The sequence below is a fragment of the Paenibacillus hebaui genome, assembly GCF_051934385.1.
GTDB lineage: Bacteria > Bacillota > Bacilli > Paenibacillales > Paenibacillaceae > Paenibacillus.
In genome coordinates this window covers 5,535,200-6,457,945 of sequence record NZ_CP196836.1, presented here as the reverse complement: position 1 = coordinate 6,457,945, position 922,746 = coordinate 5,535,200, and the positions used below count along the sequence as shown (strand labels likewise).

Below are 922,746 nucleotides of genomic sequence, written 5' to 3'. Positions count from 1 at the left end.
TGGCTTGTCCGGCTGTACCGCCGATCCCTTCACCAAGCTCAAGTACGGAGTCAGATTGATTGAATGTATTTTGCAACGATTGAGTAACGACGTCATATTTACCGGTATCCAGATTGCTCATGGCAAACATGATGACAAAAAAGATCAATAGCAGAGTAATGAGATCGGCATAGGTGATCATCCAGCGATCCCGTTGATCGGCAGGTTCACGTTTTCCGCGTCGCTTACTGCGCCGACTCATCCAATCCCTCCTTCATGACGGGGCGTGTGGTCTTGCGGTGGGAGAGTGTGAAGGACTCCAACCGTTTACGTATGAGCTGCGGATTCTCTCCGTTCTGGATGGAAAGAACACCTTCGAGCAGCATCTCCATCATCTGTATGTCTTCTGCACCGCGAGACTTGATTTTGGAGGCGATGGGTAGAAAGATCAGATTGGCACTGGCTACCCCGTAAAGGGTGGCTGTAAAAGCAACAGCAATAGCAGGTCCAAGTCCAGTCGGATCGGTTAGACTCCCGAGCACTTGAATAAGTCCCATAACGGTACCGATGATGCCCATCGTTGGAGCATAACCTCCAGCAGATTCGAAAATTTTGGCGTAGCCTTCATGCTTTTGTTCGATGGAATCAATCTCCATCTCCATAATCTGACGAATAACATCCTGATCGGTACCATCCACAACCATCTGAATACCATCTTTCAGAAAGGGATGAGGGTGATCCATAACTTTGCGTTCCAATGCAAGTACACCTGAGCGACGGGCAATTGAAGACATGTCCACCAGCTCTTCCACCCACTGGCTGGATTCATTGTTGTTGCGTCCAAAAGCCATGCGCAAGGCAGTAGGAATCGTACGCAGTCGATGTGCAGGGAAACTGGCAACTACTGCGGCAATCGTGCCACCAAATACAATTAAAGCAGCCGTTTTTTGCATAAGGCCGGACAATTGACCACCTTCCCACAAAAAACCACTGATGACTGCGGCAATCCCGGCAATAATACCGATAAGTGTCGCAATATCCATAATTTAACCCACTCCAATCTTCACTTCACGTTTGCATCACTAGTACGAACGAGTTATAATTAAACGGGAACAAATATTCCTATTACTATAAGTTTTCCCATATAAAAATTCGGGGAACTTCGACAATATATAGTGACTATTATTTTAGACGATAGGGTGAGATACGGCAATGAGCGATATTATAATGAGCGATAAAAAGTTCGAAATCGAGTCAGAGTTTTCTCCCCAAGGTGATCAGCCAGCAGCCATTAAAGAATTGGTGAAGGGTGTTCAAGAGGGGAAGAGATATCAGACGCTGCTTGGTGCAACGGGTACAGGTAAGACGTTCACGATTGCACAGACCATTGCCCAGTTGCAACGTCCCACGCTGATTATTGCCCACAATAAGACGCTGGCGGCACAGCTTGCAAGTGAGTTCAAAGATTTTTTTCCGAACAACATGGTTGAGTATTTTGTCAGCTATTATGATTATTTTCAACCGGAAGCTTATATTCCGTCCTCAGATACGTATATCGAGAAGGATTCAAGTATTAATGAGGAGATCGATAAGTTGCGTCACGCAGCGACCAGTTCATTGTTTGAACGCAGGGATGTCATCATTGTAGCGAGCGTGTCCTGCATCTATGGCTTGGGGTCACCGCATTCGTATTCCAGCATGTTGTTATCTCTTCGGGTAGGCATGGAGAAGCCGCGTAATCAGATTTTGTCCCGTCTGGTAGAGATCCAATATCAGCGGAATGACATTAACTTTGTGCGCGGTACATTCCGTGTGCGCGGTGATGTAATCGAGATTTTTCCAGCGTCCAAGGGAGAACATGCGATTCGGGTTGAATTGTTCGGTGATGAGATCGAGAAAATTACGGAGATTGACGTGTTAACCGGAGAACTGGTTGGCGAACGTGAACATATTGCCATTTTCCCAGCGTCTCACTTCGTAACGCAAGAAGAGACGATGAAGGTTGCACTGGTAAACATTGAGCGTGAACTGGAAGAGCGTCTTGAAGTATTGCGTGAACAGGGGAAATTGCTGGAGGCTCAGCGGTTAGAACAACGTACACGATACGATATCGAAATGATGAAGGAAGTCGGGTTCTGTTCAGGGATTGAGAACTATTCCGGACCGCTGACATTCCGCGAACGCGGCGATACACCATACACCCTGATGGATTACTTCCCGGATGATATGTTAATCGTGGTCGATGAGTCTCATGTGACCCTGCCACAGATCCGTGCGATGTATAACGGTGACCAAGCTCGGAAGACGGTACTGGTTGATCATGGATTCCGTTTGCCATCTGCGCTGGATAACCGTCCGCTCAAGTTCGATGAGTTCGAAGGAAAGACGGATCAGATTATCTATGTATCGGCAACGCCGGGTCCTTACGAGATTGAGCATACCGATACGATGGTACAACAGATTATTCGTCCAACGGGTCTGCTTGATCCCATTATTGAACTGCGCCCAACGAAGGGACAGATTGATGATTTGATTGGTGAGATTAATGACCGGATTGCCAAAGATGAGCGCGTATTGATCACAACATTAACGAAGAAGATGTCCGAGGATCTGACGGATTACCTGAAGGAAATCGGAATCAAGGTACGTTATCTGCATTCCGAGATTAAGACTTTGGAACGTATGGCGATTTTACGTGATCTAAGGCTGGGTGTGTTCCATGTCCTAATCGGAATTAACTTGCTCCGGGAAGGTCTGGATCTACCCGAAGTTTCCTTGGTAGCCATTTTGGATGCTGATAAGGAAGGCTTCTTGCGTTCTGAACGCTCACTGATCCAAACGATTGGTCGTGCGGCACGGAACAGCGAGGGTCGCGTTATTCTATACGGTGACAAAGTGACGGATTCGATGGATAAGGCGATGCAGGAAACCGAACGCCGCCGGACGATCCAGATTGCATACAATGAGAAACATGGAATTACACCACAGACAATCCGCAAAAAAGTGCGTGATGTGATTGAAGCAACGAAAGTTGCTGAATCCAAGAAAGACTATCTTACAGGCGCTGCCGAGAAGATGTCGAAGAAGGAACGTCAGTCACTTATTCAGCGCCTAGAGGTAGAAATGAAAGACGCTGCCAAAAACCTGCAGTTTGAGCGTGCCGCTGAGCTCCGTGATGCATTGTTGGAATTACGTGCTGAATAGTTTGGCAGGAAAAGTTGTTAGATTGTGCAGCAAGTACAGGTATGTAATATTTGCCTGTAAGGATAGATCTGTAACAAAGAGAACGGCCAACTGGCCGTTCTCTTGTTGAGTAAAGGAATCCGTAACATTTACCGATAATTAGACATGTTGAAAACTTAAAAACAGGTCTATACTGATAGAAAAGTTGAAATTGGTTAAAAGATTTATAGGAAAAAACTTGGAAACCGTGTACCTAAGGAGCCGAGCCGAAGGCAATGGCGACCTGCCGCGAACGAGGCAAAGCCGTGAGAGTCCCCGGTATTGAAGTGGAGCCGAGCTGAAAGCAATGGCGACCTTGCCCACGAACGAGGCAGAGCCGTGAGGGTCCCGGCACTGAAGTGGAGCCGAGCCGAAGGCAATGGCGACCTGCCACGAATGAGGCGAAGCCGTGAGTGTCCAGGCACTGAAATGGAGCCGAGCTGAAAGCAATGGCGACCCACCGCGAACGAGGCGAAGCCGTGAGCGCACTCTCGTAGTAGAGCCGCTGCACAGGATTCTGGCGACAGGCCAGAATCCTGTGCAAAGCAGCGGGTACACGGCAATTCCTTCACATAGCAAGACCCGACCCCTCACCATGCACCGCCTGTTTCGGGTGTCCAGAGGGCTGCGCCCTCTGGGGCCCTCCCTTGGAAGGGAGGGTTTGGGAGGGATCGAAAAGGCTTTGAAAAAGGTTTAGATTAACACATTGAAAGGATGAATACCATTGGCGAGCGAGAACATTGTCATCAAAGGCGCACGAGCGCATAACCTGAAAAACATTGATATTACCATCCCGCGTGACCGTTTTGTCGTATTGACCGGTCTGAGTGGCTCAGGCAAGTCCTCGCTGGCTTTTGACACGATATATGCCGAAGGACAGCGACGATATGTAGAATCCTTGTCTGCCTATGCACGGCAGTTTCTGGGGCAGATGGAGAAACCAGATGTGGATTCCATTGAAGGTTTGTCACCGGCGATTTCAATAGATCAAAAAACAACAAGTCGCAACCCGCGTTCCACCGTCGGAACCGTGACCGAAATTTATGATTATCTGCGTCTGTTATTTGCACGTGTGGGACATCCTCATTGTCCGGATCATGGCGTGGAGATTAGCTCCCAGACCGTAGAACAAATGGTTGACCGCATAATGCAATATCCTGAGCGGACCCGGTTGCAGATTTTGGCACCCATTGTTTCGGGGCGCAAGGGTGAACACAAGAGTATATTTGCCGATGTGTCTAAGCAGGGCTTTGTTCGTGTACGGGTGAACGGGGAATTGCGTGATTTGTCGGAAGATATTCAATTAGAGAAGAACAAAAAGCATACAATTGAAGTTGTGGTTGACCGGATCGTGATTAAGGAAGATGTTCAATCACGTCTGGCCGATTCCATTGAGACTGCACTTAATCTGTCCGGTGGACAGTTGCTGGTCGACATTATGGGCGAAGAAGAGCTGCGCTTTAGTTCCAATTTTGCCTGCCCGGTCTGCGGATTCAGTATTGAAGAGTTGGCACCGCGGATGTTTTCGTTCAATAGCCCTTTCGGAGCCTGCCCGGATTGTGACGGTTTGGGTGTCAAAATGATTGTCGATCCCGATCTGCTGGTGCCGGATCGTAGCAAAACGATTGAAGATGGTGCCTTTGATGCTTGGACAGGTGGTACGTCCACCTATTATCCGCAATTCCTCAAATCGGTATGCGAGCACTTTAACATTCCGCAGAATGTGCCTGTCGAGGATCTTCCAGCTGAACAGATGAATAAGCTGTTGCAGGGTACGGGGACGGAGAAGATTCGTTTCCGGTACGAGAATGATTTTGGTCAACGCAAAGAAGCGCTGGTTACCTTTGAAGGTATTGTGAATAATCTGGAGCGTCGCTACCGTGACACAGCATCCGAGGGTATCCGTGAATTCATTGAAGGTTATATGAGCGCGAAGCCTTGTGGTACCTGCAAAGGGCACCGTCTGAAACGGGAGGCTCTGGCTGTAACCATTAACGATCACAACATGGCGTATGTGACGAGCTTATCCATTGGAGAGGCCGGCCGATTCTTCGATTCACTGCAATTGAGTGAGAAAGAGCAAACGATCGCCAAACTTATTTTAAAAGAAATCAACAGCCGCCTTGGCTTCCTTGTAAACGTAGGTCTGGATTACCTGACCCTGAGCCGTGCTGCCGGAACGTTGTCCGGTGGTGAAGCCCAGCGGATTAGACTGGCGACACAGATTGGTTCCAGCCTGATGGGGGTACTCTATATTCTCGATGAGCCAAGTATCGGTCTGCATCAACGGGATAATGATCGTTTGATCTCAACCCTTGCACATATGCGGGATATTGGGAACACACTGATTGTGGTTGAACATGATGAGGACACCATGATGGCCGCCGATTATATTATCGACATTGGTCCAGGTGCAGGTATCCATGGAGGTACCATTATGTCACAGGGGACGCCGGAAGAGATCATGAATGATGAGAACTCGTTAACCGGTCAATATCTGAGTGGGCGCAAGTTTATTCCGGTACGTACTGAACGCCGTAGTGTGGGAGAGCGCTGGCTGGAAGTGCGCGGAGCGAAGGAAAATAACCTCAAAAACCTGAATGTGAAAATTCCGGTAGGGGTATTTACAGCGGTAACGGGTGTATCCGGCTCGGGTAAATCGACGCTGATCAATGAGATACTTTACAAAACTTTGGCACGTGATCTGAATCGTGCACGGGTGCGTCCCGGTCAGCATAAAGAGATTCGAGGCCTGGAACATATCGATAAAGTAATTGATATCGACCAGTCGCCAATCGGGCGGACGCCACGTTCCAACCCGGCTACCTATACGGGCGTCTTTGATGACATCCGGGATCTGTTTGCACAGACTAATGAAGCCAAAGTGCGCGGATACAAAAAAGGCCGATTCAGCTTTAATATCAAAGGTGGACGCTGTGAAGCCTGCCGCGGGGATGGCATTATCAAAATTGAGATGCACTTCCTGCCAGATGTCTACGTCCCTTGTGAGGTCTGCAAAGGCAAACGGTACAATCGCGAAACACTTGAAGTCAAATACAAAAATAGAAATATTGCAGATGTGCTGGAAATGACGGTAGAGGATGCAACGCAATTCTTTGAAAACATTCCTAAAATTCATCGCAAAATGCAAACCTTGCTTGACGTGGGGCTAGGATACATTAACATAGGGCAGCCTGCAACAACATTGTCCGGTGGTGAAGCACAACGTGTGAAACTTGCTTCCGAGCTGTATCGTCGCAGTACAGGTAAAACCATATATATTCTGGATGAGCCAACCACGGGTCTGCATGTCGATGATATTGATCGTCTGCTGACCGTGCTGCACCGTCTGGTAGATTCCGGAGAATCGGTACTGGTGATCGAGCATAATCTGGATGTTATCAAAACAGCCGATTATGTCATCGATCTGGGTCCAGAGGGCGGAAGCGGTGGTGGAACGATTGTTGCCACAGGTACGCCAGAGGATATCATTAAGGTGGAAGATTCCTATACGGGCAAGTATTTGAAGCCGGTCCTTGAGCGGGATACTGAACGGAGCAAGACGTTACAATTGACGGAGTAACAAATGGAGGCACTATCGTGAGAAGGTGGACATGTTCTACCTTTCCACACTAGTTTCCTTTTATTGTCTCCATGTATACAATAGTCATCTAGCCATGTACTACAATGTAAACGTTAGTTTGTATAGAGTTAACCCTTCTTTTCATGAAGTGTGAGGCATTGGAAGACGATCTAATGCCCTCGCTTCAGAGAAGAAGGTTTTTTATGATGTTGTGTATTATGAGGCGTGCCTTCACTCTGTTCTGACAACAGTGAAAGTGTTTACATATGTGATGGGACAAGCATTTCAAGAATATACAGCCAAACTGGATTTTTTTCATTTTTCTGGATGATAGGGCTTGCATTACAAGCGGTGTACAGATAACATAGAGGAAGATATTAGGGCATGTGTATGCTGTTCAACTATGGTGAGGAGGTCTGTCTATTTATGCTACTTGCAGAAGCTGCCACGGCGAGTACTTCGAATTTTAATGCATTTGATATTTTTGTGCTCTTATTTACGATCCTGATTTTCATCGGAGTGGTTCGCCTGATTCGTGCGCCGAAGAAAAATTTGTTTGCCATTGGATTTGCAGTGGTCAGTCTGCTCGTATTTTTGCTGACGGACTACGCGATGATTACCGGTTGGTTTGGTTCGTAGAGATCGCGCTGACGCGATCCGACAACAACAGGAAGAAGAACAGACAAACACTTTCCAGAGGAATTGCGGAGGGTGTTTTTTTTGTGTTTTGTACGTCATTGGGAAAATACGATATTCTCTATTAAAAATAGGTCCGGAAGCAATTGTACAGGAAGAATTTGTATGCTACATTTGGGGATACCGATATGGCAGATGATAGACAGCATAGATTCAGAGAGGGCTCGTATGGTCTGGTTGCGTAACGGAGGATATATAGAGAGGGTTGAGTGAGAACATGAGAGTGTTAGGAAAAAAGAGTGTAGCCTTGCTGATGGCTGCGGTACTCTCAATCAGTGTTGCAGCACCGGCTGGAGCAGCTAAGTCTGCAACGGGGATGCAGGCCAAAGTGATAGATGGACAAGTGTATGTCAGTTCGACTGATTTGCTCAAAGTGCTCGGAGGCAGTGGGCAATATGATGCCAAATCCGGAACATACAAGTATAAAGGGAATGAAGCAGTACCGAGAGTCATCGAAAAAGTATCTCCTTCTGTTGTGGGTATCATCGGCAAATCCACCGAGGTACAGGATGGGACCACACCAGACCGATATAACCTTGCTCACGGTACTGGCGTAATCATTCGCTCCAACGGCTGGATTGTGACGAATGCCCATGTGGTTGACGGGTTAACTAGTCCTGTCGTCGTTACGACCGATGGCAATACATACAAAATAACTGAAACCTACAGTGATCCGTTAAGTGATCTTGCTTTAATCAAAATTAATGCCAAATCGCTCAAACCGGCGACCTTCGCCAAAGCATCACAAACGTCGGTTGGAGAGACCGTCATCGCTATTGGCACACCGATCTCTTTTTCTTTGCGCAACTCGGCAACCGTGGGAGTGATCAGCGGGCTGAACCGTGGCGTTGAGGAAACCTATCGGTTGATTCAGACCGATACGGCCATTAATCCAGGCAACAGCGGGGGGCCGCTGGTCAACCTGAAAGGCGAAGTTGTTGGAATTAACTCAATGAAATTCTCCGCAGTAGGTATAGAGAGTTTGGGATTTTCGATACCGGTAGATACCGTTGAATATATCGTTAATCAGTTTTTTAAATATGGAAAAATAAAGCGTGCCAGTCTCGGTCTGCAATTGGAAGAGAGCTGGTCTGCTATTGTTGGTCTGCCTACGGATGATCCATTGACGATCACGGGCGTACTTTCAGCGGAAGCGAAGAAAGCCAAAATCAAAGAGGGCGATGTGTTATACAGTGTGGCGGGCTCACGTGTATCTTCTGTGGTAGATATCAATGAGTTGCTCAAGAAGTATTTGCCGGGCCAAAAGGTGAAGCTGCAAATGCAATCGGATGGCGACATCGTCACCCGTACTTTGGTACTTGCTGATCGTGCAGATATTCTGGACGAGGACGATGAGCAATTCCCAGCAGGTGAAGACCAATAAAGCTCGGCGAGTGACCCGGATTCAGAGAGGATGAATGAACGGAATGAAGAAATCATTTTTACGTGTGCTGTGCACAGGTGTTATAACCGGGTTGCTGACTATTGGAGCGGCAATACCTGTATGGGCATCCAACGATACCACAAGTGAACTCCGGATCAAGGCAGGCAGCACAAGCGCCTATATCAACGGGGATAAGCAGGCTATTGCCAAACCCTACAAGGTGAATGGGGTTACGATGGTGCCTGTAGGTGTGTTCAAGAAAGCATTTGGCAGTGAAATCCGGCTGGAAAAGAATGATGTAGTCAAAATTAAGGAAGGTCCGCATACGGTCACGTTAACCATTGGCAGCTCGATCGCCTGGGTGGATGGTGTGAAAAAAGAGATGGGCACTGCACCCAAAATGGTGAATGGCGTACTCATGGTCCCACTTCGTCCAATTGCTGCCGGTATTGGTGCCACTCTTGCCCCAAGCAGTTCCGGGGAAATGGTCATTCGTTTATTGCAAACCGATGATTCGGCGGATGACGATGAGGGTGGCATCAATCTGGATGCAGGCAAAACGCGAATTGGTAACAGCTATTACGGCTGGTCCATTAGCTATCCAGCAGAAATGAGAATTTTGCAGACTGGGGACCAGGAACGCATGATGTCTTTTGGCTCCGAGGACAGCAGTTATTATCTTGAAGTGTATGTCAGCGACCAGGATGTTTCACTCGACTCGGATGACATGCTTCAACAATTGGTTCAGGAAGCGAAACAGACGGGAGAGACGGTGCTGGACCGGGAAGCGGTCACGAAAGGCAAAACACCGTATGCACGGATTGTCGTTAAAGATGCAGACGGCATGTTATGGGAGATGCGCCAGTACATTAACGAGGGTCGTCAATACGATGTATACCTGGCAGATTACGAAGCCCTGAACTATAAAGATCTGGGCAAACGTGCGGCGCTGCTCAATTCATTCCAGCCTACCTATGTACAGTCGGATCGTACAATCAAGGATCTTTCCACGGTAGATGATGGCATGCGCTCTGCATGGAATGAAGATTACGGTATCGATTTGAAGGTGCCTGCCGGCTGGTCCATGGACAACACTCAAATGGTATACAAAGGCAAGGATGGTGCGTATCTGCAACTGCGTGTTACATCTGCCAAGGCAGGTGCAACGGTAAAAGAATGGAGCGGCCAACTGGACAAGTGGATGCGCGAGACATTTACTCCGGAAAGTTACGAGCCGATTGGTTCGTCCACGATGGAGATATCCGGCGAGACTGCTGAAGTGAATGAATTCCGTTATAACTTTGGCAGTGGTTGGCAGACGGAGTTCGATGTTCTTTTGCAGAAGAATGGCTATCGGTATTATGCTGAATATACGTTCCCGGAGGACCAGACGGAAGAACGGGAATGGTTTGAGCGGATAATGAAGAGTGTTGAGATTGATTTCGATACCGTCGCCGATAATTTCGGGCAGCTGGATGAGGACCCGTATTTGACGGACAAGACCAAAACATTGACACGTACGTCCAAGCGTTACCACTACAGTGTGGACATTCCGCGCTACTGGACGCCGTACAGTGATCGGTTTGAATATTCACCTGTCGTGTATACGTTCACCGGTGGGGAATTCTCCATTGCGGCGAGCGAGGACAAGTCGATTGAAATGACCGTTAGCCAGCTGAGAGAGGCCTATGCGGAAGCAACCAAAACCCGTAAAAATTTCAAATTACTCAGTAGCGAAGAAGTGACATTTGCCGGTGTACCCGCATTTTCATTCAGCTACCATGAAGTGGATAATGGTGTTCCATACAGTGGCCGTCAGATTGTGTTTGAACAGGGTGGAACGACGTATACGATTACAAGTGGTTTAAATGATGCGAACAAGACAGCAGTTCAGGCGGCAGCGCTGGAAAAAGCGGTGAACTCATTTACTTTTGTTAAATGATGCAAAATGCTGAAATGAAAGAGATTTATGTTGCCGGAGGGTCCGAAGACCTTCCGGTTTATTTATTTTTTATATAAAATGAATTGAACATTTACACTGCAATCGGAGTGTCTAGTGTAATGCTTAATGGAAATGAAAATGATAAACGGTTTTTTCAGGAAAGCGTAGAAGAGTCAGTACAGACGTGGTACAATATATTAGTTCAGGAGTTATGACTGCTGATCTGATGAATATAGATGGCTGTAGGCTTGGGAATTGGGCAATACAGACATAATGTATAGATATAGCAATACAGTGACAATGCAGGTGTACCAGATCAAGGTACAGGCTTAAGCTTGGCGTGTTCAGGTGTTTAAGGATATAGGGTTAAGGATATAGGGATGAAACCCGGCGATAGCCGGTTATGGGGAGGATTTACATGAAAACAGCAACAATACGAAGAGAAGACGTCGAGCTTCTGGCACCTGCAGGTGATTGGGATTGTATGCGTTCGGCGGTAGCCAATGGCGCAGATGCGATTTTCTTCGGAGTCGAAAAGTTTAATGCACGGGCACGCGCGAACAATTTCCGTATGGACGAGCTGCCAGAGATTATGGCGTTTTTGCACAGTTATGGCGTAAAAGGTTTTTTGACCTTTAATATATTGATTTTTGAAAATGAATTGACGGATGCCAAAGAACTGATTGACGCTTGTGTCGATGCAGGGGTGGACGCCGTAATTGTACAGGATTTGGGCTTGGTCAAAATGATTCGCGAGATCTCACCGGATTTCCCGATTCACGGTTCAACACAAATGACGATTACGTCGCCGGAAGCAGTCGAGTTTACGAAGCCATTTGATATGGAACGTGTCGTACTTGGACGGGAGAATAACCTGAAACAGATTCAAAAGATTGGAGAACAGGCAAAACTTCCAATGGAAGTATTCGTTCACGGGGCGTTGTGTGTGTCGTATTCGGGACAATGCCTGACTTCTGAAATGTGGGGCGGGCGTTCCGCCAACCGTGGGGAGTGTGCACAGGCTTGCCGTCTACCGTACGATCTGATGGTGGATGGAGTGCATAAACCGATGGGTGATGTGGCATATCTGTTGTCTCCGAAGGATCTGGCTGCGATTGACTTGATGCCGGAACTGATCGAAGCAGGGGTAACTTCCTTCAAAATTGAAGGACGCCTCAAAACGCCGGAGTACGTGGCAAACGTGGTTAGCAAATACCGTAAAGCGATCGACCGTTATTTTGATGGAGATAACACACCGCCGAGCAAGGAAGAAGTTCGTGAATTGCAGCAGAGCTTCTCTCGTGGATTCACGCACGGTTTCCTGAGTGGTACAAACAACAAAGAACTGGTTGATGGCACATTCCCGAAAAGCCGCGGTGTCTACCTTGGCCGTGTGGACCAAGTCCTGCGTGATGGTGTGGTCTTAAAGCTGGATGCACCAGTCAAACGTGGGGACGGAATCGTATTTGACGCCGGAGACCCGACTCAGAAGGAAGAGGGCGGACGTGTATACGATGTACGTCGCAAAGGTGTGAAACTTGAAGCGGAAGCCGAAGAAGGCTGGATCGTTGATGTCGTGCCAGGCCGTAGTGACGTAGATCTGCGCCGGGTGAAGGTTGGCGACAAAGTGTGGAAAACGAATGACCCGGCACTGGACAAACGTCTGCGTCAAAGCTTCGAGACCGAGAAGCCATACCGTGTGTTCCCGGTAAAAGTTAAAGTCATCGGTAGCCCGGGGCAGCCGCTTAGCACTTGGTGGACAGACGTGCAGAAAGGCACGACCGTCCGTATCGATTCCGAGATGGAACTGGACATTGCCCAGAAGCGTCCAATGACGCATGAATTGCTCGAAGAGCAGTTCGGACGTCTGGGCGGCACGGTGTTCCAGCTGGAAGGAATGGACGTCAACCTGCACGGTGACGTCATCATCCCGATGCGCGAGCTGAATAACATTCGCCGTCAGGCGGTGGAACAGCTCGCGGGCGAGCGCCCTAAACCGCCCGTCTACGTGAAACGGGCGGTGGAAGTCTACGGCGATGCGGTTAAACCGGCATCGCCAGTGGCTCGCGGTCAAGCAGAGCTGACCGCGCTCTGCCGCAGCCTGCCACAAGTGGAGGCAGCGCTGGAAGCGGGAGTCGGTATGATCTACGCCGACTTCGAGTTCATCAAGCAGTTCCCGGCAGCGGTGGAAGCTGTACATGCAGCAGGTCGCAAAATTGCGCTGGCTACACCGCGCATTCATATGCCTGGCGAGAACGGATATCACAACAACATTCTGCGTCTAAAGCCGGATGCGGTACTGGTACGTAATACAGGCGCATTGTACTTCTATCTGCGCCACCGGATGGAGAACCCGGATGCGAAGCACCCGGAACTGATCGGTGACTTCTCATTGAACATCGCCAATCACAAAGCGGTAGAATTGTTCCTGGAAGCAGGCTGTGACTGGATTACGCCGTCTTATGACTTGAACATTCAGCAAATGGTAGATTTGCTCGGTCACTCCCGTACAAGTCAGACCGAAGTAGTCATTCATCAGCATTTGCCGATGTTCCACACCGAGCACTGTGTGTACTGTACGTTTATGAGTGAAGGAACAGACTTTACAAACTGTGGTCGTCCTTGTGAAGAACAGCGTGCCTCGCTGCAAGACCGGATTGGCATGTCCCACCCGGTACGTGTGGACGAAGGTTGCCGCAATACGGTTTATAATGCAGTGGAACAGTCAGGTGCCGAGTACTTGACCAACTTTATGGATCTGGGTGTATCTCGTTACCGTGTGGAATTCCTGGAGGAAACACCGGAGCAGGTACGTGAAGTCATTGATCTGTACAACCGTGCACTGCGCGGTGAGATCAGTGGTACACAGGTATGGAAAACATTGAAAGCAACCAATCAGCTTGGCGTGACGCGTGGTCAACTGGTGAAATAAGAGAACGGAAATGCTGTACCAGCTACGACAACAAGGATGATAGCAAGGTACAGGTATCCTGCAAGTGATAAGCAACAATAACAAGCAACAAGATACAGGCTGCAAGAATCAAGTAACCCCAAACTCTGCTTTACGGAGCTCTTGGGGTTTTTTCTATAAAAAAGACGTTGGGATTAGATGAGCTACCGCTATCCGTCAGCGCGAACAAGGAGGCGAAAAACTCGTGGCGCCATTCACTATTATGGATATCAAGTTGCTGTGCGGGGTCACGGCATTCAAACGAGGGGAAGCGTACAACCAGTCCGGCAGGGTGACCAATTTGGTTGTCAGTGAGGATGAACGTCATTTTGAAGCGTTGGTTAGAAGTACTGAACGTCATAAAGTGATCATTAATCTGGATGATGCAGGAGAGATTGAGGCGGGATGCAGCTGTCCAGGTGACGGCCGATATTATGATTATTGCAAACATGTGGCTGCCGTCCTGTTGGCGATCCATGAATGGGGAGAAGAACGTAACCGGAATGTTGGTACGGGCTCCAATTTGAGAGTGGGCACATTGGTGGAAGAAAGTGTGTGGGAGCGGCCGAATTTCAGTTTAGATCACAGGCTATCTGCAACTGAACCTGAGCCTTCTGATTCCAAGCCTCAACTATCCAATTCGGATGGGGACCATCCCTTAACTCATTTTGCTCAGGCAGGCCGTCCAAGTTCAGCCCCTGGATGGGGGCGTACGGCAGACAAGCCTTCGTACCGCACAGCGGATCAGATTTTATCTCTGTTTGCCCGAGAACGGAATACATTACATGGTTCTGAACGTAAATATACCGCCCCTGTAACACGCTCCTCTCTGCGAGAAGAATTGCAGGTTCAGTTTATATGCAAGCTTGTACAGGTTCACAAGGGTGGAGCGAAGCTTGCTCTCGAATTGAAGGTTGGAAATAAACGCCTCTATGTCGTACAGAAAGTAAAGCAATTTCTGAACTGCATTGAGAAGGGCGAGCCGATGTCATTTACGAAGTTATTCTTCTATGATCCTTCGATGCATTATTTTAGTCCCCAGGATCAAGCGATCCTGTCCATGCTTATTCGAATGAGGCAGAGTGAGGAAGCATATCGGGAATCCATTTCCGGGTATTTGGGAGCTTCAGATGGCAGGGACATATTAATTGCTCCTCTGGTATGGAAACCGTTGCTAGAGTTGTTGCTTCAGGCGGACAGCCGGATGGAGGGTACAGGGCTCGCCAATGGACCGCTCACGATGGGTGAGGGCGCACTTCCTTTATTTTATCGTATTGCTCAGGGGGCTAATGAGGGGTACCAGCTTGAAATCTCCGGATTGCGTGAGCTGATTCTTCTTCCTGCCTATGATGTTGCCGTGGTGGAAGGGCAGTTGCATATGTTAGAACCCATGCAGATGCGAAGTCTGGAAGATCTGAGCAAGGCACTCACTTCATATGGAATTAAGGAAAGCATCGATATTTCAGCCCAGCAAGTGGATGAATTTGTACAGCATGTCGTACCGGAGCTGCGCACGCTGGGACATTTGTCCATTGATTCGCAGGTACGTGAACAGATTGCAGAGCCTGAACTTTCACCTAAGCTGTACATTGACTTTTACCGTGAACGCATTACAGCACGTCTGGAGTTTGACTATGGAGTGATGGTCATTAATCCGCTGGCCGAATATTTGATCGATGAGGAAGAGAAAAAGGTAATTCTGGTGCGTGACCGACATAAGGAGCGGAATCTGATTGAACGGTTGGACCGATCTTTCCTTGAACGGGATGGCAGTGTCTGGGCGAGCGAACGTGAAGATGCCATATATGATGTGATGTACCATCTGCTGCCTGAGCTTGAGAAACAGGTGGACATCTACATTCCGAATGCCGTAAAAGCCATGGTGCAATCCTATCCAACACCTCCGAAAGTTCGGGCTGATCTTGGCAAAGGGCTGGACTGGCTGGAGATCTCATTTGAGATGGAAGGTGTAGACGAGCTGGAACTTCAGGAGTTAATGCGCAGCATTGTGGAAAAGAAACTGTATTTCCGCCTGCGCAGCGGTGTCTTTGTTTCGCTTGAAAATGAAGGGGCGGACAGTTTTGCACACATGGCGGATTCGCTTGGACTTGCAGCGGGGGATATCAAGGGTAGCCACATTCGGCTTCCGGCGGTTCGCGCTTTGCAGCTTCCGGGTCGGGATGAGGTTTCGGGACATGTGAAGTGGGGAGGTTCCCTGAAACGTTTCCTCGATGACCTCCGTGATCCCGAACGGATGGAATTTGCGATGCCAGATGCACTCGCTCCTGTGCTCCGGGATTATCAGACCAGCGGATACCAATGGCTGCGTACCCTCGCATTTTACCGTTTTGGCGGTATTCTGGCCGATGATATGGGGCTTGGCAAAACGTTGCAAAGTATCGCTTATATCTCGGCAGAACTGAAAGAAAAGCCCAAACTACATGGCGATCATGAAAATGCTGAGATCGATCCTGTAACCGAGCTACCATCGAATGAGGCGTCTTTAGAGGGGGCTGGAGGCCTGTTATCCGCGTCGGGTACATTACGGGATGGATTAGCGGTCCGAAGCCATGCTGCTCATCCTCCGGTACTCGTCGTTGCACCAGCTTCCTTAACGTATAACTGGGCCAATGAATTTGCCCATTTCGCTCCGCATTTACGAGTGCTAATTGCGGCAGGTCACAAAGACGAGCGAGCCAGTGTGCTCGCAGGAATGGATGAGGCGGATGTCATTGTGACGTCCTATCCTTTGTTGCGACGGGATCTGGACACGTATCTGGATAGAACGTTCCATACGCTTATTTTGGATGAAGCCCAGGCGATTAAGAATGCCTCTTCTCAGACGGCTCAGGCCGTCAAACAGATTCAGGCTCCGCGGCGGTTTGCACTCACGGGAACACCTGTGGAGAACTCACTGGATGAGCTGTGGTCTATCTTTGAAGCAGTATTTCCTGGTTTGTTTCCGAGTTATAGAAGATTTCGCGATCTTCCCCCGGAACGGATCTCTCGCATGGTCCGTCCCTTTATTCTCCGCCGTTTGAAGAAGGATGTACTGCAAGAACTGCCTGATCGTATTGAGACAGTCCAGCGGTCCGAGCTTACAGATGAACAGAAGAAACTGTATGCTGCCTATCTTTCTCAGCTTCAGGATGAAGCTTCCAAGGATATGGAAGAGAACGGCTTTCAAAAGAACCGAATCAAAATTTTGGCTGGTATCACGCGTTTGCGACAGTTGTGTTGTCATCCCGCTCTTTTTGTCGAAGGCTATCAGGGCGATTCAGGGAAAATGGAGCAGCTGCTAGAAACCGTCGAGGATTGTCTGGCCGCTGGCAAACGTATTCTCATCTTCTCTCAGTTTGCGAGCATGCTGAACCTGATCCGACAAACGTTGGCTGCCCAGGGAAGGAACCTGTTCTATCTTGATGGTCAGACACCTACAGAGAGTCGTGTGGAAATGTGCCGCAGATTCAACGAGGGCGAAGCCGAGCTGTTCCTCATTTCTCTGAAGGCTGGTGGTACAGGGCTGAACCTGACTGGGGCAGACACCGTTATTTTATATGATTTGTGGTGGAATCCCGCCGTGGAGGAACAAGCTATCGGACGCGCTCATCGCATGGGGCAGAAACAAGTGGTGCAAGTGATTCGTTTGGTTACCGAAGGTACCATCGAGGAGAAGATTCTGGAGCTGCAGCAGCGCAAGAAAGATCTGATTGCCGAAGTGATCGAACCGGGAGATGGAGGATCGACTACCTTATCCGAGCAGGATATTCGGGAGCTATTGATGGTATAAATGGATTTGTTTGTAGGGTGGTGCAACGTAACGGTGTGCATCACTCTATTCTTTTTAATGGGATATAGTATAGGAGAAGAGAAGTAGTGACTTAAATAAGATATTGGGAATATAATACTAGAAAAGGTGATAGTTCATTACATTAGGTGCTTATTGATAATTCCTGTATTTTTACTATATACAGAGGGGATTAAACGCTCATTTTCGTATGCATATCATCTGCGATTCAATATAAAGGGGGTCCTAGATTTGAAAATTCGTAAAGCCATCATTCCCGCAGCCGGGCTCGGGACAAGATTTCTGCCTGCAACTAAAGCGATGCCCAAGGAAATGTTACCCATCGTGGATAAACCAACGATCCAGTACATTATTGAAGAAGCTGTTGCCTCGGGTATTGAAGATATTATCATTGTGACTGGTAAGGGGAAACGTGCAATTGAGGACCATTTTGACTATTCATTCGAGCTGGAGCAGAATCTAGCAGACAAACAGAAGTGGGATCTATTAAGTGAAGTTCGCAAATCCTCAGAGATGGCAGATATCCATTATATCCGTCAAAAGGAACCCAAGGGCCTGGGCCATGCCATCTGGTGTGCTCGCAAATTTATCGGTAATGAACCCTTTGCTGTGCTTCTTGGAGATGATATCGTAGAGGCTGAAACGCCTTGCCTTCAACAGATGATTGAAGTGTTTGACGAATACCAATCTCCTATCGTAGGTGTACAGCCAGTTGAGTGGAAAGAAGTATCCCGTTACGGCATTGTAGACGGTGAGCAAATTTTAAAAAGTAATGACCGAATATTCCGTTCCAAACGGTTGGTGGAGAAGCCGAAGTCTGAAGACGCTCCTTCAAATTTAGCCATCATGGGTCGTTATATTCTTACGCCGGATATCTTTGAGATTCTAGGTCAACAATCCGTCGGCGTCGGCGGAGAAATCCAGCTTACCGATGCCTTGTCCCGTTTGAATGACCAACGCCAGATTCTGGCTTATCATTTTGATGGCCTGCGCCATGATGTTGGGGAGAAGCTCGGTTTTATTGAAACAACGATTCATTATGCGCTTCAGCACCCGGATCTGCGGGAGGACCTGTTGTCGTATTTAAAGAAGATTGTAGCATCGAATTAGCATGCGATGTATAAATAGATAGACAAAAAAAGGTTTGCCTCTGCGCATATGAGGGCAAACCTTTTTGCTGTGAAATTTATACTTGGATAGTAACACTAGTGCATGTTGTTAATTAAAAATTTAGTTCAGCGATTTGTTTGATTTCCTTCGCTTCGTTAGGTGCAACAGCAATCAACTTATCATATATAGCTTGATCTTGTTGTCCTTGCTTCACGAGCGCAGCAAGATACCACCTTGCAATTTCGCGGTTGGTTGCATCGGTTAAATCTTCTGCTATTCCTGCCTTAAGAGCGGTAGCAGCACCGACGGAATCGTTTACCATATATTTCATTTTCCCTGCATTCAGAATCATTGTTGGAGTGAGCTCGAAAGGCTGTCCTTGAAGCTGTCCTTCAGGAAGAGTCTTTAGATGTTCTACTCCATCTACAACGTGCTGATAAGCATTCAGACCTGAAGTGAAATAAGATTCCTTCTTAGCGGTATCGCCTTGCCCAATTGCTTGGTACCCAAGATCGAACGAACGACTGATCAGTGTCTCATACCAAGCCATATCCCAGACGTAATTGGCGGCATATTCTTTTTGAAGTGCATACGCTTGGTCAAACTCACCCTTCAATTCGTCTAGACTTATGAGTTGCTTAACCATACCTTTGTTGAATGGCTCTGCTTCAAGACCACGCTGGAGCAACTGTGCAGAGGCCGTATAGAACTGATCATCTTTTGTTTGCTCATAGCCTTGCTGATACAGGGAAGCCAGCATCAGCAAGGAGTCTGAATGTGTATTGCGAATCGAAAGATCTTTCTCCATTGGAGCTTTTATCATCTGAAAGTCTTGGCTAGTTTGAGCGACCTCTTTTGCCTCATAGGCATATTGATTCGCTTGCAGGAAACGAATAGACATAATGAGCAGAACGATTACAGCTACTCCCGCAATTGAACTGTAGATACCGCGTGCGGTGGAGTCACTCATCTTCAATCGACGAATCGGCTTGGGGTCCATGGCAGCAGCCATACCGCCGAGTCCAAGGAATACCAAGATTCCAATAAACACATAACTCATATTGAAATCAAGGAGACTCAATACCAGAATAGACATCGATAGAATGAAGTACACAAAATGCGATTCGCGTTCTTCCTCACTCCGTTTTAAATAAGCACGCACATATTGATAGAATACAAAGAGAATAAATGCCATAAATACGATAAAGCCTATGATCCCGACTTCAACCAGATATTGCATGAAGAAGTTGTGAGCCTGGGCGCTAATATAAGGATTGTTCTGGTATTTTTCATACAAAGCAGTCCAGGCGCCACCACCTGCACCTATGACTGGATAGTCTGCAAATAGTTTCGTAGCATCTTTATAAAATGTAATCCGTTCCAGCACACTGTGCTGTTGGAAATTGATATTTTCAAGCCTTGTGCTGATGCTATCCGGTAAAATGTTTCGCACACTCGTTCCGAGCAGAAGCACGGCAACAATGATGGTAAGAACAACAGAACCTAGTGGAATCCACAAGCTTGATCCTTTTCGAGCGGACCAGGATTGAAGCTTGCCCTCAAGGCGAGGTGCAACCCAGCGCTGGATAACCCAACATAACAATGCAACAACAATAGATGCTGCAACCAGAACCATCCAGCCTTTGGCTGCAAGGGAGCCTGAGAATTGCTTTTGCAATTCAAGCCCAGTCGTATTTATGGGGTTCAGAACAATCAGTGTACCTATTGCTGCAACTCCGCTATAGATGAACCATAGAATTTGCTTGGCGGGTTTCAATAGTAATAACAGGATAACAAATACAATGGGTAGCATGACAAGCCCTGTCCGGGAGAGCGTCAGCAGCAGCGACAGAATAATCGGCACAAGCATAAATCCATGCAGTAGCTGTGTGTACACTCTTTTGGAACGAATCATGCTGAAAATGGAAATAAACAGAAATGCCATTAGGAATGCGGCGTATGTATTGGGATACTGAAACACCGATGCAAGCCGTGGACCGTTGGAATCATTCCAAATCGCTTGGTTATAGACTCCATTCACGACACCAGCCGAAAACCACCCAACAAGCTTACCCGCAAAACTGAAGGCTCCCAGCCAGTTTAACAAACCAAATCCAACAATAACATATGCAATTCCTATTAAGGAGGATTGTATGATATGATTGATTTTGTTGTTTTGCAGCAGGTACATAGCCATTACAAAGATCATGGCGTAAATGCACTGGATAAGGATCATGTTGACTGACAAATATTCAGATGCTGCACTGATGAGTGACAGGACATAGGTAAGTGGCAGCAATATCACCGCGATCTTAAGCCAATCTTGCTGAGTTTCTAACTTAATCTGTTTGAAGTAGATAGCAACCCACATCACGAACAGGAGGGTTGTAATGGCAACCGCCCAATAAATGGGTTCTTCAAATTGAAGCGTTTGTCCGTTAAATAACGCAACTTGGAAAGCGGACCAGAGTAGAAATAAGATGAGTCCTATGGTTAGGGTCCATAATAGTGGCGAGGTCGAGCTAGTAATGTCTTTGCTCGACGTCTTCTTTTGTTTCCCGTATACTGGATTCGACAAGGTTTGAGTCTCCTTTGTTTGTAGATACGACAATATTTTAGCATGTTTTAATATACTTAGAAAATATATTTCGAATCAAATGGATAATTAGAACATTCGACAGTATATTTCTTCCACGTCCTCATTCTAGACAAATCAAATTAATTTGATTTGTCTAGAATGAGCATTTATTTTTCTGTTCAACAAATTTGGTAGGAATTGTACTAGTACCGTATTCATAAAGGTCATTTTTGTCTTCTGAATTTGATTAATATAATAAAATATTTGCTCATAATGAATAGAATAGAGGCGATGATAATACTCCGATATAACGTGTAGTATCTGTGTAGGCAATATTTGGAACTAACTAATGTGTTCCCAGTATTATATATATCAAATTTTTATTTAAGGTCGTGACACACTCTTATGAATTTAACTCAAAATATTTCAAAGAATTTAAAGTTGCTTTGGGGTCTTTCCAAAAGAGATATAAAATCCAGATACCTTGGCTCATTTATGGGAGTACTTTGGGCTTTTATACATCCTATGGTATCTATACTTGTTTATTGGGTGGTATTTCAGGTTGGTTTTAAAAATGTACCTATTGGAGATACCCCATTTATTTTGTGGTTGTTAACGGGGATGGTGCCCTGGCTATTCTTTTCAGAAAGCTTATCAACTGCAACCAATAGTATTATCGAAAACAATTATCTGGTAAAGAAGATAGTTTTCCGAGTTGGTCTACTACCCATGGTGAAAATTTTGTCTGCTCTTTTTGTACATGTGTTTTTTATCGTTGTTCTTTTTATTATGTTTAAAATATACAACTTTGAATTTACAGTTTACAACATTCAAATCCTTTATTATTTGTTAGCTACGATTTTTCTTTCTTTATCCATTTCTTACATAACTGCCACATTGGTTGTTTTTGTAAAGGATGTCGGTCAAATTGTTGGGGTATTTATTCAACTTTTCTTTTGGCTTACGCCTATCTTCTGGAATTTGAATATTGTTGAGGAGAAGTACCAATTCTTCTTTAAACTAAATCCTGTTTTTTATATCGTTGAAGGTTACCGTGATACTTTTATCAATCACAAATGGTTCTGGGAACACCCCCTAATGACCATCTACTTTTGGGCAATTGTGATTGTCGCAGGTATTATAGGAATCAAAATATTCAAAAAAATGAAATCTCATTTTGCTGATGTATTGTGAGGAGAAGAGTATGACTAAAGATGAAACAATTGCTGTGGAGCTTAATAATGTCAATAAAACATATAAAATATATGATAATCCCAATGAGCGTTTAAAAGAGGCGATGCATCCTTTTAAAAAGAAATATCACTCTGAGTTCAAAGCTATCAGTGATCTTTCATTTACGATCAAAAAGGGACAAGCGATTGGTATTATCGGTAAAAATGGTTCAGGGAAATCCACTCTTTTAAAGATGATTACAGGCGTGATTACGCCCACCAGTGGAAGCATTAAGGTGAATGGGAAAATTGCGGCTTTGCTTGAATTGGGAGCTGGGTTTAATCCGGATTTAACTGGGATGGAGAACATTTTTTTAAATGGTACGCTTATGGGCTATAGTAAAGCCGAAATGGATGAAAAGGTTGATGATATTGCATCCTTTGCGGACATCGGTGACTTTATTAATCAACCTGTAAAAATGTATTCCAGTGGTATGTTTGCCAGATTAGCTTTTGCAGTGGCTATTAATGTTGATCCGGATATACTGATTGTTGATGAAGCCTTGTCTGTTGGGGATATTTATTTTCAGGCAAAATGTATTACTAAAATGAAGGAGCTTTCAAAAAAAAGCACGGTTTTATTTGTTTCTCATTCTATGGATACTATTAAAAGTTTTTGCGATACAGCCTTGCTCATTGATAAAGGGCACATGATCGAAATTGGTCCAGTGAAACGCGTTGCGCAGATTTACGAGAATATTATTAACCAGGAAATTGCAGATATGAAGCGTGTTCAATCCTTGGATATGTTTGTGAACTCTGAAACGAATAAGGAAAAAGCGCTTTTACTGCTAGAGGAGGATCCAGCTTTTGAAAAACGTGCCAATGAGTTCCGCTCTGGAACGGGAGAGGCACGCTTTATCAGAGCAGATTTGTTAGTCAATGGTGAAGTAGTTAATCAGGTTCCCTTTGGCGAAATGGTTACTTTGCGTCTATTGGCACAATATTATAAAGATATTGATTCTGAGGGAACTATTGGCTATATGGTTAGAAACCATACGGGTGTAGATGTATTTGGAATGAATATTTATAATAAAGCAAAATTAGTTCCGAAAATGTCGGCGGGTGGCATTCTTGAAGTTAACTTTAATTTCCGCAATTTATTATCTGAAAGTGGTAAATACACCATATCTATTGGTCTGAAACCGAGACCTTTTGAACCTCTATATTTGGATAGTGTAAGTATAGCAGTAGTATTTGAGGTTCCTAAGCCAGAGAATAATTACGTACCAGGGTTAATATTTGTAGATAACACAATAGATTTGCAAGTTATTAATTAGGGCTGGTGATAAAATGTGTGGGATATTGTTTTCTAATGTAGTCATAAATAAAGAAAAATTCCTTAATTCGTTAAATATAATGAAACACAGGGGGCCTACGTCCCCACTTTGTATATACCAAAATGAAAATTTTATGTTGGGACACAACAGGTTAAGTATTTTAGATTTGGATAAGAGAAGTGATCAGCCTTTTTTCTCTGATGATGGAAGATACGTGATTATATTTAATGGGGAAATCTATAATTATAAAGAATTAGCATCCGCTTATTCAATTCAAATGAAAACAAATTCAGATACTGAACTTTTATTAAAGCTTTACATTCAATATGGTCCCCGAATGTTGAAATGGCTTAATGGAATGTTCAGTTTTATTGTTTTAGACATTCAGAAGAAATCCTTTTTTGTAGCACGAGATCGAATGGGGGTAAAACCGCTTTATTATTACAGATATGGAGAGGAATTTATCTTTAGTTCTGAAATTGCTCCATTGCTTCCATTAATGCATAATGCTTCTGTAGATAAAGATGCTGTAAGACAATATAAAAAGATGAGATGCTTCTTTAATGATCGTACTATTTATAATGAAATAAAAGAGTTTCCACCAGGATATTATTATGAAAACGGGAGACTTACTAAGTATTGGGAAATTGATTATTCAAAGAAAGAACCTCCCTCTGATGAGGAACTTGAGTCTTTAATTCGCTCCGCAGTAGAGTACCGCAAGGTCGCAGATGTTGAAATTGGAAGTTACCTAAGCGGAGGTTTGGACAGCACAATTATTACCGCCCTCGCCAAAGTAAAGCACACATGGACTGTTGGTTTTGAAGATTATAATGAGTTTCAATGGTCTGAAATTGCAGCAACAAGATACAATACTATACATCATCCAATATTGTTTGATTCTGATTGTTTTTTACCATTAGCACGCGAACTTATTACTGCAAAAAAAGAGCCTATTTCTGTACCTAACGAGGTGCTTCTGTATCACATGACTCAACAAGCAGCTACTAAAAATACAGTTATATTGAGTGGAGAAGGTGCGGATGAGCTTTTCCTTGGCTATGACCGTATTTTCAAATGGGCTAGTAACACTAAAAAATTTGATATTCGAGCCTTTAGTGAGCTTTACACCTACGGGTCTGAGGATGACATAGAGATTGTAGAAGATGCCATAGCACCGTTTATGGAGTTAAGATCCCCTCAAAAAATTGTGGCTGCTTTCTTTCAGCAAGCCCACCTGAGAGGATTGCTCAAACGATTGGATAGTGCTTCGATGCTAAACTCGGTAGAAGCCAGATCTCCCTTCTTAGACTATAGACTAATTGAAAGACTAGCAGGTGTTGATTCAAATTACAAAATGAAAGATGGGGTTATTAAAGCTCCACTTAAGAGAATTTATAAAGATCTTATCCCTACAGAGATAGTTAACAGAAAAAAGGTTGGTTTTCCTGTTCAACTTGAAAAAGTAATGTATTCTGAGAAAATTGAAGGGAAGACGACATTCGACAAATGGTTTAACTTCAATTTAACTATGTTAGGAGAAATCTTATGATTATCGGCTATACTTCCGGAGTTTTTGATTTGTTTCATATTGGACATTTGAATTTATTGAGGAACTCAAAATCACTCTGTGACAAGCTCATCGTTGGAGTGACAACAGATGAGTTAGTTTCTTACAAGTACAAAAAAGCAGTAATCCCTTTCGAGGAAAGAATTGAGATTGTCAGGAATATTAGCTTTGTTGATACTGTAATTCCCCAGGACTCAATGCATAAATTTGAGGTTTGGCAAAAATTAAAGTATGACGTAATGTTCGTTGGTGATGATTGGTTTCAAAATGAACGCTGGGTTCAGTATGAGTCACAGTTTGAAGAAGTTGGAGTGAAAATTATATATTTCCCCTATACGAAGAGCACCTCTTCGACTTTACTGAATGAGACATTGCTGAAATTAAGAAAATAAGCACGGAATTTTTGTCTGAAGGGAAGAGGTTTTACAGTGAATATGAACAGATCTATAGCTTTTGTTATTCACAATCTTGTTTTGTATGAAACAATTAAGCCTTTAATTGAGGAGTGTGAAAAAGAGCAGATCGTTTGTGATATATATGTCCCTCAAATTGAAGAAGAAGATTGGGGAGATATGTCTTTAGATACTTACCATTATTTGAAGAACAATGGTATAAAAGTAACTCTAACCAATTCGTTGCCTGACAAGGCTTATAAAATAGCGTTTTATCCTTATCTACCTTATTATTTGGAGGTTAAGTCGGATTATAAGTTTAGATATCAGTATGGAATGGCTAAACCTAACTGGAACTTGGATTCATGGAGTCGGAATTTTGATTTTGTCTTCTGTAATGGGCTGTATGACTCTTCGGTTTTGGCAGCTTACACTCAGACTGACATAGTGGGAATGATTAAATACGCTAACTTCCAAAGGAAAAAGCACAATACCGTAAAGTATAATTTACTTTATTTACCTACGTATGGGAATGAGTCATCTATTGAGCTTGTTATGAATCATATTGAGGAACTCTCAGATACCTTTAATATGAAGGTGAAATTGCATCATGGCACTTCTTTTTTGGAACATGATAGAGTTAGTCTAGTTAAATCTCATGTACCTGATGTGCTTGATCACAAGGCTTCCCTTGTTCATTTAATAGAGGAAGCAGATGTAATATTGTCTGATGGTTCCGGTGCTATATTTGATGCTCTGTTTACGGACACTCCTATTGTAATATTTCAACATCCTCAAACGGAATCATTTGAAGGGATTCTACCTTTAGAGGAACAAATAGTTCAGCAAAACATTGTTCCTTTTGCGAGTGATCACGGCAATATTAAAGAAACTTTACTTAATGCAATTTTAGATGAACAACTAATACAACAAAGAAGGAAATTCACCTTAGAGATGTTTCCGATTAAAGGAAGAGAGACGATAGATAAGTGTATGGACGTAATTAACAGATTTCTAAAAGACGACGTAGACCGTGCTTATAGAGCAGGGCATGCACGCCTGACGAATGAGTTTAATGAATTGCATACTCACAGGCAGGCTCAAAAACAAGAGATAGAGCAAAAGATACAAGAGATAGAACAAAAACAACAACAAATTGTCTTACATGAGGAGCAGGTTAAGACCTTGATTGAAAAGCAAGAACATCAGGAAAAAGTAATAAGTAGTATCTCAGAAGACTTTAAGTTTTTGTCTGAAAAGAAATATGAACTAGACCAGAAATATGAACAACTCATGCAGGACTATAAAGATGAAATGAATCTTATAAAACATCAGTATAAACAACTATTTGGTCAACATAATAATTTGACGATCCAGTTCAACGAACTGGAAAAATATAATGGAAGGTTGTTTACAGAACTTAACAATATTTACAACTCTAAAAGGTGGAAAATGGCGAATAAACTTAAACATATCTTACACAAGTCCAAAATGATTTATGTAGTTAAAGGATATAAAGTATGGAAAAGCTATGGCACCACCATTTTATTGAAAAAGATAAAAGCTAAAGTATCTCTTAAACTAAAAAATTCGAAGGCAGTAGATCAGCCACTAGATTTAAGGAAAGATGCAGAACATGCTAATTCTTTATTAACTTGGTATGAGTATAAATTTTTTAACTATAAATTAGCTAAAGACAATTCATTTTCTTTGGATCTCAATAAGTTCGAGGTTCAATTTGAGAAGGACCTTGTATCTGTTGTTCTCCCTGTTTACAACGGAGAGGATTATGTATCAAAAGCCATTGATAGTATTCTGCAACAATCTTATAAGTATTTTGAGCTTATTATTATTAATGATGGCTCAAAAGACAATACGGCAGACATTCTTGATGAATATGCTAAAGCAGATCATCGTATTAGAGTAATTCACCAGGAGAATCGCAAAATACCAAGAACATTATCCCGAGGTTTTAAACTTGCTAATGGTGAATATCATACTTGGACAAGTGCAGATAATATTCTTCCCGAGAATTTCTTGGAGAAGATGGTTGCAGATCTAAAACGTGATGGAAATATCGGTATGGTATATGCAAATATGAGGTTGATTGATGCAGAAGGTCAAGTAATCTCCAATCATGGCTGGTATGAGGAGCCGAAGTTTAGTGGGAATGTTATGCTGCCGAAGTCCGCTCTGGAGTTAAATGTATATCCTAACAATACGATTGGTGCTGCTTTTATGTATAGAGCTAAAGTAACCAAATTGTTAGGTGAATATTCTAGTTATAAGCATACCCTTGAGGATTATGACTATTGGATGAGAGTGAACTCTCTATTTGAACTCAAGCATGTGACTTTCGATGAGCCTATATACGATTACCGTTGGCATGATAAATCACTGACCGCTTTAGATCAAGAGCTTGGTATCACATCTAACCGGTACAAACTCATGGTGCTTGATGATTTTAGGAGAGATTTTTATCTTACTCCATTAGTATGGATCATCGAAGGGGATACTAATGAAGCTGAGGAATTTAAGAATTATGTTCTAGCTAAAGGCCATACAGTGGTTGGAAGAGCGGAAATAGATACTATTTTTGGTCTTAATCTAGCAACGCCTATTTGCTATTTATATATAAAAACAGGTGAAGTCCATGATTTTGAATGGATTGAGTCTAAAGCTTCATCATCTATATATACACTGCTTATTGATAAATCGGAGCGGCTAATTGACACATTGGTAGTGGATTATCCTTGGGATTTAAAAATAAAGGATAAAATGAATAGTGAGACAGATAACAACTATGAATTTTTTGCGCACGATATGGATGTGCTGTTTTCTCTTATAAATACGAAGGTTAAGAACGATCATCTATACCGAATTGAGGCGGTAATTGAAAGCGAACCTGTTTATAATAAGAAATTATCGGTTATTATTTGCACTTACCAGCGAAGTGAGAAACTATCCAATGCGATTAAATCTGTAATAGAGCAGTCGATGGATCAAGCAGACTATGAGATTGTTGTTGTCAATAACGATTACCTAAATGAGGAGATTCATCATTTGGTTCGTGAATTCAGAACGACCTATAATGTCGACGAATCTTTCTTGCGATACATGGAGGCTCCTTTAAAAGGTCTATCTTTTGCACGAAATGTTGGCTTATTTGGAGTAGAAGGAGAAGTCATACTCTATATTGATGATGATGCTATCGCAAACCCTAGTTTGCTTGAAGAAACCGTTAAAGGATTCTCGGATCGTCCTGATATCGGGGTAATGGGTGGAAGTATCATACTCAATTTACATGATAAACGACCTGAAGTGGTTAAACCAGGAACTGAGGCGTTCTGGAGCCAACTTATTGTGGAAGGCGAAGAAATTATTGACTCTAAATTTCAGTGGGAGTTCCCTTATGGAGCTAACTTTGCTGTTAGGCATACTGCACTAATGCGAATTGGGGGCTTTAGAAATGCTTATGGGCGCAAAGGGAACAATTACGCTGGAGGAGAAGAAATCGTTGTGTCTTTCGCGATGAGGGAAATTGGTTATAAGGTTGGTCTGAATCCTAAGATGAAAGTCATCCATGATGTGGACATCTCTCGATATACTTTAGAGCATGTTAGAAAAACAATGCGGAACAGTATTTTGACCAATTATCAATTGCAAAAAGATCTGTATGCACCGATGGAATCAGATATTGAGGCTGATAAAAATCACCTTGACATTGTAAAAGCTGAACTAAAACATTTAGAGAAGATTCCGACTCGCAATCGTGACATAGAAATTGATATCTTATATAAGCAATACACAATTGAAACGTATGAAGAGCTTATACAAATAAAAGAGAAAGATATGAATTTGCGAAGACAGTTGGTAGGAGCCTATCGATAATGACAAAACAATAAAGGCGCCTCATTTTTAAAAAATAGGGGCGCTTTTATTAGTATGGAGCGATTAAATTGAAAATTTTATATTTCTCTCCGATTTATTGGAGTGATTTAAAACAGCGTCCGCAACACTTGGCTGAAGAGCTTGCTAAGATGCCAGGAGTTCATATCACTTTTGTAGAGCCATCAATCAGCATATTTAATAGTTTGGTAAGGAAAAACTTTAATTTCAAGAGAAAAGAACAAACCATTAACGACTGCCTCCAAATATTTAGGCCTTCTGGGAGTTTGAGATTACCTAGAAGCCTTGAAAGCTTAGACATATTTCATTTGAATCAATGGTTTGAAAAAAGACAGTTGCAAGATTTAGTTTCCAACGCGGATATTATATGGTTGGGGAGCCCTGTCTTTTACCCACTTGTTAAACACCATAATACGAAAAAAATTGTGTATGACCGAATGGACGATTATGTGTTTTTAACCAATAATGCATTGATGAAGAACTTGCTTATGAAGTGGGAACTTCAATTACTTGCCCATGCGGATCTTGTCATTTCTACGAGTAATTATTTGCATAGGAATTCTCAAACATTGAGCAAACAATCTTATCTAGTGAAAAACGCTGTGGACACAGCAATATTAAATATAAATGTAGATAGCTTTGTTGTCAGTGAGTTGATACGGTTAAAGGAAGAGGGTTACTATATTTTTGGGTATGTCGGGGCAATTGATCACTGGTTTGATATGGAAGCAATTAAGGCTATCACAGAATTTGATGAAAAGTTTGTTGTATGTTTAATTGGAAAAAATAACTTGGTTTCTAATTTTGAACAGCATAGTGGGATTAAATATTATGAGCCCGTCCCTAAATCAGAAATTGGTGCGATTATTGATGCTTTTGATGTTTGTTTATACCCCTTTTTAATGAATTCGGACAGAATTGATACTATTAATCCAGTTAAAATTTATGAATATTTGAGTTTGAATAAAGTGATTTTAGCGGTCGAAAGTGAAGAAACGAGACTATTGAAACAGGAAGGGGTCTATTTATATAGTAGTTTGGAACATATCAGGGAACATTTAAGTGTTGTTGATACGTTGCGAGAGCCTTTTAGTGATCAGATAATACTTGAGGATTTTGTAATTAATAATAATTGGGAAGCGCGCACACATGAAATTATGAGGCTATTGATATAAGCAAGGCATAACTTTATGAATTTATACAGAAGGGATCAATACTTTGAAACGTGAATCGAAATTCGAACTACTCAGAATAGTTTGTTTATTTTTAGTTATTTTAACTCACATTATACCGAAATGGTGGTGGAACATTGGCTGGGTACATTATAACTGGCATATATCAATATTATTAGGTAGCTTGGGACGTGTTGCAGTTGGCTCGTTTATTATGTTATCGGGGTACTTTATGTATCGTCAGGAACTACATTTTAAAAACCGTTACAAATCTTTATTGTTACCTTTAGTATTTTATTTAATCGTATTTACAGCCATACTCGTATACAATTCATTTGACAAGTCTGCAAGTGAGATCACAAAGTTAGTAATTCGTTTTATCCAAAGCATACTGAATGATTCTTCTGAATACGGTCACTTATGGTATGTCTACACATTTTTCATATTTATGCTCATTGCTCCTTTCGTGAACATAATAATAAAACAACTCACTGATACACAATTAAAAGTATTTATTGGATGCTTAGCTCTAGTGTTTGTAATATTTCCGACGATTAATTATTTCATGGAGTTTCCGTTAGTTAGAACTGAATATGGTGGTAGTGGAGCCTCGCGTTTAGGAGTATTCACTTTGTTTTATGTGATGGGGGCTAGTGTTCATCGTTTGAAATTAGATGTAACTATTGGAAAGTCGTTAACTACTTATTTAGGAATTTCAGTATTGATTTACTTATTGACTTATTTCTTTTCCCTACAGAGTCCTGGATTAGACGTTATGAAATGGATTGGCATTAACGTTACATATCCTTCTCAAGGATTTACTCATAATATGTTCTATTATGACAATATTCTAGTAGTAGTATCCACCTTTAGCTTTTTTTTGATTTTCACAAAAATAAAAATTCAAAGTAAAGTTATTAACTACCTTGGTTCTTTAACTTATGGTGGATATTTGGTACATTTTATATTCACTATTTGTTTATTCAAGATACATGTTATGAATAATGTTTCATTTTGGTATTCGCCTTTTCTTATACCTGTCTCCTTATTTTTAGCGTTAGTTATCTTATTTCTTTCGATTCTTTCAGAGAGTACTCGGAAAATGTTCTATACAATATTAACTAACCTATTTCATAATAAAAGATCTAAAGAAAGATCAGAGAGAGCATTGAAAAAGAGAGCCTAACACTTTAAGGGTGGGAGCAAAAGTCATACAAATGTTATTTTTTACATCTTATAAAAAATAACTAAAAAACTTATATATTACCAATAGGATGTGAATCAATGTTTAGTAGAAAAAATTCAATCTTTTTGTTTATTTTTTTTGTGGCTTTTATTGTTAGGTGTTATCATTTAGGGGAGCCTTTTATTGGTATTCATGATTGGGGAAGTGCGGATCTTTCAAGAGCAGCCAGCAGTTTATTACGCTATGGATTCATTAATTTGAAGGGTGCTCCTGCATTTGATATTGGAATTGTACCGGATGGTAATTACAGCTATTATTTGCATTGGCCACTACTTTTCTACTACATAGTAGCATTGAGTTTTAAGTATTTTGGAATAGTGGAATGGGCTGCAAGATTAATACCTGTACTATTCTCAACAGCTACAGTATTTTATATATATAAGATTTCCAAGTCTTTATATGGGAAGAGAATCGCCTACTTTGCAATACTCGTTTTTGCACTTATGCCTCTTAATGTTTACTTTGATCGTATTGTACAGTTCGAGTCCGTAAGTGTTTTCTTTATTATGATGGCAATTTATTATTATATGGTTTGGTTTAATAATGGACAGACAGACAAAAAAAAATTTTGGATGTTAATAATTTCTTTTATTCTTGGTACGCAGATTCATTGGCAAAATTATTTGTTAGCAGTCCTCCTTATAGTTCATTACTTCTTTTTGTGTAAGATTCAAAAGAAAAAAATTCAAAGAGAGATTCTATTCATCCCTCTATTAGCAATTTTTTTATTCATCCTGCATTTCATTTATATGGTTTGGATCTTAGGGAAAGATGCAATCTCCGATATGGCAAAGCAGGCATTACACAGACTGAATATATCAGGTGCTAGCAGAGAAGTATTATTCACTCCATCTCAGTTTTTAGAACTGCAAGCTTATAGAATGTATCATTATTTTACAATAGTTGCAGTAGTACTACTAGCTTGTTGGGTCGTATTCCTAATAGTTGATTTATTAAAAAAGAGGAATTTAGCGCAAAGATCATTTGAATGTTTATTCTTATTAATAGGACTGTCATGGATTGTATTATTCACCAATCATTCATACATTCATGAATTTACTTTATTGACTTTTGCTGCTGTAGTAAGCATATTAATGTCATCTGCTTTGAGAGACATCCTTGCTGCTATAAGTAGTGTTATGAAACTGGGGGAAAAGAAGTTTGTATGGAAATCCATATTCGTTCTAATTGTGCTTGTTATGTTCATTCCTCAATCCATACTTGAAACTGCTAGGCTTCACTCTTGGCACGGTGACTTAGAAAAGTGGTATATTCTTGGTACTGATGTTAAGGGGAAAACAAAGCCTGATTCTATAGTAATGACAGATTTTGACCATCCAGGGCCACCAACTTTACAGTATTATGCTGACCAGCAAGTGATTTATGGCTTCAATGATCCTAAGAGTGTTTATGATTATTTCAATAAATCAAGTATAAAGCACTTATACTTGATTACTAACTTAGCCACAGCACTAGATTATTATAAAGATTATAGATTGCTTCCTTTAGCACAAGGCCATGTCTTAGTTGATTTTTCGATTTTTAATGGTGTAAATAAAAAACAAACAATTGAAACATTAAATTTAGATGAAACTTTTGATTGGGAAGCAGTAGACTACAATGAGAAGTATAAATTAATACGGGTTAATTTGAGGCTTGATGAACAACCCTACGTTTTATTAAATGAGAAGGATGAAAACTTCACTGATTATGATGCGGATATGTTTGAAAGCTCTGGGTTGAGTGATATATATGGTAAAAATGGATATTTATATCTAACAATTCCTTCGGACACAATTCAGGATAAACACTTTACAAATGAAGGTCTTAAATTATATTTTAAAAATCATCATTATAAATTGGTTTTGTTACCTTCAGAATAGTTGTTAATATTTTTTGTTTCTAGGATCTGCAACCTGGAAAAAGCCAATTCAACAAGATAAATATGTGATTATACGATAATAATTCTAAGATGGATAATGGCGGTGATTCAAGATATATTTTCATCTGTTTGAGCGAAGACAACAAAAAATACACACTATAAATAATTGGAAACCCGTGTATACCCGCTTTCTTCACTAGTAGAAAGCGGGTATTTAAGATGGGTTCTCTATTTAAATTTTTTGAAACGAAATTTTCTTGTATTGGAGAATAATATGAAAAAGTTGTCCTTGTTTATTATTACTTCCGGTTTTGGATGGCTCCTTGATATGGCAATATTTTTTTCTTGTGTGCACTTCTTCAACATACCAGTTATTATATCCAATTTTTTTTCTGCTGGTATGGCTGTGATATTTGTTTTTTTTCTCTCAACCAAGCATATCTTTCAAAATGTTGGAGCAGGTATTTCGCTTAAACTCGTTATTTATATTTCCTTTCAATTAGTTTCTATTTTTATATTTTCTATTATCATAGAGTGGATAAGTTCTTTTTTTGTATATTCCCAATCCGTAAATGGAATAAGGCAAATTACAGCAAAAATGATAGTTACGCCCTTAAGCCTAATAACCAATTTTATAGTAATGAAGTACTTAATTGAAAGAATTGGCATGAAAAAAATGACATAAAAATTGGAGGTTGAAGTAAATGTGTAATGAGAAGATTTTATTGTTTATTCCAATGTATAATTGTGAAAGGCAGATTACACGTGTTTTGGATCAGCTTGATGATATGGTACAGACTCACATCAACGAGGTGATAATTGTAAATAACCGGAGCACTGACAATGGCGAGCTGGCAGTGGCTAGTTATTTAAATAAGAACAAGAAAAAAATACCTGTTAATCTCTTGAGGAACAAAGACAATTATGGACTTGGTGGCTCCCATAAGGTAGCCATAAATTATGCTTTGAAAAATGAGTTTGATTATTTGGTTGTGCTACATGGAGATGATCAAGGAAGGATCCAAGATTTGATGCCTTATATTATGAACGGAGATTACCGGAAATATGATTCCTTTTTGGGTGCAAGATTCAAAAAAGGTGCAAGTTTAAGAGGATACTCTGCATTTCGGACTTTTGGGAATAGAGTCTATAACTTACTTTTTTCTATGGTAGCCGCAAAAAAAATTGAAGATCTTGGATCTGGCTTAAATTGTTACAAAGTTTCGTCATTAAAAGATGAGTTTTATCATCGTTTCCCTGATAACTTAACATTTAACTATTGCATGATTCTAGGCAGTGTTTATAGACAGCAAAAAATTGAGTTTTTTCCAATTACGTGGAGAGAAGATGATCAAGTTTCCAACGTAAAGATGGTGAGCCAAGCCTTCAAGGTTCTAATTCTTCTCTTTAAATATTTGTTCAATAAAAAGGTTTTCTTAGAGCAGGAACATCGTGAAAAAATCATCGAAAACTATGAAGCTGATCTTATCCTTAAAAAGGAACCGCAAACTTTATGAGACATTTAGGGAGTAAGCTTTTTTCATTACAGTTGTTATTATTCGGTTTAGGAATCTCCTTCTCTCTATATTTAGCGTACAATTTCAGATTTATTGAAACAAGGTTTTCTTATTTTATTGTAATTGCAATCATTTGTTATTTGATTGCTCATTTAATACGTATATGCAGGTTATATATTCTATTTATTGATCGTCGTTTTTCATTCTCCGAGATAGTAAAGGTTTACATTATTACAACATGGATAAATTTTGTTATTCCTTTTAAATTTGGAGAAATTTACCGAATATTAGAATTCTCAAAACTGTGCAGAAGTTTCAAAATGGGTATTGTAGCAATTTGGATTGAGAGGTTTTTTGACTCTTTGTTATTAATGAGTATATTTATTATGTTTGTGAATTATCATGATAAAAATCATTTCATTTTCTTTGCACTTCTTTTTTTGTTTCTAATGTTATCAGTGTTCTGTTTCTTCTCATTCCTGCCAACGTTTCGTTATATTAATAGATTTTTATTGTCAGAGAGCAAGTCTCCAAGAGGCCTTTTAGCATTGGAAATTATGAGTTCAGCACGAGAATACTATGTATATGCTAAAAAATTATTGAATGGAAAACTAGCTATATTATTAGGTACTACTTTCTTAGTATGGGTTTTAGAGTTTTTCACTTATTATCTTGTTTTAGCTTCAATTGGCAGCAAATTTCGTTGGGCTAAAATTAATGACCTTTTGTATGGTTTATGGGGAATCGATAACATAGATAACAGTTATAGACTTGTTGCTTTTTATGTGCTTCTATTTAGTTCCATTGTAGTATTATTGAGAATTATTTACAAAAGGGTAGTTGTAATATTCAAAGATGTAAATAATAAGGAAACATATTATATAGACAAGTACTCAGATAATAAAAATTAGGAGCGGAAAAATGGCGGCAGATAAAGAGATTTTATTTATTTATGATAACAGAGTCAAACCGGAGAAGGCTATTGTAGGTGTGGTTGGTGAAAGTACATTTGGGGAGATTTTAAATAAGCGTGAGCGGTTAGTTGATAAATTTAAAAATATTATTTTGAGTTATAAGGAAATTCTCATTAACGACTTTGTGGTTTTGAATCGCGAGGAGGATTATCTTAAATTAAAAGATAAATTACTTATGATTAAAGATAATGCACTCAGCATAGTTCATGTTATGTCTTTTAGTGTAATTATAAGTCCGGATAAATTATTGCTTGCTCTGCGTAAAAGCGTATTCTCAGATGAACTTCTTGTTAATGATAATATAAAACCTTATATGTTTTTTTTCCCAAGCGTAGATATGTATTCACGGAGTTTAAGCAAATTTTCATTAGAAATGTTACTAAGTGAGGATTCACATTGGTATGATGAGAAAGTATTAAAACCAAATGATGGAGTTAAAAACATCTCGGATTTTTCAAACTTTCTTCAATTTTTTTCAGGTGGGTTTGAAGCAAGGTATTTTAATTCTCTCAGAGGTGATGCATATACTTTAACTAAAACTTCAACAGACAAAAAGAAGATAGAGAAGGAGCATGACTTATATCATTTATTGCCCAATGAAATTAAGAACTGGTTTGTTGCTCCATACAAGCTTACTATAACTGACAACAGTGCAAGTTATACTATGGAGAGATTGAATATTCCTGATATGGCATTACAATGGATTCATTTTGCAGTATCGCCACAAGATCTTAATGAGTTCTTGAGTAAAATATTCTTTTTTGTTAATAGCAGGCCAGCTAAAGAGATTAGCGAAGATGAATTTTTGAGGAGGTTTAATTATTTATATCTTGTGAAAGTGGATGAAAGAATTAATAAATTGAAAGAATTGGCTGAAAGTGAATTAATTAATAATTTGATACAACTGGGTACCAATTTTAATAATATTGATGAAATTTTCGGCTTTTACAAAAAACTTTATGAGAAACTGATTTTCAAACAAAAACAATATTACTCTGTAATTGGACATGGAGATTTATGTTTTTCAAATATATTATATGATAAAAATACTAGTATTATGCGTTTTATTGATCCTAAGGGTGCAAGTGACGAAGCAGAAATGTGGACGGACCCTTATTATGATGTGGCTAAATTATCACATTCAATTTTTGGTAATTACGATTTTATGAACAATGAAATGTTTTCAATTAATATAAATACAGATATGCAAACAGTTTTGAAAATTGATATGAAGGATCTGTCAAAACACAAAGCTATTTTTTATAAACAACTACAACAACACGGTTTTAATGTTTATTTAGTCAGATTATGTGAGGCTTCGTTATTTTTATCCATGCTACCACTTCATATTGATAAACCACAAAAAGTGTTGGCTTTTATTTTAAATGCAATAGTTATTTTAGAGGAGTTGAATACGAATGAGTAATGCTAAAGGTACTTTGATTGTCGATTTAGATGGAACGATCTGTCCTGTAAAGAATTCTGGCGAAAATTATAGTGATCTTACTCCGTATCATGATGTAGTAGGAAGGTTAAAAGATTGGCGCAATGAGGGTTTTAGAATTGTCATACACACTGCACGAAACATGAGGACTTATGAAGGGAATCTTGGCTTGATTAATGTGCATACGTCGAGAATGACGATGGATTGGTTGGATAAATGGGAGATACCCTACGATGAAATATTGTTTGGCAAACCGTGGCCTGGCCATGAGGGGTATTATGTTGATGATCGTGCGATTAGACCGGATGAATTTCTCAAGTATTCGTCAGATGAATTAAAGATTTTGCTTGAGAAATCAAAAGAAATTTTTAAAAAGGTGGAGGAATAATTCATGAATATTGTAATAACAATGGGGGGAATGGGTTCTAGATTTTTTAAGGCTGGTTACACCTTGCCCAAATATATGATTGAAGTGAAAAACAAAACCTTATTTGAATGGTCGATTATTAGCCTAAGGAATTTTAAGATTGACAATAATAAGTTTATTTTCATCGTAAAAAAAGAAGATAACGCAGTAGAATTCATTTTAGAAAAATGTAAATATATAGGTATTGATATGCCCGATATAATTGAGATTGGGGCTTTAACTGATGGGCAGGCTACTACTGCAATGTTAGCAAAAGAGTATTGGAATGCTGATGAAGCGCTTATTGTTTATAATATAGATACTCATATTGATCCGGATGCTCTTAATCCAGAGGACATACAAGGAGACGGTTGGATTCCTACTTTTAATGGAGAAGGGGAATCATGGAGTTTTGTTAAAATTAATGAATTTGGGGATGGAACTGAAGTTAGGGAAAAACAGAGAATTTCTGATTATGCGACAATTGGTTTATATGCATTTTCGAGCGCTCTCCTATACGAAAAACTATATACTCAATATTATAGCAATCAAGATAATATTGAAAAAGGTGAGAAGTACATTGCACCTATATACAACCAATTGATAGAGAATGGAGGTAGAGTAAGGATAAAACAATTGCCTAGAGAAGCTGTTCAGGTTATAGGGACGCCAGAGGAACTCATAGAATTTAAAAATAATTATTATAGTATATAATTTCTAGGTGTCGAGATATTGTTCAGTCGCCACCCACATGATGAGCACATTTATTGGCCTCAACACAGTAGTAGCTTTTTAGCAGAAGTCGGCAATGTGAGTGGCTACGAGCAATGTTAATAAGTCGCATATCATACCCTGATACACACTATCTGGGCAAATAGCCTTGGTGGATAGCGAGGCTGTTTCCTGAAAATCTGAATCACTTACTTTTTAAATTTCCTTGATAACTGGGTGAAGAACAAATTCGATTATAGCGTAACGCAACAAGCTCATCCGCGTTCATTTGAGCTCAAGAATAACTATGACAGCAATAAAGTTGTTAGACCCCAGTAGGGTAGCTCGGATATAAGAGCGCGCTAATAAATAAGGGGAATTGGAATTTTTTGAAGGAGGAAATATGAAAGGAATAATTCTTGCAGGCGGGACGGGTTCTCGTCTATTTCCATTGACGAAGGTCACTAATAAACACTTATTGCCAGTCGGGAAATACCCTATGATTTTTCACTCCATTCACAAACTGAAAAAAGCCAACATCAAAGATATTTTGATCGTTACAGGTAAAGAGCATATGGGTGATGTTGTTAATCTGCTTGGTAGCGGCGGAGATATGGGAGTTACATTTACATATAAAGTCCAAGATGAAGCAGGTGGGATCGCTCAAGCGTTGGCTCTGGCAGAGCAGTTTGTAGGCAATGATCAGATGGTAGTCATATTAGGAGATAATGTGTTTGAGGATGACATTACTCCATTTGTTGATAAGTTTCGTATACAATCCGCTGGGGCCAAGATTTTATTGCAGAAAGTGCATGATTCTCAACGTTTCGGTGTTGCTGAGCTAAAAGGAGATTACATTGTCTCTATTGAAGAGAAGCCTTTAGAACCCAAAAGCGAGTATGCAGTCACAGGCATTTATATGTTTGATCATCATGTCTTTGATATTATTAGAACATTAAGCCCCTCAGATCGAGGCGAATTGGAAATCACAGATGTGAATAATGCATACATTAAACGAGAGGTGCTGACTTACGATATCCTCGGGGGTTGGTGGACGGATGCAGGCACTCATGCTTCGTTGGCTCGTGCCAACGAGCTAAGTCAGGAGATTGTCTTCGGCAAGGAATTTGGCCAGCTCAAGTTATAGAGGAGAAAGGATGACAGATCATATGAATATCACTCCTTCCACGCTGACAGGTGCGTGTTTAATCGAACCGGTGGTTCACGGAGATCACCGGGGTTTTTTTATGGAAAGCTACAACGACCAGCTTATGAAGCAGCATGGACTCAACCATCATTTCATACAAGACAATCAATCTCTATCCGCACAGCCTGGCGTACTTCGCGGCCTGCACTATCAACTTAATCCTAAGGCCCAGACCAAGCTGATTCGTGTCATTTCTGGAGCTATTTATGATGTCATTGTAGACATTCGCCAAGGCTCACCAACGTTCGGTCAATGGGAGGGTTTCATCCTTTCTGAACATAATCACCGTCAGTTGCTGGTACCCCAAGGATTCGCCCATGGTTTCTGTACGTTGGTGCCAAACACCCAAGTCTTGTACAAAGTAGACGAATACTATTCCCCGGAGAACGACCGAGGCATATTATGGAGTGACCCGGCACTTGGAATTGATTGGCCTACATCGAATCCGGTCTTGTCCGAAAAGGACCAGAGGCACCCACTGCTGAAGGACGCGGAGATCAATTTCAATTTCGAAGTGAAGTAATTAGGAGGTTTCCAACATATGAAACTGCTCGTTACCGGCGGTGCCGGATTTATCGGAAGTAACTTTGTCATGTATATGCTTGAGCAGTACCCAGACTATGAGATTATCAATGTTGATGCGCTCACATATGCGGGCAATCTGGAGAACTTAAAACCACTTGAAGGCAACAAGCGACATACCTTTGTTAAAGCAGATATCACTGATGCCAAGGAAATGGATCACCTGATCGGTCAGGGCGTAGATGTGGTAGTTAACTTTGCTGCCGAATCGCATGTGGATCGCAGTATTCTGGAGCCGGACGTGTTCGTAAGAACGAACGTTAATGGTACTCAGGTATTACTGGATGCCTCCAAAAAGCACAATATCACCAAGTTTGTTCAAGTTTCAACCGATGAGGTGTACGGTTCTCTCGGACCTACAGGGTTGTTTACGGAAGAGACACCCCTTCAGCCCAATAGCCCGTACTCTGCCTCTAAGGCTGGAGGAGATTTATTGGTACGCGCTTATCACGAAACCTTTGGTCTTCCTGTGAATATTACACGCTGTTCTAACAACTATGGACCGTTTCAGTTCCCGGAAAAACTCATTCCACTCATGATCTCGCGTGCGTTGAATGATGAAGCTCTGCCTGTATATGGAGATGGGCTGAACATTCGGGATTGGCTATATGTAGAGGATCATTGCAGTGCGATTGATCTGGTCATTCACCAGGGACGCAATGGTGAGGTGTACAATATTGGTGGCAATAACGAGCGAACCAATGTACACATTGTCCAAACGATCCTGGAGCAGCTCGGTAAACCCGAATCTCTGATCCAATACGTACAGGACCGTCTTGGACATGATCGCAGATATGGTATTGACCCGACCAAAACGATGACTGAACTCGGGTGGAAGCCGAAATATAATTTTGAAACGGGAATTAAAGAAACCATCCAGTGGTATCTCGATAACAAGGAATGGTGGACGCGTATTCAGTCTGGTGCCTATCAGGATTACTATGCGAAGCAATACGGTTCTCGTTTGGGAGATGCCAAGGCATGAAGGTGCTTGTGACAGGAGCCAGCGGACAATTGGGACGGGATATGGTGCTTCTTTTGGAAAAAGAGGGGCATGACGTTCTGGCTTGTGAACGCGAACAATTGGACATTACGGATCAGCTTCAATGCAACGATGTTATATCGACTTATCATCCAGAGGTGGTCATTCATTGTGCGGCTTATACTGCGGTGGATGCCGCCGAGACGGATGTAGATGGAGCCTACCTAGTCAACGCCACAGGAACCCGGAATATTGCTGTAGCTGCTGAGCAAATTGGAGCAAAGCTCATTTATATCAGTACGGATTATGTATTCGACGGTACCTCTGATGTACCTTACCAGGAATATGATAACACTAATCCCCAGAGCGTCTACGGTAAGTCCAAGCGTGCGGGAGAGGTGCTGGTACAATCCTTATCTTCCCGATGGTTTATTGTCCGTACTTCGTGGGTATATGGCGTTTACGGAAATAATTTTGTGAAAACCATGTTGAAACTTGGTCAGGAGAAGCCTAAGCTTCAAGTAGTACACGATCAGAAGGGATCACCTACGTATACGGTTGATTTGGCCCATTTTTTGCTTGAATTAATGAGTACTGAAAAATATGGTGTCTACCACGCTTCTAATAGTGGGGTATGTACATGGTATGAGTTTACGCAAGCGATTTTTGAAGAAGCTCAATTATTACCTGGTTTCCATATTCAAGCTGAAGTTGATCCTTGTGCTACAGATCAGTTTCCTCGTCCTGCCCCGCGCCCACGAAACTCGGTGATGGAGCATCTGGCGATCCGTACCAATGGTATTAATGATCTTAGACCTTGGCGTGAAGGACTACGCGATTTTTTGAAAGAAATACACATAGAGCAGAATTGAGTCATTTAAATCTCCCGCCCAGTAACTTATGAGCGGGAGATTTCGTTTATAATAGAGTAATCTCTACAGGAGAAATGTCTAACGTTATCTGACAATGAGGTGCGATGTGAAACAACCTAAGGTATTAATTATGATGTCCACCTACAATGGTGAGAGATTTATCAATGAACAGATGGATAGCCTGATCGCTCAAGTAGATGTCGAGACTCAAATCTATATAAGAGACGATGGGTCTACAGACAGTACAATAGAGAAGTTGAGACCATATATAGAAGCATATCCAGATCGGATTCATTTTCGTTCAGAGCATAATCTGGGGGTAATTCGTAGTTTCTTCGAATTAATGAAATCTTCTCCACCTACGTTTGACTATTATGCTTTTTGTGATCAGGATGATGTGTGGGAACAAGATAAGCTCATTCGAGCAGTTACATTGCTTCAGACCAGGAGCGTAGCAATTCCATTACTCTATTGTTCTTCAACTCAGATGGTAGATCAGCACTTAACCGCTATTGGTGTGTGGCCCAAGGTTCCCCAAAAGCCACTTGAACTACACAATGCATTAGTGGAAAATTCCTGTGTCGGGTGCACGATGGTTATGAATGATATTACATTTAATCACATCAGAAGCAACCTCCCTTCTGAACTAAGTAAAGTGATTATGCACGATTGGTGGATTTTTCTGTACGTCTGTACTTTCGGTAAAGTAATCTTTGATGAGCAACCCGGTATACAGTATCGGCAGCATGAAGGCAATGTACTTGGTGGGGGGCGTGATGGATGGATTCAGAAATGGCGCAAGCGTGTGAATCGATTTGTGAACGGGAACAACCATTATATTTTGAGTAGACAGGCCAAATTATTTCTTGATATGTATGAAGATTCCCTAACCCATACACAAATTAAAGAAATAAGAAACTTGCTTTATTGCTTAGAAAAAAGTGTTATTGATAGAACTTGGTATGCGTTGAAGACACCTTTTTACAGACAGTCTTTTCTAGATAATATTGTTCTGAAAATGGTTATTATTGCAGGCAAACTCTAATAAATGTATACATTGCTTTCCGCTTCCTCTATTCAAAATATGCTATACTCACGTTAAGTGGATGATAGCCATGCTAGTACTGGGTTTATTATCATAATCTATTTTATTCTCAAAATCGATTTATTATATAAAGCACTACAAGTCAGGAGTTTTACAAATGACCCAAGTATCAGAAGCCGCCCATTCGGTCGGTTTTCAATCAAAAGAGGCATCTCAAATGGTGGACACCAGCATCATCATCGTCAACTACAACACCCGTCAGCTGACGCTGGACTGTCTGGGCTCTGTCTATGCCTCCAATACCTCATACAGCTACGAGGTCATCGTCGTGGACAACGCCTCGCGGGATGATTCTGTGCAAGCGATCCGAGAGGCATATCCTCAAGTACATCTTATGGCTAACAAGGACAACACAGGCTTTGCCGTTGCCAACAATCAGGGAATGAAAGTAGCCAAAGGACGCTATATCTTGCTACTCAATTCGGACACGGTCGTTCAGCCGGATACGCTGCAAACTATGGTCGGATTCATGGACCGCCACCCGGAGATGGGGGCTTCAGGCTGCAAAGTCATTCTGCCGGATGGCTCGTTGGACAAAGCATGCAAGCGTGGATTTCCTACGCCATCGGCATCATTCTATTACGCATTCGGTATTTCTCGTCTCTTCCCGGATCGGCCGAAGTTCAATCAATACCAACTGGGACATCTTAGTCCGGATGACGAATACCCGGTAGATTGTCTGGTTGGTGCGTTTATGCTGGTGCGCCGTGAGACGATTGAGCAGGTTGGTGGTTTGGATGAGACGTTTTTTATGTATGGAGAGGATATCGACTGGTGTTATCGCATCAAAGAGGCGGGTTGGGGCATTTTTTATTATCCGCGTACATATATTGTGCACTACAAGGGTGGCAGTGCCCGTCGCAAACCTTTGAAAATTACGTATGAGTTTCATAGAGCGATGTGGGTGTTCCACCGCAAGCACTACGCGAAGAAATACAATTCACTTACGAATGCAACCGTGTGGATGGGTATTTCGCTCAAATTTACGTTGTCCCTGCTGCGCAGCAAATTGTCTATTCCTTCTCGACAAGGGCAGACTGCAACCCGCATGAGAGCGGAGAATGAAACATCTTCCGAGGTGAACCCATGATTAGGCGTAATCAGCGATTTTTAACCCAACTGTATATTGCGGCTGATTTTGCCGTGATCCAGCTGTCGTTTCTGCTGGCCTGGTGGCTGAAATTCGAGAGTGATTTATTAACGAACCAGAATCCGTTGCCAATTGAAAAATACATGTTATGGAGTGTCGTTTACGCAATACTTGCCATTTTGGCAGGAATGATGTCCTCTTTGTATATAGCCAAGCGAAAAAAACGCTTTGTCGATGAACTTTGGAGAATTGTTCAGTCTCATGGCGTGGCCTTTTTCATGTTGCTGAGCCTGATGTTCTTTTTCAAAGAAGTCAACATCTCGCGTGCTTATCTCGCCATGTATATGATAGGCAATGTGTCATTCACATTGGTCTACCGTTATTTCGTAAAGTTACAATTGAAACGATTGCGTAAAAAAGGCTTCAACCGCCAGTTCGTGCTGATTCTTGGAGCAGGTTCACTGGGCAAACGTTTTTATGACAACCTCCGAAACTATCCCGAGCTTGGATATGAGGTGACCGGATTTCTGGATGATTACCGTCACTGGGATGAGGCAGAACAGGGGAAATACAAACCCATTCTGGGTCGAATTGATGAACTGGAAGAGTTCTTATCTACGCATCTGGTTGACGAAGTAATCTTGGCACTGCCACTGGATGCTCATGACAAGTACTCCCATATTATCAATGTGTGTGAACAAGCTGGTGTACGAACACTCATTATCCCGGACTTTTTTGATTATCTGCCAGCACGTCCTCACTTCGACAACTTTGCGGGTATGCCGATGATTAACGTCCGTGATATTCCACTGGATATTGCGGTGAACCGATTGATGAAGAGAACTTTTGATATTCTTTTCTCTCTCACTGCGATCCTCTTAACTTCTCCAGTGATGCTCGTTGTTGCTGTGGGAGTGCGAATAACTTCTTCTGGACCCATCATCTTCAAACAGGAGCGAGTGGGACTCAACCGACGCAACTTCATGATGTTCAAATTCCGCTCGATGAAAGTCATTCCTGAGGGCGCAATGGACACGGGGTGGTCAACCAAGAATGATCCGCGCCGAACGGCATTTGGTACATTTATAAGACGCACCAGCCTGGATGAATTGCCGCAATTTTTCAATGTGCTGCTGGGTCACATGAGCGTAGTTGGCCCAAGGCCAGAGCGTCCGTACTACGTGAATCAATTCCGGGATGAAATTCCGAAATATATGATTAAACATCATGTTCGTCCGGGAATTACGGGATTGGCCCAGAGCAAGGGACTACGAGGAGATACCTCGATTGAGGATCGGATCGAACAGGACATTTTTTACATTGAAAACTGGTCTTTATTATTTGATATCAAAATTATATGGGAGACCATTCGAAACGGCCTCAAGAATGCGTATTAGGATTAAACTACCGTATTGATTTATGATTTATTAGTATTCATACCACCATTTAACAGCCGCCTTCGGGCGGCTTTTTGTTTTACACCTCTCCAATCAGGGTAGTTAGCTATCAAAAAGGAAATATCGCACATGCTTTGTCATATCATGATGATCATACTCTTTTCTTCTCTACCACCCTTACTAAGGATGTGAACGCCATATGAAACGAATCGCAGCAGTCATCACACTACTTATCGTTACCGTGGGCACACTCTTTTTTGCCTATGACAGTCAAAGCGAAGAACAGCGCGACGGTTTTACGGCCTATCGGCTGATTGCCCATGCGATGGGCAGTATCCGTGATCAACCCTATACGAATGCTTATGAAGCGATGATTGCTAATTACGAGAAGGGCACACGTGTATTTGAGATCGACTTTATGCTCACCTCGGATCGCAAAGCGGTAGCCAGACATGAATGGACCGCCAACATGAGCAAAATGCTAGGACAGGATGAGGAGCTTCCTGAGGATAAACAGGCCGAGGTTCTGACACATGATGAGTTTATGAATACGCCCATTCTGGGCATGTACCAACCTATGGATGCAGACGGCATAATGGAAGTACTGGCTAAGCACCCGGACATGTATATCGTGACCGATACGAAGGAACAGAAGGATGAGGATATTCAGCAGGTGATGAAATCACTCGTGAACGCTGCAAAGAAGCATGATCCGGCAGCCCTGGACCGGGTTGTGGTGCAGATTTACAATGAGCCGATGCTCGAAACCGTGAAAGAAGTCTATGCATTCCCTTCCATTATCTATACGCTGTATGCGACGCAGGATACGGAAGCACAGGTGATTGATTTTGTACAAAAGAATGATATTGATGCCGTAACCATGCCGGAATATAAAGTGAACCAGAATTTTGTTGCCAGGCTGAAGCAGGCAGGCGCCGTTACCTACGTGCATACCATTAATGACACGGATCAGGTAGCCAATTATGAAAAATGGGGCGTGTACGGCGTTTATTCGGATGTATTGACCGAGCAGGAGCTGGAAGAGATGAATACCCGTTTTGCCTGGAGACCATGAAATGTGCGTTATAAATGCCGTTTCAGCTACTATGAAACGTTGAGGTTAGACCACCAGTATGAATTGGAACTAGATATAGCTCCCGATTCCACATAGCAATCCAAAGTACATCTTTACGATTAAGAATTACAGACCTCTTTCCAATATTCAGGGAAATGTCTGTGATTTTTTGTTCGCCTTTTTATACGAACATTGACACTCGCTCCCTACTGACTTAGACTGAGTTTATAAGCTTTTTAGGATGCAGAAGAACCTCTGGAGGAATGTTCGTTGATAGACATGATTAAGCAGTGGAGACATGTATTTAAGCTCGACCCGGACAAGGAAATAACAGATAAAGCATTGGATCTGGTGTGCATGTCGGGAACCGATGCGATTATTGTAGGTGGCTCTTCAGGGATCACCTATGATAATACGGTAGACTTGATGTCCCGAGTACGTCGCTACGAGCTGCCTTGTGTGCTGGAAGTATCTGACCTGGAGGCAGTAGTCCCCGGTTTTGACGGATATCTGATCCCGATGGTACTGAATGCGACGGATAGCAAATGGATGATTGGACAGCATCAGCAAGCCATTGAGCGCTACGGTTATCTTATCCCTTGGGATCTGCTTATTGCGGAGGGTTATATTGTCCTCAATGCGAACTCCACGGTAGCCCGATTGACCGGAGCGGATACGGAATTAACAATCGACGCTGCGGTTGCGTATGCCCAAGCTGCTGAACGTCTGCTCAATCTGCCAATCGTATATATGGAGTACAGCGGAACGTTTGGAGACATGGAGCTGGTTGGAGAGACGCACAGACAACTCACGAAGTCGCATCTCATCTATGGCGGCGGAATTGATAGTCCGGAGAAAGCTGCACAAGCTGCTCAGGTCGCAGATACCGTTGTGGTTGGCAACATTGTGTACAGTGATTTGCATAAGGCACTGGAGACCGTTCAAGCTGTGAAACCATCCGTGTAATCGGTTTAGTTTACCATTCCCCCATTTTTCCCTCCTGATCTGTTAAAATAGAACTTTGTCTTATTAATTAAATAAGTTGTATAAGCGTAATGTTGTTTACACGAGAACGTAGAGGACAGAAATAAGCTGGAGAAGCGGAGCGTTCGCTAAAATCTTTCTGTAAGAAAGCTAAGCCGTAAGCATACGCTTATTACCGGATATTCATCTTTTACTAAGCGATTCGTATACAGGAACTATGTTTACACAGAAACGGAGAGTGCAGAAGCAATCTGAAGAAACGAAGTGTTCGTATTTATCACCGGATTTTCCCTTTGATAAAGGGAATCAAAAAATCTGGGGATAACGACGATCGGAAGATGCTGCTGCAATCGAAGTCCAAGTGTAACTGATAGATCAGTTATACCGACCAACCAACGAAAGGAGCATGCATGCATGCAACCTGTAAATATACATGATGCCGTTGCACGGCTTAACACCCCCCAACGGCAAGCCGTCGAGGCGACGGATGGACCACTTTTGATCATGGCCGGAGCGGGTAGTGGCAAGACTCGGGTGCTCACACACCGGATTGCCTACCTCATTGCAACACGGAAAGCACCCCCGTGGGGCATTTTGGCGATTACGTTTACAAACAAAGCCGCTCGTGAGATGCAGGACCGGGTGTCCCAGCTCGTTGGTGGCTCCCAGGGTCGTGACATTTGGGTATCGACATTCCACTCCATGTGCGTGCGTATTTTGCGCCGTGACATTGAACGTATTGGATTCACCTCCAACTTCAGTATTTTGGACTCATCTGACCAATTATCCGTTATTCGTAGCTGTATGAAGGACCAGAACATCGACACCAAGAAATTCGAACCAAAAGCCGTTCAGTCGATGATGAGCACCGCCAAGAATGAATTGATCACCCCGGAGCAATATGAGAAGCAGGCCGGCGATTATTTCGAAGGTATTGTGGCGAAGGTATATAAGATGTACCAGAAACGGCTTAGAGCCAATAACTCGCTAGATTTCGACGATCTTATCATGGCAACCATTCAACTGTTCAAAGAAGTGCCGGAAGTCCTCGACTTTTACCAAAAGAAATTCCAGTACATTCACGTGGATGAATATCAGGATACCAACCGTGCGCAGTACATGCTGTGCCGTATGCTTGCTGACAGTCACCACCGCATCTGCGTTGTAGGGGATAGTGACCAATCGATTTATCGCTGGCGCGGAGCGGATATTAGCAATATCCTGAACTTTGAGAAAGATTACCCTGAAGCGAGTACGATTTTGCTGGAGCAGAACTATCGTTCCACTTCGAATATCCTGAATGCGGCGAATGAGGTTATCGGTCTGAACACTGGACGCAAACCGAAGAAGCTGTGGACGGACAAGCAAGGTGGTTCGAAGATCAAGGTGTACCGCGCAGATTCCGAGCATGATGAGGGGTACTTTGTAACCTCCGAAATTAGTAAAAATGTGAAGAACGGCAAATCCTATCAGAATCACGCCATTTTGTATCGTACCAACGCTCAGTCCCGGGTAATAGAGGAAATTCTGATCAAGTCTGATATTCCGTATCAGATCGTTGGCGGCATCAAGTTCTATGATCGTAAAGAGATCAAGGACATTCTGGCGTATCTGCGCCTGCTTTCCAACCCTGACGATGACATCAGTCTGACTCGGATTATTAATGTACCGAAACGCAGCATTGGGGATACAACGGTAGGGAAGTTGGCTGCTGCGGCAGGAGAACGAGGGATTTCGATATTCCGAGTACTTCAGGTCGTGGACGATCTTGGATTTGCTGGTCGGACGCGGAATGCGCTGGTAGAGTTCTATGACATGATCGCAGCGTTGCATCAGATGGTAGAATATCTGTCTGTAACTGAACTGACTGAGAAGATTCTGGAGATGAGTCAGTATCGACTTGAGATGCAAAATGAAAACACGCTCGAATCCCGTGCGCGGTTGGAGAACATTGATGAGTTCCTTTCCGTAACGATGGAATTTGAGAAAAACAATGAAGATAAAACGCTCGTTTCGTTCCTCACCGATCTCGCACTGATTGCTGATATCGACAGCATGAACGATGATGAAGAGGATCAGAGCGATGCGGTTACCCTGATGACCATGCACAGCGCCAAAGGTCTGGAATTCCCTGTGGTCTTCATCGTGGGTATGGAGGAAGGGGTGTTCCCACACAGCCGTGCTTTTATGGACAACGAAGAGCTGGAGGAAGAACGCAGACTTGCTTATGTAGGGATTACTCGTGCAGAAGAACAACTCTTCCTATCTTGTGCCCAGATGCGGACCTTGTTCGGCCGGACCACAGCAAACCCGCCTTCACGTTTCCTGGATGAAATTCCGGATGAGCTCAAAGAAGATACCTCCATCGCGCGTGACCGCTATCGTCGTGGTAGCAACGCAGGTGGGTCATACGGTGGCCGTGGACTCGGTGCTAATGGAGGAAGCAACTTTGGTGGCGGGAGCGGCAAGTTGTTCGATCGTCAAAGCCAAAGCGGTTCTTCCGCTTCGTCAGTCACTACCTCACGGGTAACCATGAGCACGTCCGCTACGTCTAGCACATCCGCACCATCATCAGCATCTAAACCTGTTTCTGCCGGAGGTGCTTCTGACGCTTTCAAGGCTGGAGACAAAGTACAACATGGCAAATGGGGAACAGGTACCATTGTTGGGGTGAAAGGCACCGGTAATGACACGGAGCTTCAGATCGCATTCCCTGCCCCGGTTGGCTTAAAACGTCTGCTTGCCGGCTTTGCCCCTATTACCAAAGTGGAATAAGAACGAAACTTCCTTTTGCACGATAACGGAGAGGACAGAAATAACTTGAAGAAGCGAAGCTAAAAGCTTTCCTAAGGAAAGCTACTTCGTAAGCATACCCATCGCCTTTATCCCAGGATTTCCACCTAATTAAAATGAATTAAAAGAAATCTGGGGATAACAGCGATCGTAAGTTGTTCTGTTATCGGAGTCCCCGTGCAACAGGAGTGTTCGTTCTACATAGATTCAGATTATATATACGGAGGGATGGCCCTGTATGGACCCGATGCACCGGATGGAGCAACTCGTTACCGAGCTGAACCAACATAATTATCAGTACTACACGATGGATCAGCCGCAGATCAGTGACAAGGAGTATGATCTTTTGTACGACGAACTGGTTAAGCTGGAACAGGAGAGCGGCATGGTTCTGCCCGATTCTCCGACACAGCGAGTTGGTGGTGAACTGCTCAAAGGGTTTACCCCGCATCGCCATTTATCCTCATTATGGAGTCTGGACAAGGCTCAGAATATGGAACAATTGCGGAGTTGGAACACCCGTGTATTGAAGCTGGTGAATGACTATAACACTAAGAACCCGGATAAACCGTTGCCGGAACCTGGTTATGTCATTGAACTAAAGTTTGACGGTCTCACCCTAAACCTGACGTACACGGATGGTGAACTCGTTCAAGCCTCTACACGGGGAAACGGAACCGTGGGGGAAGGCATCTTGGCTCAGGTTAGAACAATCAAGTCTGTCCCGCTCAAAATCCCTTATACGGATGGTACCATTGAAGTGCAGGGTGAAGGTATTATGAACCTGTCTGTACTGAACCGCTACAACGAGACGGCAGCTGAACCGCTTAAGAATGCTCGTAATGCCGCAGCAGGAGCCCTGCGAAACTTGAATCCGAAGGCTACCGCGGAGCGGAAGTTGAATGCCTATTTTTATAATGTAGGTTATTCGGATGACGTTCAGTTCGCCAACCATCAGGATATGATGGACTTTCTGCGTGAGAATCGTTTCAAAGTCAATCCATCCATAACGTATTTCCAAGAGTTTGATGATGTGATGGAACAACTTGCTGCGATACAGGAGAGCCGTGGTCAGCTGGACTACCTGATCGATGGGGCTGTTATCAAAATCACCGACATGCGCACCCGTGAGGTGCTTGGTTATACGGACAAATTCCCCCGCTGGGCGGTAGCGTATAAATTCGAGGCGGAAGAGACCACGACTGTTCTGAACTCTGTTGTCTGGAATGTGGGCCGTACCGGCAAAGTGACTCCGCTTGCGCGGGTAGAACCGGTTGAACTGGCCGGGGTTACGGTACAGAACTGCACTTTGAACAATGTGGGCGATATAGAGCGGAAGAATCTGAAGTTTGCCTTGGGCACACGTGTCTTTATCCGACGTTCCAATGATGTCATTCCTGAAATCCTGGGCAAAGTGACCGAAGAAAGTGACGGCGAGGAGATTGTGTTTCCGGAGCAATGTCCAGCATGTGGATTCCCACTGGAGCAGCGTGGGGCGCATTTGTTCTGTAACAATAAGCTGGCATGCAAACCGCAGACCGTGGCCCGGATCTCCCATTTTGCTTCCCGTGATGCCATGGATATCGAGACGTTCAGTGAGAAAACAGCTATTCAGCTCTATGATGAGTTAAACGTGCGTGAGCCTGCTGATCTGTATACTTTGCAGTTCGATGATCTGGTGAAACTGGAGCGGTTCGGTGAAAGGAAAGCGAGCAACCTTATTGCTGCACTGGAACAGAGCAAGGATCGTGACCTCGCTTCGTTCTTATATTCACTGGGTATTCCGAATACAGGTAAATCGACTACACGCATGCTGGCTGATCACTACCGTGACCTCCATGCCATTATGAATGCAACCGCAGAGGAACTCATTGAACTTCCAGACGTAGGCGGGATTGTGGCCGAGAGCATTGTGACTTTCTTTGCAGATCCGTTTACGCAAGCGGCTATCGAGAAAATGTTGAATCTGGGTGTGAAAGCCCAGGCACCTGAAGCGCCAATAGCTGTTGTGGAAGATTCCTTCTTCAGTGGCAAAACGGTCGTGCTGACCGGAACCCTGCATCAACTGACGCGAGAAGAGGCAACACAAAGACTGGAAGCGCTCGGTGCGAAGGTGACTGGTAGTGTGTCGAAAAAGACAGATCTGGTCATTGCCGGAGAGAAGGCAGGTAGCAAGCTGACCAAAGCCCATGATCTCGGTATTCCTACCATTGAGGATGAAAACGAGCTAGTGCGTCTTTTGAATCAGCAGAGTTAGTTCCTGAGTGTGGAGTATGACCTGGAACAGAAGAACTTTGTGTAATCCGAGCAAATGATAAATAATACAAAAACCCCCGAATGCCACAAATGCGTGGAACGGGGGTTTTGGCGTACATAGACTTTCTTATAGAACACGAACTAGCATTAACTTAAATCAGGTAGTCGCTGAGCTGCACCAGTGAGCCACGCATCTTTGTCGTATCCACGTTCTTCCCAGTAGCCAATATGTTCGTTTTCAATTAATTCAATACGATTCAGCCACTTAACCGATTTATAGGCATACATCTGGGGAATGACCAACCGTACAGGGCCGCCCAGATCTGCTGGGATCGGTTTGCCATCATGCATCACAGCGACCATAATATCATCCATTTGCGCCTGATCCATTGTAATGGCATCCGTATAGACACCATCTCCAGAGTAGAACTTGACACTGTGTGCTTCGGGTTTCACCCCGGCCTGAGCCAAGAGTTGCTTAAGTGAAATTCCCTCCCATGTGTTTTTGTATACAGACCAGCCCGTTACGCAATGAAAATCACTGACCTGCACAGTGCGAGTAAGCTTTACGAATTGTTCCCAGTTCCAGACCTGTGCCCGATTCACAAGCCCATCGATCCGGAATGACCAGTTCTCATTGGAGAAGGAAGGGATAGGCGTTACCGTATATACGCGAAAATGACCTTCAGCCCCACCTCCGATGGGAGGTGAAGAGGCAGACAAAGGTTGTGGCAAAGGAACCAATCGGTTGGGATCGTTCTCCAGCATGCTATCTATACTGTTATCGATGTTGAGATTCCGTCCAACCCAGGATACAAATGTAGGCCCCAGCGTTACAGCCAGTCCCACACCTACCGCTGAACGAATAAAAGCTCGTCGTGTATACACAGGTAGTGGTTTCTCTGGAGGGTCAACAGTGTCACGCTTAGAAGTACTCACGATTTCCGGGAAAGATATCGCTGCTGTTTTGTTTCCGACTGATGTGACACTGGAATCCACTTTATTTCTGACTCCATCTGAAGCGATGGCTGTCTTCACCGCACGACGTGCAGGGTCCTTTAACCATTTCGTTCGAGTAATGGAGTGGTAGATGATATAGGGTAAACCCACCCAAGTCAGCAAATCATGGATCAGGAGCGCGGCGTTTGACCATCTTGGCCCAGCGAGCTTAAACTGCCATAACACAATGCCTGAAATGAGCCACCCAACCAGCAGTAAAAGAACAATGATTGTATTTACTCTCTGCCAAGGTCTATTGCGCAGTTGATTCCAGTGCTTTCCTGCCAAAATCAAGTAATACACAACAGGTGCCAGCGTGGCTAGTCCAACGATGATATGAAGCCATTTCAGCCATACACGTCCGATCCCGAGTAATTCACGCCAAAAGCCGCCTACCAACATAAGGCCAGTGACAGCAAGAATGACAACAATCCAGGCATTCCAGGCGTGGATGGAAACTAGCTTTTTCCCGTATCCTTTACGGATATTCTTCAACCATTGTTTCAAGAGCAATCACCTCATGTAGGTTATTCGTCCTCTATATCTTGGATATGTAAGCAGCCGACAACACAATGAAGAAAGGGTTTTGAAAAATCAGTACCGTCGAGGAGGTTAAGTTGTTTGTTGCTTGACGCGAAGTATCGTTTAACCGGGTTTCCTATATTTTATATACTTCATTATAGAAGTTTTGGATCACTTGCATCAAATGGGCAGATAGGTTACTTCTTCATAATACAAAATAAGGCTTCTAATTTCTCTACTACTTATATGTACAGTATAGAATGATTAACGATTTGTAGGTAAAGAGGCTCCAGCGAAGTTACATTAGTACAAGGTACGTTGCTGTATTTGGTACGGTTGTCCTTGTGACACTATAGATATATCCTGTCGATTGCTAGGTTAAGGAGGTACCCTGAATAGGGGGAAGATTTGTTCATACTCTATATTGCTATAGTTTGCTAAAAAGTGCTTGCTAAATAAATTGGATCATGATATATTATTTCTTGTCGTCACAAACGAATGAATGTCGAAACAGCTTGAATGATGACGAAAGAAAGAGTTGACAGTTAGTTGGTCAGCATGATAAGATAAGATTCCTGTCCGGGTAACAACTAATAACAAAAACGGACAATAAGTTCCTTGAAAACTGAACAAATGGATAGTAACTTTTGATTCATATAATGAATCGTCAGATTCAAAATGAGCTTATCGCTCTTTTCAATACTTTATTGGAGAGTTTGATCCTGGCTCAGGACGAACGCTGGCGGCATGCCTAATACATGCAAGTCGAGCGGACTTGATGAGAAGCTTGCTTCTCTGATGGTTAGCGGCGGACGGGTGAGTAACACGTAGGCAACCTGCCCTCAAGCTTGGGACAACTACCGGAAACGGTAGCTAATACCGAATACTTGTTTTCTTCTCCTGAAGGAAACTGGAAAGACGGAGCAATCTGTCACTTGGGGATGGGCCTGCGGCGCATTAGCTAGTTGGTGAGGTAACGGCTCACCAAGGCGACGATGCGTAGCCGACCTGAGAGGGTGATCGGCCACACTGGGACTGAGACACGGCCCAGACTCCTACGGGAGGCAGCAGTAGGGAATCTTCCGCAATGGGCGAAAGCCTGACGGAGCAATGCCGCGTGAGTGATGAAGGTTTTCGGATCGTAAAGCTCTGTTGCCAGGGAAGAACGTCCTTGAGAGTAACTGCTCAAGGAGTGACGGTACCTGAGAAGAAAGCCCCGGCTAACTACGTGCCAGCAGCCGCGGTAATACGTAGGGGGCAAGCGTTGTCCGGAATTATTGGGCGTAAAGCGCGCGCAGGCGGTCATTTAAGTCTGGTGTTTAATCCCGGGGCTCAACCCCGGATCGCACTGGAAACTGGGTGACTTGAGTGCAGAAGAGGAGAGTGGAATTCCACGTGTAGCGGTGAAATGCGTAGATATGTGGAGGAACACCAGTGGCGAAGGCGACTCTCTGGGCTGTAACTGACGCTGAGGCGCGAAAGCGTGGGGAGCAAACAGGATTAGATACCCTGGTAGTCCACGCCGTAAACGATGAGTGCTAGGTGTTAGGGGTTTCGATACCCTTGGTGCCGAAGTTAACACATTAAGCACTCCGCCTGGGGAGTACGGTCGCAAGACTGAAACTCAAAGGAATTGACGGGGACCCGCACAAGCAGTGGAGTATGTGGTTTAATTCGAAGCAACGCGAAGAACCTTACCAGGTCTTGACATCCCTCTGATCGATGCAGAGATGTATCTTTCCTTCGGGACAGAGGAGACAGGTGGTGCATGGTTGTCGTCAGCTCGTGTCGTGAGATGTTGGGTTAAGTCCCGCAACGAGCGCAACCCTTATATTTAGTTGCCAGCACTTCGGGTGGGCACTCTAGATAGACTGCCGGTGACAAACCGGAGGAAGGTGGGGATGACGTCAAATCATCATGCCCCTTATGACCTGGGCTACACACGTACTACAATGGCCGGTACAACGGGCTGCGAAATCGCGAGATGGAGCGAATCCCAACAAAGCCGGTCTCAGTTCGGATTGCAGGCTGCAACTCGCCTGCATGAAGTCGGAATTGCTAGTAATCGCGGATCAGCATGCCGCGGTGAATACGTTCCCGGGTCTTGTACACACCGCCCGTCACACCACGAGAGTTTATAACACCCGAAGTCGGTGGGGTAACCGCAAGGAGCCAGCCGCCGAAGGTGGGATAGATGATTGGGGTGAAGTCGTAACAAGGTAGCCGTATCGGAAGGTGCGGCTGGATCACCTCCTTTCTATGGAGAATCGTTTCCCGAGTGGAAACATTCAAATACGCAGGTTCTTAGAACCTGCAACAGCACCACAGTTACTTATCCATTTGTTCAGTTTTGATGGAATTTGAGGGGCCATAGCTCAGCTGGGAGAGCGCCTGCCTTGCAAGCAGGAGGTCAGCGGTTCGATCCCGCTTGGCTCCACCAAAGAATTTCGTCTATTTAGCTTGTTCTTTGAAAACTAGATATCGAAACGAAAATTGCGAATTAGAACATTCCTTTTAGGGATGAATGCTTGTTCGGTTCATGTAACCGATCAACAATCATCCTATCTGATCTTGTGTAAACAAGTGAAGTGTTTATAAGGTAGATTGCATGAGCGAGTGATCGAAATGGAGCGACTTTTGGCTTTGGACGCAGTCCAAAACAAGCGGAGCGACAGCTCGAACACGAGCGATATGGTTAAGCTACTAAGAGCACACGGAGGATGCCTAGGCGCTAGGAGCCGATGAAGGACGTGGCGAACAACGAAACTGCCTCGGGGAGCTGTAAGCAAGCTTTGATCCGGGGGTGTCCGAATGGGGAAACCCAGCTGGGGTAATTTCCAGTTACTCACAACTGAATACATAGGTTGTGCAGAGGCATACCAGGGGAACTGAAACATCTAAGTACCCTGAGGAAGAGAAAACAATAGTGATTCCGTCAGTAGCGGCGAGCGAACGCGGAGAAGCCCAAACCAGAGAGCTTGCTCTTTGGGGTTGTGGGACGTCTCACATGGAGTTACAAAGGAACCGATTAAGCGAAGAGGTCTGGAAAGGCCCGCCAAAGAAGGTAAAAGCCCTGTAGTTGAAAGTCTGTTCCCTCCGAGACGGATCCCGAGTAGTGCGGGGCACGTGAAACCCCGTATGAATCCGGCAGGACCATCTGCCAAGGCTAAATACTTCCTAGCGACCGATAGTGAAGCAGTACCGTGAGGGAAAGGTGAAAAGCACCCCGGAAGGGGAGTGAAATAGAACCTGAAACCGTGTGCTTACAAAAAGTCAGAGCCCGTTTTAGGGGTGATGGCGTGCCTTTTGTAGAATGAACCGGCGAGTTACGTTCCCGTGCAAGGTTAAGGTGATGAGCCGGAGCCGCAGCGAAAGCGAGTCTGAATAGGGCGAGTTAGTACGTGGACGTAGACCCGAAACCGGGTGATCTACCCCTGTCCAGGGTGAAGGTGCGGTAACACGCACTGGAGGCCCGAACCCACGCATGTTGAAAAATGCGGGGATGAGGTGGGGGTAGCGGAGAAATTCCAATCGAACTCGGAGATAGCTGGTTCTCCCCGAAATAGCTTTAGGGCTAGCCTCGGAAAACAGAGTCGTGGAGGTAGAGCACTGATTGGGTGCGGGGCCCGCAAGGGTTACCAAGCTCAGTCAAACTCCGAATGCCATAGACTTACTTCCGGGAGTCAGACAGTGAGTGCTAAGATCCATTGTCAAAAGGGAAACAGCCCAGACCATCAGCTAAGGTCCCCAAGTGTGTGTTAAGTGGAAAAGGATGTGGAGTTGCCCAGACAACCAGGATGTTGGCTTAGAAGCAGCCACCATTGAAAGAGTGCGTAATAGCTCACTGGTCGAGTGACTCTGCGCCGAAAATGTAACGGGGCTAAACACACCACCGAAGCTATGGCTTGATGCTTTGCATCAGGGGTAGGGGAGCGTTGTATAAGGGTTGAAGGTGTACCGTAAGGAGCGCTGGACATTATACAAGTGAGAATGCCGGTATGAGTAACGAAAAGATCAGTGAGAATCTGATCCGCCGAAAGCCTAAGGGTTCCTGAGGAAGGCTCGTCCGCTCAGGGTAAGTCGGGACCTAAGGCGAGGCCGAAAGGCGTAGTCGAAGGACAACAGGTCGAAATTCCTGTACCACCGTAAGCCGTTATGAGCAATGGGGGGACGCAGCAGGGTAGTGACGCGGACTGATGGATGTCCGTCTAAGCAGTGAGGCTGATGTGTAGGCAAATCCGCACATCGATAAGGCTGGGCTGTGATGGGGAGCGAAAATTATAGTAGCGAAGGTCATGATCTCACACTGCCAAGAAAAGCCTCTAGCCAGGTGATGGTGCCCGTACCGCAAACCGACACAGGTAGGCGAGAAGAGTATTCTAAGGCGCGCGGAAGAACTCTCGTTAAGGAACTCGGCAAAATGACCCCGTAACTTCGGGAGAAGGGGTGCCCCGGTAGTGTGAATAGCACGAGGGGGCCGCAGTGAAAAGGCCCAAGCGACTGTTTAGCAAAAACACAGGTCTGTGCGAAGCCGTAAGGCGAAGTATACGGGCTGACGCCTGCCCGGTGCTGGAAGGTTAAGGGGAGTGGTTAGGAGCAATCCGAAGCTGTGAACCGAAGCCCCAGTAAACGGCGGCCGTAACTATAACGGTCCTAAGGTAGCGAAATTCCTTGTCAGGTAAATTCTGACCCGCACGAATGGCGTAACGACTTGGGCGCTGTCTCAACGAGAGATCCGGTGAAATTTTAATACCTGTGAAGATGCAGGTTACCCGCGACAAGACGGAAAGACCCCATGGAGCTTTACTGCAGCTTGATATTGAATTTGGGTACGATCTGTACAGGATAGGTGGGAGCCTAAGAAGCATGAGCGCCAGCTTGTGTGGAGGCACCGTTGGGATACCACCCTGATCGTATCTAGGTTCTAACCTGGTACCGTAATCCGGTGCGGGGACAGTGTCAGGTGGGCAGTTTGACTGGGGCGGTCGCCTCCTAAAGAGTAACGGAGGCGCCCAAAGGTTCCCTCAGAATGGTTGGAAATCATTCGAAGAGTGCAAAGGCATAAGGGAGCTTGACTGCGAGACCTACAAGTCGAGCAGGGACGAAAGTCGGGCTTAGTGATCCGGTGGTACCGCATGGAAGGGCCATCGCTCAACGGATAAAAGCTACCCTGGGGATAACAGGCTTATCTCCCCCAAGAGTCCACATCGACGGGGAGGTTTGGCACCTCGATGTCGGCTCATCGCATCCTGGGGCTGAAGTAGGTCCCAAGGGTTGGGCTGTTCGCCCATTAAAGCGGTACGCGAGCTGGGTTCAGAACGTCGTGAGACAGTTCGGTCCCTATCTGTCGTGGGCGTAGGAAATTTGAGAGGAGCTGTCCTTAGTACGAGAGGACCGGGATGGACGTACCGCTGGTGTACCAGTTGTTCCGCCAGGAGCACCGCTGGGTAGCTATGTACGGAAGGGATAAGCGCTGAAAGCATCTAAGCGTGAAGCCCCCCTCAAGATGAGATTTCCCAGTATGTAAGACCCCTTGAAGACGACGAGGTAGATAGGCTGGGGGTGGAAGTGCAGCAATGCATGGAGCTGACCAGTACTAATCGGTCGAGGGCTTATCCAATATGCACGTTGTAAGGCGCAAATTTCGTTTCGAATCTAGTTTTCAGAGAACAAATACTCTGAAATGTAAGCTATAAGCTATGCGTTTGGTGGCGATGGCGGAGGGGTTCCACACGTACCCATCCCGAACACGACCGTTAAGCCCTCTAGCGCCGATGGTACTTGGACCGCAGGGTCCTGGGAGAGTAGGACGCCGCCAAGCAAAGAACCACTGCCGATGTAATTCGGTGGTGGTTTTTATTTGTTTAGTTTAGGGGATGCGAATGCATCTCCTATTTGACATTGCACAACTCCTCTGACACACTCAAAGGGGATACATATATCACGTATCAGGCCATGATTTGGAATGATCTCATAAATCTAGAGAACGGGGTGCAGGACGACATGGAAATTCAGAAATTGACGGTAGATGATTTTGAACCAGCTATGGCACTCTCCGAATATGCTTTTCAAGTGGTAGTGAGTGAAGAACAAAAAGAGAAGCGACGGAGTCAATTTGCGTCACAGGATATTTGGGGTGTGTATGAGGAAGGACAATTGGGTGCCAAACTTCACATTATTCCTTTTCAAACCTATATTCATGGGAGATCGTTCGAGATGGGCGGTATTGCGGGTGTAGCCACATGGCCGGAATTTAGACGCAAAGGCTGGGTAGCTGGGCTGTTAAAGCATGCGTTGGAGGAAATGAACCGTAATAAACAAAGTATATCGTTTCTGCATCCGTTCTCTTTTGCTTTTTATCGGAAGTACGGATGGGAGACTTATGTTGAATTTAAACGCTATAAAGTGCCTACAGCTCATTTGCCTGCGAAAAAGGAAACTCCTGGAACGATTCGGCGCGGCGATCCGGGCCTCAGCATATTAAAGGAAGTATACACTGCCTACGCTGAGCGCTATAACGGAACCTTAATCCGGAATGATGCAAGGTGGGAGAATTCGGTTCTTGCAGATGGAACCAGCCAGAAAGCTGTATATTATGATGAAGCTGGTAAAGCACAAGGCTACCTTTTATATGAGGTTAGGGAAAACAAGTTTACTATTAAAGAGATCATTTATCTCCATGAAGAGGCGAGACAGGCCTTGTGGACTTTTATAGCCAATCATGATTCCATGATTGAGGAAGTGACATTACAGGCACCAGCGAATGATATGCTTGCTTTTCAATTGGATAATCCGCGGATTCAGCAGGAAATTGTACCCTACTTCATGGCACGTATTGTGAGTGTGGAACAATTTATTTCACAGTATCCTTTTGGTAATCAGACGTCACCGGTACAAATTGTTCTCCAGGTTCAGGATACACATGCTCCGTGGAATGAAGGGGTATGGCAGCTGAATGTGGCGATGAACGGTACAGCTTCCATCTGGAAAACGTCTGAGTCGGTAGTGGAGGATCAGACCGTCAAGGTTGATATTCAAGCACTCACCACAATGTTGATGGGGTATCGCAGACCGGTCGAGATGGCACGAATGGGCAGAATACAGGGTCCTGTTGGAGCAATTTCAGCTTTGGAACAAGCCATACCTGAACGGGAAACCTATTTACTTGATTTTTTCTGATCCTAACGAAGGATTTATTCTGTGAAGAGAACTAATCTCGTTGTTTCATCATTGAAGTTAATAAGAAATACGACGCTAATGCAAGACAAATGGACTTCTCCGGATCTTTTGGGGAGGTTTTTTTGTGTCTGAGGAATATTTCGTGTAAAATCGTAAAAAATGAACAGTGACCCCACTTGGCAAAAACGTAAAATATGCTATAATGTATATAAAGTCAAAGAAAGTCAAAGTCAACTAAAGGTTAAAAACTTACGTGGCTTTCTTTCTGCAATCCGGTGGTGGGGATCATTAGAATATGGTATTACACATCAGCGGACAAAGGTAATATTAAAGGACCTTCGAGCGTCCTTCATTCTCCCGTTAACGGTTGTGGAAGCCAGATTCGCTGTTTCCCTGATTGGTTAAATGGGTTGAGAAGGTGTACTCTGTGGGGGCGTGTGGGTCCTTATTGACTTAAACGTTTCAGACAGTGGAGGATGAGTGGATGCGTAATATCTCTGATATTATCGAACGATATCTGAAGAGTATTTTGCATGAAAGTCCCGAAGGAATGGTTGAGATTCAACGTAATGATCTGGCGGATCAATTTTCATGTGTACCTTCCCAGATTAATTATGTCATCAGTACCCGGTTTACTATCGAGAAAGGTTACCTTGTAGAGAGTAAACGTGGCGGCGGTGGTTATGTTCGTATTCAGCGGATTGATTTGCCGGCTCACTCGGCTCTGCATAACCATTTGCATCATAGTATTGGAGATGAGATCGGGCAGACAGCTGCTGAGGGTCTGATTTACCAACTGGAAGAAGCGCGTTTCTTGAGCAAACGGGAAGCCGGGTTGATGCGGGCAGCTGTATCGAGAGAAATTATATTGGTCAAACTTCCTTACCGGGATCAAATTCGTGCCAGAATGTTGAAGGCGATGTTAATATCTTTGCTCGGTAAATGAAAACTATCGGGATCAAGGGGGTACATCATTATGCTGTGCCAAGAATGCAATAAACGTCCAGCGACACTCCACTTCACGAAGATCGTGAACGGAGAGAAGACGGAGTTCCATATTTGTGAGTCATGTGCTCGTGAAAAAGGGGAAATGATTCCTGGAACATCCAATGGATTTTCCATTCACAATTTGTTGTCAGGGTTGCTTGATTTTGAACCCTCAGGCAAGAATGGCAGTGCAGGAGCCACTCCAGCGCAATCCCTTCGTTGTGAGGAATGCGGAATGACCTATTCACAGTTCAGCAAAATCGGCCGTTTCGGCTGCAGTTCATGTTATAAATATTTTGATAGTCGTCTTGATCCGTTATTCAAACGGGTCCATGGAAGTACTTCCCATGTAGGCAAGGTGCCTGCGAGAGCTGGTGGTCGCATTAAAGTGAAACGGCAAATCGCTGATCTGAAACGTGATCTTCAGGAGAGTATAACCCAAGAGGAATTCGAAGAGGCGGCACAAATTCGTGATCAGATCAGGGAACTTGAAAAAGGAATTGCTCAGGAATAAAAGATTGCCATGAGTAGGAGGGATGCGTAATGCCTAATCTGCGTTTTACAGAGAAGGCGCTCAGCGACTGGATGCAAAGTGATGCGGCTGATTCCGAAATCGTCATTAGCAGCCGTGTCCGGATCGCACGCAACCTTCAGCATTATCCGTTTCCGATGCTGGCTTCTAATGAGCAATCGGAAGAAGTGCTGAATAAGCTGAGCGAAGTACTTCAATACGATGAGGTTCATGCCTTTGGAGATTTTCATACATTGGATCTGATGGATATCGCGGACCTCGACAAACGGGTGCTGGTGGAAAAACATCTGATCAGCCCCAGTCTAGCGAACGAATCCAGACATGGTGCCGTTATTCTCAGTGAGGATGAATCTGTCAGTATTATGATTAATGAAGAGGATCATCTTCGTATCCAATGCCTCTATCCGGGGTTCCAGGTGAAAGAAGCCTGGGAGAAAGCTTCTGCAATAGATGATGCTTTTGAAGCGCATGTGGATTATGCTTTTGATGATCGCAGAGGATACTTAACCAGTTGTCCGACCAATGTAGGCACAGGTGTTAGAGCATCTGTCATGATGCATCTGCCTGCTCTGGTCATGACACAGCAGATTGGCCGTATTCTAACTGCAGTCTCCCAAGTAGGGCTGACAGTTCGTGGGATATATGGTGAAGGTAGCGAAGCGATGGGCAACTTGTTCCAGATCTCTAACCAGATCACACTGGGACAGACAGAACAAGAGGTCATCGATAACCTGCATAATGTTGTGTTACAGATGATTGGACATGAACGTACCGCCAGGGAACGGTTAATTACCGATTCCAGACTGCGTATTACCGACCGGGTTATGCGTTCATACGGTATATTGTCTCATGCTGCTATCGTTGATTCGAAGGAAGCTGCACAGCGTCTGTCCGATGTACGCCTTGGCGTAGATCTTGGCTTACTCGATGGATTATCCATTACCGTGATGAACGAGTTGAATGTGATGACACAGCCAGGATTTTTACAGAAGACATTTGGAGAAGACATGCGGGCTGATGAGCGTGACATCTACCGAGCTCAGTTGATTCGTGATACGATCAGTGCAGCTATCCAATCCTAGTTGTTCAAGTTTTGTGAACGAAGGTTTCATGCCGCCTCAGCGGCTTTTATATAATAGAGCAATAAATGCTGAATGGTTTTATTCGCAGCACGGCTGCAAGCAAAAATGATATGAAGAATACGGTGGGATCGTTTCAAAGACCCTCGTTTTATCCAAAACCATGGAGGTGCAGGAGATATGATGTTTGGAAGATTTACGGAACGGGCCCAAAAGGTGCTCGCATTAGCGCAGGAAGAAGCTGTCCGTCTTGGTCATAATAACATCGGTACAGAGCACATTTTGCTCGGTCTCATTCGTGAAGGCGAAGGCATCGCAGCCAAAGCGCTGATTGGCCTGGGGCTCGGGTTGGAAAAAATTCAGGATGAGGTAGAAACGCTGATTGGCCGTGGCCAAGAGCAACCTACGAACATTGCATATACGCCTCGTGCGAAAAAAGTGATTGAACTATCTATGGATGAAGCCCGCAAATTGGGTCACACTTATGTAGGCACAGAGCATATCCTGCTCGGATTGATTCGTGAAGGTGAAGGGGTTGCGGCACGTGTGCTGAACAACCTGGGTATTAGCTTGAATAAGGCACGTCAACAAGTGTTGCAATTGCTTGGCAGCAGTGAAGCCGTATCCAGCCATAATGGGACACCGGCCAATGTTAGCACACCAACATTGGACAGTCTGGCCCGTGATCTCACGGCTTATGCCAAAGAGAACAACCTCGATCCGGTTATCGGACGTAGCAAAGAAATTGAACGTGTCATTCAGGTACTTAGCCGTCGTACCAAGAACAATCCGGTACTGATCGGTGAGCCGGGTGTAGGTAAAACAGCGATTGCTGAAGGACTTGCACAAAAAATCATTGCTAACGAGATACCGGAAACTTTGCGCGATAAACGTGTCATGACGCTGGATATGGGTTCTGTTGTAGCAGGAACCAAATATCGTGGTGAATTTGAAGATCGTTTGAAAAAAATCATGGATGAAATCCGTCAGGCAGGCAACATCGTACTGTTCATCGACGAATTGCACACCCTGATTGGTGCAGGTGGAGCTGAAGGTGCAATTGATGCTTCTAACATTTTGAAACCGGCTCTGGCTCGTGGAGAATTGCAATGCATTGGTGCAACAACACTGGATGAGTATCGCAAATATATCGAGAAGGATGCTGCGCTTGAGCGTCGTTTCCAACCGATTACCGTCGATCAGCCTTCTCCGGAAGAAGCCATTCAGATTTTACACGGTTTGCGTGATCGTTACGAAGCGCATCACCGGGTGAAAATTACGGATGAAGCGATTGTGCAGGCCGTTAAATTGTCTGACCGTTACATTCCAGACCGTTTCTTACCAGACAAAGCGATTGATTTGATTGATGAAGCGGGTTCCAAAGTAAGATTGAATTCTTACACGATCCCACCAAACCTGAAACAACTGGAAAGCCGTCTGGAAGATATCCGCAAGGAAAAAGACTCTGCGGTTCAAAGCCAGGAGTTCGAAAAGGCAGCAGCTCTGCGTGACACGGAACAAAAAATCCGTGAAGAGCTGGATGTAACGAAGAACCAATGGAAAGAAAAACAAGGTCGCACGGATTCCGAGGTAACACCTGAGGATATCGCACAAGTGGTAGCCAGCTGGACGGGAATTCCTGTGAACCAACTGAAAGAAGAAGAGACACAACGCCTGATGAATCTGGAGTCCATTCTGCATGAACGTGTCATCGGTCAGGATGAGGCTGTGAAGTCTGTCAGCCGTGCGGTTCGCCGTGCCCGTGCTGGACTTAAAGATCCAAAACGTCCGATGGGGTCATTTATCTTCCTGGGTCCTACGGGTGTAGGTAAAACTGAGCTGGCTCGTGCTCTGGCTGAAGCGATGTTTGGCGATGAAAATGCAGTGATCCGGATCGATATGTCTGAGTATGGCGAGAAGCATTCGACTTCCCGACTCGTAGGGGCGCCTCCAGGCTATGTTGGATACGAAGAAGGTGGCCAGCTGACTGAGAAAGTACGCCGTAAACCTTATTCCGTTGTACTGCTTGATGAAATCGAGAAAGCACACCCGGAAGTATTCAACATCCTGCTGCAAGTGCTTGAGGATGGTCGTCTGACGGATTCCAAAGGTCGCGTCGTTGACTTCCGCAATACACTGATCATTCTGACATCCAATGTGGGTGCAGAAGCGATCAAACGTAACTCTACACTGGGCTTCACTGCAGTTATAGATGCAGGAGCAGATTACGATAATATGAAGGGGAAAGTAATGGATGAGTTGAAGAAAAGCTTCCGTCCAGAGTTCCTTAACCGGATTGATGAAATTATCGTGTTCCACTCACTCGAAGAAAAACACATTGCTGAGATTGTTACGCTGATGAGCGAAGAGCTTCGCAAACGACTGCTCGAACACGAGGTCGATTTCGAACTCACCGACAAGGCAAAGGGCTTCCTTGCTAAGGCAGGCTTCGATCCAGCATACGGTGCTCGTCCGCTTCGCCGGGCGATCCAGAAGCACATTGAAGACCGTCTGTCAGAGGAATTGCTCACAGGTAATGTGACCAAAGGAGATTCGTTGTTAATCGATGAAGAGAATGGCGCTTTGTCTGTAACGAAAAAGGAAGTTATCATTCCTTCCAATGAAGAAAGCGAAGAAATCGAAACAAAGTAAAGTAAAGAATTAAATACGTTTGGATTAAGCTCCAATACGCTACAGATTCCTAATCCTTTCCGGCCTCGGCCGGGAAGGTTTTTTTGATATTTGGACATAATCCAAATGATTATGTTAAGAACATGTGTAAAGTTTGCGATAATCCTTTACGAAAATTCTCAATCAATGGTAAACTTTTATTAACCCTGCACGTCAGGGAATTCAGGAAAAATTCGTCGAAAAAAGTAAAATTCTGTTATGAAATAAATCTTAGGAGTGCTAAAGTGGCCAAAGTTAAAACTAAGTTTCAGTGTACGGAATGCGGCTATGAGGCCCCCAAGTGGTACGGGAAATGTCCGGGTTGTCAGTCTTGGAATTCAATGGTGGAAGAAACCGAAACGGTGGTCAAAACACAAGGGAGAAATTCTCCCCTCTATGATAGTAAAGATAAAGCGCTTCCCATCATAGATATAGATAGCGGTCAGGAACCACGTGTACAGACTGGAATCGGAGAGCTGAACCGAGTACTGGGTGGCGGAATTGTGCCAGGTTCTCTTGTTCTGGTGGGCGGAGATCCCGGCATCGGAAAATCTACGTTGATGTTACAGACGTCCCATGCTTTGACACATTCGGGTTTGCGTGTACTTTATGTCTCGGGTGAGGAATCGGTAAAGCAAACCAAGCTGCGGGCTGACCGTCTGGGTGCACTCTCTGCTGAACTGTACGTATTGTGTGAAACCAATATGGAGCGTGTTGAGGAAGCGGTGGAACAGATCCAGCCGAATTTTCTTGTCATCGACTCCATTCAGACGGTATACCTGCCAGAAGTCACCAGCGCACCCGGTAGTGTAGCGCAGGTAAGGGAATGTACCTCAAGGTTTATGAGGATTGCCAAAGGACGAGGCATTGCAACTGTACTTGTGGGGCATGTTACGAAAGAAGGCGCCATTGCCGGTCCACGTATGTTAGAACATATGGTGGATTGTGTTCTTTATTTTGAAGGAGAGCGGCATCATACGTATCGTTTATTGCGTGCGGTGAAGAACCGCTTTGGTTCCACCAATGAGATCGGCATTTTTGAAATGGGCGAAGATGGGCTTCGTGAGGTAGGCAATCCGTCAGAACTCTTTCTGTCTGAACGTCCGCTCGGTGTAGCGGGTTCTACAGTTGTTGCTAGCATGGAGGGCACACGTCCTCTGCTCGTGGAATTGCAGGCATTGATCTCAACCACTCATTTCCCTTCTCCCCGCCGTATGGCAACCGGGGTGGATCTCCATCGATTAAACCTGATTATTGCGGTACTGGAGAAACGGATGGGCATGTTCTTGCAAACCCAGGATGCATATCTGAACGTAGCTGGTGGTGTAAGATTAGATGAACCGGCAGTAGATTTGGCGGTTGCTGTAAGTATTGCATCGAGTTTGAGAGATGTACCGACCAAGCCGGATGACGTCATTTTTGGCGAAATCGGCTTGACAGGTGAAGTTCGGGCCGTATCTCGGGCCGAACAACGTGTGAAGGAAGCCGCGAAACTGGGCTTCAAGCGTGTTATTTTACCAGAAAAAAGCTTAAAGGGCTGGAAACATCCTCGCGGGATACAACTGATCGGTGTGAATACCGTGGCAGATGCACTAGCGGTTGCTTTAGATTAGGGGGCATAACAAGATGAAAGATTCGAGCCAACTGGATAAGATGAATGATTTGTTAAGGCTGATCGCACCAGGTACACCTTTCCGCGAAGGTCTGGAAAATGTGCTGCGCGCCAAGACGGGCGCATTGCTTGTTGTAGGATACAGCCCTGAAGTGATGGAAGTCGTGGATGGAGGATTCTCGATTAACTGTGATTTCTCCCCTAACTATCTGTATGAACTCGCCAAAATGGACGGTGCCATTATCCTTAGCGAAGATTTAAAACGTATTTTGTACGCCAATACCCAGCTGATTCCGGACTCCTCCATCTCTTCATCTGAGACGGGAATTCGTCACCGGACAGCAGAGCGTGTTGCGAAGCAAACGGGTAAACTGGTCGTATCCATATCGCAACGCCGTAATATTATTACGTTATACCAAGGGACGCTTCGGTATTCCCTTAAGGAAATTGGGGTTATTTTGACCAAAGCGAATCAAGCGATTCAAACCCTGGAGAAATACAAAGCGGTGTTGACACAGTCCCTTACGAACCTGAGCGCATCCGAGTTCGAGGAACTGGTGACCATTCCTGAAGTAGTCAACGTTATTCAGCGTACGGAAATGGTTATGCGTATCAAAACGGAAATCAAACGATATATTCACGAACTCGGTAATGAGGGAAGACTGATCTCTATGCAGATGGAGGAGCTGGTCGGTACAACGGAGGAAGAAGCCTGGTTACTTTATAAAGACTATGCCCGTGACGACAGTGATGACAAAATCCGCGATATAATTGTGGGTCTGAAAAGATTGTCGGACGATGAGTTACTGGATGCACATCATATTGTTCGTTTGCTCGGTTACCCTTCGTCGGCGGCAACGTCCGAAGATTCGGTTGCACCTCGCGGATACAGGGTATTAAATAAGATCCCCCGCCTGCCGAACGTCATTATTCATAATCTGGTGGATCAATTTGAACAGCTGCCCCATGTCATTATGGCTACAATTGAAGAACTGGACGAAGTGGACGGGATTGGTGAAGTACGCGCCCGAACCATTAAGGAAGGACTCAAACGTTTGCAAGAACAGATGTTTATTGACAGACAGATGTAAGGGTTTGCCCATATCGGCTTGAAAATAATGAGGTGAAACAACCATGCTAACCAGATTCATTCCGAATCTCTTCACCATAGGTAATCTGTTTCTTGGAATGATGGCGATTCTGCTTGCCATTGATGGGAATTACAGTTTGGCTGCGATTATGATCATTATTGCCATGTTATTAGATGGTCTTGATGGGCGGGTGGCACGCGCACTGAATGCTCAGAGTGAATTTGGCAAAGAGCTTGATTCCTTATCGGATATGGTTTCATTTGGTGCAGCTCCGGCTCTGATCATATTCATGGTATCATTTCAGGATGCATCACCGTTTTTCGCCTGGATTGCAACTGCAAGCTTCCCGATATGTGGAGCCATCCGGCTTGCACGGTTTAATGTGCGCCCAGGTATACCGGGTTACTTCACAGGCCTGCCGATTCCGGCGGCTGGAGGGGTATTAGCTACACTGTCTCTGTTTCACAAGGATATTGGTCCCATCAGTATGATGATTGCTACGTTGCTATTATCGTATCTGATGGTGAGTTCGCTCAAATATCCCAATTTAAAAAAGGTTGGTCTGCCGCGTAAAGCGATCTGGATCGCGCCTTGGGTTGTCCTTTTCGCTGTAGCCGTGGCCGTCATTTTCCCGGAGCAGTTGTCCAAATTAATCTTTATTCCACTGGTGTTGTACGCCTTATATGGGATCAAGCACAATATGCGGACAGCAGCCTCGCGTAATCGGGCCAAAAAGCGCAAGGACGAGAAATCATCCCGTCCTCCAGATCGTTAAGAATTATAGCGGACTGGCCGTGTGCCGATCCCACATTACCTATATCAGGCCAATATAAAGAAAAGCACGTATGCTCCCAACCAGGAGAATGCGTGCTTTTTGGTTATTCAGATCTATAAGGTACTCTAACCTTTTGAAACGAATTACGTATCGTTTACGACAAATTAAACATCCCTAACGTCGAACATTTCTGTGATTCGTGATTCACGACTTCTTCCATGTTGATGTCCAGCAGATTGCAGAGAGCTGACATATAAAACAGGTTTCGCCCCAGTTCAGAGCTGATAACCTCTTTGCAATTCTCGCACAACTCACCTTCCACATGCGTTTCCAGCAGGCCTTTGGTTTGAGCAATATCACTCTCTGATCCATATTTCTGCTTGGTGGCGTGCAGCTCAATGCAGCCGCATTCGGTAATGGCCTTAGACACGGCACGGTTAACAGAAGCTCCGGCTTGTCCTGTTTTGGACAGCACATCAATCAGGCTGCGATGACGCAGCAACAGCTCGGAAACTTGATCCTGAAAAGCCTGTAAACTTAGCGTACTCATTTTGCTACTCACCTCGGGATATGAATTGAATTCATTATATGCCAATAATTTATCTACTTTCAACTGACGATTGCAACATTTCCAAAAAGTTCTTCGAAAGCGGGATTAGTAATTTGAGAATTGGATCATACTGGATATGAGATCAAGAAATATTGAAGGAGGTGCAGGGACATATGTGGAAAAAAGGCATTTTAACTTTTACAGGATTGTGCGGTGCATGGTTCGGTTACACGGCATATCATCTGGCAGGAAAATCCGTCCCGTGGATGGCTGAGTGGATTCAGTCAGCAGGATTGTTAGGGGCTGGGGTATCGACATTACTGGGAGCTGTACTGTTTATGGGTGTGTGCAACATTGGTGGAACATTGATGGCAACCAGACTGCATAATGGTATTGATTCCTTGGCAAAAGTACCGATGAATGAACTCGCAGCAGGCGCTGCGGGTACCGTTGCAGGATTGCTTGTTGCTTTGCTGTTGTATCCTTGTGTAGCATGGCTAGGGACGGCCGGAGAGGTGCTTCAGGTGGCGCTGACGGTCGTAAGTAGTTATTCGGGTTATGCCCTTGCCATGGCGAAGAAAGATGATCTGGCGGCCTTCTGGATGTCTGGTCGCTGGGGTCATCCCGAAGTGGATGAGGACAGACGGATCGAAGAACATAAAATTTTGGATACCAGTGTTATTATTGATGGTCGCATCGCTGATATTTGCAAAACCGGATTTATTGAAGGCACGATTGTCATTCCCGAATTTGTCCTAGAGGAACTTCAGCATATTGCCGATTCATCCGATCTGCTTAAGCGGAACAGAGGACGGCGTGGACTCGACATTTTGAACAAAATCCAGAAGGAACTCGACGTCAAAGTGCTCATCTACGAGGGGGATTTTGAAGAAATCTCCGAGGTAGACAGCAAGCTCGTGAAATTGGCGAAAGTACTTCAAGGCAAGGTCGTTACCAACGACTTCAACCTCAATAAAGTCTGTGAACTTCAGGGTGTATCTGTACTGAACATCAATGATCTCGCAAATGCGGTTAAGCCGGTTGTGCTACCGGGTGAAGAGATTATGGTACAGATCATCAAGGACGGCAAGGAGCACGGTCAAGGTGTAGCCTATCTGGACGATGGCACAATGATCGTTGTGGAAGGCGGTCGCGAGTACATTGGCATGATGATGGAAGTGCTGGTGACAAGTGTGTTGCAGACTTCAGCGGGACGAATGATCTTTGCGAAGCCTAAACTGTTGGAAAAAGCCCAATAAAGCGGTATGATGGGTAGTGTATCGTTGAACGAGATTTGATATCGCGGATAGATATTTTACATCTCTGAACGATAAACTGACAGACAAGGCAGGGATTGCGGCATGAATAAAGGGTGGGGTGTTGTCATTGTGGCGGCAGGTCGGGGAACCCGGATGGGAACGCCCGAGAGCAAGCAGTTTCTGCTGCTGCAGGACAAGCCCGTTTTCATACATACGCTTGAAGTGTTTGCAGCGATGGATGAGATCAGTGAGATCGTGCTGGTCACCGGAGTGGCAGATGTTGAACGATGCCTGAATTGGGTAAAAGAATACCAACTGGAGTCACGTGTTCGTGTCATCCCCGGAGGGAAAGAGAGACAGCATTCTGTCCATGAAGGCCTGAAGGCCTTGGATACGGAATGGGTCCTCGTTCACGACGGGGTACGTCCATTTATAAGCCGTGAGCATATCACAGGATGTATGGATGCCGCTATCTCGGGCGGAGCAGCTGTACTGGCCGTTCCGGTGAAGGATACGATCAAACAAGTGAATGCGGAGGGTGTCGTCACGGCGACGCCAGACCGCAGTAGTCTGTGGAGCATTCAAACCCCGCAGGCTTTTCGTCTTTCTTCACTGCTGCTCGCATACGAGTCGGCGGAACGGGACGGATTCCTCGGGACAGATGACGCGATGCTGGCTGAACGTCAGGGAATGTCGGTCAAGGTTGTGGAAGGCAGTTATACCAATATCAAATTAACAACGCCGGAAGATTTGGAATACGCCGCGTTTTTGCTGGAGGGAGAGAAGAAGCGATGATACGTGTAGGACAGGGATTTGATGTACACCAGCTGGTAGAAGGACGCCCGTGCATTATTGGCGGAGTGACGATTCCTTATGAAAAAGGGTTGCTGGGCCACTCGGACGCAGACGTGCTGCTGCACGCGATTAGTGATGCCATTTTGGGTGCTCTGGCACTCGGGGATATCGGCAAACACTTCCCGGATACCGATCCAGAATTCAAGGATGTCGACAGTTTGAAATTACTGGAGCATGTATGGCAGCTTGTGAAGGATCGCGGATACCGTCTGGGGAATATTGATTCAACCATAATTGCACAGAAGCCGAAGATGGCACCTTATGTTCCGCAGATGGCCGAGGTTATTGCCAAGGCACTGGAAGCGGATGTAACTCAGGTGAATGTGAAAGCAACAACAACGGAGCAACTGGGATTCCCTGGACGGGGAGAGGGCATTGCTGCCCAATCCGTTGTTTGTCTTGTACGTGTGTGATATCATCAATCAATTAGTGACGGAGGGGATCATATGAGCACGGAAATTCGTGTACGCTACGCGCCGAGCCCAACGGGACACCTGCATATCGGGAATGCCCGTACGGCGCTGTTTAACTATTTGTATGCCAAACATAATAACGGGAAATTCATTATTCGTATTGAAGATACGGACGTGAAGCGGAACATTGCGGGTGGGGAAGAAAGCCAGCTGAAATACCTGAAATGGCTTGGAATTGAGTGGGACGAAAGTATTGATGTGGGCGGAGAATACGGACCATACCGTCAAACAGAACGTCTGGATCTCTATCGCAAATATACACAGGAACTGCTGGATAAAGGTCGGGCGTACCGTTGTTACTGCACGGAAGAAGAGTTGGAGCAAGAACGTGAAGAGCAATCCGCCCGTGGAGAAACGCCGCGTTATTCGGGTAAACACCGTGATCTGACGCCAGAGCAATGCAGTGCGTTTGAAGCGGAAGGACGTGTGGCGAGTATTCGTTTCCGTGTACCAGAAGAGCGCATATATACGTTCGATGATATGGTTAAAGGTACAATTTCATTCAACAGCAAGGAATCCGGCGACTTCGTCATTGTGAAAAAGGACGGCATTCCCACGTACAACTATGCCGTTGCTGTGGATGATCATTTGATGAAGATCTCCCACGTCCTACGTGGGGAAGATCACATCTCGAACACGCCGCGTCAACTGATGATCTATGAAGCGCTCGGCTGGGAGCCGCCGCAATTCGGTCATATGACGCTGATCGTGAACGAGAACCACAAGAAGTTGAGTAAACGGGACGAATCCGTTATTCAGTTTATTGAACAGTATGATCAGCTCGGCTATTTGCCGGAAGCGATGTTTAACTTCATCTCCTTGCTTGGATGGTCTCCTGAAGGAGAAGAGGAAATTTTCTCGCAAGAGCAGCTGATCTCCATTTTTGATACAAAACGTTTGTCCAAGAGCCCGGCGGTATTTGATACCCACAAGCTGGCTCATTTGAACAACCACTATATCAAACACGCGGACCCGGATCGTATTGCTGAAATGGCGATTCCACATCTGCAAAAGGCGGGGCGTATTGCTTCCGAATTATCTGGAGAACAGAAAGAATGGGCATATAAGCTCGTTCACCTCTACCAGGAGCAGATGAATTCAGCATCGGATATTGTGGAATTGTCGGAAGTATTCTTCCGTTCCCATCTGGAACTGGAAAGTGAAGGTGCTACTGTACTGGCCGAGGAGCAGGTACCTACAGTTCTAAAGGCTTTTGCTGACAAAGTACAAGCTAGCGATGAGTTCACACCAAGCAAGATGGCCGCCCTCATCAAGGAAGTGCAGAAGGAAACCGGATTTAAGGGGAAACAGCTCTTTATGCCGATCCGTGTAGCCCTGACGGGACAGACTCATGGCCGTGATCTGAACCAAACGATCGTACTGCTTGGCCGTGATACGGTTATCGATCGATTGCGTGCTCAGGTAAAAGGCGCTTAGGACATACTCGTTTTCCACTCTGCCATGGACTTGTGTAAGATGGTAGACTCGGGACCGACATGAAGGAAGGTTGTTGTCAGTCCATAACCTTTTCGCTATAATAGCAACACAAAGGTTAAATGACATGATTTTATTTATCATAGAACAGCAAAGACCGGGAGAGTAGATTGAGCCGGGCAGATTCAGAGAGGATGGTCCCGCAGGCAAAGAATGAAGTTCTTTGCTGCGGTGGCTGTGAGCCATCCACTGTCTGTCAATCGAAATGCACCCGTGAGCTGCGCAGCCGAATCCGGCCCCGCCTCTTGTTAGAACAACAGAGGAAAACGTCAGGATAGGTTGTGACGGTTGGTTTCCGTTATAGAACTATGGAGGGTTCGTTCTTAATTGTAAAAGGATATGAAGCGGCTTTAATCGGCTGATCAGTCCTGATATGTTAAGGCACGGACCAAGCAGAGTGGGACCGCGATAAACGCCTCTGCAGCTTAAATAGCTGCAGGGGCGTTTTTTTTGTTTAGGGAGAGTCGGCAATACACTACCATATGAGGGCCGCGCCGTCCGGTAAGCCGGAGGACGAAGACCTGAACAAGAGGGGAACGAGCATGTTCAAGAAGATCAGATCAGATATCCAGGCGGTGTTTGAAAACGATCCGGCGGCCCGGGGATGGTTTGAGGTGGTATTTACTTACTCTGGGCTGCATGCGATATGGGCGCACCGGATGGCACATTTTTTATACAAGCGGAAATGGTTCTCGTTCGCCCGGTTCATTTCGCAGACCAGCCGTTTTATGACAGGGATTGAGATCCATCCCGGGGCTACGATTGGCAATCGGTTATTTATTGATCACGGCATGGGAGTTGTCATTGGGGAAACGTGTGAGATTGGCGATGACGTTGTTATTTATCAGGGGGTTACCCTTGGCGGAACAGGGAAAGAAAAAGGAAAGAGACATCCGACGATTGGCAATAATGTGGTTATCTCATCTGGAGCCAAAGTGCTGGGTTCTTTCAGCGTGGGGGATCAATGCAACATTGGAGCTAACTCCGTCGTGCTTAAGGAAGTGCCTTCGAACAGTACCGTTGTAGGCATACCCGGCAGAATTGTGAAGCAAGACGGTCGCCGGGTGGATCGTCTGAATCAGCAGCTTCCCGATCCAGTGATCGATTCCCTGCGCAGTATGCAACAAGAAATCGAACGATTGCGGGAGGAAGTGCGTACTCTGCAGAGTACCCATGAAAATGAGCCCGTGCGTGGTACAATAGAATAATGATGGATACGGATGAAAGGAAAGTGACTATGACGCTTCAAATTTACAATACGATGAGTCGTACCAAAGAGAATTTTGTTCCCCAAGAGCCGGGAAAAGTAAAAATGTATGTCTGCGGACCAACAGTATATGATTACATTCATATCGGGAATGCACGCCCGGTTATCTTTTTTGACACGGTTCGAGGATATCTGGAACAGACAGGACATGAGGTAAACTATGTTGTGAACTTTACCGATGTCGATGACAAACTCATTCGCAAAGCCGAACAACTGGGGACAGATGTTCCTCATGTCGCAGAGAAATTTATTGCTGCTTATTACGATGATCTGGAAGGATTGGGTATTCCCAGGGCGAGCAGCAATCCGAGAGTGACAGAGAACATGCCGCTCATTATTGATTTTATCCGTGAGCTGGTTGAAAAGGGATTTGCTTATGAAAATGGCGGTGATGTGTATTATCGCACAGGCAAATTCGCGGAATATGGCAAACTTTCCAAACAAAACTTGCAGGAGCTCCAATTCGGCATCCGCATTGGGGTAGATGAGCGTAAGGAACATCCGGAAGACTTCGTACTCTGGAAGGCTGCCAAGCCAGGTGAGATCTACTGGTCGAGTCCATGGGGGGATGGTCGTCCAGGCTGGCATATCGAGTGTTCTGCCATGGCGAGAGAGTACCTTGGGGATACACTGGATATTCATGGGGGCGGACAGGATTTGCAGTTCCCGCACCATGAGTGCGAATGCGCACAATCCGAGGTATTGACGGGTAAACCGCTCGCGAACTATTGGATGCACAACGGTTTTATTCGGATCGATAACGAGAAAATGTCGAAATCACTCGGTAACGGAGTTCTTGTTAAAGATCTTCGGAGTCAATATAAACGCGAAGCACTTCGTTATTTCATGTTGTCTACCCACTATCGTAATCCATTGAACTTTACGGACGATACGATGGAACAGGCACAGAACAGTGTGGATCGTATCGCCAATGCCGTAGGTAACCTGAACCATCGTTTACAGGCTGTAAGCGTGGACCAGGAGGTTTCAGCAGAGTTTGCTGCGAGACTGGAGCAGATTCGTCAGCAGTATCATGAGAAAATGCAGGATGATTTCAATACCCCTGATGCGATTACGGTTCTGTTTGAATGGGCTGGAGAAGCCAATCAGTTGTTACAGCAGGAAGTCGTAAATGCAGCAGCCATTCGTGCGCTTCTGGCATTGTTCAGTGAACTGAATGCTGTGCTGCGTATCTATACGGACGCTGAGCCGGAACTTTTGGATGAAGAAATTGAGCGTTTGATTGAAGAACGTACAGAAGCTCGCAAGTCCAAAAACTGGGCACGCGCGGATGAAATTCGCGATGAGCTTTCAGCGCAAGGCATTATGCTTGAGGATACCGCTCAAGGGATGAGATGGCGGCGTAAATGAGCGAAGAACATCCGATTAAGTTGTCTGAATCTGTCGAGCAGGCTGAGCAGAAAGAACAAAATATAGATAAACAACATGAGCAGATCGCGCAGGGAGGGTGGTTCCCTTATCCTCCTTCCAGGCCTGCCCGGTTGATTCCTCCCATTGCACTAGCCTATATTGGTGATGCGGTGTATGAAGTGGCCGTACGGCAGTATCTCTTGTCCAAAGCTAACATGCGTCCCAACCATCTGCATCGGAGTGCAACGGGGCTGGTATCAGCAAAGGCTCAGAGCCGAATCCTTACAGGTATTGAGACTGAACTAACCGAAGAAGAATGTGACATTGTAAGACAAGGACGAAACGCCAAGTCGGGCAGTATTCCCAAAAATGCAGATGTATTGGAATATAGACATGCCACGGCTTTGGAGTGTCTGATTGGTTACCTGTACAGCAGCGGTCGACATGATCGTATGATTGAACTAATAAGTCGGGGCATTGAATATGCCGAACAGAATTCGAATTCGAAAGTGCCGACTAAATAACAGAAATTCTAACAAAGCCGTTTCTGTGGGGGCAGCCTACTCAGATGTAGATGCCAGCAGGACGTTATAGAGAGGATCGAACAACGATGGAAGAAGAATGGATCGCGGGTAAACACTCCGTGACGGAGGCGCTGCGTTCAGGCCGGACAATTAATAAAATATGGATTGCTGATACAGCACAGAAACATTTGACGCAGGCCATCATCGCTGAAGCGAGAAAACTGGGTATTGTCATTCAGCATGTAGACAAGCGTAAACTGGATCAAACGGTTCCAGGTGTTCAACACCAGGGTGTGGTTGCCCAAGCGGCACCTTACGCCTATGTGGAGGTAGAAGACATTCTTGCCGCGGCGGCAGCAAAAAATGAGCATCCTTTTTTGATTTTGCTGGATGAGATTGAAGATCCTCATAATCTCGGTTCGATTTTGCGGACGGCTGACTGCACGGGGGCCCATGGTGTCATTGTGCCTAAGCGGCGCTCGGCAGCAGTGACGGTAACGGTATCCAAAACATCTGCAGGTGCAGTAGAGTACGTGCCAGTGGCTCGTGTAAGTAACTTGGGACAAACCATCGACCGTCTTAAGGAAGAGGGCGTATGGGTTGTGGGTACGGATGTCGATGCCCAAGAGAAGGTATTCGGCAACGGAGTCTTTACGGGCCCGGTAGCACTTGTGATCGGGAACGAAAATAAGGGGATGGGACGACTCATTCGCGAAAAGTGCGATGTGTTGATTAAATTGCCGATGCAGGGTCAGATTAATTCCCTGAACGCTTCCGTAGCGGCGGGTGTTATCATGTATGAGGTGCTTCGCTCGCGCCAAGCGCAGGAATAGAAGATATGGCTGATTCCCGTGATGTGCTTCTTGTAGACGGGTACAACATGATTGGTGATTGGCCGGAGCTATCCAGACTAGCGGAGAGTGGATTGGAGGAGGCCCGAAATAGGCTTCTCTTTCGTCTAGCCGACTACCAGGCTTTCTCCGGTCTGCGAGTCATTGTTGTTTTTGACGCCTACCTCGTGCCTGGACTCGGAAAATCCTTCACCCAGAGCAAATTGCAGATTTATTTTACTAAGGAAAAAGAGACGGCAGACGAATGCATTGAGAGACTCGTTCGGGAACTAAGCACGCGAAGACGCCGTATCTATGTGGCTACAAGCGATATGGTAGAGCAGCATATCATTTTTGGACAGGGAGCACTGCGTGTATCTGCAAGGGAATTGCTGATCGAAGTAGAGCAGAACGAAAAAGAGTTACAGAAACGTCTGGAAGAAGATCAGGCTAAAGCAACGCGTAATACACTCGGGGGAAAATTGAGTCCGGATGTTTTGAAGCAGTTTGAGCGATGGCGGCGGGAATAACAGTACCATTTTACAAATTTTAGAATATTGAAACTCTTGACATTTATGTTATTGATGTTCTTTTTTAGGCAGAGCGTGGTTGACGGTGTGAGGTACCATCATATATACTGATCCTATATTTCATAGAGTAGAGTAACGGGGTACCTTGCGTTGCAGCCGGAGGGATTGTCTGTGAGTGTCGACCTCAAAGATATCATGTTAGCTAAGTATGATTACCAAAGTGACGAAGACATTGTCGAAGCTTTCCGTGAAGGCGAAAGCGAAGCGTTAGAGTTTTTGATTAACAAATATCGCAACTTTGTACGCGCCAAGGCAAGATCTTATTTTCTGATTGGGGCAGACCGGGAAGATATCATTCAAGAAGGAATGATTGGACTCTATAAATCCATACGAGATTTTAAAGGGGACAAGCTGGCTTCTTTCAAGGCCTTTGCCGAACTGTGCATTACACGACAGATTATTACGGCGATTAAGACAGCAACACGTCAGAAGCATATTCCGCTTAATTCTTATGTATCTCTGGACAAGCCTATTTATGACGAAGAGTCCGATCGTACGTTACTCGATGTGATTTGTGGAACCCAGGTCAGTGATCCGGAAGAGCTTATTATCAATCAGGAAGAGTTTGTGGGCCTGGAAGATAAGATGTCGGAGATACTAAGTGATCTGGAACGTAAAGTATTGATGTTGTATCTGGACGGGAGATCTTATCAAGAGATTGCAGTAGATTTGGACAGACATGTGAAGTCCATTGATAATGCACTTCAGCGCGTTAAGCGCAAACTTGAAAAGTACCTGGAAGTTCGAGATAATTGAACACTGTTGTCGTTGACGGAAAAGGCTCGGGATTTGAGTCTTTTTTTGCTGCTTCAAGTTTATAAAGTGAAAGAATGATTATACTAGTAATCGCTCGGTCCATGCAGGAGAAGAGATAAATCAGAGATGCGAAACCTAATGTGTGTATACGGAACTTTTACCCAATGATGAAAGGCTATTCTTTCATTGACATGGCTATACCCTTGTGATAAAGTGATTTAGGTAGGCCTAAATTTGTGGCTTTTTTTTCAGGATCAATTTAGAGACTCCGCTTCAATGTGGAAGTCTTCGGGAGGTGTACATCATGCGGGTAATTATTACTTTGGCTTGTACTAACTGCAAACAAAGAAATTACACTACGACAAAAAACAAGCGTAATCACCCCGACCGCATGGAGATGAAGAAATTTTGCAAGTTTTGTAACGAGCAGACTTCTCATCGCGAAACCAGATAGTTTTTGGAGGTGTAGTCGGCGTGAAACGAAGTTTCAAATCTCTGATTTCCTTTTTCACAGAAAGCTGGGCTGAACTTAAAAAAGTTCGCTGGCCTAATCGTAAAGAGCTGACCAACTACACATTGATCGTTCTTGGTACTGTTGTGGTTATGACGCTATTTTTTTGGGTCGTTGATATCGGCATCTCCGCTGTGATCGAAGCGATTATTTAAGAAGGGTCCCAGGTGGCTTGATATGGAGAAAAGATGGTACGTCGTTCATACCTATTCAGGGTATGAGAACAAGGTCAAAGCCAATTTGGAAAAACGCGTAGAGTCCATGGGCATGGAAGACAAGATTTTCCGCGTTCTTGTTCCTATGGAAGAAGAAGTGGTAAACAAAGACGGTAAGAAAAAAACCGTTATGCGTAAAGTTTACCCCGGATATGTCTTGGTGGAAATGGTCCAGACGGATGACTCTTGGTATGTTGTTCGCAACACACCAGGTGTTACGGGATTTGTCGGTTCGACAGGTTCCGGGTCCAAACCAACTGCATTGTTGCCTGAAGAAGTGGAACAAATTCTGAAGCACATGGGCATGGTTGAACCTAAGCCTAAAATTGAATTCGAAATTAAGGAATCCGTACGTATTAAAGTTGGTCCTTTTGCGAATTTTGTGGGCTCCGTGGAAGAAATTTTGGTAGACAAAAGCAAGTTGAAAGTGCACGTGAACATGTTTGGACGGGAAACGCCGCTTGAGTTGGAATACACACAAGTGGAGAAGATATAGTCTCTTCGAGTTTCTTGTGGGAGGGCTGAAAGGCCCGTTGACCACTATTTTGCAAGGAGGTGTCAATCATGGCAAAAAAGGTAATCAAAATGGTAAAACTTCAGATTCCAGCAGGTAAAGCGAATCCAGCGCCTCCGGTAGGTCCAGCTTTGGGTCAAGCAGGTGTCAACATCATGGCATTCTGTAAAGAGTTCAATGCTCGTACAGCCGATCAAGCGGGATTGATTATTCCTGTTGAAATCACAGTATTCGAAGATCGTTCCTTTACTTTCATTACTAAAACTCCACCAGCAGCAGTTCTGTTGAAAGTGGCAGCTAAAGTAGAAAAAGGATCCGGCGAACCGAATAAGAAAAAAGTTGCTACTGTTAAACGTGATGCGGTGCGTCAAATCGCAGAACAAAAAATGCCTGACCTGAATGCAGCAGACGTAGAGTCCGCAATGCGTATGGTCGAAGGTACTGCCCGCAGCATGGGTATCACCATCGAAGACTAATTTTTCATCTGGAAACATGGCTTCGTAATGCCGGTCGATTCGCGGCCGGTTGATGTGGGAGGTATATCCGCTAACACCACAAAGGAGGAATAAAACATGGCTAAACACGGTAAAAAGTACCTGGAAGCTGCTAAGCTGATCGACAGCGAAGCAACTTACGAGTCTTCTGAAGCTGTAGAGCTTGTGAAGAAAGCAGCAACTGCAAAATTCGATGAAACTATCGAAGCAGTAGTGCGCTTGGGTGTAGACCCGCGTAAGCAAGACCAGGCTGTACGTGGTGTTGTTGTCTTGCCACACGGCACAGGTAAAACACAACGCGTATTGGTATTTGCAAAAGGTGACAAAGCGAAAGAAGCGGAAGCAGCTGGCGCGGATTATGTTGGTGATGCAGATATGATCAACAAAATCCAACAAGGTTGGTTCGAATTCGACGTCTGCGTAGCGACACCGGATATGATGAGTGAAGTAGGTAAATTGGGCCGTCTGCTCGGCGGTAAAGGTCTGATGCCTAACCCTAAAGCCGGAACGGTAACTTTCGATGTATCCAAGGCTGTTCAAGAAATTAAAGCCGGTAAAATCGAATATCGTCTGGATCGTGCAGGTCAAATTCATGCACCGATCGGTAAAGCTTCTTTCTCTGCAGAGCAATTGAATGAGAACCTTAAAGCTCTCATGGAAGCATTGAATCGCGCTAAACCGGCGGCAGCAAAAGGCGTTTATCTGAAGAATCTTAGTCTTTCTTCCACGATGGGCCCTGGCGCACGCGTGAACGCAGCAGCTTTTAGATAATAGTTCTTGACAGGCTTGTCCTGTTCTGATAATCTATAAAAGTTGTGAGTCCGAGTGACTGACCGTTGACATTTGAATATGCTTACCGTAGACAGTAGGTGCCAGTTGGCTTAATTTCCTACCGAGGTGTGATTATAGAACTTAGAACGATGCAAATCGGTTATGAGTATATATCAAGCCTTCGTGAATCTACGGAGGCTTTTCTTAATGGGATAAATTTGATCAGGAGGTGTACAGTTTGGCAAACGCAAAAGTGATTCAAGCAAAACAAGAGTCCGTTGATGCAGTAACAGCAAAATTGCGCGAGAGCGCTACGACCGTTGTTGTTGACTATCGCGGTTTGAACGTTGCCCAAGTAACTGAGCTGCGTAAGCAGCTTCGTGAAGCCGGAATCGAATTCCAAGTGCTGAAAAACACGTTGCTTCGCCGCGCAGCTACTGCAGCAGAACTGGGAGAACTTAATGAAGTACTCACAGGTCCTACTGCGATTGCATTCAGCGCAGACGACGTTGTGGCTCCAGCCAAAATTCTGAACGACTTCGCGAAAAAGAACGATGCACTGGAATTAAAAGGTGCAGTTGTAGAAGGTCGCGTAATCGGAGCAGAAGAAGTGAAAGCATTGGCAGAACTTCCTTCCCGCGAAGGTCTCCTCTCCATGCTCCTCAGCGTGCTTCAAGCACCAGTGCGCAACTTCGCGCTTGCGGTTAAGGCAGTTGCGGATAAAGAAGAGCAAGGCGCGTAAGCAACTTGATCTGAATGTTGCTTAGGCAGCAACGAATTACAAAAAAAATAAAATTATATATGGAGGTTCAATCATGAGTAAAGAGCAAATCTTGGAAGCAATCAAAGGCATGACTGTACTGGAACTGAACGATCTTGTTAAAGCAATCGAAGAAGAATTCGGCGTAACTGCTGCAGCTCCAGTAGCTGCTGCAGGTGCTGGAGCTGCTGTTGCAGAAGCTGAGCAATCCGAGTTCGACGTAATCTTGACTAGCGCTGGTGCTTCCAAAATCAACGTTATCAAAGCAGTTCGCGAAATCACAGGTCTTGGCCTGAAAGAAGCAAAAGAACTGGTTGACAACGCACCAAAAGCTCTGAAAGAAAAAGTTGCTAAAGAAGAAGCAGAAGCAGTTAAAGCTAAGCTTGAAGAAGCAGGCGCTTCTGTAGAAGTTAAATAATTTAGCTTTCATATAAGCTGGATGAACAAAACAACAAACCCCTTGACTTATATCAAGGGGTTTGTTGCTGTAATTGTAAATGGAAAGTGAGTGAGGACATGTCCAATCATTATTATTCGGACAAACCGCAGGTGGCACATGACAGACGGGCTACAGAAGCGGAATTACGTGGATGGAAATTGCGGCTCGTTACAGATGCAGGTGTATTTTCCAAAAACGGAATCGATTACGGCAGCAGAGTGTTAATTGATGCTATTGATTTGCCTGCTGGAGCTCATGTTCTGGATGTGGGCTGTGGGTATGGACCCATTGGTCTCACGGCAGCCAAGCTTGTGCCGGACGGACATGTCACCATGATCGATATCAATGAGAGAGCGGTTGAGCTTTCCAGGGAAAATGCAAAAGCGAACGGAATAACGAATGTAACGGTTATGCAAAGTAATCTACTGGCAGAGGTTGAAAAGGAAGACTTTGACGTGGTTCTGACCAATCCTCCTATCCGTGCGGGTAAGGAAACCGTGCATACTATTTTTGAACAGGCACATCGTCATTTGAAGGTAGGCGGGGCGTTATGGATTGTCATTCAGAAGAAGCAGGGGGCACCATCGGCGAAATCGAAGTTGGAATCTTTGTTTGGACGAGTGGAAGAAGTGACGAAGGATAAAGGCTACCGGATTTTCAAAGCGGTGAAAATGGGAGAGCTGACTTTAGGCTAATTCTTGATTTGTAAAGTAAGCAGGCTAGCATTTTTTTCGCAATAGGACTATTGACTTGAAATTCAGGGCGTGGTATTATTGTAAAATGTCAGTATTAAGATGCCCTATTTGGCTTTAGCTAACTATAAATGTCAACCTTTTTTTACGCCGAACGGGCTTATTATGCCAACGTTTGGCGTATAATATGTACATTTTGGGCAAACTGGGGATAAGTGTGGTTTGGAAAGACATCTGCCGATCAAAGTTGCTCTTTTTTCGAACGACATTCGAGTAAGGGCTTTTCTTTATTTGTGGATGAATTGCTTTCGTCTGTATGTGTACCATTATAAGGTTACAAACAGAGGTTCGCAACGAAATTTTTAAAGTGAGTAGACATTGAGGGGTGAGTTTAAGTTGGCAGGACATCTTGTTCAATATGGTCGACGCACTCGGCGCAGTTATGCACGAATTAACGAGATACTCGAAGTTCCGAACCTGATTGAAATCCAACAAAAATCTTACGATTGGTTTTTGGAGGTAGGGTTGCGCGAAATGTTCCAGGATATCTCGCCGATCCAGGATTTCACAGGTAACTTGATTTTGGAATTTATCGATTACAGTCTCGGTGAACCGAAGTATACAGTAGACGACGCGAAAGAGCGTGACGTTACTTATGCAGCACCGCTTCGGGTTAAAGTCCGGCTCATTAATAAGGAAACCGGAGAAGTCAAAGAGCAGGAAGTATTCATGGGAGATTTCCCGCTGATGACCAACACCGGCACATTTATTATTAATGGTGCGGAACGGGTTATTGTCAGCCAGTTGGTTCGCTCTCCTAGCGTTTACTTCAGTACCAAAGTAGATAAAAACGCCAAAAAAACGTATACCGCTACAGTTATTCCTAACCGCGGCGCTTGGCTCGAACTGGAGATGGACGCGAAGGATGTTGTTTACGTCCGGATCGACCGTACACGTAAAATACCGGTTACGGTTCTCCTGCGTTCACTTGGTTTTGGCACAGACGCTGAGATTCTGGATCTGCTCGGTAATGACGAATATATTCGCAACACGCTGGACAAAGACAACACAGATTCCACGGAGAAAGCGCTGATTGAGATTTATGAGCGTCTTCGCCCGGGTGAGCCACCAACGCTTGATAACGCGAAAAGCTTGCTCGTAGCACGTTTCTTTGATCCAAAACGTTATGACCTGGCTAATGTAGGTCGTTACAAAATGAATAAAAAGCTTCACATCAAGAACCGTTTATTCAATCAGCGTTTGGCTGAGTCTCTCATTGATACCGAGACGGGTGAAATCATCGCTGAAGCGGGCCAAATGGTTGATCGTCGTTTGTTGGATGAAATCATGCCGTATCTGGAGAAAAGCGTTGGTTTCCGCACGTATCACGTTGGTAACGGTGTTTTGGATGCCAATGATATCCCTATGCAAACAATTGATGTGTTTTCACCGATTGAAGACGGTAAAGTTGTCAAACTGATTGCCAATGGGAACATTGACAAGTCCGTTAAGAACGTAACCCCGGCGGATATCATTTCGTCTATTAGTTATTTCCTTAACCTTCTACAGGGTATTGGTAGCACGGATGATATTGATCACCTGGGTAACCGTCGTTTGCGTTCAGTGGGTGAGCTCTTGCAAAACCAGTTCCGTATCGGTTTGTCCCGTATGGAACGCGTTGTTCGTGAGAGAATGTCCATTCAGGATGCTAACGTCATTACACCACAGGCTTTGATTAACATACGTCCTGTTATTGCATCGATTAAAGAGTTCTTTGGTAGCTCCCAACTGTCGCAGTTTATGGATCAGACGAACCCGCTGGGTGAGTTGACGCATAAACGTCGTCTGTCTGCACTCGGACCTGGTGGTTTGACGCGTGAGCGCGCAGGTATGGAAGTCCGTGACGTCCATCCATCCCACTATGGCCGGATGTGTCCGATTGAGACTCCAGAGGGACCGAACATTGGTTTGATTAACTCCTTGTCTACATTTGCTCGTGTGAACGAATATGGTTTCATTGAAGCCCCGTATCGCTGGGTTGATCCGAAGACAGGTGTTGTAACCAAACAAATCGATTACCTGACAGCAGACGAAGAGGACAACTATGTAATCGCTCAAGCGAATGCGAAGCTGAATGAAGATAGTACATTTGAAGAAGAAGCGATCATTGTACGTTATAACAAGCAATCGGATAACATCCTTACGATGCCGAGTGAGCGCGTTGACTACATGGACGTATCTCCTAAGCAAGTTGTATCCGTCGCTACAGCGCTTATTCCGTTCCTTGAGAACGATGACTCCAACCGTGCGCTCATGGGATCGAACATGCAGCGGCAGGCCGTTCCACTTTTGATTCCTAAAGCACCACTTGTGGGAACAGGTATGGAACACAAAGCCGCGAAAGATTCCGGTGTATGTATTGTCTCCGATTATGACGGAATTATTGAACGATCTACTGCGAACGAGATTTGGTTGCGTCGTATCGAAGAAGTTGATGGTTCAGAAGTCAAAGGCGATATTGTTAAATATAAATTACACAAATTTATGCGTTCGAACCAAGGAACATGCATTAACCAGCGTCCGATTGTTAAAAGAGGAGCTGCTGTCAAAGCTGGGGACATCCTTGCAGATGGTCCTTCGACGGAGATGGGTGAACTTGCTCTGGGACGTAACGTTGTCGTTGCCTTCATGACTTGGGAAGGTTACAACTACGAGGATGCGATCCTACTCAGTGAAAAACTCGTTAAGGAAGATGTATACACATCCATCCACATCGAGGAATATGAGTCGGAAGCGCGTGATACCAAGCTCGGACCTGAAGAGATTACACGTGATATCCCGAACGTTGGGGAAGAAGCGCTGCGTAACTTGGATGAGCGCGGTATTATCCGGATTGGTGCTGAAATCAGTGCTGGTGACATTCTGGTTGGTAAAGTGACGCCAAAAGGCGTAACAGAACTTACTGCAGAAGAGCGTCTCCTGCATGCGATCTTCGGTGAGAAAGCGCGTGAAGTACGTGATACTTCCTTGCGTGTACCTCACGGTACTGACGGAATCGTAGTCGACGTAAAAGTGTTCACACGTGAAAACGGCGATGAACTGCCTCCTGGTGTTAACCAACTCGTTCGTGTCTATATCGCTCAAAAACGGAAAATTTCCGAGGGTGATAAAATGGCCGGACGTCACGGTAACAAAGGGGTCGTGGCCCGTATTTTGCCGGAAGAAGATATGCCTTTCCTGCCGGACGGTACACCAGTTCAAATCGTTCTTAACCCGTTGGGCGTACCTTCCCGGATGAACATTGGTCAAGTGCTTGAAGTTCACTTGGGTATGGCAGCCATGCAGCTCGGTATTCACGTAGCTACCCCTGTATTCGACGGAGCGAAGGAGTATGATGTCTTCGATACGATGGAAGAAGCAGGTATGCAACGTAATGGTAAAACCGTTCTGTACGATGGTCGTACAGGTGAAGAGTTCGAACGTGAAGTTACTGTAGGCGTCATGCATATGATCAAACTGGCGCACATGGTTGATGATAAAATCCATGCTCGTTCCACAGGTCCTTACTCACTCGTTACGCAACAGCCTCTGGGTGGTAAAGCCCAGTTCGGTGGACAACGTTTCGGGGAGATGGAAGTATGGGCGCTTGAGGCTTATGGCGCGGCCTATACACTGCAAGAAATCTTGACGGTTAAGTCCGATGATGTTGTAGGTCGGGTGAAAACGTACGAGTCTATCGTCAAAGGCGAGAATGTTCCAGAACCAGGCGTTCCTGAATCATTCAAGGTATTGATTAAAGAGCTGCAAAGCTTGGGTATGGACGTTAAGATTTTGAGCGAAGATGAGCAAGAGATTGAAATGAAAGAAATGGACGATGAAGATGACGCTGCGAGCGATAAGCTCAGCCTCAACCTTGAGGGTACAGAGGTCGGAGCGGAGTAACCGCTTCGGGCGCATGATGACCGGCGCTTTTCATCAGGCTCGCGTCTTGCTCCGGCTTCGGCCGGAGAGGGCGTAACCTAGAATACAGGACTTGGTTAAGGAGGGTTGCTCCTTGTTGGACGTCAACAATTTCGAATACATGAAGATCGGGCTTGCTTCCCCAGAAAAAATTCGTTCTTGGTCCCGCGGAGAAGTGAAAAAACCGGAAACGATCAACTATCGTACGTTGAAACCGGAAAAAGAAGGGCTGTTCTGCGAAAAGATTTTTGGCCCTACAAAAGACTGGGAATGTCACTGCGGTAAATACAAACGCGTCCGTTATAAAGGCGTTGTCTGTGATCGCTGTGGCGTTGAAGTCACACGTGCGAAAGTACGCCGCGAACGGATGGGCCATATCGAGCTTGCTGCTCCGGTATCGCATATCTGGTACTTCAAAGGTATTCCGAGCCGTATGGGTCTTGCTCTGGATATGTCTCCAAGATCTCTCGAGGAGATTATTTATTTTGCATCATATGTAGTAACTGATCCGGGAGAAACTCCCCTGGAGAAAAAACAGCTGTTGTCCGAGAAAGAATACCGCAGCTATCGTGAAAAATACGGCTATGGTTTCCATGCTGGCATGGGTGCCGAAGCAGTTAAGAAATTGCTTCAAGACCTTGATATAGACAAAGAGCTCGAGTTCCTGAAAGAAGAGCTCCGGACTGCACAAGGACAACGTCGTAACCGTGCGATCAAACGTCTGGAAGTAATTGAAGCATTCCGCAACTCTGGTAACAAACCGGAGTGGATGATCATGGATGTACTTCCTGTTATCCCGCCGGAACTTCGTCCTATGGTACAGCTGGATGGTGGACGTTTTGCAACTTCTGACTTGAATGATCTGTATCGCCGTGTAATTAACCGGAACAACCGTCTGAAACGTTTGCTTGACTTGGGCGCGCCAGATATTATCGTGCAAAATGAAAAACGGATGCTGCAGGAAGCGGTTGACGCCTTGATCGACAACGGTCGTCGTGGACGCCCTGTAACAGGTCCGGGTAACCGCCCATTGAAATCTCTCAGCCACATGCTGAAAGGTAAACAAGGACGTTTCCGTCAGAACTTGCTCGGTAAACGGGTTGACTATTCTGGTCGTTCCGTTATCGTTGTTGGACCTTACCTGAAAATGTATCAGTGTGGTCTGCCAAAAGATATGGCACTTGAATTGTTCAAGCCTTTCGTTATGAAAGAGCTTGTAAATAAAGGGCTTGCCCACAACATCAAGAGCGCTAAACGTAAAGTTGAGCGTGTAAGTCCTGAAGTATGGGATGTTCTTGAAGAAGTCATCAAGGAACACCCGGTTCTTCTGAACCGTGCCCCTACGCTTCACCGTCTCGGTATTCAAGCATTTGAACCGATCCTCGTTGAAGGTAAAGCGATTCGTCTTCACCCGCTCGTATGTACGGCTTACAATGCCGACTTTGACGGTGACCAAATGGCCGTGCACGTTCCATTGTCCGCTGAAGCTCAAGCGGAAGCACGTATCCTGATGCTTGCATCAGGCAACATTTTGAACCCGAAAGACGGTAAACCGGTTGTTACCCCTTCCCAGGATATGGTGCTTGGTTCTTACTACCTGACCATGGACAACAAAGAAGAAAAGGGAACAGGTATGATCTTGCGTACAGTTAACGAAGCAGTTTCTGCGTATCAACGTGGTACTGCAGGATTGCATGCGCGTGTTGCCATCCCGGTTAGAGCACTTGGCAAAACAATCTTTACCGAGAAACAACAAGATGCAATGTTGCTGACTACGATCGGCAAAATCATCTTTAACGAAATCTTCCCGGCAAGCTTCCCTTACATTAACGATGCAACTCGTGCGAACCTGTACCAAGGTACTGCAGAGCATTCATTTGTTTATGAGAAGGGTGCTGACCTTAGAGAAGCAATCATGAACGCTCCTCTGGCTGGTGGCGTCGGCAAAGAATATCTCGGTTCTATCATCGCACGTTGTTTTGAGATTTATCACACAACGGAAACAGCCGTTATTTTGGATAAAATCAAACAACTCGGATTCACATACTCTACTCGTGCCGGTATTACGGTTGCGGTATCAGATGTTATCGTTCCGCCTGAGAAGTTTGAAATTCTTAGACAGTCTGAGGAAAAAGCACAAATCGTTACGAATCAGTACCGTCGTGGTCTGATTACGAATGAAGAGCGCTATGACCGTATCATTGATATCTGGTCGAAATCCAAAGATGACATCACTGAGATTCTGATGAAGTCCATGGATCGTTACAACTCGATCATGATGATGGTAGACTCCAAAGCACGGGGTAACAAATCGCAAATTACCCAATTGGGTGGTATGCGTGGTCTGATGGCCAACCCATCGGGTCGAATCATTGAACTCCCAATCAAATCGAACTTCCGTGAAGGTCTGACGGTACTCGAGTACTTCATCTCGACTCACGGAGCACGTAAAGGTTTGGCGGATACGGCCCTGCGTACAGCCGATTCAGGTTACCTGACTCGTCGTCTCGTAGACGTAGCCCAAGACGTAATCGTGCGTGATGATGATTGTGGTACAGATAAAGGCTTTACGGTAAGTCGTATTCAGGATGGTAAAGAGGTTATTGAGGATCTCTACGACCGTATTGAAGGCAGATACTGCTTCGAGACAGTTCGTCATCCGGAAACGAAAGAAATCATTGCAGGTCGCAATGAATTGATTGACTCCGATAAAGCAGAGGCGATCATCAAAGCGGGAATAACCAAATTGCAAATCCGCTCCGTACTTAGTTGCCGTGCAAGTCATGGTGTCTGCAAGAAGTGTTATGGTCGCAACCTAGCGACAGGTAAACACGTGGAGATTGGTGAAGCAGTTGGTATTATTGCAGCACAATCCATTGGTGAGCCAGGAACACAGCTTACAATGCGTACGTTCCATACCGGTGGTGTAGCCGGAGACGATATTACGCAAGGTTTGCCGCGTATTCAGGAGTTGTTTGAGGCTCGTAATCCTAAGGGTCAAGCAACGATCAGTGAGATTGATGGTGTTGTTAAAGAGATTCGCGAGGCGAAAGATCGTCGTGAAATCGAAATTCAAGGTGAAGCAGAATCTAAAGTTTACTCTGTTACCTACGGTTCCCGTGTACGCGTAAGCGAAGGCATGGAAATTGAAGCGGGCGACGAGTTGACAGACGGTTCTATCGATCCAAAAGAAATGCTGCGCATTAAAGGCGTACGTGGCGTACAAAACTACATTTTGCAGGAAGTACAACGCGTATACCGTAACCAGGGCGTAGAAATCAATGACAAACACGTTGAAGTTATGATCCGTCAAATGTTGCGTAAAATCCGCATCGTCGATGCAGGAGATACAACACTGCTGCCAGGATCGTTCGTGGATACGCATGAGTACGAAAGAGCTAACAAAATAGCGATTCTTAGTGATAAAGAGCCAGCGGTTGCAAAACCAATCCTGCTCGGTATTACCAAAGCATCCCTGGAAACAGACTCCTTCCTCTCGGCGGCTTCGTTCCAAGAAACTACTCGTGTACTGACAGATGCAGCGATCAAAGGTAAAGTCGATCAGTTGCTCGGTCTGAAAGAGAATGTAATTATCGGTAAATTGATTCCTGCTGGTACGGGTATGCATCGTTACCGCAGCATTAAATTTGCTGAGCCAGAAGATGGCCAATCTCCTGTAGAAGAACTTGAGCCAGTTTCTGTAGATTAATGAGTTTCAGCCTCTTCAAAGGGTGAAACTAGGTTTTGTACGTCGGGAGGCGGACGACTGTTTAGTACAGAAGGACGTTTCCCGGTACGGCAAAACTTTAAATAAATGTTTCACGATTAGCATTGACAATGCTTGCGCTAGATGCTAATATATCAAAGGTGCGTGGGCAGCTGATTGTACATGGTCCTATTCGGAGGAATGAACAATGTCTAATGAAAAAGGTCTGCAAGATGCTCATGTCAAAATAGGTACCAAACAGACCATGCGGATGGTCCAGTCAGGAATGGCTGCTGAGGTCTATGTGGCCGAAGATAGCGATCCGCAGCTTACTTCCAAAATCATTGCCATGTGTGAACAACACAATGTGAAGTACACGAAAGTGGACACAATGAAAAATCTCGGCAAAGCTTGCGGGATTGGAGTGGGAGCAGCAATGGCTGCTGTCGTCAAATGATAGGGTAAGGAACGTTTTTGTCCGAGAACTTTTAGGGATTCTCCAAGGCAAAAACTTTTCATTTGTCTTTTTATGAACCGCCTGGGTCTGTGGACTTAGCGTAAAGAGGTTTATAAAGAAACATGAACAATTGAGGAAGGGGGTGGCAATCACATGCCAACTATTAACCAACTGGTACGTAAAGGACGTCAAGCTAAAGTTGACAAGTCCAAATCACCAGCTTTGCAAAAAGGATTCAATGCTTTGAAGCGTGAATCCACTAACATCAGTGCCCCACAAAAACGTGGTGTCTGCACTCGTGTAGGTACAATGACTCCACGTAAACCAAACTCTGCACTTCGTAAGTATGCCCGTGTTCGTTTGACGAACCGTCTCGAGGTAACTGCTTATATCCCGGGTATCGGACATAACCTTCAAGAGCACAGTGTTGTTTTGATCCGCGGAGGTAAAGTTAAAGACCTTGCAGGGGTTCGTTATCACATCGTTCGTGGAGCTCTTGATACTGCAGGTGTTAACAACCGTATGCAAGCTCGTTCGAAATACGGTGCTAAACGTCCAAAAGCTAAAAAAGCCTAAAACATTATAAATAGTAGTCCTGAATATCTTCTGGGTTAATCCCGGAAGCTGTAGGATGGGCTCATGAAGAAAGAAAGGGGGATATCCATGCCACGCAAAGGTCCAGTTACGAAAAGAGACGTGTTGCCTGATCCGTTATACAATAGCAAGTTGGTTACTCGTTTAATCAACCGCATCATGATCGGCGGAAAACGCGGTGTTGCTCAAAGCATTCTGTATAATGCGTTCAAGTTGATTCAAGAACGTACGGGTAATGACCCGATGGAAGTATTTGAGGCAGCAATCAAGAACATCATGCCAGTCCTGGAAGTTAAAGCTCGCCGTGTCGGCGGTGCCAACTACCAAGTACCAATCGAGGTGAAACCAGAGAGACGTACTGCTTTGGGTTTACGTTGGCTCGTGAACTACTCCCGCAACCGCGGTGAGAAAACGATGGAAGAGCGTTTGGCGGCTGAAATCATCGACGCTTCCAACAACACAGGCGCTTCTGTTAAGAAACGTGAAGACACGCACAAAATGGCTGAAGCGAACAAAGCGTTTGCTCACTACCGTTGGTAGGATTCAGTTCACAATAATAACTTCAATTTTGAAGGGAGACCCATTTCATGGCTAGAGAGTTCTCCTTAAAAAATACACGTAATATCGGGATCATGGCTCATATTGATGCGGGTAAAACCACGACAACTGAGCGGATCCTGTTCTACACAGGCCGTACGCACAAAATCGGTGAAGTACACGAAGGTGCTGCAACAATGGACTGGATGGAACAGGAACAGGAGCGCGGAATTACGATTACTTCCGCTGCGACTACCGCTGCTTGGAAAGGCCACCGCGTTAATATTATTGATACCCCGGGACACGTTGACTTCACTGTTGAAGTTGAACGTTCCCTTCGTGTATTGGACGGAGCAGTTGGTGTATTCAGTGCGAAAGAAGGCGTTGAGCCTCAGTCCGAAACCGTATGGAGACAGGCTGACAAGTACAGCGTACCTCGTATCGCTTACGTAAATAAAATGGATATCATCGGCGCTGACTTCCTGAACGTTGTTTCTGACATGCGTGATCGCCTTCAAGCGAACGCAGTTGCGATCCAGCTTCCAATCGGTGCTGAAAATGATTTCAAAGGTATCATTGATATCGTTGCACAAAAGGCTCATATGTACAAAGATGACCTGGGACAAGATATCGAAGTGATTGACATTCCTGCAGAATTCGCAGATCAAGTCGAAGAACTTCGTAACGAATTGATCGAGCGTGTTGCAGAACTTGATGAAGAATTGACAATGAAATACCTGGAAGGCGAAGAGATCACTGTTGATGAGATCAAAACCGTCCTCCGTCAAGGTGTTGTTGATGTTAAAATCTTCCCGGTTATCTGTGGTTCCTCGTATCGTAACAAAGGTGTTCAACTGATGTTGGATGCTGTTATCGATTACTTGCCAGCTCCAACAGATGTTGCTTCTATTACTGGACATCTTGAAGATGGAACAGAAGCCATTCGTTTGTCTTCTGATGAAGAGCCATTCTCCGCATTGGCATTCAAAATCATGACTGACCCTTACGTTGGTAAATTGACATTCTTCCGTGTGTACTCCGGTGTTCTTCAATCCGGTTCTTACGTATTGAATGCAACTAAAAACAAACGTGAGCGTATCGGTCGTATCCTTCAAATGCATGCGAACAGTCGTCAAGAGATCACTGAAGTTTACTCCGGTGACATTGCTGCTGCCGTAGGTTTGAAAGATACGGGCACAGGTGATACACTGTGTGATGAGAAAAATCCGGTAATCTTGGAGTCGATGAACTTCCCTGATCCGGTTATCGAAATCGCCGTTGAACCTAAAACCAAAGCTGACCAAGATAAATTGGGTGTTGCTCTCGGTAAGTTGACAGAAGAGGATCCTACTCTTCGCGCTCATACTGATGAAGAAACAGGTCAAACAATCTTGGCAGGTATGGGAGAGCTTCACCTTGATATCATCATCGACCGTATGCGTCGTGAGTTCAAGGTTGAAACTACTGTGGGTAAACCACAAGTAGCTTACCGCGAAACGTTCCGTGCACCAGCACGTGTTGAAGGTAAATTCGTTCGTCAATCCGGTGGTCGTGGTCAATACGGTCACGTATGGGTTGAGTTCGAACCTCTAGAGCCGGGTACAGGCAGCCAGTTCGAAAGTAAAGTTGTCGGTGGTTCTGTTCCAAGAGAATACATTCAACCAGCACTTGCAGGGATTGAAGAGCAAATGAAAAACGGCGTTATTGCAGGCTTCCCGCTTGTAGACGTTAAGGCTACAATCGTAGACGGATCTTATCATGATGTCGATTCCAACGAAATGGCATTTAAAATTGCCGGATCTATGGCGCTGAAAGCAGCGAAAGACAAATGTAAGCCAGTTCTGCTTGAGCCAATCATGAAAGTAGAAGTAACCGTTCCAGAAGAGTACATGGGTGACGTAATGGGTATGCTGAACTCCCGTCGTGGCCGCATTGAAGGTATGGATTCCCGTAGTGGAGCTCAAATCATTCGTGCTAAGGTACCTTTGTCTGAAATGTTCGGATACTCTACAACTCTTCGTTCCGGTACTCAAGGACGCGGCGTATTCTCCATGGAGCTTTCTCATTATGAAGAAGTTCCTAAGAGCATCGCTGAAGAAATCGTTGCTAAAACAAAAGGCACCGAGTAGTTTTCTTACACTGGATGAATGTGCATAAGAATCTTGTATTCTTCGCACTTCGTCTGGTGCAAACATAAATTTAATATTTTAAGGAGGCCACGTTCAAATGGCAAAGGCTAAATACGAACGTAATAAACCACACGTTAACATTGGTACTATCGGTCACGTCGACCATGGTAAAACAACTCTGACTGCTGCAATCACAACTGTATTGTCCAAAACTTACGGTGGTGCAGCAATCGCATTCGATCAAATCGATAAAGCTCCAGAAGAGCGCGAGCGCGGTATCACAATCTCCACATCACACGTTGAGTACGAAACTGACACTCGTCACTACGCTCACGTTGACTGCCCAGGTCACGCCGACTATGTTAAAAACATGATCACTGGCGCGGCTCAAATGGACGGAGCAATTCTGGTAGTATCCGCAGCTGACGGTCCAATGCCACAAACTCGTGAGCATATCTTGCTTTCTCGTCAAGTAGGCGTACCTTACATTGTTGTATTCTTGAACAAATGTGACATGGTTGAAGACGAAGAGTTGTTGGAATTGGTTGAGATGGAAGTTCGCGACCTTCTTAACGAATATGAGTTCCCAGGTGACGATACTCCAATCACTCGTGGATCCGCTCGTGAAGCTCTGCAAAACCCTGATGGTGAGTGGGCTCAAAAAATCGTTGATATGTTCAAAGAGATCGATACTTACATCCCATTGCCTGAGCGTCAAACTGACAAGCCTTTCTTGATGCCTGTCGAGGACGTATTCTCCATCACTGGTCGTGGTACTGTTGCTACTGGCCGTGTAGAGCGTGGTACTGTTAAAGTGGGCGAAGAGATCGAAATCGTTGGTATCACTGAAGAAACTAAGAAATCTGTTGTAACAGGCGTTGAGATGTTCCGTAAATTGCTGGATTCCGCTCAAGCTGGTGACAACATCGGAGCACTTCTTCGTGGTGTTGACCGTAACAACATCGAGCGTGGTCAAGTTTTGGCTAAACCGGGTTCTGTTAAGCCTCACACAGAATTCACAGCTCAAATCTACGTTCTGACTAAAGAAGAGGGCGGACGTCACAAACCATTCTTCACTGGTTACCGTCCACAGTTCTACTTCCGTACAACTGACGTAACAGGCATCATCAACTTGCCTGAAGGTACTGAAATGGTAATGCCTGGTGATAACATCACTGTTACTGTTTCCTTGATCTCCCCAATCGCGATTGAAGAAGGAACTAAGTTCTCCATTCGTGAAGGTGGACGTACAGTAGGTGCCGGTTCCGTAGCAAGCATTCAAAAATAATTTAGCTTAACGCTGAATAAGCATATGAAACAGTGTACTGGAACGAGTAACATTGTATTGTAACGAAACTTCGGAAGAGTTCTTTATCCGACATCGGATAAAGAACTCTTTTATTATGTATATGATTCGGAACCTGCGTCATAAGGATTGAAGAGCATTCTAGCTTGTACAGAGAGATTGGTTAAGGCAGCTTGCATAGATCAGAAACATTGCATTAAACAAAGTCATTTCAAATGAAAAGATAAGTTTAAATGTTTTTCTTAAATATGCTTGCAATACGCCCATCTTTTCTATATAATAATGAATGTTGTTCTGTGACGTTGCGATGATGTGAGAGGTTACTGGCACACCCGGCCCCTTTGCCATGGGACAGTGGCTAGAAAATTTTCACGGAGTATGTCCGATAAAAATTGGGCGATAGAAGGAGGGACTAAAATGGCAAAGCAAAAAATTCGTATTCGTTTGAAAGCTTACGACCACAGAATTCTTGATCAATCCGCGGAGAAAATTGTTGAAACTGCAAAACGTTCGGGTGCTGGTGTATCCGGTCCGATTCCGCTTCCAACTGAAAAACAAATCATTACTATTCTTCGTGCGGTGCACAAGTACAAGGATTCCCGGGAGCAATTCGAACAACGCACTCATAAGCGTTTGATCGACATCGTTAACCCGACTCCACAAACTGTGGATGCCTTGATGCGCTTGGATCTGCCGTCCGGTGTAGATATCGAAATTAAATTGTAATACAAAGCTACAAACAAAGACCATGTATAAAGGAAAAGAGGTGTCAACATGAAAGCAATCTTAGGAAAAAAACTCGGAATGACTCAAGTATTTACACCTGAAGGTAACGTAGTTCCAGTAACGGTTATCGAAGCAGGACCTTGTGTTGTTTTGCAAAAGAAAGATATTGAGAATGATGGCTACGAAGCGGTTCAAATCGGTTACTCCGATAAGAAAGAGAAAAATGCTAACAAGCCAGAAGCAGGTCACGCTAAAAAAGCGAACACTGCCCCTAAGCGCTACGTTCGTGAAGTTCGCGGTATCAACATCGCTGATTATGAAGTTGGCCAAGAACTGAAAGCTGACATTTTCGCAGAAGGCGAATTCGTTGACGTGACGGGTATTTCTAAAGGTAAAGGTTTTGCCGGCGTTATCAAACGTTGGGGACAAAGCACTGGACCTATGTCACACGGTTCGCGTTACCACCGTGGCCCCGGTTCAATGGGTTCGATCCAAGCTAACCGCGTTCCTAAAGGCAAACGCCTGCCAGGACACATGGGACATGATACTGTTACAATCCAACGTCTTGAAGTAGTTAAAGTAGACGCTGAGCGTAACGTGTTGCTCGTGAAAGGTTCCATTCCTGGACCGAAAAACAGTCTCATTAAAGTTAAAGAAACGGTGAAAAAATAACCACTGAAGAAAGGAGGAACACAAAATGCCAAAAGTATCAGTTTACAATGTAGATGGTAGCCAAGTAGGCGAAGTTGAATTGAACGATGCGGTTTTCGGAATTGAGCCGAACCAACACGTTCTGTACGATGCAGTTCTTATGCAACGAGCTTCCCTTCGTCAAGGTACCCACAAAGTAAAAGGACGTTCTGAAGTACGTGGCGGTGGACGTAAGCCTTGGAAACAAAAAGGTACAGGTCGCGCTCGTCAAGGTTCAATTCGTTCACCACAATGGAAAGGCGGCGGTATCGTATTTGGTCCAACACCACGGAGCTATGCGTACAAACTGCCTAAGAAAGTTCGCCGCTTGGCGATCAAATCTGCCCTTTCATCCAAAGTGCTTGACAATGACATTATCGTTTTGGATGCTCTCTCATTGAGCACGCCTAAAACTAAAGAATTTGCAGCCATCTTGAATAACCTCAAAGTGGGACGCAAAGCTCTGATCGTAGCACCTAGCTATGATGATAATGTAGCTCTTTCTGCACGGAATATTCCGGGCGTGAAATTCGTAGCAGCTGACGGCATTAATGTTCTTGACGTGCTTTCGCACGACAAACTGATCATTACGAAAGAAGCAGTTCAGATGGTAGAGGAGGTGCTCGCGTAATGAAAGATCCTCGTGATATTGTAAAACGTCCGATTATTACGGAACGTACTGCTGACATGATGAACGACTTGAAATATGTATTTGAAGTCGATATCCGTGCAAACAAAACCGAGATCAAAAAAGCCGTAGAAGCTATTTTCAATGTAAAAGTGAAAAACGTGAACACTCTGCGTGTTCCAGCTAAACCTAAACGGTACGGACGTTATTCCGGATATACTAGCGAATGGAAAAAAGCGTTTGTAACGCTGACACAAGACAGCAAAACGCTTGAGTTCTTTGAAACTGTATAATTGAAATTGTTGAAGTAAGGAGGGAAACCCAGTGCCAATCAAAAAGTATAAACCAACATCCCCGGCAAGACGGAATATGTCCGTTTCTACATTTGAGGAAATCACCACAAATCAGCCGGAGAAATCGTTGTTGGCCCCACTGAGCAAGCAAGCAGGCCGCAACAACCAAGGTAAAATTACGGTTCGTCACCACGGTGGTGGACATAAGCGTAAATATCGTATTATCGACTTCAAACGTACTAAAGATGGAATACCGGGCCGCGTTGCTACGATCGAGTATGACCCGAACCGTACATCGAACATCGCCCTGATCCATTATGCTGATGGTGAGAAACGTTACATCATCGCTCCTAAAGGTTTGAAAGTTGGAGATCAAGTGTTCTCTGGACCTGGATCTGACATCAAAATTGGTAACGCAATGCCACTTGAGAACATTCCAGTAGGTACTGTTATCCACAACATTGAGTTGAAACCTGGTAAAGGCGGACAATTGGTTCGTGCTGCTGGTACAGAAGCTCAATTGCTTGGTAAAGAAGATAAATACGTTTCCGTTCGTCTCTCTTCCGGAGAAGTTCGTCGTATTTTGAAAGTTTGCCGCGCAACAATCGGATCTGTTGGTAACGGAGATCACGAGCTTATCAAAATTGGTAAAGCCGGCCGTAGCCGTTGGTTGGGCAAACGTCCTGAGGTTCGTGGTGTAGTAATGAACCCTAACGATCACCCACACGGTGGTGGTGAAGGTCGTGCTCCAATTGGACGTAAATCGCCAATGTCACCATGGGGTAAACCTACTCTTGGTTTCAAAACGCGTAAGAAAAATAAAGCTTCTGATAAATACATCATTCGCCGCCGCACGAAGTAATACACAGTGTGCATAACTTCGTGAGGCATCTGCGGATGCATAATAGCTACGTTTGAAGGGAGGATCTCCACATGGGTCGCAGTTTGAAAAAAGGGCCATTCATTGATGGCTACATGCTCAAAAAGGTAGAAGAGATGGAAGCTTCAGGTAAGAAGAACGTAATCAAAACCTGGTCCCGTCGTTCTACAATTTTCCCACAATTCATCGGACATACATTTGGCGTTTACGATGGTCGTAAACACGTGCCGGTATATGTAACTGAGGACATGGTCGGACACAAACTGGGTGAGTTCGCTCCAACCCGTACGTACAAAGGCCATACTGATGATGATAAGAAAACAAGAAGATAAATGAACATCTTTAATGTTTGAGAGGAGGTTACACAATGGAAGCAAAAGCACATGCTAAGTTTATCCGGATTGCTCCTCGTAAAGTTCAACTCGTTGTTGACTTAATTCGCGGCAAGCAAGTAGGTGAGGCGGTAGCGATTCTCCGTCACACTCCGAAATCCGCTTCTCCGATTGTTGAGAAGTTGCTTAACTCCGCTATTGCGAATGCGGAACATAACTATTCTTTGGATGTTAATAACTTGGTTATCTCGCAAGCTTACGTGAACCAAGGACCGACAATGAAACGTTTCCGCCCTCGTGCAATGGGACGTGCAAGTCGTATTAACAAACGTACTAGCCACATCACTTTGGTGGTATCTGAGAAGTAGAAGGAGGGGAAATGTGTGGGCCAAAAGGTAAATCCAGTCGGACTCCGTATCGGAATTATCCGTGACTGGGAATCTAAGTGGTATGCAGGTAAAGACTTCGGTGAGCTTTTGATGGAAGACGTGAGAATTCGTGAATTCCTGAAAAATAAATTGAAAGACTCCGCTATGTCTCGTGTTGAAATCGAGAGAGCGGCTAACCGCGTAAACGTAACGATTCACACTGCCAAACCAGGTATGGTTATCGGTAAGGGTGGTTCGGAAGTTGAAAATCTGCGTAATCAAATTACGAAAATCGCAGGCGGTAAAAAAGTACACATCAACATTTCTGAAATTAAGAATCAAGACCTGGACGCGATCCTGGTAGCAGAAAGCATTGCACAACAATTGGAACGTCGTGTTTCTTTCCGTCGTGCTCTGAAACAAGCTATTCAAAGAACAATGCGCTCTGGTGCAAAAGGTATTAAAACTCAAGTGGGCGGACGTCTTGGCGGAGCTGAGATTGCACGTTCGGAAGGCTACAGCGAAGGAACTGTTCCACTGCACACGCTTCGTGCCGACATCGACTACGGTACAGCAGAGGCTCATACTACTTACGGCCGTATCGGCGTGAAAGTATGGATCTATCGTGGAGAGGTTCTTCCTACGGCTAAGAAACAAGCTGCTAAGGAAGGAGGCAACTAATCATGTTGGTACCAAAACGTGTAAAACACCGTAAGCAACAACGTGGACATATGAAGGGTCAAGCTAAAGGCGGAACTACGCTGAACTTTGGCGAGTACGGTTTGCAAGCTACTGAACCTTCTTGGATTACGAACCGTCAAATCGAAGCGGCTCGTATTGCGATGACTCGTTACATCAAACGTGGTGGTAAAGTCTGGATCAAGATTTTCCCTGACAAACCAATCACTCAAAAGCCTCTCGAGGTTCGGATGGGTAGCGGTAAAGGTAACGTAGAAAAATGGGTTGCAGTTGTGAAACCAGGTAAGATCATGTTTGAACTTGCTGGTGTACCGGAGGATGTTGCACGCGAAGCAATGCGTCTTGCCGCTCACAAACTGCCAATCAAAACGAAGTTTGTGAAACGTGAAGAATTGGGTGGTGAAGCAAATGAAAGCTAGTGAATTTCGCAACCTAACCTCTGCTGAAATCGAGCAAAAGATTGCCGGATTTAAAGAAGAACTCTTTAACCTCCGCTTTCAACTCGCTACCGGTCAGCTGGATAACCCGACTCGAATCCGTGATGTGCGGAAAGAAATAGCTCGTGCTAAAACCATTATCCGTGAAAGAGAACTGGGAATCAGTTAATTAGGGATCGGATGTACAATCCGTCCGTAATCAGGAAGGAGGCTAACAATGAGCGTAGAACGTAACGCACGTAAAGTGCAAACCGGTAAAGTGGTTAGTGATAAAATGGATAAAACAATCGTTGTTGCTGTAGAGACTTACAAAAAACACAACTTGTACCATAAACGTATTAAGGTTACTAAAAAATTCAAAGCGCATGACGAAGAAAACACTGCGAAAATCGGTGACACGGTGAAAATCATGGAAACTCGTCCGCTTTCGAAAGATAAACGCTGGAGACTTACTGAAATCGTAGAAAAAGCGGTTATCATCTAATGCATCAGCAGCATTGCTGAAAGGAGGAATACTAAATGATTCAACCATTTACACGTTTGACTGTGGCTGACAACTCCGGTGCGAAGGAACTGATGTGTATCCGCGTACTCGGCGGTACGGGACGTCGTACAGCTCAAATCGGTGATCTGATCGTTTGTTCTGTAAAACAAGCAACACCAGGCGGCGTTGTCAAAAAAGGTGATGTAGTTAGAGCGGTTGTTGTTCGTACGAAACGTTCTGTACGTCGTAAAGACGGTTCCTACATCGGTTTTGATGAAAATGCAGCGGTTGTTGTAAAAGACGACAGAAGCCCACGTGGAACACGTATTTTCGGACCTGTTGCTCGTGAACTCCGCGAGAAAGATTTCATGAAAATCGTTTCCTTGGCCCCAGAAGTTATCTAAAGCTTAATCTCGTGATGTTAGAAACAGGAGGTGTACGAAATGCCAAGAGTGAAAAAAGTTCTGGAATCCCATAACAACAAACTTCATGTTAAAAAAGAAGATACGGTTATGGTGATCAGCGGTAAAGACAAAGGTAAAAAAGGCCGTGTCATCGCTGCTTATCCTCGTGAGAACCGCGTCCTTGTGGAAGGTGTTAACATGATTAAAAAACACCAGAAGCCTAACCAGCAAAATCCGCAAGGAGGCATTATCGAGAAGGAAGCTCCGATTCACGTTTCCAACGTTATGCACATCGATCCAAAGAGCGGAAAAGTAACCCGTGTAGGTTACAAAGTGTTGGATAACGGAAAGAAAGTGCGCGTTGCTAAACGTTCCGGAGAAATTATTGACTAATTGAACCGAATGAGAAAGGAGGTCTATGATTCATGGCAGCAAGAATGAAAGAACGTTACCTGAACGAAATTGCTCCTGCATTGATGCAGAAGTTTAACTATACAACGGTAATGCAAGTGCCGAAAATCGAGAAAATCGTTATCAACATGGGTGTAGGCGATGCTGTTCAAAACTCAAAAGTGTTGGATTCTGCAGTAAACGATTTGCAACTGATTGCAGGTCAAAAGCCTGTTATCACTCGTGCTAAAAAATCTATCGCAGGTTTCAAACTGCGTGAGAACATGCCTATCGGTGTGAAAGTAACATTGCGCGGAGAGCGCATGTACTTCTTCCTCGATAAACTGCTCAACGTTACGCTTCCTCGTGTCCGCGACTTCCGCGGTGTATCGAGCAAAGCTTTCGACGGACGTGGTAACTACACACTGGGTCTGAAAGAGCAATTGATCTTCCCAGAGATCGAGTATGATAAAGTAGATAAAGTCCGCGGTATGGATATTGTTATTGTAACAACGGCGAAAACAGACGAAGAGTCCCGTGAATTGCTCACGCAAATGGGAATGCCTTTCGTGAAATAAAGTTGGCATAACGTTTCCGGGCGTCTGGAAGGACTCCCTTTTCTCCGAAATTATTTAGGAGGTGTCAGGCTAAAGTGGCAAAGACTTCGATGAAAGTTAAACAACAACGCACACCAAAGTTTAAAGTACGTGCATACACACGCTGTGAGCGTTGCGGACGTCCACATTCTGTACTGCAAAAGTTCAAAGTTTGCAGAATTTGCTTCCGTGAATTAGCTTATAAAGGCCAGATTCCTGGCGTGAAAAAAGCAAGCTGGTAAAAAGTCCTGAACGGGAAGGAGGTTAACTCACAATGACTATGTCTGATCCAATTGCAGATATGCTTACTCGTATTCGTAACGCGAACACAGTTCGTCACGAAACGGTAGAAATGCCTGCTTCGACAATGAAAAAACAAATCGCCGATATTTTGAAGCGCGAAGGTTTCATCCGTGATGCTGAAGTTATCGATGATAACAAACAAGGGATTATCCGTGTTTTTCTGAAATACGGTCAAAATAACGAGCGTGTTATCACTGGTCTGAAAAGAATCAGTAAACCTGGTCTTCGTGTTTACACGAAAAGCAACGAAGTACCTCGTGTACTTGGTGGCCTGGGAATCGCTATTATCTCGACATCCAAAGGTATCATGACGGACAAAGAAGCTCGTCAATCGAAATCCGGCGGAGAAGTCGTCTGCTACGTTTGGTAATATAACGTCACAAGATAGGAGGTGCAACATATGTCTCGTATTGGTCGCAAACCAATTACAGTACCAAGTGGTGTGGACATCACCCTGGACAACACCGTTATTACGGTAAAAGGACCAAAAGGTTCTTTGAGTCGTGAACTTCATAAAGACATGAAGGTTACAGTTGAAAACAACGAAATCACAGTTGTGCGTCCTTCCGATAACAAAACTCACCGTTCTTTGCACGGCACAACGCGCAGCGTTGTAAACAATATGGTGAGTGGCGTTACTGAAGGATTCAAAAAATCTCTGGAGCTGGTTGGGGTCGGATATCGTGCAAGCAAATCCGGAGATAAAATCGTTCTGAACGTTGGCTACTCTCACCCGGTTGAAATTACACCGGAAGCGGGAATCGAATTTGAAGTTCCTACAAATACGAAAATCATCGTTCACGGAATTGACAAAGAGCGTGTAGGTGCTTACGCTGCTAAAATCCGTTCCGTTCGTGAACCTGAGCCGTACAAAGGTAAAGGTATTAAATATGAAGGCGAGCGTATCATCCGTAAGGAAGGTAAAGCCGGTAAGAAGAAATAAGTTTTTTCTTACCGCCTTTGCGCGGTTTTCGGCTTGCTTGCTTCTTGTGTTTCTAATATACCCCGTGGCTTCCGGTTTGAAGCCAGCGAGGTAAACTGAAAGGAGTGAATCCCAGAGATGATTACGAAAACAGATAAAAACAAGGCTCGTCTGAAAAGACACCTGCGTGTTCGTAAGAAAATCGAAGGAACGGCAGTACGTCCTCGTTTGAATGTATTCCGTTCTGGTAAACATATGTATGCTCAAATCATCGATGATGTTGCTGGTGTAACGATCGCTTCCGCGTCTACTGTAGACAAAGAATTGAGCGGCGATATCAAAAACGGCGCATCTGTTGAATCTGCTCGTAAAGTTGGCGAACTTGTTGCTAAACGTGCGAAAGACAAAGGCGTTTCCAACATCGTATTTGACCGTAGCGGATATCTGTATCATGGTCGTATCGCAGCATTGGCTGAAGCGGCTCGTGAAGCAGGACTTGAGTTTTAAGATATTTTTAAAAAGGAGGTTAACGACTTGCGTGTAGATCCGAATACTTTGGAACTGACTGAAAGAGTTGTAAATATTAATCGCGTAGCTAAAGTAGTAAAAGGCGGACGCCGTTTCAGCTTTAGCGCACTGGTTGTAGTCGGCGACGGCAACGGCTGGGTTGGAGCTGGTATCGGTAAAGCGGGCGAAGTACCTGATGCAATTCGCAAAGGTATTGAAGACGCTAAGAAAAACCTTGTACACGTTCCACTCGTAGGAACTTCGATTCCTCACTTGGTAACAGGTAAGTTCGGCGCAGGACGCGTTCTGTTGAAACCAGCATCTGAAGGTACTGGTGTTATCGCTGGTGGTCCTGTACGTGCGGTTCTCGAACTTGCTGGTGTAGGTGACATTTTGACAAAATCTCTGGGTTCTTCGAATTCCATGAACATGGTCAATGCGACTTTGGAAGGTTTGTCCCGTTTGAAGCGTGCTGAAGACGTGGCAAAACTGCGCGGCAAATCCGTCGAAGAGCTTCTGGGTTAAGGAGGGAATCTCATGGCTAAATTAGAAATTACCCTCGTCCGTAGCTTGATCGGACGTCCGGAGACGCAAAGAACAACTGTGAAAACATTGGGCTTGCGCAAAGTCAACAGTAAAGTGGTTCAAAACGACAATCCTGCCATCCGTGGTATGATTAACAAAGTAAGCCACTTGGTCGCTGTTAAAGAAGTAGAAGCATAAGAACGGGTTAATCCCACAAATCTTTAAGGAGGTGCAACGAACGATGAAGTTACATGAGCTTTCACCATCTCCTGGATCCCGCAAAGAACGTAAACGTCTTGGTCGCGGTCCAAGTAGTGGTACTGGTAAAACATCAGGTCGCGGTCACAAAGGACAAAATTCTCGTTCCGGCGGTGGTGTTCGTCCAGGCTTCGAAGGTGGACAAAATCCATTGTATCGTCGCTTGCCAAAACGCGGTTTCGTAAACCCAACTCGCAAAGAATACGCAGTTGTGAATACTGAAGACTTGAACAGTTTTGCTGAGGGTACTGAAGTAACTCCAGAATTCTTGATGACGAACGGCGTAGTTAAAAACGCTAAATCTGGAATCAAAATTCTGGGTAACGGTGATGTTACTGTGAAGCTGACTGTTAAAGCTAATAAGTTTTCTCAATCTGCGGTTGAGAAAATTGAAGCTGCCGGCGGTACAACCGAGGTGATTTAATGTTCAAGACCCTAAAGAATATCTGGCGGGTTGAAGATCTGCGCAAAAGGGTATTATTTACCCTTTTTGTACTGATCATTTACCGCATCGGATCCTTCGTTCCAGTGCCTGGAGTTAATAAAGAGGTTTTCGAAGCGACAAATTCTGCGGGTAAAGAAGTTTTTGGACTTCTCAATACGTTCTCGGGTGGAGCACTCTTCCAGTTCTCGATTTTTGCGCTCGGGATCGTACCTTACATCACTGCGTCTATCATAGTACAGTTGCTTTCCATGGACGTTATTCCAAAATTAGCGGAGTGGGCAAAGCAGGGTGAACAAGGTAAAAAGAAATCTGCACAACTGACTCGTTATTTAACGGTAGGTCTGGCATTGATTCAAGCGTTTGGTACGTCGATCGGATTCAACCGCTTGTACAATACAGAAATGGTGCCTAATGCAACATTTGCAGATTATATCTTGATTGCGATTGTACTTACGGCCGGTACTTCATTCCTGATGTGGCTTGGTGAGCAGATCACCGAGAAGGGCATAGGAAACGGGATTTCGATTTTGATCTTTGCGGGTATCCTATCCACGGTGCCTAATATCATCAAAACAACGATCGAATCCGACTTCATTCAACCTGATCAACTGTTTATGAACATTCTTAAAGGGGTAATCGTCGCAATTGTTATTGTGTTGATTATCATAGGTGTCATATACATTCAGCAGGCGATTCGGAAAATTCCGGTACAGTACGCTAAACGTGTCGTAGGTAACAAAATGTACGGTGGACAGAATACACATATTCCGCTGAAAATTAATGCAGCAGGTGTTATTCCTGTCATCTTTGCTTCATCGCTGTTGATGTTCCCATCCATCATCGCCAACTTCTGGGCTGATCGTTTATGGGCACAGTGGATCGGACAGAATCTGACTACACACAAACCTCTGGGTATGTTATTGTATGTCGTGATGATCTTCGGTTTCACATTCTTCTATACTTTCGTACAGATGAATCCACAGCAGATGGCTGATAATATGAAAAAGAACGGCGGTTACATCCCAGGCATTCGCCCGGGTAAAGCAACCGAGAAATATCTGACCCGTGTCATGACTCGTTTGACAATGGCCGGAGCCACATTCTTGGCTGTCATTTCCGTTCTGCCTGTATTCTTAGGGGCACTTTCTGGTTTGCCTCAATCCGCGCAAATTGGGGGAACTTCTCTCCTGATCGTTATCGGTGTTGCGCTGGATACGATGAAGCAAATCGAAAGCCAATTGATCAAACGCCACTACAAAGGTTTTATCAATAAATAGGCAATAGGTACCGGTCAAGTTAAGATTTACTTGCCGGCACCTATTGTGCTGTTTGTTGATGTAGGGTAGTCTTGGAGGGAGTGACATAACGTGAACATCCTATTCATGGGCCCTCCGGGGGCAGGAAAAGGAACGCAAGCAGACGTCATCGTGAAAGAGTTCGGTATTCCCCACATTTCAACAGGTGATGCATTTCGCCTGGCGATTAAGCAGGGAACTCCCATTGGCCTGAAAGCCAAGGAATATATGGATCAAGGATTGCTCGTACCAGATGATGTAACCATCGGCATCGTTGAAGAACGTTTGCAGCAGCCTGACTGTAGAGAAGGATTCCTCTTGGACGGTTTTCCAAGAACCCTGTCTCAAGCAGAAGCGCTCGATGGCATTCTGGATCGACTGAACTCAGGTCTCGATCATGTAATCAACCTGAAAGTGGACCGCAACAAACTTCTTGCCCGTCTGACGGGTCGTCGGATTTGTAAGAACTGTGGAGCCACATATCATGTCGTGTTTAATCCGCCTAAGCAGGAAGGTACTTGTGATAAATGCGGCGGTGAGTTGTATCAACGTTCTGATGATAATGAAGAGAGCGTAGGAACACGACTGGACGAATATATCAACAAAACAGCACCACTCCTCACGTTTTATGAGAATAAAGGGCTTCTTCGTCAAATGGACGGAGAGCAGGATATCGATCAAGTTTCTCAACAAATCGTGTCCTTACTGCGAGGTTAATTGATGATCATTGGTAAGTCAGAAACGGAACTGGGCTTGATGAGGGAAGCAGGGAGAATTGTTGCAGAAACGCATCGTCTCTTGGCAGAGCATATCGCTCCCGGTATTACGACTGGAGAACTTGACCATATGGCTGATCAGTATATCCGCAGTCAAGGAGCTGTGCCGTCTTTCAAAGGTTATAACGGTTTTCCTGCCAGTGTGTGCGCTTCAGTGAATGAAGAGTTGGTACATGGATTTCCCGGCAAACGCAAGTTGAACGAGGGCGATATTGTTACGTTTGACATTGGCGCGCAGTACCAGGGGTATCACGGAGATTCTGCTTGGACTTATCCAGTCGGCCTTATTTCCGAAGAAGCCCGTCGTCTTCTGGACGTTACTGAGGCTTCGTTATACGCAGGTCTGGCGCTGGTGAAACCGGACGTTCGCTTGTTTACAATATCTCATGCGATTCAGAAGTATATTGAAGATGCTGGTTTTTCGGTAGTACGTGAATATGTCGGTCACGGTATAGGCGCCGATCTACATGAAGAACCACAGATTCCGAACTATGGTCTTCCCGAACGGGGGCCACGGCTCAAAGCGGGCATGGTGCTGGCCATAGAGCCGATGGTTAACGCAGGCAGACGGTATGTGAAGACGTTGGAGGATAACTGGACTGTCGTTACTGTCGATGGATCGTTATGTGCACACTTTGAACACACCGTAGCAGTTACACCAGATGGCATGGAAATTTTCACAAAACTGAATGCGTAGGTGATAAGGCATGAACAATCAGTCTAATCCGCAGCTCGGTCAACTTGTGAAGATCCGTAAAGGCCGCAATGCGGACCAAGCCGCAGTAATTGTTGCTATAGCGGACAATAAGTTCGTATATATTGCGGATGGAGACAAACGTAAGTTTGATCAACCGAAGAAGAAGAATCTTCTTCATCTGGAACTCCAGCCGGTGATTAGCAGCGAGGTCGTAAACAGTTTAAACGAGAGTGGTCGGGTGACAAACGGAAAGCTCCGCTATGCGGTTCATTCGTTTCTGGAATCCACCAACATTCAAGCTGAAGAGAAAGGAGACTAACTAATGGCCAAGGAAGATGTCATTGAAGTGGAAGGTACGGTTCTTGAACCGCTACCGAATGCAACGTTCAAGGTTGAGCTTGAGAACGGTCATCAAATTCTCGCTCACGTTTCCGGAAAGTTGCGGATGCACTTTATCCGTATCCTGACTGGAGACAAAGTGGTTGTTCAGTTATCACCTTATGATTTGACAAAAGGTCGTATAACTTACCGTAAATAGTAGTAGACAGTTGCAATGAACTGTGAAGCTTATGTAGCGGGTTTTGCCCGGCAAAACTTGCGAAAGCTTCGAAGCCGGTTTTACAATGGTAAAACAAGGTCAATGCTTACGAAGAGGGTTTTGCTCAGCAAAACTTTGAGGAGGTAATTCACATGAAGGTAAGACCTTCGGTCAAGCCGATTTGCGAAAAGTGCAAAGTCATTCGCCGCAAAGGGAATGTTATGGTTATCTGTGAAAATCCGAAACACAAACAAAAACAAGGTTAAAGAAGGGGGTGTAGCGTAAAATGGCACGTATAGCTGGTGTGGATTTGCCACGTGATAAGCGCGTTGAGATCGCCTTGACTTATATTTTCGGAATCGGTAAAACGACTTCCCAGAAAATTCTGAGCACAACAGGCATCAATCGTGACACTCGTGTTCGCGATTTGACGGAAGATGAAGTCAGCAAATTGCGTGAAAGTATCGACAAAGAGGTCAAAGTTGAAGGTGACCTGCGTCGTGAAATCTCTTTGAATATTAAGCGTTTGACGGAGATCGGTTGTTACCGTGGAGTTCGTCATCGTCGTGGTCTGCCTGTTCGTGGACAACGTACGAAAACGAATGCTCGTACTCGTAAAGGTCCTCGTCGTACTGTAGCGAACAAGAAGAAATAATAAGGGGGGATAAGAGAAAATGGCTAAACCGAAAAAAGTCGTACGTACTAAACGTCGTGACCGTAAAAATATTGAATCTGGCGTGGCACATATCCGCTCCACGTTCAATAACACTATCGTTACCATTACGGACCCTCACGGAAATGCAATTTCGTGGGCAAGCTCAGGCGGCCTCGGATTCAGAGGCTCCCGTAAATCGACTCCGTTTGCTGCACAAATGGCTGCTGAGACTGCTGCCAAAGCTGCAATGGAACATGGGATGAAAGCCGTTGAGGTTATGGTTAAAGGACCAGGCGCAGGCCGTGAAGCAGCGATTCGCTCTTTGCAAGCCGCTGGTCTTGAAGTTAACCTGATCAAAGACGTAACTCCAGTCCCGCATAACGGATGTCGTCCTCCAAAACGTCGTCGTGTCTAATGAGATTTGCCCCTGCGTGTGGTATATTTCCGGCACAATCTGCTAATAATGGTTGTTTAGGCATACTACTACATGTTTTCGCAAGAGAAGGTAAATGTTTCATAGAGGACCGACGTTTTGAAGGAGGGGTATTGCAGTGATTGAAATCGAAAAGCCGAAAATTGAGACGGTAGACGTCAACGATGATGGCACCTATGGGAAATTCGTAGTAGAACCGCTAGAGCGCGGATACGGTACGACGCTTGGAAACTCGCTTCGCCGAATCTTGCTCTCTTCACTGCCGGGTGCGGCAGTGTCTTCGGTTCAAATCGATGGCGTTCTGCATGAATTTGCTACAGTTCCTGGAGTAATGGAAGATGTAACGGAGATTATTCTTAACCTGAAAGCTTTGTCGCTTAAAATTCATTCGGATGAGGAGAAAGTTCTCGAGATTGATGCTGAAGGCGAAGGAGCAATCACGGCTGGAGATATCCGTGCTGATTCCGATGTGGAAATCCTTAACCCGGATCTGCACATTGCTACGCTCGGACCAGGTTCGAGACTTCACATGCGTATTTTTGCCAATCGCGGTCGCGGATACGTCCAGGCAGATCGGAATAAACGCGATGACCAGCCGATCGGTGTCATCCCAGTCGATTCGATCTTTACCCCGATTAGTCGCGTCAATTATGCCGTGGAAAATACGCGTGTCGGTCAAGTGACCAACTATGACAAGCTCACGTTGGAAGTTTGGACTGATGGAAGTATTCGGCCGGAAGAAGCCGTAAGTCTTGGCGCTAAAATTTTGACCGAGCATCTGATGCTCTTCGTGGGTCTTACAGACGAAGCGAAAGATGCAGAGATTATGGTCGAAAAAGAAGAAGACAAAAAAGAAAAAGTACTCGAAATGACGATCGAAGAGCTGGATCTCTCTGTTCGTTCCTACAATTGCCTCAAACGTGCCGGTATTAATACTGTGCAAGAGCTGACTACGAAAACGGAAGAAGACATGATGAAAGTCCGTAACCTCGGACGCAAGTCTTTGGAAGAAGTTCAAGAGAAGCTTGAGGAACTTGGATTGGGACTACGAACAGAAGAATAGACAGCCGAGTGCTTGAGTGAAGGAGGGAAAATAATGGCATACCAAAAGTTGGGCCGTAATTCCAGCGCACGTAAAGCTTTGTTCCGTGACCTGGTTACCGACCTGTTCTTATACGAACGTATTCAGACAACTGAAGCGAAAGCAAAAGAGGTTCGTTCTATTGCTGAAAAACTGATCACTAAAGCGAAAAAGGGAGATCTTCATGCCCGTCGTCAAGTGGCAGCTTATGTTCGCCGCGAAACAATCGATGGTGAGCAAGATGCAATCCAAAAACTGTTTAGTGAATTGTCCGGCCGTTACGCTGAGCGTCCAGGTGGATACACTCGTATCCTTAAACTGGGACCTCGTCGTGGTGACGCTGCGCCTATGGTTTACTTGGAACTGGTTGACCGCGCGTAAATCGGATGAGATGAGGAAAGGGGACAGGATCGATGATTCTGGATTAACCCTTTTTTTCTCTTCATTTCGGAATTCGTGCTGTAATAGAAGCTCCGTAAGGGGCTTCTTTTGCTGTTCGGGATAGGTACATGTATAGTATGGAACAAAGGTGTGGTTATGATGCGCAACTTGTGTATGACGTTAACTTATGATGGCACTGCCTATTACGGCTTTCAGGTACAGCCGGGAGGGAACACCATTCAGGATCATCTTGAAGATGCTATTCATGCTTTAACCGGTGAGAAAGTTAAAATTACGGGTTCAGGCAGGACGGATGCGGGCGTTCATGCTCGTAGACAGATCTTTAATTTTCCTACGGAATCCCAAATCCCGATTGAACGTTGGTGTATTGCACTCAACTCTAGATTACCTTCCGATATTATCGTTATTGATGCGGTTGAAGTACCGACCGATTTTCATTCTCGCTATGCTGCGAAAAAGAAAACGTATCGATACACGGTCAATGCGAATCAATTTCCGGATGTATTCAACAGAAGACTGCAATATCATCATCACGCCAAGCTGGACATTGCGGCAATGCAGGAGGGGGTACGTCATTTTATAGGTACGTATGATTTCACCTCCTTTGCTTCACGCAAGTCTCAGAAAGACAATCATGTACGTTCGGTGTACGAAGCATGGTTAGAAGTGGACCGTTCAATGTGCAGAGACCATCCACGTGATCAGGGTATCATTCACATCTATGTGAGTGGTAACGGCTTTTTGCAGCATATGGTCCGTATTATTGTGGGTACGCTGCTGGAAATCGGAGAGGGCAAACGGAAAGCCTCCGATGTACCGAATATGATTGCTGCACGCAATCGTTCTGCTGCTGGACCTACCTCAGTTAGCAGTGGTTTAATGCTCTGGGACCTCGAATACAAAAAAGATTAAATTTGTGAAGTGAAATGCTTAATTAACACTTGCGATTTAAGCTCCTATCATGTAATATAAAAGTTGTGTTTTCTTAATGGCTTTCCCACAAGCCCCAATTAAGAGCTTCACATCGAAACAACTATCCATCAACACCTAAAAAGTTATTATCTAATGAACGAAGATAAATGAAAATTTGATTATGAACATTTCAAGGAGGAACTTTTCATGCGTACAACGTACATGGCGAAGCCTAATGAACTTGAGCGCCAATGGCACATCATTGATGCCGAAGGTAAAACGCTCGGACGTTTGGCTACCGAAGCAGCTGCTTTGATCCGCGGCAAACACAAGCCTCAATTCACTCCACATGTGGACACTGGCGATTTCGTTGTTGTCATCAATGCTGAGAAAATCGTATTGACTGGTAATAAAATGCAAGATAAAAAATACTACCGTCACTCAATGCACCCAGGTGGTTTGAAAGTAACAACTGCTGAGGAAATGATTAAAAACAAACCGGAACGTGTCTTGGAATTGGCTGTTCGCGGTATGCTTCCTAAAACTCGCATGGGCGAGAAAATGAAGCTGAGACTTAAAGCGTACAAAGGCGCTGAGCATCCACATGCAGCACAAAAACCAGAAGTTTACGAACTTCGCGGTTAATTAAAAGGAGGACAGTTTCATGGCACAAGTACAATACTATGGGACAGGTCGTCGTAAACATTCGGTAGCACGTGTTCGCCTTGTACCGGGTGAAGGACGCATTGTCATCAATAAACGTGATATTAATGAATACTTCGGTTTGGAAACACTCAAACTGATCGTAAAACAACCACTGAACCTGACAGAAACGCTCGGCAATTATGACGTTCTTGTTATCGCTCATGGTGGCGGTATCTCCGGTCAAGCCGGTGCGATCCGTCATGGTATCTCCCGCGCTCTGTTGAAAGCAGATCCGGAATACCGTGCTTCCCTGAAAAAAGCTGGATTCCTGACTCGTGACCCACGGATGAAAGAACGTAAAAAATACGGTCTCAAAGCCGCACGTCGCGCTCCTCAGTTCTCCAAACGTTAATATGCATTACAAGCCTTTGGCCTCGGTCAAAGGCTTTTTTGTATGTAAATAAGCTTTTTGAAATTGTCGTTCTATCGTTGTCTAATTTTAATTCGTCAGCACTCGTGCAACACACACCTACTTACGCTTCGTTTGATCCCCCATGTATCTTCTTCGTGAAACAGTTCTACGCCAATTCTTTGCTTACCAATCATCAGTCTTTCTTATGGTTTCGATAAAAGTAACTTACAAGTGAAGGGGGAGATATCAGATGGTATTTCAGCTTCAAAAATGAATATCTATATATAAGCTTCTATCGCTCCAGGTTATTATGAAATGTACTCATCATAGATTCAGAACGATAAACCCAGAAGGGGCAAGGATTTAGGGGCTGATAGCTATCTTAATAGTCAGTAGAATATGATGAGCAACGTGTTCAATTCTTATCCTTCCAATGAAAGTTTGAACAAATTGAACCAATTGACTTAACAAATATGCCTACACCAATGAGCTCCAAATGATTTATTTTTCCATATGGCAGGCATTGACATCCTAGGTGAAAGATTTATACTATACATAATTCATATTAGATTAGTCGGCTTTAATGATTTGTTGAAATGCAGAATGGGGGAAATTTAGAAATGAACTTGTTGGAGAAAGAAGAGCTTGCACGCACCAAAGCTGAAGAGTTGGAAAATGCGAGTCCGGAAGACATTATCCGTTATGCAATTGAGACGTTTCCAAATATCACTTTTGCATGCAGCTTCGGTGCAGAAGATGTTGTACTTGTAGATATGCTCCAGAAGATAAGTCCATCCACAGATGTATTTTATCTAGACACTGATTTTCATTTTAAGGAAACTTACGAGACACGTGACATAATGCAGGAGAAGTATAATCTTGAATTTGTCCGTGTTGCACCCAAGATCACGCCTGAAGAGCAAGCCGCTCAACATGGAGAGCAATTGTGGAAGTCGGATCCCAATGCATGTTGTAATATCCGCAAAGTTGAGCCGCTGACACGTATACTATCCCAGTATGATGCATGGATCACGGGAATTCGGAGAGATCAGGCACCGACGCGTGCAAATTCGAAGAAGGTCGAGTATGATGCAAAGTTTGGACTCATGAAGTTTAACCCCATTGCTCATTGGACGACTGAGGACGTGTGGGATTATATTCGTGCCAATAACGTCGTATACAATCCGCTGCATGATCAAAACTACCCAAGCATTGGCTGTGAGTATTGCACACGTCAGGTTATGCCTGGTGAGGATCCACGTGCCGGACGCTGGTCTGGTAATGACAAAACGGAATGTGGTCTTCATAAATAATTCAATGCTGAGTAATGTTCAAAATAATTTGGCAATATTTTTTCATGATAAAATTGGAGAAACAGGGAGCTGACAAGATGACTTCGATTCTGCCTCATGGAGGTGCGCTGGTACAGCGTGTCGTACAAGGAGAAGAACGGGAACAATTATTACGAGAGAGTGAGAAGCTGTCTTCTTTACGTATTAACACTTGGACAATTTCGGATCTCGATCTGATCGGTGTGGGTGCATTCTCACCATTACAGGGTTTCATGAATGAAGAAGACTATCTTTCCGTGCTATCACGTATGCGTCTTGCAGATGGTACAGTGTGGAGTATACCCATCACACTGGCTGTAGATGAGCAACAGGTTGCATCACTCAAGCTTGGGGAGACTGTGGCACTTGTTGGCGATCATGATGGGGTAACCTATGGACTGCTTGAGGTGAAGAGCATATACAAGGTGGATCAGGGTGAAGAAGCACGTCGTGTATTCAAGACCGATGATCCGGAGCATCCGGGTGTGAAAAAGCTGTTGGAACGACCTGCAACTTATGTAGGAGGACCGATTCAGGTTTTAACTCGCCCTAAACCTGCCAAATTCGAACAGTTCTATTATGACCCTGCAGAGACACGTCAAACTTTTCAGGAGAAGGGTTGGAATACCGTTGTTGGTTTTCAGACACGTAATCCAGTCCATCGTGCTCATGAGTACATTCAGAAGAGTGCAATGGAGATTGTGGATGGCCTGTTTCTTAACCCGCTCGTAGGAGAAACCAAATCGGATGATGTTCCTGCTGATGTGCGGATGAAAAGTTATCTGGTGTTGCTGGAGAACTATTACCCATCTGATCGTGCGTTCCTTGGTGTCTTTCCTGCGGCTATGCGGTATGCAGGTCCACGGGAAGCGATTTTCCATGCGATGGTGCGTAAAAATTACGGTTGTACCCACTTTATAGTGGGTCGGGATCATGCAGGTGTGGGCGACTACTATGGAACCTATGAAGCACAGGAGATCTTCTCCAACTTCACAGCCGAAGAACTCGATATCACACCTTTGTTCTTTGAACATAGTTTCTTCTGTACCAAATGTGGAAATATGGCTTCCAGCAAAACCTGTCCGCATGATAAGGAGCACCATATGGCTCTATCCGGTACGAAAGTACGCGGTTTGCTACGTGACGGTAAATGCCCACCACCTGAGTTTACGCGACCAGAAGTAGCTGAGGTGCTGATTGAAGGAATGGCTGAGCAAGTCCGGTCCTAACGGTATATTTGTCCACCTTGTCCCATATAGATGATTAGAGTCATTTATAGGGACGAGGTGGTTTTTTTTATGCGTAAAAATATGGGGAAGCATTTTGTAGTCTGGATCAGGTTGCGGACAATTAAAAGGGTCATGCTTAGTCTCTGTCTGCTAGCCATGTTTGTGGCGGTGGTAACGTATGAACTTCCTTCATCCAAAATGTCCGGCTACTGGAGTTTGCCGTTAGCAGGTAAAGTCATAGCCATTGATGCAGGACATGGGGGACCCGATGGAGGAGCAGTTAGTAAGCAGGGAGTGATTGAGAAAGATATTAATTTGTCCATTGCCCTGTATGTACGAGATTATCTGCAACAAGCCGGTGCTCTCGTTGTCATGACCCGAGAAATAGACACAGATCTGGCGGAGTCAGATACTAAGGGGTACTCGAAACGGAAGACGGAAGATCTTAAACAAAGAGTAAGACGAATCGAGGATAAACAGGCAGATCTCTTTATTAGTATTCACATGAATAGTGTTCCTTCGAATCGATGGAGTGGGGCACAAGTTTTTTATACACCGAACCATCCGGATAATGAAGGACTGGCCAACCTGCTTCAACAAGAAATGATTCGCAATTTGGAAAATACAGATCGAATCGCCAAAACGGTGAACACCGTTTATTTGTTGCAGGCCCTGAAGATCCCATCGGCACTAGTGGAAGTGGGGTTTCTTTCTCATCCGGAAGAGGCACGTATGCTCGCAGATGAAACCTATCAGCGTAAAGTAGCTGCATCCATCTATAACGGAATTCTCCGTTATTCCTCGGGAGAACATCCTAAAAGTTAGTCACAACGAGAAAGGTAATGATATAATTGGAACAGCATACCTAATTACATGCCAATAGATAAAGCTGAGGTGCTGTCTGATGTTATCCAAAGAACAGATACTTGAACTGTTGCAGCCATTACAGGAACCCCAATTGGGAGTAAGTCTGACCGAACTGCAGTGGATCCGCAATATCATGGTTAAAGAAGATCATATTGCTCTTACTATTGTGACGTTGGAGAACCGCTCTGAGGATACAACGGCTCTGAGTGATGCCACGCGCAATCTGTTATCCCAACACGGATTGAAGGATGTACATATTCGCCTGCGTGCAGCGTCTGAGCATGAGCGTGAGAGCCTGAATATGGGACAACCTGATAATGAGGAAGACCCGGATGAAGTACTCGTCAAAGGTCATGCAGCGGGTCTGGATGGACATGAGTTGCTAAGTCCTGAGTCCGGTGTACGTTTTATTGCTGTGGCCAGTGGTAAAGGTGGGGTCGGCAAATCGACGGTTACCGTTAATCTGGCTGCTGCTCTTGCACGTCAAGGCAAAAAAGTGGGTTTGATTGATGCAGATATATACGGTTTTAGTGTACCCGATATGATGGGGATTGAAGAATACCCCGTTGTAGAAGAGGGGATCATTCAACCCGTTGAGCGTTTTGGTGTAAAAGTCATGTCGATGGGATTCTTTATTCGGGAAAACAATCCGGTGATCTGGCGTGGACCGATGCTGGGGCGGATGCTGCGCCAATTCTTTACCGATGTAAATTGGGGAGAGCTGGATTATATACTGCTTGATCTGCCTCCAGGCACAGGTGACGTTGCATTGGACGTACATCAGATGCTGCCACACAGCAAAGAGATCATTGTTACGACACCACATGCAACAGCAGCTTTTGTAGCCGCGCGTGCAGGAGCAATGGCGATTCAGACAGATCATGAGCTGCTTGGTGTTGTAGAGAATATGGCTTACTATGAATGTGGAAACTGTGGAGAGAAAGATTATGTGTTTGGTCGGGGTGGCGGCGGCCGACTTGCCGAGAGTCTCCACACCGGTCTACTTGCACAAATTCCATTAGGTACACCGGATAATCATATTTCCGAGCCTGATTTCTCGCCATCCGTATACAAGGCGGATAGCCGTATAGGTGCAATTTATGATGAAGTTGCCCGCTCGGTCGATCGCAAATTCTAATAGCATACGAACGAAAATAAAAGCCTGCATCCATCGGATGTAGGCTTTGTTTCAGCAGATAAGACAAATAACAAATATCAAATTACAATTTAACAGTAGCAACGTTCACTTCATGCTTGTTTATGAGCTTCCACCACCTTCGTCGCCGCCGCCACCACTTCCGCCGTCACCGCCGTCATCCTTACTTTGTCCGTCTTGCTGTTCTTCTTGTTTTCCGCCGCTCTCTACTTTGGGTTGCAGCTCTTCCTGCACGACTTTCTTAAGAAGGGTCAGCACTTCCATCCGGAATAAAGGGTTCTGCATAACTTCTTGCATCACAGTCATTGTTTGTTTACGATATTCAGGTGTTTTGGTCATGTCCATAAACATCTTGGATACCTCCGGTGATTTCATGACATCCCCAATGGATTTTTGATACGTGGGGTCCTTGATTAACTGCATATGCAATTGTTTGCTTTGGGAGTTAATCACTTTGGCGAATTCACCGGCAAACTGCGGGTCTGTCATGATTTTTTCAAATTCCTTTTGGTATTCTGGAGCCGTGATGGTATCTTTGACAGCAATACGTATTTGTTCCGAAGATTGCATTGGCATTAACATTTTCATACCGACTGTTCCAGATCCGCCGCCTGAAGCACCACCTTGGCCAGAGCCTCCACTTTCTCCGCCACCGGAACCGGAAGAACTTTGTCCAGTAAGGGCTTCTTCGACCGCTTTCTTGCCTTCATCACTTTTGAGAATATCCACGACCATGGTTTTCATCTCTTTATAACCGCCCTGAGGAGGCGAATAGTTCTGATCTGAACCGCAACCAGCAAGCATGAGCGAAAGCCCAAATACGGCACAATATAACTGCCACAAAGGCCGTTTCATGTTACAACCCCTCCTTGGATTAGATACTGCTTGTAGTATGTGATGGGAAACTGCTAAATATGTTGAACGATGATGGTTTTTTGCTGTGAAGGTTGGTAAAATAAACTCTCGGGGGTGGAAAACATTTGAATTTACGTAAATGGTTTTTCCTATTTTGGACAGCTTTGCTTATCGGGGCTGCAGGATCGTTAATGACTGGTCTGATTATGATGCTGGTTAACGGAGAGAAAATGAAAGGATTGACCGATTTTTTACTGTATCTCCTGATACTATTTGGGTCCGGCATTATGATTAGTGTGTATTCGCAAATGGGTTTCTTCGCATACTTGATATTGAACTACATGGGTAAGGGTGTATTTCCTAAACGAGGTTGGCAAATCGTGCAGATTGTTCTGACCGTGCTCGCGTTGCTTGACGTGATGTTTTTGCGACTGTTTGTCGGTGGAGGCAGAGAGCGCCTATCCGATATTATGCTTGGGCTTATTATTTTAGCAACGGCAATTGTTACCGCTTACGTGAAGGTGAAACAGACACATATTTCGGCGCTGGTACCTACGCTCTTTTTCATGGTGGCTATTACCGTGGTTGAGACGATCGGCGTGTTGCGAATTGATGTGAATGCAGCGACCATCTTTATTGTGGTTCCATTACTGATATGTAATGCATACCAAATGCTGATACTACATAGGTTGGTAGGTGGCTCTATGGAGCAGGAGCTAAGCGAAAAGACGGATCAGGTAAAAGAAAGCCTCGCATAGTGCTAGCACTTACGAAAAAACGTCAAAAAGAGCTAACCTGGTTAGCTCTTTTGATTTTTAGGCGCTCCAGCGCCTTTTTACATTGGGATGTTCTAATGGTTAAATGTAAGTTGGACAGTATGATCTAATATTCACTGTATGCTGGCTTGATCGCGAACCTCAGTACCTTTGACACTTGAATGATTCAGCAGCTCGGAGACCGTAACGAATTCATACCCTTGTTTCTTTAACTTATCGATAATGACAGGTAGTGCTTCATGCGTTTGTTTCGAGGAATCACTGGCGTGCAGCAACACGATGTCACCCGGGTGTGCTTTGCTGACAACACGATCAACAATGGTCTGTACACCTGGATTCTTCCAATCCTGCGAGTCGGTATCCCACTGCACAACTTGGTAGTTTAGACTGTTAGCAACCTGAAGGACACGTTTGTCAAAGTCGCCATTGGGCAAACGCAGCAATTTCGGTTCTTTTCCCGTTAAATCGGTTAAAATGCTATGAGCTGTCGAAATTTCCTTACGGATTTCTTCTTCAGTCAGACGGGTGTAATTGTCGTGTTTGTGCCCATGGCTGCCAATTTCGTACCCTGCGTCTTTGATCGCTGTGACAATCTCGGGGTGAGTCTTGCTCCAGGGGGAGGATAAGAAAAAGGTGGCCTTCTGCACCTTATTATCTTGGAGGACTTTCAAAATGGGCTCAGTCCGTTTATCTCCCCAGCTAACATCAAAGGTTAACGCAATAACCTTCTTCTCCGTTGGAACGCTGTACACGGCGGAAGGTGTCTCCTCCGAGAAAACGGAAATATTGCCGCTCTCCAGATAGATAATCCCGATCGCAAAGATGGCAGCAACTAGCACAATCAGGAAACGTTTGATCTTTTTTCCGCTAAATACATAGAACGAGTTCATTTCAATAAGCGCCCCTCTCCCATAAGAAATGCTTGTTTACTCTCCAATGTATGCTCGTACCTCACAGTTATTCGTATTAGACGTTTGTTTGTCCATTATCTTGGTTCCACAGGAGGTTATTATGTTAAAATTCAGTACATTTCTTAGAGGTCTAGGTTCCATTCGTAGTGCATTAATCTGGTCTGTTGTGTTGTTTGTGGTTGGGATAGGTACAGGGTGGGTTAGTACGGGTCCGTTAGAGGAGCTGTTGTTGAACCAAATTGGAGGATTACGAGAGGTTAGCGAACGGCTGGAGCAGGGGGGCAATGTGCAATGGAACTTTTTCCTCTTTATCTTTTTTAACAATGCTATCAAAAGTGTGCTCGTCATCTATGCCGGTATTTTCTTCGGGATCTTGCCAGTCATTTTCCTGTTGATCAATGGAATGGTTATCGGATTTTTGGTACACACCACAATGAACTATGGAGCGAGTTTCTTTGATATTGTCGTTAAGGGACTCCTTCCCCATGGCATTATTGAGATTCCGGTGATTATTATTGCTTGTGCATTCGGTCTCAGGTTTGGTGGCCTGGTTGTCAAAAGTCTTGTACAACTTGGGGGAGCCAAACGGCATATGATTGGCAACCAGTGGGGGACATACATGCGTACTACCGTAACCGCGTCCTGCTGGATTGTGATTTTGCTTCTTATTGCAGCTATTATCGAAAGTACACTCACTTACAGCCTGGTACGAGGATAAATTTGTATGGGATAACATTCATAAATTTTCAGAAAGTTGACCATAACAATAAAACGGGTTTCAGCAGCAACCACAAAAAGACAAAGAAAAGGATTCTGGGTTGCTGCTAAAACCGGCGTTGTTCGATATAAGCCCTGATTAGATGATCACGGATAACAGATATACACGGGCGCGCCATTATCCATATGCAGAAAAAGGAGAACTCTAATGCTGGGTATGCTGTTTAACGAGAAGGAATGCAAAGAACTGGATTATGTACTACGCAAAGAATTGGATGAAATGTTGTTTGACCTAAGTGACAATCGCCTCGATCAAGAGATTAAATACGCTATTGCGAGTCGATACAAGACTGTATTTCGAATGTATGCACGCTTTGCGCCACCTAAAGAGTTATCCAAATATGCAAGAGGCGGCAAATTGAAAACATCCAAGCCATAAATATATCGGTAGTGGTATATCCTTAGTCCATCAGTGTAAGAGAGGTGCGGCCCGTAAAGCACGCGCTGTACCTCAAACATCATGAATCTGTAATGGATTAACTAAGGCACTGAAAGAATTTGTCGATAAAAGGTTGACCTTTTCTAAATCATATGATAAATTAATTTTCGTTCCTTTTTTAAGGAATTGTTCACTTGGATAAGTGCTGAGACAAACGATTGAAATTAAATCGAAAAAAAGTGCTTGCAAAGTAAACTGACACATGATATATTATAAAAGTTGCCGCTGAAAACAACGACAACTTGAAAAACAGTAACAAATTGAATGTTTGATCTTTGAAAACTGAACAACGAGTGAGTAAACATTTTGCTTGCAGAATGAACGCGAAAGTTTGAGACAAGCCTTGGCTTGAATCGACTGGAGCACAAATGAGATTTTTAATCTCGTCAGATTCAAAATGAGCTTATCGCTCTTTTCAATACTTTATTGGAGAGTTTGATCCTGGCTCAGGACGAACGCTGGCGGCATGCCTAATACATGCAAGTCGAGCGGAGTGGATAGGAAGCTTGCTTCCTTGATACTTAGCGGCGGACGGGTGAGTAACACGTAGGCAACCTGCCCTCAAGCTTGGGACAACTACCGGAAACGGTAGCTAATACCGAATACTTGTTTTCTTCTCCTGAAGGAAACTGGAAAGACGGAGCAATCTGTCACTTGGGGATGGGCCTGCGGCGCATTAGCTAGTTGGTGAGGTAACGGCTCACCAAGGCGACGATGCGTAGCCGACCTGAGAGGGTGATCGGCCACACTGGGACTGAGACACGGCCCAGACTCCTACGGGAGGCAGCAGTAGGGAATCTTCCGCAATGGGCGAAAGCCTGACGGAGCAATGCCGCGTGAGTGATGAAGGTTTTCGGATCGTAAAGCTCTGTTGCCAGGGAAGAACGTCCTTGAGAGTAACTGCTCAAGGAGTGACGGTACCTGAGAAGAAAGCCCCGGCTAACTACGTGCCAGCAGCCGCGGTAATACGTAGGGGGCAAGCGTTGTCCGGAATTATTGGGCGTAAAGCGCGCGCAGGCGGTCATTTAAGTCTGGTGTTTAATCCCGGGGCTCAACCCCGGATCGCACTGGAAACTGGGTGACTTGAGTGCAGAAGAGGAGAGTGGAATTCCACGTGTAGCGGTGAAATGCGTAGATATGTGGAGGAACACCAGTGGCGAAGGCGACTCTCTGGGCTGTAACTGACGCTGAGGCGCGAAAGCGTGGGGAGCAAACAGGATTAGATACCCTGGTAGTCCACGCCGTAAACGATGAGTGCTAGGTGTTAGGGGTTTCGATACCCTTGGTGCCGAAGTTAACACATTAAGCACTCCGCCTGGGGAGTACGGTCGCAAGACTGAAACTCAAAGGAATTGACGGGGACCCGCACAAGCAGTGGAGTATGTGGTTTAATTCGAAGCAACGCGAAGAACCTTACCAGGTCTTGACATCCCTCTGATCGATGCAGAGATGTATCTTTCCTTCGGGACAGAGGAGACAGGTGGTGCATGGTTGTCGTCAGCTCGTGTCGTGAGATGTTGGGTTAAGTCCCGCAACGAGCGCAACCCTTATATTTAGTTGCCAGCACTTCGGGTGGGCACTCTAGATAGACTGCCGGTGACAAACCGGAGGAAGGTGGGGATGACGTCAAATCATCATGCCCCTTATGACCTGGGCTACACACGTACTACAATGGCCGGTACAACGGGCTGCGAAATCGCGAGATGGAGCGAATCCCAACAAAGCCGGTCTCAGTTCGGATTGCAGGCTGCAACTCGCCTGCATGAAGTCGGAATTGCTAGTAATCGCGGATCAGCATGCCGCGGTGAATACGTTCCCGGGTCTTGTACACACCGCCCGTCACACCACGAGAGTTTATAACACCCGAAGTCGGTGGGGTAACCGCAAGGAGCCAGCCGCCGAAGGTGGGATAGATGATTGGGGTGAAGTCGTAACAAGGTAGCCGTATCGGAAGGTGCGGCTGGATCACCTCCTTTCTATGGAGAATCGTTTCCCGAGTGGAAACATTCAAAACCAAGTCTTCAGGAAGCATGCTTCCGAAGCGAGCTTTACTTCGTAAAGCTTTTAACTCACTCGTTGCTCAGTTTTGAGAGCTCAAATTCTCAAGCGTTTGGTGGCGATAGCGAAGGGGTTCCACACGTTCCCATCCCGAACACGACCGTTAAGCCCTTCAGCGTCGATGGTACTTGGACCGCAGGGTCCTGGGAGAGTAGAACGCCGCCAAGCGTGACCCATTTTGGGTTCGAATATAATATATAATGTGGGCCCTTAGCTCAGTTGGTTAGAGCGCACCTCTGATAAGGGTGAGGCCGGTGGTTCGAGTCCACCAGGGCCCACCATTTTTACCTTAAAAAAATATATGGGGCCATAGCTCAGCTGGGAGAGCGCCTGCCTTGCAAGCAGGAGGTCAGCGGTTCGATCCCGCTTGGCTCCACCAACAAGATTTTACAAGCTTGTTCTTTGAAAACTAGATATCGAAACGAAATTTTGCGATTTAGAACATTCCTTTAAGCTGATCTTGTGTAAACAAGTGAAGTGTTTATAAGGTAGATTGCATGAGCGAGTGATCGAAATGGAGCGACTTTTGGCTTTGGACGTAGTCCAAAACAAGCGGAGCGACAGCTCGAACACGAGCGATATGGTTAAGCTACTAAGAGCACACGGAGGATGCCTAGGCGCTAGGAGCCGATGAAGGACGTGGCGAACAACGAAACTGCCTCGGGGAGCTGTAAGCAAGCTTTGATCCGGGGGTGTCCGAATGGGGAAACCCAGCTGGGGTAATTTCCAGTTACTCACAACTGAATACATAGGTTGTGCAGAGGCATACCAGGGGAACTGAAACATCTAAGTACCCTGAGGAAGAGAAAACAATAGTGATTCCGTCAGTAGCGGCGAGCGAACGCGGAGAAGCCCAAACCAGAGAGCTTGCTCTTTGGGGTTGTGGGACGTCTCACATGGAGTTACAAAGGAACCGATTAAGCGAAGAGGTCTGGAAAGGCCCGCCAAAGAAGGTAAAAGCCCTGTAGTTGAAAGTCTGTTCTCTCCGAGACGGATCCCGAGTAGTGCGGGGCACGTGAAACCCCGTATGAATCCGGCAGGACCATCTGCCAAGGCTAAATACTTCCTAGCGACCGATAGTGAAGCAGTACCGTGAGGGAAAGGTGAAAAGCACCCCGGAAGGGGAGTGAAATAGAACCTGAAACCGTGTGCTTACAAAAAGTCAGAGCCCGTTTTAGGGGTGATGGCGTGCCTTTTGTAGAATGAACCGGCGAGTTACGTTCCCGTGCAAGGTTAAGGTGATGAGCCGGAGCCGCAGCGAAAGCGAGTCTGAATAGGGCGAGTTAGTACGTGGACGTAGACCCGAAACCGGGTGATCTACCCCTGTCCAGGGTGAAGGTGCGGTAACACGCACTGGAGGCCCGAACCCACGCATGTTGAAAAATGCGGGGATGAGGTGGGGGTAGCGGAGAAATTCCAATCGAACTCGGAGATAGCTGGTTCTCCCCGAAATAGCTTTAGGGCTAGCCTCGGAAAACAGAGTCGTGGAGGTAGAGCACTGATTGGGTGCGGGGCCCGCAAGGGTTACCAAGCTCAGTCAAACTCCGAATGCCATAGACTTACTTCCGGGAGTCAGACAGTGAGTGCTAAGATCCATTGTCAAAAGGGAAACAGCCCAGACCATCAGCTAAGGTCCCCAAGTGTGTGTTAAGTGGAAAAGGATGTGGAGTTGCCCAGACAACCAGGATGTTGGCTTAGAAGCAGCCACCATTGAAAGAGTGCGTAATAGCTCACTGGTCGAGTGACTCTGCGCCGAAAATGTAACGGGGCTAAACACACCACCGAAGCTATGGCTTGATGCTTTGCATCAGGGGTAGGGGAGCGTTGTATAAGGGTTGAAGGTGTACCGTAAGGAGCGCTGGACATTATACAAGTGAGAATGCCGGTATGAGTAACGAAAAGATCAGTGAGAATCTGATCCGCCGAAAGCCTAAGGGTTCCTGAGGAAGGCTCGTCCGCTCAGGGTAAGTCGGGACCTAAGGCGAGGCCGAAAGGCGTAGTCGAAGGACAACAGGTCGAAATTCCTGTACCACCGTAAGCCGTTATGAGCAATGGGGGGACGCAGCAGGGTAGTGACGCGGACTGATGGATGTCCGTCTAAGCAGTGAGGCTGATGTGTAGGCAAATCCGCACATCGATAAGGCTGGGCTGTGATGGGGAGCGAAAATTATAGTAGCGAAGGTCATGATCTCACACTGCCAAGAAAAGCCTCTAGCCAGGTGATGGTGCCCGTACCGCAAACCGACACAGGTAGGCGAGAAGAGTATTCTAAGGCGCGCGGAAGAACTCTCGTTAAGGAACTCGGCAAAATGACCCCGTAACTTCGGGAGAAGGGGTGCCCCGGTAGTGTGAATAGCACGAGGGGGCCGCAGTGAAAAGGCCCAAGCGACTGTTTAGCAAAAACACAGGTCTGTGCGAAGCCGTAAGGCGAAGTATACGGGCTGACGCCTGCCCGGTGCTGGAAGGTTAAGGGGAGTGGTTAGGAGCAATCCGAAGCTGTGAACCGAAGCCCCAGTAAACGGCGGCCGTAACTATAACGGTCCTAAGGTAGCGAAATTCCTTGTCAGGTAAATTCTGACCCGCACGAATGGCGTAACGACTTGGGCGCTGTCTCAACGAGAGATCCGGTGAAATTTTAATACCTGTGAAGATGCAGGTTACCCGCGACAAGACGGAAAGACCCCATGGAGCTTTACTGCAGCTTGATATTGAATTTGGGTACGATCTGTACAGGATAGGTGGGAGCCTAAGAAACGTGAGCGCCAGCTTGCGTGGAGGCACCGTTGGGATACCACCCTGATCGTATCTAGGTTCTAACCTGGTACCGTAATCCGGTACGGGGACAGTGTCAGGTGGGCAGTTTGACTGGGGCGGTCGCCTCCTAAAGAGTAACGGAGGCGCCCAAAGGTTCCCTCAGAATGGTTGGAAATCATTCGAAGAGTGCAAAGGCATAAGGGAGCTTGACTGCGAGACCTACAAGTCGAGCAGGGACGAAAGTCGGGCTTAGTGATCCGGTGGTACCGCATGGAAGGGCCATCGCTCAACGGATAAAAGCTACCCTGGGGATAACAGGCTTATCTCCCCCAAGAGTCCACATCGACGGGGAGGTTTGGCACCTCGATGTCGGCTCATCGCATCCTGGGGCTGAAGTAGGTCCCAAGGGTTGGGCTGTTCGCCCATTAAAGCGGTACGCGAGCTGGGTTCAGAACGTCGTGAGACAGTTCGGTCCCTATCTGTCGTGGGCGTAGGAAATTTGAGAGGAGCTGTCCTTAGTACGAGAGGACCGGGATGGACGTACCGCTGGTGTACCAGTTGTTCCGCCAGGAGCACCGCTGGGTAGCTATGTACGGAAGGGATAAGCGCTGAAAGCATCTAAGCGTGAAGCCCCCCTCAAGATGAGATTTCCCAGTATGTAAGACCCCTTGAAGACGACGAGGTAGATAGGCTGGGGGTGGAAGTGCAGCAATGCATGGAGCTGACCAGTACTAATCGGTCGAGGGCTTATCCAATATGCACGTTGTAAGGCGCAAATTTCGTTTCGAATCTAGTTTTCAGAGAACAAATACTCTGAAATGTAAGCTATAAGCTATGCGTTTGGTGGCGATGGCGGAGGGGTTCCACACGTACCCATCCCGAACACGACCGTTAAGCCCTCTAGCGCCGATGGTACTTGGACCGCAGGGTCCTGGGAGAGTAGGACGCCGCCAAGCGAACTCTTTCATCATACATAGAAAACAGGCTTTGCGTGTTGACGTTGTACGATGAATTGCATTTGCATTGCAAATGCATATTATTCCCTGATAGCTCAGTTGGTAGAGCACTCGACTGTTAATCGAGTTGTCACAGGTTCGAGCCCTGTTCGGGGAGCCATTTGCTCTCATAGCTCAGTAGGTAGAGTGCATCCATGGTAAGGATGAGGTCACCGGTTCGATCCCGGTTGAGAGCTTTGGAAATGGGGCCCGTTGGTCAAGGGGTTAAGACACCTCCCTTTCACGGAGGTAACAGGGGTTCGAATCCCCTACGGGTCATAGGATGGAGGCTTAGCTCAGCTGGGAGAGCATCTGCCTTACAAGCAGAGGGTCGGGGGTTCGATCCCCTCAGCCTCCACCACTTATCACAATGGGGATTAGCCAAGCGGTAAGGCAACGGACTTTGACTCCGTCATGCATAGGTTCAAATCCTATATCCCCAGCCATTTTATTATGAGTCATTAGCTCAGTTGGTAGAGCACCTGACTTTTAATCAGGGTGTCGAAGGTTCGAGCCCTTCATGACTCACTTTTCACATGCGCGTGTGGCGGAATTGGCAGACGCACTAGACTTAGGATCTAGCGTCTTTGACGTGGGGGTTCAAGTCCCTCCACGCGCATCCTTTATAAGCGGACGTGGCTCAGCGGTAGAGCATCGCCTTGCCAAGGCGAGGGTCGCGGGTTCGATTCCCGTCGTCCGCTCCATATATGCGCCCTTAGCTCAGCTGGATAGAGCGTTTGACTACGAATCAAAAGGCCGGGAGTTCGAATCTCTCAGGGCGCGCCATTATTTTCATAAGTATCGGGATGTAGCTCAGCTTGGTAGAGCACCTGGTTTGGGACCAGGGGGTCGCATGTTCAAATCGTGTCATCCCGATTTTTTATTTGCGGGTGTAGTTCAATGGTAGAACTTTAGCCTTCCAAGCTAATAGCGTGGGTTCGATTCCCATCACCCGCTTCATGATGTATTGAGAAGTCTCTGCTCCTGCAGAGGCTTTTCTTTTTTTAGTAGCATGTATTAAGGCGGCTAGTCTCTCTTTGTTGATCTTACGAAGAAACCTGGCTGTTTATTTACGTTTATAGGGGCATTTGGTTTGTTTTGCTGAAGAACATACATAAGATATCCCAATGATAAGCACACTGTACAGAAATCATCTATTTAGAAAAGATTTGGTCTAACTAGAGTGTGTCTTCAAACCTCGGTCTGAAAGCTAGAGCGGATCTGAACGTGTCCAGAGCGGGCGAATACGCGGCATGAACGTGTGAGCAAGCCGAAATCGTCCCTCCCGCTTGCGTAAAAGGTGGAGCCCTAACGAGCATGAGACGTGTTATTCAAGGCTTTGAAGCACCTGCAGAATGATAAGGGACCTGAGACACGCTACATCGGAATGTAGAGCCGTTTGAGCATTTTTTTTAATGGATTTTAGGAAATAACGTGTCTGGTGTTCCTTACGTTTGAAAAAGAAAGCCTGGGAGCTAAATATGACGTCCTGTCCTCTGTTCCTTAGAAAATCGTCTGGTGATTTGCCAGGTAAGCTACCTTATACTTCAAGAATTTTCGGACGCTGGCATCCATCAGGGTTTAGCTTGCCTGAGTTTGAAGACACGCCCTAGTCAAACGTTAATTATTTTGTCTCGTTATTAATTTTAGTAAGAAGCAAAGAAAATTATAATACACTCTTTAATTTATTGCGTCACTGTGATAAAGTATACAAAAGCTTGCTTTGCCGGTCATGTTTCTTAGTGTATCGTCTGGTTTGTAACAATGGAAATGTTATAGATATAGATCCATTCAGGTGCTAAGAACCATACCTAATTTTACTGTATATTTATAAGAAATAAAGAATAGGTATGAGTTATTCGTGTTATGAATAGTACGTGAAAAAGGTATCATGCGATAGCATTTGACCATTAAACGAAGCAGAACAAGAAAATGAATAATAAAGCGTGTTTTTGTGCTGTAAATCGGGGATAATCCCCAATTTTTCTAGTAGAAAAATAAAGATTTTCGTACCATTTTATTGTATGATGTTATGAAGGTGTCAAATTTACGTGTACGAATGGAACGATCAGATGGGAGGATAAGCATGACTGAAACTATGGTAACCGCCAGCAAAAGCCAATCCAACAACCTGCTTCGGCGAGACGTGCGGTTCCTGGGCAATATACTCGGAGAAGTTCTTGTCCATCAAGGAGGCACGGAGCTTCTAGATATCGTTGAGAAGATTCGGGAAACGAGCAAATCGTTGCGTGCAGAATTTCTGCCAGAACTCTATACAGAGTTCAAATCGATGATCCAGGAATTAGACTCGGAAAATCGTCATCAGGTTATTCGGGCTTTCGCTATTTATTTTCAATTAGTTAATATTGCTGAACAAAACCATCGGATCCGGCGTAAACGGGATTATGAACGTTCTGCAGGGGACGCTGTGCAGCCAGGATCGATTGAAAAAGCAGTACTGGATCTGAAGGAACGCGGACTATCTCATACGGAAGTAGAAGATATTCTGGACGAATTATCGCTTGAGCTGGTTATGACAGCACATCCAACCGAGGCCATGCGCCGGGTTATACTGGACATCCACAAACGGATATCCGAAGATGTCATGCTGCTTGATAATCCTACGCTGACGTTACGTGAACGTGAACAGTTGCGGGAGAAGTTGCTGAACGAAGTCATTACCCTATGGCAGACTGATGAGCTTCGCGACCGTAAACCGACTGTGCTCGATGAAGTACGGAACGGGATGTATTACTTTCATGAGACGTTGTTCCACGTACTTCCGGATGTATATCAGGAGTTGGAACGCTGCTTAAATAAATTTTATCCTGACCATGACTGGCATGTGCCGACGTATTTGCGGTTCGGTTCCTGGATCGGTGGAGACCGGGATGGAAATCCTTCGGTAACTTCAGATGTAACATGGCAGACGCTGTTGATGCAGCGCAAGCTTGCTTTGCGTGAATACCAGCGGATTATGATTGAACTCATGGGCCATCTCAGCTTCAGCACGAACATCATCCACGTATCGGATGAGCTGGTGCAATCCATTGAGCAGGACCGTAGTTGTGTTACTTTGAAAAAAGTGGACATATGGCGGAATGAAAAGGAGCCATATCGTATCAAATTGGCTTATATGATTGCCAAGCTGAATAATGTACTAGATGAGAATAAAGCAGGACAGCCAGACTGCTATGACAGTGCTCAGGCGCTGATGGATGATCTGATGATTATTGATCGGAGCCTGCGTCATCACTTTGCAGACTATGTAGCAGATACGACCATTCGCAAAATGATCCGTCAAGTGGAACTGTTCGGTTTCCATACAGCTGCATTGGATGTACGTCAGCACAGTAAGGAACATGAAAATGCGATGTCAGAAATTTTGGCCAAAATGAACATCGTAGAAGATTATGCGCGTCTGACAGAGGACGGCAAAATCGATTTGCTCGCTCGTTTGCTGGATGACCCTCGTCCGCTGACTTCTCCTTACCACCAATACTCGGAGGGAACCAAAGAGTGTCTGGATGTCTTCCGTACGATTAAGCGTGCCCAGAGCGAATTTGGTGCAGGCTGTATCACAAGTTACCTGATCAGTATGACACAGGGCGCAAGTGATTTGCTGGAGGTCATGGTGTTTGCCAAAGAAGTGGGCTTGTTCCGTAAAGGTCATAACGGTGAAGTCATCTCTACACTTCAGGCAGTTCCGTTGTTTGAAACAATTGACGATCTTCATGCTGCTTCCGATATTATGGAGAAGCTGTTCAACCTTCCTGTTTATCGTGCAAGTGTGAGTGGACGGAATGAATTGCATGAAATCATGCTTGGTTATTCAGACAGCAACAAGGATGGCGGGGTAGTTACAGCCAACTGGGAATTGCGTGTAGCGATGAACGCCATTACAGCTGTTGGTAACAAACACGGCGTCAAGCTGAAGTTCTTCCACGGACGTGGTGGGGCACTCGGTCGTGGAGGCATGCCACTCAACCGCAGTATTCTTGCTCAACCACCACATACCATTGGTGGGGGCATCAAGATTACAGAGCAGGGTGAGGTTATTTCTTCCCGTTATTCCCTTCAGGGGATAGCATACCGCAGTCTTGAGCAGGCTACATCGGCTTTGATTACTGCTGCGCTAAACGGTCTGGAGCCGCAAGAGTCGGCAGCGGAGCGTGAATGGGATAGGATCATCAAAAATATCTCGGAAGTATCGCTGACGAAATACCAGGATCTGATTTTCCGTGATCCAGACTTCTTTACCTTCTTCAAGGAATCGACACCGCTTCCGGAGGTCGGTGAGCTGAATATTGGTTCGCGTCCATCCAAACGGAAAAACAGCGATAAGTTCGAGGATTTGAGAGCGATCCCTTGGGTATTTGCCTGGACGCAAAGTCGTTATCTGCTTCCGGCATGGTATGCAGCAGGAACGGGATTGCAAAGTTACTATCAGGATAAAGAGGAAAATCTGGTTGTCCTGAAAGAAATGTATGGAAACTTCCCATTCTTCCGCACACTGATTGATACAGTACAGATGGCTATCGCCAAAGCAGACCTCGTCATTGCCAAAGAATATTCGGCCATGACTTCCAATAAAGAAGCTAGGGATCGCATATATGGTCAGATTGAAGCTGAATTCAAGCTGACGAAAGAGCTGATTCTGAAAATTACCGGAGAAGCGGAGATTCTGGATGATGTACCGGTTATTCAAGAGTCGATTCGACTGCGTAATCCTTATGTTGATCCATTGTCCTACATGCAGGTACAACTTCTGAGCGAGCTCAGAGATATGCGTGAACGTGGTGAGGATGATACAGAACTGCTGCGAGAAGTACTGCTGACAATCAACGGCATTGCTGCAGGACTTCGTAATACAGGTTGATCGGATATTTCGCTGAATACGTATGATAGCATGAAGCGAAGCTTCCATCATGTTAGACAACAAAATGCTTCATTCTCTCCTCAGTTTGAGAGAGAGAGGAAACGGGACTCCTGCGGGAGTTCCCGTTTTTACTGTTTTTGGAGGATATTTGTCATACAGTCTTGATTTTTGACCAAAGTTGATTTACGATTTGATTGGTGAATTACAAGTGTGGACGGGTATCAGAAGACGGAAGACCCATCAGCATGTCTGGGGGAATAAAGGTGGACAATTTGGAGAACAGGCTTGTTAAACTGGTGCTGAAGGGTGACCAGAGAGCCTTTGCAGAAATCGTTGAGCTATATAAAGACAAGCTTTTTCATTTGGCATACCGGATGCTGAACAACCGTCATGAGGCTGAAGACGTTGTGCAGGAGACGTTTTTGCGTGTGTTTCGCAATATGGAGAAGTACGATCCGAACCAGAAGTTCTCAACCTGGATTTACCGGATTGCGACCAACCTGTGTATTGACCGACTGCGTAGAAAGAAACCTTCATACTCTTTGGATGCTGAACTGAATGATCAGGAAGGATCTGACGGTTACGCGATGCTCCCGAGTGATGATCGTACACCGGAGAGTGAAGCACTCCTGTCAGAAACTCAAACTCTCATTCGTGAGGCGATTGACAGTTTGCCGGCCAAGTATAAGTCCGTTATGATTCTGAGATATTTACAGGACTTGTCGCTACAGGAAATCAGTGATGTGACAGGTATGCCCGTAACAACGATCAAGACACGCGTTCATCGGGGCCGTGATTTTCTACGTAAAAAATTGGAGTACAAGTTATAAATGTGAGACGTCTTTGATTTGGGCGAAATTATTTGAAACATATCCGAAACGGATGCGTATGTAATGTATGCAAGTCTTATGCGTGACATTTGAAGATGCATGGACTAAGTGATTGAAGAAAGGATTGGCTCTCATATGGATTGCAACTCGGCCGTCTCTTTAATGCATGAATGTTTGGATGAGTCGTTGTCCCCGGCCCAGAAGGTTGAACTGAAAAGTCACCTTGTGATCTGTCCGGATTGTCGCATGCGCTTTAAAGAGTTGGAACAGACGGAAATGCTACTCTTTGCCATGAAACACTATTCACCGTCTGCCTCGGATGAGCTGACCAATCGAATTATGAATGCTCTGCCCCAGCCCAAGAGACAGCAAGTATGGCTCAAATGGGTCAAAGGACATCCCGCGCTGACGGCGGCAGCCTTCTTTTTGGTCGTGATGCTCTTTAGCGCCTTTAATTTTTGGAATCAGAATAACGAAATGGTCGTTAAGGGAAATAATCTGGACCAGATCGTGATTCAGGGTAACACGGTTATTGTTCCTGAAGGTAAGTCAATTGCTGGCGATCTTACGATAGAAAATGGAACCGCACAAGTATACGGTGATGTAAACGGCAACCTGACAGTGATCGACGGACAACTGTTTCAGGCTTCGACGGCGCATATTTCAGGTCAGGTGAAAAGTATTGATCAGGCGCTGGACTGGTTCTGGTACAAAATAACCAATATGGTAAATGAAGTGGCTTACCGCTAAAACAGGGTGAATTCTTCAAGGGTATATACCAAGCAGGGTACCTCCAGATTGCATGGGGTGCTCTTTTTTTATACGCAAACTTTGTAATTCATGGAAAATGAGTTGTTTATACGCAGATTGTGACTGCCGTAACTTGCAACCTGAACGTTAACGTTATAACCTAGATACTAAAGAGAACATACTACTACATATAAATAAGCATTTTGCATAAATTCAAAGAGCGTCTTTCAATCAGCAAGATATAGATGAAATGTTCTATTCGTCTAAATCTTGTACCCTTGAGCGACTTGAACCGAATTATGCAAATGCTAAGACAAAGGATTATTTAAAATCCTAATGGGTTAATATGAGATCAGGGTTTACTCATCAATGGGGATAGCGGGGGCTGGCTTATGAACTATTTTGCTGACTTAACGTGGAAAGAGTCCATCAAGGACGTTATCGATATATTAATCGTTACCTATATTATGTACAAACTCATATTGCTTGTACGGGGTACACGTGCTGTTCAGCTCTTAAAGGGCATTCTGTTCCTTGTGTTGATCTGGGCACTGAGTACGTGGCTAAACCTATATACGCTCAAATGGTTGATGAACCAGATGTTTACGTTTGGAGTCGTTGCGGTCTTTATTATCTTCCAGCCGGAGCTGCGCCGTGGACTGGAGCAATTGGGACGTGGCAAGCTGTTTGGACGCTCGGCGGCGGCTAGTGACGAAGAATTAACGGTATTAATTGGTGAAATTATTAAGTCTGTCAATTATTTGTCCCGGCGCAAAATTGGTGCATTGGTCGTGTTCGAACGGGAAACCGGGCTGAACGATTACACAGAGTCTGGGATCAAGATGCAATCATTGGTTAGCTCGGAGCTAATGATCAACATCTTTATTCCAAATACACCGCTCCATGATGGAGCCGTCATTATACAGGGCAAACAGATTACGGCGGCAGCCTGTTATTTGCCATTGTCGGAGAATCCGTTTATCAGCAAAGAGCTGGGAACGCGTCATCGTGCAGCGATCGGGATTACCGAAGTTGCGGATGCAATCTGTCTGGTTGTCTCGGAGGAGACAGGACAAGTGTCGCTGGCGATGAATGGACAGGTCGTTCGTGATATTAAGGAAGAATCACTGATTGCCAAATTGTATGAGGAGCTACGTCCGACATCTAATCTGAGTAAAAAGAATGGTTGGACTACCTTCTGGAAACGGAAGGGGGGACGTAACAATGGATAAATGGTTTAACAATAACAACTTTGCCAAAATACTGGCACTCGCAGTAAGTCTGTTGTTATGGTTTATGATTCATTTGGACGAAGTGCCCACTACGCCAACGATTGTAACGGGTACAACCAATAAGGTTGTTGAGCGTACGGTTCCTGTTCAGCCCTATGGACTCAACAGCAACTCGTATGTACTTACTTCATTAAGTACGGATGAAGTCCGTCTGGAGATTAAAGGCCAGCGTTCGATGTTGACTTCAATTTTTACGAATGATGATTATAAAGTGCTGGTGGATCTTAGTCAGGTGAAAGATGGGTCCAACACGTTACCTTTAGTACCTGATCTGCCCTCCGGGGTTGAAGTGGTCAGTATGGAGCCTTCGATGGTTACGGTCAACGTTGAAAAATTGGGCACCAAATCCTTCAATGTGAATATTGTACCCGAAGGAGATCCTTCCGCCGGATATAGTGCTGGGACGCCCGTTGTGGAACCTTCAGGTCCAGTTAAGGTAACTCTGCCAGAAGGGCAGCTCGACGCCGTAGCGAAGGTTCAGGGCAGTGTGAGCGTGAAGGACGCGAAGGATGATGTAACTCAGAAAAAAGTAAAGCTTGAGGCATATGATGCAGAAGGCAAGATCATTGAAAATGCGATTGTTACGCCACAAACGGTTGAAGTCCGAATTCCGGTTAATCAGCCCTATAAAACTGTACCCTTAAGAATCAAATATTCAGGACAGCTTCCGGAAGGTCTGGTTCTCTCCACGGTTGAGCCAAACGTGAAAGAAGTCTCGGTTTATGGTAATGAGGATACGCTTGCGGGTATACAGTCCTACGACCAAGTAACCCTTGATCTTACTCAGTTTAATGAGGCAGGTACGTCGACAGTTAACGTGGACTTGACGCCGCCTTCCGGTTTTGAGAAAATCGAGCCTAGTTCGATTCAGCTTAAGGTGGTGGTATCGCCTTATGATGAGCTTGAGGAGACGACCAAGGTCTTTCCGAACGTACCCATTACGCTTACAGGCGCTGGGAATGGATTGGAAGGGGCCTTGGTTACCCCCAAAAGCGGTGGCCTAAATATCACGCTCAAAGGTTCTTCAAGCATGCTTGAAGGTCTGAGCAGTGATGATATCAAGCTGAGTGCGGATCTTGCTGGACTTGCGGTAGGTACGCATGAAGTGCAACTCGAAGCGGACTTGCCTCGTTTTGCCAAACTCGATGAATCATCCAACAATCTGAGTGCTACCGTCAAAATTAGCGAAAAGGCTGAGGATACAACGGTTGCTCCCGGCGAGGATCCGAAGGATGAAGGCACGGTAGCGCCTGACCCTTCACCAGCAGAAGTCGAGAATGGGGATAGCGAAACTGTTCCTGATGAAGAAGAAACAGAATCGAATACGGACAATCAGGAGCAGAACCCGCAGGGGAATACAACCAATCAAGGCAGTCCAAATAACAATAACAGCGGTAGTAGCACGAGTGGCGCGAATCCGTAAATGTTCAGGTCAGCATGATAAAAATAACGTTAATGCTCTTATATGATGCGAATAGAAGGAGTTAGATCATGGGGAAATATTTTGGTACAGACGGTGTAAGAGGGGTTGCCAATAAAGAACTAACGGCGGAGCTGGCTTACAGCATCGGACGTTGTGGTGGTTATGTACTTGCAGGTGGTGTGGAAAGACCTAAAGTGGTTATCGGCATGGATACTCGAATTTCGGGACTGATGCTGGAATCCGCACTGGTTGCAGGTTTGTTATCCATTGGCGCTGATGTGATTCGTCTGGGCGTTGTATCCACTCCCGGAGTGGCATATATTACACGTTTGCTGAAAGCTGATGCAGGGGTTATGATCTCGGCTTCGCACAATCCGGTTGAGGATAACGGCATTAAGTTTTTTGGCGGAGATGGCTTCAAATTGACGGATGAGACGGAGAACCGGATCGAAGAGTTAATGGATGCAGAGACAGATCAATTGCCACGTCCAGTTGGCGGTGGTTTAGGTACAGTTGTCGTGGACGAAGAGTCCCGATACCGTTATTTGGATTTCCTGAAAACAACAGTGAGTGAGTCGTTCTCAGGTCTTAAAGTTGTTTTGGACTGTGCAAACGGAGCAGCTTATGAGCTGGCGCCCAAATTGTTCAGCGAACTTGGTGCAGAAGTCATTGCCATTGGCGCTGAGCCTACTGGCCTGAATATTAATGAGCAATGCGGATCAACGCATCCAGAGCACTTGAAACAAGAGGTGCTTAAACATAAAGCGGATCTGGGACTTGCTTTTGACGGGGATGCAGATCGCCTGATTGCTATTGATGAGACAGGACAAGAGGTCGATGGTGACTTCATTCTGTGCATCTGTGGTGATGCGATGAATCGAGCAGGCAAGCTGAAAGATAGTACGGTGGTATCTACAGTTATGAGTAACATCGGATTCTACAAAGCTACAGAGAAACTTGCACTGAAAACGGCAAAAACGGCAGTGGGTGACCGTTATGTGATGGAGGAAATGCGTCGTGGCGGCTACAACCTGGGTGGAGAGCAGTCCGGTCACGTTATTTTCCTGGATTACAATACAACAGGAGACGGCATGCTGACAGCGATTCAGCTCGTGGATACGTTGAAGTCTTCAGGCAAGAAGTTGAGTGAACTGAAAGCACTGATGACCCAGTACCCACAAGTATTGGTGAACGTACGTGTAGAAGACAAGAGTAAATACGAGGGTAATCCTGCGATTGAGCAAGCCATTGCTACGGTAGAACAACAACTGGGCGATAATGGGCGTGTGCTCGTTCGTGCGTCTGGTACAGAATCACTGATTCGTGTTATGGCGGAAGGACCAGATAAAGATGAACTGGAACAATTTGTGTCCCAAATCGCCGATGTTGTGCAAAAAGAACTGGTATAGGACCTGATAGGATCTCACTTAGTTACGGTTCTCTGTAGGGAATTACTGTACAAGATGGTTTAATATCACAGGAGTTATGTCATAAAATTCAATATACCTGCATCCCGGCTTAGTGAGACCATAGGTCCTGCTTGTCCGGTCGGGATTGTGGGTAAATATGCTGAAATTGTCACAGGTACTTTGCTCCATTGCAAAATGAACCTGACGTGCATATAATGAGTGGAGTCGTCATTCAGATACGGAAAGTGAGGATCGTAAGGTAACAGTTACACAAGCGCCAGAGCTTGAAGTTGCGCGGGAAGGATTTTGATTAGTGTATCTTCGCTTGAAGTTACTGCTGAACAAGATCCACGGCAATCAAGCTGACGAGGTGGAGGTGTTCGGATTGTTCGGCGGGGACCTCCCGGTGAAGCACCAGAGCCGTAAACCGGATTGCGGAAAATGGATGGGTGACTGTCCACACAACGCGCCGGTGCAGGTGCAAGAGTTAACTAAAATTCAAATGAATGTGCGCGAAGAGCGTGAACAGTACGCGGACGGGGAAATGATGTACATTCATGATTGCATCCATAACAGCTTATGATGACTGCGGGGCGGCAAGAGGTCGCTCTGATCATTGATAATTGAATAGGTAACATGTATTCATGAAACGGTTAGGCAATCACTCATTTTTCCGATATGCCGCGTCTGTCTGTTTCTCTTCGTGACACAGTATTCATATACAAACGGAGGAAATAAATTATGTGCGGTATTGTTGGATATATTGGTAATAAGAACACTCAATCGGTATTGACTGAAGGACTGAAAAAGCTGGAGTATCGTGGTTATGATTCTGCAGGTATCGCGGTATTTACGCCAGAAGGTCTGCAAATTACGAAAGCTCTGGGACGTCTCGCGAACCTTGAAGCCAAACTTGATGGTGCTCCTCTGGTAGGTAATGCTGGAATTGGGCACACTCGCTGGGCTACTCATGGTAAACCATCGGATGAGAACTCCCATCCACACACGGATGAGAGCCAGAAGTTCTCTGTTGTTCACAACGGAATTATCGAGAACTACCTGGATCTAAAAGACGAACTGATGGCTCAGGGCCACACATTCACATCCGAGACAGATACTGAAATTATCTCCCACCTAATTGCACGTGAGTACGATGGCGATATCGTTAAAGCTGTGCAAAAAGTGATCACGCTGATGCGTGGAGCGTTCGCTCTGGGTGTACTGACAGAGTATGAGCCTGAGAAACTTGTAGCTGTGCGTCAAGCAAGCCCACTGATTATCGGTATTGGTGAAGGCGAGAACTTTATCGCTTCCGACATCCCGGCTATTCTGGAACATACACGTAACGTGTACATTCTGAATGATGGTGAAATGGCTGTATTGACACATGATGCTGTCGAATTGATGACGATTGAGGGCAACTTTATTTCTCGGGAAATGATTTATGTCGATTGGGATGCTGTAACCGCAGAAAAAGGCGGATTCGAGCACTTCATGCTGAAAGAAATTCATGAGCAACCAAAAGCCTATCGTGATACGATGCTTGGTCGCATCGACAATGAAAGCAAAAAAGTTCAACTTCCTGAGTTGAAAATGACAGAAGAAAAAATCAAAAACATTCGTAACATTCAAATCATTGCATGTGGTACAGCGTACCATGCCGGTCTGGTTGGACGTACGGTGATCGAGCAATTGGTGCGTATTCCGGTAGAAACGGATGTTGCTTCCGAGTACCGTTATCGTTCCCCGATCGTGCACAAAGATACACTTGTGATCGTTGTGAGCCAGTCTGGTGAGACAGCTGATACACTTGCTGCACTGCGTGAAGCACAGTCGAATGGTGCACATGTACTGGCAATTACAAATGTAGTGGGAAGCTCTATTGCGCGTGATGCAGACGATGTTATCGCAACATTGGCAGGACCGGAAATTGCGGTAGCTTCCACCAAAGCATATACTTCGCAATTGATCGCGTTCAATCTGCTGGGTCTGTACCTTGCACAAGTTCGTGGTACGCAAACAGCAGATGAGATTGCTCACATGCTGGCAGCAATGCAAGCATTGCCTGAGCAAGTGGAATCCATGCTGAAACAAGCGGATTCGATTAAAGGATATGCAGAACAAATCTCAAAACATGAACATCTCTTCTTCATCGGCCGTGGTCTGGACTATGCAGTAGCTCAAGAAGGTTCGTTGAAGCTGAAAGAGATCTCTTATATTCACTCCGAAGCTTATGCTGCGGGTGAGTTGAAACACGGTACGCTCGCATTGATCGAGGACGGTATCCCTGTAATTGCCCTAGCAACACAGGAGAACGTTCTGGAGAAAACGGTGAGCAATATCAAAGAAGTAAAAGCACGTGGCGCAGATGTACTGGCAATCACGTATGAAGAGCATGTAGCAACCTTGCTCAAATCCGTAGACCAAGCGTTTGCGATTCCTAAGACGCTGCCACTGCTCAGCCCGACTTTGTCTGTAGTTGCACTGCAATTGCTGTCATACTACGCTTCCCTAGCACTGGGCCACGATGTGGATAAACCACGTAACTTGGCGAAAAGCGTAACAGTAGAGTAAGGAATAGTCTTTAACTAGATGTTAATGTCTGGTGATAAAGAAGTGTGGAACCAGTAAAAAATGTCGGGAACCAGTGGCAAAAGTATGGAACTACACGAACTGTTGTCCGATGACATGGATAACTGGTTGATCAATAGAATCAGTAAACTAATAATGTCTAAACAAAATAATGGTCCTGATGACTCTAAGTCATCAGGACTTTCTTGATGTTTAAGGAGGGGGAAAACAATGTCAACTGTTAGAGAGAGAATAAGACGCATTCGGAAACTACATAAACAAAACTAAATTGAATTCTCGAAATTTATAGGAGTATCGCAAGGGACTTTGAGTGAATTAGAGCAAAATAAATACAAGCCTTCCTTAGATATAATCTTGGCAATTCATAATCATTTCAATGTAGACTTGCTTTGGTTACTTCTTGGTGAAGGTACACTTAATAAAGCAGACAAAATTTACAAGAACTTACATAAAAAGAAACGGTTCTCCTTTCAATTTTCAAGAAACTGACTGATACTGACCAAAGTGAAATTATAGATTTTATAAAAATGAAAATAAGACGTTATTCATAAAGTAGGTACAGAAGTTAAAATGGGTGGTTCTGAATATTAGAACCACCTTATTTGTGTTCGTGCATCGTAAATTGCGGTCATTCATTGAACGAAAATCCACCGGATTTTAGAGTACCTTAGGAAGAGTGCCTTTTTGCTCTTCAATCGAATCCAACGCTGGATTATTCGGCGAATATGGAGTCACCGTTTTAAATGCTGGCGCAACATGGGATGGAAAAAGTTGCATGAATCCGTCCTCTACTCCAAGTACAAATTGGTAAACCTCCTGTCGTTAATACCAGACTTGAACCTACGGACTGCACCCAGAGGGTGACATGAAGGAAAGCGGATTGCGGGAAAACTGCATGATCTGTTTGAACGAGTGGACGGAGGAAGGCACAAGCCGACCTCCTTCGACTCTACACCGAGGAACGCAGGACTACACAACCTGCGGGAGGAAAGGAGCCCTGCCTTGTTCATGTTTCTTAAGGGAGGTACGAGTCAGTGAATGCCAAACGGCTAACGACACCAAAGGAAAACGTTCAACAACTCCAAGAGAAACTAGGTCATGCGGCCAAGGAAAGCAAGAAGCGAAGATTTCACGCTCTGTATGACAAGGTCTACCGGTTAGACATCCTGTGGGAAGCATGGCGGAGAGTACGAGCCAATAAGGGCTCTGCTGGAATTGATGGGGAGACGCTGGCTGATATTGAGAAGCAAGGAGAAATGTTCTTCGTGCACGAATGTCATCGACTCTTTAAAGAAGGCGACTACCATCAGCAAACCGTAAAGCGCCAATATATCCCCAAGAAGGATGCGGATCGGGCATACGAGATCATTCGAACGATAATGGAACGTCTGGAGTTAACGTTACACCCGACCAAAACGTATGGACAGGAGAAGAAGGCTTCGACTTCCTAGGCATGCATCACCGAAAGACGAAGGTCGAAACTTCCGAAAGCCAAGTATATTATACGACCCAACAATGGCTGTGCCGTAAGGCAGAGGAGCGAATTAGGGAAGTCGTGAAGGAACGACTAGCCCCTGCGAATATGCGTCACAAATCATTTCAAGAACATTTGGAATACTTAAACCCGAAAATACAGGGTTGGCGTAACTACTACGTTACGACCTACAGCCAAAGGAAGATGGCTAAACGTGACTGGTACATCCTTCAGCGACTCACAAAATGGTATGCCAAGAAGCGTCAACGCGCTCGATGGAGGAGCTCATTACGCGAAGTGAAATCATTGTCCGTTCAACTTGGACTCAGAACGCTATTGTAATCTGCATGCACATGAATGACGAACATCGGAAAGCGTATGAGGGAAAACCTCACGTACGGTTTGATGAGGAGGGGCAGAATTTATCTGCCCTTTACTCTAGCAGAGGCGCAGTGAAGACGGCGGGATACAAAACTATGCCGGCTGCCATCCGAGCGGACGCTGCGGCCAGCTTCCAGCTGGGCAGTCATCAGGTGTTCCAACCGAGTATCCAACGGATTTTCCAGCAGAATATCCAGCCGACATCTGGTCACGTTTCCAGCCAGGCTTCCAGAAATTCGTCAGGTAATCATGTTAAGTTATCGCAAAGCGCAAGGATTTGGAGCACCGGCAGAGAATGTCTACAGGGAAGATCTCCCAAATTGGCCGACACCTCGCCTGAATGTCGATACGCGTCGAATTCCTCGATTAATGGAAAACCATTCCCAGCGTTTCTTCTCCATTCACTCTTTTTAGGCAAAATATTAACACATTGTGTTTGATAGACCAAATTTAACAAAAGTTTTACTATATTTAACAAAAGTTTTACTATACATTCTTCGAAATTTTGATATAATTCTACCTAGGTCTTCTTTCCTATTATGCTAGAACATGGAATTGGAGGGTTTTTATACCTATCCAAGCTGTGCGCGAGAGACCAGTCCACTTGCGGGGACCGACAATTGTGGAAAATGACAGCCGAGAATATGTTGCTCCATGACGTCAGAAGGTTCAGAAAGGAAGGTTCAGAAAGGATGGAGCCAACCTTATCCCAATTCCGATGGAGGATGAAGCGAGTGAGCATTTTTGAAAAGCTGGAATCCAACGTAAGATCTTACTGCAGAAGCTTTCCGGTGGTATTCGACCGGGCCAAGGGCGACCTGTTGTATTCTGAGGACGGAAGAGCATATATTGATTTTTTTGCAGGTGCCGGGGCACTGAATTACGGTCATAACAACGATTATATCAAGGACCGGGTTCTCGATTACTTGACCTCCGACCGGATTATGCACGGTCTGGATATGTATACAATGGCCAAGCGCGAATTCATCCAGAGCTTCTCGGAGCGGATCCTGGAGCCGAAGAAGCTGAATTACAAGCTTCAATTCTGCGGTCCGACGGGGACAAACGCGGTGGAAGCGGCCCTGAAGCTTGCACGCAAGGCGAAGAAGAGAACCGGGATATTCGCATTCATGGGCGGCTTCCACGGCATGTCGCTCGGCAGCCTGTCGGTGACAAGTTCCAAGTCCATGAGGGAAGGGGCGGGGCTCCCTCTGGACGGAGTTACGTTCATGCCGCACCCGAGCGGGGCTTTCGCAGACATGGATACGCTCGGCTATATCGAGAATATCCTGACTGATTCGCACTCCGGAATCGACAAGCCGGCCGCCATCCTGCTTGAAACGGTACAAGCCGAAGGCGGAATTCACGTCGTCGACGCACATTGGCTGCGCGGGCTGCAACAGCTTTGCCGCAGGCACGATATCCTGCTCATTACCGACGAGATTCAAGTCGGCTGCGGCCGGACAGGCGAATTCTTCTCCTTCGAACGTGCGGGGATCGAGCCGGATCTCATTACCCTGTCGAAGTCGATCAGCGGGTACGGCCTGCCAATGTCCCTCCTGTTGCTGAAGCCCGAACTGGATCTCTGGACGCCGGGCGAGCACAACGGCACCTTCCGCGGTAACCAGCTCGCTTTTGTGGCCGCCAAGGCCGCTCTCGAGTTCCGGGACAGAGCCGACCTGGAAGCCCAGGTGAAGCAGAAGGAAGAGTTTGTGCGCTCGTTCCTTGACAAAGAAATCAAGCCTCTGCATCCGTCCATCGCCATTCGCGGACTCGGCCTGATCTGGGGCATTGACGTCTCGGGCTTCATGGATGAAGCCGGGGCGAAGCGGATGACAGAGATCAGCTTCGAGAACGGGCTCATCATTGAAAGAGCCGGCAGAGGAGACCGCGTACTGAAGATCATGCCTCCGCTGACCGTCTCGATGGAGCATCTGGCCGCCGGCTGCGACATTATCAAGTCCAGTATGCAGCAGGTGATCTCTCAGGAGACCCAGGATTTGCTGGTAACGACCTAAGCTCGACCAATCCGTTGACCCGCGCGCGCGCCGGCAAGAGACACGGAAGTGCCTTCCTGGGACCGTGCGGCCCTGATGTTAAGATAGCGCTTTCACCCCAATGCAAGATTTTCTCCCCATGCTGCCTGCGGTACCGTCAGGCAGCATGGAATTCACCGCCAATCCAAGTGCAGTCCCGTTCATGCCATACGGGGCATTCTTTGAGCCTCATGCAGCAACCATCGTCACATCTAATCGTCAGGAAAAGCTCACTACCCCGCAGCGGGATCTTTACTTATCCACACCAGGGCTGCGGGGGAATACACAAATCGTACATAGAGTGTATCAATACCCCTTAAACATAGGCTTCGACAAAGGCAGCTCCGTTGCCGAATCCGGAGGTACGGCCGACTTTCTGCTGGCCGGCCGGAACCCTACAGCAAACCTTACATCGATGGGAGGAACATCCCTTGTCCACCCCCAAATCCAATTCCGAACCCCCTGTTAAACCAAAGCCCGTCTGGCTCGTCCACAGCAAGCATATTGAAGCAGAGGAGCCGGAAGCAGCCGCATCTCTTGTGTAGAACGATGTTTTTTGTTGTCTTTCACGCATGGGAGCCTAGCGAGACAGCTGCTAGGCAGAGGATTGCCGCATGCGATCAACCGGGCAAGCGAAGCGGTGACCTGGCGAAAGCCATTGGCATTGTTGTCACATGTTTGAAAAGGCGGGGAGCGTTGTTGCGGCATGTGCTCCGCCGGATTGCTTTTACCGATGAAGAGAGGGGAACGATCCAGATGGCTTTTGAAAAAGAAACGTTGTTTTGGAACGAAAAATTCGGTAGCGATGATTATACCTTGACGCGGCTGCCTTATAGCAAAGCTCCAAGCTCCCTGGTGCCCATTGTGAAAACCGTCGGCGGTTCGCTGTCGGAGGAAGCGGCGCAGCGCGTCCTTCAAATGAGCAAGGGCGCTCCGCTGGCCGCTTTTATGATTTTGCTCGCCGGTGTTCAGGCACTCTTGCATAAATATACAGGCGCTTCAGACATTCTGGTCGGCATGCCGGTTGTGCGGAAAAAGGCGGAGACGCGCCGATCTGTTAATCATACGGTCATTTTGAAAAACTCGCTTTCGGCGGGTGCGACTTTTAAAACGCTTCTGAGCGAGCTGAGGACTTCCTTGCCGGAAGCGATTCAGCATCAACATATTCCGTTCTTGAAAATGACGGAGAAGCTGGATCTGCAATATGCAGAAGGGATACCCGTTGTGCATACGCTAGTATCCCTTAAGGAGCTGCATCTGGACGAAATTGGGCAAAACGTGGTCACGGACTGTTCCTTTGAATTCAGTTTAACCGGCGGGACGATACAGCTAGCGCTGTCATATAACGAGCACTTATATGACTCCGAGTTCATGACTCGGGTCGTCGGCCATCTGAATCGCCTGCTGGTCGTGGGGCTTCACGAGTTGGAGCTGGACATCGTGCGGGCGGACATGCTGTCGGAGGACGAGAAATTTCAATTACTGCAAAGCTTTAACGATACCGAGAAGGACTATCCTCGTGATCGGACGATTCATCAGCTCGTGGAGGAGCAGGCGAAGCGGGTTCCCGAGGCGACGGCGGTTGTCTTTGAGGGTCGGCGGCTTTCGTACGCAGAGCTGAACGAACGGGCGAACCGGCTGGCGCGTACGCTACGATCGGTCGGCGTACTGCCTAATCAGCTGGTAGGCTTGATGGTCAGGAGATCGCTGGAGACGGTCGTTGGCATTCTGGCGGTTCTGAAAGCTGGTGGTGCCTACGTGCCGATCGACCCGGATTACCCGGAAGAACGCATCCGCTACATTCTGGAGAACTCGAACGCGCAGCTGCTGCTGACTCAAAGAGAGCTGCTACAGCAAGTACAGTTCGAAGGGACCGTGCTGGCGCTAGATGACAAGCAGACTTACAGCGACGATGGCTCGAACCTGGAGTCGGCCAGTGGTCCGAACGATCTGGCTTATGTCATCTATACGTCAGGTACGACGGGCAAACCCAAAGGGGTCATGCTGGAGCATCGTGGTTTGGTGAGCTTGAAGCTGATGTTCGCGGAGAGGCTGGGCATCACGGAGTATGACCGGATCGTTCAATTTGCCAGCTTGTCGTTCGACGCATCCTGCTGGGAAGTGTTCAAAGCGCTCTATTTTGGCGCGGCTTTGTACATCCCGACGGCCGAGACAATTCTCGACACCCACCTGTTCGAGAGTTATATGAACGAGCATGCGATTACGGCGGCGATTTTGCCTCCGACGTACAGCGCTCATTTGAACCCGGACCGCCTGCCCAGCTTAACAAAGCTTGTAACGGGAGGCTCGGCGGTATCGGCCGAATTCGTGCAGCAGTGGAAAGCGAAGGTCCATTATTTCAATGCTTACGGCCCTACCGAAGCTTCGATTGTTACGACGCTTTGGGATGCGGATGAGCAGCAGCCGGAGCACAGAGTCATTCCGATCGGGCGCCCGCTGGCTAATCACCGGATTTTTATTTTGGATGCCCACCTACAACTTGTGCCTCCGGGAGTGGACGGCGAGCTGTGCGTGGCAGGCGTGGGGCTTGCGAGAGGTTACCTGAACCAACCGGAGTTGACGGCAGAGAAGTTCGTGGAACATCCGTTTGCGCCGGGAGAACGCCTTTACCGGACAGGAGATCTCGCCCGCTGGCTGTCGGACGGAAATATGGAGTACTTGGGCCGGATCGACCATCAGGTGAAAATCCGTGGATTCCGGATCGAGGTCGGCGAGATTGAAGAGCAGCTTCTGAAGATCGACTCCGTGCAGGAGACGATCGTAATCGCGCGGGAAGGAAAAAGCGGGCAAGAACTGTGCGCTTACCTGGTCGCGGGCCGCCCGCTTACGCTCGGCGAGCTGAGAAGCGCGCTGGTTCAAAAATTGCCGAATTACATGATTCCGGCGCATTTTGTTCAGCTTCCGCGGATGCCGCTCACGCCGAACGACAAAATCGACCGCAAGGCTTTGCCCGCCCCGGAAGGAAACGCACTGACCGGTGGAGCGTACGTAGCTCCCCGCAATGAAGCCGAGCGGACGCTTGCCGATGTGTGGCAGGCGGTATTGAACGCCGATCGCGTTGGGGTAACGGATCATTTCTTCGAGCTGGGTGGAGACTCGATCAAGTCCATTCAAGTATCTTCGCGGCTTCATCAAGCCGGGTACAAGCTGGAAATCCGGGATTTGTTCAAATATCCGACGATCTCACAGCTCAGCCTGCATGTGAAACCGATCGGACGTACCATCGATCAAGGCGAAATAACGGGTGAAACGGTGCTGACGCCGATTCAGCATTGGTTTTTCGAGAGCTCCTTTGCGGACCCGCATCATTTCAACCAGTCGGTGATGCTGTACCGGAAGGAACGCTTCGACGAAGAGACGGTGCGTCAGGTGCTGCAAAAGCTGGCCGAGCATCATGACGCCTTGCGGATGGTGTTCCGCAAGACGGAACAATGGTTTAGCGCGCGGAACCGCGCGATTCAGGAAGGCGGGCTGTTCACGCTGGACGTGTTCGACTTCAAGGATGCGGAGAATACCGCGCAGGCTGTGGAAGCGAAGGCAACGGACATTCAAGCGGGCATCAATCTGGAGAACGGGCCCCTCGTGAAGGCGGGACTGTTCCGGTGCGCGGACGGCGATCATTTGCTGCTCGCGGTTCATCATGCCGTGGTGGACGGCGTGTCTTGGCGCATTTTGATGGAGGATTTCGCTCTGGGTTACGAGCAGGCCGGCAAAAGCGAGGAAATACGTCTCCCGGCGAAAACGGATGCGTACCGCACTTGGTCCGAGCAGCTGGCCGCTTACGTGCAAAGCCCGGAGATGGCGAAGGAACGGGCCTATTGGCAGGCCGTGGAACAAATGGTGGTTCCGGCCGTGCCGAAGGATCTGGAGGCGGACGTTACGACGCAGCAGGACAGCGAATCGCTGTTCGTCCGTTTGACTCCCGAAGAAACGGAGCTGCTGCTGAAGCGGGTTCACCGGGCCTACAACACCGAAATGAACGATATTTTGGTTACGGCGCTCGGCATAGCCGTTCGCAAGTGGACTGGACACGAACGGGTGCGGATCAATCTCGAAGGACACGGACGCGAATCGATCGGAACGGATATCGACATCACGCGCACAGTTGGCTGGTTTACGACCAAGTTTCCGGTCGTCCTGGAGCCGGAAACCGACCGGGATTTGGCCTATCAGATTAAACAGGTCAAGGAAAGCTTGCGCCGCATTCCGAACAAGGGGCTTGGGTACGGCGTATGCCGCTATCTCTCCAAATCGGAGGATGGCTTTGTTTGGGGCGCAGAGCCGGAAATTAATTTTAACTACCTCGGCCAGTTCGACGATGATGTCAACCAGGACGAGATCGGCATATCTTCTTATTCCAGCGGCAGTCCGGCTAGCGACCTGCAGGCCTGCAGCTTTGTGCTGGATATCAACGGCATGGTGCTGGACGGCGCTTTATCGCTCGATCTCAGCTACAGCCGGAAGCAGTATCGCAAGGAAACCATGGAAGCCTTCGCTCAGCGGCTTGAGCAAAGTCTCCGAGAGCTCATTACCCACTGCGCAGGCAAAGAAAACACCGAATTGACGCCGAGCGACGTGCAATTTAAAGGCTTGACCATCGCGGAATTGGAGCAAATCGCCCAGCGCTCGGGCTATCTCGGGGAAATCGAAAATATTTACTCGCTTACGCCGATGCAGAAGGGCATGTGGTTCCACAGCGCGCTTGATCGGCAAACGGCCGCTTACTTCGAGCAGACACGGTTTACGATGCGGGGAGCGCTCGACGTCCAGCTTTTTGAGAGGAGTTGGATGGAACTTGCGAAACGTCATCTGGTGCTGCGGGCGAATTTTGTGAAAGGACCGGCGGGCGAGCCGCTGCAAATCATATACCGCGACAAGCCGGTTGGTTTTGAATATGAAGAGCTGCTTCATTTGCAGGTGGACGAGAAACAAGCTTACTTGGATAAAAAGGCCGAGGAGGACAAGCTTCGCGGCTTCGACATGGAACATGACGAGCTCGTTCGGTTTACGATCCTGCGCACCGAAGAGCAAAGCTATCATGTACTGTGGAGTTTCCAGCATATTTTGATGGACGGCTGGTGCTTGGCTCAGCTGACGCAGGAGTTGTTTGAGGCATACTCGGCCTTGGCATCCGGCAAGCAGCCAGCGGGAGATAAGGGATCGGATTATGGCGCCTATATCGAATGGTTGGAGAAACAGGACGATCAGGCGGCATCAGGCTATTGGACGGCATTCCTGGCAGGTTATGAAGGGCAAACCGTACTCCCGGGACAAAAGGAACTGGTGCCAAACGGCAGATTTACGGCTGATCACGTCACCGCCGAGCTGGGCAAGGACTTGAGCGAGCGGATGGACCGGGTGGCGAAACAGCGCCTGATTACGGTCAATACGCTGCTGCAAGCCGCTTGGGGCGTGATGCTGCAAAAATATAACGGAACAAACGATGCCGTATTCGGCAGCGTCGTGGCCGGAAGACCGGTGGAAATCCCGGGCATCGAGTCCATGATCGGGCTGTTCATCAATACGGTGCCGGTCCGCGTCACGAGCGAAGCGGACACCGTGTTCGCCGACCTGATGGCGAAGCTCCAAGAGCGGGCGCTGGAGTCCGGGCGTTATGATTACTATCCGCTGTATGAAATTCAAGCGCGCAGCGTGCAAAAGCAGAACCTGATCAACCATATCATCGCTTTCGAGAACTATCCGGTGGACGAGCAGATGGAGCAGGCGGGCGACCAGCAGCACGGCGACCTGACGATCGCTGACGTTCAGATGGAGGAGCAGACGAACTATAACTTCAACGTGACCGTGGTGCCAGGAGTCGAGATCGAAATTCGATTCGACTTTAACGCCGAAGTGTTCGATAAAGACAGCATCGAGCGGCTCAAGGGGCATCTCGTCCATCTGCTGGAGCAGGTGACGGATAATCCGGAAATTACCGTGGGCGAGCTGGAACTTGTGACGGAGGCGGAAAAGGCCGACCTTCTCGGACGTTTTAACGACACCACCACGGAATTTCCGCGCGGGAAGACGCTCATTCAATTGTTCGAAGAGCAGGCGGAGCGCATCCCGGATGCAGCCGCCATCTCCTTGAATGGGCAAGAGCTGACCTACCGCGAGCTGAACGAACGCGTCAACCGCCTTGCCCGTACCTTGCGTAGCCACGGGATATCCAAAGGCCGTCTGGTCGCCATTATGGCTGAGCGTTCCATCGAAATGGTTGTGGGCATGCTGGCGGCACACAAAGCCGGAGCGGCTTACGTACCGATTGACCCGGAATATCCCGAGGAGCGTATCCGTTTCTTGATTGAGGATTCGGGAGCGCAGGTCATGCTGACACAAAGCCGCTTGCGCGAGCGCCTGGCGGGTTCGGACTCCGTGATTTTACTGGATGACGAGTCCTTCTATCACAAGGACGCCACAAATCTGAATCCGGGCACCGAAGCGACAGATCTGGCCTGCGTCATCTATACGTCAGGCACGACGGGCAAGCCGAAAGGCAACCTTGTTTCGCACCGCAACATCGTGCGGATCGTGCGAAATACGAATTATATCGACATCACCGAGCAGGATCATGTCCTCCAGCTTTCAAGCTATTCGTTCGACGGAGCGATTTTTGATATTTTCGGCGCTTTAACCAACGGAGCGCGGCTGGTACTGGTTCCCCGCGAGACTTTGCTGGAAATCGGCCTTCTGGCGGATCTCATCCAGCGCCAGCGCATCTCGGTCATGCTGATTACGACGGCTTTCTTCAACGTCCTTGTAGATGTGAACGTCGACTGCCTGCGGGATGTCCGGGCGATTTTGTTCGGAGGAGAGCGAGTGTCGGTCGGACACGTGCGTAAAGCGCTCGCCCATATCGGACCGGGCAGGCTCAACCACCTGTACGGCCCGTCGGAAAGCACGGTTTATACCACGTACCTTCCGGTCGACTTTGTCGATGAGTCGGCGGTTACCGTACCTATCGGACGGCCGATCAGCAATACGACGGTGTATATCGTCGACAGCCGGAATAAGCTTCTGCCGATCGGCGTGGCCGGGGAGCTTTGCGTCGGCGGAGAAGGCTTGGTACGGGGCTACAATAACCGGCCGGAGCTGACGGCGGAGAAATTTGTGGACCATCCGTTTGTGCCGGGAGAGCGCATATACCGGACGGGGGATTTGGCGAAATGGCTGCCGGACGGCACGATCGAATACGTGGGACGGACGGACGACCAAGTGAAAATCCGCGGCTTCCGTATTGAGCTGGGCGAGATCGAAGCTCAGCTTCAGAAAGTGGAGGGAATTCGGAAAACGACGGTATTCGCGAGGGAAAACGCCTCCGGCGAGAAGCAGCTTTGCGCCTATTATGAAGCGGACCGTGAGCTTCCGGCGGCCGAGCTGAAGAGCGTGCTTTCTCAGGAACTGCCTGCCTATATGATCCCGGCGTACCTGATCCAGTTGGAGCGGCTCCCGCTGACGACGAACGGCAAGGTCGACCGCCGCTCCCTCCCGGCGCCTGAGGAGAGCTTGCAGCCGGGCGAAGGACGTACTCTGCCTCGGACTCCGTTGGAAGCCAGCTTGGCTGAAATATGGAAAAGCGTGCTCGGATTGGAGTACATCGGGATTCATGACAACTTCTTTGACTTGGGCGGCCATTCCCTGCGGGCAACGACACTGGTGAGCAAGGTGCATCAGGAGTTGAACGTCGAGCTGCCTCTGCGTGACGTATTCCGCTACTCGACGATTGAAGAGATGGCTCTCGCCATCTCCCGAATCGGAGAGCAGTCGTTCTCGTCGATTCCGCTGGCAGACGAAAGAGCATATTATCCACTTTCCTCAGCTCAGAAGCGGCTGTTTATCCTGAATCAACTGGAAGGAGCTGATCAGAGCTACAACATGCCGTGTGTGCTGCTGCTGGAAGGAGCGATTGACCGGAGCCTGCTGGAGAAGGCTTTCCGCGGACTGATCGCACGGCACGAAACGCTGCGAACCGGATTTGAGATCGTACAAGGCGAAGCAGTACAGCGTATTTACGAGAGCGTTGATTTTGCCGTCGAGTGCCGTCATGCGAACGAGGAAGAAGCGCCTGCAGTCGTGCAGGCTTTTATCCGGCCTTTCGACTTGGCGAAGCCACCGTTGCTGCGTGCCGAGCTCGTAGAGCTGGCAGCCGAACGTTATTTACTGATGTTTGACATGCACCATATCATCTCCGACGGGGTTTCGATGGACGTGTTAATCGATGAACTCGTTCGTCTGTACGGCGGCGAGTCATTAGAGCCTTTGCGCATTCAATACAAGGACTACGCGGTATGGCAGCAGTCGGACGAGCAAAAAGTACAGTTGAAACGCGAGGAAGCTTACTGGCTGGACCGTTACCGGGGCGAGCTGCCGGTTCTGGAAATGCCGGCGGACTATCCGCGTCCTGCTGTGCAGAGCTATGAGGGACAAACGCTGACGTCCTTCGTGGACGAGGCAACGAACGAAGGCTTGAAGCAGCTGGCCGCTCAAAGAGGAACGACGCTGTATATGGTGCTGCTTGCGGCATATACCGTGCTTTTGCATAAATACACAGGTCAGGACGATTTGATCGTGGGAACGTCGATTGCGGGCAGAACGCACGGCGACATGCAGCCTTTGATCGGAATGTTCGTCAATACGCTGGCGCTCCGCAATTATCCGGCTTCGGAGAAGACCTTCCTGTCGTATTTGGAAGAAGTGAAAGAAACGACCTTAGGCGCTTACGAGCATCAGAATTATCCGTTCGAAGAGCTCGTCGATAAAGTGCAGGTCAGCCGGGATTTGAGCCGCAACCCGCTGTTTGACACGATGTTCTCCCTGCAAAACTTGGAGGATAAAGAGTTTGAGCTGGAAGGGCTGAAATTGTCCTCGTACCCTAGCGAATACGGCACGGCCAAGTTCGACCTGAGTGTGGATGTAACGGAAGAAAACGGCGGCCTGGAGTGCAGCTTTGAATTCGCAACGGCTCTTTATAAAGAAAGCATGATCCGGCGGCTGTCGACTCATTTCGGACATTTGCTTGCGGCGATCGTAAGCCGTCCGGATGCGAAGATCGCCGAGCTGAACTTGCTGACGGCAGAGGAAAAAGAACAAATTCTCGGCGCGTTTAACCCGGCGCAGCTGGAAGCGGCTCCTGCGGCCGCGTTCCACCGGCTGTTCGAGGAACAGGCGGAGCGCACGCCGGAAGCGGAAGCTGTCGTGTACGAGAACGATCGGCTGACGTATGCGGAGCTGAACGAGCGGGCGAACCGCTTGGCGTCCACGCTGCGTGCAAGTGGCATCGGCCGGGAGATGATTGTCGGCATTCTCGCCGAGCGTTCGGTGGACTTGCTGGTGGCTGTTCTGGCCGTCTGGAAAGCGGGTGGGGCGTATGTACCCCTCGACCCGGATTATCCGGCAGACCGCGTGCGGTTCATGCTTGAAGACAGCGGAGCGAAGGTACTGCTGACGCAAACGCCGCTACGAGAGCGTGCCGAAGCCTGGCTCGGCGAAGAGGAGCTGGCGCTGGCGGCGGTGCTGTACCTGGACGACGAAGCGTCGTACAGCGAGGAGCGGGCGAATGCGCCGATTGGCTCCGGCATGGTCTCCGGCAAGCTGACGGATGCTGTGGACGACGGCGATGAGAGCCATCCGAATGTCGGCATGGGCAGCTTCCATGAAGCCCGTCCCGAGGACTTGGCGTACGTGATCTACACGTCGGGAACGACGGGCAAGCCGAAGGGCGTGATGATCGAGCACCGCAGCCTGGTGAACACGGCGGCGGGCTACCGGCGGGAATACCGGTTGGATCAGTTCCCGGTGCGCCTGCTGCAGCTCGCAAGCTTCTCGTTCGACGTGTTCGTGGGAGATATCGCGCGGACGCTGTACAACGGTGGCACCATGGTCATTGTGCCGAAGGACGACCGGATCGATCCGTCTCGTCTTTACTACTGGATAGAGCGGGAGCAAGTGACGATCTTTGAATCAACACCAGCACTGATCGTGCCGTTCATGGAGCACGTGCATGAGCAGGGGCTGGAGTTGAGTGGGATGGAGCTGTTGATCACAAGCTCAGACAGTTGCAGCGTGGCGGATTACCTGACCTTGCAGGAACGCTTCGGCTCGTTGTTCCGGATCATCAACGCTTACGGCGTGACGGAAGCGGCGATCGACTCAAGCTTCTACGACGAGCCGCTGACGAAGCTGCCGCAGACAGGCCATGTGCCGATTGGCAAAGCATGGCTGAATGCGAAATTCTACATCGTGGATGCGCACCTGAATCCGGTGCCGATCGGGGTGCTGGGCGAGCTGGTCATCGGCGGAGTCGGGGTAGCGCGCGGGTACTTGAACCGTCCGGAGCTGACAGAAGAAAAGTTCGTAGACAGCCCGTTCGCCGCGGGCGAGCGGCTGTACCGCACGGGAGACTTGGCGCGGTGGATGGAGGACGGGAACGTGGACTTCATCGGCCGGATCGACAACCAGGCGAAAATCCGGGGATACCGGATCGAGACGGGTGAGATCGAGTCGCAGCTACTGCGGGTGAAAGGCGTGCGCGAAGCGGTGGTGCTGGTTCGAAGTGACGCCAACGGGCATAAGGCACTATGCGCCTATTACACGCCGGATACCGGAGCCGAGCTGGCAGTGAACGATCTGCGCAGCGCGCTGGCACAGGAGTTGCCGGGGTACATGATCCCGTCGTACTTCGTGGAACTGGAGCGTCTACCTCTGACACCGAACGGAAAAATAGACCGGAAGGCGCTACCAGCACCGGAAGGGGAAGCGGGAAGCGGAACGGAGTACGTCGCACCGCGCAATGAGCTGGAAACGAAGCTGGCGACGATTTGGCAGGAGGTGCTGGGGCTTACGAAGAAGATTGGCGTTTACGACAACTTCTTCGACATTGGCGGCCACTCGCTGCGGGCGACGACGCTGGTCAGCAAGATTCATCAAGAGTTGAACGCAGATCTGCCGCTGCGCGACGTGTTCCGCCATTCCACGATCGAGAGCATGGCGGCTGCTATTTCCCGACTAGATGAGCATACATTTGTTTCCATTCCGGTAGCGATTGACCGAGAAGTGTATCCGCAATCTTTTGCTCAAAAACGTCTCTTTATCCTGAATCAACTGGAAGGCGCGGAGCTTAGCTATAACATGCCGGAGGCGATGGTGCTGGAGGGTGCTTTGGACCAGGCAAGGTTCGAAGAAACGTTCCGTAAGCTCGTGACGCGGCATGAAATGCTACGCACCGGGTTTGAAATGGTGGATGGCGAAGCATCACAGCGGGTTTGCCAGGACGTGAATTTTGCGGTGGAGTTCTATCGAGCGGATGAGCAAGAGGCCGAAGAGACGGTTCGCCGTTTCGTCCGTCCGTTTGACTTGGCGAAGCCTCCGCTGCTGAGGGTAGGCCTTGTCGAGCTGACCCCGGAACGCCATATTTTGATGTACGACATGCATCATATTATTTCCGACGGCGTCTCGATGGAAATCTTTGTTGAAGAATTCGCCCGTTTGTATGGTGGAGAGCAATTGGAGCCGCTGCGCATTCAGTACAAAGACTACACCGTTTGGCAGCATTCGCAGGAGCAGAAGGAACGGCTTCAGCAGCAGGAGGCGTATTGGCTGGACATGTTCCAAGGCGAGCTTCCGGTGCTAGAAATGCCGACCGACTATCCGCGTCCGGCCGTGCAGAGCTACGAAGGCCAAACGCTGGAGTTTTTCTTCGACGCTTCGAAAACCGACGGCCTGAAGCAGCTGGCCTCGGAAACGGGCACGACGCTGTTTATGGTGCTGCTTGCGGCGTATAACGTCCTTCTGCATAAATATTCAGGTCAGGAAGACGTGATCGTCGGTACGCCGATTGCTGGAAGGAATCATGGAGATGTGCAGCCGTTGATCGGGATGTTCTTAAACACGCTGGCGATCCGCAGTTATCCGGCTTCGGAGAAGACATTCCTGTCATACCTGAACGAAGTCAAAGAAACGACCCTCCACGCCTTCGAGCATCAAAACTATCCGTTCGAAGAATTGGTGGACAAGGTGCAAGTCACCCGTGATTTAAGCCGCAATCCGCTCTTCGACACGCTGTTTACGATGCAGAATACGGAGAACGAGGAATTTGAGCTGGAAGGGCTTCGCCTGATTCCTTATCCGAGCGCACTGGATACCGCGAAGTTTGATATCAGCTTGGATGTGGGCGAGGAGAACGGCGGCTTGGATTACAGCTTCGAATATGCGACGGCTCTCTACAAAAGGGAGACGATCGAACGGCTGGCGAAACATTACGAGCAGCTGCTCGTAGCGATTGTAAGCTGTCCGGATGCGAAGATCGCCGAGCTGAACTTGCTGGCGGCAGAGGAAAAAGAGCAAATTCTCGGCGCGTTTAACCCGGCGCAGCCGGAAGCGGCTCCTGCGGCCGCGTTCCACCGGCTGTTTGAGGAACAGGCGGAGCGCACGCCGGAAGAGGCGGCCGTCGTGTATGAGAACGACCGGCTGACGTATGCGGAGCTGAACGAGCGGGCGAACCGCTTGGCGGCCACGCTGCGTGCAAGTGGCATCGGCCGGGAGACGATTGTCGGCATTCTCGCCGAGCGTTCCGCGGACTTGCTGGTGGCTGTGCTGGCTGTCTGGAAAGCGGGCGGGGCGTATGTACCCCTCGACCCGGATTATCCGGCAGACCGCGTGCGGTTTATGCTTGAAGACAGCGGAGCGAAGGTACTGCTAACACAAACGCCGCTGCGAGAGCGTGCCGAAGCCTGGCTCGGCGAAGAGGAACTGGTGCTGGCGGCGGTGTTGTACCTGGACGACGAAGCGTCGTACAGCGAGGAGTGGGCGAATGCGCCGATGGGCTCTGGTATGGTTTCCGGCATAGTCTCTAGCAAGCTGACGGGTGCTGTGAACGAAGGCAATGGAAGCCATTCGAATGTTGGTATGGACAGCTTCTATGAAGCCCGTCCCGAGGACTTGGCGTACGTCATCTACACGTCGGGAACGACGGGCAAGCCGAAGGGCGTAATGATTGAGCACCGCAGCCTGGTGAACACGGCGGCGGGCTACCGGCGAGAATACCGGTTGGATCAGTTCCCGGTGCGGCTGTTGCAGCTCGCAAGCTTCTCGTTCGACGTGTTCGTGGGAGATATCGCACGCACGCTGTACAACGGAGGCACAATGGTGATTGTGCCGAAGGATGACCGGATTGATCCGTCTCGTCTGCACTACTGGATCAGCCGGCAGCAAGTGACGATCTTCGAATCAACGCCGGCGCTGATCGTGCCGTTCCTGGAGTACGTGCACGAGCAGCGGCTGGATATGAGCTGGATGGAGCTGTTGATCACGAGCTCGGACAGCTGCAGCGTGGCGGATTACCGGACCTTGCAGGAACGCTTCGGCTCGTTGTTCCGGATCATTAACGCCTACGGCGTGACGGAAGCGGCGATCGACTCAAGCTTCTATGACGAGCCGCTGACGAAGCTGCCGCAGACAGGCCATGTACCGATCGGCAAAGCGTGGCTGAATGCGAAATTCTACATCGTGGATGCGCATTTGAACCCGGTGCCGGTCGGGGTGCTGGGCGAGCTGGTTATCGGCGGAGTCGGCGTGGCGCGTGGGTACTTGAACCGTCCGGAGCTGACAGAAGAAAAGTTCGTAGACAGTCCGTTCGTCGCGGGCGAGCGGCTGTACCGCACGGGAGACCTGGCGCGGTGGATGGAGGACGGGAACGTGGACTTCATCGGCCGAATCGACAACCAGGCGAAAATCCGGGGCTACCGGATCGAGACGGGCGAGATCGAGTCGCAGCTGCTGCGGGTGGAAGGTGTGCGCGAAGCGGTGGTGCTGGTTCGAAGTGACGCGAACGGGCAGAAGATGCTATGTGCGTATTACACGCCGGATACCGGAGCGGAGCTGTTGGTGAACGATCTGCGCAGTGCGCTGGCACAGGAGCTGCCGGGCTACATGATCCCGTCGTACTTCGTGGAGCTGGAGCGCCTGCCTCTGACGGCGAACGGAAAGATGGACCGGAAGGCGCTGCCAGCGCCGGAAGGGGAAGCGGGAAGCGGAACGGAGTACGTCGCACCGCGCAATGAGCTGGAAACGAAGCTGGCGGCGATTTGGCGGGAGGTGCTGGGGCTTGCGAAGGAGATTGGCGTTCACGACAACTTCTTCGACATCGGCGGCCACTCCCTGCGAGCGACGACGCTGGCAGGCAAGGTATTTAAGGAATTAAACGTCAACCTGCCGCTGCGCGACGTATTCCGTCACTCGACGATTGCGGCGATGGCCGAGGCGATCGCCCGGATGGAACGGCAGGAGCATGAGGCCATTCCTCAAGCGGAGCAGAGAGAGTACTACCCTCTGTCCTCCGCGCAGAAACGGCTGTTCATTCAGCACACGCTGGATGGAGCGGATCAGCTTTACAACATGCCGGAACTGGTGCAGGTGGAAGGTGAGTTTGATTTAGACCGGTTGGAAGCCGCCTTGTGGAAATTGATAACACGGCATGAATCGCTGCGCACCGGTTTTGAAATGGTGAAGGGCGAAGCGGTTCAGCGGATCTACCCGCAGGTCGATTTTGCTATTGAGCATCATCAAGCGGATACAGAGGATGCAGCTCAAATCGAGCAGATCATCCGCAACTTCGTTCGTCCGTTTGATCTCGGCAAGCCGCCGCTGCTGCGCGCCGGGGTCATCGAGCTGGAGCCGAACCAGTATATTCTCCTCTTTGACATGCACCATATCGTGTCCGACGGTGTATCGATGGCGATTGTGATGGATGAGTTCTCGAGTTTCTACGCCGGGGAAGAACTGCCGCCACTACGCATTCAATACAAGGATTATGCCGTTTGGCAGCAATCGGAGGTTCACCGAGAGCGGATCGGGCGGCAGGAAGCGTACTGGCTGCAAACCTACGAAGGCGAGCTGCCGACAGCGGACCTGCCGATGGACTACGAACGGTCTGCGGTTCGCAGCTACGAAGGCGCGCATCTGGATTTCGACCTCGAAGCTTCTCTCTCTGCGCGGCTGCGCGAATTGGCGGCCGAGTGTGAAAGCACGCTGTTCATGGTGCTGCTTGCGGCTTATACCGTGCTGCTGTCCAAGTACAGCGGGCAGGAAGACTTAATCGTGGGCACCCCGGTGGCGGGAAGAACAAACGCCGACTTGGAGCCGGTCATCGGCATGTTTGTTAATACGCTGGCGCTCCGCAATCGTCCGTCGGGTGACAAAACGTTCCTATCCTACCTGGAAGAAGTGAAGGAAACCGCTTTGGGGGCTTTTGAGAATCAGGATTATCCATTCGAGGAGCTCGTGGAGCGTTTGAATGTGAAGCGGGAGCCGGGCCGCTTCCCGCTGTTCGATGCCGTTTTCGACTTGCAAAACATTGAAGAAAGAGACGCCGAACTGGAAGGGGTCAGCCTGAAGAATTACGAGCTAAACCATTTGGAAGAAGCGAAGTTCGATCTGACGCTGTTTATGTATGAAAACAGCGGGGCGCTGAGCGGGGGCTTCTTCTACGCCACCAAGCTGTTCAAAGAAGCGATGATCCGCACCTTGACCGAGGATTACCTGCGGGTACTGTCTCAAATTGCGGAAAATCCACAACTTGAGCTAAGCCGGATTGAATGTCATAAACCGGCGGCAGGCGCAAAGAGTGCCGTCGATACGATCGAATTCGCGTTTTAATCCTACAAGCGCGCCTCCGCCGTCAAGCGAAATCGGCGCGCATCCCATGGAAGACGGCGAACAACGTCCAAGCCCGTAAACGCGCAGGCCGAAAGCAAGCTTTTCGGACCTGCGCCGGGGCATGCGGTCACTTCATTTTTAGGGGAGGTACGAATGAAATCTTTATTTGAAAAGGAAGAACGGTACTGGAGCGGCAAGTTTGACGCCGATGGCAGCCTGAGCTTCCTTCCCTACAGTCAATCCTCCAAATTATCCGCGGGCAGGGAAGCTGCGGCTGATATGGATTTGCTTCACCGTACTCTGCCGAGCGAACTCTCGGAGAGAATCATTCGCCTCGCGAGCGGTTCGGATTTGGCTTTGTACATGATTGTTTTGGCAGGAGTAAAAAGCCTGCTGTTCAAATATACCGGGCAGGACCAAGTGCTGGTCGGCATGCCTTCTTATAGCGCAGATCCTGACGGGACTCCGCCGCCGCATGACATCTTGGTGATCAAGACGTCCGTAAGCGGCCAGACTACGCTGAAAATGCTGCTCGGGGGCATCAAAGCCTCCATCGGCGAGGCGCTGGAGCATCAGCACCTGCCTTTTCGGAAAATGGTGGAGCCGCTCCATCTGGACTATACAGTGGACGGCCTACCGATTGTCAATACCGTCGCATCCTTCGCCCCACTTCATTCGGAACCGCTGGGTAACCGGGTGGCAGCCGATACGGTTTTTCGCTTCGACCGCCAAAACCACTCCATCGAGCTGGAAGTAAGCTTTGACGGGCAGCGGTACGAGCGGACATTTGTGGAACAGGCGGCCGACCATCTTGTTCGGTTGCTGTCCGTACTTTTATTTGAGCCGGATCTGGAGCTTGGACAAGCCGATGTGCTGTCCCCAGACGAGAGGGAGACGCTGCTGAAGCGATTTAATGACACAGAAACCGGGTTCGAGCAGGGGAAAACGATTCACGGCTTGTTCGAAGAACAGGCGGAGCTTTACCCGGACAACGTGGCCGCCGTTATGAACGAGCGGCAGCTGACCTACCGCGAGCTGAATGAGCGATCCAACCGGCTTGCGCGGACGCTGCGGGAGAAGGGAGTCGAAGCGGATCAGCTGGTAGCGATTCTGGCTGAACGTTCGCTTGATATGGTCGTCGGCATTCTGGCAATTCTCAAAGCGGGCGGAGCCTACGTGCCTGTCGATCCCGACTACCCAGAGGAGCGTATCCGCTTCATGATCGAGGATTCAGGTGCGCCGTTATTGCTGATTCAAAAGCATTTACATGAGAAGACCGACTTCGCAGGAACGCGCCTCGAATTTGACGATTTCGTTTGGGGCGACAGCGGGGCGAACTCGGCAGGTGCGCTGGATGCATCGAACCTGGAGCCGATTTCGGGGTCGGGCAACCTGGCCTATGTCATCTACACGTCGGGAACGACCGGCAGACCGAAAGGCACGTTGATCGAGCATAAAAACGTCGTGCGCCTTCTATTTAACGACAAGAATCTGTTCGACTTCGGGCCGTCCGACACGTGGACGCTGTTCCATTCGTTCTGCTTTGATTTCTCCGTCTGGGAAATGTATGGAGCACTGTTGTACGGAGGCAAGCTGGTCATTGTACCGCCGCTCACAGCGAAAAATCCGGCCGAGTTTCTGGTGCTGCTGGGCCGCGAACAGGTCACGATTTTGAACCAGACGCCAACGTACTTTTACCAGCTGTTGCGTAATATCTTGGCGGATCATCCGTACGATCTGCGGATTCGCAACGTCATCTTCGGGGGCGAAGCACTCAGTCCGCTGCTGCTCAAGGGCTTCAGGACGAAGTACCCGGAGACGAAGCTGATCAATATGTACGGCATTACCGAGACGACGGTTCACGTGACGTATAAGGAAATAACGTGGGTCGAAATAGAGGCGGCGAAGAGCAATATCGGTAAGCCGATTCCGACGCTGAGCGTGTACGTCGTTGATGAAAACCGCCGCCCTGTGCCGATCGGCGTAGCCGGCGAAATGTACGTGGCCGGGGAAGGCCTGGCGAGAGGATACCTGAACCGTCCGGATCTGACGGCGGAGAAGTTCGTCGATTCCCCGTTTGCGGAGGGGGAGAAGCTGTACCGCTCAGGCGACTTGGCGGCTTGGCTGCCGGACGGCAACATCGAATACCTGGGCCGGATCGACCACCAGGTCAAAATCCGCGGGTACCGGATCGAACTGGACGAAATCGAGACGCAGCTGCTGAAGATCGCCGCCGTGCAAGAAGCCAAGGTGCTCGACCGCGACGACGCGAACGGCCATAAGCAGCTTGTCGCTTATTACGTCGCGGAAACGAAGCTGGCGGCGAATGAACTCAAGGAGGAGCTCGCCAAGCAACTTCCGGGGTATATGATTCCTTCGCACCTCGTGCAGCTTTCGCGAATGCCGTTGACCCCGAACGGGAAAATCGACCGCAAAGCGCTGCCCACGCCGGAGGAAGCCGCGGCCGGAGGAGCGGAATATGTCGCGCCGAGAACGCTGCTCGAAATGAAGATCGCCCGCGTCTGGCAGGATACGCTTGGCGTTCCGCAGGTCGGCGTAAAGGATAACTTTTTTGAGCTCGGTGGCAATTCGTTAAGTCTGATGAGGCTCGTTCAAGCCGTTTACGATGAAACGGGCATTGAGATACCGCTGAACCGCCAATTCCATCATGTAACCGTTGAAGCCATGGCTTTCGGAGAGGGGGATCTGGGCCTGGATAAAGGGGGAGACTCCTTCATTAAGCTGAATAAAGCAGGAGATTTGAACGTGTTTTGCTTCCCTCCGGGCAGCGGCTTTGGCATCGGTTACCGAGAGCTCGCAAGCAGGCTCGACGGCCGGTTCGTGCTCTACGGCATTGATTTTATCGACGATGCCACCGATTACGAGGCGATGCTGAACCGTTATGTGGACGAGATCGTCCGCATCCAGCCGGAAGGACCTTACGTGCTGCTCGGCTACTGCTTCGGAGGAAACCTGACGTTCGAGGTAGCCAAAACGATGGAGAAAAGAGGGTATTCCGTAACGGACGTGCTCATGGTGGACTCGTGGATTAAGGACACGCTGACGCCTTCCGAAACGTCGGAGAAAGAGCTTGAAGAAACGCTTGCTGATTTCGACGAAGAAGAGAAGGAATTAATGAGCAACCCGCTCGTGCGGGAGCGTGTTCATCGGAAGGTCAAAGCGACCTTGGCGTACGAAGCGCAGCTTATTAATTCCGGCACGATCCCGGCCCGGATTTACGAACTGATTGCGAAGGACAGCGAAGCGTTCCGCCTGGAGCACCAATTGCCGTCTTGGCGGGGGGCAACGACGCAAGCTTACGCCGATTACCGGCTGGAGGGCGCGCACGAAGAATTGCTGGAACTCGCGCGCGTGGACGAAACGGCCGTCGTCATCCGGGACATCTTAGAGCAAGTCAAGCGGCAGATCGAAGCGGAGGCCGGGGTACTGCATGGAAGCTGACCGGCAGCCGTCTGTTCAAGAACAAGGCACAGCGGCGCCTTCCAAGCGCCAAACCGCTTACACCACCTGGAAAGCGTTCCGTTGGCTGATGTCCTATGTAAGCCGTCACAAAGGCTGGATGATCGTCGGTATCTTGTCCGCAATTGCCGCCGCCGTTATTGAGATATGGACGGGAAGTTTGATCGAGCAGCTGACCACCCAAGCCGAGAAGGGGGCGGGGCCAAACGTTCTGCAAATCGTGTACACGGTCTTTGTGGTCATCTTGATCGGTGTGCCGGCGAAGTTTTTCATGAGCTTCGGCGTGGAGCGAAGCAGCGCCTCTGCGGTGCAGGATATCCGCAACCATGTCATGCGTCATATCGGCAAACTCCCGGTCTCCTATTTGGAAAAGCAGCACTCCGGCGACGTGTTGTCGCGGATCAACAACGATCTGCAGCTCATCCAGCAATTTATGATTCGGGACCTTGCCCAGTGGTTTTATCATCCGCTATTATTCATCGGCTGTTTCGCTTATTTGATCTACCTCCAATGGGAGCTGATGCTGTACAGCCTGCTGTTATTTCCCGTAGCGCTGCTGGTTTCCCAATGGATCGGCAAGCAGCTGGAACAGTTGACGGAGGAAGCCCAGGCGAACATGGGCCGAATGAATGTCAACCTCCAGGATACGCTTGGGGGGATGCCTATTGTAAAAAGCTACCTGCTATCCGGTATGTTATCTCGCTCCTACCAAGTGCTGCTGCAATTGACGGCTCAAAAAAAGCTGGCCGTGAAAAAGCGGGAAGCCTGGGTCAACCCGCTGCTTTCCACGCTGATGATCAGCCCGATCATTTTCGCCGTCAGTTACGGAAGCTATTTGATCTACAACGGTCAGCTAGGCGCGGGAGAGCTGATCGCCTTCCTGTACTTGCTGAATCTGTGTCTGGAGCCGCTGGAGCATATTCCCGAGCTCATCACGCGGACGTTCGAAATGACCGGTGCCCTGAGAAGGGTCTCCGAAATCGTCGAGCAGCCGACCGAAACGGAAAATGGCCGTTCGCTTCCGAAAGCGAGCGCCGCCCCCATTGAGTTTCAGAACGTAACCTTCGGGTATGAGGAGAGCTCCCCGATCCTGCGGAATCTTAGCTTCTCGGTGCCGGAAGGGAAGACGATCGCGCTTGTCGGAGCGAGCGGCGGAGGGAAGAGCACAGTGTTTAAGCTTGTATGCGGCTTTTATTCGCTTCTGGAGGACCAGGGTGAGATCCGCGTGTTCGGCAGCCTGATCCACGGCGCCGATCCGGAGCAGCTTCGGTCGCATTTTTCCGTGGTAACTCAGGATTCATATTTGTTTAGCGGCACGATCGCCGAAAATATCGGCTACGGGCGGGAAGAAGCGTCGATGGACGAGATTATCGAAGCCGCCAAAGTCGCTCAGGCGCATTCCTTCATTATGTTGCTTCCCGGCGGTTACCAGACGTATGTCGGAGAGCGCGGAGGCTTTTTGTCCGGCGGGCAGCGCCAGCGCATTGCAATGGCCCGGGCTTTTCTGAAGGATGCTCCCGTTCTGCTGCTGGACGAGCCAACGTCGGCTCTTGATCCGGAGTCGGAAAGCGCGGTTCAGAAAGCGCTGGGAGTATTGATGAAGCAGAGAACCACGATGGTTATTGCCCACCGGCTTTCTACGGTACAAAACGCCGACGAAATTTGGGTCATGGAACAAGGAAATATTGTGGAAAAGGGCACTCATGAACAATTGCTGGAGATGAAGGGACTGTACGCCCAGTCGTACTACCAGGAATTTACCGAGTCTGCCGAACGCAGGGAGGTGGCGTACAAATGAAAAAGGGCGGATGGCTCTCGCAAGTGAAAGAACTCGGCTACTTGCTGACGTTTATGAACCGCAAGCGCAAAACCCAGTACGCCATTGGCCTTGCCGTGACGGCGCTCACCCAGACATTGTTCCTGATCGCCTTCAGTTTGGTCGTACATAACTTGGTTGATTTCGCCGTGTCCCGAGATACGTCCCTGATGATGGAAGCCTTTATTATTTTGGGCGCGGCCCTGTTCCTGGAAAATGTGATTTCTCCATGGTTCATTTACTTATACCAGCGCAGTGTCGAGCTGACTGTGCTGAATATTCGCGAACGTCTTTATGACAAGCTGTGCCGGGTGCGGCCGAGATTCCTGGAGCAGACGCACCATGGGGACTTGCTGTCGCGGGTGAACAACGACGTAACGACCGTTGAGTTTACATTCTCGCAGGTTTACTTCGTTTTGCTGCTTCAAGTTGTCTTTTGCATCGGCTCCATTGTCTCTATGGTGTTGATCGATTGGCGGTTTGCCGGCGTATCCTTCGTCATTTTGCTGCTGTCCTCCGTGGTCAGCCTGAAATTTGCGCGGGATATTCGCGTCTTGTCCGAACAAGGCTTGCAAACGCTCGGTAAAATGACCGAAAAATTCAAAGATTTTATGGGCGGCATTCAAATTGTGAAGCTGTTTCGCATCCGCACGATTTACGGCCAGTACGAGGTGTTGAACGAACAAATGACACAGACGCTTCGACAAACGGCACAGAAGAACGGCATGCAGGCTGCGGTGAACCATTTTATCAGCTACGTCACGTTCTGCGGCATCATCGTCATCGGCAGTCTTCTTTATGCCTACGGACTGATGGGAATGGGAAGCGTCGCCGCCCTGGCGGTTCTGCAAGTGAATCTGACGCACGCATTGTTGAATTTGGGTATGGTTCTGTCGATGACCCAAAATTCACTCGCGGGCGCTCACCGGGTTCAAGAGGTACTAAGAGAGGAAGAGGAACCGGAGCGTCTGGGATCTCCTCACAGCCAGCTCGTGTCGGAGGCTGCGGTGGAGTTTCGCGATGTGGAATTTTCCTATCAGGCGGATAAAAAGGTGCTTGTCGACATGTCCATGCAGGTGTTTCCCGGCCAGGTCGCTGCGATCGTGGGGGCCAGCGGCAGCGGCAAAAGTACGCTGATCAAGCTGCTGCTCGGCTTTTATCCTGTGGACAGCGGAGAAATCCTGCTCCAAGGCAAACCGTTTGGCCATTACACGCTGGACGAAATCCGCAGGCAGATTGCATACGTTCCGCAGGAGCCGTTCTTGTTTACCGGCACGATTGAGGAAAACATTCGCTACGGCAACCCGGATGCAACGGATGAAGAAGTGATTGAAACTGCCAAAGCGGCGTACGCTCATCATTTCATTCAGGAGCTTCCTGAACAGTATAAAACGCAGGTGGGAGAGAGAGGAGCGTCATTGTCGGGCGGACAAAGGCAGCGAATTGCGATTGCTCGGGCGATTCTCAAAAACGCCCCGATTCTGCTGCTGGACGAAGCAACTTCCGCGCTGGATAACGAATCCCAGCATTGGGTACAGCAGGCCCTGAACGTATTGATGAAGGGGCGCACCACCATTCTGATCGCCCACCGTCTCAGCACCGTGGAACATGCGGATTTGATTACCGTGATGAACCAAGGGACGGTCGTCGAGCGGGGCAGCCATCAGGACCTGCTGGCGCTCGGGGGTTATTACGCCCGGCTGTACGGATAGACCCGCTTTACGGCGGGCGGCTTCCTGCTTGCGAATGCGACAGAGTTTTTAGTGATCCAAGGTATGACTTTATAACTGGTATTTACCAGGAAACGTAGACACGAAAAAGGGGGGAGAGTCCGCAGAAGCGTTCATGGAATGGCTTGCGCGGTTCTTTCTTAAGAGTGACTAAGTGATATCTAGGTACAAAGCCTATCTATAAAGAATCTCTAAAACGGGAGTGTGTCGATGTGAGAGAGAATACCAACAAGAAATATGGATTAACGCAAGCCCAGCGCCGAATATGGTTCATGGAAATTATGAATCCGGGAACGTCTATCACGATGCTTTCCGCGACCTTCCAAATTACGGGCGAGATCGACACACAGCTTCTGGAGCAAGCGGCGGGAGAAATCGTCAAAACCTATGACGCTTTCCGAATCCGCATTAGCGGGGATTTGCAAAATCCAATGCAGTGGTTCGAAGAGCCGGAGAATGTCCAAGCTGGGATAAGTCGCCTCGAAATAGACACAACCGAACAATTCTACGCTTGGGTGAAAGAAGTAAGCGAAAAACCGGCCAGCGTGTTCGACGAACATCTCTACCAATTTACGATTATCCATTTTGCAAACGGCCAAGTGTGGCTCAATTTGACGGTAAATCATATTATCGCTGACGGCTTGTCCGTCACTGCTTTGCTGCATTCGGTGATGGAAAAATACCTGGAACTGCGCAAAGGTATCTCCAGCAGTTACCAGGCCCCTTCCTATCTGGATTATATTTCCGCTGAGCATGAATATGAGCAATCGCAGCGTTATCAAAAAGGGAAGGAATACTGGCTGACGAAGTACAACACTTTGCCTGAAACGACCGGCATTAAATCGGTTCCGTCATTCTCGATCGGTAGCGAATCCAATAAACTGTCCATTACTTTGGACGGTTCCCGGTATGAGCGCATTCTCGCCTTCAGTGAACAATATCAGGTCAGCTTATATACGTTATTTCTGTCCGTCATGTACGCCTTATTGTACAAGTTGACCGACAGCACCGATGTTCCGGTCGGCACGGTTTTCGCCAATCGTACCAGCAAGAAGGAAAAAGAAACGATCGGTATGTTCGTCAGCACCGTGGCTACGCGGATTGGTTTGAATCCAGATGGGTCCGTGCTTTCCTTGATCCAAACGGTTTCCAAGGAAAACACGGCGGATCTGCGGCATCAGAAATACCCTTATAACCAATTGATCCAGGATTTACGCGAACAACACGGCCGCAACGATCTTTCGGAGCTGTTCCGCACGTCTCTGGAATATCTGCCTTTGAAAATCGTGGAGTACGAAGAAATCAAGGTACGCCTGGAGGCTCACTTTGCTAGACACGAGATGGACGATTTGCTGCTGCGCTTTGACCATATGCTGAATGAAGGCCATGTCATTCTCCATGCATCCTATCGTACCGGCCTGTTCGAGACGGCCGAGATTGATCGGATTATGGAACAGTATGTGACCGTTCTGGACCAGTTTCTTCAGACTCCCGCACTGCCGGTACGCGAGATTTCTCTGCTGAGCGATGAGGAGAGACACCGTATTCTGGGCGTTTTTAACCCGCCGGTGACAGGACTGAGCGAGGGTGAAGCGTTTCATCGGTATGTTGAAAAACTTGCCCGGGAAATTCCGGATCACCCGGCAGTCGTCTGCATGGACAAACAGCTGACTTACGGCGAGTTGAACGAACGCGCCGAGCGGTTGGCTTCTCTCCTTCGCGAACAGGGCGTGGGAAGGGAGACGATTACGGGGATCTGGGCGGAGCGTTCGGTGGAACTGCTGGTCGGGGTGCTCGCCGTTTGGAAAGCCGGCGGAGCCTATGTACCACTGGACCCCGATTATCCCGTGGAGCGGATTGAGTACATGCTCAGCGATAGCAATGCATCGGTGCTGCTTACGCAGCGTCATCTGTTGGAACGAACCGGAGGTTGGATGGCCGATAACCGGCTGAAGCTTCAAGCTGTCTATGCCATGGACGATGAACAGATTTATAACGGGAATGCTTCAACCCTAGAATTTGAATCTGCCAGCAGCGCCCCGCAAGACTTGGCTTATGTGATTTACACCTCGGGTACGACGGGACGCCCGAAAGGCGTTATGATTGAGCACGGTAGTCTCGTGAATACGGCGGATGCTTACCGTCGCGAGTACCGGTTGGATCAGTTCCCGGTGCGGCTGCTGCAGCTGGCCAGCTTCTCGTTTGACGTGTTCGTCGGAGACATCGCGCGGACGCTCTATAACGGAGGCACAATGGTGATTGTGCCGAAGGATGACCGGATTGATTCGAACCGCTTATACGGCTGGATTCGGGACCAAAACATTACGGTATTCGAATCGACGCCTGCGCTCATCCTGCCGTTCATGCAGCATATTTATGAAGAAGGGCTTGACATTAGCTCCATGCAGTTGCTGATTACCAGCTCGGATGCTTGCAGTGTCACCGATTACCGATTGCTGCAGGAAAGATTCGGCGGACAATTCCGCATCATCAACAGCTATGGCGTTACCGAAGCGGCCATTGACAGCAGCTTTTACGATGAGCCGCTGGATAAACTGCCGCCATCGGGTCATGTGCCGATCGGCAAAGCTTGGCTGAACGCCCGGTTTTACATTGTCGATGCCGCGTTAAATCCAGTTCCTGTAGGGGTTCCAGGCGAGCTTGTCATCGGCGGCGCCGGGGTAGCGCGAGGGTACTGGAACCGTCTGGACCTAACCGCTGAAAAGTTTACGGACAGCCCGTTTGTGCCGGGCGAACGTCTGTACCGGACAGGAGATTTGGCCCGCTGGCTGGAAGACGGCAACGTCGACTTCATCGGCCGGATCGACTATCAGGTGAAAATTCGCGGGTTCCGGATCGAACTCGGCGAAATTGAAACGGCCCTGCTGCGTTTCCCGGGCGTCAAGCAGGCTGTGGTGACCGACCGTACGGATCAGCAGGGGCAAAAGTATTTATGCGGTTACGTGGTGGCGGATGCTTCCTTGCAGCTGAGCGATCTGCTGTCCCGATTGAAGCAAGAGCTGCCGGCCCATATGGTCCCGGCCCGGCTGGTGTCTCTTGATAAGCTTCCGCTTACGCCGAACGGCAAAATTGACCGTAAAGCGCTGCCTGAACCGATCGGAGAGGTAGAAGCAGGCCGTGAGTATGTGGCTCCTCGCACAACGCTGGAAACAAGACTTGCTCTCCTGTGGCAGCAGGTGCTGGGTATTGCGCGAGTTGGAGTCCAAGACGATTTCTTTGACTTGGGTGGTCATTCCTTGAGGGCCTCCGCGTTGGTTTCAAAGATTCGGAAAGAGCTGCAAGTCGAGGTTCCGTTACGTGACGTTTTTCGCTACACCACGATCGAACAGCTGGCCCATAGAATCGGCGGTTTAAAGCAGCAGGAGACGTATGAGATTACAAAGGCTGCTGAGGCCGAGTATTATCCGGTTTCATCCGAGCAAAAGCGTCTGTACGTCCTGCGCCAGCTTGACGGGGCCGAGCGCAGCTACAATATGTCGGCGGCGCTTCTTCTCGAAGGCAAGCTGGACCGTACGCGTGTAGAAGAAGCGTTTCGGGCGCTCATTCAGCGCCATGAGACGCTGCGTACCGGGATCGAGCAGGTTCAAGGCGAGCTTGTTCAGCGCATCTATGACGTGGTAGAGTTTTTTGTCGATTTTTTCCAGGCGGGCGAGCGGGAAGTGGACCAAGTGGTGGAAGATTACTATCGCCCGTTTGATCTGACCAAGCCGCCACTTCTCCGTATCGGCCTGATCGAAGTCGCCGAGGATCGCCACATTCTGCTGTTCGATATGCACCATATCGTCTCGGACGGCATTTCGACAGCGCTGCTCTTCGACGAGTTCAGCCGCCTGTATCAGGGTGAGGAGCTTGCCCCGCTGGGCATTCAATACAAAGATTATGCCGTTTGGCAGCATTCCGAAGCCTACGGGCAGCTGCTTCAGCCGCAGAAGGAGTACTGGCTGGAACAGCTGTCGGGCGAGCTGCCGGTCTTGGAGCTGCCGACGGACTTCCCGCGGCCTGCGGTGCAAAGCTTTGACGGCCGGACCGTGAAGTTTTATATCGGGAAAGAGCGGACGGAGAAGCTGAAAGAGCTTGCGACACGGACGGGGACGACCCTGTACATGGTGCTGCTGTCGGCTTACTCCATCCTTATGCATAAATATTCGGGTCAGGAAGATCTGATCGTGGGAACGCCGATTGCCGGAAGAACGCAGGAAGAAGTGCAGCCGATCGTAGGGATGTTTATCAACACGCTGGCCATTCGCAGCCGTCCAGAGCGTTCCAAGCTGTACCTTTCGTACCTGGAAGAAATCAAGGACATCACGCTCGGGGCTTTCGAACACCAAAATTATTTGTTCGAAGACTTGGTGGAAAGTCTTCACCTTCCGCGCGCGACCGGCCGGAATCCGCTCTTTGATACGTTCTTCTCCCTGCAAAATACCGAGAACGAGCAAATTGTCATCGAGAGGCTGGAGCAATCGTTTTATCCGCTGGAAAACCGAACATCCAAGTTCGAGCTGCTCCTAGATATTTCGGAGCTGGACGGTCAGCTCGAATGCCGGTTGGAGTACGCTACAGCTTTGTATAAACAGGAGACTGCGGAACGGTTCGCCAGACATTATGACAAGCTGTTAGAAACCATCGCAGCAGCGCCGGACGGGAATATTGCCTCGCTGGAAATGCTCACGGGGGAGGAAATCCGTGAACTGGTGCACGGTTTCAACGATGCGGAGGCAGACTACCCGCGGCAGCAGACGATTCACGGCTTGTTCGAAGAGCAGGCGAAGCTTTCCCCGGACAACGTGGCCGCCGTCATGAATGAGCGGCAGCTGACCTACCGCGAGCTGAACGAACGATCTAATCGACTTGCACGTAAGCTGCGGGAGACGGGAGTTGAAGCGGACCAGCTGGTAGCAATTCTGGCCGAACGTTCGCTTGATATGGTTGTCGGCATTCTGGCGATTCTCAAAGCGGGTGGAGCCTACGTGCCTGTCGATCCCGACTACCCGGAGGAGCGCATTCGCTTCATGATTGAGGATTCTGGCGCGCCGTTATTGCTGATTCAAAAGCATCTGCATGAGAAGACCGACTTCGCAGGAACGCGCCTCGAATTGGATGATTTCGTTTGGGGTGACAGAGGGCTGGACTCCGAAGATGCGCAGGACGCTTCGAACCTGGAGCCGATTTCCGGGCCGGGCAATCTGGCCTATGTCATCTACACGTCGGGAACGACTGGTAAACCGAAGGGAACGTTGATCGAGCATAAAAACGTCGTGCGCCTCCTGTTCAACGACAAGAATCTGTTCGACTTCGAGCCGTCCGACACGTGGACGCTGTTCCACTCATTCTGCTTCGATTTCTCCGTCTGGGAAATGTACGGAGCGCTGCTGTACGGAGGCAAGTTGGTCATCGTACCACCGCTCACGGCGAAGAATCCGGCCGATTTCCTGGCGTTGCTGGGCCGCGAACAGGTCACGATTTTGAACCAGACTCCAACGTACTTCTACCAGCTGCTGCGTGAGGTCTTGGCGAACCATCCGTACGATCTGCAGATTCGCAACGTCATTTTCGGAGGCGAAGCGCTGAGTCCGGTGCTGCTCAAGGGCTTCAAGACGAAGTACCCGGAGACAAAGCTGATCAATATGTACGGCATTACCGAGACGACGGTTCACGTGACGTATAAGGAAATTACGTGGGTGGAAATGGAGGCGGCGAAGAGCAATATCGGCAAGCCGATCCCGACGCTGAGCGTGTACGTCCTGGATGAAAACCGCCGCCCTGTGCCGATCGGCGTAGCGGGCGAAATGTACGTGGCCGGGGAAGGCCTGGCGAGAGGATACCTGAACCGTCCGGATCTGACGGCGGAGAAGTTCGTCGATTCCCCGTTTGCGGAGGGGGAGAAACTGTACCGCTCGGGCGACTTGGCGGCTTGGCTGCCGGACGGCAACATTGAATACCTCGGCCGGATCGACCACCAGGTCAAAATCCGCGGGTACCGGATCGAGCTGGACGAAATCGAGACGCAGCTTCTGAACGTCCGGGGCGTGGAAGAAGCGGTGGTGCTCGCCCGTCAGGACGGCGGGGGCGAGAAGGCGCTTGTCGCCTACTTTGTGGCGGACCGGACGCTGACAGTCAGCGAAATGAGAATCACGCTGGCTCAGGAAATGCCGGGGTACATGATCCCGTCGTACTTCGTGCAGCTGGAGCGCATGCCGCTGACGACCAACGGCAAAGTGGACCGCAAAGCACTGCCGGAGCCGCAAGGCGGCTTACAAACGGGCGTCGAATATGTAGCGCCGCGTAACCAGACGGAGTCCCAGCTTGTGAAGATCTGGGAGGAAGTGCTGGGGTACTCCGGCATTGGAGTCCTAAACAATTTCTTCGAGCTTGGAGGCCACTCCTTGCGGGCGACGAACCTTGTCAGCAAGATTCGGAAGGAAATGAACGTCGAACTTCCGCTGCGCGATGTGTTCCGCTATATGACAGTAGAGTCGATGGCCGGGGTTATTGCCAGCTTGGAAGAAACGCAGCACAGCTCGATTCCAAAAGCGGAAGAGAAAGCGTACTATCCGGTTTCCTCCGCGCAAAAAAGGCTGTACGTCCTGCACCAGCTGGATAGCTCGGAGCTGAATTACAACCTCCCAAGCGCCTTGCAATTGGGAGGGGCTTTGAACGAGTCCAAACTGGAAAAGGCGCTGACTACTTTGGTGGCCCGGCACGATATGCTGCGCACCGGTTTTGAAATCGTGAATGGGGAGCCGGTTCAGCGTATTCATCCGCTCGTAGCTTTCAAGGTCGAGAAGCTGCAAGCAAGCGAAGATCAGGTTGCGGCCATTCTTGAAGGCTTCATTCAGCCTTTTGACTTGACCCAGCCGCCTTTGCTGCGTGCCCTGCTGATCGAACTGGAGAAAGAGAAATTCCTGCTCGCGCTGGATATTCATCATATTGGTTCCGACGGCCTTTCCATGGACGTGCTGCTGCGCGAATTCGTGCGGCTTTACAATGGGGAAGAATTGCCGGAGCTGCGGATTCAATACAAGGATTACGCCGTTTGGCAGCAATCCGCGGAGCAGCGCCAGCGCATCAAACGGCAGGAGGAATACTGGTGCGGGGTATTCAGCTCCGAGCTTCCGGTTCTTGAGCTGCCTCTCGACTTTTCCCGCCCGGCCGTCCAGCAGTTTGACGGTCAAACGCTCACGTTTACGCTGGATGCGGAGAAAAGCGAAGCTCTCAAACGGCTTGCCGGCGATTCGGGGGCGACGCTGTACATGCTTCTGCTGGCTGCGTACTCCGTATTGCTTCATAAATACGCGGGACAGGAAGATATAGTGGTCGGCACTCCGATTGCCGCCCGTTCTCACGCCGATCTGCAGCCGATTATCGGCATGTTCGTCAATACGCTGGCCCTTCGCTTGGGTCCGGCGGCGGAGCGGACGTTCCTGGATTACTTGCAGGAAGTGAAGGAGACGACGCTTGGAGCCTACGAGCACCAGGACTATCCGTTCGAGGAACTGGTGGAAGCTCTTCAGGTGAGCCGGGATTTAAGCCGGAATCCTCTGTTTGACACCATGTTTTCTTTGCAAAAGCACGATAGCTTGGATTTAACCCTGGAAGGCTTGCAATGGTCGCTGTTCGACATCGAGGAAAAGACGGCAAAGTTTGATCTTAGCTTAGATATCGTGGAAGCCGATAACGAGCTGGTTTGCAAGATCGAGTACGCTACCTCGTTGTTTAGACAGGAAACGATGGTACGGCTGGCGGGTCATTACGAGCAGCTTTTGGCGTCGATCCTGGCTCAGCCGGGTGCGCGGATTTCGGATTTGGATATGTTGACGGACAGCGAAAGGCAAGATTTACTGGTCGGGTTTGACGTGTCGTCTTCAGCTCTTGCGAAGCAAACCGCCGCAGAGGGTACAAGTTTGGAAGCGGATGAGTCGTGGAGAGAGAGAACGTTCCACGAGCTGTTTGAGGAGCAGGTGGAACGCACTCCGGGAGCGCTGGCGGTTGTCTACGAAGACAGCAAGCTGACGTATGCGGAGCTGAACGCCAAATCGAATCGTCTGGCGTATACACTGCGGGCACGCGGGGTGAAGCCGGAGCAGGTGGTCGGCATTCTGGCCGGCCGTTCGGCCGAGCTGTTGATCGGGGTGCTCGCCGTATGGAAAGCGGGCGGCGCTTATGTACCGCTCGACCCGGATTATCCGGCGGAAAGGATCGAATATATGCTCGCGGACAGCGGGGCGTCGGTGCTGCTCACGCAGACCTGCCTGCTGGAGCAGGCGGAAGCTTGGTGCAGCAATGGAGCTCTAACGCTGCAAACGGTGCTTGCGCTTGACGACGCCGCGACGTACAGCCTCGGAGCGGCGGAAGCGGCTGTGGGCGTACAAGCTTTGGGCGCAGAGGCGGAGGCTTTGGCGCAAGCGGAAACGGCTTCTGCCGAAACATCTGCCACGGCAGAAGTCGAGCAGAACGTACAAGCGGCGGATCTCGCATCGAATCCGGCGAATGGGAACAAGCCGGGCGATTTGGCTTACGTCATCTACACCTCCGGTACGACGGGCCGTCCGAAGGGCGTCGCGGTGGAACACCGCAGCCTGGTGAACACGGCGGTGGGCTACCGGCGGGAATACCGGTTGGATCAGTTCCCGATCCGGCTGCTGCAGCTCGCCAGCTTCTCGTTCGACGTGTTCGTCGGCGACATTGCGCGGACGCTATACAACGGCGGCACCATGGTCATCGTGCCGAAGGACGACCGGATTGATCCAACCCGCCTCTACGGCTGGATTCGCGACTACGCCGTGACGGTGTTCGAAACGACTCCGGCGCTGATCGTGCCGTTCATGGAGCATGTGCATGCTGAGGGTCTGGAACTCAGCTCGATGCAGCTGCTGATCACAAGCTCGGATGCGTGCAGCGTAGCGGATTACCGCACCTTGCAGGAGCGCTTCGGCTCACAGTTCCGTATTATTAACAGCTACGGCGTAACGGAAGCAGCGATTGACTCCAGCTTCTATGACGAGCCGCTGGAGAAGCTGCCGAAGACGGGCAGCGTGCCGATCGGGAAAGCGTGGCTGAACGCCAAGTTCTACATCGTGGATGCGAATCTGAAGCCGGTGCCGATCGGGGTGTTGGGCGAGCTGGTTATCGGCGGAGCGGGTGTGGCCCGCGGTTACTTGAACCGCCCGGATTTGACGGAGGAGAAATTCGTAGACAGCCCGTTCGCCGCTGGGGAGCGGCTGTACCGGACGGGCGACCTGGCGCGCTGGATGCCGGACGGCAACGTGGACTTCATCGGCCGGATCGACAACCAGGTGAAAATTCGCGGCTATCGGATCGAGCTTGGTGAAATTGAAGCGGCCATGAAAGATTTTGCCGGCGTGCGTCAAGCGCTTGTCATCGACCGGACGGACGAGCGGGGGCAGAAATATTTGTGCGGGTATGTCGTAGCGGATTACAGCTTCGATCTGGAAGGGCTTGTGGCCCATCTGGACGCCGTGCTGCCTTCCCATATGGCGCCCTCGCGCATCATGCGCCTGGATCAAATGCCGCTTACGCCGAACGGGAAGATCGACCGTAAAGCGCTGCCTGTGCCGGAAGGAAGCATTCGTGCCGAGGCTGCATACACTGCGCCTCGTACTCCTGCCGAGCAAGCACTTGCGTCGGTCTGGCAGTCGGTGCTGGGCGTGGATCAGGTCGGCACGATGGACAATTTCTTTGCGCTCGGTGGCGATTCGATCAAGGCCTTGCAGGTATCGTCCCGTCTTTTGCAAACGGGGTACAAGCTGGTCATGAAAGATTTGTTCCATTACCCGACGATTTCCGCCCTTAGTTTGCAGCTGCAAACGGCGGTGAGAACGGCAAGCCAGGCCGAAGTGACGGGAGAGGTCATCTTGACCCCGATTCAGCGCTGGTTCTTTGAACAAAATCCGGCCGACGTGCATCACAGCAACCAGGCGTTCATGCAGTTCTCCAAGCAAGGCTTTGACGAAGAAGCTTTACGCCAAGCGGTGCGTCAGCTTGTCATGCATCATGATGCTCTCCGTACGGTTTACCGCCAAACCGAGAACGGCTATACCGCCTGGAACCGCGGCGCCGGGGAGAACGAAGCGCTGTTCGATCTGGAAGTTGTCGATTTCAAGGGAGCCCACGACGTGAAAGAAGCGGTAGAGGTTAAGGCGAATGACATTCAAGCGAGCATCGATCTGGAAAACGGTCCCCTGGTGAAGCTCGGCTTGTTCCGCTGCGACGACGGCGACCACCTGCTCATCGCGATCCATCACTTGGTCGTAGACGGCGTATCCTGGCGGATTCTGCTTGAGGATTTTGCTGCCGGATATGAGCAGGCGCTGCAAGGGCAGCCGATCCGTCTGCCGCTCAAAACGGATTCATTCCAAACGTGGGCGAAACAGCTCGCTGATTATGCGAACAGTCCGGCGATGGAAAGCGAGAGAGTGTATTGGCAGCATATCGAGCAATTGACCTATGAGCCGCTTCCGAAAGATTTTGAACAAGGTAGATCCAAGCTGAAGGACAGCGGGCTCGTGACCGTTCGCTGGACGGCGGACGAAACCGAACAGCTGCTGAAGCAGGCTCACCGTGCTTACCACACGGAAATGAACGATTTGCTGCTTGCCGCGCTTGGCCTCTCAGTACAAGCTTGGAGCGGTCAGGAACGCGTGCTGGTGAATCTCGAAGGGCACGGACGGGAAGAACTTTTGCCGGATGTGGACATTACGCGCACGGTAGGCTGGTTTACAAGCCAATTCCCTATCGTTCTGGAGCCGGGTCATGCCCAGGCGCTCGGTCAACAGGTGAAACAGGTTAAAGAAAGCTTGCGCCGCATTCCGAACAAAGGAATCGGCTACGGCATCCTGCGTTATTTGTCCGCGCCGCGTGACGGCGAGTGCTTCACTTTGGAGCCGGAGATCAGCTTTAACTATTTGGGTCAGTTCGACCAGGATTACGAAAGCAGCGGCTTGCGGCCGTCTCTGTTCAGCCCAGGCTCCGATTCAAGCCCAAATGCAGTGATGGATTATGTCCTTGATATCAACGGTATGGTGTCGGAAGGGGTGCTGGAACTCACGATCCGTTATGGGGAAACCCAGTATAAACGGGAAACGGTAGAGCTCCTGGGTACCCTGCTTCAATCGAGCTTGCGTGAAGTCATCAGGCATTGCGTATCGAAAGAGCAGCCGGAGCTTACGCCTAGTGACGTACTGCTTCAAGATGTGACGGTGGAGGAACTGGAGCGGCTGGCCAAACATACGGCGGCGCTCGGCGAACTGGAGAATGTATACACTCTGACTCCGCTGCAAAAAGGGATGTTGTTCCACAGCCTGCTGGACGCCGATTCGGAAGCTTACTTCGAACAGGTGACCTTCGATCTGTACGGAAGCCTGAATGTCGAAGCCTTCACTAAAGGATTGGATACGCTGGTGCAGCGGAATGAGGCGTTGCGAACCAACTTTATTACCGGCTGGAGAGACGAGCCGATTCAAGTGGTATTTCGCGAGCGGAAGTGTGAGGTGTACTTTGAAGATATTCGCTCGGCAAGCGATGAACACCCGGAGAATACGATAGCCGATTTTGTCAGCGCGGATAAAGCGAACAAGTTCGATTTGGCCCAAGACTCTCTGATGCGTGTGACCGTTTTGCGCACAGGCGACGAGTCTTACCATGTGATCTGGAGTCATCATCACATTTTGATGGATGGCTGGTGTATGTCCTTCATGATCAAGGAAGTGTTCGACACTTACTTTGCATTTCAGGAGCAGCGGACGCTGGAGCTTCCTCCGGTTACCTCATACTCCCGGTATATCGAATGGCTGGAAGCTCAAGATGCCGCGAAAGCTTCGCATTACTGGTCAGAGTACTTGGCGGGTTACGACCAACAGACCAAGCTGCCTCAGGAGAGAATGCAGCTGAAGCAGGGGGCTTTTGAATCGGCTGAAATCGATGTGGAACTCACCAAGGAGCTGACCGGGCAAATCGAGCGGGTGGCACGGCAGCAGCAGGTGACGCTCAATACGTTCATGCAGACCGTATGGGGATTGGTTCTGCAAATATACAACAACAGTGAGGATGTCGTGTTCGGCTCCGTTGTATCTGGGCGTCCGGCGGAAATTCCGGGCATCGAAAGCATGATCGGCCTATTTATTAATACGATCCCGGTGCGTATTCAAGGCAAAGCCGAAGAGAAGGTAGCCGATATTCTGAGAAAAACCCAGGATCAAGCACTGGCATCGGGAGCTTACGAAACGTTTCCGCTGTTCGAAATTCAGTCGCTGAGCGAGCAAAAGCGCGACTTGATCAACCATATCATGGTCTTTGAAAATTATCCGATGGAAGAACAGATTGAGCAGGTCGTCGGCGGAGACAAAGAAGCGCTGAAAATCGCTAATATCCAGTCGCCGGAGCAAACGAACTACGACCTGGACATTACCGTCATTCCGGAAGAGCATATTTTGCTTCGGTTTACGTACAATGCACTGACGTTCAGAGAGGAAGACATCAGGCTGATCCACGGTCATTTTGCCCGGGCACTGGAGAAGGTTGCGGCTAACCCGAACATCCGCGTGAATCAGTTGGAGCTTTTGACGGCGGCGGAAAAAGAGCAAATTCTCGGCGTGTTTAACCCGGCGCAGCCGGAAGCGGCTCCTGTGGCCGCCTTCCATCGCCTGTTCGAGGAACAGGCGGAACACACGCCGGAAGCGGAAGCCGTTGTATACGAGAACGATCGGCTGACGTATGAGGAGCTGAACGAGCGGGCGAACCGCTTGGCGGCCACGCTGCGTGCAAGTGGCATCGGTCGGGAGACGATTGTTGGCATTCTCGCCGAGCGTTCGGTCGATTTGCTGGTGGCCGTGATGGCCGTCTGGAAAGCGGGAGGGGCGTATGTACCGCTTGACCCGGATTATCCGGCGGACCGCGTGCGGTTCATGCTGGAAGACAGCGGAGCGAAGGTACTGCTGACACAAACGCCGCTTCGAGAACGTGCCGAAGCCTGGCTCGGCGAAGAGGAACTGGCGCTGGCGGCGGTGCTGTACCTGGACGACGAAGCGTCGTACAGCGAGGAGTGGGCGAATGCGCCGATGGGCTCTGGTATGGTTTCTGGCAAGCTGACGGGTGCTGTGAACGACAGCGATGAGAGCCATCAGAGCCATCCGAATGTTGGTATGGAAAGCTTCCATGAAGCCCGTCCCGAGGACTTGGCGTACGTCATCTACACGTCGGGAACGACGGGCAAGCCGAAGGGCGTCATGATTGAGCACCGCAGCCTGGTGAACACGGCGGCGGGCTACCGACGGGAATACCGGTTGGATCAGTTCCCGGTGCGGCTGCTGCAGCTCGCCAGCTTCTCGTTTGACGTGTTCGTGGGCGACATTGCGCGCACGTTGTACAACGGAGGTACGATGGTGATTGTGCCGAAAGACGACCGGATCGATCCGTCTCGTCTGCACCACTGGATAGAGCGGGAGCAAGTGACGATCTTTGAATCAACACCAGCGCTGATCGTGCCGTTCATGGAGCACGTACATGAGCAGGGGCTGGATGTGAGTGGGATGGAGCTGTTGATCACAAGCTCAGACAGCTGCAGCGTGGCGGATTACCGGACCTTGCAGGAACGCTTCGGCTCGTTGTTCCGCATCATCAACGCCTACGGCGTGACGGAAGCGGCAATCGACTCCAGTTTCTATGATGAGGAACTGGCGAAGCTGCCGCAGACAGGCCATGTGCCGATCGGCAAAGCATGGCTAAATGCGAAGTTTTACATCGTGGATGCACATCTGAATCCCGTACCCGTCGGTGTGCTGGGCGAGTTGGTCATCGGCGGCGTTAGCGTGGCACGCGGGTACTTGAACCGTCCAGAGCTGACGGAAGAGAAGTTTGTAGACAGCCCTTTCACCGCTGGTGAGCGGCTGTATCGCACGGGAGATTTGGCGCGGTGGATGGAGGACGGGAATGTGGACTTCATCGGCCGGATCGACAACCAGGCGAAAATCCGGGGGTACCGGATTGAGACGGGCGAAGTCGAAGCGAAGCTGCTGAGTGTAGGTGGGGTGAAAGAAACGGTCGTCGTTGTCAGGGAAGATCAGGAAGGTCAGAAAGCGTTGTGTGCTTATTATACAGCGGAAGAAGGCTTGACGGTGGCAGACCTGAAACGGGCGATCTCCAGCGAGCTGCCGGGTTACATGATCCCGTCGTACTTCGTGGAGTTAGAGCGACTACCTCTGACGCCGAACGGGAAAATCAACCGGAAGGCGCTGCCAGCACCGGAAGGGGGAGTAGGTGGAGGTCGCGAATACGTGGAGCCGCGCACCGAACTGGAGGCGAAGCTGGCCGCCATTTGGCAGGATGTGCTTGTTCGGGAGAAGGCGGTAGGCGTAACGGACAATTTCTTCGACCTCGGCGGTCACTCCCTGCGGGCAACGACGCTTGTCAGCAAAATGCATAAGGAGTTAGGCATTGAATTCCCTCTTCGCGACGTATTTAGCTATTCGACGGTTGAGGAAATGGCCGCGGCTATGGAGCGTCTGGAAATCGGCTCGTTCACGGCTATTCCGGCTGTGGAACCTAGCGAGTATTATCCGCTCTCTTCTGCCCAGAAACGTCTCTATATTTTGAACCAGCTGGAAGGAGGCGAGCTGAGCTACAACATCCCGGGAGCTATGCTGCTCGAAGGGCAGCTCGACCGGCAGCGGTTTGAAGAAGCGTTCCGGGGGCTCGTAGCTCGTCATGAAACGCTGCGTACCGGCTTTGAGATGGTAAAAGGCGAAGCGGTTCAGCGGATTTACGAAGAAGCCGCCTTCCAGGTAGATTATGTGCAGATCAGCGGGGAGCAGGCGGAAGAAACGGTACGCCAATTCGTTCGTGCGTTTGATCTGGCGAAGCCGCCACTTCTGCGGGTGGGCCTTGCCGAACTGGCGCCGGATCGGCACATTCTGATGTTCGATACGCATCATATCGTATCTGACGGCGTTTCGATGGACGTACTGATCGAAGAGTTCGTGCACTTGTACAGCGGGGAGCAGTTGGAGCCGCTCCGCATTCAGTACAAAGATTATGCAGTATGGCAGCAATCGGACAACCAGAAAGCTCAGCTTGCCAAGCAGGAGGCCTACTGGCTCGACATGTTCCGCGGAGAGCTGCCGGTTTTGGAATTGCCGACGGACTATCCGCGCCCGGCTATGCAGAGCTACGAGGGTCGCACGCTGCAATTGTTTATGAATATTGAGAAAAGCGAAGGTCTGAAACGGCTTGCAGCCGAGAACGGTGCAACGCTTTACATGGTTCTGCTTGCGGCGTATAACGTGCTTCTGCATAAATATTCAGGTCAGGAAGACGTGGTGGTTGGTACGCCGATTGCGGGAAGAAATCACAGCGACGTTCAGCCGCTGATCGGGATGTTTGTCAATACCCTGGCCATCCGCAGTTATCCGGCTGCCGGGAAGACGTTCCTTGACTACTTGAAGGAAATCAAGGAGACAACGCTGGGCGCTTTTGAACATCAGAATTATCCATTCGAGGAACTGGTGGATAAGGTAAACGTGGCTCGCGATTTAAGCCGCAATCCGCTGTTTGATACGATGTTTGCTTTGCAGAATACAGAGAATGTGGAAATCCAGCTTCCCGGACTCCATTTGTCGACGTATGCCAGCGAAGAAATTGTTTCTAAATTTGATCTCAGCCTGGACGTTACGGAGATTGAGGAAGGCTTGGAATATCTGTTTGAATACGCCACTGCTCTTTATAAAACCGAAACGGTGGAGAAATTGGCCGCTCACTACTTGCAGCTGCTTGAATCTATTCTCCGCAACCCGTCGGCGACCATTGCCGAGCTGGATATTTTGACACCGGCGGAAAAAGAGCAAATTCTCGGCGCGTTTAACCCGGCGCAGCCGGAAGCGGCTCCTGTGGCCGCGTTCCACCGGCTGTTCGAGGAACAGGCGGAACGCACGCCGGAAGTGGCAGCTGTCGTGTACGAGAACGATCGGCTGACGTATGCGGAGCTGAACGAGCGGGCGAATCGCTTGGGGGCTACGCTGCGCGCAAGCGGCATTGGCCGGGAGTCGATCGTTGGCATTCTCGCCGAGCGTTCGGTGGACTTGCTGGTGGCTGTGCTGGCTGTCTGGAAAGCGGGCGGGGCGTATGTGCCGCTCGACCCGGATTATCCGGCGGACCGCGTGCGGTTTATGCTTGAAGACAGCGGTGCGAAGGTACTGCTAACACAAACGGCGCTGCGAGAGCGTGCCGAAGCCTGGCTCGGCGAAGAGGAACTGGCGCTGGCGGCGGTACTGTACCTGGACGACGAAGCGTCGTACAGCGAGGAGTGGGCGAATGCGCCGATGGGCTCTGGTATGGTTTCCGGCAAGCTGACGGGTGTTGTGAACGACGGAGATGAGAGCCATTCGAATGTTGGTATGGCCAGCTTCCATGAAGCCCGTCCAGAGGATCTGGCGTACGTGATCTACACCTCGGGAACGACGGGCAAGCCGAAGGGCGTGATGATCGAGCACTGCAGCCTGGTGAACACGGCGGCGGGCTATCGACGGGAATACCGATTGGATCAGTTCCCGGTGCGGCTGCTGCAGCTCGCCAGCTTCTCGTTTGACGTGTTCGTGGGCGACATTGCGCGGACGCTGTACAACGGAGGCACGATGGTGGTTGTACCGAAGGACGACCGGATCGATCCATCTCGTCTGCATCACTGGATAGAGCGGGAGCGGGTTACCATTTTTGAATCGACGCCAGCGCTAATCTTGCCATTTATGGAATACGTGCACGAGCAGGGGCTGGACATGAGCGGGATGGAGCTGTTGATCACGAGCTCGGACAGCTGCAGCGTGGCGGATTACCGGACCTTGCAGGAACGCTTCGGCTCGTTGTTCCGGATCATCAACGCCTACGGCGTGACGGAAGCGGCGATCGACTCCAGCTTCTACGACGAGCCGCTGACGAAGCTGCCGCAGACAGGCCATGTGCCGATCGGCAAAGCATGGCTGAATGCGAAATTCTACATCGTGGATGCGCACCTGAATCCGGTACCGGTCGGGGTGCTGGGCGAGCTGGTCATCGGCGGAGTCGGGGTAGCGCGCGGGTACTTGAACCGTCCGGAGCTGACAGAAGAGAAGTTCGTAGACAGCCCGTTCGCCGCGGGCGAGCGGCTGTACCGCACGGGAGACTTGGCGCGGTGGATGGAGGACGGGAACGTGGACTTCATCGGCCGGATCGACAACCAGGCGAAAATCCGGGGGTACCGGATCGAGACGGGCGAAGTCGAAGCGAAGCTGCTGAGTATAGGTGGCTTGAAGGAAGCGGTCGTCATCGTCAGGGAAGATCAAGAAGGTCAGAAAGCGTTGTGCGCATATTATACAGCGGAAGAAGGCTTGACGGCGGCAGACCTGAAACGGGCGATTGCCAGCGAGCTACCGGGTTATATGATCCCGTCGTACTTCGTCGAGCTGGAGCGCGTGCCTCTGACGCCGAACGGGAAAATCGACCGGAAGGCGCTGCCGGCACCGGAAGGGGGAGCAAGCGCAGGCCGCGAATACGTGGCGCCGCGCACCGAACTGGAGGCGAAACTGGTCGCCATCTGGCAGGACGTACTTGGGCCGGTCACGATTGGCGTGACGGACAACTTCTTCGACCTCGGCGGGCACTCCCTGCGGGCGACGACGCTGGTCAGCAAGGTGCATAAGGAGATGAGCGTGGACCTGCCGCTGCGCGATGTGTTCCGGCACTCGACCATCGAAGCGATGGCCGAAGCGATCAGCCAATTGGAGCGGCAGGAACACCTCTCCATTCCGATTCTGGATAAGAGGGATTACTATCCGCTTTCCTCCGTGCAAAAACGGCTGTACATCCAGCAGCAGATGGAAGGCGCAGAGCTTAGCTACAACATGTCCGGCATGACGGTTCTCGTCGGGCGCTTGGAACGGAATCAATTCGAGGCGGCGCTCAAAGGATTGATAGCTCGTCACGAAATTTTGCGAACCGGCTTCGAAATGGTTGACGGCGAACCGGTACAACGGATTTATCCGGACTTGAAGTTTGCCGTCGAGTATACGAAAATGACGGAAAGTGAAACGAAGAGCATCGTAGACGGCTTTGTGCGCGTCTTTGATTTGGAGCGGCCGCCGCTGCTGCGTGTGGGCTTAGTCGAATGGGAAGCGGAACGGCATCTGCTCATGCTGGACATTCATCATATCGTCACGGATGGCATGTCGATGGGCATCTTCGTCGAAGAACTGCTGCGCCTGTATAACGGCGAGACTCTGGAACCGCTTCGGATTCAATACAAGGAATTCGCCGCTTGGCAGCAGTCCGAACCTGTAAAAGAGCAGCTGAAACGTCAGGAAGCCTACTGGCTGGACGTGCTGGAAGGCGAACTGCCAACGCTTGAACTACCTACGGACTTTGTCAGACCTGCCGTTCGTAGCTTTGAGGGAGATGTGCTGCCTTTCAGCATCGACAAGCAGATGACCGAGAGCTTGCAGCGCATCGCCGATGAGAACGGTGCCACCCTTTATATGGTGTTATTGGCGGCCTATTCAATCCTGCTCAGCAAGTACTCGGGACAAGAAGACTTCATTGTAGGCGCGCCGGTTTCGGGCCGCACACATGCCGACCTGGAGTCGCTCATCGGAATGTTTGTCAACACCTTGGCGATTCGCCATTATCCGTCCGGGGAGAAGACGTTCCTCGCTTACTTGAACGAAGTCAAAGAAACGATGCTGGGGGCCTACGACCACCAGGATTATCCGTTCGAGGAGCTTGTGAAAAAGCTGCAGGCGCCGCGAGATCAAAGCCGTAATCCTGTATTCGATGTCATGTTTGCTCTGGAAACCAAGGAAGATAACGTTCAAAGCTTCGGGGATATCAAGATCGAATCTTATCCGGAAACTCATACGGTTTCCCAATTTGATCTTACCTTGATCATTTCGTTGCTGGATGAGGGAATGAACGGGCAGTTTGAATATGCCACCAAGTTGTATACGCGCAATCTGATCGACAATTTCGCTCAGGACCTGCTCGTGATCATCACCCAAATTTGCGAACAGCCTTCGGTGCTGTTGAAGGGAATTTCCCTGAACGGGCAATCCGAACAGGAGCAAGATGTGCTAGAGGCTATTGATATTATTTTCTAATCTCTTACCCGGCTTGGGTGTATGCCGTATTTCTCTCGGTACGCATCCTGCCGGGTGTTTTTTTTCAAATGAAAGCGAAAAATCCACCACAGGAATCTGACGTCAAGTGCCGCTGAGTAACTATTTCAATTTATTGGAAAATCAACAAAACACAACAGAAATCTTAGTTTACCTTTGGTATACTAAGAATCAAACCATTTAAACAGAGATAATTCCACCATAAAATCCGAATACCCGAAAAACAAAAAGAAGTAATTGCCGGGAGCGAATTTCATAGTTATTCCTGATATTTCACCAGGTGCATGTCTATCAATACATATAACTACCTTTTGTGAAAAAACTGTCATAACCGATTGATGCACAATTCTAGGCTGTCGAGAAATAAATGTATAAAAAAACAAATTATCCATGTTGTGTACTAAGAAGCGACTTACTTCGACATGTGGGTTGTGTTAAAAGTAATTAAGAAGAAAAAAACATAATTCAATCAAATATATGAAAATTTTCCTATTTTATTTTTTGTCTATTTTCTCTAGTCAGGCTGCAGTTAAAATGCTTTTTAAATATGAAGGTAGGAAGAGTGATTTATGGACAAAAGGATAGGCCAAAACACACTAACTGGCCGGCTAAAGGAGCAACCTAACACCTTTATTCATGATGAAATATTGTATCCTCAATTCAAATACGAAGTTCAACACCTGCTTCCCTATTATATTCAAATCGAAAAAGTCATTTCCATGGAATATACCCGCATGGGGTTGCTAGAACATGAAGCGTTGCAGCATATTTTGCTTCAATTGGACAAAATCGACATGGACACATTGGTAGGCAATCCTCAGGAAAATATGACGGATATCTTATTTGCGATTGAACGTTATGTAGAACAGAATACCAGCCACTCCATCACAGCATGGCATCTGGATCGAAGTCGTAATGATGTACAGGCAACAGCCCAGGTCATGCTTGCCAGAGACCAACTGCTCAATATGATGGAAGCTCTCCTCTCACTGGCTGATGCCGTTCATCCACTTGCACTACAACATATCCATACCAAAATGCCCGGTTATACACATTACCAGTCAGCACAAATCATCAGCCCAGGTTTCTATTTCGCAGCAATGCTGGAGCATATTGGACAAGCGCTTGGACGCTTTCAAAACCATTGGACAAGCCTGGATGAATGTCCACTAGGCTCAGGGGCAATGTCAGGTCTGGAATTACAATGGGACCGAATGAACATGGCGCGAATGTTAGGATTTGATCGGGAATGTCGTCATGCATTGATGGGAGTCGCCTCCAAGGATTTCATGCTGCTGATTGGTGCGGAGTTATCAAATGTGAGTGTGACGTTAACGCGATTTATGACAGATTTCATGAATTGGGGTAGTAGCGAATACCGTTTCTTACAGTTGCCCGATCATCTGTGCGGCATTTCTTCAGCGATGCCTCAAAAGAAAAATTTTACTATTTTAGAACGAATTAGAGGGAAATTGGCTCATATTCCTGCATATTATCTCGATCTTGTGATGGGGCAACAACGAACTCCATATACCAATTTGGTTGAGACAGCAAAAGAGGGAGGTAGCCATTTTTTAACCATGCTTGAGACTATGAATAGCGCGATTCAATTGCTAACTCATGTTATTACGCATGTGAGCTTTGATCAAGAGCAGATGGAACGGGTTTGTAACGAGCAGTTTTTTGGCGGATTTTCCTTAGCAAATCAACTAACCTTGCAGTGCGATATCCCCTATCGAAATGCTCAAATCATAGCAGGAAAGTACATTACAGCCATGATTGAACAGGGGCGTGGGCCATTGGATGTAGATTCAGAGTTACTCCGAACGATATGCGGTGAGATGGGTTATGTCAGTAAACTTCAGGATGAGAGTTTAATCCAGTGTTTTTCCGCTGAATCTGGTTTGTCTGCGAAGCAGTCTTCAGGATCTACTCACCCGGATCAGGTGGCGGAGCTTATATCCATCCAAGAACGGGAAAGAGCGTTGACTTGGGAATACGTGCAGAATGCGAAGGAGAGAAGTCGAACTTATCTACTTTACTGACCTAGGGGGTTACCAGATGAGCTCATATTTGGAGGGGAAAAATGTAACAAAGTCGATTGGAGTTGGAAAATCATTCGGGACATTTGGTGAACTTCTTCAAGGGGTGGGAACCGATGCACAGAATTTCCTGATCACGCTGCCGATCAACCGATATTCAAATGTAACATTTCAGTCACAGCCGAGCCTCCCCCACCTGATTGTATCTCCCAGCTACAGATCGAAGTCAAGGCAAATCGCGCTTAGAATTCTTCAATTGTATGACCTTCCGCTGGGAGGATGTATTGAGATTAACAGCAACATTCCGGTTGGAAAGGGTTTGGCCAGTTCCTCAGCTGATATTGTTGCAACTGCCCGAGCGATTGATCATTGTTTTGGTTTGAATCTGACAACAGAACAATTGGAGGCGTTAATTCAGGAGATTGAACCAACGGACGGTGTCATGTATGACGGTATCGTATCTTATTACCATCGGGCTGTGAGGTTACGTGAAAGTCTTGGCCCGGTTCCAAATCTGTCTATTGTAAGTATTGATGAAGGTGGCGAAGTTGATACAACAGAGTTCAATAAAATTTCCAGATCCTTTAGTGCAGTAGAGAAGCTGGAATACGACCAAATGCTTACAAGCATTTCTGCTGCCATAAAAGAAAATGATTTGAAGGCTATGGGGAGAATCTCCACTCAAAGCGCAATTATGAATCAGCGACTGCTGGAGAAAAAACAGATGGAGCAGGTTCTGGATATATGCAATGAGGTGGACGGGTTGGGTATTGTCATCACGCATAGTGGTACCTGCATTGGAATTTTGCTGGACCAGACTGATGTTGAGTATTGCTGGCAACTACATAAGGCCTATCAACTAATGAGTTTACTGCATGGCGAGGTTACAATTTTTCATACCAATATGTAAGTCGTCTGAAAAACAGTTATTCATTCTGATCCACGGAAGGAGAATTTGAATGGAAACAGGTCATCGCAAGTCTTCAATTCCTGCATCCAAGCAAGAAATGCTCCAAAGATTGCTGCAACAAAGAGTGGGAAACACAGCCGTTTATACAACCATTCAGCCTGTATCGCGGACGGAGTTTTCTCCGGTATCCTCTGCTCAAAAGCGTCTTTGGTTTTTGGATCAGTTATATCCACAAAACGCATTTTATAATATCCCATTTCTATTTCGCCTCAAAGGAGAGCTGGATACGAATGCTTTAACCAAAAGCCTTGAGCAGATGGTCAGCAGACATGAGTCGTTGCGAACCACATTTACAGTTGAAGACGGGGAACCCGTTCAAATTATCCATGATCAGTGTGAATATAACTGGAAAATGACTGATGTAACCGATCTGCCTGAAGAACAGCGGGAACTCGCCGCTATGGAGTTGTTCCAGCGGGAAGCACAGACACCGTTTGATTTATCGACAGGCCCATTGCTGCGTTCCGGGTTGATTCGCGTTCAGCCGGATGATCACTTTTTCATGATTAACATCCATCATATTGTTTTTGATGGTTGGTCAACAGGCGTCCTGTGCCAGGAACTGGAACTGCTTTATCGTGCGAACCGGAATGGTGAGGATTTGCCCCTACTGCCCCTTGAGATTCAGTATGCAGATTATGCACACTGGCAGAACGAATATCTGAAAGGAAGCGAAGTTCAGCAGCAATTGTCTTATTGGGAGGAGAAGCTTAGTGGTAGTTTACCGGTATTACAGCTTCCGTATGATTTTCCAAGTCCTTCTCGCCAAACGTTCAAAGGTGCATTTACTACCTTCACGATTCCATCAGAAGTAAATGCTGGATTGAAGCAGATAAGCCGAACGTATGGAGCAACTCCTTTTATGGCATTTCTGACCGTTTATAAAATTCTTTTATATCGATATACAAGACAAGCAGACCTGATCGTAGGAACGCCAATTGCCAATCGTAATATCAATGAATTGGAAGATTTGATCGGTTTTTTTGTGAATACTTTAGTGATTCGTACATCCATATCCAGCGACATGTCCTTTTTGGACCTGCTGAAACGGGTACAGCAAGTAACACTGGATGCTTATGCGAGTCAGGATGTGCCATTCGATACCATTGTTGAGGCCATTCAACCTGAGCGGAATCTGGGTGGAACCCCGCTATTTCAGGTGATGTTTAATCTGATTGACGATGTTCGGCTGAGTCTGGATGGGCTTCATGTTACCTCTCTGGAGATTGATAACAAAACATCGAAGTTTGAGATGGAGCTTACCCTGATTGAGCACGCTGAAGGGATGTCTGGTGGATTTGAATATAGTACTGATCGGTTCAAGGAAGATACCATTGCCGGCTTAATCCAGCACTATCTTTTGCTGCTGGAGTCCGTCGTTCAGCATCCGGATGTACCTATTTCACAGCTTCAAATTCTATCGGAACAGGAATGCCAGCTTCTGGAGCAGTGGAATCAGACGACCGTGCCTTATCCGGATGACATCTGCATGCACCAGTATTTCGAACGTCAGGTCAAGCAGACACCTGATAAGAGTGCTATCGTCTTTAAGGACACTCGCTTGAGTTACAAGGAGTTAGACCGTCTGTCAAACGGACTTGCTTTCAAGCTTAGGGAGCATGGGGTGGGCCCAGATGTTTGCGTCGGAATCTGTATGGAACGGTCATTGGAAATGGTCGTTGCGGTGCTTGGTGTTCTAAAAGCTGGAGGAGCTTACGTCCCGCTTGATCCGCATTATCCTCAGGACCGCTTAATTTATATTTTGGAGGATACGGATGTTCCGGTTGTAATTACTCAATCCTCACTGTTGTCGCTTATTGGGGGGGCTGGCACAAATCTGTTCGTTCTCGATCATATTGAAGAGCTTGAGCCTGTGGAAGAAGTCCCGGAGTCTGGTGTTGGTCCAGATCATATTTTATACATATTGTATACTTCGGGTTCAACGGGCAAGCCAAAGGGCATCGTGATGGATCATCGCCCTATCGTAAATCTGATGGCTTGGCAAATGAAAAACCTGAAGTCACCGCAGCAGGCGACCGTGCTTCAGTTTTCGACCCTGAATTTCGACATGTCATGCCACGAGATGTTCTCAGCTTTTGGCAGCGGAGGCACGGTAATTCTGGTCGATGATCAGACTCGCAAAAATCCGGAGAGTCTACTTGAACTGATCATTGAGCATAAAGTTCAGCGTTTGCACTTGCCCTACATCAGCTTCCAGCAGCTGGCTGAGGTCGCCGAACAGATCGAAGGCATCGAATATGAGATTACAGACATTACTGTTTCAGGAGAGCAGCTTCGCGTTACACCACAGATCAGAAACTGGCATAAAAAGCTTGGAAATTGCACGGTTCAGAATCACTATGGCCCAACGGAGACCCATGTTGTTACCGCATTTATGATTGAAGATATGGATGAAGTTAATCCGCTGCCACCAATAGGCAGAGCCATTGATAACTGTGAAATATACATTCTCGACAACGAACTTCAACCTGTCCCGGTTGGCGTATATGGAGAGCTGTATATTGGTGGGATATGTCTCGCGAGAGGATACTTGAATCGGGAGGAACTGACCGCGGACAGATTTATCCCTAATCCGTTTACAGATGAGCCTGGTCAGCGTATGTATAAATCGGGGGATCTGGCCCGTTTTCTGCCAAGCGGTGATGTTGAATTTTTAGGGAGAATGGATGAGCAGGTCAAAATTCGCGGCTTCCGCGTGGAACCAGGTGAGGTGGAATCAGTCATTAGCACTTATCCTGGTATTCGGGAGACGGTGGTCGTGGCATACCAGGAGCAGCAAGCACCACATGAACTGGTCGCTTACGTTGTAGTGGATAAGGATATTGCAGAGCCTGAATTAAGGGAGCACTTAAAAAAGAAATTGCCGGATTACATGCTTCCTACCATTTTCATGAAGATTGAGGAGATGCCGTTGACACCGAGTGGCAAGGTCAGTCGATCTGCTCTTCCACAGCCCAAACGCAACATGGGAGGAAAAAACAAGACAGCTCCTGTTACTGCAGTGGAAAAGGGTGTTGCCGCCATTTGGGTAGATATTCTCGAATGCGAAGAAGTTGGACTGGAGGACCAGTTTTTTGAACTGGGCGGTCATTCATTGCTGGCGATCAAGGTTATCTCCCGTATCCGAAGTGCGTTTCAGACCGATCTGCCGCTTTATACAATTTTTGAGTTTCCGCAGCTTAGTGACTTTGCGGCACATTTAGTGCACTATCTGGCACAGCATGAACGTCTTTCATCGGAAAGTGAAAGTATTGTTCCAGTACCTCGCGAGCCTTATATGCCACTCTCTTATGCTCAGGAGCGAATTTGGTTTTTTGAGCAATGGCAGCAGGCCTCATCCATGTATAACATCTCCAAGGCCTTACGTGTTATGGGAGAGTTGGACGAAGCAGCTCTGGAACAGAGCTATCAGCAATTAATTGAGCGTCATGAGAGCTTGCGGACCAACTTTGTGGATCAAGCTGGACTGCCGAAGCAAATGATCCATCCCTTCCGGTCCCTTCCGATTGGACGGGTAGACTTGCGTAATGACGCGGGAGAGCGCCAGTATTTCCGTCTCCAAGCTTTGATTGCTGAGGAGGAGCAACGGCCATTTGATTTGGCCAACGATCCGTTAATTCGAACTAGCCTGTATCGTTTGAACGATGAAGAGTGGGTTCTATTGCTGGTGGTACACCATATTATTTTCGACGGTTGGTCCATGTCGTTGCTTGAACAGGAATGGTGGGGAAATTATGATCGCTGTAAGCAAGACCCTGCTTTTCAAAGGGAAGCCCTTCCTCTACAATACGTGGATTATGCGGTTTGGCAACGAACTATGCTTCAAGGCATCCGTTGGGAAGAACAAATGGCCTATTGGAAGAAACAATTGCAAGGTAAGCTTCCCATCCTACAATTGCCTACTGATCGTCCGAGGCCTGCTCAGCAATCGTATGAAGGGGCGCATTTTGACTTTACTATAGATCGACGACTCGCCGAGAAAGCGAGGCAATTCAGTAAGCAGGAAAACGTATCGTTATATATGACCCTGCTTACGACGTTCAAGGCGCTGTTGTATCGATATACCGGCGAGCAAGACCTTCTGGTTGGTTCACCCATGACCAATCGCAATCGGACGGAATGGGAGCAGTTGATCGGTTTTTTCGTGAATACGCTGGTGCTCCGAACTAGTGTGTCTTCTGAGATGACGTGGAAGGATCTGTTAGGCAGGGTGAAAAGGGTCACGATGGAGGCCTTCTCCCATCAGGAGATTCCTTTTGAAAAGCTGGTCCAAGAGCTGCAACCGGAACGTTCCCAGGGATTTTCGCCCGTATTCCAGGTGATGTTTTCCCTACAAAATACGCAACATGTAAATGATAGAGAGGCATTAAAGTTCAGCCCGTATAATCTTGAAAACATCAATTCGTTGTTTGATATCAGCATGTTCATTGAGGAGGACCAGGAGCTTCAAGTCACGATTGAATATGGGGCTGCTCTGTTTGAACGAGGAACCATTGAGCGGTTTGCCCAGCACTATTCGCAGTTACTGGAGAGCATGTTACAGCAGCCGGAAACAACGATCGCACAAGCTCCCCTGTTGACCGAACAGGAGCGGAGGCAACTGCTTGTCGACTGGAATAATACGGCGAGGTCCGGGGTAAATCATAGTGCCCAGGAGCAGGACATCTATCAGCAATTCTCACAAGCTGCCCTTCGTCATCCACACGCTGTCGCCATTGAGGATGGAGAACGAACAATCACGTATGAAGAGCTTCAGACCCAAGCTCAGACTATTGCATACATGTTACGTGATGCACAAACCGAACCGGGTACAGTCATTGGCGTGTACATGGAGCGTTCGATTGAACTGGTGGCGTCCATGCTCGGGACGTTGAAGGTAGGCGCCTGCTTTGTGCCGATAGACCCTGAATACCCAACAGAGCGCATTCGCTGGATGGTGGAGAACAGCAGGATGCCGATTGTCTTGACGCACTCCGATTTAATGGACAGTTTGCCTATTGATCACGACTGTGTGGTAGCCGTGGACAAGCTGCAAGGAATAAAGGTGGAACGTGTCTCGCAAGAGCAAGTTGGGCTACCTTCGAAGTGCATATCCATGGAAAATACAGCTTATGTAATCTATACCTCGGGGTCTACGGGTAAGCCCAAGGGAGTCATGATTTCGCAGCGTTCGCTTGCGGATCATGTTCAGACTGTCATAGAGGGGAACCGGCTGAACGATAACGACCGGATTGTGCAATTTTCAGCGATCAGCTTCGACTTCTCCATCCATGAGATGTTTCCAGCGCTTCTCGCAGGTGCAACGCTTGTGCTGCGTCCGAAATCGGTATTGGATACGCGTGAGTTCGTCCGATGGTTAAATGTGAAAGAAATCAGTGTACTTTATTTGCCTACAGCCTACTGGCATTTGCTCGTCAGCGAGTGGGATGAAACAGATGCTTTTCCAGCGTCTATGAAGCTAGTATCCGTTGGAGGAGAAAAAGCCTCCATAGCCATATACGAAAAATGGAAGCAGATTACGCAGGGACGTATTCGCTGGAGCAATGCTTATGGTCCGACAGAGGCAACGGTAGCGGCGACCACTTTTTATGATGATATGGATAAGCTGCATGAAGAGCATGAGGACCTTCCGATTGGCAGACCCTTGCCGAATACACAGCTTTACATTCTGGATCACTTGCTTCAGCCCGTACCCATTGGCGTTGCGGGGGAATTGTTTATAGGCGGAGTAAGATTGGCCCAAGGCTATCTGTATCAACCGGAGCTAACCGACAAGGCGTTTATTCCTCATCCGTTCCAACAGGGCGAGCGTTTGTATCAAACTGGAGATTACGTTCGTTATCGTGAGGATGGTCAGATCGAATACATCGGAAGGAAAGATTCGCAAGTCAAAATTAGAGGGTATCGCGTGGAACTTGGAGAGATTGAGGCTTGTCTGGAACAGCTACCACAGGTTGAACAGGCTTTGGTGACGGTAAGAAGTGACTTGGATGCCTCTGGACAACAACTCGTCGCCTACGTCAAATGCAAAAATGGAGAAGCTGTTCTGGATACAATTCGCCATGATGCCAAGCAGCTACTGCCATCTTATATGCAGCCATCCTTCTACGTGACATTGAAGAAATTCCCGTTTACGGCGGGTGGAAAGATTAATCGTGCGCTTCTTCCGAAACCGGATGAAGTTTCAGCGGAAAGTGCAGATTCAGTGGAGCCCGCGAATGAAACAGAGGAACGCTTGTCTCGGATCTGGTGTCAACTCCTTCATCGAAAGGGAGTTGGGACGAAGGAAAACTTCTTTGAGATAGGTGGTCATTCTCTGCTTGCAACCCAGATGAACTCTCTGATCCGCAAGGAGTTCTCCAAGAACGTACCCATTAAAGCGATCTTTGATTCGCCAACGATTATGGAATTGGCTCAGATTATCAGCAGTATTGAAGCAGAAAACAAAGTAGAAATTCCGAAAATTTCAAGAATGCCGAGGGGCACGAAAGCGTGAAGCCACCATCTAAGGAAAAAGGGGACTGACCAATTGAGTACACCGATTAGCAGTAACCATTATTTGTTTCCAGCATCTTTCGCCCAAAGACGAATATGGTTTGTTCAGGAGACCATAACTGATCCTTCTGTCTATCATGTGCCACTACTGTACAAGCTTGACGGACCCGTTGATCTCGAAATACTTCAGCGCTCTATTAACAAACTAGTGGAGCGTCACGAATCCTTTCGCACATATTTTACAGTGGAGAACAATGACATCATGCAAGTCATTATTCCCGAACTGGACTATGTCATCAGTCATATTCAATTACCGACCGAAGCTGTCATGCAAATTAATGACCGGATAATGCAGGACATACGCAGTCCGTTTTCATTGGAACATGCCCCCCTTTTCCGGATGGTTCTTTATTCCATTAGTGAACAGGAACATTATCTTTTAATCAATATGCACCATATTATTACAGACGGTTGGTCCTATTCTGTCTTCATGCGGGAGCTGAGTTTGCTGTATTCCGCTGTACTACAAGGAAAAGAGGCTGAGTTAACAGAACTGCCGATCCAGGTAGCTGACTTTTCACAATGGCAAAGAGACAGCCTGCAAGGCGAAGGGCTGGAGAAACAAATGCTATTCTGGGAGAAGCATCTGGAAGGAGAACTACCTGTTCTGGACTTGCCTGTTGATCCAGCAAAACCGCTTGTGATCGATAATACAGGAGCTTCTCTTGAATTTCACATTCCTCTGCAGCTATCTGAGCGCTTCGCGCAGTTATGCAGCAGTAGCGGTACATCGTTGTATATTGGGCTCTTGGCTGTATACCAATTGCTTCTGGCCCGTTATTCGGGTCAAGACAATATTATTATTGGAACGCCTATTGCCAATCGGCATCACATTGAGCTTGAGAACGTCATTGGGATGTTTGTAAATACAATGACCTTGCGTGCTCGTCTGCATGACAATCCTACCTTTCGGGAAATGCTGATGCAGCTACGAAAGACTGCATTAGAAGCTTACGAGCATCAGGATGTACCCTTTGATATGCTCGTTGAAAGGCTGGCCCCGGAGCGTAGCCTCGGACAGACACCCATTTTTCAGGCGATGTTCTCGTTCCAGAATCATCCGAAGCTGGAGCTTGATTTTCCACATATCGACATTAAGCCGGTTGAGTTAGATCTGGGTACAGCCAAGTTCGAATTATATCTAGACATTGCGGAATCGCCAGATGGACTACATGGCATATTCGAATACCAAAAGAATTTATATGATGAGGTTCTGATTGAACAGCTATCTGTCCATTATGTGCAACTCATAGAAAGCATTCTGGAGGATACGGAGCAGCAAATATGGCATATTCCTTTTATGTATGAGCAAGAGAAGCGGTCTATAACCGAACAACTGTATCAGAAAAAGGATGCGAAGATCCAGGTACAGAGTTCAACATGTGGCCATCATTCGTTTGAACAATGGGCTGCCTTGCAAGCGGATACTATTGCCGTTCGTTATCAAGGTGACGCAATGACCTACGCTGAACTTAATCAGAGAGCCAATCAGGTTGCGTGGTATATGCGTGAGAACGGGGTTGTTCCCGGCACGGCCGTAGGACTATGGCTTGATCCATCCATAGACCTCGTTGTGGGTATGTTGGGCGTATGGAAAGCAGGGTGCTGCTGCGTTGCACTGAATTCCGAGCATCCTGTAGCACGGAACATCCTGATGCTGCAACATGCAGGTGTATCATGCATTGTTACAAACGAAAACAATGTCCGCAAAGTTCCGCAAGCAGGACAGGAGATTTTTTGTTTGGAGCGGATTCCTGCCATCCCTGCGTATGCTGCCAATCCTGAGGTACAGGTGGCTGCGAATGATGGAGCGTATCTGTTCTGGAATACTGGAGCATCTGGTGCTTCACAAACTGTCGCTGCGCCTCATTACAGAATTGTGCAGCTATCCAAATCGGCAGCCGAAACGTTTGATTTGGATCGGAATGACGTATGGGCCATGCTGCATGCAGTGGACAGTGAACTGGCGTTATGGGAAATATGCGGAGCGTTGTTCAACGGAGGAACATTGGTTATCGTGCCTGGATGGATTGCCGAGCAACCTAAATATATGAATGAACTGCTGATTCAGGAAAAAATAACGCGCCTTACACTAACTCAGGCTTCATTTCTCACCTGGATCAGACTGGATGAAACCAGTGCAAAAGGGAAGCTGGAACTTCGTACGATTTTTATTAAAGGAAAGAACGTAACCATACCTTCCATGAATGGGTGGTTAGGCCGTCATACCCGTCATCAGCCGAAACTCATTCAAATAAACAGCTTGAGCGAACTGGGGGGCGTAGTCAGTAGTCGTATCATTCCGGCCAGTGGGAACTCATATGAACGTCCAGATCGAGGCATTGGTGCGCCATTAACCGGTCGGGTGCTATATATTCTTGATGCCAGTGGTGAGGTTGTCCCGATGGGTGCGGCGGGTACACTGCATGCGAGCGAGCCGGATTCGGATCATGCAAGAGCGTTCCACGCCAGTCACCCCGATGAGCGATGGAGCTATCGTTCAGTAAACGGCGAGCCCGGTGTATGGTTATATCGTATGGACGATATATGTCGCTATTTACCGAATGGAGAGATCGAATGTTTGCGCCATGTGGGTTACCAAGCGGAGCTAGGTGAATATATCGTTCAGCTTGATGAAATACGAATGGCGTGCCTCCATCACCCGGCTGTTCAGGAAGCAGCAATCCAGGTACGGAGAGACGAATACGGTATTGAGTATGTGATGGCTTACCTGGTTGCTGTGACTGGGCAGACTGTTCCCGTACAACAGATTCAGCATGATCTGCGGGACAAGCTTCCTGAATACATGATTCCGGGAACGCTGCTTTGGGTGGAGCAACTGCCTCGATTGACCAGCGGTGAGATAGACTATGATCTTCTTCAGAGTAACACGGAACATAAGTCGAGGCGGTCCGCTTATGTGCCCCCAGCCAATCCAATTGAGGAGAGTCTGGTAAACATATGGGAGACTGTGCTTGAAGTTACCAGGATCGGCGTCGAGGACAATTATTTCGTCTGCGGAGGAGATTCGATACGGATGCTGTCGATTATTGCTCTTGCCAAAGATGTGAATCTCTATTTCGGTATCAGAGACTTGTTATCTCATCAAACAATCCGGGAGCTTGCCCCTCATGTATTGATGAATCAGGACATCGTCAAGCTTACAGACAACAGGTTTGATCTGGTGCCTGAAGAGGACCTTGCCAAACTGCCTGAAGATATAGAGGATGCGTACCCTCTTACACAATTGCAACGAGGCATGCTGTTTCAAAGTGAGCTGCATTCCGGGTCCAGGCTGTACCATGATCTCATTCAATTTTCCATAAAGGGTTCCTTCGATAAGAAAGTATGGGACGAAGCCTTCCAGATGTTAATCAACCGTCATCCGATCTTGCGTACGACGTTTGATCTCTCGAGTTACAGTCTTCCTCTGCAATTGGTGCATACGAGAGGCAAGCTGCCCATCAAGTATGTAGATGTAAGCGATACGGACCCTGACACACAACAGGAAATGCTTCAGAAATGGGTGGAGCATGAAATGGATACATCCTTTGATTGGAGTCAGTCGCTCCTGCGTGTCGTTCTGTTGCAGCGAGCGAAGGACTGGGTTCAACTGATCGTGTCTATGCATCATTCCGTACTGGATGGCTGGAGCGTGGCCCATTTTACAGCAGAGTTGTTTGGAACGGTGGATCACCTTTTACAAGATCAGGTACTGGAGCCGGCTCCACGATTACAAACGACATTCAAACAATATGTGAGGGAAGAATTGAACGCATTACAATCCCCTGAGCATAAGGAGTACTGGGAGCGAAGATTGGACGGCTTCTCTCGAATTAGGCTTCCTCAGTGGGAACCGACAGATACAGCTCCTCCCGTCATGAAGCTCAAGGAGGTGGACATATCGCGATCTCTTTCACGTGACGTGCAGGAACTCGCACAGAGGACGCTGATTCCGATCAAGAGCTGGCTGCTGGCCGTTCACATACACATTTTAAAAACATTAACCAATCAGCGGGACATCACAACGGGAGTGCTGTTCCACGGTCGTCTTGAGCAGAAGGATGGTGACCGCGCCCTGGGCTTATTTCTTAATACACTGCCATTTCGCATGCAACTGGACGGAGGAACCTGGGCAGCCCTTGCGGAAAAAACGTGGGAAACCGAAAAGGAAATGCTGCAATATCGCAGATATCCTATGGCCCAGATCCAACAGGATACCGGAAGCGGCAAGTTATTTGAGACATTCTTTAATTTCACTCATTTCTATGTATCTGAGCAGAAGCTGGGTTCTTATGGGAAACTGCACATTGTTGAGGAGCCGGGATACGCCGATAACAGTTTTCCATTCGGAGCTGAATTTTCGCTGGATGGCGAAAGTGGTGAATTAAGGCTGGCGCTCCGTTGGGATCAGGTGCTGTTCAGCGAAGAGCAAATGAGCCGAGTTGCCGGATACTATCAGATGGCGCTACGTGCAATTGTTCATCATACCTATGAAGTCGCGGATCACGACACCTTACTGTCTGTTGAGGAACTTCAGGAAATAGATAACTGGAATCAAACGGAAAACCATTTTCCTCAAGTCCATCTGCTGCACAAGTTATTCGAGCAGCAAGTGGAGAGCACACCTGAGCAGCTTGCTCTTGTTTATCAAGGTCAACGCTTAAGCTACCGTGAGTGTAACGAACAAGCGAATCGGCTAGCTCATTACTTGCATAAACATGGAGTTGGGCCAGATGTGAAAGCAGGTATATGTTTGGAACGATCCACTCAACTGGTTACCAGTCTGATGGCTATTCTGAAGGCAGGCGGGGCTTACGTACCGATTCATCCGCATCATCCGGCAGTTTTCGTTCAGGAACTTATTCAGGATGCTGATCTTGGACTTGTCGTGACAAGCGAAAAGTGGGCTCCATTATTTGAAGGATACGCTGGAACGGTTCTGTATATGGAACGGATTCATGAGGAATTAGCCACCGAGTCTGCCTCGAATCCCAATGTCCCGTGCCTGCCTGAGCAGCTTGCATACATGATTTATACCTCCGGCTCTACGGGAAAACCCAAGGGGGTGTTGATCGAGCATAAAGCGATTGCCAACCGACTTCTCTGGATGCAGAAAGAATATCGATTAACCGGGATGGATCGGGTGCTTCAGAAAACGCCGTTTACATTCGACGTCTCAGTATGGGAGTTTTTCTGGCCATTGATCACGGGAGCGGGATTAGTCATTGCAGAGCCTGAAGGGCACAAGGACCCGGAATATCTGATTAAGCTCATTCAGGAAGAAGAGATTACAACGATTCATTTCGTGCCTTCCATGCTGCATGCTTTTTTGGCTCAACGAGGAGTAGAACAATGCACCACCCTGAAAAGGGTCATTTGCAGCGGGGAAGCACTTACGCATATGTTAAAGCAACTATTTTTTGAAAAGCTGTCGTGTGAATTGCACAACCTGTATGGACCTACAGAGGCCGCGGTTGATGTAACCAGTTGGTCATGCAAGCCGGAAGATATAAACGTTCCAATCGGTTATCCAATTGCCAATGTCTATCTGCGGGTACTCAATAAACGGATGTTGCCTGTGCCTGTCGGTGTGCCTGGTGAGCTGTATATCGGCGGTGTCTGCCTGGCACGCGGATACCATCACCGACCGGAATTGGATGCGGAGAGATTTATACTCGACCCGCTCCGAGCCGAGCTGAATGCACGCCTGTATAAAACAGGGGATGAAGCCAGGTATCTTCCGAACGGGGCTATTGAATATATGGGTCGTTTGGACCACCAGGTCAAAATACGTGGTCATCGTATTGAAATGGGGGAGATTGAGGCCAGATTGGGCGAACATCCCGCCATTGCGGAATGCGTGGTGTATACAACCAGTGACAATCGGCAGCATGTGCAGCTGGTGGCTTGCATCGTGCAAAGAAACCCGAATGTTCCGCTGGATCGCAAAGACTTGTACAGCTTCTCAAAAAACCGCATGCCTGAGTATATGATCCCTGGTCACTGGATGTTCATTGATAAAATGCCGTTAACGACTAGCGGAAAAATAGACCGGAAGGCGCTCCCGCAGCCAGATACGAGCCCTGTGGCAGAACTGGATGATGCATTCCAGCCGCCAAGGAATTCCTGTGAGCACCAATTATCAGATATTTGGAAACAGGTTCTTCAAGTCGCTGCTCCAGGCATCAGGGACTCATTTTTCCACCTGGGCGGTAACTCATTGCTTGCGATTCAGCTCATGGCCAGAGTAGAGCAGGCGTTTGACCGCAAGCTGCCATTATCTACGATTCTGGAGCATGACACGATCGAGCGGTTAGCCGCGCTGCTGAGTCAGGCTCCGGCAGAGGAACCCAAACCATCATCTCTTGTTGCCTTAAATGCTTCAGGTTCCCGAACACCCCTTTATTGCATTCATCCTGTAGGTGGAAGCATCGTATGTTATAACGCTTTTCCACAGGCTTTGGGAGCGGAATGGCCTGTTTACGCCATTCAGGACAAGCATTTGAACGGACCCATGAACTACGACATGACAGAGCGTTCCTTTTCTTCGATTAAGGATATGGCTCATCAGTATATTGCACAGATCAGGGCTGTGCAGCCAACAGGACCCTATGCCTTGTTAGGTTGGTCATTCGGCGGTATTGTGGCGCATGAAATGGCCTGCCAGCTTGAACAGGCAGGAGAAGAGGTCGAGATGCTGATGCTGCTTGATGCAAGGTTAAGGTCTCATGACGAAGCAGCGTTTGAGCTTTCGGAGAACGAATGGAAGGAATATTTCCTGCAGGACCTTACAGGCGTACAAATGATAGGGGATCGTTCTGATGAGCGGAAAAAAGACTGGAGTCCCGATGACGAGCATTTGAATCATTTCTATACTCTGTTCAAATCCAATTACAGGGCGATGCACGAGCATGTTCCCCAATGGTTTGGTGGTACGTTAACCTGGTTCAAGGCTCAAGAGGAGGAACGTGCTCTGTCTATGGAGGGTGACTGGAGCAACTATGCCAAGCAGGTAGATAGCATCATGCTGGACGGGGATCACTATTCCATGATGAATCCCTTGAATGTTGCACGGATTGCAGCGTATCTGAAATCCTATACCCATGAAGCGAAGGAGTCGGTCTGATGTCAGCCCAATTGCGATATATTACGCTTAGAAATAGCGACGGACAATATTCTATCTGGCCTGTGGAGAGAGAGCTTGCATATGGCTGGGAATACGCGGGCTTTGAAGGAACGGTCGATGAATGTCTGAAGCAGATCGAAGGCGTCTGGACGGATATGAGGCCAGTAGGCCTGCAGCCCAATCCTTCATTTGTCAGCGATATAGCAAAAGAGGCATGTATTCAGGAAAGTTCGGAAAGGGAGCCAGCCCCGTTTGGGAGCGGGAACGTCATCCCCTTGAATCCGTCTTCCTGCATCCATCACTTGTTCGAACGCCATGCGCAAGAGAAACCTGATGGCGTTGCACTGACCTATGAATCCAGACATATGACATACCGAGAACTGGATGAAGCTGCGGAAGCTCTCGCAAACAGGCTGGCACAGTTTGAAGTTGGCCCTGACAGCATCGTTACGATTCTTGCCAATCGTTCTTTTGACCTCGTGATTTCGCTATTAGCCATCCTGAAGGCAGGGGGATGTTACTTGTCGCTTGAGACAAGTGTTCCGCAGGCAAGGCTGAATTTTATCCTTGAAGATGCGTCGCCCTGTCTGGTTATTACTCAAAGCTGCTTCAGTGAGCGGTTCGAAGAACATTCGATACCTGTACTGCTGCTGGATCATGACAAACAGACTTTTGCTTCGGCCCCTAGGCGGGAGAGGGCAGAAGTGACACCAGAGCACTTGGCTTATATCAGCTATACATCAGGCTCGACAGGCACGCCGAAGGGCGTATGTGTACCGCATCGGGCGGTTTCTCGTTTAGTCGATAATGCCAAGGATTTCTCTTTTACACCCAATGATGTATTTTTGCTTGTTTCACCGGTCGCTTTCGACGCTTCCACGTTTGAACTTTGGTCTCCTCTCGCCAATGGCGGGCGGCTGGTTATCTACGATTGCGGAATAATACGTCCGGACCTGCTGTCTGAAACGATCCGAACGGAGGGAGTAACGACAGTATGGCTAACAGCGGGATTGTTTCAGGTAATGGTGAATTCCTATCTGGATATGTTTAAGGGACTTAAACATGCGTTGGCAGGTGGGGATGTGATCTCGTCTGCACACCTTGAGCTGCTTCTGGCAACCCATCCGCATCTGACGTTCACCAATGGATACGGTCCAACGGAAAATACGACATTCTCGACCTGCTGGACCACCACGACCATGACCACCCACCCTACTGTCCCGATTGGTTCACCGATCAACGGAACGTGGGCAATCGTCTGCGATGAGAATCTGAATCCGATGCCCCCAGGGCAGGAGGGTGAATTATACGTTGCCGGGGCAGGTTTAGCGAGAGGATATCTGAATAATCCGGCAGAGACGGCGAGCAGATTCGTGCCTAATCCATGGAGCAAAACGGCCGGTGCCCGAATGTTTAGAACGGGGGATATTGTTCGGTGGTTTGAAGACGGAAGCTTGGAGTTTATCGGTCGTGCAGATCGACAGGTTAAAATTCAGGGATACCGGGTAGAGCCGGATGAAGTCGAAATGGTCATCACCCAACATGAAGATGTTCAGGCTGCCGTGGTTACAACACAAGAGGATGGATTGGGCAACAAGCGTCTGCTTGCATATGTTGTGACCAACGCTTCTCCAGATGAGGAATCCAGGAAGCTGACCGGGTTGTATAAATACCTGTGTCAGCAGTTGCCTCCCTACATGGTTCCATGGGCCATCATGCCGCTGGCGGAAATGCCGTTAACGCCGAACGGGAAGGTAGACAGGGGACAATTGCCTGCGGCTGTGCGCTCTCCTCGCAGATTGGGCACACCCTATACTGCGCCGAGAAATGCGATGGAATCGGAACTTGTCAGACTATGGGGAGAGAACTTGTTGGTGGAGCCTGTGGGCATTCACGACAACTTCTTCTCACTTGGCGGCGACTCGCTGATCCTGTCTGAACTGATCGTTAATATGGAGAAATTGCTGGAAACGGTCATACCTGCCCGCTTCCTTTATCTGAAGCCGACGGTTGCGGAGCTTGCTGTCATGATTGAGGATAGCAAACCGGTCGCACAAGGCTAACTCAAGGAGGATGGATACATGCCAACAACCAATGCCCCGAATACATCAAAAGTGAATTTAGCCGAAGTCGATTTGCTCGACCCTCAGTTATATAGCCATGGGGAGCCTTACGCTGTATGGGACGTTATGCGCCGTGAGGCGCCTGTTCATTGGCAGCAGGTTAATGAGGAACTGGGATTTTGGTCCATTACGAAGCATAGAGATGCCATTCAAGTTTTGAAAGACTACAACACATTTACTTCGGAACAGGGCAGCTTGGTGAATCTGCTGGGAACAAAGGACCCGGCGGGGAGGAAGCAAATGGCGGTCACAGACCCGCCGCGTCATACCCAGATTCGCCGCCCGCTCCAGCGCGGGTTCAATCACAATTCAATTGACAAACATGAGGAACAGATTCGCAAGACCATCCGCAGATTGTTATCTCCTTGCTTGGAACCGGACGGAGTAGACTTTGCCCGTGCCATGTTCGAGATGTCCATTGCCGTGAGTGCATGCATGCTGGATCTGCCTGAAGAAGATTGGCCGATGCTGACGCAGCTTACCACGATGGCCATTGCTCCTGATGATGAAGAATACATGTTGGCAGAGGGGAGTACCGCCACCCTGCAACGTGCACATCGCGAGTTGTTTGGTTACTTTCTGGACATCGTTAGTGAGCGTCGTCGCTCTCCAGGTGAAGACTTGATCAGCATTCTGATGAATGTGGAGATGGACGGAGCCAAGATAGATACGGGTACCGTGATTTCCAACTGTTATAGTATTTTGCTCGGAGCGACGGTCACTACACCCCATGCTGCCAGTATCTCTTTTTTGGAACTGGTCAAAAAGGATTTGTACAGTGAGTTTGCCTCCCACCCGGAATGCATGGACAGTGGACTCGAAGAAGTATTTCGCTGGTCTTCTCCAGCCAGTCATTTTATGAGATACGCGACGCGTGATGTTGAAATTAGGGGAACGCAGATTAAAGAAGGCGATGCTGTTGTTGTGTGGCTCGGCTCAGCTAACCGCGATGAGGATATCTTCGCCGATCCTTATACCTTCGACATTCGGCGAACGCCTAATCCGCACATTGCCTTTGGCAGCGGCCCCCACCACTGTATCGGTCACAAAACTGCGAAGCAGACGATGACCATGCTGTATGAGGAACTGTTCGCAAATTACGAACGCTTTGACATCATGGGCCCCGTCGAATATTTGGGCTCCAACTTTATTAGCGGTATCAAACATATGCCTGTTCGCGGGTATGCACGAAAATCGTAAGGAGTGGATGAGATTGGAATACGTTATTGAAGAAGCGGAAATTCAAAACAATCCATGGCTCCTCAGAGAGCCGTCCCCATTTGCCAAAGCACGTTTGTTCTGTATACCCTACTCCGGCTGCGGTGCAAGCATGTATCGCCACTGGCCTGAATTTATTGGCAAGATCGAAGTATGTCCGATCCAGCTTCCTGGTCGCGAGAACAGATTTCATGAACCTACCTACTCATCCTATGAGCAACTTGCAGAGAATTTTAATGAAGCACTACGCCCTTATATGGATCGTCCCTTTGCGTTTTTTGGTCACTGTGGTTCGGCGTTACCCAGCTATGAGGCTTCCGTTCAATTGATGAAGAATGGCGGGCCATTGCCGTCACACTTGTTTATATCATCCCAAGTCGCACCCCATGAAGGCCCCTATGGCAGGTTTCTGGAACTGAGTGATCAGGAGCTTGCAGTGGAGATCGAATTGCTCATTCATAAAATGGGGGGAAAGGCTTTGCCTGACATTGTCGAGCTGAATACAGGAATCATGCGTTCTGATCTGGAAGCAAATCGCAGTTATATACAAAGTTGCCCCGAGACTCTTCCTTTTCCGATAACGGCTATCGGCTGGAATAGAGACAAAGAGGTGAACCCGTCCCTGTTAGGCGGCTGGAAGGAATACGGACAAGCGTCCTTCAAAGTGCTGGATGGAGATCATCATGATTTCCTCCAAGCCCCGATGGAGTTGGTAAGTACCATTGCCGAAGCGATGAGGCGTTATATTTAATCGCATGAAATGAACATCATGCTTTTAGTCTGGAGGAGACAGTATGTCTGATTTTTCCAAGATTGAACTTCGCAGCGATACCTTTACTCTGCCTACTCCTGAAATGCTGGAAGCCATGGTTCAGGCTGAGCTTGGGGACGATGTGTACGGTGAAGACCTTACTGTAAAAAAGCTGGAATTGAAGGCAGCGGAAATGCTGGGAAAGGAAGCGGCCATTTTTATGCCCAGCGGCACGATGGCTAACCTTGCTTCCATCATGGCCCATTGTCCACGTGGTTCAAAGGTACTCGTTGGTGATGAGTCGGATATTTATATTTATGAAGCGGCGGGGGCGAGTGTTTGCGGAGGGATTATGTACGAACCAATCAGGACCCAAGCTGACGGGCGTCTTGACCTCGAAGATCTGCAAAAGGCGATCCCACGGGACCCGGAAGACCCACAATTTGCTTTGCCGGGATTGCTCTGCCTGGAAAATCCACATAATCGTATGGGCGGACGAATATTACCACTGTCTTATCTGGAGGACATTCGGGCTTTTGCCAAAAGGCATCAAATCCCTGTGCACATGGACGGTGCCCGACTCTGGAATGCCTCTGTAGCAATGGGGATACCTGCAGCCGTAATTGCTGATTACGCCGAATCCCTTCAGTTTTGTCTTTCCAAGGGCTTATCTGCTCCCATTGGCTCAATGGTTGTTGGCAGTGAGACGTTTATCCAAAAGGTATACCGAATTCGCAAAATGCTTGGCGGAGGCATGCGACAGGCCGGAATAGTTGCAGCAGCGGGATTAGTTTCCTTAAACAAAATGGTATCGCGGCTGGCAGAAGATCATTCGAATGCCAAACGGCTCGCGGAAGGACTATCGTCCATTCCGGGTATTGCATGTGAGCCTCAAACTGTAGAGACCAATATCGTTTTTTTTCGCGTAACCGACCCTCGATTTACGTGGGAGAGCTTTGTACAGAAATTACATCAAAAAGGAGTACACGTCGATGAGCTTGGACATGGCCGTATTCGGGCAGTGACTCATGTGGGAGTCAACTCGCAGCAGATTGAGGAGGCCCTGCATCATATGAGGGATACACTGGCATGAACAATTAAGGGAGGGGAATGGCTTGGAATTTCCGAATGCTTGCCTTCATGAGCTTTTCGAACAGCAGGTCGAGCGGACTCCGCGGCATATTGCGGTCCTCATGAACGATTCATGCCTTACATATGAGGAATTAGACAGACATTCCAATCGGCTTGCACATTATTTAATCCAAAAAGGGGTAGGCCCGGATATACCAGTAGGCGTCTGCATGAATCGCTCGCCAGAGCTGATTGTGGTATTACTCGGGATATTAAAAGCTGGCGGTGCTTATGTTCCGCTCGACCCGGAAGCTCCATATTCCCGCAAGCAACAAGTATTGATCGATGCAGGAGCTCGCTGTTGCATCACCGATCAAGTCGGGCAGCCCGATACTTCATACATTGCAGAGGAGATGCTTGTCTTCGCGGCCTTCTTCGATGAACTTAAGAATCAGCCTGAGAGCTCACCGCGTAGCGGGGTTCGTCCTGATCATCTTGTCTCCGTATATTATACTTCAGGTTCTACCGGCAAGCCGAAAGGTGTTGCCAACATGCATCAAGGCTGGGTGACGGCGTTATTGTCCATGCAGCAGGTCTTGCAGTTACAGCCTGGGGAGACCGTTTTGCAGAAAACGACACTGACCTTTGATGATGCGGCGCTGGAAATCTTTTGGCCGCTGCTTGTCGGGGGCAGAATCGCACTTCTTGAGCCAGGGTTGCATCGGGACCCTGAGGCGATCGTAGAGGCTGTCATACGATATGACGTCGCTTTCCTTGTTCTAGTCTCAAGTATGCTTGGCCGAGTGCTGGATGTGGTTACGTCGCAACAGGTTCAAAGCATGACACACTTGAGGGGGTGCTTCGGAGGCGGAGAGGCACTGCCAGCACAGATGGGGCGCCGGTACATGCAGTTAAATATGCCCGGAGACTTATACAATCTTTGGGGGGCAACGGAACTATCTATTGGTTCCACGTTGCATCGTTGCACGATAAAGGACTTCTCGGCAGAGGGCCAAATTCCCATTGGAACACCTTTGAGTAACAGCAGGGTCTATATCCTGGACCACAGTTTGCAAAAGGTAGCGACTGGCATTACCGGTGACCTTTATGTCGCGGGTCAAGGCTTGTCAAGGGGATATATCAATGATCCCGAACGCACGAACCTGGTGTTCATCAAAGATCCGTTTGTTCCAGGTGAACGAATGTATCGAACAGGGGATCAAGCCTATTTTCACGAGGATGGAAGCATTGGGTTTGTGGGACGGTCCGATCATCAGGTCAAAATTCGCGGCATTCGTGTTGAACTTGGTGAGATTGAATCCGCGTTGATCGCCGAACCCCACGTTAAAGAAGCTGCGGTGCTGCTACGCGAGGACATTCCCCATATCCAGCGCCTGACGGCATATGTCGTATTGTACCCCGACCAGTCAACAACGGCGGGACAAATCAAGGAGGCCTTACAGGAAAAGCTACCTGCTTATATGATCCCGCATTTTATTATGCTGCTGGATGAGCTGCCGCTGAACAGCAATAGCAAGCTCAATCGTCTCGCCTTGCCCATCCCGTCGGTTGCTGTTGGCGACTCTGCGACAGAGAATGAACCGAAAACAAAGATGGAAGCGTTTCTCGCTGAAACGTTCGCGGACGTCCTACGGCTTGAACGGGTCGGACGGATGGATGACTTTTTTGAAGTTGGGGGAGATTCCATTTCTGCTTCAAAGGTTATGAGTCTGCTTCGTTCCTGTACGGATCCGAACCTGCCGCTGACACTGATCTTTGCCCTAAGAAACGTGCAGGATTTAGCCAGGTATCTTGAAGATCGCGGATACCCGGGCGAGAATTTGAATACACAGACATTGTTTACTTCCAATAAATTGGCCGATCAAAAGCTGGAGATGTCTTTTGGCCAGGAACGTCTCTGGTTTGTCCAGCAAATGGAACCGCTCGATCCGGTGTATAACGAGCCTTTGGCTTACCGATTGGAAGGTGAAGTGGATACCCGGGCGCTGCATGAGGCGTTGCTCGAATTAATGCGTCGGCATGAGGCGTTGAGAACAACCTTTACCGTTGTAAATGACCAACCCGTACCGATTATTGCTGAAGCACTGGAGCTACAGTTCCCGATCATCCCATTGGAAACGGGTGCAGAGGATCAGCTGGAAACGCGTATTCAGCAGAGACTGAGCGAGGAAGCACGCAAGCCTTTTGACCTGGAGCAGGGACCTTTAATCCGAACGGTTCTGTTCAAGCTTGGAGAGGGTAGCCATATTTTCTTCATCAATATGCATCATATGATAACAGATGCCTGGTCAAACGTGATTTTTCTAGATGAACTGAACATTCTGTACAAAGCATACCTTGATCACAGGCCAAGCCCGTTACTGAAGCTGCCCCTGCAATACTCCGATTATGCCGTATGGCACAAGGAATGGATTCGGGAGAATGGCCTTCTGAAGCAGCTTGATTTCTGGAAAAACGAACTATCGGGAGAGCTGCCCATTTTGCAGATACCAACCGATGAGCCTAGACCGCCTGTTCAAACCTTTGAAGGGGATAAAATATATTTCACCCTTCCGGAGCAATGGATGTCGCGCATTCAGGCGCTTGGCCGGCAGACGGAAGCATCCGTATATATGATTTTGCAGGCCGCTTTTAGCCTCATGCTTCATCGTTATTCCGGTCAAAAGGATATCATTGTCGGATCACCTATAGCAAACAGGAATCAGCACGGACTGGAGCAAATGATGGGTTTCTTCGTGAACACGGTAGCTATTCGCAGCCAATTTAAGGGAGAAGACAGCTTCCGTGTCTATTTGCAAAAGGTTAAAGAACGTTGCCTCAACGTCTACGAGCATCAGGACATACCGTTCGAATTGCTGGTAAGGGAGCTGCAACCGGAACGGAATCATGCATATTCTCCGATTGTTCAGGTCATGTTCGCTTATCAAAACCAGTTAGAGGAAATGCTGGAGCTGGGTGATCTGACTGTGCATTCAATCGAAGTGAACAGCAAGGTTTCGCGATTTGATCTGACCCTTTTTGTGAAGGAAGCAGCTTCCGGACAGTTGTCATGTACGTTCGAATATAATACTCGACTATTCAGAAGAGCAACAATAGATCGAATGATTAAGAGCTTTACATCCCTGATGGAAGCGATTTTGGGTGATCCAGAGCAGAGCATAGCCAGGCTGCCTCTGTTATCGGTGGATGAGCAGCAACGCATCCTTTATGCGTGGAATGATACCTTTGCAGCGTTTCCTTCTGAGGTATGCCTGCATGAATTATTTGAACGTCAGGCAGGTGAAACTCCCCAGCTTATAGCGGCAATCTATCAAAATAAAATGTTAACTTACGAGGAACTGGAGAAGCGCTCCAATACGCTTGCGAATTACCTGTTGCTTCACCATCTTGGAGAACGAAGTGTTGTAGGGGTTTGTGTAGAGCGATCTTTGGAGCTGGTAGTCAGTCTGATGGCGATTTTAAAAGCAGGTGCTGCTTTCGTTCCCATCGACATGGAACTGCCTTCAAGCCGAATTCGGCACATTTTGCAAGATGCGGATGTGAAGGTATGTCTCGTCCAGGAACATGCAAGAGAGAAGCTTGCCATGGACGGAGTTGCCCTCATATGCCCCGATTCGGAGTGGGATCTCATCAAGCAGCAGCCAACAAGTAGGCCTATACGCAACGTAACAGCGGATTCGCCTGTGTCGGTGTATTATACCTCGGGTTCTACCGGCAAACCGAAGGGACTTATCAATGTTCACCGGGGCTGGGTAAATCGAATGTGTTGGATGCAGAAGCACTTTAAGTTGCAAGCAGGGGAAACCGTTCTTCAGAAAACAACGCTGACCTTTGACGATGCAGCAGTGGAGTTTTTCTGGCCTTTGATCTCTGGCGGACGTGTGGCGCTGCTGGAGCCTGGTTTGCACCGTGATCCACGTTCAATTATTGAAGCGTGTATTCAATATGAAGCCGTTCACGTACAATTTGTGCCAAGTATGCTGAATCTGGTACTGGATGAAATCACGTCTGATGATGAGCGGCGACTCCGTAAGCTTCGCAGTACGATCTCGTCCGGGGAAGCGCTAACAGCAAACACAGTTAAACGCTTCTTCGCCAAGCTGCCGGGTACGCTTAATAACACTTGGGGTGCTACGGAGGTGTCGATTGACTCCACGCTTCATGTAGCAACGAGCGAGGATATGGAAGCCGAAGGGGCTGTGTGTATCGGCAAACCGATTGATAACAACCGATGTTACGTGCTGGATGATTATTTACAGCCAGTCCCACCCGGAGTTAACGGTAAATTGTATCTCGCTGGTGTAGGGCTTGCTCAGGGCTACCTGAATATGCCGGACCGAACGGCTCAGGCATTTGTTCCAGATCCATTTGTTCCTGGAGAACGGATGTATCATACAGGCGACCTCGGCTTTTATCGTCCCGATGGCTCTCTCCAGTTTATAGGGCGTGCTGATAATCAAGTGAAAATACGCGGCATGCGGGTGGAACTGGGGGAGATTGAAGCGGTGCTGCTGCTTCATGAAAACGTAAAAGAAGTCGTCGTGCTTGTGGATGAAGACTCATCTGGCATCAAACGTTTGGTGGCTTATGTTGTGCCTTTGGATACCACGACAGATATAAGCGAGGAACTTCGCCAAATGGCAAAGGACGTGCTGCCTGATTATATGGTTCCTTCCTTTATCCTGCTGCTTGACCGGATGCCCCTGAATGCAAACGGAAAGGTGGACCGAAGCCAGCTTGCCAAGCCTGAACGACTCAGCCATTATGCTGCTGCCAGCTTTGTGGAGCCTCAAACTCAGATGGAGGAGTATCTCGTTGGGATCTGGCGTGAGCTGTTAAATATGGAGCATGTCGGTGTAGAGGATCATTTCTTCGACTTGGGTGGACATTCCTTGCTGGCTACGCAAATTGTCTCCAGAGTTCGCCGCCAATTGAAGCTGGAGGTTCCGTTACGTGAAGTGCTGCTTCATCCAACCATCAGGCAGTTTGCATCCAGAGTGGAGGAGTTTCTCTACGAGCAGATTCAGCAGATGAGTGACGAAGAAGTAGAAGCTATGATGAAATCCTGACCAGTTGTGCAAGAAAAGAATACTAAAGCTTGGGGGGAAGCTGTTTGATTTGCACAAACATGATCGAGACGATAGGCAATACACCCTTGGTGCAATTAAACCATAATCGGATCATCGGCGGTAATGTCTATGCCAAGCTGGAATTGATGAATCCCTTTGGGATGAAAGACCGCGTAGCCAAGCAAATTATTTTGGAAGCAAAGTATAGTGGGCAATTGCAGGATGGGGCTCCCATTATTGAAAGTTCGTCCGGAACAATGGCTTGCGGCGTTGCAATGGTTGGGACCTGCCTGGGGCATGAAGTTCATATTGTTACCGATCCGCGAATGGACCAGATTACTCTCGCCAAGCTAATAGCGTTAGGCTGCAAGATTGATATTGTGGAACAGATGGGCACAAACGGATGGCAGAGCGCACGATTGCAGCGACTCAACGAATTGATGAAGGAGCTTCCGGGGGCCTACTGGCCCAGACAATATGAAAATTCCAACAACCCTGCTGCATATCGTGAGCTTGCTCATGAGGTCATGGAGGATCTTGGACGTGTAGATTACCTGGTTGCTTCTGTTGGAAGCGGAGGGTCTATGACAGGAACAGCTCGTGCGCTCAAAAGGTACAATCCGGATCTCAAGGTGGTGGCGGTCGATTGTATTGGCAGCGTTATTTTTGGACAGCCTGATTGGCCCCAACGTTTGCAAGGCGGGCTGGGCAATTCCCTAATTGCACCAAACGTAGACCATTCGATCGTTGACGAAGTGCACTGGCTGAACGACGAAGAAGCGTTTGCTGCAACGCTCGCTCTGGCAAGAGAACAGCAAATTTTTGCTGGCAATTCCTCTGGTTCGGTCTACGCGGTAGTCAAATGGCTGCAGTCCAATGTCCCTCAAGATACGAATATATTGGCAATTTTTCCGGACCGGGGAGACCGTTACGCCAGTACCATCTATAACACGGACTACAGAAAAGAAAAACAAATTGATGCTTTGCGCTTGCCTGAGGGACCGCAATTGGTTCCTTATCAGACTGTCGTCCATTCGTGGTCCTACGCCAGGCTCTCGGGAGTGATGCACCGTGTCTAGATTGGTGTTTATTGAAGCAAACACGACAGGTACAGGAATGCTCGCCTTGACTCGTGCAGCAAGTTGGGGACTTGACCCCGTATTTTATACCAATAATCCAGAAAGGTACGCCGGATTGAAGGAAACGGGATGTCAGGTTCATGTGTGCGACACGAATGATTTGAATCAGTTGCGTACACACCTTGCAGAGACGATCCATCCTTCGGGAATACAGGGCATAACGACAACTAGCGAGTTTTACTTGGAGCAGGTGGCTGCGCTGAGCGCAGAGTACGACCTTCCAGGGAATCCCCTTGAAGTTATTCGCAGGGTGCGGAACAAAGCAGAGACGCGCAGGATACTTGCACAGGCAGGTATGATTCAGCCCCCCTTCAAGGTGGTTCGCCATGAATCAGAACTGGCTACCGCAATAAGCAGCATTGGTCTTCCCTGTGTAATCAAGCCAACGGAGGATAGCGGCTCAAATGCAGTTCGTCTTTGCATGAGTCTGGAAGTGGCTGAACAGCACGTGTCTAACATCCTTTCACATAAATTTAATGTGCGCGGTCAATTAGCACCGAAGGAAGTTCTGATTGAGGGATATATCGAGGCTCCTGAATATAGTGTCGAGACGATTAGCTGGCAGGGTAAAACGGAGATTATCGGTATAACTCAAAAATCGCTTGCAGGCCTTCCTTTTTTCGTAGAAGCAGGGCATCTATTTCCGGCAAAATTAAGTTCAGTGCAATCCGACACGATCATTCAGACCGTGCTGCATGCCCTTGAGATCATCGGATTTCGAAATGGAGTTGCACATACCGAAATCAAATGGACGGAGAATGGCTGCTCCATTATTGAGATTAACGGTCGTTTGGCAGGAGGAATGATTCCGGAACTGATTCGTCTCACTACAGGGGTGGATATGTTGGAGCAGCAAATATTATGTGCTTTTCGCGGGCCTACCATTCAACAGGTGAAGTACGAGGGTACAGCCGGCATCCGGTTTCTAATGTCAGATACGGAAGGGCAGGTTGATCAAATTATCGGCAAAGATCAGGCAGTGCGGATAAGCCATGTGAAGGAAGTTAAAGTTAACGTTCTTCCCGGGGAGCGTGTAACTCCTCCACAAAATGCTTATCACCGTCTAGGCCATGTTATTGCTGAAGGGAGCACCTTCGAGGAAACGGTTGAGACTCTCGATCATGCCATGAAACTTATTCAGATCATAGTAAAGTAATTAAGCTTGTAGGAGGACTTCATGAGTAGAATTTCGTTCGGTTTATTGAAGCAGAATGATTTTAGGAATTTCTGGTTGGGACACACAGTTTCGTCATTTGGCGTTCAGATTACAACCGTGGCTATTCCCCTGATTGCAGCACTAACCATGCATGCATCACCGCTTGAAATGGGATTTTTGACTGCAGTCGAATTTTTACCGTTTTTGCTAATCAGCTTGTTTGTTGGTGTGTGGGTGGACCGCAAGCCTAAACGTCCGATGATGATCGCAGCTGACATTGTTCGTGCTGTTGCACTCATTGCTATTCCTGTTGGAATATTCATGGACCTATTAACGATGCCCTTGCTTTATATCATCGCAGCAATCGTCGGTATAAATACGGTTATTTTTGAGATTGCTCACGTTTCTTATCTGCCTACGGTTGTCAAGAAAGATGAGTTGGTAGAGGGGAACAGCAAACTGGAGTTTAGCAGCTCTAGTGCCACAGTTGTAGGGCAAAGTATCGGCGGGGCACTGATTCAGCTATTCTCAGCCCCTTTCTCTATCCTATTTAATATCGGCACATATCTGGTATCCGCAGTATATCTTGCTCGTATTAAAAAGCAGGAGGATGCGGTCGAGGTACCAGAGGGTTCCAAACAGAACATGGGAGCCGAGATTCGTGAAGGAGCAAAATTTGTTTTTCATAATAATATCCTGCGCGCTATTTTGATCGGAACAGTCATTTTTAATCTGTTTACCTATGTAATAGAACCTATTTTTATTTTGTATATTTCACGGACCTTGGCACTGGCCCCCGTCTATATTGGCTTGATCTTTTCGATGTCCGGTGTAGGTGCCTTGCTCGGAGCTTTTATTGCCGGTCCCATGGTGAAAAAACTGGGGATTGGCAAAACCATGGTGACTTCGTTGTTTCTGGCAGGTCTTGTCTCACTGGTTATTCCTGTAGCCACATTATTGCCTACCTTACCAGCCGTCATCCTCATCATGGTGATGTACATGATTGATGCTGCAATGGTCATTGTGTATAACATCAACCAGCGTAGCTTGAGACAGGGCATCACCCCGCAAAATTTACAGGGAAGAATGAATGCCTGCATGCGGATGTTTGGCATGGGTGTAGTTCCGATTGGCGCGGTGCTTGGAGGCTGGCTTGGAGGAGTTATTGGTACGACGCCAACCTTGATTGTGGGAGCGATTGGACTGATGGGTTCATCTATTTTTATCGTCTTTTCATCGGTACGAACCATTACACAGCCTGCAGGTTCGGATGTTACTTCACATGGGGGGTGATTGCTGAATCATTTGCAAGCCGGTCAGAGGCAGGAGAGTACAACGATCTTTTCGACTTTAAAAATCAACTAAATACATGCTCTGAGGAGGAATTAGTATGCGTGGAGATTGGGATTGGAATAACTGGAAAGCACAATTCCGCAATCGGATTCAAACGGTTGAGGCGCTAAAAGAAATTATCCAATTAAGTCCTGAAGAAGAAAAAGCGATTAAAAAAAGTGAAGGACTGTACCGTTGGGCCGTCACTCCGTATTATGCTTCGTTGATGGACCCTACAGATTCCAATTGCCCAATTCGCTTACAAGCTCTGCCAACTGTTGACGAGTTGATGCCTAATATGTATTCCGACGTTGATCCCGTGGGAGATATGAAATATCGCAAAACGAATCGTATTGTTCATAAATATACGGATCGAATTGTCATGCTAGTTACAGAGCAATGCTCCGTATATTGCAGACATTGCACGCGCAAGTATCATACGACGGATGTAAACGGGACTTATTTTGAGAAGCAGGAAGCGGAATCCTTTGAAGAGGATTTCAAATACATTGCAGAACATCCGGAAATTCGCGACGTACTGTTAACCGGGGGAGATCCTCTGACCTATTCCGATGACAGGCTTGAGCATATCATTTCACACCTCAGAAGTATTCCACACGTCGAAATTATTAGAATTGGGACAAGGTATCCCGTTCTCCTTCCTCAGCGCATTACGAAAGAGTTTTGCGAAATGCTGGAGAAATATCATCCAGTTTGGCTGAATACCCACTTTAACCATCCGAAAGAAATTACGGAGGAATCAGCGAAAGCCTGCAATTTGTTGTTGAAGCATGGTGTTCCAGTACAGAATCAGTCCGTTCTGCTTAAAGGCATCAATGATGATCTGGAAACGATGAAAGCATTGCTTCATGGCCTGTTGAAGATCCGTGTGAGGCCATATTATCTCTATCATTGCGATAACGTGACGGGTGTTTCTCACTTTATGACCCCGCTGGAAAAAGGTATAGAAATATTACGTGGACTTGTCGGGCATACGACTGGATTTGCAGTCCCAACGTATGTTGTGACAACCATTAACGGTAAAATCCCGATTTCGCTCGATACCATTGTTGAATACTCAGAAAAAGGATTAACTCTGTTAAGTTATGAGGGAAAAGAGACGTTCATTCCATATCTTCGACCGCAAGGGGCAGTTAGTTCCAAAGCATAATAGCTACTTGAAAACCGCTCAAATCCATCCAGGGTTTGGGCGGTAGTTAATCATTGAAAGTAACGGTTAGCGGCGAAAGAAATATTATTGTGGGAGGGTTCGTTATGTTACTAACACCCGAGCAAGTTGAGAGCTATAACCAGCAGGGGTACTTGTTTCTGGAGTCAGCTATCCCGAAGAATATACTAAATAAGTTGAATGCAGAAATTCCAGCTGTATTTGCCGAAGATTCCCCAAGGAGAGTCTTTGAAAAAGATAATCGAACGATTCGCTCTATTTATGCCCCTCACTTCACAAACAACACCTTTGATCAACTCAAATCCTACTCCAGGCTATTAAATCCGGTGATGCAGCTCTTGAATAACGAAGTATATCTACATCAATACAAAATTAATGTAAAAGCGGGCTTGGCAGGTGAAATGTGGAACTGGCATCAGGATTATGTATATTGGGAGAAGGAGGACGGGATTGCTAAGCCAGAATTAATTAATGTAAGCGTTTATCTGGATGAAGTGACGGAGTTCAATGGTCCGCTGGCTATCATTCCGGGCTCCCACAGATTGGAGAACATGGAAACGGTGATCAGTGGTTCTGAAGCTGAGTCAGATGAAGTGTGGCAGAATCATTTGAGCGTTGATTTAAAGTATACATTGGATAAGCCTTTACTACGCAAACTGGTGAATGCTTACGATATCGTTGCACCTAAGGGGCCAGCGGGCTCTGTTCTAATTTTCAACCCATTAGTGGCTCATGCATCAGCGCCTAATATTTCCCCATTTGATCGCAAACTGTTAATTATGACGTATAACGCGGTGAATAATTTGCCTCAAATTGAATTGACACGTCCTGATTTTCTTGCTGGTCGTGATTTTAATGCACTAGAGGTTTTGGAACATGAAGAATGGAAAGAGGAGTTGCTTGAAGAGCAAGGTTCCGTTTTCTAATTATATCAATCCTCATAGAACAGCTTGTACGGAGACGTGGCTCTTTCAATGAGGCAAACCTTTTAACGGTGCCAAGATTGGCACCTTTTCTTGTTGTACTGAACAGTATAACGAAAGCTGAAAAACTAACGCCAGTAGTCATACCGACGTCAGTTTGCAAGATCGTTCTTTTTTCATTGCCAGAAGTCTGCTGTGATGTCCAACAGATTACGACTTTTGTATTTACTGGCCTGCTGGCTTAAACCGAAACGATAGAGTACAGACCATCTTGTACACGTAGACTACCTGGCTGCCCAGTTTCAACCTTTACCTCAGTGGCAAACACAGCAGGCATACGTCCATCTGGGAACCAGGGCTTCTCTTTGTCGATTACAATAAACATGCCTTCGGCGTCACCGATGGGGGAGAATTGCTTTCCATCTCCGGCAAATGGTTCAAGTTTATAGTGACCATTCATCAGATTCATCGTATCTGGAACATCATCGACAGGCAGGCCAATCTCACTAATACATAGCAGATGCTTCGCAGTGAATGATTCATCGACGGCATTATTCAACGAATGGTGAGCAATGAACTCCATCAAATTACCGTTTGGATCATAGAAATAAAAGGCTGTTGCATCCCAGTAGGGGAAATAGAATTCATCCTGTCCATCTTTGGAAAGCAACGGAATATTACGATCCTGGAACCACTTTTTGGCATCAGCAAGTTTATTCGTCGGAATCGTAAATGCTACATGATAAAATGGTTTCTCCTGTTCAGGAGCCTTCTTAAAAGAAAGGATCGAATCTCCTGCTTGGAATGACATGAATGATGCGCTCTCCTTCAGTAGTTCCAACTCCAATAAAGTGCCATAAAATAATTTCATTTCCTCAAATTGTTGTGTCAGTAAGCCAACTTCTCTTATTTTCATGTAAGTCACTCTCCTTAATTCATTCTTGATTAAAATACTCAATGGTTTTTTGAATAAAGGCTTTGGCCGATTGTGTCAGAAAACGGTCGGATCGATATATGATTTCGAAGTTCCGATGTGGGGCATCATCCGTAATTCGGATGCAGCGTAGTGTCGGTTCATTCATCGCTTGGATCAAAGGTAAAGGGAGTACGGTTCCTCCGACGTTGGCTTTGACTAGGCTAATGATGGAGGTCGCCGAACTTGTCTCCATGATCGTATTTAAGGTGAAACCATATTTACGGCAATAGCTGTCAACCAACTCTCTACCGGTGAATCCTTCGGGGAACATTACTGTCTGAATATCACGCAGTTGTTTGATTCCAATCGTAGTACGTTCAGCCCAATCGTGGTTCTCGGAGACGACAAGCACATACTCTTCCCTGCATAGTGGAATGCGGACAAGATGGTCATCAGGAGAAGAAGTTAGTTCGATTCCGATGTCTACTTCGTTATCCAGGACTTGATTTATTACGTAAATCGAAGAGACAACCTTCAATTTCACCTTGGGAAATCGAGTATGAAAATCAACGAGCAATGGGGTGAGACGGTAGTCCAAGTCTGACGGAAGAACACCGATAACCAGCTTGCCTCGCTGATCGTTGCGGAATTCGGCGATTGCATCCTGGGTATTCTGCAAATGGCGAACCATCTGTATAGAGTGCTCCAGAAACAAAGCCCCCGCTTGTGTCATCACAATTTTTTTGCCGACCCGGTCGAACAAGGGGACACCTAATTCATCCTCCAGTGCTCGGATCTGTTGACTCAAGGTGGGCTGTGAGATACCGATTTTTTCAGCAGCGCGGGTGAAATGAAGCTCTTCACAAACCACAATGAAGTGCTCCATTTGACGGATTTCCATAATTGCATCGCCTCCAATCATTGGTTTATACAATCATTTTAATAGAAACAATTGTATTGTTCAATCATTAATTCGCGATTATACTTATATTGCACCACTAAAAGACTTAAAACGTTGGTACTTATTAGGTGCAACCAGACAACCATAACAATACATGAGGTGATCCATAATGAAACTTTTTTATATCGTCCTGGCGCTTATTCTGGCTTCATTGAATTTACGACCGCCGATTACATCCATTTCTCCTCTAATGAGTACGATACAGAGCGATCTGGGTATTAGCGGAATTACCGCCAGTCTGTTAACTACGCTTCCCGTATTATGTATGGGCATATTCGCTCCGTTTTCCGTCAAACTAAGCAGAAGATGGGGGAATGAAGGCGCGATTGCTCTGGCATTAATTCTAATTGGAGCCGGTACAGCACTACGGTTATTTGTGGGTACAGCTCCTTTGATGATGTTCACTTCTTTTCTATCCGGTGTTGGGATTGCGTTGGCCGGGCCACTGCTGTCCAGTTTTATTAAACAGTATTTTCCCACGAGAGTTGCTGCCATGGTGGGTATCTACTCTACAGCGATGGTGATGGGGGCCAGCATTAGCGTAGGGTTATCGGTTCCGCTTCAGAATGCCTTGGGAGGTTCGTGGAGAGGTTCATTAGCCGTATGGGGATTGCTCGCAGCGATTGCTTTACCGATCTGGCTGAGATTAGCTCTGGTAGAGCGCAGGAAGAGACAATCCGCGCAGACTTCCGCTACGAAAGTGAATTCTCTTCCATTGAAGAACAAGCGTGCCTGGGTGCTGACATTATTCTTCGGGTTGATGGCGGCAATCTTCTATTCTTTGACCGCTTGGCTTGCGCCAGCAATCCAAAGCCATGGCTATAGTCAAGAGACTGCCGGCAACATCCAAACCTTATTTACATTGATATCGTTGCCCTCTACGTTATTCATCCCCATGCTTGTGCACCGCTACCAGAGGCGTGTATTCTGGCTTGTCGGGTGTGCGTTACTGGAGTTGACAGGTGTCCTGATGCTGAACTTCTCAGTTAGCCCGTGGCTTGCAGCGATCCCACTCGGTATTGGGGCAGGTGGACTGTTCCCGATCGCATTAATGTTGCCGATTGATGAGACAGGCAATGCTCAGGAAGCCAGCGCCTGGTCCGCAATGACTCAATCCGGTGGCTACATTCTGGGTGCACTTGGGCCACTGGCGATAGGTTGGCTCCGCGATGCAACGGGAAGCTTCGTTCAGGCATTTTATGGCTTGGCTGTGATCATCGTGTTGCAGATTATTGTTCAATTGGCTATAGGCAATAAAAAAAGCTCAAAAGCTGTTTACCATGAGCAGGAGCCAAAAAGCATGTAGGTAAAATGGAGAAAGAAATGAGATCGTGATCGTTCAGCCATTCAAACCGGCCTAATGAAACCGGAAGTCCGATCGGGGACGAATCCTAAATCAGATATAGTATTTAATTAGAGTTAAAAGTCATGAATTATCATTAAACATGATCTAACAAATCCAGATAGTACTGCCTTAACGCTTCCTGTAAGATGACTGGCTCCACAATCTGAATCGATTTACCAAAGCCCGCAAGATATCTAACAATGAAATCAAGCTCATGGGGTTCATACGAACCGACCAGATACGTGTGTCCCATCTTCTCCATGATCTGCATGGAAGGATAATGCTCTTGCTGGAAAAGCTCAACTCCGGCTTCGTCAATTCGACATTGAAACGGGGTAGCGTCTTGTGATGGGCTCCATAACGAATGGATATCCTGTGCTTGCAGTTCAGTGACATGAGCCAAAGGCTCGATGTCTGTCACTTCTACTGAAGTGATTCGGTCGCAGCGGAACACACGGTATGCCTGTTTATGCAGATCATACGCCTGGCAATACCAATAGCCTTTTCTGGCATAAAGCGTGATTGGTTGAATGGTGCGGATGTTGGAGCTGGATGTACGAGATGATGAATGCAATTGCTCAGGATCAGGTAGGTTTGCAGGAAACTGTTTTTTACGAGGAGATCTACGCTGATCAGGGTACGTAATCTGGATTACGATATTCTGTACAGCAGCCATTAATAAGAACTCCAAATGCGAACTATTCCGGATCTGCTCCGTGTGTTGGAAGGAAACCCGATGCTGTATGTTTTCGATATCCTGTCGTTGCTTGTCCGATAACGCGCTCATAAATTTTTCGTGAATGGTACGGAACGTAGCCTGAAAGGGCAGGTTGGAGAAGCTTCGGAGGGCCTGCATCGCAAAATAAAGAGCATGAAGCTCACCCGTGTTAAACGATATGGGAGGCAGCTGCATCTGCTGGAGCAGTCGATACCCGCCATACCGTCCGTATTCCACATAGATGGGCGAACCTAACTCTTCCATTGAAGCGATGTCTCTTAGCGCAGTTCGTTTGGAGATCTGGAACTCCTGCATGAGATCTTGCAGCGTAAATTGTTGTTTTTGATTAATAAAGCGCAGCATCTGGTTCATGCGTTCTGATTTTTTTATCATCGAAACCTCTTAATGGTGCCATGGATTGGCACCTTTCGTTGTTATAGTGATAAGTGTAATCCAATAGAACGAAGGAGGCAAACCAATGAATTTTGAAGTGATACCCTTTTTGTCGATGAACGGGGATGCGGCGGCAGCCATTGCTTTTTATGAGGAGGTTCTGGGCGCCAAGGTGATATTCAAAAAAAGCTATAAAGAGATGAAGGAAATGAATCCGGGCTTCGAGTACCCTGCGGGCCAAGATGAGTATATTACGCATTCGGTGCTGGAGATTGGGGTCAACAAGATCATGATTGCGGAGGAAGCGATGGACACGGAGATACCGTGGCAGCTGGGAAACAGCACGTCACTCTGTATTCAATCCAAGGATAAAGGTTCGATTGATCAATTGTATGCTTCACTTGTGCAGCATGAGGGTGTAAAGGTGCTGATACCTTATGAACAAAATGAATTCAGCCCAGGTTACGGCATCGTTCGGGACCCGTTCGGAATTGCGATTCAGCTCTGTGTGACCGTACATGATTTTTAAAATGGTATCAAGACCGGAATCACTTACCTTGTAAGAAATCCATAACCAATTCAAAAATCATTTCAGTGTAGCAAAGCCCGAAGACATGGTAAACTGTACCCTATGTAAAGGACATTTCTAAAAAAGACCTACATGGCCCGAAGAAGGTGATCTCTGTATTCTACAGGGGTCATCCTTTTTAAGTTCCATTGGTATCTGTAGTGGTTGTAGTAGGTCATATATGATTTAATTTCTCGTTTGACTTCTTCCAGTGTGGTGCAGTCCTTCAGCAATACTTCATCCTTAAAATGACCAAAGAACGACTCCTGCGGAGCGTTATCCCAGCAGTTCCCTCGTCTGGACATGGATTGTCCAAAGCCCATACGTTTCACTTTCTTCTGAAAATCCGGATGGGTATAGTGGGTACCTTGATCCGAATGAATGAACGCGTCTTTGGTCTTCTTCCATCTTCGATTCTTCTGTAAGTGAAGCAACGTATTTGTCGCGAGATCCATGGTAATTCGTTCCGACACATGGTAAGCCAGAATTTCATTGGTGGAGCTGTCCTTGATGGTGGACAGGTAGGCTCGTTTCCCTTTTCCATAAGTTAAGTAGGTAATATCGGTTAGAAGCACTTTGCCCGGCACGCCCTGTTTGAAGTTACGTTGTAACAAGTTAGGCACGGTCCGATGTTCGTGGGTCGCCTTCATCATTCGCTTGTACGGATTGGCCTTTCGAATAGGACATACGATACTATATTTCTTCATGATTCTTCGGATTCGCTTGAGGTTCCAGACGATTTGAAACTTTCCCTCCAGTGTCATCTTGATGGAGCGTGCACCTTTGTAGCGCTTTTTAAAATGGAAGGCCCGGCTGACGTGAACGCGCAACTCTTCATCGGCCTGTTCGCTCCGATGGCGTCTGTGGATGGCTGGAGCGCTAAAGTAGCGGTAGTAGCCGCTTTTAGAGACACCTGCGACCTCGCACAAAACACTCACCATCCGCCTTAGATGGTATTTCTGAATCACGAATCGAATCAATCTGTATCGAAGACCAGGCACTAGTTTTACTCGTGGTTCCACCCCCGTTCGGCCATCCGAATCTTTTTTAAGAGTTCATTCTCTGCTTGGAGCAAACGAATCTGCGCTTCGAGTCTCGCGTTCTTCTCATCCAAGGTTAATTCTCGCTTTAAAGGTCTTCCTGAATGCTTGCCTCTTGCATCGTGTAAACCTAAATCGCCCTGCTCTCTGTATCTGGCTCTCCACCGTTTGGCAGCGGCTTCGATGCGAGTCATTCCAACGATCTCCGCATCCAACCCACAGGACTCAAAAATGTCTCTGGGCGGCTTTCCTTGCTGATTCGATGCAATAAAGAGTTGCTTGAACTCGTCTGTATACGTAATCCCTTTGGTCGATACGGACTTTACATATGGGTTTTTTGAAAGTTGTTTCATTTCTCGATCTGTAAACATTTTTTTACTCATCAGCTTATCTCCATCCTCGTCTCGTTCGTGGCATACAACAAAAATACCCCATAGAGAGACTTTTTTCAAAGTGTCTACTCTATAGGGTACAGTTTATGGATGCTTCGGGCTTTTGTTATTACAGCTAATACTCTCTATTACTAAACCTTCTGCAGACGAGCGCCTTCCAGCTTGGCGAGACGTTTCATCACTTTCTTGAGCATCACGGAGGCTTTGACACGAAGGGGAAGATCAGAGGAGATTTCTATCGTGTAGGCACCGTTGAGAATCTGTTCTTTCAGTTCGGCAACGGATGCACAAGAGTGAGCCATTGCGTTATATACACTGCCGTATTGCAGGCATTGGTGAGTATCACTTCCGGCGGTGACCGGTTTACCAAGGGCCTGTGCGAAGGGTTCAACCTGACTGCGGCATGTCTCTATGCCGTATTGGTACATGTCCTTGGCATTCAGATCAAAGGCGTCCAGACGTTCAAGGAGAGAACGATCCAACGGATACAGCGGAGTGGATTCACGGAAGGGATGAGCCCCGATTTTGAGCAGTGGCCATGCTTCGGCCAGATCCAGCAGATTGGCAAAGGGAATGAATGACCCCTTGGCTGTATAATTTTCCAGGCCGGCACGAACGGCGAGGATATGTTCTTTTTGACCAATGAGCAGTATATGTCCTGTCTCGTAAATATCCACTTCCATCCCGGGGAAAATACGCAGCCCGTCTGCATCGTAGTACTCTCCATTGTAAGGATAGAGCCGGTCCAGTGTTTCATAGACATCGTAGAAATTGCGGGTGTTGAAATGTTCGGTTAGTGCAAGGGCATCCAGTCCACTGGATTTGGCCTCGGTGACCATCTCGGTGAAATAATCGACGGAGAAATCAGAGTTTTTGGATAATTTGCCGTGGGTATGAAGATCAATACGCATAAGGACACTCCTTTTATTCCATGAATGGTTAAGTATATGAATTACAGAATTTCATAATGTGTGCCGAGCCAGAACAGAAGAGCGACATACAGCGCCGATCCAGTCAGAAATCCAATGTCTCGTGGACTGATTTTCAGATGGGCCAGCTTCAGGCGTTTGGATTCGGCATCCTTCATGCCATAAGAGAAACCTCGTGTCTCCAGTGCTTCGACGGTGGTGCGCGAGCGTTTGGCTGTAGCCAGCATGAGTGGGAAGAAGGACACAACGAACAGCTTCATATAATAAACGACGAGCCGCCAATACAACCATCCATGTCGGGAAGGAACCTGACCCCGCAGTCTGTAGGACAGCATGATATTACGGAATTCACCGAACAGCACTGGCAAGATGCGGTAAGCATATGAGAGGCTGAACGAGAATGTTGCAGGCATGCCAAGAGCAAGTAATCCATCTCCAATCCGTTCCGGGTCCATGCCCGAAAAGACGGTGATACTCGCCAGCGAGACAATCGACAGCTTCAGGGTGAGCAGCAGCAGGGGGAACGCAGATTCCAGATTGCCACCGAAGAATAGCGAAATGATAAACATCCAGCCGACCTGACCGATCAGCCCCAGACAGAGAATGATGATGATAAAGGGGGCAGCCCGGGATAGAATAGTCGTGGTGACCATAAGCAAAAACATACCGAGCAGCACCGTGCCGTTATGAATAAACCAGGGTACGATAGCAAAGAAAAGATACCAGATCAGCATTGCGCGTGGGTCAATCCGTGACAGACTGGCATGACCGCTGCCATATACGGTATTCATTAACTCAAGCTGTATGCGTTCAATGGATAGTTTGTCAAACCAGTTGCGGACAAGCTGCATGATGAGCATCCTCCTCGGTGAATGAGTAATTCAGCAGACTCTCAACAAAGGCATCGGTTGTAGGTGTGAGTGTCGGCAATCCCAATCGGTGCGAAAGTTCCATGATTTGTGTAAGCGCAAGTCCGGAGCGGCGCAGGAGTGATTCATCCGCGAACACTTCAGCAGGGGTGCCATCAGCCTCCACTTGTCCATTGTGAAGGACGATGACACGACTGGCCCATTGGGTAACGAGCTGCATGTCATGTGTAGCAATGACGGTTGTTCGCACATGCTGATCCAGCTCATCCAGTACACCGATTAATTCTTCCCGTGTAGCCAGATCCAGATTGGCCGTAGGTTCATCCAGCAGCATGAGTGAAGGCTTCATAGCTGCACCAATGGCCAGAGTAACGCGTCTCTGTTGTCCGCCGCTGAGAAGACGTGCATCCCGTTCCTGGAGTGCCGAAAGTCGAAAACGGCCCAACACATGGTCGATCTGCAGATCAGCCTGCGGAATGCGGCGGGTTCTCAGAAAGTATGCCACCTCTTTGCGGACACTGTCCTCGATAAACATCTCGGAAGAGTTCTGAAAGATATACGCAACTCGGCCTGCAAGCCGTTCCAACGAGGAACGATGGGTGATCTCACCCAGCACGCGGATACTTCCCTCTTGAGGCAAGCTAATTCCAGCCATGAGTCTGAGCAATGAAGACTTGCCGGCTCCATTGTTGCCCACAAGCGCAATTCGTTCTCCTTCATACAGTGAAAAGTTAATGCCGCGAATAACCTCATGTTCCTTTTTGCCAAGCCCCCTGTATCGCAACCGTGTGTCACTGAATTCCACAATGGGAACAGCAGTCGGTGGGGATTGCTGTCGTGTACCGTCTGACCTTCCGGAAGGGGAATGCCCGTGGAATGCCGGTGCTGCTGAAGCATGAATATTCTGCCGAACGTGTTCTTGTGTAAAATATAGTGCTGCTTGTTCAACCGTTACGGGTAACAGTTGTTGTATCACAGAATCCTGACTGTGCTCAGAGCGTTCCCCTGCTTTGAAATGCGCTCCGATCTGAATAGCTGCACGAGTTACTTCAGGTGGTTGGATACCAAGGCGCTCAAGATCGGCAATGCGATTCAATCCTTCTTGTACAGGAAGCTTCCATAAGACACGTCCTGTGTCCATTAAAACGACATCAGCACAGAAGTCAGCGATAAATTCCGTATGATGCTCAATAACAATGATCGTCTTGCCATATTCGGTATTCAAGCGGGACAGGCATTCATAGATCAGTTTGGCATGTTGCGGATCTAGCTGGGAGACAGGTTCATCCACGATCAAAATCTCCGGATCGAGCGACAGTGCTCCAGCCAGAGCAAGCAGATGTTTCTGCCCACCACTTAATTCCCAGATGTACCGATTGCGGATCGTATCGAGACCACACATGGCCAGAGCACGTTCACCCAGCTCCTTATAGTTGGGTAGACCGTAATTCAGAGGGGCAAAACAGGCTTCATCCAACACGGTTGGACGGACCAGCTGATTATCAAAATCCTGGTATACATACCCGATCTGCCTGGAGAGTTCTGCAACACTTCGGTCTTCTGCAGGCACACCCAGCACGTGGACTTCACCAGAGAAGTCTCCTGTGTAGAATTGGGGGATGAGACCGTTGAACAATTTGCACATTGTTGACTTGCCACACCCGTTGCTCCCAATGATCGCAGTGAAACTGCCCCGTGAGAGGTCGAGCGAAGCATTGTTCAGGATAGGCTCATCCGAGCCGGGATAAGTGAAGGTTACATTTTGGATGGAGATGGCGAGATCTGACACGCAAGTGGACTGGGTGGATTGGGCTATTCCATTATGCATAAGGACGATTCTCCGGACCAGGCGTGATGTTGTTTTTGTTACGTTTGACTCGCATGATTAACAAAGTCACTACAGCGATTAATGCAGCAACACCAATGCTGAGCCAGATCGCAGCAGTACCATACTGATCTGCGTAGTCTGTTTCCCAGACCGCAAAGTTAATGTCCATCTCGGACAGGGATTCTGCGCCAAAAGCGAGTAGCAAAAGCAGCAGACCCGTCAGCACAAGCTTAGGACGGAAGAAGCCAGCACCTTCATATTTCATGCCTGGAGTGCGTGGTTTGATGCCCAGCAAGGGTTCGATTTTGCCATAGAGCAGGGGAACGAGGTACAGTGTTGGCAGCAGGGCGAACAGGATGCCCGAGAACAAGACGTCATTCAGAAAACCGACCCCTTCGATCAGAACAACACTTTCCGCAAGTCCCGGGACCGCCTCAAGCTGTTCAACGCCAATCCATACTTTGCCGATGTCAACCAGTGAACTAAGGAACTGATGAATGATGACTCCTGTCATGGCAGCGACCCCAACCTGCCTGCGATTCCGTGGATCACGGACCATCCGTCCGGCAACGTACATGGCGAACGAGAAAGTGATGAATTTCTCCAGCTCGCCCAGTCCGCCGAATTGTCCCAGCATCAACTCACCGAAGATAACTTCGCCAAGAGCAGCACCAAGAGCGGCGATCATAGGGTGGAACAGAATGCAGAGTGTCAGCGGAATAAAAGCAAAGTATTCAACGGACAATTCAATTGGTCCAAGCTGCAGCTTGGGTATAAGCTCTGTGAACATGTTAGACAAGCCGTACAGTGACATGGACAACACAAATATCATCATTTTCTGTGAAGAGGTCAGCGTGTAACGCTCAGTCATCTTCTTCATTCATACATTCCCCCTGAAAGTTGGTGATCTTCATAGCCAAAGTCTAGAGGTTGATTATTAACGGGAAAGATGACATTTGTAAATGAGATGTAATTTTTATTACATAAAAACTATATAAAGATAAAAATATTACATTCATAATCCACTTTGATTAAAGTTCCCTGTTATACTAACGGGAGAGCGAAAAAAGGAGTGCATACAGATGAGTCTTTTTGCCAATAGAGCGCATTTATCGCCCGGACACCTCAAAATCGCTGATTTTGTGGAACGCAATCCCGAAGAAATGTTATTCATGACTGAACAGGAAATCGCTGACCGATTGGGTGTGAGCATTGCCACCGTATCCCGATTCTGGCGTGCCGTTGGTTATGATAATGCGAAGGCATTTAAAATTCGACTTCGTACCTCCAATGACACCACACCGGCCTTGAAATTAAACAGAACGATCTCCCGAATGGATACGGACAGTCTGCCTGTGCAATTGCTGGAGGCCTCGGTTACTCATCTTCAGGAGACCTTGTCTCATATGAAGACAGGTGATTTGGAGCGGGCAGCGGCTATTCTCGCCGGAGCACGGAGAGTGTACATATATGCACCAGGGCCTTCCGCGGGTCTTGCGGAATTGCTGGCATTCCGCCTTGCGCGTTTTGGCATAACCGTCATTCGTCTCACCGCGAGTGGGCATGAGTTGCTGGAATCGCTGATGCACATGCAGCAGCATGACATGGTGTTGCTGCTCTGCTTCACACGTCTGCTGCCTGAAGCAGAGGTGATCCTGGAAGTGGCCAAGGATATGGGGAGCCAAGCAATTCTTGTCACAGATCGGGAGGATCTCCTGTACGGACTCGGGACATCGTTATCTTTTTATGTAAGCCGGGGAGAGCTGGGGGAGTTTCATTCGATGGTTACACCGCTGCTATTAATGGAGCAATTGGTACTGGCCGTCGGGTTAAGGCATAAGGATGAGGCCCTTTTGAAGCTGGAGAGGTTAGGGGAATTGCGCAATCGGTATGCGGCCAAGCTGCCACGCGGATGATTATTAAGGGTATGTGATCATAAAATCAAGAACTTGTACGAAACGATAAGCGCCAAATATGCGGCCTGGATTCATGAGTAGCCGCTTATTTGGTGTTTTTTGAGGAATGGTCGTTCGACATCATTCGCGCTGATGAAAAATAATTATTGGGAAATCAGGCACATGAGTGATCCAAAAGACCCGAATTGGGGTATCTATGATATAGTTATCTCGATTATGCAAGGATACATATTATACGACCCGTTATTTTAACGTTTAATTGTAAGAAATTTTCTATCATGGGATAAAAGTGGGGGGAGTACCAGATGTCTTTAGTAGATATTGTGAAGAAAGATGTTGTGACGGATGAGATGGTCATCAAAGCTATGGAAAAAAGTCTGGCCATGATCAGATTTGATATGGATCGCAGGGTTACGTACGTGAACGATGTATTTGCTTCAACGATGGGATATCAAAAGGAAGACATGTATGGCATGCAGCATCATCAATTTTGCTTCGGAGAATTTGTAAACAGTCCGGAATATGCAGCATTCTGGAATAGCATCTTCAGTGGAGTAAGCTTTCAGGATAAGGTTGAACGCAAGGATGCGAAAGGGAACTCCGTATGGCTTGAGGCAACGTATATGCCGGTGTACGATGAGCTGAATCAGAACATACTGGGTGTATCCAAAATAGCCACCAACATCACCAATCGTCAGAACAATATCTCGGTCGTGGTAAAAGAACTGAAAGCGATGTCCCATGAGCTGAATGAGCAAGCAGATACAGGGATTGGACGAAGCCAGGAGTTAATGTCCAGTATCTCATATATCTCAGAGGTGTCAGCTTCGAACCGTGTGACGCTGACTCATCTGCAGGAACAGGCCGGATCAATCCAGGGAGTGGTACAAACCATACGCGAGATTTCATCACAGACGCAGCTGCTCGCATTAAATGCTGCCATTGAAGCGGCGCATGCGGGAGAATTCGGACGAGGATTCGACATCGTCGCCAAGGAAGTAAAGAAACTATCCACAATGGTGGAGAACTCCATTAATGAGATTCGTGATAGTGTTACCGGAATAACCAAGGAAATTGCCAATATTACAGGCGGTACACAAAAGGTAGAGGCGTATGTCGAGCAGAGCCAGGAGCGAATCGAGATTGCTTTGAATGACTTTAAGGCAATTGCTGAATCGGCTCAGTTGCTTGATGCCAAAGCGGAGCATGTGACCAGAATCGTTTAATATGTGGTGGATGGATCATAGGAAAACCATGCGATATATTCTTGATATCCTTCTGACTCAGTATGTTGACTGATCAATACGAAGCGGTTCCTTATACAGGGACTGTTTTTTTTGCTGTGTTCAAAACATGCAATGGAAGTAAGGAGAATGCGAGCATCTGTTATAAGCAGGTCCAATTGAATGGTCTACAAAAAAACGGGAATTATTGTGTGCAAACGGGGACACAATACTTGGGAATACCTGCAGCTTCGTCATGCAGAGAAATGTTGGGGTGGGAACATGTGGTCAACAATTGTATCCTACGTGCCGGATTTTAACATATGGATGCAGGCATTCCTGGTCGTCATTATTCCGATTGGCATTACTATGACTACGCGCTGGATCAATGCCGCCATTAAACGTGGAAGCTTCTCCCGTTCGGAGCGACCGTCCATATCCTCGAAGGACATCTCGCCAGCCGCCGCAGGGCAGGGCGAGGGAACGGAGACGGGCCACTATGCGAATATTAAGATAACCGGGAAGTACATTACGGATCTGATTAGCGTAAGAGAAAGCTTTGGTCAAAATGCAGACGTGCATATTCGGGAATTTATCATCAGGGGTACGAATACACGCGCTGCGGTCATGTATACCGAAGGTTTGGGAGATCATGACTTAATTATTGATCACTTGATTACACCATTAATGTTAGAAGGCATACCGCAGCTTAAGCAGGAGGGGTTTCTTCATCCGGATAATGCATATTTACTTTCGGCATATCTGCAGAATCAATTACTTCCAGTCAGTCAGATTCAGGAGACCAATTCCCTTCAGGAGCTTTCACTGGGTGTACTTTTTGGTAAAAATGCGCTGTTGGTTGATGGATTGCCGGGTGCTTTATTAATTGGAGCCCATAAAATTAAAGCACGAGGCGTGAATGAACCTTTGTCCGAAGGATTGCTTCGTGGCCCCCGCATTGGTTTTACTGAACAGTTAAGCGATAATACAGCCATTTTGCGTCGCTATGGAAGCGATCAGAGCCTGTTTATTCAGAAGTTTGAAGTGGGAAAACGAATCAAAAAAGATTTGGCGATAGCCTATATTCAGGACATTGCTAATCCTGCGCTTGTGGATGAAGTTCGGAAGCGAATCGAGAAGATTGACATGGACTCCATGCTGGAATCAGGTTATGTCGAACAACTGATCGAGGACAGTACCCTGAGTCCCTTTCAACAGGTATTAAATACAGAGAGACCTGACCGGGTGATGGGTGCCTTGTTGGAAGGACGGGTAGCCATTATGTTGGACGGTACGCCATTTGTTTTGATTGTACCGGTGACCTTCAGCATGCTGCTTCAATCTCCCGAGGACTACTATGAACGCTGGATTCCCGGAACCTTCATGCGAACGTTGCGTATGATGTCTGCCATGCTGGCCTTGCTTGCTCCTGCGCTCTATATCTCGTTTATCTCGTTCCATCCCGGGCTGATCCCCACCAAGCTGGTATTGACGATCATTGAAACGCGAACGGGAGTACCGTTTCCTTCGATCATTGAAGTGCTGATCATGGAGCTCTCGATTGAAATTCTCAGAGAGGCAGGCATACGTCTGCCTAAGCCGATTGCGCCCGCGATGGGTATCGTTGGAGGTCTGATTATCGGCCAAGCAGCGGTTCAGGCAGGAATAATAAGCCAATTCCTGGTTATTGTCGTTGCGGTTACAGCCATTTCTTCCTTTACGATCCCTGTATACAGTGCAGGCTTAACCCTGCGAATTCTGCGTTTTGCCGCCATGTTTAGTGCAGCCGTGCTCGGGTTGTTTGGTGTAGTTATGTTCTTTCTCCTCATCTGTACGCATCTGGCGAGACTATCGAGCTTTGGTGTGCCTTATGTTGAACCAGCCGTGCCTTATCGATTCGGGGAATGGAAGGATTTTGTGATCCGTGCCCCGCTAAATATGATGAGAAAACGTCCCGAGATGACTCATCCGACCGATAAGGACCGAACAAAATCATAAAGTGATTGAGGTGATAAGAAGTGAACAACTCCGAAGGAAAGATTAGCAATAGACAGGCCGTGGTGATTATTGTCAATTACATGCTTGGTGCAGGCATCTTGACACTCCCTAGAACGACCGGTAAAGCTGTTGGAACACCAGATGTCTGGATTTCCATTCTTCTTTCCGGACTAATTATTACAGGTGTCGGCCTTATTATGGTCACCCTGTGTCGCAGATTTCCCGAGAAAACCGTGTTCCAGTTCACCCGCGAGATTACCGGGCGCTGGATTGCTTACATACTGGGCTGTGCCATGATTATGTATTTTATGGTAATTGCAGCATTCGAAATCAGAGTCATGGCAGATGTAACGGGCATGTATCTGCTCGAACGAACTCCAACCTGGGCCATTGTCATGGTTTTTATGTGGATTGGCATATATTTGATCTCCGGCGGGCTTTCCGTCCTTGTACGTGTATTTGAGATCATTTTGCCGATTACGTTGATTATATTTGTAATCGAAATTCTGCTCAGTAACCAGCTATTCGAGATTGGTAATCTGAGGCCGGTACTTGGAGAGGGGATCATGCCGGTTATTAAAGGATTGAAGCCCTCATTACTGTCGTATACAGGTTACGAGGTGATGCTGGTCATGACCGCATATATGCAAGATCCGAAGAAAAGCAATAAGGCTATGACATGGGGCTTAATGATCTCGACAATGATCTACTTGATTACAGTTGTTATGGTTGTGGGCAGCTTGTCCCTTGACGGGATTAAGACAAGAACGTGGCCAACGCTGGATTTGGTAAGAAGCTTTGAGATACAAGGTTTAATATTCGAGCGATTTGAATCATTGCTGCTGGTCATCTGGATTATGCAGATTTTTTCGACGACAGTAATCACACATTACTGCGCTTCGGTGGGAATTCGTGATTTGTTTCGTATGAAGAAGATGCAGGTCATTATGTATTGCTTGCTTCCGTTCATATATCTGACTTCAATGATGCCCAAAACGGTTAATGAGACCTTTGAACTAGGGGATATGCTGGGCAATGCATCCGTGTTTTTATTTGCCATTCTACCGCTGGTATTGCTACTGCTGAGTCTGATTCGCAAAAAAGGAGGCAAACATGCATGATTCACATCCGCTTGCTCTTACGTGTGATCTCTGCCTTGTCCATTCTATTCATCATATCCGGGTGCTGGAGCAGCAGGGAGATAGAGGATCTAAGCGTCTATGTCGGTCTTGGGATTGATATCGGCAAAGAGACGGAATTCGAGAAGAACACTGCAGCTCAGGGAGGAAGGTATTCCAAGCAGAACAATGTGACAGCCACAGTACAGATTGCTCCAGGTAGTTCGAAAAGCCAGAAAAGCGAGCAATCCGGTTCACCTGCTTCAGGCAAAAGCTCCTATTCCAATGAACAGCTCACCGGAGATTCCTTACTGCAAATCTTTCGGCAATTTGCGCTCCGCCGAGATCGTCCACTCATCGGACATCACCTGAAGGTCATCGTTATTTCCAAGGATATTGCCAAAAAATATGGTCTGGACCAACTGCTTGATTTTGTCCTGCAGGATAACGATATTCGTCCGAACTGTCTGGTGCTGATTAGCCATCATCGTGCGGTGGACGTACTGACTTCACAGGACCCTTCCCGAATCCCTGCATTTTATCTCACGGGAATCACGAACAACTCGTATATGTCCAACAAGATCCTGGACCCGGTCTTGTTATCCAAGTTGGACGCCCAGATGCAGTCCGGTTCCAGCTTCCTGCTGCAGAATGTGCTGTATTCCAATGGCGAAGACAAGTTCTCCGGTGGCAGTGTCTTTGATGGAAAGACGAAAAAATTTCTCGGGGAACTGAGCCAGACGGATCTGGAAGGTCTATCGTGGATTAAGCCTAAAGCAAAAGGAGGCGTCTTGAAGACATATAACAAAGATGGGTTCACCGTTGTATTTGAAACGAAGAAGAAAAAAACAAAAGTAATTCCGAAGGTGGTCGGCGATGATATATCGTTCCATGTAAAGAACGAATCTGAAGGCTGGCTGATGGAGGATTGGAGTGTTCCCGAAGAAGAGCATAAGGAAGCTGATCTCAAAGAGCTGGAAACGGCATTTTCTGAGCTGGCCGAGCAACAGGTTCGACAGGTTCTCTACAAACTTCAGCATAGCTATAAAGTAGACGTTGCTGATTTTCGGGATAGTCTGCGCATCAAATATCCGAAAACATGGAAAAAGGTCAAAGACGACTGGGACCAAATCTTTAGCACCGTGCCGATTACATATGAGGTGAAGATTAGCATCACCAATCCGGGTTCTTCCACCGAGTAGAAAGGGAATGTAGCGGTTTATTATTTAATTGTTGACACAACGATGATAGATCGCTATATTTATAAAAAATCATTTTCTTATCCAGAGAGGTGGAGGGACTGGCCCTTAGAAACCTCAGCAACAGATCTGAAGGATACTGTGCTAATTCCAGCGGGTGAACAGCCTGATAGATAGGAGCGTTTGTTTTTATTTGTCAGTAACGGCGCACTCTTCAGGAAGAGTGGGTCTTTTTGTTTTTTCTGGATGAAGGAGTAGGGGAGCAGGCATGGAGAACAACAAAGACAAGGGACATTTTCAGCGTAAAATGCAGGCTCGGCACGTGGTCATGCTCTCACTTGGTGGAGTTATCGGTACAGGATTGTTTCTTAGCTCGGGTTATACGATTCAACAGGCTGGACCGCTGGGTACCATTCTGTCCTACCTGATTGGAGCGATTGTCGTATATCTGGTTATGCTCTGTCTTGGTGAACTGTCTGTGTACATGCCGGAGACGGGGGCGTTTCATAGCTATGCAGCCAAATACATTGGTCCAGCTACAGGGTACACCGTGGCCTGGTTGTATTGGCTGACTTGGACAGTTGCGCTCGGTTCCGAATTCACGGCGGCTGGATTGTTGATGCAGCGATGGTTTCCTTCAGTGAATGTATGGATATGGAGTGCGCTGTTTGCGATTATGATCTTCCTGTTCAATGCGTTGACGGTCAAATTTTTTGCGGAATCAGAGTTCTGGTTCTCATCGGTTAAAGTACTTACGATTGTGGTCTTTATTATTATTGGTGGGGCGGCCATGTTCGGCATTATTCCGATGGCAGATTCGGAACCTGCACCGTTTCTCTCCAACATTACAGCATCCGGCTGGTTCCCGAATGGAGCTACTGCGATATTAATGACGATGCTGGCTGTGAACTTTGCGTTCTCGGGCACCGAGCTGATTGGCATTGCTGCTGGAGAGACGGAGAATCCGGAAAAGACGATACCGAAAGCGATCCATACCACACTGTGGCGTTTGATTATTTTCTTCATCGGAACGATTATCATCTTGTCGGCACTACTGCCAATGTCGGATGCGAGTGTACTGCAAAGTCCATTTGTAGCCGTAATGGAGCGGATCGGTGTTCCGTATGCAGCGGATATTATGAACTTTGTTATTCTGACCGCGATTCTGTCTGCAGCCAATTCAGGCCTGTATGCTTCTTCACGGATGCTCTGGTCACTGGCAGATAAAAAGACGATCTCTCCGTGGTTTGCCAAACTGACCAAACGTGGTGTACCACTGAATGCGCTACTGATCAGTATGGTTGGCGGCGGCTTGGCCTTGCTGTCCAGCATCATTGCGCCGGGAACGGTCTATATCACATTGGTCTCCATTTCGGGTCTTGCGGTGGTTGCGGTATGGATGAGCATTAGTGCATCACAGTACATGTTCCGTAGGCAATATATACGGGAAGGGCATTCGGTAAAAGACCTTGTCTACCGGACACCTCTTTATCCGGCTGTGCCTATTATTTCTTTTGTATTGTGCCTGGCTTCATGCATAGGTATAGCCTTTGATCCAACGCAGCGAATTGCACTGTATTGTGGGGTTCCATTTATCGCACTGTGTTATGCAGCATATTATCTGACAGAACGTGTGAATAAGAAAAGAGGACAAGTACATGACGCAAGCAAAACAGACTAATCCCATAGCACAAATTCTGCGTGAACATCCGGTGATGCTTCTGGATGGGGCGCTGGCAACCGAGCTGGAGCAGCACGGCTGTGATCTGGATGATCCGCTCTGGTCTGCCCGTGTGCTGCTGGAGAATCCGGACGTCATCGTTCAGGTACATGCGGATTATTTCCGTGCGGGAGCGGACTGTGCCATTACATCCAGTTATCAGGCGACCGTGGATGGATTCAGCCAAAGAGGCATCGGAGAGCAAGAATCGCTGGATCTGATTCGCATGACAGTTAAGCTAGCTGCACAGGCGCGCGATAAAGTATGGGAAGAAGTGCAAGATGGAGCCGGAGGAAACGTGACGGGCAGTCATTCAATGGGGGAGCAACAAACAACAGAGGCCATGGCGAAAAGTGTCTTGGCACGGCCGCGGCCGATTGTTGCTGCGTCCGTTGGACCCTACGGTGCTTATCTGGCAGATGGCTCGGAGTATGTGGGTCACTATGGCGTCTCGGATGAGACGCTGACGGCCTTCCATCGTCCTCGAATCGCAGCGTTGCTGGAAGCTGGGGCTGATATTCTGGCTTTTGAGACCATTCCTTCCTTGCAGGAAGCGCAGGTGCTGGTTGATTTATTGAAGGAGTTTCCTAATGCATATGCATGGCTGTCCTTCTCTTTAAAAGATGGAACTGCCATCAGCGAAGGAACACCGATTGAAGAGTGTGCACGATTGCTCGGCTCGGAACCGCAGATTGCTGCGATTGGCCTGAACTGTGCTCCCATGGAAGTTGTAACGGAAGCAGTCGGTATTCTAAGCCGTGCCAGTGATAAACCAGTCATTGTATATCCGAACTCGGGAGAGGTATATGATGCAGTGACGAAGACATGGAGCGGACAGGGAACATGTGGTAGCATGAGCGATGCGTCTGAGCAGTGGGTTGCTGCGGGTGCCAAGATTATCGGCGGATGTTGCCGGACTACGCCCCACCAGATTGGTGAACTGGCGAAAAAGTGGCGCAAGTAGGAGCGGTGTGGGGAACTCCAGAAGATTAATCGGGTTGAACATGTATCTCATTAAATGTTAGGAAAATAAATCAAAGAGCCTTCAGCTCCTGCACATGTGCTTGTAAGATCAAGCCAGTTAGCGGGAGCGAGGGCTCTTTGTTTAGATCTACCGATATATGTAATTCTAAGGTCACGAATCAATGTTGCAACACTTCATCCTGAATCATGATATGCTCTTTTTCGCGATACTCCGCCGGCGATACTCCGAAGTGCGCTCGAAATACCCGGTGAAAATAGGAATAGCTCGCAAAGCCGCAGGATTCGGCGATATGCTCTAGTGTCATTTCACTGTATTTCATGCGCTCGAGCGCCGCGTTCAGACGGATCTCAATCGCGTATTGAATCATGGTCTGATTGTAATGCTCCTTAAATAAACGGACTGCACGCGAAAGGCTTAGTCCCGCATAACGGGCTGCTTCCTCAAGCTTGAACGTTACGGTGGCATGTTCTTCAATGAAGCGTTTCAACTTCAGGGCTGAGGAGACAGCCCGATCCGTCTGGATATTTTCCTTGATTGCCCGGTCGATATACAGACATAATCCGCGTAGCAACGCATCCTTTAGCTCCACATTTTCCTCCAAGGGTCCGCGACGCTTCTCCAGTAGCATATTACGCCATAGACTGATCAGCTTATCATCAAGTCCAATCCGGCTCACGGTGGATCGATGCTGCCGTTTCCACCAGTTCTCAATCCAGCTGCCTTCGCAGAACAGATAATAATCGCCGCTGGACAATCGTCCTTCCTTATGCGGTTCATCGACCACGAGATGATAGTCGTCACCAGGCTTCAACAACAGCAAGTCCCCGCTAGTCATCCTAAATTCTTCATCCTGTACATACACTTTGCACGAGCCTTCCGTTTGAAGACGGAACAGATAGGTTTGCAGCTCGCCCTTCATATTATGGTTGAACGCTTTATAGTGGTATGAGTAGTCACAGATTAGTACGGATGTCTCCAACGTTTCCAAAGATGTAATCCTCCAATACACGCATCCTGTATGCACTCAAATGGCCTGCATTCGAATGATGCAAGATACTGGAAATAAAATTTGATCAGATAGTTCATGTTCTGACGATATTGTATATGTTCATTCTAGCCTCTTTTGCGTTAGGATGATACCAGATAGAGCAATGAAAGCAAATTTGAGAGCAGAGGTGTATCCGACATGAAAAAACTTAATATTGGTTTGCAATTGTTTACACTCCGTGATGAAACTGCAGCAGATTTTCGTGGTACGTTGCGTAAAGTAGCGGCCCTGGGATATGAAGGTGTGGAGTTTGCCGGGTATGGTGACATTCCAGCAGAAGAAATGAAAGCGCTACTAGATGAGCTTGGACTGAAAGGATTCAGCAGTCACGTTTCATTACATGCGATGCGCGAAGACTTGCAAAAACAAATCGACTACTTGAAAACGATTGGTGCACAATATATCATTTGCCCTTACCTGATGCCTGAGGATCGCCCTGAGAATGCAGAAGGCTGGAACAAGCTGTTCGCCGAATTGCAACAATATGGAGCTGAAGCCGCGAAGCAAGGATTGATCTTCGGATATCATAACCATGATTTTGAATTCCATGGCCAGGTTGGCGATGCAAATGCCTTTGATGCCATGTTCGCTCAAACAACGCCGGAAGCGGTGAAAGTGGAGATGGACGTATGTTGGGTACAGTTTGCGGGACAAAATCCGATCGAGTATATTAATAAATATGCGGGTCGCTTGCCGCTGCTTCATCTGAAGGACTTCAGCAAAGACGAACAGGGCCAGATGAAAACACTGGAATTGGGACAAGGTTCGGTTGACCTGCCAGCTGTCATTGAAGGAGCTACGAATGCAGGTGTGGAATGGTTGATCGTGGAACAAGACGTATGTCAGAATCCTCCACTTGAGAGCGTATCCAACAGCTATAACTGGCTAAAACAGAACTATTTGAACCAATTTTAATCTAAGCATTTTGCATAAATCCAAAGAGCGTCTTTCAATCAGCAAGATATAGATCGAATTGGTTCTATTCGTCTATATCTTGTACCCGTGAGCGAATTGAATCGAATTATGAAAAATGCTGAATCTATTTGTCAAAGGAGACTTATGTACATGAGTAAAATTAAAGTTGCTGTATTCGGCTGTGGAGCCATTGCCGAGCGCAGACATATTCCAGAGTACGCTGTCAATGAGAACGTAGAACTTGTCGCTTTTGCCGATCCGATCGTGGAGCGTGCGGAGAAAATGGCCGAAACTTACGGCGGTAAAGCTTACTCCAGTTACGAAGAGTTGCTTGCAAATGAAACGGTTGATGCCGTTAGTGTGTGTACACCGAACTATCTGCATGCCCCAATGGCTATCGCTGCTGCAAATGCAGGTAAGCATGTATTGGTTGAAAAACCAATGGCTGTGTCCACTGAGGAAGGCGAGCAAATGATCGAAGCTGCCAAGAAAAATGGTGTGTATCTGATGGTTGGACACAACCAACGCCTGATGCCTCCACACGTGAAAGCCAAAGAAATTCTCGACTCGGGCAAACTGGGCAAAGTGCTGAATTTCCGTACTTCCTTTGGTCATCCGGGTCCGGAAGGCTGGAGTGTAGACGGAGCAGAGAGCTGGTTCTTCCGTAAGGAAGAAGCGATTATGGGCGCTATGGGTGACCTGGGCGTGCACAAATCGGACTTTATCCGTTATTTGCTGAATGATGAAGTGTCTGAAGTTGCTGGTTTTATCAGCACACTGCATAAGGAAAACACCAAAGTGGATGATAATGCAACTTGCCTGTTGCGTATGAAAAGCGGTGCAATTGGTACGCTGGTAGCCAGCTGGACACAATACAGAGCAGGAGATAACAGTACAGTTCTGTGGTGCGAGAATGGTGTAATGAAGATCGGTACAGTCGAGGGCGATGAAGTCATTGTTGAACTGACGAACGGTACGGTTGAAACGTACAAAGTCGGTGCCATGGCAACCAACGAGAAACAAGTACCGAGCGGCGTTATTGATGCTTTTGTGGAATCGATTGTAACCAAAACACCTCCAGCGATTTCTGGGGAAGAGGGCTTGCGTTCCTTGCAAGTAATCTTGGCAGCATTCGAATCTGAGAAGACAGGTCAGATCGTTAAACTGTAATCCATACGAATGATAGTGTAATTTCTAACCTTTTAGATATTCTCTCCATGATATAAGGGACTTACCTTCAGAGATGGTCTGGGGTAGGTCCCTCTCTATTTTTGTTCTTACATATATTTGGAGAGTATCACAAAAAGAGACTGACGCTTCCGCTACAGTGCGGAAATGTCAGTCTCAGAACGTATAATGATCAGACTATACCTGTAACACCTGTACATCAGTAAAAACTGTTTTAGATCCCAGCGGGTACTTCACTGCCCAGATCCAACCATGCTATTTCAGCAGGAGTCAGCGTGATGCGGGACCCTTCGTCACAGGAGAGCAGTTCTGCCTGATTTTGGGCACCGATCAACGCGCAGGTTGGAAACGACTGATTCAGTACATAAGCAAGCGCAATTTGGATCGGTGTTGTCTTCTTGGTAGCGGCCAACTGTTCTGCCCGGTGCAACCGTTCCCAGTTGCCATCACTGTAAAATACACGAACGAGATCTTCGTTGTCCCGTACTTCAGGGGTGAACCGTCCAGTGAAGAAACCACGCGCCTGGGAGGACCAGGACAGCAATGGCAGCTTGGTTTCTTCATGCCATGCCAGCGTTTCTGCATCTGCCGACACACAGCCTTCCCAGAACGGTTCGTTTGCTTTGGCGAGACTGAGATTCGGACTGCTGAATGTGAAGCCCTTCAGGCCATTCGCTGCAGCGTACGCATTGGCTTCCTCCAGCCGCTGCCAGGTCCAGTTGGAGGCGCCAATTGCGCCGATTTTGCCAGATTCAATATGTTTGTTCAGTGCTTCAAGAATAACACCAACAGGTATGTTTGGATCATCCCGGTGTAAGGCATACATCTCCACATGATCCGTCTGAAGACGCTCCAGACTTTCCATCAGGTCACTGCGGATGGCGTCAGCGTTAACACGTGGTCCGTTCTGGTCATGATGCGCACCTTTAGTAAGAATCACAATCTGATCGCGGTTACCGCGTTCCTTCATATAACGACCAAGGACTTCTTCACTCTGTCCGCCACAATAGATATGCGCTGTATCTACGGTGTTACCGCCAATCGACAGAAAGGCATCCATGTTCGTAGCTGCTTTATCGTAGGCATCATGCACGAAATAATCGGTTCCTTTAATCAATCTGGAGACACGTTTACCTACTCCGGAAATTTCAATATATTCCATAATTCAATTCATCCTCTCGTTTATAGTGTAATTCGTGTACGTTCTTCTGCTGAACGAAGACAGGCTTCCAGCACTTTCATATTGGCTACCGCATCGGAAGGGGCGAAGCGCAGATCCTTGCCCTGGAGTACAGCACGGGCTATATCGTCTCCCTGGAGAGAATAGTGGTTCACTTGTGGAACCTCAATCTCCCTGTGCTCACCGCCAGCAGTGACATAGAAGTTTGAACTGCGATCCAGATTGCTGATAAATGCAGAAGGTACCTCAATGATGCCATCTGATCCCAGTACCTCCAGCGTGTTGCGGAAGGCAGCCCACATGCTGCTATCAAACGTTACACCAACATGGTTGTCGAACTCCAGCAGGCCGGAAGCCATCATATCCACCTGATCATGTTCAGGCGAGAACATGCCGATGACGGTTACCGCAGAAGGCTCTTGACCAAGCAGCAACCGTGCGGCACTGATGGAATAACAACCGATGTCATACAGGGCACCGCCACCCCAATCCCGACGGAAGCGGACATTGCCTGACGAACCGGAATTGTTGAACGAAAATGTACTATGAATGCCGCGGATTTCACCAATTTCTCCGCTGGCGATAATGTCTCTGATCTGCTCGTAACGTGGATGATGCCGGTACATGAACGCTTCAGCCAGCTGCACACCTGCATCTGTACAAGCTTGCACCATTTCTTGAGCTTCCTGCTCTGTTAGAGCCAGAGGCTTTTCGCACAAAATATGTTTGCCTGCCTCAGCAGCCCGAATCGTCCATTCCCGATGCAGATGGTTCGGCAGAGGGATATAAACGGCATCAATGGAGTCATCGGCCAGTAATGCATCATAACTGCCGTAAGCCTTTTCGATCCCGAGTTGCTCAGCCGTCTGTTTAGCTTTTTCTTCGTCCCGACTGGCAATTGCGGTTACTTCATTCAACTCGGATTGCTGCAAACCAGGAATAACGGATTCCACAGCAATGCTAGCGCTACCAAGAATGCCCCAACGCAATTTCTGACCTGAATTCATTTGTAGTTTCCTCCTGAATATGAATGTATATTGTGATTATAAAGAATAGAACCGCGAATGAAAATGATAATATATTGAAGTTAGTTAACACAATATTGTTTACCTAGGAGAGATTTATATGATGAGACAGACGGTATTACTAACCTTGCAGGATATTCCGTATTTTTGTTATCCAGAGTCCGTTGGACATTATATGGATCACTCCCAGCACAGCGTATTACGGGAGGCTGGTGTGCTTAACAACTTTAATATTCACTACGTCGCTGCGGGCAAAGGATATGTGGAAGTGGACGGGGTGGTGCACGAGCTTCGCGCGGGTCAGGCCGTGCTCTATTTTCCGCAGCAGCGACAACATTATTACAGCAGCGAAGATGATCCGTGGGATGTGCGTTGGGTTCATTTTTATGGCGAACGTCTGCATGATTATATGATCGAGCGGGGGCTGCATCGCAATCTGCTGTGGACGCTGCGGCAACGTAACTCCTGGGAGGAAGCACATCTGGCCCTGCTGACGGAAGCGGAGCAGAACACGATGCTTCGTCCGGCTCAGCTATCTACGCTGACCTATGCCATCTTGGCTGAGTTTGTGCAGCATGCGGTGCCATTAAAAAGTACACGTACAAGCAAGGCAGAGAGTCGAGTTCTTGCCCTGCTTCCACAGATGCAGCAGGAGGCCTGTCAACCATTTCTGTTGCAGGATTGGGCTGATCTGGCAGGTGTCAGTTCGTATTACTTTTGCAAAATGTTCAAGAGTGCCGTGGAGATGACCCCGATGGAGTTCATTACACGCTCCCGGCTACAGATGGCGAAGCAATGGCTGCTGGAACGGCCAACGGCCAACATTGGACAGATTGCGGAGGAAGCGGGATATCCCAATGCCAGTTATTTTAACCGGCAGTTTATGGCTCATGAGGGCATGACCCCGACGGATTACCGTGGGTTATACCATAGTTAACAGTGAGGTTGCCGTGTGCTGTGAGCTTCAGATGTCCCTCGTTTGACAGAGTGTTCAATCAAGTCTATTATAGATAAATTAAATCCGTATATATGAGGTGCCCTCATGAAATATTCCAAAGCCACTAATTATGCACTGCATACCATGCTGTTTCTTGTCGCGACCGAGCCTGAACAATTGGTTAGTGTACATCAATTAGCTGATATGCAGAAAGTATCTCCAACCTATTTGTCCAAAATATTGACCAAGCTGGTCAAGGCGGGCATGATCGAGTCTACCTCCGGTGCCAATGGCGGCTACCGGCTTAGCCGGAAGAATCCAGACCCTTCGTTTCTGGAGATTATCCATGCTATTGAAGGGCAGGCTTCCCTGTTCGAATGCTCACAGGATCATAACGAAGGCTGTCTGATTCAGCAGGTGATGGTTCAGGCAGAAGAAGAGATGGAGAGTCATCTGAGCAATAAGAAAATGTCGGTGCTGGCTGCCGAGATGAAAGGAAGCTCTTTCCTTCAAACTTGAATGAAGGAAGCGGCAGTCGATCATATCGCTCTGCCCGTTGAAGGACCAATGTGTAATCGTTCCTCCCCCTCTTAGGGGGCACGTCGTTGTACCTAATATGAAACGAATGGTACAATAAGGAAGGACATTTACCAATACATATTTTATGACATCTTACATCTCTGGAGGGACAACACATGAGCCAATCAACCATCACGGGACTGGAACAACTGCTTGCACTGGAAAATATACGCAACACTAAGGCGCGTTATTGCCGTCTTATTGATACGAAGCAGTGGGACACACTGGGTGAAGTGTTTGCTCCAGATGCGGTAGCCGATTTCAGCACAGAGGGGAATCCCATTCCAGTACTGACGGGGCGTGATACCATCGTACAAGTGTTCCGAGATCTGGTGGACGTTGCTGTAACCGTGCATCACGTACATAGCGCAGAAGTTGAATTTGTATCCGAGAACAAAGCGAAGGTTATCTCTCCAATGGAAGATTGGGTAACATTCCCGGAAGGTAATGAGAACAAATCTTTCCACGGATTTGGACATTACCATGAGATCTATGTAAAGATCGACGGTCAGTGGTACATTGAGCACACCAGTCTGAAGCGTCTGCGTCTGGACTTGTTTGAATAGTAGAATAATGGAAAAAAATTACTTACAGATGTTTGGTGCTGTAAGTGATTTTTTGGTTGCATTGGAAGCGAGTAATGTCTCGAAGTTGTCTATCAGACAAAACATGAGCGTTTTATGTGAATTGCAAGTTTGTTTTACATAAAATTGAATTAATAGCATTGACGTTCCAAAAGTCATGAGTTAAGATACTTACAACAAAACAATTACATTTTATTACACAAATTGAAACTTAGGGTCTATGTTCTTTCTTATGTATATTTCCGCTTGGCTAATTTGTTAATCAGAGGATGATGCCATGAACTGGTACGCATTGTTTGTACACACAGGAAGCGAAGAAGTCATTAGGAAATACCTACATATGTATCTAGGAACCTCCATTCGTGTTTTAATCCCCAAGAGAAAAGTTCCGGAGAAGAAATCAGGTATTTTTGAAGCCTGCACCAAAAAGGTCTTTCCTGGCTATGTATTAATTCAAGTCAACATGACCGCCGAAACTTACCACTTAATCTGTTCCATTCCTCATATCATTAAAATGCTGGGAACTAACGCAAGCTGCACGCCGATCCCGGACCATGAAATGACCACATTGCTGAACCTCATCAATCCGGAAGATATCATCGATTATTCAACCGTTTATATGGAAAATACCAAAGTTGTGGTGCTGGATGGCCCGTTGATGGGACATGAAGGCATCATTAAGAAGATTGACAGACATACACGCAGAGCAAAGATATGGCTTCACCTAACAGGTAATGATAAACCTAGGTTAGTTGATTTGGGCGTTGATATTTTATATGCGAAGCAAGAAGAACGTTAATGTACTCAGATATGCTATGGTCACATACGACAACCAAAACCGGAGGAGCAGAATGAAGCTTAGGCACATTATGCAACCAAAGGAGTCATATGCATAAACACTGAAATACACAACGTGTATCAACAGGGCGAAGCTATGTACGTCGGAGCAGTCCTGGCTACATTTTGTTGAAAAAGGAACTCCTGTGACAGTGCAGCGCAAATAAGCGGCTGAACTGTTTTTTGTTATCTTCAGAGAATTTTAGTGTCTTCAGAGAGGGCTTTTCCCCTGAGATTCAGGAAAGGAAGACGTGATGCATGAGACAAATGACCATACGGGGTATTGGCATGTATATGCCGGAATCCGTGTTAACGAATCAGGGGCTGGAAGCCATGGGCATTAACGCAAATGCGGACTGGATCTATCACAATCTTGGAATCCGTGAACGAAGAATTGCGCATGAGCATGAGTACACCAGCGATTTGGCGGCGCAAGCTGCAAGACAAGCTATAGAACAGGCTGCGATCGATGTCGAGGATATTGATATGATCATTATGGCGACCTTCACACCGGATCGTTTGATACCTCATCCGTCTGCTCTCGTGAAGCAGAAGATCGGAGCAAGCCAAGCCATTTGTCTGGATATCCGCGCGGGCTGTGCCGGGTTCAGCTATGGATTATTGAATGCATATTATACGTTTCAGGCAGAAGAAGACATAAGCAATATTTTAGTTGTTGGTGCGGATACGTACTCGAAAGTTACGAATTGGAAGGATCGAGCAGCGTGTTCCAGTGTGGGAGACGGCGCAGGGGCATTTATTTTACAAGAATTGGATGGCAGTGAGTCGTATCAAAGCTTATTTGTGAACGGAATGATGCATCATGAGATTATGGAAGATATCGATTATGGAACACTGCCTGTTCATTATGGCCACATCTCTGACGGATCTGTTTCCGTCTATACATCCAATGGCAGATATTTATATGAACAATTAGCCAGAGGTATTCCGCGGCTGGTGAACCGTCTGCTGCGCAAAGTAAAATGGAATATGGAGGAAGTGGATCTGTTTATTTTCCCACAAACGAACAGTAACCTGATTAGAGAACTGGCTGTTGCCCTGGGTATTCCACAAGAAAAGGCCTATATGGCGATGGAGAAATACGGGTATACCTCTAATGCCTGCTTGCCTATTGCGGTGAACGAGGCTGTGAATCAAGGTGCACTGAAAACGGGTGACCGTGTTGTGTTGGTTGGAGCTGGGGCTGGAACGTATTATTGCGCTACAGCGATTAGATGGGGAGAAGTCGTGTAAGTGGAGAGGAGATTATATGGCCAAGATGCAATTATACTGTGTCCCTTATGCGGGAGGGTCAGCATCCATATATAACAAATGGAAAAAGGGGTTATCCGAATCCATTGTGCTGAACCCGGTTGAACTGGCAGGACGTGGATTGAAATTCTCTAAGCCGTTGTATGAGAGTATTCAGCAAAGTGTAGATGATGTATTTGATTATATCTCTCGCGATTTGCCAGACGAGGAGCCATATGCCCTATTTGGACATAGTCTCGGAAGTCTGATTATCTATGAACTGTATAACAAAATGCATGAAGAGCAGTTCAGGAAACCCGTACATATGTTTTTCTCGGGGCGAGAGACACCGGATTATAAAAAAGCACATGTCTATTACCATTTGCCCGAAGGACAGTTCATAGACCGCATCAAGGAAATGGGCGGTACCCCGGATGAGTTCTTTGAGAACCAGCAGCTGATGGATATGTTCATCCCCATATTACGTAAGGATCTGGAGATGAATGAAACGTATACTTACGAAGAGAAGCCTTATAAGCTGCAATGTGATATCACGATATTGAACGGAGCAGAGGATGAAGCCTACATTCTGGAGTGTGCAGAACGTTGGAGAGGTTATACGCAACAAGGAAGTGCCGCCCGGATATACAAAGGGGGGCACTTTTATTTATTCGAAGGCAGTATGCATCGGGTTACCAGCATGATCAATCAGACATTAACAAGTTATATGGAGTAGATCCTATACGGAGGTGAGGTGTCCAATGAATCAACGGCAGATTACACCAATTGAACAACTGGAGGCAACCATTCTGGACGTATTTCATGTTGTGCTGGGAGCCGATGCGGGAGTCACAACCACGATTAACTTTTTTGACTTGGGGAGTGATTCTCTGCTTCTTGCCCAGATCTATAATCAACTTGAAAAATTATATCCAGCTCAAATTACGTTAACCAATATGTTTGCCTATCCTACGATCTCCAGACTTGCCAAATTCATCGCAGACCAGGAAGGCATGGAACTGGAAGCATATCCTGTTCCGTTGGATTACATGCAGAATACAGGACAGGTCCTTCAAGACCATCGATATGAATTCAGGATCGAGAAGGATCGTTTTAATGAAATCAGAGACTTGTCCAGAATTGCAGGCTGCACACCTGTGGAATGGTTGTGGTCTTTGTTCGCATATCTGTTGACGGAGATTGGTAATCAGCCACAACTTACGGTCTATACACTAATTTATCGGATGAACCATATCAGTTCCATTTCGCTGGATGTGCAAGAGGTGCAGGATTTCAATGAGTTGTTTGTCGTAGCCAAACAAACTTTGCATTCAGCAGACGAACAGCCTGGTCATCATATTCAGGATCTGGTTAGAGCAGGGATGAAATCACAACATGACGCCATTCGTCCGCTATTCTATGAAGCCGATTATGTCAGTGGAGGCAGGGGGGCGCTGGAGGAGCTGTTTGATGTCATCTGTGAAATTCAAAATGAAAAACGAAATATGCTGGTAACGATGTATTGCAAACCCCGAATGAATACCATTCAATGGAACCTTTTATTCAGAACCTATGATCAAATGCTTGCCAAAGTGATTGAAAGTCTCCGCCCAGCGGCTGAAAGGGGATAAAACAATGAGAAACAAACTGATGGATTTCAGTGAACTGGGTATTCGTGACACAAGTCAGACGGAGTCGTCTAGTAAGCTGCCTCCAGCCGCAACTACAGCTGCCATCCGTCCGGGTGATATCGCGATCGTTGGGCTCAGTGTTCGTATGCCCTTGGCGGATGATGCGGAGCAATTCTGGGATAACTTGTTGCGTGGTCTGGATTGTACGAGGGATCTGCCGGAGCAGCGACGCCAGGATGCCGATAATTACATCTCTCGTAAAATGAACCCTGGTGAAGACACCAAATACTTGGACGGCTCTTATTTGGAACATATCGATACCTTTGATTATCCCTTTTTTCGATTTACACCGAAAGAAGCCAGTTTGATGAATCCGGCCCAACGTATCTTTATGGAGACGGCTTGGGCCGCTTTTGAAGATGGAGGATATACCAGTGAGAAGCTGGCGGGCAGCAACACAGGAGTATATGTGGGATTGGTTTCGGATCTGGAAGGTTATCGCTATAAAGAAATGATTCATGATGTGGAACCACAGTCTTTGCCAATCTCGGTCACAGGCAATTTGTCCTGCATTTTACCCAGCCGATTATCGTACCTTCTTGATTTGAGAGGACCGAGTATGGTGGTGGACACGGCCTGTTCTTCATCTCTGGTAGCAGTCCATCATGCCTGTAATGCCATTCGTTTGGGTGAGTGTGACATGGCACTGGCAGGGGGCGTAAAACTCAACGTGCTTCCTCTGGACAAGGATTACTACCGAATGGGCATTGAATCCTCCAATGGCATGACACGCCCCTTTGATGATAGCTCAGATGGTTCCGGAATAGGTGAAGGCGCGGCGGTCATTATGCTGAAACCACTTCAGGATGCCATTAAGGACAAGGATCAGGTGTATGCGGTCATCAAGGGTAGTGCCATTAACCAGGACGGGAACTCGATGGGGATTACAGCGCCGAATGCCAGAGCCCAGAGTGAGGTCATTGTGAAGGCGTGGAAAGCAGCGGGGGTCGACCCGGAAAGTATCGCTTATATTGAAACCCATGGAACAGGGACTGTCTTGGGAGATCCGATTGAAATCGACGGCATTAAGGGAGCGTTTGAGCAATACACCGATAAGAGGCAATTTTGTGCCATCGGTTCAGTGAAGTCCAATATCGGACATTTGTATGAAAGTGCTGGTATTACAGGGCTTGTTAAATCCGTTTTGTCCTTAAAAAAAGGGATTTTACCTGCGGTTAAGCATTTTGATCGCCCCAATCGCAATATTGATTTTAGTGGAACGCCTGTGTATGTGAATACACGTAACCGGATCTGGCCTGCTGAGGGTGCACCTGTGCGAATGGGTGTCAGTGCATTTGGCTTCAGCGGAACCAATTGTCATCTCATTCTGGAGCAGGCGAGTGCAGTGGAAACCACCAGCGAGACTGAGGTACGGGAGTATCTATTCCCCCTTTCAGCGAAGACGCTCCAATCACTGCAACAATATATATCTAAATATACGAAGTATCTGAAAACAACCGATCACACGTTAGCAGATATATGTTACACGGCAGGCACATCCCGAACCCATTATGAACACCGTCTGGTACGGATTGCTTCAAGCAAAGAGGAGTTGCTCGCCCAACTAGTCGCACTTGAAGAAGGCGGGTTGGATTCCATTCGAGAGCAGCCAGTCCCGGAGTCGAATCAGCTGCATTTAACGGCCCATTGTGAAACCTATCTTGGTGGTGGGGAGGTAAGCTGGCCAAGTCTGTATTCGGGTGAGGATGTTCGCCGAATCAGCATTCCAACCTATCCATTCGAAGCTTATCGGTGCTGGATTGAACTTTCCGCTCCTCAGACCCAAACCAAGCCAGATGCCATCGCAATGGAGAACGTACACCATTATGAGATGGGCTGGGTTCGTGAACCAGAACGCAATTCAGATCGGAAGTTATCGGAAGGACATATCGTTATTTTTATGGAGGATGCAAACCAGGACAGGTCTTTGCCTACGGCGCTGCAGAAGCAGGGTCGCCAGGTTATTGAAGTGATCGGTGGACCTTCGTTCCTTCAAGTATCTTCTGGGGAGTACGTCATTTCACACCATCGTGAGAGCATGGAACAATTATGGGCTCACTTGGGAGAATTGACGATCACCCAGATCATCTATGCTCAACAGCAACAGTCCTTTCACGCATTTTTCTATCTTCTTCAGGAAATGATCCGTACGCAATCGTCGGAGCCTGTTGATGTGGTGTTGTTGACGAATCCAATCCATTCGATCACCGGAACCGAAGAAAATGTATTTCCTCAAGCTGCCCTGATGTTTGGTCTGGGTTTGGCTGGACGGAAAGAAGACTCACGTCTGCAATGCCGCTCCATCCAAGTGGATGCAGAGACTTCGCTCCAGGATATTCTGGCCGAACTGGATCATGAAAGTGATGATTATGGTGTAGCTTATCGTGCAGGCATTCGTTACATTCAGCAGTTTGGAGCGTTGGACCCGAGTCAATATCCTAAACGGGACCACAAGATCCGCAATGACGGATTGTATCTCATTACTGGCGGACTGGGCGGCATTGGGCTAGAGCTTGGATTACAACTCGCGAAGCGATACCCGGGAATCACACTCGCGCTGGTGAACAGAACTTCGCTTCCAGCTCGAAGGGAGTGGGACAGCATTGTAGCTGCAAATTCCCAAGATGCGTCATATCCCAAAATCCAAGCTGTTCAACAAATGGAGGCTCTTGGAGCCACGGTTCTCCCTTACCAAGCAGATATTTCAGATGAAGCATCCATGCGAATGATTCTAAGTGAATTGCGTCAGCAATACGGCCGCATTGCAGGTGTCATTCATGGTGCTGGGGTTGCTGTAGGTGGAGATCATCCGCTTAAGGACAGAACGATAGAAGAAGCTGAACGTGTATTACACCCTAAAGTGCAAGGAACCCAGGTCGTGGATCAACTCACCAGAGAGGACAATCCAGACTTTTTTGTTATGTTTTCATCCATCGCAACGTTATTTAGCGGGCCGGGACAGGCGGATTATGTTGCTGCCAATACGTATCAGGATGCCTACGCAGCCTACCGCAACCGGGATATGGACGGAACGATGACCGTCAACTGGTCAACCTGGAAAGAAACAGGTGCAGCTGCCGCAACGGGGTATGGCGTGGACACCCTGTTCAAAGCCATGACCAATGAAGAGGCTCTGACCTGGCTGGATCAGGTGGAAGGACGTCAGATTGAACGTGTATTGATAGGACAGATGTCGACAGACCGTGGCATGTTGAAGATGATTCGGAACTATCCGTTCAGACTTTCTCCTGAAGTGGAGAGCTGGATTGATTCACGTCTACAGAGAGCATCAACACCGAAGGCTCCAGTTGCTCCGCAAAGTGTGGCCCGGCAGGATGCCGTACTGAATGGTGCGGATGACGGAGAATACAGTCCATGGGAGAAGCAGGTTGCGGGTGTATGCCAAGCCGTTCTGGGCTTTAATGAAATTCATATCCATGATAGCTTCTTCGAACTTGGAGCTGATTCCATTCTGGTGAAGCAAATGTATGCACAACTTGACCGTCAGTATCCGGGAGTACTCGTCGTTGCAGATCTGTTCGAACATCCGTCTGTGCACAGACTGGGTGGATATTTGGCTGATAAAACAGGGAATAAACGGGAGAGCAAGCAGGTAGAGGTGCCTTCAGGTGGTGCAATTGCACTGGACGAGGAAGTCCATTCTCTTTTTGATCAGTTGGAAGATGGCAAGATCAGCATGGAGGATATGCTCAAAGGATTAAAACATATCTGATATGTAAGGGGACGATACATTGGAACAGTTGCTTAAATATATTATTGAGAATACGACTGGTGGCAAAATCGACAAAAAAACGGCGATTGATATGATTACGCTGTTGAAACAGCAGAAAAAGAACACTCGTGAAGATATTGCCATCATCGGCATATCGGCACATATGCCCATGGCTGATCATGTGGAGGAGTTCTGGAGCAATATTGAGAACAAAGTAAATTCAATTGTGGAGTTCCCTGAAGCGAGACAAGAGGATGTTCTGAAATATGTACGTTTCAAACAGCAGGATGAAGACGGGTTGAGCTTTATTAAAGGCTCCTATCTGGATGAAGTGGACAAGTTCGATTATCGCTACTTTAAGCTGACACCCAAAGAAGCAGCCCTCATGAGTCCTGACCAGAGAATTTTTCTCCAGACGGCATGGGAAGCTGTGGAAGATGCAGGTTATGGAGGAGCGAGGTTATCCGGTAGCAATACGGGATTGTATGTAGGATATTACAGCAGTACCCGAGATAATTATGCCAATATTATCTCCGATGTGGAGCCGGAATCCATCTCCATCTCGGTAACGGGCAATGTGACGGCAGTACTGGCGGGGAGAATATCCTATTTGCTGAACTTGAAAGGTCCCAGCATGGTAGTGGATACCGCATGTTCCTCATCACTCGTTGCCGTCCATATGGCCTGTCAGTCGATCCGAAGTGGTGAATGTGATGCAGCCATAGCGGGTGGGGTGAAGGTGAATACGCTCCCTGTTTTTAATAAATATGAGCAATTTGGCATTGAATCCTCGGACGGAGAGACGCGTACATTTGATGATGCCTCGGATGGAGCGGGTGTGGGTGAAGGTGTGGCCGCCATTCTTCTGAAACCAGTAAGTCGGGCCATGGAAGACGGGGATCATATCTACGCTGTCATTAAGGGAACCGCTGCCAATCAGGACGGAACATCCATTGGGCTGACCGCGCCGAATCCACGTGCCCAATCCGAAGCAATCGTGAAGGCCTGGGAAGAAGCGGGGATTGACCCTGAGACGATCCGTTATATTGAAGCCCATGGTACAGCGACCGAATTGGGAGATCCGATTGAGATTAAAGGGATTACGAACGCTTTCGAACAGTTTACATCGAAAAAACAATTTTGCGCGATCGGCTCTGTGAAATCCAATATCGGTCATTTATATGAATGTGCAGGCGTGACAGGGCTGCTCAAAGCGGTGATGGCCTTGAAACATCAGAAGCTCCCGCCGTCCCTTCATTTTGCCAAACCCAACCGCAACATCCGATTTGAACAAACGCCAGTGTACGTGAATACACAACTCAGACCCTGGAAGGCGGAAGAAGGAATCCCGCGCAGATGTGGTGTCAGTGCTTTTGGATTTAGTGGAACCAATTGCCATGTTGTGCTTGAGGAAGCCCCAGCCGTTACTGTACAAGACCCGGGAGATGAGCTGGCTTCAGGCAAGCATCTGTTTGTGTGTTCGGCTCAGACGGAAGAAGCTCTGGTCCGATTACTCCAGCGGTATGAATGTTTCCTGAAGGAGAATCGTGAAGTTTCTGCTGCGAATGTGTGTTATACGGCAGCTACAGGTCGTGGGCATTATGAACATCGTTTGTCCCTGCTTGTGGAGGATACGGCTCAACTGATCCACATGTTGGAACAGCCTTGGACAGAATTGAAGACACAAGAAGGAGTCTATGCCGGTGCTCCTGCTCCTAAGCTTACCGGAGCCGAGCGAATGGCATCGGAAGAACGTGAGCGCACCAGACGTCAATCATCTCAGGCACAAGAGCGGATCAAAGAACTGGCTGCCAGTCCTCTTTCGTGGGATGAACCAGCACTCCGGGATCTGGCTTTACTCTATGCTGAGGGTGCAACGATGGATTGGGGACAGCTATACCAAGGGAGACAGGTTCAGAAGCTGAGTTTACCTACGTATCCGTTTGAGCACAGCAGATGCTGGATTGATATTCAGGACCCGTCAGCTGTTTCGTTAAAAGACTACTTTCATACCGTGCGCTGGGTAGAGGATGATGGGGATGCGACTTCGGATACCTCGGCAACTTCATCTTCAGGCACTGTCATGATTATCGGCAAAGGTACCGAATTGGAACAGGAATTGTTGGCAGGGCTGGAGGGCGAAGGCAACCGGGTAGTCCATGTGAGCCCGGGTAACCAGTTCCGGCAAATATCGGAGAATCAATACGAAGTTGGCGGAGATGCGCCAGCAGCCTATACGGAATTATTAAACATGTTTACAGACGGTGAAATTACGGAAATCATCTATATGTCCATGATGGGAAGTTCATGCTATCCCGAAGATTTGGCTTCTATTGAAGCCAGACAACAGGAAGCTTTCTACTCACCCGTCTATCTGGTTCAGGCGCTGATGAGCAAAGGCTTCGCCGAAGAGATTCATCTGAACCTGATTGCTGAATACGCCGGACAAGTCACAGGCAGAGAAGAGAGGATTACCCCTCATAATGCACTCTTGATGGGACTTGGTAAGGTGATCCAGCAGGAGTATGGACATATTCGGAGCAAATTTATAGATGTGGATCAGTCCATATCTGCGGAGGATATCCTTAGGGAAAGACATATAGACAGCGAAGCTTATGCTGTTTCGTATCGTGAAGGCGAGCGTTATACGGAGACGTTCACAGAGATAGACCTTAATGAAAGTGAGAGCATGCCTTTCGAGGTGCGTCCAGGTGGTTTATATCTCGTGACGGGTGGTACCAGCGGTATTGGTCTGGAAGCAGCACGGTTTCTGGCTTCTTCGAAGCCAGTGAAGCTGGCGCTTATTGGCCGGACACTTCTTCCGGCAAAGGAAGAATGGGAAGGCATACTGCAAACGGGTCAAGATTCCCGCTGTGCCAAGATGCAAGGCATCCTTGAGCTGGAAGCATTGGGTGCAACCGTTCATTATTACAGTGCGGATCTGGCCGATGTTGTGGGCATGACAGAAGTGATTCGGGATATAACCCACCGCAATGGAAACATACATGGTGTTATTCATGGAGCAGGTATTCCCGGAGACGGATTTTTATATCGCAAAAGCGATGATGAGTTCCAGACCATTCTTGGACCCAAGGTGAAGGGAACCTGGATTCTGGAGAAACTGACACGAGATCAAGACATGGACTTTATGGTATTGTTCTCCTCCGGTATATCTGTCATTGGTGAAATTGGGCAAGGGGATTATACGGCTGCCAATTGTTATTTGGACTCCTTCGCCGCATGGAGGACGGGTCAGGGACGCAGAACACTCTCCATTGATTGGGTATCGTGGAAAGAGACCGGAATGTCCGTGGAATTTGGTATCAATGTGGATGGCATGTTCAAGACCATTCCTACAACGGATGGTATCGCAGCGATGGAAGCAGCCATGAGCAGAGGGCTCACCCGAGTATTCATCGGTGCGATGAATTATGGTAGCAAACATCTCGCTGCACTTGGGCAGTTCCCGTTCCGGTTGTCCGATAAGCTGGAAGCCGGAGTGAAGCGCAGCAAGGAAATCGCTGACCAGGGAGCACAACATCGTCCGAACCGGACTGTACCACAGGAGAAGCATACGGGGCCAGTAGATCTTTCCGGGAATGAGGGAGGTCTCTATTCGGAAACCGAGCAGCAGGTTGCGCGCATATACAGTGAGATACTGGGTTATCAGGAGATCAACATCTACGATAATTTCTTCGATCTCGGAGGCAACTCCATCATGCTGATCCGTATGCATGAAAGACTGAACGAGGAGTTTCCTGGTCAAGTGAAGATTGCTCATTTATTTGCCCACACCTCCATTCATAAGCTGGCTCTGCATGTGAATCAGGGTAACGGGACGGCTGTAAAAACAGAAGCTTCCCCTCCTCTGGAGCAAAAGAAACGAATCGTTGAAGAGGATGAGGCCATCGCCATTATTGGGATTGCAGCTGAAATGCCGATGGCAGATACAGCAGAGCAGTATTGGGACAACATCTTGAACGGTGTGGACTGTACAACGGATTTCCCAGAGGGACGCAAAAAAGACATGGATGCCTATCATCAATGGATGAATGCCAAATTGGGTTCGGACAATGAAGTGCAGTACCTTCAGGGTGCATTTCTGGATGATATTGACCAGTTTGATTATAAATATTTCCGTTTATCTCCGAAGGAGGCCGGATTAACGGACCCGATTCAACGGTTATTCATGAAGACGTCATGGCATGCGGTAGAGGATGCAGGTTACGGGGGACGCATCGAAGGAACCAATACGGGTGTCTATATGGGTTTTGCCAGTAGCCTGAACGATTCCTATCTCAAAATGATCTGTGATCTCGACCCCTATCAATATCCGATGTCCATTGTAGGGAATATTACAGCCATGATGCCAACCCGTATTGCCTATCCACTGGATCTCAAGGGGCCTACGATGGTCATCGATACCGCATGTTCCGCATCACTTGTCGCTACCCACCTGGCCTGCCGGGCCATTCGTAATGGTGATTGTGAGATGGCGATTGTCGCTGGTGCACGAATCAGCCTCAGTCCGTTGGATCATGATTATTTGAAAGTGGGCATTGAGTCTTCGGATGGATTGACCAAGCCGTTCGATCAGGAAGCAGATGGTTCGGGGCTTGGTGAAGGCGGAGCCGCCGTGGTATTGAAGTCATTAAGCAAGGCAATTGCGGACAAAGACAATATTTATGCGGTCATCAAAGGAAGTGCTATTAATCAGGATGGAGCCTCGATTGGCATTACGGCTCCGAATCCTGAAGCACAGACGGATGTCATTGTGAAGGCATGGCAGGATGCCGGTATTGATCCCTCTACCATTGGTTACGTGGAAACGCATGGTACAGCGACGAAACTCGGCGATCCGATTGAGATGGATGGGCTAACCACAGCGCTGCGCCGGTATACAGACAAGAATCAGTTTGTTGCTATAGGTTCGGTCAAGTCCAATATAGGCCATTTGTTTGAAGCAGCTGGTGTGGGCAGTCTGGTTAAAGCGGCTATGGCCTTGAAACATCGGATATTGCCACCCACGCTTCATTTTGAAAAGCCCAACTCAGCCATTTCGTTCCAGGATTCCCCGTTGTATGTCAATACGAGATCGAGACCATGGGATGGAAACGGCGAGCCACTTCGCTGCGGAGTCAGTGCCTTTGGGTTTAGCGGAACCAACTGCCATCTGGTGCTGGAAGAGCCGCCTCTTATTCAGGAACGGAAGGTTTCCAGAGAAGTGGAAGTATTCACGCTAAGTGCCAAAAGCCGCAAGTCCTTACTTGCGCTGGTTGATAACTATATCCGTTTTATCTCGGAACGTCAGCTGGAACTTCCGCTCAAAAACATATGTTATACCGCGAATACGGGGCGCTGGCAGCATGTTTATCGGATCGCCTTTGACGTGACGGACACGTCCGATCTGCTCATGAAGCTGCGACTACTCGCTACATCAGGTCTCGAATCTGAAGGTGAATATCAGCTCTATTACGGAATGCATAAGGTCGTGACAGAGAAGAACGAAGGGAAAGCCCACGAATTGACTGGCCAGGAGAAGTCCATTTTGACGCAGGAGGGTAGAGATTGCCTATCTCGATACATGGAATCTTCTGATCCGGAATTATTACATGAACTATGCAGATTGTACACCACAGGTAGTGACGTGGATTGGAGCCTGATGTACAGGGAAGAAGAAATTCGTAAAATCAGTCTACCATTGTATCCATACGATAATACACGCTGCTGGGTGGATCTTCCCGAGCAGTCTTCAGTGTACACACAAGTGAGCACCAGGTCGGTACCAGAAGCCTACGAGCTTGTATGGCAGCAGAAGGGGATGGCGAAAGGGGATTCCGATCAGCAGATTGAAGCGAGCGATGGCGTTACACTGGTACTTCTGGATGGGTCCGATTATGCAGCTGAGATAGCGGCATGTATGGAGCAGTCGGGGATGCAGGTGTACTCCGTGCTTCAGACGGATGTTCTAAGATCTGACCCGGACGGTCGAAATGTTGAACAAGTGGAAGCCTATGAGCGTGTGTTGCAACAGGTGGGTATAAGCAATCTTTCAAGAGTTGTGTATCTGAACGGTGTTGGCTATGACGAACATTCAGCAAGTGTATCCAGTGACATGGAATCATTAGAGTCAGTTCTTAATGAATGTGTGTATGGATTCTTCCGGTTTATTCGAGCGCTGTTGTCGAGTTCTCTGAGTCACCCAATCGAGTTGGTTCTGGTTTCCCGTGAGGTCAATTGCATTACCGGTTCGGAGCGGATGAAGCCTTATCTTGCTTCTGCCTTTGGAATGGGCAGAGTGGTAGGCAAGGAAAACATACAGGTTCATTGCCGTTGTATTGATATCGATGAGGGTTCGTCTCTGGAGCTGTTGCTGCAAGAGATCGGTACTTCATCTTCCTATTATGAGGTGGCCTATCGAAATGGAACTCGGTATGTTCAGCAGTTCAGAGCGTTGAATGAATCTGCATCCCATGAAGACGCGCTTGTTTTTGACAACGATGGTGTGTACATCATTACAGGTGGAACAGGTGGAATTGGACTGGAAACCGCGCGATATTTGGCTTCCGATGCTCCAGTAAATCTTGCATTAATCAGCCGTACACCGATGCCTGCACGTGAGCAATGGGATGCCATTGTTGCAGAACAATCCAGACTCAAAGTGATTCATCAAATCACGGTTATTCGTGAACTGGAGAGCCGGGGACATCAGGTTAGTTGCCATGCTGCAGATGTGTCGGATCTGGATGCCATGCGTGTACTTCTGGACCAGCTTCGTGCTACGTTCGGGAAAATTAGAGGGGTTGTCCATGGCGCAGGGGTTGGAAGCTCAGAAATGATTACAAGCCGTTCTCAGGCAGGATTCACCGAGGTATTTTCTCCCAAAGTGCATGGCACCTGGGTATTGGATCAACTTACCGAGCAAGATCAACTCGATTTCATGGTGCTCTATTCATCGATTGCTTCGGTTTTCAGCGCCCCGGGACAGGCGGATTACATTGCCGCCAATGCCTACCTGGATGCGTATGCCGACTACAGATCGATGATGGGCAAGCGCACGCTGACTGTGCAATGGTCTACCTGGAAGGAGACCGGAATGTCAGCGGAGCACGGATTTGCTGTGGATACGTTGTTCAAAGCGATGCCAACAGAGCAAGCGATGAATCAATTGTCTCTGGTGATGCGGCAATCCTCGGTTCGCCGAGTGCTTATTGGCGAGATTCATTATGAGGGTCAGTTGATATCCGCATTGGCTAAAAGTCCGTTTGATCTCTCATCCTCCATCCGCGTTCAACTGGACCAACGGATGAAGCAGCAGGCAAGCAAGCGTCCTCCAGTATTCTTGTCAGAGGATCGTGACGGAGAAGTGGTTTTGACTGGAAAATCCGATGCATCCTATACACCGACTGAAAAGGCACTCGCCTCCATCTGTAAAACGATGCTTGGTTTTCATGAGATTAATGTAGGGGATAGTTTCTTCGAAATGGGTGCGGATTCCATCGTTCTCATACAGGTTCAGGCCCGGATCGATCAGCAGTTTCCTGGTCTGACCAAAGTCACGGATTTGTTTGCGAACTCCAATATTACCCGGCTGGCTCGTTTCATAGATGAGAAGTCTACTTCGAAGCCACAAGACATGGAGCAGGATTTGAAGCGTGTAATCGACCAGATGGAGAGCGGCGACGTTACGCTGCAGCAGGCGTTGAATAACCTGATTAACCTGTAAAGGAGGAACTGTGGTGGAGAGTGTATATAAGTTTGTCATGGAACATCTGCAAGACGGAAGCTTGGACAAAACCGTGGCCGTGCAGCTGCTCAAAAAGCTCAAAGCGGAGGAGGACGCTTATACGGCGTCCGGGTCCACCAATGCTGCCAAAGATATTGCCATTGTGGGCATGGCTTTGAAATTGCCACAGGCTGATTCTCCGGGAGAATTCTGGGATAACATCGTCAGTGGCACGGATAGCATTCGTTCCTTTCCCGAATCCAGAGTGCCGGACATCCATTCGTATCTGCAATATTTGGGCATGTCGCCAGAAGAAATTCAATTTAATGAAAATGCCTACCTCGATGAGATTGATAAATTTGATTACGCTTATTTTAAAATGTCACCCAAAGAAGCCAGTCTTACGGACCCCAACCACAGACTGTTTCTGGAAACGGCATGGAAAGCGATCGAGGACGCAGGGTATGGAGGCGGAAAACTGGCGGGCAGTCGTACCGGAGTATATCTGGGCCTATCCAATAATATTCGGGATTTGTACTCGCGTTTTATATATGATGCGGAACCGGAATCCTTTGCGTACTCGCTTGTGGGCAATCTGGCTTCTGTAGCGGCTGGTCGGTTATCCTTCTTACTGGATTTGAAAGGGCCGAGTATGGTGGTGGATACCTCTTGTTCATCCTCTCTGGTGGCCATTACACTGGCTTGTCAGGCGATCAAGGAGGGGCAATGTGATCAGGCACTCGTTGGGGGAATCAAGATTAATCTGGTTCCTTTAAAGAGTGAACATATCAAAATCGGGATTGAGTCGACAGACTGGAGAACCAAAGCTTTTGATGACGACTCGGATGGATCGGGCATTGGTGAAGGCGCAGGGGTAGTGATGCTCAAACCGCTGGATAAAGCGTTGGAGGATCGTGACCAGATCTACGCTGTCATTAAAGGTTATGGCGTAAACCAGGACGGTAAATCCATTAGTATCGCTGCCCCGAACCCCGAGGCACAGACCGAAGCGATTCTTCAAGCCTGGGCGGATGCGGGTATCGATCCCGAGACGGTCTCTTATATTGAGACGCATGGCAGTGGCACCATGCTGGGTGATCCGCTGGAGGTACAAGGGATTGAACAGGCATTCCGGCGTCACACCGGTAAAAGTCAATTTTGCGGAATCGGCTCGGTCAAAACCAATATTGGTCATCTGTCGGAGGCAGCTGGTGTCGTGGGATTGATCAAATCGGCTTTGTCACTGCAACACAAACAGATTCCTGCCTCCAAACATTTTCACAGACCGAATCGGGCCATCGACTTTGCGGCATCCCCGGTCTATGTGAATGCCCGGTTGCGGGAATGGGATACCGATGCAACACCACGACGTAGCGGTGTTAGTGCGTTTGGCATCAGTGGGACCAATTGCCACATTGTGCTGGAAGAGGCGCCGACCACTACGGTTAAGGAGCCGAGAGTAGGTGGAGAACATCTTCTAACTGTATCGGCCAAAACGGAGGCAGCTCTCCAGACCCTGGTTACGGAATATGCCAATATTCTCTCTCAAGTTGAATCTCAGAATGTACCTTCTGTATGTTATACCGCCAACACGGGAAGGGGCCACTATTCATACCGTTTACTGGTCACCGGGCAGGATGCGGAGGAGCTTCTGCTTCGGTTAAATGAAGCTGGACGAATGATCGGATCGGCGGATGAGGATTTAAGCAAAAGTGTAGGACCCAATGGACACCGAAGTCCAGGGATTTATTACGGTTATCACAAGGTTAGCAACGATCAAAACCGTCCAGATTCACCAGCTATAGGTGGAGAAGAAGGGCAGACAGGCCATCGGTCTATGAGTCTGAATCCGGAACTGGCGAAGATGGGTAAGGGTCAGCAGGCTGAACAGGACATACTGGACCAGATTGGACTGCATTATATACAGGGTGCAGAACTGAACTGGGAGCTTCTATACACAGGAGACGGACTACGCAAAACAAGTCTGCCGACCTATCCATTTACCCGGACTCGCTGCTGGTTTGAAGTTCCTGAGGCAGCTCGTACCGCTACCGCGGATCGCAGCAATGCGTTCTCAGAAGAACCGACGTCAGCCCGATTCTATCGGATGAACTGGAGGAAAGCTGATCTAACAGAGCCGGAACCGATTCAGGGAACAGGTGCAGTTCTGATTTTGAAGGACGAGGGTAACCGGGGAAGCGAATTGATTGAACGCCTTAAGCAGTCAGGGCGCCAAGTGATTGAGGTCCGTTATGGAGAATCTTTCAATCAGGAACCGGATGGATCGTTTACGGTGAATGGTTCGGAAGGAAACTTTGGGGAGTTATTTGCAGCGCTGGGGGATACGACCATCAGTGACATTGTACATCTCTTTGCGGTGCCGGCTCCCACGGAAATTCGTACACTTCAGGCTTTGGAACAAAGTCAGCAAAAAGGGGTATATAGCCTGTTTTATCTGATTCGTGCCCTGATTGAGCACGGAAGTGACAACGCGCTGAATATGATGCTGGTCTCCGAACAGGTCTACGAAGTCACAACCGGAGAGAGCCGACTCTCTCCCGAAGCGGCCTCATTATATGGTTTGGGCAAAGTACTCGCCCTGGAGTATCCGCATATTACCTGTCGAAGCATTGATCTGGACGAGAGTACAGGGGCAGCTGAACTGCTTCAGGAAATGGGTTCCCAAGATCAGAGTTATACCTCTGCCTACCGCAATGGGGTTCGATATATCGAGGAATTGGGTGAAGTCCGAGCCGATGAGTTGACGGATTCTCCTGTCCATATCCAAAAGGATGGTGTGTACGTCATTACCGGGGGTACAGGTGGTATTGGTCAGGAAATGGCAAAATTCTTCGCTTCCCAAGCAGATGTCAAGCTTGTACTGATTGGGCGCACCCCAGTTCCTGCAAGATCGGAATGGGAAACACTTCTTAACGACCCAGAGCTTGAATCCAAGATGGCAGCTCGTCTCCGCAATTTCCTGGAGATTGAACAACAGGGCTCGGAGATATCTTGTTATGCAGCCGATGTATCGGATTATGCAGCGATGCAGGATGTACTGGCTGATGTCAGGGAGAAGCATGGGTTCATCACGGGAGTGATCCACGGTGCAGGGGTACCAGCGGTTGGATATTTAATCCGCAAAACCCAAGAAACGTTTGACGAAGTCCTTCATCCAAAAGTGCAAGGGGCCTGGATACTGGACCACCTGACTCGGCAGGATGAGCTTGATTTCATGGTCTTCTTCTCTTCCGGTCTGTCCCTGTCAAGTGAGGTTGGGCAAGGAGATTATTCAGCGGCAAATGCATATTTGGATGCGTTGTCCTATTCTCGCAGCAAAAGTGGCCTGAAGACCTTGTCTATTAACTGGTCTTCATGGAAAGAAGCGGGCATGTCCGTTGATTATGGTTTTAATGTGGATGCCATTACGAAAGCCCTTCCGACCGAACAGGCAACGGCCGGTTTTTTTACAGCATTGAACAAAGAGGTGCCGCGTGTGTTGATCGGGGAATTTACATACCATCCTCAGTTTGCCAAAGCGCTGTTGACCAAGTTTCCATTCCGATTCTCGGAAGAGATGACGAACAGGCTGAAGGAAGCCGAGAAGCTGGAAGAGTCGCGGCAGGTGGCTCCTGTTGCAGCTAAACGAAATAAATCGGCTAATGCACATGTTGAACTCAAAGGAAAAGACGGCGAGGATTACAACAGCATCGAACGGCAGATTGCAGGCATGTATAACGAGGTGCTCGGTTTTGAAGAGCTGGATATCCACGATAGCTTTTTTGACCTGGGCGGTGATTCCATCCTGTTAAACCGGTTATTTTCTCTGCTCGAAGATGCTTATCCAGGCAAGATGAAACTGATCCATCTGTTTTCGTACACCAGTGTGCATGCGTTATCCCAATTTGTAATGACCAAGTTGGAAGTGAAACCGCCTGCTGAGCCAGCCCAACCGGTGGATGATTTTGAACAGCTGTTTAAAGATATTGAAGCCGGTAGTCTGAGCATTGACGATGCAGTCAAGAGCTTCGAGGATCGTTGAGGAAGGAGAACCCGATGAACCAAACAAGCCAGATGCTGAGAATGATTATTGAGAATGCAGCCGCGGGCAAAATTGACAAGCAGGTTGCTGCCCAGCTGCTCAAAGGATTGAAATCGGAGGGAAAGCGGAACAACTCTGAGGGAATCGCCATTGTTGGCATATCAGCCATGCTTCCATCTGCGGACAATATTGACGAGTTCTGGGACAACATCCGTGATCGCTGTGATTCCATTGCAAATTTTCCGGACTCTCGTCGTCAAAATATTGACGCGTATCTCCAATATGCAGGATATGGAGAGGATATCCAATACAGTGATGGTTCCTATCTGAAAGACATCGACCAATTTGATTACAAGTTATTTCGGATTCCCCCACGGGATGCGGCACTGATGGACCCTTTTCAGAGACTGTTCCTGCGAACAGCCTGGAGTGCTCTCGAAGATGCGGGATATGGTGGGAAAAGTCTGGCTGGCAGCCGGACAGGCGTATACCTGGGATTCGCCAGCAATATTAAGGACAGCTATTTGCGGATGATCCAGGACATTGATATTCAATTAACTTCCGATGCAGCGGTTGGCAATATTGCCGCCATGATGCCTGCACGAATCTCGTATCTTCTGGATTTGAAGGGGCCTTCGATGGTGGTGGACACGGCCTGTTCATCCTCATTGGTTGCTGTGCATCTCGCCTGCCAATCCATTCGGAATGGCGATTGTGATATGGCACTTGCCGGCGGATTACGTGTGAACCTGATGCCACTGGATACGGAATATTACCGCGGGGGGCTTGAAGCATCGGATGGACGAACAAGAGCCTTTGACCATTCCTCGGATGGGGCTGGAATCAGCGAAGGGGTTGCTACGGTATTACTGAAACCGTTGAGCAAAGCGCTCAAGGACAAGGACCAGATCTATGCGGTCATCAAAGGCAGCGCCATTAATCAGGACGGAGCTTCTATTGGGATCACCGCTCCCAATCCGGAGGCCCAGGCTGATGTGATATCCAGAGCGTGGGATCAGGCGGGAATTCACCCCGAGACCTTGTCCTACATTGAGACCCATGGAACGGGTACGAAGCTGGGAGATCCGCTGGAACTTGAAGGTTTGGAGCTTGCTTTTCAGAAGTACACAGATAAAAAGCAATTTTGTCCGATTGGTACTGTGAAATCGAATATGGGTCATCCCTATGAAGCGGCAGGTCTGGTCAGTCTGATCAAGGCGGCACTGGTTATCAAAAACCGTGAAATCCCGCCGTCTCTTCATTTTGACAGACCCAATGGACAGATCGACTTTAAGACATCGCCCGTGTATGTAAACACAAGGCTTCGCAAATGGGAAGGAAAAGAGTCCCCGATGCGCTGTGCGGTCAGCAGTTTCGGTTTTAGCGGAACGAACTGCCATCTGGTGCTGGAAGAAGCACCGGTTGCCACGGACGTTGACTCTTCTTATGCGAAGGAAGGTCTGGTCGTGTTGTCCGCCAAGTCTGAGCCAGCTCTACGGGAACTGGTCGTAACGTATAGCAGAGTTGTGCAGGAAAAACCGCCCGCATGTCATCTGCAGGATCTATGTTATACCGCGAGTGTTGGCAGAGGACACTATAACTTCCGATTGGCTGTAGTGACAGAGAGTCTCACGGATCTGGGACTGAAGCTGCAAGTCTTATCCTTGGCGGAAACGTGGAATGAACCTGAATCCTGGTTCAGCTTCGGGGAGCACAAAATTGTACCTGCCAGCAAATCACAGCTTGAACCTGGTGACATGACGGAAGCGTCACGGAAAAAGCTCGATCGACAGGTAGAGGAGCTTACGCAAGGGGTTACCCTCTCCGAGTGGGATGATGAAGCAGGCGTGTCCAAGCTTGGTTCGTTATACGTACAAGGGGCTGATGTTGATTGGGTGGGATTGTACAAAGGTACTGGTGTGCGTCGGGTTAGTCTGCCCGTGTACCCTTTTGAATCCCATCGCTGCTGGATTGATCTTCCTGACGAACTGGTATCAAGTCGTATCGACAGAGGCGCAGCAGTGTCTGTACAACACACAGAAGATTTTCACTATACGATGCAATGGAGAGAGGCTGGGCGGAAACGTTCAGGCAGCGGGATCGCCGTTTTACCGGGAACGGTATTGTTGGTTGAAGGCAAGCCTGATGCTGGTGATTCTATAGCTCGTGTACTTGAGCGCACTGGCGTGAATATAATCCGGACAGCACTGGGTTCTGCTTATGCAGACTTGAGCGACAATCGGTATACGCTTGGTGACCAGGAAGCGGATTACGATCGTCTCTTCGCAAGCCTTCGGGGCAAGTCGGTGGATCACATCATTCATGTTGGCTGTTCTCTAGATACACCGCAGTCGGGTATTCACAGTCTGAGTGAATTACAGAATAGCCAGCGCCAAGGTGTGTACAGTGTGTATTATCTAGTGCGTGCTCTGATGAGAAGTGACTTTGCCGAGATTGCTGGCATTACCCTGATTGCATTGAACGCCCACAATATTACGGGAGACGAATCTGCTCAGCGGCCAGAACATGCGCCATTCCTGTGTCTAAGCAAGGTATTGAACCGTGAGCATCCGTCCATTTCTTTTCGCTCCATCGACGTAGATGCAGACACTGCCGTAGCTGACTGGATGGAGGAAGCTCTGGAGACAGAAGGTCAGGGGGATTATCTGGTCGCGTACCGTGGTGGACTACGTTACGTTGAAGAATTTACCCGTGTGCAGGTTGCGGAGGATACCCCACTATCTGTACGCCATCAGGGCGTGTACCTGATTACTGGGGGTGGCGGCGGTATTGGTCTGGAGACAGCGCGTTTCCTGGCTTCCAAAGCACCGGTGCGTCTGGCTCTGATCAATCGTACCCCGATACCGGATCGTGTACAGTGGGACAACCTGATGAACCAGCCCGGTCAAGCTAAACTTCGGCGTTTCATTACAGCCGTTACGGAGCTGGAGGCCGCAGGTTCAGAGGTCTCCTGGTACAGTGCGGATGTAGCTGACCGGGAAGCGATGGATCGGGTGATTCGGGATATGCGTACACGTTATGGTGCTATTCATGGCATCATTCATGGGGCGGGTGTCGGAGGAGATCAACTTCTGGTGGATCGGAGTGAAGAACGATTCAGCGAAGTGCTGGCATCCAAAATATACGGTACTTGGAATCTGGATGAACTGACCCACAGTGACGATCTGGATTTCTTTGTGATGTATTCCTCTGTAGCTACGATGTTCAGTGGTGTAACTCAAGCGGACTACGTGGCAGCTAATGCCTACCTGGATGCCTTTGCCGATGAACGTACCTTAAGAGGAAAACGCACTCTCACCGTGAATTGGACAACATGGAAAGAGACGGGCATGTCGGTGGATGCTGGTTTTACCGCAGACACCATCTTCAAAACCGTCCTTACGGCACAGGCCATACGGGGCCTGGAACAGGCCATGAACTCTTCGATCCGCAGGGTGCTAATTGGGCAGCTGAACTTCAGTGGGGGCGGCGTGCGCTTGCTGGATAAAATGCAGGTTCGGCTATCAACAGAACTTAGTGGCAAAGTGGCCGAATATCTGCAAAGTGCTGCTTCCAAAACAAGGTCGACCAAGAAGGCGGGCAGCACTTCAGGTGGTGAAGTGAGATTATCGGGCAAGAGCGAGGGCGGATATACGGCTACTGAACGGCATGTCGCCAGCGTATGCAAAGAAGTTCTGGGATTTGACGAGATCGATATCTATGAGAATTTCTTTGAGCTTGGTGCTGATTCCATTCTGCTGCTGAAAATTCACGCGGGGCTCTCCAAGAGGTATCCTGGCGTTCTTGCAGTGACGGATCTGTTTGAATTTTCGACGATTCATAAGCTGGCTGAATATATTTTCAAGGAAAATGGTGAAGCGGAAGAAAACACTGACACCGTATGGAGCGACGTGGATGCTTCTGCAACCAGCGAACAACAGAGAACACCGGATACTGCGGAGCAAGCAGAGGCGGGTTCCCAAGATCAGCAGCGTTCAGGACAAACTGTGCCTGGACCCTTGTCAGGAGATCTAGCCATTGTAGGGATGGCTTTGAATGTAGCTTCCACAACAGATATATCCGAATTCTGGGAGCATATTCAAGGCAAGGTGGATCACATCCGCCCTCTTCCGGAACGCAGACAACAGGATCTGGACTGGTATTTGCAAAATACAAGGCTGGATCTCCCGGAACTGGAATCCAAAGCGGGAGCTTTTATTGAAGACATTGACTTATTCGATTATTCATTCTTTAAATTATCACCCAAGGAAGCCAGTCTGACAGACCCGAATCAACGTCTCTTCCTGGAGACTGTGTGGAGGGCTATTGAAGATGCGGGTTACGGCGGCGGGAAATTGGCCGGGTCGGATACCGGTGTCTATTTGGGTTATTCAACCAATACAGTCGATATGTATTCACGCTTCATTTATGAGACGGATTTGGGCGCTCTGCCCGATGCCGTGGTGGGTAACACACCATCGATCATTCCTGCCCGCATATCGTATTTGCTGAACTTGAAAGGGCCAAGCATGTTGGTGGATACGGCCTGTTCTTCGTCTCTCACAGCGGTGCATATTGCTTCGCGTGCCCTGTTAAGCGGAGAGTGCAGCATGGCCGCAGTCGGTGGAATCAAAATCTCTACCATGCCGATCACCAAAAAGAACGAAAACATGCTCCAGGGTCTGGAGTCCGGTGATGGAAAGACCCGAGCATTCGATGATGACTCTGATGGTGCCGGGCTTGGTGAGGGCATCGGGGTAGTCATGCTAAAAAGGCTGGAGGATGCCTTGAGGGATGGGGATCAGGTATACGCCGTTCTCAAAGGCACTGCCATGAATCAGGATGGCAGTTCAGCCGGCATTACGGCTCCCAATCCAGCGGCTCAACAGGAAGTCATCACCAAGGCCTGGAAACAGGCGGGTATTCATCCCGAGACCATCACTTACATGGAAACGCACGGCACGGGAACCGCACTGGGTGACCCGATTGAAATCAAAGGCATCCAAAATGCGTTCCGACAATTCACAGACAGACGTCAATTTTGTGCGGTCGGTTCCATTAAAACCAATCTGGGTCATACCTCTGAGGCAGCAGGTATGATCAGTCTGATCAAGGCTGCACTGGCTGTCAGGCATGGCGTGATTCCACCGAATCTTCATTTTAATCGTCCGAACCGGAATATTGATTTTCATGCTTCGCCTGTATATGTGAATACACGATTACGACCGTGGAAGGTGAAGGATGGACCTCGTCGCTGCGGTGTCAGCGCATTCGGTATCAGTGGAACGAATTGCCATGTCATCCTGGAAGAACCACCAGTGCTTGCACCCGTATCTGCACCAGCACGTCCTCATTTGCTGGTATTGTCTGCCCGATCCGAAGATGCCCTTCAGCGGCTGGTTGCCGAGTATGTTCGTCTGCTTGACCGGAACGAGCGATATGCACTCGCAGATATTTGCAGTACAGCAAGCACGGGACGAGGGCATTACCCGTTCCGGTTGTCGCTCATGGGGCGGGATACGGAAGGGCTTCTGAATACGCTTAGACAGTTGGAGAACAAACCGTTCCAATCCATTGCACGACCAGGCGTGGAGTTTGGTGAACATCGGACTGTTCCCAAGAGTAAGAAGGATAAGGCCGCTGGTGAAATGACCGAATCGGAAAAAATGGGTCTGAGTCATTTAATGCGTTCAGCAATCCAGAGCTTTGTACAGGATGGACGCGAGTCGGAGTATTTGTTAAAGCAGGTTGCCCACCTCTATGTTCAGGGAGCAGATGCGGACTGGGAAGAACTGTACGCAGGAGAACATCCTCGTAAAGTCAGCTTGCCTGCGTATCCGTTGGAACGGAAGCGCTGCTGGATCAACATTCCCGAACGTCCACAGCTGCGTGAGGTCTCCATAGAAGAGGCCGCTGCTCCACTGCACTATGCAGCCATGTGGAAAGAAATGAATCGAATAACGATTGGTCAACAGGGTGGCAATACAGAACCGGTTGTGATGTTGATGGATAGAAGTGGCATAGCTTCATCCGTAGCCGGGAAACTGGAAGCGGAAGGTCGGCTTGTGATCAAGGTTTACCGCGGAGATTCCTATACCAATCAAGCCAATGCCGAATTTACCATACGATCATGTGAAGAAGATTATGAACGGTTAATCCGAGCGATAGAGCCTTATAAAATCTCGCAGCTTCTTCATTTCTTTGCACTGGATCAGCATCCGGATGAAGGTACTGTAGGGGAATTGGAAGAATCGCTCGATCGTGGCGTATACAGTCTGTTTTATTTGTCCAAAGCCATGTCCAGGGTTCATTTCAAACGCCCGGTCGACCTAGTACTGGTGACGTCTTGTACACAAAGCGTTACGGGCAGTGAGCTGTACATCCGTCCAGTACACGCACCGATGGTTGGGCTTGGCAAGACCATCTGTCACGAGATGAATCAATTCCGCTGTCGAAGCATTGATATCGATGCCGAGACACCGATGGAGCAATGGCTGCAGGAAATTCGTGACCCGGACACGTTATATCTTGCCGCATACCGGAAGGGGCGGCGATATGTTCAGGAGCTGGGCGAAATCCCGATGTCCTTGCTGCCCGAACGACCGATACACATGCGCGAAGGCGGTGTGTACCTCATCACTGGAGGGACAGGCGGAATTGGACTGGAGACGGCGAGTGCATTATCTTTAGCGCCAGAGAAAATTAAGCTTGTATTGATCAACCGCTCACCGTTTCCAGAACGGGCAACATGGGAAGATGTGCTGTCCTCAGGTGAGGAAACGAAGTTAACCGCTCAGATTCAACGGATCAAAGAGATGGAAGCTCGCGGCGCAGAAGTACATCTGTACAGCGCAGATATTGCTGACCCCATTCAGCTTGCATCGGTGCTCAGCAAGATCAGAAAGGAGCACGGTACGGTGTCTGGTATTATTCACGGCGCTGGTGTGGCTGGAGAAGGGTTCCTGATGAACAAAGACCGTGAAGCCTTTGAACGTGTCATGCGGCCTAAGGTGCTGGGGACATGGAGTCTGGATCAGCTGACACGTGCGGATCAACCGGACTTCTTTGTCATGTTCTCCACGGCTACCACGTTCTTTAGTGAACCTGGACAAGGGGACTATACCGCTGCCAATGCCTATATGGATTCGTTCGCGGCTCATCGCAGGCAAGCAGGTTTGTCCACCCTTGCCGTGAACTGGACAGCGTGGAAGGAAACCGGCATGGCCCGGGATTTTCATGCCAATTCAGATGGCGGATTCAAGGCAATCACGACAGCCAGAGGTATACAGGGGCTGCAAGAAGCCATGCGCAAAGATGTAACCCAGGTTTTGATCGGGGAACTCAACCGGGATGGGATTTATCAGCATGTCTCTGATGACATGCCGCTCATGCTGTTTTCTTCCGATATCAGCGAGGCTATCGAAACCGGACGTAAGGGGAATGCAAGTCATTCACATGAAGAATCGGGCAACATGAAGTTGCTGGGAAGGACGGACGAAGTTTATTCCGTCATTGAGAGCGCCTTAGGCCGATTATGGAGTAGGTCGCTTGGGGTCAATGAACTCAGTATTTATGATGATTTCTATGAGCTGGGCGGAGACTCCATTCTGGGTCTCAAAATTGCCAATGGTCTCACCAAAGAGTTGTCGATTCTCGTGAACACAGCAGAGATCCTGATGTATCCAACCATTGCGGAATCGGCTGCCTATCTGGAGGAGTCTTACGGTCTTTCCATAGGTGAAGATTCCGTGGGAGCACTGCCTGCTCTGACTCGTGTGGAGAACCAACCGTATTACCCAGTCTCTTCTGCACAGAAGAGATTCGTAGTTCTGGACCGGCTGGAGGGTCAAAATACCAATGCAAACATACCAAGAGCCTCCATCATGGAGGGGGATTTTGAGCATGGGGCATTTGAACAAATCATTCGCAAGCTGATTCAACGTCATGAATCCTTCCGGACTTCGTTTGAGATCCTGGACGGTATTCCTTATCAGAAGGTGTGGGATCAGGTCGACTTCAATGTGGGTTACTCGGAGTCCACTCGGGAACAACTCACCGAGAAGCTCCTTGGTTTCGTGAAACCTTTTGAGCTGGATCAGGCGCCGTTATTCCGCTTTGAAGTGGTTAAGCTTGCAGATCGTGTACACGCCGTATTTTTTGATATGCATCATATCATCACGGATGGCATGTCCATGGACATCATTATGCAGGAAATCATTGATCTGTATGAAGGGCGTGAACTGAAACCACTCACCATTCAGTACAAAGATTATGCCGTGTGGCATAATGCCTTGCTCTCCTCTGGTGCTCTGCTCAAACAGGAAGAGTATTGGTTGAACCTGTACAAGGATTCCATTCCACAGCTCAAATTGCCTACCGATTACCCTCGTCCTTTGGCTAATGAATTTGAGGGAGATCAGGTGGTCTTTATCGGCAATGAAGCATTGACTATGGATCTGGATCGCATGGCTGCCAAGACAGGAACAACCTTGTTTATGCTCCTGCTTGCAGCATATAACGTGTTGCTGGCCAAATATGCAGATCAGGAGGATATCGTTGTGGGTTCTCCCATTGCGGGTAGATCTCACGCCGATCTGGAGGATGTCGTTGGTGTTTTTATTAACATCATTACGATTCGTACCAAGCCACAATCCGAGAAAACGTTCCTGGAGCTGCTGGCTGAAGTTAGGGAAGGTGCACTGAAGTCTTATGAGAATCAACAATTTCAGTTCGAGGACCTGGTGCGGAAGCTTAACCTGAACAGAGACAGACACCGCAATCCTTTATTCGATGCGATGTTTGCACTTCAGAATGTAGGTACAGTGGACGTTACCGTGGGCAAATTCACTACGACTCCATATGAGTTTGGAGCTGCGGAAAGCCGTTATGACGTGTATCTCGAAATCATCGAAAAGCATGACAAGCTGCGATTTAATCTGGAGTACCGTACCAAGCTTTTCAAGCGGGAAACGGCGGAGAAGATGCTTAACGATTATGTAGAGCTGCTGCAACAGTTATTGCTTCATCCGCAGCAAAAGCTGGGCGAGATTGAACTGGAAAGCAGCAAGCATATGCTGGTTTCTTACGATTCAGCCGCAGAAGATCTTGATTTTAATTTCTGATCAGGGAGAGCATAGCCTCTCCCCCACAAACAGGAGGAACAGACAATGAAGAAGATCGGGGTAATTGGAGCAGGCGTGATGGGCCGCGGTGTAGCCCAGAGTTTTGCACAGACAGGTCATGAGGTTGTCTTGGTGGATATCAAGGATGAAGTGCTGGAGATCGCTGGAGAAGAGATTTATAACAATATCCGAATGCTGAAGTTATTCAAGAAAGTAGAGGGACTGGAAGACCCGGAGATTATCATGGAGCGCATTCATATGACGACGGAACTGGAGATGCTTCGTGAAGCTGATATTATCGTTGAAAATGTGAATGAACAATGGGACATCAAAAAGGAAGTGTACAGCCGGATCGACCCGATCTGTCATGAGGCATGCATATTTCTGGTGAACACTTCGTGTATCTCGATCACCAAAATTGCAGCGTTAACCAAGCGGCCTGATCGGGTTATTGGTACTCATTTTATGAATCCGGTTCCCCTGAAATCAGCAGTTGAAGTGATCAAGGGGATGCACACATCGGAACATACCATTGAAGAAGTCACCGGACTTCTGTCATCCATCGGTAAAGAGACGATTCTGGTTAACGACTATCCCGGATTTGTCTCGAACCGGATTTCCCATCTGTTTATGAATGAAGCTGCTTTTGTTCTTCAGGATCAGGTGGCTACAGCACGTGAGGTGGATGATATTTTTGTTAAATGTTATGGACACACGATGGGACCACTGGAGACGGCGGACTTAATCGGCTTGGATACCGTTGTGGATTCTCTTGATGTTCTGTATGAGAGCTACCAGGACCCGAAATTCCGTTGTTGTCCTTTGCTGAGAAAGATGGTGCACGCCGGACAGACTGGAAGAAAGTCTGGGGAAGGTTTCTATAGTTACTAATCAACTGCATGAATAGTTCATGGCATGACAAGCTTTGTTGCTTATTCAAAACCATTTTAATGAGGGAAAGGGAGTTATACACATGGAAGAAGTTAAAGGTAGAGTTCGCAAGTTTCTGGGTCGTTTTTTCAAAAAGCATGAGCTTCAGGACGACGAGGATATCTTTGCCCTTGGTTTTGTGAATTCGTTGTTTGCGATGCAGTTGGTTATGTTTCTGGAGAAGGAATTCTCCATTCGTGTTGACAATAAGGATCTGGATTTGCAGAACTTCAAGTCCATTAACGCCATCGTTGAGCTTATTGAGAGCAAGATGGTCAGTTCCTAGGAAGCAGATCCTGTCCCCAGTACAGTGTGAAAAATGTGCATTCATCCGGTCCCATTATAGGAGGTTAACGTGTTGAAAATGGAATTGAGCGAACAGCAGCTCCAATGCAAGCAGGATGCTGCATCATTTACCAATCAATATATCGTCCCGTACGCAGGCTTGCACGATAGAGAAGAACGGCTTCATCCTGAGGTGATCGATTCGCTGAAATCCTCAGGTTATCTGGGTTCCATGATTCCTCGGGAGTATGGAGGCATGGGGCTTGATCCGATATCGGTTGGGGTGCTGAATGAGGAGATCGGAAGAGGATGTTCATCTGTACGAAGTCTGCTCACCGTTCACGGCATGGTAGCCATAGCGATTCAGAAGTTTGGTTCCGAAGATATGCGTTCCTATTGGTTGCCACGTCTGGCCTCGGGTGAAGTCATTGGAGCCTTTGGACTGAGCGAACCGGGAGTTGGCAGTGATGCCAAAAGCATCGAGACTGTAGCCGAATTGGATGGCGAAGGATATCTGCTGAACGGAAAGAAAAAGTGGATCACGATGGGGCAGCTTGCTGACCTATTTCTCATCTTTGCCCAGGTGAATGATAAACCCACCGCGTTCCTGGTGGAACGGAACAATCCTGGATTGAAGACGCAGCCGATAAACGGGATGCTAGGGGTTAAAGGCTCGATGCTGGCGGAGCTGCATCTGGAGAATGGTTATGTTGGCCCGGATCGTATGGTAGGGAGTCCAGGTATCGGCGTTTCCATGGTAGCCTTGCATTGTTTGGATTATGGCCGCTACACCGTAGCTTGGGGCTGTGTTGGACTGGGACAAGCCTGTCTGGATGCTTCACTGAGTTATGCAGGCAGCCGCCGTCAGTTCGGAACTCTTTTGCAGGAAAATCAGTTAATTCAGAAAATGCTGACAGAGATCATTGTGGATGTGAGAGCAGCGCGGCTCTTATGTTATCAATCCGGTTATCTGAAAGAAGTGATGGACCCGGATTCCATTATGGAAACCTGGACGGCTAAATACTATGCGGCAGATATGGTCAACAAGGTAGCGCACCGTGCGGTACAGATTCATGGAGCCAAGGGCTGTAGTGCGGAGTATCCGGTGGAGCGCTACTACCGGGATGCCCGCGTGAATGAGATTATTGAAGGCACAACACAAATGCATGAGATGGTTATTGCTTCATACGCTGCGAGTACCCATGAATCCGTACAAGAGGAGGCTGTTCTGTCATGAAAAAAATTAAATGTGTGATTTGGGATCTGGACCATACCATTTGGAACGGAATTTTGCTGGAGGATGAAGAGGTCACGCTGAAAGAAAATATTGTGGAAGTCATCCGTACGCTGGATGAACGGGGCATTCTGCAATCGGTTGCCAGCCGTAACGATCATGAACTGGCGATGGCCAAATTGGAAGAGTTCGGCTTGCGTGAATATTTCATCTATCCACAAATCAATTGGAATGCCAAATCCCGATCGGTGAAAACCATTGTGGAGTCCATCAATATCGGAATGGATACGATTGCCTTTATCGATGATCAGCCTTTTGAACGTGAGGAAGTATTATTCACTCACCCCGATGTACTCTGTATCGATGCGCTGGCCTATCTTGAATTAACGGATATGGATGAGATGAACCCACGTTTCATTACCGAGGATTCTGCCTTACGCAGAAAGATGTACATGAATGATATTGCTCGCAATGAGAAGGAGGAGGAATTCGAAGGTACTCAGGATGAATTCCTGGCCTCCCTTGGCATGATCTTCACGATCTCTGAAGTGAAGGAAGGGGATCTACAGCGTGCAGAAGAACTGACGGTTAGAACACATCAACTGAATGCCACAGGTTATACCTACTCTTATGAGGAACTCGATCAATTCCGGTACTCTCCACGCCACAAACTGCTGATTGCGGGACTGGAGGACAAATACGGTACGTATGGAAAAATCGGTCTGGCTCTGCTCGAATTAAATGACGAAGTGTGGACGCTTAAACTACTACTGGTTTCCTGCCGCGTCATGTCGAGAGGAGCAGGTACATTGCTGCTGCATCATGTGATGCGTATGGCTAAGGAAGCAAATGTCCGTTTGCAGGCCGAGTTTGTATCAACAGATCGCAATCGTACGATGATGATCACTTACAAATTTGCCGGATTCCGTGAGATTGAGCAGAACGGAGATTTTTATTTGTTTGAGAGTGATCTAAGCATGATTCAGGATCAGCCTGCGTATGTGTCCATGGAAGTTATCGCGTAAACCCAATCTAAGAGGCGAGGTGTTCAATCAATGGAAAAAATAGCATTTCTGTTTCCAGGGCAAGGATCTCAATATATAGGTATGATGAAAAACTTCTATGATCAGTACGAGATTGCAAGACAAACGTATGAAGAAGCCAATCATATTCTGGGTTTTGATCTGGCCAAAATGAGTTTTGAAGGCAGCCTGTTTGATCTGAATAAACCTTCCAATATGCAGCCGGCATTGCTGACAGCAAGTGTTGTTGCCTATCGCGTCTACATGGAGGAGATCGGGATCAACCCGCAATTCTGTGCAGGCCACAGCCTGGGTGAGTATGCAGCTCTAACGTGCTCCGGTGCCATGACATTTGGTGATGCTGTGCGGATCACCAAGCGACGTGGCGAATTGACCGAACTTATCGCAGATGAAGCAGATGGAGCCATGACCATCATTGATGGTGCAGATGAGGATATGATCCGCAGAGCCTGTGAGCAAGTGTCAACCGATACGGCCTGGTCTGCGATCTCCTGTTACAATGCTTCAGGTCAGTATGCCATATCCGGTCATCAGGATTCGATTGAACAAGTTGAATCCATCTTGCTGGATCAAGATGCCCAAACGACCCCGTTGATGATGAGTGCGCCGTTTCATAGCCGTTTGATGGAGCCTGCCGGTGAACAGCTTGGGGTAGAACTTGCCAATTATCGTTTCCATCCATTCAAGTGGCCCGTCGTATCTAATGTGACTGCGACTCCGTACACCGAAGCTGAGCGAATTACGGGACTGCTCCAAAGGCAATTGTCTCAGCCGGTGAAGTGGACACAGACGATGCAATATCTCAAAAAGCATGGTGTCACGCTGACGATTGAACTTGGACCGAAGAATGTCTTGAGCGGACTGGTAGAGCTGGATAAGCTCGGCATGAAATCTTTTGCCTACGGACAAAAAGAGGATCGCAAGGCACTGAAGGAGTTGCTGGATCAGGCTGTTGTATCCAGACCGAGACCAACGGTAGTGACCAAATGTATGGCCGCGGCGGTAGCTACACCGAACCGGAATTGGGATCAGGATGAATATCAAAAAGGAGTTGTTGAGCCCTATAAACGAATTCAACAGCTTCAAGAGGAACTTGAGGCGGCGGATCAGGCACCAACTACGGAGCAGATGAAACTGTCCCTGGAATGGCTGGGTACCATATTCGAAACCAAACAAGTAGAGCAGGAAGAGCGGGATGACTGGTTCCACCAGATCCTGGACGAGACGGGACAGTATTATTTGTGGAGTGACCATAAAGTTCCTACGGCATAAACAAGCACGTGTACACCAATCAACCGGCATGACAGGTGAGATCAACACTTGTTGTGCCGGTTTACTATGTATTCGGGGTGAGATCATGGATATCCATCTACTTAATGTTATGATGTCGAGTGATAAATTTAAGGAAGAACGAACGTATTGGCAGGAACAACTAGATGGCGATATTCATATAGGAACCTTGTTTGAGGGAATTCTGCAACCTTCGATCCAGACCGGGGAACCAAACGTACAGGTTCTTTCCTTATCCTTTCCAGATGAACTGTCCGCAAGATTGATCCGCATGAGCGGGGGATCGAATCTGGCGTTGTATATATTGCTTTTATCGGGATTTCAACATCTGTTGTATCGTTATTACGGACAGCAGAATGTGTTGCTGGGTATACCTTTGACGCCAGAACAAGTCGAGGATTTTCGAAGTTCCCATTTGCTCGCGATTCGTGGAAAAGTTGACGAAGCAGCATCGTTCAGACAATTGGTATTAGATACCAAAGCTGAAGTCATGTCAGCCCGAACGTACTGGCATTTTCCTTACGATAAAATGGCAGAGAAGCTGGGACGACTTCCCGAGGAGTGCGAGTTGAAGACGGTTTTGTATATGAAAGGAATTCATGCGGAGCCTGTTCTGGATGGAGGAACCCATTGTTCACTGGAGTTTGATCGCGTAGATCAACGACTTCACATGACCCTCCGTTATGGTTCAGTCCCCCTTGAAGCCAGCCAACCCGAGCGTTTATGTTCCCACTACATAGGATTGCTGGAACAGACAACAGCCTTACCAGACCAACCCTTATCCATGAGTCAGCTCCTTTCTTCGGAAGAGGAGAATGAAATCATGGAAAGGTGGAACAGAAGTCCACGTTCTTGTCTACCAGAGGAACGATCTGTTTGTACTTTATTTCAAGAACAAGTGAACAGGACACCCAACCAGACTGCGGTTATAGAGGGGGATCGCCAGATTTCGTATCAGTCTCTAGAGGAGCAATCCAATCAACTTGCCCGTCTCTTGATGGCCTCTGGAGTGACTGCCGAAAGTCCAGTACCCGTTATGATGGCAGGTTCCATGGAATTAATCATTACGATCCTGGCGGTATTCAAGGCAGGAGGAACCTATATTCCTCTTCATCCTGAATATCCTCTTGAGCGTATACGCCATATTTTAATGGAATCCGATGCACGTATTTTCCTTACGGGACAGTTGGAATCGGATGTACAACAGGCTCTGGAGGGGATGACATTGGCTATGCCTTCAGGCTCAGGCATAGAAATGATTAAGCTGGATGATGCCCCATGGAGAGCAGAAGATGGAAGTGGTTTAAGTACCGTACCTGATATGAATGGTCTAGCCTACATTCTATATACGTCCGGATCAACGGGTCAGCCCAAAGGGGTCGGAGTAGAGCAACAAAATCTGAGTGCGTACGTGAACGCTTTTCAAGCCGAGTTTCAACTGAATTCAACAGACAAGGTGCTTCAACAAGCCGCGAGCACTTTTGATACCTATATGGAGGAAGTGTTTCCTGCACTAACTGCGGGGGCAACTCTTGTTGTGGTTCAGCGGGAACAACTGCTTGATATTCACGGGCTGGTGCAGTTACTGGACAAGCACAAGGTCACCCTTGTCAGTACTACACCTCACATTCTGAGGGAGCTTAACCGGATGCCCAGTCTTGCAAGTGTTCGCACCTTTATCAGCGGTGGGGATGTGTTGAAGATGGCGGACATTGGACATCTGCTCACCTATACAAATGTATACAATACGTATGGTCCCACCGAGACGACGGTATGTGCGCTTTATGAGAAGCTATCATCAGAGACTGTTGATCCGATTCCGGTAGGTCGCCCCATTCAGGGTTATTTCGTACATATTGGAGATCGGCATGGACGAATGTTACCCGTGGGCGTACCCGGAGAAATATGTATTTCAGGCAAAGGTGTATCCCGAGGGTATGTAGGGTTGCCGGAATTGACGGATCAGAAGTATGCCGAGTCGCCGTTTGTTGAAGGAGAGCGAATGTTCCGCACAGGGGATACGGGGATGTGGACAGCGGAAGGCCGCGTGCTGTTTCTGGGCAGGATGGACAAGCAGGTTAAGATCAGAGGCCATCGGATTGAATTGGCAGAAGTAGAGCGACATCTGAGTCGTTATGGTCCTATTGGTGAATGTGTTGTACTGACGACCGGAGTCGAAGGTGAAAAGGTGCTAACCGCTTATATCGTGGCAGATACGGAGCTGTATGTCATGGATGTTCGCCAATATCTGATGTCTTTGTTGCCCGAATATATGCTGCCTTCAAGATACATTCAGATTTCACATATGCCTCGGACGATCCACGGAAAGATAGATACAAGAGAGCTGTTGAACCAGCGGCAATCCTTACATTTTGGAATGAACTATGCACCGCCCAAAAGTGAGCTGGAACACCAATTGGTACACGTCTGGTGTACATTACTGGAAATGGAACGGATCGGTATTGACGACGACTTCTTTCAGCTTGGAGGGCACTCTCTGCTTGTGATCCGAATGGAGGTTGAACTGGAGAATCTCGGTATTCGGGTCTTGCCTTCCATTTTGTATGACAATCCCACCATAAGGATGCTTGCAGCGGTTCTGAAAGAGAATCCCGAGCTTGCAGATTCAGATGAAAGTGGAAATAACGGGCAGGCATCTGGCGTTGTACAGGTTAACAAGACGTCATCATCTATAGGCATGGAGCATTCATGGGGAGCCCATTCCGATGGGTATCATCCTTTTAACGATGTCTTTTTCAAATTATGTTTCTATAACTCTTTGTTCCCCATTGTACTGCAGCAGAAAAAAAGCATACATTCGTTCTTCATCCATCATGTGGACGAGTATCTATGGTCTGAGAATGAGCAATTTCTTGTGAATGGTTTCGTCTCCTGCCGCAAGGATACAGACATTCTGGACGATCTGGGCATTGGCTATGAAATGGTGAAGTCCAGCGAGGACATTATACAGGATGTCAGTCGAGCGGTTCTCAATTCCAGACCGGTTATTGTCTGGGTTGACGTCTATTACACATCCATACGCAACGATACGTATCTCAAAAAGCATATTCCACATACCTGGCTTGTATACGGCGCTGATCCGATCAACCAGACGTTTACCGTGATGGAACATAAGCATCATGATAACTTGTCCTATGCAGAACGAACCGTCAGTTACCAGGATATGATGGACAGTTATCGTGGCTATATCGATCATTTTAATATGGAAGTACACACCTTCTATACGTTCTACAACAAGCATAATCCGGCGATACATCGAAGAGATTCCAGTCCGGAACAGTTGGAGGCTTACTGGCAGATTTATGTGAATCACATTGATGAGCAACAGGAGCGGGTGGAGAACAGTCTGGCAAGACTGGAGGAGAGTGTGCCGCAGTTTGAGGCCGTTGTTCATGATCAACATCTGGTGTCCTCAATGGCTGAGGATTGGGTCATTTCGCTTCATAAATTGATTAGTGCCAAAAAGGCAGAGGTATACCGTTGTGCCAATCTAACAGGTGCGGATTCCAGAGTGACACATATTCGCGAGCGTATTGTCACGGAGTGGAGCGATATTCGTGCGGTTCTGGCCAAGTACGTGCTTACTTCTTCATATAAACCAACATCGTTTCATAAACTCCCGGAGATGTACAGGAACATAAGTGTACTTGAACGGGAGTATTACGATGAGTTAGCTAAATCGCACATGATGGGGAGGATCTGAATGAGTGAAATCATGACGTTGGAGACTCGAATAATACAGGTCATCGACAAGGTTATGGAGTGTGGAACGGATATTCAGATGGATCAACCCTGGGTGGAACTGGGTACGAATTCGCTCGATTACATTAAAATTGTGGTTGAGATGGAGAAAGAATTCGACATTGAAATAGACGATGACCGATTGACATTTGTGCAAACCGATACGATTGCCGATTTCAGGGACTACCTGGTCAGCCTCATTGAAGGAGATTCGGAACATGAACCGGACTAGACGAATAGGACAGATCTGGTTCCGGCTTTCTATTCAATTACCCGTGGCTGCACTTGTTATTATTGGATTAACCGTAACAGCACTAGTGACGTTAGCCATGCAATTCCATACAACCTCCTATCTGCGCAGTGAGACTGCAAGTGCAAGTGCAGTGGCTGAATCTCTGCAAGGGGAGGACATCAAAGTACACATTATAGCTGAATTTACAGAACAGCCTGCTTCCGGATTTCAGAAGGGCGACTCCTTGATCTGGTACACAGAAGAACAGGGTAAACGTTATGCTGCTCAGATTCTTGACGTTAACCAAGACCCCACATCAGCTACGACTCGCATTACAGCCGAAGGTGTATGGAATGAAGAACTGGGGGAGCGGATGAAGTCATCCCATACAACCGAGATCTCTATTGTTACGGAGGTACAGTCCCAGAGCCAGACCGTACTTGAGAGCTGGATATCTTAGAGGAGGATGGCATGGAGAATATTTCACTCAGCAAACGAATCCGTACATTCGCCAAACCCTACCGGATCAGCTTGATTACGATGCTGTTTTGCGAGCTGATCATGGTGGTGGTGGATCTGATTGGACCGCTTATTTTTGCCATTTTGATCGACGAAGTGTTCTATCACCGTAATCTTCATTTCTTCGGCTATGTTATTTTGACTTATATTGCTTTGTATGTAGGTGTAAGGGCTCTGAGTTGGATCATTAAATCCATCTGGATTTATTTGAATGTTAAATTTCTGTTTGATATTCGAAAAAGTTTATTTGATCGCATTCTTCATTTTAAAGCGTCTTATTTTCAAAAAGCCCAGACCGGTGATCTGGTCACACGTCTAACAAGAGACACGGATTCCGTCATGCAGTTAATAGAGTTAATCATTTTCCAGATGGCTGCTCCGTTCACGAAATTGCTGGTTTCGTTTGTTTTTTTATTTTACCTAAATCCTTATATCGCCTTAGCCATGATGGTGCTGGTTCCGGTTTCGGTTTGGGTATCACAGTATTTTAATCGCAAGATGACCAAGCAGCAGACGATTTTACGTGGCAAATACGGCCATTTTGTCAGCTGGATGCTGGAGATGCTTCAAGGCATGAGAGACATTCGTTTGTTGGGGAGTGGGAGACGGGTCACTACACTGTTCACGGGACAGAGCGCAGACGTGATTCGACTAGACAATCAGACGGAAGTCATGAAATGGATGTCGACCCGCTCTAATGCATTTATTTTTTTGCTATCGGATCTGTGTATCTACGCCATTGCTGGTGTGCTTATTGTTCAGGGACAGCTTACGGCAGGAGCCTTTGTTGCCATTATGTCGTATCTGACCAAGAATAATCAATCGATGATGATGATATACGAGGCGGTTGTGAATCTGCCTAAGCTGACGGTACAGTCACGCAAAGTTTTTGAACTTTTGGATGAAGAGACGGAAAGAAGCGGTGGTCACTCGGAAGTTGATATGGAGGATGGGGAGACGTCATTCGAACAAGTGCGGTTTCGGTATGAGGAACAGGGTCCATATGTACTGGACGGTCTCACCTTGGAGATCGGTGCCCATGAATCCGTTGCTCTTGTAGGAAAGAGTGGCTCGGGCAAAACAACGATTGTGAACATGTTGCTCGGTTTCTATACCCCGGAAGAAGGGCAGATTCGGATTGGCGGGAGGCATATGGATGACTATTCTCTGTCTCGACTGCGTAAGAGAGTAGGGATCGTGCAGCAGGAAGCCATTCTGTTCAATGAAACCATTCGTTACAACCTGATGCTTGGCAGCGCTCGTGCGGAGGATGATCAATTGCTGGAGGCATGTGATCAGGCCTTTATTGGAGACTTTATCCGTTCTCTTCCTCAGGGTCTGGACACCGTTATTGGCGCAGGGGGAATGGAGTTCTCCGGCGGACAAAAGCAGCGTCTGTCTATTGCGCGAATTTTTCTGAAGCAACCAAAATTGATTATATTCGACGAAGCCACTTCCGCTTTGGACTATGAAGCTGAACAAGCGGTCCAGCATTCCTGGCAGCAATTGAGCAAGGATCGGGCTTCGATTGTCATCGCTCACCGCTTATCCTCCATCCTGAATGCGGATCGGGTTGCTGTTGTGCACCAGGGACGCATTGTGGCTACAGGCACGCATGGATATCTGCTGGAGAATAGTGAGCACTACCGTGAGTTATTTGCAGAAGATTTTATCCGGAAGGAGGGACTGATGTCGTGACCAAGACACCGTCAACCTCCCGGTATGCACTGTTTAAGCAGATTAAGCCGTTTATCAAAAATGCGAACCGTCAAATCTTTATTCTAGGTACACTAAAATTGGCCTTGACTGCTATTGCGCTCATGATCCCTTATCTGTACAAGCTGCTCATTGATCATGTCATGGTTGGACGGGAGCTTGGAATGTTGCCTTATATCCTTGCCGGATATCTGGGCTTATTTGCGTTGGAGACAACCGCTCTGGGGCTACAAACCCTGTTCAGTAACCGGTTATTAGGTCGGACCAAGCTGGATTTACAGCTGAATATGTGGAAAAGATTAGTGCGCATGAAGCCGACTTTATATGAGCGCTATAGTGCGGGAGATCTGAAGAATAGGCTGGACGGAGACGTCACACTGGTCAAAGACTTTATCTTTTTGCATTTGATTGATTATACGTTCAAATGGATCAGCGTAGGGGCGTATGCGGTTATTCTGTTGTCGCTGAATTGGAAGATGGCTTTGCTGGGTTTTATCATGCTTCCTATTTCCTTTGTCATCAGTTCCCGATTGGGCAAAAAAGCCAAAGTGCTGGTCTCTGAATTCCGCCAGACTACCGGAGAATATGAGACATGGATATCGAACAGCTTCAGACACTGGAAGGAAATCAAGGCACTGAATATGCAGCGCAAAGAATCCATCAAGTTTGTGGGATATTGGAAGCGATTCGGCAAAATCAAGTTTCGGCATCTGGCGTACACCTATGCCAATGAGCTGTATTACACCTTCCAGGATGACTTTATTAATAAGATGAATCTTTATTTTATCGGTGGGTTGCTGATATTTCAGGGGGAATTAACGATCGGGGGACTGCTTGTCTTTCTGACATACTATCAACAGATGATTAACAACATTAATGAGATTAATGCCTCCAATGTTCAACTCCATGATGTGACACCCTCCATTGAACGGATTGTTGAATTGCTGGAACTTCCGGTTACACCACAGAGAAAGCTCGGATTACAGCCAGAGTTCCAAGGGCACCTCGAATTCAGGAATGTCTCCTTTCGTTATCAGGAGAATCAAAGTCATGTCTTGCATGAGATTAATCTGAACATTCAGCCTGGTGATTATACGGCTATCGTAGGCAGAAGTGGTTCGGGGAAAAGCACGTTAATCAAACTTATTCTGGGGCAGAACGAAACACAGCACGGGACCATTCTCGTTGACGGACAGCCCATTGGCGACTTGGGATCAGAATACCTTTATCAACATATTGGAGTCGTTATGCAGGAGAATGCCTTGTTCAGTATGTCCATCATGGATAATCTCAGACTCGTACAGCCTCGGGCTACAGAAGAGGAGATACGAGAGGTTTGCCGCATGGCTTTGCTGGATGATTTCATTGAAGGGTTGCCCGACCAGTATAATACGGTTCTGGGTGAGTCAAGTATTAAGCTGTCTGGAGGCCAGAAGCAACGTTTGGCGCTCGCCAGGGTGCTGTTAACAAGACCCCGAATGCTTATTCTGGATGAAGCAACATCTGCACTGGATAATGACTCGGAACGGAAAATAAATGAGGTGATCCGTGGGATTGCACAATATATGACGGTGCTTGTGATCGCGCACCGTTATTCCGCTATTCAGGATGCCGAGCAAGTCATTGTGCTCGATCAGGGAGAGATCGTTGCTACGGGCACTCATCTTGAACTGGCTGGACGACATGAGGTATATGACACCCTGTTCAAGGAGCAGCGACAAGGTATCGGGTCAGCGGTCACCAGAAGTAAGTAGAACGATCCTAGGAGGTTTATGACATGACCATCTATTGTCCACTACCTTTGGAAGAACACTATAACAATAATGGCTTCAGTTATCTTGCTGCAAACCAGATTGGGAATTTCACGACCTTTGGTTCCTCGTACCCTGGTGACGAACTGCCTGATCAGGAGAATGTGCAATGGCAGGATGTTCCGTTTCGTTTCCCTCTACCCAGACAGGCGTTTAATAATATAGAACTGGATAGCCAGTGCATTCCGGTACCTTTGGATCTATATTCGACATTATACATTCTGGGTGCGGCAGATAATGGTTCATACCATGAATTCATTTATTTTGAGCGAAATGGAGAGCGGATGGGGAGAGCATCATTGGATCTGACCAACTGGACCGAGACGTCTCCGCATTATAATGAAGAAATTATGTTTCAATGTAGTGGGGTGTGTACACAAAAGGGTGCCTTACTGACATCCAAACAGCCTATTATTTGGTTTCAGAAGATTACGCTGGAAGAACCCATTTCATTTGACATGATCCTATTGCCAGACAATCCATGCATGCATATCTTTGCACTAACCTTGGGGAAGGAGTGGAGTATATGAATATTCAGCCAAGAGAAGCACATACAGAAGGTGAAGATTGCTTTACCCTATGTGTAAGCAGCATTCTCAACTATAAACAAATCACGAATTTTCTGGCGGTGTGGAAGCAATGCGGGATGATGTACCATGAAGACCCGGAGAGGGGCACCCCGAAGCTTGTCCCCACTTATATGACCGTTGAAAACGAATTTCAACGTATTCATCATATTGATTTGAATATCGTTAGAAAAAATGAACGGACCGAGGTTATCCACGAGATCCTGATGTTACTTCAGCAAAAAGAAGTAGTCATTGTATGGGTTGATGTATTTTACATGCAATATAACTCACTCTATCAATTACTTCATTCGTCGCACTGTATCGTGTTGTCCGACTATGCTGATGGGCAATTTGAGTTTATTGATGATTTTTATCATTTGAAAGGCAATATGGATGAACAAACGTTAATTGAAGCTCTTGATCTAGGTCAGACGTCATTAATTCGTGAGGGCACGCGTTATCGTTATGCTACATTAGATGTCGGGAATGCCGTCCAACAGGTGAAAGAGAGAGAGTTCTACGATATGCTTCATCAAAATCATGAAATAATGGCTGGAAAATCCGGGAAACTGATCAAACAGGGTGAGTGGTATGAATTGGTTAATCCGCATGTAGGCCTGCCTGCAATTGAACGGTATATAGACTCTACACGTCAGCATATTCAAGACTCATCCGCGTTGACCGAAGAATATCTGGACAATATGTATGGCGACTTGGCTGGCATAAGCAATAACAGATATTTGTACGGCCATTTCCTAAGAGAAGGAATACCGTATAATCCAGATATTTACCAACTGGTGGAGACGTACGAATATGCTGCGCAACGATGGAATCTCGCCGCTAATATGACATTGAAAAGTCAGTACCTGGATATGGATCGTCGTCACCAAATGTTGAACCGGGTGCTGGGTAAAATTGGAGAAGTTATAGGTATAGAACAAGAGGCTCATGACATGGTAAAGATTCTTGTTGCGAGTTAGGGTGTCAGGAACCTTACGAAAATTATAAAAAGGCCCGTCAAGCGAACATCGCTTAACGGGCCTTTTTTGTGACTTGCTTCATATTAAGCAGCAGCTTTTTTACGTGCTTGCATCCTCAGATACACCTGAGAGAAAATAACAGATGCAAGTGCCACCACAGTCATACCCCAGAAAATATTACTGTAAGCCGAGGACAGTGGCAACTGCTGCATGGCTGTTAGGGCGACACCAGTAACGGCAACGCTGAAGGCGCCGCTGAAGAACTGACTTAACTGGAACAATCCCATGCCAGCACCCACCTGATCCATCGTCAGGTTATTGGACAACTCATTGGATACACTTGTTGTTAGTGCAGAGAAGCCTACACTGAGCAAGACATACACGGCCATAATGGCGTAGATGCTGTTGTCTGCGAACAGAGCGAACAATCCGGCGGCAGCGAGCAGCAGCCATGGTGCGAACTTGAGCAACTGTGTATTACCCTGTCGGTCAATCATTCGGCCGATCCGGTTGGACAGCAGCATAGACACGACTGCACCTGGAAAGATGACAAGTCCGGACTGGGCAGGTGTCAAGGCGTACAGATGCGCGAGAATTTGCGGCAGCAGGAACAGCGTTGAAAAGTTGTTGATATACGATACAATCCCCAGCGAGCTGAGCATCATATATTTTTTGTTTTTGAACAAGGCAGGCTGCACAAATGGATCAGCCGCACGACGAATTCGGACCCAGAACAGAAGCAGAGCTGCGATACCGACAAGAATGGTAATCCATTCCCGTGAGGTCAGGAATAACAGAACGCCGGTTGTACCGATTGCGAGAAGCAGTGCACCGAGCAAGTCGAACGAACCCTTTTTCGGCTTTTCACTGGGAAGCAATTTGAAAAATACAGGAATCAGAAACAGGGTCAACCCTGTAACGATAAACAGGTCATGCCATCCGAGGAATTGCGTAATACTTCCGCCGATGACAGGGCCAAGTCCAAGACCGAGCGAACTGGCGGACATAATGACGGCCATCGATTTACCCCGGCGATCACTCGGAATGTACCGGGTAATGAGCACAATGGCGAGTCCCGGAACCGAAGCCGCACCCGCTGCCTGGATCAGACGTGCAATGAGCAAAATGATAAAGTGGTCACTAAAGAACCCGAGAACGGATGCTGCACCAAGTAAGGTAAGCCCGGTCGTGAACAGTGTGTGAATCGGCACAAAATCCGATAGACGTGAGAACGTAATCGAGGAAATGGCAAATACAATGGAATACCCTGTAACAATCCAGGAAGAAGCGACGGATGTAAGCATAAATTCGGCTGCAATTTTGGGCAGGGCCAGATTAAACATCATTGTATTCATTACAACGAGTACAACGGTGAAGCCAAGCAAGCTAACAATAAGTCCTTCCTGTATTCCGGTCCGTTCCCCTGATGATGCGGTTGCGGTGTTGTTCATAAAAACCTCCTGGAGTGATGTGTATTTCGCAACATTTCAGAAACGGTGTGTAGCATTTTCAAAATGCGATATGATGTGAAGCCCGTGCCTGACAGCAGGGGTTACATGAACGAAATGTTTGAAGTTCGATTGGTGTCGAACATTAGAAATATATCATGGATCTGTGTTAAAATACAATGCATAGTCTGAAAAAAGGAGACTACAGTATGAAAATTTTACATCATCCGCAAGTAGCAGATATTGAACTTTCCTCCGTACTGTATGCGCTGAGTGACCCGACCCGCCTTGGGATCGTTGCGGAAGCAGCCAGAAGTGGGGAGCAGCCGTGCAGTCATTTTCATGCACCGGTTGTAAAGTCAACGATGTCGCACCACATTCGGACCCTGCGGGAAGCCGGAGTTATTCGGGTAAGAGTGCAGGGCACACAGCATTTTCTCACCCTGCGGTCCGATGATCTGGAAACACGCTTTCCCGGACTCCTGCAACCATTATTGCAGGCCGCAGCTCAGACGAGCACAGATCTTTCCTAAAAGTTGTCCTTTCTTCAGGTCGAAGAGGGGACATTTTTATTTTCTAATACTGCTGCGACATTCTGTGTCGTACCATGCCCTATATAATAACGGTGAACACACAAACCATATCGAAAAGAGGTTCACAACCGTTGGCAAAAACCAAAAGAGGACGCGTCCTGTGGAGTCTTCCTTCCAGGGGCCGGGGAACATGCCCGGTGTGCAGCAGTACCCGAATTAAATTGTTGTATATGCAAACGAAAACAGATGGTACGAGTCTGAAAGTATGCAAGAAATGCTTCAAAGCTGTGCAATCCAGAGTGGATATGGCACATGTCTGACATCACAGGCCTGTTCTTCGGAACGGGCTATGTCTTTGATATAATGGAATGAGTTAGGATTGGATGAGATCGGGGGCGGGAAGATGAGCAATATGCATCGGATTCACTGGTTTGACGAACAGATTCGGGGTGGGCGTTTTCCGAACAGCAGCTGGCTTGCTCGTGAATTTGAGATCTCCCGTCGTCAGGCTCAACGTGATATTGAATATATGGCAAGCTCCCTGCGTGCCCCCTTGGTATATATGGCGAAATATCGGGGCTATTGTTATGAGGATCAGACCTTCCGATTGCCCCATTTATATATGACGGAAGAAGAGCAGCGTGTGTTGAAATATTTGGCGCATCGTTATCGACATTATGATTATGATCAATCGGACGCGGTGAAACGTGTAGCGCATTTGCTGGAGCGTTTCACGTTGGAAGAACAACAGATGGGAAGTAGTGAGCTTCCAGTGTTTGCGGCACAACCGAAGCAGCTGCAATTCTTTGAATTGTTGTCCCATGCTATAACCGACTTGCGTAGAGTACATATTCATTACAGGGATTATGATGGAGAACGGCAGTTTTCCTTTTGTCCGTTGAGGATGATATCCCAGTTCAACGCCGATTATGTGGTTGGCTATGAAGCAGATCCTGTGCAGCAAACGGCGATTCGGCTGGAAGGCATTGTTCATGTATTGGTCTCGGATGAGAGGATCGAGTGCAGGTCTGACGCATTGCTCGGTGGATGGGAAGAACCATTGCCTGTGTGGAAACCGTTCGTAGCTGAGATTCGTTTGAAGGAAGTGCAGCAAATGGAACTGTGGCAAGGGTATCGTATTCGGGCTAGGCATGATCAGACCTATTCGATTGAATTTTATGACACAGATGCTTTTCTCCAGCATTTGTTTATTAGCGAGTGGGAAGAACTTTTATCGCCAGGTTGGCTCAAGAGCAAGCTTCAGCAAAATGCAGAAGGATTAATCGACAGGCTTGGAACAGTAGAATGAGTCTGTAGACAGGCAACAAACGAGCAGATGCAGAGCAAGCTACTGTTTCTCGTAAATACATCAGGAAACCACCATGGAGAGGAGATTTTTCTTGGCCGAAGTTGTGTTAAATAACCTCATCATGAAGCGGGAGTCCAAATCGTATGTGGATAGCCTGCATGCCATACTAACCCATACGGGCCAGTTTCAAGGTTCCAAGGATGTACTTGCCGGATATACAGGCATGGCGTTCAAGCTGGCGGTGCATCAACGATTACTTCCCATGTCGGTTACAGCGTACGGACAGTGGGGAGAAGCGCATCGCCCAGGGATTGATAACCTGGGGGTATTCACAATCTGGGACGGGGGACGTACACGCCATTCCACGTTTAGTTATTACCAGCAGGATGCAGTGAATTGGGTGAGACGGAGCCTTGATGAAGGCATCGGTGTGATCTACTGGATTCCTGAGTTCGGCGTCATTCATGGATATGATGACAGTGATCGCATCTTTTATGTGCAAGACGGGTGGAGCAAGGAACCTCAGATTTTGTTGTATGACAATTTTGGACTGAACTTCACGGGGTTCTGGTATTGTCAGATTTTTGGGGAGCAGGTCCATATCTCTGAAGTGGAGAGGGTATTGGAATCCTTGCGACTGGCGATTGAGGATTGGGATATCCCATATCGCCTGTTGCCTGATCGCAATATTGCTTCTGGCCGACTGGCCTATGATGTGTGGGTGAGTGCTCTCCAAAGTGGGGATTACGATGAAGCGGGTGCGGCTTATATTTTGGAATCCTATTGCCAGTCCCGCACTGAAATTCGGATGTATTTGCAGGATGTGCGAGGAATATGGAACGAACTGGACCAAGCCTACGCATGTTATGAACAGCTTGGGACGTTGATGCTACAGATGAGAGGATGTATGGTCCAAGAGCAGGAAAGATGGATGTTACGGCCAGATGCAACAGAGGAGCTGACACAGACGCTTATAAAGGCAAAGGCACTGGAAGAACAGGCCATCCATTATTTTCGCTTGATATCTCTGAAGTATGCTGATCGTAAACGTTCTACTGTACCACGATGGGGAGCACATTCAGCACGATAGAATGAGGGAGAAAGGGAGTGACGGATGATGGCAGCCAAAGTAGTATTGCAGGACTTGATTCGCTTCCCTCAAGCTCCAAATTCTGCTGATGCACACATATCAAGGAGCGGTGTGGGCTCGTATACAGATGCGATGTACCGCATTTTATTGCACACACAGTGGATGGATTTCCCGCGCCACATGATTGCAGGTATGACGGCAAGTGTCTTTCGATTGGTGGTGGATCGGCGTCTGACCGCAGAATCAATCTCGGCATACAACTGGATGGCAGAGAACTTTGTGGCGGCAGATTTTCTTGGCGTAACAACTGGACAACATGGTGGATTTTCATTTGAACCGACCTTTCCGCTCTACCAGAAGCAGGCCGTGCTGGACATCAAGGCGTCCATTGACCGGGGCGTAGGTGCGATTCTCTGGCACGACCAATTTGTCATTGCTGCCGGATATGATGATGAGGAGCAGGTGCTGTTTATTGGTGAAAGTGAAGGACATGAAGTCATTCGTCTGCCCTATGATTCATTTGGCAGGAACAGTACGCCGTACTGGTACTATCAGGTGCTTGAATCCCATGAATCCGTAGATCTATGGGAAGTCTGCAAGGAATCATTAATTCAGGCCGTATACAAATGGGAAACCCATGACTACATGCTGCCGCCCCAGGATTATGCCTGTGGAGCGGCTGCGTATACGGCCATTGCCGCTGCATTGCAGTCAGGAACGTATGAAACGGATCAAATGGCGACGGTACTGCGCTATTATGCGAAATCAAGATTGGATATTGCCTCTTATGTCGCAGGACTTGAGCATCTGTCCATTCAGATGGATCAAGTCATAGATGAGTATGAACTGCTCGCAAACCTGTATACAATGATCGTTGAGGTAATAGATGACCCCATCTCTTGGGATTCGAGAGAACCGGAATGTGTGCAAAGCATGATCGAGCTTATCCGGAAGGCAGGGACTACGGAACAACGTGCCATTGATGCCATTAAACATGCATTTCCCGAGACGATTGGCAATCGCTTTGATGACGTCGGTTTAAGATGAATGGAGCATGCAGTTTCTCTGATGTGGCACCCCGGCCCGAAGCGTCTCTTATGTTGCAGGACTTGAGCATTTTGTCCATTCAAATAGATCAAGTCCCAGTTCGATTAGCTCACTCTGAACGTGGCGGGGTAACCATTCTGACTACATTCTCAAACTCCACCTGCCAGTCGCCCTTGATGATGCTGCCGATGTAACCATCGGGTCGAATCAGTACTAGCGTGTCACCGCTGATGCCATAGATATCGGTCAGTTTTTTAGTGGTATCGTTGATAACATTCTGTTCGGCTTCATTACCGGTACTGACGATGTAGCGATGCAATTCGGCACCACTGGTTGGCCAGAGCAACTCTGGGAGAATATTAGCAGCATTGGCTCCAAAGGCAAGCAATGTGAATTGCGGTCCACGGAGGATGTCAAATAGTCGTCTTACCCCGCCTGGGCCGATGCATGGAGCATCAGGTGCTCGATCTCCGACCTGAAGTGACTTGGTCGCTGATGCATTCTGAGAACTAAGTGGTCCACCATGATACGATAGTGCGAGCTGTCGTTCTTCGTCACCGCGTTTGAGGCTGGCGAGACGTTTATTATCGAGCTTGGCGTACAACTCGTTGGATTTCCCAAGAACGCGTGCGGCAATAGGTTGACGTTCAGCTTCGTAGCTGTCAAGCAGGCGATCAGGTGCACCAGCAATGACCTGACCTATCTTCCAGCCGAGGTTGTAAGCGTCTTGTACACCAGTATTCAGTCCTTGCGCACCGGCTGGGGTATGGACGTGGGCCGCATCGCCTGCAAGGAAGACACGACCTGACCGATAATGCTCCGCAAGTCGTACGTTGGGCCGGAATACGGAACTCCAGGTAATGTCGTAGAGCCGTAAACCGGTAAGCTTGTAGAACTGAGCGGCCAGTACAGCCTCATTCAGGTCTGGATTCTCGTCTGCTCCCAACCTGATCATGACCTGGAACTGGTCGGAGTGTGGCAACGGGCACGCTCCGACAAATTTACCTTTTGTGCGTGGCCACATATGCCAACGGTTGTGGGATAACCCATCGATGGTGCCGTCAATGATATGCATACGGTCCGATTCGTTGGTCTCTCCGACAAACCGAATACCTGCACCTTTACGAACGGTGCTGGAACCGCCGTCTGCCCCCACCAGATATCTGCTGCGAATCTTCTCCCCTGAAGAGAGCATCACCGTCACCCCATCTGCATCCTGTTCAAAAGAATCCACCGCGTTGTTAAATTCAATATTCTGTCCCTGACGTTCGAGCAGGCGGTGTAGGATGGCATCCGTGCGGTGTTGAGCCAGCAGAAGAATATTCGGATAAGGTACATCCGGTGTATGCTTATTACGCTGCTGCATGCGCCACGGCACAGTGACCGGTCCTAGATGAATACCTGCGAGCGGGTAAGAACTTCCCTCCGCATGAGCTTCACTCAGCACGCCGAGGTCCTCCAAAACCTCCTGGGTTCGTGGCTGTACTCCCTTGGCTCGGGAGCCCTTAAAGGCATGGGGAGCCTTGTCGACCAGTCGGACACGAAGGCCGCGGCGCAAGAGATCTGCTGCCAATGTAGATCCGGTTGGACCAGCGCCTGCAACAAGTACGTCGATATCGTAATCTTCCCTCGATGGATTCACACTCGGTTGTTCCTTCTCTTGAGATGGATTGGATCGTATATCTGTCATTTGTAATGTTCCTCTCTATAATTGGATCTGAAAAAAATTTCTGTTTCTCATCAATAACGGACTACGAAGATTACAACTTATTGTTTCTAAGAAACAATAAGTTTCGTCGCAACAATAATAGTTTAAATTCTAATCTTTTGTCAATATTGTTTCCTAGGAAACTTTAATTGTGAACCTGTCCTTGCTATACTGGGATGAAGTTCATTAGTGTTGGAGGAAAAAGGATGATCAAACCATCAGATAATCACAATAAAGAGCACTTGATCAATGAAGTACTGGAAGCCGTGAAAGATATACAGATTAAATTCCAAACGGAAGACGATGAAGAGAAAGAATGGCTGCTCCAGAACAGCCCTGGTCCGGATGTTCAAGAGTTAATCGAAGAGATGACGGTTACCATGCTGCATGTGCTGGATGCCATTGGAACACTTGAGCCTGTAAATGGCATAACCATTTCGAAGCAATTCGGCTTTTCCAAAGGCACGGTTTCCAAAATCACCAAAAGGCTGGTGCAAAAAAATATCATCCTGCCTGAATACCTGCCGGATAATAAAAAAGAAGTTTTGTTTCGCATGACAGAACTGGGGAAAGACATCTATGGTTTGCATCAGGCCATGCATCAACAAATTGATCTTGGCGCGAATCGTTTTTTGCAGCGATATAGCGAAGATGAATTGCAGTTCTTAGTCCATGCTCTCCGTGACACCGCGCAGGCCTCCTGGTTCCATTCGGAAACAGATGGTTCATCTAGTGAGGGGATGTCGTATCCCGAAGAAGATCCAGACGGCAATAAGGCTACGGGGGCTTTAACCGTTAACGAGGAAATGAATGAAATTATGGGGATGCTTCATAAACTGAATTCTCGTGACCTGAAGAAGGCCAAGGCGGTTCTTGAGGATGTTTTCTTTACGGATTATGAGAATTAGCGTACGTAAGCTGTTGAGTATGCTCATAGCTCATATTTATCTCGGCATGTTACGTTGTTTTTGGAAAAGAAATAAACGCTATAAAACCGGACAGGCCGTGGCCTATCCGGTTAATTTGTATGTGAACGTAGATGCAGATCAGGTCATGTGAACCAAGCCAGTTATAACTTTTATAAGAGACGGATTGTCAAACTAAGTGCGACAGTTCCTCTGTGAAAGATTCGTGAGCGGTTCTCCAACCCAAGCATTTTCGTGGTCTGTGATTCATTAGATCGAGTGAATGGGCGAGATCTTCATCCTCCACTTGAGCGAGATCGGTACCTTTAGGGAAAAACTCTCGAAGCAACCCGTTTGCATTCTCGTTGGAACCGCGTTGCCAAGACGAATACGGATCAGCAAAATAAACGTGCAGGTTGTGGGTCGTTTCCAGATTGGCATAGCATGCAAACTCCTTTCCTCGATCAGCCGTAGCTGTGAGGAAGGTCCCAGTAGGGTACTGTGATATAGCTACACCGAGCGCAATCTCCATCGACAAAGCGGTACGGTCGGGCATGAGAACAGCGGTATATAAGCGTGTTTTGCGTTCAATCAACGTCGCTACGCATCCTTTACTTTTCCCACGACCCGATACGACGGTATCCAGTTCCCAGTGTCCAAACGTTTCACGGGAACGAACCTCTTTGGGGCGATCTGAAATGGATTGACCAATAGCGAATTTACCGCGAGTTTCTGCGGGTTTCTGGCGCTTCCCCTTGTGTCGAAGAACCTGTAATACACCTCGAACCAAGCGCCCAGCGTAGATCCAGCGGTAGATGGTTTTGAAAGAGACTGCACGCCGGCCTTCGGTGCGGAAACGTTCAGTGATTTGTTCCGGAGACCACGTTGCCTCAAGTTTTTCCTCCAGTGAAGCAGCCAAGGCGTCTGACCATTTACCTGGAGAGACAGAAACCTTACGACGCTCCTCATAAGCGTTCTGAGCTTGTTCTGCCTGATAGGGATGCGATGCAACAACACGATCTAGCTCACGGCAAATCGTGGAAGGATGTCTACCCAGTTCCTTTGCAATGGCTCGTGAACTTTGGCCTTGCTTGTGGAGGATTTCTAGCTTGCTACGTTCGATTATGCTAAGATGTGAATAACTCATGGACTGATTCTCCTTGTGTGAATGCTGGTGTGGTAACTTTCATTCTACACGAATCAGGCTATGAGCCATTTTTTTATTTTCAGTAGGTGTCGCACTTCATATTACAATCCGTCAAGAAAAAAAACAAAATTTTAATTTTGGGGTAATCCAAATCCCCTCTTGTTCCGAATATTATATTAGATGGTCTTTTTTGGATGATGATATTCAAGGATAACAGGGGGCGGGAGTATGATACATAATCCGGAAACCATTCAGGAATGTATCGAACATGCACGGAAAAGACTCTACCAGATTGCTGATCAATATCCGGAACTATGGCACCCGGAGGTTATTCGCCAATCCATGGTGCTGGATGAGTTGATTAATGAGTATAACAACGCTACTCGCGGGAGAACGATCTCGAATCAACTGAAATAATGTCCTTCCTGAACAAAGAATCCCTGAAGGGATTCCGTGTGTTTGCCTTACTCTTTTACCGCCCCGAGCACAATCCCCTTCACGAAGAAACGCTGCAAGAACGGATATACGAGCAGGATCGGCAGAGCGCCAATAAAGATCTGAGCCGCGTTCACCGTGCGCTGAGACATGTTCTGAAGCTGCGTTGCATCCACGTTCATATTAGAGAAATCCTGCTGGACGATAATGGTCTGCATTAACGTGGCGAGTGGATATTTGGAAGCATCATTCATATAGATCAACCCATCGAACCAGGAATTCCACTGACCTACCATGGTGAATAAAGAGATCGTGGCAATGGCCGGCATGGATACAGGCAGATAGATTTTGAACAGAGTCGTGATATGGTTGGCTCCATCAATAAATGAGGCTTCTTCCAGCTCTTTCGGAACGTTCCGGAAAAAGTTCATCATCAGAATCAAGTTCCAGACGGCCACGGCTCCCGGCAAAATCAGAGCCCACATCGAATTGATTAGTCCCAGCTTCTGGATTAAAATATAGGACGGAATTAATCCCCCGCTAAACAGCATCGTGAAGATGAAAAACCACGCATATAGCGAGCGCCCCTTGAAGTGCAGACTCTCCTTGGATAGCGGATAAGCCGTAAGAAAGACAAGTGTCATACTGAGTAGGGTACCCAGAACCGTACGTTGGACTGAAATCCAGAGCGCACTGAGGAAATTGCTGTTCCCAAATGTTTTGGTATAGGCGTCCACCGTAAAATCAATCGGCCAGAGTGTCACCAAATTGGCAGATGCTGCCGCTTTACCACTGAAGGATACCGCCAGAATATGGACCAGCGGCAGAATGCACAGGATCGAGACGGCCGCGATGAATATCAGGTTGAAGCCATTGAATATACGGTACCCGGTTGTTTTGTGATACACCTTGATTCCTCCTTAGCATTTTGCATAATTCGATTCGAATCGCTCGCGTGTACAAGAGTTGGACAGGAAGAAGCATCCTGATCCAACCAGCGTATAGACGAACTGAACCATTTCGATCTATATCTTGCTGATTGAAAGTCGCTGTCTGGATATATGCAAAATGCCCCTTAAAAAATACGGTAATTGGCGATTTTGTACGCCATCCGGTACGCAGAGATGACAAGGAACATCGCGACAAATGATTTGAATAGTCCAACGGCGGTCGCAAAGCTCATTTTGCCATTCAGAATCCCCATCCGGTAGACAAAGGTATCGATAATATCGCCTTTCTCATATACCAGCGGATTGTACAGGTTGAAGATCTGGTCAAAGCCTGCATTCAGGATATTGCCCAGCGATAACGTACCTACCACGATAATCATCGGCACGAGTGCAGGCAGGGTAATGTGCAATGTCTGTCTAAGTCGTGTTGCCCCATCGACCTCCGAAGCCTCATACAGTGCCGGGTTAATGCCCGCAAGTGCTGCCAGAAATACAATCGTTCCAAATCCAAACTCCTTCCACACATCACTGACAACCACCGTGACACGGAACCAGTCGCCATCCCCCAGAAAGAAGATCGGTTCAACACCTGCCGCTGCTAACACCTGGTTTACCAGACCGCCTTCCGGTGACAACATGTCGAGCAGAATGCCGCCCAGGACAACCCAAGACAGGAAATGGGGCAGATATACCAAGGTCTGTGAGAAACGTTTGAACGTGGAGTTCCGAACCTCATTCAGCAAAATGGCGAACACCACGGGGGCCACAAGTCCGGCCACAATCTTCATCGAAGCGATCAATACCGTGTTCCAGATGACCTGAACGCTGTCGGGATATTCGAACATGAACCGGAAGTTGTCCCAGCCCACCCATTTGGAGCCAGTAAACCCCAACCACGGTTTGAAGTCCTGAAAAGCAATAATAATGCCGCCCATGGGCACATAGGCGAACAGCAATGTGAGCAGTACAGCAGGCAGCAGCATCAGATGCAGCGGCCATGTGCGTTTGAAATTCCAGCGGGTACGTTTGCGTGGATGAGGCTCCATTTTTCGCACTGGCGTATTGGTCGTTAACGGTTGTTCCATAGCCATCAGGGTCCCTCCTTTATCTCGTCCAGCCCCGGCATAATGAGGCGAGTATGCCTCTGCACAGAGTGGAGCAACTGAATTATAGCAACGGAGAAGGGCGGACTATAGAACAACATTTCAATGCGGATGTTGAAATATTAACTTATTGATGGAAACAGCAAAAAGGAGCATTCGACTGTAAAGTCTAATGCCCCTGTTCGCAGGTTAACTTCGGTCACCTGCCACCTGCCGCCGATGTCCTTTATGCTGAACGTCCCTGTATCATTTCACAATGGAGCCATCATACTGCGAATCAACGGTAAGAACCGCTGACTTCACCTCGTTCACAAGACGTTCCCGTTCTTCATACAGAGGTGCTTCAGCTTCCTCAAAACCAAACTGATCGCCTGAACGCTGCCTTGTGTCAACGTTAATCCCTGAAGCTGCAATTCAAACAAGAATGAAGCATCGAAACCCATGCCATCCTGATCCTGGTAACAATACAAGCTGGAGATATCGTCTTCTTCAATGTGCAAAATGCCTTGTTCTGTCAGTTGCATCACAGGGCCCCCTCACGAAATGTTGATTCACTCCCAGTATAAGGGGACTTCAAGTCACAGGAAAGCCGGCGAACATAAAATCATATAGAAATGTAAGGGTTTTCAACATAAAATAGGACTTCGGTGTAGAAGGACTTCAAATTCAGGGACAGGGTGAAACGATGAAATTCACAGTATTTGCGAAGACGGTCATTCTCTTAATCTGCCTGCTGGTACCCATTCTGCTGCTCTATACATACGCGAACCAGGCAAATGTGGATATGGTCGTTGAAGAGAAACAGCAGTCGAGTCTGAACCAGTTCAATTATTTCAGTTCCCAGGTGGATAAAAATATCGAGCAGCTCTCGCTGTATGGCCTGACATTGCTGCGAGATCCCAGTATCCTGCACTACCGGTACATGACGGACTCAACCAGCCAATATGAGAAAAACAGCATCTATCTGGATATCCTCGACAAGTTATCATTGTACCAGTCCACCAGCCGCTGGAAGAACGATATTACCATTGTGCTGCCGCAGGCGGAACTTGTGTTATCCACCATGTCCAGCCGGACGGTTTACGATGAGAAGATGTTGACCTTTCCGCAACCTGGCCAATGGCAGCTGGAGCAGGGGAGTTTCACCTACTTTTTCACGGATAACTACGAGTGGAATGAAAAACCGGTGAACACAGGCGTGCGAACGGTGATGGAGATTAATTTTGACCCGATGAACATGGTTGCCATGCTGGATGATTTCAAAGAGACGCAGGGAGGAGATCCTTTCTTGCTCGTACCGGGCAATGAGCCGTTGCTGAACCGTACTGCGGACCCCGAACTGGTCGAAGCGATCATGCGGGATATCCCCTTTAACGGACCGGAGAGGGAAGGTAATCATCAGCTGGAGGTGGGCGACAAGCAATATCTGGTCAGTTACGTGCACTCCAAACAACTGCAAGCAGTATACGTGAACCCGGTGGTATTGGATGATCTGCTGAACCCAATGGACAAGAGCCGGAATATGTTTATTACATCCATTCTGTTACTGCTCGTGCTGAGTATCGGGGCTGCACTGCTCTTGTATAGAAAAGTTCAGGTGCCAATCCATCGCTTGATGAGAGGGCTGCAGCAGATTCGCAAAGGGCAGCTGTCCACACGAATTCCAGTCGATCATTCCCGTGATGAATTTGCGTACCTGACCCAGAGCTTCAACCATATGGCGGAGCAGATTCAGGAACTGATCGAGAAGGTATACGAGGAACGTATCCGCTCACGGGAAGCAACACTGAAGCATCTGCAATCACAGATCAATCCGCATTTCTTGTACAACTGCCTGTTTTATATCAAAAATATGACCCAGCTCGGCAACCGTGAAGCGGTTATTGCCATGTCGCTAAGCCTGGGTGACTACTATCGCTATATTACGCGAGGCGAGAATGACATGACGACAGTAGAAGAAGAGATCCGGCTGCTGAATCATTATCTGTCCATTCAACAGATGCGGACCAACCGGCTGACCTACGAGATTGCCGTACCGCAGCAACTGATGCAGCTCCACATTCCGCGGCTGCTCATTCAGCCAATCGTAGAGAATGCAGTGATCCATGGCATTGAGCCGATGGAGGGCAGTGGGCATGTCATCGTAACGGGTATGGCGGTACCCGAACATATTGAGGGTCGGACATATACAAGATATAGCCTGTTTGTTGACAATGACGGTGTCACGCTGACAGCGGAAGAGATTGCGGAATTGGAACGGGAGATCAATGAACCGATGGGTGAGGAGATTGGAACAGGCACATGGAATGTGCACCAGCGTCTCATTACGCGATATGGTCTGTCATCCGGTCTTCATTTTGGGGCGATTCCCTGCGGTGGACTTAGTGTAGAAATTCGATGGTTTGAGGAGGAACAACCGTATGATGAATCTGATGGTGGTAGATGATGAACATTCAGCAGTAGAATCAATTGCTGTCTCCATACCGTGGAGAGAACACGGAATTGGTCAGGTATTCAAAGCCTATTCGGTCAAAGAGGCCCTGGAACGTATGGCAGCATATCCAATTCATATTATTATCACGGATATCCGCATGCCGGGTCTGTCTGGTCTGGATCTGGTCAGTCATATCCGGCAAAAGTGGGAACAGACGAAATGTATTATTTTATCGGGGCATGCTTCCTTCGATTATGCGAAGCAGGCGCTCAAACATGGGACAGTCAGTTATCTGCTCAAACCGGTCCGGGATGAAGAACTGATCGAATCTGTACAGCAGGCCGCAGTACAGATTCGCCTGGAGGGTGAGAAACAATTGCTGCATCAGCGGGCCATGTATTCGGTAAGGGAACATCTGCCGGAGAGGCGGGCGGAGTTGATGAAGGATGTACTGTTAGGGCATAAATTTGCGGATGCCGAACTTGTAGGCAAGTTGGAGCAACTGGAGATTGGGTTCCGTCCACAGGATAAAATGCAGCTGCTCCTCATTCGATATGATGACCATCAACCTACACATAAAGCATTTCGACTGATGAAGTACGCCATCTCGAATGTGGTGGAGGAGATCTACGGCAGTACCTATCATCTCTGTCATACAGATGACGCCTACGATGATCTGGTTTTCATGGCTAGTCCAAAACAAACTCAAGCCGAACCTGAAATGCTAATGGGACGACTCGGAGAACGATTGCTTCACAGTGTGAGGCAGTATCTGAATGCGACCATTTCTCTGTCCGTTAGTCGCATGGGACGTTTTCCAGATCAGGTGCCCCAGCTATATCATCAAGCCGTGAGTGCGCTTCGCAAGCAAGCAGAGGCAGGCAATGGATTGCATCTGAATGCGGCAGCAGGCTCCAATGGGGCCACCTTGAAGTCACTTGCAGCGCTGTATGAACCGCCTGGTCTGACGACGTTACTGGAAGCCGGGCGCATGGAGGATGCACACCGTAAGATTGATCAGATCTTTGCCGAACTATCGAACAGTGTGTTCCCAGAGCATGTGTATGTGGCTTTTCATTATTTGGCGGCGGCATTCTCGTATATGGCTCATCGGGAAGGCAGACAGTTAGCTGAAGTGCTTGGTGAGCAGTATCAGCAGTTGCTCAAGGACGGCTATGGCATCTCACTGCGCAGTCTGGAAACGTGGACTCGATGTGTGATGCAGCAGTGGGCTGAGAGCGTGAGGGATGCGGGACAGGATGCCGGATCAACCCTCATCAGACAGGTGCAGCAATGGATCGACCATCATCTGGGCGAGGATCTATCGTTGCAGGTCATTGCCGGAGAGGTGCATCTGCACCCGGTATATCTGTCGAAAATGTACAAACAATCCACAGGTGAAGGCATTAGTGATTATATTATCCGTTCCAGAATGGAACGTGCAGTTCATTTGCTCAAGCATACGGCGATGAAGATCTATGAAGTCGGTCAGGAAGTGGGGTACAATAACACGCCTTATTTTATTCAGGTGTTCCGCAAACATTATGGACTGACCCCGCAGGATTTTCGGAACGGTTAACAAATCAATATGAACATTGAAATTGTGATATATGTTTGCCTCCCCGGCTGCACTATCCTTTTCATATAAGGTGCGTGATGTAATGCAGAAGGCGCATTTGGCACTGAAGGGTATCCAAGTTACCTGAGGAGGGGTTTGTTCATGTATAGAAAAATGATGACGGCATTGCTCGCAATCACGATGGTTGCTGTAACGGCATGCAGTTCGGGAACCAAGGAAGAACCGGCCAAGGAAGCGGCTGCACCACTTGCACTGCAAGACGGGAAGTATGAACCGGCGGTACAGATGAGCTATTTGCGGGCTTGGAATGATGATACGAAATTCAAGAACGGGGAAACGGCACAGAACAATGTGCATACGAAATGGGCCAAGGAACGACTTGGCATTGATCTGACCACACCGTGGGCTGTATCGGTAACTAATGATGCATTTTACACGAAATTGCGCTTGTCTCTGTCCGCTAACGAGGAACTGCCGGATATCGTCTCCATTCGGGGAGACTACAATCTGGTCCGGGAATTAATTGAGTCCGGCAAATTTGCCAATGCAGGCGAGTTGTTTGACCAATATGCTTCGGACACATGGAAACAGGCATCTGAATCGGCACCGGAGGAATGGTATCCGTACATGTATGAGGGAGAGCGTTACGGCATTCCGATCTTCGATTATGCGTACAATGGTGATTCGGTCATGTTTATCCGTGAAGACTGGCTGAAGAAGCTGGGACTGGAAGAACCTAAAACTATGGATGAGCTGGTTACGGTCATGGATGCTTTTACGAATCAAGACCCGGATGGGAACGGTAAGAAAGATACGTATGGTCTGACCGTGGGCATGAAGAATGCGCTCAATACCTGGATGACAGAATCGGGCTGGATCTTCGGCATGTACAACACAATGCCTGGACAGTGGAATGATACCGGAGACGGAACGCTGCAATATGGCTCCATCCAGCCAGGTGTGAAGGAAGGCCTTGCGACGATGAAAGATTGGTTGTCCAAAGGCTACCTGCCCAAAGAAGCGGGTGTCTATGACGAGATCAAGGCAGCAGAACTGTTCACCGCAGGCAAAGCTGGCATTATCGTGGGGCCACACTGGATGCCAAACTGGCCGATTGATGATGTGAAGAAAAATGTGGACGGTGCCACGTACAAGGCCATTGCTTTACCTACCGGGCCAACAGGCGAGAGCCACCAACATGGTTCTGGGGCAAGCAACGGGGTGGTGCTGATTAACAAGGACATGGCGAACCCGGAGATTTTCTTCACGTATCAGAATTATCTGTTCGACAACTTTGCCAACCCGGAAGTGGGCAGCGAGTTCGAACATGGCTTTGCGCAAGGATATGACTATGACATCGTGGACGGCAAAGTGGTTGGTGAAGCTGAGGTGAAGGATGGTGTATCACCACTCAAATATACGATTACGTATGATGGTGCACGGATTCCGAATCTCATGATGGATACGCTGGCGGAACTTGCGAAGGGCAAAGAGCCGGAGACCCCTTTTGAGAAAAATACGAAAATTGCCAACAAACCCGAAGTATTTGCGGCCGCTGAAGTGGTCGTTGCGAATAAAGATAACGCGATTAAGAACAAGTTCACGGGGGCACCGACCGAGACGATGAAAATGAAGAAGGACGCGATCGACAAGCTGGAGAAGGATACGTTTAGCAAGATCATCTATGGTCAAGTGGGCATTGAGGAATTTGATACGTTTGTGACGAAGTGGAAGTCCATGGGCGGGGATGATATTACAGCCGAAGTGAACGAATGGTATAAGACGGTCAATTAATAAACAAAAGCAGGTTAGAACTGATTTATTATCAGTCTACCCTGCTTTTTTAGTAGACATTTTTATTACAAAAAACAACAAGGATAAGAAAAATAGAGCCTTTGAAGTCGTAACCAATAATCGGATTCCTTCACCCGAATCCTTTATACCGAACAAAATATCTATTAAGGACACTGAACCTGAAATGACGAGTACCATCAGTGCAAGTAAGCACATGATCGACTATGACTCGCAGCGGACAAAAGTAACGTTCTTTCCTAAAATCACATTATCCACCTTCCATCCGGCATTTAACCAGGATAGTGCCTGTGTATGATTCATGGAATTATTCACCCACCATTGTTCGCGATTATACGCTGTAGGGGGTAACTTAAATCCGAGAATCTCCTCAAGCTCTGAGTATGTAAGGGTGATTGAAACCTGATTCAAATAGTTTTCCAAAGGGAAGTATTTACTGTAACTCATTGATTCACACCTCCTGAAAAGGAATAAAATTATTATACAACGTGGGAATGATGATGGCGAGAGAACATCGTAGAGGGAAGAAAACCTTCGTGAAAACACCGGATTTGGGCGGGGAAACGCCTGATTCCGGTGTTTTCTGTTTATATACAGGATACATAGATATGAAAGATAGCCGTAGATCTCTTTTACTGGTGAACAACCGTGCATAAGCCTTATTGTTCCGGGTGTACTTGAGAGAGTAAAATAATAGGTAATATACGAATGTCAATACGTATTTATACCATAGATGCCTCGGATTGATCCGGGAATCATAGAGGTTCAAGTGTGGTTGTTGAACATTAGATGTATGGGAAGGCAGGAAATCAGATGAGTACACTGTATGATCAGGCCATAGAAGAGATGATTACGGCGATCCATGGATGGTTTGATGAACAGGAAAAGCGGGATGACTTGGAAAGTGTTGTGAAGCGAACCAAGCTGCAAATGGGCATCTTCAATGATATTGTGCTGGATTACAGACCTGGACGGACCACGGTAGACAGTGTGGATCTTGGTTTGGATGACGGTTTGAATTCAAAGAAGGCAGGACCCTTTACCGAGGAACAGATACGTAACGAGATCGGGCCTAAGCTTGTAGAGGTTGTTCAGGGGAGAGTGGACAAGCTGGCTGACACACCGTTGATTGACTATCAATTTACTTTCCGCGGGAAATTCCCTACAACCGAAGGGAAGCTGCAACTGACATTGCTTGAATCTATCCATGAAGAGAAGAGGCAGCAGCTCCTTGAGCGTATTCATACCTATATAGACAAGAAGCTGGAACATGGTACATATCCAACGAAGCCACTGGAATCCTTCTTTTTGACGCATCATCTGCTTGATCCAAAGCTGTTCCCTGAGTTGGATGTAGCCTGGACTATAGCTCAATATGATCGGATTCAGGAGTTGAACAAAGGGCGGCAGGAGGCACTTGCGGAACATCGAGGTGATATCATCCATGCCTTGACGGCATGGGCAGAGGAGCAATTTTTGCCACAATATTATGATGTGCAGCCTTCCGCATACAGTGCGAATGAGTACATCCTCAAACCAGGTGCAGCACTGGAGCAAGGCGAGCCTCAGAACGGGAACGGGAACCAGGAGCAGTTGTCCCAGCCTATCGATCTGTTATTGTATGCAGCTGTCATGATCCTCCGCTTCGAGCCCAGTTATGGTAAACCGAGAGGACTTACTTTCATGGAACTGGCCAAACAATTGGGCAGTAGCCGTGCGGTACGCATGATGACGGAAGGTAGCGGAACCTATGCCAAGGAAGATATTCATGTGAAAAATGAGCTGGTGGAGTGCACAGCCAACGATGTGTTCTCCATCATGACAATCATCATCCGTAAGGAAGAAGCATCTGCCTATGAACAGGCTCTTACTTTTATTATTCGATTACTGAAGCAGGGTTTCCCGAAAAGCTACAAGATTAAGCTCAAATCCAGCGTGAAGCAGTATTTGCCTGTAAAAGGGCTTGCCAAGTCGGATACCCACCGATTTTTTGCCAACGCACTGGAGTACCCGGAGCTGCATTCACTTCTTGAAGAGTATGCACGTGAGGCTATCGAAGAGTACGAATTTTACGCAGATACCGAGGGCGAGAAGAACGGTATGCCGGGCAGTTATGCAACCTTTGGGCTAGGGCTCGTGGATGAGCGCTATTTTCCTCTGGTTGAATATTACATGGGCAAAGTGGATGATGAGCATCAGTTGATTCAGGATAAATTTACAGCTGCCTTCGTGGAAAAACAGGGTGTAACGGCGAGTGCTGTACCTGCGTTAGTGGCTTGCTTGCGCCGTTCTACGGATGGTCTAAAGCTGAAGATCCAACCGGAGTTGGAAAGTGATGAGAAGCTTGAACTTCTGACGAAACAAATTCAAGGACTCGAAAGCTATGAGGTGGAGCGTGTGTTGTATCCTATTTTTGGCAAGGTCGAGAAACTTGCAACACTGGCACGCAAGGCTGAGGGAAGACGGAAGGAATGGCTGCTCACGTTGTTGCAGGCCGCAGGGAAATAGGAGCAGGGTAGTGAGGGATTCAACAGAAAGGCATGGGAAAGGTGGAGGGGTGATGAAACAATTGAATCGTGGGATGTGGGAAGGTTTATCGGCTCAGGAAAAAGACGAATGGTTACGTAGCATAATCAGTCATTTACCAGCAGGTATGAATTATGAGGGATTGGAGACGTTTGAACGATTCGATCAGTGGATCGTGACAGGTGTATTTTCCTATGATGAGGAGAGATTTGTGTTTGTTCCTGGTGATCGTGTAACGCTCGGCTGGGATCGCTGGCAGAATGGAATGAACGAGGAAACTTCTGCGGACTTACTAGAGATTGTCAGTGAGTATGGTGTGGAGGATGTGGATTCTTTTTTAAGTAGCCAGATGTCTCCAGTTAGGGAAGTAGACATTGCTCCAATGTTGGTGGAGTGCAGCAACCATTCACTTGGCTGGATTGAAGTGACGGAAGCGGAAGCGATGGCGCAGGAAAATGCCTTTTTTGCAGAAGAGTTGGAGAAATTCAAGCTGTCCGATCTGAACCAATATGAACTGCATCAACAGTTTCGTCTGGTTCGCCAAGGTGAGGTAGTACAGATATTTTGGTTCAATGAAGATTTGACGCTGGAGTACTTAATTGACGAAGAAGCAAAAGTTGGTTTTAGCTTACTTACAGAAGATGAATGGGAGTACCTGTACGGCGGTGGCTGCCGCACGTTATTTCCCTGGGGGGACAGTTTTGACTACACGATGAAATTGAAGCATTTTGGAAGCCTTGAAGGGGTGGAGGGGATTGGGAATGAATCGACAGAGCCGGTCCCTTTTTTATTTGAGGAGGATGACCGTCCATATGATCTGGAGCAGCCTAACTTTTTTGGCATTCAGTTTGTCGGAGATCCATATAAGTATGAACTTACACTCAATCATGAACAAGAAATGATGCCGAAAGGTGGGGATGGTGGGGGAATGATCTGTGGTGGTATGGGGCCATTGGTCGGTTTTCTGCCCGCTGCTGCGGTCTATTATCGCGACGGAAATGCCGACGATATGGATTGGGAGGACATGATTGATTATATGTACTATAGGAGAATAATTCGTTTAACGGATCTGAAGGTGTGATGGAATGAGCGATCGAGGATCATCACGTAATACCGATATCTCTGCCAGATATGAAGGAACATCCTATCATCAGGATGCATTGGAGAAGTATTTAGTCTTCTATGCGGCGGACAGCATTCGCTTCAGTGCAGGTACGCTGGTGCTATTCTTTCTTAACCTATGTCTACTTATACCCATATTCAGTGTTCCATTTCAGCCTTTATATGCTTATATTCTCCTGCCAGTTCTGGCAGTTATGAACGTATGGGCCATAGTCCTCATCGTGGCGCCGCGTAGGCTGCAACTGAATTATGTCTTATTTCGCGGTGTATTTGGGGTCGTCTGTTCTTTGAGCTTTATCTTAATTGTTCAAAAGTTTGCCTATGGCATGTTGGCACTCACGACACCGTGGTATGCCATTGTTTCGGTTACCATGTATGGCTTTGCATTCTTTAAGTACTCGAAGTTTCATTTGCGTAAACTGGAACAGTCTCCCCATAGCAAAAAAAAGGGTGGAAACGCCAAAATGCCTGTCGTGGCATTAACTCTTCTGACCGGAGCAGGCTACATGCTGGCTAACATTTCTCTTTTTTTTGTCACGCAGCAGACGGTTGCTGTTGTATTGATGTGTGTGTATAGTATGCTGGCGTTTGTTGTATTTCATTTTATTATGGATCTGCATCGCTATTACTGGATGCTTCACCATCGTCTTGGATAGGACAAAACATACATCGAATCTGCCTTCATTAGGAAGGACAGAATGATGTGTGTTTCATATGTTTTTTTATGTTATTTCACTTTTTGTACAGATACAGCCATTTGCTCCAACTGTGTGTGAGTCAATGCGTTATTTGGCGAGCTGAGGGTAACATAGCGATCATCCATTTTGAATGTGAGCATGTCGGTTTGATCCGGTGTGTACCATTTGGCAGTTACGCCATTGGACAGTTTTACGTCTTTGCTATTGTAGCCGAACGAATAATCTCTCGGAGACACATCCACTTTCATATGGCTGAACATAAAGCTAACTCCGTCGCCGCCAGCGCCTACGCTTTTGAACGTATCACCTGCAATCATGTGCTGGGGAGCGTAAGCTGTCTCGAAACCATCAAACTGTGCAAATGCTTTTTGCATGGCTTCTTTTTGTGCTGCGCTGTAGGTTATGTTGGTTAGCGTGGAAGGAGTGGTGTTGGCATCGCCGATGATCACTTGTCCTTTTTTGCCGTCATACGATACAGGTACATGCAGCGCATCAGCAATGGCACGAACAGGCAGATAGGTTGAGTTGTTGTAGGTGATTGGCGCCAGTTTTTGGCCATTCCCATCGGTTGGTGAATAGGCGGCGCCATCTACTTTGAAGCTGATACCATGATTGAGGTACGCCGAGATCTTCTCCAGCTGAGTACCAGCGAATACACCCGTTGCTCCTGTTAATGTCATGCCCAGTACCATCATCGTTACTGCGGATTTCTTCAGGTTTTTTTTCATCGTATATCTCTCCTTCAAGTTGTGTATATAAGTTGACCTGGGGTATTTACACTAGCCACTCCGATTGCAGTACCATCTTCCGATCGCTCTTATCCCCAGATTTTCTTGAATCCTTATATAAGGGGGGAAATACGGGGATAGCGTATGCTTCCGATGAAGCTTTCTTGCAGAAAGCTTTTAGGCGAACGCTCCGCTTCTTCAGAGTGGTTCTGCCCTCTCTGTTATGGTGTAAAAGTCAGATTCAACTTATATCGTTTGTTATTTTGTAATGGGTTGCTGTCCTTATGGCTTTATATTACCCGCTGAACATATCCAGAATAATTCTGAATTATATCCAACTTGTAAACATGTGCGTGTCTGCGGCAAGATATTATGTTGTCCATTAAATAGATCATTAACAAGGGCTAGGAAAAGAGGGGAAGTCATGCCAAACATCGATTTTGTGGCAAAAGGTTACGACATTGGCACCATTCTAGGAGGCCATCCGATACAACAAGGCAATACGTCGAAGGCGATGCTGGTCGAGGCTAGATTCGGGAAGTTTGTGCTACGTAAACTGAGGAATGAACAACAGGCATGGGCTGAATATAAAATGTATGAGGCATTGGCACCCGTAAATATTACGCCAACCATGGTACTTGCGAAGGATAGCCTTCCATATATCACATACAAGGAAGAAATGTATAATTTGCAGGTTTACATCGAGAATGTGCTTCCGCGTAGCCCAATTAACGTGGACTTCGTTCGGTTAGGTCAAGTGCTCTCCCTTTTTCATCGTGTGACGAGTCATCTTGAGATTGCCAAACAGCCGGATCGCTTCGCTTTACCTACATTATGGAGTGAAGTGTCCAGAGAAGTTACGTCCTCATCATCTAAATGTATACATTCACTGGAAGAACATACAGAGCAATGCTTGGGATACAAGGCAGAGTCTATAGCAATCATTCATGGGGATCTTGGCATTTGGAATTGGTTATTCACAAAGGAGGACATTTACATTATCGATGTTGGAGAAGCAAGGAGGGGGGATATTCATTTTGATCTGGCAGCCGCACTGACTTCCTCGTTGTCCTCATCTGTTACAGAGAGCGAATTGGGAGAGATTGCAGATCAATTGGAGCAGGGGTATACACAGGAGAGTGTTTCATGGAGCAGGAAGAGCTTATACGAACAGATGCATGTGTGGGTGGTACGTGGCCTGTTAGCCTTAATAAGAGAGAGGGGAATGGTTAGCCAAACCATCCCATATGTACAACGAAACCTTGAATTACTGAAAAAGTTCATACATGTACTTTGCTGAGAGTTAGGCTAGGACTGCTCAGTTCACTAAATAGAGGACTAGGCCGCCCATGCCGAGAACGATGGCACCAACGTATACATATGTAAGTTTGCTCAGGTTTTGTTTTGTTCTGCGGTCGTATTCGGGGTTGCTGGTCTGATTGGCTCTGGAGTTCCCGATAATCATCGTAGCAATCCCACCGAACAGGGCAATACCAATAATTAAAATATAGGGTAGCAAAGTCATGAGTTGACCTCCTTAAATGAAATGAATGGTTCTATTCATTGTACTCCAGGATAACCTTGGATGTAAGCTTTTATTGATAAATATAGGAAAATAAAGCACTTATCTTACAGGATGTATATCGTTCTGAATGAGGAAAAAAATATTATTTTTTAAAATTTTTAATTCGAGATAAACCTTGATGTAACAGGCATTCGCGGCTTTCCTGAACGGAGGCAGCGAATTTTTTTTGCCCAAAGAGTGATCCAGAATGGAGAACCCTGCGTTACACCCTATGAAGACGACGAGGAAAGAAATGATACAAAAAACATAATCGAGGAGTGAACACGTAATGAAAATGAAGAAATTTATCGCACCCATGCTGAGCTTGACACTTCTGATGCCAGGAATCGCAGGAGCGGCTTCTGCACCACAGACACCGATGACGATGATGAAAGCTTCCGTGAACACACCTGCCGCTGACCTTAGAGCGAATCTGGACCACTTGTTGTCCGAACACTTTGCACTCGCAGTAACTGCAATGGCGAAAGCATATGACGGAGCACAGGATGCAGATGCAGCTTATAAAGCACTCGACCAAAATGCACTGGATATGCAGCCGGCGATCGCTTCCCTGTACGGTGATGCTGGTGCCAAAGAATTCGAACGCATCTTCCGCGCCCATAACAAATATACGGACGATCTCGTCAAAGCAACCAAAATGGGCAACCAAGCTGGTATCAAACAAGCACAGGCAAACATTAATGGTTTTGTGGAAGAGTTCGCCACATTCCTGAGCACAGCAACGGAAGGCAAACTGCCCAAAGCAGCAGCCAAACAGGCGCTTAAAATACATGAAGATCTGGTGCAAAAAGTATTCGATGAGTATGTAGCTGGAGATTATGCGGATGCATACAAAGCCTATCGTGAAGGCTTCAAAGAAATGTTCGATGTAAGTAAAGCACTCTCCACGGCAATCACCACACAAATGCCTGAGAAATTCAAGAACAGCAAAGCGGATACGAAAGCAGCTGATCTGAGATCTGCATTGAACCACTTGGCATCCGAACACTTTGCTCTCTCGGCTTTGCAGATGCAAGAGGAATTTGATGGACGTACAGCAGCTTCGAACGCACTGGTTACGGCCGAAGCTGGAAACACAGCTGATTTCAAAGCAGCGATTGCTTCCGTTTATGGTAACGATGGTGCCAATGTGTTCGAGAAAATCTGGGTAACCAACCATGTAAATGCACAAAGCGACTATGTAAAAGCTGTTAAAAACAATGATGCCACTGCTCGTGCAGCAGTAGAGAAACGTATTGATGGATTCACAACAGAGTTTGCTACATTCCTGGATTCGGCAACAGCAGGCAATCTGCCAAAAGCAGCAGGACGACAAGCGCTGACGACACATGAAAATCAAGTCCAAAATGTATTGGATCAATATGCAGCAGGTAACTATGATGCTTCGTACACAACAAACCGTGAAGGCTTCAAAGTGATGTTCGGTGTAGGTCAAGCCCTGGGTAATGCGATCGTGACTCAATTCAACGACAAATTCCAAGAGCCAACAACACCTGCACCAGCGCCAGAAATGACAACCGTATGGATGCAGTTGAACAGCAAAAAGCTGAAAATTAACGATAAAACAACCCGCATGGACACCACACCTGTACTTTGGAAAAACACGACTTACATCCCATTGCATTTCCTGAGTGAAGGCATTGGTGCAACGGTGAAATGGGACAAAAAAGCACAACAGGTAACGGTAATGGCTGGCAAGGATACCCTGAAATTCTGGGTGAACAACAATGTGATGGAAGTTAACGGCGTGAAGAAAAACGTGGGTGCAACTGTATTTGTGAACAAAGATGGACGTACGCAAGTACCCCTGCGTTTCATTGCTGAACTTCTGAACTGGGACGTGAAATGGGCACAGAAGGATGGCTCTATCACACTGACCAAATCCATGAAATAAGAAGTAATTAATAACGTAAATCAAAAAGAAGCTGCCCCATACGGCAGCTTCTTTTTGTTATCATAAGGAGGTAATTGTGTTTCGATACATAATTTTATGCACAGGATGACGTACCGTTTGATGTCCATTTTTTGTACCTTTGCCAACAGCAATCAACATGACATCCAAGTATCTCTCGGAAATATTCAGACTGGCTTTTAATTGAGCGGAATCATAACCTGACATGGTGATGGTTTCGAAACCGGCTTCATTTGCGAGCAGAATGAATGACATCGAAGCGAGGCTCACATCTCGGGTTAATTCCAACTTCAGCTCTTCATCGGATTTATTTGCATAGTATTGTATTGCAGCATTCGCCAGATAATCTCTGAGTGATTCATCAAAAAATCCCGACTGGAAGCCTTCTTCGTGAATGTTGATGATGTTATCTTGCTCAAATGCCTGATAATCTCCCAACATGACCACCAAAGCTGAAGCATCCATCACCTGTTGTTGATTATAGGCTATAGGCAGCAATGCGCTCCGCAATTCGGGATCATCAATAATAAGGTACCGGGTGGCTTGAATATTATTCCCGTTTGGGGATTTGCTTGCAGATTCAATGAGGGATGTCAGAATCACTGGGCTTATCGTATAACTTGAATCAAAATGACGAACGGAACGTCGTTTTTCCAAAATGGTTTGTACACTCACAAAATCATCTCCATCGTTGTTATTTATGGCTCCCTTGAATTATAGTAGGCAATAACAAATACGAAAATAACGCACAAAAAGGTGGTATAGCCACTTTAAAGTATCTATTGGGGAGTGACGGCACATTGGTTAAATATAATACCGGAATAAATATTTTCATGGATATCGCTGGCGGGAAGTGGAAGTGTCTTATCCTTTTTTTTCTGAGTCAACAATCGGTAAGAACCAAAGAATTTTATGAATTGATACCTGGGATCACGCAAAAGGTTTTAACCGATCAATTGAAACAGCTGGAGAGCGATGGACTTGTTCGTAGGGAAATATTCAAGGAGGTCCCGCCAAAAGTAGAATATAGTTTAACTGATCTCGGACGATCATTTGTTCCGGTTTTGAACACGATGTGTGACTGGGGAAATACGTACGCAAGGAAAAAAGGAATGAAAAAGGATGAACATATTCATTGTGACCATGAATGAACCCAAAAGTTCAAATATTTGGTATAATCATCGAGTGATGACTTACATAACAGCTTGAATAGCCGATGTAGTCCAGAATGATGTATGATCATTTGGTATGAGCAAAACGAAGAGGGGGACAGAGGAATGAGTACATCATCAAAAACGGAGCGTCCGGCGAGAAGTGTGGATACCCGGTTATTTGTTGCTTGGGCCGTTTCCGTGATTGCAACAGGTGGAAGTCTTTATTTTAGCGAAATTAAAGAATTCCTTCCATGTGATCTGTGCTGGTTCCAGCGCATATTCATGTATCCGCTAACGATCCTGCTGGGCATTGCCTACTTTAAAGATGACGCGGGCATCACCAAATATGTACTTCCGCTTAGTTTTATCGGTGGCGGTATTTCGTTATATCATGTAACAATCCAGCGCATTTTTTCGGCTACAGGCAATGCCGTGGCATGCGGCAAGGTTCCATGTTATACGGATTATTTGAACTGGTTTGGATTCATCACTATTCCGCTGCTGGCTCTGATTGCCTTTATTATCATCATCGTGATGCTGTGGGGTATTGGCAAAACACCAAAATCTTCTTCATAAGAAAGGACAGATGGTTGATGAGTGGACAAGCCCGTTGGTTCATGCCCTTCATCGTTCTGGTCCTCCTGACCGTGGGGTGCTCCTATGAGGAGCAGTCCCAGTCTGGTGAGATGCCGGAGATGATTAAAGTTGAGCTCCGTGTACCGGACAAGGTGTCTCTCCATAAGCCTGTGTCATTGGGGGTAAAACTTACACAGGGGGGTGCACCATTAAGCGATGCAGATCATGTTCAATTTCAGATCTGGAATAAGCTTGACGAACCCGCCCCGGTGTCACCGGAACAAGGCATGATGACAGCAGAGAAGCTGGAGGAACAGGGCGCCTTAACGGCAAACGAAGCGGATAAGGGGATCTATGAGGTACAGTACACCTTTGAACGGCCAGGTACTTATGTAATTCAGGCTCATGTAACACATGAAGCTATGCACAGTATGCCCAGAGCGACAGTTGAAGCGGAGTAAGGAGCCGCGGGTGGTATGGCGATTGGTTCGGGGGACTAAATAGGTTTATACTATATAATTAATGATATTAATATTTAAGAATGATGTAGGAAAAGAGGCTGTTATGGCAACAATTCATGATGTTGCACTCAGGGCAGGAGTTTCTGTAACTACCGTCTCACGTGTACTAAACAACCGGGGGTACATTAGTCAGAAGACTCGGGATAAAGTGTATCAAACCATGGACGAACTGAACTATCGCCCCAATGAAATCGCCCGTTCTCTTTTGCGCAAGCAGTCAAACGTTATAGGTTTGATTATTCCAGATGTGTCACATCCGTTTTTTGGAGAATTGGCCAACTATGTCGAGTATCATGCCTACCAGAACGGGTTTAAAATTATGCTATGCAACTCTCACATGGACCCTTCTAAAGAGCGTGAATATGTGGAAATGCTCAAGGGTAACCGCGTAGACGGCATTATTATGGGAAGTCACACGCTGGAAGTCGATGAGTATATGAATCTGCATTCCCCGATCGTGACCTTTGATCGCAAGATTGGTGAGGACATCCCGTTTATCTCGTCTGATAATTATCGCGGAGGGGTTATGGCGGCTGAATTGTTGCTGGCGAAGGGCAGACGGCATGTGGCTCATATCTGCGGTAATCTGGAACTGCAAATGCTGTCCAATCGCCGAACGACAGGTTTCGTTGATACATTGCAGACTCATGGAATTAAGCCGGTCATGATTCATGAAACCGATCTGAATGTGTTCGATCAGCATCAGTATACGGAATTGGTGGATAAGCTGCTTGCACAGCACCCGGAGGTGGATGGGCTGTTTGTAACGAGTGATCTGATGGCGGTACATGCGCTGAAGCAGATCGTGTTAGGCGGGCGCAAGGTACCCGAAGATATTGCCATTGTGGGCTATGATGACAGTCGCGCAGCATCGTATACCATGCCTGGCATTACAACGATCAGGCAGCCGGTGGAGGCCATGGCTGAACTCGCGATTGATCTGATTCGGCGTCAGATCACAGGTGAGCAGATCGGAATGGAACATATTTTGCCGGTTACAATAGTGGAGAGAGAGACGACCTGATTCAGGTCGTTTTTTCCTATCATAACTTTTGCAGCATAGGTGTTGAACTTCTCTCTTATGCCAGATGGAGAGGGGGAATGGGCTAAGGATTACCTGCTGCATTATTTTTTTTGATTTTTATGTCAAACGATTGACATGTCAAACCTTTGACATTATAATTCGTATTGTAAGCGTTTCCTTATATACTATCGATCAGGGGGCATGACAAGATGAAAAGAGAACGGAAATGGATGAAATTATCGGTATTGTCATTGATTATAATGCTTGTATTGTCAGCATGTGGAGGTAAAGCAGCGACGGAGTCCGACTCCTCCTCTGAGGGCAGCAGCAGTGAGAGTGTCAAAATTACCATGCTCAATTCCAAATCGGAAATTAACAGTCAGCTGGAGCAAGCTGCTAAGGACTTCAATGCCGAAAATCCAAATATCACACTCGAAATTGTACCTGTAGGAAGTGGACAGTCTCCGTTTGAAAAAGCGTCTGCCTTATATGCCTCCGGCAGCCCTACAACGATGATGATGCTGGATACAGGGGATGTCGAGAAATTCAAGGATCGTGTTCTAGATCTCACATCCGAGTCTTGGATGAAGGATGCTGTGGAGAACAGCACAGCGGCTACAACGTTTGATGGCAAAAACTATGCTTTCCCATTCTCTATTGAAGGATATGGATTCATCTATAACCAGAATGTATTAGATCAGGCGGTAGGGGGTACATTCGATCCGAAGTCTGTACAGACCACTGCACAGCTTGAGGATCTGTTCCAAAAAATTGCCGCTACTGGAAAATCACCTTTGATTGTATCTCCGATGGATTGGTCGCTTGGTGCGCATTATCTGGGGCTTGCATATGGTGGGCAGTCGCCGGACCGTACAAAGGTGGATCAATTCATTACTGATCTGAAGGCAGGTCAAGTGGACCTTGCTTCCAACACCGTGTTTAATGGCTTGTTAGATACATTTGATCTAATGAAAACCTACAATATTGACAAGGCTTCTCCACTGTCCGGAACCTATGAGCGTGGACCTGAGGTGCTTGGCAAGGGTGAGGTTGGCATCTGGTTCCAGGGTAACTGGGCTTGGCCGCAAATTTCCAGCTTTGATACAGCAGATGGAAAATACGGCTTCCTCCCGGTACCTGTGAGCAACAATCCGGATGATTTCGGTAATACGCAAATCTCTGCTGCCGTATCCAAACGAATATTGCTGGATAAGGAAAAGAGCACACCAGCGCAGCAGGAAGCTGCGAAGAAATTTTTGGATTGGATCGTTTATAACGAAAAAGGTCAGGATTTCCTGGTGAATCAAGCCAGTATTATTCCGGCATTCAGCAACATTACATTGGAGCCAACCGATCCGCTTGGCAAATCCATTAGCGAATATATCAAGGCAGGCAAAATCGAGGAATCAATGAGTACACTTCCTGCGGATCACTGGTCCAAACTGGGTGCATCCATGCAGAAGTATTTGGCTGACGTCATCGATCGCGCCGGACTTGCCAGCGAAATTCAGGCATACTGGAGCAACGTGAAATAAAGAATTAATGTTAGCCCTGTGCATCACATAGAGAGAAACTCGCGGTACGCCGGAGATGATGAACGGACAGCTTCCACACGAGGTCTGTCCGACATGTTTCCGGCATAACCGCCACGCTAATCATTTGGACAGAGTGGAGGATGACAATGCTGACCGAAAAAGGATTATGGGCACGTCTGCGCACTCGCCTGATCTTCACTGCCCCGACATTATTTGCGTTTGCTACGGTGATGATTATTCCGTTTTTGTATGGTATTTATTTGACGTTTACGAATTGGGATGGCATTGCAGTCGATCAAAATTTTGTTGGTTGGGATAATTACATCGGTGTGTTCAAGGACACCGTGTTCTGGAAATCGTTCGGGATGACGCTGAAGTATGTATTTATTACGGTTGTGCTGACCAATGCTGTAGCCTTCTTGCTGGCTTACGTAGTGACCCGGGGAATGAAGGCACAGGGCTGGTTCCGGGCTGGATTTTTCCTGCCGAATCTGGTGGGCGGGATCGTACTTGGTTTCATCTGGCAGTTTATTTTTAATCAGGTGCTTGTTTTTGCAGGACAAAAAATGAACCTCTCTCTGTTTTCTACCTCCTGGCTGGCTGATCCAGACAAGGCGTTCTGGGCGCTCATTGTGGTGACAGTCTGGCAGTATGCGGGTTATATGATGGTTATCTACATTGCAGGACTGATGAATGTACCGAAGGATGTTATGGAAGCAGCCAGCATTGATGGGGCAAGTAACCGCAAGATGTTAGCGCGAATCGTATTGCCGCTGATGGTTCCTTCGTTTATTGTGTGTATCTTTTTGTCACTGCAACGGGGATTCATGGTGTACGATCTGAACGTCTCCCTGACCAGCGGCGGACCCTTCAAGAGCACTGAGATGGTATCCATGCATGTATATGAGCAGGCATTCCTTGCTCGTGACTACGGATTGGGTCAGGCAGAAGCATTTGTCCTGTTTATCCTTGTAGCCACCATTACATTGCTCCAGGTCTATTTCAGCAAAAAACTGGAGGTCGAGGCATGATGGCTGGACAATCACGTATTCTGAACTGGGTGAAGTTTATTGTACTAATCGTCGTGATGATTTTGTTTGTATTTCCTTTTGTACTTCTGATCGTCAATTCGTTCAAAGCTAACCAGGCGATCACTTCCGATCCGCTCGGCTTACCGGGTTCATTTCAATTAGACAATTACGTCAATGCGTTTGACAAAATGGGTTATGTATCCGCCTTCAGCAATTCATTGCTGATTACCGTTGCAGGCGTATTACTGATTGCTCTCTTTGCGGCGATGACAGCACATTACTTTGTTCGTCACAACAGCAAGCTGAATCAATATCTCTTTTTCCTGATGGTAGCTGCGATGATTATTCCGTTCCAGGCCATTATGATCCCTCTGGTTAAAATATATGGCTCACTCAGCCTGCTGGATAATAAGTGGTCGCTGATCTACATGTATATTGGCTTTGGCAGTCCGCTCGCTGTATTTATCTACCATGGCTTTATCAAAAGTATTCCGCTAGAGCTTGAAGAAGCGGCTTTAATGGATGGCTGCGGCAGAGTGCAGACTTTTTTCCGCATCGTACTGCCCGTGCTGCTACCAACAACTGTGACGATTAGCGTACTGAATGTATTGTGGATATGGAATGACTTTTTGCTGCCTTCCCTGGTGCTGACTTCATCCGAGCAGCGGACGCTGCCACTATCCACGTTTTATTTTTATGGAACCTACACGGTGGATTACGGTCCATTGATGGCTGGTCTGGTGTTGACCCTGCTGCCTGTACTGATCGTTTACCTGTTTGCGCAGAAGTACATTATTCAGGGTGTAATGCAAGGGGCCATCAAATAAGTTCAGTTTGTGCGATATAGAGAGACAGGAGTGAAGGACATATGAACCAGAGACCATACGCGAAACAGGAAACAGACTCCAGGCAAGAGACAGACCTTGAACTTATGAATCCCTCGACTCAGACGAAGGGGAGTTACACGCTCGCCCGGGCCAATGCTTACATCAAAGAGCATCGACATAAGGTGGATCCAACCTATCGCATGGCCTATCATTTGATGCCAGAGGTAGGCTGGATGAATGATCCCAACGGCTTCATATACTTCAACGGGATGTATCATATGTTCTATCAGCATTATCCCTACGAACCGGTATGGGGGCCGATGCACTGGGGCCATGCGGTGAGCCGTGATCTGATTACGTGGTCTTACTTGCCCGTTGCACTGGCGCCTGATCAGAGCTACGACAGTGGAGGCTGCTTCTCCGGGAGTGCAATCGTTCAGGATGGCAAGCTGGTGCTGATGTACACGGGGCATGTCGTAACTGGACCGGACAAGGATAACGATTACCGGCAGACACAGAATATCGCTGTATCGGACAACGGGATTGATTTTGTCAAAAGCGCGCTGAATCCGGTCATTCGACTGGATCAGATTCCGGAGCATACGAGTACGAAGGACTTCCGTGATCCTAAGGTGTTTGAACGAAACGGGGTGTACTATTGCGTCCTTGGATCGAATGATGCTGCGGGCAAAGGAGTCATTCTGCTTTACCGTTCAACGGACTTGCTGGATTGGAGTTATGTTAACATTTTGGCCCAGAGTGACGGGACTCTGGGAGACAATTGGGAATGTCCCGATCTGTTTGCACTGGATGGCCGAGATGTGCTGATCATGTCCCCGCAGCGCATGCCTGCTCAGGGAGATAACTACCGCAACTTGCATTCCACCGTTTATATGATGGGAACTTTGGATGAAGGTCAGGGTGTGCTGGAGTACGGGCAATATGTTCCGCTGGACTGTGGCTTCGACTTTTATGCACCTCAAACGATGGAGGATGCACAGGGGCGCCGGATTATGGTGGCCTGGATGGATACGTGGGAAACTGAAATCCCAACACAACAGTCCCATGCCTGGGCTGGTGCGATGACTTTGCCAAGACAACTGATCCGGAGGGGAGAGCGATTGATATTCCAGCCTCTTCCCGAACTTAGACAGTACAGGTCGGAAGGCACCGAGTATTATGGTACACGTTTAAACGGTGGTGAACATGATCTTGGAGTCAGCGGAGACCGTTATGAACTGCATGCTTTATTTGAAGCGGAGCAGGCACAGCACTTCGGGTTGAAACTGCGCACGGGTGAGGATGAAGAGACAGTGATTTCCTATGATGTAGAGCAGCGCCGTCTATGCCTGAATCGCGAGCATGCGGGGCAAGGGCCGGGCGGCGAACGAGCTACGGCAGTGGAACTGCGTGACGGGAAGCTGGAGCTTCATATTTTTGTGGATGTCAGCTCGGTTGAAGTTTTCATTCAGCAGGGAGAGCAGGTGATGACAGGGCGGATATACCCTGGGCCGAACTCGACAGGTATTAAGGCTTTCTCGTCGGGAACATGCACATTGACCGAGTTTCGCAAATGGGATTTACGAGTTCCGCATTAAAAAATTAAAAATAAACGACCTTGACCTTGAAGTATACTTCAAGGTTTATTCTTGATTTATCAAGAATATTGGAGGTTAAATGATGAGAATTTTGGAATGGATTTTAGTAATCATGACAGTTATTAGTGCAGTGGTCATGTTGGTGGCTCCCAAACGCCGGGTAGTGGGGGGCGGTACGTTGTCGGCACTGGCGCTGGCTATCCTTTTGCATGGGGTAATTGATCATTTTCGTGTGCAGTTGCTGCCTACCTATATCGTGGCCCTTGTTTTACTGATTGTATTGTCCGTTCAATTATGGAAGTCCGGGCGCAATATTCAGAATACACAGAAACAGAAACGTCGATCGTGGTTCAAAATCATTTTGGCATCCATTCTGGTGCTGGCTCTTAGTGCAGGTACAATTGTGCTGACGTCGTTTTTCCCTGCATTCACGATGCCCGAATCGACGGGTTCATTTGCCATAGGAACCTTTTCGCAGCAGTTAACGGATGATTCCCGGGAAGAGACCAAATCGGATGAAGTGGGAGATAAGCGGGAACTCATGATCAACGTCTGGTATCCTGTAGATCAGGAAACAGCCAAAGGATTGCCGCTAGAGCATTATCCTGCCGAGTTGGGAGAGGCGATCAGTCTGGTATTTGGCATTCCACCAGTGGTATTCAGTTACCTTGACACGATTCCGACACATGTTGTTAAAGGTGCTGAGGTATCTGCCGCTCAGAGCAAGTATCCTGTATTACTGTTTTCACCAGGGATACGTTCTACTCGCTTTCAAAGTATGACCGCGATCGAGGAACTCGTGAGCCACGGCTACATTGTGGTTGGTATCGACCATCCGTATACATCCGCACAAGTTACATTCTCGGATGGCCATGTCGCTTCTTATCAGCCGGACCCTGACTTCCCAACCTCCAAAGAACTATATCAATATAATATAAAAGGTATAGGTATTCGTGCAGAGGATGCAAGCTTTGTACTGGACACTCTCACGCAGTGGAATTCACATGATCCGAATCAATTGCTCGAAGGCAAGCTTGATCTGGATTCTGTCGGTATCTTTGGTCACTCCTACGGCGGTGCAACCACGGCGGAAGCGCTGGCTCAGGATGACCGTTTCAAAGCAGGACTTAGTTTGGAAGGCGGATTCTGGGGTAAAGTATCCACGACAGCCTTGAAACAGCCGTTTATGTATATCATGTCGGGTGGGACAGCCAAAAGTCTGGACCCGGACGCCACTGCCAAGGATAAAGTATTTTATCCCGAGTTTGAGCCGGATTTGTATCGAGTGATGACAAGCAGTCTCAATGACACCTATTATCTGACAGTGGAGAATTTCTTTCATCAAAGCTTTACGGATATTTCGTTAATTTCACCGAAAATGTTTGCCAGAGGCATAACAGCGGAACATAATGTAGATATCACCAGATCATATACGCTGGCATTCTTTGATCGTTACCTCAAAGGAGAAGAGCAGCCATTGTTAGAAGGCTCTTCATCCCAATTTCCTGAGGCCACTTATGACACCAAGTATACCAAGCTACATCACAAAAAAGCGGAATAACCCCGCAGAAGGATGGAGGGTATCTATGGAAACCATGACAAGAGGAGAGCTGGCTAAGCGTACCGGTGTAAGTATGGCAACCCTCCGTTATTATGAGGACAGCGGGATTCTGCCCGCTCCCCGTCGTTCCTCCAATGGATACCGGGTGTATACTGAGGATTATCTGGTCAAAATTAAATTCATTAAGGATGCCCAGTCGCTGGGCTACTCTTTAAAGGAAATACAAGAGACCCTGCAGCTGCTTAGCCAGGAGGACATGGAAAGTGATACGTTAAAAATACGGGTCCGTGACCGAATCGCTGACATTCAAAAGCATATTGATCACCTCGAACAGATGCAGATCCATCTTGCCAGATTGCTCAAAACGCCAGAAGATGATATCCACAACTACATTCAGTCTTTCAGAATCAATAAGGGAGATACGGAGGCTTAGTGCAGTCTGTATCCAATAAACACCTTCGAAGTTAACCCTCAACGCATAAGCGTGAGTGTTTTCTCTTGAAGGTGTTTTTTAGGTTCCAACTCATTTAGTACAAACCTGCTTCTCGCAGAAAATAGTGTATGATTTCCGTCTGATACTTGATGCGCACCGAGCGCTTCAGACTCCAGCAGGTCTCTACCGTAACCGAGCGAGACTGAAGCAGGCGTGCAGCAGTTGTGCGAGCAGATCCCGGCAGTTCGTGCTGCTTCAGGTTGAAGTGCTGGTCACGTATGGGGATTGATCGGTTCATCCGCTCAATAACTCTTCTGCATACGGGCACAGCTTTGCTGCCTGGATTGGTGATTAAGGTTTGTCCTAACACCCGCGAACTGCGTTGAGATAATCCGTTAGCTTCATGCAGATCCAGCCACCAGTCGGGTTCATATTGACGGGCAAGCTGAAAGACGGCTGAGGCAAGGGGGTGTTTGGCTTTGCCAGAGAGACGACGAGGGAACGTACGGTTCAAGTCAGGTTTGCCCCGGCTTTTGCTTCGATAAGCCTTCTGATTAACCAGTGGAATAATGATGAGCAGTCCACGAGTCATGTTCCGCCGTCCTGTGGCACAGTCATCTGCAAGCTTCTTTGCAGCTGCTATGCTCGCCGTTTCGTTACCATGGACGCCGGATGTCACGAATACCACAGGTCCAGGCATCATGCCACGTACCATGTAATAGGGGGTGGCGTGTGCGCTGGATGCAGCGAGGTTGTGCTTTGTGACAAGCATAATACTTCACCTCCGTTACTACAGTACGTCAAGTCCTTACCGCTTGTAACGGCAACCGAACAGGCCCTCATCCAGATCGGAGTAAAATAGGCGAATCAGTACACCCGGTGAATAATATCTTCGAAATCCGGTTCTTTCATCTCCACATCTTCAATCTCGCCCCAGTGTTCCAGCTGTTTCAGAATGTCCATCGTACTCCATTCCTTTCGATTCACCTCGACCGTAACGACCTGGCCTTCGACACTTGTAATGTGAATAGCGGACGACACAACGTTGGGGATATGAAACGTCCCCCGGTATGTAACCCGGATCAGCGTAGGCAGTCCAATCGTTTCGCGAAGCGATGAGATGGTTCCGTCATACGTCAGTTGACCGTGATTAATAACCATCACCCGACTGCATAACTGTTCAATATCATCCATATCATGCGTAGTCAGCAAAATCGTTTTGCCAAACTCTTCATTTAATGTGCGCAAAAACTGACGAATGTTCCGCTTGGCGTTCACATCCAGTCCAATGGTCGGTTCATCGAGAAAAAGCAATTCCGGATCATGCAGCATGGAAGCTGCGAGATCGGCACGCATTCGCTGTCCAAGTGAGAGCTTGCGAACAGGCGTGGCCCAGAAGGATTCAAGATCCAGCAGCTCGGCGAACTGGGCCAACCGTTTCTTTTTGTCCTCGGCACGGACCCCGTACATCTCGGCCAGAATATCATATGAATCCTTCACGGGCAGATCCCACCAGAGTTGACTCCGCTGTCCAAACACGACACCGAGACGTCCCACGGCTCGACGTCTATTCTGGTGTGGATTCATGCCACCAAGCAGTACTTCGCCCGAAGTAGGGTGCAGGATGCCTGTCAGCATTTTAATGGTGGTCGATTTGCCGGCTCCGTTTGGACCGATATATCCCACAAACTCCCCCTCATCAATGTCAAAGCTAATATCTCGCACTGCTTCTTTGGACAGATACTCGCGTGAAAATAACGTACGCAGCCCGGAAAATCGTCCTTTGTGTACAACCGGGGTTTTGAATTCCTTTTGCAGATGTCTTGCTGTAATCATATTCATGACCTACTTGCCTCCTTAACTCCCTGTACTTTGATATTTGGTGATACCGAATTTCCAGAAGCGCAGGCTGGCGGCAAGACAGAGGGCAGCTACAGCAGCAACCGCAACAAGAACCCACGCTCCTCCTTGACCCCGCAGCAGATAGAGTGACGGAATATAGTTGACAAATCCCATCGGGATTACCGTTAACAGAATGCCAGACATCCATTTGGGATATAATGTTAGCGGATATTGGGCAGCCGTTCGTGCTGCATCTTCAGTGATCGTCTGTAATTCCTCTATGCGTGTGGTCCAGAATCCGAGTGTGGCTGTAGCAAGTCCGATGGAAAAGAGAATGACTGCCCCAGTCAGGATAATATACAGGGAGAATGGAATGGCTATCCAGCCAATCTGTCCGCTCTGCATCATGCCTGCCAGAGACCAGCAGAGAATGAAGCCGCCTTGCAGAACTTCCCCAGCCATAATGCGGAAGTTCTGCGGCAACAGAGCGAGCAGTACAGGCATCGGGCGGGTCAACAGTTGATCCAGCTCACCGCCAACCAGATATTTTTCCAGATGATGCACTTCATTGCCGAATGTCCGGTATACGGTTTTGGATAACGTCATGATGGCGAAAAGATAACCAATCTCATGAAGTGACCAGCCTTTAATTGCTCCGAATTTATGCAGCACAAGAGCAACCATAAGAAACTCGGAGATTTGAATCAATGCGGCCAGAACGGACGCCAGTATGAAATTGAACTTGTACTGCATCCGGCTGCGGATGCTTGTTCGAATGAGCATTTTATATATGGTGAACCAGGAAGTTCGTTTCATCCACCCTGCACCTCCACTTTACGTCGCATCACTTGGGTGATAGCGAGACAGATCAAGGTCATGAAAAAGCACCAAAGCAAGGTTCCCCATAATAAGGAGCCATCTTCGTAACCAAGGTAGATGCGAGTGGGAACATAGAGCAGGAAAGGATAGGGTGATAGCCAGGCAAGTTGTTCTAACCAGTCAGGAAGCCATTCCAGTGGAATGAAAAAGCCAGCGAGCAGATTGACCATGGCATGATTGCCCCAGTGAAGCCAGGAGGATTCCGTCGTCCAGATCGCGGTGACACCAATGATGTAATTCATACAGATGGATAAGTAGGATGCGCCGGCAAGACCAATTGCGGCAAATAGCAGGGTCGAAGCTTCCGAGGGCCATTGCAGGGAAAAAACAATGGAGAAGAGCAGGTAGATCGGAATACTTTTGTACACGAACTGGTAGGCGATCTGCCCCCATTCGCGCGCCATTAGGTGGGGGAACAGATGAACCGGCCTCATCAGATCTAACGCGATCTGCCCTGTCCTGACGGTTAAGGGAATACCCAGTCCGTTGGTGAGAAAACCTGAGATCCAGAGAGAGGCTTGCGTAAACGCAATGTAACTGATCATCCCCTGTGTTCCGTATTCCCCAAGAGAGTGGTCGGCCCCGATGCCGATCCATAGACAGGCATACATGTAACCGAATATGGCGCTTGCCAGGTTATGTACCATGTGGGCCCCGCGGTATTGCAGGTTCCGGGAGTAGGCTTTGGAAGCCAGAGTGAAATAAAGCATGTGACACCTCCGATAAGTGGTTTGAACGGCGTTTCCGTTCACTTCAGCCAAGGCGAAAAAAGAGAGAAGGACAACAGCATACCAATTTATTCCTTCACAGGCAAGACATTTTTTTAGCAAATAACGGGATTTATAAGGCTGTTCATCAATGCGCCACAAGACAGTGGTCTGTCCGTTCATTTATAATTGGAGTGTAAGGTTACAAACGTTTACAAAATGAAATATTTAAATTTTAACTATACCGCCGGGCTTGTACCTGACGCTTGAGGAAATAGAACGAACACAATCCGGCAAGAGAGAAGGATGTCATGAAGAAAATTGCATGGGTCACTGATAGTACGAGTACACTTGATCCCGATTTTGCGAAGCAGAATCATGTCTACATCGTGCCGTTGCGCATCGTATTTGGAGAAGAATGTTACCGGGAAACGGAAGACATGTCATCTGAATTTTTCTACGAGAAACTGGGGAAGGCATCGCGTGCGAGCAGCTCGCAGCCGCCCATTGGCGAGTTCATTGAACTGTATGAGTCGTTGAAAGACCAGTACGATGAGGTCATCACGATTCATTGCTCTACTGCACTTAGTGGAACGCTGCATACATCGATGCAGGCTGCAGAGATTGCAGGGGTGGCGGTGACCGCAATTGATTCAAGGGCAGGCGCCTATCCTCTTCGCGAGATGATTTTACAAGGATTGGAATGGCAGAAGCAAGGCTGTACGGTTGCCGAGATCAAAGTGAATATTGAACAGATGATTGATAACATGTCCTTTTACCTCATACCGGCCAGCCTCCAGCATCTTCATCGGAGTGGTCGTGTATCGGGCACGCAGCTTATTATTAGTCAACTGTTGAAGATTCATCTGTTGCTCAGATTCGAAGAGGGCAAAGTGGTCGTGAATGAGAAAATTCGTACCTTCAAGCGCACGAAGCAGCGTATGCTGGATATGCTCAAGCTGGACATGGGGAAAGTAAAACACGTATGCATCATGCATGCCAACAATCAGGAAGAAGCGGTCACCATCAAACAACAGATTGCGGATCTGCTCCCTCGATTGAAGACCGAAATTATGCCCTTCATCCCTGTGGTAAGTATTCATGCTGGTGCAGGAACCATTGGACTGTGCTGGATACGAAGCGAGAACGTATAGAGATAGATATAGGATAGAGATACATCCATCTTATAGACCTGGCAGGAAGACCACTTTATAATGAAGTGGCAATTCCGCCGGGTTTTTCGTATTTCATTGCCAATTCTAGCAAACTGTGAGGTAATAAAGAAAAATGTTCATGTTTGGAGGAGAACCCTGTGTCAAGTCACCGCTTGTTGATTGTTGAAGATGATCGCTCAATTAGTGAAATGGTCGGGCCTTATTTGGAAAAAGAGGGATACGACGTCACTTACGCATATGACGGCATGGAGGCAGAACGTCAGTTCAGCCAATCACAACCTGGCTATGATCTGGTTATTCTGGATTTGATGCTCCCCCGCAAAAGTGGGATGGATGTGCTGCAAACCATTCGGGCAGTCAGCTTGGTGCCTGTGCTCATTCTGTCTGCAAAGGATGGGGAGGTGGACAAAGCACTGGGTCTGGGCTTCGGCGCAGACGATTACTTGAGCAAACCGTTCTCATTAATCGAGCTAACTGCCCGCATCAAGGCTGCGATTCGCCGCGCCAATTATACCGCTCAGCCCGTGGCTGAAGTAGCCAGAGATCAGCGCATTCAGATCGGAGGGCTTGTGGTGGATATGGAGACGTACGAGGTGGAGCGTGAAGGGACACCCGTAAGGCTCACTTCCAAGGAATTTGGCATTTTAAAGCTTTTTGTTACTCATCCTGGCAAAGTATTTACCAAGGCTCAGATCTACGCTTCGGTCTGGAACGATCATTATTATGGTGACGAGAATATCATTAACGTACATATGCGTCGTCTGCGTGAGAAACTGGAGGCTGATCCTTCGGCTCCCCAGTACATCAAGACACTGTGGGGCATCGGATATAAGCTGGAGGCGGAGCAGTCATGACACTGATTTTTGCCGTCTCTACAGGTATTCTGGCCATTGCAGTCATCGTATTGGGAGTAAGGCTACACAAACGCAGCAAACACCTGTCTTACATTCATCAAAAAATAACCACTATTTTGGACAAGGAAACCTTTGAACGGGTGCTCGTATTCAACAGCGATGCCCAAATCAGTCAGCTGCTGAAGGACATGAATCAACTGCTGGATCACGCACATCGTGCTGAAGCGGGATATGCGAATCAGGAGAAAGAGATGCGCAATATGCTCTCGAACATCTCACATGATTTGAAGACCCCCCTCACAGTCGTACTTGGCTATAGTGAGACCTTGCTGCACAGCCCATCATTGACCGGTCAGGAACGGGAGGTTATGACGGAGAAAATACAGGATAAGGCGCAGGAAGTGCTACGTTTGATTCATTCCTTTTTTGACCTGGCGAAGCTGGAATCCGGAGACACGGAATTGATACTGACAAGGGTGAATCTAAGCGAATTGTGCCGATTGAAGATGCTCTCTTTTTATGAAATGTTGACCCATCTGGAATTGCAGGTGGAGCTGGCGATTCCGGCAGACGATGTCTTCGTGCAAGGGAATGAAGAAGCACTGGATCGTGTGCTGGATAATCTGATTACCAATGCAATGAAGTATGGAGCAGAGGGTAAGGTGCTGGGTCTTTCACTTGATCATTCGCTAGGTGGACCCGTGACGTTACAGATCTGGGACCAAGGAAAGGGTATTCCCGAAAGTGAGCACAGTCGTGTGTTCGAACGCATGTATACGCTGGAGGATTCCCGCAATCGTCTCTATCAGGGCAGCGGTCTGGGTCTGACCATTACGAAGCGGCTGGTGGAGCGGATGGGTGGAAGGATTGAGTTACATAGTGTGCCCTATAAACGAACTATATTTTCAGTATCATTAAAAGCTTGTTAGCTGATTATGGAGTGTCTCCTATCAAACTTAAGATTTTTGTAAGATTTGATTAATAAAAAAGAAGACTTTTCTCTTTACAATACAGATATAAGAACCCGTCAGGAAGGGTAAAGGAGAACAGGAACGATGGCTTATATCGCACGAACCATAGGTGTCACCAAAGTATATAAAGGCGCAGAGGTTGTATCTAACGTCAACATGAATATCAAGCAAGGGGAGATTTATGGGTTTCTTGGTCCGAATGGGGCAGGAAAAACAACACTCATGAAAATGCTGACCAACCTGGTCAAACCGACGGCAGGCGAGATTGAATTATTCGGAGAAAAACTGACTCCTGCGTCCTATGAACTGCTGAAGCGAATGGGTAGCATCATTGAATATCCTTTTTTCTACGATAAGCTGTCCGCTAAGGAAAATCTGGATCTTCATTGTGAATACATGGGATTCCATAACAAAAAGGTCATCAACGACATGATGGAAAATGTAGGTCTGAAGGACACAGGTAAGAAGCCTGTACGTGATTTTTCTCTGGGGATGAAACAGCGTCTGGGTATTGCTCGCGCATTAATCACAACACCGGAATTGCTCATTTTGGATGAACCGATTAATGGGCTTGATCCTGTAGGGATCAAAGAGATGCGCGACCTGTTCAAACGTCTCAGTTCCCAGTATCGAATGACCTTGTTAATCTCCAGCCACATCCTTGGCGAAATTGAACAGGTTGCGGACACGATTGGGGTTATTCGAAGCGGACGTCTGGTCGAAGAAGTATCAATGGACAGCATCCGTGGAAGCCAAAGTGAATATATTGAGCTGCAGGCGATAGATATTCGTAAAGCAACCTATGTCATGGAACATCAACTTGGGTTGAAAAATTATAAAATAATCGATGACCGCACTGTACGTGTCTATGATTCGGGAATCGCTGCATCGGAATTAACAACCAAGCTGATCCAGCATGGCGTTGAGATCGAATCGATCTCCAAGCGGGCACATTCATTGGAAGAACACTTCATGAACCTGATGAAAGGGGATGGAGAGGTTGCTTAAACTGATCAAGCTTGAATTGCGGAAGCAACAGTTTGCACGATATCTGACAGGCGCAGGTATTGCCAATCTAGCCCTTCTTCTGTTTCTGCTTCTACTCGGGTTTACAGATAGGGGTGCAGAAGATTATGCCTTTGCCGATTATCAGTCCTCCTTCATGATTATTGATACATTCGCCAGAGCCACCTTTATCATATTTGCAGGAGCACTATTATCCAAGCTAGTCATCAGTGAGTATAAAAATAAAACGATGAACGTCATGTTCACCTATCCCATCAAACGGCATAAAATCATTGCTGCCAAACTGATTATCGTGTTTGTTTTTACATTTGTGATGATTATGTTCAGCGATCTGTTGATGGGGGCACTCCTGCTGACCTTAAACCATGTCTACTCCTTCATCCCTGGTTCATTGACATTTATTGATATATCGGGATTTCTGGTAAAATACACCATGAGTTCACTATCTGCTGCGAGTATGGCTCTGATTCCATTATTCTTCGGTATGCGTAAACATTCAGTCACGACTACATTGGTCTCATCCATTCTGCTTGTTCTGGTTGTATGTTCAAATTTCAATGGACCTGTTGTGTCGATTAACACGATAATCGTGATTCCTCTGACACTCAGTGCAATCGGTCTGTGGATTGCTTCACTGTCGATGGTTCGTCTGGAGACGAAAGATGTGAACTGAATTCGCCGGGAAACCATACTTCGTATGGCTTCAGATGCCATTGACATCCGCTCGTACAAGGGATAGGATAATGTCAACTGAAAGACGAAGGAGAATGCAACTACCATGACGATTCCAAAAACATTAACAATAGCCGGCTCGGACACAAGCGGTGGTGCAGGGATTCAAGCCGATTTGAAGACTTTTCAGGAGCTTGGTGTGTACGGCATGACTGTGCTGACCACTGTTGTGGCGATGGAGCCTGATACGTGGGATCACCAGGTCTTCCCTGTGGAATTGAATGTAGTGGAGGCTCAACTGCGCACGGTTCTGGACGGTATCGGTTTCGATGCCATGAAGACGGGGATGCTGGGTTCTGTAGACATCATTGAGCTGGTGGCGAAGCACATCCGCCGTAGCGGCCTGCCACAGATCGTTATCGATCCGGTTATGGTCTGCAAAGGTACGGACGAAGTACTGCAACCTGAAAATACGGAAGCGATGATTGAATTCCTATTGCCAGGTGCCGATCTGGTTACACCTAATCTGTTCGAAGCATCCCAACTGGCGAAGAGCGGACCGATCCGCTCCAAGGAGCAGATGGAAGCTGCGGCAGCTACAATTCATGGTCACGGGGCGAAGCATGTCCTGATTAAGGACAGAGGCGTGATTAATCCAGGCAAAGCGATGGATCTTCTCTATGACGGAACAAACTATGAATGGTTTGAAGTTGATGTTGTCGGCTCCGGGTATACGCATGGTGCGGGCTGCACAACTTCTGCGGCCATTACCGCAGGTTTGGCGCGCGGTCTTACCGTGAAAGAGGCTGTTCGTGAAGGCAAAGCCTTCGTGACCAAAGCGATTGCCGGCGGATTCCCGCTGAACCGCTTTGTTGGCCCAACGCTGCATCTGGCACACCGTCTGGAACATCAACGTTAAGTGATGTGTGCATGTAGCGCATGATCCCGGAGAAAACTTGGGATTCAGCCTGAAGTAGCTGTCAATAGAGCAGAAGCTTGCTCATGGACAGCTATTTTTTTACGGAAAATTATAGAATTTAGTAACTTTTGGTATATATTGATAGTATATAAGGTGGGGTTCGTTCCAGAAAATAGATGGACACATGAACGACACACAAAATCGTTATGTTAACAACAGAATGCTAAAAGGAGAGTCGGCCATGGTCAGAACAGTGCTCCTGGTGGAAGACGAAAGCCGCATTCGTGAGATTGTGGCCGATTATTTCATAAAAGAACAATGGAACGTGATCGAAGCAGAACATGGGGTAGAGGCGTTAGAATTACTGGATCTGCATGAAGTTGATCTGGTCATTCTGGATGTTTTGATGCCCGAAATGGACGGATGGACGTTATGCGGGCATATTCGTTCCCGGTCCACCGTACCTATTATAATGCTGACTGCCAGATCGGAAGATGATGATAAGATTCATGGCTTCCAACTTGGCGTGGATGACTATGTGACGAAGCCGTTCAGTCCTCGTGTACTGGTGGCACGCGCAGAAACATTAATGAAGCGTGTTGAAGGTGCAGTTGGAAGAGAGCAGGGTGTGATCCGCTTTGGACAGGTAACCCTTGATCCGTGGGCACGGCGGCTGGAGAAAGATGGAGCCGAAGTAGAACTTGCTCCCAAAGAATATGATCTGTTGTTATATATGGCACGGAATGCGGGCATTGTATTGTCCCGGGAAGCGATTTTGAATCGGATCTGGGGATATGATTTTGATGGTGATTCTCGTGTCGTGGATACACATATTAAGAAACTGCGCAGCAAACTGGGCGATGAAGCCAAGTGTATCCGGACAGTTATCGGCACCGGATATCGATTCGAGGCTGAAGCATGAGACGAAATGGCGTAACGATGAAGCTGTTTCTGGTGATGGCGGGATTCCTGATCCTTCTGTATGGGACGACGATGTTTGCTCAGTTGATCTGGTTTCCTGACTTCTATCAGCATCAGAAGATTAGTAGCATCAAGAAAAAATTGTCCAACTTCGAGCAACAGTATTCAACCGAGCAGTGGAATGATGTGCAACTCGCCAAGGAAACCGGGAAATTTATGCGTCAGAATCAGTCACATCTGGTGATCCTGACGAACACAGGTAAGCTGGTTAATGATCCGTTTCACATTACGCTGCTCCAAAAGGACGGTAGTCGGGTGAAGGTGTCCCTTTCCCTGTTTATCAATAGTGAGAATGCGGGTTGGATTACATCCCATATGAAATACGGGCAGGAACTGACAGTGACGGGCCCCGCCAGCGGCTTGAAAGAACCCATGGTCTATCCATTCGAGATCAAAGACGCGAGCTCTTCCGCATGGGGGACAGAAAGCTTTCAGGAATTGACTGAACCGGTACAGGAATGGTCGGGTGTATTAACCGAAGTTGTTCTTCCCAATCTGGCGACGTGGAGTCAGAGGCAAGGCTTGCTGGTGCAGGCATTGGGCAGTCGGTTTCCGCTCTCTACAGAAGACCAGCTCAGTCTGGCGAACGGTAAAATGCTCAATGAAGAATGGACGGACAGCTGGAGTGGGGTACGCAATGTCATTACTATTGCTCCGGTACACAGCAGCGGATCCCAGCAGCAACTGATCTTTACGCTTACGTCCCTGCAGGAAATGAGGGAGGCAAGTGATGCAACGCGGTTATTCTATGCGTATTTTGGTATCGGGGCATTTATTTTGATTGTGTTCCTGTCGCTGCTTCTGTCCCGAATTGTTACGAAGCCCTTGCTGGCGTTGAATCATGTTGCCAAAAAGATGTCTACACTTGACTTTACTGTGAAATCGCCGATTCGGCGCAATGATGAAATTGGCAGTCTGTCCGATAGTCTGAATGCTCTGTCTGGCACATTGGGTCAGACACTGGAAGAGTTAAGGCAGGCGAACAATCAGATGCGTACGGATATGGAAATGAAACAGCAGATCGAGCAGCGACAGCGTAAATTCTTTGCCGATGCTTCGCATGAACTTAAGACGCCTATTAGCATCATTAAGGGATATTCTGAAGGACTGAAGGATGGTGTAAGTGAGAGCAAACGAGAGCGCTATATTGAGATCATTGCCGATGAAACAGTCAAAATGGAAACCATGGTAGAAGAAATGCTGGATTTGGTCCGGCTGGAGTCCCAAGCAGTCAAGCTGAACAAAGGTGCTGTGCCGCTTGGAGACATGATTGAAGATATTGCTGGACGACTGGGTCCGCAGCTGAAGGGAAAAGAGCTGGAAGTTGTGCTTGTCTCCACAACAGAGCAGACCGTTGAGGGAGATCGCAGCAAGCTGGAACAAGTTATATATAACATGATGATGAATGCTATACGTCATGCCGTTCCAAAGACCGATATAATGATTGAGATCACCAGACCGGAAGGTCGGGTTCGGATCTCGATTGAGAACAAGGGTGAGCAGATATCGGAAGCCGAACGCCAGTTTATTTGGGAGAGGTTCTACCGGGTGGAGCGCTCGCGCAATCGCAAAATGGGGGGGACCGGGCTGGGCCTGGCCATTGCGAAACAAATTCTCGATCTGCATGAATGTAGCTATGGGGTGGAGAACACGCCGGACGGAGTCCGTTTTTATATTATTTTTCCTAATGCTTAGTATGAAGGGGAGTCAAGTCTATGAAATCTTTACCGTCTATTCTTACCTTAGGTAATCTAACCTCAGGCATGCTGGCTATCGTTATGGCTATTCATGGTGAGTTTGCTCTAGCCGTAACGTTGATATGGGTAGCGATGTTCTTTGATCTGTTTGATGGATACGCAGCCCGTAAATTGCATTGTGAGGGTGAATTCGGCAAAGCGCTGGATTCGCTGGCTGATGTTATTTCGTTCGGAACAGCACCAGTACTGATCCTGTATCTGAATTCTATGACCGAAGTAAGTACGCTGGGTATGGCGCTGACGGCATTGTTCCCGGTTTGTGGGGCATTGCGTCTCGCTCGTTACAATTGTCAGAAGACAGCAAGTCATGGTTTTGTTGGCATGCCCATTACGTTTGCGGGTGGTCTAATGTCCTTTTTCGCGCTATGGAGTCCTTATTTCACTCATGGTGTAGCCTATCTTGTCATTGTTGTATTATCCGTTCTAATGGTTAGTCAAATCCGATTCCCCTCTCTAAAACAAGTGCTTGCCCCTCATGAGAAGGATATTGTGGAACCGAAATAAGGAGCGAGTCAGTATGGAATTAGCAAAAGAATTTATTGGTCAATATGGATATTTCGCAATCTACGGATTACTGGCTCTTGGCGTTATAGGTATGCCTATTCCGGATGAGGTGATGATGACCTTTGTCGGTTATCTCGCTTCCATCTCGGTGCTGGACTATTCAGTGTCCATTGCCGTCAGTTTTGGAGGAGCATTTACCGGAGGACTACTCAGTTATACGATTGGCAAGAGGGCAGGTAGGCCGCTTGTGGAGAAGTATGGAAAATGGGTCGGGGTCAACGCCAAACGACTGGCCAGGGTCGAGTCCTGGTTCCAGAAATACGGGTACTGGTCCATCATTCTGGGCTATTTCATTCCAGGCATTCGCCATCTGATGTGCTGCTTCTCCGGGATTAGCCGCATGGCTATGGGGAGATATGTGATATTCTCTGGAATCGGTGCATTTATATGGTGTGTTGTCTTTATATCGATCGGTTTTTACGTCGGTGTGTTAACTTAGAATGGGACAGCCTGTGATGAAACAGGCGAAGATAAAGACCTCTTGTTATACGGAGCGGTCTTTTTTGTATGTATCGAACTTTAAAGAATAACCTAGCAGATAAGCCAAACCAAGATAACGATCGAACGTTATGAAAGTCTTGAACCTTCCACTCTGGATGTAAATGGTTGAGATTTCTCACGGATTTATAAAACGCAAAAAGCCGCTCCGACCATTTCCGACCTTCATGAATAGAAGGCGAAAAAGTGTCAAAGCGGCGTGTGCTTCACGACCTAGGTTTCTTTTCTAGAAACAAGTATAACGTTTTCCGTTAGCCATTTAAATGTGATTTCTCAATACCTTGTTCAACGCGGGTTTCCCCTTTTTTGCGTGCAAAGGTGATTTTGAGAAGCGGCGGTGTGACCAGCGTGGTAACGATGACCATAATGACGACGCTGGTAAAATACTCTGGATCAAGCAATCCGGCAGCAAGTCCGGTTGAAGCAATAATGAGCGCGACCTCACCTCTGGATATCATGCCTGCACCAATAGCCAGGGAAGAGGAACGGTCAAATCCGGTAAGTCTTGCACCGAGCCCGCCCCCAATTAACTTGGTTAGAATGGCGATGATACTAATCACCACGATCAGCCAGAGCTGTGAGCCTACCCCGTCAAAAGTCACATTCAAGCCGATACTTACAAAGAATACCGGAACAAAAATTCCGTATGCGATGGGTTCCACTTTGCTCTCCACCTCATGTTTGAAGGACGTTTGCGATACCGCAATTCCTGCGGCAAAGGCACCAATAATACCCGCAACGCCCATCCACTCTGCAAAATAGGAAAATCCGAAACAAATAATCAGGCCCGCCGTGATGACGGTCTCCGTTACCTTCAGTGGTGCCATCCATTTCATAATGCGTGGAACAGCTAACCAGCCCACGGCGATGATAACAACAAAGAATAACAGCTTTTTGCCAATCAGCAGAGAGATCGAAGTGTCTCCTCCACCCGTACCAAGCAAGCTCATCATAACAGCAAGGATGACGACGACCAGGACATCATCGACGACAGCTGCACCGAGTATCGTTGTACCTTCTCGAGAGCTGAGTTGATCCATGTCTTTCAGTGTCTGAACCGAAATGCTGACGGAAGTGGCACAGAACAATAGTCCAAAGAACAGTGCATGTGTCTGGGACATGCCGAAAGCAATGGAAGATCCATATCCTCCAATGAATGGTAAAATAATACCACCTACAGCAACAGCGAAGGCTGCCTTCCAATTTTTCTTCAATTGCTCCAAATCTGTCTCAAGTCCCGCAATGAACATAAGCAAAAGTACTCCAATTTCGGCCATATAATGGACAAAATCACTTTGTTGAACCCAGCCCAGCAGCGCAGGTCCGAGAATGACACCGACAATCAGCTTTCCTAATACTGAAGGTTGGCCCAATCTGACGGACAAATCACCAGCAAGTTTGGTGAAAATCAAAATAAGCGCAAGAACCAAAATAAATTCCATAGATGTACTCCTCTCCAGCAGTTGCGTTTATAGAATTACCTGTCCAAGGGCGTTTCATTCCAAGTCAAAAAACAACAAAAAAGGCATAAAACGACATTGGTTAACAGTGCCATTCTATGCCTAAAAAAAGACAAGGAGGGCCCTTGGTGACAGGCTCCTCCGGTTTCAACGCGTATGTGTTTAATTGTGTTAATTATATCACAAATACAGAAAAGGGTAAATGGGGGCAGCAATGAAATTCATGAAAATGGCCTTCAAGGGGCATTTTATAGTCACTGAGGTGGAGTTTTTGTTCAGAGTGTTGTCACTTAACAGTGGTGAAATGGCGAGATATAATGATATAGAACATAGAAGTTAGGATATGAGGAGGATTTTGCATTGGGCAAAAAGGACAAAGGGGAGCCGAACATTCAATCCCCGACCAGCAATAAAAATTTCGCAGGCATCATTATCACGATTTCCATTCTCGCTAATGTCATTATTTTATTATTGTTTTTCGCACCGTCCATCGGGTACAAAGGTGATGTAGCTTTTGATATCACGGTATTGCCGCGGTTCAATGCCGTGTTTAACAGCTTTACCTTCATCTTCCTGCTCGCAGCACTTATTGCGATTATCAAGCGAAATGTGAAGTTGCACAAACGATTTATTCTTGCTGCATTCTCAACGACACTGTTATTCCTTGTGACGTATCTGACATTTCATTATCTCTCACCAGAGACGTCCAAATTCGGTGGTGAAGGCATTGTTCGTTCCATCTACTTCTTCATTCTGATCACCCATAGCATACTGGCAGCCCTCATTGTTCCGTTGGCGTTGTTCACACTTGTGTGGGGCTGGACGAATCAATTGAAGAAACACCGTAAAATCGCACGTTGGACCATGCCAATCTGGCTGTATGTCAGCTCTACAGGTGTCGTGGTATACCTGATGATGGCACCCTATTATTAATATCGTTAAGCATATCTTGCGGGACTTAGGGGTAATGTTTCCATGGAAGGAGGATTCACGGTTATGTACAGAGTTGTTTTGATTCGCCATGGACAGAGTATGTGGAATGTGGAGAACCGATTTACCGGTTGGACCGATGTGGATCTGACGACCGATGGTTACGCAGAGGCCCGTAAAGCAGGGAAGATTTTGAAAGAACAAGGGTTTGATTTTGATTACGCCTATGCTTCTGTGCTGAAACGATCCATCCGAACACTGGATATTGCACTGGATGAGATGGACCTCATGTGGATTCCGATTACGAAAACATGGAAGCTGAATGAACGCCACTATGGTGCATTACAAGGGCTGAACAAACAGCAGACCGCCCTCAAGTTCGGGGAAGAGCAGGTGCAGGAATGGAGACGGTCCGTTAACGTATCTCCTCCGCCACTTGACGAAACCGATGACCGATATGTGCAGGATCTGGACAAGTACAAGCGGCTGGGTTGCACGATCCCGTCTACGGAGAATCTGATGGATACATCGAAGCGGGTACTGGAGTACTGGAATGCGGAGATTAAACCGATGGTATCGGCTGGCAAAAGAATATTGATCTCTGCGCATGGCAACACGCTCCGTTCACTCGTCATGCATCTGGACCAGCTGTCCGAGGCAGACGTGATGGCGCTCAACATCCCGACAGGCATTCCGCTTGTCTATGAACTGGATGAAGATCTGCATCCCATCGGACACTTTTATCTGACCGCGGATGGCTCGACGTACAAACATGAAGAGATGACCCATGTTGCAACGCCATCCGATTGAGCGGATGTGAACGTGTTGTTAATCGTACGTACGAAGTTTGCTTGATTAATCCTTTCCTGTTGATCCTCAACGAGCAAGTGGAAGATGGCCGCTGAATTTCATTCAGAGGTCATCTTTTTTTGCATGATCAAGCTTCAGCTTTGGTTTCGTTTTCCGCCCAGAGGGTAATTCTCAAACAAGGCACGATGTACATTGATCCTGAAGGAGGAGAAGCACATGTCTAAAAGAAGAGGAATACTCATGACGGCCGTTGGAGCAGGCGTAACCTACCTGATGAGGAACAAACAAGCACGGGATAAGCTGTTCACTACGGTTTCGGGACTGATGAAAAGCTCCAGTTCGTCTAATGGAAGCAAAACAAGACCTCGCGTTGAAGTGAAATAGATTACGACATATCCAATGAATGGATTTTATGTTTCTGAGAAACCTGGGGCTACAGTTCCAGGTTTTTTGGTGTTTCGTAACAACAACCCTTTGCTGTAGTCAGGCATGCGATTTTTGCCAGCAAGAATGATACAATGGATACTTGCAGAACGTAAGGAAGGAGATGCACATATGAAGAAAAATCGTCTGGGCACATCCGAATTGATGGTGTCTGAGATTGGACTGGGCTGTATGTCGCTCGGAACCGAGGTGGAGCCCGCCGTGGATCTGATTCACGAGGCTCTGGATCATGGCGTCAATCTGCTGGATACAGCCGATCTGTATGACGCAGGGCGTAATGAAGAAATTGTAGGACAAGCTATTAAGGGACGTCGGGAGCAAGTCATTGTGGCAACCAAAGTAGGCAATCGTCGTATTCCCGGCAAGGAGGGTTGGTCGTGGGACCCGTCCAAAGCCTATATCAAGCAGGCGGTACATGAAAGTCTGAAGCGACTGCAGACCGATTACATCGATCTGTATCAGCTGCATGGCGGGACCATGGATGACCCCGTCCACGAGACGATTGAAGCATTTGAGGAGCTGAAGAAGGAAGGGCTTATTCGGTATTACGGCATCTCTTCCATTCGCCCCAATGTGATTCGGGAATACGTGGAGAGGGCTTCCATTGTCAGTGTGATGAACCAGTATAGTGTTGCTGACCGCCGAGCGGAAGAGGAAGTGCTACCTTTATTGGAACAACAGGGGATCAGTGTAATCGCTCGTGGACCTGTAGCCAGCGGTGTGCTCGCCGATTCCGGAGCTGCCAAGGCAGACAAAGGCTATCTGGATTATACGCCAGAGCAACTGCATACCATTCGGCAAGGACTAAATCGACTGGTCACAGATGATCGTAGCATGGCTCAGACGGCTATTCGCTACGCGCTATCCCATCCTGCTGTTGCGGCTGTGGTCCCTGGAGCCAGCTCCAGACAACAATTGCTGCACAACATCGCAGCTTCGAAATCAGCACCGCTCACAGCTGCCGAGATCCAGGCCATACGGGAGCATAGCCCCGCTAATCTGTATAAGCAGCACCGCTGAACATAGCAGTCCTATTTTCAATTGTAACTATTCAAGGTACAATAGGGTGAGAAGTGTGATGAACCATACAAAAGTACGTGTTCAAAAAGTCTGGTTTTCAGTACCGAGAAGATGGAATGAAGCTAGAAATGGAGTAGCGGAGCGTAGGGAAAACGACGTGAGCAACGGACATTTCGGCTGAATTTCAACTTCGATGCTGATGATGCTGCTAGGCATGATTCGTAATCAAAAGCGGACTTTTTGAACAACCTATAAAAGGGAGTGATGACATTATGGAAAGAATTCAAAGTGAACAGCAATATCGCGATATGATTAAGTCCGACGGTCTGACCGTCATTAAATTTGATACAACGTGGTGTGTGGATTGCAAAAATATGGACCGCTTTATCGGTGATGTGATCGACCAACACGCGGACAAAACCTTCTATGCGATGGATGCAGAAGAGTTCCAGCCGCTGGCTGAAGAGAATGCTGTGCGCGGCATCCCGAGCCTGCTCGTCTTCCAGAACGGCAAGAAGATCGCACATCTGCATAGCAAATGGGCGAAAACACCTGCTCAAATCTCTGAGTATTTGGAGACGCTTGAATCCAAAGTTTAATTTCTGCTGCCGAACCTGGACGGTATAATCTGCTCTCCATCATCCGTTAAGGCTGCTGCGGATCGCCCGATTATAAACGCGAGCGCAATCCGGTAGTACTTCGGGATTCGTTCCCTGGCGCTCAGGCTGGTTGGAACCGATGAAATCCCGCCACACTACCCGACTTGACTTTTCTGAAATTACCATTGACGGACCTACTGACTATGATTTATGATAAGCACATAAAATTTAAGTATTACAAATGGCGTGTTACCGTAGAAGGGCATGAGCCAAGGGTTGTCTTCATTTAATATGAGGCGGTTCTTGGCTTTTTTTGATGCGGAAATTCCGAAAATTAGGGAAGGAGGGAGAACTTGTCTTGGGAAATCGAACAATTTCAAATTCTGCGTGTGATTGGGAATAATGTTGTTATGGTCCAGGGAAGCAAGAACGGCAAGGAATATGTCATTATCGGCAAAGGGATCGGTTTTGGGGTGAAGGATGCCGGGATCATTGAAGGCAATGATGAGCGGATTGAGAAGCTGTACCGTCTGGAAGACCGGGATGAATGGAGCCAGTTTCAGATTTTACTTGAAGATATTGAGCCTAAAGTTATGAAGATCACTGATGAAATTATCGGAGATATTACTTGTCAGTTTCCCGGCAAGTTAAACGACAAAATTTATTTGGCGCTCCCAAGCCACATCCAGTTTACCATTTACCGCCTGCGCAGCGGTATGGACATCATTAACCCCTTTTTGCAAGAAACGAAAATGACGTTTCCCAAAGAATATGAAATCGCTCTCAAAGCGGCGGAAAAGATCAGTGCCGAATTCAATGTGCAAATACCGGATGATGAAGTCGGCTTCCTGACCTATCACGTCTATTCTGCGGTCAGCAATGTGCCGGTCGGCAAGCTGATCAAGGTATCGAACATGGTCAGCGAGCTACTGGATCTGATCCGTGCCGAGCAGAAGATCAAGTTTGAGCATGGCAGTATGAATCATATAAGGCTGATGATCCATCTGCGCTTTTCACTGGAACGGATTTTGCAGGGATCGATGATCGATAATCCGTTCGTGAAGCACATCAAGAAAGAGTACAAGCCAGAATACAAGCTGGCGCAAAAACTTGGAGAGGTGATGCAGGATAAACTTGAGGTGGAGGTTCCGGAGGAGGAACTATGCTTTATGGCCATGCACTTGCACAGGCTGTTCAAAACTATAGAGAACAATAATAAATAGTAATAAGAGAGGAGTGATGCGGATGTTTTCCAAATGGAGATCCAAAAAAGAAGAGCGGCGGACTGTGAAAATGATAGAAATTACAGCCCCTTTAAGTGGACGGGCCGTGCCTCTAGCTCAAGTTCCGGATGATACTTTTGCTGGAGGATATATGGGTAGCGGGCTTGCCATAGAGCCGATCGAAGGCAGACTTTGTGCACCATTTGACGGCAAAATTGCCCATATCGTGAAATCGAATCATGCACTGATTCTTGAACACGCTTCCGGACTGCAACTTCTGTTACATATCGGTATCGATACAGTTAGTCTGAAAGGCAGCGGATTCCTTAGCCATGTTGCTACAGGCGACAGCGTGAAAGCCGGGCAATTACTGATTGAATTCGACATTGATTCCATCTGTGCTGCCGGATTTGCAACCATCTCGCCGATCATAGTAACCAGTATGGAGGAAAACCCTCCAGAGGTAGAATGTCTGTTCGGACAGGTCAAGGCGGGAGCAGATCTAATATTAAAAATAACATCACAGTAATAGTACACATGGCGTACCTATTATGAATTAAGGGAGATGATTGTATTATGTTGGCTTTTCTACAGAAGTTAGGCAAGTCGCTGATGCTTCCAGTTGCCACTATGCCGGCGGCAGCGATTTTACAGGGGTTAGGGCTCATTGACTATGAGAAGGATCTGCATATGGGCAGCGCGATTGGTGGATTCCTGAACCAGTATGTTGCACCGTTTTTGAACGCTGGTGCAGGCGCTATTTTTGGAAATCTGGCTCTTATCTTTGCCATTGGGGTTGCCATCGGTTTTGCCGGAGACGCCGTTGCCGCACTGTCAGCGCTCATTGCTTATATGGTGCTTACAAAGGTACTGGAGATTGTACCGCAGCAGTTTTCTTACATTAATGATGATGTAGTGCTGAACATGGGCGTTCTGGGCGGTATTTTTGCCGGTGCCTGGGCCGCGTTCCTGTACAAGAGATATCATAATATTAAAATGCCGGATTGGCTCGGCTTCTTCGCTGGCAAACGTTTCGTACCGATCATTACAGCAGCTACGACGATGGTACTGGCGGTATTCGTAGGAATGATCTGGAGCCCGGTACAGGATATTATCAGCGATTTTGGTAACTGGGTCGTTAGCCTTGGCGCATTTGGTGCATTTGTCTTTGGTACGGCCAACCGCCTGCTGATTCCGATCGGTCTGCATCATGTTATGAACACGATCGCCTGGTTCCAGATTGGAGACTTTACGAATGCGGCTGGAGAAGTAGTGCATGGGGATCTCACCCGCTTCTTCGCTGGAGACAAATCTGCGGGAATGTTCATGACAGGTTTCTTCCCAATTATGATGTTCGCATTGCCTGGTGCTGCTCTGGCGTTCATTCATACCGCCAAGCGGGAAAAACGCAAGCTTGTAGGCTCTATATTCATCGGTTCGGCAATTGCTTCCTTCCTGACAGGGATTACAGAGCCGCTTGAATTCTCCTTCATGTTCGTTGCCCCCGTACTCTACGTCGTGCATGCTATATTGACGGGTCTGGCGGGTCTACTGATGTATGTACTCGACGTCAAACTAGGGTTTGGCTTCTCCGCTGGGCTGATTGACTATCTTATAAACATGAAGCTGTCTACGAATGCGTGGATTCTTATTCCGGTCGGTCTGGGGTTCTTCGCACTATATTATGTACTGTTCCGCTTCATTATTGTAAAGTTCAACCTGAAGACACCGGGGCGTGAAGATGATACAGACGATGCAGTACAGGAGGTTGGTACAAAAACTACTGGATCTGCCTCTTCAAGAGCGGCAAAAATTTTGGAGAACATCGGAGGACCGTCGAATATCCGAACCATCGATGCCTGTATTACACGTCTGCGGCTCGACGTCAACGACGACAAGGCGGTAAAGGACGCTGCGCTGAAGCAGCTTGGCGCATCCGGCGTAATGCGGCTTGGTCAGGGTGCGGTGCAGATCGTATTCGGTCCGCAATCCGAGCAGATTAAGGATGATATCAAAAAGCTGATGTAATGGATAATATAAATATATGTGAGCAAGCGGACATCTTTGGATGTCCGCTTATTTAATGATTTAGGTATACCTGTTTTGAACATACGTCAACCGCGAAAGGGACGGAAGAGAAGATGGAAAGGGGTTGTTTAGAATTTGATCAGTGGCTCTCTGTATACTTAGAGAACATACTGAATATTGGAGTGAGAGGGATCATGTCGAACAAAGCCATTTTTGAAGAGATGCACCAACTGAGCCATAATGATGACCTAAGATACCGATTGTTAATGAGAGGAGTGAAGCAACTGCTGCAGGAACAAAAGCAGAATAGATATAATCTGCTTGAGAAATTAAAATATCGGAAGAAACAGCGCAGCATTCAAGCGAAAGAGTGGTACTGAGTCAGAACTTTTCCTGGAAGTGAGCACCAGTCTGGATGCCCATGTACATAGTTCGTTCGTTCAACTAGTCAGTGAAGCAACATTAGAACCATGAAGCCCCTAAACATAGCACAACAACTAAATATGGCGGCCTCATTCCGAAGGGAACGTGAGGCCGCCATTGGTTTTGCCTGTCTAATTACTTCAATTGCAGGGTTACATCAAAATAATAAAGAACACGGCTGCCAGCACGAAGCGATATACGGCGAAGACAGTTAGACTCAATTTTTTCAAAATAGACAGGAACGTCTTAATCGCAAGCATAGCGACGATGAAAGCAGCGATAAATCCGATTGCAAAGATGGGGAAATCACTGCCGTTCAGGTGATCGATACTTTTGTACAGGTCATATCCCGTGGCACCAATCATAATCGGTACAGACACGAGGAACGTAAACTCAGCTGCTGCTACGCGGCTTACCCCTGCGAAGAGACCCCCAGAGATCGTAGATCCCGAACGCGAGAAGCCTGGCCACAACGCCAAAATCTGAAATAGTCCCACAACGAATGCCTGTTTATACGTAATATCGTCGACATCATGGGTAGTAATACGCTCACTACGGTGGCTCCAGCGCTCAGCTACGATCATTAATATACCACCAATAACGAGGCTATATAGCACTGTCTCAGGACCAAATAAATGTGCCTTGATCCAATCCCGGAATACAAGTCCGATGACTACGGCAGGAACCATCGCCAGAAAGATATGTCCCAGATTGAGACGGCGGGAATAACGTTTTGTCCCCCCGGTGAAGCGGAACATATCAATAAACTTGTTCCAGTACAGTACAACGACAGCAAGTACAGCTCCAAGCTGCACAACAACCTCAAATGTTTTGACTGAATCGTTGTCCTCCGATAATCCCAGTAAGTGGGCAGTCAGAATCATGTGTCCGGTTGAGGACACGGGCAAAAACTCAGTTAAACCTTCGATGATGCCCATAATGATGGATGATATAAAGTCCAATTTCTCTTCCTCCTTGAAATACAGATGACAGTATACAGGCTGTCATGCGGTTGACAGTGCCCATTGTTAAAAAAAAGGCCATCATCTATTATGCTCACAAACGTATCCAACTTCAACTTATGCTTGTTAACGAATTGTTAAACACCATATTGACAAAAACCTAGTTATCCCATAGGATATATATTAACTGACTGACTGATCAATCGGGAGGATTATACAAATGTCCAAAATCAACCATATGGAACCCGGAGAAGAACGCCGGGATCAGATTATACGCATAGCCATGGAACGGTTCGCAACTCAAGGCTACCATCAGACGAAAATTTCCGATATCGTTCGAGAAGCCGGGGTAGCACAAGGAACCTTTTACTGGCACTTCAAGAGCAAAGAAGCCATTGCTTCGGAGATTGTATTAACGGGCAAGGAGGAATTGCTTGAAGCAATCGGGCAAGGATACCGCAAGGATGCTGGAACGGTCGAGGATATGGTGAAGGCTTCGGAAAGGCTGTTTACCGACTTGTTTTCTTTTGCTGCGAACAATCGTTACTTTATGGAATTGTTGCTCAGAGGCATTGTCTCGGAAGAGTCGGTACGTCGTATGGTTGAGGAAACAAGAAATGCCGTGGAACTTGCATTCCGTCACAACATGGAACGAGCCATTGAGCTTGGCATGCTGCCGCACTCCATGGATGTTCCACTAAGGGCCGCATTGCTGGTAAGCATGATTGAAGGTATGATTTCGCGCTGGCTATTCGGATCGGAGGAGCTGCACAGCGAGTTCTCATCCATGACGGCTTCTTTGCTCGCAGCCGAGGCGGCAAGCTTTGAATTTTACGGACTGCTCGGCACATAGAGACGTGCTGGCTCCGCAGCTTTATTTTGAACAAAATGGATTGAATCTTCACATGATTAAACAAGCACCAGGGAATAATGGATATGACTACATGCATGAGAGGAAGTTAACGTAATGAACAAAACATATGGATCGAAAACTCGTAAAGGCTGGTCTCTAACAGCAGCTATTCTGCTGATGACCGTACTGGTACTTAGCGCTTGTGGCAGCAAAGCAACGGATAACGGAAGCACGAACGGAGCACAGGCAAGCAATGAACTGGAGCAGATCAAATCTGCCGGTGTCATAAAAGTAGGCATGATGGGTACATACCGCCCATACAACTTCCTGAACGACAAGAAAGAAATGGACGGCTTTGATGCGGATATTGCACGGGAGGTTGCGAAGCGCCTTGGTGTTAAGGTTGAATTTGTATCCCAGGAGTTCTCTGGTCTGACGCCGAGTCTGCAATCCAAAAAGCTCGATGCTATTATCAGCCAAATGACGATTACCGATGATCGGAAAAAGGTTTTGGATTTCAGTGATCCGTATATTACAAACGAAGTGAAGATTATCGTCAAAAAAGACAACAATGATATGACTAAGCTGGAAGACTTCAAAGGAAAAAACATCGGTGTAGGTCTCGGCACGAATGATGAAACGTACCTGCGTAATGAAGTACTGCCCAAAGTAGGCGACTTCACCATTAAAACGTATGACGATGTAATCTCATCACTTAAAGATCTCAATGCTGGACGGATCGATGCTACAATCAACAACCTCTATGCGCTGAAACCGATTGTGGATGCCAACGGATTCAACATCAAAGCGGTTGGTGAACCAATCAAGAGTGACCAAGCAGGTATTGCCGTACGCAAAGACAATCCGGAACTTGTAGCTGCACTGAATGATGCTCTCAAAGGTATGCAAGATGACGGTACGTACAACACCATCTTCAAAAAATGGTTTGGTGAAGAGCCTGCGCAATAATGAACCGGCAAGGCGAAGGGAAGTTTGATGCATGGAACTAATATTTGAAAATATCCCCTTCTTCCTGAAGGGGGCGTATTACACGCTTTATGTTACCGTAATTTCAATGTTTTTTGCCTTTCTGATCGGGGTGCTTGTCGCTATTGCCCGTTTGAAAGGCCCGATGTGGCTCAGGCTGATCGCCCGCTTCTACGTATCCATCATGCGGGGAACCCCGCTGCTGGTGCAATTATTCGTCATTTATTACGGGTTGGTTGATTATGGCGTGACCTTGGGCTCGCTTACAGCCGCCTGTCTTGGACTCAGTTTGAACGCAGGTGCGTTTCTATCTGAGACATTCCGAGGAGCCATTCAGGCAGTACCGAAGGGACAGACTGAGGCTGCATATGCTACGGGCATGACACCAGCTCAAACGATGAGACGAATCGTTTTCCCTCAGGCTGTGCGCATTGCTATCCCACCGATGGGAAACACGTTTATTGGCATGTTGAAGGAAACATCGCTTGTGGCGGCCATTGGAGTGACAGAATTGCTGCGTTCAGCACAGTTACTCGTATCACAATATGCTTTGAATATGCCGTTTTATCTCGCAATCGGTGTGATTTACTGGATTATGAGTATCGGCTTCTCGGCCATTCTGGAACAAGTGGAGCGCCGGCTGGCCCGGGCTTACTGATGGGAGGAGAGAAGCGATGATCACAACAACCGGACTTACGAAACGTTTTCAGAAAAATGAAGTGCTCACGAACATTAATTTGCATGTCGATGCCAAAGATATTGTTGTATTGCTGGGACCGAGTGGTTCAGGGAAAAGCACGTTGCTGCGCTGCTTGAATGGATTGGAAGAGCTGTCCGGAGGACAGATCGAAGTGAATGGCATTGTGGTAAATAGCGCAGATTCGCTGCGTGTCCAGCGTGCCCGGGTATTGGAGATTCGTCGCCAGACCGGCATGGTATTCCAGCAGTTCAATCTTTACCCGCACAAGACGGTGCTAGGCAACGTGGTGGAAGGTCTCGTTACGGTGAAAAAGATCAAACGAGATGAAGCGGCCGCGCGTGCCCAGATTCTGCTGGATCGGGTCGGCCTGTCGGACAAGCAGGATGCATATCCATCCCGATTATCTGGCGGGCAACAACAACGGGTGGCTATTGCCCGTGCACTGGCGATGGAGCCAGAGGTAATGCTGTTTGACGAGCCTACCTCAGCCCTGGACCCTGAGCTGGTTGGAGAAGTACTCTCTGTAATGAAGGAGCTGGCACAGGAGGGCATGACCATGATGGTTGTGACGCATGAATTGAAGTTTGCCCGTAATGTGGCTAATAAAATTATTTTCATGGCGGATGGCTCCATTGTTGAACAAGCGAGTCCGCAGGCTTTTTTTGAACATCCAGAGCAAGAGCGAACACGCCGTTTCTTACAGCAAATTACCGAATTCTAAGAAAGAAGGATAACATCATGAATGTAACAACCGTATGGCAAGGCAAACGCGCGTTTACTTCCGAAGGACCCTCTGGCTATGCTGTTGGCATGGATGCTACTGCGGCTTATGGTGGTGACAGCAAGGGGGCAACCCCGATGGAATTGTTACTGGCGGGTCTCGGAGGCTGTATGGGAATCGATATTACGATGATTCTGGACGCTTTTTTGGACAAAATTACAGGAATCGAGATTGAAGCTCAAGGCACACGTAGTGAAGATATGCCCAAAGGTTTCACCTCCATTGACCTGATCTTCAATGTGGATGGTGATATCCCGGATTATCGCATCTGGAAAGCGATCCAGATGGCAGAAGAGAAGTATTGTGCAGTCTCCGCTTCGTTGAGCGCCGATATTCATCCCAAGCTGATTCTGAATGGGGTAGACACTCCTCGTCCTTAACAGCACACGAGCAAATTTTAAACTGAGAAGGCACTTCCAATCGTGGGAGTGCCTTTTTTGGCTTTTCTAACACATCAACAGTTAGTATGTATAGTCAGGCTGAATGCTGAACAAGGTTCCAGATGCCCATGATTTCCGTGATAGCCTGATCGATCGTTGCAAAAGGAATGCCATCCCGGGCTTGTGTAGATATGCCTTGCATAAAGGTATCAAATACAGTGGTCAGCATGGCCACATTCGTGGAAGCAGGAATATCACCGATATCCACCGCACGCTGGATGCAATCCTGCAGGCGGCTGCGAGTCAGCTTTCTTTTCTCACCGGCAATGTCACGAATATGATTGTTTTTGGAAGAACATGTGCTGGCTGACAGTACAATTAAACAGCCAGATGGATGTGTGCTGTCTGTTTGCATTTTTGCGGTACTTCTTAAAGTGGTTTCAATCGCTTCTTTTGGAGACAATGTGAGATCTGAGAAGCTTTCTGTCACGCGTCCAAACGTACCCATATATCGATCTACCGCTTCTTTATACAGCGCTTCTTTGGATTCAAAGGCTGCATAGAAGCTGGCTGCTGAGATATCCCCCATGGCTGCTCGAAGCTGAAGTAATGAGGTGGCCTCGAATCCTTGCTCCCAAAAGAGCATCATCGCCTGCAACAGCGCTTCATCCCGATCGAAAATGCGTGGACGTCCAGTTCTTGCCATAAGAGATTCCCCCTTGTTTTTCTTAATTATATACTAATCGATCCAAAAGTCATTGACAAGGTGAGGCAGTCTGAATAATATAAGGATTGATCGATCCATAATTCGATTGCTTGTTCTATACTACCTTAAAAGGAGCTGCGCCGATGACTGATATATCTTCTCATCGTTTTCCATGGTTGGGGCTGCTGGCCTTGGCTATGGCGGGTTTCATAGCTATTATGACCGAAACACTTCCTGCGGGGTTACTGCCGCAAATTAGAGAAGGGCTGCAGATTTCTGAGGCAGGGGCAGGGCAGCTTGTCACCTTTTATGCTGTTGGGTCGCTGGTTGCTGCCATACCTGTGGCCGTGCTGACAAGGGGCTGGCGGCGGCGTCCGCTTTTACTTCTGTCGATTATCGGTTTTCTTGTCTTCAACACCATTACTGCCCTCTCGTCAAACTATGTACTGACACTATTCGCTCGTTTTTTGGCCGGTGTTGCAGCCGGTGTCTCCTGGGGTCTGATTGGCGGTTATGCATTACGCATGGTGCCTGATCATCTCAAGGGAAGGGGCATGGCTGTGGCTATGATTGGTACACCGATTGCCTTATCGTTCGGTGTTCCCGCAGGTACGCTGCTGGGTTCCTTTATGGGCTGGCACTCGGTATTCTGGCTGATGTCGTTGCTGGCGTTTGTGCTGATTTTCTGGGTGCTGTGGAAAGTACCCGATTATCCGGGGCAGTCAGCTGATAAGCGCATCTCTGTCATGCAAGTACTGTTCACCCCCGGTGTAATTCCCATTTTGACTGTCGTTTTGGCCTGGATGTTGGCTCATAATATTTTGTACACATATATTGCTCCTTTTCTCGCCGATGTCGGTTTGGAATCCAAAGTTGGACTCATTTTGCTTGTATTTGGCCTGATGGCATTGGTGGGCATCTGGGTTACAGGTATTCTCATTGATCGGTGGTTGCGTATGTTGGTTCTCATGAGCCTCGCCGGCTTTGCTTTGATTTCCCTTGTATTAGGTCTTTGGAGTGAGCACGTTGTTGTTGTCTTCGGTTCTGTTGCGCTGTGGGGTCTGACATTTGGCGGTGCGGCTACCCTGTTGCAGACCGCACTTGCTCAAGTTGCAGGGGAACAGGGTGTGGATATCGTAATGCCGATTAATACAACGGTTTGGAATCTGGCTATTGCCTTTGGCGGAATGGTGGGAGGCGTTCTTTTGAATCAATGGGGAGCTTCGTCCTTTACCTGGGCCATCTTGGCTTTATCACTGGTGGCTCTGATTGTTGCACTGCGTGCCAAAGGATATGGATTCCGCCCATCCCGGAGCCGTTAAGCATCATTCTCCGGTTCAAGCCGGAGGGCAGCGCCAAACCATTGCGATGCGATGGTGAAACAGATCCAGGCACACAGCTCACTGATCTGAGCCTCTGTGAAATGTTCCCGCAGAATGGGGAAGACGGCACGGTCCACATTGCCGCCTGTTTGTATAAATAAATCCGCAAGACCGGTCGCCATACTAATGGCGGCCTCTTCGGGTTTTGGGTCAGGCTGCCCTTTGGCCCGGCAATACATGCATCCGTTTCGCTGAGCGAGTGTTCGTCGTACTTCCTCCTTCAATCGGGCAGATAACAGGCGGTCACCTGCAAGCACATCGCCAAGTGCATTCCAGTGCTGCATAATAGCAGGCTGGTGACCAAGCAGGCGTTGGAATGGGGTTTCTCCGTGGAGTGAGAACGAAATGATGGGCATAATGGATTATCGCTCCTTCAACAAGATATCGATATAAGGATCAAGATACCTTAGATTCTACCGAATTCATGGGCTTCTTCTCCACTGCAAATGAATGCGAATCTATGCTAATCTATAGCATATGCGTCGAAAAAAGGAGCTTGGGAAGACAAATGGATCTGGATCGCACGGATTATCATATTTTGAGACAATTAAGGGAGGATGCGCGTCTGTCCATGCGTGAATTGGCAAGGAAGGTGAATCTTTCCCCATCTTCGGTTAGTGAACGGGTTCGCAGGATGGAGGATGCGGGTATCATTCAGGGCTACCATGTACATATTGATCGGTCCAGATTGGGTTGTGGTGTCCGGTGTATGATCGAGGTGACGCTGCGTAATGGAGAGCATGAGCGTTTTGCCGAGTATATCAGACAGCTGCCTTGGTCCGAATTTGCCTATCGTGTGGCAGGCAAAGCCTGCTTTATAGTGATGCTGTCTGCACCCGGGATGGCAGAAGTTGAAGCGTGTATTACCGAGCTGGCTCCATACGCGGTAACCGTGACTCATGTTGTTTTTTCTCAGGTAGAACTGCCAGATCTCATTCTGCATCCCGAGAATCTGCCGGAAGAATAGCTGTTATTGACAAGCTGTGCAATGGATAAACTGCGGCCTTTTTGGGAGTTCCTTCACAGGGCTTTTGCTGTTATGTGGTATGATAAATTGGAAGGCTTGGATGGCATGATCCTGCCCTTCATATGTAAGCGCTTATACAGACGACGGAAGGTGCAGACATGTTTAAAAGGTTGATACGAACCACCAACAATCTCAAATTAAAGCATAAATTGCTCATTTCCTATGTACTGGTCGTCATGATTCCAATCCTGATTATCGGTCTCGCCGTGACCAGCTATTTCCGCCAGCAAGCTCTGAACAATGCGATCGGGCAGACGATCATCAATGTCGACAAAATCAAAAGCCAGACGGCGACCATGCTGCGTGTGCCAACCGATATATCCAATATTCTAATGTTCAATACCGATCTCAAGGAGATCGTGAATACGCGTTATAAGAGCGTCGTAGAACTAACCTCGGCTTATCTCGCATACAAAGATTTTCAGGAGTACAGGCGTCTGTACCGTGAGATTGCCGGCATTCGGTTTTACTCAACCAACCCGACACTGATCAACAACCTCGAATTTATACCGGTAGACAAGCAGACCCAAGAGAGCTACTGGTACCAGAAGGCACTGAAAACGACCAGCATCGGGTGGTTTTACATTCCGGACAAGGGAGATAATCCTGTACACAAGCTCAGCCTGGTGCGCAAAGTGCCTTTTGCCGAATATCGAACCGAGGGCGTGCTGATGATTGTGATCAATCAGGATGAGCTGAACGGATTGCTGCGTCAAGAGCAGTTCGAGACGTTGATTACGGACGAGCAGGGCTATGTAGTTGCAGCCAAGAATACCGAACTGGTAGGTAAAACGCTGGACGAGCTTGATTTTGGCGTCGATCTGCAGAATCAGGCAAAAGGCACAATAGAAGCTGATTTTCAGGGGGAACCCTCCAACATTGTTATTGATGAGCTGGGCCCTGGATCGAGCATGAACAGTCTGAAGGTCATTTCGGTTTTTGCCACCAAAAATATAGTCAAAGACGCCAACACCGTCAGCATGATCGGCATGATTTTTATTATACTTGTGCTGGTGATCGCGCTATTATTCGTATATATTATCTCGTTCCTCACTTCGAACCGATTGCTCCGGCTGAGTAAACACCTCAATAAGCTTGCATTAGGAGACCTGAACGTGACTTCGCGAATTGACGGGAATGATGAGATCGGGCAACTGTCACGTCAGTTCAATTATATGGTGAAAAGTATTAATGAACTGATGGCTCAGGTGGTAGAAGCGACGGAACAGAACAATCAACTGGAAATCGCCCAAAAAGAGATTAAACTGAAAATGATGGCAAGTCAGATTAATCCTCATTTCCTGTTTAACACTTTGGAATCCATTCGCATGAAGGCCCATATCAAGGGGGAAGCAGAGATTGCCAATATCGTCAGGCTGTTGGGCAAGCTGATGCGCAAGAGTCTGGAGATTGGCAGTGGAAAAACAACCTTCAGGGCAGAGCTTGAAATGGTACGGTCCTATCTGGAGATTCAGAAATTTCGTTACGGTGAACGACTTGCGTTTAACATTTATATCGATCCCAAGGTGGAGAAGATGTACATTCCGCCTTTAATTATTCAACCTTTGGTTGAGAATGCGATTGTCCATGGTCTTGAGAACAAAGAGGGTACGGTCCGTGTTCATATCAGTATTCGTTTAGTAGAGAGCATGGTCCAGATACGAGTACTTGACGATGGTGCAGGCATAACGCCGGAACGACTGGCTGAGGTGATGCAGTTCATCTGTGGACCGGAGGAGCAGGAGAAGAGTCGGATCGGCATGCGCAATGTACATCAACGCTTAACACTGACATATGGGGAGCCATATGGATTGCAGATTACGAGTGTATATGGGGAAGGAACAGAGGTTTCTTTCATCTTGCCAGCAGGAGGGGACCAACATGTATAAAGTGCTTTTGGTAGATGATGAACCGAGCATTCGTGAGGGATTAACAACCATTATTGATTGGGAAAAATACGGATTTCAGGTTATAGGTACAGCTGCCAGCGGGCGTGAGGCTATTACCTGTTTTGAAGAGCTGGAACCTGATCTGACCATTATCGATATTCGGATGCCTGGCATGACCGGACTGGATGTGATCGAAGAAGTGCGACAGCATCATCCAAGTTCACACTTTCTGATATTAAGTGGATATGCCGATTTCGATTATGCCAAGAAGGCGATCAGTTTCGGTGTGGATGGGTATCTGCTTAAACCGGTGGATGAAGAGGAGATTATTGGTGAACTTGAGCGTATTGGTGTGGTGTTGAAGCGCGAGCAGGAGACCCTGGCGCGTTATGCAGGCGAGGATACGGCCTATCGTGAACATCAGCTCGAGGCGTTGCTCTTTGATAGTCTGGAGGGCTCGGTAACCATTGAAGAGGATAGTCTTGGATTGCACTGGCCGCAATATCAGATTGTGTTGCTTGAGATGCACGTATCTCCCGAGCTGCAACGAGGAAGTGTGGTGAAACGCAAATTGGTGGAAGCTTTCGACCAGAAAGATCGGGGCATCGTATTTTCGTTTCATTCCGGTCTGGGTCTATTAAGCAAGGAACCGATTAGATCCATACCATCTGCAAAGAACCTCTATGATGAGTTGCAACGACTTTTGAGTGAATGGAATATTCACATATATGCCGCGGCGGGTGAGCCTGTGGACTCCACAGCAGAAATCGCAAAATCCTATATGCAGGCCAACGGTATATTGGGGGAACGTTTTTTGTTCACAGAACAGCGCATTATGTTATGGAGTGAACACGTGACAGGGACAGCTGTTGCGACTGCGGACGAAAGTGTTGAGCCAGATGAACAGGAACTGGCGGACAGGCTGTATTATGCACTCGACATCCGTAGCAGTGAGTCGGTCATGCGTGTGCTGAGCGAGATGGAAGAGCGTTTGGTCCCCTATCACCGGACAGAACAGGCGATTAAGACAGCGTTCTCTCAGGTGTTTTCCCTGGCTATTAATAAACTTGTGGCCACCAATCAGCATATGCAATCCATTATGCAGGAACAGTCGGTTCTGATTAATGAGGTATACCATCAATTCACAATGCTGGATCTCAAGGTGATGGCTGCTGAACATCTGGACAGGCTCATTCAACGTATGGGTGGTGGCAGCAAGGATACAGTATTGAAACAGATCATTGAATTCATTCGACGTAATCCTGGAGAAAATCTCAAGCTGGAGGTACTTGCTGAAGTATTCAATTACAATAGCAGTTATCTGGGCAAGCTGTTTAAAAATCACACGGGCGAGTACTTCAATGTATTTTTGGATAAGGTTCGTATGGACAAGGCCAAGGCGTTGCTGGATGAAGGATTGAAGGTGCATCAGGTCGCAGCGAGAGTAGGCTACGCCAATGTGGATTACTTCCATGGCAAGTTCAAGAAATATGTAGGTGAATCCCCCTCAGCATACAAACATGCCAGAGAGCATGCGAGAGCACAGTCCAAAGAACAGCCCAGCGAAGCCAACGAATAGTAGAACTGAACTTGGTTTGGCACGTATTCATTGAGGCAGTCTAGTCATCCGTTACTTCACGTAGGTATTTCCATAATTATCAATCACTATAAAACGTTTTCGAGTCTTCCATGGTGCATGTATCCTGATATAGTCCATCGACTTCCCTTTATAAGCAATGGTCTATGTGTGCTTAACATCTTAAACTGGATGTACTCTATATCCAAATAAGGAGGGACAGAACGATGAATTCATCGGATGTGCATACTGTGCGTCATACGTTAAACCTGAATGGAACATGGCAGTTTCGTCTGGATTCAGGCTCGTTGGCGTCCTTACAAGAGCCATCACAACTTCCACAGGCAGATGATTCAGCGTGGGAAGAGATTCAGATTCCCGGTTCATGGGAAGAGCAGGGATACGGTGATGAGCCTGAATATCAAAGGATAGATACATGGACTAAAGAGCGCGAGTATGAGGGCACTGCATGGTATGCACAAAATGTGCAGGTTCCAGTGGATGACCTGGACTGCCAATATGTGTTTAGACTGAAAGGGGCAAGATGGACGACAGACCTCTGGATCAATGGACACTATGCAGGGCAGCAGGATAGCCTGGTGAATCAACAGAAATGGAATGTTACCTCTCTCATTAAGCATGGAGCCCTGAATCGGATTGAGCTGCGTGTGGATAATACGATGAAATTCCCTTTGGCTGGCAGCCATATTCATTCTTTGCATACAGCTACAGCCTGGGGCGGAATCACAGGGGGGGCCTTTTTGGACCGCTTGCCAGCGTACCGAATCCATAGATTACGGATACAGCCTGAGGTTACGAAAGGCACAATATCCGTTCAATGTGCTGTAAGCGCTCCCGTAAATAAGTCAGCTGAAGCACTGCAATTGTATATGGATATTCAGCATCCTGACGGTAGCTGGCTACCCCGTCAAAGTTACAAGATAGAACTGAATATTCAGAAGAGTTTCGAAGAAGTATCTGGAGATGTTTTGGAAGCAAGCTGTGAAATCGATTCATGGCAACTCAAGCTCAGCGAAGGTAACGGTATTGCATTGTGGTCGGATGAATCTCCCGATTTGTACAGGGCAATGATCTCTTTGCATGACGATGTGCAGGAGCTGGATCGAATGGAACAGACATTTGGTATGCGCTCTTTTGCTGCCAAGGGCAAACAGCTCGAATTAAATAGTATCCCTGTGTTTCTGCGTGGTTATGTAGATTGTTGTATCTTTCCGCTTACAGGTTATCCGGTATGGGACAAGGATCACTATGTTCAGCAGTTTCGAATCGCCCGATCCTATGGTTTTAACCATGTTCGTCTGCATGGCTGGAGCGCACCTGAGCCTTTCTGGGAAGCAGCGGATGAAGAGGGCATGCTGGTGCAGGCAGAACTTCCGCATTGGTCGCGATTGTTCGAGAACCGTGATCATTCTGCACCAGCTGAAGTGTTGTCTTATCTGACACAAGAACTGGATGGCTTGCTTCAATCGCTGCATAAACATCCGTCTTTTGTCATGTTTTCCATGGGTAATGAGCTCATTGGAGCGAATGGTCATCCTGAACTGAATGAGCTTGTAAACCGGGCCAGACAGTTGGATCCTACACGCCTATATACGGATAATACGGGTTTTGGACAACTCCCGGCTCAAGGTCGGGAAGGTGACTATCACATCCAATCCTTGAACTGGCATCCTCCGCTTACGTCCGAGCTGTCTGCGGTGCCGGATACAACGCTGGATTATCATGCCGTGACACGTCTTGCGAATTGTCCGGTTGTTGGACATGAGCATGCACAGTTCACCATGTATGTTCGTCCCGAGGAGCGACAGAAGTATACGGGGGTCCTACGTCCAAGCTGGTTGCAACCGATTGAGGATTCTTTAGCACGCAAAGGACTAACAGAAGATCTGGAGAATTTTCAGCAGGCAAGCGGTACCCATCTAGTTCGTTCCTTAAAAGAAGCGATGGAGCGAGTACGCCGAACGCCGGATGCTGCGGGCGTGCAACTGCTGGATATCCGTGATTTTCCGGGGCAGGGACATGCTACGACGGGCATTCTGGACGTATTCTGGGATAGCAAGGGGATTGCGGAGCCCGAAGAATTCAGACAGTTCAACGGCAATGTGGTCTTATTGCTGAGCTGCAGCCAACGTACATTTTATGCAGGAGAACCTATTCGTATTGAAGCACGCATATCTCACTATGGACAGAAACTGATTCAGGATGCAACGATTCATTGGCGGCTTGTCAGTGACGATGTAGTTCAGGACCAAGGGGAGTGGAGCTATGGAAACACGAGTCGTGGTTCGGTACACGAAGTAGGCAGCCTGATAACGAAAGCACCTCTGCAGAAGGCAGCATCCTTTCATATTGAAGCGCAGCTAAGGTCAGGGGATTCTAACATGATCGCCACCAATGTGTGGCATGGCTGGTCATTTCCATTCTATCAGGTCCACTCGCAATCGAATCGGATCTGGAATACGTTGCCGGAACTGCAGCCATTGCTGCCTGAAGCACATCATGATTGCGTAGATCATCTGGACGGATATCAGGTATTGAACCATCGTGAGAGAGATCTGGTCATCATACAAGCACTTACGCCTAACACACTGGATTATCTGGTGAATGGTGGCAGTGTCTGGCTTCAGACAAGTACAGAAGGGCTCTATGATCCGATAGTGACCAAGTACTTGCCTGTATTCTGGAATTATCTCATGTTTGCAACCCAGCCGGGAGCAACGATGGGTATGCATTTACAAGATCAGGTACCCTTACTCGGTTCCTTCCCTCATGATCGTGCCTCCAATTGGCAGTGGTATCATCTAGTGAATGGCACGCCTGCGATATGTCTGGATACATTGCATGGTGTGCGGCCCCTCATTGAGGTGATCGATCATTTTCACAGAGCGAAGCGTCTGGCTTATGCCTTTGAGGTCAAAGTGGGCAAGGGAAAATTGCTGGTTTCCTCACTTCCATTTGCTAACCCATCCATGATGAAACGACCCGAGGCAGCCTACTTGTTTCAGGAGATGATAACGTACTTGCTCGGCAATCATTTTGATCCCGATGCTTCCGTATCTGTAGGAGAGCTGTTAGGAATTGTGAAGTTAAACACCATACGTTTTGCATTATAGTTTGAAGGACCTTCGAGGTCCTTTTTTTGTTCGTATTTATTATGAAGTAAACGATTTCTAAAAAACGTTTTCGTATTATTCCATTTTCAAATTAAATACCCAATTTATCTCATTTGTGAGTAGAGAAAGGAATAATAATCACTGATTTTATAGAGATGATGTCTGATTGTATGGGGGAATATCTAATTTTCATATGATTTTGTCTAAAATGAAGCTGGTATTTTGAAAACGCTCTATCAGGTATGATTATTTTATAAAACAGAGAAGGGGGAACGGAGATGGAAACGCTAACAAAAAAATCCGCTTCCGCGAACAGAAGCAGTGATCCCAAGCCGCCAATCAAAAAACGGCGGAACGGAATTTGGGACAGCATGAAGCAACAAAAGTATCTCTATCTCATGTCATTGCCATTCGTGGTTTGGGTATTTGTATTCAACTATCTGCCACTATGGGGATGGACGATGGCATTCCAAAACTATAAACCAGCCAGGTCGTTCGGCGATCAACAGTGGGTAGGTTTTAAACACTTTGTCGAGTTGTTCAGTGATGATCGCTTCTATCTGGTACTTCGAAATACGCTTGCAATGAGCTTGATGGGACTGGTTGTTGGTTTTATCGTGCCTATTTTCTTCGCGATTCTCCTGAATGAGATGAAAGGCATGTTCTTCAAGCGTGCTGTGCAAACGGTATCCTATCTGCCTCACTTTGTATCATGGGTCGTTGTGGCAGGGATTATCACCAAGATGCTCTCCACCGATGGAGGGATTATCAATGACATTTTGGTAAACCTACACATTATCGATCAACCCATCCAATTCATGGCTAAGGGCAATCTGTTCTGGTACATTGTAACCGCTTCAGACTTGTGGAAGGAAACGGGCTGGAATGCCATCATTTATCTCGCGGCCATTACAGGGATTGATCAGGAGCTTTACGAGGCTTCCCGTGTAGACGGAGCAAACCGCTGGAGACAAATGTGGCATATTACGCTGCCAGGCATACGGACCACGATTTCCGTACTTTTCATCATGTCGATTGGACATCTGATCAGCATCGGTTTCGAGAAGCAGTTCTTGCTTGGCAACAGTCTGGTGACTGACTACTCGGAAGTACTTGATCTATACGCGCTCAATTATGGTCTGAACATGGGACGATTCTCATACGGTACAGCCATAGGCATATTCAACTCCGTTGTAAGTATCATCCTTCTGTTTACAGCGAACGGATTGTTCAAAAAATTCACCAAAGAAAGCATCATGTAGGGAGGGGACCACATTATGGCGAACAAAGCATTCAATGCTAGTCGGGGCGACAAGCTGTTCGATATATTTAACATCCTCGCGATGACCATGGTGCTGATTGTAACACTATATCCATTTCTTAACGTACTCGCCATCTCGCTCAATAACTCGACGGATACGGTACGTGGCGGAATTTATCTATGGCCTCGCGAATTTACATTGCAGAACTACAAAACCATTTTCCAGTATGAGGGATTGCTGCAAGGCTTGCAGATTTCCATTCTACGTACGATTGTAGGTACGGTGCTCGGCTTGATCAGTTCTTCCATGATCGCATTTACATTGAGTCGTCCTGACTTCAAGTTGAGAAAGTTTGTTTCCACTACGCTTGCACTCACGATGTATTTCTCCGGTGGTCTGATTCCGGTGTACATCCTGATGCGTGACCTGAACCTGATCGGTACATTCTGGGTATATGTATTGCCAGGCATGATCAGTGCGTTTAACGTGTTCATTATCCGTTCATTCATTGATGGTCTGCCTTATGCATTGCAGGAATCAGCGAAACTGGACGGTGCGAATGATTTCAAGATCTATTACAGAATCATTTTGCCACTGTGTAAACCGGTACTCGCAACGATTGCATTGTTCCTGGCTGTAGGTCAATGGAATGCATGGTTGGATACGTATCTGTACAATGGTTCAAAAGCACATCTGACCACACTCCAATACGAGCTGATGAAAGTGCTGCAAAGTACACAGCAAGGTTCTGGCGCTGGACGGAATGCCAATGATATGGCACAGCAGATGACACAGATTTCACCGGAATCGATCAAAATGGCGATTACGATCGTTGTAACGATTCCAATCCTGGTTGTATATCCGTTCCTTCAGAAATATTTTGTTGGTGGTATGACACTGGGCGCAGTAAAAGCCTAAGCAAGTCTGTACAGGCTGCCACATAGAGCGGCTGTACACCTCAAGATGAAGCATCAGGATACCCCGAAGTGCAACCATGTGGTCTGCGCTTCACCGTATAGGGCTGCGGCGTGGTTTCCATGAAGCTATAGACAGGGACAAAAAAAGTCTCTAATAAGACAGACATATGAAACGGGAGGATTACCATTATGGCTAGATTCAAAATGAAGATTGCACTGGCTCCAGTGCTTGCAATGTCTTTGCTCGCAGGTTGCGGTGGAGAAAATAGCGGCGATACGTCATTTAAGGACACGAGCGCGGATACAACGCCACTCACTTTTGACTTTTTCAGCGTCGATCCAAGTCCGAACTGGAATGGTATGAAGGATGAAGTGGGTAAAGTCCTTACAGAGAAAACAGGGATAACCCTTAATGGTGAATTCGCCGTTAGTGGTGGTCAGGATAAAGTATCCTTAATGGCGGCGAGCGGAGAATATCCGGATATCGTTTCACCCAAAGGAGAACTCAGCAAACTGGTGGATGCCGGGGCAATGGTTGATCTGACAGATCTGATCGAGCAATATGCTCCCAATCTGAAGAAACTGTATGGTAATTACATGGACCGGCTGAAATACAGTAATGAAGATCAAGCAATATATGTACTGCCGACCTATTATGCGGTAGACCAGAAGTACTTTGATGCAGGCGGTGGATTCGGTATTCAGCAGCGTGTGCTGAAAGAACTGGGTTACCCCGAAGTTCGTACACTCCAGGATTATGAAAATGTATTGAAAGCATACAAAGAGAAGCATCCAACGATTGATGGTCAGCCAACGATCCCGTTAACACTGGATGCGGATGACTGGAGAATCATGATTACGGTGACGAATCCGGCCTTCTTTGCCACAGGCGCTCCGGATGACGGTGAGTACTACATCGATCCAGAGACGTATGAAGCGATGCTTCACTATAAACGTCCAGAAGAGAAAGAGTATTTCCGTTGGTTAAACCATATGTATAGTGTAGGGTTGCTTGATCAGGATAGCTTTGTGCAGAAAACGGACCAGTATAAATCCAAGATTGCGAGTGGACGTGTACTTGGTGTCATTGACCAGGATTGGGGTTATTCCGATGCAGAGAATGCATTGAAGGCAGCGGGCAAGTACGAGGCAACGTATTCACACTTCCCAGTAACCTTGAATAAGGACATCAAAGATCACTCCTTTCAGGACCCTGGTTTTGTATCGGGCTGGGGCGTAGGGATTACCACATCGAATCCGGACCCGGTTCGTACGATCAAATTCTTTGACTACCTGGCTTCTGAAGAAGGGCAAATTCTGATGAACTGGGGAATTGAGGGCAAGCAGTATGAAGTAAAAGACGGCAAACGTGTTATACCTGCCGATATTCAGGATCAAAAAACGAATAATGCAGCCGTATTCCAGAAAGAGACTGGCATTGGGCTCTACACCAATATGTCGGGTCACTATGGAGATGGTGTCAAAGATTCAACAGGTAACTATTACACAACAAACTTCCCTGAACAGATTGTAGCGGCCTATTCCGATGCGGAGAAAGAGACACTCAAAGCATACGGAGCTACAACGTGGAAAGATCTGTTCCCAAGTGAAGATGAGTTCCCGATTAAACCATGGGGAGCAGCCTATAACATGCCGACACCTGGTGACTCGGATTACAATGTCATTTTCCAGAAAACACAGGATATTGTTCGCAAACGGATTCCAGAAGCCATCCTCAGTTCTCCTAAGCAATTCGATGCCATCTATGATGGGATGATTGCCGAGCTGAACAAAGCCGGAGCAGAACAGATGGAACAGCAGTACACGGAACTGGTGCAAAACCGTGTGCAATTGTGGAATGGTGAAGCAGGCAAATAATTTGTGATAGCAAGCTTGATTTTTGAAGAAAAAAGAACCTGATAACTCAGGTTCTTTTAAATATCGAAAACGTTTTCTAAAAATCGTTTTCGATTTAATAAACTCACTATTGACAAGGGATTTTCGAGGCATTAGAATTCAAATATGAAAGCACTTTCATTTGAGATATACCAAGCCTTGTACACCAACCCTTTACTTCAAAAGCGCAAGAATTTGTTCCTCCATGTACTGGAATGGAAAGTGTAATTTCACCTAAAAAAGAAAACGATTTTTATATGGTTTATTGTAAACGTTTTATATTCAGAATCATTTGATTACGGTATGTACAGGCGAGCCTGTTCTACAATAGATAGCTTCATATTATCCATAAGGGGGATTACACATGAAGGGCAAAACACCAAAAACATTTGCAATGCTTCTGTTAGCCAGTGCTCTTGCTATTACAGCAGGTTGCAGCGGCGGAGGAGGAAGTAAGGCTTCAGAGACACCAACGGACACAGGGGATACCACCAGTCCAATCACCTTTACGTTCTTTGGTGCTGACGCAAGTCCAAACTGGAACAACATGAAGGATGCAGTCGGCCAGGAGATTACCAAGCAAACAGGTGTTACAATTGAAGCCGAGTATGATGTGAATAATGGTGGCGACCAGAAGATACCTTTGATGGCTGCCAGCGGTGAATACCCTGATATTATCTATCCCAAAGGTAACTTGTCTAAGCTTGTAGATGCTGGTGCGATGCTTGACCTGACTGATCTGATTGATAAACATGCACCAAATCTAAAAAAAATATATGGGGACCAGATGAACCGTCTGAAATACAGCTTGGAGGATCAGGCCATTTACACAATCCCAACGAATATGGGTGTAGATAATGTGGCGTTTGATGCAACAGGCGGATTCGAGATCCAGCAAAAGGTATTAAAAGAACTCGGTTATCCAGAAGTAAAAACACTTGAGGATTACGAAAAAGTTCTGAAAGAATATTATGCAAAACATCCAACCATTGACGGTCAACCAACGATTCCTCTGACTTTGAATGCGGATGACTGGAAAATAATGATCACGGTAACCAATCCGGCTTTCCAGGCAACGGGTGGCCCGGATGACGGGGAATACTACATTAATCCTGAGACCTATGAAGCGAAGCTGCACTACAAGCGTCCAGAAGAAAAAGAATACTTCCGCTGGTTGAACAAAATGTACAATGAAGGAATTCTCGACAAAGACACCTTTGTACAAAAGGATGACCAATACAAATCCAAAATCGCCAGTGGTCGTGTACTGGGTCTGATTGACCAAGAATGGAACTATGGTGAAGCTGAAAATGCATTGAAATCAGTTAATAATGGCGAGAATACGTACGCTCACTTCTCCGTATCGCTGAACAAGGATATTGTGGATCATACGTTCCAGCCAACCGGATTTGATGGATATGGTATCGGGATCACGACTTCTGCGAAAGATCCAGTGCGGATTATCAAATTTATGGATTGGCTCGCATCGGACGAAGGCCAGGTATTGAGAAACTGGGGCATTGAAGGTAAACAATACAAAGTGGAAAATGGCAAACGTATCATTCCTCAGGATGTTCAGGACCGCAAAACAAATGAAAACTCAGCCTTCACCAAAGAAACAGGCGTTGGAATGTACAACATCTTTAGTGCAAGATACGGGGATGGTGTGAAAGATTCCACGGATAACTACTACACAACGAACTTCCCTGAGCAGATCCAAGCAGGCTACACTGCAGCTGAGAAGGAAACGTTGAAAGCATATGGGATTACAACATGGAAAGAGTTCTATCCTTCCGAAGAGGACCTGAAGCTCAAAGACTGGGGCGCAGCATATAACATGCCAGTTCCTTCGGATACGGATTATAACGTAACATTCCAGAAAACGCAGGATATCGTACGCAAACGGATACCGGAAGCCATCCTTGCTAAACCTGAGAACTTCGACAGAGTCTACGATGATCTTCTGGCTGAACTCGATAAAGCAGGGGCAGTAGAGATGGAGAAACAATATACGGTCTGGATCAAGGAACGTGTCTCGCTGTGGACAGGAAAAGACGTAAAATAACACGGATTGTCTGTAATTCAATGGTTACACAAGAAAGGGCCTTTAAATGGGCCTTTTTTTGTTGATCATGTGATGATTTACATTGACGTAATTTGGGAAATCCAATATAATCTCATTATTGTAAGCACTTCCAGTTTATTGCGTATATAATCTGGTTTTCAAAGCGGCCATAGACCTGGATAATCATCGTTCGCCCCCTGTTTTACGGTTTATCGAAAACGTTTTATATTTTAGTGGGCTCAACAGATATGAGAGGAACAGGAGCTATTTATGTCCCCATTTAATACGCAAATCAGGATTATTCGATTATGCAATGATTTTAATCATGACCGCAGGACAGACGATCCGCGTGTCACCATGAGACGGAGGAATCAACAATGACGATTTTTCAATTTCCGCAAGATTTTCGTTGGGGAACAGCAACGGCTTCCTACCAAATAGAGGGGGCGGCACAGGAAGGTGGACGCGGGATATCTATCTGGGATACGTTTGCCCGTACGCCAGGTAAAGTATTTAATGGAGATAATGGCGATGTGGCTTGTGACAGTTACCACCGATATGAGGAAGATATTGAACTGATGAAACAACTGGGTATTAACACCTATCGTTTCTCAATTGCATGGCCTCGCATCATTCCGGATGGAGATGGCGAGATCAATCGGGAAGGATTAGACTTCTATCACAGGTTCGTCGATAAGTTGCTTGAAGCTGGAATTGAACCTTTCTGCACATTGTATCACTGGGATCTGCCGCAGACCCTTGAGGATGTCGGCGGCTGGGGGAACCGGAGAACCGTGGATGCGTTTGTAAAGTATGCAGAAGTGATCTTCAAAGAATTCTCAGGCAAAATCAATTTCTGGCTGACCTTCAACGAACCATGGTGTATCGCTTTTCTGTCCAATCTACTTGGGATTCATGCACCAGGAAACAGGGATCTGCAAACGTCAATCAATGTTGCTCATGGATTATTGGTTGCGCACGGTAAAGCGGTCCAATCGTTCCGTCGCATGGGCATAACCGGACAGATTGGTATAGCCCCAAACGTATGCTGGGCTGAGCCATACAGCAAAACGCCTGAAGATCAAGCTGCCTGTGATCGGGCTATTGCCCTGAATACGGACTGGTTCCTTGATCCGATCTATAAGGGATCTTACCCGCAATTTCTGGTTGACTGGTTCGCCAAAGCGGGTGCTACAGTGCCGATTCAGGAAGGCGATATGGAGATCATCTCGCAACCGATTGATCTGCTCGGAATTAACTACTACACGATGGGCATTAATCGATTCAATCCAGAAGCGGGGGTATTGCAATCCGAAGAAGTCGACATGGGACTGACAAAAACGGATATCGGCTGGCCAGTAGAATCACGTGGATTGTATGAGTTTATGCACTATTTGCAAAAATACGGAAACGTGGATGTATATATTACTGAGAATGGTGCTTGTATTAATGATGATCTGGAGAACGGCAAAATCAATGATGACCGTCGTATCGCATATTTTCAGCAGCATCTGGCTCAGATCCATCGGATTATTAGTGACGGCATCAACCTGAAAGGGTATATGGCTTGGTCTCTGATGGACAATTTCGAGTGGGCGGAAGGATACCGCATGCGCTTTGGACTCGTGCATGTCGATTACCGTTCACTGGTCAGAACGCCGAAGGAAAGTTTCTATTGGTACAAGAGTGTGATCAAGAACAATTGGCTGGAAACACGGAATTAGCCATACCTGCAACGTTAGGTACAAGTACAGCTTGCACGAAGTAAGCTAAGCAAAAAGGATGGTGGCTTCGGAATATCCGTTGCCCCGTCCTTTTTTGTTTGTTGACAGATAAGACACAAGTTCAAGAAGGTTTAATAAGGTGGAGAATGTTTTTGTTATGAAGAGACGGTTTTTGGGTTATAAGAAGTAAGAAGAACTATTAAGGAACTTGTCAACAGTTAAAAAGTAAATAAAGTGTCCAAATTGCGAAATAAATTTGAACATTTGTTGACTAAAAATCATACTAATGTGGTATATTGGTATAAGGAAAGCACTTACAAAAAGGGAAAAGGAAGTGTTTACTATGGCATCGAAGACAGCAATGGTAAGCCAATTGGAAAGCAAGGACAAAAATATGCGGCGCGCAGTGTTGACGATGACCGTTCTGGCCTGGATCGCACTTATTACGGGAGTGGTTTTGTGCTTGATCAATTTGAATGATTTTAATGATCGTAACCTTGGCTTGATGGTGGGTATTGGATTTTTGGTGGGTAGTGTGTTTATTTACGTAATTGCCAAATCGATTGGACTCGTTCATACACGCCGGGAAGACGAAGGCGCCGATTAATGATAATCTTGCGTTAATTCGTTCATAATAAGACTGGATGAAATCCCGGAATCCCAGTCAATAAAGCCCTTTGCGGATTCGTTGATACTATTCAACGGGACTGCAAAGGGTTTTATTTTGTGTCTTGAAGTGTAAAGATTACAATGTACAAATATCAAGTGTGCAAGCGATTTGTGAGAAAAAATTCACATATTTAAGGTGCAAAATCGACAAATTTGTTAACATGAACAAAAAAGTTGCTCATTTCTGATATCTTTAGAACGAAGAGAGTAGTATACTGATTTTTCAGTATGAGCGAATTTAAGGAGAGGGGATCAAGATGAACAAGAAACCTAGGTCGCTTACCCGGATTATCATTCCGATTGTTCTGACGTTGGTTACAATTGCTTTGATTGTCTGGCCAATGCTGGCAGGTGGGCAGTACGTTGTTCTGGATCCGAAGGGGCCTATTGGCGCTTCGCAGAGAGACTTAATTGTAATCTCGACCATTTTATGTGCTGTCATCATTGTTCCAGTACTCATTTTGTCAGCTGTGATTGTATGGCGTTATCGCGATAAGCCAGACAATAAAGCTGCTTATGAGCCAAACTGGTCTCACAGCACTAAGGCTGAGGCTATCTGGTGGACAGTTCCAATTATTATCATTGGAATACTCGCAATTGTAACGATTCGTTACACTTATGTTCTGGAGCCTTCGAAGCCGCTGGCTTCCGAGAAAGCACCTGTTACCATTCAAGTGTCTTCACTAGACTGGAAATGGTTGTTTATGTATCCTGAGCAAGGGATTGCAACGGTCAATACGTTGAATATTCCGGCAGACCGGCCCGTGAAATTTGAACTTACAGCAGATTCACCAATGAATTCGTTCTGGATTCCGCAGCTTGGTGGACAGATTTACACGATGTCGGGTATGGCGATGACCTTGTACCTGCAGGCAGATCACGAAGGCAAATATTGGGGTTCAGGCGCGAACTTTACAGGTGAACATTTTGGAGAAATGCGTTTTGATGTGAATGCTACATCAGACGAAGATTTTGACAAATGGGTAGCTGAAGTGAAACAGAACTCCCAGCCGTTGACGACAGAAGGTTACAATGCACTGGCTGAACCAGGAACAAGTAATGTTGCTTATTATTCTGCCTTTCCTGAAGGGCTGTTCCAGAATATCGTGACCAAGTATGTTATTGACGGTCAAGGTGCTCACAGCAAACATGGCGGAAGTTCGGATGAAGCTTCAGGAACAAATCAAAATGTAACGGATATGTCCAATCAAGACGCGGACAAGAGTGCTAACTAAAGATTGGAAAGGAGGCCCCCAATGTTAGAGCGACTTAAAGAGTTTGCATCGGAGTTTTTCGTTACCGGTGATCCGCTTATTTATGGTGCGATGGTAGCTATCGGAATTACCATGATTACTATTGTAGCGGTGCTAACTTATTTCAAAAAATGGGGCTGGCTCTGGCGTAACTGGTTAACTACTGTCGATCACAAAAAGATCGGTATCATGTACATCATCGCTTCCATTATCATGTTATTCCGTGGTGGTGTGGATGCGCTAATGATGCGCCTTCAGCTGGCTATGCCTAACAATGAATTTCTAAATCCTGAACACTATAATCAGGTCTTCACAACTCACGGCACAATCATGATCCTGTTCATGGCGATGCCATTTATGTTTGGTCTATTTAACGTTATCGTACCACTACAGATCGGAGCAAGAGACGTTGCGTTCCCGTTCCTGAATTCACTCAGCTTCTGGCTGTTCTTCTTGGGCGCAATGCTGTTTAACCTGTCCTTCGTTATCGGTGGTTCACCGGATGCGGGATGGCTGAGTTATCCGCCTCTATCGGAGCTGTCGCACAGTCCGGGGGTAGGACAGAACTTCTATATATGGGGTATACAGATATCAGGTATCGGTTCCCTTGCTACCGGTATCAACTTCCTGGTTACCATCATTAAAATGCGTGCGCCAGGCATGAGATGGATGAAAATGCCGATGTTCACATGGTCGGTATTCGCTACTTCTATCATTATCTTGTTTGCTTTCCCGATCTTGGCCGTGACACTTGCATTGCTATTCCTCGACAGGTTTGCCGGGGCGCATTTCTTCACACTTGATCTGGGCGGTAACCCAATGATGTATATCAACTTGATCTGGATGTGGGGTCACCCTGAGGTATACATTGTCGTCTTGCCGGCATTCGGTGTCTTCTCCGAGATTGTAAGTACCTTCTCTCGGAAAAAACTGTTTGGTTACAAGTCAATGGTATTTGCAATGTTAATCATCAGCTTCCTGTCCTTCTTCACATGGGCGCATCACTTCTTCACGATGGGTTCAGGAGCAGACGTGAATGCATTCTTCGCCGTAACCACGATGTTAATTGCTATTCCAACAGGGGTTAAGATATTTAACTGGCTGTTTACCATGTATCGAGGAAGGATTCGCATGGCGACTCCGATGATGTGGACACTTGCCTTTATCCCGTGCTTTATTGTCGGTGGTATGACAGGCGTTCTGTTATCCGTTGCTCCTGCTGACTTCCAGTTCCACAACAGTTACTTCCTGATTGCCCACTTCCACCAAGTATTGATCGGTGGCGTTGTCTTCGGATACTTCGCTGGTCTGTATTACTGGTGGCCTAAAATGTTCGGTTTCCAACTCGAAGAGAAACTGGGCAAATGGGCATTCTGGACTTGGAATATTGGTTTCTATGTCTGCTTCATGCCGCAGTACGCTGTCGGTTTGATGGGTATGACACGTCGTCTGAGCACTTACGGCTGGGATACTGGCTGGTGGGAATTGAACCTCGTATCTACAATCGGGGCATTCCTGATGGGTGTCGGGTTCCTGTTCCAAGTTGCGCAAATCGCAGACGGTATTCGCAAATACAAATCACTCAAAGCTCCTGCCGATCCATGGGATGGCCGTACGCTGGAGTGGTCAATACCTTCACCAGCTCCTGAATATAACTTCGCCGTTACACCGCGCGGAGATGATATTGATGAGTGGTGGGAAGAGAAAGAACGTCGTGCCAAAGGTATCTATCCGCCTGAGCAACCGCTTGAGCCGATTCATATGCCGAAGAACTCTGGAATTCCGTTCATCATGTCTGTCTTCTGGTTCATCGCCGGTTTCGGCTTTGTCTTCGGATGGTTGTGGATGGCAATTCTCGGACTTGCTGGCGTAGGGATCTGCATGATCGCTCGTTCATTCTCATACGATACGGATTATTACATTCCGGTCGACGAAATTAAGCGTACCGAAGCGTCGTTAAGGGGGTCGGTATAGATGGCTCAAGCAGCCGCTAAGCACGGTGAGAATCATGCACATGGTCACGACCATGGACATCATGATCCACAGGAAATGAAAATTCTCGGATTCTGGTTTTTCCTGATTTCCGACGTAATCCTGTTCTCCGTATTGTTCGCAACCTTCATTGTGTTGCGTGACAATACGGCGGGCGGACCGATTTTGTCTGAATTGATTAAAATGCCAGGTGTTATCGCTGAGACGTTTATCTTGCTCACAAGTTCATTTACGAGCGGCCTCGCCGTTCTGGCAATGAACCAGGGTAAAGTAAAACAATTAATCAGTTGGCTGGCTGTTACAGCTGTTCTGGGTGCAAGCTTTATCGCATTGGAAGTATATGAGTTCATCGAGTTGATTCACGAAGGGTTTAGCTTCACAACGAGTGCTGCTTCTGGCGCGTTCTTCACCCTTGTGGGTACTCATGGACTTCACGTATCGCTCGGTCTGATCTGGATGATCGGACTTATGTTCCAACTGAAAAAACGTGGTATTACTGATGTTACCCGCGGTAAAATCAACGTTATCAGCTTGTACTGGCACTTCTTGGACGTCGTATGGATTTTCCTCCTGTCGATCGTCTATCTCATGGGGGTGATGTAGATGGCAGAGCACAACTCACATGATTCCCACGGCCACGAGCAACATGGTTCACTGAAGTCCTATGTCATAGGCTTCATTCTGTCCGTCGTTCTGACAATCATTCCACTTGTGGTGGTTCTCAATGATATGATGGGCAGAACAGGAACACTCGTTGTTGTTCTCGGAACAGCGGCACTTCAGTTCGTGGTTCAACTCTTCTTCTTCATGCATATTCGTGAAACGGAGAAACCACGCTGGAATGTCATGGCCCTGATTTTCGGTCTGCTGATTATGATGACCATCGTAATTGGTTCCATCTGGATCATGCTTAACAACGCTGTTGCGCATTGATTCAGAGCAAATAGGGTCTCCCGGTCTGTACTACAGACTGTGGAGCCCCTTTTTTTGTTCTATTTAAAATTAGCATTAAAAAGTCTAATCTTATAACAGTTGGAATATTTCGGGCGTCCATAAAACATGGCTTTTAACAAAGTCAAAGCCTTGTTCTAAAGATCAATCCCATATCTTAGGGCGCTCAATTCCCATTGTTCTCATATAGTCTAACAACTGACCTGTGTGAACGGCTTCGTGGTAAGCAATGCGTAATAACATATCCCCCAGTGTTCTAATATAACCACCTTCATCATAAAGGTCTATTTCTATATTTTCTAAGTCATTTATATGAATTGTTTTTATGTAGTTCAAGAATTCCTCGCGATAAGGCTGTGCAAATTCAAGTTCATCATCTACTGAAGTGAATTCTTTTGCTTCAAAGGGATTAAACAAATTCGATAGTGCTTTGCCACCTCTCCCTATCAGAACTTGGTGAAAAAGAAACTCACCTTGTAATAAATGTCTGATCATTCCAGCACAAGTAAGAGCATCTTCATCAGGTTTCCAATGTAACATTTCTTCAGGTATTGCTTTCCATATTTTTATACTTCTCCGTCTAACTTCTTCAAAATTGAATATTATTACATCCGTTGCATTCATCTAAATCTCCACCTATTCCCTTTTATTTACAGTGAGATTATACCAAGCTCATTTGTTAGAGACAAGAATATACTTTTAATAAATTACGCAAACAACAAAGCTACGAAAACAGTCCATCCAAAAACATTTTGAAAAATAAAGGTACACAAATAGTACTAAATGAACTAAAATGAACTTATATGAACGTAATCTCACTAATGAAAGGAATGGATTAATAATGGAAAACCGTTATGCTGCACACCCGAACGAAGTGAAAACCTATGATACGTCCCGACTGCGCGAGGAATTTCTGATGGAGCAATTGTTCGCAACCGATGAACTGGTGACGGTATATTCCCATGTGGATCGTTATATTGTAGGAACGGCTGTACCTCAGAGCAAGGATATTGCACTTGAAGTAAACCTGAAGGATATCGGAACGAACTTTTTCCTGGAGCGTCGTGAAATCGGTATCATTAACGTTGGCGGTCACGGAACAGTGACAGCTGATGGTCAAGGCTATGAGATTGGGGCGAAGGAATGCCTGTATATTGGTAAAGGCGTAAAGGAAGTCGTCTTCAAGAGCAGTGATAAGGATCAGTCTGCCCAGTTCTATTTTGTATCGACACCTGCACATCACACATATCCAGCGGTAAAAGCAACGCAAGAACAGGCTCAGCCGAATCATCTGGGCAGCATCGAAAGTTCAAATGAGCGTACAATCTATCGTTACATCCACCAGGGTGAGGGTGGAATTCAGAGCTGTCAGCTGGTGATGGGTATTACCGAACTCGACAAGGGCAACATGTGGAATACCATGCCTGCACATACCCATAATCGCCGTTCCGAAGTATACTTGTACTGGAATCTGCCGGAAGACGGCGTTGTGTTCCACATGATGGGCGAACCGAATGAGACACGGCATTTGGTTGTACGTGATCGTCAGGCAATCATCTCGCCAAGCTGGTCCATTCACAGTGGTGTAGGTACAAGCAATTATACCTTCTGTTGGGCGATGGCTGGTGAGAACCAGACGTTCGAGGATATGGACGGTGTAGCGATGAAGGACCTGAAATAATAAATTACAAATATCTTTTTTAAGTTGAACTCAAGAAGACATTAGAACAGAGGGGACAGAAAGGACCTGAAGAAGTGGAGCTAAAAGCTTTCTGGGAAGAAAGCTGCTTCGGAAGCATAAGCTTACCTTTATCACCGGATTTTCCCCTTGAAGAAGGGGATCAAAAAGTCTCTGGGGATAAGAGCGATCGGAAGGTTTTCTGTACCCGAAGTGTTACGTGTTAAACTTATTATTCACCTTAATAAAGATGTATAGGAAGTTGATTGTGATGAATCCATTGAAACGACATGAAAAAATTATGGAGGCTCTGCTGGAGAGGCAGGAAGTCACTGTCAGTGATTTGAGTGAACTGTTGCAAGTGACGGGCAAGACCGTGCGGGAGGATCTCGATAAGCTGGAGAGCATGGGATTGCTCGTACGTGTCCACGGGGGTGCCATGCTGGCTCAGAACAATCAGTATGGTATCCTCACGAGCCGCGGGGCTACGGAGAAGCATCATTCAGAGAAAACGGAGATTGCCGAGCGTGCACTCGCTTATATACGTCCTGGAGATATCGTTGCGCTGGACGGTGGGAGTACCACGCTGGAGATGGCGAAGCGTTTGGACAATCAGCCACTTACGGTGGTCACCAATGATCTGTTCATTATTGCAGAGCTGACCAAAAAGGAGCAGGTGCGCCTGGTTGTTCCGGGTGGGGCCCGAGTACGGAATATGCTGGTTGGAGACGACACGGCGGCTTTTATTTCCGATCTTAACATTCATAAAGCCTTTATATCCACGACAGCCCTTCATCCGGAATTTGGACTTTCCATCTACACAGGAGATCTGGTTCCTTTGAAAAAGGCAATGATTTCTGCCTCTCAGCAGGTATACGGCGTCGTGGATCATTATAAATTTGGGCAATTTGCGCTTCGTACCTTTGCGCACTGTTCAGAATTGGACTGCATTATCAGTGACAGCCGTCTGGATGAGGAGATGGCTGCCTTGTACAAGCAGAGCGGTGTCACAGTGGATTACCAGAGTTAACCTCATTCATATTTCATGGAATTAAAGAAACGGACAAATCTATTGTTTGCATATCAAACCATGCGGAGGAATCATTCATGAACCCATTTGATTTAAGCGGACAAGTAGCACTGGTGACAGGCACTTCGGGAGGACTTGGACAAGGGATGGCGATTGGTCTGGCAGAAGCGGGTGCTGATGTTGTGCTGGTCTCCTATTCCAAGCCTGCGGAAACGGCAAGTGCGATTGAGGCACTTGGGCGCAAAGCTTATGTGATTGAAGCGGATCTCAGTCGTGAAGATGAATTGCCAGCTGTGTTCGAACAGGCACTGGCATTCCAGGGCAGAATTGATATTCTGGTCAACAATGCGGGAATCATCCGCCGCACGCCTGCGGCTGATCATGGACAACAGGACTGGCACGATGTGATCGGACTGAATCTCAATACGGTATTTTTCTTAAGCCAATTGGCTGGCAGACATATGATTGAACGTGGAAGCGGCAAAATTATTAATATTGCATCGATGTTGTCCTATCAAGGTGGAATCAATGTGCCAGGGTATACAGCCAGTAAACATGGCGTTGCCGGTTTAACCAAAGCACTCGCCAATGAATGGGCAGGAAAAGGCATTCAGATTAACGGGATTGCTCCAGGTTACATGGAAACCGATAATACAACCCAGATCCGTGCGGATGAGAATCGTTACCGGGACATCACGGCCCGTATTCCTGCTGGACGTTGGGGTACACCGGAAGATCTGAAAGGTCCGGTTGTTTTTCTGGCATCGGCAGCTTCGGACTATCTGAATGGTCATGTGCTGAATGTCGATGGCGGCTGGATGGCACGTTAATCGCTTGATGACCGGATTTGCATAAGGAGGCAGTGACATGAAACTTGGTATTCTGGCACATACATTTGGCAAGCAGCCTACAGCCCAGCTTGCGCAGACGATTGCGGATAACGGATTCAATTCCGTACAGCTGGCGCTTGCCAAAGCATTATCAGATGTGGACTCATCGAATGGCAAGCTGAGCCCTGGGCTGGCGAATGAGATCGGAGATCAATTTGCACAGCGCGGGGTAAAGATCGCGGTACTCGGCTGTTATATTAATCCGATTGATCCTGATCCTGTGCGCCGACGTGCGGATATGGATCGATTCAAGGAGCATCTGCGTTATGCCCGGGATTTTGGTTGCAGCATGGTGGCCACGGAGACTGGGGATCTGGATACGTATCGCGATACTCATCCGGATGGATATGAAGAACAGGCTTGGACGGTGTTGCGGGAGACGGTTGAGGAACTGGCGGAAGAGGCAGAAAAGTGGGGCGTTCATGCGGCGATTGAGCCGGTGGCTACCCATACTCTTCATACGCATGAACACATGACACGTTTGTTTGAAGAGATTCCTTCATCCAATCTGGGTATGTTGTTCGATCCATGTAACCTGATCAAGCAGCCGCATGTGGCTGATCAGTCCGCATTCCTGCGTGAAGTGATGGAATCCCTATATCAGCGCATGATTGTCATTCATGCCAAAGACGTGGCTTTCAATGCACAGGGTGAGAAGTTCAATCCGGTGCCCGGCGAGGGCATTCTGGATTATCCGTTATTTTTTGAACTATTGAAAACCTACAAACCACACATCGATATTTCCCTGGAAGGGGTAACCGCTGAAGAAGCGGTGCCTGCAGCCAAGCATTTACGCGAAGTATGGAGTAGTGTTCGGGTGTAACTGGTAAAAAGCATTACCGATGCTCTGCGGAAATGATGGCAACAAACCCAAAAAACCTTTGCGGTGGAAGCAAAGGTTTTTTGGGTTATAACGGTCTTATCGTATACATCCTTAATATTTCTCATCGGAAAAATCGGAAATAGTTCTTTTCAAAAGCGACATCTTGTGAGAGAATATGGAAAACATACGCCACCATGACATGACATCCAGGAAAGTGACAACGTATAAGTTAAGGGAGGAAACAGATTTATGTCAAACGAACGTGAGCTTTCATTTGAAACATTGGCAATCCATGCAGGCCAGGAGATTGATCCGACTACCCACGCACGTGCTGTACCGTTGTACCAAACAACATCCTACGGATTCCGTGATACGGAGCATGCAGCCAATCTGTTTGGATTGAAAGAGTTTGGCAATATCTATACCCGTCTGATGAATCCAACATCGGATGTGTTCGAACAGCGTATTGCTGCATTGGAGGGAGGCGCTGGTGCATTGGCTACGGCTTCCGGTCAGGCAGCGATCACATTCTCCTTGCTAAATATAGCAGGTGCGGGTGACGAGATTGTTTCCTCAGCCAGTCTATATGGGGGGACATATAATTTGTTCTCGACTACACTCCCGAAATTGGGACTGGATGTGAAGTTTGTAGATTCCAGTGATCCTGAGAATTTCCGGGCCGCGATTACGGAGAAAACGAAAGCGTTATACGCCGAAACCATTGGTAATCCGCAAGGAAATGTACTGGATATTGAAGCGGTGGCAGCCATCGCTCATGAACATGGTATTCCTTTGATTGTAGACAATACGTTCCCGAGTCCATATTTGCTACGTCCAATAGAGCATGGAGCGGATATTGTTGTTCATTCGGCAACAAAGTTTATCGGTGGTCACGGTACATCCATCGGTGGTGTTATTGTGGATAGCGGCAAATTCGACTGGAAAGCCAGCGGCAAATTCCCGGGATTGACGGAACCGGATTCCAGTTATCATGGTGTGGTATATACAGAAGCCGTTGGGCCAATTGCTTACATTATCAAAGCACGGGTACAACTGATGCGTGACCTCGGTGCGCCGATCTCCCCATTTAATTCATGGTTGCTGATTCAAGGACTGGAGACGCTGCATCTGCGTGTGGAGCGTCACAGCACCAATGCACTGGCTGTCGCGCAATATCTGGAGAAGCATGAGGATGTGCAGTGGGTAAGCTATGCAGGGTTACCAAGCCACCCGTCCTATGAACTGGCACAGAAGTATTTGCCGAGAGGCCAGGGAGCGATTCTGACCTTTGGGATCAAAGGTGGAGTAGAAGCGGGACGCAAACTGATTGAAAATGTCAAACTGTTCTCTCACCTTGCGAATGTAGGTGACTCCAAGTCACTGATTATTCACCCGGCGAGTACAACGCACCAACAGTTGTCAGAGGAAGAGCAGATTGCAGCAGGCGTTAAGCCAGAGCTGATTCGTGTATCTGTAGGTACAGAGAATATTCAGGATATCCTCTATGATCTGGAGCAAGCGATTAAGGCCAGCCAACAGGCAAGCGTTGGGGTATAATCCGAAACGGGATAAGATGCACAACTAAAATAGATCGACAAAAAGCCGTTATCCTTAGGGATAGCGGCTTTTTGTCGATCTATCGAATACTGGGAAATACCCATTTACAAATGCACGACACAGGCATATAATAAAGCAGAAGTTGCATTGAGTAAAAATAATTGCATTAGTACAAAAATGATTATCATTCTCATTCAAAATGATTCAAAAATCATTCAATAACCATGCTGCTGCGGGATTCCCGCAGCAGCATGTGTCATTTTTAGGGCATTAACAATGGCTCTCATTCTCAATACGACTTCAATACAGGGCTATGGATACAGCAAAATGCAGTCCAAAACTAAAGACTCGACATTCAGAAAGGATAGTGATTCATATGCAAGCGATACATCAACCCATTCAAAATCAAGCGCAAGCTGAACAACGTCCAGCCAATACACCTGGTCCGGGCAGGGGACGCAAACCGGATTTTCGGGTCATGCTGCGCAACAAGGAGATGCAAGCTGCTCTGGGCAGTGGACTTTTAATGCTTATTGCCTGGGGTACAGCATCATGGTCCAATCCTTTATCCGTAATCTTGTATATTGTTGCTTATGCGATAGGTGGATGGACCAAGGCCAAAGAAGGCATAGAGACCCTGGTCAAGGACCGTGATCTTGATGTGAATCTGCTCATGATTGCAGCATCGCTGGGAGCGGCAGCCATTGGCTACTGGAATGAAGGAGCGATGCTAATCTTCATTTTTGCGTTAAGCGGGGCGTTGGAAAGCTATGCGACGGAGCGCAGTCATAAAGATATTTCCTCACTGCTGGCGCTTAAACCGGAAACGGCGCTGCGTATTGAAGAGGGTCAGATGAACGTGGTAGTCATTGATGATCTGAAACCCGGAGATTTGTTACTGGTCAAACCGGGCGAGTTGGTACCGGCAGATGGTGTAGTGTACCGTGGAAGTTCTTTTATCAATCAGGCCTCGATTACTGGAGAATCTCTGCCTGTAGACAAAACTGCTGGTGACGAAGTATATGCGGGGACTGTGAACGGCGAAGGGGCTCTGTATGTGGAGGTAACCAAATCAGCAGAAGGATCACTGTTTGGCAAAATCATTAAACTGGTGGAAGAGGCACAGGCGGAAGTACCGGACTCGCAGCGCTTCATAGAACGATTCGAGGGAATATATGCCCGTATCGTTGTGGCTGTGACGTTATTGGTTATCGGGGGTGCGCCGTTACTGCTTGGATGGACATGGGGCGAGGCATTTTACAAAGCCATGGTCTTTCTTGTTGTAGCTTCGCCCTGTGCTTTGGTTTCTTCCATTATGCCGGTGATGTTATCAACCATGTCCAGCAGTGCCCGCAGGGGTATCCTGTTCAAGGGAGGTGCACATGTGGAGAACATGGCTCAGACCCGGGTGGTTGCTTTTGATAAAACGGGAACGTTGACGATGGGCACACCACAGGTGACGGATATTGTAACTGCCGAAGGATATGACCGGACACAGCTGTTGGCTGCCGCAGCCTCCATTGAGAATCTATCGATGCATCCGTTGGCTCGTGCGATTGTGGAGCAGGCAACCCATGAGGACATTATATTTCCCGTGGCAGAGCAGGTACAGGCTGTGACAGGTTGGGGGATTGAGGGTACGATAGACAGTGTTCTCTGGAGAATTGGTAAAACGGATGAATTGGATTCAGCGGATGTCCGTGATAAAGGTAACGCCTACGATGCTGAGGATGGTTTGGACAACGACGAGATACAGGCTCCTTTCGTATGGCATGATAGAAGTGTTCAACTTCAGCGAGAAGGCAAGACTGTATCGGTTATTACAGCGAATGGGGAATATGCAGGTCTAATTGCCATGCGGGATACGGTTCGGCCGCAAGCCGTGGCAGCAGTGAAGAAGCTGGAAGCCATGGGTGTGAAGGTAGCCATGCTGACAGGTGATAGATCCGAATCGGCAGCAGTGATCGCTCGTGAGACAGGTGTAAGCTTGGTGTATGCAGGCCTGTTGCCAGAAGACAAAGTGAAGCAAGTGCATAGGCTGCGTGAACAGTACGGGCAAGTGCTGATGGTCGGAGATGGTGTTAATGATGCGCCTGCACTTGCGGCAGCAACGGTAGGCATGGGAATGGGCATGTCGGGAAGTGGTACGGCACTGGAAGTCGCTGATGTTGTACTGATGAACGATAATATTGAAGAAATAGCCTGGGTGATCATGCAGGCACGCCGAGCACAAAGAACAGTGAAACAAAATATGTTTTTTGCTATCACGGTTATTTTGGCACTCATCGCAGGGAATTTTCTACAAGACATTGCATTACCATTGGGTGTGGTAGGGCATGAAGGCAGCACGATTCTTGTCATTCTGAACGGACTTAGATTGCTTCGCTAATGAGACATAATGCAGTTTACGTTTGGGTGCGTCCTCACTCAATTGAACCAGCTCAAGCACACCCCATTGCAGCGTTTGAACCTCAAGTCAGCGGGTAATGATTCGAAGAGACGATTCCACCAGGCATTCTGAACGAAACAAACTTAGGGATCGTTATTATTAACCTAACCATGATCTTTACAGGCGATCCCTGTAATTTCATGGAATCTTCATTTGTGGCTAAAAAAAGAACCCGTTCGGCAGCTTCTGGCTGTCCGTTCGGGTTCTTTATGTTGTACTTATAAGGGATACCGCATCGTACTTTAAGTATTCATTCTTCATTAGAATAGTTCAGTCAGACTGATCATCGTGATGAGCCCGAGCAAAAAGGAGACCGTCGCGGCACGCGCATTACCATCGCCATGACTTTCGGGAATCAATTCCTTGTACACGATGAACATCATCGCACCCGCTGCAAAAGCCAGGCCATATGGGACTAAACCGGATACCAGACTGCTTAGTGTGTAACCAATCATGGCCGTAACAATTTCTACCGCTCCGGTCAGTGTGGCAATACCAAGGGCCTTGAAGCGGCCAATGTTCTGATTCACAAGGAAGAGAGCGACCAAGAATCCTTCAGGTGCATTCTGCAATCCAATGGAAAATGCAATGAGATTACCGAGGCTTGCATCTGTGCTTGCATAACTTACACCTACCGATAATCCTTCGGGCAGGTTATGCATCGTGATCGCTGCAATGATCATGAAGGCTTTGGCTTCAATTTTGAAAGGCATCTTCTCGGGATTCTCCAGATCCACATGTGGAATCTTCATCTCCAGCACCAGCAGGACCATGCTGCCAAGCATGATACCAACAGCGAGTACAAGCAGATTGGATTGGTCGAGCGCTTCGGGTATGAGATTGTATACCGAGGCTGAAGTCATGATGCCTGCTGCGTATGCCAGCAAAATATCACGCAGACGGTGTGATACTGTGCGCATAAATAGAATAGGTACGGCCCCGAGGCCAGTAGACATGGCTGAGATAAAGCTGCCAATGAGTGCATCGTTCATGCTTCCATTTTCCCTCCTGATGAAGACTTCTTCATAATCGCTGCCGAGCATTGACACTGTACATAAAAGAGATCATAATGAACAACAGATTAGAATAATTATAAATTAGAATTCCGTTTCTGCATAGGGCAATTATCATAACTGGCAGTTCATGTGGACATGATGTAGGCTTTTGTTTTAGTGTATGCAAAAGTATTTACTTTTGATGCCCGAGAGCCCAACCTTTTTGCAGAACCCGGGGGAGGAACTATACATGTATAAATCTATTATTATTGGAACAGGCCCAGCAGGGCTGACAGCAGCAATCTATCTGGCACGTGCCAACTTGAACCCACTCGTTATTGAAGGGCCACAACCTGGTGGTCAACTGACAACAACAACTGAGGTGGAGAACTTCCCAGGTTTCCCTGACGGCATCATGGGTCCTGAACTGATGGACAACATGCGCAAACAAGCAGAGCGTTTCGGTGCTGAATTCCGTACAGGCTGGGTGAACAACATCGATATGAGCGAGCGTCCATTCAAGATTCAGGTTGAAGGCATGGGTGAACTCGTAGCAGAAACCTTGATCCTGTCTACAGGTGCATCTGCCAAATACCTTGGTATTCCTGGCGAAGAAACGAATGTGGGTCGCGGTGTCAGCACATGTGCAACATGTGATGGATTTTTCTTCCGCAACAAAGAAATCATCGTTATCGGCGGTGGCGACTCTGCCCTTGAGGAAGCCAGTTTCCTGTCCCGTTTTGGTTCCAAAGTTACTCTTGTACACCGTCGTGAAGAACTGCGTGGCTCCAAAATCATGCAGGATCGTGCACGCAGCAACGAGAAAGTGGAAATGGCATTGAACCGTACCCCGCTTGAAGTAATCGCTGGTGATAATGGTGTAACTGGACTAAAAGTATTGAACAACGCAACGGGTGAAGAAGAAATCATTCCGGCTAGCGGTGTATTCGTAGCGATTGGTCACACGCCAAACACCGGATTCCTGGGCGGACAGATCACTACGGACGAACACGGTTATATCCTGACTACACCAGGCACATCCGAGACGAACATCCCAGGCGTATTCGCATGTGGTGACGTTCAGGATACACGTTACAAACAAGCGATTACAGCTGCGGGTAGCGGATGTATGGCTGCCATGGACACAGAGAAATACATTGAGAGTCTGGAGCATAGCACAGTCGTTCTGTAAGGGAAAGCTGCTTCTGATCAATAGACTATATAAATTGAAATATACATTTACACGAGAACAGAGAGGACAGAAATAACCTGAAGAAGCGGAGCGTTCGCCTTTATCCCCGGATTTTCCCTTTAAAAAAAGGGAATCAAAAAAATCTGGGGATAACAGCGATCAGAAGGTTGTTCTGTCATCGGAGTGGCAAGTATAAATATTCTTTAGTTCAATTTATATAGTATATAAAAACCATATGAGGTGAATTAAACATGGAAAACGTAATTGTATATACATCAACGAACTGCCCGAACTGTAAATCCGTAAAGAGCTTCCTAGCAGACAAAGGCATCTCTTATGAAGAGCGTAACATTGAGACAAGCGATGAATTCGCACAACAAGTATGGGACATGGGTGTACGTGCCGTGCCTCTGACTGTTATTGGTGAACACCGCATTTTGGGTATGAACAAAACCCAATTCGCCAAAGCACTGGACGCTTAAATCAGGCTGATCATCTGGAATATTTTTGCGATGAATGAGAGATTCGATTCAAATGCAATTCCGGTTTTCGCGAGCCGTTAGCATATAGAAAGAACCGTACCCGACCTAAACTGTACCCTATGTAAAGGACATTTCTAAAAAAGACCTACATGGCCCGAAGAAGGTGATCTCTGTATTCTACAGGGGTCATCCTTTTTAAGTTCCATTGGTATCTGTAGTGGTTGTAGTAGGTCATATATGATTTAATTTCTCGTTTGACTTCTTCCAGTGTGGTGCAGTCCTTCAGCAATACTTCATCCTTAAAATGACCAAAGAACGACTCCTGCGGAGCGTTATCCCAGCAGTTCCCTCGTCTGGACATGGATTGTCCAAAGCCCATACGTTTCACTTTCTTCTGAAAATCCGGATGGGTATAGTGGGTACCTTGATCCGAATGAATGAACGCGTCTTTGGTCTTCTTCCATCTTCGATTCTTCTGTAAGTGAAGCAACGTATTTGTCGCGAGATCCATGGTAATTCGTTCCGACACATGGTAAGCCAGAATTTCATTGGTGGAGCTGTCCTTGATGGTGGACAGGTAGGCTCGTTTCCCTTTTCCATAAGTTAAGTAGGTAATATCGGTTAGAAGCACTTTGCCCGGCACGCCCTGTTTGAAGTTACGTTGTAACAAGTTAGGCACGGTCCGATGTTCGTGGGTCGCCTTCATCATTCGCTTGTACGGATTGGCCTTTCGAATAGGACATACGATACTATATTTCTTCATGATTCTTCGGATTCGCTTGAGGTTCCAGACGATTTGAAACTTTCCCTCCAGTGTCATCTTGATGGAGCGTGCACCTTTGTAGCGCTTTTTAAAATGGAAGGCCCGGCTGACGTGAACGCGCAACTCTTCATCGGCCTGTTCGCTCCGATGGCGTCTGTGGATGGCTGGAGCGCTAAAGTAGCGGTAGTAGCCGCTTTTAGAGACACCTGCGACCTCGCACAAAACACTCACCATCCGCCTTAGATGGTATTTCTGAATCACGAATCGAATCAATCTGTATCGAAGACCAGGCACTAGTTTTACTCGTGGTTCCACCCCCGTTCGGCCATCCGAATCTTTTTTAAGAGTTCATTCTCTGCTTGGAGCAAACGAATCTGCGCTTCGAGTCTCGCGTTCTTCTCATCCAAGGTTAATTCTCGCTTTAAAGGTCTTCCTGAATGCTTGCCTCTTGCATCGTGTAAACCTAAATCGCCCTGCTCTCTGTATCTGGCTCTCCACCGTTTGGCAGCGGCTTCGATGCGAGTCATTCCAACGATCTCCGCATCCAACCCACAGGACTCAAAAATGTCTCTGGGCGGCTTTCCTTGCTGATTCGATGCAATAAAGAGTTGCTTGAACTCGTCTGTATACGTAATCCCTTTGGTCGATACGGACTTTACATATGGGTTTTTTGAAAGTTGTTTCATTTCTCGATCTGTAAACATTTTTTTACTCATCAGCTTATCTCCATCCTCGTCTCGTTCGTGGCATACAACAAAAATACCCCATAGAGAGACTTTTTTCAAAGTGTCTACTCTATAGGGTACAGTTTAACCGGGTACGGTTTTTTGTGCGTTTTCTCCGAGTGAATCGAACGGATCGGTAGCTAATGCGGGTATCCAAAAAAGGAGGCGCCAGTAGCGCCTCCTTTCTCATCTTTTCATCAAAGGTTGTCTAAACATAAGATTCACTGCACGTCTTCCATCTAAAAAAAGATACTCATAAAAGTCTGAAACACAACATACACCAGCAATCCTGACAGCATGTACATGAAACCAGCCTTCTTTTTGCTCTGAAACAATCGAAGTATGCCCAGGCTGAACAGCGGCGCAAGAACAATCAGGAATAGGAGTACGGTGACAAACATTTGCGCCGAGATATCTGAAGTATCCACGTAGGTCACGAATTTTCACTCCGTTTCGTTATCGGAATTAACACAGTGACATTCATGCCACCATGACAAAAATCACATAACCCCATTATACCTCTGGATTTCTTTAACAAAAAGGGAGGAAATGGGGCGAATTGATGTCAATTTTCATCCGTTTTTAGACTGAAACCCTTATTTTTCCTAGAAACTGGGAAATCGCAGAGTAAGCGGCACCAACACGCGTGGATCGACTGCCCAGAGCAGCCCATTCAATCTGCAAACTGCGGCGATGATATGGCAATGTCCGTTCTTCCACCACTTGTTTCAGAGCCGTTTCAATCCAAGGACCTGCTTCCGAGAGAGGCCCCCCAATAATGATCCGCTCAGGGTTGAAGCTGTTAACGATGTTGGTAATGCCAACACCCAGTTTGCGCCCGATTCCTTCGTACAGATCGAGTACGGCTTCATGACCTTGCTGTGCATAATCAATCAGTTCCTTAGTGGTATGAGCTGGCAGAAATAATTGATGATCCGGGTGCTCATAGGCTTTCTCCGAAGCATACAACTCCCAACAGCCACGATTACCACAGGAGCAAGGTCTGCCTTCCGCTTCAATGGACATATGACCTGTTTCTCCAGCATATCCCCAGGCCCCTTTATACAATTCACCATCCACCATAATGCCTGAACCAATTCCGATGCCAGCACTAATATAGATTAAGTGACGAACTCCGATGCCTGCACCAAAATTCAATTCCCCGTGAGCGCCTGCATTGGCTTCATTGTCGATCGTTACGGGCAGTTCAAACGCTTCTTCAAGCATGGAGCGCAGCGGGATCTTTTCCCATCCCAGATTGGGTGCAAACAGGACCGTTCCTGCCTCGTCCACCATGCCGGGTACCCCAATACCAATGCCAATCACACCGTGGGGGGACGGAGGAGCAGCCTGAATCAGATGTTCTGCCGCAAGTTTTAACTGTTTAAAGACAGAAGACACCTCATGATTCTCAAGCTGCACGGCGTATTCTGTGATGATATGACCTTCGAGGTCTGTCAGTACACCCTTCAAGTGGGTTACGCTGAGCTCCAGACCTACGGCATACCCCGATGTTCCTCGAAATAGCAACATTAATGGTTTGCGCCCACCACTGGATTCTCCAGGGCCAATCTCTTGTAGAAGTTCATCATTGATTAGATCGGAGACAAGGTTGGATACCGTCGCTTTGTTAAGTCCTGTTATTTCAGACACTCTCGCGCGGGAAAGAGGGGCATGACGTCGGATCGTATCCAGAACGATCGACTTGTTTATTTTTTTGACCAGCATCTGGTCTCCGGTAATTTTCATATCCATTAAGGCACTCCTATTCTTCTTATAAAAGGGGTTCTGCCCCGCTTAAATTGCTTAAGCTATTCGACTATTATAGCGTAAACAAACGCACAAAAAAAATTTTATTTTTACTTTGTTTAACCGATAGACAAAGTCGAAATGGTGTGTTAGGATAACGTTGTAAACGATTTCTTTAAAACTATTGAGGAGGCATTTTACATGGCCTATTTTGAATCCGTTAATAAAATTGCATTTGAAGGTAAAGATTCCAAGAATCCATTTGCTTTTAAACATTATAATCCCGAAGAGGTTGTCGCCGGCAAATCCATGGAAGAGCATTTCCGTTTCGGCATGGCTTACTGGCACACATTAACTGCAGGCGGCAGTGACCCGTTCGGTGCAGAGACAGCTGTTCGTTCTTGGGATAAATACTCGGGGCTGGACCTCGCGAAGGTGCGTGTGGAAGCGGCATTTGAATTTTTGGAAAAAATGAATCTTCCGTTCTTCTGTTTCCATGATGTAGACATCGCACCAGAAGGCAACAACCTGCGTGAATTCTACAGCAACATCGATACAATCGTTGATCTGATTGAAGATCACATGAAATCCAGCGGCAAAAAACTGCTCTGGAACACGGCGAACATGTTCTCTAACCCACGCTTTATGTTTGGTGCAGCTTCCACTTGCAACGCAGACGTGTATGCTCACGCTGCAGCACAAATCAAGAAAGGTCTGGAAGTCGGTAAACGTCTGGGCGCTGAAAACTATGTATTCTGGGGCGGTCGTGAAGGATACGACACGTTGCTGAACACAGACATGCAACTGGAGCAAGACAACATTGCCCGCATGTTCCACATGGCTGTAGACTACGCGAAGGAAATTGGCTTTGACGCACAATTCCTGATCGAGCCTAAACCGAAAGAGCCAACGAAACACCAATATGACTATGATGCAGCAACTTCCATTGCATTCTTGCAAAAATACGGTTTGGACAAACATTTCAAACTGAACCTGGAAGCCAACCATGCGACACTGGCTGGTCATACATTCGATCACGAAATCCGTGTAGCCCGCACAAACGGCATGCTCGGTTCCCTCGATGCAAACCAAGGCGACATGCTAATCGGTTGGGATACGGATGAGTTCCCGGTTGATATGTACGATGCGACATTGACCATGTACGAAGTACTGAAAAACGGAGGTATCGGCCGTGGTGGTGTGAACTTCGACGCTAAAGTACGCCGTGGTTCCTTCGAAGCTGACGATCTGTTCCTGGCACACATCGCAGGTATGGACACGTATGCTAAAGGTCTGAAAGTCGCTGCCAAATTGATCGAAGATCGCGTGTTCGATGAATTCATCGAAAAACGTTACAGCAGCTTCAGCGAAGGTATTGGTGCAGATGTGGTTGCAGGTAAAGCAACACTTTCTTCCCTTGCTGAGTATGCACTGAACAACGAAAACCCACGCAAAAACCAATCCGGACGTCAGGAATTGCTGAGAGCACAGCTTAATCAGTACATTCTGGCTGACTAATACAGGTTAGGCGGTATTTATGGATGTACACCATCCATAAGTTTCGCATGTAGTTACGCGTGTGTATGCGTATTAGTGAAGCATTCACACCAGCCTAGCCCAAGCTTGTACCACGGAACGCCTGAACAAGCATGACATTCGGACCGTCCCCGACTTTCCCATGGGAAGGCGGGGGCGGTTTTTTGACACCCGAGCCAATGATGCACGAGTGACCTACATGCGTATCAAGGTCATTGGATCAATCTTTCCGCTATAAAAACGAGTACGTTTTAACTGTTTTGATATAAATGTTTGTCTAAGATGTTGCAGGCAGAACGGAGTGAGCAGAAAGGACCCGAGGAAGCGGAGCGTGCGCATTTATCCCCGGATTTCTCCCTTGCTAAAGGGAATAAAGGAAATCCGGGGGTAACGGCGATCCAAGGGTTTTCTGATCACGGAGTGACCACATGAGCATCAAGGTTTCATTTATACAATCCTGTTACAAACGAGAGGAGTTAACACATGAGTTACGTAATTGGTGTCGATCTGGGAACAAGCGCGGTGAAGACAGTACTGGTTAACCGCGAAGGGAAAGTGGCGTTTGAAGCATCCGAGGCATACCCGCTGTACCAGCCCAAGGCAGGATACAGTGAACAGAATCCCGAGGACTGGGTAGAGCAGACCATTGTCTCCCTGCGCAAATTGCTGGAGGTGTCCGGCGTACAGCCTTCGGAAATCGAAGGTCTGAGCTTCTCCGGCCAAATGCATGGACTGGTGCTGGTAGATGCCGAGGGCAAACCGCTGCGTAACGCCATTCTGTGGAACGATACACGGACAACAGCCCAGTGCCGCCGCATTGAGAACGTGTTGGACGACAAATTGTTAAGCATTGCCCGCAACCGTGCGCTTGAAGGCTTTACACTGCCGAAGATTCTGTGGGTACAGGAGAACGAGCCGGAGCTGCTGCAACAAGCAGCCTTGTTCCTGTTGCCGAAGGACTATGTGCGTTATCGCCTGACAGGAGATTATGCCATGGATTACTCGGATGCAGCGGGCACCTTGCTGCTGGACGTTGCTGGCAAGCAGTGGAGCAAAGAGATTGCGGAAGCTTTTGAACTGCCGATCTCCCTTTGTCCACGTCTTGTGGAGTCATTTGAGGAAGTGGGAACGTTGCTGCCAGAGATTTCCGATCAAACAGGACTTGCAGCATCAACCAAAGTATATGCCGGCGGTGCGGACAATGCATGCGGAGCCATTGGCGCAGGTATTCTGAGTGAAGGACAGACGATGTGCAGCATCGGAACATCCGGGGTTGTGCTTTCCTATGAAGAGCGCAAAGATCTCGATTTTGAAGGCAAAGTTCACTTTTTTAACCATAGTGAGAAAGATGCCTTCTATATCATGGGGGTAACCCTTGCGGCAGGATACAGCTTGTCCTGGTTCAAGGATACGTTTGCTGCGGACAAATCATTTGTTGTGCTCTTGCAGGGTATTGATGCCATTCCGCCGGGTAGCAACGGATTGTTATTCACACCATACATCGTTGGCGAGCGTACACCGCACCCAGATGCGAATATCCGCGGCAGCTTTGTCGGTATGGATGCCGGACACAAGCTGGAGCACTTTGGACGTGCAGTGATGGAAGGAATCACATTCTCCCTGCGTGAGTCCATTGATATTCTGCGTGGAGCAGGCAAAACGGTCAATGAGGTCATCTCCATCGGTGGCGGTGCCAAAAATGAAGCCTGGCTGCAAATGCAGGCCGATGTTTTCAATGCAACCATTGTGAAGCTGGAAAGTGAGCAGGGCCCTGCGATGGGCGCGGCGATGCTGGCGGCATATGGATGTGGCTGGTTCCCAACTATGCAGGAGTGTGCAGCAGCGTTCATTCGTCCGGCCAAATCTTATGCGCCTAACCCCGAAGCGGTGGCGGTGTATGATGAATTGTTTGCCTTGTACCAAGAGGTGTATGGGCAAACACGCAGCCTGAATGACCGCTTGGCAGCGTATCGTTAATCTAAATATTTAGTCAGAGCCAAAGCATCCGCGAAAGCGGGTGCTTTTTTTTCATTGGCTAGGAGAAAATCGCAATGACAAGCTTTTCCTAATGAAAATGCGATGAAAGTCGTGAAATGAACGGGTGTCTGACATAACCATAATCCGGGCCTGCATACATTGAATATAGAGAATCGTAATCTATCAGAGCAGATGCTTCTATACAGATCGTTCAACGGATAAATGGTTCAACCCATTAAAGATCAGGCATATAAAGAAACCAGGGTATACATGTGCTGGGAAGGTTGTTTGGACTGCGTAGGAGGCCAATGGTGAACCATTTGTTCCATGAAGATAGACCGTAGTTGGAATGGGGGTGAAACTTTGGATGAACGAGAGGACAAGGAAAGACCGCATATCACTTTATCCATGATCGTTCGTAATGAGGAGCACAGGTATCTAAGACAGGCGCTGGAGACACATCGGCCCTGGATAGACCGTGCAGTAATCATTGATGACGGAAGCACGGATGGGACCGTAGCCCTGTGCCGCGAATTGCTGGGTAGCATTCCACTCGTATTGGTGGAGAACCCGGCTTCACGTTTTTCCGACGAGGTAAGTCTGCGGAAGCAGCAATGGGAAGAGACGGTAGCGACCGGACCGGAATGGATTCTGAATCTGGATGCCGATGAGATTCTGACGAAAGATTTTGGTGAAGAGCGAAATGAACTACTAAGTGGCAATGCGGACGCCATTTATTTCAGGCTGTTCGATATGTGGAGTGAGACGCATTATCGGGAAGACGAGTACTGGCAGGCTCATGCGTATTATCGACCATTTCTGGTCCGATATCGCCCGGAGTGGAGCTATGAGTGGAAGGAAACACCGCAGCATTGCGGCCGTTTTCCACTAACCATTCAACATTTTGGCTATGGATGCCATGCTCCTCGAGTGAAACATTATGGCTGGGCACGCTTGGAGGATCGGGTACGTAAGTTTGAGCGCTATCAGGTGCTTGACCCAGATGCCAGATACGGTTGGAAGGAACAGTATGAATCCATTCTGGATAGCGAGCCAAGATTGTTACCGTGGTCGGAATAAGGAGAGGGGGATGGAATACCGTTGAGAAAAGACCAGCTACGCAAACCAAGCCGGGAACCCAAGGAAACTCAGGAATCCTTAGAATCCCGTGAACATGAGGATCATCAGGAACCAAAGAAAGAACATATTCTGATTGCAAGTCCAGTTCGGCAGACGGCTCCTGTGCTCCGTGAGTTTCTTGACTCTCTAATTGCCCTTGAGCGAACAACGCTAGAGACCGATTATTTGTTTGTGGACGATAATGAAGAGGAAGCGGCATCCCATATGCTCGGAGAGTTTGTACTTCAGCATCAAGGGACCATTCTTGGAGCAGATGGCGATGACGAAGGTGGCAGCCCGGAGAAGGGAATATACAATAAGGATGAAGGAGGACATTATTGGCGGGATGAACAGATCTGGCGCGTTGCGGGGCTGAAAAATCGTATTCTGGCTTATGCCCGTGAACAGAAGTACGATGCCGTATTCCTGATTGATTCCGATCTTGTCCTGCATCCCCGCTCGCTGGAGCAACTTGTTTCCACCGGCAAGGAGATTGTATCCAATATCTTCTGGACACGCTGGCAGCCGGGTACAAGGGAGATGCCGCAAGTCTGGTTGCAGGATGAGTACGCCCTGTATCGTAAGAGAGGCAAAGCCATCACCGGGCAGGAGACAGAGGACGAAAATACACAGACGGATGCTTTCCTGAGGCAACTGCGCAACCCGGGCTGTTATGAGGTAGGCGGTCTGGGGGCATGTACCCTTATTCGCAGAAACGTATTGGATTCCAGAGTGTCCTTTGATCAGATTCCGAATGTATCCTTCTGGGGGGAGGATCGCCATTTTTGCATTCGTGCCCAAGCGCTGGGCTTCCAATTATACGTGGATACACACTTTCCCGCCTATCACATCTATCGACTATCCGAGTTGCCTGGCGTGGCTGCTTTTAATCGCAAGTCGAGACGTGGAGAAGAGACCATCAGTATTTCGTTATGTATGATCGTGAAAAATGAAGAGGCTTCCCTCGCCAGATGTCTGGATTCGGTTAACGGCATTGCAGATGAGATTGTGATTGTCGATACGGGCTCGACGGATCAGACTCGTCAGATCGCCGCTCGCTATACAGAACGCATTATCGACTTTGAGTGGGTGGATGATTTTGCAGCGGCACGGAACTTTGCTTTTGAACAAGCAACATGTGAATATATATTATGGCTGGATGCCGACGATGTGTTTGAACCGGATGACCGGGTGAAGTTCATTGAGCTGAAACGTTCCCTTGACCCAGCTGTGGACAGTGTAACAATGGATTATAATCTGTCCTTTACAGCGGAGGGCCGAGTGGCCTACAGTCTGCGGCGAAATCGGCTGGTCCGCCGGGATCGAAATTTTCGCTGGATTGGTGCAGTGCATGAATATTTGGAAGTGGCAGGACATCTGCTGCATAGTGACGTGGCAGTTACACATAAGAAGGATAAGGAATATACAGATCGCAATCTAAAGATTTACCGCAAACGGGAAAAGGCCGGAGAAGAATTCTCCCCGCGTGATTTATACTATTTTGGAAACGAGCTGAAAGATCACGCAGAGTATGCTGATGCGGTGAACTATTATGAGAAATTCCTGGACACCGGACTGGGATGGGTGGAGGATCAGATTGCAGCCTGCCAGAAAATGGCCGATTGTGAAGCCGCGCTTAAACGTTCGCAGCAGGAAGTCTCGGCGTTACTGCGATCATTCGCTTTTGATTTACCGAGGGCAGAGATCTGCTGCCGTTTGGGAGGGTATTTTGCCGACCGTGAAGATTATCGCAAAGCGATATTCTGGTATGAACTGGCGACCCGGGCTACACGCCCAACAGATCCAATGGTTGTACTGAATGAAGCCGCCTGGACGTGGATGCCACACCTACAGTTATGCGTGTGTTATGACCGGATGGGCAATCGGTTAAAAGCGAAGGAGCATAATGATATTGCTTTGACGTACCATCCCACACATCCGAGTATGCTGTATAATGAACGTTACTTTAAGGACCTGGAGAAGGAAAGTATTCTGGAAAACGCTTAGAGCAGGTATACATGTTTGGAACCGTAGGTATAGGCATTAGTAGTACAGTTAACTGTGACGGTAACCTCCTTTTATGAAGAAGGAGTGGGCGCAAAGTGCCACTTACATAAAAGGAGGTTATTGACGTCTTAGGACTATAAGGGTTATTATAGATACATTAAGTCTATTATAGAGGAGGAAATGACATGAAATATACCAAAGCTACCAACTACGCCCTGCACACGATGCTTTTTCTTGCGGCATCCAAATCAGATAAACCAGGGGGTGTGCAGCAGCTTGCAAAGTGGCAGAACGTTTCACCCACCTATCTGTCCAAAATTTTAACGATATTGACAAAGGAGGGCATGATTCATTCTTCATCTGGTGCCCATGGCGGATACACACTTCAGGAAAAGTGGGAGGAACTTACGTTTTTGGACATCATACAGGCCATTGAGGGTAAAACATCTTTATTTGATTGCTGTCGCCATCATAAACAGGGATGTTTGATTCAGGAAACGATGATTCTTGCGGAAGCGCAGATGGAAGAAGTGCTTCAAAATCAGAAATTATCTTCTATTGCCAGTAAAATATCAATGGTGCAATGAATATTTTTTTGTGTATATAATAGATATAGATTGTCTTTTATGTCTTCGAATAAACTTTGCTTACGATTGTAACCGGAAGATTTTGCACTCTACACTTTATAAATTAAGGAGACTGAAATGAATTCATTCATCATTTATTTATTGGCATTAGGAGCTTTTGTTGTAGGCACAGCCGAATTTGTCGTCTCTGGCGTCCTGGATATCATCGCCCGCGATCTGCAGGTATCCATCTCATTAGCGGGACAATTGGTCACCGCATATGCGTTATCTCATGCCTTAGGAGCATGGGCACTGGTCATGCTGACTTCCAAATTTCAACGTAAAAAAGTGCTTCTCTATTCGATGCTCATTTTTATCGTGGGAAATATCATTGCATTCTTTAGTATGAACTTCGGCATGCTTATGTTCTCTCGCATCGTATTGGCTATGAGTGGTGGTCTGTATTTTGTCATAGCCACGAACTATGCCGCAAGGCTGGCCCCTTCTGGTAAGCAGGGTAGCGCCATTGCAACTGTCATTACAGGATTTACCGTATCGTTGGTATTAGGTGTGCCGATCGGTACCTTCATTGCTGCCTATATGGATTGGCACTATGTTTATATCATGATTGCAATCATCGCATTTGTTAATTTCATGCTGTTGTATCGATTTATTCCGCGAATGGAGGGCAACCCGTCTCTCTCCCTGAAGCAACAATTGTTCATTATCAAAGATAAAAAGGTGATCACTGGATTATTAACGACTGTATTCTGGATTCTGGGCTACACCCTGGTATTTGCCTATATCGCTCCACTTTTAAGCTCGGTAGCCGATTTTTCGATAGAGATGATTAGTACCGCGTTACTTGTATTGGGGGTATTTGCATTCATAGGTTCTCGTCTTGGTGGTTATGCGGTGGATCGATGGGGACCTGTTCGCACGATTCCAATCAGTTTGATTATTCACGCTGGCGCCCTCTTTATTTTGCCAATCACAGCAGGCTCCACTATAGGTGTTCTTCTGACCATCATGATTTGGGGAACCGCTGCCTGGATCACAACTCCTGCAAATCAGTTTTATTTGATTACATTGAGACCGCAGTCTTCTGAAACAGTCCTCAGTTACAATACGGCAGTAATGAACATAGGTATGACTCTCGGTGCCGGATTGGGAGGTGTGATTGTGAAATACAATTCCGTGCAGAATTTGGGATGGATTGGCGGTGCGGTCCTGCTGCTGGCGCTGGCGATTGCCCTTGTTTCCTTCACGTTGACTACAAAGCCAAGTTCAAACTCACAACCTCTATAAAGGGAGAAGTGAATATTGGATCAATGTATTTCATCCAGGGGACGATATGCTTTACAATAGTAATTAACGGAAAAGCGGTGATAACGAATACTTGTCTTCGGCTGCCGAATCTATGAAATAAGGGGAAGTTGGCATGAATCTGACGGAAGTATTATTGGAATCGAGACTGGTGGCTATCGTTCGTGGTATTAGCCGGGAATCTGCTCTGGCGGCAGGGCAGGGAATGACAGATGGAGGAATCCGTCTGATGGAAGTGACACTTAACACACCGGGGGCACACGATATTATTGCAGACTGGCGTGAACGACATGAGGGGAAAGCTTATATCGGAGCAGGTACGGTACTGAATGTGCAGATGGCCAAAGAAGCGGTCACAGCGGGGGCTCAATTTCTGGTGTCTCCGAATGTCGATCTGTCCGTTATTGAATATGCTGTAGAACATGGCGTGGAGATCTGGCCTGGAGCGATGACGCCAACGGAGATTGTGGCTGCTTATGAAGCGGGAGCACGGGTGGTAAAGCTGTTCCCTATGGCGAGTCTGGGCATCCCATATTTACGGGAAATCAAGGCTCCACTGAATCATATTCCGCTTCTTGCAACAGGCGGAGCCACCCTGGATAACATTGCGGAATATTATGCTGCGGGTGCCGCGGCAGTGGGTCTTGGAAGTGCACTTTTGCCGCGTGAAGCACTTACAGCAGGAAATGATGAGCTGATTGCCGCTTGCACACGTGCATTTGTGGAAGTCGCACAAATCAAGAGTTGAATTAATGTTCTGTTAATCATGCTGCCGTATGATGGAGTTATGCCATACACCGGAGAGGAGTGACGCCCAGTGAAAGCTAAAACAATGATTGGCGGCATGATTGCTGTTGCAGCGGTTACGGCGGGCGGGTTATGGAAGGCAGCCGTAAAAAGTCAGACACCCAAAAAGATCCCGATTACGATCACACCACCGATGCCTTTTGAAGACGTAACCTTTGATAGTGGCGGTGGGCGGGTACACGGCTGGTTCATTCCGGCGGAGGCTAATGTCCCGAAACCTTGGCCGCTGATCATTATTGCACATGGCTGGGGTTCCAATCGTTCACGAGTTCTTCGCTATGCTCGCCCCATCTGGGAAGCAGGGTATGCCCTGTTCATGTATGATGTTCGCAGCCATGGTGCCAGTGATCCGGTCAAAGCGGCCTCAGCTTACCTGTTTCGTGACGATCTGTTAGCCGCTCTACAGTATACGTCGTCACGTCCGGAAATTGATCCTGCTGCGATTGGTGTGCTAGGGCACTCCCTGGGCGGGCTAGGGACGATTCTGGCGGTGACTGAAGGTATTCCTGTATCAGCGGTGATCACGGACTCAATGCCATCCCAATTCGAAGTTATTGTCAGTTCGGAACTCAGGCGCCGGCGTTTGCCGTTGTTTCCGCTTGCGCAGCTGATTCCGCGAATCTGGTTCTGGCGGCTTGGTGAATCGCTGAAGACGTATCGCCAGCGCGATCCGGTGATGTTGCTGAATGAACGGCGTAAGGGCATACAACTGCCGATGCTTATGGTTCATTCAACAGGAGACAACTTTATTCCCCCGAGTGAACTCGAATATTTTCTGTCCAAAGCTGATCCTCCTGTGGAACATCTGTGGGTCAATAGTGGAGGGCATAGCTGTTCCGAAGAAGATCCTGCATTTTGGGATACAGTCATTCCATTCTTGAAAAATGTTGTAAAGGTGCAGGCTCAGTCAAATGAACCCGTTGTGCCGAACGTCAAAATAGATTAAATTCAGCCAACTTCATGCGCAGATTGATCGTTGAAACGCCAACCCGGTTGGCGTTTTTTGCTGTTCAAGAGTGATTTGCAAAAATTCTCATTTGTAAAATTGTTGGGAAAACGACGATTAAAAAGGAAGCTTATGGTATCATGGAATAGACTGACCATATTCATGCGAGGTTTATTTGGCATGCATCTTTGTATGAAATTGAAGGGAGAGGTCCAGATTTGAGCTTTAATTGGAATATGAATGTACGATTCAAAATGTTTACAGCCAAAGTGGCTACAGCAGCCATGGCAACATTGCTTCTGGCATCGCAGACGCCAGGATTTGCAGGTAGTGCGTCGGCAGCGACAGCGGAACAGGTAATCAAAGTCGCAGCGGGGGAAACAGAACAACCACTTAACGTAACAGACAACGAGGTGCCTGAAGGAGCCAACATCTCCTCCAAGCAAGCCAGCGAGAATATACTGAACTTATTTCCATTGTTAAAAAAGGCGAAGATCTCATCTTCACGATTCGATTCACCCAACTCTTTTCCTCCACCGGATTATAAGGCGTGGGATATTGAATTTGAATTGCGTGAAGGAAACCGTTCCACTGGATTCAGCGCAACAGTACATGCGGGCACAGGGGAAGTGCTGAGTGTACATCTGCCTTCTGAATTGGTGGAAAAGCAGTCCTCCGATTCGCAGACGAAATTGACGAGAACCGAAGCGAAAAAGCAGGCTGATGAGTTTCTGTACAAGGCCATTCCGAATTTGAAAGAAGATGGTTTTGTTGCTGTTGATGAACTGTATGTAGACCAAGCGCAGCAATCCCTGTTTGGCCGCACAGAGTATACGTACAGCTACCAATTGAAGCATGAAGGCGTGTTATCCGATGCTGAAACAGCCTACATAAGTGTGGATCAGAGTGGCTTGGTGACTGGATATTCGCGCGGAACCATAGCAGCTGAATATCCATCCTCGAAGGCAGCCATCTCAGCAGATCAGGCTCAGCAGAAGTTCGAAGAAGAGTTCGATATTCAGCTTGCCTATATCAGTGAAGAACGCTTCTCTTCCCGCAAGGGCCAGAAGTATTACTTGGGATACATGCCGAAGAATTCCAGTGTTACAGCACTTGATGCAAATACACTGGAGCGGATCAACAATGTAACAGGTGAAGCCATTGCCCAGGATCTGGTCAAGGAGGACAAACCTTTGAAAGGCAGTGTGGCTGCTTTTACACCGAATACAGGACAGAGATTAAATGTACAGCAGGCAGAGAAGCTGGTCCAAAAGAATTTTAATATACCGGAAGGTTATCAATTGGATTATAGCCAGCTAAGCAAAGGCAATGTGGCGAGTCCGAACAATCAGGTCTGGAATCTGAGCTGGAGCAATCGCAATGCGAGTGCGTCCTACATGTTTATGAGAGATATCTCGGCACAGGTGGATGCAGCAACCGGACAGATTTACAGTGTACACATCTATCAGCGAATGATGCCGGGTATGGAGCAGGAGAAACAGGAGAAGCCCAATGCGGAAGCGAAAGGCAAATCCGTAACTAAATCTCAGGCCGAAAAGCTGGCTATCAACACCGTCATTGCACTTATCCCGGATGCGGGCAAACAATTCAGACTGTCAACGGTGCTTGAATTGGAAGGAGCACGTACGTTTGTGTTCCAGCGGTATCTGAATGGGATTGCAGTTAAGGATGATACGGTGCAAGTACAAGTATTACATGATGGGACGATCAATGAATTCTATACCATGATTGCTGCAACACCCGAGCAATTGCCGACGGATGTCGAACCAGCTATCCGTTATGAAAAGGCCAAAGCGACCTACCTTGAGGAACTCAAATTGATTCTCGTCTATTCACATTACGGAGGTTTTGGCATGGGCAACGGGGAATCCGTTCCTGTCGGGGTAAAACTTGCCTACATGCCTACCCTCACGGGTAGTCCGTTGGCTGGCCTGTATAAAGTACTTGATGCAAACACAGGTGAGTGGAAGTCAATGTACGGCAACACAGGTGGAGCCGTCCAGGTTCCAATCAGCGATATTACGGGACATGCCGATGAAACTGCTCTTCAGAACATGGTGGAGCATGGTGTGCTTCTTGCAGATGAACAGGGACGTGTCTTCCCGGACCGGGTCATTACCAAGGGTGACTGGTTCACTTATCTGGCCAGAGCCGTTAATCCCAATATGAATGTGTATTACAGCGGAGATGGGGAAGGCAATCTGTATGCTGACATTACCCCGGAAAGCCCTTATTATCAAGCGGTGCGTACATTAATCGATCAGCGCTGGTTAGCGGACGCCGATCCCGAATCGAAATTGAATCCAGAAGAGGAGATGACTCGTGAAGAGTTGGCCGTATTGCTCGTGCGCATATTACGTTATGAGAAATTAGCCGGGTTTTACACGCTGCCATCCGATCTTCCCAATTTGGCAGATGCAGGTGCCATCAACAATAAGGGAGCCGTCTCCTTAAGTCTGAAATTGGGATTGTTGCCTTCAATTGAAGGACGTTTTATGCCTGCACGAAAAGTGACTGTTGCCGAAGCGGCACAAGTATTGGAACGACTGGCCAAGCTTCAGGGCAAGACGGATACCTTCATGAACGGAAATCGCTTGTATTGATTGAAGTGAGTTGAGTTGAGTTGTCATAAATGCCCGGAACAATCATAAGCTGAGGATAACGGGTAGATTTCGTTTTAATTTGCTAAGACAGGGGACCTTCTGTGGAAGGTCTCTTTTGATTCTTTTCGACAAAACTAGAAGGCTGATGTCAGACCCATTTGTGATACAATGAGGCATGAGATATTTGCGAAGAGAGGTGGTATCCTTTCATGGGCAAGAACGGGAAACGAGTCATTACCATATTGCTGACGGGCTGTCTGATTGCTGTAGCGTTACCACGTACGGTTGATCTGGATCAGCTTTATGCTGCATCGGGAACATCAGATAGATCCACCACTACGTTAACCACGACTACGGAATTGCGTCAGACCTTGCTTACCGCAATGTCACAGCGAACGGCGGAACTTGTTTTTACATACAAAGGCAATGTGAAAGGCCTAAAAAAACAGTTGCAGATTTCCATCGATGAAGCAATGACCAGTGATCCCTATATCCAATATACCGTCAAAAGTTATGCGTTTAATTATAAAGGTTCCAATGTATCGGCCGAAGTACATGTGAATCTCTCCTATCGGGAGACGAAGGAGCAGACCGATGTTGTGAATCGTAAAGTAACAAACGTATTGAAGGAAATTATCACACCTGGCATGACGAATCATGAGAAGGTCAAAGCCATCCACGACTGGATTGTGCTGAACCTTTCCTACGATACCTCTCTGCAAAAATATACGGCGTACGACGGTCTTGTTACAGGCAGTACCGTATGTCAAGGATACTCACTGCTGGCTTACCGGATGCTGGAGCGGGTGGGCATAGACAACCGAATTATCGAAGGCACGGCTGGGGAACAGCTGCACGCGTGGAATATCGTCAAACTGGATGGCAAGTGGTACCACATGGACACGACCTGGGATGATCCTACTCCTGACCGCAAAGGAAAGGTTAGCCATAGTTATTATTTGCTGAGCGACGTTGAAATGGCGCGAGACCATGTTTGGACAGGCAAAGGCAAATATCCTGCCTCGCCAGACCCGTATCGGGATGCACTGCTCAAGCTGGTGAAGACCAGTGGTAGCAAGGCCGCAGCATACCAGAAGCTCTACCACTCCCTGGATTATTCCTTGTACGATGAACAGGATGCGGTCAAGGGTCATGCTGCGCTAAAGACCAAGGTTCAAAGCGTGCTGAAGGAAGGTGGGACCTCGCTAACGTTCAGATACAAGGGTACAGAGGCAGGACTGATTGAAGATTTACAGGATTTGTATGAGCTTGGCATGAAATCGATATCGTATTATGTGTCCAACATGGAAAACACAGCCGATTTGCGTGTGAAAATAAATTGGACATTATGATGTTAGAATGTACTTACATTTTATAAATGTGACACCCCTTATGGTGATCAAGGACGCTCATTGGATGAGCGTTCTTTTTTTTGAAGACTGATAGATATGCCGACAATGCATTGTCTATTTTCTGTATATGTTGGTTTGATATTGTTAATTTGGTGTTTGCCAATGAACAATGAGGAGGACATAGCAAAAAATGAACAAAAAAGTGAGCATCGTGGTCATTATGCTGTTGTTGATCACGCAATTGATGCAAGGATGGGTATTTACAGCGAACATATATGCTGAGGATATGGCTACAGAACATACCCTTACAGAACCCTTGTCAGAAGATGTGGGAGTAGAGCCGGTCACGGATGGTGGGGAGGCAACTTCAACTCTGGATTCTGAGGCGTCAAGCGAATCGGCTGAGTCGATCGAGACGAATGAGCAGGACGAGACCGATACCACTGCGGACAACATGGCTGCGGCTAATGCTGCAGCGATAGAAATAAAAGAAAATTTAATCACGGCTGTACAAATGTACGATCAAATTCCTGAATACGATGGCAATGGCCATATTACTGTAAAAGGCAATAAAATCGAGGACACTCGGCCTAGCGTCAAGGATGAGGTTGCTGTCGTATTTAAATGGGGTCTTGCGAATGAAACACATGCTTATACAGACGGCTCCACCTTTACATTCCGGTTGCCAGACAAGTTTAGCATCGGTTCCCAGCTAAAAGGTGTTTTGGATGGCGGAGTGGGGGATTATATCGTTAACCCGGACGGAGAAATCACGTTTATTTTCAACGATGCCATCAGAGGCGCCAAACTGGAAGGTAATTTCTATGTGTGGATCAAATTTGATGAAAGCAAGCTGGAGGATGGACTGAAACAGCAGATTGACTTTGGTAATGTGGGCCAAGGCAGCATTCCTGTGCATTTTGCCAATACAGCGATTGATAAATTAACAAAATCGGGAAGTGCCAATAAAAACAATTTTAACTCGGATGAAATGGTATGGTGCCGTTGATTTTAACCAAGGCGAGAAAGAAATCAAAAATGCACTGTTGACGGATGTCTTTCCGGCAGATCTGGAACTCAAGGGAGATATCGAGATTCGTGAGTTAGAGGTGCAAATCGACGGATCAGTAAAGGAAGGCAATGTCGTTCGTACTGAATCTCAATTTCCAATCAACCTGGGCGATATGGAGAAACCGTACCGGGTGACGTACAAAACGAGCGTCAAAGCACCGGTAACCGCTCCTTTTATCAACCGTGAGTATGAAAACCAGGTTGCACTTACAGCGGATGATGCTCAACAAAATGAGACAGCCACTGGCAAAGTGACGGTGAGCTTTAATGAGCCTTTGAACAAATCGGGGCAAAGCAGTGCCTATGATCCGGTTACACAGACGATTACATGGAAAGTTCAATACAATTATAACCAACAAGCAATCACGCAGACGAATGCCTGGATTGAAGATCATTTTGATACAACGAGGTATGCACTGGTTGATGATTCGCTAAAAGTATTTCAAGTGGACATCGATGCTAGCGGAAAGCCTACGGGAACTCATTCAGTAAATCCGAATGAATATACACTCACCGGAGTGAGTACAGGCTTCAATGATGGATTGAAATTACAATTTAACAATAACATCAACAAGGCTTATGAGATTGAATATCAAACAAAGTCTATTGATCGTGTGTATACAGACACTACCGTATCCAATACGGTGAAGATGTATGATGGAACACAAAAGGATACAACAAGGGATATCAAGGAAGTTATTTTTGCGAAAAGTGTACAGAAGGAAGACTTCAATAAAAAAGAGATTGAATGGAAGCTGGTCATCAACCGTGATCTGAAGGATATGACGGACATCGTCATTACGGACCATTACGCAGGAAGACATATGAAGCTCATCCCGGACAGTCTCCAGATCACCGGATTGAATAAGGACGATTTCGATCTCATAGCAGATCCGACTGACCCGGAATACGAGAGTGGCTTCTCCATCCGGTTGAAGGGCGGGGTCACGGTTAACACACTGCATGAAATCACCTATACAACAAGCTTTGATCCAACTGCAGGTATGCCAACCAACAATGAATATCGGAACACGGCAACGCTGGATTGGACAGAGGCAGGGGTACCGCAGTCTTCGATTACCAAATCGGCTGTGGTGAAACCGCAAAGTTATACGATTGAAAACGGTAATAAAAAAGGCGAATACAGTGCCAAGGATAAAACAATCACCTGGACTATTGATACTAACTACAATTTGTATGATATCAAGGATGCCATTATCAAGGATACGTATACAGGGAATCAGACGTTTGTAGACGGTTCGTTGAAAGTGAATGAGCTGGTGTTGGAGGGACAGAACAATGTTACGGACGTTGGTAACGAGCTTCTGCTAAATCCTGGACAATTCGAGCTGAATTCGGACGGTAAAGGCTTTGTTCTGAAGCTTGGCCAGATTGGCAAAACGGCTTACCGTATTGAGTATAAAACAAGTCTGGATGGACCCTATGCCGTTGAAGGCACGTACTCCAATGATGCAACGCTAAACGATGGTGAAGGCGGTCCATTGCGATTCGCAAAAAAAGCCAATGTTACACCTGCTCATGGTGGCGTATATGTAAACAAAACAGGTAAGCAGGAAGGCACAAGTGATATTGCTTCCTGGACGGTTCATATCAATCCGAGCCAATCTTATATTGCCGCAAACTCCATATTGACGGATACATTATCAGACAACCAGATTTTACTGGCAGATACATTGAAGCTGTATACAACCAATTTGCCTGCGAACAACTCTGGGAATGTTTCTATCAAAGCCGGTCTGGTTGATCCCGAGGATTATGAATTGCTCGTTAAGGACAATACCTTTACGTTCACCTTTAAGAAGGCGTTGAACACGGCGTTCATTCTAGAGTACAAGTCCTTTATTAATGCGGATAGTGGTGAAAGAATTAAAAATAACGTTGAATTTGCAGGTCAATCTTCCTCGGTAACAGGGGAAGGAAATCAGGCGGGTATTAAAATTCTACGTGCCGACGCAGGTGGAGGAGCATCTTCAGGTGTGGACAAAATCAAGATCATCAAAATGGATGATTCCGGTATGCCACTGGAAGGTGTGGTCTTCCAAATCTATAATGCGTCAGGAACAACATTGCTCGAAACATTACAACCGACAGATGCGAACGGAGAGGTTGTAACTTCCAGAAATTATAGATTTAATGATCAAACCAATGGTCTGCCGTACAAGTTAAAAGAAACGTCTGCACCGGCAGGTTACTTGATAGATTCGGCGTATGGTGCGGCTACGGGTAAAACCATTGAGTTTAAGGACCCCGCTGCGCCGTTTGAAATCATTAATCACAAGATTCGTCAGGGATTCGAACTGACCAAGGTGGATGCTGTGGATTCTAATCATAAATTGAAAGACGCCGTCTTCGAGTTGTATTTGAACAATGGTTCCGTTAAAGAGTTAGTTGCTACATTGACGACAGACGATAATGGCAGAATGGCCAGAGGGGACCTGGTACCAGGAAGCTATGAGCTAGTCGAAGTAACGGCTCCCGAGTATTACAAACTGGATGCAACACCAATTCCGTTTACCATTGTACCAAACCAAACCCAGATCATCACGCTCTCCCATGCCAATGTTCAGGGTTCGGATGGAAAGTTGGTCGTCACCAAAGTGAACGCCAAGGATCAGTCGGTGTTAAGCGGAATCGAATTTGAACTTCGTGACAGTACAAATACCGTAATTGCTACGAAGCTTACGGACATCAACGGTGTGATTGAGTTTGACAGCTTGCCTTATGGCCCATACACCTTGGTTGAGACCAAGGCAGCAGGATTTGTAATCGAAAAGCCTGAAACTCAAGTCAACATTACAAAGCCAGATACACAGTTAACGATTGAGAACAAAGAAAATGATCGTTCTGTAAGATTGATTAAATTCAATGCTGGCAAAACGCAGCATCTGCAAGGCGCTGTATTTGAATTACGTGCTCAAACGGCCTTGATGGATGCTGACGGCAATTGGAAATTCGACGTGGTAACAGGTGTGGATGAAGCTAAATTGACAACCAATCAACAGGGTGAAATCGTTCTGAAGGACTTGGAGCCCAATAAATATCAGTTGGTTGAAATCAAAGCGCCTACCGGATACCAGTTAGACCAGACACCGGTTGAATTTGAAATTACAGATAAACAAACGGAAGCCGTCGTTGTGGAGAAAACGAACAACGCGATTCCGGTACCAGGTGTTCCAAGTGAACCTTATAATCCAGGAACACCTGTGGAAACACCGACACCGGTTACGCCAACACCAGGCCCGGTGAATCCGGTAACACCAACTCCTGGCATTGAGGTTCCAGGCACGGTGGTCACACCTGGAACCTCAGTCCCTGAGCCGAAACCGGAACCAGGAACTGAGCCTCCAACAAGCCCGGAGCCAGGAGAAACACCTTCCACACCAGATGATCCAGCGGTTGATGTGGGTGATGATCCAAGTGTTGCTAACATCGATGATACGACTCCTCCAGGTGGGGAGGTTACAGCATCTCCTGGAGATACAGACGTCGCTGGAGCGGGTGAAGGGAAGAACGATGGTACTCAAGGCATGTTGCCCAAGACTGGAGAAGAGAGCAAGGCAGGGTATACCTTTGCTGGAGCACTTATGATTCTTTTGGGTAGTGCGGGGTACGTATACACCCGTCGTAGAAACAAGCTGAGTATGTAGAGTAGTGCAAGCTACGAATGCAGGTATGATAGAATAAAAAACACCCTCTGGTATGCGCTTCGGAGACATAGTCTCTGGCGATACCAAGGGGTGTTTTTTTTGCTTACTCAGGGCAGATCACGTTCGCTACTAGAGTCCGCAACTTGGATGGCTCTAACAATAAGTCGATGGGTGGGATTAATTAGCGGGTCACAGGTGATTAAGGTAAGTACCTGTCCTAGATTCGGGTCCTTAAGTACAGACAGGTCGTTGGGCTCTACGACAGATATTTGATCAACCTTATAGTGGACCTCTGTTCCACTCGCCAGTGTGACTTGAATGTGGTCGCCGATCTCTAATTCTCCCAGTCGGTTGAACAGGCGTCCTTTTTTGTGGGCACGATGAGCTGCGATCGCCGCATTCCCTTCGCTTCCGAGTGAGGCCGTCTCCACAAGATGTGTGGCCGCCACTTTCATGTTATCCTCGGTCGCATCTTCCAGAATGGGCAACCTGACATCAATCTTTTCGATAACGAGAACGCCCAATGTATTGATGTTATCCCCCTGATTTTCGTCTATTGTCGCGGTATCTATGGAGTTCTGATCCTGTCTCGCTTGTTCAAAAGAATGATTGATTTTGGTTAAGTCGAGTTGCAGCTGTTCCAGCTCACCCATCACTTTGGCCTGTTGCCAGTCATAATATTTTTCCTGTAGAAAGGGCAGGAGTATAAGGAGAATGCCTAGAAAGACAAGCATGGAAAAGAAAAATTTCATTGTACGAATACCCCTTTGTCCAAAGATAGATTAGTTAACTGTCCTATTGTAAACATACGGACATATACAAAACCTGGACAAACGAAACAGGCAACCTTCTCTCCGGTGGAAAGAAGGTTGCCTGTTTGCATGGAGTAACACAATGTTGATCGATGCTTACCGTTGTATGAAATCGTTTATTCTGCTGATGTTGTAAAATCACATTCCTGCAACGGCACAACTTTTGTTTTCTTGATCCATTTGTAGCCCAGCCATAACACCAGGAATAACGGTACGCTCAAGTAAGCAACGAGGGCTCCGCTCCAGTCAATCTGATCCCCAGTGAATGCCTGATAATTCTGTCCGATAATGACAATGACACAGAGGACAAAAGCAAAGATCGGGCCGAATGGGAACCAGCGTGCACGGTATGGCAGATCGTTCAGATCACGTCCCTGGGCCACATAGGCACGGCGGAAGCGATAATGACTTATGGCGATGCCAAGCCAGGTAATAAAACCGCACATACCGGATGCATTTAGCAGCCAGGTATACACGATGCCATCACCAAAAAGGGAGGCAAGAAACGCCAACATGCCGACGGCTGTCGTTAGAAGAAGGGCATTCATTGGAATGCCTTTTTTATTCAGCTTGCCGAGGAAACGGGGGGCTTTACCGTCTCGGGCAAGGGCATAGAGAACCCGGCTCGAAGCATACATGCCTGAGTTACCGGCAGAGAGTACAGAAGTTAGAATAACGGCATTCATGACGGAAGCCGCAATGGCGAGTCCAGCTTTTTCAAATACAAGAGTGAACGGGCTGACGCCGATATTATTCAGGTCACCTTTGAGCAAGTTCGGATGTGTATACGGGATGATCAGACTAATCACGGTAATCGCCAAAATGTAAAAGATCAGAATTCTCCAGAATACCTGCCGAATGGCACGAGGTACATTTTCACGCGGATTTTCGCTCTCACCGGCTGCGACACCGATCAGCTCTGTACCCTGGAAAGAGAACCCCGCCGCCATGAATACGCCAAGCACTGCAAAGAATCCGCCATGGAAGGGCGCATCACCCATGGTGAAATTACTGAACCCAACGGCTTCCCCGCCCATAATACCAAAAATCATGAGTACACCAACGGCTAGGAAGATGATAACGGTAGCTACTTTGATAATGGCGAACCAGTATTCCGACTCTCCGTATCCTTTCACTGACAGTACATTCAGGGAGAAGATCAACACGAGAAACAGCAGACTCCACAGCATGGATGAACTATCAGGGAACCAGTATTTGATGAGTACGGTAGCGGCGGCAAGCTCAGCGGCAATGGTAACCGCCCAGTTGTACCAAAAGTTCCATCCCATGGCGAATCCGAGGGCAGGGTCAACAAAACGCGCCGCATACGTATTGAACGAACCAGAGTCTGGCATAAAAGTAGCCAGTTCTCCGAGACTAGTCATTAGAAAGTAGACCATGATACCAACGGCAGCATAGGCAATCAGTGCGCCGCCGGGACCAGCCGTGGAGATAGCGGTACCGCTTGCGAGGAACAGCCCTGTACCAATGGAGCCACCGAGGGCAATCATGGTCATATGCCGTGCGCGTAGTCCTTTTTTCAGTGTAGGCTCTGTTGGTGTTGTTTGATTGTTGCGGTTTTGCATGGAAACACTCCTTCATTCAGCGTACTGATGTTATCAGATAAATGGCGAAAAACACAAAAGACCACAGGCATCAGCCTGCGGTCTTCATATGAATGGTCCGCACCATGTCCCAGATGTTTAAGATAGCTCAACACAGAAGAATTCATACCTCCATTAGACGGTATAATGTACTTCCATGACAGTTCTGCGCCTTTCGACAGCAGCCCCAGCCACATCGGACAAGGAAAGGAACGTCCAGTGGGCTTCGGCGGGTGCACCTTTCGGCTGAACTCATAAGCGGCTCCTTAGCGCCTCCTTCAGCGTACTGATCGCACCCGCGACCTCTACCTCATCATCAATGGATGAGGTGTATCTATTGTCTATGCAATTATAAATAACAGAACGTAACAGTAGATGTTCTGTTTACTAAACAGACAATTAGTATAACGCTCATGGTTTTCCAGTGCAATAACAATTGTTGGATGTTACTCCACAGGGCTATTCCTGGTTCTTGTTGCGGCCAGCCATTTGCTGCCATACCGTTCCAGCGGCCTGTTCACCGGATTCAATCCGTTCCAGTGCCATTTTGGCTTGCAGGCTGACTTCAAATTCAGGATCATCGGCTGCCTTACGTAAAGCATCCTCTGCTTCTTCCGTACCTACTTCGTAAAGGAAGCGAGCTGCTCGCCAGCGTACAATTTTGCTTTTGTCGAATAACGTTGCTGTCATGGCTGCTGTTGCCGCAGGATCACCGATATCGGAGAGTGTATCTCCAGCCGTTCGGCGTACAGCTGGTGAGCCATCCTGCAAAGCCTCATACAGCAGTTCCATTGCTTCGGGTGTACGGATATCGCCGAGATATACAACAGCCAAACGGCGAATCTGCATTTTATTGTCATGCAGAGCATGGGCAACAAGTGGTAATCTTTCCGGGGTAGGCTCCATACCATCGAATGCCGCGTAGCGAACATTCCAGTCCTCACTGTTCAGCGCCTCTTCCAGCTCAGCTCCGTCTAGTTGGCGGCGAAGCTCCACGAACTCTTCCGATTTGGCACCATGCTCGATCGCTTGTTGTATCACACGTTCCAACCGTTCGGGAGGGTAAGCCGCTTCCAGTTCCTGTTCGACTTCCCGTGCAATATCCGGTAATTCCCCGTAGCGAACGCCGTAATCACTTAATTTTCGTTCTTTAATCATTGTTGCACTAGCGACTTGGGTTACGGCGTTTACGAATCGATCCGAGAGCGAGATTCGCTCTTCCTTGGCGCCGGCCTTGACCCGAATCTGCATGGGTACGCCTCTGAAATACTGCACGAATACCTGGGCTTCACCGAAGTGCTCACCAGATGCGTCTTCTGATTCAATCCAGTCCAGATCCATACCTTGCTGTCCAAGGCGACTCTGGACTTCGCCAAGAATGAGGGACCAGTCCGCATTCCCCTTGCGATCCAGCGCTACGAAGTCGGTGGTATGGAATACACTTTTTACTCCAGGAATATGAAGCATCTGGCGAATAAAGGCGGGAGCTGATCGTTCATTGTCCAGCGTATATGTTCTGCGAATTCCGTCTTCCAGACGTTCATCCAGATGCAACATCATCGTATTTGGACTCGGTGTTGGCTCAATGGTAATAATATTCATTGGTTTATATCCTCCTGTAATACCGGATTCATCAAAAACTTCCCGTGAATGATACGGGTATTTCTCTATTTTACATGATTGTGTTGAAACTACGAAATATTTGGACAACATTGACACCTTATGTGAAGAAGTACGAAGATTATTAACACTTCTTTCATGTTCACGCACAAACATTTTTAAATGAAAGTTGGCACAATAAGAAAAATGAAACAACTGGAGGTTATACCTATGGAACCAATTACAGTGCTTTCGGATGGAAGTCGTCGTATTGCATATGAAAATATGATTCCATTATTCGAGGAATGGATTGCCGATTTGCCATCAGATTCAGAGAGAGAATACCGGGAAGACCAGGAGAGCTGGGGCCATTCCCGGTATTGTATTGTTGATTATCAGGAAGCCCAACAAGCGGTATCAGCAGCGAACGCGATTCGAGCATTTATGCCACAGATTCCTTTACTGATCCTTACGGATTTTCAATCGCTTATTCGTAAACGGCACTTGCAGCAAATTACGGGTACAGGTCTGATAAAGATGATTCTTTGGAACGAACAAGAATCACAAAAACTGGTCATGGACATACAGAAGTATCTGCATCCCTCTGTGTATCAAACAGCAATAGCCATGCCTTCCACCTTATCCATACGATAAAAACAGGAGAGAGCATGACCATCGAATTCAAATTCAATATGTGCTAAATGACGTATTTGTATCCCGTTCCCCAGACGGTCTTGATATAGCGAGGATTTTTGGGGTCGGGTTCAATTTTTTTGCGCAAGCTGGAAATATGCACATCGATTGTACGATCCAGATATGCCCGTTCGGAGCCTTTAATTCGATCCATCAGTTCATTGCGGGTGAATACTTTGCCGGGATTCCGGTACAATTCCTTCATAATTTCAAACTCTATATGAGTAACCTCAATTTCAGTGCCATCCACAAACAGGGTCCTTCTGTACTCATTCACACTAACATGCCCAGCGACCTCAGTCGATTTGTCTTCTTTTACGGGTTTATCCGTATAGGAGATGGTGGATCTCCGCAATAATGCCCTGATTCGGGCATCAAGCTCTTTCAAACTGAAAGGTTTACACAGAAAATCATCAGCACCATTGTGTAATGCTCTAAGTCGATCATTCAGCATCGTACTTGCCGAGATCATCAGAATGGGTACGGTAGAGTGCTGACGAAACGCGTCAACCAGATCATTGCCATCCATTTCGGGTAACATCAAGTCAGTAACAACAATATCCGGCTGGAATCGGGGGAAAAGTTGAAGTGCTTCACGGGCATGATGAACTCGTTCGGTTATGTAACCCTCCTCCTCAAGAAAGAAAGCAATCATATCAGCCAGATTTTTCTCATCTTCTATAAGAAGCACTTTGATAGACATTGAGGTCACACTCCTGATGAAATGAATTTATTAAGAAAATACTAAAAAAATGCCCTGATTTGTTTAGAAATACTGCAAAAATTTTAATGTTTCTATTCCAATATATAGGGTGTATATGTAGGCGGAGCAACAGACTTTTAGTTGGGATTCAGTATTTTACCATAGCTTTAGTTTATTTGCCGATCAATCAAAATTTTCCAAAGCTACATTGAATACTAATTACAGTATAATGGATCAGAACGATTTGAGGGAAAAAAAGTAGTTGTATCAGCTTGAGTTATAGGAGGAACCAACGTTGTTGTTGAATACAGAACAAAGAATCAACTACGAGGATAGCTTGTTATGATCAGTGTAAAGGCAAGCAAAGTGCTGAAGTGGATGGTGCTGAAGCTTCGGATCGCTTGGATTGGAACGATCATTCTGATCACTCTTGGCACGCTGGGAAGCCTTTTTCCACTAACTTTATTCTATGGTGTGCAGCTCATGTTTGGCAGCGCCGCTGCACTTATTGCTCTTCGCTTACATGGGACCACCTATGGATTTGTGACCATTATCGCTATCGGTTTGTTGAATATAGTATTTATCGGTTTTGAGCCAAACCATATCAATATGATGGGTGCTCAATTCATTGAATTTTTATGGATGCTGGGATGGCAGATCCGTTGGAAAAATGGCAGTTTAATTAAGGCAAATGCAGTCTTCTGGGTGGTCATGCTACCTGTTACATACTACGGACATTTTATTTTGGGCCTGGATTCGGAAGATGTGAAGTATGAGTTTATGTATATCGCTGTGATTAGTATGGTTAACGCACTGATAGCGGGAATTGTAGTTGATTTTTGGATTACCAATGGCGAGGATAAATCAAAGCGCACGGAAACCATTCCATTAACAAGAATTGCATTTAAATACGTGGTAGCCTTTGTGGTATTTGTTTCACTTATGCTGTTATCCGTAGACAGTCGCAGACAGTTGAGCCAAATTAATGAAACCATATTATATAATCTGAAGCATGCAGCGAGTGCTGTCGTCCAGGAGTTGGATGAACAATATTTAACCTCGGAGAACATAGAGCAAAGTATGGTGCGTTATCATCATCTTCTGGATGTGAATGTTATCATTTTGAGTCGAAATAACACGGTTATAGCTTCCGGATTGCAGACACTTCAGGTTGGCGATTACTTGGACATGAACCAATATCGCCTTTTGAAATCGGGAGGTATGCCCCTTCTGTTTAGTTCCGAAGATACACATTATAGCGATGTGTTGGACCACTGGAAACAGGCCACATTCATCTATGAAGCGAATATGGCAACTGCAGCACCTTATCGGGTATTTGTTGAGACAAGTTCAGCCAATTATTATTCCCGAATTGAGTCGATTTATCTTACTACGCTTCAATCCCTGTTTGTGATCATAGTTGCTTCCATGATTGTGGCAGCTCCCCTCAGCAGGAAGGTGGTGAGCCCGTTGAAACGGTTAACACGGATGACAGGGTCACTTCCAAGGTTACTGTTCCGCAATGGGAAAATGGAGTGGCCGACCAGTCACGTAACAGAAGTACAGATTTTGATAGGGAATCTGCGCAAAATGGCCGATGTTCTGTTAGAGCAATTCGAACAGATTCGTCAGGACAAGGTTACGCTGGAGGATAGGGTCAGAGAACGGACCAAGGAGCTGAAGAATAGTGAAGAGATCAAACGCGCTATTATTGATTCATCCATTGATGCAATTATCGCTGTGGATTCAAACGGTCTGATCATGGAGTTCAATCCAGAAGCCGAAAGGATGTTTGGACTGCAACGAAAAGAAGTCCTTCATAGCAAGAGTGCTCCATCCCTTTTTCAAGGAGCCAGTTGTCCCGCAATCAAAGAAATGCTAGAGCAGTTCGAATATATCCATGGGAAGCGATCTGCTAATGTAGAAGAAATTTCAGGGATTCGCAGAGACGGTTCCGTATTCCCGATTGAATACAAAATTGTAGAAATTCAGTTGGGAAACAATGAAACGTTATACAATTTGTTTATTAAGGATATTACGGAGCGGACAAGGGCGGAAGAAGATCGGGTGCGTCATGCCCTCGCTCTGGAGAAGTTGAACACCGAATTGTTCAATGAAAAGATAGCTATTCAGGAACAACGTGATATCAGTGAGCAATTCATTGAATCTGTTCGGGAAGGCTTGGTCATGTCTAATCGTGCAGGCACCATAACCATCGTCAACAGAAGAGTGGAGGAGATGTTTGGCCTGGGTGATTTCTTGGGCAGGTCCATTGAAGATTTGGCTCAAGCTATTGATACGATGCTATTGACAGATAACTTCAATCTGATGGAGCAGACGAGAGCATTTTTAAATGGGGAAAGTGCGTTTATTGAGACTGAATTTATATTCAACAATGTGGAGAAAAGTGTGTTCTCCTTGTACATGAAGCAGATGGATGTTCCGGGTAAAAATCATGGATTTCTCCTTGTATTCCGCGATCGCACGGAGGAAGAGCGTTTGAATCGGATGAAAAATGAACTCGTCAGTGTTGTATCCCATGAGCTGCGCACACCTGTAGCAACCATTATGGGTTACGTGGAATTAATGATGATGTACGATCTGCCGACATCGCAGCGCCAGGAGTTTATGGAAACCATCTCTTCAGAAGGCAAGCGACTAAGTAGTCTGTTGGATGATGTGCTGGATATTCAACGTCTGGAAAACGAAGGCATGACCTACCACATGACGTACGTACCGCTACTTGAACTGGTTGAGTGTGTAGCTGAACAATGGAATATGAAAGCCATTCAGCGCATTTATGTGCATGCGTTTAATGGGGACTTTTTTGCTTATGCTGACCAGAACCGGATGGTTCAGGTCCTTCATAACCTGATTGGCAATGCGGTCAAGTATTCACCCGGAGCGGATCGAATCGACATTACGCTGTGGGAAGAACAAGAATGGATATGCATTGATGTGCGTGATTATGGGATAGGGATTGCCGAGGGTGTACAAGACATGCTGTTTACCAAGTTTTATCGAGTGGATAATTCGGATCATCGTCAGATTGGTGGAACGGGGCTGGGGCTTTATATTTCGCGTGAAATTGTAGAGGATCACCAAGGGACGCTCACCCTTATGTCTGCTCCTGACAAGGGAAGTACATTCAAGATTCGATTACCCAAGCAGAACGAAATGATATAAGGCAAGAAAAGTCTTGATCTGAAAGGATGCTTTTATCCTTGAACAGGTCAAGGCTTTTTTTGTTTTTCATTTTTTTTGGATAAAAAAACAACTTGTTTTGCAAACTGTCTATAGAGCCATAATTTGCATTGCATGCAAAAGGAGGATGGCAAGAAGATGTTCCGTAAACAAGAGAAAACGCTCATTATCGTCTGCCTGGTTGCAGCCGTGGTTGTGCTGTATGCCGTTGTGAAAAGTATTATCCGGATCATGAGTTATTGACACACACGTTCAAGCAGAGTGATCTGCTGTCGTACATAACGATTATGTGAAAGAGGAGTGTAACCATGTCATCCCTGGACCCTGTTTTGCTCAGCCGGATACTGACCGGTCTTACCCTGTTTGTGCACATTATCTTTGCCTCCATCGGTGTAGGCGTTCCACTCATGATTGCCTTGGCTGAATGGCGCGGACTGCGCACAAATGATATTCATTACACCTTGCTGGCACGCCGGTGGGCACGAGGTTTTGTCATCACTGTTGCGGTTGGTGTCGTTACGGGCACCTCAATCGGATTGCAGCTTAGTTTGTTGTGGCCCATGTTTATGCGGGTAGCAGGTCAGGCGATTGCCTTGCCCCTATTCATGGAGACATTCGCTTTTTTTGTAGAAGCGATCTTTCTGGGAATCTACCTCTATACGTGGGATCGTTTCAAAAAAAAATATACGCATATGCTGCTGCTGATTCCGGTAGCGCTGGGATCATCCGCCTCTGCGATTTTTATTACAACGGTGAATTCCTTCATGAACCAGCCCCAGGGCTTTACGCTGATTAATGGCATCATGAAGGATATCCATCCCATTGCTGCCATGTTGAACCCCGCGACTCCAACCAAGGTGTCGCATGTACTCGCTTCATCGTACACCTTGAGTGCGGGTGTTTTGGCGGGCATAGCCGCCTTCAGTTTGTTACGGGGACGGGATCATGTGTATTACAAAAAAGCACTGAAACTCACCACCGTATGTGCGCTCGTATTTGCCATCAGCACCGTCATGATTGGTGACTCCTCCGGTAAATTTCTGGCGAAGTATCAGCCGGAGAAGCTGGCTGCCGCAGAATGGCATTTCAAGACGATGAAGAATGCACCGCTTGTCTATGGAGGAATTCTGGATGAGAACAACGAGGTGAAATACGCCATTGAAATTCCGTATGCCCTTAGCATTTTGGCAGGCAATCGGCCGGATACGGAGGTGAAGGGGCTGGAGGAATTTCCGGCGGATCTGAGACCGCCGTTGTCCATTCATTATATGTTTGACCTGAAAGTAACGACTGGCGTGATCATCCTGCTGATCCCCGTTCTCTATGTGTTCCGCCGCTGGTTGCCAGGACGCAAGCCTTATCCCAAATGGCTATTACTCAGCATCGTTCTCCTTGGACCGCTCGCCATGATTGCGATTGAGCTCGGTTGGATGTTCGCCGAGGTCGGCAGGCAGCCCTGGATCTTACGCGGGTACATGAAGGTATCGGAGGCCGCAACAACGTCAACTTCGGTAGGGTGGATGCTGGTGTTGTTCATCTTGCTGTATCTAATCCTGTGTTTCTCGTGCATTCGAGTACTCAGCAAGCTGTTCCGTAACAAGGAAGCAGAGAAGGAGCTGGAGTCGCTGGGGCTTGAAGGAGGGATCGTGCATTGAGTTTCGAAATTGCAGGCATCGCGATATTGTGGACCTTTTTGTTCGGATATCTGATCGTGGCTTCGATTGATTTTGGCGCTGGTTTTTTCAGCTTTTACAGCATATTGACCGGGCATGAGAACAAAATTCATAACATCATTCAGCGCTACCTGTCTCCTGTGTGGGAAGTAACGAATGTGTTCCTGATCTTTTTTGTGGTTGGCCTGGTCGGATTTTACCCGGATAGCGCGTTCTATTACGGGACAGCCTTGTTGGTTCCAGGTTCCCTAGCGATTGTTCTGCTTGCCATCAGAGGGGTGTATTACGCCTACAATACCTATGGGAACCATGGACAGAACAGCCGGATCTATATGGCACTGTACGGAGCCACGGGATTGCTGATTCCAGCGGTGTTCTCCACCATTTTGGCGATATCCGAGGGCGGGATCATTGAACAGGTAGGCGATCAGGTATTTTTCCGCTGGCGTGAATTTTTGACGAATCCCTATACCTGGTCGGTTGTGTTGCTTGCACTGGTCAGTGTGCTGTATATCTCGGCGATGTTTCTTTCCTACTATGCCAAGCGGGCGGGGGATGAGCCGGCCTTTGAAGTGCTTCGAGAGTATGCACTGCTGTGGAGTTTGCCCACCATTTTTGCGAGCTTTCTGGCTTTTCTGCAGATTAACAAACAGAACCCCGCACACTTTGAACAGATGGTGAATATGTCGTGGATGTTCATTGCTTCGTTTATTTGTTTTGTCATTGCGGTATCCCTGGTGTGGAAACGTAAGTATCTGGGCTGGTGCTTTATCGCCGTCATGCTTCAGTTTGCGTTTGCCTGGTATGGTTATGGGCGGTCACACCTTCCATATATCCTGTATCCCTACATTAATATTTACGATAGCTTTACGAATCGCACGATGGGAATTGCTCTCATTACGGCATTCAGTCTGGGGCTGCTTGTGCTCATTCCTTCACTTGTGCTGATTATGAAGCTGTTCCTATTTGATGCCAATTATGTGCGCGGTAATTCGGGTAAAAAGAAAGGATGAGTCCGTTGATGCTTCCGAACATGTTCTTGTTTATGTCTCCCTTATTGCATTCATTATCTGCTGAGGGAGTCACGGGAATACCTGGTATAACAGGGCTGAGCTTCTTTGAAACGTTTACCATTATGTACGCCCCACCCTTAATTATTGTAGCTGCCGTTGCGTTTCTGTTCATTTATTTGGCGAAGTGCCAAAATCCAAAGGATTGATCGGCTGATACGTCCATTCCCATTTGGGGTAATCTCTTGTTAAGAAATGAGGAAGGGAGGAGGGCCCTTTCATGCCGAAAATCCGTTATAACAACATTGATAATGTAAGTACGGACAAAACGCTGAAGGAATTCAAACAATGGAGGGAGCAGCGGCGCAGAAAAGTGAAGGACTATTCCTACACCGTGCCCAAACACCCGCCTGAACTGGATTATCTGCATGCCAACCGGGACGAAACCACCATTACCTGGATTGGTCACTCCACGTTTTTTATTCAATATTATGGTTTGAACATCGTGACTGACCCGGTGTGGGCCGAAAAAATGGGATTTCAACGTAGGCTCGGTGCCCCTGGCATTCCGATTCAGGATATTCCACCGTTGGATGTGATTCTGATATCCCATTCCCACTATGATCATCTGCATCTGGCATCCTTGCGTAAGCTGGTTACAGCCAAGACATTACTCATCGTTCCGGATGGTCTGAAGCGTAAAATGATACGCAAAGGGTTCCATCGATGCCAGGAGATGAAGTGGTGGGATCATATTACACTTGGCGGAGTCAAAATAACCTTTGTACCTGCACAGCACTGGACGCGCCGAACGCTGTTTGATACCAATACGTCCCATTGGGGCGGTTATGTGTTGGAACCGGGCCATCAGATAGCGGCTTCGGCAGGTGAGAGTGCCGCGACAAGGCAGCAGAATGAACCATCCACGGAACCCCGAAATACGGAAGTATCCGAGCCATCAGGCGACCCGCCTGTGTTGTATTTTGTGGGGGATACAGGGTACTTCCAGGGTTTCAAAACGATTGGAGAGCGCTTTGACATCGGTGTTACCCTGATGCCAATTGGTGCCTATGACCCGGAATGGTTCATGACTTCTCAGCATGTGACACCTGAAGAAGCACTGCAGGGATTTGTTGAATCCGGTTCCCAGCTCATGGTGCCCATGCATTACGGCGCGTTCAAGCTGGCGGACGATACGCCCAAGGAAGCACTGGATCGCCTGGAATTCGAACGTGAGCGGCTTGGCATTCGTAAAGAGCGGATTCGGGTGCTTGGACATGGCGAGACGCTCCGCATTCGGCACGAGAAAGGTAAACAGGACTAACAAAGGCGAGCCAAATATGTTAATGTAGGAGTATGCCTGCATGAACAGTATATTTACCAAATCTTTAATAAGTAAAAAGCGGCCAATTTTCGAATTAGCCGTTTTTTTGTGTTATAATATGGTGCCAGAATAGGCATCGGGATATTGAATCCATGATTTTATGCAAGTGAGCATTTTGCCTAAATCCAAAGAGCGTCGAATTATGCAAAATGCTTGCAAGTTGCTATTCATGCAGTATGCAGATTAACCAATAAAGGATGGTATGCTTAATGATCAGTACAAGCGGCATCACGCTTCGCTACGGCAAACGTGCACTTTTTGAAGATGTGAATATCAAATTCACACCAGGCAACTGTTACGGCCTGATTGGCGCCAATGGAGCCGGGAAATCAACATTTTTGAAAATTTTGTCCGGTGAAATTGAATCGAACTCGGGAGAGGTGCACATCACCCCGGGCGAACGTATGGCCGTTTTGAAGCAAAACCACTTCGAATATGATGAATTTCAAGTGCTCGAAACGGTAATTATGGGCCACAGTCGCCTTTATGCGATTATGAAAGAGAAAGATACTTTGTATGCCAAAACAGATTTCACGGAAGCGGACGGCCTGCGTGCCGGCGAGCTTGAAGGTGAATTCGCGGAGTTGAACGGTTGGGATGCAGAGCCGGATGCAGCGGCACTCTTAATCGGTCTGGGTATCGATCGTGACATGCATGAGAAGAAAATGGTGGAACTGAGCGGTAATGAAAAAGTTCGTGTCCTGCTTGCACAAGCACTGTTTGGTCGTCCAAACAACCTGCTGCTCGATGAGCCTACCAACCACTTGGATCTCGAATCCATTCAATGGCTGGAGAACTTCTTGATGGACTATGAAGGTACTGTTATTGTCGTATCCCATGACCGTCACTTCCTGAACAAAGTATGTACACACATTGCGGATATTGATTTTGGTAAAATCCAGCTGTATGTAGGTAACTATGACTTCTGGTATGAGTCCAGCCAATTGGCACTTGCTTTGCAGCGTGATGCCAACAAGAAAAAAGAAGAGAAGATTAAAGAGCTGCAAGCCTTTATTCAACGCTTCTCGGCGAATGCCTCGAAATCGAAGCAAGCAACTTCCCGGAAGAAACAGCTCGACAAAATTACACTGGACGACCTTCGTCCATCGAACCGTAAATATCCGTTCATCAACTTCAAACCAGAGCGTGAAGCGGGTAAACAATTGTTGACCGTAGATCGGATCAGCAAGTCGATTGATGGTGTGAGCATGCTGAATGATATCAGCTTTGTGGTGAACAAAGGGGATAAAATTGCGTTTGTTGGCCCGAATGGTAATGCGAAATCGCTGTTGTTTGATATCCTTATGGGTGAAACGGAAGCGGATAGCGGTGAATACACTTGGGGAATTACGACAACTCAGGCTTATTTCCCGAAAGACAACTCCAAATATTTTGACGGTGTAGACATGAGTCTCGTGGATTGGTTGCGTCAATATTCCAAAGATCAGGATGAGACGTACCTGCGTGGATTCCTGGGTCGCATGCTCTTCTCAGGCGAGGAATCCTTGAAGAAAGCAAGTGTCCTCTCCGGGGGCGAGAAGGTTCGTTGTATGCTGGCGAAAATGATGCAAACCGGTGCTAACGCATTGATCCTGGATGAGCCAACGAATCACTTGGATCTGGAGTCCATTACTGCACTGAACAACGGTATGATTGATTTTGATGGTACGATGCTGTTCACATCCCATGACCATCAGTTCATCCAAACCATTTCTAACCGGATTATCGAAATTACGCCAACAGGCATCATTGATCGCCAAATGAGCTATGATGAATATCTGGAAAGTGATGAAATTAAAGAACTGCGCAAAAAAATGTACCCGGTAGAAGCTTAAGATAAGCCAAATCAGCGCTCGCTGTGGATTATAGAGCTATTCACATAAGCAGTACCAAAAAAGAACCGCAAGCCTCTGTTGGAGAGCTTGCGGTTCTTTTTTTGCGATACAGGGGGGACTTAAATTTTTAAGACCCGCCAGTACGGCGGCGCTGATTGTTAGGCTTTTTGTTGTTTTGGCTCTTCATCGCTTTTGGTCCGCCTTCAAAATAGGCACTAGATTGTGTACTAGAATTAGCCTGTTCTTTCTTCTGCGCCAGTTTCTGACGTATGGCATCCTGCAAACTTACCTTTTTCGGTTCGTTATTATCGCTCATCGTTATTTCCCTCCCGGTCTTACAGTGAGCCGTCCAGATTGGACGGGATATACTCATTTTATACGTTTTACAAATGCGCCACAAGGGCAACCTGATAAAATGCTGGAATCCTTCACTTTTTTGACTAGGCCAACATTCTTTCTCTTCACCTACAGCCCTGCGGTCTGGCAACTTTGTTTCGGCTTCCCTACAGCAATGCAGCTTGGCAACACTGTTTCTGTAGACCCACACGGTGCGCATTTGATAACATGGGAAAACCGTAATACGAAACGTTAAAGGAGTGTCGCCCGGTTTGAACGCTTATGAAGAAATACGCAAAGGGGAGCGCGGGGCCTGGGTCAGTATCATAGCCTATCTCGTCTTGTCCGCTTTTAAATTGATCTGCGGATATTTATTCGCTTCCAGCGCCTTGCTGGCGGATGGTTTTAATAACCTTACGGATATTGTTGCTTCCGTTGCCGTGTTGATCGGGCTTCGGATATCCCAGAAACCACCCGATTCGGATCATGCCTATGGTCATTTTAGAGCGGAGACGGTTGCTGCTCTGATTGCTTCTTTTATTATGGCTATGGTCGGACTGCAGGTGATGGTTGAAGCTGTTCAATCCTGGTATGAAGGCGATTTTGCTGCTCCCAATCTGTGGGCCGCCGCAGTTGCTGTTGTCTGTGCAGTAGTGATGTTAGGTGTGTATCGTTACAATCATCGTCTAGCTAAACAAATTAATAGTCAGGCTCTGATGGCTGCGGCCAAAGATAATCGTTCGGATGCCTGGGTCAGCATCGGCGCTGCTGTCGGAATCATCGGTGCACAATTCGGACTTCCTTGGCTGGACAAAGTAGCTGCGATTGCTGTAGGTCTGTTGATCTGCAAGACAGCTTGGGAGATTTTCCGAGATTCAACACATCTTCTGACGGACGGGTTTGATCAGAAGGAACTGACGGACCTCAGATCATCCGTTGCCCGGGTTCCGGGAGTGGAGATGATCAAGGACGTGAAGGCGCGTGTGCATGGCAGTCATGTACTTGTCGATGTGGTAATTGAAGTGGACGGAGGCCTAAGCCTGATTGAAGGTCATCAGATCTGTGACAGAGTGGAAGAGCGGTTGAAGCGATCCCATAACATTATGCATGTGCACGTGCATGTGGAGCCTAAGATGGATGGCATTACAGAAAGTTCTTAAACCGGAAGAAGGATAGGTTAAACCCCATTCATACTGAAAAAAAGAGGACAGCCGCTGTATCGCGTGCTGTCCTCTTTAATTATGTTAGAAAGAAAGATTATAGGATACTATTGAATAGCAACGTGGATCCAAGCTTTCCCTTTCCATGTGTAAACTTCTACCCATTCGCCACCGTCGAAACCATCGACAACTTCACCTGTTGTATCGATGATTTGGGAACCCAGTGCACCGATTGGTTTACCGTTAGGTGCGTCATAGAACCAAGTGCGCTCCAACAAGTTCAGCAACATCGTTGGTGCCAGTACTTCATCACCTGGTTTTACAAGGGGCACATCAAACATTTTGTCATCTGTGCCGTAGGTTGCTCCTGTTACAGTCTCAGCTTTACCTTCTACCGTTTCTACAGCAGGTTTGTTCACCTCAACAGCTGGAGCAGTTGTTGCTGGAGCGTTTGTCGTTGTAGCCTTAGTTCCCGTTTCTGGAGTGACCGTTCCAGTAACCGCTTCCTCAGCACCTGCAGCGGCAGCCATCGAACCCATCAAAGTTAAAGCAGCGGCAAAACTTACGATTTTTTTCATTTTGTTTTTCCTCCTCGGTAGGTATGTAAATTGTTGTCCTGCTTAAAAGTAACCAAGCAAGCACCCCTATGAATCACAAATTATAACATTATTTTCTTTGATTCTCCAGAGTCAACTGGCACAAATATGGGTATATATAGAAAATCTTTAAATTATGATACTTTAGTGGGATAAAACCGGGTTGGCTATGTCATATGGTCCTGTTTTTTTAGGATATTATGAGAGAGAGGAATGGAATAAAGCGGGAAGGAGGGTAATACATAATAGATAAAAGCAAGAATTTTGCCCTAAACGCACAAAAGCCTAACGGCTTTTGCAAGCTCGATAGGCTTTTGTGTATTCGCTGATAACCACTGTGGCTTTCGCCGGGTTATCGCATTCGGCTACGTCCCGTAATAAGGGAGATGACGAACAGTACAACAAAGATGAAGAAGAGTACTTTGGCAATGGAGGCAGCTGCCTCAACAATTCCGAAGAATCCGAAAATACCTGCGACAAGTGCAATAATCAGAAATAGTACAGACCATTTCAACATGAGTATTCATCCTTTCGTTTTTTAAAGGTTAGGGTGGGGTGTGTTCACCTCACCGCCGTGTGTAGTTTTACTTTAACCGAGGCCTACCCGGTTGAAACATTGTGCTTTTTTACCAGTGAAGGGTATATTAGAAGCGGTTATTCTATTTGTTTCGTCTGGGAAATGCCCGGGTAACTATAGCAATAACAAAACTGATGCATATTCAGAAAGAGAGGTTCTTCTATGATCTATCAAATTAGTGTGGCCCTGATTGCAGTGGCATTTGCAGTACTCGTTTTCTTTTTGATTCGTACGTTAAAGTCCGCACAGGGTTCACTGGACAATGTGTCACAGACCCTACAGGAAGTTCAGAAGACCATTGATGAACTGAGCTATGAAGTGAAGCAGACGGTAAGGCATGCCAATGATATTACTGTTGATGTGCAGCACAAGATGAAACAAATCGATCCTGTAATGGAATCTGTACAAAATCTGGGGGAAGTGCTGAATGAAGTGACGGAAGCAGCAAAGCAGGTGTCATCGACCCTGATGGCTAAATTCCAGACAAAACGAAGCAACTCTGAACAGACTAAACGCACTGAAACAGTCCGTGTACCTACACAGCCTGCTACATCCGCAGATCGGACCCTGCAATCCTATGAAGCTACATATAATGATGGAGCCAAGGATAGGAAGAACTGGATGAAATATGTTGATGTTGCTGCTAATGTTTGGCAACGTATGCGTAAATAACATGACTGCTTTGTAATCCATGAAGCCTTCAGAGCGGTGATGAACCTGATGAAAGGGTGAGAATCATGATGAAACTACTGCTTGTAATGTTTAGCGTAATTTCTCCCTTTTCCGTTCAACCGGCAGCGATACCCGCTGCTCATGATATGCAATGGACGGTAATCGAAGAGGAGAAGCCAGTAATTCTGGCTGTTGATCGATCCGAACCCGTCCAGCATTTTCGGACTCTGAATGGTATTTCACTGGATGACAGCGTGGACGATATTCTCGCCAAGAAGGGCCAGCCGATTCATAAGGAGGAAGATCCTTATCTGGGCTGTCCAGAATATGAATTCAATGATGTGAAAGTTGGATTGTGTGAGGATACGGGCGTCATTAATTATGTGCATATCGATGCAACTCAGGATCATGTCCAGATAAATGGAGAAAGAATGGATATGGATATTGAATCCATCCGTGATGCTCTCGGCAAACCCTATTTTGTGGCTGAGGATGGAGAAGTGTATCTAAGGGGAACACAGGCTTTAAAAGTATATATGAAGCAGGGTTCCCGTCATATTGAAGGAATTGATCTCTTTGATGAATCGGTATCCTAGGATTGTTAATGTAGTTGTGTTTCAACCCTAGATAGTATGGTTAAATATTATAAGTAGCTCGATAATAAAAAGATATAAATCAGAGGAGAGTGGAAACGATGAATTCAACCAATGCGCACGCATATGCAAAAGTGGTAGAAAACGGAGTCCAAGCGGTAGAAGCGGTGAAAGAGTTGCAGATTACCGGATACCTTGCTGATCATATCTTTGTTCTCGCCCATGAAAAGGATCGAACAGATCGAATTGCCGATACGGCAGATGCCAAAGAAATTGGTATGAAGGAAGAAGGCGTATTTGATTCCTTAGCGAATCTGTTCCGCTCACGTGGGGATGAACTCCGAGCCAAAATTGTATCCATGGGCTTTACCGAAGCTGAGGCAGACTTTTACGAGAGTGAACTCGATAAAGGCAAAGTGCTTGTTATTGCCAAGAAAAAAGATTAAAAGATATAAAGAGTCAAATGAAGCCCCTGCATAGGGACAAGCTTTAGAGTCAAAAACATAGATAAGGAATGGGGTTTTCCCCATTCCTTATCTATGTTTTTGCAAGTTTAGAAGCGGGATCAGAGCGCAGCAAAAACAGGGTAACAAGCGGGCTATTTCTCCTGCGTTGGTGCCATTTACTGATAGAAGTTTTTTGATTTTATGATTATAGTTATACTAGGAATTATTATGTCTACCGCTTTCTTGAACGCGAAAATTGTATAATTAAGGTTGTTATCTGACCTGTAAAAATCGACAAACCCGGACGCCACAGATAAGGAGATTGAGATGAGAATACTTATTGTTGACGATAATCCGACGAATGTCATTATCATTCGAGAAATTCTGAAAAAAGAGAACTATCGTGACATTTTAACGGCAAGTTCTGCCATGGAAATGTTTGAGGTCCTTGGGATTGGTGACGAAAATAACGATCTTCGTCCCAGACTGTCGGATATTGACCTAATTTTGCTAGATATGATGATGCCGGAGATGGATGGAATCGAAGCTTGCAGCATTGTGCAGAAATTCGAAAATCTCAAGGATATCCCTATTATTATGGTTACTGCGATCGGGGATTCCAAGAAATTGGCCGAAGCGCTGGATGCGGGTGCATCCGATTATGTAACCAAACCGATTAATAAAGTGGAGCTGATGGCCAGAATCCGGCTCGCACTTCGTCTAAAACAGGAAAAAGATTGGCATAAAGAACGCGACCAGCGGATTCAGGATGAGCTGAAACTCGCAGCAATGGTACAGAATGCGGTACTAAGTCCGGCTATTGAAGATCCGTTGTTTCACGTCAATGCGATATACAAACCTTCATTTGAACTTGCGGGCGACCTGTATTCCTGGTATCCGCTAGGCGAAGGCAGATATGGGGTCCTCCTGCTGGATATGATGGGGCATGGGATATCTTCATCGCTGTTCACGATGTTTATCGCTTCTGTGCTCAAAGATACCGTGACAACTTATGTGGACCCGGAGAAGGTTATTCAGGAGTTGAACCGACGGTTTAATCAGTTGCATCTTGAAAAACAGCTGGTGCAGTACTACTTTACCGCGATTTATCTGGTAGTAGATACCCGGATGAAGCGGATTGATTATGTTAATGCGGGCCATCCGCCAGCTCTATTTTTCCGTAATGACGGCAGTGTAACTACATTCGACAGCGTATGTTGCCCTGTAGGCCTGTTCGACAAAATGGATATCGAACCACAGACGATTTACTACGAAGGTGAAGGTCACATTGCGATTTATACGGATGGATTGCTTGAAGCTGTTCCAGGAGATCAGGAAGAACAGCACGAATTCCTCATTGAGCAGCTGAAAGGCACACATCAATGGAATGAACCAGCAATGCAAGCCTTGTTCTTTGACGATGAGATTCCACAGGAACGCGATGACGATAAATGCTTGGTGTGGATTACCTTAAATAAAGGGGCGGAAGCTGAATGAAGATCAGGAATAAATTGCTGATCGGCTTTACTGCTCTAATGGCGATCATGATCGTGCTCACGTTTGTGAGCTATGACCGGCTGAACAGCAGCAATCAACAGCTGGATCAGATGTACCAGGAGCGTTATCTCAAAGTGAGATATACCTCTGCAGCACGTGGAGAGGTCAATGATATTGCTAAAGCACTGGCTAACTTGTTATTGAACCCTACGAATTCGATTAGTACCGCAGAAGGTGATCTTAAGAATATGCGGGAAAAAGGTGATCGCTACCTGAAAGAAGTGCGTGAACGAGCAGATAGTGCTCCGGAACATCAACTGGTCGATCGTGTGAACACAGCGTGGCAAGCTTACGTTGCTTATGCTACAAAACAAGTCAGCTTTATGTCTCAGAATGACTTAGAAGGTGCAAATAACTTCCGAAATACAACCGGGCTCGCGGTACAAAAAGAAACAGTGGATAGCTTAAATGCTCTCTCCCGTTATCAGGATCAGGAAATCGATACCGAAATCAAGGATGCGAATTCAGCTTATACACGAGCTGTTCAGATTACCGTAGGCATCATGATTGCCGGGTTGCTTTTTGCCCTTGGTGTCATCATGTGGGTGCTGCCAAGTATTACACGTGGTCTGAGTACCGTGTCCATGATGATTACAAGTTTCGGAAAAGGACGTTATCGTACCATTCGTCGAATACAGATTAAGTCGAAAGATGAGATCGGTCAAATTGCCAGTGTGTTCAAAAATGTGTCCAGCGATCTGGAAGAGAAACTTGAAATTGAGAAAGCTTATATGCAGGCGCAACAGGATCAGAACTGGATGAGTTCGAATATCGCCAGAGTCCCGGAATTGCTACGGGGAATTGGTTCGATTCGTCAGATTTCGCAAATGTTTATCAGCGAATTCACTCCGGTTCTCGGAGCTCAGCTGGGTGTAGTATATCTGATTGATGAAGAGAAACATCCGGATGAATTGAGACGTTACGGTGCCTATGCCTTTGAAGAGAACGAAGACGTTGGCAAAGAAGTATATCGCATCGGCGAAGGATTAATTGGTCAGGCAGCGCTGGATATGACTCCGATTATATTAGAGAAAACACCCGAAGACTATATTCATATCGGATCAGCTTCAGGCTCATCACGCGCTTCCGGCATTATGATCTACCCTGTCGTTTTTGAGGATGAACTGATTGGTATTGTCGAGCTGGCTTCATTTGAGGGATTTAATGAATTGCAAAAGCAGTTGTTCTCTCAGCTGATTATGAATCTGGGCGTTATTCTCAACAACGTTCGCCGCCGTTTGCGGGTGGAGGAATTGCTGCGCGAATCCCAAGCGCTTACCGAGGAATTACAGGTTCAATCTGAAGAATTACAGACACAGCAAGAGGAATTGCGTCGCTCCAATGAAAATCTGGAAGAACAGGCGGAGGCTCTTAAACGCTCTGAGGAATTACTGCAACGTCAGCAGGAAGAGCTGGAGCATTTCAATACCGAATTAATTGCCAAGACACGTGCTCTTGAAGAACAGGTTCGAGAAGTGGAAGAGAAGAACGACGAAATTGAAACAACGAAAACGCAGCTGGAGCAGCAAGCGATGCAATTATCAATGACCAGCAAGTACAAGTCCGAATTCTTGGCGAATATGTCGCATGAACTGCGTACACCGCTCAACAGTCTTCTTATTTTGTCCCAATTGTTATCTGAGAACAAGGGTGGGAATTTGAGTGACAAACAGCAGGAATATGCCCAGACCATCTATATGTCCGGTGCAGATCTGCTGAAAATGATTGATGAGATTTTGGATCTATCCAAGGTAGATGCAGGCAAGATGGATATCAACTATGAAACAGTTCGAATGGAAGATCTGACCACCTTTATTCAACAAAATTTTGGACCGATGGCGAACAAAAAAGAACTGAATCTGAATATAGATTTCGACAGTAATCTCCCAGAATGGGTGTATACGGACAGCCATCGTGTCAAACAGATTCTGCGAAATTTGTTATCCAATGCATTTAAATTCACTAACCGGGGATCTGTGAGTATTATTGGGCGGAAAATGAAAGTGGATGAACTTCCCGGTTATTTGAACACAAATCAGGAATATGTCGGCTTTACGGTGAAGGATACGGGAATCGGAATCCCTTCTGACAAGACGGATCTGATCTTTGAAGCATTCCAGCAAGTGGACGGCACAACCAGCCGCAAATATGGCGGCACCGGCCTTGGGCTTTCCATCAGTCGTGAACTTGCACGCTTGCTTAGTGGTGCGATCCATGTAGAGTCATCGGAAGGGGTGGGCAGTGCCTTCACCTTGTATCTGCCCGATAATCACAAAGAGGATATTCCAGTGGAAGAAGCAGCCCAAGAGGCTGCTGCCTCCTCCGAGTATGACCTGTCTGCAAGAGAGATGAGAACGATGCCTTCAAGTCTTCAGACAGTAATTACACCAGATCTTGTTCATAGTTCTATAATGGATTCGACGTTTTTCGATTCTTCTTCCACACCAACAGCAACACAAGTGGAAGATGATCAGCAAAATTTAGCGGAAGGCGACAAGATCCTTCTGATTATTGAAGATGATGTGAAATTTGCTCATATCTTGGTAGATATGGCGAGAGGCAGAGGATTCAAGGCAATAGTTGCACTTCAGGGAGATACAGGACTCGAAATGGCCCGTCAATATTTGCCGGATGCCATTATTCTCGACATTCAACTGCCTGTGATGGATGGTTGGACCATATTGGGCGAATTGAAAAGCAGCTCTGTTACACGTCACATACCCGTGCATGTCATCTCGGTGATTGATGATATGAAACAAGGTTTGATGATGGGAGCCATTGCTTATCTGAAAAAACCCTCCAGTAAAGATTCGCTGGATAAAGCTTTCTCGCATATCGAATCCTATACAGAAAATCAATTGAAACGTTTGTTGATTGTGGAAGATGATGAAATACAGCGGAAGGCGATCATTGAACTGATCGGCCATGATGATGTAGTCATTACGGCAGTATCCACCGGTAGCGAAGCTTTGACCGAATTGCATAGTCAACGATATGACTGCATGGTTCTGGACTTGATGCTGACGGATATGACCGGGTTCGAATTGTTGGACCAGATTCGGGACGATCAATATCTGAATGATCTGCCCATCATTATATATACAGGTAAAGAGCTGGACAGCAAGGAGGAGATGAAGCTGCGCAAATATGCGGAGTCCATCATCATCAAAGACGTGAAGTCTCCTGAACGTTTGCTCGACGAGACTACCTTGTTTCTGCACCGTGTAGAAGCCAACCTGCCGGAAGACAAACGCCGAATCTTGCAGAAGCTGCATAATAAGGAAACCTTATTTGAAGGGAAGAAAATATTGCTTGTGGATGACGATATCCGCAACGTATTTGCCCTTTCAAGCGTACTTGAGGGCTACCGTATGGATGTAACCTTTGCAGAAAATGGCCGTGAGGCTCTGGAAATTCTGGACAAGAACCCGGAGATTGACTTGGTATTAATGGACATGATGATGCCTGAAATGGACGGTTATGAAGCCATGACTCGGATCAGACAAATACCGAAATTCGAAAAATTGCCGATCATAGCGCTTACCGCAAAAGCAATGAAAGACGATCGTGGCAAATGTATAGAGGCTGGAGCATCCGATTATGTGAAAAAACCGATTCAAACGGATCAATTATTATCATTAATGCGAGTATGGCTGTATTCGTAAGGTCATTGTTTGGGTAATGAAGACAATACAACGAATACGTAAGTAACAAATGAAGAAGTGGAGAGAAATTATGACACCGTGGGAACCTACCGAGGCGGAAGCAAAATCGATCCGCATGCCGCAAGATGAAGAGCGTGAACTGATCGAGATCGAGTTGCTGTTGGAAGGTATGCACCGTTTATATGGATATGATTTCAGAAACTATGCGTTACCGTCATTAAGACGCAGAATCTGGCACTACGCACATGCCGAAGGTGTCAAAACCATATCCGGTTTACAAGAGAGAGTGCTGCATGACCGACCTGCATTTGATCGTTTTGTTCAGAACTTGTCCATCCCTGTGACGGAGATGTTTCGTGATCCAACGCTTTTCCGAATGTTTCGCGAACAGATTATCCCGATCCTAAGAACCTATCCGTATATTCGGATATGGCATGCAGGTTGTTCTACAGGTGAAGAAGTGTATTCCATGGCGATTATGTTGCATGAGGAAGGGCTCTACGACAAGGCGAGAATATACGCGACTGATATGAATGATCGCTCATTGCAGCAGGCCAAGGAAGGCGTATACGGCATTGAGAAAATGAAATTATATACTACAAATTATTTGGAGGCAGGGGGTACAAGAGCCTTCTCCGAGTACTATACAGCGAAATATAATTCCGTTATATTTCATCCTTACCTAAGGAAAAACATTATATTTGCCGAGCATAATCTGGCAACGGATCGGTCGTTTAACGAGTTTAATGTGATCTTATGTCGCAATGTAATGATTTATTTTAATGATGAACTGCGGAACCATGTGCATGGGCTATTTCATGAGAGTCTCAGCCACTTCGGTATCCTTGTTCTGGGGTCCAAAGAATCCATACATTTTACGGAATTCAGTGATGCCTACGAGCCGTTAGACCGGACTGAAAAAATATACCGGAAGATTAAATAGGGGGTTAGGCTTAGCCATGGGGCTCAATGAACCAATCCATATATTATTGGTAGATGACCGCCCCGAGAACCTGCTCGCTCTTGAAGCGGTTCTGGAATCGGAACGATATAAACTCGTCAAAGCAACCTCCGGAGAAGAGGCACTCCGTTGTCTGCTTAAAGACGAATTTGCGGTCATTGTGCTTGATGTGCAGATGCCTGGCTTGGACGGAATTGAGACTGCGAAATTAATCAAGGCACGGGACAAGTCCAAGGACGTGCCAATCATATTCATCTCTGCAAACAGCAGAGAGGCAGAGCACTTGTTTGCAGGTTATTCGGCAGGGGCCATTGATTACATGGTCAAGCCGTTTATTCCTCAGATTTTGAAATCTAAAATTGAGGGCTTCGTGGAAATGTTTATTACCAACAAAAGACTGAAGACTCAGACCATGTTGCTGCATCAGAAAACGCTGGAGCTGGAGAAGATGAATCAGCAGCTTGTGCAGGCGAAGGAAGAAGCCGAAATCGCTGCTAATGCAAAGACCGAATTTCTGGCCATGATGAGTCATGAAATTCGCACCCCGATGAATGGAGTCATCGGTATGGTTGATCTGCTAATGGAGACGGAGCTGAAGGAAGATCAGAAGGAATATGTGGACATTGTTCGTCGCAGTGCGGATGCACTTGTTACGGTGATTAACGATATTCTTGATTTTACCAAGATGGAGTCCGGCAAAATGGAGCTAGAAGAGCATCCGTTTGAACTCGTTTCCTGTATTCGGGAAGTGCTGAAATTGTTCACTGTAGAAGCGGGGAAAAAGAATCTTGAATTGGAGTATTTTCTGGAAGATTCAGTACCTGAATTGATCTACGGAGATATGGCCAGATTACGCCAGGTGTTGCTGAATCTGATTGCCAATGCGATTAAGTTTACCGACCATGGCGGGGTGTATCTGATCGTCTCTGTTAATGAGGAGAAAGATGGGCGAATGACACTTGAGTTTGCTGTAAAAGATACAGGCATAGGCATAGCGTCAGACAAAGTGGATCGCCTGTTTCAGCCATTTTCCCAACTGGATACATCCATGACACGCAAGTACGGTGGAACAGGCCTGGGGCTGGCTATATGCAGAACGCTGGTTGAAATGATGGGTGGGCAGATCTATCTAGATACGACGGAGCAGCGAGGGGCCACGTTTGTATTCACCATTCAGGCGCGACGTTATGTGGAAACCGAGTTGGTCATGGGGACAAGGGAAGAGCAGCTGACAGATGTGAAGACGGAAGATCAACATTCTACGGTGCTCATTGTCGATGATCATCCCATAAATCAAAAGCTGTTATCTATCATGTTGAGCAAGCTTGGATTGCTTGCGGATGTCGCTGAGGATGGGAAAAAAGCATTGGATATGGTGTTAACCAGTCCCCATGCATACGATTATGTGTTTATGGACTTACAGATGCCTGTGATGGATGGACTGGAATGCACTCGCAGAATAAGGGAGGGCCTGCCTCAGGAACGCCAGCCGGTAATTATAGCTATGACCGCTAACGTTATGGAAGGCATCCAGCAACGCTGTAGCGCCGTAGGAATGAATGACTATATCAGCAAACCGGTGAAGATGGGCAATGTGAAGCAGAAAATGTCCAGCCTTCAGGAGCAGCGTCAAGCGTTCAAATCAGGATCATCAGCTATAAATCATGCCAATTGAAATATTTGTTAATCCGCTTCATGTTTCATGTGTGCTGAAGATGGGTTATTAGGTAAGGAAACCATTGATCAGGAGAGAGATGTCTAATGAATACAAATAAAAATGAAAAATTCAATGCAAGAACCGAAACACTGGACGGTGTATGTACGGTGTATCTGACTGGCGAACTGGATTTGTCCGTTGCTCCTGAATTCCGATTGGTCATGGAGCCACTCGTGGACAATAAGGAACAAGATCTGATTATCAACATGAAAGACCTGAAGTATATCGATAGTACAGGGATTGGTATCCTGTTATCTGTTCTGAAGGCACGGCATGGAATGGAAGCCCGCTTTGAAGTACAGGAAGTTCCTGCGCAGATTCAGAAACTTTTTGACATGACGGGTATTGCCAAATTCTTTGTCTCACAGAAGAATTCCCAATAGGAAAGGATCGAAAAAGGAATGAATGCAGAAGTTCAAAGAGTCACCCTTAATTTACCGGCGACAGCTGATTACGTTGATATTGTAAGACTCAATCTATACGGTGTTGCGTCCAAAATGGGATTTTCTTATGAGGACATTGAAGATATGAAGGTTGCAGTATCCGAGGCCTGTAATAACTCTGTACTGTATGCTTACTCACACGAAGGTGGAATGGTTGAGGTCGTATTCGAGGTCGACAACGAAACTTTGGCGATTACAGTCAAAGACGAAGGGGCAAGCTTCGAGAACATTAACCCGGCAGTAACGCGTGCAGGCCTTCATGACAAAGAGCTTTCAGATGCCCAAATCGGTGGACTAGGATTTTACCTGATGCAAGCCCTGATGGATGATATCAGTGTGGAAAGTGAGACGGGCAAAGGTACGAAAGTAGTACTCGTAAAACGTCTTGCAAGAAGTGAGGAGAAAGTATGAATGAAAAAGTGACTCCCCCAGAGTCCATGTCTGAAGCTATAGGTTTGATCTGGGAATACCAGCAGACCCAGGATAATGAAATTGCAACAGTTCTTATCCGCAAATATGAACCGATGGTGAAGATGGCAGCAGGTAAAATTGCACGGAATCGCCCCGATCTGTACGAGGATTTGTATCAGACCGGGCAGATGGCTCTGATTCGATTGCTTAAGCAATACGATATCAGCCTGGGTATTCCGTTTGAGCCTTATGCCATGAAAAGTATGATCGGTCATATGAAAAACTATTTGCGGGACAAGTCCTGGTATATTCAGGTGCCCCGGAGAATTAAGGAAAAGGGAGCACTGGTTCAGCACGCCATCGACGAGTTGACAGTCAAGCTGGAACGCTCGCCAGGTGTGAACGAGATCGCTGAATACCTTGATCTGACCCCAGAGGAAACCATCGAAGTCTTAGCTGGTCGGGAATGTTATCACTATGTATCACTGGATTCTCCATTATCACAAGATGAGAGTGCAGCTACATTGGGTGAACTGATCAGTGCAGATGTGAACGACTTTGATTCAGTTGAGAAGCGGATGGACTTGCAGCAGGCATTGGGACAGTTGAAGGAACAGGAACAGAAAGTGCTTATCTTGGCATTTCAGGATGGGCAGTCTCAGCGGGCTATTGCTCAGAAGTTGGGTGTATCCCAAATGAGTGTATCCCGTATTCAGAAACGAGCTACCGAAAAGTTAAAACAGATTATGTCGAATACCTCCTTGTTATGAGATGTAAATCCCAAATGATGTTGAGCACGGCTTAGAGAAGGACACGTGATTCCATTGGAATGCATACGTGTCCTTTTTGGTAACAGTCATTTTAAATAACAGAATTGAATGCAGGAGTGGATATTATGATTGTGGATAAAGTCAAACTGGAAGCTCGTCGAGATAAGTTATCCTTCTCAGGTCAATGGCAATGGTGGGATTGGGTGGCACCTGACCCTGAGAGTATGGGGGACGCCCTGGAGGAATTAACGAACTTATTTCCAGAAATGCAGCACTGGCTTCGCAAAATCCCAGAGGTTCGATCCAATTACCTGTCCGTCCGCTTCATGAATGGCACGGAACCTGTGATATTCGGGTCCTTATTGTATGCCATCAAGAATGAAAGAGATGATAAACGCAAAGATAATCAGATGTTTTTTTACGTGGAACGTGGCACGCTGATTACCTTAAATATAGATGATAATACCAGAGGTATTATGAATACGGGCGAACGTGCTACCATGTTACAACACTGCAGTGATGCACGAGATGGCATGTTTGTGCTGTTTAGGGCCATTTTGCATTACTATCATGTGGGCATGGACCATTTCGAGATGAATCTGCGTGATCTGGAGCGGAAGATGGAATCCCGTAATGCACGTACATTAATGGATCAGATTCTTGCTGCCAGATTTGAGTTGCTGTACTGGAGCAATCTGTTTATTCCTTACTCCGAATTAATGGCGGCTGCCCGGGAAGCCTATCTGGATGAATTAAAAGAGAATCGCTTCTTTCAGCAATTGCAACATCGGATCGAACGGATGGAGCGTTTGTTCAATCATTATGAGAAGGAGATTGATACGCTTATTTCCATCGATAATGCAATCTCGGGAGTGCGTGGCAATGACATCATGAAGACTCTCACCCTCGTTACCTCGGTATTCACGCCCGCAACTGCTGCTGGAGCTATATGGGGAATGAACTTTGAGAACCTGCCTTGGATCGACAAAACATGGGGAGTTGTGCTAGTTATTTCCCTTATTATCATTAGCATGATCAGCATGTATGTATGGATGATGATGAAAGGCTGGACAGGGGATATACTCAAAGTGAAGTCCTCCCAGCCGTCGGTCAAAGAAACGGAGAACGGTTCTATAGTCAAAGGGAAACGATGACTTTGTAAGCTCCAAATCTCCAGCTTTATTTTTTGTAATCTTCAATATATCCCAGTAAATCAGCAATATATTGTCCAACGATCGGCATGTTCACGAATTGACTAAGAATGAAGGCCAGCAGACCGAGAACAACAAAGGTACCTACCGTTAAACCCAAACCACGAGCCATACCTGCTGTGAAATTGGTTATGATGCGTTTTTTGGGGCTACTGTAATTTTCAATGATATCCTTGATTTGCGCTTTCTCAAGGCTGTCTGCAATCTGATCCAGCCGGGTGTTTAGTCGTTTAACCTCATGGCGTAACTCAAAAGGGTGATCGGTTGTATCATACTGTTGGGCCGGTTTTCCTCCTGTAATGGGAGTATTGCCGTTCAATGTCACTTTACTCATGTTATTCCTCCTCTAATCGCAGTGTATAAAAAATAGCCAGCTGTGTTTCAGCTGGCTATTGTCACTCAATCTCACGCCTTACAGGCTGGTCGAGTTCAGTTCTTTACGTGTATCTTCCTTCGCTTCTACGGAAGCAGCAGCCACTTCGTTCGATGCCTTAGATGCTTCGTTAGCCACATCAGCGGAAGCTTTTCTTACCGAGTCCATCACGTCATTACGGCCTTGATTAACCGTTTTTGCAATATCGGAAGTTTTAGTAGAGACTGTTTTAGCCAGTTCGGAAGCTTTATCGCTTACAACGGATGCAACTTCTTTTGTGCGATCTGTAACGATGCCCACTTTCTCAGAAAGGTCACCACGTAATTCGCGTCCTGGTTTAGGAGCAAAGAGTAGTGCCGCAGCAGCTCCCAGCAATCCCCCGATAAAAATTCCTTTTGCGAAAGTCGAACCACTTTGTACAGGATATTGTTCTTCTGTTTTATTCATGTCTAATCACTCCTTCTTCAAATTAAAAAACGGGTACGAAACAACGAACACCTTGTTGACCGAATCAGGCAGCCTGTCTGAACAGTCTGGACACAAGCCCCAGCAAGAACACAAAGAGCGCTGTACCAATGATGGCGGGAATGACCGCAAAGTTACCGATAACGGGTCCCCAGTTACCAAGCAGGAGTGCACCTAGCCAGGCTCCGGCAAATCCGGCTATCATTGCACCGAGTATTCCTCCAGGCATGTTGTTGCCGGCAAGTGCATTGCCGATCACACCGATGACGACTGCCATCACAATACTGATAATGATACCCCACATAACAACCGCCTCCTTTTACTTGATGTAGGATGTTGTCTGTTCGCGTTTGCTTACTTCGTATATAAACCCCGTGAATACTTGTGAAACAACTAAAGTGAGGAAGAATGAACTGGAAATTTCAAAAGCATGCTCTTCAGACTGAACGTTTGATCCCCTTAAACATGCAGGCAATCCACACTAGCCCAGCGGCAAATCCAGTAAAAACATCGGTTGGGTAGTGTACGCCCAGCATGATCCTGCTAAGACCGATCAATAATATAAACAAGATTCCGCAGAGGACAGGAAGGGCAACCCGGGATGCTCGTTGTTGTCGTTCAATCGCCCAGATAACAAATAACATTCCATAAAAGCCCATCGAGATCATTGCATGACCACTGGGGAAACTATATCCATGAACCACCAGCAGATGCTCCAGTTCAGGTCTGCTTCGCTGGAAAAATTCTTTTAATAAGGTGTTGAGTATCCACATTATGGCAAAACTGCTCAATAACGCATATCCATATATGAGGAAACGGGATTGTCGCTGACACAAGAACAGGACAGAAAAACCGATAGCCGCCATGAGTGATATTTTGAAAGAACCAAGCGCAGTAATGAATGAAATAAACGGCAGCAGGTGAAGACGTGACTCCGAATTCAGATAGAACAACTGTTGAATCTGGTCATCCAAACGAATAATAAAATCTGCACCCAGCCAGGCCCCGAGAGCTGCCAGCATGAACACAAGCGCAGCGCAGGCTATCATTCCTACACCACTCCAGATGAGCAATGGACGTAACGAGATTTTGGGATAGGACCCGGATGAGGATGAATAGGTTTTGCGCAGCATAGATGAGTATCTCCTTTAGTGAAGGTAGTAGGTGGACTAAGATTGATAAAGGTTTAACCGAAAAGTCTGTCGAAAAAACTGTAAAAACGAAGCTTTTGTACTATACTATTTAAGATATCCCATGCGGCGTTGTGACGCAAAGCAGAGATGAATTCGGGAGTATAAAGGAGAGAACTCGCATGGAGAGTGCCCTGTTAATTAAAGAATACCGTGCAGGCGTTATGGAATGCGCCCATTACGGACACATAAGTATTACGGATGAGAATGGAAATATCGTATACGCTGCTGGTGATCCTCATTTTAGAGCGTTTACGCGTTCATCGGCCAAACCTTTTCAAGCGATTCCGGGAATTCGGGCAGGGATTGCCAGTCACTATGGTCTGACAACCCAGGAGATTGCCATCATGTCTTCTTCGCATCGATCAGAGCCCGTGCATATTCAGGTCTTGGAGCAACTGGCAGGCAAGATCGGATTGGGAGAAGAATGTCTGATCTGTGCTCCAAGTTATCCACTGAATGAAGAAAGCCGGAATCAATGGCTGCGTGGTCAGGGCGAGAAACGTCGTATTCTGCATAACTGTTCGGGTAAACATCTGGGTATCCTCGGATACAGTCAGATGAAACAGGTCGATCTGGGCAGTTATGCTGAACCTGACCATCCCGTGCAGCGTGAAATTCTCGAAACCATGGCCTATATGGCAGGTATTGAGGAGAAAGAGATTGAACTTGGGACGGATGGCTGCGGCTTTCCGGTATTTTCTCTGCCGTTGTCAGCATTGTCGAACGCGTATCTAAAGCTGGCTTGTCCGGATCTGATCGAAGATACTTCTACACGATCGGCTGTAGAGACGATTACTGCAGCCATGAACGAATACCCTCTAATGGTAGGAGGCACACATCGCGTGGATTCGGTGCTGCTTGAAGACAGCAATATCGTAGCCAAGGGCGGATTCAAGGGTGTGTTCGGTTTCGCCCTGAAAAAAGAGAGGCTTGGGATTGCGTTCAAGGTGCTTGACGGATCGGAAGAAGAATGGGCTTGGATCACCCAATCGATTCTGGAGCAGATCGGCTATGCTAACCGGAAAACCATTGAACGACTGGCAGAAGTCTACCCTCCAAATATTCGGAATGACGCGGGTACAGTCGTAGGGCGAGTAGGCAGTGAATTCGTATTATACTCACCTGAAGAAAGCGTATAACCATAAGCAAGGGGCGTGATTAGAATTCCCGGACCACGGGTAAAGATGACATACCAACTGGTATTTATCTATAGAATTCATATAAGCGCAAGACTGCTGTGATTGCAGCAGCCCTAAACCCTTGGAGGTGGATGAACATGATTAAAGTAGTGACATCGGAAGAAAGGCACACGTCGGATCGAGGTTGGATACACAGTGAATTCAGCTTTTCCTTTGCGGACTATGATGATCCAAGCAATGCCCATTTTGGTTGTCTGCTCGCTCATAATGACAACACACTGATGCCGCAGGAAGGCTTTAAGCGACATCCACATCATGACCTTGAGATTGTTAGTTATGTCATATCAGGTACATTGAAACATACGGACAACATGGGAACAGAGCAATTGCTGGAACCGGGAACAGTTCAGGTCATGAGTGCGGGTACGGGTGTAGAACACTCGGAAACCAATCCTTCAGCCGATGAACCTGTACGATTCCTACAGATGTGGTTTCTGCCGTCTCAGCGGATGCTGAAGCCTTCGTATACGAATCGTCGTGTGGAGGATCAGGAGCATCTGAACCGTCTTTGTCCGATTGTTTCGGGACAAGGGGGAGAAGAAACCGAGGGAGCATTGCCGATCTCGCAAGATGTGACTTGTTATCTATCTCATCTGGAATCCGGGAAAAAATTGATGTACCCTCAACATGAAGATCGGCGTACACATCTTTTTCTGATTAATGGTCATATCGAGATTGTCTGTTCGGATGGCAACTTCAATCTCAAACCAGGAGATGCGGCGCGAATTCGCAAAAGTTGTGATCTGCAAATTACAGCTACAGGTAGCGAGCCTGCGGAATTTGTTCTGATTGATTTGCCTTGATGATATGTGTAACGTAAAAAGGACCTGTTTCCACCTTGTTGTGGAGGACAGGTCCTTTTATGGCTTGCTTTTGAATAGGCCTTCATAGAAGTCACAAATGCCAAAAGCGATACTGGACTAGGATCTACGAAGGTTCCCCAGTTCGGAAGCAACAGCTTCCACTTCAGAGATACTTAAATGTTCCTTGCTCAAGATCATTTCATACAGGTCATGCAGGTCTTCATACTTGTCCAATGGGAAAGCTGAAGCCTGCATGGCGGCACCGCTCGCCATACGCAGCTTGGTTTTGATTGCTTCAATCATATATTCCATATTGGCTGCACTTGCTTGTGTTAAATCCATCGTTATGTCCATCCCTTCCGTATCGGAAACTGTTGTCATTGTATCATGATTGGACAGCCTCAGGCCAATGCTTTTGCGGAGAGGCAGGGCATCGGGTAAAATGATAAATACAACAAAGACTAATCGGTAGTCCTAAATGCTAGGAGGAGAAATAGATTTGGCAAGGTATAAGCGGGAATGGGTTCAGCATCAAAGTAGGGAAGCCCGCAAAAGTGTACCGGGTGAAGACTTGGTATTATTTTTCAAAAACATAGCTCAACTTCATTCACCGGATGAAATCACCTTTGTCTGTATCGGTACGGACCGTTCCACTGGGGATGCACTGGGTCCGCTGACTGGAACTTTGTTGCAGGAGCACGGAGTGAGCCATGTCGTGGGTACGTTGGCTTCCCCTTGTGATGCGGACACGCTGGAGAAGAGACTTGCACTTGTCCCGTCACATCATGCCATCATCGCCATTGATGCCTGTCTGGGTCCAAAGCATGCAACAGGAACATATTATCTCTCGAATCATTCGCTCATTCCGGCAAAATCAGTTGGGGGCAACCTTCCATCGGTGGGGCATTACAGTGTAGCCGCCGTAGTGAATGCCAATGGACCGAGGCCTTATTCCATATTACAGATGACCTCACTTCATTTCGTGATGGGCATGTCCCAAACGATTGCCAAGGCTGTTGCCCAAGCATTGGAATAGCGATAAACGTTTCATTAATGGTGTGCAGGCTTAATAATATACAACTCGATTTATTTAATTCGCGCAGAGAGAGGGATTTATATGGAAAAAGTGATGTGTGACGGAACGACAATTTGTTATGCCGAACAAGGCAAGGGAGAAGCACTCATTTTGCTCCACGGATACTGTGGCAGTTCTTCCTACTGGGATGAAGTTGTACCTGAGCTGTCGCGCAGCTATCGTTGTATTGTACCTGATCTGCGTGGACACGGGAAAACGGATGCACCTGTAGGGAGTTATACCATCGATCAGATGGGCAATGACGTGTTGCAACTGATGGATGAGCTGAAAGTGGAAAAGGCTTTTCTACTCGGGCACTCCATGGGGGGATATATTGCTCTCTCCATCGCACAACGCCACCCGGAACGGCTGAATGCCTTCGGCTTGATTCATTCCACAGCATATCCTGACAGTGAAGAAGCCAAGGAAAAGCGTCTTCGCACAGTGTCTACCATTCAAACCGAAGGCATCGTGAATTTTGTAGATGGACTGGTTCCTGGACTGTTCGCACCAGAACATGTGGAATCGTTATCGGCGCAAGTGACACGTGTCAAAGAAATCGGATATCAGACGGCTCCACAAGGAGCTTCTGGAGCTGCACTGGCTATGCGGGAACGCCCAGACCGTCGGGATGTATTGTCGGCTACACCACTGCCGGTACTGCTAGTTGCCGGAGAGAAGGATGCCGTTATTCCGCCGGAACGTACATTTACAAGTGACAAGCCACATATTACACAAGCCGTTATTCCAGGTGCAGGACATATGAGTATGTATGAAGCGCCTGAAGAGTTAATTCAGGTCATCAAGCAATTCTTGACTGAATTATCGGAGTAAATCTCTCTTTTGTAATAAATAAACAGTTATCCGATGATTTCACTGACTGTGGTGGATCATCGTGATATATCCTACAACCCCCCTGCATCGTCCGCTCAAGGATGCCAGGGGGTTGTTATGTTATGACTAGAGCCAGAACATGGGAGCCTATCTGTGTTTTGGCTTTTTGTCATGGCATGAATTAAACTAAAGACATAGGATGATGTAAATAAGACAGGGACGTTTATGATCGAACGATGAGGGGGCACATAGGATGTTCAGAAAAGATTATCTGCTCCGCATGATGGAGGAAATGACAGAAGCGATTGGCAAAGTATTTACACTCAAACAACAGCGAAAACACGCCGAGGCATTGTCCGAGCTAGACGAGCTGATGCGCAGGCAGTTTGGCATGAATTTATCTCTGCTAAACTCATTGCCGGCTGAGGATGTCATTGAAATGTTCCGTTTTCGTGGAGTCATCGAAGTGGACAACCTGCAGCAAGCCGCCCGACTGATTGAAGAAGAGGCGTACATTTATAAGGAGAAGGCCAAAGTAGAGGGCATAGATGATCAAGAGAAAATGGATTCGGAGGATGAATCACTTATTCGATTAATGAAATCACTTCATTTCTACCTGTATGCACTGAACAATGGAGGTAATCCGAAGTTACTGGATGCACCCGAGCGGGTGGAGGGGATATTGGAACAAACAAAAGAATACGAATTCCCTGCACGGACGGAAAAACAGCTTGCACTGTATCGTGAGCAACAAGGACGTTACGATCAGGCAGAGAACAGCTGGTACCGCCTGCTGAAGGTTGGTGATGAACATCCCGTTCATTATCGTGTCGATGTGCAGGCATTCTACGAAAGATTGAGTCATCTCGGCGATGAACAGCTGAAACAGGGCGGTCTGCCACGCGAGGAAGTCGAAGAGGGACTTTCTGAGTTGAGCCGTCAAGAGATGAACCAATCATTATAGGTTGGAGCTTATTGGATCAAGGCTTGTTACGTGCCTTAACTTGGAGAGGGAACGGAATTGTGGTATGGTAACGGATGACCAAACCAAACCGAAAGTGAGATGTACCCCGTGGATTCATTGCGAAAGCTTATACAAGACATCTTTGAACAGAATTCGCTGATTACAGCGACCTGGAGCCAGCTGCGCAGACGGGACAATGTCTCGTATACCAAAGTGCAAGTCAAGCCGGTAACGCTGAAGAATCAGCTGTATTATCAATTCGCATTTCATTATACCAATAAAGTGCTGCACGAGAATTTGACTCCGGCTGAAGCGGCAGAACGCATGACCCTACTGTGCGAAGAGACGTTTCGTCAAGGACTGTTCTGTACAGCAGAGGCAGACTATCAAATTTTGATCAGCAAAAAATATAAAGTGTCCATCCTGACCAAATCTGCTTCCAAAACTGCGGTGGATCTCTCGCATAATCGCAAAAAGCAATATGTACTGGAAGAGGGCGTTCCCGTCTCTTTCCTGGTTGAGCTCGGAATTATGAATGAAGAAGGTCGTGTACTCGCCCGCAAGTACGATAAGTTCAGACAGATTAATCGTTTCCTCGAAATGGTGCAGGACGTGATCCCGTATCTTCCAGAAGGACGCCCGCTCACCATTGTTGATTTTGGTTGTGGAAAGTCTTATCTGACCTTTGCGCTGTATCACTATTTGTCGATACAACAGCGCAGATCGCTCAAGATTATTGGCCTTGATCTGAAGGCGGATGTTATTGAACATTGCAATGATCTGGCAAACAAGTTGCACTATGGCGATCTGAAGTTTCTTGTCGGAGACATTGCGGACTATGACGAGCTGAACGAAGTGGATATGGTTGTTACGCTCCATGCCTGCGATACGGCGACCGATGCTGCTCTGGAGAAAGCGGTTCGTTGGGGCGCTTCGGTCATCCTTTCCGTACCATGTTGCCAACATGAGCTGTTTGATCAGATCGAATCTTCCGTGATGAACCCGATGTTGTCCCACGGTATTCTAAAGGAACGCTTCTCCGCACTCGCCACGGATGCCATTCGTGCCAAGCTGCTTGATCTGATGGGTTACAAAACACAATTGCTGGAATTTATTGATATGGAGCATACACCCAAAAATATATTGATCCGCGCAGTACGTGGCCAGGCAGGTCAACAGGCTGACATGTGGAAGGAATATACGGAATTCCGTGATTTCATTCACGCGGACCCATACTTGGAGCGGGCTTGTGCTGATCTGCTTCCGGGTGGTGCTCATCGGATAGAAGCAGAGCCGAACACGGAGACAGATTCGACTCAAGAGCAATCCACGGATGAATCCATTAAAGAGTCTAGCCATGATCCAAGCCATTGTGATCACTGCTGAATTTGAAGGGTTCCGAAGTGAACGCTTATGTGATTTCAAGAGTGATGTTTAGATGGATGGTAGATGGTAAAAAAACAGAGGTTTAATACATGGTTTGATCTATTGGATTGATGCAGCTCGTCTGCGACCATCCTTGACGGGACATACTGTTACGAGGGTCCCCGCGAATGACTATAAATCATAAATAGTGAACGTTACTTCATTATTGTTTCAAAGCAACATATCACGCCAAATGTATGAGAGCAGGCAGAAGACCCTATGAACGGGAGCTTCTGCCTTTTTTGTTTTCCTGATGTGTGAATTCGGAAGTGCTTAAAAAGACAAAAGGAGAAAGGAGGTAGGCGCGTGGAAAGCTCGAAATCAAAAAAAACCGCTGGATGGCTGAGGGGTAATGGTTTGGAAAATCCCAACAAATCTCTTACAGCGAAGGGATCGGGATTAGGACCAGGACTGACCGTTGTATTGGGTGCATTCTCGTGTAGCTTATTGCTGTTAGCCTGTCTGGGGAAAGGACTGTATTTTCCTGCGGATGTGTATCCAGCCGTTCTGGTGTCTTCCGGGGGACTATTGATAGTATGGATCATGTGGCTCCTTTTACAGAAGAGCCATGGCAGGGGCAAGGTGGGGTTGGTAGAGTCGAAAGACCGTGAAGGTAGAGTGCATTCGTCGCTTATGCCACACCACCATATTTACTTGTCCATCTGGCCGCTGGCGATGACGATATGGTTTGGTTGGCATGCATGGGCGGGCTCTGTAAGCCTGCAGGGCAGCATGGATGAGATGCTGCGCTGGAGCCTGCTGGCGATCTTTACACAGCTCACCGTAATGCTCGCTTCAAGCGCTCATGGGACGCGCTGGTTTGTCTGTGGCTGGCAGATGGCTGGCGGCTTGCTTGTACTCAGCGGCATTCTTGCCGTATGTGGTGTGCTGCCGCTGGCCTTCGGGGTCATGCGGACCGCTGACCCCGAGATCAGCTCCGCCGGAGCACGGCTCGGCGGATTGCTGCAGTACCCCAATGCGTACGGCGCCGTTGTCGGCATGTACGCATTGGAGCGGCTGGCTGCCGCCGCGCGCGCCATGGCCCGGCCACAGTCGGCCGGGCGGCTCATCGCGGCAGTGCTGCCGCTCTTGCCCGCGCAAGCCGCGCTCCTGCTGAGCGAGTCGCGCGGCGCCTGGCTGGCGACCGGCTGCGCGGCGGCCTGCGCCTTCGCTTGGCAGCGGCGCGGAGACCGCCTGCCGCTACTGCTTGCCACGGCCGCGCCACTGGCGTGCGCGGCCTGGCTGTACCGCCAGCTGGCTGCTGCCCAGCTGGCGCCTGCGCCCGTGCCCGGCCTGCTGGCACTGGCCGGGGCATGGGCAGCTGCGCTGCTCGGCACGCTGCTGCTGTGCCGCCTGTGGCACAGCGGCGCCAAGGCTCGCGCCGCTGCCCTGACGGCTACCGTGCTGGCGGGAGCCGCCGCAGCACTTATGGCCGTGGCCTCCACCGCCGATCGCCTCGCGGCCGGTGTCGGCACAGGGCTGTCCCGCCTCCAGATGTGGCGGGATGCCCTCAACCTTTGGACCGAGGCCGCATGGCTCGGCCACGGGGGAGAGACATGGCGCAACATGTTTCGCGCCATCCAATCCTCGCCTTATGTCGGAGGCGAGGTCCACAACGGCATTCTCGATCTTGCCCTTGATACGGGCGTGATCGGCCTGTTGCTGATTGCAGGCTGGTTCATTTTCACCCTGCGAATCATCTGCAGATTCGCAGCTCATCTGTTGCCTTGTGTTCTAGTCTTTGGGCTGCATGGAGCCATGGACTTTGACTGGAGCTTCACCATCCTTTGGATGATGTTCATCTGGCTGGGGGCTTGGGCACTTTCGTTGAAGACACCACAGGGAACTGTTGGTTACAAGGGATATTCTCACTTGTTTCGCAAGTTCAGCCTATGGCCTCAACGCATAGTGGCAGGTGCATTCATCCTGTTCTGGCTTAGCGGGACAGCTTGGCTGGCTGGGCATAACATGGTAGCTGAACATCAATACCGTCTGGCGATTTCAGCACCAGCCGGAACTGCAGAGCGAGAGGCATTCTTAACCGTGGCCTACAAGTTCAACCCCTATAGGCCGGATATCGTCATCGCGCTGTCCCGCGCTTTGCCAGCGCAAGAGGCAGAAACCATGTTGGGACAGATTTTGACCCTATCTCCATATAACCCGCAGCTCTACTGGGAGTTGGGTCGGTTAGAAGCTCAATTCGGTAGGGGGGAGCAGGCTGGGGAATATTTTGAACAATCCATAGCGCTGAACCGTTATGATGCATCCAGTCAGTCTTTGGCCTTATATTGGATGGAACAGGCAGCACGGCGGGAACTGGCGGCAGGATACACAGATCGGACAAGACAGACTGCCGCCATTGGAGTGAGGATCTATAAACGATATAAGTTACTGGCTGAGGAAGTGGCAGCAGGACACACACGGAATGATCGTCGTTTTACACTTGGAGAGGATGCCTCTGGTTATGGATATCGTTTGCGTATGCTTGCTTTCACTCCGCTTAGTTCGGAGTTTACAAGGCGGGACCCCTGAATATCTGATCTCACGAAACGCCGATGCTGGTTAGCACACTTGAAACATATAATCAGAGTTTAACGGGATTAACTTCTTACATCTATCCAACGAACATCCAACGAACGTATTCAATCCTCAACTCCATTCCAATTCATAATCTGCAAATATGTAGGCACCGTATGTTTTTTGGTCTACATATTCATAGCTTCACTTTACAGGCGATATCCGCCAAATGCATGTTGAAACGCATCCTGGAGTGGTTCGACTTCAACACTCCACAGTGCCGCGATATCTGCGCTGACATCCGCGTTCCACCATTCACATAATTTTTTGCGATTGTCCCGGTTTTCTCCGATCCAGAGCAGATTCGCAATGACTTTACCATAATACAACTCTTCCGCTTGCTTCATTAGGTCAGGGGAAATATACACCTTTAGCCGTTTGGCCGTTCGGTACAACTCCTTGCTGCATGCCCTGCGGATTCCTCGGGCGGAAGGCAGTTTCTGGCCTGGGGTGTTATGCTTCACTGGGGGAGTACCGGGTGTTGGCTTGGATGACATCCTCTCACGCTCCTCTCCCAATACCATATGCGAGCCTTTGCCTGCGGGACACTATCCCAGTCAGGTGAAGTAGCAACGTCTACAGGCCTGTGATAAAATAGGGACGAACATCCATGGTGCGGAAGGGCGCACCGCCAATCAGGATGAAGAAAGAGGGTCGAGATGGACGTTATTCATAACATTGTCGGTCAATTGTTCGACTGGATTCAGAGTCTTGGATACTTTGGGATTATGCTTGGATTAATGCTGGAAGTCATTCCAAGCGAAATTGTGCTGGCATATGGAGGTTTTCTCGTTTCGCAGGGCAATATTAATTTTTTTGGTGCAATGATTTTTGGTACAGTGGGTGGTGTGATAGCCCAGCTATTTATTTATTGGATTGGTCGCTATGGCGGCAGGCCTGTACTTGAACGCTACGGTAAATACATACTGATCCAGAAAAAACACATCGACCATTCGGAAGAGTGGTTCCGCAAGTATGGTACAGGTGTCATATTCACCGCTCGTTTTGTTCCGGTTGTAAGACATGCCATTTCCATTCCTGCTGGCATTACAAAAATGCACACAGGCAAATTCATTTTGCTTACAACACTCGCTGTTATACCTTGGACTGCATTGTTTATATATTTAGGGATGATTCTTGGAGATCAGTGGGAGCATATTGATGAGAAAGCGGCGCCTTATATTATGCCGATTTTGCTCGTTGCTCTGGCTCTTATGATTGTTTATGTGCTTATTAAATGGATGAATGTTCGCAAAAAGAAAGGAAGTGTCTAGTCATGGGTAAACCCAACTTGTCTCACAAATTCGGTAAAGGTCTGCCACCGAAGGATTTTATTGCGAGTATGACCAAGAACCAAAGTGAATTCCAGAAAAACTACGATAGTTTTGCATGGTCGAATGAGGAAGACCGCGAGTTTTTTGAAAGCCTGAACCACCGCGACGATCTGCGTGTGTTAATTCTGGCTGCTGACTGGTGTGGGGATGTTGTACGTAATATTCCGGTTGTGTTCCAGGCACTTGAAATCTCAGGAATACCGACAGAAGTTCTGATTATGGAGAATCATCCAGACGTGATGGATGAGTTCCTGACTATGGGCGGTCGCTCCGTGCCGGTAGTCATTTTTGCAGACACAGGTGGACATGTACTGGGTCAATGGGGACCTCGTCCACAGCACGTGCAGGAAGTTATGATTGAGTTCAAACGCCTCAATCCGGATCGTGAAGCGGCAGATTATCAGGATAATCTCGCTGTAGCACGTCAGGAAATAGGTAAACGTTATGGGGAAGGAACGGAGTCGCATGCAGCCATCATCAGTGAGTTGCGTGAACTGATTTCGGGTTACTAAGCCGATATGCTTAATATTCGTACATTTACACTGGGCCCACTTCAGACCAATGCGTACCTGTTACAGGGGAATGATCCGGGGAAAGCTGTGATCATTGATCCAGGTATGAATCCAGGTTCGCTGCTCAAGGCTATTCAAGACCTGGAGATTGAAGCCATTTTGTTGACTCATGCTCATTTCGATCATATGGGTGGGGTAGATGAGATCCGTAAATTGAAAGGTTGTCCCGTTTATTTGCATGATTTGGAGAGTGACTGGCTGACAACCCCAAAATTAAACGGATCATTGAACTGGCCGCAGGCGACACCACCACTTTCGACAGATCCTGCGGAGTATGCCATGGATGAAGGACAGAAGCTGAACTTGATCGGCCATACATTCCAGGTCTATCATACGCCGGGACATTCACCTGGCAGTGTGAGTCTGTTATGTGGTCAGGATTTGTTCGCTGGTGATGTCCTGTTCCGAATGGGTGTAGGCAGAACAGATCTGACGGGAGGTCGTGAACGAGATCTGATTGACTCCATCCAGAACAAGCTGTATACCTTTGCAGATGAGGTTAAAGTGTATCCAGGTCATGGACCCAAAACAACAATTGGTTATGAGAAGCAGAACAACCCTTACGTATCCGCAAGATAATCCGTCATTGTATATAGCTATTTGCGATCAATTGGGACAGCGACTTTCAACCATAGAGTGGTTATTAGCGAATGATGCAAAATGTTGATAGGAAGAAAGTCTGGACAAGTGACAACTTTTTCATTAGAATAGCAATTAGTTGTTACAAGCGTTAAAGCATCATCTAACTGAAGCAACAAAAAGAAACACCCTAACTTGCGAAGCACGCAGACTGTGGTCTATACCCGGTTTGCGTTCTTTTTTTGTTTTCAGCCCATTTTTCTCGAATAATCACCCCGTTTTACCCTACATAGAGATGCATAATGTGCATTTATAGAAGTCAGTTTGGTTCAATCAGCAAGTAGAAGAAAGTACAGATTTGAGAACAGACAGATCATGAAACATTAGCTAATGAGAGTGGGGAAATAGAAATGGAGAAAAAACGAGTCATTCAGCTGGGGAAACGTGTGGAGCAAGTAGTTACCGAAGAGAATCGTCGAACAATGGAAATGAGTAAAAAAGAATTAACTACTCAGCGTCCTTCAATACATAACCTTGGCAATAAGGATATGAATAGACCATTGGATTCACAGCAAAATATATGGAAAAGCCGTTTATTAAGCAGCGGAGCCCGCAATCAACCCTGGTTCGACAAGCTGCAAGATTACCGAAATGAAGTCTGATTGCCCGGGAAATTGTCGGCTCGGATTTTTTTTGGATTGTATTGAACGTTTCTGCAGAGCCTGTCGTAATAAGACTAGACTGAACGGGAAGCAGGTGATGATACAGATGGAGGCAGCCGAACTGGAAGAGGTGCAGAAGGCGATACAGGGAGATGACAGTGCATTGGCAGAGCTGCTGCAGCGTCATTATGCTTTTGTGTATAAATATCTTGTCAAAGTAACGATGGACCCCAACGTTGCAGAAGAGACGGTACAGGATACGATGATTCGATGTATGGAAAATATCCACCGATATGATGGCTCGTCTGCTTTCTCGTCATGGATGATTACAATTGCGACCCGTATATATATTGATAAAACAAGACGCAGGAGGAGAGAGCAGAGTTGGTTGGAGGTCATGCGCAGCCAGGCCGTAAGGCGATTACGTTGGCAATTTGAGAGTCGGAATGAAGAATGGACAGATGTCATGGACGCGATGACTAGGCTGACACCAGAGCATCGTATTGCTGTGCTGTTGAAGCATTATTATGGCTACGGATATGATGAAATCGGAGAAATGCTGGGTATTCCATCCGGAACGGCGAAGTCGCGAACGGCCTATGGACTTCGCCAATTAAGAAAGGAGCTGGGATGAGCATGAACAGATCTGACGAACAGGATGAACAAGAGATTGTGGCGCGTATACAGCAGCAGATGAACGTGCTGGATGATGCATATGAACCTGTAAGCATTCCTTCATTGGCTTCACTTGAATCCCAAGTCAGGGAACAAAGACGAATGAAACGGCGTGCCAATCGGCTTGAGATGATATTGTTCTGGGCGGTTGGGCTACTCGTTCTCACATGTGGAGTATTATTGTTTCAGTCAGCTCCAGCTCTATATTTGGGTATTCAGGCACTTAGCGTGGGAGCAGCGATCACTGTTGCAATCATCTGGGCTGGTCGACGCCAAAAGGAGACCTGGCATGAATAAAACACACTATGCATTACATGAAATATCTCCAATATGGCTTGTTGTGATTGCAGTCCTGCTTCTGATCCAGGGAACATGGATTTTTCAGGATGCACGAAGGCGTGGACATTTCCCCTGGATATGGGGTTTATGGGGAATCACCGGATTCCCAACCCCTTTGGTTATTTATTGGTTTGTTGTCATTCGGTCAGATCGCAGATTGTCTAAACGAACAACAGACAAAAAGTAGGAATTGCAGGACAGGAAAAAGATTTTGCACAAATGTTTTGTTTAATTCTAGTAATCGTAGACATCGCTATTCTTTTCTAGTAGACTATAGTAACAAAAGGATAGACTATCAGGAGGTTAGACGATGCTGCGATTAGGAGAAAAGGTTGTCATCGTCGCGGATGCATTTGAGCAGAATCTTCCTGTGGGGGAATATGGATTCATCATCGCTTATGACCGCAATCCGGACAATGCGTTCGATTACGTGCTTCGAGTGCCGCAAGTGAATCGGAACTTTTTTGTTCCATCCGGCGACGTCGATCTGGAAGAGGTCCTGCTGAAGCAGGAAGCTGAGCGGGTCGAGCGAGATGCGTTGATAGATTACGCCCTTGCGACACACAATGAGAAACTGTTTCATCATCTGATGAACGGAGATTTTCAAGCTGTGGAAGAGGAAGAGGAAACCGCGAACGATGTTATGTCACAGGCGGATTTTATAAAGCAGGTTAGTCTGCGTGCATGGATTTAGAGAGTCGGCTTATGCCGACTCTTTTTTGATATCTATAAGCTCCGGGAGCTTATGTAGGGTATATGGATTGAATTGTCGAACTAACTCACCTATAATAAAAAAAGTTATCTTGGGACTTTAGCCCGTTAAACGAGCGATTCGTTTCTGGCGGTTTCGGGAATTAGAACGAATGAAGGAGGCATCCGGAAATGAGTATTTCGAATAATGACGTTCAGCATGTGGCCAAGCTGGCCCGGCTCAACTTGACTTCTGAAGAAGAACAGACCCTGACAGGTCAGTTGAACGCGATTTTAAAATATGCAGAGAAGCTGAATGAGTTAGACACTGATGACATTGAACCTACGACTCACGTTCTGCACGTTAGCAATGTGATGCGTAATGATGAGACAAAGAAAAGTTTGTCGATTGAACAGGTGATGCGCAATGCACCGGAAGAAGAAGACGGGCAATTCAAAGTGCCTGCTGTAATGGAATAACGGATAACCGGAAGGAGGACGAATTACGTGAGTTTATTTGAACAATCGTTGCCGGAGATACATAACAAGCTGCACGCCAAAGAGCTGTCGGTCAGCGATCTGGTGGATCAGGCTTATCAGAACATTGGTGCACGCGAAGAGAAGGTTAAGGCATATCTGGCGCTGGATGAAGAACAAGCACGCGCTCGTGCACGTCAGTTGGATGACAGGCTCGTCAACGGTGAGGAGAAGGGGTTGCTCTTCGGTCTGCCCGTCGGCATCAAGGACAACATCGTTACGAATGGACTGCGCACAACATGTGGTAGCCAGTTTCTAAGTAACTTCGACCCGGTATATGATGCAACCGTTGTCGAGAAGCTGAAAGCTGCAGATACGGTGACGATCGGAAAATTGAACATGGATGAATTCGCTATGGGCGGCTCCAATGAAAATTCAAGTTTCTACCCTGTGCGTAACCCTTGGGCACTTGATCGTGTTCCAGGTGGCTCAAGTGGTGGATCGGCTGCGGCTGTTGCTGCAGGAGAAGCTTATTTCACGTTGGGTTCGGATACAGGAGGCTCTATCAGACAGCCGGCATCTTATTGCGGTGTGGTTGGTTTGAAGCCTACCTATGGACTCGTTTCCCGTTTTGGTCTGGTTGCATTTGCATCCTCATTGGACCAGATTGGACCTTTGACGAAAAACGTCGAGGATTCTGCTTATGTGCTGCAAGCCATTGCTGGATACGATGCCAAAGATTCGACATCCGCAAAAGTGGATATCCCGGATTACTTGAGTAGCCTGACAGGGGATGTCAAAGGACTTCGTATTGCTGTTCCTAAGGAATACATTGGTGAAGGCGTTGATCCTCAAGTTAAAGAGACCGTTCTGTCTGCCCTGAAAGTGCTGGAAGGCCTCGGCGCAACATGGGAAGAGGTATCACTTCCGCATACCGAATATGCGGTCGCTACGTATTACCTGCTTGCTTCTTCAGAAGCTTCTTCGAACCTGGCTCGATTTGACGGCGTGCGTTATGGCGTGCGTGCAGATAATCCTGAAAATCTGTTGGATCTGTACCATCAGTCCCGTAGTCAAGGCTTTGGTCCCGAAGTGAAACGACGCATCATGCTTGGTACGTATGCACTCAGCTCCGGTTATTATGATGCTTATTATCTGAAGGCTCAGAAAGTGCGTACACTGATCAAACAGGATTTCGACAACGTATTTGCCAAATATGATGTCATTATCGGACCAACTGCGCCAACAACGGCATTCAAACTGGGTTCCCAGGTGGATGATCCATTGACGATGTACCTCAACGATATTCTGACCATCCCGGTTAACCTGGCTGGTGTACCTGCTGTCAGCATTCCGTGTGGATTCTCAGATGGACTGCCTGTCGGCCTGCAGATTATCGGTAAAGCCTTTGATGAAACGACCGTACTGCGCGTAGCGCATGCGTTTGAACAAAATACGGAATTCCACAAGCAGCGTCCGCAGCTGTAGACTGCCTGGAACGGAGGAATATAGAAATGTCCGCATCTAAATATGAAACAGTCGTTGGACTTGAAGTCCATGTCGAGTTGCATACGAACTCCAAAATTTTTTGCGGCTGCTCCACTGCCTTTGGAGCCCCGCCGAACACCCATACATGTCCTGTCTGTCTTGGACACCCCGGCGTATTGCCTGTATTGAATCGCCAAGCTGTGGATTACGCGATGAAAGCAGCCATGGCCCTCAACTGTACCATTGCTGATGTCAGCAAGTTTGACCGTAAAAACTACTTCTATCCGGATTCTCCGAAAGCTTATCAGATCTCGCAATTCGATCAGCCGATCGGTGAGAACGGCTGGATCGATATTGAGGTAAACGGTGAAACAAAACGAATCGGCATTACTCGCCTTCATCTGGAAGAAGATGCCGGGAAGCTTACTCACGTTGATGGCGGTTATGCTTCCTTGGTCGATTTCAACCGTGTTGGTACACCGCTCGTGGAGATTGTATCCGAACCTGAAATTTCTTCTCCTGAAGAAGCTCGTGCATATCTTGAAAAAATGCGTGCCATCATGCAGTACTGTGATGTGTCCGACGTGAAGATGGAAGAAGGCTCACTTCGTTGTGACGCCAACATCAGTTTGCGCCCGCATGGACAGGAGAAGCTGGGAACCAGAGCTGAACTGAAAAACATGAACTCCTTCCGTGGCGTTCAGCGTGGTCTGGAATATGAGCAGTATCGTCAAGCGGAAATTCTGGACGATGGCGGTGAAGTCGTTCAGGAAACTCGTCGCTGGGACGAGTCTCAAGGGAAAACGTTGTCCATGCGTGGCAAAGAGCAGGCGCATGATTACCGTTATTTCCCCGACCCGGATCTGGTGAATCTGCATATTGATGAAGAATGGAAAGAACGGATCAGAGCTTCCATTCCTGAGCTTCCAGACGAACGTAAAGCGCGTTATACGGCTGATTATGGATTGCCTAATTATGATGCTGAGGTCATTACCTCATCCAAAGCGGTTGCTGATCTTTTTGAAGATAGTCTAAAATACACTCAGGATGCAAAATCCGTATCCAACTGGATTATGGGTGATTTGCTTGGTTACTTGAATGTCAGCAACCTCGAATTGACTCAGGTGCCACTAACGGGCCAAGGTCTGGGTGAGATGATCGGACTGCTTGAAAAAGGAACGATTAACAGTAAAATTGCCAAAACCGTATTTAAGGAAATGCTGGAGAGTGGCAAGCTTCCACAGCAAATCGTTGAGGAGAAGGGACTCGTCCAGATTAGTGACGAAGGAGCTATCCTTGCGATCGTGGAGCAGGTTGTTGCGAACAACCCTCAGTCTGTGGAAGATTATAAGGCTGGCAAACAGAAGGCGATTGGTTTCCTCGTTGGTCAGGTTATGAAAGAAAGTAAAGGCAAGGCCAATCCGGGCCTGGCCAATCAACTGCTTACAGATGTATTGAACCGCTAATCCATCCGGTGAGGCCGGACAGAAAGAGGCTCGTCCCTGTGACGGCCTCTTTTGGTGTTTAGGGGACACGAAGAGAGAATGTTAATCTTGGTGTCCCGAGTTCAGTTACGTACAAAGGAGATGAAGATGGGTATGGAGATTCGACCTTTGTCATTGGCTGATAGCGAGACGGTAGGTCAGCTATGGAGACTTCAACATGTGGCTTATCGGCTGGAAGCCGAAATCATCGGTTTTCAGGAAATTCCCCCTTTAATGGATACTATAGAAACCTTGCAGAATTGCGGAGAGACTTTCTATGGCTGCATGGACACCGATGGCGAACTTCTTGGTGCTGTCGCTGTCGCTGAGGAAGAGCAGAATACACTGACGATCACACGAATGATGGTGCACCCTGACCATTTTCGCAAAGGAATAGCTGCTGCATTGATGACGCATGTGTTTGAACAACATCCAGATTTTCCACGATACCTTGTTTCAACAGGAACGTTGAACCAACCAGCCGTGAAATTGTATACCAGATTTGGTTTCAAACCAGTGGAAGTCATAGAGATTGCGCCAGGAGTGGAATTAACGACATTTCATAAGGATTAGTTTCATAAATAATCTATAGGTATGATGAAATGAATTCGAGAATAAAGATTAAAGATTAAGGGTGTTAACAATTTGGAGGAGGAATACCGGTTTTGGGCGATCCCTGGTTTATAGATGAGTGGCACATTTTATTGCGTTTATTGCTGGCTATGCTGCTTGGAGGGCTTGTAGGACTGGAGCGGGAACGTTCCAATCATGCGGCAGGTTTGCGTACCCATATTCTGGTGTGTCTTGGATCTGCACTAATAATGATGTTATCTGTTTACGGATTTAAAGATTTCGCAAATGAATTAAACGTACGGATTGATCCGGCACGTCTGGCAACAGCTGTCATTACCGGCGTCGGATTTCTGGGAGCAGGTACAATTCTTTTTACTGGAAAATCCATTACCGGACTGACTACTGCAGCTTCGATCTGGGTCGTTGCAGCCATTGGGCTGGCAGCGGGCGCGGGCTTCTTTTTTGCCTCCATCGTGTCTACTGTTCTGGTATTGCTTAATCTCTGGGTGTTCAACAAGCTGGAGTTGAGGTATTTGCGAGGGAACAAATTGCATGTCGTCACACTACATACCTTGTCAGAACCCGGATTTCTGGAACAGGTGTCTTCAAGTATGGAGCAGGAGAAGATCAAAATCCGTAAAATTACAGTGAATGAGCAAGATTTTGCCTACGCAGAGATGATATCGGTTGAACGCAAAATCGAAATTGTGCTGCATGTGCAAGTGCCGCATGATTTTAATACGGTACAACTGGTATCCAAGTTAAGACAATGGGAGCATGTAACAAAAGTATCGATTGAATAAATGAATTGAACCCTCCCCAGGCCCGCAGTGCCGGAGGGTTTTTATTTATATCCATATTTCTTCCAGTTACTCTCATGGCTCTTTAGGGTACTATCTAACCAAATGCCTTAAGAGCGGGAACATCAGCCTAAAAGAAAGGAGTATGTTATGAAACGTAAACGTCAGTCGAACAGTAACATCAGAACAACTCAAGTAAAACCTGTTCGGAATCGCACTCACAAGTTTATTGCCGGCCTGTTAAGTGCGGTTATTCCGGGTCTGGGTCATATTTATCTTCGATTATACATGAGAGGTCTGACCTTCATGCTGCTTATACTTCTGGACCTGTCAGCACTTTTGTACTTTTCGTCCATTGGAATACAGATTAACGTACCGTTGCTCATTCTGCTGGCTTTGTGTATTCCGATCATTTACTTTTACAATGTATTTGATGTGTTACAATCCGCGGACTGGGTGATGATGCGCAGACGAAGAGCGGTTACCCACGGTAGTTCGGACAAGCCAGTGTCCAGTGAACGTTCTGCCGGGGATGCCATGATGGTGTGGGAGAGGGGCATATCGTTTGGGCTGCTTCTCATTGTAGGAGGATCACTAATGGTATTGTTCTTCCGCAAACCTCGTTGGTTTCAGGAAATTCTCGCTGTGTACGGCGGATACACTTTTGCTATTCTGATGATCGTAGGAGGCCTGCTTCTATTCGGACGTGAATTCTGGGTCATGCTGCGTAAAAAGAAAATATAGTGTTGAACAATCAAGGAGGGAAAGCGATGAACCGTAAAATCCGGGTTGGCCGCTATACGGCTGCCGCCTTAATCGTAGCGGTCGGTGTGCTGTTGATTTTGGATAAACGGTGGGGAACGGACTATGTATTTGAGATGGTTGACTGGTGGCCTGTCCTGCTCGTTGTGTTGGGTGTGGAATACATACTGTTGTTTCTATGGACACGCAGAAGAGTCAAAGTTCTGGATCACCCTGATGAGAAAGTGAAAATACGTTTCAGACCAGATGCCAAAGGTATCCTGACCTCACTGATCTTGGCGGCCTCCGTATTTATTGTTACAGAGCAGGATCACTACATGCATCTATGGAATCGGGTTAGCCTTAATTTGGGGGCGGCTTCCATGGATTATAGTCAAGCTGCGGGTTATATGGAGGATACGGGTACAATTGAGGTGCCCGTAGGCATGGATACTTCCGATATTGTGGTTGAGGGAGTGAATGGCGATATCTCGGTACAGCGCGGGGATACGGAAGGTATTGAAGTACGCACTGTAATCTGGGTAGATCAGGCAACGGAAGTGCAGGCCAAGGCAGTGGCGGATGCTTCCTTTGTTGAGACGGATGGAACAAAAGTGATTCATATCAAGGCTACAGGTAAAACGTATGGAGAGAATGAGAAAACCCAACCACGGATGAATATCACGATTACGATCCCGGATGATCGTCGTTTCAATCTGGATATTCGGACTTCCAATGGTGCCATATTGTTAAATCGTCCGGAAGCCATTAGTACTATTTTGGCCGAGACGGGCAATGGGCGAATACGAATTACGAATGCCGTAGGGGATATTTCAGGTAAAACGCTGAATGGTGATGTCATCGTGGCCAATGCAATCGGAAATGTGGATCTGGATAGCAACCGAGGTGACATGAAAGCCCGCGGAATTTCCGGTAATGTGAATCTCACCACACAAGTCGGAAGTATCAGTATTACGGACTCCGTGGGAGAGGTTAGCGCGGAGACCAGGAACGGTAGTATTAATGTGGATGGTGCAAGTTTGGCACTCAAAGCCCAATCGCTTAATGGCAGTATTAGCATAGTATCAGCCAAAGTAGGCGGTGATTGGGATGTATACAGCGCTGTGGGTGCAATCAACATTCTGCTTCCCGAACGGGGAGATTACAGTTTGACGGGTTCCAGCAGTTATGGAGATTTGAGAACGGATATGCCTTTTAAAGTGAAAAACAAAATGATTGAAGGGCAGTTTGGGGAGGGAGAATATACGGTTAAAGTTGAAGGGAACAGTGATCTTGCGATCAATCGTAATCCAGCTGTACCATCGCTCGAAGTGGCTACACCGGATTCGGAAGCGACAGGTGACAATCTGGAACAAATGAACGATGACGGACAGAATTCCCAAGACGATACGTCCGGATCTCCTTAACTGCCGCGTTGACAATAAACTTGCAATCGCCGTACAATAAATATAAACTGGCAAGGTTACATGGCAGGAAAGATAAGTTGCCGATGTTCTGGCCAAAGATTAACTCTGTATGAAGAGACGATATTGATGATACGATCATTCGTTTTGTCTCTGCAGAGAATGAAAGGTAAGGCGGTGGGTTTTATGGCAACACGTGTCCAACATGCGTTGGAGCATCTGAAAACGACCGGTGTCCGTATTACACCCCAGCGTCATGCCATATTGAACTACCTGATGGAATCCATGGGGCATCCGACAGCCGATGAAATTTACCGTGCGCTTGAACCCCAATTTCCCAGTATGAGCGTGGCGACTGTATATAACAATTTAAAGATGTTTCTTGAAGCCGGCATGGTCCGGGAGTTGACATACGGAGATAACTCAAGCCGCTTCGATGCCAATGTGACGGATCATTACCATGTTATTTGTGATAAATGTGGCAAAATTGAAGACTTTAGTTACCCTTCACTAAAAAGTGTGGAGCTTCAGGCGGAGTCAAGTACAGGATTTGAAGTGCATGGTCACCGACTGGAAGTATACGGGGTTTGTAAAAGTTGCAGGAATTAAGAGAATTGAATTACAATATTAACGTGCAGAATTCAGTATGGATTCTTCACGTTTTTTGTTTTATAACCATCTATGCTAACATTCTCATGATTCAGCAGGATTAACGGAGGTAGACTTTGAATAGAAAAAGTAGGTATACACGTCAGAAGCGACGCTCATTCTGGCCTGGTTTTCTCGGGGCTTGTCTAGTAGCGGGAGGGGCTTACTGGCTGATAACGAATGTGTGGTTGAACCAGACTCATGAAGACCCAGACTGGATAGGGAAAAATCAACCTATTTTTGTGGACGGGCAACTGATGGATGGCGAGGCATCGGGTACCGGTGATCAACTCAAGCTGCCTATAACGGTGTTGCAAGAGGCGATTGATCCGGGTATACGTTACGAATCAGATTCTGGAGATATGATTATTGCATCCCCTCAACGAGTGCTTCATATGAAAGAAGGCAGCACCAAGGCGGAGCTCAATCATCAGGATTTTCCGATGAACGTTCAACCTGAGGTGGTGGATGGAGTGGCTTATATTCCGCTTAAACCACTGAAAGAAGTCTATGGCATTGTCGTACAGGAAGATCCTACAACAGGAGCCGTATTGCTAATGCGCGGAGGAGATACGATCCAATATGCGGAGATCGACACCTTATCTTCGAAAGCGGATAAAACCGTCCCGTTATATAAACGCGGAGGAGAACGCTCTCCAATTATTGCGGATATGAAGCAGCAGGCGCGGGTGAGGGTGTGGCAAACGGGTGATGAGCAGAGTTTTGTCCAACTTGATAATGGTTATGCCGGATATGTGGATAATGATTATGTTAATCTCACGGACAAGAAGCAGTTGGATAAGCCTAAATATACGCTGACAGCAGCGGAGAAGAAGTGGCAGAATAAACCGGTGAACCTGGTTTGGGAAGCCGTCTATAATCGTCAGCCCGATATAGGCTCTATTGGCAAAATGCCTGGAGTAAACGTGGTCAGTCCAACGTGGTTCCATATTACGGATGGACAAGGCAACGTGAAAAGCAAAGGTGATAAAGCTTATGTCAATTGGGCCCATCGTTCGGGTATGGAAGTATGGGGACTGATGGATAACAGCTTCGACCCGGATATGACGAAGGAAGCCGTCGCCTCTTACGAGACACGTACTCATATTATTGAACAGATGTTAGAATATGCCCAAACGTATCAATTGGATGGCATTAATATTGACTTTGAGAACGTCTATACAGATGACGGACCGAATATTACTCAGTTTGTGCGCGAGATTAAGGCGATGGCGCGTATACACGGGTTGATGCTCTCAGTTGATGTGACTCCCAAATCCAATAGCGAGATGTGGTCTGCTTTTCTGGATCGTCGTTCACTCGGTGCTTATGCCGATTATATTATAGTCATGGCGTATGATGAGCACTGGGCAGCCAGTCCGAAGGCGGGCTCGGTAGCTTCGCTCCCATGGACGGAGTCATCCATGAGACGAATTCTTGATGAGGATGAAGTACCTTCGAACAAACTTATTATGGCTGTGCCACTCTATACACGAATTTGGACAGAAGAGACCAATGATCAAGGAGAAGTGAAAGTTTCTTCGAAAGCAGTGGGTATGAACACTGTTACAGATTTGATCAAAGAAAAGAAACTCAAACCTGTCTTGGATAAAAAAAGCGGCCAGAACTATGTGGAATATTCCGAGGATGGAGCCACCAAGAAAATCTGGATAGAGGATACTGTATCACTTCAGGCGCGTGTGGATTTGATTGCTTCCTTAAAGCTGGGCGGCGTTGCCGCATGGAATCGAAGCTTTGCCAATGCCTCGGCATGGGAGACCCTAAAACAAGCAGGGTACCCGAAATGAGTTTTTCCTTTCCTAATGAACTTATATTTAAACCTAACAGTTAATAGTCTTTAAATAAAAAAAGGTCCGGGATAGATACCGGGCCTTTTTTGCTGTGTCTGGGCTTCGTTGAAAAAAACATTTAGCTGTTGGAACCTACGCCTGGATCTGTTTCTGAAGGAGGTGTGGCAGTGGAATGCGCTTTCAGCTGAGAACTGGTTGTGTTGGCCTGATTAGGGTCCAGGGTAAGAATCGTGTGACAGAACATACAACGATCCGTCTTGCCGAGCAGTTTGGTTAACTTGCCACATTCCGGACAATCCACTTGTACAGCGCTAGTAGAGAGCATGCCAGCCCAAAAATAAATGCCCAGACTGGCCATCATGGCAATTAGGCCGATGACGAGCCCCACAGCAGCAAATACTTTGCCTGCATGTCCCCAGAACACAATTCCGGCAGTTCCTAGTACCATCAGGCCCATGCCTAACATGGTTAGCAGTAGCCCCCAAGTGCGAAAAGCATTAATTTTTGCTGATTTAAAAATCATGAAAAATGCTCCTATCGTATGAGTAGTATCGGACCTGGAAAAGAAGGAAACTTCAGTCTGGATGTAGAATTACATTATAACTGACTTGGTGCATATCTGCCATGAATTGTATGGAGGGAATCGTGGAACTAAAGAACCTTGCTTTTTTGTCCGAACAGTCGGAAGAGACAGGGGCAGTTGGGGCTATCGCTTATTCCCACCCGGGAGATCGATTCCACGGCTCCCTAATCCAGGATTTTGAATTGCTCGTACTTATTGTTCATAATACGGACCAGTTGATATCAAAAGTTGGGCATTACAGATATGGTGATCTTCGTTATCAAATGATCTATGTTGGCCGTCATGAGCTGCAGAGCAGTGTGATTACGGGGGATAACAATAATCTCATGCAGTGTCTGACTAAAGGTGAAATCATCTGGGAGACTGATAGTACCTTGAGTGATATGCGAGAGGAACTATCCGTTTTCGGAATGGAATTGCGTGAGCAGAAGTTGCTGCATGAATTCGCCAGCTTCTTAAGAAATTATGTAGAAGCCAAACTCTACATCCAGGAAGGGCATGTTGTAGATGCTTATTACAATGTGCTTGAGGCTCTTGGAAACTGGGCAAGAATTGTACTCATTGAACAAGGGATTTACCCGGATCATGCCGTTTGGACGCATGTGCAGAATTTGGACCGTGCTCTATGGAAGCTCTATCAGGAGCTCACAGTAAGCTCGGAGACATTAGAACAGCGAGTGGAGCTTGTGCTGCTTGCCTGTGAATTCTCGGTGATGTCCAAAATGAGTGATTGCTCTGGATTGCTTCTGCGTGTGCTAAGAAGTCGGAGGGAACCGTGGAGTATGGATGAACTTGTTCATCATCCACAGTTAAGATATGTACGTGAAGATCTGCCACTCGTACTTCGTAAATTGGTGTTCCGTTGTATTGTGAAAGAATCTGCAGGATGGCCATCCCTTATTGGAGGAGATGGTCGGGAAATACGTTACTGGATCGAGACGTAACCAACCCCGGAAGCCTGCATTATATGTATCGAAAGAAGGAGGGGAAACCTTCCTTTTTTGTTTGTTTAATAATTTATAAAAAGATATTGACTCCTATTCGCAAAATATGATACATTATATTTCGTTCCTCAAATGAACTAATCGTCAACAAGCGATTAATTCTGCAGAGGGAAAGTGAAGAACTAAAGCATTAAAAAAAGAAATAAAAAAAGTTCTTGACGAAAACGAACCGAATGTGATATATTATTTAAGTCGCCGCCGAAAACACGGTGATAACGAAAAACAGCAAGGAAAATTAAGTTTGATCTTTGAAAACTGAACAACGAGTGAGTAAACATTCTGCTTGCAGAATGAACGCGAAAGTTAGAGACAAGCCTTGGCTTGAATCAACTGGAGCACAAATGAGATTTTTTAATCTCGTCAGATTCAAAATGAGCTTATCGCTCTTTTCAATACTTTATTGGAGAGTTTGATCCTGGCTCAGGACGAACGCTGGCGGCATGCCTAATACATGCAAGTCGAGCGGAGTGGATAGGAAGCTTGCTTCCTTGATACTTAGCGGCGGACGGGTGAGTAACACGTAGGCAACCTGCCCTCAAGCTTGGGACAACTACCGGAAACGGTAGCTAATACCGAATACTTGTTTTCTTCTCCTGAAGGAAACTGGAAAGACGGAGCAATCTGTCACTTGGGGATGGGCCTGCGGCGCATTAGCTAGTTGGTGAGGTAACGGCTCACCAAGGCGACGATGCGTAGCCGACCTGAGAGGGTGATCGGCCACACTGGGACTGAGACACGGCCCAGACTCCTACGGGAGGCAGCAGTAGGGAATCTTCCGCAATGGGCGAAAGCCTGACGGAGCAATGCCGCGTGAGTGATGAAGGTTTTCGGATCGTAAAGCTCTGTTGCCAGGGAAGAACGTCCTTGAGAGTAACTGCTCAAGGAGTGACGGTACCTGAGAAGAAAGCCCCGGCTAACTACGTGCCAGCAGCCGCGGTAATACGTAGGGGGCAAGCGTTGTCCGGAATTATTGGGCGTAAAGCGCGCGCAGGCGGTCATTTAAGTCTGGTGTTTAATCCCGGGGCTCAACCCCGGATCGCACTGGAAACTGGGTGACTTGAGTGCAGAAGAGGAGAGTGGAATTCCACGTGTAGCGGTGAAATGCGTAGATATGTGGAGGAACACCAGTGGCGAAGGCGACTCTCTGGGCTGTAACTGACGCTGAGGCGCGAAAGCGTGGGGAGCAAACAGGATTAGATACCCTGGTAGTCCACGCCGTAAACGATGAGTGCTAGGTGTTAGGGGTTTCGATACCCTTGGTGCCGAAGTTAACACATTAAGCACTCCGCCTGGGGAGTACGGTCGCAAGACTGAAACTCAAAGGAATTGACGGGGACCCGCACAAGCAGTGGAGTATGTGGTTTAATTCGAAGCAACGCGAAGAACCTTACCAGGTCTTGACATCCCTCTGATCGATGCAGAGATGTATCTTTCCTTCGGGACAGAGGAGACAGGTGGTGCATGGTTGTCGTCAGCTCGTGTCGTGAGATGTTGGGTTAAGTCCCGCAACGAGCGCAACCCTTATATTTAGTTGCCAGCACTTCGGGTGGGCACTCTAGATAGACTGCCGGTGACAAACCGGAGGAAGGTGGGGATGACGTCAAATCATCATGCCCCTTATGACCTGGGCTACACACGTACTACAATGGCCGGTACAACGGGCTGCGAAATCGCGAGATGGAGCGAATCCCAACAAAGCCGGTCTCAGTTCGGATTGCAGGCTGCAACTCGCCTGCATGAAGTCGGAATTGCTAGTAATCGCGGATCAGCATGCCGCGGTGAATACGTTCCCGGGTCTTGTACACACCGCCCGTCACACCACGAGAGTTTATAACACCCGAAGTCGGTGGGGTAACCGCAAGGAGCCAGCCGCCGAAGGTGGGATAGATGATTGGGGTGAAGTCGTAACAAGGTAGCCGTATCGGAAGGTGCGGCTGGATCACCTCCTTTCTATGGAGAATCGTTTCCCGAGTGGAAACATTCAAAACCAAGTCTTCAGGAAGCATGCTTCCGAAGCGAGCTTTACTTCGTAAAGCTTTTAACTCACTCGTTGCTCAGTTTTGAGAGCTCAAACTCTCAAACAGCTTGCTTTTGCATGGAGCTTGTTCTTTGAAAACTAGATATCGAAACGAAATTTTGCGATTTAGAACATTCCTTTAAGCTGATCTTGTGTAAACAAGTGAAGTGTTTATAAGGTAGATTGCATGAGCGAGTGATCGAAATGGAGCGACTTTTGGCTTTGGACGTAGTCCAAAACAAGCGGAGCGACAGCTCGAACACGAGCGATATGGTTAAGCTACTAAGAGCACACGGAGGATGCCTAGGCGCTAGGAGCCGATGAAGGACGTGGCGAACAACGAAACTGCCTCGGGGAGCTGTAAGCAAGCTTTGATCCGGGGGTGTCCGAATGGGGAAACCCAGCTGGGGTAATTTCCAGTTACTCACAACTGAATACATAGGTTGTGCAGAGGCATACCAGGGGAACTGAAACATCTAAGTACCCTGAGGAAGAGAAAACAATAGTGATTCCGTCAGTAGCGGCGAGCGAACGCGGAGAAGCCCAAACCAGAGAGCTTGCTCTTTGGGGTTGTGGGACGTCTCACATGGAGTTACAAAGGAGCCGATTAAGCGAAGAGGTCTGGAAAGGCCCGCCAAAGAAGGTAAAAGCCCTGTAGTTGAAAGTCTGCTCTCTCCGAGACCAATCCCGAGTAGTGCGGGGCACGTGAAACCCCGTATGAATCCGGCAGGACCATCTGCCAAGGCTAAATACTTCCTAGCGACCGATAGTGAAGCAGTACCGTGAGGGAAAGGTGAAAAGCACCCCGGAAGGGGAGTGAAATAGAACCTGAAACCGTGTGCTTACAAAAAGTCAGAGCCCGTTTTAGGGGTGATGGCGTGCCTTTTGTAGAATGAACCGGCGAGTTACGTTCCCGTGCAAGGTTAAGGTGATGAGCCGGAGCCGCAGCGAAAGCGAGTCTGAATAGGGCGAGTTAGTACGTGGACGTAGACCCGAAACCGGGTGATCTACCCCTGTCCAGGGTGAAGGTGCGGTAACACGCACTGGAGGCCCGAACCCACGCATGTTGAAAAATGCGGGGATGAGGTGGGGGTAGCGGAGAAATTCCAATCGAACTCGGAGATAGCTGGTTCTCCCCGAAATAGCTTTAGGGCTAGCCTCGGAAAACAGAGTCGTGGAGGTAGAGCACTGATTGGGTGCGGGGCCCGCAAGGGTTACCAAGCTCAGTCAAACTCCGAATGCCATAGACTTACTTCCGGGAGTCAGACAGTGAGTGCTAAGATCCATTGTCAAAAGGGAAACAGCCCAGACCATCAGCTAAGGTCCCCAAGTGTGTGTTAAGTGGAAAAGGATGTGGAGTTGCCCAGACAACCAGGATGTTGGCTTAGAAGCAGCCACCATTGAAAGAGTGCGTAATAGCTCACTGGTCGAGTGACTCTGCGCCGAAAATGTAACGGGGCTAAACACACCACCGAAGCTATGGCTTGATGCTTTGCATCAGGGGTAGGGGAGCGTTGTATAAGGGTTGAAGGTGTACCGTAAGGAGCGCTGGACATTATACAAGTGAGAATGCCGGTATGAGTAACGAAAAGATCAGTGAGAATCTGATCCGCCGAAAGCCTAAGGGTTCCTGAGGAAGGCTCGTCCGCTCAGGGTAAGTCGGGACCTAAGGCGAGGCCGAAAGGCGTAGTCGAAGGACAACAGGTCGAAATTCCTGTACCACCGTAAGCCGTTATGAGCAATGGGGGGACGCAGCAGGGTAGTGACGCGGACTGATGGATGTCCGTCTAAGCAGTGAGGCTGATGTGTAGGCAAATCCGCACATCGATAAGGCTGGGCTGTGATGGGGAGCGAAAATTATAGTAGCGAAGGTCATGATCTCACACTGCCAAGAAAAGCCTCTAGCCAGGTGATGGTGCCCGTACCGCAAACCGACACAGGTAGGCGAGAAGAGTATTCTAAGGCGCGCGGAAGAACTCTCGTTAAGGAACTCGGCAAAATGACCCCGTAACTTCGGGAGAAGGGGTGCCCCGGTAGTGTGAATAGCACGAGGGGGCCGCAGTGAAAAGGCCCAAGCGACTGTTTAGCAAAAACACAGGTCTGTGCGAAGCCGTAAGGCGAAGTATACGGGCTGACGCCTGCCCGGTGCTGGAAGGTTAAGGGGAGTGGTTAGGAGCAATCCGAAGCTGTGAACCGAAGCCCCAGTAAACGGCGGCCGTAACTATAACGGTCCTAAGGTAGCGAAATTCCTTGTCAGGTAAATTCTGACCCGCACGAATGGCGTAACGACTTGGGCGCTGTCTCAACGAGAGATCCGGTGAAATTTTAATACCTGTGAAGATGCAGGTTACCCGCGACAAGACGGAAAGACCCCATGGAGCTTTACTGCAGCTTGATATTGAATTTGGGTACGATCTGTACAGGATAGGTGGGAGCCTTTGAAGCATGAGCGCCAGCTTGTGTGGAGGCACCGTTGGGATACCACCCTGATCGTATCTAGGTTCTAACCTGGTACCGTAATCCGGTGCGGGGACAGTGTCAGGTGGGCAGTTTGACTGGGGCGGTCGCCTCCTAAAGAGTAACGGAGGCGCCCAAAGGTTCCCTCAGAATGGTTGGAAATCATTCGAAGAGTGCAAAGGCATAAGGGAGCTTGACTGCGAGACCTACAAGTCGAGCAGGGACGAAAGTCGGGCTTAGTGATCCGGTGGTACCGCATGGAAGGGCCATCGCTCAACGGATAAAAGCTACCCTGGGGATAACAGGCTTATCTCCCCCAAGAGTCCACATCGACGGGGAGGTTTGGCACCTCGATGTCGGCTCATCGCATCCTGGGGCTGAAGTAGGTCCCAAGGGTTGGGCTGTTCGCCCATTAAAGCGGTACGCGAGCTGGGTTCAGAACGTCGTGAGACAGTTCGGTCCCTATCTGTCGTGGGCGTAGGAAATTTGAGAGGAGCTGTCCTTAGTACGAGAGGACCGGGATGGACGTACCGCTGGTGTACCAGTTGTTCCGCCAGGAGCACCGCTGGGTAGCTATGTACGGAAGGGATAAGCGCTGAAAGCATCTAAGCGTGAAGCCCCCCTCAAGATGAGATTTCCCAGTATGTAAGACCCCTTGAAGACGACGAGGTAGATAGGCTGGGGGTGGAAGTGCAGCAATGCATGGAGCTGACCAGTACTAATCGGTCGAGGGCTTATCCAATATGCAGGTTGTAAATCGCAAATTTCGTTTCGAATCTAGTTTTCAGAGAATGATCTCTGAAGCATATTCCCTGATAGCTCAGTTGGTAGAGCACTCGACTGTTAATCGAGTTGTCACAGGTTCGAGCCCTGTTCGGGGAGCCATATGGAGAGGTGTCCGAGCTGGCCGAAGGAGCACGATTGGAAATCGTGTAGGCGTCACAAGCGTCTCGAGGGTTCGAATCCCTCTCTCTCCGCCATAGTAAGGCCCGTTGGTCAAGGGGTTAAGACACCTCCCTTTCACGGAGGTAACAGGGGTTCGAATCCCCTACGGGTCATATTTTAACTTCAAAAAAAGAAGTTGATTTTCACAAGAGATTTATGTTAAACTCATAAATGTGTTGTTCGGAGGCTTAGCTCAGCTGGGAGAGCATCTGCCTTACAAGCAGAGGGTCGGGGGTTCGATCCCCTCAGCCTCCACCATATCTATTTTTGAATAACGACGCGGGGTGGAGCAGCCCGGTAGCTCGTCGGGCTCATAACCCGAAGGCCGCAGGTTCAAATCCTGCCCCCGCAATTAATCTTTCTTAATTGAAAGTAATCTGGAACCGTGGTGTAGTTGGCCTAACATGCCTGCCTGTCACGCAGGAGATCGCGGGTTCGAATCCCGTCGGTTCCGCCATTTTTATTCTTCATGAGGAAGCTGTTCACTAAATCTGCTATTAGGCATCGACGCCCTAGATAAAGTGTAACGTTTCAGGTTTAAACTTTATTATGGCTCGGTAGCTCAGTCGGTAGAGCAGAGGACTGAAAATCCTCGTGTCGGCGGTTCGATTCCGTCCCGAGCCACCATTTATCACAACTTAATACGCCGGTGTAGCTCAACTGGTAGAGCAACTGACTTGTAATCAGTAGGTTGGGGGTTCAAGTCCTCTCGCCGGCACCATTTAATCCTGGAGGATTAGCGAAGTGGCCAAACGCATCAGACTGTAAATCTGCTCCCGTACGGGTTCGGTGGTTCGAATCCATCATCCTCCACCAGTTTTATAGGGGCATAGTTTAAAGGTAGAACAACGGTCTCCAAAACCGTTGGTGTGGGTTCAATTCCTGCTGCCCCTGCCAATTAAATTTTTAAAGATATATTTTATTGTGGCGGTCGTGGCGAAGTGGTTAACGCACCGGTTTGTGGATCCGGCATTCGGGGGTTCAATTCCCCTCGATCGCCCTTTTGTTTTTTTGGGGATTAGCCAAGCGGTAAGGCAACGGACTTTGACTCCGTCATGCATAGGTTCAAATCCTATATCCCCAGCCATTTTGCGGACGTGGCTCAGCGGTAGAGCATCGCCTTGCCAAGGCGAGGGTCGCGGGTTCGATTCCCGTCGTCCGCTCCAAAATGTGGCGCCATAGCCAAGTGGTAAGGCACAGCTCTGCAAAAGCTTTATCCCCAGTTCGAATCTGGGTGGCGCCTCCAGTATATTTTTACAAACTATGCAACAAATCAAATGTGCCGGCGTGGCGGAATGGCAGACGCGCTCGACTCAAAATCGAGTGGGAAACCGTGGAGGTTCGAGTCCTCTCGCCGGTATACTTAATAGACCTATGAATTGCTTCGGCGATTTATAGGTCTATTTTTATGATATATTGTTTCTGTTTGAATTACAGCGTTGCATTCTTTTATGTATTGAGGTATATTTGATTAAATACATTGTAGATAAGTAAAGTCTTTTATTTTTTGTGTTAATAATAGATATTGAGGATCTATTAAGTTTGGATTTGTATTTATTTAAGTTATTTATTATGTAGTTCTATAGTTTATCAAAGGAAATGGAGTGAAGCAGCATGTCTAAGGAAATACACGTATCAAAGTACTCTGAGATTTTATTCGATCCATCTGTATGGGAAGAGGAGTGGAAGAATCAGTCGACAAGTTCAATATACAAACAGCAGAGTTTCTCACCTGATAAAGAAGAAGTATATGAACGATGGGCCAGGGAATATCATCAACAGTCGTTTACTGAACAAGGAAAACAAAGAACCGAACGCATCATAGGCTGGATTGAGAATCAGGGAGTGGATCTTAACGGTTTATCTATATTGGACATTGGAGCAGCCTCAGGCATCTTTACGATCCCTTTTGCGAACAGAGGAGCGTCCATTACAGCTGTAGAACCCTACAAGCTATTCAATTCATTAATGAAAGAGAAGATTCCTCTGTCCTTGCAATCCAGTATTGATGTCATATCAGAACGATTCGAAGACATATCGATTCAGGAGAAGGGCTGGGAAAAGAAATATGACTTCGCCTTTGCATCGATGTGCCCGGCAATGTCCAACTGGGAAACGATCGAACAGGCGATCAGCACTGCCCAAAAGTATGTTTACATCAGCACGATGGCTGGGCCCAAAGAACATACACTATTCGATGAGCTTAAAGAGGTATTAGGTGTTTATCCATCAGGCATCACTGGGGATATGGGGTTTATACAACAGTTGCTGTACTTGAAAGGTTATTCTTACACCACCTTGATCACTAAAGAAACAAGTTGTATTGAGATGTCTACTGAGGAGGTCGTCGATAAGCTTCAGGAATGGTTTCGCTCGCACGAACTGCCAACGGATGAAGGTTCACTTGCCTTGGCTGAAAAATATATTCGAGACACTTACAAAGATGGTGTGGTTAAGTTCTCGAGAGGTGGGAAGTTCGGCAAAATTCTGATTCAACTGGAACAACCGAACATGAAAGTGCTACGCAGCTAAGCGTAGTAATTGATATCAGTAACCATTCTTCCAGATATGATCGAAAGGGGATGTCCCATATGCCATGAACATGAATGGCATATGGGACATCTTTATTTAGCGTTGTTACTGTCTAATCAATGGAGCACACGCTATTCGCTCCATGTTCCATTGGTCTACGCTTTAACTATAGACATACCCGTCCTACTGTCCTCAAAAGAGCCGCTCAATATTTCGCTTGATCAGACTTCAGTTTACGTTCCCTATACTGTCCAGGCGTGATACCTTCCCATTTACGAAAAGAACGGATAAAGTTCTGCGGGTTATTGTAACAAAGCCGTGTAGCGATGTCCTTGACCGTTAGCTCGCTTTCGTCCAGCCACTTTTTAGCCATACTGAAACGATACTTCGTCAGATACTCACTGAATGCACAGCCTGTCTCTTTACGGAACACACTACTTAAATAGTTGGCATTATAGTGAAGTCTTGATGCGCATTCTTCCAGCGTCAGATCCTTATCGTATCCTTGCTGAATCATGGCAATCATTTTTTCCGAGATTTGCTGATACTGGGCATATTGTCTTTCCTTCAAGATCTGAATGATTGGTATGATTACCTTATTGTTAAACCACTGTTCAACCTCGGCAGCGTATTGTAGAGCATGCAGTTCATTGAAAATGGAACCATGACCTTGTGATATCTGTCCAAGTCGTATACCGGATTCCTGCATCATTTGCAAAATGTGACTTAGTAACCGGGTAAGTGCTACCTGATATTCTTCGGGTGTGCACTCCATGCCAAACAGTACTTCAAGCAATTGATGAAGATGGGAGGAGGCTTGAGCCTCTTCTGCATTTTGGACAGCCTGAATCAGTGCATATTCCAGAGCTTCCGGATAGGACAATGACCAAAGAGAAGCATGCGTATCGATCGTCTCAAATTGAATGATGATGCCTGTTCCCAACTTCATTCGATGCTTAAGTGCTTCAAGGGCCTCCTTATAAGCCTGAGGTATATGAAACAGAGAGGCATGAGGCTGGCTAAAGCCAATACTTACCTGAAGATTCAGAATTTCATCGATCTGATGTTGCAACTGCTCCGTTAGCGTGTATAGATCCTGGGAAAAAATCATTTTATCTTGTTCAGTCGTACCTACGATCAGGACGACAGCCTGTTCGTAAACAACAGGAAGCAGTTTTTGCTGGGAATTAACGGATTCCTCCAGTATATTCTGAATGGCGAATAGCAGAAGATCACGATCTTTCGTATTATATTTTGTATGGTTAACGAGATCTGTCTGCACGGTAACAACGGCTATTTGTTGCCATTCCTGAAGATGAAGAGCGTAGCCATGCTCCCTCAGAGTATCATGAAGAGTAGAGGGAGGATGTTTCCCCAGAAGTAGATTTATCAGAAAATGAGCATGAAGTTGCAGCATATATTGATTTAGTTTGCTTTCAAGTTGAGATTGAGATGCAGAGAGTTGTGAAACACCAGCCCTGATTTGTTCGAATTCATCTTTAGGAAGTGCAGACTTTTCTTCCAGGCTACCGTTGGACAAACGTTTGTCACCAAGTTGCATCAGAAGTCTACGAATGGGTTTATGCATTCTTTTCGAACCTATCCATGAGAGCAACAGTGAAAGAAGTAGCATCGCGATACTGATATACATGGTGTGCAGTCCAATTTGAATATATTCTCGGGTCAGGACATTCGTAGGAGAAATAAGAATATATGTCCACCCTTTTAAAGATGAATGTGTGTAAGACAGGGCGTAATGTGTATCTGCAATATGTACCTCGCGTTGCCCTGAAGCAGCAGCAAACCCAGGGCGGGGTAACAGCTCATTCAAATTAACGCCAGAAGTGCTATCCCTTATTCCCGCTGTAGCCAATGGCTGACCGATATATCGAGGATCGGGATGGACCATGATACGCTGTTCCCGATTCAAAATGATCAGTCCGGAAGCAGAGCTTCCTGGAGATTCTTCTTCAAGTGGTCTCTGTAGCGAACAGGCTGGAATTCCTCCAATCAGTGCAGCATCGGAAGAGGTATTTCCATTAGGAATGGATCTGGCAAGTGCAATATGATAGATGCAGCCTGAATTGACCTTACGTTCCTTATTGTTAAATAGAGATGAAGGTGTGAGTTGCCAACCAGAGGTAAGTGTATTAGATAATAATTCTTTCATCGGCAGCGCTAATGGGAAATCAGTATTAAGATACAGTCCTGCATGATCGATAAGCCAATTCTGAGTTTGATTCACGAGTGTAATATCCAGTAAAGGCTCCCATGACCTCATATTTTGAAACTCGGTCTGTAACTTCTCCGCAATTAAAGGTCTTGTCCCCTGGATGGGAACCGAAGAGGATGAAGATAGAGATAATGAGTTTAGCGCAACAGGTGAGCGAATGGTTTGATCCAGCATATAGCTTACTATGGCAAGTTTATGTTCCACGTTGGATTGCATTTGAGTAAGTAATTGTTTATTGGCTTGTGTTCGATGCAGCTCGGTTTGATTGGATGAATAGATAAATGCGGCAATTCCCGTCAATAGAATAGGAAGGGTACTTAACAGAATCCCGAAGCCTATCATTTTATGTAGATAGCTGAATGATCGCACAGCTCCACTCCTGACCAATAAATTAGTAACACATTCTATTTTAGTAAACGCTTACATATAGAACAATCTAAATTTTATTTATTTGGATAAAAAAGTAATAAAAAGAAGGGTGACAATAAGGTAGAAGGAATATTTGATATTCGTTTTGCTGTGGTTTGGCTGTTAATGAAGGAAATGATGGGGAACGGAAATCAGATGCAAACGTAGATAAGGGATATGGACGTGATTTTAGTACAGAGTGAGACGGGGAGCGAACAAGGGTAATAAGAGGTATCCAGGGCTGTTATGCAGTGATGAGCATCGATGGTCTGATATAGGGACAGTCATAGGTCCAACACGATCCCCGACCTGAGTCTAGGATGAAAAACCGTCCACGGTCTGTTTTGAAAAGCTTCAGTTTGCTCTAGAATAAGGACATAAGGTTAAACAAGAAACAAACGAACAAACAAACAAATCAAAATAAACGAATCGAAAGGGTGGTGAACAACAATATGAGATGGAATAAAGGAAATGGCTGGGCGGTTGTACTGATTGCGCTGGGCGCACTCATCCTCTTTGGAAAGTTAACCCCTCTCCTCGGACACTTAATGGGATATCTGATTCCGATCCTGATGATTGCACTTGGATACTACGGGGTAAAACGAGGAAATGTGCTGCTAGGATGGATTGTTCTCATCATCGGTATCATTTCACTGATGAGCAAAATGGCCTGGCTGATCGGACCGATCATCGCAATCGGGTTAATTATCTACGGAGTCTCCATGTTAAGTAATAATCGCAGTCGTCGTGGCCGTTACTAAGCTTTCACGATCATGAAAAGGAGGACAGAACAAAATGAGTGTATTTCGTCGAATGCGGGATATTACCGTAGCTACTTTAAACGAACATTTGGAGCAAAGTCAGGATCCAGTTAAGCTGATTGACCAGTTTCTGGTCTCGACCCGCCAAGACATTGGTGAAGCTGAGAAGCTTCGTCATCAATATGCAAGCCATACCAGACAAATGAAACAACAAGCCGATCAGGCAGCAGGTATGGTATACAAACGGGAAGAGCAAGCTTCCATGGCCCTAAAAGCAGGTGAGGAGCATCTCGCTAAACTTGCTTTGCAGGAAAAAATCCTCCATGAGGAAAAAATGGAACAATACAATGAATTGTATGCACAAAGCAATGCGGCTTTACAGGAGCTTGATGAACAGATCGACCAACTTAAATCAGAGTATCAAAATGTGTACAGCAAACGCCAATATTACTACGCTCGTATGCAGACGATTCAGTTGCAGCAACGAATGAATCAAAGAGGCAACCATAACGGACAGAATGTACCGCGTATGTTCAACCGATTGGATGATCAAGTCTCTGATCTCGAATATGAGGCCCAGAGTCTCCGGGATTTGCGAAGAATGACCCAGGATGGAAATGGAACTGCTGGTAGTATGTCTAGCTCAACGTTGGACAAAGAACTGGAACGACTGAAACAAAAGCTGAACAATGACAGAAAGGAGTAGTCAGATGAATAAACTTTACCGCTCATCGCGTAATCGTATGCTGACAGGTTTGATCGGCGGCATCTCTGAAAATCTTGAAATGAGCTCCAAGCTGCTGCGTATCATTTTTTTCATCAGCATTTTCGCTACGGGAGGTACATCATTGCTGATCTACTTCATCGCTGCATTGGTAGTGCCAAAAGAATCCAATCACGCTGATCCATACGCTTATGGTGCTGATCACGTAAGAGGATATAAGTAAACGAAAGGAGTAAGCACATGAGCAAATTATACCGCTCAACGCGTGACCGGATGCTGACAGGATTGTGTGGTGGGATATCCGAGTCGATCGGCATGGATTCAACCCTGCTGCGTATCATCTTTGTCATCAGTATTTTCGTAACTGGCGGCACGTCGTTGTTAATCTACTTTATCGCAGCACTGGTGGTGCCGAAAGAGCCATACCCACCTTATGATCCATACGGCTATGGTCCGAACAATGGTCCTGGTCCTGGCAGAGGATACAACAATTTTGATCATGAGCCACCAAGAGGCCCTTTCCAAAACAACCGTAATCAAGGTCCTGGAAACTTCGGTCCTGGCCCTGGATACAACAACAGACCTCAGTCGGGTCCGCGTTCTTATGACAACAACGCCTATGGAGCAGGAACGCCCCAAGAAAGTGAACTTGATTCCATGATGAAAGATATTGAGAAAAAAGCACTGAAAAAAGAAGTTGAAGAGCTTCGCCAAAAATTATCTCGTTACGAGAAGGGAGAAAAGTAAAATGGGAGTATTTAAACGGATTAAGGATATGACGAAAGCATCGGTAAATGATATGTTGGATAAAGTGGAAGACCCGATTGTAATGTTGAACCAGTATTTGCGTGACATGGAGGCTGAGATTCATGAGGCTGAGGTAACGGTTGCCAAACAAATGGCGAACGAGCGCCGCATGAAACAACGTCTGGATGAAGCTGAACGCACATCGGTACAACGTGAATCCCAAGCAGAAGCTGCACTGGCTAATGGTCAGGAAGAAGTGGCACGCAAGTTGCTGGAAGAGAAAATTTACTTTGATCAAAAAATTACCGAGTACAGTGAGCTGCATGCACAGTCCGAAGCACAGGCTAAAGATTTGCTGCAACAGCTGCATGACATGAAAGATGAGTTCTACAAAATGCGTAACAAACGCAATGAACTCGTATCCCGTGCTCAAATGGCCAAAGCCAAAAAACAAATGTCCTCAATTAACAGCTTGCATTCGATCGAGAGTGGTGGCGCATCCCTTGGATTCCACCGGATGGAAGAGAAGATCATGCAACTGGAAGCGGAAGCTGATGTGAGTCGTGCACCATACCGTAACACACAGTCTTCATACACGAATCCTGTGGATGTAGAGAAACAATTCAAAGTGGATCAACAATTGCAGGCGCTTAAGAACAAAATGGGTAATGGTGCGAAGAGTGAAACGGGCGGTACTTCAAAAGAATAACTGTTCGCTCAGCAGACAATATGATATTCTATAAATCGTGAATAAAGAACGGTTTGTAGAACAAAGGTTAAGCCATACAGGTGTTCATTGCCTGGTATGGCTTTTCCGTCGAATAGGGAAGATCAATCTACAGAGGAGGTGCGGCAGATGAATAGAAAAAGTCAATGGCTTGCAGGTATAATTATCGTCATCGGCATGTTGATGCTACTGAATCGAAATATAAATTTGCTGACCCTTGCCGCACTGATTCTGTTAACGATTGGTATGGTTCAAGTTCGTAAGGGTGATACACACAAAGGCTATAGATATCTGGGTATTGGCGCAGCTCTGCTGCTGCTGGATAATCTTATGATTGTATTTCTAATTGTACTGGCTTCATTAGCCTATTTTTACTCCAAAAACAAAAAGATTCATCTGCATGAAGATGTCATGCGCAAACAAAACTTCATGGCTCGTTATTATTGGGATCAAGCACCCTGGACGTTACGCAGTATGAGCCTGTGGCATGCCATAGGTGAGGTTAATGCTGATTTATCTCTTTCCATCCCTGAGGAGAAACAAACGATGGTCCTGCTGCAAGGGGTTATGGGAAATGTTCGTCTGACGCTGCCTGAAGATTATGGTGTGGAGATTGAAGCATCGGTCCTGTTCGGCCGAATTAATCTTCTGGGTGAACAAGATAGCGGCATGATGAACACATTGATATGGAGAACCCCTGGATATGAGTCCAGTGAACATAAAGTAAAATTTGTCATTTCTTATCTTGTTGGCGACCTAAGCATCAGTAATCCGTAATACCTTAATAGGTGAAGAAAGGAGGAGACCCGGATGAAGACAAAACGACATACTGACATGGTAACCCGAAGTATGGGTGAAGGGATCCTCCTGGTTTTCATTGTGCTTGCTGTTATTTTGTATGTATTGTATACATATGGTTATCTGGCCCCGTTTGCCGGATGGAGGCATCTGATTCAATCGGGGCTGGCTTTAGTGCTGCTCTTGGTCGGTATGGGTGCAGCCTTCGGCTTCTACCAGAGTTACCGGGTCAAACGAAGGCTTGAATTACTGCGAGAGACGCTGTTGCTATGGGAAAAAGGTTCACTTTCACGTACTGTACCAGATCTTGGTATAGATGATGTAGGCCGATTAAGTGAGCAACTTGGACGAATCGGCAAAAAGTGGGAAGATCAGATCTCGTCGCTGCAAAGACTGTCTACCAATAATGCACAGCTAGCTGAGCAAGCTAGAATCACGGCAATTGTGGAGGAGCGGCAACGGCTGGCAAGAGAACTGCATGATGCGGTATCACAGCAGTTGTTCGCGATTTCGATGACAGCAACGGCGGTTGGCCGGAAGATGGATACGGATTTTGAGCGTGCCAAGAGGCAGATCGCTCTGATTGAAGAGATGGCATCGGTAGCCCAGTCCGAGATGCGTGCATTGCTGTTGCATCTGCGGCCCGTCTATCTGGAGGGCAAACATCTTGAACAAGGTCTGCGTGATCTTGTGGTGGAACTGAAAACGAAGGTACCTATGGATATTGTGCTTGAAATGGATGAGGACATTCATCTGATCAAGGGCATTGAGAATCATCTGTTCCGTATTATTCAGGAAGCGATGTCCAATACATTACGACATGCTAAAGCAGAGAAAATGGAAATCAGGCTTCAACGCCGTACAGATGCGATTCGGGTACTCATTCGTGACGATGGCCAAGGCTTTGATCTGGATGAAAATAAGCAAGCTTCCTATGGCCTGGCTAATATGCGTGAACGTGTCACTGAAATTGGCGGAGCAATACAGTTTGTAACAGCGCCAGGTAAGGGAACGCGGATTGAGATAACGATACCTTTGATGAGCAATGAAAGCGAGGAAGAACATGTCAATGGAAACGGGAATAGAAACGGAGACGGAAACGGAAACGTCGATCAAAGTGTTGCTCGTGGATGATCATGAGATGGTGCGTATTGGACTCGCCGCGGTATTGGATACCGAAGATGGTATTGAAGTGGTCGGTGAAGCGGGAAGCGGTGAGGAAGGCATCCGTCTGGCTCAGGAATATAAGCCTGATGTTGTCTTAATGGATCTCGTCATGGAAGGCATGGATGGTATTGAAGCTACCAGGCAGTTGCTCAAAATGTATCCGGAGTGTAAGGTCATTGTGTTGACTAGCTATCTGGATGATGAAAAAATGTACCCGGTCATTGAAGCTGGAGCTTTCAGTTACTTATTGAAAACATCGAGAGCGAATGAAGTGGCAGACGCAATTCGCGCAGCAGCACGAGGGCAATCTGTGCTGGAGTCACAGGTGGCATCCAAAATGATGAATCGATTCAGACAGCCACAGGCGGCAGCTCCTTTACATGATGAATTGACGGATCGGGAAATGGATGTACTTCGGTTGGTGGCGAAAGGCAAGTCAAACCAGGACATCGCGGATGACCTAATTATCGGTATCAAAACAGTAAAATTCCATGTCACAAATATACTCGCAAAATTGGGTGTCGATGATCGTACACAGGCCGCCATCTATGCATATAAGAATGGACTTGCAGAATAAGACAGAAGTGTTATCAGATAGAAATGGGCTGTGTTCTTCATTACATGCGGACAGCAACATCATAATGGTTTTACATATTTGGTCCTATCAGCCATGAAGATGGTTGAAGGGGCTTTTTTTGTATGTAACAGAAGTTTAGCAAATGAGGAAAGGGGGCATGCTGTTGATAGATTCATAGATTTAGCGGAAGAGCGAGGGGATATGAATGTTGAATCGTTGGATAACAACAGGTCTATTGGTAATAGCCATTATTATTCTTATAGGTGTAACACAGGTGTATGCAGAGAAGACGGAGTCCGAAGCAGCCAAGCTGGATCAATTGAAGAACACCGCTGACATGGCGATGGATCAGGTGGATCGTCTGGTCATCAAATGGCAGGGAGAAGGCAAGGGAGATGCACAGAAGCAGGCAGAGGTGATGGCTCAACAATTGGGATTACACCAACCGGTATTGGTACGTCAAACGGGTCATGATGTGTATCGCAGTGAGGCGGATATAGATGCTGATGGTCTAAACGCAGGTAGGCGGGTTAATGTTGTCGTTACTGGCGAGAATACGTACTACACCATTGTACACTTATCGGGGAATGGGCGTACAGATTGGCATGGGTTAACGGCACTACATGAACAGGTAGGTCAGATGCTCAAAGACTCAGGTATGGAGGCTACGTGGAATTTCTCAGTGCAAGGCACAGGAGGAACCGAAAGTGAAGCAAGCATTCAAGTAGAACAGATTGAAGAAAACATGTCGGGAAAAATGGATGTGCAATCGGTGGAACGTTATACGGATGCCAACACGGCAAGTGTATCCTATAAGGTGCCTAATCTGCCAATCGCGATTCAGAGTGGTTCGCATATTTTGAATATGCAGCTGGCGGTTCACCAGGATAATGAAAAAGGAATCAATCGAATTACAGTCGGTTTTCCGGTAATTACGATTGAATATTAATACAGCAATAGTGTGTATTTATAAGTTTGATCACTTATACTTATAGATGAAATTTCGATGAATTTCGAAAAGGATATGGAGAAGGATTATCAGGAAAATTAGTGCAACTGCGCAGTCATTATGCTAAAATGGCATCACATCCAAGAAGAAACTTGCTGGTAATTGACGGTTGTATTCGATGCATATATAACACCATTACATAGCTCGGGGAGAGCGTGAAGATGTCTTCCCGGAAGAAAGAGGAGCCCATGGTTGAAAAACAATTGCAAGATGAAGTGCAAACACCAGGCGCAGTATTTTTCATTTTTGGAGCAACGGGCGATTTGGCTCGCCGGAAGCTGTTTCCGGCCATTTACAGTCTCTATCGCGAAGGCAAGTTAGCCGAAGATTTTGCGGTGATTGGTGTAGCACGTCGTCCGAGGTCACCAGAAGAATTCCGGGAAGATGTCCATGAATCCATTAAAGAGTTCTGCCGTTATCCGGCGGGGGAACCTGCTGATTGGAATGCTTTTGTCGAACATTTTGAGTATAAATCACTTGATATCAATAACGTTGACGGATTCAGGGAATTGCGTGAGCAGACGGAGACTCTTGAAGCGAAGTTTAATACACCGGGTAACCGCCTCTTCTATCTGGCACTGGCACCTGAGCTGTTTGGCAGTGTCTCGTACAGCTTGCGGGATGGGGGGATGCTGGAAGGCCAGGGTTGGAATCGACTCGTGATTGAGAAGCCTTTTGGTTATGACCTTCAATCTGCTGAACAACTGAATGAGCAAATTCGTGAAGTGTTCCGTGAAGAGGAGATCTACCGGATTGACCACTATCTGGGCAAGGAAATGGTACAGAATATCGAAGTGATTCGATTTGGCAATGCATTTTTCGAACCACTCTGGAATAACAAACATATCGCGAACGTTCAGATTACACTGGGTGAGACGGTAGGCGTGGAAGAACGTGGCGGTTATTACGATCATTCCGGCGCGCTGCGTGACATGGGGCAAAATCATATGCTGCAGATGTTGACCATGATTGCAATGGAGCCGCCAAGTCGTTTATTCCCGGAGGATATCCGCGATGAGAAGGTGAAGGTATTACGTTCTCTGCGAGCGTTCACTTCAGATGAAGAAGTGAGCAATAACGTTGTAAGGGGCCAGTATACCGAGGGGGAATCCCATGGGAAACAGCTTCCTGGCTATCGCCAAGAGGACAAGGTAGACCCAGAGTCGAATACGGAGACGTATTTTGCTGCCCGTGTATTTGTGGATAATTTCCGTTGGGCAGGTGTGCCATTCTATATTCGGACAGGCAAGCGCCTTCCAGTGAAAACGACCGAGATCGTGGTTGAATTCAAATCGATGCCCAACAACGTATATCTCGGGAAAAAATATAAACTGCAACCGAATCTGCTTGTCATTCGGGTGAATCCAATGGAAGGCATTTATATCAAAATCAATGCCAAGAAACCGGGCTCGGACTCCGAAATCCAGCCACTCGCGATGGATTTCTGCCAGAGCTGCATGATCGGAATTAACTCACCAGAAGCATATGAACGTCTGCTGCATGATGCGGCAGAAGGAGACTCCACGTACTTCACCCGTTGGGATGAAGTGGCGACAGCCTGGTCTTTTGTAGATCGGATTGCGGCGGCTTGGGCAGAGAACCATGGAGAACTTCATACGTATCCGGTAGGTACGTGGGGACCGGAAGCGACAGGCAAGCTCCTGGAACAGGATGGCTTCCACTGGTGGCCGGTGAATGGTCAAGATGAGGACAGTGTCATCTGGCAAGTGAATAATTAATAGAGTGGTACAGCATCTCGTTTAACTTTGCAGCCTGTTGGCAAGATAATTCAAATGAAACAGGAGGCCGAATGAGTGAATCTGTTATAAGCAAGATCGGATGAGATCAAGGCCGTTACATCGGTAAATGGAGCTGCTTTGTTATCAATGAGGCTTGGAAAGGACGCGGAACTGCGGACTTTCCGGGCTTCTTTTTGTGTGAAAAAAAGAGCTGCAGAAAGATACAAGGAAGAGGAAGATGGATATAATTAAATTAAGTTGTTGACAAAAAGTAAGTATATAACTTATACTCAACTCAAGAGATAAAGAGTTACGCAAAAGACAGACTTAACCCGAAGCGTTCGTCGGATAAGTGCATCATTCATGAGATTAAATTTCAACCAGTTGAAGGGGTTACGAAATCAGTTCATGAAAAAAAGTTTGGCATAATATCTTTAATCTAAGAATACTATTTTGTATATATTGAATGGAGGAAAAGAAAATGTTGGATGTAGGTTTGTTGTTGATTCGTTTGGTGATTGGATTGTCGTTCATGGCGCACGGGGCTCAGAAATTGTTTGGATGGTTCGGAGGTCACGGAATTAAGGGAACAGGTGGCTGGTTTGAATCTATGGGCATGAAACCCGGCGCTCTGGTTGCGCTGCTGGCTGGATTGGCTGAATTCGGTGGCGGATTGTTACTGGCTCTGGGTCTGCTGACTTCTGTAGGTGGCATTCTGATTGCTCTTACCATGGTCATAGCGATTGTGAAGGTTCATGGTGCAAACGGGTACTGGTCTACGCAAAACGGATTTGAATATAACCTCGCGATTTTGGTGATTGGTGTAGCGTTGGCTCTGACTGGTGGAGGACAATACGCACTGGATGCATTGATTTTCTAAGTTAGGCAACGATAATTGGATTAGGAGTACCTGGATGCCATGATCATGGCTGAAGGGTGCTTTTTTATGCAATCAGAAAAGAGAAGAAACTGCTGTACGTAATTCGGTTATTTTCGGTAAAAATTATGGTACAATAGGAGAGTTGAATTACAATTCAGGTTCACGGTATGAATGGAAGCACAACAATTAGGGGGATGAACTCCGTTGTAAATGTGTAAAATTAGCATAGGTGGCTGAAAGTCAGGAATATGAAATGCCCACATACTAAGTATACAATCAACCGGCTTAGCCGGATTGCATAAAGATTGAAATGTCGACCGGCTTCGCCGGACTAACGTGAATGAACGGATGAAAGGGATAGAATCTATGAGCAAAGATAGTAACAACATTCTTCAACAGGAAGTGGACAAACGCCGGACGTTTGCCATTATCTCTCACCCCGATGCGGGTAAAACGACTTTGACCGAGAAACTGTTGCTGTTCGGGGGCGCGATTCGCCTTGCGGGTACGGTAAAAGCTCGGAAAGCTAGCAAACATGCAACAAGTGACTGGATGGAAATTGAGAAGCAACGGGGGATCTCGGTTACTTCTTCCGTTATGCAGTTTGATTATCTGGATCATCGTGTGAATATTCTGGATACACCAGGTCACCAGGATTTCAGTGAAGATACGTATCGTACACTGACGGCTGCGGATAGCGCAGTGATGTTGATTGACGTGGCAAAGGGTGTCGAGGCACAGACGATCAAGTTGTTCCAAGTTTGTGCGAAGCGCGGCATTCCAATTTTTACGTTCATCAACAAGCTGGATCGTGAGGGACAAAGTCCGTTTGATCTGATGGAAGAACTCGAAAATGTACTGGGTATCCGCTCCGTGCCGATGAACTGGCCGATTGGTACAGGTCGCGAGCTGTGTGGTGTGTATGACCGGATGAAAAATCAGGTGGAGTTGTTCCAAGGGGACGATCATTCCACTATTAGAGTACAAAAAGTGGACGGCTACAAAGATCCAATTATTCGTGAGATGGCAGGAGAGTATCTGCATGATCAATTGTGTCAGGACCTGGAGCTGCTGGATATTGCGGGAGACCCGTTCGACATGGAGAAAGTGGAACGCGGCGAACTGACCCCTATTTTCTTCGGTAGTGCCATTAATAATTTCGGCGTGCAGACGTTCCTGGAGAACTTCCTGCAACTGGCACCGAAGCCTGAACCACGTCGCAGTACGGCAGGAGAGATCCAGCCGACGAATGATAAATTTAGTGGATATGTATTCAAGATCCAGGCGAATATGAATCCAGCACACCGCGATCGTATTGCGTTCCTGCGTATTGTGTCAGGCAAGTTCCAACGTGGAATGAGTGTGAAGCATAACCGTGTGGGCAAAGAGATCAAGCTGTCACAGCCACAACAATTCCTGGCACAAGATCGGGATATTGTTGAAGAGGCGTATGCAGGCGATATCATCGGTTTGTTCGATCCGGGTATTTTCCGGATTGGAGATTCACTGAGCCAAGGCAGCGAAATTATATTTGAGGAAATGCCAACGTTCTCGCCAGAGATTTTCGCCAAAGTAACGGTGAAAAATGCATTGAAACATAAACAGTATCAAAAAGGGATTGACCAGCTGACAGAGGAAGGCACGATTCAGGTGTTCAATACGGTGAGCTTCGACGAGACATTGCTCGGCGTAATTGGTCAGCTCCAGTTCGAGGTATTTGAATACCGGATGAAAGGCGAGTATGGGGTAGACGTGCAATTGCAGCGTATGCCTTATCAGTTCGCTCGCTGGATCGTGGACGAGAATCTGGACGCAAGTAAATTCCGGATTAACTCAACGTTGGTGAAGGATAAAAAGGGTAATTATGTTGTCTTGTTCGAGAATGAGTATGCGATGAGAACAGCAATGGATAAGAACCCGACAGCGAAATTCCTGGAGACTGCGCCTTAAGGTAAGGCAGACGTATTCCGTGGGAATCATTGAAGGGTTAGTTGAACGTGACAAGCTCATGCGATGAGATAGAGCTTGGTGAAAAAATAAGATCCCTCCGCCGGATGGCGGTGGGATCTATTGCTTTACACCTTACTTTAAGGATCGGTATGATCCGACCGAATAAGGGAAAGGCTTTCTTTGCAAGCAGAACAACGTGATGATGGTCCCTTTCCCTCCAAGGCTTCAGTTAACTGATAGGTTGAACGGGAATGGTGTGCAGATGCTCCTGCGCGATTTGGATCAATTCTTCCTGCTTCGCAGGTTCTGTGTTCTTCCATATCATTTCGAAAATGGCACCAAGTCCGGGTAATGCAGCTTCCGGTCCGTCCACTGAACCTTCAATCATCTCCCGGAGCTGATCATCACTTTTGTCATGAACTTTATGAACAATCGCCTCACGCAGGCTTAATGTAATTGGCATCGCAAGTCCCTCCTCGTATATTCGGCTGCTCTAATACTGTTCCCTGGGAAACGTGTGCGCATTCAAGTTTATCCGGCTTTGTGGTATACTACGAAGGATTATTTAATGGCAGCGGGAGGTTAGACCCTAATGGCAAAGAAGCAATATGCTGTAATTGGCATGGGACGGTTCGGATCAAGTGTAGCCAATGCATTGAGCGGTATGGGATTTGACGTACTGGCAATTGATGCGGACGAGCAGCGGACCCAGGAAATGTCGAATGTGGTAACTCATGCGGTATCGGCAGATTCAACGGATGAAGAAGCACTGCGGGCGCTGGGTATACGAAATTTTGATGTCGTCGTGGTGGCGATTGGTGAAGATATTCAGGCAAGTATCCTAACAACTCTTATTCTGAAGGATATGGGTGTACCTGTTCTGATCGTAAAGGCACAAAATGAGCTACATGGTAAAGTGCTGCAAAAAATCGGAGCGGACAAGGTTATTTATCCAGAGCGGGATATGGGACTGCGCGTTGCCCATCATCTTACATCACCAAACATACTCGATTACATCGAGTTGTCGGAGGATTATAGCATTTTGGAGATGAGAGCTTCCGAGCAAATGGTGGGTAAAAACCTGATGCAACTGAACATCCGGGCACGATTCGGTTGTAACGTGATGGCGATCCGCAGTGGGAATTCGATGAATATTTCCCCTTACGCAGAAGATCGAATTGAAGATGGGGATGTGCTGATCATCGTTGGTCATAGAGACCACTTGACGAAAATGGAGCTTGCATATCCGAAGTGATCTCTGTTGATAAATTGAGCCGCAGATGGGAAGGATAGTAATATGGATATTGTATCACCTCAAAATACACGTGTGAAAGAATGGGCACAGCTGCTGGAGAAAAAGCATCGTACCCGTCAGCATAAATATATAATTGAAGGTATTCATCTCGTTCAGGAGGCGCTGCGCGCCGGAGCGGATCTGGAGTGTATCGTATACGATGGAGAGCAGGGTGTACCTTCGGAACTGGCTGGGTTGGAGGCTCCGCTTCAGCGTGTGGAATGGATCAGTGTAACTCCTGCGGTGATCGCCAAATGTACAGATACGATGACTCCACAGCCTGTATTTGCCATTGTGCGCAAAGGTCGTGAGCCGCTGCAAAGCCTGTTGTCTTCGTCCAAAGGGCTGGTTGTGGTGCTGGACAATGTTCAAGACCCGGGCAATGTGGGGACGATCATTCGCAGTGCCGACGCAGCTGGAGCAGCTGGCGTGGTGCTCGGTGCTGGTTGTGCCGATGTATATAACCCGAAGACGATCCGTTCGACCATGGGGTCACTGTTTCATTTGCCCATCGTGGAAGGACAGTTGGAATCGTTGTTGCCTGAAGCAAAAGCCGCAGGCGTGAAGCTGGTGAGTACCTCTTTGCAGGCAGAGCATTCGTGTTACAGTTATGATTTTACGCAGTCCGTATGGCTTGTGATCGGCAATGAAGGCAAAGGTATCTCGGATTCCACAGCACGGCTGGTGGATGATGCGATTACGATTCCGATGCAGGGACAGGCGGAGTCGCTTAATGCGGCGATGGCTGCCACGATTCTGTTGTTTGAGGCGATGAGACAGCGGATGGTTTAGAAAAACATTTCCTGTTGTCCAATTTCCCAATAATTATCCCTAGACAAAAAAACGGTTCGCAAATATACCAAAGACTGGATGCTGGTTGACGATTTAAATCAACTAACCTTCCAGTCTTTTTTTTGATTTTATTCTCATAAAATCTTTCAGAATTATTATCTCAAAAACGGGGATAAAGCTTTCTAGGTTAAGGGATTGAGGGAATGTGCGCTACAAAGGCTACACTTGGGAGAATTCCCTCAATTCCCTCGTTTTACTGGGTCCTTCATCTTCCTTTTTACGACAGATATACACAAAAACAGGAGGGAAGTTGAAGGATGAAACCAGAACTGATAAGGACATGGAAACGAATACTATGTTTGCGATAAAACCAGTGGAAATCTGTCAAAGTTCATCTCACTCCAATCGAGTCGATTTAACACGGGATGAGAGAGAATAGAGGGTTGTTCCAGCCAATCGGAAACAAAGCTCTCCAACCAGAATGCCACCCGCAATATCTACGACGACATGTTGTTTCACCAGTACGGTAGACACCATAATAAGAATGGAGAGGGTGGGAGTCATCGCCCATACAGCTCGTCCAAATACACGCGTTCCTCTAAGGATCAGATAACTGGTGAGTACATGAATACTAGGAAAACAGTTGTAGGGTTGATCATGACGGTAGATGTAATCAACCATCGTGAAGAGAAAGCCTTTCTCACCCTGGATGTTCGGGCGCTCAATCGCTGTCTGGAACAGAGCGAAGAAGATGTAAGAGATCACTAGCCCGCTGCAAAGTGCAATTAGCGTTTGAAAATAAGTTCTCTTGTCCTTGAATGCAATTGCTATTAATGCACCTGTAATGAACGGGTACCATAATACATAAGGAATGATAAAGGCTGGAACAAAAGGGATCATGGAATCCGGGACTGTTGCAAGACTATAGACATGATCCCCAGCCCGATTTAGTACACCGTAGAAAATATTTAAGATCGGAACTGCTGCAAGCCAAAGCAGGGAAAGCCAGGCTGATTTAGTGGATGACTGACTGGAAAGGTTCAAGTGCTCAACTCCTATACGGATTTATCAATGTATCCATAATAGAGATAAACTCTGAAGAACTTGAGAGGGATTTTCTAAAGAATTTCTGAATATCGAGTTAAGTTTGTTTCGAAAAAGAACGGAATAAGCGAGCTCGGATTGATTACCAATACCTTCGTCTACACGGAACAGATAGCATAAAAGAAGAGCCGAGACGTCATAACGACGACTCAGCTCTTCTTTATGTCCCATGAGAACAGACTTTTTGAAATCAGTTTATTGTAGGAAGTAGAACCATTTGAATTTGGTACCAGTAATAAAAAACAAAACAATCCATCCCCACAGAAACAACAGACGTAGAGTTCGTGGAATCAGTAATTATTTTGAGTACAATTTGGAGAAAAGCTTTATCACAGTAATAATCACCCCTGCTAGGTTACTCCCTTACATCCGCTTTCGAAAGAAAAAGAAGTAAGCCGATAAGATAACCAAAATCCCAATAAGTCTATATACCGTGGCGTAGGCCTCAAGGTTGGTTCTGGCAATTACAAATCCAACGATCGAAATAAATAATATTAAAAGACCAAAGGTGATCTTATAATTCAGATGAAAAACCTCCAATTATATCAAAATTAGGTATATTATATCACGATAAACACTAGAGGACGTTTCTTTGTATCAGATTCAACTATACCAGTACTCATTCAGGACAACGGGATACCAACCGGACAAGATCAAGCGTAAGCATCGGAAGTGCCATCCCTGAAGGGTAAGCTAAGTATCTTGCGTGCCATTCCGGCGAGAATTTTTCTTTGTATCGGCGTAATCCTTCAAATCCATACCAGTACCCACCATATCGGAAGACAAGACGGGCTAGTTTTTCTTCACGATGAGAGTTCTGATTCTCACCGACACTGGAGAGTGGAGACATTCCGAGATTAAAGTAAGAATAACCCTGTTCTTTGGCCCATTTAATTAAGCGTACAAATAGCACATCCATCGTACCGTTCGGTGTATCATTCAGATGGCGCATCAGGTCAATGGAGATGACTTGATGATGACGAGAATAGAGAAGAACGTTGCATGAGTAAGAAAAATGGTAAGTATAATGCAACACCCCATACGCCGAGTCGAAGCCAAGGATGTTGCTCAAATAGGGGTTCTACAGAAAAAATACCGATTAGTGTAAGACAACCGAGCAAGGATAGGCCAACCAATAAAATAGGTGATAAAAAAAGTATGGCAGCCCCCATCGTTTTTATCGGAATACCGCTTTTTTATAAAGAAATGCACGTAATCCTACACCGGTAAGACCTGCGTATCCAACCATATTATTAAATGTATTAGCGATCCAGGCGTAACGATACGTGGTTAACCAATGAATATCGAGCTTAAACTGTTTGCGAATTAGAAAATCATATGTACTCATAACAGATACGGCCAGAAAAGAAGCCATGACCCATTGGATAATGACATGAACGGGCTTCATATGTATTTCATGAATAATGCTAGCTATATTAATACGCTGAATCTCATGTCTTCCGTATACATAGATGATGACCAGAATCGTTACAGGAATCATATTGAAAAAAACTAAGGATTACATGAGTATATTTCTAAAGAAAATCTGAAGAATTGGAGGAGTGGATTCAATAAATAAATCGAACGATATGATGCTGGCATGCCAATATATAGTGTAAGGAGGAAGGGGATGGCTAATGAGTGAGCAGGATGAGTACATAGAACTTGCAGAGCTAACGCGGGCTGGGGCGTATGAAGCCTACGGGGAGTTGTATGAGAAGACAGTTAAGGATGTGTATCGTACTGTGCGCTTTTTGATTAAGGACCCTTCGGACGCAGAAGATCTGGTACAAGAGATTTATATCCAGGCGTATCGGTCATTAGAGCGATATGATTCGAAATGTCCTTTTCGCCCCTGGTTAATGGGCGTGACAATGCGGCAGGTTCAGAATTATCGGCGCAGGAGATTGATGCAGTTTCGGTTTCGCAAGCGGATCGAAAAATCTGACGCTGGCATGGAGTATGATTTTTCGACTGAGCTGATCAACAAACTGGCGAATCGTCCTCTGCTGGAACAGGTGCGCCGCTTACCGTACAAGCTGCAGCAGGTGGTCACACTTCATTATTTGAATGAATACACGCAAGAAGAGATATCCTGCATATTGGAGATTCCGCTTGGGACAGTGAAATCGCGTATACATGCGGCGCTGGCCAAGTTGAGACAGAAAGAGAAAATGAATCCAAGCATTCGGGGAAAGGTGGAGAAATTGCATGAAACTCGATGAACAGTTGCGAACGGCCTACCAGGAAGAGACGCAAGACTGGTCGGTTTCTGTGAGAACAAAACATAAAATCATGAATGGCATTCGAAGTAATTCACCCCTCAGAAGGAATCGGAAAAAATGGCTGGTCACTGCGCTGTTGGCTGCTGTACTCATCATTCCTACGGGAGCCTACGCAGGGTACACCTATCTGGTGGATGGAGTATATGGTTCACAGGAGAATATCGCGGCTATGGGGGGGACAGCTGAGGATTATATGAGGTTGGAAGCGAAGCTGCAGATGGCCAAGGCACACTTTAGCAAAGAAGAATTTGTTCAATATATGGACCTGCTGAAGCAAATGGGACAAATGGCTTTGAGGTATGCAGATCAACAGGGAGAGATGCACCCCGAGCAATGGAATGCCGCAGAACATACCCAGTATAATCGTCTTTCTGCAGAACTGGAACCATTTTTCGAAAAGCTGGAAGCCGTAAGTGCAGCGTCTCCAAAGGAGCTTATGGATGAGCAACAATTTTGGAATAAACAGCTGGCGAGGGCAGAGAGTACTTTTTCCAAGGAGCAGTATTCCGAGTTCAAGTCGGTGTATGAACAGATGAAGACGTATGAAGCCATGGTGGTGGATCAGGATGGAATCATCCATGAGGAACGTTTGTCAGCGGTACAGAAGGAAGATTTACAGCACTTGAGAGAGCGTATTATTCCATTTCTGGAAATGTTGGAGTTAGATGTACGTTGAGTTAGGCAATAAAGGATAATCATGAGTTTATGATTATTCTTTTTGCATTGTGCGGAAATAGAAAAGAAAGTGAGGTTGATGACGAAGACTTAATAAGTACTTTAAATGTTTTTAGTTAAGAAAGACCAATTTATATTGGAGTAAAAAAATAAAGTATACAAATGAATGAAAATATTGTTAGTTTTGAATATCTATGATACCTTTTTAAGAGGTTTATGATACTAAAGTAGTAGGCCTATAGAATCAAAATTAATGGAGGCGAAATTGAGACGTGAAAAAGTGGGGAAGTCTATTTTTATCAGGAGTATTGTTATTTAGCGGTATGGCTACGTCAGTACAGGCTGAAGTAGCAAAAGATGTATGGACTGGGAATGAATCATCATTGAATGCAGCTCAACATTCTTTCAAAGATGTAGAGGGAAACTGGGCTCAGGAAGTAATTGAGAAGTGGGCTGACCGGGGAATCGTCCAAGGAAATGAACGGAATATGTTTGAGCCCAAAGGAGAAGTTACGCGTGCTGAGTGGGTCGCGATGATTAACCGAATTTTCCAGTATGAAGAGGTAGGCAATTCTACTTTTTCAGATGTGACACCATCGCATTGGTATGCTCAAGATGTTGCTAAAGGGTTACAAGCCGGATATGTCCAAGGATATGCAGATCACTCATTTCGGCCGACTGGCTCAGTGACAAGGCAAGAAGCAGCAGCTACGATCTCACGGATACTGCATTTGCAGGGAAGTGGGGAGTCTGATTTTACCGATGATAAGGATATTCAAAGTTGGAGTAGAGAAGCAGTAAGCGGAGTAGCTGACAAGAAGATTATTGTCGGGTATAGCAATGGCAGTTTTGTGCCGAACAAAGCCATTACTAGAGCTGAAGCAGTACAGATTTTGGACCGAGCCTTTAGTACATATGGCAGTTGGTTTAGTCAGGAAGGAACTAATGGTTCCACGGAAAATAGAGAAGAGATATCGGGGAATGTAGTGATTGGGGCCTCGGGTGTAACACTTCAAAACATGGATATTGCTGGCGACTTGATCATTAGTAAAGCTGTTGGCGATGGTGATGTTTTCCTTAAAAACGTAACTGTACACGGAAAAACATATGTGTATGGTGGTGGTGAAAACAGCGTACATCTGGAAGATTCTGTCCTGTTGACGGTTATTGTGAACAAACAGGATGGTACTGTGCGTTTGGTTGCGACCGGAAAAACACAGGTTCAGGAAATCACTGTTCAAACGGCGGCTAACATTGAGTCTGACATGGGGGCAAAGATCGACAAACTGACGTTGTCCGAAGCACTTCCGGAAAAATCGAGAGTATACCTTAAAGGTAATTTCGAAACAGTTAATGTGGTTGCCAAAAGCATTAACATTCAAATTCCATCTGGTACGATTAATCAACTGAACGTTGACGATTCTGCAGCAGGGACTGCGATTGAGATTAATCAGGAAGCCCAAATTATATCGGCTATTCTTAATGCAGCTGTAAGAATGTTAGGAACAGGAACAATAGAACAGGCCACAGTTAATGCTGCAGGCGTGACCATGGAGAAATCACCAAATAAGGTTAACTTGGGAGAGGGAATGCCTGCCGATACAACGTTACAAATTGGTGGGGCAAATAAACCCGTAACTTCAGTTACTCCTCCAGTTATGCCTGCTCCATCAGCTAGTGGAGGATCATCCTCAGGTTCATCAGGAAGCGGTGGCAGTACAACTCCAGTAAATCCGGGTACGGGCAATGGTGGAGGGACTACACCAACTACTCCTTTACCGGGAAATGAATATGGTAGTTACGAGGGTGGTTCATTCTTCTTGCTTGGTGTGGAGTCACCAAAAATTACAGTAACGGAATCAGTCTATCTATACAGTCCTCGAAGTGGTTTTGTATATGTGACTAGTCAAAATATTGATGGAAGTAATCTTATCCTTCTTGAAGAAGCAGTAAATGCTGGGGCAGCTACAAAGCTTCCTATTGTTGCAAACGAGAGAACTGAGATCCAAACCAAAACGCTAGTTACAAAATATGGACAACTGAGAATTTTCGTTCTTGATGCACAAAATAAGAATTCTCAAACTCAATATGTGACAGTGATGGATGGCCCAAATCAACGTTTAGTTCAAAATGGATCAAGTATGAGGGGAAGCTGGAGTGATAGCAAAGAAACGTATTCAATCAGCTTCAATCGTATGATTATGGAGTCAGAACTGGGAAGCCTAAGAGATCACATTCAGGTATCTACAAATTCCCAAACACCTGTATTCGTTTCTCTGGACCCAGAAGATGAGGTTTCAATAAAATACAATGTAATCGAAATAAACCCTAAAAAGCTGAACTTGGGGAAAAGCACTTATTTTAGAGTGTTAGAAGGGGCAGTTTCAACAACAGACAGCGTGTACAAAAATGAAGTATTCACGTCATCTAAATTTGTTTCATTTACTCGACCAGTGTTTGTAGATTATCCAACCAAATCAAGTATTCAAGTCCCAGTAGGAACTGTAATTAAATTCACAGTAAACTATGGTGGGGATACAGCATATTTGGTCTATGAGGATACCTATGGTTCATTAGCAAATTTTGATAAGGAAGTCACTGATGGCCATGGTATGAAATTAGTTATCCCACAGAGTTTTGAAGGAGAAATTTTCGAATTTGATACAAGTGATTTACAACCTGGGCAATTTAAATTAAGCCTTACAAAAGGATATACAATTAATGTGGATTTAAAATAGAATTGTTTTTAGAAGTGAGAGGAGTCCCAATTCCTCTCGCTCTTTTTTTACTTCATCCCCTGCATATTCAGCCGATACTGATGCGGCGTGGTACCTGTTGCTTTTCGAAATACTTTACAAAAGTAAGAGGTACTGGTCATACCGACACGGTGACCGATTTCGGGAACGGAAAGTGAGGAACGAGAGAGCAGCTCACATGCATGACGAATGCGGGTAGCTTGAGTATAAGCAACGATCGTAGTGCCGGTCGCTTTTTTGAATACACGAGACAGATGATAAGGGGATAGATGAAGTGCATTTGCGATATGCTGCAAACGGAAAGGCTCTTGGTAATGCTGTTCAATCCATTGCATGATGGCTTCGGTATGGGGGTGAAGAACACTTGCACTTGACGTGAGTACATCTTGAGGTAGGCGATGCTTTCCATCTTTGCAGAGGTAGCGAAGTTGTGCAAGCAGATCCAGCATAAAGAGACGTGTATCCTCCTCGGCTTCGTGGGGGAGCAAGCCTGCATACGTAACTGCATATTGTTCCATTCGTTGGACGAATGGGGCAGTACCAGCAAGACGGATCGGCTGAATAAGTGAATTTTCCCCGATAAGATTCTGCACAAAACTATGGGTCGCTATAAAATTTCGCCAATGCATTTTTAGCAAATCAAGCTCATACATGAGCACACTTCGAATGAAAGGTTGCTTCCCGGATACTTGCATCTGGATGTGGTGCAATTGAAAAGGTCGAAAAATCAGGAGCATACCAGGCTCAAGGTGGAAAGCCTGACCCTCAGTAATTAACTGTCCATATCCCTCATGGATATATGTTAATTCCATCTGCGAATGAGCATGGAATACCTCACAAAACGCACCGCTGGAAGTACGACGGCAGACCAGATTAAATTGTTCTCCGAGGATGATGGATATCATGAACGCCTCCCTTGTCAAGCGCAAGATAGTTTCATTTTAGCACAAGATGAATGCATAAAAGCGCTATATTATTGTGTATTGTGAAGGGAATAAGGGAGGTATGTAACGATGTTAAAAGTGGCGATTGTGGGAGCAGGGGCAATCAGTGGAGCACATATTACAGCGTATTTGTCATTTCCTGAGAAATTCCAGATTGTAGCTGTGGTCGACATGTATGTGGAAAAAGCTCAGAAGAGAATTAACGAATATGGACTGGAAGGTGCACAAGCTGTTACGGATTACACAGAGTTACTTGGACAAAATATTGATGTGGTCTCCATATGTACGCCACCGTATACGCATGCACCGATAACATGTGATTTTCTGCATGCAGGTACGCATGTGTTGGTCGAAAAACCGATGGCTTCTTCCCTTCAGGAAGCGGATCTGATGCTGAGAGCAGCGCAACAAAGTGGTAAGCTTCTGTCGGTCGTAGCGCAGAATCGGTTTACGACACCGATGATGAAGCTGAAAGGTGTGCTGGATAGTAAACGGACGGGCCCCATTCTACATGTGCAGGTCGATTCGTTCTGGTGGCGGGGTCATAATTATTATGATCTGTGGTGGCGAGGGACATGGGAAAAAGAAGGCGGAGGCTGTACCCTCAATCATGCGGTTCATCATATTGATGCCATGCTCTGGATGATGGGGCCTCCAGTAGAATTGCAAGCGATGATGGCGAATACGGCACATGACAATGCCGAAGTGGAGGATGTATCCATGGCGATGCTTCGCTTCGGGCAAGGGGCACTTGGGTTGATCACCAGTTCCGTGGTACATCACGGAGAGGAGCAGCAGTTGATTTTTCAGGGCAAAGAAGCCAGGGTCTCTGCACCTTGGAGGGTGGTTGCTTCTACAGCACGGAGTAATGGATTTCCGGAATCCAACCAAGAGCTGGAACAACAGATTCAGAAACTTGCTGACGAATTGCCGGATGTTATTCATGTAGGTCACGTTGGGCAAGTTGAGAATGTACTAAACGCCATTGAAACGGGATCACCACTTCTGGTGGACGGGGTGAGTGGTCGGAACACGCTTGAACTGATCGTAGGAATTTATAAGTCGGCGAGCACAGGAGAGAAGGTTACTTTTCCTCTGAAGCCGGAGGATACATTCTATACAAGGGAAGGAATGATGCAAAATGCGGTACACTTCTATGAAAAGAAGACAACGGTGGAGAACTTCGAGGATTTGAGTATTACGCTTGGGAGGAAGTTGGATTCGTAGTGCATAACATTAAAAAGGATGCCGGCCTCACATTATTGTGAGAATTGGCATCTTTTCTCAACTTCAACTACACAATTAATATTAAAATCAATAGACCCGATGCTTCCATCCATTTGACTTCGCGATCGCTTTCCGCATTTTCCATCATGAAACAGGAAGCAGCATTGCGGACTACCTCACAGCCACTTCTCCGCCCAACGTTCCACCGCGCTTAGCGCCCGCCCCAGCTCCGTGCCTTTTCGTGACAACATATATTCTGTGCGAACTGGTCGTTCGGTAACCACATGGCGAACTACAAGCCCTTCTTCCTCCAATTCCTTCATTCGCTCATTTAACACACGTTTGCTCAAGTCGGGGATATAAGCGTGAATCTCACTGAAGCGTTTGGGTTCTTCCATCAAAGTATGAATAATGAGGGCTATCCATTTTCGGCCAATGATCTGATAAGATTGTTCCACTTTTTCGCATACTTGCTTGGCATTCTCATCATCGCTCATGATTGTACTCCTTCGAATTAGTTATGCTTATTATAGACTAGTATACTTATTGTAACCTGCCTGTCTATAAGCTATATGTATAAAATATCACATTCCAATTGTTTTTAGTATTACCACATAAAGCGTTAACATCAACTGGAAACCCTATAAACACTGGGGTTCACAGGTTCGACACGATTGTTGACGAATTGTGACGACAGGTGTAATATGGGTAACGTTAATTCAAATGGTTACAATTTATAACCTTGGTTTAAGGTTGTGGAGAGAAGGAATGTTCCATGGTTGAATTCAGGTGTGTTATATAAACGGAGGCAAGGCGGGCAACACACCCACTTATTCCGTCTTTTGTCATGCTTGGATTTGATCATTTTGCAACATCATATACTATACTGCACAGATCACAGGAGGCACTCCAATGGATGCTATGACATTTGTCCTATTCGGGGCAACAGGCGATTTAGCAAAACGCAAGATTTACCCTGCATTATATAACTTGTACATGGATCAGAAAATGCCGAAATCCTTCTCCGTTATTGGTCTTGGACGACGTGAATTGTCGGATACTGACTTCCAGGCGAATGTTGAAAAGTCACTGCATGAATTCTCACGCCAAACGCCTGAAGAAGCATCTCAGGTTCGTGATTTTATTGGAGCTTTCCGTTATTGTTCTTTAAATAATACGAAGCTTGAAGATTACACTAAATTGCTGGAACTGGTTCAACAGCGTGAACAAGAGCTTAATATTCCCGAAAATCGCATGTTCTACATGTCGGTAGCACCGGAATTCTTTGAGCCAATCGCACTGAATATTCAGGAAAGTGGCCTCGGTAACACCAAGGGCTGGAAAAAGCTGATTATTGAAAAACCATTTGGTCACGACCTGCAATCTGCACGTGAGTTGAATGATAAGCTGAGCAATACCTTTGCGGAAGAAGAAATCTATCGCATTGACCATTTCCTTGGCAAGCCGATGGTTCAAAACATCGAGACGCTAACCTATGCGAATCCGGTTATTCAGGCGTTGTGGTCTAACCGTTATATTGCCAATGTACAGATTACGGCAAGTGAAACGGTGGGTGTTGAAGAACGTGCCGCGTATTACGATCAAAGCGGTGCTCTTCGTGACATGTTCCAAAACCATATGCTTCAGGTGCTGATGATGATTGGTTTGCATTTACCAAAACGCTGCACACCGGAAGAAATTCAATTTAAAAAGCAAAAGATTGCTGAAGCACTTCGTCCACTGACGAAAGAGAATATCGCATCCGAAGTTGTTCGTGCTCAATATGGAGCAGGCGAGCTGCAAGGTGCTTCTGTTGTTGGATATCTGGACGAGCCTGGCATTCCAGCCGGTTCTCAGAATGAGACCTATGTAGCCGCAAGATTGTGGATCGATGATCCGTTCTGGAGCGAGGTTCCATTTTACATCCGTACAGGTAAACGTATGGCTGAGAAATCCACCAGAATCGTGGTTGAATTCAAGGCTCCATTGAAGACGGGGCATGAATCCGAAAATACAACGGAGCCTAACCTGCTGACGATTGAAATTGGTCCGGGAGAAAGCATCTCACTTCAAATAAATGCGAAGAATCCATTGAACCATGGTGAAGTGGAGCCAATGCATATGACCTTCAACTCAAGTGAACGTAACATTCCTGAAGCTTATGAGAATCTGATCTTTGATGCGATGCGTGGAGATTCCACCTTCTTCGCTCACTGGAACGAAGTGGAGCTGGCATGGCAATGGGTGCAACCCATTCAGGAAGCATTCGAAGCGGGTAGCGTGCCACTGGATACGTACAGTGCAGGTACGCAAGGACCAGAGTCAGCAGATCGCCTGACAGCAGAGAATGGCTACCGTTGGTGGTAAGTGAATCGAAAGAGTGAGCATCAGAGAAGACAACAGTACAATTCGTTTTGCTCACAAATGAACATTTTGCATAAATCCAAATCGCGCCTTTCAGTTAGCGAGATAGCGAGATATACAGCGTAACGCTTCTATTGGTTTAGAGCTTGTATCCGGGAGCGAGTTGGATCGAATAATGCAACTTGCTGAGATATACAGTATCCATTGTGAATTATACTGTTCCAATTTTGCGTAAGACCTTCCGGTTATGTTTGCCGGAAGGCCGTGAAAATTTTTGAATATAGATTAGCGGTTCAGTTTTGAAAATGGGTTGGTTTAAACGCTGAGAACGTAGTGTAGGGGACGAAATCGATTCTGAAGAAGCGAAGCTAAAAGCTTTCTGAAAGAAAGCTACTTCGTAAGCATACACTTCGCCTTTATCCCCGGATTTTCTCCTTTATAGGAGATTCAAAAAATCTGGGGATAACAGCGATCAAAAGAACGATTCGTAACCGGAACGGTTACTTCGCCAAACGTTAAGCACTTATTTTTAATTTTGAGCGCACATGAAATTTGAACATTGTTCATAACAGGAGGATTTTGAAATGAAACTTGGACTTATTGGATTGGGTAAAATGGGATTGAACCTGGGTAGAAACCTGATTGATCACAAACACGAAGTGGTTGCTTTTGACCTGAATGCTGAAGCAGTAAAAGAAATGAAAGAATACGGCGCTGAAGGCGTATCTTCTTATGCAGAGATGGTGGCTTCGCTCGAATCCCCGCGTGTACTGTGGATCATGGTCCCTCACAGCGTAGTAGACGCTGTACTGGCTGAAGTGAGTCCATTGCTCTCCAAAGGCGACATCATTATTGAAGCAGGTAATTCCCACTACAAAGAATCCATCCGTCGTTACGAAGAGATGAAACCTAAAGGCATTCACTACATGGATGCAGGTACATCTGGCGGTATGGAAGGCGCACGTAATGGCGCATGTTACATGATCGGTGGAGACCCGGAAGCTTGGGCAATTGTTGAGCCGGCATTCAAAGATACTGCTGTGGAGAACGGCTACCTGTATGCAGGTAAAGCGGGCAGCGGTCACTTCCTCAAAATGGTTCACAATGGTATCGAGTACGGTATGATGGCATCCATCGGTGAAGGTTTTGACGTATTGGAGAAAAGCGGATTTGATTTCGACTTTGAACAAGTGGCGCGCGTATGGAACAACGGTTCCGTTATCCGCTCTTGGTTGATGGAGCTGACAGAACGTGCCTTTTCCAAAGATGCGAACCTCGATGAAATTAAAGGCGTAATGCACTCTTCCGGCGAAGGACGTTGGACGGTGGAAACGGCATTTGACCTTCAAACAGCTACACCGGTTATCGCATTGTCCTTGCTAATGCGTTACCGTTCCCTCGAGACAGACACTTTCACAGGTAAAGTGGTAGCCGCACTGCGTAACGAATTTGGCGGCCACGCTGTAGAGAAAAATTAATTTTATATATAATTGTTAACATATGTGGATTATCGGGTAATGACTAGTATTCGTGTTTAACAATTCATCAAGTGGAGGGAACATATCATGAAATTTTTCTTAGATACAGGTAATGTGGAAGAAATCAAACGGATCGAACGTCTGGGTCTGGTGGATGGAGTCACGACAAATCCGTCTTTGATCGCCAAAGAAGGCCGTGTATTTAAAGAAGTCATTCAGGAGATCTGTAGCGTCGTTAAAGGCCCGGTTAGTGCTGAAGTGATCGGTCTCAAAGCTGAGGATATGTTGAAGGAAGCTTATGAAATTGCAGAATGGGCACCGAATGTAGTCATTAAACTGCCGATGACCGAAGATGGGCTCTACGCCTGTCACGAACTGACCCAAAAAGGCATTAAAACGAATGTAACGCTGATCTTTTCCGCAGCACAAGGATTGATGGCGGCAAAAGCCGGCGCAACCTACATCAGTCCATTCGTGGGCCGTTTGGATGATATTGCGGTGGATGGCATGAAATTGATTCGTGATCTGCGTCTCATTTTGGATATGTATGATCTGCCTTCCGAGATTATCGCAGCAAGCATTCGCAATATCAAACATGTGGAAGATGCAGCTCTTTCGGGTGCGCACATTGCAACCATCCCGGGTTCGCTCTTGCCAACACTGTGGAAACACCCGCTAACGGACAGTGGTATCGAACGTTTCCTGAAAGACTGGGAATCTGTTCCTAAATAAAATAGCAGGCATCGCCCGAACCTCTGGGCAGTCTGAAAATGAAGCCTTTCGCCTTTGCAGATTAATCTGCGGGCGGAAGGTTTTTTCATCTCTGTTTTCGTATTCTCTAATTAGCCAATGGTGACTGCTTGTCTCTTTAAACTTGGTATTACTTTCTGCCCAACGTCTAGGTACTGTCCTTCTTTTTCGGGACAACGGTGCATAAGGATAACATATAGCCTATAGCTCATCCCGTAGGGGAGGGACGCCTGATGATGAAAAGAAGATGGCGAAGCCAAAGACGCCGGAAGCCGCCAAGCGGCAAGCGCAGAATGTGGTTAATCATTGTATTGGTAACTGCATTTTGTTTGATGCAGGGTTTTGCCTATGTGGATAAGAAAATGAAGCCCCCCATTATGCATCTGGCCAAGATCAGAGTGAAGCAGATAGCGACCGAAGCGATCAACAAGGCGATTACAGCTCAGGTCGCGGAAGGCAAAGCCAATGAAGGGCTGATTGACTGGAAGACGGATACCGCCGGGAAAGTGTCCGGCTTCATGTTAAACTACAATGAGCATATGCGAATTACCGCAAGTACGATGAATATCGTGCAATCCACGCTGCAGAATGTGCACATGTTAAAAGAAAAAATACCGCTGGGTCAAGCGCTTGGCAGTCCGGTGCTGGCTTCATTTGGTCCGAGTATACCAGTTCGTATTGAGCCACAGGGCGCTGTCAAAGTGGATCTAAACACCCGTCAGCAGAATGCGGGTATTAACATGATTTTGGTGGAAGTGTATATTCACATCATTGCTGAGGTCGCAGTAGTGGTGCCCTTCGACATGGAGCCCGAGACGGTGGATACGGAAATACCGATTTCCTATCTTCTGGTGGTCGGGGATGTACCGATGTATTATTACGATAATCAGGGCAAACCGGTGGGCAGTAACGGCAGTAACGCCCCTGCTATTGCGCTGCCATCAGGTCAGACGGGGGTATCGAGTGGTAATGGAGTGACTTCCAATCCCCCTAGCCAGAACCAGCAACAGGCTCCGGCAGACAGTTTACATGGAAACGAACTTGAATTGGAGCTGGATCTGCCTGATCTTAATGAGGGGTTGCAGCCTAATAAGGATACACACCCGTGATCTCGCATAACGTCCAGACCCAAAACAAAAACGTCCAAAGAAAAGCGGAAAAGGGACCTCCATAACCAGAGGTCCTTTTTGAATATCGCTCTTACGTAAAGCCGATGACATCCATCCAAACTTACCTAAACCAATCCCATATCGATAAACCCTAGCTGATCACACTCGGTACCGCAAGTTTATCCGAGGTTCCTCGGAACCAAACTTTTTCATCTTCACTTGCTTTTCTTGTTCTTCTGTTTGTGTTCTTCCTGTTCCCAATGCTTTAGAAGCGGGTATGGATCGAACGACCACTCATGCAGACCGCTGTCCCGGTAGATTCCGTAGTGCAGATGCGGAGGGAACTTCCCTTGTGTGCCAGGTTTCCCGTAACCCGAACTGCCAACCCATCCCACGATCTGTCCAGGAGTAACCACTTCACCGATGCCTGCATTTTTGTCAAAGCCCGACAGGTGAGCGTAATAGTGATAATGGTTGTTCAAATCCCGAATCCCGATGCGCCAGCCGCCAAACGGGTTCCAGCCTTTGATTTCCACGACCCCATAACAGGTACTGCGCACAGGCAGACCATGAGGAGCAAAGATGTCGGTTCCTTCATGAATGCGATACCCACCCCAGCTTCGTTTGGTCCCCCAGGTGCTGCGATAGGAGTAGTTGTTTCCAAGAGGGACCGGAAAGGCATGTCCATACAGATCAAGGTTGTCAAAATGCTCATATAACTTCGCGAATTGTTGTATCCGCTGTACAGCACGGGAGTTGTGATAATATTCCCACAATGCAATGTTGAAGTCTTCCTGCCTGCCTCCGTAATTCTGTATAATCGATGCCATGCTGTATAGCACATCCAGATCATTGTTGGCATCTGCTACACCATCCCCTGAACCGTCACGCCCATATCCATTGAAAAAAAGAATGGAGTTCGGGTGTTGATCTGTCTCGTCAGGGTTAAGCCATCCTCTCCATGCCGGAGAGGTCATGAAGATCCCTGTGAGCCGCTCCGGATGCTTCCGATCCTTCGGGTGTGCGCGGGTAATCGTGCGTTCATACTGATCAATTGCGGCGAGTCTGTACCAGGGAATCTGAGTCATCTGACCAATGCTTTCATATAAATGGCGACGTGCTGTGTAAATTTCTGCCGGCTTTAACTCTGCGGCCTGTGGTTTGGAATCAGTCGGGACGGGTTCACCGTAAACATCAGCAGGCAAGAATGGGAGAAGCAGCGTACCTGCAAGTAATGTTTTGATCCAAAAGCGGTACGTAATCCAGAAGGTTGAGCGTTGTATCACAGGGAAACAGCCCCTTTCCATTGAGATGATGCACATGGTGCCCGATAAACCAAGCTACATCCTATCGTTCTTCAAAAGTCCTGATTTTATCCATAACAGGCTTGAATGCACAAGATGTGACAAATGGGGGTTTTTCCAGTGCTTTCATGGTATAATATGTTCCGAGCAACAGCCTAACTTCAGTAGAAAGAAGGTTTATGCATTGGCTAAACGTGTTAAAGAACCGAAGCCGGATTGGATTCGGATCAAATTGACAACCGGCGATAACTATCAGGAAATGAAAACGATGATGCGTTCCAAAACGCTGCATACAGTATGTGAGGAAGCGCGGTGTCCGAATATTTATGAATGCTGGGCCAATCGAACGGCCACTTTTATGATTTTGGGCGACATTTGCACCAGGGCATGCCGTTTTTGCGCGGTGAATACTGGTTTGCCAACGGAGCTTGATTTGCAGGAACCCGAACGTGTGGCAGAAGCAGCAGAGCAGATGAATCTGCAACACTGCGTTATTACAAGTGTAGCTCGTGATGATCTTAAGGACGGGGGCGCTACAATTTTTGCAGAGACGGTAAAGGCCGTACGGCGACGGTTGCCATTGTGCAGCGTTGAAGTACTCATTCCGGACTTTTTGGGCGATCGGGAATCGTTGCAGATTGTAATGGATGCCAAACCGGATATTCTGAATCACAACATTGAGACGGTTGAGCGGTTGTCAGACAAAGTACGTGCCAAGGCGAAATACAAACGTTCGCTGGAATTGCTTGCTCGTGCCAAAGAGATGCAACCAAACATCCCGACGAAATCAAGCATTATGCTTGGTGTAGGTGAGGAATATAATGAAATCTTATTAACCATGGATGATCTTCGTGCGGTGAACTGTGACATTATGACAATTGGTCAATATTTGCAGCCATCGGAGAAACATCTGTATGTTGAAAAGTATTATCCGCCAGAGGAGTTCGCTGCATTGAAGCAGGAAGGGTTGAAACGTGGATTCAGCCACGTCGAATCCGGCCCGATGGTACGCAGCTCCTACCATGCGCATGAACAGGTGAAATCGGCTACCAAACATGCTGAACAGGCGGCAACACACGCGTGATGGAGGATACCGGATTGGAAGAAGAGAAAATTAGAGAACAGATTCAGGAACCGGTTCAGGAGTCAGTTGAGGAAAAGCCCAAAGAACCGGTTATTGTACAAATCGGCGGGAAAAATTATGAAATCGTCCAGAATCATAAAGAGGGCTGGAATCCGGAAGTCTTCCGCGATCGTTACAGTGAGGTACTGGAGCGTTATGATTATATTATCGGGGACTGGGGTTACAGCCAGTTACGGTTAAAAGGTTTTTACCGTGACAACCATCCCAAAGCTACGAAGGATTCCACGATCTCAAGCATGGTGGATTATATCAATGAATATTGTAATTTTGGCTGTGCTTACTTTGTGCTTCAGAAGAGCAAGGATCAACCTCAAGCCAAAGCAAAAAGCGGTTCCTGAGAAGGACCGCTTTTTCGGGTTGTTTATGTTAGTCGAGAAATGCCGTGCGAACCCGGTTCCAAAATGGATAAGGACGGAAACGCGCGAAGCTGACCTTGTGACTGGATACCTGACAACGCACGGATATGAGGTCTTCCACCATAACGTTCACATGATCAATCGTCAGCAATAATCGCTGATCCTTGCGGGAGAAAATATCACAATGGTGGTGCTTGGGCAAAATAACCGGTGAACCGAGTGTCCGATAGACCCGGTTATTAATGGAAGCAATCTCCGCAATCTGAATCGCCTCGATGGTTGGATGTACCATGGCGCCGCCAAGGGCCTTGTTGTATGCCGTGCTGCCTGAAGGCGTAGATACACAGATCCCATCCCCACGGAACATTTCAAATGTCACGTCATTAATATCGACCTGAGCTACAACGGTACCGTCCACGCCTTTTAACGTAAATTCATTCAGTGCAATATACGAAGTGTTGCCCGACTTTTTGCGAATCTCAAGCTCCAGAAGTGGATATTGCACGATACGCGGTTTGAGACGCTCCGGATCTCCCTTGCCGCTCATCAGTCTAACTAATTCCCGTAATTCTTCCTTCTTCCAATCGGCGTAAAAGCCGAGATGGCCTGTATGAACCCCAACAAAAGCAATATCCGGTATGCGGTCGATGAAATTGTGAAATGCCTGTAGCATCGTGCCATCGCCTCCGATGGAGATGACAATTTCCGGCGACTCTGCATCCAGCTTGAACCCTTCTTCCTTTGCCAGCGCATGAAACTGCTGACTGAGATCAATCGATAACTGGTCTCCGCGGTCTTGAACATAGTATCTCAAGATGAAAGCTCCTTTGTGGTCATTATACTACCGATGATAATCAATTCCGCGGAAGAACACAACGCCCGATTCATATTCGGTTCAATATAGATGGAGGTAGGGACTCATTTTTGGGCATGTCTGGGCAAGAGAATAGAACTTAAACTTGCCAATATTAGCAATAATACGATGAGGCTTGCAAAAACAACGATTCCCGTTAAGAAAATCAGTCCCCAGTCCGGTGTATATGTCGATAACGATGGGATGAAACCGGGCTCCGCGAGTACGGGGGAAGAGAAACGGCCCATCATAGGTGTCCACAATAGCAGGACGAGCACAGGTGCAATTAGCGCATGAATCGCTCTGGAAAACAGGAAAGGCGCGTATCGCATTGTTGTATTGCTTAGCACACTCATAATCTGTGCATGGACGGATAATCCGCCCCAGGAGAGAACAAAAGCAGCAGCGGCAACTTTATATACCAGTGGAATGGATATGCCAGCAGCACCCGCTTCCTTGGCTCCCAACGTTACTTCGAATAATCCGCCGACCATGCTGCGAGATAAGGCTGGAGGTAACCCGCAATGCAGAAGCAGTTGCTCTGTCATCACATATAATCCGCGAAGCCATCCGGTCTGCACAAGTAACTCCATTATGACCGAGAAGAATACAACCAGCCCTCCTACGATAATAATAAGGCGAAGGGATGAGGAAACTGCCTGACGCAACAGTTCGCCAAATGCCCGCCCATCCGCCTGTCTGGCTTCATGCATCGCATAAATGGCGCGAACCAGTCTGTTTCTATGTACCTCTTCAGGTGGAGATGGAGATGAGAGGGCTGGCTGTGAGCCTTTCGCTGAACCCCCGTGAAAACGCATGAGTACACCCACCAGGAAGGCAGCGGCGTAATGGGATGCAACCAATACCGGAGCGATCGCGACATTGTGAAAAAAACCGACCGATACCGCCCCAATCATGAAGATGGGATCGGATGATGTGGTGAAGGCAACGAGGCGCTCACCTTCTTCTCGGGTAACCAGCTTCTGTTCCCATAACTGGGCGGTGAGCTTGGCCCCCGTGGGATAACCGGAAGCGCAGCTCACGGCAAATACAAAGCCGCCACTTCCAGGAACACGAAATAGTGGACGCATGAGTGGATTTAACAAGGTACCGAGAAAATGAACAATGCCGAAACCGAGCAGAAGCTCAGACAGCACCAGAAAGGGAAAAAGGGAGGGGAACAGTACATCCCACCAGATGGACAGTCCGCGTACACCTGCATGCCAGGTTTCCGCCGGAAACAGGACCATCAACACACAAAGGGTCAGGAGAGCGAGTGGGATCAGGACATAGATGAATCGTTGTCGAGCTGCCATGAATTCTTCTCCTTTATTTTGGGATGGTCGGTGTGCAGCAGATGGTTCAGTCTTTTGCCATCAATATATGAGGCCAAGCGGACAAACAGTACAAATTTATATAGGAAAGCGCTTGCAAAAGTGGCTGTATTTTTGAAAAATGTATGCTAAAATGAGAAAAACGCCTGAACGTCACCTAATCATCTAGGGTGGAATTAAATTGGATGGAGTGATGATTATGAGTCTTGTCACCGGAATCCTGGTTTGTGCTTTTGTATATGTTATACGTGCCTCGCTTGTTCGCTCTGAAGAAGAGGACTGGCGAAGTTATTAATGAAATATCTGGTGCGCCAAACCTTACGTTTGGCGCTTTTTTTGTGCCTTCAGCACGAGACAGACCTGTATACATTATAGCTGCGGGACCTATAACCGTTACATGTTATATAGGACTTTTGGTTTTTTTTTGATAGAATGAAGATAAAGGCGTTCTCGCCTGATTCTTGAATCACCTTTCATAATTAAGCATGGACGTGTTATATATGTCAAAATTCGACACCAGAAAGGGGGATTAGCTAATGAATCCTAGTTTGAGTATCTATGACAATCTTGGAGGTGAGGAAGGCGTTCGCGCATTGGTCGAAGCTTTCTATCCCATTGTCCAGCAAAATGAACTGCTGGCTCCTCTTTTTCCGGAAGATATTCAGCCGGTAATGGATAAGCAATATATGTTTTTGTCTCAATTTTTTGGTGGACCTGCTTTGTTTTCCGAGGCTTTTGGTCATCCAATGATGCGGGCCCGCCATATGCATTTTGAAGTTACGGTTGATCGTGCAGAAGCATGGCTCGCGTGTATGAGTCAGGCGTTGACACAGATTGGTGTGGAAGAGTCGTTGCATTCTTTTGTCTTGCAACGATTGTCAGGACCAGCACATCACTTTGTGAATACACCATAGTTCCGATTACAGGCTTATGGGAGAGGGATGGAACGAGTGGAATTAGAACCTCTGTATAAGGTAAAGGTGACGTGTCATTATTGCGAGACCGAGTTTGACACCTCACGAGTAAGACCTAGCTTGAAGCGACCCTATCGGACGGATTCCGATTTTTGCGCTTATTACAAGCTGGAGAACCCGGATTTTTATGTAGTACGAATCTGCCCGGGATGCGGGTTTGCCTCTACAGAGAATGCAACGGAGAATTTGAATGACGTTCAGCGCAAAGCTTTCAAGGAACAGATCGGCAATCGTTGGGTGAAACGGGATTATAGCGGAACTCGGACACTGGAACAAGCGCTGGCGACATACAAGCTTGGGTTGCTGTGCGCACAGGTTATTCAGGAGAAAGACCGTGTCGTTGCAGGACTGCTGCATCATATTGCCTGGTTGTATCGTTATAAGGAAGATCATGCACAAGAACACCGTTTCCTCGAATTCAGTCTTGAAGCTTATGTGAAGGTATTCGAACGGGAAGGGACTGGCGGTAATGAAGCCAAACTGTTATATCTGCTGGGGGAACTGAACCGCAGGGTTGGCAAATTCCACGAGGCTGTGAAATGGTTTGGCAAGGTCATTCATGACAAGCGAATCACGGATGCTGCGATGATCCGAGCCTCAAGGGAGCAGTGGGCATTGCTGCGTGAACAGATGATTTCGGGCAAGATAGAATTGCCGGCGGAGATGATGGAAGCAGACAAAGAGGCCACGAAACGCAGCCTCATCTGATAAGTGCAGTAATTCAATTTATTTGCGGACAGGACGACTGGCTAGCAGATAATCGCTATCATTGTCGACCAGAGTTATGCTGGCATTACAGCAAGGAAACACCAGTAATTTTTTTTTGCCTTCGCGGATAAGCACAAGCTCTTTGGGTTTGAGGGGCAGCAGCACATTGCTTGCATGGCAGTACGGACATTGCTGTACATAGATGTCCCCCATCACAATATCGTAAGGCCAGCTGTTCTCAAAAGGAATCATTCCTGTTCGCCTTCTGTAGCCGATGGCTTGGAAGCTTCTTCTTTAGCCAATTCGGCAATTTTCTGCATCAGAATATGCTGGGGCATGTGCATCAGATGTTCGAGGGGAACACCCAGAGATTTTGCTAATTTGACGGCTGTGTCAGCCGATACTTGTAAAGGTTTCATACGATGACCTCCTGAAAGTTGCTATAAGTGCGAGTTCAAAAAGTCTGGTTTTCATTACCGAGAAGATGGAATGAAGCTAGAAATGGAGTAGCGGAGCGTAGGAAAACTACGTGAGCAACTACAATGTTTCCGAAGGAAAAATACTTCGTAAGCATCCGCTTATTTCGGCTGAATTTCATATTCGATGCTGATGATGCCGCTAGGCATGATTCGTAATCAAAAGTGGACTTTTTGAACAACCTCTATAACTATTTCTCTAGTATAGAGATACGGCAGGCATAAAACCAGTTTTTAATTCAATAATGTATTTCCAAATCTATAGAGAGAGGTGCTTTAAGAAATGAAAACACCATTACAACCTGTATGGGATCTGGAATCCATCTTTAGTGGAGGTTCTTCCTCCGAATCGTTCGCCGCATATTTGATTGAGCTGGAGCAGGATGTACGCAAATTGCAAAATTTGTTGAAAGAAACACCTGCACCCAAATCATTGGAAGAGACAGCTGCCTTCATCCCCATTTTGGAATTGCTGCAAAGCTGTTATATCCGTATTTCCGAAGGATCTGCATTTGTATCCTGCCTTTCTGCGCAGAATCAAAATGATAAAAAGGCAGTTCAGCTTCAGGGAACTATGATTTCTCTTGGCGCGATGTTGAACAGTACCAAGTCCCAATTCGATAATACGCTCAGCCAGACGACAGATTCCGTGTGGGAAGCTTGGATTGCGCGGGAGGATATTCAGCCGCTTGTTTTTGCATTGAATGAGAGCCGCACACAAGCCCGTGAGAAACTGTCACCTGAGCTTGAAGGTCTTGCGCTTGATCTGGGCGTGGATGGTTATCATGGCTGGGGCAAATTCTATAACACCATCGTTAGCAAGGTCAACATTCCATTTGAACAAAATGGTGAAACGGTGATGCTGTCCGCAGGACAGGCGGCCAACAAATTAAGCGATAGCGACCGGAATATACGTGAGACGGTATTCGCTAACTGGGAACAGGCCTGGACCGATGTCGAAGACTTCTGTGCAGATACATTGAACCATCTCGCCGGCTTCCGCCTCAAGTTGTATGAGAAGCGTGGCTGGGATGACATTCTGAAAGAGCCATTGGCTATAAACCGGATGTCGCGTCAAACGCTCGATACGATGTGGAACGTCATTAACGGCGCCAAACCAGCATTGGTTCAATACCTGGAACGCAAAGCGAAACTGCTGGGTGTGGAGAAACTCAGCTGGAGTGACGTTGATGCACCTGTAGGCAAGTCGGGTGGGAAAGTGACTTATGATGAGGCAGCAACCAATATTGTTGAGCAGTTTGCCAAGTTCAGTCCCAAACTTTCCAAGTTTGCAGAGATGGCTTTCGAGAAAAGCTGGATTGAAGCAGAAGACCGTCCGGGTAAGCGTCCAGGGGGATTCTGTACTTCATTGCCACTCAGCAAAGCAACACGTATTTTCATGACGTTCTCCGGGACGCCGTCGAATGTGTCGACGCTTGCGCATGAGCTTGGTCATGGGTACCATCAGCACATCATGGAAGAGCTGCCGGCCTTGAATCAACGTTACGCCATGAATGTGGCGGAGACAGCTTCCACCTTTGCTGAACTGATTGTAGCAGATGCACTGGTTCAGGCAGCGACAGATGAACAGGAGAAGCTGGCCTTACTTGAAGATAAAATTCAACGAAGCGTTGCGTTTTTCATGAATATTCACGCTCGCTTCCTGTTCGAGAATCGCTTCTATGAACAACGCAAAAAAGGTTTGGTTAGTGCAGATGAGTTGTCCAAATTAATGGTGGAAGCACAGCAGGAAGCATTCTGTGGTGTCCTTGCTTCTGACCATCCGCATTTCTGGGCCTCCAAACTTCATTTCTATCTCACAGGTGTACCGTTCTACAACTTCCCATACACGTTCGGGTATATGTTCAGTGCAGGCATCTATGCCAGAGCGCAACAGGAAGGTACGGCATTTGCGGACAAATACGATGATTTGCTGCGGGATACAGGCCGAATGACAGTGGAAGAGCTTGCCCGGAAACATCTGGGTACCGACTTGACCCAACCTGATTTCTGGCAAAATGCAGCGAACCTGGTGATTGCCGATATAGAGCAATTTCTGGAGATGACCGAGCTGGCAAAATAGTATTCCTATATATGAAATGAGGCTGCAATCCCTGTGTAAATACACATCGGACTGCAGCCTTTTTTGGTCCATTTTAATTTTCAGGAATATGAATAAATTGTCGCAATTAAGAGAAAAAACTCGGTTGAAGAACGCAAAATGGCAACTAATTGTGCAAATTGTAGTTATAATTACCCAAGTTTGTTTTTCTTTGTTGAATGAGCACATTTGTTGTCATATAATGAGTCGTAAGTCCTTGTTTTGTGGGATGAAGTGCATAAAGGAGGAGCGTTATGGTAAAAATTGACCAGCTTTCATTAGCACGGCAGTTGGATCTGGTGTTCAAAGAGCTTGATCATGAGTTATCGGGATTAGATTCAGGTGTTGTTTTTGTGCAAATACGAAACAATGTAATTGGTAAGTTCGGAATTCGACATAATCCGATAACTGGACGTGATGGACAAATGGAAGTGGAGGATGGTGGATTAAATGAAACTCAGCGATCTTCTTTCCGGGCCATGGCACTGGAGACTTTGAAATTTAAGCGGAATTGGACTCATGGGGAAATTTCGTATGACTTTACAGTAAGGCAAGGTATGATTTTGGTTGATGCTACGATGGAGTCCAACTACAATATGGCGAATCTGATGATTCGTTACCCTAGAACCAATACATACAAGGATTCAGGCATGGAGTCGACTTCATAATAGGGAATTTTAGAGCAAAGGAAAAGCGGCACTTCCGAGGAAGGCCGCTTTTTGTACTTGCGTATACAGAGCATAAATTTACGAGCTTACGAACGACCCGATAATTGCTGCTCAGCGATTTGTACCAGACGTTTAGTGATGTACCCACCCAGAGAACCTGTCTCACGGGAAGTGTAGTTACCGTAGTAACCGTCTTGGGGAATTGTTACACCCAATTCTTGTGCAGCTTCCATTTTCAATTGTTGCAATGCTGCATTAGCTTGGGGAACAACCAGATTGTTGGAGCGGCTTCCGCCACCTTGGTTTTGACCTCCGTACATGTGTGTCACCTCCTTATAACTTGGTGATGTTAGTATGGTTTGAGAATGAGGAAATATGCATGATATGGTGTAAGGGAAAATTTGGACATAAGAGATGAGATATTGCATAGAAAAAGCCGACCCAGTATGGATCGGCTACGTAGAATAGAAGTTGAATATAGGGATTATATCCCATAGAAGTACTCTGAAAGTACAAGATTACTACTCGGTAGGCGGAACAATCTCAATGCGTGTAAAAAGCTCAACTGGCTGTGCGGGTTCCAGACGAATCAGTCCTGTTTGCTCGTCGGATAATTCCAAGTTAGGTGCATCTGGGAGCCAAGTATAAGGTTCGATGCAGAGAAACTGATCGGATTCACCTTTGGTATAGAGGACCCAATGTTTGAAATATGCTTCATCTGCTGAATATTTCAAGGTATATCCATCCTGCCGACGCAGATGAGCTATGGCTGGCAGTCCTTCGGTGGCTTTCAGAAGGGTATCCCAGTTTTGTCCTTCCATGTTCATGCCTTTGTTCAAGGCAGACCATTCACCAAGGGATTCAAGTTTACCTGTGGGCAATTGTTCTTCATTCTGACCGTAAATTCCTGAAACAGGAAGTTGTAGTGTCCATTCGGCGGGTTTGTCGTCAAGCAGAAACCATGTATGATATCCCATTCCAAAAGGGGCAGGAGTAGAGCTCAGATTAGTCACACGCAGACGCTGACTCAATACAGCATTTTGTAGTCTGAACGTCATCTCAAGCTTCAGAGGAATTGGGAATTGAGCCATCCAGTGCTCTTCATTCTCCGTCCATAATTCCGTTGTAATTGCACAGCCATCCTCATCTTCTTCGATGTCACTGACAACCCAGGACTGACTGCGGTGGAGACCGTGAATATGGTTGTCATTTGCCGTATTCTGATCGAACTGGTAGTGGACACCCTCATATTCGAATTGCCCGCGATGAATGCGCCCTGGCGGAACCAGAAGTGGAACGCCGAAATGATACGGCTTCTGCAGATAAAAGGCAAGTTCGTCTTCTTGCGGACTGCGAACAACATCACGGCCCTGTATCAGATCGCGAATCGAAATGATATTGTTTCCAAGACGCGGCAGCAGGGTAATCTCCAATTCACGGCTATGTAGGATATACGTGTCGTAACCATTCCATTGGCCTTTGGTCACTTGTTTCATATCGATGCTCCTTTTCCCACTTGAAATCTGTCTGCAATCGACCCGTTGTGTTCAGCCGTTGCAGGCGTGTCATTGTGTACATACCAGCTATCCTATTCTGTATTCGATTGGATACTTGTGATCTGGATAAGCAATTCCATCATAACAGATTTCGGTGGAGTGGGTAAAAAAAGCTCCCTATTTTGACATTCTGCTCCACGCGCATTAAGATGGAATTCTGAAAGCCATGTTTTTATAGTTTAACCCAATGAACATCAAATGAATTAAAAATCAAAGCGATGACAGGGACAAGTAAGCGAAGAGAACTCTCTCCAGAAAGCCGGTGGGTGATGTGAACCGGTGTGAACTCTTTACCGAATGGGCCTTTGAGTGCTGGTTTGAACAGGTGAAGTCCACTCATGGGCTATCCTTACTAGAGTCAGACGTCTACTCCACGTTACGGAGAAATGAAGGCATTTCTTCTACTTGAACTGATTATAGCTCAAGATGCTGAAGTCATGCGAATAAGGGTGGCACCACGGTCTCACGTCCCTTGCGGATGTGGGGCCTTTTTGCGTCCGCGGAGAATTAGAAATATAAGAAACAGGGAGGCGTTACGCGAAATGAAAACAGTACTTTCCGGCATTCAGCCAAGCGGTAAGCTCACATTGGGGAATTATATTGGTGCAATCAAAAATTTTGTGAAACTGCAGCATGACTATCAATGTCACTTCATGGTCGTGGACCTTCATGCGGTAACGGTGGCTCAGGAGCCCGCAGCATTACGAGAACAGTCAGAGGCGGTAGCTGCACTGTTTATCGCGTCTGGAATCGATCCATCCAAATCCAATGTATTTCTGCAATCCCATGTACCTCAGCACGCGGAATTAGGCTGGTTGATGACCACCCTGACATCGATGGGTGAGCTTGAACGCATGACTCAGTTCAAAGACAAATCATCCGGTAAAGATTCGGTTGGCGCCGGACTGTTTGTATATCCTTCATTAATGGCTGCAGATATACTGCTGTATAATGCTGACCTTGTGCCCGTGGGTGAGGATCAAAAGCAGCATTTGGAACTCACACGTGATCTGGCAGGTCGCTTTAATCACCGTTACGGTGAATACTTCACGATCCCAGACCCTTATATTCCACAGGTGGGTGCGCGTGTAATGTCGCTGGACGATGCTTCTTCGAAAATGAGCAAAAGTAACCCCAATCCAGGCAGCTACATCGCCTTATTGGATACACCAGATGTGATCCGCAAAAAGATCAGCCGTGCCACAACCGATTCTGGTCGTGAAGTTGTATATGATCCGGCAAACAAACCGGAGGTTAGCAACCTGATGAGTATCTATGCTGAATGTGCAGGTTTGACATTGAGTGAAGTTGCGGAGCGTTATGAAGGTAAAATGTATGGTCCGTTCAAAAAAGAATTGGCAGAAGTGGTTGTGTCCGTTATTGAACCTGTACAGCAACGGTATCATGAGATTCGTGAGTCTGGGGAATTGGCGGATATTCTGGATACATCGGCTCGTCGTGCAGAAGCGGTTGCTTCGCAAACGCTTAATGATGTGAAAGAGCGCATGGGTTTTGTTCCAAGACGTACGCTCTAGCAGCATAGTGCGCAGGCATGCCAGTAGCTGAATCGTTAACATGATGAAAGAGGAGCCCTCGGGCTCCTCTTTGGTTTGGTGTTTCATATTTAGAATAACAGATCAAGAAGCTGATTCTGGTGATGATGCGGAGGCAGCTTCCTGGCGTTCTTTCTTGGCACGAATGACAAATCCCCAACCGATGTTGGCTACGGACAGAACAAATAACAGCGCAGCAAACCAGCCAGAGTACGAGATCATAATCGCTGAAACCGTTAACAAAATAATGGAAGAGAATGCAAACCATAAGGATAAACCCTTGCTCATTGGGAAAAACCTCCAACTCAAAATTTAATGAAATTCCGTATAACCTGGAGCGTGCGAGCCATAATAATCTTGCAAGCTTGCAATACATTACAGACACAGATTGAAAGGAGATTTAAAATATGGCTCAAGGATCTCGTTCTAACAACTTGGTGGTACCTCAAGCAAATGCAGCACTGCAACAATTGAAAATGGAAGCTGCACAGGAACTGGGTGTAACTATCCCACAAGACGGTTACTACGGTAACTACACTTCCCGTGAGACAGGTTCTCTGGGTGGCTACATCACCAAACGTCTGGTGCAAATCGCTGAGCAGTCTCTGGCTGGGTCTGGCAAATAATTTATCATAACCAAGAAAGACAGTAACAAAACAGAAAGCCCGGAGCAGAAACGCTCCGGGCTTTTTTGCGCGTTTAGCTCCTATGTTTGATTGTGCGCTTCCATGCATGTTTTCGTCAAGAGCGTGCAGATAAAAGTTTTTTATCCATTTTCTCATCGCTTAACCAGCCAACATACGTATCAATGGTTTCAAAATTGCGGTCCATGATCACCACAGCGACAAATGGGTACTGTTTGCGGTGTCGATAACGAACATCTGCCCAACGTACCTTATAGCCTGCGGGCAATTCCTCAACCTCTGCGACGGCATAGGAAGTGAAGTATAAAAATGCATTCACTTCAGGTGATTTGCGTGAAGCAGAAACTGCAGCGTGAGTTGATGAGGAGGCGTGGAGATTCCATGTCAGGTCGGAACCGTCCATTTTACCAATCTCATAACTGCCATCCTCATACTTTTTCACCACATGCCAGCGATTCCAGGATATCGTCGGGATGACAATATAACGGGAGGAAGCATTGCTGTGGTCGAGTCGTTTTACTTTGCTAACAGCCTGAGCGCGAGCGATCGTCCGCCATACGTAATACAAGCCAATCACACTATAAAGCGTAACAAAGAGTGGAGCAGGGGCGATCAGATCGAAAGCCCATAGCAAAATAGCCAGCACATGTGTGGTAAATAGAAACGGATCGAAAATATGAATGATATTCCAGGCAATCCAGCGTTCTGTAAAGGGCCTTGCTGCTTGAGTTCCATAGGTATTGAACAGATCGGTAAAAACGTGAACGCCTACGGCGACAGCAGTCCATGCCGCTACGTGTCCAATGGCGACACCGGGGAAGATCAGTGCAATAACGCCAGTGATGAGCACAACCCATAACAGGAGAAACGGCAAGGAGTGAGACATACCCCGATGATTTCGGATGTAAAGCGAATTACTTTTGAGACGTAACGCAGTATCAATGTCAGGGGCCTGGGAGCCGACAATCGTGCCAACCATGACCGCAGCTGCCAGCATAGGACTCGTTGCGACAACAGGATCGACATAAGCCAGACCAGCCAGACCAATCCCCATGACAAAATGTGTAGAAGTATCCATAAACGTCTCCTTTGTGTGGTATATCATTTTATTGCGATTGGCTTCTCTATCTAGGTGATACCCATATATAGTGTATATTATCCGCATACCAGGAAGCAAAACATCCTACATTCCAAAGATATTGCAATAACTTGTGCATTTACCGGAAATTGTACGAGCATTGTCAAACTATTTCCGCTGCTCCTATGATAAACTTTATATCGGAGGCAAAAAAGAGAAACCTGCTTCTTCTTTTGTATTCAATACCTACCGGTAGTGGATTCTTCGTATACATATACAAGAGTTAGGACGTAATGAGTAGTATCAAGACAGGCAGGATACAGCAACATGATGCAGAACGCAGATCAATGAGAGTATTATGAAATGATCTTATGTATGCGTATTCACATGAACTGATATGGAAGGGACGAGAATGATGCTGAAAAAGTATAAATGGACATGGATGCTACTGGGACTCGCATTGATTATGGCTGTGTATCTGATGTGGGGTACCGTATTTGCCAGCAAGGCAAAATTACCCGAGATCCGGGAGATTCAATCCTTTTCCATGGAAAATGTAGATGGAAGTACAGTCACGCTTGATGATACCAAAGGAAAAGTTCGGTTGTTCTACTTTTATTTCACCAGTTGTCCAGATGTCTGCCCAATAACGACATTCACGTTATCCCAGGTGCAGGATCTGTTGAAAGAGGACGACACCTTTGGCAAGGATGTCTCGTTTGTGTCCATTTCGTTTGATCCGAAAGTAGATACAAAGGAGAAAATTAAGGAGTTCGCAGATCGATTCCACGCCGATTATTCCGGTTGGTATTTCCTGCGGGGGGATATGGATAAAACGAAGCAGCTCGCCAGGGAGTCATTCCAGATCCTAATCGAAGGGGAGAGCAAAGACGATTTTGCTCATATGAACTTGATCGGTCTGGTAGATCAGAACAACCAGCTGCGCAAAGTATATAGTGCGTCTAATACCGATGCTGCCGATCCTACTGTCATTGCCGAGGACATCCGTAACCTGATTAAAGAATAGATGTTTTTCCATCATCATCACGCAAAATAAAAGGCTACTTTCTGGTTGGTTGCATAACCTGGAAAGTAGCCTTTTTTAGTGTATTCCTAAAACGTAGGGAATTCAGGATACTGAATATACGATTCTAATCCTGCTTTTTCTAGCTGGGCGATGATGTATTCGTCGGGAGTTCCCTCCACACCCGCATAACCGCGCCGTGTATACATCTGCACTGCATCCGGGAAGGCGTCCCGAAGCACACCTCTGATTTTTTTGCCGGAACTGTCATTATCCATAAACAAATAAACTTCATCATAACCAACCTGTTTGCGCAGTGCTTCCAGTTTGAGTGAATTCAGTGTTCCGAACGTGCACAAAATGTTGATTTCGGGGCCTACGAGACGTTTCAGTTTACTGCGGTCATTTTTACCTTCCACAATGACATGAATAGGCATCATATTCACCTCTTGATCGAGAGCTTGTGTCGACATTCCCCGGGAAATGTTGGAGCGAAAATCGACTGGATTATATAAAATGGACTCCTTTTCTTTACACTGTTCACTATGCGGACAGAAGCACCTTTGACTTCTAAATTCTTTTTCACATACATCATGAAATGAATTTCTGATCAGGAGTGGCCGTTACGGTTACGGATCGTTCTTTCGATCGCTACCGCTTCTTCAAAATCGATTCCGTCCCCTTCACTACTTCCAATGATCGTCCATTCCTAATGATGATATTTAAGAAAAAGATTATGATCCAAAGGCTGCTCCGTTCGTGTGTAAAACATCAGTCCATTTTATATAGTGTAGCTGTAAATGGGTGAATGATGCAAAGCCAGTGAAAATACAGGCCTATCTGCTGTCACAAGGGTAAGGAAACAGAGCGTGAACAGTTAACCCAGTATACTTTTGGGATCGGACAGAGAAGCCTCGCGTCTGGATGTATAGTATGGAAGTAGCAGTATACCCACCATCAATAAAACAAATGCAATAAAATAGGGGGAGAGGCCCACGCGCAATTGTCCCGCAGTGATAGGTCCAACGAAAGAACCAATGGATGTAGCAATGGACTGCAATGAAAAGATACGTCCCAGCCTGCTTCCACCGCTTAATCGGATAAAGAGGGTTGCCATAGCAGGGAAGATAATGCCTTTGGACATCCCGAGCACGAATAACACACCTGATAAAGGGAGCTGTGGAAAAGCTGCCATAGCAAAAAAACAGAAGGACATCAGCAGCACTCCCGCAACCAAACGCAGTTTGGGGGAATAGCGATTAAGAAACAGCATGCTTAGGGTGAACAGAGCCCCGATACTGATGATGGAGAACAGGAGTCCGGTAGACATCATGGACGAATGTCCGCCTCCCCGCAGGGGCAGTTCAAAGAAGAGAATCCCTTGAGCACAGGCAATGACCAGTGGCAGGGCAAAATATCGCCAGGATACAGGCAGAAATATGCTTTTATCTCCGGCTGAATAGCTGGGCTTGGCGGGAACTGTCGCTTTTTCGTGTTGTACTTCTGTCAGGCCTTTGGGCATGGATAACCATGCGATAACGCCTGACAGAATGAGCAGATAACCCAGACTTGAGAAGGTAGCGGAGAATCCCAGGGAACCCACAATGATCGCACCAGCTGCTGGAGACACAACAGAGGCCAGGGTATGCACTACACCGTGACCCGACATATACTTCCCCTGCTTCACCGGATCGCTGGATAGCTGGGCCAGTAGGGCGAGACATGCCGGAGACAGGAAGGCTAGTACAAACCCGCTGATCGAGCGGAGGGCCAGCAGTTGCCACGGTGTATTAATATGCGCCTGCAAGAGCAGGATGAATCCTGCCCCAAGCAGGCTGAACACAATGTAGCGGCGACTACCGTGTTTGTCGATTTGCGATCCGGCAATCAGATTGCCGGGGAGATGCGTTAAGGAGTAGATGCCCATCATCCAGCCGATGAAGGTCGGAGCGGCTCCGAGTGAAATGGCAAAAGGAGTCAGAATGGGATACTGGGCGTGCAAATCAAATACGGCAATGAACAAAAACAGGTATAGCCAGATGGCCGTTTTCACATAAGCCCCTCCTTGTTAAGCGATGCATGTTCAATCTACAGGTCTTGAACGTGTTCCCGTTCGCCCGGCAGAACCTCATGGTACTACTTGTACGCCCGGCAGGACGAACTTAGACCGTTTATTTTTACAGGGGAGGGCTTAGCTGACAGCAGCTTCGGAAATCATGTATAATATTCGGGAAGTGTTATTACTAACTCTAATACGGAAGGTGTAGTCATGAACATAGAAGTAATCAAAGAGTTTTTGATGCAGAACTGGCTGGTGATCGTGGTTGCACTGATCATTTTGTTTTTTGTTCTGAATGTGGTCAAAACCGTGTTGAAATGGGCGATTGCCATCATCATTATTGCGGCTCTACTGATATACAGCGGCATCTCCATCGAACAGATCAAACAAACGGTTACTGACGTACAGTCAAGTACGATGGACACATTGAAGAAGGAAGCGACCAGCATGATGCTCAAGGAAGCTTCCAAAGCAACATACGCCAAGGGACAGGATGGGTCATTTACCATTACAAGCCCCAATGTGGAGATCAAGGGCAGAACGAGTTCGGATAAAGTCGACGTGACCTTCCGGGGCATATCGCTAGGTGAATGGAAGATCGACAATGAAACGATACGTTCTTTTGTCAAACAGGCACGAGAGAACGGGACAGCACCGGCTTCGTAGTAAAGGGGGAATGGATACATGCTGCAGAGTTGGCTGGACAGTCTGAAGGAATTCAATGGCATAACCATTATGCTGCTGCTGATTGTGGCCGCTTCATTGCTGCAGGGATGGTCCAGGGGCGCTTCGCGTTCAGCGGGAAGACTCTTTGGTTTCCTGATGGATGGCATTATGGCGGTCATCGGTATTCTGCTGTCCATTGGTTTAACGTTGTGGCTTGCGCCATATGTTCAGCAGTGGTTGTCTGTGCATGCCGCAAACATACCCAATCGCGAACTGAACCGATGGGAACAGATCTATTATACATTGATTACAGCCATTGCTGATTTTCCGCTGATGCGGTTTGCCGTGTTGTTTGTACTTAGTTATGGCTTCATCCGGTTGATTCTTGGATTGCTCTCTTCACTTATGTTTAGGAGAAGGTATGGATCAACGGAAGAAGGTGCTTCGAAAGGAATGTTTAGTCGCTTGACGGGAGCACTGATCGGCACGATTATAGGCTCAGTCCGCGGGATGATTGTCATTGCGGTGTTATTCATGATTGTCAGTCTCTATCCTGGCAGCATGTTTAGTCGATATGTAGAGGCTTCGCCGATCTATATGCAGGGGGCCAAATCCGTCATAGAGCCATTATCCGGCACGTTTATTAAGGACAAGCTTCCTGTATTTACGCAGGCGGTCCAGAAGGAACTGGGCGGAATCCTGCAACGCAAATATGAAGTCATTGACCACAATATCCCTGCGGATATTGAATCTGCAGCAGGTGAGATTGTGAAAGGTCAAACGACGGATGAAGCCAAGGCGCGGGCGCTGTATGACTGGGTAGGTTCACGGATACAGTATGATTACGGCAAAGTGGATGACTATGAGCAAAAGGGCATATGGCATGAACAGACGCCGCAGAACACAATTGATACACGTCAAGGTGTTTGTATTGATTATGCTCGCTTATATGCGGTTATGGCCCGTTCACAAGGTTTGAAAGTCAAGGTGGTCACAGGTCTGGGGTATAACGGGCAGGGAGGATATGGCCCGCATGCCTGGAATGAAATCTATTTAAGTGATTCGAAAAGCTGGATTCCGCTTGACCCCACTTGGGCGATCAGTGGTGATTGGTTTAATCCTGCGAACTTCGCCGACACCCATCTGAAAGATCAGTCAACTTAACATTACGCCGGACAGGGGTCTGGAATATGACGACGTTGCCAGGTTATCATGCCGGGACTGTACAGTCTGAGCGGTATGCATCAAGTCATGAAAGAGGTAGGACGGATGAAAAATCATTCAGATGAGAAGGATGAACTTACGGACAAACGACGTTTTAGTTATCGGATGAACGTATTTTTCTTCGCTTCCTTTATTATTTTTAGCGTTATTATTGTACGTTTGGCGTTTTTGCAATTTGTGGAAGGCCCTGAACTCAGTCAGGAAGAAGCGAGTAACATTACCAAGGATGTACCGCTCCCTCCAGTGAGAGGAACAATCTATGACTCTACAGGTAAGGTGAAGCTGGCTTACTCCAAGCCCATTCAGTCTCTGTACCTGACGCTGTATAAGAACTATGGGGATGTGGACGGGAAACCGAGTCCGAACATAGGGGAAGTGCAGGACATGGCAACCCGGTTGCATGATGTGTTTGAACAGTACAAGCTGAAGGATTCAGAGCCGCTTACGGTGGAGCAAATTATTGAAGAGATGGACTTGAATTCCCGCAAATCGAATGGCTTCATGCCCCGTCTGATCAAGAGTGACCTGTCAGAGGGAGAGGTAGCTTACTTCCTGCAGCATAAGGACGAGTTCAAAGGAATTCAGATTGTAGAGGAAAGTGTTCGATTTTACGATCCAGATACGGTCGCTGTGCAGACCATTGGTTATATGAAAAAATTCAAAAGCTCCAAAGCGGTGAACAAGTACGAAGAGATTGATAAGACCAATAAAAAGCAAACCGATCCGGGCCTTGTGTACACGGAGAATGAATTCGTTGGTTTTGATGGACTGGAATTGCAGTATCAGGATGTTCTGCGTGGCAAAAGTGGATATACGTCCGTTGACGTTGACTTGCGTAACTTGCCTGAGGGTGTAGCAGGTACTACTCCGCCGCAAAAAGGATATGACCTCATTTCCAGTATCAACAAGAACGTTCAGATGAAGACGGAACAGGCCATTGTGGATCAACTGAGCTGGCTTCATCGGAACCCGGTGTCAGGTAAATTGCACCTGAACGCCAAAACAGGCTTTGCGGTTGCTATGGAAGTGGATACAGGAAAAATTGTTTCCGCGGCCAGTATGCCGGATTATGATACCAATGTATGGAGAACTGGCGGTATCAGCACAGAAGATTACGATAAAATAAAATATATCTATCAGAATGGTACGATTCGGGGATTCCTTCCTAGTGAATCCAAACAAAGGGCTGAATCCGTCGTATTGCTCGGCTCAACGATTAAGCCACTCAGTGTATTGATCGGTTTGAAGGAAGGTTTCTTTACCACTGGCTCGGTGTACGTAGATAGAGGTTCCACTACGTTTGGTGGAGATAACCGCAGAGTACAGAACTCATCGGGGCATGTGTATGGTGCAATGTATCCTCGTGATGCTATTCGTCATTCTTCCAACGTATTCATGATTGACGAGATCGGGAAGAAACTATACTCGAAGTATGGCGCAAAGGGCATCGATAAATGGGATGAATACATGAAGCAGTTCGGGTTAGGTGTTTCGACTGGTGTTGACCTGCCTAATGAATATCCTGGTTATTTGGAATACATCAGAAGCGAAGAGAGTTCTCTCACTAAGCTTGTATACGCCTCTTTTGGACAACAGGGGAAATATACAACTATGCAGTTAGCTCAGTACACCACGATGCTGGCTAATAAAGGCAAACGGATGGAGCCGCAGTTGGTTAACGAGTTCCGTGATTCGGAAGGCAATGTGGTCAAGAAAGTAAAACCGAAGGTGCTCAGTACAGTAGAATTCAACGATGCCTACTGGAATGAAGTTCAACGAGGTATGGCAACCGAGGTTTCAGCATTTAGCGGTTTCCCTTACGATTTTGCTAGAAAAACAGGGACATCGACGCAACTCGTTGGAGGTAAATTGGTGGATAACGGGGTATTTATAGCCTATGCACCACGTAATAATCCGAAGCTTGCTGTAGCCGTGGTCATCCCTGAAGGGGGCTTTGGTTCGAGTAGTGCAGCACCAGTTGCACGTGCAATCTTTGATGCCTATGACGAGGAGTTTGGCCTCGACGGGGTACCGAAAAAAGATAAAAATAAAGATTTAGAATCAGGTACACAGTGATGTGAGGTGCTGATTCAGAGAGGGGACCCTTGGTGGGGTCCTCTTTTTTTATGTAACCAAATGATTTGTGTCACGTTAATATAAGGGAGTGGCAATTGTTTGCCAAAGTTTCCGGGATATCTCATATGTCAGTATTTACAATTGTCCAGGATAATTCATGAGATGACAGTTCTGATTACGAAAATGTAACCAAAAATTGAAGGACGTTACAGCTGGCCTTTGGTAAACTTGTATAGGGCAGGAATCATTTCTGGACTTGAGTGATGCAACATCACGGATAGATGAATCTATTTTAAACAGGGAACGGGAGAGGCTTAATGCATGTTTAACCGATCAAGGAAAAAGAAAATGTCTGAAGAAGATACACCCGTTAACAAACCTTCAACTGCAAGGCTGAATCTGTTTTTTTTCGCGGCATTTGTCATATTCAGTATCCTTATTTTCAGATTAGCCTTTGTGCAATTTGTGGAGGGTCCTGAACTGACGTATATGGAAACGAGTCGTAATACCAAAGATATTCCACTCGCACCTGTTCGTGGTCCCATCTATGATGCTACGGGAGAAATTGCGCTTGCTTACTCGGAACCTGTACAGTCCCTCTATGTGCTGTTATATGAGGATTATCGGAATGATGAACGCAGGCAGGAAGCAGAGGAACTGGCTCATGATCTGGCCGCTGTGTTTAAGCAGTTTAATCCAGGGGACAAGGAGCAGCCGGATGCAGAAGAAATCATCAAACGACTGGATCTCAAATCTCAGAAGACACATGGGTATACCCCTCGTCTAGTGAAATCGGATCTAAACACGAAAGAAATTGCTTATTTTATGGAGAAGAAGGCGGAGTATCCAGGCGCCATGGTACTCGAAGAAAACATACGGAAATATGATCCGGACGGGGTTGCCGTTCAGGTGATTGGATATACAAGAGAGTTCAAAGGTCAACAAAACAACCTGGATAAGTATAGACAAATCAGCAAGTCGGAAGCAACGCAACGCGACCCAGGACTTCGTTATACCCAACAAGAAAAAGTTGGAGTTGATGGCCTGGAATTTCAATATCAGGAAGAGCTTCGTGGACGTAGTGGTTACCAGTCCATTGATATTAATTCACGTAATTTGCCAGAGGGCACGATGAAACAGACTCCGCCAGAGAAAGGTTACAGTCTGGTTTCCACAATTAACAAGGAAATTCAGATGGCAGCACAAGAGGCGATAACGGATGAATTGCGCAGACTACCCAAGGCAATTACCGGATACGCAGTAGCCATGGAAGTCGACACGGGAAACGTGGTGGCCATGGCGAGCATGCCGGATTATGATCCGAATGATTGGGATTATGACAAAATTAAATATGTGTTCCGGAACGGAACCACCGAGTCGTTCCCACCGAATGATGATAAGCCTAGACGGGCAGAATCCGTTGTACTTCTTGGATCGGTTATCAAACCGCTAAGTGTGCTTATTGGATTGAAAGAGGGATTATTTACAGCAGGGCAGACCTATCATGATCAAGGATATGCGGTTTTGGGCAAAGACGGGCGACAAGTAAAGAACTCGCATTCTGCTTATAATGGTTCTATTACCGCAAGAAGGGCGATCGAGAAATCCTCCAATGCCTTCATGATCGATATGGTGGGCAAACGTTTGTTAAGCAAATACGGTCCAGAGGAAGGCATCAATGTCTGGGACAGATACATGAAGGAGTTCGGTTTGGGGGTGCCTACTGGTATTGATTTACGCAAAGAATACCTGGGCACGTTAGAATATACTAATGAGGAACAGGAATCAGCTCTAACACGTTTGGCATTTGCCTCCTTTGGACAGCAAGCCAAGTACACCACGATGCAACTCGCACAATACACGACCATGCTTGCCAATAAAGGCAAACGGATGGAACCACATCTGGTGAAGGAAATTCGTGACGCGGATGGCAATGTCGTCAAAAAATTCAAACCGAAAGTGCTGAATGAGATAGATTTTGCCGACGCACACTGGAACGAAGTGCATAAAGGGATGGTTACCAAAGTCAGCTCATTCGATGGTTTCCCCTACGATTATGCCCGGAAGACAGGAACCTCGGAGCAGGGAACAGGGCCGAACAAAAAAGAAAACGGTGTATTTATCGCATATGCGCCACGGGATAATCCGAAACTCGCTGTCGCTGTTGTTGTTCCAGAAGGTGGTTTTGGATCTGTCAGTGCCTCTCCGATTGCACGGAAAATCTTCGATGCATACGATGAAGTATATGGTCTGGATGGAACGCCGAAAGCAACGAAAGACAAAGGAAAAGATAAAGAGTAAAGCGAGAGAAACATGGGGTGAGTTAGCACCTTTAAGACTGTGTCCAATAGGTTAATGACGTGAATAAAATGAGCTTTAGGACAGGCAAGGGAAATTATCCCTTGCCTTTTTTTTGGGCTTCGGATAAAATTTGCACAAGGGAAACATTATTAGTCTTAATTAAAACTTAATACCTTATGCAACAAAATTAGATGTGGACAATTATTTTAAGTGATGAAAAGGGGATGTTTGGATTGTTAATGGTGAAAATGAGGAGTATTCAACGAGGATCTATTACGCTTGCGGCTCTGGTTCTGGTTGTGGTGCTTACGGCGTGTTCAAGCAATGCAGAGACAGGCAGCGAAGGGAAAATACAGGTAACGGCGACAACGGGTATGATTGCGGATGTAGCACGTGAGGTAGGGGGGGCATATGTTGATGTTACCGGGCTGATGGGCCCGGGAGTTGACCCCCACCTGTACAAGGCATCCCAAGGTGATATTCGCAAGCTGGAGCAAGCGGAAGTCATTTTCTATAATGGACTGCATCTGGAAGGAAAAATGACAGACATTTTGGAGAAAATGTCCTCAAGCAAGCTGGTTACAGCCGTTACAGAGACCATTCCAGTTGAGGAATTACACTCAGGTAAAGATACAGGCGGTACGGAATATGACCCACACGTATGGTTTGACGTCAGCCACTGGATGCATGCGGCAGAATCTGTACGCGATACACTGGTGGAGGCAGACCCGGACCATGCTGAAGAATACAAGGCTCAGGCAGAGACGTATTTAGCGAAGCTCGAAGCTCTGGATGCCGAGGTGCGCGAGAAGATTCAGGAAATTCCGGAAGCAAGCCGTGTGCTGGTCACGGCACATGATGCCTTTGGATACTTTGGTCAAGCTTATGGTATGAAAGTAATGGGACTTCAAGGGATCAGTACAGCAGCGGAGTACGGTGCAAAAGATGTTAGTGAACTGCGTGATTATCTCGTGGATAATCAGATCAAAGCTGTGTTTGTTGAATCGAGTGTACCTGCGAAAGCGATGGAAGCGATTATTGCCGGTGCATCTGAAAAAGGACATGCTGTTAGCATTGGCGGAGAATTGTTCTCCGATGCCATGGGGGCTGAGGGAACCGTAGAAGGCACTTACATCGGCATGATTCGTCACAATACAGAGACGATTGTAGAAGCCTTAAAGTGATTAACCACATGAAGAGAGGAGTTGCAGAATCATGAATGAATCCATCTTATCGGAACAAATTCCTAAGAACATGAACAATAGCCATTTGCAAGGAACGCAGCCTACATCGGCTCCTCTTAGTGTGAGGGATCTGGCGGTTGCTTACCACAAAAATCCGGTGCTAAGCAGTGTATCTTTTGATATCCCGGAGGGGCAGCTCATCGGCATACTAGGCCCAAATGGTGCAGGAAAATCAACCCTGATTAAAGCTGTTCTGGGACTTGTGCCAAAAATGCATGGCGAGGTACGGATTTTTGGTCAATCTTATCGTGAACAACGTCGCCGAATTGGATACGTGCCGCAACGGGAATCTGTGGATTGGGATTTTCCTACCCATGCACTCGATGTAGTCATGATGGGGCGTTATGGTCATCTGGGCTGGTTTCGCCGTCCAGGCAAGAAGGAGCGCGATCTGGCAGCGCACTGCCTGGAGCAAGTGGGCATGGGCGATTATATGCATCGTCAGATCAGCCAGTTGTCTGGAGGGCAGCAGCAGCGAGTCTTTCTGGCACGAGCATTGGTGCAGGAAGCGGATCTTTATTTCATGGATGAGCCGTTTGCCGGCGTAGATGCTACAACGGAGAAAGCCATCATTTTACTTCTGGAACAGCTGAAGAAACAAGGGAAGACCGTACTGGTTGTTCATCATGATCTGGCGACGGTGGAGGAATATTTCGACCATGTGTTGCTGCTCAATGGACGGCTGGTCGCAGGCGGACCCACGAGTGAAGTGTTTGTACCGGATACATTGCAAGAGACGTACGGAGGCCGGATTGCGATGATCGGAAGCCGGACGGAGAAAGGACAGGTGTAGTACATGTGGAACTGGATTGTATCTATCCTGTCCGATCCCAATACACGTTGGATATTGCTTGGTTGCCTGTTGCTTGGATTCAGCAGTGGAATTATCGGCTCCTTCACCTTTCTTCGTCGTCAGAGCCTCATGGGGGATACACTCGCTCATGCAGCTCTGCCAGGGATCTGTATCGCGTTTATGTTGACGGAAACCAAGTCGGTAGGTTTATTTCTGTTCGGTGCGCTTGTCGCCGGTATTGTGGCCACCTTCGGAATATCGTGGATAACACGCTACTCTCGTATTAAGCAGGATGCGGCAATGGGGATCGTACTGACCGTATTTTTCGGGGTTGGCGTAGTCATGCTGACGCGTATCCAGCATGGAGCGAGCGGAAGCCAGAGTGGTCTGGATAAATATTTGTTTGGACAGGCGGCATCCATGGTCATGACGGATGTATATGTCATGGGTGGTGTCTGTTTGGTGTTACTCATCGCTTGTCTTGCGTGGTTCAAGGAATTCAAGCTGGTGAGCTTTGATCCGGGATTTGCAAGGGGCATGGGATTACCAGTTGCTATGCTGGAACAGCTGATTCTGCTCTTGACCGTTATCGCGGTTGTTGCAGGGATACAGGCAGTTGGTGTGGTGCTTGTCGCCGCTTTGCTGGTGACTCCGGCAGCAGCAGCCCGTTGCTGGACCGACTCTCTTGCCCTCATGGTATTCTTAGCAGGTATTTTTGGTGCTCTGAGCGGTGCAACAGGTACGATCTTTAGCACATTTGTACCTAATCTGCCAACGGGGCCTGTAACGGTTCTTGCAGCTACAGTATTGTTTGCCGGTTCAGCCTTGCTGGCTCCACGTCGTGGATTACTGGCACGCCGTTTGCGAAGTATTCAGGCGAAGTCCGCCTATTTGCGAGAAGAGCGTGCCACGCTCCAGACACTCTCCGCACAGCGAAGACAACAGGAACGGGGGGAGATGTAATGGCCACGTTTTGGATTATTCTGACGGCAGTGCTGGTATCCTCCGCCTGTGCTATCCTAGGCTGTTTCCTGATTTTGCGGCGGATGGCTCTGGTCGGAGATGCGATCAGTCATGCTGTTCTCCCCGGTATTGCGATTGCTTTCCTGTGGAGCGGTTCCAGGGATTCGTTATGGATGCTGCTCGGCGCCACGGTATTTGGATTACTGACGGTGTTCTTTATTCAGAGCCTGCAGGCAGGGGGACTGTCGTCCGATGCATCGATCGGGATTGTGTTCACGGCGCTCTTCGCGGTAGGGGTCATTCTGATCAGTCTGAACGCCCAGCACATTGATCTGGATCTGGATTGTGTCCTGTTTGGTGAGATTGCCTATGTGCAGTGGGATACACTGACCCTTGGGGGTACAGATGTGGGACCGAGGGCGGTCTGGATGCTCGGCATCACCTTGCTGGTCATCCTCGTTGTCATCGGACTGTTCTACAAGCAGTTCAAGCTGTGTGCCTTCGATCCGGCGCTGGCTGCGGCCTGTGGTATTCCGGTAGTGTTGTTCCATTACCTGCTCATGGGGTTGGTTTCCATGACGTCTGTGGCTTCATTTGAAAGTGTAGGCTCCATTCTCGTTGTAGGCATGCTGATTGTACCTGCGGCGACAGCCTACCTGCTCACGGATCGATTGGGCAAAATGATTCTGTACAGCGTCCTGGTCGGAGCGGCTTCCTCGGTTGGCGGCTACATCATGGCTTATGCACTGGATGCTTCGATTGCAGGTTGCATGGTGGCAGTAGCTGGAATCCTGTTTGTTCTAGCACTGCTGCTGTCTCCAAAGCATGGCATTGTATTCCGCTATGCTCGTCGCAAATTTGCGGCACGTTAATTCATAGAGGTTGTCAGCCGCCTGCCTTGCAGGCGGTTTCTTTGATTGGACTGTAAACGAAGAAACACCCAATAGGAGCTCCTCCTGTTGGAGTGAGCTCCTATTGGGATCCCTAAAGGTGGCAATGAGGTAGATGAATATAACAATCCTTAGGGTTTCAAAAGCACTCGATGAACCCCTTGGCTTCCTCCCGGTGCGGTTCCGAGATATAAATATTTCCCCTGGCTTACGGCCGTGGTGATGCCATACAATGTTCCTTCAGGATCATGCCAGCTATTCACAAGGTCTCCTTCTGGTCCATATTCTGCGACAAGTCCATGTTTCACCGGAGCGCTGGCTCCATTTAACAAGGACTGTGGAACTTTGGACATCGTCGCTGCTAACCAAGGATGACTATGCATGTAATCGGCAAAAGACAGACGGGTTGTGAATATCCCTACCCAGAAGTGTCCCTGCGCGTCAAGGGTGATATTGTCCGGAAACCCAGCCAGATTCTCTGCAAAAATATCAGAGGTACCTTGTTTGGGCCCCTTCAGCCAGTAACGGGTCAACTGATAATGATACGATTCGGCTACAAGCACGAAATCTTCTTCGGCAGACAATACGACCCCATTGGCAAAATATAAATCCTTAAGCAGAACGGTCGTCTGCTTGGTCACCGGATCATATTTCAACAATCGTCCATGCGGTTTATTCTCGGCAATTTCTTTAAACATGACCTTGCCATAGTTAGAGGTATCGGAGAAATAAATCGATCCGTCTTGCGCAATGTCCAGCTCGTTTGCCAGGTAGATCGGCCCCCCATCTACTTCAGTGGTTAGTACTTCGACATTTCCGTTCGGGTCAATTGACAGCAGCCCTTTCTGAATATCCGCCACAATCAAATTCCCTGCAGCATCAAATTTCAGTCCGTTAGGTGTCCCGTGGGTATCGGCGAACATTTCGGCTGGCTGCGCTTTGCCCTCCGCGTCAAAGGCCACTCTGTAAATCTTGCCGTCGGAGTCACCCGTATACAGCCGCCCTTCTTTATCAAAAGTAATAAATTCCGGGAACTTCGCGCTGTCTGTAACCAGTTCTGCGGAGCTAAGTTTGTTGTTCTCTTTCCAGGGACCATCCTTCTCAAAAGAAGGAGCGGCAGGTGCAGACCATGCAGCAGGTTCTACCGGGGCTGGCATCAGCAGAAATACAGCGATTCCCAGCACAATTACCCCGAGCAGGGCCAGGCTCCATCTACGAATTTGTTGCCCAGTGGAACGTTTGCGTTGTTTTTGTTCTGTTGACATTATTAATCCTCCTAATATTGTTTGCGGGGGCGAAGCCTGCCCCCAACCAGGCGCAAACTTTGTCTACGTGGTTGCAGATTTTTTTTCATCAAACACAATGTTTTTAATCGGAAACCGTGTTACCGAACTTCCGAAAAAAACTTCAAATGTGGGCATGAAATCATTTTAGGTAACACTGTTTCCTATTAGAATCATAGTAACTAAAAGGATACACGTGTGTCAAACCTTTTTTTCAGCGTGATGGTTTCATTGACAACCTTTTTGCAAATGGTTAGAATGCCTGTTAGAAGCCGGCAACTCCGTTGCTGGTCAGTAACATGATAACCGAATGAAGGTGATCCTTATTAGTAACGAAGACAAGCCCTCACCATCCACGGAGCGGGCATTAAAAACATATCAGGAAGCCCGTCTGCAAAATACGGAAAATCTCCGTAAGCTTGTGGTTGATGCGGCTGCAGCCATTTTACAGGAAGAAGGGCCAGAGGCCGTCACTGTACGCAGAGTATCGCAAAGGATGGGCTGCTCCACCAAGATCATTTACAGTTTGTTTGTCAATAAAGAAGGTCTGGCCCAGCAGCTGTATCTGGAGGGCTGCAAATTGCTGGCTCGAAGTTTTGAAGAAGTGCCGCCCTCCTCTGACCTCTTGCAGCATTTGCTGGATTTGGGTGAAGCCTTCTGGCAGTTCGCGCAGGATTATAGCAGCTACTACAAGCTGATGTTCGGAGGGGCTTTTGCTGAGTTCAAGCCAGATGCAGAGAGTATGCAGGGAACGATGACCGCCATACACCGTTTGCTGATTCTAATTAGCACCGCCCAGCAGCAAGGACAGATTTCGAACCAGGAAGAGACAGGGACTCTTGTCAGCACCATATGGGCATCGCTGCATGGTGTAATCCACCTGTATATGGGCGGGTTCCTTGGTGATGTTAAGGCAGCTCATACCGTATACAAACAAACAATGGATTTGATGTCCCAATCCTTGTTTGCAGCTTCCAAGGCAGACAGAGGAGAAGACAGGGAATGATTGCATTAATCTTGGCTGCGGACTAGGCTGGGAAATAGGCAGAGTGACAATGGTTAAGCTAAAGCGGTTCATCCTGTAGGGGTGACCGTTTTTTTGTTTAGGAAATTATACATACAAAAAAATGCGGATAATTTTATTCACCCGCTAGGGTGATTTTGTTCTGGGTTCGGGCACCGATTGTGTCGTATGGGGGCGTATATGACTAGGAATAGACAACAACTGTAAATGGTGTGAAAGTTTCAACCGCGAGCGAGTTCTTTGTTGCAGGTTGACGATCTGTGGTAAAATATCGTTAGCTGTGACGTCCGGAGCTTCCGCATATGCGGATGCCGGGCGATCTTGTTGTGAGAGAATGTTGAAGTATATAAAAAGAACATTTAAGTTGAACTGGAGATACAATGGGGAACGGCAGAGAGGACCTAACAACTCGAAAGGTTTTCTGTCCACGTAGAGCCTATATGTATATCCATGAGTTCAGCTTGGAGAGAGACAACTGAGGAGGAAATACAGCATGAGTGAACTTAAATACAAATTGCTTGCACTCGATATGGATGGAACGTTGCTTAATGATAATCATGAGATCACACAAGAGACCGCCAAATGGATTCGGATCGCTATTCGTCGGGGTGTACATGTGTGCCTTTCCACAGGAAGAGCTGTATTCCACGCCATGCCTTATGCGGTACAGCTTGGGTTGGAAACACCAATGGTTACGGTGAATGGCAGTGAAGTCTGGAAAGCCCCGCATGATCTGCACATGCGTCATCTGATGGACCCGGCAATGATTCGCAAATTGCAGGAGCTTGGGGAGAAATATAACAGCTGGTACTGGGCATACTCCGTGGAAGAGCTGTTCAACCGTGACCGCTGGACAGATGATATTGAAGGCCGGGAATGGCTGAAATTTGGCTTTACTACCGAAGTGGATGAAGTCCGTCACCAGATCATGATGGAGCTGCAAAACATGGGCGGTCTGCAAATGACCAATTCCTCACCCGTCAATATCGAGATTAACCCTGGTGGTGTATCCAAGGCAAGCGGGGTAGCTGAAGTATGCAAGCTGTTAGGCATAGAGATGTCCGAAGTGGTTGCTGTCGGAGACAGCCTGAATGATCTGGCCGTGATTGAGGCGGTAGGTCTGGGTGTGGCTATGGGCAATGCCCAGGAGCAGGTGAAGGAAGCGGCTGACCTGATCGTAGGGAGTAACAATGAAGACGGCATCGTCGAAGTGATCCGTGAACATATTTTGAAGGGGGAGTAACCTTTGCTCGCAACCGTTGCCTGGATTTTAATTGTGCTGCTGTTTGCAGTGGGGATGGCTGGAACGGTATATCCGATACTGCCTGGTGCTGTAGCGATTTTCTTCGCGTTTCTGGTCTATGGATGGTTCTTCAGCTTTGATCCGTTCGGTGTGTGGTTCTGGATCATCCAGATTTTGATTGTCGTGGTGCTGTTCGTGGCTGATTATGTCGTCAGCGCATGGGGCGTGAAGAAGTTCGGCGGTTCCAAGTTATCAACAACGCTGAGTACGATTGGTGTCATCATTGGCCCATTTGTCATTCCGGCATTCGGACTGGTACTGGGGCCGTTTATCGGTGCTTTTATCGGGGAACTGATCGGAGGGTCTTCACCTTCCAAGGCGTCCAAAGTTGGATTTGGTTCCGTGGTGGGGCTGTTTACAAGCACCGTAATGAAAATTATTTTGCAAATCGTCATGATTGTTCTGTTTATTATCTGGGTGGTAAGATTCACATAGACGTTTGGGATTCAACTGAATGCACGTCCGTGTGGGGGAAAGAAGGGGAATTGGCTTGTCTAAGAAAGAAACATTCATTAAGGGTACGCTCATTCTGGCGGCAGCTGCGCTGATCGCGAGAGTTCTCGGATTGGTTCAACGGGTGCCGCTGGAGCATATCCTCGGGGATATCGGTAACGCATCGTTTACCATCTCCAATACGGTATATTTAATGCTGTTAACTGTAGCAACGGCGGGCATACCGAGTACACTTAGCAAAATGGTGTCGGAACGCTACGCACTCGGACGCGCGGGTGAAGCACAACAGATCTACCGTGCAGCCCTGATCTTTGCGGCTGTCGCCGGGGTAGTCATGTCTGCTTTATTGTGGTTCGCAGCACCTTATTATGCTACGTATGTCTCCAAAGTACCGGAATCGGTCAGTGCCATTCGCGCCTTGGCCCCAGCCTTGCTGCTCTTCCCGGCCATTGCGATGATGCGTGGATATTTCCAGGGACGCGGTAACATGACCGCAGGCGGTATTTCACAGATTGTGGAACAGTTCGCCCGAGTAGGTACAGCCATTATCGTGGCTTATGTCATGCTGCAATGGAACTACGATGACCAAACGATTGCTGCGGGTGCATCATTTGGTGGCGTGTTAGGAAGTGTTGGTGCCTTTGGCGTCATGCTGTACTTCACCTTGAAGCTTCGTAAAAATGACCGTGCTGCACAATTGAATGCTGAGCGTGTTGAGCAGTTGCCCATGTGGGGCATCTACAGTGATATCTTTAAGCTCTCCATTCCAATCGTATTGTCTTCACTCGCTGTTCCAGCGATTAACTTTATTGATTCTTCCCTTGTGGTTCCACTGCTTAGCGGACGGATCGGACTTGAAGAAGCAACAGGAGTGCTTGCGATCCTCGGTGCTAAGGCCCAAAGTATTGCTGGTATCCCGCCAATTCTGGCCATCGCTTTGAGTCAATCGCTTGTGCCCGTCATTTCGGCAGCATTTGTGCGCAAGGATGAAGTGCATCTGAAGAATCAGGTTACACTCGCTTTGCGCATTTCGATTCTGACAGGCATGCCGATTGTCATTGCACTGTGTGCGGCGGCGTATTCGGTTAATGGATTGTTGTTTACGGATCTGGATGGAACACCAATCATTACATTGCTAACTTTTGGTACCATTTTCCAGATTACGATGATGACCACCAATTCCATTCTGCTCGGAGTGGGTAAACCACGAATTACGATGATCAGTGTGGCAGCAGGTATTGTGGTCAAACTTGTAGCGAGTCTGATTCTGGCTCCGATGTTTGGCATTTATGGCATCATTATCGCGACCGCATTGTGTTTCCTGGTTATTACGTACTTGAATCTGCGAGTGCTGAGAAAAATTGTTGATTTCTCAATCATGGGTGATCGCTGGAAAGGGTTTATCATCACCGTGCTGCTTGCAGCAGGTGTCGGTTTTGCAGCAAACTGGACGGGGAATCAGATCTTTAGTTTATTCCTTCCAGCACGTGTATCCTTCTTGCTCACCTGTTTGTTTGTTGGTGCGCTTGTTGTTGTGGTGTATCTGGTCCTGATGGTTGTGCTGCGTGTGTTACGCAAGGACGAGCTGGGTAACTACCCCCGCATTCTGCAAAAAATACTTCGTCCACTCATGCGTCTTCAGCGTGGAGCTGGGCAAAGAGGATAACCCTGTGAGGTTTTAATCAAACCTCATCATTCTGTAAAAACACGGTACAAGCTCTGTCTGCTGCTGAAGCGGACAGGGCTTTTTGTTATTCAAGTCAACTGTTTTTTTGAATTACACTCATCAAGTCGATTACATGTATAATGCACCTCTTAGAATGGACATTGGCATAAACCGCTGTTTATCTGATGAAATTCTAGTAGATGCATTTTATTATGCCAGCAATTAACGGACAGAAGTCCAAACGAATATTTCTACGAAACGAAGCGGGGCAATATTCCTTCACGCAATCTGGTAACTTTAATGGATGATGGCTTTGGCATCATGGGCCAGTGCTGTTTTCAGCATGCCGTACCGGTGTTCGTGACTCATCTCGAACAGCCAGGGGCGGCGTGGTGCTGTCAGATGGCCGAGGCAATCGCGATTTTGTAGCCAATCCTGCCTTGTAATCGGTTCGTAGGGCGTATCGCCCCACACAGAAAGGAGCTCGGGACTATACAGTCGTTGACCTTCCGGCAGCCATTCCTGATCTAACAGCTCTTGACTATAAAATGCACGTTCTCCGGCTTCATCCTCATTAGCTGTGAACAGTCTTGGCCAATATTCAGCACGTGATCCACGATGGGGGACGGATTGTGCGAACTCCAGCACTTGTGTGTACACCTGCTCCACGCCAAACAACATGGCATATAAACCTTTGCCAAACATGATCCGCTCATCCAGCTTGCCAAAATGTTCAATCACTCGCCCTGCGAGTCCCGATCCACGTCCCAAAGGAAACACGATATGATTCAAGCCCGCCAGATTATGCAGATGGAATGCAGGTTTGGTCAGCACTTCTTTTTGAAAATAAGGATGCTGCACGACCCGGCTCTCAATATAATTCTGCTCATTAATAATTAATGCCACACTTAGCAAAGAACTGCTTCGTTCCAGCCAAAACCGCTCCCAGAAAGGAGTCATAAACACCGATACATGAAAATGGTCCAGCAAATGGAAGCAGCTCCGGCCAAGCCGGCGACTATGCATGTACAGTAAAAGCTGGGGATATGCATCCTGGAAAATGAGTGCATTGCAGCGCTCCAGCAACCGATACATATGCTCGCGATCCGTTTGATTTTGCAAATTGTGCATAAGATCACTCTGAAGATCGGTCATGTGATAACCGCCGTTGCGGGATACCATATGGGCAAGCAAAGCCCAATGCAGCTCGGGATATTGCTCGTAACATTCCAGATAAGCTGCTGTACGGGTAATGTTACTCCGATTGTTTTCCAGCGTTAATGTTTTGATCTCTTCCAGAATAATGCAATCCTCTTCACATACCAGTGCGCTGTGGGCATTTCGGACAGACGGGTTTTCACTCCCTGGCAATAAGCGCTCTATTTCAGATTGCAGGGTTGCCGCTGTATCGGAATCCCAAGCCATGTCACGCAAAGGGTGACGCAGCTGTGTGGAGGCTTGCCAAGCCGCCTGTTTCCCCCGCCACACTTCACGGGCCGCGCCGGGAATGGATCGAACAATCTGAAATATGGACCCATGATGGGGGGAATCGGATGAATCCGTTTTAACGGAAGTCATAACATGACATCCTTTCTTAATGTTCTGTATGTTTTATTTTCATATTTTTTACGCTGTTTATTCTAAGTATGTGCTGAATATTTGACTTCCACTCGGCAATTTGCTTCACTTAGGATAAGACAAGGTATAGAAAGGAAGATGCTGTAATGGAACAGATTACATCCAAACCGGAATTTGATGTAGCGATCCAATCTCCGCGTTTAACTGTAGCCATATTCAAGGCAGATTGGTGTGGGGATTGTAAGTACATCGATCCGTTTATGCCTGAGGTTGAAGAAAAGTATTCTCGTGAGATGACACTGATTGAGGTAGATGTGGATCAAGTGGGTACGGTTAGCGAAGAGCAGAACATTCTGGGCATCCCAAGCTTTGTAGCGTATACGGATGGACGGGAACTCGTTCGATATGTGAACAAGCTGCGCAAGTCGAGAGAAGAGATTGAGCAGTTCCTGGATCGGGCAGTTGAAGTGTATAAAACGATTCATAAATAAATGTTTAGCTGAAATATATAAAAGCATGACATGTTCATGTTGTAAAAGGGTATACTACAAACACGCCATTTCTCTTGAAGCAGGGGAATGGCGTTTGTATGTTCAGTCATTTTGGGAGAAACTAAATAGGGTACATATGTATTAATGACCTGTGGGTCAATATTTCGTCAGACGTTAACATTTTGTCACAAAGGGCGGCGTCAATGACACATTTATCCGTTATAATAAATTTAGTTGTGAAATAAGTGTCAAAGTACTGAATCAAGCGGAGAATATAGTTCTTCGCCATCTTAAACCAACAGCAGGTGAGAAAACATTGAAGCACTTAACCTTGTTTAAATGGTTAACCGTATTAACTTGTCTTGTCATGTTTCTGGCCACATTTGGCGGAGGCATCGTAACCAAAACGGAATCGGGTCTGGGTTGCGGCACGGAATGGCCTTTATGTAACGGGAAACTTGTGCCAGCACATACCGTTGCCTCACTTATTGAATATTCCCATCGCGCCGTAAGCGCACTGGCGGGGCTATTGTCCATCGCCTCTTTTGTTGCATTTCTGCGGTTTGGAAAATCACGCCGGGACCTGCAATTGTTTTCATTTTTAACACTAGTATTTGTTATTGTCCAGGGAATTATGGGGGCTTTTGCCGTCGTCTTCTCCCAATCCTCCGCGGTCATGGCACTGCATTTCGGCTTTGCACTGATCGCCTTTGCCAGTTCGCTTATGATGGCGCTGGGCATACGGCAGGAGGCTCGGGATGGTGGATTGGAACGTCTGAATAAGTACCCTCGGGTCAGTAAAAAATTCAGGAATCTGGTCTGGTTCTCCACGATCTATACGTACCTTGTGGTATACACAGGCGCTTTTGTGAGTCATACGAATTCTGCTGGAGGATGCTCTGGATTTCCGCTCTGTAACGGGCAGATTATCCCCGAGCTCTCGGGAGGGGTAGCTGTTGCTTTTGCTCACCGTGCAGCTGCTGCGTCGTTAGTGATTGTTATAGCCATTTTGGGTCACTTCGCCTATCGCAAACATCCGGATAACAAGGAAATGCAGACCCTTGGCGTGGTATCCGTTGTTCTAATCCTACTGCAAGTGGTTATTGGTATCTGTATGATGTTTACAATGAGTCGTCCGGAAGTATATATGTTTGTAGCACTGGCTCATATGTTGGATATTGCCATTTTGTTCGGTGTGTTAACGTATATGAGTTTCCTCGTGTACAAGCTGCATCGCCCGGTTAATCGTTTCTAACCTATTTGAACTCCAATAGCCCAGCTATAACCCAATGAAAAGTCCACCCCCATTGATGTAGATCATTGGACAGGTGGACTTTGTTTGATGTCAGGCATGTCAGGGCAACCTATTGTAAGCAGCAATTGCACGTTTACTCTAATTCCGAATTTGTTTAATATGATGAATGATTAGATTATGACTTTGTAGGGTGGAAAGAGGAGGTTATATATGCTGCGAACGTTGCTGGGGGAAAAGCCGCGTACAAACGAAGGACTACTGAAGGAAGCAATGAATGCAATGGCGGATACGCTTGAGCTATTTCAGCGGCAGATGCATGTGGATCATGATCCCACTCATGACTACCGGAAACTGTATGTGTGGACCCAGGGACTCATATCCTCGCTGGACGAACTGGAGCAAAGCTGCTTTGCTGCATCCCATTTTCGCAAAAAAGTCGTCGCGGGCTCCACAGACGATATGACGATAACAGAAAAAGCGGAATATGCCCGTTACGTCTATTTCTACAAGGATGGATTCATCCGCTGTTTTGCTATTCTGGATAAGTTGGGAACCGTGTTAAATGAAATATTTGAGTTGAATACATCTCATGCCAAAGCTCATTTTTCTTATTATACCGTGCTAAGACAGTTCGATTATGCCAGGGATCATCGTAATCTTGCCCTGCAATTGATTCAAATCAAGGACTCATACCGTGAACCGATGAGCAAACTGCGCAAACGACGTAATATGGAGATTCACTACATGAACTCCGAAATGCAGGATGATCTATGGCAGCTACACCAGACCATGCAAGGGAAAGTGAAACTGGAGGATCTGGATCAGCATCTACTGGAAATGCGTCAGGGTGTGGATATGGTTTGTGAAACGTTAACAACTTCTTACCGCTATATTAATAATATATGGCATAAGCAGGGTAAGAAAAAATTAACACAGTAAAAGATTGCAATAATTCCCTTTGACAAGTCGGAATACTTGGAATATACTGAGTTTCAATCAAGTTTTACACGAATATAACTGATATTTAAAAGTTCGTTTACATTATAAAGCATAAACTACATGAACTTATAGAATTCTACAACATCATATTTCTTATCGAGAGCGGCGGAGGGACAGGCCCGATGAAGCCCGGCAACCGATTTATAACTAGATGACAGCTGTGTCATTCGTTATAGATGTTAGGTGCTAATTCCTACAAAATGGTGCAAGACACGATTTTGGCAGATGAGAAGGTATTTTCTTTCACGTGAAGAGCCCTTTTTGTTTCTGCAAAAGGGGCTCTTTTTTATATGCCGAAGGGGAGTTTTCCCTTCTTTCGGGTAAAGATACATGTAGGCGTTGGGAAGGAGTAGTCATTTTGATTGAATTAAAAGGTTTAACGAAGACGTACGGCAAGGGTGGAAAATCTACAACGGCGTTATCCGACCTGGATCTGAGCATCCGTAAGGGTGAAATATATGGGGTAATCGGGCATTCCGGGGCAGGTAAGAGTACGTTGATCCGCTGCATTAATCTACTGGAACGTCCCACTGCGGGGGAAGTATGGGTCGATGGTGTCAATCTGACCACACTCAACAAGACCGAATTGCAGCAGCAAAGACGCAAGATCGGTATGATTTTTCAACACTTTAATCTGCTATCCTCTGCAACGGTATATGACAATGTGGCTTTTCCGTTAAAGCTCGTGAATACACCCAAGGAAGCGATGGATCGCAAAGTTAAGGAAATGCTCTCCCTGGTTGGTCTGGAGCACCATAGCAATAAATATCCGGCCCAATTATCAGGTGGACAGAAGCAACGTGTAGGAATTGCAAGAGCACTTGCGAGTGATCCGAATGTACTTCTCTGTGATGAGGCTACCTCAGCACTTGACCCGCAGACGACCAATTCGATCTTGAAATTGTTGCTCGACATTAACGAAAAGTACAACCTCACGATTGTTCTGATCACACATGAGATGCACGTAATCCAGAATATCTGTGACAAGGTGGCTGTCATTCATCAGGGTGGCATTGTGGAACAGGGGCCTGTCACAGACGTATTCCTGAAGCCACAGCATGCGATAACACGTGACTTCATGCTGCGTGACCACGAAGCTGGAATTGCATTGGAAGAAACCGCCCTGGCGAATTCAGATGTTCAATTGCAAGCAGATGGTTCTTCGAAACTTGTGAAAATATCGTTTTTGGGCAATAAAACGTATGAGGCGATTTTGTCTAGAACGGTACGTAAGACGGGTGTAGATTTCGCCATCCTGCAAGGCACCATTTCAACGATCAAGCAAGTTCCCTACGGACAGCTTACGGTTCGGTTTGAGGGTGATACGAATGCGATTAACCTTACGGTTACTGAATTGATATCGCAGGGACTTGATGTGGAGGTGCTTCGTTAACATGGATTTTTCAACCGTACGTTGGGAAGAGATTGGTACAGCTTCAATAGAGACATTGCAAATCCTGGGCGCTTCTGGCTTGTTCACCATTATTATTGGTTTGCCGCTTGGCGTATTACTTTTCATGACAGCAAAATCCGTCTCAACGCAGTCACGCGTGGTGTATTCTGTTCTGTCATTGATTGTAAATATTCTGCGTTCGATTCCGTTTATCATACTGATTGTAGCCCTTATTCCGTTCACTCGTTCACTGGTTGGTACGGCTACAGGGGTGCTGGGCGTTATACCGCCTCTCGTTATTGCAGCAGCTCCTTACTTCGCTCGATTAGTTGAAACGACTCTGCGTGAAGTCGATCGGGGTGTCATTGAAGCAGCACAGGCGATGGGAGCATCTACCGGACAGATTGTAAGACGGGTGTTGCTGCCTGAGGCTTTACCTGGTCTGCTTGCGGGTATTACGATCACCATCGTTACGCTTGTTTCTTATACGGCGATGGCGGGGATGGTTGGCGGTGGAGGGCTGGGGACACTGGCAATCAACTATGGATACTTCCGTTATCAGAATGAAATTATGATCATTTCCGTTGTATTTATGGTCATATTGGTGCAGATTCTGCAGATGGCTGGAGATCGCTTGGTTACATTGTTCACCAGGAAATAACACATAGACAGCAGGTGGCATCCAATTCAATCCTCAATCTTGAAAAAGGATGGAACTTGCAAAAAAAATGATTAGTGAAGGGGTTTTACACATGAAAAAATGGTCTTTTGCTCTACTTAGTCTTATGCTGATTGCAGTACTGGCTGCATGCGGAAACAACAAGGATTCCGACAGCGGGGCGGACAATGCTGGAGGCGCACCTCGCACCGTAGAATTGAAAGTAGGAGCTTCGCCTACGCCACATGCGGAGATTCTGGAGAGTATTAAACCTGAACTTGAAGCCCAGGGCATTCGCTTGCAAGTTGTAACGTTTAATGATTATGTACAGCCGAACCAGCAACTCGCTGACAAAAAACTGGATGCAAACTTCTTCCAACATCAGCCTTACCTGGATACGGAAAATAAAGAACGCGGATTTAACCTCGTTACTGTAACTCCTGTGCATGTTGAACCTTTTGGCGGATACTCCAAAAAGATCAAGTCTTTGGATGAATTGAAAGACGGTGCAAAAGTAGCAATTCCGAATGACCCATCCAACGGTGGACGTGCACTGTTGCTGCTTGCGAAGGAAGGCGTTATCACCCTGAAAGACAACACGAATATCACATCCACCATTCAGGACATTACAGCGAATCCGAAAAATCTGGATATCATTGAGCTGGATGCAGCCATGATGCCTCGTCAATTGGATGAAGCGGATCTGGTATTTATCAACGCCAACTACGCTCTGGAAGCCAACCTTAATCCTGAAAAAGATGCTTTGCTGATTGAAGACCTGCAAGGTAATCCATACGCGAACATCCTCGTTTCCCGTGAGGACAATAAAGATGCAGATGCAATCCAGAAACTTGCGGCTGCCCTGCATTCCGAAGAGGTTAAAACATTCATCAAGGAACGTTATAAAGGTGCAGTTGAACCTGCAACTGAATAATTCCTTAAGATGATATGAATCTTGTACAAAATAAGCCGTATATCTCTGTTACAGAGATATACGGCTTATTTTATGTTTTTTAATATGGACAGGTTAGTCGGAAATTTAACATATGTCATGGTTTGGCATCGTCGGATTGCTGTTCAGATTTGCGATAATAGGATAATTCATTCTGTTCTGCATACTGCTGCTCATCCGCATCTTGTAGATAGGCCTTTTCAGTAGGGGACAGCTTTTCATCATCGGTATTCGACGTTTTCATTTGGTATCTGATCCAGCCTAGCAAACCAGGAACTACAACAAGGATTATGGCCCATCCTTTTTTAAGCAGAAGGAGAAGACTGAATTTTAGACCAGCCGTGTAACCAATCCCGCCCAGAAGAAGGCTTTTGAGACCCACGGTGGATGTTTTGTCAGTTGAGGCATTATACTCCTCGTATGTGTACCCCGTATTGATGCTTAGGTTATTAAGAACCGTTTCTTCAAATGCTAGGCGACTCTGCTGGAAATTGGCCGTCTCTGTGACAAGAATAGCAGTGATGTATCCTTCGCGTGTCAGGATCTTTACATTGTAATTGACCATGGCTTGCTGAGAAGCATCCTTGAAACCAAGAGAATAAATCAAAAGATGCTTATTACTGTCATACGTCGGTTCAATTTCCCACCCCGTAACGTACATTTTATCTACATCTGCTGCATCTCTGTTTTCTTCTTCGATGCCCCGGATGTAGCTGCTTAACAGTTCTTCAGCATCAAGATTTTGGTCTTTATCATCGATATGACCTGTCCTTACGTACTCAAACACGACATACCATGAGCCGAATTGACCGGTGCTGTATAGACTTCCGATCTCATTCCCATTAGGTTTCGCATCACTGTTCAGCATAGAACGCTGGGTGTTAGCCTTATCCAGATAGGTGTGATCCTCGGTGATTTGCAGGGTTGCCTTATCATCCAGGGATACAGTTGCTGGTCCTTCAATCCAGTCATACTCATAGGGGGATTTGTCTGTATCGTTTGCTGCCAATACCTGTACGGCGAATAGGGATGGTAACAAACTGACGAGTATAACGAGTAGAATTATAAATGGAAACCGTAGGTGTCTTTTCTTCATTTCAATATCCTTTCTGAGTAGGTAAGAACGTATCGAACGTAACATATGTATCTAAAAGTAGGCTAGGTATTTTTGGATATATAGTATTATATTCCCTTTAAAGAACACTGTTGTTTCCGTTTATCAAAGGGATAAACGAATAGGATGTAGTTGTCAGTTTACACTTTTTGGCATACGAAACAGTTTGGTGGGATTCGTGAGTTGTGAGGGGCTGATAAATCTTTTATACTGGATGAGTGACTGTCTTTGAAGAGGGGGATGAACGTGAAGGGAAAGATTGCCCTCATAACGGGAAGTGCCAAAGGTCTTGGTAAAATGACGGCCCTCACTCTGGCAGATCAAGGGTGTCATATTGCGCTCAACTACGTACACAGCAGAACAGAAGCTGAGGCGTTAGAGGCTCAGATCATAGCCAAGGGTGTGCGATGTATTGCTATTCAGGCTGATATATCCAAGCCGAAAGAGATCACTAGTCTGGCTGCACAGGTGGAAGACAAGCTGGGGAGCATCGATATCTTGGTGAATAACGCCGGTCCTTTTGTCCGTGAACGCCGTTTATTTGCAGATTACACCGAAGCTGAGGTTCAGATGCTCGTGCAGGGCAACCTGCTCGGACCGATGCTGCTGGATCAGTTGGTGTTGCCGGAGATGCGCCGCAAGCAGTGGGGACGGATTATTCATTTTGGCTTCAGTCATGCGGGAGAAGCGAGGTCATGGCCTCATCGTGCGGTATATGCTGCTGCCAAGGTAGGTCTGGTTTCATTTACAAAGACACTTGCTGTGGAGGAAGCTCCTTACGGTATTACGGTTAACATGGTATGTCCAGGTGATATTCGCGGTGCCAACAAAGAGAAAACGATTGATGAGATGGCAGGCATAACCGACGAGGAAACGCCGAGAGGACGTCCTGGAAGTGGTGAAGATATTGCGCGAGTGATTACTTATCTGTGTCTGGATCATTCCGATTTTATAACAGGCAACATTATGGATGTATCGGGAGGACTTGATCCGATTCGGCCTACTATACAGCGTGAGGATGCATAAGTGTAGATGTTTGGGATGAGATATGACACACTACAGGGTAGAGTGGAGCAAAAATAATTCCTGCATATATGCAAAAAAAAAGAGCCCTCCGCTTCATGCGAAGCGAAAGGCTCTTGAGGTTTATTTCGTGAAGGATTGATTAGAATACTTGTACAACTTCTTGTACACCCTCAACTTCTTCGAGAAGGGCGCGTTCAATCCCGGCTTTCAAGGTAATGGTGGAGCTTGGGCAACTGCCGCAGGCACCGACCAGTTTCAGCTTAATGATGCCGTCCTCCACGTCGACCAGTTCCACGTCACCGCCATCGCGTTGCAGGAACGGACGAAGTTTATCAAGCACATCAAGTACTTCATCATACATGGTGCTTTGTGCGTTTTCGCTCATCTTTTTCAACTCCTTTCCTTACTATATTATATTACACTTGGCCATAAATTCAAATGGTCAAACAAAGCAGGTGAACCTACATGAGACCGATTATTGAATTTTGTGCCAATAATATGCATTTTGGTACAGATGAAGTCATGGAACAACTGGAAGAAAATCCAGACTATGATGTGATTGAATATGGCTGCCTCACCAACTGCGGTCAATGTTATATGACTCCTTTTGCCCTGGTGAATGGCGAAGTGGTCATCACCGACAAAGTGGAAGATTTATATAACGCCATATTGGCCAAAATTGCTGAAGCCGATGCCTGGAGCGAGCTGGATCTCGATTAACCGAGATGACGCTTGGACATCCAGAGCACGCCGCTTTTTAGAATACGTGGCACACGTCCCATCATGGACGTTTTGCCCATCAGCCCAAATCCAGCCTTCTTGCCAAGTGCACCAAGTGTGCCACGAAGCTTGAGAGGGTGCGGATTGGGCTTTTCGCCTTTCCAGAGGGCATGCTGAATATGGGCGATCTGTTCACCCTGTACTTCGGCAGCCTGACCACTTGGTGCATAAGGCACGCTGGCACAGTCTCCCACCACATAAACATCAGTATGTTCCGGAATTTGATAGTATTCATTCAAGACGACACGACCTTGAGGGTCTTTAGTCACATCGAGGTCCTGCACGACTTTTACGGGTTGAATGCCTGCGGTCCAGACGACGGCATCCGTCAGAATTTCTTCATCCCGGTTATAAATGGCGTTCGGTTCAACGCGTGAAATGGCGATATGCCCACGAGTCTCGACCTGATGTTCGTTGAACCATTCATGAACATAAACAGACAATCGTTGCGGGAAAGCAGATAATACACGCTCGCCTCGATCCAGGATGCTGATGTTCAGATCCGGTCTGCTCTCACGAAGCTCAGCAGCAATCTCGACGCCGCTTAATCCACCGCCAACAATATGCACGTTTCCATAGGCTTTGATTTCATTGAGACGCAGGTAGGTTTCCCGTGTTTTGCTGAAGCTTTGAATGGTACAGCTATATTCTTCGGCTCCTGGCGTGTTATGGAATCGGTCTGTGCATCCAAGTCCAATAACCAGCTTGTCATATTCCAGCGGGTCCTGGCCTTCAAACTCAATCTGGCGCTGCTCCAGGTCAATCGAAGTTACTTCTCCATAACGGTAAGTGACTTTGTCGCTGACTGGGAATTGAATACGCAGCTCATAATCCGAGACGGTCCCTGCTGCGAGTGCGTAATATTCGGTCTTTAATCCCTGAAAAGGGCTACGGTCCACCAGTACAATCTGTGTATCGGATGGAATTTTACCTTCCAGAAGTTCCTTAACGATCGTGAGGCCACCGTAGCCGCCTCCCAGAATTACGAAGTTTTTCATGACTCGGCTTCCTTTCTCATCAGTCCCGTGTGAACGGGGCTGTAACCTGTGAAGCAGCTATGTAATTACATAGCTGCTCCTTATGTTTTTATTTTAAATATTGAAAAAATGAAATTCAAAATTACAGATATATTTTAGCAATATGCCTCACTCCATTCCAAACGTCCCCGGGTAAAATGAAAGTCGTTGGTAGAGTGATGCAATGTGCTTATTCGTACACTTGGATCTCATTATAGAATGTATCGCGCTCAACCGGAATGCGGCCTGCACCTTTGACCAGCCAGATCAACTCTTTGCGAGTTAAACCTTCTGGCGTAAGTGCACCAGCAGCATGGCTGATCTTCTCGCGCACAATCGTACCGTGTACATCGGAAGCACCAAAGCTGAGTGCAACCTGAGTTAATTGTGGACCAATGTTAATGAAGTAGGCTTTAACATGTTGGATGTTATCCAGCATCAGACGGCTGATGGCAATGGTTTTGAGATCCTCGTAAGCCGAGTTACGGCGCATAATGCTTGCACTCTTGCTTTTTGGCTGCATGGAGAGTGGGATAAAGACCATGAATCCGTTAGTCTCGTCCTGCAGTTCGCGAATTTGTACCATATGGTTCACACGGTCCTCATAGGACTCGATTGATCCGTACAGCATCGTTGTGTGTGTACGCATGCCGAGCTTGTGAGCGGTGCGGTGAACTTCGAGATAACGATCCACGTTCGCTTTATCTACACGCATTTTTTTGCGGTATTCATCGGATAGAATCTCTGCTCCACCACCAGTGAGTGATTTCAAACCTGCTTTTTGCAGTTCCTGTAGTACTTCTTTGATGCTCAGTCCGCTGATGCGGGTGAAGAAATCGATCTCGGCTGCTGTGTAAGCTTTGAGCGTGACATCTGGATATTTCTCGTTTAAAGCACGCAGTGAATCGACATAATATTGAAATGGAACATGATTGTTATGTCCGCCTACGATATGGAATTCACGTACGCCTGGATGAATATGCTGTTCCACATATTCGATCATTTCCTCACCGGATAAGGTGTAAGAGCCATCTTCGCCCTGATCTTTACGGAAATTACAGAAAGCGCAGTGGGCTTCACATACGTTCGTAAAATAAAGGCTCATGTTTTCGATGAAATACACTTTCTTGCCATTCTTCCGCAGGTTAGCCTCATTGGCCAGTTGACCTAACGTCAGCAGATCATCCGTTTCATACAGATAAACGCCGTCTTCTACGCTCAGCCTTACGCCGTTCTGCACTTTCTCCACGATTTCAGCCATTCTTTTGTCTGTGAACGGTGTTACCAATGTAGACATGTTGTATCCTCCTGTTCTTTACCGGAATGAGTTGGTGTGTAGGACTTGCTTACAGAACTACATAGAAAAGATGCGGACAGCTGCCGCCTCTTATATGAACTAACTCTTCATTACCCGGTGCAGCGTGTGCTGCGTACGTAAAACTAATTTTTTCGTTAAAATGAGTCCTGAGACTCTATATGCATTGGGGACTGCGTGCAGTCTCGAAATGTGAAAAAAATTACAACTCCATATATGACCATCACCTGAATAAGTCATGACAAAATATCGACATTTCAGAACGATCACCTATTCATTATAAACCTCGTGTCCCGGGGGTTCAATACACTGGGAAGAAAAAGGAGTGCAAGCGGAACACGGAAACAGGCAAACATGACTTGAGACCCTTGACGGGGTGGAGTATAATTTAAGGAAGAGTTAACGAAAAGGAGAGTGACCTGGCATGATTAACATCAGCGAAACGGCTGCTGACAGATTGAAAGAAATGCTTGCACAGCAAGAGACACCTGGTATGTTCTTGCGTCTTGGCGTAGCACCGGGCGGTTGCACCGGATTTTCGTACGCCATGGGCTTTGACGATAAAGAGTCCGATGAGGACCTCTATATGGATATTCAGAGTATGAAGGTTGTTGTGGAGAAGGAGAACCTGAAATACCTGGATGGTCTCGAAATTGATTTTGAAGAGTCCGGTATGTCCGGCGGCTTCACTATTCATAATCCGAACGCAGTAGCAACATGCGGCTGTGGTTCATCCTTCCGTACGAAGGAAGATGCAGGCGTACCGGATAAGGATTGTTAAGATAGGTAATAGATCACGGCCTCTATGGTGTATTAGTCTTGTACTAATTATGCTGTGGGGGTCTTTTTGTTATGGGGTGAAGGAGCGTGTAGAGAATAAGTACATTAAGGAAATCCGATTGGGAAGCAAAAAAAGCTTCTTTAAGAAGATGCTCACAAATGATCCCCCTGCATCACGGAATTACTTTAAATCAGTGGCGTATTTCCCCCCAGGCGCGTATTCCCAAGACAAAAACCACCTAAAAAGAGCCGTATATTGAACGGCCCTCTTAGTCTTTCTCAATTATAATAAGCTCTGAAATGTCATCGATTTCAAGCGCGTCCGCAATCTTAATTAACGTCTTGAGGTTGATCTGTTCGCGGATATTCCGAGACATCTCCGAGATCGCGGCTTGTCTAACATTTGATAACTCTGCGAGTTGTGTTTGCGTTAATCCCCTCTCGCTCATGACCTCATTAAGGCGAATTCGTATCCTTCTCATATGTACACCTTCCCTTAAATGACATTATAACGAATATACAGATATGCGTAAATAAAGTGTTGATTATATACTAAAAGGCGTATATACTTAATTACGAATAAACGTATATAAGTATATTTTGATGGATTTAAAATTGCACGTTGTGCTCGAACGAAATACCTCTCTCATAAAACATTTGCAAAGGAGGGAATAAAGCGGGTTACATATCTATCAACAGAAGAGCACATAGGGTAAATATGGTCTAAATGCATATGACATTTCCCGAAATGATTCGTGATCTTGCAGATTGACTAACATGTACAAATCACTACCTAAATAATCTTCGGGTATCCATGGAAGCTGCCGGGCCTGGAATAGCATGTCCAGAATAGAAGGGAGAAATAGTCATGATTGTAGTCAATATTATATTTACTTCGCATAACAAAGGAAAAATGAAGTTTTCATGTTACTTCGAATGGTTAGAAATGAGCCAATTCATCTATGCTTTTATCATCATTACGAAAGCATGTGAATCATGAACAGCCATGACCACTTCAAACATGGCTCGGTTGCTTTCACACCATTTGATGATGAAGAGTATTATCATTACGAAGGATATGTACTGAACGAACGCTATATATTTTTCATCGACGAGAATGTATTATGGCTTCGCCAAGTCCAGCAGGACCCGAATGATCCCAATCAATACATGGATGGAGAGAGTGGAGGGATAGCGATTGGGAATAATGTTAAAGGGAATGTGCTTAATCTGACGACCGAGCTTGTTACTCACTTGCGCAGCATGGACGCTTTGGATTTCCTGACGCAAATTCTGCTATGGACGCCTGAGCGATGTGACTTTAACTTGCAATTGGACCGTCTTATCTTAGATCAGAGCCACCACCCACGTGGACAAACTGTACAGGCTGCACTTTTAAAAAACAAGGTCAAGAGCCCTTTTACTATCACAATAACTCTGGCAAAAGAGTCCGTATCTGAATACGTATCATTTTTGAAAAAGAGAAAGTTGACAATTCATATTGTAACTACTATAGTTACAATATGAAGTTTGGAACTGGAATATACATTAATCCAAAGGAGAGATTATGATGAAAATTGCAATCATTGGCGCAACAGGCAAAGCGGGAAGTTTGATTTTGAAAGAAGCAGTGGACAGAGGCCACGAGGTTACAGCCATCGTTCGCAACGCATCCAAATTGGAGGATAAAAGCTTAAACGTACTTGAAAAAGACGTATTCGACTTGACCTCTGAAGATGTGAAGGCGTTTGATGTCATTGTGAATGCGTTTGGTGCGCCAGCTGGTAAAGAGAACCTACATGTTGAGGTTGGACAAGCTCTAATCAGCATTCTGAAAGATGCACCGAATACTCGCCTAATCGTGGTGGGCGGAGCAGGTAGCCTGTTCACAGACGAGTCGAAGACTCTGCGTGTCGTAGATTCTCCGGGATTCCCTGATGCATACAAAGCAACAGCGACCAATCAAGGGCAAAACCTGCAGGATCTGCAAGCATCCTCCGGCATTCAATGGACGTTCCTGAGCCCGGCTGGATTCTTCAACCCGGAAGGCGTACGTACTGGCAAATACCAAGCAGGTCATGACGTGATGATCGTAAACAGTCAAGGTAACAGCTATATCAGCTATGCGGACTATGTCATTGCTTTGGTGGATGAGATAGAAAATCCACAACACATCAACGAGCGTTTTTCCGTCGTTGGCGAAGTGAAGTAATTTAACTTTATAAACACAATAAAAAACGGACGCCAATCGTTATTAGATTAGCGTCCGTTTTTTATGGCGTATACGGAAAGAATTATTTACGTTAAGACTTCATTAAGTGTTAACAAAAAGAGGGAACCCACCTAAACTGCTACCTAAACCGGAAAAGGCGCTGCTCCCGAATTGGAGCAGCGCCTTCTCCTCTTACCCAACCGTGTGACTAAACACGTTTTAGAAGTGTCTCGTAAGCAGTAGACGTAGTGGAGGGGACGGAGTCGATTCTGGAGAAGCGAAGCGTTCGCCTTTGTATCCTAATTTCAACTTATAAAAAGTTGTTCAAGAAATGAGGATACAACAGCGATCGAAAGAACGATCCGACCCCGGAACGGTCACCCGGCTGATTTATTAGACTCTTCGTTAAGTGAAGAGTCTCACCTTAGTCAATAAATCCTTCCATTACTGCCGTTGGCATCATATTGGACTGCCATGCGCCTTTGCCGTAGCCGCCGTTGTATCCTGGTGTAGCCTGAGGCTCCCAGTAGAATACACCTTTACCTTTGCCATTTGGCAGATTGCGGATTTGGTTTTTCATCGCAGCTACAAAACTTTTTCCAGCCGCAGCCTGATTATTATCCATGCCGATTTCGGAGATAATGATCTCTTTGCCATAGCGGTTGATCATATCCTTGGCGTTATTCACCGTATTTGTAACCGCCGTATTCCAGCCGGAAGCCGAAGGGTAGAGAGACATAGCGATCATGTCAAAGTTGGCTCCGTTATTGATCAGGCCACCGATGTTCCATACATAGAGGGCGTTATCATCTCCACCGGCGAGGTGCACAATCGTTTTGGTGCCAGTGCTGATCGATTTTACGGCATTATGACCTGTGTTCACCAGCCACGCATAGTTTTTCATGTTTGTGGATGCTTTCCCATCTTCCCATAACATGCCGTTGCTTGTTTCATTACCGACCTGTACCCAGTCAGGAGTTACGCCTTTACTTTGCATAGCCGTCATGACTTCACGTGTGTGATTCCATACGGCATCCATTAGCTGCTGGAACGTGTAGTTTTTCCAGGCGGCAGGCTTGGTTTGTTTACCCGGATCAGCCCAGGAATCGCTGTAGTGTAAGGTCAGCATCACACTCATGCCTGCATTTTTGGCACGCTGTGCTAGAGAGGCAGCACGATCCTTATTCATGTAACCGTTACCAAAATCATTCGAAGGGTTAACAAACACCCGAATACGAACAGAGTTAATCTGATAATCCTTTTTCAAAATATCAATAATATCACGCTGTACGCCGTTTTTGTCTTTCCATTTGTAGCCTTGCGCTTCCATGGCCGGAACCCAACTGATGTCGGCTCCTTTGGCGAAGCTGGGTGCTGCGCTGGCATGTTGGCCAGCGGGCAGCATGATGGAGGTGAATAACAAAACAAAAACCAGAGCAATTGATGTTTTGAAACCCCTTACATTTTTGAACATTATAATATTCCTCCTCGAATATGGGTTGAGTTGCCTCCTCATTATAGCGGTTTCGGTTTACTCCACTAAAGGGTCTATTTCCAATATTTTGGTTGTTTTTTCAACCTCTCCTCGAAAAAAGACAAAACAAAAAGCCGTCCGAAGACGGCTTTTCTACCCGTGGCGCTTTTTAAAACCTTGATCCGTATCCCGCGCCTCCACCAGACTCATTTAATTTGAGCTAGTGGATCGGGTAAGGGACACGTTCAACATGTCATTAGAAATGTTGACGCACCTCCTTTCCTTGTGGCAAGAGTATACAACATCCTGTTTCAGAAAGCTAGTCTTTTTTTCTTATTCAAGAGGTTGTTCAAGAAGTCCGCTTTTGATTACGAAGGATGCCTAGTGGCATCATCAGCATCGAAGTTGGAATTCAGCCGAAATGTCCGTTGCTCACGTCGTTTTCCCTACGCTCCGCTACTCCATTTCTAGCTTCATCCCATCTTCTCGGTACTGAAAACCGGTCTTTTTGAACACGCACTTCAAGCACAATTATTTCTCGGTCTGGAACATCGTGATATCGCGGTCATAATGACTCTTTGTACCGTTCTCGTTGAGGATACGCACGCTGTCTTCGCTGATCCGCTCCACGATGCCACGGCCCACTTCACAGTACACACCAGCAGGATCTTCTTGCCATGCCGATACCATACATTGGGATAATGCAGCTGTGAAAAATTCTATATTTTTTTGCAGCGTTCTAGGTTTATTGGATTTCATTATATACTCCTTTAACAGATACAATTTTGGAATGAGAACAACAATCGGACCATTTTACACTGTACATCACTTTACTCGGTCTACTGTTCTTTGTAAAGGGATGGAAAAAGTTATCGTCATGAGGTATCATTTACATAAATTTTACACAGCTTTTACATTGCGCTGACGCTTGAAGCCGATTACGAATAGTACAATTAAATTACAGCACCAATAAAAAATTGAACTAAACATTTACATGAGAACGGAGGGGACAGAAATAACCAGAAGAAGCGGAGCTAAAAGCTTTCTGAAAGAAAGCTGCATCGGAAGCATACGCTTCGCCTTTATCCCCGGATTTTCCCCTTTGAAAAAGGGAATCAATAAAATCTGGGGATAACAGCGATCGGAAGGTTGTTCTGTCATCGGAGTGGCAAGTGTAAATATCCTTTAGTTTAATTTTTCTAACAAGAAATGACACGCAACACATTCGGAGGCCATACATGCATAGAGATGTCAAAACAGGAAACTACGTTAACCGTGATTTAAGTTGGGTGGAGTTCAATCGTCGCGTGCTCCAAGAGGCTCAGGACCCCACAACACCTCTGCTGGAACGCATGAAATTTCTCGGCATTGTTGCCAGTAATCTGGACGAGTTCGTAAGTGTAAGAGTAGCAGAGACCAAAGAGAAGATTAAAGCAGGCTTTACACAAAAAGACTTTACAGGATACACCCCTTCCGGATTGTATCGCAGATTGATTAAACGAACCGGGACCATGGTCGCCGAGCAGTATAAAACCTATCGTGAACTCATTCGTCTTCTCGCCAAGAAAGGCGTGAATTTTCAGGAATATATGGATCTTAATGTGACGCAACAGCGAGCGATGGATCAGTATTTTCATGAGATTATTTTCCCAGTATTAACGCCCATGGCTATTGATTCGAGCCGTCCATTCCCATTGGTGCACAATAAGTCTGTATATCTGTCTGTGATGCTGCAGAAGGAAGAAGAGCAGGAGGACGAGCCGTTCCTGGCTATTGTTCAGGTACCTTCCAATCTGCCCCGGGTGATTCAGGTGCCCCTTCGGGCGAACAGTAAAAAGAAGACGTTCATTCTGATTGAGGATCTGATCAAACATCATATTCATACCCTCTTCAGCGGGTACGTTCCTCTGGCTGTACAGGAATTCCGGGTGACTCGTAATGCGGATCTTTTCATTAATGAAGAAGAAGCTGAGGATTTGCTCGAAGCCATTGAGAAGGAGCTACGGCGCAGACGTCGGGGAGCCCCGGTACGACTGGAAGTGTGCAAGGATTTCCGTCCGGATGCACTGCTTGAATTGCAGGAAGAGTTCGATATTCAGGACCCGGTGTACGAAATCGATGGACCACTGGATCTGAGCTTTCTGGCCGGGTTTGTGGATAGCCTGGAAGGGTTCACTCATCTGAAATATAGTCCGGTGCAGCCTGTATATCCGCTGGAGTTCCTTCCACGGGAGAGCCACTTCGAACTGCTTCGCAAACGGGACGTGCTCGTTCATCATCCATATGAATCGTTCGAACCGGTTACGGATTTTGTTGTCGAGGCTTCGGAAGATCCACGAGTGATGGCGATCAAAATGACGTTATACCGGGTGAACGGGGATTCCCGTCTCATTCCTGCCCTGGCTCATGCGGCGGAGAGTGGCAAGCAGGTAACGGTTGTTGTCGAATTGAAAGCTCGTTTTGATGAAGAACGCAATATTGCATGGGCCCGCAAGCTGGAGAAGGCAGGGTGTCACGTCGTATATGGATTGGTCGGATTGAAAACCCATGCGAAGATTATTCTCGTTGTACGCAGGGAACAGAATGGTCTGAGAAGGTATGTACACGTTGGGACAGGTAATTATAATGAAAGTACAGCCAAAGTGTATACCGATGTGGGACTGTTTACTTCCAACCCCATCATTGGCGAAGATGCATCGGAATTGTTCAATGAGATTACCGGATATTCCGGTCCAAAGGCACTGCAGGCATTCCGTGTGGCTCCAGATGGCATGAAGGAAGAGCTGTTCGCGCTCATTCGCCGGGAAACGGAGCATGCGCTGAAGGGGCAACGCTCCAGAATCATTGCCAAGATCAATTCTTTATCCCACCAGGATATCATTGATGAATTATATCTGGCGTCTCAAGCCGGAGTGCAGATCGATCTGATCGTGCGCGGCGTGTGCTGTCTACGTCCTGGTGTAGAGGGGCTTAGTGAGAATATTCGTGTGATCAGCATTGTAGATCGGTTTCTGGAACACTCCAGACTGTTTTATTTCGAAAATAGCGGGAACCCGGATGTGTATCTGTCCAGCGCAGACTGGATGACCCGTAATTTGAAGCGGAGAATTGAGCTGATGTGTCCTGTATTCGATCCCGAGCTGAAAAAGATGCTGGTCGACATTTTAAATCTGTCCCTCATGGATAATGTGAAGGCGAGAGAACTGATGCCTGGCGGCAATTATGTATTTGTGCAAAATGAAAAGCCCCCGCTGAGAAGCCAGACGGAGGCATTGGGCATTATTCCTTGGAAGCCTGCTGAATGGAGTGCGTTAACGTAACTCCCCAGGCTTCCTGCAAATCTTTGACGGCATCTTCCAGGCCGCTTAGTTCCAGTAACGGCTCTGCTGTACAGATCAATTGTATCTGCAGCGAGTCGTTTTCTTTTGCTGTTTTTATGGCGGTAATACTCTCTGAGCGATTAATGGCCTCGACCACGCGGAGCAGAGAGCCCAGACGATGGGCATGCCGGTCATCCGAAGCCTTCAGAACGTCCTTATGCTTATGAAGCAGCTGGGGCGTTCTTTTTTTTGGATGATACCCGGCTGCAATGGCACTTAGTATCGTTTCCCGGTGAGAGAGTCCGTAGATGCTGGCATTCATAATCCAATAGGCCGAGTGCTGTGGATACCGGAAATAGTTAATCTGTTTCCCAGCCATATGCAGCATGGAAGAAGCGTACAGAATTCGGGCATCCGCAGAATCAGGTTTCTCACCTTGAAGAGCAGTATAAATTGTAATTGCGTCCAGATGAATCCGGTTCAAACGTTTCTCCGGAATCGGTGGACCAAAATGGATGAAGTTGCGAATGCTGTCCTTCAGCGCGTCAGGAACGACCGGCTGACCTGAAGCCAGGAGATCGCGTAACAATCCATCTCGTAACCCTGCTCCACTAACCACATAACGATCCCCCTGGATCATTCGGAAGACGGTCCGCAGAATCAATACACCAGGAACAATAATGTCGGCCCGATCCTTGGCGAGTCCGGGTACTTTCTTGCGCTGTGCCGAGGTAAGGTGCGGCAGAGAACGAGCGATGTTTTCCATCGCTTCTGCACCGATCTCATAATGATGCGTGACCGGCAATGAATATTGGGTTCTCTTCTGTTCAACTTTGGCCAGTGTACGCATGGTGCCACCAAGTCCAATGAGAGGCAGACCAGGATGTTGTCTGATCCAATCCTGTTCACTTAATGCTTGAATGACTTCATTGCAAAGTGCAGTAGCATTAGCCTCAGACCACTGATCTTCACCCCCATAACGGGCATGTGAGTTTACAGCACCGATGGGAAGTGAAATGCTGTGCAGTCTTTTCCGATCCCGGAATACGGTGATCTCGGTACTGCCGCCTCCAATATCCACGACATAGCCATCTGCCAGATCAATCGATTGAGTGACGCCGAGGAAACCATAGTAGGCTTCCTGATCGCCGGATACACACTCGATCTTAAGCCCCGTCTCGGTTTCCAGCCAACCTATAATTTGTATAGCATTACCTGCATTCCGAATAGCTGCGGTAGCTGCCGCGCGGATGAGCTTGGTTTGATAAGCTTCGCAGGTAGCCCTGAATTGTCGCAAAATGGTTATGGACGTGTCCAGTGAATGCCGCAGGATGGTACCATCTGCTTCAACAACATTGCTTAGACGAGCGGCATATTTGTCTTCATGAATGATTCGATAGGCTCCGTCCAGATCAAGTTCATAAATAACCAGACGAATGGAGTTGGAGCCGATATCGATGATTCCGATTGTTTCATTACGTGTCATAAGCATCTCCTTCTACAGGGGTTGATCTACCCAAAGTGCAGCAAGGCAGTCATGGCTTCCGGTGAACCCGGAGGTGTGGAGGAGAAGGGCGTGGTTAGCATAACAACAATGATAAAGACAATGAAACAGGCGAATAGAATACAGCTTGTTGCAAACCCGCGATTACGTTTTTTAATAAACAGTCGGATACCTGTAACAAAGAGAAGTACCGTAACGGCTACCAGAACGATCGACATTGCAACATAGGCTACGCCATATAGTGATTTGAAAAATACTTCCATTTGTTCTGAACGCTCCTTAGATCCTCATATTTAAGCCCTTCCAAGCTATTCCTTAGTTAGCATACGACAGATTGATTGGTTTGAAAAGCAAACCGGGCGCATGTTCCTGTTCCACTCCATCACCTCGGACACATTCCATGGAAAAGGGGCCCCAGCCTTAGACAGACATCCAAGAAAGCACGGCTCCTGTTGAGTATGTATAAGGAAGGACCATTGTTCAGGAGAGGAGATTAACCCATGTCGAGACAGCTTGCAAGCAAATGGCTAAAGACAGCGGCACTGATGAAATATCCGGTAGCAGCTGTTCATATTCCACAGACGATGGCGTTCAACTCGGGGAATCTGCTACACATGCTAAGTCGCTACGGAATGGTGTACATCAAACCGGTTGTCGGAGGTGGCGGTTATGGTGTCATTAGGGTATCCGCAAGTGGAGGGGCGTACCGATACACTCATATGAAAACAACTCGCTCTTTTGCCAGCTACGCTCAAATGTATCGCTCTCTGATTCGTGTAAAAGTCAGAAGAAAATATATGATCCAACAAGGGATTCATCTCGCGACCATTCAAGGAAGACCTGTCGATTACAGAGTCAAAGTCGTCAAGACGGCAAGGGGCTGGGTATTCCGTTCTTTGGTGGGACGACTTGCGCGTCCGGGACTGTGTGTAACGAACCTCAGCAAGGGAGGCACGATGCTGTCCGGCAGGAGAGCACTCGGGATGTCGCTGCCTCATATCTCTGGAAGACACAAACGTCGGGAGATGCGTTCACTTACACTCACCTGTACTCGTATCATGGAAACTCAGTTTCCAGGGGTCGGACAGCTTGGTTTTGATTATGGATTGGATCATTCAGGCAAGATATGGATTCTGGAAGTGAACACCAGACCGCAATGAAAATGGATGGAAAAGCTAAAAAAATGCAATAAAAAGCCGATAATGATTATAGAGAAAACCAAATAGAAAAAGTTTAAATTTTAAATGTTTGGGGTAATTTAGTCGCAACAAGTCTTGAAACTATGAATTTATTCTAAAAAAAATGTTCTGATGATCGTTCTGAATCTGCACGCAACGATCCTGTGTATAAATACTGTCCACATAATCCCCGTTGATCAATCAACATTTTTACCAATTATCAACAAACTATACACAGGATTTCCACATATCGTTGTGGATAACAAGAACGCTTGTTCTCTATATAAATCTCTGATATGATAGTTTTGAGGAAAAAAAAGGAAAGGTTGTGGCGGGAAATGGCTATGTTATCCGATGAGATGTTGTTGGATTCCTACCATAAGGCGATTGAGTTGAATCTCGAACGAGATTTCATCGCACTGCTGTTGGCAGAAATCCATAAGCGCAAACTGGGTACCGACGTATCTGCCATTCTTCACTAGAGATCCTCATTGCAGGCAATGTTACAGGTTTCCGGACATGTCCCATAGATGGACAGGCCATAGCGTGCTTGTCTGGCAATGGTGACAGTACATCATATGATTACAAACGTCCTCAGCTTCGTCTGCCATGTCAGGGGAAGTTTGAAGTACGTATGGGCTGTACGGTCCGGTATAATCGTCCAATTTGCCGCATTCTGACAGTCCCTGAAGGCAGTGGGGACAAGCCTGCTCCGGTACAACCAGACCGTTACACAGCGGGCATATATAAGACAAGGGTATCCCTCCTGATATTGAATTCATTCAGGAGTAAGATACCCTTTTTTGTGTATTTTATGTTCTATAACATTCCAAAAAGGAATTAACGCTTCATGTTACTGCTGTGTCCCGGGGACAACTTCGCATCAGGGTCAAAGTAGACCTTGGCGTTGTTCACGGCGGTTGGTGCCTCACCGAAGCCGACAGCAATCAGTTTCAGCTTGCCTGGATAGGTTGTAATATCTCCTGCTGCATAAATCCCTGGGATGGACGTTTCCATACGGGAATCCACGACAATGGAGTTACTATCAATTTCAATGCCCCATTCGGCGATCGGTCCAAGGGAAGAGACAAATCCGAAGTTGACGATGACGTCATCCACTTCGATTTCCTGAGTTTCCTTGGTTTTGACATGAGAGAGAGTAACCTTGGTAATGGTGTCGTCCCCATGAAGTTCCGTAATCTCGGTCGGTGTAATCACATTGACCTTGGAATTCATCAGGTTCTCGACACTGTGCTCATGCGCACGGAATTTATCCCGGCGATGGATCAAGGTGACTTGCTCAGCGATGGGTTCCAGCATAAGCGCCCAGTCTACGGCGGAGTCACCGCCACCACTGATTAGCACTTTTTTACCAGCGAATGCGTTCAGATCACTGATAAAGTAGTGCAGGTTCGCTTTTTCAAACTTGGCCGCACCATCCAGTTCCAGACGACGTGGTTCAAAAGCACCTACACCAGCCGTAATAATAACCGCTTTGGCATGATATTCATTCACATCAGTTTTGACAACAAAGTGGCGTTCTTCTAACTTCTCTACCGATACAACCTTTTCCTCAAGACGGATATTCGGGTTGAAATGGTTCATTTGCTCCACCAGGTTATTCACCAGTTCCTGAGCGGTAACTTTCGGGAATCCGGCTACATCATAGATGTATTTCTCTGGGTAAAGAGCGGCAAGTTGTCCACCAAGTTGGGGCATACTTTCAACGAGAGTGACGGATGCCTGACGCATTCCTCCGTAAAACGCGGCGAACAGGCCCGCAGGGCCGCCACCAATAATAAGCAAATCGGTCATGTCATGACCGGCAGTTTGTGCAGTCAAGAATCAACAACACCTTTCTTATTTAATAGGTAGTTAACAGAAATAATAGAGCCGGTACTGATCGTAACCAGCATTTGTTGCTGAACTGTCTTTCTCATTATAAACGGTGTATGCAGGGTTGCAAGGTGGGTAGTTTGATGAATCTTGGAACAATAGATGAAGATCAGGTGATAATAGGATGAAATTGGAAATGAAAGGTTATGAAAGATAACAAAAAAAACCTTGATCTTTGCCAGAAATACAGATATCCTTGACCTGTACTATGTGTTTTTTTGTCTAATTTAGAGACCATTTGTAATGTGAAGACAACATCCGCGTTTTGTTAAATCTTGTGTATATTTTCACAATTTTAACCGATAACTTGCATGCAAAAAGTTCAAATAAATTCGCGAAGTTAACATTTGTCGTCATAATGGGCAAGACCTCATCAATATGGGTAAGTAAGAGCCTTTCTACAACAAAACAAACGAACGGTTGATGTGAGCGAAACCGGAAGGGGTATAGACATGAGCAGTATTCCCAAAATCGTCATCCTCGGCGCGGGCTATGGCGGGATTCTGACAGCCCAGCGGCTGCAGAAGGAATTAAACTATAACGAGGCCGACGTCACATTGGTGAACCGGCATGATTATCATTATATTACTACACATCTACATATGCCGGCAGCCGGCACAGATACCATTGAACACGCAAGAGTTCCCATTTCGAAGCTGATTGATGAGTTCAAGATTGATCTGGTCAAATCCTCCGTGAAGGAGATTCGTCTGCAGGATCGGAAGATTATTCTCGAGGACGGCACATTATCCTATGATTATCTGATTATTGGACTTGGCGGGGAACCCGAGACTTTCGGTATTCCGGGTATGCTTGACCACGCGATGACGATTCGCAGCATTAACTCGGTCCGACGGATTCGCGAGCACATCGAATATCAATTTGCGATGTACAAAAACGACAACAAACGAAACCGTATTCGGTTTGTCGTAGGTGGAGCTGGCTTCAGTGGTGTGGAATTCGTAGCTGAACTTGCGGATCGCATTCCCCAGTTGTGCAAGGAGTTCGACGTGAATCCCAAAGATGTGCATATCTACAATGTAGAGGCAGCGCCTTCGGCTTTGCCTGGATTTGACCCGGAACTGGTGGAACATGCGATGAACGTGCTGAAGAAGAAGGGAGTTACCTTCAAAATCGGTGTTCCAATCAAGCAATGTCTCCCGGATGGAGTTATTGTGGGTGAGGGTGAAAAGCTCGATGCAGCCACGGTGGTATGGACCGGCGGTATACGCGGTAACTCGCTGCTTGAACAGGCAGGTCTTGAAGTGATGCGGGGACGCGTGAAAGTGGACGATTATCTGCGTGCCCCGGGACACGAGCATGTCTATGTCATCGGTGACAATTCACTTGTCTTCAGCCCGGAAGGACGGCCATATCCGCCGACCGCCCAGATTGCGATGCAACAGGGTGTAAACTGCGCGAAGAACGTCGTGGCATCCATTCGCAAGAAACAGCCTCAACCTTTTGTATTTACGAGCAAAGGTACGGTTGCTTCTTTGGGGAGAGGTGAAGCCATTGCCGTTGTGGGTGACAAGAAATACAAGGGCTGGAAAGCGGCTCAGTTGAAGAAGCTGGTTGATCTGCGGTATTTGTTCATCATAGGTGGCATTCCGCTGGTACTGAAGAAAGGGCGGTTTTTTGGATGAGACATTGCAGTGTTCAGGTCCGGGGACTACTCACAAGGGATGAACTGGATCGATATAACGCCCTGATGCAGGTTGGCGGTTATCTGGAGGAACAGGATCAGTACGATCTGGCCTACATCGTTCAGAAAGAAGTCGATATTCTCATTTTGCCTGCAATCGAGCGGCTTAAGGAGAAGGGACGCGATCGTGACCGGGCCACAGCCGAGTTTCTGGAGTCTCTGAAAGCGGTTGATGAAGAGGATCAGGATTAAGAGTATCAGGTTCTACGAATGACCACGATTGATCTGTGGAACTCGAATAGTCTGTTCCACAAGTACCGAATAGGATGTATTTATAGAGGTTGTTCAAAAAGTCCGCTTTTGATTACGAATCATGCCTAGCGGCATCATCAGCATCGAAGTTGAAATTCAGCCGAAATGTCCGTTGCTCACGTCGTTTTCCCTACGCTCCGCTACTCCATTTCTAGCTTCATTTCATCTTCTCGGTACTGAAAAACAGACTTTTTGAACACGCACTTTTAGCATGACAAAAAGCACCGCCGACAGCATCCTTCACAGGAGGTGTCGCGGTGCTTTATTTTGCGTTGAGCTATTTTTACAGCTTGAGCATCTCTTCCAGTTTTTCCTCATTCAGCAGACTTCCCACATAGAAGGAGCCGAATTCGCCATAACGGGCGCTGACTTCATCAAAGCGCATCTCGTAAACGAGCTTTTTGAATTGCAGTGCATCATCCGCAAACAGCGTAACGCCCCATTCCCAATCATCGAAACCAACGGAACCGGTAATAATCTGTTTCACTTTGCCCGCATAGCTGCGGCCAATCATGCCATGGCTGCGCATCATCGTGCGGCGCTCGTCCATGGAGAGCATGTACCAGTTGTCGTTCAACTCACGTTTTTTGTTCATTGGATAGAAGCAAATGTATTGTCGCTGTGGCAGAACCGGCTTGAGACGGGCGATGATTTCGGGGTTCTGCATCGGGTCTTCGCCTTCTTTGCCCAGATAGTTACTCAGTTCCACGACACTAACGTAGGAATACGATTTGGTGGTGTACTGGGCAAACATCGTCTTGTTGAACGCATTCTCGACTGCCTTCAGATCTTCCAGCGTTTCACGCAGGTGCATCATGCAAAGGTCAGCCTTTTGTCCAACTACGGTATAAACGACCGTGCTTCCTTGGGATGAATTCTCGACTTCTTTCCATTCCTTCCAGAATTCCTCCAGCTCATCCAGTGCTACGGCACGCTCCTCATCATCGGCTGCTTTCCAGGCGGCCCAGTTAATCGAGCGGAAGTCATGCAGGGCGTACCAGCCCTCCAGTGTTGATGCGGCTTCGTTCATTGGTTGTGTTCCTCCTGCAAGGTATATTTCCAAATCCCTATAAGAGGTTGTTCAAAAAGTCCGCTTTTGATTACGAATCATGCCTGGTGGCATCATCAGCATCGAATATGGCATTCAGCCGAAATGTCCGTTGCTCACGTCGTTTTCCCTACGCTCCGCTACTCCATTTCTAGCTTCATTCCATCTTCTCGGTACTGAAAACCAGTCTTTTTGAACACGCACTATAAGGGACGGTTGAGTACTTTATCGTTTTCATTGTATCCCAATATGAAGCAGAAGGGCAAATGAACAGAGGGTGAATTTAGGGAAATTTGTCCAGAAAGTTCGTTGCTTCGCCACATTTTTTGCGGTACACTAACTACTAGCCGGAGGAGAAACCCGAGAGTGTGTTGAAAGAAGAGGTGAACGTTACCCGATGCAATTTATACCTGTGCTGGTATTGATGGTGTTATTTTTCGTTATGATGTTTGGTATCGGTTTCATTCTAAATATGTTGATGAAGACGACCTGGTTTCCGTCCTACCTGTTTATCATTGTCATCCTGCCTGTCGTTGTGTATTCCCTGTGGGATCATACGACATCTCTGATGTCACATCTGGGTTCTTTCCATATGGTAGACTATATGACCGGCATAGCCGGACTGGCGGGAGCGGTAATCAGTGGCTGGACGATCCAGAAGTTGCGTCTGGGTGGGTACAGAATGTTTTAGTCTGCCCGCCAAACAGAATGGTGCATTTGCTTGGCTGTGATTGTCGTCAAGGTCTTGCCTTTGTCGCAAACGCTTACGCGCACAGAGGGAAGGCTTTTTGCTATGCTTTCATTCAAGTGGGAATGAATATACGTCTGCACTTCATATACATATGGAGAACATTTTCTATATATCTTCACTTGTTTTATATGGCTGTAGCTTTTATAGTATTCTAGCAACTCTGCGAAAACGTGAATGATGTCGACCTAGGACGAAACGGAGCGAGAATGGGTTCGTTTTTTACCTGTTTTTGAACATTTGAGGATCAGACATTTATGATAGAATAGATAAACATACATTTGGGGAGAAGGAGATCAAGCTATGCGCATGAAGAATTTGCACCATTATACTGAACATCATCGCTACTGTGTGTACAGGGAGTTTGGACTCAGCGCCCTGGATGACCGCATGCTTACGGGAGCGTATCAGCCTATGGTAGGTGCCTTTGCGATTGGCTTGTATCGATTGTTATTTCAGCATCTTCCCGGTGAACAGGTCGGTTATTCGCCGCTTGAACAGCAACGGAGGCTGTTCATGACGCTTGGACTTGAGCCGAGCGAGAAGGGCCGCAAGTATTTGGTGGAGCAGGCATCCAAGCTGGAAGCCGTGGGATTGCTTCAGACTTCACGGCTATATATTCCGGAAAATGATGATTACATTTATGAATATGAGCTGCAGCCTCCGCTCTCTCCGTCCGAATTTTTCCGAACACAGCATTTGACACTGCTGCTTCGTGACAAGATCGGCAAGTTTGCCGTACTTTCACTGCGCTCCGGATTTTCGGCTATAGAGAGCGGTGAAGCGCCTTACCCGGCAGCCAATAAAGAGAATATTTCTGTTCCCTTTTACGATATATTTGAATTGAATACCCATGTGATTGATTATGAATTGGAGCAGGCATTGTCGGAAGTATCGACTTCGGCTCAGCGGACTGGCACAAATGATGCAGCGGAGGAAAATAGTCTAAACTATGCCGACATTATACTGCGTTTTCCGCGCGAGTCAGTTAATCGCCGCCATGTAGAGCAGCTTCGGTTCGACCATGAACAACTGGGCATTGTAAATTATGTGGTGAACAAGTTCGATCTCAGCGTACAGGATGTATGTCGCTTGCTGGATGAAGATGATATCTTCAGCCCGCAGGGCCAGCTCATTCTGGATGACCTCCAGCACAAGGCAAGCCTGCAGTTCAGGCAGACCAAGAAGCGCCATGAGCAGCAGACGGTACAGGCGGCGAAGGTAGTGGCATTGAGGCAGCATATGGAAGAACCTGAACGGAAAGAGGATTCTGGTGAACCACCGGTCGAGCATGGGGTACAGATGGAATACTACGTCGAAGTGCCTCCGCAATTTATGACCAAGTGTGATATTCATCAATACAATATGATGCTGCGTAATGAGCCGTATACCCGCCTGCTACAGACGTTTTTCCCTGGCGCAGTGCCGGACAACCTGATCGATATATTTGAGAAAATTGATCTGAGCTACAAGTTGCCAGGTGAAGTCATCAATGTATTGATCCATTATTTGATGGCATTACTAGTGTCCGGCGGTGAGCAGCGAATCAATCGTAACTTCGTTGAGGCGATTGCTTCCAACATGTTGTTGAAGCAGGTAAACTCATATGAGAAGGCCGTTCAATATATTCGTGATCAGGCCAAGGTTAAAGGCAAGCAGGCTGCTGGTGCAGCTGGAACCCGTACCCGTACATACGGCAAAGGAACCAAAGCCAAGCCCGAAATTCCGATTGTACAAGACATAGGCATCGAAGGCGACGCAGTATCTGAGGAAGAGTTCGAAGAGATGATGCGATTCGCTCAGCAGATGCAGGCGAGTAAGCAAAAAGGAACTTCTTAATTTTTTGAATAAAATCAAAAAGGCGAGTCCCCGTTTGAACGGAGACTCGTCCTTTTGCTATATAAGTTGAACTAAAGAAACGTAAGTTACGTTCAATCAAATCTTTTCATCATTTTGCAGGATATTTATCTAATTTAAACCACTGCTGAAAATCTTTCTGAGTAATCTTTTTTACAGGCTTAACTTTTTTGTTTTCTGTATCGTATCTGAAAAGAATCAATTGATCAGAAGGATACTCACTAATGTAATCAATACTTTTTCCGTTCTTATGCCATAAAATTAAACCTGTGCTAATATAGTTGGTTGCCCGAGGGAGATAAACAAAACTATCTTTCTTAGTATTGTATATTGCCAAAGTGCTTTTCTCCGTATTTCCGTAAGAAAATGCAATTTTATCTTCTTTTGGTGACCAATTATATGAGGCTATTGTTTCTACACCTTGCTTACCTGCTTTTTCAAGACGATCGTTTAAAATCGTGTGCTTTCCTGTTTTAAGGTTCACGAGAATGAGGTTGCTGCCGGCACTTTTTTCTGCTTGGATAGCAATCCATTCATTAGATGGAGATTCAACAACACTAGTGATGTCCAATAATTTAACTTCATAATCTCTCGTTTGTAGGGTGTGCTTTTCTTTACCATGAGTAACTACAATTGTGTCAATTATGTTTTGCTCAAAATCTGCAGCAGCATTTTGCTTTAAGGTGTTCGCGGTTATCGTGATGCTGTCACCTTTCCAGACAATTTTAGTTGAGCCTGTCGTTTTTTTAAACTCAGGTATGCTCTGATACGTCGAAGAGTTCACAGAAGTTGAATTAGCAGCAATTGGAGCTACTGACTTATCAAGAGTATGAAACGAAGCTGATGCAGTTGATAATGTGCCCATGCTTCCTAAGACAATGACGCTTGATAATAAAACATTGGTGTATTTCAATATTATTTCTCCTTCGGTTGGGGAGGCGGTTACGTGATGTTATTCCCTCCAGATCGTTGTGATAATCCAGAAAAAACTACCTAACTTAAGAGCATTGCTTCTCTCTGCATGCGGAAAATCAGAAGACACTGATACTCTTTCCAATAGAGAAGAATCTAGCAAGTCAACAAGATAAGCCCCACCAATCAACAATACACCAACAAACACAGAAAGACTTATAGAACCAGCAGAGAAAGAAAAAATTAAGGACATCACAGCCACGATTTTAAAGAAGCATGAGGATGGGGTATAGAAAATATAAATTAAAACCTAACTTTCAATAGCTTGGTTACTCCAAACAGTCCAATAGGACTCCCTCAGAGACAAGAAAAATCATAAATGCTTATGATGCCTCATTCAGCTCCTGATAAATCGTAAATGCAAATAAAATCATATCTTCAAGAGTTCCCTAATAAAGCTTGCTGCAATGCACTTCTTAGTTCCTCAATGATGTGCTCCACCGTTCTTTGCTTATCCGTCAATCCTCTATGCAAATGAAAAAAGGATCAACCAGAAAGAACTGGTTGATCTCATAATACGAACGGGCAGGTTAGTTTAAGGACAAAAGGGAACAACATACCTCATATAGAATACTTTATCTCTAAAAGGGAGGGGAACACATTGCATAATAGGATGAATAAGAGACAATTTATTGAGATGACTGTTTTTAAAGAACAACGTTCTGTAGTATTTAAAGTTAATAATCAAGATGAATTCTTCCGTGGTGTATCTAAAGAATTAAATGAGGGCTACCTATTTGTTGAAACAGAAAAAGGCATAATCTTTAAATTTAAAATGGATGACATCATTGAGATTTATGCTATCAAGTCTTCATCCCCAAACATGACGGCTGTATCCAGGATTTGATCGTAATAACTGAAATCGTTGACTGGAATGAGATCGATACCTTTTTCTTGCTGCTTGCGCAAATTCCCGGCCTGTTCGCTGTGCTGGTTTTCCATTTTCCGACCGGAGGATGGTATCTGTACTACATCGTGACGCACCATCTGGCAAGCATGACGGACTGGATCATTGTATCCGTGTATTTTGTGATTGCCGTATATGTTCTAATTATTAAAGGCAATATGTGGCTGAAGGATATCCATTCGCCGTTTAATTTCTCCGACAAACAGATGGGGCCTTATCTGACCAAATTACTGCACAAACAAAAAGTAGGACCTTCCCGGGTGAACTGTACGCTATATAACGGACATTTCTAAAAAAAGACCTACATGGCTTCAAGAGGGTGATCTCTGTATTCTAAAGGGGTCACCCTTTTTAAATTCCCAAGTGCTTGATTGGTAAACAAGAGTTACAAACCGGCCATATGATTTGTATAGTTTTTGTAGAGATTCGATTGTTAAAATATGATTTATAGTAAATGTGGGATTTGCCGACAACCACATAGCGATACTTAGATTTCTAAGGAGGTTGCTTAAAAAAGGGCAAACATTTGCCCTTATGTAAAAGTGACAAGAACAGAGTTTGTCTAAAAAATTGATTGGGGGAAAAGAACGTGTTTAAACAAAGCAACAAGTTTCTTAAGAAAAAGCATGGAGCGTTATTCCTCGCAGCAGCTCTGACCGTAGGTGGTTTACCGGTGGTTCCGACGGCTGTCAGCGCAGCTGATGCAGATCAGGCATTAATTACCACGTCAGGTGGCACATCCAGTTACGATTTTGTGGATGGACAGCAATCGTCTGGAGCAGTTATTGATCCTGGAATTGTAATTCAAGATTCCGCTTATACAACCAATTTGGACGCTGCCACCGTGCTGCTTGAAAATTTTCAAGCAGGGGATCAACTTTCATTTACCGCAGCGCCAGGAATTACAGGAACATATAATACTGCAAATGGTGTATTAACTTTCAAAGGAACTGCGTCAGCTGAAGCTTATATGCAGACATTGTCAACTGTTGCATTTTCGACAATCTCCAGCAATACGTCAGCCAGAACCGTTAGGTTTACCTTGGGTGATGCCCTTCCTTATGATGCCAACGGTCATTTTTATAAATATATCAATAAGGGAAGCAATATTTCCTGGACTGATGCAAAAAATGAGGCTGCAGCCGACGACTATTTCGGGCGCGAAGGATATCTGGTCACGATCACAGATGCTCAAGAGAATGCATTTGTCAAAGAAAAGACAGAGGGTGTAGGCTGGATTGGTGCACAAGATATCGAGCGCAAAAACGGCGGTGCTAAAGTCAATGGTGACTGGCGCTGGGTAACCGGGCCGGAGGGTCTGGAGGACAACGGGAATGGTCTGAAATTCTACCAAGGCTATCTAGGCGGTACGAAAATTGGGTATGCCAACTGGGCTGCCAGCGAGCCTAATGATTATAGTGGTCTGGAATACGTAGCGCATATTTTTGGGCCTGGCGCCAATGCAGGACAATGGAACGATTACCCTTTGAGCAACAATGTTGTAGGGTATGTCATTGAATACGGCGGCATGGAGGGTGACGAGGATTTTGGAATCATCGCCGAGAAAACCGTTTCTATTGTCAATATTACCGATCTTAAAGAAGCCGTTGAGGAAGGGAATCAACTGAACGAAGAAGATTATAAGGCTTCGGAATGGACAGCATATAAAAAAGCGCTGGAAGACGCCAAAGCAGTGCTTGATAACAAAAACAAAACACAAGAAGAAGTAAATAAAGCACTTGAGCAATTAAAAATAGCGCAAGAGCAGCTTAAACCTATGCTGATCACCGAGCCGAGTGGTGGTCTGGTCAACGTATCCAAGCCTGAACTCAAAGGTGTCGCAGACCAAGATTCGAAAATCACCGTTGAATTGAAGGATGAGAACGGAATTGTGCTTGAAAGAAGAGAAGTAGAAGCAGATAAAGATGGAAATTGGAGCTTTACCCCGTCGGCAGAATTGCCGGATGGAACATATACTGTTGATGTAACGGCAGTTAGAAATGGTAAAGTGGCCAAAGAATCCAAGACGCTCGTAGTAGAGTCTGCTCAAAAATCGCATCTCATCGGTCTAGAGCTGAGCGCTCACGATGGAACTTCGATTCCATTGTCTCCGGCTTTTGCCGAAAGTACGCATAATTACACTGCTACTACTGCAACGTACAGCGTATATTTCAAACCAACACTGGACTCCGTTGCAGGTCTGGATCCGAATGCCAAGATTGAGTTTTCGCTCAATAATGGTGCCTGGACAGACGCGACTAGCGGTACAGCAAGTGATCATTTGCCTTTGAATGAAGGCCCCAACACAATTGTTGTTAAGGTTACGGTTAACGGAAGGGAGACCCTGTATACGCTGAACATTTTCCGTACATTCAATAGTGGAAATAATGGCAGCAGCGGAGGCGGGGGTGGCGGAAGCACAACTCCAACAACAACGCCAAGTACTCCTGAAGCTCCAAAGGGCAATCTTGACATAACTGTCGATGGCAAAGACAATCCGTTTGCAACAGGCACAACCTCAACTTCAGACGGCCGTACGACAACTTCAGTTAAGGTAGATCCGGACAAGCTGGGTGAAGCTGTATCGGAAGGTTCAGGCCAGGATCTGACGGTTCACTCGCCAAATGAAGGAGATCTGACGGTTGACGGATTGACAGCGGACACCTTGAAGAAGTTGGGCGATAAGGGAGCAAGCCTGAAAATCAGCAACCCGCTGGCCATTTATCCGGTACCTGCCGGAAAAATGAACCTGAATTCTGTCGCTGGTCAATTGGGCAATGCAGCGCTTAGCGATATCGGGGTTCGCATCGACATCAAGCCTTCTGCGGAAGGATTGATCGCATCTGCGAAGAACAAAGCAGCTGCGGGTGGTTATGAACTGCTGGTTGATCCGGTTGATCTGAACCTGACGTTTAGCCATGGCGGGAAGACCGTAGAATCCGGTCAATTGAATGGCTATGCAGCCAAATACATCGCTCTGCCGGAAGGCATCGATCCAAACCGGATTACGACAGGCGTTGTAGTGAATCAAGACGGCAGCGTGTATCACCTGCCTACCGTTGTAACGAAGATCAATAATCGTTATTATGCACAAATTAATGACCTGCGTAGCAGTGGTACTTACTCAGTGATCTGGAATCCGGAGGATTTCACCGACGTGAGAACCCATTGGGGTCAAGCGGATGTGAATAACATCGCAGCACGACTGGATCTGAAGGGGAATGGGGATAACACGTTCTCGCCGGAACGCAGTGTAACACGTTCCGAGTTTGCGGAGATTGTGGTCCTCGGTCTGGGTCTGATGCGTCAGGAAGCATCGCTGGTTAACTTCCCGGATGTGTCGGCTTCCGTCTGGAATAAAAATGCTATCGCCATTGCAGATGAATTTGATATCGTTCGTGGTTATGACGATGGCTACTTCTACGGCGACAAACAAATTACGAGAGAGCAAGGCTTCGCTATGGTAGCCCGTGCGTATCGCCTGATTCAACCCGATGCGGCTGCTGGTAATACTTCTGCCTTGGCTCAATATCCAGATGGGGCAAAAGTAGCCAACTGGGCGAAAGCGGATGTAGCGCAACTAATCGAAGCAGGTATCATTCAGGGCGAGGGTACTCATCTCAACCCGAAAGCGCCGATGAAGCGTGCGGAAGTGACGGCATTAATTGCAAGAATGCTGAAGATGACCAATTTAATTGACAAGTAAGTAAGTTTATTTAAACAACCACTGACAGCCTTAAACTGTCAGTGGTTTGTTTTTTTAGAGGAGGATGTTAGGGGACCCGAACATGCACGCATAAGAAGTCGCCATATTAGTCATAACTCCGTCAAATAGACACAAAAAAGACGCCTTAAGCTGTGGCCGTTTCCCGGTATTCTAACGGGGAGCGGTCGTTTAATTTCTTTTGAAAACTTTCGTGGTTATAGAACGAGACGTATTCTTGGTTAGCTTGCTCCAAATCTGCAAGGCTTCGCAGCTTACTTCGATATATTACCTCGGTTTCGATCGTTTTACAGGGATTCTAACGGGAAACGATAGTTCAATAAAACCAAAGAAGCAGCCGACCATAGTGATCGGCTGCTTTTGTTCAAGTAACGTGCAGTTTAGTTTTGTTGAAAAAAGGTTTTATCTAAGTTTTATAGAAAGTAAAATAAAGTAAATTAACTTCTTGTGCAATTGCACTCCTTTTACGTTTAACAACACAATTAACAAGGAGGAATCAAGAAATGGTTAATGGTAAATCTAAGATAATTGGCCTTATTGGTTTAGTGATAATTTAACAGTAGTTTTTGTTTGTTCTTATCAGATTTATCTCAATGTAGGATATGTTTATAATTGACGGATTGTAATATGAAGTGCGACACCTACTGGAAATAAATAAAAAAAGGCCCAACCGGATTCGTGTAGAATGAAGGTTCCTACACCACATTCACACAAGGAGAATCCACCATGAGCTACACACATCTTAGCATAATTGAGCGCAGCAAGCTAGAAATCCTCCATCGACAGGGTCAAAGTTCAAAAGCCATCGCAAAGGAACTAGGAAGACATCCTTCGACGATTAGTCGTGAATTGGAACGTGCTACTTCATCGCAACCCTATCATGCAGAGCAGGCTCAGAGCGCTTATAAGGAGCGTCGTAAAGCTTCTATCTCACCTGGTAAATGGTCCGAAGCCATAGCTATTTCCTTGGAGGAAAAACTGCAGGCAACGTGGTCTCCGGAGCAAATCACGGAACGTTTCCGCTTCCAAGGCATGCCGTCGGTCTACTTTAAAACCATCTATCGCTGGCTCTACGCTGGGCGTCTGGTTCGAGGCACGTTACAGGTCCTTCGGCACAAAGGGAAGCGTCAGAAACCCACAGAAACTCGCGGTCGAATTCGCTATCGGCAAATCGATTTCGGATCGCCCCAAAGAGGTTCGTTCTCGTGAAACGTTTGGGCACTGGGAACTGGATACCGTCGTATCAGGTCGTGGGAAAAGTAAAGGTGCGTAGCGACGTTGATTGAACGCAAAACACGTCTGTATACTGCTGTTCTCATGCCCGACCGTACCGCTTTGTCGATGGAGATTGCGCTCGGTGTAGCAATTTCACAGTACCCTACAGGGAGCTTCCTCACAGCCACGGCTGATCGAGGAAAGGAGTTTGCATGCTATGCCAATCTGGAAACGGCCCATAGCCTGCACGTTTATTTTGCTGATCCGTATTCGTCTTGGCAACGCGGTTCCAACGAGAATGCAAACGGGTTGCTTCGAGAGTTTTCCCCTAAAGGTACCGATTTCGCTCAAGTGGAGGATGAAGATCTCGCCCGTTCACTCGATCTAATGAATCACAGACCACGAAAGCGCTTGGGTTGGAGAACCGCTCACGAATCTTTCACAGAGGAACTGTCGCACTTGGTTGACAATTCGTCACGTATAAAAATCAAGGCTTACATCGAATCATCTCAGGGCTCCTCTCTATGATTGGAATACTGTCGGCAGGGCATCAAAGTGATCAGTTGCTGATCTCAACTAGCGGACTGACAATAGGGATCGTTGCAGAAATGATAACGATCCTTTTTTGTACCTTTAAGGACGAGAATCATGATACCTAATTAAGCTAGCGAGTAGGTTAACGGCAAGGATCGTCTGTGGGCAACACTGTAATATCAGGAGAATTTATGAGTTTAATAGGGGATGATGATTACTTATTATTCCAGATATATGCTACCTTCTTCTTAAATCCACAGTTTTCTTAACGGAAAAAGTGGAAATTTAAATGTTGGGGGCGATTGCTTGCTTCTATCCGAACGCTTGCCTTTTGCAGCAAGTCTGTACCCTGAGGAATCAGCGTTAATGCGACACGGCCAAACGATGAGTTATGGGGAGCTTTACGGTCAAGTTGAGAGGCTGAGTCATGCCCTGTATGTTGAAGGTCATCGGGCGGGAGATCGGTTTGCCCTTTTAGGTGATCCAGATCCCCAACTCGTCGTGGCGTTCTATGCAGCAGTTGGAATCGGAGCCATACCGCTCGTTCCGTCTCCTTTGCTAACGGTGTCTGAACTCGCTGCCATATTCCAAGATGCAGAACCGCATATGGTTATTCATGATGAGCAACATGCTGAAGCAGCTATCGACACGGTAAAGCTTCTTGGGTATTGTCCAAAACTGTTCACGACAGACGAAGAAGAGCCGAATGCCAGTTCGCTCGCCGCTCTTTTACAGCAGGAACACGTGTCCCCTCCAAATGGCCATTTCAATCGAAGTGTAGACGATACGGCAGTCCTGATTTATACGGGCGGGACAACCGGTCGACCAAAAGGGGTAATGCATTCGCATCGAGGTATGGCTGCTTGGAATCAACTTACGCCTTCTGCAGGCTTCGGTCATGATCTCAGGCGTCGTGTGTTAGTGCTCAACCTATCCCATCTGGTTGGTCAGTTCCAGTTGTGGGCGACCATGGCTGCCGGAGGCTGTCTTGTATTTCTAGACGAATACCCGGCGGATGTACAACGCATTATAGACGCCGTTGAACGTGATCAGATTACACAACTCAGCACAGTAGGCCAACTGCTTCGTGATCTTACCCGCGAGGCATCCGTCGGGGGTAGAAACTTGAAGAGCCTAACGCTTATTGGGTGTGGAGGGTCCATTATTTCCCCGGATACACTTCAAGATGTCGTATCGCAATTCCCTGAAGCTTTAATTGTTAACAACTACTCACAAGCGGAATGTGGAATGTCCATAAGCCGCCTTTTTCCTGCTCAGCATATGGACGATCCTCTTCGCCTTCGATCCGTAGGTCGTCCTGCCGACCTGGCTGCCCAGGGTGAGCAGGCCTTCGAAGTTCGGATATTAAATACGGACGGAAGTGAGATAATGACGGGCGAGGCTGGAGAAATCGTTGTTCGAGGTGCACAGACCATGATGGGGTATTGGCGCCAGTTGGAGGCTTCTGCCGAGACCATGCCCGATGGCTGGATCCGAACTGGGGATGTCGGTTGCCTGGATGTCGAAGGTTACCTATATGTGTTTGATCGCTTGAAGGATATGGTTATTGTGGGCGGTTCCAATGTGTTCTGTGCCGAAGTGGAGCATGTTATTGTGACCCATGAGGCGGTAAGCGAGGCGGCCGTAATCGGTCATCCTCTTCCTGACGAAGGAGAGGAACTCGTCGCTTTCATAGTGTTACGTGACGGTGATAGTTTGGATCTGGCACGGTTGCGGGCGTTTTGTGAGCCACACCTTGCTCCGTACAAATGGCCGACTCAACTGTTCATTGTTGATACGTTGCCCAGAACAGCTGTGGATAAAATAGACAAAAAGCAATTGCGCAAGCATCTATGTTCAATTTTATCCGAAGGACTACGCTAACGGAAAATGGTGTTCAAAGAGCAGTTGAGATCAACAAATACAGCCCTTCAATCTTTCTTTTGGAAATGAAGGGCTGTACGTTATTCTAATGTTATATTTACCTCAAAATCGTAGTAGCCTGATTACCCGCATAATCCTCAATAACCAGCTTCAAAGAGCTGTTGCTGGACGCTGGTGTGAAGGTCAGTTCACTCAGCTTCGTTCTACCCCGAATGATATAAGGGAATTTCTGCGAAACGTAAGTGACTCCGAACTCGCGTGCGACTCCATTTTCATAAACATAGATCTTGTACCAGTCCTCCAGATCAGGCAGGGCAAGCGTGTAGTTTCCATCTTTTACCGTCACCTTTTCCTTGGCGTATGGTGTAGTCTGAAGATCTGCGAGCTGTCCGGTATGGGTAACCGGATTCTGCCCGCCAATAGCGATGTTCAGCACGTAATGTTCACCATTGGTCGGAAGTCCGGTCAAGACGGCAGATTGTTTTCCTTTTTTGACCTGAAGTGACTTGATAAAGGGTTCTTTCGTATATTCGGTTCGAAGAGTGAGCTGAATCGACTCGTTGCCTTTACCTCTGTTTTTATTTTTATCCTTGTCTTCATCCGTGCCCGTATTCTTATTTTTGTCTTTATCCGTATCTTTCGCTTTCTTCGGGTTTTTCCAGCTCACGATGGCATCGCCATTGTTTTTGAATATCACATCAATATTCTGAACGGCTGCATTCAGATCATAGGGCAGGACGGTTGCTGCACTCTTGGTACCATCTGCGCCTACAGCCCGAATGGACAGTTCACCAGACGGTTGTTTGAGCGATTTGATATAAAAGGTGGAATCATACACGCCGCCAACATAGGCACCATTTTCATACAAGTTGTATTGCTTGACCTCTGAATAGTCCTTCATGTCCCACGCTACAACCAGTTCATCGGTGTTGGTCAGCGCTTTGGCAATATGGAACCCGGTAGGTGCATCCGGCACAACGGCTGAACCGTCGAAAATACGGATCTCACCAATGTTCATCTGATATTTTTCAATCGCCTTGCCATTCGGGTCAAAGGATAGTCCCAAAGCAGCAATGGTCTTGCCTTGATATGCGCTCAAATCCAGTGAAGCGGTCTTCCAGCCTTTCGTTTGCTGGCCTGAATTAGGCACATTCACGTTGACCACGTTGGATGGGTCATCTTCAAAGATCAACCCAACATGCAGGGTAGAAACGTCGCTGCCAGACGGTTTGTTATACGTCAGCTCCAGTTTCGATTGTCCGTTGACGGACAGATCAGTCTTGTACAGTCGCAGGAAATTCTCGGCGTTCAGTGTACCGTTCACCACGAGAGAGCTGCCGCCATTGAAAGCGCCAATGGCGTCGTAGTTGTACCTTGCGCCTTTCTCGTAGGTTGGACCATAGTCAAAATCAACACTCAGCTTGTCATCTTCGCTATCCATCCACCATTGCCATGTCACAGGGATATCCTGAATGTTGATGTTGGACCATTCTTTATCATTCGAGACGGCGCCGTCTTCATAATATTTCAGACCATGGCCTGTATTGAAGTTGGTCGCAAAGTTGGAGCCATTAATGACGGAGCGTTCGGTGAGATATGCGGCGATCCCATCCCAGTTCGCACCGGAAGCATATACATCCGACAGGTCCACCGAGTTGTTACGGCGTGCATTCGTCGGGTCTTGATTCGGGCCTGACCACCACGCACGATCGCGTACAAAGGTCATCCACTGGTACTTGTCCTCAGCTCGGTGATTGGTGCTGCCATCGCCCATCTCTTCATCCAGGGCGTTGTGGGTGAAGTCGGCACCCAGTGTCGCGATACTGTTCATGGGTTGCCCGTTCTCATCCAGATTATGACGCAAGTCATATAACTGCTTCCAGCGGCCGAACTTGTCATGTCCACCTTCGACACCAGCAAATACGGTTTCCAGCGGATCGAGTCCGAGGCTGATCGCATGATCACGGGAATCGCGGAGCATCTTGTGGTTCCACACATAGTTCAGGAAGATGGAATCTGAGACTCTGCCGAGAGCGGAATCCTGGACAAAGGGACTGTTGATCCCATTGAATTCGTTCTGATACTGAATCTTGCCCGTTGTATTGACGGTGGAGTCATACCATTGGACGTATAATCCTTTGTCCCTGAGATATTTCATGAATTTCTTATAGGATGGGATATCCTCAGGGGCTACACCTCGGGCAACCTCTTCCTGATTGAAGAAGTATCCATCATAATTATAATACTTCGCCATCTCAGCCAATTTCTCAGCTACAGGGAAATGGCCGTTTTCATCCTGTATGAGCATTTGTTTGTACGTTTGTGGTCCACGGTCATTGTCTGAGAAAAAGATGTTGGCAATGGACTTGACGCCATTTTTGTGGGCTGCATTGGTGTAGGCTGGATTCGGAATGTTCAGAATGCCGAACTCGAAATACTTTTCCGTCCACTCCTTACTTGGGTCGTACAGCTCCTCGGGCACTCCCGCAGAGGCCATGCCGTGCCAATAGCTGTAGTAGTCTGTATATTGCCAATAATTAAACAGATACTGGCTGAATTCATTGGTATATGGTGTGCTATCGAAGAAGGCATTACCGTAATCACCACTCATTGTGAATAACCGGGTGTCTGGGCTAAGCTCAGGATAAGCCTGTGTCGCAGCGAACGCTTCATTACGGGGCTGCAAGGGAACGTGGGCACGAAGCAGATCACCATGGATATCACTTTCAGGTGTCCAGTTCAGAATCTGGGCCGAGGTGTATCCGTGCTGATAGGGCTGATTCATCCCTTTGGCGCTGTCACCTGTGTAAGGGAGCGTGTCTCCTGCATAAACGGATGATGCAACAACTTGTCCAAGCAGAGCCGTAGTCAGTATCATGGCGGTTACCTTGGGAATGAGGCCTTTTGGTTTGAGTTTGCGTGTCATGCTGTTCCTCCTTCAAAGTGGAATGACTGTAGGGTATTCTTTTACACAAAGCTAAACGTATGGTTAACGATAGTGGATGAAAGCATTTTCAAATAGGGCTAAATTAAAGAAAGGCAGGTATAAACTAAAGAAAAGTTCCAAGTGACAAGTTTATGTCAGAGGGCAAATGATATAATCCAAGTCAGGGAAACAGCATTGGAGGGAACATACAACTTGAAAATTGTTAGCGTTTACAATAATTTCTTCAAAAATAATATGTTTATGAAAATGCTGCTGATCTTCTCGATGATTTCGATTGTCACGATCATTACATTGTCTTATATCATCTTTCTGTCAGTGTCCGACTCCACGATTCGCCGGGAACTGGCGATCCAGAAAGCGGCAATGGAACATGTGGATCGAACCATTCATCAGCAGTATGAATCGGTGCAGAACATGGTCAGAGACATGCATCAGAATGAGGCACTGTCCGCCAATATTACCTATCTGATGAATCACACGTACGCTGAATATGTTCAGCATATGACAAATGGATACTACGCCAATCAGGACGACTATTCGGCTGACGTGTTGAAACATTTTCAGAACATTATGGATCGCAATTCGGATATCAATCAACTCATGTTATATAGCGCTGAGCAGCAGGATCTGTCCACCTTCAATCAACGCAAGCAGTTCCGCAAGCTGGACACCAATGTGGCTCACTCCTATATTCCGGATGTGATGGCGATGGAAACGCCCAATATTAGTGCACCCAATTATTGGATTCGCAAAGAGATTAATCAATGGGACCCTGCGCTCTATTCCATCCGCGTACCGATTAATAATACACAGACCCTTCGTAATCTGGGACAATTTCTTGTCTTCTTTGACTCGGCGGGAATCGGTAATGCTTTGGATAACTACGAGAGCAATCTGAAGGGAAACATCGTGGTGCTATCGGCAAATGGTACAGTATTATTCGACTCCAACAATCATTATTACGGGAAGAAGTATCCCTATGTGAATGTGTCCGAATCTCTGTTTGATCAGACGGATATGGATGCGATGAAAAAGGAGCAGAACATGTATGTGAACAAGTTTGTCTCCGCAGATCAGGGCTATGTGGTCATTGGCACCGTTCCTGTGGAAGAGATGACTGAAACCTATGCGGGCATTCGCAATACGATCATCTCCATCAGTACTGTATGTATTCTGTTTGCCGTGCTGGTTCCGGCGTTTTTCATTATTAACTTTGCCAAACGAACCCGTCGAATTATTCGCTTCACCCAAAAAGTGAAATACGGCAATCTGACGGCTCGCATCGACGATCCACGTGATGATGAACTGGGGCAAATCTCGCATAGCTTCAACGATATGCTGGATGAGCTGAACCTGTACATTGAACGGGTCTACAAAGCCGAGATCAAACAGAAGGAGACCGAACTGGTCGCACTACAGGCTCGGATCAACCCCCACTTTCTCTATAATACGCTTGAAGTGATTCGGATGAGGGCGATATCTCAGGGGGCGAGGGATGTCGGCGAGATGATCTATAGCCTATCCGTCTTGTTCAAGAGCCTGGTACAGCAAAAGAAAAACTATACGTTGAAGGACGAAATGGAAGCTTGCCGCTTGTATCTGGAGTTATTCCGAATTCGCTACAAGGATATTTTCATATATACGATCCAGATCGACGCTGCTTATTATCAACACCCTGTGGTCAAACTTTCGCTGCAACCCATCATAGAGAATTATGTCGTGCATGGCATTCAGACGGAACGTCCGGATAACCGGTTATCCATTGTTGTGGAAGAGACGGATGATGTGGTGCAGGTGGAGGTCAGGGATAACGGTAAGGGCATTGAGCCTGCACGCCTGACTGAAATTCTGGAAGAACTGGAACGCCCTGAAGAGTCTGGTCAGATGTTCGGGCTACGCAGTGTTCATAGTCGATTACGTTTCCTGTACGGGCCAGAGTTCGGAATTACGATAGAGAGTACCCTTGGAGAAGGGACACGGATCAGGGTGCGTTATCCACATACAGAAGGGACAGGTGTGTAATATGTACAACGTGTTTATTGTGGACGATGAGCCGTTCATCATTGAAGGGTTATACGATATTGTGGAATGGTCTTCGTTAGGGATGGAAATTGTAGGTCATGCGGGTAATGGACAAGCGGCGTTAAAGGCTCTCTCTTCACAGCCTGTGGACATTCTGATTACGGATATATCCATGCCAATCATGAATGGTCTCGACCTGATACGGGAAGCGAGACGATTGCAGCCTGAGATGAAGGTGATTATTCTCAGTGGTTTCAATGAGTTCGAATATTTGAAGGAAGGCATGCAGCTGGGTATCGAGAATTATCTGCTCAAACCGATTAATGTGGAAGAACTGGAATCCACACTGAGCAACACGGCATCCAAGCTGGATCATACGATGTCACCTCAAGCCGATGATGCTTATGGCATCCAGATTCTGAAGGACAACATTCTTCATCGATGGCTTACCGGACAGATCGCAGCTACCGAATTTGAGGAACGTGCCCGGTTTATGAACCTTTCGCTGGATGCACCGGACGTTGCTGTGGCCGTCCTGCGTGCCAAAGGGCAAGCATCCGGCATGTTTGAACGCGTGGAGGGGATGCTGAGGGACAAGCCCCATCTGAACGTATTTCATGATATTGATGGAGACATCGTCATTGTTGCTAATGTGGACGGCAATGGAGATGAGGAACAGAAGTTGATGGATGGTCTTCAGGAATTATCTGACGCGATATCCGTAACACATCCTGTGATACGCATTGGAGCAGGTAGGTTGATGAAGGGGCTATATTATGCTCCGACCAGTTATGCCGAGGCGAAAAAAGCACTCCAGTATGTGATGATCTATCCCGATCTCAAAGTGATTGACCATGCCATACTGGAAAAGCGCGGAAGCTCAACAGCGTCCTTCTTCATCGATTGGAGGGAGTACGCCAAACTTATTCTGTCCCGGAATACAGAACAACTTGCCGACCGGATTCGCATGGATTTTGAACAGCATCGGGATGGACTTACGCCTGGGGAGCTTCAGAACACCGCACTGGAAGTTGTGATTCGCTTCAAGATGGAACTGGAGAGCATCAAACATTCGGATGAGTCCGCCATCTACCAACAAGGGCTTCGTCTGGTGCTGGACAGTGGAACTTTTGATGAGCTCGTGCGGGCGCTTCAGCAGGTGGGGTCGCAGACCATCCAATCTCTATTGCAGGATTTGAAAAATCCGATTGTTAACCAGGTGCTTCAGCATATAGACAAACATTACGCAGAAGAGCTCTCTCTGAAGCTGCTGGGTGCCCATTATCATCTGCATCCGGTGTATTTGGGACAATTGTTCCATAAGGAGACAGGGGAGACATTTGCCGAATACATCAACAAATACCGGATTGAACGTGCGAAGGAGCAGTTACGCAATTCCAATCTGAAGGTACATGAGATTGCCCGGAATGTAGGATACTGGGAGACGGGTTATTTCTATAAGCAATTCCGCAAATATGTGGGGATCTCACCGACCGATTTCAAGGTTTTTGGTTGATATAGTGGCTGGGGGATTAGTTCTGCGGATTGAAATACAAGAGACATACTGGGAACAGGAATGGCATGCCATGAGGTTCGTGCCATAGGTTACCCGGCATGTCTCTTTCATGTAAGCGATTTATTAAAACAGGGATGAAAAAAATGCCCAAGGACGATTTCCCTTTAATTTGTACCTCGAAAACTTAAGTTTATCTTCTTTTTGTAAATGCTTTCATTCGATAAGGTTAAAGCAGTTAGATTGTAGAGCCTAAGGGAACACGAAAAGGGAGGATCAAGGAAATGAATAAACAAAGAAAACGTTTCTCGCTCATTCTTGCATTGTTAATGGCCGTTATGCTTGTTCTAAGTGCGTGTGGAGGAAGCAAAAGTGCTTCAGAATCAGAATCCGGCGGAGCGGGAGATGACGCAGTCGAGTTGATTTGGTATACCATCGGTACCCCTCAGAAAGACGTTAACAAAGTGATGGAAGAAGTCAGCAAGTATACCAAAGAGAAAATTAACGCAACGGTGACGATGAAGATGGTTGACTGGGGTGACTACCCGCAGAAAATGCAGGTTAACGTAGCATCAGGTGAGCCAATGGACATTCTGTTTACCTCATCTGGTGGATTCGATTATGTACAAAATGCCAGAAAAGGTGCATTCCTTGAGCTGGATGACTTGCTTACTGAACACGGTAAGGATCTCACAAAAACCATTGATCCTGCATTCCTCAGCGGTTCGAAGGTAGACGGACACAATTACGGAATTCCAGCCAACAAAGAGCTGCCTCAACAAGAGGTATGGCGTTTTAACCAAATGCTGGTGGATAAACACAAGCTGGACATCACTGGCATCCGTACGTTAGACAGCCTGGAGCCTTTGCTCAAAACGATCAAGGAAAATGAGCCGAGTGTAACTCCTTTTGCCATGGATAAGAACTATGTTCCTTACGTGCCGTATGACTATGTTATTCAGAATCTGCCAATGGCGATTAAGCTGGATACAACGGACTATAAGCTCGTGAACATATTGGAAACGCCTGAAATGAAAGAAGCACTCACCACGATGCACAAATACTACAAGGCCGGTTATGTATCGGCAGAAGCGGCAACAACAGGTTCCACGAATGATCTGACGACATCAGGCAACTGGTTCCTGGATCGTGCACAGACCCAGCCGCTCGCGGACAATCAATGGTCTGCAAGCTACGGTTATCAAGTCGTTTCAACACCTGCAAGTGAAGCAATCATAACCAATACATCTGTACAAGGTTCCATTATGGCAATCTCGGCCAACTCGGAATATCCGGAGAAAGCGATGGAATTCCTGAACCTATTGAATACAGATCCGGTGCTGCGCAATATGGTGGATTCCGGTATCGAGGGCACACACTACAAAAAAGTGGATGACACGCATATGGAAAATCTGCCTGAATCGAAAAACTACGATATGCCTTCATATTCCCTTGGGAACAACATGCTGCTCTTCCTGAACAGCAATGACCCGGATAACAAATGGGATGAGTTCAAGAAGTTTAACGCTGAAGGTGTCAATTCCCCAATCCTCAGCTTCAACTTCGATGCAAGCAATGTATCTGCTGAACTGACGGCTGTACAGAACGTGAAAGAACAGTATTGGGCAGCACTGATGACAGGTACACTGGACCCGGCAGCCAATCTGGACCAAGTGATTGAGAAGTTCAATCAAGCGGGATTGGAGAAAGTTATGGCTGAAGCCCAAAGCCAGCTGGATGCCTGGAGAGCGGAAAACAAGTAACAGTACATCATAAGGATCGGGCGGCTGCTTATCGCGCCCGGTCCTTTTTCATTCAAAGCCTGAGGGAGGATATCCACAATGAGTACATTTTTGAAAAATCTGATCAGAAACCGAGTCATGCTGCTCATGGTGCTGCCAGGCGCCATCTGGTTTTTCTTCTTCTCTTACTTGCCACTCGTAGGCACCGTGGCTGCCTTTAAGGAATATCGATTCAGCCGTGAAGGCTTCTGGGCAAGCCTTATGAAGAGTGAATGGGTAGGATGGGACAATTTCAAATTCCTGTTCAGCACAAGTGACGCTTGGCTGATCACGCGTAATACCCTTTTTTATAACATCGCCATTATTTTCTTGGGACTGGTATTCGCTGTGGCTTTGGCCATCCTGCTCTCGGAACTGATCAATAAACGACTCGCCAAACTATATCAAACGGGCATGTTCCTGCCGTATTTTCTATCTTGGGTTATCGTTGGTTACTTCGCATTCAGCTTCCTGAGCATGGATCGGGGCATGTTGAATCAGATTATCGGCTGGTTTGGAATGGAACCAATTCAGTGGTACTCTGAGGCGAAATATTGGCCGTATATCCTAGTGTTCGTAGCGTTATGGAAAACCATTGGTTATAGCAGCGTTGTCTATCTGGCGTCCATTCTGGGGATTGATCGTTCGCTGTATGAAGCAGCGATGATTGATGGCGCAAGCAAATGGCAGCAGATTCGCAACATTACGATTCCATTGCTGTCACCCATCATTACGATTATGACCTTGCTGGCCGTGGGCCGCATTTTCTATGCCGACTTTGGACTCTTCTATCAGGTGCCAAGGGATTCGGGTACGTTGTATTCCGTTACAAATGTGATCGATACGTATGTATATCGTGGTTTGAAAACAAGCGGTGAAATTGGTATGAGTACAGCTGCGGGATTGTATCAATCCGTGGTGGGTTTTGTACTCGTCATTATCTCCAACTATGTTGTACGCAAAGTAGATAAAGACAGCAGCCTATTCTAGGACAAGAGAAAGGAGTGAACCACTGTGGCTCAACTCGTAAAAAAACGCGACTTCCATCACGTATCCAGCGGCTGGAACGTGATCATGAACATCATCGCCGGACTCTTCGCTTTAATCTGTGTATTCCCTTTTATATTTGTAGTTATCATCTCGTTTACGGACGAAAAAGCACTGGCCCGTGACGGGTATCGACTGATTCCAGCAGAATGGAGTCTCGCGGCATATCAGTTTGTCTGGCAGAGCGGAGACACGCTGCTGCGGGCGTACGGAGTTACCATTTTGGTAACGGTACTCGGTACCATTATCAGTCTGATTCTTATGTCCTTGTATGCCTATGCGATTTCCCGCAAGAGCTTCCGATATCGGAGATTTTTCTCCATTTTTGCGATCCTGACCATGTTGTTCAACGGCGGGATGATTCCGACCTATATGGTCGTATCCCAGTTACTTGGAATGAAAGATACGATATGGGCACTGATTCTGCCACTGGCGATGAATGCCTTCTATATTATGATTCTGCGTACATTCTACTCCACCAGTGTACCGGATGCGGTCATTGAATCGGCGAAAATTGATGGCGCCGGTGAGTTCTATACGTTTATGAAAATCGTGATTCCACTCTCCCTGCCGGGACTGGCAACCATCGGGTTGTTCAGTACACTTGGTTACTGGAACGATTGGTTTAATGCGCTGTTATACATCGATAATCCCAATCTGGTGCCCCTGCAATCCATGCTGATGCGGATTGAATCAAGCATCCAGTTTATCCAGCAGAACTCTGCTAACAGCTCGATGAGTCTGGCAGCCATGCAGTCCATTCCACAGGATACGTCCCGAATGGCGATGGTTGTGCTGGCAACGTTGCCTATTATATTCGCGTATCCATTCTTCCAGCGTTATTTCGTACAAGGTCTGACGGTGGGAGCAGTCAAAGAATAACCGGATGACTCTACAGGATTGGAGAGATGCAGATTGATGATTTATAAGGATAAAAGCAAATCCGTGGGCGAACGGGTAGAACATCTGCTGAGCCTGATGACTACGGAAGAGAAGGTGGGACAGCTTGTTCAACCCTTCGGCTGGCAGACCTATACGAATGATCAGGGGAACATCACGTTAAGTGAATCATTCAAAGAGCAAGTGGAGAATGGGGGCATCGGTTCCCTCTATGGTGCCCTTCGGGCAGACCCCTGGACTGGCGTTACGCTTGAAAATGGCCTATCGGCCAGAGAAGGTGCAGATGCAGTCAATCTTATTCAACGTTATGCGGTGGAACATTCCAGACTGGGGATTCCCATCCTAATCGGAGAGGAATGCTCGCATGGACATATGGCGATTGACGGAACGGTCTATCCTGTCCCCCTTTTACTGGGGAGTACCTGGAACGTGGATCTGTACCGTGATATGTGCCGGGCGGTCGCTCGCGAGACGCGTGCTCAGGGCGGTGCGGTCACGTATTCTCCTGTACTGGATGTTGTGCGTGATCCGCGCTGGGGACGGACCGAGGAATGCTTCGGTGAAGATCCGTATCTCATTGGGGAACTGGCTGTTGCTTCAGTGGAAGGACTTCAAGGTGAAAGCCTTGACCGGGAGGATGCGGTAGCTGCTACGCTGAAACATTTCGTCGGTTATGGCAGCTCGGAAGGTGGACGCAATGCTGGACCTGTGCATATGGGCTGGCGTGAACTGCTGGAAGTGGATCTGTATCCATTCCGCAAAGCGGTTGAAGCAGGTGCCCAATCCATTATGCCGGCGTATAACGAAATTGATGGCACACCTTGTACCGTGAATACGGAATTGTTGGAAGATGTTTTGCGTAAGGATTGGGGCTTTGACGGTCTGGTCATTACGGATTGTGGTGCGATCAATATGCTGGCAAGTGGGCATGATGTGGCGGCAGATGGACTGGAAGCTTCCGTACAGGCGATTAAGGCAGGCATCGATATGGAGATGTCCGGTGAGATGTTCGGGCAATATCTGGTGCAGGCGGTGGCAGAAGGCAAGCTTGATGTGCAGGTTCTGAATCAGGCTGTCTCTCGCGTGCTGGCGTTGAAGTTCAGACTGGGATTATTCGAACAGCCTTACGTGGATGCCGATCGGGCAGCAGAAGTGATTGGCAGTGAGCAGCATGTTCAGCTGGCACGCCAGTTGGCTGCGGAAGGTGTGGTTTTGCTCAAAAATGAGGCTGATGCGCTCCCGCTATCCACAGCAACGGCTGGGCGAATTGCCATAATCGGCCCGAATGCGGATCAAGCCTACAATCAACTTGGCGATTACACATCTCCCCAACCGAAGTCGAAGGTAGCGACGATGCTGGATGGGATTCGCAGTAAGTTGGCTAATCGTGTGCTTGGGCACGCGAATGAGGTCGCTGATCGTCATGGGATGCATGAAGAGGATGGTCATCCGACTGGATATGGGGATAACCATGCTGCGAAGAATGTGGCAAGCGATATAGAGCGTGAAACTTCCGAGGCGCTCTATGCACCGGGGTGTCGGATCAAAGGTGACTCCAGAGAAGGATTTCAGCATGCCATAGAAACTGCGCGTTTGGCGGATACGGTCATTATGGTGGTTGGCGGCTCCAGTGCGCGTGACTTTGGAGAAGGAACGATTGATCTGAAAACGGGTGCTTCCAATGTGTCAGATCACTCATGGAATGATATGGAGTGCGGGGAAGGGATCGACCGCATGACGCTGGGGCTTGCCGGAGTACAACTGGAACTTATTCAGGAGATTCACAAGCTCGGCAAAACACTTGTTGTTGTTTACATCAATGGTCGTCCCATCACTGAACCTTGGGTGGATGAGCATGCCGATGCCATTTTGGAAGCGTGGTACCCGGGGCAAGAAGGCGGGCATGCGATTGCAGACATTCTATTTGGTGACGTGAACCCATCAGGCAAATTGACGATCTCCATTCCGAAGCATGTCGGTCAGTTACCGATTTACTATAACGGCAAACGTTCCCGGGGCAAGCGATACCTGGAAGAGGATCTGGAGCCACGTTATGCATTTGGATACGGACTGAGTTATACCACATTTGAGTACAGTGAACCGAAGCTGAGCGCTGCGTCCATGACAGCTGGTGAATCCGTTACGGTATCGGTGAATGTGACCAATACAGGGGAATGTGCAGGTGCGGAGGTAGTGCAAATGTATATATCCGATGTGGTTAGCTCACTAACTCGTCCCGCCAAGGAACTGAAGGGATTTGCGAAAGTAAACCTGGAGCCTGGAGAGACACAGACTGTGGAATTCCGTATCGGGGCAGAGCAGCTGCAATATATAGGACGTCACCTGAAGCCTGTCGTTGAACCGGGACAATTCCATATTCATATCGGCAGCAGCGTAAACGATACGCAAATGGCCGAACTGACCGTAAGGGAGGCGTAAGACGTGGAACGTATCAGACGATTTATTCGCGAGTTGTCCGAACATCAGTGGCTGGAGCAATTGCAGCTGCGAAGCTGGGACATCACCCGCGCTTATTATAACGTGCCGGGACAGTATGAGGATCAGGGTGAATACCCGGAAGGCCAGGACTTCGAACGATTTCCGAGCAAACAGGGAACAACCTATTTCTTTAGAACACGGTTGGAGATCCCTGCTACATGGCAGCAAGCACCATACGGACTTGTTTTTGAAACAGGGGGAGAAGGTTTACTGCGGGTGAATGGACACGCTTATCAGGGTCTGGACCGTAACCACACTTACGTCACGCTTGATCCGTCCAAGATTGGAACCCAGCCGGAGCTTGAAATTGAGATGTTTGATCCGGTACCTGAACCCGTGGACCCCTTGAATCAACAGGCGGTTATTCAGCCGCCGATCACATCGATTACCAGTCTGCTGGTGAGACCAAACGAAGCGGTTCGCAGTCTGATGTATACGGTCATTATTGTGCGTGATTCGGCCGTATTATTGCCGGAAAGTGACTTCCGGCGGGTTCGCCTGTTAGAGGTGCTATATCGTGCGATGGATCAATTTGTAGGCATGACAGCGGAAGAGATCCAGCAGGGCGAAGGCATTCGCCAAATTGAGGATAGCCTGAGGCATCACGTACGTGAAATCGGCGGCAACACAGAAGGTCTGGAGCATATGGTGGGGCAATCCCATATCGATATTGCCTGGCTGTGGCCTGTGCGTGAGACGGTGCGCAAAACGAGTCGTACCTTCTCCACCGTGGATGCACTTATGGATGAATATCCAGATTATATCTATTCTCAAAGCCAGCCCTTGCTATATGCGTTTCTGAAGGAACATGATCCCGAGTTGTATGCACGGGTGAAGCAGCGGATTGCAGAAGGACGCTGGGAACTGGTTGGTGGCATGTGGGTGGAGCCGGATCTGAACATCCCGAGCGGGGAATCCCTAATTCGTCAAATGTTATATGGTCAGCGTTTCTATATGGAGGAGTTTGGAAAGACATCCCAGATCGAATGGCTACCGGATACATTTGGGTACTGCGCCTCCCTGCCCCAGATTTTGAAGCATGGCAATGTGGAGTATTTCATGACAACGAAGCTCGGATGGAATGACACGAATGTGTTTCCATATGATCTGTTTCACTGGGTGGGCATTGATGGCACACCAATTCTGTCTTACCTCAATCATGGTGTCAACGAACATACCTTGCCGAAGGACATTCACGATCACTGGCAGTCCTACCGTGAGAAAGCGGCGCATCCGGAGCACATGCTTCTGTACGGACATGGAGATGGCGGCGGCGGGGTCACGCGCGAGATGTTGGAGTATGTGGATCGCGCAGACTTGATGGTAGGACAGCCGGCAAGTCGTTATAGCACGGCGGGAGCTTTTTTTGCCGGAATTGAGAAGGAACAGCCTGTACTGCCGAAATGGCATGGCGATCTGTACCTGGAACTACACCGAGGAACCTACACGACACATGCACGCAACAAGCGCAGCAACCGGAAAGCGGAGGTTCTGTATCGTGAAGCCGAGTTGTGGAATACACTCGCTCAACCGGATATGGATGCACAGGCGGAAGCTGAAGTGCGTTCGAATCTGCATGAGGGCTGGAAACTGATTTTGTTGAATCAATTTCACGATATCATCCCTGGCTCGGCGATTACGGAATCGTATGTGACCTCGGGTGAAGAATATGCGCGAGTGTTCGAGCTGGGCCGAACAGGACTGAATCAGGGCGTTGCCACATTGACAGCAGGCATTAACACGCAAGGTCCAGCAGGGTCAGCAGCCTATATTGTATTCAACAGCTTGGGGTGGAAGCGAAGTGCAGTGATTCAACTGCCGTTGCATGATGGCCTAGATCGCTACGGGATCGATGAAGAAGGTCAGCGCCTGCGGATGGATCGGGAGGATGGCAGCATGTCTATTCTCGTGACGGACATTCCGGCGTTTGGATATAAGACGATATGGCTGGTACCGGAAAATACAAGGGAAACGAATGTATGGGAAATCACAAACCTTGCTGCGCAACCAACCTTTAATGATACATGGGATACCGCCTTTTATCATGTACAGTTCAACGAACGTGGGGAGATCACTCGTCTGTGGGATAAGACCGCAGAGCGAGAGATGCTGAAGCCGGGTGAACGAGGCAATCAACTTCACTTCTTCCACGATCGTCCAACGCTCTGGGATGCATGGGATATCGACAGCCGTTATGAAGAACAGATTGCTGGCGAAGTGCAGTTGTTGGAGAAAAAGCTGGTGTTGGCGGGTACAACGAAGGATGTCCTGCGCTTCTGCTGGAAGCTTCATCAATCGATGATTACGCAAGATATTGTCTTTTATCATGACTCACGGCGGATCGACTTCCAGACACAGGTGAACTGGAATGAAGATCACAAACTTCTGAAAGTCGGTTTCCCGATTGATGTGGTGACCTCCAAGGCAACATTCGAGATTCCATTTGGTGCACTGGAACGTCCGACGCATCGCAACACAAGCTGGGAACAAGCCCAGTATGAAGTCTGTGGACATCGCTTTGCAGACGTATCCGAATATGGATACGGCGTGAGCCTGCTCAATGACTGCAAATACGGGTACGACGTACAGGGAAGCACCATTCGTTTGTCCTTATTGCGTGCACCCAAATGGCCTGATCGCACCGCTGATCTGGGAGAACATGAATTCACGTATTCCCTATATCCACACGATGGAGACTGGAGAACTGCACACACCGTACGTCAGGCCGCCGAGTTAAATCATGAAGTGGTTGTGCAACAAGTAGAGCAAGTACAACAGTCGCAGCAAGTGCAACAGATGGGGCAGGTACAACAGAAGGATCAGGTACAACAGATAGATCAAGTACACCAAAGCGCAGGGACTGGAGTAGATCCAACTGCACCTGCCGCACCTGTACGCCCGTCAACCGGCTCCTGGATTAATTTCAACAGCAACCATGTCATTTTGGATACAGTCAAAATGGCCGAGGATGGACAGGGTACCGTCCTGCGCTTCTATGAATCTTCAGGCAAACGTGAAAGCATCACGTTGCAATGGCCACATGCGTTTGAGCAAGCATATCACTCCAACGCATTGGAAGAACCGGTTGAACCATTGGCCCATACGAATGGCCAGATTACATTATCTTTTAAACCTTACGAAGTACAAACCGTGCTACTGCGGTAAACCTTTTTGAAATATTTTTGAGCTATGTAAGATGAACTACAACATGTACACGATAACGGAGAATGCAGAACCAGATGGAGAAGCGAAGCGTTCGCCTAAAAGCTTTCTGAAAGAAAGCTACATCGGAAGCATACGCTATCCCCGGATTTTACCCTTTAGAAAAGGGAATCAAAAAATCTGGGATAACAGCGATCGGAAGGTTATTCTGTCATCGTAGTGGCTAGTGTGAATGTTCTCAGCTGATCTTTTATAGCTACACCATTCAATTTGTTTAAGGAGTTGCACTCATCCATGGAACAATTCAAATTACCCAAAATACCGATGCCGCCTGTGTCTTTGCCACATTCCATTCAGGCTGTGCTCGAAGAAGCGGAACAGAAGCTGGCGCACAGATCTAAACTGCTTCAGTTATTCAAGAACTGTTTCCCCAATACCATCGAAACGACAACGAAACTAATGGAGGATGGCACCACTTTTGTCATCACGGGAGATATTCCGGCTTCCTGGCTGCGCGATTCGGTAGAGCAGGTCGTACACTACATTCCGTTTGCCAAGGAAGACGAGGACCTGCAGCGCATTATTGGCGGGCTGATCAAGCGTCATATCCAGTATGTTCATATAGATCCGTATGCCAATGCCTTTAATGAGACAGCCAACGACTGGCACTGGAACACCACGGACGAAACCGACATGTCACCTTGGGTGTGGGAACGTAAATTCGAGATCGATTCATTATGTTTCGTTGTGCGGCTGGCCTATTTATATTGGAAGGAAACCGAGCTGACCGATATTTTCGATTCGAGCTTCAAGGCAGCGATGCGTAAAATCGTGGACCTGTTCAAAGTCGAACAGCATCACATGGAACAGTCTCCGTATCGCTTCACTCGCAATAACGGCATTCCGACAGATTCTCTCCGCAATCACGGGCAGGGGATGCCAGTCAATTATACGGGCATGATCTGGTCCGGCTTCCGTTCCAGTGATGATGCATGCGATTTTCACTACAACATTCCAGGAAACATGTTCGCGGTTGTAGCTCTGCGTCAGATGCAGGAGTTCGCCGAGTGGGTGTTCCGGGATATGGAACTTTTGCAGGAATTGAAGGACCTGGAGCAGGACGTGGATCATGGCATTCAACTGTATGGCATTTATCGTCATCCCGAATTTGGACCGATCTACGCGTACGAGACGGACGGTTATGGCAACCACTGTCTCATGGACGATGCAGGTACACCGGGACTCATGTCCATTCCGTATCTCGGTTATGTCACAGCGGATGATCCGATCTACCAGAATACGCGCCGTTTTGCCCTGAGCAAAGAGAACCCGTTCTATTATGAGGGCAAGGTTGCCAAAGGGATTGGAAGCCCGCACACACCACCGGATTACATCTGGCATATGGGGTTGTCCATGCAAGGACTGACGGCACAGTCTGCCGAGGAGAAGCTGGAAATCATTCGCATGCTCGAAGCGACGGATGCAGATACCGGTTATATGCATGAAGGCTTCCACGCGGATGATCCAACGATTTTTACACGAAAATGGTTTGCATGGTCCAACAGCCTATTCTCCCAGTTGGTCTATAGATCCATGAAGGATGGCCTGTTATGAGCAGTGCACATGTCAATGGAACAAAGCTGATTATCTTCGCTGATCCTACGTTTCCAGTGGAAGGCACGTTGCCAACTCAGCAGGCTCTGAATACATGGAAAGCAGTCGAAGAGATCATTGTAGTAAGCGTCGATGAACTGGCAGATGCTTTGAATGCTACAGCAGGTGAAGGATGTCTGGTCAATCTGCATGCACCCTATTTTCCCAAATCTGCTTGGATGGAAATTGCAGCTTATCTGCATCAGGGCGGAAGCCTAATTAGTGTTGGTGGAGCACCCTTCAAGCGCCCGGTTCGCCAAGAGGATAGTGCATGGGTTATAGAGTCGGAACAGACCGCGTATCACCAGGAACTGTACATTCACGAGGCGCTGAACGTATCTTCTGCGGGCGTGCAATCGTACACTTCATCCGAGTCCATTCCGCTCCTTTCTGGCAAAGAAGGACTGTTCGAGATTGCAGATACGTGGAATCTGGTTCCACATACGACCAAAACAAGTGATCTGCCCCACCAGATGGGTTCATCAGGACCCATGAGTACACAGATCTATCCGTTACTTCGTGGAATGAGCCAAGATGGACGCAGCATCGCCGCTCCGGTCGTTCTGTGGGAAAACTCCCGTAGTACATTCAGCGGTTCACGCTGGATGTTTGTGCATCTGCCGCTGACCACTTCATTCTGGGAGCAGGATGGCGCTGCCGAAATGGTGAAGTGGGCACAATTCTGTGTGCAAGGTGTAACCGAGTTATCCCTGAAGTCGAATTACGCTTCGTATGAGCCAGATGAACGGGCTGTACTCACACTTCAAGGCCAGATATTGCAGCGTGCAGGAAACAGGCGTACAGCGTCTGAGTTGTGGACCTTTGATCTGACGGTTGAACGAGAGAATCGCACAAGTGGCACGACTGAGAAGGTATGGAACCATCGACTGGAGATGGAACTTTCGGGTGAGCAGCGTTTCGAACGCATACTTCTCCCGGTCTCCATTGAAAGTGGGTTATACCGAATTGTATGCCGCGCACAGGCACCTGACGGGGAGATTCGAATCTTGCGTCAAGGCTTCTGGGGACAGGATGCTGGATTGCTGGCAGAAGGGGAAGTGATTACGCGCAGCCGGGACTATTTTGTAAAAGACGGACGCCCTCTGCCTGTTGTGGGCATGACCTACATGACCTCAGATGTGGCACGCAAATTTCTGTTTCTGCCGAATGCGGATGTCTGGGATCGGGACATGGCTCAGATGGCGAAAGCCGGAATTAACTGGATTCGGACCGGAATCTGGACCGCCTATCGCAACATGATGCAGGTGGACGGACATATGGCAGAGGATGTGCTTCGTGCCATTGATGCATTTATTTTAACGGCGAAACGCCACGACTTGCAGGTCACGTTCACCTTTTTCTCTTTTACACCAGAGACATGGGAAGGAACGAATCCGTATTTGGACCCGCAGAATGTTGAAGCACAGAAACGTTTCATTCGCAGCATCGTCAGTCGGCACACGCATACGACGCATGTGGATTGGGATCTGATTAATGAGCCATCCATGTTCGATCCGGTGCGCATTTTCTCGGCTGGACCGCGTTCGGCGAGGGATTCGCATGAACAAAAGGCTTTTATCGATTGGCTTCAGAAGCGTCATGAGACGATTGAAGCATTGCAGGAGGCATGGAATATGTCACCGAAGCAGCTTCCCAACTTTGCAGCTGCGGTCATCCCGGAGCCGGAAGAGATTAACTTTGATGTACAGGATATGCACAAGGCCAAGAAAGGAACGCGCTGGCTCGATTACTGTCTCTTCTCTATGGAGATGCACAATGTATGGGCTAGAGAGCTTGTTGGTACGATCAAGGATCTGGTTCCCGATCATCTGGTCACCGTGGGGCAGGACGAAGCTCTTGGCGCACAGCGTCCTTCGCCGTTCTTCTATGAACGTGAAGTGGATTATACAACCGTGCATTCATGGTGGTTGAACGATGATCTGATCTGGGACGGTATTTTTGCCAAAACACCACATAAACCGAATCTCATTCAGGAGACGGGCATCATGTATGTGGAAACCCCGGATGGTCGAGCCAAGCGTACGGAAGCCGAACTTCACAGCATATTGGAACGCAAATATGCGTATGCATTCGCCACGGGTGGTGCAGGAGCGGTGCAATGGATCTGGAACACCAACTTTTATATGGATAACGCCAATGAGTCTCATATTGGGGCCCTTCGTGCAGATGGTACGGAGAAGCCGGAGACGGATGTGTCTTATGATTTTGGCCGATTCATGCATGAGATTCGTGATCTCTTCGAAGACCGCGAGCTGGAGGATATTGCAGTGGTGTTCCCATATTCCAATGACTTCTCCAACCGTGCCCTGGCCTATGATGCCACAACGAAGCTTACTCGTGTGATGTCTTATGATCTAAAACTGCCGTTCCGTGCGTTATCCGAATATCATTTGGAATCACTGGAACAGCAGCCACCGAAGCTGATTATCGTGCCAAGTCCGCACAATATGGACAGCGATGCACTGCATCAATTGCTCACGTTCACAGAGAAGGAAGGCGCAAGTCTGCTCATTACTGGACCACTGGGGCTGGATGCATACTGGAAAACAAGTGACCGGGCAGATCATATCGTAGGCAAACGCAGTCTGGGGAACGTGCAGCGGGAAGAACTGCTGAATATTAATGGAGTGAATCACCGGGTAACGTATGGACGGCGTCGTATCGCCGAGGTGGCGAAGGAGACGTTGCTTCATGGGGATAATGGTACACCAGATGAAGTAACCGTTTTGCTTTTGGGTAAAGGAAAATTTATCTGGACCCCACTGCCGTTGGAGTTAAACGGACGGGATGAGCCACTTGCTGAACTATATCGTTACGCCACTGAGATTGCTGGTATCGAACAGGAGTTGGAATGGATATCTGGCGGGGATATCGCAGGGATCTATGGCCGGAAGCTGAGTTTTCCAAAAGGGAATCTGTATGTATTTGTATCCGAGTTTGCCTTGAATCATGAGGTTCACGTGAGAGATCAACGTAGAGGTGTATCGTATGCGTTCGAATTGGAGAAAAATCGTTCCGTGTTGTTTGCCACAGATGCTTCCGGAAAGCTGACTGCCGTGTATCGCCCTGATGAGGTTGAGATTGTACAACAAGACAAAAGAGGTGGGATAACACGATGACCAAGACGAAGAGAGCACATATTATTTCGCATACCCACTGGGATCGGGAATGGTATTTGCCGTATGAGAAGCATCATATGCGACTCATTCAGCTCGTCGATTCACTGTTAGATCAGCTGGATGAAGGATCGGATTACAAAAGCTTCTATTTGGATGGACAAACGATCATCATCGATGATTATCTTCAGGTTCGCCCCGAGCAGAAGGAACGACTGGAGAAGCATATCCGCAATGGACGGATTGTGATTGGACCATGGTACATTTTGCAGGATGCGTTTCTGACGAGCGGAGAAGCCAATGTGCGCAACATGCAGGTTGGGCATAAAGATGCCAAGCGTTACGGCACGCCTTCCAAGATCGGCTATTTTCCCGATACATTCGGACTGGTCGGACAGACCCCGCAATTGATGCAGCAATCGGGCATTGATAATGTGTTCTTTGGCCGTGGTGTGAAGCCGACAGGCTTCAATAATACGGTCTCGGATGCTGGATATGAATCAAGCTTCTCGGAGCTGATGTGGGAAGGACCAGACGGATCGAAAGTGCTCGGCGTATTGTTCGCAAACTGGTACTCCAACGGGAATGAAGTTCCGGTAGACGAGGCTTCGGCTCGCAAGTTCTGGGAAACCAAGCTGGCTGACGCGGAGAAATATGCATCAACGAATGAGCTGCTCTACATGAACGGATGTGACCACCAACCAATTCAGCGTGATCTGCCAGAAGCCATCCGTATGGCTGAGCAATTACATCCTGATATCGAGTTCGTTCACTCGAACTTTCCGGATTATCTGACCGCCCTGAGAGCATCGTCTGAACATGAGCTGTCCACGGTCAAAGGCGAACTGCGCAGCCAGCGTACCGATGGTTGGGGAACTCTGGTGAACACGGCCTCGGCTCGTGTGTATCTGAAACAGATGAACCAGCTGGGCCAGACCATGCTGGAAAAAGTGGCTGAACCCCTGGCATCCTATGCCTATCTGCTTGGTCATGCTTATCCACATGATCAACTGACATATGCCTGGAAAACGCTGATGCAAAATCACCCGCATGATAGCATCTGTGGATGCAGTGTGGATGAGGTGCACCGCGAGATGGTGACACGGTTTGATAAGAGCCGTCATGTGGCAGAGGCGCTGATTGAAGAGAGCACAAGCCAGATTGCTTCAGCCGTAGATACCTCCATATTTACCCGTTATGGAGAGCATGCTCGACCTGTTGTGGTGTTTAATACAACGGGTTGGGAACGCAGCGGTGTAGTTCAGATGGAACTGGACGCGGCTCGGCTGTATTTCCGAGAAGGGTATACGTTGGAAGAGATGGCGGCACAGATGAACGCCGTTGACCTGTCAGGTCGCATACTGGTAGATGAAGAAGGTACACAGATTCAATGTACGGTTGAGGATATGGGTCTGCAATTCGGCTATGATCTGCCGGATGATCGCTTCCGTCAGCCGTATAGCTGTCGGCGAGTTCGTATTCGTTTTGAAGCAGAGAACGTAGATGCACTTGGTCTGAAGACCTATGCGTTGGTCAGCATTGCGGACAATGCTATGCGTGGCACGGATACCAACGGAGATTCCAGCATTTCCTGTCTGACGGGGACTTCTGACGACAGTGATACTACCCAGGTGACTCCATCGAAAACGACTACGCTGTTGCGTGGTGATCGCAGCATGGAGAATAAATATTTGATTGTCACGATTACAGACAACGGTTCATTCACACTCACGGATAAACGCACAGGCCGAACTTATAAGGACCTTGGCGTGTACGAGAATGTGGGCGATATCGGCAATGAATACATGTTCAAACAGCCAGAGAATGAAGTGGAGCGGACAACTCAAGCGCTTCAGGCCGAGATTCGAGTCCTTGAGGATACATCTTACGGTGCCTCGTTCGAAGTGATTCATCATTGGGAAATACCGGAGTCAGCAGATGAGATGCTGGATCGGGAACAGCGGGAACTGATTTATTATCCACATCGCAAAGCCCAGCGTTCAGCGAAGTTGATCCCATTCCAGATCCGCACGGTGGTATCGCTCAGTCGTAGTGGAAAAGGAGTCGAACTGGAAACAACCTTCAACAATCAGGCGAAGGATCATCGGGTGCGCGTACTTTTCCCAACGGATCTCGTATCCAGTGTTCATCATGTGGATTCCATGTTCGAAATTGCAACGCGTGATAACAAACCTGCGCCGGAATGGCAAAATCCAAGCAATACACAGCATCAACAGAGTTTTGTGGATGTGAGCGAAAACGATGCGGGATTAATCGTTGCCAATCTGGGTCTGAATGAATATGAAGTTCTTCAGGATGGACGCAACACGATCGCCGTCACGCTGCTTCGTGCTGTTGGAGAACTCGGAGACTGGGGATTGTTCCCGACCCCGGAAGCACAATGCCTTGGTGAACATTCATTTCAGATCGAGATCATTCCCCACGATGGAAATGGTGCAGCGTCAGGTGCATACATTGAGGCTTATCAGTTCCAGGTTCCGTGGACACTGGTACAAACCGAAGTACACCCGGGTTATCTGACACCTAGCAACACACCGTTTGCGTGGCAAGGGATCGGTTTGGCGTTTTCTTCACTCAAGGTGAATGAGGATTCCGGAGATGTCATGCTTCGCTGGTACAACATGACCACTGATTCTGCCACATTGAAGCTCGCTGCATCGCAGGCAAATCCACAGCCATTCGAAACGGCATATAAGAGCAACATCCTGGAGGGAGAGGGCGAAAGACTTGATTCCCACAGCATAGAAGAGGCACCTACTTTATCATTTGCCAACAAGGAATGGACCATACAGACAGGATCATGTGAAATCGTAACGGTTGGCTTGCGTCGCTAATAGAGGTTGTTCAAAAAATCAGCTTTTGATTACGAATCATGCCTAGCAGCATCATCAGCATCGAAGTTGAAATTCAGCCGAAATGTCCGTTGCTCACGTAGTTCCCTACGCTCCGCTACTCCATTTCTAGCTTCATTCCATCTTCTCGGTACTGAAAACCAGACTTTTTGAACACGCACTAATAGGTACAGGATTGCAAGTGTAATATCGGTGATAGACATTACGCATGTTGGTGAAGGGGTTACGCTATTTACCAGATGTATCAGTTGAGTTATTGGTTGTTTTTCTATAGAATGAACAGTAGAATTGCAAGTGATCGAAAGTTACTATGCCATCATGATGGTCACAGGTAAACTTCAATTGTTCATTCTATATTGAAACCAATAAGGGGGCTTGAAGCCATGGAATCCTTGGGAGGACTGCTTCAGCAGCTGAACCCTGCCTTTCGTGAGCAATCGCGGCGGATTGCGGCGGAATTGATGGAAGATCCGTACGTACGCGAATTCCGCGCAGGTCATCCTGAACTGAAAGATGCACAGCTCATGACCGATCTGAGCAAGCTATATCAGTATGCCAAAGATTCGAAGAACTGTGCGAATTGCCCGGGACTCGACAACTGTCCTAACGATTTCCAGGGTCACTTTTGCAAACTGGAAGTAGAGCATTTTAACGGTAAACCCGAAATTATAGATAAAAAAGCACCTTGTTCCAAACATATCGCCCGGCAAAATGAGCATGTGATCAAACAGAGAATTCGCAGTTTCTATGTGGACGAGCGTGCCCTCAGTGCGGGATACAACGATGTGGAGATTATGGGCAAGGATCGGATGCGTGCTCCGGCAGTGAATCAGGTGCTTCGGTATATTAGGGAGACTAAGGAGAATGGACTGTCTCCGCAAGGGCTGTTTCTGGAAGGGACATTCGGGACAGGCAAGACGTTTCTGATGTGTTATCTGCTGCATGAACTGGCGGTTGCAGGCCACACGGGTGTCATTATTTATATGCCTGACTTTGTGGAAGATCTGAAATCCATGATCAGTGAAGGAAATAAGCTGAAGGAAATGACGGATATTCTAAAAAGCTGTGATCTGCTCATCTTTGATGATATCGGGGCAGAGAATCTGAATCCTTGGGTACGAGATCATGTGATGGGGTCCATTCTGAACTATCGGATGAATCGCAAACCAACGTTCTATACGTCCAATTACAATCTGGATGGGCTGGAGAAACATCTTAGCTTTACCAACCGGGACGGCGAGGAAATGAATAAAGGCCAGCGTTTAATGGACCGGATTCGCCCATTTGTGGATGTCATCTCTGTTCGGGGTGAGAATCAGCGGGGCAAGCGTTAGTCTGCAAATAGCACTTTATAATTTAAAATTGTCCCAAAAAAAGCCTGGCTTTCGCAATTTCGCGAAAACCGGGCTTTTCTGGCCTGCGTGCAGCCTGAGCATTCTATTCGGTCAGGAATTTGAAGATGACCATACCGAAAAAGATCACTGTCATTAGGCCAGCCATGCCGGCAACACCCGCGATTAGATCAAACAGATCATTGCGGGGTTCCTCATTCACATGTTCACGCGGGTCGCTAATTCGTACATTTGCGTCCATGGTAGTGCCTCCTTTGGGGAATGACAGCTTACCCATATTGGGGGCTGAAACCCGGAGTAATTTTAGTATACTTGGAAAAGAAAGCGTTTGTAAAGATTTTGCAGCTATCCTGCCAAGTTCTTCAATTGTGAAGATTTGATGTTGGGAAGATGAACATTGAAGCGTTCAATTCACAAGTTTATTAAACCTGTGTTATACTGGAAGTGTCGTTCACGACGTTACAGGTTAAAATAAACCGTAAGTATATATAAGGAGGACAATTTCATGGCTATTGTTAACGTATCCGATCAATCCTTCAACACAGAAGTAGAAGGCGAAGGAACGGTTCTTGTTGATTTCTGGGCGCCTTGGTGTGGTCCTTGTAAAATGCTCGCTCCAATCCTGGAAGAGCTGTCCGCAGAAGTTGGCGATGCAGTGAAAATTGCTAAAGTTAATGTGGATGAAAATCCGGAGTCCGCTTCCCGCTTCGGCGTAATGAGCATTCCGACATTGATCTTCTTCAAAGATGGTCAACCGGTAGATAAAGTGGTTGGTCTGAATTCGAAAGATGCGCTCAAAGGAATTATTGCAAAACACCAATAATTTACCAGGCTTACACATACGCCTCCGGTTATATGCCGGGGGCGTTTTGCGTCGAAACCCTTTTTATAGGACAATATAAAGTATACTATTTATTATAAAATGAAACTGGAAATTTACATGTTAACGGAGAGCACAGAAATGAGCTTGAAAAGCGTAGCCGTTGCATTTTATCACCCGAATTTCACCTTTAATATGTATTGGACTAATGATTCACACAATAGCGGAGAGAACAGAAAAAACCTGAAAAAGCGAAGCGTTCGCCTTTATCCCCGGATTTCCCCCTCGTAAAAGGGAATCAAAAAAATCTGGGGATAACAGCGATCGAAAGGTCATTCTGTCATCGGAGTAGCTCATGTAAGGTGAAGATTTCAGCTTTTTCGGGAAGGAGGATTCACCGAACTATGGACCAATTCATTAATGATTTGCAGGATCAAGAGAAGGCACTGGAGCAGATTCGCCACAAGCTGGCTTTGCTGCCGGATATGTCGGGTTGTTACCTGATGAAGAACAGTGAAGGCACCATTATCTACGTAGGTAAGGCCAAGGTGCTGAAGAACCGCGTACGCTCTTATTTTATTGGCAGTCATAACGCAAAGACCCAACGTCTGGTGTCCGAAATCCGTGATTTCGAATATATCGTGACAGGCAGTAACATGGAGGCACTCATTCTGGAGTGTAACCTGATCAAAAAACATATGCCACGATACAACGTGTTGCTCAAGGATGACAAGACATTCCCGTATCTTAAAATTACGAATGAAAAGCACCCCCGGCTGGAAGTAACCCGGCGCGTGCTGAAAGATAAAGCCAAATACTTCGGACCTTATCCGAACTCGTATGCGGCACACCAAACCAAAAAACTGCTCGACCGTATGTATCCACTGCGCAAATGTGGTGTGATGCCAAAAGAAGTATGCCTGTATTATCATATGGGCCAATGCCTTGCTCCCTGTGTGAAGGAAGTAGATAAAGCGCAGTATGATGAGATCTCCCAAGAGATTGGTTCATTTCTGAGTGGTGGACAAGAAGAGATTAAGAAGGACTTACAGCGCAAAATGCAGGAAGCTGCGGAGGATCTTTATTTTGAACGTGCCAAGGAACTGCGTGATCAGGTGATTGCGATTGACGCGATGATGGAAAAACAGAAAATTACGATGGCCGATGCCAGAGACCGCGATGTGTTTGGTTTTGCCATTGATAAAGGCTGGATGTGTGTCCAGATCCTATATATGCGTCAGGGGAAAATGATTGAACGGCATGTATCCACCTTCCCTTTTTACGGTGAGGCTTATAGCGATTTTATGTCCTACGTGACGCAGTATTACAGTGATAACCCTGCATTGCCACAAGAGATCTTACTGCCAGAAATGCCAAAAGATCTGGCAATGGATGATGACGGTACAGATACGCTATCTAATGCGGATGGAACGGTACCTGTTGCTGTAACCGGGGAGTCCGAACAGGCGGTACAATGGGGACAGCGTACTGCCTCCGAGCCGCTTGTTGCCGAGACTCGTTCAGCATATGGAGAAAATCCAACTGCAGAAGATGTGGATGGACCTGTGGTTACGCAAGAAAATGCTATCTCTGGGGATTCAACGGCGGATAAACAACCCTCAGGGTTGGAAGATCCATCACAGGTAGCTGCTGCTTTGCAGGAATGGTTGGAAGTCAAAGTACTCATTCCGCAACGCGGATTGAAACGACAGATGATCACGATGGCAGTGGACAACGCGCGTGTAGCACTGGAAGAGAAGTTCCGTCTGATTGAGCGAAACGAAGAGCGGACATCGAAGGCTGCGGAAGGCCTGGGACGCTTTATTGGGCTGGATCAGCTGCGCCGGATTGAAGCATTCGATAACTCGAACATCCAGGGAACCAACCCGGTATCTGCCATGATCGTATTTACCGATGGTAAACCGGATAAAAAGGAGTATCGGAAATACAAGGTCCGTTCGGTTGAAGGACCGGATGATTATGAAACAATGAGAGAAGTTATCCGTCGTCGTTATGAGCGGGTATTGAAAGAAAACCTGATCCAGCCTGACCTGATTGTTGTCGATGGCGGTAAAGGACAGATCTCGGCTGCGGTCGATATTCTGGAAAATGAGCTGGGGCTGTTTATTCCGGTATGTGGTCTGGTGAAGGATGCCAAGCATAAGACTTCACAGTTGATGATCGGTAATCCACCAGAAGTAATATCCCTGCCTCGGGATAGTCAGGAATTTTATCTGTTGCAGCGGATACAGGAAGAGGTTCACCGTTTTGCTATCTCGTTCCATCGTGAACAGCGTGGCAAATCGATGGTGACGTCACGTTTGGATGCCATTCCGGGTATTGGAGAGAAGCGGCGCAAGCTGCTGTTGAAGCATTTTGGCTCTTTGCGCAAAATAAAAGAGGCCAGCGTCGAAGACTTCCGGCCTCTATCTATTGGTGACAAACTGGCAAACCAGATTATTGCAGCACTTCGGGATGAGGAGTCGTAACATACGGCTTCTCTTTTTGTTTTGGATTGAATTTGTAGACCACATATCCAACGATGGCCGGGAGTACAATCCAGAAGAGTCCAGCAGCCATATTCAGGGCATCCCCCATAAAGACCAGGCTGAGTCCCATTAGCAAGCTGTCGAAGATCACATGGGCGAATACAACGGCAATGAAGCCGTGACGCAGCATGATCAGACTGAACAGCAATCCGATAACCATCAGCTCAATCGGACGAGTGATAACCGGGTAGATCGGATACAACGTATGCCCAAGAGCCCAGATTAGTGTTGGGATGAGGCAGGCGATGAACGTGTTGCGTACAATCTTCTGCATCATGCGAATTCCGAACAGTCGATAGACGGTTTCTTCACCGATGCCGGCCATCCAAGCCATGATCGGGAAGAGCCAAGCATAGGTCATGTTGTACGTGGATTGATCAGCCGATGTCGTAGACCAAGTGCCAATACTTCGTTCCAGAATGAAGAACAGTACAGATTGCACGCCTAGCAGAATCAACGCCCACAAGTAACCTGTGTACATACTGTGCAATACATATTTCCCGTATCCCGGTTCTTTGGCACGAGGCCAGGGATTGAGGCCGATTTTGCGCCACATGCCGTCACCGGCAACGAGTGACAGATAGATGGTTGCACTCATAACCAAGGTTATCCCCACTTGCATCACCATCAGGAAGGTGAGCATGAAGCTGGACAAGCCCTGCGCTTGTAAGAGCGGAATCATGTTCAGTGTGCCAATCACGGAAGCTAAGAAGTATACCAGTGAGAGAATGATACCCCGTTTAAATGACGTATGTGCTCGAGTCAGAATGCTGTAGATGATTGCCAGCACACCAAGAACCAAGGTCAGTAAAGCGTAGCCGCCGTAGGTCATCCAGTTGGCCTGGCGAGTCTGATTCTCCACATAGGTCGTGTGAGATTCAGGGACCGAGAAGACAGGATCGAAGGAGCGAACCGCGCCATTTTCGAAGGTGAAGTTCAGCTCCAGCTTGGAATCTCCAACTTGCTTTGTATTATCCGTATATTTCAGACCCGCTTCTTCATCACGAGTATCCAGTTGAAGTTTCGGTACGTTATACCCGAATTCGTTAAGAACTCCAGCGGCAAGCTGCTTCTTCTCAGTTAGAGAAAGATGATCCTCAGCTAATCGTTGGCTAACATTCACCTTGCTTTTATCCTTCTCTGCATCAATGGATGTGTACAGTGAAGAAGGGAGTTCACGCTTGAAACCGACGACTTTTCCTGTTCTCATATGTACGTCAACATTCAAGTAACCGCCTTTGTCCTCATCAGGCAAACGAACGCGGTACACATCGTAAGGATAGGTTGCTTCCCATTTCTGATTATAGGTTTGTAGTTGTTTGGTTTTGGCCATATACCCGTAGATATCGGAATGGGTCTGGTACGTCACCAGCGTATTTCCCGTATCCTCCGGAAGGGTATAATCAGCTATAGAAGCTGCAAATGAACGTGCAGACTGCGTCGCTTTTTCCTTGCTTATGAAGGAAGTCGATTGGATATCCGTCGTTTGCGATGAAGTGGCAGGGAAGATTTGAAAAACAAAGAACAGAATCAGGCCCATTGCCGCAAGCAACCCTAAACGCTTGAAGTTAGCTTTGAGTAGCAAAGGCTGCCCTAAGGGATTCATTTAATCGTGTTCCTCCTTTATTAATATGGATATTAAAGTAAAGATAGCACAGGCCCACCCCCGAATGCCAATGACAAAACGAGAAGTCGTGCAAATGCTTGAAAACGAATGAAAATGATCGAAACAATCTGATCTCTCTGTCGCCATATCTGAGTTTTTCCCTTTTTGACGGAATTCGATGTTATTTACTCAAAAATCGTTTTGTTTACAAACGCCGCAGCGCTTATAATTTTGAAACAAATGTGTAACCAGCCGCATGTCTTTCGCTCAACAAGGGAACGAATAGAAGTATTCCGCCCTCATTATATATGTTCTTTTATTACAAATCATTCATAAGCGGACTTTAGAACGGCGTTTGTCTAAGTTTAACGGCTTCTCCGCACAGTTATAGAGAAGGGTTTCAGAGAAATGCTCCACTGGGTGGGGTTCTTTTCATTTAAGCAGAGGTGGATGATACACAAGTGAGACTGAATGTTCAATGGATGCGCCTATCGCCACCCCGGATTCTGGTATTGGGGTTTGCAGGTATTATATTGCTGGGAACGCTCCTGTTGATGCTCCCGGCATCTAGTCGAAGCGGAATGAGTCTGTCCTTTATTGATGCACTCTTCACTGCGACTTCGGCAGTCTGTGTAACCGGTCTGGTTGTGGTGGACACGGGGACTCATTTCTCGGTGCTGGGTCAGGTCGTAATTGCCATCCTGATCCAGATTGGCGGACTTGGATTTATGACGATGTCGACGCTGGTGGCAATTGCGTTCAAACGGCGAATCTCGCTCCGGGAGCGATTGATTCTACAGGAAGCGATGAATCAGAGCACGATGGAGGGCATCGTTCGGCTTATACGTAAAGTCGTTGCCTACTCGCTTATTCTGGAAGGCATATGTGGTACGCTGTTTGCCATTCGCTGGTCATTCGACATGCCGATTGGGCAAGCAATCTATTATGGATACTGGCACGCCATCTCCCTGTTTAACAATGCGGGCTTCGATATGTTTGGGGATTTCCGCAGTCTGACTGGGTATGTATATGACCCGCTGGTGAATTTTACGGCGATGTTCCTGATTGTCGCTGGCGGCATCGGTTTTGTGGTGTTGTCTGATCTGGTGGATTACCGCAAAACGCGGAAGCTGTCCTTGCACTCCAAGGTTGTACTGCTGATGACCGGGTTGTTGATCGTTTTTGGTGCACTTATTATTTTCGTATTTGAATTCAGCAACCCCCGGACGCTGGGTAGCCTGAACTGGGGTGGCAAGATTCTCGGTTCATTCTTCCAGTCGGTTACCCCGCGAACAGCAGGGGCGAATACGCTAGACATTGCCGGGCTCAGGCAGGCAACACAGTTCTTCATGATCATTTTAATGTTCATCGGTGCTTCACCGGGCTCTACCGGGGGCGGCATTAAAACGACCACATTTATGATTATGGCTGGAGCAGTCATCGCCATGGTACGTGGACGGGAAGATATCGTGTTCTTCCGCTACCGGCTCGTACAGGAACGGATTTACAAGGCGCTTACCATAACATTGCTGGCGCTGTTATTCATCGTTGTCGTAACAATGGTGCTGAGCACCACAGAAGATAGCAGTTTTTTGATGATATTATTTGAAACGACATCGGCCTTTAGTACCGTGGGATTATCGCTCGGACTGACGCTGAAGCTGACTACATTCGGGAAACTCCTGATTTGCTTTACGATGTTTGCGGGAAGGCTTGGACCCATCACACTGGCGTATGCACTCGGGCAGAAAAAGGGTAAAGAGTTATACAGGTATCCGGAAGGCAAAATGATTATTGGATAAGGGGTTCGTGAGAACAATGAAAACACAGCAGTTTGCGGTGATAGGCCTCGGACGGTTTGGCTCCAGTCTGGCACAGGAATTAATGGAACTCGGCTACGAGGTGCTCGGGATCGATAAAAATGAAGAAGTCGTCGAAGACATAAGTGAACTGGTCACTCATGCCGTCGTAGCCGATGCCACAGATGAGGAAGTATTGCGCTCCCTGGGTATTCGTAATTTTGACTGTTGTATCGTAGCCATTGGGGATGATATCCAGACGAGTATTCTCACCGCGATCCTATTAAAAGAGCTGGGCGTCAAGACGGTCGTGGCCAAGGCCATATCCGTTCTTCATGGACGCGCACTGGATAAGCTGGGGATTGACCGAGTGGTCTATCCTGAGCGTGATATGGGCATTCGGGTGGCTCATCAGCTGGTCACGCCAAATCTGCTGGATTATATCGAACTATCCAATGATTACAGTATTGTCGAGATGAAGGTTCCCGCCTGCCTGCATAACAAAACGCTTTCGACCCTGAATGCGCGCGTACGTTTTGGTTGCAGCATTGTGGCGTTACAGAAAGAAGCCGGAGTCATTATTGCCCCTACGGCACTGGATTCGCTTCAGATGGGGGATATCATGGTCATTATTGGTAATAATGCAGATATCGACCGGTTTGAGGAAGAGGTGATCAGCCAAGAGAGCTGATAAGTTCATATAGAAGCCAGGCCTTGTACCCTGGCTCGTTTAGATAAAGTCTAAGGCGTCGTGGTCCTCCGTGAGGGCAACGGCGCCTTAGCTGAAAAGAGTGCAGCCGTCTCTTTGACCCATTGTCTGGAGGTCTCGCTGAGGTCTTCCTTTTCCCCATAGATCATGCAGGTTGTTCTTCGGGTCTGCTGTAATTGAGGCAAATGAACAGAAACAAGATCATTGTCCGCGAGCAATTGTGGACGAAGATAAGACTTGGGCAATAGAGCAGCGGCTTTGGCGGAAGGCAGAAGTCGGATAATCGCTTCGAAGGAATCGATCTCCATGCGAATGTCCGGCATCACGGCACAGCGCTGAAAGAGGTCGTCCGTTAATTTGCGGTACCAGGTGCCTTTGGAGAACGTGATCATCGGCAGATCCTGCAAATGCTCCATCCCGGCTTCCTTGCCGGACAAGGGGTGCGTGAGCGGCACAACCAGCTCCAGATGATCGTCAAAGAGCGGCACACAGTTAAGTCCCACTTCGCTGATGGAGGAGGCGACAATGCCCACATCGGCTTTTTTGTCACGCACAAAAGAGACAATCTCATGCGTTTTTCCCGTCAACAGTTTCAGTTCGGCATTCGGATGTTTCTCCATAAAGGCATTGACTAGAGGTGGCAAGGTGGTTTGAAGGGTCGTCAGGCTGGCACCGAGTGTAATGGTGCTCTGTTCTTCATCCTTATACTGGGCCAGCATGGTCAGGAACTTCTGTTGCTGCTGCTTCTGTTCTACGGCGAACGTATAGGCGAACTGGCCCACACTGGTTAACTCCAGCCGTTTACCCCGACGATGAAAGAGGGCTACCCCGAGTTCGTCCTCCAATTTGGCAATTTTGCGAGAAAGTGCGGGTTGGGACAAGTTCAGTAACTTGGATGCACGGTTCAGACTAGACTGCTCCACGACCGCTGCAAATGCGTTTAACTCCTCGAACATGAACAACAACCTCTTTTCCATGAGTGTGATTCTTGCCCTTGATTAATCGTTTTCCATGTTGTATGGCCTGTAAACCCAATGTTTTACTGCTTATACCTATAGGTTATAACATTTAATAATTATATTGCAATTCCCTTATAAGAAAAAAAGGAGTAACATGAATCGTGACACAAGTTGTTCACACCTGGCGAAAACGGAACAATTTGTCGAACCTTTTCATGGAAAAGGATTCGTGTCATGATAAGTAAAATCATTTATGAAAACGTTGTATTTAGCGAAAGGGGATCACATTTTATGAAAGGGTTCTACTCCAGAAAGCTGCACTCCTTGCTTGGCGTCATACCGCTCAGTCTGTTTTTTATTGAGCACTTGGTGACGAACTTCACGGCAGTTGAAGGCGGCAAAGAAGCGTTTTATGGTGCCGTTGCATTCCTGAACGGTTTGCCTCTTGTTATTGTTATCGAGGCGTTACTCATCTGGTTGCCGTTGTTCTATCACGGTGTTTACGGTCTTTACATTGCTTACCAGGCCAAGCCTAACGTGGGCCGTTACGGTAATGAGCGCAACTGGCGCTACACGTTGCAGAGGATAAGCGGTGTCATTACGTTTGTATTCGTAATTTGGCACGTATGGGAGACTCGTGTACAAATTGCGCTAGGTAATGTTTCACATGAAGAGATCGGCGGCGTCATTCATGATGCTGTGACGAATCCGGCAACCTTTACGATATATATGGTCAGTGTGGTTGCGGCGTCATATCACTTTGCCAATGGCTTGTGGTCGTTCCTCGTTAGCTGGGGAATTACAGTTGGTCCGCGTGCGCAGCGTGTATCCTCTTACGTATGTATGAGCTTGTTCGCTATTATTTCCATTATGTTTATTGCTTCATTATTTGCTTTCCGGAGCATTGATTTCCAGACAGCTACTTCGATGATTGACACGGTAAAAACAGTTCTGATCTAAGCATTTAGTGACTAAATGCTGACTTATTAAGGGAGTGAACAGCAATGGCATCAACGAATGTAATTATTGTGGGCGGCGGTCTCGCAGGATTGATGGCGGCGATCAAATCGGCTGAAGCCGGAGTCCATGTTCATTTATTTTCACTGGTTCCTGTTAAAAGATCTCACTCCGTATGCGCCCAAGGTGGCATTAACGGAGCGGTAAATACCAAGGGTGAGGGTGACTCCCCATGGGTACACTTTGATGATACGGTATATGGCGGCGACTTCCTGGCGAATCAGCCTCCCGTTAAAGCGATGTGCGAGGCTGCACCAGGTATCATTCACCTGATGGACCGGATGGGCGTTATGTTCAACCGGACACCGGAAGGATTGCTTGATTTCCGCCGTTTTGGTGGAACGAAACATCACCGTACCGCATTCGCCGGTGCGACAACAGGACAACAGTTGCTCTATGCGTTAGACGAGCAGGTACGTCGCTGGGAAGCAGCGGGTCTTGTAACGAAGTATGAGAACTGGGAGTTCCTGCAAGCGGTTATCGATGACGAAGGCACCTGCCGCGGAATTGTAGCCCAAGATCTGAAAACGATGAAGGTACAGACGTTCCCGGCAGAAGCTGTTATTCTGGCGAGCGGTGGCCCTGGTATTATTTTCGGCAAAACGACCAACTCGGTTATCAATACAGGTACAGCGGCAAGTGCGGTGTATCAGCAAGGTGTTAATTATGCAAACGGTGAGTTCATTCAGATTCACCCGACAGCCATTCCAGGCGATGACAAGCTGCGCCTGATGTCTGAATCGGCTCGTGGTGAGGGTGGACGGATCTGGACTTACAAAGACGGCAAGCCGTGGTACTTCCTTGAAGAGAAGTATCCTTCCTACGGTAACCTTGTTCCGCGTGATATCGCGACGCGTGAAATTTTCAGCGTTTGCGTGGATATGGGCCTCGGCGTGAACGGCGAGAACATGGTTTACCTTGACCTGTCGCATAAAGATCCGAAGGAGCTGGATGTGAAGCTTGGCGGTATCATTGAGATCTACGAGAAGTTCATGGGCGATGACCCACGCAAAATACCGATGAAAATCTTCCCGGCAGTCCATTATTCCATGGGCGGCATGTGGGTCGACTATAACCAAATGACCAACATTCCGGGGCTGTTCGCAGCTGGTGAATGTGAATATCAATACCATGGCGCGAACCGCCTGGGTGCGAACTCTCTGGTATCTGCAATCTACGGGGGCATGGTAGCTGGACCGAAAGCGGTTGAATATATCAAAGGACTCAAAAAATCGTCCGCCGATATCAGTTCCTCCGTATTTGATGGTTATACCAAACGTCAAAGTGATAAATACGAAGGCATCATGAAAATGCAAGGGAATGAAAATGCCTATGTTATTCACAAAGAGCTTGGTGAGTGGATGACGGCGAACATGACAGTTGTACGCTACAACGATAAACTTGAAGCCACCATCGGCAAAATCAAGGAATTGAAAGAGCGCTACGGCAAAATCAACATGTACGACACTTCCGGTTGGAATAACCCGGGCGCAGCGTTTACCCGTCAACTGTGGAACATGATTGAACTGGCGGAAGCGATGACCCTGGGCGCACTGTTGCGTAACGAAAGCCGCGGCGCGCATTACAAACCGGAATTCACGGAACGGAACGATGAGGAATTCCTGAAAACAACGATTGCAAGCTGGTCGAAGGAAGGTCCACAAATCTCGTACGAGCCTATAGACGTTTCGCTCATCCCGCCACGAATCCGGGATTACTCGAAGGACTAAGAATTACACTATTCATGCAATGAATAGTTAAATATCTGATCGAAGCAGCAATGACCTGTAAAGAAGCATAGCGTCTTGCGATGCTTCTGAATTATTGCTACTTTCATCAAAGTGACTCCACGTGTACAACGTAGCGGAGGAAGCGGAAATGACCAGAAGAAGCGAAGCGCTCGCCTTTGCTCCCCCATTTTATCGAAAAAAGGTTTATTCAATAAAAATGGGGGAGCAACAGCGATCGGAAGGACATTCCGCTGACGAAGCGTCTCCCGTGCACAAAACGTCACTTTACGCATCAGCAATACAATCATCGTCACCAAAGGAGGGGACAACGATATGGCGGAACCAGCTACAGCCAACAAAACCGTCAAGTTTATCATCACCCGTCAGGACAGCCCGGAGTCATCTTCGTACAACGAAGAATTTGAGCTTCCGTACCGTCCCAACATGAATGTGATCAGCGCCCTGATGGAGATTCAGCGGAACCCGGTCAATACAGATGGCAAATCCATTGCTCCCGTTTGCTGGGATTCCAACTGTCTCGAAGAAGTCTGTGGTGCTTGCTCCATGGTCATCAACGGCAAGCCTCGTCAAGCGTGTGCTGCCCTGATCGACAAGCTCGAACAGCCGGTTCGCATTGAACCAATGAAGACATTCCCGGTGGTACGTGACCTGGTCATCGACCGTACCCGTATGTTTAGCGCCCTGAAACGCGTAAAAGCATGGATTCCGATTGATGGTACCTATGACCTCGGTCCAGGTCCGCGGATGCCTGAGAAGAAGCGTCAGTGGGCATATGAGCTGTCCAAATGCATGACATGTGGTGTATGTCTGGAGGCATGTCCGAACGTCAATGAGAAAACAGACTTTATCGGTCCAGCAGCACTCTCCCAAGTGCGCCTGTTCAACGCTCACCCAACAGGGGAGATGAACGCTGACGATCGTCTGGAAGCGTTGATGGAAGACGGGGGCATTGAGGGCTGTGGTAACTCACAGAACTGTGTGCAATCCTGTCCCAAAGGCATTCCACTGACCACCTCCATTGCCGAAATGAACAAACAAACGACCAAACATATGTTTAAACGCTGGTTGGGCGTATAATATCGTCATATGACATGTAGATCTTTGCGTCTGCAACTTAGAAGAAGTCGTGATCCAAGGCAGAATGTGGCCTTAGATCCCGGCTTCTTTTTCTGAATTAGCAGAGGAACCGGGCTTGTCATGCAGAATATGGTATACTAAGGGGATGGATTTGGAGCGGAAGAAGGAGGGGGAAGCATGGTAGAGACACCGCGTGAGGGCAGCAAGATTACGCAGCCCCGGCGCTCAAGCAATGGATCTGTTCCAGAGAAGCCCATTTTCCCTGGAGAAGAAAAGGACCACGATCCCTCCCGGCGCAGTTTTCTGCTGCGCATGATCTTGATGACGGCAGGCGCAGGTTTGCTCACAGGAGGATATGCCTGGTTGTGGGAGCCGCGTCATCTGGAGATTAAGCAAGTGGAGTTAAAACTGCCCAGATTTCCAGAAGCATTCGAGGGACTGCGTGTGGTTCAGTTCAGCGATGCGCATCTCGGCTTCCATACGGGGCTGAAACAGATGGAAAAGCTGGCTGAAACGATACAGGAACAGCAGCCAGATGTGATTTGTTTTACCGGAGATATGGTTGAACGGGAAGCAGAACCGATGCGCGAATGTATTCCTGTGCTGGCTTCCATGCAAGCGAAGTATGGTAAATTTGCCGTATTGGGGAACCATGATTATCGGGGAAGGCAGCAGAATGAAGTCGAAGCCATGTTCCACGAGGCCGGATTTACGTTGCTTCGAAACAGCCATGCTCTGATCAAGCAAGGGAACTCAAGTATCGCTATAGTGGGGCTGGATGACGCGCTTACGGGTTGGCCTAATCCTCTTGCGGCAATCAAGGGACTGGATGATTCGGTCTGGAAATTGCTACTCATGCATGAACCGGATTATGCCGACATTGCGGCTCCATTTGGTTTCGGGTTGCAGCTTTCTGGTCATAGCCATGGTGGACAGGTGCGCTTTCCCTGGATTGGGGCGTTGACCACTCCGCGAGGATCACATAAGTATATTCAGGGATTATATTACACTACCAAAATGCAGATGCCCGTTTATGTGAATCGGGGCTTTGGCATGACCCAACTGCCCATTCGTTTTCTGTGCAGGCCTGAATTAACCGTTTTTAAACTACGCGGATCATTACAACATAAATGATATTTAAAATAAAGGGAGGTTGGCCGGATGGAACGAATTGCGATTGTATCCGATATTCATGGGAACATGACTGCTTGGGAAGCGGTATTACAAGATATTCGGAGTCGCGGATTGAAGCGAATCTTTTGTCTTGGCGACCTCGTTGGCAAGGGGCCTGACCCGGTACAGGTTGTTGATTCAGTGAGTGAGACATGTGAGCGAGTCATCCGGGGGAACTGGGATGAATTGGTTGCCGTGAATCAGGACAACGAGAATTTTACTTGGCAAGCCAAACGACTAGGTAAGGAACGCGTGGCGTATTTGGCGACCCTGCCATTCAGCCACCAATTGAAGCTGAGCGGTCGTACCATCCGCCTGGTGCACGCATCTCCGATAAGTGTATATCATCGCGTACAGCCTTGGGACGAAATCGAGAAGCGGTTAGTGATGTTCGATCCTCCGGCGGATGAACCTGAGCAGGGTGTGGCAGATGTGGTAGGGTATGGGGATGTGCATAACGCATACTTGCAGTATATGAATGGCAAAATGCTATTTAATGTAGGCAGTGTAGGCAATCCGCTTGATCTTCCCCAGGCTTCGTACTGTATCCTTGAGGGCGAAGATAACAACGATAGAAATACACCTTTCAATATTCAATTTGTACGGGTACCTTATGATATTGAGCGGGAAGTAGAGGTTGCCCAGAAGGCCAATGTTCCTTCACTCGATTTCTATATTCGTGAGCTTCGTACTGGAATATATCGAGGGTTGCAAGAGTGACAATCCATGAAGGTATAAACTCGGGTAATGAAATGACATACGAGCATTTGCATAAATCTCTAAAGCGTCTTCCAATCAGCAAGATATAGATCGAAATGATCCTGTTCGTTTATATCTTGTACCCTCTAGCGTTAGGAATCGAATTATGCAATATGCTAATACTAAACTTTGGGGTACTGACCGGAGCATGGTTGCACATATCGATGTTTCATCATCTATCCATTGATGTATTGAGCCGGATCATCTTCAGAGCATGCTTGTCTTACCGGACTAGAGCCCGTTTAGGCAAAAGGAGCGATTGTCATGCTGACCCGAAAAATGCTGGACCAAGGATTGCCTGTTTTATGGACAGAGCGCTTTGTTCTTCGATCATTACGTCAGAGTGATTACAGCACATTATCGGAATTCTTTTCTGATCCCGAGGTGATTCGATATGTGAACAGGGGGAGACAGCCGACGCCGATTCGGGCTCGGCGGTTATTAAATCAGATTCGCAGCAGCAGTGCCAAGCTGGATTCGTTGCATTATGGCATCTGTTGGAAAGGCAGCGAAGAGATCATCGGCATAACCTCATTCCAGCATTGGAATGATCAGAACGGTACTGCACAGATCGGCTACATCCTGAACAGATCCAGCTGGGGTAAAGGGGTGGCAACCGAGGCAGTACAGCGATTGCTGCAGTTTGGTTTTGACGAGCTTAATCTGCGGAAAGTGGAAGCACGTTGTTATGAGGCCAATGTATCGTCCGAGCGGGTTCTTTGCAAAATCGGCATGTTCTATGAACGTACACTAGCCTCTTTTGATTTGAACTACGATGAGGGTGAGTCACCTGATACCATGTTGGATGTTAGAGTATATAGTTTGTATCGTGAGCAGCATATCCGTCCGCTGAAGGAAAGTTGCCTGCAAACGTTGGTATCCGACAAGCTCGAATAACATAGAATAAGAGTAGTAGAACGTACATGAATCGAACTTCAATCATTTGTTACACAATTGAAATATAGCTGCAATTGAACTCTAACAGACAGCGGGTAAACTTATCTCATGACCCCCTTTTTGATAAATAGATTATGCTGTTGGGACCCGCGCGAGCGGGTTCATTTTTTTTGTCTTTAAAATTTCAACATATAAAAACCCCGCTGCTCGGCTTGTTCCAGCAATGGGGTTTTCGTTGATATTCTCTATGTTTACAGGGGCACAATCTGCATTTGTTTTTGCTTGAAGTATACCCAGTCAGTGAATCCAATCTCCAGCAGACGTGTGCAAACTTCATCCAGCTCATCAGCAACCCGTTGCGGTTTGTGGGCATCCGATCCGAAGGTCACCTTCACCCCGTAATGGTGCGCACGTTCCAGAATGGCATCCGAGGGATACCAGCCACCACTAAGTTTTGTCTTGCCTGAAGTATTAATTTCGATAGCCACGTTGGCTTCTGCAATGACCTGCAACGTTTCATCAATAGCCTGATCTGCGATAATCTCCGAGAAGGGTGGATAATTGCCTTTCATAGCATCAATGTGTCCAAGGATCTGGAACATACCACTGCGAGCGGATTGCTGAATCAACGAATAATAACTCTCTTTCACTTCGATCTTGCGAGCGTCACTGAGTCCATTCCAGCGGGTTTTGTTGAAGATGCTAACATCTTCAGTATGATGAACCGAACCAATAATATAGTCAAAAGGATACTGTCCCAGCGTGTTGCGATACAATTCTGCATGAACAGGGAAGTAATCGGATTCAATACCAAGGAGCACATCAATTTTCCCAGCGTATTCTTCCTTCAGGGCGAGTACTTCGTCCACGTAATGACGCAACTCCGATTTAGCCATTGCAATACGTGGAAAAGCCTGCTCCACTTCACTGCCAAAGTAAGGGGTATGATCCGAGATACCAATGGCCTGAAGTCCAGCCTCAATACCTGCATCGATGTAATCCCGTATGTTGCCGTCTGCATGACCACAGCGAAAATGATGCGTATGAAGATCAAATTTCATATGGAAATCCTTCCTTTCTCCTGGGTTCATTCTAATTGAATGTTGTCATTCATTCTGAACTGATGAACTGGGTCTCCGGCATGCCTTTGAGATCACTTATGAATTGCTGCATCGCCGAATTGAGATACCTGCTGGATTTGTAGATGACTCCTACAGGATGGCTCACTTCAAGTTCACTTAGCGGAATCATCCGCAGTGTGCCTTGCCGTAACTCGTGTGCAACGGATTGTTTCGATATGACAGCCGCTCCGAGATTGATCTCGACCATTCGTTTGACTTCCTCACTGCTTGACAACTCCATCACGATATTGGGCTCAATACTATGTTTTTTGAAAATGGCTTCCGTAAAACGCCGCCCCACCGTATCCGGGGATAGCAGAATCAAGGGTGTACTCCGCAATACGTCCACCGCAGCATGTTTTTTCTTCGCCAGGGGGTGGGCAGGAGACACCACAAGTTCGAACGTATCATAGTACAACACGGACGTATTCAGGTTGGGATTACGTTCCGTAAGATACCCGATTCCGATATCAACTAGACCGTTCTCCACCCGATTATAGATCTGGGACGAGGGCAGGGACTGAATACTGGTTTTAATAAGAGGGAATTGATCCTGGAAATAGGATAAAACCCGTGGCAAAATCTGAATGGCGATGGAGGTGGTTGTACCCAGCACGATATGCCCCTGAGGTGTTTCGTCCAGATCAGACAGCTTCTGTTTGAGTTCATCCACGATGTCTAGCATGCGCTCAGCATGTTCCAGAAATACCTGGCCGCGATCTGTAAGCGTTACAGGCTGATTACGATCGACAAGTACGGTGCTGAATTCATCCTCCAGACTTTTGATCTGAGCTGAGACAGCAGGCTGGGTCAGATTCAGAAGTTCTCCTGCTTTGCGAAAACTCATTGTTTTGGAGATGGTAATCAGTGTCTCCAGTTGGCTTATATTCATAGATGGCCTCCTTGCAGGCAAAATATCTTGTGTCATTCAATATGTATGAAATCCGTAACTGGTCATTGTTCCGTTATTTTAAATTATAGGTGATTCAGGACAACAGGGCAATGAAGGGGAGATTAAGATCTTTGGAAGGTGCAATAGAACGAAAATTAACTTTAAATAAAGAATTTTATTTTTTTGTATTTGTACAAAAACAGTAAAAAAGTCCTAAACCCCTTTTATAATGCATCTCTATTGAAAATCTTCCTGCACGAGAAGCGAAAAGCCCTGTTTTTTCGCTAGAATCAGCTATAAACATTTGCCCCGTAGATGACGATAAATTAAAGTACACAAGGTTTATCGAATTCTTAATGAATTCTTGTACGTGATAAAGTATAATAAATTTATTGAATATGGGACTTTTGGTGTGTGACCAATAACCCAGTGTGAGGGGGACATAGACAGTGAAAGCGGAAGTGATTAATCCTTTCCTGGAATCGGCACGGAACGTATTCGAACAGCTCATCCAGGTTTCGCCTTCCACCGGGAGTCTTGGCGTGAAAAATGTAGAGTACATTGCAGACCATGTCTGGATCGTGATCGGGATGACCGGCCAACTTAGCGGAAACATTGTGTTTGGAATAAACGAAAAAGTTGCACTGAAAATTGTATCTGCGATGATGGGCGGTTTTGTCATTACAGAAATGGATGAAATGAGCAAAAGTGCTATTTCGGAACTTGGTAATATGATCAGTGGCAATGCCAGCACAATTCTGTCGAACCAGGGTGTTGTAGTCGATATTACACCTCCACAAGTGATGAAGTCTGAACATTTGACTACATTTACTGCAACGAAAGCACTGAGCATCCCATTGCTGATGGACGGTATTGGTGAGATGGATATTCAGGTCATGATCTCGTAGAATAGGACCATACGCCTCAAGAGGCAATATGTGTTCAAATACGGGAGGACATCGGGAATGTTGAAAGATCAGGTTGTTTTTATCACAGGTGCATCGAGCGGAATCGGTGCACTCTGTGCGCAGATGCTGATTGAAGAAGGAGCCATCCCGATTCTGGCTGCCCGTTCACGGGACAAGCTGGAAGAGATTGGTGCTTCGCTGAAAGGGCAACATGAACTGCTCACATTGGATGTTACGAATGACGATCAAGTTCAGGCAGCCGTGGATGCGATATTGCATAAGTACGGACGAATTGATATTCTGCTGAATAACGCGGGGTATGGCACATTTGCGGCGATAACGGATATGTCTGTGCAGGAATTCGATGACATGATGGACGTTAACTACATGGGAATTGTTCGCTGCACGAAGGCGGTGTTGCCGCAAATGCTTGAACGTGGCAGGGGACAGATCGTGAACGTGGCTTCCATGGCTGGCAAAATCGGAACTGCCAAATCTGCATCATACACGGCCACCAAACATGCCGTACTTGGATTCAGCAATGCCCTGCGCCAGGAGCTGCGCAAGACTGGAGTAATGGTTACGACCATCAATCCGGGACCCATCGATACGCCGTTCTTCCATCGGGCAGATCCTTCCGGTAATTATGTGAATAATGTACGCTGGATGATGTTGAAGCCGGAAAAGGTAGCAGGGCATATGATCCGGGCGATGAAGAAGCGTAAGGAAGAAGTGAACCTGCCGAGGCTGGCTTCGGCTGGAATGTGGCTGTATCAGCTGTTTCCACGTCTTGCCGATCGATTGTCGCACGGTGTAATGAATCAGAAGTAATATGCAACTAGGGCATCAATACCGGATGAAAGAAAGGCTCCGCCGAGGGGCTTTTCTTTTTTTTGTGTGCAAATAAACAATTCCTGAATAAGATTTGGTTCACAGGCTTTTTTCGCATATAATGAAAGGTAATGTGATGACAGGCTTCGGTTTTATCAGTACAAGCAGGGCTAACATCGAAATGAATAAATTTAAAGGATGGACATACATGACGAATCAAACATTTGCTTCAATTGGCGTGGAACAGGATCTGGAGGCGGTCTTGGCGAAACATGGCATCAACGAGCCTTCACCTGTGCAGGCACAGACGATACCGGTTATTTTGGAAGGTCGCGATGTGGTCTCGAAATCCCAGACGGGAACAGGCAAAACGCTTGCTTATTTACTACCCCTTATACAATCCATCAAAAGTGATGTAAAGGGTACACAGAAGCTCATTCTGGCACCAACTCAAGAGTTGGCGATGCAGATTGTACGCGAAGCACAGCGGTATGCGGAAGAACGCAAGATTGGTGTACTGGGTCTAATTGGAGGCGCAGCGGTAAAACGTCAGATCGAGAAGCTGCGTGAGCACCCGGAACTGGTTGTGGGAACGCCGGGACGACTTAAGGAATTGATTACGCTGAAAAAGTTGAAAATGCACAACGTCTCCACGATCGTTATTGACGAGGCAGACCAGGTATTCCAGCTCGGCGGAGTGAGCGACGTGGACTTTGTATTGCGTAGTGCAATGCGTGACCGTCAATTGATTTTCCTGTCAGCAACCATTGATGAGCATACGGCTGGACTCGCGAAGCGGGAGATGAAAGAGCCGGTACAGATCGGTATTGAGCCGGATCGGGCTACGGCTGCAGGACTGGAACATTTTTATTTTGTAGAAGAAAACCGGAACAAAATTGATATGCTGCGTCGTCTGGTTCGACAGTATAAGCCGGATCGCGCCCTTGTCTTTGTGAATGCTACTGAAGATATCGGCGAGGTTGAAGCGAAAATGAACCATCTGGGCTTGTCCGCAGCGGCGTTGTATGGAGATGCGGATAAGGTAACTCGCAGCAATGTATTGTCTGCCTTCCGTAATGGCAAAATTCAATTGCTGATCGCCAGCGAAGTTGCTGCCAGAGGACTGGATATTGAAGGTTTGCCGATGGTTATTAACTATGACCCTGCATTTGACTCGGAACACTATGTTCACCGCGCAGGCAGAACAGGTCGTATGGGGCGCAGTGGTATCGTGCTGTCCATCGTGGATGAAACGCAAATTTTCATCATGCGCAAGTTTGCGCGTGAACTTGGAATTGAGCTGCCGGAACGTGTGTTGTTCGGTGGTAAAGTGTTGGAGGCTGATCCACGTCCAGATACACGTCCGGAAGGACATTCTTTCTTCAGAAAACCAGGTCAATCCAGAGATCGTAAACCAGGTCAGGCCAGCCGCAATGGTGGTGCCAAAGCTACGGTTTCGAATCAGCGTCCAGCGGGTGGAAAGCCAGCCAGCAACGGAGGCAGAACAGAACGGGACCAAGACCGTAAGAACAAGGGCGCTCCTAAATGGAGCAAAGGCAAAGAGCCGCGCTCTGAAGAATAAAACCTGACGAAAGAGGTGCAGGGATTGATGGATAACGTTCAACCGCCCGTATTGCAAATCAGCGGGCTAAGCGGAGGATATAGTGCCAAGCGGCCGGTCCTCCACGGCATCGATCTGGAAGTTGGACGTGGAGAGATGGTCGGACTGATCGGTTTAAACGGTGCTGGAAAAAGTACAACCATGAAACATATCCTCGGCTTGATGACCCCTCAGCAGGGCGAAGTGCGAGTGATGGGCAAGAAACGGGACGAGGATGCGCAGGTCTACCAATCTGCCATGGCATTCGTGCCGGAATCTCCCGAACTGTATGATGAGATGACGGTTATGGAACACCTCGAGTTTACGGCAAGGGCGTATAATGTGTCGGAGGCCGATTTCAAACAGCGTACGGAGAAATTGCTGGACCTGTTCCGTATGAATGAGAAAAGTACAAGTCTGTCGACTCACCTGTCCAAAGGCATGCGACAGAAGGTCATGATCATGTGTGCTTTTGTGGCAGGACCGCCACTTTACATCATTGATGAGCCTTTCCTGGGGCTGGACCCGCTGGGAATCCGCTCCTTACTTGATTTTATGCTTGAGATGAAAGCTTCTGGATCTTCCATCCTGCTGAGTTCACACATTCTGTCGACCATTGAGAATTACTGTGACCGTTTTATCGTTCTGCACCGTGGACAGGTCATCGCTCAAGGGACACTGAATGAGTTGCGTCTTCAATTCGGGGAATCGAATGCCACGCTGGAGCATATGTTCTATTCCCTTGTACAAGGCAGGGACTGAGCATGGATCTCAAGCAGCTGTGGAAGCAAAGACGCACAGGATTCTGGAATGGAATTCTTCCTTATCTGGGTTATGTCATTCAGAGCGGTGTAGCCATGGTCTTCTTATTTCTTGTCATAGCGTTCTCAGCCTGGTACACGTCGTTTGTGCAGAATATTCCGGCAGGATTCCCGATTCGCTGGATCACTTTGCTGCTACTGGCTCCGCTGGTGCTGTTTAGCAGTTATCGTACATATCTGCACTCAGCAGACATCGTATTTTTGAGGCCGCAGGAATATAGAATGCAGGAATATCTCAAAAATAGCTTCGCTCGTGGGATCATCTATAAAACGCTGGGCATGCTGCTCGTATTTGTTACGCTGTGGCCGCTCTATGTGCGCGCTGATCAGGATGCAAGGCCGTTTGGCTGGTTTATCCTGCTTCTGCTCTTGTGGAAAGGGTTGTCCAGCTATGGAGCCTGGCAAGAACTGCGCATGGTGCAGATCGGAGCCACAAGAGGATATCGTTTGCTGCGTTGGGCACTGGCCGTGCTGGCCGTTGCCGCCTGGTTATGGCAGCCTCCGCAACGCAGTGTTTGGTTCCTGCTGCTGTTGGCTGTCGTGTATATCGTTGCCCTACGTATACCACTGAAGCACCGGGTTGCATGGGAACGTCTCATTCAGGTAGAACAGGGGCAGGCTGGACGGGTGATGAGAACACTGGGATGGTTTGTGGATGTGCCGTCATCGGGGCAGAAGGTAAGTTCACGACGTTGGCTGAGCAAGTGGGGTAGCAAGCTCCCGTGGAATGCAGGGAAAGCCTACCGTTATCTCATCACCAAAACGTTTATTCGAACCGAAGTGTTCTCTATAGTTGTACGCTTAATTGTACTTGGCATGCTGTTGTCCTGGTGGACGGCAGGCAGTTATTTCGGTATTGGCGTATATCTATTCTTCCTGCTGCTTACTGGTGTACAGTTGGGTGCGCTGCGCCGCAGTCATAGTGAATCGTTCTGGATCATGATCTATCCCATCTCGGGAGAGAGTCGTCGTTCCCAAGTGTTGGGATTTATCTCCAATCTGCATGCGCTAGCTGCATTGCTGATGTGGTTGCCCATGCTCGTTGCCGGCGTGAATGGTTTGAGCATGACTGGAGTGGCACTAATTCTGGGCGTGCTCGTTATTGTCATCATGCGACGTTCACAGGGCAATAAATGGTTAAAGGAAGAAGAAGACGAGTAAACGATCAAGCGTTTGAACATTTAGCATGGACGGACAGAGTCGATGACTATGACTTATATGCAAGACAACACAAAAAGGGTAATCCGGGCTGTATCCCGGATCACCCTTTTTTGTACTGTAGTCAGATCGTGTTGCTCCGACTCATGGTGAGGAAGGATGGACTAACAGAGGAACGATTTAGTGATAATTACCAGCAAAATGAACAGAACGAGAATGGCACCTGTATTTGTAAATCCTCCGTAACCGCCGCATCCATAACCGCTTCTAGTATCTTCAACAACTCCAGACATGGTCATTCCCCTTTCAAGTGGTTGTTTGGCACGCCCTTGCGTACATCGTATATTATGTGCCATGAGGGGAGGCTGATTGGGCCGATGCCCGGTACAGTACGGAAATGATGGTTTTGGGCGAAAGCCCGGTAACTGAAGGGGATCGTTAAAAACACCAAACAACCCTCTGTATGGCGGACACTTTCGCCGTTATACAAAGGGTTGCTCATATCATGCAGGGCCCAAGCACGAGCTTGATCCTCTGACTTATTTATTGGTTTGTGCATTTGTTGAGCATAGTGCTGTGAATATCTAGGTTGTCTGTAGATCTAAAACCCCACGGTAGATGGTATCAAACAAATCTTCCAGTCCGGATTCTTCAATACAGGAGAAGGCGATTCGTAGATCGGACTCACCCAGCGCGATGGTACCAACGCCGTAATGGTGCAACAAATGGGTGCGCAGTGCCTCGGCGCCCACTTCTTTCAGCTTCAGGCACATGAAGTAACCGGAGTTGAACGGATAATAATCCCACACATCTCCATACTTACCGCTATCGAGAAGAGCCTTCACCTTGTTGGCACGGCCTTTCATAATTTCAAACTTCTCCTGTTTCTGTGCTTCAAACTCAGGTGCTTTTAGCGCATCCAGTACAAACGTTTGGGAAGGATGCGGGCCGCTGGAGATGGTCGCCCGGATAATCCCAAGTGTTTTCTGCTCCAGTGCATGCAGAACCGCAGCATCTTCATGAGCATACGTGATGAACCCAACGCGGAATCCCCATACGAATTCTTCCTTAGTCGCACCGTCTATTTTAACCGTCAGCACACGTGGATGAATGTTGGCAAGTTTGCCAAACAGAGACTCATGAATCGAATCTTCGAAGAAGAGACCGAAGTAGGCATCATCTGTCACAGCAACTACGTTTACGCCGGCTTCTGCTGCTTGACGAATCGTGTCTACGATGGCGTCTGCTTCTTTGGCTCCAGGCGTATAGCCTGTCGGGTTATTCGGGAAGTTGAGCAGCACGATGGCTTTGCCTTTGTTCTTCTGTGCAAGCAGTGCTTCGAGCAGGCCGGCACTGTTGAAGTTCAATTGATCATCGAACAGGGGATAATGAACCAACTGGCCGTGACGACGAATTCCGAAGGTCAGCTCGTAATTTTCCCAGTTTTTATCCGGATATATAACAGCGTCCCCTTCATCGGCGAACAGGTCAGCTACAATACTGAGTCCATGGGTTAATGCATTGGTCACAATCGGGTTACCGAACGTTTTTCCTGCAAGTGAAGGGGTTTCCTTCAGCATCTTATCTCTCCAGACAGTCCGCAGTTCAGGCTTGCCTGCAGGCGGAGCGTAAGGGTAGAGATCCTTCGGTTGGAATGCAGACAGCTTCTCCTGAATAACAGAAAGGTGCATCGGCACACCGCCCTCCAGAGCGATACCGATCGTAGCATTATAGGTTTTGGCCAGACTTGCTGCTTCAGCAGACTGACTCAAGATACCTTCTTTTGGAAAATAGATTTCTTTGCCGAGCTGCGACAGCATGGAGTAGACGTGACTGCTGCCTGCCTGAATACTTTCGTTCAACTGTTCAGCCAGTGGATTCATTCTTTTCATCCTTCCAAGTCTTTGGGATTCAACTGCCTAACATTATATCACCTTGCCATCCCCCCGTCACGGAAATTGCGTATAATGACAGTTATAACACTTTACCGCGTTGTTGCAAGGTGTTTTAAGTTAGGATGATATCACTTTTCCCGCTTGATTTAACATGGAAAATGATTGTTATTTCTGATGAAAAGGACAGTATTTTCGCATCATTTCAGCCGTTTCCGCATCTCTTCCCTCATTGCGCTGTTGCAGTTCACCGCTGATGTGATCAAAGTGCTCGGTAGACAGGTTTTGTCCAAATTTAAACTTGGCGCTGATCCGTTCCGGGACAATTCGAATGACGGCTACAGCCTTGAGGTTTCCTGTGTAACGCGAGTCGGCAGCGTCAATGGGAACATATCCGCCTTGCGGCTGAAGTTTCTCCATAAACCGTTGCAGCACTTTGCCCTTGGTATCCAGATCCTGAACCCGTTCTGCCTGACCGAATGCCATCACACTCTTGAAGAAAGAAGTGGCTGGACATGCCAGCTCAGGATCGCTGAAATAGGAGGGAATCAGGGAGAACTCTTCAGCCACGGTGAAGCTGACCGACGAATCCTGTTTGATCTGTTTCATTTTCTCTCCGGCTAAACTGCCATGAAAATAAAAGAAACCATCCATATATACGAAATTGAGCGGCGTAACCCGCGGTTGACCCTCCGGGCTAACTGTCCCCAGAAAACCAAAGGAGCATTGGTCCAGAAATGCTGTGATTTCCTGCTCTTCCTCTACTGTAAATTCTTTTCTTCTCATTGATGCTCCCCCTTAAATGATATAAGAATGAAATCGTTGTACCTTAGCCATAACATTAGAACCTATATTGACATATAAAAAGATCCAATTTACATTCACTTTAATAGACCAATTTGGGAAATGAGTTACGAAGCTAAATGCATGAACGTTGTAAAGCTAGATGTGTGAATGATGACAAATGGAAGGAGTTGCAAGATGGAATTTTGGCTGCATATGGATTCATATGAGCTTCAGCACCGCTACAAATACGAGGCACTATACCATGCCCTGCGTGATGCGATTCATGCCGGGACGCTGGTCGGAGGAACAAGACTGCCCTCCACCCGAGAGCTGGCGAAACAATATCATATGTCACGTGGCTCCGTGGCACAGGTATATGACATGCTGCTCGCCGATGGATACGTATGGGCACATCGAGGAAGAGGGACCTTTGTTACGGACACCTTAACTGCAAAGGAACATAAAGAACACGAAGCGATCCTGCCACTCTCTCCATGGGGGGAGCGGGTGAAGGTACTGAATACCCAAAAGGAAGCCCCGCTTGCTCAGGAACATCAACAGGAACATCAACAGAGACAGAAACAAGAACCGACAAAGATTAATTTTCAAGTACAGCGCATGCCTGCCGAACATTTCCCGCAAACGGAGTGGAAAAGCGCACTGGCTGCTGTTCATCGCAGCGGTTGGCGTGAACAATGCGGCACAGCAGGAGACCCCGAACTTCGTGAGGCGATCGCGTCACATCTGAGATGGACACGTGGCATTCAGGCGGATGCATCTCAGATTGTATTGTTTAGTGGTTCCATGCAGGGCATCACCTTACTATCCCAGTTGCTTATTCCAGAAGGAGCATCAGTCGTATTGGAAAATCCGGGCTATCCAGGCATTGCCCATGCTGTGAATGCCTGTGGTGGACAGATTATTCCAGCGGATGTGGATGCCCAGGGAATCATTCCGCAATCCTGGGAATCACAGACGCTATTTGTCACACCAACCCGCCAGTTTCCAACAGGAGCAGTGCTTGGGCTGGACAGACGCCGGGCTATACTTGCCTGGGCTTCGAAGCGTAATGCTGTCATTATAGAAGATGATTATGACAGTGAGTTTCGGTGGGGTGGCAGACCGATTGAACCCCTCAAAGTGCTTGATCGTGAACAACGGGTAATCTATGTTGGTTCATTCTCACAGACGATGATTGCCTCCTTCCGGCTTGGCTATGCGGTGCTTCCACCAAGTCTGGTAGAGCCGCTGCTCGCTGCAAAAGCGCTGTATGAACCGGTGCCACCTGCACTTATGGAACAGCGCGCACTCGCGAAGTTTATGGCCAGGGGAGGGTATCTGCGCCATCTAAGACGATTAACCCGGCTGTACGGGGAACGACATGCTTTTTTTGTGAGCGAGATGGAACGGGAATTACCGGAAGCGTTCACCATGCAGCCTGGAGATGCTGGACTACATATCTATGCCACTTGGAAGGGGGACACGGATAGTTATCAACGATTCAAAATGATGGCTCAGGAGGACGGCATATTGTTCCGTGATGCGGTGCGATATCGACTGACTCCAGGAGACCCCGCTGTCTGTTTTGGCTTTGCACATCTGGAGAAAGAGGAGATTACAGAGGGAATCCGACGAATGCGGTTAGCTTGGGAGAAGTGCACATTTTCGTTTCGGTGAATTCCGCTGTATAATAGGAAAAGGCATTTCGCTCTAGCAGGAGCAGGAATCATATAAAAGTACAGATTGCATCCATTCCAGAAGTGAAGTTTAGATTGAAGGATGCAAAATGTGGAGAGATTAACTATCAAGGGGGAGTGGCGACATGCTGCAGGCATCGCCGTCATCTTTTGTTATCTTGCCCGCTGTCGCCAAAATTGTCTGCGAACCGGGATGGAAGTGGCAGAAGCGGGAAAAACCGATGCAAAACTATGACTTATTTTATGTATGGAGCGGTGAGGGAACCGTTGTGCTGAATGACGAGCCGTATGAAGTTGGTAAAGGCAGCTGTTTCCTGTTCCGGCCAGGAGACCATACAAGTGCAACCCATAACAGGCAGAAGCCGCTGGTGCTGACGTATATCCATTTCGATGTGGATGTGCCCGTTATTGATGTGCCTCAATCGTATCGTGAGGTACAGGAAACAGTGGAATTTGAACATTTGCTGGCAAGGTATGTAAGACTGTTTTTATCCGATGTATATGGACGGGATGAGGAGAGTCTGATGATTCTGAAACAGCTGATGATTCATTTGCTGCGTGCGGATACGGAAGCCCCTGTGGAGAAAAAGGTAAGCAACCAGTTGTCCGATGTCATTCAGGAGGTTGCCAATTATGTGCGCCAGCATCCGGGGATCACGCATCGGGTAGAAGACCTGGCTGCACGGGCAGGATTGTCGCCCCGATACTTCTCGATCAAGTTCAAGGAATTGATTGGTTCGTCTGTTCAATCCTATATTATTCGTATGCGTATTGAGCGGGCCGAGCATCTGCTGGTGCACACCGGCATGAATGTGACCGAAGTGGCGGATGCTCTCGGATACCGGGATATCTTTTTCTTCAGTCGTCAGTTCAAGCAGTACACTGGCAAAAGTCCGTCCGAAATTCGATAGCATGTCTACCGCCGTTAAGAAAATGGAAACGTTTCAAGTCTGGGATGCGGGGGTAAGTATGTAGAATTCCAGATGATCGAAAGGGGGAACTTGTCATGAACGGAAAACGGCGGGTCCGCAACCGGGGATGTTCTATGAAGGGATGTAATATTTTCCGGAACCGCCTGCGCCGCTTCAAACCGGTGGAGGAATTGCAGCACGTATGGTTTTGAGGAATGGTCATACAATCAATTTGACGAAGCGCAGCTTCGTATTGCATGCATATATGGAGTTTAGAAGAGGTGTCCCCAAACCAGAAACATGGTGGGACACCTCTTTTGATCGTTTGAGGCGTGGACAAGTCGGACGAGCCACAGGGTTTTCTCGAAAGGGAATGTCCTTTCACTCCAAGCGTTAACGAATCTACCGCATCCTATTAAGGCGATAATCAAGAATACTAATTTTAACGGATCCCAGTAACGTTATTCCATTAAAAAAAGGCTTCTGAACCTGAGAATCGCCCAATGGACGAAATAACGTCTCTGTGATTCGTTAAAATCCAGACCTGTGCAAATGGAAGCGAGTAGCATGTGCTCGATTCGGTAGAACAAATGAACGCTAATAAGGGGTGTTCCCTGTCAGCCTCATGACTTATGGGACAACCCCATTAGCGAGCATGTACGAAAAAAAGCGCGAGTGAAAGAGGAGAAATACCTCTCTAACTCACGCTTTTTTCTTTTCTTATTCCATCGGACACGGTCCTAGCCCGTAGAAAATCTACGTATGAGAATTTCACCTACGTAGGGACTGATTAGTGAATCGGCTTCAACCGCCCAAGTAATTCTCCCATTTTGACGGAATCACCTGGCTGCAAACCAGGGTTTGGTTCGAATGTGCCACTCTGCGTCAGCAGAACTACAGTGGAACCGAATTCAAAATAGGCCAGATCATCGCCTTGTGCCCAGGTACTCACATCGGTATCGGCGTACTGTATGCTGCTCACATTCATTGCGCCTACCTTCACGACAGCAACTTCACCAAAATCATGAGCAATATACGTAATGAGCCGTTCGTTCCGACTAAGCACCGATCTCATATGGGTCAGACCAAAATCATTCACGGGATAAACCTTGCCCTTGATATGTTCACTCTCAATTCTGCGACCACTAACAGGTGCATGAATGCGGTGATAGTCGCGAGGACTGAGATAGAGGACAAATGCATAGCCGTGCTTGTACTTCTCCAGATGCGGTGAATGGTTTAATAATTCAGCAAGTGTATAATTTTGTCCCTTAACATTCAGGAGCGTTCCAGCAGATACTGGACCGGCTGCCGTAATTTTGGCATCTACCGGACTGATCAGTGCATGTTCTGAAAGTTCAAGCGGGCGCATGCCCGGTTTCAATTTACGGGTAAAGAAATCATTCAATGAACGATATTCCTTCCAGTCCTTCTCAGCTTCCTGAACAGGGATGTCGTAGGTCCGGACAAAATAAGGGATAAATGCCTTGCTTCCCCGGCTCTTGGAGAAGGCTCCCACAGTCCGGGAGATCCATTTGCGAGAAGAAAGCTCGGTCATTAACCGCAACAGCGTTTTTGCCATGAATATCCCCCTTAGGGTTAGTGCGAACTTCAAGGCCGGCAGGACCGACCGTTCTGCATAATATTGACACAGAATGCCCACGAAATCAATACGGAGCCCTATGGTAAGTCTGCGGTTGACGTGGTATTCGCGAATTCTGCTCCAGCAGAAGCCGGCCGTAGGCCATCGGTTGCTGGTAGCTTGCTTTCCAATGTTCGCTCATTCCGGCTTTGCGGAAACCGTAGCGCTGATCCCTTCCGTTGCATTCGATAAAATATATCTGCCCCTTCCCGGTTATCCCTAAGTCAAGTCCCAGATCCGCGAGATGTGGCAGGCTCGAAGCCAATGTCCGTGCGATTTGGAGCACGACAGACCGGATTCTGGTTTCCAGTTCGCGTAAATGAAATTTGGCTTCCACCGTACCCAGCGCTTCAGCCAGTGTCATGACTTTACCACCTTGGGCGATATTCGTGACAAACGTATGAGCCGGTGCCGCCTTGGCGAATATGCCAGTGATGCCCCATAGGCCGTCGCTTCCACGTTGCACAGACACCCGTAGATCTACGGGTCTTCCTTCATAACGTACGAGTGGAATACGCTCTTCAATGAGATAGGCATGACGGAAAATGCGACGCAGGGTGGAGGATGGCAGTTGTCCCTTACTTAGTCGAAAGGTAGCCCATCCTTTGCGTGAAGCCCTGGTCTCACATGTCAATTTCCACTGACCCTCTCTTTGGACAATCCGCATGATGCCGTGTCCAATACTTCCGCTGCATGGTTTGATAATCAGATCATCATAACGTTCCATCATGTATGCCAAAGACTCAGGCGTGGCCTTAACGGCATGGGGGAGATGTTCCCAGAGACTGGGCTGCTGATGCAGCATCTCATGAATATGGTCCTTGCGGTATCGATTACGTACGTTGTAGACCTGTATGCCCTGCAACAGCAGTTTGGTCACCTGATGCTGCTCTGTCCGACGAAGCTGGAGAGCCCGGTTATGAATGACGGAAGGCAATGGTATCCTTTGGCGCACGTATACGCCCTCTTTTTTCACATAAGCAAGACAGGTTTTCGTGTCTGAATCTATATCTTCCAGCCGCAAAAAACAAGGGGTTAATCCATAACTGGTTGCCGCCTGTTCATAATTCGCGAGTGATTCCTGACCGGTCCTTCCGGCCGGTATCCCCCGGTACATGCGTGAATCGAACAAAATACCGATCGTTTCTTGTAGCATGACCGTTCCTCCTTCAATGTTATCGTGACCATGGATCATCCATTCATGAAAAGCCAGCTTGTCACCGCATGGTTGGACATCACGATAACGCAGACCGGAATCATGATGCATCGATATGCACCACCGTGTACTTATAAGCCTTCCGCTTCCATTCAATCCAGGTAGAGGTGGGTTGCAGTGCGTATTTATACAAAATGCGTATGGAGTATCGTATGACATTGCTGGATCAGAGGCGTGGACAGCCGCCTTTCATCTATAGCAGGACACAGCCTATTTCGCCATGGACAGGTACATCACTCGTATGTGACTCCTACATTCATCCAATGTTATCGGCAAAAGTCGTGATTTGAAGTGGCAGATGCCTATATGGAAGCATATGATGCCGGAGACGAACGTTAGAGGAAGGAGCTAGCTGCATGAGTAAAAAAGGCAATAAGAAGGTTCCTACGCCGAAACTGCGGCATGTGAGTCCCAAATTTAAGGAGCTGGATCTGACCAATCGACGGTCAGACACAATGAACTCAGGTTTCACTTCGAATAAGGGAGAACGCTTGAATACAAATAAACGGGATTCGAGAGCCATTCAGGCATCGGAAGAATTCCTATCCGAATCAACGGAGCTACCTGCTACAACGAACGAGCTGGAAGACCTGGAGATCGTAGAGATCGTAGAAAAAACCACCATGTCGGAACCCGGAGAGTCTGATAGCCAGGAAGTCGAGACGCAAGATAACCCGGAAAAGCAGATTCAGGTCAGCAGCGTGGCTCCTCTTGTTCTGGATGAAGAGCAAGGCATCAACAAGCAGGAAACAGCAAGCAGGGATCGGCTGCAGATTCTGAACCAGAACCAGATGCCGGGTCATACCGGACACTATATCTACACGGATGACTTGAGTGAATTTGCTGTTACGGAGAGCAAACTGGCTCCTTTCTCTGTGGATGCCTCCAAGCTGAAACCGGATGCGGTCGGCAGTGAAGCATTGCAGGATTATGCGGTGACCAGCATTCACATTGCAGACGGGGCAATTGTTTCCGCGAAACTTGCGGAAGCGTCTGTATCCGAGGAGCACCTGATTGACGGCTCCGTGTCCGGTCACAAAATACGCAATGCTTCTATTGCTGGTGAGAAAATCAGAGATGGCAGCATTACTTCCCAGAAGCTTGGCAACCAGGTAATCGATTCAGCCAAAATTGCTGACGGTTCCATCAGCACAAGACATCTTAGCCGCATGCTGGTTACGGAAGAATTAATCAAGAATCATGCTGTAACTGGAGACAAGATCGCGATTAGCGGCGTGGATACAAGGCATCTCACGGGAGGAGCTGTGCATACCTCCAAACTGGCTGACGATGCGGTGACTACATCCAAAATTCGTGAAGGTGCTGTCACAGGCAGCAAAATCGAAGAACAATCCATTGAGTCTCACCATATTCAGGCAGGTGCTGTTAAACAGGCACATCTGGCAGAAGGGGCTGTTGGTCGTTCACAACTATCTATTGGCAGTATTGGAAGTGACCAGATTGAAGATGGTTCCATACAAACAAGACATTTAGCTGAGGCTTCGCTAAGCGGAAGACATCTGCTGGACGGTTCAATCGGTTCAAGGCAGATTCGCGCTTATGCAGTTGGCAAGGAGCAGATTGGCAATGGAGAAGTGGGCAGTGAGCATTTGACGGATGGTGCCGTAACCAGCAGCAAACTGGCAGACCAGTCTGTTGGAACAGCAAAATTGCTGGAACAGTCGATTACGGCCTCCAAGATTTCTGATCAGAGTGTCCTTTCTTCCAAAATTGCGGATGAAGCTGTCCAGGGCAAACATCTGGCTAAAGGAGCCATTCATGCAGAACATATTGCGAATCGAGGAATAACACCGGTACATGTGGACAATTCTGCAATTCACTCCATTCACATTGCAAGTGGAAGCATCGAGGCAACTCATCTGTCTGCCGGAAGTGTGTCCGGAGATGCTCTCGCAGATGGCGTGGTGTCTGAGCGGCACCTGGCAGAGTCAGCTGTAGGTACGTATGAATTGCAGGATGCCGCAGTAACAGACGTCAAGCTCGCGGATGGAAGTGTGACAACAGAAAAACTTGGAACGGCTTCGGTTAGCAGCAGAGCGCTTGCCCCGGGGAGTGTCGTATCCTCGCATCTTGCGAGCGGTTGTGTCACAGGTACACATCTGGCTCCAGGCAGTGTGGGTTCCGAGGCCCTAAGACCTTATGCAGTGAAATCGGAGCACTTGACAGAACATGCCGTAGGTGTACCTCATCTTCAGCCGGGCAGTGTTGAAACGGATGCTATTGCACGGGCGGCGGTCACAACAGACAAATTGGCTCCTGGTAGTGTAACTTCAGCCCAGTTGGCTGGCGGTTCCATTTTTCCGCCTCATCTGACGGATCATGCGATTACCTCCCCCAAGCTCTCACCAGAGAGTGTTGCCACGGATAAACTGGCGGATTTTGCTGTCACGTCAGCTAAACTGGCAGACGGCAGCGTGACTTCTTCCAAGATTATGGCAGAAAGCATTAACGCCAAACATATTCCAGCAGGAACTATTCGCGGTTATCACCTGAAGCAGCATGCCGTTTCACTGGAACATTTGTCGGAGGAAGTACGTTCACCGGAATTATTCGCTGATGGGAGTATTACTGGCAACAAACTGCGGCATGGGTCCGTAACTGTGGACCATTTGATAGCAGACTCAGTATCCGGGACAGAATTACAACAGGAGGCTGTAGGTAGCGAGCACTTAAAGCCATCCGTTGTACAATCCGTCCATCTGGCTGAAGGAAGCGTGAAGTCTGACCATTTGGGAACTCATGTAGTAAACTCAGAGCATCTGAAGGCAGACATCATTCATGAGGAGCATATTGCTGAACATGTGGTCACATCCCATCACTTGGCACCTGGATCTGTCGAAACAGACCATCTGGCACCTTTATCCATTACAGCGGCTCATCTTCAGCCAGGTTTGATCAGTGGTTTGCATCTTCAGGCAGAGTCGACAAGTGCCGTTCACTTGCAACAAGGATCTGTTCATTCCCGTCATATTCAAGATGGTGAGATTTTTCCTCATCATATCCATGAACGCAGCATCGGAACGTCTCATCTGGAAGAAGAAGCGGTAAGTACGATTATATTACAGGATGAATCTGTAACATGCTCCAAACTGGCGAGAGGTAGTGTTGATGGCAGCAAATTAACAGCAGGGGCAGTATCGGCTACCCACATTGCAGACGAAAGTGTGCAAACCCGCCATATCCAAGAAGGAGCAATCCTTGCTGATCATATTCAAGAGCGCAGCATTGGTTCAACTCATCTGGATGAGGAGTCAGTAAGTGCGGTTCATTTGCAAAATGGATCTGTAACGAGTGACAAACTGGCGGATGGCAGTATAAACAGCAGCAAATTGCTCGAAGGTACGGTATCGGGTTATCATATCGCCGACGGAAGTGTTGAATCCCGCCACATCCGAGAAGGATCGATCCTTGCGAATCACATTCAGGAGCGGAGCATAGGCACATTTCATCTGGAAGAGGAAGCAGTAAGTGCAATTCATTTGCAGAATGGGTCCGTCACGAGTGGGAAATTAGCCGACGGCAGTGTAAACGGCAGCAAGTTGCTCGAAGATACGGTGTCGGGGATCCATATCGCGTCCGAAAGCGTACAGTCCCGGCATATCCAGGAAGGAGCGATCCTTGCTGACCATATTCAGGAGCGGAGCATAGGCACATTTCACTTGGAAGAGGAAGCAGTAAGTGCGATTCATCTGCAAAATGGATCTGTAACAACTGCCAAGTTGGCCGACGACAGTATAAACGGCAGCAAGTTGATTGAAGGAGCGGTATTGGATATCCACATTGCAGACGATAGTGTGCAATCCCGTCATATTCAGGAGGGAGCAATCCTTGCTGATCATATTCAAGAGCGCAGCATAGGCACAGTCCATTTGGAAGAGGAGTCGGTAAGTGCAGTCCATTTGCAAAATGGATCTGTTACGAGTGCTAAACTGGCGGACGGCAGTATAAACGGCAGCAAGTTACTCGAAGATACGGTATCCGGGATTCATATCGCATCGGAAAGTGTGCAATCCGGGCATATTCAGGCAGGTGCCATTCATTCTGGTCTTATTCAGGAGCGGAGCATAGGCACATCCCATCTGGAAGAGGAAGCAGTAAGTGCGGTTCATTTGCAAAATGGGTCCGTAACAAGTGCTAAACTGGCCGACGGCAGCATAAACGGCAGCAAATTGCTCGAAGATGCGGTATCGGGGATTCATATCGCTTCCGAAAGTGTGGAGTCTCGCCATATCCAGGAAGGAGTGATCCTTGCTGACCATATTCAGGAGCACAGCATAGGCACGTCCCATCTGGAAGAGGAAGCAATAAGTGCGGTTCATCTGCAAAATGGGTCTGTAACGAGTGCCAAACTGGCCGATGGCAGTGTGAGCGGCAGCAAATTGCTTGAAGAAGCGGTGTCGGATGTCCATATTGCAAATGGAAGTGTGCAATCCCGACATATCCAAGAGAGAGCGATTCATGCTGACCATATTCAAGAGCGCAGCATTGGGATCTCCCACCTGAAAGCGGAATCGGTAAGTGCGATTCACCTACACAATGGTTCCATAACAAGTGCCAAACTGGCCGACGGCAGTGTAAACGGCAGCAAGTTGATTGAAGGAGCGGTAACGGCTGTCCACATGGCAGACAAAAGTGTGCAATCTCGGCATATTCAGGATGGAACGATCCTTGCTGATCATATTCAAGAACGCAGTATTCGCACAACCCATCTGGAAGAGGAAGTAGTAAGCGGGGTCCATCTGCAAAATGGGTCCGTGACGAGTGCTAAATTGGCCGACGGCAGCGTAAACGGCAGCAAACTAAGTGAACAAAGCATTACATCCAATCACTTGAATGCGGGAATTGTCGGTCCGGCGCATTTGAGCGAAGAGATATGGAACGCGATTCGCCAGTTCAGTGGAGAAACGCTGGAGCAGCTGGCAGCGATCAAAAGACAAGAGGCATTTCTTCAGACAGAGAGCGAAGCTGTACAGCCATCACAGCAGGCAATTGTCGAGGCACTGCCGGGTGCCGGTCTAGAGGAAACACAAATTCACCAGGCATTGAATCAGGAGTTGGGGGAACAACAAGAGCAGGTATCCCAAACGCACCAGCTTGGAGAACCAGTGGCAGCTTCATTGACGACAGAGGAGACAATTCAGGCTCAGCAGCGACAGTCTGAACGGTTACAGGAGAACGTTGGAACTACGGAGTTTATATTGAAGGAACAATCGGTTACGCAGGAACATCTGTGTGATGATTCGGTGGGCAGCAGTCAGCTGCAAGCTGGTTCGGTTCAGGTCAAACATCTGGCATTCCAGCCTGTGCGCAGTGTGAGCCGTCAGCCTGTTGCGCAGCAGTTCGGCATGGAGGCATTTGTACTGCCAGAGCATGAAGCCTGTGTGGAAGTGACCGTCGGATTTGAGGAATCCTTTGCATCAGAACATTATGTGATTGTTGCCATGTGTAATGATCGGGGATTTCAGGTGTCACTCCTCACCCAGAGTGAGGATGAGGCGGTATTGGAAGTTTCGCGCTGTGCGGGATGCAGTCACACGTATGGATTATTGTCATGGATTGCCGCTGGGCCTTCCATTTAGAAAACAAGTGATTTTCATTCTGAATAAGCAAAAGCGGTTCCCAGATTTGTCCGGGACACCGCTTTTGTTCATATATATAAGCTTAATCCGTTCGGACAGTGAGGGTGTGTCTGAACGATTTACTATGAGTGCAAAATGCTGGAATGAAACTTACAAGCCGACAGCTTGATAAGCTTTAGTAATGGTAGTAGCTTCAGCGGAATTCGCACCATATAAATCTTTAGCTGCTTGGATGGTCGCTGTTTTGGCAGCGGCAAATTTGGATGTAGGCGTCAGGTAGTTCACAAGTGTGCTGTAGAAAATCTGAATGGCTTTATCACGTCCGATTCCAGTTACAGTCACACCATTATGTGTGCCGCCTTGAGCTGCAAGATAATATGCTTTGTTGATGATACCGCTGTTGATATGAACACCGCCGTTGTCGGATGATCCGGTATAGCGGTCACTGTATTTGTCAGGCTGTCCATAGAGTGTAGGATTGGACAGGGAGCGCAGTGCATCACCTGCAATGTTAGGGGTATAGATATCGTCACCAAGCAGCCAGTTTTTGCTTTGGACGGTATTTCCGAAAATATCCGCGAAGGCTTCATTTAATGCGCCCGGCTCATTGCGATATTCCAGATTGGCTGTGTACTCAATGACACCATGAGTCAATTCGTGACCCACCACATCCAGATCACCAGACAGGGAGCGGAAAGTCGTACCATCACCGTCACCAAAAACAATCTGTACTCCGTTCCAGAAGGCATTATTATAGTTGGAGCCGTAATGTACAGTGGATTTGATTAACAAACCGTTGCCATTAATACCGTTGCGGTTGAATTTGCTTTTGTAGAAATCATACGTGGCAGCAGCATGGGCGTGAGCATCTACGCCTGCACGATCCGTCCATACGTTATCGGAATCGGTCAGGAGCGTGCCTGGAATGGAGGAGCCATTGTTTGCGGTGAAGGTCTGAATCCCATTGCCGCGAGTGGTATCTTTCAGCTGGAATGTATTGCCGGATTGAGTTGTGGTAAGGGTTTTGGTATCACCAGTTACACCCGTACCCGTTCCTGTCGCGAAGTTGATGAGGTCATATTGGGAAACGATACTGCCATCAACGGCATTCACGAAATATTTCGTCCGCAAAGGGGCTGGTTCAAGCACATTGACTTCGGTAATGTACACGAGGTACGTTTGGTTGTCTTCCTCATTGTGGTAAATGTTCAATTCGGCTTCAGAGGCTTTTTGGGGTTCACCAAGCTCTCCAATACGGGAAGTTGCTTCCACTGATGCAATTTTGATCGCATCTTCTGCGCTGATTTCAGCTACGCCGTCATTGGGGATCGCCTGTTCTTCAACCGGTGGGAGATCTCCAAGTGCGGATGAGACTTGACCTGTCTTGTCCAGATGGATCGTCTGCTCAGCACCGTAGACCGGGATTCCCTTAATATACTGCTTCAAGCGGAAGTGTCTTACGCCAGATGTGTCTGTGGTTCTTTTGATAATTTTGAGTTGGGACTTCACATCGGAATCCAGGAATTGTTCCTGTTGTCCAAGGAAATTAAAGATTGTTTCGTCGGAGCCGCTGTTCAATTCGATTCCTTCCTCAGAGGCATAAGGGGCCTGCAATGGAATGGACTGATCAGACAATGGAGCTGCAGCAGAAGATACGGAAGCGAGCAAAAGTGCTCCTCCAAGAATTGTTGGCATAACTTTGGCAAATTTCATAGTAAACTCTCCCATTCTAGATATAATTTTTTTGGAAAATAGATAATCATGCCAATCTTGGTTGGAGTTCCGTCTGCAACTTGGGCAGCGCGGAGCGTGGGGCTGAACCTGAAGCGTGGAATGTGACAAAAAACGATAAGAACAAACTCGGCAGAGCCTGTGTCCAGAATAGAAAAGGAATACCGCTCGTTTATTCGGTTCAGCCACGAGGCTTAATCGTCCATTGTGGTTCCTCTTCCAGAAGCCGGGGTCTTGTCCAATTGCGAAGCAGAAAATGATGTTATGAAGCAGGGGTGTACGTACCAGGTTCACATCATAATAAAAGGATCACGTATCGAACGGCATCACTCCTTTCAAGTCACATGTTACGAACCAAAAGCAGTTTTCCATGATCACCCTGCACTCTATAATTAACCTAAGGTTAATTAAAAGGCGCGAAAAGGCTGGGAAGGAACTAATGTTCCTATTAAGGATTTTTTTGTAAATAACTGCTTGCAACGTATAGTATCACATTGTAAAAGGTTGGAAAAGATGCAATTTTAAATTTCTCTCGAAATTGTGTCTGAAGTAGGGGATCTATAGCGTTTTACGAAAATTTTGACGTATTTTGTCCGAAGGGATGGGATATAGGACTCCGATTGCAGACAGAACCTGCTTGGTTCAAGGACATACGCCGTTTCCACTGCTCCACGAATACATAGAATAATGTGTACTCCCTTTGCATGCCGATGATGTACACCCGGGAGGTGAACGTATTGCAAAAACGCCGTACTACAGCTTTATATGCAGCCCAATCGGATTTGAAACGAAGAAAAGCATATCCGAAGAAACGGCGAATGAAATCTGTCTACAAAAAGGGTACAAAGGCCTATAAATACGTGATTCCACCAATGGAAGAGATGAAACGGGAAGAAGCCGGGGCAGAGTTCCGCAGGAGGGATATACCAACTCATGATCCCAAAAGCTCGCGTGTGCCCATGCTTTCGGTTATCATACCTGCGATGAATGAAGAGAGGACCATTGGTGCAGTTGTCCGTCAGGCACTACGTATATATCGGGATTCTGAAGTGCTTGTTGTTGTGAATGGTTCAACGGATGGTACTGCGGCTGTGGCAAAGAAGGCAGGAGCTCAAGTACTTCGTTACACCGAAGCTTTGGGGCATGATGGAGGACGACGAATCGGTGCAGCGGCAGCTCGTGGCAAGGTGTTGTTGTTTACGGATGCAGACATTCCCATTCCGGCAGAACATCTTGCACCTTATGTGCGAGCGATCCTCGATGGAACAGATGTGGCACTCAACGATTATGACGGTCCTGTTACGCGTATTCCTGTTCACCCTGTGGTGGAGGCGAAACATGTCCTGAACAGTATGCTCGCCAGACCTGATCTGCGAGGGGCTTCCATGACAGCTATTCCGCATGCATTAAGTCGCAAGGCGCTGGAAGTTATTGGTGATGCTGCACTGGAGATTCCACCACTGGCGCAGGCGAAGGCGGTAACCGGTGGACTGGAAGTACGTGCCGTCCATCATGTGCCTGTAGGCAAAATGAACGCAGTTCGAGTCAAAAAACGAAGGGGTCCCGATCCGCTCAGTCAAGTTGTATGGAATGATCATCTGACAGCGATCAGGTGGATAACCGACACGCTCGGCCCACGCGGAGGACATTCCGATCTGCAGCGTGCTCGCAGCCTGACGAGGTGAGAATGCTGGAGGTGAGGAAATGAGGAAGCGTTCAGCTGGTGTCCTCCGTGAGCGGACAGCAAGCAAACGAACAACCACAAGGAACAGGCGTATAGGCAAGAGAAGCTTGAATAGATCCAAACCCAAGCGTATCACAACGAACAGGTCGAAGTTGCAATCGGTCTGGAAAGCGGGACAACTGGCTGGATGCAATGCCCCCATTGAGATTCAATTGGTTGAAAAACATGCACGTATGGCTTGGCACGAACATGGGCTTAAGATTTCGGCGGAGCTTAGGAGCTATAGTGCTGTAATGCAGGCGGGGAAAGCATTTATGCAAGGATATGCCCAATCTGCGGGACGTTCATTGCATATCGTACCCCTCCATCTTAATCGATCGGCCGCTGCAGTTGTCTGTGCCTGTAACGAGGAACAAACACTCGGGCAAGTGCTGGTACAATTGAAACGATTGCCACTGACAGATATCGTTGTGGTATTGAACGGAACAACGGACAATAGTCTAACACAGGTGCTTGAACAGTCTGACATCACACTGGTGTATGAACCAGATCGAGCAGGACATGATGTGGGCCGAGCGTTGGGGGCCAAGATGACGCAGGCGGAGACAATTCTCTTTGTGGATGGAGATATGGTGGTTTCGGCAGAAAAGCTGGCACCGTACCTGTATGCTGTCGACCGGGGTGATGATGTGGCATTGAACAATCTTTCATCGTTGTTACCGCCATTTGCCCGACAGGATGAGGTGAGTCGGATCAAAGCTTATCTTAATCGGGTGCTGGGCAGATCTGATTTGGGTTCCAACTCCTTGACAGCGGTACCTCATGCCTTGTCGCGCAACATGATCCAGACCGTGAAACCGGAGGCTCTGGCTGTTCCTCCCAAGGCGCAAAGTCTTGCCATCCTGCGTGGACTAAGAGTGACAGCACCCAGTCAGGTGGATGTTATTCGCTCCAATCGTCTGCGTTCCACAAACATGGGGAGGGGTAATGAAGTCGCCGGATTGATCATCGGGGACCACCTGGAGGCGATTGCAGCCTGGCTGGATATGGGCGGGAATAAGGCGCAAGCCCTGGCGCTCACCCGTGCCGAAGTGGCCTACAGGAGGAACGCCAGATGACAATGACGAGTATTATTATTCCAACGTACAACGGGCTGGATCTATTGGGGCCATGCGTTGATGCTATTCGAAAATATACCGGCAACCATACGCCGTATGAAATTATCGTTGTGGATAATGGTTCGGTGGATGGAACTGCTGCTTACTGTGCCCGGGAACGAATTCGTTTTGTCCGATTCCCGGATAATCGCGGATTTCCGGCAGCGTGCAATGCTGGGCTTCGCGCAGCATGTGGTGATGAGCTGTTGCTGCTGAATAATGATGTCACGGTCACGCCTCGCTGGCTTGAAAATCTGCTAGCCGCTCTCTACAGTGATGCAAGCATTGGGATTACAGGCCCTGTTACTAATTATGCGAGCGGAATCCAGCAGGTGAAGCTGGACTTCCGGAACATGGATCATTTTCAGGAATTGGCCGAGTCCAACAATAGACTTGATCCTTCCAGATGGAAGGAAGTCAGGCGTATTGTCGGTTTATGCATGCTCATGCGGCGAAGTGTAATGGAGCGCATTGGTCTATTGGACGAAGCCTATTCGCCGGGACACTATGAAGATGACGATTATTGCTATAGGGCCTGTATGGAGGGATATCGTCTGCTGGTGTGTGGGGATGTTCTCGTACATCATCGTGGCAGTGCGAGTTTCCTGAAGACAGATCCGGTGGCGTGGAAACAGATGCTTGAGCGCAATCGATCCATTTTTATCAACAAATGGCATGTCGATCCCCTTGAATATATTGAGAAATCCGATGAAGGAGGGAATGTGGAATGAAAGGTGTAATTCTTGCTGGCGGAACAGGAACAAGGCTGTACCCTCTGACTCGGCTGATTAACAAACATCTGATTCCAGTCGGCAAACATCCGATGATTATGTATGGTATCGACAGACTCCGCCAGGCAGGTATCGAAGATATATTGATTATCATAAACAAACATTCCGCTGGCCTATACACGGATTATCTGGGCGGCGGAGCAGATCATGGCGTCAAGATCACTTATCGGATTCAGGAGAAGGCAGGTGGAATCGCCGAAGCCTTGGATCTGGCGAAATCCTTTATTCTTCCTGGAGAGAAATTCGTTGTGCTGCTGGGTGATAACCTGTTTAGCGACGATCTGAAGCCATATGTGGATCGGTATATGCAGCAGTCTGCTGGTACGGCCCGTGTCTTATTGAAAGAGGTGGACGATGCACGGAGGTATGGGGTGCCGGTGTTTGATCCACAACATCCGGAACGAATCTCATACATTGAGGAAAAACCGAGTCAACCGAAGACCTCTTATTGTGTCACCGGAATATATATGTACGATGATCATGTATTCAATCTTATTCAGAACATTGTGCCGTCTGCACGCGGAGAACTCGAAATTACGGACGTGAACAATCACTACGCGTCTGCTGGAGGACTGGAATACGATATTTTGCAAAAATACTGGAGTGATGCAGGGACGTTCCAATCGTTACAGGAAGCAGCAGTTCGCATGAAGGGACAACTGCCCTAAAATAAATGCGCCTGATGTTACCGCTGTGAGGTGACCCATGAAAGAAGAAGAACCTGCGCCGGAGCTGGAAGAATGCTCCGGCGCTTTGCGCAGCGGTGGCACTCCTCGTGCATGTCAAGGGAGGGAAGGCCGTGAGAGTAGCGAAACGAAGTCATGTGGTCAGGAGCAGAAGCACGATAATGGGTAGAAACACAGATGCTTGGCATGGAACCGTGAGCGTTGAACCCCAAGCGAGTGTAGGCCGCGAACCAAAAACCGTTGGGCACATAAGTGCTAGACATGGTGGGAGCGTGGGAACGAGAGCTAGGACCAGAGCAGGAAAAGGTGAAGCGTGGGGAAGCGTTCGCACACGAGTGAGGGCAGAGCGTGCAGGTGCGAAGCGTGGCAAAGCCAAGAAGCGAGCCAATGCAGGCAAGCGTGCAGGGGTAAGGCAAGGCCGTGCGGGGGCGCAAGCCAGAGCGGGCAAGCTTGCGGGAGCGAAGCGTCGTCGTGCAGGCGAGCGAAGCGCCGCCCGCAGCAAACAGCGCACGGCTGCGCAGCGTGCGCCTGCACCTGGGCCAGCACCGCTGCACGCGAAGCGCGCGCACGGTGCCGCGGCGGCGGGGCGGGGAGGCGTTGCCGCGAATGCAGGCAGCGCAGGGGCACTTGCGCCTGCGAAGCCGGCTGCAGTGCCCGAAGGCGGCTACGCCGAGGGCTTCCGCGACGGCGTGTTCGCGGGCGGGGAAGCGCTGGTGGCGCAGCACATCCCGCCGGACCACATTCTGCCAGCCGTTGCGGCGGCAGATCTGATCGAGGCGGGATTCCGCCAATACGCGCCCAGCCTCACCCGACTGGCCAGCCCTCATGAGATGGCTGACCATGTCCAAGGGGCGCTGGATGCGCAGCGCCCCCTGTCTGTTGTTCGCCTCGGAGATGGCGAACTGCTGACCCTGGCAGCAGATACGGTGCTGCCAGGCGAGCAAGTGCAGGAGCTGGCGCCGTTTCTGCCCTATGCAGGGGTGCCGCGCTCCAATGCAGACATCCGCGCTGCACTTGCGGAAGCAATCCAGGGCGCCGATTGGGTAGGCGTTCCGATCTCGCGTGCTCCTACGTTTCAAGGCTTGTTATTCCCGGTATTGCGCCACTTCGGTATCGACTGGGCCCGTTTAAAGTTGACCAGCTCCACGATTAATTATAGCTTGCATCAATCCGGTCTGTTGTTGCCCATGCTGCAAGGACGTCGGGTGCTGCTGATTGGAAGCCGTGCTGCCGAACTCGGCGCACTTTTGCACAGCCGAGGTGTTCATGTGACCGGCATTATAGGCGCAGTGGCGGGGGTTTCGGATATCCCGATAGTGATGCAACAAACAGCGGAGCATTCGTTTGATATCGCTCTTGTGGCAGCAGGAATCCCGGCCGTTATTCTGTGCCGCCGAATTGCTGGTGAGTTGGGCCGGGTTGCCATAGATTTTGGACATTTGGCTGACAAATTGGTCACAGGAGAGCTTCATCTTTAGGTTATGGTCTGGAGCAGCGTCACCTGTAACGTTATTGCTTTTGGACGATGGGAAATGGAGGGAGCAAGATGAACAAATCAAACAGCCGTTCAAGACAACGCCATGCTTTGGGTAACGCAGAAGTGGGTTTGCATTCAGCTGGAAGCCGCTCGCCCCGGAGGTCGAGACGCCAAGGTAAAGGCAAGCGGGCAGCCAGAGGTGCCAAGCTTTTCAAACAGGGTTATCACAGAGGCTACGATGAAGGATTACGGCAGGGACAGAGTTCATTTGGACTGGTGTTTGAAGGGGTAAGCATTATTATTCCGACTTACAATCAGCGGGAATATGTCCTGCAATGTGTATCGAGTATTGAAAAGCACACGCCTGCTCCTTACGAAATCATTGTCGTGGACAACGCCTCCAAGGATGGCACAGCAGAAGCCCTGCTTCGCAAAGGCGGCATGGTGAGGGTAGCGGCGTTGGACGTAAACCGTGGTTTCGCCGGGGGGGTTAATTATGGATTGATGATGGCAAGAGGCAAACATATCGTGGTGCTGAACAATGATACACTGGTCACCCCTGGCTGGTTGGAGAACATGATGACATGCCTTGCGAGTGATCCGCAAATAGGGGTGGTGGGGCCAGTTACGAATTACATTGGCGGAGATCAGCAGATTGAAGTGCCGTACAGTGAAGTGAATGACATGTGGTCCTTTGCTGCCAGACATAATCGTCCAGATGCGGGGAAACATCGGGAAACGGAAAGACTGGTTGGATTTTGCTGGCTCTTCTCAAGGGAACTGCTGGGCCGGGTAGGTTATCTGGATGAAGGTTACACCGTGGGCAATTTTGAAGATGACGACTGGATCATTCGGGTGAAGCTGGCGGGGTACAGGCTTGCGGTAGCTGGGGATGCCTTCATCCATCATTACGGAAGTGTGAGTATGAAGGCGCTTGGAGAACAGGATTTGAACACAGTGAACAAGGACAATGAACAGTTTTATTCTCAAAAATGGGGCGATTCGCATGAGCTGGTTACCGAAATCTCCCGATTAGGGGTGTATGCTGATACCTCTGTCAGTCAGCAGGAAATCGCGTCCCCTGGACAGATGGACCCGCCTGATGCTCGGCAACGTATATCCACCAAGGGGAGTAGCGACATCGCTAATAAGCTGAGACACAGCACGGATTTTTACCCGGATGGCTGTTTCATCTCTGATCTCAAGGGCGATGTGTATCGCTTAGTTCGTGGACAGCGGCGCAAGTTGAACATCCCCGTGCCACGGGGCATTTCGCCCGTTCAGGTCGCCAAACCGGATCTGCTCGGCGTACCAACAGGAGAAACGCTGGTATCGGCAGGTGAATTGAAGGGGTGGCCGCTGGAAAAAGGTCATGTTCATGAACCAGTGGTCCAGAACAGCCGCGATGCCTTGGTGGAAGGTATGATTGTGGCCGCAGTGAATTCGCCAGAACGATGGTACCAGATCAGCGGGGGGAAACGCAGAAGGTTTGTAACTCCATATGCTGCGGAACGCTGGGGCGTAAAACAGGGACAGATCGTCAGTGTAACTGCGGACCAACTGTGCTCAATCGAAGAAGGTTGGCCGATCATTTCCCCGCCGCAACTCTTGAACGAAGATCTGTAATGACGAGGCAGCCTGTAAGCCGGAACAGCAGCATGGTGCGGAATGTAATGTGTGGGGTATCACTCTACTCCATTCCGCATCCGAACTTTACATATGGAGCATACCGATTGAAAGATTAGCGATTTCATTTTACACTATGACCAACTCAGTCATCACTAAGTGTAGCTTAGGATAACGATATAGGGATGGTGCATTATGAAAAACGCTGTGGTCATGCAAGCTGAACGAATTGTCAGCCATTTTCTGCCTGGACAAGTGAAATCCTCACATCATATTCTCGGTAAAGGCTTCGTTAATCAGGTCTGCCTGGTTGAGACGGAAAGTGAGAAAGTGGTTGTCCGCATGAACAATAAAGATAATTTCCCCACCTTTATGAAGGAAAAATGGTGCATCGAGCAAGCAACGGCAGCGGGTATCCCTGGGCCACAGACATTGTCCGTTGGGATTACGGATGAAGTCGCATATATGATTCAAACGTTTGTGGAAGGAGATAACGGATTGGATAGCTCTGTATTCGAGTCCGAGATCTGGAGGAAGCTCGGTGCATATGCACAACGCATTCATTCGATCCAAGTGACCGGTTTTGGAGGAGATCTAATTGATCCTGTTCAAGGGACGTTCCACTCACCACCTCATCCAGGATCAGATGGCAGTTGGGACGGGTATGTGCAATATAATATTAATAGTCTGACGGAGCATGATCGGCTAATTGAGCTTGGCGTAATTACAAAGATGGAATCGGAGACCATAAGGCATTGGTTCGAACAGTTGAAAATGGAAAAGTTCCGATTTGGTTTATGCCATGGCGACCTCTCATTAAAGAATACAATTGTCAATGAGACAGGTCAGGTTATACTACTGGATTGGGGAAGTGCGGAGGTAACCGTGGTGCCCCATGGGGATATTATTCATCTGCTGCGATGCCAGCTCCGGGGCGAGGGTCCTGATGCCGAACAATTGAGAGCGTTCTTTGAAGGGTACGGGATCAGTAAACAAGAGCTGGATCAAATGAGACATGTATTGTTATTGCAAGCCTTTGATACACTGCGTTGGGCTATCGATCAAAGTCCAGGCGAAATCGAGTCCTATGCCGCATTTGCTAAACAAGCTTTGAACATGGCCAGGGAGGCCGGTAAAGATTAACTCGTGTGTATAGTTGTTCTTTCAAATTTTAAATTTAATCTTTCTATTCTGTTATAGATTTATTCTATTAGTAGATCCATTGACGCTTGAAGCACTCAGGAGTACATTTATAGCCATAATTCTTATTTAACAGATAGGAATTTAAGGTATAGGGATTGATCGTTTAGATTTTAACCTTGAATCCAATCAGGAGGTATGTCGATGTCTTCATCATCCAAAAAAGTAGTGCTGTGGAGTAAAACAGGCTGTCATTTCTGCGGGGAAGTCAAAGCATTTCTGACGGCTCGAAACCAGCCTTTTGAGAACATCGAAGTGCAGGGTAATGATGTGCTGAGGGATGTGCTTGAAGCCAAATACGGCATTCGACATGTACCTGTTGTTGAAGTGTTAGGAGACGGTAAGTTTGAAGCATTGCTGGAGCCTGATCTGGAGAAACTGGCTGAGCTTCTTGCACGGTGGGACGAAGTTGCAGCGATTTGACGGGATGTTTATAAACCTCTTATCAAGCAGTTCCGGTTGCTGTATGAAGCAATGGCATTATGCAGTAACTGGAACCACCATAAACCGGGAATTTAGTTGGGTGGAAGAGTGTCTAAGCGATAACACTCGAATGATGCAAAATGCTGATTCAGATATCCAATCCTTATATAGAAAAGTTCTATAAGTCACGCTGTTGACCCTTTTGCGGGGCAGTGATAAGATTTGTGGAATTAAAACAAACCAAACTCATAGGAATAGTTAACTTTTAGGTTTTGCTCATACGTAATCCATATCAGATGAGACTTCAACGTCTCTTCAATATCTTAATAATCTAATCCCAAGGAAGGCGGAATGCAGATGACAGCAAAACGCAGTTTGAAATTTGGAGCCATTGTACACGGGGTTGGGGGCAGCAATACCACATGGAGACATCCGGAGGTTCAGGCGGATGCCAGCGTTAATTTCGAGTTTTACAAACGTCAGACGCTCAAAGCGGAGGAAGGTAAATTCGATCTTGTTTTTATCGCGGACGGTCTGTACATTACTGAGAAATCCATTCCCCATTTCCTTAATCGCTTCGAACCAATCAGTCTCTTGTCCGCTCTGGCTGCGATTACTTCACGCATTGGACTGGTGGGCACACTCTCCACTTCGTATAGTGATCCCTTCACCGTAGCCAGACAGTTCGGCTCCCTCGATCTGATCAGTAACGGTCGTGCAGGCTGGAATGTGGTCACATCTCCGCTTGAAGGATCGGCGAAAAACTACAGCAAGAGCAATCACCCTACCCACCCGGAACGTTACCGGATTGCAACGGAATATTTGCAGGTGACCAAGGGTTTGTGGGATTCATGGGAAGATGATGCTTTCGTAAGAGATAAGGAGAACGGAGTATTCTTCGACCCTTCCAAGCTGCACACTCTTAATCATGAAGGAGAATTCTTCTCCGTAAAGGGTCCACTCAACATTGCCCGTTCACGACAAGGACAGCCGGTCATTTTCCAGGCAGGTTCATCAGAAGATGGCAAAAACCTGGCTGCACAAGAAGCGGATGCCGTCTTCACCGGACATGACACCATTGAAGATGCGCAGGCATTCTATAAGGATGTCAAAACACGGGCGGCTTCCTATGGACGTTCTGCACAGGATATTGTCATTTTGCCAGGCATCAATCCCATTGTTGGACGGACAGAAGAGAAAGCTGAACAGAAATATCAGGAAATCGCAAGCCTGGTCACGATTGACAAAGCGCTGGACTACCTGGGACGTTTCTTCGAACATCATGATTTCTCCCAATATCCGTTGGATGAACCTTTCCCGGAGCTGAATGGCATTGGAAGCAACAGTTTCCGCAGTGGCACGGACAAAATCAAGAAGGATGCGAAGGAGCAGGGATTGACCTTGCGTGAAGTGGCTCTGCGCGCAGCAACACCCCGCAGCAAATTCCTGGGCACACCGGAGCAGGTCGCTGACAAGATTCAGGAATGGTTTGAGACGGAAGCGGCGGATGGCTTCATTATTGCTTCCGAGCTGCCAAGTGGACTGTCTGATTTCGTGGAACTGGTTGTTCCGATTCTGCAAGAGCGCGGCATCTATCGTACCGATTATGAACACGATACACTGCGAGGTAATCTTGGGGTGCAAATTCCGGTTAACCGTTATACGGCAGCCAGAGAGCAAGTGAAGATCTAAGCTGGTATAACTTCGTGGGAGTGAACGAGCATCCGATTTTGTCTGACTGTTTGTTCTAACTAGTAATGAAGTCATGATCAAAATCATTCGCTACACGTTTTGTACTATCTTAAAACCGACTTATCTCATAGGATATATAGAAGTATTGGATTAACTAACATTAATGGCACCTGTATACACAGAGGGGGAAGCGATATGAACAGGTCTACTTCATGGATGAAATATATGGCATTGGCAGCCGTATTGGTGATGGTATTATCCGGTTGCGGAGCGGCGGCAGGAGGCAACACTAGCGGTACGGCTCAGGCTTCCGGCGGGGATCAGGCCGGGCAAGCGGAGGGTGGAGATTTAACCTTTGCACTTGCCACATCGCCGGATACACTGGACCCTCACCGGAGTGGGCTTGCCGTAACCGTACGAGCAATCCGAACGATCTATGACAATCTGGTGGTACAGCTGCCGAACAGTTCCATCAAACCTTGGCTCGCCAAGGAATGGAGTGTATCGGAGGATGGCAAGAGTTATACCTTCAAGCTGCGCAAAGACGTGAAGTTCCATGACGGAACACCGTTTAATGCAGAAGCCGTGAAATACAATCTGGATCGGGTGATTGACCCGGCCACCAGAGCTGCCAATTCCCTTGCCCTGATCAGACCCTATAGCTCCTCCGAGGTCATTGATGAATATACCATCAAGGTGAATCTGGATTCCCCTTCGCAATCCTTTCTAGGCAACTTGAGCCAAGCGCTGCTGGGAATCGTATCCCCAACGGCTGCCAAAAAATATGGCGACCAGCTGGGTAAAAATCCGGTGGGCACAGGCCCGTATACGTTCGTGAAATGGGATGAAAATGCGGATATCGTCGTTGCCAAAAACAAGGATTACAACTGGAGCCCTGACACGGTTGTAAATAAAGGGGCACCACATGTGGATACGATCAAATTCAAAATTGTACCGGAAGAAGCGACCCGCATCGGAAGTGTACAGAGTGGTCAGGTACTCGCCGCGGAGACCGTTCCGCCGCAAAATATCGCTGCATTGAAGAACGATCCGAACCAGCAATTGTTGCAGGCCAATACGGTTGGACTGCCGTATACACTCTTTTTCAATCTGCGCAAAGCGCCTTGGGATGATGTGAAAGTAAGGCAGGCGGTACAATCCGCTGTAGATGTGGAATCGATTGTCAAAACATTGTATCTGGGCAACTACGAACGTGCGTGGTCTGCATTGTCTCCAGGCATCCTGGGGTATGATGCCTCCCTGGAAAGAAGCATTAACCCGGATATTAACAAAGCTAATCAACTGCTGGATGAACAAGGATGGGTGAAAGGTGCTGACGGCATTCGTGCCAAAGACGGCCAGAAGCTGACCTTACGTTATGTCGATGGTTCGCCCAATCGGGAGAAACGCAATGACATCGCCGCGATTATTCAGCAACAGCTGAAACAGGTGGGTATTGCCGTTGAAGTCGAAATTACGAAAGACATCGCAACGGTCATCTATCAGAACTGGGATTATGATCTCTATGGCAACAGCCAGGTCAACTCCGATCCAAATGCATTGTATGCCTTCTATCATACAAGTGCAGAGGGTGAACGTCCGACACTGTCAGGGTTGTCTGATCCGAAGATCGATAAACTGCTGGAGCAGGGAGCGGTGGAGACTGATCCAGATAAACGGGTGGATATCTATAATCAGATCCAGCAATACCTGATTGAGCAGGCGGTCATCCTGCCGATCTATGTATTCCCTTATACGGTGGCAGCATCCAAAAAGGTCGAAGGCATCAAGTTCGATTCGCTGGGGTACCCACTCTTTAACGATGTTCGCATTCAGCCCTAACATGAACGGCCAATCCCGATTCAGGAAGGAGATATCCCGGTATGGTTCAAACGATACTGTCACGACTTGCAACATCGCTTCTGGTTATATTCGGAGCTTCGGTGCTGGTGTACTGCATCATGTATCTTCTGCCGGGTGATCCGGTTCTGCTCATGCTGGACCCGTCCTCGGCTACCCCGGAGATGATCGAGAATCTGCGGGTTCAGCTTGGACTGGATCAGCCGTTTTACATCCAGTTTGCCAACTATTTTGGCGATATGCTGCGCGGGGATTTTGGTGAATCCATGATCAATTCCGATCCGGTCCTGCCCAAAATATGGGAACATTTCCCGGCGACACTGGCATTGACTGCGCTAAGCTCGATCATTGCCATAACAATCGGCATTACACTCGGTGTACTGTCCGCCATTCATCGTAATGGCGTGATTGATTTCGTCGCACGGCTCGTTGGACTGTTCGGCATCTCCATGCCAACCTTCTGGACGGGGATCCTGTTGATTCTGTTATTCTCGGTTCAACTCGGATGGTTTCCCGCAATGGGTTCGGATGGCTTCAGTTCATTGGTTCTTCCGGCAGCCACACTGGGTCTCGTCGGTGCGGGCTTCATTGTGCGAATGGTGCGTAACAGCATGCTGGAAGTGATCAATGAACCGTTTATCGTAGCGTTACGGGCGAAAGGGCTCTCCGAAAGCGCCATAATGTATGGTCATGCACTGCGTAATGCGCTGATCCCTGCGGTAACGGTCATCGGCATGTTGATCGGTGATCTGCTCGCGGGAACCGTCGTGGTGGAGACCGTCTTCTCCAGGCAGGGAATCGGCCGAATTATTGCAGATGCCTTAATGGCCAAAGACTTGCCTGTCGTGCAGGGAGTTGTCTTTTTTACAGCGATTATTTATGTCGTTCTGAATGTGGTAGTGGACATTTCGTATGCGTACATTGATCCCAGAGTTAGGCGTGCGGCCCGAACGTGATCACGGTGGAAGCAGCTTGTAACGTCAGGAGCGTCTGAAATATCTGAACACGGAGTGATGGAAGGGGGCGTCAATTCGCATGAGCATGAAACCGTTGGTTGGTAATAAAAAAGGTTGGACCGGCAGCATGGGGCGAATACGCCTGTGGAATCGATGTCCGTGGCGTCACCGCATATCATTCGCGGTATCCCGATTATTCTTATGCAGCGTTGCTGGTGGTGGTGTTTACCGTCACCTGTGCCATTGTACCGGGCTGGATTGCTCCCTATGATCCAACTCAGATGATGACGGACGCCATCCTTCAGGCTCCCTCTACTGCACACCTGTTCGGGACCGATTATTTTGGCAGGGATATATTCAGCGTAGTTGTGCATGGCAGCAGGGATTCACTGCTTATTGGCTTCGCCTCGGTACTTGTGGGCGGCATTGTCGGCAGTGCCCTTGGCATTATTGCTGGCTATGCAGGAGGTATCGTGGATACCATCACCATGCGGGCTGTTGATATTCTGATGGCTGTACCGGGTGTGTTACTGGCGTTGTCTGTTGCGGCCGCACTTGGGCCGGGACTCATGAATATTGCCCTGGCTGTCGCGGTCTCTTCCATACCGGGGTATGCACGGGTGATGCGTGGGCAGGTCATGTCTGTCAAAGGTTTGCCTTTCATTACAGCGACACGTTCACTGGGCGGTTCAAATAGCCGTATTTTCTGGAAACATGTACTGCCACATTCGTTGTCACCGCTGCTTGTCATGGCGACGCTGGGCGTGGGTACCTCCATCCTGACTGGCTCTGGTCTCAGTTTTCTGGGACTTGGTGTGTTGAAGGAAATACCGGATTGGGGAGCGCTGCTCTCCCAAGGAAGATCATATTTGACAGTTGCCTGGTGGATTTGTACGTTCCCGGGGCTGGCCATCACCTTGTTTGTACTGGCAGTTAATCTGATTGGAGACGATATTCGCGACCTTTTGGACCCCAAAGTAAAAGGAGCGGCTTGACCGCTATTCCAAGGAGGAATCATGATGTCACATGTCGTTATTATTGCTGGATCACCTTCCAAACGTTCGCGTTTGACAGGCCTTACGGATTACAGCAGCAACAAATTAAGTGAGGCGGGCATTACGGTTGAAGTGATTCACGTCGTGGATCTGCCAGCGGAAGATCTGGTGCAGGCCCGGTTTGATAGCTCGTCCATTCAGGATGCACTTGCTGTCGTTGAAGCCGCTGATGCAGTTATTGTGGCTACGCCGGTATATAAGGCATCATACTCGGGTGTACTGAAGCTGTTTCTGGATCTGATCCCGCAGGAAGGGTTACGGGGCAAGTTGTCTCTGCCATTGGTCATTGGCGGTTCAATCGCCCATCTGCTCGCCATTGATTATGCATTGAAGCCTGTTCTTGCAGCACTTGGAGGCCGACATATCCTTGGTGGGGTATATGCTGTTGATCAGGGAATTGAACGACTGGATGACGGGAAATTTGTACTTCCAGCCGACATCACATCACGTTTGGATCGTTCCTTGGAGGAATTGATATTGAATCTGGAAAAGAATGGGTTTACGATACATTAAAACCAAGTAAATTTATTGGATAAATAGAGATACGGTAAACGTCTACAGACGTGGATTTAGGGGGGGCGCTTATGAATATTGAGAACATTGAAGCATTTGTATATATCAATCATTACGGAAGCTTCAATAAGGCTGCCGAGGTACTCTTTCTGTCCCAACCTTCTGTCACCGCTCGTATTCAGTCCCTTGAACGTGAATTGGGCTGCAAGTTATTCGACCGCCTTGGTAAGCAGATTGTACTTACGGAGGAGGGACGAAAATTTCTTCCCTATGCGCAGCAGGTGTTACAGGTCATTCAAAAGGGCAAGCAGAAGATTCAGCAGCGTCGAACAACGCCTGAAGCGCTGCGTCTTGGCAGTACGGTATCGGTATCCAACTACGTCATTCCCGACTTTCTGCCCAAAATCAAGGAAGCTTACCCCGAGGTGAGCATCAAACTGACTACAGCAACGACGGATCAGCTCGTTGCCAAGCTGCTGGGTCAGGAAATCGATCTTGCTTTTGTGCGAAAGGTGATGCATCCTGCGATCCGTACGGTTGCTTTTTATGAAGATCCAATCCAGTTGTACGTGTACAAAGGCCATCCATTTATTGAACGCGGGCATGTCAGCATAGAGGCGATTCGGAATGAGCGGCTGGTCTTTTTTGAATGTGGCTCATTGGACTGGCTGCGCATTCACCGGGCTTTCGACTCGCTGGAACACCCGCCGGATATTACATATCATGTTGATCATTCGGAAACGGCGAAGAAACTGGTTAAACAGGGGGCAGGCATTGCATTTCTCCCGGGTCTGACAGTACAGCAGGAAGTTCAGGACCAGGAACTGTTCCCTATACAGGTACATGAGGTGGCAGGTGTATCGCTACAGATCAGCGTCGTGACGTTAAAAGAAGAACATTCGCCTTTTGCAGAGCCCTTCGGGGAACTGCTGCGGCAGTTATAGAGAGCTATATAAGTTGAATCTGACTTTTACACCAAAACGGAGAGTGCAGAACCAATCTGAAGAAGCGAAGCGTGCGCATTTATCAGCGGATTATTCCCTTGGACCAAGGGAATAAAGAAAATCTGGGGATAAGAGCGATCGGAAGATGGTACTGCAATCGGAGTGACAAGGTGTAACATCTCTAGTTCAACTTATATAGTGAAGATTCATGAGCACAGATTCAGCATGATTGAAGGAGGAGAATGAGATGGGTATTCGTATTGGCATATTGGATCAGACCCCAATCTATGAAGGGCAGACGCCGATTGATGCTTTTCGGCATACGATTGAGCTTGCACAGCGGGCAGAACAGCTTGGATTTCATCGGTTCTGGGTATCGGAGCATCATGATTCGGGGCATGTCGCAGGTTCTTCCCCGGAGGTACTCATCTCCCACTTGCTGGCGCATACGAAACGGATTCGTCTAGGCTCTGGAGGCGTAATGTTGCAGCATTACAGTCCTTACAAAGTCGCCGAGAATTTCAATGTGCTCGCTGCACTTGGACCGGGGAGGATTGATCTTGGTATTGGACGCGCACCGGGGGGACTGCCCCGTTCAACACAGGCACTACAGCAAGGCATTCAAGAGGCAGCTACCCTCAAGGAGAAAATCATTCAGGTGAAACAGTTCATTCATAATGAACCACATGAAGATGAAACGCATCCTTTGGCAGGCTTAAGCGCTGCACCAGTATCCGAGATTCCGGCGGAACTGTATGTGCTCGGGGCAAGTGTTGATAGTGCTGGCATGGCTGCGGAACTGGGGCTCCCGTATGTATTTTCCCAATTTATCAATAGCAATACTGAGGTGGCTCATGAGGCCTTTCGTGTTTACCGGGAGCAATTCGACCATTCGCATGGGCGGCAACCCTATGCTGTACTAGCCATATCGTTAATTGTAGCCGAGAGCGAGGAGGAAGCGGAAGGGCTTGCGAGTGAACATATGCTGGTCAAGATCCATCTGGAGAGTGGCAAAGTGTTGACCGTTGGTTCGGTGGAACAGGCCGAGGAATTCGGACGGCAATCGAACGAGAACTATCGGATTGAGGTTCTGGAGCCAAGCGTTACCAGGGGTACAAAAGAAACGGTGGGTCAGGCACTGCTGCAATTCCAGCAGGATTATGCCGTGGATGAATTAATTGTCACAACAGCTACGCGTGATTTTACCAAGCGTATCCGTTCATTTGAATTGTTGCGTGAGACGTTGGATGATCAAGGGATCGGCGAATTCACGAATGAATCGACACCTGCTCAAGCGGTGATTGGTTAGGAATGCGTACGCTCGCGCTCGCACATCACATACGATGAGGAAAGGAGGCAATGTCATGAAGAGTGATCTAGAACAGCCTGAGCAGCAGGCAGATCAAGTAGCACAAGAAGCACAGGGCACTAAGCATGAGCTTAACGTTGAGCAGGATGAAGAATTTGCAGAGCACTTAACGACGATTCGGCGACATTTGCATCGCAACCCGGAGTTGTCAGGTGAGGAAAAGGAAACAACGGCAGCCATTCGCAGCTGGCTGGAAGAGGAAGGCGTACGTATTGCAGACGAATATTCACTGCGTACGGGTCTCATTGCCGAAATTGGCCAGGCTGACGGCCCTGTGGTTGCGTTGCGAGCAGACATTGATGCCCTGCCCATTCAGGAAGAGACGAAGCTGGAGTATGCCTCGCAGGTTGCAGGCAAGATGCATGCTTGCGGTCATGACGCACACACCGCCATTCTGATTGGTGCTGCACGATTGTTGAAACAGCGCGAGTCCCGGCTTCAGGGCAAGGTCCGGTTATTGTTCCAGCCTGCGGAAGAGAAAGCAACGGGGGCACGACAGGTCATTCAGAGTGGGGCTTTATCGGATGTGCGTGCTGTATTTGGTCTGCATAACAAACCTGATCTGCAAGTGGGTACAGTGGGTATCCGTGAAGGAGCGCTACTGGCAGCAGCGGACGGCTTTGTTGTGAAAGTAGAAGGCGTAGGTACGCATGCGGCGGTGCCTGAAGCGGGCATTGACCCGATTGTAGTTGCTTCCCATATCGTAACCGCACTGCAAGCCATCATTAGCCGGAACGTCGGGGCACAAGAGAGTGCAGTAATCAGTGTGACCAAAATTCACAGTGGCACGGCCTGGAATGTCATTCCGAATGAAGCCATATTGGATGGCACCGTACGTACTTTTGATGAGAAAGTTCGTGCCCGCATTCGGGAACGCTTCAACCAGGTGGTTGCAGGTGTTGCTGCAGCGTATGGAACACGCGCTACGGTACGCTGGATTCAGGGACCGCCAGCCGTGGTGAACGATGCATCTTTGGCTTCCGCAGCTGAGCAGGTCGTGAGTGAAATTGGACTGAACAGCATCAGACCGGTGCCCTCTCCAGCAGGTGAGGATTTCTCCTTTTATCAAAAAGAGGTTCCGGGTCTATTCCTCTTCCTCGGGACTTCCGGTCCGCACGAGTGGCATCATCCTGCATTCGATGTGGACGAACGGGCGCTGCCACTTGGCGCACATCTCCTGGCCGCACTGGCTGAACGAGCACTGCAAAACTTGCAGTAACATCACGATTAATGAATAAAAATGAGTTTTCAACGGTAATCAAGACCAAAGCGGTCGCCATTAAATGGTGACCGTTTTTTTTGTTATTTAACGATGTGAAAGGACAGAAGTACACACAAATCTTGTGAGCAATATAATTTTTTTATATGGAAAATATTGTTGACGACCTCAAATTTGTATGCTATATTTTTCCTCGGAATGTTAATCGTAATTATTACTATTATTTAACGGAGTAAAGTGAAGTTGAACTCATCCAAATTCCAATGTTCAAGAATAGAGGTAGCTGGGATGAAACAGGAGATCGATTTTGTCAAGTTCAATCCAACACAGAATATGACCGTTTTGGTGAAAACCAGTCATCCAGCTGAGGAATACAGACACATCGCTTCAAGGATCATGTCCTACGATAATGTGTATGCCGAACAAGTTGGATTTATCGAACCTTCCTTCCAAAGTGGGGCTGCAGCACACTTACGTATGGCTGGCGGGGAGTTCTGCGGCAATGCCTGCATGGCTCTGGCTGCATACATCGTGTCGGAACAAGATATTGAGCATCCGGATTTCACCGAATTGCTGCTGGAGGTTTCGGGGACAGAGCACTTGATCGCATGCCAAGTAAAGAAACAGTTGAATGAGTATTACTGCCAGGTGACGATGCCGATTCCCAAACAGATCGAGCAGCGAACCATAAAGTATGAGGGGATCGACTTGGATATGGTTATCGTCCGCTATCAGGAGTTCATTCACATCATCATGGAAGTGGATGAATTCAATGATGTCATCAAGAAAAGAGCCCAAGCTCTTGCCCGTTTGCTCGGTTTAACACTGGGAGACAAATTGATTGGCATTTTGCTATTCATACCCGAATTAGAAGAGTTGGCCCCACTAATCTATATTCCCGGGCTCGACAGCCTCATTTGGGAAAGGGGATGTGGTTCGGGTACGGCTTCTCTGGGCGCCTATCTGGCGTGGAAGAACAGAAAAGAGATCGGTGCCCGGATTAAGCAGCCTGGAGGTGCAATTAAAGTAGTCGCCCATTTTCATGAAGAGAAGCTGGAACGTATCCACATTGAAGGATCTGTCGGTATTGTGGCACAGGGCAAAGCGTTTATAGATGCTTAACAACCATATAACAAGGGGGAAAATTCATGATTACGATAGTGGATTTTACCAAACAGTTGAATGAGTTTTTATCGAATTTTGAACAATTGGCGGATAGATATGATCAGTCTGTCCGTCATGCTGAAGAGATGGAACTTGTAATCAATGCCTATTCCAACTGGATCACCGATAAGGATCATGAGCAGTTTTGGGAAATGATGGTGCAGGAAAGGGACGCTGATTTCGAACAGCTTGTGCTGGATTTAAGGCGACAGTCTGCACTTTGTGTAGCGATCATGGAGAAGTATCGGGCAATGAAGCTGCACCACGGAGAAGTTGAGATTGCGGATTATTTCAAAAATATTGAGGAGTGCATTGATAAGGAATTTGGCAGCTTTCATGTTACATCCGACTCGAAGGTACTACTGGTAGGCTCAGGTTCATTTCCGATGACTCCTCTGCTTATTGCCAGGAAAACGGGAGCACAGGTGGTTGGGATCGATATTGATGATGAAGCCATTCGGCTCGGTCAGACGGTGGTCGAAAAGCTGGGGGCTGGCTTGAATATCCATTTGGAGAAGGCCTTTGTTGAGAAGCTCGATTTTACTAAAGAGGCCACACATATCATTTTCAGCTCCACGGTAGCAAACAAATATGACATCCTCGATCAATTACATCCATTAACGAACGAACATGTCGTTGTCGCCATGAGATATGGAAATGGATTGAAGTCTTTATTCAATTATCCAATGCAAGAGACAGACACTCTTAAATGGAAAATGGCAGATAACATATTGCGTCCACACGATGTGTTTGATATCGCGTTGTATCAGAAAGCTCCACTTGTCGGATGATCCATGAAGGAGGGGCATATATGCGTAATTTTGAACGAGTCCTGATGATGGGAACGGGGCCAGCGTCGATTCAACTAGTCGTAACATTCAAGAAACAACGTGGCTGCTACACCGGAATCGTGGGAAGGCAATCAGTTCGGTCCGATTATTTCTTTGAATCACTGGAACAGCATGGGCAGCAAATCCGTGCCAGCATTCAGAATGAGAAGCATCGAAAACTGGAAGGCGAATGCGTTGTTGATGAAGTCTTTAAAGGATATGGAAATGTTCAAGGCGATTGGGACACGCTTATTCTGTCTGTCACCACGGATGCATATATCGAAGCGTTGAGCCAGATGAAGACTTCTGTCCTGAAGAATGTGCAATGTATCGTACTGGTCTCACCCACGTTTGGTTCGAACCATCTTGTTGACCATTATATGCGCGGACTGGGGTGCAGCACCGAAGTAATCAGTTTCTCAACCTACTATGGGGATACACGATGGATGCATAATCAGCCCTCCAATCATGTCGTGACGACAGGCGTCAAGAAGAAGCTGTACATCGGTTCCATGCAATACCCGTCAGAACGGGTCAGCAGATTATGCCAAATCTATGGGCAGCTGGGGATTGAGATGCAAGTCATGCACTCACCGTTGGAAGCGGAGACGCGAAATATTTCCTTATACGTGCATCCACCGCTGTTTATGAATAAGTTTTCCCTCGGTGCAATCTTTGGAGAGTCGGAGATCCAGACCTATGTATACAAGATTTACCCGGAAGGGCCTATCACCCCATATTTAATTCGGGATATGCTCGCAGCCTGGAAAGAAATCATGAGGATTACAGACCAATTGAATATACTACCGATCAATCTGCTGCAATTCATGACAGATGATAACTATCCAGTCCATTTGGAGAGTTTATCACGCCATGATATCGAGGAATTTAATCATAAGCAGGACATTCATCAGGAGTACTTATTGTACATAAGGTATACCTCTTTACTGATTGATCCTTTCTCGGAGCCGGATAGAGATGGAAAGTATTTCGACTTTTCGGCCGTTCCTTTCAGAAAAATGTTCGTGAACCGGGAAGGTCAGCTGGATATCCCGAGAATGCCCAAAGAAGATTATTACCGCATCAAAATCATTCAGGGCATTGCAAGGCATCTCCATGTGAGCTGTCCAACGATAGACAAATTCATTACAACTTACGAGAACCAACTCGTGCAAGTGGCTCAAAAACATGCAGACTCGTCATTGTCCAACGCTTTCGCGGTTCAGACGTTTGCTGAAGACTTGAAGATGATTTGTGATGAACTGGAAATAAGCAATCAGGGGGAAATGTTGTGAAAAAGAGAAAATCAATGTGCGGTTTAGGTATGCTGCTCGCAATGGCCGTGATGGTAATGGCAGGTTGCAGTGATGGGAAGGATGCCCCATTAGCGGCTGAAAACGGGGAGAAGAGAACCGAATTAATCTATGCTTCTGCCAAAGATATTAATGATATGAATCCTCATCTGTACACAGGTTCCATGCCAGCACAAGGGATGGTCTATGAATCCCTGGTGGAGAACACGGTTGATGGGATCAAGCCACTGCTAGCCGAATCATGGGATATTTCCGAAGATGGGAAAACCTATACGTTTCATTTACGAAAAGATGTGAAGTTTCAGGATGGGGAACCTTTTGACGCAGAGGCTGTCAAAGCGAATTTTGATGCGGTTCAGGCCAATGCGGACAAACATGCATGGATTAAACTATCCACCAAATTGGTGAGTACAAATGTCATTGATGAATATACCGTCGAATTGGTTTTATCCAGTACCTACTATCCCACATTGGTTGAGCTGTCCATGACCAGACCGTACGTGTTCCTTTCACCCAAGGATATGATCAACGGTGGAACCAAAGATGGAGTGAATGGTTACCACGGAACAGGACCCTACATGCTCACAGAGCACCATGTGGAAGAGAATGCGACGTTCTCGGCGAACGAGAACTACTGGGGCGGCAAGCCACAGATCAAGAATATTGTTGCCAAAGTTCTCCCGGCAGGAGAGACCACTTTCCTGGCATTGCAAAAAGGCGAAATTGACTTTGTGTTCACTGATGATCGGGGCGCCGATAGCATCGACGTTGAAGCGATGAATCAATTGGCGGAGTCCGGGAACTATCAGGTTGTTCGAAGTGAACCCATGAACACCAGTATCATTGCGGCAAATAGCAGCAAAAAGGATAACCCGGTCCATGAGACGGCAGTTCGGGAAGCGATCTGGTACGCCATAGACCGCGATACGATTAGCCAAGATATTTTTGACGGGACACAAACCGCAGCCCATACCCTGTTTTCTTCCAATGTGAATTATGCCAATGTGGAGTTGAAGCCGCGTAACTATGATGTGGAAACATCCCGGAAAAGGCTGGACGAAGCAGGCTGGACTATGGAGAGCGGTGCCTCTGTCAGAACCAAAGGCGGACAAGAGCTGGCCATGGAGTTGTATTATGACAGCAATTCTTCCAGTCAGAAAACGCAGGCCGAATATATTCAGAACGCGTTGAAGGGAATTGGCATGCAGTTGAACATTATTGGGGAGGAGTCTTCCTCGATCGCAAACCGAAGATCCACGGGTGAATATGATCTGCTGTTCAATCAGACCTGGGGACTGGCTTATGATCCTCAAAGTACGATTTCCGCTTTTGCTTCCAGCTCTGCTTACTTGCACACAACAAGTGGAATAGCTCAGGCAGTTGAGCTGTATGCCAAGATCGAAGATGTTATGGTGTCCACCGATGAGCAGACTCGAAAATCGCTATACACGGACATTATGACAATCGTCCATGATGAAGCGGTGTTCATTCCAATCACGAATGGCAGTGTCACCGTAGTGGCTCCGAAAAACCTGAAGGGCATTTCGTTCAAACAAACTCAATATGAGCTGCCGTTCGAGCAAATGAGTTATCAATAGAACACGCAGTAGAACCAAATGGAATCTCACGTTAAAAGGAGATTGATATGGGAAGTTATATCATCAAACGCGTTTTGCTTGCAATACCCCTGCTGCTGATTATTTCGTTTCTAACCTTTGTTCTTATTAATCTCTCACCGCTGGACCCTGCTGTCGTTGTGCTACAGGCGCAGGATGTTCCGCAGATTACCGATGAGTTAATTGCCAAGACCAAGGTGGAGCTTGGCATGGACCAGCCCTTCCTGATCCAGTATTGGAACTGGCTGATGGCCTGCCTGCAACTGGATTTCGGAGATTCCTATGTGACAGGGCAATCGGTCTGGTCTCTAATAGGTCCGGCTTTTGTGAACACACTCAAACTGACACTCATTTCATCGGTATTCATTATTCTGTTCTCCATCCTATTAGGAGTCCTATGTGCTATGAGGGAAGGGAAGATGATGGATAGGTTCGTAAGAGGGTTCTCCTTTTTGCTGACAGCCATCCCTTCCTATTGGCTTGCGGCAATCTTGATCTGGTATTTCTCGGTCAAGCTTGATTTGCTGCCGACAAGCGGAATGGTGTCGTATCAAAGTTATATTCTCCCGGTAGTCGTAATCACGGTAAGTTATGTAGGCATCTATTTTAGGAGCGTAAGGAGTTCCATGTTAAGCAATTTGAATGAAGACTACGTGCTGTATGCGCGAGCTAGCGGCATCCCAGAGCGAAAAGTGACCCTGCATATTTTGCGGAATTCGTTGCAGGTTTCAGTTTCCATCTTTTGCATGGCGATACCGATTGTACTTGGGAGTACGGTCGTGATTGAAAATGTATTTGCCTGGCCAGGGCTGGGAAGGTTAAGCGTCAAATCGATCCTTAGCAGGGATTTTCCGATTATCCAGGCTTATGTGCTAATTTTGGCGGTCACGTTTGTCTTGTTTAACACGCTCTCCGATATCATTAATGCGGCGATGAATCCCAAATTGAGAAAGGGTATGTAATGAAAATACTCCGGAATTTAAGCCAGGATAAGCTGGCAATGACGTCTCTGATCGTGATTGTGGTGATGATGGTTGTTGGCATACTTGCTCCTTTATTTGCACCGCATGATCCTGAGGCAGTAAACATGAAGCTTAGGTATGCGTCGGCATCCTGGCAGTATCTTTTAGGAAATGATCACCTGGGGCGATGTGTTTTGTCGAGACTGATTTACGGCATTCGTCCCAGCGTTCTGTGGGTATTGGTTGCCTTGATGGCATCGGTTCTTCTGGGGGCTGTGATCGGTTTTATCTCGGGTTACTTCAAAGGGAAAATGGATGCGCTCATCATGAGAATCTGTGATATCATGCTCTCCTTTCCGGGATATGTCATGACGCTGGCTGTTGTTGGCATTTTGGGTGCAGGTCTGGAAAATATTCTGATTGCTTTTGTTGTCATGAAGTGGGCATGGTTTGCCCGAGTCATTCGCACATCTGTGATGCAATATACCGAGATGGACTACGTAAAATTCGCCAGAGCGTCCGGAGTCGGTCATCTGCAGATCATTTACAAACATATTGTGCCTGTAACTTTCTCGGATATCGCGGTTATCGCCAGCGGCTCCATTTGCTCCATGATTTTGCAAATCTCAGGTCTGTCCTTTCTTGGACTTGGAATCCAGGCTCCACATGCCGAGTGGGGCATGATGCTGAACGAGGCAAGAGGAGTCATGTTCTCCAGACCGGAACTGATGCTCGCTCCAGGACTGGCGATCGTTATTGTTGTATCGGCATTTAACTTTTTATCCGATTCGCTGCAAGTGGCTCTTGATCCCAAGCTCATGACCTCTAAAAGCAAAATCAAGCCTCGGAGAAGGAAGAGGGGTGAACCGGTTTCCTATGAATATATTGGAAGTTGAAAATCTGAAAGTGTGGGACAACCACACGGAAGAAGTGATCGTACACAACAGTTCATTTCAATTGAGGCAAGGCCGGTGTCTGGCCATTGTTGGCGAGAGTGGAAGCGGCAAGTCGCTAACATGCAGGTCCATCATGGGGTTGAACAAACCTGTGATCCGCCAATCCGGTCGGATTCTGTTCCAAGGGGAAGACCTGAATAAGCTTAGTAAACAGGACATGCGAAAGAAAAGAGGACGAAACCTGTGCATGATTCCGCAAAACGGCATGAGTGCATTTGATCCGTCCTGTGTCATAGGTGTTCATTTAAGAGAAACTTTATACGAGCATTACAGATGGAGTAATAAAGAGATTGAGCAACGTATGAAGCAGGCGATGGAAAGTGTGATGCTCACCAATCCGGTGGAAATCATGAACGAATACCCTCACCAGCTGTCAGGTGGGATGCTGCAGCGCATCATGATCGCGCTTGCTCTCGTCTTGGAACCGGATGTGATCATCGCTGATGAGCCAACTACGGCACTGGATACCATCTCCCAATATGAAGTGATTGAACAGCTCATTCAATTACGGGAACAGATGGGGTGTTCCATGATCTTCATCTCTCATGATCTGGGGGTTGTTCAAAAAATCGCCGATGATGTACTGGTCATGAAAAATGGGAGCATTGTCGAGAAAGGCAAGATCCAATCCGTCTTCTCGAAACCACAGCATCCGTATACACAATACCTGGTGTCCACCCGATTGAAACTAAGCAATCATTTCAGGCAGCTGATGCAGGAGGAACAGTTCATTGCTAAAAGTTGATCATATTCATAAGTCTTATCAACAAGGTGGTTTGTTTTCCAGAAGCATAAAAGCAGTTCTGCATGATGTCAGTTTCGAATGTTTGCAAGGGGAATGTCTTGGAATTATCGGCGAGAGCGGAAGTGGAAAATCTACCTTGGGTCGACTGATTCTGGGGATGGAGAGACCGGATCAGGGGACGATTACGTTTGAGGGAAAATCAGTAGCGGATAGAAAGGTGAGACGTGGCAATATCAGTGCGGTCTTTCAAGATTACAAATCTTCGATCAATCCGTTTTTTACCGTGGAAGAAGCGATCATGGAACCATTGAGGATGCAAAAAAAGGTTGAAAAAGAACATTCACTCAAAATCGATATACTGCTTGCTCAGGTCGGACTGGATTCATCGTATCGAGGCAGGTATCCACATGAACTATCAGGCGGGGAAGTGCAGCGGGTTTGCATCGCAAGAGCAATTTCTACAGAGCCTCAGTGTATTCTGCTGGATGAAGCTATCAGCTCGCTGGATGTATCGGTTCAGATCCAGGTGCTTCATGTGCTTAAGGAATTGAAGGAAATGTACAATATGAGTTATGTGTTTATAACCCATGATATCCAGGCAGCTGCCTATATTTGTGACAGGGTGGTCATTTTTCGAGAGGGTCAGATTGAAGAAACGGTACCCATTGGACAATTGAAGGACGTGAAGTCCGAGTATGCAAGGAAACTGCTGGATCATTTAATCACATTCTAAAGGGGAACTCAGAGTGAGTGGAGCAATGTCGTGGCCTTTCCTGCGTTTATATCTATTGGCTCTCTTCTATTTCAGTGCCAATGCCATACTCAATGTGATTATTCCCTTGCGGGGTGAATCATTGGGGGCAAGCAGCACAACGATTGGTCTGGTCATGGGAGCTTACATGTTTACGACGATGTTTTTTAGACCGTGGGCAGGTCAGATCATTCAGAAATATGGACCGATCAAAATATTGCGGCTGATCCTGATCATCAATGGTTTTGCCCTCATTTTATATACATTTACCGGATTGGGCGGATATGTCTTGGCCCGTACGCTGCAAGGGGTATCCACGGCCTTCTTCTCGATGGCACTGCAGATTGGCATCATTGATGCATTGCCAGAGAAGGATCGTTCGCAAGGGATCTCATACTATTCGCTCTTTTCCTATATCCCTGGCATTCTGGGCCCTGTTGTTGCACTGGGACTCTGGAATACTGGAGGGATGGATTACTTCTCCGTATTTATGGTTGGCATTGCCATTGTAACTGGGGTTTTTGGTTACAGTGTCAAGATGGACCAGCCCAATGACGGGAAGACAGAGACGCCTTCGGACAAGGTGGAACCGAAGTCCAACATGCTGCAATCCTTTGGGGAGCTCATCAGAAATCCATTTCTGTTCAAATGCAGTGTAATCATGTTAATCTCTTCCATTGTATTTGGAGCTATTACGGCATTTCTTCCTTTGTATGGTTCCCAGTTGGATAATGGAAATGCCGGAGTTTTTCTGATGATTCAGGCGGCAGTTGTGGTGATCGCCCGAATTCTGCTCAGAAAGAGGATCCCTTCAGATGGGAAGTGGCATTCCTCCTTCATGATGGGAACGATGCTGCTTCTGACATTGGCTGCGGGGTGCGTTGGTTTCTCCAATCAGGCAGGTGCAGGAGTCTTTTATATAGGCGCCGGGCTGATGGGAATTGCGCAGGCCATCGTATATCCGACACTGACGACCTATCTGTCCTTTGTCCTGCCACAGTCCAACCGTAATGTGTTAATCGGATTGTTTATTGCAACCGCCGATCTGGGCGTTTCGCTGGGGGGGGTTATCATGGGCCCCGTTGCTGATGTACTCTCCTTTTCCTGGATGTATATCATCTGTGCGATATTGGGAGCAGCCATGATTGTTTTTGCTTACGATCGAAGGGGATTAATACGAGGTACGAGATAAAAGAAAGGCTGACGCAGAGTTATTATCCTCTTCAAGTAGACACTTTAAAAAAACTTCATGTTATCATGGGGGAAGTGAAACTTGGAGGGGATATTTTCATGGCGAAAAAAGGACAAATAGTTATCTGGGCATCAGCTATATTTTTATATCCTATGATATTGCTTCCGTTGCTTCCATAAGCCACCGTATAATGGTCATGAAACACGGAGAGGTCGTCGATCTGTTTGACACGGATGAGATACATGAAGCGCAGCGGCATGAATATACCCAGCTGCTCGTATCAAAAGTTCATTAATTGGACTGGATAGCCTGCCCGCTATGCCTTCGGTTTTCATCACAACAGGATCAGCGTGCTCCGGTAATAGACAGAAAGTAGGGACTATATAGTGGATTCTTCCGTGAATGCCAACGGCAAATTAAACCCGGTGTCTTTTTCGTTTATCCGGTTTTATATGTTGGCCTTTTTATTTTTTGCCGCGAATTCGGCCTTGACGATTATTCTCCCTCTGCGGAGTGAGGCTGCCGGATTGAATCAGGCCGAGATTGGCCTGATGATGGGAGCGTACATGTTTACCTGTATGCTCCTAAGACCCTTTGCGGCGCAGCTCCTTGGGAAGTACGGGCCGCTTCGTGTGATGAAATGGCTGCTGATTTTGCATGCCGTTACGTTATTGCTGTTCATCGTTTTTGGTGTGGAAACATACCTGTGGCTGCGGGCACTGCAAGGTGTGGCTACTGCTTTTTTCTCCATGACGATGCAGGCAGGGATTGTGGAAAAGCTGGAGGACAAGGACCGGGCACAGGGTCTGTCCATGTACACCCTTTTTACGATGGTTCCGTCTCTGGTCATTCCGATATTGGCTATCCAAATCTGGGAAAATGCCAGTGATATCTGGTTTACCGTATTGATCATTGGTTTGGCGGCTTTCCCGCTCTTGATCGGGTATAACGTGGATTTACCCCGGAGTACGGTGCAGAATAAATCGTATACGCTGGGAGATATGGGACGTTCCTTCGGTGGTATCTGGCGCAGCACGCCTTTGTTGATCAGCAGTGTGGTTATGCTGTTTGCTTCGTGTGTATTTGGTGCAACAGCGACCTTTCTTCCGTTGTACATGGTATCAACCGGGATGGCGAGTGCAGGATTATTTCTAACGATTCAGGGATTGGTTGTTATTCTGTGCAGATTCATTCTGCGCAAAAAAATCCCGTCAGACGGCAGCTGGAATACCTGGCTGATGGCGGGACTGATGTTGTGTGCAGCCCTGGGAACGCAGCTACTTGCGATGCTGGAAATCATTGGTCCGCTGGTTTATCTGTCTGCGGTATTCAGTGGTTTTGCCGTGGCGTTGCTATACCCGACATTAACTACGTACCTGTCTTTTGTGCTTCCAGCCGATTCCAGATATGTGCTTATGGGTATTTTCATGTCTTCGTATGATCTGGGTTTCTCTCTGGGCGGACTAGCCATGGGACTGATTGTACAGAGTAGCTCTTATTCAACCATGTTCACGATCTGCACGGCTCTATCCGTTACAGCTATGATTCTGGTTGTGGCTTTCAAACAACGGATGGAAGCGGGAAATAGGGCCAGATCTGCGGCTGCCAACTGAGGGGCATCTGTGTGACCCCATTGGAGTGCGTATCCAAAGTAAGATATTAAAGGCGTATGGACTGACTTTTCCGGGATCGTATTGTCATGATGCGAAGCTACAGGAAACAGGCCATAGGCCTTTTTATGTTGGGAAATAGGAAGTCCACTCGCACGAAAACATAAAAAATGATTTGACAACAGAAGGCAACAGGAATATAGTCAATGTTGTTAATCGTAATAATTACTAATAAGGCTGAAACTGTTGGCCGCAACTATAAGGAGTAGATACCAATGATACAAAAGCAAGTTCCGGTAACAGTTCTGAGCGGTTACCTGGGATCGGGCAAAACGACCGTACTTAATCACGTATTACACAATCGGCAAGGCCTCAAGGTCGCGGTCATCGTAAATGATATGAGTGAAGTGAATATTGATGCCGCACTGGTGAAGGGAGAGGCAATGCTGTCGCGTACCGAAGAAAAACTGGTGGAGCTGTCCAACGGGTGCATCTGCTGTACCTTGCGGGATGACCTGATGCAGGAGATTGAGAAGCTGGTAAACGAAGGCAAGTTTGATTACATCCTAATTGAATCCACGGGGATCAGTGAACCCGTTCCGGTGGCGCAGACCTTTACATATGCCGATGAGGAATCCGGTATTGATCTGACGAGCCTGGCGAAGCTGGATTGTTTGGTAACCGTTGTGGATGCCCATCGGTTCTGGCATGATTTTGCCTCAGGACAGAGTCTTCTGGATCGTAACCAGGCAACAGGGGATGAGGATACCCGTGACGTCGTGGATTTGCTAATAGATCAGATTGAGACCTGTGATGTCCTGCTGCTGAACAAATGTGATCTGGTCGATGACGTGGAGCTGAACAAGCTTGAAGGTGTCATCCGCAAGCTTCAGCCCCATGCCAACATCATTCGAACTGTGAACGGACAGGTTAATCCGTCCGAAATTTTGAATACAGGTCGCTTTGACTTCGACAAAGTAAGCATGTCCGCTGGATGGATTCAGGAACTGGAGAAAGAGTCACATACACCCGAGACGGAAGAGTACGGTATCGGTTCCTTCGTTTACCGTCGGAGAAAACCATTCCATCCTTCCCGCCTGGCTGAATTCATGAGCTACTGGCCGGAAGAAGTGGTACGGGCCAAAGGGTTGGTCTGGCTCGCGGCTGAAGGGGATGTGGCTGCAAGTCTTAGCCAGGCAGGGACATCCATTCAGTTTGGGCCTGCCGGACATTGGGTCGCAGCGTTGCCGGAAGCGGACAGGGAAGAGATTTTACGGACCGAGCCGGATGTCAGAGAAAAGTGGGATGCGGAGTGGGGAGACCGCCAGACCGAGTTAGTCATGATCGGAATTGAAATGGAACGTACAGTGATTGAGGACGAGCTGGACCAGTGCCTGCTTAGTGACGAAGAAATGCTGGCCGACTGGGGCCATTTCGACAATCCACTGCCATGGCCGGTGGAGGCAGTATAATAGCAGCGCGAAAGAGGATAATGATCCACGTGTGAGATTGAAAACGGCAGTACCCGGTACCCGTATTCATTTGAAGATAGCTGTGTAATCGGGTGGTGAAGGTGTATCTTTTACAATAATAAATACAAAGGAGATTCCTGGCGTAACCAAGTCCAGCTGGTAGATGTAAATGAAGAATTCCTTCAAGGTCATGTGAGGAAAGAACGTTCTAAAAAAGCTCCTTTTCGCCAAAATGGTGAAAAGGAGCTTTTTTTGTACCCAGAAATAACTGAAATGAAAGGACACTTCACCTGAAGGGCGCAGTGGAGATGATTAGTTGAACATGATGTGATGAATTCAAATCACTTAAAACAAGTGAGATGCTTTTTGTGAAGCGACCCCGGCCTCATTATCATCGGCATGGTTCCTATTTTTTCTTCACTGGTTATTGCAGTATTTTTCGCTGTTCTCCAAATGATCAATGAACATGTTCACGCCTGTCTACAACCGGATTAATTGTCGCAGCATATGCCCTTCTATGGTTTAGAATAAGTGGACTCCATGAAGTGCTGCCGCTGCAAATTATGATCTGCCTATAACGTATGATTGTGCATCATTCGAAATTGCATAGGCGTTACGTTTTCCTGGGTTTTAAAACATCGGATGAAGTAGCTTGACTGTGAAAACCCCGTTTCCAGTGTGATTTGCTTAATGGAAAGGTTGGTTGTAGCCAACAGCTGTTTTGCATGTAATAACCTGGATTCCAACAGGAATTCCGGGAAGGAGATTCCAAACGTTTGACTGAACTTGCGGCTGAAGTATGTTGTACTGTAACCGGCAATTCCGGCAGCGTGGTCAAGTGTAATGTGCTCGTTACTGTGGGAACGAATATAATTCCCTGCTTCACGAATTCTCTCTGAAGTGTGATTCAAGGAAACATTAATTCGGCTCGCTGCGGATTGCAATCTGGTCAGAAGCTCATATAGTGTTGCTGCCATGCTGTGCTCGTCCTCCACTTGATAGCCTCTTCCTAGCTCCAGTAATCTATCCATCAGTGCGGTAAGCATTGGAAAGTTGGAGCATTGAAACAGCCATGGCTCGTCAAGGCCTTTTCCATTCAATAGTTCTTCGAGACGAATTCCGTAGAAGTGAATCCACCGAATACTCCAAGGATCATCCGAATCTGAATAGTACGTTTGTTTGAGACCGGGACCATAGAGGAATCCCTGTCCACGCGTTAACTCATAACAAGCGGTTCCAGTGTGCAGGAATCCTTTACCGTTAAGTACAAGGTGCAAATTGTAGCATTGATCCAAATTAATTTCTTTAGTTCGATATTCTCGATTCACACGATGCTTCGGAAAGTCACTGTAACCTCCAATAAAATCAGGAAAGCACACATGTCTGGGGAAAACCGGTTTTGGGAGAAAGATGTGTTCTTTCACGTGTATCCTCCATTTGAACGCAATATTTTTATGTGATCAATCAAAATAGATCCATCCAACTGTTGTTTGAAACTATAATAATGACAATATTTTATTATAAGTCGCATAATCTTGTCATTTATTATATGTGAAGTATCCAATAGAATAGAGGCAATATGGCAGGTTAAGGGGGCATTTGAAGGTGGCAAAATCAATACAAATGGATGAATTGAAACTGGGGGTCTGTTATTACCCTGAGCATTGGTCGGAACAGTTGTGGGAGGACGATTTCCGTAGAATGCGAGAGATGAATATTACGGTTATTCGGATGGCTGAATTCGCATGGTCCATATTTGAACCGGAAGAAGGCCAGTTCGATTTTAGTTTTTTCGGGAAGGCACTGGATCTGGCACATCAATATGGCTTGAGTGTTATTTTGGGAACACCTACTGCAACTCCACCAGCGTGGTTGACATCCAAATATCCCGAAGTATTGAATGCAAATAAGGATGGGGTATTGTATCAACACGGCATGCGACGCCATAACAATTACAGCAGCCCAATCTACAGACAGCAATGTGAAAAAATCGTGCGCAATATGGTGATTGCATATAAAGATCATCCGGCTGTCATTGGCTGGCAAATCGATAACGAATTCAATTGCCATATGGATGTTTTCTATGCTGAGGCAGATCATGTCGCCTTCCGTGAATGGCTAAAGAATCGTTATGAATCGTTGGAGAATCTGAACCAGGCTTGGGGAACTGTTTTTTGGAGTCAGATCTATACCGACTGGGAACAAATTCATCTTACCCGAAATATGGTCAGTCCATCGCCAAATCCTCACTTGGCATTGGATGAAAAGAGATTCATATCAGCCAATACCATTTCTTTTGCCAAGCTTCAGGTGGACATCATTCGGGAATTGGACCGGGAACATTGGATCACGACGAACGGTACGTTTGGACACTTGGATAATCATGAAATGACAGAGGAGCTATTGGATTTCTTCTCTTATGATTCGTATCCGCAGTTTGCCACGATCTTCCCAGGGACAGACGACAATGCATTACAAGATCGGGCATGGAGCATGAAATTGTCCAACGTACGCAATATGTCACCGAACTTCTGCGTCATGGAACAGCAGTCTGGGCCAGGAGGCTGGGTCGATAGTATAGGCATGGGTACTCCGAGACCCGGACAGATCCGATTATGGTCGTATCAATCTGTTCTTCATGGTACGGATTTGCTTGTCTACTTCCGCTGGCGGACGGCAACGTTCGGAACCGAAATGTACTGGCATGGCATCAATGATTACCACAATCAACCCAACAGAAGGGTACGCGAGGTTGCACAAGTAGGTGAAGAGTTTGCCTCCATAGGGCGCGTTATTGCGGGTACTACATATCAAGCCGATGTTGCCATCTTGCAGGACTACGATAACTTGTGGGACGGAGAGTTGGACGAGTGGCACGGTCCGCTTCATCAACAGAGCGTACGCTCCTGGTATAAGCAGCTGCAGTATCGTCATATTCCGACCGATCTGGTTACACTGCAACCAACGACAACACTGGAGAAACTATCCATATATAAGGTGATCATCTACGCTCACCCGGCAATCATGACAGACGAAACAGCAGAACTTTTGCAAGCCTATGTCAGTCAAGGTGGAACCCTGTTTTTCGGTGCGCGCACCGGTTATAAGGATCTCAAGGGGCATTGTTATATGAGACCTTTCCCAGGGGCTGTCGCTGAGCTGTGTGGTATTACCGTGGAGGATTTTACATTGATCAAAGGAACCATTTCCGCAGCCGAGCTGCAATGGAATGGGACGAGTGAGCGACTTCAGGAGGGAACGCCAACGGCCGGATTTAACGAAGTTCTTCATGTGGAGCATCCCGAAGTGCAGGTCATAGCCGAGTATGCGTCCGAATACTATGCAGGTAGCCCTGCTATGACCAAACGTGTTGTAGGTCAGGGGGAGGTATGGTATTATGGGGCGGCTTACAATGAACCGGTTGTAGATGCACTCCTGGATGAAATAGGGCTGTCTTCGCCTGTGGATGACCTGATAGAGGTACCGTCCGAAGTTGAACTCGGTATCCGTTCTGCTCAGGATAAAGCGTATTTATTCTTGCTCAACTACTCGGATCAACAAGTGGTCATCAAGCTCAAGAAGGAAGCAAAAGAGTTACTATCGGGTACAACATATCAGGATGAAATCAAGATGACTGCGTATGGGGTATTCATTTTTGAGATCGATTTCCCGCAATGAGGAGTCTATTCATCAACAGATGTGTTTGCCCATATTGTGTATGACAAATCCAGATAGCAACCACAGGATGCCAAGACATCTGGTTCTATATCGGAACACCAAAAACGCCTTGCAGCAATTGTAAGGCGTTTTGTTATTTGCATGATGTGTAACATTCGTTTTGTATTGGCTTTCATTGGCCGTATTTCGTATGACTATACCTCGTACAAAATGTCCCCTGTCCGTGACACGTCATATCCCTCAAATGATTGCAGTTCCTGCCTGAACTCCGGTGATTGGAGAATACGCAGTACAGAAGCGATCCAGGCTTCATTGCCTTGCTTCTTCAGCATGACGAGATCGTAGCGTTCCTGAACAAGCGGGATAAAATCGACCTGGCCAACCAGACGCGCAGCCTTCTCGATGCCGATTCCCACATCCGCATCACCTGAACTGACTTTGGCCGCCACACCCATATGACTGCTTTCCTCCACAGCATACCCGAGCAGCCGGGTAGAAGGGATACCGTGCAGACGCAGTTGTTCATCCAGCAATACACGTGCTCCAGAACCCTTCTCCCGGTTAGCCAATCGGAGTTCAGGCTGGTTCAGATCTGTCCAGTTCTGGAGGCCACGCGGATTCCCGCGTTGCACATACAGTCCGGCAGGGCGTGACAGCAGGTTCACCACGACATAGGACCAGCCAATCAGAATCTTGCGGATGTATGGCAGATTATATTCACCGGTATCTCCGTCGAGCAGATGGGTACTGACAAGATCAGACTCACCGCGGTACATGGAGATCAATCCGTCCAGACTTCCCATGAAAGAGCGCAGTGGTCGAATATCTCGAGTTTGTTTTTCCATATATCGCATGAGGATATCCAGACTGACATCCTGACCGGTAATGACCACATGGCGAGCTGATTGGATCACCGAAGTGTTGCCAGGTGGGAATGAAGCCGCAGGGGTTTCCCTGGGGGGAACTGAATGATCTGGTTCCGCAGCCCGATGGCTTGGCGATTGAAGCAGCTTGGAGCGCCGTTTGTATGCTTCCAGATCGGTTGCATCAATACGCATTTGTTTGCCGACGCGGTAAGCGACGAGGTCTCCCTTTTTGATCAGGTCGTAGACGGTCAGTTTGGATATTTTGAGCAGCTTGGATATTTCTTCGGTTGTATAGGATTGCTCCTCCGTCATCAGTGAAGATCCTCCTTCAAGGTACAGACATAACTAGTTTATTTCATCAACATCCGTCGTCTCAGACCAATGCTGTAGTCTCTTGTACTATACCATTAACCGCTGGCTGGTATAAACATAGGGTGCACAACTCGTCGATTCGTTGCAGTAGCTCCCACAGGTACCTGAAACGCGATCTTCCCATTTTATCGATCTTATGTATAATGAAATATAATTAATTATATCTATTTATAACTAAACATAACATTGAGGGAGGATTAGATGAGAAGGAGTATCGGATATGTTTTGGGAAGTATGTCACTGGTCGTGGTCCTGATATTGGCTGGTTGTGGTACAAGCACCGACAGCACGGATACATCCACCGCTGTTGGACAAACGACCTCAACGCCAGCGACATCAGGCGAGAGTTCATCATCAGAGAATGTCGATCCGCAGGAAACGGTAGAACTGACTATCTCGGCAGCTGCCAGTCTGACGGACGTCATGAAAGAGATTGAGACTAACTATGAGCTGGCTCATCCATATATTGAATTGAATTTCAACTTTGGTGCTTCGGGTGCATTACAACAGCAGATTGAACAAGGTGCGCCCGCGGATGTTTTCATATCGGCTGCGACCAAAAATATGAATGCTCTGGTCGAGGAGAAGTTGATTGCATCTGACGATCAGAAGAATTTGCTTCAAAATTCACTCGTGGCTATCATTCCGGCGGATAGCAAGAACGAAGTGACAAGCGAGAAGGACCTCACAGCCGATTCCATCAAGACGGTAGCGATTGGGATTCCGGAAAGTGTACCGGCAGGAACCTATGCCAAAGAAGCACTGACAAATGCCAAGCTGTGGGACCAACTGGAAAGCAAGCTTGTACAGGGCAAGGATGTCAGACAAGTTCTGCAATATGTAGAGACAGGTAATGCAGACGCAGGTTTTGTGTACAAAACCGATGCACTCACTTCGAACAAGGTGAAAATAGCGTTTGATGTGGACAAGAACAGGTATACACCAGCTAATTATCCAGTAGGGATTATCGAAGGCACGAAGCATCGGACAGAAGCAGAACAATTTTATACGTATTTGCAATCACCTGAAGTGCTGGATGTATTCGCCAAATACGGGTTCTCCATCCCCGAATGAATGGGAGCGCGATCGATTGGGAGGTATTTTGGCCACCGGTTCGTCTTTCTCTTCAGGTTGCTCTTCTGTCCAGCGTTATTGCAGCGGTGCTTGGCATTGCTGTGGCCTGGAAGATGTTGCGTGCGTCGTTTCGGGGAAAAATTTTTCTAGAAACGGCTTTTATGCTTCCGCTGGTGCTCCCGCCGACAGTGGTCGGATTTATACTGCTCGTATCACTGGGGCGTAAAAGCTTACTGGGACGCTGGATCGAAGCCATCTTCTCGGCACCTGTCATTTTCTCCTGGTGGGCGGCCGTGATTGCCTCTGTGGTCGTGGCTTTCCCGCTGGTATATCAGACAATGAAATCGGGATTCAGCGGTGTGGATCGTGATCTGGAAAATGCAGGTCGTTCAATTGGTGCGAATGAGTGGCAGGTATTTCGTTATATTTCCCTGCCGCTCGCGGGCAGAGCATTGATGACCGCCTTCATTCTGGGCTTTGCCAGAGCACTCGGGGAATTCGGAGCGACATTGATGATTGCAGGTAATATTCCAGGCAAAACGCAAACGGTACCCACGGCAATCTATGTGGCAGTGGATTCAGGCAATCAGACGATGGCTTGGGCATGGACCATTTCCATTATTATCATCTCGTTTATCATGTTGCTGATGACCAGACAGCAGAGAGATGGCAAAAACGACTGATTTTATACGTTCCCATATTATATATAACATGATGAAAAACCCGTTCTAAGGAAAGAACTGGTCATACCCCTGTCAAGTAGACAGATGAAAAAAGCTATGCTGCCAGTGCGCATCGATATTCAATCGGTGCGCGCTGTTTGAGTTTGGCTTGAAAGCGTCGGTAGTTGTAATTGTAAATGTAATCTTCCACAGCTTGTCGAATCTCTGCTTCTGAATTACACTGGTTAAGGTACAGCTTCTCTGTTTTGAGATGCGAAAAGAAAGATTCGATGCATGCGTTATCCAGGCAGGTTGCTTTGCGAGAGTGGCTGCCCTTGACGCCGAATGCTTCTAATCGTGAGTTGTACGCCTGAGACGTGTACTGGAAGCCCTGATCCGAATGGAGCACGGCTTCCGAAACGTCTCTTTTTTGTGTCCATTGTTCTACCGTATCCAATACGAGCTGAACATCGTTCCGTTTAGATAACTGCCAAGCTACAATCTCGTTGTTGAACAAGTCTTGAATCACAGACAGGTAAACGAATGCGCTCCCATCCGAAATATAGGTAATATCCGTCACCATTTTTTGCTGGGGTGCTGTGGCATGAAATTGGCGCTTCAGGCGATTCGGATAGATAACAGATGGCGTATAGCTGGACTTCTTCCGCTTCTTGCGAATCACCGATTGGATCGATAGTTCCCGCATGATTCGCCATACTTTCTTGTGATTGACGTTCAGACCGGCCTCCCACAACGCCGTTGTCATGCGAGGATAACCAAACTCTCGGTTTGCAAAATGAATAGCCATCATGTGTTCTTTGATCTCACGATCACGGTCTTGTCTTGCGTCTCGCTGCGGCTGGGTTGCTCGCCATTTGTAGTAACTGGATCGGGGTATTCCTGCAATTGTTAATAGGCGTGTAATGCCATGCAAGCAGCGCAATTCATCTAGGATATCGTAGTTCTCCCGTTGGCTCAGCGCTTCTCCTTTGCTAGATTGGGATACCGCTTTTTTAAATAATCCACCTGTGCTTGAAGATAATCTCGTTCTTCCTCCACGCTGCCAAAGGTTGTACGGGGACGTCCCTTCAGTGGATTCGGGACACTGTTTTTTCGCTCATCGAAAGCTTCCCCGTTTATCCACTTTTTCACCCACACCTTCAATTGTGAACAGTTTCGAATCCCCTCGCGCTCAGCAACCACCTTGTAACTTGAAGAACCTTCGACATATGATCTAACTGCATTCAATTTGAATTCTTCGGTATACGTCTGAAATGTTTGCCCTTTTTTCGCCATAAAAATATCCCCTCCAAGTGTCACTTGAACCCCCATGATAACATGAAGGTTTTTTTAAGTGTCTACTTAAAGGGGATAATACCAAACTTCTTCCTTAAAGCGGGTTTTTCATCATTGATTTCATATGAACCCATACCAAACGTTAACCAAATTCGACCTCATGGAAATGTAAAGCTGTTTTAACATAAAAAAATAAAACTTTTTCCAAAATTTAATCGTTCAGCACTCGCTTTAGGTGGGCTGCTTCCTGTAAAATAGAAGTGATTGATTCCAGCCAAAAACTGAAATAAGGGAGAGACGACTATGAATACTAAACCTGATTGCCGCGTAACGTTGCAAATCGACGATTATCTGGATCTTTTGCATTTTGCTATCCAAATTCAGGATCAGGATTGGCAGCAGTCCCTTATCCAAAAGCTCAAGATATTTCAGCCGGAGGCGGAACAGCAACGTTCACCTGAAGAAGAATTATGGATGAGATTCGACCATATCAATAGTAAACTAACAGGTCTTTGCCACCAGATTCACGCAGCTCATTCCAAAGATGAACGTGAGAAATTTGAGGAACGAATCGAACTCTTGCAACTGCAGCGATTGGAAGTGGCACGTAAAATTAAATGGGCCAGTCGCAGATAGATGAGAGTGGGCATATTTTAATCCAATAGGGATATGTCCAAAAGGGATTCAAGCAAGAAGAAGCCATTATCCAATTCAGTTTGGGGATGGCTTTTTTGGTGTGCTATGTGCTCGGCGTCAGCATAGAAAGCGTACAAATAGAGAAGTTCTATAACGATATCAGGATGTCCTATTGGTTAAGTTATTGTCTGAGGATGACTTGTGATGATATTCTGTGTTCAACCTAATTCCGACTATACAAGTAAGAATGATTAGTTAAGTGGTGGAGAGGAATGGGAAGACACATTATACTTGCTGGAGTAACAGCTTATGGAGGAGATTGGGAATGGTTAAAAAACGGGGGATTCAGAGATTGCGGACAGCGCTGCTGTTCATTACGATGCTGGTGGTACTGGCTGGATGCAGTACAGGGACAGCAGGGAATGAGTCAGGATCTGCTTCGGCAGCAGGGGATACTAAAGTTAAAAAGATCATTGTAGGCACAGGTACACAGTTTCCTAATGTCTGCTTTATTGATGAGAATGGTAAATTAACAGGTTACGATGTGGAACTGATCCGTGAGATCGACAAACGTTTGCCAGAGTATGAATTTGAGTTCAGTACCATGGAATTCAAGAACCTGCTGCTTAGTCTGGAAACGAAAAAGATAGACATTATTGCTCACCAAATGGAAGTGAATGAAGAGAGACAGGCGAAGTTTCTCTTTAATGATGAAGCCTATAATATTTTTCCCAATAAAATTGTTGTAAGTGAGAAAAATCAGGAAGTAAAGTCCATTGAGGATCTGAAAGGTAAAAAACTGATTGTTGGCGCAACGAGCAATGCGGCTGTATTGGCTGAGAAGTGGAATGCTACCAACAACAACGGAATTGATATCGTTTATTCCGGAGCAGGTGAAGACACGAATACTCAGATCAAAACAGGACGGGTGGATGCAACCATCAGTACACCATTTGCCATCGATTATCAGAACAAGGTGGTTGATGCCCAATTGAAAACGGTAGGTAATGCCCTCTCCAACTCCAAAGTGTACTTCATTCTGAACAAAGATGAGCAGGAACTCAAAACGAAATTGGACGAAGCGCTCAAATCAATTAAAGAAGACGGAACATTGAGCAAACTGAGCACCGAGTGGCTTGGAGCGGACTATACGGTTGAGGAGTAGTTCTAGAAAGGTGAGCTGGCGATTATGGGAAAATCATTCGATCTGTCATTAGTTCTGGATTTCATCCCGGAGCTGCTGCGGTATCTGCATATTACACTCATTGTTCTGAGTGGTTCGATTGTGCTCGGACTGGTAGGCGGTGTGCTTCTGGCGGTTCCAAGACTGTACCGGATTCCGGTACTGAGCCAGCTTGCTACCCTGTTTATATCCTTTATGCGGGGTACACCGATTCTCATCAAGCTATTTCTGGTCTATTATGGTCTGCCTGAATTGCTTAAGCCAATGGGCATCGACCTGTCGAGAACCGATCCGCTGTTGTTTGTTATTGTCACGTACGCTCTGAGTGATGCAGCCTCCTTTGCCGAAATATTTCGGGGAGCCGTCCGCAGTGTAGACAAGGGACAGACCGAAGCAGCTTATGCAGTGGGGATGACCACCTTCCAGTCTTTTCGGCGCATCGTTGTACCCCAGGCGCTCATTGTCGCCTTTCCTAATATGGCCAACACGTTAATCGGTTCCTTGAAGGATACATCACTGGCTTTTTCGATTGGTGTGATGGATATGGTGGGCAGAGGACAGACGCTAATCTCGGCCACTTCCCATGCACTTGAGGTATATATCAGTTTGTCCGTGGTCTATTATGTCATTGTTATTGTACTTGAAAAAGGCTTCACTCTTGTTGAACGCAGACTCCAGCGTCATGAACGCAAGAGAGTGGTACACAAGCCGGCGGTTCGAGCCGAACGCCTGAAACAAATAGCGGGGTGAGCACATGTCTATTGATCTTCAATTTATCTACACATCCTTTTTCCAAATCCTGAAGGCATTGCCACTGACACTCGTGATTACGATTGTTCCGTTGATTGCAGGCTTCGGGATCGGTCTGGCTACGGCTCTGATCCGTATTTATCGAGTACGATGGATTCACCGCATCGCTGCCTTCTATGTCTCTTTCTTGCGTGGAACACCGATGTTGATGCATCTGTTTCTCATCTATTACGGTATTCCGATGATTATCGATAAACTGGCGGAACGATACGGTTGGGCCTTCCAATCATCATCCATTCCAATTCTCGTATTTGTGCTAATTGCGTTCTCGCTGACTGCGGGGGCCTATATGTCCGAGATTATCCGGTCAGGCATTCTGGCCGTGGATATCGGACAGATGGAAGCGGCACATGCCGTCGGCATGAGCACGTTTCAGGCTTTAATGCGTATTATCATCCCGCAGGCTATTGGGGCCGTGTTACCCAATCTGTGCAGTATGTTTGTCGGGTTCCTGCACGGGTCAACGCTGGCCTTCACCGTATCCCAAATGGATATTCTCGGCAAAGCCGATGTCGTTGCTTCGGTCAGCCTGAAATTTCTGGAGGCTTTCATTGCCGCCGCATTCATCTATTGGGGACTTACGGTCATTGCCGAGCGGATTACAGCTTTGCTGGAACGTAGAGTAGCTGTGTACAGCAAAGGAGGCGTGTCATGATTACACTGACGAATATACACAAATCGTTTGGCAAGCAGGAAGTGTTGAAAGGCATTGATTTAACTGTGGAGCAAGGGGATGTTGTAGCGATTCTGGGACCGAGTGGCTCGGGTAAAACGACACTGCTGCGTTGTGTGAATTTTCTCGAACGTGCGGATGAGGGCGAGGTTAAGATCAGCGGATTAGCAGTGGACTGCAAGCATGCACGCAAACATGACATTGTGCAGTTGAGACGGAAAACGGCGATGGTTTTCCAGCATTATAATCTGTTCAAACATAAGACCGTGCTGGATAACGTCACGGAAGGGTTAATCGTAGCCCAAAAAATGTCCAAAGCGGACGCCCGTACACGAGCCTTGCGTGTGCTTGAACAAGTCGGACTGTCTGCCAAAATCAATGAGTATCCGAGTATGTTGTCAGGTGGACAACAGCAACGGGTGGGGATTGCCAGGGCACTGGCACTGAATCCCGAAGTGATTCTGTTTGATGAACCAACCTCGGCGCTGGACCCCGAGCTTGTGGGTGAGGTATTGTCTGTCATCCGCTCCATTGCTCAAGAGGGGATTACCATGATTGTGGTCACCCATGAAATGGGTTTTGCCCGTGAGGTGGCGAATCGGGTTGTTTTCATGGATGGAGGGTCCATGGTGGAGGAAGGAACACCGGAAGAGGTGTTTGTGCGTCCCAAACAGGAACGTACCCGTCAATTCCTCAGTCGATATTCTTCTGACTGGAGTTACGTCATCTGACGATATAGGCGCAAGCTGGAGTAACTGACGATCCCGGCCCGGCATATGCTGTAACAGGCAAATGCTGATAGGCCGGATTTTTCTATGGGTGAAGCAGGCCGTGACGGTAAGGAGGAGGACCATGCAGAGCAAAATCGATGAAATCATCACACATATTGCACATTCTCACCAGCAGATAGCACGTGTACTGGATGCCAAACGCCAAGTCGCTGTACGCATGTCTGAAATCATCAATCATTTGCCAGATATCGAACCGGAGCTTGATGGCGTTGACGGTCTGCTGGATAGCTCGGGACAAATCAACAAAAGCATTATCTCTTACTTGGGAGGCCTTGCAGATCTGGAAGAAGCTGTAGCCGAAACGCTGACCCAGGTTATGCGGGAGATCGCGGTTCAAGAGGAAGAATAAGCCCGAAAGGCGGGTGAAGGAACATGAGCAGAGAACAGAGCCTCATTCTGATGCTGGATGCAGCAGCCAAGATGCAGTGGAATATTGCCCTGATTTTGGAGGCGAAGGCGATTGAAGCCGAGAAGGTACGGAACTGGACGCTGAACCATCTGAATGGGGATACCTTTTTGACGCATGGTGATCAGGTGGGGGAGCCACTCAAAATGCATGATCAGCTGGTGGAATTGCTGGAAGGATTGACCCGGATGGAAACCGGACTGTGCAACAATCTTAAAGCGGTGATGGTTCAGAACGATAGTGAAGAGGGCGGCGGCGGTATGGACGGTGGCATGTTTGGCGGCACGGATATGGGAGACTTGGGAAAATGAGTCTGTTGCGGCGTGAGCAGGAAGCGAAACTGGCCCTCATTGAATCCATTGCACACAGTCAGCATGCGCTGGCTCGCATTCTGGACAGTGTAGCTAGCGTATCCGCTCATTCGGAAGTATCCGCCCGCAGTCTGGCCGAGAACATTCGTTTGCTGAGTCGCTATCAGGAAGAGATGTCTCGTATGGTTACTGGAATCCGGCTGGCCCGGATTCAGCATGGGGAGCCTGGTTTGCCATGGCTCAAAGACCCTGAATATGCGATACGCATGGTTCGGGACACACAGGAGGAATGTTGACATGTTAAAAAAGAAAAAAATACGTCTGAGAACGAAAAGAGCTTTGCTTTTGCGCGGAGCACGCTTACGTAGAATCCGTAAGCTGCGTGCGCTCAAGGGCAGACGTGTACTGCATAAACGTACGCTCAAAGGACGCAGTGCGTGGCTCAAAAAAAAGAAACGTACGGTACGACGGCACCGGAGTCCAAAGCCCGTACAACCGTTCGTCCCGGCTACCCCTACCGATCCGAATCCGGACAATGCGTACAGCCAGGGCTACAAAGAGGCGTACAACGAGGGATTCAACGCGGGTTTCGCCAAGGGATTCGAGGACGGACATCAGTTGGCGTACAAAGCGCAATAACAGAATAGTTGTACATTTTCCAGATCGTAATAGATGCATGTCCGGTGTATGACATTTGCCCGGGGGGACAGTTCCCTCCGGGTTATTTGGTTTGCCGCAGAAGCGGACATGCCCGTGCAGGCGAATGTGGAGGGCAAACGCCAATTTTGCGCCTTGCAGGACACCCGTCCATGATGCATCTGACCCCGGGGCATATCCTTTAGAGGGAACACCAATCTCGGGGAGAGTCTGGAATGGCATCTCCTGAAGGAAGACAGGGTGAAGGATGTGGCGAAACGACGACACCGACCGCCTACAGAAGCGGAGACGGCTTACCGCGGCGGATATGCAGAAGGCCGCAGATTTGGCGGCTGTCAGGCCATGATGGAGCGAGTGGGAATGTTTGAGCCTCCCGTGCGGAATCTGAAAGTGCTGTACATTCCTCAGGGATTTGATGCTATTGATGAAGGCGTCATTGGAGCATTGCAGCTAACTGTACGTGAGTGTGTTGTCGGATCGTCGGCAACCATGTTGCAAGAAGCCAGTCAGCACAGACCGGATGTCGTGCTGGTCATGAACGGTCTACATGTATTTCCCGCCGATCATCTTGAACAGGTGAACGGAATAAGGGCATTGGATATTCGAACGGCGGTATGGTTTGTCGATGACCCGTATTTTACCGAAGATACGGCAACAATCTGTCAGCACTATGATGTCGTGTTCACTCATGAGGAAGCGGCGGTGCCCTTTTATAAGGCACATGGAGCAAGTCAGGTCATCTATATGCCGCTGGCAGTGAACCCGGGGATGTTTCAACCACGGCGCACTGTACCGCAGCAACAGTTCGACATTTGTTTTATCGGTACCGGGTTCTGGAACCGGATTGCCCTGTTCGACGAGTTGGCTCCGTACCTGGCGGACAAAAAGGTATTCATCGCTGGCAGCCAATGGAATCGGCTTACACGCTCCGATGTACTGGGTCGTTTCATCCATGAAGGCTGGATTGATCCTGGAGCAACCGTCGATTATTACAACGGGTCCAAGATCGTTATTAACGTGCACCGGACTTGTGAAAATGGAGAAGACAATCGGAATACCCACCAACTCCAAGGTCATTCCATTAATCCTCGTACGTATGAGATCAGCGCCTGCGGCACGATGCAGATTACGGATGCACGTGAAGATCTGTCACGTTACTATCGGCCCGGATATGACATCGAGACCTTCACGACAGCGAGCGAACTTCAGCGCAAGATCCAATATTATCTGCACCATGAAGAAGAGCGACGGGCCATGGCTTGGCGGGGGCTACTTACCACGCTGAACCGACATACGTTTCCCCGTCGTATCGCTCAGCTTCTGGAGCACCTCTAACATTGAACGGTAGTACAGCAGTACAGCGAATCCTATTCCAAAAATAAAAGGAGTGGCGGTATGTCTATCAAACACCGTAAAACTAAAAAGTCTCACGCGCCAGTGCTCAGTCTGGTCGACCAAGCACGCAAAAACGGGCAGCATGCCGGATATGACGCGGGTAAGGAAGAAGGATATCTTCGCGGTCGTGCCAACTATATTGTGAATTGTGCAAAGGAACCGTTGCCTTTTCGGCAGATTCACGTTCTGTACGTATCTTCGGGTAAAGGCTTTCCGTATTCCCCGCTGGACGAGGCGATCATGGCTACATTGCAGGGCATGGTTGCTCAAGTAACACTCTCCGATCCGCGTCAGCCGGTTTCTGAAATTGCGCTGCAAACGCGTCCTGACCTTGTTCTTGTGCTGGATGGCATGGATATTCCGATTGAACATATCGATGCGATTCGCCAAGCAGGTATTCAGACGGCGATCTGGCTCACGGATGACCCGTACTACACAGATATGACACTGGAGATCGTGAAGCATTTTGATCATGTCTTCACACTGGAGCTGAATTGTATCGATCTGTATCGACAAAGTGGTTGCGCCTCGGTTCACTACCTTCCTTTTGCGGCCTTCACGAATCATTACTTCCCGATCACGACGCCATCCACGCTACACCGGGAAATCAGCTTTATCGGCTCGGCTTACTGGAACCGGGTGTATTTCTTCAATCCGATTATGGCACAGCTGATGTCTCACAATACCGTATTTAATGGCATCTGGTGGGACCGCATGCCTGACTATGCTGCTTACGGTGAAAAGATTGAACTGGGCCGCTGGATGAGTCCTCAGGAAACCAATGATGTCTATAACGGTACCAAAATTGTCATTAACCTTCATCGCTCCCACGAAGACGATTCTGTCAATAACAATCATCTCAAAATTCCGCCGGCCTCACCGAATCCGAGAACATTTGAAATTGCGGCTTCTACTACACTTCAATTGACCGATGCACGGGATGACCTGGCACGTTTCTATAAACCGGGTGTGGAAATCGAGACCTACTCTTCCCCTCAGGAGCTGCTCGAGAAGGTTGAATACTATCTGACTCATGAGAAAGAGCGCCGTGAGATTGCACTTCGGGGACTTGAACGCACACTGAAAGACCACACGTATGGTTCAAGAATCAATGAACTGTTAACCATTATCTTCTCTTAATTTTGGCCGGAAGGAGGTGTGCACAGAACCCTGTATGCTTGCATGCAGGGCCCGTGCTGCCATGGCGACTAAGCCCAAACTGATGTTGTTTTCACATGTGTGCAACACCCGCAGTATTACAGGTGCGGAGAAGCTGCTGCTTCATTTTATGAGAGAGAGTGGCTCCATCTTCAATTGTGTACTCGTTGTCCCCCAGGAAGGTAAGCTCGCTGGACTTGCACGAAAATTTGGTATTCAGGTCAGAATATGCTTCCTGCCGATGCTTCACGGTGTGTACACACCTTACCGGGGCATCGCAAACGATGCCGAGCAACTTCGCCACACACCAGCTTACCAGGAGGTGGTCTCCCTCATCCGGGAGACTGCACCCGATCTTGTGTTAACGAATACTTGTGTCAATGTGATGCCAGCTGTAGCCGCAAAGTCTCTGCAGATTCCGGTCATTTGGAAGATAACCGAAATTATCCATTCGAATGAACATACCAGTGAGGCTGTACAGATGATTGGGCATTATGCGGACTGGATTATGAGCATATCTGAAACAGCAGCAGCTCCCTTCAAACAAGCTGACATGAGCGACAAACTCACCGTGATCCCTCCAACCTGGGACCCATCTCTGCCTGACCCGGAACGATGGGTTCACTTGAGGGAGCGCAAACGTAAGGAGCTTGGTTTCAAGCCATCCCAGATCTGCATCGGTTATATCTCCTCATTTATATATGATGCTAAAGGGCTCAAACCGTTTGTTGAGATGGCCCTGCAGTTGTGTGAAAGCCATTCACGCTGCCGCTTCTGGATCATTGGTACACCAGCGGATAAAAAGTACTATGACGAGTGTGTGGCACGGGTGAAAAAATCCGGCTATTCCCGCCGATTCACCTTCACAACATTTGAAGAAAACGTATCTCTCGCGTATACAGCCATGGATGTTGTAGTCATCCCAAGCATGGTTAAAGAAGGATTTGGCATGACCGCTCTGGAGGGTCTCTATTTTGCTAAACCGGTGATTGCCTTTGCTCAAGGAGGACTCAAGGAATTGCTGGAATCGGTAGGCAGTGGTTCATTTTTGGCCCCGCCAGGGGACACTCATGCGCTTGTCACGCTGGCAGCTACCATACTGAATGATCCGGAGCTGGCCTCCGACACCGGTTGGCGCAATAGGACAGAAGCGGAAAAGCTGTACGGTATTGAAACCTACAGAGCTAAATTGCATACGATGGTGACACAGTGGTTGATACGTTTTCCCGGATGGTTTCCGTATATTCAGCCTCCGAATGGTCCCGTGTACACATGGGGTGAGGATGGTTTGCGCGCGGTCCTGGTTCTGGAACCGGCTACGGTTCGGGCCTTGTTATTCCCACTGGCTGTGACCCAAGCGTTACCACTCTCGTCGTTGCCTCCGCTTGCTATAAGTCACGATGCACATGGGGCAACAGACACTCGCTCAGCTCAATCCCTGATCAAGAAGAGACGTTCACCGAACGACAGAACGAGGGGGAGTCGACGCCAGCGTTCACCCCACCGTAACCGAGCTCGTGACGGGATGAAACGAGAGATGGGAACAGGCAGGAGGAAGCCAAAAATAAATAAAAAGAAGAGACAGCGTGTGCGCGTGGTGCAACCGGCTGGTCGCAAACGTATGCCTGCTAAAACAAGGCGCGGCCGGGTTCGCCGGAGATTATCGAATACACGATGAAGGCAGGGATTGCGATGAAGATCATGACGGTGCTGGGCACACGACCTGAAATTATAAGGCTCAGCCTGATCATTCCCAAGTTGGACCAATATGCGTCCAAACATATTCTGGTACACACCGGGCAGAACTTCACGGAAAGTCTCAGCGGTCTTTTTTTCAAGGAAATGGGTCTGCGTGCACCTGACTATGTTCTTCAGGATGAAGCGGCCTCGTTGGGTCGACAGTTATCCTCGATGTTTACACAGATGGAAGATTTATTGCATCAGGAGAAGCCTGACAAAGTGCTGCTGCTCGGGGATACCAATAGTGCATTATGTGCAGTACTTGCTGAACGGATGGGTATACCCGTCATTCATATGGAAGCAGGCAATCGATGCTTTGACCTGGATGTGCCGGAGGAGAAAAACCGCAAGGTGATCGACGCTATTTCCACCATTAATATGCCCTATACCGAACAGAGCAAGAAACATCTGATTAGCGAAGGGGTTCCCAGTCGTCGAATCGTGTTAACGGGAAATCCGATCTATGAAGTCATGCGTCACTATGATAAGCAGGTAAGTTCCAGCAAAATACTGAAAAAGTTAAAGCTAAAGTCCGGTCAATACTTCTTGGTTACAGCCCATCGGGCGGAGAATGTCGATCATCCCCCTCATTTGCTGGAGATTATGAAAGGCTTGAATCAGGTCGCAGAGGAACACGCCATGCGAGTGATATGCAGTATTCACCCTCGAACAGCCATTCGGATTGCCGAGCATTTGCAGCTGGAGATGAACCCACTGGTGGAATTTCACGAGCCATTCGGATTTTTCGACTTCGTGATGCTCGAACGTCATGCACGTTGTGCGCTTACAGATAGCGGGACCGTTCAGGAAGAATGTTGCATTATGGGTGTACCTACGGTAACCATGCGACGCACGACGGAACGTCCGGAAACGGTGGATTGCGGGAGCAACGTGGTCTCGGGTCTGGATGCCGCTCGTATTGTGGGCTGTGTAAAGGTGATGACCGAAATGTCTAATGACTGGGATTGCCCGCAAGGTTATAAAGCCACAGATGTATCCAGTAAAGTGGTCAAATTTCTGCTTGGAGGGAAAATGCATGTTTGAAAATAAGCGTATACTCGTGACTGGCGGTACTGGATCATGGGGTTATGAACTTGTAGCTCAACTGCTGCCCCAGCAGCCCAAAGAGATTATCGTATACTCCCGGAATGAGTCCAGCCAAGTGGCGATGAGCCGTGAATTCGAAGACCCGCGTCTTCATTTTCGCATTGGTGATATTCGAGACAAGGAAGCATTAAGCGCTGCGTGCCAGCAGGTGGACTACGTGTTTCATCTCGCTGCGCTCAAGCATGTTCCAGTATGTGAAGATCAGCCTTACGAGGCACTCAAAACGAATGTGATTGGTACACAAAATGTCATCGAAGCTGCGATTGAAAACCATGTGGAAAAAGTCATTTATATCTCGACTGACAAGGCCGCTAATCCATCCAACTTTTACGGTATGACAAAGGCCATCGGCGAGAAATTGATCGTTTATGCGAATTTGTTACACAGCAATACAAGGTTTGTTACGGTACGGGGCGGCAATGTACTCGGAACGAACGGCAGTGTGGTACATCTGTTCAAGAATCAGATTCGCCAGAAGGGTCAGGTATCCATTACAGACATGAATATGACCCGTTTCTTCCTTACGCTGAAGGATGCGATCACATTGCTGTTCAAAGCTTCGGTGGAAAGTGTCGGCGGTGAGATTTTTGTCATGACGATGCCTACATGCAAAATTGTGGATCTCGCTGAAGTACTGATTGAGGATTCGGGTGTGGAAAATGTATCCGTTGTAGAGCGGGGGATTCGTCCAGGGGAGAAAATCCATGAGATTCTGATGAGTGAATTCGAGAGCATGACCACCGTAGTCTATGATGAGCAATATCTGGTCATTCTGCCTACGCTCGGTATACCAGGACTGAAAGAGCACTATACGAACTGTCCTCCGGTTTCTTTCAGCAGCTTTAGTTCCGAACATCAGTTGATGACAAAAGAGGAGATTCGTGAAATTTTGGAGCGCGGAGGTTTCTTGTCATGAAACTTCTGATACTTGGGGGGAACGGAATGGCCGGCCATGTTCTGGTCGACTATTTCCGCCGTCAAGGCGTGCATAGTGTCTTCTACACCACTCGGGATGTGTCGGACCCGAACGGTCTGTTGTTAGATGTCAACGACAGCTTCATGGTCGATCGGCTGGTAGAGTCGGTGCATCCAAATGTCATCATTAACGCCGTAGGTGTGTTAAACAGCTTTGCAGATGTAGACAAAATTACCGCTTATCATATTAACGGATTTTTGCCGCATCGTCTGCAGCGGGTTGCGGATACCATTGGTGCACGTCTGATTCATATCAGTACCGATTGTGTGTTCAGTGGGAACAGGGGGGCTTATCGGGAGGATGATGTCCCCGATGGGACTTCTGCCTATGCGATCACGAAGGCCCTTGGTGAAGTCCAGGATGCGGGTCATCTAACGATCCGCACATCCATTATTGGACCTGAAATTCGGAAGGGCGGCATTGGTCTGATGTACTGGTTCATGTCCTGTACAGGCGAGGTTGGCGGATATACCCGTGTCTTCTGGAATGGGGTGACTACCCTTGAACTGGCAAAATGGGTAGATCATTATCTGTCGTCACCCGTCAGTGGACTGATTCACCTCGCCCATCCGGTACCTGTCAGTAAGCATGACCTGCTTGTGCTGTTTAAACAGGTATGGGATAAGCAGGATGTTGTTATCGTACCCGATGATAGCGTTGTGCAGGATCGTACACTGGTTTCCACACGCGAGGATGTGAAGACAGACCTTCCGGATTATTCTACAATGCTGAAGGAGCTGGCATTATGGATGGAACAGAGCTAACAGGTAAGAAGGTGTTAATCACAGGTGCCTCCGGTTTTACCGGAAGGCACGCGGTCGCCTATTTTAAGGCGGTTGGTGCAGGGGTTGCAGCGGTGGTCAGACGTACAGGTGTGTATACATTCGGTGAAGGCGTAACCGTACATGTCTGTGATCTTAACGATAAACAGCAAGTACGTCATCTGATTGACGAGGTGAAACCGGACTATGTGCTGCATCTCGCAGGCAAAAACTCTGTGCCCGATTCTTGGGCTGACCCGCTGCTGGTACTGGAAACGAATGTAATGGCTGTCCTGTATTTGCTGGATGCTCTGCGAAGTTGTCCAGCAGCACGGACCGTTATTGTAGGTTCCCGGTTAAAATATACGCCTGAACCCGGACGTAATCCTCAGCCCCCGCATCCATACAGTCTCAGCAAAGCACTGGAAGAAATGGTATCCCTCTCGTGGATGTCTCTCTTCGGACAGCAGATTATGCTGGCTGAACCAGGCAATCTGATCGGTGCAGGTCCGTCTACAGGCATATGTTCGCTTCTGGCACGTCATATCGTTGCCTGCGAGCAGGAGGGAAAGACCGAGGCATTCCGTCTATCTGGCCGGGAGAATACCCGTGATTTTCTGGATGTGAGGGATGCGGTCAGGGCCTATGCAACCCTTCTTGTTCAAGGAACGACAGGCACAATCTATCCGATTGTATCAGGTACAGAGCGCAGCCTGGGCGAGATTGCGGATACGCTGTTAATGATGACTGAAGTTGAGGTGCCTGTACGTTGGGATGGCGCTTCGTCTGGTCCGGACGGGGCTGGAGAACAGGAGCAGTTGGCACTGTTAAGTCATCTGGGCTGGCAGCCGCTGATTCCATTTGCAACATCCCTACAGGATATTTTGAATGATGTTCGTGCCCAGCAAGGGAGGACGACACGTTGAATCCGAGAGTGTCCATTGTGATTCCGTTCTACAACTGTCCATACGTGCCACAAGCCATCCAGAGTGCCATGGATCAGACATATGCCAATGTGGAGATCATTGTTGTAGACGATGGCTCTACTCGGCATGCTGATCTTCTAGGGCCGTATCTTCCTTATATTAATGTTCTTGGCAAAAGCAACGGCGGTACAGCTTCTGCACTGAATCACGGCATCCGCCACGCCTCTGGGGATTATGTGGCCTGGCTCAGTTCGGATGATCATCTATATCCGGATAAAATACGTCATCAGCTTCAGTTTATACAGCAGGAAAATGTACTCGTCTCACACACGAACTTCCATTACATCAATGAACATTCGGCAGTTACCAAGCTGAACGGAGGGGCTGAACCGATGGCCGATCTGGATTGGCTTCGTCTCTTCGTAAACGCTAATCCGGTGAACGGCTGTACGGTCATGATCCGCAAGGATCTGTTCAGTGCAGTGGGTCTGTTTAATGAGCTGCTGCCCTATACACATGATCTGGACCTCTGGATGCGTATTCTGCTGAATGGGTATCGATTCCCATATCTGAATGAATCCCTTACGGCCTATCGGTGGCATGGAGGTATGGGTTCGGTACGTCATGCGGATGCCATTGGCCGGGAAGCTTCTATGGTATGGTCACGATATCGGGACCCGTTGTTGCAGCGTATCGCAGCCATGGGGGGCTGAATACGGTTCGTAATTTATACAGTAGCTGTGTTACAGATGCCTGATACCTAATGGAACGATCTTCATATAATAGGTAATAGGTAGAAAGGTGATTTTTACGCGGTGAAGGGGGAGGCCCGGATGGAGCCAAAAGTATCGATTGTCATTCCTTTTTATAATTGCGCGTACATCGAGCAGGCGGTTCACAGTGCCATTCACCAAACGTACCCGCATATTGAGGTCATTGTTGTGGACGATGGCTCTACACAGTATGTGGAGCGGTTAGAACCATTCATGGATCGTATTCGTTATGTACGAAAAGAGAATGGCGGAACAGCCACAGCTTTGAACGAGGGTATTAAGCAGGCGACAGGGGATTACTTTGTCTGGCTCAGCTCGGATGATGTGATGCTGCTGGACCGGGTGGAGAAACAACTGAAGTTTATGCTTGAGGTTAAGGCTTCGTTCTGTCATGGGGCTTATCATTATGTGAATGCGTACAGTGAGTGGATGGACACGGTGCGGCCTGAAGTAGGGAGCCGTCTTGAAGTGCTGCAAGTGCTGATGGAAGGATGCCCGATCAACGGCTGTACTGTCATGCTGGAGATGGATGCGTTTCAAAGGTTTGGCATGTTCGACACCGATTTTCGCTACACCCATGACTATGAGATGTGGATGAGGCTGTTTCCGGTCTATGAGCTGTTCTATTATAATGAACCATTGCTGTGTTACCGGGTTCATGAATCGATGGGAACCAAGCGACACTTTGAGGCGCTGAAAGCCGAGATGGAGCTTGTTCAAGCCAAGCATCGGCCCATACTGCTCAATCTGCTGCAGGTTGGTGGGTATTGGAAGTAGATTGATCACGATTAATGGAATCATAGGTTTAAATTGGGAAGAAAGTACCTTTATGTTACTACTTCGTAAGGGTTCTTTTTCCTTTCTTTTTTTTGTATAAATATTCAATTAATTTAAAATTTTTACTAGGATTATATTGATAATAAAATGTTGATATACTAGTATTTTACTTATAGAAGAATGGAATCCATATTTTGGGGAGGTAAAATGTTGAAAAATTTCAAACATGGTCTGACTGCTTTATTTGCGGTAGCAGTCTTTGCATTAACATCTGTAACTGTATTTGCTGGAGCAGTTGCAGGAGGGGACTTATGGTATGATGGCGGTCAAACAGGAACTCGTGTGTTCTCTGATATCTATGACAATAATACGATGTTAAAGCTAGTGTGATGGTATGTTCAAGTGTAACTACTTCAGGTTGGCTTCCAGATAAAGCGTATATAACTGCTGAGAGAAGTCTTTGGTGTAATGAATCATCCTATTATGATTATCGACTTCTTTCTAGTGGTGGTAAATAATTCACATAATCACTGATTAACTATACTTAAGGTACATCAAGGATGCCATTCTTCTTGTTTCACAAATGATTGCTTAAAGGTGGTAAAACATGGTTAGGGCAATTTTTATTTTTATACTGGGTCAACTATTGCTATTATCGATCATATTTAATCAGACGATCTATCCAATTTTCGAACTCAACCATCTTGGAGATGATTCGTTAAGTTCCTATAGTGTGGAAAATTACAACGGGGATAATCTCAGAAAATTATATAAGAGTTTGAATGAGCAATGTGAAAACGATAACAAGTGCAAAGTTCAATTGATAAAAACTCCTGTATCTAACGATAATAAAATGATTTATGAGATATATCATAGTGATTTGGCAAATTTAAATAGGCTGAACTCAACTTCACCTAATAAAACATTCAGTTATTATGCATTAACAGAAGAAGAATTCATAGATAGTGATGGGTCTTTTTCCACCAATCTCAATAAAGATGTATTAGATAGAATCTCAAATGATGTTGGAATCACTTTAAAATCTGATTCAGTTATGATCGGATATCAGCAGATATTTCAATATAATTCAATTAATTTTGGGATACTTTTAATATTATCTCAACTTATCTTTTTTATTTATACCTTTACAAGAGTAAAGGTGAATGCAGTAAAAAAGGTTCTTGGATTCTCAGCTTTACGTATGATTACGATCTCTTTAAAAAAACTTGCATTGTTACAGAGTATAATTATTCCAACCATATTTTGTTTACACATTGTATATTACTTAAGTCTAGGTAACATTGTGCCACGGTACTTTTACCTGTTATTTGATTATTTATTGATTATTGGAATTATGAATTTAATTATGCTGCTTATCACCCAGGTCAGCCTCAAATATATCGATATCAGTCTAATGATTAAAAATAAAGTTTATTCTAACCGATTAAATCTAAGCTTATATGCTGTGAAAATTTTATTGATTTTATCTATATAAGTTGAAATAATCATTTACACAGAAACGGAGAGGACAGAAAAAACCTGAAAAAGCGAAGCGTTCGCCTTTATCACCGGATTTTTCCCTTGAGAAAAGGAAATCAAAAAAATCTGGGGATAACAGCGATTGGAAGGTTATTCTGTCATCGGAGTGTACGTGTGAATATATCTTTAGTTCAACTTATATATCACAGTATCTGCCTCTATTTTTTCGCAAAATTTCATTAAATACAAAGAAGCATTACATACTTATGATAAGTTTGCTGATTTAGGAAACTATTATACGTCCATTGGATACAATTCAGACGAGTATGAAAAGGCCCTTCAAAATAAAGATCTGCTTGTTCAGTATGGGGATTCTGTAAAAAAAATATCACAACATTTTAGTGATTCGGATCAGTTATATGTTCACAATCTTTCCAATGTATTATCTCAGCTCTCTTTTAGTTTATTAGAACGCAGAGGAACTACACGAGAAAAAGTTCTATCCGATTTCAGAGAAAATCATATTATTGTAAATGATACCTATTTAAATGCTTTTGTTGATCTTCTGGACCCTCAGGGCAGGCCAATCAACTTGAACAGTATCAACGAACCTACAATACTGGTTCCTGAGAAGCAAAAGCAATATGAACAAAAAATCATTGAATACTATACGCAAAGATATAATGCTTTGTTAAGTTATAATGAAAATTATGAAATCGAGAACGCCAATTCTAAGTTTATAAAGTCAGTGCAAATTCGATATATCGCGAACGGTTTGAAACCTGAATTGCTGGGTAAAGGTGACAGGGGGGAGCTTTCAGGGGAAGAGATTGAAGATCCTATTATAATATTGGATCAGGGTGAATTTGATGATCTTTATTATTATGACCAGCTGAACCAAGGGAACATAATTATTAAAGCAGGCAGTAGAGAGGAATTTTCGACTCAAGTCAAAAGATTTAATTTATCAAACTTAATTATTGAAGGTTCATTGATTACACCTTTTCAAAGTCAAATAAGTTCTACGGAATTTTACATGCAACAATCCTTTATATTTGTTATCCTGTTTTTAATTACGTTAGTCTTTGTAATTTATATATCTAACTATATTGATATAATGTTCAACAGAAAAAATTTGGCTAATAAGTACGGTTTGGGTTTTAGTAATTTCAGAATACTGAGATCTCGTTTGCTAATTACACTCATTTTGTTAACTGCTGCCTTTTTCAAGTTCTTCATCCCATTTAATCTAATAGTATATTTATTAATTTTATTGGTAGACATCATTATTTTATTTGTGCTATATAGGTTGGTTATTGTGAGAAATATTCATAAGATATTACGGGGAGGATCATGATGCATGAAATTGAGCTTGTTAATATTGGAAAAAGCTTTGAAGGTTCGGCCGTATTATCTAAGATGAATCTAACCATAAATACAGGTGAAATGGTCGCAATTACGGGTGAAAGCGGAAAAGGAAAAACAACTTTATTAAATATAATTGGTTTGATTACGAGTAAAGATGAAGGAAACTTGCATGTATTTGGACACCGGAATCCTAAAATACATTCCAAAGAAGCGATGCTGCTGAGGAGGAAGAGAATAGGGTATTTATTTCAGAATTATGGTTTGGTGGATGATGAAACTGTACTTTGGAATTTGGGCTTGGCTCTGGAATATAAGAAGATGAATAAAAAAGCCAAGAATGAAATGATTGATCATTACCTGGATAAATTTGCGCTCACCGCCTTGAAAAAGAAAATGGTGTATCAGCTAAGTGGGGGGGAGCAACAAAGAATTGCCGTTATACGACTTATACTGCAAGATAGTGATTTGATTCTTGCTGATGAGCCGACCGCAAGCTTGGATGAGCAAAATGAAAAATATATTTTAGATAATTTAAAAGAATTAAACAGAAAAGGAAAAACTATTGTGGTTGTTACGCATAATACAAACATACTTACTTACTTTAATAGAGTCATTCGTATTGAAGAATTATAAAAATATAATGCAATGAAATAAAACGAGAGTTAAGATGTTTACCATAAAGTCTGGCGAAGTATAGTTGGATTGAAATAGGCAGGCTCCCTGTAGAGTAGGGGCCTGCCTTCTTTGTTATTCCTCATCTCACTTACCATTCAATATCGCCATGGATACGGGATCAGGGAATACGTACCCTTTGGGCAACTTCCTCATTAATTCATTCATTACAGCGTAATCCACCTCGATATGAGTCGTTGATACAGGGGTGGAAAACAAACGATTATACAGATCACTAGGTACAAGCAGTGTCATTATCGGTGACCTCCCCTTTGAATGGCTTCATGGTAGACCTGTAACGTACGCAAACCCATCTCTTCCAGAGAACGATGTTGTTCAGCCCAGGCTTTGGCCTGTGCACCTACTCGTGCTCGGGCGGCACCATCGTGCAGGAGGGCATTTAACAGTGCGCTGAGAGCATCTGCATCCTGCGGCGGAACTACCCAGCCGGTACGTTCAGGGTCAATCATTTCGGGCATACCTGCCGTGCCGCTGACGATGACGGGTACACCGGCAAGCTGTGCCTCGGTAACAGAGAACGGTTGTGTATCCTGCAGGCTGGGTTGTACATAGATATGGGCACGTTGCAGGAATGAAGGAATATTATCCAGCTTGCCCCAGAAGACGACATCATTCCCCACACCAGCCTCTATGGCCTGCGAACGCAGTTCATGGATCAGATTCCCATCACCTGCTATCCAACAGACCCAATCAGAGCGACTTTTTTTCAAGCTGGAGAGTGCCTTGATCAGAACATGGACCCCTTTGATATACTCCAGCCTTCCTGTAAAGGCAATGACCTTCTTGCCAGCAGGTGGTCGCTGTCGGAACTTGACCGATGCAGATGCACGATAGGCAGGCAGATCAACAGCATAGGGGATTAACCGGAATTTTGATTCGGGTACCCTTAGCTCCGTTAGTGTGCTTTTAATCCAGTGGCTGGAGACCAGAATCAGCTCGGATTGTTCAGCACTTCGCTCTTCCAATGAGAGGAAATAGCGTCCGCGTTTGGATTGTAAGTATGCAGCAAGGGTTAGCTGCGGGTTGGTGTTTTGGGCATCGTAGAAGGCTTCACGTGCAAGTGCCCCGTGATAGCTGGTGACCAGCGGTGTGTTGTGATTCAATATGCGTTTCATCGCCACGGCGGCTACAGGATCTTGGGCGTGGATGACGTCATAGTGATCTACGCCCAGATATGCGGCAGCCATCTCGAAGGCATATCTGTTCAATTCATAATAAGCCAGAAGAGAGTCGGCTGTGAATTGGGGCAAATCGGTCGGATTAAGCTTGGCTTGCAGCATGGGCCATACTTTATCCTTTGAGAATGCACGGTTCAGATTTCGGACATAAACTTCATTATTGGCCCCATTTGTGCCCATGATATCGACCTCTACACCGAGTGCCATCAGCCTTTCGGCAAGCTGTTTTACATATGTCCATATGCCACCCATATGTGTAAGCTCCCAGTACGTAACGAGCAGAACTCTCATAGCTACCTCCTTGTCACGGCCTGCACAGGCCGAGCTTCTATCCTTTTATTCTATGAAAAAAGAGGACCGGAAGGTCGGGCATTTCCGTGTAAATACTTAAAAATGGGTGAATGCGAATGGCAATGGATGAGAGGTAGCATAACATATGTAATAGGAAGGTTTAGGCTCCGAAGGAGGAATATACATTGGCCGCATATTTGCTTGAGATTCATGAGAACTTGCTAAAGCTTCAGGTTCCAGTGAAGTACATGGACATTGAGTTAGCTTATGTAGGCGAGGAAGGTACGGATGTATTTGTTGGTGGAGCAAGCACTGCCGGGGAGCTGTATCGCCATCTTTTTTATGTTGGATCGAGTCCTGGCGGAATGGGCGGTAACCGGATCATTCATAATCTGGATGTGTCGTCTGAGCCTTATGAACTGAGGATTATCAGTAATAGCTCTTCTCCTAATCATCTGGTTATTCGTATGTATTGCAGGAGTGCTCACGGTCAGACGCTGGGCATACTGTCGGAGCATCAGATGATCAAGCTGGCGGATTAATACGGTCACATCTGAAAAGAGTAAGTTGAACCCAATGGGTGGAGCAGGGAAGAGACCTGGTCCATTTTTTGGTGTGCTACCTATTCCATATTTTCTAAAAATATAGCTTGACAGCAAAGGTATTTTCATTAGAATTAAAACATGATTTAAAACAAAGGTTTAAAACGACGGTTTAAAACAAAAGTTTGAAAAAGTCGTCAATATAAGGCTAATGGAGAGGCTGATAATGCCTCTATGCCGGAAAAGAGTGTGGAGAGAGTGAAAGACCAAACAGCAGTTCCTCAGGAAGCGGCAGAGTTTTCGATCAAAACGATTATTTTGCCACTCCTGTCTATTATCGTTGGGATGATCATGGTCATTCTGGATAGTACGGTGGTTAACGTTGCGATTCCGAATCTGGTCCAGTATTTTGAAACAGATCTGAAGACAATTCAATGGACCGTAACGGGTTATACGTTAGCTTTATCAGCCGTCATTCCACTGGCGGGATGGTTAACCGATCGATTCGGTGCCAAAAGAGTATTTTTGTTCACGATTGCGATGTTTACGCTGGGGTCGGTATTATGCTCGATTGCACAGTCGCCTGAACAACTGATCATTTACCGTATCATTCAAGGACTTGGTGGGGGCATGGTTGCTCCCATCGGTATGGCGATGGTTTTCCGTCTGGCTCCTCCTGAGAGACGAGGCTCGATCATGGGTATGCTTGGGATTCCAATGCTTCTGGCTCCTGCAATGGGTCCAGTATTATCAGGATGGTTCATTGAGTCTTTAAGCTGGCACTGGATCTTCCTGATCAATCTGCCGATCGGTATTGCTGCGTTCATTTTATGTATCAAATTCCTGCCCGATACGGATCGAGGACGCACGCCTGCGCTTGATCTGCTGGGTATCATTCTGGCGCCAATCGCGTTCTCGATGCTCGCCTATGGCGTGAGTGAAGGCGGAACAAGCTGGACGTCTGCATCCACACTGACAGGTGTGACTGTAGGGGGAGTAGCGCTTATTCTGTTCGTTATTGTGGAGCTTCGTCACAAAAATCCATTGCTGGAGCTTCGTGTGTTTAAATCATCTGATTTCACACGGGGAATTATTCTGGCATGGGTATCGCAAATTGCCCTGTTCGGAGCGATGATTCTGATCCCGCTCTATCTGCAACAGATCAAAGGATATACCGCGCTGGAAACAGGACTGATTCTGCTTCCGCAGGCTCTGGCCTCGGGTGTGGGAATGCCGATTGGTGGTCGATTGTTTGATAAAATTGGGGCGAGACCTCTGGCCTTCGTGGGTCTGGGTATCATCTCGGGTGCCCTGTTTATTCTGTCTTCCATTACAGCAGAGACAGGTCTTGGCCTGATCATTATTAGTCTAGTCATGATGGGACTTGGTATGGGTCTGTCCATGATGCCACTTAATACTCATGTTCTGAATGCTGCGCCGCGTAAGTTGGTAGGACGGGTTACACCGCTTACTGCTGCTGCACAACAAGTGGTTGTGTCTTTTGCAGTTGCTGGCCTGACCGGATTCCTGACTTCCCATATTGCAAGCAACACAACGGGCACGGAGGGCGCAGCGATTGTAAAAGGAATGGTAGCTGGCTTTAACGATACTTTCTTCCTGACAGCTTGCATTGCATTGTTTGGATGTCTGCTCAGTCTAATTCTGCGTAAACCGAAAAAGATGCAGGAAGATACACTTCAAACCGGCGATCAGCCTGATCCCGCAATGATGATGGGGCACTAATTCATTGAGCAAGCCAATCTCATGAATTTACACTGTAGTTGGGTGCATACACAATAATTGGTCGACAAAAGAATTCCAACCAGGCAAGGCAGTTCAGAGAATCTTTCTGAACTGCCTTTTTGCTGTACTCATTGGAAAATGCTCAAGGCTGTCATCATTTCTCTGAAAGATGTGGCATACCGATCCGGCGAGAAAGACAAGCTCATATGCTGTCTGCCCTGGATACGAATATATTCACGCAGCTCCGTGTTGTTCATCAAGTCCAGTGCTTCGGCGACTGCTGCGTTTACATTGCCAATGGGATAGAATTTTCCTGTCTTATTATGTGTGATAAATGAACGTACACCGTCCGAGTCCGTGCTGAGTACCGGGCAGCCACAACTGATGGCTTCAGCTACCGCATAGCCAAATCCCTCAAGCAGGGAAGTGGACAGCATGATGCCTCCAGAAGCAGCAATCATGGAATAGAACGTAGGCATCTGGAAATGGGGTACATTAATGAAAATGCCAATCCGATCTTCAAGCCCGTATTCTGCAAGCATGTGCCGGAACATCACTTCATCTTCAGGATGTGCCAGGGTTGGATCGTGGAACAACCATAGTCTGGCTTTAGAATTTTTTTTAATGATTTCATTGGATATATCTAAATATTCCCGCCAATTTTTGTTGTGTTCCAAGCGTCCGACCCATGCCAAAACGGGATAGGGTGGGGTTTCCACTGAGATTGGGGCAAACGTATGGGTGTCCAGCATATTGGGAATCACGAACCGATGAAGCCAAGGGCAGATATGAATGAACATTTCCAGCAAATGATCGGTAGGAGGAATAACTGCAGCGTTGCAGTGGGCTTGCAGGTAAGGCACTCCCATTTGGATCGTCTCCAGAGCTTGATCACGCGTCCCGAGTCCCTGAGCTTCAAATATAATTCGGCCGTTATACCCGAGACCTCTCAAACGGCCGGGCATGGCAATGTCCGAAGTGGCAATAATGGCATCATAGTGTTGAGTGTGAAGTAAATGATGGATATCCTCATCACTGGATGCGGTGTAGATAGGCGTGTCGCTGTTATTCTGCAATCCAGCGCCTGCGCTGAGATACAGTACATGCGCTTCAATGCCATGACGTTTCAGAACGGCGGTGCGCAATCGATTTAACGTATCCACGCCACCGCTTGGTACATAAAATGTGAATAATACTTTCACACGGCTCACCCTCTGACTTTTGTTCAGGATCTCATACTCCTACTACTGTATGGTACGTTGCCCCAAAGCACACGGTGTGGGTGAATGAAGGTTTGTTCACGTTTTAGACATATTTTTTTAAGGTTTCTTTTAAGTGACTTTAAGCTGTATTTAGGTTATGTCACGTAAGATACAATAAGCTTCCCGTGTTGACCATCTGAAGAAATGAATGATGGCACACGGGTATTTTAACGGGAAAGGATGAATGTTGTGCTCGAAGTGAAACAGGTAAGCAAAGTATTTGATGCACGCCGCGGCGTACATCAACTGGATTTCACAATGGAGCGCGGTGAGATTGTTGGATTTCTGGGACCGAATGGTGCGGGAAAAACAACAACGATGCGCATGATAACCGGCTACCTGCATCCAACGGAAGGTTCGATCACAGTGGATGGTATATCGGTGCATGATCAGGGCCGGAGCGTTCGTTCCAAGATCGGCTATCTACCAGAGACACCACCGCTTTACCTGGATATGACGGTGCAGTCGTATCTTAAATTTGTGGCTAATCTAAGAGATGTCCCGGCACGTGAAGTAAAATTGCGAATCAGTGAGATGGTTAGCAGGCTTGGTCTTCAGGGGCGGGAAAAACAACTGATTCGTGGGCTGTCCAAAGGGTACAAGCAGCGCCTTGGGCTTGCTGGAGCCATAATTCACAAACCGGATCTGCTGGTGCTGGACGAGCCGACTTCTGGACTTGATCCAAACCAAATTATTGAAATACGGGATCTGATCCGTGAATTGGGTGAGAATCATACGGTGCTGCTCAGCACACATATTTTGCCTGAAGTGAGTACGCTTTGTACTCGCATGTTGATTATCAATCAGGGACAACTCGTGCTGGATGGTTCGCCGCAGCATTTTGGATCAGCAATGGGGGATAACTTCAAGGTCTCCATTGAGGTGAAGGCAACGGAGCAGCAATTACATAACGTGCTAACACCATGGGAAAAGGTGCGGAGTGAAGTCATTCAGGCGTCGGATGCAAATACCGCCAAAGATACTTCACATACGTCAGAGTCTTCGGATACGGTCAAAATGTTACTTACCGGAAATTCTTCGGTTGATTTCAGGGAAGAGCTGTTCTACCTTTTGTCCGGTGCGGGGTTGCCTATATTGGAGATGAAGAAGGAAAATCTCAGTCTGGAGCAGGTCTTCATGAAGCTCACGACGACGGAAACGGATTCGACGAATATCGCTGACATCGATACAGGGCTTGCTGAACAGACAACAGATGCTGTTGCCAATCAGGATATAAGTACAACTTCAAATACAAGCACAAAAACAGATACAACAAGTACGGGGGCAGATACAGATGTTGACGTGGATCAGTCAACGTTGTCTGGGACAGACTCGACCGATTCCAGCTCAGGGGAGGGTTCCAAATGAGGCGTATGATGGCCGTTTGCAATAAGGAACTGCAGGCATACTTCCTGTCACCCACGTCGTATTTTGTGTTTGCTGTTTATGTACTGATGACAAGTTTGCTGTTCTATTCCAGTTTTGTGTATTACCAACCCAGTATTGTGGATTATCGCCTTGTGCTTGGAGACACACTCTCCATGCTGCTGTTTGTAGTACCGTTGTTAACCATGAGACTGGTGGCAGAGGAATTCAGGCAGGGAACGGATGAGCTGCTGCTGACTTCTCCTGTACGGGTTACTGAGATTATTTTCGGTAAATATTTGGCTTCTCTCGCCATTCTTGTCGTCCTTATTCTGTGCAGCCTGGTTTACCCGTTCATCATGTCCTTCTTCGGTGAATTGGATCTGACATCCGTTTGGCTGTCGGCCCTGGGTCTCTTCTTCCTGGGCGCAAGCATGATGGCGATTGGACTGTTTGCTTCATCGCTATCCCAGCACCAGATGGTATCTGCGGTCGCTGGTTTTATTATATTGCTCGTATTGTGGATGCTTGATTCATTTGCAGGCAATACCGGGTCGGCTTTACAGCAATGGCTGGACCCATTTGCGCTGACGAATCGGTTTGACAGCTTTACCAAGGGCGTGCTGAGTGGTCCAGATATATTGTATTATGTAACGCTTTCAGGTGTGTTTCTGCTGTTAAGCATTCAAATTGTGGAACGGAAGCGGTGGAGGTGAGAAGATGAAAAAATGGTTAAGTCATACCAACAGTACCGTGTTGTCTGTAGCGGTGATTGGCATCTTTATTTTGCTGACCCTGTTCCTGAATTCGCTTGGCGGCTTCCAACTGGATCTGACCTCAAACAAACAATATACTTTATCAGACCAGTCCCTTACCGCGATCAAAAACGTAAAGGAAGACGTCAACATTCTGGTGTTAACCGTTGAAAATGCCAACAACACGGTCTTGAACCGCGAAGTAACGGATATGGTTCAGGAATATACAAAACGTAATAGCAAACTGACGATGAAGCAGTATAATTTGACGCAGGAGCCTGCACTTGCTTCGAAATACGGCATCACAGGCAGCTCCATCGTATTGGAACAGGGGGATCAGCACAAAGTCATTGATATCGCCAGTCTGTTCACGGCTGTTGATGGAAGTGATGGAAGTGATGGATCGCACCAGTTCACAGGTGAGGAAAAACTGACACAAGCCTTAATGAATATGTCTTCGACGGAAACGCATAAAATGGTGTTCCTGACAGGACATGAGGAACTTGGGATGGATCAGTTAACTACCCTGCGATCATCTCTGGAACAGAACAATATTACGACGGAAGAATTACAACTGAATCAGGCAGGTCAGGTTCCCGAAGAGGCGGACGTACTCGCCATCATCGGGCCGCAGCGCGACATCAGTGATACCGAATTGAAAGCCATTCGGACTTATCTGAGCAACGGTGGCAAAATGCTGCTGTCCCTTGGTTTCCATGAAGATATGAAAGTAAATTGGAAAAATATTGATTCACTCATGACAGATTATGGCGTAGTTGATGAACATGCTGTCATGGTGGATAACCAGCAGGCCAGCACAATGGGGCCACTCTGGGTTGTACCGGAGTATGGCTCACATGCCATTACAGAGAAGCTTGCGGCGAGCAAGTTGTATCCAATGCTGTCACTGTCGATTGCCTTGACCAGCAAGGAGCAGGATAACTACAAGCTGTCGCCCCTGATTCATTCATCGAATGACAGTTATGGTGAGACGAACATTGCAGGACTCTTGCAAAATGAGACATCCAATGATCCGGATCAGGATGTACAAGGTCCTGTCGAGCTGGGATATGCGGCGGATACGACCGATGGCAAACCGAAGGCCGTGATCCTGGGATCATCCATTTTCATGCAGGACTCCGAAATTGCGAGTGGCGGCAATCGAGACTTTATTCTAAATGCCGTTAATTATCTGAGTGAAAAAGAGGATGGGGTGACCATCCGGCCACGTATACAATCCGGTTATCAGATGGCTTACCTGGATGGTAAGCAGGCCAGAACCATTTTCTTTGTGGCCATTGTGGCCTTCCCGCTCATCTTTGTTATGATAGGTGTATTCTTATGGTGGAGGCGCAGACGAGTATGAGAAAATGGGTCCCAACGATTCTGGTCGTATTGGTACTGATTATCGGTTGGGTTTATGCGGCCAGTCAGAATTATTTTCGTGAAGAAGAAGCGGAGAAGACAAAGCTGCTTGGCATTCAGTCTGGCGACATACAGTCCATCACGATTCATGACATCCATGCAGACGCATCAGGCACAGCAGAGTCTTCAACATCGCAATTAGAATTGAAGAACGGCGTATGGAGCATGGTGGAACCAAAAGCTTACCCTCTTAACGGTTATACCGTGAGTAGTTGGCTGGATGTTTTGAGCAGTGCAGATCAGGAGTTGATTGTAGAGGCAGAGCCGACAGATCTGGATAAGTATGGGTTGGGCAGTAATGCAGCTACGTTAAACATCAAGCTCAAGGATAATCGTGAGATCACATTGGTTATTGGTGGTCAGCTGCCAGCAGATGATGCACGCTATGTACGGGTAGATTCAGGACCTGTGGTTGCTGTGAAGACAGAAACCATAAGCGGCATAGAATTGTCACGCCATGATCTACTGGATACAACACCGTTTACGATGGATGAGACGAATGTCGAGTCCTTGGATTGGGAAGGTGAAGCAGCCACCTGGATGCTCAAATCGGCTTCGGAAGACGGTACAGCAGATAAATCATGGACGTTGAATGGCAAGACTATTGAACCCACAGATGCCATATCCCTTATTGGCAAAATTAAAAACCTGTCTACAGCGGATGAAGTCCGCAAAGCTTCCGAGTTGAAAGGGACGGTACCGCGGTTCACCCTGTCTGTTGAGCAGACGGTTAACGGGGAGGCTGTAACCGATGTTTACCGGGGACTTATCGTTCCATCGGAACCGGACCGGATCTGGGTCATCACACCAGACGGTCAATGGGCTTATGCAATGGATGCAAATGCTTTGACGGAAGCACAGAAATTTCCGGATACGATAAAAGAATCAGGCGCACCTTCTTCAACCGGAGATGCTGCTACTGACTCAACTTCATCTTCCAAGTAAGGGATGATGAGATGCAGCGAGAGCTTCCGTTAAGAAGACAATTGAAAGAGGCTGAAATGTTGTTATATAAAGACGGTGCTGTGCTTTGTGCAAGCATCGTCTTTTTGTTGGCCTTATCCCGCCATAAATAGAGGTTTATGTTCCATATCCTTTCAGCATATCGGTGAGTGTAGAAGAGCATCCTATCCTTGTGACCAAAACCAACAACATTGGAGGATGAGACATGCCAGCAGCGAAAAAGGCGAAAGCAATCAGCTTATCTTTGTCTACTGCAATCTTCGTCATGGCAGGATTAACGGGATGTGGAACCAATACAAAAGATAATAATATGAACACTCAAAATGTTCGTCATGAAGCGAAAGGCATTAACCGTTATGGTGTTGAGTCCAATGGAATGGATGGAATTCGCGCCAACAATTATCGGATGCACAACGTCAAGGACATGAAGGTCAGTGAGGATTTGGCGAAACGCATTTCCGAAATGAAGGAAGTAGAATCGGCAAATGTCCTTTTAACGGATCGTAATGCATATGTTGCTGTTCGTTTGGCAGACGGTCACACAGGTAAAATGGATAGCAAGATGAACCATAATAGGAATGGTGCTCCCAATGGGACGATGCGAAATCGCGCGAACGGAACCATGCGAAGTGAAAGCATGAGTCAGGACATGGGTGGTATGCGTGTACATGGTGGAACTGGAACGATGTCGCCATACAGCACAAGTGGTATCGCTCCAGGATTGAACACAGATGCGGCAACCGATCGCAGCCATATGGGCAATGACCGCAGCATCTATGGAACAATGGGCACCGGATCTTATGGCATGATGCGCGGTTTGACGAACAGCGGCAAAGCCCGCACCATGAGCGATGGCCATTATGGAATGAAGAGTGAAGGACAGCGTGTAGATAGCTCGGATGATAACACATCCGATGAGATTAAGGGCAAAATCTCGGCGAAAATCAAACAGTTTGCGCCAAACGTTGAGAACGTATATGTGTCTGCCAACCCCGAATTTGTCCAACATGCGGAAACGTATGCCAAAGACATTCGCAATGGTAACCCGGTTAGTGGCATGATCGATACGTTCCAATCGATGGTTGAGCGAATTTTCCCAACCAATGCCATGAATTCGAATCACCGTGATGGTGTACTTGGTGATGGCATGCTGAACCGTAACAACAACGATGGCATGATGAATCGCATGAATCGGTAAATACAAGTTGAACAAGTATGCCTCTGCGCTGATGGTTAACATGAGTTGCAGGGGCATGTTTGTTTTGTAGGGGGATGGTGGTACTCGAAATAATGATTTTCAGTAAAAGATAAACAGCACGTTTTCATGGGACTACATTCAAATTAACAATAACCGTTCTACTTCTTTTGTACCTACATAGCCATTATTCCTCCAAACTGCAATTCACTGCCCATTTTTCTTATAAAACTGAACCAACGCCCTTGACCTGACATAAGATGAGTTGACTGTATCCCCTTAACCTTGTTACACCAACAAAACCCGAGCAAGGAGGGGTGAACATTGAAGGGTATCGATCATAAAAGTAAATTTCTGTTGACCCACCGTGAACGCGAAGTATTCGAATTACTGGTTCAGGACAAAACGACGCGTGACATCGCAGGGCAGTTATTCATCAGCGAGAAAACGGTGCGTAACCATATTTCGAATGTGATGCAGTTTGAAATTAATCATAAATAGACGTTACTCGGGGTGAAGTGGAAGGTGAATTCTCATACATGGTATAATATCCCTATAATAATCAAGGAGATGAATAACATACGCGTAATTAAATTTGATGCAACTCAGTTACCGAAAATTATTACCATCGCTATCATTATAGGGTCACTAATTTACGCAATCCCAAATGTATCTGCACACAAACTATTCGCAAATGGTTTCACTGGTGTCCTTGAAACGACATGGAATCAGTTAATGAATATTACACCGCCTGACTTCTCAAATACAGCCCCTTAGAGGGCTTTTTTTGTTGTATTATGATGTAAAAACTTGGGTTATTATGTCGAAACGTGTTACAATAGAAAGAATCAAAATGTAAGGAGTTGGTTCTTTTAGTGAGGTTTAAACCAAACAATCATCGTAAAAAGCAGCGAGTTAAAGAAGGATACACTAATGGAAAGACATTAGCCCTTTGTTAAGAAATATGATGAGCTGAGAAACGGGCTTGTGAAGTGTAAATGTAGCAGATGTCGAAAGACAATTCGTTTAAATCAAACTGAAGTCGGGTCATATTGTGGTGAATGTATGAGGCAGGGTATATACTCTAAATATGTACTTGCTGATGTGAAAATAGATCGAATCAATCGTAGATACAAAAATGCATAATCTTATATTGGACACCTAGGCAGCCCTCACAAGGCTGTTTTTCTTTTACCCTCTTATGCCCTTGTTCCACTCCTATAGCCCAAACACAGCCAATCCAAGCCCTCATGTAATCGTGTCACTGAGTGACATGCCTTTATTTGTTTCTCACTCGAAAATTTTAATGCCTCCCATATTATTTTTACGTAATTGTGATATCATACTATATGTATGGAGGGAGGATACACATGAAATTAGACAGGTCAGACATTGAAAAATTAATTAACATTCAACTAGAAGAAATCAGTGGTTCAAAGAAACTCAAGTATCAATTCAAATATCAACTCATCGAACTCAATATCCCTGTTGATGTGATTGAGTCGCTTCTAACGGAGGTAGATTACATTGCCCAAGTGGATAGTGCGATTCTGTACGGAGTGTGCGAAGCTCTATTCGCTGTGACGGGAAATGAGGATATAGAACCGGATCAGTTGTTTGGTAAACGTGAGATTAGGGACTCTCAGGGTATCCTTAAATCAATTGTTCCGAGAAGAATGGAATTACCTATTTCATTTTCAGACACTACAAAGATTAAATATGACAGCTACATAACCAAGATTGCGATTGCCGATTTAGTGAAGATGTCTGAAAGCCAACTTATTGTTTACGATTACGAAACTCAACGGGGCGCAAAGTATGAAATGAATCAAGCTGGAGGAATAGTTAAAACTCCAATTGTTAACAAGGCAAGTGTGAAGAGAATCGCATCTAAAATGGCTGACAATCAATACTTTGAAGATATGATTACCCTGAATGTATATTCTATAGAAGTTGATCCTGTGACGTACCACGAGGAGTCCAGTACGCTGACTATAAATGATGGGGTAGTGGTATCTATACTGGATGGTTTCCACCGTTTACAGGGTGCTGTATTAGCTCTACAGATGAATCCTAACCTAGATTTGGATATGATACTCTCTATTCGGTCATATGACCATGAGACAGCTCAAAAGTATTTTGGTCAAATTAATACAATTAATGTGTTGAAGAAGGAAAGAAGAGATGAGCTTGCACAGGAGAGAATGTCAGATAAGGTAGTTGCCAATCTTCAGAGAAAGTCAGAGATAGGGAAACAGATTGCTTCATCTTCAACTGTTAATGATTTGGCTGGAGAGTTAACCACGTTTGATATTATGTCTTATTCAATTGATCGAATTTATAAATTCGAAAGACAATTAGACGTTATTAAAACTTCAAATTACCTCAATGATTTCTTTACTTATCTGGTTGGAAGCTATCCAGATGAGTTCTCAATTAATGCAAATAAACGTCAGAATCGAGTTATGAGCCATCCATTGATATTTATTGGCTACATTGTATTGTCAAAGTTCATGAAAGATAATGAGATTGGCTTAGACCAGATAGAACAGTATGTGAATAGCATCATTATTGATGTCGATAAACTGGAGTCTCTTTTCAACGCGAAGAAATCACTTACAGGAAATAAGCGTATCAGGAATGAACTAATTGGTTACTTTGAATCTAAGCTTAGAGGAGAATAACATTGAATAAGATATATGAAGATAGTTTCTATAATGAATTACAAAAGGAACGCTATTTAAAAGGTCTAAATGAGAACAATACAAAGGATGCATACTCCAGAGTGCTACGTAGAGCATCAGTCATTGAGAAGCGCTTAGACATGGACTTGTATGACTTTAACCTAAGCGAAATCAAACAAGTGTTGCTTCTATTGCAATCTACTAAGCTTGCTACAACTAAAAGTACGGGAAGTATCATACAGAATTATATCCGATGGGCTATTGAACAGGATTTGCGTAAGGACAATATCAATCCCCTTGATGCAGTCTCATCATCTGCCTTTTACAGTCAATTTGTAGACGATAGCCAGCAAACATTATTTAGCGAGGATGATATTGCAAATATAGTAGATGGCTGTCTTAACTTTCAGGATAAAGTAGTGGTACAAGCATTGTTTGAAGGCATAATGGGGAAAGCAAATAGCGAATTGCTTAACATGAAAATGGAACACATTACTCAAATCTCAGATAGAGAATACAAAATTAAACTCTTCAATGAGTTGGGCGATGGAGAAATTGAAACAAGAGAGATTCCCATATCAAATTATCTGTATGACATATTGAGATTAGCGGATAAGGAAGAAGTTTACACTAAGAATAATGGAATACTGAAGGAGAAGATAAAGAAACGATCCAATCAATTGATTGAGAATGACTATATATTGAGATCGGCAATCAATTCTAGAGTTAAGCAGGATATCAACGATCCCGCTCCAACTCATGCGGTAAATCGCAGAGTGGGGAAAATATCAAAGTGGAATAACTTGCCCTTGTTGACTGCCATTAATATTAGAAACAGTGGGATGCTTAATATGGGAAGAGAATTATACTTGAAGTATGGGAAGTTAGAGAGAGAAGAGTATTTTATCATTTGTGAGCATTATAATGTGGGTAAACACCCGGATGGATCATATGTTTATTCAAAGTATAGAGTGGGTTTTCTAAATTTGGACAATTTACGGTTGATTTACGATATAGAGTGAGTTTTGTACGGGTTGACATTGCGTCAACCTTTTTGCTTTGTCTGTTCAACCACCAATTTTGGCTAGTCTGATTGTATTCAACGCAAAATTGCATTCAGTGTTTAAAAGGAGAGTCCCAAATTGGACTGTCTAATCTTGTTCAGGACGAAATTCCGTCCCATATCTATGAGAAGAGGATCGTCAAATTTGACGCACCTTTTAAAGTCATAGTTTTTCTCGGTTTCGAGAATAAGTCTATGCAAAACGCACATTCATTCAGACATTCTGAACCGGAAGGCTAGAATTAAATTATCGTTTCGGGGAATTGCGAAGCAAGTCCTTTAGTGTCAGCCACTTTACACACTATCCATATGACCAGTCTGGCAAGGTTAACTGTGTACTCTATATATGCAACCTATCCTTCAAATTTGAGGGGCAGCTTCCACGGAAATTTCGGGGAACCCTTGATATATACCAAGTTAGTGTCTGATGTTGAACATCCCCACATATAACAGTGGACAAACAAAAAGCACCCCAAAAGGAGTGCGGATGTAATTAGTCACCTAGTTCAATGATCAAATTTGAAAAATATATTAGTTTCTTAAGATATTCTCTTTCTTTCTTAAGGCTCGCTATGTATTCAGGAGAACTTTTAGCAAGTTTAGCTCTTTGCTTTTTCAAATTAGCAATCGAACCTTTAATTTTCTTAATTTGTTTTTGGTAATATGCCAACTTTTCTAGTGCGGTGCTCTCCTTTTTAGCAGCAGCTTCTACTTTAGGTTGAAGAACAGGCACAGAAACTACAGTAGATATCACGGAGAAACAGAGTAGGGCGCTTAGGATCTTGTTTAAGTTATTTTTTTTCACAAGCTATTCCATCTCCGTCTCTATCTAGGGCTTTGCGGTAACCTGGCTCACCTTTATATAGAGGTGCTTTACCAGCCTTCCTTACAGCAGTACAGTTCTTGTAATACACTTTTTTTGCTTCAGCTTTAGGTACAGCTATTACTGATACGTTTGCAACCAAAATCGCGGCTAACACAGTAAAAACTAATTTCTTTTTCATGTTTGGATAACTCCTTCACTTTTTATGTAAGTTGCAAAGATAGTTTACCAAAAATATATGTGTAGTACTACATATTTCCTTTGATTGAACCAATAAAAAGAACCCTTATTTAGGAGTTCTTAATTTGATTTAGATCATCGTGTTGTGTATCGGGCACTTCTTCTAGTCCAATCAATTCGGATAAGTCGGTAATATTTAAAGCAGCAGCTATTTTTTCAATCATAACAAGGTTAATTTCTTGTCTATCATCACGAATCAGTTTAGATATTCGAGCTTGATGTACACCAGACATTTTTTCTAATTGTTTTTGTGTAATATTGCGTTCTTTGAGTACATCTTTGAGTTTAATTTTAACCTTAAACAATTATTTACCTCCAGACTGTTGACATAATATGACCATAAGAGTATATTTTAAATATGACCGTAAGAGTATAATTGGCTGTGCGTCACATACAACCCTAATTGATCTGATTATACACTATCTGCAACTTTTCATCATCAACAGTGTACCGTAACTTACATGTATAAAATAGTATTTATAGTAAAATGAAATTGCACGTAACAAGAGTAAATAAACATTGATAAAAATTTTACGGTATATAAACTCAGTCAGACGGGAGCGTATGCACATGTACAAACATGGCAAGTTGATCAAAGGGCAGTTATGCGTTCGTACACGTTATGGTAAGTGGGTAGCATTGAAATTCGTTGCATTCAATTAAACAAATCCAAACTTTAAAGGAGACGTATACATATGACAACCGAGTATATCAGACCAACTTGGACAATTGAAGAGGTTATCGCTGATTGCAACGTAAGCAAGAAAGCAGGGGCTCTTATTGCCAACATTAAAGCTGTCCTAACCACAGAAGAATTACGGTATGATTTCATGATGCGAGTCTCACTTGATCCAACAGGAGTGGAAATCAATAGACTTTTATACGACATGCGTAAGGAGCAACTTGAATTGAACCCAATGTCTGTAGAGTTGTTTATGGATATATACTTGCTCAATCCAGTGAAGGCGCTAACGTTGTACTTCAAGGAAAATATTGTCCCTCATCAAGTTGAACGTATGAAACAGTGGGGCGTTAATGCAAACGATCTGATTTCCATGAAACAAAATGACCGTAATATCCGATTTGAACGTGCAGTAATGCAACTGCTTTAAGCCAATCAATACATAAACATTATATCCGAACGAAGTAACACTATACTGTAAAGAAGTCTTAAAATTCACGTAACAACTATTGAAAGTTCTCCCCTTCGAAGGGGAATACATAAGGAGACAATACCATGACAACTATTGCTGAAAAATTCAATTTTATTGATACCAAGGTAACTCAAATTGATGTTCATTGTGCTGGTGTAAATAATCGTGTTTCATTTGTTATCGAAAGCAATAGCAACATTGTTCACTATGAAGTAAGAGAACTGAACAGTGTCGAGAAAGAAAGAACCTCTGAACCTGCGTTTCTTCAAATCTTAGCAGTGAATATGGCTATGGATCATCTTCTAAAAAGCAACATTAACCACTTCAACCTAATGATTTCTGAAAATGGACTTAAAAACTACTTATCTGATAGTGGTAAGGCTCCAAACAAATCAACAACCTCAATGAATGATCTGAAGGAAAGACTATCTAACTTTGAAAAGGTACAGGTTAATATGATCGACACAAGATTGAATCTGGCTCGCATTGCTATTAAAGAACATAATCTGAAAGTGAATGGAGCAGTTTTTAGGGGAATTGTAATTCGATGAAATGACACTTTCATTCCCATGTTTATAGAGCTGATTGACGAACAGAAGTTGAAACTGTAAACTGATCTTCAAATTTTATGAGGTGCCAAATCGTTATCCCCTTATAAACCGAGGTGTATGCAGACTGCATCCCCTTTTATGATGGAGAGAGGAACAGAAAATGATATCTGAAGGATCATTATTCGATGAGATCATGAGCTTGAATCATACGGAAATTCCGTATAGGTCACCTAGTAGTAAACGGAGAGCCAATCGCATTAAGCCAAAGAAACAACGTAGACCCAAGCTTACAACACTTGAGTCAAGGTATATTCATTTAGTTGCTGAAGGATCTAGGTTAGACATAACAATTGAACGTAGGATGGAAATACGTGAAGAGTTAACATTGATTAGGCAACAGAAACGAATGATGGTGAAAACTGAATACTACATGTGAGGATGGCACAAATCGGTGCTGTCTTCTTTTTTTATGCGAACTTTCAATATAGGATTTTTGTACTACACTGAAAACCGGATTCGAGTCGGACTTTGTATATGCACATTTTTGTGCACATTGGATTATGTATCATTAAGACGTGTGAATAGGTAAATACACGAACAATACTTATCCGCGAAATCGCGGAAAACCCAATTACCCCCAGTTTGAGGGGTACTCAGTCTCCGTCAATTTGACGGTAAGCTGAGCAAGGCGACCAATGATCGTGTTGAAGTTGTTGTACGTTGTGTACAACCGTATAACGCTGTGTGAAACCATATCGAGTATCTCCACGTTGATACCAGTAGGCCAAGTTGGCCTTGTGCTAACCTTCAGCCTAACCATCGGAAATATTCCGTAAGTCCACTATTTTCGGATGTCGCGATTCACGACAACCAATCCAACCTGCACGAAATTCGGATAGGTTGTAAAGTCGGGATTCACGACATTAGAATTTGCTACCTTATAATATGATACTCAACGAACGGTAAATATGATGGATTGTCATTGTTGAGTCAGTATATCGAATCCCGAGGTTCGGTTTGCTTAGTCAAGGCAATTATCTAAGACACATCAGAACAGATCATAGTCTCCTTGTACTGTTGTTAGTGGTATAATATTCCCATCATACATAAGGAGTGATATAGATGAATGAAGCAACACTATCTAGCTTAATTGATATGATTCAGGATATGAGAACGAAGGAGAAGAAATATGAGGATGCATTAGAGATGACTTGGGGTGTATATGATAAATATATTGAAGATCTTGAGGAGATTGTCTTAGATGCGGTAGGGATGCCTAGGGATAATTCGGTTGAAATGGTTAAAATCCTTGGTGAGGAAGCAGCATACGATCATAAAGATATGTTCTGTAGAGATTCTGCTACTGAATGGTTCTTTGCATATGGTAATGGAGAATTGAGTAAGGAACAGTTAATCTACAATATTAGGAATTGGCGTGAATTGTTTGGCGTCAAGAGTGAATGGATTGATTTATAATAAAAGGAGTGAGTAGATATGGTTAAGATTACTTTCTTAGATGGTTCCAGTATTATGATCGAGAAAGACACTGTACTAAATGGATATAAGAATTACTCTGATAATCCAGAAAGAGAATACTATCTTCGGCAAGTTTTCTCAAATTCTATCGATGGAATGGAAGGTTATGAAGCTTCTCGATTGGTAACAGTTGACGAGAAAATCGGTATAATGGGATTCATCCTTTCAGTTGATTGCTTCTCAATCGGACAATACGAGGAGAGTAATACGCTCTATCGTTCATCAGCAGTTAAATCAGTAGAAAATTCTAACTTTAGCTTCGGCTAACATAAAGCATCCTTCGGGGTGCCTTTTTTATGCAGACAGTATGATTGAGTAGTGCCCAAACTGACCACCACTGAATACTTGTACTCCGCGAGTATTGTTACCAAATTCCACGACTCGACTATAATTATGATGGTGAAAATGTGTATCGTAAATCAGTCATGGAGGTAAGGAAAATTTTCCTACCCCTGAGAAAACGTTGATATATCAATGATAATGAGTAAATGAGATGCGTAAATAAGTGTGAAAAGTTGCGTAAATAAGTCATCATTTTAGATAATCCTGTTACTCATACGATACAACTTTTGTAAAACGCTGAAATCCCTTGCCCCGTCTAGCTTTTTTGGCATTTCAATCGTAAATTTATAAATTTTACCAATATGGATAAATCCGTTGGTACGACTACCTTTTTGGGCTATTTTCGATCACTCCACGATTGTACTTACGATATAGGGTAGTATTCGAGAGGTGTAAAGGTAAAAACCCTTACAAACACTGGATTTCTTACACTTCAGGTAGCCAATTTGTATCGTTAACGATTGGAATTATGATTTACATATCGAGGGACAAGAAAATGTTCACATTGATGTTTAGATCTATATCTAATGGTTTTTTGCATGTTAATTCATTCAACTAACGGGTAGGATAGTTTAAATCATAATGTGGCTGTTGATTACTGAAGAGTGCTCCATTTGTTTTATACAATCGAGGAGTATGGCTTATTTAGAAGACAATTACAGTGGTTAGAACAGAGGGGCATTCCTTATGCTTTATTTGCTGTGCAATTTTTTTAATAAACCGGAAAAACAAACGGCATGGGACCACTCCCATACCGTTCTGGTTTCCATTTTTGTTCCCAATCATGTCTTTGTACTAAACTTAATGACATTGCCCGGTTAGGGTGCCTTTGGGAAATGCTATATTAAAGACCTAATTCCTCATACGTAGAAGCAATTCGGGTAGATGCTGCACCTTTTAAAGTGCCCGTCGATGTAAAGTTAACATAATACGTTGCTCCATAAGGCATCTGACCCCATAGGTTATCTGACTTTCCAGGGTCAACAGTAAGACTTCCCATTACTTTTCCCGTAGGAGAGAATTGTGTGATAGTAACTATCATTTTTGTTGTTCCTGAATTTTTTATTTGCAATTTAAGCCAAGGTAAATCATCTGACATTACAAGCGTTTTTGAATCACTTGTTCTACTTCCATCAAAATTTATGGACCATGGCTTTTCAGAAGCGAAAGGAATAATAACGCCTGTTTCATTTCCAGGTCGCTCGATCAACACTGGTGGTGTTGTGGGTATGGATACTTCTTCAGCAAATGCAGAAGATGCCACACCAAAGATACTTGCAGCAGAAATTGTAGTTGCCAAAATACGTTTGATTGCTTTATTCATCTAAATCCCTCCAAAATTATATGTTTTGTATGATATGTATTTAACATACATCTTTTACAATAATCATTGTACAATATTTTGGAATGAATCAAAAGGTAAAGTTTTACATTTTAATATGAAACTTTCACTTCATTCAAACTGCAAACATACATCTGCATATTCATATTGTGGTAATTTGAATCTATCTGAATTAATCGATTTGAATTAGGTAACTACTAAGATATAAACAACTTGTAAGTCTTTTAAGTTACAGATTTTTTGAGATAAACATTAGAATAGTCAAAGTATAAATTAAGCTTAAAAAAGGGTTAGATGGTGGCTGGCAACATGTGGTATAAAAAATATTCGAAATTTATATAAAGTAGTTAAGAATCAGAGAGAATGGATATCACCCTTATATGTATGGCTAAAAGTATACTTTTTGAAATACTGCTTTACTGTGTGTCAAAAGTAGTTATGGTACATTTCAAATAGTTAATAAATATATATGGTACATTTCAAAAGTATTGATATACATTTTGAAATACATTTGGTATAATATCCTTAACGACATAGTAAAGGATGATCAGTATGAGCGAGATTCGGAAATATGGATACATAAGAGTTTCATCTAAAGATCAGAATGAAGCGAGACAGTTAGAAGCAATGAAGGACTTAGGTATAATGGATCGTGATTATTTTATAGATAAGCAGAGCGGAAAGAATTTTGACAGACCATATTATCAAGCCATGAAGAATGTGCTTCGTAAAGGTGACATTCTGTTCGTTAAAGAATTGGACAGACTTGGAAGGAATGCACAGGAGATTAAAAAGGAATGGGAAGATATTACCCAGAACATAGGTGCTCACATTGTAATTCTTGATATGCCACTTTTGGATACACGACAGTACAAGAACGGATTGGAGAAGGTTATAAGCAGTATTGTATTAGAGCTGTTATCCTATATGGCTGAGCGTGAACGTGAAAAGATTAACGGTAGACAAGCAGAGGGAATAGCAGCAGCTAAGAATGACGGTGTGGTGTTCGGGAGACCAAAGCAAGCAATCAACGAGGAGTTTAAGCAAGCATACACGGAATGGAAACAAGGTGGTATTACAGCCGTTGAAGCCATGCGTAGGGTAGGCATGAAGCCTAACAGTTGGTATCGCAGAGTAAAGGAATATGAACAAACATTAGCCTAGAGTTATAATTGTTTTGTTATTAATTTACTAATGTCAGGACTTTAGTATATGAAGATTCTTGTAATATGCACTATATAATAGGACATTAATGTGCCCTATTATATTTCATTTATCTTGTAGGTGCGTTTTCTAACTCTAGGCTAAGCTGCTCACCAAATTGATTAAGAGCATCGCTCGTAACTTTAATTGCATGTAGAGTGCCAACATCACTGAGAATTAGCATATAATTACCGGTATTCGATTCCTTAATCCATTGAAATTCAAAGTGTTTTTCAAAATGTCCAAAGGAATCACTGTCCATAACATTTGGGAAACGGGATAAATGATCAAAGAAATCTTTTATAATCATGTTTGTCCAGCCGATCCGCTGTTCCCTAATAAGTTTATTATTTCTAAAGTATTTAAGATTAAAGGCGCTACCTTCATATTCACCAGGTATAGTGTAAAGAAATGAGATTTCAATGTAATTACTGTTATCATCGCATTCAAATAACTTAGCCATTTGTGCCCCCGAGTCATGATATTTTTAAATGAATTTGATTTACTGTATTTATATTGCTTACTAGAGCAGGAAAATCTTTTTCATATCTTTTTTCATGCTCTAGTAAGTTCAACTTTACTTTTTATTGAATTTCCAATCCGAGGGTTTCCAAACATCATCGTTAGGACGATTTATGATTGAACTACCGGAATCTTTATAGATTGTTAGGATTGTATTTGAATCTCTCGCTAATATTACTACAACTTTATTATTTGGATCAACTGCAATACGAGATAATCCTTTCCCTTTTCTAATATCATCAAAGTGTGCAATAGCCCACATTCCAGATGACTTTCCTGATAATACATTATCTACCATGAGAGATGTTATTCCATCTTTCACTGCTTCTTCCATAGCGTGTTTTGTTAGATTGGCACCAATGTTTTTAGATGTTGCAAGAACTTTAGTTGCGCCCCCTGGTCTTTTGAAGACTACTTCAATTAATCTTCTTATAATTGCATTTTGTGTTGTAACTTGATCTTCTTGTTCTTTTAGTTCTTTATAATATTCAATATAAGCCCTGTCGATTCGTTGTGAAAGTTCATCATTATAAACAACTGGTGATTCAATGTTGATTTCAGTGCTGTTATCTAATACAGCGCTTCTGTCGTCCTCCATTGCGTATGTACTAGTGATTACAGATGTGCTTACAATGGCAACAGCAGAGAGTGAGGCTAGAAATTTCTTTAATATTTCTTTCAAAGTGTATTTCCTCCTAATATTTTCTTATTTACAAGAAATAATATTACACTATTATCTTTGGGAATGGAAGAAAAATTTTCCATATATAATTTTTTATATGTAATTAGTGATACAAGTTAGATATGAAGTTAAAATCCATTCATATTGCTTAGGAAAGAAATCACACTAGTTAGATGATATACTGTCATTAAATGTATATGTTTAAAATTTGAAGGTACAAAAGAAATAAGCCCAACCGTTATGGTTAGGCTTTATGTGCATATAACTTTATGTTTGTTTAGGATTAGGTTGCATGTGGGGGTATATTTACACCTGAAACTAGCTCGTATTTCCCAGATATTGCTTCAGCACTTCTAGCCACAGCATAATGTTGGATTAAGTGACGATGCATACTGGCGCGCCACGCTGATCATCAGATAAGGTGGGGGCTATTTTAAATCCAAATTCGAGTCACAATCGGAAAATAGTGTCCTAGCACTTCCACCTCGACACGAAGGTTAAAAATTCATGATTAGAATACTTCTGGATAATTTGTTCACTATGTTGCCATCCCATCTACACAAAATAACCCTCCATATGTAGGAGGGGAATACAACCATCTCTCTCAAGAGGGCTAAAGAAAGGTGTTCTTTTCATTTTTTTAACTTGCTCATGTTTTCTTCAAGCACCTGTTTACAGTAAGTCGGACTCAAGCCATGTTCCTTATATATCTTAGTGAAGGCTAGTCCATCCTCATAGTGTAATTTATATATCCACTCAAAGTCACGAGCACGTCTTTTTACTCCTCTTTCTTTAGTTGTAAGTAAGATGGCTCCCTTAGCCTTAAACATTTGCTTAATAGTCCACCAATCTGTTTCAGTTGATTCAGCGATTTGTTCAAAGCTGAGTAAGTCTTCGTTATACATTTTTAGCATTTGGGGGTAAAGGTGTTCAATATTCTCCCATTTAGCAGGAGGGGATTCAACTACCCACTTAAGCTTATTTAAGTTGACTGAATCAGAGACGTAGGGATCATTTCTAACTAATTTACTTTCAGCGGTGAATTTATAAAGTATCTCGATGCGTTTATCGTCATGTAAGACTACTTTATCGACAAGGAAGCCCACGATTTTCCTGATGTCTTTAATTTGTAATTCGTTATTAATGATATTTTGATATTTTTTAAGCAATGCCATCTTTAATGATATATTATTATTTTGTCCACTGTTCAGATCTAAATTTTCGCTTATGGCAGATAATTTAATAGTTAATTCGTTGATTTGTTCATCTACTGGATTTAGCTTATCAGAGAGTTCTTCTTTTGATTTAATGATTCCTTCAGCGTAAAGATCGATGTATCTTGCCTTAGAAGACTCCTTGTCTTTAATCATTTTAATAATATCATCCCTGTTTCTTTCCATATCTCTAACTTTAGATACATCAGATGTTCTCTCAAGTATTTTATCGATTAATGTTTTAGGATTGTCTATAAGTTTCAACACCTCGTTCCAAACTAAGGAGTCTACCACATCAACTCGCCAATTCTCTCCCAAGCAAATCTTATTAGCTTCTCCTGTTCCAACATCGTAATATTTTCTAGTTTTTCTGGTGCAAACGTAATATTTCAATATGCCGCTTTGTGTCTTGGTTGTAATACCCGACGAAACAGCCGCTCCACATCTTCCACATCGTGTAATTCCTCTCAATAGATAATCCTCTGAAGGACGACCACCATTCTTAATATTACCATCTAGACACTTTTGAACACGAACAAAAGTAACTTCATCGATATAACTTGGTATGGTTATCTTCTGCCATTGATCTCTAGGCTTAGGTACTTGAGTTTTCTTGCCGTTGGATTGAACAACTTCAGTTTTACCATAATAGAAGGTTCCCATATAGGATTCATTTCTAAGTATTCGACTGATTGTTGCTTGATACCACTTGTCTCCCTTGGGCGCAGGATACTTCTTTTTAGCTAAATAGGCTGCAACTTCAGAACAGGTGGAACCTTCCAATATCATATCTACCATAGTCTGATATCTTTCTTTTTCAAACTCATTCTCAACGAGCGTATTCAATTCTTTATCGTATGTGTATCCATATATTCTATTCATTCCCGGTATTTTATTGTTTGAGACCATTGTATTTCTACCACGTTTTGTATTGGCTAGAATCTTGGCTTTGTTATATTGAGCAATAGATCCTTGAATGTTGTAGTTCAACATCGACTCAGCGTTGTCTTTTTGTAAATCAAACTCTACAAAATGAAGTTCACACCCCAATTCCCAAATCTTATGTGTAATCTGTTGTTGTAAGTGAAGGTGTCTACTCAATCTGTCAGGATGCAAGAATATTACTTTATTACCCAATCCCTTTTCAAGTAGGAACAGAATATAGTTCAACATCGGACGGTTAGGATTATCTCCTGACTCCGCTTCCTCTCTTAACACAATAATCTCTTCTTCATTAATATCAAACTTCGCTTTCGCTTCACTTACACATATCTCAATCTGTGATTTTAGTGAATAGTTATCAATTTGAATGTCAGATGATACACGAGTATAAACAATAGCCCTGATCTTACCGATCAAGGCTGTAATTTGAGCTGTATTTAGTTTTTGCATGTCTTTTAGGACAATCATTTTAATCGATCCTCCGAATTTTGTTTGTTTTCTAGTTTGTTCTCAAAGGAATAATTCAAAAGAATAAACTCCATCCAATTTAGAATCTGCGCTTCCATAATTTCTACTGCGACTGCATCGTTTTCGTTTGGGTAACGAGAAATAATCTTATATTCTTCTCTTTTCTTATATTTCATAATGACCACCTTAATTAAGATCAATTACAACTTGCTTTGATGACGTACATAAGCTGTGTACCATGAGTTGGATTCTATCCAAACATAAACTGTGGGTTATCCCTGGGAATTGCTGAATCATGAAAGAAGAAGCATAGTAGATGACTACTATATCTGAAAAAGTGATTAGCCATCCACTTGAAAATACTGGAGCGTTTTTTACATTACAGTAGGAAAAGCTATACTATACTATATAGTTATTATCTTTAAGGAAATCATTAGGAAAACTTGATATGGGTATATGTTAATGGAATCCTTTATGTGGGATCACACCTACAACAAGAGTGTGGGGATTTGTATATGGGAGTATGAAATGGATCAGATATTTGGTAGGATCTCTATACTGGCACATTATTACTGGATTTTTATTATGAAGTAATTTGGGAAGGTGGAGAAACAACACCGGATGGTCATTTTCTGCTAAGACTAATGTATTGGATATTAAGGAATTGAGTGAGATTACGAGGATTCATGATGTGGACGATGAATGAGGGGACTTCTATGATTGATGAAAGATTGCTAACTGAATTGAGTGAGGAGTTTGAAAGGTTAATTCCAAATTTTTTAACAGACTTTAACGTTCATCGGCTAGATGAATCTAAATTTGTGTTTGAACATGGAGAAACTAAAGTTACAGTAGCAGTGGATTATTCTAACATTATTTCAGGTCATAATATGTATTCATCAATTGGAAGAGTACTTATTTCCTTTAAAAAAGAAATTATTGAACGTGAGAACAACGCTCTTACTCTATACAGAAATTGTGGTTTTCATGATAAAAAACAAGATTATTCAGAATTTCTCTTAACCTATGATTCATTATTTTATTTTGACTCCAGTTTTGTTGAGCATTATATGATAGGAGATATTATTGTTGAAGTGTCTGAACCAAGTTCTTTATACAGGCTGATTTTTAATTCGTTTGCTAAAGATAAGGGATTTGGTGATCAATGGGAGAGTCATAAAACAGTCAAGTTGAGAGGCTGTAAATTCGCAGATCAGGAAAAAACACTTCAACAAATCTTATTTTTAATTGCTAAATATCATGCTCCTGAATATGAGTTTATCGCTGATTACCCTACAATTATTCCTTATACACCCCATGGTGAGGATGCTAAATGGAATGATCCTGAGGATAAATTAGATAGTAGAGAATTTGATAAATTTTTGTATACTCCAGTGAAATATTCAGAACCACTTTCTCTATACAATAAGGCAAAGAAACTTGAAGATCCTATCCTATATTATAGAGTTCTTGAGTACTTCTTTATAATTAATAAGAAACTCGAAGAGAGCGTAAAATATATTGTGTAAATAGAAAAAGGAAGACCTTTTCTAGTAGAATTGAGTTACCACACAACAATTCAGAGAGAGGTCTTCCCTATGAATCATTTTACAACAGATTTAGTTCAAGCTCTAGTCACCAAACAAGATATTACAGAAGTATTTCGCAATCATTTAGAGTCTGCCATGAACCACTTGCTCGAAACGGAGCTTACAGCGTTTCTGGATTATGAAAAATACGACCGTGCTGGCGTGAATTCAGGCAACTCTCGTAACGGATCGTACACTCGTACGCTTCATACCGAGTATGGCGACTTGCAGCTTAGTATGCCTCGGGATCGGAATGGAGTGTTCAAACAGCAGACGGTAGCGCCGTATAAACGTTCCAATGACACCCTGGAATCCTTTGTCATTCACCTGTTTCAAAAGGGGGTCACCATGACGGAAATCGCTGACCTCATCGAGAAAATGTATGGCCATCACTACACGCCTCAAACGGTTTCCAACATGACCAAAGTCATGACCCAGCATGTCGATGCATTTATGAAACGACCGCTGGAGAAGCGTTATGTCTGCGTCTATATTGATGCGACGTACATCCCTGTGAAGCGTGAAACGGTAGCCAAGGAAGCGGTCTATATTGCCGTAGGCATTCGTGAGGATGGCTCCAAAGAGGTACTTACGTACGCGATTGCACCGACCGAATCCGCTTATATCTGGAAAGAACTACTTCAGGACGTCAAACAGCGTGGCACCGAACAAATCCTTCTGTTTATCTCTGACGGACTGACCGGGATTGTGAATGCAATCCAAGAGGTATATCCCCAAGCGAAGTACCAAACCTGTTGCGTTCATTTATCTCGTAACATCGCCCACAAAGTTCGGGTGACGGATCGAGCAGAGATCTGTGAAGATTTCAAGTCCGTGTATCGTGCTGAGGATGAAGAAGCAGGTAAGGCTGCTCTGACTACCTTCTGTGACAAATGGAAAGCCACCTATCCCAAAGTGGTTCAATCGTTGAGAGAGAATCCCTATATTTTCACGTTTTACAGCTTTCCCAAACCCATCTGGAGAAGCCTGTATTCGACGAATCTGATCGAATCGTTTAACAAGCAAATCAAGAAATACACGAATCGGAAAGAACAATTCCCTCATGAAGAGGCATTAGAAAAATTCCTGGTTTCCCAGTTTGAAAGCTATAACCAACGTTTTGCTACCCGTTGTCATATTGGCTTCGATCAAGCACGAGCAGAACTGCTAGCCATGTTCACCACAAAAGAGTAACATCACCCTACATAAGAAAAGGTTATTTCATTTACACAAAAATCTTGACGCTGCCAACTCGAAATTAAAAAGTCAATTGAAAGCTATAATAATGCTGATAATTTAGATACGTTCATTATCGAAATGAGTGCTCTATATAGGAAAGAGGAATCGGAACTGTTAAAAAATCTTCTTATTAACATTGAGGATATTGAACATCTGATTGGCTATGCCAAACAAAAGGGGCTTGTTGACAGCATTGATGTTCCAACTTTCTCAAAAAAACTTTATGAATATAGAAACAGTATAGTTCACAGCAAATTTGATACAAAATTTAAAATCAACGTACCAACTATTGAGATATTCCATCCGGAATCTAAAGATAGATATTGGATTGAGATACTTAGAAAACTAGCTGAGAAGATTATTGTACAATTTTGCTGAATTATATCCCCCTTCCGCTAATGGTTGGGGGATTTTTATCGTCTATTTTATTGTAAAATAAACAACTGGATAACTTGGATTGCCATTCTCATTGTAATGTAGGGGGATATCTCTTTCTTCCATTAACTTGTTATTGAGTTTCTGTTTACTTAAACCATGAGTAAGGATCAGTCCGCCAATAATTTTCTTAAGTTGTCTACGTTTTAATTCATACAACCATTTTGATTTGTCTTCTTCTGTAACAATGGAATCCTTAATTCGTGTATCACGCTTTCTCATTTCTGCTTCAACATCTTCAATTTCTAAGTATGTATTTTCTATGATTCTATGTTCAGTTACCCATCCGTACTCTGTTATGTATTTCAGGCAAGTTTTTTCTAATTGTTCGCATACGTGCTCATTTAATTTAGATAATTGTTCATTCTTCCTCATGGGGAATATTCGGTTTGCTTCTTCTTCTCCCAACGTTTTTAAAACCATCTGTCGATCAAAGTTTCCTACCGTCATACCCAGGTCTTTAAATTGCTTGGCTAGAAGTTCAACCTCATTCATATGTGTAGCTGCCATAGATGGAACTGTCCAAAACGTGATCATGTTCTGATAATGCTTTTTCTGTGCTTCTAATTTGGCTCTATTTACATATTCAAATGGCAATCGTTCTATGTCGATTCGATTTAGTAACTGTAAGTAAACCAACAATGACAAGATAGTTTTGATTCGGCGTTCCTTGCTGTTCTTGAACCGATCAAAATCACACCATCTATCCAAGCGCTTCATAATGTAACTAACTGATGCAAAAAAGACAGCTTCTTCTGAATCTTTGATATGAATCAGTGTAGAAATATTCTCTAGAGCAATAAGGTGAATCTCTCTTAACACTGAATAGTATAGTGGCGTTCGAAGTAATGAATTCAAATGGGGATATGCTTCTTTTATGAATTCCTCATCGCTCAGTAACTCTAGATTCTGCTGAATCAAGTTCTCCATTTCAACTTGCCATTCTGACTTTTGGATTGTGATGTTAAAGCATTCCATCAGGTATCGGAGTGATTTGGGCTTGTTTAGTTTAGTCAATCTTTCTGTTACTTCAATGATAGTACCTGTAAATGGATGACTACTACTCCAACACTTATACCACCAGTAACCTGTATTGGGATCTTGATATATATTTGCTGATGGTGATGACTCATTGTGGAATATGTCATGGAACTGTTTACTTGCTATTCCTATATACTCATGTAGATTAATTTTCTTTAGATAATCATATACCTCCTTACGTGATGATACAGTTATAGGCTTGTATGTAGTTTTCATTCTTTCTATTATATTTACATTTATATTCTGAATCATATCTATATTGCTTATGTACTTATTTACTGTATCTGATGTTGTAAGGGGGGATACTGTGACACCAATTATATCTATATTATTACTATAGTAATTGGGGCTATAATATCCCCCCTCTGTAACTATGTCATGGTCAGTCTGAAGCCTATTTTCATAATCGAATACATAAAGGTCAGTTCCACCAAAGAATAGTCTTTCAGCTTGGAATGTAGATTCATCAGCATACGGATACTTTTCAAATAATTGATCAGTATGAGCATTCAACAAGTTAATGTCTGTAATTGGCTCATTGAATGCGAAAACTACTCTAAACTTAGGCCAATCCTCTGTGTGACTAAACGTTTTGTACATAAACATGGCAGACCTTTTAAACTCTTCCTGTGCATCTTCCCATGTGATAGATATATCCTTAACCTTTTGTTTAAGTGTTCGATCATAATATCCATTATCGAAATCCATACAGATAACTTGCTGAGAAGTCCAACAATCCTTGGTACGTGATAGTAATCCATTTGCTTTTGTCGTTATGTATGCTGGAACGAATGACTTGCCTTCTATAATCTCATTTGCTAATTGTGAGGGTTCAACATCAACCGGATTCTGTAGTAGTCGGTTATTAATGCTCCCGATCTCTTTGAAACTTGGCTTACAACTAAACTTCGTTTGGTCAATCAGTAATTTGATAATATACACTCCTCTATGTTTTTTTGTTAATCGAACAATCAATCAACTCTGAATCATATGCGTTCCTCCTTATAATGGTAGTGGTGGTTGGGACATTCGAAAGGGATGAGTGTGAATTTTATTATGATAAAATAATACTTATAAATGGATGTTATCACATGGATTTTGATATGGCAAGTTGAATTTGTAAGTAATATTGATTGGTAACCATACGTGTTTGTAGGGAGAACGAAATTTCGTCCCCTTTACTAATGGAGAGTATCGCAAAACTGGCGAAGTCAAAGGAGGTGACAATTCATCACCCCCTTATTAAGCAGGACGTAGGCGAGTGGCAAGCAGAGTACCTTCTAATTGCTGAGAACACAGAGCGCAGAGGGGAAGCAGAATTAGATCCAATTAAAAAAGGGAGACAAGCGGCGTTTCTGAAAGAGTACTGGGGAATAACGAATGGTGGAAATAAACGATTTAAAACTGATGGTATGAAGTCGATGAAAGACGTAGCAGAAGCGATTGGTGAAAAGTCCGAACGTACCACTCAACGCCTTATTAAACTTAATGACTTGATTCCTGAAATACAATCACTTGTTTCATCTGGTGTATTGGGTGTTAGAGCAGCAGAACAACTTTTGCACTTCCGAAATTGGGAATGACAAAATGGAGATAGTTGATGTTGCTCTAAATCACAATAAATCTATAGGAGGAATCAGCCTTCCATTGTTTGGGGTCACTTTATACCTCCATGGGGAGTTGTGTTCCAAGTTCCTATCAATTAATCAATGAAATGAGGAAGAGAATCGAAATGGAGATGTCACTATAGTAGAAGAGAAAATAACTTTTCAATGATGTAAAGATAATACTTGACGATTGTGAAGCTATGAAATATACTGAGTATACAAGGTTAACGAATTCCAAGATAAACCCTTGGAGCCTTAAATACAGTGGAACGGGAGGGATGAGATACGTGGAAGGTTAGATATGCGTGGTACAAGTTAATGAGTTGGCTAGGCTTGGCTAAAAAGTGATCCAAGGAGAATTAGCAAGGGTAACAGGGATGAAGAAGAGTAGGGAATGAGTTCAATATATAGCTTCAAGTAAGGAAAAGAGTTACATATAAGCATATATAATAAAATAATATAAAACGAATGGAGATTATAAAACATGACTAATCAAACAATTGAACGAGCTTTTGTAACATTTAAATTTGAGGGAGAAAACATCAAGTATCCAGTGGATGCAGTATTCGGGAACGAGGATTTCTTTAAGGAGATTATCGAAAGAAAGACTGATGGGGGAACTCTTGAACATGGTGGAAAAGTCTATGACATGCTTGAAATGAAAGCAGTAGAAATTAGCTTCGAGTAATTAGAATAGAGAGGATGATAACATGAGTCATTGTTCTATTCTAATGAATGAACAAAAAGTGTTCATAGCGGCAGATTCAAGAAAGAGTAACAAGATTGGCGAAGATTATTATTGGATTGATGACGATGCTGTTAAATTATACAAGGTAGATAATGATAAGGTGATTTTTGTATCAGGACATGCTGTGTTCTGTGATCATGTAATCAACACCTATCTAGACTCAGATGACCACAGCATTAATAATTTACAGACAGTTATACGGGAAATGGAGATGCTCTTTAAAGAGCATTTCCCTAGCACCATCTTTCCTGAAAAAGATTATTTTGATTGCACTATGGTTGCAATGAGCAGGGATACAAAAGGAAACAGTCAATTAAAACTGTATAGTCTTAACCAGTCTTCTTACTATAATCCTTATGAATATCTGATTGAGAATAAAAAAGGATATACATATGCAACAGCAGGAGTATTCGGAGTTAAGGCAACGGCATTATGGAAACAGATTAGAGGAAAGTATAAGGAAAAAGAGACGTTCAAAAAAATATACGATCACATTACATGTGAAGCGGTAGGGGGAAAAGTTTCAGTGGTAGGAATTGATAAAGATAATGGTATTTTTCACGAAAGTTCATTTAACATTGAGGATAAGAAACAACTTCGGAAGTTATCCGACTATGAAAGTATGTTGGGTCATTATATTTTGGGGAATAAGCTGATGATTTCAGATGACAAAGGTAATTTGACTATTGAGGGAAGCCTTATCAGCATCAAGGATGACAAAGGTCAGCTACGTGCACAGTTCGGTGAGTATAAAGATAAGACTTTTGGCTTCCGATTGTTCGGATCAAATGGAACAGTCGTTGTTGATGAGAACGGGATCGTTCAAACTGACACAATCCAAATTGCAGACAACGTAGACAGCACACATACATTGAAACTTAAATTCCATCTCTCACCAAAAACGATTCAGTTCCGTGATTTCCAATTGAACTTTTCATTAGAGCGGTTCAGAGCGTACAGCAAGGGTGCTGCTAGTGCAAATATCGATTTGTATACTACAGAGTCCGAGCGGATTCTGTTGACAACGACTGAGGAGAAGAGTTTTAATTCAACTACTACAGAACCACAGAATGTTTCTGGTACAACTCAAACTGAAGGAGTCTACATTGGTCAGGGTGGTCATAACCATGGATGGCCTGATAATCTACAATTTAAAGATGTTAATGGCATAACAAGAACATGGAAGTCTTCTGGAAATCATCAACATTTTGTATCATTACAACCTCATAATCATGAATTCACTGTTCCTAAACATGCCCACAATATAGATATGCCTTCACATAGACATAGAATTGATGTCCCACCACATTCACATCCAATTGAATATGGAATCTTTGAGGGAACAATGGCAACAGGAGTACGGATAATCATTGATGGAATCACCAGAGGTGGTGTGTACTCTTCAACTGAGAATAACGTTGACGTGACACCATGGATTCAAACACCGGGATGGCATACTATAGAATTGTCATCTCAGCAATTGGGTCGAATCAATGCAAGCCTATATATGAAGACTTTTGTAGGAGCATAACAAAAAGAGACTGTATCTTAAATGATACGGTCTCAATAACCTCAATTATTCAAATGTCCATTCACCAATGTATTCGTGACTTGTGTAGCCAGCAACAGAAGGTGCATATTTGATAGTTTTTATATTTACATCTTGATTGAATTGTGAGTAAATGAATCCTCTAGCTGTTTGTCCTTTAGAAATCGTTGATCCCAAATATTCCTTACCATCAACTTCAACGAATACAATGTTACCAAGCGAGTTTATGTTTTTGTTCTGAAGTAGTTTTCCAGTATCGTAATAATAAGTACTACCCAATCTAATTAGATCATCTGAATTGTTGGTTAAAGTAATATATGCTTTGAAGCCTTTTGGTAGAAAGATTCCATCAATCTCTTCTTCATCAGTTACATACTCAATCTTATCAATGCTAACGGTTACACCTTTAGCAGTAATGGACTCACCAGCTTTAACAGTTGGAATGGTTGATTGTGCTGATGTCTCTGTTACAGGTGTTGTTGTATTACCATTGCCAGTATTACCTGTATTCCCACTATCAACTGTCGCACTTTTTTTACTTTCAATACTAATCACATTCTTACTCTTATCAAAACTCACATCAGCGTCCAATGCTCTACCAATTTCACCAACAGGTAAATAGTTTAAGTTTTGATAATTGATCGGTTGTGTACTCATCTTTTTACCGTCTACAACAACAGATACAGAACTATTGATCTTTGCTTGAATAGTCTTCGCTGTAGCTGCTATTGCTGGAACTGATACAGTCAAAGATGCACCAAGTAAAACACCCAAACTTACATAGCCTATTTTCTTCAATTTGCTCATTTTATCACTTCTCTCATTGTATTTTATGCACATAAAGTACTTACGTTTAATTCTACTATGGTAGCATTTTTATTTCCAGATATTTCATTATAAGAATAGTCGATAAAAAGTCTAGTCTATGATTAGTTAGTTTTTGATATCAACTGAAACAACAAAAATGAAATTTTCGTTGGATATGTGAGGGAATTGGGCTATCAGAAGGGCAGACAAAGAGTGAGCGCAAAAAAATCAATGAAGATATTGTCCTCAAAAAAGGAGGACGAAATTTCGTCCTCCCTACAGGTGGTGGAAGTCAGGACATACTAGCCCTAGATGTTGATTTTCTTCCTTTGTGGCTTGCTAAGATTAATATTACTCCAAACATGAAGGAGAATAATCCCGAAGTGGTTGGAAAATTAATTGAATATCAACTCAAAGCCAAAGATGTTCTCGCTGAAGTATTTGTACACAATCCTGCAAGCCAGTATTTGATTTTGTCTGAAGAAGATCGGGCTATTGCCTATTTCACTCAAATGAAAGAGAAGAAACTGCTTGAGCAAAGAATTGAAGAAAACAGACCGCTCGTTACATTTGCAGAAACGGTTTTAAAATCAAACGACAACATTCTTGTTAGAGAATTGAGTAAAATTATCCAAGACGAAGGTATTAATGTTGGAGAAAAGAAACTTTATCAAAAGCTCCGCGATTGGAAATTGATTTTAAGTAGTCAACGTGAGCCATCTCAATATGCAATGAACCTGAACTTGTTTGTAGTAGAAGAAAGATCAGCGAACACACCATATGGAGTAAAGTTCAATACGACTATTAAAGTTACTCCAAAAGGACAAGTGTATATTATTGAGAAGTTGAAAAAGGAATTTTCTAAACAACTCACAACTATTTAGAAAATATATTGATTGATCATGAGTGTAAAACTTGTAAATTAGCAACGACACTCATGATCAATCAATAAAAAACTACTCATCTTTCATCTTATCCGAATACATGTCTTCCTGTGTTACAGTAACCTTGCTTCCATCTCCAAACGTGTATACGTACTGGCTGCCAACTTTTTCAATACTTCCTTTCCATCGTTTCTCTTCTTCTCGATCTCTTCTTCTCTTATCTATTTTGACTAAGAAGACAATGGAGACTATATGTATCACCACAAATATTACAGTCCACTTAACAATACTAAATGTCAATCCATCGAGTAATCCTTTGTGATAAATTATTCTGCAATATTGCACAGCCAACATATATAGCCATGCAGAGGAAGCATATAATGCAGAGGCATCAACTAATATCTTTTCACTCACTGCGGCTATACCAACAATTGCTCCAAGAATAAACATTGTGCATAGACAAAACATCATACCAAAACTAGCCTTTTCAGTTGTATAAAAGTTTCCTTTGTGTTCAACTGGTATGCTAATATCTGAAAAAAGTACCAATGATAAATTTAATAGTGTCAATATGACTACAACAATAATCATCTTATAAACAGATCTCATGTCTACCTCCTTTCCATTTTGGAAATATCAATAACATCATTATCGGACATTTTCTCTTTTATTTGAATATACCGACAAAAAGTTATAACCAAATGAAAGCTAGTACTTTATTCAGCTTTAGCAAGTTAAGAACTTCCGCTGTTATGTTGGTAAAAGTGGGTATATTCTAGATATTGGGGCATACTTTTACTAAATAACTGTGTGAAGGAGTGTGTAATATGTGTCAGGAGGACGAGGATATGAACTTAACATTACGAAGAAAAGTGTCTTTACCTAATAACATTTTAGCGTCTAAGGTTAAGCAGAATGACGAAGGTGCTACTGTTAGCGAAATGCGGAAAGCTCTTGATTTAAACACAATTCAGCCAGTTAGTATAACTGAGAACGATGCTTATGATATGCAAGATGATCAAGATTATTTCAAAGGTTGGTATGAGGATGAACTCAGAAAACTCTTCAATGAGAAATAGGCTTAATCAAATGAGGAAGTCTGCAAAACACGGGGATTTTATCTTTGCTACGTATAGTGCAATAGGTCAACCAGACAGACAAGCTCCTGTGTTCATCGTAGGGGATCAAGATAGGGAAGATGTTGTTGTTTGTAGTTGTACTAAGACTCCTCCTAGACCCCCTTACGATGTTCAGGTTAATCTAAAAGTCAAAACTAGCGTGAGAAAAAACAAACTGTATACTATGAGTCGTAACCAACTAGAGTTTAAAATACCTCAAACAGCTACTCCTACGGAATACATAAAGATTATGGAGATGTTAGCTAAAGCATTACATATGTAGTAACAAACACAAAGAATTGGGCTAACTAAGCCTGATCCATTCTTTATGAAATACCAAATTTACATAGAAATTTGCTACTAAAAAGCCTTATAAATAGGTTTTTTTTACAAAATTTATTATAACCAAAGGATTGGGCAAATAAGCCTGATCCTATTTTTTTATCCTCAATTATGTAAAGATAATACTTGTAATTTTAAATTATAGGATATATAATAACAACTATAAAGAAAACGACAAATGGAGTGAAACGAAATGTTGACTGCTCAAAAGACTGAATATAGACGTTACGAGCTGTGGTTCGCACAATTGTGTAATTCTAGCAGTGGAAGCGTTCAGAGAGGGAAGCGACCTGTTTTGATCGTACAGAATGATGTCGGCAACAAATACAGCCCAACAATACAAGTGGCGACAATAACTAAAGCGCGGAAAAAGGACATGCCTACACATGTAAATCTAGATGCTACCGAATGTGGTTTACGAGACGATAGTATAGTTCTCTTCGAGACTATGACTACGATTGAAAAGGATCAGCTATTGTGGAGGATTGGTGAAGTTCCCTCGACCTACATACCTCAACTGGATCGAGCTGGACAGATACAGATGGGCTATATCAGTGCATGGGATTAGTTTACATACGATTTACTAAGTGTTTCATATATTTAGACACCATTGACGCTACAATGAGGGTGGTGATGCGATTGATTTGATTTAATTTCCCGTCAATTGTGTCTATCAAATATATAAAAACACGGAGGAAAGCAAAATGCGGCCTGAGTTGAGAGAAGTTGCAGACATCAATGAAGCAGATTTTATTGAATTGGTGAACGGTGAGACGAGTGATTTTACAGTTGGGAAGTTATATGAAGTTTTAGTTGATAACGGTTCAATATTTACAGTGGGGGAACTCTATGTGATTGACAATACATATACAAACAACACCGAGATGTTCTATAACCCGCATCTTCATCTGAAATATTACAAGGAAGTTAGCAAGTAGCAATTATACAGTTAGAGAGGTCGGGCAAAGGATGTCCGACTTCTATTTTAAAGTTATAAACGATAAAATAATATATGTATAGAAAGGTTGTTGAAATTAGTGGCAGATAAGAAGAAGGGGAGACCACGTATCATTCCTCCATCAGAGATTAAGGAGTGGACTAGAAAGTACGGTGGTGACAATACATATTTAGCAAGAGGAATTTTATGTGTGCAGAGTCTAATTGAGAATGAAATTATCGAGGAAGAGCATGAATATGCGGCATATCTCCTTTTTAAATCGTTTGAATCACGAATTCACAGTTGTCGGTATTCGCAGGGTATATACGAGGGAGTATTCTGTGAGTGGGATGTGCCTTTGAATGGGGTAATGGACATCATCAGACATAAGCCAGATATGTGGTTACAGTGGATTGAGCAGACCAACATTTTTCTAGAGAATGATCAACAGCAATCATATCGTCCGACCATAGACCGTATTAAAACTGATCCACATGTTGGATATCGACTTGACAACATTCAATTGCTTTCCTTCAGAGAGAATACTCAGAGAGCGGTAAACAAACCAGTTTATGCCTTTGAGATAGGAAACAATCAATCCAATGCTCTCGGGACATTTAGAAGATATGATTCGATAACAGATGCAAAGAAAGAAATGGGTTTACCTAAGCTAGATAACGACACTGGGGTATTTACAAATACACCTGATGGAAGGACGGTTCTTTTGCAGTCAAGTGATTCAACTGGAACAGGTCTTAGGATTGATTCTGGATAGTCTCGTGGAGTGTCATCAGGTGACACCTACTGTCACCTCGGATAAAGAGTTAAGGAGGTGAATAGATATCCAAAGTACAGCAAAAACATTGTCTGTCATTCGTCCAAGCAGCATTCGCATACATTATCCGTATGAAAGTCAAACGGGTGGTGTAGGGATGAAGGAAACGAATAAGCAGAAACTTTCCAACTCATTCAACTTTATTTTTATAGATGATAACCGTAGCGAAAAAGAAGCAAAAGAAGCAATTCAATTTTTAATTGATACTGTAGTACAAAGAGCAATCAAAAATTTCCCTACAACAGACTATAATATCACAATTGAATCCAAAGACTGAGGGGAAAGCCATATGAGATATGAGGATGCAGCAATATATGTTAGGGTATCCACAACGAAGGAATCCCAAAAGTTCAGTCCAGAACACCAACGAATGGATTGTGAAGAGAAAGCAAGACAGTTAAGTTTAAAGGTTTGCGAAGAGTACATATATGTAGACAGGGATAGTGGTACATCCATTGTTGGAAGACCATCTATCCAGACACTAATTGGGGATGCAAGTAGAGGTTACTTTAAGACCATCCTCTTTTCTTCTTTATCTAGATTTTCTCGTGACACTTACGACTCGCTTGGATTGAAAAGAATTCTCGTAGATAAGCTAGGCTTGAGAGTAATTTCATTGGACGAGAACTATGATTCGCAAGTTGATCATGATGAGTTTAAGTTTCAGATTTTTTCAGCGGTTAACCAAAAACTAAGTGAGCAAATCAGCATCTCATCACGAAGAGGAATCAGGCAATCTGGTATGAAAGGGAATTATCTGGGCACTATTGCTCCTCTTGGCTATGACAAAGTGAACATTGATGACAGGAAAACAATTGTACCTAACGATAGAGCAAGCCTTGTACAGTTGATTTTTGATATGTATGTCAACCAGAAAATGGGCGAGAAGGCTATAACAAAATATCTTAATCAAGAGAACATTCCCTCTTACAGAGGAGGGAAATGGGGAGTAACGTCTGTAGAGCGGATATTAACGAATGAGATATATACAGGTAAAAACATATTTAATAAGTTCACAGTTGTAAAGGTTTATAACGATATCAACAACATATCGGATAAATCTAGAAAGCTGGTAAAGCGTGATAAGGAGTTATGGGAAGATAGTGGCAAGCAAACTCATGAAGCCATTATTAGTGAAGAATTATTTAGAAAAGCACAGGATATACGCTTAGAACGTGGTGGAGGTAAGCGTGGAGGGGTAAGAAACAAGGTTAATGTATTTGCTGGAATAATCAAATGTAAGCATTGTGGATCATCATTAAACATTGTTACATCCAAAGGTAAGAAGAACGATTATCGTTACTTAGTTTGTTCTAAGAGGAGAAGACAAGGCGAAACTGGATGTGACAATCACAATAGGATTCCATACGATGATTTTAAAGATGCTCTTATAGAAAGCTTGAACGAGAAACTGAAAGCTAAGATTAAATCAGGGAAAGCGATAACTATCACCAAAAAAGCAAGGGAAGACACCGGAAAGTTAGTTGTTAAATTAGAAAAGCAGATACAGAATGCACGTAAATTGCTTTTTGAAATCCGAAAGCAAATGTTAAACGATGAGATTGATGATGAGCAATATGAGTTTGAGAAGGAACAGTATGAACAAGAGATCAAACAGAAACAAGAACAGTTATTCAAGATGAAAACTGATTTAGAACGAGCTTTGAATGACAATGAGCAATTTAAGGAAATAAACATTTCGCTTGATGAATTATCGAATCTGAGTCAATTTACTGAAGTAGACCAAGTAAACCTGATTCTGCGAAAGTTAGTTTCAAATATCACTGTTGATAAAGCAAACAATGTTGAGATCCATTCCGTATTGGGTAGGCTATAGTTTTTTGTGTGTTTCAAACCATATTTCGAATGTGATGCAGAAACTCAATGTTAAGGGTCGTTCGCAGGCAGTTGTAGAGCTGATTAAGCTCGGAGAACTGAAGATCTGACGCGATACTACACAGTTGAAATGAAGCAGCATGAAAGTCTTTTTCTATTCTTCATCATGAAGAATGGGGAAAGACTTTTTTGTTGTTTGTTAAGTAACTAATCGATCTATAAATTGTTGTTCCCTCCAACCTCAAAATAATTATGTTTTGTTCTGCATTTGTGTGTAAGTGCAGGGGTGCAGGGGTTATCACAGAGACTACTTGTATACCTTAAGGAATACGAAATACCTGAACATAAATGAGTGGTGGGACACGTATGAACGAGCAAATTGTAATGATGGCAATAAGAGTTTTGAGACAAAATCATGGTTTTACTCGAACGAAAGATTTTATAGATGTTAACGACAAATGATTTTGATGGTCGTATTCTTTACGAGGCAGTGTTCGAAACCTTCCAACGCCGTGGCACAGCATTAGAAAAGGAGCATCCTCTGTTTCAGCGAGATTTCGCTAATGACGAAGGTCGGTCAAAACAATGGCTAGCTTTCATGCGTCGCTTAAGAGATCAAAGAACAGGTTGCATTCCAAGATGTACTAGCTTCTCTAGCTGGTTTTCTCGAAGCTGTTTATAAATCCATACCTTTACAGAAAGTAGAGAACAGGAAAATTATATTAGGATGATGAGTTCCTCATTAAGCTAACGGGCAGTATAGTGGCAAGGTAGCTCTTTGATACGGCTCATCGTAAATCATTCTATAACTTATTGAAATTGCTTGCAGATTTAATATTGACGGTAATTGCAATTTAGCCTCACGTAATGTAAAATTACTTAACGGAAAAACATGGAAGGGGTGGGGGTATGAGGTGGAATCGTAAGACTTATATTCAGTCGGCTTGTGTAATTTCATATTTCCATTCCATTAGGACACTAAAGCATTTATTGCTTTAGTGTTTTTATTTTATGGGGGTGTAATAATTGTCAAGGTATAAAAGAGTTCTCGTCAAGCTAAGTGGCGGAGCAGTCGCCGGAAACTCTGAATTTGGTTTTGAGCCGGAAAGATTGGACCATATCGCTGATGAAATTATGTCAATAGTAAACTTAGGAGTTGAAGTATCATTAGTTATTGGTGGGGGTAATATTTTTCGAGGTAATATGGCGGAAAGCTGGGGGATAGAAAGGGCAGAAGCTGACAACATTGGAACACTTGCGACTGTAGTAAATAGTTTAATGCTTCGTGGAGTACTTAAAGCCAAGACCAAAAAGGAAGTACGGGTAATGACCGCTATACCTATTACTTCAGTTGCAGAACCATACATCCGTCTAAAAGCAATTCACCATCTAGAAAAAGGCTATATTGTAATTTTTGCAGGAGGGAACGGTCAACCTTACGTTACAACAGACTATCCTTCAGTACAAAGAGCCATCGAGGTTAATTGTGACGCTTTATTAGTTGCAAAGCAAGGTGTTGATGGTGTTCTTAGTGCAGACCCTAAATTTGATAAAAATGCAAAGAAATTTCGTTCGCTTCATTACAACGACGTTTTAGAACACAACTTAAAGGTAATGGACCAATCAGCTTTCATTTTGGCAAGAGACTACAATTTGCCAATGCATGTGTTTAACTTCGATAAACCAGGTTCGATGAAAGAAATCTGTGAGGGTAAGAATAATGGTACGATAATTAGTGGCGAATCAATTTTAGAGTTGGAATGAAGTATGTTAGAAATACTACTCTCCCTTGATTTAGCGGAACGATAGTTCCACAAAAGAGAAGTTCTATTCAAAATCCAACTCGGTCATGGAGTGGGATTTTGTTTATATTGATATGTATATCTTGTGATCAAAAGATACTTTATGTTTTGATTCATTACGGTGATCCGTATCATAGGTAGAAGTACAGAACATTACGCTAACGGGAAACGTTAGCTTAATGCTCAAAGAATCAACGTGATCAACTGCGGTTTACAACTAACGGATGACAATAGGGATCGTTGCAGAAATGTTAACGATCCTTTTTTGTATACCTTTAGAGATGGGTTTTCGTACTTAGTATGTGGAATTTGTTTCTATGGTGTGTCGTCCATATAGGTGGTTTTCTGTATTTTTTTGGACTATATTACAAAATGATGGATGTAAAAAGTAACTATTTTCCTTTTTGAGTGTCTATATATGTGAGGGAAATCCTCAAAACTTGTTATAAGGAGCGTGAATGTTATTGAAATTTAAGAAGACTTGGTTAATTGTGGGTACGTTTGCCCTAAGCTTCAGCTTAATGGGCAACGTGTCAGGAGACCAACTCAGGGCAGGAAAAGAAATCCAAATCCAGGCCTAGCAGCATTCAGTTCTATAATACACTCCCAGGTACGCCGGAAAACGAGAAAGAAAAAGCCCTCATTGAACATGCAGATGCTATCGAACTGGTATCTAAGCAATTGCGTACAGACGGTATCAATCTTGAAGAGGAAATGTTATGACGAAATATTAAAAAATAGGAGGTTTTACTATGTTAAAGGCGAAAAAGGTCTTTTTGCCAGTATTAATGATTTTGTCTATTTTCTGTTTAAGTTTATCTCCAAATTTGAGTGTTACAGCACAAGCGGATAACAGCCAAAATATTGCTGTAGTTATAGGTAATGAAGCCAAGGAATTGATCGATGCAACGCTACATGGAGTAGAAGAAGGTGAAATTGAGAATATCGCCCCTGTGTCTGCTTTTGATTTGGAAAAATCGAGTGTGTACACGGTTGGCGGTGGAGTTACGGTTGTTACAGTTCCTTTGCATGGGGATTATAGCCTTCCTAGTAACGTAACAGTATTTTTCGATGAGGATAATACCGTATTGCAGACAAATGAAATGTTGGTGACCAAGAATGAAGCAGGAAACTTCCGAGTTGAGACGTATTTGAATGGATCAGTTGTTAAATCCGTGGACACTGACAGACCTTATATCACAGATGAAGAAATACTTGCAGAAGAGCCAGTTAACTCTGGAATTCAACCGCAGAGTGTAGGCGCAGTGGCAGGTTGTCTTGGAGCAGTGCTTGGCATTGGTGGTACGGCGGCTTATATTATTGCGGTTGCGTGCGGTGGTTCGTGTGCAGTACCGACACCAGTGACTGCTCCGATATGTGCTGCATGTATTGGTGCATATGCAGTTCTTGGTGCTGGTGGTATCGCTGGAGCAGTAGCTTGTTTCAATTACTTGTGAGGTGATTTGATGAACAAGATTTTAGCGATCTCGATTTTGGGAATGGGTTTAACAGGTGCCGTTTTAATCATCTCAATTGCTCTGTTGTTTAACCCCCCAATAGGAAATGTGTTGAAGATGGTTACTGCTGCTTCAACATTATCTTTTATTATATTTGCTGTCTCGGCTTTGGTATTTCGTCGGCGATTAGATGATGAAGAAAGAGAGTAATATATGTATACTTCCTCAATTTAGGACGAATGATTCCCAGTAGCAATCATACAATGTTTCTACTCAAGAAAAGCATCTCCTTCAGGAGATGCCTTTTTTTTCTGCTTATCTTCAGAAAATAATGAAATATATCCCCTCTAACATGCATTCTCCCCTACAAGCATCCATGCCAGAAAATAGAATCTTCTGTTTTAAAATATATAGAGTTTGTTTCTATTGAGCTGTGTCCGGCTCTAACCTCAAATATCTTACTAATGCCCTTGATCATCTCATAAATCTGATCGATTCGCCTAACATTCTCCGGTTCATTTTCTTCAAGCTCCCTGGCTTTACGCCCACACCCACTGTTTTCCCTTCATATCCAGGTACGTGATCGCTGACCCGCACTTGGGGCGTCCTGGACTACGGGAGGAGCCCTTTTTAGTGATTTAAATACTCCATACGTAAACATATATTTAACGAAGATGAATTTATTGGGTATTGGAGTTGTACCGACAGGACGTGGATGAACAAGCAACTACCTGATGAATGAGAGCTTCATCTATCCAGAAGAATAAAATTGAGAAAATACTTCAACAGGAATTAATACAAATATGACAGCAAAAGAACAGCTTAGAATAGCACAATTGAGGAAGCACCAATCAACTTACGTTTTTCAGTAGACCGTAAAATAAAATTAGATACGTACGGACGTTGGTCCACTGTGACCCCTACATAAATTAATTGAGAAATGTACTTCAAATCTCCCCAATGAGCGGCCAACTGTAACTGAATTTATTTTCACTATGTTTAATGGCAATAATCCAGGTGGAAGGAATCCATTTTTGACGCTGTCGTTGATTCAATCGAAGGCACTCCTTCATTCATACCGGAAATCCCATTTCATTCTATAAGCGTCGAAATCCCTCTTGATTAACATCATGGTCTTGATTAAAATGAAACTATAAAAATTATTTTCTTAGAATATTATAAAATTATAAAAATAATTTTCAGATAAGGGGCATGTCCATGGCAGCCATATTACATGCGTTGCAGCAGGAACTGAATAATCTTCCATCTCAGGAGCGATGTATTGCAGAACTCATCTTGCAGTCCCCGTCCGATATTCCGGGCTGGACTATTAACCATCTTGCGCAGCAGAGCGGAACGAGTGCGGCTACGGTAACCCGCTTTTGCAAGTCATTCCATTTCAAGGGATTTCCCGATTTCAAAATGAAGCTTGCGGCAGAATTGTCCCACTCTTCCAATGAAACTGCGTATCAGGACATTGTGGCAGGCAATCCTTTATCCAAAATTGTGGAAGCCATTGAAGCCAACCACCTTGCCTCCATTGCAGATACTACCCGCTTGCTGGATTTGGGCCGACTGGAACATGCGGTTCAATTATTGTGTGACGCTCGTCGAATCGATCTGTACGGTGTCGCAACCTCATCGATTGTCACGCAGGATTTCTATCAGAAACTGGTGCGGATCGGCAAAAGCTGTACAGCCTTCTCGGATTCACATATGCAAATCACATCGGCCTCCTCACTGGGTGAGGGGGATGTGGCTATGGCTGTATCCTATTCGGGAGAAACGCCCGAGACCATTGATGCGCTGCATTGTGCCAAACAGACGGGAGCCTCTACCATTTCGCTGACTTCTTATGGGAATAACAAACTTGCTGCGGTGTCAGATATTCCGCTGTTTACGTCTTCACTTGAGGAAGGCATGAGGCGTGGAGATATGGCTTCACGCATAGCATTGCTGCATGTGGTGGATATTTTGTTCACAGGCATGGTGAGTGCCAACTTCGACCGTTTTATCCCCAAACTGGAACAATCGTATCACAATGTACAGTCCTATCGCGTTCAACATAACGGAGGTGCCTAACAAGATGAAGATGAACATACGTATTTTTGAAAATGAAGAAGATTTGAATGCCACGGGTGCCGGGATGATCGCCAGTTTATTACAGACGAAACCACGTGCAGTACTGGGTCTGGCAACGGGAAGTTCTCCAGTGGGCATATATACACAGCTTATTGCCTTGTATCGCAAAGGTTTAGTTAGCTTCGCGCATGCCTCTTCCTTCAACTTGGATGAGTATGTCGGTCTTCCGGTAGAACATCGGGAAAGCTATCGTAGTTTCATGAATGAACAATTGTTTCATCACATTGATATGGATCTCGCCAAAACCCATGTACCGGATGGACAGGCAGTAGATCTGGAACAAGAATGTATTTCCTATGAACAACGTCTGGATGACCGTGGACCTGTAGACCTTCAATTGCTGGGCATCGGACATAATGGGCACATTGGCTTCAATGAACCTGGGACTGAGCTTACAGGACGGACACATGTCGTGGATCTGAAAGAAGAGACAAGAAAGGCGAACGCACGCTTCTTCGACAGCATCGATGAAGTTCCGGCTCAGGCCATTACGATGGGTGTAGGTACAATTCTGAAAGCCAAACAAATCTTGCTGATCGCTCGTGGTGAGGCAAAAGCGGAGATTATTCGCGAAGCCTTTATGGGACCGATTACAACAGCCTGTCCTGCATCGCTTTTGCAATGTCATCCCAATGTGGTGGTATTGCTCGACCGTGCTGCAGGGAGGTTGGTGAAGTGAATGCATCGGATATAAACGTTACTATCAAGGAGAGTGACCGAACCGTTTCTCTTCTTCGGGGCAAAATGGTGCTGCCTGAAGGCATCGTGGAAGATGCCGTTCTTGCCTGGAGACAGGAGAAAATTCTCTATGCGGGGTCACCCGAGGGACTGCCCCAACATATTCGACATGAAGCGGTATCGCTGCCTGTACCTGAACAGGGTGTCATCGTGCCTGGATTTATTGACATCCATGTGCATGGCGGTAATGGAGAAGACTTCATGGACGCAAATCCGGAAGTGCTTGATAAGATCACCTCATTCCATAGTACACAAGGGACCACAGCGATGCTGGCAACATCCATGACGGCTCCGAAAGAGCGCCTGGATAGCGTTCTTGTTGAAGTCGACCGCTATCGTTCCGGTTCAATGCAATATGCACAGTTGGAAGGTGTACATCTGGAGGGACCTTTTTTTAGCCCAAAATGGCCTGGTGCGCAGAACCCGGATCATATCGTATTGCCTAATGTGTCCTGGCTCGAAGCATGGGAGAAACAATATCCTGGTCTGATTCGTCAGGTTACACTGGCACCAGAACGTGAAGGCGCGCTGGAAGTCATTGCGTGGTTACGCGAGCAGCGTATTACGGCAGCGTTAGGTCACACCGATGCGACCTATGAAGAGGTTCAGCAGGCGGTTGAAGCGGGGTTGCACCATGCGGTGCATACATTCAATGCCATGACACCCCTACATCATCGGAATCCCGGCGCTGCCGGAGCGGTGTTGAGTGATCCAAGAATTAGTGCAGAGGTAATTGCCGACGGTATCCATGTGCATCCTGCGGCGATATCCATCCTGGCTCAACTGAAGCAACCTGTCGATCAGCTTGTGCTGATCACGGATGCGATGTCCGCTGCGGGACTGGATGACGGAGAATACAAGATTGGCGATCTTCCGGTAATCGTAAAGCATGGTGAGGCCAGACTGAAAGACGGTGGTGCACTGGCTGGAAGCACACTGACAATGATTCGCGGTTTCCGCTATCTCGTGCAGGAGGTAGGCTTGAGTCTGAATGCAGCTTCACGGGCAGCCAGCCTGACCCCGGCGCGGTTACTCGGTATTGATCATCGGACGGGTTCCTTTGCTCAAGGGAAACAGGCGGATATTGTTTTGCTGAATGCGGAGCTGGATATTGAAGGTGTGTGGGTGAAGGGCAAAAAACTTGAAATTTCTGTGGAATTATCCGATAAATAAATATCAGGATCGAACTTATAAGGAACGGTTAACCAGTATATAGGTTAGCCGTTTTGCTATGACTAGATGGAGAATAAAACGGAGGAGTATATATTCAAAAGTTAAGAGATTTTTATGATTTTAAATTGGAATCTTTATTCTTGGGTTCGTATTAGAGCGTGTCTTCAAACCTAATTTAACCATAGCAAAATAGAAGCCAGGGTTAAAAAGACTCCAAACATCCAGGATAACTTATCATATCGTGTAGCCAGCCTGCGATAGTGCTTCAATTTGTTAAATAAACATTCCACGAGATGGCGTTCTTTGTACAACCACCAATCGCACTCACGCTGAATTTTGCGATGTTTTCGGTTTGGAATGACCGCCTTAGCTTGCTTCTCATCGAGGAGGTTTAGAATGTTATTCATGTCGTATCCTCGGTCAGCAATCACGTTCATCCCTTGAAGTTCCATCGACCTAAGCATTTGATACCCTGTTACGCAGTCATGACGGTGACCGCTGGTTAACTTGTAACGAAGCGGGTTACCAAGACCGTCGACAATGGCATGTATTTTTGTCGTTATTCCGCCTCGGGATCGCCCGATCGCCTGGAATTGCTGCCCCATTTTGCGCCCGCTCCATGTTGGTGGATGCGAACGGTCGTTGCATCGATCATGATGTTTTCAAAGTCAGGTGTGATGGAAACATGTTTCAATATTCCACCCCAAATTCCGGCAATCTACCAACGTCTGAAACGCGTGTACACGGTTTTTCATGAACCGTAATGTACAGGCAATTCACGCCATGGTGCTCCAGATCTGGCAACCCAAAGCATGGCGTTCAGCATCGTTCGATTATCTTTGGCAATTCGCCCTCCCTGAGGTTTTCGTTCAGGAGGTGGCAGATGTTTAATTTGATCCCATTGGTCGTCTCGAATTTCGTATCGTCTTTTCATACACGCTCTAGTTGCTTTTCTTACGAAGTAATATAGTTATCTTTTGGGTAACTGAGAACCTCAATTGGAATTAGCAAGTTATAATGTCACAATATACATTAATTAAAGAACCTAACTTAATTAATCTTGTGCTGGAAGATAAAATTTTTTTCGTTTTTGCTTATATTGATTTCTTATTATATTCTTGGATTATTACTATCTTATTTATAAGCTAAGTATCTTTAAAGAGAAAAACAAAAAACTGATATTCGAGAATATAATATACTTGGAAAGGTTGAAAAATCTTCCAACGATTTATGAGGTTTTTTGGAAGTTTGGACTGAGGAGTGTATATACAGGTGTGCTAAATTATAAGTAGTTTCAGAGAAGGATACATCCTAAAAATTTGTTGATTTAAAACGATTATGCTACTTTCTCCTTGTTTGACCAGTTTAACTGTAATCATTAATGTAGTAGGGATACTTGAGATGAGATGAATACTGATTTGCTTATTCAACTTTTCCTGATTTTTCAACTAGTAATATACTGTGTTTTTCCTCAATGAATTGAGGAAAAAAGATATTGCCAACAAACGTAAATTGAGTATGAATCTTAATTTTACAGTACAATATTTTTGTGCAACATAATTGAGTTATTTAAGAAGTTATAATTAGAAGGGGAGTATTTCTTATGTTAACAAATAAGGATAAGAAAGAAAAAGATGTGGAAGTATATATAGGGGCTCGTGACCTTAAAGATCAGATAGATTTAATTATGCCTACGTATGAGCTAATGAAAGAACATATTGAAACGATCAGAATTGCTACAGTAAAAAATGTTGAAACTTTAAAGGGGAAAAATGATTATCAGTTAGATGATTTAAGTTCAAAAAAGGAAATCAACAATACCATAGGCATTTTTGGAGCAAGGGGAACAGGCAAAACCTCTGCAATTCATACTCTCAGAGCCCACTTATCTGATGAGAACCAGAGAATGTTTAATATTATTTTACCGATCATAGAACCTGACAATTTTGGTGACAATACAAAAATTATGGGTTCAATTGTTGGATTATTGGAGAAAGAAGTGGACAAGTTATTAAAGAAGATAGAGAAACAAATGAGTAATGCAGGGAAAGAAGGAAAGTTCTCTAAATATTTCAATAATTGTGTATTCAAGCTTAATAACCCATTACGCCTTAAAATGAACGAATTAATTGAGTATCATCTGTATACGGAGAGCGAATATAGAATGTTACTTACCCAAAATTATGACGACTTAGCCACGCATATTAAAAAATCTTCTCGGATGTTAATTCCTGATATAGAATTCAAACATAAACTACGGAGCCTTGTAGATACACTTATACATACACAACAAGAATATAATGAGCAACAAGCTTTTAGTGATGTACAAGGAATTCTTCTATTTATTTTTATTGATGATATCGATTTGAAAACGACCAAGACACGGGAGGTGGTTGATTCTATTTTACAATACGCCAATCACCCTAATATAGTGACTGTACTTTCAGGTGATTACGATATTTTAACAGAATCTTTGACGACCGCGCTTCTCCAAGATGAAAATTTGCATCTTAGTAACTTGTATCCTAATGCTAAATTCAGAGCTAAAGCACAGCTAACTTTAGACAAAGGTGAAAATAAGTATACAGATATAGATATTAATAACATGACTATATTACAACGGAAATGGAACCTGTCACATGAATATTTAAAAAAAATTATCCCGCCTGCTCGTCGTCATCAATTGGTGAATTGGAATACAAGCACAATTCCTTATTTTTCATTCGGTGAATTCACATTAATGTCTCAGTTAAGTAAACTGATGGGAAATGAAAGTATATTTTCATATGTAGAAGAATCGAAAAATGATAGGGAGGGCGAAGAATTACCGGTAAAAAACAGTTATGTTATATTTGATAAAAAACCTAGAGGCTTGGTGAATGTGTATTATCACGTTCATCAGATTAATGAATTTACATCAGGCAGTTTATATAAAGAGTTGTCAAAAGAGGAGCAGGAACGAAGACTTTTTCAGATGGTCAAAGCTTTAGTAGACACCATTATACTATCCTCTACTGAATTGGCCGTTAAACAGCGTGAATTTATGGATAAGTTTTTCCGTTGGGGAGATCAAGTTGAAAGTACTTTTATTGATTATGAAGCAGCAACTGGAAATGATCAAGACATCATGCTGGCAGTAACGTTAATTGGAGAATTGGTTCGTTCTTTGTTACCGAAAATACGTTTCAATGAGACTTCATATAACGATTTAAAGAGGGCCGTATTTGAACGACTCGGAAAGATTAAAATTAATGAAGAAATACCATTACCTTATAGTAATTATCTATATTATTCACGGAAATACTATTTATACTACGTTGTACTAGGTATTACCGCACATACTAAAATAAAAACAGGAATGCTTTTGATAGATGAATTATTAACTCAAACGAAGATGGAATCTTATTACTATAAAGATTATTTCTCAGATGAACGAATTGAAAAAGAAAGATTTGTCTTTATGTGTATATTTAGAATAACTCAAAAGGATAATACTTTTTTACACGAATTGTATTACAAGTCATATAACGAAGATATTAATGAAATAACTGTAAGCTTAAATTTTCTGAATGATGTATGCTCAACTTCTTCTAGGTATTCCTTTGTTGAAAAACTATTCCAACCAGTCTTATCACAAGTGGAAACAGGAATAAAGTTACTTGGTGAACTTTATAGCAATTTTGATACAACAGAAATTTCCGATATGTATATGGATGTTGATGCAACAAAAATATTAATCATTAACACGTTGGTAAGAGTGATGTATGAGCCGGAAATATTTAAATTTTTGGATGATATTAAGTTCAAATCCAACAAAGATTACAATACGCTGATAAAGATTAACAAAGAGAACAGTGAAATCGATTATTATAATAGAACTATTAAGCAATTAATAGATAAAATAATTAAGAAAATAGGAACGGATTTTGTACAGAAATTAAAACAGGGGAATTATAATCTGCAGTTTTCACCGAACTTTGCTTCTGGATATAAAAAATTCCAAAATAGTATAAGTGGCGGAGATAAGACAATATACAGTATAGCAAAAGAAAAAATCAAAAAAATAACAAATTTTGGTAATGAAATGAGTGTAAATAATTATAAGGCTATATTCTCTCAAGTTCAACAATTATCACAGAACAATCGAGTGTGGTATGGCCGAATGGAGGCAAGCAGTTTTCTAAGTACCTTAAGGAATGAAGTCTACTTTAATCCTCGCATGTTATTCATGAATGAGCCTGAACAGTACTATCTATTAAGGGAGCTTGCCGTACATTTACAGAGAGTTAACCCATCTATACAGGAAGATCAGGAATATCAAGTAGCCAAAGAGATTCTACAAAAACAACTTGAACAGGCCTTTGAAGATGTTAAGTCCGGTGTTCAGCGAGATTTAGAGCAAATTGGACAAGATTTAACAGCTATTGAGCCATCTGGAGAAGAAGATGTTGAGAAAAATTAATCTTTTACTTAATGTGGCTCTGTTTCCCTTTAAAGATTTAGCGTTTTATGTACAAAAAGAAAATCATGTATTGAAACTTGCAGAAGGAATTAATACAGAGAGGGGTTTACTTGAAAGCAAAATTTTAAGGAAGAGTCAGGAGCAGCTGTACAGAATACTTCATACCAACATGCTGTTAAAATGTAAGCCGGGCAGTCTGGATGAGATCAACCTCATGCTTGAGTCATTCTATCCATTCTTCTCAAATATCCATTGTGGACTGGACATAAGTATCTACAAATACTATTTTAAAATTTTAGATTCCTTTGCCAAGGCTTTTATCTCTCATCGTGATGGAGAAATTGTGTTCAAGTACTGGAAGAATGGTCGGAATGAGAGAAGCAATACAATATATGATGGATTCTGGTCAGAATATAAGGAATTAGACAAAGTCCACTTTTTTCATACTCTTAGCCGTCTAATTCCAATGGATCTTTTGGTTGCAATCCATTATTCAGTTAATAAGATTGAGGATTCTGAACAGCTGACTGGAGTGTATCAGCACATTAATCTCGCAGATGCCTCGCTGCATGATGTTATGCAAAGAGGTGTCTCTGAGAATCACGTACATGCATCAGCAGCATTTAATTTTTCTTACTTATGGCAATTGGTGATGAATAATAAAGAGACTGAACAGTTCTTAGCACGCTTTGAAACAAATCATTTGGCTGTTTCGACGGAAGTTCATACTTATATCCTTATAGCTCAGATTCTTAGAATGATTTTAGCCCAGTATTTATCTGAGGTTGAGAGTTATCAAAATCCAATAGGTTTATTGGAATGGCTTGAGGGATACCAAGATTTAGATGATTTAGGGACACTGAGAGCGATTTTATCAGAACAGACAGTTGTATTCGAGGAGACAAATGAACTGGCCCAAATAATTGAGCAACTAAAAAAACATTTTGGCTTAGATGACGGAGATAGGAAACATGATATACTATTTTCTATCTTCAATTCACACCAACATATTAAGACCTATGCAGAGAACATTTTTTTACAACAGGTCATGATATTTAAAGATAGGATTTATAGCGATACTCGTATATTTGATCAGTTTTTCTCTCCATTCTTTAAATACATTGCAATCAAGAATGAATTTTATCAGCAAATTACACAATCGACCTCGATCAAGGGGCTTGATTTTTTTAGATCATATTTTGCTAGGGCTACTCGTGGGATTAATAGAAAGGAAGATTATTATTCCAGTCTCCTTAGGACTTTGTTTCAGAATGCTTATTTAAAGAAAGTTGAAATACGGATATCTATCCATGATAAAGAGCAGAAAATTAAGCAGGAAATCATGCAGGTACTTAAAGCTTATAAATCCATTCTCGAGGAGGATTATAATGTTAGAAGTGATATTGCTGCTGAATTCCCTAAGATAGGTATTGTTTACCATCTACTAAAAAAATCTGATGATACGGATAAGTGTTGGAGTAGCTTTGTTTTTAGTAACGAAAATACCATTAAGCATCTTCATTATGGTAAGGTGCAACAAGCTTATCTTCATCAAGTTAAATTAATGACTGATTTGCGCAAACGAATCCCTCATTTGTCCAATTTTATTGTTGGACTTGATGCAGCAAGTTTGGAAAATAGTACACCTGTTCAAGTATTTGCCCCTGTGTTTGAAAAAGCGAGAAATAGTGATCATGATTCAATTAGAGTTGTTGATCAGAATGGATTTCTTTTGAAAAATCAGAGTCTATTCTTTACATTTCATGCTGGAGAAGATTTTAGGCATTTGAATTCTGGTTTAAGGCGGATTGATGAGGTTATCGATTATTGCAAGCTTCATTCTGGCGATAGAATCGGTCATGGTATTGCCCTAGGAGTGGATGTATCAAGCTGGGTGCATAAAAATAAAGTTGTAATTTTACCTCGAGGGGAATATTTAGATAATCTGTTATGGATTTGGGGTGTTTACAGTAAGTTGGCAGATCTCGATTCTAAAACATATGTTTATTTAGAGCAAAAGATTTATACACTTGCCAAATCAGTTTTCCGAGTAACGGCAGGATTAACTGTTCATTTACTATATGAGGTTTATCAGAAGAGATTTAACGATGTATGTTTTTCAGTCGATGAAGCGAGAAAAAGTGCTTATCCTATAACACAAGAGAAACAAATCACTCATCAATCTACTGTGTGTGTTCATGAGATGCATATGGTCAATTTATGGAATAGTGATACGTTACTGTTAGCTTACCACTGTCAGAGCTATTTGAAAACGATGATGGAGCCTGTCCACATGAACACCACGGGAGTTGAGGGAAAAATGACTGAGGATATGCAAGATTACCTAGTACAAAAGATCGCTAGACAGGGTATCATAGTAGAGGTTAATCCTTCATCTAACGAAGCCATCGGTGAGATGGATTCCATATTTGGCAACCAACTATTTAAATTGCAATCTCCCACAAATGACGATCTTTCCAATATTCAGATAAATATCAATTCGGACGATCCAATGGTTTTTAATACCAATGTGAGTAATGAAATTGCTTATCTGTATTATGGAATGCTGGAGAGAGGTATTGGTAGAGAGGCTGCGTTGACTTGGATCGAAAAGTTGAGAAAGTCTGGAATGGACACCTCATTTATCCGGGGAAATATTAGTAACGTAGATTATATCCGTGCACTGGATTCTGTTATAGACGCATTAGATGCCCCTAGTTACTCAAATTAAAATTCAATATTTCAAATTACAAACACTGTATTATTCTTGGCCCCTGTAATGTGTTAAAATAGATCTCAAAAAAGACGGGATCTGCGGATCACGCGTAACGGAGGCGTGAAACATGGAACGTAACGCTATGCTCGAATTCGACCCATTCATCACAGAGCTGGCGGAGAAGCTGCAAGTGCACGGGTATTATGCCTTTTATGGCGAGCACTATAATGAGACCGATATGGAGCAGTACCGCAGACACCTGTTCACATCATTCAGTAATATCGTATGGGTAGAGCTGGATGCGCGCAAAAAATATATGATTGTTGATCATCGTGGACGCAACACGGTCTTGAAACTGATCGATGGTATGCTGAATACCCGCAGAACGCTGCGGGCCAATCAGGCGATGGCCGGATCAGACACCTCCGAAGTTCAGCAGGAGATCACACATATGATGCAGCTTGTGCACATGCTGAATTTCACAACTTTCCGCACCTAAGAAGAGTATGAGATGTAAATGTAATAAGGTAATAAGAGCTTGGTAACAAGAAGCGTTTCGAGGAGTCGTGACTGTTAACGCTCCAACGTGTCACACATGCTCGGCCAATACTGGTTTCAAAGAGGGAGCCCCGTCATTAAGAACGGAGCTCTCTCTTTTGAGTTGTGTACACATATTCACTACATTATGCTCTACTCACTGAAAGGATTATCTAAACGAAGTCACAAAGCTGCTGAACAGCGTCCGGACATCATACTGATACTGGTTGATCGGCTCAATCGGACGGTTCTCACCAAGCAGGGTATAGACGGCGATACGTGCTGCCCGGACTGAATATTCTTCTGTGAATACCACGTCATCGGGAATCTCGCAGAATTGGCTGATAAAGGCCAGGTTGGTGGAGCCTTCAGGTACAACCTTTGGTCTGTCGCTGTTCAGTCTGGGCATAAATTGCGCTGTAATGTAAGGCATCATGCACGGAATGCAGTTGGCGGTAGCCATGATCGCCTCTTGATGTTCCTGAAAATGAAGATGACCGATCAGCTCCTGCATAATCTCTTCCCCGGTACAATCGCACATTCTTTTCTTCACGTAGTCGCCAACATTATCCGGGTACAACCCGTAACCCCAGAACACCTTGACATGCTCCGGTTGACCGCGGAAATGCGGCTGGAAGGCTAGAACTACAGACATGAACCAGCTGGAATCCTTAAAAGTAACCAGAGCACCGGTACCCGCACGGTTGCGCGTGAATTTCTCCATCAGATCGAAGAAGATCGAATCCTGGAAGGTGACGGTGAACGATTCCCATTTGGACTCATCCACATGATCGTTAAAAGATGAAGGGTTGCCCAGCAACGGTTTCTTGGCGGCAATGTTCTCCCACAGCTTCCATGAACTGCCCTTGCCGTTCAGTTTTGGGGCAGAAGTCATGGAGCCGATGTCGGCCCCTTCAGTCATCGAACCGTTCGTGACAATGACCAGATCGCCCTCGTGGATGTCAATGACTTCCTCTTCACCGTCTCTGAGCACATGCATCCGACTTACTGTAATGCCATCGCCGTCTTTAAAGTCCAGATCAGTGACCGTGCATTTCAGCGTGAAGTCTACGCCGAACGGTTCCAAGTAGTTATGCAGTGGCAGGATGATCGAGTCATACTGGTTGAAGGGTGTGCGGGTGACACCTTCCAGGGTCTGAATTCTCGGGAATTCGTGAAAAAATCGGAGCATGTATCTTTTGAATTCCACAGCGCTGTGCCAAGGCTGGAAGGCAAAGGTGGTTGCCCACATATACCAGAAGTTGGTTTTGAAAAAATGAGGGCCAAACCAGTCGTTAATTCGCAGTTTACCCAGCGTGTCTTCAGGAGTAATGATTAGCTTGCCCATCGCCAGCCGGTCGGCCATATCAAAACCCATGGATAATACATCTTCGACCTTGCCATCACGGTTGATGAGCCGCGCATTGGAATGCGTGGGATTGGCATCGTCAAATTCGGTGATTTCCTGTCTGACAGATTTGCCGGGATTCTCGATGGAAGGGATGGAAGCCAGCAGCTCCCAGAGATTCTCATAGGCCTCGTCATTGAGCATCCGCCCGCCGCGGATGATATATCCTTGCTCGGGATTACCGGCGCCGTCATTGCTGCCACCGAGAATGGACATTTCTTCGATAATGTGAATGTGTTGTCCGGGGAAGCCGCAATCTCTGACAAGATAAGCTGCACCCGCCAAAGATGCAATGCCGCCGCCTACAAAATAGACCTGTTTATTACCGTGTTCTTTCTTCACGATCATTCGCCTCCAAAAGGTACTGTAGTCACATCCCTAATGTAAACCCTGCGGGTGCAGTAAGGTATGGTCAAAAGAACGGGAGTGTCTATTTTTTGGTCACTTTTGGAAGAGTGTCTACTAATTCCAAGGCTTAGATCACATGCGAAAAAAAGCTGCACATCCTTAAGCGGATGGCAGCTTATTCTCGTACCTGTGCAGTGCCCTCAGGACATTGCCTTCGATCAGCTCACTGAGCTTCTCAATAATCTTTTTCGGCGGTTCCTTCATATCGTCTCTCATCCACTGAATAATCAGTCCAGTGAAAGCCAGCGTATAGAAGTTGGCAACGAATTGTCTGTCCTCGCTGCGAACTTTTATCCCGCAGGCCAACTCATCAATGACACCCATGACCAAATCATAGGTTACGTCATAGAGATATACATCCAGGTGAGTCCGTCCAAGCGAATCGAGTGTATTGCAGCAGAACGCTTTGTTGTTCTCGATGTAACAGAAGATTTTGTAGAATCCGTCCGTCCATGTGCTGTAGCTTCGGTACTCCGTAAGGCTCTCCACCGCTTCAGTCTGATAGATCCACCCAAGCAGCGCGTAAATATCCTGAAAATGATAATAAAAGGTTTGCCGATTCACTCCGCAATGGTCAACCAAATGTTTGACAGTAATCTTGTTCAACGGCGTGTGCTCCATCAGTGATTTGAGCGAGTGAGCCAGCGCATTTTTAGTCAGGTGAGAAGCAGACACATCATTCACCTCATCATTTGGATTAGGCTTGCTAGGGTGCAATAGCAGGTATATAACCTGCTAGCAGAATTCCCGCGGCGAAATCGCTGAGTATAAGCAAGTCAACAAGTAGGCGGCTCTTCGAAAAGATCCTCCCATCGAGACATATCCTGAAGTTATTGACTATCATCGTATACGATACGTAGCATGAGTCCATCAGGGTCGATTCTAGATATCAATCGATTCAAACAGACGGCCCGATAAGTCGTCGTTTTGTTATCGCTATTACATGATCCCATTAAAAGTGAGACTCCGTCTATAAAATCAGTCATAGGAAGAGCTATAACGAAGTGATGGAGACAAAAAACAGCCCAAAGGCCATGGTTTTTGTTCTCTCTATTATACTAACGCGTTAAAAGTAAGACTCCATCTAAAAAAACAGTCATGGCGAAAGCTACAACTTAATGATCGAGACAAAATAAATTCAAAAAAACGACCCGAAGGCCGTCGTTTTGTGATCTCTATTACACTAACCCATTAAAAGTTAGGCTCAATCTTAAAATCAGTCTGCGAGAAGCTGCAACGTAGTGAAGGGGACGAAATCGATTCTGAAGAAGCGGAGCGTTCGCCTAAAAGCTTTCTGCAAGAAAGCTACTTCGGAAGCATAAACTATCACTGGGATTTCTCCCTTTAGAAAAGGGAATCAAGGAAATCCGGGGATAACAGCGATCGAAAGAACGATTCGGCACCGGAACGTCTACTCCGTCCGCGCAAGCTTGTTAGTAATCCTATCTCTACTCTTATGAAATTGAATAAATAATTTACACGTTAAACGGAGTGTGGAGAAAAAAAGCTGAAGAAGCGGAGCGTTCGCCTTTATCCCCGGATTTCTTCCTTTAGAAAAGGGAATCAAAGAAATCGGGGGATAACAGCGATCGGAAGCTTATTCTCCCCGCGTAGTGACCTCCGTGTAAGCGTGTTTTTTAACTTTTATAAACTCTTCAAAAACTCAACAATCGTCAACAACCCTTTATCAAAGTTCTCCAGGTTGAAGTGCTCGTTCGGTGCATGCAGATTTTCGTCCGGCAAACCAAAGCCCATCATCACGGCTGGTACACCGATTACGCGTGAGAGCTTCTCGACAATTGGAATGGAGCCGCCATCCTTGGTAAAGAGGGCACGCACACCATACACCTTCTCATACGCATCCGCTGCTTTTTGCAGAATCGGATCGGTAGGGTCGGTATTGAATGCAAAAGCCTTCTCGATCTGTTTCACATGCAGCGTTGCACCCGGTTGAACATGAGCACGCAAGTGGGCCTCAATGCGATCCAGCACATGCTGTGGATCTTGGTCCGCCACAAGGCGGCATGTAATTTTGGCATGAGCTTCCTTCGGAATAACGGTTTTGCTGCCTTCACCCTGGAAACCACCCCATACGCCGTTTAGTTCCAGCGTTGGACGAGCGCCAACACGTTCCACGAACGAGTAGCCTTCTTCGCCGTACAATTGCTCCAGCCCGAGGTCTTGACGAAGCTGTTCTTCATTGAATCCCTGCTTCACGAATTCTTCTCTCATCTCAGGAGATAGTGGCAGAACGCCGTCATAGAAACCGTCTACACTCACACGGCCTTGCTCATCATGCAGTGAAGCAAGCAGGGACACGAGTGCATGCAGTGCGTTTGGTACACCGCCGCCGAATGAACCGGAGTGCAAGTCGGTATTGGCTGTGTTCAGATCTACATGAAGCGAGCATAGGCCGCGCAGGCCTGTGGAGATTGCAGGTTTTCCTTTTTCAAGCAAGGACGTATCCGAGATCAGTACCATGTCTGCACGCAGCTTGTCTGTATTTTCATTCAGATAGATGGGCAGGTTCGGGCTGGAGATTTCCTCTTCGCCTTCGATACAGAACTTGACGTTAACCGGAAGTTCCTTGTTTTCGGCAAGCATCGCTTCTACTGCCTTGATATGTATGAAGATCTGTCCTTTGTCATCCGTTGCACCACGGGCATACAGCTTGCCATCACGAACGGTTGGTTCGAAAGGGGGTGTGTCCCACAGGTTAAGCGGATCGACAGGTTGTACATCATAGTGTCCATAGATCAGAGCCGTCGGTTTGCCGGGTGCGTGCAGGTGATCTGCATAGACAATCGGATGTCCGGCCGTTGGAATGACCTCTACGTTTTCCATGCCTGCACGGGTGAGCGCATCTGCTGCCCATTGTGCTGCACGATTAATATCCTCTTTATGCGCTGAAATGGCGGAAATACTCGGAATGGATAACCATTCATTCAGTTCTGCCAGGTTTTTTTCTCTATTTTGTTCGAAATAAGTCTGTTCTTTCATTAAAAAGGCCTCCTTCATGTTTGCTTTCTCTCATTGTAATCCATTTTGCCATGTTAATAAAACATTGGTTAAAAAATGATCGCTAACGCACCGTTTCATTCACCTGAAGATTGTGCGTATAATACAGGAAAAGGATTTCATCCTTATATTCTCATATGTATTTTGTATCCCATCCAAATGTTGCAAAATGCTGCAATGTCCACTATCCAACAGGGGAGTTGAGGAAGTTTCCATGACAGTCAGACCCTATGCAAGCAGGCAGGTGAGCACCGATGGAACCGACTAGGCGAGATCGAATATCTGGCAGACTCAAGCGGTTATCCAGGTTAAGAGCAGGAAGACATAAAGGACGATTTTATCGAAACAGCTTAATGCTTATTTTACTCATTGCCAGCATTCCTGGGCTAATCACAGGGATCGTCATGTATCAACAGGTCGTTGGCCGGATGGAGACTGAATTCAATCGGATGCATCAGAACCAGATCGAGAACCGGGCAAGCAATGTGGATGACCAACTGGCTTATCTGGAGATGAACCTATCCCATTGGGCTTTTGAACCCAGGTTTGGCAATACATTGCGAACGCTGGATTTTGTGTATTATTTCAATGAAACGCAGGAGATTGTGACTACATTATATGTGTTGCAAGGTTCTCACCCGCTGATTAAGTCAGCGCAGCTATATTTGCAGGAACCGAAGCCGATCTTGTTTAATCGGGACTACACCGAATTGAAAGATGAAGAGAAGGTACAGGCATACGATCGTTATCTGTCCATGGGTAACCACGTCTACTGGACGGATTGGAGACCTGATATAAGCAGTGCTGCTGCGTCATCCAGGTGGAACGACAGTTTGCTGCATACGGATGCGAGTGATGCACTGGTTCTTGTACATAAGATCCCAGGTGAGAGCATCAATCCATTTGGTGCACTAATGATTACGTTGGATAACGAGAAAGTCGCCAGTTTATTGAAAACGCTTACTCCTTATGACGAAGGGTTAACGTTCCTTATGGATCAGGAAGGAAACACACTGGTTACCGGTAATCCGGGAACGGCGGGAGAGAATCCTGCTTTTGAACAGCAGCTAAAAGAAGAAGTGGCCCTGCATGCGGACAGCCGCTCATTCCTGTTCCGGTATGAAGACCAGACCTATTCCGTCTCGTACGGCTCATTAAGTCGGATCGATTCGGACTGGACCTACGTCTCCGCAGCGCCTTTGACATCGGTTACTTCGCCGGTCAAGCTGGTATCCAAAATTATCGTCTTTGCAAGTGCAGGCAGTCTCATCCTGGGGTTACTGTTATCCTGGTTTGCCTCCCGCCGAATCTATTCGCCTGTAGCGCGGATGCTGCATCTGCTTACGCCTGGCAGAAACGAAGCAGCACCAACCCATGCGAAGCTGGACGAGTTTGAGCTGCTGGAGCAGCAGTGGAACGAACTGACCTCCCGGAGTCTCACGGCACATCGCCAATTACAGGAGCAGCTTCCCCATCTGCGCGACAGCTTTGTATTACAGCTCGTACAGGGGCATCTGTACGCCTATAACGAGCAGGATCTCCAGCAGCGGATGCGTAATCTGGGATTCGAGCTGGAGGGCCAGCAGTTTTTGCTGGTGCAGATGTATTTTACGGGATATGAGCAGCTGCAAGGCAGATTTGGCAGCCAGGACACGGGGCTGGTTACCTTTGCGGCCGTGAATATCACCCAGGAAGTAGCCAAAAATTATTTCAGGCAAATTAGCGTCATGAACTTCCACGACCTGTCTTCAGCCATGCTTGTGATCGCTCCCCAGGACGAACCTGTGAAGTCACAAGCGTTGTTATGGGGGCAGGAGCTGGTGGAGGTCATTGGACGAACACTCAAAATGAAGGTGACCTTGATGGTCAGCCGCCCGGCAGCTTCACTTCAGGAACTACCCGGACGATTCGTCGAGATGGAACAGGCCGTGGCCTATCGCAGTGTAGAGGAAGGAAGCCAGATTCTCGATCTGGAGGATGAGCAATGCTTCCGTAGAAACGAGGGAGCATCCTATCCGCTGGGGCTGGAACGCGAGTTGATTCAGGCGGTCAGGCTGGGCAAGCAAGCCGAATCGGAACGTGTGCTGGAGCAATTCATGAGGGAGATTACGCGGACGGGCAGTACCGAATTCCAGGTGCAGCAGATGATGCTTCAATTACTGGGGAGTGTTCAGCATATGATGCTGCAAACGGGGGTCACACCCTATAAGCTGTTTGGTGGTTGCAATATGTATGAGCGACTATCCGGTATTCGCGAATCTGCACAGATGCGGCAATGGATGATCCATGAGGTATTTCTGCCCTATGTACAAGAGATCGAGGTGCGATCTCAGGAACCGCTGAAGCTGGTGGTGGAGCGTACGATGATGTATATCAATAGGCATTACCGAAACGATATTTCGCTGGAAAACTGCGCTGACGCGGAGCAGATGACACCTTATGCACTGAGCAAGGCATTCAAACAGGTAGCAGGCATCAATTTTATAGATTATTTGACGAGTGCGAGAATGGATGCGGCGAAGCAACTGCTACGTGAGACAACGATGAAGATCAATGATGTTGCAGCGGCTGTAGGATATCAGCACAGTTATTTTAATCGGATTTTCAAAAAACAGGAGGGGGTAACGCCAAGTCAGTATCGGGACCAGTGGTATGCACAATAACATTAGACGATAGACGTTTATGCGTCTGCCAGCTTGGATCGGTATCTGCATTAGCGGATGCCGTTTTTTTTCTTTTTTTCCTCCAAAACAAAGAAGGATAAACCTGCAAAAATGTGCAATTCTGCCTGCTACATTAAGTTCAATATTTTGTGAAAATGGCGTTATAGCGGGCTTTCCGGCCATCGTGCCGGGGTGATGCAAAAAATGAAGGTTGCCGGAAAAAGATCGACTGTATAGTCTGAGTATCAGATTAATTGATAACGCTTACATCATTAGAGGAGGGGAGACATGATGAACGGGAAGACGAATTGGAATGGAAACGCCACAGCCACTGCTCAAGCGGATATAGCAACAAGGACAAGGAAACGAGAGTCCAACTGGAAAAGGCAGATCAAGCGAAACAAATGGTTATATGTGCTTGTACTTCCCGGTTTTTTGTACTTTGTGATCTTTAAATACTTGCCCATGTGGGGGATCGTCATTGCCTTTCAGGACTACCAGCCTTTTCTGGGTATCCGTGAGAGCGAGTGGGTCGGGCTGGAGAACTTTACGAACTTCTTCTCTAATCCGGACTTCTTCCGATTATTACGCAATACACTGGTCCTTGCCCTGTATGATCTTATATTCTTTTTCCCGGCACCGATCATTATCGCCTTGTTATTAAATGAAATTCGGGTCGCTTTCTTCAAAAGAACGATTCAAACACTGGTCTATGTACCCCATTTTGTATCCATGGTTATTATCGCCAGTATTACGTACGTGTTTCTGACCCCGCAAGGCGGGGTGTTGCACGACCTGATCGCCTGGATTACAGGCAAACCCATTGATGTACTGGCAAGTCCGGGTTCCTTCCGTCCGCTCATTATTATTCAGATGATGTGGAAGGAGATGGGTTGGGGAACGATCATTTTCCTGGCTGCACTGGCGGGTGTGGATACCGAGCAATATGAAGCTTCCATTGTGGATGGCGCAGGACGCTTGCGGCGGATGTGGCATATCACGCTTCCAGCCATTCGTACGACCATAGTCATTTTGCTCATTCTCAGACTGGGGAACTTTCTGGATACCGGATTTGAGCAGATCTACCTGATGACGAACTCTCTCAACCGGGATGTGGCAGATGTATTTGATACGTATGTGTACACGGTAGGGATTACGCAAGGTGCATTCAGTTATAGTACCGCTGTTGGACTATTCAAGTCGGTGGTGGGCATCATTCTGGTGCTCGGCAGTAACAAACTTGCAAAAAAGTTTGGTCATCCCGGTATTTATTAAGGAGGAGCGCCCAATGAACAGCCGTCTATACAACAGCCCTGCCGGCAAGGTATTTGATATCTTCAATTACGTCATGCTGGGCATTCTGGGCATATTAACTGTCCTTCCTTTCCTGTATATTATAGGGAATTCTTTCGCAACGGAAGCCGAGATTACCGAACGCAGTTTTTTCCTCATCCCGAAAGTGTTTTCCTTCAGCGCATATGAGTATATTTTCTCTTCGTCCACGATTTTCCGCAGCATTGGTGTTTCCATCTTCATTACGGTGGCAGGTACACTGGTCAATCTGTTTTTCACACTGACGATGGCCTATCCACTGTCCAGAAGCGACTTCTGGGGCCGTAACGTCATGATGAACATGGTGATCTTCTCCATGCTGTTCGGCGGCGGCATGATTCCGACGTATCTCGTTATTCGTGGACTTGGACTGCTTGATTCTTACTGGGCCCTTATGCTTCCTGGCGCGATCAGCGCTTTTAACTTAATAGTGGTCAAAAACTTTTTTCAGCAAATGCCGCCCGGGCTGGAGGAAGCGGCCCGGATCGACGGCTGTTCGGATCTCGGGGTACTCTGGCGAATTGTCCTGCCCTTATCCAAGCCGGTGATTGCCACGTTTGCCTTGTTCTACGCCGTTGGACACTGGAACAACTTTTTCTCGGCACTCCTGTACATTTCCGACAGTGACAAATGGCCGCTGCAAGTCATGCTGAGACAGATTGTATTGCTCTCGCAGGCCAGTGTCGGAGATATGGCGAACATGGACCCCAATTTTGTACAGCCACCAGAGCAGTCGATCAAGATGGCGGTCATCGTCGTGGGTACCATTCCGATTTTGCTGGTTTATCCGTTTTTGCAGAAGCATTTTGCCAAAGGTGTCATGTTAGGTTCAATCAAAGGCTAAAGCCAAGGGGGAGAACGTATGGGACAAAAAACGGGATTCAAAAAAGGTGCATTGCTACTCTCTGCGTCACTGGTACTTAGTACGATTCTGGGAGCATGCTCGACAGGCGAAAAAGGCTCGGGAGAAGCAGCCGGAGGGGGAACGGATCAGATTACCATCATGCTTCCGAACTTTGAAGCGGAGAATCCGCCGGATAATAGCCCTGTCATCCAGAAGCTGGAGGAATTAACCAAGGTGGACGTCAATCTGCAGTGGGTACCGAGCAGCTCCTATGAGGATAAATTTAATATCACACTGGCCTCAGGCAAGCTTCCTCAGATTATGGTGGTATTGGGAAAATCACCGAGTTTCATCAATGCAGCCCGAACAGGGGCATTCTGGGAACTTGACCCTTATCTGAAAGACTATCCGAACCTGAGTCAGATGAATGACATCATCACCAACAATGCTTCCATCGATGGCAAAACGTATGGCATCTACCGGGCACGCCCACTGGGACGTAATGGCGTGACCATCCGCAAAGACTGGCTGGAAAAGCTGGGGCTGGAAGAGCCAAAGACCATTGATGAGTTCTACAATGTGTTAAAAGCGTTCACGAAGGACGACCCGGACGGGAATGGCAAGGATGATACGTACGGTCTGGTCGCGAGCAAATTCACCGGTCCATGGGATAACATGCAGGTCTGGTTCGGTGCCCCCAACAAATGGGGAGATGACGCTCAAGGCGGTCTGATTCCTGCCCATGAGACACCAGAGTACATGGAAGCGCTGAAATTTTTCCGCCAAATCTATAGCGAAGGTCTGGTAAACAAGGACTTCGCGGTAATGGATGCGACCAAACTGCCTGATCCTTTTGTGAACGGGCAGGCGGGTGTCATGGTCGATGTGGCAGATAACGCGCAACGTATGGACCAGAAGATCCTTGAGAAAGATCCAGCGGCCACAGGACGTGTGGACGTGCTGCAAGCGATGGAAGGTCCGAAGGGGCTGCGTGACATGCCAACGTCAGGATATTCCGGAATGATTGCGATCTCCAAAGGCAGTGTCAAAACCGAAGAAGAACTGAAGAAGGTGCTGAGCTTCCTGGATCAACTCAATGAACCTGAATTGCAGGCGTTGCTGGGCAATGGTCTGGAAGGCAAGCAGTATGAGAAAAAAGGGGATTACATCGTTCCGACCACCGACAAGCTGGCGCTGCGAGACGTGCAGGGGCTGAACCAGATCCTGATGTTTATTCCGGAGGACAAAACGCTTCGCGTGGAACAGACACCTGTCCGGGAGAAGGTTGCACAGGTACAAAAAGCCAATGAGGAGATTGTTGTCGCCAATCCTGGCGAACCACTGATCTCCGATGTATATGCCCAGAAGGGGCCGCAGCTGGACAACATCATTAATGATGCGCGGATCAAATATATCGTGGGCCAGATTGACGAGAAAGGATTCGCAGATGCTGTTGCACTGTGGAAGAGCAATGGTGGAGATGATTACGTCAACGAAGTGAATGAGCTGTACGCTGCGCTGAAGTAGATCAATGTTCTATTGGAAGGGAGGAAGGCAACATGTGGAACAGGGATGCATTTGAAAATCCCGGGGCGCAGTACAGGGTCCATCCCTTTTGGTTTTGGAACGGGGATATGGAAGAAGTGCAGATCATACGGCAAGTGGCGGAGATGGCCGCGCAAGGTGTAGGCGGATTCTTCATCTGTCCGCGTCAAGGACTACAGATTCCCTATCTCTCCGAAGCATGGTTTGACAAGGTACGGATTGCAGTGGAGGCAGCGTCTGCCCACGACATGCAGGTATGGTTATATGACGAGTATCCCTATCCCAGTGGAATGGCTGGTGGGGAAGTCACGCTTGATTTTCCTGAAGCAAAGCAGCGTGAGCTTGTACATCAGCAGATGTGTGTTGAGGGCGGAGAAGCTGTGGATCTGGAGTTGCCATGGGGACGAGTCCTGGTTGCCAAGGCAGTTCCCAAAGATGCACAGGGCAAGCGCCTGTGGCATGAATCCATCGATCTGCGCAGCAAAATCGGCAATATCCAGACCGATCAGGTCTATCAGGAGACAGGACTCACCTCGTATAACCGCAAGCGGTTCTTCACCTACCGAACAGTGTTTCGTCTGTTGTGGGATGTTCCCGCAGGTGATTGGGAGTTGGTTATATTCCAGGAAAAGGAGATCGATGATTTCAAATATTACGGAAACTTTGTTGATCCCTGCCACAAGGAAGCAATGAGTCGTTTTATTGAACTAACACATGAGCGTTATAAGTCAGCAGTTGGAGAACAATTTGAAAGCGTAATTAAGGGCATGTTCTCGGATGAGATCGCACCACTGGGCCGTATCCCCTGGTCACCACGGCTTCCCCGTTATTTCAGTGAACGTTGTGGGTATAGTCTGATCGATTCGCTACCGGCCCTGCTATATGGTGATATTCCGAACGCGCATCGCATTCGGTATGACTATTACCAGTCCCTGCATCTGCTTCTCAGGGAGTCTTATCATAAACAGGTGCATGACTGGTGTGAAGCAGCAGGAATTCAATATGCGGCTGAGGTGCCTGGCGTACGGATGACCACCCAGTTGTTCAGCCATATGCCAGGCGGTGATTCGGCACATGAGAAAATCGGCCGCCCTCTATCCTGGATTCTGGAACGTTACGGCAAAAAAATGCGTGATAATCCAAAGATGGTCAGTTCACTTGCCCGGCAGCTGGGCCGAAGCCGTAATCTGATGGAGTGTTTTCACAGTGTAGGCTGGTCCATGACGCTGCAGGATGCCAAGTGGATGATCGACCGGATGGCCGCCATGGGCACCAACTTTTATAACTTTCACGCCTTTTTTTATACGATTGGCGGACTGGCGAAGCATGATGCACCGCCATCCCAATTTTTGCAAAACCCCTACTGGAAGCATTTCCGGCAGCTGGGGGATTACACCGGACGTTTGAGCTATCTGATGAGCACCGGGGCAGCAGACATTCGTATTGCTGTGCTTGACCCAACGACGACGTTCTGGAGTCTGATGGGCAACCCGCTGCATGGATTTGAGTACAGCGGCGAGGATGAATCAGAACGGGCGCAACTGGATCGCCTGACGAATGACTGGATGCGGATCACCACGCATCTGCTCGAAAATAGGCGTGACTACGATCACCTTGATCCGGAATTGTTGGCTGAAGCTGACTTGACGGACGGCATCATTCAGATCGGTGTAGCCCGTTATGACGTGTTGATCCTGCCACCGATGCTGAACCTGGAGGCCGCGGCCTGGAAACAGGTGAAGAGATTCGTTGAGCAGGGAGGAACCGTCATATCTGTAGGCATGCCTCCGCATATCGCCATACAGTCGGGAAGCCCAGAGGGAGATGAAGCCGCCCAGTTCTTTGGAGCGGGCGAACAGCCGCAAGAGGTGTACTGGGGGCATAGCGAGGAAACAGGTCACGACAACCGTGAATCCATGTGGCATCAGGGGGAGGGCAATGCCTATTTTCTACCCGCAGGAACAGGCCAAGGAGATGATTTTTCACTGGAGCTGATCTCTCTCCTGCTCGATCAGGTATTGCCGGAACCGATCTGCTGGATCATGGAGGAAGAGAGTGCGTCTCTGCTGATGCAGACTCGTCAATTGTCGGCTGGAGAGCATATGATCTTCTTGACCAATCAGGAGGGGCAGCAACTAAAGGGTCAATTGAAGCTGGTCGCCAGACGGCTGTGGGATGCAGCAGATCTGTCAGAGGATGCGGGTCTGGTGGCAGAACGCCTCGATCTGGAGACAGGGCAGCTTAAGCCATTGCCGTATACGAGCAGTGGCGGGGAATGGTGCATTTCGCTAACATTAGCTCCTTACGACGCGCATGCTGTACGCCTTACTTTACAACCTGCGAAGGGAGAAGCATCAACAGCGAAGGTGGATGTCACAGATCAAATAGGTTTGAAGCTCGGAACGGATTCTTCAGCAGGAGTGACTCAAGCCTGTAAGATCAGAATTCCTGCAGAAGGGCCATGGAGACTGGAAACGGTGCAGCCCAATACACTTCGAATGGGACAATTCCATCTTCAAGCTTCCAATGCTAACGGTGTAATTCTGGAAAACCAGTATGCAGCTGTCAAACCGTTTATTGATCAGGCGGCAGAATTATCAGAGCAGCATCCTCTGCCACTCCAGTTCAACCAGGTATTTGGCACACCCAAGAAAGCATCCGTTGCTTACCCGATTGAGTGCCGATATACGACCACATTTGAGCTGAGAACGGCATTGCCTGCATGCCTGTTATTCATGGACAAGGCAGCGATCTCTGGCATCTGGTGCATGGAAATTAATGGTCAACCGATTGAAAAGGAACAATTCGATCCCATTGAAATAACCGATCACAACAATATTGCTTGTGATATCTCGGATCTGTTGCGCAACGGTCTCAACGAAATGACTGTAATGGTACAGATAACGAAAGATGAGGATGGCATCATTGATCCCTTATATTTGCAGGGGAGATTCGGTGTGGAGTTCCATCATGAAGGCATGGCTTCCCTCGTACGGGAGCCGGACACGGCCATTCGCATCGGAGCTGAACCTCAGCCGCTGTATCCCCATTTTGCCGGGGAAATGATTTATAAACGCACGTTCTGGCTGGGTGAGCCAGGAGAAGACGTCTCCTCCTTTGAACTGGAATTTGGCGATTGGCGGGTACAGGATGTGACGAAAGTGCGGGTGAACGGACATAGTCTCGGTGTACGATGCTGGTCTCCGTATCGCTGGAAGGGAGAAACCTCCTGGCTGCGTCCGGGAGACAACGACATTGAAGTGCGTGTCACCAACACGTTGATTGGCCTGCTGGAAGGTACGTATTTTGATTCAGAACATCATCAGTTGCAGGACGCAGGGAGTTTGACACACAACAGAGCTTCTCATTCTGCATTCAAACGAAATTCAGAGTAGGAATCAGGGGAGGAACAAGATGGGACATCGTATTCAGTTTGACCGCTATCCAGGCGGAGTGATGAAAGCGCTGACGCTTAGCTATGACGATGGTGTGGTGCATGACCGCAGACTGGTGGATATCTGTAATCGGTATGGATTACGGGGGACATTCAATCTGAACTCGGGCACGCTCGGCAATCCAGGCCGCATCGATCCGGGTGAAGTGGCAGAGCTGTACGCTGGGCATGAAGTAGCCGTTCATACCGTTACTCACCCTACGCTGCCTTATGTTCCGAATGAATTGCTGACCGAAGAGATTATCGAGGACCGAAAGGCCTTGGAGCAGCTTGTCCATTATCCAGTACGAGGCATGGCTTACCCCAATGGAGGGTATGACCGTGCGCTAAGTACGAAGCTGGAGTGGCTTGGCATCGATTATGCCCGTACCGTTGAATCTCATGGCAGATACACACTGCCTGAACGGCCGCTTGAATGGCATCCAACCTGTCATCATAACTATGATCTGGCGGCTCATGCCGAACGTTTTATCCAACACACCAAAACAGGCACACCACTATTGTTCTATGTCTGGGGGCACAGTTATGAATTCAATGACAATGACAATTGGGAGATCATGGAACAGTTCGGTGAGCAGATCGGCGGCAGGGATGACATCTGGTACGCGACGAACATCGAAGTGATTGCCTATTGGAAAGCCGTGCAACGACTGGAGTGTTCAGCCGATCGATCGATGATCCATAATCCGTCTGCCATCCCGGTTTGGTTCACAGCAGATCAGCAGGTTGTTGAAGTGCAGGGCGGAGAGACATTGCGGCTCAGCGAACGAATCAAGGTATAAGGAAGGGAGCTGACGATCATTCGTTATTTTCATGAGAACGAGGCGATTGCAGGCAAGGTGTACGATTCAATTCCGGATATATTGACAACGGTGGCTCAGCGTTATATCGGCGATCATCCGAAACATTCATTTTTGTTCAGAGCCTGTCATCAGGGAGGTTTTCGCAGGCTTGGGGATTATCGCTACGACCTGAATTTGAATGAGAAATGTGAAGAAGCGTGCGCAGGGCAGTACGTATATGTATGGGGCAAGTTATGGAGCGAGCAGAATGCAACGTTAAATACAGGCTTGAACTGTTATAGTCCGGTGACGATCTACGTGAACGGTGAAGAGGTGTTCAAGTCCGAGTTGCTGCAGGAGTTATTTCCCGAGCGAAGAACCCAGATTCCGATTTCCGTTAACTATGGCTGGAACGATGTATTGTTGTGTTTTGTCAAAACAGACGTGGGATTCGGCGGTATCTACGGAACAGCCTCTTTCAAAAATTTCCCGCTTCACTTCCTCACCCCGGGGGCAGATCGTCAGGGTCAGGAGGGCTGGTTATATTCGGAACCCGTCGATGAACCTGTATCGTCACTTCCTCGTGACGGCATGACGGAAGAAGAAACGGGTCTTTCCTGGTATCCACGCAGGCACTGGACGGAGGCAGAAAAGAGCAGGGGCTGCTTCGCCAGAATTCTGGCAGCTGCATCGGGCACAACAGATTCAGCAGAATTATCTGGTACTAAACAACCCGCTGTTGCCTATGCATGGTCCAAACTGGATGTAACTCAACCGGGATATTCACCTGTTCATCTGCAAGGAAAACATGAAGGGGCTCTCACCCTGTATGTGGATGGCACAGAAGTATACTCTGCTGGAAGTAGCGGTGACTTTCACCTTGAACTCCCGCGCCGTTATGGTTCTTCGAATCTGGTTGCGAAAGGTGAAACGCAAGCGCTGGATGGCTCCTGGGGATTCACGTTGGAAGATGACGAGAGTTCTGGTTCCATAGGCTGGAGACTGAGACCTCCGCATCCTGTTGCGGGGTGCTCTGACCCTTGGCTGTACACAGGTGTGTTTGCTCCCGGCGCTGAACCATCTCACACTGAAATTGTGCTAACCGATACCGTATTTGATAATGGCGCACAAGGTGTGTATTGGCGCGTAGATCTTCCCGACACCCATGTTCGTCCCTACCTGGAAAATACACATTACGGGAAGTGGAATTATCCGCTCGGCGTTACCCTGCTTGGACTTCTCCAGACAGGACAGGAATTGGGACGTGATGATTACATTCAGTATGTGCGGCAACATATTGGATTGAGTACTTCATTTGACCGCTATGGTCTGTGGGATCGGGAAGAGTACGGTGCAGCGGGGATCAACAATCAGCTGTCTGCCATCGACAGTCTGGATGATTGCGGTTCGTTCGGATCTACGCTACTGGCTGCGATGGAATTTGGCGATATTCGCGGGGGAAGAGACACGGCGAATCGTATTGCGGGCTACATTACGGATGAGCAGGAACGTTTGGAGGATGGTGCCTTTTACCGGGTGCGTGGCAGTGGGGAGATGCGTCAGGAGACGATGTGGTGTGATGACTTGTACATGAGTACACCCTTTCTGATGCGTTATGGTCAGTTAACAGGAGATACGGCTTATTGGGATGATGCGATCCATCAGTTCCTGATGTTCCGTAAGTACCTCTATCTTCCTGAACAACAGATCATGTCCCATGTGTATGATTTTGTGCGTGGACGGGCGACAGGCATTCCATGGGGACGCGGGAACGGCTGGGTGCTCTTTTCATTAACCGAACTGTTATCCATCCTGCCGCATGATCATGCGAAACGGCCGGAACTTCTGGGCTTTTACCGTGATTTAAGTCAAGGTTATCTGGCGCTGCAAGGGGAAAATGGACTCTGGCATCAGGTGCTGAACCGCCCGGATTCGTATGAAGAAACCTCCTGCACATCCATGTTCATCTATTCCTATGCCCGTGGCATTCGGGAAGGCTGGCTGGAACAGCCAGAGCCTTATCTGGAAGCGGTACGTAAAGGCTGGGAAGGCCTGACCCGCCTGTCCATTGACTACAAAGGCAATGTATACGGGGTATGCCGGGGTTCGGGGTACTCGTTTACCGCCTTGTATTATCGTGATGATCTGGGATGGAACCTGAACGATACCCATGGGATTGGCATTGTGCTCTTGGCAGGCATTGAAGCACATAAAATGAACCAGCAGCTCCGCGATGCGTCTCTCCATTCTTGGGGTACAGCCGCGCAGCGCTGATGTTTGACACATCCTATATGTGGTCAGCTTTTGTATGCGGATAATGAGATGACGAAAGCGGCAAAGCCCTCGGGGCTTGCCGCTTTTCGTTGAGTACAATTCCGGTCTGCATAATAGCAATGACAACTACACTCTACCTATAATGTGAATAACGACATCGTTGACACCGATTAAAATAATTCTAGCTGCTCGGGTCCTTCTTCCTTCTCCGGTTCCGTACGATCAGGAAAAGGCTTCACCGGCAGGTCCAGCAGGTCCATCATCATCTGTGCATTGGCCGCTGCATCGCCACCCGAGTTATTGTTGAAAATAACATAGACATCCTTGCGCTGCTCCTGCAGTTGCTCCAGATAACCTTTCCACTCCAATAACTCTTCCCGGTTGTATCGATACAAATAACGGGTCTCTCGCCAATTCGGTGCACCATTCTGATGCCAAGCAGACACATTGCGTCCGTGCATTCGCACCAGTGTCATCTCCGAGTCCGTAGCTTGGGGCACAATGGGAATGGAACCGAGCCCCGCCTGAGGTTCATCACAGACGCTGTGAATCCAGCCTTGCTCCTTCATGAACGCAAGTGTCCGCTCACGCATGCCATCTTCATACCAGCTGCGATGACGGAATTCGAGGGCACACGGAATACCCTCCATGCGAAGCTTCACTTCACGCAATTCATTCACATTCTCCCGATTACATTCAAACCACGGCGGGTATTGGAACAAGGCGGCTTGCATCTTGCCAGCTTCGATGACGGGCTCCAATGATTCTCGAAAAGCCTTGTACATCTCCGAAGTGCTGCTGAAATAAGGTTTTCCGCGCAGATGCCCGGTCATCCCCTGGTAGGCTTTGATGATAAAAGCAAAGGATTCTGGTGTTTCCGCAGCCCACCGTGCCATTCGATCCCGCGGCTGCACAGCGTAGAAGGAACTGTCGACCTCCACGGTTGAGAAATATTGTCCGTACAGACTGAGCTTGTCTTTGGCTTTGGTACGATTGGGGTAGAGATCCTCCTGATCTCCCCATCCGGTGAGTCCAATCTGAATCATGAATAACACCTCCTGCTGCTGCATCTGATGTCAGCATGTTGCGTCCGACGATTTCTAGCATTCATTGATTTGACACCAGCATGCCTGTATATAAAGCTTCTACATATAGTTAACCGGTTCACAAGAGTGTGACTATGTTTAACATTATATCGTGTGGTTTCTGTGCGTTCAATGCAGGGTAAGCGGGAGCAATCTTTGAGTTTCATGGGTAAAGACGATACAATCATTCTAAGATTAAGGGAATTATCAGTAATGAATCAGACCTTTACAACAAGGGATTCCCTATAGTAGGGTCAGCGACCATGTGGAGGGCGAGATGTAATGACGGAATGGTATAAAAAGAGTTTTGGAGAAGACTATCTTCTCGTATACAAACATCGGGATGTGCAAGGGGCATATCAGGAAGTACATAAAATGATCAATTGGTTGAAGCTGGAGCCCAACGCTAAAGTATTGGATCTGTGCTGTGGCATGGGTCGACACTCCCTGGCACTTGCTGATGCAGGATACCAAGTGACCGGAATCGACCTGTCGGATGTGCTTTTGCGTGAAGCGGAACAAATGGATACCGAACACCGAGTATCGTGGTGCCATGCCGACATGCGCGAACTCCCGCTCAAAGGTGGTTTTGACGCCGTAGTCAATCTGTTTACCTCGTTTGGCTATTTCCTTGAGGACGGAGAACAACTCAAAGTATTATGCGCCATTCATCGCATGCTTCGGCCGGGTGGCAGTTATATTATTGATTTTATGAACACCGCTTACGTGACTCGCCATTTGGTGCCGCACTCTGTTCGGGAGGATGAAGGGCAGCGTATTGAAGAGTTCCGCAAGATTGAGGATGGATTTGTGCAAAAAGGAATTCGAATTACGGATACCACATCGGGATGTGAACCACGGATATATCAGGAATGTGTCAAGCTGTACACACGGGAACAATTGGGCCAGATGTTAAGTGAAGCCGGACTCCGGGTAGATCAAGTCTATGGCGGCTATGATGAAGAAAAATATGACGAGCAGGATTCGCCACGTATGATCTTTGTTGGTCATCGGCCTGTGAAGTAGAGTATGAATTATAGTATGAAGGAGAATACAATGAAACGAACGGAAGCCATTTCTATGCCAGAGGGCATTCACCGGATTCAAATTACCATGTCATTTCCTCTCCGCTGGGTGAACAGCTATATGTTGTCTGCACCTGACGGAACCCTAACGATTGTAGACCCGGGACCGCGCAGTCCTGAAACGGAACAGGAGTGGCATGAAGCGCTGGCAAGTTTCGGTTTAACCTTACAGGATATCAGTCAAATTGTGCTGACTCACCATCATCCGGATCATCTGGGTTTGTCCGGTTGGATGCAGCAGAAGACGGGGGCGCCTGTTCGAATGTCCACACGATCTCAGCTTGAGGCCGATTATATGTGGGGTCCTGAGGCGACGATTAACACGGTACTACCGGCATATTATAGTAGTCATGGAATGCCAGAAGACAAGACAGAGCAGATTCGCGAACATATGGAAGGGTTTGATTCGCAGATTACACCACTTCCTGATGTGACACCTATTGAAGATGGTGAGTGGCTGGAGATGGGCGGGAAAAAGTGGGTTGCCGTGGAGACAGGTGGACACGCACCAGGACATTTATCTTTTTATGCGCCTGAATCCATGGAGATCCTGTGCGGAGATGCTGTTTTGCCTCAGATCTCTCCCAATATCAGTCTGCAACCGGGAAGTGACGCGCAGCCTTTATTATTGTATATGGAGGGGTTACATCGCCTAGGCGGACTTGAAGTCAATCTGGCATATCCAGGGCATCGCAATCCGTTTGCTCATTTTAATGAACGAACGGTCCATCTGCTCGCTCACCACGAAGAACGCCTTCAGAAGATGGTTGAGCGCATTCGCGAGGCACCAGCAAGCGGGTATGACATCTGTGTATTTATGTTTGGCAATCGGCTTGGTACACATCAACTTCGCTTCGCGATGAGTGAGACGCTGGCTCATCTGCAGGAGTTAAAACGGCGGGAACTTGTGCAGCAGGAGCAACAGGCGGACGGAACTTTTTTCTTCAGGCAACGAAACTAAAAGAAGATCGTGCTATTCATTTCAATGACAAGGCTCTGAATCAGGAAATCCTCCTGTTCAGGGCCTTTTTTTGTTGTTTTTAACCGCTTCCAACAAAATAAAGCTTTAGCTTCTTTTAACCGTTCATTCATCTGCTTTTAAGCCAGCACTTCTATGATGAATCTATGAACTTCGCCAAAGAAAGTAGGGAAGAGCGATGACGAGGCGTAAACGAAACCAATGGAGAAAATGGCAAGCCTCAGCGGCAGCAACGTTGACTGTGGCTGCACTCTTTCAATATGTAAGAACCTCGGAAGCCTTTGATGTAACTTATGCAGCAGCGAATGGCACGGATACAAGCATTGCATCTTCCAGCCAGGTGGATGCCAGTGACGATGTAACGGACGAATGGATCAGCAGTACAATGGGCATGAACAGATCAAACACGCAGGACAATGACAATGATAGTCAAGATAATGGGACAACCGATGGAACAAACGCTATTGCGTCGGATCAGGGAGCGTTACCACTCGCATCATTTAATTGATCTACGAACCGTGAAGTCGATAGTAGCGGATATTGTACAGTGTAATATAAACGACAAGTCTAACAGATACGGGGGAGCCGTTTATGGCACAATGGATTGTAGATTACCTGCCTACGTGGAATATGATTCGAATCAGTGGTGTAGCCGCTTATCTGCTGTTGTTTGCCGGTGTGTTTCTGGGGATCGCTCAGGGGATGCCTGCTGCCAAGGGCACATCGAAAGCTGCTATGTTCAAATGGCATACCCGAACAACCTGGCTTGCCTTCGGACTTGGACTTGTACATGTGTTAACTTTATATATTGACCATTATAGCTCGTTCACCTGGAGTGAACTTCTCATCCCGTTTACAGCTTCGGAACATCCCATTGGCAGCGGATTGGGCACATTATCCTTTTACAGCTTACTGATTGTGCTGCTGTCCAGTGACCTGCGTAACAAATTGATCCGCAAAGGGTGGTTTATATTCCACATGTTGTCTTATCCTGTATTCATCGGCCTGCTGATTCAAGGCATGGTTACGGGAACGGATTCCGTTAACGTCATGATGCGCCTGATGCATGTATTCACCGGATTAAGCATACTGGGTATGACGGTGCTGCGAGGCTTGCTGCGAGAACGTAAAGGCCCGGAAATTACGATTGGGCCCAAATGTGTACAACCTAAGCCGGCAACGGGACAGAAGTGGGCTGAAGTATACGGTTTGGCCGGAGTAGGGAGACAGGAGCATTTGAAATAAAGGTGTCTACTAGATAGATATGCATGAACGTAAAAGAAGCGGCCTGGCGGCCGCTTTTTTCATGATCTGTCTTGCATAGGCTTGTCCTATTATCTTTTTATCGTCCATGACCGTCCATGACCGTTTTGGATCAGACAACGTCATCACTGGCAGGCTTTTCACCCAGTGCTTCTTCCAATTCCGATTGTTTGCGGTGAGCGATCCGGCTGCTGGCTGCCGATGCAATAGCTCCTACAATATCATCCAGAAACGTATGCACTGGCCCAAGGCTCTTGTCGTTCAGACGTTCGAGCACGCCGGGTTTTAGCTTGTCCACATAGCCAAAATTCGTAAATCCGATACTTCCGTATACATTGACGATGGAGAATGCCAGAATCTCATCCACCCCATATAATCCTTCATCATTCTCAATCATCTCCTGCAAAGGAGAAATGAGTTGGCCCTGTTCTGCCAGCATATCCAGTTGGATACCTGTCAGAACAGCGTTCTGTACCTCTCGTTTGCGAAGAACCTTCTCCACATTGTCAATACAATCTTCCATCGTAAGATCCGGGTAATACTTTTTCTGTAGCATCATGACCAGTTCTGCGATCTCAGGGATCGTGACGCCCCGCTTGTGCAGCCATTCCCTCGTTGCCTCTGCCACTTTGCGGCTGTTCAGGCTATAAGGGATTTTTTCTTGCTCAGGATGTTCCATGGGCGATTTCCTCCTCTGATATTAGCAATGTCCCTACTCTTGTTTCCTAATACGTTATTAACCGTTTTAGGTTTCTTTGTTATCCTCTGGCGGGGAGGGGGAGCCTGTTTTTAGCAAGGCGAAGCGCGGGCTTGTTTAAAAAGTAGTTATTTTTTGGACAAAGGCTCGTATACATGGTAGTACAAACTGTAAAAATGATGAGGGGGAACGTGATCATGAGTAAGATCCGATATTTGCGCACGGCATCTGCGGCTGCGCTGTTGAGTATTCCGATGGTGTTGTCAGGCTGTGGCATGTTTGGAGCACAGTCATCCGAGGCAGTCGATCCACCGCCACCCATTCAGGAAGCGGCCATGATTCAGGCGGCCGAGGGTAATGGGGCACTCGCCACCCTTCCGCTTACGACGGTATATCTGCAAGATCAGCAGGGTTTACTTGCTCCGGTATCCATGACACTTCCGTCAGGAACGGATGTCAGCAGTCCAAAGACGGCCCTGGATACACTCGTGACGGGTGGAGCGTATGCAGGTATGCTGCCTGAAGGCTTTCAGGGCGTTCTCCCACAGGGAACCGTGGTTCAGAATGTAACCATTCATGCGGATGACAAGCTGGCGGTCGTGGAATTTACGGGTAATTTTTCGAAGTACGATGCCAAGGATGAACGCAAAATGCTGGAGGCGGTTACGTGGACTTTAACGGGTACACCCGATGTAGAGAATGTACAGATCTGGGTAGATGGCAAAAAACTGACGCAAATGCCGGTGAACAGCACGCCGCTGCCTGAACCGCTGAATCGGGCGGTAGGAATCAACTTGGATCTGGGCGATACGTTTACGACCAACAGTAGTCCGGTAACGGTATATTTCTCAGCTGCTTCACCAGCAGGCATCCAATATTATGTTCCGGTTACGCGTCTCGTTACACCCGGTGGAGACCGTGTGCAAGCGGCATTGAACGAATTGATTAAGGGGCCAGCCAAAGGTGGCGAACTGGAAGAGGTTATGACCGGTGGAACGCAGCTGCAATCGGTCAAAATGTCTAAGGATGGAACGGTAACGGTTGCGCTGAAAGACGACATGTTCACTGAAGGCGATGTCGTGCCAAGTGAACTGCTGCAATCCGTCGTGTTGACCACTACGGAGAATACTGCAGGGAAAGATGCGAAAGTCCAGATTGAATGGAACGGCCAAAAGACGGTCATGGGTGATGATAACCGGGATTACAGCGAACCCGTATCGAAGCCTGAATATATCAATGAAATTCCGATTTAACTCCAAAAGAATGCTTTAGGGTGCTTTTGCCATAACTCTTTGGTAAAATAAAAGGGATTAGTGAAAGTGTGAATCAGTTGACATTACAGGATGCTTAAGTCGTAGGAGGCAGAAATGATGAGATCTAACGGACGAACTAGCGAACAGCTGCGCCCGATGAATTTAACAATTAACACGAATAAATACGCCGAAGGTTCTGTACTGATTGAAGTCGGAGATACAAAGGTGATCTGTACAGCTACGGTGGAGGAACGTGTTCCTCCCTTTATGAAAGGACAGGGTAAAGGCTGGGTAACCGCTGAATATTCTATGCTGCCACGGGCAACACATACCCGGAATCATCGGGAAGCGAATCGCGGCAAATTGACTGGACGCACGATGGAAATTCAACGTCTGATTGGCCGTGCATTGCGCTCTGTCGTGAACTTGCAGGCTCTTGGTGAGCGTACGATTACGCTGGACTGTGACGTAATACAAGCGGATGGAGGCACACGCACAACGTCCATTACCGGTTCGTTTGTGGCGCTGTCGCTAGCTGTGAACAAGATTGCCCAACAGCACAAACTGCAAGTGTTCCCGATCACGGATTTCATTGCAGCTGTAAGTGTTGGTGTTGTAGGAGAACAACCAGTGTTGGATCTGAATTATGATGAAGATTCCAAAGCTAAGGTAGACATGAACCTGGTGATGACAGGTGGCGGGAAATATGTAGAGCTGCAGGGCACAGGCGAAGAAGCACCATTTGATCGCCGTGAGCTGAACGCTATGCTGGAGCTGGGTGAACAGGGAATTCTGGAGATGATCGAGCGGCAAAAAGAAGTGCTTGGACCGATTGCACTCAAGATCGGTGCTCGTGGACTAGGGGAAGCCTAAGATGAGTCTGGATAGCCCCATCATCATTGTCGCAACCCGCAATGCAGGGAAAGTGCGGGAATTTGCCCATGCATTTGCTCCGCTAGGCAAAGAGGTTAAGAGCATGTTTGACTATCCGGAACTGCCGGATGTTGTTGAAGATGGCGTAACCTTTGCGGAGAATGCATGGAAGAAAGCTAAGGCGGTTGGCGATGCCCTTGGATTGCCGGTACTGGCAGACGATTCAGGGCTCTGCGTGGATCTGCTGGATGGAGCGCCGGGGGTATATTCTGCGAGATATGCAGGCGAAGAAGCAACCGACGCGGAGAATAATGCCAAGTTGCTTGAGACGCTGGAATCACTGAAATCCGGTGAGGACACCGAGCAACCGCTATTGAGTCCGGCTCGTTTCGTCTGTGCACTGGTGCTGTATGATCCAACAACCGGGGATAAGTTCGAAGCCGAAGGCACTGCTGAAGGCTGGATTACCGCTGTAGCAGCTGGTGCTGGCGGTTTTGGATATGATCCACTTTTCTATGTGCCTGAATACGAGTTGACCATGGCGGAGCTTACGCTCGAACAAAAGCAGGGGATTAGCCACCGTGGCCATGCACTGCGAGCGCTCGTATCCAGACTTGAAGGCTGAGCCTGAACGGACGGTTTCGTTTCACATGATGTACAGCCATACATGAATATCAAGCGTTAATGGAAGGAAAGAAGCATTCTGTGGAATGGTTCGCCTGCCATTAACGTTTTTTTCATTTACTCAAGTGTTTGAGCAGGGTGGAGCAAGCTCCATCCATGTACCTAAAATGAATCCCGCTTTTCTCATCATTTTAACGGAACATACGTTCCTGTACCTACAAAGATATTCGTTAGCATTGCATGTTTGGGAACCGGATTGGGACTGGGGTTGGAAGAAGTTGCAAGCCTTGGGCTGTATGGGTTAACATTCAAGTTAACGAATCAATAATGAACTCAAAACGGAGGGGATTTACACATGCAGGAAGTGAAGCTTACAGTGTCCTATGATGAATATGAGGACGGTATTCGTATGGATCAAATGATTAAGGAATTAGCTGCCAAACCGGAATCAAGTTCGCTGGAAAGCCTGATTATCGGAGATTGGGGACAAGCTTATGAAAATTCACCGGATGAATTCATGGACACACTTGTTGCATTGGCTCCAAGTTTTCCATCATTGAAGAAACTGTTCATCGGCGATATGGGATTTGAAGAGTGTGAAGTATCATGGATTATTCAGACGAATCTGACACCTCTATTAGGCGCTTTTCCTGAATTGAAATCATTTTCGGTGAAAGGTAGCAGTGGACTGAGTCTGGAACCGATCCAGCATGCCAAACTTGAAGAATTGATTATTATTTGCGGTGGTCTGCCGAAAGAGGTTCTATCCTCAATTGCCCGGGCTAAGTTGCCTGAACTGCGCAAGCTCGAATTGTATCTGGGTGTGGAGGATTACGGGTTCGATGGTTCACTTGAGGATGTGCGTCCACTCTTGGAACAAGGGTTATTTCCAAAGCTGGTTTACTTGGGTCTGAAAGACAGTGGAATTCAGGATGAGGTTGCAAAAGCAGTAGCTGAGGCGCCGATTCTGGATCAACTGGAAGTTCTGGATTTGTCAATGGGTACGTTGTCTGATGAAGGGGCTGAGGCGTTGCTTGCCAGTGACAAGATCAAAAAACTCAAACATCTTGATCTTAGTTACCACTATATGACGGACGAAATGCTCATTCGCTGGAAGCGTTCAGGTATTTCTGTCGACGTTAGCGAGCAACAGGAGAGTGATGAAGATGACTGGCGTTATCCATCATTAACGGAATAAATGATGTCAGGCGTTACGGAAATGGATAAAAGTGTGCACCGACCAGCTGATGTTCCTGATATGGCTCGGGAGCAGCCGTTATTGTTGATCGGAAATCCGAATAATCGCCGAACCCAGGGGCTACAGGAGGCCAGATATAGATTAGGCTTAAAACCTGCGGTTGTACTACCGTATGACAAGTTGCTGAAGACCTGGAGACAGGGCGGGACTATGGCGGACGCCATACCTCAATGTCAACATGGGGAAGAGGGAACGTTCTCGTACGGAGCACCATGGAACTTGTCGCGAGCGTCTGTAGCCTTCGGAAATCTGGATTCGATTCAGGAGGTGAAGAGCGTACCTCTGATTCGCATTGATGCTCCTGGGGAGGATTGGGAAGTAGAGCGTGAGTTGCTGTTTCTTGGAGCTAGGAATGATACGCCACAGGTATTGGATGAACTTATGGCAGAAACGATTTCCGCAGAACAGGCGCTTACGCTGGAACAGGAGTGGGGAAGAATTCATGCTCCCGGGCAATGGTTCCGTGGCTGGAGAGCATGCTTGGAACGAATGGGCCACGAAGCTCGCGAATATTGGCCTACTGTCCGATTCATGAATGATCCGGATGACATTTGGTTGATGTTTGACAAAAGACAGTGTCAGAAGCATTTATCCTCACATGGCGTTCAGGTCCCTTCAATGCTCCAATCTTCGGTGCCGATCAGAAATTATGTAGACCTGCGTGCTGCAATGCAGGCTGCTGAGATGAATCGTGTGTTTGTAAAGCTTGCTTGTGGCTCCGGGGCTTCAGGCGTTGTTGCCTATCAAGTCAATCCCCGAACGGGTGCCGAAATCGCTATAACCACTGTGGGAATGGAACAGGTCCAGGGAAAGACCATTTTCTATAATGAAGGCCGTATGCGCAGGTATACCCGTAGTGAAGAGATCGCCATACTCATGGACTGGCTCTGTGCGGAAGGTGCACAGATCGAACGTTGGATGGCTAAAGCAACTCTTGGTCGATGTGTATTTGATATTCGTCAGATCATGGCGGGTGGACATGCGGGTCATGCCATCGTGAGGCTTAGTCGGACACCTATAACCAATCTGCATTTACGTAATGAGCGCATGCTACCTGCTGAAGCGGGGTTGGATAAACAACGGATGTTTCTGGCTCAAACAGCAGCCAAAGCAGCCATGTCTGCATTTCCGAAATCGTGGTCTGCGGGTATTGATGTGATGCTTACCGGTGGCACTGAACCACGCGCTTATGTCCTGGACGTGAATCCGTTCGGAGATTTGTTGTATAAGGTGCAGCATAACGGCCTTGGAACCTATGAATGGGAAATGGAACTTTTGCGAAAGGAGCCTTACAATCATGCCTGATATGAACACCATCGTAGGCTCTCATGATCTCTTGATGATCACCTTGGACACGTTAAGGTATGACGTAGCCAAGCTGGAAGAACAGAATTGTCCCAATCTGTGTGGTTCGGGTCCTTGGGAGAAACGTCATACTCCAGGCAGTTTTACATATGCAGCGCATCATGCCTTTTTTGGTGGCTTCATGCCTACACCTGCAAATACAGACAAGGCATCTCATGTAAGGCTGTTTCATTCCCGGAACACCGGATTGAAGACTCATCCCCACACCTGGCTGTTTGACACGCCAGATATCGTATCCGGGTTCGCTGCTGAAGGATACCGTACGATCTGCATTGGCGGGGTGATTTTCTTTACCAAGAAAAATCCGCTAGCCAAAGTGCTGCCCGGCTATTTCCAACAGAGCTACTGGCGAATGAATTTTGGGGTAACAAACCCCAAATCGACAGAGTATCAGGTGCAGCATGCTTTGAAGCTGCTGGAGCAGACAGCACCGGATGAGAAACTGTTTCTATTTCTCAATGTGTCCGCCATTCATGGCCCCAATCGCTATTTTGTAGAGGGGGCAAGAGAGGACTCGGTGGAAACCCAACGAGCTGCTCTTCGGTATGTAGACGAGGCTCTGGGGCCATTGTTTGACGCAATGAGGAAGCGTGTCCGGCCTGCGTTTTGTCTTGCTTTTTCCGATCATGGCACGGCTTATGGTGAAGACGGATATCAGGGTCACAGGCTTGCGCATGATGTCGTCTGGAATGTGCCTTACCGTGAATTTATTTTATAGAACGTACTGCTCTTATTACGAAAATGATAACAACCGGAGCCAAGGAGGAAACCGATGGACGATCAATCTCAACATACGACAGCAGGTCATTCCGCACAGTCCGGATCCAATACAGCTACAGGTCTCAGAGAAGTGCTTGCTTCACCCTATCGCTCCTATCTGTACTCGTACCCCCACAAGACCGCATATCGGGAGTTGGACCCTCCGCTGCCGCTGGAATCATTGTGGGAACGGGAGAATACGGACACGTATTTCTTATATATGCACATCCCCTTTTGCGCTGCCCGCTGCGGGTTCTGTAACCTGTTCACTTTGCCGGATCGGCGTGATGATACCCATGAGCGCTATGTCGATGCGCTGGAACGTCAGGCGAAGCAGTGGGCACCCATTACCTCACGCAGGCCGTATTCAAGGTTTGCCATCGGTGGTGGAACGCCCACATTATTGAATGAAGTACAGTTGAACCGTCTGTTTGATATTGGGGAAAATATAATGGGGCTGGACCCCGCGCAAGCTTCGATCTCGGTGGAGACGTCACCGGATACGGTAACGGAAGCCAAGCTGGCTATCATGAAGGAGCGAAGTGTGGATCGTGTCAGTATGGGGATTCAAAGCTTTATTGAAGCTGAAGCCTCAGCGATTTACCGTCCACAGAAACCGCTGGAAGTGGAACGGGCGCTTGAGAAGCTGACCCGTTACGATTTTCCTTTGTTGAATCTGGATCTTATCTATGGTCTGCCAGGACAAACGGTGGAGTCGTGGACCTATTCATTGGAAAGAGTTCTAGCGTATGATCCGGGTGAGATTTTTATCTATCCGTTGTACACACGTGAGAATACGATCGTGAAGCCGGATGACATTCAGCGTCAGGGACCTGATATTCGGATGGAGCTGTACACGGCCGCGCGTGAGATATTAAAAAGTAAAGGTTACGTGCAGTATTCCATGCGCAGATTTTCGAAAGAACAATCGTCTTCCAACAGCAAAGTGCTTCTGCCCTACAGCTGTCAGGAGGAAGGTATGGTTGGTTTGGGATGCGGCGCACGTTCTTATACGAGTGAAGTGCACTATGCTTCCAAGTATGGTGTGAGTTATAAGGCTACACAGAGCATCATTGCCGATTATGTGGCAACCGAGCGATATGATGTGGCGGATTACGGCATCGTACTGAGCATGGAGGAACAGAAGCGCCGCTTTATTCTGAAAGCCCTCCTACACCGTGAAGGCTTGCTGCTGTCTGATTATTACGATCGATTCGGTACGCAAGTTATGTCAGACTACGTTTGGTTGGGTGAGTTGTTAACAGAAGGCATGGCCGAGCTTGAGCTGGAGCAAGACAAACAAGTGCTACATCTGACAGAAGAGGGCTTGGGGTACTCGGATGCCATTGGAGATTGGCTTATCTCTGCCGAGGTTCGTGAACAAATGGAAGGGTTTGTGTTCTCATGAGAGCGACCTTGTATTATCGGGGCAAGTTATCTTCCTGTAATTATGACTGCCCCTATTGTCCGTTTAGCAAAACGGTGGATTCCAAAGAGACGTTGAAAGTGGATGAACAACAATTGCGTCAATTTGTGGATTGGGTGAGGGAGCAGGAGAGCGCTGGGCATCAATTTTCAATTTTTTTCAATCCATATGGTGAAGCTTTGGTGCGTCGCTGGTACCGGGAAGCCATGGTGGAGCTGTCACATATGCCACATGTGGATAAAGTTGCCATACAGACGAACCTGTCTGTCAAACTGGACTGGGCTCGTGATCTGGATACCAGTAAGGCGGCTTTCTGGGCGACATATCATCCCCGTGAGACAAAAGAGACTTCTTTCGTGAAGCAATGTCTGACTTTGCGTGAGATGGGACTTGCTTTTAGTGTGGGAACGGTTGGGTTACGCAGTGCATTCCCGGCTATTGAATCGATAAGGCAGGCTCTGCCGGACGATATATACATGTGGGTCAATGCATTTAAAGATCGATCTAATTATTACGCTCCCGGAGAGATACAATTTTTGCGGGCAATTGACCCACTTTTCGAAGGAAATTTGCAGGATTACGAAAGTTTGGGCAGACGCTGTGCAGCTGGTTCGGAAGTGTTTTACGTACAAGGATCAGGGCATGTGAAGAGGTGTTACAAGGATCGCCGAATCATTGGGCATCTGTATCGTGATGGGTTGCAAGCTTTGGCCGCAGATCGACCTTGTGGCATGAAAAAGTGTGGTTGTTACATCGGTTATATTCATATGGAGGATTCCCCGTTCAGAGAAATTTTCGGCAGTGGATTGCTTGAACGGAATCCGGTTCTGATCCGTCAATAGGATTGTTATCAGATGTGACATGCTGCTTATATTAGAATGTGGTGAGAAGGCTTTATCCCAGGTTTCATCAGGGGTAAGGTCTTTATTTTTTATTTTTAAGACAAAATGATTCAATTTTCGCTAGAAAAGGTTATTATGAATAGGTTAAAAGTCTCTGTTTTGGATAATGTGTGTACGTATTAAAAAGATATTAGGTCTAAAGTTGTTCGTTTTTATGAAAGGGGTGGTGGAGTTCATCGGGATTTATTGTCTTTTTCGAAAGTACATAATGGTCAAAATCTAACAAACTAAACACAAGGGGGAAATGTCATGAAAGGAATATCCATTAGCCGCAAACTACTTTTAGGTTTTTTAGCAGTGTTGATTTTATTGGCAAGTGTCGTTGCGATCTCCTATACTCAATTTATCTCGGTTGAGAAAACGTTCACAGATATTGTAAATAATCGTACTGCCAAACTGCTCACCATCAAAAACATGGTGATTAATGTGAAGTCGCAGCAGGTCGCATTGCGAAATTTTATAACAGAAGCAACTGATCAAAGTGAGCAGGCATTCCAAACTTTCAATGAGGATTATCGGAAATTAAGTGCGGAATTAAGATCAGAGCTGGCTACGCAAACCATGATTGATCTTCTGGATCGTTCTGACCAAAGTGTGGACGATTATTTTGCTTTTGGACAGAATATCATTTCCTTGAAAAAAGAAGGCCAAGATAGTGAGATATCCACGTTGTTGAATACCACTGGGCCTGCCCTTATCTCTGATTTTGAAGAGACGATGACGGCGATGGAACAGTATCAGCAGAGTTCGCTGGACACCGGCGTTGTGAATGCTTCTAGTATGATTGAGAATGTAATCAATTTGATGATCATCATCGGAATCGTTTCCGTTATTCTAGGAACAGCTATTGCGTTGCTAATGGGCAGAGTCATCTCCAAGCCAGTAACCTCAGTTGCAAAAGCAGCAAAACAAATTGCTGAGGGAGATTTGACCGGAGAGGCTATCGTTGTTCGAAATAAAGATGAGATTGGGGAGTTGGCCCACTCATTCAACACGATGGCGGTGAACCTGCGGTCTCTCATTCACCAGGTAGGAGACAATGCACAGCGGGTGGCGGCTTCGTCTGAAGAATTGACGGCGAGTACGGAACAGACGGCTACTGCAACGGAACAGGTAGCAACTACAATGGAAGAGATCGCGGGCGGTATGGATACACAGGTAAGAATGGTTAGTGACGGGTTCCAAACAATGAATGAGCTATCCACAGGTTTTCAGCAGATTACGGAGAATACGCAAAATATGTCGGATGAAGCAACGAATGCTTCGGCCAAAACCTTGTCCGGCAGCGAGTCGGTGCAATCTGCTGTGGAACAAATGAATTCTATTCATCAGACTGTCCGTGTGCTTGCCACAGTAATTGAAGAGCTGGGGACTCATTCCAAGGAGATTGGATCAATGGTGGAGAGTATCTCTGAAATATCTGCTCAAACGAATCTGCTCTCTCTTAATGCTGCGATTGAAGCTGCAAGAGCTGGCGAACATGGACGAGGCTTTGAGGTGGTTGCTACCGAGGTGCGTAAGCTGTCTGTGCAATCAGCAAAATCGGCTGAACACATAGGTACACTGGTAGCATCCATAAATAAAGGCATGACCGATGCAGCACAATCCATGGGAGAAGTGACCACAGAGGTACAAGAGGGAATAGAACTTGTCCATAAAGCAGGGGGGACTTTTGAAGAAATTCGTGAAGCCGTCAGCAATGTAGCTGGTCAGACTCAGGAAGTATCTGCTTCCATTGAACAGATGGCTGCGGGTGTGGAGCAGATCCATATGTCCATGAAAACGATTATGGAAGTCACGGAGAATGCAGCTGCCGGAACAGAAGAGGTCAGCGCAACCTCAGAAGAGCAACTGTCTGCCATGCAGGAAATATCTTCGGCGGCAAACGATCTTTCGTCCATGGCAGAGGAGTTACAGCAGTCACTTAGTCATTTTAAAGTTAGATAATTGGTATATAAAACGTAAATTTAAACGTATAGGATTTGGTCTAATATTTTGTGAAGGGTACCTGGTGAACAACAGTTATGCTGTTTCCCAGGTACCCTTTTTGTATTGATTTGAAGAATGGAGCGTGCACCTATAAGCTTTCTGAAAGAAAGCCGAATCGGAAACGAAGCCTACGCTTTCCCCGGATGTTCACATAGAGATTAACGAATAGCCACTTTATACGTGCGCAACCATGTGTTGATCTGAGTCAGATAAGCGAATAGCTGCGGACCCGACATTAACTGTCCAAACCAAGGCAGATTGGATGCTGCATCAGGTGAAGAAGCCAGTTTGCGAATCTGGGCCTTGTCGATTAAAGGCAAGATTGGAGAAGTGGCATCGTCGAGAATATCAAGTACCTGTTGTTTGACAGCAGCCAGATACTCAGGGTTATGTGTTTTGGGATACGGACTCTTTTTACGGTACAACACATCGTCAGGCAGTACACCTTCCAGCGCCTTGCGCAGAATACCCTTCTCTCTTCCACCGGTCATTTTCATTTCCCAGGGAATGTTAAACACGTATTGGATCAGGCGATGATCACAGTAAGGAACCCGTACCTCCAATCCTGCACCCATACTCATCCGGTCTTTGCGATCCAGAAGGGTAGGCATGAAACGAGTGATGTTCAGATAGGACATTACCCGCATCTGGGCGGCCTTACCGGTTTCACCATCCAGCAAAGGTACTTCAGCCACTGCATCGGAATAGCGGTCCGCCAAATAGTCGAGTGGCCGAATCCATTCCCGAATCTCTGGAGATAACAGCCCAGCCCGCATGTCGGGGGCAACAGACCACGGAAACGTACCCGAGTTCAACATCTCTTCCCGATGGAACCAAGGGTAACCGCCAAATACTTCATCCGCTGCTTCGCCCGAAATGGCGACCGTGGCTCCTTTTTTAATTTCTTTACAGAACAGATAGAGAGAGGAGTCTACATCCGCCATACCCGGCAAATCCCGTACAAGCATGGCCTGAGTCAAGGCATGAACCAGTTCTCCATTTTCGATCTCAATCCAGTGATGATCCGTCTTCAGTTCATCGACCATCCGCTTAATCCAGGGTCCATCAGCACCGGGCTGGAAGGAATGGGCCTGAAAATGCTTGGCGTTATCCACATAATCGACGGAATACGTGCTGACTTGACCTTGACCGGTACGATTGTAATAATCCACGGCTAAAGCGGACAACGCGCTGGAATCCAGTCCGCCTGATAAAAGAGAGCAGACAGGCACATCGGATGCCAACTGCCGCTCTAGTGTGTCCTGTAACAGACTGCGGACCTCGGCAGCCGTTTCTTCCAGGTTATGTTCGTGCTTCTGACTTTCCAGTTTCCAGTATGCATAGGTTCGAATCCCGTTTCGGTTGTAGATCAACGCATGCGCAGGCTTAAGTTCGTTGAGAGAAGAGTATACGCCGTGCCCAGGTGTGCGTGCAGGACCGACAATGAAGACTTCTGCCAACCCCTCAGGCCCAACAGCGGCTTCCACATCCGGGTGAATGAGCAGTGCTTTGGGTTCTGAGCCAAATACGAATGTATCTTTGGTATTGCTGTAGAACAACGGTTTGACACCGAGTCGATCACGTGCGATAAAAACCTGTTCGCGTCCGCCATCCCATATGGCAAAAGCAAAAATACCGTTAAACCGGTCAACACAGGCCGGTCCCCACTCCATATAAGAGGCGAGCAGCACTTCCGTATCACATTGAGTACGGAAATGGTGTCCCCGCTGAAGCAATTCCTTTTTTAACTCGGGTGCATTGTATAGTTCTCCGTTATACACGACGGTATAGGAGGTGTCTCCCCGTAACGCATGCATGGGTTGTGCCCCGTTCTCCGGGTCCATAACACTGAGCCGTCGATGTCCAAAGGCACAAGGATTGGAGATCCATGTACCTGAAGCATCAGGCCCCCGGTTCGACAAGCTGTCCGTCATCCGGACCAGTAGCTCTGATTCCTGGGTCAAATCCCGATTCCACTGTATGAAGCCGGTTATACCGCACATGGTTTGTTCATCCTTTCTTGGTCGAGTCATTCATCCGTATGGCCGCTTGAGTCGCGGACAGCCAGCAAATGTTGTCTTTTCGTCAGAGGTCGTAACAAATATATGCCGAAAGCAGGCATAAAATGTCTGTCCTCTTCGGAAACTAGTTCTAGAGACAACAGCCTCAACATGTCTGTGAAGGAGAGAACATGCGATGGACAGTATGAACTATTATGTATCTGTCATGGGGCGCTCCGTTATTCCGGATCCATACGCAACCTCGTATGAATGGGTTATTCAGGCAACGCCCCAAGAGGCAGAGCAATTACTGGGATTGCTTAATCTGATGCAGGAAAAAGAGGAAGAGGCCTTTCCAGGAATGGTATTTCCTTGGCCGGATACCCCGGAAGAGTCAGTAAACCGTGCGTATGAAACTGTATTACAACAGGTGTATCGGGAGATATACCGCTTGGGAACAGCAGAGACTCGACAGCAGATTAAACAAGTACATGAAGAGGATAAAGGAGCGCGATAAATAATGTATGCCATTCAGGATGCCAAAATACGCAGATTAACCGAAGTGGATGGATTGTCTTGTGCAGAAGTAGAAGTACAGCCTGGAAATGCCGGAGATCCCTCATTACTTGTGTACGTTGCGTCAACACAGCCAGGGAACTCGCTGGAAGTCGTACGAATTGTACGTAATCATTCCGATTCAGCGATCGACTGGTACAACAATAATATGCATACTGCATTTGAAGATGCGACGGAAACGGCGTTCGAAAATAGCGAAGGGATTACAGCAGGGGAGGATAAAGCCCGGTTCCAGAGTGAACTTTTTGCCTTTGGATTACTTGGTCCTACACTTCAACGTTATTTAATTGGGCAGGCTTAAAAGATCGTACCAATAACTGACATAACAGCCTGGGGATAGCGGAATCCTCTAAAGGAAGCCTTTACGAGCATATCGGGTCTGCCGTGAAAATGCTTCTCATCAACGGCGAGTATCCTGCCCATAGAAAAGCATGTTGTCAGAGAAACAGGTAACTAGAATGCAAAAACCCGCCCTTCGTTGGAAAGGCGGGTTTTTGAAGTTAAAATATAACTTGATTGCAATGCTTCTGATCAAGCATATTCACGCAGTACTTGAATACCTTTGACCACGTTGTACACAAAACTGAATGCATAAATGACAAAGAACAGGATCACAAACCCGATGGCTGAACCCAGGCTATGTGCTGTAACGAAGAAATAAAGGAGCGGAATTGCAGCAAGAAAAGGGAATACGTGTGAAAATAAGGCCCGTTTGGCATGCCCCTCAATATAGTCATCCTTAGCAACAATCCACACAATGATGGGAAACAGAAAAGGGGCAAAGAAAATGCTGAAATAGGATAGTGCTGATAAAAGTTGTCTCATGATTGTACTCTCCTTCAATTAAATCATTAAAATGTATGTATGCAAAAGATTACCCAGCAAGTCAGACAATGAATATATCTTATATGATTGACTGCTGTTTAAGAACCCATCCTTTCAATATTACCTGGTTATAGCTATCATATTCTAGATGTGACTTGGGTATGAGAATAATACGGTGAGCAGCAATTTAGGATGCAATTATTAATTTTTTATAAAAGTATTGAAAAATCTAGAAATCGGAGTATAATAAGAACCGCGCCGAATTTTTATTATACATATTTGTCTCAGTAGCTCAGCTGGATAGAGCAACGCCCTTCTAAGGCGTCGGTCGGGGGTTCGAATCCCTCCTGGGACGTAAGAAAATGCTTCCTTCGGGAAGCATTTTTGCGTTCTGGGGATAAGAACCCCAATGGTTCGTCGGAGCATCCGCTTCATAGCTATTATTTGTGTATAGGTTGTTCCTATTAACAATATAGATTTTATATATTTTTATAATAAGCTGTATTATGTCACAATAACGATACTTATTATATCAAGTGAATGGAGAGAGCGCCCGTGACATCGATTAACCAATGGCAAGCGGAGGATTACGACAATAAACTGGCTTTTGTATCTGGCTATGGCAAAAGTCTAATTTCATGGCTTCAACCATCGAAGGGAGAACGGATTCTTGATTTAGGGTGTGGAACAGGTGACCTGACTCATGAAATCTCAATATCCCAAGCCGAGGTCGAGGTCGTTGGAATGGACGCCTCTCCCGATATGATCCAACGTGCTCGAACCAAATTTCCAGAGATTGAGTTTATACAGGGGGATGCACATTACTTTCAGAGCGATCTTCTATATGATGCCGTATTCTCAAATGCAGCGCTGCACTGGATGCGAAATCCGCAGCTTGTCGTGGATAACATCTGGAAGTCATTGAAGCCCGGAGGGCGTTTTGTGGCGGAGTTTGGCGGCAAAGGGAATGTGCAGATCATTGTAGATGCATTAGAGGACGTGCTTGGACGAAGAGTCGGCATTCGTGCATCGGAACGCAATCCTTGGTATTTTCCAACGATCGGCGAATACAGCAACGTTTTGGAACAAAAAGGTTTTTTAGTTCGGCAGGCCTACCACTATGACCGTCCTACCAAACTTGAGGATGGAAAATTAGGCATACAAGGCTGGTTGGCTCATTTTGGTGGAGATTATTTTGATGGATTAAGCCAACAGCAGATACAGGAAATATGTCTTGAAACCAGTGAAATTGTTGTACCGAAACTATGGCAAGAGGATGCGATTTATGCCGATTATAAGCGTTTGCGTATTGAAGCCGTAAAGCTATAACATCAAAATTTGAATGAGGTATACTCTTGTTAAATGAATGACTGTCATTTGTTTCGAACACTTAAGTTTTTCCTATATAGGCTGAGGACCTCTTTCCGAGAAAGAGATTCTTAGTCTTTTTTTGTACTCAAGAACCATATAAGTAACTTTTATATCAATTTTGTAATTATTTAGAAGGGAATTTCGATATTTTAGTAGAATATTTTACCAAGGGTCAATCTTCTTGCAGATCGGACGGTGAAATTGTCGCAAGTAATGCAGTACTTGTTAGCGCAGGGCCCATACCATTAGTGAGGTATTCACATTTGAGAAGGAGGGCATAGCCTTGAGTAAACGAATGATATCTATTTTTCTAAGTGTCCTAATGATTTTTTCCATTATCATGCCAGCGGCTGGAGCCGCTCCTGCAGATGTTCAGCTTGAGAATTTGCCAAGCAAGGCCGAAGCCACGCAATGGAGAGAGATTCTTGCAGGGCGAGAAGAGAAACTTGCCGCAGATCCATTTTTGGATAAAAGCTTGGAAGGCCTTGGCGGAGAGAAAACACGAGTTATTGTTGAGCTTTCCAACAAACCAGTTGCTGTAGCGCAAGGTGAATCAACCCTCTCAGGTAAATCTTTTACCTCCTCTATGGAAACAAAGGCTGTGACTCAAGTTGAACAACAACAACAGTCATTTGTACATAGCCTCAATCAGAATAAAATCAAACATGAAGTGTTGGAAAATTACGCATATGCCCTGAATGGTGTGGCCATTGAGCTGAAAGGGAACCAATTGGGACAATTGCTTCGTATACCGGGCGTTGTCAGCGTATATCCTGACCTTGAAGTTACAATAGCTCCCGAGACAGATGAAGTGAACCCGTATATGAAAGACACAGCACCTTTTATTGGTGCACCTGAAGTATGGGATTTGGGTTACAAAGGGAATGGCATTAAAGTTGGCGTCATTGATACAGGCATTGACTATGAACATCCTAATTTGAAAGATGCCTACAAAGGTGGATGGGATTTTGTTGGAAACGACAATGATCCGTATGAAACAACATTTCAAGAATGGAAAGGATCGGGCGAGCCTGAGCTTAACTCGAAAGGAAGCGCCTATTACACGTCCCACGGTACGCACGTAGCGGGTACCGTTGCTGCTCGCGAAGCAGGGGATTACGGTATTGTTGGCGTTGCTCCTGAAGCGGATATCTACGCCTACCGCGTACTTGGGCCGTATGGAAGTGGACAAACCTCCTGGGTACTGGGTGGAATTGACCGTTCCGTTGCCGATGACATGGACGTGATCAATCTGTCCCTAGGAAATGAAGCCAATGATCCAAGTTATATCACGTCGGTTGCCCTTAACAATGCCATGCTGTCTGGCGTGACAGCGGTTGTCGCAAGTGGTAACAGCGGTCCTAACCGCTATACACTTGGTTCCCCGGGAGCATCCGCTATGGCAATCACTGTAGGTAACTCTACAGGACCTAGCCAGGTCATTACAGCCAACACTCATTTCTGGATTGGAGAGGAAGGCAAAGGCACACTGCCTGAACAACAACCTGTACCTGAGGTTGAACAATCTCCTGAACTGGGGGCAGCACGGGGAACGGAAACTCCTGAAATGCCAGAGCAAGGGGTACCAGCAATAACACTGGATAACAACACACCTGTAACTGCTCCCGAAATCACATCTGAATCGCCTGCCAATGATACAGCTCCAGATACAGAGCTTAGTGTATCAGAGGAGGATACTCAACCATCCTCACCTTCTGCACCAGTTGAAACTTCTCCGGAAGTTGCACCTGTGGAAGAAAAGTCTGCAGTTGCTCCAACTGAAACGGAACAAAATCCAACTCCACTGGCTGTTACAGAGTCGGTCTACCGCCTTGACGTGATGGGATGGAACCTTTCAGCTGATCCCGAATCGGTATTGACTGGGCAATATGAACTTGAATTTGCAGGTCTCGGCAAGCCAACCGATTTTGAAGGCAAGGATTTCACGGGCAAAATTGCATTTGTACAGCGTGGTGAATTGGCATTTGTGGAGAAAGTAGCCAATGCAAAAGCGGCTGGTGCTGTGGCTGTTATTGTATACAACAATATTCCAGGTCCGATCGGCGTAAGTTTGGGGGATAACTTTGAACTGATTTCGACCCTGAGTATGTCCAAGGAAGATGGAGAATTGATCAAGGCAGAACTGGATGCGGGACAACCCGTTAAAGTGAGCTTTTCTGACTTTCTCCGTGATCAAACGGCAGGAGATGAAATGAGTACGACCAGTTCCCGTGGACCAGCCAAAGTAACTCTGGATATTAAACCCGATGTGGTTGCGCCAGGTAGCAGTATTCTGTCTACAATTCCGGCCTATGGCAAGGATGAGCCTGGAGCGGACTACACGCAAGCCTATGATCGCAAATCAGGTACAAGTATGGCGTCACCGCATGTTGCTGGACTGGTTGCCCTGCTGATTGAGAAGCATCCAGACTGGACGCCTTTTGATATTAAGGTTGCGCTCATGAACAATGGTAAAGTGCTCGATACAACCAAGTTTGATGTATTTGATCAAGGTGCGGGCCGCATTCAGGCTGTGAACACCATCGATCCTTCTGCTCTGGTTAAAGTTATGGATGTTACACAATACACGGAAAGTGGCTCCGTTGTGGAAAAGGAGAATATCACGGGCAGCATCAACTACGGTAATTTCCTGAGCACAGACGAAAAAACGGTCACCAAAACGATCAAGGTTGAAGCGCTGAATGGCAGCGGTGGGGACTACACAGTAAATGTGAATCCGACTCGCACGGTGGCAGGTGTATCCGTTGCTGTAGACAAGAGTTCATTCACACTGAATGGTGAGGAAGAACTTGCAGTGACAATCACTGTTCCACGAGGGGTTACTGCGTTAACAGAAGCACAAGGATATATTGAGTTGTCTAACGGAACCAATACCTTTACCGTGCCATATGTTGCCCATTTCAACGTTACGTTGAATGGAGTCAAATATATTGAAACCGTGGCAGGTACAGAAAAAAATCCGTTCCATTATCCGTTGAAAGCTGATGGTACATTGGATACGCTAAATGTAGCGATGGAATTCTATAATCCGATGACATTTGCACTTATTGAAATTTACGATGGTCTTAACCCGGAAGGTGGATATTACCAAGACGGCTACATCGGCTCCATTTTTGGTAACTATTATAGCTTTAATGCGAATAGTCGATACAATCTTGCATGGGATGGTCAATATGCCGATTACACTACCGATGAAGTGACTGAGATTCCGGATGGATTATACACGGTTGATATCACTACGATTGGTGCTGACGGCAAAACCTATAAGGAAGACACGTCTCCATTTTTGGTTAAAAAGACAGCCCCAGCTGTAACAGCGCCAGAAAAGCTGGAATTCAAGCAGGATGAATCTGTTGTCATTAACGGTAGCGTGGATGACTTGTACTTCCGAGTCGCTCCTGCGCTTGCAAGCGGCTGGAGTATTGCATTTGACCCATCGGCTTCCTTGGAAGCAACGTACGTTGTGAAAAAAGCGGATGGTTCGGTTCATAAAGAGGGTGTTTTTGAAGTACAACCTGATGGAAGCTTCAGCCTTTCTTTGGAGGGAATCGAAGCGGGTGAATATGTCGTTGAACTTACAGTAAAAGACCAACAGGGGCTCTCCAGTACAGCCAATACGATACTGAAATTGGAAGCCAAAGAGACTGAGCCAGAAACTCCGGCTACCAAGGCTCCTGGAACGCCTGTATTGTCTCACAATAACGGGCATGCAAATGGCCTGCTCGAAGGCTCGTATACCGTCACGATGAATCTGTGGTGGGGCGAGAACGCCACTAGCTATAAGCTGTATGAGAACGGGGTATTGATTGATACGCAGAAGTTGACATACAACGCGCCTTGGGCGCAGTTTGCTCAAACGAAGATCACGGGCAAAACCAACGGCACCTATACGTACGTAGCCGAGCTAACGAACGACAAGGGGACAACGCGTAGTCAGACGCTGACTGTTCGGGTTACCCACGCAACGCCAGGCAAAGCGGTTCTCTTTCAAGATAACTGGGATGGCGACGGCAATTATAAGGTGACTATGAACTTGTGGTGGGGAACCAATGCCACGGAGTACCGCCTCTACGAAAATGATGAGTTGATTGACACGCAAGAACTCCGTGCGGTTACACCTTTTGCGCAAAGTGCTGTGACTAAACTGTCCGGGCAAACTTCGGGCACGTATACGTACCGGGCCGAACTAATCAACGCAGCCGGGGTTACCAGCACGGACAAGATCGTGGTAAAGGTGAAGTGAACGCTGAGACATGGAATTGTTAAACGCTTCATGTGTTAGAAAGATCTAGTGAAGGAAGTGTTCATGCATAAGTGGTCTTCATCCGGATTCCGCCGGATGGAGGCCTTTTATGTTTGCATAAAAGGCCGTTGATAATAAAATGCTCCACTTAGGCGACAGGGTTTATTGTCAGCCTGTCGCCATCCTTTTTTTCTAGAAATCTAACCGATCACTCGATTCTTGCTGGCCTTGAGACCTATGATCAACAAAACAATGGCGAGGATAACCTGTACCAGCAATGGAAGAGTCCATTCCTTTGTCCATTCATGAAGCAACCCGAACAGCAAAGGTCCGCCAGCCGCCAGCATATATCCAAAGGATTGGGCCATTCCTGACAGTCCGGCGGCTTGTCTGGCATTAGCGGTACGAAGTACAAAGAACATCGTGACTAGACCAAATGAAGCCCCGCCGCCAACGCCTGCAAGGGCGACGCCAATAGTTACGAGTGATGAGACACCGCTTAACAAAAAAGCATATCCCAGGATCAGAATTGTGCAAGTCATCGCGGTGAGCACTCGTTGATCCTTCATACGTCCAGCCAGAATCGGAACGATAAATGTTGCAGGAACGCTAGCCATTTGCATCATTGATAACATCCAGCCTGCCGAAGACGCACTGAATCCCTGATCAGACAGAATCTCGGGAAGCCAGGTAATGGTGGTGTAAAAGATCAAAGACTGCAATCCCATAAAAAACGTGACATACCAGGCTAAGGAAGAGGAGCGAAGACGAACCGGTTTGGCATCTGTTCTGGAAACCGCGTAAACTTCTCCGCGCCGGCTTGAACGGACGTTAGGCAGCCACAGGATCAGAGCCAGAATGGACAAGACAGCCCACATTCCCAATGAAGCATGCCATCCCATAGCGGTTAACCCAGCCGCAGGTACGCTGATCCCTGAGGCTATGGCGGCCCATATATTCATGGAGACGGAGTAAAGTCCAGTAACCAATCCTACTCGCAGCGGAAAATCTCGTTTAATCAGACTGGGTAGCAGTACATTGCTCAGAGCGATGCCGCATCCTAATATCGCCGTTCCTGCAAAGAGAGCAGGGACAGAAGGCAGAAACCGCAGGGCTACACCTATGGTTACAATAATAAGGGCCGTGAACAATGCTTTTTCCAGTCCGAATCTTCGGGCCATTTGCGGTGCGAACGGAGATATGGCTGCAAAGGCAAGCAACGGTAATGAGGTGAGCAGTCCTGCCATCGCATGGCTTATTCCTGTATCGGCGCGGATCAGCTCCACGATGGGACCTGTTGCTGTAATTGGTGAACGCATCGTAGCTGCGATAACGATAATTCCTGCGAGCAGCAATCCAAGCTTCATGGATGTGGATGAACCTTCCGCAGGAGTAGAAGGGCTTGGTGAGTGATGATGTAAAGAAGGGGGCATAAGCAGATCTCCTGTTGTTTATTTGTCTAATATGTATACATTGGCACATACATATACACAGTCAGCATAACATCTGATGTCAACATGGGCAACGAAGTTCATAGGAACGGTATGCAGAATGCAAAAAAAAGCTCCCCGAGGGAAGCTCTCAGTGAATACGTCCCAGGAGGAATACTCTCCTTGCAGTCGAGACTACGAAGTAACGCTAATGAAGCGTATGCTCCGACGAACCGTTGAAGGTTTTCATCCCCAGAACGCAAAAAAACTTCCCGAGGGAAGTTTTCATTTTTACGTCCCAGGAGGGATTCGAACCCCCGACCGACGCCTTAGAAGGGCGTTGCTCTATCCAGCTGAGCTACTGAGACATGAAATTTTTCAAGCAAAATTGATTTTATCATAAATAAATAAGAATATCAATCATTTTGTTTTAATATGTTTTTCGTATATGATATTTGGCGGCAGTAACGTTTTTTTCATTATATTTAAGGTTATGTTAGAATATCAGAAGAACTCAGAAAATAGATCGACTTTCGTTTAATATACATCTATTTATGTTGATTCCAACTGGAGATTCAGGATACAGAGGAGGTGCTCCTATCAAGGAATCCACGACCCCGGAAACTGAACACAGTAACAATATTGTGCTGTTTCCTAAGACGCTGGACTATTACCAGATTCAATTGACGGTCATGCTTGAAAATGAACGTTATGGCGAAGCGATGGACCTGTTAAACTTCCTGTTACAATGTCAGGGACAGGAGGAACGTCATTATGATGAATGGCGTGCATTGCTTGAATGGCTTCAGGCTGCTTTTCCTCATTATGCCGAAGAATCGTCTGATCCCCGTGAAGAACGGGAAAAAGAGGAAATTAGTGAAGAGGACATGGCACGTCAACATGCAAGGACCAAGCTTGAACAGGACGATGGGTATGCCGATAAGCTGCTACGAACTGTAATGGAAGAACCTCTTACCGAAAAAACGACGCTGGCGTTGGAACAGCTGGCCTATCTTGATCTTCCTATAATCGATGATGCACTCACGGGATGGCTTAAAGAGAGGCCACTTCATCCATTGCTTCAGTTCAGAGTTCTGCAAACTCTACATCGCCGAGGGACTCAAGGCATCATTAAATTTACTCGGGGTGAAGAAGAGGTTGAAGTGGAGATTGATACCGTACCTCTTAGACCAGAGGATTTCCCGCTTCAGATCATTCAAATTCTGGAACGGGTGGCAGACCAGACGGAGGTTCATGAACCTACGCTCTTTTATTTTGCCCAGGAACTGTGGATCCAATATGTCATGGCGGTGTACGGAACCCGTGATTATATGTCCATGTTGGAAGAAAATGATTCCATGACAGATATATGGGCGGCTGCTCTACATATGACCGTTGCAGACAGTTTGGGTGGTTCGCATGATGAGGAAGATACTCGTTCAATGTATGCTGTGACAGGCGCGATGCGCTTTCGTCTGGAGCAGGCATATCGCTCGATGAAACAATTTGTTTCAGCCGGTTTGGACGGTGAATAGGAGCCGGAAACGTTTTCCTTAAACCGTATCAAGGGATTGCCCTTGAAAAAGAATCTAATCTTGTTTATACTAAAATGGTTATTTTGTACGTGATTGCCTACGTGAACATGTGAATTTTGGAGGGGAAAGTATACAATGAAAGCAACTTGGGAAAAGATAGAGAAGAACCTTGGGGTTCTTGAGGTTGAAGTAGCCGCAGATCGTGTAACTGCAGCACTCGACAAAGCTTTTAATAAAGTGGTAAAACAAGCAAATGTACCTGGATTCCGTAAAGGTAAAGTTCCACGTCCAATCTTTGAAGCTCGTTTCGGTGTGGAAAGCCTGTATCAAGAAGCAATTGATATTTTGCTTCCTGAAGCTTACACAGAAGCAATCGACCAAACGGAAATTTTCCCGGTTGATCGTCCTGATGTAGATATCGAACAATTCGCTAAAGGACAAGTGTTTAAGTTCAAAGCGAAAGTTACGGTTAAACCTGAAGTTACTTTGGGCGAATACAAAGGAATTGAAGTTGCTGTAGCCAAAAACGAAGTAACGGACGAAGAAGTGGCTGAAGAGCTCGAGCGTCTTCAACAACGTCACGCAGAACTCGTTGTTATCGACGAAGGAGCTGCAGAGAACGGCGACGTTGCTGTAATCGACTTTGACGGTTCCGTTGATGGTGTTCCATTCGAAGGTGGACAAGCGGAGCGTTATTCCCTTGAACTGGGTTCCAACACATTCATTCCTGGCTTTGAAGAGCAAGTTTTGGGTCTGTCCACAGGCGATCTCAAAGACGTTGAAGTAACTTTCCCAGAGAGCTACCATGCAGCTGAACTGGCCGGCAAACAAGCGGTATTCAAAGTGAAAGTACACGAAATCAAACGCAAACAGCTTCCTGAATTGGATGATGAGTTTGCAAAAGATGTCAGCGAATTCGACACGCTTGAAGAGTACAAAGCTGATCTAAAAACGCAATTGGAATCCCGTAAAGCAGACGAAGCCAAAGCAGCTCAAGAAAATGCAGTTGTAGAAAAAGTGGCTGAAAATGCTGAAGTGGACATTCCTTCTGCAATGGTTGACAGCGAAGTACAAAACATGATGCGTGATTTCGACAACCGTCTGCGGAATCAAGGTATGAACCTGGAAATGTTCCTGAGCTTCTCTGGCCAGACGCAAGCTGACCTTAAAGGACAAATGCAGGAAGATGCTTCCAAACGTGTTCGCAATAACCTGGTTCTTGAAGCAGTTGGCGTAGCGGAAAACATCGAAGTTTCTGATGAAGAAGTGAACCAAGAACTTGAAAAAATGGCTGAGTCTTATAAACGTCCTGTTGATGAGATTCGTGGCATTCTTGAGGGTAATGGTTCCCTGGACAGCCTTCGTGATGAAGTGAAACTGCGTAAAACGATCGATGTTCTCGTTGAGAACAGCAAAGTCGTTGAAGCTGTTGAAGCTCCAGCTGAAGAAGTAGCTGCAGAAGCTGACGAAAAATAAGACAAGCTGTTATGAAATGAACAGCTGAATAAACGATAAGGCACGTGAATTATTGCGTGCCTTATTTTTAAATTATGGGATCCATTTTATAGAGGGTTCAGTTATTAAATGGATGGATTATAATGTGATAAGGTCATACCTGTTTACCGTCCTGTGTGTTTCCTATAAATAAAAAAAGGTTAAACGGCATAGGATTGCTCCGATTTGCACATACATAGAAAACATGGTTAAATATGATCAGGCTAAATAGCAAACTAACTCATGTATGACACCTCTTGTGAAAAATGACATTGTCACAGGAAAGTGTTAGAATGAATTTGGGTTTGCTTTACAGGTAGCCTATGTCTAATTACATGTAGAAAAGAGGTTGGTCTCATGAGTCTGGTGCCAATGGTTGTAGAACAAACCAATCGAGGCGAGCGGTCTTACGATATATATTCGCGTTTGCTGAAGGATCGCATTATCTTTCTAACCAGTGCGATTGATGACGATGTAGCCAATCTTGTCATAGCACAGCTTTTGTTTTTGGCAGCCGACGATCCTGAGAAGGATATCAGCTTGTACATTAATTCACCTGGTGGTTCTGTTACCGCAGGGATGGGTATATACGATACGATGCAATATATCAAGCCGGATGTATCTACCATTTGCGTAGGCATGGCTGCAAGCATGGGCTCGTTGTTGCTGACAGCCGGTGCTCCTGGTAAAAGATATGCGCTGACCAACAGCGAAGTCATGATCCATCAGCCGCTTGGCGGCGTTCAAGGACAGGCTGCGGATATCAAAATCCACGCAGAATGGATTATTAAAACACGTCAGAAACTGAATCAAATATACGTCGAGCGTACAGGTCAGCCCCTTGAGAAAATTGAGCGGGATACAGACCGTGACTTTTTCATGAGTGCTGAAGAAGCCAAAACGTACGGCATTATTGACCAGGTGCTCAGTAGACCGATCAATTCCTAAAGGGGTGGTTTCATGTTTAAATTTAACGATGAGAAAGGGCAACTGAAATGCTCTTTTTGCGGTAAATCTCAGGAACAGGTGCGCAAGCTGGTCGCTGGACCAGGCGTTTACATTTGTGATGAATGTATCGAACTTTGCACCGAAATCGTTGAGGAAGAGCTCGGTCATGACGAAGAACTGGACCTCAAAGATATTCCAAAACCGAAAGAAATCCGCGATATTCTGGACCAATATGTAATTGGACAGGATCAGGCCAAGAAGTCTTTGTCTGTAGCGGTTTACAATCACTATAAACGGATCAATACACAAAACAAGATTGAGGACGTTGAATTGCAAAAGAGTAATATTTTGCTGTTAGGACCTACGGGTTCAGGTAAAACGTTGCTTGCACAAACAATGGCTAAAATTTTGAATGTTCCATTTGCTATTGCTGATGCGACTTCATTGACTGAGGCAGGTTATGTCGGCGAGGATGTAGAGAACATTCTGCTCAAGCTGATTCAAGCTGCTGATTATGATGTGGAAAAAGCAGAGCGCGGCATTATTTATATTGATGAAATTGATAAAGTAGCGCGTAAATCCGAAAACCCATCCATCACACGTGATGTATCGGGTGAGGGTGTACAACAGGCGCTCTTGAAAATTCTGGAGGGAACTGTGGCATCTGTACCACCACAAGGCGGTCGCAAACACCCACATCAAGAGTTCATCCAGATTGATACAACGAACATTTTGTTCATTTGCGGCGGTGCCTTTGATGGTCTGGAGCAAATGATCAAACGCCGGATCGGTAAAAAAGTCATTGGCTTTAACACCGTTGCGGAACAAAAAGATTTGAAACCAGGCGAATACCTGGGTATGGTCCTGCCGGAAGACTTGCTGAAATTCGGTCTGATTCCGGAATTTGTAGGCCGTCTGCCAGTCATCTCCACATTGGAGCCACTGGATGAAGAGACGTTGGTACGGATTCTGTCCGAGCCAAGAAATGCGCTTACGAAACAATACCAAAAATTACTTGAGCTGGATAATGTGAATCTGGTATTTGAACCAGGCGCTTTGCTCGCGATTGCGAAGGAAGCCATCAAACGTAACACGGGTGCACGTGGATTGCGCGCCATCATCGAGGGCATTATGCTTGAGATCATGTACGAAGTGCCTTCCCGTGATGATGTTACGAACTGTGTCATTACCGAGGAAGTCGTTGAGAAAAGAGTCGTGCCGGAACTGAGTCAGGCGAAGGACGACAAACAGGAAGAAAGTGCCTAACTTGAAGGACAGCATTCCATTCAGCTCTGAAATATAGACTTGTCAGTTCTCCACTCCTGGCAGAAGGCGAATTCATGTCTCTGCCAGGGTGGAGCTTTGACGTTGTGGGGAGAGAAATCACTCATGTTTTTAAGACAAGATACACGTCCTGTTAAAGTGGGGAACTTAACGATCGGTGGTAGCAACGAAGTTATCATCCAGAGCATGTGTACAACCAAAACGGCAGACGTTGAGGCAACCGTGGCAGAGATTTTGCGCTTGGAAGAAGCGGGCTGTCAGTTGGTTCGTGTAACGGTTAACAATGAGGAAGCTGCTGCAGCCATTAAGGAAATTAAGAAACGGATCAATATCCCGCTTGTAGCGGATATCCATTTTAATTATAAATTGGCTCTTCTTGCGATTGAGAATGGTATCGATAAAGTACGGATCAACCCCGGAAATATCGGTAAACGTGCCAAAGTGGAAGAAGTCGTCAAAGCGTGCAAAGAGCGGGGAATCCCGATTCGTATCGGGGTAAACGCAGGTTCTCTGGAAAACCATTTGCTCGAAAAATATGGTTATCCTACCGCTGATGCTATGGTGGAAAGTGCACTTTATCACATTGGTATTTTGGAAGAGCTTGATTTCCACGATATCATCGTGTCTCTCAAAGCTTCCGATGTGCCAATGGCGATTGAAGCGTATACCAAAGCCGCTCAGATCATCAAATACCCCTTGCACCTTGGGATTACCGAGGCGGGCACACTGTTCTCGGGTACAATCAAAAGCTCCGCAGGTATGGGTGCCTTGTTATCCATGGGCATTGGTTCAACGATGCGGATCTCGCTTAGTGCGGACCCGGTCGAAGAAATCAAGGTTGCGCGTGACCTGCTGAAAACCTTTGGTCTGATCACGAATGCTGCTACGCTGATTTCCTGTCCAACCTGTGGCCGTTTGGATATCGATTTGTTCTCCATTGCGAATGAAGTGGAAGAGTATATCTCCAAACTCAAGGTGCCAATTAAGGTATCCGTGCTGGGTTGTGCTGTTAACGGCCCTGGTGAGGCAAAGGAAGCGGATATCGGTATTGCCGGTGCACGCGGAGAGGGACTGCTGTTCCGTCACGGAAAAATGATTCGTAAAGTGCCGGAAGAGATCATGGTTGAGGAATTGAAAAAAGAAATCGACAAAATCGTTGAATCTTATGAAGCGACAGGGATTATTCCTGGACGTTCGCACTAATTGATTCATATACAGTTTCTGCAACAGTCCGTCAGCAATGACGGGCTGTTTTTTTGTCCTCTGGTACACAAATTCTGTATGTCCCGTTTACGTCTCGGTGAAAAGGCTATACTACCAAGTATTAGCATGACACATATGAGAATAAGGACAGAACAGGAGGATGTTGAGACATGGAATTTGGTATGGTCATAATGTTGATTCAGTTATTTTTTGGAGTGGTGATCGGTTTGTATTTCTGGAATTTGCTTCGTGGCCAGAAAACGAACCGCAGTGCTATTGAGCGCGAATCCCGTAAGGAACTGGAGAAGCTACGCAAGTTGCGTTCCATCTCCCTCACCAAGCCGCTGTCGGAGAAGACACGTCCGGCTACTATTAACGATATTGTTGGACAAAAAGATGGACTACGCGCTCTGAAGGCTGCTTTGTGCAGCGCTAATCCACAGCATGTCATTATATACGGGCCTCCCGGTGTGGGGAAAACGGCTGCCGCGAGGGTGGTATTAGAAGAAGCCAAAAAGAATCCATCATCGCCCTTCAAGGCCGATGCCAAATTTACGGAATTGGACGCCACTACTGCGCGTTTTGACGAACGAGGTATTGCTGACCCCTTAATTGGATCGGTGCATGATCCGATATATCAAGGAGCAGGAGCGATGGGCGTCGCGGGGATTCCCCAACCGAAACCCGGAGCAATTACGAAGGCACATGGCGGAATGCTTTTCATCGACGAGATCGGGGAGTTGCATTCCATCCAGATGAATAAACTGCTGAAAGTACTGGAGGACCGCAAGGTCTTTTTGGAGAGTGCGTACTATAACTCGGAAGACACGCATACTCCTGCTTATATCCACGATATTTTTCAAAATGGCCTGCCTGCTGATTTTCGCCTGGTCGGGGCAACGACACGTTCGCCCCATGAACTGCCTCCAGCCTTGCGGTCGCGGTGCATGGAGGTTTATTTCCGTCCATTGCTGCCCGAAGAGATCGGACGTATTGCAGAAGATGCTGTGCAGAAAATTGGGTTCAATCCGTGTCCAGATGCCGTCGATGTGGTCAAGCGATATGCCACCAATGGACGTGAGGCAGTGAATATCATTCAGCTGGCAGCGGGGCTGGCCTTAACTGAAAAACGCGAAACACTTCAGGCATCTGATGTAGAGTGGGTGGCTGGAAGCAGCCAGATTCAGCCTAGGCCAGATCACAAGGTACCTCAGCAGCCACAGATCGGTTTCGTAAATGGATTGGCGGTATATGGACCGAATATGGGTACCATTCTAGAGATTGAAGTATCTGCTGTTCCGGCTCTTAGAGATCAGGGTCGGATCAACATCACGGGTGTCGTGGATGAGGAAGAGATTGGAGGCGGTTCACGTACACTCCGGCGAAAAAGCATGGCTAAAGGGTCGGTTGAAAATGTGTTAACCGTATTAAAAGCCATGGGTATTCGTCCGAATGACTACGACTTGCATGTCAATTTCCCTGGCGGAACGCCGATTGATGGTCCTTCGGCCGGGATTGCTATGGCGACTGCCATTACATCAGCCATCCAGAGGCGCCCCATTGATCACGAGACTGCGATGACTGGAGAGGTTAGTATTCACGGTCGGGTGAAGCCAATCGGTGGTGTGCTGGCCAAGGTGGAGGCTGCATTCCAGGCTGGAGCGAAGACGGTCATTATTCCGGCGGAGAACTGGCAGTCCATTTTTGAAAATTTAGATGGATTACGTGTCATTCCGGTAGATACGGTTCAGGATGTATTCCGAGAAGTATTTGGTTGGGTTCCTGATGCGGAGCAAACAAAACAAGCAGAGCTTGTAGAAGAGACTGCAATACCCGCACCGGAGATTTTCCCACCGGCATCTGCTTCTTATTTACGTGCTGACTTGCCCCGTCCGGGTCAGGTTACGGATTCGGGAAGCTGCTAAGCGCTTCCCTTCATTGGTTTTTTATGTGAACATTTGATAGAATAATGAATGACTACAACCTGAGAGCCATTGGAGGTGCGAAAGCGATGGGACCGAGCAAAGCGAAAGGTCGTCGTTTTCCTTTACTGCCTTTAAGAGGACTTCTCGTCTACCCGAGTATGGTACTGCATCTCGATGTGGGCCGGGAGAAATCGGTCAAGGCTTTAGAAAAAGCGATGGTAGAAGAACATTTGATTCTCCTATGTTCCCAAGCCGAGGTAAATATTGAAGAACCAACACAAGAGGATATATTCAGAATCGGAACCGTAGCCAAAGTCAGACAGATGCTGAAGCTTCCTAACGGCACGATTCGTGTACTTGTGGAAGGCTTGGAACGGGCTGAAATCATTCAATATACGGACAATGAAGAATATTACGAAGTACTGGCACAAGAACTTCCTGAAGAGGAGAACAGCCATCCGGAGACGGATGCACTGATGCGAACAGTTCTGAACCAGTTCGAGAATTATATTAATCTGTCCAAAAAAGTTACACCAGAGACACTTGCGGCCGTGTCTGACATCGAAGAACCGGGTCGTCTGGCTGATGTAATTACAAGTCACCTGTCCCTTAAAATCAAGGACAAACAGGAGATTCTGGAAACCATCGACGTACGTGAGCGGCTGGAGAAGTTACTGGACATCCTGAACAATGAGCGGGAAGTGCTGGAACTTGAACGCAAAATCAGCCAGCGTGTGAAAAAACAGATGGAGAAGACCCAGAAGGAATATTATCTGCGTGAGCAGATGAAGGCGATTCAGAAAGAACTCGGTGAGAAAGAGGGCCGTGCGGGTGAGGTCGAGGAACTTCGCAATCAGATGGAGGCCCTTGGCTTGCCGGACAAGGTTAAGGAAAAAGTCGAGAAAGAAATTGATCGACTGGAGAAAATGCCATCAAGCTCTGCCGAAGGCGGAGTGATTCGCAACTATGTGGATTGGCTGCTTGGGCTGCCTTGGAGCCAGATGACAACGGATGATCTGGATATCCAGAAGGCTGAAGATGTGCTTAATGCCGATCATTACGGTTTGGAAAAGCCGAAAGAACGTGTGTTAGAATATCTGGCTGTTCAGAAGCTGGTGAAAAAGCTCAAAGGACCAATATTGTGCCTTGTAGGACCTCCGGGAGTCGGCAAAACGTCCCTTGCTCGTTCCATTGCCAGATCACTTGGACGGGAATTTGTAAGAATTTCCTTGGGTGGTGTGCGGGATGAAGCAGAGATTCGGGGACATCGTCGTACCTATGTTGGCGCCATGCCTGGTCGTATCATTCAGGGCATGAAAACGGCAGGTTCACTGAACCCTGTTTTCTTGTTGGATGAGATCGACAAGATGGCCGCAGACTTCCGCGGAGATCCTTCAGCAGCGTTACTGGAGGTTCTTGATCCAGAACAAAACAATACGTTTAGCGATCACTTTGTAGAGTTGCCGTTTGACTTATCCAACGTGATGTTTGTTACAACAGCCAACACTGTGCATAACATTCCACGTCCGCTACTGGACCGGATGGAGATGCTCAATATTCCAGGATATACGGAGCTGGAGAAGCAGCAAATCGCCAAAAATTATTTGTTACCAAAGCAAAAGAAGGATCATGGCTTGGAAGAGGATCAACTGCAAATTCCAGATGACAGCTTGCTGCGTGTCATTCGTGAATATACACGAGAGTCTGGTGTGCGGAATCTGGAACAGCAGATGGCATCCTTGTGCCGGAAAGCGGCGAAGAACATCGTGTCTGGTCTGGAAGGTCAGATCATTATTACAACGGATGAAGTCAAAGATTACCTTGGACCGGGTAAGTTCCGCTACGGCATGGCCGAATTGGAAGATCAGATTGGTACCGTTACGGGCCTTGCATGGACTGAAGTCGGTGGAGACACGCTCGTTATTGAAGTTACCGTTGTACCAGGAACGGGCAAGCTGACGTTGACAGGTAAATTGGGAGATGTCATGAAGGAGTCGGCTCAGGCGGCATTCAGCTACACCCGCTCCAAAGCTACACAGCTGGGGATTGCGACCGACTTCCACGAGAAGAACGATATCCATATCCACGTTCCGGAAGGAGCCATTCCGAAGGATGGACCCTCTGCTGGAATTACGATGGCAACGGCGTTGATCTCTGCATTGACGAACAAACGTGTGTCTAAGGACGTTGCCATGACGGGCGAAATAACGCTGCGTGGACGTGTGCTGCCTATCGGTGGTCTAAAGGAAAAGTCGCTGGCGGCCCACCGTGCCGGTTACAAAAAAATATTATTGCCCAAGGATAACGAACGGGACCTGGGGGATATTCCGGACAGCATCAAGGAAGATGTGGAATTTGTCCCCGTAGCCCATATGGATCAGGTGCTGGAACATGCACTTGTTGAGCAGGTAGGAATTCGCCTGTAGCCCATGTAGCCGAGGGATCGTATGAAGAGTAAACCGTTCTGCGGCAGCTTCGGCGTCCGTTGGAACGGTTTTTTTGGTATGATAGAACAATCCATGGCATAATACGATCAACAGCTTCAGTAAGAGCATAGGAGTTAAGAGAGGAAAGATACATTATGAAAGTAAATCAATCTGAATTTATTATCAGCGCCGTCCGGCCTGAACAATACCCCGAGGACGGCCTGCCGGAGATTGCCTTGGCGGGACGCTCCAATGTGGGGAAATCTTCCCTGATCAACCGCTTGATTAACCGCAAAAATCTGGCACGCACAAGTTCAACCCCCGGTAAGACGCAGCAATTGAACTATTACAAGATCAATCAGGATCTCTACTTCGTGGATTTCCCGGGCTATGGTTACGCTAAAGTTTCGAAAGAGCAACGCTTCGCCTGGGGCAAAATGATGGAAAAATACTTGCTGGGTCGCGAGGAATTGAAACTGGTCATGCAGATGGTGGATATGAGACACGAACCGTCCAAAGAGGACAAGATGATGAATGAATGGCTTCGTCATAAAGGACTACCACTAGTTGTAGTTGCAACCAAGATGGACAAGATCCCCAAAACACGCAGAGCCAAACATCTTAAAGTGATCAAGGAAGCTCTGGATATTCGTTCCGGGGATCTGTTTGTACCCTTTTCATCCGAAGAAGGATTGGGGAAGGAAGAGTTATGGGACATCATCACCCGCCATGCCCGCATAGATAAGTATGCACCAGAAGCACTTAATGCAGAGGGTACTCCTGTAGAGGAAGAAAACAACGAAATTAACGGATGAGCAAGGGATTACGCCTTTTTTATACAGGAAAGTGAGCAACCCGGGTGAATCTTTGATGAGATCAGGGATGAATCCGTTTTTTATGGATTTTCGTCAGAATTCATCGTTTCCGTCTGGAGCGAAATAGGGTTGCGGTGGTGTATAATGATCACAGGGCATTTGTGCCAACAGTACCAAAAATACCGGCCTTGCCGGCCTGAAGAATTTTGAGATCACTGCCACATGTGCAGGAAGGCAAAACAATCGGGAAAGAATTGAGGAGATTTGTATGGCTCAGCGGTTAGCCACAGAGTATGTTAAAGCCACTTTAAAATTGTCAGAACCCCAGATGCATCAGTTTTTGCGCATGACAGAGGATGGCCGAATTCATCATCGTGTGAAGGTGCTGGAGAATGGCTGCCAAGAGATTGTGCTGGCGGATGTGAGTGGAGAAGAAGTTCATTTCCCTTTTGACCGGCTTGAAGGGTTTTATATCTGTGAGTTATCTTGCCGCCTGGTAAACCATCATCTGACCAACGTAGTCCGGAAGCTCTTTACGGCCTTCAAGGGAGACGGCGCAGTTCATCGCATTTATGAAGAGTTCACGATGATGTATGTTTACGCTCAAGGCTCTGTCCGTAAAATTGTGGAGCAGACCGGGGAGAATACCCGTGTCATCTACGAATACAAAAATACATTGCTCGAATTGCAGCGTTTGTTCCAGGCTCGGGATGTAGAGCGCGAGATTAACCGTGCATACGCCGAGATTGATGCACTACTGGATGCAAGAAAAGATGTTTCTATTCCTGAACAAATCCATCAGATCGATGTGAAGCTTGCTCACCACCAAAAACGGCTGTTTGAGCTTGAAGCTTATTAATTTGAAGGTGAAGTCATACAGGTGTTATCCTAATAAAAACCTTTACTGCTTCTGGACGGTGGCGCTTGCCAACGCTGAAGCAGTAAGGGTTTTTATAGTTTGAGGGAGTTTATTTCGCTATAAAATTATTTATTTTTTAAACTTCTGAAAAAGGGTTGCATTACTTTTGGATCAATGTTATTTTTAATCTCGTTGAAAAGAATATAGGAACCAGGATTCACTCAGGACATTATATGTTGCGAGAGATTATTCCCTCGGGAAGTGAATGACGTAGGTCCTAGCGGATGAAATTTTTTCAAACATTTTATTCCTAGGAAGGGGGAACCGAAGGATGGAATATTCAACTTTCGGAAGACACGTTGCTGTTGATGCTTGGGGTGTCGACTTTGATCTACTGAACAGTGCGGAGTATTTGCAAGCCCAAATGGTTGAAGCAGCGGAGGCATGTGGCGCGACAGTAATGTCCGTACAATCCAAGCAGTTTGATCCACAAGGAGCGACAGTGCTTGTACTACTGTCTGAGAGCCATCTCTCGATTCACACATATCCTGAGAGAGGGTTTGCGGCGATTGATTGTTACACTTGCGGGGAGACGGTAGACCCACAACTGGCCATTGACTACCTGGTATCCGTATTGAAACCGGAAAAAACGTATGCAAAGAAACTCGTACGTGGATTGGGCGAATTGCAAGTTGAAACACCTGAAATGAAACAGATCGAAATGGTATAATGAGCTAAACACAAGACATGAACAATGTTCACATATCGGGATGGAACGCATGATCATCTCAAACCCTATATAGTCATGGAATTCTCCATGGCTATTTGTTTTATATTCGATTGTTCATGAATCTTCATTTTTAAACAAGTGTATAACGCATAACGGTGAACTTTGGTGAGACACTACCATAAATGACAATGCATAAGATAATGTACACCGGAATTTCATAAACATTTCATAAAAATGGCCCGGTCACCGTATGGATGTGTGATATAATTAACCATGTCAATCATAAATGGATAGACATATGTAGTAAGCACTTTGATTGGAAATTTATTAGGCAGGTGAACTTGCAATGCACATCGTTGTCGTTGGTTTGAATTATCGCACGGCGCCTGTAGAGGTTAGGGAACGATTCACATTTGCAGAAAAGGACTTGTCTGAAGCGCTGCAGCAGCTCAAGCTGACCAAGAGTGTATTGGAAGGTGTAATCGTAGCCACATGTAACCGTACCGAGTTGTATGTTGTGGTAGACCGTCTTCACATGTGTGGTTATTTTATTCGGACATTCATGGAACAATGGTTTAATGTACCACGGGAAGAATTTACGCAACACTTATATATATATGAAGATGATCAAGCTATGCGCCATTTATTCCGTGTCATTTGCGGACTGGACTCTATGGTCATTGGTGAGACTCAGATTCTTGGACAGGTGAAGCAGGCTTTTTTCAAAGCTCAGGAAGAGAAGTCGACAGGCACTTGGTTTAACATGCTGTTTAAGCAGGCTGTTACTTTAGGTAAACGAGCTCATTCGGAAACTTCGATCGGTGAAAGTGCCGTATCCGTCAGTTATGCTGCTGTTGAGTTGGGTAAGCGCATCTTTGGTATGTTCACAGACAAGAAGGTACTGATTCTGGGTGCTGGCAAGATGAGTGAACTTACAGTGAAACATCTCTATGCCAATGGAGCTTCTGAAGTGATCGTAGCGAATCGTACGCTTGCACGAGCCGAGGAATTGGCTGCCAAGTTCCGGGGCACGCCTTGTACAATGGAACAGGCATTAGAACGATTAAACGAAGTTGATATTGTTATCAGTTCGACTGGGGCTGAACGGTATGTGCTTGATGCCACCGTTGTTCGTGAGAGCATGAAGCGTCGTCAATCGCGTCCATTGTTCCTGATTGATATTGCTGTTCCAAGGGATATTGATCCGGCGATTGGGGAGATATCCAACGTATTCCTTTATGATATTGATGATCTGGAGGGAATCGTAGAGAGCAATCTGGAGATGCGTAAGGTGGAGGCAGCCAAGATTGAGAAAATGATTGAGCTTGAGATGCAAGATTATTATCAATGGCTCAAAACATTGGGCGTTCGTCCCGTCATTCGGGCTTTGCAGGAGAAAGGTGCTTCCATTCATGAAGAAACGATGGATAGTCTGTTCAACAAGTTGCCTGATCTGGATGAACACCAACGTAAAGTCATCCGTCGTCTGACCAAGAGCATCGTGAATCAAATGACGACAGATCCGATTAATCGGATCAAGGAAATGGCAGGTACGAAGCACGGTGATGAAGCTCTGCGCATGTTTACTCAGATTTTTGCTCTGGAGGATACAGTAGAGATTGCCGCTGAGAAGGTAAATCAGAGTGATGCTACGGCTCTGCGCAAATCATCCGCCGTTCATCTGAACGATACCCGGCAAGACCCCGTGCCGGCTTATGCTCCGGCAGGCGTATAAGGCGGGTGGGCAGCTTGACCCTTGCTGAACAAATCTATGAGGTTCTGATCTATATGTATGCCCTGAGCCTACTGTTCTATTTCTCGGACTGCATTCGACGCAATGCGGGGGCGAAGCGGACAGGCACAGGGTTTCTTGTTGTTGTGTGGGTGCTTCAAGTCATTCATGTCATCTTGCGCATGTGGATTGAAGGACACTTCCCCATCTACACCACATTTGATTTCTTGTTTATATTTACATTTAGTATTGTAATGATGTCATTGGTGATGACGCGCATCCAGCGTTCAGAATTTGTCATCTTGTTGCTCAACGTTGTCGGTTTCTCGGTTACGGTATTAAACCGGTTATGGTTCACAGCAGGAGAGATATCACTGCACAATTGGCAAACCGTTCATGGACTGCTGATTATGCATATCACACTTGCTAATCTCGGTTTTGCGGCCCTGACCGTGGCTGCTGTATTTGCGATGTTGTATCTGTTCCTGCATCGAAAACTGAAGAACAAGAACTGGAACGATACGGTCCGGCGTCTGCCAAGTCTAGAGGTGATCGGGAAGTATATGGATGGTGCTACACTGATCGGCACACCTCTGCTTGGTGTTTCTATTATGCTTGCGGTATTATCCATTGTGGCGGAAACGCGCTGGATTCTGCTGTTGGATCTTAAAGTTATGGCAACGGGACTGGCTATAGCGATCTATATTGGCTACTTCGTCTCTACGAGAAAAAAACAGTTCTCAACCATCATTATGGCAAGATGGACATTGATTGGATATGGCTTTGTCATTATGAGTTTTTTATCCAATGCGTATTCTGCGTTTCATCGTTGGACAGGAGAGTGAAGGTATGGACCGCTACACGCCAATCTTTGTAAATACATCGGGTAAGACGTGTTGCGTGGTTGGAGGCGGACGTGTTGCCGAACGTAAAATAAAGGGATTACTACATGCCGAGGCACAGATTACGGTTATTAGTCCGGAGCTTACTCCTGTATTGAAACAACTGCATCATGAATCCCGAATTCAATGGATAGCCCGGTCCTACCGCAATGGAGATTTGCGGGGGGCCTTTCTCGTATATGCAGTGACTGACCGCTCAGAGGTTAATACAACCGTGGTTCGGGATGCTGAGACTGCGGGCATACTGGTGAATGATGCCATGTCTTCGGAACAAAGTAGCTTTATAACACCAAGCGTTGTCAGACGAGGGAGATTAAGCATAGCCATCTCGACAGCTGGAGCAGGACCTGCGGCGGCTGCTGAGATACGTGCCACACTCGAACAACAGTTCGGAGATGAATATGAGATGTATCTTGAGTTTTTGCACCAGATGAGGTCTGAGGTGAAATTACGCGTATCCTCTCCGAGTCTCAGAAGGACTTTACTCCGGCGTTTAACTGAAATGCACATATTAGAAGATATTCGCACAGGCCATTTCCAGTGGTGGACAGAAGAAGAAATCGGGGACTGGATATCCCGTAATCAGGAGGAAGTGTAGATATGCGTACAATTAAAGTTGGAAGCAGACAGAGCGCACTTGCGCTAACCCAGACAGGCCATGTCATTCAGGATTTGCGCGACATTTGTGAGCGAGAAGGATTAGCATTTGACTTTGAAGTACATAAGATTGTTACAAAGGGAGATCTCATTCTGGATGTAACGTTGTCCAAAGTTGGAGGCAAAGGATTGTTTGTCAAAGAGATTGAACAGGCGATGCTTGATTGCACCATAGATATGGCTGTCCATAGCATGAAGGATATGCCTTCCGAGTTACCAGAAGGATTAATCAATGGCGCTGTTCCTCGCCGTGCGGATCCACGGGATGCACTGATTTCCAATGGTGGACTTACTTTGGATCAGTTGCCTGAGGGTGCCAGAGTCGGGACAAGCAGCCTGCGTCGCTCCAGTCAATTGAAGGCCTATCGCCCAGATTTGCAATTGGAATCTCTTCGCGGCAATATCGATTCCCGTCTGCGGAAGCTGGAGACCGAAGGGCTGGATGCGATTATTCTGGCTGCTGCAGGATTGTACCGAATGGGCTGGGAAGACCGGATTACAGAGTACCTGACCGAGACCGCTTGTCTTCCGGCAGTGGGGCAGGGCGCGCTTGGTATCGAATGTCGTGAAGACGATGAGGAACTGTTGCACTTGTTGCAGCTGTATAACGATCCGGAGACAGCATTTCCTGTACAGGCGGAACGCCGTTTTCTCAGTGTATTAAATGGAGGCTGTCAGGTTCCGATTGGTGCTCATGCCGTATGGGTGCCTCAGCAGGATGCAGATTCCCTGAATGGAGAAAACACGTTACAATTAACAGGTATGGTCGGTACGCCGGATGGTGGACTGATTCTGAAGGAAGCTCTGACTGGCAAAGATCCGGTTCGTCTGGGAGAAGAAGTGGCCTGGAGACTTATTGAACGGGGAGCAGAACAGATATTGGCAGAAGTTAGGGGATGAAGACATGGTGGGAAAGGTCTTTTTGGTAGGGGCAGGTCCTGGGGATGCAAAGCTGATTACGGTAAAAGGTTGGGAATCCATTGGTAAGGCCGATGCTGTAGTTTATGATCGATTGGCAAGTCCGAGATTGTTGAAACAAATGAAGCCCGGTGCAGTCAAAATTTACGTGGGCAAGCGACCGGATCGGCATACAATGAAGCAGGAAGAAATCAATCAACTGTTGGTTGATCTGGCACTTGAAGGCAAGGTTGTGGTTCGGCTCAAGGGTGGCGATCCAACCATCTTTGGACGCGTGGGCGAAGAGGCGGACTTGCTGCACAAAAACGGTATTCCTTTTGAGATAGTACCTGGAGTAACAGCTGCAATAAGTGTACCTGCTTATGCCGGAATTCCCGTGACTCACCGCGATTATGCGTCCTCCATTTCTATCATTACGGGGCATGAAAGTCCGGACAAGCTTGATCGCAGCATCCATTGGGATAAAGTGACGAATGCAACGGGCACACTTGTATTTATGATGGGGGTTGCCAAAATTGGATATATCAGTGAACAGTTGATTCGTCATGGTCGTCCAGCGCAAACACCGGTAGCTCTAATTCGTTGGGGAACACGAGCGGAACAGGAAACCATTACAGGTACCCTTGAAGATATAGAAGGGAAAGTGATCGCGGCCAATTTCCAACCGCCAGCTGTTATTGTGGTGGGTGATGTCGTGAATCAACGAGAACAGCTGAAATGGGCAGAAGCGCTGCCGCTGTTTGGCAAACGAATTCTGGTGACACGTGCTCGCAGTCAGGCGAGTGAACTGGTGAATCGCATTGAGGAACTCGGCGGAGAGCCGTATGAGTTTCCAGTCATTGAAACGGTCATGCCGTCTAGTGAATCTGCGCAACAAAGTGTCAAAGACGCCTTCGGTGTTTTAAATACCTTTGATTGGGTGTTTTTCACAAGTGTAAACGGAGTGGAGTTTTTCTTCCGCCACCTGGAACAGGAAGGCAAGGACATTCGCTCCATTCATCAAGCGAGAATTGCTGCCGTGGGACCTTCTACAGCAGATGCTTTGCGTAAACATGGCATCGTTGCGGAGGTCGTCAAAGGTCCTTTCCAGGCTGAAGGTATGCTTGAGGCTTTTGAAAGTGAGTTGAAGGCAGGCCAGAAAGTATTGCTTCCACACGGAAATCTGGCACGTACTTGGTTACCTGAGCAGTTGAGAGAAAGAGGAGTTCATGTCACTGAAGCCATCATCTACGATACGATCCTGGCTGGTGAGGATGATGATGAACTGCTCAAGCTGCTTGAAGAAGGCGGCATTCATGCGATGACATTTACAAGTTCATCGACGGTCACCAACTTCATGAGCATGTTGAAACGTATGGGATTGCAAGATCCTCTTCCTTTACTGAAAGGTGTGGAGGTTGCCTGTATTGGACCTGTTACAGCCAAGACGGCAGAGGCGGCTGGACTACATGTCACATTAATGGCAGAGGAAGCTACGATAGATAGCATGATCACTGTTCTGTGTAATTGGAAACGGACAGGCACCAGAGAGGGCGCTCTTCCGCATTAAGTGCCAGATCAACGAATAGCGATTGGAACAAATAGCATCCATAGTGCTTAACGGATTAATCCATATGCAATATGCCGACATATGAAGCGTGCTGAATTCGTTATGATACCAGCGCGCTTCCCTTTTTGCTCTATTTAATTTACAGGGAGGTTTTACACGCATGAGTTTTCCTATTGTACGGCATCGCCGCTTACGTCAATCTACAGGTATTCGCAATATGGTCAGAGAGACCCATTTAACAGTAGATGACTTTATTCAACCGATTTATGTGACTTATGGTGAAAATGTAAAATCTGAAATCAAGTCCATGCCCGGGGTGTTCCGCTTCTCGTTGGATCGTCTTCAGGAAGAAGTGACGGAAATTGCCGAGCTGGGAATTCCAGCCGTGCTATTGTTCGGTATTCCTGAGACCAAAGACAGTGTGGGTTCGTCTGGTTTTGCAGAAGATGGTATTGTGCAGGAAGCCACGAGATTGATCAAATCCTGGTATCCAGAGCTGTTGGTTATTGCAGATACTTGTCTGTGTGAATTCACGGATCACGGTCACTGTGGTATGGTACACACCATTGAAATTGACGGACACATCTGCGGGGATGTACTGAATGATGAATCACTGGATCTGCTCGTGCAAACCGCGGTGTCCCAAGCCAAGGCAGGAGCAGATATCATTGCACCATCCAACATGATGGATGGATTTGTACAAGCGATCCGTGCGGGGCTGGATGAGAATGGATTCAGTCACATTCCGATTATGTCCTATTCCGTGAAATACGCGTCGGCATTCTATGGCCCATTCCGTGAAGCGGCGGATTCAACACCACAATTCGGGGACCGCAAGTCATATCAGATGGACCCTGCCAATGCACGTGAAGCCTTGCGCGAAGCCGAAACGGATGTGCTGGAAGGAGCGGATATGTTGATGGTGAAACCATCACTTTCCTATCTGGATGTCATGCGTACAATCAAGGATCAATTCGATCTTCCGCTTGTCGCCTATAACGTAAGTGGCGAGTATGCCATGGTGAAGGCTGCGGCGATTCAAGGCTGGATTGATGAGAAGAAAGTCGCCATGGAGATTCTGCTCAGCATGAAACGCGCGGGTGCGGATATGATCATTACGTACTATGGCAAAGATGCCTCACGCTGGTTAGCTGAGAAATAAGCTCGTTGTAATCAAATGTCTGGTCAAGAGTTGAGACTTATTGGTTCAAACATATACCAAGGCCCCGCCTGACTTGAAAATGTGGCGGTATGGATGAAGTCCATGTACCTCATCTTCCATATCCTAGATGCAAGCGGGGCCTTTACATTAAGGAGGATATTCATGACTGTACAACAAGGCAATCGTCGCAATGATGAGCGCTCACGCAGCGCATTTGAAGAAGCGAAGCAGTACATACCAGGAGGTGTGAACAGTCCGGTTCGGGCGTTCAAATCCGTAGGACTTACCCCGATCTACGCAGAGCGCGGAGAAGGCTGCAAAATCTATGATATTGATGGCAATGTTTTTATCGACTACGTGGGATCGTGGGGTCCGCTTATCATGGGACATGCGCATCCTGAAGTTGTAGAAGCTTTGCGTGAGACAGCCCTTAAAGGAACAAGCTTTGGTGCACCGACTTTGCTGGAGACCGAGATGGCGAAACTGGTCTGCGAGCGTGTACCTTCCATCGATGTCGTGCGAATGGTGAATTCCGGTACGGAAGCAACGATGAGTGCCATTCGACTGGCACGCGGGGTAACAGGACGCAGTAAAATTCTGAAGTTTGAAGGATCATATCATGGACATGCAGACAGCCTGCTGATCAAGGCTGGATCAGGTGTTGCAACGCTGGGTCTGCCGGACAGTCCGGGAGTACCCGAAGGCGTAGCAGTGAATACGATCACGGTGCCTTATAATGATCTGGAGTCCGTAAGATTGGCTTTTGAACGTTACGGTGAAGAACTGGCAGCCATCATTGTAGAGCCAGTTGCTGGTAATATGGGCGTTGTCCCTCCGGCTTCCGGTTTTCTTGAAGGCTTGCGCAACTTGACGACTCAATATGGCAGCCTGCTCATTTTTGACGAAGTCATGACCGGTTTCCGCGTAGGGTTGAACTGTGCTCAGGGAAGGTACGGGGTTACGCCTGACCTGACTTGCCTGGGTAAAGTTATCGGTGGTGGACTTCCGGTAGGTGCGTATGGTGGCAGACGTGATCTGATGGAGCAGATTGCACCGACAGGACCGATCTATCAGGCAGGTACATTGAGCGGCAATCCGCTGGCTATGGCGGCAGGATATACCACACTCAAATTGTTAACACCGGAGGTCTACGACCGTCTAGAGACACTGTCCGCACGTCTACAAGCCGGCTTTGAAAAGAATGCTGCAGAGGCGGGAGTCGCGGTAACGATTAACCGTGTTGGCTCCATGGTTTGTCCATTTTTCAGTGCGGTTCCGGTGACCAACTATGATATTGCCAAAGAAAGCAATCTGGATCAATTCCGTCGTTACTTTGCAGCGATGATTGATCATGGTGTCAGTGTGGCTCCTTCCCAATACGAAGGCATGTTTGTCTCCGGTGTGCATACGGAACAGGATATTGACGATACGATTGAAGCAAACCGTAAGTCTCTTCAGTCGCTATGACGATAAAAAGTTGGAAGCGTCGTGGTGAATGGCTTGAGCTGATGCCAGGCAAAGCCGTAACAGGCAGTTCGGACAAACAGATGGCTGCAGAGCAATGGCTGCTGTCTGAGCTTCAGTTTCCCGAAAAATTGTTGCGTCAGCTCAAAGTAAACCATGGTATACAACTCGCAGGGGACCGGCTTCGGCTGGCCCTTTTTGCGTCCCAACCGATCGATGTTGAGCCTCGTTGGGCTGATATAGTTGTTCTGTATGAGGACGATTTTTGCCTGGTTATGCACAAACCGGCAGGCATGAAGTTACATCCGGATGGAAGCCGGTTGGATCATACGATTACGCTGGATCATGCGGTTGCCGCATACTATGAAATGAACGACATTCAGGCGAGTGTACGCCATGTTCATCGACTGGATGAGGATACAACGGGACCTGTCTTATATGCTAAAAATGCTTTTGCTCTAGCCAAGCTGGATGAAGCGATGCGCCGGAAAGAGATTGGCCGGCATTATGTAGCCATCACTGGCGGGCAGGTATCCCCTGAACTCAAGGTGATTGATGCCCCAATTGGCAAAGACAGACATCACAAGCAACGCAGACGTGTCTCGGAAGGCGGGCAGGAAGCCGTTACCCATGTAGAGATCGTGGAGGTCTGGGGGAGAGCTACCCTTGTTCGACTGACGCTGGATACAGGACGCACACACCAGATCCGTGTACATCTGAGTTATACTGGACATCCTCTCATTGGTGATAAGCTATATGGAGGCAGAGCGGATGTTATCAGGCGGCAGGCGCTGCATGGTGAACTCCTTGTTTTTAGTCATCCACTAACCGGAGCAAAAATTGAGGTGAACGACCCTTGGCCGTCCGATTTTGTACAATTGGCAGAGCGCGAAGGGACGTACTAATACACTATATAAGTTCAACTACATATTTACACGATAACAGCGATCAGAAGGTTGTTCTGTCATTGGAGTGACAGTGTAAATAATCATGAGGTGAACATATATAGCAAGGTTTCTCAAAAGATGGCATGCTCATCTCATTCAAGGCATATAGATGGGGTAACGAAGGATTTGGACCATGGATCTGCCCCATGAAAAGAATCATGGTGAACATATGCCGAAAGGAGGACGCTACCTTTGTTGAATCAACCTTATGGTTTGCGGTTCGATATTTATGAGCGCGTTCATTTGTCTGAGGGAGTCCCTGCTATTGAGGAATTGGAGGAAATTGAACTATACCCGCGTATTCAAGTCATTGGTCAGGATGATCATGCCACGTTAAGAGGGCATCTTTTGCTTACAGGTGCGTACCGGGGAGAGAACGAGATCTCGGAGGAACTTAAACATTTTATTCCGGTGGAGATCACGGTGCCCCTGAACCGGGTAAGATCGATAGAGGATATTTCCATTGAGATCGAAAATTTTGACGTGGATCTGTTATCCAGTCGCAGTCTGAACATTACAGGCGTGTTATCGCTTCGCGGTATTGAAGGCTTTCCGGTGGAAGAACCACAGGTATGGTCAGCAGATGAATTTACCGTCGTTCATTCACCTGACCCTCAACAGGGCAACCGTTCCGATGAAGCACAGCAGACAGGCAGCGATTCCAATGCATTTGCACAAGAGTATCTGCTCCAGCGGAGTGAGGAAGAAAGACTTGCGAATGCAGCAGAACTTGCATATGGTGCCCCGGAATTTGCTAATCATAATCATCTTTCGGCGGAAGAGACGTTGCGTGCCGCGGATGAGTTACAGCCTGATCAATGGGCTCAGACCGTGCCCGAACAGGTGCAGTCACCGGAGCAGGGAGCCGAATACGCAGAACAAGGCAGGATACCGGCTTCAAACGAAGAAATCTCGTCCTTGACCGCCAATGAGGATGAATCGGCATCGAATGAGCTGTACAATACGCCTTCCCCCATTTCATCATTTATGGCCGAGACGGCTGACAGATTAGCTTCTTACCCTGAATCTGAACCTTTGCTGCCTCTCGAAGAAGAGTCGTCTGTATGGTCCGAGCCATCCGTGGAGAGCTTACAGGCGAACACGTCAAATTCAGGTCAAGCACGTCCTGATCAAATGGCACAATCAGGGGATGGGGCGTTAGCACCCAACGTATGGAACTTTGAGTCTGCGAGATCTGTACCCCAGCAGGAAGATCAGACCGTTGCTGATCATCCGGTGAGTTCACAGGCAGAGAACTGGCAGGATGTATTCGCTGCATCTGAACCAGGGAGTTCGGAGGAAGAGCGGCCGCCCCTTGAAGCAACAGGTATAGACGAGTTGGCACACACCGAAGCCTTCATCCCTGAACCTGTGGCCGAGACGGAAGACAAGCCGGAGCTTAAGGTTGCTTTTGGCAGCAAAAGAGAATCCGCACCAAGACAGGAAGAAGGAGTGGGTATCTCCTCCTTGTTATCTTCCGGCAAAGCGGCACGTGATGCCGAAGCGGAACGGGAGGAAGTAGCGCTTGCTGGTGTACTTCAGGATGAAGCGTATCGGCCCGATGATGTGGAATGGAAGAACCTGTTTCTCGGTACCATTGTAGACCAGACACCGTTCCGAAAGGTGAAATTGTGTATTGTACAGCGTGAAGAGACGCTTGATACGATTGCAGATCGCTACCAATTGAGCACAAGAGAGCTTCAGTTGTATAACCGATTATCCGAGCAGATTGTTGAAGAAGGACAGATTTTATATATCCCTTAATCCTTTGAATGAACCTACTATTTTGGCCCGCTCTCCCCTGAGGATTGTGGGTTTTTGCTTTTAACGCCCCTAACCTGCATTGCAGCGCTCTTTTTCCGCTGTTGTCAGGTTGACTATCGCGCACGGGCAGGGTATGATGTGTTTAGGTTTTTTGAAGAACAACGTGGAACGGGAGTAGTAGACAGTATGACCTTTCAGAGAGTGGAATTGCAGCGCTGTGAAATTCCGCAGGAACCAACTGATCGAAGTCGCCCGGGAGTTGCCTGTTTGAATACAAGGAATGAATCGGATTCATTGTTATCTATTCCTGAGGTAGGATAGGCCGGTAGCAGCCGTTATCTGCTTGAAGTGTCACGTAAGTGCAAAGGCTGTAGTCTATCCTTTTGTCTGCGTGAAACAAAGGTGGTACCGCGAAAGCTAACCTTTCGTCCTTTGATGGATGAAAGGTTTTTTTGTTTTTTTGGCGATGATGATTAAGTAACGGAGGAATGACACATGTCTGAACAAAAAAATCCAGCTGCAACAGAAATGCCAACCACATATGATCCGAAAGCTGCGGAGCAGAAATGGTACTCCACCTGGATGGAGCGTGGATACTTCAAGGCCGGTCAACGCAAAGATGCTGAACCTTATACAATTGTAATTCCACCGCCAAACGTAACCGGGATGCTTCACATCGGGCATGCGCTCGACTTCACACTGCAGGATATCCTGATTCGTACGAAACGGATGCAAGGTTATGATGCACTCTGGCTGCCGGGTTCCGACCATGCAGGGATCGCTACCCAAACCAAGGTGGAGCAGAAGCTGCGTGAAGAAGGCCTGACTCGCTATGATCTGGGTCGCGAGAAGTTTTTGGAGAAGGTGTGGGATTGGAAAGAGCAATATGCCACAACCATTCGTCAGCAATGGGGCAAAATGGGCCTGTCGCTCGATTACTCGCGTGAGCGTTTTACGCTGGACGAAGGTTTGTCCAAAGCTGTACGCAAAGTGTTTGTTCAATTGTATGAAAAAGGCCTCATTTACCGCGGTAAACGGATCATTAACTGGGACCCGGTGAACCGGACGGCGCTGTCCGATATTGAGGTTGAATATAAAGAAGTTCAGGGTCACTTGTACCATCTGCGTTATCCGCTCAAAGACGGAAGTGGTCACATCACCGTGGCAACCACTCGCCCAGAGACGATGCTGGGTGATACGGCAGTTGCTGTTCATCCGAAGGATGAGCGCTACGCAGACATGATTGGTAAAACACTTGTCTTGCCTGTCATTGGACGGGAAATACCTGTCATTGCAGATGAGTATGTAGACAAAGATTTTGGTAGTGGTGCGGTGAAAATTACGCCTGCACATGATCCGAATGACTTCGAAGTGGGTCTTCGTCATGATCTGCCTCAGATTACGGTAATGGATGAGAGCGGCACAATGAATGCCGAAGCTGGCAAGTATCAGGGACTGGATCGCAGTGACTGCCGCAAGCAGATTGTCGCTGATTTGCAGGAGCTGGGTGTACTGATCAACATCGAGGATCATATGCACCAAGTTGGACACAGCGAACGGACAGGAGCTGTCGTGGAGCCGTATTTGTCCACCCAATGGTTTGTTGAGATGAAGCCACTTGCGGAGAGAGCGATTCAGAAGCAACAGAGCGGCGAAGGGGTTAATTTTGTTCCCGATCGTTTTGAGAAAACCTATTTGAACTGGATAGAGAATGTTCGTGACTGGTGTATTTCCCGTCAACTGTGGTGGGGTCACCGTATTCCTGCCTGGTATGATGAGGAGACTGGTGAAATCATCGTATCTGCTGAAGATCCGACGACGTTGCCAGAGAACGCTGGACGCAAGCTCAGACAGGATGAAGACGTTCTGGATACATGGTTCAGTTCCGGATTATGGCCGTTTTCCACGTTAGGCTGGCCTGAAGATACGGAGGATCTGAAACGTTATTACCCAACAAGTGTACTTGTGACAGGTTATGACATCATCTATTTCTGGGTTGCACGCATGATTTTCACTGCGTTGGAATTTACCGATGAAATTCCGTTCAAGGATGTGCTGATGCATGGTCTTGTTCGTGATGCTGATGGACGCAAAATGTCCAAATCGCTTGGTAATGGTGTAGATCCGCTGGATGTGATTGAGAAATACGGCGCAGATGCGATGCGTTACATGATTTCGACCAGCAGTACGCCGGGACAGGATCTTCGTTTCCGCTGGGAGCGGGTGGAGCAGGCTCGTAACTTTGCCAATAAAATTTGGAATGCATCACGCTTTGCTCTGATGAATCTGGAAGGGTTCACCTATGAGGAGCGTGATATTAGTGGAGAGCTTGGAACAGCGGATTATTGGATTTTGCACCGTCTGAACGAAACTTCCCGTGATATTACGCGTCTAATCGAAGCGTATGAATTTGGGGAAACAGGCCGTGTACTGTATAACTTTATCTGGGATGACCTGTGCGACTGGTATATTGAATTTGCGAAGTTGTCCTTCTATGGGGAAGATCCGGTTGCCAAAAAGAAAACACAATCCGTGCTTGCATACGTACTGGATCAGACAATGCGCCTAATTCATCCGTTCATGCCATACATCTCCGAAGAGATCTGGCAGCATCTGCCGCATGAAGGAGAGACGATCACATTGGCATCCTGGCCGGTATATGATCCTGCGCTGGAGAACCCTGAGGCCGTTGCCGAGATGAACCTGCTTATGGATACCATTCGGGCTGTTCGAAACATTCGTGCAGAAGTAAACGTACCTATGAGCAAGAAAATCGAATTGATGGTCAAAGCGAATAGTGCTGAGACTTCCAGCATCATTGAACGTAACAGCCACTATATCAAGCGTTTCTGTAATACGTCCGAGTTCGACAGTGGATTGGATCTAAGTTCACCGGATAAGGCAATGACTGCAATTATTACAGGTGCAGAGCTGTACTTGCCGCTGGCAGGTCTTATTGATATCGAACAGGAAGTGGCTCGCCTGGAGAAAGAGTTGCAGAACCTTGAGGGCGAAGTACTCCGTGTGGAGAAAAAGCTGGCGAACGAGGGCTTTGTTGCCAAAGCTCCTGCCAAAGTTATTGAGGAAGAGCGCGCCAAGCAAGCAGATTATTCCGATAAACGGGATAAGGTGATTGCACGAATCAAGGAACTGAAAGGTTAATATATTTGGGTCGGATGGAGTGTTTTTACACCATCCGGCCGCTTTTTCAATCAAACTCTGGACCGAAGGTGAATCATATGACGGAACTTAACGAGACAGATATTGCAGCTCCTTTACTTAGCTATGAAGAGGCTGTGAACTGGATTAATGGCCTTATTCCTTTTGGCATCCGCCCAGGATTGGAACGAATCGCGGGATTGATGTCACTGCTCGGCAATCCTCACCAGCGTCTCAAATTTATTCATGTCGCGGGAACGAACGGCAAAGGTTCGACTTGCGCTTTTTTGACGTCAGTGCTTCTTCAGGCAGGATATGATGTCGGCACGTTTACATCGCCTTATATCACTAAATTCACGAACCGTTTTCAATACAACGGTGTGGATATCCCGGAAGAGACATTGCTTAAACTCTCAAACCGTCTGCATCCCCTGGTCGAAGAGATGGCTTCCACACCTCTTGGATCGCCTACCATGTTTGAGGTATCCACCGCACTCGCACTTCTATATTACGCGGAAGAGTGCTACCCTGACGTTGTGGTATGGGAGACGGGGCTCGGGGGAAGGATGGACGTAACGAATATTGTTACACCCGTGGTGTCGATCATTACCAATATCGGCATGGATCATACGGATGTGCTGGGCGATACGATTGAGGCCATTGCGGGAGAGAAGGCAGGTATTATCAAGCCGGGAGTACCCGTCGTTACCTGTGCCACTCAGCCAGAAGCTGTAAAGGTGATTCAGGAGACGGCACAGCGGCTTCGATCAACCGTTTATCTGACGGGAGATCAATTCTCTTATCATAGATTGGATAGTGATGAGAACGGACAATCTTTTCATTTTACAGGGCCGTTCCGTGATCTGAACGCTCGCATACGCATGCAAGGCATACATCAATGCGATAATGCAGCGGGTGCGCTTATGGTACTTGAGTTACTTCGGCAATACATGGCATTTATGCTGGATGACGAAGATATTACGCTTGGACTGGAGAATGCCTTCTGGGCAGGCCGGTTTGAGAAAGTTGTCGATGAACCCCGAATTGTACTGGATGGAGCACATAATCCGGAAGGGGCTGAATCATTGGCCAAGAGCATTATCGACGTATATCCTCACAACAAGTTAATTTTGATGATGGGCATGCTGGCAAATAAGCATCACGAAGCGTATTTGCAGCATATACTGCCACTAGTGGATACGCTGATCCTGACCGAGCCAGATTTCCGACGCAAAATGGATGCAGCCGAATTGCTGCAGATTGTCGAACGGGTGCGACCCGCCATTGCGAAGCAGGAGCTGGAAATCATCGTCGAGCCCGATTGGGCAAAGGCACTTGATCAATTGAAGTCACGGACGGAAGCGGAAGATCTGGGGGTGGTGTCCGGCACACTGTATCTTATTGCGGATGTGCGGGCAGCCCTTTTGCATCAAACCGATTCTGAAAAAGGTTGGTGAAAGTTTTGTTAAATACATCGGAACACGTTCATTTTATAGGGATTGGCGGATATGGCATGAGTGCCATCGCGAGAGTTATGCTGGAAATGGGGTATACCGTTACCGGATCGGATGTCGTTTCACAGGAGTTGACCGAGAAGCTGGCAGCCAAGGGAGCGAAAATATATATCGGACATACGGCGGAGCACGTAAATGGAGCGGACCTGGTGGTCTACTCCACGGCTGCGCCTGCGGATAATGTGGAGCGGGTTGCTGCAGAGCAGCTCAATATTCCCATTCTGCACCGTGCCCAGATGCTCGGAAGGCTGATGAATGAACGCAAGGGCATTGCGGTGGCCGGAGCCCACGGCAAAACGACGACTTCGTCCATGATTGCGCTTGTGATGGACAAATGTGGCACCGATCCGACATATATCATTGGCGGAGAGATCATGAATCTGGGAACCAACGCCAAAGCTGGTCAAAGCGACTGGGTGGTTGCTGAGGCTGACGAGAGTGATGGCTCATTTTTGCAGTATCATCCATGGTTTGGGATTGTTACCAATATTGAGGCCGATCACCTCGAAAATTACAACAGTGATTTTGAGGAACTGAAAAAAGCTTATGTGCAGTTTCTGAGTCAGATTCGTCCGGGAGGCACGGCAATTGTCTGTGCAGATGACGAAAATATCCAGAGCATTTTGCCGCAGCTTCAATCACGCGTAACGACGTACGGTATCGACCGTCCGGCAGATTACACTGCAACGGATATCGTGCTTGGCGACCGCCTGATCTCCTTCACGATGAATCATCAAGGCACGGCTCTTGGAACAGTTGAATTGTCGGTGCCGGGCAAACATAATTTGTACAATGCCATGGCTACGGTCATTACATGTCTGGAAGCAGGCATCCCATTTGATAAGGTTACAGAGGCCATCATCCAGTTCCACGGGGCAAAACGCAGATTCCAGGTGCTGGGCGAGACGAATGGTATGCTGATTATTGATGACTATGCTCATCACCCTACGGAGATCGAAGCTACCATCAGTGCAGCCAAAGCGACGGGCAAGCGCATTATTGCGGTATTCCAGCCGCAGCGTTATACACGTACGTTCTTCCTGCTGGATGCGTTCAGCCGGGCCTTCGCAGAAGCGGATGAGGTTCTCATTACCGATATCTATTCTCCTGCAGGTGAAAAACAGATTGAAGGGGTTCACTCGGCCAAACTGGTGGAACTGATCGTTCAAAACAGTAATGCTTCTGCACGCTATCTTCCAACGAAAGAAGATGTTGTGGCTGATCTGCAGCATCGTCTTCAACCAGGTGATCTTGTGATTACGATGGGTGCAGGCGATATCTGGAAAGTCGGCGATACACTCGCCAAAGGTTTGAAATAAATGCATCCCGAAAAGCGCCTGTCTTCGATAAGAAGCAGGCGTTTTTTGCGTTATATGGAATATTTCCTTTGTTCTCTGCATATAGCTGTTATAAATGGGACAAAGGAGAGGGTACGGGGTGAGCAATGCTAGAATGACGTTTCGCTTTGGGGATAACGAGTCGGACAAGCCTGAAAACAAGGGGATATCCACATCCAGCACATTTACCGCTTTGAGTGAAGAGATTCCGAAGAGTCCAACGTCAACGCGGTTGGATGCAACCCCTTCATGGACGCCAGAGGATATTCCCGGAGACTGGGGAGAGACGATGCTGACAGGCTCCACTGTACCTGAACCTTATCTAAGGTCGGACAACGATTCGTCACGCGATGAGCCGAAATACATCTATTCCAATCATGCTGTGTATCCGGAGGATGAGGATAAGGACCTGTCTAACAAAAACGATGGGGATCACGACTGGCTTGCAGATCGAGACAACTATTCTTATAAGCGGAATCGTCCTCCAAGGGGCTGGAAAATGATTGGTTCAGTTACGGGAGCACTTGTTACCGGGGCCCTCTTTGGCATGGTTATACTTTCGTTTTTTAATAGAGAAGGAGCAGTTGATCCAGGGGGGAGCCTTCCCGTCAATCAGATGGTTGCCACGGTGACGGGCCAGAAAGGAGTCGCTGGTACCGAGCAGCAGCTTCAAACAGCTACGACGGGGGGCAGCTATTATGCGCTTCAATATGGTGTATTTAGTTCCCCTGAACGCGCTGAACAGGCGAAGGTGGGACTGTCCCAGGCAGGCATTGCGGCAGGCTCAGACCCCGAAGACGGCAATCGGGTTTATGCAGGAATTTCGGCTGACCGTGAAGAGGCCAAGCTGCTCAGTACCAGACTGAAGGCCGAAGGTGTGGAGCTGTATGTCAAGGAAATCATCAATCCAGAAGTGGATCCTGCCGTATTTGGTGGGAAGGCTGAGGATGTCCAACGATTCTTCACGAGCAGTTCTGCTCTGGTTGAGCAACTATCTACCTTGTCAATCCAGCAGCTTGGTCAGTCGACGCCTGAAGCGGTCTCAAGTGAAACGATGAGTGCACTCCAGAACCAGCATCAACTCTGGTTGGCCGGTCTCAAAAGCTTTGCGCCAGGTCTGAGTGCTGATGTACAACCGTATGTTTCCGCGATGGACAAATCAATGAACAATGCGGTCACAGCAATTGCCGAATACAACAAAAACCCAGCTAATGTGCATATGTGGACTGTACAATCTGATCTGATGGATTATGTATTACAGCAAAAAAAATGGCTTGAGGCGATAAAACAATAATCAATGCTTTCCCTTAACACAGCCTTGAAATACCTATCCGGCAAGGAACTGGAAATAGTTCCCCTTGCCGGATTTGTGTTTGTATTGACGTACAAAACCCCGTATAATAATGGGGGTGTCAAAAAATGGCGAGGGAAGATCACCGATGAAAAAAAACTTCGGCATGTTATTGCTGTTTCTACTGCTCGGCTGGTTGGCTGGAGCGTGGATCGCCAAGGCACTACAACCTGTGAAGGCTGTAGCCTTTCTAACGAAAGCCACGACCATTCGTTGGTCGCCGCAGGCTGATCTGGATATTATCAGTTATGACATTTCACTTCATTTTCAAATGAGCCTTCTAAGTCTGATCGGTATTATTGTTGCTGTATGGCTGTATCGCAGACTGTAGGAGAATGACGGATTTTGACAAAGAAAATTCAAAAAAATGATATCTACTAGCGTGATCCGGCAGGATGTCGCGTAGCATAAGGAGCCGTTTATTTTGGATAAAACATCACAGCGCCCTATTATTCTGGCTTCGACTTCGCCGCGGCGTAAAGAACTGATCGCTTCACTCCATCTAGCTTTTGATGTAATACCGAGCCATGCGAATGAAGATACACCTCAGGAATGGACTCCTGAACAGACGGTACAGGAGCTTGCTATGCGTAAGGCACTTGCCGTTTATCGGGGGCTGGAAGGCCGCGAACAAGATGCTGTTATTGTTGGCAGCGACACCGTTGTCGTTCTGGATGGTGAAATTCTTGGCAAACCCGTAGACGAAGAGGACGCTGAACGTATGTTATCTCGTCTACAGGGACGTACGCACCGTGTGTTCACGGGAGTAGCTTGTATCGATGCTGGCAACGGGCAATCTGTGGTTCATTATCGGCAGACCGATGTAACGATGAAGGAGCTGTCTGAAGCTACGATTCGTGCATATGTTCAGACCGGTGAGCCCTCAGACAAAGCTGGATCATATGCGATTCAGGGCATTGGTGCTTCACTGATAGACCATATTGAAGGATGTTATTTCAATGTGGTGGGCCTGCCATTGTCCTTGCTGAGCGATATGTTGCATGGATTCGGCGTGCATGTATTACCGCAAACATGAAATTTGGCAATTGACGATGTGAAAAGAGGGAACATATGGAGTCGCCTCAATACATGATGCGCGACATCCCCCAGGAAGAACGCCCGAGAGAACGCATGATGGAATATGGGGCGGGCGCCTTAAGCCATGCTGAATTGCTGGCAATCTTACTTCGGACAGGCACAAGACAGGAATCCGCAGTCCACATGGCACAGCGCATTCTGACGGAAGCGGGTGGAATTCGCCCGTTGATGGATTTGAGTCTGGAAGAACTGACTGCAATGAAAGGAATCGGTATGGCCAAAGCTGTACAGCTGAAAGCCGGTATTGAGCTTGGTCATCGGATTGCCAAGAGCAGACTGACACAGTCGCCTTCGATCCGTACTCCACGCGATGCAGCTGATATCCTTACCGAACAATTACGTTACTTGCAGAAAGAACACTTTGTGTGTCTTTTCCTGAATAGCAAAAATCATATTATTGCCCAGGAAACACTCTCCATGGGTAGCCTTAACGCTTCGATTGTACATCCGCGTGAAGTGTTCCGGGCTGCCATCAAATGCAGCAGTGCCTCTATTGTGTGCGCACACAACCATCCGAGTGGTGATCCTACGCCTAGTCCAGAGGATATCCAAATAACCAAGAGACTGATTGAAGCTGGCGCAATTGTCGGCATAGATGTGCTGGATCACATTATTATCGGAGATGGAACGTACGTAAGTTTGAAGGAGAAGGGCTTAGTATAATATAATGGTTGGCGTTGATGTTTTCCTATGAATATTGACGGCGTTGTCCGTAGAAGATAGGTTCACTTTACAGATGCAAAACAAAACAAATGCAAATATTAGCTCCACGATTTTGGTGGGAATGAAAATGAAACGCTCTTGATCTTAACGGGGGCGGGCTATATGAGGCAGAAAAGGAGATTACGTCATGTTTGGTGGTTTTACGAAAGATTTGGGTATTGATTTGGGGACAGCGAATACGTTGGTTTATGTACGAGGAAAAGGAATTGTGGTGCGCGAACCTTCGGTAGTCGCTTTGCGGACAGATACGAACAGCATTGAGGCGGTAGGGGAATCTGCCAAAAAAATGATTGGACGTACACCAGGTAACATTCGTGCCATTCGTCCAATGAAAGATGGTGTTATTGCTGATTTCGACATCACGGCAACGATGCTCAAATACTTTATTCGTCAAGCGCAAAAACAACGCTCGATGTTCCAGCGTCATCCTAACGTTATGGTATGTGTACCATCCGGAATTACTGCTGTAGAACAGCGTGCTGTTGAAGATGCAACGAAACAGGCTGGCGCTCGTGAAGCCTATACGATTGAAGAGCCTTTTGCAGCAGCAATAGGCGCCGATCTTCCCGTATGGGAGCCGACAGGAAGCATGGTTGTTGATATTGGTGGCGGTACAACGGAAGTGGCCGTAATTTCCCTTGGCGGAATTGTAACAAGTCGCTCGGTTCGTGTAGCGGGTGACGAAATGGACGAGTCCATTATCCAGTACATTAAACGTCAGTATAACCTGATGATTGGTGAGCGCACATCCGAGCAATTGAAAATGGATATTGGCTCCGCAATGCCGCTTGAGCAAGTGGAAACGATGGAAATTCGTGGACGCGATCTCGTTACAGGTCTGCCGAAGACGATTACCATCACATCCGATGAAATCAGTGAAGCTCTGGCGGATACGGTGAATGCCATTGTTGAAGCAGTGAAAGTAACGTTGGAAAAATGTCCTCCTGAACTTGCAGCGGATATCATGGACCGCGGTATTGTTCTCACAGGTGGCGGCGCATTGCTTCGTAATCTGGACAAGTTGCTTGCAGGTGAAACTGGAATGCCTGTGATCGTGGCAGAGAACCCGCTCGATTGCGTAGCTATCGGAACAGGTAAAGCGCTTGAGAATATTCATTTGTTCAAAAGCAGAAGCAGTTCGGCAGTTCGATCCAAACGTTAATTGATATTGATCTTGCTTGGTATGAACCAAGTGGCCGTATATCAACGAAGAGGACCCGGCTAATGCCGGGAGAGCTATTACCCGCATACCTGGGGAGAATCAGCTGATATTCTCGAAGGGACTATAAGTCTGACAGTCTCCCCGCCGGGCATAGCTCGGAAGAGAATAATGGATGTTAGAGGGTGTTCGAACTGTTTAAGCTGCTGGGTAACAAAAGACTTTTTGTTTTGCTGGTGGGCCTTGTTACATTTATCGCGTTAATGGGCTTTACGCTCGGTCCGCGAACCGCTCTATCCTGGCCGGAGAAATTCCTGAAGGATTCAGTCGGATTTGTACAATACGTATTTTACAAGCCCGCTTCTTCTGTAGCGGGCTTTTTCAAAGATGTAGCGAACATGCGTACGGTATATCAAGAAAATGAAGAGCTTCGTATTGCGGTGGGGCATTATACCCGTGACCGACTGAAGTACAATGACATGGAGCAGGTCAATGAACAACTTCAGAAAGCACTAAATTTCACAGAAGAACAGAAGAATCGTTATAATTACGGTTCACGAATTGCTCAGGTAATCAGTGCCAATTCCGATCCTAACAGCAGAACCATCAATATTGATATCGGTGAAAATGCGGGGATTAAGCCGGGGATGGCAGTTACTTCACAGGAAGGGCTGGTTGGCGTAATCAGTCATGTCAGCTCCTATACGTCAACGGTTAACCTGTTAACCTCCATGGACGCCAATGATCCGACATCCAATGCCATTGCAGCTACGGCAGTGGGTAAAGAGAAAGTGTTTGGCATGATTGAGAGCTACGATCCGAAGACAGGCATGCTCAAAATGACCAAGATTTCAGAGGATTCCAACATTGCTGAAAAAGATGAAATCATCTCCTCCGGGATCATCAATAACTTTCCGAAATACATGCGGATCGGGGAAGTGAAGAGTGTCGAGAAAAGTGAATATGGTTTAACAAAAACAGCAACGATTGAACCATATGCTAGCTTTCTTGACTGGAAAGAGCTGATTGTCATTATTCCGCCTGAGGTGAAAAAATAGTGGTGACACGCAAACAAGTATTGTTTTTGTTGCTGTGCGTGTTGTTCATTGCTGAAGGAACGATTCTTCCGCTGCTCATTCCTTCCGCTTGGCAGATGCGAATTTCCGCCAATCTGGTCTATATTGTGATTTTGTTTATTGCAGTATATCATCATCGTCACACGGCACTGGTGCTCGGTATATTTTTGGGATTGTTGCACGATGTTGTGTTTTACGGCCAAATGATTGGGCCATACGGATTCTCCATGGGATTATCCGCATATATGATGGGACTCATTTTTCAAGCGCCGCGTGCACCACTGCCGGTTATGGTTTCCGTAGTCATTTTGGGGAGCCTGCTCAATGATACCGTGTTATTCTTTCTGTACAAGCTCTTTCGTCTGAATCATGTGACATTCGACTGGGCGTTACTTGAATACATGATTCCTAATCTGTTCATTCATTTTGTGTTCGCCCTGATGATTTATGTCCCACTTCGGAAACAATTGGAGCGTATTGGCAAGAGACGAAGTAAAACAGAAGAGGCTTCATAAAATACATTTATGGAGTAAGAAGCAGGAACTTGGGGGCCGGGGCACGAAATGTAATGAGATGGGAGGGACAGGCTTATGACGGTAAAATCGAATCACGTAACGATTAAAGGCATCCGAGACGGCCTGGTTTTCCTGTTGGACGATCAATGTGAATTCGAGGAATTGCTCTATGAGCTCCGCTATAAGCTGGAACACAGCCATCAAAATATTTTGACCGGACCCATTGTTCATGTAGATATCAAGCTGGGCAGCCGGGAAGTGACAGAGGACCAGAAAGAAGCAATTCTTGATATATTGAAGCAAAAAGGGAATTTGCTCATTCGTTCCATCGACTCACCGGCCCTTAAACCAGAGGTTAAAGGACCGCCGCCGATTGTGACCATGTGCGGTATGGTTCGTTCAGGCCAGGTGCTTCATCATGAAGGAAATCTTCTGTTTCTTGGAGATATCAATCCGGGGGGCACGGTGACGTGTACCGGAGATATATACGTTTTGGGTTCACTCAGAGGCATGGCTCATGCTGGAATTGGTGGGGACGAAGAATCGATCATTGCCGCTTCGGTGTTTGCACCAACTCAGCTGCGGATCGCTGATATTATAAGCCGTCCTCCTGATGAATGGGAGAGCCGAGATACCGGAATGGAATTTGCTTATTTACAGGACAATCAAATGCAGATCGACAAGATGAGCAATATCGTTCGGTTACGCCGAGATTTTAATGTGTTTAAAGGAGTGTAGCTCATGGGAGAGGCGATCGTAATCACTTCGGGTAAAGGCGGCGTGGGTAAAACAACCACCTCGGCAAACATCGGGACAGCGCTGGCGCTGCTCGGTAAAAAGGTTTGTCTGGTAGATACCGATATCGGCCTTCGTAATCTGGATGTCGTGATGGGACTCGAAAACCGGATCATTTATGATCTGTGTGACGTTGCAGACGGCCGCTGCCGTCTGAATCAGGCTTTGGTCAAAGACAAACGTTTCGAAGAATTATATATGCTGCCTGCAGCGCAAACAAGAGACAAGAACTCTGTGTCGCCAGAACAGGTGAAGGACATCATTCTCGAGTTAAAAAAAGATTTTGAATACGTCATTATTGATTGTCCAGCCGGAATTGAGCAGGGGTTCAAAAATGCAGTTGCCGGAGCCGATCAGGCTATTGTGGTCACTACACCAGAAAATGCGGCTGTACGTGATGCCGATCGTGTCATCGGTCTGCTGGAAAGTTCACATATTAAATCACCAAAACTGGTTGTGAACCGTATCCGTAACAATATGGTCAAATCAGGCGATATGCTAGATATTGATGGCATTTTACAAGTACTTAATATCGATCTGATCGGTATCGTTCCCGATGATGAACTGGTCATTAAGGCGGCCAACTCGGGAGAGCCCACAGTAATGAATCCGGATTCACTTGCGGCTATTGCCTATCGCAACATCGCACGTCGTATCCTGGGAGATACCGTTCCTTTGATGCAATTGGAGCAGAAAAAAGGTGCCTTCTCACGCTTTAAAAAGTTTATAGGGATGGGTTAACTCGCACTTCTCATAATGATAACTTTCTGGTATGACAGCCGCGGCCCCCAAGCCCGGCTTTTTGAACATTCTGGAGCGTTAAGATGTGTTTTCTACAAGAGCAACAGAATATACTTCACAGGAAGACTCCACGCTGTGGGGTTATTTTTGCTTCCAGCCAAGAGCTTGTTCATATTATGAAGGAGCCCTTCATAGGATGTAGTAAACAAGCCTCGGCAGGAGGACATTCCATGAATACGAAACTCAGAATCAAGCAGAGAAGAGAAGAACGCATTCGGCGGCTAATGGATGGTGCTACGGAAGAAATTAGGCAACAGCGAGAATCGGGCACTTTGTCCAGTAAGCATGCATTGATGCAGCGAAAGACACTTTCGTCTGTTGATATACAAGAGAATTTACGAAATACAAATTCTTCGCTGCCAGAACAGGAAAGAGATCCAGAATGGCTATGGAAAAAAGAAAATGGGCATTACGGTCCTGGCGGTCATCCACGTTTTAACTTGATCAAGTCATTCGTGCGGCGGACTGTAGTTAGTGCTCTATTGTTTGGCAGTGTTTGGGGATTGTTTCAGTTGAATACATCGTGGACAACACCCGCCAAAACTATGATTGCCGATGTGTTGCATCGTGATATGGACTTTGCGTCTGCAGCGGCTTGGTATGAACGGCATTTTGGCGGTACACCCTCATTTTTGCCTGTACTCGGTCATACCACCGATCCTGTGAATGGATCAAGGACACGACATCTTCTAGGCAAGCCGATCTCGGGTACAGTCGTTCAGCCTTTTGCGCTGAGTATGAAGGGGATTGAGATTGTTCCCGAAGCTGGTGGTGCAGGACTGATTCAGGTGGTTAGCTCAGACGCTGGGCGGGTACTTCAAGTATTGGATGATCCGGAAAATGGAACAACCGTTGTAATACAGCATACTGGCAATGTAACGGCCATATATGGACGATTGAATGAAAGCGAAGTTCAGGTGAGCGATTGGGTGGAAGCAGGTGATGCAGTAGGCAGTCTGAAGGAGAGTGTGAACCAGCAACCTGCCACGCTATATTTTGCAGTAAAAGAAGGCGAGGAGTACGTAGACCCTGCGGAAGTGGTTGCTCTTGATTAGGTTGTGGGGTGTGCGTATTTCGCTTCATCCCTTTTTTGTGATCATCATGATGGCTTCCCTGTTGACCGGACATTTTATTGAACTGATCACACTGTTTGCCATCGTATTTATACATGAATGTGGACATGCTGCAGCGGCAGCCCTTCTGGGCTGCCGTGTCCTATCGATACAGCTGCTTCCTTTTGGTGGGGTGGCAGTGATTGAGGATGCCGGTAATATGACAGCGCGCCGTGAAATCATTATTGCTTTAGCAGGACCCCTGCAAAATATACTGATGGTTGGGGTTGTTTTATTATTGAAATATGGCAATTTTGGAGACCCCGTTTTCTTAGACTACATTATTCAGGGAAACCTGCTGATTGCCCTATTTAATCTGTTGCCTGTTCTGCCCCTGGATGGGGGTAAAATTGTACAGGCCCTCGTCAGTCTGTTTGCTCCCTACTATACGACACTAATGTGGACTTACAGAATAAGCATCCTGTGCAGCGCAGGCGTTATTTTATTTGCCATCAGCAAGTGGGTTGCTGGAGACTATGGGCTACCCTTAAACATACTTTTAATCGGTCTTTTTTTGTTCTATTCCAATGTGACTGATTATCGAAATATTCCATACCGGTTTATCCGATTTCTGATGCATCGCGAAGTGGTGTTTACCCGCCATGCGGCTACAGGTAGTTTGGCGCAGCCGATAATCTCATTTCCGGCGAAACCTTTGGACACTATTTTGCGTCTATTAAAGAGAGAAAAATACCACATGATATATGTGATGAATAGACAGGGACGAATCATGGCCGTTTTGCCTGAGCAGCGAATTATCGGTTCGTATTTCAAACAAAATACCGAAAAGTTGTAGCATCTTGATGGACCTGTCCTGAATTGGGTTAATACATGTACAATGAGTATTGCAAAGATATAGAAATGGATGTGGATGAATTGAATTGTCTTCTAGAGGTGAAGCCATGAAACAAATGATTGTACATAATGAACATAACCTCATGCAAATGGCGCTCCTGGAAGAAGGCAAAGCTGTAGAATTCACGGCAGAGCGTACACGCGAGCGTGGACTGCTGGGCTCCTTTTTCAAAGGACGGGTAGTGAACGTGTTACCAGGTATGCAAGCTGCTTTTGTGGATATTGGACAGAAAAAGAATGCTTTTCTGTATGTGGACGATGTATTACATCCTAATCTGGAGAAACAACCCAAAGTGAAGCCTTCGATCTCGGAGTTGCTGCGTCCGGGTCAGGAGGTTATCGTCCAAGTCCTAAAAGAACCAGTAGGTAGCAAGGGAGCCCGGGTGACGACTCATTATTCACTGCCGGGCCGCTGGCTTGTCTACATGCCTGTTGCCGACTACATAGCCGTCTCCAAGAAAATTGCTCGTGAGGGAGATCGTTCCCGCCTCAAGGCACTGGGTGAACAATTGAGACGAGACGAAGAGGGACTGATCATACGAACCGTATCCGCAGAAGAACGGCGTGAATCCATTCAGGCTGACTTGGAAACATTACGTGAGCAGTGGCGTCTTATTCGTGAAAAAGCGGATAGCTTGCCTTCGCCAAACCTGCTGCATCGGGATCACAGCATGGTGCAGCGAATCATCCGGGATGTGTACACGCCTGGAAGTGATGAAGTTATTACCGATAATGAGGGGCAAGCTCGGGAAGTGATTGCTTTGCTGGAGGAAATCTGCCCAAGGCATCAACCCAAAGTACAGGTGTACCGGGGAACAGAGTCTATTTTTACTGCCTATGGTGTGCAGGAGCAGTTGAAGAAGGATTTTGCCCGCAAAGTGTGGTTGCCTGGAGGCGGGTATATTGTCATTGACCATACGGAGGCACTCACTGTAGTCGATGTTAATACAGGCAAGTATACAGGAGCAGGCGGTGACAGTCTGGAAGAGACCGTAACGGAGACCAATATGCAGGCAGCCGTTGAGATCGCCCGTTTAATGCGTCTGCGGGATATCGGGGGCATGATTATTGTGGACTTCATTGACATGGAGGAAGCGATGAATCGTCAGGAGGTTGCGGCGATGCTGGAAAGCGAGCTTAAGAAAGACAGAACCAAGGCGTTTGTCATGGGCTGGACCAAATTAGGACTGCTGGAACTCACTCGTAAGAAAGTGCGCGAAGAGAGCACGTTGCCATACGAGGAGCCTTGTTCATCCTGTCATGGGACGGGCAAAAGATATATTTCGCCATTGCATTGATTTTTAGTTCAGTCGGTGATATAATCTTCAGGTATGTGTTTAGCCTATTGGTCTTGCACATGCTGTAACCGCACTGGCCGGGTACAAGAACAGTTCCGCAAGGAGGCTGTCACCTGAGACCGGGCGAGTCTGAGACATGAGGAGGTGCAAGGCAAATGTACGCAATTATTGAAACAGGCGGCAAACAGTACAAAGTCCAAGAGGGCGATGTTCTGTTCATCGAGAAATTGACTGCGAACGATGGCGAAAGCGTAACGTTCGACCGTGTCCTGGCTGTATCTAACGATCAAGGTTTGACAGCAGGTACACCATTGGTTTCCGGAGCTACTGTAACGGCTAAAGTGGAGAAACATGGCAAAGGTCAAAAGGTTGTAGTTTATAAATACAAACCTAAAAAGAATTACCATGTGAAGCAAGGTCACCGTCAACCGTATACTAAAGTAACTATCGAAACGATCAAAGCGTAAGAAGGTGCGATAAGTGATTATCGTTCAAGTCTTTCGTAATGATGACGGGAGCATCGAGCGATTCTCCATCAAAGGGCATGCTAATTTTGCCAAGCGAGGAGAAGACATCGTATGTGCCGGGGTATCCGCTGTTACAGTGGGTACGGTGAACTCAATCGAAACATTGACTGGTATCGAAATGGATACCGAGATGAAGAATGGCTTTTTAAGCGCTTCTTTACCTGTGTTAGAGGGAGATGAATCCTCGCCTAAGGTACAATTGCTACTCGAATCCATGGTGCTTATGCTCACTGACATTGCAGATTCATACGGAAAGTATATTAAGATAGAGCAAGTCAAATAAATAAAGAAGGAGGTCGACCATTCATGTTGAAATTAAATCTTCAGTTGTTCGCATCGAAAAAAGGTGTAGGTTCCACGAAGAACGGACGTGACAGTAATGCTCAACGTCTTGGTGTTAAACGTGCTGACGGTCAAACAGTAACTGGCGGTAGCATTCTCGTTCGCCAACGCGGAACGAAAATTCACCCAGGTACTAACGTGGGTATCGGTAAAGATGACACTTTGTTTGCGAAAGTTGACGGCGTTGTGAAATTCGAACGTTGGGGACGCGATCGTAAAAAAGTAAGCATCTATCCTGTGAACGTTGCTCCAGTAGCAGCTGCAACAGTAGAAGCATAATATCGGCATTCCGCCTAAGGAGCCTTCGGCATTTTTGCCGGAGGCTTTTTGTATTTTAAGGTTAATCAATAATGAACTGACAGAAAAGACATGTTATACTTGGTTACGGTGGGGATTAAACCAACCGAGTTTTGTAGAACGGGGAGAAGCCATGAAATCTTGGAAAAGAGTGCCGTGGATTGCGGCATGTTCACTTCTGATTCCTTTGGTTTTCGTTATGCTGTATCCAGCGGCCATTTTGAGTGCTGTATACGCATTGTGGTCCGTCGTGGTGCTTTTTGTTTGTGTGAATGTGATGAAGCGACAGGCAGAGGCGGAACGCAGAACCATCATACAATCTATGGAAAAAACAGCAATTGCATCATTGAATCATCATAGGCATGATTGGATGAACGATCTTCAGGTGTTATATGGATATCTTCGGTTGGGCAAACTTGATAAATCAGTGCAATGTGTGGAAAGAATAAAAGAACGGGTTACCGAAGAAAGCCGAATCTCCAGATTGGGTATTCCCTCACTCGTTTTTTATCTTCAATCTTTCCGGGCCAGTGGAGTCGCTCTGGAATTGCATGTGGAAGTAGAGGAAGAGTTGCAACTTAGTGCTCTGGTCTCTCCCGAGGATGGCGAGTCGCTTACGGGGGCGATTGCGGATGCAATCAGGGCCTATCAATACGGCGGCGGCCGGTCGTCTTGGGGAGAGGTAGGCAAACTGACCTTGAACTTCGGACAGGACCAAGGAGATGTGGTTGTCCGGCTGGATGGGGATCAAACACCCGATCCGGAAACACTGCGGCAGCTCACTGCGGTACTCAAAGGAAAAAAAGTCAGAACGGAGCAACTTCCGTCTGAGGATACGTTTATACAATTCAGAATGCCTTGTGGAATATAGGAAGAAGGGGTAACCAATGTTTGTAGATAAAGCGAAGATTTATGTAAAAGCCGGAGACGGAGGGGACGGAATTATTTCGTTCCGTCGTGAGAAGTATGTACCAAACGGCGGACCTGCCGGGGGCGATGGAGGCAGAGGAGCTGACATCATTTTCCGTGTGGATGAAGGTCTGCGGACGTTGATGGATTTCCGTTACCAGCGTCACTTCAAGGCCCCACGTGGTGAGAAGGGACGTAACAAAAGTCAGCATGGTGCAAACGCTGAGAACATGATCGTGCGCATTCCACCAGGAACTGTAATTTTGGATGAAGACAGCGGAGAAGTGTTGGCAGATTTGACACGCCATGGTCAACAGGTTGTTGTTGCTCGTGGTGGTCGGGGCGGACGGGGGAATATCCGGTTTGCTACACCTAACAATCCTGCGCCTGAACTTGCTGAGAACGGTGAAGAAGGCCAAGAGCGTTACATCGTGCTTGAATTGAAAGTTATGGCAGATGTAGGTTTGGTTGGCTTCCCGAGTGTTGGGAAATCCACGCTGCTTTCTGTCGTTTCGGCAGCCAAGCCGAAGATTGGTGCATATCACTTCACGACCATCACTCCTAATCTGGGTGTAGTCGGTGTAGGAGAAGGCCGTAGCTTCGTTATGGCCGATTTGCCTGGATTGATTGAAGGCGCGCATGAAGGGATCGGACTGGGACATGAGTTTTTACGTCATGTCGAGCGTACTCGTATTATTGTTCATGTTGTGGACATGTCGGGTTCGGAAGGACGCGATCCGTTTGAAGATTGGCAGAAAATCAATGATGAGTTGAAACTATACAATCCGCTTCTCGCTGAGAGACCGCAGATTGTAGCGGCCAACAAAATGGACATGCCAGACTCCGAAGCGAATCTGGAGCAGTTCTTGCTGCAAGTTCGTGAGGTGCAACCAGATATTGAAGTGATGCCTATTTCATCTCTGACACGAAAAGGAATTCAAGAACTCTTGTATCGTGCGAATGATCTATTGGATCAACTTCCGTCTGAGCCGGTAGTGGAAGAAGTAGCGGACTTATCGGAACGCAAAGTATACAGTCTGGACAAAAAAGAGGACGATGGTTTCCGTATTGTGCGGGAGAATGAGATCTTCGTTGTTGAAAGTGCCAAGATTGATCGTATGATGAAACGGATGCAGCTGAACTCGCATGAGGCTATTCTCAAACTGGCGCGTACACTACGCCACATGGGTGTGGATGCTGAATTGCGTAAACGGGGAGCTGAAGAAGGAACCATTGTGCGTATTGGCGACTTTGAGTTTGAATTTGTTGAAGGTAGCAGCTACTATTAAGAACGGCATGTATGCCAATATAGATTATTGACACACATACGCAGAGAAGTGGGGAAGAAAACCCGCTGCTCTGCGTTTTTTTGTTTTTCCTTACATGTGCGCCAGATAAACTTGTATACTGTGAGGAACGTATTTTTAAAAATAGTCATGTGATGTATTGCCCTTTTGCCATAGATCCTTTATAATGTCCACTATATGAATACATGAGTCTTTGAGGAGAGGACGTTCTGTGAATGAACGCTATTATTTAGTACGGGAAGACATTTTGCCGGAGGCTGTGGTAAAGACCATGCAGGTGAAAGAGCTACTGGCTTCTGGAGATGTCAAAACAGTACATGAGGCGGTTGAACAGGTCGGATTAAGCCGAAGTGCTTTTTATAAGTACAAGGACGGAATCCATTTAATCAATCAGCTTGAGCGCGAGAGAATTGTAACGATCTCCATTGATCTGGAGCATCAGTCGGGAATATTGTCTCGTGTGCTTGGACATGTCGCTGGCTATGGTGCCAACGTACTTACCATTAACCAAAGTATTCCACTTCAAGGAAGAGCTAATGTTGTCATTTCGGTAGAGACAACACATCTTCATGGAGAAATTGGAGAAATGCTTGAGCGGATGCAGGATATGCCAGGGGTTCGGCGCACGCGTATTGTAGGGCAAGGGTGATGAGACGAAGAAAGACTTTAGGGGGTAGGTTGTTAGTGAAACCGGTGAAAGTTGGATTATTGGGTCTGGGTACTGTGGGTATTGGCGTCGTTCGTATTGTGGAAGGAAATCAGGAGGATCTGAGCAGTCAGGTTGGATCACCAATCATCATTGAGAAGATCGCGGTGAAGAATACGGAGAAGGAACGCGTCATTGCTGTAGATCGTTCGAAGCTCACTGAAGATCCATGGGAAGTCATTCGCCACCCGGATATTGACGTTATCGTTGAGGTAATGGGCGGTATTGATCAGACGAAGGAGTACATCCTTGAAGCACTCGAGCGTGGCAAACATATCGTAACCGCAAACAAGGATCTGATGGCTCTGCATGGTTCGGAGATTTTGGCCAAGGCACAGGAAAAGCAATGTGATGTATTCTATGAAGCCAGTGTGGCTGGGGGAATTCCGATCATCCGTACACTGATTGAGGGTTTCTCTTCTGACCGAATTACTCGCATTATGGGCATTGTGAATGGAACAACGAACTTTATTTTGACCAAAATGAGCCAGGAAGGCGCCTCGTATGAAGAGGTTCTGGCTGAGGCACAAGCGCTCGGGTACGCAGAAACTGATCCAACTTCGGATGTCGAAGGACTTGATGCAGCTCGCAAAATGGCAATTTTGGGTACCTTGGGCTTCCGCACCAACGTTGAACTGCAAGATGTAACCGTGCGTGGTATCTCGTCCGTAACCCGTGAAGACATCACGTATGCCAAAAGACTTGGGTATGAGATGAAGCTGCTTGGTATCGCTGATCGTCAGGATGACGAAATCACGATTAGTGTTCAACCCACTATGGTAAGACAAAATCATCCGATTGCCTCTGTGAACGGCGTGTTCAATGCAGTGTATGTACATGGCGAAGCCGTAGGCGAGACGATGTTTTACGGTGCAGGTGCGGGTGAACTTCCAACAGCAACTTCTGTAGTGGCTGACATTGTGGCCGTGATCAAAAACCTGAAGTTAGGTGTGAATGGTCTCAAAGCGATTGTGCCTTATAAACAAAAACGTCTGCAGAGCGACGAGCAGATTATGTCGAAAAACTTTATTTTGCTGCACGTAGATGACAAGGCAGGTGTGCTGGCGCAAATTACACAAATCTTCGCTGAATACGATGTCAGTCTGGCTTCGGTTGTTCAACAGCCCAATGAACATAACCCGGATGCCGAGATCATTATCGTTACGCATAATGCAAGCAAGGCAAGCATGGATAAAGTGTTGAAACACTTTGAATCCCTTAACGTCATCCGTCGAATCAAAAGTGTATACCGGGTGGAAGGATAACTTCAGATGTCCCGGTTTGAATCTTAAGTTTAATGTAAAGGTTTAATCATAATAGATACATGGAATCATATTTCGGATTATTTAATCACAAAGGAGTTTACCCACAATGAGATATCAAGGACTACTGCAAACATATAGAGAGCACCTTCCAGTTAATGAAAATACACCCTTGCTTACACTACAGGAAGGTAACACACCCCTGATTCATGCAGAGAATCTGTCCAAGGAACTCGGATTGAATTTGTATTTCAAATATGAAGGCTTGAACCCTACGGGTTCTTTTAAAGACCGTGGAATGGTTATGGCTGTGGCCAAAGCAATGGAAGAAGGCAGCCGCACCATCATGTGCGCATCGACAGGCAACACTTCAGCGGCGGCAGCTGCCTATGCGGCTCGTGGTGGACTGAATTGTATCGTGCTGATTCCGAACAACAATATTGCGCTGGGTAAACTTGCCCAAGCCATGATCTACGGAGCCAAAGTTATCGCGATTAATGGTAACTTTGACCGTGCATTGGAAATTGTTCGCGAGATCACAGCCAAACATCCAATTACGCTTGTTAACTCTGTGAATCCGTTCCGGATTGAAGGACAGAAAACGGCTGCTTTTGAAGTCATTGAGCAACTTGGTCATGCTCCTGATGTACTCGCAATTCCGGTGGGTAACGCAGGGAACATCTCGGCTTACTGGAAAGGGTTCAAAGAATATAAAGAAGCAGGCAAATCCAACTCCCTGCCACGCATGGTCGGTTTTGAAGCGGAAGGCGCCATGGCTATTGTCAAAGGTGAACCGATCCTTGAGCCTGAAACAGTGGCTACCGCTATTCGGATTGGTAACCCTGCAAGCTGGAAGACCGCTGTAGCGGCAGCCGAGGAATCTGGCGGACAGATTAACTATGTTACAGACGAAGAAATCCTGACAGCTTATCGTACGCTTGCCGCTCGGGAAGGGGTTTTTGCTGAACCTGCTTCTGCAGCATCTCTTGCCGGTGTATACAAACTGAAGAGTGAAGGGTACTTTAAAGGCGGAGAAACTGTGGTTTGTGTATTGACAGGGAATGGTCTGAAAGATCCTAACATTGCAATCAAGACTGTAGCTACCGAGCCGCTTGTTGTAGAGGATTCCGAAGAAGCGGTAATGGCCGCGATTGCACAACTGGAGCAGCAATCTGTATGAGTTTGCGGGAAAAGGTAACAGTCAAAGTACCTGCAAGTACAGCCAATCTGGGCCCGGGGTTCGATACTCTGGGTATGGCATTGTCTTTGTATGTCTGGCTGGAGATGAAACCAGCGGAGCAGACGACATTCCATCTCCATGGTGATCATCTCACGGGTCTACCGACTGATAAATCCAATTTGATATATGAAGTTGCACAGATGGTTTTCAATGAAGCTGGGGTCTCTGTACCTGAATTGGAGATATCGATGTACTCGGAGATTCCACTTACACGTGGACTTGGAAGCAGTGCGTCAGCCATTGTTGGTGCATTAGCCGCAGCTAACGCATTAATCGGGAGTCCGTTATCTGATAGCAAACTCATGGACATGGCTACTTCCTTGGAGAAACATCCCGACAATGTGGGGGCTTCTCTATTTGGAGGTATTATCACAGCAGCTTGGGATGGCAGTCATGCAGATTATATACGTATTGAGCCACATCAGGATTTGCAGACGTTGGTCATTGTGCCGGACTTCGAGTTGTCCACTTCCAAAGCTAGAAATGTGATCCCACAGCAGTTTGACAAGTCCGATGTCGTGCATAATATAAGCAGATCTTCCCTGCTGGTTGCGGCGTTGGCAAGTGGGCGGTTGGATATGATTCAGAAGGCGATGTCTGATCGTATTCATCAACCCTACCGCTCATCACTGGTACCAGGCATGGCTGAAATTCTAGAACATGCTGTCCGTCATGGAGCCCTAGGGGCTGCATTGAGTGGAGCTGGTCCAACTGTTTTGACATTGGTAGACCGTCATGACACCCGGAAGGCAGAATTGGAGCAATATTTGATCGACACGATGAGTCGTGAAGGCATTACCGCTTCGGCACTGTGGCTCGATCCGGATCTGGACGGTGCTACCGTATTGCCTGATCAAGAGGAAAATCCTTTTTTGGACAGAGTTAAAGGGGAAGTTAACGCATGAAACGAATTGCAGTATTACCTGAGGGTTCAGTTTCCCATGAAGCGGTAGATTTTCTGTTTGATGGGGAACCTTTGGAATTGCTTCATTCCAAACTGATTTCTGATGTTTTCAGAGCTACGGATAGTGGAAAGGCACAGTACAGTGTCATTCCAATCGAAAATACGATTGAAGGCTCCGTTAGTCTTCACATGGACTGGCTCGTTAATGAAGTGGATATTCCGATGCAAGCGGAGTGGGTCTATCCATCCATCCAGAATGTCATCGGACATGGCTCCGAGTTTGTGACAGAGAGCGGCGAGTATGACTTTGGGAAAATCACCAAGCTCATGTCTCATCCTGTGGCGATCCCGCAGTGCCAGAATTTTATTCGTCTGCATTCGCCTGGAGCTGAGCTTGAAGGTGTGAACAGTACAGCAGAAGCTGTAGAGTTGGTGAAAAAAAACCCAGGCAAAGGCTGGGCTGCGATTGGTACAAGACTTGCTGCACAAAAGCATGGCTTGGACATCATGGCTGAGCGGGTAACTGACCATGACAATAACTATACTCGTTTTGTGTTGATAGGCCATGAGCCTGTACAGATATCTCGTGAACCTGATCATGTAAAAACCAGTTTGCTCGTAACGTTGCCTGAAGATGCGCCGGGTGCATTACATCAGGTTTTATCGGCTTTTGCCTGGCGGAAGCTGAACTTGACCCGATTGGAATCTCGTCCAACGAAGAAACGATTGGGGAGTTACTATTTTTACATTGATGTCGTGGAAACAGTAGATTCGGTATTGCTTACAGCAGCCATGGCTGAGATTGAGGCTTTGAATTGTCAGGTGCGGGTTCTTGGTAGTTATCCTTGTTATACATACCCTTTGATGAAAACGACTTGAAGTTGGTTGTGAATTGTTGAAGGTTATCGTAGGACTGGGTACAATGGACAAGTAACTGCTCGTCATTGGTTATACAATAAACGGGCCAACTATAGTTTCGGGTTTAGGGAATGGACATTTTATGGAGGTGCAGTCATCCGTGTCAGAACAGTGGATTTATTTGGATGGTCAATATGTGACCAAGGAGAACGCAACCGTTTCGGTATATGATCATGGATTTTTGTATGGAGATGGTATTTTCGAAGGGATTCGGATCTATAACGGTAATATTTTCAGGTGTAAGGCTCACTTGGATCGTCTGTATGATTCCGCTAAATCCATCAGTTTGAACATTCCGTTGTCCTATGATGAGATGCTGGAAGTATTGGCTGAAACAGTACGTCGCAATGATATGCGTAACGGCTATATTCGTCTGATCGTATCGCGTGGACCTGGTAATCTGGGTCTCGATCCGACACGTTGTCCTAAGGCGTCCGTTATCGTTATTGTGGAACAACTGGCAATCTATCCAGAGGAAGCGTATCTTACTGGTTTGAAAGCAGTGTCCGTATCCCAACGTCGCAACATCCCAGATGCGCTCAACCCCAAAATCAAATCTTTGAACTATCTGAATAACGTATTGGTTAAAATTCAGTCAAACTATGCAGGTGCTGGTGAAGCAATCATGCTGAATTCCCAAGGTTATGTTACTGAAGGTTCAAGTGATAACATCTTTATTATTAAAAATGGTGTAGTTTATACGCCGCCTTGTTATCTGGGTGCACTCGAAGGAATCACACGTCAGGCGATCATTGATCTGTGTGGTGAGTTGGATCTTGAACTGAAAGAAATTCCATTTACCCTGCATGATGTGTATATTGCAGACGAAGTCTTTTTCACCGGAACTGCTGCGGAAGTCATCGCCGCATATGAGGTTGACGGTAGAACGATTGGGACAGGTGTAGCAGGACCTGTAACACTGAGATTACTTGAAGCTTTCCGTGGGATCGTTGATAAAGACGGTTACAAAGTGTGGGAAGTTTAGACTGAACATATCAAATAGTGAAGCAAGAAGTCCTTCTTGTTCCAGAAATTCAGCATACCTGAAGTATGCGGTTTTTGGAGCGTGAAGGATTTTTTTTGCGTAGTTGATGTCATTAGCCCAATTTCTGCATAGGATGTAGTAACGGTATGGGCGAATGTACTGCCCAAGTATCACGTCTAGGAGGTTAGTTCCAAGTGAAAATACACATGGTGAAAAAAGGCGACACATTATATCTGCTGTCCCAAAAATATAATGTTGCGTTAGAGAAAATTATTGCAGCCAATCCGCAAATCGCAAATCCCGACAAGCTGGAGATCGGCATGAAGGTCAAAATTCCAGCGGAGCCAGTAACGCCAAAGCCAGAAGGCATGTTGCACAGTCACAAAGTCCAGCAAGGTGATTCATTGTGGAAGTTGTCGCAGGCTTGGGGAGTTCCGTTGAAGGATATGGTTAATGCTAACCCGCAATTAAAGAATCCAAATGCTCTTCTTGTGGGAGAGACCGTGTACATTCCATCTATGCATGCGCAAGGGAATTTCACTTCAGAGAGTGGCGCAACTAATCATGCTGCTCAAGAGAAGCTTTCTCCAGAAGGGAAGGAATACACGGGGGTTAAAGAAGAAGCTGCTCCACCTGTTCCGGTAATGCCAGCCCCGGCACCAGCACCGGAAGTCTCCACTCCGGCTCCCGCTCCTCCTGTATCGGCTAATCCAGTTGTACCTAATGTGAAACCAGAACTGGAAGTGTTGCCGCAGCTTCCTGAAATTCCTGAAGTGAAGCCTGAGAAGGAAGTTCCAAAAAAAGAACAAACTAAATCTGAAGTTCATGTAAAGCCGTTGCCTGAATCGCCGACGTATACGATGCCTAATATTTCTCCTGAGATTATGCCTTTACCGGTAATGCCCAACACAAAATCGCCTGCTAATCTGGCACCAGCAACTAAAGCACCGTGCGGTTGCGGAAGTAAATTGCACCATGCTCCTGCCGAGCACCCGTATGCTCAAATTCCTGTACCAGCACAAGAGGTATATACTGATCCGCAAAGTATGTATACGGCTGGTTCGAATAACAATTCGCCTTTCCCAGGCATCACTGAAGTAAGTCCGTACTCCGCTGGTAATCTACCTAATGTCCCATGGACGGGGAATGAACAAAATCATAACAACGTTATGCCTAACCTGTCTGCTGAAGTACAAAATAACACCTATCCCATAGCTCCAGCTGGTCAAGTGAACAGCCCATTTCCTCCATTTGCAGCCGCGGAGCATATGAACCATCAACCACCTACTATATCTCCATACTCGATGCTTCCTTACCCGCCATGCGGATGTGGTAGCCATCATATGCCTACGCATCACTATACTTATTCTTCACATGGATATCAGGACCCAGCATGGGCTATGTATAGTCCATATGGTATGCAGCATGATATGTCGACTTCCATGATGCCGAATCAGCCCATGGAGTATGCATATCAAAATCCATACCCAACACAGAATACGGTACCGCCGGCTCCACTTGGTGCATTTGGTGAACTTTATCCTCCCGAAGCCAAGGGTGGAGGTAAAAAGGGAGGACGCGACGAAGCAAACTTAAGTCACTCTCAGGGGGAAACTGAATTGGATCTTGAGGCGAAGCCCAAACAGGCCGCCAAAACAGGAACTGCAAAACGGAGAACAGGCAAACCTACCGTGAAGAGCAGCAAATCCAAAGTATCTGTATCGGGGCAAACGTCCAAAGAGCGTACTGGAATATCCAATACCCGAGGCTCCAATAAAAAACGCAGGAATCCCTGGATACAGAAGTAAACTCGATGAATGAACTGTAAAGTATTCAAACCCAAAAAGGCCATCTCCGAGAAGTGGAAGGTCTTTTTGGGTTTTGAATGAGCGGATTGGGTTCAAAATTGCAGAAGAATGCAATGGATACGTCGTTTGTAGAACGTAAGCAGCATTATGAAGAAAATTAGATTACATAGCTATAATAATCAGTAAGGTAATATGGTTAATTGACTAGTAGTCTAGTGGAATAGTCGGTTAGTTAAAAACTATTAATAATTTATATTCGAAAAAACTATTGCATTGGTTTCGTCAGTGTGATATATTATTTAAGTCGCCGCTGAAACACAGTGCTGACACACAGAACACAAGAGAATGACAAGTTTGATCTTTGAAAACTGAACAACGAGTGAGTAAACATTCTGCTTGCAGAATGAACGCGAAAGTTTGAGACAAGCCTTGGCTTGAATCGACTGGAGCACAAATGAGATTTTTAATCTCGTCAGATTCAAAATGAGCTTATCGCTCTTTTCAATACTTTATTGGAGAGTTTGATCCTGGCTCAGGACGAACGCTGGCGGCATGCCTAATACATGCAAGTCGAGCGGAGTGGATAGGAAGCTTGCTTCCTTGATACTTAGCGGCGGACGGGTGAGTAACACGTAGGCAACCTGCCCTCAAGCTTGGGACAACTACCGGAAACGGTAGCTAATACCGAATACTTGTTTTCTTCTCCTGAAGGAAACTGGAAAGACGGAGCAATCTGTCACTTGGGGATGGGCCTGCGGCGCATTAGCTAGTTGGTGAGGTAACGGCTCACCAAGGCGACGATGCGTAGCCGACCTGAGAGGGTGATCGGCCACACTGGGACTGAGACACGGCCCAGACTCCTACGGGAGGCAGCAGTAGGGAATCTTCCGCAATGGGCGAAAGCCTGACGGAGCAATGCCGCGTGAGTGATGAAGGTTTTCGGATCGTAAAGCTCTGTTGCCAGGGAAGAACGTCCTTGAGAGTAACTGCTCAAGGAGTGACGGTACCTGAGAAGAAAGCCCCGGCTAACTACGTGCCAGCAGCCGCGGTAATACGTAGGGGGCAAGCGTTGTCCGGAATTATTGGGCGTAAAGCGCGCGCAGGCGGTCATTTAAGTCTGGTGTTTAATCCCGGGGCTCAACCCCGGATCGCACTGGAAACTGGGTGACTTGAGTGCAGAAGAGGAGAGTGGAATTCCACGTGTAGCGGTGAAATGCGTAGATATGTGGAGGAACACCAGTGGCGAAGGCGACTCTCTGGGCTGTAACTGACGCTGAGGCGCGAAAGCGTGGGGAGCAAACAGGATTAGATACCCTGGTAGTCCACGCCGTAAACGATGAGTGCTAGGTGTTAGGGGTTTCGATACCCTTGGTGCCGAAGTTAACACATTAAGCACTCCGCCTGGGGAGTACGGTCGCAAGACTGAAACTCAAAGGAATTGACGGGGACCCGCACAAGCAGTGGAGTATGTGGTTTAATTCGAAGCAACGCGAAGAACCTTACCAGGTCTTGACATCCCTCTGATCGATGCAGAGATGTATCTTTCCTTCGGGACAGAGGAGACAGGTGGTGCATGGTTGTCGTCAGCTCGTGTCGTGAGATGTTGGGTTAAGTCCCGCAACGAGCGCAACCCTTATATTTAGTTGCCAGCACTTCGGGTGGGCACTCTAGATAGACTGCCGGTGACAAACCGGAGGAAGGTGGGGATGACGTCAAATCATCATGCCCCTTATGACCTGGGCTACACACGTACTACAATGGCCGGTACAACGGGCTGCGAAATCGCGAGATGGAGCGAATCCCAACAAAGCCGGTCTCAGTTCGGATTGCAGGCTGCAACTCGCCTGCATGAAGTCGGAATTGCTAGTAATCGCGGATCAGCATGCCGCGGTGAATACGTTCCCGGGTCTTGTACACACCGCCCGTCACACCACGAGAGTTTATAACACCCGAAGTCGGTGGGGTAACCGCAAGGAGCCAGCCGCCGAAGGTGGGATAGATGATTGGGGTGAAGTCGTAACAAGGTAGCCGTATCGGAAGGTGCGGCTGGATCACCTCCTTTCTATGGAGAATCGTTTCCCGAGTGGAAACATTCAAATAAGCAGGTTCTTAGAACCTGCGCAACTCACTCGTTGCTCAGTTTTGAGAGCTCAAACTCTCAAACAGCTTGCTTTTGCATGGAGCTTGTTCTTTGAAAACTAGATATCGAAACGAAATTTTGCGATTTAGAACATTCCTTTAAGCTGATCTTGTGTAAACAAGTGAAGTGTTTATAAGGTAGATTGCATGAGCGAGTGATCGAAATGGAGCGACTTTTGGCTTTGGACGTAGTCCAAAACAAGCGGAGCGACAGCTCGAACACGAGCGATATGGTTAAGCTACTAAGAGCACACGGAGGATGCCTAGGCGCTAGGAGCCGATGAAGGACGTGGCGAACAACGAAACTGCCTCGGGGAGCTGTAAGCAAGCTTTGATCCGGGGGTGTCCGAATGGGGAAACCCAGCTGGGGTAATTTCCAGTTACTCACAACTGAATACATAGGTTGTGCAGAGGCATACCAGGGGAACTGAAACATCTAAGTACCCTGAGGAAGAGAAAACAATAGTGATTCCGTCAGTAGCGGCGAGCGAACGCGGAGAAGCCCAAACCAGAGAGCTTGCTCTTTGGGGTTGTGGGACGTCTCACATGGAGTTACAAAGGAACCGATTAAGCGAAGAGGTCTGGAAAGGCCCGCCAAAGAAGGTAAAAGCCCTGTAGTTGAAAGTCTGTTCCCTCCGAGACGGATCCCGAGTAGTGCGGGGCACGTGAAACCCCGTATGAATCCGGCAGGACCATCTGCCAAGGCTAAATACTTCCTAGCGACCGATAGTGAAGCAGTACCGTGAGGGAAAGGTGAAAAGCACCCCGGAAGGGGAGTGAAATAGAACCTGAAACCGTGTGCTTACAAAAAGTCAGAGCCCGTTTTAGGGGTGATGGCGTGCCTTTTGTAGAATGAACCGGCGAGTTACGTTCCCGTGCAAGGTTAAGGTGATGAGCCGGAGCCGCAGCGAAAGCGAGTCTGAATAGGGCGAGTTAGTACGTGGACGTAGACCCGAAACCGGGTGATCTACCCCTGTCCAGGGTGAAGGTGCGGTAACACGCACTGGAGGCCCGAACCCACGCATGTTGAAAAATGCGGGGATGAGGTGGGGGTAGCGGAGAAATTCCAATCGAACTCGGAGATAGCTGGTTCTCCCCGAAATAGCTTTAGGGCTAGCCTCGGAAAACAGAGTCGTGGAGGTAGAGCACTGATTGGGTGCGGGGCCCGCAAGGGTTACCAAGCTCAGTCAAACTCCGAATGCCATAGACTTACTTCCGGGAGTCAGACAGTGAGTGCTAAGATCCATTGTCAAAAGGGAAACAGCCCAGACCATCAGCTAAGGTCCCCAAGTGTGTGTTAAGTGGAAAAGGATGTGGAGTTGCCCAGACAACCAGGATGTTGGCTTAGAAGCAGCCACCATTGAAAGAGTGCGTAATAGCTCACTGGTCGAGTGACTCTGCGCCGAAAATGTAACGGGGCTAAACACACCACCGAAGCTATGGCTTGATGCTTTGCATCAGGGGTAGGGGAGCGTTGTATAAGGGTTGAAGGTGTACCGTAAGGAGCGCTGGACATTATACAAGTGAGAATGCCGGTATGAGTAACGAAAAGATCAGTGAGAATCTGATCCGCCGAAAGCCTAAGGGTTCCTGAGGAAGGCTCGTCCGCTCAGGGTAAGTCGGGACCTAAGGCGAGGCCGAAAGGCGTAGTCGAAGGACAACAGGTCGAAATTCCTGTACCACCGTAAGCCGTTATGAGCAATGGGGGGACGCAGCAGGGTAGTGACGCGGACTGATGGATGTCCGTCTAAGCAGTGAGGCTGATGTGTAGGCAAATCCGCACATCGATAAGGCTGGGCTGTGATGGGGAGCGAAAATTATAGTAGCGAAGGTCATGATCTCACACTGCCAAGAAAAGCCTCTAGCCAGGTGATGGTGCCCGTACCGCAAACCGACACAGGTAGGCGAGAAGAGTATTCTAAGGCGCGCGGAAGAACTCTCGTTAAGGAACTCGGCAAAATGACCCCGTAACTTCGGGAGAAGGGGTGCCCCGGTAGTGTGAATAGCACGAGGGGGCCGCAGTGAAAAGGCCCAAGCGACTGTTTAGCAAAAACACAGGTCTGTGCGAAGCCGTAAGGCGAAGTATACGGGCTGACGCCTGCCCGGTGCTGGAAGGTTAAGGGGAGTGGTTAGGAGCAATCCGAAGCTGTGAACCGAAGCCCCAGTAAACGGCGGCCGTAACTATAACGGTCCTAAGGTAGCGAAATTCCTTGTCAGGTAAATTCTGACCCGCACGAATGGCGTAACGACTTGGGCGCTGTCTCAACGAGAGATCCGGTGAAATTTTAATACCTGTGAAGATGCAGGTTACCCGCGACAAGACGGAAAGACCCCATGGAGCTTTACTGCAGCTTGATATTGAATTTGGGTACGATCTGTACAGGATAGGTGGGAGCCTAAGAAACGTGAGCGCCAGCTTGCGTGGAGGCACCGTTGGGATACCACCCTGATCGTATCTAGGTTCTAACCTGGTACCGTAATCCGGTGCGGGGACAGTGTCAGGTGGGCAGTTTGACTGGGGCGGTCGCCTCCTAAAGAGTAACGGAGGCGCCCAAAGGTTCCCTCAGAATGGTTGGAAATCATTCGAAGAGTGCAAAGGCATAAGGGAGCTTGACTGCGAGACCTACAAGTCGAGCAGGGACGAAAGTCGGGCTTAGTGATCCGGTGGTACCGCATGGAAGGGCCATCGCTCAACGGATAAAAGCTACCCTGGGGATAACAGGCTTATCTCCCCCAAGAGTCCACATCGACGGGGAGGTTTGGCACCTCGATGTCGGCTCATCGCATCCTGGGGCTGAAGTAGGTCCCAAGGGTTGGGCTGTTCGCCCATTAAAGCGGTACGCGAGCTGGGTTCAGAACGTCGTGAGACAGTTCGGTCCCTATCTGTCGTGGGCGTAGGAAATTTGAGAGGAGCTGTCCTTAGTACGAGAGGACCGGGATGGACGTACCGCTGGTGTACCAGTTGTTCCGCCAGGAGCACCGCTGGGTAGCTATGTACGGAAGGGATAAGCGCTGAAAGCATCTAAGCGTGAAGCCCCCCTCAAGATGAGATTTCCCAGTATGTAAGACCCCTTGAAGACGACGAGGTAGATAGGCTGGGGGTGGAAGTGCAGCAATGCATGGAGCTGACCAGTACTAATCGGTCGAGGGCTTATCCAATATGCACGTTGTAAGGCGCAAATTTCGTTTCGAATCTAGTTTTCAGAGAACAAATACTCTGAAATGTAAGCTATAAGCTATGCGTTTGGTGGCGATGGCGGAGGGGTTCCACACGTACCCATCCCGAACACGACCGTTAAGCCCTCTAGCGCCGATGGTACTTGGACCGCAGGGTCCTGGGAGAGTAGGACGCCGCCAAGCGAACTCTTTCATCATACATAGAAAACAGGCTTTGCGTGTTGACGTTGTACGATGGATTTCATTTGCACTGCAAGTGCAAATTATTCCCTGATAGCTCAGTTGGTAGAGCACTCGACTGTTAATCGAGTTGTCACAGGTTCGAGCCCTGTTCGGGGAGCCATTATGGCCCGTTGGTCAAGGGGTTAAGACACCTCCCTTTCACGGAGGTAACAGGGGTTCGAATCCCCTACGGGTCATAACATATGGAGGCTTAGCTCAGCTGGGAGAGCATCTGCCTTACAAGCAGAGGGTCGGGGGTTCGATCCCCTCAGCCTCCACCATATAATTCTTGAATAACGACGCGGGGTGGAGCAGCCCGGTAGCTCGTCGGGCTCATAACCCGAAGGCCGCAGGTTCAAATCCTGCCCCCGCAATTATACTTTCCTAGGTGAAAGTAATCTGGAACCGTGGTGTAGTTGGCCTAACATGCCTGCCTGTCACGCAGGAGATCGCGGGTTCGAATCCCGTCGGTTCCGCCATTTTTTTCTATTATTACTGGTTTGCGGACGTGGCTCAGCGGTAGAGCATCGCCTTGCCAAGGCGAGGGTCGCGGGTTCGATTCCCGTCGTCCGCTCCAATATTTGCGCCCTTAGCTCAGCTGGATAGAGCGTTTGACTACGAATCAAAAGGCCGGGAGTTCGAATCTCTCAGGGCGCGCCATTATAACTTCATACGCCGGCGTGGCGGAATGGCAGACGCGCTCGACTCAAAATCGAGTGGGAAACCGTGGAGGTTCGAGTCCTCTCGCCGGTATAGATAACGGGATGTAGCTCAGCTTGGTAGAGCACCTGGTTTGGGACCAGGGGGTCGCATGTTCAAATCGTGTCATCCCGATCTCAAAAAACAGAGTATCTAATATTAGATACTCTGTTTTTGCATTTGGTTTATTAAAAGTTGTATCCAAAACCATCTAGTACCAGCTGGGTGGATTGTCGCACTAGGTTAATTTTGCATAAATCCCCGTTCTTTCGGTCACAATAGGTTTAAAAAGTGATAGAAGGGGTTCATGTGAACACGTTTAACTTCAAAAAACAATTCAAGAGACGCTGGCGACGGTGGAAACGAACCGTGTGGATGACGGCAGCATTGGTTGCGGTAACGATACTCGCTTACAGTGGATTGCCGATTTCTTCTTCAATAGAGCAATTATTAACGACCAATTTCAGTGAGGCTACAAGCGTAATGGGAACGGTTACGATAGAAAAAAGACCTGAGCAAGAAGTCCAGACGTTGATGCAACAACTCGGATCCGATCCGGACCAATTAACCAGTGTTGTTCTGGAGACCCAATACATCTGTGGAGTGGAAACGGAACAACTCGGAAAGATGGCGATTCCGCAAATGAAAATGTTGCTCACTCAACATCCCGATTGGGAAGCCAAAGTTGTATCAGCAGATGTATTGCACATGAAACAACATGTGGATGATCTTTCTCCTTTATGTAAAGAGCAGGCGTATATTAGCATTGATGCTGTGGGTAATCTCAACCTTTATGAAGGCCGACCTGGAGAAGAGAAAGTCATTCGTACTTTTTTTCAGATGGACGTAGGTACGTTGGAGACTTCATTACCTGAAGGCGTGTTAGAGCAACTACAGCAGGGCATCCGGATACAGGACAAAGATGAATACGACAGTGTGATCTCCACATTTAGCGATTATGCAGTGGATGAATCCAATAAGGAAAGCCGGAATGGCGGATAGGAAGATAGACTTCTTTATTCAATTGGATCGTTGTAATGTGAGATGAGAAGACATTTGTGGAGAAGGATCATTCAGAGTTTGAATGTATAAATATATACGAGTAATAAAGGACATCGAAAGATGTCCTTTTTGTCGTTGCATAACCAAAACAGACCTTGAGATGTGGATAGCCATTGCAGTTTATTCACGAATGAGGGCGAGTATATGGTATGGATAAAGTTTTTCCTGCCGGAGGGTCTATCTTTTGTTATAATGAAATGAACGATACATATGTTCGCTTTTGTAAGGGAGAGATGGTTTTGCGTTTTTTGGGAATTGACCCGGGGATTGCGATTGTTGGTTTTGGTTTTGTGGATAAAATCGGCAGCAAAGTGGTACCTGTGCAATATGGATGTATTCAGACGGAGGCTCACACCCCTGATGAGGAACGGCTGCTTCACGTATATGAGGGAATCGTACAGCTGATCGATAAATATAAACCGGACGCAGTAGCGCTGGAGAAACTTTTTTTCAACCGTAACGTTACAACAGCCATGTCTGTCAGTCAGGCCAGAGGGGTTATGATTCTTGCTGCAGCCCAGAAGGGTCTGCCTATTGCGGAGTATACTCCGATGCAGATTAAGCAAGCGATTGTTGGATACGGTAAAGCAGAGAAGCGGCAAGTACAGGAGATGGTTAAAATGTTTCTGCGTTTACAGGTCATTCCAAAGCCGGATGATGTAGCGGATGCTTTGGCTGTGGCTGTGTGTCACGCTCACTCATATACATTAAATTCCAAGTTGAATGAGGTATTGCGAAAATGATTGATTTTCTAAGAGGACAGTTCGTACATTTGGAGAATGAGTATATCGTACTTGATGTTCATGGTGTCGGTTATCGTGTGTTCTGTCCGAATCCATATGCATTTGCGAAGCAAGAGGGAGAAATTATTGTTTATACCCATCATCATGTGCGCGAAGATGCGATGTTGCTGTTTGGTTTTGCTACTCGGGACGAACAGAAGTTATTCCGCAAGCTGATTGAGGTATCGGGTATTGGCCCTAAGGTTGCTTTGGGTATACTGGCTGGCGGTACGCCGGATCATGTCGTGACGGCTATCTACCAAGAGAATCTGACGTTCTTGACCAAGCTGCCGGGAATAGGCAAGAAAACAGCGCAGCGTATGATTCTGGATCTTAAGGATAAATTGGATGGTTTCGGTGCTGCAACGTATGCAACAGGTTTGTTTGCCCCTCCTTCTGAAGAAGCAGGAAGCGGTTCTGCTTGGGACGAGGCACGTGAAGGTCTCAAGGCGTTGGGTTATACCGACAGTGAACTTGACAAAGTATGGCTCAAACTGAAGAAGGATGTTAATTCGTCCGATTCGGTTGATGTGTTGATGAAACGGGCACTGCAAATGCTGTTTACGGGATAATTTATTTTGCATATAGAATAGAGCAGTAACCCGCACAAAAAAGGTAGGGATGAACATGGATGACCGGATTATTTCCGCAAACCTGATGATGGAGGATCAAAATGTTGAATTGAGCCTTCGTCCCCGGTATTTGAATGAATATATCGGACAGAATCAGGTGAAGGAAAATTTGAAGATATATATTGAAGCTGCCAAATTGCGCAATGAAGCGCTGGATCATGTTTTGTTATATGGTCCACCTGGACTTGGTAAAACAACACTTGCCAATATCATTGCGAACGAATTGGGCGTTAACTTGCGTACAACATCGGGACCTGCGATTGAACGTCCAGGTGATCTGGCTGCTTTGCTCACGAATCTGCAGGAGGGCGATGTACTCTTTATTGACGAAATTCATCGTCTTCATCGTACAGTAGAGGAAGTCATGTACCCTGCGATGGAAGATTCTGCTCTGGATATTATGATCGGTAAAGGTCCGAGCGCACGTTCCGTTCGGCTTGATCTGCCGTCGTTTACTCTGATTGGGGCTACAACACGTGCTGGCTTACTCTCTGCTCCACTTCGGGACCGGTTTGGTGTCATAAGTCGTTTGGAGTTTTATACGGTGGACGAGCTGGCTTATATCGTTTCACGATCGACTGAAATTTTGGGCATTGAGATTGTTGGTGATGCTGCGGAAGAGATCGCATTGCGCTCTCGTGGGACACCAAGGATTGCCAACCGTTTGTTGAAAAGGGTGCGTGACTTTGCACAGGTGCGCGGTGATGGGATCATTACACAGTCACTGGCGGAGGAAGCGCTGAAACGTCTTCAGATTGACCCGCGTGGACTTGATGAGATTGATCACAAGATGCTCAAATCGATGATTAACAGTTTCAGGGGTGGCCCAGTGGGGCTGGATACAATCGCCGCTACGATTGGAGAAGAAAGTCAGACCATTGAGGATGTGTATGAGCCGTATTTGCTGCAAATTGGCATGCTTCAACGCACACCAAGAGGCAGAATAGTGACGGATCTGGCCTATCATCATTTGGGTCTGCCCATTCCACCGAGAGACGGGAAGTAATTCGTGACTGATGAAACATTCAAGTAGAATATGGTTGGGATTTACTCGATATAAAATAGAGCTAACGTATAGAGAGGAGTCTGATCGTGGGGAAAGCAGTACAAACGAAGAAGTGGAGTCGACGCTTAAAGGTGTTGGCCGCGGCTCTGTTGACGGTGGGATGCCTGCAAGTGCCTGCCTATGCCGCTGAAAATGATGGACAGACCATTCGCGTAGCCATGTTTGCGAATCTGGGAAGTACGTATAAAGCGACCACACCTCTCATTACACTTGAGTCCACTGGTACATGGAACATGGGCTCGGAAAATGGGGCAGGTGTGAGTCTTCCAGCAGGGCAGATCCGTTTCAGTGCGGATGGGTTTCGAGTAAAGGTGTTGGAGACAGGAGATTTCAAGACAGCGGCTACAGCTGCAAAATTGTTACAGGCAACCACGGATAAACCATTGTTGTTTACAACATCTCTGAGTGGCAAAGCTATCTACCAACTCTACACGGGCAACTATGCTACAGAAGCGTTAGCAGGACAAGCGGTAGCACGTGTACAAAAAGTGGCAGCAGCTGGGCTGGGTGGGCAAAAGCCCGCAGTGACAGGCACCAAACGTCTCTCTACGGGAACATACAGTTCGCTTCAAGAGGCTGAGGCAGCTCAGTCTTCCATAGCTGCAGCAGGCTTTAGCTCCTATACGGTACTGCAACTGAGTGGTGGTTCTCAGGGCTACACGGTATGGGTTGGAGAAGCTGCAAATGATGCCGATCTGGCAACTCTGAAACAGAATCTGGAAGCCAGCGTTCCGGGAGTGAATTTTTCTCCTGTTAACAGCAATAGTGGCGCACTTATAATCCGTCAGGATGCGGGCTTAAGCACAGATACACTCAAAACAGCTCCGCATTACATCATTGCAGGCAGTGAAGCCAAAGCATTTGTACAAGGGGATGGCAGTGGCATCAAAGTGGTGGAGAGATCACAGCGGACGTATCGAGGAGATATGGAGATCAGCATTGTAGGCGGAGATCTCGCATTGGTAAATGTGGTTCCGTTGGAGCAATATTTGTACTCGGTAGTAGGGGCTGAGGTGTATTCATCCTGGCCCGCTGAAGCTTTGAAAGTACAGGCAGTGGCTGCACGCTCTTACGCGCTTCAACAGGGGGAACGATTCAAAATTGCCAATGTCGTGGATACGACACTTAGTCAAGCCTATAACGGGATCAGTTCGGAGAATGCTAAAGTAACCAGTGCAGTGGATGCAACTGCTGGAGAAGTGGTCAAGAGCGGTGGTAAAATCGTCGAAGCAGTGTTTTCCTCCAATGCTGGCGGCCAGACTGCTCATCCTTCCGAAGTGTGGAACGGCGGAGCAGGTGTATTCACCAATGTGGTTAGCTCAGGGGATGCATCCGCTCAGGCAGGATTACATACGTGGTACCATGTGCTCCTGAGTTCAGGTGTCAGTGGATACATCCGTGAAGATAATGTCAAGGAATTGACGACTAAAACAGATGCAGGATTAGCCAAAGTGACGGTTACTGCACAAAATACAAATGTGCGTCCCGTTCCGTTAATTCAATCCAACGCTGAACCTGTAGCAAAAATGAATCCAGGCAACGAAGCTGTTGTACTGGCTAAAGTGGCTCAATCCAGTGACTACGCCTGGGTGAGAGGACCTTTCACATCAGCCCAGTTGGTTAAATCCCTTCAGGGCAAAACGACAGCCTCTATTCCAGCCTCTATCTCAACCTTGGAAGTAACCAAGCGTGGACCATCCGGAAGAGCACTCGAAGTCACTGCCAACGGACAGGCTATGACGGTGAAATATGCAGATACGTACCGCTCCGCGTTAGGCGGATTACCGAGTACTTTATTTGATATTGCAGGGACCGGAAGTTATACTGTATTAGGCGCTGACGGCAAAACAGCCAGCAAAACCGGCTCCCAGGGTGCCGCTGTACTATCTGCATCAGGCACAGGTACAGCATCCAGTAATGCTCTTGTGGTGATGAGTAGTGATGGTCAAGCTAGAGCTGTAACACAGGGCCAAACCTTCATGTTCATTGGTCAGGGCAATGGCCACGGATTGGGCTTGTCCCAATGGGGAGCTAAAGGCATGGCAGATGAAGGGTATGATTACCAGGCAATATTGAAACACTATTATCAAAATGCGACTATTGTTAAGGAATGAATCCAAGATGAATGTGAACTTATACGATTTTGAATTACCAGAGCAACTTATTGCGCAGACGCCACTGCTTGATCGCACGGCGTCCAGGTTACTTACATTGAACAAGGAGAGCGGTGAAGTTAACCATCACACGTTTCCTGATATTATCGATTTTCTTCAGTCTGGGGATACACTAGTACTGAATGATACTCGTGTTCTACCAGCCCGTCTGTTCGGAACCAAAGAGGATACCGGAGCCAAGGCGGAAGTGCTTTTGCTTAAAAATGTGGAAGGCGATCGCTGGGAAGCTCTCGTTAAACCGGGCAAAAAGCTAAAAGCCGGTTCAGTTATCGTATTCAGTGACGAGCTAAAGGCAATCATTGAAGAAGAGGGTGAGATGGGGGCACGCACACTTACCTTTACGTATGATGGAATCTTTCAAGAGATTCTCGATCGTCTGGGTGAGATGCCATTGCCTCCTTATATCAAAGAAACGTTGGATGACCGTGAAAGATATCAGACGGTGTATGCGAAGCATGAAGGATCAGCGGCTGCACCAACAGCGGGACTGCACTTTACAGATGAATTGCTGGATCGGATTCGGGCCAAAGAGGTCAACGTAGCCTTTATTACACTTCACGTGGGTCTTGGAACGTTCAGACCCATGTCAGTAGATGTGGTGGAAGATCATGTGATGCACGAGGAATATTACTCCATGTCACAAGAAACGGCTGATCTGATTAATGAGACGAAACAACGTGGCAACCGTGTATTTGCGGTAGGAACAACGAGCTGTCGTACACTCGAAACGGTGGGTAGTAAGTTTGAAGATGGTTTGCTGCAGGAGAGCAGCGGATGGACCAAAATTTTTATCTACCCGGGTTACACGTTCAAAGTTATTGATGGCATGCTCACAAACTTTCATCTGCCGAAATCCACACTGGTCATGTTGGTTAGTGCGCTTGCAGGCAGAGAACATATTATTCAGGCTTACCAAGAAGCCATTAACGAAGAGTATCGTTTCTTCAGTTTTGGTGATGCGATGTTGATTTATTGATTCGGGGACATGTCAGATAAATGGAAAATGGATACAAGCATTACGATTAATTTTTAGAGGATGATTAAAACTAATGGCAGCAATTACGTATGAACATATCAAAACTTGCAAACAATCCGGTGCCCGTCTGGGACGTGTACATACACCTCACGGTATTATTGAGACACCAACCTTCATGCCTGTAGGTACACAGGCAACGGTAAAAACGATGAGCCCTGAAGAGCTGAAAGAGATGGATGCTCAGATCATTCTGAGTAATACCTATCACTTGTTCTTGAGACCGGGACATGAGATTATACGCCAAGCTGGCGGTCTTCACAAGTTCATGAACTGGGATCGTCCGATTCTGACTGACAGCGGCGGATTTCAGGTGTTTTCCCTCAGTGAGATGCGTAAGATTACGGAGGAAGGCGTTCACTTCCGTTCCCATTTGAATGGAGACAAAAAGTTCTTGTCACCTGAAGTGGCAATGGAAATTCAGAATGCACTGGGCTCCGATATTATGATGGCATTTGATGAATGTCCACCATATCCGGCTGAGTATGAATATGTGAAAAAATCACTTGAAAGAACGAGCCGTTGGGCAGAACGTTGTCTGGAAAGTCATGCTCGACCGCATGATCAAGGACTGTTTGCCATCGTACAGGGAGGCATGCATGAAGATCTTCGCCGTCAGAGCGCGGCTGATTTGACTTCCATGGATTTCCCGGGGTATGCTATTGGTGGACTGAGTGTTGGAGAACCGAAACATTTAATGTACGGCGTATTGGATTACACGCTTCCATTGTTGCCTTCCAATAAACCACGTTATTTAATGGGTGTAGGTTCGCCCGATGCATTGATTGAGGGATCAATTCGTGGTGTGGACATGTTTGACTGTGTTCTGCCTACCCGGATTGCCCGTAACGGAACAACAATGACTAGCCAAGGACGTCTGGTCGTTCGAAATGCCAAGTTTGCAACTGATTTTGGGCCACTTGATCCTGAATGTGATTGCTACACTTGTCGGAACTATTCCAGAGCTTATCTGCGTCATTTAATCAAAGCGGATGAAACGTTTGGCTTGCGTTTGACGACGATCCATAATCTTCATTTCTTGCAAAATTTGATGCGCAATGTGCGCAAAGCCATAATGGAAGATCGTTTGCTTGATTTCCGGGATGAATTTTTCGATCAATATGGTCTTCATGACAATGACAGAGGTTTCTGATCAGGTTTTGCGGAGCCGAAGTAACGAGCAGTATTCGTACGTATAGTCGATAAGGGGGAGTTTTGAATGTTTCAGGCAATGACTGCAACAGGAACGCAAGCAGGCGGTGGAATTGTATCTTTGATCGTACCTTTGGTACTCATGGTTGCAATTTTTTACTTCTTGATGATTCGTCCACAGAATAAAAAGCAAAAGCAACGGAATGCCATGTTAGGTCAATTAAAAAAAGGCGATAAAATTGTTACCATCGGTGGTCTTCACGGAACGATTGCTGAAATCACAGATGATGTGGTTGTATTGCGCGTAAACGATGTAACCAAGCTTACATTCGATCGTAACGCCATTAGCAGTGCAGTTAATCGTGAAACGACGGTTGAGTAAATCATACATGTTCGAAAGCCTGTAAGGCTGTGAGTGCGTATGCAGCGTATTCTTCATTGTCAGAGAACTGGATCTCCTTGGAGACCCGGTTCTCTTTTTCTTGTGCGCCCGGCATGGGCGATAACTCGGGGGTGAAAGTCCGCTACAGGCTTGGCAGTAGGAACTGTTAGCTGAAGGCAAGGGTGTCCACCGCGAGGTGGAATCTGAAGGAAGCCGGAGGCAAACCCTCGGTCTGACGAACAGAAACCACATAGAAGGCAGGTTGGGACGGACGAGCTTGCAAGACAAAGCGAAGTCCAATACTGCCCGAATCCCATCCTGTAAATGTGGCAGATAGATGAGGGGAAGGTTATCGCTCTTACCCGCGGAGGTCCCACAGACGTGGAGTAGGAAAAAAATCTGAAAGACGGAGTAAAGCTTGTTGTGAGAAGTCAGCAGAGGGACAATGTGGAAGAGGAAGAGTATGCGGGAGCGCGGAGCGCCGGAACTCGGGAACGTAGGGAAAGAGACGGTGCAAATGACTTGTTGGAAGCGATTCTGGATCGGAACAACCTGAACAGAGCCTACAAACAGGTCAAACGAAATCACGGAGCACCGGGAATCGACGGAATGACGGTCGAGGCGGTGTTGCCGTGGCTGCGAGAGAACAGAGAGGAGATATTGCAAAGGATCCGGGATGGAGGATACAAGCCAAGCCCGGTAAGACGGAAGGAAATTCCCAAGCCAGATGGAAGTAGCATGCGAAAGCTTGGCATTCCGACAGTAGTCGACCGGACCATCCAACAAGCCATTGCTCAGCAACTGCAACCGCTGTTTGAGCCACTCTTTTCGGAGGGAAGCTATGGCTACCGGCCAGGACGAAGTGCCCAGCAAGCGATTCGAAAAGTGAAGACTTATGCGGAACAAGGATACAGCCATACGAAGGTGCAAAACTTGCGAAAGCTGGGAGTACCAGAGGAAAAGGCCTACCAATGGGGAAACACCCGCCTAGGGTACTGGCGTATTGCCGGAAGCGCAATCCTGCAACGCTCTGTTATAAACAAAAGGCTCATACAGGCAGGGTATTATGATTTCCCTGCGCAGTACGAGCGATTACGTCAATTGCACTTAAACGGTTGAACCGCCGTATACCGAACGGGTACGTACGGTGGTGTGAGAGGTCGGCTACTCAACTAATGGGTAGCCTCCTACTCGATTTTTCTCAACTACCGTCCCCCCGAACTTCTATGATCTGCGAGTGTTAACTCCGAATATACCGCCGAGTGCAGATATTAGGAATGCACTTGCAAGCTGCAGACTGTCTTTCCAATTGAATGAAGCATCGAGTGCCAGAAATCCAATTAACAATACAATCAGTCCATAGATGATTCCGGTAATCCCTCCATGGTACCAGCCTCGCTCGCCAGACCTTTTGCCAGATATAAATCCACCAACCAGTAAGGACAGAGCATGGACAACGTAAGTGTAGAGAGAAAGATCCTGCTCATGCATATCAGTCATCCAGAGAAAGAAGGACAGAATCAGTGCCCCCAGTAACATCCACACAAAGGCATGACAGAGGCCCGAGAGAATCGGGTTAGACATTCGAAACGAAACCATTCGGCGAATCATTTGCATAAAGCAACCCCCTTTTGTACAAGTTCGAAATTATTACAGTGTATGGTCAAGCCTTCAGACTTATGAACTGATTTTCCATTAAATAAACGGTTTACATTTGCATGATCATGTGAGGTTCAGGTCAAAATAGGGATTACGCTTCAGGTGCCTGTATAAAACTCAGAGCCAAAGGAGGAATCCTATTGTGAACTTCACAGATGTCGGAGCACATATCTTCCGAACCGTTCTCATGTATTTTATTGTTTACGGTGCAATTAGACTGATGGGCAAACGGGAGATTGGCAAGCTGTCCATGTTTGATCTGGTCGTGTCCATTATGCTTGCCGAGATGGCTGCATTTGTTATTGAAGATACCAATAAACCGTTGTTTCACGGTATCGTGCCCATGCTCACGTTACTTATTGTGCAAATTTTCATGGCTTTTCTCAGTCTCAAGAGCCGTAAGTTGCGGCTGATGATTGATGGAAAACCTACTGTGTTAATCTCCAAGGGAACATTGCATCGGGATGAGATGCGCAAGCAACGATATAATCTCGATGACCTTCTGCTTCAATTGCGCGAACAGAATATTGATAGCATTGGTGAAGTGGAGTTCGCCATTTTGGAGACAACAGGAAAGTTAACCGTTTTCCCGAAAAATCTGGCTTCCTCCAGTGGCAGTAGTGCCTCGGGCAAGGATGGAGCTACAAATAGCATACAGAAAGCAAGAAAAGAGAGAGTTGATGGTTTTCAAAATATTAAATATGAAGGATTGCCCCTGCCTCTGATTATGGACGGGAAAGTGCAGGATCAGAATCTGGAGCTGATTGAGAAAACAAGATTTTGGCTTAAAAATCAGATTCAGGGAAAAGGTGTTCTTGACTTCAAGGATGTATTTATCTGCTCCATTGATCATAATGGAAAAGTATTCGTAAGTTTGAAAGATGAAAAGTAAGTTTATTTACGGGAGCGGCGGTCAAACCAAGAACCGATGATGGGTATACGGGATAAATCATGAAAATCAATCATTTTCGTTAAGCCCATGACGATAAAATAAACGATTAGACCAACCAATAGAGCGAGCAGCATTCTCACCCAGAAAGGCAGTAGGATGACGGTATGCTCATACACGAGCAACGTTGCTGCACCCATGATGAACATGCCCGTTGCTGTTTTGATCCAATCCATGATTTTGAAACGGAACTGGAGCAAGATCCTCACACTTCGAGCATGTAAGAGGGTCACCACGGTTGAATTCACACAAATGGCAATTACAGCGCCAAATATGCCATATTCCGGCTGGGAAGCGAGCAGCAAAATCAACGTAATTTTGATAACGGCACCAATAAACGTATTGAGCAGAGCTTTCCCCGGACGGTCGAGTGCCTGAAGTGCAGCTTGAAGAGGTGCTTGAATATAGATAAACAGGGCAAAAGGAGCCATTAGCTTCAGCATGCTTCCAATCGATGCATCGTTATACAAAGCAAGGCACATCGGTTCGGCAAGCACATACATAAAAACAGAAAATGGAGCACCTGTTACGAGTGCCAGCCTAAGAGCCTGATGCATCCTTTTGTGAATAAGTGCACGGTCCCCCTGTGCAGAAGCTTCGGAAAGAGAAGGTACAAGTGACGTTGCCAAGGACGATGTTAAAGCCCCCGGCAGAAGTAGCAGCGGAATAATCATGCCCTGTAATGCGCCGTACTGTGCTGTGGCTAGACCTTTAGATATACCTGCCAGTGCGAGACTCTGTGCAGTCACGATGGTCTCAGCCAAATACGATAAGGAGCCAACCAATCGGCCTGCTGTGACGGGGACTGAGATGGCAAGCAAACGCCGGATTAATCCTGGCTGTGGAACTCCTGAATCTCTGACCACTGTAGGTTTAGGCTGGACCGGCAAATGGGACATATTCTGGTGATTAATAAGCTGTAATTCCTTTTTTTGTCTACCATATTTCCACAATAATACAAGCATGCCGGCGAATTCTCCGACGAGTGCTCCCAGCATGGCACCAGCTGCAGCTTGAGCAATACCTTGGGGTAAAAGGAGCCAGGAGAACCAAATGACACAGACAATACGAATGACCGTCTCAACAATGGATGAAATGGCGGTAGGCATCATGTTCTGCTTCCCTTGGAAATAACCCCTGTACACAGCAGATACTGCGATAATGGCAATCATGGGACTCATGCTGACAAACGTGTGATACACTCTCTCATCTGTTAGAACGTAACGTGTGACCCAGGGAGCGAAGATAATGCACAAAAACATAAAAACAACACCCAGGGTCAGCGTGAAGCTGAGGCTTATCTGCAAAATGCGCTGAGGTGAATAGCGGTTGGCTCCCGTATCCGCTTCAGCTACGAGCTTGGCTACGGCCAGCGGAATCCCACCCGTAATCAATGTAACGAGTACGATGAAAAAGGGATAGCTCAGTTGGTAGATGCCAACACCTTCTGCACCGATGATCCGCGGCAGGGCAATACGCGGGATAAAGCCGAGAATTCGATTAATAATACCTGCCGCGAGCAGGATCATGGCTCCCTGGATAAATGTCTGTTTCTTCAAGACTACCCCTCTTTCCCGGTTGAAAGTACAGGTTTCAATAAACGGGACAAAGCCGTTGTTCTTCATCCTATGCCAGTCCTTTATCTTCTCATGACAACTTGGACACGATTAACAAAAAGATCCATAACCAGCAAGAAGGAATATGATCGGGTGAAGTCGAATGATGTAATATTGATGCCGCATAAAGGCTTGTGTGTAAGAAGGGAGGCTCCCCGTTGGAGGAAATGAATGATGTGGAGTTGGAACAGTCTATAGAGATGCTCTGCCGCAGTAAAGCGGAGGAATTAAGGCTTGTCGGTTACGAATATGTCACCAGCAAAGATGTCTGGAATTGCGTCAGTCATAAATATGAAAAGCAGGGCATTCCACCGCTTCACCAGCTGGTGAACGACATATTGTCACTGAAAGCAACAAGCTTTATGAACTTTATGACTGTGTCTGCATACCGGGGGTCCTCTTTCTAAACGAAAGGGATCTTTTTTGTTGAAAATTGACTGCTTTTTACGGCATCGCTATAATAGGAATATTGAGAACGAAAGGGGATCTAGGAACGGCATGAAAAGAATTATCAGTTTCATTCTGGTCGTGCTTGTGACCGCAGGAGTAATGTTGGGCACAAGTCCGGGGCTGCTCAAAAATATACGCTTGGGCCTTGATTTAAAGGGAGGCTACGAGATCTTATATGAAGCGGAGCCGCTTGATGAGGGACAACAAGTCACCAAAGCATCTTTGGTGCAAACGGCCAAGAGTCTCGAAAGCCGTGCCAATGCGCTCGGAACAAGCGAGCCGGAAGTAACAACAGAGGGAACGAACCGGATACGCTTGAAGCTGGCAGGGGTTACAGACGAGGCTGAGGTTAGAGCCAAAATGAAAGAACCTGCCGTCTTGACCTTCCGCAGTAAAGCGGAGAAGGACAAGGAAGGCGTGTATACCAAAATTGAGCTTCGCGGAAATGAATTTGTTGAGAATGCTGCAAAAGTTGTATTCACTCAATTGAATGAGCCGATGATTGACATTCAAGTGAAAGACAAAGCGAAGTTTTCCGAGATTACCAAACGTTTGATTGGACAGCCTCTCGCTATTTATTTGGATGATGAGTTGCTCTCTGCACCAACCGTTAGACAACAGTTGACAGATGGTTCCGCTCAGATTTCGGGTGCCTATACACGTGAAGAAGCGAACCAGCTTCGTGACACCATTAATCTGGGTGCGTTGCCACTGAAACTTACAGAGAAGTATTCACAAAGTGTTGGTGCAACACTCGGTAAACTTTCTCTCGATCAGACCATTAAAGCTGGATTGATTGGTTCCATTATTATTCTAGTGTTTATGATTGGGCTTTATCGCATTCCTGGTATTATAGCGAGTTTTGCCCTGATCACACATACGTGGCTGGTACTTGCAATCTTCTATTTGGGAGAATTTGTACTTACCCTTCCAGGGATCGCGGCATTTATCCTCGGTATCGGGATGGCAGTTGATGCCAATATCATTACGTACGAACGGATCAAGGAAGAGATGCGTAGTGGCAAGTCAATACTGTCTTCCGTTAAAGCGGGAAGTAAACATTCCTTCCGGACCATTATTGACTCCAACGTTACAACGATCATTGCTGCTGCTGTGATGTTCTTCCTGGGTACAGGTGCGGTTAAAGGCTTTGCACTCGTGCTGATTTTTGACATTGTCACCAGTATTATCACGAATATTTTCTTCTCCCGCTTCCTGTTGTCCCTGCTCGTGCGGGCTAACTTGTTGAAGAAGCCTAAGTACTTCGGAGTGAAGGAGAGTGAAATTCGTGCGCTTTAATTGGAATTTCGATTATGTTAAGGGCAGTAAAATTGCCTATATGTTTTCCATCATTTTGACACTTGCCGGGATCATCAGTCTCGTCTCCTTAGGGTTGAACTATGCGGTTGACTTCCGTGCCGGTTCAAATGTGGATATTAGTGTATCCAAGGCGATTACAGCGGAGCAGATTAATCCTATTGTTAAGGACATCGGTGTTGATGAGGGTGAAGTTACCATTACACCGGGAGCTGACCGTGTAAATGTTCGTTTCTCCAATGAATTGGATGAGACCCAAGAGAGCAAATTTAAACAGGAATTTACCAAATTGGATGCTAAAGCATCTTATGAGGTGAATACGGTTGACCCGGAAATGGCTAAAGAACTTGAACGTAACGCCATATATGCGGTACTCATTGCAAGTGTAGGGATCATGATCTATGTAGCCATTCGCTTTGAGTGGCGCTTCGCTGTGGCAGCGGTGGTTTCACTGTTCCATGATGCGTTTGTCGTAATAAGCGTGTTCTCGATCTTCCGACTGGAAGTGGATCTAACCTTTATTACCGCGGTACTGACGATTGTCGGGTTCTCGATCAATGATACGATCGTTATTTTTGACCGTATCCGCGAGAATTTGCGTTTTGCCAAAAAGACTTCGAAAGCTGACTTGCGTGAAGTTGTAAATCACAGTTTGTCACAAACGATGACGCGTTCACTGAATACAACATTTACGGTATTTGCCGCTTCTCTCTGTTTGTTTATCTTTGGAGGAGAATCCATTCGCATGTTCTCACTTGCCATGGTAATTGGAACACTGTTTGGTGCCTACTCTTCAATCTTTATTGCAGCACCGTTATGGTTAACGCTTAAAGGTAAACAAACCGAGAAACCTAAAGCAGAAGTTAAACCATCCAACTAAACATTTTTTTGTAAAGCCGCGTCTGCCAGGCGCGGTTTTGCAACTTTAAGTACAGTAATAAGGGGGAATATTCATGACCAGAGAACATATCCCATCTGCTCAAGCTGCCACGTGGAGCGGCATTGCCGGGAGTATGACACTTGCAGTGATCAAGGCAGGAGTCGGTTATTTCGCAAACAGCAAATCGTTGCTTGCAGACGGCTTGTATTCTGCCTCTGAAGCTGCCTCTTCCCTGGCCAGTCTCTTTCCCTCGAAGTCTGTACAAAATAAGAACAAGGCTCGTAGGGAGCGGTCTAAGGAACATTCACGTGTTGCAAGACCAGGAATTTCGGTATTATTGTCTGTCCTCATCCTTATGGGAGGATTACAGATTGCCATTTCAGCATTGGGTAGTTTATCTGGAAATGAACCGGAAGCACCACGTATTCATGCCCTGGTTGCTGCTTTTGCGGCTCTGGGCGTGAAGGAAGCAATCTTCCAATTTCAATACAGATACTTCCGAAAAAAAAATCAATCACAGGCTGTGGCTTATGCACAGCAGCATCGCATCGCACTCTATTGTTCACTTACTGTATTAGTGGGGATTGTAGGTTCGATGGCAGGAGAGACGACAGGTTGGAGTGTTCTTCTATACCTTGACCCGGCTGCCGCCTTGGTTGCTTCCTGTTTCGTACTTTACAAAGGTTATCGAATGATAGTGGACACCGTGTATGGTTCTCTTGTTCAGGAACTGGAGCAGGAAGAAGCGACCGATTTCAAAGAGACGGTACAGCGGGTATATGGCATTATTACGATTGAACATTTGGTTGCACGTGAACAGGGACATGACGTTACAATCGAGCTAGTCATTAGTGTGAATCCGCGAATTTCCGTACTGGAAGCACAGGAAATTGCAAATCGGGCGAAGACACTGCTCTTGACCCGTTTCAGTCATGTGAAAGAAGTACAGATTCAAGCTATACCTTATGATCCTGGATATCCTTATAAATCCAATCATGAACTGCCCGATCACGAAGCGACATTAATTCAGTAATGAAGCGCGGGTCCAGTAGATCAGGAAAGGAGCGTTATCATTGCTTTATTCGCAATACCGGTGGAATACACCGAATATCGATTTGGAGGCGGCTGCGGGACTCTCGCAGGCGCTTTCCGTTTCACCTCTTGTTGGACGTTTGCTGGTGAGCCGAGGGGTGCACAATGAGATAGAGGCAGAACGTTTTTTGCATCCTGATCTGAATCAGATGCATGATCCATATCTGTTACTTGGCATGAATGAAGCTGTACCTCGAATCAGACAGGCCTTGGAACGGGGGGAGCATATTTTAATCTATGGAGACTATGATGCCGATGGTGTATCCAGCACATCGCTGATGATCCACCTGATGCGTCATCTCGGAGCTTCGTACGATATTTATATTCCTCATCGCTCCAATGAAGGGTATGGCTTGCACAACCATGCACTGGATTGGGCCCATCAACAAGGCGTTACACTGATTATTACTGTAGATACTGGTATCAGTGCCGTAGAACAGATTGCTTATGCTGCAACACTCGGAATTGAAGTCATTGTGACAGACCACCATGAACCGCCTGAAATTTTGCCTGAAGCCTATACGCTCATTAACCCCAAACTTCCGGGATGCCCTTATCCTTTTAAGGGATTGGCTGGTGCAGGTGTAGCCTTGAAGCTGGCTCAGGCATTAATCGGGGAAGTACCGGGTGAATGGATGGAGATTGCCGCCATCGGTACAGTTGCCGATCTGATGCCTCTGGAAGGTGAAAATCGGGTTATTGTGAGTTATGGTATAGAATCCATGCGAGGTTCGCGTCTGCCGGGTGTAAGTGCGCTGCTTGAAATAAGTGGAGTGGATCAGAGTCAGGTTACCTCGATCAATATTGCCTTTGCCATGGCTCCTCGTATTAATGCCAGTGGACGTTTGGATCATGCAGGCAGGGCGGTGTCTCTTCTGACAACCGAGAATTTGGACGAAGCCCATACGCTTGCTGGTCAACTTGACCTGCTCAATCGGGAACGACAACAGGTTGTAGAGGGCATACTACAGGAAGCGACAGCCCAGTTGGAGCAGAAAATTCAGCTTAACTCTGGAAATGTTCCGAATGTTATCGTATTGGCGGGAGAAGGTTGGAATGTTGGCGTTGTAGGTATCGTGGCATCGAAGTTGCTTGACCGGTATTATCGGCCAACGCTCATTCTGGGCATCAATCCGGAAAGCGGCGTCTGTAAAGGTTCGGCTCGCTCTATCGAAGGCTTGGATATCTATGAGGCTCTTACAGCGTATAAACATACCATGGACCATTATGGAGGACATCCGGCAGCAGCAGGTATGACTCTTCATCGTGATCAGCTGGAAGAGTTGGAGGCTGGGCTGAATGAGTTTGCTGCAACTGTGTTGAAGGAAGAGGACTTTGTGCCTCAGCGTCTTGCCGATGACGAATGCAGAATCAGTGATGTGCCGCTCCAAGTGATTCAAGAGATCGACAGACTGCAGCCGTTTGGCATGAGTAATCCATCCCCTCGTTTTGTATTGAGGAATGTGACTGTAAAAGAAACGAGAACGATGGGACGAGAGAAACGTCATCTGAAACTGGTTTTGGAGCAGGATGGTCAACAACTGGAGACAGTTGCTTTTGGTAAAGGCGCATTGGCTAAGTTTCTGTTGCCAGGTTCCATCATTGATGTGATGGGTGAACTGTCGATTAATGAATGGAATGGGATGAGGAAACCTCAATTGATGCTTCAGGACATTCATGTTCCGCAATCTCAGGTGTTTGATATGAGAGGCAATGGGGAGCCGATTCAAGCGATGAAGCAGTTCTTAAGTGCGCTTGAAGTGCATTTACGATATAAATCAGGTTCCATTGGTGCAATTGTTCGGCAAGAAACGAATGTTTCCGAAGGAAATTCATTGTATGAACCGTGCCTTTGGGTATATGATAGAAAGGTCGGGTTATTTCCGTTTAATGCTGCTGCGCAGCATTATGGACAGGAACAGGTCCGGACGTTATTTGTGTTTGATACGCCGGAAACCCCGGAACAACTTGATGCAATGCTGGCTTTGTTCAGCGGAGCCGAGAATATCATCCTTCTGCATGGATCAGGCAACCGCCGAGATCGCCTTCAGATGCCTTCCAGAGAACTCTTCAAGCGTATATATATGCTGGTGTCGAAATGGAAAGCTGAACCGGTGGAGGAACAAGAGATTACTCCTGTGCTCAGTCGTCAGTGTGGTTGCTCGCCGCGCATGATTACAATGATGCTGGATGTGTTTGAAGAGCTATCCTTCATTACCCGAGTCGCTGGGAAAATTGTGTTTGTAGATAATCCGCCCAAACGTGAGCTGACCGCCTCTCGTCATTATCAGGCGCTGGAAAGCATGGCCGAGACAGAGCAGGTGATGCTGGATGCATCCACCCCTCAGTTGACACAATGGATGATATCCCGGATGAAGGGCGTATCTTAGATGGAAGTTGTGCTATTTATTTTAGGAGGAGATTATTTTGGATTTTAAAGATTATATTCGTGTCATTCCTGACTTTCCACAACCGGGAATCAGCTTCAAGGATATTACGACATTGTTGAAGGATGGCGAAATGTACCGCAATGCGATCAATGAGTTGAAAGTAATGGTATCTGATCTCAAAATTGACGTGATTGCCGGACCTGAAGCACGTGGATTCGTTGTGGGCGCCCCTCTGGCGTACGCTCTTGGTGTCGGCTTTGCTCCGATCCGCAAAAGCGGAAAATTGCCTGGAAAGACCATTGAAGTCGGTTATGATCTTGAATATGGCAAGGATACGCTTGCGATGCACACAGATGCAATTGAAAAAGGACAAAATGTTCTTATTGCAGATGATTTGCTTGCGACAGGCGGAACGATTGCCACGTCCATTAACCTGATTGAGCAATTGGGTGGCAAGGTTGTAGGTGCAGCATTCCTGATTGAGCTTTCTGATCTGAATGGACGTGCCAAATTGCCGGACATGGAAGTCTTCACTTTGATGAACTACTAAATTCCAGCATTCCTTGCTGTAAACAAGTAAAATGGATCTCCCGTTTCCCGGGAAATAATTATACAGCATTAACTATTTGCAAAAAAGCCTGCTTTCTCAACCATAAAGGTTGGAGAGAGCAGGCTTTTTTGCGATGTAGATTATTTACATTAATGCGGACGATGCATCAAAGTGGGATATTGAATTTTAAGCCATTTAGCAAGATTCCAACATACTTAATCCGGAGTTTTTTCGGTTAAAGGCTGTTTCTCTAATGGGTCATTCGACCAACCCAACACTTCGAACAGTTTAAATAACAAGCTGAGCAGGATACCGACGATGGTCGCCAATGCCATGCCTTTCAAATGAACGCCATAGATGGATACCTCAGTACCACTGAGTCCAATAACGAGTACAAGTGAAGTAAGCAACAGGTTGGTCGGTTTGGCAAAATCGACTTTCTGTTCAACCAGAATACGGAGACCAGATGATGCGATAACACCAAACAGAAGCAGGGATACACCACCCATAACCGGCACCGGAATGTTGGCTACAAGCGCCGAGAATGTCCCTGAAAAGGAGAGCACGATCGCAATGACTGCTGCACCGCCAATAACATAGGTGGAGTATACTCGGGTCAGAGCCATGACACCAATATTCTCACCATACGTTGTATTGGGCGTTGATCCTACAAACCCGGACAGAATGGTGGAGACGCCGTTTCCAAGCAGGGAACGATGGAGGCCAGGGTCTTTGGACAGATCTTTACCCACAATACTGCTCGTTACAAGCAGATGTCCGATGTGCTCAACGATGACAACAAGTGCGACTGGCAAGATGGTGAGGATGACAGACCAGTCAAAGGTCGGTGTCGTTACCGTAGGTAGTGAGAGGAAGTCAGCACTCGCAATTTTTGCAGTCTCTACTTCTCCCATAAAATAACCGAGCACATAACCCGATACGATCCCGATCAGAATGTGAATGATTTTGGGGAACCCGCGAAACGTTACTGCTCCAAAGACAGTGATACCGAGCGTAACCATGGATAAAATAATCGGTTTGGCCTGAGGAACCCAGTTAGGGTACTTAAGAGGATCAGAATTGATCAGACCAGCCATTCCGGCAGCTACCGGTACAAGCTCAAGGCCAATCAGTGCTACAATTGCACCCATAACCGCTGGAGGGAATACCACGTTAATCCAACCTGTTCCTGCATATTTGATGACAAGAGCCACAAAGCAGAACACAGCACCTGTTACGATAAATGCACCTAGAGCCATGCTGTATCCATTACCTGGATGAGTAAGCAATACTGATTGTACAGGTGCGATAAAAGCAAAGCTGGAACCCAGATAGGCGGGGATCTTTCCTTTACACATAAGGATGTACAACAGTGTTCCAATCCCGTTCATTAGCAGGATCATACTTGGATCGACACCGAAGAGGTTCGGTACAAGCACTGTGCTGCCAAACATGGCGAACAAATGCTGGAGACTCAGAAGTGATCCTGAGCCAAGCGGCATCTTTTGATTAACTTGAATTTCACGTTGCAATGGATGTTCATCTCCTTTTTCCGAAACACAAACTTTCAATATATTACTGAGTTTATCTTAATTAAGCAATAACATTTTTCGCTGAGCAAAGGATATGAATTATAATTTCATGAATGTTTCCTTCTATTTCGGTAAATAACGGCAATAATGTATAGTAAATGAGGACGATCTCCAACCCATGTTGAGTATTTAAGAAGGAAATTTCAGGAGATGCGTGTAACTTTTAAAAAAATTGAATATGCGCTCTTATTCGTCAGTAGTTGACGGGAAACGGGTGAAGCGTCATAATTATAGGAAATTACTTTTACGGGGAACCTGTGTTGATACAATGTCACGGGTTCCATTTTGTATAGAAAGGACACGGAACAGATCAGAATGGGCATAGAGCAATTACTCGAGAAGGCCGGGGCATATATCAAAGAACCCGATCTGGTGCGCATACGTGAAGCTTACGAATTTGCTGATCAGGCCCACCATGGACAGACGCGAAAATCGGGAGAACCGTATATTCTGCATCCGCTTGCGGTTGCCGACATTGTTGTGAACATGCAGATGGATACCATTTCCATCATTGCAGCGCTTCTTCATGATGTAGTTGAAGACACTACGGTGTCACTTGAAGAGATCCGCAATCACTTCGGCAATACGTGTGCCATGCTGGTTGACGGCTTGACAAAGCTGGAACGTATTCAGTTCCGCTCCAAGGAAGAACAACAGAACGAGAACTATCGCAAAATGTTCATCGCAATGGCGCAGGATATCCGTGTTATCGTTATTAAATTAGCTGACCGTTTGCATAATATGCGGACACTCAAGTTTCAGTCGGAAGAAAGCCAGCGTCGGATTTCATATGAAACGCTGGAGATTTTCTGTCCGATCGCGAACCGTCTGGGTATCTCTGCAATCAAATGGGAAATGGAGGACATCGCCCTCCGTTATTTGAATCCGCAGCAATATTACCGAATTGCGAATTTGATGCACAAAAAGCGTGCAGAACGTGAGCAATACATTGATACGGTTATGGACGGAATTACGAGCAAGCTGGATGAGATGGGGATTCAGGCAGATCTTTCAGGTCGCCCGAAGCACATCTACAGCGTGTTCAAAAAAATGACAACGAAAAACAAGCAATTTAATGAGATTTATGATCTGCTTGCGATTCGTATTATTGTGGATAATATCAAGGATTGTTATGCTACCCTCGGTATCATACACACATTATGGAAACCAATGCCTGGGCGTTTCAAGGATTATATCGCGATGCCGAAGGCAAACATGTATCAATCGCTGCATACTACGGTAGTAGGCCCCAATGGTGAACCAACCGAAGTGCAGATCCGGACTTGGGATATGCATCGCACTGCTGAATTCGGGATCGCTGCTCACTGGGCCTACAAAGAAGGCGCTGCGAATGGTAATCATTTTGAAGATAAAATTACGTTCTTCCGCGAGATTCTTGAACTTCAAAATGAAGCACAGGATGCGTCAGAATTTGTAGAATCGCTCAAAATGGATTTCTTCTCGGATCTGGTATTTGTATTCACGCCAAAAGGAGAAGTCATCGAATTGCCTATTGGCTCTGTTCCGTTGGATTTTGCTTACCGAATTCATACGGAGGTTGGTAACCGCACCATTGGTGCCAAAGTGAACGGTCGAATTGTTCCACTCGATTACCATCTGAAGACAGGCGATATTATTGAAATTCTGACGTCCAAACATTCTTACGGACCGAGCCAGGACTGGATGAAAATTGCCAAATCTTCTCATGCACGAGCGAAGATCAAGCAATGGTTCAAGAAAGAGCGGCGGGAAGAAAACGTTGAAAAAGGGCGCGAGAGTTGTGAGCGTGAGCTGAAGCGTATGGGGCTTGACCCTTCGGCGTGGATGACGGATGACAAGTTGCAGGAAGCTGCCAAAAAATATGCCTTTAACGATATTGAGGACATGCTTGCCGCTGTTGGATTCGGCGGGATTACCGCTGCACAGATCGTAACCAAGGCAACCGAAAAACTGCGCAAAGAACAGGAAGAATCCAGCTTGCTGGAATTGAATTCCGAGATGCGCGAGATTAAGCCTGCACCAGAACGTAAAAACCGTCCGACCAATGGCATTCGTGTCAAAGGTATTGATAATTTGCTCGTCCGGTTTGCACGCTGCTGTAACCCTGTACCTGGAGATGAGATTATCGGTTATGTTACACGCGGACGCGGCGTTTCCGTGCACCGTAGTGACTGTCCGAATATTCCTTCAAGTGCAGATGGAGAAGAAGCAGCGCGTGTTATTGAGGTGGAGTGGGAAGAGAATATTGAAGCCAACTACAGTGTAGATATTGAGATCACAGGCCATGATCGTAATGGTTTGCTCAATGAGGTGCTTCAAGCTGTATCCGAAAGTAAAACGAATATATCTGCTGTCACGGGACGGACAGACAAAAATAAATTAGCATTGGTGCATGTCACCATTCTGATTCGCAACACGGATCATCTTCAGTCTGTTGTAGAACGGATCAAACGCGTGAAAGATGTCTATTCGGTGCATCGGATTATGCAGTAAGGAGCCTGTAAGATGAGGGTGCTTGTACAACGCTGTAAAGAGGCTCAGGTTACTGTAGGAGACGAGCTGACTGGTAAAATCGAATCTGGATTGATGTTACTCGTGGGGATTACCCACGAGGACACGGAGAAGGATGCCATATACCTCGCGGACAAAATTGCCGGACTTCGGATTTTCGAGGATGAACAGGAGAAGATGAACCTCAGCCTGCTTGATACAGGCGGTGCTGTATTGTCTGTATCCCAGTTCACTTTGTATGGAGATTGTCGCAAAGGAAAACGTCCGAGTTTTGCAGCTGCAGCTCGACCTGAAGCGGCAGAATTGTTATATGAATCGTTTAACCGACTGTTACGGGATAAAGGCATCCAGGTTGAAACGGGACGTTTCGGAGCGATGATGGATGTAACCTTTACGAATTGGGGACCTGTGACTTTAATGCTTGAAAGCCCTGTTCGGCAGTGAACACGTGCATAATTGGATGGAGATCAGGCCATAATGAGGGATAATTCGATTCATTAACATCTGATGAATAAAGGAGTATCCCACCCATTATGCGTCAATCTGTCAAAGAAACACGTTCCCGGACTGAACCCTTGCTTCTTCCTGGTAATCTGTATGAGTCGTTGAAGCTTGCTCAAGCGGCTGCTGAATGTGTAGCAACGGTCTGGGCACTTCAGGATTCGGACAAAGGGGAACAAAGTCGTCTTCCACGTGCTTGAATGATTTTGTGTTCTGAAAGCTTAGTGAATACCATATGTGTGATATAAAATGGATTAACATAAGTAGCACACCAAAAAAGTCGTGATTCGGTTATCGAATCACGACTTTTTTTGGTGTGTACCCATCCTCTCCTTGCGTCAGGAAATGAAATGATATAATGAGTGGCTTGTTATAAACGGCGCTGGTTAGGGTAATAACAAAACAAGGCACAACGATGTGCCTTATGTAATCCATATTACGGGCATTGGACATTAATTGTAGACATAAAGTGCTGCAAAACACCGATTTCAAAGAAATTTCGAACACGGAAAGGAGAACATACGTTATGAGTAAAGTTGCTTTTTTATTGGCGAGTGATTTTGAAGATTCGGAGATGCAGGTTCCCTACGATGAGGTGAAAAAAGCCGGACACGACGTGGAGATTATCGGTTTAAAAGCTGGTGAAACGCTTAAGGGTAAAGGAGGAAAAGCTTCCTATACTTCCGATAAAGCGATCTCCGAGGTATCTGCTTCAGATTATGACGCAGTCGTGATTCCTGGTGGATCCTCCCCTGAGAATTTGCGTAGTGATGCACACATTCTTAAATTCGTAACAGAGATTAACAGTGCGAAGAAACCAATTGCTGCGATCTGCCATGGTCCACAAATATTGGCAAGTGCCAATCTGTTAAAAGGCCGTACGATTACGTCCTACCCACCGCTTAAGGATGACATGGTGAACGCAGGCGCAGAGTTCAAGGATCATGAAGCAGTGGTGGATGGTAATTACATTACATCCCGAACGCCTGCGGATGAGCCGGCATTTGTCCGCGAGTTGCTGAAAGTCATTAATGGTGTGTAGTTGGCATACGATAAATAGTTTTTATTCCGATAAAGGAGGGTTTGACATGACAAAACATATTCAGGCTTATTTTCGGACCGAAGACGAGGCGGAGGGGGCAAGAACCTCACTTCTGACGTTCCGTACAGAGCATTTGGAAGTAGGGCAATTGGAAAGTGCGATTGGCAGAGACAAGCGGATTATGGTGCCACTGGTACCGTACAATACAGCGGGTGGTGTAGGAACCAATGGAGCCATGGGCGTGGGCGCAGCACCGGGTGTCCCTGCCAGTGAAAATGTAGTCCCGGTTGTCAGCAACGTGGATCGTGATGCTGAACGAAATTCTCGCGACCGGGTGAATGAGGATGGCGATTTGCTGGATGCCTCAGATGTGTCCTCGGCTGACTATGATGATCTGCATTATGTTTTGTCTGCCAAAGTAAGGGATGAGGATTATGAGGAAATCGTTCATAAACTTCGTTCCAACCATGCCTATGTGGAAGAATTGAATTAACGTGTAGAAGTATACAGCCCTTGCCCCACTTGACTTTAAAGTCAGGAGAACTTGCAGGGGCTCTTGTTAGTAAGTGAAGAAGAATTTATTTATAAAGCGCTATCATTTTTGTAATATTACTGTAATATTAGTTAAACAAGGCTTTAACATAGTGCGTTTATAATAACAGACATGACCCCCTTTTTTATATATCTTTTGAACCTGCACACCGTGTGCAGGTCTTTTTTTTTGCTATCTTTCATGTTATCCCTTGACTTTAGTACTGCGGTTCATTACAATCAGAAAATATATAACGATAAAATAATACTAATAACAATATAACTTGATGATTTGATGACGGGACCAAGTACTCCGTGCCCACATGACCAGAGAGGAATCCCCAGGCTGTAAGGATTCTCTTGATGAGCGGACGAATGACTTCCCCGAGAACAGACGGCGAACACATCAGAATTGCATCTGATGTTCACTAGCCGGCCTGCGCAGGACGTGCGTTATACGTAGAGCGGAATATCTGGCTTGATCAGGGTGTTATCAACAATCCTGAATCATTAGATGATTACCTGAACGGCTTAAGTGTCAGGGTTCCGGAATGTGGGTGGTACCACGGGTGAATGTGTAAACACAATCCCTCGTCCCTTGTTTGCTGTATATACAGCGACAGGGCGAGGGATTTTTTTGTTATATAGAGAAAATCAATGCTGGAGGGATGAAAGATGGCTTTTCAAAAACCGACTGGAACGCAGGACTTACTGCCTGGAGTTGTCGAGAAGTGGCAGTATGTAGAAGAAAAAGCGCGTGACTTGTGCCGACGCTTCAACTACCGCGAGATTCGTACACCGATCTTCGAACAGACTTCTTTGTTTGTAAGGGGGGTTGGGGAGACAACGGATATTGTCGAGAAAGAAATGTATACCTTTGACGACAAAGGTAACCGCAGCATGACCCTTCGTCCAGAGGGGACAGCGGGTGTTGTCCGTGCTTATGTGGAAAATAAAATCTATGGCGAGCCGGATGTGAGCAAACTGTATTACATCGGTCCGATGTTCCGGTATGAACGTCCGCAGGCAGGCCGTCAACGTCAATTTCACCAGTTCGGTGTAGAAGCCATCGGTGCCCTGGACCCGGCGATCGATGCGGAAGTAATCGCACTTGGCTATCAGCTGTGTGTAGAACTGGGATTGAAGGATGTTAAAGTGGAGATCAACTCGGTAGGTAATTCAACCAGCCGTGCAGAATACCGCGAGACGTTGCTTGGGTTCCTCAGACCGATGAAAGACAGCCTGTGCAAGGACTGTCAGTCCCGTATGGAGCGCAATCCGCTGCGTGTTCTCGACTGCAAAGTCGATCAGGACAAATTCGTAGGGGCACCGTCCATACTGGATAGCCTGGATGAAGAGTCTTTAAATCACTTCGCCAAGCTGAGAGGGTATCTGGATGATTTCGACGTAGATTACGCCGTAAACAATCGTCTGGTGCGCGGATTGGATTACTACACATTGACTGCTTTTGAATTGAAAGCACAAGGTATTGGTGCGATTGATACAGTCGGCGGCGGTGGCAGATACAACGGTCTCGTTGGAGATATCGGTGGACCTGATCAGCCGGGTATTGGTTTTGGGATTGGTCTGGAACGTATTCAATTGATCCTGGAGCACCAAAAGATTGATGTTAGTTCCTTGGCTCCGCTGGATGTGTACTTTGTCGCCCTGGGTGAAGCAGCCGATCGTGAAGTGAACCGTCAGTTGTTCACACTTCGTCAATCCGGTCTGTCTGGTGAACGTGACTATCTCGGCCGCAAGATGAAAGCCCAGATGAAATCTGCCGACCGCTTTAAAGCGCGTTATACCGCCATTCTTGGCGATGATGAACTAGAACGCGGTGAGATCTCACTCAAGTCGATGGATACGGGTGAACAACAAACCGTGAAGCTCGATGATTTGGTTGCTACTGTACGCGGAAGTGATTAAGCCAAAGGTATAACATTAAAGAGTAAAACATGATGAGTAAAACGATTGATCCGGCAAAATTGATGAGGTTCACAAACCATTCCGACTAAATCGGAGGTTGGCGAGCCAGAGGCAAAATGCCTTTTCGAATACATTGTCTTCACGTAACCGGACTGTTGAAGAGCAGGCTCAGCCTGCCCATACAGACGGAAATTCACATAATGAGGAGTTTGGTTATGAAAAGAAGTCATCATTGCGGCGCATTAACACCCGCACACATCGGTGAAACAGTAACATTGAACGGTTGGGTTCAGACCCGCCGTGACCTGGGGGGCGTACTGTTCATCGACCTGCGTGATCGTAGCGGGATTGTACAAGTTGTCTTTAACCCGGTTTACTCCGGGGAAGCTCTGCAAATCGCGGATCGTGTACGAAGTGAGTATGTTATCGCTGTATCCGGTAAAGTGGTTAAACGGGATGCTGAGACGGTAAACAAAAACCTGCCTACAGGTGAAATTGAAGTTCAAATTACAGAAATTGAAGTGCTGAATGCGGCGAAAACACCTCCATTCTTCATCGAAGATGGTGTCGAAGTCGACGAGTCGCTTCGTTTGAAATATCGTTATCTGGACCTGCGTCGTCCAGAAATGTATGAAACACTGAAACTGCGTTCCAAAGCATCCAAAGTGTTCCGTGACTACCTGGACGGTGAAGAATTCGTTGAAGTGGAAACACCGATCCTGACCAAGAGTTCCCCGGAAGGTGCGCGTGATTATCTCGTACCGAGCCGTGTGCATGAAGGTGAATTCTTCGCCCTGCCACAATCTCCACAAATCTACAAACAATTGTTGATGGTGGGTGGAGTTGAGCGTTATTATCAGATCGCTCGCTGTTTCCGGGATGAGGATCTGCGTGCAGACCGTCAACCAGAATTCACTCAAGTCGACATTGAGACTTCTTTCCTGCAACAGGATGACTTGCTGCCAATGATGGAAGAGCTGATGGCCAAATTGCTGCGTGAAACCAAAGGCATTGAGCTGGAACTGCCTTTCCAACGGATTACGTATGCAGATGCAATGGGGAAATACGGTTCAGACAAACCGGATCTGCGTTTTGGCATGGAACTGGTGGAAATGAACGATATCGTTGCGAACAGTGGTGTGAAGGTATTTGCTTCTGTCATCGAAAAAGGTGGAGAAGTGAAAGTGCTGAACGCCAAAGGCTGTGGCACATGGAGCCGTAAAGAGATCGATGACCTCGGACCATTCGCAGCACGTTATGGTGCAAAAGGATTGGCCTGGATTCAAGTGAAAGACGGCGAGTTCAAAGGGCCAATCGTGAAGTTCTTTACGCCGGAAGAGATCGAAGCAGTCAAAGAACGTACGGGTGCTGAAGAAGGGGACTTGCTGCTCTTCTCTGCTGACACCAAAAAAGTGGTTGCTGATGTACTGGGCGCACTTCGTCTGAAAATCGGCCGTCAACTTGGTCTGATCGATGACAGTAAATTCAAATTTGCCTGGGTTGTAGACTTCCCACTCCTCGGATATGATGAAGATGCGAAACGTTATGTGGCGGAACATCACCCATTCACACGTCCAAAAGACGAAGATGTGCATCTGTTTGACACAGATCCGGGTGCAATCCGTGCACAAGCTTATGACCTTGTTCTGAATGGTTATGAAGTAGGCGGCGGTTCGATGCGTATTTACAAACGTGATGTTCAAGAAAAAATGTTCAGTGCTCTGGGTCTCTCCCCGGAAGTGGCTAACGAGAAATTTGGTTATCTGCTCGAAGCATTCGAATACGGAACTCCACCGCATGGCGGAATCGCTTTTGGTCTTGACCGTCTCGTCATGTTGCTGGCAGGCCGCACCAATCTGCGTGAAACGATTGCCTTCCCGAAAACGGCAAGTGCAACGGATCTGCTCATGAATGCACCTTCAGAAGTGGATTTGGCTCAATTGGAACAGCTTCACATCCGTGTAGCCCGTAAACCGGTGGCGGAAAAGAAATAAAGGAGGCATCGATTCTTAATGCTCCATCAATTTTCAAGAACAGAACTGGCGATCGGACCTGAAGGTCTGAACGCCTTGCGAAATAGTACAGTAGCCGTGCTTGGCATCGGCGGCGTGGGCGGTATTGCAGTGGAAGCCCTCGCCCGCAGCGGTGTTGGACGCATTATCCTGATTGATAAAGATGTGGTGGACATCACCAACATTAACCGTCAGATTCATGCATTGACCACGACAGTTGGCCAGAAAAAAGCGGATCTGATGGTGGAACGTGTGAAACTGATCAATCCGGAATGTGATGCGATTGCGCTGAATATGTTTTACACGGAAGAAACGTATGAGGAATTGTTCAAATATGAACTGGATTATGTGCTGGATGCATCTGACACGATTATCTACAAAATCCATCTCATTAAAGAGTGCCTGAAACGTAAAATTCCGATGATTTCTAGTATGGGTGCGGCTAATAAAATGGACCCAACGAAATTTCAGGTTGCTGACATTTCGAAAACGTCCATGGACCCGATTGCTCGTGTTGTTCGTACAACACTACGCAAAGATGGGATCAAAAAAGGCGTGAAAGTGGTCTTTTCCACCGAAAAGCCGATGAAACCGCGTGCGGATGTTACAGAGAAAATCGTTCCCGAGAATGCTCCGGAAATCCGCAAGGCTAAACAGCCTCCTGCGAGTAATGCGTTTGTTCCGCCGGTAGCCGGACTGATTATGGTCAGTGTTGCCGTTAAGGAATTGATTGAAATTGCAGAGCAAAAACAGCAGTAACTTGCTGCGAACTGAAAGCGTGGATGCCGACAAGGCGTCTGCGCTTTTTTGTGTCCTTATAAGAGGTTGAACTTGGAGCGAACGTATGCTGAATCCCCATGATAGGCGGGGGTGTAGCCCTCAATAATGTTAGAGACGTCATGTACTTCAAAGTCAAAACCGTGTATGATATGGGGTGGCGCGCGAAATGATGATAATACATAGTGAAACGGTAGCTATAGTAGCTGAACATAAAATTTACACAAGAACGAAGAGGACAGAAGAAACCTGGAGAAGTGAAGCTAAAAGCTGTCTGAATGAAAGTTTCTACGGAACCTACGGGCTTATATGGAGAGAGAGGAATAGAACGAATGAAACAAGGATGGATGATTAGACGTCTTGGCCTGGAGCCAGAAGACCAGTGGAAGAAGGAAGTTGTGGCGGGAGCCATTTCCTATTTTGCCGTGGTCTATATTGTTATGGTCAATGCTACAATTCTTTCCGATGCCGGGATGCCCTTGCAAGCGGCCATGGTTGGCACTCTGCTGACATCCATTGCAGGTTGTTTGCTTATGGCGTTTGGCGGAAAGTCACCTATTGTGGTTGTGCCCGGAATGGGGATTAATGCATTTTTCACGTACACACTTGTACACTCTATGAAATTAAGCTGGCAAGAAGCGCTGGCCGTTGTAACGGTTACAGGTATACTGTTTGCGATTGTGGCGTTTACGTCACTCTACAAAATGATTAGCGAGGCGATCCCAAAAAATCTACAGCATGGGATTACGGTGGGGATTGGCTTGTTCCTGACATTCATTGGTTTGCAAAAAAGTGGAATCGTCATCGCACACCAGACCACGTTTGTAGCGATTGGGCACTTCAATGATCCGAATGTCATTACAGCCTGTGTTACGCTGGTGCTTGCTTTGATTTTGTTTATACGTAATGTGCAGGGCGGGCTTCTCATCAGTATTCTTATTGGGACAGGCCTTGCCTATGTACTCGGTGCAGTACATCCGGGTGAATCCGTATCAGCGATGGAAGCGCTGCGTCAATATGGCGGTCTGTTTGGCGAATTGTCTTTGATGAAGCTGGCTGATGTAGCGTTCTGGATTGCGGTATTTCTGTTGCTGCTGATTGTGGTGTTTGAGAATATCGGGCTGATCACGGCTCAGACGCAGATGATTGGTCGTCCAGAGCGGTTCAAAGGAAGTCTGCGCGCCCTATCCATTAGTACCGTGCTGGCAGGCCTATTCGGAAGCAGTCCTCCTGTAGCCGCAGCGGAGACAACTGCCGGAATTGCTGCAGGCGGACGCTCAGGATTAACCCCGCTCGTAACAGCCGTGTTATTTGGAGCTACTTTTTTCTTCATCCCACTGCTCGGTTACATTCCAGACAGTGCGATTGCTCCCATTTTGATCATTATTGGCGGCCTGATGGTACAAGGTGTGAAGGATATGGATTTTGGTGACTTTACAGAGGCGTTCCCAGCATTTCTGATCATGGTCATGATTCCATTTACATATAGCATCGTGGACGGTATGGCGTTTGGATTTATTGCCTATCCGTTAGCGAAGCTGGCAGCGGGTCAAGGTAAACAGGTACCTGTGGTCATGTATGGCATTTCCATCCTCTTTTTGGCCAATTTCGTGCTGCACGGGGTTTTGTAAAATGGCAAGAAACGTAATGTAAGTTTATACGTATGATCTCTGGTGAGCAGATGGAGAACGGGAGGAACAGGAATGGAAGAGCAGCAACAAGCAGGGCAGAATGAGACTAAGGTTGGAAAAAAAGGATTCAAGGATTTTGTGAAGCTGATTGCAACCACAGAGCCTCCGAAAGTAATCCTGATTATAGCGTTGATCCTGACACTCATCCAGACGACAGCAGGATTGATTGTGCCCCTGATGACCAAAGGTCTGATCGATGGGCTGACGATGTCGGCACTGAATAAATCCGTTATTTTCCTGCTGCTGGGTGCATTCGTTATTCAGGCGATTGCTTCTGGCATCAGCATCTACATGTTGAACTATGCGGGTCAAAAGGTAGTCGCAACGCTGCGAACCAAGCTGTGGAACAAAGTATTATCGTTGCCGATGCCTTATTTCGACCGAAACCGTACAGGTGACACGATGAGTCGGATTACGAATGATACGAGTCAGATTATGACGCTAATTGCGGATTATCTCGTTTCTTTTGTATCCAATATCGTTGCAGTTGTGGGTGGGGTAGCTTTGCTTTTCTATCTGGATTGGGTCATGTCACTCATTATCCTGAGTCTGGTTCCTCTGACGCTGCTGATTCTGTTGCCTGTGGGACGTAAAATGTACAAAATCTCCAAAAAGCAGCAGGATGAAATGGCCGGACTTACTTCTGTGCTCAGCCAGGTCATCGGTGAGATTCGATTGGTGAAGGCCTATGGTACCGAGAAACAGGAAGCAGACGCGGGGGATTCTCGTATTGGCAAAATGTTTGCTTTTGGATTACAGGAGGCTAGAATTCTGGCACTGATCGGTCCACTCTTTACTTTTGTCATGACCGCTGTACTGGTAGTCATCCTCGGTGTAGGTGGAATGCGGGTAGCTTCGGGATTGCTGTCTCCAGGGGAACTGGTTGCATTCATCCTGCTATTGTTTCAGGTGATTATGCCGATGGGGCAATTCACGACGCTGTATTCACGTTTGCAAAAAGTTGTGGGTGCGACAGAACGCATACAGGCTATTCTGGCGCATGAAGAAGAACCGCGTCACAGTACCAAGATTGCTCCAAAGGGCAATGATACGATTACATTCCACAACCTACACTTCTCTTATGTAACAGGGGAAGAAGTACTGCACGGGATCAATCTGACCGTTCCGGCTCGTAAAGTAACGGCCATCGTAGGTCCGAGCGGCAGCGGGAAATCGACATTGTTCTCCCTGATGGAACAGTTCTATCTTCCCGATTCTGGCGGTATTTCATATGGTGGACAGGCGGTAACCGATTATTCTTTATCCTCCTGGCGCAGCAAGATCGGATATGTTTCACAGGAGAGCCCGTTGATGGCTGGGACAATCAAGGACAATATCACATATGGACTGGGCCGTGAGGCAAGTATGGACGAGATCAGGCATGCGGCAGATATGGCGTATTCCTCGGCCTTTATTGACAAGTTGCCTCAGGGTTATGAGACAGAAGTGGGGGAACGCGGGATCAAGCTTTCCGGGGGTCAACGTCAGCGGATCGCTATTGCTCGTGCACTGTTGCGCAGCCCAGATATTCTGATGCTGGATGAAGCAACGTCCAGTCTGGATAGTACATCGGAACATGAGGTGCAGCAAGCTTTATCCAACCTGATGGAAGGAAGAACGACGGTTGTTATTGCGCATCGCTTGTCCACCGTCGTGGATTCCGATCAGATTGTTGTGCTTGAGCAAGGCCATGTAACAGGAACCGGAACACATGCAGAATTGATAAGCTCACATGCGGTTTACCGTGAGTTGGCACAGAAACAGTTTGTGGCACAGGAAGGCCATACTGCTACGATACAAAACGAAGAGTAATCTCCAATTCTGGAGGGTTTCCGCTGTATACCCAAGAGGTATCTCAACGGAGACTCTCTTTTTCTTTGTTTTTTGACAGTGAGACCAACATACTCTATATTATAGATACCGACCGTTGGTATCTATAAGGAGGTAATTATGGCCAGAAATAAATACCCTGAGCAGACACTGGACCTGATTCTGGCAGTCTCAACTCAAATGTTTACCGAAAAGGGATATGAAAAGACCAGTATTCAGGACATTATAGATAAATTGGGCATGTCCAAAGGTGCAATATATCACCATTTCAAGTCCAAGGAAGATATCCTCAGTGCAGTGATGGAGAAGGAGCTTGGACGGGCGGAGGACATGTTTATGGAACTTATCCAGAACACGCATGCCCCAAATGCAAGGCAAAAGCTCATCAACATTTTGGAAAATATCATTATTGATCCTGGAATCCAGTCCAATTCAATTGATCAGGTTCTTAGCACTCAGATCAAGAATCCGCAGTATGTTCTTGCTGGAATCAGAAAAGGCGTTCTGAAGGATGCCCGAATTATTGCCGGTATTATGGAACAGGGCAAGCAGGATGGGTCTATTTCGGTTGAATTTCCTTTGGAGTGTGCCGAAATATTCATGTTGCTCGTCAACATTTGGATTAACCCTCTTCTTTTTGGTCGAGATCAGGAACAGACATTGGAGAGACTCAAGTTTCTACAGCACATGATGAAGCTCTTGGGAGCGGATATCGTAAGCGAACAGCTCATTCAGCGAATTGCAAATCGGCATGCCAACACGGGAGGTTATGCGGAGGTGGAATAAGCATGCACATAATTGTTTGAAATGGAGAGGAAAAAGATGTTGAAAAGTAGTGAACTTGCCATATGCAAGAGCATAGACATTGATCAATCCATTCATGATATACAGCTAAATTGGTTGTCAGGAGATATCAGAGTTTTTCCGAGTGTGGATGAACTGATTCACGTCATACAATATGCGGATACGTGGTTTTCCAAGCGAAGGCTGATGCAAGTTAACATTCAAGGGGGTACCTTAAGCATTGTGGACGGGAGAAAAAGGAGAGGCCTCGTTGGAGTAAATGTCGGTAGAACAGCATTGGAGATTCATCTACCTGCTCGGGTTTTTGATAGTATTTTGCTAAACTCCACAGGAGGACAACTCCGGTTGAATCGGCTTCTGGCCACTCGCTGTCAATGCAAGATCACCTCAGGTAGTGTAGACCTATCAGGGAGGATGGAGGAGCTTCGGAGAGCTTGCATTCCGTATCCACGGGGGCAAAGGCAGTGATTTCCATTCCAGATAACGAAGGTTTCGAAATTTTGCTTAAAGAAAGATCAGGAGCGTTAAAAAGTGATTTTGATTTGACTCCCCTTCATGGGGACAACAGCTATCTAATATACAAAAGTGGAAAAAGTGAATTCCAAATGGATATTCGGGGAGGAGCTTTTCACCTAAAAGCTAAGAAATGTAAGACTGACCGTATGTACTGAAAACAAAGGGGGCAGATATAATGGCTGGTTGGATCGTAGGAATCAGCTTTTCCACTATCGTACTGCTGATCGGGATTTACGGCGCATTGAACAGCAGACGCAGGCGGGTCAGAAACAAGTGGGCCTGGTGGTTTATCTTGTTCGGTTGTTGTGCGCTTGTCAGTGCCATCATTAATTATCAATTCAGATAAGCTTTGCCTGAAAAAAACAAGCCTACAAAACGGATGTGGCTTTCAATTGCCCTATGTGATATAGTAAATATCCTTTTGTGTCGTCAGTGATTGGCTATGCAGAGCAAACATATTCTTAGGAGGTAACTGAAACATGTCAGACAGCTTTCAAAGTGCCTATCAAGAAGAAGAGTACAGGTTAGAGCGAACGATGGAGGAAGTGGACAGTCAGCTGGAACGACTGCAAAATACGCCGGTCTATACCGGTCACGACTTCACAGAACAAGTGCTGGAAGCCGGACGCGAAGAGCGCCGCACCGCCTTGTCCAAGAGCGCGCAGCAACCCTATTTCGGACGCTTGGATTTCGAAGAACAGGGCAGTGGTTCACGGAAGCCGCTGTATATTGGCAAAATCGGCGTAGACCGCGAAGAGGTGGGAGAGCATCCGCTCGTCATCGATTGGCGTGCTCCTGTCGCAAGCCTGTTTTACTCATTTACCGGAGGGGAAGCCTCCGCAACGTATGAAGCCCCGGAAGGGCTTATCGAAGGTCTGGTATACCTGAAACGAAACGTTGTCATTCGGCAACGGATCTTGGAACGTGTAGCGGATACATATAACCGTGACAGCGACCAGCCAGCGGTATCTGACGAGTTTCTCGTCTATCGTCTGGGAGAGAACAAGGATAACAAACTCCGCGACATCGTATCCACGATTCAGGCAGAGCAGGATCTGATTATTCGTGCGGCAAGAAACACCGCGTTGATCATTCAGGGTGTGGCCGGATCTGGGAAAACAACGGTTGCCCTGCATCGACTTGCCTTTTTGCTGTATCAGTACAAGGAGCAGGTATCTGCGGAGAAAATGGTTATTTTTGCACCCAACCACATGTTCCTGGATTACATCTCGGATGTGCTCCCGGAACTCGGTGTAGGGGACATTCAGCAGCGGACATTCCCGGATTGGGCGAAGAACCTGCTGGGGCTGGAGATGCCTTTGGCGGATACGTCGGAGACATTGAACACCTGGTTTGAAACACCCGATGCACGGCCTGAGTTGAATGACGATGTTCCTGGACGGTACAAAGGATCAATCCGCTTCATGGAGCTCATTCGGGAGTGGCTATCGGGTATGGAAAAGGAGTCTGTGCCAGATATGGACTTCAGTCCTTGGGATGGCGGAGTGCTCAGCAAGACGGAGATCGAGAGCTGGTTTGGTGAGGAATACAAACATTATCCGCTGGCTAAACGCAAAGAACGGGTCATGGCGCGTGTTCACCGCTGGATTGAGATGGAGCTCAAGAAGCCTATGCCTGAAGCTGTGCGCAAAGAACGCAAGAAAAAAGCAGCAACTCGTGAGAAAGCCTATGCCAAGAAATGGCCTCAATATGAACCGCTTACGCTGTACAAACAACTGTTCAAAGCGGTAAAGGGTGGCTCTGTACCAGCCTCGCTCAGCGGGCTTATTCCCAAAGGCGTCATGAAGCAAACAGCAGCGGATCTGAAGCAGGATATCGTCCGTGAAGAAGACTTGCCTGCATTAGTATACATTCATACACTGGTTCATGATATTGAGGGTTCGGAGCGATTCGATCATGTTGTCATTGATGAAGCGCAGGACTTCTCTCCTTTCCATGTGGCGTTATTAGATCAGTTCGTCAAAGGGCACTCCTTCACCATACTGGGTGATTTGTCCCAAGGGATTCATGAGTACCGTGGTGTTCATGCCTGGGAAGAGATGAGTTCTCTATTTCCTGAGGAACAGAATGCTTACTTTGCATTGACCCGGAGCTATCGCTCCACGATGGAAATTATCGATTATGCGAATACGACTCTGGAACGGGGTGTCAAGAGCGGGATTACGGCGATACCCGTTTTCCGGAGCGGTGATCCAGTTCGGACGTTGGCCTATGGGAAAGAAGGGCGCACAGCAAGCTTGGAACAAGCTTTAAAGCTGTTAACAGTCAAAGACTACCGAACCGTCTCCATTCTGACCCGTACGCTGCGTGAAGCAGAGGAACTGCATCGGGAACTGCAGGCCGCAGGCTGGGATCTGAATCTGATCGATGGTGGCAAAAAGCAGTACACGGGTGGGCATTCTGTTTTACCTGTCTACCTGTCCAAAGGATTGGAGTTCGATGCGGTCATTGTGGCAGATGTTGATCAGAAGCATTATTTGCCGAATGCAGGCGATGCGAAGCTGTTGTATGTTGGTTGTACACGGGCTTTGCACGAATTGTGGTTGTTCCATGACGGTGAACTGCCGTTCTATGCGGCTGCAACACATAATCCGGATGGTGAGCCCGTAACGATTCAGGGTTGGCCTGAGAGTGACATCAAGTAACCTGAGCGAAGCGTATGTAATATAAATAAGCATTATATAAAAATGAAAGGCATGACGTTCATGGGCAACTCCCATAAGCGCATGCCTTTTTCTGCTTTTGTGTGACAACTAATCCTCTTGAACAAGCAAATTGTACCTCTGACCAAGCATAGGTGGGGAATACCTGTTTAACTTGCCGACGAAGAACGCCGGGGAGTTCAGGATATACGGTCTTCTTTTGTCATTCTGGATGAGCGCCGGTTGACCAGGAAAATGCCGACACCAATGAGTAAGCCGCCTGCCAGAGCAAACCACTGGACATGCTCTCCCAGCAAAATCCAACTCGACAGCACACCAAAGAACGGTGCCAGAAATAGATAGGAACTGGTCTGGGCCGGATCACTATGCTGCAATACATAAAACCAGAGTGAGAACTGAATGATGGAGCAAACAAGCGTCAACCAGATCAGCACCAGAACTGAGGTGGTGTTCACCATAAAGTAAGGCTGTTCGGTCCATGTGCTCAGAAGGAGCAGCACAGCACCTCCGGCGAGCATCTGATAGGCAGTTAAAACAAAGGTATCGTAACCATCACCCCAGCGTTTAATGAGCAACGTGGATACCGCAAAGGAGATCGCCCCACCGAATCCAATCCAGGTTCCAGGACTAAAGCTCATATGCCATCCGAAGGTTAACATAATCCCCACGAAACCAAGGATAACACCAAACCACTGGCTGAAACGATAGGTTAACCGATATAAGAGAGCGCTGAGAATAATGACTAACAACGGATTGGTAAACGTAATAATGGCTGATTCACCGGATGTAATCCAGTTCATGCTATAGTAGGCGCAACCCATCACTCCTGCGGATTGGAACAGGCCGATCAGGAATATTTTCAACCATGCTCGCCACTCGCTAGGTAAAGGGCGTTTACGCAACATCAAAGCCATCAAGCCACCTGCCAGTACATAACGTATGCCCATGAGCAGGAAAGGTGGAGCATACAACATGCCGATCTTGCCAACCGGAAAAGAAGTGCCCATGATTAGCGTTGTCAAAATGATCAATAATGTATATTTCAATGGTTTTATTGTGTGGGTGCTTTTTTCATTACTGGAGCTCATAGCGTCTGTCCGCTATCTACAGTAATCAGCTGTCCGGTCATGGATTGCTGTTCAAGCGCAGCACATATCATGTGTGCGATATCCTCAGGGGAGGGTATTTTCTGCAATAACACTTCTCCACCGAGACGTTGCATTCGCTCCTCGTTCCCAGCCCACCACCGTGTGGCAACTGCGCCAGGAACGATGGCATTCACCCGAATATGTGGTGAGAGTGCGTGCGCAAGCGATAAGGTCAGGCCGTGAACTGCCGCTTTGGAGACGGCGTAAGGAAGGGAGGAGCCAGAGCCCGTACTGCCCGCTATGCTGCCCAGATTCACGATGGAACCACCCCCGGCCCGCTTCATTCCTTCCGTCACAGCACGAGCGCAATAAAACATGCCCTTCACATTCACATCATACAATTCATTCCAGACGTCATCCGTAACCGATTCCAGATCATGTAGGGGAATATGATGAGTAATACCGGCGTTATTTACAAGTGCAGTTATTGAGCCGTATGTCTCGGTTACTGTAGTAACCATCCGCCGGACGTCATGGTCATCGGCAACGTTAGCTTGAATGGCGAGGGCTTGGCCTCCTGCATGCAGAATATGTTGAACGGTCTCATTTGCTGCATCTCGTGAGCGGGAATAGTTGACGGCGACTAAGGCTCCACGCCCAGCCAGCAACAGACTTACAGCCCGGCCTATGCCTGTTCCACCACCTGTGATCAAAACTACTCTGTTGTTCCAGTATGTCATGCTGAACACTCCTTATCGTGATCCAGTTAGTTGACTATATAAATTAAACTATACAGTTATGGATTTACATGAATTGTAGTCCTGTTTACACATGAAGTATAATGATTGGTAATGAAGTGGATATCATTTTGAATGATGTCAGAGTGGAGGGGCTATGGAGAGCGGAGATCTGAGAATATTTCAATGTGTTGCACAGGAAGGGAACCTGACCAAGGCTGCTTCTAAATTGGGGTATGTTCAATCAAACGTAACGGCACGAATCAGACATTTGGAAGCAGAAGTAGGTACAACGTTGTTTATTCGCCACAACCGAGGCATGACGTTATCTCCAGCCGGAGAGATGCTACTGGCCTACGCGGATAAAATTATTGGTTTGCTGAATGATGCTTCTAAGGCGCTTCGGGCAACGAGCACGCCATCCGGTCCAATGCGAATAGGATCTACACAGACTGCGGCTGCAGTACGACTACCTGAACTTTTTGCCAGATATTATAAACAGTATCCGGGCGTCTCCTTGTCACTGGCTACTGGCAATTCGCAGATGCTTATGGATCAGGTTATTGGGTATGAATTGGAAGGAGCATTTATAGGCTGTTCCTGTGATCACCCCGATATTGCTTCTATTCCCATATTTGATGAGGAACTATTTGTAGTCTCTTCTGGTATGGGTCCTACGGATGAAGATCTTAAGAGTAAACCCATTCTTGTCTACAGCATGGGGTGTTCCTATCGTCAGGTTTTGGAGGAATGGTTAGTGATGGGTGGTGTTACCCGCCCAGTGATCATGGAATTCGGAACCCTTGAAGCGATTATTAGCGGGGTCACGTCCGGCATGGGAATTTCGTTGTTACCAGAGATTGTAATTCGGCATCAGATCGAAAATGGATTACTGCGCACGCATACACTCCCCGTAGGTATGAATCGCATGATGACTCATTTTATTACTCGCAAGGATGCCTTTGTCAGCAGTGCACTTCATGCGTTTATGGCTATGTTGCCACGGGAGTATGATATGATAGAGAGTAAAGATCCGTCAGAAGTGTAATATACAACAAGTCATGATTGAATAAAGTTTAATAGCAGGCACAAGCATGGGTGAGAACCTGGTGAATTGTGGCGAGTATATAGTATAGGCAATTCGTTAAGGAAGTGATGAGCAATGGATTTATTTTCGTTTCAACAGGATTCTAAACCACAAGCAAGACTGCTCGCGGACCGCATGCGGCCAGAGCATCTGGATGAATATATTGGACAGGAACACATTATTGGACCGGGGAAATTGCTTCGGCGTGCGATCGAGGCAGACCAGATTTCGTCCATTCTGTTATACGGCCCTCCCGGATGTGGCAAAACAACACTTGCTCATATCATTTCCCAGCAAACCCAAGGACAGTTCGTTCGCCTGAATGCAGTGGAAGCTTCCGTTAAGGATGTACGTGAAGTCATCGAGCAGGCGCAAACGAACAAGCAGTTATATGGCACCAAAACAATCTTGTTTCTCGACGAGGTACACCGGTTTAACAGTTCACGTCAGGATGCGTTGTTACCTGCTGTTGAGAAGGGCACGATTATTTTTATCGGCGCGACAACAGAGAATCCTTTTCATTATGTGAATGGGGCCCTGATGAGTCGTTCCACCCTGTTCCAGCTGGAATCTTTGAACAAAGAGCATTCCCTTATTGCGATGCGCAGAGCATTGAGCGATACTGACAAAGGGCTTGGATTTATGGAGTTGCAGGCAGACGATGAGGCGCTTGAGCACATTGCCACGATGGCCAACGGGGATATTCGGCGTGCACTTAACGCACTTGAACTAGCTGCGTTGACCACGCCACCGGAGAAGGATGGATCTATTCATATTACGCTTGATGTAGCTGAAGAGTCTATACGGCGACCCATTGTGAAGGCGGATGAATCAACACAGTATGATGTGCTGTCTGCATTTCACAAAAGTATTCGGGGTTCCAGTGATGCGGCCCTGTTCTGGTTTCTGTACGCGGTGGAGAAGCTAGGTATGGACCCGATGACCTTTATTCGTCGTCTGATTGCAGCGAGCAGTGAAGACATTGGACTTGCGAACCCGCAAGCCATGACCCAGGCAATTGGGGCGCTTGATGCGTACCGGAATAACGGCTGGCCTGAAGCCAAGCTGAACATTGCACAAGCGATTTTGTTCGCAGTCGAAAGTCCGAAATCCAATGCGGTTTACACCGCCATTTCCAAAGCCATGAACGCCATTGATGAGGTGAAATCGGCAGAAGTTCCGCTTCATCTGAGAGATACGCATTATTCAGGTGCCGTGAAGCTTGGACATGGGGGCTATCAATATCCACATAACTATCCCGGGCATTACGTGAAGCAGGAATATTTGCCAAAACAGCTTTCACGGAGAATATTCTATGAGGCCACGGAGCAAGGCAATGAATCGAAGATCAGGCTGAATCAACAGCGGCGCAGGGAATTGTAAGATCAGATAGATCACTCGGGAGATGCACACAATATGAAAGAGATGATATATATAGGGGCGGGCGGACTTCTCGGCACCTTGACCCGTTATACTATACAGTTAGGGATACCAGCTGCCAATGTAGGCTTTCCTTGGGCAGTGCTGCTGATCAATGCGATTGGTAGCCTTTTTTTGGGTTGGTTCTTTACTGTTGCTGTTCCAGGTAAAATAACATCACAACTTCGACTTGCGATTGGTACGGGGTTTACTGGCGCATTCACGACATTTTCCACGTTTACACTGGATATTGTTCGTTTATCCGAAGGGGGAGAATGGGTCAAGGCCGCTATTTATATGCTCGTAAGTCTGTTGGCAGGCTTGTTGCTCTGTGCGCTGGGAATCAGCTTTGGACAGCGTATGTTGGGAGCACGAAGACAAGAGGGTGATGCCTCATGATGATTCTATGGATTGGTTTGGCAGGTGCGCTGGGCGCGGTACTGCGTTATAGTTTGGGTAAAAGGGTCTCTGGCGTGCTCGGAACGGCTTTTCCGTGGGGAACATGGATCATCAACATTAGTGGTTCTATGCTGCTCGGGTTGTTATATGGATGGCATCAAGCTGCAATGATCTCTGACGGGACCTGGGTCATCTGGGGAACCGGATTCTGCGGTGCGTACACCACATTTTCCACCTTTGGCTATGAAACGTTAGGACTTATGGGTCAGCAACGATACGCCAGAGCGGCACTCTATGGGGTCAGTTCGGTTGTAGTTGGGGTGCTGGTCTCCTTGGTAGGAGTTTTGTTGACTGCATAACGAATTAATTTTATTTTTTTTGCAAAGAAAAGCAGGAAAAAAGCCATCCTTCATGGTATACATGAAAGACGGCTTTTTTAATAGGATTACAAGGTATTCATATGATCCATCGTTTAATAGATCTGCTACTCATTGCATTGCGGGTACAGGTACTTTTTGCACCTGATCTATCGTACCCCCACCCAGGCAGACCTCTCCGTCATAAAACACAACGGCTTGTCCAGGCGTAATGGCTTTTTGCTGCTGGTCAAATTGTACATCCACACTGCCATCTTCCTGCCAGGTCAGTGTAACGCCTTGATCCGGCTGACGATAGCGGAACTTGGCCATACAACGGAAGGGAACATTAGGTATGTGCTCTGCACCAGCGATCCAGTTCACACCCGTTGCGGTTAGACCTGTGGAGTACAGGCTCGCATGGGCATCGCCCTGAACGACAAGTAGCTGATTTTTCTCCAGATCCTTGTCTGCAACGAACCAGGGTTCACCATTGCCGGAACCACCAATGCCAAGACCTTGACGTTGTCCAAGTGTGTAGTACATCAGACCATCATGACGGCCTTTGACCTCACCAGTCGCGATGTCAACCATGTCTCCGCCTTTGGCGGGCAGATAGTTACTCAGGAACTCTTTAAAGTTACGTTCACCGATGAAGCAGACACCTGTACTGTCTTTTTTCTTAGCGGTGTACAAGCCAGCTGCTTCTGCAATTTTGCGTACTTCCGGTTTGGGCAGGTGACCAATCGGGAACATGGCTTTGGACAGCTGGTTTTGATTGAGTGCATTAAGGAAATAGGTTTGGTCCTTATTGCTATCCACACCACGCAGCAGCTTGAACGTACCATCTTCTTCAATCAGACGAGCATAGTGTCCTGTAGCTACATAATCTGCGCCGAGATCCATGGCCTTGTTCAGGAATTCACCGAATTTGATCTCACGATTACACATGACATCCGGATTTGGTGTGCGACCCGACTTATATTCATCAAGGAAATAGGTAAATACTTTATCAAAGTACTCTTTCTCGAAGTTGACAGTGTAGTAAGGAATGCCGATCTGTTCACAAACGCGGCGTACATCCTCTGAATCTTCTTCAGCGGTACAGTGGCCGAACTCGTCGGTGTCATCCCAGTTTTTCATGAAAATGCCGATGACATCGTAACCCTGCTCTTTCAGCAGCAATGCGGTAACAGAAGAATCGACACCCCCGGACATGCCAACGACGACCCGTGTATTTTCAATTGTTTTGGACATCGTTATCACCATTTCTATATATAAATGTGTTTCGTTTCTTATTCTAGCATAACCGGACTCAAGATACGATACACCCGGCCAACTTTGGATAGTGTCCACCACAGACGCACATTTTGGAATATCGTCAATCTTTCTTTTCCATAAAGCATACAGATATGTTAACATTACTTGAGGGTTATGATCGGAATACGGAGGATTAGAAGTTGGAGGCCGGATTCTATGATTCTCCGCTGGGGCGGATCGTGGAACAGACGGTCATGGACCACATGATGAACATAACAAAGTTTCCAATCGTTTTCTGAAAATTGAAAGAGGTGACTCCTTTGAAAATATCGACAAAAGGCCGTTACGGTCTCACAATCATGATGGAGCTGGCTGCCAGAACAGGCGAAGGCCCTACATCACTTAAAAGCATTGCCGAGCGCAACCAGCTCTCGGAGCATTACCTGGAGCAATTGATCGCTCCGCTGCGCAATGCAGGACTGGTCAAGAGCATTAGAGGTGCATACGGCGGTTACATTCTCGCAGGCGATCCTGCAACGATGACTGCAGGCGATGTAATCCGTGTACTGGAAGGGCCAATCTCTCCAGTAGACTTCACGGAGGAAGATGATCCGGCGAAGCGCGACCTGTGGTTGCGTATCCGTGACGGTATTGCAGATGTGCTGGATTCAACAACGTTGAAAGATCTGATTACTTTTCAGGATCAGGACAAAAAAGATAGCTACATGTTCTATATTTAAAAATCATAGTTGCTTCGCATCACAGAAGACACACTAAAGCCCCCAACTTGGGGGCTTTAGACATGCCAATACCATAAATACTTCGTCGTTCTAATTATTTTCTGCAGATAAATTAAATTCTTTATGCCTATGTATTCAAAGTCACAGATTCACAAGGTGGTCAAATGGAACTTAATGGGTTACCTTATGAGCCTAGCGACTTTTTAGCGTTTCTATATCAGCTTCCATACGCAATTGACGGCGATTCAAAATATCAATGCTGTGCTGATGGGTATTCAATTCGGCTGTCACTTTACGTTCAAAAGTGATTTGTGAAGACTCAAAACGTTTGGTGATTTCCAATGTCTCCAGAACAGCCTGTTGGAGTAGTGGTATATTTTTGGTTTGTTTCTCGATGTTATCAAGCCTGTCTTCGATCTTTTCAAGACGTCCATCGATGCTGTCGAAACGCTTGTCCATCTGTTGAAGCTGATTCAGAATTTGACTGAGAACCTCATCACTCATGCCGTACACCCCTTTTTGAATGGATACTAAACATTATACACGAAGATGCGACACAATAGCATTGGTTTAAATTTTCAATTACACATCATGAAAAGATAGAAGTCAAACATATAACGAGGTGAAAAAATGCAAAGAATTTATTTGGACCACGCCGCATCGACACCTATGCATCCGCAAGTCGCAGAAGCGATGATGAAAGTAATGACAGGACAATATGGCAATGCATCAAGTATTCATGCCTTTGGGCGTGAGGCCAAACGGACTGTTAGCGGAGCAAGAGATGTCATTGCGGTGTCTTTGGGCTGTTTCCCGGATGAACTGGTGTTCACCGGAGGAGGTACGGAAAGTGATAATCTGGCGATCTTTGGTGCAGTCACAACGAGACAAGACAAAGGAAGACATGTCATTACAACTGCCATAGAACATCATGCCGTACTTCACACCTGCCAGGAGTTGGAGCGTCAAGGCTATGAAGTGACCTATTTGCCTGTCGACGAATATGGACGGATAAGTCTGGATGAGCTGCGAGAGGCCATTCGACCGGATACGGTGCTGATCACCATGATGTTTGCCAATAATGAAGTGGGCACTATTCAGCCTATACACGAGGTGGGTGAGCTTGCCCGTCAGCATGATATTCTGTTCCATACGGATGCGGTTCAGGCTCTTGGCAGCCAGAACATTTCCTGTAAGGAACTGCCTGTGGATCTGATCAGCTTTTCTGCCCATAAAATCAATGGACCTCAGGGCATGGGTGCACTCTATGTACGGCGTGGTGTTGTACTGGAGGCAAGAGCGCATGGTGGGCTGCAGGAGCGTCAGCGGCGCGCAGGTACGGAAAATATAGCGGGAATTGTCGGATTCGCTGAGGCCCTCAAAATCGCATCAGAACAAGCAGAGACGCATCGTCAGCATGATCTGGAATTAAGGAAGCTTTTGTTAGAACAGCTTGAAATTCATGTGGGGACGGAGCACTTTCATGTGAATGGACACCCTCAACATACGCTGCCAAACATCCTGAATATCAGCTTTCCAGCAGTGTCTACAGAAACGATGTTAATGAATCTGGATATGGAAGGAATCGCTGTTGCAAGCGGTTCGGCCTGTACTTCCGGTTCACTTGAAGTATCTCATGTGCTCAAAGCAATGAAGTTGTCGGAGACATTTTTGCACTCTGCGATTCGATTTAGCTGGGGATTGGGTAATACTATGGAAGAAATCATGATAACCGCCGAAAAAATTGGAACCATTCTTGGGCGACTGCGTAATAGACCCTGAGGGGCTCTTTACACATGGAACAGAAGGAGGGAAGAAGTTCCATTTCATCGGTTGGATAGAAGCGGTTTTGATGATCGGCGTCTGATTGCCACTCATCAACATTGGGCATACCTAGCAATAGCGCCGCGCCTATTTAATGATAAGAAGATGAGGGGGACCCAGCGATGAAGCTTCAGGAAATGATCGGACTTGCCGTTTTTGATGTGGAGGACGGGAAGCAGGTCGGTAAAATCCAGGATTTCATTGTGAATGATGATTGGGAGATTGAAGGCATTGAGCTTGAGAATAAAGGCCTGTTTACCAATCATGTCAAAATCGTGCAGTGGCAAGATATCGTTGCCTACGGCGAGGATGCCGTCATGATCCGTAATCAACAGGCTGTCCGCAAGACGGGAGCCGACGACATAAAATACACGTACCTCCTCGGTCGGTCGAAATTGAAGGAGATGTCCGTGCTCACCGAAGAAGGTTTGCTGCTTGGACGTGTCTCCGATGTTTATTTTGACCAAGAGTTGGGAAATACAATAATAGGGATTGAAATTACGGACGGTTTTGTGTCCGATCTGATCGAGGGCCGTAAATGGCTGCCATGTACAAGCGATATGTCCATCGGGGAAAGTGCCATTATGGTGCCGTCGCTGAGTGAACAACGCTTGGAAAATGCCATTCATTCTGTTAATGGATAGGTGAATGAATATGAAATGTCCAAATTGTAGTTCCAAAGATATCGGGAAAATTGGTTCCCATCAGTTTTATTGCTGGGGATGCTTTATTGAATTAACGGTGAACGGTGAGAAAATGTCTGTATATCAGGTGGAAGAAGACGGTACGCTGAGCTCTCTGGATGATCTGTTTTTCGGAGACGAGATGCCCCAAGACTTCCCTCCTCTTCATGCTTCTTCTTAAAAAGCAGTACAACTTCCTCTATATGCGGTTTTATGACAATTGTTGTCATCGGACGCTGTCGCTGTATGTTGACAGATGTATATAGATGCGGTTACATACTGGTCCAGTGGACATGTATGATTATATGCTTGCCCGGGTCACAAGATGCGCCGCCTTCCATGATGAAGGTGGCGTTTTTTATTTGTTAAATTTCCACTTCTACTCTTTGTTAATAAATATTCCCTTCCCTACATATACTGACTCTCAGAGCCAGTCCAAAGGGGAGAGATGCAAGTGGAGCAATTAACCAAAAACAAGCTGTTCCGTTACGCCATCTGGCTGCTACTTGGATTGATTATCATGTATTTTATCTGGCTGCTGCGGCCGTTACTGCTTCACATATATGGTTTCCTGAAAACCGTGTTGGCCCCTTTTATCGTAGCCCTCATCATATCTTATGTACTCAATCCGATCGTCAGCATGCTGGGAGGGCGCAAGGTACCGCGCACCATTGCTGTGTTGCTCATCTATGCTTTTTTCCTGACCTGTATCGGTGTTATTCTGATGAATGTGATTCCGGTGTTGATTGAACAGCTGGATGAACTCAACGAGCATATGCCGGAGCTGTCGATGCGTGCCCAGAGCTTGATGAACAATATGGATCACAAATTAATGCCGCCTAGTGTGCGCACAGGCATGAATAGCTGGTTTTTTCAGATGGAGGATCGGCTTACTCAAGGCATTACAGTGCTTATGGATAACATTGGGGCAACGATTAATGTGCTGTTTAACGTGTTTATTGTGCCGTTTCTCATTTTCTATATGTTAAAAGACTTTGAGGTGTTTGAACGCACCGTTGTGGCGTACCTTCCGCGTTCACGCCGAAAGGCCATTGTTTCGGTGATGAAAGAGATCGACACGGCTCTGGGAAACTACATTCGCGGACAATTTATTGTTTGTGTAATCGTAGGTATCTTTGCCTATATCGGTTACATCGTCATTGATATGCCTTATGCATTGCTGCTCGCGAGCATTGTCGCTGTATTTAACATCGTGCCTTATCTGGGCCCGTTTCTTGGCGCGGCTCCGGCCGTGGTGATGGCATCGACGGTATCATTCAAAATGGTACTGCTTGTCGTCATCGTCAATACGTTATGCCAGGTGCTGGAGAGCAACGTTATCTCTCCACAAGTGGTGGGACGGACATTGCATCTGCATCCCTTGTCGATTATTTTTGCTTTGCTCGTTGGGGGCGAACTGGCAGGCATTGTGGGTCTCATTCTGGCGGTGCCGGTCTTTGCAGTTCTGAAGGTAATTGTGCAGCACTTTTTCGCCTATTACATTAAACGACGAATTGACTGACCAAGCCTCATGATCTCCCGAGAGGTCGCGTTGACACTCGCTTGGCATACCGATATAATAAGAGGGTATATCTAGTACATGAAATCGATGATGAAATAAAGTACACCGAGGTTCCTTTTCTCAGAGAATAGACTTCTTCGGATCAGCATTAATCTGAACCGATGGCTGGAAGAGTCTTGAAAGTTGAAGCGGTGGAAAGCTAATTTCGGAGTGCAGGACAACCCTGCCGGGAGCGACCGTTATTTCGCATCAACGAGGAGATTGTTTGTTTATCTTGGCAGCAAGGGATGAACAGCAATAACCAGGGTGGTACCGCGATAACATCGTCCCTGATTAATCAGGGGCGTTTTTTGTGTTTATTTTTACAAAAGCAATGTTAACCAACCGGAGCGAATACGCAACGGACTATTATAAATTTAATTGGGGGCATCCAGTATGAAAGCCAGTGAAATCCGGTCCAAATGGATAGAATTTTTTGCAAGTAAAGGTCACAAAATCGAGCCGAGCGCATCGCTCGTACCTCACAATGATCCTTCTCTTCTGTGGATCAATGCGGGTATGGCACCGCTCAAAGCCTATTTTGACGGACGTGAGAAGCCGGAGAACCCGCGTCTTGCGAACTCCCAGAAGTGTATCCGTACGAACGATATCGAAAATGTCGGCAAAACGCGTCGTCACCATACGTTCTTCGAAATGCTCGGCAACTTCTCCATTGGAGACTACTTCAAGGAAGAGACGGTTACTTGGGCATGGGAATTTCTTACAAGTAAAGAATGGATTGGTTTTGATCCGGAACGTCTGTCTGTAACGGTATACCCTGAAGACGAAGAGGCCTTCAAACTGTGGAACGAAAAAGTAGGTTTGCCTGCTGAGCGTATCATTAAATTGGATGAGAACTTCTGGGATATCGGCGAAGGCCCATGTGGACCTTGTACTGAGATCTTCTATGACCGCGGCGAAGCTTACGGAAACGACATGAGTGATCCCGAGATGTACCCGGGTGGCGAAAACGAACGTTATCTGGAAGTATGGAATCTGGTATTCTCCCAGTTCAACCATAACAAGGACGGTAGCTACACACCGCTTCCTAACAAAAATATTGATACAGGTGCTGGTTTGGAGCGTTTTGCTTCCATTCTGCAAAATGTGGATTCCAACTTCGACACAGACCTGTTCCAACCGATGATTCAGAGAACAGCCGCTCTTGCGGGTGTGAAATATAACGACAGCGTCGAGATTGATGTGGCGCTGAAAGTCATTGCCGATCACATTCGTACCGTTGCCTTTGCAGTAGGTGACGGTGTTCTGCCAAGTAATGAAGGACGTGGATATGTTATCCGCCGCCTGCTCCGTCGTGCGGTTCGTTATGGAAAAGTGCTTGGACTTGACCGTCCATTCCTGTATGAACTGACAACTACGGTTGGTGAAGTTATGGGCATGTACTACCCGGAAGTGGTGGACAAACAGGAGTTTATCGCTAAAGTGATTAAAACCGAGGAAGAACGTTTCCACGAAACACTTACGGATGGCTTGGCTATTTTGGCTGACATCAGCGGCGCAGCCAAATCTGAAGGACGCTCCGTTATTAGCGGACCTGAGGCATTCAAGCTGTATGATACGTATGGTTTCCCGTTTGACTTGACCGAAGATTATGCCGCGGAGCATGGTCTAACTGTCGATCGTGAAGGTTTCGATGCTTCTATGCAGAAACAACGTGAGCTTGGACGTGCTGGGCGTCAAGAGAACGAAAGCATGAAGGTTCAAGGCGGACCACTTGCTGATCTGGAGGTTAAAAGTGAGTTTGTTGGATATACTGACCTGTTGACGGAAGCAAAAGTGGTGGCCATCGTTGCCGGTGACTCCCTTGTAGACGCTGTAGGCGAAGGACAGACGTGTCAGGTTGTTCTGGATAAAACTCCGTTCTATGCGGAAAGTGGCGGTCAGGTAAGTGACCAGGGCTTGCTGCGTGGAGGCAGTGTGACGGCCAAAGTACAAGGCTTGTTTAAAGCCCCACTCGGACAACATGTACATCTGGTGACGGTAGAGTCTGGTGAACTGCGTGTAGGTGAAGTGATTAAAGCGGAAGTAGATGCAGCCAAACGTGGCGATATTATCAAAAACCATACGGCAACCCACTTGCTACACAAAGCACTCAAAGATGTGCTCGGCACTCACGTTAACCAGGCGGGATCGCTCGTAGAGCCACAGCGTTTGCGGTTTGACTTTTCTCACTTCGGCAGCATTACGCCGGAAGAATTAACAGAAATCGAACGTCAGGTGAACAAACAGATCTGGAATCGTCTGAATGTGAACATCGAGCTGAAAGCCATTGATGAAGCCAAAGAAATGGGTGCAATGGCACTATTTGGTGAAAAATATGGAGATATTGTACGTGTGGTACAAGTCGGAGACTATAGTTTGGAACTTTGTGGCGGCTGTCACGTAAACAATACTTCAGAGATCGGAATCTTCAAACTGGTGAGCGAGAGCGGAATCGGCTCCGGTGTACGTCGGATCGAAGCTGTAACTGGCCGCGGTGCGTATCTGTATGTGGAAAGCCAGTTGGACCTGCTCAAGCAATCAGCGTCGCTACTTAAAGCGAATGTGGCTGATGTGCCTAAACGGATTGAAGGTCTGAACCAACAGCTGAAAGAAGCAGCCAGAGAGACCGAATCCCTGCAAAGCAAGCTGAGTGCAATGGAAGCAGGCGCATTGACAGATCAAGTGGTACAAGCAGGAAACACACAATTGCTGGCAGCACGTGTAGATGCTCCGAACATGGACGCACTTCGCACTGTGGCAGATGAGTTGAAACTCAAATTGCCTGACGCGGTACTCGTATTGGGTGCTCCAGCCGATGGCAAAGTGAATTTCGTTGTAGCTGTCCCGGCTGAACAGGTGAAACAAGGACTGCACGCAGGTAATATCGTCAAGGAAGTCGCAGCAGTATGTGGCGGTGGCGGTGGCGGACGCCCAGACATGGCGCAAGCTGGAGGCAAGGATGCAACCAAGCTGGATGAAGCGCTGAAACTGGCGGTTTCGCTGGTTAGTGGGCATAATGCATAGATCCAATGAGCGGCTTTTAAACGCCAGGATATAGCTTGAAATGGTTCTGTTCGTCTTATACGTTGGTTGGATCGGGAAGCTTCTTCCTGTCCAACTTTTGTACCCGAGAGTGAGTGGAATCGAATGATGCAACATGCCGAAGCCAGTAAAGTACAAGTAAAAAACACAATTGGCTTATCCTTTGTTTACTTGTGGCAGTCAGAATATGTTATTATATAAGCAGAAATCAATTCGGCAGGACATGGTCCCCATGTTTATGCAGGAGCGAGGTGTCATCAATGGACTCCATGGATAAGACGGTTAAATTTAATGTGAAAGGTGACGAGCAGGAAGCATCCTCCAAAGAGATTCTTCTCACGGTATATGATGCACTGGTGGATAAGGAGTATAATCCTATTAACCAGATTGTTGGGTATCTGATTTCTGGAGACCCCGCATACATTCCTCGTCACAACAATGCACGCAGTCTGGTCCGTAAAAAGGAACGCGATGAGCTGATTGAAGAGCTTGTTCGTTCTTATCTGGCCAATCACCGGTAACGTACATCGCTTCCGCTGTGTTGCAGCCATGCAGACAGCGGGAAAAATGAACCGACAGAAGACAGCCTGAAGCTTGAGAAGGAGATTACAATCGACCTGAGCAGGCTTGAGGATGGGAGAGCATGGATGAAAATATTAGGCTTGGACTATGGGGATCGAAGAATCGGGGTTGCTGCTAGTGACGCCTTCGGTTGGACTGCCCAGGGATTGGAAGTACTTGAACGCCGCCGGGATGAAGGTGAGTTCGCTCGGATTGCCGAGCTTGTGCGTGAGCATGAGATCAGCGAGATTGTTGTCGGACTTCCCAAAAACATGAACGGCACCGTAGGGCCGCGCGGTGAAATATGCATCGCTTTTGCCGAACGCCTGCGGGGCGAACTGAATTTACCTGTTCACCTTTGGGATGAACGGCTGACAACCATAGCAGCAGAACGAACGTTGCTTGAAGCGGATGTCAGCCGGAAAAAACGCAAACAGGTTGTGGACAAATTGGCCGCAAGCTTGATTTTGCAAAATTATTTGGACGCCAATAGTAAAAGGTGAGGGGGAATCAACAATGGCTGAAGATCAACTGGGTATGGAAGAAGAAGCTGAGATTATTTACATTGCGGATGACGAGGGTAATGAAGAGGAATTTGAAGTCATCATGAAGTTTGAAGTGGATGGTTCGGAGGCCAAGTACATGATGGTTGCTCCGGTTGAGCCTGAAGATGGCGAAACGGATGTGTATGCTTTCCGTTACGAAGAAGAGGACGACGATATTAAACTTTTCGTCATCCAAGATGATGCCGAGTGGGATATCGTCGAGGAGACGTTTAATACATTTCTTGCTGAAGAAGATGAAGATGAAGAGGAAACAAACTAAATGACCGAATACAGCCGCGAAGACCTGAAATGGACAGAATCGTTGCGTCTGGCTTTTGGTGCTCATGTCGAACTCGAAGAAGAGAACGGTAAATCGAAACCCTATGATTTGCTGGCTGAATTCGAAGTGAAAGGTCAGCAGTATGCGGTTCTCCGCAGTTCACTGCGTCCTTACGACGAGGTTGAACTTCTACGGGTTTTACCTGGAAGTGAAGGCCAGATCATGCCAGAGTTGGTTACGATAGACGATGATGATGAGTGGGAGAACATTTCTGAACTATATGATGAATGTACACTTCCCATTGATGAAGATTGATCAGCTTCAAATTGAAGAAACCGGAAGGGCGGAGAAGTCCGCTCTTTTTGGTTGTGTAAAGGAGTTGTGTCTTTTTTGAAAGGAAAAGCGATACTAGTCATCCTGCTTGTGATTGTGATTGCTGCCGGAGGAGCAGGTGCATACGCCTGGAGCATGATGCGTCCGGTGGAAGCTTCAACAGAACCAGTAGTGTTTGAAATCAAGAGTGGATCAGGAACTTCCCACATTGCAGATCAACTTCAACAAGAAGGTCTCATTCGAAGCGGGTTAACCTTTAAAGCATATTTAAAGTGGAAAAAACTAGGTTCTAATTTCATGGCGGGTACATATTCTATGAATCCTGGCGTGACATATGATGAGATTGTTAGCAAGCTGAGTAGTGGCGAGGTTATGCCTGAAGCCATGGTCAAGTTTACGATTCCCGAAGGTTATACCGTTCTGCAAATGGCGGGTAAGCTTTCTTATGAGCATGTTGTAGATCGGGATGAATTCATCAAGCTGGCCAATGATCCTTCGGCCTTCGATCTGGATATCATTAAGGATATCCCAGTGGATGAAGAACTTCGCTACGTATTGGAAGGGTATCTATTCCCGGAGACGTATGAGCTGAAAAAAGGAAGTTCCACGCATGATGTCATGCAGCGGATGCTTGAAGAGTTTCAGACCAAGATCAATTCCATTCCTGATTTGGAAGCCAAGCTCCAAGAAAAGAACCTTTCACTGCATGAGTTGCTGACCATTGCATCATTGGTGGAGAAAGAAGTGGTAGTGGATGAGGAACGTGCTCTGGTTGCAGGTGTGATCTACAATCGGATCAATCAGGATATGAAGCTGGAGATCGATGCTACCGTGCAATATCTGCTCGACAAGCCGAAGGAGCGATTGTTTTTCAAGGATCTGAAGGTGCAAAGTCCCTATAATACGTACCTGAATAAAGGCTTGCCACCAGGGCCGATTGCAAGTCCAAGTCTTCCGTCCATTGAGGCGGCCTTGAATCCGAAAGCTTCGGATTATTTGTTCTATGTTACGAAGAAGGATGGTTCGTCTGGACATCTGTTTGCCAAAACGTATAAGGAACATCAGCAAAATATAGCCAAAAGTAAGGCTGCGCAATAAGCGGAGGGGATTATATGAGTAAGAAACATGAACTGCTCGTTACAGCAGCGAATGTGAAAGAGGCAGAAGTGTTGCTCCAGGCTGGAGCAGATGCTTTGTTAATTGGAGATGACCGCTTTGGCATGCGTCTTCCAGGAAGCTTCAGTCTGGAAGAGACAGCGGAGGTAGCTGCCATTGCAGCCAAGCATCAAGCTCGTGTCTATGTTTCCATGACTAATCTGATGTCCAACGAGTTGCTGAAAGAATTGCCTGAGTACGTTCAGGCACTGGGGAAAATCGCTGTTCATGGAGTGGAGTATAATGATCCATCTGTGCTCGCTGCGATTAAGGAGTATGCTCCACATATCCAGTTACACTGGAACGCAGAGATGACCTCGACCAACTATGCAACGGCTAACTACTGGGGAACCAAAGGCGCGAGTCGTGTCGTTTTGGCCCGAGAGTTGAATATGGATGAGCTCACGGAGATGGTTCCTTTTCTGAAGGTAGAGGCTCAGGTTCAGGTGCATGGTATGACGAATATTTATCATTCCAAACGAAGTCTGGTGCAAAGTTATATGGCTCATCAGGGGCGACCAGTGGATGGACATCTGGGCAAAGAACGTGGATTGTTCCTGATCGAAGCTGAACGCCGGGATGAGAAATTCCCGATATATGAAGACATCAACGGAACTCACATTATGAGTTCAGAGGACATATGTATCCTCGAGGACCTTCATCTGTTGATGGAGGCAGGAGTGCATAGTTTCAAGATTGAAGGCATGTTAAAATCACTTGCCTACAATGAAGCTGTTGTGCGTGCCTATCGGACAGCTATAGACCTTTATTTGGCTGATGCGGATGCCTATGCTTTCTCGGAAGAGTGGCTGGATGAGGTCCGGGAATTACAGGACCCTGAACGGGAATTGTCGTTCGGATTTTTCTACAAAGAACAAGTGTATTAATAGACGAGGTGAACAGAATGGAAACAGTGGCGGTACAGCGAAAGTTCTCGGGTAAACGTAACCGTCTGGACAAACCGGAGCTGTTAGCTCCGGCGGGTAATTTGGAAAAACTTAAATTTGCGATCCATTACGGTGCAGATGCCGTGTATATCGGCGGACAAGCATACGGACTCCGTTCCAACGCAGATAACTTCAGCTTTGAAGAAATGCGTGAAGGTGTGGAATTTGCCAAAAAATATGGTGCCAAGGTCTTTGTGGCGACCAATATTTACGCTCATAATGAAGATGTTGAAGGTATTCAAGCCTATTTGCAAAACCTCTATGATGCAGGAATCGCAGCTATTATCGTAGCCGATCCAGCGATTATTGAAGTAGCTCAGCGTGCTGTCCCGGGGTTGGAAGTACATTTGAGCACACAACAGTCAACACTTAACTGGCAAGCTGTGAAGTTTTGGAAAGAAGAAGGTCTTCCCCGTGTCGTACTCGGGCGTGAGACTAGCTTTGAAGAGATTGAGGAAATTAAGGCGAATGTAGATATCGAAATCGAAGCCTTTATTCACGGGGCCATGTGTTCTTCGTATTCTGGACGCTGTGTATTGTCCAATCATTTTACGGATCGGGATTCCAACCGTGGTGGCTGTTGCCAGTCGTGTCGCTGGAAGTATGATCTATTCGAGGATGCCAGAGAAGATACAGTCTGGGTCAGCGAAGAAGATATGCAGATGCAGGCACCTGTGCCATTTAAGCTGGGAGAGAATCAGTTACCCCTGTTCCAAGAGCAGGACAATTCGTTTTCCATGGGATCCAAGGATCTGTGCATGATCGGTCATATTCCCGAGTTGATTGATGTAGGTGTGGATAGTTTCAAAATTGAAGGGCGCATGAAGTCGATTCATTATGTGGCAACCGTGGTTAATGTATACCGCCAAGCCATTGACGCTTACATGGCTGACCCGGAAAACTACGTATTGAAGCCTGAATGGGTGGAAGAAATGAACAAGGCGGCGAATCGTCCGCTGAATACCGGGTTTTTCTATGACACACCAGATCATGAAGATCACATCTATGAACCGGAAGAAAAAGCGGTACCTTTTGACTTTGCCGGATTGGTTATGGATTATGATGCGGATACAGGAATGGCGACCATTCAACAACGCAATCATTTCAAACCAGGACAGGAGATCGAATTTTTCGGTCCGGGAGGCCACTTTTTCAAACAGGTTGTAGGAGAATTACAGGATGAGGAAGGCAATGTATTGGATGCTGCCCGTCACCCGTTGCAACGTATCAAAATGAAGGTGGATCAACCCGTTTCCTATTTTGACATGATGAGAAAAAAGAAATAGGTTCAAATACCTATGTCATTAACAATATAATGTTATCATTTAACAAAAAAGTGTTATAAAATTTACATTTTAGGCCTCCGTCTATCGGCATATGGGGGTCTTTTTTTTATAGAAAAATAGGAAAAAAGTTGTAATAAATTTCTGGGGAATGAAAGGGGAAAGAAGAAAACTGTCGAATACTACATATTTATAGGGGAGAGAAAGAAAAATCTAACAAGTAAATAATTGGTAGGTGAATGGGATTGGTTCAAAAGAAGCAGAAGGACAGTGGGGAACACATGACAAAACCCGAGAAGGTTCAGAAAATGAAGAAAGAAAAACGAGTAAAAAGCACCAAGGGCACGTCGAACAAAAGAACGTTTAAGATGGATCGTAGCAAGTTCAAACTAGGTTGGATCAAAGAGCAATGGAAAAAACGAGATTGGAAAAACGTTGGGGGAACTTCATTAAAACAGTTGAAGAAGACAAATCCGGTTAAATCCGTAGGGGTTAAACTGTTCTTGATCTTTTTTGCGGGAATCATGATTTTTGTAGTAAGTCTGGGTCTATTATCCTATGCTAAAGCCAAGGGTACAATTGAGAAAAATGCATCACGGGCAAATCAGGAGACAATTGATCAAACGAAGCAGAAAATGGATATTATTTTGGAGAGATTCGTGGATACGTCCACACAGATTTTCTTTGATCCGGAAATGCAGTCCTTGCTGCAAAAGATGTCAGATACGAATTTGTCTGCGTATGATACGTTTGTGAATTCAAGTTCGATCAACAAACAACTGTCTAACATTGCATTTACAAATAAATCTATGGAAGCGATTTATCTGGTACCTACAGATGAAACAAAGTCCATTATGGGCACTGGAAGCAATAGTTCATCCATGGGCAGTATCCGTGAGGAAGCCTGGTATAGTGAACTTGTTAAAGCAGGTGGATACCGCTGGATTCCAACAGAGATCAAGGAAAGTGGATCAGCCCCAACGTTTAAAATTGCACGTTCGATGAAGAACCTGCAGGGGACAACCCAGTCTTATGTCCTTATTATTGAATTGAAACTGGAAGTTCTGGAACAGCAACTCAAATCACTTGATCTTGGACCGGGTGCTGTTCTTCAACTGATTGCTCCAGATAATAAAGTGGTTGCTTCAACCATTGCAGATCGCACTGGGAAAGATACGGAACTTGCATTTGTCAAAGAGCTAACCGAAAAAGCGGGTAGTACGAATACAGAGTATGCGGTGGATGGAAAATCTACGGACATGCTTGCGGTATACAGCACGATGGATACGTCCGATTGGAAATTGGTTGGGATGATCCCTACCTCAATACTGGTCCAGGATGCAAAAGGTATTCTGACCTTGACCCTGTGGATGGCGTTGGTCGATGCGGGTATTGCTGTATCGATTGGCATCTGGATGGTACGCATCATTGCTCGTCCACTCGGCAACTTGAAAGACCTGATGCAGGAAGGTGCGAAAGGTAATCTTAAAGTACGTACACCGTTTACATCACAGGATGAAATTGGCCAATTATCGGCTGCATTCAATCTTATGATGGAACAGATTACAAAGTTGGTGGAGCAAACCAACCGTTCTGCACAGGAAGTGCTTGATACCGCTTCTGAGCTGAGCAGTGCATCTAAGAAAACAGCAGTCTCCGCTTCTGAGATCGCAGTAGCCACAGAAGAAATTGCAGGGGGTGCGAGCAGTCTTGCAACAGAAGCTGAGCGTGGCAATGAATTGACCGACAATATCTCCCGCCAGATGGAGAGTGTGATCACCGCCAATGAACAGATGGGTGATTCGGCCCGTCATGTAGAGAAGTCCAGTGAGAAAGGCACACAGCATCTGAATCAGTTAATGACCAAAACACAAAAGACGGAAGAAATGATCGGTGCTCTCGTCAATAAGGTGGATTCATTGAAAGAAAGTACGTCCTCCGTTCTGAAAGTGCTTGATGTCATGCAAAATATTACGAAACAGACCAACATCTTGTCACTAAATGCAACGATTGAAGCAGCTCGTGCGGGTGTTGCCGGTCGCGGATTTATGGTGGTGGCGAATGAGGTTCGTCAGTTGGCTGAACAGTCCAGACAATCCATTGATATGGTCGGTGATATCACCGACAAGATTATGACCGAAATGAATGAGACGGTTGATCAGTTATCTGCAGCGTATCCGTTATTCAAGGAACAGATGGATGCCGTGAAAGATACAAATGTCATATTTGCTTCAGTACAACAACAAATGGGTGCATTTGTTGAGAGCCTGGGCATGGTTACCGGATCAATCGGAGATTTGAATAAATCTCAAGGAACGTTGTCCGAGGCAATGAGCAATGTCAGCGCAGTAGCTGAAGAATCTTCGGCAACCTCCCAGGAAGTTGCTTCCTTGAGCAGTGAGCAGCAAAATATCAGTAACCAACTGGTTAATTTGTCTGCAAAACTGGAGAATGTGTCGACAGAATTGAAAGAGACATTGTCTCGCTTCACGGTCTAAATCAGACTCATCTGACTATTCGAGAAACCTGTCCCCTCTGTGGGACAGGTTTCTTGGCGTTACCGGATAATCCCAATCGGAATGAAGAATACTATGCCAAAACGTTGAAGGGTGAAGAGCGATGCATGTTCAACTGAAACGGCGCATTTATATGGTATGTATTCTTCTGACAAGTATTTTTAGTTTACTTATATTTCGTTTGGGTTGGGTTCAGATGGTTCAGGTGAACCGTACAATGCCAGGATTTCAGCGGACGGTTCGTGAAATGTCCGTGTTGCAGCGTGAACGAGGAGTCATGCTTGATACAGGACGAGGGCAGTTTACGGATCGAAAGGGTCAGCCGTTAACGGGGAAGCTGCAATGGGGTTTAGTGCTTTTTCCACATCAAGATCATTCAGGCGAGTTAGACAATGCTACAGTGACAGACACAGGAACTGGAACTGGAATTAACCGACTGGCGGCCATATTACATACAGATGTGAAATCATTAATTGCGGAATGGAATCAGGGCAATGCACCCCACTTCTGGAAAGCAGGTGGACAGCAACCTGTAACGTTGACTGCTTCTCAAGTTACCCTCCTGCGTGAATTGCAGGAAACGGGAGCAAGTGTATATCCTATGATGACCCGATATGGGCAGACCAATACGGGGATGCAATGGCTGGGTTATCTGGCTGAAAAGCCCAAATCCCTGAATAGACATGTAGGTCATAAGGATGAGGTGAAACAACCTTTTGCCATGAAGTCAGGAGCAGCTGGGCTAGAGAAAACATTAGAACCTTTACTGATGGGGATTGGGCCCACCCTTGTAACACATACGGTATCAGGAACAGGCGAGGTCATCCATCATATGCAGCCACACGTCATTGCGCCTACCAACACACACTATCCATTGCGTGCAGAGACGACGATTGATGCGGATCTGCAGCGGGGTATGGAGCAGATTGTGGAAAAGGCGGGTATGCAAGAGGGAGCGGTCGTTGTGCTGGATGTTGCCAACGCGGATGTGCGCGCCATGGTATCTCGGCCTTTTTATAACCCACAGCATGTGGAACCCAAACAATCTGCTTGGGCGAACCGTGCTGTGCAGGGCGCAGTGCCGGGTTCCATATTTAAAATCGTTACTGCAGCAGCGGCATTGGAATATCATGCTGTTTCCAGAGGGGAGACTTTCCATTGTGGTGGCGAGTGGGGAAAATATGGCCTGTCCTGCTGGAAGGAGCATGGTCATGGGACATTAAATTTGGAGCAAGGATTCGCCGAGTCCTGCAATATTGTATTTGCTGAAACAGCCCGCCGACTCAGTATGGAGCAACTGGAGCGTACGGCAGATGCTTTGGGGCTGGCACGTCCTATTGGCTGGGAGGGAAAGCAGATCGTCGGAATGCCAGTGCTGCATCATTTCGATCATGAGCAGGCAGGACGAGTGAGAATATCGTCAGTTTCTATTCAGGATGAAGGGGCAAAGATTCAGACGGCTATTGGTCAGCGGGATACCTTGGTGACACCACTCCAAGCTGCCAATCTGATCGTTACGTTGCTGCATGAGGGAAAGGTCAGTGCCCCCCGACTCGTTCAGCGTATCCGATATGCTGATGGTGATACGATGCTGGAGATGCCTTTGCATTATTCCCCCTCGGCAGCAGGCCAGATCTCTCCAGCTACTGCTCACCAGCTGTTGTCTTGGATGAGGAAGGTAGTCAGTGATGGAACAGGAAAATCCCTGCAACATGCACGGTGGCAGGTGGCAGGGAAGTCAGGTACAGCGCAGGTACAGCAGCACGGAAAGAAACGTAATCATCAATGGTTTATCGGATATGGACCTATCGACCAACCGAAGTATGCTGTGGCTGTCCTGGTCCAAAATGTTGCTCCCGATAGCCGACATCAAGCAACGGCCATCTTCAGGAAAGTGATGGATTACTTGGCTGAATCCTTATGACTCTCTCTATAACCAGGCTCCTGTACCGGAGCCTGGTTCTTCCTATTGGAGGCAGAGGCAGTACTAACCGGAGTATCCATAACCAATGGGGATGATTCGAATTCATCTTTCGGCAAATGAATCCATTGCTGCAGGTATCCTTGTTGTAGCAACTCTTTGAGCAGAATCAACAGGATCGGAGACAGGACAACACCAGCCAAGCCAAAGACCGAGAGTGAAATCAGCATAAATGAAAGCATCAAGTATGCAGAAGATACCCCGATGGAGTTACCCGATATTTTGGGTTCCAGAAGCTGGCGTGTCAGCATGGTTACAGCCATGACTACAATCAGACCAATCGCAAGACTGCTGTTCCCTACGATGAACAGATAGACAATCCACGGAAGGAATATGACAGGAACGCCGAGTAAAGGCACTAGATCAAACACAGCGCAGATTGCTGCAATGGTGAAAGCATTGGAGGTTCCAAGAATCAACAATCCTGCATAAATCAATACAAATGTAATCAACATCATAATCAGCTGTGCCTTCAAATACGAACGTATGGTTTTGAACACATGATTACGCATGAATTCAAGAGCCAGCTTCAACGTTTTTGGCGTTTTGGCACGGGCAAATTTGCGCCAGGATTCAATCTCAATGCTAAGAAAGAACGCAAGAATAATCGCAATTCCGAAGTTTGTAATAAAAGAAGAAAAGGAACTCAGGAACCCGATTACGATTTGTGCCCCACTGGTCACCCAAGTAGAGAGAAAACCGGTTAGTGTAGCAAAATAATCGTTGACCTTCTCGGTTATTCCCTCAGGTAAAGCATCCGACTTGTCCTGAATGAAATAAACCAGATTGGTGAATTCACGCTGGACCATCTCGATATAAGAGGGGAAATTGTCCTGCAGATTGGAGATTTGGGAGATGATGATCAATCCCAATCCAAAAAAGGCAGCTATAATCGTTCCAAGAAACAATAAAACCGAAATGGCGGCTCCAAGCGTTTTGGGTAGCCCTTTACGATGTAGAAATCTTGCCAGAGGTTCGATCATCCAATACACTATAAATGAAAGAAAAACGGGCGCAGCCAAATGATATAAACGACTGAATCCATACATGATAAAGTACACAGTTAACACGAGCAACGCAATGTCAAAGACGGTGCGTCCGTATTTTTTGTAAAGCGGTAGCATGGGCAAGGCTCCTTTAGACGTCATTAAGGTAAAATTAGGTTGTATTAATTGTACACGATAGCTCTGTGTTTGGGAAAACAGGATTTAAGAAAAGTTTGAATTGTGATAAAATTAAAGGCGGTTTATTTTAGTTAGTTGTATTGGCAAGGTATTTCAGCAAGAGAAGCGGGGAATTTGCTGCATGACAAATATACTTCAGAGCATATTACTGTGGTTACTGTACATTTCATCTTTTTACGCCTTTATTCCGAGTTTGATCAGCAGGCTTTTAGGCTTTCGTGTGTTTAGGCGCGGGAGGAGTGAGACGGATTTTGCCTTAACGTTCGATGACGGGCCAGATCCGAAATACACACCAAGATTACTCGATTTGCTCCATCAGTATAATGCGAAGGCAACATTTTTTGTGGTAGGGGAACACGCAGCCAACCATCCTGATCTAATTCAACGTATACATGAGGAAGGTCATCTCATCGGAATTCATAATTACATTCATAAAACCAATTGGCTCATGAGACCGCGCACGGTCCGAAACCAGATTGAGCGAACAGGTCAGATTATTCAGCAAGTGACGGGAATGAAGACTTGTTATTATCGTCCACCCTGGGGGATTATGAATCTGTTTGATTTTTTTAGTAAGAAAGATCGCCGGATCATACTGTGGTCCTCCATGTTTGAGGACTGGAGAAGCCATGTGGGTGCAGCGGAATTGACGGAACGAATGTTGAAGAAACTTAGGGGCGGAGAGGTCATGTTACTGCATGATCGAGGGACCACCCTTGGCGCTGATGCACACGCGCCGGAACAGATGCTTCAGGCGCTGGAAGTCGTATTGCAAGAAGCACACCGGCAGGGGTTACAAAGTGTGCGTGTCGATACGTTAATGGGAGGTACTACGTTGAGCGAACCTGAGCGTGCGAGTCAAACTCGAACACATCTGACACCATGGAAGCGGATGGTTGTTGCATTATGGCTGGGTTGGGAACAGTTGTTCCATTGGGTATATCATCTTCGAACAGCTTCACCAGAGGACCCGATGCTGCATTTCCGATCCCGTGTATATCACGGAGCCTTGGTAGAAATGAATGATGGATACATGATCCGGAACGGAGATCCTGTTATTGAACTTCATTTTGATAATAAAAAGCTATTCGAACTTGGAATGACCTCGCGTTCGAGCATGCATCTGGCCATTCGCATGATCCGCGCCATGGAACAGCAATTGCCCGATTTGGCCCGTATGGTCGCGATGGAGCCTGAACTGCGTTCAGCCAAGGCTATATACGGTGTAAGCATGATTAACCGGGGACCGGAGAAATTCGGATTTACGGTTCGAGAACTGGCTCCTGGGCCATTCAGTTTTGCGTCCAAACAATATCTGAAAATTTTGCTGAGTGTGATTCATCCGGCAGGAACAAAACGTTTGAAGCAGCGATCGGAACAGTTGGTTCCCAAAATGATTGCCATGCCGCTAGAAGTTCTGCTGGAGCGTTATGGCCATCATGCACTTGTAGCAGCGTCGGCAGAACAGACCCATGAGGAAATGATAGCGCAGGATAAAGATCTGATCCCGGAGCGAAACTGAAATCATATCTTTCTATAGACAGCGATCGTGTAGAGTGAAAGGCTTTTCGCTGAATGTGCAATAAAAATAAAGCAAGAAAAGGGTTGTGCTTCGCCAAATTGGCAGAAGCACAACCCTTTATTTATTCGCATGTTTCCGTTATATGAAATAACGAAATCATGAATTAGATACTCAGTACGCCACCGTTGCTTGCATTCGTAACCAGTTTGGAATAACGAGCCAAGTAACCCGTTTTTACTTTCGGTTCAAAGCCTTTCCAACCTGCGCGACGACGTTCAAACTCTTCGTCACTGATGTGCAATTCGATGATACGGTTGTTCAGATCCAGCTCGATGATGTCCCCTTCTTCAACAAAGGCAATTGGACCGCCTTCGGCAGCTTCCGGAGAGATATGTCCGATACTGATTCCACGGGATGCTCCAGAGAAGCGTCCATCGGTGATCAGACCGACTTTGGCACCAAGACCCATACCTACGATCTGGGAAGTTGGAGCCAGCATCTCAGGCATACCTGGTCCGCCTTTTGGTCCTTCATAACGGATAACGACAACATGTCCTTCTTTTACTTTGCCGTTAGCAATGCCTTCGAGTGCTTGTTCCTGGGAGTCAAAGCAGATGGCAGGGCCTTTGTGGTATCCGCCAACCGAAGCATCAACTGCACCAACTTTGATGATGGCGCCTTGTGGTGCAAGGTTACCAAACAATACAGCCAGGCCGCCTTTTTCGGAATGCGGGTTATCCAGATGGTGAATGACATTTGTATCCTGGATTTCTTTTCCTTCAACGTTCTCACGGATCGTTTTACCCGTTACAGTAATGCAGTCCCCATGAATCGCGCCTGGTTTCTTGAGCAATTCGTTCAGAACTGCACTTACGCCGCCTGCATTGTGAACGTCTTCGATGTGAAGATCGGAAGCAGGTGCAAGTTTCGCCAGATGCGGAACGCGGTTGGCTACTTCATTGATACGTTCGATTGGATACTCGATGCCTGCTTCATGAGCCAGTGCCAGCGTGTGCAGTACCGTATTGGTAGAGCCGCCCATCGCCATATCCAGTGCAAATGCGTTATCGATGGCTTCTACAGTAACGATATCACGTGGTTTCAGATCCATTTTGATGAGTTCCATCAATTGGGTAGCGGATTGTTTTACAAACTCACGACGCTCAGGAGCAACGGCAAGGATGGTTCCGTTACCCGGCATAGCCAGTCCCATCGCTTCAGCCAGACAGTTCATGGAGTTTGCAGTAAACATACCAGAACATGATCCACATGTTGGACAGCCGAACTGTTCAAGTTCAAGCAAGCTCTTATCATCGATTTTACCTGCTTGGTAAGCACCTACACCTTCAAATACGGAAGTCAGGGAAAGGGCTTTACCATTGCTGTCACGACCGGCTTTCATCGGTCCACCACTTACGAACAGGGTAGGGATGTTTACGCGAAGCGCACCCATCATCATACCTGGTGTAATTTTGTCACAGTTCGGGATACATACCATGCCGTCGAACCAGTGTGCAGATACAACCGTTTCCACGGAATCAGCGATGATGTCACGGCTTGGTAATGAGTAACGCATACCGATATGT

General features: G+C 46.8%; 741 protein-coding genes, 40 tRNA genes, 12 rRNA genes, 8 pseudogenes, 3 riboswitches and 4 other annotated features (2 of these 808 only partly in view). Of the genes and pseudogenes, 659 read left to right on the top strand and 142 right to left on the bottom strand.

Annotation, left to right across the window (positions count from 1 at the left end; all coding sequences use genetic code 11):
• Window positions 1-241: the start of a flagellar motor protein MotB gene (locus ACR32F_RS29125; protein ID WP_440113370.1), read on the bottom strand. 602 nt of this gene lie to the left of the window's left edge; 241 of the gene's 843 nt are visible here — the first part of the coding sequence; it begins with the start codon at window positions 239-241; its stop codon lies off the left edge, out of view.
• Window positions 225-1,022 carry a flagellar motor protein gene (locus ACR32F_RS29120; protein ID WP_440113367.1) on the bottom strand — a complete coding sequence of 266 codons (798 nt, stop codon included), beginning with the start codon at window positions 1,020-1,022 and terminating at the stop codon, window positions 225-227. The genes ACR32F_RS29125 and ACR32F_RS29120 overlap by 17 nt, the downstream gene beginning before the upstream one ends.
• Window positions 1,023-1,191: 169 nt before the next feature.
• On the opposite strand from ACR32F_RS29120, the gene uvrB reads away from it, so the two are divergent.
• The 8 genes from uvrB to galU all read left to right on the top strand — a co-directional run bounded on the left by uvrB (window position 1,192) and on the right by galU (window position 18,674).
• Window positions 1,192-3,183, top strand: coding sequence for an excinuclease ABC subunit UvrB (gene uvrB, locus ACR32F_RS29115; protein ID WP_440113364.1), 1,992 nt, complete (start codon window positions 1,192-1,194; stop codon window positions 3,181-3,183).
• Between the two features lie 742 nt (window positions 3,184-3,925).
• Window positions 3,926-6,784: an excinuclease ABC subunit UvrA gene (gene uvrA / locus ACR32F_RS29110; protein WP_440113361.1), complete on the top strand. Its 2,859-nt coding sequence runs from the start codon at window positions 3,926-3,928 to the stop codon at window positions 6,782-6,784.
• 426 nt (window positions 6,785-7,210) lie between these two features.
• Entirely contained in the window at window positions 7,211-7,423 is a 213-nt protein-coding gene (locus ACR32F_RS29105) for a hypothetical protein (protein ID WP_440113358.1), read from the top strand.
• 274 nt (window positions 7,424-7,697) lie between these two features.
• Window positions 7,698-8,864 (top strand): S1C family serine protease, encoded by a 1,167-nt coding sequence (locus tag ACR32F_RS29100; RefSeq protein ID WP_440113355.1) that lies wholly within the window; start codon window positions 7,698-7,700, stop codon window positions 8,862-8,864.
• A gap of 43 nt (window positions 8,865-8,907) precedes the next feature.
• Window positions 8,908-10,806, top strand: coding sequence for a stalk domain-containing protein (locus ACR32F_RS29095; protein ID WP_440113352.1), 1,899 nt, complete (start codon window positions 8,908-8,910; stop codon window positions 10,804-10,806).
• Window positions 10,807-11,224: 418 nt separating this feature from the next.
• Window positions 11,225-13,738, top strand: coding sequence for a DUF3656 domain-containing U32 family peptidase (locus ACR32F_RS29090; RefSeq protein ID WP_440113349.1), 2,514 nt, complete (start codon window positions 11,225-11,227; stop codon window positions 13,736-13,738).
• 223 nt (window positions 13,739-13,961) lie between these two features.
• A complete protein-coding gene (locus tag ACR32F_RS29085) occupies window positions 13,962-17,546 on the top strand; it encodes a DEAD/DEAH box helicase (protein WP_440113346.1) in 3,585 nt (1,194 codons plus the stop codon).
• A gap of 249 nt (window positions 17,547-17,795) precedes the next feature.
• The gene (gene galU / locus ACR32F_RS29080) at window positions 17,796-18,674 is read left to right on the top strand and encodes a UTP--glucose-1-phosphate uridylyltransferase GalU (RefSeq protein WP_440113343.1); all 879 of its coding nucleotides are present in this window, start codon (window positions 17,796-17,798) and stop codon (window positions 18,672-18,674) included.
• A gap of 112 nt (window positions 18,675-18,786) precedes the next feature.
• Here the strand turns inward: galU and ACR32F_RS29075 are convergent, their stop codons facing one another.
• The gene (locus tag ACR32F_RS29075) at window positions 18,787-21,252 is read right to left on the bottom strand and encodes an O-antigen ligase family protein (RefSeq protein ID WP_440113341.1); all 2,466 of its coding nucleotides are present in this window, start codon (window positions 21,250-21,252) and stop codon (window positions 18,787-18,789) included.
• A gap of 405 nt (window positions 21,253-21,657) precedes the next feature.
• On the opposite strand from ACR32F_RS29075, the gene ACR32F_RS29070 reads away from it, so the two are divergent.
• The 25 genes from ACR32F_RS29070 to ligA all read left to right on the top strand — a co-directional run bounded on the left by ACR32F_RS29070 (window position 21,658) and on the right by ligA (window position 53,331).
• A complete protein-coding gene (locus tag ACR32F_RS29070) occupies window positions 21,658-22,446 on the top strand; it encodes an ABC transporter permease (RefSeq protein WP_440113338.1) in 789 nt (262 codons plus the stop codon).
• Between the two features lie 10 nt (window positions 22,447-22,456).
• Window positions 22,457-23,764, top strand: coding sequence for an ABC transporter ATP-binding protein (locus ACR32F_RS29065; protein WP_440113335.1), 1,308 nt, complete (start codon window positions 22,457-22,459; stop codon window positions 23,762-23,764).
• Between the two features lie 13 nt (window positions 23,765-23,777).
• A complete protein-coding gene (gene asnB / locus ACR32F_RS29060; protein ID WP_440113332.1) occupies window positions 23,778-25,316 on the top strand; it encodes an asparagine synthase (glutamine-hydrolyzing) in 1,539 nt (512 codons plus the stop codon).
• On the top strand, window positions 25,313-25,726 hold the full coding sequence (locus ACR32F_RS29055; protein ID WP_440113329.1) for an adenylyltransferase/cytidyltransferase family protein: 414 nt from the start codon (window positions 25,313-25,315) through the stop codon (window positions 25,724-25,726). The genes asnB (ACR32F_RS29060) and ACR32F_RS29055 overlap by 4 nt, the downstream gene beginning before the upstream one ends.
• A gap of 42 nt (window positions 25,727-25,768) precedes the next feature.
• On the top strand, window positions 25,769-29,617 hold the full coding sequence (locus tag ACR32F_RS29050; RefSeq protein ID WP_440120049.1) for a glycosyltransferase: 3,849 nt from the start codon (window positions 25,769-25,771) through the stop codon (window positions 29,615-29,617).
• 68 nt (window positions 29,618-29,685) lie between these two features.
• Window positions 29,686-30,810: a hypothetical protein gene (locus tag ACR32F_RS29045; RefSeq protein WP_440113326.1), complete on the top strand. Its 1,125-nt coding sequence runs from the start codon at window positions 29,686-29,688 to the stop codon at window positions 30,808-30,810.
• A 43-nt stretch (window positions 30,811-30,853) separates the two neighbouring features.
• The gene (locus tag ACR32F_RS29040; protein ID WP_440113323.1) at window positions 30,854-31,993 is read left to right on the top strand and encodes an acyltransferase; all 1,140 of its coding nucleotides are present in this window, start codon (window positions 30,854-30,856) and stop codon (window positions 31,991-31,993) included.
• A gap of 98 nt (window positions 31,994-32,091) precedes the next feature.
• The gene (locus tag ACR32F_RS29035; RefSeq protein WP_440113320.1) at window positions 32,092-33,936 is read left to right on the top strand and encodes an ArnT family glycosyltransferase; all 1,845 of its coding nucleotides are present in this window, start codon (window positions 32,092-32,094) and stop codon (window positions 33,934-33,936) included.
• Between the two features lie 273 nt (window positions 33,937-34,209).
• Window positions 34,210-34,620, top strand: a complete 411-nt coding sequence (locus ACR32F_RS29030) for a GtrA family protein (RefSeq protein WP_440113317.1) — start codon at window positions 34,210-34,212, stop codon at window positions 34,618-34,620.
• A gap of 19 nt (window positions 34,621-34,639) precedes the next feature.
• Entirely contained in the window at window positions 34,640-35,452 is an 813-nt protein-coding gene (locus ACR32F_RS29025; protein WP_440113314.1) for a glycosyltransferase family 2 protein, read from the top strand.
• Window positions 35,449-36,363: a lysylphosphatidylglycerol synthase domain-containing protein gene (locus ACR32F_RS29020; protein ID WP_440113312.1), complete on the top strand. Its 915-nt coding sequence runs from the start codon at window positions 35,449-35,451 to the stop codon at window positions 36,361-36,363. The genes ACR32F_RS29025 and ACR32F_RS29020 overlap by 4 nt, the downstream gene beginning before the upstream one ends.
• 10 nt (window positions 36,364-36,373) lie before the next feature.
• On the top strand, window positions 36,374-37,852 hold the full coding sequence (locus ACR32F_RS29015) for a hypothetical protein (protein ID WP_440113309.1): 1,479 nt from the start codon (window positions 36,374-36,376) through the stop codon (window positions 37,850-37,852).
• Window positions 37,845-38,258: a capsular biosynthesis protein gene (locus ACR32F_RS29010; RefSeq protein WP_440113307.1), complete on the top strand. Its 414-nt coding sequence runs from the start codon at window positions 37,845-37,847 to the stop codon at window positions 38,256-38,258. The genes ACR32F_RS29015 and ACR32F_RS29010 overlap by 8 nt, the downstream gene beginning before the upstream one ends.
• 3 nt (window positions 38,259-38,261) lie before the next feature.
• The gene (locus tag ACR32F_RS29005; protein WP_440113304.1) at window positions 38,262-38,990 is read left to right on the top strand and encodes a glycosyltransferase family 2 protein; all 729 of its coding nucleotides are present in this window, start codon (window positions 38,262-38,264) and stop codon (window positions 38,988-38,990) included.
• Between the two features lie 400 nt (window positions 38,991-39,390).
• Complete coding sequence (locus ACR32F_RS29000) at window positions 39,391-40,134, top strand: sugar phosphate nucleotidyltransferase (RefSeq protein ID WP_440113301.1); 744 nt, start codon at window positions 39,391-39,393, stop codon at window positions 40,132-40,134.
• 22 nt (window positions 40,135-40,156) lie between these two features.
• Window positions 40,157-40,717 (top strand): dTDP-4-dehydrorhamnose 3,5-epimerase, encoded by a 561-nt coding sequence (rfbC, locus tag ACR32F_RS28995; protein ID WP_440113298.1) that lies wholly within the window; start codon window positions 40,157-40,159, stop codon window positions 40,715-40,717.
• Window positions 40,718-40,735: 18 nt separating this feature from the next.
• The gene (gene rfbB / locus ACR32F_RS28990; RefSeq protein WP_440113295.1) at window positions 40,736-41,761 is read left to right on the top strand and encodes a dTDP-glucose 4,6-dehydratase; all 1,026 of its coding nucleotides are present in this window, start codon (window positions 40,736-40,738) and stop codon (window positions 41,759-41,761) included.
• A complete protein-coding gene (gene rfbD / locus ACR32F_RS28985) occupies window positions 41,758-42,630 on the top strand; it encodes a dTDP-4-dehydrorhamnose reductase (RefSeq protein ID WP_440113292.1) in 873 nt (290 codons plus the stop codon). Before rfbB ends, rfbD begins: the two co-directional genes overlap by 4 nt.
• 106 nt (window positions 42,631-42,736) lie before the next feature.
• Complete coding sequence (locus ACR32F_RS28980) at window positions 42,737-43,675, top strand: glycosyltransferase family 2 protein (protein ID WP_440113289.1); 939 nt, start codon at window positions 42,737-42,739, stop codon at window positions 43,673-43,675.
• Between the two features lie 220 nt (window positions 43,676-43,895).
• Entirely contained in the window at window positions 43,896-44,825 is a 930-nt protein-coding gene (locus ACR32F_RS28975) for a glycosyltransferase family 2 protein (RefSeq protein WP_440120048.1), read from the top strand.
• Window positions 44,822-46,222 carry an undecaprenyl-phosphate glucose phosphotransferase gene (locus tag ACR32F_RS28970; protein ID WP_440113286.1) on the top strand — a complete coding sequence of 467 codons (1,401 nt, stop codon included), beginning with the start codon at window positions 44,822-44,824 and terminating at the stop codon, window positions 46,220-46,222. The genes ACR32F_RS28975 and ACR32F_RS28970 overlap by 4 nt, the downstream gene beginning before the upstream one ends.
• A 199-nt stretch (window positions 46,223-46,421) precedes the next feature.
• Window positions 46,422-47,297 (top strand): phosphatidylinositol-specific phospholipase C/glycerophosphodiester phosphodiesterase family protein, encoded by an 876-nt coding sequence (locus ACR32F_RS28965; protein ID WP_440113283.1) that lies wholly within the window; start codon window positions 46,422-46,424, stop codon window positions 47,295-47,297.
• 279 nt (window positions 47,298-47,576) lie between these two features.
• Window positions 47,577-48,263: a heptaprenylglyceryl phosphate synthase gene (locus ACR32F_RS28960; protein ID WP_440120047.1), complete on the top strand. Its 687-nt coding sequence runs from the start codon at window positions 47,577-47,579 to the stop codon at window positions 48,261-48,263.
• Between the two features lie 432 nt (window positions 48,264-48,695).
• Window positions 48,696-51,056, top strand: a complete 2,361-nt coding sequence (gene pcrA / locus ACR32F_RS28955; protein ID WP_440113280.1) for a DNA helicase PcrA — start codon at window positions 48,696-48,698, stop codon at window positions 51,054-51,056.
• A 256-nt stretch (window positions 51,057-51,312) separates the two neighbouring features.
• Entirely contained in the window at window positions 51,313-53,331 is a 2,019-nt protein-coding gene (ligA, locus tag ACR32F_RS28950; protein ID WP_440113277.1) for an NAD-dependent DNA ligase LigA, read from the top strand.
• Window positions 53,332-53,477: 146 nt separating this feature from the next.
• Here ligA and ACR32F_RS28945 read toward each other — a convergent pair whose 3' ends face one another.
• Complete coding sequence (locus ACR32F_RS28945) at window positions 53,478-54,836, bottom strand: molybdopterin-dependent oxidoreductase (protein ID WP_440113274.1); 1,359 nt, start codon at window positions 54,834-54,836, stop codon at window positions 53,478-53,480.
• Window positions 54,837-55,555: 719 nt separating this feature from the next.
• Between ACR32F_RS28945 and ACR32F_RS28940 the strand changes: the two genes are divergently transcribed.
• The 12 genes from ACR32F_RS28940 to pssA (ACR32F_RS28885) all read left to right on the top strand — a co-directional run bounded on the left by ACR32F_RS28940 (window position 55,556) and on the right by pssA (ACR32F_RS28885) (window position 70,776).
• Window positions 55,556-57,108 (top strand): 16S ribosomal RNA (locus ACR32F_RS28940).
• 107 nt (window positions 57,109-57,215) lie between these two features.
• Window positions 57,216-57,291 (top strand) — tRNA-Ala (locus ACR32F_RS28935).
• 253 nt (window positions 57,292-57,544) lie between these two features.
• Window positions 57,545-60,471, top strand: a 23S ribosomal RNA gene (locus ACR32F_RS28930).
• Between the two features lie 84 nt (window positions 60,472-60,555).
• Window positions 60,556-60,672: ribosomal RNA gene (rrf, locus tag ACR32F_RS28925) — 5S ribosomal RNA — on the top strand.
• The 16S, 23S and 5S rRNA genes sit together here with 1 tRNA gene alongside, the layout of an rRNA operon.
• Before the next feature lie 182 nt (window positions 60,673-60,854).
• Window positions 60,855-62,030 carry a GNAT family N-acetyltransferase gene (locus tag ACR32F_RS28920; protein WP_440113271.1) on the top strand — a complete coding sequence of 392 codons (1,176 nt, stop codon included), beginning with the start codon at window positions 60,855-60,857 and terminating at the stop codon, window positions 62,028-62,030.
• A 484-nt stretch (window positions 62,031-62,514) separates the two neighbouring features.
• Entirely contained in the window at window positions 62,515-62,976 is a 462-nt protein-coding gene (locus tag ACR32F_RS28915) for a CtsR family transcriptional regulator (protein ID WP_440113268.1), read from the top strand.
• Window positions 62,977-63,006: 30 nt separating this feature from the next.
• Entirely contained in the window at window positions 63,007-63,531 is a 525-nt protein-coding gene (locus ACR32F_RS28910) for a UvrB/UvrC motif-containing protein (RefSeq protein WP_440113265.1), read from the top strand.
• A gap of 29 nt (window positions 63,532-63,560) precedes the next feature.
• Window positions 63,561-64,631 (top strand): protein arginine kinase, encoded by a 1,071-nt coding sequence (locus ACR32F_RS28905; protein WP_440113262.1) that lies wholly within the window; start codon window positions 63,561-63,563, stop codon window positions 64,629-64,631.
• Window positions 64,632-64,808: 177 nt separating this feature from the next.
• On the top strand, window positions 64,809-67,280 hold the full coding sequence (gene clpC, locus ACR32F_RS28900; protein ID WP_440113259.1) for an ATP-dependent protease ATP-binding subunit ClpC: 2,472 nt from the start codon (window positions 64,809-64,811) through the stop codon (window positions 67,278-67,280).
• Between the two features lie 263 nt (window positions 67,281-67,543).
• Entirely contained in the window at window positions 67,544-68,911 is a 1,368-nt protein-coding gene (gene radA / locus ACR32F_RS28895; RefSeq protein WP_440113256.1) for a DNA repair protein RadA, read from the top strand.
• A gap of 13 nt (window positions 68,912-68,924) precedes the next feature.
• Window positions 68,925-70,001: a DNA integrity scanning diadenylate cyclase DisA gene (gene disA, locus ACR32F_RS28890; RefSeq protein ID WP_440113253.1), complete on the top strand. Its 1,077-nt coding sequence runs from the start codon at window positions 68,925-68,927 to the stop codon at window positions 69,999-70,001.
• A gap of 43 nt (window positions 70,002-70,044) precedes the next feature.
• Window positions 70,045-70,776: a CDP-diacylglycerol--serine O-phosphatidyltransferase gene (gene pssA, locus ACR32F_RS28885; RefSeq protein WP_440113250.1), complete on the top strand. Its 732-nt coding sequence runs from the start codon at window positions 70,045-70,047 to the stop codon at window positions 70,774-70,776.
• 154 nt (window positions 70,777-70,930) lie between these two features.
• On the opposite strand, the gene ACR32F_RS28880 is transcribed toward pssA (ACR32F_RS28885), so the two are convergent.
• Window positions 70,931-71,326 (bottom strand): DUF1573 domain-containing protein, encoded by a 396-nt coding sequence (locus ACR32F_RS28880; RefSeq protein WP_440113248.1) that lies wholly within the window; start codon window positions 71,324-71,326, stop codon window positions 70,931-70,933.
• Window positions 71,327-71,499: 173 nt separating this feature from the next.
• Here ACR32F_RS28880 and ACR32F_RS28875 point away from each other — a divergent pair, with 173 nt between their 5' ends.
• From ACR32F_RS28875 to ACR32F_RS28565, 63 genes are all read left to right on the top strand, one after another.
• A complete protein-coding gene (locus tag ACR32F_RS28875) occupies window positions 71,500-72,585 on the top strand; it encodes a PIN/TRAM domain-containing protein (RefSeq protein WP_440113245.1) in 1,086 nt (361 codons plus the stop codon).
• Between the two features lie 102 nt (window positions 72,586-72,687).
• Window positions 72,688-73,380 carry a 2-C-methyl-D-erythritol 4-phosphate cytidylyltransferase gene (gene ispD / locus ACR32F_RS28870; protein ID WP_440113242.1) on the top strand — a complete coding sequence of 231 codons (693 nt, stop codon included), beginning with the start codon at window positions 72,688-72,690 and terminating at the stop codon, window positions 73,378-73,380.
• The gene (gene ispF, locus ACR32F_RS28865; RefSeq protein ID WP_440113239.1) at window positions 73,377-73,853 is read left to right on the top strand and encodes a 2-C-methyl-D-erythritol 2,4-cyclodiphosphate synthase; all 477 of its coding nucleotides are present in this window, start codon (window positions 73,377-73,379) and stop codon (window positions 73,851-73,853) included. Before ispD ends, ispF begins: the two co-directional genes overlap by 4 nt.
• 33 nt (window positions 73,854-73,886) lie before the next feature.
• A complete protein-coding gene (gene gltX / locus ACR32F_RS28860) occupies window positions 73,887-75,350 on the top strand; it encodes a glutamate--tRNA ligase (RefSeq protein ID WP_440113236.1) in 1,464 nt (487 codons plus the stop codon).
• Window positions 75,351-75,949: 599 nt separating this feature from the next.
• Window positions 75,950-76,615, top strand: a complete 666-nt coding sequence (gene cysE / locus ACR32F_RS28855; RefSeq protein ID WP_440113233.1) for a serine O-acetyltransferase — start codon at window positions 75,950-75,952, stop codon at window positions 76,613-76,615.
• Window positions 76,616-76,644: 29 nt separating this feature from the next.
• The gene (gene cysS / locus ACR32F_RS28850; RefSeq protein ID WP_440113230.1) at window positions 76,645-78,045 is read left to right on the top strand and encodes a cysteine--tRNA ligase; all 1,401 of its coding nucleotides are present in this window, start codon (window positions 76,645-76,647) and stop codon (window positions 78,043-78,045) included.
• Complete coding sequence (locus ACR32F_RS28845) at window positions 78,042-78,569, top strand: Mini-ribonuclease 3 (protein WP_440113227.1); 528 nt, start codon at window positions 78,042-78,044, stop codon at window positions 78,567-78,569. The genes cysS and ACR32F_RS28845 overlap by 4 nt, the downstream gene beginning before the upstream one ends.
• An 86-nt stretch (window positions 78,570-78,655) precedes the next feature.
• Window positions 78,656-79,402, top strand: coding sequence for a 23S rRNA (guanosine(2251)-2'-O)-methyltransferase RlmB (gene rlmB / locus ACR32F_RS28840; RefSeq protein WP_440113224.1), 747 nt, complete (start codon window positions 78,656-78,658; stop codon window positions 79,400-79,402).
• Between the two features lie 5 nt (window positions 79,403-79,407).
• A complete protein-coding gene (locus ACR32F_RS28835) occupies window positions 79,408-79,929 on the top strand; it encodes an NYN domain-containing protein (RefSeq protein ID WP_440113222.1) in 522 nt (173 codons plus the stop codon).
• Between the two features lie 171 nt (window positions 79,930-80,100).
• Window positions 80,101-80,745 carry an RNA polymerase sporulation sigma factor SigH gene (sigH, locus tag ACR32F_RS28830; protein WP_440113219.1) on the top strand — a complete coding sequence of 215 codons (645 nt, stop codon included), beginning with the start codon at window positions 80,101-80,103 and terminating at the stop codon, window positions 80,743-80,745.
• 304 nt (window positions 80,746-81,049) lie between these two features.
• On the top strand, window positions 81,050-81,199 hold the full coding sequence (gene rpmG / locus ACR32F_RS28825; protein WP_072735843.1) for a 50S ribosomal protein L33: 150 nt from the start codon (window positions 81,050-81,052) through the stop codon (window positions 81,197-81,199).
• A 20-nt stretch (window positions 81,200-81,219) separates the two neighbouring features.
• Entirely contained in the window at window positions 81,220-81,411 is a 192-nt protein-coding gene (gene secE / locus ACR32F_RS28820) for a preprotein translocase subunit SecE (protein WP_440113216.1), read from the top strand.
• 22 nt (window positions 81,412-81,433) lie between these two features.
• On the top strand, window positions 81,434-81,967 hold the full coding sequence (nusG, locus tag ACR32F_RS28815; RefSeq protein WP_145336484.1) for a transcription termination/antitermination protein NusG: 534 nt from the start codon (window positions 81,434-81,436) through the stop codon (window positions 81,965-81,967).
• 68 nt (window positions 81,968-82,035) lie between these two features.
• Window positions 82,036-82,461, top strand: coding sequence for a 50S ribosomal protein L11 (gene rplK, locus ACR32F_RS28810; protein ID WP_024633598.1), 426 nt, complete (start codon window positions 82,036-82,038; stop codon window positions 82,459-82,461).
• Between the two features lie 96 nt (window positions 82,462-82,557).
• Window positions 82,558-83,250, top strand: coding sequence for a 50S ribosomal protein L1 (rplA, locus tag ACR32F_RS28805; protein WP_440113211.1), 693 nt, complete (start codon window positions 82,558-82,560; stop codon window positions 83,248-83,250).
• Window positions 83,251-83,317: 67 nt separating this feature from the next.
• Window positions 83,318-83,465, top strand: a sequence feature (ribosomal protein L10 leader region).
• Between the two features lie 23 nt (window positions 83,466-83,488).
• A complete protein-coding gene (rplJ, locus tag ACR32F_RS28800) occupies window positions 83,489-83,992 on the top strand; it encodes a 50S ribosomal protein L10 (protein WP_440113208.1) in 504 nt (167 codons plus the stop codon).
• A gap of 73 nt (window positions 83,993-84,065) precedes the next feature.
• On the top strand, window positions 84,066-84,428 hold the full coding sequence (gene rplL / locus ACR32F_RS28795) for a 50S ribosomal protein L7/L12 (protein ID WP_440113206.1): 363 nt from the start codon (window positions 84,066-84,068) through the stop codon (window positions 84,426-84,428).
• Window positions 84,429-84,526: 98 nt separating this feature from the next.
• Window positions 84,527-85,144 (top strand): class I SAM-dependent methyltransferase, encoded by a 618-nt coding sequence (locus tag ACR32F_RS28790; RefSeq protein WP_440113203.1) that lies wholly within the window; start codon window positions 84,527-84,529, stop codon window positions 85,142-85,144.
• A gap of 393 nt (window positions 85,145-85,537) precedes the next feature.
• On the top strand, window positions 85,538-89,083 hold the full coding sequence (rpoB, locus tag ACR32F_RS28785; protein WP_440113200.1) for a DNA-directed RNA polymerase subunit beta: 3,546 nt from the start codon (window positions 85,538-85,540) through the stop codon (window positions 89,081-89,083).
• A gap of 112 nt (window positions 89,084-89,195) precedes the next feature.
• Window positions 89,196-92,810: a DNA-directed RNA polymerase subunit beta' gene (gene rpoC, locus ACR32F_RS28780; RefSeq protein ID WP_440113197.1), complete on the top strand. Its 3,615-nt coding sequence runs from the start codon at window positions 89,196-89,198 to the stop codon at window positions 92,808-92,810.
• A 205-nt stretch (window positions 92,811-93,015) separates the two neighbouring features.
• The gene (locus ACR32F_RS28775) at window positions 93,016-93,264 is read left to right on the top strand and encodes a ribosomal L7Ae/L30e/S12e/Gadd45 family protein (RefSeq protein WP_440113194.1); all 249 of its coding nucleotides are present in this window, start codon (window positions 93,016-93,018) and stop codon (window positions 93,262-93,264) included.
• 153 nt (window positions 93,265-93,417) lie between these two features.
• Window positions 93,418-93,840 (top strand): 30S ribosomal protein S12, encoded by a 423-nt coding sequence (gene rpsL / locus ACR32F_RS28770; RefSeq protein ID WP_056697677.1) that lies wholly within the window; start codon window positions 93,418-93,420, stop codon window positions 93,838-93,840.
• Between the two features lie 87 nt (window positions 93,841-93,927).
• Window positions 93,928-94,398 carry a 30S ribosomal protein S7 gene (gene rpsG / locus ACR32F_RS28765; protein WP_017692071.1) on the top strand — a complete coding sequence of 157 codons (471 nt, stop codon included), beginning with the start codon at window positions 93,928-93,930 and terminating at the stop codon, window positions 94,396-94,398.
• A 47-nt stretch (window positions 94,399-94,445) separates the two neighbouring features.
• A complete protein-coding gene (fusA, locus tag ACR32F_RS28760; protein ID WP_440113191.1) occupies window positions 94,446-96,524 on the top strand; it encodes an elongation factor G in 2,079 nt (692 codons plus the stop codon).
• A gap of 97 nt (window positions 96,525-96,621) precedes the next feature.
• Window positions 96,622-97,812 (top strand): elongation factor Tu, encoded by a 1,191-nt coding sequence (gene tuf, locus ACR32F_RS28755; RefSeq protein WP_440113188.1) that lies wholly within the window; start codon window positions 96,622-96,624, stop codon window positions 97,810-97,812.
• Between the two features lie 435 nt (window positions 97,813-98,247).
• Window positions 98,248-98,556: a 30S ribosomal protein S10 gene (gene rpsJ / locus ACR32F_RS28750; RefSeq protein ID WP_017692074.1), complete on the top strand. Its 309-nt coding sequence runs from the start codon at window positions 98,248-98,250 to the stop codon at window positions 98,554-98,556.
• A gap of 48 nt (window positions 98,557-98,604) precedes the next feature.
• Entirely contained in the window at window positions 98,605-99,228 is a 624-nt protein-coding gene (gene rplC, locus ACR32F_RS28745) for a 50S ribosomal protein L3 (RefSeq protein WP_440113184.1), read from the top strand.
• 25 nt (window positions 99,229-99,253) lie between these two features.
• Window positions 99,254-99,877: a 50S ribosomal protein L4 gene (gene rplD, locus ACR32F_RS28740; protein ID WP_440113181.1), complete on the top strand. Its 624-nt coding sequence runs from the start codon at window positions 99,254-99,256 to the stop codon at window positions 99,875-99,877.
• Window positions 99,877-100,167 carry a 50S ribosomal protein L23 gene (rplW, locus tag ACR32F_RS28735; protein WP_024633586.1) on the top strand — a complete coding sequence of 97 codons (291 nt, stop codon included), beginning with the start codon at window positions 99,877-99,879 and terminating at the stop codon, window positions 100,165-100,167. The genes rplD and rplW overlap by 1 nt, the downstream gene beginning before the upstream one ends.
• A gap of 31 nt (window positions 100,168-100,198) precedes the next feature.
• Window positions 100,199-101,029: a 50S ribosomal protein L2 gene (gene rplB, locus ACR32F_RS28730; RefSeq protein WP_440113178.1), complete on the top strand. Its 831-nt coding sequence runs from the start codon at window positions 100,199-100,201 to the stop codon at window positions 101,027-101,029.
• Window positions 101,030-101,100: 71 nt separating this feature from the next.
• Window positions 101,101-101,379 carry a 30S ribosomal protein S19 gene (gene rpsS / locus ACR32F_RS28725; RefSeq protein ID WP_062836183.1) on the top strand — a complete coding sequence of 93 codons (279 nt, stop codon included), beginning with the start codon at window positions 101,101-101,103 and terminating at the stop codon, window positions 101,377-101,379.
• 35 nt (window positions 101,380-101,414) lie between these two features.
• Entirely contained in the window at window positions 101,415-101,747 is a 333-nt protein-coding gene (rplV, locus tag ACR32F_RS28720) for a 50S ribosomal protein L22 (protein WP_024633583.1), read from the top strand.
• A 15-nt stretch (window positions 101,748-101,762) separates the two neighbouring features.
• Entirely contained in the window at window positions 101,763-102,428 is a 666-nt protein-coding gene (gene rpsC / locus ACR32F_RS28715) for a 30S ribosomal protein S3 (RefSeq protein WP_440113174.1), read from the top strand.
• Window positions 102,429-102,430: 2 nt separating this feature from the next.
• Window positions 102,431-102,865 carry a 50S ribosomal protein L16 gene (gene rplP / locus ACR32F_RS28710; RefSeq protein ID WP_440113172.1) on the top strand — a complete coding sequence of 145 codons (435 nt, stop codon included), beginning with the start codon at window positions 102,431-102,433 and terminating at the stop codon, window positions 102,863-102,865.
• A complete protein-coding gene (gene rpmC, locus ACR32F_RS28705; protein ID WP_440113170.1) occupies window positions 102,855-103,052 on the top strand; it encodes a 50S ribosomal protein L29 in 198 nt (65 codons plus the stop codon). Before rplP ends, rpmC begins: the two co-directional genes overlap by 11 nt.
• 48 nt (window positions 103,053-103,100) lie before the next feature.
• Window positions 103,101-103,367, top strand: a complete 267-nt coding sequence (rpsQ, locus tag ACR32F_RS28700; RefSeq protein ID WP_105406971.1) for a 30S ribosomal protein S17 — start codon at window positions 103,101-103,103, stop codon at window positions 103,365-103,367.
• A gap of 35 nt (window positions 103,368-103,402) precedes the next feature.
• Window positions 103,403-103,771 carry a 50S ribosomal protein L14 gene (gene rplN, locus ACR32F_RS28695; protein ID WP_024633579.1) on the top strand — a complete coding sequence of 123 codons (369 nt, stop codon included), beginning with the start codon at window positions 103,403-103,405 and terminating at the stop codon, window positions 103,769-103,771.
• A gap of 39 nt (window positions 103,772-103,810) precedes the next feature.
• On the top strand, window positions 103,811-104,164 hold the full coding sequence (gene rplX / locus ACR32F_RS28690) for a 50S ribosomal protein L24 (RefSeq protein WP_024633578.1): 354 nt from the start codon (window positions 103,811-103,813) through the stop codon (window positions 104,162-104,164).
• Window positions 104,165-104,196: 32 nt separating this feature from the next.
• The gene (gene rplE, locus ACR32F_RS28685; RefSeq protein ID WP_440113166.1) at window positions 104,197-104,739 is read left to right on the top strand and encodes a 50S ribosomal protein L5; all 543 of its coding nucleotides are present in this window, start codon (window positions 104,197-104,199) and stop codon (window positions 104,737-104,739) included.
• A 74-nt stretch (window positions 104,740-104,813) separates the two neighbouring features.
• The gene (locus ACR32F_RS28680; protein WP_006037933.1) at window positions 104,814-104,999 is read left to right on the top strand and encodes a type Z 30S ribosomal protein S14; all 186 of its coding nucleotides are present in this window, start codon (window positions 104,814-104,816) and stop codon (window positions 104,997-104,999) included.
• A gap of 32 nt (window positions 105,000-105,031) precedes the next feature.
• Window positions 105,032-105,430 carry a 30S ribosomal protein S8 gene (rpsH, locus tag ACR32F_RS28675; protein ID WP_017692088.1) on the top strand — a complete coding sequence of 133 codons (399 nt, stop codon included), beginning with the start codon at window positions 105,032-105,034 and terminating at the stop codon, window positions 105,428-105,430.
• 30 nt (window positions 105,431-105,460) lie between these two features.
• Complete coding sequence (gene rplF / locus ACR32F_RS28670) at window positions 105,461-106,003, top strand: 50S ribosomal protein L6 (protein WP_440113162.1); 543 nt, start codon at window positions 105,461-105,463, stop codon at window positions 106,001-106,003.
• A gap of 117 nt (window positions 106,004-106,120) precedes the next feature.
• Entirely contained in the window at window positions 106,121-106,489 is a 369-nt protein-coding gene (rplR, locus tag ACR32F_RS28665) for a 50S ribosomal protein L18 (RefSeq protein ID WP_440113159.1), read from the top strand.
• A 27-nt stretch (window positions 106,490-106,516) separates the two neighbouring features.
• Entirely contained in the window at window positions 106,517-107,014 is a 498-nt protein-coding gene (rpsE, locus tag ACR32F_RS28660) for a 30S ribosomal protein S5 (protein WP_017692091.1), read from the top strand.
• Window positions 107,015-107,026: 12 nt separating this feature from the next.
• Window positions 107,027-107,212 carry a 50S ribosomal protein L30 gene (gene rpmD, locus ACR32F_RS28655; protein ID WP_440113156.1) on the top strand — a complete coding sequence of 62 codons (186 nt, stop codon included), beginning with the start codon at window positions 107,027-107,029 and terminating at the stop codon, window positions 107,210-107,212.
• A 43-nt stretch (window positions 107,213-107,255) separates the two neighbouring features.
• Complete coding sequence (gene rplO / locus ACR32F_RS28650; RefSeq protein WP_440113153.1) at window positions 107,256-107,696, top strand: 50S ribosomal protein L15; 441 nt, start codon at window positions 107,256-107,258, stop codon at window positions 107,694-107,696.
• Complete coding sequence (gene secY / locus ACR32F_RS28645) at window positions 107,696-108,994, top strand: preprotein translocase subunit SecY (protein ID WP_440113150.1); 1,299 nt, start codon at window positions 107,696-107,698, stop codon at window positions 108,992-108,994. Before rplO ends, secY begins: the two co-directional genes overlap by 1 nt.
• A 90-nt stretch (window positions 108,995-109,084) precedes the next feature.
• The gene (locus ACR32F_RS28640; protein WP_440113147.1) at window positions 109,085-109,729 is read left to right on the top strand and encodes an adenylate kinase; all 645 of its coding nucleotides are present in this window, start codon (window positions 109,085-109,087) and stop codon (window positions 109,727-109,729) included.
• A 3-nt stretch (window positions 109,730-109,732) separates the two neighbouring features.
• Entirely contained in the window at window positions 109,733-110,485 is a 753-nt protein-coding gene (gene map / locus ACR32F_RS28635; RefSeq protein WP_440113144.1) for a type I methionyl aminopeptidase, read from the top strand.
• A 10-nt stretch (window positions 110,486-110,495) separates the two neighbouring features.
• The gene (locus ACR32F_RS28630; protein ID WP_440113141.1) at window positions 110,496-110,804 is read left to right on the top strand and encodes a hypothetical protein; all 309 of its coding nucleotides are present in this window, start codon (window positions 110,496-110,498) and stop codon (window positions 110,802-110,804) included.
• A gap of 3 nt (window positions 110,805-110,807) precedes the next feature.
• Window positions 110,808-111,023, top strand: a complete 216-nt coding sequence (infA, locus tag ACR32F_RS28625; RefSeq protein WP_017692098.1) for a translation initiation factor IF-1 — start codon at window positions 110,808-110,810, stop codon at window positions 111,021-111,023.
• 152 nt (window positions 111,024-111,175) lie between these two features.
• Entirely contained in the window at window positions 111,176-111,289 is a 114-nt protein-coding gene (rpmJ, locus tag ACR32F_RS28620) for a 50S ribosomal protein L36 (RefSeq protein ID WP_003333770.1), read from the top strand.
• 20 nt (window positions 111,290-111,309) lie between these two features.
• Window positions 111,310-111,678 carry a 30S ribosomal protein S13 gene (gene rpsM, locus ACR32F_RS28615; protein WP_053779200.1) on the top strand — a complete coding sequence of 123 codons (369 nt, stop codon included), beginning with the start codon at window positions 111,310-111,312 and terminating at the stop codon, window positions 111,676-111,678.
• A 19-nt stretch (window positions 111,679-111,697) separates the two neighbouring features.
• Window positions 111,698-112,093, top strand: a complete 396-nt coding sequence (rpsK, locus tag ACR32F_RS28610) for a 30S ribosomal protein S11 (protein ID WP_017692100.1) — start codon at window positions 111,698-111,700, stop codon at window positions 112,091-112,093.
• A 136-nt stretch (window positions 112,094-112,229) separates the two neighbouring features.
• The gene (locus ACR32F_RS28605) at window positions 112,230-113,174 is read left to right on the top strand and encodes a DNA-directed RNA polymerase subunit alpha (protein ID WP_024633566.1); all 945 of its coding nucleotides are present in this window, start codon (window positions 112,230-112,232) and stop codon (window positions 113,172-113,174) included.
• A gap of 33 nt (window positions 113,175-113,207) precedes the next feature.
• Window positions 113,208-113,573: a 50S ribosomal protein L17 gene (rplQ, locus tag ACR32F_RS28600; protein ID WP_017692102.1), complete on the top strand. Its 366-nt coding sequence runs from the start codon at window positions 113,208-113,210 to the stop codon at window positions 113,571-113,573.
• 159 nt (window positions 113,574-113,732) lie between these two features.
• Complete coding sequence (gene truA, locus ACR32F_RS28595) at window positions 113,733-114,506, top strand: tRNA pseudouridine(38-40) synthase TruA (RefSeq protein ID WP_440120046.1); 774 nt, start codon at window positions 113,733-113,735, stop codon at window positions 114,504-114,506.
• A 207-nt stretch (window positions 114,507-114,713) separates the two neighbouring features.
• Window positions 114,714-115,151, top strand: coding sequence for a 50S ribosomal protein L13 (gene rplM, locus ACR32F_RS28590; protein ID WP_440113133.1), 438 nt, complete (start codon window positions 114,714-114,716; stop codon window positions 115,149-115,151).
• 19 nt (window positions 115,152-115,170) lie between these two features.
• Window positions 115,171-115,563, top strand: a complete 393-nt coding sequence (rpsI, locus tag ACR32F_RS28585; RefSeq protein ID WP_440113130.1) for a 30S ribosomal protein S9 — start codon at window positions 115,171-115,173, stop codon at window positions 115,561-115,563.
• A 620-nt stretch (window positions 115,564-116,183) separates the two neighbouring features.
• Entirely contained in the window at window positions 116,184-116,876 is a 693-nt protein-coding gene (locus ACR32F_RS28580; protein WP_440113127.1) for a phosphoadenylyl-sulfate reductase, read from the top strand.
• A 77-nt stretch (window positions 116,877-116,953) separates the two neighbouring features.
• Window positions 116,954-118,123, top strand: coding sequence for a sulfate adenylyltransferase (gene sat, locus ACR32F_RS28575; RefSeq protein ID WP_440113124.1), 1,170 nt, complete (start codon window positions 116,954-116,956; stop codon window positions 118,121-118,123).
• A gap of 69 nt (window positions 118,124-118,192) precedes the next feature.
• Window positions 118,193-118,948 carry an N-acetylmuramoyl-L-alanine amidase CwlD gene (cwlD, locus tag ACR32F_RS28570; protein ID WP_440113122.1) on the top strand — a complete coding sequence of 252 codons (756 nt, stop codon included), beginning with the start codon at window positions 118,193-118,195 and terminating at the stop codon, window positions 118,946-118,948.
• 79 nt (window positions 118,949-119,027) lie between these two features.
• On the top strand, window positions 119,028-120,128 hold the full coding sequence (locus ACR32F_RS28565) for a P-loop NTPase (protein WP_440113119.1): 1,101 nt from the start codon (window positions 119,028-119,030) through the stop codon (window positions 120,126-120,128).
• Between the two features lie 120 nt (window positions 120,129-120,248).
• Here the strand turns inward: ACR32F_RS28565 and gerD are convergent, their stop codons facing one another.
• Window positions 120,249-121,001 carry a spore germination lipoprotein GerD gene (gene gerD, locus ACR32F_RS28560; protein WP_440113116.1) on the bottom strand — a complete coding sequence of 251 codons (753 nt, stop codon included), beginning with the start codon at window positions 120,999-121,001 and terminating at the stop codon, window positions 120,249-120,251.
• Window positions 121,002-121,126: 125 nt separating this feature from the next.
• Here gerD and ACR32F_RS28555 point away from each other — a divergent pair, with 125 nt between their 5' ends.
• Window positions 121,127-121,759: a KinB-signaling pathway activation protein gene (locus tag ACR32F_RS28555; RefSeq protein WP_440113113.1), complete on the top strand. Its 633-nt coding sequence runs from the start codon at window positions 121,127-121,129 to the stop codon at window positions 121,757-121,759.
• A 131-nt stretch (window positions 121,760-121,890) separates the two neighbouring features.
• On the opposite strand, the gene pdaB is transcribed toward ACR32F_RS28555, so the two are convergent.
• Window positions 121,891-122,667: a polysaccharide deacetylase family sporulation protein PdaB gene (pdaB, locus tag ACR32F_RS28550; RefSeq protein ID WP_440113110.1), complete on the bottom strand. Its 777-nt coding sequence runs from the start codon at window positions 122,665-122,667 to the stop codon at window positions 121,891-121,893.
• Window positions 122,668-122,788: 121 nt separating this feature from the next.
• Between pdaB and ACR32F_RS28545 the strand changes: the two genes are divergently transcribed.
• The 30 genes from ACR32F_RS28545 (at window position 122,789) to ACR32F_RS28400 (ending at window position 144,702) form a co-directional block, all read left to right on the top strand.
• Window positions 122,789-123,406 (top strand): stage II sporulation protein M, encoded by a 618-nt coding sequence (locus ACR32F_RS28545; protein ID WP_440113107.1) that lies wholly within the window; start codon window positions 122,789-122,791, stop codon window positions 123,404-123,406.
• Between the two features lie 207 nt (window positions 123,407-123,613).
• Window positions 123,614-123,844: a hypothetical protein gene (locus ACR32F_RS28540; protein WP_440113104.1), complete on the top strand. Its 231-nt coding sequence runs from the start codon at window positions 123,614-123,616 to the stop codon at window positions 123,842-123,844.
• A 483-nt stretch (window positions 123,845-124,327) separates the two neighbouring features.
• Window positions 124,328-125,880, top strand: a 16S ribosomal RNA gene (locus ACR32F_RS28535).
• A 133-nt stretch (window positions 125,881-126,013) separates the two neighbouring features.
• Window positions 126,014-126,130, top strand: a 5S ribosomal RNA gene (rrf, locus tag ACR32F_RS28530).
• A gap of 36 nt (window positions 126,131-126,166) precedes the next feature.
• A tRNA-Ile gene (locus ACR32F_RS28525) sits at window positions 126,167-126,243 on the top strand.
• Window positions 126,244-126,265: 22 nt separating this feature from the next.
• A tRNA-Ala gene (locus tag ACR32F_RS28520) sits at window positions 126,266-126,341 on the top strand.
• 203 nt (window positions 126,342-126,544) lie between these two features.
• Window positions 126,545-129,471, top strand: a 23S ribosomal RNA gene (locus ACR32F_RS28515).
• An 84-nt stretch (window positions 129,472-129,555) separates the two neighbouring features.
• Window positions 129,556-129,672: ribosomal RNA gene (rrf, locus tag ACR32F_RS28510) — 5S ribosomal RNA — on the top strand.
• Window positions 129,673-129,756: 84 nt separating this feature from the next.
• Window positions 129,757-129,832: transfer RNA gene (locus tag ACR32F_RS28505), tRNA-Asn, on the top strand.
• A 3-nt stretch (window positions 129,833-129,835) separates the two neighbouring features.
• Window positions 129,836-129,908 (top strand) — tRNA-Thr (locus tag ACR32F_RS28500).
• Between the two features lie 10 nt (window positions 129,909-129,918).
• Window positions 129,919-129,990, top strand: a tRNA-Glu gene (locus ACR32F_RS28495).
• Window positions 129,991-129,996: 6 nt separating this feature from the next.
• A tRNA-Val gene (locus ACR32F_RS28490) sits at window positions 129,997-130,072 on the top strand.
• A 10-nt stretch (window positions 130,073-130,082) separates the two neighbouring features.
• Window positions 130,083-130,157 (top strand) — tRNA-Gln (locus tag ACR32F_RS28485).
• Window positions 130,158-130,166: 9 nt separating this feature from the next.
• A tRNA-Lys gene (locus ACR32F_RS28480) sits at window positions 130,167-130,239 on the top strand.
• A 10-nt stretch (window positions 130,240-130,249) separates the two neighbouring features.
• Window positions 130,250-130,330 (top strand) — tRNA-Leu (locus tag ACR32F_RS28475).
• Between the two features lie 10 nt (window positions 130,331-130,340).
• Window positions 130,341-130,415 (top strand) — tRNA-Gly (locus tag ACR32F_RS28470).
• Between the two features lie 5 nt (window positions 130,416-130,420).
• Window positions 130,421-130,497, top strand: a tRNA-Arg gene (locus ACR32F_RS28465).
• A gap of 16 nt (window positions 130,498-130,513) precedes the next feature.
• Window positions 130,514-130,587, top strand: a tRNA-Pro gene (locus tag ACR32F_RS28460).
• 10 nt (window positions 130,588-130,597) lie between these two features.
• Window positions 130,598-130,668, top strand: a tRNA-Gly gene (locus ACR32F_RS28455).
• Window positions 130,669-131,797: 1,129 nt separating this feature from the next.
• Window positions 131,798-134,590 carry a phosphoenolpyruvate carboxylase gene (ppc, locus tag ACR32F_RS28450; RefSeq protein ID WP_440113101.1) on the top strand — a complete coding sequence of 931 codons (2,793 nt, stop codon included), beginning with the start codon at window positions 131,798-131,800 and terminating at the stop codon, window positions 134,588-134,590.
• A gap of 263 nt (window positions 134,591-134,853) precedes the next feature.
• The gene (gene sigW, locus ACR32F_RS28445) at window positions 134,854-135,420 is read left to right on the top strand and encodes an RNA polymerase sigma factor SigW (RefSeq protein ID WP_017692117.1); all 567 of its coding nucleotides are present in this window, start codon (window positions 134,854-134,856) and stop codon (window positions 135,418-135,420) included.
• A gap of 135 nt (window positions 135,421-135,555) precedes the next feature.
• On the top strand, window positions 135,556-136,170 hold the full coding sequence (locus tag ACR32F_RS28440) for a zf-HC2 domain-containing protein (RefSeq protein ID WP_440113097.1): 615 nt from the start codon (window positions 135,556-135,558) through the stop codon (window positions 136,168-136,170).
• 392 nt (window positions 136,171-136,562) lie between these two features.
• On the top strand, window positions 136,563-137,402 hold the full coding sequence (gene cdaA / locus ACR32F_RS28435) for a diadenylate cyclase CdaA (RefSeq protein WP_440113094.1): 840 nt from the start codon (window positions 136,563-136,565) through the stop codon (window positions 137,400-137,402).
• Complete coding sequence (locus ACR32F_RS28430; protein ID WP_440113092.1) at window positions 137,395-138,885, top strand: CdaR family protein; 1,491 nt, start codon at window positions 137,395-137,397, stop codon at window positions 138,883-138,885. The genes cdaA and ACR32F_RS28430 overlap by 8 nt, the downstream gene beginning before the upstream one ends.
• Before the next feature lie 68 nt (window positions 138,886-138,953).
• Complete coding sequence (gene glmM / locus ACR32F_RS28425) at window positions 138,954-140,294, top strand: phosphoglucosamine mutase (protein ID WP_440113089.1); 1,341 nt, start codon at window positions 138,954-138,956, stop codon at window positions 140,292-140,294.
• 313 nt (window positions 140,295-140,607) lie between these two features.
• Window positions 140,608-140,877, top strand: a complete 270-nt coding sequence (locus tag ACR32F_RS28420) for a hypothetical protein (RefSeq protein ID WP_440113087.1) — start codon at window positions 140,608-140,610, stop codon at window positions 140,875-140,877.
• Between the two features lie 158 nt (window positions 140,878-141,035).
• Entirely contained in the window at window positions 141,036-142,868 is a 1,833-nt protein-coding gene (gene glmS / locus ACR32F_RS28415; RefSeq protein ID WP_440113085.1) for a glutamine--fructose-6-phosphate transaminase (isomerizing), read from the top strand.
• Between the two features lie 285 nt (window positions 142,869-143,153).
• Window positions 143,154-143,375 carry a helix-turn-helix domain-containing protein gene (locus ACR32F_RS28410; protein ID WP_440120045.1) on the top strand — a complete coding sequence of 74 codons (222 nt, stop codon included), beginning with the start codon at window positions 143,154-143,156 and terminating at the stop codon, window positions 143,373-143,375.
• A 545-nt stretch (window positions 143,376-143,920) separates the two neighbouring features.
• Window positions 143,921-144,337, top strand: a complete 417-nt coding sequence (locus ACR32F_RS28405; RefSeq protein WP_440113082.1) for a hypothetical protein — start codon at window positions 143,921-143,923, stop codon at window positions 144,335-144,337.
• Between the two features lie 2 nt (window positions 144,338-144,339).
• Window positions 144,340-144,702 (top strand): group II intron maturase-specific domain-containing protein, encoded by a 363-nt coding sequence (locus ACR32F_RS28400; RefSeq protein ID WP_440113079.1) that lies wholly within the window; start codon window positions 144,340-144,342, stop codon window positions 144,700-144,702.
• Window positions 144,703-144,782: 80 nt separating this feature from the next.
• Here ACR32F_RS28400 and ACR32F_RS28395 read toward each other — a convergent pair whose 3' ends face one another.
• A complete protein-coding gene (locus ACR32F_RS28395) occupies window positions 144,783-144,953 on the bottom strand; it encodes a hypothetical protein (protein WP_440113076.1) in 171 nt (56 codons plus the stop codon).
• Between the two features lie 522 nt (window positions 144,954-145,475).
• Between ACR32F_RS28395 and ectB the strand changes: the two genes are divergently transcribed.
• From ectB to ACR32F_RS28295, 20 genes are all read left to right on the top strand, one after another.
• Entirely contained in the window at window positions 145,476-146,759 is a 1,284-nt protein-coding gene (ectB, locus tag ACR32F_RS28390; protein WP_440113073.1) for a diaminobutyrate--2-oxoglutarate transaminase, read from the top strand.
• 774 nt (window positions 146,760-147,533) lie between these two features.
• Window positions 147,534-162,449: an amino acid adenylation domain-containing protein gene (locus ACR32F_RS28385; RefSeq protein WP_440113070.1), complete on the top strand. Its 14,916-nt coding sequence runs from the start codon at window positions 147,534-147,536 to the stop codon at window positions 162,447-162,449.
• Window positions 162,450-162,602: 153 nt separating this feature from the next.
• Window positions 162,603-165,911, top strand: a complete 3,309-nt coding sequence (locus ACR32F_RS28380; RefSeq protein WP_440113067.1) for a non-ribosomal peptide synthetase — start codon at window positions 162,603-162,605, stop codon at window positions 165,909-165,911.
• Window positions 165,901-167,727, top strand: a complete 1,827-nt coding sequence (locus ACR32F_RS28375) for an ABC transporter ATP-binding protein (RefSeq protein ID WP_440113064.1) — start codon at window positions 165,901-165,903, stop codon at window positions 167,725-167,727. The genes ACR32F_RS28380 and ACR32F_RS28375 overlap by 11 nt, the downstream gene beginning before the upstream one ends.
• Window positions 167,724-169,457 carry an ABC transporter ATP-binding protein gene (locus ACR32F_RS28370; RefSeq protein ID WP_440113061.1) on the top strand — a complete coding sequence of 578 codons (1,734 nt, stop codon included), beginning with the start codon at window positions 167,724-167,726 and terminating at the stop codon, window positions 169,455-169,457. Before ACR32F_RS28375 ends, ACR32F_RS28370 begins: the two co-directional genes overlap by 4 nt.
• A 230-nt stretch (window positions 169,458-169,687) precedes the next feature.
• Window positions 169,688-188,626 carry a non-ribosomal peptide synthase/polyketide synthase gene (locus ACR32F_RS28365; protein WP_440113058.1) on the top strand — a complete coding sequence of 6,313 codons (18,939 nt, stop codon included), beginning with the start codon at window positions 169,688-169,690 and terminating at the stop codon, window positions 188,624-188,626.
• 587 nt (window positions 188,627-189,213) lie between these two features.
• A complete protein-coding gene (locus ACR32F_RS28360) occupies window positions 189,214-190,689 on the top strand; it encodes an argininosuccinate lyase (protein WP_440113055.1) in 1,476 nt (491 codons plus the stop codon).
• Window positions 190,690-190,705: 16 nt separating this feature from the next.
• Window positions 190,706-191,596, top strand: a complete 891-nt coding sequence (locus tag ACR32F_RS28355) for a GHMP family kinase ATP-binding protein (protein ID WP_440113052.1) — start codon at window positions 190,706-190,708, stop codon at window positions 191,594-191,596.
• Window positions 191,597-191,645: 49 nt separating this feature from the next.
• Window positions 191,646-198,173 (top strand): amino acid adenylation domain-containing protein, encoded by a 6,528-nt coding sequence (locus ACR32F_RS28350; protein ID WP_440113049.1) that lies wholly within the window; start codon window positions 191,646-191,648, stop codon window positions 198,171-198,173.
• Between the two features lie 33 nt (window positions 198,174-198,206).
• On the top strand, window positions 198,207-205,361 hold the full coding sequence (locus tag ACR32F_RS28345) for an amino acid adenylation domain-containing protein (protein WP_440113046.1): 7,155 nt from the start codon (window positions 198,207-198,209) through the stop codon (window positions 205,359-205,361).
• Window positions 205,361-207,424, top strand: a complete 2,064-nt coding sequence (locus ACR32F_RS28340; protein WP_440113044.1) for an amino acid adenylation domain-containing protein — start codon at window positions 205,361-205,363, stop codon at window positions 207,422-207,424. The genes ACR32F_RS28345 and ACR32F_RS28340 overlap by 1 nt, the downstream gene beginning before the upstream one ends.
• Window positions 207,425-207,442: 18 nt before the next feature.
• Entirely contained in the window at window positions 207,443-208,684 is a 1,242-nt protein-coding gene (locus ACR32F_RS28335; protein WP_440113041.1) for a cytochrome P450, read from the top strand.
• Between the two features lie 7 nt (window positions 208,685-208,691).
• Window positions 208,692-209,453, top strand: a complete 762-nt coding sequence (locus ACR32F_RS28330) for a thioesterase II family protein (protein WP_440113038.1) — start codon at window positions 208,692-208,694, stop codon at window positions 209,451-209,453.
• A 43-nt stretch (window positions 209,454-209,496) separates the two neighbouring features.
• Complete coding sequence (gene ltaE / locus ACR32F_RS28325) at window positions 209,497-210,546, top strand: low-specificity L-threonine aldolase (protein WP_440113035.1); 1,050 nt, start codon at window positions 209,497-209,499, stop codon at window positions 210,544-210,546.
• 22 nt (window positions 210,547-210,568) lie between these two features.
• Window positions 210,569-215,614, top strand: coding sequence for an amino acid adenylation domain-containing protein (locus ACR32F_RS28320; protein WP_440113032.1), 5,046 nt, complete (start codon window positions 210,569-210,571; stop codon window positions 215,612-215,614).
• Window positions 215,615-215,673: 59 nt separating this feature from the next.
• A complete protein-coding gene (locus tag ACR32F_RS28315) occupies window positions 215,674-216,693 on the top strand; it encodes a cysteine synthase family protein (RefSeq protein WP_440120044.1) in 1,020 nt (339 codons plus the stop codon).
• Window positions 216,686-217,909, top strand: coding sequence for an ATP-grasp domain-containing protein (locus ACR32F_RS28310; protein ID WP_440113029.1), 1,224 nt, complete (start codon window positions 216,686-216,688; stop codon window positions 217,907-217,909). Before ACR32F_RS28315 ends, ACR32F_RS28310 begins: the two co-directional genes overlap by 8 nt.
• 21 nt (window positions 217,910-217,930) lie before the next feature.
• A complete protein-coding gene (locus tag ACR32F_RS28305) occupies window positions 217,931-219,202 on the top strand; it encodes an MFS transporter (RefSeq protein WP_440113026.1) in 1,272 nt (423 codons plus the stop codon).
• A gap of 97 nt (window positions 219,203-219,299) precedes the next feature.
• Window positions 219,300-220,412, top strand: a complete 1,113-nt coding sequence (gene blsG / locus ACR32F_RS28300; protein ID WP_440113024.1) for an arginine 2,3-aminomutase — start codon at window positions 219,300-219,302, stop codon at window positions 220,410-220,412.
• 104 nt (window positions 220,413-220,516) lie between these two features.
• Window positions 220,517-221,356 carry a phytanoyl-CoA dioxygenase family protein gene (locus ACR32F_RS28295; protein WP_440113021.1) on the top strand — a complete coding sequence of 280 codons (840 nt, stop codon included), beginning with the start codon at window positions 220,517-220,519 and terminating at the stop codon, window positions 221,354-221,356.
• A gap of 238 nt (window positions 221,357-221,594) precedes the next feature.
• Here ACR32F_RS28295 and ACR32F_RS28290 read toward each other — a convergent pair whose 3' ends face one another.
• Together ACR32F_RS28290 and ACR32F_RS28285 are read right to left on the bottom strand one after the other, a co-directional pair.
• Window positions 221,595-222,269: a VOC family protein gene (locus ACR32F_RS28290; protein ID WP_440113018.1), complete on the bottom strand. Its 675-nt coding sequence runs from the start codon at window positions 222,267-222,269 to the stop codon at window positions 221,595-221,597.
• 19 nt (window positions 222,270-222,288) lie between these two features.
• Window positions 222,289-223,170: a LysR family transcriptional regulator gene (locus ACR32F_RS28285; RefSeq protein WP_440113015.1), complete on the bottom strand. Its 882-nt coding sequence runs from the start codon at window positions 223,168-223,170 to the stop codon at window positions 222,289-222,291.
• Window positions 223,171-223,339: 169 nt separating this feature from the next.
• Between ACR32F_RS28285 and ACR32F_RS28280 the strand changes: the two genes are divergently transcribed.
• Complete coding sequence (locus tag ACR32F_RS28280) at window positions 223,340-224,536, top strand: MFS transporter (protein ID WP_440113012.1); 1,197 nt, start codon at window positions 223,340-223,342, stop codon at window positions 224,534-224,536.
• A gap of 133 nt (window positions 224,537-224,669) precedes the next feature.
• Here ACR32F_RS28280 and ACR32F_RS28275 read toward each other — a convergent pair whose 3' ends face one another.
• On the bottom strand, window positions 224,670-225,683 hold the full coding sequence (locus tag ACR32F_RS28275; protein ID WP_440120043.1) for a helix-turn-helix transcriptional regulator: 1,014 nt from the start codon (window positions 225,681-225,683) through the stop codon (window positions 224,670-224,672).
• Window positions 225,684-225,771: 88 nt separating this feature from the next.
• Between ACR32F_RS28275 and ACR32F_RS28270 the strand changes: the two genes are divergently transcribed.
• Entirely contained in the window at window positions 225,772-226,215 is a 444-nt protein-coding gene (locus ACR32F_RS28270) for a VOC family protein (RefSeq protein WP_440113009.1), read from the top strand.
• Window positions 226,216-226,343: 128 nt separating this feature from the next.
• Here the strand turns inward: ACR32F_RS28270 and ACR32F_RS28265 are convergent.
• From ACR32F_RS28265 to ACR32F_RS28245, 5 genes are all read right to left on the bottom strand, one after another.
• Window positions 226,344-227,677, bottom strand: a protein-coding gene (locus ACR32F_RS28265; protein WP_440108848.1) for an IS3 family transposase whose coding sequence is annotated in 2 segments (ribosomal slippage) — window positions 226,344-227,273 and window positions 227,276-227,677 — 1,332 coding nt in all. Because the reading frame shifts where the segments join, the coding sequence is not laid out codon by codon here.
• 140 nt (window positions 227,678-227,817) lie between these two features.
• Window positions 227,818-228,597, bottom strand: a complete 780-nt coding sequence (locus ACR32F_RS28260; RefSeq protein WP_440113006.1) for a PHP domain-containing protein — start codon at window positions 228,595-228,597, stop codon at window positions 227,818-227,820.
• Between the two features lie 41 nt (window positions 228,598-228,638).
• Window positions 228,639-229,466 carry an energy-coupling factor transporter transmembrane component T family protein gene (locus ACR32F_RS28255; RefSeq protein WP_440113003.1) on the bottom strand — a complete coding sequence of 276 codons (828 nt, stop codon included), beginning with the start codon at window positions 229,464-229,466 and terminating at the stop codon, window positions 228,639-228,641.
• Complete coding sequence (locus ACR32F_RS28250; protein ID WP_440113000.1) at window positions 229,441-231,312, bottom strand: ABC transporter ATP-binding protein; 1,872 nt, start codon at window positions 231,310-231,312, stop codon at window positions 229,441-229,443. The genes ACR32F_RS28255 and ACR32F_RS28250 overlap by 26 nt, the downstream gene beginning before the upstream one ends.
• Complete coding sequence (locus ACR32F_RS28245; RefSeq protein ID WP_440112997.1) at window positions 231,305-232,192, bottom strand: cell division protein FtsQ; 888 nt, start codon at window positions 232,190-232,192, stop codon at window positions 231,305-231,307. The genes ACR32F_RS28250 and ACR32F_RS28245 overlap by 8 nt, the downstream gene beginning before the upstream one ends.
• A gap of 202 nt (window positions 232,193-232,394) precedes the next feature.
• Between ACR32F_RS28245 and ACR32F_RS28240 the strand changes: the two genes are divergently transcribed.
• The 7 genes from ACR32F_RS28240 to mmuM all read left to right on the top strand — a co-directional run bounded on the left by ACR32F_RS28240 (window position 232,395) and on the right by mmuM (window position 241,450).
• A complete protein-coding gene (locus tag ACR32F_RS28240) occupies window positions 232,395-233,228 on the top strand; it encodes a MurR/RpiR family transcriptional regulator (RefSeq protein WP_440112994.1) in 834 nt (277 codons plus the stop codon).
• Between the two features lie 305 nt (window positions 233,229-233,533).
• A complete protein-coding gene (locus ACR32F_RS28235) occupies window positions 233,534-234,454 on the top strand; it encodes a methyl-accepting chemotaxis protein (protein WP_440112991.1) in 921 nt (306 codons plus the stop codon).
• 279 nt (window positions 234,455-234,733) lie between these two features.
• Window positions 234,734-236,449, top strand: a complete 1,716-nt coding sequence (locus tag ACR32F_RS28230) for a spore germination protein (RefSeq protein WP_440120042.1) — start codon at window positions 234,734-234,736, stop codon at window positions 236,447-236,449.
• A gap of 20 nt (window positions 236,450-236,469) precedes the next feature.
• Window positions 236,470-237,570 carry a GerAB/ArcD/ProY family transporter gene (locus ACR32F_RS28225; RefSeq protein WP_440112988.1) on the top strand — a complete coding sequence of 367 codons (1,101 nt, stop codon included), beginning with the start codon at window positions 236,470-236,472 and terminating at the stop codon, window positions 237,568-237,570.
• A complete protein-coding gene (locus tag ACR32F_RS28220; RefSeq protein WP_440112985.1) occupies window positions 237,567-238,769 on the top strand; it encodes a Ger(x)C family spore germination protein in 1,203 nt (400 codons plus the stop codon). The genes ACR32F_RS28225 and ACR32F_RS28220 overlap by 4 nt, the downstream gene beginning before the upstream one ends.
• 74 nt (window positions 238,770-238,843) lie before the next feature.
• Window positions 238,844-238,946: riboswitch (SAM riboswitch) on the top strand.
• 88 nt (window positions 238,947-239,034) lie between these two features.
• Window positions 239,035-240,447 (top strand): S-methylmethionine permease, encoded by a 1,413-nt coding sequence (gene mmuP / locus ACR32F_RS28215; RefSeq protein ID WP_440112982.1) that lies wholly within the window; start codon window positions 239,035-239,037, stop codon window positions 240,445-240,447.
• The gene (gene mmuM / locus ACR32F_RS28210) at window positions 240,425-241,450 is read left to right on the top strand and encodes a homocysteine S-methyltransferase (protein WP_440112979.1); all 1,026 of its coding nucleotides are present in this window, start codon (window positions 240,425-240,427) and stop codon (window positions 241,448-241,450) included. Before mmuP ends, mmuM begins: the two co-directional genes overlap by 23 nt.
• Window positions 241,451-241,628: 178 nt before the next feature.
• Here mmuM and ACR32F_RS28205 read toward each other — a convergent pair whose 3' ends face one another.
• Window positions 241,629-242,450, bottom strand: coding sequence for an AraC family transcriptional regulator (locus tag ACR32F_RS28205; protein ID WP_440120041.1), 822 nt, complete (start codon window positions 242,448-242,450; stop codon window positions 241,629-241,631).
• Between the two features lie 207 nt (window positions 242,451-242,657).
• On the opposite strand from ACR32F_RS28205, the gene ACR32F_RS28200 reads away from it, so the two are divergent.
• Both ACR32F_RS28200 and ACR32F_RS28195 read left to right on the top strand, forming a co-directional pair.
• On the top strand, window positions 242,658-243,434 hold the full coding sequence (locus ACR32F_RS28200) for a sugar phosphate isomerase/epimerase family protein (RefSeq protein ID WP_440112976.1): 777 nt from the start codon (window positions 242,658-242,660) through the stop codon (window positions 243,432-243,434).
• Between the two features lie 150 nt (window positions 243,435-243,584).
• The gene (locus ACR32F_RS28195; RefSeq protein WP_440112973.1) at window positions 243,585-244,604 is read left to right on the top strand and encodes a Gfo/Idh/MocA family protein; all 1,020 of its coding nucleotides are present in this window, start codon (window positions 243,585-243,587) and stop codon (window positions 244,602-244,604) included.
• Between the two features lie 232 nt (window positions 244,605-244,836).
• On the opposite strand, the gene ACR32F_RS28190 is transcribed toward ACR32F_RS28195, so the two are convergent.
• Together ACR32F_RS28190 and ACR32F_RS28185 are read right to left on the bottom strand one after the other, a co-directional pair.
• The gene (locus tag ACR32F_RS28190) at window positions 244,837-245,784 is read right to left on the bottom strand and encodes an aldo/keto reductase (RefSeq protein ID WP_440112970.1); all 948 of its coding nucleotides are present in this window, start codon (window positions 245,782-245,784) and stop codon (window positions 244,837-244,839) included.
• 20 nt (window positions 245,785-245,804) lie between these two features.
• Window positions 245,805-246,809, bottom strand: a complete 1,005-nt coding sequence (locus ACR32F_RS28185; protein WP_440112967.1) for a Gfo/Idh/MocA family protein — start codon at window positions 246,807-246,809, stop codon at window positions 245,805-245,807.
• 118 nt (window positions 246,810-246,927) lie between these two features.
• On the opposite strand from ACR32F_RS28185, the gene ACR32F_RS28180 reads away from it, so the two are divergent.
• The 23 genes from ACR32F_RS28180 (at window position 246,928) to ACR32F_RS28070 (ending at window position 291,700) form a co-directional block, all read left to right on the top strand.
• Window positions 246,928-247,764 carry a helix-turn-helix domain-containing protein gene (locus ACR32F_RS28180; protein WP_440112964.1) on the top strand — a complete coding sequence of 279 codons (837 nt, stop codon included), beginning with the start codon at window positions 246,928-246,930 and terminating at the stop codon, window positions 247,762-247,764.
• Between the two features lie 105 nt (window positions 247,765-247,869).
• Window positions 247,870-248,283, top strand: a complete 414-nt coding sequence (locus ACR32F_RS28175; protein WP_440112962.1) for an Rrf2 family transcriptional regulator — start codon at window positions 247,870-247,872, stop codon at window positions 248,281-248,283.
• A gap of 176 nt (window positions 248,284-248,459) precedes the next feature.
• Entirely contained in the window at window positions 248,460-248,909 is a 450-nt protein-coding gene (locus ACR32F_RS28170; protein ID WP_440112959.1) for a nuclear transport factor 2 family protein, read from the top strand.
• Between the two features lie 295 nt (window positions 248,910-249,204).
• Complete coding sequence (gene loaP / locus ACR32F_RS28165; RefSeq protein WP_440112956.1) at window positions 249,205-249,726, top strand: antiterminator LoaP; 522 nt, start codon at window positions 249,205-249,207, stop codon at window positions 249,724-249,726.
• A 296-nt stretch (window positions 249,727-250,022) separates the two neighbouring features.
• Window positions 250,023-251,018, top strand: a complete 996-nt coding sequence (locus tag ACR32F_RS28160) for a 3-oxoacyl-ACP synthase III family protein (protein WP_440112952.1) — start codon at window positions 250,023-250,025, stop codon at window positions 251,016-251,018.
• 16 nt (window positions 251,019-251,034) lie between these two features.
• Complete coding sequence (locus ACR32F_RS28155; protein ID WP_440112949.1) at window positions 251,035-251,751, top strand: thioesterase II family protein; 717 nt, start codon at window positions 251,035-251,037, stop codon at window positions 251,749-251,751.
• 25 nt (window positions 251,752-251,776) lie between these two features.
• Window positions 251,777-252,646, top strand: coding sequence for an acyl carrier protein (locus tag ACR32F_RS28150; protein WP_440112946.1), 870 nt, complete (start codon window positions 251,777-251,779; stop codon window positions 252,644-252,646).
• Window positions 252,647-252,650: 4 nt separating this feature from the next.
• Window positions 252,651-256,439: an SDR family NAD(P)-dependent oxidoreductase gene (locus ACR32F_RS28145; protein WP_440112943.1), complete on the top strand. Its 3,789-nt coding sequence runs from the start codon at window positions 252,651-252,653 to the stop codon at window positions 256,437-256,439.
• Between the two features lie 19 nt (window positions 256,440-256,458).
• Window positions 256,459-264,165 (top strand): beta-ketoacyl synthase N-terminal-like domain-containing protein, encoded by a 7,707-nt coding sequence (locus ACR32F_RS28140; RefSeq protein ID WP_440112941.1) that lies wholly within the window; start codon window positions 256,459-256,461, stop codon window positions 264,163-264,165.
• A 13-nt stretch (window positions 264,166-264,178) separates the two neighbouring features.
• Window positions 264,179-268,207: an SDR family NAD(P)-dependent oxidoreductase gene (locus ACR32F_RS28135; RefSeq protein ID WP_440112938.1), complete on the top strand. Its 4,029-nt coding sequence runs from the start codon at window positions 264,179-264,181 to the stop codon at window positions 268,205-268,207.
• 14 nt (window positions 268,208-268,221) lie between these two features.
• On the top strand, window positions 268,222-277,329 hold the full coding sequence (locus ACR32F_RS28130) for an SDR family NAD(P)-dependent oxidoreductase (protein ID WP_440112935.1): 9,108 nt from the start codon (window positions 268,222-268,224) through the stop codon (window positions 277,327-277,329).
• 45 nt (window positions 277,330-277,374) lie between these two features.
• Window positions 277,375-278,220, top strand: a complete 846-nt coding sequence (locus ACR32F_RS28125; protein ID WP_440112932.1) for a 3-hydroxyacyl-CoA dehydrogenase family protein — start codon at window positions 277,375-277,377, stop codon at window positions 278,218-278,220.
• 82 nt (window positions 278,221-278,302) lie between these two features.
• The gene (locus tag ACR32F_RS28120) at window positions 278,303-278,545 is read left to right on the top strand and encodes an acyl carrier protein (protein WP_036668118.1); all 243 of its coding nucleotides are present in this window, start codon (window positions 278,303-278,305) and stop codon (window positions 278,543-278,545) included.
• A 78-nt stretch (window positions 278,546-278,623) separates the two neighbouring features.
• Complete coding sequence (locus ACR32F_RS28115; RefSeq protein WP_440120040.1) at window positions 278,624-279,781, top strand: acyl-CoA dehydrogenase family protein; 1,158 nt, start codon at window positions 278,624-278,626, stop codon at window positions 279,779-279,781.
• Window positions 279,778-280,803, top strand: a complete 1,026-nt coding sequence (locus ACR32F_RS28110; RefSeq protein WP_076328853.1) for an HAD-IIIC family phosphatase — start codon at window positions 279,778-279,780, stop codon at window positions 280,801-280,803. The genes ACR32F_RS28115 and ACR32F_RS28110 overlap by 4 nt, the downstream gene beginning before the upstream one ends.
• Before the next feature lie 30 nt (window positions 280,804-280,833).
• A complete protein-coding gene (gene fabD, locus ACR32F_RS28105) occupies window positions 280,834-282,093 on the top strand; it encodes an ACP S-malonyltransferase (RefSeq protein ID WP_440112927.1) in 1,260 nt (419 codons plus the stop codon).
• A gap of 85 nt (window positions 282,094-282,178) precedes the next feature.
• Window positions 282,179-285,835 (top strand): amino acid adenylation domain-containing protein, encoded by a 3,657-nt coding sequence (locus tag ACR32F_RS28100; RefSeq protein ID WP_440112924.1) that lies wholly within the window; start codon window positions 282,179-282,181, stop codon window positions 285,833-285,835.
• The gene (locus ACR32F_RS28095; RefSeq protein WP_440112921.1) at window positions 285,836-286,105 is read left to right on the top strand and encodes a phosphopantetheine-binding protein; all 270 of its coding nucleotides are present in this window, start codon (window positions 285,836-285,838) and stop codon (window positions 286,103-286,105) included. It abuts the gene before it with no gap.
• Window positions 286,092-286,565: a hypothetical protein gene (locus ACR32F_RS28090; protein WP_440112919.1), complete on the top strand. Its 474-nt coding sequence runs from the start codon at window positions 286,092-286,094 to the stop codon at window positions 286,563-286,565. Before ACR32F_RS28095 ends, ACR32F_RS28090 begins: the two co-directional genes overlap by 14 nt.
• Before the next feature lie 11 nt (window positions 286,566-286,576).
• Entirely contained in the window at window positions 286,577-288,322 is a 1,746-nt protein-coding gene (locus tag ACR32F_RS28085; RefSeq protein ID WP_440112916.1) for an ABC transporter ATP-binding protein, read from the top strand.
• Window positions 288,319-290,094: an ABC transporter ATP-binding protein gene (locus tag ACR32F_RS28080; RefSeq protein ID WP_440112913.1), complete on the top strand. Its 1,776-nt coding sequence runs from the start codon at window positions 288,319-288,321 to the stop codon at window positions 290,092-290,094. The genes ACR32F_RS28085 and ACR32F_RS28080 overlap by 4 nt, the downstream gene beginning before the upstream one ends.
• A 23-nt stretch (window positions 290,095-290,117) precedes the next feature.
• Window positions 290,118-290,681 carry a hypothetical protein gene (locus tag ACR32F_RS28075; protein WP_440112910.1) on the top strand — a complete coding sequence of 188 codons (564 nt, stop codon included), beginning with the start codon at window positions 290,118-290,120 and terminating at the stop codon, window positions 290,679-290,681.
• Entirely contained in the window at window positions 290,678-291,700 is a 1,023-nt protein-coding gene (locus ACR32F_RS28070) for a BtrH N-terminal domain-containing protein (RefSeq protein ID WP_440112908.1), read from the top strand. The genes ACR32F_RS28075 and ACR32F_RS28070 overlap by 4 nt, the downstream gene beginning before the upstream one ends.
• An 83-nt stretch (window positions 291,701-291,783) precedes the next feature.
• Here the strand turns inward: ACR32F_RS28070 and ACR32F_RS28065 are convergent, their stop codons facing one another.
• Window positions 291,784-293,151 carry an MFS transporter gene (locus ACR32F_RS28065; protein WP_440112905.1) on the bottom strand — a complete coding sequence of 456 codons (1,368 nt, stop codon included), beginning with the start codon at window positions 293,149-293,151 and terminating at the stop codon, window positions 291,784-291,786.
• Window positions 293,152-293,357: 206 nt separating this feature from the next.
• Here ACR32F_RS28065 and ACR32F_RS28060 point away from each other — a divergent pair, with 206 nt between their 5' ends.
• The 5 genes from ACR32F_RS28060 to ACR32F_RS28040 all read left to right on the top strand — a co-directional run bounded on the left by ACR32F_RS28060 (window position 293,358) and on the right by ACR32F_RS28040 (window position 297,127).
• Window positions 293,358-293,681 (top strand): ArsR/SmtB family transcription factor, encoded by a 324-nt coding sequence (locus tag ACR32F_RS28060; protein WP_440112903.1) that lies wholly within the window; start codon window positions 293,358-293,360, stop codon window positions 293,679-293,681.
• Between the two features lie 131 nt (window positions 293,682-293,812).
• Window positions 293,813-294,001, top strand: coding sequence for a hypothetical protein (locus tag ACR32F_RS28055; protein ID WP_440112900.1), 189 nt, complete (start codon window positions 293,813-293,815; stop codon window positions 293,999-294,001).
• 83 nt (window positions 294,002-294,084) lie between these two features.
• Window positions 294,085-294,990, top strand: a complete 906-nt coding sequence (locus ACR32F_RS28050; RefSeq protein ID WP_440112897.1) for a helix-turn-helix transcriptional regulator — start codon at window positions 294,085-294,087, stop codon at window positions 294,988-294,990.
• 91 nt (window positions 294,991-295,081) lie between these two features.
• Window positions 295,082-296,080, top strand: a complete 999-nt coding sequence (locus tag ACR32F_RS28045) for a hypothetical protein (RefSeq protein WP_440112894.1) — start codon at window positions 295,082-295,084, stop codon at window positions 296,078-296,080.
• A gap of 24 nt (window positions 296,081-296,104) precedes the next feature.
• Window positions 296,105-297,127, top strand: a complete 1,023-nt coding sequence (locus ACR32F_RS28040) for a hypothetical protein (protein ID WP_440112891.1) — start codon at window positions 296,105-296,107, stop codon at window positions 297,125-297,127.
• A gap of 109 nt (window positions 297,128-297,236) precedes the next feature.
• Here the strand turns inward: ACR32F_RS28040 and ACR32F_RS28035 are convergent, their stop codons facing one another.
• Window positions 297,237-298,817 (bottom strand): FAD-dependent monooxygenase, encoded by a 1,581-nt coding sequence (locus ACR32F_RS28035; RefSeq protein ID WP_440112888.1) that lies wholly within the window; start codon window positions 298,815-298,817, stop codon window positions 297,237-297,239.
• A gap of 224 nt (window positions 298,818-299,041) precedes the next feature.
• Here ACR32F_RS28035 and ACR32F_RS28030 point away from each other — a divergent pair, with 224 nt between their 5' ends.
• The gene (locus tag ACR32F_RS28030; protein WP_440112885.1) at window positions 299,042-299,743 is read left to right on the top strand and encodes a MarR family transcriptional regulator; all 702 of its coding nucleotides are present in this window, start codon (window positions 299,042-299,044) and stop codon (window positions 299,741-299,743) included.
• A gap of 187 nt (window positions 299,744-299,930) precedes the next feature.
• Here the strand turns inward: ACR32F_RS28030 and ACR32F_RS28025 are convergent, their stop codons facing one another.
• The gene (locus ACR32F_RS28025; protein WP_440108877.1) at window positions 299,931-300,887 is read right to left on the bottom strand and encodes an IS30 family transposase; all 957 of its coding nucleotides are present in this window, start codon (window positions 300,885-300,887) and stop codon (window positions 299,931-299,933) included.
• A gap of 228 nt (window positions 300,888-301,115) precedes the next feature.
• Between ACR32F_RS28025 and ACR32F_RS28020 the strand changes: the two genes are divergently transcribed.
• Complete coding sequence (locus ACR32F_RS28020) at window positions 301,116-301,304, top strand: Spo0E family sporulation regulatory protein-aspartic acid phosphatase (protein ID WP_440112882.1); 189 nt, start codon at window positions 301,116-301,118, stop codon at window positions 301,302-301,304.
• Between the two features lie 47 nt (window positions 301,305-301,351).
• Here the strand turns inward: ACR32F_RS28020 and ACR32F_RS28015 are convergent, their stop codons facing one another.
• The 3 genes from ACR32F_RS28015 to ACR32F_RS28005 all read right to left on the bottom strand — a co-directional run bounded on the left by ACR32F_RS28015 (window position 301,352) and on the right by ACR32F_RS28005 (window position 303,899).
• Complete coding sequence (locus tag ACR32F_RS28015; RefSeq protein ID WP_440112879.1) at window positions 301,352-302,230, bottom strand: carbohydrate ABC transporter permease; 879 nt, start codon at window positions 302,228-302,230, stop codon at window positions 301,352-301,354.
• A gap of 167 nt (window positions 302,231-302,397) precedes the next feature.
• Window positions 302,398-303,318 (bottom strand): ABC transporter permease, encoded by a 921-nt coding sequence (locus tag ACR32F_RS28010; protein WP_440120039.1) that lies wholly within the window; start codon window positions 303,316-303,318, stop codon window positions 302,398-302,400.
• 365 nt (window positions 303,319-303,683) lie between these two features.
• Complete coding sequence (locus ACR32F_RS28005) at window positions 303,684-303,899, bottom strand: hypothetical protein (protein WP_440112876.1); 216 nt, start codon at window positions 303,897-303,899, stop codon at window positions 303,684-303,686.
• A 161-nt stretch (window positions 303,900-304,060) separates the two neighbouring features.
• Between ACR32F_RS28005 and ACR32F_RS28000 the strand changes: the two genes are divergently transcribed.
• From ACR32F_RS28000 to ACR32F_RS27990, 3 genes are all read left to right on the top strand, one after another.
• Window positions 304,061-305,821 carry a sensor histidine kinase gene (locus tag ACR32F_RS28000; RefSeq protein WP_440112873.1) on the top strand — a complete coding sequence of 587 codons (1,761 nt, stop codon included), beginning with the start codon at window positions 304,061-304,063 and terminating at the stop codon, window positions 305,819-305,821.
• On the top strand, window positions 305,796-307,388 hold the full coding sequence (locus tag ACR32F_RS27995; protein WP_440112870.1) for a response regulator transcription factor: 1,593 nt from the start codon (window positions 305,796-305,798) through the stop codon (window positions 307,386-307,388). The genes ACR32F_RS28000 and ACR32F_RS27995 overlap by 26 nt, the downstream gene beginning before the upstream one ends.
• A 141-nt stretch (window positions 307,389-307,529) precedes the next feature.
• On the top strand, window positions 307,530-309,182 hold the full coding sequence (locus ACR32F_RS27990) for an extracellular solute-binding protein (RefSeq protein WP_440112867.1): 1,653 nt from the start codon (window positions 307,530-307,532) through the stop codon (window positions 309,180-309,182).
• A gap of 222 nt (window positions 309,183-309,404) precedes the next feature.
• On the opposite strand, the gene ACR32F_RS27985 is transcribed toward ACR32F_RS27990, so the two are convergent.
• Window positions 309,405-309,647, bottom strand: a complete 243-nt coding sequence (locus tag ACR32F_RS27985) for a DUF7662 domain-containing protein (protein ID WP_440112864.1) — start codon at window positions 309,645-309,647, stop codon at window positions 309,405-309,407.
• 366 nt (window positions 309,648-310,013) lie between these two features.
• Between ACR32F_RS27985 and ACR32F_RS27980 the strand changes: the two genes are divergently transcribed.
• The 3 genes from ACR32F_RS27980 to ACR32F_RS27970 are packed head-to-tail and all read left to right on the top strand — an operon-like array spanning window position 310,014 to window position 313,504.
• Entirely contained in the window at window positions 310,014-311,708 is a 1,695-nt protein-coding gene (locus tag ACR32F_RS27980) for a DUF6138 family protein (RefSeq protein ID WP_440112861.1), read from the top strand.
• Window positions 311,709-311,760: 52 nt separating this feature from the next.
• Complete coding sequence (locus ACR32F_RS27975) at window positions 311,761-312,807, top strand: hypothetical protein (protein ID WP_440112858.1); 1,047 nt, start codon at window positions 311,761-311,763, stop codon at window positions 312,805-312,807.
• Window positions 312,808-312,811: 4 nt separating this feature from the next.
• A complete protein-coding gene (locus ACR32F_RS27970; RefSeq protein ID WP_440112856.1) occupies window positions 312,812-313,504 on the top strand; it encodes a hypothetical protein in 693 nt (230 codons plus the stop codon).
• Window positions 313,505-313,575: 71 nt separating this feature from the next.
• Here ACR32F_RS27970 and ACR32F_RS27965 read toward each other — a convergent pair whose 3' ends face one another.
• Window positions 313,576-314,274, bottom strand: coding sequence for a stalk domain-containing protein (locus ACR32F_RS27965; protein ID WP_440112854.1), 699 nt, complete (start codon window positions 314,272-314,274; stop codon window positions 313,576-313,578).
• Window positions 314,275-314,698: 424 nt separating this feature from the next.
• Between ACR32F_RS27965 and ACR32F_RS27960 the strand changes: the two genes are divergently transcribed.
• Window positions 314,699-315,574, top strand: coding sequence for a phosphotransferase (locus ACR32F_RS27960; RefSeq protein ID WP_440112852.1), 876 nt, complete (start codon window positions 314,699-314,701; stop codon window positions 315,572-315,574).
• Between the two features lie 18 nt (window positions 315,575-315,592).
• On the opposite strand, the gene ACR32F_RS27955 is transcribed toward ACR32F_RS27960, so the two are convergent.
• Window positions 315,593-315,799, bottom strand: a complete 207-nt coding sequence (locus tag ACR32F_RS27955) for a hypothetical protein (protein ID WP_440112850.1) — start codon at window positions 315,797-315,799, stop codon at window positions 315,593-315,595.
• A 328-nt stretch (window positions 315,800-316,127) separates the two neighbouring features.
• Between ACR32F_RS27955 and ACR32F_RS27950 the strand changes: the two genes are divergently transcribed.
• Window positions 316,128-317,753, top strand: a complete 1,626-nt coding sequence (locus tag ACR32F_RS27950) for a copper amine oxidase N-terminal domain-containing protein (RefSeq protein ID WP_440112848.1) — start codon at window positions 316,128-316,130, stop codon at window positions 317,751-317,753.
• Window positions 317,754-317,813: 60 nt separating this feature from the next.
• Here the strand turns inward: ACR32F_RS27950 and ACR32F_RS27945 are convergent, their stop codons facing one another.
• Window positions 317,814-318,446 (bottom strand): nitroreductase family protein, encoded by a 633-nt coding sequence (locus ACR32F_RS27945; RefSeq protein ID WP_440112846.1) that lies wholly within the window; start codon window positions 318,444-318,446, stop codon window positions 317,814-317,816.
• 158 nt (window positions 318,447-318,604) lie between these two features.
• Here ACR32F_RS27945 and ACR32F_RS27940 point away from each other — a divergent pair, with 158 nt between their 5' ends.
• The 10 genes from ACR32F_RS27940 (at window position 318,605) to ACR32F_RS27895 (ending at window position 328,031) form a co-directional block, all read left to right on the top strand.
• A complete protein-coding gene (locus ACR32F_RS27940) occupies window positions 318,605-318,922 on the top strand; it encodes a winged helix-turn-helix transcriptional regulator (protein ID WP_440120038.1) in 318 nt (105 codons plus the stop codon).
• Between the two features lie 126 nt (window positions 318,923-319,048).
• Window positions 319,049-319,501 (top strand): disulfide oxidoreductase, encoded by a 453-nt coding sequence (locus ACR32F_RS27935; RefSeq protein WP_440112844.1) that lies wholly within the window; start codon window positions 319,049-319,051, stop codon window positions 319,499-319,501.
• Between the two features lie 17 nt (window positions 319,502-319,518).
• Complete coding sequence (locus ACR32F_RS27930) at window positions 319,519-319,962, top strand: FixH family protein (RefSeq protein WP_440112842.1); 444 nt, start codon at window positions 319,519-319,521, stop codon at window positions 319,960-319,962.
• 103 nt (window positions 319,963-320,065) lie between these two features.
• Entirely contained in the window at window positions 320,066-321,046 is a 981-nt protein-coding gene (locus ACR32F_RS27925) for a LacI family DNA-binding transcriptional regulator (protein WP_440112840.1), read from the top strand.
• 209 nt (window positions 321,047-321,255) lie between these two features.
• The gene (locus ACR32F_RS27920; protein ID WP_440112838.1) at window positions 321,256-322,581 is read left to right on the top strand and encodes an ABC transporter substrate-binding protein; all 1,326 of its coding nucleotides are present in this window, start codon (window positions 321,256-321,258) and stop codon (window positions 322,579-322,581) included.
• Window positions 322,582-322,727: 146 nt separating this feature from the next.
• The gene (locus ACR32F_RS27915) at window positions 322,728-323,612 is read left to right on the top strand and encodes a carbohydrate ABC transporter permease (protein ID WP_440112836.1); all 885 of its coding nucleotides are present in this window, start codon (window positions 322,728-322,730) and stop codon (window positions 323,610-323,612) included.
• Window positions 323,609-324,439, top strand: a complete 831-nt coding sequence (locus tag ACR32F_RS27910) for a carbohydrate ABC transporter permease (RefSeq protein WP_440112834.1) — start codon at window positions 323,609-323,611, stop codon at window positions 324,437-324,439. The genes ACR32F_RS27915 and ACR32F_RS27910 overlap by 4 nt, the downstream gene beginning before the upstream one ends.
• A gap of 41 nt (window positions 324,440-324,480) precedes the next feature.
• A complete protein-coding gene (locus tag ACR32F_RS27905; protein ID WP_440112832.1) occupies window positions 324,481-326,037 on the top strand; it encodes a glycoside hydrolase family 32 protein in 1,557 nt (518 codons plus the stop codon).
• A 79-nt stretch (window positions 326,038-326,116) separates the two neighbouring features.
• On the top strand, window positions 326,117-327,598 hold the full coding sequence (locus ACR32F_RS27900; RefSeq protein WP_440112831.1) for an alpha/beta hydrolase family protein: 1,482 nt from the start codon (window positions 326,117-326,119) through the stop codon (window positions 327,596-327,598).
• 25 nt (window positions 327,599-327,623) lie between these two features.
• Entirely contained in the window at window positions 327,624-328,031 is a 408-nt protein-coding gene (locus ACR32F_RS27895) for a MerR family transcriptional regulator (RefSeq protein WP_440112829.1), read from the top strand.
• Window positions 328,032-328,125: 94 nt separating this feature from the next.
• On the opposite strand, the gene ACR32F_RS27890 is transcribed toward ACR32F_RS27895, so the two are convergent.
• From ACR32F_RS27890 to ACR32F_RS27875, 4 genes are all read right to left on the bottom strand, one after another.
• Window positions 328,126-328,803, bottom strand: coding sequence for a succinylglutamate desuccinylase/aspartoacylase family protein (locus tag ACR32F_RS27890; RefSeq protein ID WP_440112827.1), 678 nt, complete (start codon window positions 328,801-328,803; stop codon window positions 328,126-328,128).
• Between the two features lie 95 nt (window positions 328,804-328,898).
• Window positions 328,899-329,867 carry an ABC transporter ATP-binding protein gene (locus tag ACR32F_RS27885; protein ID WP_440120037.1) on the bottom strand — a complete coding sequence of 323 codons (969 nt, stop codon included), beginning with the start codon at window positions 329,865-329,867 and terminating at the stop codon, window positions 328,899-328,901.
• A 21-nt stretch (window positions 329,868-329,888) separates the two neighbouring features.
• Entirely contained in the window at window positions 329,889-330,689 is an 801-nt protein-coding gene (locus ACR32F_RS27880; RefSeq protein ID WP_440112825.1) for an ABC transporter permease, read from the bottom strand.
• Window positions 330,686-331,462, bottom strand: coding sequence for an ABC transporter permease (locus ACR32F_RS27875; RefSeq protein ID WP_440112823.1), 777 nt, complete (start codon window positions 331,460-331,462; stop codon window positions 330,686-330,688). Before ACR32F_RS27875 ends, ACR32F_RS27880 begins: the two co-directional genes overlap by 4 nt.
• A 308-nt stretch (window positions 331,463-331,770) precedes the next feature.
• Between ACR32F_RS27875 and ACR32F_RS27870 the strand changes: the two genes are divergently transcribed.
• From ACR32F_RS27870 to ACR32F_RS27825, 10 genes are all read left to right on the top strand, one after another.
• A complete protein-coding gene (locus ACR32F_RS27870) occupies window positions 331,771-332,613 on the top strand; it encodes a DegV family protein (RefSeq protein WP_440112821.1) in 843 nt (280 codons plus the stop codon).
• Window positions 332,614-332,822: 209 nt separating this feature from the next.
• Entirely contained in the window at window positions 332,823-333,488 is a 666-nt protein-coding gene (locus tag ACR32F_RS27865) for a response regulator transcription factor (protein ID WP_440120036.1), read from the top strand.
• On the top strand, window positions 333,485-334,417 hold the full coding sequence (locus ACR32F_RS27860; RefSeq protein ID WP_440112819.1) for a sensor histidine kinase: 933 nt from the start codon (window positions 333,485-333,487) through the stop codon (window positions 334,415-334,417). The genes ACR32F_RS27865 and ACR32F_RS27860 overlap by 4 nt, the downstream gene beginning before the upstream one ends.
• 126 nt (window positions 334,418-334,543) lie before the next feature.
• Window positions 334,544-335,467: an ABC transporter ATP-binding protein gene (locus ACR32F_RS27855; protein WP_440112818.1), complete on the top strand. Its 924-nt coding sequence runs from the start codon at window positions 334,544-334,546 to the stop codon at window positions 335,465-335,467.
• A complete protein-coding gene (locus ACR32F_RS27850) occupies window positions 335,460-336,158 on the top strand; it encodes an ABC transporter permease (protein WP_440112817.1) in 699 nt (232 codons plus the stop codon). Before ACR32F_RS27855 ends, ACR32F_RS27850 begins: the two co-directional genes overlap by 8 nt.
• A gap of 105 nt (window positions 336,159-336,263) precedes the next feature.
• A complete protein-coding gene (gene thiD, locus ACR32F_RS27845) occupies window positions 336,264-337,076 on the top strand; it encodes a bifunctional hydroxymethylpyrimidine kinase/phosphomethylpyrimidine kinase (protein ID WP_440112815.1) in 813 nt (270 codons plus the stop codon).
• 241 nt (window positions 337,077-337,317) lie between these two features.
• Window positions 337,318-337,998, top strand: coding sequence for a response regulator transcription factor (locus ACR32F_RS27840; RefSeq protein WP_440112813.1), 681 nt, complete (start codon window positions 337,318-337,320; stop codon window positions 337,996-337,998).
• Window positions 337,995-339,752 carry a sensor histidine kinase gene (locus tag ACR32F_RS27835; RefSeq protein ID WP_440112811.1) on the top strand — a complete coding sequence of 586 codons (1,758 nt, stop codon included), beginning with the start codon at window positions 337,995-337,997 and terminating at the stop codon, window positions 339,750-339,752. The genes ACR32F_RS27840 and ACR32F_RS27835 overlap by 4 nt, the downstream gene beginning before the upstream one ends.
• A 20-nt stretch (window positions 339,753-339,772) precedes the next feature.
• The gene (gene pssA / locus ACR32F_RS27830; RefSeq protein WP_440112809.1) at window positions 339,773-340,318 is read left to right on the top strand and encodes a CDP-diacylglycerol--serine O-phosphatidyltransferase; all 546 of its coding nucleotides are present in this window, start codon (window positions 339,773-339,775) and stop codon (window positions 340,316-340,318) included.
• A gap of 13 nt (window positions 340,319-340,331) precedes the next feature.
• Window positions 340,332-340,817, top strand: a complete 486-nt coding sequence (locus ACR32F_RS27825; protein WP_440112807.1) for a DedA family protein — start codon at window positions 340,332-340,334, stop codon at window positions 340,815-340,817.
• 310 nt (window positions 340,818-341,127) lie between these two features.
• Here ACR32F_RS27825 and ACR32F_RS27820 read toward each other — a convergent pair whose 3' ends face one another.
• Window positions 341,128-342,318: a cation:proton antiporter gene (locus tag ACR32F_RS27820; protein WP_440112805.1), complete on the bottom strand. Its 1,191-nt coding sequence runs from the start codon at window positions 342,316-342,318 to the stop codon at window positions 341,128-341,130.
• Window positions 342,319-342,696: 378 nt separating this feature from the next.
• Here ACR32F_RS27820 and ACR32F_RS27815 point away from each other — a divergent pair, with 378 nt between their 5' ends.
• The 5 genes from ACR32F_RS27815 (at window position 342,697) to ACR32F_RS27795 (ending at window position 346,139) form a co-directional block, all read left to right on the top strand.
• Window positions 342,697-343,269 (top strand): DUF420 domain-containing protein, encoded by a 573-nt coding sequence (locus tag ACR32F_RS27815; protein ID WP_440112803.1) that lies wholly within the window; start codon window positions 342,697-342,699, stop codon window positions 343,267-343,269.
• A 63-nt stretch (window positions 343,270-343,332) separates the two neighbouring features.
• The gene (gpmA, locus tag ACR32F_RS27810) at window positions 343,333-344,076 is read left to right on the top strand and encodes a 2,3-diphosphoglycerate-dependent phosphoglycerate mutase (RefSeq protein ID WP_440112802.1); all 744 of its coding nucleotides are present in this window, start codon (window positions 343,333-343,335) and stop codon (window positions 344,074-344,076) included.
• 216 nt (window positions 344,077-344,292) lie between these two features.
• Window positions 344,293-344,460 (top strand): hypothetical protein, encoded by a 168-nt coding sequence (locus ACR32F_RS27805; protein ID WP_440112800.1) that lies wholly within the window; start codon window positions 344,293-344,295, stop codon window positions 344,458-344,460.
• Between the two features lie 171 nt (window positions 344,461-344,631).
• Window positions 344,632-345,540, top strand: coding sequence for an aldo/keto reductase (locus ACR32F_RS27800; protein ID WP_440112798.1), 909 nt, complete (start codon window positions 344,632-344,634; stop codon window positions 345,538-345,540).
• Between the two features lie 272 nt (window positions 345,541-345,812).
• Window positions 345,813-346,139, top strand: coding sequence for a thioredoxin family protein (locus tag ACR32F_RS27795; protein ID WP_440112797.1), 327 nt, complete (start codon window positions 345,813-345,815; stop codon window positions 346,137-346,139).
• A gap of 39 nt (window positions 346,140-346,178) precedes the next feature.
• On the opposite strand, the gene ACR32F_RS27790 is transcribed toward ACR32F_RS27795, so the two are convergent.
• Entirely contained in the window at window positions 346,179-346,325 is a 147-nt protein-coding gene (locus tag ACR32F_RS27790; protein ID WP_440112795.1) for a hypothetical protein, read from the bottom strand.
• A 167-nt stretch (window positions 346,326-346,492) separates the two neighbouring features.
• On the opposite strand from ACR32F_RS27790, the gene ACR32F_RS27785 reads away from it, so the two are divergent.
• The 4 genes from ACR32F_RS27785 (at window position 346,493) to ACR32F_RS27770 (ending at window position 349,770) form a co-directional block, all read left to right on the top strand.
• On the top strand, window positions 346,493-347,362 hold the full coding sequence (locus tag ACR32F_RS27785; protein ID WP_440112793.1) for a PRD domain-containing protein: 870 nt from the start codon (window positions 346,493-346,495) through the stop codon (window positions 347,360-347,362).
• Window positions 347,363-347,384: 22 nt separating this feature from the next.
• The gene (locus ACR32F_RS27780) at window positions 347,385-347,891 is read left to right on the top strand and encodes a PTS sugar transporter subunit IIA (protein ID WP_440112791.1); all 507 of its coding nucleotides are present in this window, start codon (window positions 347,385-347,387) and stop codon (window positions 347,889-347,891) included.
• Between the two features lie 47 nt (window positions 347,892-347,938).
• Window positions 347,939-349,390: an N-acetylglucosamine-specific PTS transporter subunit IIBC gene (gene nagE / locus ACR32F_RS27775; protein WP_440112789.1), complete on the top strand. Its 1,452-nt coding sequence runs from the start codon at window positions 347,939-347,941 to the stop codon at window positions 349,388-349,390.
• A 194-nt stretch (window positions 349,391-349,584) separates the two neighbouring features.
• Window positions 349,585-349,770 carry a hypothetical protein gene (locus ACR32F_RS27770; protein WP_440112788.1) on the top strand — a complete coding sequence of 62 codons (186 nt, stop codon included), beginning with the start codon at window positions 349,585-349,587 and terminating at the stop codon, window positions 349,768-349,770.
• 195 nt (window positions 349,771-349,965) lie between these two features.
• Here ACR32F_RS27770 and bacA read toward each other — a convergent pair whose 3' ends face one another.
• Window positions 349,966-350,775, bottom strand: a complete 810-nt coding sequence (gene bacA / locus ACR32F_RS27765; protein WP_440112787.1) for an undecaprenyl-diphosphate phosphatase — start codon at window positions 350,773-350,775, stop codon at window positions 349,966-349,968.
• Window positions 350,776-350,995: 220 nt separating this feature from the next.
• On the opposite strand from bacA, the gene ACR32F_RS27760 reads away from it, so the two are divergent.
• From ACR32F_RS27760 to ACR32F_RS27740, 5 genes are all read left to right on the top strand, one after another.
• On the top strand, window positions 350,996-351,628 hold the full coding sequence (locus ACR32F_RS27760) for a TetR/AcrR family transcriptional regulator (protein ID WP_440112785.1): 633 nt from the start codon (window positions 350,996-350,998) through the stop codon (window positions 351,626-351,628).
• Window positions 351,629-351,742: 114 nt separating this feature from the next.
• Window positions 351,743-352,597: a substrate-binding periplasmic protein gene (locus tag ACR32F_RS27755; RefSeq protein WP_440112783.1), complete on the top strand. Its 855-nt coding sequence runs from the start codon at window positions 351,743-351,745 to the stop codon at window positions 352,595-352,597.
• A 31-nt stretch (window positions 352,598-352,628) separates the two neighbouring features.
• The gene (locus ACR32F_RS27750; protein ID WP_440112781.1) at window positions 352,629-353,273 is read left to right on the top strand and encodes an amino acid ABC transporter permease; all 645 of its coding nucleotides are present in this window, start codon (window positions 352,629-352,631) and stop codon (window positions 353,271-353,273) included.
• Window positions 353,274-353,289: 16 nt separating this feature from the next.
• Entirely contained in the window at window positions 353,290-354,036 is a 747-nt protein-coding gene (locus ACR32F_RS27745; protein WP_440112779.1) for an amino acid ABC transporter ATP-binding protein, read from the top strand.
• A gap of 17 nt (window positions 354,037-354,053) precedes the next feature.
• Complete coding sequence (locus ACR32F_RS27740; protein WP_440112777.1) at window positions 354,054-354,476, top strand: OsmC family protein; 423 nt, start codon at window positions 354,054-354,056, stop codon at window positions 354,474-354,476.
• A 94-nt stretch (window positions 354,477-354,570) separates the two neighbouring features.
• Here ACR32F_RS27740 and ACR32F_RS27735 read toward each other — a convergent pair whose 3' ends face one another.
• On the bottom strand, window positions 354,571-355,182 hold the full coding sequence (locus ACR32F_RS27735; RefSeq protein WP_440112775.1) for a TetR/AcrR family transcriptional regulator: 612 nt from the start codon (window positions 355,180-355,182) through the stop codon (window positions 354,571-354,573).
• Window positions 355,183-355,325: 143 nt separating this feature from the next.
• Between ACR32F_RS27735 and ACR32F_RS27730 the strand changes: the two genes are divergently transcribed.
• Window positions 355,326-356,504 carry an MFS transporter gene (locus tag ACR32F_RS27730; protein WP_440112773.1) on the top strand — a complete coding sequence of 393 codons (1,179 nt, stop codon included), beginning with the start codon at window positions 355,326-355,328 and terminating at the stop codon, window positions 356,502-356,504.
• Here ACR32F_RS27730 and ACR32F_RS27725 read toward each other — a convergent pair.
• Window positions 356,501-356,920, bottom strand: a complete 420-nt coding sequence (locus ACR32F_RS27725; protein ID WP_440112771.1) for a carboxymuconolactone decarboxylase family protein — start codon at window positions 356,918-356,920, stop codon at window positions 356,501-356,503. The genes ACR32F_RS27730 and ACR32F_RS27725 overlap by 4 nt on opposite strands.
• 140 nt (window positions 356,921-357,060) lie before the next feature.
• Between ACR32F_RS27725 and ACR32F_RS27720 the strand changes: the two genes are divergently transcribed.
• The 14 genes from ACR32F_RS27720 (at window position 357,061) to cyoD (ending at window position 376,901) form a co-directional block, all read left to right on the top strand.
• On the top strand, window positions 357,061-357,531 hold the full coding sequence (locus ACR32F_RS27720; protein WP_440112769.1) for an Lrp/AsnC family transcriptional regulator: 471 nt from the start codon (window positions 357,061-357,063) through the stop codon (window positions 357,529-357,531).
• A gap of 158 nt (window positions 357,532-357,689) precedes the next feature.
• Window positions 357,690-359,480, top strand: a complete 1,791-nt coding sequence (locus tag ACR32F_RS27715; RefSeq protein WP_440112767.1) for a sensor histidine kinase — start codon at window positions 357,690-357,692, stop codon at window positions 359,478-359,480.
• Complete coding sequence (locus ACR32F_RS27710) at window positions 359,473-361,059, top strand: response regulator (RefSeq protein WP_440112765.1); 1,587 nt, start codon at window positions 359,473-359,475, stop codon at window positions 361,057-361,059. Before ACR32F_RS27715 ends, ACR32F_RS27710 begins: the two co-directional genes overlap by 8 nt.
• 224 nt (window positions 361,060-361,283) lie before the next feature.
• The gene (locus ACR32F_RS27705; protein WP_440112763.1) at window positions 361,284-364,190 is read left to right on the top strand and encodes a glycoside hydrolase family 2 protein; all 2,907 of its coding nucleotides are present in this window, start codon (window positions 361,284-361,286) and stop codon (window positions 364,188-364,190) included.
• Between the two features lie 278 nt (window positions 364,191-364,468).
• Entirely contained in the window at window positions 364,469-365,452 is a 984-nt protein-coding gene (locus ACR32F_RS27700; protein WP_440112761.1) for an ABC transporter permease, read from the top strand.
• Between the two features lie 15 nt (window positions 365,453-365,467).
• Complete coding sequence (locus tag ACR32F_RS27695; RefSeq protein WP_440112759.1) at window positions 365,468-366,370, top strand: carbohydrate ABC transporter permease; 903 nt, start codon at window positions 365,468-365,470, stop codon at window positions 366,368-366,370.
• A gap of 188 nt (window positions 366,371-366,558) precedes the next feature.
• Window positions 366,559-368,247, top strand: coding sequence for an ABC transporter substrate-binding protein (locus ACR32F_RS27690; protein WP_440112757.1), 1,689 nt, complete (start codon window positions 366,559-366,561; stop codon window positions 368,245-368,247).
• A gap of 382 nt (window positions 368,248-368,629) precedes the next feature.
• Window positions 368,630-370,330 (top strand): ABC transporter substrate-binding protein, encoded by a 1,701-nt coding sequence (locus ACR32F_RS27685; protein ID WP_440112755.1) that lies wholly within the window; start codon window positions 368,630-368,632, stop codon window positions 370,328-370,330.
• A 377-nt stretch (window positions 370,331-370,707) separates the two neighbouring features.
• Complete coding sequence (locus ACR32F_RS27680; protein WP_440112753.1) at window positions 370,708-372,054, top strand: GH1 family beta-glucosidase; 1,347 nt, start codon at window positions 370,708-370,710, stop codon at window positions 372,052-372,054.
• A 343-nt stretch (window positions 372,055-372,397) separates the two neighbouring features.
• Window positions 372,398-372,661, top strand: coding sequence for a hypothetical protein (locus ACR32F_RS27675; RefSeq protein WP_440112751.1), 264 nt, complete (start codon window positions 372,398-372,400; stop codon window positions 372,659-372,661).
• 319 nt (window positions 372,662-372,980) lie between these two features.
• Entirely contained in the window at window positions 372,981-373,958 is a 978-nt protein-coding gene (gene cyoA / locus ACR32F_RS27670; RefSeq protein ID WP_440112749.1) for a ubiquinol oxidase subunit II, read from the top strand.
• A gap of 21 nt (window positions 373,959-373,979) precedes the next feature.
• Window positions 373,980-375,950, top strand: a complete 1,971-nt coding sequence (locus tag ACR32F_RS27665) for a cbb3-type cytochrome c oxidase subunit I (RefSeq protein ID WP_440112747.1) — start codon at window positions 373,980-373,982, stop codon at window positions 375,948-375,950.
• The gene (gene cyoC, locus ACR32F_RS27660; protein ID WP_062836430.1) at window positions 375,951-376,571 is read left to right on the top strand and encodes a cytochrome o ubiquinol oxidase subunit III; all 621 of its coding nucleotides are present in this window, start codon (window positions 375,951-375,953) and stop codon (window positions 376,569-376,571) included.
• A complete protein-coding gene (gene cyoD / locus ACR32F_RS27655) occupies window positions 376,572-376,901 on the top strand; it encodes a cytochrome o ubiquinol oxidase subunit IV (protein ID WP_440112745.1) in 330 nt (109 codons plus the stop codon).
• Between the two features lie 162 nt (window positions 376,902-377,063).
• Here cyoD and ACR32F_RS27650 read toward each other — a convergent pair whose 3' ends face one another.
• Complete coding sequence (locus ACR32F_RS27650) at window positions 377,064-377,543, bottom strand: DinB family protein (RefSeq protein ID WP_440112744.1); 480 nt, start codon at window positions 377,541-377,543, stop codon at window positions 377,064-377,066.
• A 217-nt stretch (window positions 377,544-377,760) separates the two neighbouring features.
• Between ACR32F_RS27650 and kduI the strand changes: the two genes are divergently transcribed.
• The 6 genes from kduI to ACR32F_RS27620 all read left to right on the top strand — a co-directional run bounded on the left by kduI (window position 377,761) and on the right by ACR32F_RS27620 (window position 385,286).
• The gene (kduI, locus tag ACR32F_RS27645) at window positions 377,761-378,600 is read left to right on the top strand and encodes a 5-dehydro-4-deoxy-D-glucuronate isomerase (protein WP_440112742.1); all 840 of its coding nucleotides are present in this window, start codon (window positions 377,761-377,763) and stop codon (window positions 378,598-378,600) included.
• A gap of 268 nt (window positions 378,601-378,868) precedes the next feature.
• Window positions 378,869-379,627 carry a DeoR/GlpR family DNA-binding transcription regulator gene (locus ACR32F_RS27640; protein WP_440112740.1) on the top strand — a complete coding sequence of 253 codons (759 nt, stop codon included), beginning with the start codon at window positions 378,869-378,871 and terminating at the stop codon, window positions 379,625-379,627.
• A 77-nt stretch (window positions 379,628-379,704) separates the two neighbouring features.
• A complete protein-coding gene (gene kduD / locus ACR32F_RS27635; RefSeq protein WP_440112739.1) occupies window positions 379,705-380,457 on the top strand; it encodes a 2-dehydro-3-deoxy-D-gluconate 5-dehydrogenase KduD in 753 nt (250 codons plus the stop codon).
• 37 nt (window positions 380,458-380,494) lie between these two features.
• Entirely contained in the window at window positions 380,495-381,340 is an 846-nt protein-coding gene (locus ACR32F_RS27630; RefSeq protein ID WP_440112738.1) for a sugar phosphate isomerase/epimerase family protein, read from the top strand.
• A 249-nt stretch (window positions 381,341-381,589) separates the two neighbouring features.
• On the top strand, window positions 381,590-382,897 hold the full coding sequence (locus tag ACR32F_RS27625; protein WP_440112737.1) for a homocysteine synthase: 1,308 nt from the start codon (window positions 381,590-381,592) through the stop codon (window positions 382,895-382,897).
• Between the two features lie 376 nt (window positions 382,898-383,273).
• Window positions 383,274-385,286: a heavy metal translocating P-type ATPase gene (locus ACR32F_RS27620; RefSeq protein ID WP_440112736.1), complete on the top strand. Its 2,013-nt coding sequence runs from the start codon at window positions 383,274-383,276 to the stop codon at window positions 385,284-385,286.
• Between the two features lie 320 nt (window positions 385,287-385,606).
• Here the strand turns inward: ACR32F_RS27620 and ACR32F_RS27615 are convergent, their stop codons facing one another.
• Window positions 385,607-386,338: a ZIP family metal transporter gene (locus ACR32F_RS27615; protein WP_440112735.1), complete on the bottom strand. Its 732-nt coding sequence runs from the start codon at window positions 386,336-386,338 to the stop codon at window positions 385,607-385,609.
• Window positions 386,339-386,591: 253 nt separating this feature from the next.
• Here ACR32F_RS27615 and trxB point away from each other — a divergent pair, with 253 nt between their 5' ends.
• Both trxB and ACR32F_RS27605 read left to right on the top strand, forming a co-directional pair.
• Complete coding sequence (gene trxB, locus ACR32F_RS27610; RefSeq protein ID WP_440112733.1) at window positions 386,592-387,533, top strand: thioredoxin-disulfide reductase; 942 nt, start codon at window positions 386,592-386,594, stop codon at window positions 387,531-387,533.
• A gap of 251 nt (window positions 387,534-387,784) precedes the next feature.
• A complete protein-coding gene (locus tag ACR32F_RS27605) occupies window positions 387,785-388,015 on the top strand; it encodes a glutaredoxin family protein (RefSeq protein WP_024631391.1) in 231 nt (76 codons plus the stop codon).
• A gap of 145 nt (window positions 388,016-388,160) precedes the next feature.
• Here ACR32F_RS27605 and ACR32F_RS27600 read toward each other — a convergent pair.
• From ACR32F_RS27600 to ACR32F_RS27590, 3 genes are all read right to left on the bottom strand, one after another.
• A protein-coding gene (locus ACR32F_RS27600) for an IS3 family transposase (RefSeq protein ID WP_440108848.1) occupies window positions 388,161-389,494 on the bottom strand; the annotation gives its coding sequence in 2 pieces (ribosomal slippage) (window positions 388,161-389,090 and window positions 389,093-389,494; 1,332 coding nt in all).
• Between the two features lie 248 nt (window positions 389,495-389,742).
• The gene (locus ACR32F_RS27595) at window positions 389,743-389,940 is read right to left on the bottom strand and encodes a hypothetical protein (protein WP_017692236.1); all 198 of its coding nucleotides are present in this window, start codon (window positions 389,938-389,940) and stop codon (window positions 389,743-389,745) included.
• 145 nt (window positions 389,941-390,085) lie between these two features.
• Window positions 390,086-391,252 (bottom strand): ROK family protein, encoded by a 1,167-nt coding sequence (locus ACR32F_RS27590; protein WP_440120035.1) that lies wholly within the window; start codon window positions 391,250-391,252, stop codon window positions 390,086-390,088.
• 201 nt (window positions 391,253-391,453) lie between these two features.
• On the opposite strand from ACR32F_RS27590, the gene xylA reads away from it, so the two are divergent.
• From xylA to ACR32F_RS27530, 12 genes are all read left to right on the top strand, one after another.
• Complete coding sequence (xylA, locus tag ACR32F_RS27585; protein ID WP_440112730.1) at window positions 391,454-392,770, top strand: xylose isomerase; 1,317 nt, start codon at window positions 391,454-391,456, stop codon at window positions 392,768-392,770.
• Between the two features lie 501 nt (window positions 392,771-393,271).
• Window positions 393,272-394,765, top strand: a complete 1,494-nt coding sequence (gene xylB / locus ACR32F_RS27580; protein WP_440112728.1) for a xylulokinase — start codon at window positions 393,272-393,274, stop codon at window positions 394,763-394,765.
• Between the two features lie 363 nt (window positions 394,766-395,128).
• On the top strand, window positions 395,129-395,845 hold the full coding sequence (locus ACR32F_RS27575) for a glycosyltransferase family 2 protein (protein ID WP_440112726.1): 717 nt from the start codon (window positions 395,129-395,131) through the stop codon (window positions 395,843-395,845).
• Between the two features lie 975 nt (window positions 395,846-396,820).
• Window positions 396,821-397,891 (top strand): glycosyltransferase, encoded by a 1,071-nt coding sequence (locus ACR32F_RS27570; RefSeq protein WP_440120034.1) that lies wholly within the window; start codon window positions 396,821-396,823, stop codon window positions 397,889-397,891.
• Window positions 397,892-398,076: 185 nt separating this feature from the next.
• Complete coding sequence (locus ACR32F_RS27565) at window positions 398,077-398,478, top strand: Rrf2 family transcriptional regulator (protein WP_440112724.1); 402 nt, start codon at window positions 398,077-398,079, stop codon at window positions 398,476-398,478.
• Window positions 398,479-398,595: 117 nt separating this feature from the next.
• The gene (locus ACR32F_RS27560; RefSeq protein ID WP_440112722.1) at window positions 398,596-399,765 is read left to right on the top strand and encodes an MFS transporter; all 1,170 of its coding nucleotides are present in this window, start codon (window positions 398,596-398,598) and stop codon (window positions 399,763-399,765) included.
• A 133-nt stretch (window positions 399,766-399,898) separates the two neighbouring features.
• Window positions 399,899-400,531, top strand: coding sequence for a bifunctional 4-hydroxy-2-oxoglutarate aldolase/2-dehydro-3-deoxy-phosphogluconate aldolase (locus ACR32F_RS27555; RefSeq protein WP_440112720.1), 633 nt, complete (start codon window positions 399,899-399,901; stop codon window positions 400,529-400,531).
• 69 nt (window positions 400,532-400,600) lie between these two features.
• Window positions 400,601-401,536 (top strand): alpha/beta hydrolase, encoded by a 936-nt coding sequence (locus tag ACR32F_RS27550; RefSeq protein ID WP_440112718.1) that lies wholly within the window; start codon window positions 400,601-400,603, stop codon window positions 401,534-401,536.
• Between the two features lie 218 nt (window positions 401,537-401,754).
• Window positions 401,755-404,160 (top strand): YcdB/YcdC domain-containing protein, encoded by a 2,406-nt coding sequence (locus ACR32F_RS27545; RefSeq protein ID WP_440112716.1) that lies wholly within the window; start codon window positions 401,755-401,757, stop codon window positions 404,158-404,160.
• A 209-nt stretch (window positions 404,161-404,369) separates the two neighbouring features.
• Window positions 404,370-405,512, top strand: coding sequence for a transglutaminase domain-containing protein (locus ACR32F_RS27540; protein ID WP_440112714.1), 1,143 nt, complete (start codon window positions 404,370-404,372; stop codon window positions 405,510-405,512).
• 190 nt (window positions 405,513-405,702) lie between these two features.
• Window positions 405,703-406,521: an Ig-like domain-containing protein gene (locus ACR32F_RS27535; protein WP_440112712.1), complete on the top strand. Its 819-nt coding sequence runs from the start codon at window positions 405,703-405,705 to the stop codon at window positions 406,519-406,521.
• Window positions 406,499-410,251: a SpaA isopeptide-forming pilin-related protein gene (locus ACR32F_RS27530; protein WP_440112710.1), complete on the top strand. Its 3,753-nt coding sequence runs from the start codon at window positions 406,499-406,501 to the stop codon at window positions 410,249-410,251. The genes ACR32F_RS27535 and ACR32F_RS27530 overlap by 23 nt, the downstream gene beginning before the upstream one ends.
• Before the next feature lie 107 nt (window positions 410,252-410,358).
• On the opposite strand, the gene ACR32F_RS27525 is transcribed toward ACR32F_RS27530, so the two are convergent.
• The 3 genes from ACR32F_RS27525 to ACR32F_RS27515 form a co-directional block, all read right to left on the bottom strand.
• Window positions 410,359-411,003, bottom strand: a complete 645-nt coding sequence (locus ACR32F_RS27525) for a class D sortase (RefSeq protein WP_440112708.1) — start codon at window positions 411,001-411,003, stop codon at window positions 410,359-410,361.
• Between the two features lie 176 nt (window positions 411,004-411,179).
• A complete protein-coding gene (locus ACR32F_RS27520; RefSeq protein WP_440112706.1) occupies window positions 411,180-412,649 on the bottom strand; it encodes an amino acid permease in 1,470 nt (489 codons plus the stop codon).
• 115 nt (window positions 412,650-412,764) lie between these two features.
• Window positions 412,765-412,983: riboswitch (Lysine riboswitch) on the bottom strand.
• Window positions 412,984-413,126: 143 nt separating this feature from the next.
• Window positions 413,127-414,269, bottom strand: a complete 1,143-nt coding sequence (locus ACR32F_RS27515; RefSeq protein WP_440112704.1) for a virulence factor — start codon at window positions 414,267-414,269, stop codon at window positions 413,127-413,129.
• A gap of 228 nt (window positions 414,270-414,497) precedes the next feature.
• Between ACR32F_RS27515 and ACR32F_RS27510 the strand changes: the two genes are divergently transcribed.
• Window positions 414,498-414,920, top strand: a complete 423-nt coding sequence (locus ACR32F_RS27510) for a hypothetical protein (protein ID WP_440112702.1) — start codon at window positions 414,498-414,500, stop codon at window positions 414,918-414,920.
• 43 nt (window positions 414,921-414,963) lie between these two features.
• Here the strand turns inward: ACR32F_RS27510 and ACR32F_RS27505 are convergent, their stop codons facing one another.
• Entirely contained in the window at window positions 414,964-415,662 is a 699-nt protein-coding gene (locus ACR32F_RS27505) for a response regulator transcription factor (protein WP_440112700.1), read from the bottom strand.
• Window positions 415,663-416,004: 342 nt separating this feature from the next.
• On the opposite strand from ACR32F_RS27505, the gene ACR32F_RS27500 reads away from it, so the two are divergent.
• The 6 genes from ACR32F_RS27500 (at window position 416,005) to ACR32F_RS27475 (ending at window position 424,768) form a co-directional block, all read left to right on the top strand.
• Window positions 416,005-418,848 carry a PAS domain-containing sensor histidine kinase gene (locus tag ACR32F_RS27500; protein ID WP_440112698.1) on the top strand — a complete coding sequence of 948 codons (2,844 nt, stop codon included), beginning with the start codon at window positions 416,005-416,007 and terminating at the stop codon, window positions 418,846-418,848.
• Between the two features lie 326 nt (window positions 418,849-419,174).
• Window positions 419,175-420,521: a cytochrome ubiquinol oxidase subunit I gene (locus ACR32F_RS27495; RefSeq protein ID WP_440112696.1), complete on the top strand. Its 1,347-nt coding sequence runs from the start codon at window positions 419,175-419,177 to the stop codon at window positions 420,519-420,521.
• Window positions 420,518-421,552 carry a cytochrome d ubiquinol oxidase subunit II gene (locus tag ACR32F_RS27490; protein WP_440112694.1) on the top strand — a complete coding sequence of 345 codons (1,035 nt, stop codon included), beginning with the start codon at window positions 420,518-420,520 and terminating at the stop codon, window positions 421,550-421,552. The genes ACR32F_RS27495 and ACR32F_RS27490 overlap by 4 nt, the downstream gene beginning before the upstream one ends.
• On the top strand, window positions 421,549-421,758 hold the full coding sequence (cydS, locus tag ACR32F_RS27485) for a cytochrome bd oxidase small subunit CydS (protein ID WP_440112692.1): 210 nt from the start codon (window positions 421,549-421,551) through the stop codon (window positions 421,756-421,758). Before ACR32F_RS27490 ends, cydS begins: the two co-directional genes overlap by 4 nt.
• A 71-nt stretch (window positions 421,759-421,829) precedes the next feature.
• Window positions 421,830-422,873: an MBL fold metallo-hydrolase gene (locus ACR32F_RS27480; RefSeq protein ID WP_440112690.1), complete on the top strand. Its 1,044-nt coding sequence runs from the start codon at window positions 421,830-421,832 to the stop codon at window positions 422,871-422,873.
• Between the two features lie 269 nt (window positions 422,874-423,142).
• Window positions 423,143-424,768 (top strand): ABC-F family ATP-binding cassette domain-containing protein, encoded by a 1,626-nt coding sequence (locus tag ACR32F_RS27475; protein ID WP_440112688.1) that lies wholly within the window; start codon window positions 423,143-423,145, stop codon window positions 424,766-424,768.
• Window positions 424,769-424,895: 127 nt separating this feature from the next.
• Here the strand turns inward: ACR32F_RS27475 and ACR32F_RS27470 are convergent, their stop codons facing one another.
• Window positions 424,896-425,084 (bottom strand): hypothetical protein, encoded by a 189-nt coding sequence (locus ACR32F_RS27470; protein ID WP_440112686.1) that lies wholly within the window; start codon window positions 425,082-425,084, stop codon window positions 424,896-424,898.
• Between the two features lie 292 nt (window positions 425,085-425,376).
• Between ACR32F_RS27470 and ACR32F_RS27465 the strand changes: the two genes are divergently transcribed.
• Window positions 425,377-426,264, top strand: coding sequence for a cation diffusion facilitator family transporter (locus ACR32F_RS27465; protein WP_440112685.1), 888 nt, complete (start codon window positions 425,377-425,379; stop codon window positions 426,262-426,264).
• Between the two features lie 107 nt (window positions 426,265-426,371).
• Here the strand turns inward: ACR32F_RS27465 and ACR32F_RS27460 are convergent, their stop codons facing one another.
• Together ACR32F_RS27460 and ACR32F_RS27455 are read right to left on the bottom strand one after the other, a co-directional pair.
• Window positions 426,372-426,842: a hypothetical protein gene (locus tag ACR32F_RS27460; RefSeq protein ID WP_440112683.1), complete on the bottom strand. Its 471-nt coding sequence runs from the start codon at window positions 426,840-426,842 to the stop codon at window positions 426,372-426,374.
• A gap of 370 nt (window positions 426,843-427,212) precedes the next feature.
• Window positions 427,213-427,377 carry a DUF1328 domain-containing protein gene (locus tag ACR32F_RS27455; protein WP_017692264.1) on the bottom strand — a complete coding sequence of 55 codons (165 nt, stop codon included), beginning with the start codon at window positions 427,375-427,377 and terminating at the stop codon, window positions 427,213-427,215.
• 222 nt (window positions 427,378-427,599) lie between these two features.
• On the opposite strand from ACR32F_RS27455, the gene ACR32F_RS27450 reads away from it, so the two are divergent.
• The 11 genes from ACR32F_RS27450 (at window position 427,600) to ACR32F_RS27400 (ending at window position 439,826) form a co-directional block, all read left to right on the top strand.
• Window positions 427,600-428,109, top strand: a complete 510-nt coding sequence (locus tag ACR32F_RS27450) for a DUF948 domain-containing protein (protein ID WP_440112681.1) — start codon at window positions 427,600-427,602, stop codon at window positions 428,107-428,109.
• A 65-nt stretch (window positions 428,110-428,174) separates the two neighbouring features.
• The gene (locus ACR32F_RS27445; protein WP_440112679.1) at window positions 428,175-428,705 is read left to right on the top strand and encodes a hypothetical protein; all 531 of its coding nucleotides are present in this window, start codon (window positions 428,175-428,177) and stop codon (window positions 428,703-428,705) included.
• Window positions 428,706-428,803: 98 nt separating this feature from the next.
• Window positions 428,804-429,148, top strand: coding sequence for a general stress protein (locus ACR32F_RS27440; protein WP_440112677.1), 345 nt, complete (start codon window positions 428,804-428,806; stop codon window positions 429,146-429,148).
• Between the two features lie 327 nt (window positions 429,149-429,475).
• Window positions 429,476-430,645: a PP2C family protein-serine/threonine phosphatase gene (locus tag ACR32F_RS27435; RefSeq protein ID WP_440112675.1), complete on the top strand. Its 1,170-nt coding sequence runs from the start codon at window positions 429,476-429,478 to the stop codon at window positions 430,643-430,645.
• Window positions 430,642-434,370, top strand: coding sequence for a response regulator (locus ACR32F_RS27430; RefSeq protein WP_440112673.1), 3,729 nt, complete (start codon window positions 430,642-430,644; stop codon window positions 434,368-434,370). The genes ACR32F_RS27435 and ACR32F_RS27430 overlap by 4 nt, the downstream gene beginning before the upstream one ends.
• Window positions 434,371-434,440: 70 nt before the next feature.
• Window positions 434,441-435,313, top strand: coding sequence for a CheR family methyltransferase (locus tag ACR32F_RS27425; protein ID WP_440112671.1), 873 nt, complete (start codon window positions 434,441-434,443; stop codon window positions 435,311-435,313).
• Between the two features lie 16 nt (window positions 435,314-435,329).
• Window positions 435,330-437,006: a response regulator gene (locus ACR32F_RS27420; protein ID WP_440112669.1), complete on the top strand. Its 1,677-nt coding sequence runs from the start codon at window positions 435,330-435,332 to the stop codon at window positions 437,004-437,006.
• An 86-nt stretch (window positions 437,007-437,092) separates the two neighbouring features.
• A complete protein-coding gene (locus ACR32F_RS27415) occupies window positions 437,093-437,431 on the top strand; it encodes an STAS domain-containing protein (protein WP_440112667.1) in 339 nt (112 codons plus the stop codon).
• 18 nt (window positions 437,432-437,449) lie between these two features.
• Window positions 437,450-437,902, top strand: a complete 453-nt coding sequence (gene rsbW, locus ACR32F_RS27410) for an anti-sigma B factor RsbW (RefSeq protein ID WP_440112665.1) — start codon at window positions 437,450-437,452, stop codon at window positions 437,900-437,902.
• Complete coding sequence (locus ACR32F_RS27405; protein ID WP_440112663.1) at window positions 437,899-438,672, top strand: sigma-70 family RNA polymerase sigma factor; 774 nt, start codon at window positions 437,899-437,901, stop codon at window positions 438,670-438,672. Before rsbW ends, ACR32F_RS27405 begins: the two co-directional genes overlap by 4 nt.
• A 125-nt stretch (window positions 438,673-438,797) precedes the next feature.
• Window positions 438,798-439,826, top strand: coding sequence for a magnesium transporter CorA family protein (locus ACR32F_RS27400; protein WP_440112661.1), 1,029 nt, complete (start codon window positions 438,798-438,800; stop codon window positions 439,824-439,826).
• Window positions 439,827-439,851: 25 nt separating this feature from the next.
• Here ACR32F_RS27400 and ACR32F_RS27395 read toward each other — a convergent pair whose 3' ends face one another.
• From ACR32F_RS27395 to ACR32F_RS27380, 4 genes are all read right to left on the bottom strand, one after another.
• Window positions 439,852-440,217, bottom strand: a complete 366-nt coding sequence (locus ACR32F_RS27395; RefSeq protein WP_440112659.1) for a DUF5665 domain-containing protein — start codon at window positions 440,215-440,217, stop codon at window positions 439,852-439,854.
• A gap of 78 nt (window positions 440,218-440,295) precedes the next feature.
• Complete coding sequence (locus ACR32F_RS27390) at window positions 440,296-440,703, bottom strand: YtxH domain-containing protein (protein WP_440112657.1); 408 nt, start codon at window positions 440,701-440,703, stop codon at window positions 440,296-440,298.
• Window positions 440,704-440,767: 64 nt separating this feature from the next.
• Entirely contained in the window at window positions 440,768-441,025 is a 258-nt protein-coding gene (locus ACR32F_RS27385) for a GlsB/YeaQ/YmgE family stress response membrane protein (RefSeq protein WP_440112655.1), read from the bottom strand.
• A gap of 133 nt (window positions 441,026-441,158) precedes the next feature.
• Entirely contained in the window at window positions 441,159-441,854 is a 696-nt protein-coding gene (locus ACR32F_RS27380; RefSeq protein WP_440112653.1) for a phosphatase PAP2 family protein, read from the bottom strand.
• A gap of 179 nt (window positions 441,855-442,033) precedes the next feature.
• Here ACR32F_RS27380 and ACR32F_RS27375 point away from each other — a divergent pair, with 179 nt between their 5' ends.
• Complete coding sequence (locus ACR32F_RS27375; protein WP_440112651.1) at window positions 442,034-443,053, top strand: asparaginase; 1,020 nt, start codon at window positions 442,034-442,036, stop codon at window positions 443,051-443,053.
• A gap of 137 nt (window positions 443,054-443,190) precedes the next feature.
• The gene (locus tag ACR32F_RS27370) at window positions 443,191-443,916 is read left to right on the top strand and encodes a pirin family protein (protein WP_440112649.1); all 726 of its coding nucleotides are present in this window, start codon (window positions 443,191-443,193) and stop codon (window positions 443,914-443,916) included.
• Between the two features lie 117 nt (window positions 443,917-444,033).
• Here the strand turns inward: ACR32F_RS27370 and ACR32F_RS27365 are convergent, their stop codons facing one another.
• Complete coding sequence (locus ACR32F_RS27365) at window positions 444,034-444,258, bottom strand: DUF1128 domain-containing protein (RefSeq protein ID WP_440112647.1); 225 nt, start codon at window positions 444,256-444,258, stop codon at window positions 444,034-444,036.
• Between the two features lie 157 nt (window positions 444,259-444,415).
• Between ACR32F_RS27365 and yyaC the strand changes: the two genes are divergently transcribed.
• The 5 genes from yyaC to ACR32F_RS27340 all read left to right on the top strand — a co-directional run bounded on the left by yyaC (window position 444,416) and on the right by ACR32F_RS27340 (window position 450,746).
• Window positions 444,416-444,952 carry a spore protease YyaC gene (yyaC, locus tag ACR32F_RS27360; RefSeq protein WP_440112645.1) on the top strand — a complete coding sequence of 179 codons (537 nt, stop codon included), beginning with the start codon at window positions 444,416-444,418 and terminating at the stop codon, window positions 444,950-444,952.
• Window positions 444,953-445,033: 81 nt separating this feature from the next.
• On the top strand, window positions 445,034-445,825 hold the full coding sequence (locus tag ACR32F_RS27355; protein ID WP_440112643.1) for an alpha/beta fold hydrolase: 792 nt from the start codon (window positions 445,034-445,036) through the stop codon (window positions 445,823-445,825).
• A gap of 253 nt (window positions 445,826-446,078) precedes the next feature.
• Entirely contained in the window at window positions 446,079-446,789 is a 711-nt protein-coding gene (locus ACR32F_RS27350) for a DUF6483 family protein (RefSeq protein WP_440112641.1), read from the top strand.
• A 99-nt stretch (window positions 446,790-446,888) separates the two neighbouring features.
• Window positions 446,889-448,175, top strand: a complete 1,287-nt coding sequence (locus ACR32F_RS27345) for a class I SAM-dependent methyltransferase (protein ID WP_440112639.1) — start codon at window positions 446,889-446,891, stop codon at window positions 448,173-448,175.
• Between the two features lie 1,323 nt (window positions 448,176-449,498).
• Window positions 449,499-450,746, top strand: a complete 1,248-nt coding sequence (locus ACR32F_RS27340; protein ID WP_440112637.1) for an O-antigen ligase family protein — start codon at window positions 449,499-449,501, stop codon at window positions 450,744-450,746.
• A 194-nt stretch (window positions 450,747-450,940) separates the two neighbouring features.
• On the opposite strand, the gene ACR32F_RS27335 is transcribed toward ACR32F_RS27340, so the two are convergent.
• Window positions 450,941-451,288: a dehydrogenase gene (locus ACR32F_RS27335; RefSeq protein ID WP_440112635.1), complete on the bottom strand. Its 348-nt coding sequence runs from the start codon at window positions 451,286-451,288 to the stop codon at window positions 450,941-450,943.
• A gap of 162 nt (window positions 451,289-451,450) precedes the next feature.
• Between ACR32F_RS27335 and ACR32F_RS27330 the strand changes: the two genes are divergently transcribed.
• From ACR32F_RS27330 to ACR32F_RS27250, 17 genes are all read left to right on the top strand, one after another.
• Window positions 451,451-452,065, top strand: coding sequence for a DedA family protein (locus tag ACR32F_RS27330; protein ID WP_440112633.1), 615 nt, complete (start codon window positions 451,451-451,453; stop codon window positions 452,063-452,065).
• 2 nt (window positions 452,066-452,067) lie between these two features.
• Entirely contained in the window at window positions 452,068-452,637 is a 570-nt protein-coding gene (locus ACR32F_RS27325; protein ID WP_440112631.1) for a thioredoxin family protein, read from the top strand.
• Window positions 452,638-452,643: 6 nt separating this feature from the next.
• On the top strand, window positions 452,644-453,276 hold the full coding sequence (locus ACR32F_RS27320) for an MBL fold metallo-hydrolase (protein ID WP_440112629.1): 633 nt from the start codon (window positions 452,644-452,646) through the stop codon (window positions 453,274-453,276).
• A gap of 410 nt (window positions 453,277-453,686) precedes the next feature.
• Window positions 453,687-453,938 carry a hypothetical protein gene (locus tag ACR32F_RS27315; protein ID WP_440112627.1) on the top strand — a complete coding sequence of 84 codons (252 nt, stop codon included), beginning with the start codon at window positions 453,687-453,689 and terminating at the stop codon, window positions 453,936-453,938.
• Window positions 453,939-454,035: 97 nt separating this feature from the next.
• A complete protein-coding gene (sigY, locus tag ACR32F_RS27310; RefSeq protein WP_440112625.1) occupies window positions 454,036-454,572 on the top strand; it encodes an RNA polymerase sigma factor SigY in 537 nt (178 codons plus the stop codon).
• A 2-nt stretch (window positions 454,573-454,574) separates the two neighbouring features.
• Window positions 454,575-454,910, top strand: coding sequence for a YxlC family protein (locus ACR32F_RS27305; RefSeq protein ID WP_440112623.1), 336 nt, complete (start codon window positions 454,575-454,577; stop codon window positions 454,908-454,910).
• On the top strand, window positions 454,903-455,139 hold the full coding sequence (locus tag ACR32F_RS27300; RefSeq protein ID WP_440112621.1) for a sigmaY antisigma factor component: 237 nt from the start codon (window positions 454,903-454,905) through the stop codon (window positions 455,137-455,139). Before ACR32F_RS27305 ends, ACR32F_RS27300 begins: the two co-directional genes overlap by 8 nt.
• Window positions 455,140-455,262: 123 nt before the next feature.
• Window positions 455,263-455,646, top strand: coding sequence for an ATPase (locus tag ACR32F_RS27295; RefSeq protein WP_440112619.1), 384 nt, complete (start codon window positions 455,263-455,265; stop codon window positions 455,644-455,646).
• 188 nt (window positions 455,647-455,834) lie between these two features.
• Window positions 455,835-456,122 (top strand): Asp-tRNA(Asn)/Glu-tRNA(Gln) amidotransferase subunit GatC, encoded by a 288-nt coding sequence (gatC, locus tag ACR32F_RS27290; protein ID WP_440112617.1) that lies wholly within the window; start codon window positions 455,835-455,837, stop codon window positions 456,120-456,122.
• 27 nt (window positions 456,123-456,149) lie between these two features.
• Window positions 456,150-457,607 (top strand): Asp-tRNA(Asn)/Glu-tRNA(Gln) amidotransferase subunit GatA, encoded by a 1,458-nt coding sequence (gene gatA, locus ACR32F_RS27285; RefSeq protein WP_440112615.1) that lies wholly within the window; start codon window positions 456,150-456,152, stop codon window positions 457,605-457,607.
• A 26-nt stretch (window positions 457,608-457,633) separates the two neighbouring features.
• Entirely contained in the window at window positions 457,634-459,073 is a 1,440-nt protein-coding gene (gene gatB, locus ACR32F_RS27280; RefSeq protein ID WP_440112613.1) for an Asp-tRNA(Asn)/Glu-tRNA(Gln) amidotransferase subunit GatB, read from the top strand.
• Window positions 459,074-459,205: 132 nt separating this feature from the next.
• Window positions 459,206-459,664, top strand: coding sequence for a GNAT family N-acetyltransferase (locus ACR32F_RS27275; RefSeq protein WP_440112611.1), 459 nt, complete (start codon window positions 459,206-459,208; stop codon window positions 459,662-459,664).
• A 92-nt stretch (window positions 459,665-459,756) separates the two neighbouring features.
• Complete coding sequence (locus ACR32F_RS27270) at window positions 459,757-460,467, top strand: MgtC/SapB family protein (RefSeq protein WP_440112609.1); 711 nt, start codon at window positions 459,757-459,759, stop codon at window positions 460,465-460,467.
• Between the two features lie 147 nt (window positions 460,468-460,614).
• The gene (locus ACR32F_RS27265) at window positions 460,615-461,208 is read left to right on the top strand and encodes a hypothetical protein (RefSeq protein ID WP_440112607.1); all 594 of its coding nucleotides are present in this window, start codon (window positions 460,615-460,617) and stop codon (window positions 461,206-461,208) included.
• A 26-nt stretch (window positions 461,209-461,234) separates the two neighbouring features.
• On the top strand, window positions 461,235-462,632 hold the full coding sequence (locus ACR32F_RS27260; protein ID WP_440112605.1) for a DUF4097 family beta strand repeat-containing protein: 1,398 nt from the start codon (window positions 461,235-461,237) through the stop codon (window positions 462,630-462,632).
• A gap of 183 nt (window positions 462,633-462,815) precedes the next feature.
• Window positions 462,816-463,238, top strand: a complete 423-nt coding sequence (gene perR / locus ACR32F_RS27255) for a peroxide-responsive transcriptional repressor PerR (protein WP_440112603.1) — start codon at window positions 462,816-462,818, stop codon at window positions 463,236-463,238.
• A gap of 116 nt (window positions 463,239-463,354) precedes the next feature.
• The gene (locus tag ACR32F_RS27250) at window positions 463,355-465,085 is read left to right on the top strand and encodes a glycosyl hydrolase family 18 protein (protein ID WP_440112601.1); all 1,731 of its coding nucleotides are present in this window, start codon (window positions 463,355-463,357) and stop codon (window positions 465,083-465,085) included.
• A 121-nt stretch (window positions 465,086-465,206) separates the two neighbouring features.
• On the opposite strand, the gene ACR32F_RS27245 is transcribed toward ACR32F_RS27250, so the two are convergent.
• Window positions 465,207-465,611 (bottom strand): DUF2614 family zinc ribbon-containing protein, encoded by a 405-nt coding sequence (locus tag ACR32F_RS27245; protein WP_440112599.1) that lies wholly within the window; start codon window positions 465,609-465,611, stop codon window positions 465,207-465,209.
• A 122-nt stretch (window positions 465,612-465,733) separates the two neighbouring features.
• Here ACR32F_RS27245 and ACR32F_RS27240 point away from each other — a divergent pair, with 122 nt between their 5' ends.
• The 19 genes from ACR32F_RS27240 (at window position 465,734) to ACR32F_RS27150 (ending at window position 474,626) form a co-directional block, all read left to right on the top strand.
• The gene (locus ACR32F_RS27240) at window positions 465,734-466,615 is read left to right on the top strand and encodes a nucleotidyltransferase-like protein (protein ID WP_440112597.1); all 882 of its coding nucleotides are present in this window, start codon (window positions 465,734-465,736) and stop codon (window positions 466,613-466,615) included.
• Between the two features lie 457 nt (window positions 466,616-467,072).
• Window positions 467,073-468,625: ribosomal RNA gene (locus ACR32F_RS27235) — 16S ribosomal RNA — on the top strand.
• 339 nt (window positions 468,626-468,964) lie between these two features.
• A 23S ribosomal RNA gene (locus ACR32F_RS27230) occupies window positions 468,965-471,891 on the top strand.
• Window positions 471,892-471,958: 67 nt separating this feature from the next.
• Window positions 471,959-472,034 (top strand) — tRNA-Asn (locus ACR32F_RS27225).
• Window positions 472,035-472,037: 3 nt separating this feature from the next.
• Window positions 472,038-472,129 (top strand) — tRNA-Ser (locus ACR32F_RS27220).
• A 6-nt stretch (window positions 472,130-472,135) separates the two neighbouring features.
• Window positions 472,136-472,207, top strand: a tRNA-Glu gene (locus tag ACR32F_RS27215).
• Window positions 472,208-472,276: 69 nt separating this feature from the next.
• Window positions 472,277-472,352: transfer RNA gene (locus tag ACR32F_RS27210), tRNA-Val, on the top strand.
• Window positions 472,353-472,372: 20 nt separating this feature from the next.
• A tRNA-Met gene (locus tag ACR32F_RS27205) sits at window positions 472,373-472,446 on the top strand.
• 27 nt (window positions 472,447-472,473) lie between these two features.
• A tRNA-Asp gene (locus ACR32F_RS27200) sits at window positions 472,474-472,551 on the top strand.
• 94 nt (window positions 472,552-472,645) lie between these two features.
• A tRNA-Phe gene (locus ACR32F_RS27195) sits at window positions 472,646-472,721 on the top strand.
• A gap of 18 nt (window positions 472,722-472,739) precedes the next feature.
• Window positions 472,740-472,815, top strand: a tRNA-Thr gene (locus tag ACR32F_RS27190).
• 9 nt (window positions 472,816-472,824) lie between these two features.
• Window positions 472,825-472,910 (top strand) — tRNA-Tyr (locus tag ACR32F_RS27185).
• Window positions 472,911-472,917: 7 nt separating this feature from the next.
• Window positions 472,918-472,991 (top strand) — tRNA-Trp (locus ACR32F_RS27180).
• 30 nt (window positions 472,992-473,021) lie between these two features.
• Window positions 473,022-473,094: transfer RNA gene (locus ACR32F_RS27175), tRNA-His, on the top strand.
• Between the two features lie 12 nt (window positions 473,095-473,106).
• A tRNA-Gln gene (locus tag ACR32F_RS27170) sits at window positions 473,107-473,181 on the top strand.
• Between the two features lie 4 nt (window positions 473,182-473,185).
• Window positions 473,186-473,260 (top strand) — tRNA-Gly (locus ACR32F_RS27165).
• Window positions 473,261-473,266: 6 nt separating this feature from the next.
• A tRNA-Cys gene (locus ACR32F_RS27160) sits at window positions 473,267-473,340 on the top strand.
• A 35-nt stretch (window positions 473,341-473,375) separates the two neighbouring features.
• Window positions 473,376-473,454 (top strand) — tRNA-Leu (locus ACR32F_RS27155).
• A 254-nt stretch (window positions 473,455-473,708) separates the two neighbouring features.
• Window positions 473,709-474,626 carry a class I SAM-dependent methyltransferase gene (locus ACR32F_RS27150; protein ID WP_440112595.1) on the top strand — a complete coding sequence of 306 codons (918 nt, stop codon included), beginning with the start codon at window positions 473,709-473,711 and terminating at the stop codon, window positions 474,624-474,626.
• A 205-nt stretch (window positions 474,627-474,831) separates the two neighbouring features.
• Here ACR32F_RS27150 and ACR32F_RS27145 read toward each other — a convergent pair whose 3' ends face one another.
• Entirely contained in the window at window positions 474,832-477,228 is a 2,397-nt protein-coding gene (locus ACR32F_RS27145; protein ID WP_440112593.1) for a helix-turn-helix domain-containing protein, read from the bottom strand.
• Between the two features lie 491 nt (window positions 477,229-477,719).
• On the opposite strand from ACR32F_RS27145, the gene ACR32F_RS27140 reads away from it, so the two are divergent.
• The 12 genes from ACR32F_RS27140 (at window position 477,720) to ACR32F_RS27085 (ending at window position 488,346) form a co-directional block, all read left to right on the top strand.
• A complete protein-coding gene (locus tag ACR32F_RS27140) occupies window positions 477,720-478,028 on the top strand; it encodes a LiaF transmembrane domain-containing protein (protein WP_440112591.1) in 309 nt (102 codons plus the stop codon).
• Between the two features lie 34 nt (window positions 478,029-478,062).
• Window positions 478,063-478,734 carry a PspA/IM30 family protein gene (locus ACR32F_RS27135; protein ID WP_440112589.1) on the top strand — a complete coding sequence of 224 codons (672 nt, stop codon included), beginning with the start codon at window positions 478,063-478,065 and terminating at the stop codon, window positions 478,732-478,734.
• Between the two features lie 4 nt (window positions 478,735-478,738).
• Window positions 478,739-478,975: a PspC domain-containing protein gene (locus ACR32F_RS27130; RefSeq protein WP_440112587.1), complete on the top strand. Its 237-nt coding sequence runs from the start codon at window positions 478,739-478,741 to the stop codon at window positions 478,973-478,975.
• A 17-nt stretch (window positions 478,976-478,992) separates the two neighbouring features.
• A complete protein-coding gene (locus ACR32F_RS27125) occupies window positions 478,993-479,499 on the top strand; it encodes a PspC domain-containing protein (RefSeq protein ID WP_440112585.1) in 507 nt (168 codons plus the stop codon).
• Window position 479,500: 1 nt separating this feature from the next.
• A complete protein-coding gene (locus ACR32F_RS27120; protein ID WP_440112583.1) occupies window positions 479,501-480,208 on the top strand; it encodes a PspA/IM30 family protein in 708 nt (235 codons plus the stop codon).
• A gap of 147 nt (window positions 480,209-480,355) precedes the next feature.
• Window positions 480,356-481,003, top strand: coding sequence for a cell wall-active antibiotics response protein LiaF (gene liaF / locus ACR32F_RS27115; RefSeq protein ID WP_440112581.1), 648 nt, complete (start codon window positions 480,356-480,358; stop codon window positions 481,001-481,003).
• Window positions 481,004-481,036: 33 nt separating this feature from the next.
• A complete protein-coding gene (locus ACR32F_RS27110; RefSeq protein ID WP_440112579.1) occupies window positions 481,037-482,158 on the top strand; it encodes a sensor histidine kinase in 1,122 nt (373 codons plus the stop codon).
• Window positions 482,094-482,768 carry a response regulator gene (locus ACR32F_RS27105; protein WP_440112577.1) on the top strand — a complete coding sequence of 225 codons (675 nt, stop codon included), beginning with the start codon at window positions 482,094-482,096 and terminating at the stop codon, window positions 482,766-482,768. The genes ACR32F_RS27110 and ACR32F_RS27105 overlap by 65 nt, the downstream gene beginning before the upstream one ends.
• A 205-nt stretch (window positions 482,769-482,973) precedes the next feature.
• Window positions 482,974-483,717, top strand: a complete 744-nt coding sequence (locus ACR32F_RS27100; RefSeq protein ID WP_440112575.1) for a YwmB family TATA-box binding protein — start codon at window positions 482,974-482,976, stop codon at window positions 483,715-483,717.
• Between the two features lie 248 nt (window positions 483,718-483,965).
• Window positions 483,966-485,516, top strand: a complete 1,551-nt coding sequence (gene zwf, locus ACR32F_RS27095; RefSeq protein ID WP_440120033.1) for a glucose-6-phosphate dehydrogenase — start codon at window positions 483,966-483,968, stop codon at window positions 485,514-485,516.
• 481 nt (window positions 485,517-485,997) lie between these two features.
• Window positions 485,998-486,396, top strand: a complete 399-nt coding sequence (locus ACR32F_RS27090) for a DoxX family protein (RefSeq protein ID WP_440112573.1) — start codon at window positions 485,998-486,000, stop codon at window positions 486,394-486,396.
• 366 nt (window positions 486,397-486,762) lie between these two features.
• Window positions 486,763-488,346, top strand: a complete 1,584-nt coding sequence (locus ACR32F_RS27085) for a peptide chain release factor 3 (RefSeq protein WP_440112571.1) — start codon at window positions 486,763-486,765, stop codon at window positions 488,344-488,346.
• 229 nt (window positions 488,347-488,575) lie between these two features.
• On the opposite strand, the gene sspI is transcribed toward ACR32F_RS27085, so the two are convergent.
• Complete coding sequence (gene sspI / locus ACR32F_RS27080; protein WP_024634144.1) at window positions 488,576-488,809, bottom strand: small acid-soluble spore protein SspI; 234 nt, start codon at window positions 488,807-488,809, stop codon at window positions 488,576-488,578.
• Window positions 488,810-488,938: 129 nt separating this feature from the next.
• Here sspI and ACR32F_RS27075 point away from each other — a divergent pair, with 129 nt between their 5' ends.
• Both ACR32F_RS27075 and ACR32F_RS27070 read left to right on the top strand, forming a co-directional pair.
• Window positions 488,939-489,601 (top strand): potassium channel family protein, encoded by a 663-nt coding sequence (locus ACR32F_RS27075; protein WP_440112569.1) that lies wholly within the window; start codon window positions 488,939-488,941, stop codon window positions 489,599-489,601.
• Between the two features lie 42 nt (window positions 489,602-489,643).
• A complete protein-coding gene (locus tag ACR32F_RS27070) occupies window positions 489,644-490,432 on the top strand; it encodes a TrmH family RNA methyltransferase (RefSeq protein ID WP_440112567.1) in 789 nt (262 codons plus the stop codon).
• A 396-nt stretch (window positions 490,433-490,828) separates the two neighbouring features.
• Here ACR32F_RS27070 and ACR32F_RS27065 read toward each other — a convergent pair whose 3' ends face one another.
• From ACR32F_RS27065 to ACR32F_RS27055, 3 genes and pseudogenes are all read right to left on the bottom strand, one after another.
• Window positions 490,829-491,476, bottom strand: coding sequence for a phosphatase PAP2 family protein (locus tag ACR32F_RS27065; protein ID WP_440112565.1), 648 nt, complete (start codon window positions 491,474-491,476; stop codon window positions 490,829-490,831).
• Window positions 491,477-492,155: 679 nt separating this feature from the next.
• Window positions 492,156-492,515: pseudogene (locus ACR32F_RS27060) on the bottom strand (phosphatidylglycerol lysyltransferase domain-containing protein); the annotation flags it as partial.
• Window positions 492,516-492,713: 198 nt separating this feature from the next.
• The gene (locus ACR32F_RS27055) at window positions 492,714-493,037 is read right to left on the bottom strand and encodes a hypothetical protein (RefSeq protein WP_440112563.1); all 324 of its coding nucleotides are present in this window, start codon (window positions 493,035-493,037) and stop codon (window positions 492,714-492,716) included.
• A 136-nt stretch (window positions 493,038-493,173) separates the two neighbouring features.
• Here ACR32F_RS27055 and ACR32F_RS27050 point away from each other — a divergent pair, with 136 nt between their 5' ends.
• From ACR32F_RS27050 to ACR32F_RS27040, 3 genes are all read left to right on the top strand, one after another.
• Complete coding sequence (locus ACR32F_RS27050; protein ID WP_440112561.1) at window positions 493,174-493,761, top strand: sigma-70 family RNA polymerase sigma factor; 588 nt, start codon at window positions 493,174-493,176, stop codon at window positions 493,759-493,761.
• Window positions 493,748-494,497 (top strand): DUF3600 domain-containing protein, encoded by a 750-nt coding sequence (locus tag ACR32F_RS27045; protein WP_440112559.1) that lies wholly within the window; start codon window positions 493,748-493,750, stop codon window positions 494,495-494,497. The genes ACR32F_RS27050 and ACR32F_RS27045 overlap by 14 nt, the downstream gene beginning before the upstream one ends.
• A 271-nt stretch (window positions 494,498-494,768) precedes the next feature.
• Complete coding sequence (locus ACR32F_RS27040; protein ID WP_440112557.1) at window positions 494,769-497,234, top strand: S-layer homology domain-containing protein; 2,466 nt, start codon at window positions 494,769-494,771, stop codon at window positions 497,232-497,234.
• A gap of 47 nt (window positions 497,235-497,281) precedes the next feature.
• Here the strand turns inward: ACR32F_RS27040 and ACR32F_RS27035 are convergent, their stop codons facing one another.
• Window positions 497,282-498,157 carry a helix-turn-helix domain-containing protein gene (locus tag ACR32F_RS27035; RefSeq protein WP_440112555.1) on the bottom strand — a complete coding sequence of 292 codons (876 nt, stop codon included), beginning with the start codon at window positions 498,155-498,157 and terminating at the stop codon, window positions 497,282-497,284.
• Window positions 498,158-498,265: 108 nt separating this feature from the next.
• Here ACR32F_RS27035 and ACR32F_RS27030 point away from each other — a divergent pair, with 108 nt between their 5' ends.
• On the top strand, window positions 498,266-499,423 hold the full coding sequence (locus ACR32F_RS27030; RefSeq protein WP_440112553.1) for a Gfo/Idh/MocA family protein: 1,158 nt from the start codon (window positions 498,266-498,268) through the stop codon (window positions 499,421-499,423).
• Between the two features lie 176 nt (window positions 499,424-499,599).
• On the opposite strand, the gene ACR32F_RS27025 is transcribed toward ACR32F_RS27030, so the two are convergent.
• Window positions 499,600-499,920 carry a winged helix-turn-helix transcriptional regulator gene (locus tag ACR32F_RS27025; RefSeq protein WP_440112551.1) on the bottom strand — a complete coding sequence of 107 codons (321 nt, stop codon included), beginning with the start codon at window positions 499,918-499,920 and terminating at the stop codon, window positions 499,600-499,602.
• Between the two features lie 415 nt (window positions 499,921-500,335).
• Here ACR32F_RS27025 and zwf (ACR32F_RS27020) point away from each other — a divergent pair, with 415 nt between their 5' ends.
• The 4 genes from zwf (ACR32F_RS27020) (at window position 500,336) to yunB (ending at window position 505,124) form a co-directional block, all read left to right on the top strand.
• A complete protein-coding gene (gene zwf / locus ACR32F_RS27020; protein ID WP_440112549.1) occupies window positions 500,336-501,790 on the top strand; it encodes a glucose-6-phosphate dehydrogenase in 1,455 nt (484 codons plus the stop codon).
• Window positions 501,791-502,371: 581 nt separating this feature from the next.
• The gene (gnd, locus tag ACR32F_RS27015; RefSeq protein ID WP_440112547.1) at window positions 502,372-503,265 is read left to right on the top strand and encodes a phosphogluconate dehydrogenase (NAD(+)-dependent, decarboxylating); all 894 of its coding nucleotides are present in this window, start codon (window positions 502,372-502,374) and stop codon (window positions 503,263-503,265) included.
• Between the two features lie 87 nt (window positions 503,266-503,352).
• On the top strand, window positions 503,353-503,997 hold the full coding sequence (gene fsa / locus ACR32F_RS27010; RefSeq protein WP_440112545.1) for a fructose-6-phosphate aldolase: 645 nt from the start codon (window positions 503,353-503,355) through the stop codon (window positions 503,995-503,997).
• 251 nt (window positions 503,998-504,248) lie between these two features.
• A complete protein-coding gene (gene yunB / locus ACR32F_RS27005; RefSeq protein WP_440112543.1) occupies window positions 504,249-505,124 on the top strand; it encodes a sporulation protein YunB in 876 nt (291 codons plus the stop codon).
• A gap of 215 nt (window positions 505,125-505,339) precedes the next feature.
• On the opposite strand, the gene ACR32F_RS27000 is transcribed toward yunB, so the two are convergent.
• Window positions 505,340-506,410: a M23 family metallopeptidase gene (locus ACR32F_RS27000; RefSeq protein ID WP_440112541.1), complete on the bottom strand. Its 1,071-nt coding sequence runs from the start codon at window positions 506,408-506,410 to the stop codon at window positions 505,340-505,342.
• 202 nt (window positions 506,411-506,612) lie between these two features.
• On the opposite strand from ACR32F_RS27000, the gene lipA reads away from it, so the two are divergent.
• Window positions 506,613-507,512 (top strand): lipoyl synthase, encoded by a 900-nt coding sequence (gene lipA / locus ACR32F_RS26995; RefSeq protein WP_062838003.1) that lies wholly within the window; start codon window positions 506,613-506,615, stop codon window positions 507,510-507,512.
• Window positions 507,512-507,910, top strand: a complete 399-nt coding sequence (locus tag ACR32F_RS26990; RefSeq protein ID WP_440120032.1) for a YutD family protein — start codon at window positions 507,512-507,514, stop codon at window positions 507,908-507,910. Before lipA ends, ACR32F_RS26990 begins: the two co-directional genes overlap by 1 nt.
• A 28-nt stretch (window positions 507,911-507,938) precedes the next feature.
• Here ACR32F_RS26990 and ACR32F_RS26985 read toward each other — a convergent pair whose 3' ends face one another.
• Both ACR32F_RS26985 and ylbJ read right to left on the bottom strand, forming a co-directional pair.
• Entirely contained in the window at window positions 507,939-508,742 is an 804-nt protein-coding gene (locus ACR32F_RS26985; protein ID WP_440112539.1) for an NAD kinase, read from the bottom strand.
• Window positions 508,743-508,846: 104 nt separating this feature from the next.
• Window positions 508,847-510,097, bottom strand: coding sequence for a sporulation integral membrane protein YlbJ (gene ylbJ / locus ACR32F_RS26980; RefSeq protein ID WP_440112537.1), 1,251 nt, complete (start codon window positions 510,095-510,097; stop codon window positions 508,847-508,849).
• Between the two features lie 554 nt (window positions 510,098-510,651).
• Between ylbJ and ACR32F_RS26975 the strand changes: the two genes are divergently transcribed.
• Window positions 510,652-511,029 (top strand): globin domain-containing protein, encoded by a 378-nt coding sequence (locus ACR32F_RS26975; RefSeq protein WP_440112535.1) that lies wholly within the window; start codon window positions 510,652-510,654, stop codon window positions 511,027-511,029.
• Between the two features lie 36 nt (window positions 511,030-511,065).
• The gene (locus tag ACR32F_RS26970) at window positions 511,066-511,797 is read left to right on the top strand and encodes a DUF2225 domain-containing protein (RefSeq protein WP_440112533.1); all 732 of its coding nucleotides are present in this window, start codon (window positions 511,066-511,068) and stop codon (window positions 511,795-511,797) included.
• An 18-nt stretch (window positions 511,798-511,815) separates the two neighbouring features.
• Here ACR32F_RS26970 and ACR32F_RS26965 read toward each other — a convergent pair whose 3' ends face one another.
• On the bottom strand, window positions 511,816-512,049 hold the full coding sequence (locus ACR32F_RS26965) for a hypothetical protein (protein ID WP_440112531.1): 234 nt from the start codon (window positions 512,047-512,049) through the stop codon (window positions 511,816-511,818).
• A complete protein-coding gene (locus tag ACR32F_RS26960; protein ID WP_440112529.1) occupies window positions 512,046-512,216 on the bottom strand; it encodes a YycC family protein in 171 nt (56 codons plus the stop codon). The genes ACR32F_RS26965 and ACR32F_RS26960 overlap by 4 nt, the downstream gene beginning before the upstream one ends.
• A 340-nt stretch (window positions 512,217-512,556) precedes the next feature.
• Between ACR32F_RS26960 and ACR32F_RS26955 the strand changes: the two genes are divergently transcribed.
• Window positions 512,557-514,356, top strand: a complete 1,800-nt coding sequence (locus ACR32F_RS26955; RefSeq protein WP_440112527.1) for a M3 family oligoendopeptidase — start codon at window positions 512,557-512,559, stop codon at window positions 514,354-514,356.
• Between the two features lie 272 nt (window positions 514,357-514,628).
• On the top strand, window positions 514,629-515,042 hold the full coding sequence (locus ACR32F_RS26950; protein ID WP_440112525.1) for an O-methyltransferase: 414 nt from the start codon (window positions 514,629-514,631) through the stop codon (window positions 515,040-515,042).
• A gap of 86 nt (window positions 515,043-515,128) precedes the next feature.
• Here the strand turns inward: ACR32F_RS26950 and ACR32F_RS26945 are convergent, their stop codons facing one another.
• Together ACR32F_RS26945 and ACR32F_RS26940 are read right to left on the bottom strand one after the other, a co-directional pair.
• Complete coding sequence (locus ACR32F_RS26945; RefSeq protein ID WP_293198936.1) at window positions 515,129-515,362, bottom strand: alpha/beta-type small acid-soluble spore protein; 234 nt, start codon at window positions 515,360-515,362, stop codon at window positions 515,129-515,131.
• 201 nt (window positions 515,363-515,563) lie between these two features.
• A complete protein-coding gene (locus ACR32F_RS26940; RefSeq protein WP_440112523.1) occupies window positions 515,564-516,538 on the bottom strand; it encodes an aldose 1-epimerase in 975 nt (324 codons plus the stop codon).
• Window positions 516,539-516,807: 269 nt separating this feature from the next.
• Window positions 516,808-517,074: a binding site (T-box leader), on the top strand.
• A gap of 66 nt (window positions 517,075-517,140) precedes the next feature.
• Between ACR32F_RS26940 and trpS the strand changes: the two genes are divergently transcribed.
• Complete coding sequence (trpS, locus tag ACR32F_RS26935) at window positions 517,141-518,133, top strand: tryptophan--tRNA ligase (protein ID WP_440112521.1); 993 nt, start codon at window positions 517,141-517,143, stop codon at window positions 518,131-518,133.
• A 102-nt stretch (window positions 518,134-518,235) separates the two neighbouring features.
• On the opposite strand, the gene ACR32F_RS26930 is transcribed toward trpS, so the two are convergent.
• Window positions 518,236-518,439: a hypothetical protein gene (locus ACR32F_RS26930; RefSeq protein ID WP_440112519.1), complete on the bottom strand. Its 204-nt coding sequence runs from the start codon at window positions 518,437-518,439 to the stop codon at window positions 518,236-518,238.
• 119 nt (window positions 518,440-518,558) lie between these two features.
• On the opposite strand from ACR32F_RS26930, the gene ACR32F_RS26925 reads away from it, so the two are divergent.
• Window positions 518,559-518,777: a small, acid-soluble spore protein, alpha/beta type gene (locus tag ACR32F_RS26925; protein WP_440112517.1), complete on the top strand. Its 219-nt coding sequence runs from the start codon at window positions 518,559-518,561 to the stop codon at window positions 518,775-518,777.
• A gap of 115 nt (window positions 518,778-518,892) precedes the next feature.
• On the opposite strand, the gene ACR32F_RS26920 is transcribed toward ACR32F_RS26925, so the two are convergent.
• Window positions 518,893-519,873, bottom strand: coding sequence for a metal-dependent hydrolase (locus tag ACR32F_RS26920; RefSeq protein ID WP_440112515.1), 981 nt, complete (start codon window positions 519,871-519,873; stop codon window positions 518,893-518,895).
• 415 nt (window positions 519,874-520,288) lie between these two features.
• On the opposite strand from ACR32F_RS26920, the gene ACR32F_RS26915 reads away from it, so the two are divergent.
• Window positions 520,289-520,900 carry an SCO family protein gene (locus ACR32F_RS26915; RefSeq protein ID WP_440120031.1) on the top strand — a complete coding sequence of 204 codons (612 nt, stop codon included), beginning with the start codon at window positions 520,289-520,291 and terminating at the stop codon, window positions 520,898-520,900.
• 86 nt (window positions 520,901-520,986) lie between these two features.
• On the opposite strand, the gene ACR32F_RS26910 is transcribed toward ACR32F_RS26915, so the two are convergent.
• Together ACR32F_RS26910 and ACR32F_RS26905 are read right to left on the bottom strand one after the other, a co-directional pair.
• Complete coding sequence (locus ACR32F_RS26910) at window positions 520,987-521,334, bottom strand: toprim domain-containing protein (protein ID WP_440120030.1); 348 nt, start codon at window positions 521,332-521,334, stop codon at window positions 520,987-520,989.
• A gap of 440 nt (window positions 521,335-521,774) precedes the next feature.
• Window positions 521,775-522,950, bottom strand: coding sequence for an MFS transporter (locus ACR32F_RS26905; RefSeq protein ID WP_440112513.1), 1,176 nt, complete (start codon window positions 522,948-522,950; stop codon window positions 521,775-521,777).
• Window positions 522,951-523,166: 216 nt separating this feature from the next.
• Here ACR32F_RS26905 and ACR32F_RS26900 point away from each other — a divergent pair, with 216 nt between their 5' ends.
• The 8 genes from ACR32F_RS26900 (at window position 523,167) to ACR32F_RS26865 (ending at window position 533,095) form a co-directional block, all read left to right on the top strand.
• Window positions 523,167-523,622 (top strand): ATPase, encoded by a 456-nt coding sequence (locus ACR32F_RS26900; protein ID WP_440112511.1) that lies wholly within the window; start codon window positions 523,167-523,169, stop codon window positions 523,620-523,622.
• Window positions 523,623-523,640: 18 nt separating this feature from the next.
• The gene (locus ACR32F_RS26895; protein WP_440112509.1) at window positions 523,641-524,786 is read left to right on the top strand and encodes a transglutaminase domain-containing protein; all 1,146 of its coding nucleotides are present in this window, start codon (window positions 523,641-523,643) and stop codon (window positions 524,784-524,786) included.
• Window positions 524,787-524,891: 105 nt separating this feature from the next.
• Complete coding sequence (locus ACR32F_RS26890; protein WP_440112507.1) at window positions 524,892-526,922, top strand: peptidoglycan D,D-transpeptidase FtsI family protein; 2,031 nt, start codon at window positions 524,892-524,894, stop codon at window positions 526,920-526,922.
• A gap of 321 nt (window positions 526,923-527,243) precedes the next feature.
• Complete coding sequence (locus ACR32F_RS26885; RefSeq protein ID WP_440112505.1) at window positions 527,244-529,223, top strand: peptidoglycan D,D-transpeptidase FtsI family protein; 1,980 nt, start codon at window positions 527,244-527,246, stop codon at window positions 529,221-529,223.
• Between the two features lie 239 nt (window positions 529,224-529,462).
• On the top strand, window positions 529,463-530,407 hold the full coding sequence (locus tag ACR32F_RS26880) for a metal ABC transporter solute-binding protein, Zn/Mn family (protein ID WP_440120029.1): 945 nt from the start codon (window positions 529,463-529,465) through the stop codon (window positions 530,405-530,407).
• A 70-nt stretch (window positions 530,408-530,477) separates the two neighbouring features.
• A complete protein-coding gene (locus ACR32F_RS26875; RefSeq protein WP_440120028.1) occupies window positions 530,478-531,260 on the top strand; it encodes a metal ABC transporter ATP-binding protein in 783 nt (260 codons plus the stop codon).
• 3 nt (window positions 531,261-531,263) lie between these two features.
• Window positions 531,264-532,223: a metal ABC transporter permease gene (locus ACR32F_RS26870; RefSeq protein ID WP_440112503.1), complete on the top strand. Its 960-nt coding sequence runs from the start codon at window positions 531,264-531,266 to the stop codon at window positions 532,221-532,223.
• A complete protein-coding gene (locus ACR32F_RS26865; protein WP_440112501.1) occupies window positions 532,223-533,095 on the top strand; it encodes a metal ABC transporter permease in 873 nt (290 codons plus the stop codon). The genes ACR32F_RS26870 and ACR32F_RS26865 overlap by 1 nt, the downstream gene beginning before the upstream one ends.
• A 149-nt stretch (window positions 533,096-533,244) precedes the next feature.
• Here the strand turns inward: ACR32F_RS26865 and ACR32F_RS26860 are convergent, their stop codons facing one another.
• Window positions 533,245-534,378, bottom strand: a complete 1,134-nt coding sequence (locus ACR32F_RS26860) for an SMP-30/gluconolactonase/LRE family protein (RefSeq protein WP_440112499.1) — start codon at window positions 534,376-534,378, stop codon at window positions 533,245-533,247.
• A gap of 328 nt (window positions 534,379-534,706) precedes the next feature.
• Here ACR32F_RS26860 and ACR32F_RS26855 point away from each other — a divergent pair, with 328 nt between their 5' ends.
• The 4 genes from ACR32F_RS26855 to ACR32F_RS26840 all read left to right on the top strand — a co-directional run bounded on the left by ACR32F_RS26855 (window position 534,707) and on the right by ACR32F_RS26840 (window position 538,842).
• On the top strand, window positions 534,707-535,402 hold the full coding sequence (locus tag ACR32F_RS26855; RefSeq protein WP_440112497.1) for a TetR/AcrR family transcriptional regulator: 696 nt from the start codon (window positions 534,707-534,709) through the stop codon (window positions 535,400-535,402).
• A gap of 511 nt (window positions 535,403-535,913) precedes the next feature.
• Window positions 535,914-536,663: a Cof-type HAD-IIB family hydrolase gene (locus ACR32F_RS26850; protein WP_440112495.1), complete on the top strand. Its 750-nt coding sequence runs from the start codon at window positions 535,914-535,916 to the stop codon at window positions 536,661-536,663.
• A gap of 54 nt (window positions 536,664-536,717) precedes the next feature.
• Window positions 536,718-537,158, top strand: coding sequence for a DUF456 domain-containing protein (locus ACR32F_RS26845; protein WP_440120027.1), 441 nt, complete (start codon window positions 536,718-536,720; stop codon window positions 537,156-537,158).
• A gap of 55 nt (window positions 537,159-537,213) precedes the next feature.
• Window positions 537,214-538,842 carry a putative polysaccharide biosynthesis protein gene (locus ACR32F_RS26840; protein ID WP_440112493.1) on the top strand — a complete coding sequence of 543 codons (1,629 nt, stop codon included), beginning with the start codon at window positions 537,214-537,216 and terminating at the stop codon, window positions 538,840-538,842.
• Between the two features lie 297 nt (window positions 538,843-539,139).
• Here the strand turns inward: ACR32F_RS26840 and ACR32F_RS26835 are convergent, their stop codons facing one another.
• The gene (locus ACR32F_RS26835) at window positions 539,140-540,420 is read right to left on the bottom strand and encodes a DUF2515 family protein (RefSeq protein ID WP_440112491.1); all 1,281 of its coding nucleotides are present in this window, start codon (window positions 540,418-540,420) and stop codon (window positions 539,140-539,142) included.
• Window positions 540,421-540,566: 146 nt separating this feature from the next.
• Between ACR32F_RS26835 and ACR32F_RS26830 the strand changes: the two genes are divergently transcribed.
• The 6 genes from ACR32F_RS26830 to ACR32F_RS26805 all read left to right on the top strand — a co-directional run bounded on the left by ACR32F_RS26830 (window position 540,567) and on the right by ACR32F_RS26805 (window position 546,150).
• Window positions 540,567-540,911 carry a thioredoxin family protein gene (locus ACR32F_RS26830; protein WP_440112490.1) on the top strand — a complete coding sequence of 115 codons (345 nt, stop codon included), beginning with the start codon at window positions 540,567-540,569 and terminating at the stop codon, window positions 540,909-540,911.
• A 316-nt stretch (window positions 540,912-541,227) separates the two neighbouring features.
• The gene (locus tag ACR32F_RS26825) at window positions 541,228-542,166 is read left to right on the top strand and encodes a COX15/CtaA family protein (RefSeq protein WP_440112488.1); all 939 of its coding nucleotides are present in this window, start codon (window positions 541,228-541,230) and stop codon (window positions 542,164-542,166) included.
• Between the two features lie 210 nt (window positions 542,167-542,376).
• Entirely contained in the window at window positions 542,377-543,105 is a 729-nt protein-coding gene (locus ACR32F_RS26820) for a Cthe_2314 family HEPN domain-containing protein (RefSeq protein ID WP_440112486.1), read from the top strand.
• Between the two features lie 150 nt (window positions 543,106-543,255).
• Window positions 543,256-543,397, top strand: a riboswitch (SAM riboswitch).
• 126 nt (window positions 543,398-543,523) lie between these two features.
• Entirely contained in the window at window positions 543,524-544,558 is a 1,035-nt protein-coding gene (locus tag ACR32F_RS26815) for a methionine ABC transporter ATP-binding protein (protein ID WP_440112484.1), read from the top strand.
• A gap of 1 nt (window position 544,559) precedes the next feature.
• On the top strand, window positions 544,560-545,219 hold the full coding sequence (locus ACR32F_RS26810) for a methionine ABC transporter permease (RefSeq protein WP_440112482.1): 660 nt from the start codon (window positions 544,560-544,562) through the stop codon (window positions 545,217-545,219).
• Window positions 545,220-545,310: 91 nt separating this feature from the next.
• On the top strand, window positions 545,311-546,150 hold the full coding sequence (locus ACR32F_RS26805; protein ID WP_440112480.1) for a MetQ/NlpA family ABC transporter substrate-binding protein: 840 nt from the start codon (window positions 545,311-545,313) through the stop codon (window positions 546,148-546,150).
• A 115-nt stretch (window positions 546,151-546,265) separates the two neighbouring features.
• Here ACR32F_RS26805 and ACR32F_RS26800 read toward each other — a convergent pair whose 3' ends face one another.
• Window positions 546,266-547,264: a DUF2167 domain-containing protein gene (locus tag ACR32F_RS26800; protein ID WP_440112478.1), complete on the bottom strand. Its 999-nt coding sequence runs from the start codon at window positions 547,262-547,264 to the stop codon at window positions 546,266-546,268.
• 264 nt (window positions 547,265-547,528) lie between these two features.
• Here ACR32F_RS26800 and ACR32F_RS26795 point away from each other — a divergent pair, with 264 nt between their 5' ends.
• Complete coding sequence (locus ACR32F_RS26795; protein ID WP_440112476.1) at window positions 547,529-548,308, top strand: SDR family oxidoreductase; 780 nt, start codon at window positions 547,529-547,531, stop codon at window positions 548,306-548,308.
• Window positions 548,309-548,447: 139 nt separating this feature from the next.
• Here ACR32F_RS26795 and ACR32F_RS26790 read toward each other — a convergent pair whose 3' ends face one another.
• On the bottom strand, window positions 548,448-548,693 hold the full coding sequence (locus ACR32F_RS26790; protein ID WP_440112474.1) for a NifU family protein: 246 nt from the start codon (window positions 548,691-548,693) through the stop codon (window positions 548,448-548,450).
• Between the two features lie 80 nt (window positions 548,694-548,773).
• Between ACR32F_RS26790 and ACR32F_RS26785 the strand changes: the two genes are divergently transcribed.
• The gene (locus ACR32F_RS26785; protein WP_440112472.1) at window positions 548,774-549,028 is read left to right on the top strand and encodes a YuzB family protein; all 255 of its coding nucleotides are present in this window, start codon (window positions 548,774-548,776) and stop codon (window positions 549,026-549,028) included.
• Here the strand turns inward: ACR32F_RS26785 and ACR32F_RS26780 are convergent.
• Both ACR32F_RS26780 and mqnE read right to left on the bottom strand, forming a co-directional pair.
• On the bottom strand, window positions 549,025-550,086 hold the full coding sequence (locus tag ACR32F_RS26780) for an NAD(P)/FAD-dependent oxidoreductase (protein WP_440112469.1): 1,062 nt from the start codon (window positions 550,084-550,086) through the stop codon (window positions 549,025-549,027). The genes ACR32F_RS26785 and ACR32F_RS26780 overlap by 4 nt on opposite strands.
• Before the next feature lie 208 nt (window positions 550,087-550,294).
• Window positions 550,295-551,401: an aminofutalosine synthase MqnE gene (gene mqnE / locus ACR32F_RS26775; RefSeq protein ID WP_440112467.1), complete on the bottom strand. Its 1,107-nt coding sequence runs from the start codon at window positions 551,399-551,401 to the stop codon at window positions 550,295-550,297.
• A 442-nt stretch (window positions 551,402-551,843) separates the two neighbouring features.
• On the opposite strand from mqnE, the gene ACR32F_RS26770 reads away from it, so the two are divergent.
• Window positions 551,844-552,200 (top strand): HesB/IscA family protein, encoded by a 357-nt coding sequence (locus ACR32F_RS26770; protein WP_440112465.1) that lies wholly within the window; start codon window positions 551,844-551,846, stop codon window positions 552,198-552,200.
• Between the two features lie 268 nt (window positions 552,201-552,468).
• Here the strand turns inward: ACR32F_RS26770 and ACR32F_RS26765 are convergent, their stop codons facing one another.
• Window positions 552,469-552,681, bottom strand: coding sequence for a helix-turn-helix domain-containing protein (locus ACR32F_RS26765; RefSeq protein WP_440112463.1), 213 nt, complete (start codon window positions 552,679-552,681; stop codon window positions 552,469-552,471).
• 514 nt (window positions 552,682-553,195) lie between these two features.
• On the opposite strand from ACR32F_RS26765, the gene ACR32F_RS26760 reads away from it, so the two are divergent.
• Together ACR32F_RS26760 and ACR32F_RS26755 are read left to right on the top strand one after the other, a co-directional pair.
• Complete coding sequence (locus ACR32F_RS26760) at window positions 553,196-553,726, top strand: hypothetical protein (RefSeq protein WP_440112461.1); 531 nt, start codon at window positions 553,196-553,198, stop codon at window positions 553,724-553,726.
• Window positions 553,727-553,769: 43 nt separating this feature from the next.
• Complete coding sequence (locus tag ACR32F_RS26755; protein ID WP_440120026.1) at window positions 553,770-554,411, top strand: NAD(P)-dependent oxidoreductase; 642 nt, start codon at window positions 553,770-553,772, stop codon at window positions 554,409-554,411.
• Between the two features lie 424 nt (window positions 554,412-554,835).
• On the opposite strand, the gene ACR32F_RS26750 is transcribed toward ACR32F_RS26755, so the two are convergent.
• Both ACR32F_RS26750 and ACR32F_RS26745 read right to left on the bottom strand, forming a co-directional pair.
• On the bottom strand, window positions 554,836-555,885 hold the full coding sequence (locus ACR32F_RS26750) for a glycoside hydrolase family 53 protein (protein ID WP_440112459.1): 1,050 nt from the start codon (window positions 555,883-555,885) through the stop codon (window positions 554,836-554,838).
• A 531-nt stretch (window positions 555,886-556,416) separates the two neighbouring features.
• Window positions 556,417-556,644, bottom strand: coding sequence for a hypothetical protein (locus ACR32F_RS26745; RefSeq protein WP_440112457.1), 228 nt, complete (start codon window positions 556,642-556,644; stop codon window positions 556,417-556,419).
• A 479-nt stretch (window positions 556,645-557,123) separates the two neighbouring features.
• Between ACR32F_RS26745 and ppk1 the strand changes: the two genes are divergently transcribed.
• Entirely contained in the window at window positions 557,124-559,205 is a 2,082-nt protein-coding gene (gene ppk1 / locus ACR32F_RS26740; RefSeq protein WP_440112455.1) for a polyphosphate kinase 1, read from the top strand.
• Here the strand turns inward: ppk1 and ACR32F_RS26735 are convergent.
• Both ACR32F_RS26735 and ACR32F_RS26730 read right to left on the bottom strand, forming a co-directional pair.
• The gene (locus ACR32F_RS26735; protein ID WP_440112453.1) at window positions 559,165-560,691 is read right to left on the bottom strand and encodes a Ppx/GppA phosphatase family protein; all 1,527 of its coding nucleotides are present in this window, start codon (window positions 560,689-560,691) and stop codon (window positions 559,165-559,167) included. The genes ppk1 and ACR32F_RS26735 overlap by 41 nt on opposite strands.
• Before the next feature lie 26 nt (window positions 560,692-560,717).
• Window positions 560,718-560,972, bottom strand: coding sequence for a hypothetical protein (locus tag ACR32F_RS26730; protein ID WP_440112451.1), 255 nt, complete (start codon window positions 560,970-560,972; stop codon window positions 560,718-560,720).
• 237 nt (window positions 560,973-561,209) lie between these two features.
• Between ACR32F_RS26730 and ACR32F_RS26725 the strand changes: the two genes are divergently transcribed.
• Window positions 561,210-561,869: a YheC/YheD family protein gene (locus tag ACR32F_RS26725; RefSeq protein ID WP_440112449.1), complete on the top strand. Its 660-nt coding sequence runs from the start codon at window positions 561,210-561,212 to the stop codon at window positions 561,867-561,869.
• Window positions 561,870-562,225: 356 nt separating this feature from the next.
• Window positions 562,226-562,369 carry a sporulation histidine kinase inhibitor Sda gene (locus ACR32F_RS26720; protein ID WP_017692430.1) on the top strand — a complete coding sequence of 48 codons (144 nt, stop codon included), beginning with the start codon at window positions 562,226-562,228 and terminating at the stop codon, window positions 562,367-562,369.
• 21 nt (window positions 562,370-562,390) lie between these two features.
• Here ACR32F_RS26720 and ACR32F_RS26715 read toward each other — a convergent pair whose 3' ends face one another.
• Together ACR32F_RS26715 and ACR32F_RS26710 are read right to left on the bottom strand one after the other, a co-directional pair.
• Window positions 562,391-562,642 (bottom strand): hypothetical protein, encoded by a 252-nt coding sequence (locus tag ACR32F_RS26715; protein WP_440112446.1) that lies wholly within the window; start codon window positions 562,640-562,642, stop codon window positions 562,391-562,393.
• An 85-nt stretch (window positions 562,643-562,727) separates the two neighbouring features.
• Complete coding sequence (locus ACR32F_RS26710; protein ID WP_440120025.1) at window positions 562,728-563,702, bottom strand: NAD(P)/FAD-dependent oxidoreductase; 975 nt, start codon at window positions 563,700-563,702, stop codon at window positions 562,728-562,730.
• 533 nt (window positions 563,703-564,235) lie between these two features.
• On the opposite strand from ACR32F_RS26710, the gene ACR32F_RS26705 reads away from it, so the two are divergent.
• Together ACR32F_RS26705 and ACR32F_RS26700 are read left to right on the top strand one after the other, a co-directional pair.
• On the top strand, window positions 564,236-565,429 hold the full coding sequence (locus ACR32F_RS26705) for an NAD(P)/FAD-dependent oxidoreductase (RefSeq protein WP_440112445.1): 1,194 nt from the start codon (window positions 564,236-564,238) through the stop codon (window positions 565,427-565,429).
• The gene (locus ACR32F_RS26700; protein WP_440112443.1) at window positions 565,426-565,680 is read left to right on the top strand and encodes a hypothetical protein; all 255 of its coding nucleotides are present in this window, start codon (window positions 565,426-565,428) and stop codon (window positions 565,678-565,680) included. The genes ACR32F_RS26705 and ACR32F_RS26700 overlap by 4 nt, the downstream gene beginning before the upstream one ends.
• Window positions 565,681-566,023: 343 nt before the next feature.
• Here ACR32F_RS26700 and hemQ read toward each other — a convergent pair whose 3' ends face one another.
• Complete coding sequence (gene hemQ / locus ACR32F_RS26695; protein WP_017692434.1) at window positions 566,024-566,770, bottom strand: hydrogen peroxide-dependent heme synthase; 747 nt, start codon at window positions 566,768-566,770, stop codon at window positions 566,024-566,026.
• A 415-nt stretch (window positions 566,771-567,185) separates the two neighbouring features.
• On the opposite strand from hemQ, the gene ACR32F_RS26690 reads away from it, so the two are divergent.
• Window positions 567,186-567,479, top strand: coding sequence for a YuiB family protein (locus tag ACR32F_RS26690; RefSeq protein WP_440112441.1), 294 nt, complete (start codon window positions 567,186-567,188; stop codon window positions 567,477-567,479).
• A 360-nt stretch (window positions 567,480-567,839) separates the two neighbouring features.
• Window positions 567,840-569,375 carry a helicase DnaB gene (locus tag ACR32F_RS26685; RefSeq protein ID WP_440112439.1) on the top strand — a complete coding sequence of 512 codons (1,536 nt, stop codon included), beginning with the start codon at window positions 567,840-567,842 and terminating at the stop codon, window positions 569,373-569,375.
• A gap of 109 nt (window positions 569,376-569,484) precedes the next feature.
• On the opposite strand, the gene ACR32F_RS26680 is transcribed toward ACR32F_RS26685, so the two are convergent.
• Window positions 569,485-570,306, bottom strand: coding sequence for a hypothetical protein (locus ACR32F_RS26680; RefSeq protein WP_440112437.1), 822 nt, complete (start codon window positions 570,304-570,306; stop codon window positions 569,485-569,487).
• 660 nt (window positions 570,307-570,966) lie between these two features.
• Between ACR32F_RS26680 and ACR32F_RS26675 the strand changes: the two genes are divergently transcribed.
• Window positions 570,967-571,212 (top strand): hypothetical protein, encoded by a 246-nt coding sequence (locus tag ACR32F_RS26675; protein ID WP_440120084.1) that lies wholly within the window; start codon window positions 570,967-570,969, stop codon window positions 571,210-571,212.
• On the opposite strand, the pseudogene ACR32F_RS26670 reads toward ACR32F_RS26675, so the two are convergent.
• Window positions 571,182-571,274 (bottom strand): annotated as a pseudogene (locus tag ACR32F_RS26670) (hypothetical protein); the annotation flags it as partial. The gene ACR32F_RS26675 and the pseudogene ACR32F_RS26670 overlap by 31 nt on opposite strands.
• Between ACR32F_RS26670 and ACR32F_RS26665 the strand changes: the two are divergent.
• Window positions 571,260-571,565, top strand: coding sequence for a hypothetical protein (locus ACR32F_RS26665; RefSeq protein WP_440112435.1), 306 nt, complete (start codon window positions 571,260-571,262; stop codon window positions 571,563-571,565). The pseudogene ACR32F_RS26670 and the gene ACR32F_RS26665 sit on opposite strands and share 15 nt — an antisense overlap.
• 296 nt (window positions 571,566-571,861) lie before the next feature.
• Window positions 571,862-574,978 carry an S-layer homology domain-containing protein gene (locus ACR32F_RS26660; protein ID WP_440112433.1) on the top strand — a complete coding sequence of 1,039 codons (3,117 nt, stop codon included), beginning with the start codon at window positions 571,862-571,864 and terminating at the stop codon, window positions 574,976-574,978.
• A gap of 145 nt (window positions 574,979-575,123) precedes the next feature.
• Here ACR32F_RS26660 and ACR32F_RS26655 read toward each other — a convergent pair whose 3' ends face one another.
• Window positions 575,124-575,279 (bottom strand): IS3 family transposase, encoded by a 156-nt coding sequence (locus tag ACR32F_RS26655; protein ID WP_440120024.1) that lies wholly within the window; start codon window positions 575,277-575,279, stop codon window positions 575,124-575,126.
• 443 nt (window positions 575,280-575,722) lie between these two features.
• On the opposite strand from ACR32F_RS26655, the pseudogene ACR32F_RS26650 reads away from it, so the two are divergent.
• Window positions 575,723-576,673 (top strand): annotated as a pseudogene (locus ACR32F_RS26650) (IS30 family transposase); the annotation flags it as partial.
• 378 nt (window positions 576,674-577,051) lie between these two features.
• A complete protein-coding gene (locus tag ACR32F_RS26645) occupies window positions 577,052-578,629 on the top strand; it encodes a class I adenylate-forming enzyme family protein (protein WP_440112431.1) in 1,578 nt (525 codons plus the stop codon).
• Between the two features lie 97 nt (window positions 578,630-578,726).
• Here ACR32F_RS26645 and ACR32F_RS26640 read toward each other — a convergent pair whose 3' ends face one another.
• Complete coding sequence (locus tag ACR32F_RS26640; protein ID WP_440112429.1) at window positions 578,727-581,555, bottom strand: endo-beta-N-acetylglucosaminidase; 2,829 nt, start codon at window positions 581,553-581,555, stop codon at window positions 578,727-578,729.
• A gap of 255 nt (window positions 581,556-581,810) precedes the next feature.
• Between ACR32F_RS26640 and ACR32F_RS26635 the strand changes: the two genes are divergently transcribed.
• From ACR32F_RS26635 to dnaI, 11 genes are all read left to right on the top strand, one after another.
• Complete coding sequence (locus tag ACR32F_RS26635) at window positions 581,811-583,598, top strand: sensor histidine kinase (RefSeq protein ID WP_440120023.1); 1,788 nt, start codon at window positions 581,811-581,813, stop codon at window positions 583,596-583,598.
• A 1-nt stretch (window position 583,599) separates the two neighbouring features.
• Window positions 583,600-585,114: a response regulator gene (locus ACR32F_RS26630; RefSeq protein ID WP_440112427.1), complete on the top strand. Its 1,515-nt coding sequence runs from the start codon at window positions 583,600-583,602 to the stop codon at window positions 585,112-585,114.
• A gap of 281 nt (window positions 585,115-585,395) precedes the next feature.
• Complete coding sequence (locus ACR32F_RS26625) at window positions 585,396-586,874, top strand: ABC transporter substrate-binding protein (protein ID WP_440112425.1); 1,479 nt, start codon at window positions 585,396-585,398, stop codon at window positions 586,872-586,874.
• Between the two features lie 78 nt (window positions 586,875-586,952).
• Complete coding sequence (locus ACR32F_RS26620) at window positions 586,953-587,882, top strand: ABC transporter permease (protein ID WP_440112423.1); 930 nt, start codon at window positions 586,953-586,955, stop codon at window positions 587,880-587,882.
• A gap of 84 nt (window positions 587,883-587,966) precedes the next feature.
• Window positions 587,967-588,821, top strand: a complete 855-nt coding sequence (locus tag ACR32F_RS26615) for a carbohydrate ABC transporter permease (RefSeq protein ID WP_440120022.1) — start codon at window positions 587,967-587,969, stop codon at window positions 588,819-588,821.
• Between the two features lie 36 nt (window positions 588,822-588,857).
• Window positions 588,858-591,278, top strand: a complete 2,421-nt coding sequence (locus ACR32F_RS26610; protein ID WP_440120021.1) for a glycoside hydrolase family 3 N-terminal domain-containing protein — start codon at window positions 588,858-588,860, stop codon at window positions 591,276-591,278.
• A 3-nt stretch (window positions 591,279-591,281) separates the two neighbouring features.
• Entirely contained in the window at window positions 591,282-594,503 is a 3,222-nt protein-coding gene (locus tag ACR32F_RS26605; protein ID WP_440112421.1) for an alpha-mannosidase, read from the top strand.
• A 291-nt stretch (window positions 594,504-594,794) separates the two neighbouring features.
• The gene (locus ACR32F_RS26600; RefSeq protein ID WP_440112419.1) at window positions 594,795-596,114 is read left to right on the top strand and encodes a glycoside hydrolase family 125 protein; all 1,320 of its coding nucleotides are present in this window, start codon (window positions 594,795-594,797) and stop codon (window positions 596,112-596,114) included.
• Window positions 596,111-599,293, top strand: a complete 3,183-nt coding sequence (locus ACR32F_RS26595) for a beta-galactosidase (RefSeq protein WP_440112417.1) — start codon at window positions 596,111-596,113, stop codon at window positions 599,291-599,293. Before ACR32F_RS26600 ends, ACR32F_RS26595 begins: the two co-directional genes overlap by 4 nt.
• Window positions 599,290-602,145 (top strand): alpha-mannosidase, encoded by a 2,856-nt coding sequence (locus ACR32F_RS26590; RefSeq protein WP_440112415.1) that lies wholly within the window; start codon window positions 599,290-599,292, stop codon window positions 602,143-602,145. The genes ACR32F_RS26595 and ACR32F_RS26590 overlap by 4 nt, the downstream gene beginning before the upstream one ends.
• A 401-nt stretch (window positions 602,146-602,546) precedes the next feature.
• The gene (gene dnaI / locus ACR32F_RS26585) at window positions 602,547-603,497 is read left to right on the top strand and encodes a primosomal protein DnaI (protein WP_440112413.1); all 951 of its coding nucleotides are present in this window, start codon (window positions 602,547-602,549) and stop codon (window positions 603,495-603,497) included.
• 103 nt (window positions 603,498-603,600) lie between these two features.
• Here dnaI and ACR32F_RS26580 read toward each other — a convergent pair whose 3' ends face one another.
• Entirely contained in the window at window positions 603,601-603,756 is a 156-nt protein-coding gene (locus tag ACR32F_RS26580) for a hypothetical protein (protein WP_017692450.1), read from the bottom strand.
• A gap of 264 nt (window positions 603,757-604,020) precedes the next feature.
• Between ACR32F_RS26580 and trxA the strand changes: the two genes are divergently transcribed.
• Window positions 604,021-604,338 carry a thioredoxin gene (trxA, locus tag ACR32F_RS26575; RefSeq protein ID WP_105409851.1) on the top strand — a complete coding sequence of 106 codons (318 nt, stop codon included), beginning with the start codon at window positions 604,021-604,023 and terminating at the stop codon, window positions 604,336-604,338.
• Window positions 604,339-604,739: 401 nt separating this feature from the next.
• Window positions 604,740-606,824: an excinuclease ABC subunit UvrC gene (gene uvrC / locus ACR32F_RS26570; protein WP_440112410.1), complete on the top strand. Its 2,085-nt coding sequence runs from the start codon at window positions 604,740-604,742 to the stop codon at window positions 606,822-606,824.
• Here uvrC and ACR32F_RS26565 read toward each other — a convergent pair.
• Window positions 606,793-608,490, bottom strand: coding sequence for a CPBP family intramembrane glutamic endopeptidase (locus ACR32F_RS26565; protein ID WP_440112408.1), 1,698 nt, complete (start codon window positions 608,488-608,490; stop codon window positions 606,793-606,795). The two genes, uvrC and ACR32F_RS26565, sit on opposite strands and share 32 nt — an antisense overlap.
• A gap of 482 nt (window positions 608,491-608,972) precedes the next feature.
• Here ACR32F_RS26565 and ACR32F_RS26560 point away from each other — a divergent pair, with 482 nt between their 5' ends.
• Window positions 608,973-610,292 (top strand): TrkH family potassium uptake protein, encoded by a 1,320-nt coding sequence (locus ACR32F_RS26560; RefSeq protein ID WP_440120020.1) that lies wholly within the window; start codon window positions 608,973-608,975, stop codon window positions 610,290-610,292.
• A 16-nt stretch (window positions 610,293-610,308) separates the two neighbouring features.
• Complete coding sequence (locus ACR32F_RS26555) at window positions 610,309-610,980, top strand: potassium channel family protein (protein ID WP_017692455.1); 672 nt, start codon at window positions 610,309-610,311, stop codon at window positions 610,978-610,980.
• 50 nt (window positions 610,981-611,030) lie between these two features.
• On the opposite strand, the gene ACR32F_RS26550 is transcribed toward ACR32F_RS26555, so the two are convergent.
• On the bottom strand, window positions 611,031-611,954 hold the full coding sequence (locus tag ACR32F_RS26550; protein WP_440112405.1) for a LysR family transcriptional regulator: 924 nt from the start codon (window positions 611,952-611,954) through the stop codon (window positions 611,031-611,033).
• 294 nt (window positions 611,955-612,248) lie between these two features.
• Here ACR32F_RS26550 and ACR32F_RS26545 point away from each other — a divergent pair, with 294 nt between their 5' ends.
• The 6 genes from ACR32F_RS26545 (at window position 612,249) to ACR32F_RS26520 (ending at window position 618,631) form a co-directional block, all read left to right on the top strand.
• Window positions 612,249-612,917, top strand: coding sequence for a succinate dehydrogenase cytochrome b558 subunit (locus tag ACR32F_RS26545; RefSeq protein ID WP_440112404.1), 669 nt, complete (start codon window positions 612,249-612,251; stop codon window positions 612,915-612,917).
• Between the two features lie 44 nt (window positions 612,918-612,961).
• The gene (gene sdhA / locus ACR32F_RS26540) at window positions 612,962-614,704 is read left to right on the top strand and encodes a succinate dehydrogenase flavoprotein subunit (RefSeq protein WP_440112402.1); all 1,743 of its coding nucleotides are present in this window, start codon (window positions 612,962-612,964) and stop codon (window positions 614,702-614,704) included.
• 333 nt (window positions 614,705-615,037) lie between these two features.
• Window positions 615,038-615,802 (top strand): succinate dehydrogenase iron-sulfur subunit, encoded by a 765-nt coding sequence (gene sdhB / locus ACR32F_RS26535; protein WP_440112400.1) that lies wholly within the window; start codon window positions 615,038-615,040, stop codon window positions 615,800-615,802.
• A 177-nt stretch (window positions 615,803-615,979) separates the two neighbouring features.
• A complete protein-coding gene (locus ACR32F_RS26530) occupies window positions 615,980-616,936 on the top strand; it encodes a metallophosphoesterase (protein ID WP_440112398.1) in 957 nt (318 codons plus the stop codon).
• A gap of 27 nt (window positions 616,937-616,963) precedes the next feature.
• A complete protein-coding gene (locus ACR32F_RS26525) occupies window positions 616,964-617,695 on the top strand; it encodes a metallophosphoesterase family protein (protein WP_440112396.1) in 732 nt (243 codons plus the stop codon).
• Window positions 617,696-617,998: 303 nt separating this feature from the next.
• The gene (locus ACR32F_RS26520; RefSeq protein ID WP_440112394.1) at window positions 617,999-618,631 is read left to right on the top strand and encodes a GNAT family N-acetyltransferase; all 633 of its coding nucleotides are present in this window, start codon (window positions 617,999-618,001) and stop codon (window positions 618,629-618,631) included.
• 251 nt (window positions 618,632-618,882) lie between these two features.
• On the opposite strand, the gene ACR32F_RS26515 is transcribed toward ACR32F_RS26520, so the two are convergent.
• On the bottom strand, window positions 618,883-619,692 hold the full coding sequence (locus tag ACR32F_RS26515; RefSeq protein ID WP_440112392.1) for a histidinol-phosphatase: 810 nt from the start codon (window positions 619,690-619,692) through the stop codon (window positions 618,883-618,885).
• Window positions 619,693-619,741: 49 nt separating this feature from the next.
• Complete coding sequence (locus ACR32F_RS26510; RefSeq protein ID WP_440112390.1) at window positions 619,742-620,644, bottom strand: LysR family transcriptional regulator; 903 nt, start codon at window positions 620,642-620,644, stop codon at window positions 619,742-619,744.
• A gap of 449 nt (window positions 620,645-621,093) precedes the next feature.
• Here ACR32F_RS26510 and ACR32F_RS26505 point away from each other — a divergent pair, with 449 nt between their 5' ends.
• The 5 genes from ACR32F_RS26505 to ACR32F_RS26485 all read left to right on the top strand — a co-directional run bounded on the left by ACR32F_RS26505 (window position 621,094) and on the right by ACR32F_RS26485 (window position 625,965).
• Entirely contained in the window at window positions 621,094-621,552 is a 459-nt protein-coding gene (locus ACR32F_RS26505; protein ID WP_440112388.1) for a chemotaxis protein CheX, read from the top strand.
• 57 nt (window positions 621,553-621,609) lie between these two features.
• Window positions 621,610-622,383: an SDR family NAD(P)-dependent oxidoreductase gene (locus ACR32F_RS26500; RefSeq protein ID WP_440112386.1), complete on the top strand. Its 774-nt coding sequence runs from the start codon at window positions 621,610-621,612 to the stop codon at window positions 622,381-622,383.
• 208 nt (window positions 622,384-622,591) lie between these two features.
• On the top strand, window positions 622,592-623,965 hold the full coding sequence (locus tag ACR32F_RS26495; protein WP_440112384.1) for a DEAD/DEAH box helicase: 1,374 nt from the start codon (window positions 622,592-622,594) through the stop codon (window positions 623,963-623,965).
• A gap of 27 nt (window positions 623,966-623,992) precedes the next feature.
• Complete coding sequence (locus ACR32F_RS26490; RefSeq protein ID WP_440112382.1) at window positions 623,993-624,745, top strand: ABC transporter ATP-binding protein; 753 nt, start codon at window positions 623,993-623,995, stop codon at window positions 624,743-624,745.
• Window positions 624,746-624,747: 2 nt separating this feature from the next.
• Window positions 624,748-625,965 carry an ABC transporter permease gene (locus ACR32F_RS26485; RefSeq protein ID WP_440112380.1) on the top strand — a complete coding sequence of 406 codons (1,218 nt, stop codon included), beginning with the start codon at window positions 624,748-624,750 and terminating at the stop codon, window positions 625,963-625,965.
• A gap of 161 nt (window positions 625,966-626,126) precedes the next feature.
• On the opposite strand, the gene ACR32F_RS26480 is transcribed toward ACR32F_RS26485, so the two are convergent.
• From ACR32F_RS26480 to ACR32F_RS26470, 3 genes are all read right to left on the bottom strand, one after another.
• Window positions 626,127-626,255, bottom strand: a complete 129-nt coding sequence (locus ACR32F_RS26480) for a YjcZ family sporulation protein (protein ID WP_440112378.1) — start codon at window positions 626,253-626,255, stop codon at window positions 626,127-626,129.
• 291 nt (window positions 626,256-626,546) lie between these two features.
• The gene (locus ACR32F_RS26475; RefSeq protein ID WP_440112376.1) at window positions 626,547-627,845 is read right to left on the bottom strand and encodes an aminotransferase class I/II-fold pyridoxal phosphate-dependent enzyme; all 1,299 of its coding nucleotides are present in this window, start codon (window positions 627,843-627,845) and stop codon (window positions 626,547-626,549) included.
• A gap of 177 nt (window positions 627,846-628,022) precedes the next feature.
• The gene (locus ACR32F_RS26470; RefSeq protein ID WP_440112374.1) at window positions 628,023-628,640 is read right to left on the bottom strand and encodes a pyridoxamine 5'-phosphate oxidase family protein; all 618 of its coding nucleotides are present in this window, start codon (window positions 628,638-628,640) and stop codon (window positions 628,023-628,025) included.
• Window positions 628,641-628,835: 195 nt separating this feature from the next.
• On the opposite strand from ACR32F_RS26470, the gene pdxR reads away from it, so the two are divergent.
• The gene (gene pdxR, locus ACR32F_RS26465) at window positions 628,836-630,317 is read left to right on the top strand and encodes a MocR-like pyridoxine biosynthesis transcription factor PdxR (protein WP_440112372.1); all 1,482 of its coding nucleotides are present in this window, start codon (window positions 628,836-628,838) and stop codon (window positions 630,315-630,317) included.
• A gap of 145 nt (window positions 630,318-630,462) precedes the next feature.
• On the top strand, window positions 630,463-631,248 hold the full coding sequence (locus ACR32F_RS26460) for a helix-turn-helix domain-containing protein (RefSeq protein ID WP_440112370.1): 786 nt from the start codon (window positions 630,463-630,465) through the stop codon (window positions 631,246-631,248).
• Between the two features lie 790 nt (window positions 631,249-632,038).
• Here the strand turns inward: ACR32F_RS26460 and asd are convergent.
• Window positions 632,039-632,830 (bottom strand): archaetidylserine decarboxylase, encoded by a 792-nt coding sequence (asd, locus tag ACR32F_RS26455; protein ID WP_440112368.1) that lies wholly within the window; start codon window positions 632,828-632,830, stop codon window positions 632,039-632,041.
• Between the two features lie 85 nt (window positions 632,831-632,915).
• Window positions 632,916-634,157, bottom strand: coding sequence for a YheC/YheD family endospore coat-associated protein (locus tag ACR32F_RS26450; RefSeq protein ID WP_440112366.1), 1,242 nt, complete (start codon window positions 634,155-634,157; stop codon window positions 632,916-632,918).
• A 305-nt stretch (window positions 634,158-634,462) separates the two neighbouring features.
• On the opposite strand from ACR32F_RS26450, the gene ACR32F_RS26445 reads away from it, so the two are divergent.
• Window positions 634,463-639,706, top strand: a complete 5,244-nt coding sequence (locus tag ACR32F_RS26445; RefSeq protein WP_440112364.1) for a WIAG-tail domain — start codon at window positions 634,463-634,465, stop codon at window positions 639,704-639,706.
• A 150-nt stretch (window positions 639,707-639,856) separates the two neighbouring features.
• On the opposite strand, the gene ACR32F_RS26440 is transcribed toward ACR32F_RS26445, so the two are convergent.
• On the bottom strand, window positions 639,857-641,419 hold the full coding sequence (locus ACR32F_RS26440; RefSeq protein WP_440112362.1) for a M4 family metallopeptidase: 1,563 nt from the start codon (window positions 641,417-641,419) through the stop codon (window positions 639,857-639,859).
• Window positions 641,420-642,174: 755 nt separating this feature from the next.
• Between ACR32F_RS26440 and ACR32F_RS26435 the strand changes: the two genes are divergently transcribed.
• The 29 genes and pseudogenes from ACR32F_RS26435 to ACR32F_RS26295 all read left to right on the top strand — a co-directional run.
• Window positions 642,175-643,122, top strand: coding sequence for a glycosyltransferase family 2 protein (locus ACR32F_RS26435; protein ID WP_440112360.1), 948 nt, complete (start codon window positions 642,175-642,177; stop codon window positions 643,120-643,122).
• 19 nt (window positions 643,123-643,141) lie between these two features.
• The gene (locus tag ACR32F_RS26430; RefSeq protein ID WP_440112358.1) at window positions 643,142-644,239 is read left to right on the top strand and encodes a glycosyltransferase family A protein; all 1,098 of its coding nucleotides are present in this window, start codon (window positions 643,142-643,144) and stop codon (window positions 644,237-644,239) included.
• Window positions 644,236-645,009 carry a glycosyltransferase family 2 protein gene (locus ACR32F_RS26425; RefSeq protein ID WP_440112356.1) on the top strand — a complete coding sequence of 258 codons (774 nt, stop codon included), beginning with the start codon at window positions 644,236-644,238 and terminating at the stop codon, window positions 645,007-645,009. Before ACR32F_RS26430 ends, ACR32F_RS26425 begins: the two co-directional genes overlap by 4 nt.
• Window positions 645,006-645,737 carry a sugar phosphate nucleotidyltransferase gene (locus ACR32F_RS26420; protein ID WP_440112354.1) on the top strand — a complete coding sequence of 244 codons (732 nt, stop codon included), beginning with the start codon at window positions 645,006-645,008 and terminating at the stop codon, window positions 645,735-645,737. The genes ACR32F_RS26425 and ACR32F_RS26420 overlap by 4 nt, the downstream gene beginning before the upstream one ends.
• Before the next feature lie 37 nt (window positions 645,738-645,774).
• Window positions 645,775-645,924, top strand: a complete 150-nt coding sequence (locus ACR32F_RS26415) for a hypothetical protein (protein ID WP_440112352.1) — start codon at window positions 645,775-645,777, stop codon at window positions 645,922-645,924.
• On the top strand, window positions 645,917-647,233 hold the full coding sequence (locus tag ACR32F_RS26410; RefSeq protein ID WP_440112350.1) for a GT-D fold domain-containing protein: 1,317 nt from the start codon (window positions 645,917-645,919) through the stop codon (window positions 647,231-647,233). The genes ACR32F_RS26415 and ACR32F_RS26410 overlap by 8 nt, the downstream gene beginning before the upstream one ends.
• 68 nt (window positions 647,234-647,301) lie before the next feature.
• Window positions 647,302-648,858, top strand: a complete 1,557-nt coding sequence (locus ACR32F_RS26405) for a glycosyltransferase family 2 protein (RefSeq protein ID WP_440112348.1) — start codon at window positions 647,302-647,304, stop codon at window positions 648,856-648,858.
• 195 nt (window positions 648,859-649,053) lie between these two features.
• Complete coding sequence (locus ACR32F_RS26400; RefSeq protein WP_440112346.1) at window positions 649,054-650,001, top strand: aminoglycoside phosphotransferase family protein; 948 nt, start codon at window positions 649,054-649,056, stop codon at window positions 649,999-650,001.
• Window positions 650,002-650,202: 201 nt separating this feature from the next.
• Complete coding sequence (locus ACR32F_RS26395) at window positions 650,203-650,481, top strand: glutaredoxin family protein (RefSeq protein ID WP_440112344.1); 279 nt, start codon at window positions 650,203-650,205, stop codon at window positions 650,479-650,481.
• A 357-nt stretch (window positions 650,482-650,838) separates the two neighbouring features.
• Window positions 650,839-652,173: an LLM class flavin-dependent oxidoreductase gene (locus ACR32F_RS26390; protein WP_440112342.1), complete on the top strand. Its 1,335-nt coding sequence runs from the start codon at window positions 650,839-650,841 to the stop codon at window positions 652,171-652,173.
• 195 nt (window positions 652,174-652,368) lie between these two features.
• Entirely contained in the window at window positions 652,369-654,015 is a 1,647-nt protein-coding gene (locus ACR32F_RS26385; protein ID WP_440112340.1) for an ABC transporter substrate-binding protein, read from the top strand.
• A 41-nt stretch (window positions 654,016-654,056) separates the two neighbouring features.
• A complete protein-coding gene (locus ACR32F_RS26380) occupies window positions 654,057-654,989 on the top strand; it encodes an ABC transporter permease (protein WP_440112339.1) in 933 nt (310 codons plus the stop codon).
• Between the two features lie 149 nt (window positions 654,990-655,138).
• Complete coding sequence (locus ACR32F_RS26375) at window positions 655,139-655,984, top strand: ABC transporter permease (RefSeq protein WP_440120019.1); 846 nt, start codon at window positions 655,139-655,141, stop codon at window positions 655,982-655,984.
• A gap of 24 nt (window positions 655,985-656,008) precedes the next feature.
• Window positions 656,009-656,557: an NADPH-dependent FMN reductase gene (gene ssuE / locus ACR32F_RS26370; RefSeq protein WP_440120018.1), complete on the top strand. Its 549-nt coding sequence runs from the start codon at window positions 656,009-656,011 to the stop codon at window positions 656,555-656,557.
• A gap of 71 nt (window positions 656,558-656,628) precedes the next feature.
• Window positions 656,629-657,501, top strand: coding sequence for a LysR family transcriptional regulator (locus tag ACR32F_RS26365; RefSeq protein WP_440112337.1), 873 nt, complete (start codon window positions 656,629-656,631; stop codon window positions 657,499-657,501).
• 247 nt (window positions 657,502-657,748) lie between these two features.
• Entirely contained in the window at window positions 657,749-658,810 is a 1,062-nt protein-coding gene (locus ACR32F_RS26360; protein WP_440112335.1) for an LLM class flavin-dependent oxidoreductase, read from the top strand.
• A gap of 55 nt (window positions 658,811-658,865) precedes the next feature.
• Entirely contained in the window at window positions 658,866-660,089 is a 1,224-nt protein-coding gene (locus tag ACR32F_RS26355) for an amidohydrolase (protein WP_440112333.1), read from the top strand.
• 288 nt (window positions 660,090-660,377) lie between these two features.
• Window positions 660,378-661,211: a diaminopimelate epimerase gene (locus tag ACR32F_RS26350; protein ID WP_440112331.1), complete on the top strand. Its 834-nt coding sequence runs from the start codon at window positions 660,378-660,380 to the stop codon at window positions 661,209-661,211.
• Between the two features lie 26 nt (window positions 661,212-661,237).
• Window positions 661,238-662,044, top strand: coding sequence for a nicotianamine synthase family protein (locus ACR32F_RS26345; protein ID WP_440112329.1), 807 nt, complete (start codon window positions 661,238-661,240; stop codon window positions 662,042-662,044).
• Between the two features lie 20 nt (window positions 662,045-662,064).
• Window positions 662,065-663,378: an opine metallophore biosynthesis dehydrogenase gene (locus ACR32F_RS26340; RefSeq protein ID WP_440112327.1), complete on the top strand. Its 1,314-nt coding sequence runs from the start codon at window positions 662,065-662,067 to the stop codon at window positions 663,376-663,378.
• Between the two features lie 50 nt (window positions 663,379-663,428).
• Entirely contained in the window at window positions 663,429-664,994 is a 1,566-nt protein-coding gene (cntA, locus tag ACR32F_RS26335) for a staphylopine-dependent metal ABC transporter substrate-binding lipoprotein (RefSeq protein WP_440120017.1), read from the top strand.
• Window positions 664,995-665,041: 47 nt separating this feature from the next.
• A complete protein-coding gene (opp1B, locus tag ACR32F_RS26330) occupies window positions 665,042-665,974 on the top strand; it encodes a nickel/cobalt ABC transporter permease (protein ID WP_440112325.1) in 933 nt (310 codons plus the stop codon).
• Window positions 665,974-666,870 (top strand): staphylopine uptake ABC transporter permease subunit CntC, encoded by an 897-nt coding sequence (gene cntC, locus ACR32F_RS26325; protein WP_440112323.1) that lies wholly within the window; start codon window positions 665,974-665,976, stop codon window positions 666,868-666,870. The genes opp1B and cntC overlap by 1 nt, the downstream gene beginning before the upstream one ends.
• Window positions 666,851-667,675: a staphylopine uptake ABC transporter ATP-binding protein CntD gene (cntD, locus tag ACR32F_RS26320; RefSeq protein WP_440112321.1), complete on the top strand. Its 825-nt coding sequence runs from the start codon at window positions 666,851-666,853 to the stop codon at window positions 667,673-667,675. Before cntC ends, cntD begins: the two co-directional genes overlap by 20 nt.
• A complete protein-coding gene (locus ACR32F_RS26315) occupies window positions 667,662-668,408 on the top strand; it encodes an ABC transporter ATP-binding protein (RefSeq protein ID WP_440112319.1) in 747 nt (248 codons plus the stop codon). The genes cntD and ACR32F_RS26315 overlap by 14 nt, the downstream gene beginning before the upstream one ends.
• A gap of 13 nt (window positions 668,409-668,421) precedes the next feature.
• Window positions 668,422-669,618 carry a staphylopine family metallophore export MFS transporter CntE gene (gene cntE, locus ACR32F_RS26310; RefSeq protein ID WP_440112317.1) on the top strand — a complete coding sequence of 399 codons (1,197 nt, stop codon included), beginning with the start codon at window positions 668,422-668,424 and terminating at the stop codon, window positions 669,616-669,618.
• 386 nt (window positions 669,619-670,004) lie between these two features.
• Window positions 670,005-671,231, top strand: a complete 1,227-nt coding sequence (cntE, locus tag ACR32F_RS26305) for a staphylopine family metallophore export MFS transporter CntE (RefSeq protein ID WP_440112315.1) — start codon at window positions 670,005-670,007, stop codon at window positions 671,229-671,231.
• A gap of 272 nt (window positions 671,232-671,503) precedes the next feature.
• Window positions 671,504-672,700: a GTP-binding protein gene (locus ACR32F_RS26300; RefSeq protein ID WP_440112313.1), complete on the top strand. Its 1,197-nt coding sequence runs from the start codon at window positions 671,504-671,506 to the stop codon at window positions 672,698-672,700.
• A gap of 378 nt (window positions 672,701-673,078) precedes the next feature.
• Window positions 673,079-673,195, top strand: a pseudogene (locus ACR32F_RS26295) (DUF2975 domain-containing protein); the annotation flags it as partial.
• Between the two features lie 77 nt (window positions 673,196-673,272).
• On the opposite strand, the gene ACR32F_RS26290 reads toward ACR32F_RS26295, so the two are convergent.
• On the bottom strand, window positions 673,273-674,124 hold the full coding sequence (locus tag ACR32F_RS26290; protein ID WP_440112311.1) for an AraC family transcriptional regulator: 852 nt from the start codon (window positions 674,122-674,124) through the stop codon (window positions 673,273-673,275).
• 181 nt (window positions 674,125-674,305) lie between these two features.
• Between ACR32F_RS26290 and ACR32F_RS26285 the strand changes: the two genes are divergently transcribed.
• Window positions 674,306-676,378, top strand: coding sequence for a beta-galactosidase (locus ACR32F_RS26285; RefSeq protein WP_440112309.1), 2,073 nt, complete (start codon window positions 674,306-674,308; stop codon window positions 676,376-676,378).
• A 194-nt stretch (window positions 676,379-676,572) separates the two neighbouring features.
• On the opposite strand, the gene ACR32F_RS26280 is transcribed toward ACR32F_RS26285, so the two are convergent.
• Entirely contained in the window at window positions 676,573-677,556 is a 984-nt protein-coding gene (locus ACR32F_RS26280; protein ID WP_440112306.1) for a substrate-binding domain-containing protein, read from the bottom strand.
• 261 nt (window positions 677,557-677,817) lie between these two features.
• On the opposite strand from ACR32F_RS26280, the gene modA reads away from it, so the two are divergent.
• Together modA and modB are read left to right on the top strand one after the other, a co-directional pair.
• Window positions 677,818-678,690, top strand: a complete 873-nt coding sequence (gene modA, locus ACR32F_RS26275; RefSeq protein ID WP_440112303.1) for a molybdate ABC transporter substrate-binding protein — start codon at window positions 677,818-677,820, stop codon at window positions 678,688-678,690.
• The gene (gene modB / locus ACR32F_RS26270) at window positions 678,687-679,373 is read left to right on the top strand and encodes a molybdate ABC transporter permease subunit (protein ID WP_440112300.1); all 687 of its coding nucleotides are present in this window, start codon (window positions 678,687-678,689) and stop codon (window positions 679,371-679,373) included. Before modA ends, modB begins: the two co-directional genes overlap by 4 nt.
• A 94-nt stretch (window positions 679,374-679,467) precedes the next feature.
• Here modB and ACR32F_RS26265 read toward each other — a convergent pair whose 3' ends face one another.
• Entirely contained in the window at window positions 679,468-680,307 is an 840-nt protein-coding gene (locus ACR32F_RS26265; protein ID WP_440120006.1) for an IS3 family transposase, read from the bottom strand.
• Window positions 680,308-680,327: 20 nt separating this feature from the next.
• On the bottom strand, window positions 680,328-680,648 hold the full coding sequence (locus tag ACR32F_RS26260) for a transposase (RefSeq protein ID WP_440111819.1): 321 nt from the start codon (window positions 680,646-680,648) through the stop codon (window positions 680,328-680,330).
• 303 nt (window positions 680,649-680,951) lie between these two features.
• Here ACR32F_RS26260 and ACR32F_RS26255 point away from each other — a divergent pair, with 303 nt between their 5' ends.
• The 22 genes from ACR32F_RS26255 (at window position 680,952) to ACR32F_RS26150 (ending at window position 699,208) form a co-directional block, all read left to right on the top strand.
• Window positions 680,952-681,284, top strand: coding sequence for a hypothetical protein (locus ACR32F_RS26255; protein WP_440112297.1), 333 nt, complete (start codon window positions 680,952-680,954; stop codon window positions 681,282-681,284).
• A 325-nt stretch (window positions 681,285-681,609) separates the two neighbouring features.
• Window positions 681,610-682,449, top strand: coding sequence for a transporter substrate-binding domain-containing protein (locus ACR32F_RS26250; RefSeq protein ID WP_440112294.1), 840 nt, complete (start codon window positions 681,610-681,612; stop codon window positions 682,447-682,449).
• A 24-nt stretch (window positions 682,450-682,473) separates the two neighbouring features.
• Window positions 682,474-683,217, top strand: coding sequence for an amino acid ABC transporter permease (locus ACR32F_RS26245; protein ID WP_440112291.1), 744 nt, complete (start codon window positions 682,474-682,476; stop codon window positions 683,215-683,217).
• Between the two features lie 4 nt (window positions 683,218-683,221).
• Window positions 683,222-683,932 carry an amino acid ABC transporter permease gene (locus tag ACR32F_RS26240; RefSeq protein ID WP_440112289.1) on the top strand — a complete coding sequence of 237 codons (711 nt, stop codon included), beginning with the start codon at window positions 683,222-683,224 and terminating at the stop codon, window positions 683,930-683,932.
• The gene (locus ACR32F_RS26235; protein WP_440112287.1) at window positions 683,929-684,681 is read left to right on the top strand and encodes an amino acid ABC transporter ATP-binding protein; all 753 of its coding nucleotides are present in this window, start codon (window positions 683,929-683,931) and stop codon (window positions 684,679-684,681) included. The genes ACR32F_RS26240 and ACR32F_RS26235 overlap by 4 nt, the downstream gene beginning before the upstream one ends.
• A 121-nt stretch (window positions 684,682-684,802) precedes the next feature.
• A complete protein-coding gene (locus ACR32F_RS26230) occupies window positions 684,803-685,090 on the top strand; it encodes a hypothetical protein (RefSeq protein WP_017692509.1) in 288 nt (95 codons plus the stop codon).
• A 23-nt stretch (window positions 685,091-685,113) separates the two neighbouring features.
• The gene (locus ACR32F_RS26225; protein ID WP_440112284.1) at window positions 685,114-685,458 is read left to right on the top strand and encodes a restriction endonuclease subunit S; all 345 of its coding nucleotides are present in this window, start codon (window positions 685,114-685,116) and stop codon (window positions 685,456-685,458) included.
• Window positions 685,455-685,754, top strand: coding sequence for a hypothetical protein (locus ACR32F_RS26220; RefSeq protein ID WP_440112282.1), 300 nt, complete (start codon window positions 685,455-685,457; stop codon window positions 685,752-685,754). The genes ACR32F_RS26225 and ACR32F_RS26220 overlap by 4 nt, the downstream gene beginning before the upstream one ends.
• A gap of 1 nt (window position 685,755) precedes the next feature.
• The gene (locus ACR32F_RS26215) at window positions 685,756-686,097 is read left to right on the top strand and encodes a hypothetical protein (protein WP_440112279.1); all 342 of its coding nucleotides are present in this window, start codon (window positions 685,756-685,758) and stop codon (window positions 686,095-686,097) included.
• A gap of 258 nt (window positions 686,098-686,355) precedes the next feature.
• Window positions 686,356-687,450 carry a CgeB family protein gene (locus ACR32F_RS26210; RefSeq protein WP_440112276.1) on the top strand — a complete coding sequence of 365 codons (1,095 nt, stop codon included), beginning with the start codon at window positions 686,356-686,358 and terminating at the stop codon, window positions 687,448-687,450.
• Window positions 687,451-687,510: 60 nt separating this feature from the next.
• Window positions 687,511-688,650, top strand: coding sequence for a CgeB family protein (locus ACR32F_RS26205; protein WP_440112274.1), 1,140 nt, complete (start codon window positions 687,511-687,513; stop codon window positions 688,648-688,650).
• A 61-nt stretch (window positions 688,651-688,711) separates the two neighbouring features.
• Window positions 688,712-690,346, top strand: coding sequence for a glycosyltransferase family 4 protein (locus ACR32F_RS26200; RefSeq protein ID WP_440112272.1), 1,635 nt, complete (start codon window positions 688,712-688,714; stop codon window positions 690,344-690,346).
• A 14-nt stretch (window positions 690,347-690,360) separates the two neighbouring features.
• Window positions 690,361-691,452 carry a non-hydrolyzing UDP-N-acetylglucosamine 2-epimerase gene (gene wecB, locus ACR32F_RS26195; protein WP_440112269.1) on the top strand — a complete coding sequence of 364 codons (1,092 nt, stop codon included), beginning with the start codon at window positions 690,361-690,363 and terminating at the stop codon, window positions 691,450-691,452.
• The gene (locus ACR32F_RS26190; protein ID WP_440112267.1) at window positions 691,445-692,431 is read left to right on the top strand and encodes a polysaccharide biosynthesis protein; all 987 of its coding nucleotides are present in this window, start codon (window positions 691,445-691,447) and stop codon (window positions 692,429-692,431) included. The genes wecB and ACR32F_RS26190 overlap by 8 nt, the downstream gene beginning before the upstream one ends.
• A complete protein-coding gene (locus ACR32F_RS26185; protein WP_440112265.1) occupies window positions 692,428-693,255 on the top strand; it encodes a dTDP-4-dehydrorhamnose reductase family protein in 828 nt (275 codons plus the stop codon). The genes ACR32F_RS26190 and ACR32F_RS26185 overlap by 4 nt, the downstream gene beginning before the upstream one ends.
• Window positions 693,237-694,178, top strand: a complete 942-nt coding sequence (locus ACR32F_RS26180) for an NAD-dependent epimerase/dehydratase family protein (RefSeq protein ID WP_440112262.1) — start codon at window positions 693,237-693,239, stop codon at window positions 694,176-694,178. Before ACR32F_RS26185 ends, ACR32F_RS26180 begins: the two co-directional genes overlap by 19 nt.
• Entirely contained in the window at window positions 694,175-694,891 is a 717-nt protein-coding gene (locus ACR32F_RS26175; protein WP_440112260.1) for a glycosyltransferase family 2 protein, read from the top strand. Before ACR32F_RS26180 ends, ACR32F_RS26175 begins: the two co-directional genes overlap by 4 nt.
• 120 nt (window positions 694,892-695,011) lie before the next feature.
• Window positions 695,012-695,728 carry a glycosyltransferase family 2 protein gene (locus tag ACR32F_RS26170; protein WP_440112258.1) on the top strand — a complete coding sequence of 239 codons (717 nt, stop codon included), beginning with the start codon at window positions 695,012-695,014 and terminating at the stop codon, window positions 695,726-695,728.
• Between the two features lie 207 nt (window positions 695,729-695,935).
• On the top strand, window positions 695,936-696,118 hold the full coding sequence (locus ACR32F_RS26165; protein ID WP_440112255.1) for a hypothetical protein: 183 nt from the start codon (window positions 695,936-695,938) through the stop codon (window positions 696,116-696,118).
• 217 nt (window positions 696,119-696,335) lie between these two features.
• Window positions 696,336-697,223: a hypothetical protein gene (locus ACR32F_RS26160; RefSeq protein WP_440112252.1), complete on the top strand. Its 888-nt coding sequence runs from the start codon at window positions 696,336-696,338 to the stop codon at window positions 697,221-697,223.
• A gap of 576 nt (window positions 697,224-697,799) precedes the next feature.
• The gene (locus tag ACR32F_RS26155) at window positions 697,800-698,564 is read left to right on the top strand and encodes a hypothetical protein (RefSeq protein ID WP_440112250.1); all 765 of its coding nucleotides are present in this window, start codon (window positions 697,800-697,802) and stop codon (window positions 698,562-698,564) included.
• Window positions 698,561-699,208, top strand: coding sequence for a putative bacteriocin export ABC transporter (locus ACR32F_RS26150; RefSeq protein ID WP_440112248.1), 648 nt, complete (start codon window positions 698,561-698,563; stop codon window positions 699,206-699,208). The genes ACR32F_RS26155 and ACR32F_RS26150 overlap by 4 nt, the downstream gene beginning before the upstream one ends.
• Window positions 699,209-699,334: 126 nt before the next feature.
• Here the strand turns inward: ACR32F_RS26150 and ACR32F_RS26145 are convergent, their stop codons facing one another.
• Both ACR32F_RS26145 and ACR32F_RS26140 read right to left on the bottom strand, forming a co-directional pair.
• Window positions 699,335-699,502, bottom strand: a complete 168-nt coding sequence (locus tag ACR32F_RS26145; protein WP_440112246.1) for a hypothetical protein — start codon at window positions 699,500-699,502, stop codon at window positions 699,335-699,337.
• Complete coding sequence (locus tag ACR32F_RS26140) at window positions 699,502-700,737, bottom strand: glycosyltransferase family 4 protein (RefSeq protein WP_440112244.1); 1,236 nt, start codon at window positions 700,735-700,737, stop codon at window positions 699,502-699,504. The genes ACR32F_RS26145 and ACR32F_RS26140 overlap by 1 nt, the downstream gene beginning before the upstream one ends.
• A 185-nt stretch (window positions 700,738-700,922) precedes the next feature.
• Between ACR32F_RS26140 and ACR32F_RS26135 the strand changes: the two genes are divergently transcribed.
• Both ACR32F_RS26135 and ACR32F_RS26130 read left to right on the top strand, forming a co-directional pair.
• A complete protein-coding gene (locus ACR32F_RS26135) occupies window positions 700,923-701,279 on the top strand; it encodes a hypothetical protein (RefSeq protein ID WP_440112242.1) in 357 nt (118 codons plus the stop codon).
• A 258-nt stretch (window positions 701,280-701,537) separates the two neighbouring features.
• Entirely contained in the window at window positions 701,538-703,022 is a 1,485-nt protein-coding gene (locus tag ACR32F_RS26130; protein WP_440112240.1) for a DHA2 family efflux MFS transporter permease subunit, read from the top strand.
• 128 nt (window positions 703,023-703,150) lie between these two features.
• Here the strand turns inward: ACR32F_RS26130 and ACR32F_RS26125 are convergent, their stop codons facing one another.
• A complete protein-coding gene (locus ACR32F_RS26125; RefSeq protein ID WP_440112238.1) occupies window positions 703,151-704,224 on the bottom strand; it encodes a glycosyltransferase family 4 protein in 1,074 nt (357 codons plus the stop codon).
• Between the two features lie 249 nt (window positions 704,225-704,473).
• Between ACR32F_RS26125 and ACR32F_RS26120 the strand changes: the two genes are divergently transcribed.
• The 8 genes and pseudogenes from ACR32F_RS26120 to ACR32F_RS26085 all read left to right on the top strand — a co-directional run bounded on the left by ACR32F_RS26120 (window position 704,474) and on the right by ACR32F_RS26085 (window position 713,693).
• Entirely contained in the window at window positions 704,474-705,652 is a 1,179-nt protein-coding gene (locus ACR32F_RS26120; protein ID WP_440112237.1) for an ABC transporter ATP-binding protein, read from the top strand.
• Window positions 705,649-706,365, top strand: a complete 717-nt coding sequence (locus ACR32F_RS26115) for an ABC transporter permease subunit (RefSeq protein ID WP_440112235.1) — start codon at window positions 705,649-705,651, stop codon at window positions 706,363-706,365. Before ACR32F_RS26120 ends, ACR32F_RS26115 begins: the two co-directional genes overlap by 4 nt.
• A 4-nt stretch (window positions 706,366-706,369) precedes the next feature.
• Window positions 706,370-707,770, top strand: coding sequence for a GldG family protein (locus ACR32F_RS26110; RefSeq protein WP_440112233.1), 1,401 nt, complete (start codon window positions 706,370-706,372; stop codon window positions 707,768-707,770).
• The gene (locus ACR32F_RS26105) at window positions 707,767-708,774 is read left to right on the top strand and encodes a DUF4340 domain-containing protein (RefSeq protein WP_440112231.1); all 1,008 of its coding nucleotides are present in this window, start codon (window positions 707,767-707,769) and stop codon (window positions 708,772-708,774) included. Before ACR32F_RS26110 ends, ACR32F_RS26105 begins: the two co-directional genes overlap by 4 nt.
• Before the next feature lie 223 nt (window positions 708,775-708,997).
• Window positions 708,998-709,990, top strand: a complete 993-nt coding sequence (locus ACR32F_RS26100) for a YhcN/YlaJ family sporulation lipoprotein (protein WP_440112228.1) — start codon at window positions 708,998-709,000, stop codon at window positions 709,988-709,990.
• A 321-nt stretch (window positions 709,991-710,311) separates the two neighbouring features.
• Window positions 710,312-710,467 (top strand): annotated as a pseudogene (locus tag ACR32F_RS26095) (LuxR C-terminal-related transcriptional regulator); the annotation flags it as partial.
• Window positions 710,468-711,357: 890 nt separating this feature from the next.
• Window positions 711,358-712,671, top strand: coding sequence for a DNA sulfur modification protein DndB (locus ACR32F_RS26090; RefSeq protein ID WP_440112226.1), 1,314 nt, complete (start codon window positions 711,358-711,360; stop codon window positions 712,669-712,671).
• 2 nt (window positions 712,672-712,673) lie between these two features.
• Window positions 712,674-713,693: a phage lytic cycle repressor MrpR family protein gene (locus ACR32F_RS26085; RefSeq protein WP_440112224.1), complete on the top strand. Its 1,020-nt coding sequence runs from the start codon at window positions 712,674-712,676 to the stop codon at window positions 713,691-713,693.
• Window positions 713,694-714,227: 534 nt separating this feature from the next.
• Here ACR32F_RS26085 and ACR32F_RS26080 read toward each other — a convergent pair.
• The 3 genes and pseudogenes from ACR32F_RS26080 to ACR32F_RS26070 all read right to left on the bottom strand — a co-directional run bounded on the left by ACR32F_RS26080 (window position 714,228) and on the right by ACR32F_RS26070 (window position 715,102).
• The gene (locus ACR32F_RS26080; RefSeq protein WP_440112222.1) at window positions 714,228-714,539 is read right to left on the bottom strand and encodes a hypothetical protein; all 312 of its coding nucleotides are present in this window, start codon (window positions 714,537-714,539) and stop codon (window positions 714,228-714,230) included.
• Window positions 714,526-714,645, bottom strand: a pseudogene (locus ACR32F_RS26075) (excalibur calcium-binding domain-containing protein); the annotation flags it as partial. The gene ACR32F_RS26080 and the pseudogene ACR32F_RS26075, both read right to left, overlap by 14 nt.
• 202 nt (window positions 714,646-714,847) lie before the next feature.
• Window positions 714,848-715,102, bottom strand: coding sequence for a helix-turn-helix domain-containing protein (locus tag ACR32F_RS26070; protein WP_440112220.1), 255 nt, complete (start codon window positions 715,100-715,102; stop codon window positions 714,848-714,850).
• Window positions 715,103-715,492: 390 nt separating this feature from the next.
• On the opposite strand from ACR32F_RS26070, the gene ACR32F_RS26065 reads away from it, so the two are divergent.
• The 4 genes from ACR32F_RS26065 to ACR32F_RS26050 all read left to right on the top strand — a co-directional run bounded on the left by ACR32F_RS26065 (window position 715,493) and on the right by ACR32F_RS26050 (window position 718,305).
• Window positions 715,493-715,909: a hypothetical protein gene (locus tag ACR32F_RS26065; RefSeq protein WP_440112218.1), complete on the top strand. Its 417-nt coding sequence runs from the start codon at window positions 715,493-715,495 to the stop codon at window positions 715,907-715,909.
• 125 nt (window positions 715,910-716,034) lie between these two features.
• On the top strand, window positions 716,035-716,502 hold the full coding sequence (locus ACR32F_RS26060; RefSeq protein WP_440112216.1) for a hypothetical protein: 468 nt from the start codon (window positions 716,035-716,037) through the stop codon (window positions 716,500-716,502).
• 1,122 nt (window positions 716,503-717,624) lie between these two features.
• The gene (locus tag ACR32F_RS26055) at window positions 717,625-717,978 is read left to right on the top strand and encodes a hypothetical protein (RefSeq protein WP_440112214.1); all 354 of its coding nucleotides are present in this window, start codon (window positions 717,625-717,627) and stop codon (window positions 717,976-717,978) included.
• Between the two features lie 18 nt (window positions 717,979-717,996).
• Window positions 717,997-718,305, top strand: a complete 309-nt coding sequence (locus tag ACR32F_RS26050) for a hypothetical protein (protein WP_440112212.1) — start codon at window positions 717,997-717,999, stop codon at window positions 718,303-718,305.
• Between the two features lie 919 nt (window positions 718,306-719,224).
• Here the strand turns inward: ACR32F_RS26050 and ACR32F_RS26045 are convergent.
• Window positions 719,225-719,704, bottom strand: coding sequence for a hypothetical protein (locus tag ACR32F_RS26045; protein ID WP_440112210.1), 480 nt, complete (start codon window positions 719,702-719,704; stop codon window positions 719,225-719,227).
• 570 nt (window positions 719,705-720,274) lie between these two features.
• On the opposite strand from ACR32F_RS26045, the gene ACR32F_RS26040 reads away from it, so the two are divergent.
• A complete protein-coding gene (locus tag ACR32F_RS26040; RefSeq protein ID WP_440112208.1) occupies window positions 720,275-720,886 on the top strand; it encodes a recombinase family protein in 612 nt (203 codons plus the stop codon).
• Window positions 720,887-720,995: 109 nt separating this feature from the next.
• Here ACR32F_RS26040 and ACR32F_RS26035 read toward each other — a convergent pair whose 3' ends face one another.
• The 4 genes from ACR32F_RS26035 to ACR32F_RS26020 all read right to left on the bottom strand — a co-directional run bounded on the left by ACR32F_RS26035 (window position 720,996) and on the right by ACR32F_RS26020 (window position 724,929).
• Entirely contained in the window at window positions 720,996-721,388 is a 393-nt protein-coding gene (locus ACR32F_RS26035) for a hypothetical protein (protein WP_440112206.1), read from the bottom strand.
• 114 nt (window positions 721,389-721,502) lie between these two features.
• The gene (locus ACR32F_RS26030) at window positions 721,503-722,129 is read right to left on the bottom strand and encodes a hypothetical protein (protein ID WP_405130543.1); all 627 of its coding nucleotides are present in this window, start codon (window positions 722,127-722,129) and stop codon (window positions 721,503-721,505) included.
• A 632-nt stretch (window positions 722,130-722,761) separates the two neighbouring features.
• Window positions 722,762-724,753, bottom strand: coding sequence for a recombinase family protein (locus ACR32F_RS26025; protein WP_440112204.1), 1,992 nt, complete (start codon window positions 724,751-724,753; stop codon window positions 722,762-722,764).
• Window positions 724,750-724,929 (bottom strand): hypothetical protein, encoded by a 180-nt coding sequence (locus ACR32F_RS26020; RefSeq protein ID WP_440112202.1) that lies wholly within the window; start codon window positions 724,927-724,929, stop codon window positions 724,750-724,752. Before ACR32F_RS26020 ends, ACR32F_RS26025 begins: the two co-directional genes overlap by 4 nt.
• 540 nt (window positions 724,930-725,469) lie before the next feature.
• Here ACR32F_RS26020 and ACR32F_RS26015 point away from each other — a divergent pair.
• Both ACR32F_RS26015 and ACR32F_RS26010 read left to right on the top strand, forming a co-directional pair.
• Window positions 725,470-726,282 (top strand): hypothetical protein, encoded by an 813-nt coding sequence (locus ACR32F_RS26015; RefSeq protein WP_440112200.1) that lies wholly within the window; start codon window positions 725,470-725,472, stop codon window positions 726,280-726,282.
• Window positions 726,283-726,351: 69 nt separating this feature from the next.
• Window positions 726,352-727,536 (top strand): IS256 family transposase, encoded by a 1,185-nt coding sequence (locus tag ACR32F_RS26010; RefSeq protein WP_440109429.1) that lies wholly within the window; start codon window positions 726,352-726,354, stop codon window positions 727,534-727,536.
• A 465-nt stretch (window positions 727,537-728,001) separates the two neighbouring features.
• Here ACR32F_RS26010 and ACR32F_RS26005 read toward each other — a convergent pair whose 3' ends face one another.
• A complete protein-coding gene (locus tag ACR32F_RS26005) occupies window positions 728,002-729,765 on the bottom strand; it encodes a hypothetical protein (RefSeq protein WP_440112198.1) in 1,764 nt (587 codons plus the stop codon).
• 512 nt (window positions 729,766-730,277) lie between these two features.
• On the opposite strand from ACR32F_RS26005, the gene ACR32F_RS26000 reads away from it, so the two are divergent.
• The 3 genes from ACR32F_RS26000 (at window position 730,278) to ACR32F_RS25990 (ending at window position 732,943) form a co-directional block, all read left to right on the top strand.
• Window positions 730,278-730,640, top strand: a complete 363-nt coding sequence (locus ACR32F_RS26000; RefSeq protein WP_440112196.1) for a hypothetical protein — start codon at window positions 730,278-730,280, stop codon at window positions 730,638-730,640.
• 508 nt (window positions 730,641-731,148) lie between these two features.
• The gene (locus ACR32F_RS25995) at window positions 731,149-731,352 is read left to right on the top strand and encodes a hypothetical protein (protein WP_440112194.1); all 204 of its coding nucleotides are present in this window, start codon (window positions 731,149-731,151) and stop codon (window positions 731,350-731,352) included.
• A gap of 22 nt (window positions 731,353-731,374) precedes the next feature.
• Window positions 731,375-732,943, top strand: coding sequence for a hypothetical protein (locus ACR32F_RS25990; RefSeq protein WP_440112192.1), 1,569 nt, complete (start codon window positions 731,375-731,377; stop codon window positions 732,941-732,943).
• Between the two features lie 45 nt (window positions 732,944-732,988).
• On the opposite strand, the gene ACR32F_RS25985 is transcribed toward ACR32F_RS25990, so the two are convergent.
• Window positions 732,989-733,768: a hypothetical protein gene (locus ACR32F_RS25985; RefSeq protein ID WP_440112190.1), complete on the bottom strand. Its 780-nt coding sequence runs from the start codon at window positions 733,766-733,768 to the stop codon at window positions 732,989-732,991.
• A gap of 173 nt (window positions 733,769-733,941) precedes the next feature.
• Here ACR32F_RS25985 and ACR32F_RS25980 point away from each other — a divergent pair, with 173 nt between their 5' ends.
• Entirely contained in the window at window positions 733,942-734,652 is a 711-nt protein-coding gene (locus ACR32F_RS25980; RefSeq protein ID WP_440120016.1) for a phage antirepressor KilAC domain-containing protein, read from the top strand.
• A gap of 72 nt (window positions 734,653-734,724) precedes the next feature.
• Here the strand turns inward: ACR32F_RS25980 and ACR32F_RS25975 are convergent, their stop codons facing one another.
• Window positions 734,725-735,261 carry a hypothetical protein gene (locus tag ACR32F_RS25975; RefSeq protein WP_440112189.1) on the bottom strand — a complete coding sequence of 179 codons (537 nt, stop codon included), beginning with the start codon at window positions 735,259-735,261 and terminating at the stop codon, window positions 734,725-734,727.
• A gap of 239 nt (window positions 735,262-735,500) precedes the next feature.
• On the opposite strand from ACR32F_RS25975, the gene ACR32F_RS25970 reads away from it, so the two are divergent.
• From ACR32F_RS25970 to nagA, 13 genes and pseudogenes are all read left to right on the top strand, one after another.
• A complete protein-coding gene (locus ACR32F_RS25970) occupies window positions 735,501-735,731 on the top strand; it encodes a hypothetical protein (protein ID WP_440112187.1) in 231 nt (76 codons plus the stop codon).
• Between the two features lie 574 nt (window positions 735,732-736,305).
• Complete coding sequence (locus tag ACR32F_RS25965; protein WP_440112185.1) at window positions 736,306-736,680, top strand: type II toxin-antitoxin system PemK/MazF family toxin; 375 nt, start codon at window positions 736,306-736,308, stop codon at window positions 736,678-736,680.
• A gap of 136 nt (window positions 736,681-736,816) precedes the next feature.
• The gene (locus ACR32F_RS25960; protein WP_440112183.1) at window positions 736,817-737,050 is read left to right on the top strand and encodes a hypothetical protein; all 234 of its coding nucleotides are present in this window, start codon (window positions 736,817-736,819) and stop codon (window positions 737,048-737,050) included.
• 99 nt (window positions 737,051-737,149) lie between these two features.
• Window positions 737,150-737,824, top strand: coding sequence for a hypothetical protein (locus ACR32F_RS25955; protein ID WP_440112181.1), 675 nt, complete (start codon window positions 737,150-737,152; stop codon window positions 737,822-737,824).
• A 157-nt stretch (window positions 737,825-737,981) separates the two neighbouring features.
• A complete protein-coding gene (locus ACR32F_RS25950; RefSeq protein WP_440112179.1) occupies window positions 737,982-738,161 on the top strand; it encodes a hypothetical protein in 180 nt (59 codons plus the stop codon).
• 12 nt (window positions 738,162-738,173) lie between these two features.
• A complete protein-coding gene (locus ACR32F_RS25945) occupies window positions 738,174-739,721 on the top strand; it encodes a recombinase family protein (protein WP_440112176.1) in 1,548 nt (515 codons plus the stop codon).
• 7 nt (window positions 739,722-739,728) lie between these two features.
• Window positions 739,729-739,830, top strand: a pseudogene (locus ACR32F_RS25940) (LuxR C-terminal-related transcriptional regulator); the annotation flags it as partial.
• Window positions 739,831-740,746: 916 nt separating this feature from the next.
• Window positions 740,747-741,484 carry a UMP kinase gene (pyrH, locus tag ACR32F_RS25935; protein ID WP_440112174.1) on the top strand — a complete coding sequence of 246 codons (738 nt, stop codon included), beginning with the start codon at window positions 740,747-740,749 and terminating at the stop codon, window positions 741,482-741,484.
• A 790-nt stretch (window positions 741,485-742,274) separates the two neighbouring features.
• Window positions 742,275-742,979 (top strand): hypothetical protein, encoded by a 705-nt coding sequence (locus tag ACR32F_RS25930; protein WP_440112172.1) that lies wholly within the window; start codon window positions 742,275-742,277, stop codon window positions 742,977-742,979.
• Window positions 742,980-742,988: 9 nt separating this feature from the next.
• A complete protein-coding gene (locus ACR32F_RS25925) occupies window positions 742,989-743,189 on the top strand; it encodes a hypothetical protein (protein ID WP_440112170.1) in 201 nt (66 codons plus the stop codon).
• A 1,008-nt stretch (window positions 743,190-744,197) separates the two neighbouring features.
• Entirely contained in the window at window positions 744,198-745,061 is an 864-nt protein-coding gene (locus ACR32F_RS25920) for a MurR/RpiR family transcriptional regulator (protein ID WP_440112167.1), read from the top strand.
• A 10-nt stretch (window positions 745,062-745,071) separates the two neighbouring features.
• Complete coding sequence (gene nagB / locus ACR32F_RS25915) at window positions 745,072-745,800, top strand: glucosamine-6-phosphate deaminase (protein ID WP_440120015.1); 729 nt, start codon at window positions 745,072-745,074, stop codon at window positions 745,798-745,800.
• Window positions 745,797-747,032: an N-acetylglucosamine-6-phosphate deacetylase gene (gene nagA / locus ACR32F_RS25910; RefSeq protein WP_440112165.1), complete on the top strand. Its 1,236-nt coding sequence runs from the start codon at window positions 745,797-745,799 to the stop codon at window positions 747,030-747,032. Before nagB ends, nagA begins: the two co-directional genes overlap by 4 nt.
• A gap of 170 nt (window positions 747,033-747,202) precedes the next feature.
• On the opposite strand, the pseudogene ACR32F_RS25905 reads toward nagA, so the two are convergent.
• Window positions 747,203-747,652: pseudogene (locus ACR32F_RS25905) on the bottom strand (IS5 family transposase); the annotation flags it as partial.
• Between the two features lie 131 nt (window positions 747,653-747,783).
• Window positions 747,784-747,966 (bottom strand): transposase, encoded by a 183-nt coding sequence (locus tag ACR32F_RS25900; RefSeq protein ID WP_440112162.1) that lies wholly within the window; start codon window positions 747,964-747,966, stop codon window positions 747,784-747,786.
• A 669-nt stretch (window positions 747,967-748,635) separates the two neighbouring features.
• Here ACR32F_RS25900 and ACR32F_RS25895 point away from each other — a divergent pair.
• The 3 genes from ACR32F_RS25895 (at window position 748,636) to ACR32F_RS25885 (ending at window position 754,709) form a co-directional block, all read left to right on the top strand.
• The gene (locus ACR32F_RS25895; protein ID WP_440112159.1) at window positions 748,636-751,494 is read left to right on the top strand and encodes a P-loop NTPase fold protein; all 2,859 of its coding nucleotides are present in this window, start codon (window positions 748,636-748,638) and stop codon (window positions 751,492-751,494) included.
• Entirely contained in the window at window positions 751,478-754,225 is a 2,748-nt protein-coding gene (locus ACR32F_RS25890; RefSeq protein WP_440112157.1) for a hypothetical protein, read from the top strand. Before ACR32F_RS25895 ends, ACR32F_RS25890 begins: the two co-directional genes overlap by 17 nt.
• 112 nt (window positions 754,226-754,337) lie before the next feature.
• On the top strand, window positions 754,338-754,709 hold the full coding sequence (locus tag ACR32F_RS25885) for a hypothetical protein (protein ID WP_440112155.1): 372 nt from the start codon (window positions 754,338-754,340) through the stop codon (window positions 754,707-754,709).
• Window positions 754,710-754,916: 207 nt separating this feature from the next.
• On the opposite strand, the gene ACR32F_RS25880 is transcribed toward ACR32F_RS25885, so the two are convergent.
• The 3 genes from ACR32F_RS25880 to ACR32F_RS25870 all read right to left on the bottom strand — a co-directional run bounded on the left by ACR32F_RS25880 (window position 754,917) and on the right by ACR32F_RS25870 (window position 759,563).
• Window positions 754,917-756,503 carry an oleate hydratase gene (locus ACR32F_RS25880; RefSeq protein ID WP_440112153.1) on the bottom strand — a complete coding sequence of 529 codons (1,587 nt, stop codon included), beginning with the start codon at window positions 756,501-756,503 and terminating at the stop codon, window positions 754,917-754,919.
• A gap of 159 nt (window positions 756,504-756,662) precedes the next feature.
• Window positions 756,663-757,238, bottom strand: a complete 576-nt coding sequence (locus ACR32F_RS25875) for a TetR/AcrR family transcriptional regulator C-terminal domain-containing protein (protein WP_440112151.1) — start codon at window positions 757,236-757,238, stop codon at window positions 756,663-756,665.
• Window positions 757,239-758,207: 969 nt separating this feature from the next.
• Complete coding sequence (locus tag ACR32F_RS25870) at window positions 758,208-759,563, bottom strand: dipeptidase (RefSeq protein WP_440112149.1); 1,356 nt, start codon at window positions 759,561-759,563, stop codon at window positions 758,208-758,210.
• A 272-nt stretch (window positions 759,564-759,835) separates the two neighbouring features.
• Here ACR32F_RS25870 and ACR32F_RS25865 point away from each other — a divergent pair, with 272 nt between their 5' ends.
• The 7 genes from ACR32F_RS25865 (at window position 759,836) to ACR32F_RS25835 (ending at window position 772,475) form a co-directional block, all read left to right on the top strand.
• Complete coding sequence (locus ACR32F_RS25865) at window positions 759,836-762,244, top strand: AraC family transcriptional regulator (protein WP_440112146.1); 2,409 nt, start codon at window positions 759,836-759,838, stop codon at window positions 762,242-762,244.
• A 288-nt stretch (window positions 762,245-762,532) separates the two neighbouring features.
• Window positions 762,533-763,519 (top strand): ABC transporter permease, encoded by a 987-nt coding sequence (locus ACR32F_RS25860; RefSeq protein ID WP_440112143.1) that lies wholly within the window; start codon window positions 762,533-762,535, stop codon window positions 763,517-763,519.
• Window positions 763,520-763,532: 13 nt separating this feature from the next.
• A complete protein-coding gene (locus ACR32F_RS25855; RefSeq protein ID WP_017692544.1) occupies window positions 763,533-764,420 on the top strand; it encodes a carbohydrate ABC transporter permease in 888 nt (295 codons plus the stop codon).
• Between the two features lie 18 nt (window positions 764,421-764,438).
• Window positions 764,439-765,947, top strand: a complete 1,509-nt coding sequence (locus ACR32F_RS25850; RefSeq protein WP_440112141.1) for an extracellular solute-binding protein — start codon at window positions 764,439-764,441, stop codon at window positions 765,945-765,947.
• Between the two features lie 32 nt (window positions 765,948-765,979).
• A complete protein-coding gene (locus ACR32F_RS25845) occupies window positions 765,980-769,360 on the top strand; it encodes a glycosyl hydrolase (RefSeq protein ID WP_440112138.1) in 3,381 nt (1,126 codons plus the stop codon).
• A 19-nt stretch (window positions 769,361-769,379) separates the two neighbouring features.
• Window positions 769,380-770,201, top strand: coding sequence for a polysaccharide deacetylase family protein (locus tag ACR32F_RS25840; protein WP_440112136.1), 822 nt, complete (start codon window positions 769,380-769,382; stop codon window positions 770,199-770,201).
• Window positions 770,202-770,258: 57 nt separating this feature from the next.
• A complete protein-coding gene (locus tag ACR32F_RS25835; RefSeq protein ID WP_440112133.1) occupies window positions 770,259-772,475 on the top strand; it encodes a glycoside hydrolase family 88/105 protein in 2,217 nt (738 codons plus the stop codon).
• Window positions 772,476-772,645: 170 nt separating this feature from the next.
• Here ACR32F_RS25835 and ACR32F_RS25830 read toward each other — a convergent pair whose 3' ends face one another.
• Entirely contained in the window at window positions 772,646-773,521 is an 876-nt protein-coding gene (locus ACR32F_RS25830) for a DUF72 domain-containing protein (protein ID WP_440112130.1), read from the bottom strand.
• Window positions 773,522-773,842: 321 nt separating this feature from the next.
• On the opposite strand from ACR32F_RS25830, the gene ACR32F_RS25825 reads away from it, so the two are divergent.
• The 4 genes from ACR32F_RS25825 (at window position 773,843) to ACR32F_RS25810 (ending at window position 776,869) form a co-directional block, all read left to right on the top strand.
• Complete coding sequence (locus ACR32F_RS25825; RefSeq protein WP_440112128.1) at window positions 773,843-774,586, top strand: class I SAM-dependent methyltransferase; 744 nt, start codon at window positions 773,843-773,845, stop codon at window positions 774,584-774,586.
• A 30-nt stretch (window positions 774,587-774,616) separates the two neighbouring features.
• Complete coding sequence (locus tag ACR32F_RS25820; RefSeq protein ID WP_440112126.1) at window positions 774,617-775,606, top strand: MBL fold metallo-hydrolase; 990 nt, start codon at window positions 774,617-774,619, stop codon at window positions 775,604-775,606.
• A 196-nt stretch (window positions 775,607-775,802) separates the two neighbouring features.
• Window positions 775,803-776,132 (top strand): hypothetical protein, encoded by a 330-nt coding sequence (locus ACR32F_RS25815; protein WP_440112124.1) that lies wholly within the window; start codon window positions 775,803-775,805, stop codon window positions 776,130-776,132.
• A gap of 83 nt (window positions 776,133-776,215) precedes the next feature.
• Complete coding sequence (locus ACR32F_RS25810) at window positions 776,216-776,869, top strand: ferric reductase-like transmembrane domain-containing protein (protein ID WP_440112121.1); 654 nt, start codon at window positions 776,216-776,218, stop codon at window positions 776,867-776,869.
• Window positions 776,870-776,999: 130 nt separating this feature from the next.
• Here the strand turns inward: ACR32F_RS25810 and ACR32F_RS25805 are convergent, their stop codons facing one another.
• A complete protein-coding gene (locus ACR32F_RS25805) occupies window positions 777,000-777,566 on the bottom strand; it encodes a phosphatidylglycerophosphatase A family protein (protein ID WP_440112119.1) in 567 nt (188 codons plus the stop codon).
• A 215-nt stretch (window positions 777,567-777,781) separates the two neighbouring features.
• Between ACR32F_RS25805 and ACR32F_RS25800 the strand changes: the two genes are divergently transcribed.
• The 9 genes from ACR32F_RS25800 (at window position 777,782) to ACR32F_RS25760 (ending at window position 787,991) form a co-directional block, all read left to right on the top strand.
• Window positions 777,782-778,837, top strand: coding sequence for a GerMN domain-containing protein (locus ACR32F_RS25800; protein ID WP_440112117.1), 1,056 nt, complete (start codon window positions 777,782-777,784; stop codon window positions 778,835-778,837).
• A 114-nt stretch (window positions 778,838-778,951) separates the two neighbouring features.
• On the top strand, window positions 778,952-779,710 hold the full coding sequence (gene rph, locus ACR32F_RS25795; protein ID WP_440112115.1) for a ribonuclease PH: 759 nt from the start codon (window positions 778,952-778,954) through the stop codon (window positions 779,708-779,710).
• A gap of 1 nt (window position 779,711) precedes the next feature.
• A complete protein-coding gene (locus ACR32F_RS25790; protein WP_440112113.1) occupies window positions 779,712-780,335 on the top strand; it encodes an XTP/dITP diphosphatase in 624 nt (207 codons plus the stop codon).
• A 354-nt stretch (window positions 780,336-780,689) separates the two neighbouring features.
• Entirely contained in the window at window positions 780,690-781,532 is an 843-nt protein-coding gene (locus ACR32F_RS25785; protein ID WP_440112111.1) for an STM4015 family protein, read from the top strand.
• A 21-nt stretch (window positions 781,533-781,553) separates the two neighbouring features.
• On the top strand, window positions 781,554-782,897 hold the full coding sequence (locus ACR32F_RS25780) for an STM4014 family protein (protein ID WP_440112109.1): 1,344 nt from the start codon (window positions 781,554-781,556) through the stop codon (window positions 782,895-782,897).
• Complete coding sequence (locus tag ACR32F_RS25775; protein ID WP_440112107.1) at window positions 782,890-783,675, top strand: STM4013/SEN3800 family hydrolase; 786 nt, start codon at window positions 782,890-782,892, stop codon at window positions 783,673-783,675. Before ACR32F_RS25780 ends, ACR32F_RS25775 begins: the two co-directional genes overlap by 8 nt.
• Window positions 783,676-783,729: 54 nt before the next feature.
• The gene (locus tag ACR32F_RS25770; RefSeq protein WP_440112105.1) at window positions 783,730-785,124 is read left to right on the top strand and encodes an STM4012 family radical SAM protein; all 1,395 of its coding nucleotides are present in this window, start codon (window positions 783,730-783,732) and stop codon (window positions 785,122-785,124) included.
• Window positions 785,121-785,984, top strand: a complete 864-nt coding sequence (locus ACR32F_RS25765; RefSeq protein WP_440112103.1) for an STM4011 family radical SAM protein — start codon at window positions 785,121-785,123, stop codon at window positions 785,982-785,984. Before ACR32F_RS25770 ends, ACR32F_RS25765 begins: the two co-directional genes overlap by 4 nt.
• A gap of 309 nt (window positions 785,985-786,293) precedes the next feature.
• Window positions 786,294-787,991 (top strand): methyl-accepting chemotaxis protein, encoded by a 1,698-nt coding sequence (locus ACR32F_RS25760; RefSeq protein WP_440112101.1) that lies wholly within the window; start codon window positions 786,294-786,296, stop codon window positions 787,989-787,991.
• A 200-nt stretch (window positions 787,992-788,191) separates the two neighbouring features.
• On the opposite strand, the gene asnB (ACR32F_RS25755) is transcribed toward ACR32F_RS25760, so the two are convergent.
• Entirely contained in the window at window positions 788,192-790,036 is a 1,845-nt protein-coding gene (asnB, locus tag ACR32F_RS25755; RefSeq protein ID WP_440112099.1) for an asparagine synthase (glutamine-hydrolyzing), read from the bottom strand.
• Between the two features lie 193 nt (window positions 790,037-790,229).
• On the opposite strand from asnB (ACR32F_RS25755), the gene ACR32F_RS25750 reads away from it, so the two are divergent.
• Window positions 790,230-790,550 (top strand): hypothetical protein, encoded by a 321-nt coding sequence (locus tag ACR32F_RS25750; RefSeq protein ID WP_440112097.1) that lies wholly within the window; start codon window positions 790,230-790,232, stop codon window positions 790,548-790,550.
• 3 nt (window positions 790,551-790,553) lie between these two features.
• Window positions 790,554-790,910, top strand: coding sequence for a hypothetical protein (locus ACR32F_RS25745; RefSeq protein WP_440112095.1), 357 nt, complete (start codon window positions 790,554-790,556; stop codon window positions 790,908-790,910).
• Between the two features lie 230 nt (window positions 790,911-791,140).
• Here the strand turns inward: ACR32F_RS25745 and ACR32F_RS25740 are convergent, their stop codons facing one another.
• Window positions 791,141-791,434, bottom strand: coding sequence for a DUF4870 domain-containing protein (locus ACR32F_RS25740; protein ID WP_440112093.1), 294 nt, complete (start codon window positions 791,432-791,434; stop codon window positions 791,141-791,143).
• Window positions 791,435-791,715: 281 nt separating this feature from the next.
• On the opposite strand from ACR32F_RS25740, the gene ACR32F_RS25735 reads away from it, so the two are divergent.
• The 3 genes from ACR32F_RS25735 (at window position 791,716) to ACR32F_RS25725 (ending at window position 797,069) form a co-directional block, all read left to right on the top strand.
• Window positions 791,716-791,789: transfer RNA gene (locus ACR32F_RS25735), tRNA-Arg, on the top strand.
• A gap of 200 nt (window positions 791,790-791,989) precedes the next feature.
• A complete protein-coding gene (locus tag ACR32F_RS25730) occupies window positions 791,990-792,763 on the top strand; it encodes a class I SAM-dependent methyltransferase (RefSeq protein WP_440112090.1) in 774 nt (257 codons plus the stop codon).
• A 325-nt stretch (window positions 792,764-793,088) separates the two neighbouring features.
• Window positions 793,089-797,069 (top strand): S8 family serine peptidase, encoded by a 3,981-nt coding sequence (locus ACR32F_RS25725; protein ID WP_440112088.1) that lies wholly within the window; start codon window positions 793,089-793,091, stop codon window positions 797,067-797,069.
• 200 nt (window positions 797,070-797,269) lie between these two features.
• Here the strand turns inward: ACR32F_RS25725 and ACR32F_RS25720 are convergent, their stop codons facing one another.
• Together ACR32F_RS25720 and ACR32F_RS25715 are read right to left on the bottom strand one after the other, a co-directional pair.
• A complete protein-coding gene (locus ACR32F_RS25720; protein ID WP_440112086.1) occupies window positions 797,270-798,502 on the bottom strand; it encodes a CynX/NimT family MFS transporter in 1,233 nt (410 codons plus the stop codon).
• Between the two features lie 291 nt (window positions 798,503-798,793).
• Window positions 798,794-798,867: transfer RNA gene (locus ACR32F_RS25715), tRNA-Arg, on the bottom strand.
• Between the two features lie 186 nt (window positions 798,868-799,053).
• On the opposite strand from ACR32F_RS25715, the gene ACR32F_RS25710 reads away from it, so the two are divergent.
• The 67 genes from ACR32F_RS25710 to ACR32F_RS25380 all read left to right on the top strand — a co-directional run bounded on the left by ACR32F_RS25710 (window position 799,054) and on the right by ACR32F_RS25380 (window position 866,450).
• Complete coding sequence (locus ACR32F_RS25710; RefSeq protein ID WP_440112084.1) at window positions 799,054-800,034, top strand: hypothetical protein; 981 nt, start codon at window positions 799,054-799,056, stop codon at window positions 800,032-800,034.
• A gap of 135 nt (window positions 800,035-800,169) precedes the next feature.
• Entirely contained in the window at window positions 800,170-801,510 is a 1,341-nt protein-coding gene (tig, locus tag ACR32F_RS25705) for a trigger factor (protein WP_440112082.1), read from the top strand.
• Between the two features lie 375 nt (window positions 801,511-801,885).
• On the top strand, window positions 801,886-802,476 hold the full coding sequence (gene clpP / locus ACR32F_RS25700; RefSeq protein WP_440112080.1) for an ATP-dependent Clp endopeptidase proteolytic subunit ClpP: 591 nt from the start codon (window positions 801,886-801,888) through the stop codon (window positions 802,474-802,476).
• Between the two features lie 12 nt (window positions 802,477-802,488).
• Window positions 802,489-803,742 (top strand): ATP-dependent protease ATP-binding subunit ClpX, encoded by a 1,254-nt coding sequence (gene clpX / locus ACR32F_RS25695; RefSeq protein WP_440112078.1) that lies wholly within the window; start codon window positions 802,489-802,491, stop codon window positions 803,740-803,742.
• 123 nt (window positions 803,743-803,865) lie between these two features.
• Window positions 803,866-804,963 carry a flavodoxin-dependent (E)-4-hydroxy-3-methylbut-2-enyl-diphosphate synthase gene (ispG, locus tag ACR32F_RS25690; RefSeq protein ID WP_440112076.1) on the top strand — a complete coding sequence of 366 codons (1,098 nt, stop codon included), beginning with the start codon at window positions 803,866-803,868 and terminating at the stop codon, window positions 804,961-804,963.
• Between the two features lie 170 nt (window positions 804,964-805,133).
• Window positions 805,134-806,888 carry an ATP-dependent protease LonB gene (lonB, locus tag ACR32F_RS25685; protein WP_440112074.1) on the top strand — a complete coding sequence of 585 codons (1,755 nt, stop codon included), beginning with the start codon at window positions 805,134-805,136 and terminating at the stop codon, window positions 806,886-806,888.
• Between the two features lie 86 nt (window positions 806,889-806,974).
• Window positions 806,975-809,314: an endopeptidase La gene (gene lon / locus ACR32F_RS25680; protein ID WP_440112072.1), complete on the top strand. Its 2,340-nt coding sequence runs from the start codon at window positions 806,975-806,977 to the stop codon at window positions 809,312-809,314.
• A gap of 155 nt (window positions 809,315-809,469) precedes the next feature.
• Window positions 809,470-810,129 carry a ribosome biogenesis GTP-binding protein YihA/YsxC gene (yihA, locus tag ACR32F_RS25675; RefSeq protein ID WP_440112069.1) on the top strand — a complete coding sequence of 220 codons (660 nt, stop codon included), beginning with the start codon at window positions 809,470-809,472 and terminating at the stop codon, window positions 810,127-810,129.
• 268 nt (window positions 810,130-810,397) lie between these two features.
• Window positions 810,398-810,988, top strand: a complete 591-nt coding sequence (locus ACR32F_RS25670; protein ID WP_440112067.1) for a non-ribosomal peptide synthetase module — start codon at window positions 810,398-810,400, stop codon at window positions 810,986-810,988.
• A gap of 331 nt (window positions 810,989-811,319) precedes the next feature.
• Complete coding sequence (gene speD / locus ACR32F_RS25665) at window positions 811,320-811,718, top strand: adenosylmethionine decarboxylase (RefSeq protein ID WP_440112065.1); 399 nt, start codon at window positions 811,320-811,322, stop codon at window positions 811,716-811,718.
• A gap of 346 nt (window positions 811,719-812,064) precedes the next feature.
• Entirely contained in the window at window positions 812,065-813,453 is a 1,389-nt protein-coding gene (gene hemA / locus ACR32F_RS25660) for a glutamyl-tRNA reductase (protein WP_440112063.1), read from the top strand.
• 14 nt (window positions 813,454-813,467) lie between these two features.
• The gene (ccsA, locus tag ACR32F_RS25655; protein ID WP_440112061.1) at window positions 813,468-814,295 is read left to right on the top strand and encodes a cytochrome c biogenesis protein CcsA; all 828 of its coding nucleotides are present in this window, start codon (window positions 813,468-813,470) and stop codon (window positions 814,293-814,295) included.
• Window positions 814,258-814,950 (top strand): precorrin-2 dehydrogenase/sirohydrochlorin ferrochelatase family protein, encoded by a 693-nt coding sequence (locus ACR32F_RS25650; RefSeq protein ID WP_440112059.1) that lies wholly within the window; start codon window positions 814,258-814,260, stop codon window positions 814,948-814,950. Before ccsA ends, ACR32F_RS25650 begins: the two co-directional genes overlap by 38 nt.
• Window positions 814,951-814,952: 2 nt before the next feature.
• Window positions 814,953-815,909, top strand: a complete 957-nt coding sequence (hemC, locus tag ACR32F_RS25645) for a hydroxymethylbilane synthase (RefSeq protein ID WP_440112057.1) — start codon at window positions 814,953-814,955, stop codon at window positions 815,907-815,909.
• 4 nt (window positions 815,910-815,913) lie between these two features.
• The gene (cobA, locus tag ACR32F_RS25640; protein WP_440112055.1) at window positions 815,914-817,476 is read left to right on the top strand and encodes a uroporphyrinogen-III C-methyltransferase; all 1,563 of its coding nucleotides are present in this window, start codon (window positions 815,914-815,916) and stop codon (window positions 817,474-817,476) included.
• A 160-nt stretch (window positions 817,477-817,636) separates the two neighbouring features.
• Window positions 817,637-818,638 carry a porphobilinogen synthase gene (gene hemB, locus ACR32F_RS25635; protein ID WP_440112053.1) on the top strand — a complete coding sequence of 334 codons (1,002 nt, stop codon included), beginning with the start codon at window positions 817,637-817,639 and terminating at the stop codon, window positions 818,636-818,638.
• A gap of 162 nt (window positions 818,639-818,800) precedes the next feature.
• Window positions 818,801-820,105: a glutamate-1-semialdehyde 2,1-aminomutase gene (gene hemL, locus ACR32F_RS25630; RefSeq protein WP_440112051.1), complete on the top strand. Its 1,305-nt coding sequence runs from the start codon at window positions 818,801-818,803 to the stop codon at window positions 820,103-820,105.
• Window positions 820,102-821,007, top strand: coding sequence for an RluA family pseudouridine synthase (locus ACR32F_RS25625; protein ID WP_440112048.1), 906 nt, complete (start codon window positions 820,102-820,104; stop codon window positions 821,005-821,007). The genes hemL and ACR32F_RS25625 overlap by 4 nt, the downstream gene beginning before the upstream one ends.
• Before the next feature lie 234 nt (window positions 821,008-821,241).
• A complete protein-coding gene (locus ACR32F_RS25620) occupies window positions 821,242-822,813 on the top strand; it encodes a LysM peptidoglycan-binding domain-containing protein (protein ID WP_440112045.1) in 1,572 nt (523 codons plus the stop codon).
• Between the two features lie 155 nt (window positions 822,814-822,968).
• Window positions 822,969-823,249: a binding site (T-box leader), on the top strand.
• Window positions 823,250-823,308: 59 nt separating this feature from the next.
• On the top strand, window positions 823,309-825,975 hold the full coding sequence (locus ACR32F_RS25615; protein ID WP_440112042.1) for a valine--tRNA ligase: 2,667 nt from the start codon (window positions 823,309-823,311) through the stop codon (window positions 825,973-825,975).
• Between the two features lie 77 nt (window positions 825,976-826,052).
• The gene (locus ACR32F_RS25610) at window positions 826,053-827,429 is read left to right on the top strand and encodes a bifunctional folylpolyglutamate synthase/dihydrofolate synthase (RefSeq protein WP_440112040.1); all 1,377 of its coding nucleotides are present in this window, start codon (window positions 826,053-826,055) and stop codon (window positions 827,427-827,429) included.
• 5 nt (window positions 827,430-827,434) lie between these two features.
• Window positions 827,435-828,805: a UDP-N-acetylmuramate--L-alanine ligase gene (gene murC, locus ACR32F_RS25605; protein WP_440112038.1), complete on the top strand. Its 1,371-nt coding sequence runs from the start codon at window positions 827,435-827,437 to the stop codon at window positions 828,803-828,805.
• Between the two features lie 118 nt (window positions 828,806-828,923).
• Window positions 828,924-830,117 carry an SPOR domain-containing protein gene (locus tag ACR32F_RS25600; RefSeq protein ID WP_440112036.1) on the top strand — a complete coding sequence of 398 codons (1,194 nt, stop codon included), beginning with the start codon at window positions 828,924-828,926 and terminating at the stop codon, window positions 830,115-830,117.
• 145 nt (window positions 830,118-830,262) lie between these two features.
• Entirely contained in the window at window positions 830,263-830,505 is a 243-nt protein-coding gene (locus ACR32F_RS25595; protein ID WP_440112034.1) for a DUF4321 domain-containing protein, read from the top strand.
• A 93-nt stretch (window positions 830,506-830,598) separates the two neighbouring features.
• Complete coding sequence (locus ACR32F_RS25590; RefSeq protein ID WP_440112031.1) at window positions 830,599-831,210, top strand: Maf family protein; 612 nt, start codon at window positions 830,599-830,601, stop codon at window positions 831,208-831,210.
• A 35-nt stretch (window positions 831,211-831,245) separates the two neighbouring features.
• Window positions 831,246-831,935: a RadC family protein gene (gene radC / locus ACR32F_RS25585; RefSeq protein WP_440112029.1), complete on the top strand. Its 690-nt coding sequence runs from the start codon at window positions 831,246-831,248 to the stop codon at window positions 831,933-831,935.
• Between the two features lie 187 nt (window positions 831,936-832,122).
• Entirely contained in the window at window positions 832,123-833,157 is a 1,035-nt protein-coding gene (locus ACR32F_RS25580; protein ID WP_440112027.1) for a rod shape-determining protein, read from the top strand.
• Window positions 833,158-833,339: 182 nt separating this feature from the next.
• A complete protein-coding gene (gene mreC, locus ACR32F_RS25575) occupies window positions 833,340-834,212 on the top strand; it encodes a rod shape-determining protein MreC (protein ID WP_440112025.1) in 873 nt (290 codons plus the stop codon).
• Window positions 834,212-834,745 (top strand): rod shape-determining protein MreD, encoded by a 534-nt coding sequence (locus tag ACR32F_RS25570; protein WP_440112023.1) that lies wholly within the window; start codon window positions 834,212-834,214, stop codon window positions 834,743-834,745. Before mreC ends, ACR32F_RS25570 begins: the two co-directional genes overlap by 1 nt.
• Window positions 834,746-834,820: 75 nt before the next feature.
• Entirely contained in the window at window positions 834,821-835,483 is a 663-nt protein-coding gene (minC, locus tag ACR32F_RS25565; protein ID WP_175394387.1) for a septum site-determining protein MinC, read from the top strand.
• Window positions 835,484-835,486: 3 nt separating this feature from the next.
• A complete protein-coding gene (minD, locus tag ACR32F_RS25560; RefSeq protein WP_440112020.1) occupies window positions 835,487-836,281 on the top strand; it encodes a septum site-determining protein MinD in 795 nt (264 codons plus the stop codon).
• Between the two features lie 230 nt (window positions 836,282-836,511).
• Window positions 836,512-837,396: a peptidoglycan DD-metalloendopeptidase family protein gene (locus ACR32F_RS25555; protein ID WP_440112018.1), complete on the top strand. Its 885-nt coding sequence runs from the start codon at window positions 836,512-836,514 to the stop codon at window positions 837,394-837,396.
• Window positions 837,389-838,249, top strand: coding sequence for a M50 family metallopeptidase (locus ACR32F_RS25550; RefSeq protein ID WP_440112016.1), 861 nt, complete (start codon window positions 837,389-837,391; stop codon window positions 838,247-838,249). The genes ACR32F_RS25555 and ACR32F_RS25550 overlap by 8 nt, the downstream gene beginning before the upstream one ends.
• A 106-nt stretch (window positions 838,250-838,355) precedes the next feature.
• Window positions 838,356-839,606, top strand: coding sequence for an Rne/Rng family ribonuclease (locus tag ACR32F_RS25545; protein WP_440112013.1), 1,251 nt, complete (start codon window positions 838,356-838,358; stop codon window positions 839,604-839,606).
• A gap of 56 nt (window positions 839,607-839,662) precedes the next feature.
• Window positions 839,663-839,747 (top strand) — a sequence feature (ribosomal protein L21 leader region).
• Window positions 839,748-839,761: 14 nt separating this feature from the next.
• Complete coding sequence (gene rplU, locus ACR32F_RS25540) at window positions 839,762-840,073, top strand: 50S ribosomal protein L21 (RefSeq protein WP_440112011.1); 312 nt, start codon at window positions 839,762-839,764, stop codon at window positions 840,071-840,073.
• A gap of 13 nt (window positions 840,074-840,086) precedes the next feature.
• The gene (locus tag ACR32F_RS25535) at window positions 840,087-840,416 is read left to right on the top strand and encodes a ribosomal-processing cysteine protease Prp (RefSeq protein WP_440112009.1); all 330 of its coding nucleotides are present in this window, start codon (window positions 840,087-840,089) and stop codon (window positions 840,414-840,416) included.
• Window positions 840,417-840,439: 23 nt separating this feature from the next.
• Window positions 840,440-840,754 (top strand): 50S ribosomal protein L27, encoded by a 315-nt coding sequence (rpmA, locus tag ACR32F_RS25530; protein ID WP_440112007.1) that lies wholly within the window; start codon window positions 840,440-840,442, stop codon window positions 840,752-840,754.
• Window positions 840,755-840,905: 151 nt separating this feature from the next.
• Window positions 840,906-841,643, top strand: coding sequence for a Spo0B domain-containing protein (locus ACR32F_RS25525; protein ID WP_440112005.1), 738 nt, complete (start codon window positions 840,906-840,908; stop codon window positions 841,641-841,643).
• A 16-nt stretch (window positions 841,644-841,659) separates the two neighbouring features.
• The gene (gene obgE / locus ACR32F_RS25520; protein WP_440112002.1) at window positions 841,660-842,970 is read left to right on the top strand and encodes a GTPase ObgE; all 1,311 of its coding nucleotides are present in this window, start codon (window positions 841,660-841,662) and stop codon (window positions 842,968-842,970) included.
• Between the two features lie 229 nt (window positions 842,971-843,199).
• Window positions 843,200-843,637, top strand: coding sequence for an ACT domain-containing protein (locus ACR32F_RS25515; RefSeq protein WP_440111999.1), 438 nt, complete (start codon window positions 843,200-843,202; stop codon window positions 843,635-843,637).
• A gap of 35 nt (window positions 843,638-843,672) precedes the next feature.
• The gene (locus ACR32F_RS25510) at window positions 843,673-844,959 is read left to right on the top strand and encodes a homoserine dehydrogenase (RefSeq protein WP_440111997.1); all 1,287 of its coding nucleotides are present in this window, start codon (window positions 843,673-843,675) and stop codon (window positions 844,957-844,959) included.
• A 106-nt stretch (window positions 844,960-845,065) separates the two neighbouring features.
• Window positions 845,066-846,136, top strand: coding sequence for a threonine synthase (gene thrC, locus ACR32F_RS25505; RefSeq protein ID WP_440111995.1), 1,071 nt, complete (start codon window positions 845,066-845,068; stop codon window positions 846,134-846,136).
• The gene (gene thrB, locus ACR32F_RS25500) at window positions 846,133-847,101 is read left to right on the top strand and encodes a homoserine kinase (RefSeq protein WP_440111993.1); all 969 of its coding nucleotides are present in this window, start codon (window positions 846,133-846,135) and stop codon (window positions 847,099-847,101) included. The genes thrC and thrB overlap by 4 nt, the downstream gene beginning before the upstream one ends.
• On the top strand, window positions 847,098-847,979 hold the full coding sequence (pheA, locus tag ACR32F_RS25495) for a prephenate dehydratase (RefSeq protein WP_440111991.1): 882 nt from the start codon (window positions 847,098-847,100) through the stop codon (window positions 847,977-847,979). The genes thrB and pheA overlap by 4 nt, the downstream gene beginning before the upstream one ends.
• Window positions 847,980-848,118: 139 nt before the next feature.
• A complete protein-coding gene (gene ilvE / locus ACR32F_RS25490; RefSeq protein ID WP_440111988.1) occupies window positions 848,119-849,003 on the top strand; it encodes a branched-chain-amino-acid transaminase in 885 nt (294 codons plus the stop codon).
• A 194-nt stretch (window positions 849,004-849,197) separates the two neighbouring features.
• Entirely contained in the window at window positions 849,198-850,811 is a 1,614-nt protein-coding gene (locus ACR32F_RS25485; protein ID WP_440111986.1) for a LysM peptidoglycan-binding domain-containing protein, read from the top strand.
• Window positions 850,812-851,320: 509 nt separating this feature from the next.
• Window positions 851,321-852,873 (top strand): 16S ribosomal RNA (locus tag ACR32F_RS25480).
• A 309-nt stretch (window positions 852,874-853,182) separates the two neighbouring features.
• Window positions 853,183-856,109: ribosomal RNA gene (locus ACR32F_RS25475) — 23S ribosomal RNA — on the top strand.
• A gap of 84 nt (window positions 856,110-856,193) precedes the next feature.
• Window positions 856,194-856,310 (top strand): 5S ribosomal RNA (rrf, locus tag ACR32F_RS25470).
• A gap of 84 nt (window positions 856,311-856,394) precedes the next feature.
• Window positions 856,395-856,470 (top strand) — tRNA-Asn (locus tag ACR32F_RS25465).
• Window positions 856,471-856,474: 4 nt separating this feature from the next.
• Window positions 856,475-856,546 (top strand) — tRNA-Glu (locus ACR32F_RS25460).
• A gap of 8 nt (window positions 856,547-856,554) precedes the next feature.
• Window positions 856,555-856,630, top strand: a tRNA-Val gene (locus ACR32F_RS25455).
• A gap of 19 nt (window positions 856,631-856,649) precedes the next feature.
• Window positions 856,650-856,723 (top strand) — tRNA-Met (locus ACR32F_RS25450).
• 27 nt (window positions 856,724-856,750) lie between these two features.
• Window positions 856,751-856,828, top strand: a tRNA-Asp gene (locus ACR32F_RS25445).
• A 23-nt stretch (window positions 856,829-856,851) separates the two neighbouring features.
• Window positions 856,852-856,926: transfer RNA gene (locus ACR32F_RS25440), tRNA-Gly, on the top strand.
• A 6-nt stretch (window positions 856,927-856,932) separates the two neighbouring features.
• A tRNA-Arg gene (locus tag ACR32F_RS25435) sits at window positions 856,933-857,009 on the top strand.
• A 14-nt stretch (window positions 857,010-857,023) separates the two neighbouring features.
• Window positions 857,024-857,102: transfer RNA gene (locus ACR32F_RS25430), tRNA-Leu, on the top strand.
• Between the two features lie 7 nt (window positions 857,103-857,109).
• A tRNA-Pro gene (locus ACR32F_RS25425) sits at window positions 857,110-857,183 on the top strand.
• A gap of 174 nt (window positions 857,184-857,357) precedes the next feature.
• Window positions 857,358-858,050, top strand: a complete 693-nt coding sequence (locus ACR32F_RS25420) for a BofC C-terminal domain-containing protein (protein WP_440111984.1) — start codon at window positions 857,358-857,360, stop codon at window positions 858,048-858,050.
• Window positions 858,051-858,349: 299 nt separating this feature from the next.
• Window positions 858,350-858,853, top strand: a complete 504-nt coding sequence (gene ruvC, locus ACR32F_RS25415; protein WP_440111982.1) for a crossover junction endodeoxyribonuclease RuvC — start codon at window positions 858,350-858,352, stop codon at window positions 858,851-858,853.
• Window positions 858,850-859,464: a Holliday junction branch migration protein RuvA gene (ruvA, locus tag ACR32F_RS25410; protein ID WP_440111980.1), complete on the top strand. Its 615-nt coding sequence runs from the start codon at window positions 858,850-858,852 to the stop codon at window positions 859,462-859,464. Before ruvC ends, ruvA begins: the two co-directional genes overlap by 4 nt.
• 55 nt (window positions 859,465-859,519) lie before the next feature.
• A complete protein-coding gene (gene ruvB / locus ACR32F_RS25405) occupies window positions 859,520-860,530 on the top strand; it encodes a Holliday junction branch migration DNA helicase RuvB (RefSeq protein WP_440111978.1) in 1,011 nt (336 codons plus the stop codon).
• Window positions 860,531-860,616: 86 nt separating this feature from the next.
• Window positions 860,617-862,704 carry a SpoIID/LytB domain-containing protein gene (locus tag ACR32F_RS25400; RefSeq protein WP_440111976.1) on the top strand — a complete coding sequence of 696 codons (2,088 nt, stop codon included), beginning with the start codon at window positions 860,617-860,619 and terminating at the stop codon, window positions 862,702-862,704.
• Window positions 862,705-862,711: 7 nt separating this feature from the next.
• Complete coding sequence (gene queA, locus ACR32F_RS25395; RefSeq protein ID WP_440111974.1) at window positions 862,712-863,740, top strand: tRNA preQ1(34) S-adenosylmethionine ribosyltransferase-isomerase QueA; 1,029 nt, start codon at window positions 862,712-862,714, stop codon at window positions 863,738-863,740.
• A gap of 73 nt (window positions 863,741-863,813) precedes the next feature.
• Window positions 863,814-864,950 (top strand): tRNA guanosine(34) transglycosylase Tgt, encoded by a 1,137-nt coding sequence (gene tgt, locus ACR32F_RS25390; protein ID WP_434749745.1) that lies wholly within the window; start codon window positions 863,814-863,816, stop codon window positions 864,948-864,950.
• A gap of 66 nt (window positions 864,951-865,016) precedes the next feature.
• Complete coding sequence (gene yajC, locus ACR32F_RS25385; RefSeq protein ID WP_440111971.1) at window positions 865,017-865,331, top strand: preprotein translocase subunit YajC; 315 nt, start codon at window positions 865,017-865,019, stop codon at window positions 865,329-865,331.
• Between the two features lie 423 nt (window positions 865,332-865,754).
• Window positions 865,755-866,450: a reverse transcriptase domain-containing protein gene (locus ACR32F_RS25380; RefSeq protein WP_440111969.1), complete on the top strand. Its 696-nt coding sequence runs from the start codon at window positions 865,755-865,757 to the stop codon at window positions 866,448-866,450.
• A gap of 105 nt (window positions 866,451-866,555) precedes the next feature.
• Here ACR32F_RS25380 and ACR32F_RS25375 read toward each other — a convergent pair whose 3' ends face one another.
• A complete protein-coding gene (locus ACR32F_RS25375; RefSeq protein ID WP_440111967.1) occupies window positions 866,556-866,948 on the bottom strand; it encodes a TIGR04086 family membrane protein in 393 nt (130 codons plus the stop codon).
• A gap of 229 nt (window positions 866,949-867,177) precedes the next feature.
• Here ACR32F_RS25375 and ACR32F_RS25370 point away from each other — a divergent pair, with 229 nt between their 5' ends.
• Window positions 867,178-867,882, top strand: coding sequence for a YetF domain-containing protein (locus ACR32F_RS25370; RefSeq protein WP_440120014.1), 705 nt, complete (start codon window positions 867,178-867,180; stop codon window positions 867,880-867,882).
• A 2-nt stretch (window positions 867,883-867,884) separates the two neighbouring features.
• On the opposite strand, the gene spoVB is transcribed toward ACR32F_RS25370, so the two are convergent.
• Window positions 867,885-869,498 carry a stage V sporulation protein B gene (spoVB, locus tag ACR32F_RS25365; protein WP_440111965.1) on the bottom strand — a complete coding sequence of 538 codons (1,614 nt, stop codon included), beginning with the start codon at window positions 869,496-869,498 and terminating at the stop codon, window positions 867,885-867,887.
• Between the two features lie 224 nt (window positions 869,499-869,722).
• Between spoVB and ACR32F_RS25360 the strand changes: the two genes are divergently transcribed.
• From ACR32F_RS25360 to ACR32F_RS25335, 6 genes are all read left to right on the top strand, one after another.
• On the top strand, window positions 869,723-869,962 hold the full coding sequence (locus ACR32F_RS25360; protein WP_036617497.1) for a post-transcriptional regulator: 240 nt from the start codon (window positions 869,723-869,725) through the stop codon (window positions 869,960-869,962).
• Between the two features lie 91 nt (window positions 869,963-870,053).
• The gene (gene secD, locus ACR32F_RS25355; RefSeq protein ID WP_440111964.1) at window positions 870,054-871,304 is read left to right on the top strand and encodes a protein translocase subunit SecD; all 1,251 of its coding nucleotides are present in this window, start codon (window positions 870,054-870,056) and stop codon (window positions 871,302-871,304) included.
• A complete protein-coding gene (gene secF / locus ACR32F_RS25350; protein WP_440111962.1) occupies window positions 871,294-872,202 on the top strand; it encodes a protein translocase subunit SecF in 909 nt (302 codons plus the stop codon). The genes secD and secF overlap by 11 nt, the downstream gene beginning before the upstream one ends.
• Window positions 872,203-872,275: 73 nt before the next feature.
• On the top strand, window positions 872,276-873,235 hold the full coding sequence (locus ACR32F_RS25345) for a cation diffusion facilitator family transporter (protein WP_440111960.1): 960 nt from the start codon (window positions 872,276-872,278) through the stop codon (window positions 873,233-873,235).
• Window positions 873,236-873,275: 40 nt separating this feature from the next.
• Complete coding sequence (gene recJ / locus ACR32F_RS25340; RefSeq protein ID WP_440111958.1) at window positions 873,276-875,684, top strand: single-stranded-DNA-specific exonuclease RecJ; 2,409 nt, start codon at window positions 873,276-873,278, stop codon at window positions 875,682-875,684.
• Window positions 875,685-875,721: 37 nt separating this feature from the next.
• Window positions 875,722-876,234, top strand: a complete 513-nt coding sequence (locus ACR32F_RS25335) for an adenine phosphoribosyltransferase (RefSeq protein ID WP_440111956.1) — start codon at window positions 875,722-875,724, stop codon at window positions 876,232-876,234.
• 215 nt (window positions 876,235-876,449) lie between these two features.
• Here ACR32F_RS25335 and uraA read toward each other — a convergent pair whose 3' ends face one another.
• On the bottom strand, window positions 876,450-877,766 hold the full coding sequence (gene uraA, locus ACR32F_RS25330; protein ID WP_440111954.1) for a uracil permease: 1,317 nt from the start codon (window positions 877,764-877,766) through the stop codon (window positions 876,450-876,452).
• Between the two features lie 375 nt (window positions 877,767-878,141).
• Here uraA and ACR32F_RS25325 point away from each other — a divergent pair, with 375 nt between their 5' ends.
• The 15 genes from ACR32F_RS25325 (at window position 878,142) to ACR32F_RS25255 (ending at window position 894,636) form a co-directional block, all read left to right on the top strand.
• A complete protein-coding gene (locus ACR32F_RS25325; RefSeq protein WP_440120013.1) occupies window positions 878,142-880,319 on the top strand; it encodes a RelA/SpoT family protein in 2,178 nt (725 codons plus the stop codon).
• A 12-nt stretch (window positions 880,320-880,331) separates the two neighbouring features.
• The gene (gene dtd, locus ACR32F_RS25320; RefSeq protein WP_440111951.1) at window positions 880,332-880,781 is read left to right on the top strand and encodes a D-aminoacyl-tRNA deacylase; all 450 of its coding nucleotides are present in this window, start codon (window positions 880,332-880,334) and stop codon (window positions 880,779-880,781) included.
• Between the two features lie 89 nt (window positions 880,782-880,870).
• Entirely contained in the window at window positions 880,871-881,038 is a 168-nt protein-coding gene (locus ACR32F_RS25315) for a hypothetical protein (RefSeq protein WP_440111950.1), read from the top strand.
• A 326-nt stretch (window positions 881,039-881,364) separates the two neighbouring features.
• On the top strand, window positions 881,365-881,880 hold the full coding sequence (locus tag ACR32F_RS25310; RefSeq protein ID WP_440111948.1) for a type 1 glutamine amidotransferase domain-containing protein: 516 nt from the start codon (window positions 881,365-881,367) through the stop codon (window positions 881,878-881,880).
• 46 nt (window positions 881,881-881,926) lie between these two features.
• The gene (locus ACR32F_RS25305; RefSeq protein WP_440111946.1) at window positions 881,927-882,373 is read left to right on the top strand and encodes a hypothetical protein; all 447 of its coding nucleotides are present in this window, start codon (window positions 881,927-881,929) and stop codon (window positions 882,371-882,373) included.
• 713 nt (window positions 882,374-883,086) lie between these two features.
• Window positions 883,087-884,340, top strand: coding sequence for a histidine--tRNA ligase (gene hisS, locus ACR32F_RS25300; protein WP_440111944.1), 1,254 nt, complete (start codon window positions 883,087-883,089; stop codon window positions 884,338-884,340).
• A 215-nt stretch (window positions 884,341-884,555) separates the two neighbouring features.
• A complete protein-coding gene (gene aspS, locus ACR32F_RS25295) occupies window positions 884,556-886,334 on the top strand; it encodes an aspartate--tRNA ligase (protein ID WP_440111942.1) in 1,779 nt (592 codons plus the stop codon).
• Between the two features lie 18 nt (window positions 886,335-886,352).
• Window positions 886,353-887,111, top strand: coding sequence for a tRNA threonylcarbamoyladenosine dehydratase (locus tag ACR32F_RS25290; protein ID WP_440111940.1), 759 nt, complete (start codon window positions 886,353-886,355; stop codon window positions 887,109-887,111).
• A 350-nt stretch (window positions 887,112-887,461) separates the two neighbouring features.
• On the top strand, window positions 887,462-888,760 hold the full coding sequence (locus ACR32F_RS25285) for an NCS2 family permease (RefSeq protein WP_440111938.1): 1,299 nt from the start codon (window positions 887,462-887,464) through the stop codon (window positions 888,758-888,760).
• A 72-nt stretch (window positions 888,761-888,832) separates the two neighbouring features.
• Entirely contained in the window at window positions 888,833-890,632 is a 1,800-nt protein-coding gene (locus tag ACR32F_RS25280) for an ABC transporter ATP-binding protein (RefSeq protein WP_440111936.1), read from the top strand.
• Between the two features lie 138 nt (window positions 890,633-890,770).
• Window positions 890,771-891,436, top strand: coding sequence for a TetR/AcrR family transcriptional regulator (locus tag ACR32F_RS25275; RefSeq protein WP_440111934.1), 666 nt, complete (start codon window positions 890,771-890,773; stop codon window positions 891,434-891,436).
• 21 nt (window positions 891,437-891,457) lie between these two features.
• Window positions 891,458-891,922 carry a DUF4097 family beta strand repeat-containing protein gene (locus tag ACR32F_RS25270; RefSeq protein WP_440120012.1) on the top strand — a complete coding sequence of 155 codons (465 nt, stop codon included), beginning with the start codon at window positions 891,458-891,460 and terminating at the stop codon, window positions 891,920-891,922.
• The gene (locus ACR32F_RS25265) at window positions 891,889-892,125 is read left to right on the top strand and encodes a hypothetical protein (protein ID WP_440120083.1); all 237 of its coding nucleotides are present in this window, start codon (window positions 891,889-891,891) and stop codon (window positions 892,123-892,125) included. The genes ACR32F_RS25270 and ACR32F_RS25265 overlap by 34 nt, the downstream gene beginning before the upstream one ends.
• Before the next feature lie 20 nt (window positions 892,126-892,145).
• Window positions 892,146-892,316 (top strand): hypothetical protein, encoded by a 171-nt coding sequence (locus ACR32F_RS25260; RefSeq protein ID WP_440111932.1) that lies wholly within the window; start codon window positions 892,146-892,148, stop codon window positions 892,314-892,316.
• Window positions 892,317-892,449: 133 nt separating this feature from the next.
• Complete coding sequence (locus ACR32F_RS25255) at window positions 892,450-894,636, top strand: HelD family protein (RefSeq protein WP_440111929.1); 2,187 nt, start codon at window positions 892,450-892,452, stop codon at window positions 894,634-894,636.
• Window positions 894,637-894,833: 197 nt separating this feature from the next.
• Here the strand turns inward: ACR32F_RS25255 and ACR32F_RS25250 are convergent, their stop codons facing one another.
• Both ACR32F_RS25250 and ACR32F_RS25245 read right to left on the bottom strand, forming a co-directional pair.
• Window positions 894,834-895,742: a DMT family transporter gene (locus ACR32F_RS25250; RefSeq protein ID WP_440111927.1), complete on the bottom strand. Its 909-nt coding sequence runs from the start codon at window positions 895,740-895,742 to the stop codon at window positions 894,834-894,836.
• Window positions 895,739-896,482 (bottom strand): SDR family NAD(P)-dependent oxidoreductase, encoded by a 744-nt coding sequence (locus tag ACR32F_RS25245; RefSeq protein WP_440111925.1) that lies wholly within the window; start codon window positions 896,480-896,482, stop codon window positions 895,739-895,741. Before ACR32F_RS25245 ends, ACR32F_RS25250 begins: the two co-directional genes overlap by 4 nt.
• A 154-nt stretch (window positions 896,483-896,636) precedes the next feature.
• Here ACR32F_RS25245 and ACR32F_RS25240 point away from each other — a divergent pair, with 154 nt between their 5' ends.
• From ACR32F_RS25240 to crcB, 4 genes are all read left to right on the top strand, one after another.
• Window positions 896,637-897,527, top strand: coding sequence for a LysR family transcriptional regulator (locus ACR32F_RS25240; RefSeq protein WP_440111923.1), 891 nt, complete (start codon window positions 896,637-896,639; stop codon window positions 897,525-897,527).
• A gap of 114 nt (window positions 897,528-897,641) precedes the next feature.
• A complete protein-coding gene (locus ACR32F_RS25235) occupies window positions 897,642-898,949 on the top strand; it encodes a replication-associated recombination protein A (RefSeq protein WP_440111921.1) in 1,308 nt (435 codons plus the stop codon).
• Window positions 898,950-898,982: 33 nt separating this feature from the next.
• Window positions 898,983-899,384, top strand: a complete 402-nt coding sequence (locus ACR32F_RS25230) for a fluoride efflux transporter FluC (protein ID WP_440111919.1) — start codon at window positions 898,983-898,985, stop codon at window positions 899,382-899,384.
• A complete protein-coding gene (gene crcB, locus ACR32F_RS25225; RefSeq protein WP_440120011.1) occupies window positions 899,384-899,743 on the top strand; it encodes a fluoride efflux transporter CrcB in 360 nt (119 codons plus the stop codon). The genes ACR32F_RS25230 and crcB overlap by 1 nt, the downstream gene beginning before the upstream one ends.
• Before the next feature lie 129 nt (window positions 899,744-899,872).
• Here crcB and mnmA read toward each other — a convergent pair whose 3' ends face one another.
• On the bottom strand, window positions 899,873-900,997 hold the full coding sequence (gene mnmA, locus ACR32F_RS25220) for a tRNA 2-thiouridine(34) synthase MnmA (protein WP_440111917.1): 1,125 nt from the start codon (window positions 900,995-900,997) through the stop codon (window positions 899,873-899,875).
• Between the two features lie 323 nt (window positions 900,998-901,320).
• On the opposite strand from mnmA, the gene cymR reads away from it, so the two are divergent.
• Window positions 901,321-901,740 carry a cysteine metabolism transcriptional regulator CymR gene (cymR, locus tag ACR32F_RS25215; RefSeq protein WP_440111915.1) on the top strand — a complete coding sequence of 140 codons (420 nt, stop codon included), beginning with the start codon at window positions 901,321-901,323 and terminating at the stop codon, window positions 901,738-901,740.
• Between the two features lie 192 nt (window positions 901,741-901,932).
• On the opposite strand, the gene ACR32F_RS25210 is transcribed toward cymR, so the two are convergent.
• A complete protein-coding gene (locus ACR32F_RS25210; protein ID WP_440111912.1) occupies window positions 901,933-902,244 on the bottom strand; it encodes a hypothetical protein in 312 nt (103 codons plus the stop codon).
• A 126-nt stretch (window positions 902,245-902,370) separates the two neighbouring features.
• Here ACR32F_RS25210 and ACR32F_RS25205 point away from each other — a divergent pair, with 126 nt between their 5' ends.
• The 14 genes from ACR32F_RS25205 to ACR32F_RS25140 all read left to right on the top strand — a co-directional run bounded on the left by ACR32F_RS25205 (window position 902,371) and on the right by ACR32F_RS25140 (window position 918,397).
• The gene (locus ACR32F_RS25205; protein ID WP_440111909.1) at window positions 902,371-903,522 is read left to right on the top strand and encodes a cysteine desulfurase family protein; all 1,152 of its coding nucleotides are present in this window, start codon (window positions 902,371-902,373) and stop codon (window positions 903,520-903,522) included.
• Between the two features lie 164 nt (window positions 903,523-903,686).
• Complete coding sequence (locus ACR32F_RS25200) at window positions 903,687-904,208, top strand: PRC-barrel domain-containing protein (protein WP_017686814.1); 522 nt, start codon at window positions 903,687-903,689, stop codon at window positions 904,206-904,208.
• 10 nt (window positions 904,209-904,218) lie between these two features.
• A complete protein-coding gene (locus ACR32F_RS25195) occupies window positions 904,219-904,428 on the top strand; it encodes a hypothetical protein (RefSeq protein WP_440111906.1) in 210 nt (69 codons plus the stop codon).
• A 273-nt stretch (window positions 904,429-904,701) separates the two neighbouring features.
• Window positions 904,702-905,769, top strand: a complete 1,068-nt coding sequence (locus ACR32F_RS25190; RefSeq protein ID WP_440111904.1) for an AI-2E family transporter — start codon at window positions 904,702-904,704, stop codon at window positions 905,767-905,769.
• Window positions 905,770-906,204: 435 nt separating this feature from the next.
• Window positions 906,205-908,835, top strand: coding sequence for an alanine--tRNA ligase (gene alaS / locus ACR32F_RS25185; RefSeq protein ID WP_440111902.1), 2,631 nt, complete (start codon window positions 906,205-906,207; stop codon window positions 908,833-908,835).
• 278 nt (window positions 908,836-909,113) lie between these two features.
• A complete protein-coding gene (locus ACR32F_RS25180) occupies window positions 909,114-909,374 on the top strand; it encodes an IreB family regulatory phosphoprotein (RefSeq protein ID WP_036616950.1) in 261 nt (86 codons plus the stop codon).
• A gap of 126 nt (window positions 909,375-909,500) precedes the next feature.
• Window positions 909,501-909,917 (top strand): Holliday junction resolvase RuvX, encoded by a 417-nt coding sequence (gene ruvX, locus ACR32F_RS25175; RefSeq protein ID WP_440111899.1) that lies wholly within the window; start codon window positions 909,501-909,503, stop codon window positions 909,915-909,917.
• A gap of 13 nt (window positions 909,918-909,930) precedes the next feature.
• Entirely contained in the window at window positions 909,931-910,239 is a 309-nt protein-coding gene (locus tag ACR32F_RS25170; RefSeq protein ID WP_440111897.1) for a DUF1292 domain-containing protein, read from the top strand.
• Complete coding sequence (locus tag ACR32F_RS25165; RefSeq protein ID WP_440111895.1) at window positions 910,240-910,554, top strand: DUF1292 domain-containing protein; 315 nt, start codon at window positions 910,240-910,242, stop codon at window positions 910,552-910,554.
• Between the two features lie 75 nt (window positions 910,555-910,629).
• The gene (gene mltG / locus ACR32F_RS25160) at window positions 910,630-911,670 is read left to right on the top strand and encodes an endolytic transglycosylase MltG (protein WP_440111893.1); all 1,041 of its coding nucleotides are present in this window, start codon (window positions 910,630-910,632) and stop codon (window positions 911,668-911,670) included.
• A gap of 14 nt (window positions 911,671-911,684) precedes the next feature.
• A complete protein-coding gene (locus ACR32F_RS25155) occupies window positions 911,685-912,614 on the top strand; it encodes a peptidase U32 family protein (protein ID WP_440111890.1) in 930 nt (309 codons plus the stop codon).
• 17 nt (window positions 912,615-912,631) lie between these two features.
• Window positions 912,632-913,960 (top strand): peptidase U32 family protein, encoded by a 1,329-nt coding sequence (locus ACR32F_RS25150; RefSeq protein WP_440111888.1) that lies wholly within the window; start codon window positions 912,632-912,634, stop codon window positions 913,958-913,960.
• Between the two features lie 236 nt (window positions 913,961-914,196).
• Window positions 914,197-916,455 (top strand): methyl-accepting chemotaxis protein, encoded by a 2,259-nt coding sequence (locus tag ACR32F_RS25145; protein ID WP_440111886.1) that lies wholly within the window; start codon window positions 914,197-914,199, stop codon window positions 916,453-916,455.
• A gap of 121 nt (window positions 916,456-916,576) precedes the next feature.
• Window positions 916,577-918,397: a peptidoglycan D,D-transpeptidase FtsI family protein gene (locus ACR32F_RS25140; RefSeq protein WP_440111884.1), complete on the top strand. Its 1,821-nt coding sequence runs from the start codon at window positions 916,577-916,579 to the stop codon at window positions 918,395-918,397.
• Here the strand turns inward: ACR32F_RS25140 and ACR32F_RS25135 are convergent.
• Window positions 918,376-919,578 (bottom strand): AI-2E family transporter, encoded by a 1,203-nt coding sequence (locus ACR32F_RS25135; RefSeq protein WP_440111882.1) that lies wholly within the window; start codon window positions 919,576-919,578, stop codon window positions 918,376-918,378. The genes ACR32F_RS25140 and ACR32F_RS25135 overlap by 22 nt on opposite strands.
• Window positions 919,579-919,759: 181 nt before the next feature.
• Between ACR32F_RS25135 and ACR32F_RS25130 the strand changes: the two genes are divergently transcribed.
• Entirely contained in the window at window positions 919,760-921,160 is a 1,401-nt protein-coding gene (locus ACR32F_RS25130; RefSeq protein ID WP_440111879.1) for a polysaccharide deacetylase family protein, read from the top strand.
• Between the two features lie 163 nt (window positions 921,161-921,323).
• Here the strand turns inward: ACR32F_RS25130 and ilvD are convergent, their stop codons facing one another.
• Window positions 921,324-922,746 carry the 3' portion of a dihydroxy-acid dehydratase gene (gene ilvD, locus ACR32F_RS25125; RefSeq protein ID WP_036616973.1) on the bottom strand. 263 nt of this gene lie beyond the right edge of the window, so only the last 1,423 of its 1,686 coding nucleotides appear in the window; its start codon lies off the right edge, out of view — the gene reads right to left on this strand; it ends in the stop codon at window positions 921,324-921,326.

What these genes read in the sequence shown, in the direction of transcription:
- uvrB (WP_440113364.1), top strand. Translation starts at nt 1,192, where the DNA reads ATGAGCGATATTATAATGAGCGATAAAAAGTTCGAAATCGAGTCAGAG.
- ACR32F_RS26915 (WP_440120031.1), top strand. Translation starts at nt 520,289, where the DNA reads ATGCTGAAAAAGTATAAATGGACATGGATGCTACTGGGACTCGCATTG.
- ACR32F_RS26005 (WP_440112198.1), bottom strand. Translation starts at nt 729,765, where the DNA reads ATGGATTTCGATAATGGATATTATGATCGAACACTTAAACAAAAGGTT.
- ACR32F_RS28910 (WP_440113265.1), top strand. Translation starts at nt 63,007, where the DNA reads ATGCTGTGCCAAGAATGCAATAAACGTCCAGCGACACTCCACTTCACG.
- ACR32F_RS25650 (WP_440112059.1), top strand. Translation starts at nt 814,258, where the DNA reads ATGCGTATTCTGCGTTTCATCGTTGGACAGGAGAGTGAAGGTATGGAC.
- zwf (WP_440120033.1), top strand. Translation starts at nt 483,966, where the DNA reads ATGGTTGAAAAACAATTGCAAGATGAAGTGCAAACACCAGGCGCAGTA.
- ACR32F_RS26280 (WP_440112306.1), bottom strand. Translation starts at nt 677,556, where the DNA reads ATGACGGAGGAGCAATCCTATACAACCGAAGAAATATCCAAGCTGCTC.
- thrC (WP_440111995.1), top strand. Translation starts at nt 845,066, where the DNA reads ATGAGATATCAAGGACTACTGCAAACATATAGAGAGCACCTTCCAGTT.
- pssA (WP_440113250.1), top strand. Translation starts at nt 70,045, where the DNA reads ATGCTAACCAGATTCATTCCGAATCTCTTCACCATAGGTAATCTGTTT.
- hemQ (WP_017692434.1), bottom strand. Translation starts at nt 566,770, where the DNA reads ATGAACGAAGCCGCATCAACACTGGAGGGCTGGTACGCCCTGCATGAC.
- ACR32F_RS26580 (WP_017692450.1), bottom strand. Translation starts at nt 603,756, where the DNA reads ATGGACGCAAATGTACGAATTAGCGACCCGCGTGAACATGTGAATGAG.
- ACR32F_RS26100 (WP_440112228.1), top strand. Translation starts at nt 708,998, where the DNA reads ATGCCAGCAGCGAAAAAGGCGAAAGCAATCAGCTTATCTTTGTCTACT.
- rplV (WP_024633583.1), top strand. Translation starts at nt 101,415, where the DNA reads ATGGAAGCAAAAGCACATGCTAAGTTTATCCGGATTGCTCCTCGTAAA.
- rpsM (WP_053779200.1), top strand. Translation starts at nt 111,310, where the DNA reads ATGGCACGTATAGCTGGTGTGGATTTGCCACGTGATAAGCGCGTTGAG.
- ACR32F_RS27325 (WP_440112631.1), top strand. Translation starts at nt 452,068, where the DNA reads ATGGGTAAACCCAACTTGTCTCACAAATTCGGTAAAGGTCTGCCACCG.
- ACR32F_RS28355 (WP_440113052.1), top strand. Translation starts at nt 190,706, where the DNA reads ATGAGCTCATATTTGGAGGGGAAAAATGTAACAAAGTCGATTGGAGTT.
- ACR32F_RS28085 (WP_440112916.1), top strand. Translation starts at nt 286,577, where the DNA reads ATGGAGAATATTTCACTCAGCAAACGAATCCGTACATTCGCCAAACCC.
- ACR32F_RS27265 (WP_440112607.1), top strand. Translation starts at nt 460,615, where the DNA reads ATGAAACGTAAACGTCAGTCGAACAGTAACATCAGAACAACTCAAGTA.
- cyoC (WP_062836430.1), top strand. Translation starts at nt 375,951, where the DNA reads ATGGCTCAAGCAGCCGCTAAGCACGGTGAGAATCATGCACATGGTCAC.
- ACR32F_RS28845 (WP_440113227.1), top strand. Translation starts at nt 78,042, where the DNA reads ATGAGCGAAGAACATCCGATTAAGTTGTCTGAATCTGTCGAGCAGGCT.
- ACR32F_RS27695 (WP_440112759.1), top strand. Translation starts at nt 365,468, where the DNA reads ATGGCGAACAAAGCATTCAATGCTAGTCGGGGCGACAAGCTGTTCGAT.
- rpsI (WP_440113130.1), top strand. Translation starts at nt 115,171, where the DNA reads ATGGCACAAGTACAATACTATGGGACAGGTCGTCGTAAACATTCGGTA.
- ACR32F_RS26215 (WP_440112279.1), top strand. Translation starts at nt 685,756, where the DNA reads ATGTTAAAAAAGAAAAAAATACGTCTGAGAACGAAAAGAGCTTTGCTT.
- infA (WP_017692098.1), top strand. Translation starts at nt 110,808, where the DNA reads ATGGCCAAGGAAGATGTCATTGAAGTGGAAGGTACGGTTCTTGAACCG.
- ACR32F_RS27480 (WP_440112690.1), top strand. Translation starts at nt 421,830, where the DNA reads ATGCCGAAAATCCGTTATAACAACATTGATAATGTAAGTACGGACAAA.
- ACR32F_RS25815 (WP_440112124.1), top strand. Translation starts at nt 775,803, where the DNA reads ATGACGAGGCGTAAACGAAACCAATGGAGAAAATGGCAAGCCTCAGCG.
- ACR32F_RS29050 (WP_440120049.1), top strand. Translation starts at nt 25,769, where the DNA reads ATGAACAGATCTATAGCTTTTGTTATTCACAATCTTGTTTTGTATGAA.
- ACR32F_RS25280 (WP_440111936.1), top strand. Translation starts at nt 888,833, where the DNA reads ATGGAAGAGCAGCAACAAGCAGGGCAGAATGAGACTAAGGTTGGAAAA.
- ACR32F_RS26415 (WP_440112352.1), top strand. Translation starts at nt 645,775, where the DNA reads ATGAAAGAAGAAGAACCTGCGCCGGAGCTGGAAGAATGCTCCGGCGCT.
- nagB (WP_440120015.1), top strand. Translation starts at nt 745,072, where the DNA reads ATGAACATACGTATTTTTGAAAATGAAGAAGATTTGAATGCCACGGGT.
- ACR32F_RS28150 (WP_440112946.1), top strand. Translation starts at nt 251,777, where the DNA reads ATGAATCAACGGCAGATTACACCAATTGAACAACTGGAGGCAACCATT.
- ACR32F_RS25305 (WP_440111946.1), top strand. Translation starts at nt 881,927, where the DNA reads ATGACAAAACATATTCAGGCTTATTTTCGGACCGAAGACGAGGCGGAG.
- ACR32F_RS28790 (WP_440113203.1), top strand. Translation starts at nt 84,527, where the DNA reads ATGTCCAATCATTATTATTCGGACAAACCGCAGGTGGCACATGACAGA.
- obgE (WP_440112002.1), top strand. Translation starts at nt 841,660, where the DNA reads ATGTTTGTAGATAAAGCGAAGATTTATGTAAAAGCCGGAGACGGAGGG.
- ACR32F_RS28120 (WP_036668118.1), top strand. Translation starts at nt 278,303, where the DNA reads ATGGAAGAAGTTAAAGGTAGAGTTCGCAAGTTTCTGGGTCGTTTTTTC.
- ACR32F_RS27970 (WP_440112856.1), top strand. Translation starts at nt 312,812, where the DNA reads ATGAGCGATCGAGGATCATCACGTAATACCGATATCTCTGCCAGATAT.
- ACR32F_RS28880 (WP_440113248.1), bottom strand. Translation starts at nt 71,326, where the DNA reads ATGAGTACGCTAAGTTTACAGGCTTTTCAGGATCAAGTTTCCGAGCTG.
- ACR32F_RS25890 (WP_440112157.1), top strand. Translation starts at nt 751,478, where the DNA reads ATGTTGAGAAAAATTAATCTTTTACTTAATGTGGCTCTGTTTCCCTTT.
- nagE (WP_440112789.1), top strand. Translation starts at nt 347,939, where the DNA reads ATGTTGGCTTTTCTACAGAAGTTAGGCAAGTCGCTGATGCTTCCAGTT.
- ACR32F_RS29035 (WP_440113320.1), top strand. Translation starts at nt 32,092, where the DNA reads ATGTTTAGTAGAAAAAATTCAATCTTTTTGTTTATTTTTTTTGTGGCT.
- ACR32F_RS25275 (WP_440111934.1), top strand. Translation starts at nt 890,771, where the DNA reads ATGGCCAGAAATAAATACCCTGAGCAGACACTGGACCTGATTCTGGCA.
- ispF (WP_440113239.1), top strand. Translation starts at nt 73,377, where the DNA reads ATGATACGTGTAGGACAGGGATTTGATGTACACCAGCTGGTAGAAGGA.
- ACR32F_RS26140 (WP_440112244.1), bottom strand. Translation starts at nt 700,737, where the DNA reads ATGAGAGTTCTGCTCGTTACGTACTGGGAGCTTACACATATGGGTGGC.
- ACR32F_RS28025 (WP_440108877.1), bottom strand. Translation starts at nt 300,887, where the DNA reads ATGAGTTATTCACATCTTAGCATAATCGAACGTAGCAAGCTAGAAATC.
- ACR32F_RS26630 (WP_440112427.1), top strand. Translation starts at nt 583,600, where the DNA reads ATGTACAACGTGTTTATTGTGGACGATGAGCCGTTCATCATTGAAGGG.
- ACR32F_RS27390 (WP_440112657.1), bottom strand. Translation starts at nt 440,703, where the DNA reads ATGAATAAAACAGAAGAACAATATCCTGTACAAAGTGGTTCGACTTTC.
- ACR32F_RS26480 (WP_440112378.1), bottom strand. Translation starts at nt 626,255, where the DNA reads ATGTCTGGAGTTGTTGAAGATACTAGAAGCGGTTATGGATGCGGCGGT.
- ACR32F_RS25165 (WP_440111895.1), top strand. Translation starts at nt 910,240, where the DNA reads ATGACCGAATACAGCCGCGAAGACCTGAAATGGACAGAATCGTTGCGT.
- pheA (WP_440111991.1), top strand. Translation starts at nt 847,098, where the DNA reads ATGAAACGAATTGCAGTATTACCTGAGGGTTCAGTTTCCCATGAAGCG.
- ACR32F_RS27950 (WP_440112848.1), top strand. Translation starts at nt 316,128, where the DNA reads ATGAAAATGAAGAAATTTATCGCACCCATGCTGAGCTTGACACTTCTG.
- ACR32F_RS25830 (WP_440112130.1), bottom strand. Translation starts at nt 773,521, where the DNA reads ATGATTCAGATTGGACTCACCGGATGGGGAGATCAGGAGGATCTCTAC.
- ACR32F_RS28220 (WP_440112985.1), top strand. Translation starts at nt 237,567, where the DNA reads ATGATTCACATCCGCTTGCTCTTACGTGTGATCTCTGCCTTGTCCATT.
- rpsJ (WP_017692074.1), top strand. Translation starts at nt 98,248, where the DNA reads ATGGCAAAGCAAAAAATTCGTATTCGTTTGAAAGCTTACGACCACAGA.
- ACR32F_RS26490 (WP_440112382.1), top strand. Translation starts at nt 623,993, where the DNA reads ATGGATAACGTTCAACCGCCCGTATTGCAAATCAGCGGGCTAAGCGGA.
- ACR32F_RS27505 (WP_440112700.1), bottom strand. Translation starts at nt 415,662, where the DNA reads ATGTCTATCAAAGTGCTTCTTATAGAAGATGAGAAAAATCTGGCTGAT.
- ACR32F_RS28270 (WP_440113009.1), top strand. Translation starts at nt 225,772, where the DNA reads ATGAATTTTGAAGTGATACCCTTTTTGTCGATGAACGGGGATGCGGCG.
- ACR32F_RS26595 (WP_440112417.1), top strand. Translation starts at nt 596,111, where the DNA reads ATGAGCAGTGCACATGTCAATGGAACAAAGCTGATTATCTTCGCTGAT.
- ACR32F_RS27605 (WP_024631391.1), top strand. Translation starts at nt 387,785, where the DNA reads ATGGAAAACGTAATTGTATATACATCAACGAACTGCCCGAACTGTAAA.
- hemB (WP_440112053.1), top strand. Translation starts at nt 817,637, where the DNA reads ATGAGTTTTCCTATTGTACGGCATCGCCGCTTACGTCAATCTACAGGT.
- ACR32F_RS27840 (WP_440112813.1), top strand. Translation starts at nt 337,318, where the DNA reads ATGGTCAGAACAGTGCTCCTGGTGGAAGACGAAAGCCGCATTCGTGAG.
- secD (WP_440111964.1), top strand. Translation starts at nt 870,054, where the DNA reads ATGAAAAGAATTATCAGTTTCATTCTGGTCGTGCTTGTGACCGCAGGA.
- rplE (WP_440113166.1), top strand. Translation starts at nt 104,197, where the DNA reads ATGGCAGCAAGAATGAAAGAACGTTACCTGAACGAAATTGCTCCTGCA.
- ACR32F_RS26475 (WP_440112376.1), bottom strand. Translation starts at nt 627,845, where the DNA reads ATGAATCCACTGGCTGAACAGTTGAACGAAAGTATTCAGGCAGGCAGC.
- ACR32F_RS27625 (WP_440112737.1), top strand. Translation starts at nt 381,590, where the DNA reads ATGTCAAACGAACGTGAGCTTTCATTTGAAACATTGGCAATCCATGCA.
- ACR32F_RS27865 (WP_440120036.1), top strand. Translation starts at nt 332,823, where the DNA reads ATGGTCGGGCCTTATTTGGAAAAAGAGGGATACGACGTCACTTACGCA.
- hisS (WP_440111944.1), top strand. Translation starts at nt 883,087, where the DNA reads ATGGCTTTTCAAAAACCGACTGGAACGCAGGACTTACTGCCTGGAGTT.
- ACR32F_RS25860 (WP_440112143.1), top strand. Translation starts at nt 762,533, where the DNA reads ATGATGAACGGGAAGACGAATTGGAATGGAAACGCCACAGCCACTGCT.
- ACR32F_RS28630 (WP_440113141.1), top strand. Translation starts at nt 110,496, where the DNA reads ATGAACAATCAGTCTAATCCGCAGCTCGGTCAACTTGTGAAGATCCGT.
- ACR32F_RS28065 (WP_440112905.1), bottom strand. Translation starts at nt 293,151, where the DNA reads ATGAACAACACCGCAACCGCATCATCAGGGGAACGGACCGGAATACAG.
- ACR32F_RS25770 (WP_440112105.1), top strand. Translation starts at nt 783,730, where the DNA reads ATGGACGATCAATCTCAACATACGACAGCAGGTCATTCCGCACAGTCC.
- ACR32F_RS26520 (WP_440112394.1), top strand. Translation starts at nt 617,999, where the DNA reads ATGCTGACCCGAAAAATGCTGGACCAAGGATTGCCTGTTTTATGGACA.
- ACR32F_RS26725 (WP_440112449.1), top strand. Translation starts at nt 561,210, where the DNA reads ATGTCGAGACAGCTTGCAAGCAAATGGCTAAAGACAGCGGCACTGATG.
- ACR32F_RS26990 (WP_440120032.1), top strand. Translation starts at nt 507,512, where the DNA reads ATGGAGGATACCGGATTGGAAGAAGAGAAAATTAGAGAACAGATTCAG.
- ACR32F_RS28545 (WP_440113107.1), top strand. Translation starts at nt 122,789, where the DNA reads ATGTTAAAATTCAGTACATTTCTTAGAGGTCTAGGTTCCATTCGTAGT.
- ACR32F_RS25270 (WP_440120012.1), top strand. Translation starts at nt 891,458, where the DNA reads ATGGAGAGGAAAAAGATGTTGAAAAGTAGTGAACTTGCCATATGCAAG.
- cyoA (WP_440112749.1), top strand. Translation starts at nt 372,981, where the DNA reads ATGAACAAGAAACCTAGGTCGCTTACCCGGATTATCATTCCGATTGTT.
- ACR32F_RS27615 (WP_440112735.1), bottom strand. Translation starts at nt 386,338, where the DNA reads ATGAACGATGCACTCATTGGCAGCTTTATCTCAGCCATGTCTACTGGC.
- ACR32F_RS26255 (WP_440112297.1), top strand. Translation starts at nt 680,952, where the DNA reads ATGAATACTAAACCTGATTGCCGCGTAACGTTGCAAATCGACGATTAT.
- ACR32F_RS25920 (WP_440112167.1), top strand. Translation starts at nt 744,198, where the DNA reads ATGGCAGCCATATTACATGCGTTGCAGCAGGAACTGAATAATCTTCCA.
- ACR32F_RS26065 (WP_440112218.1), top strand. Translation starts at nt 715,493, where the DNA reads ATGACAACCGAGTATATCAGACCAACTTGGACAATTGAAGAGGTTATC.
- ACR32F_RS28430 (WP_440113092.1), top strand. Translation starts at nt 137,395, where the DNA reads ATGGATAAATGGTTTAACAATAACAACTTTGCCAAAATACTGGCACTC.
- minC (WP_175394387.1), top strand. Translation starts at nt 834,821, where the DNA reads ATGACGGTAAAATCGAATCACGTAACGATTAAAGGCATCCGAGACGGC.
- ACR32F_RS27520 (WP_440112706.1), bottom strand. Translation starts at nt 412,649, where the DNA reads ATGCAAAACCGCAACAATCAAACAACACCAACAGAGCCTACACTGAAA.
- nusG (WP_145336484.1), top strand. Translation starts at nt 81,434, where the DNA reads ATGGAGAAAAGATGGTACGTCGTTCATACCTATTCAGGGTATGAGAAC.
- ACR32F_RS28145 (WP_440112943.1), top strand. Translation starts at nt 252,651, where the DNA reads ATGAGAAACAAACTGATGGATTTCAGTGAACTGGGTATTCGTGACACA.
- ACR32F_RS26460 (WP_440112370.1), top strand. Translation starts at nt 630,463, where the DNA reads ATGCTGCAGGCATCGCCGTCATCTTTTGTTATCTTGCCCGCTGTCGCC.
- ACR32F_RS27100 (WP_440112575.1), top strand. Translation starts at nt 482,974, where the DNA reads ATGTTGAATCGTTGGATAACAACAGGTCTATTGGTAATAGCCATTATT.
- ACR32F_RS26960 (WP_440112529.1), bottom strand. Translation starts at nt 512,216, where the DNA reads ATGAAACCTTTACAAGTATCGGCTGACACAGCCGTCAAATTAGCAAAA.
- ACR32F_RS25960 (WP_440112183.1), top strand. Translation starts at nt 736,817, where the DNA reads ATGCGGCCTGAGTTGAGAGAAGTTGCAGACATCAATGAAGCAGATTTT.
- ACR32F_RS27790 (WP_440112795.1), bottom strand. Translation starts at nt 346,325, where the DNA reads ATGGTAATTTCAGAAAAGTCAAGTCGGGTAGTGTGGCGGGATTTCATC.
- ACR32F_RS27460 (WP_440112683.1), bottom strand. Translation starts at nt 426,842, where the DNA reads ATGAAAAAAATCGTAAGTTTTGCCGCTGCTTTAACTTTGATGGGTTCG.
- cyoD (WP_440112745.1), top strand. Translation starts at nt 376,572, where the DNA reads ATGGCAGAGCACAACTCACATGATTCCCACGGCCACGAGCAACATGGT.
- rplO (WP_440113153.1), top strand. Translation starts at nt 107,256, where the DNA reads ATGAAGTTACATGAGCTTTCACCATCTCCTGGATCCCGCAAAGAACGT.
- rpmJ (WP_003333770.1), top strand. Translation starts at nt 111,176, where the DNA reads ATGAAGGTAAGACCTTCGGTCAAGCCGATTTGCGAAAAGTGCAAAGTC.
- ACR32F_RS26340 (WP_440112327.1), top strand. Translation starts at nt 662,065, where the DNA reads ATGCGTAATTTTGAACGAGTCCTGATGATGGGAACGGGGCCAGCGTCG.
- ACR32F_RS26855 (WP_440112497.1), top strand. Translation starts at nt 534,707, where the DNA reads ATGAAGGTGATCCTTATTAGTAACGAAGACAAGCCCTCACCATCCACG.
- rfbD (WP_440113292.1), top strand. Translation starts at nt 41,758, where the DNA reads ATGAAGGTGCTTGTGACAGGAGCCAGCGGACAATTGGGACGGGATATG.
- ACR32F_RS26485 (WP_440112380.1), top strand. Translation starts at nt 624,748, where the DNA reads ATGGATCTCAAGCAGCTGTGGAAGCAAAGACGCACAGGATTCTGGAAT.
- kduD (WP_440112739.1), top strand. Translation starts at nt 379,705, where the DNA reads ATGAACCCATTTGATTTAAGCGGACAAGTAGCACTGGTGACAGGCACT.
- ACR32F_RS26115 (WP_440112235.1), top strand. Translation starts at nt 705,649, where the DNA reads ATGAGGCGTATGATGGCCGTTTGCAATAAGGAACTGCAGGCATACTTC.
- ACR32F_RS28360 (WP_440113055.1), top strand. Translation starts at nt 189,214, where the DNA reads ATGGACAAAAGGATAGGCCAAAACACACTAACTGGCCGGCTAAAGGAG.
- ACR32F_RS26705 (WP_440112445.1), top strand. Translation starts at nt 564,236, where the DNA reads ATGAGCAGTATTCCCAAAATCGTCATCCTCGGCGCGGGCTATGGCGGG.
- ACR32F_RS27320 (WP_440112629.1), top strand. Translation starts at nt 452,644, where the DNA reads ATGCTTAATATTCGTACATTTACACTGGGCCCACTTCAGACCAATGCG.
- ACR32F_RS26425 (WP_440112356.1), top strand. Translation starts at nt 644,236, where the DNA reads ATGACAATGACGAGTATTATTATTCCAACGTACAACGGGCTGGATCTA.
- ACR32F_RS26950 (WP_440112525.1), top strand. Translation starts at nt 514,629, where the DNA reads ATGGTAAAAATTGACCAGCTTTCATTAGCACGGCAGTTGGATCTGGTG.
- radC (WP_440112029.1), top strand. Translation starts at nt 831,246, where the DNA reads ATGGAGTCGCCTCAATACATGATGCGCGACATCCCCCAGGAAGAACGC.
- ACR32F_RS28230 (WP_440120042.1), top strand. Translation starts at nt 234,734, where the DNA reads ATGTGGTCAACAATTGTATCCTACGTGCCGGATTTTAACATATGGATG.
- ACR32F_RS26700 (WP_440112443.1), top strand. Translation starts at nt 565,426, where the DNA reads ATGAGACATTGCAGTGTTCAGGTCCGGGGACTACTCACAAGGGATGAA.
- glmS (WP_440113085.1), top strand. Translation starts at nt 141,036, where the DNA reads ATGTGCGGTATTGTTGGATATATTGGTAATAAGAACACTCAATCGGTA.
- ACR32F_RS26565 (WP_440112408.1), bottom strand. Translation starts at nt 608,490, where the DNA reads ATGAATCCCTTAGGGCAGCCTTTGCTACTCAAAGCTAACTTCAAGCGT.
- hemC (WP_440112057.1), top strand. Translation starts at nt 814,953, where the DNA reads ATGCGTACAATTAAAGTTGGAAGCAGACAGAGCGCACTTGCGCTAACC.
- ACR32F_RS27260 (WP_440112605.1), top strand. Translation starts at nt 461,235, where the DNA reads ATGAACCGTAAAATCCGGGTTGGCCGCTATACGGCTGCCGCCTTAATC.
- lon (WP_440112072.1), top strand. Translation starts at nt 806,975, where the DNA reads ATGGGACCGAGCAAAGCGAAAGGTCGTCGTTTTCCTTTACTGCCTTTA.
- ACR32F_RS27860 (WP_440112819.1), top strand. Translation starts at nt 333,485, where the DNA reads ATGACACTGATTTTTGCCGTCTCTACAGGTATTCTGGCCATTGCAGTC.
- ACR32F_RS27930 (WP_440112842.1), top strand. Translation starts at nt 319,519, where the DNA reads ATGAGTGGACAAGCCCGTTGGTTCATGCCCTTCATCGTTCTGGTCCTC.
- cntD (WP_440112321.1), top strand. Translation starts at nt 666,851, where the DNA reads ATGAATATATTGGAAGTTGAAAATCTGAAAGTGTGGGACAACCACACG.
- modB (WP_440112300.1), top strand. Translation starts at nt 678,687, where the DNA reads ATGAATGGGAGCGCGATCGATTGGGAGGTATTTTGGCCACCGGTTCGT.
- ACR32F_RS27740 (WP_440112777.1), top strand. Translation starts at nt 354,054, where the DNA reads ATGAATGTAACAACCGTATGGCAAGGCAAACGCGCGTTTACTTCCGAA.
- ACR32F_RS27985 (WP_440112864.1), bottom strand. Translation starts at nt 309,647, where the DNA reads ATGAGTTACAGTAAATACTTCCCTTTGGAAAACTATTTGAATCAGGTT.
- ACR32F_RS27780 (WP_440112791.1), top strand. Translation starts at nt 347,385, where the DNA reads ATGTTTTCCAAATGGAGATCCAAAAAAGAAGAGCGGCGGACTGTGAAA.
- sspI (WP_024634144.1), bottom strand. Translation starts at nt 488,809, where the DNA reads ATGCCAATTACATTAAGCCTGCGTGAGGCGATTGTTCATAAAGTTCAT.
- ACR32F_RS29005 (WP_440113304.1), top strand. Translation starts at nt 38,262, where the DNA reads ATGAATATTGTAATAACAATGGGGGGAATGGGTTCTAGATTTTTTAAG.
- ACR32F_RS25840 (WP_440112136.1), top strand. Translation starts at nt 769,380, where the DNA reads ATGGGACATCGTATTCAGTTTGACCGCTATCCAGGCGGAGTGATGAAA.
- ACR32F_RS27495 (WP_440112696.1), top strand. Translation starts at nt 419,175, where the DNA reads ATGTCATCCCTGGACCCTGTTTTGCTCAGCCGGATACTGACCGGTCTT.
- ACR32F_RS27730 (WP_440112773.1), top strand. Translation starts at nt 355,326, where the DNA reads ATGACTGATATATCTTCTCATCGTTTTCCATGGTTGGGGCTGCTGGCC.
- ACR32F_RS26965 (WP_440112531.1), bottom strand. Translation starts at nt 512,049, where the DNA reads ATGATTCCTTTTGAGAACAGCTGGCCTTACGATATTGTGATGGGGGAC.
- ACR32F_RS27400 (WP_440112661.1), top strand. Translation starts at nt 438,798, where the DNA reads ATGATTGTGGATAAAGTCAAACTGGAAGCTCGTCGAGATAAGTTATCC.
- ACR32F_RS26060 (WP_440112216.1), top strand. Translation starts at nt 716,035, where the DNA reads ATGACAACTATTGCTGAAAAATTCAATTTTATTGATACCAAGGTAACT.
- ACR32F_RS25760 (WP_440112101.1), top strand. Translation starts at nt 786,294, where the DNA reads ATGAAAGGAATATCCATTAGCCGCAAACTACTTTTAGGTTTTTTAGCA.
- ACR32F_RS25325 (WP_440120013.1), top strand. Translation starts at nt 878,142, where the DNA reads ATGGGCATAGAGCAATTACTCGAGAAGGCCGGGGCATATATCAAAGAA.
- ACR32F_RS27055 (WP_440112563.1), bottom strand. Translation starts at nt 493,037, where the DNA reads ATGATTCCTGTAACGATTCTGGTCATCATCTATGTATACGGAAGACAT.
- mmuM (WP_440112979.1), top strand. Translation starts at nt 240,425, where the DNA reads ATGACGCAAGCAAAACAGACTAATCCCATAGCACAAATTCTGCGTGAA.
- ACR32F_RS28170 (WP_440112959.1), top strand. Translation starts at nt 248,460, where the DNA reads ATGAGCCAATCAACCATCACGGGACTGGAACAACTGCTTGCACTGGAA.
- ACR32F_RS25230 (WP_440111919.1), top strand. Translation starts at nt 898,983, where the DNA reads ATGAAAGAGATGATATATATAGGGGCGGGCGGACTTCTCGGCACCTTG.
- ACR32F_RS25930 (WP_440112172.1), top strand. Translation starts at nt 742,275, where the DNA reads ATGTTAAAGGCGAAAAAGGTCTTTTTGCCAGTATTAATGATTTTGTCT.
- ACR32F_RS27870 (WP_440112821.1), top strand. Translation starts at nt 331,771, where the DNA reads ATGAAGAAAATTGCATGGGTCACTGATAGTACGAGTACACTTGATCCC.
- ACR32F_RS26885 (WP_440112505.1), top strand. Translation starts at nt 527,244, where the DNA reads ATGTTTAACCGATCAAGGAAAAAGAAAATGTCTGAAGAAGATACACCC.
- ACR32F_RS25200 (WP_017686814.1), top strand. Translation starts at nt 903,687, where the DNA reads ATGAAGCTTCAGGAAATGATCGGACTTGCCGTTTTTGATGTGGAGGAC.
- ACR32F_RS25140 (WP_440111884.1), top strand. Translation starts at nt 916,577, where the DNA reads ATGCATGTTCAACTGAAACGGCGCATTTATATGGTATGTATTCTTCTG.
- ACR32F_RS29120 (WP_440113367.1), bottom strand. Translation starts at nt 1,022, where the DNA reads ATGGATATTGCGACACTTATCGGTATTATTGCCGGGATTGCCGCAGTC.
- cydS (WP_440112692.1), top strand. Translation starts at nt 421,549, where the DNA reads ATGAGTCCGTTGATGCTTCCGAACATGTTCTTGTTTATGTCTCCCTTA.
- ACR32F_RS27965 (WP_440112854.1), bottom strand. Translation starts at nt 314,274, where the DNA reads ATGAAAAAAAACCTGAAGAAATCCGCAGTAACGATGATGGTACTGGGC.
- ACR32F_RS28540 (WP_440113104.1), top strand. Translation starts at nt 123,614, where the DNA reads ATGCTGGGTATGCTGTTTAACGAGAAGGAATGCAAAGAACTGGATTAT.
- ACR32F_RS27565 (WP_440112724.1), top strand. Translation starts at nt 398,077, where the DNA reads ATGAAATATACCAAAGCTACCAACTACGCCCTGCACACGATGCTTTTT.
- ACR32F_RS25775 (WP_440112107.1), top strand. Translation starts at nt 782,890, where the DNA reads ATGCCTGATATGAACACCATCGTAGGCTCTCATGATCTCTTGATGATC.
- ACR32F_RS27980 (WP_440112861.1), top strand. Translation starts at nt 310,014, where the DNA reads ATGAGTACACTGTATGATCAGGCCATAGAAGAGATGATTACGGCGATC.
- ACR32F_RS27275 (WP_440112611.1), top strand. Translation starts at nt 459,206, where the DNA reads ATGGAGATTCGACCTTTGTCATTGGCTGATAGCGAGACGGTAGGTCAG.
- ACR32F_RS27570 (WP_440120034.1), top strand. Translation starts at nt 396,821, where the DNA reads ATGATCGTGAAAAATGAAGAGGCTTCCCTCGCCAGATGTCTGGATTCG.
- ACR32F_RS26090 (WP_440112226.1), top strand. Translation starts at nt 711,358, where the DNA reads ATGAAATTAGACAGGTCAGACATTGAAAAATTAATTAACATTCAACTA.
- ACR32F_RS26015 (WP_440112200.1), top strand. Translation starts at nt 725,470, where the DNA reads ATGATTGATGAAAGATTGCTAACTGAATTGAGTGAGGAGTTTGAAAGG.
- ACR32F_RS27630 (WP_440112738.1), top strand. Translation starts at nt 380,495, where the DNA reads ATGAAACTTGGTATTCTGGCACATACATTTGGCAAGCAGCCTACAGCC.
- ACR32F_RS26720 (WP_017692430.1), top strand. Translation starts at nt 562,226, where the DNA reads ATGGCTATGTTATCCGATGAGATGTTGTTGGATTCCTACCATAAGGCG.
- ACR32F_RS25710 (WP_440112084.1), top strand. Translation starts at nt 799,054, where the DNA reads ATGTTGATTCCAACTGGAGATTCAGGATACAGAGGAGGTGCTCCTATC.
- ACR32F_RS28970 (WP_440113286.1), top strand. Translation starts at nt 44,822, where the DNA reads ATGATTAGGCGTAATCAGCGATTTTTAACCCAACTGTATATTGCGGCT.
- secY (WP_440113150.1), top strand. Translation starts at nt 107,696, where the DNA reads ATGTTCAAGACCCTAAAGAATATCTGGCGGGTTGAAGATCTGCGCAAA.
- clpX (WP_440112078.1), top strand. Translation starts at nt 802,489, where the DNA reads ATGTTTAAATTTAACGATGAGAAAGGGCAACTGAAATGCTCTTTTTGC.
- pdaB (WP_440113110.1), bottom strand. Translation starts at nt 122,667, where the DNA reads ATGAACTCGTTCTATGTATTTAGCGGAAAAAAGATCAAACGTTTCCTG.
- ACR32F_RS26400 (WP_440112346.1), top strand. Translation starts at nt 649,054, where the DNA reads ATGAAAAACGCTGTGGTCATGCAAGCTGAACGAATTGTCAGCCATTTT.
- rplM (WP_440113133.1), top strand. Translation starts at nt 114,714, where the DNA reads ATGCGTACAACGTACATGGCGAAGCCTAATGAACTTGAGCGCCAATGG.
- ACR32F_RS25985 (WP_440112190.1), bottom strand. Translation starts at nt 733,768, where the DNA reads ATGAGCAAATTGAAGAAAATAGGCTATGTAAGTTTGGGTGTTTTACTT.
- ACR32F_RS27745 (WP_440112779.1), top strand. Translation starts at nt 353,290, where the DNA reads ATGATCACAACAACCGGACTTACGAAACGTTTTCAGAAAAATGAAGTG.
- ACR32F_RS26615 (WP_440120022.1), top strand. Translation starts at nt 587,967, where the DNA reads ATGAACATCATCGCCGGACTCTTCGCTTTAATCTGTGTATTCCCTTTT.
- ACR32F_RS27515 (WP_440112704.1), bottom strand. Translation starts at nt 414,269, where the DNA reads ATGAATATTATTACCATTGAGCCAACACCGAGTCCAAATACGATGATG.
- ACR32F_RS27335 (WP_440112635.1), bottom strand. Translation starts at nt 451,288, where the DNA reads ATGTCATCCAAGCCAACACCCGGTACTCCCCCAGTGAAGCATAACACC.
- ACR32F_RS27295 (WP_440112619.1), top strand. Translation starts at nt 455,263, where the DNA reads ATGCTGCGATTAGGAGAAAAGGTTGTCATCGTCGCGGATGCATTTGAG.
- ACR32F_RS27940 (WP_440120038.1), top strand. Translation starts at nt 318,605, where the DNA reads ATGGATATCGCTGGCGGGAAGTGGAAGTGTCTTATCCTTTTTTTTCTG.
- ACR32F_RS26390 (WP_440112342.1), top strand. Translation starts at nt 650,839, where the DNA reads ATGACAGCAAAACGCAGTTTGAAATTTGGAGCCATTGTACACGGGGTT.
- ACR32F_RS26635 (WP_440120023.1), top strand. Translation starts at nt 581,811, where the DNA reads ATGTTTATGAAAATGCTGCTGATCTTCTCGATGATTTCGATTGTCACG.
- ACR32F_RS25240 (WP_440111923.1), top strand. Translation starts at nt 896,637, where the DNA reads ATGGAGAGCGGAGATCTGAGAATATTTCAATGTGTTGCACAGGAAGGG.
- ACR32F_RS26110 (WP_440112233.1), top strand. Translation starts at nt 706,370, where the DNA reads ATGAAAAAATGGTTAAGTCATACCAACAGTACCGTGTTGTCTGTAGCG.
- ACR32F_RS27135 (WP_440112589.1), top strand. Translation starts at nt 478,063, where the DNA reads ATGAGTGTATTTCGTCGAATGCGGGATATTACCGTAGCTACTTTAAAC.
- ACR32F_RS29090 (WP_440113349.1), top strand. Translation starts at nt 11,225, where the DNA reads ATGAAAACAGCAACAATACGAAGAGAAGACGTCGAGCTTCTGGCACCT.
- rpsK (WP_017692100.1), top strand. Translation starts at nt 111,698, where the DNA reads ATGGCTAAACCGAAAAAAGTCGTACGTACTAAACGTCGTGACCGTAAA.
- rplN (WP_024633579.1), top strand. Translation starts at nt 103,403, where the DNA reads ATGATTCAACCATTTACACGTTTGACTGTGGCTGACAACTCCGGTGCG.
- ACR32F_RS25170 (WP_440111897.1), top strand. Translation starts at nt 909,931, where the DNA reads ATGGCTGAAGATCAACTGGGTATGGAAGAAGAAGCTGAGATTATTTAC.
- ACR32F_RS28240 (WP_440112994.1), top strand. Translation starts at nt 232,395, where the DNA reads ATGAGTCTTTTTGCCAATAGAGCGCATTTATCGCCCGGACACCTCAAA.
- ACR32F_RS26470 (WP_440112374.1), bottom strand. Translation starts at nt 628,640, where the DNA reads ATGAGAAGAAAAGAATTTACAGTAGAGGAAGAGCAGGAAATCACAGCA.
- ACR32F_RS27690 (WP_440112757.1), top strand. Translation starts at nt 366,559, where the DNA reads ATGGCTAGATTCAAAATGAAGATTGCACTGGCTCCAGTGCTTGCAATG.
- ACR32F_RS26780 (WP_440112469.1), bottom strand. Translation starts at nt 550,086, where the DNA reads ATGAAAAACTTCGTAATTCTGGGAGGCGGCTACGGTGGCCTCACGATC.
- ACR32F_RS25740 (WP_440112093.1), bottom strand. Translation starts at nt 791,434, where the DNA reads ATGAGACAACTTTTATCAGCACTATCCTATTTCAGCATTTTCTTTGCC.
- ACR32F_RS26955 (WP_440112527.1), top strand. Translation starts at nt 512,557, where the DNA reads ATGAAAACACCATTACAACCTGTATGGGATCTGGAATCCATCTTTAGT.
- ACR32F_RS26555 (WP_017692455.1), top strand. Translation starts at nt 610,309, where the DNA reads ATGAAAACACAGCAGTTTGCGGTGATAGGCCTCGGACGGTTTGGCTCC.
- ACR32F_RS26860 (WP_440112499.1), bottom strand. Translation starts at nt 534,378, where the DNA reads ATGTCAACAGAACAAAAACAACGCAAACGTTCCACTGGGCAACAAATT.
- truA (WP_440120046.1), top strand. Translation starts at nt 113,733, where the DNA reads ATGCGCAACTTGTGTATGACGTTAACTTATGATGGCACTGCCTATTAC.
- rpmG (WP_072735843.1), top strand. Translation starts at nt 81,050, where the DNA reads ATGCGGGTAATTATTACTTTGGCTTGTACTAACTGCAAACAAAGAAAT.
- ACR32F_RS25260 (WP_440111932.1), top strand. Translation starts at nt 892,146, where the DNA reads ATGGCTGGTTGGATCGTAGGAATCAGCTTTTCCACTATCGTACTGCTG.
- rplP (WP_440113172.1), top strand. Translation starts at nt 102,431, where the DNA reads ATGTTGGTACCAAAACGTGTAAAACACCGTAAGCAACAACGTGGACAT.
- ACR32F_RS25135 (WP_440111882.1), bottom strand. Translation starts at nt 919,578, where the DNA reads ATGCTACCGCTTTACAAAAAATACGGACGCACCGTCTTTGACATTGCG.
- ACR32F_RS28020 (WP_440112882.1), top strand. Translation starts at nt 301,116, where the DNA reads ATGATACATAATCCGGAAACCATTCAGGAATGTATCGAACATGCACGG.
- opp1B (WP_440112325.1), top strand. Translation starts at nt 665,042, where the DNA reads ATGGGAAGTTATATCATCAAACGCGTTTTGCTTGCAATACCCCTGCTG.
- rplQ (WP_017692102.1), top strand. Translation starts at nt 113,208, where the DNA reads ATGGCATACCAAAAGTTGGGCCGTAATTCCAGCGCACGTAAAGCTTTG.
- ACR32F_RS29020 (WP_440113312.1), top strand. Translation starts at nt 35,449, where the DNA reads ATGAGACATTTAGGGAGTAAGCTTTTTTCATTACAGTTGTTATTATTC.
- ACR32F_RS26830 (WP_440112490.1), top strand. Translation starts at nt 540,567, where the DNA reads ATGGAACAGATTACATCCAAACCGGAATTTGATGTAGCGATCCAATCT.
- ACR32F_RS28440 (WP_440113097.1), top strand. Translation starts at nt 135,556, where the DNA reads ATGGATTGCAACTCGGCCGTCTCTTTAATGCATGAATGTTTGGATGAG.
- wecB (WP_440112269.1), top strand. Translation starts at nt 690,361, where the DNA reads ATGAAGATCATGACGGTGCTGGGCACACGACCTGAAATTATAAGGCTC.
- ruvB (WP_440111978.1), top strand. Translation starts at nt 859,520, where the DNA reads ATGGATGACCGGATTATTTCCGCAAACCTGATGATGGAGGATCAAAAT.
- ispG (WP_440112076.1), top strand. Translation starts at nt 803,866, where the DNA reads ATGTTTTTAAGACAAGATACACGTCCTGTTAAAGTGGGGAACTTAACG.
- ACR32F_RS25345 (WP_440111960.1), top strand. Translation starts at nt 872,276, where the DNA reads ATGACCAGAGAACATATCCCATCTGCTCAAGCTGCCACGTGGAGCGGC.
- ACR32F_RS28375 (WP_440113064.1), top strand. Translation starts at nt 165,901, where the DNA reads ATGGAAGCTGACCGGCAGCCGTCTGTTCAAGAACAAGGCACAGCGGCG.
- ACR32F_RS26045 (WP_440112210.1), bottom strand. Translation starts at nt 719,704, where the DNA reads ATGAATAAAGCAATCAAACGTATTTTGGCAACTACAATTTCTGCTGCA.
- ACR32F_RS27085 (WP_440112571.1), top strand. Translation starts at nt 486,763, where the DNA reads ATGAGCAAAGATAGTAACAACATTCTTCAACAGGAAGTGGACAAACGC.
- ACR32F_RS26510 (WP_440112390.1), bottom strand. Translation starts at nt 620,644, where the DNA reads ATGAATATAAGCCAACTGGAGACACTGATTACCATCTCCAAAACAATG.
- ACR32F_RS27760 (WP_440112785.1), top strand. Translation starts at nt 350,996, where the DNA reads ATGTCCAAAATCAACCATATGGAACCCGGAGAAGAACGCCGGGATCAG.
- ACR32F_RS25870 (WP_440112149.1), bottom strand. Translation starts at nt 759,563, where the DNA reads ATGAAAGAACAGACTTATTTCGAACAAAATAGAGAAAAAAACCTGGCA.
- ACR32F_RS27500 (WP_440112698.1), top strand. Translation starts at nt 416,005, where the DNA reads ATGATCAGTGTAAAGGCAAGCAAAGTGCTGAAGTGGATGGTGCTGAAG.
- ACR32F_RS28350 (WP_440113049.1), top strand. Translation starts at nt 191,646, where the DNA reads ATGGAAACAGGTCATCGCAAGTCTTCAATTCCTGCATCCAAGCAAGAA.
- ACR32F_RS26300 (WP_440112313.1), top strand. Translation starts at nt 671,504, where the DNA reads ATGATACAAAAGCAAGTTCCGGTAACAGTTCTGAGCGGTTACCTGGGA.
- rpsH (WP_017692088.1), top strand. Translation starts at nt 105,032, where the DNA reads ATGACTATGTCTGATCCAATTGCAGATATGCTTACTCGTATTCGTAAC.
- ACR32F_RS29100 (WP_440113355.1), top strand. Translation starts at nt 7,698, where the DNA reads ATGAGAGTGTTAGGAAAAAAGAGTGTAGCCTTGCTGATGGCTGCGGTA.
- ACR32F_RS27925 (WP_440112840.1), top strand. Translation starts at nt 320,066, where the DNA reads ATGGCAACAATTCATGATGTTGCACTCAGGGCAGGAGTTTCTGTAACT.
- ACR32F_RS26055 (WP_440112214.1), top strand. Translation starts at nt 717,625, where the DNA reads ATGAATGAAGCAACACTATCTAGCTTAATTGATATGATTCAGGATATG.
- ACR32F_RS26205 (WP_440112274.1), top strand. Translation starts at nt 687,511, where the DNA reads ATGTCTATCAAACACCGTAAAACTAAAAAGTCTCACGCGCCAGTGCTC.
- ACR32F_RS27355 (WP_440112643.1), top strand. Translation starts at nt 445,034, where the DNA reads ATGGAAAAAGTGATGTGTGACGGAACGACAATTTGTTATGCCGAACAA.
- ACR32F_RS26895 (WP_440112509.1), top strand. Translation starts at nt 523,641, where the DNA reads ATGCTGCAGAGTTGGCTGGACAGTCTGAAGGAATTCAATGGCATAACC.
- ACR32F_RS28100 (WP_440112924.1), top strand. Translation starts at nt 282,179, where the DNA reads ATGGATATCCATCTACTTAATGTTATGATGTCGAGTGATAAATTTAAG.
- ACR32F_RS25805 (WP_440112119.1), bottom strand. Translation starts at nt 777,566, where the DNA reads ATGGAACATCCTGAGCAAGAAAAAATCCCTTATAGCCTGAACAGCCGC.
- ACR32F_RS25865 (WP_440112146.1), top strand. Translation starts at nt 759,836, where the DNA reads ATGGAACCGACTAGGCGAGATCGAATATCTGGCAGACTCAAGCGGTTA.
- map (WP_440113144.1), top strand. Translation starts at nt 109,733, where the DNA reads ATGATCATTGGTAAGTCAGAAACGGAACTGGGCTTGATGAGGGAAGCA.
- ACR32F_RS27300 (WP_440112621.1), top strand. Translation starts at nt 454,903, where the DNA reads ATGAATAAAACACACTATGCATTACATGAAATATCTCCAATATGGCTT.
- ispD (WP_440113242.1), top strand. Translation starts at nt 72,688, where the DNA reads ATGAATAAAGGGTGGGGTGTTGTCATTGTGGCGGCAGGTCGGGGAACC.
- ACR32F_RS26145 (WP_440112246.1), bottom strand. Translation starts at nt 699,502, where the DNA reads ATGACACTGCTTGTACCTAGTGATCTGTATAATCGTTTGTTTTCCACC.
- ACR32F_RS27805 (WP_440112800.1), top strand. Translation starts at nt 344,293, where the DNA reads ATGTCTAAAAGAAGAGGAATACTCATGACGGCCGTTGGAGCAGGCGTA.
- ACR32F_RS25525 (WP_440112005.1), top strand. Translation starts at nt 840,906, where the DNA reads ATGAAATCTTGGAAAAGAGTGCCGTGGATTGCGGCATGTTCACTTCTG.
- ACR32F_RS28190 (WP_440112970.1), bottom strand. Translation starts at nt 245,784, where the DNA reads ATGGAATATATTGAAATTTCCGGAGTAGGTAAACGTGTCTCCAGATTG.
- ACR32F_RS26800 (WP_440112478.1), bottom strand. Translation starts at nt 547,264, where the DNA reads ATGAAGAAAAGACACCTACGGTTTCCATTTATAATTCTACTCGTTATA.
- ACR32F_RS25995 (WP_440112194.1), top strand. Translation starts at nt 731,149, where the DNA reads ATGACTAATCAAACAATTGAACGAGCTTTTGTAACATTTAAATTTGAG.
- ACR32F_RS25310 (WP_440111948.1), top strand. Translation starts at nt 881,365, where the DNA reads ATGAGTAAAGTTGCTTTTTTATTGGCGAGTGATTTTGAAGATTCGGAG.
- ACR32F_RS28130 (WP_440112935.1), top strand. Translation starts at nt 268,222, where the DNA reads ATGAACCAAACAAGCCAGATGCTGAGAATGATTATTGAGAATGCAGCC.
- ACR32F_RS27885 (WP_440120037.1), bottom strand. Translation starts at nt 329,867, where the DNA reads ATGATTACAGCAAGACATCTGCAAAAGGAATTCAAAACCCCGGTTGTA.
- ACR32F_RS27245 (WP_440112599.1), bottom strand. Translation starts at nt 465,611, where the DNA reads ATGATTTTTAAATCAGCAAAAATTAATGCTTTTCGCACTTGGGGGCTA.
- thiD (WP_440112815.1), top strand. Translation starts at nt 336,264, where the DNA reads ATGACGATTCCAAAAACATTAACAATAGCCGGCTCGGACACAAGCGGT.
- ACR32F_RS27435 (WP_440112675.1), top strand. Translation starts at nt 429,476, where the DNA reads ATGAGAATACTTATTGTTGACGATAATCCGACGAATGTCATTATCATT.
- ACR32F_RS25900 (WP_440112162.1), bottom strand. Translation starts at nt 747,966, where the DNA reads ATGAAAAGACGATACGAAATTCGAGACGACCAATGGGATCAAATTAAA.
- ACR32F_RS25895 (WP_440112159.1), top strand. Translation starts at nt 748,636, where the DNA reads ATGTTAACAAATAAGGATAAGAAAGAAAAAGATGTGGAAGTATATATA.
- ylbJ (WP_440112537.1), bottom strand. Translation starts at nt 510,097, where the DNA reads ATGGCAGCTCGACAACGATTCATCTATGTCCTGATCCCACTCGCTCTC.
- ACR32F_RS26250 (WP_440112294.1), top strand. Translation starts at nt 681,610, where the DNA reads ATGGTTAAAAAACGGGGGATTCAGAGATTGCGGACAGCGCTGCTGTTC.
- ACR32F_RS25360 (WP_036617497.1), top strand. Translation starts at nt 869,723, where the DNA reads ATGAATGATGTGGAGTTGGAACAGTCTATAGAGATGCTCTGCCGCAGT.
- aspS (WP_440111942.1), top strand. Translation starts at nt 884,556, where the DNA reads ATGAAAAGAAGTCATCATTGCGGCGCATTAACACCCGCACACATCGGT.
- ACR32F_RS27375 (WP_440112651.1), top strand. Translation starts at nt 442,034, where the DNA reads ATGGAGAGTGCCCTGTTAATTAAAGAATACCGTGCAGGCGTTATGGAA.
- ACR32F_RS25765 (WP_440112103.1), top strand. Translation starts at nt 785,121, where the DNA reads ATGAGAGCGACCTTGTATTATCGGGGCAAGTTATCTTCCTGTAATTAT.
- fsa (WP_440112545.1), top strand. Translation starts at nt 503,353, where the DNA reads ATGAAATTTTTCTTAGATACAGGTAATGTGGAAGAAATCAAACGGATC.
- ACR32F_RS26850 (WP_440112495.1), top strand. Translation starts at nt 535,914, where the DNA reads ATGAGTGAACTTAAATACAAATTGCTTGCACTCGATATGGATGGAACG.
- ACR32F_RS26430 (WP_440112358.1), top strand. Translation starts at nt 643,142, where the DNA reads ATGAGGAAGCGTTCAGCTGGTGTCCTCCGTGAGCGGACAGCAAGCAAA.
- ACR32F_RS26185 (WP_440112265.1), top strand. Translation starts at nt 692,428, where the DNA reads ATGAAACTTCTGATACTTGGGGGGAACGGAATGGCCGGCCATGTTCTG.
- ACR32F_RS28920 (WP_440113271.1), top strand. Translation starts at nt 60,855, where the DNA reads ATGGAAATTCAGAAATTGACGGTAGATGATTTTGAACCAGCTATGGCA.
- ACR32F_RS27035 (WP_440112555.1), bottom strand. Translation starts at nt 498,157, where the DNA reads ATGATATCCATCATCCTCGGAGAACAATTTAATCTGGTCTGCCGTCGT.
- ACR32F_RS27990 (WP_440112867.1), top strand. Translation starts at nt 307,530, where the DNA reads ATGTATAGAAAAATGATGACGGCATTGCTCGCAATCACGATGGTTGCT.
- ACR32F_RS27715 (WP_440112767.1), top strand. Translation starts at nt 357,690, where the DNA reads ATGTTTAAAAGGTTGATACGAACCACCAACAATCTCAAATTAAAGCAT.
- rpsS (WP_062836183.1), top strand. Translation starts at nt 101,101, where the DNA reads ATGGGTCGCAGTTTGAAAAAAGGGCCATTCATTGATGGCTACATGCTC.
- ACR32F_RS28070 (WP_440112908.1), top strand. Translation starts at nt 290,678, where the DNA reads ATGAATATTCAGCCAAGAGAAGCACATACAGAAGGTGAAGATTGCTTT.
- ACR32F_RS27995 (WP_440112870.1), top strand. Translation starts at nt 305,796, where the DNA reads ATGATGAATCTGATGGTGGTAGATGATGAACATTCAGCAGTAGAATCA.
- ACR32F_RS26365 (WP_440112337.1), top strand. Translation starts at nt 656,629, where the DNA reads ATGAATATTGAGAACATTGAAGCATTTGTATATATCAATCATTACGGA.
- ACR32F_RS27430 (WP_440112673.1), top strand. Translation starts at nt 430,642, where the DNA reads ATGAAGATCAGGAATAAATTGCTGATCGGCTTTACTGCTCTAATGGCG.
- ACR32F_RS26160 (WP_440112252.1), top strand. Translation starts at nt 696,336, where the DNA reads ATGGTTAGGGCAATTTTTATTTTTATACTGGGTCAACTATTGCTATTA.
- ACR32F_RS27125 (WP_440112585.1), top strand. Translation starts at nt 478,993, where the DNA reads ATGAGCAAATTATACCGCTCAACGCGTGACCGGATGCTGACAGGATTG.
- gerD (WP_440113116.1), bottom strand. Translation starts at nt 121,001, where the DNA reads ATGAAACGGCCTTTGTGGCAGTTATATTGTGCCGTATTTGGGCTTTCG.
- ACR32F_RS29010 (WP_440113307.1), top strand. Translation starts at nt 37,845, where the DNA reads ATGAGTAATGCTAAAGGTACTTTGATTGTCGATTTAGATGGAACGATC.
- ACR32F_RS28185 (WP_440112967.1), bottom strand. Translation starts at nt 246,809, where the DNA reads ATGAATTCAGGTCAGAAATTGCGTTGGGGCATTCTTGGTAGCGCTAGC.
- ACR32F_RS28380 (WP_440113067.1), top strand. Translation starts at nt 162,603, where the DNA reads ATGAAATCTTTATTTGAAAAGGAAGAACGGTACTGGAGCGGCAAGTTT.
- ACR32F_RS27700 (WP_440112761.1), top strand. Translation starts at nt 364,469, where the DNA reads ATGGAAACGCTAACAAAAAAATCCGCTTCCGCGAACAGAAGCAGTGAT.
- ACR32F_RS28030 (WP_440112885.1), top strand. Translation starts at nt 299,042, where the DNA reads ATGATCAAACCATCAGATAATCACAATAAAGAGCACTTGATCAATGAA.
- ssuE (WP_440120018.1), top strand. Translation starts at nt 656,009, where the DNA reads ATGTCACATGTCGTTATTATTGCTGGATCACCTTCCAAACGTTCGCGT.
- ACR32F_RS27555 (WP_440112720.1), top strand. Translation starts at nt 399,899, where the DNA reads ATGAATCTGACGGAAGTATTATTGGAATCGAGACTGGTGGCTATCGTT.
- ACR32F_RS25975 (WP_440112189.1), bottom strand. Translation starts at nt 735,261, where the DNA reads ATGAGATCTGTTTATAAGATGATTATTGTTGTAGTCATATTGACACTA.
- ACR32F_RS27770 (WP_440112788.1), top strand. Translation starts at nt 349,585, where the DNA reads ATGTCGAACAAAGCCATTTTTGAAGAGATGCACCAACTGAGCCATAAT.
- ACR32F_RS26200 (WP_440112272.1), top strand. Translation starts at nt 688,712, where the DNA reads ATGGCGACTAAGCCCAAACTGATGTTGTTTTCACATGTGTGCAACACC.
- ACR32F_RS25370 (WP_440120014.1), top strand. Translation starts at nt 867,178, where the DNA reads ATGTATTTTATTGTTTACGGTGCAATTAGACTGATGGGCAAACGGGAG.
- ACR32F_RS28245 (WP_440112997.1), bottom strand. Translation starts at nt 232,192, where the DNA reads ATGAAGAAGATGACTGAGCGTTACACGCTGACCTCTTCACAGAAAATG.
- disA (WP_440113253.1), top strand. Translation starts at nt 68,925, where the DNA reads ATGAAAGATTCGAGCCAACTGGATAAGATGAATGATTTGTTAAGGCTG.
- ACR32F_RS26035 (WP_440112206.1), bottom strand. Translation starts at nt 721,388, where the DNA reads ATGGCTAAGTTATTTGAATGCGATGATAACAGTAATTACATTGAAATC.
- ACR32F_RS28775 (WP_440113194.1), top strand. Translation starts at nt 93,016, where the DNA reads ATGTCTAATGAAAAAGGTCTGCAAGATGCTCATGTCAAAATAGGTACC.
- fabD (WP_440112927.1), top strand. Translation starts at nt 280,834, where the DNA reads ATGGAAAAAATAGCATTTCTGTTTCCAGGGCAAGGATCTCAATATATA.
- ACR32F_RS28035 (WP_440112888.1), bottom strand. Translation starts at nt 298,817, where the DNA reads ATGACAGATATACGATCCAATCCATCTCAAGAGAAGGAACAACCGAGT.
- ACR32F_RS26745 (WP_440112457.1), bottom strand. Translation starts at nt 556,644, where the DNA reads ATGAAATCCAATAAACCTAGAACGCTGCAAAAAAATATAGAATTTTTC.
- ACR32F_RS28385 (WP_440113070.1), top strand. Translation starts at nt 147,534, where the DNA reads ATGGCTTTTGAAAAAGAAACGTTGTTTTGGAACGAAAAATTCGGTAGC.
- ACR32F_RS26975 (WP_440112535.1), top strand. Translation starts at nt 510,652, where the DNA reads ATGAATCCTAGTTTGAGTATCTATGACAATCTTGGAGGTGAGGAAGGC.
- ACR32F_RS26620 (WP_440112423.1), top strand. Translation starts at nt 586,953, where the DNA reads ATGAGTACATTTTTGAAAAATCTGATCAGAAACCGAGTCATGCTGCTC.
- ACR32F_RS27680 (WP_440112753.1), top strand. Translation starts at nt 370,708, where the DNA reads ATGACGATTTTTCAATTTCCGCAAGATTTTCGTTGGGGAACAGCAACG.
- ACR32F_RS27365 (WP_440112647.1), bottom strand. Translation starts at nt 444,258, where the DNA reads ATGGATTTAACACAAGCAAGTGCAGCCAATATGGAATATATGATTGAA.
- ACR32F_RS27440 (WP_440112677.1), top strand. Translation starts at nt 428,804, where the DNA reads ATGAATTCAACCAATGCGCACGCATATGCAAAAGTGGTAGAAAACGGA.
- ACR32F_RS27370 (WP_440112649.1), top strand. Translation starts at nt 443,191, where the DNA reads ATGATTAAAGTAGTGACATCGGAAGAAAGGCACACGTCGGATCGAGGT.
- rpmD (WP_440113156.1), top strand. Translation starts at nt 107,027, where the DNA reads ATGGCTAAATTAGAAATTACCCTCGTCCGTAGCTTGATCGGACGTCCG.
- xylA (WP_440112730.1), top strand. Translation starts at nt 391,454, where the DNA reads ATGGCCTATTTTGAATCCGTTAATAAAATTGCATTTGAAGGTAAAGAT.
- ACR32F_RS27425 (WP_440112671.1), top strand. Translation starts at nt 434,441, where the DNA reads ATGACACCGTGGGAACCTACCGAGGCGGAAGCAAAATCGATCCGCATG.
- ACR32F_RS29070 (WP_440113338.1), top strand. Translation starts at nt 21,658, where the DNA reads ATGAATTTAACTCAAAATATTTCAAAGAATTTAAAGTTGCTTTGGGGT.
- ACR32F_RS26150 (WP_440112248.1), top strand. Translation starts at nt 698,561, where the DNA reads ATGATGCATGAAATTGAGCTTGTTAATATTGGAAAAAGCTTTGAAGGT.
- ACR32F_RS25790 (WP_440112113.1), top strand. Translation starts at nt 779,712, where the DNA reads ATGAGTCTGGATAGCCCCATCATCATTGTCGCAACCCGCAATGCAGGG.
- ACR32F_RS29105 (WP_440113358.1), top strand. Translation starts at nt 7,211, where the DNA reads ATGCTACTTGCAGAAGCTGCCACGGCGAGTACTTCGAATTTTAATGCA.
- ACR32F_RS26945 (WP_293198936.1), bottom strand. Translation starts at nt 515,362, where the DNA reads ATGTACGGAGGTCAAAACCAAGGTGGCGGAAGCCGCTCCAACAATCTG.
- ACR32F_RS27665 (WP_440112747.1), top strand. Translation starts at nt 373,980, where the DNA reads ATGTTAGAGCGACTTAAAGAGTTTGCATCGGAGTTTTTCGTTACCGGT.
- ACR32F_RS27675 (WP_440112751.1), top strand. Translation starts at nt 372,398, where the DNA reads ATGGCATCGAAGACAGCAATGGTAAGCCAATTGGAAAGCAAGGACAAA.
- ACR32F_RS27405 (WP_440112663.1), top strand. Translation starts at nt 437,899, where the DNA reads ATGAATGAAAAAGTGACTCCCCCAGAGTCCATGTCTGAAGCTATAGGT.
- ACR32F_RS26360 (WP_440112335.1), top strand. Translation starts at nt 657,749, where the DNA reads ATGGGTATTCGTATTGGCATATTGGATCAGACCCCAATCTATGAAGGG.
- gatB (WP_440112613.1), top strand. Translation starts at nt 457,634, where the DNA reads ATGTCCGCATCTAAATATGAAACAGTCGTTGGACTTGAAGTCCATGTC.
- ACR32F_RS28565 (WP_440113119.1), top strand. Translation starts at nt 119,028, where the DNA reads ATGTTATCCAAAGAACAGATACTTGAACTGTTGCAGCCATTACAGGAA.
- ACR32F_RS28250 (WP_440113000.1), bottom strand. Translation starts at nt 231,312, where the DNA reads ATGCATAATGGAATAGCCCAATCCACCCAGTCCACTTGCGTGTCAGAT.
- tuf (WP_440113188.1), top strand. Translation starts at nt 96,622, where the DNA reads ATGGCAAAGGCTAAATACGAACGTAATAAACCACACGTTAACATTGGT.
- ACR32F_RS27140 (WP_440112591.1), top strand. Translation starts at nt 477,720, where the DNA reads ATGAGATGGAATAAAGGAAATGGCTGGGCGGTTGTACTGATTGCGCTG.
- ACR32F_RS27975 (WP_440112858.1), top strand. Translation starts at nt 311,761, where the DNA reads ATGAAACAATTGAATCGTGGGATGTGGGAAGGTTTATCGGCTCAGGAA.
- ACR32F_RS26495 (WP_440112384.1), top strand. Translation starts at nt 622,592, where the DNA reads ATGACGAATCAAACATTTGCTTCAATTGGCGTGGAACAGGATCTGGAG.
- ACR32F_RS26750 (WP_440112459.1), bottom strand. Translation starts at nt 555,885, where the DNA reads ATGTTCAAAAATGTAAGGGGTTTCAAAACATCAATTGCTCTGGTTTTT.
- uvrC (WP_440112410.1), top strand. Translation starts at nt 604,740, where the DNA reads ATGGACCAATTCATTAATGATTTGCAGGATCAAGAGAAGGCACTGGAG.
- ACR32F_RS25820 (WP_440112126.1), top strand. Translation starts at nt 774,617, where the DNA reads ATGAAACGAACGGAAGCCATTTCTATGCCAGAGGGCATTCACCGGATT.
- ACR32F_RS25785 (WP_440112111.1), top strand. Translation starts at nt 780,690, where the DNA reads ATGCAGGAAGTGAAGCTTACAGTGTCCTATGATGAATATGAGGACGGT.
- rpmA (WP_440112007.1), top strand. Translation starts at nt 840,440, where the DNA reads ATGTTGAAATTAAATCTTCAGTTGTTCGCATCGAAAAAAGGTGTAGGT.
- hemA (WP_440112063.1), top strand. Translation starts at nt 812,065, where the DNA reads ATGCACATCGTTGTCGTTGGTTTGAATTATCGCACGGCGCCTGTAGAG.
- ACR32F_RS27475 (WP_440112688.1), top strand. Translation starts at nt 423,143, where the DNA reads ATGATCAGTACAAGCGGCATCACGCTTCGCTACGGCAAACGTGCACTT.
- ACR32F_RS27025 (WP_440112551.1), bottom strand. Translation starts at nt 499,920, where the DNA reads ATGAGCGATGATGAGAATGCCAAGCAAGTATGCGAAAAAGTGGAACAA.
- ACR32F_RS26610 (WP_440120021.1), top strand. Translation starts at nt 588,858, where the DNA reads ATGATTTATAAGGATAAAAGCAAATCCGTGGGCGAACGGGTAGAACAT.
- ACR32F_RS26235 (WP_440112287.1), top strand. Translation starts at nt 683,929, where the DNA reads ATGATTACACTGACGAATATACACAAATCGTTTGGCAAGCAGGAAGTG.
- hemL (WP_440112051.1), top strand. Translation starts at nt 818,801, where the DNA reads ATGACTGTACAACAAGGCAATCGTCGCAATGATGAGCGCTCACGCAGC.
- ACR32F_RS26105 (WP_440112231.1), top strand. Translation starts at nt 707,767, where the DNA reads ATGAGAAAATGGGTCCCAACGATTCTGGTCGTATTGGTACTGATTATC.
- ACR32F_RS27415 (WP_440112667.1), top strand. Translation starts at nt 437,093, where the DNA reads ATGAATACAAATAAAAATGAAAAATTCAATGCAAGAACCGAAACACTG.
- ACR32F_RS26710 (WP_440120025.1), bottom strand. Translation starts at nt 563,702, where the DNA reads ATGACCGATTTGCTTATTATTGGTGGCGGCCCTGCGGGCCTGTTCGCC.
- ACR32F_RS25670 (WP_440112067.1), top strand. Translation starts at nt 810,398, where the DNA reads ATGGCTCAGCGGTTAGCCACAGAGTATGTTAAAGCCACTTTAAAATTG.
- ACR32F_RS27685 (WP_440112755.1), top strand. Translation starts at nt 368,630, where the DNA reads ATGAAGGGCAAAACACCAAAAACATTTGCAATGCTTCTGTTAGCCAGT.
- ACR32F_RS27795 (WP_440112797.1), top strand. Translation starts at nt 345,813, where the DNA reads ATGGAAAGAATTCAAAGTGAACAGCAATATCGCGATATGATTAAGTCC.
- mmuP (WP_440112982.1), top strand. Translation starts at nt 239,035, where the DNA reads ATGGAGAACAACAAAGACAAGGGACATTTTCAGCGTAAAATGCAGGCT.
- ACR32F_RS28330 (WP_440113038.1), top strand. Translation starts at nt 208,692, where the DNA reads ATGAGATTGGAATACGTTATTGAAGAAGCGGAAATTCAAAACAATCCA.
- ACR32F_RS29065 (WP_440113335.1), top strand. Translation starts at nt 22,457, where the DNA reads ATGACTAAAGATGAAACAATTGCTGTGGAGCTTAATAATGTCAATAAA.
- ACR32F_RS27150 (WP_440112595.1), top strand. Translation starts at nt 473,709, where the DNA reads ATGTCTAAGGAAATACACGTATCAAAGTACTCTGAGATTTTATTCGAT.
- yihA (WP_440112069.1), top strand. Translation starts at nt 809,470, where the DNA reads ATGAAAGTAAATCAATCTGAATTTATTATCAGCGCCGTCCGGCCTGAA.
- ACR32F_RS26835 (WP_440112491.1), bottom strand. Translation starts at nt 540,420, where the DNA reads ATGACTTCCGTTAAAACGGATTCATCCGATTCCCCCCATCATGGGTCC.
- ACR32F_RS25545 (WP_440112013.1), top strand. Translation starts at nt 838,356, where the DNA reads ATGAAACAAATGATTGTACATAATGAACATAACCTCATGCAAATGGCG.
- gltX (WP_440113236.1), top strand. Translation starts at nt 73,887, where the DNA reads ATGAGCACGGAAATTCGTGTACGCTACGCGCCGAGCCCAACGGGACAC.
- ACR32F_RS27725 (WP_440112771.1), bottom strand. Translation starts at nt 356,920, where the DNA reads ATGCCCATCATTTCGTTCTCACTCCACGGAGAAACCCCATTCCAACGC.
- ACR32F_RS29030 (WP_440113317.1), top strand. Translation starts at nt 34,210, where the DNA reads ATGAAAAAGTTGTCCTTGTTTATTATTACTTCCGGTTTTGGATGGCTC.
- cobA (WP_440112055.1), top strand. Translation starts at nt 815,914, where the DNA reads ATGGTGGGAAAGGTCTTTTTGGTAGGGGCAGGTCCTGGGGATGCAAAG.
- ACR32F_RS27045 (WP_440112559.1), top strand. Translation starts at nt 493,748, where the DNA reads ATGAAACTCGATGAACAGTTGCGAACGGCCTACCAGGAAGAGACGCAA.
- ACR32F_RS27385 (WP_440112655.1), bottom strand. Translation starts at nt 441,025, where the DNA reads ATGTGGGGTATCATTATCAGTATTGTGATGGCAGTCGTCATCGGTGTG.
- cdaA (WP_440113094.1), top strand. Translation starts at nt 136,563, where the DNA reads ATGAACTATTTTGCTGACTTAACGTGGAAAGAGTCCATCAAGGACGTT.
- ACR32F_RS28000 (WP_440112873.1), top strand. Translation starts at nt 304,061, where the DNA reads ATGAAATTCACAGTATTTGCGAAGACGGTCATTCTCTTAATCTGCCTG.
- ACR32F_RS25850 (WP_440112141.1), top strand. Translation starts at nt 764,439, where the DNA reads ATGGGACAAAAAACGGGATTCAAAAAAGGTGCATTGCTACTCTCTGCG.
- ACR32F_RS29015 (WP_440113309.1), top strand. Translation starts at nt 36,374, where the DNA reads ATGGCGGCAGATAAAGAGATTTTATTTATTTATGATAACAGAGTCAAA.
- ACR32F_RS25965 (WP_440112185.1), top strand. Translation starts at nt 736,306, where the DNA reads ATGTTGACTGCTCAAAAGACTGAATATAGACGTTACGAGCTGTGGTTC.
- clpC (WP_440113259.1), top strand. Translation starts at nt 64,809, where the DNA reads ATGATGTTTGGAAGATTTACGGAACGGGCCCAAAAGGTGCTCGCATTA.
- rplD (WP_440113181.1), top strand. Translation starts at nt 99,254, where the DNA reads ATGCCAAAAGTATCAGTTTACAATGTAGATGGTAGCCAAGTAGGCGAA.
- asnB (WP_440113332.1), top strand. Translation starts at nt 23,778, where the DNA reads ATGTGTGGGATATTGTTTTCTAATGTAGTCATAAATAAAGAAAAATTC.
- clpP (WP_440112080.1), top strand. Translation starts at nt 801,886, where the DNA reads ATGAGTCTGGTGCCAATGGTTGTAGAACAAACCAATCGAGGCGAGCGG.
- rpsG (WP_017692071.1), top strand. Translation starts at nt 93,928, where the DNA reads ATGCCACGCAAAGGTCCAGTTACGAAAAGAGACGTGTTGCCTGATCCG.
- ACR32F_RS26810 (WP_440112482.1), top strand. Translation starts at nt 544,560, where the DNA reads ATGGATTTTTCAACCGTACGTTGGGAAGAGATTGGTACAGCTTCAATA.
- ACR32F_RS27915 (WP_440112836.1), top strand. Translation starts at nt 322,728, where the DNA reads ATGCTGACCGAAAAAGGATTATGGGCACGTCTGCGCACTCGCCTGATC.
- ACR32F_RS26940 (WP_440112523.1), bottom strand. Translation starts at nt 516,538, where the DNA reads ATGAAACAAGTGACCAAAGGCCAATGGAATGGTTACGACACGTATATC.
- ACR32F_RS25205 (WP_440111909.1), top strand. Translation starts at nt 902,371, where the DNA reads ATGCAAAGAATTTATTTGGACCACGCCGCATCGACACCTATGCATCCG.
- ACR32F_RS26785 (WP_440112472.1), top strand. Translation starts at nt 548,774, where the DNA reads ATGAGACCGATTATTGAATTTTGTGCCAATAATATGCATTTTGGTACA.
- ACR32F_RS27710 (WP_440112765.1), top strand. Translation starts at nt 359,473, where the DNA reads ATGTATAAAGTGCTTTTGGTAGATGATGAACCGAGCATTCGTGAGGGA.
- ACR32F_RS26875 (WP_440120028.1), top strand. Translation starts at nt 530,478, where the DNA reads ATGAACAATAGCCATTTGCAAGGAACGCAGCCTACATCGGCTCCTCTT.
- liaF (WP_440112581.1), top strand. Translation starts at nt 480,356, where the DNA reads ATGAATAGAAAAAGTCAATGGCTTGCAGGTATAATTATCGTCATCGGC.
- ACR32F_RS25855 (WP_017692544.1), top strand. Translation starts at nt 763,533, where the DNA reads ATGAACAGCCGTCTATACAACAGCCCTGCCGGCAAGGTATTTGATATC.
- ACR32F_RS25180 (WP_036616950.1), top strand. Translation starts at nt 909,114, where the DNA reads ATGGACTCCATGGATAAGACGGTTAAATTTAATGTGAAAGGTGACGAG.
- ACR32F_RS27525 (WP_440112708.1), bottom strand. Translation starts at nt 411,003, where the DNA reads ATGAAATTTTTCTTTTCCATGCTTGTCTTTCTAGGCATTCTCCTTATA.
- ACR32F_RS28370 (WP_440113061.1), top strand. Translation starts at nt 167,724, where the DNA reads ATGAAAAAGGGCGGATGGCTCTCGCAAGTGAAAGAACTCGGCTACTTG.
- ACR32F_RS27350 (WP_440112641.1), top strand. Translation starts at nt 446,079, where the DNA reads ATGTTCAGAAAAGATTATCTGCTCCGCATGATGGAGGAAATGACAGAA.
- trpS (WP_440112521.1), top strand. Translation starts at nt 517,141, where the DNA reads ATGAAAACAGTACTTTCCGGCATTCAGCCAAGCGGTAAGCTCACATTG.
- glmM (WP_440113089.1), top strand. Translation starts at nt 138,954, where the DNA reads ATGGGGAAATATTTTGGTACAGACGGTGTAAGAGGGGTTGCCAATAAA.
- ACR32F_RS26450 (WP_440112366.1), bottom strand. Translation starts at nt 634,157, where the DNA reads ATGCATCATGATTCCGGTCTGCGTTATCGTGATGTCCAACCATGCGGT.
- ACR32F_RS27330 (WP_440112633.1), top strand. Translation starts at nt 451,451, where the DNA reads ATGGACGTTATTCATAACATTGTCGGTCAATTGTTCGACTGGATTCAG.
- ACR32F_RS25720 (WP_440112086.1), bottom strand. Translation starts at nt 798,502, where the DNA reads ATGCCCCCTTCTTTACATCATCACTCACCAAGCCCTTCTACTCCTGCG.
- ACR32F_RS27110 (WP_440112579.1), top strand. Translation starts at nt 481,037, where the DNA reads ATGAAGACAAAACGACATACTGACATGGTAACCCGAAGTATGGGTGAA.
- ACR32F_RS26640 (WP_440112429.1), bottom strand. Translation starts at nt 581,555, where the DNA reads ATGACACGCAAACTCAAACCAAAAGGCCTCATTCCCAAGGTAACCGCC.
- ACR32F_RS26930 (WP_440112519.1), bottom strand. Translation starts at nt 518,439, where the DNA reads ATGAGCAAGGGTTTATCCTTATGGTTTGCATTCTCTTCCATTATTTTG.
- ACR32F_RS26355 (WP_440112333.1), top strand. Translation starts at nt 658,866, where the DNA reads ATGAAGAGTGATCTAGAACAGCCTGAGCAGCAGGCAGATCAAGTAGCA.
- ACR32F_RS27450 (WP_440112681.1), top strand. Translation starts at nt 427,600, where the DNA reads ATGATCTATCAAATTAGTGTGGCCCTGATTGCAGTGGCATTTGCAGTA.
- ACR32F_RS28155 (WP_440112949.1), top strand. Translation starts at nt 251,035, where the DNA reads ATGGCCAAGATGCAATTATACTGTGTCCCTTATGCGGGAGGGTCAGCA.
- ACR32F_RS27705 (WP_440112763.1), top strand. Translation starts at nt 361,284, where the DNA reads ATGAATTCATCGGATGTGCATACTGTGCGTCATACGTTAAACCTGAAT.
- dnaI (WP_440112413.1), top strand. Translation starts at nt 602,547, where the DNA reads ATGGAATCCTTGGGAGGACTGCTTCAGCAGCTGAACCCTGCCTTTCGT.
- ACR32F_RS26770 (WP_440112465.1), top strand. Translation starts at nt 551,844, where the DNA reads ATGATTAACATCAGCGAAACGGCTGCTGACAGATTGAAAGAAATGCTT.
- ACR32F_RS26165 (WP_440112255.1), top strand. Translation starts at nt 695,936, where the DNA reads ATGTTGAAAAATTTCAAACATGGTCTGACTGCTTTATTTGCGGTAGCA.
- ACR32F_RS27030 (WP_440112553.1), top strand. Translation starts at nt 498,266, where the DNA reads ATGTTAAAAGTGGCGATTGTGGGAGCAGGGGCAATCAGTGGAGCACAT.
- sat (WP_440113124.1), top strand. Translation starts at nt 116,954, where the DNA reads ATGACTTCGATTCTGCCTCATGGAGGTGCGCTGGTACAGCGTGTCGTA.
- ACR32F_RS29055 (WP_440113329.1), top strand. Translation starts at nt 25,313, where the DNA reads ATGATTATCGGCTATACTTCCGGAGTTTTTGATTTGTTTCATATTGGA.
- ACR32F_RS27050 (WP_440112561.1), top strand. Translation starts at nt 493,174, where the DNA reads ATGAGTGAGCAGGATGAGTACATAGAACTTGCAGAGCTAACGCGGGCT.
- ACR32F_RS28335 (WP_440113041.1), top strand. Translation starts at nt 207,443, where the DNA reads ATGCCAACAACCAATGCCCCGAATACATCAAAAGTGAATTTAGCCGAA.
- ACR32F_RS26500 (WP_440112386.1), top strand. Translation starts at nt 621,610, where the DNA reads ATGTTGAAAGATCAGGTTGTTTTTATCACAGGTGCATCGAGCGGAATC.
- ACR32F_RS25285 (WP_440111938.1), top strand. Translation starts at nt 887,462, where the DNA reads ATGAAACAAGGATGGATGATTAGACGTCTTGGCCTGGAGCCAGAAGAC.
- ppc (WP_440113101.1), top strand. Translation starts at nt 131,798, where the DNA reads ATGACTGAAACTATGGTAACCGCCAGCAAAAGCCAATCCAACAACCTG.
- ACR32F_RS25810 (WP_440112121.1), top strand. Translation starts at nt 776,216, where the DNA reads ATGGCACAATGGATTGTAGATTACCTGCCTACGTGGAATATGATTCGA.
- sdhA (WP_440112402.1), top strand. Translation starts at nt 612,962, where the DNA reads ATGGCATCAACGAATGTAATTATTGTGGGCGGCGGTCTCGCAGGATTG.
- loaP (WP_440112956.1), top strand. Translation starts at nt 249,205, where the DNA reads ATGAACTGGTACGCATTGTTTGTACACACAGGAAGCGAAGAAGTCATT.
- ACR32F_RS26530 (WP_440112398.1), top strand. Translation starts at nt 615,980, where the DNA reads ATGGTAGAGACACCGCGTGAGGGCAGCAAGATTACGCAGCCCCGGCGC.
- ACR32F_RS28090 (WP_440112919.1), top strand. Translation starts at nt 286,092, where the DNA reads ATGAACCGGACTAGACGAATAGGACAGATCTGGTTCCGGCTTTCTATT.
- ACR32F_RS25885 (WP_440112155.1), top strand. Translation starts at nt 754,338, where the DNA reads ATGGAACGTAACGCTATGCTCGAATTCGACCCATTCATCACAGAGCTG.
- ACR32F_RS26515 (WP_440112392.1), bottom strand. Translation starts at nt 619,692, where the DNA reads ATGAAATTTGATCTTCATACGCATCATTTTCGCTGTGGTCATGCAGAC.
- ACR32F_RS26600 (WP_440112419.1), top strand. Translation starts at nt 594,795, where the DNA reads ATGGAACAATTCAAATTACCCAAAATACCGATGCCGCCTGTGTCTTTG.
- ACR32F_RS25290 (WP_440111940.1), top strand. Translation starts at nt 886,353, where the DNA reads ATGCTCCATCAATTTTCAAGAACAGAACTGGCGATCGGACCTGAAGGT.
- ACR32F_RS27960 (WP_440112852.1), top strand. Translation starts at nt 314,699, where the DNA reads ATGCCAAACATCGATTTTGTGGCAAAAGGTTACGACATTGGCACCATT.
- ACR32F_RS27920 (WP_440112838.1), top strand. Translation starts at nt 321,256, where the DNA reads ATGAAAAGAGAACGGAAATGGATGAAATTATCGGTATTGTCATTGATT.
- ruvA (WP_440111980.1), top strand. Translation starts at nt 858,850, where the DNA reads ATGATTGATTTTCTAAGAGGACAGTTCGTACATTTGGAGAATGAGTAT.
- ACR32F_RS26410 (WP_440112350.1), top strand. Translation starts at nt 645,917, where the DNA reads ATGGGTAGAAACACAGATGCTTGGCATGGAACCGTGAGCGTTGAACCC.
- ACR32F_RS25800 (WP_440112117.1), top strand. Translation starts at nt 777,782, where the DNA reads ATGAGTAAGATCCGATATTTGCGCACGGCATCTGCGGCTGCGCTGTTG.
- sigY (WP_440112625.1), top strand. Translation starts at nt 454,036, where the DNA reads ATGATACAGATGGAGGCAGCCGAACTGGAAGAGGTGCAGAAGGCGATA.
- ACR32F_RS25750 (WP_440112097.1), top strand. Translation starts at nt 790,230, where the DNA reads ATGGACAGTATGAACTATTATGTATCTGTCATGGGGCGCTCCGTTATT.
- alaS (WP_440111902.1), top strand. Translation starts at nt 906,205, where the DNA reads ATGAAAGCCAGTGAAATCCGGTCCAAATGGATAGAATTTTTTGCAAGT.
- ACR32F_RS28075 (WP_440112910.1), top strand. Translation starts at nt 290,118, where the DNA reads ATGACCATCTATTGTCCACTACCTTTGGAAGAACACTATAACAATAAT.
- xylB (WP_440112728.1), top strand. Translation starts at nt 393,272, where the DNA reads ATGAGTTACGTAATTGGTGTCGATCTGGGAACAAGCGCGGTGAAGACA.
- cntC (WP_440112323.1), top strand. Translation starts at nt 665,974, where the DNA reads ATGAAAATACTCCGGAATTTAAGCCAGGATAAGCTGGCAATGACGTCT.
- ACR32F_RS28060 (WP_440112903.1), top strand. Translation starts at nt 293,358, where the DNA reads ATGAAAATTTTACATCATCCGCAAGTAGCAGATATTGAACTTTCCTCC.
- ACR32F_RS26760 (WP_440112461.1), top strand. Translation starts at nt 553,196, where the DNA reads ATGAACAGCCATGACCACTTCAAACATGGCTCGGTTGCTTTCACACCA.
- ACR32F_RS27905 (WP_440112832.1), top strand. Translation starts at nt 324,481, where the DNA reads ATGAACCAGAGACCATACGCGAAACAGGAAACAGACTCCAGGCAAGAG.
- ACR32F_RS26260 (WP_440111819.1), bottom strand. Translation starts at nt 680,648, where the DNA reads ATGGCGAAAAAAGGGCAAACATTTCAGACGTATACCGAAGAATTCAAA.
- ACR32F_RS27935 (WP_440112844.1), top strand. Translation starts at nt 319,049, where the DNA reads ATGAGTACATCATCAAAAACGGAGCGTCCGGCGAGAAGTGTGGATACC.
- rfbC (WP_440113298.1), top strand. Translation starts at nt 40,157, where the DNA reads ATGAATATCACTCCTTCCACGCTGACAGGTGCGTGTTTAATCGAACCG.
- rpmC (WP_440113170.1), top strand. Translation starts at nt 102,855, where the DNA reads ATGAAAGCTAGTGAATTTCGCAACCTAACCTCTGCTGAAATCGAGCAA.
- rplK (WP_024633598.1), top strand. Translation starts at nt 82,036, where the DNA reads ATGGCAAAAAAGGTAATCAAAATGGTAAAACTTCAGATTCCAGCAGGT.
- ACR32F_RS27105 (WP_440112577.1), top strand. Translation starts at nt 482,094, where the DNA reads ATGGAAACGGGAATAGAAACGGAGACGGAAACGGAAACGTCGATCAAA.
- ACR32F_RS27835 (WP_440112811.1), top strand. Translation starts at nt 337,995, where the DNA reads ATGAGACGAAATGGCGTAACGATGAAGCTGTTTCTGGTGATGGCGGGA.
- ACR32F_RS26230 (WP_017692509.1), top strand. Translation starts at nt 684,803, where the DNA reads ATGCAGAGCAAAATCGATGAAATCATCACACATATTGCACATTCTCAC.
- ACR32F_RS26225 (WP_440112284.1), top strand. Translation starts at nt 685,114, where the DNA reads ATGAGCAGAGAACAGAGCCTCATTCTGATGCTGGATGCAGCAGCCAAG.
- ACR32F_RS26845 (WP_440120027.1), top strand. Translation starts at nt 536,718, where the DNA reads ATGGCTGGAACGGTATATCCGATACTGCCTGGTGCTGTAGCGATTTTC.
- ACR32F_RS25580 (WP_440112027.1), top strand. Translation starts at nt 832,123, where the DNA reads ATGTTTGGTGGTTTTACGAAAGATTTGGGTATTGATTTGGGGACAGCG.
- ACR32F_RS26735 (WP_440112453.1), bottom strand. Translation starts at nt 560,691, where the DNA reads ATGACACGTAATGAAACAATCGGAATCATCGATATCGGCTCCAACTCC.
- asnB (WP_440112099.1), bottom strand. Translation starts at nt 790,036, where the DNA reads ATGTGCGGTATAACCGGCTTCATACAGTGGAATCGGGATTTGACCCAG.
- ACR32F_RS27395 (WP_440112659.1), bottom strand. Translation starts at nt 440,217, where the DNA reads ATGAGTAAAGTGACATTGAACGGCAATACTCCCATTACAGGAGGAAAA.
- rsbW (WP_440112665.1), top strand. Translation starts at nt 437,450, where the DNA reads ATGAATGCAGAAGTTCAAAGAGTCACCCTTAATTTACCGGCGACAGCT.
- ACR32F_RS26525 (WP_440112396.1), top strand. Translation starts at nt 616,964, where the DNA reads ATGGAACGAATTGCGATTGTATCCGATATTCATGGGAACATGACTGCT.
- ACR32F_RS27530 (WP_440112710.1), top strand. Translation starts at nt 406,499, where the DNA reads ATGAAATGGTATGGTGCCGTTGATTTTAACCAAGGCGAGAAAGAAATC.
- ACR32F_RS26020 (WP_440112202.1), bottom strand. Translation starts at nt 724,929, where the DNA reads ATGAAATATAAGAAAAGAGAAGAATATAAGATTATTTCTCGTTACCCA.
- ACR32F_RS28315 (WP_440120044.1), top strand. Translation starts at nt 215,674, where the DNA reads ATGATCGAGACGATAGGCAATACACCCTTGGTGCAATTAAACCATAAT.
- ACR32F_RS28160 (WP_440112952.1), top strand. Translation starts at nt 250,023, where the DNA reads ATGAGACAAATGACCATACGGGGTATTGGCATGTATATGCCGGAATCC.
- ACR32F_RS27120 (WP_440112583.1), top strand. Translation starts at nt 479,501, where the DNA reads ATGGGAGTATTTAAACGGATTAAGGATATGACGAAAGCATCGGTAAAT.
- ACR32F_RS28195 (WP_440112973.1), top strand. Translation starts at nt 243,585, where the DNA reads ATGAGTAAAATTAAAGTTGCTGTATTCGGCTGTGGAGCCATTGCCGAG.
- ACR32F_RS26805 (WP_440112480.1), top strand. Translation starts at nt 545,311, where the DNA reads ATGAAAAAATGGTCTTTTGCTCTACTTAGTCTTATGCTGATTGCAGTA.
- ACR32F_RS28285 (WP_440113015.1), bottom strand. Translation starts at nt 223,170, where the DNA reads ATGGAAATCCGTCAAATGGAGCACTTCATTGTGGTTTGTGAAGAGCTT.
- ACR32F_RS27825 (WP_440112807.1), top strand. Translation starts at nt 340,332, where the DNA reads ATGGAATTAGCAAAAGAATTTATTGGTCAATATGGATATTTCGCAATC.
- ACR32F_RS28280 (WP_440113012.1), top strand. Translation starts at nt 223,340, where the DNA reads ATGAAACTTTTTTATATCGTCCTGGCGCTTATTCTGGCTTCATTGAAT.
- yunB (WP_440112543.1), top strand. Translation starts at nt 504,249, where the DNA reads ATGATGAAAAGAAGATGGCGAAGCCAAAGACGCCGGAAGCCGCCAAGC.
- ACR32F_RS26420 (WP_440112354.1), top strand. Translation starts at nt 645,006, where the DNA reads ATGAAAGGTGTAATTCTTGCTGGCGGAACAGGAACAAGGCTGTACCCT.
- pdxR (WP_440112372.1), top strand. Translation starts at nt 628,836, where the DNA reads ATGGAATTTTGGCTGCATATGGATTCATATGAGCTTCAGCACCGCTAC.
- ACR32F_RS26380 (WP_440112339.1), top strand. Translation starts at nt 654,057, where the DNA reads ATGGTTCAAACGATACTGTCACGACTTGCAACATCGCTTCTGGTTATA.
- ACR32F_RS27620 (WP_440112736.1), top strand. Translation starts at nt 383,274, where the DNA reads ATGCAAGCGATACATCAACCCATTCAAAATCAAGCGCAAGCTGAACAA.
- rplA (WP_440113211.1), top strand. Translation starts at nt 82,558, where the DNA reads ATGGCTAAACACGGTAAAAAGTACCTGGAAGCTGCTAAGCTGATCGAC.
- ACR32F_RS28050 (WP_440112897.1), top strand. Translation starts at nt 294,085, where the DNA reads ATGAGCAATATGCATCGGATTCACTGGTTTGACGAACAGATTCGGGGT.
- ACR32F_RS27880 (WP_440112825.1), bottom strand. Translation starts at nt 330,689, where the DNA reads ATGAAACGAACTTCCTGGTTCACCATATATAAAATGCTCATTCGAACA.
- modA (WP_440112303.1), top strand. Translation starts at nt 677,818, where the DNA reads ATGAGAAGGAGTATCGGATATGTTTTGGGAAGTATGTCACTGGTCGTG.
- ACR32F_RS25235 (WP_440111921.1), top strand. Translation starts at nt 897,642, where the DNA reads ATGGATTTATTTTCGTTTCAACAGGATTCTAAACCACAAGCAAGACTG.
- ACR32F_RS26685 (WP_440112439.1), top strand. Translation starts at nt 567,840, where the DNA reads ATGCGCATGAAGAATTTGCACCATTATACTGAACATCATCGCTACTGT.
- lonB (WP_440112074.1), top strand. Translation starts at nt 805,134, where the DNA reads ATGGAATTTGGTATGGTCATAATGTTGATTCAGTTATTTTTTGGAGTG.
- rlmB (WP_440113224.1), top strand. Translation starts at nt 78,656, where the DNA reads ATGGAAGAAGAATGGATCGCGGGTAAACACTCCGTGACGGAGGCGCTG.
- ACR32F_RS28835 (WP_440113222.1), top strand. Translation starts at nt 79,408, where the DNA reads ATGGCTGATTCCCGTGATGTGCTTCTTGTAGACGGGTACAACATGATT.
- ACR32F_RS29095 (WP_440113352.1), top strand. Translation starts at nt 8,908, where the DNA reads ATGAAGAAATCATTTTTACGTGTGCTGTGCACAGGTGTTATAACCGGG.
- ACR32F_RS25155 (WP_440111890.1), top strand. Translation starts at nt 911,685, where the DNA reads ATGAGTAAGAAACATGAACTGCTCGTTACAGCAGCGAATGTGAAAGAG.
- ACR32F_RS27470 (WP_440112686.1), bottom strand. Translation starts at nt 425,084, where the DNA reads ATGAGCGATAATAACGAACCGAAAAAGGTAAGTTTGCAGGATGCCATA.
- cntA (WP_440120017.1), top strand. Translation starts at nt 663,429, where the DNA reads ATGGTAATGGCAGGTTGCAGTGATGGGAAGGATGCCCCATTAGCGGCT.
- rplR (WP_440113159.1), top strand. Translation starts at nt 106,121, where the DNA reads ATGATTACGAAAACAGATAAAAACAAGGCTCGTCTGAAAAGACACCTG.
- ACR32F_RS27650 (WP_440112744.1), bottom strand. Translation starts at nt 377,543, where the DNA reads ATGAATGCAACGGATGTAATAATATTCAATTTTGAAGAAGTTAGACGG.
- ACR32F_RS28005 (WP_440112876.1), bottom strand. Translation starts at nt 303,899, where the DNA reads ATGCAACTGACAGAACAAGGCATTTTGCACATTGAAGAAGACGATATC.
- ACR32F_RS26395 (WP_440112344.1), top strand. Translation starts at nt 650,203, where the DNA reads ATGTCTTCATCATCCAAAAAAGTAGTGCTGTGGAGTAAAACAGGCTGT.
- ACR32F_RS28180 (WP_440112964.1), top strand. Translation starts at nt 246,928, where the DNA reads ATGATGAGACAGACGGTATTACTAACCTTGCAGGATATTCCGTATTTT.
- ACR32F_RS28960 (WP_440120047.1), top strand. Translation starts at nt 47,577, where the DNA reads ATGATTAAGCAGTGGAGACATGTATTTAAGCTCGACCCGGACAAGGAA.
- ACR32F_RS26350 (WP_440112331.1), top strand. Translation starts at nt 660,378, where the DNA reads ATGAAACAGGAGATCGATTTTGTCAAGTTCAATCCAACACAGAATATG.
- ACR32F_RS27345 (WP_440112639.1), top strand. Translation starts at nt 446,889, where the DNA reads ATGTACCCCGTGGATTCATTGCGAAAGCTTATACAAGACATCTTTGAA.
- ACR32F_RS25145 (WP_440111886.1), top strand. Translation starts at nt 914,197, where the DNA reads ATGGGATTGGTTCAAAAGAAGCAGAAGGACAGTGGGGAACACATGACA.
- ACR32F_RS27070 (WP_440112567.1), top strand. Translation starts at nt 489,644, where the DNA reads ATGGATATTGTATCACCTCAAAATACACGTGTGAAAGAATGGGCACAG.
- ACR32F_RS26925 (WP_440112517.1), top strand. Translation starts at nt 518,559, where the DNA reads ATGGCTCAAGGATCTCGTTCTAACAACTTGGTGGTACCTCAAGCAAAT.
- ACR32F_RS26170 (WP_440112258.1), top strand. Translation starts at nt 695,012, where the DNA reads ATGGAGCCAAAAGTATCGATTGTCATTCCTTTTTATAATTGCGCGTAC.
- ACR32F_RS27890 (WP_440112827.1), bottom strand. Translation starts at nt 328,803, where the DNA reads ATGCTTGTCACAAAGCACAACCTCGCTGCATCCAGCGCACACGCCACC.
- ACR32F_RS25615 (WP_440112042.1), top strand. Translation starts at nt 823,309, where the DNA reads ATGTCTGAACAAAAAAATCCAGCTGCAACAGAAATGCCAACCACATAT.
- thrB (WP_440111993.1), top strand. Translation starts at nt 846,133, where the DNA reads ATGAGTTTGCGGGAAAAGGTAACAGTCAAAGTACCTGCAAGTACAGCC.
- ACR32F_RS25780 (WP_440112109.1), top strand. Translation starts at nt 781,554, where the DNA reads ATGGATAAAAGTGTGCACCGACCAGCTGATGTTCCTGATATGGCTCGG.
- ACR32F_RS26445 (WP_440112364.1), top strand. Translation starts at nt 634,463, where the DNA reads ATGAGTAAAAAAGGCAATAAGAAGGTTCCTACGCCGAAACTGCGGCAT.
- ACR32F_RS27315 (WP_440112627.1), top strand. Translation starts at nt 453,687, where the DNA reads ATGGAGAAAAAACGAGTCATTCAGCTGGGGAAACGTGTGGAGCAAGTA.
- ACR32F_RS27955 (WP_440112850.1), bottom strand. Translation starts at nt 315,799, where the DNA reads ATGACTTTGCTACCCTATATTTTAATTATTGGTATTGCCCTGTTCGGT.
- ACR32F_RS29025 (WP_440113314.1), top strand. Translation starts at nt 34,640, where the DNA reads ATGTGTAATGAGAAGATTTTATTGTTTATTCCAATGTATAATTGTGAA.
- ACR32F_RS26025 (WP_440112204.1), bottom strand. Translation starts at nt 724,753, where the DNA reads ATGATTGTCCTAAAAGACATGCAAAAACTAAATACAGCTCAAATTACA.
- ACR32F_RS27755 (WP_440112783.1), top strand. Translation starts at nt 351,743, where the DNA reads ATGAACAAAACATATGGATCGAAAACTCGTAAAGGCTGGTCTCTAACA.
- ACR32F_RS26405 (WP_440112348.1), top strand. Translation starts at nt 647,302, where the DNA reads ATGAACAAATCAAACAGCCGTTCAAGACAACGCCATGCTTTGGGTAAC.
- ACR32F_RS26765 (WP_440112463.1), bottom strand. Translation starts at nt 552,681, where the DNA reads ATGAGAAGGATACGAATTCGCCTTAATGAGGTCATGAGCGAGAGGGGA.
- cysE (WP_440113233.1), top strand. Translation starts at nt 75,950, where the DNA reads ATGTTCAAGAAGATCAGATCAGATATCCAGGCGGTGTTTGAAAACGAT.
- ACR32F_RS26870 (WP_440112503.1), top strand. Translation starts at nt 531,264, where the DNA reads ATGTGGAACTGGATTGTATCTATCCTGTCCGATCCCAATACACGTTGG.
- ACR32F_RS27820 (WP_440112805.1), bottom strand. Translation starts at nt 342,318, where the DNA reads ATGGAATTTATTTTGGTTCTTGCGCTTATTTTGATTTTCACCAAACTT.
- ACR32F_RS27800 (WP_440112798.1), top strand. Translation starts at nt 344,632, where the DNA reads ATGAAGAAAAATCGTCTGGGCACATCCGAATTGATGGTGTCTGAGATT.
- ACR32F_RS25555 (WP_440112018.1), top strand. Translation starts at nt 836,512, where the DNA reads ATGAATACGAAACTCAGAATCAAGCAGAGAAGAGAAGAACGCATTCGG.
- ACR32F_RS25625 (WP_440112048.1), top strand. Translation starts at nt 820,102, where the DNA reads ATGACGATAAAAAGTTGGAAGCGTCGTGGTGAATGGCTTGAGCTGATG.
- ACR32F_RS25195 (WP_440111906.1), top strand. Translation starts at nt 904,219, where the DNA reads ATGAAATGTCCAAATTGTAGTTCCAAAGATATCGGGAAAATTGGTTCC.
- ACR32F_RS27090 (WP_440112573.1), top strand. Translation starts at nt 485,998, where the DNA reads ATGTTGGATGTAGGTTTGTTGTTGATTCGTTTGGTGATTGGATTGTCG.
- ACR32F_RS25315 (WP_440111950.1), top strand. Translation starts at nt 880,871, where the DNA reads ATGCGTCAATCTGTCAAAGAAACACGTTCCCGGACTGAACCCTTGCTT.
- ACR32F_RS25825 (WP_440112128.1), top strand. Translation starts at nt 773,843, where the DNA reads ATGACGGAATGGTATAAAAAGAGTTTTGGAGAAGACTATCTTCTCGTA.
- rpsQ (WP_105406971.1), top strand. Translation starts at nt 103,101, where the DNA reads ATGAGCGTAGAACGTAACGCACGTAAAGTGCAAACCGGTAAAGTGGTT.
- gpmA (WP_440112802.1), top strand. Translation starts at nt 343,333, where the DNA reads ATGTACAGAGTTGTTTTGATTCGCCATGGACAGAGTATGTGGAATGTG.
- yajC (WP_440111971.1), top strand. Translation starts at nt 865,017, where the DNA reads ATGTTTCAGGCAATGACTGCAACAGGAACGCAAGCAGGCGGTGGAATT.
- rplW (WP_024633586.1), top strand. Translation starts at nt 99,877, where the DNA reads ATGAAAGATCCTCGTGATATTGTAAAACGTCCGATTATTACGGAACGT.
- ACR32F_RS28305 (WP_440113026.1), top strand. Translation starts at nt 217,931, where the DNA reads ATGAGTAGAATTTCGTTCGGTTTATTGAAGCAGAATGATTTTAGGAAT.
- ACR32F_RS25245 (WP_440111925.1), bottom strand. Translation starts at nt 896,482, where the DNA reads ATGACATACTGGAACAACAGAGTAGTTTTGATCACAGGTGGTGGAACA.
- ACR32F_RS28255 (WP_440113003.1), bottom strand. Translation starts at nt 229,466, where the DNA reads ATGCAGCTTGTCCGCAACTGGTTTGACAAACTATCCATTGAACGCATA.
- ACR32F_RS25950 (WP_440112179.1), top strand. Translation starts at nt 737,982, where the DNA reads ATGAAGGAAACGAATAAGCAGAAACTTTCCAACTCATTCAACTTTATT.
- ACR32F_RS27445 (WP_440112679.1), top strand. Translation starts at nt 428,175, where the DNA reads ATGATGAAACTACTGCTTGTAATGTTTAGCGTAATTTCTCCCTTTTCC.
- ltaE (WP_440113035.1), top strand. Translation starts at nt 209,497, where the DNA reads ATGTCTGATTTTTCCAAGATTGAACTTCGCAGCGATACCTTTACTCTG.
- ACR32F_RS28290 (WP_440113018.1), bottom strand. Translation starts at nt 222,269, where the DNA reads ATGAAAATAAGAGAAGTTGGCTTACTGACACAACAATTTGAGGAAATG.
- ACR32F_RS25880 (WP_440112153.1), bottom strand. Translation starts at nt 756,503, where the DNA reads ATGATCGTGAAGAAAGAACACGGTAATAAACAGGTCTATTTTGTAGGC.
- pcrA (WP_440113280.1), top strand. Translation starts at nt 48,696, where the DNA reads ATGCAACCTGTAAATATACATGATGCCGTTGCACGGCTTAACACCCCC.
- ACR32F_RS26790 (WP_440112474.1), bottom strand. Translation starts at nt 548,693, where the DNA reads ATGAGCGAAAACGCACAAAGCACCATGTATGATGAAGTACTTGATGTG.
- ACR32F_RS27130 (WP_440112587.1), top strand. Translation starts at nt 478,739, where the DNA reads ATGAATAAACTTTACCGCTCATCGCGTAATCGTATGCTGACAGGTTTG.
- rpsL (WP_056697677.1), top strand. Translation starts at nt 93,418, where the DNA reads ATGCCAACTATTAACCAACTGGTACGTAAAGGACGTCAAGCTAAAGTT.
- ACR32F_RS27560 (WP_440112722.1), top strand. Translation starts at nt 398,596, where the DNA reads ATGAATTCATTCATCATTTATTTATTGGCATTAGGAGCTTTTGTTGTA.
- perR (WP_440112603.1), top strand. Translation starts at nt 462,816, where the DNA reads ATGGCAACACGTGTCCAACATGCGTTGGAGCATCTGAAAACGACCGGT.
- rplF (WP_440113162.1), top strand. Translation starts at nt 105,461, where the DNA reads ATGTCTCGTATTGGTCGCAAACCAATTACAGTACCAAGTGGTGTGGAC.
- ACR32F_RS28115 (WP_440120040.1), top strand. Translation starts at nt 278,624, where the DNA reads ATGGAATTGAGCGAACAGCAGCTCCAATGCAAGCAGGATGCTGCATCA.
- ACR32F_RS25990 (WP_440112192.1), top strand. Translation starts at nt 731,375, where the DNA reads ATGAGTCATTGTTCTATTCTAATGAATGAACAAAAAGTGTTCATAGCG.
- ACR32F_RS28875 (WP_440113245.1), top strand. Translation starts at nt 71,500, where the DNA reads ATGTGGAAAAAAGGCATTTTAACTTTTACAGGATTGTGCGGTGCATGG.
- ACR32F_RS28125 (WP_440112932.1), top strand. Translation starts at nt 277,375, where the DNA reads ATGAAGAAGATCGGGGTAATTGGAGCAGGCGTGATGGGCCGCGGTGTA.
- ACR32F_RS26385 (WP_440112340.1), top strand. Translation starts at nt 652,369, where the DNA reads ATGAACAGGTCTACTTCATGGATGAAATATATGGCATTGGCAGCCGTA.
- ACR32F_RS25130 (WP_440111879.1), top strand. Translation starts at nt 919,760, where the DNA reads ATGACAAATATACTTCAGAGCATATTACTGTGGTTACTGTACATTTCA.
- ACR32F_RS25150 (WP_440111888.1), top strand. Translation starts at nt 912,632, where the DNA reads ATGGAAACAGTGGCGGTACAGCGAAAGTTCTCGGGTAAACGTAACCGT.
- ACR32F_RS26220 (WP_440112282.1), top strand. Translation starts at nt 685,455, where the DNA reads ATGAGTCTGTTGCGGCGTGAGCAGGAAGCGAAACTGGCCCTCATTGAA.
- ruvX (WP_440111899.1), top strand. Translation starts at nt 909,501, where the DNA reads ATGAAAATATTAGGCTTGGACTATGGGGATCGAAGAATCGGGGTTGCT.
- queA (WP_440111974.1), top strand. Translation starts at nt 862,712, where the DNA reads ATGAATGTGAACTTATACGATTTTGAATTACCAGAGCAACTTATTGCG.
- ACR32F_RS26050 (WP_440112212.1), top strand. Translation starts at nt 717,997, where the DNA reads ATGGTTAAGATTACTTTCTTAGATGGTTCCAGTATTATGATCGAGAAA.
- speD (WP_440112065.1), top strand. Translation starts at nt 811,320, where the DNA reads ATGGAATATTCAACTTTCGGAAGACACGTTGCTGTTGATGCTTGGGGT.
- trxA (WP_105409851.1), top strand. Translation starts at nt 604,021, where the DNA reads ATGGCTATTGTTAACGTATCCGATCAATCCTTCAACACAGAAGTAGAA.
- ACR32F_RS28905 (WP_440113262.1), top strand. Translation starts at nt 63,561, where the DNA reads ATGCCTAATCTGCGTTTTACAGAGAAGGCGCTCAGCGACTGGATGCAA.
- ACR32F_RS26880 (WP_440120029.1), top strand. Translation starts at nt 529,463, where the DNA reads ATGGTGAAAATGAGGAGTATTCAACGAGGATCTATTACGCTTGCGGCT.
- ACR32F_RS25255 (WP_440111929.1), top strand. Translation starts at nt 892,450, where the DNA reads ATGTCAGACAGCTTTCAAAGTGCCTATCAAGAAGAAGAGTACAGGTTA.
- ACR32F_RS26560 (WP_440120020.1), top strand. Translation starts at nt 608,973, where the DNA reads ATGCGCCTATCGCCACCCCGGATTCTGGTATTGGGGTTTGCAGGTATT.
- rfbB (WP_440113295.1), top strand. Translation starts at nt 40,736, where the DNA reads ATGAAACTGCTCGTTACCGGCGGTGCCGGATTTATCGGAAGTAACTTT.
- ACR32F_RS27455 (WP_017692264.1), bottom strand. Translation starts at nt 427,377, where the DNA reads ATGTTGAAATGGTCTGTACTATTTCTGATTATTGCACTTGTCGCAGGT.
- ACR32F_RS28175 (WP_440112962.1), top strand. Translation starts at nt 247,870, where the DNA reads ATGAAATATTCCAAAGCCACTAATTATGCACTGCATACCATGCTGTTT.
- ACR32F_RS26190 (WP_440112267.1), top strand. Translation starts at nt 691,445, where the DNA reads ATGTTTGAAAATAAGCGTATACTCGTGACTGGCGGTACTGGATCATGG.
- ACR32F_RS26180 (WP_440112262.1), top strand. Translation starts at nt 693,237, where the DNA reads ATGGATGGAACAGAGCTAACAGGTAAGAAGGTGTTAATCACAGGTGCC.
- ACR32F_RS28295 (WP_440113021.1), top strand. Translation starts at nt 220,517, where the DNA reads ATGTTACTAACACCCGAGCAAGTTGAGAGCTATAACCAGCAGGGGTAC.
- rph (WP_440112115.1), top strand. Translation starts at nt 778,952, where the DNA reads ATGATGAGATCTAACGGACGAACTAGCGAACAGCTGCGCCCGATGAAT.
- rplX (WP_024633578.1), top strand. Translation starts at nt 103,811, where the DNA reads ATGCCAAGAGTGAAAAAAGTTCTGGAATCCCATAACAACAAACTTCAT.
- ACR32F_RS25595 (WP_440112034.1), top strand. Translation starts at nt 830,263, where the DNA reads ATGAAAAAAAACTTCGGCATGTTATTGCTGTTTCTACTGCTCGGCTGG.
- minD (WP_440112020.1), top strand. Translation starts at nt 835,487, where the DNA reads ATGGGAGAGGCGATCGTAATCACTTCGGGTAAAGGCGGCGTGGGTAAA.
- ACR32F_RS26440 (WP_440112362.1), bottom strand. Translation starts at nt 641,419, where the DNA reads ATGAAATTTGCCAAAGTTATGCCAACAATTCTTGGAGGAGCACTTTTG.
- ACR32F_RS28915 (WP_440113268.1), top strand. Translation starts at nt 62,515, where the DNA reads ATGCGTAATATCTCTGATATTATCGAACGATATCTGAAGAGTATTTTG.
- ACR32F_RS27075 (WP_440112569.1), top strand. Translation starts at nt 488,939, where the DNA reads ATGGCAAAGAAGCAATATGCTGTAATTGGCATGGGACGGTTCGGATCA.
- rplC (WP_440113184.1), top strand. Translation starts at nt 98,605, where the DNA reads ATGAAAGCAATCTTAGGAAAAAAACTCGGAATGACTCAAGTATTTACA.
- ACR32F_RS26730 (WP_440112451.1), bottom strand. Translation starts at nt 560,972, where the DNA reads ATGGAAGTATTTTTCAAATCACTATATGGCGTAGCCTATGTTGCAATG.
- blsG (WP_440113024.1), top strand. Translation starts at nt 219,300, where the DNA reads ATGCGTGGAGATTGGGATTGGAATAACTGGAAAGCACAATTCCGCAAT.
- ACR32F_RS26040 (WP_440112208.1), top strand. Translation starts at nt 720,275, where the DNA reads ATGAGCGAGATTCGGAAATATGGATACATAAGAGTTTCATCTAAAGAT.
- ACR32F_RS26820 (WP_440112486.1), top strand. Translation starts at nt 542,377, where the DNA reads ATGCTGCGAACGTTGCTGGGGGAAAAGCCGCGTACAAACGAAGGACTA.
- gatC (WP_440112617.1), top strand. Translation starts at nt 455,835, where the DNA reads ATGAGTATTTCGAATAATGACGTTCAGCATGTGGCCAAGCTGGCCCGG.
- ACR32F_RS27535 (WP_440112712.1), top strand. Translation starts at nt 405,703, where the DNA reads ATGAACAAAAAAGTGAGCATCGTGGTCATTATGCTGTTGTTGATCACG.
- ACR32F_RS25210 (WP_440111912.1), bottom strand. Translation starts at nt 902,244, where the DNA reads ATGAGTGATGAGGTTCTCAGTCAAATTCTGAATCAGCTTCAACAGATG.
- cysS (WP_440113230.1), top strand. Translation starts at nt 76,645, where the DNA reads ATGACGCTTCAAATTTACAATACGATGAGTCGTACCAAAGAGAATTTT.
- gnd (WP_440112547.1), top strand. Translation starts at nt 502,372, where the DNA reads ATGAAACTTGGACTTATTGGATTGGGTAAAATGGGATTGAACCTGGGT.
- ACR32F_RS28340 (WP_440113044.1), top strand. Translation starts at nt 205,361, where the DNA reads ATGTCAGCCCAATTGCGATATATTACGCTTAGAAATAGCGACGGACAA.
- asd (WP_440112368.1), bottom strand. Translation starts at nt 632,830, where the DNA reads ATGGCAAAAACGCTGTTGCGGTTAATGACCGAGCTTTCTTCTCGCAAA.
- ACR32F_RS26590 (WP_440112415.1), top strand. Translation starts at nt 599,290, where the DNA reads ATGACCAAGACGAAGAGAGCACATATTATTTCGCATACCCACTGGGAT.
- ACR32F_RS25970 (WP_440112187.1), top strand. Translation starts at nt 735,501, where the DNA reads ATGAACTTAACATTACGAAGAAAAGTGTCTTTACCTAATAACATTTTA.
- ACR32F_RS27540 (WP_440112714.1), top strand. Translation starts at nt 404,370, where the DNA reads ATGGGCAAGAACGGGAAACGAGTCATTACCATATTGCTGACGGGCTGT.
- ACR32F_RS27750 (WP_440112781.1), top strand. Translation starts at nt 352,629, where the DNA reads ATGGAACTAATATTTGAAAATATCCCCTTCTTCCTGAAGGGGGCGTAT.
- ACR32F_RS27590 (WP_440120035.1), bottom strand. Translation starts at nt 391,252, where the DNA reads ATGAAAATTACCGGAGACCAGATGCTGGTCAAAAAAATAAACAAGTCG.
- ACR32F_RS28040 (WP_440112891.1), top strand. Translation starts at nt 296,105, where the DNA reads ATGATGGCAGCCAAAGTAGTATTGCAGGACTTGATTCGCTTCCCTCAA.
- ACR32F_RS26245 (WP_440112291.1), top strand. Translation starts at nt 682,474, where the DNA reads ATGGGAAAATCATTCGATCTGTCATTAGTTCTGGATTTCATCCCGGAG.
- ACR32F_RS28235 (WP_440112991.1), top strand. Translation starts at nt 233,534, where the DNA reads ATGTCTTTAGTAGATATTGTGAAGAAAGATGTTGTGACGGATGAGATG.
- ACR32F_RS27910 (WP_440112834.1), top strand. Translation starts at nt 323,609, where the DNA reads ATGATGGCTGGACAATCACGTATTCTGAACTGGGTGAAGTTTATTGTA.
- ACR32F_RS27510 (WP_440112702.1), top strand. Translation starts at nt 414,498, where the DNA reads ATGGAACCAATTACAGTGCTTTCGGATGGAAGTCGTCGTATTGCATAT.
- fusA (WP_440113191.1), top strand. Translation starts at nt 94,446, where the DNA reads ATGGCTAGAGAGTTCTCCTTAAAAAATACACGTAATATCGGGATCATG.
- ACR32F_RS25250 (WP_440111927.1), bottom strand. Translation starts at nt 895,742, where the DNA reads ATGAGCTCCAGTAATGAAAAAAGCACCCACACAATAAAACCATTGAAA.
- ACR32F_RS26550 (WP_440112405.1), bottom strand. Translation starts at nt 611,954, where the DNA reads ATGTTCGAGGAGTTAAACGCATTTGCAGCGGTCGTGGAGCAGTCTAGT.
- ACR32F_RS27420 (WP_440112669.1), top strand. Translation starts at nt 435,330, where the DNA reads ATGGGGCTCAATGAACCAATCCATATATTATTGGTAGATGACCGCCCC.
- zwf (WP_440112549.1), top strand. Translation starts at nt 500,336, where the DNA reads ATGGATGCTATGACATTTGTCCTATTCGGGGCAACAGGCGATTTAGCA.
- ACR32F_RS28095 (WP_440112921.1), top strand. Translation starts at nt 285,836, where the DNA reads ATGAGTGAAATCATGACGTTGGAGACTCGAATAATACAGGTCATCGAC.
- ACR32F_RS28110 (WP_076328853.1), top strand. Translation starts at nt 279,778, where the DNA reads ATGAAAAAAATTAAATGTGTGATTTGGGATCTGGACCATACCATTTGG.
- ACR32F_RS28400 (WP_440113079.1), top strand. Translation starts at nt 144,340, where the DNA reads ATGCATCACCGAAAGACGAAGGTCGAAACTTCCGAAAGCCAAGTATAT.
- ACR32F_RS26625 (WP_440112425.1), top strand. Translation starts at nt 585,396, where the DNA reads ATGAATAAACAAAGAAAACGTTTCTCGCTCATTCTTGCATTGTTAATG.
- ACR32F_RS27305 (WP_440112623.1), top strand. Translation starts at nt 454,575, where the DNA reads ATGAACAGATCTGACGAACAGGATGAACAAGAGATTGTGGCGCGTATA.
- ACR32F_RS25925 (WP_440112170.1), top strand. Translation starts at nt 742,989, where the DNA reads ATGAACAAGATTTTAGCGATCTCGATTTTGGGAATGGGTTTAACAGGT.
- tgt (WP_434749745.1), top strand. Translation starts at nt 863,814, where the DNA reads ATGGCAGCAATTACGTATGAACATATCAAAACTTGCAAACAATCCGGT.
- ACR32F_RS25610 (WP_440112040.1), top strand. Translation starts at nt 826,053, where the DNA reads ATGACGGAACTTAACGAGACAGATATTGCAGCTCCTTTACTTAGCTAT.
- ACR32F_RS28580 (WP_440113127.1), top strand. Translation starts at nt 116,184, where the DNA reads ATGAACTTGTTGGAGAAAGAAGAGCTTGCACGCACCAAAGCTGAAGAG.
- ACR32F_RS28010 (WP_440120039.1), bottom strand. Translation starts at nt 303,318, where the DNA reads ATGGAGCCTCATCCACGCAAACGTACCCGCTGGAATTTCAAACGCACA.
- ACR32F_RS27855 (WP_440112818.1), top strand. Translation starts at nt 334,544, where the DNA reads ATGGCTTATATCGCACGAACCATAGGTGTCACCAAAGTATATAAAGGC.
- ACR32F_RS25845 (WP_440112138.1), top strand. Translation starts at nt 765,980, where the DNA reads ATGTGGAACAGGGATGCATTTGAAAATCCCGGGGCGCAGTACAGGGTC.
- kduI (WP_440112742.1), top strand. Translation starts at nt 377,761, where the DNA reads ATGGAAAACCGTTATGCTGCACACCCGAACGAAGTGAAAACCTATGAT.
- rplU (WP_440112011.1), top strand. Translation starts at nt 839,762, where the DNA reads ATGTACGCAATTATTGAAACAGGCGGCAAACAGTACAAAGTCCAAGAG.
- dtd (WP_440111951.1), top strand. Translation starts at nt 880,332, where the DNA reads ATGAGGGTGCTTGTACAACGCTGTAAAGAGGCTCAGGTTACTGTAGGA.
- ACR32F_RS27380 (WP_440112653.1), bottom strand. Translation starts at nt 441,854, where the DNA reads ATGCTGCGCAAAACCTATTCATCCTCATCCGGGTCCTATCCCAAAATC.
- ACR32F_RS29000 (WP_440113301.1), top strand. Translation starts at nt 39,391, where the DNA reads ATGAAAGGAATAATTCTTGCAGGCGGGACGGGTTCTCGTCTATTTCCA.
- ACR32F_RS25745 (WP_440112095.1), top strand. Translation starts at nt 790,554, where the DNA reads ATGTATGCCATTCAGGATGCCAAAATACGCAGATTAACCGAAGTGGAT.
- ACR32F_RS27875 (WP_440112823.1), bottom strand. Translation starts at nt 331,462, where the DNA reads ATGCTTTATTTCACTCTGGCTTCCAAAGCCTACTCCCGGAACCTGCAA.
- ACR32F_RS26865 (WP_440112501.1), top strand. Translation starts at nt 532,223, where the DNA reads ATGGCCACGTTTTGGATTATTCTGACGGCAGTGCTGGTATCCTCCGCC.
- mnmA (WP_440111917.1), bottom strand. Translation starts at nt 900,997, where the DNA reads ATGTCCAAAACAATTGAAAATACACGGGTCGTCGTTGGCATGTCCGGG.
- sdhB (WP_440112400.1), top strand. Translation starts at nt 615,038, where the DNA reads ATGGCGGAACCAGCTACAGCCAACAAAACCGTCAAGTTTATCATCACC.
- ACR32F_RS25375 (WP_440111967.1), bottom strand. Translation starts at nt 866,948, where the DNA reads ATGCAAATGATTCGCCGAATGGTTTCGTTTCGAATGTCTAACCCGATT.
- ACR32F_RS26755 (WP_440120026.1), top strand. Translation starts at nt 553,770, where the DNA reads ATGAAAATTGCAATCATTGGCGCAACAGGCAAAGCGGGAAGTTTGATT.
- ACR32F_RS28260 (WP_440113006.1), bottom strand. Translation starts at nt 228,597, where the DNA reads ATGCGTATTGATCTTCATACCCACGGCAAATTATCCAAAAACTCTGAT.
- trxB (WP_440112733.1), top strand. Translation starts at nt 386,592, where the DNA reads ATGTATAAATCTATTATTATTGGAACAGGCCCAGCAGGGCTGACAGCA.
- ACR32F_RS26240 (WP_440112289.1), top strand. Translation starts at nt 683,222, where the DNA reads ATGTCTATTGATCTTCAATTTATCTACACATCCTTTTTCCAAATCCTG.
- ACR32F_RS26890 (WP_440112507.1), top strand. Translation starts at nt 524,892, where the DNA reads ATGAAAAATCATTCAGATGAGAAGGATGAACTTACGGACAAACGACGT.
- ppk1 (WP_440112455.1), top strand. Translation starts at nt 557,124, where the DNA reads ATGCATAGAGATGTCAAAACAGGAAACTACGTTAACCGTGATTTAAGT.
- ACR32F_RS26345 (WP_440112329.1), top strand. Translation starts at nt 661,238, where the DNA reads ATGATTACGATAGTGGATTTTACCAAACAGTTGAATGAGTTTTTATCG.
- pssA (WP_440112809.1), top strand. Translation starts at nt 339,773, where the DNA reads ATGAAATCTTTACCGTCTATTCTTACCTTAGGTAATCTAACCTCAGGC.
- ACR32F_RS27895 (WP_440112829.1), top strand. Translation starts at nt 327,624, where the DNA reads ATGGAAACCATGACAAGAGGAGAGCTGGCTAAGCGTACCGGTGTAAGT.
- ACR32F_RS26545 (WP_440112404.1), top strand. Translation starts at nt 612,249, where the DNA reads ATGAAAGGGTTCTACTCCAGAAAGCTGCACTCCTTGCTTGGCGTCATA.
- ACR32F_RS28965 (WP_440113283.1), top strand. Translation starts at nt 46,422, where the DNA reads ATGAAACGAATCGCAGCAGTCATCACACTACTTATCGTTACCGTGGGC.
- crcB (WP_440120011.1), top strand. Translation starts at nt 899,384, where the DNA reads ATGATTCTATGGATTGGTTTGGCAGGTGCGCTGGGCGCGGTACTGCGT.
- ACR32F_RS26910 (WP_440120030.1), bottom strand. Translation starts at nt 521,334, where the DNA reads ATGCCTATTCATGTCATTGTGGAAGGTAAAAATGACCGCAGTAAACTG.
- ACR32F_RS28200 (WP_440112976.1), top strand. Translation starts at nt 242,658, where the DNA reads ATGAAAAAACTTAATATTGGTTTGCAATTGTTTACACTCCGTGATGAA.
- rplL (WP_440113206.1), top strand. Translation starts at nt 84,066, where the DNA reads ATGAGTAAAGAGCAAATCTTGGAAGCAATCAAAGGCATGACTGTACTG.
- ACR32F_RS26920 (WP_440112515.1), bottom strand. Translation starts at nt 519,873, where the DNA reads ATGGATACTTCTACACATTTTGTCATGGGGATTGGTCTGGCTGGTCTG.
- ACR32F_RS27900 (WP_440112831.1), top strand. Translation starts at nt 326,117, where the DNA reads ATGATGAGAATTTTGGAATGGATTTTAGTAATCATGACAGTTATTAGT.
- tig (WP_440112082.1), top strand. Translation starts at nt 800,170, where the DNA reads ATGAAAGCAACTTGGGAAAAGATAGAGAAGAACCTTGGGGTTCTTGAG.
- mqnE (WP_440112467.1), bottom strand. Translation starts at nt 551,401, where the DNA reads ATGTCTACATTGGTAACACCGTTCACAGACAAAAGAATGGCTGAAATC.
- ACR32F_RS27640 (WP_440112740.1), top strand. Translation starts at nt 378,869, where the DNA reads ATGAATCCATTGAAACGACATGAAAAAATTATGGAGGCTCTGCTGGAG.
- ACR32F_RS27735 (WP_440112775.1), bottom strand. Translation starts at nt 355,182, where the DNA reads ATGGCAAGAACTGGACGTCCACGCATTTTCGATCGGGATGAAGCGCTG.
- ACR32F_RS25945 (WP_440112176.1), top strand. Translation starts at nt 738,174, where the DNA reads ATGAGATATGAGGATGCAGCAATATATGTTAGGGTATCCACAACGAAG.
- cwlD (WP_440113122.1), top strand. Translation starts at nt 118,193, where the DNA reads ATGCGTAAAAATATGGGGAAGCATTTTGTAGTCTGGATCAGGTTGCGG.
- ACR32F_RS26690 (WP_440112441.1), top strand. Translation starts at nt 567,186, where the DNA reads ATGCAATTTATACCTGTGCTGGTATTGATGGTGTTATTTTTCGTTATG.
- ligA (WP_440113277.1), top strand. Translation starts at nt 51,313, where the DNA reads ATGGACCCGATGCACCGGATGGAGCAACTCGTTACCGAGCTGAACCAA.
- ACR32F_RS26010 (WP_440109429.1), top strand. Translation starts at nt 726,352, where the DNA reads ATGAATCATTTTACAACAGATTTAGTTCAAGCTCTAGTCACCAAACAA.
- ACR32F_RS26900 (WP_440112511.1), top strand. Translation starts at nt 523,167, where the DNA reads ATGAACATAGAAGTAATCAAAGAGTTTTTGATGCAGAACTGGCTGGTG.